Annotated in this window: 800 protein-coding genes, 18 tRNA genes, 6 rRNA genes, 1 other RNA gene, 16 pseudogenes and 3 riboswitches (2 of these 844 running past the window's edge); of the genes and pseudogenes, 347 read left to right on the forward strand and 494 right to left on the reverse strand. The window is 63.1% G+C overall.

The window, feature by feature from the left end; translation table 11 throughout:
• The 10 genes from mgrA to pyrE all read left to right on the forward strand — a co-directional run.
• Nucleotides 1–159: the end of an L-glyceraldehyde 3-phosphate reductase gene (gene mgrA, locus O6R08_RS04455; protein ID WP_271418909.1), read on the forward strand. Its footprint begins 855 nt before the window's first position; 159 of the gene's 1,014 nt are visible here — the last part of the coding sequence; the start codon falls outside the window, past its left edge; it ends in the stop codon at nucleotides 157–159.
• A gap of 156 nt (nucleotides 160–315) precedes the next feature.
• Nucleotides 316–891: a bifunctional pyr operon transcriptional regulator/uracil phosphoribosyltransferase PyrR gene (gene pyrR, locus O6R08_RS04460; RefSeq protein ID WP_271418910.1), complete on the forward strand. Its 576-nt coding sequence runs from the start codon at nucleotides 316–318 to the stop codon at nucleotides 889–891.
• Nucleotides 888–1,832: an aspartate carbamoyltransferase catalytic subunit gene (locus tag O6R08_RS04465; RefSeq protein ID WP_271418911.1), complete on the forward strand. Its 945-nt coding sequence runs from the start codon at nucleotides 888–890 to the stop codon at nucleotides 1,830–1,832. Before pyrR ends, O6R08_RS04465 begins: the two co-directional genes overlap by 4 nt.
• The gene (locus O6R08_RS04470; RefSeq protein WP_271418912.1) at nucleotides 1,829–3,166 is read left to right on the forward strand and encodes a dihydroorotase; all 1,338 of its coding nucleotides are present in this window, start codon (nucleotides 1,829–1,831) and stop codon (nucleotides 3,164–3,166) included. The genes O6R08_RS04465 and O6R08_RS04470 overlap by 4 nt, the downstream gene beginning before the upstream one ends.
• A complete protein-coding gene (locus tag O6R08_RS04475) occupies nucleotides 3,163–4,251 on the forward strand; it encodes a carbamoyl phosphate synthase small subunit (RefSeq protein WP_271418913.1) in 1,089 nt (362 codons plus the stop codon). Before O6R08_RS04470 ends, O6R08_RS04475 begins: the two co-directional genes overlap by 4 nt.
• The gene (carB, locus tag O6R08_RS04480) at nucleotides 4,251–7,457 is read left to right on the forward strand and encodes a carbamoyl-phosphate synthase large subunit (protein WP_271418914.1); all 3,207 of its coding nucleotides are present in this window, start codon (nucleotides 4,251–4,253) and stop codon (nucleotides 7,455–7,457) included. The genes O6R08_RS04475 and carB overlap by 1 nt, the downstream gene beginning before the upstream one ends.
• A complete protein-coding gene (locus O6R08_RS04485; protein ID WP_271418915.1) occupies nucleotides 7,457–8,251 on the forward strand; it encodes a dihydroorotate dehydrogenase electron transfer subunit in 795 nt (264 codons plus the stop codon). The genes carB and O6R08_RS04485 overlap by 1 nt, the downstream gene beginning before the upstream one ends.
• A complete protein-coding gene (locus tag O6R08_RS04490; RefSeq protein ID WP_271418916.1) occupies nucleotides 8,248–9,171 on the forward strand; it encodes a dihydroorotate dehydrogenase in 924 nt (307 codons plus the stop codon). Before O6R08_RS04485 ends, O6R08_RS04490 begins: the two co-directional genes overlap by 4 nt.
• A 23-nt stretch (nucleotides 9,172–9,194) precedes the next feature.
• Nucleotides 9,195–9,905, forward strand: a complete 711-nt coding sequence (pyrF, locus tag O6R08_RS04495) for an orotidine-5'-phosphate decarboxylase (RefSeq protein WP_271418917.1) — start codon at nucleotides 9,195–9,197, stop codon at nucleotides 9,903–9,905.
• Nucleotides 9,906–9,933: 28 nt separating this feature from the next.
• Entirely contained in the window at nucleotides 9,934–10,584 is a 651-nt protein-coding gene (gene pyrE / locus O6R08_RS04500) for an orotate phosphoribosyltransferase (RefSeq protein ID WP_271418918.1), read from the forward strand.
• 67 nt (nucleotides 10,585–10,651) lie between these two features.
• Here the strand turns inward: pyrE and O6R08_RS04505 are convergent, their stop codons facing one another.
• Nucleotides 10,652–11,410 carry a fructosamine kinase family protein gene (locus O6R08_RS04505; protein WP_271418919.1) on the reverse strand — a complete coding sequence of 253 codons (759 nt, stop codon included), beginning with the start codon at nucleotides 11,408–11,410 and terminating at the stop codon, nucleotides 10,652–10,654.
• Nucleotides 11,411–11,521: 111 nt separating this feature from the next.
• Here O6R08_RS04505 and pgsA (O6R08_RS04510) point away from each other — a divergent pair, with 111 nt between their 5' ends.
• The 3 genes from pgsA (O6R08_RS04510) to O6R08_RS04520 all read left to right on the forward strand — a co-directional run bounded on the left by pgsA (O6R08_RS04510) (nucleotide 11,522) and on the right by O6R08_RS04520 (nucleotide 13,000).
• Nucleotides 11,522–12,142 carry a CDP-diacylglycerol--glycerol-3-phosphate 3-phosphatidyltransferase gene (gene pgsA / locus O6R08_RS04510; RefSeq protein WP_271418920.1) on the forward strand — a complete coding sequence of 207 codons (621 nt, stop codon included), beginning with the start codon at nucleotides 11,522–11,524 and terminating at the stop codon, nucleotides 12,140–12,142.
• Nucleotides 12,139–12,624 (forward strand): CinA family protein, encoded by a 486-nt coding sequence (locus tag O6R08_RS04515; RefSeq protein WP_271418921.1) that lies wholly within the window; start codon nucleotides 12,139–12,141, stop codon nucleotides 12,622–12,624. The genes pgsA (O6R08_RS04510) and O6R08_RS04515 overlap by 4 nt, the downstream gene beginning before the upstream one ends.
• Before the next feature lie 100 nt (nucleotides 12,625–12,724).
• A complete protein-coding gene (locus tag O6R08_RS04520; RefSeq protein ID WP_271418922.1) occupies nucleotides 12,725–13,000 on the forward strand; it encodes a helix-turn-helix domain-containing protein in 276 nt (91 codons plus the stop codon).
• Nucleotides 13,001–13,122: 122 nt separating this feature from the next.
• Here O6R08_RS04520 and O6R08_RS04525 read toward each other — a convergent pair whose 3' ends face one another.
• Nucleotides 13,123–13,881, reverse strand: coding sequence for a DeoR/GlpR family DNA-binding transcription regulator (locus tag O6R08_RS04525; protein ID WP_271419243.1), 759 nt, complete (start codon nucleotides 13,879–13,881; stop codon nucleotides 13,123–13,125).
• A 149-nt stretch (nucleotides 13,882–14,030) separates the two neighbouring features.
• On the opposite strand from O6R08_RS04525, the gene O6R08_RS04530 reads away from it, so the two are divergent.
• From O6R08_RS04530 to rny, 4 genes are all read left to right on the forward strand, one after another.
• A complete protein-coding gene (locus O6R08_RS04530; RefSeq protein ID WP_271418923.1) occupies nucleotides 14,031–14,225 on the forward strand; it encodes a DUF3046 domain-containing protein in 195 nt (64 codons plus the stop codon).
• Between the two features lie 323 nt (nucleotides 14,226–14,548).
• Nucleotides 14,549–15,595, forward strand: a complete 1,047-nt coding sequence (gene recA, locus O6R08_RS04535; protein ID WP_271418924.1) for a recombinase RecA — start codon at nucleotides 14,549–14,551, stop codon at nucleotides 15,593–15,595.
• A 29-nt stretch (nucleotides 15,596–15,624) separates the two neighbouring features.
• Complete coding sequence (gene recX / locus O6R08_RS04540; RefSeq protein ID WP_271418925.1) at nucleotides 15,625–16,140, forward strand: recombination regulator RecX; 516 nt, start codon at nucleotides 15,625–15,627, stop codon at nucleotides 16,138–16,140.
• 100 nt (nucleotides 16,141–16,240) lie between these two features.
• Nucleotides 16,241–17,866, forward strand: a complete 1,626-nt coding sequence (rny, locus tag O6R08_RS04545; protein ID WP_271418926.1) for a ribonuclease Y — start codon at nucleotides 16,241–16,243, stop codon at nucleotides 17,864–17,866.
• A gap of 113 nt (nucleotides 17,867–17,979) precedes the next feature.
• Here rny and O6R08_RS04550 read toward each other — a convergent pair whose 3' ends face one another.
• Entirely contained in the window at nucleotides 17,980–18,879 is a 900-nt protein-coding gene (locus tag O6R08_RS04550) for an aldose 1-epimerase family protein (RefSeq protein ID WP_271418927.1), read from the reverse strand.
• A gap of 181 nt (nucleotides 18,880–19,060) precedes the next feature.
• Here O6R08_RS04550 and O6R08_RS04555 point away from each other — a divergent pair, with 181 nt between their 5' ends.
• Nucleotides 19,061–20,602 (forward strand): YfcC family protein, encoded by a 1,542-nt coding sequence (locus O6R08_RS04555; RefSeq protein WP_271418928.1) that lies wholly within the window; start codon nucleotides 19,061–19,063, stop codon nucleotides 20,600–20,602.
• A 39-nt stretch (nucleotides 20,603–20,641) separates the two neighbouring features.
• On the forward strand, nucleotides 20,642–22,138 hold the full coding sequence (gene miaB, locus O6R08_RS04560; protein ID WP_408640134.1) for a tRNA (N6-isopentenyl adenosine(37)-C2)-methylthiotransferase MiaB: 1,497 nt from the start codon (nucleotides 20,642–20,644) through the stop codon (nucleotides 22,136–22,138).
• A 190-nt stretch (nucleotides 22,139–22,328) separates the two neighbouring features.
• On the opposite strand, the gene O6R08_RS04565 is transcribed toward miaB, so the two are convergent.
• Complete coding sequence (locus O6R08_RS04565) at nucleotides 22,329–22,529, reverse strand: antitoxin (RefSeq protein WP_271418930.1); 201 nt, start codon at nucleotides 22,527–22,529, stop codon at nucleotides 22,329–22,331.
• A gap of 201 nt (nucleotides 22,530–22,730) precedes the next feature.
• On the opposite strand from O6R08_RS04565, the gene miaA reads away from it, so the two are divergent.
• From miaA to O6R08_RS04585, 4 genes are all read left to right on the forward strand, one after another.
• A complete protein-coding gene (miaA, locus tag O6R08_RS04570; RefSeq protein ID WP_408640147.1) occupies nucleotides 22,731–23,606 on the forward strand; it encodes a tRNA (adenosine(37)-N6)-dimethylallyltransferase MiaA in 876 nt (291 codons plus the stop codon).
• Between the two features lie 4 nt (nucleotides 23,607–23,610).
• Nucleotides 23,611–24,435: a diaminopimelate epimerase gene (dapF, locus tag O6R08_RS04575; RefSeq protein WP_271418932.1), complete on the forward strand. Its 825-nt coding sequence runs from the start codon at nucleotides 23,611–23,613 to the stop codon at nucleotides 24,433–24,435.
• Nucleotides 24,436–24,554: 119 nt separating this feature from the next.
• Nucleotides 24,555–26,006, forward strand: coding sequence for a GTPase HflX (hflX, locus tag O6R08_RS04580; protein WP_271418933.1), 1,452 nt, complete (start codon nucleotides 24,555–24,557; stop codon nucleotides 26,004–26,006).
• The gene (locus O6R08_RS04585) at nucleotides 25,996–28,044 is read left to right on the forward strand and encodes an ATP-dependent DNA helicase (RefSeq protein ID WP_271418934.1); all 2,049 of its coding nucleotides are present in this window, start codon (nucleotides 25,996–25,998) and stop codon (nucleotides 28,042–28,044) included. The genes hflX and O6R08_RS04585 overlap by 11 nt, the downstream gene beginning before the upstream one ends.
• Nucleotides 28,045–28,054: 10 nt before the next feature.
• Here O6R08_RS04585 and O6R08_RS04590 read toward each other — a convergent pair whose 3' ends face one another.
• The gene (locus O6R08_RS04590; RefSeq protein ID WP_271418935.1) at nucleotides 28,055–28,738 is read right to left on the reverse strand and encodes a LexA family protein; all 684 of its coding nucleotides are present in this window, start codon (nucleotides 28,736–28,738) and stop codon (nucleotides 28,055–28,057) included.
• 280 nt (nucleotides 28,739–29,018) lie between these two features.
• Here O6R08_RS04590 and O6R08_RS04595 point away from each other — a divergent pair, with 280 nt between their 5' ends.
• From O6R08_RS04595 to O6R08_RS04630, 8 genes are all read left to right on the forward strand, one after another.
• The gene (locus O6R08_RS04595; protein ID WP_271418936.1) at nucleotides 29,019–29,369 is read left to right on the forward strand and encodes a hypothetical protein; all 351 of its coding nucleotides are present in this window, start codon (nucleotides 29,019–29,021) and stop codon (nucleotides 29,367–29,369) included.
• A gap of 225 nt (nucleotides 29,370–29,594) precedes the next feature.
• Complete coding sequence (gene nrdR / locus O6R08_RS04600; RefSeq protein ID WP_271418937.1) at nucleotides 29,595–30,101, forward strand: transcriptional regulator NrdR; 507 nt, start codon at nucleotides 29,595–29,597, stop codon at nucleotides 30,099–30,101.
• Between the two features lie 81 nt (nucleotides 30,102–30,182).
• Nucleotides 30,183–33,032 (forward strand): vitamin B12-dependent ribonucleotide reductase, encoded by a 2,850-nt coding sequence (locus O6R08_RS04605; RefSeq protein ID WP_271418938.1) that lies wholly within the window; start codon nucleotides 30,183–30,185, stop codon nucleotides 33,030–33,032.
• Between the two features lie 193 nt (nucleotides 33,033–33,225).
• Nucleotides 33,226–34,158 (forward strand): T3SS (YopN, CesT) and YbjN peptide-binding chaperone 1, encoded by a 933-nt coding sequence (locus O6R08_RS04610; RefSeq protein WP_271418939.1) that lies wholly within the window; start codon nucleotides 33,226–33,228, stop codon nucleotides 34,156–34,158.
• Between the two features lie 87 nt (nucleotides 34,159–34,245).
• Complete coding sequence (locus O6R08_RS04615) at nucleotides 34,246–35,100, forward strand: universal stress protein (RefSeq protein WP_271418940.1); 855 nt, start codon at nucleotides 34,246–34,248, stop codon at nucleotides 35,098–35,100.
• A gap of 129 nt (nucleotides 35,101–35,229) precedes the next feature.
• On the forward strand, nucleotides 35,230–39,333 hold the full coding sequence (hrpA, locus tag O6R08_RS04620) for an ATP-dependent RNA helicase HrpA (protein ID WP_271418941.1): 4,104 nt from the start codon (nucleotides 35,230–35,232) through the stop codon (nucleotides 39,331–39,333).
• Nucleotides 39,334–39,434: 101 nt separating this feature from the next.
• Nucleotides 39,435–41,609 carry a 1,3-beta-galactosyl-N-acetylhexosamine phosphorylase gene (gene gnpA / locus O6R08_RS04625; protein WP_271418942.1) on the forward strand — a complete coding sequence of 725 codons (2,175 nt, stop codon included), beginning with the start codon at nucleotides 39,435–39,437 and terminating at the stop codon, nucleotides 41,607–41,609.
• A 54-nt stretch (nucleotides 41,610–41,663) separates the two neighbouring features.
• A complete protein-coding gene (locus O6R08_RS04630) occupies nucleotides 41,664–42,572 on the forward strand; it encodes an acyl-CoA thioesterase (RefSeq protein ID WP_271418943.1) in 909 nt (302 codons plus the stop codon).
• 63 nt (nucleotides 42,573–42,635) lie between these two features.
• On the opposite strand, the gene O6R08_RS04635 is transcribed toward O6R08_RS04630, so the two are convergent.
• Nucleotides 42,636–43,574, reverse strand: coding sequence for a sigma-70 family RNA polymerase sigma factor (locus tag O6R08_RS04635; RefSeq protein ID WP_271418944.1), 939 nt, complete (start codon nucleotides 43,572–43,574; stop codon nucleotides 42,636–42,638).
• A 342-nt stretch (nucleotides 43,575–43,916) separates the two neighbouring features.
• Here O6R08_RS04635 and O6R08_RS04640 point away from each other — a divergent pair, with 342 nt between their 5' ends.
• Nucleotides 43,917–45,569 carry an RNA polymerase sigma factor gene (locus tag O6R08_RS04640; RefSeq protein ID WP_271418945.1) on the forward strand — a complete coding sequence of 551 codons (1,653 nt, stop codon included), beginning with the start codon at nucleotides 43,917–43,919 and terminating at the stop codon, nucleotides 45,567–45,569.
• A gap of 69 nt (nucleotides 45,570–45,638) precedes the next feature.
• On the opposite strand, the gene O6R08_RS04645 is transcribed toward O6R08_RS04640, so the two are convergent.
• A complete protein-coding gene (locus tag O6R08_RS04645; protein WP_271418946.1) occupies nucleotides 45,639–48,209 on the reverse strand; it encodes a glycosyl hydrolase 2 galactose-binding domain-containing protein in 2,571 nt (856 codons plus the stop codon).
• Between the two features lie 107 nt (nucleotides 48,210–48,316).
• Between O6R08_RS04645 and O6R08_RS04650 the strand changes: the two genes are divergently transcribed.
• On the forward strand, nucleotides 48,317–48,874 hold the full coding sequence (locus tag O6R08_RS04650; protein ID WP_271418947.1) for a TetR/AcrR family transcriptional regulator: 558 nt from the start codon (nucleotides 48,317–48,319) through the stop codon (nucleotides 48,872–48,874).
• Here O6R08_RS04650 and O6R08_RS04655 read toward each other — a convergent pair.
• Nucleotides 48,861–50,000 carry an alpha/beta hydrolase gene (locus tag O6R08_RS04655; RefSeq protein ID WP_271418948.1) on the reverse strand — a complete coding sequence of 380 codons (1,140 nt, stop codon included), beginning with the start codon at nucleotides 49,998–50,000 and terminating at the stop codon, nucleotides 48,861–48,863. The genes O6R08_RS04650 and O6R08_RS04655 overlap by 14 nt on opposite strands.
• A gap of 122 nt (nucleotides 50,001–50,122) precedes the next feature.
• On the opposite strand from O6R08_RS04655, the gene O6R08_RS04660 reads away from it, so the two are divergent.
• Entirely contained in the window at nucleotides 50,123–50,740 is a 618-nt protein-coding gene (locus tag O6R08_RS04660) for a GNAT family N-acetyltransferase (RefSeq protein WP_271418949.1), read from the forward strand.
• A 13-nt stretch (nucleotides 50,741–50,753) separates the two neighbouring features.
• Here O6R08_RS04660 and O6R08_RS04665 read toward each other — a convergent pair whose 3' ends face one another.
• The gene (locus O6R08_RS04665) at nucleotides 50,754–50,960 is read right to left on the reverse strand and encodes a DUF7455 domain-containing protein (RefSeq protein ID WP_271418950.1); all 207 of its coding nucleotides are present in this window, start codon (nucleotides 50,958–50,960) and stop codon (nucleotides 50,754–50,756) included.
• 150 nt (nucleotides 50,961–51,110) lie between these two features.
• On the opposite strand from O6R08_RS04665, the gene O6R08_RS04670 reads away from it, so the two are divergent.
• Nucleotides 51,111–53,276 (forward strand): DNA gyrase/topoisomerase IV subunit B, encoded by a 2,166-nt coding sequence (locus tag O6R08_RS04670; RefSeq protein ID WP_408640135.1) that lies wholly within the window; start codon nucleotides 51,111–51,113, stop codon nucleotides 53,274–53,276.
• A 55-nt stretch (nucleotides 53,277–53,331) separates the two neighbouring features.
• Here O6R08_RS04670 and O6R08_RS04675 read toward each other — a convergent pair whose 3' ends face one another.
• From O6R08_RS04675 to O6R08_RS04685, 3 genes are all read right to left on the reverse strand, one after another.
• Complete coding sequence (locus tag O6R08_RS04675) at nucleotides 53,332–53,814, reverse strand: carbonic anhydrase (protein WP_271418951.1); 483 nt, start codon at nucleotides 53,812–53,814, stop codon at nucleotides 53,332–53,334.
• Between the two features lie 16 nt (nucleotides 53,815–53,830).
• Nucleotides 53,831–56,479, reverse strand: coding sequence for a DNA gyrase/topoisomerase IV subunit A (locus O6R08_RS04680; protein ID WP_271418952.1), 2,649 nt, complete (start codon nucleotides 56,477–56,479; stop codon nucleotides 53,831–53,833).
• 62 nt (nucleotides 56,480–56,541) lie between these two features.
• Nucleotides 56,542–57,639, reverse strand: a complete 1,098-nt coding sequence (locus O6R08_RS04685) for an App1 family protein (protein WP_333907909.1) — start codon at nucleotides 57,637–57,639, stop codon at nucleotides 56,542–56,544.
• Between O6R08_RS04685 and O6R08_RS04690 the strand changes: the two genes are divergently transcribed.
• Genes O6R08_RS04690 through O6R08_RS04700 form a run of 3 tightly spaced genes read left to right on the forward strand, consistent with a single transcriptional unit; the run spans nucleotide 57,620 to nucleotide 60,050 of the window.
• Nucleotides 57,620–58,282, forward strand: coding sequence for a DUF5998 family protein (locus tag O6R08_RS04690; RefSeq protein WP_271418953.1), 663 nt, complete (start codon nucleotides 57,620–57,622; stop codon nucleotides 58,280–58,282). The genes O6R08_RS04685 and O6R08_RS04690 overlap by 20 nt on opposite strands.
• Nucleotides 58,279–59,406 carry an alkaline phosphatase family protein gene (locus O6R08_RS04695; RefSeq protein ID WP_271418954.1) on the forward strand — a complete coding sequence of 376 codons (1,128 nt, stop codon included), beginning with the start codon at nucleotides 58,279–58,281 and terminating at the stop codon, nucleotides 59,404–59,406. The genes O6R08_RS04690 and O6R08_RS04695 overlap by 4 nt, the downstream gene beginning before the upstream one ends.
• Nucleotides 59,403–60,050, forward strand: a complete 648-nt coding sequence (locus tag O6R08_RS04700) for a thymidine kinase (protein WP_271419246.1) — start codon at nucleotides 59,403–59,405, stop codon at nucleotides 60,048–60,050. The genes O6R08_RS04695 and O6R08_RS04700 overlap by 4 nt, the downstream gene beginning before the upstream one ends.
• Before the next feature lie 73 nt (nucleotides 60,051–60,123).
• Here the strand turns inward: O6R08_RS04700 and sepH are convergent, their stop codons facing one another.
• Nucleotides 60,124–61,191 (reverse strand): septation protein SepH, encoded by a 1,068-nt coding sequence (sepH, locus tag O6R08_RS04705; protein WP_271418955.1) that lies wholly within the window; start codon nucleotides 61,189–61,191, stop codon nucleotides 60,124–60,126.
• A gap of 209 nt (nucleotides 61,192–61,400) precedes the next feature.
• Here sepH and O6R08_RS04710 point away from each other — a divergent pair, with 209 nt between their 5' ends.
• The gene (locus O6R08_RS04710) at nucleotides 61,401–61,697 is read left to right on the forward strand and encodes a DUF4193 domain-containing protein (RefSeq protein ID WP_271418956.1); all 297 of its coding nucleotides are present in this window, start codon (nucleotides 61,401–61,403) and stop codon (nucleotides 61,695–61,697) included.
• Nucleotides 61,698–61,769: 72 nt separating this feature from the next.
• On the opposite strand, the gene O6R08_RS04715 is transcribed toward O6R08_RS04710, so the two are convergent.
• Nucleotides 61,770–62,069, reverse strand: coding sequence for a DUF4235 domain-containing protein (locus O6R08_RS04715; protein WP_271418957.1), 300 nt, complete (start codon nucleotides 62,067–62,069; stop codon nucleotides 61,770–61,772).
• A gap of 41 nt (nucleotides 62,070–62,110) precedes the next feature.
• Between O6R08_RS04715 and O6R08_RS04720 the strand changes: the two genes are divergently transcribed.
• From O6R08_RS04720 to O6R08_RS04735, 4 genes are read left to right on the forward strand one after another with little or no spacing between them, the layout of a single operon-like run.
• Nucleotides 62,111–62,668, forward strand: coding sequence for a DUF3093 domain-containing protein (locus tag O6R08_RS04720; RefSeq protein ID WP_271418958.1), 558 nt, complete (start codon nucleotides 62,111–62,113; stop codon nucleotides 62,666–62,668).
• Nucleotides 62,661–63,119 (forward strand): dUTP diphosphatase, encoded by a 459-nt coding sequence (dut, locus tag O6R08_RS04725; protein ID WP_271418959.1) that lies wholly within the window; start codon nucleotides 62,661–62,663, stop codon nucleotides 63,117–63,119. Before O6R08_RS04720 ends, dut begins: the two co-directional genes overlap by 8 nt.
• Before the next feature lie 42 nt (nucleotides 63,120–63,161).
• Nucleotides 63,162–63,878 carry a DUF3710 domain-containing protein gene (locus O6R08_RS04730; RefSeq protein ID WP_271418960.1) on the forward strand — a complete coding sequence of 239 codons (717 nt, stop codon included), beginning with the start codon at nucleotides 63,162–63,164 and terminating at the stop codon, nucleotides 63,876–63,878.
• 2 nt (nucleotides 63,879–63,880) lie between these two features.
• The gene (locus O6R08_RS04735) at nucleotides 63,881–64,273 is read left to right on the forward strand and encodes an OB-fold nucleic acid binding domain-containing protein (RefSeq protein WP_271418961.1); all 393 of its coding nucleotides are present in this window, start codon (nucleotides 63,881–63,883) and stop codon (nucleotides 64,271–64,273) included.
• Between the two features lie 330 nt (nucleotides 64,274–64,603).
• Here O6R08_RS04735 and O6R08_RS04740 read toward each other — a convergent pair whose 3' ends face one another.
• The 3 genes from O6R08_RS04740 to O6R08_RS04750 all read right to left on the reverse strand — a co-directional run bounded on the left by O6R08_RS04740 (nucleotide 64,604) and on the right by O6R08_RS04750 (nucleotide 67,409).
• The gene (locus O6R08_RS04740) at nucleotides 64,604–65,557 is read right to left on the reverse strand and encodes an endonuclease domain-containing protein (protein WP_271418962.1); all 954 of its coding nucleotides are present in this window, start codon (nucleotides 65,555–65,557) and stop codon (nucleotides 64,604–64,606) included.
• A 447-nt stretch (nucleotides 65,558–66,004) separates the two neighbouring features.
• Nucleotides 66,005–66,673, reverse strand: coding sequence for a potassium channel family protein (locus tag O6R08_RS04745; RefSeq protein ID WP_271418963.1), 669 nt, complete (start codon nucleotides 66,671–66,673; stop codon nucleotides 66,005–66,007).
• A 40-nt stretch (nucleotides 66,674–66,713) separates the two neighbouring features.
• Nucleotides 66,714–67,409 (reverse strand): potassium channel family protein, encoded by a 696-nt coding sequence (locus tag O6R08_RS04750; RefSeq protein ID WP_271419247.1) that lies wholly within the window; start codon nucleotides 67,407–67,409, stop codon nucleotides 66,714–66,716.
• Nucleotides 67,410–67,561: 152 nt separating this feature from the next.
• On the opposite strand from O6R08_RS04750, the gene O6R08_RS04755 reads away from it, so the two are divergent.
• From O6R08_RS04755 to dxs, 5 genes are all read left to right on the forward strand, one after another.
• The gene (locus O6R08_RS04755; protein ID WP_271418964.1) at nucleotides 67,562–69,586 is read left to right on the forward strand and encodes an APC family permease; all 2,025 of its coding nucleotides are present in this window, start codon (nucleotides 67,562–67,564) and stop codon (nucleotides 69,584–69,586) included.
• A 183-nt stretch (nucleotides 69,587–69,769) separates the two neighbouring features.
• Nucleotides 69,770–70,951 (forward strand): class I SAM-dependent RNA methyltransferase, encoded by a 1,182-nt coding sequence (locus O6R08_RS04760; protein WP_271418965.1) that lies wholly within the window; start codon nucleotides 69,770–69,772, stop codon nucleotides 70,949–70,951.
• A 1-nt stretch (nucleotide 70,952) separates the two neighbouring features.
• A complete protein-coding gene (locus O6R08_RS04765) occupies nucleotides 70,953–71,201 on the forward strand; it encodes a DUF6767 domain-containing protein (RefSeq protein WP_271419411.1) in 249 nt (82 codons plus the stop codon).
• Between the two features lie 204 nt (nucleotides 71,202–71,405).
• Complete coding sequence (acnA, locus tag O6R08_RS04770) at nucleotides 71,406–74,075, forward strand: aconitate hydratase AcnA (RefSeq protein ID WP_271418966.1); 2,670 nt, start codon at nucleotides 71,406–71,408, stop codon at nucleotides 74,073–74,075.
• 255 nt (nucleotides 74,076–74,330) lie between these two features.
• Nucleotides 74,331–76,199 (forward strand): 1-deoxy-D-xylulose-5-phosphate synthase, encoded by a 1,869-nt coding sequence (gene dxs, locus O6R08_RS04775; RefSeq protein WP_271418967.1) that lies wholly within the window; start codon nucleotides 74,331–74,333, stop codon nucleotides 76,197–76,199.
• 31 nt (nucleotides 76,200–76,230) lie between these two features.
• Here the strand turns inward: dxs and O6R08_RS04780 are convergent, their stop codons facing one another.
• The 3 genes from O6R08_RS04780 to msrB all read right to left on the reverse strand — a co-directional run bounded on the left by O6R08_RS04780 (nucleotide 76,231) and on the right by msrB (nucleotide 78,605).
• Nucleotides 76,231–77,469, reverse strand: coding sequence for a ribonuclease D (locus O6R08_RS04780; protein WP_271418968.1), 1,239 nt, complete (start codon nucleotides 77,467–77,469; stop codon nucleotides 76,231–76,233).
• Complete coding sequence (locus O6R08_RS04785; protein WP_271419248.1) at nucleotides 77,466–78,035, reverse strand: DUF3000 domain-containing protein; 570 nt, start codon at nucleotides 78,033–78,035, stop codon at nucleotides 77,466–77,468. Before O6R08_RS04785 ends, O6R08_RS04780 begins: the two co-directional genes overlap by 4 nt.
• A gap of 123 nt (nucleotides 78,036–78,158) precedes the next feature.
• On the reverse strand, nucleotides 78,159–78,605 hold the full coding sequence (gene msrB, locus O6R08_RS04790; RefSeq protein ID WP_271419249.1) for a peptide-methionine (R)-S-oxide reductase MsrB: 447 nt from the start codon (nucleotides 78,603–78,605) through the stop codon (nucleotides 78,159–78,161).
• 134 nt (nucleotides 78,606–78,739) lie between these two features.
• Between msrB and O6R08_RS04795 the strand changes: the two genes are divergently transcribed.
• The gene (locus tag O6R08_RS04795; protein WP_271419250.1) at nucleotides 78,740–79,597 is read left to right on the forward strand and encodes a PPK2 family polyphosphate kinase; all 858 of its coding nucleotides are present in this window, start codon (nucleotides 78,740–78,742) and stop codon (nucleotides 79,595–79,597) included.
• Between the two features lie 46 nt (nucleotides 79,598–79,643).
• Here O6R08_RS04795 and O6R08_RS04800 read toward each other — a convergent pair whose 3' ends face one another.
• From O6R08_RS04800 to O6R08_RS04815, 4 genes are all read right to left on the reverse strand, one after another.
• On the reverse strand, nucleotides 79,644–80,402 hold the full coding sequence (locus tag O6R08_RS04800) for a sirohydrochlorin chelatase (protein ID WP_271418969.1): 759 nt from the start codon (nucleotides 80,400–80,402) through the stop codon (nucleotides 79,644–79,646).
• A gap of 240 nt (nucleotides 80,403–80,642) precedes the next feature.
• Nucleotides 80,643–80,717, reverse strand: a tRNA-Val gene (locus O6R08_RS04805).
• A gap of 1 nt (nucleotide 80,718) precedes the next feature.
• Nucleotides 80,719–80,789 (reverse strand) — tRNA-Cys (locus O6R08_RS04810).
• A gap of 28 nt (nucleotides 80,790–80,817) precedes the next feature.
• A tRNA-Gly gene (locus tag O6R08_RS04815) sits at nucleotides 80,818–80,890 on the reverse strand.
• A gap of 486 nt (nucleotides 80,891–81,376) precedes the next feature.
• On the opposite strand from O6R08_RS04815, the gene O6R08_RS04820 reads away from it, so the two are divergent.
• Together O6R08_RS04820 and O6R08_RS04825 are read left to right on the forward strand one after the other, a co-directional pair.
• Nucleotides 81,377–81,451, forward strand: a tRNA-Val gene (locus O6R08_RS04820).
• A 171-nt stretch (nucleotides 81,452–81,622) separates the two neighbouring features.
• On the forward strand, nucleotides 81,623–82,687 hold the full coding sequence (locus tag O6R08_RS04825; RefSeq protein ID WP_271418970.1) for an NAD(P)-dependent alcohol dehydrogenase: 1,065 nt from the start codon (nucleotides 81,623–81,625) through the stop codon (nucleotides 82,685–82,687).
• A 1-nt stretch (nucleotide 82,688) separates the two neighbouring features.
• Here the strand turns inward: O6R08_RS04825 and O6R08_RS04830 are convergent, their stop codons facing one another.
• Both O6R08_RS04830 and O6R08_RS04835 read right to left on the reverse strand, forming a co-directional pair.
• Complete coding sequence (locus O6R08_RS04830; RefSeq protein ID WP_271418971.1) at nucleotides 82,689–83,432, reverse strand: ABC transporter ATP-binding protein; 744 nt, start codon at nucleotides 83,430–83,432, stop codon at nucleotides 82,689–82,691.
• 31 nt (nucleotides 83,433–83,463) lie between these two features.
• Nucleotides 83,464–84,525 (reverse strand): FtsX-like permease family protein, encoded by a 1,062-nt coding sequence (locus tag O6R08_RS04835; protein ID WP_271418972.1) that lies wholly within the window; start codon nucleotides 84,523–84,525, stop codon nucleotides 83,464–83,466.
• Between the two features lie 226 nt (nucleotides 84,526–84,751).
• Between O6R08_RS04835 and O6R08_RS04840 the strand changes: the two genes are divergently transcribed.
• From O6R08_RS04840 to O6R08_RS04910, 15 genes are all read left to right on the forward strand, one after another.
• Entirely contained in the window at nucleotides 84,752–85,972 is a 1,221-nt protein-coding gene (locus O6R08_RS04840; protein WP_271419251.1) for a sensor histidine kinase, read from the forward strand.
• On the forward strand, nucleotides 85,969–86,601 hold the full coding sequence (locus O6R08_RS04845) for a response regulator (RefSeq protein ID WP_271418973.1): 633 nt from the start codon (nucleotides 85,969–85,971) through the stop codon (nucleotides 86,599–86,601). The genes O6R08_RS04840 and O6R08_RS04845 overlap by 4 nt, the downstream gene beginning before the upstream one ends.
• Before the next feature lie 72 nt (nucleotides 86,602–86,673).
• Nucleotides 86,674–88,743, forward strand: coding sequence for a threonine--tRNA ligase (gene thrS, locus O6R08_RS04850; RefSeq protein ID WP_271418974.1), 2,070 nt, complete (start codon nucleotides 86,674–86,676; stop codon nucleotides 88,741–88,743).
• Nucleotides 88,736–89,296 carry an HIT family protein gene (locus O6R08_RS04855; protein ID WP_271418975.1) on the forward strand — a complete coding sequence of 187 codons (561 nt, stop codon included), beginning with the start codon at nucleotides 88,736–88,738 and terminating at the stop codon, nucleotides 89,294–89,296. The genes thrS and O6R08_RS04855 overlap by 8 nt, the downstream gene beginning before the upstream one ends.
• Nucleotides 89,289–89,912: a phosphatidylinositol phosphate synthase gene (gene pgsA, locus O6R08_RS04860; protein WP_271418976.1), complete on the forward strand. Its 624-nt coding sequence runs from the start codon at nucleotides 89,289–89,291 to the stop codon at nucleotides 89,910–89,912. Before O6R08_RS04855 ends, pgsA (O6R08_RS04860) begins: the two co-directional genes overlap by 8 nt.
• A 45-nt stretch (nucleotides 89,913–89,957) precedes the next feature.
• The gene (locus O6R08_RS04865) at nucleotides 89,958–90,611 is read left to right on the forward strand and encodes a CDP-alcohol phosphatidyltransferase family protein (protein ID WP_271418977.1); all 654 of its coding nucleotides are present in this window, start codon (nucleotides 89,958–89,960) and stop codon (nucleotides 90,609–90,611) included.
• A 20-nt stretch (nucleotides 90,612–90,631) separates the two neighbouring features.
• The gene (locus tag O6R08_RS04870) at nucleotides 90,632–91,372 is read left to right on the forward strand and encodes a DUF881 domain-containing protein (RefSeq protein WP_271419252.1); all 741 of its coding nucleotides are present in this window, start codon (nucleotides 90,632–90,634) and stop codon (nucleotides 91,370–91,372) included.
• A gap of 42 nt (nucleotides 91,373–91,414) precedes the next feature.
• Nucleotides 91,415–91,747, forward strand: coding sequence for a small basic family protein (locus tag O6R08_RS04875; protein WP_271418978.1), 333 nt, complete (start codon nucleotides 91,415–91,417; stop codon nucleotides 91,745–91,747).
• Entirely contained in the window at nucleotides 91,740–92,492 is a 753-nt protein-coding gene (locus tag O6R08_RS04880) for a DUF881 domain-containing protein (protein ID WP_271418979.1), read from the forward strand. The genes O6R08_RS04875 and O6R08_RS04880 overlap by 8 nt, the downstream gene beginning before the upstream one ends.
• A 64-nt stretch (nucleotides 92,493–92,556) precedes the next feature.
• Entirely contained in the window at nucleotides 92,557–92,949 is a 393-nt protein-coding gene (locus O6R08_RS04885; protein WP_271418980.1) for a glycine cleavage system protein H, read from the forward strand.
• An 8-nt stretch (nucleotides 92,950–92,957) separates the two neighbouring features.
• Entirely contained in the window at nucleotides 92,958–93,539 is a 582-nt protein-coding gene (locus O6R08_RS04890) for an FHA domain-containing protein (RefSeq protein WP_271418981.1), read from the forward strand.
• Nucleotides 93,539–94,249 (forward strand): transcriptional regulator FtsR, encoded by a 711-nt coding sequence (ftsR, locus tag O6R08_RS04895; RefSeq protein WP_271418982.1) that lies wholly within the window; start codon nucleotides 93,539–93,541, stop codon nucleotides 94,247–94,249. The genes O6R08_RS04890 and ftsR overlap by 1 nt, the downstream gene beginning before the upstream one ends.
• A gap of 64 nt (nucleotides 94,250–94,313) precedes the next feature.
• A complete protein-coding gene (locus O6R08_RS04900) occupies nucleotides 94,314–94,793 on the forward strand; it encodes a bifunctional nuclease family protein (protein ID WP_271418983.1) in 480 nt (159 codons plus the stop codon).
• A 183-nt stretch (nucleotides 94,794–94,976) separates the two neighbouring features.
• Nucleotides 94,977–95,564 (forward strand): MerR family transcriptional regulator, encoded by a 588-nt coding sequence (locus tag O6R08_RS04905; protein WP_271418984.1) that lies wholly within the window; start codon nucleotides 94,977–94,979, stop codon nucleotides 95,562–95,564.
• Nucleotides 95,565–95,673: 109 nt separating this feature from the next.
• Nucleotides 95,674–96,936, forward strand: a complete 1,263-nt coding sequence (locus O6R08_RS04910) for a YihY/virulence factor BrkB family protein (RefSeq protein WP_333907918.1) — start codon at nucleotides 95,674–95,676, stop codon at nucleotides 96,934–96,936.
• A gap of 95 nt (nucleotides 96,937–97,031) precedes the next feature.
• On the opposite strand, the gene O6R08_RS04915 is transcribed toward O6R08_RS04910, so the two are convergent.
• Nucleotides 97,032–98,234 (reverse strand): pyrophosphate--fructose-6-phosphate 1-phosphotransferase, encoded by a 1,203-nt coding sequence (locus tag O6R08_RS04915; protein ID WP_271418986.1) that lies wholly within the window; start codon nucleotides 98,232–98,234, stop codon nucleotides 97,032–97,034.
• Nucleotides 98,235–98,496: 262 nt separating this feature from the next.
• Here O6R08_RS04915 and O6R08_RS04920 point away from each other — a divergent pair, with 262 nt between their 5' ends.
• From O6R08_RS04920 to O6R08_RS04930, 3 genes are read left to right on the forward strand one after another with little or no spacing between them, the layout of a single operon-like run.
• Entirely contained in the window at nucleotides 98,497–98,817 is a 321-nt protein-coding gene (locus O6R08_RS04920; RefSeq protein ID WP_271419253.1) for a hypothetical protein, read from the forward strand.
• A gap of 37 nt (nucleotides 98,818–98,854) precedes the next feature.
• Nucleotides 98,855–99,475 (forward strand): L-threonylcarbamoyladenylate synthase, encoded by a 621-nt coding sequence (locus tag O6R08_RS04925; RefSeq protein ID WP_271418987.1) that lies wholly within the window; start codon nucleotides 98,855–98,857, stop codon nucleotides 99,473–99,475.
• 51 nt (nucleotides 99,476–99,526) lie between these two features.
• Entirely contained in the window at nucleotides 99,527–100,213 is a 687-nt protein-coding gene (locus O6R08_RS04930) for a 5'-methylthioadenosine/adenosylhomocysteine nucleosidase (RefSeq protein WP_456298782.1), read from the forward strand.
• Nucleotides 100,214–100,268: 55 nt separating this feature from the next.
• Here O6R08_RS04930 and O6R08_RS04935 read toward each other — a convergent pair whose 3' ends face one another.
• Genes O6R08_RS04935 through O6R08_RS04955 form a run of 5 tightly spaced genes read right to left on the reverse strand, consistent with a single transcriptional unit; the run spans nucleotide 100,269 to nucleotide 106,154 of the window.
• Entirely contained in the window at nucleotides 100,269–101,180 is a 912-nt protein-coding gene (locus tag O6R08_RS04935) for a diacylglycerol/lipid kinase family protein (RefSeq protein ID WP_271418988.1), read from the reverse strand.
• 33 nt (nucleotides 101,181–101,213) lie between these two features.
• Entirely contained in the window at nucleotides 101,214–101,864 is a 651-nt protein-coding gene (locus tag O6R08_RS04940; protein WP_271418989.1) for an IMPACT family protein, read from the reverse strand.
• Nucleotides 101,861–103,615 carry an FUSC family protein gene (locus tag O6R08_RS04945; RefSeq protein WP_271418990.1) on the reverse strand — a complete coding sequence of 585 codons (1,755 nt, stop codon included), beginning with the start codon at nucleotides 103,613–103,615 and terminating at the stop codon, nucleotides 101,861–101,863. Before O6R08_RS04945 ends, O6R08_RS04940 begins: the two co-directional genes overlap by 4 nt.
• Nucleotides 103,612–105,099, reverse strand: a complete 1,488-nt coding sequence (locus tag O6R08_RS04950; RefSeq protein ID WP_271418991.1) for an Hsp70 family protein — start codon at nucleotides 105,097–105,099, stop codon at nucleotides 103,612–103,614. The genes O6R08_RS04945 and O6R08_RS04950 overlap by 4 nt, the downstream gene beginning before the upstream one ends.
• 35 nt (nucleotides 105,100–105,134) lie before the next feature.
• A complete protein-coding gene (locus O6R08_RS04955) occupies nucleotides 105,135–106,154 on the reverse strand; it encodes a PAC2 family protein (RefSeq protein ID WP_271418992.1) in 1,020 nt (339 codons plus the stop codon).
• A gap of 393 nt (nucleotides 106,155–106,547) precedes the next feature.
• Between O6R08_RS04955 and O6R08_RS04960 the strand changes: the two genes are divergently transcribed.
• Nucleotides 106,548–107,048 carry a peptidylprolyl isomerase gene (locus O6R08_RS04960; protein ID WP_271419255.1) on the forward strand — a complete coding sequence of 167 codons (501 nt, stop codon included), beginning with the start codon at nucleotides 106,548–106,550 and terminating at the stop codon, nucleotides 107,046–107,048.
• Between the two features lie 3 nt (nucleotides 107,049–107,051).
• Here O6R08_RS04960 and O6R08_RS04965 read toward each other — a convergent pair whose 3' ends face one another.
• A complete protein-coding gene (locus O6R08_RS04965; protein ID WP_271418993.1) occupies nucleotides 107,052–107,870 on the reverse strand; it encodes an alpha/beta fold hydrolase in 819 nt (272 codons plus the stop codon).
• 365 nt (nucleotides 107,871–108,235) lie between these two features.
• On the opposite strand from O6R08_RS04965, the gene nucS reads away from it, so the two are divergent.
• Nucleotides 108,236–108,982: an endonuclease NucS gene (gene nucS / locus O6R08_RS04970; protein WP_271419256.1), complete on the forward strand. Its 747-nt coding sequence runs from the start codon at nucleotides 108,236–108,238 to the stop codon at nucleotides 108,980–108,982.
• Between the two features lie 99 nt (nucleotides 108,983–109,081).
• Here the strand turns inward: nucS and O6R08_RS04975 are convergent, their stop codons facing one another.
• Together O6R08_RS04975 and mce are read right to left on the reverse strand one after the other, a co-directional pair.
• Nucleotides 109,082–110,425, reverse strand: coding sequence for a DivIVA domain-containing protein (locus O6R08_RS04975; RefSeq protein WP_271418994.1), 1,344 nt, complete (start codon nucleotides 110,423–110,425; stop codon nucleotides 109,082–109,084).
• A 137-nt stretch (nucleotides 110,426–110,562) separates the two neighbouring features.
• Nucleotides 110,563–111,021: a methylmalonyl-CoA epimerase gene (gene mce, locus O6R08_RS04980; RefSeq protein ID WP_271418995.1), complete on the reverse strand. Its 459-nt coding sequence runs from the start codon at nucleotides 111,019–111,021 to the stop codon at nucleotides 110,563–110,565.
• Nucleotides 111,022–111,362: 341 nt separating this feature from the next.
• On the opposite strand from mce, the gene O6R08_RS04985 reads away from it, so the two are divergent.
• Nucleotides 111,363–111,890: a PH domain-containing protein gene (locus O6R08_RS04985; protein WP_271418996.1), complete on the forward strand. Its 528-nt coding sequence runs from the start codon at nucleotides 111,363–111,365 to the stop codon at nucleotides 111,888–111,890.
• Nucleotides 111,891–111,983: 93 nt separating this feature from the next.
• On the opposite strand, the gene pgm is transcribed toward O6R08_RS04985, so the two are convergent.
• On the reverse strand, nucleotides 111,984–113,615 hold the full coding sequence (pgm, locus tag O6R08_RS04990; RefSeq protein WP_271418997.1) for a phosphoglucomutase (alpha-D-glucose-1,6-bisphosphate-dependent): 1,632 nt from the start codon (nucleotides 113,613–113,615) through the stop codon (nucleotides 111,984–111,986).
• Between the two features lie 100 nt (nucleotides 113,616–113,715).
• Here pgm and O6R08_RS04995 point away from each other — a divergent pair, with 100 nt between their 5' ends.
• The 3 genes from O6R08_RS04995 (at nucleotide 113,716) to O6R08_RS05005 (ending at nucleotide 118,014) form a co-directional block, all read left to right on the forward strand.
• A complete protein-coding gene (locus tag O6R08_RS04995; protein WP_271418998.1) occupies nucleotides 113,716–114,654 on the forward strand; it encodes a tetratricopeptide repeat protein in 939 nt (312 codons plus the stop codon).
• Nucleotides 114,655–114,769: 115 nt separating this feature from the next.
• The gene (locus O6R08_RS05000; RefSeq protein WP_271418999.1) at nucleotides 114,770–115,504 is read left to right on the forward strand and encodes an HAD family hydrolase; all 735 of its coding nucleotides are present in this window, start codon (nucleotides 114,770–114,772) and stop codon (nucleotides 115,502–115,504) included.
• Nucleotides 115,501–118,014: a glycoside hydrolase family 65 protein gene (locus O6R08_RS05005; RefSeq protein WP_271419000.1), complete on the forward strand. Its 2,514-nt coding sequence runs from the start codon at nucleotides 115,501–115,503 to the stop codon at nucleotides 118,012–118,014. Before O6R08_RS05000 ends, O6R08_RS05005 begins: the two co-directional genes overlap by 4 nt.
• Before the next feature lie 115 nt (nucleotides 118,015–118,129).
• On the opposite strand, the gene O6R08_RS05010 is transcribed toward O6R08_RS05005, so the two are convergent.
• The 7 genes from O6R08_RS05010 to glgX all read right to left on the reverse strand — a co-directional run bounded on the left by O6R08_RS05010 (nucleotide 118,130) and on the right by glgX (nucleotide 130,990).
• Nucleotides 118,130–120,301, reverse strand: coding sequence for a glucose PTS transporter subunit IIA (locus O6R08_RS05010; protein ID WP_271419001.1), 2,172 nt, complete (start codon nucleotides 120,299–120,301; stop codon nucleotides 118,130–118,132).
• Nucleotides 120,302–120,397: 96 nt separating this feature from the next.
• On the reverse strand, nucleotides 120,398–121,192 hold the full coding sequence (locus O6R08_RS05015) for an NUDIX hydrolase (protein WP_271419002.1): 795 nt from the start codon (nucleotides 121,190–121,192) through the stop codon (nucleotides 120,398–120,400).
• Between the two features lie 21 nt (nucleotides 121,193–121,213).
• Nucleotides 121,214–123,148: a 1,4-alpha-glucan branching protein GlgB gene (gene glgB, locus O6R08_RS05020; protein WP_271419003.1), complete on the reverse strand. Its 1,935-nt coding sequence runs from the start codon at nucleotides 123,146–123,148 to the stop codon at nucleotides 121,214–121,216.
• Nucleotides 123,149–123,229: 81 nt separating this feature from the next.
• Nucleotides 123,230–124,531 (reverse strand): phosphotransferase, encoded by a 1,302-nt coding sequence (locus O6R08_RS05025; protein ID WP_271419004.1) that lies wholly within the window; start codon nucleotides 124,529–124,531, stop codon nucleotides 123,230–123,232.
• Nucleotides 124,528–126,300: a maltose alpha-D-glucosyltransferase gene (gene treS / locus O6R08_RS05030; RefSeq protein WP_271419005.1), complete on the reverse strand. Its 1,773-nt coding sequence runs from the start codon at nucleotides 126,298–126,300 to the stop codon at nucleotides 124,528–124,530. The genes O6R08_RS05025 and treS overlap by 4 nt, the downstream gene beginning before the upstream one ends.
• Entirely contained in the window at nucleotides 126,297–128,396 is a 2,100-nt protein-coding gene (locus O6R08_RS05035; protein ID WP_408640149.1) for an alpha-1,4-glucan--maltose-1-phosphate maltosyltransferase, read from the reverse strand. Before O6R08_RS05035 ends, treS begins: the two co-directional genes overlap by 4 nt.
• A 506-nt stretch (nucleotides 128,397–128,902) precedes the next feature.
• Nucleotides 128,903–130,990 (reverse strand): glycogen debranching protein GlgX, encoded by a 2,088-nt coding sequence (gene glgX, locus O6R08_RS05040; RefSeq protein WP_271419006.1) that lies wholly within the window; start codon nucleotides 130,988–130,990, stop codon nucleotides 128,903–128,905.
• A 170-nt stretch (nucleotides 130,991–131,160) separates the two neighbouring features.
• Here glgX and O6R08_RS05045 point away from each other — a divergent pair, with 170 nt between their 5' ends.
• The 4 genes from O6R08_RS05045 (at nucleotide 131,161) to O6R08_RS05060 (ending at nucleotide 134,705) form a co-directional block, all read left to right on the forward strand.
• Nucleotides 131,161–132,306, forward strand: a complete 1,146-nt coding sequence (locus O6R08_RS05045; protein WP_271419007.1) for a cysteine desulfurase family protein — start codon at nucleotides 131,161–131,163, stop codon at nucleotides 132,304–132,306.
• A gap of 105 nt (nucleotides 132,307–132,411) precedes the next feature.
• Nucleotides 132,412–133,494, forward strand: coding sequence for a tRNA 2-thiouridine(34) synthase MnmA (gene mnmA, locus O6R08_RS05050; RefSeq protein ID WP_271419258.1), 1,083 nt, complete (start codon nucleotides 132,412–132,414; stop codon nucleotides 133,492–133,494).
• Nucleotides 133,495–133,529: 35 nt separating this feature from the next.
• Nucleotides 133,530–134,474, forward strand: a complete 945-nt coding sequence (locus O6R08_RS05055; protein WP_271419259.1) for a methionine synthase — start codon at nucleotides 133,530–133,532, stop codon at nucleotides 134,472–134,474.
• Between the two features lie 18 nt (nucleotides 134,475–134,492).
• Nucleotides 134,493–134,705: a hypothetical protein gene (locus tag O6R08_RS05060; protein WP_271419008.1), complete on the forward strand. Its 213-nt coding sequence runs from the start codon at nucleotides 134,493–134,495 to the stop codon at nucleotides 134,703–134,705.
• Between the two features lie 48 nt (nucleotides 134,706–134,753).
• On the opposite strand, the gene O6R08_RS05065 is transcribed toward O6R08_RS05060, so the two are convergent.
• Both O6R08_RS05065 and O6R08_RS05070 read right to left on the reverse strand, forming a co-directional pair.
• Nucleotides 134,754–135,266 (reverse strand): VTT domain-containing protein, encoded by a 513-nt coding sequence (locus O6R08_RS05065; protein WP_271419009.1) that lies wholly within the window; start codon nucleotides 135,264–135,266, stop codon nucleotides 134,754–134,756.
• Between the two features lie 6 nt (nucleotides 135,267–135,272).
• On the reverse strand, nucleotides 135,273–135,884 hold the full coding sequence (locus tag O6R08_RS05070; RefSeq protein ID WP_271419010.1) for an ACT domain-containing protein: 612 nt from the start codon (nucleotides 135,882–135,884) through the stop codon (nucleotides 135,273–135,275).
• A gap of 143 nt (nucleotides 135,885–136,027) precedes the next feature.
• Here O6R08_RS05070 and gatC point away from each other — a divergent pair, with 143 nt between their 5' ends.
• The 3 genes from gatC to gatB are packed head-to-tail and all read left to right on the forward strand — an operon-like array spanning nucleotide 136,028 to nucleotide 139,342.
• Complete coding sequence (gatC, locus tag O6R08_RS05075) at nucleotides 136,028–136,351, forward strand: Asp-tRNA(Asn)/Glu-tRNA(Gln) amidotransferase subunit GatC (RefSeq protein ID WP_271419011.1); 324 nt, start codon at nucleotides 136,028–136,030, stop codon at nucleotides 136,349–136,351.
• Nucleotides 136,348–137,856, forward strand: coding sequence for an Asp-tRNA(Asn)/Glu-tRNA(Gln) amidotransferase subunit GatA (gatA, locus tag O6R08_RS05080; protein WP_271419012.1), 1,509 nt, complete (start codon nucleotides 136,348–136,350; stop codon nucleotides 137,854–137,856). Before gatC ends, gatA begins: the two co-directional genes overlap by 4 nt.
• Nucleotides 137,849–139,342, forward strand: coding sequence for an Asp-tRNA(Asn)/Glu-tRNA(Gln) amidotransferase subunit GatB (gatB, locus tag O6R08_RS05085; protein ID WP_271419013.1), 1,494 nt, complete (start codon nucleotides 137,849–137,851; stop codon nucleotides 139,340–139,342). Before gatA ends, gatB begins: the two co-directional genes overlap by 8 nt.
• Before the next feature lie 31 nt (nucleotides 139,343–139,373).
• Here the strand turns inward: gatB and O6R08_RS05090 are convergent, their stop codons facing one another.
• Entirely contained in the window at nucleotides 139,374–140,009 is a 636-nt protein-coding gene (locus O6R08_RS05090) for a TIGR03085 family metal-binding protein (RefSeq protein ID WP_271419014.1), read from the reverse strand.
• An 89-nt stretch (nucleotides 140,010–140,098) separates the two neighbouring features.
• Here O6R08_RS05090 and hisI point away from each other — a divergent pair, with 89 nt between their 5' ends.
• The 5 genes from hisI (at nucleotide 140,099) to O6R08_RS05115 (ending at nucleotide 142,889) form a co-directional block, all read left to right on the forward strand.
• The gene (hisI, locus tag O6R08_RS05095; protein WP_271419015.1) at nucleotides 140,099–140,476 is read left to right on the forward strand and encodes a phosphoribosyl-AMP cyclohydrolase; all 378 of its coding nucleotides are present in this window, start codon (nucleotides 140,099–140,101) and stop codon (nucleotides 140,474–140,476) included.
• Nucleotides 140,477–140,579: 103 nt separating this feature from the next.
• Nucleotides 140,580–141,203, forward strand: coding sequence for a Trp biosynthesis-associated membrane protein (locus O6R08_RS05100; RefSeq protein ID WP_271419260.1), 624 nt, complete (start codon nucleotides 140,580–140,582; stop codon nucleotides 141,201–141,203).
• Nucleotides 141,204–141,326: 123 nt separating this feature from the next.
• Nucleotides 141,327–141,548, forward strand: a complete 222-nt coding sequence (locus tag O6R08_RS05105) for an HGxxPAAW family protein (RefSeq protein WP_271419016.1) — start codon at nucleotides 141,327–141,329, stop codon at nucleotides 141,546–141,548.
• Nucleotides 141,549–141,625: 77 nt separating this feature from the next.
• Nucleotides 141,626–142,465 carry a prolipoprotein diacylglyceryl transferase gene (gene lgt, locus O6R08_RS05110; RefSeq protein ID WP_271419017.1) on the forward strand — a complete coding sequence of 280 codons (840 nt, stop codon included), beginning with the start codon at nucleotides 141,626–141,628 and terminating at the stop codon, nucleotides 142,463–142,465.
• A 109-nt stretch (nucleotides 142,466–142,574) separates the two neighbouring features.
• The gene (locus O6R08_RS05115; protein ID WP_271419018.1) at nucleotides 142,575–142,889 is read left to right on the forward strand and encodes a hypothetical protein; all 315 of its coding nucleotides are present in this window, start codon (nucleotides 142,575–142,577) and stop codon (nucleotides 142,887–142,889) included.
• Here O6R08_RS05115 and O6R08_RS05120 read toward each other — a convergent pair.
• Nucleotides 142,882–143,541 (reverse strand): HdeD family acid-resistance protein, encoded by a 660-nt coding sequence (locus O6R08_RS05120; RefSeq protein ID WP_271419019.1) that lies wholly within the window; start codon nucleotides 143,539–143,541, stop codon nucleotides 142,882–142,884. The genes O6R08_RS05115 and O6R08_RS05120 overlap by 8 nt on opposite strands.
• 193 nt (nucleotides 143,542–143,734) lie before the next feature.
• On the opposite strand from O6R08_RS05120, the gene dnaE reads away from it, so the two are divergent.
• The 17 genes from dnaE to O6R08_RS05205 all read left to right on the forward strand — a co-directional run bounded on the left by dnaE (nucleotide 143,735) and on the right by O6R08_RS05205 (nucleotide 163,078).
• The gene (gene dnaE / locus O6R08_RS05125) at nucleotides 143,735–147,307 is read left to right on the forward strand and encodes a DNA polymerase III subunit alpha (RefSeq protein ID WP_271419020.1); all 3,573 of its coding nucleotides are present in this window, start codon (nucleotides 143,735–143,737) and stop codon (nucleotides 147,305–147,307) included.
• Complete coding sequence (locus tag O6R08_RS05130; protein ID WP_271419021.1) at nucleotides 147,304–147,858, forward strand: hypothetical protein; 555 nt, start codon at nucleotides 147,304–147,306, stop codon at nucleotides 147,856–147,858. The genes dnaE and O6R08_RS05130 overlap by 4 nt, the downstream gene beginning before the upstream one ends.
• A gap of 4 nt (nucleotides 147,859–147,862) precedes the next feature.
• Entirely contained in the window at nucleotides 147,863–149,182 is a 1,320-nt protein-coding gene (gene hisD, locus O6R08_RS05135; RefSeq protein ID WP_271419022.1) for a histidinol dehydrogenase, read from the forward strand.
• Nucleotides 149,179–150,342 (forward strand): histidinol-phosphate transaminase, encoded by a 1,164-nt coding sequence (locus tag O6R08_RS05140; RefSeq protein ID WP_271419023.1) that lies wholly within the window; start codon nucleotides 149,179–149,181, stop codon nucleotides 150,340–150,342. Before hisD ends, O6R08_RS05140 begins: the two co-directional genes overlap by 4 nt.
• Complete coding sequence (hisB, locus tag O6R08_RS05145; protein WP_271419024.1) at nucleotides 150,342–150,962, forward strand: imidazoleglycerol-phosphate dehydratase HisB; 621 nt, start codon at nucleotides 150,342–150,344, stop codon at nucleotides 150,960–150,962. The genes O6R08_RS05140 and hisB overlap by 1 nt, the downstream gene beginning before the upstream one ends.
• A complete protein-coding gene (gene hisH, locus O6R08_RS05150) occupies nucleotides 150,955–151,575 on the forward strand; it encodes an imidazole glycerol phosphate synthase subunit HisH (protein ID WP_271419025.1) in 621 nt (206 codons plus the stop codon). Before hisB ends, hisH begins: the two co-directional genes overlap by 8 nt.
• A 13-nt stretch (nucleotides 151,576–151,588) precedes the next feature.
• The gene (gene priA, locus O6R08_RS05155; protein ID WP_271419026.1) at nucleotides 151,589–152,356 is read left to right on the forward strand and encodes a bifunctional 1-(5-phosphoribosyl)-5-((5-phosphoribosylamino)methylideneamino)imidazole-4-carboxamide isomerase/phosphoribosylanthranilate isomerase PriA; all 768 of its coding nucleotides are present in this window, start codon (nucleotides 151,589–151,591) and stop codon (nucleotides 152,354–152,356) included.
• Between the two features lie 150 nt (nucleotides 152,357–152,506).
• Complete coding sequence (locus O6R08_RS05160; RefSeq protein ID WP_271419027.1) at nucleotides 152,507–153,301, forward strand: YebC/PmpR family DNA-binding transcriptional regulator; 795 nt, start codon at nucleotides 152,507–152,509, stop codon at nucleotides 153,299–153,301.
• Between the two features lie 41 nt (nucleotides 153,302–153,342).
• A complete protein-coding gene (gene ruvC / locus O6R08_RS05165) occupies nucleotides 153,343–153,888 on the forward strand; it encodes a crossover junction endodeoxyribonuclease RuvC (RefSeq protein ID WP_271419261.1) in 546 nt (181 codons plus the stop codon).
• Entirely contained in the window at nucleotides 153,885–154,490 is a 606-nt protein-coding gene (ruvA, locus tag O6R08_RS05170) for a Holliday junction branch migration protein RuvA (protein WP_271419028.1), read from the forward strand. Before ruvC ends, ruvA begins: the two co-directional genes overlap by 4 nt.
• Before the next feature lie 53 nt (nucleotides 154,491–154,543).
• Nucleotides 154,544–155,566, forward strand: coding sequence for a Holliday junction branch migration DNA helicase RuvB (gene ruvB, locus O6R08_RS05175; RefSeq protein ID WP_271419029.1), 1,023 nt, complete (start codon nucleotides 154,544–154,546; stop codon nucleotides 155,564–155,566).
• A 24-nt stretch (nucleotides 155,567–155,590) separates the two neighbouring features.
• Nucleotides 155,591–156,097, forward strand: coding sequence for a preprotein translocase subunit YajC (gene yajC / locus O6R08_RS05180; RefSeq protein WP_271419030.1), 507 nt, complete (start codon nucleotides 155,591–155,593; stop codon nucleotides 156,095–156,097).
• Between the two features lie 103 nt (nucleotides 156,098–156,200).
• Nucleotides 156,201–157,817, forward strand: coding sequence for a protein translocase subunit SecD (gene secD, locus O6R08_RS05185; RefSeq protein ID WP_271419262.1), 1,617 nt, complete (start codon nucleotides 156,201–156,203; stop codon nucleotides 157,815–157,817).
• Nucleotide 157,818: 1 nt separating this feature from the next.
• Entirely contained in the window at nucleotides 157,819–158,988 is a 1,170-nt protein-coding gene (gene secF, locus O6R08_RS05190) for a protein translocase subunit SecF (RefSeq protein ID WP_271419031.1), read from the forward strand.
• Entirely contained in the window at nucleotides 158,985–159,518 is a 534-nt protein-coding gene (locus O6R08_RS05195) for an adenine phosphoribosyltransferase (RefSeq protein ID WP_271419032.1), read from the forward strand. The genes secF and O6R08_RS05195 overlap by 4 nt, the downstream gene beginning before the upstream one ends.
• Nucleotides 159,519–159,520: 2 nt before the next feature.
• The gene (locus O6R08_RS05200) at nucleotides 159,521–160,615 is read left to right on the forward strand and encodes a potassium channel family protein (RefSeq protein WP_271419033.1); all 1,095 of its coding nucleotides are present in this window, start codon (nucleotides 159,521–159,523) and stop codon (nucleotides 160,613–160,615) included.
• 141 nt (nucleotides 160,616–160,756) lie between these two features.
• On the forward strand, nucleotides 160,757–163,078 hold the full coding sequence (locus tag O6R08_RS05205) for a RelA/SpoT family protein (RefSeq protein WP_271419034.1): 2,322 nt from the start codon (nucleotides 160,757–160,759) through the stop codon (nucleotides 163,076–163,078).
• An 86-nt stretch (nucleotides 163,079–163,164) separates the two neighbouring features.
• Here O6R08_RS05205 and O6R08_RS05210 read toward each other — a convergent pair whose 3' ends face one another.
• Nucleotides 163,165–164,463: a DUF349 domain-containing protein gene (locus O6R08_RS05210; RefSeq protein WP_271419035.1), complete on the reverse strand. Its 1,299-nt coding sequence runs from the start codon at nucleotides 164,461–164,463 to the stop codon at nucleotides 163,165–163,167.
• Here O6R08_RS05210 and O6R08_RS05215 point away from each other — a divergent pair.
• Both O6R08_RS05215 and hisS read left to right on the forward strand, forming a co-directional pair.
• Nucleotides 164,441–165,112 (forward strand): MBL fold metallo-hydrolase, encoded by a 672-nt coding sequence (locus tag O6R08_RS05215; RefSeq protein WP_271419036.1) that lies wholly within the window; start codon nucleotides 164,441–164,443, stop codon nucleotides 165,110–165,112. The genes O6R08_RS05210 and O6R08_RS05215 overlap by 23 nt on opposite strands.
• A gap of 143 nt (nucleotides 165,113–165,255) precedes the next feature.
• Nucleotides 165,256–166,620, forward strand: a complete 1,365-nt coding sequence (gene hisS, locus O6R08_RS05220) for a histidine--tRNA ligase (protein WP_271419037.1) — start codon at nucleotides 165,256–165,258, stop codon at nucleotides 166,618–166,620.
• Between the two features lie 76 nt (nucleotides 166,621–166,696).
• Here hisS and O6R08_RS05225 read toward each other — a convergent pair whose 3' ends face one another.
• From O6R08_RS05225 to O6R08_RS05235, 3 genes are read right to left on the reverse strand one after another with little or no spacing between them, the layout of a single operon-like run.
• Complete coding sequence (locus tag O6R08_RS05225; RefSeq protein WP_271419038.1) at nucleotides 166,697–167,407, reverse strand: DUF998 domain-containing protein; 711 nt, start codon at nucleotides 167,405–167,407, stop codon at nucleotides 166,697–166,699.
• The gene (locus O6R08_RS05230; protein WP_271419039.1) at nucleotides 167,386–167,949 is read right to left on the reverse strand and encodes a GNAT family N-acetyltransferase; all 564 of its coding nucleotides are present in this window, start codon (nucleotides 167,947–167,949) and stop codon (nucleotides 167,386–167,388) included. The genes O6R08_RS05225 and O6R08_RS05230 overlap by 22 nt, the downstream gene beginning before the upstream one ends.
• Before the next feature lie 34 nt (nucleotides 167,950–167,983).
• Nucleotides 167,984–172,411, reverse strand: coding sequence for an acyl-CoA dehydratase activase-related protein (locus O6R08_RS05235; protein ID WP_271419040.1), 4,428 nt, complete (start codon nucleotides 172,409–172,411; stop codon nucleotides 167,984–167,986).
• 86 nt (nucleotides 172,412–172,497) lie between these two features.
• On the opposite strand from O6R08_RS05235, the gene O6R08_RS05240 reads away from it, so the two are divergent.
• From O6R08_RS05240 to O6R08_RS05295, 12 genes are all read left to right on the forward strand, one after another.
• On the forward strand, nucleotides 172,498–173,151 hold the full coding sequence (locus tag O6R08_RS05240; protein WP_456298783.1) for a TetR/AcrR family transcriptional regulator: 654 nt from the start codon (nucleotides 172,498–172,500) through the stop codon (nucleotides 173,149–173,151).
• A 123-nt stretch (nucleotides 173,152–173,274) separates the two neighbouring features.
• Nucleotides 173,275–174,345 carry a glycosyltransferase family 1 protein gene (locus tag O6R08_RS05245; RefSeq protein ID WP_271419041.1) on the forward strand — a complete coding sequence of 357 codons (1,071 nt, stop codon included), beginning with the start codon at nucleotides 173,275–173,277 and terminating at the stop codon, nucleotides 174,343–174,345.
• A gap of 176 nt (nucleotides 174,346–174,521) precedes the next feature.
• Nucleotides 174,522–176,342: an aspartate--tRNA ligase gene (gene aspS, locus O6R08_RS05250; protein WP_271419042.1), complete on the forward strand. Its 1,821-nt coding sequence runs from the start codon at nucleotides 174,522–174,524 to the stop codon at nucleotides 176,340–176,342.
• Between the two features lie 56 nt (nucleotides 176,343–176,398).
• Nucleotides 176,399–177,841, forward strand: coding sequence for a replication-associated recombination protein A (locus tag O6R08_RS05255; RefSeq protein ID WP_271419264.1), 1,443 nt, complete (start codon nucleotides 176,399–176,401; stop codon nucleotides 177,839–177,841).
• Complete coding sequence (locus O6R08_RS05260; protein WP_271419043.1) at nucleotides 177,838–178,299, forward strand: DUF948 domain-containing protein; 462 nt, start codon at nucleotides 177,838–177,840, stop codon at nucleotides 178,297–178,299. The genes O6R08_RS05255 and O6R08_RS05260 overlap by 4 nt, the downstream gene beginning before the upstream one ends.
• 172 nt (nucleotides 178,300–178,471) lie before the next feature.
• Nucleotides 178,472–181,150, forward strand: a complete 2,679-nt coding sequence (alaS, locus tag O6R08_RS05265) for an alanine--tRNA ligase (protein WP_271419044.1) — start codon at nucleotides 178,472–178,474, stop codon at nucleotides 181,148–181,150.
• A gap of 35 nt (nucleotides 181,151–181,185) precedes the next feature.
• Complete coding sequence (gene ruvX, locus O6R08_RS05270) at nucleotides 181,186–181,629, forward strand: Holliday junction resolvase RuvX (RefSeq protein WP_271419045.1); 444 nt, start codon at nucleotides 181,186–181,188, stop codon at nucleotides 181,627–181,629.
• Entirely contained in the window at nucleotides 181,626–182,735 is a 1,110-nt protein-coding gene (gene mltG, locus O6R08_RS05275; RefSeq protein WP_271419046.1) for an endolytic transglycosylase MltG, read from the forward strand. The genes ruvX and mltG overlap by 4 nt, the downstream gene beginning before the upstream one ends.
• Nucleotides 182,736–182,751: 16 nt before the next feature.
• Entirely contained in the window at nucleotides 182,752–183,558 is an 807-nt protein-coding gene (locus O6R08_RS05280) for a shikimate dehydrogenase (RefSeq protein WP_271419047.1), read from the forward strand.
• A gap of 13 nt (nucleotides 183,559–183,571) precedes the next feature.
• Nucleotides 183,572–184,768 carry a chorismate synthase gene (aroC, locus tag O6R08_RS05285; RefSeq protein ID WP_271419048.1) on the forward strand — a complete coding sequence of 399 codons (1,197 nt, stop codon included), beginning with the start codon at nucleotides 183,572–183,574 and terminating at the stop codon, nucleotides 184,766–184,768.
• Nucleotides 184,765–185,280 carry a shikimate kinase gene (locus O6R08_RS05290; protein ID WP_271419049.1) on the forward strand — a complete coding sequence of 172 codons (516 nt, stop codon included), beginning with the start codon at nucleotides 184,765–184,767 and terminating at the stop codon, nucleotides 185,278–185,280. Before aroC ends, O6R08_RS05290 begins: the two co-directional genes overlap by 4 nt.
• Entirely contained in the window at nucleotides 185,277–186,356 is a 1,080-nt protein-coding gene (locus tag O6R08_RS05295; RefSeq protein WP_271419050.1) for a 3-dehydroquinate synthase family protein, read from the forward strand. The genes O6R08_RS05290 and O6R08_RS05295 overlap by 4 nt, the downstream gene beginning before the upstream one ends.
• Nucleotides 186,357–186,606: 250 nt before the next feature.
• On the opposite strand, the gene O6R08_RS05300 is transcribed toward O6R08_RS05295, so the two are convergent.
• Nucleotides 186,607–187,491, reverse strand: a complete 885-nt coding sequence (locus tag O6R08_RS05300; RefSeq protein WP_408640150.1) for a hypothetical protein — start codon at nucleotides 187,489–187,491, stop codon at nucleotides 186,607–186,609.
• 347 nt (nucleotides 187,492–187,838) lie between these two features.
• On the opposite strand from O6R08_RS05300, the gene O6R08_RS05305 reads away from it, so the two are divergent.
• Nucleotides 187,839–188,234 carry an ArsR/SmtB family transcription factor gene (locus tag O6R08_RS05305; protein ID WP_271419052.1) on the forward strand — a complete coding sequence of 132 codons (396 nt, stop codon included), beginning with the start codon at nucleotides 187,839–187,841 and terminating at the stop codon, nucleotides 188,232–188,234.
• 110 nt (nucleotides 188,235–188,344) lie between these two features.
• Here the strand turns inward: O6R08_RS05305 and O6R08_RS05310 are convergent, their stop codons facing one another.
• Together O6R08_RS05310 and ppk2 are read right to left on the reverse strand one after the other, a co-directional pair.
• Nucleotides 188,345–189,319 (reverse strand): CapA family protein, encoded by a 975-nt coding sequence (locus O6R08_RS05310; RefSeq protein WP_271419265.1) that lies wholly within the window; start codon nucleotides 189,317–189,319, stop codon nucleotides 188,345–188,347.
• 318 nt (nucleotides 189,320–189,637) lie between these two features.
• Nucleotides 189,638–190,588: a polyphosphate kinase 2 gene (ppk2, locus tag O6R08_RS05315; protein WP_271419053.1), complete on the reverse strand. Its 951-nt coding sequence runs from the start codon at nucleotides 190,586–190,588 to the stop codon at nucleotides 189,638–189,640.
• A 232-nt stretch (nucleotides 190,589–190,820) separates the two neighbouring features.
• On the opposite strand from ppk2, the gene efp reads away from it, so the two are divergent.
• From efp to rpe, 12 genes are all read left to right on the forward strand, one after another.
• On the forward strand, nucleotides 190,821–191,390 hold the full coding sequence (gene efp / locus O6R08_RS05320; RefSeq protein WP_271419054.1) for an elongation factor P: 570 nt from the start codon (nucleotides 190,821–190,823) through the stop codon (nucleotides 191,388–191,390).
• Nucleotides 191,387–192,184, forward strand: coding sequence for a transcription antitermination factor NusB (gene nusB / locus O6R08_RS05325; RefSeq protein ID WP_271419055.1), 798 nt, complete (start codon nucleotides 191,387–191,389; stop codon nucleotides 192,182–192,184). Before efp ends, nusB begins: the two co-directional genes overlap by 4 nt.
• Before the next feature lie 81 nt (nucleotides 192,185–192,265).
• On the forward strand, nucleotides 192,266–192,586 hold the full coding sequence (gene mihF / locus O6R08_RS05330; RefSeq protein ID WP_271419056.1) for an integration host factor, actinobacterial type: 321 nt from the start codon (nucleotides 192,266–192,268) through the stop codon (nucleotides 192,584–192,586).
• A 67-nt stretch (nucleotides 192,587–192,653) separates the two neighbouring features.
• Nucleotides 192,654–193,253, forward strand: coding sequence for a guanylate kinase (gmk, locus tag O6R08_RS05335; RefSeq protein ID WP_271419057.1), 600 nt, complete (start codon nucleotides 192,654–192,656; stop codon nucleotides 193,251–193,253).
• 20 nt (nucleotides 193,254–193,273) lie between these two features.
• Entirely contained in the window at nucleotides 193,274–193,621 is a 348-nt protein-coding gene (gene rpoZ / locus O6R08_RS05340) for a DNA-directed RNA polymerase subunit omega (protein ID WP_271419058.1), read from the forward strand.
• A gap of 12 nt (nucleotides 193,622–193,633) precedes the next feature.
• Complete coding sequence (gene coaBC, locus O6R08_RS05345) at nucleotides 193,634–194,866, forward strand: bifunctional phosphopantothenoylcysteine decarboxylase/phosphopantothenate--cysteine ligase CoaBC (protein ID WP_271419059.1); 1,233 nt, start codon at nucleotides 193,634–193,636, stop codon at nucleotides 194,864–194,866.
• Nucleotides 194,867–194,906: 40 nt separating this feature from the next.
• The gene (metK, locus tag O6R08_RS05350; RefSeq protein ID WP_271419060.1) at nucleotides 194,907–196,100 is read left to right on the forward strand and encodes a methionine adenosyltransferase; all 1,194 of its coding nucleotides are present in this window, start codon (nucleotides 194,907–194,909) and stop codon (nucleotides 196,098–196,100) included.
• Between the two features lie 52 nt (nucleotides 196,101–196,152).
• Nucleotides 196,153–198,162: a primosomal protein N' gene (locus O6R08_RS05355; RefSeq protein WP_271419061.1), complete on the forward strand. Its 2,010-nt coding sequence runs from the start codon at nucleotides 196,153–196,155 to the stop codon at nucleotides 198,160–198,162.
• Nucleotides 198,163–198,197: 35 nt separating this feature from the next.
• On the forward strand, nucleotides 198,198–199,145 hold the full coding sequence (fmt, locus tag O6R08_RS05360) for a methionyl-tRNA formyltransferase (protein WP_333907911.1): 948 nt from the start codon (nucleotides 198,198–198,200) through the stop codon (nucleotides 199,143–199,145).
• Nucleotides 199,142–200,512, forward strand: a complete 1,371-nt coding sequence (locus O6R08_RS05365; RefSeq protein ID WP_271419062.1) for an RsmB/NOP family class I SAM-dependent RNA methyltransferase — start codon at nucleotides 199,142–199,144, stop codon at nucleotides 200,510–200,512. The genes fmt and O6R08_RS05365 overlap by 4 nt, the downstream gene beginning before the upstream one ends.
• A gap of 288 nt (nucleotides 200,513–200,800) precedes the next feature.
• Nucleotides 200,801–201,646: a CAMP factor family pore-forming toxin gene (locus O6R08_RS05370; protein ID WP_271419063.1), complete on the forward strand. Its 846-nt coding sequence runs from the start codon at nucleotides 200,801–200,803 to the stop codon at nucleotides 201,644–201,646.
• A gap of 311 nt (nucleotides 201,647–201,957) precedes the next feature.
• On the forward strand, nucleotides 201,958–202,629 hold the full coding sequence (gene rpe, locus O6R08_RS05375; RefSeq protein WP_271419064.1) for a ribulose-phosphate 3-epimerase: 672 nt from the start codon (nucleotides 201,958–201,960) through the stop codon (nucleotides 202,627–202,629).
• Nucleotide 202,630: 1 nt separating this feature from the next.
• Here rpe and O6R08_RS05380 read toward each other — a convergent pair whose 3' ends face one another.
• A complete protein-coding gene (locus O6R08_RS05380) occupies nucleotides 202,631–203,437 on the reverse strand; it encodes a PAC2 family protein (protein ID WP_271419267.1) in 807 nt (268 codons plus the stop codon).
• A 65-nt stretch (nucleotides 203,438–203,502) separates the two neighbouring features.
• Between O6R08_RS05380 and O6R08_RS05385 the strand changes: the two are divergent.
• Both O6R08_RS05385 and O6R08_RS05390 read left to right on the forward strand, forming a co-directional pair.
• Nucleotides 203,503–203,725, forward strand: a pseudogene (locus O6R08_RS05385) (vitamin B12 dependent-methionine synthase activation domain-containing protein); the annotation flags it as partial.
• Between the two features lie 7 nt (nucleotides 203,726–203,732).
• Nucleotides 203,733–205,355 (forward strand): HAD-IA family hydrolase, encoded by a 1,623-nt coding sequence (locus O6R08_RS05390; protein WP_408640136.1) that lies wholly within the window; start codon nucleotides 203,733–203,735, stop codon nucleotides 205,353–205,355.
• A 105-nt stretch (nucleotides 205,356–205,460) separates the two neighbouring features.
• On the opposite strand, the gene O6R08_RS05395 is transcribed toward O6R08_RS05390, so the two are convergent.
• From O6R08_RS05395 to O6R08_RS05410, 4 genes are read right to left on the reverse strand one after another with little or no spacing between them, the layout of a single operon-like run.
• A complete protein-coding gene (locus O6R08_RS05395) occupies nucleotides 205,461–205,853 on the reverse strand; it encodes a DUF3054 domain-containing protein (RefSeq protein ID WP_271419065.1) in 393 nt (130 codons plus the stop codon).
• The gene (locus tag O6R08_RS05400) at nucleotides 205,850–208,036 is read right to left on the reverse strand and encodes a YhgE/Pip domain-containing protein (RefSeq protein WP_271419066.1); all 2,187 of its coding nucleotides are present in this window, start codon (nucleotides 208,034–208,036) and stop codon (nucleotides 205,850–205,852) included. Before O6R08_RS05400 ends, O6R08_RS05395 begins: the two co-directional genes overlap by 4 nt.
• 3 nt (nucleotides 208,037–208,039) lie before the next feature.
• Nucleotides 208,040–208,948, reverse strand: a complete 909-nt coding sequence (locus O6R08_RS05405; RefSeq protein WP_271419269.1) for an ATP-binding cassette domain-containing protein — start codon at nucleotides 208,946–208,948, stop codon at nucleotides 208,040–208,042.
• The gene (locus O6R08_RS05410) at nucleotides 208,948–209,568 is read right to left on the reverse strand and encodes a TetR/AcrR family transcriptional regulator (RefSeq protein ID WP_271419067.1); all 621 of its coding nucleotides are present in this window, start codon (nucleotides 209,566–209,568) and stop codon (nucleotides 208,948–208,950) included. The genes O6R08_RS05405 and O6R08_RS05410 overlap by 1 nt, the downstream gene beginning before the upstream one ends.
• A 143-nt stretch (nucleotides 209,569–209,711) precedes the next feature.
• Between O6R08_RS05410 and prcB the strand changes: the two genes are divergently transcribed.
• The 6 genes and pseudogenes from prcB to O6R08_RS05440 all read left to right on the forward strand — a co-directional run bounded on the left by prcB (nucleotide 209,712) and on the right by O6R08_RS05440 (nucleotide 214,615).
• Nucleotides 209,712–210,551 (forward strand): proteasome subunit beta, encoded by an 840-nt coding sequence (gene prcB, locus O6R08_RS05415; protein WP_271419068.1) that lies wholly within the window; start codon nucleotides 209,712–209,714, stop codon nucleotides 210,549–210,551.
• Nucleotides 210,548–211,138: pseudogene (prcA, locus tag O6R08_RS05420) on the forward strand (proteasome subunit alpha); the annotation flags it as partial. The gene prcB and the pseudogene prcA, both read left to right, overlap by 4 nt.
• Nucleotides 211,038–212,309: a prephenate dehydrogenase gene (locus tag O6R08_RS05425; RefSeq protein WP_408640151.1), complete on the forward strand. Its 1,272-nt coding sequence runs from the start codon at nucleotides 211,038–211,040 to the stop codon at nucleotides 212,307–212,309. The pseudogene prcA and the gene O6R08_RS05425, both read left to right, overlap by 101 nt.
• Nucleotides 212,310–212,371: 62 nt before the next feature.
• Nucleotides 212,372–213,043 (forward strand): (d)CMP kinase, encoded by a 672-nt coding sequence (cmk, locus tag O6R08_RS05430; protein WP_271419071.1) that lies wholly within the window; start codon nucleotides 212,372–212,374, stop codon nucleotides 213,041–213,043.
• Nucleotides 213,044–213,107: 64 nt separating this feature from the next.
• Nucleotides 213,108–214,478, forward strand: a complete 1,371-nt coding sequence (der, locus tag O6R08_RS05435; RefSeq protein WP_271419072.1) for a ribosome biogenesis GTPase Der — start codon at nucleotides 213,108–213,110, stop codon at nucleotides 214,476–214,478.
• 63 nt (nucleotides 214,479–214,541) lie between these two features.
• A tRNA-Pro gene (locus tag O6R08_RS05440) sits at nucleotides 214,542–214,615 on the forward strand.
• A 276-nt stretch (nucleotides 214,616–214,891) separates the two neighbouring features.
• Here O6R08_RS05440 and O6R08_RS05445 read toward each other — a convergent pair.
• Nucleotides 214,892–215,221 (reverse strand): VOC family protein, encoded by a 330-nt coding sequence (locus tag O6R08_RS05445; protein ID WP_271419073.1) that lies wholly within the window; start codon nucleotides 215,219–215,221, stop codon nucleotides 214,892–214,894.
• A 190-nt stretch (nucleotides 215,222–215,411) separates the two neighbouring features.
• Here O6R08_RS05445 and O6R08_RS05450 point away from each other — a divergent pair, with 190 nt between their 5' ends.
• On the forward strand, nucleotides 215,412–216,200 hold the full coding sequence (locus tag O6R08_RS05450) for an HAD family hydrolase (protein WP_271419270.1): 789 nt from the start codon (nucleotides 215,412–215,414) through the stop codon (nucleotides 216,198–216,200).
• Here the strand turns inward: O6R08_RS05450 and O6R08_RS05455 are convergent, their stop codons facing one another.
• Nucleotides 216,201–217,418 (reverse strand): acetyl-CoA hydrolase/transferase family protein, encoded by a 1,218-nt coding sequence (locus O6R08_RS05455; RefSeq protein ID WP_271419271.1) that lies wholly within the window; start codon nucleotides 217,416–217,418, stop codon nucleotides 216,201–216,203.
• Between the two features lie 188 nt (nucleotides 217,419–217,606).
• Here O6R08_RS05455 and O6R08_RS05460 point away from each other — a divergent pair.
• From O6R08_RS05460 to O6R08_RS05475, 4 genes and pseudogenes are all read left to right on the forward strand, one after another.
• Nucleotides 217,607–217,717 (forward strand): annotated as a pseudogene (locus O6R08_RS05460) (methionine biosynthesis protein MetW); the annotation flags it as partial.
• Nucleotides 217,714–218,205 carry an Lrp/AsnC family transcriptional regulator gene (locus O6R08_RS05465; protein ID WP_271419074.1) on the forward strand — a complete coding sequence of 164 codons (492 nt, stop codon included), beginning with the start codon at nucleotides 217,714–217,716 and terminating at the stop codon, nucleotides 218,203–218,205. The pseudogene O6R08_RS05460 and the gene O6R08_RS05465, both read left to right, overlap by 4 nt.
• A complete protein-coding gene (gene lnt, locus O6R08_RS05470; RefSeq protein ID WP_271419075.1) occupies nucleotides 218,202–219,794 on the forward strand; it encodes an apolipoprotein N-acyltransferase in 1,593 nt (530 codons plus the stop codon). The genes O6R08_RS05465 and lnt overlap by 4 nt, the downstream gene beginning before the upstream one ends.
• Nucleotides 219,775–220,593 (forward strand): polyprenol monophosphomannose synthase, encoded by an 819-nt coding sequence (locus tag O6R08_RS05475; protein WP_271419076.1) that lies wholly within the window; start codon nucleotides 219,775–219,777, stop codon nucleotides 220,591–220,593. Before lnt ends, O6R08_RS05475 begins: the two co-directional genes overlap by 20 nt.
• A 109-nt stretch (nucleotides 220,594–220,702) precedes the next feature.
• On the opposite strand, the gene O6R08_RS05480 is transcribed toward O6R08_RS05475, so the two are convergent.
• Together O6R08_RS05480 and O6R08_RS05485 are read right to left on the reverse strand one after the other, a co-directional pair.
• Nucleotides 220,703–221,035 carry an RNA polymerase-binding protein RbpA gene (locus tag O6R08_RS05480; protein WP_271419077.1) on the reverse strand — a complete coding sequence of 111 codons (333 nt, stop codon included), beginning with the start codon at nucleotides 221,033–221,035 and terminating at the stop codon, nucleotides 220,703–220,705.
• A 160-nt stretch (nucleotides 221,036–221,195) separates the two neighbouring features.
• On the reverse strand, nucleotides 221,196–221,990 hold the full coding sequence (locus O6R08_RS05485; RefSeq protein WP_333907912.1) for a glycerophosphodiester phosphodiesterase: 795 nt from the start codon (nucleotides 221,988–221,990) through the stop codon (nucleotides 221,196–221,198).
• 83 nt (nucleotides 221,991–222,073) lie between these two features.
• Here O6R08_RS05485 and pdxY point away from each other — a divergent pair, with 83 nt between their 5' ends.
• Nucleotides 222,074–222,943, forward strand: a complete 870-nt coding sequence (gene pdxY / locus O6R08_RS05490; RefSeq protein ID WP_271419079.1) for a pyridoxal kinase — start codon at nucleotides 222,074–222,076, stop codon at nucleotides 222,941–222,943.
• Here the strand turns inward: pdxY and O6R08_RS05495 are convergent.
• Nucleotides 222,880–224,406 (reverse strand): helix-turn-helix domain-containing protein, encoded by a 1,527-nt coding sequence (locus O6R08_RS05495; RefSeq protein WP_271419080.1) that lies wholly within the window; start codon nucleotides 224,404–224,406, stop codon nucleotides 222,880–222,882. The two genes, pdxY and O6R08_RS05495, sit on opposite strands and share 64 nt — an antisense overlap.
• A 151-nt stretch (nucleotides 224,407–224,557) precedes the next feature.
• Here O6R08_RS05495 and lpdA point away from each other — a divergent pair, with 151 nt between their 5' ends.
• Nucleotides 224,558–225,961, forward strand: coding sequence for a dihydrolipoyl dehydrogenase (gene lpdA, locus O6R08_RS05500; RefSeq protein ID WP_271419081.1), 1,404 nt, complete (start codon nucleotides 224,558–224,560; stop codon nucleotides 225,959–225,961).
• Nucleotides 225,962–226,025: 64 nt separating this feature from the next.
• On the opposite strand, the gene O6R08_RS05505 is transcribed toward lpdA, so the two are convergent.
• The 4 genes from O6R08_RS05505 to O6R08_RS05520 all read right to left on the reverse strand — a co-directional run bounded on the left by O6R08_RS05505 (nucleotide 226,026) and on the right by O6R08_RS05520 (nucleotide 229,710).
• On the reverse strand, nucleotides 226,026–226,655 hold the full coding sequence (locus O6R08_RS05505; RefSeq protein WP_271419082.1) for a hypothetical protein: 630 nt from the start codon (nucleotides 226,653–226,655) through the stop codon (nucleotides 226,026–226,028).
• A 6-nt stretch (nucleotides 226,656–226,661) separates the two neighbouring features.
• On the reverse strand, nucleotides 226,662–227,228 hold the full coding sequence (locus O6R08_RS05510) for a hypothetical protein (RefSeq protein ID WP_271419083.1): 567 nt from the start codon (nucleotides 227,226–227,228) through the stop codon (nucleotides 226,662–226,664).
• 56 nt (nucleotides 227,229–227,284) lie between these two features.
• Complete coding sequence (locus O6R08_RS05515; RefSeq protein WP_271419084.1) at nucleotides 227,285–228,583, reverse strand: hypothetical protein; 1,299 nt, start codon at nucleotides 228,581–228,583, stop codon at nucleotides 227,285–227,287.
• A gap of 194 nt (nucleotides 228,584–228,777) precedes the next feature.
• Complete coding sequence (locus O6R08_RS05520) at nucleotides 228,778–229,710, reverse strand: GlxA family transcriptional regulator (RefSeq protein WP_271419085.1); 933 nt, start codon at nucleotides 229,708–229,710, stop codon at nucleotides 228,778–228,780.
• An 82-nt stretch (nucleotides 229,711–229,792) separates the two neighbouring features.
• On the opposite strand from O6R08_RS05520, the gene O6R08_RS05525 reads away from it, so the two are divergent.
• The 3 genes from O6R08_RS05525 to O6R08_RS05535 all read left to right on the forward strand — a co-directional run bounded on the left by O6R08_RS05525 (nucleotide 229,793) and on the right by O6R08_RS05535 (nucleotide 232,014).
• Entirely contained in the window at nucleotides 229,793–230,404 is a 612-nt protein-coding gene (locus O6R08_RS05525; RefSeq protein ID WP_271419086.1) for a DJ-1/PfpI family protein, read from the forward strand.
• A gap of 32 nt (nucleotides 230,405–230,436) precedes the next feature.
• On the forward strand, nucleotides 230,437–230,880 hold the full coding sequence (locus O6R08_RS05530; RefSeq protein WP_271419087.1) for a nuclear transport factor 2 family protein: 444 nt from the start codon (nucleotides 230,437–230,439) through the stop codon (nucleotides 230,878–230,880).
• A 147-nt stretch (nucleotides 230,881–231,027) separates the two neighbouring features.
• The gene (locus O6R08_RS05535; RefSeq protein WP_271419088.1) at nucleotides 231,028–232,014 is read left to right on the forward strand and encodes an IS481 family transposase; all 987 of its coding nucleotides are present in this window, start codon (nucleotides 231,028–231,030) and stop codon (nucleotides 232,012–232,014) included.
• A 292-nt stretch (nucleotides 232,015–232,306) separates the two neighbouring features.
• On the opposite strand, the gene O6R08_RS05540 is transcribed toward O6R08_RS05535, so the two are convergent.
• The 10 genes from O6R08_RS05540 to O6R08_RS05585 all read right to left on the reverse strand — a co-directional run bounded on the left by O6R08_RS05540 (nucleotide 232,307) and on the right by O6R08_RS05585 (nucleotide 242,253).
• Entirely contained in the window at nucleotides 232,307–232,861 is a 555-nt protein-coding gene (locus O6R08_RS05540; protein ID WP_271419089.1) for a YagU family protein, read from the reverse strand.
• A gap of 619 nt (nucleotides 232,862–233,480) precedes the next feature.
• A complete protein-coding gene (locus O6R08_RS05545) occupies nucleotides 233,481–234,326 on the reverse strand; it encodes a glycerophosphodiester phosphodiesterase family protein (protein WP_271419090.1) in 846 nt (281 codons plus the stop codon).
• The gene (locus O6R08_RS05550) at nucleotides 234,323–236,086 is read right to left on the reverse strand and encodes an ABC transporter permease (RefSeq protein WP_271419091.1); all 1,764 of its coding nucleotides are present in this window, start codon (nucleotides 236,084–236,086) and stop codon (nucleotides 234,323–234,325) included. Before O6R08_RS05550 ends, O6R08_RS05545 begins: the two co-directional genes overlap by 4 nt.
• Nucleotides 236,083–237,123, reverse strand: coding sequence for an ABC transporter ATP-binding protein (locus O6R08_RS05555; RefSeq protein WP_271419092.1), 1,041 nt, complete (start codon nucleotides 237,121–237,123; stop codon nucleotides 236,083–236,085). The genes O6R08_RS05550 and O6R08_RS05555 overlap by 4 nt, the downstream gene beginning before the upstream one ends.
• An 80-nt stretch (nucleotides 237,124–237,203) precedes the next feature.
• Nucleotides 237,204–238,205 (reverse strand): extracellular solute-binding protein, encoded by a 1,002-nt coding sequence (locus tag O6R08_RS05560; protein WP_271419093.1) that lies wholly within the window; start codon nucleotides 238,203–238,205, stop codon nucleotides 237,204–237,206.
• A gap of 369 nt (nucleotides 238,206–238,574) precedes the next feature.
• On the reverse strand, nucleotides 238,575–238,985 hold the full coding sequence (arfB, locus tag O6R08_RS05565) for an alternative ribosome rescue aminoacyl-tRNA hydrolase ArfB (protein WP_408640137.1): 411 nt from the start codon (nucleotides 238,983–238,985) through the stop codon (nucleotides 238,575–238,577).
• A 150-nt stretch (nucleotides 238,986–239,135) separates the two neighbouring features.
• The gene (locus O6R08_RS05570; protein ID WP_271419095.1) at nucleotides 239,136–239,684 is read right to left on the reverse strand and encodes a hypothetical protein; all 549 of its coding nucleotides are present in this window, start codon (nucleotides 239,682–239,684) and stop codon (nucleotides 239,136–239,138) included.
• A gap of 191 nt (nucleotides 239,685–239,875) precedes the next feature.
• A complete protein-coding gene (locus O6R08_RS05575) occupies nucleotides 239,876–241,009 on the reverse strand; it encodes an MFS transporter (protein WP_271419272.1) in 1,134 nt (377 codons plus the stop codon).
• Between the two features lie 65 nt (nucleotides 241,010–241,074).
• The gene (locus tag O6R08_RS05580; protein WP_271419273.1) at nucleotides 241,075–241,395 is read right to left on the reverse strand and encodes a MarR family winged helix-turn-helix transcriptional regulator; all 321 of its coding nucleotides are present in this window, start codon (nucleotides 241,393–241,395) and stop codon (nucleotides 241,075–241,077) included.
• Between the two features lie 318 nt (nucleotides 241,396–241,713).
• Nucleotides 241,714–242,253 carry a MarR family winged helix-turn-helix transcriptional regulator gene (locus O6R08_RS05585; protein WP_271419096.1) on the reverse strand — a complete coding sequence of 180 codons (540 nt, stop codon included), beginning with the start codon at nucleotides 242,251–242,253 and terminating at the stop codon, nucleotides 241,714–241,716.
• 82 nt (nucleotides 242,254–242,335) lie between these two features.
• On the opposite strand from O6R08_RS05585, the gene O6R08_RS05590 reads away from it, so the two are divergent.
• Entirely contained in the window at nucleotides 242,336–242,986 is a 651-nt protein-coding gene (locus O6R08_RS05590) for a cob(I)yrinic acid a,c-diamide adenosyltransferase (protein WP_271419097.1), read from the forward strand.
• Here the strand turns inward: O6R08_RS05590 and O6R08_RS05595 are convergent, their stop codons facing one another.
• From O6R08_RS05595 to lysA, 21 genes and pseudogenes are all read right to left on the reverse strand, one after another.
• Nucleotides 242,987–243,499, reverse strand: coding sequence for a DUF2550 domain-containing protein (locus tag O6R08_RS05595; protein WP_271419098.1), 513 nt, complete (start codon nucleotides 243,497–243,499; stop codon nucleotides 242,987–242,989).
• Nucleotides 243,500–243,620: 121 nt separating this feature from the next.
• Nucleotides 243,621–244,061 carry a F0F1 ATP synthase subunit epsilon gene (locus O6R08_RS05600; RefSeq protein ID WP_271419099.1) on the reverse strand — a complete coding sequence of 147 codons (441 nt, stop codon included), beginning with the start codon at nucleotides 244,059–244,061 and terminating at the stop codon, nucleotides 243,621–243,623.
• Nucleotides 244,062–244,066: 5 nt separating this feature from the next.
• Nucleotides 244,067–245,521 (reverse strand): F0F1 ATP synthase subunit beta, encoded by a 1,455-nt coding sequence (gene atpD, locus O6R08_RS05605; protein ID WP_271419100.1) that lies wholly within the window; start codon nucleotides 245,519–245,521, stop codon nucleotides 244,067–244,069.
• 11 nt (nucleotides 245,522–245,532) lie between these two features.
• A complete protein-coding gene (locus tag O6R08_RS05610) occupies nucleotides 245,533–246,477 on the reverse strand; it encodes a F0F1 ATP synthase subunit gamma (protein ID WP_271419101.1) in 945 nt (314 codons plus the stop codon).
• Nucleotides 246,478–246,480: 3 nt separating this feature from the next.
• Entirely contained in the window at nucleotides 246,481–248,118 is a 1,638-nt protein-coding gene (gene atpA, locus O6R08_RS05615) for a F0F1 ATP synthase subunit alpha (protein ID WP_271419102.1), read from the reverse strand.
• 53 nt (nucleotides 248,119–248,171) lie between these two features.
• Nucleotides 248,172–248,963, reverse strand: a complete 792-nt coding sequence (gene atpH, locus O6R08_RS05620) for an ATP synthase F1 subunit delta (protein WP_271419103.1) — start codon at nucleotides 248,961–248,963, stop codon at nucleotides 248,172–248,174.
• Nucleotides 248,960–249,514, reverse strand: a complete 555-nt coding sequence (locus tag O6R08_RS05625) for a F0F1 ATP synthase subunit B (RefSeq protein WP_271419104.1) — start codon at nucleotides 249,512–249,514, stop codon at nucleotides 248,960–248,962. The genes atpH and O6R08_RS05625 overlap by 4 nt, the downstream gene beginning before the upstream one ends.
• A gap of 10 nt (nucleotides 249,515–249,524) precedes the next feature.
• Complete coding sequence (gene atpE / locus O6R08_RS05630) at nucleotides 249,525–249,746, reverse strand: ATP synthase F0 subunit C (protein WP_271419105.1); 222 nt, start codon at nucleotides 249,744–249,746, stop codon at nucleotides 249,525–249,527.
• 89 nt (nucleotides 249,747–249,835) lie between these two features.
• Nucleotides 249,836–250,612, reverse strand: a complete 777-nt coding sequence (gene atpB, locus O6R08_RS05635) for a F0F1 ATP synthase subunit A (protein ID WP_271419106.1) — start codon at nucleotides 250,610–250,612, stop codon at nucleotides 249,836–249,838.
• Nucleotides 250,609–250,904 (reverse strand): annotated as a pseudogene (locus O6R08_RS05640) (AtpZ/AtpI family protein). The gene atpB and the pseudogene O6R08_RS05640 overlap by 4 nt, the downstream one beginning before the upstream one ends.
• Nucleotides 250,901–251,266 (reverse strand): cyanate permease, encoded by a 366-nt coding sequence (locus O6R08_RS05645; protein ID WP_333907919.1) that lies wholly within the window; start codon nucleotides 251,264–251,266, stop codon nucleotides 250,901–250,903. The pseudogene O6R08_RS05640 and the gene O6R08_RS05645 overlap by 4 nt, the downstream one beginning before the upstream one ends.
• 291 nt (nucleotides 251,267–251,557) lie before the next feature.
• Nucleotides 251,558–252,661 carry an MraY family glycosyltransferase gene (locus tag O6R08_RS05650; RefSeq protein ID WP_271419108.1) on the reverse strand — a complete coding sequence of 368 codons (1,104 nt, stop codon included), beginning with the start codon at nucleotides 252,659–252,661 and terminating at the stop codon, nucleotides 251,558–251,560.
• Nucleotides 252,662–252,670: 9 nt separating this feature from the next.
• Nucleotides 252,671–253,654 (reverse strand): L-threonylcarbamoyladenylate synthase, encoded by a 984-nt coding sequence (locus O6R08_RS05655; RefSeq protein WP_408640138.1) that lies wholly within the window; start codon nucleotides 253,652–253,654, stop codon nucleotides 252,671–252,673.
• Nucleotides 253,647–254,522 (reverse strand): peptide chain release factor N(5)-glutamine methyltransferase, encoded by an 876-nt coding sequence (prmC, locus tag O6R08_RS05660; protein WP_271419110.1) that lies wholly within the window; start codon nucleotides 254,520–254,522, stop codon nucleotides 253,647–253,649. The genes O6R08_RS05655 and prmC overlap by 8 nt, the downstream gene beginning before the upstream one ends.
• Nucleotides 254,519–255,607, reverse strand: coding sequence for a peptide chain release factor 1 (gene prfA / locus O6R08_RS05665; protein ID WP_271419111.1), 1,089 nt, complete (start codon nucleotides 255,605–255,607; stop codon nucleotides 254,519–254,521). Before prfA ends, prmC begins: the two co-directional genes overlap by 4 nt.
• Nucleotides 255,608–255,711: 104 nt before the next feature.
• Nucleotides 255,712–255,921 (reverse strand): 50S ribosomal protein L31, encoded by a 210-nt coding sequence (gene rpmE, locus O6R08_RS05670; RefSeq protein ID WP_271419112.1) that lies wholly within the window; start codon nucleotides 255,919–255,921, stop codon nucleotides 255,712–255,714.
• Nucleotides 255,922–256,035: 114 nt separating this feature from the next.
• The gene (gene rho / locus O6R08_RS05675) at nucleotides 256,036–257,943 is read right to left on the reverse strand and encodes a transcription termination factor Rho (protein WP_271419113.1); all 1,908 of its coding nucleotides are present in this window, start codon (nucleotides 257,941–257,943) and stop codon (nucleotides 256,036–256,038) included.
• A 300-nt stretch (nucleotides 257,944–258,243) separates the two neighbouring features.
• Nucleotides 258,244–259,134 carry a homoserine kinase gene (thrB, locus tag O6R08_RS05680; protein WP_271419114.1) on the reverse strand — a complete coding sequence of 297 codons (891 nt, stop codon included), beginning with the start codon at nucleotides 259,132–259,134 and terminating at the stop codon, nucleotides 258,244–258,246.
• Nucleotides 259,135–259,144: 10 nt separating this feature from the next.
• Nucleotides 259,145–260,221, reverse strand: a complete 1,077-nt coding sequence (gene thrC / locus O6R08_RS05685) for a threonine synthase (protein ID WP_271419115.1) — start codon at nucleotides 260,219–260,221, stop codon at nucleotides 259,145–259,147.
• On the reverse strand, nucleotides 260,218–261,543 hold the full coding sequence (locus tag O6R08_RS05690; protein ID WP_271419116.1) for a homoserine dehydrogenase: 1,326 nt from the start codon (nucleotides 261,541–261,543) through the stop codon (nucleotides 260,218–260,220). The genes thrC and O6R08_RS05690 overlap by 4 nt, the downstream gene beginning before the upstream one ends.
• Nucleotides 261,544–261,613: 70 nt before the next feature.
• Nucleotides 261,614–263,050: a diaminopimelate decarboxylase gene (lysA, locus tag O6R08_RS05695; protein ID WP_271419117.1), complete on the reverse strand. Its 1,437-nt coding sequence runs from the start codon at nucleotides 263,048–263,050 to the stop codon at nucleotides 261,614–261,616.
• Between the two features lie 122 nt (nucleotides 263,051–263,172).
• Here lysA and O6R08_RS05700 point away from each other — a divergent pair.
• The 3 genes from O6R08_RS05700 to O6R08_RS05710 all read left to right on the forward strand — a co-directional run bounded on the left by O6R08_RS05700 (nucleotide 263,173) and on the right by O6R08_RS05710 (nucleotide 268,553).
• Nucleotides 263,173–263,244, forward strand: a tRNA-Arg gene (locus tag O6R08_RS05700).
• A 150-nt stretch (nucleotides 263,245–263,394) separates the two neighbouring features.
• Nucleotides 263,395–264,612 carry a glycosyltransferase family 87 protein gene (locus tag O6R08_RS05705; protein ID WP_271419274.1) on the forward strand — a complete coding sequence of 406 codons (1,218 nt, stop codon included), beginning with the start codon at nucleotides 263,395–263,397 and terminating at the stop codon, nucleotides 264,610–264,612.
• 197 nt (nucleotides 264,613–264,809) lie between these two features.
• Nucleotides 264,810–268,553 (forward strand): multifunctional oxoglutarate decarboxylase/oxoglutarate dehydrogenase thiamine pyrophosphate-binding subunit/dihydrolipoyllysine-residue succinyltransferase subunit, encoded by a 3,744-nt coding sequence (locus O6R08_RS05710; protein ID WP_271419118.1) that lies wholly within the window; start codon nucleotides 264,810–264,812, stop codon nucleotides 268,551–268,553.
• Nucleotides 268,554–268,622: 69 nt separating this feature from the next.
• On the opposite strand, the gene O6R08_RS05715 is transcribed toward O6R08_RS05710, so the two are convergent.
• Complete coding sequence (locus tag O6R08_RS05715) at nucleotides 268,623–269,021, reverse strand: hypothetical protein (protein ID WP_271419119.1); 399 nt, start codon at nucleotides 269,019–269,021, stop codon at nucleotides 268,623–268,625.
• Nucleotides 269,022–269,299: 278 nt separating this feature from the next.
• Here O6R08_RS05715 and O6R08_RS05720 point away from each other — a divergent pair, with 278 nt between their 5' ends.
• Nucleotides 269,300–269,551 carry a WhiB family transcriptional regulator gene (locus O6R08_RS05720; protein ID WP_002513444.1) on the forward strand — a complete coding sequence of 84 codons (252 nt, stop codon included), beginning with the start codon at nucleotides 269,300–269,302 and terminating at the stop codon, nucleotides 269,549–269,551.
• 69 nt (nucleotides 269,552–269,620) lie between these two features.
• Here the strand turns inward: O6R08_RS05720 and O6R08_RS05725 are convergent, their stop codons facing one another.
• On the reverse strand, nucleotides 269,621–271,096 hold the full coding sequence (locus O6R08_RS05725; RefSeq protein WP_271419120.1) for a sensor histidine kinase: 1,476 nt from the start codon (nucleotides 271,094–271,096) through the stop codon (nucleotides 269,621–269,623).
• A 181-nt stretch (nucleotides 271,097–271,277) separates the two neighbouring features.
• On the opposite strand from O6R08_RS05725, the gene O6R08_RS11410 reads away from it, so the two are divergent.
• Complete coding sequence (locus O6R08_RS11410; protein ID WP_369797015.1) at nucleotides 271,278–271,352, forward strand: 50S ribosomal protein bL37; 75 nt, start codon at nucleotides 271,278–271,280, stop codon at nucleotides 271,350–271,352.
• 66 nt (nucleotides 271,353–271,418) lie between these two features.
• Here O6R08_RS11410 and O6R08_RS05730 read toward each other — a convergent pair whose 3' ends face one another.
• A complete protein-coding gene (locus O6R08_RS05730; protein ID WP_271419121.1) occupies nucleotides 271,419–271,784 on the reverse strand; it encodes a VOC family protein in 366 nt (121 codons plus the stop codon).
• Nucleotides 271,785–271,795: 11 nt separating this feature from the next.
• On the opposite strand from O6R08_RS05730, the gene O6R08_RS11415 reads away from it, so the two are divergent.
• Entirely contained in the window at nucleotides 271,796–272,860 is a 1,065-nt protein-coding gene (locus O6R08_RS11415; protein ID WP_408640139.1) for a helix-turn-helix transcriptional regulator, read from the forward strand.
• Nucleotides 272,861–272,881: 21 nt separating this feature from the next.
• Here O6R08_RS11415 and O6R08_RS05745 read toward each other — a convergent pair whose 3' ends face one another.
• The gene (locus O6R08_RS05745) at nucleotides 272,882–273,148 is read right to left on the reverse strand and encodes a zf-HC2 domain-containing protein (protein WP_271419276.1); all 267 of its coding nucleotides are present in this window, start codon (nucleotides 273,146–273,148) and stop codon (nucleotides 272,882–272,884) included.
• Nucleotides 273,139–273,849, reverse strand: a complete 711-nt coding sequence (locus O6R08_RS05750) for a sigma-70 family RNA polymerase sigma factor (RefSeq protein WP_271419122.1) — start codon at nucleotides 273,847–273,849, stop codon at nucleotides 273,139–273,141. Before O6R08_RS05750 ends, O6R08_RS05745 begins: the two co-directional genes overlap by 10 nt.
• Nucleotides 273,850–274,040: 191 nt before the next feature.
• On the opposite strand from O6R08_RS05750, the gene O6R08_RS05755 reads away from it, so the two are divergent.
• From O6R08_RS05755 to rsgA, 3 genes are read left to right on the forward strand one after another with little or no spacing between them, the layout of a single operon-like run.
• The gene (locus tag O6R08_RS05755; RefSeq protein ID WP_271419123.1) at nucleotides 274,041–274,673 is read left to right on the forward strand and encodes a DoxX family protein; all 633 of its coding nucleotides are present in this window, start codon (nucleotides 274,041–274,043) and stop codon (nucleotides 274,671–274,673) included.
• Complete coding sequence (gene aroA / locus O6R08_RS05760) at nucleotides 274,663–275,955, forward strand: 3-phosphoshikimate 1-carboxyvinyltransferase (protein WP_271419124.1); 1,293 nt, start codon at nucleotides 274,663–274,665, stop codon at nucleotides 275,953–275,955. The genes O6R08_RS05755 and aroA overlap by 11 nt, the downstream gene beginning before the upstream one ends.
• On the forward strand, nucleotides 275,956–276,957 hold the full coding sequence (rsgA, locus tag O6R08_RS05765) for a ribosome small subunit-dependent GTPase A (protein WP_271419125.1): 1,002 nt from the start codon (nucleotides 275,956–275,958) through the stop codon (nucleotides 276,955–276,957).
• 21 nt (nucleotides 276,958–276,978) lie between these two features.
• On the opposite strand, the gene O6R08_RS05770 is transcribed toward rsgA, so the two are convergent.
• Nucleotides 276,979–278,496: a S10 family peptidase gene (locus O6R08_RS05770; RefSeq protein ID WP_333907913.1), complete on the reverse strand. Its 1,518-nt coding sequence runs from the start codon at nucleotides 278,494–278,496 to the stop codon at nucleotides 276,979–276,981.
• An 80-nt stretch (nucleotides 278,497–278,576) separates the two neighbouring features.
• Between O6R08_RS05770 and O6R08_RS05775 the strand changes: the two genes are divergently transcribed.
• Nucleotides 278,577–279,365, forward strand: a complete 789-nt coding sequence (locus O6R08_RS05775; RefSeq protein ID WP_271419126.1) for an inositol monophosphatase family protein — start codon at nucleotides 278,577–278,579, stop codon at nucleotides 279,363–279,365.
• Between the two features lie 99 nt (nucleotides 279,366–279,464).
• Here the strand turns inward: O6R08_RS05775 and serA are convergent, their stop codons facing one another.
• Genes serA through O6R08_RS05805 form a run of 6 tightly spaced genes read right to left on the reverse strand, consistent with a single transcriptional unit; the run spans nucleotide 279,465 to nucleotide 285,566 of the window.
• A complete protein-coding gene (gene serA / locus O6R08_RS05780) occupies nucleotides 279,465–280,655 on the reverse strand; it encodes a phosphoglycerate dehydrogenase (RefSeq protein ID WP_271419127.1) in 1,191 nt (396 codons plus the stop codon).
• Nucleotides 280,656–280,701: 46 nt separating this feature from the next.
• Nucleotides 280,702–281,487: an ABC transporter ATP-binding protein gene (locus O6R08_RS05785; protein ID WP_271419128.1), complete on the reverse strand. Its 786-nt coding sequence runs from the start codon at nucleotides 281,485–281,487 to the stop codon at nucleotides 280,702–280,704.
• Nucleotides 281,487–282,296, reverse strand: coding sequence for an ATP-binding cassette domain-containing protein (locus O6R08_RS05790; protein ID WP_271417292.1), 810 nt, complete (start codon nucleotides 282,294–282,296; stop codon nucleotides 281,487–281,489). Before O6R08_RS05790 ends, O6R08_RS05785 begins: the two co-directional genes overlap by 1 nt.
• The gene (locus O6R08_RS05795) at nucleotides 282,296–283,108 is read right to left on the reverse strand and encodes an ABC transporter permease (protein WP_271417293.1); all 813 of its coding nucleotides are present in this window, start codon (nucleotides 283,106–283,108) and stop codon (nucleotides 282,296–282,298) included. Before O6R08_RS05795 ends, O6R08_RS05790 begins: the two co-directional genes overlap by 1 nt.
• Nucleotides 283,105–284,082: an ABC transporter permease gene (locus tag O6R08_RS05800; protein ID WP_271417294.1), complete on the reverse strand. Its 978-nt coding sequence runs from the start codon at nucleotides 284,080–284,082 to the stop codon at nucleotides 283,105–283,107. Before O6R08_RS05800 ends, O6R08_RS05795 begins: the two co-directional genes overlap by 4 nt.
• Nucleotides 284,079–285,566 (reverse strand): ABC transporter substrate-binding protein, encoded by a 1,488-nt coding sequence (locus O6R08_RS05805; RefSeq protein ID WP_271417295.1) that lies wholly within the window; start codon nucleotides 285,564–285,566, stop codon nucleotides 284,079–284,081. Before O6R08_RS05805 ends, O6R08_RS05800 begins: the two co-directional genes overlap by 4 nt.
• Before the next feature lie 219 nt (nucleotides 285,567–285,785).
• Between O6R08_RS05805 and O6R08_RS05810 the strand changes: the two genes are divergently transcribed.
• From O6R08_RS05810 to O6R08_RS05830, 8 genes and pseudogenes are all read left to right on the forward strand, one after another.
• Nucleotides 285,786–285,862, forward strand: a tRNA-Met gene (locus O6R08_RS05810).
• A gap of 725 nt (nucleotides 285,863–286,587) precedes the next feature.
• Nucleotides 286,588–286,656, forward strand: a pseudogene (locus tag O6R08_RS11420) (hypothetical protein); the annotation flags it as partial.
• Between the two features lie 597 nt (nucleotides 286,657–287,253).
• Nucleotides 287,254–287,706, forward strand: a complete 453-nt coding sequence (locus O6R08_RS05815) for a hypothetical protein (protein WP_271417296.1) — start codon at nucleotides 287,254–287,256, stop codon at nucleotides 287,704–287,706.
• 231 nt (nucleotides 287,707–287,937) lie between these two features.
• Nucleotides 287,938–290,940, forward strand: coding sequence for a VaFE repeat-containing surface-anchored protein (locus O6R08_RS05820; RefSeq protein ID WP_271417297.1), 3,003 nt, complete (start codon nucleotides 287,938–287,940; stop codon nucleotides 290,938–290,940).
• 132 nt (nucleotides 290,941–291,072) lie between these two features.
• On the forward strand, nucleotides 291,073–291,726 hold the full coding sequence (locus tag O6R08_RS11425) for a class F sortase (RefSeq protein WP_408640099.1): 654 nt from the start codon (nucleotides 291,073–291,075) through the stop codon (nucleotides 291,724–291,726).
• A gap of 590 nt (nucleotides 291,727–292,316) precedes the next feature.
• Nucleotides 292,317–292,799, forward strand: a complete 483-nt coding sequence (locus tag O6R08_RS05825) for a L,D-transpeptidase family protein (protein WP_271417298.1) — start codon at nucleotides 292,317–292,319, stop codon at nucleotides 292,797–292,799.
• Nucleotides 292,800–292,910: 111 nt separating this feature from the next.
• Nucleotides 292,911–293,267, forward strand: a pseudogene (locus tag O6R08_RS11430) (SH3 domain-containing protein); the annotation flags it as partial.
• Nucleotides 293,268–293,465: 198 nt separating this feature from the next.
• Nucleotides 293,466–294,026: a L,D-transpeptidase family protein gene (locus O6R08_RS05830; RefSeq protein WP_271417299.1), complete on the forward strand. Its 561-nt coding sequence runs from the start codon at nucleotides 293,466–293,468 to the stop codon at nucleotides 294,024–294,026.
• Between the two features lie 1,140 nt (nucleotides 294,027–295,166).
• Here the strand turns inward: O6R08_RS05830 and O6R08_RS05835 are convergent.
• The 7 genes and pseudogenes from O6R08_RS05835 to O6R08_RS05865 form a co-directional block, all read right to left on the reverse strand.
• The gene (locus tag O6R08_RS05835) at nucleotides 295,167–296,129 is read right to left on the reverse strand and encodes a sensor histidine kinase (RefSeq protein ID WP_271417300.1); all 963 of its coding nucleotides are present in this window, start codon (nucleotides 296,127–296,129) and stop codon (nucleotides 295,167–295,169) included.
• On the reverse strand, nucleotides 296,126–296,809 hold the full coding sequence (locus O6R08_RS05840) for a response regulator transcription factor (RefSeq protein ID WP_271417301.1): 684 nt from the start codon (nucleotides 296,807–296,809) through the stop codon (nucleotides 296,126–296,128). The genes O6R08_RS05835 and O6R08_RS05840 overlap by 4 nt, the downstream gene beginning before the upstream one ends.
• Nucleotides 296,810–296,837: 28 nt before the next feature.
• Nucleotides 296,838–298,496 (reverse strand): cytochrome c biogenesis protein DipZ, encoded by a 1,659-nt coding sequence (locus O6R08_RS05845; RefSeq protein WP_271417302.1) that lies wholly within the window; start codon nucleotides 298,494–298,496, stop codon nucleotides 296,838–296,840.
• Between the two features lie 6 nt (nucleotides 298,497–298,502).
• A complete protein-coding gene (locus O6R08_RS05850) occupies nucleotides 298,503–299,063 on the reverse strand; it encodes a thioredoxin family protein (protein ID WP_271417303.1) in 561 nt (186 codons plus the stop codon).
• A 448-nt stretch (nucleotides 299,064–299,511) separates the two neighbouring features.
• Nucleotides 299,512–299,670: pseudogene (locus O6R08_RS05855) on the reverse strand (universal stress protein); the annotation flags it as partial.
• Nucleotides 299,671–299,814: 144 nt separating this feature from the next.
• The gene (locus O6R08_RS05860) at nucleotides 299,815–300,378 is read right to left on the reverse strand and encodes a PPA1309 family protein (protein ID WP_408640152.1); all 564 of its coding nucleotides are present in this window, start codon (nucleotides 300,376–300,378) and stop codon (nucleotides 299,815–299,817) included.
• Complete coding sequence (locus O6R08_RS05865) at nucleotides 300,375–301,523, reverse strand: YlbL family protein (protein WP_271417304.1); 1,149 nt, start codon at nucleotides 301,521–301,523, stop codon at nucleotides 300,375–300,377. Before O6R08_RS05865 ends, O6R08_RS05860 begins: the two co-directional genes overlap by 4 nt.
• 86 nt (nucleotides 301,524–301,609) lie before the next feature.
• Between O6R08_RS05865 and O6R08_RS05870 the strand changes: the two genes are divergently transcribed.
• Entirely contained in the window at nucleotides 301,610–302,971 is a 1,362-nt protein-coding gene (locus tag O6R08_RS05870; protein ID WP_271417305.1) for a zinc-dependent metalloprotease, read from the forward strand.
• Here the strand turns inward: O6R08_RS05870 and O6R08_RS05875 are convergent.
• Nucleotides 302,959–303,570 carry a M48 metallopeptidase family protein gene (locus O6R08_RS05875; RefSeq protein ID WP_271417306.1) on the reverse strand — a complete coding sequence of 204 codons (612 nt, stop codon included), beginning with the start codon at nucleotides 303,568–303,570 and terminating at the stop codon, nucleotides 302,959–302,961. The genes O6R08_RS05870 and O6R08_RS05875 overlap by 13 nt on opposite strands.
• Nucleotides 303,571–304,089: 519 nt before the next feature.
• On the opposite strand from O6R08_RS05875, the gene O6R08_RS05880 reads away from it, so the two are divergent.
• Nucleotides 304,090–304,698, forward strand: coding sequence for a hypothetical protein (locus O6R08_RS05880; RefSeq protein ID WP_271417307.1), 609 nt, complete (start codon nucleotides 304,090–304,092; stop codon nucleotides 304,696–304,698).
• Here O6R08_RS05880 and O6R08_RS05885 read toward each other — a convergent pair.
• The gene (locus O6R08_RS05885; protein ID WP_271417308.1) at nucleotides 304,656–306,737 is read right to left on the reverse strand and encodes an ATP-dependent helicase; all 2,082 of its coding nucleotides are present in this window, start codon (nucleotides 306,735–306,737) and stop codon (nucleotides 304,656–304,658) included. The genes O6R08_RS05880 and O6R08_RS05885 overlap by 43 nt on opposite strands.
• A gap of 151 nt (nucleotides 306,738–306,888) precedes the next feature.
• On the opposite strand from O6R08_RS05885, the gene O6R08_RS05895 reads away from it, so the two are divergent.
• The 3 genes from O6R08_RS05895 to recD are packed head-to-tail and all read left to right on the forward strand — an operon-like array spanning nucleotide 306,889 to nucleotide 315,141.
• Nucleotides 306,889–310,047, forward strand: coding sequence for an exodeoxyribonuclease V subunit gamma (locus O6R08_RS05895; protein ID WP_333907876.1), 3,159 nt, complete (start codon nucleotides 306,889–306,891; stop codon nucleotides 310,045–310,047).
• Nucleotides 310,044–313,280, forward strand: coding sequence for a UvrD-helicase domain-containing protein (locus O6R08_RS05900; protein ID WP_271417309.1), 3,237 nt, complete (start codon nucleotides 310,044–310,046; stop codon nucleotides 313,278–313,280). Before O6R08_RS05895 ends, O6R08_RS05900 begins: the two co-directional genes overlap by 4 nt.
• Nucleotides 313,273–315,141, forward strand: coding sequence for an exodeoxyribonuclease V subunit alpha (gene recD, locus O6R08_RS05905; RefSeq protein WP_271417310.1), 1,869 nt, complete (start codon nucleotides 313,273–313,275; stop codon nucleotides 315,139–315,141). The genes O6R08_RS05900 and recD overlap by 8 nt, the downstream gene beginning before the upstream one ends.
• Nucleotides 315,142–315,166: 25 nt before the next feature.
• Here the strand turns inward: recD and nudC are convergent, their stop codons facing one another.
• Genes nudC through O6R08_RS05920 form a run of 3 tightly spaced genes read right to left on the reverse strand, consistent with a single transcriptional unit; the run spans nucleotide 315,167 to nucleotide 322,500 of the window.
• Nucleotides 315,167–316,069 carry an NAD(+) diphosphatase gene (gene nudC / locus O6R08_RS05910; RefSeq protein WP_271417311.1) on the reverse strand — a complete coding sequence of 301 codons (903 nt, stop codon included), beginning with the start codon at nucleotides 316,067–316,069 and terminating at the stop codon, nucleotides 315,167–315,169.
• Between the two features lie 45 nt (nucleotides 316,070–316,114).
• Complete coding sequence (locus O6R08_RS05915; RefSeq protein ID WP_271417312.1) at nucleotides 316,115–319,333, reverse strand: ATP-dependent DNA helicase; 3,219 nt, start codon at nucleotides 319,331–319,333, stop codon at nucleotides 316,115–316,117.
• Nucleotides 319,330–322,500, reverse strand: a complete 3,171-nt coding sequence (locus O6R08_RS05920) for an ATP-dependent helicase (RefSeq protein ID WP_271417313.1) — start codon at nucleotides 322,498–322,500, stop codon at nucleotides 319,330–319,332. The genes O6R08_RS05915 and O6R08_RS05920 overlap by 4 nt, the downstream gene beginning before the upstream one ends.
• Before the next feature lie 267 nt (nucleotides 322,501–322,767).
• Here O6R08_RS05920 and O6R08_RS05925 point away from each other — a divergent pair, with 267 nt between their 5' ends.
• Entirely contained in the window at nucleotides 322,768–323,631 is an 864-nt protein-coding gene (locus O6R08_RS05925; RefSeq protein WP_271417314.1) for a PP2C family protein-serine/threonine phosphatase, read from the forward strand.
• Nucleotides 323,632–323,652: 21 nt separating this feature from the next.
• Nucleotides 323,653–323,880 (forward strand): DUF3107 domain-containing protein, encoded by a 228-nt coding sequence (locus tag O6R08_RS05930; RefSeq protein WP_271417315.1) that lies wholly within the window; start codon nucleotides 323,653–323,655, stop codon nucleotides 323,878–323,880.
• A 91-nt stretch (nucleotides 323,881–323,971) separates the two neighbouring features.
• Here the strand turns inward: O6R08_RS05930 and O6R08_RS05935 are convergent, their stop codons facing one another.
• Complete coding sequence (locus tag O6R08_RS05935) at nucleotides 323,972–324,538, reverse strand: hypothetical protein (protein ID WP_271419280.1); 567 nt, start codon at nucleotides 324,536–324,538, stop codon at nucleotides 323,972–323,974.
• Between the two features lie 264 nt (nucleotides 324,539–324,802).
• Here O6R08_RS05935 and O6R08_RS05940 point away from each other — a divergent pair, with 264 nt between their 5' ends.
• Entirely contained in the window at nucleotides 324,803–326,422 is a 1,620-nt protein-coding gene (locus O6R08_RS05940; protein ID WP_408640153.1) for a DEAD/DEAH box helicase, read from the forward strand.
• A 62-nt stretch (nucleotides 326,423–326,484) separates the two neighbouring features.
• On the opposite strand, the gene trpS is transcribed toward O6R08_RS05940, so the two are convergent.
• From trpS to O6R08_RS05955, 3 genes are all read right to left on the reverse strand, one after another.
• Entirely contained in the window at nucleotides 326,485–327,576 is a 1,092-nt protein-coding gene (gene trpS, locus O6R08_RS05945) for a tryptophan--tRNA ligase (protein WP_271417317.1), read from the reverse strand.
• 145 nt (nucleotides 327,577–327,721) lie between these two features.
• The gene (locus O6R08_RS05950; RefSeq protein WP_271419281.1) at nucleotides 327,722–328,519 is read right to left on the reverse strand and encodes a PHP domain-containing protein; all 798 of its coding nucleotides are present in this window, start codon (nucleotides 328,517–328,519) and stop codon (nucleotides 327,722–327,724) included.
• A gap of 62 nt (nucleotides 328,520–328,581) precedes the next feature.
• Entirely contained in the window at nucleotides 328,582–333,189 is a 4,608-nt protein-coding gene (locus tag O6R08_RS05955) for an NAD-glutamate dehydrogenase (protein WP_271419282.1), read from the reverse strand.
• A gap of 150 nt (nucleotides 333,190–333,339) precedes the next feature.
• On the opposite strand from O6R08_RS05955, the gene O6R08_RS05960 reads away from it, so the two are divergent.
• On the forward strand, nucleotides 333,340–333,813 hold the full coding sequence (locus tag O6R08_RS05960; RefSeq protein ID WP_271417318.1) for a DUF2505 domain-containing protein: 474 nt from the start codon (nucleotides 333,340–333,342) through the stop codon (nucleotides 333,811–333,813).
• A gap of 31 nt (nucleotides 333,814–333,844) precedes the next feature.
• On the opposite strand, the gene O6R08_RS05965 is transcribed toward O6R08_RS05960, so the two are convergent.
• On the reverse strand, nucleotides 333,845–334,342 hold the full coding sequence (locus O6R08_RS05965) for a DUF6912 family protein (protein ID WP_271417319.1): 498 nt from the start codon (nucleotides 334,340–334,342) through the stop codon (nucleotides 333,845–333,847).
• Nucleotides 334,343–334,521: 179 nt separating this feature from the next.
• Here O6R08_RS05965 and O6R08_RS05970 point away from each other — a divergent pair, with 179 nt between their 5' ends.
• Nucleotides 334,522–335,046 carry an Rv3235 family protein gene (locus O6R08_RS05970; RefSeq protein ID WP_271417320.1) on the forward strand — a complete coding sequence of 175 codons (525 nt, stop codon included), beginning with the start codon at nucleotides 334,522–334,524 and terminating at the stop codon, nucleotides 335,044–335,046.
• 42 nt (nucleotides 335,047–335,088) lie between these two features.
• Here O6R08_RS05970 and secA read toward each other — a convergent pair whose 3' ends face one another.
• The 8 genes from secA to O6R08_RS06010 all read right to left on the reverse strand — a co-directional run bounded on the left by secA (nucleotide 335,089) and on the right by O6R08_RS06010 (nucleotide 345,071).
• Entirely contained in the window at nucleotides 335,089–337,791 is a 2,703-nt protein-coding gene (gene secA, locus O6R08_RS05975; protein WP_456298772.1) for a preprotein translocase subunit SecA, read from the reverse strand.
• Nucleotides 337,792–338,069: 278 nt separating this feature from the next.
• The gene (gene hpf, locus O6R08_RS05980) at nucleotides 338,070–338,681 is read right to left on the reverse strand and encodes a ribosome hibernation-promoting factor, HPF/YfiA family (protein WP_271417321.1); all 612 of its coding nucleotides are present in this window, start codon (nucleotides 338,679–338,681) and stop codon (nucleotides 338,070–338,072) included.
• Between the two features lie 215 nt (nucleotides 338,682–338,896).
• Nucleotides 338,897–339,391, reverse strand: a complete 495-nt coding sequence (locus tag O6R08_RS05985; protein WP_271419284.1) for a ComF family protein — start codon at nucleotides 339,389–339,391, stop codon at nucleotides 338,897–338,899.
• 194 nt (nucleotides 339,392–339,585) lie between these two features.
• A complete protein-coding gene (locus O6R08_RS05990; RefSeq protein ID WP_271417322.1) occupies nucleotides 339,586–341,367 on the reverse strand; it encodes an LpqB family beta-propeller domain-containing protein in 1,782 nt (593 codons plus the stop codon).
• Nucleotides 341,364–342,842, reverse strand: a complete 1,479-nt coding sequence (gene mtrB, locus O6R08_RS05995) for an MtrAB system histidine kinase MtrB (RefSeq protein ID WP_271419285.1) — start codon at nucleotides 342,840–342,842, stop codon at nucleotides 341,364–341,366. Before mtrB ends, O6R08_RS05990 begins: the two co-directional genes overlap by 4 nt.
• Before the next feature lie 116 nt (nucleotides 342,843–342,958).
• Nucleotides 342,959–343,606 (reverse strand): MtrAB system response regulator MtrA, encoded by a 648-nt coding sequence (gene mtrA / locus O6R08_RS06000; protein WP_271419286.1) that lies wholly within the window; start codon nucleotides 343,604–343,606, stop codon nucleotides 342,959–342,961.
• A 127-nt stretch (nucleotides 343,607–343,733) separates the two neighbouring features.
• Nucleotides 343,734–344,312: a YqgE/AlgH family protein gene (locus O6R08_RS06005; RefSeq protein ID WP_271417323.1), complete on the reverse strand. Its 579-nt coding sequence runs from the start codon at nucleotides 344,310–344,312 to the stop codon at nucleotides 343,734–343,736.
• A gap of 93 nt (nucleotides 344,313–344,405) precedes the next feature.
• On the reverse strand, nucleotides 344,406–345,071 hold the full coding sequence (locus O6R08_RS06010; protein ID WP_271417324.1) for a hypothetical protein: 666 nt from the start codon (nucleotides 345,069–345,071) through the stop codon (nucleotides 344,406–344,408).
• 151 nt (nucleotides 345,072–345,222) lie between these two features.
• Here O6R08_RS06010 and O6R08_RS06015 point away from each other — a divergent pair, with 151 nt between their 5' ends.
• The gene (locus tag O6R08_RS06015) at nucleotides 345,223–345,681 is read left to right on the forward strand and encodes an arsenate reductase ArsC (RefSeq protein ID WP_271417325.1); all 459 of its coding nucleotides are present in this window, start codon (nucleotides 345,223–345,225) and stop codon (nucleotides 345,679–345,681) included.
• Nucleotides 345,682–345,913: 232 nt separating this feature from the next.
• A complete protein-coding gene (locus tag O6R08_RS06020) occupies nucleotides 345,914–346,639 on the forward strand; it encodes a hypothetical protein (RefSeq protein ID WP_271417326.1) in 726 nt (241 codons plus the stop codon).
• Between the two features lie 119 nt (nucleotides 346,640–346,758).
• Here the strand turns inward: O6R08_RS06020 and O6R08_RS06025 are convergent, their stop codons facing one another.
• From O6R08_RS06025 to prfB, 11 genes are all read right to left on the reverse strand, one after another.
• Complete coding sequence (locus tag O6R08_RS06025; protein WP_271417327.1) at nucleotides 346,759–347,697, reverse strand: hypothetical protein; 939 nt, start codon at nucleotides 347,695–347,697, stop codon at nucleotides 346,759–346,761.
• Between the two features lie 13 nt (nucleotides 347,698–347,710).
• The gene (locus O6R08_RS06030) at nucleotides 347,711–347,872 is read right to left on the reverse strand and encodes a hypothetical protein (protein ID WP_271417328.1); all 162 of its coding nucleotides are present in this window, start codon (nucleotides 347,870–347,872) and stop codon (nucleotides 347,711–347,713) included.
• A 20-nt stretch (nucleotides 347,873–347,892) separates the two neighbouring features.
• Nucleotides 347,893–348,210, reverse strand: coding sequence for a transposase (locus tag O6R08_RS06035; RefSeq protein WP_271417329.1), 318 nt, complete (start codon nucleotides 348,208–348,210; stop codon nucleotides 347,893–347,895).
• A gap of 341 nt (nucleotides 348,211–348,551) precedes the next feature.
• Entirely contained in the window at nucleotides 348,552–349,763 is a 1,212-nt protein-coding gene (locus O6R08_RS06040; RefSeq protein WP_271417330.1) for a hypothetical protein, read from the reverse strand.
• Between the two features lie 211 nt (nucleotides 349,764–349,974).
• Nucleotides 349,975–350,345, reverse strand: a transfer-messenger RNA (tmRNA) gene (gene ssrA / locus O6R08_RS06045).
• Nucleotides 350,346–350,471: 126 nt separating this feature from the next.
• Nucleotides 350,472–351,008, reverse strand: a complete 537-nt coding sequence (locus tag O6R08_RS06050; protein ID WP_271417331.1) for a DUF1707 SHOCT-like domain-containing protein — start codon at nucleotides 351,006–351,008, stop codon at nucleotides 350,472–350,474.
• Nucleotides 351,005–352,411, reverse strand: coding sequence for an argininosuccinate lyase (gene argH, locus O6R08_RS06055; protein WP_408640154.1), 1,407 nt, complete (start codon nucleotides 352,409–352,411; stop codon nucleotides 351,005–351,007). The genes O6R08_RS06050 and argH overlap by 4 nt, the downstream gene beginning before the upstream one ends.
• 231 nt (nucleotides 352,412–352,642) lie before the next feature.
• On the reverse strand, nucleotides 352,643–353,125 hold the full coding sequence (gene smpB / locus O6R08_RS06060; RefSeq protein ID WP_271417333.1) for an SsrA-binding protein SmpB: 483 nt from the start codon (nucleotides 353,123–353,125) through the stop codon (nucleotides 352,643–352,645).
• A 46-nt stretch (nucleotides 353,126–353,171) separates the two neighbouring features.
• Nucleotides 353,172–354,074, reverse strand: a complete 903-nt coding sequence (gene ftsX / locus O6R08_RS06065) for a permease-like cell division protein FtsX (protein WP_271417334.1) — start codon at nucleotides 354,072–354,074, stop codon at nucleotides 353,172–353,174.
• Nucleotides 354,075–354,106: 32 nt separating this feature from the next.
• A complete protein-coding gene (gene ftsE / locus O6R08_RS06070) occupies nucleotides 354,107–354,793 on the reverse strand; it encodes a cell division ATP-binding protein FtsE (protein WP_271417335.1) in 687 nt (228 codons plus the stop codon).
• 10 nt (nucleotides 354,794–354,803) lie between these two features.
• Nucleotides 354,804–355,910 carry a peptide chain release factor 2 gene (gene prfB, locus O6R08_RS06075; protein ID WP_271417336.1) on the reverse strand — a complete coding sequence of 369 codons (1,107 nt, stop codon included), beginning with the start codon at nucleotides 355,908–355,910 and terminating at the stop codon, nucleotides 354,804–354,806.
• A 99-nt stretch (nucleotides 355,911–356,009) separates the two neighbouring features.
• Here prfB and O6R08_RS06080 point away from each other — a divergent pair.
• Both O6R08_RS06080 and O6R08_RS06085 read left to right on the forward strand, forming a co-directional pair.
• Nucleotides 356,010–356,083, forward strand: a tRNA-Val gene (locus O6R08_RS06080).
• Nucleotides 356,084–356,260: 177 nt separating this feature from the next.
• A complete protein-coding gene (locus O6R08_RS06085; protein WP_271417337.1) occupies nucleotides 356,261–356,821 on the forward strand; it encodes a DUF805 domain-containing protein in 561 nt (186 codons plus the stop codon).
• A 68-nt stretch (nucleotides 356,822–356,889) separates the two neighbouring features.
• Here the strand turns inward: O6R08_RS06085 and O6R08_RS06090 are convergent, their stop codons facing one another.
• Entirely contained in the window at nucleotides 356,890–359,262 is a 2,373-nt protein-coding gene (locus tag O6R08_RS06090) for an FtsK/SpoIIIE family DNA translocase (RefSeq protein WP_271417338.1), read from the reverse strand.
• Between the two features lie 19 nt (nucleotides 359,263–359,281).
• On the opposite strand from O6R08_RS06090, the gene O6R08_RS06095 reads away from it, so the two are divergent.
• On the forward strand, nucleotides 359,282–359,536 hold the full coding sequence (locus O6R08_RS06095) for an amidase (RefSeq protein WP_271419287.1): 255 nt from the start codon (nucleotides 359,282–359,284) through the stop codon (nucleotides 359,534–359,536).
• A gap of 49 nt (nucleotides 359,537–359,585) precedes the next feature.
• Here O6R08_RS06095 and O6R08_RS06100 read toward each other — a convergent pair whose 3' ends face one another.
• Complete coding sequence (locus O6R08_RS06100) at nucleotides 359,586–360,548, reverse strand: thiamine-phosphate kinase (protein WP_271417339.1); 963 nt, start codon at nucleotides 360,546–360,548, stop codon at nucleotides 359,586–359,588.
• Nucleotides 360,549–360,599: 51 nt separating this feature from the next.
• Between O6R08_RS06100 and O6R08_RS06105 the strand changes: the two genes are divergently transcribed.
• Complete coding sequence (locus O6R08_RS06105) at nucleotides 360,600–361,052, forward strand: DUF3515 domain-containing protein (RefSeq protein ID WP_271417340.1); 453 nt, start codon at nucleotides 360,600–360,602, stop codon at nucleotides 361,050–361,052.
• Between the two features lie 9 nt (nucleotides 361,053–361,061).
• Here O6R08_RS06105 and O6R08_RS06110 read toward each other — a convergent pair whose 3' ends face one another.
• Nucleotides 361,062–362,159 (reverse strand): D-alanine--D-alanine ligase family protein, encoded by a 1,098-nt coding sequence (locus O6R08_RS06110; RefSeq protein ID WP_271417341.1) that lies wholly within the window; start codon nucleotides 362,157–362,159, stop codon nucleotides 361,062–361,064.
• A gap of 48 nt (nucleotides 362,160–362,207) precedes the next feature.
• Nucleotides 362,208–362,930, reverse strand: a complete 723-nt coding sequence (locus O6R08_RS06115; RefSeq protein WP_271419288.1) for a lysophospholipid acyltransferase family protein — start codon at nucleotides 362,928–362,930, stop codon at nucleotides 362,208–362,210.
• Nucleotides 362,931–363,104: 174 nt separating this feature from the next.
• On the opposite strand from O6R08_RS06115, the gene O6R08_RS06120 reads away from it, so the two are divergent.
• Nucleotides 363,105–363,824, forward strand: a complete 720-nt coding sequence (locus O6R08_RS06120) for an IclR family transcriptional regulator (RefSeq protein WP_271417342.1) — start codon at nucleotides 363,105–363,107, stop codon at nucleotides 363,822–363,824.
• 148 nt (nucleotides 363,825–363,972) lie between these two features.
• Here O6R08_RS06120 and O6R08_RS06125 read toward each other — a convergent pair.
• Nucleotides 363,973–364,048 (reverse strand) — tRNA-Glu (locus O6R08_RS06125).
• Nucleotides 364,049–364,183: 135 nt separating this feature from the next.
• Nucleotides 364,184–364,255 (reverse strand) — tRNA-Gln (locus O6R08_RS06130).
• A 211-nt stretch (nucleotides 364,256–364,466) separates the two neighbouring features.
• Between O6R08_RS06130 and O6R08_RS06135 the strand changes: the two genes are divergently transcribed.
• Nucleotides 364,467–364,667, forward strand: a complete 201-nt coding sequence (locus tag O6R08_RS06135) for a hypothetical protein (RefSeq protein WP_271417343.1) — start codon at nucleotides 364,467–364,469, stop codon at nucleotides 364,665–364,667.
• A gap of 27 nt (nucleotides 364,668–364,694) precedes the next feature.
• Nucleotides 364,695–365,102: a hypothetical protein gene (locus O6R08_RS06140; RefSeq protein ID WP_271417344.1), complete on the forward strand. Its 408-nt coding sequence runs from the start codon at nucleotides 364,695–364,697 to the stop codon at nucleotides 365,100–365,102.
• A gap of 113 nt (nucleotides 365,103–365,215) precedes the next feature.
• On the opposite strand, the gene O6R08_RS06145 is transcribed toward O6R08_RS06140, so the two are convergent.
• Nucleotides 365,216–365,551, reverse strand: coding sequence for a hypothetical protein (locus O6R08_RS06145; protein ID WP_271417345.1), 336 nt, complete (start codon nucleotides 365,549–365,551; stop codon nucleotides 365,216–365,218).
• Nucleotides 365,552–365,605: 54 nt separating this feature from the next.
• Between O6R08_RS06145 and O6R08_RS06150 the strand changes: the two are divergent.
• The 3 genes and pseudogenes from O6R08_RS06150 (at nucleotide 365,606) to O6R08_RS11435 (ending at nucleotide 369,870) form a co-directional block, all read left to right on the forward strand.
• Nucleotides 365,606–366,890: pseudogene (locus O6R08_RS06150) on the forward strand (ISL3 family transposase).
• A 171-nt stretch (nucleotides 366,891–367,061) separates the two neighbouring features.
• Nucleotides 367,062–368,105, forward strand: coding sequence for a polysaccharide pyruvyl transferase family protein (locus tag O6R08_RS06155; protein ID WP_271417346.1), 1,044 nt, complete (start codon nucleotides 367,062–367,064; stop codon nucleotides 368,103–368,105).
• Nucleotides 368,106–369,678: 1,573 nt separating this feature from the next.
• Entirely contained in the window at nucleotides 369,679–369,870 is a 192-nt protein-coding gene (locus O6R08_RS11435) for a hypothetical protein (RefSeq protein ID WP_408640100.1), read from the forward strand.
• Nucleotides 369,871–370,771: 901 nt separating this feature from the next.
• On the opposite strand, the gene O6R08_RS06160 is transcribed toward O6R08_RS11435, so the two are convergent.
• The 3 genes from O6R08_RS06160 to O6R08_RS06170 all read right to left on the reverse strand — a co-directional run bounded on the left by O6R08_RS06160 (nucleotide 370,772) and on the right by O6R08_RS06170 (nucleotide 375,619).
• Complete coding sequence (locus O6R08_RS06160) at nucleotides 370,772–371,785, reverse strand: hypothetical protein (RefSeq protein WP_271417347.1); 1,014 nt, start codon at nucleotides 371,783–371,785, stop codon at nucleotides 370,772–370,774.
• A gap of 2,086 nt (nucleotides 371,786–373,871) precedes the next feature.
• On the reverse strand, nucleotides 373,872–374,819 hold the full coding sequence (locus tag O6R08_RS06165) for a CPBP family intramembrane glutamic endopeptidase (protein WP_271417348.1): 948 nt from the start codon (nucleotides 374,817–374,819) through the stop codon (nucleotides 373,872–373,874).
• The gene (locus O6R08_RS06170; RefSeq protein WP_271417349.1) at nucleotides 374,819–375,619 is read right to left on the reverse strand and encodes a fumarylacetoacetate hydrolase family protein; all 801 of its coding nucleotides are present in this window, start codon (nucleotides 375,617–375,619) and stop codon (nucleotides 374,819–374,821) included. Before O6R08_RS06170 ends, O6R08_RS06165 begins: the two co-directional genes overlap by 1 nt.
• Nucleotides 375,620–375,700: 81 nt before the next feature.
• Here O6R08_RS06170 and O6R08_RS06175 point away from each other — a divergent pair, with 81 nt between their 5' ends.
• Nucleotides 375,701–376,984 (forward strand): thymidine phosphorylase, encoded by a 1,284-nt coding sequence (locus O6R08_RS06175; protein ID WP_271417350.1) that lies wholly within the window; start codon nucleotides 375,701–375,703, stop codon nucleotides 376,982–376,984.
• A gap of 4 nt (nucleotides 376,985–376,988) precedes the next feature.
• On the opposite strand, the gene O6R08_RS06180 is transcribed toward O6R08_RS06175, so the two are convergent.
• Entirely contained in the window at nucleotides 376,989–378,080 is a 1,092-nt protein-coding gene (locus O6R08_RS06180; protein WP_271417351.1) for a branched-chain amino acid aminotransferase, read from the reverse strand.
• A 130-nt stretch (nucleotides 378,081–378,210) separates the two neighbouring features.
• Here O6R08_RS06180 and O6R08_RS06185 point away from each other — a divergent pair, with 130 nt between their 5' ends.
• Nucleotides 378,211–378,789, forward strand: coding sequence for an O-methyltransferase (locus tag O6R08_RS06185; RefSeq protein ID WP_271417352.1), 579 nt, complete (start codon nucleotides 378,211–378,213; stop codon nucleotides 378,787–378,789).
• Nucleotides 378,790–378,901: 112 nt separating this feature from the next.
• On the opposite strand, the gene ilvC is transcribed toward O6R08_RS06185, so the two are convergent.
• From ilvC to O6R08_RS06235, 10 genes are all read right to left on the reverse strand, one after another.
• The gene (gene ilvC / locus O6R08_RS06190; protein WP_271417353.1) at nucleotides 378,902–379,924 is read right to left on the reverse strand and encodes a ketol-acid reductoisomerase; all 1,023 of its coding nucleotides are present in this window, start codon (nucleotides 379,922–379,924) and stop codon (nucleotides 378,902–378,904) included.
• Nucleotides 379,925–379,962: 38 nt separating this feature from the next.
• A complete protein-coding gene (locus O6R08_RS06195) occupies nucleotides 379,963–380,370 on the reverse strand; it encodes an HIT family protein (protein WP_271417354.1) in 408 nt (135 codons plus the stop codon).
• Nucleotides 380,371–380,414: 44 nt separating this feature from the next.
• Complete coding sequence (hisF, locus tag O6R08_RS06200; protein WP_271417355.1) at nucleotides 380,415–381,176, reverse strand: imidazole glycerol phosphate synthase subunit HisF; 762 nt, start codon at nucleotides 381,174–381,176, stop codon at nucleotides 380,415–380,417.
• A gap of 57 nt (nucleotides 381,177–381,233) precedes the next feature.
• Nucleotides 381,234–383,993 carry a DEAD/DEAH box helicase gene (locus O6R08_RS06205; protein ID WP_271417356.1) on the reverse strand — a complete coding sequence of 920 codons (2,760 nt, stop codon included), beginning with the start codon at nucleotides 383,991–383,993 and terminating at the stop codon, nucleotides 381,234–381,236.
• A gap of 29 nt (nucleotides 383,994–384,022) precedes the next feature.
• Nucleotides 384,023–384,916 (reverse strand): diacylglycerol/lipid kinase family protein, encoded by an 894-nt coding sequence (locus tag O6R08_RS06210; RefSeq protein WP_271417357.1) that lies wholly within the window; start codon nucleotides 384,914–384,916, stop codon nucleotides 384,023–384,025.
• A gap of 38 nt (nucleotides 384,917–384,954) precedes the next feature.
• Complete coding sequence (gene tatC / locus O6R08_RS06215; protein ID WP_271417358.1) at nucleotides 384,955–385,848, reverse strand: twin-arginine translocase subunit TatC; 894 nt, start codon at nucleotides 385,846–385,848, stop codon at nucleotides 384,955–384,957.
• Nucleotides 385,849–385,856: 8 nt separating this feature from the next.
• Nucleotides 385,857–386,090, reverse strand: coding sequence for a twin-arginine translocase TatA/TatE family subunit (locus O6R08_RS06220; RefSeq protein WP_271417359.1), 234 nt, complete (start codon nucleotides 386,088–386,090; stop codon nucleotides 385,857–385,859).
• A gap of 109 nt (nucleotides 386,091–386,199) precedes the next feature.
• Nucleotides 386,200–386,382, reverse strand: coding sequence for a hypothetical protein (locus O6R08_RS06225; RefSeq protein WP_271417360.1), 183 nt, complete (start codon nucleotides 386,380–386,382; stop codon nucleotides 386,200–386,202).
• The gene (locus O6R08_RS06230) at nucleotides 386,382–387,350 is read right to left on the reverse strand and encodes a WYL domain-containing protein (protein ID WP_271417361.1); all 969 of its coding nucleotides are present in this window, start codon (nucleotides 387,348–387,350) and stop codon (nucleotides 386,382–386,384) included. The genes O6R08_RS06225 and O6R08_RS06230 overlap by 1 nt, the downstream gene beginning before the upstream one ends.
• Complete coding sequence (locus O6R08_RS06235; protein WP_271417362.1) at nucleotides 387,347–388,309, reverse strand: helix-turn-helix transcriptional regulator; 963 nt, start codon at nucleotides 388,307–388,309, stop codon at nucleotides 387,347–387,349. The genes O6R08_RS06230 and O6R08_RS06235 overlap by 4 nt, the downstream gene beginning before the upstream one ends.
• 44 nt (nucleotides 388,310–388,353) lie before the next feature.
• Between O6R08_RS06235 and gluQRS the strand changes: the two genes are divergently transcribed.
• Entirely contained in the window at nucleotides 388,354–389,376 is a 1,023-nt protein-coding gene (gluQRS, locus tag O6R08_RS06240) for a tRNA glutamyl-Q(34) synthetase GluQRS (protein WP_271417363.1), read from the forward strand.
• A gap of 52 nt (nucleotides 389,377–389,428) precedes the next feature.
• Here gluQRS and O6R08_RS06245 read toward each other — a convergent pair whose 3' ends face one another.
• The 19 genes from O6R08_RS06245 to O6R08_RS06335 form a co-directional block, all read right to left on the reverse strand.
• Nucleotides 389,429–390,526 carry an FKBP-type peptidyl-prolyl cis-trans isomerase gene (locus O6R08_RS06245; protein WP_333907877.1) on the reverse strand — a complete coding sequence of 366 codons (1,098 nt, stop codon included), beginning with the start codon at nucleotides 390,524–390,526 and terminating at the stop codon, nucleotides 389,429–389,431.
• On the reverse strand, nucleotides 390,516–391,253 hold the full coding sequence (locus O6R08_RS06250) for a pseudouridine synthase (protein WP_271417364.1): 738 nt from the start codon (nucleotides 391,251–391,253) through the stop codon (nucleotides 390,516–390,518). The genes O6R08_RS06245 and O6R08_RS06250 overlap by 11 nt, the downstream gene beginning before the upstream one ends.
• 16 nt (nucleotides 391,254–391,269) lie before the next feature.
• A complete protein-coding gene (locus O6R08_RS06255; RefSeq protein ID WP_271417365.1) occupies nucleotides 391,270–391,632 on the reverse strand; it encodes a hypothetical protein in 363 nt (120 codons plus the stop codon).
• On the reverse strand, nucleotides 391,617–392,534 hold the full coding sequence (locus O6R08_RS06260) for a ParA family protein (protein WP_271417366.1): 918 nt from the start codon (nucleotides 392,532–392,534) through the stop codon (nucleotides 391,617–391,619). The genes O6R08_RS06255 and O6R08_RS06260 overlap by 16 nt, the downstream gene beginning before the upstream one ends.
• Before the next feature lie 96 nt (nucleotides 392,535–392,630).
• Nucleotides 392,631–393,551 (reverse strand): site-specific tyrosine recombinase XerD, encoded by a 921-nt coding sequence (locus tag O6R08_RS06265; RefSeq protein WP_271417367.1) that lies wholly within the window; start codon nucleotides 393,549–393,551, stop codon nucleotides 392,631–392,633.
• The gene (locus O6R08_RS06270) at nucleotides 393,548–394,207 is read right to left on the reverse strand and encodes an NUDIX domain-containing protein (protein WP_271417368.1); all 660 of its coding nucleotides are present in this window, start codon (nucleotides 394,205–394,207) and stop codon (nucleotides 393,548–393,550) included. The genes O6R08_RS06265 and O6R08_RS06270 overlap by 4 nt, the downstream gene beginning before the upstream one ends.
• Nucleotides 394,204–395,892: a CTP synthase gene (locus O6R08_RS06275; RefSeq protein ID WP_271417369.1), complete on the reverse strand. Its 1,689-nt coding sequence runs from the start codon at nucleotides 395,890–395,892 to the stop codon at nucleotides 394,204–394,206. The genes O6R08_RS06270 and O6R08_RS06275 overlap by 4 nt, the downstream gene beginning before the upstream one ends.
• A 73-nt stretch (nucleotides 395,893–395,965) precedes the next feature.
• Nucleotides 395,966–397,645 carry a DNA repair protein RecN gene (gene recN / locus O6R08_RS06280; RefSeq protein WP_271417370.1) on the reverse strand — a complete coding sequence of 560 codons (1,680 nt, stop codon included), beginning with the start codon at nucleotides 397,643–397,645 and terminating at the stop codon, nucleotides 395,966–395,968.
• Complete coding sequence (locus O6R08_RS06285; RefSeq protein WP_271419290.1) at nucleotides 397,642–398,598, reverse strand: NAD kinase; 957 nt, start codon at nucleotides 398,596–398,598, stop codon at nucleotides 397,642–397,644. The genes recN and O6R08_RS06285 overlap by 4 nt, the downstream gene beginning before the upstream one ends.
• Before the next feature lie 21 nt (nucleotides 398,599–398,619).
• Entirely contained in the window at nucleotides 398,620–399,396 is a 777-nt protein-coding gene (locus tag O6R08_RS06290) for a TlyA family RNA methyltransferase (RefSeq protein WP_271417371.1), read from the reverse strand.
• Between the two features lie 21 nt (nucleotides 399,397–399,417).
• Nucleotides 399,418–401,133 carry an ABC transporter family substrate-binding protein gene (locus O6R08_RS06295; RefSeq protein WP_271417372.1) on the reverse strand — a complete coding sequence of 572 codons (1,716 nt, stop codon included), beginning with the start codon at nucleotides 401,131–401,133 and terminating at the stop codon, nucleotides 399,418–399,420.
• Entirely contained in the window at nucleotides 401,126–403,279 is a 2,154-nt protein-coding gene (locus O6R08_RS06300; protein WP_271417373.1) for a dipeptide ABC transporter ATP-binding protein, read from the reverse strand. Before O6R08_RS06300 ends, O6R08_RS06295 begins: the two co-directional genes overlap by 8 nt.
• Entirely contained in the window at nucleotides 403,279–404,250 is a 972-nt protein-coding gene (locus O6R08_RS06305; protein WP_271417374.1) for an ABC transporter permease, read from the reverse strand. The genes O6R08_RS06300 and O6R08_RS06305 overlap by 1 nt, the downstream gene beginning before the upstream one ends.
• Nucleotides 404,247–405,233, reverse strand: a complete 987-nt coding sequence (locus tag O6R08_RS06310; protein ID WP_271417375.1) for an ABC transporter permease — start codon at nucleotides 405,231–405,233, stop codon at nucleotides 404,247–404,249. Before O6R08_RS06310 ends, O6R08_RS06305 begins: the two co-directional genes overlap by 4 nt.
• 251 nt (nucleotides 405,234–405,484) lie before the next feature.
• Entirely contained in the window at nucleotides 405,485–406,111 is a 627-nt protein-coding gene (locus tag O6R08_RS06315; protein WP_271417376.1) for an energy-coupling factor transporter transmembrane component T family protein, read from the reverse strand.
• Nucleotides 406,101–406,826, reverse strand: coding sequence for an energy-coupling factor ABC transporter ATP-binding protein (locus tag O6R08_RS06320; protein ID WP_271417377.1), 726 nt, complete (start codon nucleotides 406,824–406,826; stop codon nucleotides 406,101–406,103). Before O6R08_RS06320 ends, O6R08_RS06315 begins: the two co-directional genes overlap by 11 nt.
• Complete coding sequence (locus O6R08_RS06325) at nucleotides 406,823–407,392, reverse strand: biotin transporter BioY (RefSeq protein ID WP_271417378.1); 570 nt, start codon at nucleotides 407,390–407,392, stop codon at nucleotides 406,823–406,825. The genes O6R08_RS06320 and O6R08_RS06325 overlap by 4 nt, the downstream gene beginning before the upstream one ends.
• A 70-nt stretch (nucleotides 407,393–407,462) precedes the next feature.
• Nucleotides 407,463–408,461, reverse strand: coding sequence for an HAD-IIA family hydrolase (locus tag O6R08_RS06330; protein WP_271417379.1), 999 nt, complete (start codon nucleotides 408,459–408,461; stop codon nucleotides 407,463–407,465).
• On the reverse strand, nucleotides 408,458–409,744 hold the full coding sequence (locus O6R08_RS06335; RefSeq protein ID WP_271417380.1) for a tetratricopeptide repeat protein: 1,287 nt from the start codon (nucleotides 409,742–409,744) through the stop codon (nucleotides 408,458–408,460). Before O6R08_RS06335 ends, O6R08_RS06330 begins: the two co-directional genes overlap by 4 nt.
• A 373-nt stretch (nucleotides 409,745–410,117) precedes the next feature.
• On the opposite strand from O6R08_RS06335, the gene O6R08_RS06340 reads away from it, so the two are divergent.
• Nucleotides 410,118–410,690, forward strand: a complete 573-nt coding sequence (locus tag O6R08_RS06340; RefSeq protein WP_271417381.1) for a class I SAM-dependent methyltransferase — start codon at nucleotides 410,118–410,120, stop codon at nucleotides 410,688–410,690.
• Between the two features lie 240 nt (nucleotides 410,691–410,930).
• Here the strand turns inward: O6R08_RS06340 and rrf (O6R08_RS06345) are convergent.
• From rrf (O6R08_RS06345) to O6R08_RS06370, 6 genes are all read right to left on the reverse strand, one after another.
• Nucleotides 410,931–411,047: ribosomal RNA gene (rrf, locus tag O6R08_RS06345) — 5S ribosomal RNA — on the reverse strand.
• Between the two features lie 116 nt (nucleotides 411,048–411,163).
• Nucleotides 411,164–414,250, reverse strand: a 23S ribosomal RNA gene (locus O6R08_RS06350).
• A gap of 285 nt (nucleotides 414,251–414,535) precedes the next feature.
• Nucleotides 414,536–416,060, reverse strand: a 16S ribosomal RNA gene (locus tag O6R08_RS06355).
• Together the 16S, 23S and 5S rRNA genes form the textbook arrangement of a ribosomal RNA operon.
• A gap of 772 nt (nucleotides 416,061–416,832) precedes the next feature.
• The gene (gene tyrS / locus O6R08_RS06360; protein WP_271417382.1) at nucleotides 416,833–418,089 is read right to left on the reverse strand and encodes a tyrosine--tRNA ligase; all 1,257 of its coding nucleotides are present in this window, start codon (nucleotides 418,087–418,089) and stop codon (nucleotides 416,833–416,835) included.
• Between the two features lie 86 nt (nucleotides 418,090–418,175).
• A complete protein-coding gene (locus tag O6R08_RS06365; RefSeq protein ID WP_271417383.1) occupies nucleotides 418,176–418,715 on the reverse strand; it encodes an arginine repressor in 540 nt (179 codons plus the stop codon).
• Between the two features lie 96 nt (nucleotides 418,716–418,811).
• Complete coding sequence (locus O6R08_RS06370) at nucleotides 418,812–419,378, reverse strand: TetR/AcrR family transcriptional regulator C-terminal domain-containing protein (protein WP_271417384.1); 567 nt, start codon at nucleotides 419,376–419,378, stop codon at nucleotides 418,812–418,814.
• A 70-nt stretch (nucleotides 419,379–419,448) separates the two neighbouring features.
• On the opposite strand from O6R08_RS06370, the gene bioB reads away from it, so the two are divergent.
• A complete protein-coding gene (bioB, locus tag O6R08_RS06375) occupies nucleotides 419,449–420,615 on the forward strand; it encodes a biotin synthase BioB (protein ID WP_271417385.1) in 1,167 nt (388 codons plus the stop codon).
• Between the two features lie 85 nt (nucleotides 420,616–420,700).
• Here the strand turns inward: bioB and pheT are convergent, their stop codons facing one another.
• The 7 genes from pheT to O6R08_RS06410 all read right to left on the reverse strand — a co-directional run bounded on the left by pheT (nucleotide 420,701) and on the right by O6R08_RS06410 (nucleotide 427,513).
• On the reverse strand, nucleotides 420,701–423,220 hold the full coding sequence (gene pheT / locus O6R08_RS06380) for a phenylalanine--tRNA ligase subunit beta (protein WP_271417386.1): 2,520 nt from the start codon (nucleotides 423,218–423,220) through the stop codon (nucleotides 420,701–420,703).
• The gene (pheS, locus tag O6R08_RS06385; RefSeq protein ID WP_271417387.1) at nucleotides 423,217–424,326 is read right to left on the reverse strand and encodes a phenylalanine--tRNA ligase subunit alpha; all 1,110 of its coding nucleotides are present in this window, start codon (nucleotides 424,324–424,326) and stop codon (nucleotides 423,217–423,219) included. The genes pheT and pheS overlap by 4 nt, the downstream gene beginning before the upstream one ends.
• A gap of 137 nt (nucleotides 424,327–424,463) precedes the next feature.
• Nucleotides 424,464–425,285 (reverse strand): TrmH family RNA methyltransferase, encoded by an 822-nt coding sequence (locus tag O6R08_RS06390; RefSeq protein ID WP_271417388.1) that lies wholly within the window; start codon nucleotides 425,283–425,285, stop codon nucleotides 424,464–424,466.
• A gap of 1 nt (nucleotide 425,286) precedes the next feature.
• Nucleotides 425,287–425,658, reverse strand: a complete 372-nt coding sequence (rplT, locus tag O6R08_RS06395; RefSeq protein WP_069101235.1) for a 50S ribosomal protein L20 — start codon at nucleotides 425,656–425,658, stop codon at nucleotides 425,287–425,289.
• A 99-nt stretch (nucleotides 425,659–425,757) separates the two neighbouring features.
• The gene (rpmI, locus tag O6R08_RS06400; RefSeq protein ID WP_015582520.1) at nucleotides 425,758–425,964 is read right to left on the reverse strand and encodes a 50S ribosomal protein L35; all 207 of its coding nucleotides are present in this window, start codon (nucleotides 425,962–425,964) and stop codon (nucleotides 425,758–425,760) included.
• Nucleotides 425,965–426,064: 100 nt separating this feature from the next.
• On the reverse strand, nucleotides 426,065–426,706 hold the full coding sequence (gene infC, locus O6R08_RS06405) for a translation initiation factor IF-3 (protein WP_271417389.1): 642 nt from the start codon (nucleotides 426,704–426,706) through the stop codon (nucleotides 426,065–426,067).
• Nucleotides 426,707–427,072: 366 nt separating this feature from the next.
• Entirely contained in the window at nucleotides 427,073–427,513 is a 441-nt protein-coding gene (locus tag O6R08_RS06410) for an SseB family protein (RefSeq protein ID WP_271419291.1), read from the reverse strand.
• Nucleotides 427,514–427,652: 139 nt separating this feature from the next.
• On the opposite strand from O6R08_RS06410, the gene O6R08_RS06415 reads away from it, so the two are divergent.
• Nucleotides 427,653–428,267, forward strand: a complete 615-nt coding sequence (locus O6R08_RS06415; protein WP_271417390.1) for a hypothetical protein — start codon at nucleotides 427,653–427,655, stop codon at nucleotides 428,265–428,267.
• Nucleotides 428,268–428,373: 106 nt separating this feature from the next.
• Here O6R08_RS06415 and hisG read toward each other — a convergent pair whose 3' ends face one another.
• The 6 genes from hisG to O6R08_RS06445 all read right to left on the reverse strand — a co-directional run bounded on the left by hisG (nucleotide 428,374) and on the right by O6R08_RS06445 (nucleotide 432,458).
• Nucleotides 428,374–429,228 carry an ATP phosphoribosyltransferase gene (gene hisG, locus O6R08_RS06420; RefSeq protein ID WP_271417391.1) on the reverse strand — a complete coding sequence of 285 codons (855 nt, stop codon included), beginning with the start codon at nucleotides 429,226–429,228 and terminating at the stop codon, nucleotides 428,374–428,376.
• A gap of 69 nt (nucleotides 429,229–429,297) precedes the next feature.
• On the reverse strand, nucleotides 429,298–429,564 hold the full coding sequence (locus O6R08_RS06425; RefSeq protein WP_271417392.1) for a phosphoribosyl-ATP diphosphatase: 267 nt from the start codon (nucleotides 429,562–429,564) through the stop codon (nucleotides 429,298–429,300).
• Nucleotides 429,565–429,636: 72 nt separating this feature from the next.
• The gene (gene pnuC / locus O6R08_RS06430) at nucleotides 429,637–430,302 is read right to left on the reverse strand and encodes a nicotinamide riboside transporter PnuC (protein ID WP_271417393.1); all 666 of its coding nucleotides are present in this window, start codon (nucleotides 430,300–430,302) and stop codon (nucleotides 429,637–429,639) included.
• 71 nt (nucleotides 430,303–430,373) lie between these two features.
• Complete coding sequence (locus O6R08_RS06435) at nucleotides 430,374–431,174, reverse strand: SCO1664 family protein (RefSeq protein ID WP_333907878.1); 801 nt, start codon at nucleotides 431,172–431,174, stop codon at nucleotides 430,374–430,376.
• Nucleotides 431,171–431,752 (reverse strand): DUF3090 domain-containing protein, encoded by a 582-nt coding sequence (locus O6R08_RS06440; protein ID WP_271417394.1) that lies wholly within the window; start codon nucleotides 431,750–431,752, stop codon nucleotides 431,171–431,173. The genes O6R08_RS06435 and O6R08_RS06440 overlap by 4 nt, the downstream gene beginning before the upstream one ends.
• Nucleotides 431,753–431,804: 52 nt before the next feature.
• Complete coding sequence (locus tag O6R08_RS06445) at nucleotides 431,805–432,458, reverse strand: histidine phosphatase family protein (RefSeq protein WP_271417395.1); 654 nt, start codon at nucleotides 432,456–432,458, stop codon at nucleotides 431,805–431,807.
• Nucleotides 432,459–432,550: 92 nt separating this feature from the next.
• Here O6R08_RS06445 and O6R08_RS06450 point away from each other — a divergent pair, with 92 nt between their 5' ends.
• The gene (locus tag O6R08_RS06450) at nucleotides 432,551–433,519 is read left to right on the forward strand and encodes an aldo/keto reductase (RefSeq protein WP_271417396.1); all 969 of its coding nucleotides are present in this window, start codon (nucleotides 432,551–432,553) and stop codon (nucleotides 433,517–433,519) included.
• Between the two features lie 24 nt (nucleotides 433,520–433,543).
• Here the strand turns inward: O6R08_RS06450 and O6R08_RS06455 are convergent, their stop codons facing one another.
• Both O6R08_RS06455 and O6R08_RS06460 read right to left on the reverse strand, forming a co-directional pair.
• Nucleotides 433,544–434,842: a citrate synthase gene (locus O6R08_RS06455; RefSeq protein ID WP_271417397.1), complete on the reverse strand. Its 1,299-nt coding sequence runs from the start codon at nucleotides 434,840–434,842 to the stop codon at nucleotides 433,544–433,546.
• Nucleotides 434,843–434,844: 2 nt separating this feature from the next.
• The gene (locus O6R08_RS06460; RefSeq protein WP_271417398.1) at nucleotides 434,845–436,209 is read right to left on the reverse strand and encodes a M20/M25/M40 family metallo-hydrolase; all 1,365 of its coding nucleotides are present in this window, start codon (nucleotides 436,207–436,209) and stop codon (nucleotides 434,845–434,847) included.
• Between the two features lie 140 nt (nucleotides 436,210–436,349).
• Between O6R08_RS06460 and O6R08_RS06465 the strand changes: the two genes are divergently transcribed.
• Nucleotides 436,350–436,435 (forward strand) — tRNA-Leu (locus O6R08_RS06465).
• A gap of 306 nt (nucleotides 436,436–436,741) precedes the next feature.
• The gene (locus tag O6R08_RS06470; RefSeq protein ID WP_271417399.1) at nucleotides 436,742–437,986 is read left to right on the forward strand and encodes a hypothetical protein; all 1,245 of its coding nucleotides are present in this window, start codon (nucleotides 436,742–436,744) and stop codon (nucleotides 437,984–437,986) included.
• A 107-nt stretch (nucleotides 437,987–438,093) separates the two neighbouring features.
• Here O6R08_RS06470 and O6R08_RS06475 read toward each other — a convergent pair whose 3' ends face one another.
• The gene (locus tag O6R08_RS06475; protein ID WP_271417400.1) at nucleotides 438,094–439,596 is read right to left on the reverse strand and encodes an amino acid permease; all 1,503 of its coding nucleotides are present in this window, start codon (nucleotides 439,594–439,596) and stop codon (nucleotides 438,094–438,096) included.
• A 274-nt stretch (nucleotides 439,597–439,870) separates the two neighbouring features.
• On the opposite strand from O6R08_RS06475, the gene ald reads away from it, so the two are divergent.
• The 4 genes from ald to O6R08_RS06495 all read left to right on the forward strand — a co-directional run bounded on the left by ald (nucleotide 439,871) and on the right by O6R08_RS06495 (nucleotide 443,478).
• Nucleotides 439,871–440,983: an alanine dehydrogenase gene (gene ald / locus O6R08_RS06480; RefSeq protein WP_271417401.1), complete on the forward strand. Its 1,113-nt coding sequence runs from the start codon at nucleotides 439,871–439,873 to the stop codon at nucleotides 440,981–440,983.
• Nucleotides 440,984–441,284: 301 nt separating this feature from the next.
• Nucleotides 441,285–442,418: an alpha/beta fold hydrolase gene (locus O6R08_RS06485; RefSeq protein WP_271417402.1), complete on the forward strand. Its 1,134-nt coding sequence runs from the start codon at nucleotides 441,285–441,287 to the stop codon at nucleotides 442,416–442,418.
• Nucleotides 442,419–442,692: 274 nt separating this feature from the next.
• Nucleotides 442,693–442,908: a CsbD family protein gene (locus O6R08_RS06490; protein WP_271417403.1), complete on the forward strand. Its 216-nt coding sequence runs from the start codon at nucleotides 442,693–442,695 to the stop codon at nucleotides 442,906–442,908.
• Between the two features lie 51 nt (nucleotides 442,909–442,959).
• Nucleotides 442,960–443,478, forward strand: a complete 519-nt coding sequence (locus O6R08_RS06495; RefSeq protein ID WP_271417404.1) for a methylated-DNA--[protein]-cysteine S-methyltransferase — start codon at nucleotides 442,960–442,962, stop codon at nucleotides 443,476–443,478.
• Here O6R08_RS06495 and dprA read toward each other — a convergent pair.
• The 23 genes and pseudogenes from dprA to O6R08_RS06610 all read right to left on the reverse strand — a co-directional run bounded on the left by dprA (nucleotide 443,453) and on the right by O6R08_RS06610 (nucleotide 464,162).
• Nucleotides 443,453–444,592, reverse strand: coding sequence for a DNA-processing protein DprA (gene dprA / locus O6R08_RS06500; protein ID WP_271417405.1), 1,140 nt, complete (start codon nucleotides 444,590–444,592; stop codon nucleotides 443,453–443,455). The two genes, O6R08_RS06495 and dprA, sit on opposite strands and share 26 nt — an antisense overlap.
• Nucleotides 444,589–446,112, reverse strand: coding sequence for a YifB family Mg chelatase-like AAA ATPase (locus O6R08_RS06505; protein ID WP_456298773.1), 1,524 nt, complete (start codon nucleotides 446,110–446,112; stop codon nucleotides 444,589–444,591). Before O6R08_RS06505 ends, dprA begins: the two co-directional genes overlap by 4 nt.
• Nucleotides 446,109–446,531 (reverse strand): YraN family protein, encoded by a 423-nt coding sequence (locus O6R08_RS06510; protein WP_271417406.1) that lies wholly within the window; start codon nucleotides 446,529–446,531, stop codon nucleotides 446,109–446,111. Before O6R08_RS06510 ends, O6R08_RS06505 begins: the two co-directional genes overlap by 4 nt.
• A gap of 111 nt (nucleotides 446,532–446,642) precedes the next feature.
• Nucleotides 446,643–446,954, reverse strand: a complete 312-nt coding sequence (locus O6R08_RS06515) for a DUF2469 domain-containing protein (RefSeq protein WP_271417407.1) — start codon at nucleotides 446,952–446,954, stop codon at nucleotides 446,643–446,645.
• Nucleotides 446,951–447,565: a ribonuclease HII gene (locus O6R08_RS06520; protein WP_271419294.1), complete on the reverse strand. Its 615-nt coding sequence runs from the start codon at nucleotides 447,563–447,565 to the stop codon at nucleotides 446,951–446,953. Before O6R08_RS06520 ends, O6R08_RS06515 begins: the two co-directional genes overlap by 4 nt.
• A 40-nt stretch (nucleotides 447,566–447,605) precedes the next feature.
• The gene (lepB, locus tag O6R08_RS06525) at nucleotides 447,606–448,427 is read right to left on the reverse strand and encodes a signal peptidase I (protein ID WP_271417408.1); all 822 of its coding nucleotides are present in this window, start codon (nucleotides 448,425–448,427) and stop codon (nucleotides 447,606–447,608) included.
• A gap of 174 nt (nucleotides 448,428–448,601) precedes the next feature.
• Complete coding sequence (rplS, locus tag O6R08_RS06530; RefSeq protein WP_271417409.1) at nucleotides 448,602–448,955, reverse strand: 50S ribosomal protein L19; 354 nt, start codon at nucleotides 448,953–448,955, stop codon at nucleotides 448,602–448,604.
• A 245-nt stretch (nucleotides 448,956–449,200) separates the two neighbouring features.
• A complete protein-coding gene (locus O6R08_RS06535; protein ID WP_271417410.1) occupies nucleotides 449,201–449,974 on the reverse strand; it encodes a succinate dehydrogenase/fumarate reductase iron-sulfur subunit in 774 nt (257 codons plus the stop codon).
• Complete coding sequence (locus O6R08_RS06540; RefSeq protein ID WP_271417411.1) at nucleotides 449,971–451,998, reverse strand: fumarate reductase/succinate dehydrogenase flavoprotein subunit; 2,028 nt, start codon at nucleotides 451,996–451,998, stop codon at nucleotides 449,971–449,973. The genes O6R08_RS06535 and O6R08_RS06540 overlap by 4 nt, the downstream gene beginning before the upstream one ends.
• Nucleotides 451,998–452,648 carry a succinate dehydrogenase cytochrome b subunit gene (locus tag O6R08_RS06545; RefSeq protein WP_271419295.1) on the reverse strand — a complete coding sequence of 217 codons (651 nt, stop codon included), beginning with the start codon at nucleotides 452,646–452,648 and terminating at the stop codon, nucleotides 451,998–452,000. The genes O6R08_RS06540 and O6R08_RS06545 overlap by 1 nt, the downstream gene beginning before the upstream one ends.
• Nucleotides 452,649–452,865: 217 nt before the next feature.
• Entirely contained in the window at nucleotides 452,866–453,579 is a 714-nt protein-coding gene (gene trmD / locus O6R08_RS06550) for a tRNA (guanosine(37)-N1)-methyltransferase TrmD (RefSeq protein ID WP_271419296.1), read from the reverse strand.
• Between the two features lie 2 nt (nucleotides 453,580–453,581).
• Nucleotides 453,582–454,121, reverse strand: coding sequence for a ribosome maturation factor RimM (rimM, locus tag O6R08_RS06555; protein WP_271417412.1), 540 nt, complete (start codon nucleotides 454,119–454,121; stop codon nucleotides 453,582–453,584).
• Between the two features lie 137 nt (nucleotides 454,122–454,258).
• Nucleotides 454,259–454,537: an RNA-binding protein gene (locus O6R08_RS06560; protein WP_069102761.1), complete on the reverse strand. Its 279-nt coding sequence runs from the start codon at nucleotides 454,535–454,537 to the stop codon at nucleotides 454,259–454,261.
• Nucleotides 454,538–454,539: 2 nt separating this feature from the next.
• The gene (gene rpsP / locus O6R08_RS06565; protein ID WP_271417413.1) at nucleotides 454,540–454,995 is read right to left on the reverse strand and encodes a 30S ribosomal protein S16; all 456 of its coding nucleotides are present in this window, start codon (nucleotides 454,993–454,995) and stop codon (nucleotides 454,540–454,542) included.
• A 206-nt stretch (nucleotides 454,996–455,201) separates the two neighbouring features.
• Nucleotides 455,202–456,365 carry an amidohydrolase family protein gene (locus tag O6R08_RS06570; RefSeq protein WP_271417414.1) on the reverse strand — a complete coding sequence of 388 codons (1,164 nt, stop codon included), beginning with the start codon at nucleotides 456,363–456,365 and terminating at the stop codon, nucleotides 455,202–455,204.
• A gap of 75 nt (nucleotides 456,366–456,440) precedes the next feature.
• Nucleotides 456,441–458,024, reverse strand: coding sequence for a signal recognition particle protein (gene ffh, locus O6R08_RS06575; RefSeq protein WP_271417415.1), 1,584 nt, complete (start codon nucleotides 458,022–458,024; stop codon nucleotides 456,441–456,443).
• A 75-nt stretch (nucleotides 458,025–458,099) separates the two neighbouring features.
• Nucleotides 458,100–459,242: an alpha/beta hydrolase gene (locus tag O6R08_RS06580; RefSeq protein ID WP_271417416.1), complete on the reverse strand. Its 1,143-nt coding sequence runs from the start codon at nucleotides 459,240–459,242 to the stop codon at nucleotides 458,100–458,102.
• 47 nt (nucleotides 459,243–459,289) lie between these two features.
• On the reverse strand, nucleotides 459,290–460,459 hold the full coding sequence (gene ftsY / locus O6R08_RS06585; protein WP_271417417.1) for a signal recognition particle-docking protein FtsY: 1,170 nt from the start codon (nucleotides 460,457–460,459) through the stop codon (nucleotides 459,290–459,292).
• Nucleotides 460,460–460,508: 49 nt separating this feature from the next.
• A complete protein-coding gene (locus O6R08_RS06590; protein WP_271417418.1) occupies nucleotides 460,509–460,676 on the reverse strand; it encodes a hypothetical protein in 168 nt (55 codons plus the stop codon).
• Between the two features lie 61 nt (nucleotides 460,677–460,737).
• Nucleotides 460,738–461,370 carry a GtrA family protein gene (locus tag O6R08_RS06595; RefSeq protein ID WP_271417419.1) on the reverse strand — a complete coding sequence of 211 codons (633 nt, stop codon included), beginning with the start codon at nucleotides 461,368–461,370 and terminating at the stop codon, nucleotides 460,738–460,740.
• Nucleotides 461,371–461,495: 125 nt separating this feature from the next.
• Nucleotides 461,496–462,221: pseudogene (locus tag O6R08_RS06600) on the reverse strand (integrase core domain-containing protein).
• A gap of 1,208 nt (nucleotides 462,222–463,429) precedes the next feature.
• The gene (locus tag O6R08_RS06605; protein ID WP_271417420.1) at nucleotides 463,430–463,702 is read right to left on the reverse strand and encodes a hypothetical protein; all 273 of its coding nucleotides are present in this window, start codon (nucleotides 463,700–463,702) and stop codon (nucleotides 463,430–463,432) included.
• A 58-nt stretch (nucleotides 463,703–463,760) separates the two neighbouring features.
• Complete coding sequence (locus O6R08_RS06610) at nucleotides 463,761–464,162, reverse strand: hypothetical protein (RefSeq protein ID WP_271417421.1); 402 nt, start codon at nucleotides 464,160–464,162, stop codon at nucleotides 463,761–463,763.
• A gap of 522 nt (nucleotides 464,163–464,684) precedes the next feature.
• On the opposite strand from O6R08_RS06610, the gene O6R08_RS06615 reads away from it, so the two are divergent.
• Nucleotides 464,685–465,011, forward strand: a complete 327-nt coding sequence (locus O6R08_RS06615) for a GNAT family N-acetyltransferase (RefSeq protein WP_271417422.1) — start codon at nucleotides 464,685–464,687, stop codon at nucleotides 465,009–465,011.
• 120 nt (nucleotides 465,012–465,131) lie between these two features.
• Here O6R08_RS06615 and O6R08_RS06620 read toward each other — a convergent pair whose 3' ends face one another.
• The 6 genes from O6R08_RS06620 to O6R08_RS06645 form a co-directional block, all read right to left on the reverse strand.
• Nucleotides 465,132–465,404 (reverse strand): Txe/YoeB family addiction module toxin, encoded by a 273-nt coding sequence (locus tag O6R08_RS06620; RefSeq protein WP_271417423.1) that lies wholly within the window; start codon nucleotides 465,402–465,404, stop codon nucleotides 465,132–465,134.
• A complete protein-coding gene (locus tag O6R08_RS06625; protein WP_271417424.1) occupies nucleotides 465,398–465,640 on the reverse strand; it encodes a type II toxin-antitoxin system Phd/YefM family antitoxin in 243 nt (80 codons plus the stop codon). Before O6R08_RS06625 ends, O6R08_RS06620 begins: the two co-directional genes overlap by 7 nt.
• A 179-nt stretch (nucleotides 465,641–465,819) precedes the next feature.
• The gene (mutM, locus tag O6R08_RS06630) at nucleotides 465,820–466,662 is read right to left on the reverse strand and encodes a bifunctional DNA-formamidopyrimidine glycosylase/DNA-(apurinic or apyrimidinic site) lyase (protein WP_271417425.1); all 843 of its coding nucleotides are present in this window, start codon (nucleotides 466,660–466,662) and stop codon (nucleotides 465,820–465,822) included.
• Nucleotides 466,655–467,392: a ribonuclease III gene (rnc, locus tag O6R08_RS06635; protein WP_271417426.1), complete on the reverse strand. Its 738-nt coding sequence runs from the start codon at nucleotides 467,390–467,392 to the stop codon at nucleotides 466,655–466,657. The genes mutM and rnc overlap by 8 nt, the downstream gene beginning before the upstream one ends.
• Before the next feature lie 10 nt (nucleotides 467,393–467,402).
• Nucleotides 467,403–467,594, reverse strand: a complete 192-nt coding sequence (rpmF, locus tag O6R08_RS06640; protein ID WP_271419297.1) for a 50S ribosomal protein L32 — start codon at nucleotides 467,592–467,594, stop codon at nucleotides 467,403–467,405.
• A gap of 64 nt (nucleotides 467,595–467,658) precedes the next feature.
• Nucleotides 467,659–468,219, reverse strand: a complete 561-nt coding sequence (locus O6R08_RS06645) for a YceD family protein (RefSeq protein WP_271417427.1) — start codon at nucleotides 468,217–468,219, stop codon at nucleotides 467,659–467,661.
• A gap of 214 nt (nucleotides 468,220–468,433) precedes the next feature.
• Here O6R08_RS06645 and O6R08_RS06650 point away from each other — a divergent pair, with 214 nt between their 5' ends.
• From O6R08_RS06650 to O6R08_RS06660, 3 genes are all read left to right on the forward strand, one after another.
• Nucleotides 468,434–469,744 (forward strand): ABC transporter substrate-binding protein, encoded by a 1,311-nt coding sequence (locus tag O6R08_RS06650; protein ID WP_271417428.1) that lies wholly within the window; start codon nucleotides 468,434–468,436, stop codon nucleotides 469,742–469,744.
• Nucleotides 469,745–469,827: 83 nt separating this feature from the next.
• Nucleotides 469,828–470,784, forward strand: coding sequence for a carbohydrate ABC transporter permease (locus O6R08_RS06655; protein WP_271417429.1), 957 nt, complete (start codon nucleotides 469,828–469,830; stop codon nucleotides 470,782–470,784).
• Complete coding sequence (locus O6R08_RS06660; protein ID WP_271417430.1) at nucleotides 470,781–471,677, forward strand: carbohydrate ABC transporter permease; 897 nt, start codon at nucleotides 470,781–470,783, stop codon at nucleotides 471,675–471,677. The genes O6R08_RS06655 and O6R08_RS06660 overlap by 4 nt, the downstream gene beginning before the upstream one ends.
• A gap of 123 nt (nucleotides 471,678–471,800) precedes the next feature.
• Here O6R08_RS06660 and O6R08_RS06665 read toward each other — a convergent pair whose 3' ends face one another.
• Nucleotides 471,801–472,808, reverse strand: a complete 1,008-nt coding sequence (locus tag O6R08_RS06665) for a LacI family DNA-binding transcriptional regulator (protein ID WP_271419298.1) — start codon at nucleotides 472,806–472,808, stop codon at nucleotides 471,801–471,803.
• Nucleotides 472,809–473,251: 443 nt separating this feature from the next.
• On the opposite strand from O6R08_RS06665, the gene O6R08_RS06670 reads away from it, so the two are divergent.
• The 3 genes from O6R08_RS06670 to O6R08_RS06680 are packed head-to-tail and all read left to right on the forward strand — an operon-like array spanning nucleotide 473,252 to nucleotide 479,137.
• Nucleotides 473,252–476,335, forward strand: a complete 3,084-nt coding sequence (locus O6R08_RS06670; RefSeq protein ID WP_271417431.1) for an alpha-mannosidase — start codon at nucleotides 473,252–473,254, stop codon at nucleotides 476,333–476,335.
• Nucleotides 476,332–477,555 (forward strand): glycoside hydrolase 5 family protein, encoded by a 1,224-nt coding sequence (locus O6R08_RS06675; RefSeq protein WP_271417432.1) that lies wholly within the window; start codon nucleotides 476,332–476,334, stop codon nucleotides 477,553–477,555. Before O6R08_RS06670 ends, O6R08_RS06675 begins: the two co-directional genes overlap by 4 nt.
• A gap of 25 nt (nucleotides 477,556–477,580) precedes the next feature.
• Nucleotides 477,581–479,137 carry a beta-N-acetylhexosaminidase gene (locus O6R08_RS06680; RefSeq protein WP_271417433.1) on the forward strand — a complete coding sequence of 519 codons (1,557 nt, stop codon included), beginning with the start codon at nucleotides 477,581–477,583 and terminating at the stop codon, nucleotides 479,135–479,137.
• 103 nt (nucleotides 479,138–479,240) lie between these two features.
• On the opposite strand, the gene coaD is transcribed toward O6R08_RS06680, so the two are convergent.
• Both coaD and O6R08_RS06690 read right to left on the reverse strand, forming a co-directional pair.
• Nucleotides 479,241–479,717: a pantetheine-phosphate adenylyltransferase gene (coaD, locus tag O6R08_RS06685; RefSeq protein WP_271417434.1), complete on the reverse strand. Its 477-nt coding sequence runs from the start codon at nucleotides 479,715–479,717 to the stop codon at nucleotides 479,241–479,243.
• The gene (locus O6R08_RS06690) at nucleotides 479,714–480,268 is read right to left on the reverse strand and encodes an RsmD family RNA methyltransferase (protein WP_271419299.1); all 555 of its coding nucleotides are present in this window, start codon (nucleotides 480,266–480,268) and stop codon (nucleotides 479,714–479,716) included. The genes coaD and O6R08_RS06690 overlap by 4 nt, the downstream gene beginning before the upstream one ends.
• A 214-nt stretch (nucleotides 480,269–480,482) precedes the next feature.
• Between O6R08_RS06690 and O6R08_RS06695 the strand changes: the two genes are divergently transcribed.
• Nucleotides 480,483–480,905, forward strand: a complete 423-nt coding sequence (locus O6R08_RS06695; protein WP_271417435.1) for a pyridoxamine 5'-phosphate oxidase family protein — start codon at nucleotides 480,483–480,485, stop codon at nucleotides 480,903–480,905.
• Nucleotides 480,906–480,967: 62 nt separating this feature from the next.
• Here the strand turns inward: O6R08_RS06695 and O6R08_RS06700 are convergent, their stop codons facing one another.
• The 20 genes from O6R08_RS06700 to rimP form a co-directional block, all read right to left on the reverse strand.
• Complete coding sequence (locus O6R08_RS06700; RefSeq protein ID WP_271417436.1) at nucleotides 480,968–483,262, reverse strand: ATP-dependent DNA helicase RecG; 2,295 nt, start codon at nucleotides 483,260–483,262, stop codon at nucleotides 480,968–480,970.
• A gap of 15 nt (nucleotides 483,263–483,277) precedes the next feature.
• On the reverse strand, nucleotides 483,278–483,463 hold the full coding sequence (gene rpmB / locus O6R08_RS06705) for a 50S ribosomal protein L28 (protein ID WP_002514277.1): 186 nt from the start codon (nucleotides 483,461–483,463) through the stop codon (nucleotides 483,278–483,280).
• A gap of 130 nt (nucleotides 483,464–483,593) precedes the next feature.
• Entirely contained in the window at nucleotides 483,594–485,285 is a 1,692-nt protein-coding gene (locus tag O6R08_RS06710; protein ID WP_271417437.1) for a ribonuclease J, read from the reverse strand.
• A 10-nt stretch (nucleotides 485,286–485,295) separates the two neighbouring features.
• On the reverse strand, nucleotides 485,296–485,946 hold the full coding sequence (locus O6R08_RS06715) for a lysophospholipid acyltransferase family protein (protein WP_271417438.1): 651 nt from the start codon (nucleotides 485,944–485,946) through the stop codon (nucleotides 485,296–485,298).
• The gene (locus O6R08_RS06720) at nucleotides 485,943–487,097 is read right to left on the reverse strand and encodes a glycosyltransferase (protein WP_271417439.1); all 1,155 of its coding nucleotides are present in this window, start codon (nucleotides 487,095–487,097) and stop codon (nucleotides 485,943–485,945) included. Before O6R08_RS06720 ends, O6R08_RS06715 begins: the two co-directional genes overlap by 4 nt.
• Nucleotides 487,098–487,230: 133 nt before the next feature.
• Nucleotides 487,231–488,970 (reverse strand): pyruvate dehydrogenase, encoded by a 1,740-nt coding sequence (locus O6R08_RS06725; RefSeq protein ID WP_271417440.1) that lies wholly within the window; start codon nucleotides 488,968–488,970, stop codon nucleotides 487,231–487,233.
• A 107-nt stretch (nucleotides 488,971–489,077) separates the two neighbouring features.
• Nucleotides 489,078–489,893, reverse strand: coding sequence for a DUF2993 domain-containing protein (locus O6R08_RS06730; protein WP_271417441.1), 816 nt, complete (start codon nucleotides 489,891–489,893; stop codon nucleotides 489,078–489,080).
• 16 nt (nucleotides 489,894–489,909) lie between these two features.
• Complete coding sequence (dapB, locus tag O6R08_RS06735; RefSeq protein WP_271417442.1) at nucleotides 489,910–490,650, reverse strand: 4-hydroxy-tetrahydrodipicolinate reductase; 741 nt, start codon at nucleotides 490,648–490,650, stop codon at nucleotides 489,910–489,912.
• 178 nt (nucleotides 490,651–490,828) lie between these two features.
• The gene (locus tag O6R08_RS06740) at nucleotides 490,829–493,033 is read right to left on the reverse strand and encodes a polyribonucleotide nucleotidyltransferase (protein ID WP_271417443.1); all 2,205 of its coding nucleotides are present in this window, start codon (nucleotides 493,031–493,033) and stop codon (nucleotides 490,829–490,831) included.
• 368 nt (nucleotides 493,034–493,401) lie between these two features.
• The gene (gene rpsO / locus O6R08_RS06745; protein ID WP_271417444.1) at nucleotides 493,402–493,665 is read right to left on the reverse strand and encodes a 30S ribosomal protein S15; all 264 of its coding nucleotides are present in this window, start codon (nucleotides 493,663–493,665) and stop codon (nucleotides 493,402–493,404) included.
• Between the two features lie 160 nt (nucleotides 493,666–493,825).
• The gene (locus tag O6R08_RS06750) at nucleotides 493,826–494,758 is read right to left on the reverse strand and encodes a bifunctional riboflavin kinase/FAD synthetase (protein WP_271419300.1); all 933 of its coding nucleotides are present in this window, start codon (nucleotides 494,756–494,758) and stop codon (nucleotides 493,826–493,828) included.
• Nucleotides 494,759–494,796: 38 nt separating this feature from the next.
• The gene (gene truB, locus O6R08_RS06755) at nucleotides 494,797–495,693 is read right to left on the reverse strand and encodes a tRNA pseudouridine(55) synthase TruB (RefSeq protein ID WP_271417445.1); all 897 of its coding nucleotides are present in this window, start codon (nucleotides 495,691–495,693) and stop codon (nucleotides 494,797–494,799) included.
• Between the two features lie 34 nt (nucleotides 495,694–495,727).
• Nucleotides 495,728–496,165, reverse strand: coding sequence for a 30S ribosome-binding factor RbfA (gene rbfA / locus O6R08_RS06760; RefSeq protein WP_271417446.1), 438 nt, complete (start codon nucleotides 496,163–496,165; stop codon nucleotides 495,728–495,730).
• 80 nt (nucleotides 496,166–496,245) lie between these two features.
• The gene (locus O6R08_RS06765) at nucleotides 496,246–496,857 is read right to left on the reverse strand and encodes a hypothetical protein (RefSeq protein ID WP_271419301.1); all 612 of its coding nucleotides are present in this window, start codon (nucleotides 496,855–496,857) and stop codon (nucleotides 496,246–496,248) included.
• A complete protein-coding gene (locus O6R08_RS06770; RefSeq protein ID WP_271417447.1) occupies nucleotides 496,854–498,026 on the reverse strand; it encodes a conjugal transfer protein TraL in 1,173 nt (390 codons plus the stop codon). The genes O6R08_RS06765 and O6R08_RS06770 overlap by 4 nt, the downstream gene beginning before the upstream one ends.
• Nucleotides 498,023–498,808: an ABC transporter ATP-binding protein gene (locus O6R08_RS06775; protein ID WP_271417448.1), complete on the reverse strand. Its 786-nt coding sequence runs from the start codon at nucleotides 498,806–498,808 to the stop codon at nucleotides 498,023–498,025. The genes O6R08_RS06770 and O6R08_RS06775 overlap by 4 nt, the downstream gene beginning before the upstream one ends.
• A gap of 123 nt (nucleotides 498,809–498,931) precedes the next feature.
• Complete coding sequence (gene infB, locus O6R08_RS06780) at nucleotides 498,932–501,853, reverse strand: translation initiation factor IF-2 (RefSeq protein WP_271417449.1); 2,922 nt, start codon at nucleotides 501,851–501,853, stop codon at nucleotides 498,932–498,934.
• A 219-nt stretch (nucleotides 501,854–502,072) separates the two neighbouring features.
• Nucleotides 502,073–502,321, reverse strand: a complete 249-nt coding sequence (locus tag O6R08_RS06785) for a YlxR family protein (protein ID WP_271417450.1) — start codon at nucleotides 502,319–502,321, stop codon at nucleotides 502,073–502,075.
• An 88-nt stretch (nucleotides 502,322–502,409) separates the two neighbouring features.
• Nucleotides 502,410–503,381 (reverse strand): transcription termination factor NusA, encoded by a 972-nt coding sequence (gene nusA / locus O6R08_RS06790; RefSeq protein ID WP_271417451.1) that lies wholly within the window; start codon nucleotides 503,379–503,381, stop codon nucleotides 502,410–502,412.
• 1 nt (nucleotide 503,382) lies between these two features.
• A complete protein-coding gene (gene rimP / locus O6R08_RS06795; protein ID WP_271417452.1) occupies nucleotides 503,383–503,919 on the reverse strand; it encodes a ribosome maturation factor RimP in 537 nt (178 codons plus the stop codon).
• Nucleotides 503,920–504,063: 144 nt separating this feature from the next.
• Between rimP and O6R08_RS06800 the strand changes: the two genes are divergently transcribed.
• On the forward strand, nucleotides 504,064–505,023 hold the full coding sequence (locus O6R08_RS06800) for a DUF4439 domain-containing protein (RefSeq protein ID WP_271417453.1): 960 nt from the start codon (nucleotides 504,064–504,066) through the stop codon (nucleotides 505,021–505,023).
• Between the two features lie 31 nt (nucleotides 505,024–505,054).
• On the opposite strand, the gene O6R08_RS06805 is transcribed toward O6R08_RS06800, so the two are convergent.
• The 3 genes from O6R08_RS06805 to O6R08_RS06815 all read right to left on the reverse strand — a co-directional run bounded on the left by O6R08_RS06805 (nucleotide 505,055) and on the right by O6R08_RS06815 (nucleotide 509,574).
• Complete coding sequence (locus O6R08_RS06805) at nucleotides 505,055–505,822, reverse strand: sulfite exporter TauE/SafE family protein (RefSeq protein WP_271417454.1); 768 nt, start codon at nucleotides 505,820–505,822, stop codon at nucleotides 505,055–505,057.
• Nucleotides 505,823–505,913: 91 nt separating this feature from the next.
• Nucleotides 505,914–507,668, reverse strand: coding sequence for a TIGR03767 family metallophosphoesterase (locus O6R08_RS06810; protein ID WP_271417455.1), 1,755 nt, complete (start codon nucleotides 507,666–507,668; stop codon nucleotides 505,914–505,916).
• Nucleotides 507,669–507,828: 160 nt separating this feature from the next.
• Nucleotides 507,829–509,574 carry a proline--tRNA ligase gene (locus tag O6R08_RS06815; protein WP_271417456.1) on the reverse strand — a complete coding sequence of 582 codons (1,746 nt, stop codon included), beginning with the start codon at nucleotides 509,572–509,574 and terminating at the stop codon, nucleotides 507,829–507,831.
• A gap of 201 nt (nucleotides 509,575–509,775) precedes the next feature.
• Here O6R08_RS06815 and O6R08_RS06820 point away from each other — a divergent pair, with 201 nt between their 5' ends.
• The 5 genes from O6R08_RS06820 to O6R08_RS06840 are packed head-to-tail and all read left to right on the forward strand — an operon-like array spanning nucleotide 509,776 to nucleotide 516,770.
• Nucleotides 509,776–512,502, forward strand: coding sequence for a TIGR03773 family transporter-associated surface protein (locus O6R08_RS06820; protein ID WP_271417457.1), 2,727 nt, complete (start codon nucleotides 509,776–509,778; stop codon nucleotides 512,500–512,502).
• Nucleotides 512,499–514,025, forward strand: coding sequence for an anchored repeat ABC transporter, substrate-binding protein (locus O6R08_RS06825; RefSeq protein WP_271417458.1), 1,527 nt, complete (start codon nucleotides 512,499–512,501; stop codon nucleotides 514,023–514,025). The genes O6R08_RS06820 and O6R08_RS06825 overlap by 4 nt, the downstream gene beginning before the upstream one ends.
• A gap of 19 nt (nucleotides 514,026–514,044) precedes the next feature.
• Nucleotides 514,045–515,127: a choice-of-anchor M domain-containing protein gene (locus O6R08_RS06830; protein ID WP_271417459.1), complete on the forward strand. Its 1,083-nt coding sequence runs from the start codon at nucleotides 514,045–514,047 to the stop codon at nucleotides 515,125–515,127.
• Entirely contained in the window at nucleotides 515,120–515,893 is a 774-nt protein-coding gene (locus O6R08_RS06835) for an anchored repeat-type ABC transporter ATP-binding subunit (protein ID WP_271417460.1), read from the forward strand. Before O6R08_RS06830 ends, O6R08_RS06835 begins: the two co-directional genes overlap by 8 nt.
• A 13-nt stretch (nucleotides 515,894–515,906) precedes the next feature.
• Complete coding sequence (locus tag O6R08_RS06840) at nucleotides 515,907–516,770, forward strand: anchored repeat-type ABC transporter permease subunit (protein ID WP_271417461.1); 864 nt, start codon at nucleotides 515,907–515,909, stop codon at nucleotides 516,768–516,770.
• A gap of 126 nt (nucleotides 516,771–516,896) precedes the next feature.
• On the opposite strand, the gene O6R08_RS06845 is transcribed toward O6R08_RS06840, so the two are convergent.
• The 6 genes and pseudogenes from O6R08_RS06845 to dxr form a co-directional block, all read right to left on the reverse strand.
• A complete protein-coding gene (locus O6R08_RS06845; RefSeq protein WP_271417462.1) occupies nucleotides 516,897–517,736 on the reverse strand; it encodes a GNAT family N-acetyltransferase in 840 nt (279 codons plus the stop codon).
• Nucleotide 517,737: 1 nt separating this feature from the next.
• Nucleotides 517,738–518,919, reverse strand: a complete 1,182-nt coding sequence (gene ispG / locus O6R08_RS06850; protein WP_271417463.1) for a flavodoxin-dependent (E)-4-hydroxy-3-methylbut-2-enyl-diphosphate synthase — start codon at nucleotides 518,917–518,919, stop codon at nucleotides 517,738–517,740.
• Between the two features lie 346 nt (nucleotides 518,920–519,265).
• Nucleotides 519,266–521,334, reverse strand: a pseudogene (locus tag O6R08_RS06855) (ExeM/NucH family extracellular endonuclease); the annotation flags it as partial.
• A pseudogene (locus tag O6R08_RS06860) lies at nucleotides 521,323–521,721 on the reverse strand (lamin tail domain-containing protein); the annotation flags it as partial. The pseudogenes O6R08_RS06855 and O6R08_RS06860, both read right to left, overlap by 12 nt.
• A gap of 143 nt (nucleotides 521,722–521,864) precedes the next feature.
• A complete protein-coding gene (locus O6R08_RS06865) occupies nucleotides 521,865–523,145 on the reverse strand; it encodes a M50 family metallopeptidase (protein ID WP_271417464.1) in 1,281 nt (426 codons plus the stop codon).
• Nucleotides 523,142–524,365, reverse strand: a complete 1,224-nt coding sequence (gene dxr / locus O6R08_RS06870; protein WP_271417465.1) for a 1-deoxy-D-xylulose-5-phosphate reductoisomerase — start codon at nucleotides 524,363–524,365, stop codon at nucleotides 523,142–523,144. The genes O6R08_RS06865 and dxr overlap by 4 nt, the downstream gene beginning before the upstream one ends.
• Before the next feature lie 99 nt (nucleotides 524,366–524,464).
• Here dxr and O6R08_RS06875 point away from each other — a divergent pair, with 99 nt between their 5' ends.
• Nucleotides 524,465–525,832, forward strand: coding sequence for a serine hydrolase domain-containing protein (locus tag O6R08_RS06875; RefSeq protein WP_271417466.1), 1,368 nt, complete (start codon nucleotides 524,465–524,467; stop codon nucleotides 525,830–525,832).
• Between the two features lie 146 nt (nucleotides 525,833–525,978).
• On the opposite strand, the gene gdhA is transcribed toward O6R08_RS06875, so the two are convergent.
• From gdhA to O6R08_RS11440, 8 genes are all read right to left on the reverse strand, one after another.
• Complete coding sequence (gdhA, locus tag O6R08_RS06880; RefSeq protein ID WP_271417467.1) at nucleotides 525,979–527,316, reverse strand: NADP-specific glutamate dehydrogenase; 1,338 nt, start codon at nucleotides 527,314–527,316, stop codon at nucleotides 525,979–525,981.
• Between the two features lie 87 nt (nucleotides 527,317–527,403).
• Nucleotides 527,404–528,657, reverse strand: coding sequence for a 23S rRNA (adenine(2503)-C(2))-methyltransferase RlmN (gene rlmN, locus O6R08_RS06885; RefSeq protein WP_271417468.1), 1,254 nt, complete (start codon nucleotides 528,655–528,657; stop codon nucleotides 527,404–527,406).
• A gap of 61 nt (nucleotides 528,658–528,718) precedes the next feature.
• On the reverse strand, nucleotides 528,719–529,582 hold the full coding sequence (locus tag O6R08_RS06890; protein WP_271417469.1) for a phosphatidate cytidylyltransferase: 864 nt from the start codon (nucleotides 529,580–529,582) through the stop codon (nucleotides 528,719–528,721).
• An 11-nt stretch (nucleotides 529,583–529,593) separates the two neighbouring features.
• On the reverse strand, nucleotides 529,594–530,148 hold the full coding sequence (frr, locus tag O6R08_RS06895) for a ribosome recycling factor (protein WP_271417470.1): 555 nt from the start codon (nucleotides 530,146–530,148) through the stop codon (nucleotides 529,594–529,596).
• Nucleotides 530,149–530,181: 33 nt separating this feature from the next.
• A complete protein-coding gene (pyrH, locus tag O6R08_RS06900; RefSeq protein WP_271417471.1) occupies nucleotides 530,182–530,898 on the reverse strand; it encodes a UMP kinase in 717 nt (238 codons plus the stop codon).
• A 232-nt stretch (nucleotides 530,899–531,130) separates the two neighbouring features.
• Nucleotides 531,131–531,943 (reverse strand): translation elongation factor Ts, encoded by an 813-nt coding sequence (gene tsf / locus O6R08_RS06905; protein ID WP_271417472.1) that lies wholly within the window; start codon nucleotides 531,941–531,943, stop codon nucleotides 531,131–531,133.
• Between the two features lie 35 nt (nucleotides 531,944–531,978).
• A complete protein-coding gene (rpsB, locus tag O6R08_RS06910) occupies nucleotides 531,979–532,833 on the reverse strand; it encodes a 30S ribosomal protein S2 (RefSeq protein WP_271417473.1) in 855 nt (284 codons plus the stop codon).
• A 296-nt stretch (nucleotides 532,834–533,129) separates the two neighbouring features.
• Nucleotides 533,130–536,546, reverse strand: coding sequence for an endo-beta-N-acetylglucosaminidase (locus O6R08_RS11440; RefSeq protein ID WP_271417474.1), 3,417 nt, complete (start codon nucleotides 536,544–536,546; stop codon nucleotides 533,130–533,132).
• A 317-nt stretch (nucleotides 536,547–536,863) separates the two neighbouring features.
• On the opposite strand from O6R08_RS11440, the gene O6R08_RS06920 reads away from it, so the two are divergent.
• Complete coding sequence (locus O6R08_RS06920; RefSeq protein ID WP_271417475.1) at nucleotides 536,864–537,811, forward strand: tyrosine recombinase XerC; 948 nt, start codon at nucleotides 536,864–536,866, stop codon at nucleotides 537,809–537,811.
• Here the strand turns inward: O6R08_RS06920 and O6R08_RS06925 are convergent.
• The gene (locus tag O6R08_RS06925) at nucleotides 537,796–538,356 is read right to left on the reverse strand and encodes a murein hydrolase activator EnvC family protein (protein ID WP_271417476.1); all 561 of its coding nucleotides are present in this window, start codon (nucleotides 538,354–538,356) and stop codon (nucleotides 537,796–537,798) included. The two genes, O6R08_RS06920 and O6R08_RS06925, sit on opposite strands and share 16 nt — an antisense overlap.
• A gap of 316 nt (nucleotides 538,357–538,672) precedes the next feature.
• On the opposite strand from O6R08_RS06925, the gene O6R08_RS06930 reads away from it, so the two are divergent.
• Complete coding sequence (locus O6R08_RS06930) at nucleotides 538,673–539,755, forward strand: lactonase family protein (RefSeq protein WP_271417477.1); 1,083 nt, start codon at nucleotides 538,673–538,675, stop codon at nucleotides 539,753–539,755.
• Between the two features lie 66 nt (nucleotides 539,756–539,821).
• Complete coding sequence (def, locus tag O6R08_RS06935; RefSeq protein ID WP_271417478.1) at nucleotides 539,822–540,424, forward strand: peptide deformylase; 603 nt, start codon at nucleotides 539,822–539,824, stop codon at nucleotides 540,422–540,424.
• Here the strand turns inward: def and O6R08_RS06940 are convergent.
• Nucleotides 540,408–541,247 (reverse strand): TrmH family RNA methyltransferase, encoded by an 840-nt coding sequence (locus tag O6R08_RS06940; RefSeq protein ID WP_271417479.1) that lies wholly within the window; start codon nucleotides 541,245–541,247, stop codon nucleotides 540,408–540,410. The genes def and O6R08_RS06940 overlap by 17 nt on opposite strands.
• A gap of 32 nt (nucleotides 541,248–541,279) precedes the next feature.
• Between O6R08_RS06940 and O6R08_RS06945 the strand changes: the two genes are divergently transcribed.
• Together O6R08_RS06945 and O6R08_RS06950 are read left to right on the forward strand one after the other, a co-directional pair.
• The gene (locus O6R08_RS06945) at nucleotides 541,280–542,257 is read left to right on the forward strand and encodes a bile acid:sodium symporter family protein (RefSeq protein WP_271417480.1); all 978 of its coding nucleotides are present in this window, start codon (nucleotides 541,280–541,282) and stop codon (nucleotides 542,255–542,257) included.
• Nucleotides 542,258–542,568: 311 nt separating this feature from the next.
• Nucleotides 542,569–542,841 carry a hypothetical protein gene (locus O6R08_RS06950; RefSeq protein WP_271417481.1) on the forward strand — a complete coding sequence of 91 codons (273 nt, stop codon included), beginning with the start codon at nucleotides 542,569–542,571 and terminating at the stop codon, nucleotides 542,839–542,841.
• A 347-nt stretch (nucleotides 542,842–543,188) separates the two neighbouring features.
• Here the strand turns inward: O6R08_RS06950 and O6R08_RS06955 are convergent, their stop codons facing one another.
• Genes O6R08_RS06955 through O6R08_RS06965 form a run of 3 tightly spaced genes read right to left on the reverse strand, consistent with a single transcriptional unit; the run spans nucleotide 543,189 to nucleotide 545,834 of the window.
• Nucleotides 543,189–544,481 (reverse strand): SPFH domain-containing protein, encoded by a 1,293-nt coding sequence (locus O6R08_RS06955; protein ID WP_271417482.1) that lies wholly within the window; start codon nucleotides 544,479–544,481, stop codon nucleotides 543,189–543,191.
• A gap of 56 nt (nucleotides 544,482–544,537) precedes the next feature.
• Nucleotides 544,538–545,023, reverse strand: a complete 486-nt coding sequence (locus O6R08_RS06960) for an NfeD family protein (protein WP_271417483.1) — start codon at nucleotides 545,021–545,023, stop codon at nucleotides 544,538–544,540.
• Between the two features lie 25 nt (nucleotides 545,024–545,048).
• On the reverse strand, nucleotides 545,049–545,834 hold the full coding sequence (locus O6R08_RS06965; protein ID WP_271417484.1) for an ABC transporter ATP-binding protein: 786 nt from the start codon (nucleotides 545,832–545,834) through the stop codon (nucleotides 545,049–545,051).
• A 114-nt stretch (nucleotides 545,835–545,948) separates the two neighbouring features.
• Between O6R08_RS06965 and O6R08_RS06970 the strand changes: the two genes are divergently transcribed.
• Complete coding sequence (locus O6R08_RS06970; protein ID WP_271417485.1) at nucleotides 545,949–546,689, forward strand: hypothetical protein; 741 nt, start codon at nucleotides 545,949–545,951, stop codon at nucleotides 546,687–546,689.
• Here O6R08_RS06970 and fabI read toward each other — a convergent pair whose 3' ends face one another.
• Together fabI and O6R08_RS06980 are read right to left on the reverse strand one after the other, a co-directional pair.
• The gene (gene fabI, locus O6R08_RS06975; RefSeq protein ID WP_271417486.1) at nucleotides 546,690–547,463 is read right to left on the reverse strand and encodes an enoyl-ACP reductase FabI; all 774 of its coding nucleotides are present in this window, start codon (nucleotides 547,461–547,463) and stop codon (nucleotides 546,690–546,692) included.
• Nucleotides 547,464–547,500: 37 nt separating this feature from the next.
• Nucleotides 547,501–548,220 (reverse strand): beta-ketoacyl-ACP reductase, encoded by a 720-nt coding sequence (locus O6R08_RS06980; protein ID WP_271417487.1) that lies wholly within the window; start codon nucleotides 548,218–548,220, stop codon nucleotides 547,501–547,503.
• Nucleotides 548,221–548,394: 174 nt separating this feature from the next.
• On the opposite strand from O6R08_RS06980, the gene O6R08_RS06985 reads away from it, so the two are divergent.
• The 3 genes from O6R08_RS06985 (at nucleotide 548,395) to O6R08_RS06995 (ending at nucleotide 550,382) form a co-directional block, all read left to right on the forward strand.
• The gene (locus tag O6R08_RS06985) at nucleotides 548,395–548,643 is read left to right on the forward strand and encodes a DUF3099 domain-containing protein (protein ID WP_333907921.1); all 249 of its coding nucleotides are present in this window, start codon (nucleotides 548,395–548,397) and stop codon (nucleotides 548,641–548,643) included.
• A gap of 75 nt (nucleotides 548,644–548,718) precedes the next feature.
• Complete coding sequence (locus O6R08_RS06990; RefSeq protein WP_271417489.1) at nucleotides 548,719–549,549, forward strand: SURF1 family cytochrome oxidase biogenesis protein; 831 nt, start codon at nucleotides 548,719–548,721, stop codon at nucleotides 549,547–549,549.
• On the forward strand, nucleotides 549,546–550,382 hold the full coding sequence (locus tag O6R08_RS06995; protein WP_333907879.1) for a methyltransferase domain-containing protein: 837 nt from the start codon (nucleotides 549,546–549,548) through the stop codon (nucleotides 550,380–550,382). Before O6R08_RS06990 ends, O6R08_RS06995 begins: the two co-directional genes overlap by 4 nt.
• Nucleotides 550,383–550,389: 7 nt before the next feature.
• Here the strand turns inward: O6R08_RS06995 and O6R08_RS07000 are convergent, their stop codons facing one another.
• From O6R08_RS07000 to O6R08_RS07010, 3 genes are all read right to left on the reverse strand, one after another.
• Nucleotides 550,390–550,968, reverse strand: a complete 579-nt coding sequence (locus O6R08_RS07000) for a helix-turn-helix domain-containing protein (RefSeq protein WP_271417490.1) — start codon at nucleotides 550,966–550,968, stop codon at nucleotides 550,390–550,392.
• 68 nt (nucleotides 550,969–551,036) lie between these two features.
• Entirely contained in the window at nucleotides 551,037–552,635 is a 1,599-nt protein-coding gene (locus O6R08_RS07005; RefSeq protein ID WP_271417491.1) for an ABC-F family ATP-binding cassette domain-containing protein, read from the reverse strand.
• A gap of 54 nt (nucleotides 552,636–552,689) precedes the next feature.
• Entirely contained in the window at nucleotides 552,690–553,190 is a 501-nt protein-coding gene (locus tag O6R08_RS07010) for a GNAT family N-acetyltransferase (RefSeq protein WP_271417492.1), read from the reverse strand.
• An 18-nt stretch (nucleotides 553,191–553,208) separates the two neighbouring features.
• On the opposite strand from O6R08_RS07010, the gene O6R08_RS07015 reads away from it, so the two are divergent.
• The 3 genes from O6R08_RS07015 to O6R08_RS07025 all read left to right on the forward strand — a co-directional run bounded on the left by O6R08_RS07015 (nucleotide 553,209) and on the right by O6R08_RS07025 (nucleotide 556,619).
• Nucleotides 553,209–553,568 (forward strand): hypothetical protein, encoded by a 360-nt coding sequence (locus tag O6R08_RS07015; RefSeq protein WP_271417493.1) that lies wholly within the window; start codon nucleotides 553,209–553,211, stop codon nucleotides 553,566–553,568.
• 11 nt (nucleotides 553,569–553,579) lie between these two features.
• Nucleotides 553,580–554,452 (forward strand): KPN_02809 family neutral zinc metallopeptidase, encoded by an 873-nt coding sequence (gene ypfJ, locus O6R08_RS07020; protein WP_271417494.1) that lies wholly within the window; start codon nucleotides 553,580–553,582, stop codon nucleotides 554,450–554,452.
• 154 nt (nucleotides 554,453–554,606) lie between these two features.
• A complete protein-coding gene (locus O6R08_RS07025; protein ID WP_271417495.1) occupies nucleotides 554,607–556,619 on the forward strand; it encodes an oxidoreductase in 2,013 nt (670 codons plus the stop codon).
• A 247-nt stretch (nucleotides 556,620–556,866) separates the two neighbouring features.
• On the opposite strand, the gene O6R08_RS07030 is transcribed toward O6R08_RS07025, so the two are convergent.
• From O6R08_RS07030 to O6R08_RS07075, 10 genes are all read right to left on the reverse strand, one after another.
• Entirely contained in the window at nucleotides 556,867–557,223 is a 357-nt protein-coding gene (locus O6R08_RS07030; RefSeq protein WP_271417496.1) for a metal-sulfur cluster assembly factor, read from the reverse strand.
• The gene (gene sufU / locus O6R08_RS07035; RefSeq protein WP_271417497.1) at nucleotides 557,223–557,726 is read right to left on the reverse strand and encodes a Fe-S cluster assembly sulfur transfer protein SufU; all 504 of its coding nucleotides are present in this window, start codon (nucleotides 557,724–557,726) and stop codon (nucleotides 557,223–557,225) included. Before sufU ends, O6R08_RS07030 begins: the two co-directional genes overlap by 1 nt.
• On the reverse strand, nucleotides 557,723–558,964 hold the full coding sequence (locus O6R08_RS07040; RefSeq protein WP_271417498.1) for a cysteine desulfurase: 1,242 nt from the start codon (nucleotides 558,962–558,964) through the stop codon (nucleotides 557,723–557,725). Before O6R08_RS07040 ends, sufU begins: the two co-directional genes overlap by 4 nt.
• Before the next feature lie 2 nt (nucleotides 558,965–558,966).
• Nucleotides 558,967–559,734 (reverse strand): Fe-S cluster assembly ATPase SufC, encoded by a 768-nt coding sequence (gene sufC / locus O6R08_RS07045; protein ID WP_271417499.1) that lies wholly within the window; start codon nucleotides 559,732–559,734, stop codon nucleotides 558,967–558,969.
• A 6-nt stretch (nucleotides 559,735–559,740) separates the two neighbouring features.
• Nucleotides 559,741–560,064, reverse strand: coding sequence for a non-heme iron oxygenase ferredoxin subunit (locus tag O6R08_RS07050; RefSeq protein ID WP_271417500.1), 324 nt, complete (start codon nucleotides 560,062–560,064; stop codon nucleotides 559,741–559,743).
• A complete protein-coding gene (gene sufD, locus O6R08_RS07055; protein ID WP_271419303.1) occupies nucleotides 560,064–561,164 on the reverse strand; it encodes a Fe-S cluster assembly protein SufD in 1,101 nt (366 codons plus the stop codon). The genes O6R08_RS07050 and sufD overlap by 1 nt, the downstream gene beginning before the upstream one ends.
• Nucleotides 561,165–561,322: 158 nt before the next feature.
• Nucleotides 561,323–562,771, reverse strand: coding sequence for a Fe-S cluster assembly protein SufB (gene sufB, locus O6R08_RS07060; RefSeq protein WP_271417501.1), 1,449 nt, complete (start codon nucleotides 562,769–562,771; stop codon nucleotides 561,323–561,325).
• The gene (locus O6R08_RS07065; protein WP_271417502.1) at nucleotides 562,768–563,532 is read right to left on the reverse strand and encodes a helix-turn-helix transcriptional regulator; all 765 of its coding nucleotides are present in this window, start codon (nucleotides 563,530–563,532) and stop codon (nucleotides 562,768–562,770) included. The genes sufB and O6R08_RS07065 overlap by 4 nt, the downstream gene beginning before the upstream one ends.
• Nucleotides 563,533–563,707: 175 nt before the next feature.
• A complete protein-coding gene (locus O6R08_RS07070) occupies nucleotides 563,708–563,893 on the reverse strand; it encodes a hypothetical protein (RefSeq protein WP_271417503.1) in 186 nt (61 codons plus the stop codon).
• A gap of 130 nt (nucleotides 563,894–564,023) precedes the next feature.
• Nucleotides 564,024–564,617 (reverse strand): hypothetical protein, encoded by a 594-nt coding sequence (locus tag O6R08_RS07075; protein WP_271417504.1) that lies wholly within the window; start codon nucleotides 564,615–564,617, stop codon nucleotides 564,024–564,026.
• Between the two features lie 210 nt (nucleotides 564,618–564,827).
• Here O6R08_RS07075 and O6R08_RS07080 point away from each other — a divergent pair, with 210 nt between their 5' ends.
• A complete protein-coding gene (locus O6R08_RS07080; protein ID WP_271417505.1) occupies nucleotides 564,828–565,193 on the forward strand; it encodes a hypothetical protein in 366 nt (121 codons plus the stop codon).
• A 265-nt stretch (nucleotides 565,194–565,458) separates the two neighbouring features.
• Here O6R08_RS07080 and O6R08_RS07085 read toward each other — a convergent pair whose 3' ends face one another.
• Nucleotides 565,459–566,040, reverse strand: a complete 582-nt coding sequence (locus O6R08_RS07085) for a DUF2938 family protein (RefSeq protein WP_271417506.1) — start codon at nucleotides 566,038–566,040, stop codon at nucleotides 565,459–565,461.
• A gap of 488 nt (nucleotides 566,041–566,528) precedes the next feature.
• Between O6R08_RS07085 and O6R08_RS07095 the strand changes: the two genes are divergently transcribed.
• From O6R08_RS07095 to O6R08_RS07130, 8 genes are all read left to right on the forward strand, one after another.
• Nucleotides 566,529–567,635, forward strand: coding sequence for a sugar ABC transporter substrate-binding protein (locus O6R08_RS07095; protein WP_271417507.1), 1,107 nt, complete (start codon nucleotides 566,529–566,531; stop codon nucleotides 567,633–567,635).
• A gap of 104 nt (nucleotides 567,636–567,739) precedes the next feature.
• A complete protein-coding gene (locus O6R08_RS07100) occupies nucleotides 567,740–569,344 on the forward strand; it encodes an ABC transporter permease subunit (protein ID WP_271417508.1) in 1,605 nt (534 codons plus the stop codon).
• Complete coding sequence (locus tag O6R08_RS07105) at nucleotides 569,344–570,249, forward strand: sugar ABC transporter permease (RefSeq protein WP_271417509.1); 906 nt, start codon at nucleotides 569,344–569,346, stop codon at nucleotides 570,247–570,249. Before O6R08_RS07100 ends, O6R08_RS07105 begins: the two co-directional genes overlap by 1 nt.
• 27 nt (nucleotides 570,250–570,276) lie before the next feature.
• Nucleotides 570,277–571,299: a LacI family DNA-binding transcriptional regulator gene (locus O6R08_RS07110; RefSeq protein ID WP_271417510.1), complete on the forward strand. Its 1,023-nt coding sequence runs from the start codon at nucleotides 570,277–570,279 to the stop codon at nucleotides 571,297–571,299.
• 279 nt (nucleotides 571,300–571,578) lie between these two features.
• Nucleotides 571,579–574,065 carry a sodium-translocating pyrophosphatase gene (locus tag O6R08_RS07115; protein WP_271417511.1) on the forward strand — a complete coding sequence of 829 codons (2,487 nt, stop codon included), beginning with the start codon at nucleotides 571,579–571,581 and terminating at the stop codon, nucleotides 574,063–574,065.
• Nucleotides 574,066–574,093: 28 nt separating this feature from the next.
• A complete protein-coding gene (locus tag O6R08_RS07120; RefSeq protein WP_271417512.1) occupies nucleotides 574,094–574,849 on the forward strand; it encodes an ABC transporter ATP-binding protein in 756 nt (251 codons plus the stop codon).
• Nucleotide 574,850: 1 nt separating this feature from the next.
• Nucleotides 574,851–575,615 (forward strand): ABC transporter permease, encoded by a 765-nt coding sequence (locus O6R08_RS07125; RefSeq protein ID WP_271417513.1) that lies wholly within the window; start codon nucleotides 574,851–574,853, stop codon nucleotides 575,613–575,615.
• Nucleotides 575,612–576,493: a COX15/CtaA family protein gene (locus tag O6R08_RS07130; RefSeq protein WP_271417514.1), complete on the forward strand. Its 882-nt coding sequence runs from the start codon at nucleotides 575,612–575,614 to the stop codon at nucleotides 576,491–576,493. Before O6R08_RS07125 ends, O6R08_RS07130 begins: the two co-directional genes overlap by 4 nt.
• Before the next feature lie 148 nt (nucleotides 576,494–576,641).
• Here O6R08_RS07130 and O6R08_RS07135 read toward each other — a convergent pair whose 3' ends face one another.
• Both O6R08_RS07135 and O6R08_RS07140 read right to left on the reverse strand, forming a co-directional pair.
• Nucleotides 576,642–577,937 carry a cytochrome P450 gene (locus O6R08_RS07135; protein ID WP_271417515.1) on the reverse strand — a complete coding sequence of 432 codons (1,296 nt, stop codon included), beginning with the start codon at nucleotides 577,935–577,937 and terminating at the stop codon, nucleotides 576,642–576,644.
• A 209-nt stretch (nucleotides 577,938–578,146) separates the two neighbouring features.
• Nucleotides 578,147–579,181 carry a heme o synthase gene (locus O6R08_RS07140; RefSeq protein ID WP_333907922.1) on the reverse strand — a complete coding sequence of 345 codons (1,035 nt, stop codon included), beginning with the start codon at nucleotides 579,179–579,181 and terminating at the stop codon, nucleotides 578,147–578,149.
• 214 nt (nucleotides 579,182–579,395) lie between these two features.
• Here O6R08_RS07140 and zwf point away from each other — a divergent pair, with 214 nt between their 5' ends.
• The 7 genes from zwf to O6R08_RS07175 all read left to right on the forward strand — a co-directional run bounded on the left by zwf (nucleotide 579,396) and on the right by O6R08_RS07175 (nucleotide 592,136).
• Nucleotides 579,396–580,970: a glucose-6-phosphate dehydrogenase gene (gene zwf / locus O6R08_RS07145; RefSeq protein ID WP_333907880.1), complete on the forward strand. Its 1,575-nt coding sequence runs from the start codon at nucleotides 579,396–579,398 to the stop codon at nucleotides 580,968–580,970.
• Nucleotides 580,971–580,979: 9 nt separating this feature from the next.
• Nucleotides 580,980–581,912, forward strand: coding sequence for a glucose-6-phosphate dehydrogenase assembly protein OpcA (locus tag O6R08_RS07150; RefSeq protein ID WP_271417517.1), 933 nt, complete (start codon nucleotides 580,980–580,982; stop codon nucleotides 581,910–581,912).
• Nucleotides 581,909–582,643 carry a 6-phosphogluconolactonase gene (pgl, locus tag O6R08_RS07155; protein WP_271417518.1) on the forward strand — a complete coding sequence of 245 codons (735 nt, stop codon included), beginning with the start codon at nucleotides 581,909–581,911 and terminating at the stop codon, nucleotides 582,641–582,643. The genes O6R08_RS07150 and pgl overlap by 4 nt, the downstream gene beginning before the upstream one ends.
• Before the next feature lie 102 nt (nucleotides 582,644–582,745).
• Nucleotides 582,746–583,249, forward strand: coding sequence for a DoxX family protein (locus O6R08_RS07160; protein WP_271417519.1), 504 nt, complete (start codon nucleotides 582,746–582,748; stop codon nucleotides 583,247–583,249).
• A gap of 85 nt (nucleotides 583,250–583,334) precedes the next feature.
• On the forward strand, nucleotides 583,335–584,129 hold the full coding sequence (locus tag O6R08_RS07165; RefSeq protein WP_271417520.1) for a DsbA family protein: 795 nt from the start codon (nucleotides 583,335–583,337) through the stop codon (nucleotides 584,127–584,129).
• Between the two features lie 129 nt (nucleotides 584,130–584,258).
• Complete coding sequence (gene valS, locus O6R08_RS07170; RefSeq protein WP_271417521.1) at nucleotides 584,259–586,868, forward strand: valine--tRNA ligase; 2,610 nt, start codon at nucleotides 584,259–584,261, stop codon at nucleotides 586,866–586,868.
• A gap of 339 nt (nucleotides 586,869–587,207) precedes the next feature.
• Nucleotides 587,208–592,136 (forward strand): endo-alpha-N-acetylgalactosaminidase family protein, encoded by a 4,929-nt coding sequence (locus O6R08_RS07175; RefSeq protein ID WP_271417522.1) that lies wholly within the window; start codon nucleotides 587,208–587,210, stop codon nucleotides 592,134–592,136.
• Between the two features lie 168 nt (nucleotides 592,137–592,304).
• Here O6R08_RS07175 and O6R08_RS07180 read toward each other — a convergent pair whose 3' ends face one another.
• The gene (locus O6R08_RS07180; RefSeq protein ID WP_271417523.1) at nucleotides 592,305–595,583 is read right to left on the reverse strand and encodes a S41 family peptidase; all 3,279 of its coding nucleotides are present in this window, start codon (nucleotides 595,581–595,583) and stop codon (nucleotides 592,305–592,307) included.
• Between the two features lie 49 nt (nucleotides 595,584–595,632).
• Here O6R08_RS07180 and O6R08_RS07185 point away from each other — a divergent pair, with 49 nt between their 5' ends.
• Entirely contained in the window at nucleotides 595,633–596,016 is a 384-nt protein-coding gene (locus O6R08_RS07185) for a hypothetical protein (protein WP_271419407.1), read from the forward strand.
• A 2-nt stretch (nucleotides 596,017–596,018) separates the two neighbouring features.
• On the opposite strand, the gene clpX is transcribed toward O6R08_RS07185, so the two are convergent.
• From clpX to tig, 5 genes are all read right to left on the reverse strand, one after another.
• Entirely contained in the window at nucleotides 596,019–597,311 is a 1,293-nt protein-coding gene (gene clpX, locus O6R08_RS07190) for an ATP-dependent Clp protease ATP-binding subunit ClpX (RefSeq protein WP_271417524.1), read from the reverse strand.
• A 217-nt stretch (nucleotides 597,312–597,528) separates the two neighbouring features.
• Complete coding sequence (locus tag O6R08_RS07195) at nucleotides 597,529–598,218, reverse strand: ATP-dependent Clp protease proteolytic subunit (RefSeq protein WP_271417525.1); 690 nt, start codon at nucleotides 598,216–598,218, stop codon at nucleotides 597,529–597,531.
• 7 nt (nucleotides 598,219–598,225) lie between these two features.
• Complete coding sequence (locus O6R08_RS07200) at nucleotides 598,226–598,831, reverse strand: ClpP family protease (protein ID WP_271419305.1); 606 nt, start codon at nucleotides 598,829–598,831, stop codon at nucleotides 598,226–598,228.
• Between the two features lie 81 nt (nucleotides 598,832–598,912).
• On the reverse strand, nucleotides 598,913–600,169 hold the full coding sequence (locus O6R08_RS07205) for an AI-2E family transporter (RefSeq protein ID WP_271419306.1): 1,257 nt from the start codon (nucleotides 600,167–600,169) through the stop codon (nucleotides 598,913–598,915).
• A 192-nt stretch (nucleotides 600,170–600,361) separates the two neighbouring features.
• Nucleotides 600,362–601,984 carry a trigger factor gene (tig, locus tag O6R08_RS07210; protein ID WP_271417526.1) on the reverse strand — a complete coding sequence of 541 codons (1,623 nt, stop codon included), beginning with the start codon at nucleotides 601,982–601,984 and terminating at the stop codon, nucleotides 600,362–600,364.
• Nucleotides 601,985–602,231: 247 nt separating this feature from the next.
• Between tig and pepT the strand changes: the two genes are divergently transcribed.
• On the forward strand, nucleotides 602,232–603,479 hold the full coding sequence (pepT, locus tag O6R08_RS07215; protein ID WP_271417527.1) for a peptidase T: 1,248 nt from the start codon (nucleotides 602,232–602,234) through the stop codon (nucleotides 603,477–603,479).
• Nucleotides 603,480–603,687: 208 nt separating this feature from the next.
• On the opposite strand, the gene O6R08_RS07220 is transcribed toward pepT, so the two are convergent.
• Together O6R08_RS07220 and O6R08_RS07225 are read right to left on the reverse strand one after the other, a co-directional pair.
• Entirely contained in the window at nucleotides 603,688–603,930 is a 243-nt protein-coding gene (locus tag O6R08_RS07220; RefSeq protein ID WP_271417528.1) for a hypothetical protein, read from the reverse strand.
• Between the two features lie 356 nt (nucleotides 603,931–604,286).
• Nucleotides 604,287–604,673, reverse strand: coding sequence for a hypothetical protein (locus O6R08_RS07225; RefSeq protein ID WP_271417529.1), 387 nt, complete (start codon nucleotides 604,671–604,673; stop codon nucleotides 604,287–604,289).
• A gap of 916 nt (nucleotides 604,674–605,589) precedes the next feature.
• Between O6R08_RS07225 and O6R08_RS11445 the strand changes: the two genes are divergently transcribed.
• The 3 genes from O6R08_RS11445 to O6R08_RS07235 all read left to right on the forward strand — a co-directional run bounded on the left by O6R08_RS11445 (nucleotide 605,590) and on the right by O6R08_RS07235 (nucleotide 607,975).
• Entirely contained in the window at nucleotides 605,590–606,108 is a 519-nt protein-coding gene (locus O6R08_RS11445; RefSeq protein ID WP_408640155.1) for a hypothetical protein, read from the forward strand.
• 480 nt (nucleotides 606,109–606,588) lie between these two features.
• Nucleotides 606,589–607,293: a sensor histidine kinase gene (locus O6R08_RS07230; RefSeq protein ID WP_271417530.1), complete on the forward strand. Its 705-nt coding sequence runs from the start codon at nucleotides 606,589–606,591 to the stop codon at nucleotides 607,291–607,293.
• Nucleotides 607,294–607,303: 10 nt separating this feature from the next.
• Nucleotides 607,304–607,975: a response regulator transcription factor gene (locus O6R08_RS07235; protein WP_271417531.1), complete on the forward strand. Its 672-nt coding sequence runs from the start codon at nucleotides 607,304–607,306 to the stop codon at nucleotides 607,973–607,975.
• A 313-nt stretch (nucleotides 607,976–608,288) separates the two neighbouring features.
• On the opposite strand, the gene O6R08_RS07240 is transcribed toward O6R08_RS07235, so the two are convergent.
• A tRNA-Gly gene (locus tag O6R08_RS07240) sits at nucleotides 608,289–608,359 on the reverse strand.
• 591 nt (nucleotides 608,360–608,950) lie between these two features.
• Here O6R08_RS07240 and O6R08_RS07245 point away from each other — a divergent pair.
• Nucleotides 608,951–611,386: a histidinol phosphatase gene (locus tag O6R08_RS07245; RefSeq protein ID WP_271417532.1), complete on the forward strand. Its 2,436-nt coding sequence runs from the start codon at nucleotides 608,951–608,953 to the stop codon at nucleotides 611,384–611,386.
• A 533-nt stretch (nucleotides 611,387–611,919) separates the two neighbouring features.
• Here the strand turns inward: O6R08_RS07245 and O6R08_RS07250 are convergent.
• The 8 genes and pseudogenes from O6R08_RS07250 to O6R08_RS07285 form a co-directional block, all read right to left on the reverse strand.
• A complete protein-coding gene (locus tag O6R08_RS07250) occupies nucleotides 611,920–612,276 on the reverse strand; it encodes a hypothetical protein (RefSeq protein WP_271417533.1) in 357 nt (118 codons plus the stop codon).
• Between the two features lie 867 nt (nucleotides 612,277–613,143).
• Entirely contained in the window at nucleotides 613,144–614,316 is a 1,173-nt protein-coding gene (locus O6R08_RS07255) for a DUF2207 domain-containing protein (protein ID WP_271417534.1), read from the reverse strand.
• Nucleotides 614,317–614,843: 527 nt separating this feature from the next.
• Nucleotides 614,844–615,617 (reverse strand): annotated as a pseudogene (locus tag O6R08_RS07260) (HNH endonuclease family protein); the annotation flags it as partial.
• A 1,111-nt stretch (nucleotides 615,618–616,728) separates the two neighbouring features.
• Nucleotides 616,729–616,804, reverse strand: a tRNA-Pro gene (locus O6R08_RS07265).
• A 92-nt stretch (nucleotides 616,805–616,896) separates the two neighbouring features.
• The gene (locus tag O6R08_RS07270; protein WP_271417535.1) at nucleotides 616,897–617,838 is read right to left on the reverse strand and encodes an alpha/beta fold hydrolase; all 942 of its coding nucleotides are present in this window, start codon (nucleotides 617,836–617,838) and stop codon (nucleotides 616,897–616,899) included.
• A gap of 37 nt (nucleotides 617,839–617,875) precedes the next feature.
• Nucleotides 617,876–621,121: a bifunctional lysylphosphatidylglycerol synthetase/lysine--tRNA ligase LysX gene (lysX, locus tag O6R08_RS07275; RefSeq protein ID WP_271417536.1), complete on the reverse strand. Its 3,246-nt coding sequence runs from the start codon at nucleotides 621,119–621,121 to the stop codon at nucleotides 617,876–617,878.
• 279 nt (nucleotides 621,122–621,400) lie between these two features.
• Nucleotides 621,401–622,678, reverse strand: coding sequence for a hypothetical protein (locus tag O6R08_RS07280; protein ID WP_271419307.1), 1,278 nt, complete (start codon nucleotides 622,676–622,678; stop codon nucleotides 621,401–621,403).
• 98 nt (nucleotides 622,679–622,776) lie between these two features.
• Nucleotides 622,777–623,685: an Fpg/Nei family DNA glycosylase gene (locus O6R08_RS07285; protein WP_408640101.1), complete on the reverse strand. Its 909-nt coding sequence runs from the start codon at nucleotides 623,683–623,685 to the stop codon at nucleotides 622,777–622,779.
• On the opposite strand from O6R08_RS07285, the gene O6R08_RS07290 reads away from it, so the two are divergent.
• On the forward strand, nucleotides 623,684–623,923 hold the full coding sequence (locus O6R08_RS07290; protein WP_271417538.1) for a hypothetical protein: 240 nt from the start codon (nucleotides 623,684–623,686) through the stop codon (nucleotides 623,921–623,923). The genes O6R08_RS07285 and O6R08_RS07290 overlap by 2 nt on opposite strands.
• On the opposite strand, the gene O6R08_RS07295 is transcribed toward O6R08_RS07290, so the two are convergent.
• Nucleotides 623,912–624,385, reverse strand: a complete 474-nt coding sequence (locus O6R08_RS07295; protein WP_271417539.1) for a ribose-5-phosphate isomerase — start codon at nucleotides 624,383–624,385, stop codon at nucleotides 623,912–623,914. The two genes, O6R08_RS07290 and O6R08_RS07295, sit on opposite strands and share 12 nt — an antisense overlap.
• A gap of 71 nt (nucleotides 624,386–624,456) precedes the next feature.
• On the opposite strand from O6R08_RS07295, the gene O6R08_RS07300 reads away from it, so the two are divergent.
• A complete protein-coding gene (locus tag O6R08_RS07300) occupies nucleotides 624,457–625,746 on the forward strand; it encodes a GNAT family N-acetyltransferase (protein WP_271417540.1) in 1,290 nt (429 codons plus the stop codon).
• 99 nt (nucleotides 625,747–625,845) lie between these two features.
• Here O6R08_RS07300 and ligA read toward each other — a convergent pair whose 3' ends face one another.
• The 3 genes from ligA to O6R08_RS07315 all read right to left on the reverse strand — a co-directional run bounded on the left by ligA (nucleotide 625,846) and on the right by O6R08_RS07315 (nucleotide 630,464).
• Entirely contained in the window at nucleotides 625,846–628,062 is a 2,217-nt protein-coding gene (ligA, locus tag O6R08_RS07305) for an NAD-dependent DNA ligase LigA (RefSeq protein ID WP_271417541.1), read from the reverse strand.
• A gap of 110 nt (nucleotides 628,063–628,172) precedes the next feature.
• Nucleotides 628,173–629,735 carry a histidine-type phosphatase gene (locus O6R08_RS07310; RefSeq protein WP_271417542.1) on the reverse strand — a complete coding sequence of 521 codons (1,563 nt, stop codon included), beginning with the start codon at nucleotides 629,733–629,735 and terminating at the stop codon, nucleotides 628,173–628,175.
• 126 nt (nucleotides 629,736–629,861) lie between these two features.
• On the reverse strand, nucleotides 629,862–630,464 hold the full coding sequence (locus O6R08_RS07315) for a mycothiol-dependent nitroreductase Rv2466c family protein (RefSeq protein ID WP_271417543.1): 603 nt from the start codon (nucleotides 630,462–630,464) through the stop codon (nucleotides 629,862–629,864).
• A 172-nt stretch (nucleotides 630,465–630,636) separates the two neighbouring features.
• Between O6R08_RS07315 and pepN the strand changes: the two genes are divergently transcribed.
• On the forward strand, nucleotides 630,637–633,249 hold the full coding sequence (gene pepN, locus O6R08_RS07320; protein WP_271417544.1) for an aminopeptidase N: 2,613 nt from the start codon (nucleotides 630,637–630,639) through the stop codon (nucleotides 633,247–633,249).
• An 86-nt stretch (nucleotides 633,250–633,335) separates the two neighbouring features.
• Here the strand turns inward: pepN and O6R08_RS07325 are convergent, their stop codons facing one another.
• Complete coding sequence (locus O6R08_RS07325; protein WP_271417545.1) at nucleotides 633,336–633,518, reverse strand: hypothetical protein; 183 nt, start codon at nucleotides 633,516–633,518, stop codon at nucleotides 633,336–633,338.
• Between the two features lie 371 nt (nucleotides 633,519–633,889).
• Here O6R08_RS07325 and O6R08_RS07330 point away from each other — a divergent pair, with 371 nt between their 5' ends.
• The 3 genes from O6R08_RS07330 (at nucleotide 633,890) to O6R08_RS07340 (ending at nucleotide 638,309) form a co-directional block, all read left to right on the forward strand.
• Nucleotides 633,890–634,816, forward strand: coding sequence for an endonuclease domain-containing protein (locus O6R08_RS07330; protein WP_271419308.1), 927 nt, complete (start codon nucleotides 633,890–633,892; stop codon nucleotides 634,814–634,816).
• A 265-nt stretch (nucleotides 634,817–635,081) separates the two neighbouring features.
• Nucleotides 635,082–636,530 (forward strand): NADP-dependent phosphogluconate dehydrogenase, encoded by a 1,449-nt coding sequence (gene gndA / locus O6R08_RS07335; RefSeq protein ID WP_271417546.1) that lies wholly within the window; start codon nucleotides 635,082–635,084, stop codon nucleotides 636,528–636,530.
• A gap of 105 nt (nucleotides 636,531–636,635) precedes the next feature.
• Complete coding sequence (locus O6R08_RS07340) at nucleotides 636,636–638,309, forward strand: glycoside hydrolase family 13 protein (RefSeq protein ID WP_271417547.1); 1,674 nt, start codon at nucleotides 636,636–636,638, stop codon at nucleotides 638,307–638,309.
• A 7-nt stretch (nucleotides 638,310–638,316) separates the two neighbouring features.
• Here the strand turns inward: O6R08_RS07340 and O6R08_RS07345 are convergent, their stop codons facing one another.
• Nucleotides 638,317–639,162 (reverse strand): acyl-CoA thioesterase, encoded by an 846-nt coding sequence (locus O6R08_RS07345; protein ID WP_271417548.1) that lies wholly within the window; start codon nucleotides 639,160–639,162, stop codon nucleotides 638,317–638,319.
• Nucleotides 639,159–641,066, reverse strand: a complete 1,908-nt coding sequence (locus tag O6R08_RS07350) for an AMP-dependent synthetase/ligase (protein ID WP_271417549.1) — start codon at nucleotides 641,064–641,066, stop codon at nucleotides 639,159–639,161. Before O6R08_RS07350 ends, O6R08_RS07345 begins: the two co-directional genes overlap by 4 nt.
• Nucleotides 641,067–641,207: 141 nt before the next feature.
• On the opposite strand from O6R08_RS07350, the gene O6R08_RS07355 reads away from it, so the two are divergent.
• Together O6R08_RS07355 and O6R08_RS07360 are read left to right on the forward strand one after the other, a co-directional pair.
• The gene (locus O6R08_RS07355; protein ID WP_271417550.1) at nucleotides 641,208–641,762 is read left to right on the forward strand and encodes a MarR family winged helix-turn-helix transcriptional regulator; all 555 of its coding nucleotides are present in this window, start codon (nucleotides 641,208–641,210) and stop codon (nucleotides 641,760–641,762) included.
• Between the two features lie 4 nt (nucleotides 641,763–641,766).
• Entirely contained in the window at nucleotides 641,767–644,670 is a 2,904-nt protein-coding gene (locus O6R08_RS07360; protein WP_271417551.1) for an FAD-binding and (Fe-S)-binding domain-containing protein, read from the forward strand.
• Between the two features lie 127 nt (nucleotides 644,671–644,797).
• Here O6R08_RS07360 and O6R08_RS07365 read toward each other — a convergent pair whose 3' ends face one another.
• From O6R08_RS07365 to O6R08_RS07410, 10 genes are all read right to left on the reverse strand, one after another.
• Entirely contained in the window at nucleotides 644,798–646,123 is a 1,326-nt protein-coding gene (locus O6R08_RS07365) for a toxic anion resistance protein (protein ID WP_271417552.1), read from the reverse strand.
• Nucleotides 646,124–646,169: 46 nt separating this feature from the next.
• Complete coding sequence (locus O6R08_RS07370; RefSeq protein ID WP_271417553.1) at nucleotides 646,170–647,318, reverse strand: hypothetical protein; 1,149 nt, start codon at nucleotides 647,316–647,318, stop codon at nucleotides 646,170–646,172.
• Entirely contained in the window at nucleotides 647,318–647,953 is a 636-nt protein-coding gene (locus O6R08_RS07375; protein WP_271417554.1) for a hypothetical protein, read from the reverse strand. Before O6R08_RS07375 ends, O6R08_RS07370 begins: the two co-directional genes overlap by 1 nt.
• Nucleotides 647,950–649,509, reverse strand: coding sequence for a vWA domain-containing protein (locus O6R08_RS07380; protein WP_271417555.1), 1,560 nt, complete (start codon nucleotides 649,507–649,509; stop codon nucleotides 647,950–647,952). Before O6R08_RS07380 ends, O6R08_RS07375 begins: the two co-directional genes overlap by 4 nt.
• A gap of 167 nt (nucleotides 649,510–649,676) precedes the next feature.
• The gene (gene ettA, locus O6R08_RS07385; RefSeq protein ID WP_271417556.1) at nucleotides 649,677–651,362 is read right to left on the reverse strand and encodes an energy-dependent translational throttle protein EttA; all 1,686 of its coding nucleotides are present in this window, start codon (nucleotides 651,360–651,362) and stop codon (nucleotides 649,677–649,679) included.
• A 120-nt stretch (nucleotides 651,363–651,482) separates the two neighbouring features.
• The gene (locus tag O6R08_RS07390; RefSeq protein WP_271417557.1) at nucleotides 651,483–651,956 is read right to left on the reverse strand and encodes a single-stranded DNA-binding protein; all 474 of its coding nucleotides are present in this window, start codon (nucleotides 651,954–651,956) and stop codon (nucleotides 651,483–651,485) included.
• 145 nt (nucleotides 651,957–652,101) lie between these two features.
• On the reverse strand, nucleotides 652,102–653,721 hold the full coding sequence (locus O6R08_RS07395; RefSeq protein ID WP_271417558.1) for a YfjP family GTPase: 1,620 nt from the start codon (nucleotides 653,719–653,721) through the stop codon (nucleotides 652,102–652,104).
• The gene (locus tag O6R08_RS07400) at nucleotides 653,718–655,583 is read right to left on the reverse strand and encodes a GTPase family protein (protein ID WP_271417559.1); all 1,866 of its coding nucleotides are present in this window, start codon (nucleotides 655,581–655,583) and stop codon (nucleotides 653,718–653,720) included. The genes O6R08_RS07395 and O6R08_RS07400 overlap by 4 nt, the downstream gene beginning before the upstream one ends.
• Before the next feature lie 22 nt (nucleotides 655,584–655,605).
• Nucleotides 655,606–656,916, reverse strand: a complete 1,311-nt coding sequence (locus O6R08_RS07405) for a PrsW family intramembrane metalloprotease (RefSeq protein ID WP_271417560.1) — start codon at nucleotides 656,914–656,916, stop codon at nucleotides 655,606–655,608.
• A 75-nt stretch (nucleotides 656,917–656,991) separates the two neighbouring features.
• Nucleotides 656,992–657,067: transfer RNA gene (locus tag O6R08_RS07410), tRNA-Arg, on the reverse strand.
• Nucleotides 657,068–657,208: 141 nt separating this feature from the next.
• On the opposite strand from O6R08_RS07410, the gene O6R08_RS07415 reads away from it, so the two are divergent.
• From O6R08_RS07415 to O6R08_RS07425, 3 genes are all read left to right on the forward strand, one after another.
• Nucleotides 657,209–658,381: an MFS transporter gene (locus O6R08_RS07415; RefSeq protein WP_271419309.1), complete on the forward strand. Its 1,173-nt coding sequence runs from the start codon at nucleotides 657,209–657,211 to the stop codon at nucleotides 658,379–658,381.
• Nucleotides 658,382–658,454: 73 nt separating this feature from the next.
• Nucleotides 658,455–659,063: an oligoribonuclease gene (gene orn, locus O6R08_RS07420; RefSeq protein ID WP_271419310.1), complete on the forward strand. Its 609-nt coding sequence runs from the start codon at nucleotides 658,455–658,457 to the stop codon at nucleotides 659,061–659,063.
• 84 nt (nucleotides 659,064–659,147) lie between these two features.
• Nucleotides 659,148–659,223: transfer RNA gene (locus O6R08_RS07425), tRNA-His, on the forward strand.
• A gap of 195 nt (nucleotides 659,224–659,418) precedes the next feature.
• Here O6R08_RS07425 and O6R08_RS07430 read toward each other — a convergent pair.
• Nucleotides 659,419–660,753 (reverse strand): amidohydrolase family protein, encoded by a 1,335-nt coding sequence (locus O6R08_RS07430; RefSeq protein ID WP_271417561.1) that lies wholly within the window; start codon nucleotides 660,751–660,753, stop codon nucleotides 659,419–659,421.
• Nucleotides 660,754–660,840: 87 nt separating this feature from the next.
• Here O6R08_RS07430 and O6R08_RS07435 point away from each other — a divergent pair.
• The 4 genes and pseudogenes from O6R08_RS07435 to O6R08_RS11455 all read left to right on the forward strand — a co-directional run.
• Nucleotides 660,841–661,236 (forward strand): annotated as a pseudogene (locus O6R08_RS07435) (hypothetical protein); the annotation flags it as partial.
• 461 nt (nucleotides 661,237–661,697) lie between these two features.
• A complete protein-coding gene (locus O6R08_RS07440; RefSeq protein WP_271417562.1) occupies nucleotides 661,698–662,732 on the forward strand; it encodes a glycoside hydrolase family 3 N-terminal domain-containing protein in 1,035 nt (344 codons plus the stop codon).
• A gap of 14 nt (nucleotides 662,733–662,746) precedes the next feature.
• A pseudogene (locus O6R08_RS11450) lies at nucleotides 662,747–663,242 on the forward strand (hypothetical protein); the annotation flags it as partial.
• 519 nt (nucleotides 663,243–663,761) lie between these two features.
• Nucleotides 663,762–664,559 (forward strand): annotated as a pseudogene (locus O6R08_RS11455) (hypothetical protein); the annotation flags it as partial.
• 356 nt (nucleotides 664,560–664,915) lie between these two features.
• On the opposite strand, the gene rrf (O6R08_RS07450) reads toward O6R08_RS11455, so the two are convergent.
• The 6 genes from rrf (O6R08_RS07450) to O6R08_RS07475 form a co-directional block, all read right to left on the reverse strand.
• Nucleotides 664,916–665,032 (reverse strand): 5S ribosomal RNA (gene rrf, locus O6R08_RS07450).
• A gap of 116 nt (nucleotides 665,033–665,148) precedes the next feature.
• A 23S ribosomal RNA gene (locus tag O6R08_RS07455) occupies nucleotides 665,149–668,235 on the reverse strand.
• A gap of 285 nt (nucleotides 668,236–668,520) precedes the next feature.
• Nucleotides 668,521–670,045: ribosomal RNA gene (locus O6R08_RS07460) — 16S ribosomal RNA — on the reverse strand.
• A 541-nt stretch (nucleotides 670,046–670,586) separates the two neighbouring features.
• Nucleotides 670,587–673,976 (reverse strand): error-prone DNA polymerase, encoded by a 3,390-nt coding sequence (locus tag O6R08_RS07465; RefSeq protein WP_271417563.1) that lies wholly within the window; start codon nucleotides 673,974–673,976, stop codon nucleotides 670,587–670,589.
• Nucleotides 673,977–673,981: 5 nt separating this feature from the next.
• Complete coding sequence (locus tag O6R08_RS07470; protein WP_271417564.1) at nucleotides 673,982–675,574, reverse strand: Y-family DNA polymerase; 1,593 nt, start codon at nucleotides 675,572–675,574, stop codon at nucleotides 673,982–673,984.
• Nucleotides 675,564–676,160, reverse strand: coding sequence for a hypothetical protein (locus O6R08_RS07475; RefSeq protein WP_271417565.1), 597 nt, complete (start codon nucleotides 676,158–676,160; stop codon nucleotides 675,564–675,566). The genes O6R08_RS07470 and O6R08_RS07475 overlap by 11 nt, the downstream gene beginning before the upstream one ends.
• A gap of 331 nt (nucleotides 676,161–676,491) precedes the next feature.
• On the opposite strand from O6R08_RS07475, the gene O6R08_RS07480 reads away from it, so the two are divergent.
• From O6R08_RS07480 to O6R08_RS07505, 6 genes are all read left to right on the forward strand, one after another.
• Nucleotides 676,492–677,646, forward strand: coding sequence for a Mur ligase family protein (locus O6R08_RS07480; protein ID WP_271419311.1), 1,155 nt, complete (start codon nucleotides 676,492–676,494; stop codon nucleotides 677,644–677,646).
• Nucleotides 677,643–678,371, forward strand: a complete 729-nt coding sequence (locus O6R08_RS07485; protein ID WP_271417566.1) for a type 1 glutamine amidotransferase — start codon at nucleotides 677,643–677,645, stop codon at nucleotides 678,369–678,371. Before O6R08_RS07480 ends, O6R08_RS07485 begins: the two co-directional genes overlap by 4 nt.
• Nucleotides 678,372–678,427: 56 nt before the next feature.
• Nucleotides 678,428–678,500: transfer RNA gene (locus O6R08_RS07490), tRNA-Lys, on the forward strand.
• A gap of 430 nt (nucleotides 678,501–678,930) precedes the next feature.
• Entirely contained in the window at nucleotides 678,931–680,241 is a 1,311-nt protein-coding gene (locus O6R08_RS07495; protein ID WP_271417567.1) for an ABC transporter substrate-binding protein, read from the forward strand.
• 113 nt (nucleotides 680,242–680,354) lie between these two features.
• The gene (locus O6R08_RS07500; RefSeq protein WP_271417568.1) at nucleotides 680,355–681,401 is read left to right on the forward strand and encodes a carbohydrate ABC transporter permease; all 1,047 of its coding nucleotides are present in this window, start codon (nucleotides 680,355–680,357) and stop codon (nucleotides 681,399–681,401) included.
• On the forward strand, nucleotides 681,398–682,279 hold the full coding sequence (locus O6R08_RS07505; protein WP_271417569.1) for a carbohydrate ABC transporter permease: 882 nt from the start codon (nucleotides 681,398–681,400) through the stop codon (nucleotides 682,277–682,279). Before O6R08_RS07500 ends, O6R08_RS07505 begins: the two co-directional genes overlap by 4 nt.
• A gap of 100 nt (nucleotides 682,280–682,379) precedes the next feature.
• Here the strand turns inward: O6R08_RS07505 and O6R08_RS07510 are convergent, their stop codons facing one another.
• Nucleotides 682,380–682,946 (reverse strand): DUF3618 domain-containing protein, encoded by a 567-nt coding sequence (locus tag O6R08_RS07510; protein WP_271417570.1) that lies wholly within the window; start codon nucleotides 682,944–682,946, stop codon nucleotides 682,380–682,382.
• An 83-nt stretch (nucleotides 682,947–683,029) separates the two neighbouring features.
• Between O6R08_RS07510 and bcp the strand changes: the two genes are divergently transcribed.
• Entirely contained in the window at nucleotides 683,030–683,515 is a 486-nt protein-coding gene (bcp, locus tag O6R08_RS07515; RefSeq protein WP_271417571.1) for a thioredoxin-dependent thiol peroxidase, read from the forward strand.
• A gap of 49 nt (nucleotides 683,516–683,564) precedes the next feature.
• A tRNA-Leu gene (locus O6R08_RS07520) sits at nucleotides 683,565–683,646 on the forward strand.
• Between the two features lie 130 nt (nucleotides 683,647–683,776).
• Here O6R08_RS07520 and O6R08_RS07525 read toward each other — a convergent pair.
• The 8 genes from O6R08_RS07525 to clpS all read right to left on the reverse strand — a co-directional run bounded on the left by O6R08_RS07525 (nucleotide 683,777) and on the right by clpS (nucleotide 689,673).
• A complete protein-coding gene (locus O6R08_RS07525) occupies nucleotides 683,777–685,165 on the reverse strand; it encodes a DNA polymerase IV (RefSeq protein WP_271417572.1) in 1,389 nt (462 codons plus the stop codon).
• Nucleotides 685,162–685,632 (reverse strand): dihydrofolate reductase, encoded by a 471-nt coding sequence (locus tag O6R08_RS07530; RefSeq protein WP_271417573.1) that lies wholly within the window; start codon nucleotides 685,630–685,632, stop codon nucleotides 685,162–685,164. The genes O6R08_RS07525 and O6R08_RS07530 overlap by 4 nt, the downstream gene beginning before the upstream one ends.
• Before the next feature lie 40 nt (nucleotides 685,633–685,672).
• Nucleotides 685,673–686,485: a thymidylate synthase gene (locus tag O6R08_RS07535; RefSeq protein ID WP_271417574.1), complete on the reverse strand. Its 813-nt coding sequence runs from the start codon at nucleotides 686,483–686,485 to the stop codon at nucleotides 685,673–685,675.
• A 1-nt stretch (nucleotide 686,486) separates the two neighbouring features.
• Nucleotides 686,487–687,101, reverse strand: a complete 615-nt coding sequence (rdgB, locus tag O6R08_RS07540; RefSeq protein ID WP_271417575.1) for an RdgB/HAM1 family non-canonical purine NTP pyrophosphatase — start codon at nucleotides 687,099–687,101, stop codon at nucleotides 686,487–686,489.
• The gene (gene rph / locus O6R08_RS07545; protein WP_408640102.1) at nucleotides 687,098–687,862 is read right to left on the reverse strand and encodes a ribonuclease PH; all 765 of its coding nucleotides are present in this window, start codon (nucleotides 687,860–687,862) and stop codon (nucleotides 687,098–687,100) included. The genes rdgB and rph overlap by 4 nt, the downstream gene beginning before the upstream one ends.
• A gap of 23 nt (nucleotides 687,863–687,885) precedes the next feature.
• On the reverse strand, nucleotides 687,886–688,740 hold the full coding sequence (gene murI / locus O6R08_RS07550; protein WP_271417577.1) for a glutamate racemase: 855 nt from the start codon (nucleotides 688,738–688,740) through the stop codon (nucleotides 687,886–687,888).
• An 85-nt stretch (nucleotides 688,741–688,825) separates the two neighbouring features.
• Nucleotides 688,826–689,383: a DUF2017 family protein gene (locus O6R08_RS07555; protein ID WP_271417578.1), complete on the reverse strand. Its 558-nt coding sequence runs from the start codon at nucleotides 689,381–689,383 to the stop codon at nucleotides 688,826–688,828.
• Nucleotides 689,380–689,673 carry an ATP-dependent Clp protease adapter ClpS gene (gene clpS / locus O6R08_RS07560; RefSeq protein WP_271417579.1) on the reverse strand — a complete coding sequence of 98 codons (294 nt, stop codon included), beginning with the start codon at nucleotides 689,671–689,673 and terminating at the stop codon, nucleotides 689,380–689,382. The genes O6R08_RS07555 and clpS overlap by 4 nt, the downstream gene beginning before the upstream one ends.
• A gap of 76 nt (nucleotides 689,674–689,749) precedes the next feature.
• On the opposite strand from clpS, the gene O6R08_RS07565 reads away from it, so the two are divergent.
• Together O6R08_RS07565 and O6R08_RS07570 are read left to right on the forward strand one after the other, a co-directional pair.
• Nucleotides 689,750–691,090, forward strand: coding sequence for a nicotinate phosphoribosyltransferase (locus O6R08_RS07565; protein WP_271417580.1), 1,341 nt, complete (start codon nucleotides 689,750–689,752; stop codon nucleotides 691,088–691,090).
• A 196-nt stretch (nucleotides 691,091–691,286) separates the two neighbouring features.
• Nucleotides 691,287–691,562: an HU family DNA-binding protein gene (locus O6R08_RS07570; protein ID WP_016665929.1), complete on the forward strand. Its 276-nt coding sequence runs from the start codon at nucleotides 691,287–691,289 to the stop codon at nucleotides 691,560–691,562.
• A gap of 127 nt (nucleotides 691,563–691,689) precedes the next feature.
• Here O6R08_RS07570 and malQ read toward each other — a convergent pair whose 3' ends face one another.
• Together malQ and O6R08_RS07580 are read right to left on the reverse strand one after the other, a co-directional pair.
• Nucleotides 691,690–693,798, reverse strand: a complete 2,109-nt coding sequence (malQ, locus tag O6R08_RS07575; protein WP_271417581.1) for a 4-alpha-glucanotransferase — start codon at nucleotides 693,796–693,798, stop codon at nucleotides 691,690–691,692.
• A 104-nt stretch (nucleotides 693,799–693,902) separates the two neighbouring features.
• Nucleotides 693,903–694,709, reverse strand: coding sequence for an RDD family protein (locus O6R08_RS07580; protein WP_271417582.1), 807 nt, complete (start codon nucleotides 694,707–694,709; stop codon nucleotides 693,903–693,905).
• A 108-nt stretch (nucleotides 694,710–694,817) separates the two neighbouring features.
• On the opposite strand from O6R08_RS07580, the gene O6R08_RS07585 reads away from it, so the two are divergent.
• A complete protein-coding gene (locus O6R08_RS07585; RefSeq protein WP_271417583.1) occupies nucleotides 694,818–695,060 on the forward strand; it encodes a DUF3039 domain-containing protein in 243 nt (80 codons plus the stop codon).
• A gap of 40 nt (nucleotides 695,061–695,100) precedes the next feature.
• On the opposite strand, the gene aroQ is transcribed toward O6R08_RS07585, so the two are convergent.
• The 5 genes from aroQ to O6R08_RS07610 are packed head-to-tail and all read right to left on the reverse strand — an operon-like array spanning nucleotide 695,101 to nucleotide 698,293.
• Complete coding sequence (gene aroQ, locus O6R08_RS07590; protein ID WP_271417584.1) at nucleotides 695,101–695,532, reverse strand: type II 3-dehydroquinate dehydratase; 432 nt, start codon at nucleotides 695,530–695,532, stop codon at nucleotides 695,101–695,103.
• Nucleotides 695,529–696,557 carry a cation diffusion facilitator family transporter gene (locus O6R08_RS07595; RefSeq protein WP_271417585.1) on the reverse strand — a complete coding sequence of 343 codons (1,029 nt, stop codon included), beginning with the start codon at nucleotides 696,555–696,557 and terminating at the stop codon, nucleotides 695,529–695,531. Before O6R08_RS07595 ends, aroQ begins: the two co-directional genes overlap by 4 nt.
• Nucleotides 696,554–697,573 carry an SIS domain-containing protein gene (locus tag O6R08_RS07600; protein ID WP_271417586.1) on the reverse strand — a complete coding sequence of 340 codons (1,020 nt, stop codon included), beginning with the start codon at nucleotides 697,571–697,573 and terminating at the stop codon, nucleotides 696,554–696,556. The genes O6R08_RS07595 and O6R08_RS07600 overlap by 4 nt, the downstream gene beginning before the upstream one ends.
• On the reverse strand, nucleotides 697,570–697,848 hold the full coding sequence (locus O6R08_RS07605) for a Trm112 family protein (protein WP_271417587.1): 279 nt from the start codon (nucleotides 697,846–697,848) through the stop codon (nucleotides 697,570–697,572). The genes O6R08_RS07600 and O6R08_RS07605 overlap by 4 nt, the downstream gene beginning before the upstream one ends.
• A gap of 19 nt (nucleotides 697,849–697,867) precedes the next feature.
• Complete coding sequence (locus O6R08_RS07610; RefSeq protein WP_271417588.1) at nucleotides 697,868–698,293, reverse strand: DUF3499 domain-containing protein; 426 nt, start codon at nucleotides 698,291–698,293, stop codon at nucleotides 697,868–697,870.
• A 106-nt stretch (nucleotides 698,294–698,399) separates the two neighbouring features.
• On the opposite strand from O6R08_RS07610, the gene O6R08_RS07615 reads away from it, so the two are divergent.
• Nucleotides 698,400–698,819, forward strand: coding sequence for a metallopeptidase family protein (locus O6R08_RS07615; protein ID WP_271417589.1), 420 nt, complete (start codon nucleotides 698,400–698,402; stop codon nucleotides 698,817–698,819).
• A gap of 12 nt (nucleotides 698,820–698,831) precedes the next feature.
• Here the strand turns inward: O6R08_RS07615 and O6R08_RS07620 are convergent, their stop codons facing one another.
• The 5 genes from O6R08_RS07620 to O6R08_RS07640 all read right to left on the reverse strand — a co-directional run bounded on the left by O6R08_RS07620 (nucleotide 698,832) and on the right by O6R08_RS07640 (nucleotide 705,997).
• Nucleotides 698,832–700,271, reverse strand: coding sequence for a DUF5719 family protein (locus O6R08_RS07620; protein WP_271417590.1), 1,440 nt, complete (start codon nucleotides 700,269–700,271; stop codon nucleotides 698,832–698,834).
• The gene (locus O6R08_RS07625; RefSeq protein WP_271417591.1) at nucleotides 700,268–703,597 is read right to left on the reverse strand and encodes a glycosyltransferase family 2 protein; all 3,330 of its coding nucleotides are present in this window, start codon (nucleotides 703,595–703,597) and stop codon (nucleotides 700,268–700,270) included. Before O6R08_RS07625 ends, O6R08_RS07620 begins: the two co-directional genes overlap by 4 nt.
• Nucleotides 703,598–703,753: 156 nt before the next feature.
• Nucleotides 703,754–704,011, reverse strand: a complete 258-nt coding sequence (locus tag O6R08_RS07630) for a WhiB family transcriptional regulator (protein WP_271417592.1) — start codon at nucleotides 704,009–704,011, stop codon at nucleotides 703,754–703,756.
• Nucleotides 704,012–704,162: 151 nt separating this feature from the next.
• On the reverse strand, nucleotides 704,163–704,924 hold the full coding sequence (locus O6R08_RS07635) for a hypothetical protein (RefSeq protein WP_271417593.1): 762 nt from the start codon (nucleotides 704,922–704,924) through the stop codon (nucleotides 704,163–704,165).
• Entirely contained in the window at nucleotides 704,921–705,997 is a 1,077-nt protein-coding gene (locus tag O6R08_RS07640; RefSeq protein WP_271417594.1) for a mannose-1-phosphate guanylyltransferase, read from the reverse strand. Before O6R08_RS07640 ends, O6R08_RS07635 begins: the two co-directional genes overlap by 4 nt.
• 67 nt (nucleotides 705,998–706,064) lie before the next feature.
• Between O6R08_RS07640 and O6R08_RS07645 the strand changes: the two genes are divergently transcribed.
• Nucleotides 706,065–706,796, forward strand: coding sequence for a TIGR03089 family protein (locus O6R08_RS07645; protein WP_333907881.1), 732 nt, complete (start codon nucleotides 706,065–706,067; stop codon nucleotides 706,794–706,796).
• 2 nt (nucleotides 706,797–706,798) lie between these two features.
• On the opposite strand, the gene O6R08_RS07650 is transcribed toward O6R08_RS07645, so the two are convergent.
• The gene (locus tag O6R08_RS07650) at nucleotides 706,799–707,824 is read right to left on the reverse strand and encodes a glycosyltransferase family 2 protein (RefSeq protein ID WP_271417596.1); all 1,026 of its coding nucleotides are present in this window, start codon (nucleotides 707,822–707,824) and stop codon (nucleotides 706,799–706,801) included.
• 469 nt (nucleotides 707,825–708,293) lie between these two features.
• Here O6R08_RS07650 and O6R08_RS07655 point away from each other — a divergent pair, with 469 nt between their 5' ends.
• A complete protein-coding gene (locus tag O6R08_RS07655; protein ID WP_271417597.1) occupies nucleotides 708,294–709,217 on the forward strand; it encodes an LCP family protein in 924 nt (307 codons plus the stop codon).
• Nucleotides 709,218–709,279: 62 nt separating this feature from the next.
• Nucleotides 709,280–712,258 (forward strand): glycoside hydrolase family 2 TIM barrel-domain containing protein, encoded by a 2,979-nt coding sequence (locus O6R08_RS07660; RefSeq protein WP_271417598.1) that lies wholly within the window; start codon nucleotides 709,280–709,282, stop codon nucleotides 712,256–712,258.
• A gap of 94 nt (nucleotides 712,259–712,352) precedes the next feature.
• On the opposite strand, the gene purE is transcribed toward O6R08_RS07660, so the two are convergent.
• From purE to O6R08_RS07675, 3 genes are all read right to left on the reverse strand, one after another.
• Nucleotides 712,353–712,943: a 5-(carboxyamino)imidazole ribonucleotide mutase gene (gene purE, locus O6R08_RS07665; protein ID WP_271417599.1), complete on the reverse strand. Its 591-nt coding sequence runs from the start codon at nucleotides 712,941–712,943 to the stop codon at nucleotides 712,353–712,355.
• Nucleotides 712,936–714,108 (reverse strand): 5-(carboxyamino)imidazole ribonucleotide synthase, encoded by a 1,173-nt coding sequence (locus O6R08_RS07670; RefSeq protein ID WP_271417600.1) that lies wholly within the window; start codon nucleotides 714,106–714,108, stop codon nucleotides 712,936–712,938. Before O6R08_RS07670 ends, purE begins: the two co-directional genes overlap by 8 nt.
• Nucleotides 714,109–714,381: 273 nt before the next feature.
• Complete coding sequence (locus tag O6R08_RS07675; protein WP_271417601.1) at nucleotides 714,382–715,479, reverse strand: multidrug effflux MFS transporter; 1,098 nt, start codon at nucleotides 715,477–715,479, stop codon at nucleotides 714,382–714,384.
• Between the two features lie 200 nt (nucleotides 715,480–715,679).
• Here O6R08_RS07675 and O6R08_RS07680 point away from each other — a divergent pair, with 200 nt between their 5' ends.
• Complete coding sequence (locus O6R08_RS07680; RefSeq protein WP_271417602.1) at nucleotides 715,680–716,222, forward strand: PH domain-containing protein; 543 nt, start codon at nucleotides 715,680–715,682, stop codon at nucleotides 716,220–716,222.
• On the opposite strand, the gene O6R08_RS07685 is transcribed toward O6R08_RS07680, so the two are convergent.
• Nucleotides 716,209–716,925, reverse strand: a complete 717-nt coding sequence (locus O6R08_RS07685; RefSeq protein ID WP_271417603.1) for a Type 1 glutamine amidotransferase-like domain-containing protein — start codon at nucleotides 716,923–716,925, stop codon at nucleotides 716,209–716,211. The genes O6R08_RS07680 and O6R08_RS07685 overlap by 14 nt on opposite strands.
• 47 nt (nucleotides 716,926–716,972) lie before the next feature.
• The gene (locus tag O6R08_RS07690) at nucleotides 716,973–717,689 is read right to left on the reverse strand and encodes a biotin--[acetyl-CoA-carboxylase] ligase (RefSeq protein ID WP_271419312.1); all 717 of its coding nucleotides are present in this window, start codon (nucleotides 717,687–717,689) and stop codon (nucleotides 716,973–716,975) included.
• Between the two features lie 263 nt (nucleotides 717,690–717,952).
• On the opposite strand from O6R08_RS07690, the gene O6R08_RS07695 reads away from it, so the two are divergent.
• From O6R08_RS07695 to O6R08_RS07705, 3 genes are read left to right on the forward strand one after another with little or no spacing between them, the layout of a single operon-like run.
• Nucleotides 717,953–719,527, forward strand: coding sequence for an acyl-CoA carboxylase subunit beta (locus O6R08_RS07695; RefSeq protein WP_271417604.1), 1,575 nt, complete (start codon nucleotides 717,953–717,955; stop codon nucleotides 719,525–719,527).
• The gene (locus tag O6R08_RS07700) at nucleotides 719,524–719,757 is read left to right on the forward strand and encodes an acyl-CoA carboxylase subunit epsilon (RefSeq protein WP_271417605.1); all 234 of its coding nucleotides are present in this window, start codon (nucleotides 719,524–719,526) and stop codon (nucleotides 719,755–719,757) included. Before O6R08_RS07695 ends, O6R08_RS07700 begins: the two co-directional genes overlap by 4 nt.
• Before the next feature lies 1 nt (nucleotide 719,758).
• A complete protein-coding gene (locus O6R08_RS07705) occupies nucleotides 719,759–720,400 on the forward strand; it encodes a Maf family protein (protein ID WP_271417606.1) in 642 nt (213 codons plus the stop codon).
• 59 nt (nucleotides 720,401–720,459) lie between these two features.
• On the opposite strand, the gene O6R08_RS07710 is transcribed toward O6R08_RS07705, so the two are convergent.
• Nucleotides 720,460–720,879: a hypothetical protein gene (locus tag O6R08_RS07710; RefSeq protein ID WP_271417607.1), complete on the reverse strand. Its 420-nt coding sequence runs from the start codon at nucleotides 720,877–720,879 to the stop codon at nucleotides 720,460–720,462.
• Between the two features lie 25 nt (nucleotides 720,880–720,904).
• Complete coding sequence (locus O6R08_RS07715) at nucleotides 720,905–722,116, reverse strand: arginine deiminase (protein ID WP_271417608.1); 1,212 nt, start codon at nucleotides 722,114–722,116, stop codon at nucleotides 720,905–720,907.
• Nucleotides 722,117–722,173: 57 nt separating this feature from the next.
• Between O6R08_RS07715 and O6R08_RS07720 the strand changes: the two genes are divergently transcribed.
• Nucleotides 722,174–722,908 carry an SDR family oxidoreductase gene (locus O6R08_RS07720; RefSeq protein WP_271417609.1) on the forward strand — a complete coding sequence of 245 codons (735 nt, stop codon included), beginning with the start codon at nucleotides 722,174–722,176 and terminating at the stop codon, nucleotides 722,906–722,908.
• 79 nt (nucleotides 722,909–722,987) lie between these two features.
• Here the strand turns inward: O6R08_RS07720 and O6R08_RS07725 are convergent, their stop codons facing one another.
• The gene (locus O6R08_RS07725; protein ID WP_271417610.1) at nucleotides 722,988–723,791 is read right to left on the reverse strand and encodes a hydroxymethylpyrimidine/phosphomethylpyrimidine kinase; all 804 of its coding nucleotides are present in this window, start codon (nucleotides 723,789–723,791) and stop codon (nucleotides 722,988–722,990) included.
• A gap of 314 nt (nucleotides 723,792–724,105) precedes the next feature.
• Nucleotides 724,106–724,315: an ATP-binding cassette domain-containing protein gene (locus O6R08_RS07730; RefSeq protein WP_271417611.1), complete on the reverse strand. Its 210-nt coding sequence runs from the start codon at nucleotides 724,313–724,315 to the stop codon at nucleotides 724,106–724,108.
• A 461-nt stretch (nucleotides 724,316–724,776) separates the two neighbouring features.
• Here O6R08_RS07730 and O6R08_RS07735 point away from each other — a divergent pair.
• The 5 genes and pseudogenes from O6R08_RS07735 to O6R08_RS07760 form a co-directional block, all read left to right on the forward strand.
• A pseudogene (locus O6R08_RS07735) lies at nucleotides 724,777–725,742 on the forward strand (IS481 family transposase); the annotation flags it as partial.
• Between the two features lie 410 nt (nucleotides 725,743–726,152).
• Nucleotides 726,153–726,476, forward strand: a complete 324-nt coding sequence (locus O6R08_RS07745) for a hypothetical protein (RefSeq protein ID WP_271417612.1) — start codon at nucleotides 726,153–726,155, stop codon at nucleotides 726,474–726,476.
• On the forward strand, nucleotides 726,473–726,796 hold the full coding sequence (locus O6R08_RS07750; RefSeq protein WP_271417613.1) for a hypothetical protein: 324 nt from the start codon (nucleotides 726,473–726,475) through the stop codon (nucleotides 726,794–726,796). Before O6R08_RS07745 ends, O6R08_RS07750 begins: the two co-directional genes overlap by 4 nt.
• A gap of 696 nt (nucleotides 726,797–727,492) precedes the next feature.
• Nucleotides 727,493–728,131, forward strand: coding sequence for a hypothetical protein (locus tag O6R08_RS07755; RefSeq protein ID WP_271417614.1), 639 nt, complete (start codon nucleotides 727,493–727,495; stop codon nucleotides 728,129–728,131).
• Between the two features lie 27 nt (nucleotides 728,132–728,158).
• Complete coding sequence (locus O6R08_RS07760) at nucleotides 728,159–728,377, forward strand: hypothetical protein (RefSeq protein ID WP_271417615.1); 219 nt, start codon at nucleotides 728,159–728,161, stop codon at nucleotides 728,375–728,377.
• A gap of 419 nt (nucleotides 728,378–728,796) precedes the next feature.
• On the opposite strand, the gene O6R08_RS07765 is transcribed toward O6R08_RS07760, so the two are convergent.
• From O6R08_RS07765 to O6R08_RS07790, 7 genes are all read right to left on the reverse strand, one after another.
• Nucleotides 728,797–729,306 (reverse strand): hypothetical protein, encoded by a 510-nt coding sequence (locus O6R08_RS07765; RefSeq protein ID WP_271417616.1) that lies wholly within the window; start codon nucleotides 729,304–729,306, stop codon nucleotides 728,797–728,799.
• A gap of 131 nt (nucleotides 729,307–729,437) precedes the next feature.
• Nucleotides 729,438–729,677 (reverse strand): hypothetical protein, encoded by a 240-nt coding sequence (locus tag O6R08_RS07770; RefSeq protein WP_271419314.1) that lies wholly within the window; start codon nucleotides 729,675–729,677, stop codon nucleotides 729,438–729,440.
• Between the two features lie 41 nt (nucleotides 729,678–729,718).
• Nucleotides 729,719–729,892: a toxin-antitoxin system toxin subunit gene (locus tag O6R08_RS07775; RefSeq protein WP_271419315.1), complete on the reverse strand. Its 174-nt coding sequence runs from the start codon at nucleotides 729,890–729,892 to the stop codon at nucleotides 729,719–729,721.
• A 746-nt stretch (nucleotides 729,893–730,638) separates the two neighbouring features.
• On the reverse strand, nucleotides 730,639–730,827 hold the full coding sequence (locus O6R08_RS07780) for a DDE-type integrase/transposase/recombinase (protein ID WP_271417617.1): 189 nt from the start codon (nucleotides 730,825–730,827) through the stop codon (nucleotides 730,639–730,641).
• A gap of 302 nt (nucleotides 730,828–731,129) precedes the next feature.
• Nucleotides 731,130–731,330 (reverse strand): hypothetical protein, encoded by a 201-nt coding sequence (locus tag O6R08_RS07785; protein ID WP_271417618.1) that lies wholly within the window; start codon nucleotides 731,328–731,330, stop codon nucleotides 731,130–731,132.
• Between the two features lie 290 nt (nucleotides 731,331–731,620).
• A complete protein-coding gene (locus O6R08_RS11325; RefSeq protein WP_333907882.1) occupies nucleotides 731,621–731,962 on the reverse strand; it encodes a hypothetical protein in 342 nt (113 codons plus the stop codon).
• 352 nt (nucleotides 731,963–732,314) lie between these two features.
• A complete protein-coding gene (locus tag O6R08_RS07790; RefSeq protein ID WP_271419316.1) occupies nucleotides 732,315–732,905 on the reverse strand; it encodes an HAD family hydrolase in 591 nt (196 codons plus the stop codon).
• Between the two features lie 204 nt (nucleotides 732,906–733,109).
• On the opposite strand from O6R08_RS07790, the gene O6R08_RS07795 reads away from it, so the two are divergent.
• Nucleotides 733,110–733,844 carry a DeoR/GlpR family DNA-binding transcription regulator gene (locus tag O6R08_RS07795; RefSeq protein WP_408640103.1) on the forward strand — a complete coding sequence of 245 codons (735 nt, stop codon included), beginning with the start codon at nucleotides 733,110–733,112 and terminating at the stop codon, nucleotides 733,842–733,844.
• Nucleotides 733,845–734,420: 576 nt separating this feature from the next.
• On the opposite strand, the gene O6R08_RS07800 is transcribed toward O6R08_RS07795, so the two are convergent.
• Nucleotides 734,421–735,419: a magnesium transporter CorA family protein gene (locus O6R08_RS07800; protein WP_271417620.1), complete on the reverse strand. Its 999-nt coding sequence runs from the start codon at nucleotides 735,417–735,419 to the stop codon at nucleotides 734,421–734,423.
• On the reverse strand, nucleotides 735,416–735,934 hold the full coding sequence (locus O6R08_RS07805) for an NUDIX hydrolase (protein WP_271419317.1): 519 nt from the start codon (nucleotides 735,932–735,934) through the stop codon (nucleotides 735,416–735,418). The genes O6R08_RS07800 and O6R08_RS07805 overlap by 4 nt, the downstream gene beginning before the upstream one ends.
• A gap of 259 nt (nucleotides 735,935–736,193) precedes the next feature.
• Between O6R08_RS07805 and O6R08_RS07810 the strand changes: the two genes are divergently transcribed.
• Together O6R08_RS07810 and O6R08_RS07815 are read left to right on the forward strand one after the other, a co-directional pair.
• Nucleotides 736,194–737,963 carry an acetyl/propionyl/methylcrotonyl-CoA carboxylase subunit alpha gene (locus O6R08_RS07810; protein ID WP_271417621.1) on the forward strand — a complete coding sequence of 590 codons (1,770 nt, stop codon included), beginning with the start codon at nucleotides 736,194–736,196 and terminating at the stop codon, nucleotides 737,961–737,963.
• Nucleotides 737,964–738,019: 56 nt separating this feature from the next.
• On the forward strand, nucleotides 738,020–738,742 hold the full coding sequence (locus tag O6R08_RS07815; RefSeq protein ID WP_271417622.1) for a hypothetical protein: 723 nt from the start codon (nucleotides 738,020–738,022) through the stop codon (nucleotides 738,740–738,742).
• A gap of 123 nt (nucleotides 738,743–738,865) precedes the next feature.
• Here O6R08_RS07815 and O6R08_RS07820 read toward each other — a convergent pair whose 3' ends face one another.
• On the reverse strand, nucleotides 738,866–740,245 hold the full coding sequence (locus O6R08_RS07820; RefSeq protein ID WP_271417623.1) for an NAD(P)H-quinone dehydrogenase: 1,380 nt from the start codon (nucleotides 740,243–740,245) through the stop codon (nucleotides 738,866–738,868).
• Nucleotides 740,246–740,420: 175 nt separating this feature from the next.
• Here O6R08_RS07820 and O6R08_RS07825 point away from each other — a divergent pair, with 175 nt between their 5' ends.
• From O6R08_RS07825 to O6R08_RS07850, 6 genes are all read left to right on the forward strand, one after another.
• Entirely contained in the window at nucleotides 740,421–741,233 is an 813-nt protein-coding gene (locus tag O6R08_RS07825) for a purine-nucleoside phosphorylase (RefSeq protein WP_271417624.1), read from the forward strand.
• Nucleotides 741,234–741,257: 24 nt separating this feature from the next.
• Nucleotides 741,258–742,934, forward strand: a complete 1,677-nt coding sequence (locus O6R08_RS07830) for a phospho-sugar mutase (RefSeq protein WP_271417625.1) — start codon at nucleotides 741,258–741,260, stop codon at nucleotides 742,932–742,934.
• A 33-nt stretch (nucleotides 742,935–742,967) separates the two neighbouring features.
• On the forward strand, nucleotides 742,968–743,183 hold the full coding sequence (locus O6R08_RS07835) for a hypothetical protein (protein ID WP_271417626.1): 216 nt from the start codon (nucleotides 742,968–742,970) through the stop codon (nucleotides 743,181–743,183).
• A gap of 284 nt (nucleotides 743,184–743,467) precedes the next feature.
• The gene (locus O6R08_RS07840; RefSeq protein ID WP_271417627.1) at nucleotides 743,468–744,061 is read left to right on the forward strand and encodes a DUF2207 family protein; all 594 of its coding nucleotides are present in this window, start codon (nucleotides 743,468–743,470) and stop codon (nucleotides 744,059–744,061) included.
• A 151-nt stretch (nucleotides 744,062–744,212) separates the two neighbouring features.
• Nucleotides 744,213–744,731, forward strand: a complete 519-nt coding sequence (locus O6R08_RS07845) for a uridine kinase (protein ID WP_271419318.1) — start codon at nucleotides 744,213–744,215, stop codon at nucleotides 744,729–744,731.
• A 782-nt stretch (nucleotides 744,732–745,513) separates the two neighbouring features.
• Complete coding sequence (locus tag O6R08_RS07850; protein ID WP_408640157.1) at nucleotides 745,514–746,056, forward strand: 3'-5' exonuclease; 543 nt, start codon at nucleotides 745,514–745,516, stop codon at nucleotides 746,054–746,056.
• Nucleotides 746,057–746,097: 41 nt separating this feature from the next.
• On the opposite strand, the gene metG is transcribed toward O6R08_RS07850, so the two are convergent.
• From metG to O6R08_RS07900, 10 genes are all read right to left on the reverse strand, one after another.
• Complete coding sequence (gene metG, locus O6R08_RS07855) at nucleotides 746,098–747,879, reverse strand: methionine--tRNA ligase (protein ID WP_271417628.1); 1,782 nt, start codon at nucleotides 747,877–747,879, stop codon at nucleotides 746,098–746,100.
• 65 nt (nucleotides 747,880–747,944) lie between these two features.
• Nucleotides 747,945–748,847 carry an RNase H family protein gene (locus tag O6R08_RS07860; RefSeq protein WP_271417629.1) on the reverse strand — a complete coding sequence of 301 codons (903 nt, stop codon included), beginning with the start codon at nucleotides 748,845–748,847 and terminating at the stop codon, nucleotides 747,945–747,947.
• Nucleotides 748,844–749,257: a cytidine deaminase gene (locus O6R08_RS07865; RefSeq protein ID WP_271417630.1), complete on the reverse strand. Its 414-nt coding sequence runs from the start codon at nucleotides 749,255–749,257 to the stop codon at nucleotides 748,844–748,846. The genes O6R08_RS07860 and O6R08_RS07865 overlap by 4 nt, the downstream gene beginning before the upstream one ends.
• 1 nt (nucleotide 749,258) lies before the next feature.
• The gene (locus O6R08_RS07870) at nucleotides 749,259–750,617 is read right to left on the reverse strand and encodes an ABC transporter permease (RefSeq protein WP_271417631.1); all 1,359 of its coding nucleotides are present in this window, start codon (nucleotides 750,615–750,617) and stop codon (nucleotides 749,259–749,261) included.
• Nucleotides 750,614–751,882 (reverse strand): ABC transporter permease, encoded by a 1,269-nt coding sequence (locus tag O6R08_RS07875; RefSeq protein ID WP_271417632.1) that lies wholly within the window; start codon nucleotides 751,880–751,882, stop codon nucleotides 750,614–750,616. Before O6R08_RS07875 ends, O6R08_RS07870 begins: the two co-directional genes overlap by 4 nt.
• Nucleotides 751,879–753,468 (reverse strand): ABC transporter ATP-binding protein, encoded by a 1,590-nt coding sequence (locus O6R08_RS07880; protein WP_271417633.1) that lies wholly within the window; start codon nucleotides 753,466–753,468, stop codon nucleotides 751,879–751,881. The genes O6R08_RS07875 and O6R08_RS07880 overlap by 4 nt, the downstream gene beginning before the upstream one ends.
• 139 nt (nucleotides 753,469–753,607) lie before the next feature.
• Nucleotides 753,608–754,726 (reverse strand): BMP family lipoprotein, encoded by a 1,119-nt coding sequence (locus O6R08_RS07885; protein WP_271417634.1) that lies wholly within the window; start codon nucleotides 754,724–754,726, stop codon nucleotides 753,608–753,610.
• A 219-nt stretch (nucleotides 754,727–754,945) separates the two neighbouring features.
• Complete coding sequence (locus O6R08_RS07890) at nucleotides 754,946–756,184, reverse strand: aminoglycoside phosphotransferase family protein (protein WP_271417635.1); 1,239 nt, start codon at nucleotides 756,182–756,184, stop codon at nucleotides 754,946–754,948.
• Nucleotides 756,181–757,587 carry a hemolysin family protein gene (locus O6R08_RS07895; RefSeq protein ID WP_271417636.1) on the reverse strand — a complete coding sequence of 469 codons (1,407 nt, stop codon included), beginning with the start codon at nucleotides 757,585–757,587 and terminating at the stop codon, nucleotides 756,181–756,183. The genes O6R08_RS07890 and O6R08_RS07895 overlap by 4 nt, the downstream gene beginning before the upstream one ends.
• 237 nt (nucleotides 757,588–757,824) lie before the next feature.
• The gene (locus O6R08_RS07900; RefSeq protein ID WP_271417637.1) at nucleotides 757,825–760,035 is read right to left on the reverse strand and encodes an NADP-dependent isocitrate dehydrogenase; all 2,211 of its coding nucleotides are present in this window, start codon (nucleotides 760,033–760,035) and stop codon (nucleotides 757,825–757,827) included.
• A 209-nt stretch (nucleotides 760,036–760,244) separates the two neighbouring features.
• On the opposite strand from O6R08_RS07900, the gene O6R08_RS07905 reads away from it, so the two are divergent.
• The 3 genes from O6R08_RS07905 (at nucleotide 760,245) to O6R08_RS07915 (ending at nucleotide 764,044) form a co-directional block, all read left to right on the forward strand.
• On the forward strand, nucleotides 760,245–761,096 hold the full coding sequence (locus O6R08_RS07905) for a formyltetrahydrofolate deformylase (protein ID WP_271417638.1): 852 nt from the start codon (nucleotides 760,245–760,247) through the stop codon (nucleotides 761,094–761,096).
• Nucleotides 761,097–761,268: 172 nt separating this feature from the next.
• Nucleotides 761,269–762,252: a malate dehydrogenase gene (locus O6R08_RS07910; RefSeq protein WP_271417639.1), complete on the forward strand. Its 984-nt coding sequence runs from the start codon at nucleotides 761,269–761,271 to the stop codon at nucleotides 762,250–762,252.
• A gap of 436 nt (nucleotides 762,253–762,688) precedes the next feature.
• Nucleotides 762,689–764,044, forward strand: coding sequence for an aldehyde dehydrogenase family protein (locus O6R08_RS07915; RefSeq protein ID WP_271417640.1), 1,356 nt, complete (start codon nucleotides 762,689–762,691; stop codon nucleotides 764,042–764,044).
• Between the two features lie 103 nt (nucleotides 764,045–764,147).
• On the opposite strand, the gene O6R08_RS11330 is transcribed toward O6R08_RS07915, so the two are convergent.
• Together O6R08_RS11330 and O6R08_RS07925 are read right to left on the reverse strand one after the other, a co-directional pair.
• Nucleotides 764,148–764,480 (reverse strand): DUF3017 domain-containing protein, encoded by a 333-nt coding sequence (locus tag O6R08_RS11330; protein WP_333907883.1) that lies wholly within the window; start codon nucleotides 764,478–764,480, stop codon nucleotides 764,148–764,150.
• Nucleotides 764,477–765,340, reverse strand: a complete 864-nt coding sequence (locus O6R08_RS07925) for a bifunctional methylenetetrahydrofolate dehydrogenase/methenyltetrahydrofolate cyclohydrolase (protein WP_271417641.1) — start codon at nucleotides 765,338–765,340, stop codon at nucleotides 764,477–764,479. Before O6R08_RS07925 ends, O6R08_RS11330 begins: the two co-directional genes overlap by 4 nt.
• A 198-nt stretch (nucleotides 765,341–765,538) precedes the next feature.
• Here O6R08_RS07925 and O6R08_RS07930 point away from each other — a divergent pair, with 198 nt between their 5' ends.
• Nucleotides 765,539–768,067: an alkaline phosphatase family protein gene (locus tag O6R08_RS07930; protein WP_271417642.1), complete on the forward strand. Its 2,529-nt coding sequence runs from the start codon at nucleotides 765,539–765,541 to the stop codon at nucleotides 768,065–768,067.
• A gap of 308 nt (nucleotides 768,068–768,375) precedes the next feature.
• Nucleotides 768,376–768,696 (forward strand): hypothetical protein, encoded by a 321-nt coding sequence (locus tag O6R08_RS07935; RefSeq protein ID WP_271419321.1) that lies wholly within the window; start codon nucleotides 768,376–768,378, stop codon nucleotides 768,694–768,696.
• Nucleotides 768,697–768,821: 125 nt separating this feature from the next.
• Here the strand turns inward: O6R08_RS07935 and purH are convergent, their stop codons facing one another.
• The 10 genes from purH to pcrA form a co-directional block, all read right to left on the reverse strand.
• Nucleotides 768,822–770,372 carry a bifunctional phosphoribosylaminoimidazolecarboxamide formyltransferase/IMP cyclohydrolase gene (purH, locus tag O6R08_RS07940; RefSeq protein ID WP_271417643.1) on the reverse strand — a complete coding sequence of 517 codons (1,551 nt, stop codon included), beginning with the start codon at nucleotides 770,370–770,372 and terminating at the stop codon, nucleotides 768,822–768,824.
• Complete coding sequence (gene purN, locus O6R08_RS07945; RefSeq protein WP_271417644.1) at nucleotides 770,369–770,998, reverse strand: phosphoribosylglycinamide formyltransferase; 630 nt, start codon at nucleotides 770,996–770,998, stop codon at nucleotides 770,369–770,371. Before purN ends, purH begins: the two co-directional genes overlap by 4 nt.
• Before the next feature lie 9 nt (nucleotides 770,999–771,007).
• On the reverse strand, nucleotides 771,008–771,523 hold the full coding sequence (ribH, locus tag O6R08_RS07950; protein ID WP_271417645.1) for a 6,7-dimethyl-8-ribityllumazine synthase: 516 nt from the start codon (nucleotides 771,521–771,523) through the stop codon (nucleotides 771,008–771,010).
• Nucleotides 771,524–771,525: 2 nt separating this feature from the next.
• Nucleotides 771,526–772,836, reverse strand: a complete 1,311-nt coding sequence (gene ribB, locus O6R08_RS07955; RefSeq protein ID WP_271417646.1) for a 3,4-dihydroxy-2-butanone-4-phosphate synthase — start codon at nucleotides 772,834–772,836, stop codon at nucleotides 771,526–771,528.
• Nucleotides 772,830–773,429: a riboflavin synthase gene (locus tag O6R08_RS07960; RefSeq protein WP_271417647.1), complete on the reverse strand. Its 600-nt coding sequence runs from the start codon at nucleotides 773,427–773,429 to the stop codon at nucleotides 772,830–772,832. Before O6R08_RS07960 ends, ribB begins: the two co-directional genes overlap by 7 nt.
• A complete protein-coding gene (gene ribD / locus O6R08_RS07965) occupies nucleotides 773,410–774,432 on the reverse strand; it encodes a bifunctional diaminohydroxyphosphoribosylaminopyrimidine deaminase/5-amino-6-(5-phosphoribosylamino)uracil reductase RibD (protein ID WP_271417648.1) in 1,023 nt (340 codons plus the stop codon). The genes O6R08_RS07960 and ribD overlap by 20 nt, the downstream gene beginning before the upstream one ends.
• A 75-nt stretch (nucleotides 774,433–774,507) precedes the next feature.
• Nucleotides 774,508–774,640, reverse strand: a riboswitch (FMN riboswitch).
• A gap of 106 nt (nucleotides 774,641–774,746) precedes the next feature.
• A complete protein-coding gene (locus O6R08_RS07970; RefSeq protein WP_271417649.1) occupies nucleotides 774,747–776,375 on the reverse strand; it encodes a cell division protein PerM in 1,629 nt (542 codons plus the stop codon).
• Nucleotides 776,376–776,597: 222 nt separating this feature from the next.
• Nucleotides 776,598–777,491, reverse strand: coding sequence for a succinate--CoA ligase subunit alpha (sucD, locus tag O6R08_RS07975; RefSeq protein ID WP_271417650.1), 894 nt, complete (start codon nucleotides 777,489–777,491; stop codon nucleotides 776,598–776,600).
• Nucleotides 777,492–777,494: 3 nt separating this feature from the next.
• On the reverse strand, nucleotides 777,495–778,670 hold the full coding sequence (gene sucC, locus O6R08_RS07980) for an ADP-forming succinate--CoA ligase subunit beta (protein ID WP_271417651.1): 1,176 nt from the start codon (nucleotides 778,668–778,670) through the stop codon (nucleotides 777,495–777,497).
• Nucleotides 778,671–778,871: 201 nt separating this feature from the next.
• Nucleotides 778,872–781,304: a DNA helicase PcrA gene (gene pcrA / locus O6R08_RS07985; protein ID WP_271417652.1), complete on the reverse strand. Its 2,433-nt coding sequence runs from the start codon at nucleotides 781,302–781,304 to the stop codon at nucleotides 778,872–778,874.
• 421 nt (nucleotides 781,305–781,725) lie between these two features.
• Here pcrA and O6R08_RS07990 point away from each other — a divergent pair, with 421 nt between their 5' ends.
• From O6R08_RS07990 to O6R08_RS08015, 6 genes are all read left to right on the forward strand, one after another.
• Entirely contained in the window at nucleotides 781,726–782,688 is a 963-nt protein-coding gene (locus tag O6R08_RS07990) for a MetQ/NlpA family ABC transporter substrate-binding protein (RefSeq protein ID WP_271417653.1), read from the forward strand.
• A 29-nt stretch (nucleotides 782,689–782,717) separates the two neighbouring features.
• Nucleotides 782,718–783,800: a methionine ABC transporter ATP-binding protein gene (locus O6R08_RS07995; protein WP_271417654.1), complete on the forward strand. Its 1,083-nt coding sequence runs from the start codon at nucleotides 782,718–782,720 to the stop codon at nucleotides 783,798–783,800.
• On the forward strand, nucleotides 783,797–784,450 hold the full coding sequence (locus O6R08_RS08000) for a methionine ABC transporter permease (RefSeq protein WP_271417655.1): 654 nt from the start codon (nucleotides 783,797–783,799) through the stop codon (nucleotides 784,448–784,450). The genes O6R08_RS07995 and O6R08_RS08000 overlap by 4 nt, the downstream gene beginning before the upstream one ends.
• Before the next feature lie 91 nt (nucleotides 784,451–784,541).
• A complete protein-coding gene (locus O6R08_RS08005) occupies nucleotides 784,542–785,804 on the forward strand; it encodes a phospholipase D-like domain-containing protein (protein ID WP_271417656.1) in 1,263 nt (420 codons plus the stop codon).
• Between the two features lie 145 nt (nucleotides 785,805–785,949).
• Nucleotides 785,950–786,210, forward strand: a complete 261-nt coding sequence (locus O6R08_RS08010) for a GlsB/YeaQ/YmgE family stress response membrane protein (protein WP_271417657.1) — start codon at nucleotides 785,950–785,952, stop codon at nucleotides 786,208–786,210.
• A 140-nt stretch (nucleotides 786,211–786,350) separates the two neighbouring features.
• Nucleotides 786,351–786,677 (forward strand): PspC domain-containing protein, encoded by a 327-nt coding sequence (locus O6R08_RS08015; RefSeq protein WP_271417658.1) that lies wholly within the window; start codon nucleotides 786,351–786,353, stop codon nucleotides 786,675–786,677.
• A 62-nt stretch (nucleotides 786,678–786,739) separates the two neighbouring features.
• Here O6R08_RS08015 and guaA read toward each other — a convergent pair whose 3' ends face one another.
• Entirely contained in the window at nucleotides 786,740–788,293 is a 1,554-nt protein-coding gene (gene guaA, locus O6R08_RS08020) for a glutamine-hydrolyzing GMP synthase (RefSeq protein ID WP_271417659.1), read from the reverse strand.
• A gap of 202 nt (nucleotides 788,294–788,495) precedes the next feature.
• Between guaA and cysE the strand changes: the two genes are divergently transcribed.
• On the forward strand, nucleotides 788,496–789,068 hold the full coding sequence (cysE, locus tag O6R08_RS08025) for a serine O-acetyltransferase (protein WP_271417660.1): 573 nt from the start codon (nucleotides 788,496–788,498) through the stop codon (nucleotides 789,066–789,068).
• A gap of 4 nt (nucleotides 789,069–789,072) precedes the next feature.
• Here the strand turns inward: cysE and O6R08_RS08030 are convergent, their stop codons facing one another.
• From O6R08_RS08030 to mptB, 4 genes are all read right to left on the reverse strand, one after another.
• Nucleotides 789,073–789,423 (reverse strand): chorismate mutase, encoded by a 351-nt coding sequence (locus O6R08_RS08030; protein ID WP_271417661.1) that lies wholly within the window; start codon nucleotides 789,421–789,423, stop codon nucleotides 789,073–789,075.
• Between the two features lie 58 nt (nucleotides 789,424–789,481).
• Nucleotides 789,482–790,585: a GuaB3 family IMP dehydrogenase-related protein gene (locus O6R08_RS08035; RefSeq protein ID WP_271417662.1), complete on the reverse strand. Its 1,104-nt coding sequence runs from the start codon at nucleotides 790,583–790,585 to the stop codon at nucleotides 789,482–789,484.
• A 50-nt stretch (nucleotides 790,586–790,635) separates the two neighbouring features.
• On the reverse strand, nucleotides 790,636–792,150 hold the full coding sequence (gene guaB / locus O6R08_RS08040) for an IMP dehydrogenase (RefSeq protein WP_271417663.1): 1,515 nt from the start codon (nucleotides 792,148–792,150) through the stop codon (nucleotides 790,636–790,638).
• Between the two features lie 89 nt (nucleotides 792,151–792,239).
• Nucleotides 792,240–793,727: a polyprenol phosphomannose-dependent alpha 1,6 mannosyltransferase MptB gene (mptB, locus tag O6R08_RS08045; RefSeq protein WP_271417664.1), complete on the reverse strand. Its 1,488-nt coding sequence runs from the start codon at nucleotides 793,725–793,727 to the stop codon at nucleotides 792,240–792,242.
• A gap of 292 nt (nucleotides 793,728–794,019) precedes the next feature.
• Here mptB and O6R08_RS08050 point away from each other — a divergent pair, with 292 nt between their 5' ends.
• Entirely contained in the window at nucleotides 794,020–795,744 is a 1,725-nt protein-coding gene (locus O6R08_RS08050; RefSeq protein WP_271417665.1) for an alanine/glycine:cation symporter family protein, read from the forward strand.
• A gap of 512 nt (nucleotides 795,745–796,256) precedes the next feature.
• Here the strand turns inward: O6R08_RS08050 and groL are convergent.
• From groL to O6R08_RS08075, 5 genes are all read right to left on the reverse strand, one after another.
• Nucleotides 796,257–797,852 carry a chaperonin GroEL gene (gene groL, locus O6R08_RS08055; protein WP_271417666.1) on the reverse strand — a complete coding sequence of 532 codons (1,596 nt, stop codon included), beginning with the start codon at nucleotides 797,850–797,852 and terminating at the stop codon, nucleotides 796,257–796,259.
• A gap of 11 nt (nucleotides 797,853–797,863) precedes the next feature.
• Nucleotides 797,864–798,160, reverse strand: coding sequence for a co-chaperone GroES (groES, locus tag O6R08_RS08060; protein ID WP_002514778.1), 297 nt, complete (start codon nucleotides 798,158–798,160; stop codon nucleotides 797,864–797,866).
• Between the two features lie 216 nt (nucleotides 798,161–798,376).
• Nucleotides 798,377–799,474: an LppM family (lipo)protein gene (locus O6R08_RS08065; protein ID WP_271417667.1), complete on the reverse strand. Its 1,098-nt coding sequence runs from the start codon at nucleotides 799,472–799,474 to the stop codon at nucleotides 798,377–798,379.
• 108 nt (nucleotides 799,475–799,582) lie between these two features.
• On the reverse strand, nucleotides 799,583–800,521 hold the full coding sequence (locus O6R08_RS08070; protein WP_271417668.1) for an LppM family (lipo)protein: 939 nt from the start codon (nucleotides 800,519–800,521) through the stop codon (nucleotides 799,583–799,585).
• 7 nt (nucleotides 800,522–800,528) lie between these two features.
• Nucleotides 800,529–801,731 carry a class I SAM-dependent methyltransferase gene (locus O6R08_RS08075; RefSeq protein ID WP_271417669.1) on the reverse strand — a complete coding sequence of 401 codons (1,203 nt, stop codon included), beginning with the start codon at nucleotides 801,729–801,731 and terminating at the stop codon, nucleotides 800,529–800,531.
• Between the two features lie 251 nt (nucleotides 801,732–801,982).
• Here O6R08_RS08075 and O6R08_RS08080 point away from each other — a divergent pair, with 251 nt between their 5' ends.
• The gene (locus O6R08_RS08080; RefSeq protein ID WP_271419322.1) at nucleotides 801,983–802,408 is read left to right on the forward strand and encodes a hypothetical protein; all 426 of its coding nucleotides are present in this window, start codon (nucleotides 801,983–801,985) and stop codon (nucleotides 802,406–802,408) included.
• A 21-nt stretch (nucleotides 802,409–802,429) separates the two neighbouring features.
• Here O6R08_RS08080 and O6R08_RS08085 read toward each other — a convergent pair whose 3' ends face one another.
• The 6 genes from O6R08_RS08085 to tsaE form a co-directional block, all read right to left on the reverse strand.
• Nucleotides 802,430–802,924, reverse strand: coding sequence for an NUDIX hydrolase (locus tag O6R08_RS08085; protein ID WP_271417670.1), 495 nt, complete (start codon nucleotides 802,922–802,924; stop codon nucleotides 802,430–802,432).
• A 290-nt stretch (nucleotides 802,925–803,214) separates the two neighbouring features.
• Nucleotides 803,215–804,549 (reverse strand): C1 family peptidase, encoded by a 1,335-nt coding sequence (locus O6R08_RS08090; protein ID WP_271417671.1) that lies wholly within the window; start codon nucleotides 804,547–804,549, stop codon nucleotides 803,215–803,217.
• 118 nt (nucleotides 804,550–804,667) lie between these two features.
• The gene (tsaD, locus tag O6R08_RS08095; RefSeq protein WP_271417672.1) at nucleotides 804,668–805,711 is read right to left on the reverse strand and encodes a tRNA (adenosine(37)-N6)-threonylcarbamoyltransferase complex transferase subunit TsaD; all 1,044 of its coding nucleotides are present in this window, start codon (nucleotides 805,709–805,711) and stop codon (nucleotides 804,668–804,670) included.
• Complete coding sequence (gene rimI / locus O6R08_RS08100; protein WP_271417673.1) at nucleotides 805,704–806,165, reverse strand: ribosomal protein S18-alanine N-acetyltransferase; 462 nt, start codon at nucleotides 806,163–806,165, stop codon at nucleotides 805,704–805,706. Before rimI ends, tsaD begins: the two co-directional genes overlap by 8 nt.
• Nucleotides 806,162–806,830, reverse strand: a complete 669-nt coding sequence (gene tsaB / locus O6R08_RS08105) for a tRNA (adenosine(37)-N6)-threonylcarbamoyltransferase complex dimerization subunit type 1 TsaB (protein ID WP_271417674.1) — start codon at nucleotides 806,828–806,830, stop codon at nucleotides 806,162–806,164. The genes rimI and tsaB overlap by 4 nt, the downstream gene beginning before the upstream one ends.
• Entirely contained in the window at nucleotides 806,830–807,720 is an 891-nt protein-coding gene (gene tsaE / locus O6R08_RS08110; protein ID WP_271417675.1) for a tRNA (adenosine(37)-N6)-threonylcarbamoyltransferase complex ATPase subunit type 1 TsaE, read from the reverse strand. Before tsaE ends, tsaB begins: the two co-directional genes overlap by 1 nt.
• 205 nt (nucleotides 807,721–807,925) lie before the next feature.
• Between tsaE and O6R08_RS08115 the strand changes: the two genes are divergently transcribed.
• On the forward strand, nucleotides 807,926–808,606 hold the full coding sequence (locus O6R08_RS08115; protein ID WP_271419323.1) for an HNH endonuclease family protein: 681 nt from the start codon (nucleotides 807,926–807,928) through the stop codon (nucleotides 808,604–808,606).
• Between the two features lie 3 nt (nucleotides 808,607–808,609).
• Here the strand turns inward: O6R08_RS08115 and O6R08_RS08120 are convergent, their stop codons facing one another.
• Nucleotides 808,610–810,076: a DEAD/DEAH box helicase gene (locus tag O6R08_RS08120; RefSeq protein WP_271419324.1), complete on the reverse strand. Its 1,467-nt coding sequence runs from the start codon at nucleotides 810,074–810,076 to the stop codon at nucleotides 808,610–808,612.
• A 1,166-nt stretch (nucleotides 810,077–811,242) separates the two neighbouring features.
• Between O6R08_RS08120 and O6R08_RS08125 the strand changes: the two genes are divergently transcribed.
• Nucleotides 811,243–812,382: a glycosyltransferase family 4 protein gene (locus tag O6R08_RS08125; protein WP_271417676.1), complete on the forward strand. Its 1,140-nt coding sequence runs from the start codon at nucleotides 811,243–811,245 to the stop codon at nucleotides 812,380–812,382.
• A 70-nt stretch (nucleotides 812,383–812,452) separates the two neighbouring features.
• Here O6R08_RS08125 and O6R08_RS08130 read toward each other — a convergent pair whose 3' ends face one another.
• The 3 genes from O6R08_RS08130 to glmS all read right to left on the reverse strand — a co-directional run bounded on the left by O6R08_RS08130 (nucleotide 812,453) and on the right by glmS (nucleotide 816,351).
• Nucleotides 812,453–813,898: an NAD(P)H-hydrate epimerase gene (locus O6R08_RS08130; protein WP_271417677.1), complete on the reverse strand. Its 1,446-nt coding sequence runs from the start codon at nucleotides 813,896–813,898 to the stop codon at nucleotides 812,453–812,455.
• An 87-nt stretch (nucleotides 813,899–813,985) separates the two neighbouring features.
• A complete protein-coding gene (locus tag O6R08_RS08135) occupies nucleotides 813,986–814,333 on the reverse strand; it encodes a holo-ACP synthase (protein ID WP_271417678.1) in 348 nt (115 codons plus the stop codon).
• Nucleotides 814,334–814,503: 170 nt separating this feature from the next.
• On the reverse strand, nucleotides 814,504–816,351 hold the full coding sequence (glmS, locus tag O6R08_RS08140; RefSeq protein WP_271417679.1) for a glutamine--fructose-6-phosphate transaminase (isomerizing): 1,848 nt from the start codon (nucleotides 816,349–816,351) through the stop codon (nucleotides 814,504–814,506).
• Between the two features lie 177 nt (nucleotides 816,352–816,528).
• Between glmS and O6R08_RS08145 the strand changes: the two genes are divergently transcribed.
• Nucleotides 816,529–817,545 (forward strand): esterase/lipase family protein, encoded by a 1,017-nt coding sequence (locus O6R08_RS08145; protein WP_271417680.1) that lies wholly within the window; start codon nucleotides 816,529–816,531, stop codon nucleotides 817,543–817,545.
• Between the two features lie 129 nt (nucleotides 817,546–817,674).
• Nucleotides 817,675–818,658 (forward strand): type I pantothenate kinase, encoded by a 984-nt coding sequence (gene coaA / locus O6R08_RS08150; RefSeq protein WP_271417681.1) that lies wholly within the window; start codon nucleotides 817,675–817,677, stop codon nucleotides 818,656–818,658.
• A 33-nt stretch (nucleotides 818,659–818,691) separates the two neighbouring features.
• Here coaA and O6R08_RS08155 read toward each other — a convergent pair whose 3' ends face one another.
• From O6R08_RS08155 to rplM, 4 genes are all read right to left on the reverse strand, one after another.
• Nucleotides 818,692–819,384: a hypothetical protein gene (locus tag O6R08_RS08155; protein WP_271419325.1), complete on the reverse strand. Its 693-nt coding sequence runs from the start codon at nucleotides 819,382–819,384 to the stop codon at nucleotides 818,692–818,694.
• An 85-nt stretch (nucleotides 819,385–819,469) separates the two neighbouring features.
• Nucleotides 819,470–820,822: a phosphoglucosamine mutase gene (gene glmM / locus O6R08_RS08160; protein WP_271417682.1), complete on the reverse strand. Its 1,353-nt coding sequence runs from the start codon at nucleotides 820,820–820,822 to the stop codon at nucleotides 819,470–819,472.
• A gap of 292 nt (nucleotides 820,823–821,114) precedes the next feature.
• Complete coding sequence (rpsI, locus tag O6R08_RS08165) at nucleotides 821,115–821,645, reverse strand: 30S ribosomal protein S9 (protein WP_271417683.1); 531 nt, start codon at nucleotides 821,643–821,645, stop codon at nucleotides 821,115–821,117.
• Nucleotides 821,646–821,667: 22 nt separating this feature from the next.
• Nucleotides 821,668–822,111, reverse strand: a complete 444-nt coding sequence (rplM, locus tag O6R08_RS08170; protein WP_271417684.1) for a 50S ribosomal protein L13 — start codon at nucleotides 822,109–822,111, stop codon at nucleotides 821,668–821,670.
• Nucleotides 822,112–822,620: 509 nt separating this feature from the next.
• On the opposite strand from rplM, the gene O6R08_RS08175 reads away from it, so the two are divergent.
• Both O6R08_RS08175 and O6R08_RS08180 read left to right on the forward strand, forming a co-directional pair.
• The gene (locus O6R08_RS08175; protein ID WP_271417685.1) at nucleotides 822,621–823,568 is read left to right on the forward strand and encodes an endonuclease domain-containing protein; all 948 of its coding nucleotides are present in this window, start codon (nucleotides 822,621–822,623) and stop codon (nucleotides 823,566–823,568) included.
• A gap of 239 nt (nucleotides 823,569–823,807) precedes the next feature.
• Nucleotides 823,808–824,710: a hypothetical protein gene (locus tag O6R08_RS08180; protein ID WP_271417686.1), complete on the forward strand. Its 903-nt coding sequence runs from the start codon at nucleotides 823,808–823,810 to the stop codon at nucleotides 824,708–824,710.
• 118 nt (nucleotides 824,711–824,828) lie between these two features.
• On the opposite strand, the gene O6R08_RS08185 is transcribed toward O6R08_RS08180, so the two are convergent.
• A complete protein-coding gene (locus O6R08_RS08185) occupies nucleotides 824,829–825,122 on the reverse strand; it encodes a DUF1540 domain-containing protein (RefSeq protein ID WP_271417687.1) in 294 nt (97 codons plus the stop codon).
• Between the two features lie 250 nt (nucleotides 825,123–825,372).
• On the opposite strand from O6R08_RS08185, the gene trmB reads away from it, so the two are divergent.
• The 6 genes from trmB (at nucleotide 825,373) to O6R08_RS08215 (ending at nucleotide 831,466) form a co-directional block, all read left to right on the forward strand.
• Nucleotides 825,373–826,197 (forward strand): tRNA (guanosine(46)-N7)-methyltransferase TrmB, encoded by an 825-nt coding sequence (gene trmB / locus O6R08_RS08190; RefSeq protein WP_271417688.1) that lies wholly within the window; start codon nucleotides 825,373–825,375, stop codon nucleotides 826,195–826,197.
• Nucleotides 826,194–827,030, forward strand: a complete 837-nt coding sequence (gene truA, locus O6R08_RS08195; RefSeq protein ID WP_271417689.1) for a tRNA pseudouridine(38-40) synthase TruA — start codon at nucleotides 826,194–826,196, stop codon at nucleotides 827,028–827,030. The genes trmB and truA overlap by 4 nt, the downstream gene beginning before the upstream one ends.
• On the forward strand, nucleotides 827,030–827,650 hold the full coding sequence (locus O6R08_RS08200) for a class I SAM-dependent methyltransferase (RefSeq protein WP_271417690.1): 621 nt from the start codon (nucleotides 827,030–827,032) through the stop codon (nucleotides 827,648–827,650). Before truA ends, O6R08_RS08200 begins: the two co-directional genes overlap by 1 nt.
• Nucleotides 827,651–827,739: 89 nt before the next feature.
• On the forward strand, nucleotides 827,740–829,002 hold the full coding sequence (locus O6R08_RS08205) for an energy-coupling factor transporter transmembrane component T (RefSeq protein WP_271417691.1): 1,263 nt from the start codon (nucleotides 827,740–827,742) through the stop codon (nucleotides 829,000–829,002).
• Nucleotides 828,999–830,654 (forward strand): ABC transporter ATP-binding protein, encoded by a 1,656-nt coding sequence (locus O6R08_RS08210; RefSeq protein WP_271417692.1) that lies wholly within the window; start codon nucleotides 828,999–829,001, stop codon nucleotides 830,652–830,654. The genes O6R08_RS08205 and O6R08_RS08210 overlap by 4 nt, the downstream gene beginning before the upstream one ends.
• Entirely contained in the window at nucleotides 830,651–831,466 is an 816-nt protein-coding gene (locus tag O6R08_RS08215; protein WP_271417693.1) for an ECF transporter S component, read from the forward strand. The genes O6R08_RS08210 and O6R08_RS08215 overlap by 4 nt, the downstream gene beginning before the upstream one ends.
• Here O6R08_RS08215 and O6R08_RS08220 read toward each other — a convergent pair.
• Nucleotides 831,450–833,063: an ABC transporter permease gene (locus O6R08_RS08220; protein WP_271417694.1), complete on the reverse strand. Its 1,614-nt coding sequence runs from the start codon at nucleotides 833,061–833,063 to the stop codon at nucleotides 831,450–831,452. The genes O6R08_RS08215 and O6R08_RS08220 overlap by 17 nt on opposite strands.
• Nucleotides 833,045–833,833 carry an ABC transporter ATP-binding protein gene (locus tag O6R08_RS08225; protein ID WP_271419326.1) on the reverse strand — a complete coding sequence of 263 codons (789 nt, stop codon included), beginning with the start codon at nucleotides 833,831–833,833 and terminating at the stop codon, nucleotides 833,045–833,047. The genes O6R08_RS08220 and O6R08_RS08225 overlap by 19 nt, the downstream gene beginning before the upstream one ends.
• Before the next feature lie 287 nt (nucleotides 833,834–834,120).
• On the opposite strand from O6R08_RS08225, the gene O6R08_RS08230 reads away from it, so the two are divergent.
• Both O6R08_RS08230 and O6R08_RS08235 read left to right on the forward strand, forming a co-directional pair.
• Nucleotides 834,121–834,741: a superoxide dismutase gene (locus tag O6R08_RS08230; RefSeq protein ID WP_271417695.1), complete on the forward strand. Its 621-nt coding sequence runs from the start codon at nucleotides 834,121–834,123 to the stop codon at nucleotides 834,739–834,741.
• Nucleotides 834,742–835,115: 374 nt separating this feature from the next.
• A complete protein-coding gene (locus tag O6R08_RS08235) occupies nucleotides 835,116–836,480 on the forward strand; it encodes an MFS transporter (RefSeq protein ID WP_271417696.1) in 1,365 nt (454 codons plus the stop codon).
• Nucleotides 836,481–836,518: 38 nt separating this feature from the next.
• On the opposite strand, the gene O6R08_RS08240 is transcribed toward O6R08_RS08235, so the two are convergent.
• The 13 genes from O6R08_RS08240 to secY all read right to left on the reverse strand — a co-directional run bounded on the left by O6R08_RS08240 (nucleotide 836,519) and on the right by secY (nucleotide 848,134).
• Nucleotides 836,519–837,151, reverse strand: a complete 633-nt coding sequence (locus O6R08_RS08240; protein ID WP_271417697.1) for a hypothetical protein — start codon at nucleotides 837,149–837,151, stop codon at nucleotides 836,519–836,521.
• Nucleotides 837,148–838,401, reverse strand: a complete 1,254-nt coding sequence (locus O6R08_RS08245) for a glycosyltransferase (RefSeq protein ID WP_271417698.1) — start codon at nucleotides 838,399–838,401, stop codon at nucleotides 837,148–837,150. The genes O6R08_RS08240 and O6R08_RS08245 overlap by 4 nt, the downstream gene beginning before the upstream one ends.
• 114 nt (nucleotides 838,402–838,515) lie before the next feature.
• Entirely contained in the window at nucleotides 838,516–839,088 is a 573-nt protein-coding gene (gene rplQ / locus O6R08_RS08250; protein WP_271417699.1) for a 50S ribosomal protein L17, read from the reverse strand.
• A 453-nt stretch (nucleotides 839,089–839,541) separates the two neighbouring features.
• On the reverse strand, nucleotides 839,542–840,561 hold the full coding sequence (locus O6R08_RS08255; protein WP_271417700.1) for a DNA-directed RNA polymerase subunit alpha: 1,020 nt from the start codon (nucleotides 840,559–840,561) through the stop codon (nucleotides 839,542–839,544).
• Between the two features lie 265 nt (nucleotides 840,562–840,826).
• The gene (gene rpsD / locus O6R08_RS08260; protein ID WP_271417701.1) at nucleotides 840,827–841,432 is read right to left on the reverse strand and encodes a 30S ribosomal protein S4; all 606 of its coding nucleotides are present in this window, start codon (nucleotides 841,430–841,432) and stop codon (nucleotides 840,827–840,829) included.
• 30 nt (nucleotides 841,433–841,462) lie between these two features.
• A complete protein-coding gene (gene rpsK, locus O6R08_RS08265; RefSeq protein WP_004809011.1) occupies nucleotides 841,463–841,870 on the reverse strand; it encodes a 30S ribosomal protein S11 in 408 nt (135 codons plus the stop codon).
• 71 nt (nucleotides 841,871–841,941) lie between these two features.
• Nucleotides 841,942–842,316 (reverse strand): 30S ribosomal protein S13, encoded by a 375-nt coding sequence (gene rpsM / locus O6R08_RS08270; protein ID WP_271417702.1) that lies wholly within the window; start codon nucleotides 842,314–842,316, stop codon nucleotides 841,942–841,944.
• Between the two features lie 379 nt (nucleotides 842,317–842,695).
• The gene (gene rpmJ / locus O6R08_RS08275) at nucleotides 842,696–842,809 is read right to left on the reverse strand and encodes a 50S ribosomal protein L36 (RefSeq protein WP_002514836.1); all 114 of its coding nucleotides are present in this window, start codon (nucleotides 842,807–842,809) and stop codon (nucleotides 842,696–842,698) included.
• 78 nt (nucleotides 842,810–842,887) lie between these two features.
• Nucleotides 842,888–843,109 (reverse strand): translation initiation factor IF-1, encoded by a 222-nt coding sequence (gene infA, locus O6R08_RS08280; protein WP_002514837.1) that lies wholly within the window; start codon nucleotides 843,107–843,109, stop codon nucleotides 842,888–842,890.
• A 118-nt stretch (nucleotides 843,110–843,227) separates the two neighbouring features.
• Nucleotides 843,228–845,324 (reverse strand): prolyl oligopeptidase family serine peptidase, encoded by a 2,097-nt coding sequence (locus O6R08_RS08285; RefSeq protein WP_271417703.1) that lies wholly within the window; start codon nucleotides 845,322–845,324, stop codon nucleotides 843,228–843,230.
• Between the two features lie 80 nt (nucleotides 845,325–845,404).
• A complete protein-coding gene (map, locus tag O6R08_RS08290) occupies nucleotides 845,405–846,244 on the reverse strand; it encodes a type I methionyl aminopeptidase (RefSeq protein WP_271419327.1) in 840 nt (279 codons plus the stop codon).
• 1 nt (nucleotide 846,245) lies between these two features.
• On the reverse strand, nucleotides 846,246–846,815 hold the full coding sequence (locus O6R08_RS08295) for an adenylate kinase (protein WP_271417704.1): 570 nt from the start codon (nucleotides 846,813–846,815) through the stop codon (nucleotides 846,246–846,248).
• Nucleotides 846,812–848,134: a preprotein translocase subunit SecY gene (secY, locus tag O6R08_RS08300; protein WP_271417705.1), complete on the reverse strand. Its 1,323-nt coding sequence runs from the start codon at nucleotides 848,132–848,134 to the stop codon at nucleotides 846,812–846,814. Before secY ends, O6R08_RS08295 begins: the two co-directional genes overlap by 4 nt.
• 169 nt (nucleotides 848,135–848,303) lie before the next feature.
• Between secY and O6R08_RS08305 the strand changes: the two genes are divergently transcribed.
• From O6R08_RS08305 to O6R08_RS08360, 12 genes are all read left to right on the forward strand, one after another.
• Entirely contained in the window at nucleotides 848,304–848,960 is a 657-nt protein-coding gene (locus O6R08_RS08305; protein WP_271417706.1) for a PH domain-containing protein, read from the forward strand.
• 78 nt (nucleotides 848,961–849,038) lie between these two features.
• A riboswitch (cobalamin riboswitch) is annotated at nucleotides 849,039–849,172 on the forward strand.
• A 69-nt stretch (nucleotides 849,173–849,241) separates the two neighbouring features.
• Nucleotides 849,242–850,450, forward strand: a complete 1,209-nt coding sequence (locus tag O6R08_RS08310) for a hypothetical protein (RefSeq protein ID WP_271417707.1) — start codon at nucleotides 849,242–849,244, stop codon at nucleotides 850,448–850,450.
• Nucleotides 850,447–851,436: a hypothetical protein gene (locus tag O6R08_RS08315; RefSeq protein ID WP_271417708.1), complete on the forward strand. Its 990-nt coding sequence runs from the start codon at nucleotides 850,447–850,449 to the stop codon at nucleotides 851,434–851,436. The genes O6R08_RS08310 and O6R08_RS08315 overlap by 4 nt, the downstream gene beginning before the upstream one ends.
• On the forward strand, nucleotides 851,433–852,410 hold the full coding sequence (locus O6R08_RS08320) for a hypothetical protein (RefSeq protein WP_271417709.1): 978 nt from the start codon (nucleotides 851,433–851,435) through the stop codon (nucleotides 852,408–852,410). Before O6R08_RS08315 ends, O6R08_RS08320 begins: the two co-directional genes overlap by 4 nt.
• A complete protein-coding gene (locus O6R08_RS08325) occupies nucleotides 852,407–853,807 on the forward strand; it encodes a P-loop NTPase family protein (protein ID WP_271417710.1) in 1,401 nt (466 codons plus the stop codon). The genes O6R08_RS08320 and O6R08_RS08325 overlap by 4 nt, the downstream gene beginning before the upstream one ends.
• Nucleotides 853,804–854,757 carry a hypothetical protein gene (locus tag O6R08_RS08330; RefSeq protein WP_271417711.1) on the forward strand — a complete coding sequence of 318 codons (954 nt, stop codon included), beginning with the start codon at nucleotides 853,804–853,806 and terminating at the stop codon, nucleotides 854,755–854,757. The genes O6R08_RS08325 and O6R08_RS08330 overlap by 4 nt, the downstream gene beginning before the upstream one ends.
• Nucleotides 854,741–855,757 carry an AAA family ATPase gene (locus O6R08_RS08335; protein ID WP_271417712.1) on the forward strand — a complete coding sequence of 339 codons (1,017 nt, stop codon included), beginning with the start codon at nucleotides 854,741–854,743 and terminating at the stop codon, nucleotides 855,755–855,757. Before O6R08_RS08330 ends, O6R08_RS08335 begins: the two co-directional genes overlap by 17 nt.
• A 2-nt stretch (nucleotides 855,758–855,759) precedes the next feature.
• Entirely contained in the window at nucleotides 855,760–856,689 is a 930-nt protein-coding gene (locus tag O6R08_RS08340; protein ID WP_271417713.1) for a DUF58 domain-containing protein, read from the forward strand.
• The gene (locus tag O6R08_RS08345; RefSeq protein WP_271417714.1) at nucleotides 856,686–857,153 is read left to right on the forward strand and encodes a hypothetical protein; all 468 of its coding nucleotides are present in this window, start codon (nucleotides 856,686–856,688) and stop codon (nucleotides 857,151–857,153) included. Before O6R08_RS08340 ends, O6R08_RS08345 begins: the two co-directional genes overlap by 4 nt.
• Nucleotides 857,144–858,133: a vWA domain-containing protein gene (locus tag O6R08_RS08350; RefSeq protein ID WP_271417715.1), complete on the forward strand. Its 990-nt coding sequence runs from the start codon at nucleotides 857,144–857,146 to the stop codon at nucleotides 858,131–858,133. The genes O6R08_RS08345 and O6R08_RS08350 overlap by 10 nt, the downstream gene beginning before the upstream one ends.
• A complete protein-coding gene (locus O6R08_RS08355) occupies nucleotides 858,130–859,083 on the forward strand; it encodes a VWA domain-containing protein (RefSeq protein WP_271417716.1) in 954 nt (317 codons plus the stop codon). The genes O6R08_RS08350 and O6R08_RS08355 overlap by 4 nt, the downstream gene beginning before the upstream one ends.
• A complete protein-coding gene (locus tag O6R08_RS08360; protein WP_271417717.1) occupies nucleotides 859,080–859,781 on the forward strand; it encodes a hypothetical protein in 702 nt (233 codons plus the stop codon). Before O6R08_RS08355 ends, O6R08_RS08360 begins: the two co-directional genes overlap by 4 nt.
• Before the next feature lie 132 nt (nucleotides 859,782–859,913).
• Here O6R08_RS08360 and O6R08_RS08365 read toward each other — a convergent pair whose 3' ends face one another.
• Nucleotides 859,914–862,400: a leucine-rich repeat domain-containing protein gene (locus O6R08_RS08365; protein ID WP_271417718.1), complete on the reverse strand. Its 2,487-nt coding sequence runs from the start codon at nucleotides 862,398–862,400 to the stop codon at nucleotides 859,914–859,916.
• Nucleotides 862,401–862,679: 279 nt separating this feature from the next.
• Nucleotides 862,680–862,809: riboswitch (cobalamin riboswitch) on the forward strand.
• A gap of 84 nt (nucleotides 862,810–862,893) precedes the next feature.
• Here O6R08_RS08365 and O6R08_RS08370 point away from each other — a divergent pair.
• Entirely contained in the window at nucleotides 862,894–864,798 is a 1,905-nt protein-coding gene (locus O6R08_RS08370) for a hypothetical protein (protein ID WP_271417719.1), read from the forward strand.
• A 47-nt stretch (nucleotides 864,799–864,845) separates the two neighbouring features.
• Nucleotides 864,846–865,523: a hypothetical protein gene (locus tag O6R08_RS08375; protein ID WP_271417720.1), complete on the forward strand. Its 678-nt coding sequence runs from the start codon at nucleotides 864,846–864,848 to the stop codon at nucleotides 865,521–865,523.
• Between the two features lie 86 nt (nucleotides 865,524–865,609).
• On the opposite strand, the gene O6R08_RS08380 is transcribed toward O6R08_RS08375, so the two are convergent.
• The 27 genes from O6R08_RS08380 to rpsJ form a co-directional block, all read right to left on the reverse strand.
• Complete coding sequence (locus O6R08_RS08380; protein WP_271419328.1) at nucleotides 865,610–867,316, reverse strand: ABC transporter family substrate-binding protein; 1,707 nt, start codon at nucleotides 867,314–867,316, stop codon at nucleotides 865,610–865,612.
• A gap of 207 nt (nucleotides 867,317–867,523) precedes the next feature.
• Nucleotides 867,524–869,236 carry an ABC transporter family substrate-binding protein gene (locus O6R08_RS08385; RefSeq protein ID WP_271417721.1) on the reverse strand — a complete coding sequence of 571 codons (1,713 nt, stop codon included), beginning with the start codon at nucleotides 869,234–869,236 and terminating at the stop codon, nucleotides 867,524–867,526.
• Nucleotides 869,237–869,561: 325 nt separating this feature from the next.
• Nucleotides 869,562–871,694, reverse strand: coding sequence for an ABC transporter ATP-binding protein (locus O6R08_RS08390; protein WP_271417722.1), 2,133 nt, complete (start codon nucleotides 871,692–871,694; stop codon nucleotides 869,562–869,564).
• Nucleotides 871,691–872,698, reverse strand: a complete 1,008-nt coding sequence (locus O6R08_RS08395) for an ABC transporter permease (RefSeq protein ID WP_271417723.1) — start codon at nucleotides 872,696–872,698, stop codon at nucleotides 871,691–871,693. The genes O6R08_RS08390 and O6R08_RS08395 overlap by 4 nt, the downstream gene beginning before the upstream one ends.
• A 12-nt stretch (nucleotides 872,699–872,710) precedes the next feature.
• The gene (locus O6R08_RS08400; protein WP_333907884.1) at nucleotides 872,711–873,694 is read right to left on the reverse strand and encodes an ABC transporter permease; all 984 of its coding nucleotides are present in this window, start codon (nucleotides 873,692–873,694) and stop codon (nucleotides 872,711–872,713) included.
• A gap of 319 nt (nucleotides 873,695–874,013) precedes the next feature.
• A complete protein-coding gene (rplO, locus tag O6R08_RS08410; protein WP_271417724.1) occupies nucleotides 874,014–874,454 on the reverse strand; it encodes a 50S ribosomal protein L15 in 441 nt (146 codons plus the stop codon).
• A 1-nt stretch (nucleotide 874,455) separates the two neighbouring features.
• The gene (gene rpmD / locus O6R08_RS08415; RefSeq protein WP_002549939.1) at nucleotides 874,456–874,638 is read right to left on the reverse strand and encodes a 50S ribosomal protein L30; all 183 of its coding nucleotides are present in this window, start codon (nucleotides 874,636–874,638) and stop codon (nucleotides 874,456–874,458) included.
• Nucleotides 874,638–875,285 carry a 30S ribosomal protein S5 gene (rpsE, locus tag O6R08_RS08420; protein ID WP_271417725.1) on the reverse strand — a complete coding sequence of 216 codons (648 nt, stop codon included), beginning with the start codon at nucleotides 875,283–875,285 and terminating at the stop codon, nucleotides 874,638–874,640. The genes rpmD and rpsE overlap by 1 nt, the downstream gene beginning before the upstream one ends.
• 24 nt (nucleotides 875,286–875,309) lie before the next feature.
• A complete protein-coding gene (gene rplR / locus O6R08_RS08425; protein WP_271417726.1) occupies nucleotides 875,310–875,693 on the reverse strand; it encodes a 50S ribosomal protein L18 in 384 nt (127 codons plus the stop codon).
• Between the two features lies 1 nt (nucleotide 875,694).
• Entirely contained in the window at nucleotides 875,695–876,237 is a 543-nt protein-coding gene (gene rplF / locus O6R08_RS08430; RefSeq protein WP_271417727.1) for a 50S ribosomal protein L6, read from the reverse strand.
• Between the two features lie 28 nt (nucleotides 876,238–876,265).
• A complete protein-coding gene (rpsH, locus tag O6R08_RS08435; protein WP_271417728.1) occupies nucleotides 876,266–876,673 on the reverse strand; it encodes a 30S ribosomal protein S8 in 408 nt (135 codons plus the stop codon).
• Between the two features lie 173 nt (nucleotides 876,674–876,846).
• The gene (locus O6R08_RS08440) at nucleotides 876,847–877,032 is read right to left on the reverse strand and encodes a type Z 30S ribosomal protein S14 (protein WP_271417729.1); all 186 of its coding nucleotides are present in this window, start codon (nucleotides 877,030–877,032) and stop codon (nucleotides 876,847–876,849) included.
• A gap of 7 nt (nucleotides 877,033–877,039) precedes the next feature.
• A complete protein-coding gene (rplE, locus tag O6R08_RS08445) occupies nucleotides 877,040–877,672 on the reverse strand; it encodes a 50S ribosomal protein L5 (protein WP_271417730.1) in 633 nt (210 codons plus the stop codon).
• On the reverse strand, nucleotides 877,669–878,037 hold the full coding sequence (gene rplX, locus O6R08_RS08450; RefSeq protein WP_271417731.1) for a 50S ribosomal protein L24: 369 nt from the start codon (nucleotides 878,035–878,037) through the stop codon (nucleotides 877,669–877,671). Before rplX ends, rplE begins: the two co-directional genes overlap by 4 nt.
• Nucleotides 878,038–878,406 carry a 50S ribosomal protein L14 gene (rplN, locus tag O6R08_RS08455; RefSeq protein ID WP_271417732.1) on the reverse strand — a complete coding sequence of 123 codons (369 nt, stop codon included), beginning with the start codon at nucleotides 878,404–878,406 and terminating at the stop codon, nucleotides 878,038–878,040.
• Nucleotides 878,407–879,072: 666 nt separating this feature from the next.
• On the reverse strand, nucleotides 879,073–879,996 hold the full coding sequence (locus O6R08_RS08460; RefSeq protein WP_271417733.1) for a hypothetical protein: 924 nt from the start codon (nucleotides 879,994–879,996) through the stop codon (nucleotides 879,073–879,075).
• Nucleotides 879,997–880,406: 410 nt separating this feature from the next.
• On the reverse strand, nucleotides 880,407–880,679 hold the full coding sequence (gene rpsQ, locus O6R08_RS08465; RefSeq protein ID WP_271417734.1) for a 30S ribosomal protein S17: 273 nt from the start codon (nucleotides 880,677–880,679) through the stop codon (nucleotides 880,407–880,409).
• A gap of 2 nt (nucleotides 880,680–880,681) precedes the next feature.
• Nucleotides 880,682–880,930 (reverse strand): 50S ribosomal protein L29, encoded by a 249-nt coding sequence (gene rpmC / locus O6R08_RS08470; protein WP_271417735.1) that lies wholly within the window; start codon nucleotides 880,928–880,930, stop codon nucleotides 880,682–880,684.
• On the reverse strand, nucleotides 880,930–881,349 hold the full coding sequence (rplP, locus tag O6R08_RS08475; protein ID WP_002516060.1) for a 50S ribosomal protein L16: 420 nt from the start codon (nucleotides 881,347–881,349) through the stop codon (nucleotides 880,930–880,932). Before rplP ends, rpmC begins: the two co-directional genes overlap by 1 nt.
• A gap of 1 nt (nucleotide 881,350) precedes the next feature.
• Nucleotides 881,351–882,163 carry a 30S ribosomal protein S3 gene (gene rpsC, locus O6R08_RS08480; RefSeq protein WP_271417736.1) on the reverse strand — a complete coding sequence of 271 codons (813 nt, stop codon included), beginning with the start codon at nucleotides 882,161–882,163 and terminating at the stop codon, nucleotides 881,351–881,353.
• 1 nt (nucleotide 882,164) lies between these two features.
• Complete coding sequence (rplV, locus tag O6R08_RS08485; protein WP_271417737.1) at nucleotides 882,165–882,626, reverse strand: 50S ribosomal protein L22; 462 nt, start codon at nucleotides 882,624–882,626, stop codon at nucleotides 882,165–882,167.
• 17 nt (nucleotides 882,627–882,643) lie between these two features.
• Nucleotides 882,644–882,925 (reverse strand): 30S ribosomal protein S19, encoded by a 282-nt coding sequence (rpsS, locus tag O6R08_RS08490; RefSeq protein ID WP_002516048.1) that lies wholly within the window; start codon nucleotides 882,923–882,925, stop codon nucleotides 882,644–882,646.
• A 15-nt stretch (nucleotides 882,926–882,940) separates the two neighbouring features.
• On the reverse strand, nucleotides 882,941–883,777 hold the full coding sequence (gene rplB / locus O6R08_RS08495) for a 50S ribosomal protein L2 (RefSeq protein WP_271417738.1): 837 nt from the start codon (nucleotides 883,775–883,777) through the stop codon (nucleotides 882,941–882,943).
• A gap of 26 nt (nucleotides 883,778–883,803) precedes the next feature.
• Nucleotides 883,804–884,112: a 50S ribosomal protein L23 gene (gene rplW, locus O6R08_RS08500; protein ID WP_004809053.1), complete on the reverse strand. Its 309-nt coding sequence runs from the start codon at nucleotides 884,110–884,112 to the stop codon at nucleotides 883,804–883,806.
• Nucleotides 884,109–885,014, reverse strand: a complete 906-nt coding sequence (gene rplD / locus O6R08_RS08505; protein ID WP_271417739.1) for a 50S ribosomal protein L4, sunset domain variant — start codon at nucleotides 885,012–885,014, stop codon at nucleotides 884,109–884,111. Before rplD ends, rplW begins: the two co-directional genes overlap by 4 nt.
• Nucleotides 885,011–885,682, reverse strand: a complete 672-nt coding sequence (gene rplC / locus O6R08_RS08510; RefSeq protein WP_271417740.1) for a 50S ribosomal protein L3 — start codon at nucleotides 885,680–885,682, stop codon at nucleotides 885,011–885,013. The genes rplD and rplC overlap by 4 nt, the downstream gene beginning before the upstream one ends.
• Nucleotides 885,683–885,693: 11 nt before the next feature.
• Nucleotides 885,694–886,005 (reverse strand): 30S ribosomal protein S10, encoded by a 312-nt coding sequence (gene rpsJ, locus O6R08_RS08515; protein WP_002514870.1) that lies wholly within the window; start codon nucleotides 886,003–886,005, stop codon nucleotides 885,694–885,696.
• Nucleotides 886,006–886,566: 561 nt separating this feature from the next.
• On the opposite strand from rpsJ, the gene O6R08_RS08520 reads away from it, so the two are divergent.
• Complete coding sequence (locus O6R08_RS08520; RefSeq protein WP_271419330.1) at nucleotides 886,567–888,471, forward strand: 6-carboxyhexanoate--CoA ligase; 1,905 nt, start codon at nucleotides 886,567–886,569, stop codon at nucleotides 888,469–888,471.
• Between the two features lie 49 nt (nucleotides 888,472–888,520).
• Here the strand turns inward: O6R08_RS08520 and gltX are convergent, their stop codons facing one another.
• Complete coding sequence (gltX, locus tag O6R08_RS08525) at nucleotides 888,521–889,939, reverse strand: glutamate--tRNA ligase (RefSeq protein WP_271419331.1); 1,419 nt, start codon at nucleotides 889,937–889,939, stop codon at nucleotides 888,521–888,523.
• A gap of 128 nt (nucleotides 889,940–890,067) precedes the next feature.
• On the opposite strand from gltX, the gene O6R08_RS08530 reads away from it, so the two are divergent.
• The 3 genes from O6R08_RS08530 to O6R08_RS08540 all read left to right on the forward strand — a co-directional run bounded on the left by O6R08_RS08530 (nucleotide 890,068) and on the right by O6R08_RS08540 (nucleotide 895,803).
• Complete coding sequence (locus O6R08_RS08530) at nucleotides 890,068–891,774, forward strand: glutamine--tRNA ligase/YqeY domain fusion protein (protein ID WP_271417741.1); 1,707 nt, start codon at nucleotides 890,068–890,070, stop codon at nucleotides 891,772–891,774.
• 102 nt (nucleotides 891,775–891,876) lie between these two features.
• Nucleotides 891,877–893,928 (forward strand): bifunctional metallophosphatase/5'-nucleotidase, encoded by a 2,052-nt coding sequence (locus tag O6R08_RS08535; protein WP_271417742.1) that lies wholly within the window; start codon nucleotides 891,877–891,879, stop codon nucleotides 893,926–893,928.
• Nucleotides 893,929–894,144: 216 nt separating this feature from the next.
• Entirely contained in the window at nucleotides 894,145–895,803 is a 1,659-nt protein-coding gene (locus O6R08_RS08540) for an alpha/beta hydrolase (protein ID WP_456298784.1), read from the forward strand.
• Between the two features lie 253 nt (nucleotides 895,804–896,056).
• Here the strand turns inward: O6R08_RS08540 and tuf are convergent, their stop codons facing one another.
• The 20 genes from tuf to O6R08_RS08645 form a co-directional block, all read right to left on the reverse strand.
• Entirely contained in the window at nucleotides 896,057–897,250 is a 1,194-nt protein-coding gene (gene tuf, locus O6R08_RS08545) for an elongation factor Tu (protein WP_271417744.1), read from the reverse strand.
• A gap of 283 nt (nucleotides 897,251–897,533) precedes the next feature.
• Nucleotides 897,534–899,825 (reverse strand): hypothetical protein, encoded by a 2,292-nt coding sequence (locus tag O6R08_RS08555; RefSeq protein ID WP_271417745.1) that lies wholly within the window; start codon nucleotides 899,823–899,825, stop codon nucleotides 897,534–897,536.
• Between the two features lie 176 nt (nucleotides 899,826–900,001).
• The gene (locus tag O6R08_RS08560) at nucleotides 900,002–900,649 is read right to left on the reverse strand and encodes a hypothetical protein (RefSeq protein WP_271417746.1); all 648 of its coding nucleotides are present in this window, start codon (nucleotides 900,647–900,649) and stop codon (nucleotides 900,002–900,004) included.
• Nucleotides 900,650–901,498: 849 nt separating this feature from the next.
• Nucleotides 901,499–903,592 carry an elongation factor G gene (gene fusA, locus O6R08_RS08565; RefSeq protein ID WP_271417747.1) on the reverse strand — a complete coding sequence of 698 codons (2,094 nt, stop codon included), beginning with the start codon at nucleotides 903,590–903,592 and terminating at the stop codon, nucleotides 901,499–901,501.
• A 132-nt stretch (nucleotides 903,593–903,724) separates the two neighbouring features.
• Nucleotides 903,725–904,195, reverse strand: a complete 471-nt coding sequence (gene rpsG, locus O6R08_RS08570) for a 30S ribosomal protein S7 (protein WP_004809065.1) — start codon at nucleotides 904,193–904,195, stop codon at nucleotides 903,725–903,727.
• Between the two features lie 3 nt (nucleotides 904,196–904,198).
• Complete coding sequence (rpsL, locus tag O6R08_RS08575; RefSeq protein WP_271417748.1) at nucleotides 904,199–904,570, reverse strand: 30S ribosomal protein S12; 372 nt, start codon at nucleotides 904,568–904,570, stop codon at nucleotides 904,199–904,201.
• Between the two features lie 345 nt (nucleotides 904,571–904,915).
• Nucleotides 904,916–905,266 carry a hypothetical protein gene (locus O6R08_RS08580; RefSeq protein WP_271419332.1) on the reverse strand — a complete coding sequence of 117 codons (351 nt, stop codon included), beginning with the start codon at nucleotides 905,264–905,266 and terminating at the stop codon, nucleotides 904,916–904,918.
• Nucleotides 905,267–905,612: 346 nt separating this feature from the next.
• Complete coding sequence (locus tag O6R08_RS08585) at nucleotides 905,613–906,563, reverse strand: adhesin (protein ID WP_333907885.1); 951 nt, start codon at nucleotides 906,561–906,563, stop codon at nucleotides 905,613–905,615.
• Nucleotides 906,564–906,832: 269 nt separating this feature from the next.
• Entirely contained in the window at nucleotides 906,833–908,536 is a 1,704-nt protein-coding gene (locus O6R08_RS08590) for a choice-of-anchor M domain-containing protein (protein WP_333907886.1), read from the reverse strand.
• A gap of 245 nt (nucleotides 908,537–908,781) precedes the next feature.
• Nucleotides 908,782–912,663 carry a DNA-directed RNA polymerase subunit beta' gene (locus tag O6R08_RS08595; protein WP_271417750.1) on the reverse strand — a complete coding sequence of 1,294 codons (3,882 nt, stop codon included), beginning with the start codon at nucleotides 912,661–912,663 and terminating at the stop codon, nucleotides 908,782–908,784.
• A 169-nt stretch (nucleotides 912,664–912,832) separates the two neighbouring features.
• A complete protein-coding gene (gene rpoB / locus O6R08_RS08600; RefSeq protein ID WP_271417751.1) occupies nucleotides 912,833–916,312 on the reverse strand; it encodes a DNA-directed RNA polymerase subunit beta in 3,480 nt (1,159 codons plus the stop codon).
• 178 nt (nucleotides 916,313–916,490) lie between these two features.
• On the reverse strand, nucleotides 916,491–917,675 hold the full coding sequence (locus O6R08_RS08605) for a hypothetical protein (protein WP_271417752.1): 1,185 nt from the start codon (nucleotides 917,673–917,675) through the stop codon (nucleotides 916,491–916,493).
• 239 nt (nucleotides 917,676–917,914) lie between these two features.
• Nucleotides 917,915–918,310: a 50S ribosomal protein L7/L12 gene (gene rplL, locus O6R08_RS08610; RefSeq protein WP_271417753.1), complete on the reverse strand. Its 396-nt coding sequence runs from the start codon at nucleotides 918,308–918,310 to the stop codon at nucleotides 917,915–917,917.
• A 13-nt stretch (nucleotides 918,311–918,323) separates the two neighbouring features.
• Complete coding sequence (gene rplJ / locus O6R08_RS08615; RefSeq protein WP_271417754.1) at nucleotides 918,324–918,938, reverse strand: 50S ribosomal protein L10; 615 nt, start codon at nucleotides 918,936–918,938, stop codon at nucleotides 918,324–918,326.
• Between the two features lie 280 nt (nucleotides 918,939–919,218).
• Nucleotides 919,219–919,917 (reverse strand): 50S ribosomal protein L1, encoded by a 699-nt coding sequence (gene rplA, locus O6R08_RS08620; RefSeq protein ID WP_271417755.1) that lies wholly within the window; start codon nucleotides 919,915–919,917, stop codon nucleotides 919,219–919,221.
• A 75-nt stretch (nucleotides 919,918–919,992) separates the two neighbouring features.
• The gene (rplK, locus tag O6R08_RS08625; RefSeq protein WP_271417756.1) at nucleotides 919,993–920,424 is read right to left on the reverse strand and encodes a 50S ribosomal protein L11; all 432 of its coding nucleotides are present in this window, start codon (nucleotides 920,422–920,424) and stop codon (nucleotides 919,993–919,995) included.
• 130 nt (nucleotides 920,425–920,554) lie between these two features.
• On the reverse strand, nucleotides 920,555–921,457 hold the full coding sequence (nusG, locus tag O6R08_RS08630) for a transcription termination/antitermination protein NusG (RefSeq protein ID WP_271417757.1): 903 nt from the start codon (nucleotides 921,455–921,457) through the stop codon (nucleotides 920,555–920,557).
• Between the two features lie 23 nt (nucleotides 921,458–921,480).
• Nucleotides 921,481–922,140 (reverse strand): preprotein translocase subunit SecE, encoded by a 660-nt coding sequence (gene secE / locus O6R08_RS08635; RefSeq protein ID WP_271417758.1) that lies wholly within the window; start codon nucleotides 922,138–922,140, stop codon nucleotides 921,481–921,483.
• A 93-nt stretch (nucleotides 922,141–922,233) separates the two neighbouring features.
• Nucleotides 922,234–922,306, reverse strand: a tRNA-Trp gene (locus tag O6R08_RS08640).
• Between the two features lie 108 nt (nucleotides 922,307–922,414).
• Nucleotides 922,415–922,746, reverse strand: the 3' portion of a protein-coding gene (locus O6R08_RS08645) for an LCP family protein (protein ID WP_271417759.1). Its footprint extends 865 nt past the window's final position; only the last 332 of its 1,197 coding nucleotides appear in the window; its start codon lies beyond the right edge, outside the window — the gene reads right to left on this strand; it ends in the stop codon at nucleotides 922,415–922,417.

The raw sequence follows: 922,746 nt of genomic DNA on the forward strand, positions 1-922,746 counted from the left end.
CTGTCGTGGATCCTGCGAGATTCCCGCATCACCAGTGTTCTTGTCGGCGCATCCTCGGTGCCGCAGTTGGACTGCGACATTGACGCTGTGACAGCCACGCCGTTCACCGACGAGGAGCAGGTGAACATCGAATCGGTGCTGGCTGATCACGCTTGCTGAGATAACTCAGCCCGGGTCGTGCTACCCTTGTGGGGACGCCCTTTAATGGCGATCCCGTGAGGTCGCGAAGGTCGTGCCAACAGGCGGCTGCACAGACGTGCGTCGTCGGCTGTGCTCCACCCTCGCGCCAACGGTGTCCAGTGGTAGGAGCCCGTTATGCAACTCACCCAGTCATCCGGCCCCGTCACCGTTCTCGACTCCAAGGCCTTGGAGCGGGCGCTGACGAGAATCTGTTACGAAATTGTCGAGCGCAATGAGGGGCTCGACCAGTTGGTCATCGTCGGTATTCGCACTCGTGGCGCATACCTGGCACAGCGTATGGCCGCCAAGTTGTCCTCCTTGAGTGACGCGAATGTCCCTGTCAGCGAGCTGGACATCACCTTGTACCGGGACGATCTTGATCCCAATGAGCACCACGAGCGTCCGAAGAACCCGGTGCTGTCGGGCCATGACGTCCCGACAAACCTGGCCGGCAAGACCGTCGTCCTCGTCGACGACGTTCTGTTCACCGGCCGCACCGTGCGGGCAGCCCTCGACGCCCTGCTCGCCACTGGCCGGCCTGACCGCATCTTGCTGGCTGTCATGGTCGACCGCGGTCACCGCGAGCTGCCGATCCGCGCCGATTTCGTGGGGAAGAACATTCCCACGGCTCTCAGCGAGGCTGTTGACGTCCACGTCACCGAAGTTGACGGTGAGGACGCAGTCACCATTCGAAAGGTGGCTTCCCGATGAGCGCTGAGGCCGTTGAGGAGTTCGACGTCGACTATTCCGGACGTCACTTCCTGTCCGTGGAGGACATGTCCGATGATGACGTCATGGCGATCATCGAGCGCGGATGCCAGTTCAAGGCTGGTGACACCCCCCGCGTCGAGCCCGGGCACGTCGCCATCAACATGTTCTTCGAGAACTCCACCCGAACCATGATCAGTTTCCAGATGGCTGAGCACCGTCTGGGGATGAAGGTCCTGGACTTCGATCCGGGACACTCCAGCGTCACCAAGGGCGAGAGCCTGTACGACTCGGTACGTACCGTTGACGCCATCGGTGCCGAGGTCGCCGTCATCCGTCACTCCACCAACCGCTATTACGACTATCTGCTGTCGACCGGGATGCTTGGCCTGTCGGTCGTCAATGGTGGCGACGGCTCCGGCCAGCACCCCAGCCAGTGCATGCTCGACCTCATGACCATCGCTGAGGAGTTCGGTCACATCGACGGTCTGACGGTTGCCATCAGTGGCGACATCGCTCACTCGCGAGTGGCGCGTTCCGATGCCCAGATCCTCGCTCGCCTGGGCGCCAACGTCGTCTTCACCGGACCGCGCGAGTGGATGGACCACGACGTCACCAGACTCGGCACGATGGCCACCCTCGACGAGGTCATCTCCGACGTCGACGTCGCCATGATGCTGCGCGTCCAGCACGAAAGGTTCGATGCCGGCCCAGATTTCTCCGCCACCGACTACCTGCAGGCCTTCGGGCTCACCGACGAGCGGGCGGAGCGGATGAAGCCAACCGCGATCATCATGCACCCGGCCCCTGTCAACCGCGGATGTGAGATCTCGGGCCACCTCGTCGAGGCCCCCTCGTCTCGTATCTTCGAGCAGATGGGCAACGGAGTCATGGTGCGCATGGCGATTCTGGAGCAGGTGCTGCGAGCCAGGGAGACACAGTGAGCCGACGGGTCCTCCTCACCGGGTTGACCATGCTGGAGGGAGCCACCCCGGTTCCCTCCCAGCTCCTCGTCCGCGACGACCGGATCGAGGCCATCTCACGAGGGCGTCGCCACGCCCTCGACGGAGCCGACGCGCAGGTCATCGACCTGGGTGGGGCTCTGGTCACTCCCGGCCTGGTGGACCTGCACGTCCATCTGCGTGAGCCGGGGCAGGAGCACAAGGAGACCATTGCCTCGGGCACTGCTGCGGCAGCCCGCGGCGGGTGGACGACGATCTGTGCGATGCCGAACACCGTGCCCGACCCGCACACTCCTGCGCTCGTGGACGACCTCAAGCGCAGGATCGACGAGTCCGCGCTGGTACGGGTGCGTCCCATCGCCCCCATCACCGTCGGATTGACGAGCACCGATCTTGTCGACCTCGATGCCTTGGCCCAAGCGGGGGCCGTTGCCTTCTCCAACGACGGCAAGGGTGTCCAACTGGCCGCGACGATGTACGACGCGATGCGCGCCGCCGCCAAGGTGGACCGTCCCATCGCTGCCCACGCCGAGGACGAGTCCCTGGTACGTGGCGGAGTCATCAATGACGGACGCCGGGCCCGCGAACTCGACCTGCCGCCCATGACTCGTCTCACCGAGACTGTCCAGGTGGCCCGAGACGTCATGATCGCAGAGGCTACCGGGGCTCACTATCACCTGTGCCACGCCTCGACTCGCCAGTCGATTCGTACCCTGCGTCGCGGACGTGAGGACGGTGCGCATGTCACCGGCGAGGCCGCCCCGCATCATCTACTGCTGGCTGACGACGACATTCCCAGCGACGACGGGTTCTACAAGATGAATCCTCCGTTGCGCACCCGCGACGACGTTGACGCCATGATCGACGGGCTGTGCGACGGCACCTTGACCTGCATCGCCACGGACAACGCCCCGCACGCTGCCGCCGAGAAGGACTGTTCCTTCCGTGACGCAGCCTTCGGGGTCATCACGAACGAGCATACTTTCGCCCTGCTGTACACCAACTTCGTGCTGGATGGTCGATTCCGCCTCGACCAGCTCGTCGACTGGCTCACCGCCGGGCCCGCCGACACCTTCGGGCTGGCCGATGCCGGACGACTGCGAGTGGGCGGACCGGCCGACCTCGCCGCCTTCGACCTGGCGACCCAGACGACGATCATCCCCGAGGAGGGGGCCGGGATGGGGCGCAACACTCCCTTCTCCGGGCGGCGCGTCTTCGGAGATTGCGTATTGACCATGGTCGGTGGACAGACGGTGCACCGGCGAGGACAGCAGATCGGCAAGACGGGTGACCACGTGACGGGAGACTGGCAATGAGCAGACGGACCCTATTGTTGGCCGACGGGACGAGCTACCAGGGAGAGGCCTTCGGGGCCGACCGCGAGGTGAGCGCCGAGGTCGTCTTCACCACCGGGATGACCGGCTACCAGGAGACCCTCACCGACCAGTCCTACAACGGACAAATCGTCACCTTCACCTACCCCCTCATCGGAAACTGCGGCATCAACCGCGACGACATGGAGTCCCTCTTCCCGACGACCGCCGGGGTCATCTGCCGAGAGGTGCCGCGACTAGCCAGCAACTGGCGCAACCGTCTCAGTCTCGATGAGTTCCTCACCACCCATGACATTCCTGGCCTGGCCGGTATCGACACTCGTGCCTTGGTGCGACGGCTACGGCATGAGGGGGTCATGAAGGGGGCCTTGCTGGGCCCTGACGCCGATCTCGACGCCGAGTTGGAGAAGCTGCGTAGCGCTCAGTTGCCCACCGACCAGATCGCCCAGGTCTCCACCCGCACCGCCTACCCGTCACCCTTGGGTGGACGCAGTGTGGTGCTTTTCGACTTTGGCCTCAAACACTCCATCCTGCGTGAGCTGAGCAAGCGCGGATGCGCCGTCACCGTCGTGCCCTGGAACATCTCGGCCGCTCGGGTGCGCGCCCTGGCCCCTGACGGCATCATGCTGTCGAATGGTCCCGGCGACCCGAAGTCGATCCCGCAGGTCCAGGAGGTGGTGCGCGAGCTTCAGGAGGAGTACCCGATCTTCGGTATCTGCATGGGACATCAGATCTTCGCCCTCGCCAATGGCGCCGACACCTACAAGCTGCCCTTCGGCCATCGTGGCTTCAACCACCCGGTGCGGGAACTGTCCACCGGACGGATCGACTTCACCAGCCAGAATCACGGATATGCCGTCGATCCCGCATCGGTGGCCGGCACCGAGCTGGAGATCACCCACCTCGAGATCAATGACGAGACGGTCATGGGTGTGCGTCACACTCGCCTCGGATCGTTCTCGGTGCAGTACCACCCCGACGCGGCCGCAGGGCCACACGATGCAGCTCACGTCTTCGACGACTTCGTGGCACTCATGGATGCCAATGACTTTGGAGGACAGAACTGATGCCCCGCCGTACCGACTTGCATCGCATCCTCGTCATCGGGTCCGGTCCGATCATCATCGGCCAGGCTGCCGAGTTCGACTACGCCGGCACTCAGGCCTGTCTGGCCCTCAAGGAGGAGGGGTACGAGGTTATTCTCGTCAACTCCAACCCGGCCACGATCATGACCGACCGTGACATCGCCGACAAGGTCTACATCGAGCCGATCACCCTGGAATTCGTGTCCTCGATCCTGCGCCGGGAACGCCCCGACGCCATCGTCCCCACCTTGGGCGGCCAGACCGGTCTCAACATGGCCACCGAGCTGGCCAGGTCCGGGATCCTTGACGAGCTGGGTATCGAGTTGTTGGGCACCACGCTGTCGGCCATCGAGAAGGCCGAGGACCGTGACCTGTTCAAGCAGCTCATGGACGAGTTGGGCCAGCCGGTACCGGCCTCTGAGATCGTCCACACCGTCGACGAGGCCGTCGAGGTGGGCAGGTCCATCGGTTACCCGCTCATCGTCCGTCCCGCCTACACCCTTGGCGGAACCGGTGGCGGCATCTGCCACGACGAGGCCGAACTGCTCCGCATTGTGGGGAAGGGCCTGGAGCTGTCTCCGGTCACCGAGTGCCTGGTCGAGCAGTCGATCGCCGGGTACAAGGAGATCGAGTACGAGATGATGCGCGACGGTGCCGACAACACCATGGTCGTGTGCACGATGGAGAACTTTGACCCGGTTGGGGTTCACACCGGCGACTCCATCGTGTTCGCTCCTACCCAGACCCTCACCGATGTCGAGCACGAGATGCTGCGAGACGCCTCGATCGAGATCGTCCGCGCGTTGGGGATCGAGGGTGGGTGCAACGTCCAGCTCGCCCTGGACCCCGAGTCCTTCCAGTACTACGTCATTGAGGTCAACCCGCGCGTCTCACGGTCCTCAGCCCTGGCCTCCAAGGCCACGGGCTACCCGATTGCCAAGATTGCGGCGAAGATCGCTGTCGGCATGACTCTCGACGAGATTCGCAACCCCGTCACCGGGACGACCTGGTCGATGTTCGAGCCCACACTCGACTACGTCGTCGCCAAGATTCCACGCTGGCCCTTCGACAAGTTCGCCCGGGCCGATCGACGCCTGGGCACCCAGATGAAGGCCACCGGTGAGGTCATGGCCCTGGGACGCACCATCGAGGAGTCCCTGCTCAAGGCAGTGCGCTCCTTGGAGATCGGGGTTGACCACATCGCCTTGCGCGAGGTCGCGGATCTGCCTGACGACATCCTCGGGGAGCGCCTGCTGCACGCCCGTGATGACCGTCTCTTCTGTCTGGCCGAGGCGATACGGCGCGGGCGCACTGTGCACGAACTCCACGACCAGACCAAGATCGACGTCTTCTTCCTCGACAAGATCGCCCACATCGTCGAGATCGAGGAGACGTTGCGCTCCTGCCCCGACGACCCCGAGGCACTCTGGATTGCCAAACGCAACGGCTTCTGTGACCCTGCCATCGCCCGCTTCTGGGGCACCACCGCCGACCAGGTGCGCGCCCGCCGAGTCGAGACCGGGATCACACCGGTTTACAAGATGGTCGACACCTGCGCCGGTGAGTTCGAGTCCTCGACCCCGTACTTCTACTCCACCTATGAGATGGAGAACGAGTCGGTGACCTCGGATCGCCCCAGCGTCTTGGTGCTGGGCTCCGGGCCGATCCGCATCGGCCAGGGCATCGAGTTCGACTACGCCACCGTGCACTCGGTCAAGGCCATCCAGGCTGCCGGGTACGAGGCCATCATCATGAACTCCAACCCGGAGACGGTCTCCACCGATTTCTCCATCTCCGACAAGCTGTACTTCGAGCCGCTCACCATCGAGGACGTCATGAATGTCATCGACCTTGAGCAGCCCGAGGGAGTCATCGTCCAGTTCGGCGGCCAGACGGCCATCAACCTGGCCGGTCCTCTCGAGGCTGCCGGGGTGCCGATCCTGGGCACCCAGCTGGCCGACCTCGACCGCGCCGAGGACCGAGAAGGATTCGAGTCCCTGCTTGCCGAGCTGGGGATTCCGCAGGCTCCCGGTGGCACGGCCCGATCCGGTGAGGAGGCCCTGGCGGTTGCCGAAGAGCTCGGATACCCGGTGCTGGTGCGTCCCTCCTACGTCATCGGTGGTCGTGCCATGGCGATCGTGACGAGCCCCGAGGAACTCAAGCGCTACATGCGTGACGCCGTCCACGCCAGCCCCGACAAGCCAGTGCTCGTGGACCGGTACCTCAACGGTCTGGAATGCGAGGTCGATGCCATCTGTGACGGCACCGACGTCCTCATCCCCGGCATCATGGAGCACATTGAGCGGGCCGGCGTGCACTCTGGTGACTCGATGGCCGTCTACCCCCCGCAGCGGATGAGCCAGAAGATCGCCGACCAGATCGTCGACGTGACGACGAAACTGGCCCTGGGGCTGGACACCAAGGGCATCCTCAACATCCAGTTCGTCATCGCCGAGGACCCCGCCACCGGCCAGGACACTGTTTACGTCATCGAGGCCAACCCGCGCGCCTCGCGTACGGTGCCTTTCCTGTCCAAGGTCACCGGGGTGCCGATGGCCGAGGTGGCGACCCGAGTCATCCTCGGGGAGAAACTGTCCGATCTCGGCCTGCGGCCCGGACTGCTGCCAGTCTCGACGCGCATCCACGTCAAGTCCCCGGTGTTCAGCTTCTCCAAGCTCGACCTGGTCGACTCGCACTTGGGTCCGGAGATGAAGTCGACCGGTGAGGTCATGGGTTCTGACGACACCCTCGAGAAGGCGCTGTACAAGGTCTTCGAGGCCGCCAGCCTGCACGTGCCCGAGTACGGCAAGATCCTCATCACGGTGGCCGACGATGCCAAGCCCGAAGCTCTTGCCCTGGCTCGTCGCTTCGACCGGATCGGATTCCAGCTCGTCGGCACCACGGGCACCGCAGAATTCTTCGACGAGGGTGGGCTGCGAATCGACGTGGCCGAGAAGATCGGGTCAGGGGAGGCCGGATCCACCGAGTCCGTCCTCGACCTCATCAGCCGCAATGGCTGCGACGCCGTCATCAACGTCATGAGCAATGGCCAGGACACCATCATCGACGGTAAGCAGATTCGTCGTGAGGCCATAGCCCGCGGAATACCGCTGTTCACCTCCCTTGACACCGCCGCGGCGATCTGCCGTGTGATGGAGTCACGAGCCTTCTCGACGGAGTCGATCTGATGAGTGAGACGAATGTGCTACGACCGGCCTCTCAGATGATGGAACTGACGGATCGTCAGAAGATTGCTGCCGGGGTGTACTCGGTGCGACTTGTCCCTGATGAGCCGATGCCGCAGGTCGTTCCAGGAACCTTCCTCGACCTGCTGCCCGGTGGGTTGCACGTCCTGCGCCGGCCCTTGTCCATCGCTGACGCTGATGAGCAGGGGTACACCCTCATCTTCCGGGTGGTCGGTCGAGGAACCGATCAGCTGTCTCGCTCACCCCTGGGAGCAAGGATTGACGTTCTCGGCCCGTTGGGGCACGGATTCGACCTCGACGCGGTGCAGCCTGGACAACGAGCCTTGCTCGTCGGTGGTGGAGTGGGCATTCCGCCGCTGTACCTGCTGGGTCGTCGCCTGGTGGAACGTGGCGTCCAGGTGCAGTTCCGGCTGGGATTCCGGGATCGCAACGACATCTTCTGGGTCGATGAGTTCTCTGCGCTGGGGGAGGTGCTCATCTCCACCGACGACGGATCAGTGGGGACGAAGGGGACCGTCGCCCAGATAGCCCAGACCGACGAGGCGCGACGATTCATCCCTGACATCGTGCAGGCATGCGGGCCCACCCCGATGCTGAGGTGGGTGAAGTCGACCCTGGCCCCGACGGTGCGTACCCAGTTGTCCTTGGAGGAGAGGATGGCCTGCGGGGTGGGTGCTTGCTACGCCTGTGTCATTGGAGACGCCAAGAACCCCGATCATCAGTTCCGGGTGTGCTACGACGGTCCGGTGCTCGAGGCCGAGGAGGTCGTGCTGTGAACAGGTTGGCCGTGTCACTGCCGGGCCTGGAACTCAAGAATCCGATCATGCCCGCCAGTGGGTGTTTTGGCTTTGGAGCCGAGTACGCCGGGTACTACGACCTGTCGGTGCTGGGATCGATCATGGTCAAGGCAACCACTGTCGAGCCGCGTCCGGGCAATCCGGTGCCCAGAGTGGCCGAGACACCTGGTGGGATGCTCAACGCCATCGGATTGCAGAATCCGGGTCTCGACGTCGTCATGGCTGAGAAACTGCCGTGGCTGGCCGAGCATTTTCCCGACCTGCCGATCATCGCCAACGTCGCCGGGTACACCACCGAGGACTACGTCACGGTGTCTGAGGTCATCTCCACCGCCCCCAACGTGGCAGCCCTGGAGATCAACATCTCCTGTCCCAATGTCAAGCGCGGCGGAATCACCTTCGGCACCAATGCCAGCTCCGCCCATGACCTGACGAAGGCCGTCGTGGCGGCGGCCAGCGTGCCGGTCTACGTCAAACTGTCTCCCAATGTCACCGACATCACCGAGATCGCCCGAGCGGTCGCCGATGGTGGAGCTGACGGCCTGACCCTCATCAACACCCTCACCGGGATGAGGATCAATCTGGCACGGCGACAGCCTGTCATTGCCAACGGTACGGGTGGGCTGTCGGGGCCGGCCGTCCTTCCCCTTGCCGTGCGCATGATCGACGCCGTCACCCGGGCCGTCGACATCCCCGTCATCGGAATGGGTGGGGTGACGACCAGCGCCGATGCCCTGGAACTCATGATGGCTGGAGCCTCGGCCGTCGGCGTCGGTACCGCCAACTTCACCGATCCGCTGGCATGCCCCAAGATCATTGACGGGCTCGAGCCGATCATGGACGACCTGCACATCTCCAGCCTCGAGGATCTCCGGGCCGAGGTCCGGCAGTCTCGCTGACCATCGACCACCAAGGAGTACACATGGACACCAGCCGCCCGATCATCGCCCTCGACCTGCCCAGCGCCGAGGCCGCCCTCGACTTCGTCGGCAAGTTCGACGAGCCCCTCTTCGTCAAGGTGGGAATGGAGCTGTTCTACGCGGCAGGTCCGAGCGTCATCACCAGCCTCAAGGACGCCGGGCATGATGTCTTCTGCGACCTCAAACTCCACGACATCCCCAACACCGTCAAGGGTGCAGCCGCGAGCCTGTCCCGGCTGGGAGCGGACTTGCTGACCGTCCACGCTGCAGGCGGAAAGGCCATGATGGAGGCTGCTCTGGAGGGTCTGGGGGGCGCGGCACAGACCACCCGTGTCGTCGCCATCACCCAGCTCACCTCAACCTCCCCGGAGGCTCTCAAGGCCGAGCAGCTCATCGAGGTGCCGCTGGCTGAATCGGTGCGCAACTATGCCCAACTCGCCCAGTCAGCCGGGCTGGCCGGTGTGGTGTGTTCGGCCCACGAAGCCGCTGACATCGCCTCGGTGACCGGCCCGGATTTCCTGCGTGTCACCCCCGGAATCCGCCCGGCTGGCGCCGCAGTGGGGGACCAGTCCAGGGTCGCCACCCCTGGCAACGCAGCGTCGATGGGCTCCTCGGCCATTGTTGTGGGCCGTCCCATCACCAAGGCCGACGACCCGGTCGCCGCCTACCACGCCATCCGCGACGAATGGAATGCCGGACGCCGCTCAGCCTGACGACAACACCACCTGGAGGAAGACCGTCATGACCGTCACCAATAAGCAGATCGCCCAGCAGTTCGCGCAGCGCCTACTCGCCATCGAAGCCGTCTCGCTGTCCCCGGACGCCCCGTTCACGTGGGCCTCGGGACTGCATTCCCCGATCTACTGCGACAACCGCGTCACCTTGTCAGACCCCCAGACCCGAGACCTCATCGCCTCGGGCCTGGCTGACCTTGTGCGCGCACACTTCGACCAGGTCGACGTCGTGGCCGGTACTGCCACCGCTGGTATCGCCCACGCCGCCCTCGCCGCTGACCGCCTTGGCGCCCCTATGGCTTACGTCCGTTCTGCCCCCAAGGACCACGGACGCGGCAACCAGATCGAAGGACGCATTCCGGTCGGGTCGAAGGTCGTCATGGTCGAGGATCTCATCTCCACCGGCGGTTCGGTGCTCAAGGCCGCCGAGGCCGTCGAGCGCGAGGGGTCGACGGTGGTCGGCGTCCTCGCCCTGTTCTCCTACGAGTTGGAGAAGGGACACCGCGCGTTCGAGGAGGCTGGTCTTCCGCTCTACACCCTGTCGAACTACCCGACCCTCATCGAGGTGGCAGCCCAGTCCGGACTCATCACCTCCCAGCAACTGGCCACCCTGCAGACCTGGTCCTCGGATCCTCAGGCCTGGTCCGACGCCCACTGATGTCGTCTGACTACATCAAGGAGTGGCTGCGTGGTGTGAGGGGGCACACGTGGGTTCTGGCTGGCGATCAGAGGTAACGGCGTGCCACCTCGATGGTTTGGCTGACATATCCGCCACCGAAGAGGAAGCAGTGGACCATGAGCATGTGGAGCTGATGTAGTCCAATTCGCTCCTGCCATCCGTCGGCCAACGGGGATTCCTCGTTGTAGGCAGCACGAATCTCGTTGGTGAACGGGGCGCCGAAGACTGACAAGGAGGCCAGGTCTTCCTCGGCGTGTCCACCTTGGGCGGCAGGATCGATGAGGACGACCCCGTTGGGGGTCCACATGAGGTTTCCCGACCACATGTCACCGTGGGTCCGTGCGGCGGGATCGGTCACGAGGGCTGGTTGGTCGTGGTCGAATTTCCCGCTGACGAGCCGGTCGACGAGCGTGGACACGACAGCGCGGGCCTGGGCGTCAAGGCTGTCCATGTACGGCTCGATGCGATAGCGGGCGTAGAACTCTCCCCACGAGTCGATGTGCGCGGTCAGCAAGGGCAGGGGAGCCCGACCAATGTACCCACCGTCAGGGGTGAAGCCGTCGGGAGCTGCTCCCAAGTGGCTGGCCCCTGCTGCGTGAGTGTGGGCGAGGCGTCGACCGAATTCCTCGGCTGCCTCGCGAGTGGGACGCACCGACGAGAGTTCAGGCTCGGTGAGCCAACCATGGCCGTGGTCCAAGACCTCGACGATCGCGGCTCCGGCGGGCTGAGCAGCCGCGAGCCACGTCAGCCCGGCGACCTCATAGTCGATGGCGTTCCTGCGATGGTCGGTCTTGCGAAAGGTCATGTCGCTCACGGTAGATGACGAGTTCGTCGGTTCTGGCGCCCATTGACCAATCCGGGGCGATTTTCGTGGCGATGAGTCGCGTGATACCTCGTCGCGCGACATACTGACCCCATGGCCACGAAGAAGGACCGCCCCGGCAACATCAACGTTCCGAATGCGCTGACTCTGTTGAGAGTCATTGCGGTTCCCGTCTTCGGATGGATGCTGTTGGCCCATGCCCATGAGGGCAGTTGGCGGACGGCGACGACGATCGTGTTCATCGTGGCGATCCTCACCGATTTCGTCGACGGCAGGATTGCGCGCAAGTACAACCTCGTCACCAACTTCGGCAAGATCGGTGACTCCATCGCTGACAAGGCGCTCACCGGTATGGCCTTCATCGGTCTGTCCATCCTCGGCGAGCTGCCATGGTGGATGACGATCATCATCCTGCTGCGCGAGTGGGGCATCACGGTCATGCGGATGAGGATGCTCAAGTACGAGGTGATGGCGGCCAACAAGGGAGGCAAGCTCAAGACGGCGATGCAGTCCCTGGCGATCACCCTGTTCTGCCTCGGCTTGTGGCGGACCCCGGCCTTCGTCGACGCCATCGCCTGGGCCGTCATGATCATTGCCTTCCTTCTGACCGTCGTCACCGGCCTGGTGTACATCAAGGACGCCATTGAGATTCGCAACCGCGCGAAGAACGCCGGAGCCACGCCGGCCAAGGCTGGGAAGCGGAACCTCAGGTGACCGGCGACGAGGGAGCACGTCGACTCATCGCACAGTTGGGGGAACGCGGACTGACGGCGGCAACCTGCGAATCCTTGACGGCAGGGCTGGTCGCGGCGACGATCACGACCGTTCCGGGGGCCTCGGCGGTCTTTCGTGGCGGTCTGGTCACCTACGCCAGTGACCTCAAGTCCACCCTCGCCGGGGTCGATGCCGGCTGGATCGCCGAGAACGGGGTCATCAATTCCACCACTGCGGCTCAGATGGCCCTGGGATGTCGACAGGCCTGCCGGGCCGACGTCGGTCTGTCGTGCACCGGGGTCGCCGGTCCTGATCCCCAGGACGGTGAAGAGGCTGGGACAGTGTTCATCGGTGCGGCATACCAAGGAGTTCCGGTCGTCAGGCGTCTCCATCTGGAGGGAGCGCGGGAGGACATTCGTCGGGCGACGGTCGAGGCACTTCTGGGCCTGGGATGCGAGATCGTCAGCGGTACAGACAGGTGAGGACGAGCCGGGCACCAAAATGTGAAAGATTTCGCCGTGTGGGGAATGTTTCCTCGATTGAGGGCGTTGCCATGGATGAATCACCTAGGAGGAGACGCCCATGAAATCAGCTCTGCTGCGTGAAATGCTCGGCGAGTCGCTGCGTGAACAGAGATTCGCGCAGGGCCGTACCCTGCGTGAGGTGTCTTCTGCCGCACGCGTGTCCCTCGGATACTTGTCGGAGGTCGAGCGGGGGCAGAAGGAAGCTTCCAGTGAACTCATCCTGGCCATCTGCACCGCGTTGGATCTCCCACAGTCCGAGTTGATGCGTATCGTCAGCGACAAGATGCTCAAGAGCGAAGGCACCCCCGAGCACCGCATCACTGTTGCGGCATGAACAACACCCTGAACTTGTGAGTTTTCCCGGTCCCGATGGGGCCGGGAAAACTCTGTATTGGGGGTGTTTGGCTGCGGATGGCTCAAAGTGGCCCTGCTCCCCAGACGGTGAACAAGAGGTCGTCAGTCGACTGGCGCGTGGACGATACGAATCGCCATGCCGAGGGCGCGCAGACGGGCCAGTTCGTCGGGATCGGCTGAATTGTCGGTGACGAGGAGGTCGACGTCCTTGGCGTCGGCCAGCTTCGCCAGCGTGACCCGGCCGATCTTGGAACCGTCGACAGCGGCGATGATGCGAGCTGCCCTCTTGATCATGGTGTGGTTCGCGGCCGCCTCGATGCCGTCGTGGGTCGTCAGGCCACCCTCGGCGCTCAAGCCGTCACATCCGACGATGGCGGTGCCGACGTTGACCTGTTTGAAGGTGGACTCGGCCAGGGAACCGACCAGCTCCAGGGAGGATGGACGCAGCACTCCGCCGGTGATGAGGACACGCTGCTGACCCTGGCTGGCGGCTTCGAGGGCGATGCTCACAGAGTTCGTGATGAGGGTGAGGTCATGGCGATGACGCAGGGCACGAACGATCTCGGTGGTCGTCGTGCCGCCGGTGAGCCCAATCGCGTGACGCCCCACCGGCAGTTCGGAGGCAACGGCGTGGGCGATGGCCTCCTTGGCGCGACGACGTCGGCCGTCTCGCAAACTGACCGGCAATTCGGCGCCAGTTCCAGCGCGCCGAGCGGTTCCATGTGAGCGAATGAGCAGGCCCTGCTCGGCGAGTGCGGCGACGTCGCGTCGGATCGTCGCAGCGCTGGCCCCCAGGGCGGCCGCCATGTCTCGTAGGGAAACCTCGTCGTGGTCGCGCAACATTGCGAGAATGGCGACCATGCGGTCGTTTCGTCGTGAGGATGATGAGTGGACATCCGACGGCATCGTCATCGCTACTCCTTTCGCGCAACTCACGGCCCGCGGGGAGAGCCGTGCCCTGAGCATTCGCACATCTGCGCCGATCTTATCGTGCCCTTAGGCTTGGCTTCATGACACAGACCCAATTGTGGACGCGACTGGCTGAGGCCTTGGGTGAGGATTACTGCCGAATCTGGGCCGCACAGCAGGCGGTTCCAGGTCTCGATTCACGAACGGTGCAAGAAGCGTTGGCTGATGGAGTCGATGCCAAGACGATCTGGCTGGCGTGCTGGAAGGCCCTTGAACTGCCCGATTCGCTGCGTTGACATGGAGGGGTTGAGACGTGTTCAGACGTCGAGGATCGGCGCCAACCCCCGATGGAACACAACCGGAACACGATGCGCTGCGAAGTCGTCAGTGGCTTCTGGAAGGGTTGTCCACAGGTGAGGGGATGGTCGAGACGGCAGTTATCCACAGAAACGAAACTGCCTGACAGATTGTCCTACTTCGCTCCTACAGTTTGGGTGATGACACCGGAAACGGGTGCGTTTCCCTCATCAGAACTTAGGACCAACAGAACATATGACCAACGCTGCGGCGATGCCGCACGTCACATGAGGCGGGGGACCGCCATCAAGGAAGGAACGACATGGCAGCGACCGCAGATCGCGAAAAGGCCCTTGCCACGGCTTTGCAGCAGATCGAGAAGCAGCACGGCAAAGGCTCCATCATGCGCCTTGGCGAACAGGAGACCGTCAAGATTGCTGCGATCCCGACCGGATCGGTGGCTCTTGACGTCGCCCTGGGCGTGGGGGGTCTCCCGCGTGGCAGGATCGTCGAGATTTACGGCCCAGAGTCCTCGGGCAAGACGACGGTGGCCCTGCACGCCATCGCGAATGCTCAAGCTGAAGGTGGTATCTGCGCCTTCATCGACGCCGAGCACGCCCTCGACCCGGAGTACGCCCGCAAACTTGGTGTCGACACTGATTCCCTGCTGGTGAGCCAGCCAGACAATGGCGAGCAGGCCCTCGAGATCGCCGACACCCTGGTGCGGTCGGGAGCCCTTGAGCTCATCGTCATCGACTCCGTCGCGGCCCTCACCCCGAAGGCTGAGATCGAGGGAGAGATGGGTGATTCTCACGTCGGTCTGCAGGCTCGACTCATGAGTCAGGCCCTGCGCAAGATGACCGGTGCCCTCAACGCGGCCGGGACCACGGCCATCTTCATCAACCAGCTGCGCGAGAAGATCGGCGTCATGTTCGGCTCCCCGGAGACGACGACCGGTGGCCGCGCCCTGAAGTTCTACTCCTCGGTGCGCCTGGACGTGCGTCGTATCGAGACCCTCAAGGACGGTTCCGAGATGGTCGGTAACCGTACCCGCGTCAAGGTCGTCAAGAACAAGGTCGCCCCGCCATTCAAGCAGGCCGAGTTCGACATTCTCTACGGTCAGGGCATTTCCCGGGAGGGAAGCCTCATCGACATGGGGGTGGATTGCGGAATCATCACCAAGTCCGGATCCTGGTTCAGCTACAACAATGAGCAGTTGGGCCAGGGCAAGGAGAATGTCCGTACCTTCCTCAAGGGCAATCCCGACGTCGCCAACGAGATCGAGGACAAGATCCTGACCCATCTGGGTTTGCGTGAGTCTGAAGTTCCCGAGGGAGTCGATCCCGTGACCGGTGAGGTGGAATTCTGAGCCGACGACGCCAGGACCATCCCGAGGAGTTGACCGACGAGCAGTGGTACGAGGAAGCCCGCGAGATCTGCCTCAAGCGGCTGGATCGTCGGGCCAACACCCGAAGTGAACTTGCCACGGCGCTGGACTCCCACGGTGTGCCCGAGCAGGTGCGTGAGGCGGTTCTCGACCGTCTCACGCAGGTGGGGCTCATCGACGACGCCGATTTCGCTCATCGGTGGACAGCCTCCCGGCACGGCGTGCGGGGTCTGTCTCGCAGGGCAGTAGCAGCCGAACTGTCGCGCAAGGGGGTTGATTCCCAGATCGTTGAGGATGCGACCTCCCAGATCACAGACGCTGACGAATTGGATGCCGCCACCGAAATTGCCAGGAACAAGTTGGAGGCAGGTCGAGGCATCGAGGAGGCCCGTCTCACCAGGCGAGTGCTGGGGGCTCTGGCCCGCAAGGGTTACGGACCCCAGATCGCTTGGGCCGCCATCCGTGCTGCCCGCGAGGAACTCGGTGAGGAACCCCCAGAAGCTCCGACCACCGGCCTTTTCGACTAGAGTTGCATCGTTTGCCCCTCACCTCGGGTGTGATGTCCTGGCCCCACGGTCAGGGGCGACGGTGCAGGTCAACGTCAAGATGTGAGGAAGTGCAGAGGTCATGCTCATCGCACTCGTCGTGGTGGCGGTGCTCGCAGGCGCAGTCATCATTGGCTGGCTGACAGACCGCCGAGCCCTTGGGAAAAGGGTGCAACGAGCAGAGTCCGAACGCGATGCGAAGGCCTCGGAGCTCTCCCGCAACGAAGAGCGTCTGGAGCGAGTGACTCAAGACCTTGCGGACTGTCGAGACGAGGTCACCTCAACTCGCTTGCAACTCGAGTCCAGTCGAGTGCGGGTTGCTGACGAAGAGCGTCGAGCTGATCATGCCGAGCAAGCACGTCAGAGTGCTGAGGCCCTGCTTGAGATCAACCAGCGCTCCGTCGAGGAGCTGACCGAGCGTGATCGCCAGTTGCGTGAAGCCCGCCGCCACCTGGATGAGAGCCTCGACAAGCTCGAGACAGATCGATTGGATTTGGCCAAGCGTAGCTCCCTCCTCGACGAGCGGGATGCCGAACTCAATCGACGTGACGAGCAGGTTGACGCAGAGCTCCAGCGAGTCGCCGGGATGTCCCTCGACCAGGCCCGTGATGAACTCGCAGACCACCTCAGCAGAGAAGCCCGTGTGCTGGCCGAGAACGATGCTCGGGCGATTATCGCTGAGGTGACGAGCGACGCCGAGAGCAAGGCTCGCCACATCGTGGCCGACGCCATCCAGAGGTGTTCTTCCGAAATGGTCGCCGACACCGTCATCAGTGTCGTGCCCTTGCCCAGCGACGAGATGAAGGGTCGCGTCATTGGGCGAGAAGGTCGTAACGTCCGTACCTTCGAACAGGTGACGGGAGTGACGGTCATCATCGACGACACCCCAGGGATCGTCTTGTTGAGTTGTTTCGACCCCATGCGCCGCGAGGTGGCCCGACGAACACTCGTTGATCTGGTCGAAGGTGGTCGAATCCACCCCATCAGCATCGAGAAGGCCCATCAACGCGCCGTCGACCACATCGAGCAGATGTGTCTGGAGGCCGCATCCGAGGCATTATCCGAAGCTGGGATCGACGAGATTGACGATCGGTTGCTACCCATCCTCGGATCCCTGCGTTTCCGGACCTCTTACGGACAGCAAGTGCTCGACCACTGCGTCGAGTGTGCCCGACTCGCGGCCATCCTGGCGGCCGAAATTGGAGCCGACGTCGACACCTGTCGTCGTGCGGCCTTCCTGCACGATCTCGGAAAGTCCCTCACTCCGGGCGTCGAGGGCAGCCACGCGGCCATCGGTGCCGAACTGGCCCGACGCTACGGGGAATCCGATGAGGTCGTGCATGCCATCGCGGCCCACCACGAGGAGGTTGAACCGGTGAGTGTCACCGATCTGGTCGTCAGGGCCGCCGACTCGATCTCTGCAGCCCGACCGGGCGCCCGTCGAGATTCCTTGGAAGCCCATGTGCGTCGGATGAACACCATCGAGGAGATTGCCACCAGCTTCCCTGGCGTGGAACGGGCCTTCGCCCTGCAAGCTGGACGTGAGATCCAGATCCTCGTCGATCCGGGAGAGGTCGACGATCTCCGCGCATCGCGACTTGCTCGTCAGATCGCGCTGGCCGTGGGGGAGCAGGTGACTGTGCCAGGACGCTCCAAGGTCACCGTCGTCCGCTCCTTCCAGGCCGTGGAAACGGTGGGGGAATCCTGAGCCGCCACGCGCCGGGGGTAAACGGGGGTCACCCCTCACCCCGGCGGAGTCTTCCCTGAGCCACCACGTGCCGGGGGCCAATGGGGGCTCAGGGCACCATCCCGAGCAGTGGCTCAGGCAATTCCCCAGGTGAGGACGACCTCGTCCCCGGGTTCCAGCCGGATGACGTCGTCATGGGTGGGTCCCTCGTTGAAGGCGTCGGGCCCGCATGTCATCGGCTCGACGGCGAGGCTGAGCCGGTCATCCGGGGTGTACATCTGCGCCCAGCCCATGGTCGCATCGGCCCACAGCTCATGGCTCCTCTCACCGTTGGTGACCTTGATGCGCCACGCTGGTGACCCAACCATGTCCCCACGATTTAGGGTGTAGGCGGTGTCAAGGGTGCGCTGTCCCAGCGGCTGCCCGCTCATCGTGTGGATCTCGTCCATCTCAGACATGCCGACCGGTAGCAGTCGATCATCGACCTGCAGCCAGGATGCGAACGGGGCTTCGACCGTCCACTCATCGATGGACCCACCCAGGCAGAAATAGGGATGGGCGGCGTAGCCGAAGGGTACTGCCGTGGCCCCGACGTTACGAGCCCTCACGGTGACGGTCAGGCCATGATCGTCCAGGCGGTGGGTCAGCCTGACATCAATCGTCCCAGGCCAGCCAGGGCGAGCCATGACCCGAATCTCCTGAGTCACCGAGGAGTCCGTGTGCTCCACGAGGGACCACCGTGACCACGCCACCAGACCATGAATGGCGTTGTTGCGATCCACCTCGCTGATCGCCAATTGCTGGTCCACGTCATCGAAGCGGTAGTGGCCGTCACGGATGCGATTGGGCCAGGGGAGGAGCTGCTGGCCCTGCGACGAAGCGGGGGACTGGTCGGCCGCAAACGTCGTGATGACATCGTTGCCATTGTGGCGAAGGCTGCGAAGGGTGGCTCCTTGCTCCGTCACGACGGCCTGCCACGGGCCGTGGGACATCTCGTACTGGGTGCCGGTGGGGAGGATGACGTCATTGATCATGACGAAAAGCTTACCGTCCTGATCTTCCGAAGAGGTAATTGTTAAGCCCCGGCGTCTGCATGTCCAGGGCTATGGCGCTATCATTAATTGAGTTAACGGTGCCCAACGGAAGGTGGGTGAACCGGCAGCGTCGTCGGTCCTTCCGTTGCAATGACTCACCGCTACTGAAAGTAGGTGAACCTTGTCCAGCAACAATGCCAGTGCAACCCGTCATCGCCTACGGGTTCCGTCAGCTTTCACAATCCTTTTCATCCTCACTGTCCTAGCTGTTGTGTGTACCTGGCTCGTCCCAGCCGGAAGCTACTCAAAGATGAGTTACTCGGCGGACTCACAACAATTGGTCGTCGTGGAACCTGATGGCACCACGACGAACCATGCGGCGACCCAGGAAACCCTTGACACCTATGGCGTCGCGATGAAGATCTCCGAATTCACCACAGGGTCGATCACGGGTTCGGTGTCAGTGCCAGGTACTTATCAACGTTTGTCATCCCATCCTGCCGGTGTCGGCGATATCACGAACGGGATGGTGACGGGAACCATCGAGGCTGTCGACATCATCGTTTTCATTCTCGTTCTGGGCGGCCTCATTGGCGTCGTGAGAGCGAGCGGCGCATTTGAGGCCGGTCTGGGGAGGCTCGCTTCCAGATCCAAGGGCAAGGAATTTCTCCTCGTTCTTTTCGTGTCGTTGTTCATGATCGTGGGCGGGACGACGTGTGGACTCGAGGAGGAGGCGGTCGCCTTCTATCCCATCCTTGCGCCGGTCTTCATAGCGATGGGATACGATTCTCTGGTGGTCGTCGGGTCAATATTCCTTGCTGGTTCGATTGGCACCTGCTTCTCGACCATCAACCCGTTCTCCTCTGCCATCGGAGCGAATGCGGCCGGTATCCGACTGACTGAAGGTATGCCATGGCGTGTGGTAGGACTGGTCGGAGGCGCCATAGCTGTCATCATCTATCTCGCCTGGTATTCCCGAAAGGTCAAGGCGAATCCCGAATTCTCCTATGCCTGGGAGGATCATGACGCGTTTGCGGCGCAGTGGTCCCTGGGTGATGATGGTGTCGAGATGACGTTTGATTGGCGTCGTAAGGTCATCCTCGTTCTCTTTGCAGCGGCCTTCCCCATCATGGTGTGGGGAGTTATAGCTCGAGGATGGTGGTTCCCGGCGATGGCATCATCGTTCCTCGCCATTGCCATTATCATCATGTTCATTGCCGCAACGGGGCCCAACAAGCTCAGTGAGAAAAAACTTGTTGATGCGTTCTCTGCCGGGTCGTCGAGTCTGGTGGCTGTCTCCCTGATCATCGGGTTGGCGCGTGGAATTAATCACATTCTCAATGAAGGATTGATTTCTGACACTCTGTTGTACGAGTCAGCCAAGGTCGTTTCTCACGTCAACGGTCCGGTGTTCGTGCTGTCCCTCCTCATCGTGTTCTTCCTGCTCGGCTTCATCGTCCCCTCATCGTCCGGGCTGGCGGTCTTGGCCCTGCCGATCATGGCTCCCCTTGGCGACGCTGCGGGGGTCTCGCGCGCCACAGTACTGTGTGCCTACCAGTGGGGTCAGTACGCAATGTTGTTCTTGGCACCCACCGGGTTGGTGATGGCAACTTTGCAGATGTTGGACATCGAGTACTCACACTGGCTGAAGTTCGTGTGGCCAATGGTGTTGTTCGTACTGGTGTACGGCGGGATCCTGCTCGTGCTGCAAACGGTGGTGTGAGGAAGGACTGGCCTCATGGCTGGGCAGATGACGTAGAGTATGTGCGCCATGCCCGAGAACACCATGTCCAACAGCACCGAGGCCCCGACCTATCGGGTCGTCACCTACGGGTGTCAGATGAATGTCCATGACTCCGAGCGTATTGCCGGCCTCCTCGAGGAGGCCGGCTACGTTCCCGACCCCAGAACCGACAGCTTGGCGCCTGCTGACGTCGTCGTGTTCAACACCTGCGCGGTTCGGGAGAACGCCGACAATCGTCTCTACGGCACCCTTGGCCACATGGCCTCGGTGAAGTCGGCCCATCCCGGGATGCAGTTGGCCGTCGGTGGCTGTATGGCCCAGAAGGACAAGGACACCGTCGTCGCCAGGGCACCGTGGGTTGATGTCGTCTTCGGCACCCACAATGTCGGTTCCTTGCCGGCTCTGCTCAAGCGGGCTCGTCACAATGCCACGGCTCAGGTGGAGATCGAGGAATCCTTGGTCACCTTCCCGTCGAACCTGCCAACGCGACGCGACTCGGCATATTCGGCCTGGGTGTCCATCTCAGTGGGATGTAACAACACCTGCACCTTCTGTATCGTTCCCCAATTGCGTGGCAAGGAAACGGACCGACGCCCCGGCGAGATCCTCTCGGAGATTCGAGCCCTCGTCGACGAAGGTGTTCAGGAGATCACCCTGCTCGGTCAGAACGTCAACTCTTACGGGGTTCAGTTCGGTGATCGTGGCGCTTTTGCCAAGCTCCTGCGTGCGTGCGGCCAGATCGACGGCCTGGAAAGGGTGCGGTTCACCTCTCCCCACCCGGCCGCCTTCACCGATGACGTCATCGAGGCGATGGCCGAGACCCCCAACGTCATGCCCAGTCTGCACATGCCCTTGCAGTCCGGGTCTGACGATGTGCTGCGTCGCATGCGTCGGTCGTACCGGTCCAAGAAGTTCCTCGGCATCCTCGACCGGGTGCGTGAGGCCATTCCGGATGCCGCCATCACCACCGACATCATCGTTGGTTTCCCAGGGGAGACCGACGAGGATTTCGATGAGACCATGCGCGTCGTCGAGGAGTCGAGGTTCGCCGCGGCCTTCACCTTCCAGTACTCCATCCGTCCCAACACCCCGGCCGGAGTCATGGCGAACCAGGTTCCCAAGCCGATCGTCCAGGAACGTTACGAGCGCCTTGTTGACCTCGTGGACGACATCGCATGGCAGGAGAACAAGGCCCAGGTCGGTCGCACCGTCGAAGTGATGTTTGCCGAGGGGGAGGGGCGCAAGGATGAGGCCACTCACCGCGTCACCGGAAGGGCTCGGGACAATCGATTGGTTCACGTCAGTCTGGCCGAGGGCGACGAGGTTCCGCGTCCCGGTGACGTGGGCGAGGTCGTCATCACTTCTGGCCATCCCCATCATCTAGTCGCCGATGGTGGTTTGGTGAGTTTGCGTCGTACTCGAGGTGGAGATGCGTGGCAGATTCGCGAGGAATCCTGCACTCAGCCTGATGTCACCATGCTCGGTATTCCGTCGATCGGTGCGCCACGCAACTGACCGGTCAACTGGGCCGTGTGAGGTATCCGGTCATGCCCACCCGGCGCCCTGGCGACCTCAGCCGGCACCGTGTGTGCACATGCAACGAGGGGTGGTGCCCCGCAGAGCACCACCCCTCGTCTCGCAGCTCATCGGTTCCCATCCGGAACCGGTCCTCTCAGAGGACCGGCTGCGTCATGTCTAGGACGACTCACAGGTCGCCAAGCTTGTCCTTGAGGGCCTCCTGGCCCTTGTCGACCTGATCGGAGAACTTGCCGCCGGTCTTGTCACTGACAGCGTCCCCAGCCTTGTCGATGGCCTCCTCGGCCTTGTCGCTGTGCTGGCTGACCTGATCCTTGATGTCGTCCTGGTGGTCGTTGATGGCGTCCTTCGCCTTGTCGAAGAGTCCCATGTGATCTCCTTTCGGGAGGTTTCCCCCTCTCGGGGATGACCTCTCCAGGCTACACACGGGGTGGGCCATCGGTGTGAGGTTTTTCGCTCTACGCGTTGATCCCGGAATGTCGTACCAGTGCGCAAGGATGGGGACGTGGATCTGCCGGTCATCTGTCTTCTCGGGCCCACCGCCAGCGGCAAATCAGGGCTGGCGGTGCGCATGTGTGTACGTTTGGGCCGCGAGGGACACCCCGCCGAGATCATCAATACCGACTCGATGGTGGTGTACCGGGGGATGGACATCGGTACCGCCACCCCCACGTTGTCCGAGCAACGCGCCGTGAAACATCACCTGGTGTCGATCCGCGACGTCACCGAGCCGTTCTCGATCGTCGGTATGCAAACCTTGGCCCGCCAAGCCACGGACGATTGTTTGTCGCGTGGTGTCATTCCGGTGTTGGTCGGCGGTTCGGCCCTCTACACCAAGGCCGTCATCGACGAGATGGCCGTTCCTCCCACTGACCCGAAGGTGCGAGCGAGGTGGCAGAAGCGATTGGATGCCGAGGGCCCCGAGGCATTGCATGAAGAACTCGCGCGACGAGATCCCAGGGCGGCCGAGTCGATCCTGCCGGGAAATGGTCGCAGAATCGTGCGGGCTCTCGAGGTCATCGAGCTCACCGGGTCCTTCGCTGCGACCATTCCAGACGGCACCTACCATTGGCCCGCCACGGTGCAAATTGGCCTGGAACTTCCTCGCGAGGACATGGATCGACGGATTGAACAACGGGTTGACCAGATGTGGGATGACGGGCTGGTCGACGAGGTCCGTGCCTTGGATGATGTCGGATTGCGCGACGGACTCACGGCACGTCGGGCGTTGGGATACCGACAGGTCCTCGAGTTCCTCGACGGTGACTATGACGAGGACGAGGCTCGTCGTCGCACTGTGACCGCGACCCGACGCTTCGCCCGCAAACAGCTCATGTGGTATCGCCGGGACGAGCGGATTGAGTGGTTCAATGCCCTTGACCCCGATCTCGATGACAAGGTCGTGACGCGGGTGTTGACCGCCCTGTCCGGTGACGAGGAGGATTGACGACATGACGACGACGTTCTGGAAGGGCCACGGCACCGGCAATGACTTCGTCATCGTCGATCGCCCCGAACCCCTCACCTCGGGACAGGTGCGCTGGCTGTGCCACCGTCGATTCGGTATCGGCGCTGACGGTACCCTGCAGGCTCTGCGGGCCGGCGACGTCGCGGATTGGGACGGCGACCCGGACCTGTGGTTCATGGACTACCGCAACGCTGACGGCACCATTGCCGAGATGTGCGGCAACGGGCTGCGGGTGTTCGCCCGCCACCTGGCCCAGACAGGTCGCATCACAGGCGGGGAAGCCGATGTTGCGACTCGCGCCGGTGTGCGCCATGTCAGCCTCCATGACAACGGCGATGTGTCGGTGACGATGGGGACCGTTCATGTCACCGACAACGATGTCACCATCGAGCATCAGGGCATGTGGTGGCCGGCACACAAGGTCGACGTCGGTAATCCGCACGCTGTCGTCGTGACCGACCACACCACCGTCGCGGCGCTCAACCTCGACGAATCTCCTACCTGGCGTCCACGCTCGGCCTTCCCCGAAGGGGTCAACGTCGAATTCGTCGAGCAGCTCGACGGCCATACGGTCTCGATGAGGGTCCATGAGCGTGGATCGGGAGAGACGATGTCGTGCGGCACCGGAACCGTCGCCGTGGCAGCGACAATGGCCACCCGTACCGGTCGCCGTGGCCCCTGGACGGTTCATGTGCCCGGCGGCCATGTCATCGTCACCCTCAGCCCTGGTGACGACGGCTATGACGCCGTGCTGACAGGCCCCGCAGTGATCCTCGCAACTGGAGAGGTCACCCTTCCCGAGGACTGAGGAACAACACAGGTGATGAACCCGTTGGCCTGTCGGTTCCTCCTCCTACACTTGGCGCGGTGACCTCGCAGCACGAGGTATCGCGACAGCAGACAGTGGGTCAACAGGACGGGGACCGGGTGAGCGACACCGCACGATTCGACGACGAGCGCGGGGATGCGCCCGGATTCGTTGAGGATTTCAGCGACGACCAGAACGACTACGACGGTGACCAGTTCGACCTGGATGCCCGGTTGTCCCTGACCCGTGTGCCAGGCATGTCGACCGACCTGTCCGACATCTCGGAGGTGGAGTATCGACAGCTCAGACTCGAACGGGTTGTGCTCTGTTCGGTGTGGACCCAGGGGTCGGCTGCTGATGCCGAGAACGCCATGGCTGAGCTCAAGGCGCTGGCCGAGACAGCGGGTTCACAGGTCCTCGAGGCCGTCATGCAGCGGAGGACGACACCCGATCCAGCCACCTACATCGGCTCTGGCAAGGTGGCGGAGCTGGCCGAGGTGGTTCGGGCCACCGGGGCCGACACGGTCATTTGTGATGGTGAACTCGACGCCGCCCAACTTCGTAACCTCGAGGATCGCGTCAAGGTCAAGGTGGTCGACCGGACAGCGTTGATCCTCGACATCTTTGCCCAGCACGCTCGTAGTGTGGAGGGTCGTACCCAGGTCGAATTGGCCCAACTCAACTATCTCAAGCAGAGGCTGCGTGGCTGGGGTGGAAACCTCTCTCGGCAGACGGGTGGCCGAGCGGCTGGTGGCGCCGGTATCGGTGGCCGTGGCCCCGGTGAGACCCGGATCGAGACCGACAGACGTCGCATCGGTCATCGCATCGCCGTGCTGCGCCGTCGTCTCAAGCACATTGAGTCCACCCGTGCCGCCAAGCGGGCTGACCGTCTTCGCAACGAGGTGCCCTCCGTCGCCATCGTTGGGTACACCAACGCGGGGAAGTCCTCCCTGCTCAACCGGCTGACCCGTGCCGGGGTACTCGTCGAGAATGCCCTCTTCGCCACCCTTGACCCGACCACCCGGCGTACCACGACGTCGGATGGTCGCGTCTACACCCTCACCGACACGGTTGGATTTGTGCGCCACCTTCCCCACGACCTTGTCGAGGCGTTCGCATCCACCCTCGAGGAGACCGCAATGGCAGACGTTCTGGTGCACGTCGTCGATGCCGCTGACCCCGACCCCGCTGGGCAGGTTGATGCGGTGCGTGGTGTCTTGGCGGGAATCGGTGCCAGCGACATTCCTGAGATTCTGGTGCTCAACAAGATCGACCGTCTTGACGACGACACCATCGTGACGTTGCGGTCGATCTTCCCCGGAGCCCATCTCGTCTCCGCTCATACGGGGGAGGGGATCGATGACCTCGTCGAGGCCATCGAGGGGGCGTTGCCGGTGCCGTCCCGCAAGGTTGACGTCGTCGTGCCGTATGCGCGCGGGGATCTCATGGACAAGATTCACCACCATGGGACGATCGAACTCCTCGATCACACCGCCGATGGCACCCATGTCATTGCCCATCTTCATCCTGCCCTGAGCGCCGAGATCGAGGAGGCATGTCATGGCGCGTGAGTCTGGCGGGACCAGTTCCATGTGCCACGACCTCCTCGCCACCGCGGTGTCGCAGATGGGAGGCCAGGAAAGAGCCGGTCAGGTGAGGATGGTCGAGGCCGTCGATCAGGCGATGCGTGAGAAACTGCACCTCTTGGTCCAGGCGGGCACCGGGACGGGAAAATCCCTGGGCTACCTGGTGCCAGCCTTGATCCAGTGCGTCGAGGAGGGGGCGCAGGTCATCGTCGCCACCGCTACTCTCGCACTGCAGACCCAGTTGGCCCACAAGGACATTCCGGCAGTTCTCGATGCCTCGGAGAAGGTCTTGTCCCGCCGGCCGACGGTGGCTGTGCTCAAGGGGCGCAACAACCACATCTGTCTGCACAAGGTTCGCGGCGGTGTGACGGGGGTCAGGGGTCAGGACGCCTTGGTCCCTGGCGCCGATCTCGCGGCGCAGGCCGAGGGGATCGAGGAGGCTGGGACGGCGCCAGCTTCTGCCTTGGGCGCCGAGGTCGTCATGCTGCGTGAATGGGCCGAGAAACAGGTTGAGGAGTCAGGGCTGGGTGATCGTGACGACGCCCCGCCACACACTCCCTTGGCGTGGGCCCAGGTGAGTGTGCCAGCCAACGAATGTCTCGGGGCCCAGCGGTGTCCCTTCAGCAGCGAGTGTCTGTCCGAAGCGGCTCGCGAGAAGGCCCGAAACGCCGACCTTGTCGTCACCAATCACGCCTTGCTCGCCATCGATGCGCTCAACGGCAACACCGTGTTGCCCGAGCACGACGCCGTCATCATCGACGAGGCCCACGAGTTGGTGGACCGATTCACGAGGGCCGCTTCCAAGGATCTGTCCGTTTCCGTCGTGACGACGACCTCGAAGCGGGCTGCAGCATGGCTTGACGACGACGTGGCCGCTGATTTGCTCGATCAAGCAGACGTGCTGGCCAGGGCCTTGGATGCGACAGCACCGGGGCAGGTCACCCAGCCCGACGCCCAGGTGATACAGGCGTGCACGGTGTTGCGGGATCTGGTCAGGCAAGCCGTGAGTCAGCTGGGTCGACGCGACGAGGACTCCTCAGAATCCGTCGACGCCGAAAGGGTGCAGGCCCAGGCAGCCATGCGCGAGGTCTTCGAGACCGTTGATCGCATGGTGTCGATGGCAGCCGCTGACGTGGTGTGGGTCTCGGAATCGGAGAAGGGGTACCGCAGTATCCACGTTGCCCCCTTGAGTGTGGCAGGCCTGCTGCGTGAGAACGTCTTCACACAGGCCACGACGATCCTGACCTCGGCCACCTTGTGCATCGGCGGTAATTTCCTGGCCACGGCGCGCAACGTCGGGCTGTCGCCACGTGAGCAGATCGAGGGGGATGCGCCGGAGATTCTCGACACCCAGATGGGGTGGCGAGGAGTCGATGTCGGTTCACCGTTCGACTACGCGAAGCAGGGGATTCTCTATGTCGGTAAGTCGTTGCCACGCCCGGGCCGAGATGGCATCGCGGCAGAAGTTCTCGACGATCTTGCTGAGCTGATCTGGGCCGCTGGCGGACGTACCCTCGGGCTGTTCTCCTCACAGCGCAATGCGGTGGCTGCCGCTGAGCACATGCGCAAGGTCATGCCGGACATTCCGGTGTTGTGTCAGGGCGAGGGGCATCTGGCCGATCTCACCCGTCGGTTCACGGCTGATCCGCGGACCTGTCTGTTCGGAACCTTGTCCCTGTGGCAGGGGGTGGACGTTCCCGGAGACACGTGTCGGTTGGTCGTCATCGACCGGATTCCCTTCCCACGTCCGGATGATCCGCTCATGGCGGCACGGAGCAAGGCCGTCCAGGATGCTGGCGGTAATGGATTCATGACGGTCTCGGCCGGGCACGCGGCCCTGCTCCTGGCTCAGGGGGCGGGCCGGCTCATCCGACGTTCCGACGATCGGGGAGTCGTCGCTGTCTTGGACCCCCGGCTGGCGACGGCGCGATACAGCAATTTCCTGAGGGCGTCCATGCCCCCGTTCTGGACGACGACGGATCGCGAGATGGCAGTAGGAGCTCTGCGCAGGCTGGGAGAGTGACCCGCCTGAGTCACAGTCGTCTCATGATGGAGACGACCCGCCCGACGAGAGAGGCATCATCGAGGTTCACCGGCGAGTGTGCGGGGTTCGAGGCCATCAGCCACGGTTTCCCGCCGAGCTTGGCCAAGGAACGGATGATGGTCGTGGCGCCCACCGTGGCCGCCACGACATAGGTCTCGGGCGGATCGTCGGGAAGGTCTGCCACGGACAACTGCTGGACGACGACGAGGTCGCCGACATGGAAATCAGGCATCATCCCATCGTCATGGACGATGACCACCACGTGGTCTCCGTGGCTCAGTAACTGGGAGGGAACCGCGATGGCAGCGCCGTGATGCTCGTCATCGACACTCTCACCGGCGTTGAAAACCTCGATCTGAAAGGCGTGAGGTCCGTGGGGGTCGCTGACGTCGACGATGTCCTCGACGACCTCGAGGGTGCCGTCGGTGCGCCGCAGCAGGCCGAGCTCGATGAGAGCGGAGATGCGCCGTTGGATCGTGGACGTACTGGATGCTCCTATCCTGTCAGCCAACGCGCGAACAGTCGGTGCGCGACCGTCGCGACGCAGCCCTTCCTTGACAGCGTCCAGCACCGCGCGCTCCTTGGCAGAGGGCTCACGGGTGGCGGTGAACGGGACGGCCGACGAGACGGCGGCCGGGTCCGAGGAATCGGTTCCGGGCGTATCGGTGGTCATGACAGTCACGGTATAGGTCGGCTACGACAGTTCTCCGTCGGCTGTGTTCGACCAGTGTTCTGCACCATCGGCACAGCGTCGATACGAGCCTCAGGGAACCCGAAAAGTGCTTTTGACTAGGTTGTTCTCCTGCTGTTCCAGGTTGATGGCGGCGAACCTGTCGGTCGAGGCGGATGTCATTGATGACGCCGGCGGAGGTTGTGCTGCCGGGCCCTTCCCGGGATGAGTTCCGGGGCCGCTGACGGGAGCGGATGGCTCTCGTCGACAGAGAGGTGATCCGATGAGTGCTCAGACTTACGAGTGGGATGGTGAGACGACGACCAGTCAGTACGGTGACTTGGTCGTCGGGCCGTGGCAGGATGAGCTGGCCGAACCGGTGGTTGTCATTGATCGTCGGGAATTGATGGCCGGGCGTCCTGGTGCCGTCTCTCGCCATGAATCCGTCCACGACCGGTTCTGGGATGTCGCCGTCATGGCTACTGTTGCCGTGATGATCATTGGCGTGATCCTGTCCCTGGGGCGCCTTGGCCAGGTGTGGCAGGGCAACTCTGAGAGCGGTCATGTCGACTCGGCTGCTGTCGTCCGCATGGGTGGGTATCAGTCTGGTGATCTTCCTGACGTCAGGTCTTGACAGGGGAGGTCGTCGTGGGGGCTGAGCATCTTGGGCGTGTCGCGCGTGGCGGCTTGACGGACCATCACCGGGCATCCTCATCAATTCCCCCTTCAACACCAGATGTTGTGGTTGGCAAACTCGACACCCCTACAAGTTGTGTTTTTGGTCGAAGTTCGAGGTAGTCTTCCGGGAGACGGCGAACCTGCCGTGAGGAACCCAGCGAGGTTGAGGAAGGAGGCGACGATGCGCTGTCCGTTCTGCCAGCATGACGACTCGCGAGTCCTTGACTCCCGAGTGTGTGAGGACGGCACTGCGATCCGGCGGAGACGGCAATGTCCCGTGTGCGAACGACGGTTCACCACCATCGAGCGTATGCAGATGACGGTTCACAAACGCAACGGCATCGAAGAACCCTTCTCCCGAGACAAGGTGATCCGTGGTGTGCGTAATGCATGCAAGGGTCGCCCGGTCTCGGATGCCGACCTGGCCTTGTTGGGGCAACGTGTCGAGGACGGCCTTCGGGCCCGAGGAGTCGCGGAGATTCCCAGCGACGAGATTGGATTGGCGATCCTCGGCCCACTTCGTGAGCTCGATCCCATCGCCTATCTGCGGTTCGCAAGTGTGTATCTCAATTACGACACCATCGAGGACTTCGCCACTGAGATTGATCGGTTGCGCGACGAGTCCCCCGACAAAACGCGGTCCTCGGGCCGCAAGCGGCCCTCGAAGCAGGACGAGCCGCTGTTCTGACCAGCCGTGGCCACGTGCGCCTCAGCTGACACCAAGCACCAACACCAAACCACCCGTATCACCGAATATCTAGAGGGAGCCATGACCGAGACCAAGTCCGCACCACGCAGGACGAGCCGCCCCAAGGGGCTGCACGTCGAGCGCACCTTCAGCACCGAGGGTGTCCATCCCTACGACGAGGTGACGTGGGAGCGTCGCGACGTCGTGCAGACAAACTGGCGCACCGGCGACGTGGTCTTCGAGCAGCGCGGAGTTGAGTTCCCCGATTTCTGGAGCGTCAACGCCTCGACGATCGTCACCAACAAGTACTTCCGTGGTGCCCTGGGAACCCCTGCCCGTGAGGACAGCCTCAAGACCCTCATCGACCGTGTCGTCAACACCTATGTGACCGCCGGACGTGACAACGGCTACTTCGCGTCCGAGGCCGACGCCAAGGTCTTCGGCGAGGAGCTGACCTGGCTGCTGGTTCACCAGTACTTCAGCTTCAACTCTCCCGTGTGGTTCAACGTCGGTACGACGAGCCCTCAGCAGGTCAGCGCCTGCTTCATCCTCTCGGTGGACGACTCCATGGAGTCGATCCTCAACTGGTACCGGGAAGAGGGATTCATCTTCAAGGGTGGTTCTGGTGCCGGTCTCAACATCTCCCGTATTCGTTCCTCCAAGGAGCTGCTGAGCTCCGGCGGCACCGCATCCGGTCCGGTCTCCTTCATGCGCGGCGCCGACGCCTCCGCCGGAACCATCAAGTCCGGTGGCGCCACCCGTCGCGCTGCCAAGATGGTCGTCCTCGACATCGATCACCCTGACGTCGAGGAGTTCATCGAGACCAAGGCACGTGAGGAGAACAAGATCCGTGCCCTGCGCGATGCCGGATTCGACATGGACCTGGGTGGCCGCGACATCACCAGCGTCCAGTACCAGAACGCCAATAACTCGGTGCGCGTCTCGGATGCCTTCATGACGGCCGTCGAGCAGGGCAAGCCGTTCGGGCTGACCTCCCGCACCGAGCCGGGTAAGGTGCTCGATACCGTCGACGCCAAGGAGCTTTTCGGCAAGATCGCCCAGGCTGCCTGGGAGTGCGCTGACCCCGGTCTGCAGTACGACGACACCATCAATGCCTGGCACACCAACCCCAACACTGGTCGGATCAACGCCTCCAATCCGTGCTCGGAGTACATGAGCCTGGACAACTCCTCGTGCAACCTGGCCAGCCTCAACCTGCTGAAGTTCCTCGACCAGGACGATCACTTCGACGTCCAGAAGTTCACCAAAGCTGTCGAGCTGGTCATCACCGCGATGGACATCTCCATCTGTTTCGCCGATTTCCCGACCGAAGCCATTGGGGAGACCACCCGCAACTTCCGTCAGCTCGGCATTGGATACGCCAACCTTGGTGCCCTTCTCATGGCCCTGGGCCTGGGATATGACTCCGATGGTGGTCGTGCCCTGGCCGCTGCCATCACCTCCCTCATGACCGGTGTCTCTTACCGACGCTCCGCCGAGTTGGCGGCCATTGTCGGTCCTTACGCCGGCTACGCCGAGAATGCCGAGCCGCACCAGGCCGTCATGGCCAAGCACCGCGATGCCAACCGTCAGGTTCATCCGTTGCACGACAATGACACCGCAGTGCTGACTGCTGCCAAGTCCGAGTGGGACAAGGTCGTCAAGCTGGGGCGCACCCATGGTTTCCGCAACGCCCAGGCCTCGGTGCTGGCCCCGACCGGCACCATCGGCTTCATGATGGACTGCGACACCACTGGTATCGAGCCGGACTTCTCCTTGGTGAAGTTCAAGAAGATGGTCGGCGGTGGCTCCATGCAGATCGTCAACCAGACGGTGCCACGCGCCCTCAAGAACCTGGGCTACACCCCCGAACAGTCCGAGAAGATCGTGGCCTACATTGCCGACAACGGTTCGGTCGTCGGAGCCCCCGAACTCGACGAGGCCCATTACGAGGTCTTCGACTGCGCCATGGGCGCCCGGTTCATCGCCCCGATGGGTCACGTTCGGATGATGGCCGCCGTCCAGCCCTTCCTGTCCGGCGCCATCTCCAAGACCGTCAACCTGCCGGAATCCTCCACTGTCGAGGACATCGCGAATGTCTACATGGAGGGCTGGAAGCTCGGCCTCAAGGCCCTGGCCGTCTACCGCGACAACTGCAAGGTTGGCCAGCCCCTCTCTGAGGTCAAGAAGACGGAGGAGGAGAAGACCGAGCCGGAGGTCCGCATCGAGTACCGTCCGCGTCGTCAGCGTTTGCCGAAGTCGCGCATGGGTCGCACGACGAGCTTCCAGGTTGCTGGAGCTGGTGGCTACCTCACGACCGGCGCCTACGATTCCGGCCGCTTGGGCGAGATCTTCCTCAAGCTCGGTAAGCAGGGGTCGACCCTGGCGGGCGTCATGGATGCCTTCTCCATCGCGGTGTCCATCGGCCTGCAGTACGGCGTGCCGCTGGAGTCCTTCGTCCAGAAGTTCTCCAATCTCAAGTTCGAGCCAGCGGGCATGACTGACGACCCGGACATCCGGATCGCCTCGTCGATCATCGACTACGTGTTCCGTCGCCTCGCCCTCGACTACCTCGACTACGACGAGCGCGCCGAACTGGGCATCTACACCGCCGCCGAGCGCGCCCACTACGTCGAGACCGGCTCCTACCTGCCCGATGAGGAGGGCGAGCTCATCGACTCCGAGACCCTCAAGGACACCCCGGCTGATCGCGTCCGGGTGCATGAGGACGGTGCCAACCAGCCTGGACTCTTCGCTGCTCAGGAGACCGTTGAGCGAGTCGGTGGCGTCCACACCAGCGCCGAACTGCTCGAGGAGCAGATGGGGCGTGAGGTCGATGCCCCGCTGTGCATGACCTGCGGAACGAAGATGCGTCCGTCGGGATCCTGCTACGTCTGCGAGGGCTGTGGATCCACCAGCGGTTGCAGCTGATGACGTCATGATCTGATGAGGTGGCCGGGGCATGCCAGAGGGTGTGCCCCGGCCACCGGCGTGTGCGCGTCTCAGCACCCGCCGGCCCTCGAATGTCCCAGCGACGCCGCGCCCCGCCAGGCATCTTCACCAGATGACACCGGAAGACAGACTCAGGCTCCACATCTGCTTCCAGACCTACTAGGTTGGAGACATGGAGGAGCCACCAGACTTCGGGTTCGACCTGGACCGCAGCACGGCACAGGCCTGGGACCAGTTCGCCGAGCGCCTGGCTGAGGTCGTCTCCGTCATTGACGACGATGGTGAGTTGACGATCTCAACCATGTCAGCGCGCAATGACACCACGCCTTTCATTCGCTTCGTGCAGGAGGACCCCGGTCGCAGTGACGACATCGCGATGATTCTGGCCGAGGCGTCCAGCAACACATGTCTACCCGACAGTTCTCAGCTCACCGATGCCCAGCTCGACGGGTTGAGTTCCCTGGGATGGCAGGACCCCGGGACATGCACCTCTCACAAGACTGACAACTACTGGGTTTACCGCAGTCAGGATGACAGTGAGCAGCTCGCTGAACTGGCAGTGACGACCCTTCGCGACATCTTCGGTGTCCCTCACCCGGTCTTCCTGGCCCCCGACCAGCTTGCAGAGATCCTGCGGCCCGAACCTCCGCTGTCTGCCACCGAGGCGACCAGCGTCCCGGCCATCATGCCGGTCGACAAGGACCACCTCGATCGTCTCGTGGCCGACGAGTTGTCCCAGATGTTCGGCCACCCCGCCATTCGCGACAGCGAGGGGGATTTCGCCATCCGGGTGGGCACCTGCATGGTGTTCGTGCGGACCACCCCTGACGCCTCTGAACTGTTGCTCTTCGCAGCCCTCGTCCATGACGTCGAGGGACGATCTCGAGCTGTTGAGGTCCTCAACGACCTCAACGTCCAGTCTCGATACGGGCGCTTCGCCCTGCATCAGGATCGTGTCTTCGTCACCATGTCAGTGATGGCCCATCCCTTTGTTGCGGCGCACTTGCACCAGGCAGTCTCCATCATGTCCCGGTTGGCTGATGGATTGGACAACGAACTGGCTCGCAAGCTGCGCGGCAGAACCACGTTTGAAGAGGGATCCTGACCCGATCCCCTTTGCTACCAGCCAAGTGGTGGGACAATAGGACAAAGGGGACCGATGCTCCCCAACGTCTCACTGAGGAGGACCACCATGACCGATGATCGAACCTCGTCGAAGGGCCGCCGCGCCACGGTCATCGTGGGAGTCGACGGCTCGGAGGACGGTCTGCGAGCTGCCCGGTACGCCGCAGGATCCGCCATCAGGAGAGACGCCGATCTCGTCGTCCTTCACGCTGTTGACGATGCTGCTGTCGCCGGCACCTGGGGTATCGCCTATGACCCGACCGCCCTGCAGGACGCCGGCCAAGTCGTCGTCGATGACGCCATCGACGTCGCCAAGGACCGCGGGATGGATCCCGATCGCATCTCGGGTGAGGTGGTTCTGGGTAATCCAGCCGCCATCCTCGCCGACCGCAGCGCCGACGCCCAGCTCGTCGTCGTGGGCCGTCGGGCCAGCTCCGGACTGGAGCGGATGTTCGTCGGATCAACGTCTGTGGCCGTGGCTGGCATGTCCGTCGCACCCGTCGTCGTCATCTCGCGTGCCTCCAACCCGAACCCGACTGGTGGCAAGAAGTGTGTGGCCGTGGCCGTCGGCCCCCAGAACACAGGGCCTGCCGCCATTGAATTCGGATTCGCTGAGGCCGACCGCCGGGGCTGCAAACTCCTGGCCGTGACCGTTGTGGGGCAAGACTCTCAGACGATCCACGAAGAGGCACTCCAGCGGCTCGACAAGGCCATCGCACCCGTTGCCGACAAGTACCCCGGCGTTGAGGTCGAGACCCGGCTACTGTCCGGCGAGCCTGTGGATGCCCTGGTCGACCTGTCCGGCGACGTCGACCTCCTCGTCATCGACATGAAGAAGCACCCGATTCTGGGATGGATCGCTGGCGGAGTCAGCCGCGGCATCATGGCCCATGCTCGGTCCCCGTTGGCCATTTGCCACTGACCCGCCGGTGAGGTCGATGTTCGTGGTCATGGTGCGCTGTTGGTCGTGCCGCGTGCAGCCTGACCACGCAAGCAGGTGCGGTCTCGTGCGTCGCTGAGTGTCAGACCTGCCACATAGACTGGGTGGGTCATGTCTGATTCACGACTGGAAGGTGAGCTGCCCGGTGGGGGAGTCATCGCTTTCGACACCGAGCTTCCCATCGCGGCACACGCCGACGACATCGCCGACCTCATCCGGGACCATCAAGTCGTGGTCGTCGCCGGTGAGACCGGTTCAGGAAAGACCACCCAGCTTCCCAAGATTTGTCTGGCCATCGGGCGTCGTCACATCGCCCACACCCAGCCTCGCCGGATTGCCGCGCGCAGCGTTGCCGAACGCGTTGCCGACGAGATGGGTGTCGAACTGGGGGACCAGGTTGGCTATCAGGTGCGGTTCACCCGGCGTGCCACCTCTGAGACCGCACTGACGGTCATGACCGACGGCGTGTTGCTGGCCGAGATCTCCCATGATCGCGACCTGCGCGCCCACGACACCATCATCATCGACGAGGCCCACGAGCGCAGCCTCAACATTGACTTCCTGCTGGGCTATCTCAAGCAGCTGCTGCCGCGGCGCCCCGACCTCAAGGTCATCATCACCTCGGCCACCATCGACACCGCGCGGTTCTCGGCTCATTTCGACCACGCCCCCGTCATCGAGGTCTCTGGACGGACCTATCCCGTCGAGGTGCGTTATCGCCCGCTGGACCCCTCCGAGCAGGTCCGCGCCGACGACGAGGATGACGGTGATGACGGCGATGACGAAGGTGAGGAGTTCTCGGAGACCACCTCGGCTCCTGCCCTGACCACTGGCAATGACGACGTCGTCGACCAGGTCACCGGGATCTGCCGAGCCGTCGAGGAACTGACACGGGAAGGACGTGGTGACATCCTCGTCTTCCTGGCCGGTGAGCAGGAGATTCGCGAAACTGCTGAGGCCCTTGCCGACCTCAAACTCTCCAACACCGAGATCCTGCCGCTGTTCGCTCGGCTGTCGGCCGCCGAACAGCACCGGGTCTTCACCCCGCACAGTGGCCGTCGCATCGTGCTGGCCACCAACGTCGCTGAGACCTCCCTCACCGTGCCGGGCATCCGCTACGTCATTGATCCGGGAACTGCTCGCATCTCGCGGTACTCGGTGCGCACCAAGGTGCAGCGTCTCCCCATCGAGCCGGTCTCCCAGGCCAGCGCGAACCAGCGAGCCGGACGATGTGGCCGCGTCGCCCCTGGTATCTGCATCCGTCTGTACTCCAAGGCCGACTTCCAGTCTCGTCCTGAGTTCACCGAGCCGGAGATCCTGCGCACCAACCTGGCTGCCGTCATCCTCCAGATGGCCCAGGCCAGACTGGGTGCCATCACCGACTTTCCCTTCGTCGAGGCCCCCGACCGCTCCCGGATCAATGACGGCATCCGGCTGCTTGACGAGCTGGGAGCCCTCAAACCCGGTCACCGTCACGCTCCCCGGTTGACCACGATTGGCCATCAGCTCGCCCGGATGCCGTTGGACCCGCGCCTGGGACGGATGCTGCTGGAAGGGTCGAGGCAGGGCAGCCTTGCCGAGGTCCTCGTCATCGTTGCAGCCCTGTCCACCCGCGACGTCCGGGAGCGTCCTGCCGACAAGCGGGACGAGGCCGACAGTTTCCACCGTCGTTTCGCGACCGAGGCGAACCTGCTGCAGACCCTTCAGGTCGTCGACAGCGCTGCCAACAACCGGGTGGGGGACTGGTCCCAGGTCCGTCAGCAGGCACACCAGCGCGCCGTCGACACCCCGAAACCGGGGGCACCGGCCCGCCACACTCCGCACACCAATTCCCGTCCTGGAAAGCCCACACCTCAGACCAAGCCAGGCGGGATCGACGAGGGCGGCGACATCATGGCCATTCATCGGCTGTGGCGTTACCTGCGCCACCAGCGTCACCAGATGGGGTCCTCCGCGTTCCGTCGCATGTGCCGAGCCGAGTACATCAACTACCTGCGCGTCCGTGAGTGGGACGACTTGCACGGCCAGCTGCGCCAGATCGCCAAGGAATTACACCTGGAGATCAACCAGACCCCGGCGCCGACCGACCGTGTTCTCGTCGCTGTGTTGTCCGGCCTGCTGTCCCACATCGGTCTGGCCCAGGTCCGTGAGTCCTCGAAGCGTCGCGGACCCCGTTCCGGGCCGCAGGAGTACACCGGGGCTCGCGGCACCAGGTTCGCCATCAATCCCGGTTCCCTGTTGGCGCGCACGTCCCCCGAACTCGTCGTCGCCGTCGAGCTGGTGGAAACCTCTCGGCTGTGGGCGCGAGGGGTGGCAGCCATCCAGCCCGAGTGGGTCGAGGAGGTCGCCGGGGCGCTCATCAAGCGTTCCTGGGCCGGCGCCCACTGGTCAGCCTCGACGGCCTCCGTGGTCGCCACGGAAAGGGCGACCCTCTTCGGGGTGCCGCTGTGGGCCGATCGTCGTGTCAACTACGGACGCATTGACCCGGTCGTCTCCCGGCAGATCTTCATTCGTTCGGCCCTGGTGGAGCGCGACTGGCGATCCCATCATGGCTTCCTCAAGCACAATGACCGCGTTCGTGACGAGGCTGCCGATCTTGAGGAACGCAGCCGTCAGCGCGGATTGGTCGCCGATGACGACGCCATTTTCGCCTTCTACGACCAGCGTGTTCCCGAAGGTATCGTCTCCGGGTCCCATTTCGATGCCTGGTGGCGACGAGTCGAGGACCGCCACCAGCTCGACCTGTCCCTCGATGATCTCGTCGACTCGGACTCGGTCAACGCCGATGCCTTCCCCGACCACTGGACGGTCGGCAATCTCGATCTTCCGGTGCGCTACGTCTTTGATCCCGGATCCGGCCATGACGGGGTCACCGTCACCATCCCGCTGGCCCTGCTCAACCAGGTCCACACCGAGCCATTCAGTTGGCAGGTCCCAGGGTTGCGCACCGAGTTGGCCACCGAGCTCATCCGCGCCCTTCCCAAGCCGATTCGTACTCAATTGGTACCGGCTCCCGACCGTGCCCGAGCTGCACTGACCTGGCTTGAGGACAACGACGCTGACCGTCAGGCTCCCTTCACCGAGGAACTTGGGCGGGCATTGCGCGCCCTCACCGGAGTCGTCGTCGAGGCCGGCGACTGGAACACAGCCGCCATTCCGGCCCACTTGCGGGTGGGTTTCGACATCGTTGATGCCGAAGGACATGCCGTCGGCAAGAAGTCCGGGAAGAAGGGCGCGAAGAAGCCGAACTCAACCCGGCCCACGCACGTCGCCAGGTCCGAGGACTTGGAATCCCTCCAGACCGAGCTGGCCGCCAAGGTTTCGCAATCCTTGACGAAGGCTGCCAGACGGCCTCAGATCCACGGGGCGAGGCAGTGGACCTTCGATCCGATCCCGCAACGGGTTGACCTGTCGCGCAAGGGTGCTGACGCCGTCGGCTATCCCTGCCTGGTTGACGAGGGGGATGCGGTGGGCACCACCGTCCTCGACACCGCGCAGGCTCAGCAGGCCAGCCATGCTGCGGGAGTCGTGAGGCTGCTCGTCCTCACTCTGCCCGACCCGACGAAGTGGGTCGTGGCGCACATGGACAATGGCACCAAGCTGGCGCTGGCGACCTCCCCGTATCCCACTGTGCCGGCATTGTTGGCCGATGCGCGTCACAAGGCGGTGGCCTCGGTCGCCCACGAGAAGGCCGGGGACCTCTCGGAGATCCGGACCAAGAAGGCCTTCGACGACCTTGCCCTGGCCGTCCGTCAGGACCAAGCAGATCGGATGGCCCGTGTGGTGCGCACCGCCGGGCGGATTCTCACCAGACTCGTCGAGGCTCGTCAGGGACTGGCAACGGTCTCGGATCCGGTCGTTCGCGACGACATCACAGCCCAGATTGACGACCTCGTCTTCGAGAACTTCATCTCGGCCACTCCGGATCCCTGGTACGACGACATGCCGCGCTGGATCGAGGGGGTGAGCGTGCGCATCGAGTCCCTCACGACGAATCCGCTGCGCGATCCTCGTCAGATGGCCGAACTTGAGCCGCTGCTGGCCGAGTACGACGCCTTGTGCGAGCAACAACCCCCGGGGAAGCTTCCCGCCCAGGTCGAGGAGATCGGGTTCATGCTGGAAGAACTTCGCGTCCAGTACTTCGCCCAGCGTCTTGGCACCAGGGTCACCGTCTCTGCGAAACGGATTCGTTCGGCCATGAACAAGGTGTCCTGACCACATCGATGAACACGTTCACATAGAGTGAGCGAGAGTCCAAAACCATCGTCGCGCCGTCGGTAAGATCAAACCCCGGCCGCACTCAAGGAGGAATGCCCATGACCTCGTCTGATCCCTGCACCGTGGGGAGAGTCACCCTGCCAGTCGAAGAGGGTATGGATGACGATCTGGCTGCGATCATCGAGAGTCTCGGTGCCGACGCAGTGCGTAACAGTGACGGCACGTGGTTGCCCACGATCGTGTCCGACCTGGGGACGAAGGTCTACTCAACCCGGTTCTGTGCCCGTGGGGATGAGGCCTGGGCCCTGGACCATCTCGACGAGCACGTCAGTCTGTACCTGTGCTCCGACCGAGTCCCGGCCCTGGAGGACGGTCCACTGGAGATCCACATCATGCGCGGCTTCTTCGCCGAGCAGGTACGCCCCGACACCGACGTCGACATCAAGCGGTGGTGGCAGGTGCGAGACCGCACCACCGGCGAGGTCATCGACGACTGGACGGTCACCGGGGAGGGTGCCGACTGCGTCGTGACGGTGCCGGCGATGGCCGGGCACGTCTACACCGTGGCATTCCTGGCAGCTCAGCTGTGGGACACCACCCAGATGTACAACTACACGACGAATCACTGGGAGAACGACCCCACTCGCAGCAAGGAGCATCCCTTCGACGTCGTGTACCCCGCCACCTGGAATCACGTCCAGGAATCCTTGTCCGAATGGCTCGACGCCCACCCAGAGGTCGACGTCGTCCGTTTCACGACCTTCTTCTACCACTTCACCCTCTACTTCAATGAGCAGGCCAAGGAGAAATTCGTCGACTGGTTCGGGTATTCGGCGAGCGTGTCGGTGCCCCTCATGGAAGCCTTCGAGGCCGAGACCGGCTGGAAGATCGACCCGGAGGACTTCGTCGACGCCGGATATCACAATTCCTCCTTCCGTCCGCCCTCGAAGTTCTTCCTGGCATGGATCGACTTCGTCAACCGTTTCGTCACGGACCGGGTGCGACGACTTGTCGAGATCTGCCATGACAAGGGCCGCGAGGCGATGATGTTCCTCGGGGACAACTGGATTGGCACCGAGCCCTACGGTGAGCTCTTCGCCACAACCGGTCTGGACGCCGTGGTCGGTTCCGTGGGGTCGGCCGCCACCTGCCGAATGATCTCCGACATTCCCGGTGTCCGCTACACCGAGGGGCGATTCCTGCCCTACTTCTTCCCCGACGTCTTCAACGACGAGGGCGACCCGGTGGGGGAGGCCAACACCTCCTGGGTGCAGGCTCGTCGCGCCATCGTCCGCAAGCCGCTGGACCGCATCGGCTACGGTGGATACCTCTCCCTGGCCAACCAGTACCCCGAGTTCATGGCGCGGATCGCGCAGATCTGTCAGGAGTTCCGCGACATCTGGGAGCGCAGCGGCGGAAAGACCCCACGCACCGCACCGTTCAGGGTCGGCATCCTCAACTGTTGGGGAGCACGTCGCACCTGGATGACCCACATGGTCGCCCACGCCCTGTACTACAAACAGGCTGCGCCGTACCTGGGTGTCGTCGAGGCCTTGGCCGGCCTGCCCTTCGACATCGACTGGCTCGATTTCGACGACATCCGTGACGGAGTTCCCGAGGGGATCGGGGTACTCATCAACACCGGGGCTGCTGGAACCTCCTTCTCGGGCGCCCAGGAGTGGGCTGACGTCGCAGTGCAGGCAGCAGTGCGCACCTTCGTAGCTCGCGGAGGCGGTTTCATCGGGGTGGGTGATCCGACCTTCTGGCCTGGCGGTGGGGCGTCCTTCCGGCTCTCTGACGTCCTCGGCGTCGATCGTGAGATCGGTTGGAGTCTGTCGACCGACCGCTACCCGAATGTCATTGACTCTCATTTCATCACCGACGGTCTGAGCCTGGAGGTCGGCCCGGTCGCTCCCGAGATCGTCCCGGTGTGCGACGACACGCAGGTGCTGGAGATCGAGGACGGATCAATACGCGCCGCCGTCCACACCCTCGGCAAGGGACGGGCCGTCTACCTGGCCGGCCTGCCGTACACCGTCGACAATTCGCGACTCCTCCACCGGGCGATCTGGTGGGCCGCTGGGCGTGACGACATGTTCGCCGACCAGTACGTCGCCGATGATCCTCGCGTCGAGACGGCCTGTTACGACGAGGCTGGTCTGGTGCTGGTGACCAACGTCAGCTTCGATGAGGTGACGACGACCATCAGCGGTCTGGCCGACGAGGTGACTCTCGCCCCAGCCGGATCTGTCTGGATCGACATCTCTGCGTGACGACGAGAACCCAAAACCACTGTGCCCGACCCGTGCGTCTGGCACAGTGGTTGGGTGCCATCGACGACTGCTGAACTGCTTGACCTGCTCGATCTCGAGGACTTGGACCTCGACCTGTTTCGAGGCAAACAACCTCGTACCACTTGGCAGCGAACATTTGGCGGTCAGGTGATCGCCCAGGCCTTGGTGGCTGGTGCTCGGACGGTTCCCGAGCGCACCGTCCACTCCATGCACGCCCTGTTCCTCCATGCCGGTCGCACTGATCTGCCCATGATTTTCGACGTCGAGCGGATTCGTGACGGACGGAACTTCAGCACGCGTCGGGTCAATGCCCGCCAACATGGTCGCACCATCTTCACCGCAGAGCTGTCCTTCAAGAACCGTGAGAATGGACCGGAACACTCCGACCCCATGCCGGACTATCTGCCCGGCCCGCAGGACTGCCCGACCCTGGCCGAGGCCTTGGTGCAGATGTTCGGCCGACCGATGCCGACCGTCAAGGAATGGGACGCCCTCGATGTGCGGCTGGCCAGTGACGGGTCCAACCTCGTCGATCCCAACCACGCCACCCATCTGAGCTTGTGGGTTCGCACCACTGCCAGTCTTCCGGACTCTCGGGTGGTGCAACGGGCCATCTTGGCCTACATCTCCGACATCAGCTTGATGGCCGGTGCCGTCATGCCGCACGTGGGGTCGATCCCACCGGGCATGGTCGTCAATCCGGCATCCCTGGATCACGCGATGTGGTTCCATCGCACCGCCAAGGCAGACCAGTGGCTGCTCTACGACCAGGTGTCCCCAAGCGCTTCGGGTCTACTCGGATTCTCCATGGGTCGGTTGATGCAGGACGGACAGCTCATCGCGTCCTGTTGCCAGGAGGGAGTCATGAAGCTGGTGGACGCCAACGACGTGGATGCCTCGGTGACCTTCCCCGTTGGGCCCCGACCAACGGCCACGTCATGACAACAACGATGGCCCCGGATTTCTCCGAGGCCATCGTTGTCGTTGGTGGTGTCGTTGTAGGGATCAGGCAGCCATGGTGGCCAGGTTGCGCTGACGCATGGTGGCCAGGGCGGCACGCTCGATCTGACGGACGCGCTCGGCGGTGATTCCCCAGACCTTGCCGATGTCGGCGAGCTTGGCCTGGCGACCGTCAACGAGTCCATAGCGGCGACGCACGACGTCAGCGGAACGCTCGTCGAGGTCGTCGAGCAAGCCCTCGAGACGACCACGGTCCTCGGCGTCCAGAACGATGTCGTCGGGGCCGGGAGAGGTCTCACGGGCAATGAGGTCACCCAGGCTGGTGTCGCCGTCGTCTTCGACCGGGGCATCGAGGGAGACGTGGTCGCGTCCGAACCGGATGAGCTCGACGACACGCTCCTCGGTGATCTCCAGCTCGGCGGCGATCTCGGAGATCTCGGGCTCGCGGCCCAGCTGGCGCTCCAAGTTGCGGCGGGCGGCAGAGACCTGGTTCACCTGCTCGGCGACGTGCACCGGGAGACGGACGATGCGGCCCTGTTGTGCGATACCGCGGCTGATGGCCTGACGAACCCACCATGTGGCGTAGGTCGAGAACTTGAAGCCTTTGGCGTAGTCGAACTTCTCGACGGCGCGAATGAGGCCGGTATTGCCTTCCTGTACGAGGTCGAGAAGAGGCATCTGGGAGCGGCCGTACTTTCGGGCCACCGAGACGACCAGACGCAGGTTGGCGCGCACGAAGTGGGCCATGGCCTCGTCACCGTCAGCGGCGATGAATCGCAGCTCCTCCTCAGTGGCATCAGAGGTGGTTTCGGCCTGCCCCTCGAGAACGGCGCGTGCAAACACACCGGCCTCGATCCTGCGGGCCAATGCGACCTCCTGTTCGGCATTGAGTAGTGGGGTGCGGGCGATTCCGTCCAGGTAGAGGCCGACCGCATCCTTTCCGTCGATGCCATCGGTGGTACGAACCCGGGACTTGGTGTCCATGTGCTCCGCCTTTCTCCGTCGGACTGGCTGACACCCATACCAACGCCCAAAGGGGTCGAATGTCATCCCTCATGGGCCCAAGAGTGCCTGCAGTCGTGGACGAGCGCGGAGGATCAGACTGTGGTCGTACCCGATCGACCGGGGCAGCCATTCCGTGGCAGGAGGGTGAGAGGTGGGGTCGAGTTTGTGTCATCGGGCACGGGGTGCCACAATGGTCGAAAGGTCTTGACGCCTCCCGGGCGTCGTATGCCCTAGGGTCCTTTAGGTGAGTAGTCGTCGAGTACTCGTCGATTGTCGCGGACCCATTTTTGGAGGGGACAGCACTGAAGGACTGGTCAGTCCTTGGAGAGGATACCCGTGTCGACCACCACGTCCAGCACTGCAAACACCGCTGCAGACGAGGAGGCGAAGACAGCCACCACGAGGAAGAGCACACGCTCCACCTCTGCCAAAACCAATGCCACCGGTCGGGCCAAGAAGGCCACGACGAAGACGAGCTCCGCATCACCCAAGAAGTCCACGGCCACGAAGTCGTCACCCAAGAAGTCGTCGGCCACGACGTCGGTTGATGAAGCGAAGGCTCCTGCAACCAAGAGGACTTCCGGTACCAAGACTGCTGGCAAGTCCGCCACGACAACCGCAGCCAAGACGACGAAGACCTCTGCGACGAAGGCGTCGGGGGCCAAGAAGTCGACCACGAAGTCGTCGGGGACCAAGGCAACTGGAACCACCTCAACTGGCACCAAGAAGTCGACCACCAGCAAGAAGTCCACCACCTCGAAGTCGACCACCACCAAGAAATCCACGGCCAAGAAGTCGACCACCACCGCGAAGGCCAAGAAGGAAACCACCATCGCCGAGGCCGCTTCCGGCGCGGTTGATGTGACGGTCGAGCGCGACGGTGACGACGTGGTGCTGACCGTGGGAGGCAAGAAGCGTTCTCTCGACGACGTCGATGACAGCGAGTACGACCCGGCTGAGGCTGCCAAGGACGAGCAGCAGATCAACAAGGAGGCCGAGGGGTTCTCCCTGTCCGACAACGACGACGCCGACGAACCCGAGCAGACCGTCATGGTTGCCGGTGCCACCGCCGACCCCGTCAAGGACTACCTCAAGCAGATCGGCAAGGTGGCCCTGCTCAACGCTGTCGAGGAGGTGGACCTCGCCAAGCGCATCGAGGCCGGCCTGTTCGCCGGCGAGCAACTCGCCGACCCGGATCTCAAGATCTCTGAGGAGGACCGCGAGGACTACGAGTGGATCGCTGAGGACGGCAAGGCCGCCAAGAACCACCTGCTGGAGGCCAACCTCCGTCTGGTGGTGTCGCTGGCCAAGCGCTACACCGGTCGCGGCATGCTCTTCCTCGACCTCATCCAGGAAGGAAACCTCGGCCTCATCCGCGCCGTCGAGAAGTTCGACTACACCAAGGGTTACAAGTTCTCGACCTACGCGACATGGTGGATCAAACAGGCCATTACCCGAGCCATGGCTGACCAGGCCCGCACGATTCGTATCCCGGTGCACATGGTCGAGGTCATCAACAAGCTGGCCCGAGTGCAGCGTCAGATGCTCCAGGACCTGGGACGCGAACCCACCCCGGAGGAGCTGGCCAAGGAACTCGACATGACGGCCGAAAAGGTCATCGAGGTGCAGAAGTACGGCCGCGAGCCGATCTCCTTGCACACCCCGCTGGGTGAGGACGGCGACTCCGAGTTCGGCGACCTCATCGAGGATTCCGAGGCCATCGTCCCGGCCGAAGCCGTCAACTTCACCCTCCTGCAGGAGCAGCTGCACGACGTCCTCGACACCTTGTCCGAGCGCGAGGCCGGCGTCGTCTCGATGCGATTCGGCCTGACCGACGGTCAGCCGAAGACCCTCGACGAGATCGGCAAGGTGTATGGGGTCACCCGTGAGCGCATTCGCCAGATCGAGTCCAAGACGATGTCGAAGCTGAGGCACCCCAGCCGTTCTCAGGTGCTGCGCGATTACCTCGACTGAGGACCGGTCACGATGAACGAAGGGGCGCCCCGTGGGACGCCCCTTCGTCATGGTCGAGTCATCAACACATCATCGCTCCACATCGTCAAGGAAGTGACGCACGGCGATCTGTTCAGGATTGAACCCTGTGGGTAGTCCATCGAGGTTCATGATGACGGTCCTTCCGCTTCGCACATCGAGGGCCGACACGTCGGCTCGAACTGCCGGCCATGGGGTCAGGACTCGGACGAAATAGGCGAACATCGAGGCCGTCACCCGGACTTTCGCCGTCGTAGTTCCTGTCGCCGTCACCTCAATGTCAAGGTCGGGGTCGGGCAGGTCAAGATCAGCGATACGTGTCAGGAAGAGCCGGTTGGAGGGCAGAGTCGCACCTTCAACCCACACGTAGTGGTCGCCGTTCACCGGCACTTGGGTGCGTGGCATTGACCACACCATCTCGGAGGTCGATGGCGGCACCGACACCTTCACCTTGTGCGTCTGCTCAACAGTGCCATCAAATCTCTCGATGGTGACGGCCACCGTGTCAACGACCCGGTTGGGCTGGACGTTACTAACCCACAGTTCCAAGGACTCGTCGGTCAGTCGCAGGATAGGAAGGGCTGGAGCAAAAGCGCGAGCCGCAGCGTAATAGCCCGGTTTGGCTCCCAGATCGTGATCGATCAGGGACCACGTCATTCCTGGCCAGGGTTCATTGAGCTGCCACACCAAGGTGCCGGCACAGTGAGGCCAACGACGTCGATAGTGCTCGATGCCGAACTTGAGCCCCTCAGCCTGCACCACCTGGGTGGAGGTGACGTAGGACTGGACCGACGTCGGCCTTCCCACCTCGTACTCGACGAGAGCCATTCCCTTGGCCTTCGGAGTGTCCTTGTTGCGCGCGATGAGCACTGGATCATCGAGTGTCAGATGGTCTTTTCCAAGCCACCTCTCCAAGGTGGGTAGGTCAGCGCTGGCGTGAATGCCGAACTCACTAATGAAGCGCCCGGTGTCATGGCGATAGCGGTGGAAGTGCATGGCCTCGGCCGGGCTGACGTAGTTCTCGTGGGTGCCGGCGCCAACGTCGGCTCCGTGCCAGACCTCCCATGCGTGACGGTCGCCGGCACCAGTGCCGTTGACGCGCGGGTCGGTGTCGGCGTCGGTGGCTGGGCTGTTGGCCCAGTAACCCACGGTGGGGCTATTGCGGCCCACAGCCTCGGGCAGAATCTCGTCAAAGATCGCCGATCCCCATTGTCCGGGGTTCAGATTGCTCCAGACTGCCTGGTGCATGGCCTGCACCTCGTTGCCGCCAGCCCACAGTGCAAGGCTCGGGTGATGGGCCAGACGGCGGGTCTGGTAGTCAGCCTCTGTCCGCACCTCAGACATGAACTCTTGGTCGTCACCGGGATAGTCGATGCAGGCGAACATGAAGTCGTGCCAGACAAGGATGCCGTTCTCGTCGCAGGCATCCATGAAGGCGTCAGAGGCGTAGACGCCGCCGCCCCAGACGCGCACCATCGTCATGCCACCGTTGCGGCAGGCATCCACCAGATCACGATCCTGTTCCGGTGACACCGAGCCCACGAGCATTGACTGTGGAACGAGGTTGGCTCCCCGGGCGAAGATCGGCACACCGTTGAGCATGAAGCGGAAGTGACGGGCTGGCCCGTCGTATTCGGGATCGTCGGGGTCGATGGAGTGGTCGACCGTGATGGTCCTGATGCCGGCCATCCCAGAATCCGTGGCGATGGTGTTGGCATCCTCGTCATGGACGCCGACCTCGACGCGATACAGGAAAGGCTCACCCATATCGTGGGTCCACCACAACTGGGGATGGTCCACCTGCAGCACGACCGAGGCAACCCCATCGTGGATGAGGGCATGGCCGTCGGTGCGATCTCCGGTGGGTGAGGTCAGGGAGACATCGACGTCGAAAGGCAGGAGGTCGTCGTGGGTGGTGACGGCCACGACGACGTTGACCGTGGCACAGTCTTCAGCGATGGAGAGGGTCTCGACGCGATGAGTGACCTCGACAGGAGGTCGGCGGGTGAATTCAACCTTCCCCGTCAGCCCGATGGAAGGAATGCGTGGGGCGAAATCCCACCCCCAGGAGAACATCCCCTTGCGCCGCCGTGTTGCAGCGAGGTTGAGGGTGAGAATCCCGGCTCCCGGTTCGGCGTCGAGTTCCTGAGGAGCAGCGGCATTGAGGAACTCGCTCACGGCATTAACCATGGCCCGGGTGGCAGGGGGCTCGGTGAGGCCGTCCAGCGGGGGAGCGAATCGAATGAAGACCTCTGCCTGGTCGCCCTCGACGTGTGGCACGACGGTCGAGAAAGGACGGAACTGGCTGGCATGACGTCCGACGTGCTTGCCATCAACCCAGATGTCGGCGACCGTGTCGACTTTGGTCAGGGTCAAGACGAGAGGTTCATCGCCGTCCGGGATCGGTACCCTCCCGCGATACCACCAGGCACGGTCCTCGACCCAGCGGCAATCCTTCTCATGATTTCCGAGGTAGGGGTGATCAATGATCCCAGCCGCAATGAGGCTTTCGTGGACTCCACCTGGCACGACCGCGTCGATCCACTCGCGATGGTCGGCCGCCAATTGACCTGGATCGAGGACATGGGGGTCACTGGAGGTGAGCTGGAACAGGGCACTCATGAGAACTCCTTCGTCGGCCCGAAGCACATCTAAACCCTAGTACAACTCGGTATTCATTGATGGGGGTAGCAGACCATCACCTGAGATTGCCCTCTATCGTTGGGCCCATGGCAGTGACGACGAAAACCTCAGCTCGACGTGGCCCGTACGCCAAGGGGGTCGCCCGACGGGCTGAGATCCTTGACGTTGCGCTGCAACTGTACGGCGCGAGCTCGGGCGATCGACCGACCTTGGCTGCCATTGCCGCGCAGGTCGGTCTCACCGAGGCTGGCGTGTTGCACTATTTCGGTTCAATGGATGAGCTCTTCGTTGCCATCTTGGAGGCTCGCGACATTCACGCCGTCGATGCCGGAGCACTCACCGACCCCGAGCACGTGTGGGCATATCTGGCCCAGACGACCCGTACCCCGGGCTTGACGAAGCTATTCGTCGATATGAGCGTGGCTGCTGCCGACCCCAACCATCCCGCCCATGCCTTCATGGAACGGCATCGGCGGCGGGTTTACGAGGTCGTCAGGACGGGATTGGGGATTGACGACGAGCAGGCTGTAAGGCTGGCAGTAGCGGCCGCAGAGGGTTTGCAGCTGAGGTGGGTTCAGGATCACAGCACCGACATTGCCGGGGATCTGGAGGCCTTGGCCCGGATCCTCACTAGTGTTCGTTGAGGAAGGCCAGCCCAACAGTGGTGACGACCTGGAATCCCAGTGAGTTTCGCGCCTGGATGTCAAAGGCATGGTTGAACATCGGCAATTGCACGTGTGTCACGTCCACCCCGGCCTGGCGGGAGTGAGCAACGAAGTCTCGTACGCTCGAGGGCGGGACAAAAGTGTCGCGATTGCCCTGGATCACCATCGTCGGGGGAGCCTTAGGAGTGATCCAGGTGGAACTGTTGACGGCGCGGTAGCGGTCGGGAAACTGTTCGGGCGCGCCACCGATGTACATCGTGGCGGCATTTCCCGCTCCCAGGGTGGTAACTGACTGGACTGCTGCGACGTCCACCGTCGGGTACAAGGCCAAGACCGATTTCGGGGCGCGCATTGGTCCGCACGAACTTGTCATCTTCCCACTTGCGGCGCCGTAGGCCAGGTTGATGGCCATCCCACCGCCGGCAGAATCTCCCATGATCGACACTCGGGACGGATCACCACCGAACTCCTTGACGTGAGCCAGGCTCCAGGCCCAGGCGCAGGCTACCTGCTTCGGTGCGATGTCCCAGGTGGGATGCCCCTTGTATGCCAAGACATACGAGGGGCGAACAACCAACCAGCCATGGTCGGAAAACCACCTCAAGGTGGCGGGCATGGTGGCGTCGGTATTCCACCCTCCGCCGTGAATGTCGACCAGAACAGGTGCGTTGTGTCGTTGGGGACGGTAAATCTGGGCGGTCTCATCGGGTCTGGAACCATACCGGACCGTCTCGTCAGGGTGACTTGCCATTGACGACACTGCAGCTGCCGACAAGACGTTGATCCGTCCACCGGCTCGATCAGTCACCCATGTCGTCGAGGCCGTGGCAGTAGCCGGAAGGATCAGCGCCATCACCGAGGCGATGACGGCCACCACTCGCAGAGCACCTCTGGCCAGAAAGGCGAAGACGAGAGCAATCGCGACAATGCCCAGGGCCGGCACGGCCAAGGAGCCCACCAAAACCGAGGAGACGAAGGTCAGGGCATCACGAGAAGGCAGGATCGCAGCTACTGACCACGCCAGCACCGGAAGGGCCAGTATCAGGCCAAGGAGGCCAGAGGCGATGCGTAGCCAGGAATGACGAGAAGTTGTCGTGTCTGCCACGTGCCTACCGTACTCACGAGCTGTGGTCGGTGGGACCGTGGCGCAGGAGGGCCACGTGCCTACCGACCAGCGTCCATGGCGAACCTCGCCTCGGCGAGGCTGCGGACCGGTAGAATCAGGTCATGGATACGTCAGTCAATGTCGACACGTCGTCACGGGCGGGGCACGATCAGGGCAGCGCCGCCGGTCGTTTCGTCGTCAAGGATGCTCATCGCGAGGACCTGCCTGAGGCCGCAGCCGTTCAAGCAGTGTGCTTCCGGGAGATCGGTCAGGGGGTGATCCCCGACGACATCCTCACCGAGGTCACCGGCCCTGGCATCGTCCACACCACCATTGAGCAGTGGGAGCAGTTCATGGACGACGGCGCAGTCTTCAAGATTCTTGTCGATCGTCTCGACATGAAGATTGTCGGCGTGGCGATGGCGCGCATGTCCACCAGTCCGGACGCTCCCACGCCGTGGGAGGTTGCAACCCTCCACGTCCTACCCGAAGCCCGCCATTGCGGGGCCTCGGACGACCTCCTCAACGCCTGCATCGAACATCGCTGCGCCTACGTGTGGGTCTTTGCCGACAACGCCCGCGCGATCAAGTTCTACCAGCGCCACGGGTTCCACGTCGACGACACCGACGGTGCCGTCGACGATTCCCTCGGCGGGGTGGAACTCCAGCGGCTCATTCGCGTCGCCGAACTCGATGCCGTGACGTCGGCGGGGGTGGTGGAATCCGGCCCACGCCCGTGAATCGTAGGTTTTCTCAGCTACGGGAGGACAGCTTCGTGGTGTCGTCCTGAATGTGCAGGGCTACCTGCTTCAGCTTGTCCTCGTGGGCCCGAGCATGGTGGGCACAGAAGAGGAGCTCGCCACCGTTGCGCAGCGTGATGCGCACATAGGCCTGTGCGCCGCAACGATCACAACGGTCCGCAGTGGTGAGGGCGTGGTGCTCGATCATCGTGGTGCTCATGACAACCTCCTCCGGTTCAGGTGTTCGTTCACCGCACTGGTCAACATACGTCATCGCTGGAATGTTCCCAGGAATATCGCTGAATGGTACGCGGCTGGGGGCGAACACTGTCGTCGAAAGCTTGTCCGAGCCTGCCGATAAGGTGTCCGAGTGACCAGGGACAAGACCTCGACCTCATCATCCGCGCCTGCTGACACCTCAGCTGGCGAGGCAAACACCGTGCGCACGGCGTCGACGAGCCGCGAGTACGGTGCCAAGAACCTCTTGGTGCTGGAAGGTCTTGAGGCCGTCCGAAAACGTCCCGCCATGTACATCGGGTCGACGGACACCCGCGGTCTCATGCACTGTCTGTGGGAGATCTTCGACAACGGTGTTGACGAGGCTCTGGCCGGGTTCGGGCGTCGCATCACCGTGACCCTCGAGAAGGGCGGGTCCGTTCTCGTCACCGACGAGGGGCGTGGCATTCCGGTCGACATCGAGCCGAGGACTGGGCTCAGCGGAGTCGAGGTGGTCTACACCAAGCTCCATGCCGGCGGAAAGTTCGGCGGCGGGGCCTACAACGTCTCCGGTGGTCTGCACGGCGTGGGCGCATCTGTTGTCAATGCCGTCTCATCCCGTTTGGACGTTGAGGTGGACCGCAAGTCCACCGTGTGGGGGATGAGCTTCCGGCGCGGTGTCCCCGGCGTCTTCGACGGAGACGGACCTGATGCCCCCTTCACCCCCGAGTCCGGGGTGCGCAAGATCGGCAAGGCCAAGCGCGGAGCCACCGGTACCAGGGTGCGGTACTGGCCAGACCGTCAGATCTTCCTGCCCGACGCCACGTTGTCGTGGTCCAAACTTGCTGATCGTGCTCGTCAAACGGCCTTCCTCGTCCCGGGCCTGGAAATCGTCATCACTGACGAGCGTGGCATCCAGACCGACCCGCAGACCGGAGATGTTCTCGAGACGATCAGCGAGACGATGCGCTTTGACGGCGGTATCTCCGAATTCTCCGAGTTTCTCGCCCATGACGAGCCGATCAATGACGTCATGAGGTTGCAGGGGGAGGCTTCCTTCACCGAGACCGTCCCGATGCTCGACGAGAATGGTGGCATGACGCCGACCGACGTCGACCGGGACCTCGCGGTCGACATCGCCCTGCGTTGGGGGACTGGCTACGACACCACGGTGCGCTCCTTCGTCAACATCATCGCCACTCCGAAGGGTGGCACCCACGTCCAGGGGTTCGAGCAGGGTCTGCTGCGGGCCTTCAATGCCGGCCTGGAGGGCACCCGCATCCTCAAATCCTCCGAGGAGATCGTCAAGGACGATGTTCTGGAGGGTCTGACGGCTGTGGTGACGGTGAGTCTGGCCGAACCTCAGTTCGAGGGCCAGACCAAGGAGGTGCTGGGCACCCCGCCGGTGCGGCGTCTCGTGGCCCGCATCGTCGAGGAGAAGATGACGGCCTTCCTGACCTCGTCCAAGGCCGCCGACAAGCCGGTGGCGCGGACCCTCATGGAGAAGGTCGTCAATGCCTCCCGGACCCGCGTCGCAGCCCGCGCCCACAAGGAGAACCAGCGTCGCAAGAACGCCCTGGAGTCCTCCCATCTACCTCCCAAGCTCAAGGACTGCCGCTCCTCGGATCCCGACGTCACCGAGTTGTTCATCGTCGAGGGCGATTCGGCCTTGGGAACGGCCAATGTGGCACGCAACTCCGAGCACCAGGCCCTGCTGCCGATCCGAGGCAAGATCCTCAACGTCCAGAAGGCTGACCTCGGCGCCATGCTCAAGAACCTCGAGTGCGCGTCGATCATCCAGGTCGTCGGGGCTGGATCGGGAAAGACCTTCGACCTCGATCAGGCCCGTTACGGCAAGGTCATCTTCATGGCCGATGCCGATTCCGACGGTGCCCACATTCGTTGCCTGCTGGCCACGCTCTTCTTCCGCTACATGCGTCCGATGGTGGAAGCGGGTCGGGTGTTCTCGGCGGTGCCCCCGCTGCACCGGTTCGAGATCATCAACCCCAAGAGGGGGATGGAGAAATACCTGTACACCTACAGCGACGCCGAGTACCAGCGCACCGCAGCCCAATTGGCCAAGAAGGGGGTGCGGTTCAAGGAACCACAGCGCTACAAGGGTCTGGGCGAGATGGACGCCTCCCAGCTCAAGGAGACGACGATGGACCCGCGTCACCGCACCTTGCGCCGTATCACCGTTGACGATGCGGCTGAGGCCGAGAGCACCTTCGAAATCCTCATGGGTAACGACGTCGCCCCGCGCAAACAGTTCATCGTCGAGGGGGCTTATCGTCTCGACGCCGAACAGATCGACGCATGAGAAGGTCTCACATCGGTCGACACCACCGTCGTCGGACTGGTTGGGGAGCTACCGGTCAGTAGATCTTCTCGACGCGCCCGGTCATGACGTCGTAGACCATCCCGGACACCTCGGCAGCCACCAGCGGATCGCAGCGCAGGGTCTCGACGTCGTGACGCAGCCCGGCCATCTGATCGGGACTGGACCCGATACGCATACCGGACAGGTCCGTGCCGTCGGTCTGGCGCACCTTCTCGATGAGCGTGGCGTCATCCCCGCTGGCCATCGCGCATTTGGTGTGGGCCAGCATGATGATCCGATCAATTCCGAGGATGTGAGAGCCCACGATCAGCCCGATGCGAGCGTCGGGGGTCAACCGACCACCAGGAGTGCGCAGCACCTTGGCGTCTCCGACCTTGAGATCGAAGATCGCCAGGGGATCCAGCCGGGAATCCATGCAACAGACCATGGCGACCCCACGCGCCGCCCGCCCCGGTGTGTCGGCCAGGTCGAAGGACTCGACGTACCGGGCATTGCCGTCCATGAGGTCGTCGAACATGGTCACAGTCTCCTGATCAGCTGAACAGATCCGGTTCTGATTCGTCGTCGTGGTCAATTGTGGCACGGCGACGACGTCGCTGCGCCGTGGACTCCTCCCCGTCCTGCGGGGGTGTCGACGCCGGGGCGGGGATGAGAGCACCGTCGGTATCTGGGGTCTCCTGATCCGAGCCGTCGACGGCGTCCACATCATCGTCCCAGGTGTCTGGGGCGAGCGGTGCGGCGGACTGGGCCATCTCGCCGCCATGACTACGGGTTCCGACGGCGAGGATGGGCTGGCGGCCCTGATCCCCGGAACCATCTCGACGCATGTTCGGCTCCGGCAATTCGACCGGAACACCCGATGCCGCACAAGCCACGGCAGGATCGGACCCGATCCAGGCCAGCACCAAGGCCGTCTCACCCTTGAGGAAGCGCTGACACCTCATGCCGCCGGTCGCCCGGCCCTTGGGCGGGTACTGGTCGAAGGGAGTCACCTTGACCGAGCCGGGCTCCTTGCCGGCGGCAGCGGGGGAGGAGGCCGCCACCGTCACGACTGACGAACCATGGCCGGCAGCTGCCCCGAAGAAGATCACCGGGTCCTTGGCCTTGATGCCGGCCACACCACCTCCGGAACGTCCTTGCGGGCGCACCGATGAGGCGGGGAAGTGAAGCAGGGACGCCCCCTCCGTGACGAAGCACAGTTCGAGGTCCTCATCGTCCAGCTCGGCGGCTCCGACGACCTCATCGCCGTCCTTGAGGCCGATGACCTCCCAAGAATCCTTGTTGAGCAGTTCCGGATTGACCCGTTTGACGACGCCATTGCGGGTGCCCAGGGCCAGGGATGGACCCTGTCCGGACAGGCTCGTCACCGCGAGAGCCTTCTCACCCTTGTCCAACTCGACAAGGTCCACCAGCGGGGTGCCGCCAGCCAGTGACGGGGCGGTGGCGGTCATGGGCAGACTGGCCAACTCGATGGCGTGTGCCCGGATGAGACGCCCGGCACTCGTGATGACGCCGAAATCACCACGTGTTGTGGTGCGGGCACGAGAAACGATGACGTCGTGGCTGGCCCGGTCCCCGCCACTGGGAAGATCGTCGTCGGTGTCGATACGAGCCAACAGACCGGTGGCCGACAGCATCACCCAGCACGGGGAGTCGGGGACTTCCAGGGGGGCGGAGGCGGCGGCGACGGCGGGAGCCGCTCCCAGCAGCACGGTGCGACGAGGGGTGCCGTACTTGGTGGACATCTCGGCGAGGTCCTGGGAGACGACTCGACGCAACTCGGACTCGTCCTGGACGATGAGGGTCAGTTTCTCGATACGCTCGCCCAGGTCGTCACGCTCGGACTCCAACTCAATCGTGGAGAATTTCGTGAGCCGACGAAGCTGCATGTCGAGGATGTAGTTGGCCTGCACCTCGTCGAGGTTGAACGCCTCCATGAGTCGGGTGCGGGCCGTCGTCGCGTCCTCACTGGACCGGATGATGGCAATGACGTCATCGATGTCGACGATGGCCAGCAGCAGGCCTTCCACCAGGTGCAGCCGGTCCTTAGCCTTGTCGAGCTGGAACTTGGTGCGCCGCAAGGTGACCTCGAGGCGATGGTCGAGGTAGACCTGCAGCATCTCGCGCAGACCGAGGGTTCGCGGCTGCCCCTCGACCAGGCTGACGGCGTTGATGGCGAAGGAGTCCTCGAGCTTGGTCAGCTTGTACAACCGCTCCAGCAGGGCCTCCGGGTTGATGCCGTTCTTGACCTCGATCACCAGACGGGTGCCGTTGGTCAGGTCCGTGAGGTCCTTGACGTCGGCGATGCCGGTGATCTTCTTGGATTGCACCAAGGTCTTGATCTGGTCGATGATCCGCTCCGGGCCGACCATGTACGGCAATTGCGTGACGACGATTCCGTGACGTCGCGGGGAGACCTTCTCGATGCGTGCGGTGGCGCGGATCTTGAAGGAGCCCTTCCCCGTCCGGTACGCCTCAGCGATGCCGTCAAGGCCGATGATCCGCCCTCCGGTGGGCAGATCCGGCCCCGGCACGAAGCGCATGATCTCCTCGAGGTCGGCGTCGGGATGGTCGAGCATGTGACGCAGGGCTGCGACGATCTCGACGAGGTTGTGTGGCGGAATGTTGGTGGCCATCCCCACCGCGATGCCCGAGGCCCCGTTGACCAGCAGGTTCGGGAAGGCGGCCGGCAGAACCGAAGGCTCGGTCTCCTTGCCGTCGTAGTTGGGTTCGAAGTCGACGGTGTCCTCGTCGAGCCCGTCGATCATGGCCAAGGCGGGGGGAGCCATCCGGCACTCGGTGTAACGCATGGCGGCCGGGCCGGCGTCCAAGGATCCGAAGTTGCCATGCCCGTCGACCAGGGGGAGGCGCATGGCCCAGGGCTGGGCGGTGCGCACCAGGGCGTCATAGATGGCAGCATCGCCGTGGGGGTGGAGCTGTCCCATCACCTGACCGACGACACGGGCCGATTTCACATGGGCGCGATCGGGGCGAACCCCCATGTCGCCCATGGTGTAGAGGATGCGACGCTGCACGGGCTTGAGACCGTCACGGGCATCCGGCAGGGCACGAGCGTAGATGACGGAGTAGGCGTATTCGAGGAAGCTGTTCTCCATCTCTCGGGAGACATCGACGTCGATGATGTTCTCGGTGAAGTCGTCATCCACCGTCTTTCTGGCCATCGTGTTACCTCCCTGGAAGCCGCTGACGACCTATTTTGGTCGATGGACGCGACATCCGCATGTCAGGGCCGCTGCGAGGAGTCCGCGTCGTTGAGCACCTCGTCGAGCAACGGGGCCAAGTGGTCTCCGTCAGGAGCGCGTACCAGCGGGGCTGATTCGGGGGTCCACTGCACCCGGTGGAGGTCCTCCAACACCGTCGTCGTTCCGTGAGCCAACACCTGCTGGGTCGTCGAGAGCTCCCGAATCGCGATCGCGCGGGTGTGGCCGGGCTGTAGCTCGTCGAACTCGGAGTAGATCCGGATGTCGTGCTGGCCATCATCGCCGACCAGCACCCACTCGATGTCAGGGAAATCGCGGGCCAGTTCACGCAGGGCCGTCCGCTTGTGATCGACGCCGGAGCGAAACCAGCCGGTGTTCGTCGGTCCCCAGTCGGTCAGCAGCAGCGGTCCTTGCGGGTAGCCGTGGCGGGCCAGGAACCTGACCAGGAACGGATAGGTGTTCCAGGCTCCGGTGGACACGTAGACCACGGGCGCGTCGGGATGACGTTCCAACAGCTGCTGGTACATCCGGGCCATGCCGGGAATGGATTTTCGGGCCTGCTCGGTGAGAACGAAGGAGTTCCATGCGGCGATGAGGGACCGTGGCAGGGAGGTTGCGATGACGGTGTCGTCGATGTCGGACACGATGCCAAAACGGGTGTTGCGTGACACGACGAGGACCTTCGCCTTCGTCGTGTCCCCGGAGGTCGAGAGAGTCACCTCGTGCCATCCCGGTTGCAATCCGTGGTTCTTGACGCGCACGTCGACGTATCCGGCTCGGTCTGCCCGAACGGTGATCTTCTCCCCGTTGACATCGACCTCGACCTCGGTGTCGGGGGCCGGTAACCCGAGGAAATTGCGCCATCCCCGCTGGGAGAGCAGGTCGATGGACAGCATGTTGCGCTGAGTGAGCGGAGAACGGTCGGGATGACGCTCCCGTTCCGGGCTGTTGCCGGGAGGACTGGTGAGGACGACTCGGCCCAGAACGCGCACATGCGTGGCCGATCCGTAACTGCGATACCCGATGACTCGCGGCATCCAACCGTGCCGGCGCAAGGTGGTGTTGAGACGCCGGTGAAGGGCATACTCGACTCGGGCTCCGATGAACGGCCGGTTCGACATGCCTTGGAGATTACTGGATCGGGCCGCATCGTGGGACGATGGGCCGGTGAGCCAGTCTGTCGATCAAGCCCGAACTCCCCTTCCGGCTGCCCTAGCCGCTGAGATCCAGTCCTGTGGATTCTTCCCCGAACTGGTCATCGACGCCGCCGAAACCTCGTTGGCAGGGGAGGAGGTCTGCGATCATCTGCTTCATCTTGAGGCAGCCTTCGACAATGACGAGGTTCACCGACATCTCACCGTCATCTTGCGTACCCCGACCCGAATGCTCATCGGTCACACGGACGAGCGCACCGAGGGAGGACGGTTGCAGGCCGTCACCGCGAGTGAGTCGATCCCCTTGTCGGACGTGAACTCGGTGGTGCTGACTCGCGTTGTCCAGAACCCCGACAAATTCGGCAAGGACCCTTCGGCGACGACGGTGGAGACGTGGCTTCAGATGACATGGCGGGCGGTCTCGCGTATCGAACTCGAGCCAGCCACCTGTGGTGACCCGATGTGTACTGCCGATCACGGATACACCGGCACCGTCAGCGGGGACGACATCGTCATCAGGATGAGCCCCGCCGCAGATGGCCCCGACCAAGTCGAGCGGATGATGGGGTTCGCCACTCGGATGCAGGTCGCCACTGGGGCAGCACGATGAGTTCCTTGCTGGGACCTGACCTCATGGCGCCGGGTCCGCAGACCCTGTCTGACCTGGTGCCCGCAATGGGCCGGGCCTTGACGGGTCTGGGATCGGCTGGGCTTGGCCTACCTGATGCCCGCCGTTACGTCTTCCTCCTCGTTGACGGCATGGGGCGGGAAAACCTTGAGCAGTCCCGACACCTGGCGCCCACCCTGTCTGACATGCAGATGTGCCACGACCTGACCTGTCAGATTCCCTCGACCACGGCGACCTCCTTGAGCTGTGTCGGTACCGGTGCCGCTCCCGGACGCCACGGCGTGGCCGGGTACACCTTCCGTGCTGCCTCCGGACTGGTCATGAACGCGTTGAGCTGGGCCAACGGCGACGACCCCGAGGTCATTCAGCCCCACCCGACGGCCTTCGACGATCTGGTATCGGCCGGGGTGACGGTCAGCAGCGTCGGTCCGGCTCGGTTCGAAAGGTCTGGGCTGACGCGAGCGAGCTTGCGCGGTGCGCGATTCGTGGCCATCCACGACGAGGAGGACGTCGACGAGCGGGTCGCCAAGACCCTCACGGCCTCTCGAGCTGGCGACGCCTCCCTGACCTACGTCTACGAGCGTTCCCTCGACCATGTGGGCCACGGAGAGGGATGGCAGTCCGCCGCGTGGAGATCGCGTCTCATGTGGGTTGACGACCTCGTCGGCGCCCTTCTTGACGCATTGGACCCCGGGACCGCCCTGGTCGTCACGGCAGATCACGGCATGATCGACGTGCCCCGGGACCACCGCGTCATGGTGGAAGATGAGGCAGGACTGCTCGCAGACGTCGATCTGTTGGCAGGAGAGCCACGTTTCCGCCACATCTACACCCGGCGTCCCGACGAGGTCGCACAACGGTGGCAACGGGTGCTTGCAGATCGTGCTCGCGTTGTCGTGGGCGATGAGGCCGTTGACGCCGGACTCTTCGGGCCTGTCGACGAATCCACCCGCCCCCGGTTCGGTGACGTCCTGGCCATCACCCGTGACGACTGGGCGATCATGAGTCGTGCCACCCCCAAGGAACTCTCCCTGGTCGGAATGCATGGTTCCCTGACCCCTCGAGAGATGAGGATTCCGTTGCTGGCACAGGTTTGCGAGGGCTGAGGATGGCTGAGCTCGTCTTCCACACCGGGCCGATGGACTCCGGAAAGTCCACCCTTGCGTTGCAGATGGACCACGCCCAGTCAGCCCACGACCGCCAGGGTGTCAGGTATGCCATGCATGATCGTTCCGGGGCGGCTCGAATCACGTCCCGTATCGGGTTGAGCGTCGAGGCCGTCGAGGTGACCGATTCCCTGGACCTGTACCAGGACGTCGTGGATCGGCTGAGTCGCGGTGGACGGATCGACTACCTCATCTGCGACGAGGCGCAGTTCTACCGTCCCGAGCAGATCGACCAACTCGCCCGGGTCGTCGACGATCTCGGGATCGACGTCTACTGTTTCGGGATCCTGGCCGATTTCAGGACCGAGCTTTTCCCAGGTTCCAAACGGCTCGTTGAGCTCGCCGATCGCGTTGTCCAGCCGCCCGTCTCGCCGCTGTGTTGGTGCGGACGTCCTGCGACCCACAACGCCCGTATCGTCGGCGGTGTCATGGTGCGCCAAGGAGATCAGGTAGGCGTCGGCGACATCGGCGGTGGGTCCGAGATTCACTACGAGGTGTTGTGTCGGCGTCACCACCGTCAGGGAATTACCGGAGAAATGTCCAAGGCGACCCTTTCGGAGCAGACCCTGCCCTTCGACGACTGACGGTCTCACGCACCACGAACCCAGCTCGACGACTGGGCTCGCGGGCATTCGCGTCCCAGACGGTCGGGACCTCTCAGGCGTGCGGGGCGGGGCCTCCGAACATGATCTCGTCCCACGAGGGGATTGACGCCCTCTTGGACTTGCGTGGCTTGCGCTTCGTGCGCGGCTGCTCCCCACCCTCGACGAGGGCATCTTGCGCTGGCTCGTCGTCGCTGTGCTGGCTGTCCTTGGCGGGCGTTGGCGTGCGAGTCGTCGATCTGGCTGCCTGCCTCTTGCCAGCGGGGTCCTTCCGCTTGCCAGCCGGGTTCTTCCTGGGCTCAGGCTCGTCTGTCGCAGGGCTCGAAGAGGGCTCGTCGGTGGTGGCCGCGTCGGCGCTGGTCGCCTCGCCGTTGGTCTGGGCCTCTTCTTCCTTGAGCTGGGGCTCGGGGGAGGAATCAGCGTCGACGACCGGCGTCTCCAGGCCCTCGTAGATGTTGACCGAGTCCTCCTGGAAACCCGCCAGCATCTCGTAGAGCATGTCCATGTCAGCCGGGGATGAGGGCACGAAGTCATAGACCCCGTCGTGCTTGGTCATTCCGGCGACGGCGTCGGGATCGGCCGACCGCTGAGGACGATTGCTCACGGCCCGAACGATGGCCAACTCGTCGTTGAGATCCAGCGTCGGTTCCTGGTCAGGATCGCGGGCACCAGCAGGCAATGGCTCGGCGGGGGCAGGGGAGCGGTCGTTGACGAGCCAGCGTGCACCGGCGTCCTCAGGAGAGGTGTGGCGGCCCTTGAGATCGAAGCGGAACATCGCTGTGCCCGGAGCCTCTTCGTCGGTCTTGGGCCAGGTGGCCTCGAGGGCCCAGGTGCGATCCTCGTGGCGCCACGATCGCCACGAGATCTTCTCATCGGGGATCGAATTGGCCTTGGCAACTCGGGAAATGACGGTTCCCAGGGTGCGGTGGGACCCAGGCGCGCCAGTGCGTCGAACCGGACACGTCATGGCGACCTCGATGATGTGGTCCAACTCGGCGAGGACCGGTACCGCGAAGGGTTCCACCTGATCGACGCCGACGCCCGCCTCAGCGGCCACCTCCTCGACAGTGGCCCCGGAACGGATCCGCGACTGAATCTCGCGGGGGCTCAGAGCGCTGTCCATCGTCCACCTTCCCTCCCGACTCCTTGTGGTCGGGGTTTGGCTGTGTGAGTCACCAACTTACTGCCTTCGGGCGTGATGGTACCGCCCGGATGCCCTGGCGCGCTGTCAGTCGGCTTGACACGTGTGATACACAAGGGTGCGAATGTTGTGCAGTCGCAACTCGCAGCATGTGAGTCGGCGACCTCTCGAGCCCTTACTGGAAGGTGACCATGGCTACCGATTACGACGCTCCGCGCAAGACCGATGAGGACGTCAGTGAGGATTCCATCGAGGAGCTCAAGAACCAGCGCAACGACAAGAACTCCGGAAAGGTTGACGAGGACGAGGTCGAGGCTGCTGAGGCCTTTGAGCTTCCCGGCGCTGACCTGTCCCACGAGGAGTTGACCGTTCGGGTGCTGCCTCGCCAGTCCGGCGAGTTCACCTGCGCATCCTGCTTCCTCGTGAAAGGACGTTCCCAGCTGGCTGAGGAGCGGGACGGCAAGTTCTACTGTGTCGATTGCGTCTGATTCTCCTCCCTGACACGCACGGGCCCTCGTCTCCGCGGAGACGAGGGCCCGTTGTCGTTGCTGGGGTGAGGCTCAGTCGTCGTCCTCGTCCCCGAGGCTCTTGCCGGTGATGGGGTTGACCGAGCTGAACTTCATCCAACGCTTGTTGACGAAGCGGTGCATGAGCAGCTGGGATCCGGCGATCCCGATGCCGCTGGCCAGCGCCCACGAGATCGCCTTCACGGTCGAGACCTCGGGGTCATTGGGCTCGGGAGTCTCCTCGTCGCCGGTGACGTACTTCCACACGCCCTCGACGACCTTTTGGCTAACGATGGTGGTGACGGCGCCAAGAGCACCGGCGTAAACCTTCCACAGGATCTTTTCTGGGATCATGACGCCATCATATGGGCTCGGGGACCGTCGACTAGGCTGAGATGGTGAATTCCCCCCACCCTTCCGGAACAGTGGTCTACTCCGAGAGACTCTGGGCGCCGTTCTCGTGGTGGCTCATCGGCGCCGCGGTGGCGATCTCGCTCATCGTGGCGATTGGTGCCTGGACGAGCCCGTCCACGGGCATCATCGTCGCCGTCATCACCACGGCTCTCGTCGTTGCCGTCTTCGTCGAGGCCGGACGGGTACGCATCGTCGTGACGGAGGAAGGATTCGGGGCAGGATCGTCCTGGATAGAGTGGAAGTGGGTCGACCGGGTACGCGGCGTGGATGCCCAGACCATGGCCTCGGTGATGCATTCCAGCCATCAGGTGGGCTCCTTCCTCCTCACGCGGCCCTGGATCAGGTCGGGGCTGGTGTTGAGGCTTGCTGATCCTGCTGACCCACATCAGGCTTGGATCGTCAGTACACGTCACCCCGACGCAGTGGCGGCGATCGTGTCTGAGTACGTCATGGCTCCCGATTCCGCCCCCGTGTCCGTCTCGTCCGTTTCCCCTGACCCTTCCAATGACTCTCGTGATGAGGAGGACAACCGTGGCTGACGTCATTGTCCCGACCGTGGCAGATCCCCAAGCCATGCCCCGCTATGCCATGCCTGGTGACGCCGGGGCCGATCTCACCTGTCGCCATGATGTCGACCTGGCTCCGGGGGAGAGGGCCATGGTCGAGACCGGTGTGCGTATCGCCTTGCCAGACGGCTATGTCGGGCTCATCAATCCGCGGTCAGGTCTGGCAGCTCGGTGTGGGTTGTCGATCGTCAACGCCCCCGGCACCATCGACGCGGGATACCGAGGTCAGATCAAGGTGTTGCTCATCAACACCGATCCCAGACAGTCAGTGCACCTTGAGGCCGGGTCTCGGATAGCACAGCTCGTCGTCGTCCCAGTCGTCCAGGCAGTGTTCCAGCCTGTCGATGACTTGGACCAGACCGAACGCGGCCAAGGCGGGTACGGGTCCACCGGCGTTTCCGGTGCGCGTCCCGCTGATGGTTAGACTGAAGTTGTTGACACACAGTGTCGGTCGAGGAAGGACACAATGTTCGGTCGCAAGAAGCGCAACGACGACGTCGAGACGGATGAAGTCATCGACGAGGAGCTCGAGACCAGTGAGGAGGTTCCCGACGACCCCGAGGAGGACGAGCCCAGCGAGGAGAAGGACACCTCCGCCTACCGGATCAACCTCGACCGTGAGGACGGTCCCTTCGACATCGATGAGGTCGACCTCGACGCAGACGATGTTGAGCGCATCGATTTCGGTTCCCTCATCGTCACTCCCTTCGAGAACATGCAGATGCAGATCCAGCTGGATCAAACCTCTGGTGCTGTGCAGAGCCTGCTCGTCGTTCAGGGGAACTCCGCCATTGAGGTGGCCCTCTTCGCTGCTCCTGCCTCGACCCTCATGATCGACGAGGTACACGAGGAGATGATTCAGGGCACCGCTGCTCAGGGTGGTGAGGCCAATGTCGGCCCCGGCCCGATGGGTGCCGAGTTGCGTCGCATCGTCCCGATGAAGGGCCCCGACGGAGAGGACGGCTACCACGTCTCTCGCACCTGGCTGGCCCAGGGGCCACGCTGGCTGCTGCGCGGTGTGCTTATGGGCGAGTCCGCTCTCGGCGAGAAGCTCGACGCCACCGGTCAGTTGCTGCTGGAGTTCTTCTGCAACCTCGTGGTGCGCCGTGACGACAGTCCGCGTGTGCCCGGCGATGTCATCCCACTCAAGGTTCCTGAGGGTTTGCGCCCGGAGGAGTCCTGATCATGGTCAGAGGCACCGATCCTCGCGCTCCCCGCGAATCGATGCTTCGGCGGGTCCTGCACCGGGTCACGGCATCCAACGAGGATCTCGTCGATGACGACCTGCAGCGCTCCAGTATCAAGGCCGGGGTCTCGACGATTGCCGAGGCCGCGATGCGCTCCCGCGCATCTCTCCAGGGGCGCATCGAGGTGCTGACCCTCAACCCGCGCGGGACGAATTGTTGGCTTGAGGCGGAGCTGCGCGACGGCACTGGGGCGGTGACGCTGATCTGGATGGGCCGACGTCGCATTGCGGGTCTGCGTGCCGGACGACGGATCAGTGTCGAGGGGATGATCACCGAGGCTGATGGTCGCCGGGTCATTTACAACCCCCGGTACACCGTTCTTCCTGACTGAGACCCAGCTTCTGGCCCTTTGAGAGCCGCGGCGAAGGATCCCGCGGTTTTTGCCTTCGCCGGGCTGGACATCCTTGCCGGACGAGGGTTTTCTACGAGCCCGCCCGCTGGGTCCGGCCGGTCCTCGGCGACATTCCTGGCGACCTTTGTGGCACTAGCCGTCTTCTGTCCTGTCCTTGTGGTGATGTGGGTGGTGATGGACTGTGGTGTGGGTTGGGGTAGCAGCTGGTGTGGTCGTGACCGGTTTTACCACGAGTGGGGTAGGCAGGGCTGCGGTGCAGGTCGTGGTCAAGCAGGCGTCGAGGCGCGCTCCCGGGTGATGAGTGGCGGTTCAGGCTGGTGCGGCACCGCCCATGATCTGTCGTAGGACGGGTTCGGTGAACATGGTTCTGGGTCGGTGGCGTCGGTGGAGGTGGGAGGCCAGCCAGTCCAGCACGAACCTTGGATTCCTGCGCATCATGGTCGGGGTGACGTGGAGCACCCTCCAGCCATGACAGTCCAGGTGAGCCGACCTCATCATCGTCTCCTCGAATCCCTCAACGGTGCCGTGCACAGACCGCCCATCAATCTCCACCGCGACTTTCTCAGCATCGAAGGCCTGATCCAGGTAATACGAGCGGTCCCCTGCCCACACTTTCCGGTTGGGTTTATGACCCCTCACTCCCACCGCACGCAACATTCGGGCCATCTCCAACTCCGGAACCGACCACGCGTTGAGATCAATATCAGCCAACGCGGCCTCGACCTGGGCTTTGGGATAGCGGCCCGTCAGGCTTTTACGGGCCCGCCGACATGACTCGGGGGTGACGATCCGTTGGCGAAGGGCTTCACAGACCCACTCCCACTGCCCCTGGATCGCCAGGACGAGGACGGATACTTCAGCGGTGGCGATGCGGACCCGTTGCCGCTCAGTGATGAACCGGCCTGGCACATGCCAACGATGCACGCGAATACCGGGGCGGGCCACCCGGCGCGTGGAGGAAAACGCCTCAACCTCATCGATGGTTCGAAAATCCATGGGTCTGGTGGTGCCAGGAGCCGTCATCCCCAGCAGCACAAGGGCGGCCTTGCCAACGATCACGACGTCGCGGTGCCATAACAGCAACGCCTGCATGATCGTGGTGGGTTGTCTGGCCAGGGCTGTGGCGGCGACCACGCCAGGCAGGATACGCACAGCGTCTCCTCGAGCTACTGCCCGGTCGGCCTGGCCTCGGATGTAGCTGTGACGATGGATACGGGCCACGCCGCGTTGATCGAGTCGTTCTTGGAGAGTTCTCACAACCATAGTTATCGGCAGACCAACCGATTTCCGCCAGGCAATCTCACATCTGTGGACAACCACGGTTGGGGCCATCAAACCCCCTGTGGACAACCGCCTCGTGACGCGGGACCCTGCTCCCTGAACTGGCAACACCCCCACCCACAACCCCGATCACCACCACACAGGTAGGGGATGGTCGGTCAGGTGGGTAGGCGGTGGTGGTCACAGGAACAGTCGGCCAGCCGGGTAGGTCATGGTCACCGCGGTGGTGATCCGGGTGATGACACACCAGCCTGTCACGAGAACTGGCAACACCCCCACCCACAACCCCGATCACCACCACACAGGTAGGGGCGGTTAGCCAGGTGGGTAGGCGGTGGTGGTCACTACGACAGGGGTCGGCCATCCGGGCCGGCGGTGGTGGTCACAGGAACAGTCGGCCAGCCGGGCCGAGGTCGCGAGACCCCCGTTTCAGCTGGTTCGGTGAGGCGCCAGTAGATCGGCCAGATCTGGCTCATAGTTTGGCGAGACCATGAAGAGCAGCTCGTCCCCGGCCTCGAGAGCGGCCTCGCGTTCGGGTGCACGACCTTGGCCGTCGCGGATGATGGCAACGAGAACGGCATCTCCGGGCATCGCGATGTCGCGGATGCGGTCACCAACACGCGGGGAGTTGTCAGGCAGGGTGAGCTCGACGAGGTTCGCGCGCCCCTTCTGGAAGGTGAACAGGTGCACCAACTCGCCGACGGTCACGGCTTCCTCGACCAAGGCCGCCATGAGTCGCGGGGTCGACACCGCAACGTCGACTCCCCACACCTGGTCGAACATCCACTCGTTGCCGGGATGGTTGACGCGGGCGACAGTCCTTGGCACGCCGAACTCCGTCTTGGCGAGCAGTGAATGGACCAGGTTCACCTTGTCATCACCGGTAGCTGAAATGGCGACGTCGCAGTGATCGAGGCGGGCCTCCTCAAGGGCGGCCATCTCGCAGGCGTCCGCGCACAACCACTCAGCCTCCGGGACAGTGTCTGGCTTCATGGCCTTGGGGTTCTTGTCAATGAGCAGGATCTGATGTCCGTGGGCAGTGAGCTCACGAGCAATGGACCTGCCGACGTTACCGGCTCCAACGATGACGATTCTCACGATTCTCCTTGCCTCAGGTGGTCAGCGTCGTGGGGTGCACTCAACGCTTGACCGGCGGCTTGGCCAGCAGGCTCTCGATTTCGGTGATGCGATCAACCTCGACCGCCACGTAGACGACGTCGCCGTCCTGCAGCAGGGTGGCCGCGTCAGGAACCATGCCCTGACCGAACCGCAACAGGAAGGGAATCGGGGTGTGGATGCGGTCCTGGATGGCGGAGATCTTCATCCCGACCCAGTCAGAGTGGGTGTTGACACGAATGAGACGCACCTGACCGGACGGGTCGCGCCATGCCGGTTCAGAACCCTCCGGCATGAGGCTTCGCAACACCTGGTCGGCAGCCCAACGCACGGTGGCCACCGTCGGGATCCCCAACCGCTCGTAAACCTCAGCACGTCCTTGGTCGTAGATGCGCGCCACGACGTTGTCCAGGCCAAACTCTTCGCGCACGACCCGCGCCGACAAGACGTTGGAGTTGTCGCCGCTGGAGACGGCAGCGAATCCGTCAGCCTCGCGGATCCCGGCCTTCTCGAGCACCGAGCGATCGAACCCAATTCCCTTGACCGTCTGTCCCTTGAAGTCGGGTCCCAGGCGGCGGAATGCGTTGTCGTCAATGTCGATGACCGAAACGTCGTGGCCACGCTTTTCCAGGAGAATGGCCAAGCTCGATCCGACTCGGCCACATCCCATGATGACGATGTGCACGTGACCCCTCTCCTGGGTGGCGGTAGCACCCATCCGTGTCCTGGTTGTCGGGGCCATTCTGCCGCGTCCCGGTCTGGTTGTCTCGTCCGAGGGTGATCGCTGGGCCGGGTGCGATGGTTGGCCTGACGATTATGAGGGTAGCGGCAAGGTGCCAATGATGTCTTTCGCAAGTAGAGTGACCCGCCGTGAAGGTTTTCCAAGCCGTCAAGAGGGTGCTCATCGGGCGCAAGCTTGAGAGCAGTGCTCTCGGTGAGACCCTCCTGCCGAAGCGGATCGCGCTACCGGTGTTCGCCTCTGACGCCCTGTCGAGCGTGGCGTACGCCCCTGACGAGATCCTCATCACCCTGTCATTGGCGGGTGCTGCCGGATTCGCGTTCTCGTGGAAGATTGGCATTGCTGTCGCCCTCGTCATGCTCATCGTCGTGATGAGCTACCGCCAGACGGTGCATGCGTACCCGTCCGGCGGTGGTGACTACGAGGTCGCGACGGCCAACCTCAGCCCACGATTCGGGCTTGTCGTGGCCTCTGCCCTCCTCGTCGACTACGTGTTGACGGTGGCCGTGTCGGTCTCGTCGGGCATCCAGAATGCCGAGGCCATGATCCCCGGTCTTGCCGGTCATGAGGGTGTCGCGGCGGCCGTTGTCATCGCGATTCTCACAGCCATGAACTTGCGTGGCGTCAGGGAGTCCGGAACTTTCTTCGCCATCCCCACCTACGCCTTCATGATCTCCGTGATCTGCATGGTTATTTGGGGTCTGACGAGGATTTTCGTCTTGGGGGACCACCTGCGTGCTCCTACCGCCGACTACACGGTCGTCGGAGCGCCGAAGTACACCGGCCTGGTCGGGATAGCTTTCGTCATCCTCATGGCGCGCACCTTCTCCTCAGGCTGTGCCGCCTTGACCGGTGTCGAGGCCATCTCCAACGGTGTGCCGTCCTTCCGCGAACCGAAGTCGAGGAACGCGGCCACCACCTTGGCAATGTTGGGCGGAATCGCCGTCTCGATGCTCATGGGCATCCTCATCCTGGCCAATGTCACCGGCGTCAAGATGTTCGACACGACGGGGGAGTCCCACCTCGTCGACACCCACGGACATGTCGTCACGGACCAGGTGACGGTCGTCGGACAGTTGGCCCGAACCGTCTTCTATGACTCCTTCAAGCCGGGGTTCTACATCATGATCGTCTGCACGATGATCATCTTGTTCCTGGCCGCCAACACGGCTTTCAACGGCTTCCCGGTGCTGGGTTCCATCCTCGCTCGTGACGGTTACCTGCCCCGCCGCCTGCACACCCGTGGTGACCGTCTCGCCTACTCCAACGGCATCCTGACGCTGGCCACCGGTGCCATCATCCTCGTGCTGGTCTTCAACGCCTCGGTGACTGCCCTCATCCAGTTGTACGTCGTTGGCGTCTTCATCTCGTTCACGGTGAGCCAAACCGGCATGATGCGCCACTGGACGCGGTTGCTGCGCACCGACACCTCCGCCTCGGTCAAGGAACGCCGCAAGTGGAAGCACTCGCGGGTCATCAACGGCATCGGTCTGGCGGGCACTGGTGTCGTCCTTCTCATCATCTTGGCGTCGAAGTTCATCCACGGTGCCTACCTCGCGCTCATCGCAATGGCCTTGGTGTACGTCCTCATGACGGGGATCAAGAAGCATTACGACTCGGTGGCCCAGGAGTTGGAGCTCAACAGCCCGTCCGACCGTGCCCTGCCGTCGCGAGTGCACGCGGTCATCATGATCTCGGACCTCAACAAGCCCACGATGAGGGCCATCCAGTTCGCCAAGGCCACCGTGCCGACCTTCTTGGAAGCGGTCATCGTCGACGTCGATCCTGACGTCACGGACCGTCTGTTGGAGCGGTGGGACGACGAGGACATCGACATTCCCCTCAAGGTCATTGCCTCCCCCTACCGCGAGATCACCAACCCCTTCATTGACCATATTCGCCGTATCCGTAGCGAGAACCCCCGAGACATGGTCGAGGTGTTCATCCCTGAGTACGTCGTCGGTCACTGGTGGGAGCACGTCCTGCACAACCAGACTGCTCTCGTGGTGCGGGCTCGCCTGCACTTCATGCCCGGAGTGCTCATCTCCTCGGTGCCCTACCAGTTGCGCAGCTCGGCGGTTCTGGAAAAGCGCTGGAAGCGGGAGGACCCGCGGTCATGGCGAGATCCCAGCGCCACCATCAGTGCGCGTCACTGACTGTGTGATGGTGTCCTTGCGAGGGTCTCGTGGTGACGATCAGCTCGAGACCCTCGCAGCTGTGCCATGACGGCCCGCCTCCTGCGAACCTGGCCTTGCTCACCCCCAAACTGCGGGGTTTGCAGCTCATCAACGCCCCAGCCGCCAGGACGTGACACCGTTGGGGGTCCTAGACTTGGGCGGGTGCAGGTGTCTGTTGATGCGACCCCGGTCGAGGAATTCGACCTCGTCATGGGCAACATTGCCCACGGTGGTTACTGTGTGGCGCGTCTGGACGGCAGGGTGGTCTTCGTCCGTGGCACCTTGCCGGGGGAGACGGTTCGGGTCCGACTCACTGATACCTCGAAGGCTTCACACTGGTTCGGGCAGGCCGTCGAGGTCATCTCGGCCGACCCGCACCGCGTCGACCCGCCGTGCCCGGTTGCGGGGGAGTGCGGAGGTTGCGACTTCCAGCACGTCGACATCGAGTTCCAACGCGAGCTCAAACAACGGGTGGTCGCCGAACAGCTCAGTCGTATCGCCGGTATCACCTGGACGGGATCGGTGGAGGCTGTCGAGGGTTCCTCCGACGGCCTGGGCTGGCGGACCCGTATGCAGTATCGCAGCATCAAGGGACGTCCGGGCCTGCGACGCCACCGCAGTCATGACGTGGTGGAGGTGCCCGACGGTGGCTGTCCCATTGCCCATCCGGCGGGGCGAGATGCCGCAGAGGCCGCGTGCCGGGGGTGTGAGCAGGCGATCGTCATGGTGACCAACTGCCTCACCGACAACCCGGAGGTCAGTGTCATCGCGGATGGTCAGCTCATCGCTGGCGGCGAGACGATGACGGCTCAGGTGGGCCAGCGTCGTTGGAAGGTCGGCGCCGGTGGTTTTTGGCAGGTCCATCCCGGGGCGGCTGAGGCCTTGGCTGACGCTGTGGTGGCTGGCTTGGATCCCCATCAGGGCGACGAGGCGTTGGACCTGTACTGCGGTGTGGGTCTGTTCGCGGGTCTGCTTGCTGATCGTGGCGTTCGTGTCCGTGGCATCGAGGTGTCACGTCAGGCGGTGGCATTGGCACGACGCAATGTCCCGGGTGGACGTTTCGTTGCTGGGCGCGTGGAGCGGGTTCTGCCCCGTATGAAGGCGAAGGCGAATCTCGTCGTGCTGGATCCTCCGCGCAAAGGCGCGGGAAAGGCCGTGGTTCAAGCGGTGACCCGTACCTCGCCGCGAGCGATCGCCCATGTCGCATGCGATCCGGCCGCTCTGGCCCGCGATCTGCACCTGTTCGAGATCAACGGATATGTGCCTCGTTCGATTCGGTGCTTCGACGTCTTCCCGATGACCCATCACGTTGAGGCCGTGGCGATTCTGAAGCCGAAGGTCTGAAATGGCAGACCCAGTTCCGAAGTGTCCGCTACGCCCAGGAGACCCCTGCAGCCTGTGCCAGCTCTATGTCACCGGGCCTCAGGATTGTGGGTTGGTCTACCTCGTCATGGGTGACGACGCTCTGCGCGACGAGCTCGTGAAATCGCGGAAAACAGCGCGCGAGAAGGCCAGGAAGACGGCTCCTGCGCAACCGGTTGACACGACCAACGCTGAGTTGGGACCTGATCCTCGGCTTGAAGGGCTCGACTGACCGCGACGTGACCCCTGGGCACAGGTATGACGTCGGTGCGTCCGCGGAGAGCCTGGAAGAGCCCTGGCAGTCACTGAAATTAGCCAACCCTTAGTTTGTAGCCGCCTCGCAACGCGATATCTTGACGTCAAGATATCTTGTTCCGCCACGATGTTGGGGTGGACGCGAGATGATGAAATCTGCATCGACTAGTCAGGAGTCCCCATGAGTGTCAACAGCTTCGACGCGAGGCGAACCCTCGACGTCGACGGCCAGTCCTACGAGATCTACGACATCACCAAGGTTGATGGTTCCGACAACCTGCCATACAGCCTCAAGGTTCTGCTTGAGAACCTGTTGCGCACCGAGGATGGTGCCAACATCACCGCTGAGCAGATCAGCGATCTGGGGCATTGGGATGCCGACGCGCAGCCGTCCAAGGAGATCCAGTTCACCCCGGCCCGCGTCATCATGCAGGACTTCACCGGCGTGCCCTGCATCGTCGACCTGGCCACCATGCGAGAGGCTGTCGCCGACCTCGGAGGTGACCCCAGCAAGGTCAACCCGCTGTCTCCCGCCGAGATGGTCATCGACCACTCCGTCATCGTCGAGCGCTTCGGCACCCCGCAGGCCTTCGAGCAGAACAAGGACATCGAGTACCAGCGCAACCGCGAGCGCTACCAGTTCCTGCGTTGGGGGCAGACGGCCTTCGAGAACTTCCGCGTCGTCCCGCCAGGCACTGGCATCGTCCACCAGGTCAACATCGAGCACCTCGCCCGCGTGACCTTCGTCCGTGACGAGGAGGGCAAGAAGATCGCCTACCCCGACACCTGCGTCGGCACCGACTCCCACACCACCATGGTCAACGGCCTGGGCGTCGTCGGCTGGGGCGTGGGCGGCATCGAGGCCGAGGCCGCCATGCTCGGCCAGCCTGTCTCCATGCTGGTTCCGCGCGTTGTCGGCTTCAAGCTCTCCGGCCAGCTTCCCGACGGCGTCACTGCCACCGACCTCGTCCTGACGATCACCCAGATGCTTCGTGAGCACAAGGTCGTCGGCAAGTTCGTCGAGTTCTACGGTCCCGGTGTGGCCGCCGTGCCGCTGGCCAACCGCGCCACCCTGGGCAACATGAGCCCCGAGTACGGGTCGACCATCGCCGTCTTCCCCATTGACGACGTCACCCTGGACTACCTGCGCCTCACCGGCCGTGACGAGTCCCAGGTCAAGCTCGTCGAGGCTTACGCCAAGGCCCAGGGAATGTGGCACGACCCGGATCGCGAACCGCGGTACTCCGAATACATGGAGCTCGACCTGTCCACGGTCAAGCCGTCCATCGCCGGCCCGAAGCGTCCTCAGGATCGCATCCTCGTCTCCGAGGCCAAGGACACCTTCGAGAAGACCGTTGGTGACTACACCACCAACCCGGGTGCCGTCGTCCCCGTCACCCTGGCCGACGGACGCTCCTTCGAGCTGCGCAACGGTGCCGTGACGGTTGCCGCCATCACCTCGTGCACCAACACGTCGAACCCGAGCGTCATGATCGCCGCCGGTCTGGTGGCCAAGAAGGCCCACGAGCTGGGTCTGTCTCCCAAGCCCTGGGTCAAGACCTCGTTGGCTCCGGGCTCCCAGGTCGTCACCGACTACTTTGAGCGCGCCGGACTCTCCGAGCACCTCGCAGCCATGGGCTTCGACCTGGTTGGCTACGGCTGCACCACGTGTATCGGCAACACCGGTCCGCTCATCCCCGAGGTCTCGGCCGCCATCAACGACAATGATCTGGCCGTCACGGCCGTCCTGTCTGGTAACCGAAACTTCGAGGGTCGTATCAGCCCCGACGTCAAGATGAACTACCTGGCCAGCCCGCCGCTGGTTGTGGTCTACTCGATCGCCGGCACCATGGACATCGACCTCGACAACGACGTCCTGGCCACCACCCCGGACGGCCGCGAGGTGCGTCTGGCCGATCTGTGGCCATCCACCCAGGAGATCGAGGAGATCGTCGGATCGTCCATCTCCGCCCAGATGTACTCGCAGCGCTACGCCGACGTCTTCGACGGTGGCCCGCGGTGGAAGGAGCTGGAGACCCCCGAGGGCGAGACCTTCGCATGGGACCCCACATCCACCTACGTCCGCAAGTTGCCGATCTTCGACGGTATGAAGGCTGAGCCCGACCCAGTCGGTGACATCACCGGCGCTCGCGTCTTGCTCAAGCTCGGCGATTCGGTCACCACGGACCACATCTCACCGGCCGGCAACATCAAGACCGACTCCCCGGCGGGCCAGTGGCTGGCTGGCAACGGCGTCGAGCGTCGAGACTTCAACTCCTACGGCTCCCGCCGTGGCAACCACGAGGTCATGATGCGTGGCACCTTCGCCAACATCCGCCTGCGCAATCAGCTTGCCCCGGGCACCGAGGGGGGCTTCACCCGGGACTTCACCAAGGCTGATGGACCGGTCACCACGGTCTATGACGCCTCGGTGAGCTACCGCGAGCAGGGCATCCCGTTGGTCGTCCTGGGTGGCAAGGAGTACGGCTCCGGGTCTTCTCGTGACTGGGCCGCCAAGGGCACCCAGCTGCTGGGCGTCAAGGCCGTCATCACCGAGAGCTACGAGCGCATCCACCGCTCCAACCTCATCGGCATGGGTGTCCTGCCGCTGCAGTTCCCGGAGGGGCAGTCTGCTGATTCCCTCGGTCTGACCGGTGAGGAGACCTTCGAGATCACCGGCGTCGACAAGATCAACGAGACGATCCCGGAGACGGTCCACGTCAAGGCCGTCAACGGTGACAAGGTCGTCGAGTTTGACGCCGTCGTGCGCATCGACACCCCAGGGGAGCGTTCCTACTACCTCAATGGGGGCATCCTGCAGTATGTGCTGAGGAACATGGCTCGTCACTGACGTATGCCTTCCGTCGGGGGCGGTGACCACGCGGGGTTGCCGCCCCCGACGGTCGTCTCGTGGGACAGGACACCAGGGGGCGTGACGACGACAACGGGTCGGCCCGGCGCCCCCTCGCCATGCCGATGGTTCGTGCACCCCTGGCCCTGCTCGGGGCCATGAACTTGCGCAGTCGAAGGCCAGAAGGTGTGCGTGAGGCGAAACGAAGTGGAAAGTGGGTTCGGCGTCATGCTGACAGGTTCTAAGATGTCACCTATGGCTCTTCTCGACGACATCGGCTGCCCCGACGACGTGAGGAAACTCACCATCGAACAGGCCGAAGACCTCGCCGACGAGATTCGTACCTTTCTCATCAAGAATGTTTCGCGGACTGGCGGCCATCTGGGGCCCAATCTTGGTGTGGTCGAACTGACGATTGCCCTCCACCGGGTCTTCGACTCACCCTACGACCCCATCATCTTTGACACCGGTCATCAGAGCTACGTTCACAAGATCCTCACCGGACGCGCTGCGGGCTTCGACAAGCTGCGTCAGCGCGGTGGATTGTCCGGGTACCCGAGCCGGGCCGAGTCGGCCCACGACTGGGTCGAGAACTCCCACGCCTCCGCATCGTTGTCCTGGGCCGAGGGCATGGCCAAGGGATTCCTCTCCCGTGGTGAGGACCGCACCGTCGTCGCCGTCATTGGTGACGGGGCTCTCACCGGCGGTATGGCCTGGGAAGCCCTCGACTCGATTGCCGATCAACAGGACCTGCGACTGGTCATCGTCGTCAACGACAATGGCCGCTCCTACACCCCGACGGTGGGAGGGCTGGCCAACCAGCTCGCCATCATTCGCACCGATCCTCACTACGAGGAAGCCCTCGATCGTATGAGGCGACACGTCACCGACAAGCCGCTGGGCAAGCAGGTCTTCGGTCTCATGCACGCCGCGAAGGCCGGCGTCAAGGACGCTCTCATCGGCAATGGAATCTTCTCGGATCTGGGAATCAAGTATCTCGGTCCGGTTGACGGCCATGACGTCTCGTCGGTCGAGCGAGCCCTCGAACTGGCCAAACGCTATGAGCATCCCGTCATCGTCCACGTCATGACGACCAAGGGCAAGGGATTTGCTGCGGCCGAGGCCAACGAGGAGGACCACTTCCACGCCGTCGGTCAGATCGACCCCAAGACTGGCGAATCCCTCAAGGTCTCCGGTGGCGCCTCCTGGACCCAGGCTTTTGCCGGGGCGATGGTCGAGCTGGGGGAGAGGCGTCCCGACGTCGTGGGGGTGACTGCTGCCATGCTTCACCCGGTCGGATTGGCCCCGTTTGCCGCCCGCCACCCGGAACGGGTCGTCGACGTCGGCATTGCCGAGCAGCATGCGGTCGCCGCAGCAGCGGGTTTGGCTGCTGCCGGTATTCATCCCATCGTCGCCTTGTATTCGACCTTCCTCAACCGGGCCTTCGACCAGCTCCTCATGGACGCTGGTCTGCATCATGCTGGCGTGACGATCGTGCTGGACCGTGCTGGAGTCACCGGAACCGACGGTGCCTCTCACAACGGCATGTGGGACATGGCGATCTGTGGAATCGTGCCTGGTCTCATGCTCTCGGCACCTCGTGACCGTCAGCATCTGATCTCGGCGCTCAATGAGGCCGTCGACATTGACGATCGCCCCACCGTCATCCGGTACTCGAAGGACCTCATGCCTGACGACATCCCGGTGGTGTCGTGTCACGATGGTCTGGACGTCCTGCGCGACGGACCCGAGGACGGCATCCTCCTGGTCGCCCATGGCCAGTTGTGCACTGATGCCGTGCAGGCGGCAGACAGCCTCGACATCCCGGTGCGCGTCGTGAGCCCCCGCTGGTCCTTGCCGGTGTGTGCGGGCCTGCTCGAGGAGGCCTCGAAGGCTCGCGCCATCGTCAGCGTGGAGGACGGTCTCGTGGTTTCCGGGCTCGGATCCCATCTCGCTGACGCCTTGTCACAGCGTGGGGTCTGGCCCGCGATGCGCAACCTCGGTATCCCACAGCGCTACCTTGACCACGATTCGCGATCGAGCATCATGGCTGAGCTGGGCCTCACCGCCGAAGGGATCGCCGAGGCCGTCACTCAGATGGCCTCGCACCTCGACGCCCACTGAGCTGGCCTGCTCGCCGCGCCCGCGATCTCGATCACAGTTCGGCCATGACCTGGCTGAGCAGACCTGCGAGGATCCCTCGCTGCCACGGGCGGGCGCCCACATCTGTGAGGAAAGCATCAACCCCCGCGACGGAGAGGTCGTGGGGTGGCTGCCATGCGAAGTGCCGCAGCCATGTCGGGGTGCACAGGTTTTCGGGTGGGAGGTCATGATCGGCAGCCGCCTCGTTGACGGCAGGTCTGAGAGCCTCCCAGCGGGCAGCCTCGTCCGGATGGTGGTGTTTCCAGGACCGGGGGTGGGGAATGGCTGAGGAATGCTCGCGAGGTGGCGGGTACTTCTTCGGCGGCACGCCACGGGCGTGATTGATGGCGTCAATCCAGGTCTGGCGATATTTCTTGGCCTGGCCGCGATGGAATCCCCTGATGGACAAGATTGTCTCGGCGTCGACGTCAACGGTGCGGTGGCAATGTTTGGCCGCCGCGACGAGGACCTCGTCACGCAACAACCTGCCTGGAGCAACGTCGAGGTCGTGGGCGAGGTTTTCGCGCGCCAGCCACAGGTCTTGTACCAGCTGCAGGCCAGCTCGACTGTCAATGTCACCGATGTGGCTCGTCTTGCGCCAGCGGGATGGGTCGATTCCCGGTGCTTCGCTGGGCAAGCCGGCGCCCACCTCGACGAGGTGGACGAACTCCTGACGGGCCCACTCGGCCTTTCCGGCCTCGTGGAGGTCAGCGATGACCTTGACGCGCACCTCATTGAGCAGCTCGACGTCCAGGGCGGCGTAGACCAGCCAGTCATGAGGGAGAGGACGTTGAGACCAGTCCGAGGCGGAATGCTCCTTGAGCAGGGTCACCCCGCAATAGTGCTCAATCATCGCTCCCAGACCGACACGCGGGAGGTTGAGAAGACGCCCAGCCAATTCGGTGTCGAACAGGTCGCCGGGGCGCAGACCGTCCATCGCCAGGCACGGCATGTCCTGGGTTGCGGCGTGGAGGATCCACTGTGTGCCGGCGAGGGCTTCGGCCAGGGGTTTCAAACCGTCCGTCTCGCCCAGAGCGATGGGATCGACGAGGTGAGTGCCAGATCCTTCACGGCGCAACTGGATGAGGTAGGCGCGCGGGCTGTAACGGAAACCGTGGGCCCGCTCGGTGTCGATCGCGACGGGGCCGTGGCCGTTGCGAAGTGCCTCACATGTGTGGCGAAGAGCCTCAGGAGACGTGACGAGTGGCGGCACTCCTTCCCGAGGCTCTGCGAGGACGGGGAAATCGCTCACGCGAGCTTGGCCCGGCGTGGTGCGATTGCGGTGATCTCGTCAGGCATCGGGGAGATCCCACACGAGAGCAGACAGAGGTCACTCCACGATTCCAGGTGTGAACTGACGTCCTCGGAGGTTGAGAAGGTCGGTGTCCACGAGGCACGTACCTCGATGTGATTCGATTCCGGGTCGGTACTGAGCTGCCCGAATGGCCGACTGACCACAGAGGTGACGGTGCCAGCCTCGGCGTGATAAATCGCGTGGTGGGTGTTGAGGGAATCGGTCAACCAGGACCATGCGACGTTGCCGACCAGCGGGTCAGAAGCCATCGACGGATCGACCTCGGCTCGGATCATGGCGACGAATCGGCTCGTTCCCTGCCATGCCTCGGAACCCGAGGGATTGTGGAGCAGGATGAGACGTCCGTTTCCGAGTTCATCGCCCTCGATGACGACGGATCCTTCAATCGCCACCGAGAACGGCGAGATGCGGGTCGGGGCGGGTATCTCGCGAACCTCGAGCTTGCTTGACCAGGAATACTCGAGGATTCGGGAACGCACGTCCTCGAAATTCACCGGATAGATCTGCCGAATCACCCCTTCAGGCTATGGGGGTTGGCGTGCGCGCTGCTTCCCCGACGCGCCGCAGAGGACGGATATGTGCGCTCCGTCGGGTTGAGGTCGAGGGTTCTCGTCGCGAGGAGGAGGTCACGTGTCGGTTCTTGCCGGCTCCAGATCAAGGCAGATCGAATTGATGCAGTACCTCAAATCGGTCGGGGTGTCGAAACCCTCACCGGCGAAAACGTGTCCGAGGTGGGAGTCGCATCGGGCGCACCTGACCTCGGTGCGAGGGCGTCCGGGAATGGACTCATCGGTGAGGTAGACAACCCGGTCCTCGGCCAGGGGAGCAAAGAAGGAGGGCCACCCACAACCGGAATGGAATTTCTGGGTGGAGCGAAACAGCTCGGCCCCGCAGGCGCGACAGCGGTACACGCCCTCAGCGGTGGTGTCGGTGTATTCCCCCACGAAGGGAGCCTCGGTTCCGGCCTCTCGCAGGACGTGGTATTCCTCATCGCTGAGACGCTGACGCCACTGATCGGGGGTCAGCACGAGGCGCGGTTGCAGGTCTGGTGACGTGGTGTGCTCGTCGGTCATGATCTCCTCCAGCCCGGCGTATCTCGCCGGTTCCGTGTTGAGTGAAACAGTCATGCGGTTGTTGTCATTCCCGCATCGAGTCCGCTGGGTCACGGCAAGATGGAGGAGCGAAAATCGAGGAAGGACGAATGTTCATGGCCAAGGACTCCCCTCAGCTGTCGGATGTGCTGCGCTGTCCACAGCCCCCGGTCGACATCACCACGATCGACACCGGCGCAACCCCGCAGGCGCCAGGGGACAAGGAGAAGACCCTCAAGGAGTTCGAGCCGATGGCCGAGGAACTCTCACAGTTGCAGGAGACGCTTTTTGCTCGCGGTCGCAGCAACCCGGAAGCGGCCCGCCGCATACTCGTCATCCTCCAAGGTCTCGACACTGCTGGTAAGGGTGGGGTGGTCCGCCACGTCTTCGGGCTCGTTGATCCCCAGGGCATTCACCACCACAGCTTCAAGGCTCCCACCGACGAGGAGCTCAAGCACGATTTCCTGTGGCGAGTGCGGAAGGCGTTGCCCGAACCGGGGATGATAGGTGTCTTTGACCGTTCCCACTACGAGGACGTCCTCGTCGCCAGGGTCGACAACCTCGTCGAGGAAGATGTGTGGAAGGAGCGTTACGACCTCATTAATGAGTTTGAGCTCGGCCTGGCTGCCGACGGCTACAAGATCATCAAATGCTTCCTGCACATTTCTTCCGACACCCAGAAGGAGAGGCTGCAGGCTCGTCTGGACAACCCCGCCAAATATTGGAAGTACGACCCGTCGGACCTCGACGCTCGCTCGAAGTGGCCTGACTACACGGATGCCTACAACGACGTGCTCAACAAGTGCAATCCTGACGTGGCTCCCTGGTACATCATCCCGTCGGATCACAAGTGGTATCGCAACTGGGCGGTGGGACGCATCCTGCTGGAGACGATGCGTTCGATGAAGCTGACATGGCCTGCCCCTGATGTCGACGTCGAGAAAGAGAAGGAACGCCTCAACAACGCGTCATGAACGTGAGTGGCCCCGTGCGCGGGCCACTCATCGGTCGAGGCGGTATTTACTGGGAGCCGACCTCGTCGTCGGTCGGCCCGGAGACCAAACCCATGGCGGCCGAACAGTATCGCTCAAAGGCGAGGGCTGCCAGGACCGGATCGTCTCCCAAGGGCGCGGAGACAACCTCTGCACCAGCGTGAAGGGCCTTGTGAGTGTGGGCGCGGAAGGTTTCGTCGTCGCAGATCCACAGGCTTCCCACCGCAATGTGACGGCGACCCTCCCGACGCAGGTGAGCGACGACCTCCTCGATGTCGGTGGCGCCTCCACTGTTGGTGGCGATGTGAACCGGAAGATGGTGGTGCTGGGACCACAGGCGCGTCAGTTTGGACAGCATGGCCGCACCTCGCGGATCACCGCTGTCGGGGGCCGAGAGGATGAGGGCATCCAACTCCTGGGCGTGCACGCGGTGGGCCGCCAGCCGCAGACGCGCATCGACGAGGTTGAGCAGGGCCGGAGTCGGGCCGGTGGGACGGGCCACGTGGACGGTCAGGTCGGGATGATTCTGGCGGATGTCCTCGGTATGGCGGGCCAGTCGTGGCGGGCTGGAATGAAGGTGGGTGGCATTGATGGGGACCAGGACCAACTCACTCCACGACGGCTTGATGCGGGGAGCCTTGAGAGGGCCTTTCTGAGGGACGAAACTGACCGTCGACTCGATGTGCGGGTGGAGGTGAGACATTCGCTGTCGCAACCTCTGGCCAATGAGAGTCGCGGAGGCTTCGGGCATCGCTGGCAGGACGAGGTCGAGTACGGGCGCAGCCATGTGAGCACTCCCTTCCCCCACTCGTCAGGACGATCCAACACGTTGCGTTCACCTTATCGAAGGAGATCCGTCGAACTGGCGAAAATGTCTGTGTGAACCCCTCACCCATTCATTCGTTCACGATAAGGGTCGTCTGAGCGGTAACTGTGAGCGTTACGGTTTCACCGGGACTCATTTCCGCGGAAAAGGAGAACGGTCGGTGTGGCAAAAGGCCGACCGACTTTCGTCGGCCGACCTTTGTGGTGGGCGATGCCAGGTTTGAACTGGCGACCTCTTCCGTGTCAGGGAAGCGCGCTACCACTGCGCCAACCGCCCGAGGTGGAGACGGGATTTGAACCCGTGTACACGGATTTGCAGTCCGTTGCCTCGCCTCTCGGCCACTCCACCACGTGGATAGGTCCGAAAGACCTCTCCGAGCGGACGACGGGACTCGAACCCGCGACCCTCACCTTGGCAAGGTGATGCTCTACCAACTGAGCCACGTCCGCACGACTTCCGGCGGTCCTCCGAGGGGCCTTGCCCCTTGTCGTTCCTGCCGGGCGACGAGAAAGAACTGTAGAGGATGATTCGCGGGCAATGCAAATCGAGGTGCGAAACCCGCAGCAGATTCGGGCATTTCACCTAGTCAGAGCAAATTGCATGGTTATGGTCCGAGGGTGTGTCGCGATTCGCAGGTGCCTGTTACCCACCGACTTCCGGCTCAGACACACGTCGAGTCGACTCACGTCACGGGCGATGCGGGGTCGCAGGGGGTGACTGGGTGGCAGGTGCCCCGAGGGTCCGGTGGTAATGAGGTTGCTGATCGAGTTCGTTGCCACCGTGCGTTGCACGATCGGGTACCAGAACCGCGATCACCACACGGGGTGTGCGGCGCGCCCCCGTGATGCCTGGGTGATCGGTGTCGGGGTTGTCGGCTGATGTCGGCCAGCCGACTTGGACAAGCACTCTGCCTTCTGGCATAGTTTCTCCAGCGCGGGCGGTTGGCGCAGCGGTAGCGCACTTCGTTCACACCGAAGGGGTCGCGGGTTCGAACCCCGCATCGCCCACCATCACACATGGCTGTACGGGAGACCGTGCAGCCATTGACGTCTGGTGCACATGCCCATGTGATCACGCATCTGGGCCGCCTCACAGGTTGATTCGCAATATTCTGACGATGTTCGTGTCAGCGATATCGGTGTCACGGATTGGCACTGGGGGATCAATCAGGAGGCGCACTCATGCCCATGACCGTCAAGGCTCTTCAGAAGGAAGGCCCGGACAAGCCGTTCAAGGTCGTCGAGATCGAGAGGCGAGATCCGCGTCCCGATGACGTCGTCATCGACATCAAGGCCGCAGGAATTTGTCACTCCGACATCCACACCATCCGCAACGAGTGGGGACAGGCTCATTTTCCGCTCGCCGTCGGTCACGAGATCGCCGGTGTCGTCGAAGCCGTGGGTTCTGACGTGACGAAGTTCGCGGTCGGGGACCGCGTTGGCGTCGGGTGTTTGGTCAACTCCTGCGGTGAGTGTGAACAGTGCCGTGCCGGTCAGGAGCAGAACTGCCTCAACGGGCCTGTGGGAACCTACAACTCCGCCGACGTTGACGGCACCATCACGCAGGGTGGGTACAGCCAGAAGGTCGTCGTCAACGAGAACTTCGTCTGTCGCATCCCGGACTCTCTCCCGCTTGACGTCGCCGCCCCGTTGCTGTGCGCGGGCATCACCACCTACTCGCCGCTACAGACGTGGAACGTCGGAGCCGGTAAGAAGGCTGCGATCCTCGGTCTGGGTGGCCTGGGCCACATGGGGGTCCAGATCGCTGCTGCCAAGGGGGCAGAGGTCACCGTCTTGTCGCGGTCGACCGCCAAGGAGGCCCTGGCCAAGGAGCTTGGCGCCACCCGGCTGCTGGCCACCAGTGAGCCTGGGTTCTTCAGGGACCATCGCGGCGAGTTCGACTTCATCCTCAACACCATCAGCGCACCTATCGACCTGCGTGACTACCTCGGCCTCCTCAAACCCGGCGGCGCCATGGTGCTCGTCGGGCTGCCCCCGGAGGGCCTGGAGCTGCACGCCGGCAACCTCATCGGTGGTCGGAAGGCCCTGGCGGGGTCGAACATCGGCGGCATCGCGCAGACCCAGGAGATGCTCAACTTCTGTGCCGATCACGGGTTCGGGGCGAGGATCGAAAAAATCGGGGTGCACGACGTCGACGCCGCCTACAACCGGGTGGTCGCCGGTGACGTGCGCTTCCGTTTCGTCATCGACACCTCGACCTTCGAGGATGCAGTTCCAGCTGAGTGAGTTACGCGCCGATACGGCCACGAGCCGAGGCCGAGCCGTGCTGCGACGGCTTCTCCTCGCAGGTTCCACGCACCTGGGTGAGATGGCCGTCGAGCATCTCCAGATGCTGGGAGCCGTGATCGATGAGCTTCTCGTCGTGGGTCACGAGCATCGTGGCCGTGTCGTGCTCACGGGTCAATGTGGCCACGAGTTCGATGATGCGGGCGCCAGCCTGGGAATCCAGGGCACTGGTCGGCTCATCGACGACCAATACGCTGGGGTCGTTCATGAGAGCCCGGGCGATGTTGACTCTCTGGCGCTGTCCACCTGACATCTGGGCCGGCCTCTTGTGCATGTGGTTGGCCAGGTCGACGGCGTCGAGGAGTTCCTTGGCCCGCTCTCGGCGTTCGTCACGGGTGGAGCGATGCGCACCGTCGAGTTCTCCCATCATGACGAGCTGGTCGACGGCGTCGAGACTGGGGATGAGGTTGGACTGCTGAAAGACGATGCCGATCTTCTCCCTGCGCAGTTTGGTGGCGCATGCGTCGTCGAGTCCGGTGACGTCGATGCCGTCAATGAGGATGGTGCCGGTGTCGGGTCGGGCCAAGGTGGCAGCCACGGCCAAGAGGCTCGACTTTCCTGACCCGGACGGTCCGGTGATGACGGCGACGTGCCCGTTGTCGACGCGCATGCTGACGTTGCGCAAGGCGGTGATGCGACGGTTGCCGTCTGGACGGGTGAAGGCGACGTTGTCGAGGGTGATCATGTAAAGCTCCTGAAGATTGGGGGCTGACGGGTCAGCGGGTCGAGCCGAGGGCCTGCTCGGGTTGCGCACTCGACAGGGAACGGATCGCCACCGCAGCCCCGGCAAGGCCCAGTAGACCGAGCAGGGCTCCTGGACCGAGCACCGTCCACCACGTCATGGCGAAGGGCATGGTCGAGCGGATGGCAAATCCAGCGATCGTCACGAGGACCAGGCTGGCACCGATACCGATGGCCAGCACCACACCGGCCTGTCCCAGGGCGTCACGACGCAAGGCCCGGGTCGTCGCTCCCAGCGCACGCAACACACCGATGTCGTGCTGGCGCTGAATCGTCCAGACGGTGAAGAACGCTCCGACGACGAGGGCGGAGATACCCAGAAGGAGGCCGATGATGAGAGCCAGGGAGCCAATCTCAGGTCCGAAGGTCGGCAGCATCCGCAACGACTTCCAAGGAGACGCCGATTCGGTTCCGGCGGCCTTGTCGACTGCCTTCCAGTCGGGCTGGCCATGCACCAGCAGAGCGGTCGGCTCGGCCTTGGGTTGTCCCATGCGCGTCACGGTCGCCTGCCAGTCGTTGTAGCCCATGGCGACGACGGCCGAATGGCAGTACCAGGTGTCGTCACCGACGGACTCGACGGCGAACTTCTGGGACCCGATGTCCATCGTGTCCCCGGCTGCCAGGCTGAGGTCATCGGCGATGGTCTGGGAGATGATGACCTTCCCTTTCGCGGGGGTCCCCAGGGAGGTTGCTGCGACGTCGGACCCGAAGATCGCCACCGCGGATCCGGTGCCGTTCTTGCTGGCGCGAGTCTGGGTGACGCCCACGGGGGTGACCTCGGACACCCCATCAGCTGACTGCCAGGTCTTGAGCTGGTCCTCAGTGACCCTGGAGTCGGTCCACATCGTCGGCGATCCCGTCGTGGCCAGCACGACCCGATCAGCCGGTACACCCACCACCGCGGCGATGCTGCGCTGGGCGAGGCCGCCTGCCAGACCGGTGAGGAAACCGACCAGTACGCAGATGAGGGCCACTACGACGGTCATGAGGGCAAACCGGCCTTTGGCGAAGGCCAGATCACGCCGGGCGAGGAACATGAGAACTCCTTGTCGTTGTCGTCGTCACCACCTTCCCGGTAACAGCCTTTGTTGGAATCAGTGCGTGGTGTGGTTGTGGGGCGACTCAAGGTGGAGGCGGATATCATCCTTTGGGATGATGCGGGGCAGGGATCCTGGCGGCACGGACATGTGAGTTGCGCACCTACACTGGGGGCCGATGAGGACGACCACACTCGCTCGTGATGGGCTGCACCGTTGGCGCGACATGGACGCCGGTCACCGCGGACGTGCGGTGGTCATTGAGGTGGGCATGCAGATCGGCATCCAGGTGCTCTTTGCCGGTCTGGTCATCTTCACCGTCGTGATGGCTCTGGTGCTGTCACCACCCCACGTGTGGCGAATCCTCACCTGGGAGGTCCTGCTCATCCTCGTCCACTCCGCCCTCATGACGACCCATGTCATGGACCGCCCTCGGCGTGACAGGTGGCGGCCCATCCTGGTGGCGGCGATGGTCGCCGTCTCGATCCTGTTGGCCATCGACTTCCCCTATGCCGCCTACCTGATGATCCCGCTCTCCTTTGTCTACCTGGACCACTTGGCCCCGCGTGATGCCTGCATCGCCGTCATCGTCGAGGCCGTGGCCATCATCCTCGGTGTTGGACTGACGAGTGGCTGGAGCGTCGGGGGAGTCGTCGGGCCGGTAGCCGGTGCCGCAGTGGCCGTGGTTGTCGGTTTGTCCCTCAAGGCGATGCAGGCTCAGGCGGTTGAGTTGGAACGTCTCAATGTTGACCTGCTCGCCGTACAACGGAGGCTAGCGGCCTCCCAACGGGAGGCAGGAGTGCTGGAGGAACGGGCCAGGTTGGCCCGAGAAATCCACGACACTGTCGCCCAATCCTTGTCGAGCATCGGGCTGCTGTTGTCGGCGGTCGAACGCACCGCCCCTGATCACCCGGGAATCGAGCAGATCCAGCTGGCCCATCGCACCTCGTCTGAGGCGCTGTCGGAGACCCGCGGACTCATCGCGGAACTGGCTCCTCCTACCGTTGCCGATCAGGGGTTGCCGGCAGTGCTTGCGCGACTGGGAGCGACGACGTGGTCACTTGGCGGGCTCCACGTCGACGTCGACTGCCCTGACACCTCAGACCTGCCCATCGAGATTCAGACGGTCCTGCTCAGGCTATGCCAGGGAGCCATGTCCAACGTTGTGCGTCATGCCCATGCCCGTCACGCAACGAACCGGATCTGGCGTACCGATGCATCCCACGTCCATCTGAGGGTGACCGATGACGGAGCCGGGATGGACCTCGACGCGCCAGTGCGAGAGGGAGCTTTCGGACTGCACGCCATGAGACAGCGGGTCGACGAGCTGTCCGGTGAGTTCTTACTGACCTCACAGCCGGGGGAGGGGACGATCGTCGACGTCGATCTTCCGGTGCATTCTGCCGCAGAGCAACCACGCTACGTTCACCAAGGAGAACCGTCATGACCGTACGTGTCCTCATTGCCGACGATCATCCGGTGGTGCGCGCAGGAGTGACGGCCCTGCTCGCTACCGACCCCGACATCGAGATCGTCGCCACCGCATCGACCCCTGCCCAGGCCCTTGCCGCCGTAGCGACGACGGACCTCGATCTGGTACTACTCGACCTGCAGTTCAGCAGCGATGCCAATGCGCCGTCCGGGGTGGACGTCACCCGCAAGATCCGGTCACAACCGAATCCCCCGGAAGTCCTCATCCTCACCAACTACGACACCGACGCCGACATCCTCGCAGCCGTCGAGGCCGGCGCGACCGGTTACCTCCTCAAGGACGCCCCTGCCGAGGATTTGCTGTCGGCGATTCACCGTGCTGCTCGCGGTGAGGGAGCACTAGCTCCGACCGTCGCCACTCGTCTCATGACTCGGTTGCGCTCCCCGAGGACTTCTTTGACCGCCCGGGAGCTCGACGTCCTGGAAGCTTCGGCGGAGGGGCTCTCCAATGCTCAAATCGCCGATTCTCTGTACGTCTCGGAGGCCACCGTCAAGACCCATCTGTCCCACATCTACAGCAAGCTTGCCGTGGGTTCCCGCAGCGCAGCAGTGGCTCGAGCCCGAGACATTGGTCTCATTCGCTGACCCGCAACTCGAAGCAACCCGACTCGGTACGGCATTATTGACCGTGTCCGGCATCCGTCGGGCTGCCATCGAGTGAGGAAGTCAATCGTGTCCATCAGCATCACCCTGCACCGTTCCGGTACCTCCAGGACCGAGCAGGTGGACACTACTACGACCGGCCTGGATCTCTTCGGCTCACAGCGTGACATCGTCGCCATGCGGGTTGACGGCAACCTCGTCGATCTGCAGCGCGAACTCCACGACGGAGCCGAGGTGGAGCCGGTCGAGGCGACCAGTTCCGACGGGCTCAACATCATTCGGCACTCGTGCACCCACGTCATGGCACAGGCCGTCCAGCAGCTGTACCCCGAGGTGAACCTGGGAATTGGCCCGTTCATCACCGACGGCTTCTACTACGACTTCGGCAACATCGAGCCCGTCACCCCCGAGATCCTTACCGAGCTCGAGAAGCGGATGAAGCGGATCGTCAAGGAGAACCAGCGCTTCGTGCGTCGGGTCACCAGCGAGGAATCGGCCCGCGAGGAGCTTGCCGACCAGCCGTACAAGCTGGAGCTCATCGGTACCAAGGGCAAGGATGCCGAGGGAGCCTCGGTCGAGGTGGGCGGCACCGAGCTGACCATTTACGACAATGTGCGCCGCAATGGCGAGGTTGCATGGAAGGACCTCTGCCGTGGCCCGCATGTGCCCTCGACCAAGTACCTGGCCAATGCCTTCGCCCTGACGAAGTTCTCAGCAGCGTACTGGAAGGGTGACCAGGCCAACGACCAGTTGCAGCGCATCTACGGCACCGCATGGGCCAGCCGTGAGGATCTCGTTGCCTACCAGGAGCGGATCAAGGAGGCGGAGCGTCGCGACCATCGCAAGCTGGGAGCCGAACTCGATCTGTTCTCCTTCCCTGAGGAGATCGGACCGGGCCTGGTGGTCTTCCACCCCAAGGGTGCGATGCTGCGTCACCTCATCGAGGAACACGTCATCGCTCGTCACATGGAGGCAGGATTCTCCTTCGTTCACACCCCGGAGATCACCAAGGGTGGGCTGTTCCACACCTCGGGCCACCTGCCCTACTACGCCGACACGATGTTCCCGCCGATGCTCGTCGACGAGGAGCGTGACGAGGAGGGCCACGTCACCCGGGCAGGCCAAGAGTACTACCTCAAGGCCATGAACTGCCCTATGCACAACCTCATCTTCCGGTCACGTGGTCGGTCCTACCGAGAACTGCCGCTGCGATTCTTCGAGATGGGTCATGATTACCGCTACGAGAAGTCGGGGGTGGTGCACGGTTTGACCCGCATGCGCGGCTTCGCCCAGGACGACTCGCACACGTACTGCACCCGCGAGCAGGCCCCCAGCGAGATCAAGAAGCAGATCGAGTTCTTCTTGTCGATCCTGGCCGACTTCGGTCTGACCGACTTCTACCTCGAGCTGTCCACCCGCGATGAGGACGGTGCGAAGAAGGAGAAGTTCATCGGCTCCGACGAGGACTGGCAGGCCGCCACCGACACCCTCGACGAGGTGTGCCGCAGCACCGGCCTGCAGCTCGTCCCCGATCCGGGCGGTGCGGCCTTCTACGGCCCGAAGGTCTCGGTCCAGGTCAAGGACGCCATTGGTCGTACCTGGCAGATGTCGACGATTCAGTACGACTTCAACCAGCCCGAGCGATTCGACCTCGAGTACGCAGCCGCTGACGGTACCCACCAGCGCCCGATCATGCTGCACTCGGCCAAACTGGGCAGTGTCGAGCGGTTCATCGGAGTGCTCACCGAGCATTACGCCGGTGCCTTCCCGGTCTGGCTGGCTCCGGTCCAGGTGCGCCTGGTCCCGGTGGCCGAGGCCTTTGACGAGTACGTCACGACCTTCGCCGAGGTGCTGCGCAGCCAGGGCATCCGGGTTGAGACCGACCTGTCGTCCGACCGGTTCGGCAAGAAGATCCGCAATGCCTCCAAGGACAAGGTGCCCTTCACCCTCATTGCCGGTGGCGAGGACGCCGAAGCTGGTGCGGTGTCGTTCCGTCTGCGTGACGGTTCCCAGGTCAATGGCATCGCCCAGGACGAGGCCGCGCGCATCATCGCTGCCTGGAACAAGGCCCGTCGCAATAACGATCCGACGGCCCAGACCCTGCGCGGAGTCATCGATGACTGAGGATTACCGACTCGAGTTCGCCGAGGACATGGCCGGAGTCCCGGACCCCTTCCGGAGGTTCTGGACCCCGCACCGCATGGCGTACATCGGTGGTGAGAACAAGCCCCGGGGTGACCGTCCCGAGGACGGGTGCCCGTTTTGTGTCGCTCCGCAGCGCAGCGACGAGGACGCCCTCATCGTTCACCGTGGCCAGACCTGCTACGTCATCATGAACCTTTACCCGTACGGGCCGGGGCACATGCTGGTGTGCCCCTACCGTCATGTCGCTGGCTATGTCGACGCCACCGAGGAGGAGGTCATCGAGATGGCCCACCTCACCCAGGCCGCCATCCGGACCCTTCAGGTGGTGTCTGGTCCGCAGGGGTTCAATGTCGGCATGAATCAGGGAGCTTCTGGTGGGGCTGGAGTGGCCGCCCATCTGCACCAGCACGTCATTCCGCGCTGGATCGGGGACACGAATTTCTTGCCCATCGTCGCCGGTGTCCGTGCCGTCCCGCAGCTCCTGGGGGAGGGACGTCAGCTCTTGGCCGATGCGTGGGTGGCTCATGCTTGAGCGTTTTCGTGCCGCCTGGGCCAAGGTCATGAACCCCATCGCTGACGCCCTGTTGCGGGCTCACGTCACCCCCGACATGGTGACCTGGGTCGGTACCATCGGCGCTTGTGCCATGGCGCTCATCTGCTTCCCGCAGGGGTGGCTCTGGCAGGGGCCGTGGCTTGTCACACTGTTCATCTTCTCCGATTCCCTCGACGGCAACATGGCCCGCAAGATCGGGAGCCACTCCCAGTGGGGCGCCTTCCTCGACTCCACCTTGGATCGGTTCGGTGACGCCGCGATTTTTGTGGGTGTGGCGTTGTACTACGCCGGTCCGGGACACAACTTGCTGTGGACCGCAATGTCCCTTGCCGCGTTGGTCTTCGCAATGGCCACCTCCTACGTGCGTGCCAGGGCCGAGTCCCTGGGCATGGAGGCCAAGGTCGGCATTGCCACCCGTGCGGATCGTCTGCTGGTCAGCTTGCTGTCCATCGAGATCACGGGTCTGGCCAGGGTTGGTGTCTTCCCGCACTGGTGCCTCGCTGTCCTACCCATTGCATTGTGCTACCTGACGTTGGCCGGGGCCATCACCGTGGCACAGCGGATGGTGGCAGTGCGTCGAGGCTGTCAGTCGTGACGGGTCGGGTCGCGGCGAGTTCAGGCCCTCGACTGAACAGGTTCAATGACTAAGGTGGACGTCGTGACGCGCACCCTGCCGCCTGAGGAAGTGTCCCAGGCCGATCTGTGGGACACCGATCGATTCTGGACGGTTCCCAACGTCTTGTCGGTGATCCGCCTCATCGGAGTACCTGTCTTCCTGTGGCTCGTACTGGGTCCACATGAGGACGGCTGGGCTATCGGGGTGCTTGCCGTCGCCGGCATCACTGACTGGCTCGACGGCAAGATCGCCCGTCGCTGGCACCAGATCTCGCGCATCGGCCAGATGCTCGACCCCATCGCTGATCGTCTCTACATCTTCGCCACGGTCATTGCGTTGGCCTTGCGTGACGTCATCCCACTGTGGCTGGTCATTGTGCTCATCGCCCGGGATGTGTGCCTGGCATGCCTGGTACCGGCCCTGAGAACTCGCGGTTTCACTTCGCTGCCGGTGCACTTCGTCGGCAAGGCCGCCACCTTCTGTCTGGTGTACTCCTTCCCGTTGATCTTGCTGGGCCACTTCGGAACTGGCGTCTGGACGGTCTGCCGGGTTCTCGGCTGGGCCTTCGCGATCTGGGGGACCGCACTGTACTGGTGGGCCTTCTTCCTCTACCTCCTCCAGACCATTCAGATCGTCCACACCCTGCCTCGGGTCGATCGCCGGGGTGAGCTGTCGTGACTCAGCGTCCTGATGCATCGATGGACCTGTTGCGGGAAGTCCGCTCGCAGGCCTTGGACCCGGGGTATCAACGGTTTCACGATCGCAACCCAGACAGCACGAAACGACGGCCTGTCGGGGTGGGCGCCGTCGTCATCCTGCTCGTCACCGGGGTGCTCATCGGGATGGCGTGGCGCTCAACGGCCGCACGCGAACCACTGGACGCCCGGGAGCGCAAGAACCTCGTCGCCCACGTGCAATCGGCCCAGGCTCACGAATCGGCTCAGCAGGCGGAGCTGGTCAGGTTGCGCGCATCCGTGAATGCCATGAAAGGTACCGCCACACCCGTCGACGACCAGGACGGGCAGGACTCCGCAGTGCTCGCGTTGACCGGCCCTGGGGTGCGGATCGTGCTCGACGACACCAATGCGGCCCCGAACGGTGAACTGGGCGATGCCGACGTGCGCAAACTCGTCAATGCTTTGTGGCAGTCCGGGGCGGAGGCTGTGGCCATCAATGGCCACCGGATCGGGCCCCGCACGGCGATTCGCACGGCTGGATCGGCGATCACCGTTGACTACGTCTCATTGTCTCGACCCTATGTCATTGAGGCGATCGGCTCTCCCCAGACGATCCCGGCAAAACTGGCTGACACACCGGGAGGGCGCTGGTTGACCTACCTCAGGGACAACGCATCGGTCACGTATACGGTGGCGACCAGGGACCAGATCTCGGTGCCGGGATCGAAGGCGTCGGTGAGTCACGCGAGTCCTCGACGATGATGGTCAGATGATGAACGGTATCGGCACACAGGAAGGACACTCATGATTGCGCTCATCGGTCTGGTGGCCGGGATCATCATTGGCATCGTGGTCAATCCCACCCTGCCTCCTGGCCTCCAGCCGTACCTGCCGATCATGATCGTCGCCGCCCTTGACGCCATTTTCGGTGCGGTGCGTGCCTATTTGGCCCACACCTTCTCTGATCGCGTCTTCGTCGTCTCCTTCCTCTCCAATGTCGCCATTGCCGCCCTCATCGTCTGGGTGGGGGACCAGATCGGTGTCGGTTCGCAGTTGTCGACTGCCGTCGTCGTCGTGCTCGGCATCCGAATCTTCACCAATGCTGCCGCGATTCGTCGTGAGATCCTCCATGCCTGAGCACCACGCCCCGCGGGAATGGGCCGAGAATCACTGGCGCCGGATCGGCAAGGACTTGGCCTCGGTGTCGACCGGGCAGATCCTCGTGGCCATCATCTTGTGTCTGTGCTCGGTGATGATCGTCACCCAGGTGCGTTCCCAGCGCAATCAGGACGCATTCTCGACGATGAGTAGAGCGGACTTGGTGACGATGCTGGACACCCTCTCGGACTCCTCGCGCCAACTGGATTCCGAGATTGCTGACCTGCGTGCCACGACGAGGGAATTGCAGTCGGGGGCCAATTCGCGCAAGGTCGCTCAGCAGGAGGCAGAGGACCGGCTCACCCGGATGAAGGTGTTGGCCGGAACGGTTCCGGTACATGGACCGGGAATCACGATCACCATTGACGACCCGGAGGAGAAGGTCACCTCCGACATGATGCTCGACGCCGTCCAGGAGATGCGCGATGCCGGAGCTGAGGCCATGGTTGTCAACAACAAGGTTCGCATCGTTGCCGACACCTGGTTTGCTGCCAGTCCTGACGGCCTTGACGTCAGTGGAACGACGATTCGCCGTCCCTACACCTTGACCGTCCTGGGGGATCCCCATGCCCTGCGCGAGGGGGCACGGTTCCGTGGTGGTCTGGTCTCCCAGATGGAGTCCGACAAGGTGGGGGCCTCGGTCACGATCACGACGTCTGAGGACCTCACCATTTCCGCAGTCGCCCATCCGCGTCCGATGACTCACGCCACACCGGTGAGATGACGCGGGCATCGAGGGGCTGAGCGCGGTAGTCTGCCAGTACGAGGATTGTTCCGTCGGCCGTGTCATGGAGGTGGCGATGACCGAGATTCCTGATGATGTGTTGTGCACGTCGGATTGCCTGTGGATCAGACCGGGTAATGGTGACAGGGTACGCGTCGGGGTCACGTCGGCCCTCCTTGACCAGTTCGGGCCAGTGGAGTCATTGTCCCTTCCTGACGACGGGCAGGAAATCGTCGCGGGGGACATCTGCGGCGATCTGGAGTTCTCGTCTCGCAGCTGGGAGCTCGTCTCCCCGGTCGCTGGGGAGGTCATCTCGGTCAACCAGTCGGTTGACGCCGACCTGCTCGAGGCAGACCCGTGGGGTGACGGATGGCTGTTCGACATGAGACTGTCCGACCCCGAGGAGCTCGACGAGTTGCTTGACCCGGACGAATACCTCGCGACCATGGGGGAGTGAGCCCTAGAATGAGTATTTCGGAGACTGCCGAGAGCGAGGACGCGAACATGAACAAGTGCCCCATGTGCGGCCACGTCAATGACGACGGCGCAAACTTCTGCTCCCGATGCGGGACCCGTCTCGGGGTGCCCATCGACACCCCTGGGGACAACACTGGCGTCATTCCGACCATCACCGAACCGCCGGTGGCCGAAGAAACCTCGCCCAATCTTGACCTGCCCGCCGATGTGTTGCGAGACATCGCCGACTTGCCGGTCGAGAACGCCATGCTGGTGGTGCGACGCGGGCCCAACCTCGGCGCTCAATTCCTGCTCGACCAGGATGAGACGACGGCTGGACGCTCCACCCGATCTGACATTTTCCTCGACGACATCACGGTCTCTCGCCACCATGTGAAGTTCATCCGTCAGCCCGACGGTCGCATGATCATCGAGGACCAGGGCAGCCTCAACGGAACCTACGTCAACCGCACTCTGGTCGATGGCTCGGCCGTGCTGAGAGACGGCGACGAGGTGCAGATCGGCAAATTCCGGATGACCTACCACACCGGTGGGACGGCCTCTGGTGCCAGCGGGGCTGGTCGCGTCTGATGCCAGGATCTGTCCGAACCATCGGGCAGGTGATGAAGACTCTCAAACCGGATTTCCCCGATCTGAGTATTTCCAAGATCCGATTTCTAGAGTCCGAGGGCCTGCTGTCGCCTGAGAGGGCACCATCGGGATACCGCAAGTATTCCGACTCTGACGTGGAAAGATTGCGCTACATCTTGACGTGTCAGCGGGATCACTTCCAGCCGCTGCGTGTCATCCGAGACCATCTGGAGATGATGGACCGGGGCGAAGAGCCTCCAGTGGCCGAGGCGCCGCCGTTGCCGACCGAGAGCGAGGGGACTGCCGTCCCGAAGGCTCCGGAAGGCCAGGGAATCGTGCAGACCCGTGGCCCGATCAAGATGAACCGTCGTGAGCTCATCCGAGCGTCGGGCATCACCGAGGCCATGCTCATGGAACTTGAACGGCATCAGTTGGTGCGTCCCAAGCGGGGGGCCTCCTACTTCGGGCAGGAGGCTCTCGTCGTCTGCGTCGCGGCCCGCCGACTCTCTGCCTATGGCATGGACACCCGTCACATGCGCGCCATCCGTCAGGCTGCCGAGCACGAGGCTGGTCTGATCGAACAGGCCCTCATCCCGCACGCTCGTCATCCAGAGCAGGCCTCCAAGATTGCTGCCGAGACGACCAAGGTGATGATGCATGCCCATACGGCGATGGTCTACGACATGTTGGAGCACTGGTCGGCCAACTGAGCCCTGTGGCGCTCAGTGAGACTTGCGTGACGGATTGACGACGAGGCCGCGCTAGGCTGGCCGCATGGTCTTGCTCGAGGTCGCCGAGATTCGGACCGAGCCTGTTTCCGGGGCGGCGGTGCTGCTGTTGCGCGAGGTCGATGGTCGTCGCCATCTTGCGTTGTGGATCGCCGAGCCAGAGAAGGTGGCCATCACTGACGCCATCAACGAGGAAGAGCCGATCCGGCCCTACACCCATGACCTCCTTGCCCGCGTCGTCGCGGTGCTGTGTGAGGAAGAACCCCAATGCGTCATCACCAAGGTCGAGGATGGCATCTGGTTCGGCGAGTTGGTGTTGGGAGATATGAGGATCGACGCCCGACCTTCCGATCTGGTCGCCCTGGCGCTGCGTCTTTCGGTGCCGATCTGGTGCACCCAGGAGGTCATCTCCTCAGCCGGAATCCGCCTGGACGCTGGGCCGGAGGATGCCGTTGAGGAGTTCCGGCAGTTCTTGGATCAGGTCAGCCCGGATGACTTCGGGCCCGGACCCTCGACCTCTGGTTGACCGTGAGTCCACGATAAAATGCCTTGTCAAGATTGTATTTGTTGCTGGAATGTGAGGACGACGTGAAGCCATCGGCGTGGCTTCGATGGTGATCGAGGCTCGCGCCGTAGCGTCAAGGGCGTTCGACGGGGCAACCGTGCTCCGCTGTTGAAACCACGAAGAGAATTGGTGAAGGGTGACGAGATGACAACGACCGGTGACCAGCCGAGTGTTGAAACTCCCCTCGACGGCCCCGCGCGTCGCGGTCAGGATGCCCTTTTCGAGGGTGACTTCGCCCCGATGCCTGAGGACATCGGTTTCAGAGGGCCCGTCGCATCCGGTGCGGCTGGTATTACCTACCGCCAGCTCGACTACTGGGCGCGAACCGGCTTGGTTCGTCCGGAGATTCGGGCTGCTCGCGGCTCCGGTAGCCAGCGTCTCTACTCCTTCCGCGACATCCTCATGCTCAAGGTCGTCAAGCGCCTCCTCGATGCCGGGGTCTCCTTGCAGCAGATTCGGGTGGCCATCGACCATCTGCGCAGCAATGGCGTCGAGGACCTTTCCCGAGTCACCCTCATGAGTGACGGGGTCTCCGTCTACGAGTGCACCAATGACAACGAGGTCATCGACCTGTTGCGCGGTGGCCAGGGAATGTTCGCCATCGCCCTGGGAGGGGTCTGGCGAGACGTCCAGGGCAGCCTCGCTGAGTTGCCGAGTGAGCGTCTTGAACCGACTGAGGAAGAAGAGCTCGACGAGTTCACTGCCAGAAGAATTGCCAAGCACGCTTCCTGAACTGGCGCTGAATTGACGGGAAACGTCCCCCGTCATCCGTGAGGGGTGTGCTCGTCGAGCGTGCGCCGCATGTGGCCTCCATGTCATGATTCGCACTGAGGAGGCCCCTGTGAAGGACATGATTGCCGCCATCATGAAGCGGCCCGGTATCGCCCATCTGCTACGATCCCACACCCGATTCACCCGACGACTCGGCAACCATTTCGCCGCGTCCATCACTTATTTCACGGTGCTGGCGATCGTGCCGGTCATCGCATTCGCCTTTGCCGTGCTGGGATTGATTCTGAGCGGGTTGAGCCCTTATCTGCTCGATCAGGTGGTGGACTCGGTCGTGGGTCTGGCCACTCCTCAGGGTGACGAGGAACAAATTCGCGGCATCATCGACAACGCCATGAAGGTCGGCGGATCGATCTGGGCGTTCATCATCTCCATCCTCACCGCCTTCTGGGCTGGAATTGGCTGGATCGGAAACATCCGTAAGGGAATTCAGGCGCAATGGGCGCCAGACTTTGACATGGTGACCGACGACCGCGGATTCGTGCGCGCCAAGCTCTCCGACATGATGGCCTTCCTGGGATTGCTGCTGGTGAGCCTGCTGACGATCGTCACCTCCCAGGTCGGCTCCTCGATGGCTGGGGTATTGGCCGCATGGACTGGCCTGGACACCGTCCCCGGACATGCCCTGCTGTTGACCCTGGCTGGCCTGGTGGCCACGACGATTGCCGGCTGGCTGCTCTTCATCTTCTTGTACACCGTCATGCCGCGAGGCAAGCCGGTGTGGCGTCCGATCCTCAAGGGCTCCCTGGCCGCAGGTTTCGCCCTGGCCCTGCTGCAGGTCGGTGCTGGGTATCTCGTTCAGGCCTTCAGCTCCAACAAGGCTGCGCAGGCCTTTGGATCGGTCATCGTCATCATGCTGGTCTTTGACCTCGTCGCTCGGTTGATCCTCTTCATCGCCGCGTGGATCGCGACTGCCAATCAGCCGGCCATCGACAAGGAATGGAATGATTGCGACGAGCCGCTGCTGGGCCGAGACGACTGCCGTACCGTCGAGGGGCACTGGGAGGCGGCTCTGGCGGATCGTGCTCGCAAGCAGGCCAAGAAGGATGAGAAGGAGGGAAAGGATGGCGTGGCACCAACTGGTAGGTACCGCGTCGTCGAAGGGGTCGTTCATCACGATGACGACGAGACCGTGCCAGGTGGCGCGGGCGATCTCACCTCAGCGACCTTGACCGGTCTGCAGAGCACTCAACATCCTGGGGTGGTCCACCCAGCACCGGCCTCGCACAAGGATCGCCGCGGACCCGTCATCCACGTCCTCGTGACCGCAGGCCTTGCTGTGGGAGCTTTCTTCCTGGGCAGGCATCAGGACTGAATCGTCTTACCCACGTCGGACGCGAGAGGTGGGGGGAACCGATGTTCCCCCCACCTCTCGTCGTGTGATCGGACACTGACGTCACTGACGTGTCGTCAGTGAGCCTGGCCGATCTCGTCGAGCATCTTGACGAACCAGTCAGCCGTGGTGTCGAAAGGCTTGCCGCCCTTGATGCGGTCGAAGGCGATGTTGGTCAGCTCGTCGCCGTTCTCCTCGTCCTGGCCGATGACGCCAGCCTTGCCGGCCAGAGCGCAGTCGACAGCCAGATCGGTGCAACGGCCGATGAGCTCGAGGTCGGCCTCGTTGGAGGCAGCCGAACGGGAGAAGTAACCCGACTTCTGGACCATGACCTTCTCGGCGCCCAGCTTCTCGGCGAACTGCTTGCCGAACCAAGCACCAGGATTGACCTTGTCGAGCTTGACGTGGCCGAAGGGATCGCGGGGGACCTCCTGACCGGCCTTCTCCATCTCCTCGATGATGGCGTCGAGGCCAGCACCCTCGGACAGGAAGATGGTGACGTTACCGACCACGTCCATGACCTTGTTGAGGCGCTCGGCCTCGGCCTCGAGATCGATGTGGGCCTCCGGGACGTACACGGCGTGGACGTCCCACGCCTCCTTGGACAGGCCGATCTCGGGCAGCCACTCCTGGGTGTCGAGCCACTCGCGGTACTTGGCGGCGGTGGCTGCGGTCAGCCAGCCGCAGTTACGTCCCATGACCTCGTGGACGATGAGCATGCGGGACCCGGAGTTGTGCTCACCGACGATGTTCTGGGCGAAGCGGGCACCCTGCTCGGCGGCGGTCCAGGCGCCCAGCGACTGACGGATCGGGATGACGTCGTTGTCGATGGTCTTGGGCAGACCGACGACGGTCAGGCCGTAGTCGTGCTCGGCCAGGTAGGCGGCCAGGTCAGCGGCGGTGGTGTTGGTATCGTCGCCACCGATGGTGTGCAGGACGTCGACCCCGTCGGCGACCAGACGGTCAGCAGCCACCTTGAGGGGATCCTCGCCCTCGGCGACGAGCCCACGCTTGACGAGGTCAGCGGCGTTGGTGAGCTTCACGCGGGAGTTGCCGATTGGGGAACCACCGAAACGCTTGAGGATGTCGGCATTCTTGCGAACAGTGTCGGTGACCTCGAGAAAGTCTCCCTTGAGCAGGCCTTGGTAGCCATGCTTGTAGGCGATGATCTCGACCTCGGGAGCGACCTCGGTGTAGCGCTGGATCAGACCACTGATCGCTGTGGACAGACAGGGCGCGAAGCCACCGGCGGTGAGGAGGGCGACCTTCTTGACGGCCATGGGGAAACCTTTCGTTCGTCGGACGATGACGTCATCAAGCCTATGGCACGAGGTGAAACCGGCACATCCGGGGAGGAAAAGTCAACCCTTTTCACGACGTGCGGGCTCGTGATGGTGTCATGGCATGACATGTCATGAGTTGTGTCACCGAGGGTTGAGCGGTGAGCAGAGGATGGACACTTCCCGGCCAGGAGACGGCCGCGGCGTCAGTTTGTCCGTCGTCGTCGCGGTATTGCTTCCTCTCCTTCTGATTGCCGCTGGGGTGGCTGTGGACGGGGCGGAACGAGCCAGGGCGGTGCGGGTGGCCCACACCGTCGCTGCGGAGGCAGCCCGGGCTGGATGCGAGGAGGGATCGGCTGCCCAACTGGTGGGACAGGACGGTTCCGGCCCGGCGCGTAAGGCCGCCGAGGAATCGGCCCGTGGGACTGGAATCAGCGGCATGAGTCAACCGGTCGTTGCCGTCGAGGGCGACACCGTCAGCGTGGCCATCCAGGTCGCCAGACCCACTCATCTGCTCTCGCTGGTCGGCATGACCCAGGTCCACGGTCAGGCACGGGAAATGTGTACGTTGATGGCTCGATGAGGGCCGTGTGGCGTCGCCACGGCGATACGATGACACGGTGTCCACGTACTTTCCGGTGCACCCGGAGAACCCACAGCGCCGTTCCATCAACCACGTCGTTGACATCCTGCGTGACGGTGGCCTCATCGCCTACCCGACCGACTCGGGTTATGCCTTTGGGGCACGGCTGGGAAACAAGGACGCCTTGGAGCGGATACGCAAGATTCGCGACTTGTCCGACAAGCACCACTTCACCCTGGTCATGAGCCAGTTCGCCCAGGTTGGGCAATACGTCCAGATGGACAACTGGGTCTTCCGGGCCGTCAAAGCGGCCGTGCCCGGGCGATACACCTTCATCCTCAAGGCGACTCGCGACGTCCCGAAGGTCATGTTGCACCCGCGCAAGAAGACCGTGGGTGTCAGGGTTCCCCAGCACGTGACGGCCCTGTCCCTGCTGGAGGTCCTCGACGAACCCATCGTCTCCTCGACCCTCATCATGCCTGGGCACCACACCCCAATGGTCGATGGGTGGCAGGTGCAGGACGAACTCGGTGACCATCTGGATGCCGTCATCGATTCGGGAGACTGTGGCGCCGAACCCACGACAGTGGTTGACTTCACCTCCGGGGAAGCACTGATCACGCGCCGCGGCGCCGGTGATCCGACTCCCTTCGAGTGAGACCATCGGTCCCTCGAATCGTGGTGGCGACAGGCGAAGGATTGTGACGGCGTGTTCGGTCTGATGGGGGCGATGGAGGATGAGGTCCGCCTCATCCGTGCAGACCTTGACGAGGTCGTGGAGTTGGACGGTCCGTGCGAAGTGCTGCGCGGTCGGCTGGACGGAGCACCGGTGGTGCTGGCCAAGTGCGGTATCGGCAAGGTCAATGCGGCCCTCGCAGCTTCGGCCATGGTTCAGGCCGGGGCCAGCAGCATCGTCTTCACCGGTGTCGCCGGAGCCGTGGCTCCCGGCCTGGGAATTGGCGACGTCGTTGTCGGGGACAAGTTCTGCCAGCATGACGCCGACGACACCGCCTTTGGCAGCCCCATCGGCGTCGTCCCGGGGGAGCCGGCCTTCTGGGAGCCGGACCCTGCCCTCTTCGACAAGGTGTTCGGGGCGCTGCGAGCTCTCGAGGAGCCGCGCGGTCATCAGGTCGTGGCCGGAACCATTGTCAGCGGCGATCAGTTCATCGCCCAGGCCGAGAAGGTTGCCTGGCTGCGCACCACCTTTGACGCCAGCGCAGTGGAGATGGAGGGTGCGGCCCTGGCCCAAGCTGCCAGCCACCTGGGGGTGCCCTTCGCCGTCGTGCGTATCTTGTCGGATTCGGCGGACGGTGACGCCGTCTCGGATTTCCCGGCCTTCCTCAAGGACGCCGCTCATCGGGGACGCGACCTAGCTCACGCCTTGGTCCAGGCTTGACGGGTCGGGGCTAGCCCTCTGGTCGGTAAAGCCCTCAGGCTCGCGCTGGGAGGGTTCAGGCTCGCACCAGGAGAGCTCCGGGGGCCACCCGTGTCCTCATCGCCGTCGCCATGCCCACCGGATCGCCATCGACCTCTGCGAGAATCGGACCGGAACCAGACTTGACGAACGCTGTTCGTGAGGATGCGTGACGCACCAGGCGGTGCCCGTGGCGATGCCGGGTGATGAAGTGGTTGACGACGGCGACCCATCCGACGATGCCGTGGGGGGAGACGGTCAGCACGTCGAGGGTGCCGTCATCAATGCGTCCTTCGGGGACGAGAACGACACCACCCGGCATGATCGAGCAGTTGCACACCAGTACCGTGCGCGCCCTCGTGACGATGGGTTTGCGACCATCGACGCTGGCACGAACCTGGAACCCGGGTTGAATGAGGGTGTGGAGCCCTGCGGCCACATAGGCCAGCCAGCCGACCTTGTCCTTGAGGCGGTCCTGGGTGCCGGCCATCGTGTCAGCATCCATGCCCATGCCAATGATGACGGTGAAGCACATCTCCTCGGACTCATCGAAACGGACGTAACCAAGGTCTATGGCCCGCACTGGGCGGGTCAGTGCGGCGTCGAGGGATGCGCCCAGATCAGTGTGGGGCAGATTGAGGTTGCGGGCCAGCAGGTTGCCCGTCCCCATGCCCAGAATCCCCATCGGGACTCCGGTACCTGCCAGGCCAGCCGCGACCTGACGGATCGTCCCATCGCCGCCCAGGGCCAGGACGAGCTCGGCACCGTCAGCAACGGCCTCGCTGGCCAGACCGTGACCGAAATCATCATGGGTGGTGGGCAGGAAGTACGGGTTGACCCCCAGGTGCTCCTGACACTTGTCCTCGATGAGAGTGCGCCACCGGGGATTGTTGGCCGTCTTCACCGAGTTGTGGATGACTGCGACGGTGCGCGGCTGAGATGTGTGCACCTTGCCAGCCTAGGCCATCGCACTCGTCGAGTCTCAGTGCGCGAGGTCGACCCAGCGTTGTGCCATCGGGACCAGACCGACGTCACGGCCCAGGAGTCCGGCCAGTTCCACGGCCAGATGGTCGCCCTGACCCGCCTGGCAAGCCAGGGTGAGGACAGCCCCATCCGCGGTGTACTCAACCGTCAGCACCTCGTGCCCGGCAGCTCGGATGAGTCCTTCTTCATGGCCAGCCTGGCTCAGGTCGAGCAGGGTTGTGAAGGTGTCCATGAGGATCCGACGGTGCAGCGACGCCGAGTCCAAGGCATTGGTCACCGCGTTTCCATAGGCACGGGTCAGGCCGCCTGCGCCCAGTTTGATGCCACCGAACCACCGGCTCGTGACGGCAACGACGTCCGACAGTGGTGGCTGGTTGGCAGTACTCGAGGCCGTCAGGGCGTTCAAGGTCGGCATTCCAGCGGTGCCAGCAGGCTCGCCGTCATCGCTGCAGCGCTGGGCGTGGCGATCGGGGCCAAGGACGAAGGCGGACACGTGGTGACGGGCGTCGTGGCCATCTCGTCTGGCCTGAGCAATGACCTCACGAGCCGCATCCTCGGTCTCGACGCGGACCAGTCTGGTGTGGAAGATCGAGCGTTTGATGTCGAGTTCAGCCTCGACGGGGTCGGTCAGGACGAGGTACTCGTTCACTCGACCCCCGGCAGGGATGTGACCATGTCACGGCGGATTCTCTCCACCTGGTCGGCAACAGTGTGGGCATCGAGGTTCTGGCTGGAGATCGGGGGCAGCCCGGTGATGAAGATCGCGATGTCGGCCAGGATTCGGCGTGCCCATGGGACGGGTTCGTCGATGGTGTGCCAGCACACCGAGAGCAGGTCATAGCCGGTTTCGGTGACGGTGCGGTCGACCCGGGACCAGTCCTGCAGGGCTTGTGGGGCATCAGGGCGGGTGGCAGAGAGCAGGGCAGACCCGCGAATCAATTCATGAACCATTTGGTTGCGTTCCACCTGGGCCTGCGGGCTACTGGTGTGGCCTTCCTCCAGCGACCGCAGCACAGGCATCGTCGAGCGCAAGGTGCGACGGTACTGGCTGCGCACCAGGAGCACCGGAGCCCGCCGACCGACGACGTGGATCGTGATGATGCCCACGGCCAGACCGACGACGGTCTCGATGATCCTGTCCTGGGCCAACTGATACATCTCACCGGGGTGGGTCAAGGGTGTCATGAGTAGCGCGAAACACGTGATGAAGATGCAGGAGAGGCCGTAATTGCGCGTAATCAAGGCCTGCATCGTCCACAGGAAGACGATGATGAGGCCGAGCTGAACCCAACCTGAGGGCCTGAAGGCCGCCACCGCCAGGTAGAGCCCCAGACCGACGATCGTCCCGAGCACGCGATGAATGGCCCGGATGGTCATGTCGGAGCGGGTGGCGTCCATGTGCATGAGGATGAGCACGCTGAGGATGGCCCAGTAGGGATGGCCGAAGGGCAACAGGATCATGAGCAAGGCGGAGAAGAAGACACCGGTGGCTGCGCGCAGCCCCAGCATCGTCGGCCGGGAGCCACGCTCCAGCGCTGTTCTGAGCAGGTAACTGGTCTTGGGTCGGCCCAGCGGAGTCCACTCCAGATGGTCTGGAAGGGACAGGTCAGCAGACGGGAAGGCTTCCAGCCTCAGCTGGTGTTCCAGGCGCATGTGGGCCGTGACGAGGCGGGCTCTCAGGTCGGAAAGCTCTGACTTCTCCGATGGGCTGTCGACCCTGGTCGCGTGGCCGTCATGGTAGGCCCACCACGCCTGATGGATGGCTGCGTGCGCCGCCGAGCGCAGCCGGGCCACCTCGTGGGCCTCGACCTCCTCGTCGGGCTCGCAGTACCTGTTGACCGCGGTCTCGGCCTTCTCGACGGCCAGTCGTACCGGCCGGTGGGGCGAGATGAAGCTGATGATCATCGACACCCCGGCGGCGATGAGGAAGGAAGGACCGGTCGAGGTGAGGATCGTTCCGATCGTCCAGCCCTGGCTGGCCATGTAGGCGCCGAAAGCCCCGGCGAACAGGATGTTGAGCGGGCCTGGCGGGCCCAACTGCAGGGCGTGCCACGTCCAGATGACGACGAGGGTCCACGCGGCGAGGAGGAACGGCATGAGCCATTCCACCCGCATGGACAACAGGCCGAGACACTGGGCGAAGATCGTCGCCATGCCGACACCGAGGAGGATTCGAGCTCGCGACAGCGGGGCATTGCTGTTGCCTGCCAGCGCGCTCATGGCGCCCATCATTCCCATGGCCGCATGGGTCGGGTCGGTGAGGAGACCCATCGTCACCAAGGACACGGCCATCGGGATGGTGAGAATGACCGCCTGCTTGTTGCGTCCCGGATCGGGGCGAATGGTGATCAGTTTGCGCAGTAGTTGGCGCAGCGAGGATGGCTTGTCGGTCGGGCTCATCGATGCACCGAACCGGTGCTCGTCGTCGTGGGGCGTCCCATGGCAACGGTGGTGGACCATCCAGTGTCGACGTCGGTGATCGTCGCGGTGACCATACCGGTCTCGAGGATGGTGTAGGTCTCCTCAATGAGGTGACCGTCGTCAACCTCGTGCACCTCGACCCGGTCAGCGTCAAGATCGGTGCCCGCGTTCTGCAAGGCCGCGTCGAAGGGGAAGACGACAGTCGCGAAGGGGACGAGGTCTCCCACCGGTTCGCCCGCGGCGTCAGTTCGCGAGAACTCCACGAAACGAAAGACACCGATGTTGTGACGGGACCGGTAGCTGCGAGTGATCGTCGTCGTCCCGGAAAGCCGAGTGCTCTGATCGGTGAGGACGTCAAAGCCGACGCCGCGTCCGGACTCAGTCTCGCGAAACACCCCGAAACCGCGGGAAAGACGGTCACGGATTCCCAGGGTGTCCGCGTCAGCGGCGACGGCCAGACCGATCGCGGTGGCCGAGGTCGGGTTGGGAGAACGGTGCACCCGCCTGCCGTAGAGTTCGCGCAGGCGGCGGGGGACGATCGGCAGGGCTGTGGCGCCACCGACGAGGTGGATGCCGGCGATGTCGGAGTCAGTGTTCTTGAGCAGCGAGGACAACGGGTCCATGGCCTCGATGGTGCGATCGACCAGTGGCTGACAGGCTTCGGCCACCTCGGCCACCGGAATGCGCAGCGTCGTCGAGTCGAGGTCGACGAGGAGGTTGCGTGACTGGGGACGCAGGGCTTCCTTGGCGATCCGACATGCCTCGACGAGCTCGTCGCGATCGACGCAGGCCTCACCGAGATGACGGGTGGCCAGGTCAGCCAGTGCCTCGTCGATGTCGTCGCCACCAAGGTCATTGAGACCAACGGAGTCGAGGACCTCGGGGCCTTGGCCGGCCATGTTGACCAGGGATGCGTCGAAGGTGCCACCACCGAGGTCATAGATGATGACCCTGGTGCGCTTGGAATTGAGGGTGCGAGCCTGACGGAGGGCGAATTCCAACCCGGCCGCAGATGGTTCGTTGACCAGCCCGAGCACCTCGATGCCGGCTTGGCGTGCTGCATCCATCGTCACGAGGCGTTGCCCGGTGTGAGCATGGGCGGGTACGCCGAGGACCCCACGGTGAGGACCGGGAACGTCAATACACGAGATGACATGATGCAGGAAGTCAGCCCACAGATCGACCAACGGGATCTCCATCTCCCCGATGCGGACCAAGGTCGATGGGCCAGCTCCGGGGGCCGCCAGGAGGCGCTTGACCGAGCGGACGCCAGGAGCTCCATCGGCCATCGCCTGACGGGCCTGGAAACCGTGGACGAAGGACCCGTCGACGACCGCGCTCACGCTGGGTAGCTGGTCGTGCGAGTCTCCTTCAGTGTCGAGGAATGGCAGCAGGGGATAATTTCCGTTGTCAACAGCAGCCACCGCGGTGTAGGTGGTTCCCAAGTCGATTCCCAGATCCATGGCGGGAAGTCTATGACCGGGTAGCGACAGTGCCCTTACTCGTTCGAATCGCCTCCGCGACGGGGACGGTAACCGGAGGTGTCGTCGTCGGAGTTCCCGCCGCCACCATGTCGTGGGCCCGAGGACGTGTCCTCATCGCTCGAGTCGTCCCGGCCCTGGTCGCTGTCGCCGATGGAACGTAGGAAGTCCTCGACCTCGGCGCCAATGTCCTCGGCGTCAGGGACGGAGACCTCAGTGGTACCGAGTTCGCGCTGGGCAACTCGCGAGTCGTACTGCTCCTCGAGGGCATGGAGCATGGCCTTGAGTTCCTCAGATCCCTCGACCTGAGCGTCGATCTCGGCATGGACGGTCCTGGCAGCCATCGCCAGAGGGTTGATGGGCAGGGCCAGCCCGGTTGCGCCGCGCAGGGCCTCGACGAGGGCGCGGGCCGACTCCGGGTAGTCGAGGTCAGCCAGGTAGTGGGGCACATGGGATGCCAGGCCGATGACGGCGTGGTTGGTTTCCCCCAACCGCTGCCCGAGGACGACCGGGAAGGAGGCAGGCACCTGCACGCGGCCAAAGGATGAGGCCGATCCCAGGATGAGCTCGGGACGCGACGCCCATCGGGTGATCGTGGCGGGGCGAGTATGAGGTGTGGGCACCGGAATCGAATCAGTGATGACCGTCAGACGGATACCAATGGAGTCCACGAGGTCGGTCAACGAGGAGACCATCGACTCCCAGCCCAGAGCCGGTTCGGGGCCATCGAGGACCAGGAAGGCCTGTCCGAGTTGATCGGTGACCTCGTGAAGGACCATGCGAGGACGTTCATATCCCTCGAAATGGTCGGTGTCGAAGATGATGGGCTGACGGGTGTCGCGGTGATCCAGCAGGAAATCAATGTCGAATTCACCGAGTTCGTGGTGAGGCAGCTCGGAGAAGATCGCGTCACGTACCCGTGCCTGAACCCGTCCGGTGTCATTGAAGGACTGCACCAGAGTGATGAGGGTGGACACCTCCTGATCAGGCCCCACGATTCCGGGATGCCAGCTGTACGGATCGCTGTGCTGATCCATGGGTGTCCTCCCTATCCATTGAGCTCAGGTTGATGCAACCCCGTGAGTCCTCACTCTATTCCGTTGTGGCGGTGGGTAGCCTGACCGCGTTGCCAAAACGACAGAAGGACCGACTCCATGACGATGACGCACCGAGCAGCCACCGCGGTCGCCGTTGCAGGATTCTGCCTGCTTGCCGGATGCTCACAGACCAGAGGAGAGGTGCCCGGGGTCAGCGATACTCCTGATCGCTGGTGGACGGCGTCTCCCACGGCTGCGAGCCAGCCTGCCAGCACCCACGAAGTCCAGGCCAGTCCCGCCCCTGTTCCAGCAACGACGACGACACCGACGCCAGTGGCGGCCAGCGGTCCCTGTGGTTATGCCGTGACGGGCAAGGCGGCTCGTCCTGTCGACATGCCTCATTCCGACGAGATTGAGAAGACCGGGTCGACGCCGGTCACCTTGACGATCAATGACACGCCGGTGGTGCTGACGGTGGATCGTGCTACCGCTCCCTGCGCCGTCAACTCCTTCCTGTCCCTGGCTGAGCAGGGGTTCTACAACGACACGTCGTGTCACAAACTGTCAACCGGGGACACGAAATACCTGCAGTGCGGCGACCCGTCGGGCACTGGTAACGGCGGCCCCGGGTACTCCTACCCGGTTGAGAAGGCCAAGACTGGCGGGTCAGTCGCAGCGGGCACCCTGGCCCTGGTCGCAGATTCCCAGCATCGGCTCGGATCGCAGTTCGCGTTGGTCTACGGCGACTCCACGTTGCCAGATTCATTCCTGGTCATCGGAAGCATCGATGCGGAGGGTGTCGACGCCATCTCTGACATTGCTGGCGAGGGGGTCTCCGATGACGGGAGGTCTCCCAAGGTTGACACCCGTATCGGCGCGGTGGTGATGGGCTGAGCCTCAGCGGGAGGCCGAGTCCGCCTGGCAGTGCGACAGGAAGGTTGCCAGAACCTGCACGAACACTGCCGGCTGGTCCGAGTGCACCCAATGCCCGGAGTTCTTCACCCGAATCCGGCGCACCTGGGGGAACAACTCGTGTATGGCCTGGGAATGGTCCGGGCCGACGTAATCAGACTGTTCGGCGGTGATCCACAACACCGGTCCGTCCCATGTCGTGGTGACTGGGGGCCAGGCCCCAACGTCGGACAAATCATTGCCCAGCAGGTCGAGGTTCATCTGCCAGTACCAGCGCTCGTTCTCACCGGTGTCGTGTCGCAGGTTCTGCAGCAGGAACTGGCGGATCGTCGCCGAGGGGACCTCCTGGCGCATCTGGTCCTCAGCCTCGCGTCGGGTGGTCAGGGCGTCCAGATCAATGGACTTCATGGCATCAACGAGGGGGGCCAGGCGAGTGAGACGTGAGTCCACCGGTGCCATGTCGACGACGGTCAGGCTGCGCGCCAGGTCGGGATTGTCCAGGACTGTCCGCATGACGACCTTGCCACCCATGGAGTGGCCCAGGAGGTGAACCGGGCGATCCGCGCTGGTCGTCCTCACCGTCTCGGCGAGGGCCTCAGCCATGTCCGGGTACGAGAAATCCCGTGTCCAGGGGGAACGGCCATGGTTGGGCAGGTCCACGAGGATGCAGCGGTATGCGTCCGGGCCGCTGGCGAGGAGGTCCTTGGCGACCCGGGTGAAGTTCTTCCCCTGCCCGAAGATTCCGTGGCACCAGTAGACGTCCTGACGACCGTCGCCAAGGGTGGTTACATGAAGCTCAGTCATGGCCGCGACCTCCAACATCCGGTGTGCCAGTGACGACGTTCCTCGACGGGGGACTCGGAGAACATTGACGGTTCATGCGGCCAGGCGACGATGTGCGGGGTTCCCGGTTGGATGGGGTGGAGACACCCCGGACAGGTGTAGACCTTGAGCGCCCGGTCAGCGGGCACCATCCGTACGACGTGTTGACCATCCCTCTTGGACTCAGCATGGGGATGACTGGCCGCATTGAGGGGTCGGGGCCGACGCTGCCACTTGCTCGAACCATGATGACGACCCATGGGGCCCATTGTGCCGCACGCGGTGCTGCCGCGGACAATGCCGACGGGGTGGGCGCCGCAGAGTGCAGCGTCACGATGGCGTTCGAGATGGAGGCTGAGGTGCAGGTAGAGTCCGACCCTGTGCGTCTCGTCATCGCTTTCTGCCAGGTTGACTACACCGGTCGTCTCAGCGCCCATCTGCCGTGGGCGAAACGGCTCATCGTCGTCAAGTCAGACAACTCGGTGAGCGTCCATGCTGACGACCGGGCGTACAAGCCACTGAACTGGATGAGTTCTCCCTGCACCTTGACGACTCGTCCATGCCTGCCTGACGAGCCTGCTGCCGTAGCTGGCATTGACGCCGAGGTCGAAGAGGTCTGGGAGGTAGATGCCCCAACCGGAGATCATCTGCAAATCCTGCTGGGGCCAAAGATCCTTGACGTCACCGAGGACCTGGGAGTCGATCCTGGTCTGCAGAAGGACGGGGTGGAGGCCCATCTCCAGGAGCTGCTCGCCGAGAACCCTGACACCTTCGGGGAAGGGTGGTCGCTGGTTCGGCGCGAGTACATGACGCCGATCGGCCCGGTGGATCTGTTGTGTCGTGACGCCGAGGGTGTCTATGTTGCTGTCGAGGTCAAGAGGCGAGGCGAGATCGACGGGGTCGAACAGCTCACCCGTTATCTGGAACTCATGAACCGCGACCACCTGTTGGGTGATCGGGTCAGGGGAGTCTTCGCGGCCCAGAAGATCAAGCCACAGGCGCGCACCTTGGCCACGGATCGGGGCATCGAATGCGTCACCGTCGACTACGACGCCCTGCGTGGCATGGACCATCCAGAAGACCGCTTGTTCTGACCTGTCATCACACCAGGCTGCCAACCCAACAACGTGGCCCCCGACCTCATGGTCAGGGGCCAGTCACGGGCATAGGCCACTCACGGTGTGGGGCACACCTCACTTCTTGGGAGTACGACCTGCTGAGAGAACCTGGGTCTTTTCGTCGTCGGACTCGTCGCCCTGATCGCCTTGGGGTTCTGATTGCTGAGCTGGAGTGGCACCGTTCTGGGTGTCGCCCTTGACGGTTGGAAGCACCTGGGTGGCCTGATCCTCGCGGGGAGCCGCTGTCTCAGACGGCTCGGCGTCGGTCTTGGGAGGGGTCTTCGGGTCGATGACGATGGTGGCGTCCTCGGTGCCGTCGGCCTCCGGCTGCTCAGCGAATGGATCAGCGTTTGGATAGGCGCTCTCGGCTTCTCCCGCCAGGGCCTTGAGATTGCTGAGCTGGGCGATGACGGACTTCTTGCGCTGCACCAGGGCAGCGGTCTCGCGCTCCAACTGCTCCTTGCGCCAGGCGTACTGCTCCTCGAGACGTTCCTTCATCATGGCCGCCTGACGGTGAGCCGTGGCAATACGGTTCTCTGCGTCGCGAGCGGCCTGGTTGCGAATGGCCTCGGCCTCCTCGAGGGCGCTGTTACGGATGGCGTCGGCCTCTTGAGTGCGCTGGGTGACGGTGTCGCTGCTGGCCTGCTGATGAGCCTTCGCCTGTTCCAGCAGCTCATTGATCTTGGCCATGGCCTGGTCATGGTTGGCACGAGCCTCCGCAGTGAGGGCAGCGGTCTCCTCGCGCGCCTTCTGAGTGATCTCGGCAGCCTCACGACGAGCGGACTGCACAATCTCCGCAGCCTCGGATCGAGCCGTCTCGGTGATCTGTGATGCCTGAGCACGGGCATTCTGGTCAATGGCCGCAGCCTTGGTGCGCGCCTCGGTGACGACGGCCTCGGCATGGGTTCCGGCCTGGTCGACGATGGTGCGGGCCTGAAGACGTGCCTGCTCGACGGCAGCTCGGGAATCCTTGGCGGCCTGGTCACGCAGCTCCCGCTGGTTGGCCAGTCCGGCGACGCGGATGTCATCGGATTCGGTCTGGGCCGCAGCGCGCATGTCGGCAGCGACGCGACGTCCCTCCTCCTTGATGCGCTCAGCCTCGTTGCCGGCCGCAGTGACGATGTCGGTGGCCTGAGCCTCGGCCGCGGTGAGGATTTCGGTGGCGTGAACTCCCAGACGCTTGAAATCGGTCTGGGTGACCTCAGCCTGGGCCTGAGAGACCTGCCCGCGTAGGTGCCGGGTGAGTTGCTTGAGGGTCGAGACCTGCTGCTCGATCTCCCGGACGTAATTGTCGACGCTGGTGCGGTCATAACCCCACATCGAATGGGTGAAACTACCGGCCGCGCTGGCGGTGTCGTCGAAGAGGTTGAGTCCGGTCTCCTCGTCGAACTGGCCGTCAGAAACGTCTTGTGTGCTCACCGATGGTCCCCTTCCAATAGGTGACTCCAACGGTACCAATGCCGACCGAATGACAAGGGCGGAACTCACCGGGACGAGAAGGGCTCCGGGGAGTCTGTCCCCGGAGCCCGAAAATCTCTCACCTCAACGGCGTGGCATCAGTCGTTGTAAGGCATCCCGTCGGCCGGGGGCTCGGTGATCTCGATGAGAAGACCGCCGGTGTACTTCGGGTGCAGGAAGATGACGCGGGAGCCAGCGGTGCCGATGGAGGGCTCGCCAATGAAGACGGCGCCGCGCTCCTTCAGGGTGGCGATGGTCTTGTCCAGGTCGTAGGTGCGGTAGCACACCTGCTGGATCATGTTCTTGTTCTTGGCAATGTACTTTCCGATGGTGCTGTCCTCGCCGAGAGGAGCGAGCAGCTGGATGACGGTGCTCTCCTTGCCGCGATCACCGGTGGCGATCATGGCCTCCTCGACACCGTGGCCCTCATTCTTCTCGCGAAGCAGGACGTGGAAACCGAGAACATCGCAGTGGTACTTGATGGCCTCGTCCATGTCCTTGACGGCAAAACCGACGTGATCGACGCACGCAAAGGGATCATTGTTGAAGTTCTCCATGTCTTCATCCTTGCACTGCCAACCAAGCCGGGTTCAGCCGGGGTGGGTTTGCGACGCGACCGTGAGTGACCTTGCCCGGGCGGGCTCATGAGGCGCACCGTGATCTGCTGGCCGCAGCGCTGAAACCCTGACGAGAACTGGCGTCCTGCCGATGTCGGTGCTGCCCGGCGTTGCGCGTGGTGCCCGTGACGTTTTCGGTCAACAATGACGGTGTCATGCCCCTGTGCCCTTCCCCGGGCCACGTGCCGAGCAAGGAGCCTTAGTGAACCTGCTCGAGTGATTCGCGGCTTCTTCAGCGGGCTCTTCGGGTTCATCAGGGCTCTGGGTGGGCAGTCCTGACCTTGCCCGGCATCATCGGTCGTTTCATCGACCCCGATGTTGACCGCCACCTGTTGGTCAACGAGGGAGAATACGTCATCGACGAGGTTGCCAAGCACTGGATCGTCCTGGTAGCCCCGACAATCGCCATGGTGTTGGCCAGTCTGTTGTTCATCTCGACGCTTTTTGCGCAGCGGTGGTGGGGTATCCCCTTCGTGATGGGAATCATGCTGGCGATCTGGGGAGTGTTACGTTTTCATCTGGACCACATGGACCGCTTCGTCATCACCAATATGCGGGTGTTCCGTGTCCATGGCATCTTCGATCAGCACCTGGCGACGATGCCCATGACTCGCATTCTCGACATTTCGGTTGAGCAACCCTTCCTTGGTCGCGTGCTCGGTTATGGCCATTTCGTCTTCGAGTCGGCAGCCCAGGATCAAGGTCTGCGGGAGATCACCTACGTCGGACATCCCGAGGATCGCGACCTGACGATCCAGCGCGTCATCCAGATGGCCGGTTTGCGGACGAACCTGGCCCATCCCAAGTGACTGTGGTGCGCGGCAGTGATTGTCTGATGGACGCGGCATCGCCCCGACCGCAGGGAAGTGGTCGGGGCGATGTCCTCCTCACGGTGTCATGCGTCAGGCCGTCAGGGCCTTGTCGACGATCTCGCGGGCCTCGGCCTGCACGGCGGCCAGATGGTCGGCGTCACGCAGGGACTCGGCGTAGATCTTGTACTTGTCCTCGGTACCGGAGGGACGGGCAGCGAACCAAGCGTTCTCGGTGATGACCTTGATGCCACCGATGGGAGCGCCATTGCCGGGGGCCTTGGTGAGGATCCGCTCGATCTTCTCCCCAGCGATGGTCTCGGCAGACACGTCGTCGGGGGAGAGGGCCTTGAGGCGAGCCTTCTGCTCACGGTTCGCGTCGGCGTCGATACGGGCGTAGTAGGACTTGCCGAAGCGGCTCTCCAGATCGGCATAGTGCTCGGAGGGAGAACGCCCGGTGACGGCCTTGATCTCGCTGGCGAGCAGGGCCAACAGGATGCCGTCCTTGTCGGTGGTCCAGGTCCGGCCGTCGAGGTCGAGGAAGGAGGCTCCCGCAGACTCCTCGCCACCGAATCCCAGATCGCCGCGCATGAGGCTGGGCACGAACCACTTGAAGCCAACTGGCACCTCGACGAGGCGGCGGCCCAGATCGGCGGCCACCTTGTCGATGAGGGAAGAGCTCACCAGGGTCTTGCCGATGCCGGCGTCGGGTCCCCAACCAGGACGGTGGTCGAAGAGGTAATTGATCGCCACCGCCAGGTACGCATTGGGGTTCATGAGCCCGGCATCAGGGGTGACGATGCCGTGACGGTCGGAGTCGGCGTCATTACCGGTGGCAATGTCGTAGGCATCCTTGTTGGCGATGAGGGATGCCATGGCCGACGGGGAGGAGCAGTCCATGCGTATCTTGCCGTCGGTGTCGAGGGTCATGAACCGCCACGTCGGGTCGACCTTGGGATTGACGACCGTCAGGTCGATGCCGAGGTGATCGGCGATGTACTCCCAGTACTGCACCGACGCCCCGCCCAGCGGGTCAGCACCGATGTGCACCCCTGCCTCGTCGATGGCGCCGAGGTCGATGGCATTGCTCAGGTCGTCGCAGTAGGCGCTGCGGTAGTCGTAACGCGACACCTCGTCGCGCACCTGCTCGTAGGGCTTACGACGAATACCTGACGGATCGGCGAGCAGTTCGTTGGCTCGGTCGGCGATCCAGCCGGTGGCATCGGTGTCGGCCGGGCCACCGTGGGGCGGGTTGTACTTGAAACCGCCGTCGCGAGGCGGGTTGTGGGAGGGGGTGACGACGATGCCGTCAGCCTGGCGTCCCTCGCTCAGACGGTTGTGGACGATGATGGCTCGCGAGACCGCCGGGGTCGGGGTCCACTCGTCGTCATGCTCGGCCACGACCTCGACGTCGTTGGCACGCAACACCTCGATGGCAGTGGTCCACGCGGGCATGGACAGGGCGTGGGTGTCCTTGCCGATGAACAACGGGCCATCGACGCCCTGAGAGGCACGGTATTCGACGATCGCCTGTGTCGTGGCGGCGATGTGGGCGTCATTGAAGGCGCCGTCCAAGGAGGAGCCGCGGTGACCGGAGGTGCCGAAAACAACCATCTGGTCGGGGTTGGAGGGGTCGGGAGTGATGTCGTGGTAGGCCGACAGGACGGCATCGACATCGATGAGATCGGATTCCTGGGCAGGTTTCCCAGCACGTTCATGAGCCATGGGGCCAGTCTCTCACCCACCGGCGCACTGTGGTAGGCCACCATGAGGAATGAGGGTGTTCGCGTCATCGGTCGGCACCGATGACGGGGTGTCTGGTTGAATGGGTGACATGTCTTCTGACTCGATTCATCGTCATGATGCCGTCGATCTGTCGGGGCTGGCAGCTGCAGCCGGTTCCTCCGACTCTCCCTCCGGTCCCGTCCCGGCTGGTTCGGGAACCACCAGGACCTGGGTGGTCGAGGGCACCGAGGAGAATTTCAACTCCCTGCTCCAGAAGTCGGTACAGCACCCGGTGCTGGTGGAGTTCACGACGCCGAAGGCCCACGGTGCCCAAGAGATGTCGCAGGTACTGCGTCGAGTCACCGACGAGGCCGCTGGCGCGTGGCTGCTGGTGCACGTCGACATCGACGCCCAGCCTCGGCTGGCTCAAAGTCTGGGAGTTCAGGCCGTCCCCATGCTCGTCGCCGTCATCGGTGGACAGCTGGCACCGCTGGCCCAGGGCACGATCGACGAGGAGCAATTCCGTCAGATGACCGCTCAGGTGACCCAGGCGGCGACTGCTGGTGGCATGGTCGGTCGCGCTGAGCCGGTGACGGTCCAGGCGAGCCCAGATGAACCCGTCGGACCTGATCCGCGCACCATCGAGGCCGAGAAGCTCATGGATGCCGGCAAGTTTGACGAGGCCGTCGCGGCCTATGACGCGCTGTTGGCCAAGGAGCCCAATGATTCGGTCCTCATCGCGGGACGCAACGGGGCAGCCCTGCTGGGGCGGTTGGACGGCAAGGACCCCGCTGCGCTGTTGGCTGCTGCCCAGCGCGATCCTCGCGACGTCGAGGCCCAGCTGGCCGCTGCGGATGTCGAGCTCATGGGAGGACGGACCGGTGATGCCTTCAACCGCATCATCGAGGTGGTGCGCACCACCCATGACGAGGAGCGCGAAGCCGCTCGTACTCGCCTGCTGGAACTGTTCGCCATGGTGGGACAGTCCGATCCTGACGTGGCGGCCGCGCGACGTTCGCTGGCAGCGGCATTGTTCTGATTCGCGCGTCCATGCGTGATGACGGCCCGGCCCGACGTTCCCGGACCGTGGATGTGTGGGGCGAGTCTGCCCCAACGCGGCTGGACGTGTCGTCATTGACCAATAGCATGGGGTCATGGACTCGACCCGATTCGACGAGAAGTTCCATGGCGTGCTGTTCGACCTCGACGGCGTCCTCACCCCTACCGCACTCATTCACATGCGTGCCTGGAAAGAGATGTTCAACGAGGAGTTGGCTCGTCACGAGGGCCAAGCCCCCTACACCGACGAGGACTATTTCGCCCATGTTGACGGTAAACCTCGCTACGACGGGGTACGGGACTTCCTCGCCAGTCGCGGTATCACGCTTCCGGAGGGGGACCCCTCCGATGGCCCCGATGCCCAGACCATCTGTGGGTTGGGGAATCGAAAGAATGACCTGTTCAACACGGTGTTGACCCGAGACGGTATTGCGCCTTACACGGGGTCTGCTCGTTGGGTGGGGTTGCTTCACGAACGGGCCCTGCCGATGGCTGTGGTGTCCTCGTCGCGCAATGCTGCTGCCGTGCTCAAGGCGGCCGGTATGAGCGATGATTTCCCGGTGCTGGTTGATGGCAACCGTGCGAAGGCGGAGAACTTGGCCGGCAAGCCCGCCCCCGACACTTACCTGCGTGGAGCCGAGTTGCTCGGTGTGCCCGCACATCAATGCGTTGTCGTTGAGGATGCGGTCTCGGGGGTGCGCGCCGGAGCCGCAGGCGGATTCGCAATGGTGCTCGGCGTCAATCGCGGCGTGGGTGCTGACCGGCTTCTCCAGGCCGGTGCTGACCGAGTGGTTGATGACCTGGACGAGATGGCTGAGGAGATGGCATGACGCGAGTGGGAGCCGACCCGATGGATCGATGGCGTTTCCCGGACGATCCGTGGGCGATCGTCGAGACGGCACCGAGCACCGCTGATCTGGGCAAGACCGAGACGCTGTTTGCGGTCGGTAACGGTTACCTCGGTATGCGCGGTAATCCGTCCGAGGGGCGTGACTCCTTCAGCCATGGCACCTTCATCAATGGATTCCATGAGATCTGGGACATCCATCACGCTGAGAACGCTTATGGTTTTGCGCGCACGGGACAGACGATCGTCAATGTCCCTGACGCCAAACTCATGAAGCTCTACGTTGACGATGAGCCGCTGCTGCTCAGCGTCAACGAGATTCAGTCGTACAAGCGATGGATTGATTTCCGCGAAGGGGTGCTGCGTCGCGAGCTGGTGTGGCGGACCCCGGCGGGCAAGTTGTTGCGAGTGTCGACCTCCCGGATGGTGTCCTTCACCCACCGCCACATGGCCTTGATGAGCATTGAGGTGACGATGCTGGAGGGGGACGCTCCCATCGTCATCAGCTCCCAGATCCTCAATCGTCAAGACGGTATGGACGAGTATCACGCCCGTGCCGAGGACTCGGGTCAGACTGCCGATCCTCGGCAGGCCCGCAAATTCGCTGATCAGGTTCTCGTCGCTGAGCAGGATTGGCATTCGGACCGGCGGATGATCCTGGGTTTCCACACCGCCAGGTCCGGGATGACCCTGGCCGTGGGCGCCGATCATGAGATCACCACTGACAATGAGTACGTCTCCCTCATCGACACCGAGCCCGGACGTGGCAAGCGGGTTTATCGCATCGAGGCCACCCAGGGCCGTCCCATCCGAGTGGAGAAGGCCGTGGCCTATCACTCCTCGCGTGGTGTGCCGGTGCACGAACTGTTCGACCGAGTTCGTCGCAGCCTCGATCGAGTCCGGGAACAAGGACACGAGATCTATTACGACGAGCAGAGACAGTGGCTCGACAACTACTGGGCGACGGCCGATGTCGAGGTTGACGGTGCACCGGCAGGCATCCAACAGGCGGTGCGCTGGAACATCTTCCAGATCGCCCAGGCGTCCGCGCGTGCCGATCAACTGGGTATTCCTGCCAAGGGGGTGACCGGGTCCGGGTACGAAGGCCATTACTTCTGGGACACCGAGGTCTACGCCATCCCGATGTTGACCTACACTCATCCGCGCATTGCTGAGAATGCCCTGCGGTTCCGCGTCAACACCCTTCCGCAAGCCAGACGGCGAGCCGAGGAATTGTCCGAGCGGGGAGCCCTCTTCCCGTGGCGGACGATCACCGGCGAGGAAGCGTCGGCCTATTACGCGGCAGGTACCGCCCAATACCACATCAACGCCGACATCGCTCACGCCCTCATGAACCACGCTCGGGCCACGGGGGACACGAACTTCCTCTTCCGCGACGCTGCACCGGTTCTCGTCGAGACGGCGCGTATGTGGGCAGATCTGGGCTTCTGGCGGATCAACGGAGGCCGGGAGTTTCACATCCACGGGGTGACGGGGCCCGACGAGTACACCACGGTGGTCAACAACAACCTCTACACCAACGTCATGGCGCGAGCGAACCTCATTGACGCCGCCAGTGTCATGAGGCGGATGAGGGACGAGGACCCGCTGTGGTTCGAGCATCTGTGCTGTGAACTGGACCTCACCGAGGACGAGATCGGTGGTTGGGACGAATGTGCCGCAGGAATGGTCATTCCCTTCGACGACACCTTTGGCATCCATCCTCAGGATGACCAATTCCTCTCCCGGGAACTGTGGGACCTCGCCAACACCCCCGACGACAAGCGCCCGCTTCTGCTGCACTATCACCCGCTGGTGATCTATCGGTTCCAGGTGCTCAAGCAGGCCGACGTCGTGCTGGCCCTCTTCCTGCAGGGGGACCAATTCACCCAGGCCGTCAAGTTGGCTGACTTCGAGTATTACGACCCCATCACCACCGGTGACTCCAGCCTGTCGGCAGTGGTGCAGTCGGTGATGGCAGCCGAGGTGGGCCACCAGGAGATGGCCATGGAGTACTTCCTCGACGCCCTCTACTGCGACCTGGCCGACACCCACCACAACGCATCGGATGGTGTGCACGTCGCCTCGACCAGTGGCGTGTGGGGTTGCCTTGTCCATGGCTTCGTGGGCATGCGCAATGACCGGGAGAACCTGCGTTTCGATCCGCGTCTGCCGGCCCAGTGGACGTCCATCAAGCACCACATGCTCATTGGCGACTCGCACATGCTCGTGACGTTGGAACGCGACGCCATCACCTTCCAGATCCTGTCGGGACATGACCGCGAGGTGACGGTGCGAGGGCAGCTTCACCACGTCGGCGTTGAACCGGTTCGGGTCGCGTTGAGCGACCAGGGGCCGCTGCGTCCCAGTCTGCGCGGAACCCACCCGATTTCGGGACTGCGGCGTGCCGACGGTTCCCTCATCACGGCCGAGGTTCCCGGAAGCATCGCTGAGACGATCATCTCCTCCCCGATTCCGCCTGCGCGCGACTGAGGAGAGCCCACCGGGACCACGACGACAAGGGGCCGACACCGTACGGTGTCGGCCCCTTCATCTGTGAGAATTGTGGGGATTGGAGCGGCGGGTCATGGACCCGGCCGCGCTCGGCTCACTTCTCCACGGTGAGGACCGGGGTGCTGGTGGTGACCTCGTCGGCTGGAATGCCGGTGACGTTGGAGTAGTCGAACCCATTGGTCACCAGGACCGGGGTGATCCTCGAGTAGCCCGCGGCGTCGATGACGGCGGGGTCAAAGACGACCAAGGGCTGGCCAGCAGCGACGTGGTCGCCAGCCTTGACCTTGACGTCGAATCCCTTACCGTCCAGCTCGACGGTGTCGATACCGACATGGATGAGCAGCTCGACGCCCGAATCCAGCTTGAGCCCGACGGCGTGGCCGGAATCGGGGGCCGTGATGACGGTGGCGTCGGCGGGACAGAGGACCACGTTGTCAGTGGGATCAATGGCGATACCGTCACCGACGACTCCGGTGGAGAATACCGGGTCGGGGATCTGGGAGATCGGAACTGCACGCCCCTTGAGGGGGGAGGTGATGGTGAGGGCCTTCGATGCGACCTCAGCGGCAGTGGAGGTCTCGGCTGAGTCAACCGTGGCGGTCTGGGTCGTGGGCCTGGTGGCAACTGCGGTCGCACTCCCAGCGGTGGCAGTCCCAACAGTGGCAGTTTCAGCGCTAGCACTCCCGGTGCTGACAGTCCCAACAGTCGCAGTCCCAGCGGTGGCAGCACCGGCAGATGCAGTGGCGAGGGCGCCCGGTGTGGCCTTGGTGCCGCGAGCCTGGGCGGCCTTGGCCTCAGCGCGGCGAGCCTTGGCAGCAGCCTTCTCGTCGTCGTCACGGTAGTCGCGCACGATGACCAGGGCCATGGCGGTGAAGAAGGAGGCTGCGATGGCGACCGCGTACAGGCCGATGTTGTCGAAGGCCGGGATCGTCAGCAGGGAGGTGAAGACGAAGGCCGGGGTGTGCAGACCGCCACCAGCACCGATGATGACACCACCGACAAGACAGCCCACCAGCATGGACGGGTAGATCTTCTTGTAGCGCAGGTGGATGCCGTAGAGGCTGGGCTCGGAGATACCGCCGAGCAGACCGGCTGCCAGGGCGCCGGTTGCGCTCTGACGCATCGTCACGTCCTTGTCACGGATGGACAAGAACAAAACGCCGGCGGTGGCGCCGAAGCAGGCAAAGTTCCAGGCACCCATCGGGCCCTGAATGTAGTCGTAGCCTAGGGTCTGGATGTTGAGCAGCATGACGGCGTTGAGCGGCCAGTGCAGACCCAGCGGAACCATGAACGGGTAGAGCAACGGGATGAGGACGGCGAAGATGAATGGGGAGACGTCGTTGACCGCCTTGAGTCCGTTGGCCAGGCCAGCGCCGGCGTAGACCCCGATGGGGCCGATGAGGAAGGCCGTCAGCGGGATCATGATGAGCATGGTCAGGAAGGGCACGAAGATCATCTGGACATTGGGGGAGATGACCTTCTTGAGCCACTTGTACAACGGAGCCAGGATGGCCGCCATGATGAGAGGCGGGAAAACCTGCGAGCCGTAGTTGAAGATCGTCAACGGCAGGCCGAAGACCTCGACGACGTTGACCTCGAATCCGCCCAGGGACAGCGGGTGGGCCGCCTTACCGAGCTCGGCGAACCCGGGGAGCATGACGACGGCCATGACGGAGAATCCCACCCAGGGGTCAGCGTTGAGGCGCTTGGTGGCGTTGTAGGCGACCAGCAGTGGCAAGAAGTAGAAGACACACTGCCAGGCAAGGTTCACGAACTGCCAACTTGGGGGCAGGGAGACGCGGGAGTCGGCCCAGTTGCCGATGACACCCATGGTGCCCATGAGGGCCATGAAGGTGATGAACAGCGAGGCACCCAGAAGGGTTCCCATGATCGGACGGAAGGAGTCCGACAGGTACTCGAACAGGTTGTCGAGCCAGGAGAACTTTCCGCGCGGACCCTGGGAACGATGCGCGGCCTTGACGTCGGCATCGGAGGGCTCTGTGTTCCTGGAGCCGAGGTTCTGCATGTTCGGCAGTGCCATGATGTCGTTGTAGACACTGTTGACCGCCCCGCCGATGACGACCTGGTAACGGTTGCCCGACTGGGGTACTGCTCCCATGACGCCGGGGATCTTCTCCACGTCGGCCTTGTCGATGGCCGAGGAGTCACGAAGCTGGAATCGCAGACGGGTGGCGCAATGGGTCAGGCCGACGATGTTGTCGGGGCCGCCCACCACGTCCACGATCTGGGACGCAGTTGATGACATGTAGGTGGTCCTCCTGTGTAATCAGTCTCCCCTTGTCGGGACAACGACGCAGAAGCATAACCGTTTTGGCTGAACGTTCGTTCACCACCCCCAGGGTTACAACGAAAACCCATTTTCCGTGGCCCGTGGCGTGGAATCTGCGAGCATGGTCGAGATACGTCGGGCCGACAGCTCGGTGACGTGGTCTGGGACGTCAGCAGGATCAACCCAGTGCAACTGGCCGATCTCGCTGTCGCCAGGACGCATCGTGGCAGCCAAGGAAGGGTCGACGACACCGGCGTCGTAGATGAACTCGATGGCGTCAGACCACCCCAGCGCAGGGGGCATCCAATCGATGAGCACGGGGGTGGCCGGGATGTCGAGGCTGACCCCCAACTCCTCCCGGCACTCGCGCACCGCACCGGCGTGGGGCGATTCCACCGGCTCGACGACACCGCCGGGAAGCTCCCAGTCGGGCTTGTAGGTCGTCTCACACATGAGTATGCGTCCGAGTTCGTCTCGGACCAGGACATGGGAGATGACCCGTTTGGTGGGCAGCACGGAGTCGAGCATGCCGGTGTGACCGGTCCGCGTGTAAATCTCGTCGGTGGCCAGCCGGGAATAGACGAATTCGTCGGCCCACCCGTCCGGGCAGTTGCGAGCCTGTCGCAGTCGTCCCTCCCGCCGGTATCCGGCCCGGTGCAGGGCATGGATGACCTCTTCGTCGTCGACGGCCACGCGGGCCTCCAAGCGACGCACCTCGTGGCCAAGGATGGCGTCGTCGGAGGCCAGAGAAATGGCCCGCGTCAGACCTTCTGGATATGGCGGATCATCGAGGAGAAGGCGACCGCAGTCGCCCACCACCTCGACCTGGATCCGAAAGTCCTCGGGATCGGACTCGTCATCGACCACGAATGATCCTCCTTGTCGCAGTCACTGCATTCCCGGATCGCCGGGCAGTGTGGCGGTTGCCGAGGGGTCGTGACGCAGCCATACCGATCCCATCGGCGGGACACACACGGTGGCGACGGCCGGGAAGCGGTCAGGAACCGGTATCGGGGTGGCCACAACCTGGCCGAGGTTGCCGAACTCTCCCGTCCCGTCGTACTCCAAGGAATCGGTGTTGAGGATCTCGGTCCACACACCCTCCTTGGGCAGGCCGACGCGGTAATCGGTCTGCGGGTTGGGAGAGAAGTTCGTGAGGCAGGCGATCGTCGAGCCGTCCTCGCTGCGGCGCAGCCAGGAGAACAGGTTGTTGCCGGCGTCGTCGGCGTTGATCCACTCGAACCCGCGAGGATCAGAGTCGAGTTGCCACAACGCGGGGTTGTCCTTGTAAACCTTGTTGAGATCGCGGAAGAGGCGCTTGAGACCACCATGACCCCACAGATCGGCGACGAACCATTCCAGGCTGACCGATTCGTCGAACTCGTGACGCTGGCCGAACTCCTGACCCATGAAGACCAACTGCTTGCCGGGGAAGGACCACATGTAGGAGTAGAAGGCTCGCAAGGACGCGAACTGCTGCCAGTCGTCACCGGGCATCTTGGTGATCATCGATCCCTTGCCGTGCACAACCTCGTCATGGCTGATCGGCAAGATGAAGTTCTCCGAGTACTGGTAGACCATGGCGAAGGTCATCTCGCCGTGGTGGTACTGACGATGGAACGGGTTGAGTTCCATGTAGCGCAGGGAGTCGTTCATCCAGCCCATGTTCCACTTGAACCCGAATCCCAGGCCACCGTGGTCGACAGGTTTGGTGACGCCCGGGAAGCTGGTCGACTCCTCGGCGATCATGAGGATGCCGGGGTGGCGCGAGTACAGGTGCGAGTTGACGTAGCGCAGGAAGTCGATGGCCTCCAGGTTCTCGCGGCCGCCGTACTTGTTGGGCACCCACTGCCCCTCCTCGCGGGAGTAGTCCAGGTACAGCATTGAGGCGACGGCGTCGACACGCAGACCGTCGACGTGGAACTCGCTGATCCAGTACAGCGCATTGGAGACGAGGAAGGACTTCACCTCGTTGCGGCCGTAGTTGAAGATGTAGGTTCCCCAGTCCATGTGCTCGCCCTGACGCGGATCGGCGTGCTCGTAGAGGGCGGTGCCGTCGAAGCGTCCCAGGGCCCAGTCGTCCTTGGGGAAGTGTCCGGGAACCCAGTCCATGATGACGCCGATGCCGGCCTGGTGAAGCTTGTCGATGAGGTAACGCAGATCGTCGGGGGAGCCGTAACGGCTGGTCGGAGAGAAGTATCCGGTGACCTGGTAGCCCCACGATGGAGCGAAGGGATGCTCGGCCAGCGGCATGAACTCCACGTGGGTGTACCCCTGCCAGGTCACGTAACTGACCAGCTCGTCAGCGAGCTGACGGTAGGTCAGCCCTTGACGCCATCCGCCCAGGTGGACCTCGTAGACGCTCATCGGCTCGGCGTGGGCGTGAGCGGCCTCACGGCGGGCGATCCACTCGTCGTCATTCCACTCGTAGTGGGTCTCGGTGACGATGGAGGCGTTCTGCGGGGCCTGCTCGCTGAAGCGGGCCATGGGGTCGACCTTCTCGTGCCAGGTGCCCCCCTGGTCCTGGATGCGGAACTTGTAGAGGGTGCCCTCTCCCACCCCCTCGATGAAGGTGCCCCAGACACCAGAGCCCGGGATGAGACGCATCGGGTCGCCGGTCCACCAGTTGAAGTCTGCGATCACCTCGACAGCCTGGGCATTGGGGGCCCAGACGGCGAACCGGGTTCCGGTGATGGGGCCGCGCTCGTCGTCGACAATGGTGACGACGTGGGAGCCCAGTCTCTTCCACACCTCCGTGTCCCCACCGGAATGGAACCCCTCGAGGTCCCAACCGGTGAGTCCTCCGAACTCATCGTGAGCCATGTCGTCCTCCTGGCATGTCGTTGGTGTGGGTATGGCCGTCGGGTCGCTGACTCGACGCAGATGTGTGGGTGGGCATGGGCATCATCCATCCTGCTCCATGGCCCGGATCGCCGACAGGGGGATGTCAATCCATGTCGGCCGGTTGAGGGTTTCGTAGACGGTTTCGTATCCGGCCTTGTCGGCCTCGTAGGCGGCCAAGACGTCGCTCTCGGCGTCATCTGGTCGACCGTAGCCGTCCAGGAAGGCGTCGCGGGCCCGTTGCGCCCACGCCAAGGTCTGCGGGGCGGTGGGTTCAGCATGGGCCGAGGTGGCATAGGACAGCGAGCGCATCATTCCTGCCACGTCACGCCAGCGAGAATCGGGTAGGCGCCGTTCGGTCAGGGGCTTGAGGGGTTCTCCCTCGAAGTCGATGATTCGCCAGCCGTCAGGGGTCAGCAAGGTCTGCCCGAGGTGGAAGTCCCCGTGCACCTGCTGAGCGGCCAGACGGCGACCGCGCAACTTCTCGAAACGAGTGGCGAGGACATCGCGATGCGGTTCCAGCGCCGGGGCTGCCGCGACGGCAGCGTCGAGGCGACGCACCATGTCGTCGGCGATCTGGTTCCCGTCCACCTCGGCGGTGTCGAAGGTGTGCTCCAACGCAGCATGGGTGGTCCGCAGGCATCGGCCCAGGTCAGCGACGAGGTCGGTGACGTCTTCCAGAACGGCGGCCTTCTCACAGATGAGTTCCCACCCGTCCTGAGGCTGGGGGAGCCTCTCGACGATCATGGCCAGATCGGTGTTGATGTCCTCGTCGGCAGGGATCTGGCCGCTGATGTGGCCGTAGAGCTTGGCCACCGAGGAGACGCCGGCATCGTTGAGGGCCCCGTGAATGGCGATGTCGAGGTTGTCACCGGGTTCGAGGCGACGGAAGACCTTGATCATGATGGCATCGCCGACCATGATCGAGGTGTTTGACTGCTCGCCGCCAAAAACGTCGACTGATCGCACCGGTTCAGGGGGGTCGAGGCGACGATGAACCTGCCATGTGCCGTCCGCGGCGTGAGGGTCAGCCTCGAGAATGGTCCGGGCCCACACCGTCAGACACTCTTGGTCGGCAATGGCGTCGGTGACCGTGACGGTCTCACCATTGACGTGCAACTGCGCCAGGCCATCACGGGTTCCCGGGCGCAGGGCCAGCAGGAGTTGGTAATACTCCTCAGGGGCCTGCGGGTAGCAGACCATGGCAATGACGGGCAGCACGGTCAGGTCATCGAGGTCAACGACCGGGGCCAGCGGCAGCAGCCGGGCCAACGTGCCACCTCGACCCTTGCCGGAGAACCACCGAGCAGTGCTGATGTGGTCCCACATCCGGTCCCGGACCTGTGCGTCGTCCCATGCGGTCATGACGACTCCTCCCCGGTCATCTGCAGCCATCGGTAACCATAGGGCGGCATGGCAACCGTCAGGGTTCCGTCGGCCTCGACCGGATGGGCATCCTGGCCGTGAATGAGCGACACTCCCGTCATCCCTGCGAACTGCGGCAGGTCGAGGGTGACGGTCCGATCGGTGTCGGAGAGATTGGCCAGGCACAGGATGGTGGTGTCCTCGTCGTGGCGTAGGAAGGACATCACGGCCATGTCCTCGCCGCCCAGATCGGTGAACTTGCCAGTTCCGAACACCGGGTGATGACGACGGATGCCCAGCATGGCGCGGGTCCACACCAGCAGGGAGGACGAGTCGTCCATCTGGCGTGCGACGTTGACGTCCTCGGGGCCGTGGCCAAAGGTGTGGATGAGAGGCAGGTGGAAATCCTCCGGCAGAGCGGTTGAGAAACCCGCTGTCTCGGAATCGTCCCACTGCATCGGGGTGCGCACGCCATCGCGGTCAGGAAGCCACGGGTCATCGCCCATGCCGATCTCGTCACCGTAGTAGAGCACCGGGGAGCCGGGCAGGGACAGCAACATGGCATTGAGCAGACGAACCTTGGCCTCGTCGTTGTCGAGCAGGGGGCTCAACCGGCGACGAATGCCCAGGTTGCATCGCCAGCGCGGTTCGGGAGCGTATTCCTCCCACATGTACTGGCGGTCCTCCTCGGTCACCATCTCGAGGGTGAGCTCGTCATGGTTGCGCAGGAAGGTTGCCCACTGGCACCCCGCCGGGATGTCCGGGGTGGCGGCCAGGATCTCGCTGATGCACTCCCTGGACCCGCGGCGCAGGCCCATGTACAGACGTGGCATGACGGGGAAGTGGAAGGCCATCTGGCACTCGTCACCGTCACCGAAGTAGGCGACGACGTCGTCGGGCCACTGGTTGGCCTCGCACAGCAGGATGCGGCCGGGGTACTCCTCGTCGACCATGGCACGCAGTTGTTTGAGGATCGTGTGGGTTCCCGGCAAGTTCTCGCAGTTGGTTCCCTCTTCCTCGATGAGGTAGGGGACGGCGTCGAGACGGAAACCGTCGATGCCCAGGTCCATCCAGAACCGAACAGCGTCAAGCATCTCCTCCATGACCCGAGGTTCGTCGAAGTTGAGGTCGGGTTGGTGGTGGAAGAAGCGGTGCCAGTAGAACTGCTTGCGTTCGGAATCCCAGGACCAGTTGGAATCCTCGGTGTCGCAGAAGATGACACGAGCCTGCGAGTAAGCCTCGTCGGTGTCGGCCCACACGTAGTAGTTGCCGTAGGGGCCGTCAGGATCGGCTCGGGAAGACTGGAACCAGGGGTGGGAGTCCGAGGTGTGGTTCATGACGAAATCAATGATGACGCGCAAGCCACGGTCGTGGGCGCCGTCGAGGAAGACCTTGAAATCCTCGATCGTGCCCAGCTCCTCGCGGATCCAGCGGTAGTCGCGGATGTCGTAGCCGCCGTCGTGGAGCGGGGAGTCGTAGAAGGGGGGAAGCCACAGGCAGTCCACTCCCAGCCACTGCAGGTAGTCGAGTTTCTCGGTCAACCCCTTGAAGTCGCCGGTGCCGTCACCGTTGGAGTCCTTGAAGGAGCGCACCAGGACCTCGTAGAAGACGGCGGTGCGGAACCACTCGGTGTCTGTGCGATCGATCGATCCGATCGGGTGAATCTCGTCGAGCTTGGCCTGCAACTGGGCCGAGGTGAGTCCGAGAGCCCCGGTCGGTGCCAGGGTCTCTGGAATGTCCTCGGCCGGGGTGTAGGAGGAATGGGTCATGAGGTGGTCTTCCGCACGTGCAGGATGTGGGCCGGCTGGGCGGGGTAGAGCCTGACGAAGGCTTCCTGTCCCCAGGTGAAGTCGGCACCCGTGAGCTCGTCGTGGACCTCGAAGGTGTCCTCGTCTCCCAGGCCAAGAGCAGCCATGTCCAGCATGATCTGCGACTCCACACCCCACACCGGATCCAGCGAGACGATGACGATGACGACGTCGTCGCCAGCCTTCTTGGAGAACACGAAGACGTTGTCGTGGGGAGCATGGTGAATGGTGGTGTCACGCAGCTGTTGCAGGGCCGGGTGGGCGCGGCGAATCTCGTTGAGCCGGGTGACCAGCAGTGTGATGTTCGACTCGGAGTCGAAGTCGCGCGGACGGTACTCGTACTTCTCGGAGTGGGCGTACTCCTCGCGTCCGGGCAGGGGTTCATGCTCACAGATCTCGAACCCGGAGTACATGCCCCAGGACGGGCTCATGGTTGCCGCGAGGATCGCCCGGATGGCGAATCCGGCGGGGTTGCCGTCGTTGAGGTAGATCGGGTTGATGTCGGGGGTGTTGGTGAAGAAGTTCGGGCGGTAGAAGTGGGCGCTCTGGTGGGAGACCTCATCGAGGTACTCCTCCAACTCCCACTTGGCGGTGCGCCACGTGAAGTAGGAGTAGCCCTGCTGGAAGCCGACCTTGCCCAGGGCACCCATCATCTCGGGACGGGTGAAGGCCTCGGCCAGGAAGATGACCTCCGGATGACGGCGATGCACTTGTTCCAACAACCAGGCCCAGAAGTTGAGCGGTTTGGTGTGCGGGTTGTCGACTCGGAAGATCGTCACCCCGTGGGAGATCCACAACTCGAGCAGCCGCAGGCACTCGTGGTAGATGCCCTCCGGGTCGTTGTCGAAGTTGATCGGATAGATGTCCTGATACTTCTTCGGCGGGTTCTCCGCGTAGGCGATGGTGCCGTCGACGCGGGTGGTGAACCACTCCGGGTGCTCTGTGACCCACGGGTGGTCCGGGGATGCCTGCAGGGCGAAGTCCAAGGCCACTTCCATACCCAGCTCATGGGCATGGGCGACGAAGCGGTCGAAGTCCTCGAAGGTGCCCAGATCGGGGTGGATGGCGTCGTGGCCGCCGGCTGCAGAACCAATGGCCCACGGCGAACCGGGATCATCGGGTCCAGGGGTCAGAGTGTTGTCCTTGCCCTTGCGGAAGGTGGTTCCGATGGGATGGATCGGCGGCAGATACACGACGTCGAATCCCATCGCAGCGGCGGCGTCGAGTCGCTGCCAGGAGGAGTCGAAGGTGCCTGAGACCCAGTGGCCGTCCTCGCCGATGTGGGCGCCCTGCGACCGTGGGAAGAACTCGTACCACGAGCCATAGAGGGCCCGACGCCTCTCCACCCGAAGTGGGGCCGGGGTGGTGGGGGAGGTCAACGGGCGCGGGGCATGGATACGCATCGCCTGGGAAAAGGCGAAGGTGTTGATGACCTGGCGCAGCGAGTCCGGGGCACGGTCAGGGGTGAGGCTGGCATCGGCCTCGCGCAGGGCTACCACGGCGTCGGCGTCGCCGGCGTGCTCGGCATGGGTGATGGCCTCACTGATGAGCGCGTGACCCTCGGCGCAGACGAGCTCGATGTCGATGCCAGCGGCCAGTTTGGCGTCAGCATTGTGGTGCCAGGTACCCCAGGTGTCCGACCAGCCCTCGACGTGCATCGTCCAGTCGCCCTCGGTACCGGCCGAGACACGGGCGGTCCAGATGTCCAAGCCCCAGGGATCGACCTGATGCATGTCGGTGACATGACGGTTGCCATCCGGGTCAGTGAGGACGACGCTGGCGCCCACGGCGTCGTGGCCCTCACGAAAGACATTGGCCGTGACCTCGAACTCCTCGTCGACGACTGAGTAGATCGGCAATTGACCACCCTCGACCTCAGGGTGGACGTTGTGGACGGGGATACGCCCGAAACCACGCAGCGGGGGACAACCGGGAACGTCGATGGCTGAGGTTGCAGAGACCAGGGCCTCGTCGTCGGCGTGCTCAGCGGCGCGCCGAGGCGAAGGCGTGTCGGCCTCCTGCTGGCTAGTCTCACCTGCCAGCGCATTCGCCGACACAGTGCTCGATGCGCTCTCGGTGTCAGCAGGCACATCCTGCGCCGGCTCATCTGGGACGGTGACGGTGCCGTCAGCATCCGGCGTGGTGGCAGGGTTCGGGCCGGGGGTGGACGGGGCGGAATCCGAGGACTCATGCTGGGCAGCTGGCTCCACAGTAGGATCCGGCGTCTGCGAGTCAGCGGGGGTGGCTACCGGTTCGGGTGAGGGTTGCGGTGCAGGGGGCCTCATCTGCACGTCCTGGTCATCGGCGCCGTTCTCGTCTTGCCTGCGGTCTCGTCTGGTGATCCTCCACACGGATCACAGGCTACCGTGGCCGGTTCACGGCCGTCATGATTCTCACCAGCGTCGCGGGGCAATCTCATCGCGAATCCGTGGCGCCCACGCTGGCACAGTGTGCCCGGCCGCGAAATGGGTGTGTCTGGGGCGCACCAGTGCCCACGGAATCACCGATGAGCCGCTCGGCTCACCCGCCGCACGTGCGCTTGGCGCGTAACTGAGTTCTGGGATCAGCCCTTGTCGTTGGCCAATGAGGCTCCCATGACGACGACGCACCTGCTGGGCAGGGTGATCGACAGCCCGGCGGGGACCGGCTCGTCGGGGAGTTCACCGGGCAGAGTCGTCGAGGCCACGACCTGCCAGGACTGGCCCCAGCGTGGGCTGGGCAAGATGATCTCGGTCGGGTGATCGTCGGCATGGAACCAGATGAGGAAGGCCTCGTCGGCGTCACTGGTGTACATGCCCAGGGTGCGACGGCTCTCGTCATGCCAGTCGTCGGTGACCATCTCACCACCGTGACCGGAGAACCAGGCCAGGTCGACTCGGGTACGCGCATTGGTTGCGGGACCAACCGGGTCATGGTGGCGATAGATCGACGGGCGAAGGGCAGGGTGCTCACGGCGCAGGGTGGTCAGGGTGGCGACCAGATCGGTGACGTCGGACCAGGCCTCGGCGTCCTCCCAGTCCATCCACGAGATGGGGGAGTCCTGGCAGTAGGCGTTGTTGTTGCCCTGCTGGGTACGACCCATCTCGTCCCCGGCGGTGATCATCGGTACACCGGTGGCCAGCAGCAAGGTGGCGACGAAGTTTCGGACCTGACGATGACGCAACATGATGATGGCCTGGTCAGTCGTCTCACCCTCCCAGCCACAGTTCCAGGAGCGGTTGTCGTTGGCCCCGTCGTGATTGTCCTCGCCGTTGTCCTGGTTGTGCTTCATGTCGTAGGTCACGAGGTCACGCATGGTGAAGCCGTCGTGAGCGGTGATGAAGTTGACACTCGAGGTCGGCTGACCATAGAGGTCCGGGGATCCGCACAGTCGGGTGGCCAGTTCCTCGACACCGCAGACCGCACCGCGCCAGAAATCGCGGACGTAGTCGCGGAAGCGGTCGTTCCACTCGCTCCAATGGGGTCCCCATGCGCCGACCTGGTAGCCGTAAGGGCCCAGATCCCACGGTTCGGCGATGTGCTTGACCTTGTTGAGGACCGGATCGTCGAGGAGGGCCTGCTTGAAGGGATGGTTTTGGTCGACCCCGTGGGACTCATCGCGGATGAGGGTGGTCGCCAGGTCGTAGCGGAAACCGTCAACACCCATCTCGGTGACCCAGTACCGCAGCGAGTCGAGGACCAGGGCGAGGACTTCCGGATGGGAGGTGTCGACCGAGTTGCCACAGCCGGTGACGTCATAATCGTTGCGATGGTCATTGTTGAGCCGATAGTACGACTCGTGATCGATGCCACGGAACGACAGCGTCGGCCCTTCGTGGCCACCTTCGCCAGTGTGGTTGTAGACGACGTCGAGGATGACCTCGATGCCGGCCTCGTGGAAAGCCGTCACCATCTCCTTGAACTCGCGCACCTGGGCGCCCATGGAACCCACCGAGCAGTAAGCGGCATGAGGGGCGAAGAACCCCAGGGTGTTGTAACCCCAATAATTCGACAGGCCACGTCCCACGACGAAGGGCTCGGAGACGAACTGCTGGATGGGCAGCAACTCGATGGCAGTGACGCCGATGGATGTGAGGTGCTCGATGACGGCCGGGTAGGCCAAACCGGCGTAAGTGCCGCGCAGATGCTCGGGGACCAGAGGATGCTGGCGGGTGTAGCCCTTGACGTGAGTCTCGTAGATGACCGACTCGCTCATGTCACGACGACGAGCGATGGGCTTGGGCGGCTCGGAATCCTCGATGACCACGGCCAACGGGACCGACGTCGCGTCGTCAGCAGGGTCGGGCTCGTAGTTGGACTCCGGGGTGTGATCCATGATTGGCCCGTGGTAGTCGACACCTGCCGTGACGGCCTTGGCGTAGGGGTCAAGCAGCAGCTTGGCGGGGTTGAACCTCATACCGCGATCGGGATCCCAGGGTCCGTGGACTCGGAAGCCGTAGCGCTGGCCTGCCGAGATGTCGGGGACCACGATGGTCCACACCCCGTGCTCGTCGACGGTCATGTCGTGATTGACCTGTGACCTGTCATCTGCCACGAGTGCCAGCTCGACACGCTCTGCCCGTGGCGCCCACAACCCGAAACGACAGCCACCGTCAACGAGGGTGGAGCCAAGCGCACTGGTGTCGAATGGCGCCGTGTTGATGTCGGTCACAATAGGGCCTTTCGTCGGGGATCATGGCCGGAACGTCAGTGAACCGACGCATAATACTAGCTTGAATCGGCCGCAGTGTCCCCACCAGCGGCGATGCCCACGTCGCCAACGCTCAATTCCATGCCCGCCCCATCAGCAGTAGCGTCGAGGAGTCGCCAGGAAGGATCGGTATGTCGCAATCACAACTCGGGTCACGACGTCACGGTCGTGCCTACTTCGACCACGCGGCGACCTCCCCGCTGCGCCCTGAAGCCTTGGCCGCGATGAGCGAACCAGTGCCCGGGAACCCTGGCGCCATCCACGGTTCAGGGCGTGCCGCGCGAGCTTTGTTGGAGGATGCGCGAGAAGAGATCGCCAGTCTGCTCGGTGTCGCTCCGCTGGAGGTTGTGCTCACCAGCGGGGGAACAGAGGCCGACATGGTGGGTGTCATGGGAGCGGTGCGCCACGGCCACGCACTCATCTCGGCGGTCGAGCATCCCGCTGTCGGCACGGTCACCTCGCCGTGGCTCCTGGGCACACGAGCGGGGGTGCTTCCCGTTGACCAGACCGGAATTGTGGACCCTGACTCGATTGCCGTGAGCCCGCTGAGCAAGGACCTCGACGTCGTGTCGGTCATGACCGTCAACAACGAGACCGGCGCATGCCAACCCGTCCCCCAGATCGCTGAGAAGGCCCATGAGGCCGGGGCTCTCATGCACACCGACGCCGTCCAGGCCCTCGGCCACATCCCGGTCGACCTTGATGGGTGGGGAGTGGACCTGGCATCATTCTCCGCCCACAAGATTGGTGGACCGGTGGGGATCGGTGCCCTGTGGATTCGCAGGGGAGTCGAGGTGCACCCAGTCTCGCCGGGAGGCGGGCAGCAGTTCGCGATTCGCTCCGGTACCCAGCCGGTCGCGCTGGCTCGCGGTTTCGCGGCGGCTCTGCGTGCCTGCATCGCACAGTTCGATGAGCAGACGGCGCAATGGCAGGTTTGGCGGGAACGCATCGTCGAGTCGTGCCGACTCATTCCTGGGGTCAGCGTGGACGATGCTGCCACGACAAGCCCCACGATCATCCACCTCAGCGTGGACCGGGCACGAGGAACCGACATCGTCACCCTCGCCGACCGTGACGGGGTGGATCTGTCGGCAGGATCGGCATGTCATGCCGGGGTTTCTCGACCCTCGCCGACGATGCTGGCCATGGGACGCTCCGACGTGGAAGCCTCCTCGGGAGTGAGGATCTCGATGGGGTACACCACCACCCAGGCCGATGTCGACCGGCTGCTCGCTGTCCTGCCGGCGGTCATCGCTCAGGCCAGTGGGGCGCGATGAGTCGGCGTCAACCCTTATCATCGACATCGCGCCGGGTCTCGTCCCGACCATTGATCCGCCCCTGCACGTCCACGGAGAGGAAGCATTGTGAAGGTTCTCGCTGCCATGTCGGGAGGAGTCGACTCCGCCGTCGCTGCCGCCCGTCTCGTCGCGGCAGGCCATGACGTCACGGGTGTGCATCTGGCACTGTCGCGTAACCCGCGCTCCCATCGGGAAGGGTCGCGAGGATGCTGCTCCCTGGAGGACTCCTTTGACGCCCGACGGGCTGCGGACAGGCTGGGAATCCCGTTCTACGTGTGGGACTTCTCCGACCGGTTCGCCGAGGAGGTCATTGACCCCTTCATCGCCGAGTACCAGGCAGGTCGAACTCCCAATCCCTGCCTGCGATGCAACGAGAGGATCAAGTTCGCAGCCCTGCTGGAACGCGGACTCGACCTGGGATATGACGCTGTTGCCACCGGTCACTACGCCCGAACCGAGGCCGTCGATGGCGTGACGAAGCTGTACCGGTCGGTCGATCCGGGCAAGGATCAGTCCTATGTGTTGGCGGTCCTCAACCAGGATCAGTTGTCCCATTCGCTGTTCCCGCTCGGGGGCTCCCTCAAGACCGATGTGCGACGCGAAGCGGCGGAGCTTGGTCTGTCGGTGGCTGACAAGCCTGACTCCAACGACATTTGTTTCATCCCGGACGGGGACACTCCTGGCTGGCTGTCGGAGAAGATCGGCTCCGCCGACGGGCAGATCCGCGATGAGACCGGTGCCCTCGTCGGTCATCACAACGGGTATCACCACTTCACCATCGGCCAGCGACGAGGCCTTCGGCTGGGGGTCCCCGCCCCTGACGGCAAGCCGCGCTATGTCCTCGACATCGAACCGGTGACCAACACCGTGATCGTCGGAGGAGCCGACGGGCTGACCGTGCGCCACATCGAGGCCATCCGTCCGGTGTGGTGTTCTGGTGAGCCTGCCCCCACCTGGCATGGTCAGGTTCAGGTGAGGGCCCATGGTGACCCGGTGGACGCCACGATCACCACGGTTCCTGGTGGCGTGGTGATGGACGTCCAGGAGCCGTTGCGCGGAGTCGCTCCCGGTCAGGCGGTGGTCTGCTACGACGGTGATCTCGTCGTCGGATCGGCAACCATCTGCGGTACCGATCGGGCGGGAATGACGGCGGAGCAGGCAGCGTGATCGCCAGCGGCATTGGTTCCCTGCCCGGCACCGACATGCGTGGCAGTCTGGCTGCGATGGCCGAGATTTTTGACCAGCTCATTCCGCTGCCAGAGCTACCAGCCCGTGGGGTCGGCGCCCAGATGGTGGGCAGGACAACGGCCTTCCTCGTCGATCTGCCGGTCGATCACGGCCCGGGTGGATGGCGGCTGGCCGACGCCAGCGACCATGCCGCTCGTTCCGCGCGATCCTTTTTGCGTAGCGACCTCGACGACCTCGAGGAAGTGCTGGCCGATCAGGAGGCCACCGTCAAGATCTCGCTGACTGGTCCGCTAACACTAGCGACGGGCCTGCACCTGCGCGCGGGAGAGTCGATTCTTGCGGATTCCTCGGCGCTCAACGACGTCACGGCCAGTCTGGCGGAGGGTATCAGCCAACTGTTGGCCGAACTGCGTCGCCGGATGCCACGGGTGACGTGGCGGATGCAGTTCGACGAGCCCGCGGCTCCCGCTGTGCTGTCGGGCTCCGTCCCTACCCAGTCGGGCCTTTATCGCCACCCCGCGATGGAGGCCGCCACAGCGACACGGCACTGGCAGACGGTGATCGGTGGATGCGGGGAAATCCCGGTGGGACTGCACTGCTGCGGCTCTTCCATCCCATGGGAGGCGGCTCATAAAGCCGGATTCACCACGATGTGGTGTGAGATCACCGACGCGATGTCATTGGATGGCGCCGCGCAATGGGTGGAATCAGGCGGACAGCTTGGGTTGGGAGTCGTCGACACTATGCAGGTCGATCAGGTGCCCCCGGTGGATCGCCTCATCGACAAGGTGTTGTGGCTGGCACGATGCATACAGGTGGACCCCTCTCTTCTCACGGCAGGTGTCCTGACTCCTGCCTGCGGGCTGGCCGGCTGGTCTCGTCAGGCGGCTGCCGAGGTATGCCGGACGGTGAGACGGGCGGGGGACCTCGTCGATGAGCAACTGAACCGGGCAGGCTGAGCAGGTAGGGTTCCGATCGTGGGTTTCTTCACCAATCTCAACCTGGATGCCCAGACACCCCCGCGCACTCGACCGCGTGTCGGTGAGAAACAGTGGGCTCCGGCTGGCGTCCCGACCACGAGGCGCAAGAACGTGCAACGAGTCCTCGCGCCCATCGTCTTCCTGCTCGCTCTCGCGGCGCTGGTGGCAGTGGGGTATTACTTCTTCCGCATCCTCGTCCTGGGTGGGTGAGGCTGGACCTGGCAGGGCCGACGCCCGCGAAAGGCCTCCTCGGACGTGTCAGATGATGAGATGGAAGCCATACTGGGTAGCCAGGGCCAAGGCGTAACACCGGATGAAGAACCCAATGGTGACCCACAGCGAGAACCGCCAGAAGTCCATCTTGGTCGTCGCCGCGTAGATGACGACGAGGTAGACCGGCGGGATGCCTGTGGCCGCCGAGAAGAACAGCAGCGGCATTCCCCATCGCGGTGTCTCGACCAGGTGGGCAGCCTTCTCATTCCATCGCCGTAGTCGCCACCGCCAGGATCCTTGCGGGACCGGTTTGGGCTCCTTACGCGCGACCCATCGTGATTGTGACCCGCGCCGAATACCGACGAACATGATCTGCTTGCCGACGCCGTGGCCCAGAGCAAGCCCCAGGGAGACAGACAGCGGGCCCAGGAGTTTGGATCCCAGGGCACCGACGATGAACAACTCCGAATTGAGCACCGGTACCAAGCTGGAAGCCACGCCGAATGCGAAGGCTGACACGACCTGGTACCAGAACTGCCAGGTCACAACGACCCCCATGTGGCATCAATTGGCCAAAGCGGCCATGTGTTGCAGCCGGTTGAGCTCTGAGGGTAGGAATTCCGGGCCGCCCTGACGTCCGGCCACCAGGCAACGTCCCCCCGACAGTGGGACAGCGGCGATGATGGTGTCACCCCAGCCAGGCATCCAGCCGGCCTCGAGTTCGGCGACGTGGCAGCAATCCATCGGTGTCAGACGTGCGATGCCCTCAGGGGTGAATTCAGGAGCCAGAGCAGTCGAAATGATGACCTGCTCATCGGCATCAAAGAGTGCCGACCACTGAGTGTGGAAGACGACCGGGACGGCGCCGCACAGAATTTCAGCGGAATGCTGCGGATCCGCGGACATCCGGTTCAAGGCTGAGATGTCGGACTCGATACTCCAATTCTCCTGATGCCTGCTCAGCCACAGCACATGAACGCCGTCGAGCATGTCGCAGGCCGATACCAGGGTGTCAGGCATCGTGGTGGGAGGAAGGGTCAGCATGAAGTCGTCAATGACGTAGTCATCGCCTTGTTCGACAATCTCGATCGCGGATATGTCGGCATCGGCAGTGCCCATGGCTGTCGCCACCGAGCCCAAGGAGCCTGGTGTGTCTGGCAGCTGAATACGGATCACGAGCACTCACTCATTGTTGCGGGTCCATCCGAAGATCCCAAACTCGACCCGTCGTCGGTCGGGTCATCAGCAGCGCCGAGGTGGTCATCTGGCGGTCATGTCTGCCAGTGGTCCTAGGATGGTTCGCGGGCGTTCCCGCCCCCATGCCGTCAACCAGGAGATTCATCGTGGCCCTCACGCCGGATGACGTCGTCCGGCTGGCCGGCCTGGCACGCATCGACCTCACTGACGACGAGACCACGTATCTGGCTGCTCAGCTTGACGCGATTCTCGACGCCGTGGCCGCAGTGTCAGCCGTCGCCACCGACGACGTGCCACCCACCTCGCACGCTCTTCCGCTGTCCAACGTCTTCCGCGAGGACGTCATCAAGGAGTCGATGTCGGCTGATGACGCCCTGGCCATGGCCCCTCGCAGCGAGGACCAACGCTTCCGCGTGCCACGCATCTTGGACGAGGAGGCACAGTGAACGAGCTGTTGACCCTGACCGCCGCCGAACTTGGTGCCCGCATCGCGTCCCGGCAGATATCCAGTGAGGAGGTCACCCAGGCTCACCTGGAGCGCATCAACGAGGTCGACGGTGACGTCCATGCCTTCCTGCTGGTTGACCACGACGGGGCTGTGGAAGCCGCCCGACGCATCGACTCCCGCATCGCCAGCGGTGAGAAGCTCGGTCCGCTGGCCGGTGTGCCGCTGGCCGTCAAGGACCTCTTCTGCACCAAGGGGCTGGCCACCACGGCCTCCTCCCGAATGCTGGAGGGATGGGTCCCGCCCTACAACTCGACCATCGTCAGCCGGTGCAAGGACGCCGGCATGGTGATCCTGGGCAAGACGAATCTGGATGAGTTCGCCATGGGTTCCTCGACCGAGACCTCTGCGTTCGGTCCCACCCACAACCCGTGGGATCTTGATCGCATACCCGGCGGTTCGGGTGGTGGGTCGTCGGCCAGTCTGGCTTCTTTCGAGTCGCCGTTGGCTCTGGGTACCGACACCGGCGGATCCATCCGTCAGCCCGGTGCCGTGACCGGCACCGTCGGTATCAAGCCGACGTATGGGTCGACGTCGCGCTACGGCGTCATCGCCATGGCCTCCTCCCTGGACACTCCTGGGCCTTGTGCTCGCACCGTCCTCGACGCTGCCCTGCTGCATCAGGTCATGGCCGGTCATGACCCGATGGACCAGACGACCATCGACCAGCCCACCCCGGCCATCGTCGAGGCTGCCAACCAGCCGGATGTTGCCGGCATGAAGATTGGCGTGGTCACCGAATTCGCCGGTGAGGGGTACGACCCGCAGGTTGAGGCACGGTTCAACGAGGCCGTCGAGATGCTGACGGCGGCCGGTGCGCAGATCGTCGAGGTTTCCTGCCCCCACTTCGATCTGGCCCTGCCTGCCTACTACCTCATCCAGCCCGCTGAGTTGTCCAGCAACCTGGCCCGCTACGACGCCATGCGTTACGGACTGCGCGTCGACGATGACGGTGAACACTCCGCCGAGCAGGTCATGCGTGCCACCCGAGGTGCCGGATTCGGTGCCGAGGCCAAGCGTCGCATCATCTTGGGCACCTATGCGTTGTCGGCCGGCTACTACGACGCCTACTACGGCTCGGCCCAGAAGGTTCGCACCCTCATCCAGCGTGACTTCGAGAAGGCTTGGCAGTCCTGTGACGTCCTGGTCTCCCCGGCCACCCCGACGACGGCCTTCCGGCTGGGGGAGCGCACGGCCGACCCGATGGCGATGTACCGCTGTGACCTGTGCACCATCCCGGCCAACATGGCTGGCAGCCCTGCGGGGTCCTTCCCCATCGGCCTGTCAGAGACCGACGGTATGCCCGTCGGTATGCAGGTGATGGCCCCGATCATGGCCGACGACCGCGTCTACCGGGTCGGTGCGGCCCTGGAGCGGCTGCTGAACGAGAAGTGGGGTGGCCCGCTGCTGGCGCAGGCTCCCGAGCTGAGGGGACATGATGACTGACGAACTGTTGTCCTATGACGAGGTCATGGCCGACTACGAGCCGGTCATTGGACTCGAGGTCCATGTTGAGCTGTCGACGGCGACCAAGATGTTCTGCGGGTGTTCCACCGACACCGAGAAGGATCCCAACACCAACGTCTGCCCGGTGTGCTTGGGTCTTCCCGGATCGATGCCGGCCATCAACGGCCATGCCGTCGAGTCAGCGATTCGCATTGGCCTGGCCCTCAACTGCAAGATCGCTGAGTGGTGCCGCATGGCCCGGAAGAATTACTTCTACCCGGACATGACGAAGAATTACCAGACCTCCCAATACGACGAGCCAATCTGCTACGACGGTTGGCTGGACGTCGAGGTCGACGGCGAGGTCTTCCGTGTCGACATCGAGCGTGCTCACATGGAGGAGGACGCCGGAAAGTCCCTGCACGTCGGCGGCTCCGACGGACGAATTTCTGGTGCCAGTCACTCCCTCATGGACTACAACCGTGCCGGAGTCCCGCTCATCGAGATCGTCACCAAGCCCATTCGTGGTCTGGGGGCCAAGGCTCCCCAGGTGGCACGGGCCTACATGGCACAGCTGCGCGACATCATGGTCGCCTTGGGCGTCTCCGAGGCGAAGATGGAGCGAGGCAACCTACGATGTGACGCCAACGTGTCCCTCATGCCTCGTGGCAGTGACACCCTGGGTACTCGTACCGAGACCAAGAACGTCAACTCGCTGCGATCGGTCGAAGGAGCCCTGACCTACGAGATTCAGCGTCAGGGGTTCGTGCTGGCCGAGGGTGGCAAGGTCCGTCAGCAGACCCGAATGTGGCAGGAGAGCGGTGAGTACACCATCGCCGGACGCGACAAGTCCGACGCCGAGGATTACCGCTACTTCCCCGAGCCTGACCTGGTGCCGATCGCGCCGTCGGGAGAATGGGTGGAGCAACTGCGCGCCGGGCTTCCGGAGCTGCCAGCGGCCAAGAAGGCTCGTCTGGCCTCCCAGTGGCAGTTCAGCGAGCTGGAGATGACCGCAGTTGTCAACGCTGGTGCCCTCGACCTGTTGGCCGAAACCGTCGACGCGGGCTGCCAGCCCGCTGCCGCACGCAAGTGGTGGCTCACCGAACTGTCTCGTCGGGCCAACGAGAACGCGGTGGACTTGTCCGAGGTCGGCATGACCCCAACCCAGGTCGCCCAACTGCAGAAACTCGTCGATGACGGCACTCTCACCGACAAGCTGGCTCGCCAGGTCATTGACGGTGTCATCGCCGGTGAGGGAGATCCCCAGCAGGTGGTCGATGGACGCGGGCTGGCTGTCGTCACCGATGATGGTGCCCTCGGTGCGGCCGTTGACGAGGTCATCGCTGCCAACCCGCAGATTGCCGAGAAGATTCGCGGTGGCAAGGTCCAGGCGGCCGGTGCCCTCATCGGTCAGGTCATGAAGGCCATGAAGGGACAGGCAGACGCCAAGCGTGTCAGGGAACTCATCCTCGACAAGCTCTCCTGACTCGCCCAGTCAGCTTTCTGCGCTCCGGCCCTCACAACGAGTGGTCGGAGCGCAGGAACTCGGCAACGGTCTCGGGCTCGCCCAGCACGTCGACCTGGGCGACCGAGGTGCGCCCGGTCAGCAGGAGGAGGATTTCCGAGGGCTTGCCGACGATGGTGACGATGCGGTCACCGGGATGCAGGGTGAGGGGGCCTGCCACTGCCGTCATCTCGACGCGCACGCCCACGGGGGAGCGACGAGCCAGGGCACGACCGTACTTCCGGATGATCCCCGCCAGCTGAAGTTCAACGCGGTGGCCCAATGGTCGGGGGCGCCAGTCGGGCTGGGCTCGTAGCAGATCCTCGTGGTGGATGAAATACTCCATCGAGTTGGCGGCAGCGTCCATCCCCGGAACACGAAAGACCGAGAAACGATCCGGTCCGTGGGCGAACCGTACCACCAGATCCTCGAAGGATCCCGAAGCCTCCACTTTGTCGGCGCGGGCCTGGGTGAGGGCATCGAAGACACTGACGGCCATGCCGGGGATGGCCAACGGGTCATTCTCGCGCAGCAGCATGTGGGTGAGCAGATCTCGGGCGCTCCACCCCTCGCACAGAGTCGGTGCGTCGGGGCCAAGTCGTAACAGATCTGCAGCCAGGCCTGCTCGTTCGTCTCGGGCCAAAGACATTGAGGTCCTCCTTCGAGCTGTGGAATCCATCTTGCCAGCACCGATCCGGAACACGGTGAGAACTCCAAGTGTCGGTGGAGCGGTGTTCAATGGGGCCCGTGCTGACCGAAGAACCTACTCTCGACCCCGGCATCGCGGCGCGCCTACGACGCAATGAGGCCGGCCTCGTGCCGGCTGTGGTCCAGGAGGCCACCACCGGAGAGGTCCTCATGATGGCCTGGATGGACGATGTGGCTCTGGCTCGTACCTTGGCCACCCGGCGTGCGACCTATTGGTCGCGGTCGCGGCAACAGTACTGGGTCAAGGGGGAGACCTCGGGACATACCCAGCATGTGCGCTCGGTCCACCTCGACTGTGACGGTGACACCCTGCTTCTTCGCGTCGACCAGGTCGGTCCAGCCTGCCATACCGGGAACCGTACTTGTTTCGACGCCGATGTGCTGCTTGACGAGGAGGTTCAGCGATGATCGAGGTCACAGTTTTGGAGCCCAGCTGCGAACTCGTCTGGACGGACGCACGGTGAGGACGGCGCTGCCACCTGTGTGGCGGGTGGTCCTCGTGGCCTCCCCGATCCTGGCTGCCCTCCTCGTGAGTGTCGCTTCCACGCGGACTTGGATCCAGCGTGCCGGAATCGGATTGACGGGAGCTGACATCACGGGCGGGCTGATCACGGCCACTGCCCTCATGCTTGTCATCACGGCAGCCCTGCTGCTTGTCGTCAAGACGGTTGGACGCCGTGTGACCGGCATCGTGCAGGCCCTGGTCGGGGCCGGGATCGTGGCTGTCGTGCTCACCCACCGCACCGCATCGGCCCGCCAGTGGGCTGCCAAGGGCGTTGACCCAGGAGCAGCGCAGATGACCGTCACCCCGTGGCCATGGGTGTGCCTGGCGGCCGGTGCCCTGACGATGGTCACCGGGTGCGGGCTGGCTGTCCTCGCCGATCGTTGGCCCAGCCGTTCGGCCCGTCGTGATGGAGATCTGGTCGGTGACTCGAGATCAGCGTGGGATGCCTTGGACAGGGGGGAGGACCCCACCCTGGCCGATTCCCAGACGCGGCGGGAGGCTCCGTCGCCGGCACAACCCGAGCCGGCAGAGCTCGAACCGTCGACATCGCGGTGTGACGAGTCGGCCCACATGGATGGCAACGGCTCGCCCCATCGTCGCCAAGCCCGCACCGACGGCCAATCAGGGTAGAATTGTCCCCGGATGCGCCGCGTTGCGGGTATCAGACGGCATTCCGGCCCACCTCGGGACGCCCACCTGCATCATCGACCAGTTGCGTGGAACACCCCGCGCCTGACCACCGGAGGGAACACCATGAGCGCTGATCGCGCCACTCGTCAGTACAAGCACGGCGGGACCCCCGCGAACTGGGCAGGTTCGATCGTCGCCCTCATTGGCTTCATCATTGCCGCGGTGGGCGCCATGGCTGGCCCCAGTTGGATCACCTGCATCGTTGGCGCTGCGGTCGTGGTTCTCGGCGGTGTCGTCACCCTGGTGATGCGCGCCATGGCTCACGACCACGGCGAGGCCCGCTGAATGGGGTCCATCGATTCCCTCGCTGACGGCATCACCGTCTCGGACCGCACGTCCGGAGTGCGCCGGGTGAGGCTGCCGTGAACCAGCTGTCGATCCCCAGTCCGTCGATCGAGGCCTTTCACCTCGGACCCGTGACGATTCACATTTACGCCCTGTGCATTCTGACTGGAATCGTCATCGCCTTCATCAGCGGTGAGCGTCGCTACCTGTCTCGAGGTGGCAAGCAGGAGCACTTCGAGGAGTTGTGTGCCCTCGCCGTCATCGCCGGCATCATCGGTGGACGTGCGTACCACGTCATCACTGACCATCAGCTCTATTTTGGTCCCGGCCGAGTCTGGTACCACAGCTTCTACATCTGGGAGGGTGGCCTCGGTATCTGGGGTGCCATCGCGCTGGGAGGCTTGGCCGTCTGGCTGTACTGCCGCCACAGGGGAATCTCCTTCGCCCCGGTGGCCGACTCCTTGGCGCCGGGCATCCTGGCCGCTCAGGCCATCGGACGTCTTGGGAACTGGTTCAACCAGGAGCTCTTTGGCCGCCCGACCACTCTGCCCTGGGGGCTTGAAATCGACCCCGCCCATCGACCGGCGGGCTACGTGCAGTACGCAACCTTTCACCCCACCTTCTTGTACGAATTGCTGTGGAGCTTGGCCGGGGCGGCGTTCCTGGTCTGGGTGGATCGGCGTTGGAAGTTCGACCACGGCCGTTTGTTCACCCTCTACGTCGCGGTCTACACCTTTGGTCGCTTTTGGGTGGAGCGATTGCGCATTGATCCGGCCCACCACGTGGGAGCATGGCGGCTCAACGACGTCACTGCCCTGGTGGCCTTCACTGGCGCGGTCGTCATCCTGGTCATCCTGCAGCGTCGCCACGGCAAGGGTGATGGGCACGGCGCCCGCCCGGCTACTCAGGAGGAGTGAGTCTGCCGAATCCTGCCAAGCCGTCTGATTTTCAGACGATGCTCTGAGCTGGCCGACCCGCCCTCCTGTGAGTTCGACAGGAGGGGCCGGAGGGGAGGAGACTGCTGCAATGAACGATGACCAGCAGGATCTCGATTCAGCTATTCACCGCGCCAAGGTGCTGACGTGGGTGTGCGTCGCGCTTTTCGTCGTGCTTGACGTCGTCGGTCTCACGGCAACCAGCCAGAGCGATCCGCGTTTTGTCCTGGGAGCCTTCGGAGGAGCTGCTTTCTTCCTCGGGCTCATCGCGGCCTCCGTGTGGTGGGCCTACCTGGCCTCCCAGCGCAGGGCTCGTGGCCTGGATGATCGTCTGGATGACGAGCTCGGCACGGCGGACAAGGACGACGAGAGTCACCGAACCGCTGTACGCTCAGGCCTCATTTGAGTTCACGGTGGGGTGAGGTCTCCTGCGAGCCCTCAGGGGAATCGACGACCTGCCCCTCGATGACGGTGTTGCGCGGGTCACGACGCACGGCCGAGGAGATGGTGTTCGTGATCTTGTGCACACCCACGGCGATGGCGATGTTGGCGAGGCCGTAGACCAGGACACCGATGGCCAACAGCCAGCTCATGGCCACGACACCGAATCCAGGGTGGACCAGGACGACGATGCCCAGTACGAACAGTGCGATGCCGCCGACGAGCATCCAACTCCAGGCTTTCTGCGTGACGAACCTCATCGGTAGGGCAAAAGTGACTGCCGCGACGCCGAGGAACACCATCCATGCCCCGATGAGGATGGCGATGATGTGGAGCGAGAACCCGGGATGGATGGCGAGGACGAGGCCAACGATGATGCCGATGATGCCCCAGGCCCACATGAACCTGGTCCCTGCCATGCCGTGAAGGGCCAGAGCATTGATGAGGGTCATGACGGAGTCGACGATGGCGTAGATACCAACGATCACCACGAGAACTTCCATGGTCTGGTGGGACCACACCACGGCCACCAGTGCGGCGATGATCGCGAGGATTCCCTTCGTGAGGGGAATCCATGCAAGCGACTTCCAGGTCTTTGTCAAGGTCTGTGACGACATACGTCAAGTCTATGTGAGGCCGCCAGGTTCGGTGGGTGCTCACTGCTGGTGGAGGGATGGTCAGACCACGAGGAGCCCGCCGTCCGACTGTGTCCAGGTCGCCCCGGTCGGTGGGGCGGACTAGTCTGTGCGAGTCAGCACCACCCAGGCCCGGAGTGAGCGTCATTCCGGTCGGTTCGTGAAAGGACTGTCCGTGGCCCGATCCGACTTCGTCCACCTTCACACTCACACCGAGTACTCGATGCTGGATGGTGCTGCCAGCAACGAGAAACTCTTCGCCGAGGTGGCTCGTCAGGGCATGCCGGCGGTCGCCATGACCGATCACGGCAACATGTTCGGCGCCTACGAGTTCTTCCAGATTTCCAAGAAGTACGACGGGGATCAGAATCCGCTGGTCAAGCCGATCATCGGAATCGAGGCCTACGTCGCCCCGAGTACGCGCAAGTCCCGGGTCCAGGAGTTCTGGGGAACCTCCCGCGACGCGGGCGATCCGGACGCCGAGGGTGGCAAGGACGTCTCCGGTGGTGGCCGCTACACCCACATGACGATGTGGGCCAAGGACCCTGAAGGGCTGCACAACCTGTTCCGGTTGTCCTCCCTGGCCTCCTACGAGGGCTACTACATGAAGCCCCGCATGGACCGCGAACTGCTGTCCCAGTACCCCGGTGGCATCATTGCCTCCACCGGGTGCCCGTCGGGTGAGGTGCAGACCCGACTGCGGCTGGGCCAGTTCGACGAGGCATGCCAGGCAGCGGCGGCCTACCAGGACATCTTCGGCAAGGAGAACTACTTCTGCGAGCTGATGGACCACGGTGTCCCGATTGAGAAGCAGGTGCGCTCCGACCTGCTGAAACTGGCCAAGAAGCTGGACATTCCGCTGCTGGTCACCAATGACTCGCACTACGTGACCGAGGACCAGGCTGACGCCCACGATTCTCTGCTGTGCGTCGGTGTGGGCCGCAACAAGGACGATCCACACCGCTTCCGTTTCAATGGTTCGGGCTACTACATCAAGTCCTCTGAACAGATGAGGGCCCTGTTCCCGGATCACCCCGAGGCCTGCGACAACACCTTGCTCCTGACCGAGATGATCGGGTCCTACGACGAGGTCTTCAAGCACGTCGATCGGATGCCCCAGTTCGACGTCCCGGAGGGGGAGACCCAGGAGTCGTGGCTGCGCAAGAAACTTCAGGAAGGCCTGGATGAGAAGTTCGGCCCGAACCCGCCCAAGGAGGTCCTCGACCGTCTCGAGACGGAGCTGTCGGTCATTGAACCGCTGGGATTTTCCTCCTACTTCCTCGTCGTCTCCGACATCTGCAATGCGGCGCGTTCCATGGGCGTGCCGGTGGGGCCGGGGCGTGGATCGGCTGCCGGCTCCCTCGTCGCCTATCTGACGGGCATCATCGCCGTCAACCCGTTGGAACACGGACTGCTGTTCGAGAGATTCCTCAACCCGGAACGTGTCAACCCGCCCGACATCGACCTCGACTTCGACGATCGTCAGCGCGACAAGGTCATCGACTACGTCACTCACAAGTACGGGGCGGAGTACACCAGCCAGGTCAACACCTTCGGCAAGATCAAGGCCAAGGCTGCCGTCAAGGATGCCAACCGTATTCTCGGCTACCCCTTCGCCCTGGGCGATAAGATCACCAAGGCGATGCCCCCCGACGTCATGGGCAAGGGGGTGCCGCTGAGCAAGATCTTCGATGCCTCCCACGAGAGGTACGCCGAGGGCCAGGAGTTCCGCCAACTGGTTGCCGACAACCCCGACGTCGCCAAGGTCGTGGAGACGGCGAAGGGGCTTGAGGGATTGATTCGCGGCACCGGTGTGCATGCCTGTGCCTTCATCTTGTCCAGCGCCCCGCTGCTCGACCTCGTGCCGATGCACAAGCGCGACAAGGACGGCATGATCATCGCCGGTTTCGCCTACCCCCAGCTCGAGGAGATGGGGCTCATGAAGATGGACTTCCTGGGCCTGCGAAACCTCGGCATCATGGACCACTGCATCAAGATCATCAAGAAGAACCGAGGAATCGACGTCGATCTCAATGATCTTGCCCTCGATGACAAGAACACATACGAGATGCTGGCCCGCGGTGACACCTTGGGCGTCTTCCAGCTTGATGGCACGGCCATGCGCTCCCTACTGCGCCTCATGGGGCCGACCTGCTTCGACGACATCGTCGCCGTGTTGGCCCTGTACCGACCGGGCCCGATGGGCGCCAACGCACACATCTCATACGCCCAGCGCAAGAACAACCGGGAACCGATCGTCCCGATCCATCCCGAGCTCAAGGAGGACCTCGACGAGATCCTTGCTCCCACGTATCACCTCATCGTGTACCAGGAGCAGATCATGTCGATCGCCCGAAAGCTTGCTGGTTACACCCTGGGTGGCGCTGACCTGCTGCGTCGAGCCATGGGCAAGAAGAAGAAGCACATCCTGGAGGAGAACTTCATCCCCTTCCAGGCCGGCATGCGCGAACACGGCTATTCCGATGACGCCATCCAAACCTTGTGGGACGTCATGGTCCCCTTCGCCGGATACGCCTTCAACAAGTCTCACGCCGCCGGTTACGGCCTGGTCTCCTACTGGACGGCCTACCTCAAGGCCAATTATCCGGCCGAGTACGGCGCCGCCCTGCTGACCAGTGTCGGTGACGACAAGGACAAGATGGCGATGTACCTGGCCGACATGCGCGCCCAGCACATCAACGTCCTGCCCCCTGACGTCAACGCCTCCTCACTGGAGTTCACCGCTGTCGGCGAGGACATCAGGTTTGGCCTGGGAGCTGTCCGCAATGTCGGCGCCAACGCTGTCGCGGAGATCATCCGAGCTCGCGAGGAGAATGGTCCAGCCACCGATTTCTTCAGCTTCCTTGACCAGGTCAGCCTGACGGTGTGCAACAAGAGACTCATCGAGTCCCTCATCAAGGCTGGCGCCTTCGACTCCATGGGCCACTCCCGACGCGGCCTCATGGCCATCTACGAGCAGGCTGTCGACGCCGTGATCGACATCAAGCGCAACCAGGCCAATGGCCAGGACGATCTGTTCGGCACGACCGACGACTCCGAACCCACCCAGTTGGGCGTCGAGAGAGTGGTTCCCGAGGACGATTGGGACCGCAGCACCAAGCTTGCCTTCGAGCGCGAGATGCTGGGTCTGTACGTCTCCGATCACCCGCTTCGTGGTCTGGAAGCCGCTCTGGAGGCCGAATCAGACATCTCGGTGGCTGAACTGGTCAATCCTGAAGGTCATCACGAGGGGCGCTACACCATTGCGGGTATGGTCACCCAGATCGTCCGACGCACCACCAAGAATGGTGACATCTGGGCTTCCGTCACCCTGGAAGATCTCGACGCATCCATCACCGTCGCCTGTTTCCCGAAGGTGTATCAGCGCGTGGAGCCGCTGCTGGCCGTCGACAGCATCCTCAAGGTGCGCGGATTCGTCCGCGAGCGTGAGGAGACCGTCGAGATGTCGGCCAATGACGTCTGGCTGCTGGACTTCACCGATGCCGGCGATGCCCCCATGACGATTGATCTTCGTCGCGGACGATGCACTCGTGGCACCATCGAGGGCTTACGAGGAGTGCTGCGCAACCACCCGGGAAGCTCTCAGGTGAGGCTGCGACTCATCGATGGCAAGGTGACGACGACCTTCCAGCTCGCCGATGAACTCAAGGTCTCCACGGGTCAGCCGCTGATGGCCGATCTCAAGGCCCTGCTCGGCCCCTCGTGCATCCCCAGGAGGAAGTCATGAACGAGACGACCCGCGCTCAAGTCCTCGCACTGTTGCGCTCGAGCCTGCTCGTCATGGGGATCGGGGTCGTCCTGGGCGGATTGGCGGCTCCGCTGTGGCATTCCATGGTCACCCTGCCGACCTACACGGTGGGATCTGATGGGGCGGCATCGACAACGGAGAAGGGCCTCACCCAGGTCTTCTCGACCGACGCCATGTACTGCCTCGTGGGCCTGATCGTCGGACTGGTCATCGGTTGCCTCGGCTGGGTGCTTATGCGCCGCCGTGGGGCGTGGGCAGTACTGGCCACCGCGGCGTCGTCGGTTCTGTCGGCCCTGGCCTGCTGGTGGGTAGGAGTACTCATCGGCCCCGATTCCTTCGCCGAGCGCATTTCCTCGGCCAAGGAAGGCGATGAGGTCCCGGTTGATTTTGCCCTGCACACCTGGGTGTCGGTGCTGGTCTGGGTGCTCTCGGCCATGATTGCGATACTGATCGCATCCCTCGTGACGGTTCGACGTTGTTCTACGCGGAATGGACATTCTGAGCCGGCCAGCGAGGCTTCATTAGACTGACGCTGTGTTGAGAATCGTCGATCTGACTGGTGAGACCACTGGCGACCTGCGTCGCGTCGTGCCCCGTGCTGACGTTGATGTCGACGCCGCGATGGCGGCCGTCATCCCTGTCTGCGCTGCGGTCAGGGACCGTGGCGTCGCGGCCCTGCGCGAGTACAGCGCCGAGTTCGACCATGTGGTTCCCGACCACCTGCGGGTTCCCGCCGACGCCCTGGCGCAGGCCGATGCCACCCTTGACGACTCCTTGCGTCACGCCTTCACCGAGTCCATTCGTCGCCGCCGCCAGGTGTGCCGTGAGGCCGAAGTGGAGGTCTCCTCGGCGCCGGTCGAGGTGGCTGCCGGCGCTCGTGTGAGCCAGCGAATCCTTCCCGTCGGCCGCGTGGGTCTCTACGTCCCCGGCGGGTTTGCCCCGTTGGCATCCTCGGTCATCATGAACGTCGTCCCGGCCCAGGAAGCTGGTGTTTCCTCGATCGCGGTGGCATCCCCGCCCCAGGCCGAGTTCGGCGGCCTGCCGCACCCCAACATCCTCGCCCTGTGCCACCTGCTTGGGATTGACGAGGTCTATGCCGTCGGCGGTGCCCAGGCCATCGCCATGTTTGCTTACGGTGTCGAGGGCTGTGACAAGGCCGATTCCTGCCCGCGGGTCGACATGGTCACTGGACCGGGCAACATCTATGTCGTCGCTGCCAAACGCTACCTGCGCGGGACGGTCGGTATCGACGCGGAGGCTGGCCCCACCGAGATCGCCATCCTGGCCGACAACACCGCTGATCCGCGTCACGTCGCCGCCGACCTCATGAGTCAGGCCGAACACGACCCGCTTGCCGCCGCTGTGCTCGTCACCGATTCCACCGAGCTGGCACACGCCGTGGAGAAGGAGTTGGCCCCGATGGTCGAGTCCACCGTGCACTCCGAACGGATCCGCGCCTCACTGACCTCCACGCAGTCGGCCATCGTCATGGTGCGCGACATCGACCAAGGCCTGGAGGTCGTCGACGCCTATGCCGCAGAGCACCTGGAAATCCAGACCGCCGATGCCGCCGCAGTGGCCGCGCGAGTCCACAACGCCGGTGCCATCTTCGTGGGCCCCTGGTCGCCGGTATCCCTGGGGGACTACTCGGCAGGATCCACCCATGTGCTCCCCACGGCTGGTGCTGCCTGCCACTCGTCGGGGCTGTCGGTACGGTCCTTCATGCGTGCAGTCCACGTCATCGACTACACCCGGGACGCCCTGCTCGAGTGCGCCGATGGTGTCGAGAACTTCGCCCTGGCCGAGAACCTGCCAGGTCACGCCAATGCCATCACCGTGAGGAGGCCGCGATGACCCATCGTCGACCAACTTCCCAGCCCCGTCCGGTCGCCAAGCCTCAACCGAACCCCATCGAGTTGGCCGACCTGCCGCTTCGTCCCGAGTTGGTGGGCCAGGAACCCTATGGCGCCCCCCAACTTGACGTCCCGGTGCGTCTCAACGTCAATGAGAACCCGTACCCGCCGTCGGAAGCGGTGCGCAAGGAGATGGCCAAGGCTGTCGCCAATGCCGCTAAGGAGCTCAACCGCTACCCGGACCGGGAGGCCACAGCTCTGCGTGAGGACCTGGCCAAGTACATCGGATTTTCGGTCAGCAGCGATCAGATCTGGCCGGCCAATGGCTCCAACGAGGTCATGACTCACATCCTGCAAGCCTTCGGAGGCCCGGGTCGCACCCTGTTGACCTTCACCCCGACCTACTCGATGTACCCCGAGTACGCCCGTAACACCCACACCGACTACGTCACTCGCGCCCGCAATGCCTCGTTCAGCCTGACCACTGACGAGATCCTGGATGCCATCGATGAGGTTAAGCCGGACATCATCCTGCTGGACTCCCCGAACAACCCGACCGGCACCACCATCCCGGTGGCGGTCATCGACGAGGTCTGTGCGGCCAGCGACGCGATCATCGTCGTCGACGAGGCATACCAGGAGTTCACCGACGCCCCTGAGGACTCGGCCATTGCGCTGCTTGCCAAGCATGGACGACTCGTCGTCGTGCGCACCCTGTCAAAAGCATTTGCCCTGGCCGGAGGCCGTCTGGGATATGCCGTCGCGGCTCCCGCCGTGGTGGACGCCCTGCGGATCGTCCGGTTGCCCTACCACCTGTCGGAGGTGTCCCAGGTGGTCTCTCGGGTCGCTGTGGCCCATGCTCCCGAGATGCTCGCCCGGGTCGACGAACTCCGTGAGACCCGCGCCAACCTTGAGGACTGGCTGCGCGGGCACGGTCTGGACGTCGTCTCCTCCCAGGCGAACTTCATCCTCTTCGGGAGGTTCGCCGACCGTCACGCGGTCTTCGAGGCCCTACTTGACCACGGCGTTCTCGTCCGTGAGGTGGGTCCGACGGGCTACCTGCGGGTGTGCGCTGGCACTCCTCGACAGACGGACGCATTCCGGGCTGCACTGCTCGACGTCCTTCCGACTGCCCGTCGACTCGAGACCGAGGAGGATTGATGAGTCACCGCTGCGCTCATGTTCACCGGGAGACCTCTGAGTCCACCGTCGACGTCTCCATCGATCTGGATGGCACGGGGGAGTCGACCATCTTCACCGGGGTCGGCTTCTACGACCACATGCTCACCGCCCTGGCCAAGCACTCGGGCATCGACATGACGATCACCACCACCGGTGACGTCGAGATCGACGGCCACCACAGCGTCGAGGACACCGCCATCGCCCTGGGTCAGGCCCTGGGCCAGGCCCTTGGGGACAAGAGGGGCATCACCCGCTTCGGTGACGCCATGGTTCCTCTCGACGAAGCTCTCGCCCAGTGCGTCGTCGACGTCGCCGGTCGCCCGTGGGCCGAGTGCACTGGTGAGCCCGACGGCCAGGTCTATGCCCGCATCGGCGGATCCGGTGTCGCCTACCAGGGATCCATGACCTATCACGTCGTGTCGTCCCTGGCCCTCAATGCCGGCCTGTGCGTGCACCTGCGTCTGCTGGCCGGACGCGATCCCCACCACATCTGCGAGGCCCAGTACAAGGCCTTGGCGCGGGCACTGCGGGCGGCCATCGCCGTCGACCCGCGTCAGGCCGGGATCGTCCCCAGTACGAAGGGTGTTCTCAATGTCTGATCCGGTGCGGGTTGGCATCATCGACCACGGGTCGGGAAACCTGCACTCGGTCGAGCGCGCCCTGCGCAAGGTTGGTGCCACCGTCACCGTCTCCCACGACCTGGCTGTCCTGGACGACAATGACGCCCTCGTTCTGCCTGGAGTGGGGGCCTTGGCAGCCTGCATGGCAGGGCTGCGCGCCATGGGTGGGGACCACCTGGTGCATCGTTGGGTTGATGAGGGACGGCCTGTGCTCGGGATCTGTGTCGGCCACCAGATGCTCTTCGAGCGCGGTAGGGAACGGGGAGTCGACGTCGAGTGTTTGGGGGTGCTGCCCGGTGTTGTCGAGGAGCTGCCGGCCCGTCGCCTGCCCCACATGGGGTGGAACACCGTCGACCCGGCAGCCCGGACGCGCCTGTTCCAGCATGTGGGAGACGAGAGGTTCTACTTCGTCCACTCCTACGGGGTGCTCGTGGACGGCCACGATGACCACGTCACGGCGGCCACTCATCAAGGGGTGACCTTCGTCGCGGCTGAGGAGGTTGGTTCGGTGACCTCCACCCAGTTCCATCCCGAGAAGTCCGGGGCCGCGGGCCTGTCCTTGCTTCAACGGTGGTTGGCCGTGGTGAGTTGATACCCTGACCCTCGTGACCGGAGCACTCACACTACTTCCAGCCATTGACATCCAGGGCGGACGTGCCGTCCAGTTGCAACAAGGGGTGTCCAGTTCCGAGCGGGTGTTCGGTGACCCTCTGGAGGTTGCTCACACGTGGCGAAGTCTGGGAGCCCAGTGGATTCACCTGGTCGACCTCGACGCCGCTTTCGGACGTCGATCCAACACCGATATCGTGCGCCACATCGTCGAGCAGATGGACATCAACGTCGAGGTGTCTGGCGGTATCCGAGATCAGAAGAGCCTGGAATCGGCTCTGTCAGCCGGGGCCACCCGTGTGAACATTGGTACCGCAGCCCTCGAGAATCCCACGTGGTGTGACGAGGTCGTGCGCCGCTATGGCGAGCAGGTCGCCATCGGTCTGGACGTCAGGGGAGACCAGCTCGCCGCCCGTGGCTGGACTCGCGAGGGCGGGGATGTCCTCGACGTCCTGGCTCGTCTGGAGGATGCCGGATGTCGGCGCTATGTCGTCACCGATGTCGCCAGCGACGGCATGTTGACCGGGCCGAACTATGAGCTTTTGGGCCGGATCTGTGCGCGCACCCAGGGCACCGTCGTCGCCTCTGGTGGCATCGCCACGCTCGAGGACCTACGGCGTCTGCGCGGACTGGTCCCGATTGGGGTGGAGGGAGCCATTGTGGGAACTGCTCTCTACGTGGGTAACTTCACCCTGCCGGAGGCTCTCAAGGTGTGTCGGGCGCCGATCCCGGCGGACTCTGCCCCCATTCCCGACGCCCACTGACGGTCAGCTCATCGTCTGGCGTTTTCCACTCGATTCGGCGTCGCACCGAAAGTGTAGACTGCCTCATTGTGTGCGTGGGCTCGTCCTGCGCCGAAGACTTGGCCCCTCTGGGCCGAAAACTGCGATACTCGAGGAAGGGAGACACCGTCCATGAGCGGTCACTCCAAGTGGGCCACAACCAAGCACAAGAAGGCGGCCATCGACGCCAAGCGGGGCAAGTTGTTCGCCCGCCTGATCAAGAACATCGAGGTGGCTGCCCGACTCGGTGGCGGAGACCCGTCGGGGAACCCGACCCTTTACGACGCCATCCAGAAGGCGAAGAAGAACTCGGTCCCCAACGACAACATCACCCGGGCCGTCAAGCGTGGTTCCGGTGAGGGAGCCGACGCGGTCAACTACGAGACCATCATGTACGAGGCCTACGGACCTGCCGGCGTCGCCATTCTCATCGAGTGCCTGACCGACAACCGCAACCGCGCTGTCTCCGACGTGCGTGTGGCCGTCACCCGCAACGGTGGCACCATCGCCGACGGTGGTTCGGTGCAGCGTCTGTTCCAGCGCAAGGGCGTCGTGGCGGTCTCGAAGACCTATGAGGTCGAGGAAGGTCGCAAGACCGAGACCCGCGAGGTGAGCGAGGACCAGCTCATGGAGGCCACCATCGACGCCGAGCCCGAGGACATCGTCGACGAGGGTGACGTCTTCGAGATCATTTCCGACCCCAATGCTGTCGTCGACGTCCGTAAGGCCGTCCAGGACGCCGGGATCGACTACGACTCGGCCGAGGTCTCCTTCAAACCGGACTTCACCCAGGCTGTCGAGCTCGACGACGCTCGCAAGCTCTACAAGATTCTCGACGCCCTCGAGGACCTCGACGACGTCCAGAACGTCTTCTCCAACGCTGACATCCCCGCCGAGGTCGCTGCGGAGCTCGACGAGGAGGAGTGACCATTCCAGAGGTGACCCCCAACCCGCGTGTCACGCGGGTCATGGGGGTCGACCCCGGATTGACCCGATGCGGGGTCGGGGTCGTTGAGGGCGGCCCTGGGGTCGGGCTGAAACTCGTTGCCGTCGGCGTCATTCGTACCCCTGCGGACCTGGATCACAGCCATCGTCTGCTGCGCATCCACGACGGGTTGGAGGAATGGTGGGATCACACCCGTCCTGACGCCATTGCCGTCGAGCGGGTTTTCGCCCAACACAACCGCAACACCGTCACCGGAACCGCTCAGGCCGCAGGTATGGCGATGATGATCGCTGCTCGCCACGGCCTGCCGGTTGCCCTGCACACCCCGAGTGAGGTCAAGGCGGCCATCTCCGGTTCGGGGCGGGCTGACAAGGCTCAGGTAGGTCTCATGGTTGCGCGGGTGTTGAGACTGTCAGCCCCACCGAAACCCGCCGATGCCGCCGACGCGGTGGCCCTGGCGATCTGTCATCTGTGGCGGGGCGGGGCGACCAATCGTATTGAAGCCGCTGTGGCAGCCCAACGACACGGCCGTCGGGCTCCTCGTTCCTGGAAGGACCTTGCCCGGTGATCTCCCATCTTTCCGGCACCGTGACTGCGGCCGGCCCGACCTGGGTCGTCCTTGACAATCATGGGATTGGCGTCAAGGTGTTGTGCCCTCCTGCCACGGCTGCCAGTGCTCGCATTGACCAGACGATGAGCTTGCAGACCTCCCTCGTCGTGCGCGAGGACTCCCTGACCCTCTACGGCTTCGTTCAAGCTGAGGATCGGGACGCCTTCGAGCTCGTCCAGACCGCTTCTGGGGTCGGCCCCAAGCTCGCCGCGGCGATCATGAGCGTGTTGGACTCCAACCAGCTCGCCTCAGCGATCAGCGCAGAGGACGAGGCGACGCTGTGCCGGGTGCCCGGAATTGGCCGCAAGGGCGCTGCGAAGATGATCCTCGAACTCAAGGACAAGATGGCGGCCCTCGCTCCCGCCGGGTCCGCCTCTGCTGGTACGAGCGGGTCGGTGGCGCCGTGGCGAGAGCAGGTTGCCGACGGCCTCATCGGTCTGGGGTGGTCGGCGAAAGATGCTGACAAGGCTGTTGAGGAGGTCGCCGGCCTCAAGGAGGCCGATCCCTCGATGACGATCGGCACCCTCATGCGGGCGGCCCTGCGCAGTTTGGCTCGATGAGATGTCGGACCCCTCTGGCACACTGACCAACGTCGTCAGGAAGGAGAACCTCGGTGGAGCATTCGCCCGTCGATCCGTGGGCCGAGCCTCCTGAGAAGGCCGAGGAGGCCGCTCTGCGCCCCGGTGCCCTGGAAGAATTCCGGGGACAGCAGCGCGTTGCCGAGCAGCTGGGGCTCGTCCTGGCCGCATCGAAGTCACGCGGAGTGGTTCCTGACCATGTCTTGTTGTCGGGGCCTCCGGGGCTCGGAAAGACCACCTTGGCCATGATCATCGCGGCCGAGATGTCGGCCCCGATTCGCATCTCCTCAGGCCCTGCCATTCAACACGCGGGGGACTTGGCGGCGATCCTGTCCTCCCTGGTCCCCGGCGAGGTCTTCTTCCTCGACGAGATCCACCGGATGTCCAAACCTGCTGAGGAGATGCTCTACCTGGCGATGGAGGACTTCCGGGTCGACGTCGTCGTGGGCAAGGGTCCTGGGGCCACCGCGATCCCGATCACCATTCCGCCCTTCACCCTCGTCGGGGCGACGACACGCGCAGGCCTGCTTCCCGGCCCGCTGCGAGACCGATTCGGCTTCACCGCTCAGCTCGACTACTACGACGTGGCCGACTTGGAGCGAATCGTGACTCGCTCCGCCGGAGTCATCGGGGTGGAGCTGGCTGAGGGCACTGCCCACACCATCGCCTCCCGTTCTCGCGGCACACCTCGTATCGCCAACCGGCTGCTACGTCGTGTCCGTGACTGGGCCGACGTCAACAACGAGTCCCCGGTCACACCGAGGGGAGCTCAGACGGCCCTGGATCTCTACGAGGTGGATCCGCTTGGCCTTGATCGCCTCGACCGTGCCGTTCTCGATGCCGTCTGCCTCAAATTTGGTGGCGGTCCGGTTGGTCTGTCCACCCTCGCCATCAGCGTGGGGGAGGAGCCCCAGACGGTCGAGGAAGTCGCTGAGCCCTTCCTCGTTCGGCTGGGCTTCCTCATGCGTACCCCTCGGGGTCGAGTCGCCACTGACAGGGCGTGGCGTCACCTCGGCCTCGAACCTCCCACCAACAGTGCCGGGGACGGCCTGTTCTGACCACGTTCACCACTGCGGGGTAGCATGACCCCGGTCACATCCACAGACAAGGAACTCTCGATGCCTCTTCTCGCCAGCCCGCTGGGCGGTTTCATTCCCATCCTGATCCTCTTCGTCGTCCTCATCGGATTCACCGTGTGGCAGGGCAAGAGGCAGGTCAAGAAGCAGCAGGAGGAGCGAACTCAGCTCGAGTCGAGCCTTCAGGAAGGCAGCCGCGTTCTGCTCAACAGTGGCATCTTCGTGACGGTCACCCACCTGGGTGACAAGCAGGCCGTCGTCGAGCTCGCCCCCGGCGTCGAGGCCAACGTCCTCAAGCAGGCCATCGTTCGACCTGCCGGTGACGAGGAGGAATTCGCCTTCGCCGACGACATCCCCGCACAGACGTCTGCGGTCAGCGACGAGGAACCCGCTGCGGATTCGGCACGTGACACCCAGTCCGAGACCTCGGCCACCGAGACCACCGAGTCCAGCGAGACCTCGGCCACCGAGCCCACCGTCGCTGCTGAAGCTGACGAGCAGACCCGAGCCTGACACCTATCTACCAAGACCAAGGAATCTTTTCGACGTGGCAACGAAAAAGCGGACACACCACCCAGGCAGAACCCTGGGGATCTTCCTGGCGGTGATCATCGTCATGTACGTGCTCATGGGAGTGACGCGTACGTGGTCACCCAAGCTCGGACTGGACCTGAAGGGTGGCACATCTGTCACCCTGACGGCCAAGACCGAGGACGGCAAGGCTCCCACCGCGACCAGCCTTGAGCAGGCGCGTCTCATCATCCAGCAGCGCGTCAATTCGCTGGGCGTCGGTGAGTCATCGGTGAAGACGATGGGCGATCGCAACATCGTCGTCTCGGCCCCGAACGTCAAGAGTTCCAAGCTCGTCGAGATGGTCGGCCAGACCGCCCAGCTCGGGTTCCGTATGGTTTTCGCCGAGGAACCTGCGGGGCAGAACAGCCAGACGCCTGGCCCCGTGACTCCCTCAGCCCTTCCCACGGCCGATCCGAAGGCCGAGGCCTCAGCAAGCGCCTCTGCCAGCTCGAAGCCCGGTGCCAACAGCACGGCTGTGAAGTACAACGAGAAGGACCCGGCCTCCGCAGCCAAGATGGTCAAGGATGCCGAGACATGGCAGCCCTCCCCGGACGACATGAAGGCCTTCCAGGACTTCAAGTGCACCAAGTCCGTCGACTCCCCGCCGGACAAGGCTCTGGTGACCTGTGACCGGGAGGGCCAGATGAAGTATCTGCTCTCCCCGGTTGCCATCACGGGAACCCAGGTCGCCAAAGCCGATTCCGGAATCCCGCAGGGACAGTTGTCCTATGTCGTCAACCTGCAGTTCAATGCCATCGGTACGAAGTCGTTCAGTGACGCGACCACCTTCCTGTGCTCGCGCCAGAGCCCGCAGAACCAGTTCGCGGTCGTTCTGGACGGCCATGTCATCTCCTCCCCCCAGCTGGACGGCAGCAAGGGTGCCTCCTGCCCGATCAACGGCGGTCAGGCAGAGATCTCGGGCAACTTCACCCAGGACAGCGCCGCTGACCTGGCCAACGTCCTCAAGTACGGCGCTCTACCGCTGTCCTTCGACATCTCCAGCGTCGACAATGTCTCGCCGACCCTGGGCGGCGAGCAGCTCCGCGCCGGAATCATCGCCGGCGTCGTCGGCTTGATCCTCGTCGCCGCGTACTGCCTGCTGTACTACCGTGGTCTGGGCCTGGTGGCCATTGGCTCCCTGCTCATCGCCGGTGTCACGACCTACGCGGCCATGGTGCTGCTGGGCGAGGCTGTCGGGTTCACGCTGTCCCTGGCCGGTATCGCTGGCGCGATCGTCGCCATTGGTGTGACGGCGGACTCCTTCATCGTCTATTTCGAACGAATCCGAGACGAGATCCGAGAAGGGCGGACCCTGCGTACGGCCCTTCAGACCGGTTGGACGAAGGCCCGCGGCACCATCCTCATGGCCGACGGCGTCTCCTTGCTGTCTGCCATCGTGCTGTTCGTGTTGTCGGTCGACCAGGTGAAGGGATTCGCCTTCACCCTGGGCCTGACCACCGCGATCGACCTGGTCATCTGCTTCTTCTTCACCCACCCCGTGGTGTCCCTGCTGGGACGCACCAAGTTCTGGGGACAAGGACGACGTGGCTCCGGTCTCGAGGCTGAGCACATGGGCGTCACGGAAGCCCAGCTGCTCGGGCGGCGAGGTAGACGATCCACTTCGCGGGCCAAGCGCCCCGTCGAGACGCAGGAGGCCTGACATGACCGACGACAAGAACGTCAAGACCTCGTCCGTCGCCCCGAAGCGCTCCGAGGAGAAGGGCAAGAAGCGCAAGCACGGTTTTGCCCACGCCCTGTACACCGGTGAAATCTCCTATGGATTCATCGAGCGCCGCAAGCTGTGGTACTCGATCTCCCTCATCGTCATCGCGATCTCCCTCGTGGGCCTGTTGGTGCGCGGCCTGAACCTCGGAATCGAGTTCAAGGGCGGTGTGCAATTCCGCTCTCCGGCCCACGTCGCGGCCTCCACCGTCGATGACGTCAGGAAGTCGGTGCTGTCCTCCGGTGTGTCCGACATGGACTCCACCGAGGTCGTCAGCCTCGGCTCGGACTCCGTCCAGGTACAGACACGGGCACTGGACAACGACGAGACCACCAAGGTCCAGGGGGCCATCGCCAAGGCGACCGACACCACGACGGAATCCGTCACCTACTCCAAGGTCGGTAGCCAGTGGGGTGAACAGATCACCGGCAAGGCCATCAAGGCGTTGGTCGTCTTCCTGATCTTGGTGATGTTGCAGATCTGGGCCTACTTCCGACATTGGAAGATGTCCATTGCTGCGCTGATAGCCCTCCTTCATGACCTCATCGTCACGATCGGCGTCTACGCCCTGGTCGGCTTCACTGTCTCCCCGTCAACCGTCATCGGAGTGCTGACGATTCTGGGCTACTCCCTCTACGACACCGTCGTGGTGTTCGACAAGGTACGCGAGAACGTCCAGGACATCGAGAAGCGCGACGAGACCTTCGCCGAAGGGGCGAACCGAGCCGTCAACCAGGTGCTGGTGCGATCCATCAACACCACCATCGTCGGCGTCCTGCCGGTGGCGGCACTGTTGTTCGCAGGCGCTTTCGTGCTCGGCTCCGGACCCTTGGAGGACCTCGGCCTGGCCCTGTTCGTCGGCATGATCGTCGGCGCTTACTCCTCGATCTTCATCGCCACCCCGGTGTTCACCCAGCTGAGTGAGAATGAGCCCGCCATGAAGGAACACACCGATCGCGTCCTGCGACGCCGTGAGCGTGCCTCCCAGAAGGGTGTTCATGTCTCAGCTCAGACCGTTGCCGCCGAAGGGCCTGGTGACGTCGCGTCCATCACAGGGGGCGAGCGTCACCAGCCGCGTCGTTCCACTCGCTCGGAGAGGAAGAAATGACCTACCGTACTGACCTCGTTGCCGGCCTGATCCGCGACGTCCCTGACTTCCCCGAGCCGGGGGTGACCTTCAAGGACATCACCCCGTTGCTGGCCAATGCCAATGGGTACGCTGCCGCAATTTCCGAACTCGTCGACACCGCTCCGCGCGGGATCGACGTCGTCGTGGGCATGGAGGCGCGTGGATTCATGTTCGCCGGACCGGTGGCCCTGTCCTTGGGCGCTGGGTTCGTCCCGGTGCGCAAGCCCGGAAAGCTCCCCGGCGACGTCTACTCCCAGTCTTTCGTGCTGGAGTACGGCTCGGCCACCCTCACCGTCCATCAGGACGCTATCCGTCCGGGCTCGAAGGTGCTCATCGTCGATGACATCCTCGCGACGGCAGGAACGGTCGGCGCCACAGCTGCCCTGGTGGACAAGCTCGGTGGCGAGATCGTCGGCGTGTCGGTGCTCATGGAGCTGTCGGCCCTGGGAGGGCGCGAGAAGCTCGACAGCGCCGGTATTGGTCCAGTCAACGCCGTGGTCACGGTCTGATCATGGCCGCGGAATCGACGGAGTCCTCGAGCCGTCTCAACATCTTTGACCAGACGGCTCTGGTCAAGCTCCCGTTCAAGACCACCAAGCCCTTCCATGAGTTGGTCAAGCGGTTGGTCTGGTCGGCGATCCTGTTGCTGGCCAGTACGGTGATCGTCTGGATCGACCGTGACTCCTACGTTGATTCCACTGCCGGTGACGGCGTATCCCTCATCGACGCCTTCTACTACTCGACGGTCACCGTGACCACAACTGGTTACGGTGACATCACCCCGGTCGCGCCGCATGCGCGTCTCATCAACGCCTTCATCATCACCCCGTTGCGCATCACCTTCCTCGTGCTGTTGGTGGGTACCACCCTCGAGATGTTGGCCAACGAGGGACGACGCGGAATGCTTGACAGTGCTTGGAGGAAGCGCATGAGGAACCACACCGTCGTCATCGGGTACGGCACGAAGGGACGCAGCGCCGTCAACACCCTGCGTAATCATGACGTCCCCGTCGACAAGATCGTCGTCATCGACAATCGCCCCTCTGCGGTGGCCGAGGCCAACCGGTCAGGCCTGGCTGCCTTCGAAGGCGATGCGACCAGACGTGACCTGCTGAGACGAGCTGAGATCAGCAAGGCACGCGAGGTCGTCATCACTCTCAACCGCGACGATTCGGCCATCCTCACCACACTGACGGTGCGGCAGCTCAATCCGCGCTGCCACATCGTCGTGTCCGGCCGGGAGGACGAGAACCTTCCGCTGTTGCGTGAGTCCGGGGCCGACGCCGTTGTCACCTCCGCCGACGCGGTGGGCCGTCTGCTTGGCCTGTCCTCGGTCAACCCGCACGTCGGGACCGTCGTCGACGACCTGTTGTCCAGCTCGAAGGGCATGGAGGTCGTCCAGCGGATGGTGTCCAAGACCGAAGTCGGTGCACATCCCGCCGATATTCAGAGTGAGCGAGTGCTGGCCGTCATTCGCAATGACGTGCAGCGTAACTTCTACGATCCGTCGATCGGAAGGTTGCAGGCCGGTGACGTCATCGTCGTCGTGCGCAAGGCTGTTCCCCGCGCTACTGAGACCCAAACCGAGTCCGACCTCGTCCGCTGAGGACGTGGGGGACGTCCACGTGGGCAGGCCCATTACCTCATCACCACCCGATGTCGGCCGGCCGGTGTCGCGGCATTCAACCGACATGGACGTGGGAAAACGCCACTAGAATGGGGGTCCAACATTCCAGGAGGTGCCCCGATGACCGACGACAGCGTGTACGGTCCGTACTCATCGGGCAAGGGAACCCTGGGCAAGCCGAAGCCTGACCAGCCGCGTCCCCAGCCCCGGATGAGTATGCGCGAGCGTATCGTGCGCTGGGGAACCCCGAAGCCTTCAGAGCCGACGGACAGTGTCACCGACCCGCTCATCTCGGTCGTCCTGGCCAATCATCCCAAGGCCGACACCGCTGTTATCGAACGGGCGTATCGCACCGCCGAGCATTACCACCGTGGGCAGACCCGCAAGTCCGGAGACCCCTACATCACCCATCCGCTCGCGGTGACGATGATCCTGGCCGAGCTGGGCATGGACGAGCAGACCCTGTGTGCTGGTCTGCTGCACGACACCGTCGAGGACACCTCGTACACCCATGAGCAGCTCACGGCAGACTTCGGTGAGGAAGTGGCCCTGCTGGTCGACGGGGTGACGAAACTCGACAAGGTTCAGTACGGAGACTCGGCCAAGGCCGAAACCATCCGCAAGATGGTCATCGCCATGAGCCGAGACATCCGCGTCCTCGTCATCAAGCTCGCCGACCGGCTGCACAACATGAGGACCTTGGGGTACTTGCGTCCGGACAAGCAGAATCGCATCGCCAAGGAAACCCTTGAGATCTTCGCGCCACTGGCCCATCGCCTGGGCATGAATGCCATCAAGTGGGAGCTGGAGGACCTGTGCTTCTCCACCCTCAACCCCAAGCTCTACGACGAGATCGTCCACATGGTCGCCGAAAGGGCCCCGCAGCGCGAGGCCCAGCTCAAGGAGGTCATCGAGATCGTCCGGCAGGACCTCGACGAGGCCGACATCAAGGCAACCGTCTACGGTCGACCGAAGCACTACTACTCGATCTACCAGAAGATGGTCGTGCGGGGCCGGGACTTCTCCGACATCTACGACCTCATCGGTCTGCGCATTCTCGTCGACACCCCACGCGACTGTTATGCCGCGCTGGGCGTCATGCATGTGCGATGGAACCCCCTCCCAGGACGGTTCAAGGACTACATCGCGATGCCGAAGTACAACATGTACCAGTCCTTGCACACCACGGTGCTGGGACCTGGCGGGCAGCCGGTGGAGTTGCAGATCCGTACCCATGAGATGCATCGGCGCGCTGAGTACGGTGTTGCAGCCCATTGGAAGTACAAGGAGAATCCCAATGCCGTCGGCAAGGGCATTCAGCCTGACGGTGCCGACCTGTCCTGGGTGCAGTCGCTCAACCAGTGGTCCAAGGAGGAGTCCGATCCCAGTGAGTTCCTGGACTCCCTGCGCTTCGAGATCAACTCCTCACAGGTCTACGTGTTCACCCCGAAGGGTGACGTCATGGCCCTTCCGCAGGACGCCACCCCCGTTGACTTCGCTTACGCCGTCCACACAGAGGTCGGTCACCGCTGCATCGGGGCCCGAGTCAACGGCAAACTCGTCACCTTGGACACCACGCTGAGCAACGGTGACGTCGTCGACATCCTCACCTCGAACGCCCCTGATGCCGGCCCTAGTCGCGACTGGCTGGGCTTCGTCGCATCCCCGCGCGCTCGTTCCAAGATCAAGTCCTACTTCACCAAGGAGCGCCGAGAGGAGTCCATCGAGGCCGGCAAGGACGCCATCGCTAAGCAGTTGCGTCAGGCCGGTGTGCCACTGCAGTCCCTGTTGACGGTCGAGTACCTCACCGCGGTGGCCGACGACTTGCGAATCCGCGGCATCAACGCCTTGTATGCCGCGGTGGGGGAGCACACCGTCAGCGCCCAGTCGGTCGTCGAGAAGCTCATTGCTCTTGGGGGCGGCCCGGAAGAGACCACGGCAGACGTCGAGGAAGAACTGGCCGTTGGCGTCAAGGCTCCTCGTCACCGCACCAGTGAGACCGGGGTCATCGTTGACGGCGACCCTGACATGCTGGTCAAACTGGCCCGATGCTGCACCCCCCTTCCCGGGGACCCGATCATGGGCTTCGTCACCCGCACCGACGGCGTCTCAGTGCACCGGACGGACTGCTCGAATGCCAAGAACCTCCTGGAACACCCCGAGCGGATCGTGCCGGTCTCGTGGTCGCAGAACCAGCAGGAGGGCTACCAGGTCACCATCCAGATCGAGGGCCTTGACCGTGCCGGGCTGCTGCTGGACACCTCGCGGGTCCTCGCCGAGCAGGGAGTCAGCGTCATATCGGCGAATATGAGCGCATCGAAGAGCCATCTGGCTCGGTTGCGACTCACCTTCGAGGCCCCCGACCCGACCCATCTCAAGCACCTCATCGAGTCCATCCGGCGGATTTCCGGGGTCTATGACGTCTTCCGTGTGAAGTCGTGACCTGTTGATCCTCTGTGTGAAACGCCACCGGTAGGACGAACGGCCCCGGTCATCGTGACTGGAGCCGTTCTTGTGTGGGCAGATACTCAGGCGCTGAACTCGTCGAGGGCTTTCTGAGCCTCGTCCAGCCAGGTCTGGTAGGTCTGGATCGACGCGCGGGCCTTTTCGGCATCCTTGGTGCGACCAGCAGCCTCTGCCTTCTCGGCCTCGCGGTTGAGCTTGTCAATCTGGGCACTGAACATGTCGACGGTGGCGCGGGCGCGCTCACGAGCCTGCGGGTCAGTGCGCTTCCACTCGGCCTCCTCGGCCGAATGGACCTGATGCTCCAGGTCACGGACGCGGGCGTCAATGCGCTTCATGGCGTCACGAGGGACGCGACCGACCTCGTTGAACTTCTCCAGGAAGGCGCGGAACTTGGCCTTGGCCTCCTCGATGTCCTCGACCGGCAGGATGTCCTTCTCGGCCTCGTCGAGGAGCTTCTCCTTGACTTCCTGATTGCCGCGGTACTCCTCGTCCTGCTGGCTCTGCGCAGCGCTACGGGCGTCGAAGAACTTGTCCTGGATGGCGCGGAACTCCTTCCACAGCTTCTCGTCGACGTCACGAGGAGCCGGGCCAGCAGCCTTCCACCGGCTCATGAGGTCGCGGAACTGACGTGAGGTCTCACCCCAGGCAGTCGAATCGGCCAGCGAACGGGCCTCCTCGATGATCTGCTCCTTGGCCACACGAGCCTTCTCACGCAGGTGATTCTGCTCTGCCATGTGCTGCTTGCGACGCCGGGTGAAGGCGGTGCGAGCGGCGGAGAAGCGGCTCCACAGTTCGTCGTCGGTGGCCTTGTCGATACGGGGCAGACGACGCCACTCCTCGAGCAGGTCGCGGAACTTTCCGATGCCACCGCGCCAATCGGTGCCAGCCGCGATGGCCTCCGCCTTGGCGACCATCTCTTCCTTGGCCTGCTTGGCGTGGGCCTTCGCCTCGGCCCTCTCCTCCCGGCGGGTTTCGGCCTTGGCCTCGATGGTGGGGCTGAGAGCCTCCAGTCGAGTTACCAGCGCTTCCAGATCGCCGACGGCGTTGGCCTGTCGGATGGACGTGTCGAGTTTGCTTGCGGCCGACCGGGCCTCCTCCGGCGAAGCGGTCCCGGAGCTCACTCGTGATTCCAGCAGCGACACCTCGGTCTCGAGGGCGTGATAGCGGCGCACGAAGAATTCCAGGGCTTCCTCGCTGGTGGAGTCCGGCACCTGGCCGACAGGCCTTTCCCCGTCACTGGTTTGGACGTAAACGGTGCCGTCATCATCGACGCGGCCGAAGGACTGCGGAGCTTGTGCGTGACTCATACGCTCCATCTTGCCCGATAAAGTGGCAAACGTGTTCATTGCGTCCTTCATCACTGGTCCTTTTCAGGCCAATTGCTACCTCGTAGCCCGCGAGCCAGGGTCAGACTGTGTCGTCGTTGACCCTGGGATGGGTGCCGAGGAGTTCCTGCCAGAGGCACTCAAGACCCATCATCTGAGGCCGGTGGCGGTCGCGCTCACCCACGGACACATCGACCATGTCGGCTCTGCTCGCCAAGTGGCAGACGAGTACGGCATTCCAGTGCTGTGTCCCCGAGATGACCGGCATCTGCTCACCGAGCCGATGGCGGCGCTGTCTGACTTCGCCCGCCCCCTCATCGAACAGTGGTACGGATCGACGACCTTGCGTGAGCCTGCCGACGTCCTCGACGTCGAGCCATTCTCCCACCATGAGTATGCCGAACTGGATCTGGAGTTCCTCCATGCCCCAGGTCACACCCCGGGGTGCTCCATGATCCGCCTGATCGACCCCGAGTACGGCCCGATCGTCATGTCCGGCGACGTCGTGTTCGCCGGGTCCGTCGGACGCACCGACATGCCCGGGGGCGACCCGGCGCAGATGTCGCGCAGCCTGTCCGAGGTCGTCTGGCCCCTCGATGACTCCACACACCTGCTGCCCGGGCACGGGGGAGCCACGACGATGGCCCAGGAGCGCGTCTCCAACCCGTACCTGAACCGTCCTTGACGGCCACCATCCCGCCACGAGGACGTCTCACTGGGTAGTGCCCAATGAGCCTCGTCGTCGTCGGGCTGGCACAATGACCCCAGCGGGTTGTCCCGCTCACACAACCAACTGTTCGTACACCAACTGTTCGAAGGATTCCTTCCATGGCCCGTCTCAAGCCCCTGTCCGGTTTTCCCGAGTTCCTGCCCTCAGGACAGATGGTGGAGAACCATGTGACCCGGATCCTTGAGGAGACCTTCGAGCTTCATGGATTCGCGCCGATCCACACCCGCGCCGTCGAACCCATGGAACAACTCACCCGCAAGGGAGAAATCGACAAAGAGGTCTACGTCGTCGATCGGCTGCACGCCGACCCGCACGATTCACGCTCGGAGAAGGACCGGCTGGGCCTGCACTTCGACCTCACCGTCCCCTTCGCCCGGTACGTGTTGGAAAACGCCGGACACCTGCACTTCCCGTTCCGTCGCTACCAGATCCAGAAGGTGTGGCGTGGTGAGCGTCCTCAGGAGGGACGCTACCGCGAGTTCACCCAGGCTGACATCGACATCGTCGGTGACCAGACCCTGGCCGAGCACCACGACGTCGAAACCCCGCTGGTGATGTTGTCGGCTCTTGAGCGTCTGCACACCGAGTTGGGCTTCCCGACCGTCACCATGCACGTCAACAACCGCAAGCTCTCCGAGGGGTTCTACCGCGGGCTGGGCATCGAGGACCACATGGCCGTCCTGCAACGGGTCGACAAGTACGACAAGATCGGCCCGGACGCGGTGCGTGACCTCCTCACCGACGAACTCGGCCTGTCCGACGAGGTCGCCGACAAGTGTGTCGCCCTGGCCTCCATCCAGTCTGCCGACGATTCCTTCATCGCCAAGGTGCGTGAACTCGGGGTGTCCAACGACATGCTCGAGGAGGGACTCGACTCCCTCAACCGGGTCGTCACCGCCGTCAACAAGGTCGTCCCCGGACGCATGGTCGCCGATCTCAAGATCGCCCGTGGCCTGGACTACTACACCGGCACCGTCTACGAGACTGAACTGACCGGTCACGAGTCGATGGGCTCGGTGTGCTCGGGCGGGCGCTACGAGTCCCTGGCCTCCGACGGCAAGCACGTCTACCCCGGGGTGGGAATCTCGCTGGGCCTGACCCGCCTGCTGGCCCCGATCATCTCGCGAGGAGAGCTGACGTCGTCTCGTTGTGTTCCCTCGGCGGTGCTGGTGGCCGTCAACACCGAGCAGGATCGCGTCAGCTCCGAGGCCGTCGCCCACGCGCTACGTTCCCGTGGCATCCCCTGTGAGGTGGCCCCTAAGGCCGACAAGTACGGCAAGCAGATCAAGCACGCTGATCGTCGCGGAATCCCCTTCGTGTGGTTCCCCGGCGCTCAGCACAGCGATCACCGTGACCCCGACACCGTCAAGGACATTCGTTCCGGCGATCAGATCGAGGCTGATGCCGCGAGCTGGACCCCTCCTGCCGAGGATCTGCATCCCGGCGTCGTCGGCTCCTGGTGAGACAAGCCGACACCCCGCGACGCCGCACAGAATCAGGGCTCCCGGTGTTGACCGGGAGCCCTTCGTGTCTCATCTGTCAACAGATCGTCATGCGTCGTTGAGCACGCGAGGTGAGGATGTCATCGGCAGCCAGCGTCAGCCACCACAGGGTGCCCAGGGACAAGCTGAAGCGCTGCCAGAGTCCGGTGTAGTCCATCGGGGTGCCGTCGAACCAATCCAAGGCTCCGATGCCATTGAGCAAGGTGAAGACGACCCACGCCCATGCCACCACCAGGCCGACAGGGCGCAACCTCGTCATGGTGGAGTTGAGCAGCAGGATCGGGAGGGCGAAGCCGACGACGACGATGGTCGAGGTTCCCACGTGGAGGATGTGACTCAGGCTGACGTGACCGGCGTCCTCAGCAGCCTTACAGGCCGTGGACCGGTCAGGGGAACAGTCCATCGTCACCAAGGCGTCAACGACGCTGAACAGCCCGCCGGCCACGAATCCAATGCCCGCCCACCCCTGAGGGGTGAGGGGGCGGTGGCCTGCCCATACGAGAGTGGCCACACCCGCCAGACACAGGAAAGCACCCATGATGACGTCGGTGGTCTGGAAGAGGTACCGCCACGGTTGGTCACGGGCGGAGTACTCCGAGATGAAGGCGTGCAGCTGGCTCATCTGCGGGTTGAGGATGCCTGCGAAGGCCCAGGTCAGCGAGGCCAGCGATGCGACGGCGAGGAAGACTGCGCGCCACCGTCGAGGCGTCGCTTCGTGAGCATGGTTCAGCACTGACGCCCTTCCCATTCACTACGGAGCATGCCGTGGTAGAGCTGGTCGCGGATCGTCGACCCACTGAGGTAGCAAGCCCGACGCAGACCCTCGGTCACCATTCCGGCCTTCTCCATGACTCGTCCCGAGGCAACGTTGGCAGGATCATGGCTGGCCTCCACCTTGTTGACCTCGACCACGTCGAAGAGATAATCCATCAGTGCGACCAAGACCTCTGTGCCGTAGCCCTTGCCCCACCATCGCCGTCCGATGGCGTAGCCAACATTGACCAGGCCGGTGCGCAGATCCTTTTCGCCGACCGAGGTCTGCCCAATGAGGGTCCCGTCCGCGATCAACTCGATGCCCCAGTTGAAAGTTCCTGGGTCATCGTAGGAATCGACCCATGAAGCCAAGATGGTTCTGCTCACGTCCACGCTGGAATGGGCGGGCCACGAGAGGAACTGTGTGACCACCGGATCGCTGGCCCAGTTGTCGTACATCTGTTGGGCATCGTCGAGGGTCAATCGGCGCAGCACCAGGCGATCTGTCCGTAGACGACGGGTGCCGGTCAGTTTCATATCGGTGACGATATCACCGGCTCCCGAAGAGATACTACATACGTAAAGACAGCTCCATCACCGGGTTTGGGTCCGGAAGCGACGCGGTTTGTGGCGAGGAAGGGATGTCCTCGCCCGGCTCCGGACGCACGGCCTCGTTGGCGCCAAGTTTTTCCGGGTCGTTGCGATCGCGTGCCGTAGCAGCCATGAGCTTGATGCGGTTGAGCTGGTTGACCTGGGATGCACCGGGGTCGTAGTCGACCGACACCACATTGGCGTGCGGGAACTGACGGCGGATCTCGCGGAAGATGCCCCGCCCCGTGACATGGTTCGGCAAGCAGGCAAACGGCTGGACGACGGCGATGTTCGGTACACCTTCACGGATCATGTCGACCATCTCACCGACGAGGTACCAACCCTCACCAGCCTGGTTACCAAGCTGGACGATGCGCTGGGCGTCCTCCATGAGTTCGGTGATCGGGGTTGGAACCTCGAAGCGGGTCGACTTCTTCAGCGCAGCGGTCACTGGCTTCTGGTATTGCATGAGCAAGGCACGGAAGGCCTTCTTGAGGTGACGAGCCCACTTGTCAGTGCCGAAGGTCTTGTAGTTGTAGTCGCCAGCAGACAAGCAGTTGTAGACGAACCACATGAGGCCCGGCAGGACGGCCTCGCAGTCCTCGGACTCGATGGTCTCGACGATGTGGTTGTTGGCGTCCGGATGGAACTGCACCAGGATCTCCCCGAGGACTCCGACGCGAGGTTTGCGCGGGCCATCGACAAGCTCAAGGTGGTCAAAGTCGTCGACGATGCCGTTGACGATGGCCTTGTAGGAGGTGCGTCGTCCCCAGGTCTGGGAATGCCCGTCGTCGAGGAAGTGCTGTCTGGCAATGGTCGTCCAGCGGCTCATGAGCTCATCGGCCGAGCCTGGCACCGCCTCGTAGGGGCGGGTACGCAGGTGAACCTTTTGCAGCAGGTCGCCGATCGTGATGGCCTGAACCATGCGGTGAATCAGGGGGGCGGTGAGGGAGAAGCCCGGGTTGTCCTCGACACCTTGCAAGGAGGCCGCGATGACCGGAATGTGTCCGAACCCGGCGTCCTTGAGGGCCTTGCGCAGCAGACCGATGTAGTTGGTGGCACGGCACATACCGCCGGTCTGGGTGAGGAAGAGGGTGGTGTGATCCAGGTCGTACTTGCCCGACTTCAGCGCCGAGACGAGTTGACCAATGACCACGATGGCGGGGAAGCACGCATCGTTGTTGACCACCGACAAGCCGAAGTCGATGTTTTCCCTGGATGCCTGCTCCAACACCTCGACGTTGTAACCGGAGGCGCGCAGAGCCGCCTCGGCAATGGAGGTCTGGTAGGGGGCGAGCTGGGGCACCAGGATGGTGTGGGTCGCCCTCATGTCCTTGGTGAAGGGGACTCGGTCGTCAGAGAGTCGATGGGTCACCGCCGTGCGTTTGTGGCTGGCACGTTCCTTCGCGGCGGCCTGCAGGGAGCGCATCCGGATTCGGGCCGCGCCCAGGTTCGACACCTCGTCAATCTTGAGGGTGGTGTAAATGCGGTCGCGGGCAGCCAGGATCTCGCGCACCTGATCGGTGGTGATGGCGTCCAGGCCGCAGCCGAAGGAGTTGAGCTGAACGAGCTCGAGATCGGGGCGGGAACCCACGAAAGCGGCTGCTTGGTAGAGGCGAGAGTGGAACATCCACTGGTCGCGCACGCGCAGTGGACGCTCCAGCAGGTCAGCCCCCAGATGGGCCACGCAGTCCTCGGTGAGGACCGCCATCCCCAGGGAATTGACCATTTCGGGAATGCCGTGATGGATTTCGGGATCGACGTGGTAGGGGCGTCCTGCTAGCACGATGCCGGGAACGTTGTGCTCGGCCATGTAGGCCAGGGCCTCTTCGCCCATCGCGCGGACGTCGTCATGGAAGGCCTTGTCCTCCTCAAGCCCCTTGGCGACAGCTTGGCGGGCCTCCTCAACGGTCACCCCGTCCTCGGCGAAGACCTCGGCCAGCCGTTCCGCGAGTTTGTCCGGGTTGGCCAGGGAGAGGAAGGGAGAGATGAGTTCGACGCCCTTGTCGCGCAGGCTCTCCACATTCGCGCGGATGACCTCGGGGTAGGAGGCGACGATCGGGCAGTTGAAGTGGGCGTCAGCATCGGCCACGCTGACCTGCTCGAAACGGATGCAGGGATCGAAGATCCGCTTGACGCCCCGCTCCACAAGATCTTCGACGTGACCGTTGTTGAGTTTGGCTGGATAGCAGATGTTCTCGCTGGCGATGGACTCCATACCCTTCTCGAACAGGGCATGGGAGGAGCGACCTGAGAGCATGACGCGATAACCCAGAGCTGACAGGGTCGTGAACCAGAATGGGTAGTTCTCGTACATGTTGAGGGCACGAGGCAGACCCAGGTCACCACGGAAGGCCTTCTTGGCGGTGAGTCGTCGGTAACTGAACAGCCTCTTGTACTTGGCCTCGAACACGTTGGGTAGTTCAGACTTCGGCGCCTTGGCCATCTTGCGGTTGTCGACCTCGGCGCCACGGTCGCACCGGTTGCCCGAGACGAAGACACGTCCGTCCGAGAAGGTGGCGATGGTGCGCTGACAGTGGTTCTGGCACAAGGTGCAGTCGTCACGATGGGTCTCGACGGCGAATCCGTCCAGTTCGGCACGGTCTCGCAGCCCCTCAGAGGTGGTGGGCTCCCCAGCGTGGAAGCGGGCACGAGCCGTCAGGGCTGCCCCGTAAGCACCCATGAGCCCGGCCTCGGCAGGACGGACGACTTCGCGGCCGGTGAGCTTCTCGAAGGCTCGCAGCACCGCGTTGTTGAGGAAGGTGCCGCCTTGGACGACGATCTTGTCACCCAGTTGGGACGGATCGGTGAGCTTGATGACCTTGTACAAGGCGTTGCGGACCACGGAGTAGGACAATCCGGCAGCGATGTCGGCGGGGGAGGCGCCCTCCTTCTGGGCCTGCTTGACCGAGGAGTTCATGAAGACGGTACAGCGGCTCCCGAGGTCGACGGGATGTTGGGCCATCAGGCTCATGTCGGCAAAGGACTGGATGTCAGTGTTCATCCCAGCGGCGAAGGTCTGGAGGAAGGATCCACATCCCGACGAGCAGGCCTCGTTGACGGAAATGGAGTCGATCACCTGGTCAACGACGCGCAGGTACTTCATGTCCTGGCCGCCGATGTCGATGATGGCGGTGACTCCGGGAAGGAGGTGATCGGCGGCCCTGTAGTGGGCCATCGTCTCGACCTCGCCGTCCTGGGCACCCAGGGCGGCCTTGACGAGTCCTTCCCCGTATCCGGTGGTGCAGGTGCGGGCGATGGTCGCCTCGGCGGGCATGGCGTCGTAGAGGTCAGCGAGGATCTGAACCGCGGCACTGACCGGGTCGCCCTCGTTGGACGCATAGTGGGAGGCGACGATGTTGAGGGACTCGTCGAGCAGGACTGACTTGATCGTCGTCGAGCCGGCGTCAATGCCCAGGAAGAGGTTGCCGCGGGCATCATGCAGCGGCAGATGGGGGAGTTTGGCCTGCCCATGACGCTTGGTGAACTCCGCCAGCTCCTCCTCATCCTTGAACAGCGGTGGCATCGACTGGGACAAGCCGTTGCGAGTGCGGGCGTGACGGGAACGCTCGGCGGTCTCGGCGAGATCGACGGGCTCCGAGGTTGAGGTCAGGGCAGCCCCCATCGCCACGTAGAGCTGGGCGCGCTCCGGGGTGATGTACTGGTCTACCTTGCCCTCGAGAACACGGGCGAAGGCGTCGCGCAGGGTTGGCATGAAGTGCAGCGGGCCGCCGAGGAAGATGACCTTGCCACGGATCGGGCGTCCGCATGCCAGTCCGGCGATGCACTGGGTGGCGACGGCCTGCATGACGGATGCCGCGAGGTCTTCGTGACGCGCACCCTCGTTGATGAGGGGCTGGAGGTCAGACTTGGCGAAGACACCACAGCGTGAGGCGATGGGGTGGATGGTGCGGGCTCGTGAGGCCAGGTCATTGAGGCCCGGGGCGTCGGTGTGGAGCAGGGTGGCCATCTGGTCGATGAAGGCACCAGTACCGCCGGCACACGAACCGTTCATGCGCTGCTCGGGGACCGGTTTGAGGTAGGTGATCTTGGCGTCCTCGCCGCCCAGTTCCAGGAGGACGTCGGCCTCGGGGTTCCAGTGTTGGACGGCGGCAGTCTCGGCCATCACCTCTTGGATGAAGGTGAGGTCCAGGGCCTCGGCGGTTCCCAGGCCTGCCGATCCGGTGACGGTTGCGCGCACCTTGGCACCGGGGAGGGCGTCGGCAGCATCGCCAAGCAGTGATGCCATGGCGCCGGTGATGTCGGCATGGTGGCGTCTGTAGTCCTCGAAGAGAATCCTCTCGTCGGGGTCGAGGACGACGGCCTTGATCGTCGTCGATCCGATGTCAAGACCCATCCGAAGGTCTTGGTCGGCCAGTGGAATCGCAGTACCAGGATGTGCGCCCATGTCCCTATTTCATCACTGTCGAAATCACCGCGCAGCATCTGGTGCCCCCTTTTTCGCAAGATTTTTGAGGGGAGTACGGTCGTGCCATGTCTGTCCCAGGTCAATCACAGAGCACTCGAGCGCCTCGCCGTGGTCCGAGGGGTGAGGTCGGAGCAGCGCGAGCGTCGATTCTGGCCGCTGCCAGGGCACTTTTCCTCGCCGATGATTTTCAGTCGGTGAGCCTGCGGGCCATTGCTCGTGAAGCCGGGGTGGACACGTCGTTGGTGAGCTACTACTTCGGCTCCAAGCAGGCCCTCTACAACGAGGCGATGTCCCTGCCCAGCGGGCCACACCGGATCATTGCTGACGTCTGCTCCCGGACGGATCCGGATCACCTCGGGGAGGAGCTGGTCAGGGCCTTCATCGATGCCTGGGACGGCCACCTCGGCCTGGGCGGTCCGGATCCGCAAATGCAGGGCGTGGTTCAGGCTCTTCTCACCCAGCCCGACGCCTTCGACATGATCCGCGAGTTCTACACCGATCAGATCTTGGCGCCGGTCGTCAAGCTCCTGGCGCCTCGGTTCGGGGAGGAGGATGCGGGGGTGAGGGCCTCGCTGGGACTGTCACAGTTGTTGGGAATCTTCACCGCCCGTTACGTCGTTGGGCTGCGATCCTTGGCAGCCCTTTCCGCCGCAGAACTCATTGCTCGGGAGGCCCCCACTCTTCAGAAGACCCTCACCGGGCCGACGCCCACCGCATAACACATCCTTGTTGGCCTGAGCCCATTCAATTCTCCTACCGAAGTGCCACCCTCGGCGATAGAGTGGCGCTCATAAACTTTGTGCACGGCCGCACCTGCGTCCACGGATCACGGGAGATGACCAATGACCATCGCAATCAAGATGGGTTTCCTCGATGGTGGCCCCATTGTTGACGACCAGGGTCGACTTGTCGGACGAGGAGGCGGAACCGCACTGGTCGAGCGACTCCTCGCGATGTACCCGGGAGCCGTCGTCGTCAACCACGAGGATCGCCAGTGCGACGGTTTCGAGGCCAAGGCGCTGACCAGCCTCGACCCCTTGGAAACCCTCGTCATCAACCTCGACGTCATTGACTCGGTCGGCGTCTTCCAGACGATGCACCGTGAGGGTGCCGAGCCGAAGATCCTCAACCTGCAGTGGCTGCCCCCGTCGCACTACCACCACAAGGTGAACTTCGCGGCCATGGGCTTGGCATACGCCCTCTTCCCAACGCTGTGCTCCGGTGAGCGCACCGCCGGTGAGGTCACCGAGCTGGTCCGTCGCTGGACGATCTCCCCGCTGGCCCACCAGGCTCGGGTCGCCTGGATTCAGCCTGGTATTCGTGACGATCTGGTCCGCGAGCACGTCGATCCTGAGATCCCGACCGTGCTTTACCCGGCCATCCACCTCACCGACAACAAGCGTCCGAAGATCTTCCTCGACGTCATGAACCGTGTGGCTTCCGAGATGGATGTGCGTATGGAGGCTCGTCTGAGTCAGCGCGACCTGGCCAGCGTCATGGCCATGAAGATGTCCTCGCCCAAGTGGGCCTCGGTCGGCCCGCTGTTCGGTCAGCGTGAGGAGTACTGGGAGTCCTTGGCCCGCATGACGGCTTTCCTCGCTACCGCGAAGAACGAGGCCTACGGCTTTGAGTATCTCGAGGCGTTGGTCGCTGGCGCGGTCGGTGTCTTCCCGGATACCGCCTGGGCCCGCAAGACCGTTCCGGAGGACTACCCGTACTTCTACCGCACCACTGACGAGGCGGTGTCGATGATGAAGGATGTGTTGGGAGATCCCGAGACGGCCCGAAACGCCATCAACGACGCGGCGGGTGGCTCCCTGCGTGAGTGGATCCTCGCCAACCACAAGCGTTCCGGTGGTAACGAGGCGATGCGTAAGCAGATCGAGGAGTGGTTCCCCGAGATTCAGGCCTGATACTCAGATTTCGTGAATGAGAGAGCGCCGTGGCGGTAACAGCTACGGCGCTCTTGTCATGTCTTGTAGTGCGGTCCGTCTCGCTCATGCCCGGATGACGGCTGAGGTGGCTGTCGGTATGCTGGTTCGTGGCCCGTACCGTCTATACGTGGCCCACGACAACGGAAGGATGACACGTGCTGCGAACCCACGACGCCGGAAGCCTGCGAGCCAGCGACATTGGCAAGGAGGTGACTCTCGCCGGATGGGTCGGGCACCGACGCGATCATGGCGGCGTCGCCTTCATCGATCTTCGTGACGCCTCCGGTCTGGCCCAGGTCGTCATCCGTGACGAGATTCTCGAGTCCTCGGGCGCCCATGATCTGCGCAACGAGTACTGCATCAAGGTGACCGGTGTCGTCGAGGCCCGCCCGGAGGGCAACGCCAACCCGAACCTTCCCACTGGTGAGATCGAGGTCGCGATTTCCGAACTCGAGGTGCTCAACTCCTCGGCCCCGCTGCCCTTCCAGATTGACGAGCACGTCACCGTCGGTGAGGATGCCCGCCTCAAGTACCGCTACCTGGACCTGCGCCGTCCCCGTCAACACGAGGCCCTGGTGTTGCGTTCCAAGGTGACCCACGCCATCCGCGAGGTCCTCGACCGTCACAACTTCTACGACATCGAGACCCCGACCCTGACTCGGTCCACCCCCGAGGGCGCCCGAGACTTCCTGGTCCCGGCCCGTCTGGCCCCAGGCTGCTGGTACGCCCTGCCGCAGAGCCCCCAGCTGTTCAAGCAGTTGCTCATGGTGTCGGGCATGGAGCGTTACTACCAGATCGCCCGGTGCTACCGGGATGAGGATTTCCGCGCTGACCGTCAGCCCGAGTTCACCCAGCTCGACGTCGAGATGAGCTTCGTCGACCAGGATGATGTCATCGCCCTGGCCGAGGAGATCATGGCGGCCTGCTGGAAGATCATCGGCGTTGACATGCCGACACCGCTGCCGCGCATCACCTGGCACGAGGCCATGGACCGTTATGGCTCTGACAAGCCAGATCTGCGTTTCGGCAACGAGATCACCGAGGTCACCGACTTCTTCGCCAACACGCCTTTCCGCGTCTTCCAGGCTCCCTACGTCGGTGCCGTCGTCATGCCTGGGGGAGCCTCCCTGCCGCGCCGTCAGTTCGACGCCTGGCAGGAGTGGGCTCGTACCCGAGGCGCCAAGGGGCTGGCCTACATCACCATTTCTGATGAGGGTGTGCCAGGCGGCCCGGTCGCCAAGAACATCTCCGACCAGGAGAAGGCCGGTATCGCCGAGAAGGTCGGTGCCAAGCCCGGTGACGCCATCTTCTTCGCCGCCGGTCCGAAGACTTCCTCCCAGGAGTTGCTCGGTGCGGCCCGCCTGGAGATCGGCCGTCGTTGCGAGCTCTTCGACCCGGCCGACTGGGCCTTCTGCTGGGTGGTCGACGCCCCGCTGTTCAAGCCCACCAAGGAGGCCGAGGCATCCGGTGACGTCGCGGTTGGCGGCGGCGCCTGGACTGCTGTTCACCATGCGTTCACCAGCCCGACCCCCGAGTGCATGGACACCTTTGACACCGATCCCGGTTCGGCTCTCGCCTACGCCTACGACTTCGTCGTCAATGGCAACGAGGTCGGCGGCGGATCCATCCGTATTCACCGCCGTGACGTCCAGGAGCGTGTCTTCAACGTCATGGGCATCGGTGAGCAGGAGGCTCAGGAGAAGTTCGGCTTCCTCCTCGACGCCTTCAAGTTCGGCGCCCCGCCGCACGGTGGCATCGCCTTCGGTCTGGACCGTCTGGTCATGCTGTTGGGCGGCTTCGAGACGATTCGCGACGTCATCGCCTTCCCCAAGACCGGCAACGGCTACGACCCGCTGACGGCTGCTCCGGCCCCGATCACCCCGGCTCAGCGTCGTGAGGCTGGCGTGGACGCCAAGCCGAAGAAGAAGGCTGAGTCTCCCGAGGGTAAGGACGAGGCAAACGCGTCCACGAAGTGACGATCATGCGATGATGACGGGCGGTGACTGTCGTGGACAGTCACCGCCCGCGTCTCATGGCGAACACCAGGGGGACCGAGAGTGTCACAGTGCGGCGATATGGTGCCACGGTGAGTGAGGATCTCTTTGGCAACGTCGGGCCGACACAGCCCGACGCGACCAGTGGCGGGTCCCTGGACACTCCCAACCCTGATGCGCCACTGGCGGTTCGACTGCGCCCCCGCACGATTGACGAGATCGTCGGTCAGCAGCATCTTCTGACCCCCGGATCGCCGTTGCGCCGGCTGGCTGACGGCACCGGGGCCATGAGCGTGTTCCTATGGGGTCCACCGGGGGTCGGCAAGACGACGATCGCCTCGGTGGTGTCCCATGCGACAAACCGACGATTCGTCGAGATTTCGGCTGTCACCGCCGGGGTCAAGGACATCCGCAGGGAACTCGACACTGCTCGTCGTCAGTTGGCGCTGGGCAAGCCGACCGTCCTGTTCGTCGACGAGGTGCACCGCTTCTCCAAGGCCCAGCAAGACGTCCTGCTCCCCGCCGTCGAGAACCGAACCGTGACCCTCATCGCCGCCACCACCGAGAACCCGTCCTTCTCGGTCATCTCGCCGCTGTTGTCACGATCCCTGCTGTTGACCCTCAAGCCTCTCACCGAGGCTGACGTGTCGTCCCTCATCGACCGTGCATTGAGTGATCCGCGCGGGCTGCGCACCGAGTCCGACGGGCTGTACACCCTTCACGATGATGCCCGGGCTGACCTTTTGCAGCTGGCCGGGGGAGACGCGCGGCGTGCCCTGACCTACCTTGAGGAGGCCGCCGCAGGAGCAAGCGCGGCCGGCACCGACACCATCACCAGTCAGATCGTCTCGACGGCCGTGGACCGTGCCGCAGTGCGCTACGACCGTGACGGAGACCAGCACTATGACGTCATCAGCGCCTTCATCAAGTCGGTACGAGGCTCGGACGTCGATGCTGCCCTGCATTATCTGGCCCGGATGATTGAGGCGGGGGAGGATCCCCGGTTCATCGCCCGTCGTCTGGTGATCCTGGCCAGCGAGGACATCGGCATGGCGGCACCGAGCGTTTTGCAAACCTGTGTTGCCGCAGCCCAGGCAGTTCAGCTCATCGGCATGCCCGAGGCTCGACTCAACCTGGCCCAGGCAACCATTGCGGCAGCCACCGCCCCGAAGTCCAATGCCGTCATCACCGCCATTGATGAAGCCCTGGCCGATGTGCGTGCCGGTAAGGGAGGAGAGGTTCCTGCCCATTTGCGTGACGCGCACTACTCATCTGCCCACGACCTTGGTCATGGAGTCGGATACCGTTACGCTCACGACTTTCCGCACGGGGTGGCCCAACAGCAGTATCTTCCTGACGACATCGCCTCAACGCGGTACTACGAACCGACCGACCATGGCAATGAGGCTGCCATTGCACAACGTCTGAGCCAGATACGGATGCTGCTCGGGCGAGAAACCACCGAGGAGAAGAAGTCATGACCCTGGGTCAGATCGCTGGACTCATCGCTGCCCTCGCGGCGGTGGTGCTCGTCGCACTGTGCGCCGTGCCCCTACTGAAACTTGGTGGTGTTTTCGACGAACTGCGCAAGACCGTCCGCGACGTGGATGAGTCGACGGTGCCGATCCTGGAAGAACTCAAGTCAACGGTCGTCATCACCAATGGCGAGATTTCCAAGCTTGACCAGGTTATTGAGGATGTTCACACCATCTCCGGCCACGGCGCCGCCGTTACCGGTCAGGCTGCTGAACTCGCTCAGACCTTCACCCAGACGGTCGGGACGCCGATGGTCAAGGCGGCTGCTTTCGGGGAGGGAGTGCGACGCACGATTCGTCGCCCCAAACGTCGTAACCGTCCCTCCCAGGTCGAGAATGGGACAGGCCCGGCCGAGGTGGATCACGGCACCACGGCAGCCGCCGACGGCGACGACCAGAACTGATCCGCGCTCGGATCACCCCCCGTATTCGCCATTCCCAACCCATCATTGTGCGCAACGTGCTGAGGTGTGGCCTGCCCCTCGGACGGGTAGGGTTGGTTGAAGGTATGTCCTGAAATAAGTCGGGGCGACCATCACAGGCCACGATCAGCGACCACGTCAAGAAGGACCAGGTATGAGAACAGCGGAGATCGGACAACGCTTCGTCGACTTCTTCGAAAGTAAGGGTCACGCAGTGGTGCCGAGCGCATCGCTGCTGTACAACGACCCCACCCTGCTGTTCGTCAATGCCGGTATGGTGCCGTTCAAGCCCTACCTCATGGGTACCGAGCCCTCCCCGTGGAAGCGCGCCACCAGTATCCAGAAGTGCGTCCGCACCCTCGACATCGACGAGGTCGGCAAGACCACCCGTCACGGCACCTTCTTCCAGATGCTGGGCAACTTCTCCTTCGGTGACTACTTCAAGACTGAGGCCATCCAGTACGCCTGGGAACTGGTCACCAAACCCGCTGACCAGGGCGGATTCGGCTTCGACCCGGCCACCATCTGGGTGACCGTCCTCGGCCCGGGATTCCACCCGGATTACCCCCAGGGCGACGTCGAGGCCCGCGAGGCCTGGCGTTCCGTTGGCGTCCCCGACGATCACATCCAGGGCCGTTCCCTCAAGGACAACTACTGGCACATGGGCGTCCCCGGCCCAGGTGGCCCCTGCTCCGAGATCTACATCGACCGCGGCCCGGCCTACGGCCCCGATGGTGGACCGGAAGCCGACGAGGATCGTTACCTCGAGATCTGGAACCTCGTGTTCGAGACCGAGGATCTGTCCGCGGTTCGGGCCAAGGAGGACTTCGACATCGCTGGTCCGCTGCGCAGCCTCAACATCGACACCGGTGCTGGTCTGGAGCGCATCGCTTATCTGCTCCAGGGCGTCGACAACATGTACGAGATCGACCAGGTCTTCCCCGTCATCGACAAGGCTTCGCAAATGTCGGGCAAGCGTTACGGCGCCAACCATGACGACGACGTGCGGCTTCGTGTGGTTGCCGACCACGTCCGTTCCGGTCTCATGCTCATGACCGACGGCGTCACCCCTGGTAACGAGGCACGTGGCTATGTGCTGCGCCGCCTGCTGCGTCGCGTCGTGCGAGCCATGCGTCTGCTCGGCGTGGAGGATCCGGTGTTGCCTGAACTGCTGCCGATCTCCCGCGACCTCATGTCTGACTCCTTCCCTGATGTTTTGACCCAGTGGGACCGCGTCATCGGGGCCGCGACCGCCGAGGAGGAGACCTTCCGTCGCACCCTCAGCGCCGGTACCGCGATGCTCGACGCAGCAGTGGTCGACACCAAGGCTGCCGGCTCCACCACCCTGTCTGGGGACAAGGCCTTCCAGCTCCACGACACCTACGGCTTCCCGATCGACCTCACCCTCGAGATGGCCGCTGAGCAAGGACTTCAGGTCGATCGTGAGAAGTTCACCGCCCTGATGGCCGAGCAGCGTGCTCGCGCCAAGGCCGACTCCAAGGCCAAGAAGGGCCTGCTCACCGACCCGGAGGCCTACTCCCAGGTGCGCGCCCTCGGCGAGACCCCGTTCCTCGGCTACACCGACCTGACCGTTGACACCACCGTCACCGGCATCATTGCCAACGGCGCGTCCGTGGCGGCCGCCGAATCCGGCACGGTCGTCGAGGTCGTGCTTGCCGAGACCCCGTTCTACGCCGAGATGGGAGGCCAGGACTCCGACTCCGGCATCATCCGCGCCAACGGCTTCGATCTGGAGGTCCTCGACGTCCAGCGCCCGGTTCCCGGCCTCATCGTCCACAAGTTGCGCCTTGACGCAGACCTCGCCGTTGGTGACTCTGTGACGGCGCAAGTCAACCCCGCCACCCGTTTCGGAGCCTGTCAGGCCCACACCGCCACCCACGTCATTCATGCCGCCCTGCGCGAGATCGTCGGCCCGTCGGCCACCCAGGCAGGCTCGTACAACAAGCCGGGCTATCTGCGTTTCGACTTCTCGGCCACCGAGGGGCTCTCGGATTCCCTCAAGGGTGAGATCGAGGAGCGCTGCAACATCGCCATCCACGACGACTTCGAGGTCACTGACACCCAGATGCCTCTCGAGGAAGCCAAAGCCATGGGAGCGATGGCCATGTTCGGTGAGAAATACCCGCCGATCGTGCGCGTCGTCGAGCTGGCCGGTCCGTGGTCCCGAGAACTGTGTGGTGGCACCCACGTTGCTTCCACCGGTCGTATCGGAATGCTGAGTCTGCTGGGCGAGCAGTCGGTCGGTTCGGGCACCCGCCGTGTCGAGGCGCTGGTCTCCACCGACGCCTTCCACCACATGGCCGCTGAGCGTGCCTTGGTCAACGAGCTCACCGGCATCCTCAAGGTGCAGCCCGACCAGTTGGCTGACCGTGTCGCCAAGCTCGCCGCCGACCTCAAGGATGCCGAGCGCAAACTTGCCGCCGCCCGTACCCGCGAACTCATGGGACAGGTTGACGACATCGTTGCGGGCGCCACCCCGGCAGGGTCGTTCGACCTCATTGCGGCCAAGGTTCCTGGTGTCGTGGGTAACGACCTGCGCACCCTGGCTTCCGAGGTCCGGGCGCGCGTCAAGGATCGCCCGGCCGTCGTCACCCTGATCGGAGGTACTGACGACAAGCCCGCCATGATCGTCGCCACGACCGAGTCCGCTCGTTCTGCCGGAGCCAAGGCTGGCGCCCTCATCAAGGCCGGCACCGGCCCGATCGGTGGCCGCGGCGGCGGTAAGGACGACATGGCCCAGGGAGCCGGCAGCGATGCCTCTGGCATCGACGCTGCGCTTCGCGCCGTCAACGCCGAGCTGTCTGCGCTGTGAACGGCGAGGAACGTCCCGATACCTCGCTGCCCGGTGTGAGGATCGCCATCGACTGGGGAAAAGCACGGATTGGTGTGGCCGCGAGCGATCGCGACGCCATCCTGGCCTTCCCCGTCGAGACGGTGCAGACCGCGAATCGTCCGGTGCAACGGCTGGCCGAGATCATTGCCGAGTACGAGCCGGTCGAGGTCATCATGGGCCTGCCCGTGGCCCTCGACGGCGCCGAACAGATTGCTGCGCGCGACGTTCGGGAGGCCGGACGTCAGCTCGCCCAGGCCATCAGTCCGATTCCGGTGCGCTGGGTCGATGAGAGAATGACCACACGGATGGCTGCTCGTGCTCTTCATGATGCCGGACGCAATGCGCGCAAACAGCGTGGCGTCATCGATCAGGCTGCGGCGGTGGCCATACTGGAGCACGTGTTGGAGCAAATCCGGTCGGCTCGATCGGGGATGACGACAGGAGAGGCGGATTCGTGAGCGGACCCTTCGACGACCACGATGACCCCAAAGCGGAGTTCTGGTACAAGTTTCGCAGCGCTGTGGCGGTGTTGTTGGCCTTGGCAATCCTCGCTGGCGGAGGGGCTTTCGTAGGCGTCAAGATCCATGACGCCTACATCTCGTACAAGTCTGCCGACGACTACCTCGGAGACGGCGAGAAGGATGTCCTGGTGCGCGTGCCCTCAGGCGCATCGGTGAGTGAGGTCGGTTCTATTCTGCTCGACAGCGACGTCATCAAGTCCACGAAGGCCTACAACAAGGCCATTGCCGACTCGGAGTCCGACGTCACCATTCAGGCCGGCCAGTACAAGCTCAAGACGCACATGAGCGCCGCGAAGGCCGTGGCCGTTCTGAGTGATCCGGACAACATTCAGCGCACTCGTGTCACCCTGCCCGAAGGACTGACCACCGAACAACAGTTCGCCATCATGGCCGAGGGCACCACCATGCCCATCGACAGTTTCAAGGCCGCCTACAAACAGACCGCCAAGCTTGGCCTGCCGGTGTGGGCCAAGGGCCGTCCCGAAGGATTCCTCTTCCCCGACACCTACGAGGTGGGATCCAACCCGACGCCGCTGGAAATTCTGCAGATGCAGACCAACCAGTTCGTCAAACAGGTCAACACCATGAATTTCATCGGTCAGGCCCAAGCGATCAAACGCACGCCCTACGACGCCCTCATCGTCGCCTCCATCCTGGAGAAGGAGGCCAAGAACCCCAAGGACATGAGGACGGTCGCCGGCATTATCTACAACCGGCTCAATCAAGGTATGAAGTTGGAGTCGGACGCCACGGTGCTGTACGCCAACCACGCTGAGGGCAAACTGACCACGACTGACGAACAGCGTGCCAAGGACTCGCCGTACAACACGTATCTTCGTAACGGCCTTCCGCCCACCCCTATCAACAATCCGGGCGCAGCGTCGATGGAAGCGGCCGTGACCCCGATCAAGAGCGATTATCTGTACTGGGTGGTCACCGATCCCGACAAGGGGACGACCGCCTATGCCAAGACTCTGGCCGATCACGAGAAGAACGTGAAGAAGTTCCAGGCGTGGTGTCAGGCCCACAAGGGCAAGTGCTGACCTGGAGGGGTTGACCATGCGGTGCGCGGTTGTTGGTCATCCGGTGGCTCATTCCCTGTCGCCGGTCATTCATCAGGCCGCGTATCGGGCTCTCGGACTGGACTGGTCCTATGACGCCATTGACGTCGAGCCTGGTGGGCTGCGCGCCTTCGTCGACGGGCTTGACGAGTCGTGGCGTGGCTTGTCGGTGACGATGCCCCACAAGCTTGATCTCATGGAGTTGGGCGAGATCGATGAGACCGTCGAGCTGCTGGGAGCGGCGAACACCTGGGTGCGTCGTGACGGACGGGTTATTGTTCGCAACACCGACGTCACTGGGGCCGGTGTCGCACTTCGATCACGCGGGGTCGGCGAGGTCAGCAAGGTCGTCATGCTCGGAGCGGGGGCGACGGCGAGGTCGGTCCTTGCCGCCGCCGTCGATCTGGGAGTTGACGAGGTCATCATCATGTCTCGGGCTCGGGAGCGCTCGACTGAGATTCTTGAACTCGCCGATCGTCTCGGGGCCCGCGCCGCCTGGTTGCCCTTCGAGTCCGAGCCGCCGCACTGCGACCTCATGGTGTCGACGGTGCCGGCCGGGTCGCTCATGCACCGAGTTGAGGACCTCGCTGCCCGTACCGACGCCGTTTTCGACGTCATTTACGATCCGTGGCCGACACCCCTGACGGTAGCTGGGGAGCATGAGGGTGTCACGGTCGTCGACGGGCTCGACCTCCTCGTCGGACAGGCCGTCGATCAGATCCGACTCATGACGGGTCATGAGGTTGCCATGGACGTCTTGAGGTCCGCAGCACAGAACGGTCTGGCCGGGCGCGCCCGCCTTTGAGAGACTGGACCTCATGCTACGCTACCTCACTGCTGGGCAGTCCCACGGACCTGCCCTTGTCGCGATCATGGAGGGCATCCCAGCCCATGTGCGCGTCGGGGCCGAGGAGATTTCACAGGAGTTGCGACGTCGTCGCCTCGGGGTGGGTCGAGGGGCCCGGATGTCTTTCGAGGCCGATGAGTTGGAACTGACGTCCGGGTTCCGTCATGGCGAGACCTTGGGCGATCCCATCGCCGTTCGTATCGGCAACTCCGAGTGGGACAAGTGGCGCACCGTCATGGCTCCCGGGCCGGTGGACCCTGAGGAGCTGGCTGGCCAAGCACGTGGTGCCGCCCTGACACGGCCTCGTCCCGGACACGCTGACCTGGCTGGAATGCAGAAGTACGACTTCGACGAGGCCCGTCCGATCCTGGAACGGGCTTCAGCTCGTGAAACCGCAGCGCGAGTGGCTCTGGGAGCCATCGCCAAGGCCTTCCTCACACAGGCCCTCGGTATTGAGGTGCTCTCTCACGTGGTGTCCCTCGGGTCGGTCGAGTGCCCTGAGGGTTTGCGGCCGAAGCCGGACGATTTGGCCCGGATCGACGCCGACCCAGTGCGCTGTGCTGACCCCGCCACGAGCCAGCGCATGGTCGCCGAGGTGGAGACATGCCGCAAGGAGGGCGACACCTTGGGCGGTGTCGTCGAGGTGCTGGCATACGGGGTGCCGCCGGGATTGGGATCCCACAGCCAGGGGGACCGACGACTCGACGCGCGGCTGGCCGGCGCTCTCATGGGTATTCAGGCCATCAAGGGAGTCGAGGTGGGTGACGGCTTCGACCTGGCTCGTCGTCGGGGGTCCAGGGCCCATGACGCGATGGAACCAACCCCGGCCGGCATCCACCGCACGAGTGATCGCTCAGGCGGCACCGAGGGCGGCATCTCGACCGGTCAGGTGTTGCGGGTGCGGGCGGCCATGAAGCCCATCGCGACGGTTCCTCGAGCCCTGCCGACGATCGACGTCACCACTGGCGAGGCCGCCACGGCCCATCACCAACGTTCCGACGTCTGCGCTGTCCCGGCGGCAGGCGTCGTGGCCGAGGCGATGGTTGCCCTGGTGTTGGCCGAGTGCGCCCTGGAGAAGTTCGGCGGAGACTCGCTGTCAGAGACTCGCCGTAACGCCCAGGCTTACCTGGATCGTCTTGCCGAACGCGGTGTGGTGGTGGCTCCGTGAGTGTCATTGTTCTCATCGGTGCCCCCGGATCGGGCAAGTCCACCGTGGGGCCATTGTTGGCCGAGCGCCTGGGGGAGGAGTTCGTTGACGTCGATGCCCGCATCGAGCAGGTGGAGGGGCGCGACATCCCCGAGATCTTTCTCGTCGACGGAGAGCCATATTTTCGCCAGGTCGAGAGACGAGAGACCCTCGCTGCGATTGAGCACGGCGGAGTGGTGTCCCTGGGTGGCGGAGCGCCCCTTGACGTCGAGGTCGGCAAAGTCCTGGATCAGGTGTGTGTCGTGTGGCTTGATGTCTCGGCCCGCACTGCTGCCGACCGGGTGGGGTTGAAGGACACCGGTCGTCCGCTGCTGGGAGGCCAGGTGCACTCGCAGCTGGTGCGTCTCATGAAGGAAAGGCGCGCGGTGTACGCGCGCCCAGCGACCATCCGAGTGAGCACCGACAGGCTGACACCCGATGAGGTTGTCGAGACGATCATCGCTGAGCTGGCCGACCTTGAGGGAGAGTCGTGAACGTCGTCGAGGTGGCAACGGCTCGGCCGTACCAGGTGCGGATCGGCTCAGGTGCGGTGGGGGACTTGGCAGCTCTGGTGGCAGGACGCCGGGTTGTCGTCGTGTGTCCGCAACCACGTGTCGACCTCGTGGAGCGACTTGGGCTCGATGCCCCGATCATCATCGAGGTGCCGGACGCCGAGGACGCCAAGACACCCGATGTGCTGGTCAGCGGGTGGGAGAAACTTGCCGAGGCCGGCATGACCCGCGGCGACGTCATTGTTGGTCTCGGTGGGGGAGCCACCACTGATCTGGCCGGGTTTTTGGCGGCGACATGGATGCGCGGCGTTGACGTCATCCATATTCCAACGACAGTGCTCGCCATGGCCGATGCTGCCATTGGCGGCAAGACGGGTATCAACATACCCGCGGGCAAGAACCTTGTCGGGGCCTTCCATGAACCGCAAGCGGTACTGTGCGACACCGATCTGTTGACGACCCTGCCCGCCCGTGAGGTGCGATCGGGCCTGGCAGAGATCGTCAAATGCGGGTTCACCAATGATCCTGTGATTCTGGACCTCGTTGAGCAACCGGGCATTCTCGACGTCACATCAGATACCTTCGTCGACGTGCTCACCAGGGCCGTCACGGTCAAGGCGGGCGTTGTCAGTGAAGATCTCTATGAAGGGACCTCGTCGCGTGGCCACGTTGGCCGCGAGAGATTGAACTACGGACACACCTTGGCCCACGCCGTCGAGGCCCACGAGCACTTCACCTGGCGCCACGGTGAAGCCGACGCCGTCGGGATGGTTTTTGCTGCTGAACTGTCTCGGCGATACCTGGGTCTGTCTGACGAGGTCGTGGATCGAACCCGGACCATCTTGGCCGGGATCGGGCTTCCCATCACCTTCGACGAGGTCGGGTGGGCGGATCTACGGGAGACGATGAACCTCGACAAGAAGACCAGGCTCGATCCACGGACCCAACGGCGGGTCTTGAGGTTCGTCGGCATCAGCGAACCCGGCGAGGTCGCGATGATCGTTGATCCCGACGAGGATGTGCTGGTCGAGTGTTATCGGAGCTTGCGGGCTGCTTGATGCCGCCGGCTGCCAAGGCGTTGACAGCCAACCAAACCCCCGGTCACGGCCCTTCCGTGATGCCAACCAAGCCCCCGGTCACGGGTGCCCTCCCTGTCATGTGGCGATCCCGGTTGTGAAAGCTGAGGCTGCTACGTGGGGCCGCACGGTGGCCAGTCATCACCGACATTTCCACAGCAACACGATGAGGAAGCCGAAAGCCAATGTTGTCTTGAAGGAGATTCCACCAGGAGCGGGGTCCGTCGACCTCCTAGGCCGCGGCCAGACCCCGCATGATGTCACGCAGCACCGGTTCGCTGAACATGGCCTTGGGTCGGTGACGGCGATGGAGGTGCGAGGCCAACCAGTCGAGGACAAACCTGGGGTTTCGCCGGATCATGGTAGGGGTGGTGTGCAACACCTTCCACCCATGCCGGTCAAGATGAGCCGACCGCATCATGGTCGCCTCGTAGCCATCTGCGGTGCCATGGACGTTCCTGCCGTCAATCTCGAGGGCCACGGTCTCGGCCTCAAAGGCTTGGTCGAGGTAGTAGTGGCGGTCACCAACACGGACCTTGTGATTTGGTTTGTTTCCGGTGACACCCACAGCTCTGAGGATCCGGCCCATCTCCAACTCGGGAATCGACCACGGGGCCAGGGCGATGTCAGCCAGAGCAGCATCGACCTGGGTTCTCGAGTATCGACCCGTGAGGCTCTTACGCGCTTCCCGACAGCCTTCGGGAGTGACGAAGCGTTGCCGTAAGGCCTCACAAACCCACTCCCATTCCCCCTGGATGGCCAATATCAGAACCGACACCTCGGGTTCAGCAAGACGGACCCTTTCCCGTTCGGTGATGAATCGGTGCGGCATGTGCCAGCGATGAACGCGGATGCCTGGCCGAACGAGGCTGCGGGTTCGAGAGAATGCTTCGACCTCGTTGATGGCACGCAAGTCCATCGGGTGGGCCGATCCCGGCGGCGTCATCCCGAGCAGGATGAGGGCCGCCTTGCCGACGAGGACGACATCACGGTGCCAGAGAAGGAGGGCACGGATGATCGTGCGAGGGTCGCGGGCAAGAGACGTTGCGGCGACGACCCCGGGCAGGATCCGCACGGCGTCTCCGCGTGCCACTGCGCGGTCGGCCTGGCCCCGAATGTAGCTGTGACGGTGAATACGGGCGACTCCACGGCGCTCGATCTGGTCTTGAAAGGTTCTCACACCTACAGTTCTCGTCGCAGACCCTGGAATCCGTCAGGCAATGTCAGATCTGTGGACAACCGCGTTGGGCGCACTCAAACCGGCTGTGGATAACTGCCGACTGATCAAGCTTGGAGCTGCGGGAAGTGGCACCGGACAACTTCGTCACCGTGATTGCCATAGGACGCGCGGTGACACGAAACCCGAGGCAAGACCTGGTGGCTGCGTCGTGGTGTGCGGCGAATGTTCCTCACCTGGGATCGTGGGGGTTGCCAGGAGTCATCCTCAACCCTTACTATCATCGTATGAGTGAAGATACGCATACATGTACATTTGGTGTTGACAGCGCCTATGTCGACCTCGCAGCAGAGGTGTTCGCCCTGCTGGCTGACCCAACTCGCATCCGCATCATCCTTGCGCTTCGTGACGGCGAGATGTCCGTGAAAGACCTCGCCGACGTCGTAGCCAAGCGTCCCACGGCCGTGTCCCAGCATCTGGCGAAATTGCGCATGGGCCGTATGGTTTCGGCCCGCCGCGACGGCACCACGATGTACTACAGCCTCACCGATGAGCACGCCCGCAATCTGGTTTCACAGGCTGTCTTCCAGGCGGAGCACGACGTTGACGCAATCCCGACCCATCACATGGTTGAGATGACCCACCCCAAGTCGTGTCCTGCTCGTCATTCGAGCGAGGCCTGATCATCCCGGTTTTGGCCAGTCGAGGCGCCGGGGTGTCCGCCCCGGCGCCTCCAGCGGTCGGCTTCATCTTTACCGTTGGCTGCTGGCCCTTCCTCGCCGATTCGGGCAGATCAGGCCTCGGTAACCCCTTGAACACCCAGTGAGAGGACGGTCTTGGAGACTTCGCGCTCCGCTTCCTCGAGGCGCGTCTCCTTGCCGTGACCGGACGTGAGCTCGTTGTGAACGGCGTGGATGCGGATCGGACCGTCTTTCTTGGACCCAATGAGAATCGGGATGTACTCGGCTTTCGTGGTGGAGACCTTCCCGGAGTTCATCGAGAAGGTCACCCTGCCGATCACCCCTTCATAGGTGCGCGGCATGTCCGGGGGCTGTTGAGCGACGAGGTTACCCATCCCGTACATGACGATCTTGCCGTTGATGCGCGCCCAGGGCTCGACGACGTGGCTGTGATGGCAGTACACCATGTCGACCGCTGGGGACGCGGTGAGTTTCTCGGCCAACTGCACCTGTTGCTCGGTGGGCTCGTGGTGATACTCGAGTCCGGAGTGCATGGCGACGATGACGATATCGGCGCCGGCCTTCTTGGCGGCTTCTGCCCTTTTGATGAGGTGGTCGGCCTCGATGTCGCTCCACGCCCATGACTGGTTTTCCGGGGGCGTCGATCCGTTGAGTCCGTAAGCCCCTGAAACCAGCCCCAGTTTGACGCCATTGCTCGCTGTGAGAATGACAGGTGTCTGAGCCTCTTTCTCGGTTCGGGCCGTCCCGGAGTGCCTGACATGTTTGGCGTCCATGGCGTCGAGGGTGGCCTTGAGGCCCGCGAACCCTCGGTCGAAGGAGTGGTTCGACGCCGTGCTGCAGGCATCGAAGCCGACGTCGGCAATGGCCTGGGCGCTTTCGGTGGGAACGCCGAACTCGGGGTAGCTCGTGTACCGAGTTCCCTTGGGGGCGACGGGGACCTCTTCATGGCAGATGGACAAGTCGGCGTCGCGAATGATGGGGGCGACGGTGCCGAAGATGGGAGCGAAGTCATAGCCGCCCTTGCCATCTCGCTTGGCGGTCTGCCACGTGGGTCCGTGCCACAGCAGGTCTCCGGAGACGGTGACGGTGAGATTCTTGCCGTCAGTCTTGTGGCTGACCGTCTTGGCGACCCCGTGCTTGGTTGACGCCGACTGCGCCGCGCTCGGCGAAGCCTTTGGTGATACTGGCGCAGCCGTCTTCGGTGTCCTGGCAGATGCGCTGGCACGTGAGACTGGGGATGTCCTGGCACGTGAGACTGCGGGTGCGCTGGTGCTAGAGACTGGGGCGGGCGCCGTGACGTCGTCAGGGGGTGTCGACGCGCAACCGCACACCATCAGCCCCGTTGCCAGGGCCACAATCAGCCGCTTTCTGCGGACCAGCACAGCTCAATCTCCCACCATGTCTCGGGCTCGACGCACCAACAAGGGATCGGGTTCGCCGACGACCTTTTCGTCTTTGCCTTCGTAATCATATTGCGACAAGAAATACCTCATGGCGTTGAGACGCGCGCGTTTCTTGTCATTGGACTTGATGCATATCCACGGAGCGACATCGGTGTCAGTCGCGGCGAACATCTCTTCCTTGGCGCGGGTGTAATCGTCCCAACGTCCCAAGGATTCCAGGTCCATGGGGGAAAGCTTCCAGCGGCGAACTGGATCCAGCTGACGAATTGCGAACCGAGTGCGCTGTTCCTGCCGGGTTACCGAGAACCAGAACTTGGTGACGTGGATTCCCGACTCGATGATCATCTCCTCGAGGATGGGGGCCTGACGCAGGAAGATTCGATGTTCTTCGTCGCTGCAAAACCCCATGACTCGCTCGACGCCACCACGGTTGTACCAGGAACGGTCGAAGAGCACGATCTCGCCAGCCGTGGGCAAGTGCTGGATGTAACGCTGGAAATTCCACTGACCGAGTTCGCGGTCCGAGGGTTTGTCGAGGGCGACGGTACGGCAGCGACGGGGATTGAGGTGTTCGCTGAACCGCTTGATTGCGCCACCCTTACCGGCGGCGTCGCGTCCTTCGAAGACGATGACGTGACGTTCGCCAGTGTCGTCGATGGAGTACTGGAGCTTGAGAAGCTCAATTTGCAGCAACCTTTTCTGGGTTTCGTACTCGCGCCTGTCCATGAGAGTCGGGTAGGGGTAATCCTCATGCCAGGTCTCCACGGCCGAACCGTCGGGAGCGATGAGTTCGGGGTCGTCCCCATGCTCATCGGAATCGACGACATATCCGGCATCGGCGACCAGATCAATGAATTCACGCAGCGAGTGCTGGTCGGAATCCGTGGCGGGATCGAAGTGGGCGCGCAGCTCATGGGAGTCGAGGTCGTGCATGGCGACAACGTTACTGACCAGGTATGCGGGCAAGGTCTCAATGACGTGAACGGGACATGACGAGGTCGTATCATGGAGATGTCGAGCGGAGAGTGCGTGCTCGGCGTGGGCCTGTCCACTACCGACAATAGGGGCTCAAGCCCCGCGTCCGCTAGACTTGCCCAGGATGGTGGCCGGTGTGCCCCCATCTTGATTCATGATCAATGCACCTCATCTCGAAAGGGACCGACCTGTGGTTATCTCCACCAATGACATCAAGAACGGCACCGTTCTCAACCTCGACGGCCAGCTGTGGACGGTCATCTGGTTTCAGCACCACAAGCCGGGTAAGGGCAACACCGTCGTTCGTACCAAGCTCAAGCACGTCCTGAGCGGCAAGGTCGTGGACAAGACCTTCAACTCCGACGTCAAGATCGAGTCGGCCGAGGTTGATCGTCGCGACATGCAGTACCTGTACCAGGACGGCGATGCCTACGTCTTCATGGACGAGACCACCTACGAGCAGCTGCCGATTTCCTCCGAGGTCGTCGGAGACGCCAAGGACTTCATGCTCGAGAACCAAACCGCCACTGTCGCCCTTCATGAGGGCAACCCGCTGTACATCGACCTGCCCGCCTCGGTCGAGCTCGAGATCACCTACACCGAGCCGGGTCTGCAGGGTGACCGTTCCACCGGTGGCACCAAGCCCGCCACCCTCGAGACCGGTCGCGAGATCCAGGTTCCGCTCTTCATCACCACTGGTGAGAAGGTCAAGGTTGATACCCGCTCGGGCGACTACCTCGGTCGTATTTCCGACAAGTGAGTACCAACACCACTCCCACGCCTGACGACGAGGGGCCCATCGAGAGGATCGGGGAGCTTGAGGTCAAGCGCGTCAGCGGAGACATCCAGAAACACGCTGACCTCTCGACTCGGTCCAAGGCTCGCAAACAAGCCCTCGACATTCTCTTCGAGGCTGACCTCATGGGCACCGACCCCTTGGACGTGTTGGCTGCTCGCCCCGACGTCTTCACCAATCCGGTGCGCCCGTTCGCGGCTGATCTGGTTCGCGGGGTAACCGCATCTCAGGCTGGCCTGGACTCAGTTCTTGCTGACTGCCTGGCGGCGGGCTGGACGCTGGCTCGGATGCCGCGCGTCGATCGCGTTCTTGCTCGTCTGGGCGCCTTCGAGATTCTGCACACGGACACCCCGAACCCGGCCGTCATCTCCGAGGCCATCGAGTTGAGTGAGGAATTCTCCACTGACGACTCGGCGCCCTTCCTCAGTGGCGTGCTGAACGCTGTCATCGCCCACGGTCCAGCTCGGGTGGCGGAGGTGTCGTCTGCTGACGGCGTCTCAGCGGAGGTTGCCGAGGATGGCGAGAACACCTCCGAAAAGTCAGACGACACTGATTCTGTGGCCTCAAAGGGCATCCCGGACCCCGATCCGCTCTCTCATGAGTCCGACAATGTGGGGATGACTACCGGAAACGGTGTAGAGTCCCCGAAACCCGTTGATGGGGCGGGTCTGAAAGCCGAAGAACCTCCGACGTCCAAAGATCACAAATTGGGCAAGGATCTCGACAAATCAGACCCAAGCCGCGACCAAGAAGACTAGTGTGCCGAGAGTCCCCACCAGGGTTTGGTGGGGACTCTCCGCATTGTTCGGAATGGCTGCACATTTGATCGGAGGGGCTTCGTGTCCATACCCACTCTTTCACCAGAACAGCTTTCGGCTGCTCGTGACGCAGCGACGCGCGCGAGGCGAGTCCGAGCTGACTTCAAGGCAAAGGTTCGCGCCGGTGACCTGTCGTTGTCCGAGGCCTTGGACGAGGCCGCCAAGGATGATGTGCTCGCTCACGTCAAGGTTGTTGACCTGCTGAAGGCCCTTCCGCGCGTCGGTGAGAAGCGCGCTGCCGAGATCATGGAGCGTCTCGAGATTGCCCCGAATCGTCGTATTCGTGGCCTGGGACGACACCAGATCGCCGGTCTACGTGCTGAGTTTGACTGTCATTCCTGAGTGTCTTCACTCCGGAGCCTGTTCACCCCTGCGCGACGTCGTCACAGCCGACCATTAGGGTGAAGTCATGAGCACCGACCCCGTCATCCCACAGGCCCGTGGCCTTCAACACAACGACCCCGTCAAGGTGGCCGTCGTTTCTGGGCCAACGGCCGTTGGCAAGGGCACGGTGGTCGGCGCACTGTTGCGCCGCCACCCTGAGATCGTGGTCTCGAGGTCGGTGACGACTCGCCCGCCTCGTCCCACCGAACGCGACGGTATCGATTACGACTTCGTGACCCCGGAGCAGTTCGATGCCCTTGTCGACGGTGACGGGTTGCTGGAGTGGGCCATCGTCCACAACAGCTATCGCTACGGCACGCCACGCAAACCCGTCGAACAAGCGGTTGCAGATGATCGCACCGTCATTCTTGAGATCGATCTCCAAGGTGCCCGCCAGGTCCGCGAGACCTATCCGCAGGCCACTCAGATCTTCCTCGCTCCGCCATCGTGGTCCGAGCTCGTGCACCGTCTCGTCGGCCGAGGCACCGAGACTCCCCAACAGCAGGAGCGTCGATTGCAGACGGCTCGCGTGGAGCTGGCGAACGCCCATGAGTTCGACGCCGTTGTCGTCAACGACACTGTGGACCATGCCGTCGCATCTCTGGTAGAGTTGTTGGGTCTATGACCACACTGGGAGGACATTCCTTGACCGAGACCACGCCTGAAGGCATCGTCAACCCGCCCATCGACCAGCTCCTCGAGCACGTCGACTCGAAGTACCGCCTCGTTCTTTTTGCCGCGAAGCGCGCCCGTCAGATCAATGCGTACTACTCGCAGTTGGCGGAGGGTCTGCTGGAGAACGTCGGCCCGCTGGTGGAAACCACCAACCAGGAGAAGCCGATTTCCATCGCCATGCGCGAGATTCAGGCTGGGGTCGTGGAGGCTCATGAGATGGACTCCGAGGAGATCGCTGCTCAGGCCGCTGCGGCCCATGAGGCCCCGGCCATCGAACTCGATGACCCCTTCGCTGACCTCGCCGATCCGACCGACTGATCCGAGTCTGCCGTGAGTGTCGTCGTCCTTGGCGTCGGAGGAGGGATCGCGGCCTACAAGGCGTGTCTGCTCTTGCGGCTCCTCTCCGAGGCTGGCCATGAGGTCCACGTCGTCCCCACCAGGGCTGCTCTCGAATTCGTGGGTCGTCCCACGTGGGAGGCGTTGAGTGGACATCCGGTCCACACCGAGGTTTTCGACGACGTGCCCGGCGTCGAGCACATTCGCTTGGCTGAGCGTGCTGACGTGGTCGTCGTGGCCCCAGCGACCGCCGATCTCATGGCACGCATTGCTGGTGGTCACGCCGACGACCTCTTGACGACGACGATTCTCGCCACGTCCGCGCCGGTTCTGTTGGCTCCCGCCATGCATACCGGCATGTGGCACAATCCGGCCACCATCGACAATGTCGCGACCCTTCGCCGTCACGGCGTCGTCGTCAAGGATCCGGCTTCCGGGCGACTCACCGGCAAGGATTCTGGGCCGGGGCGTTTGCCTGATCCTGCCGAGATTGCCGAATTCGTCGAGTTGTTGCTGGTTTGCCCGGATGCTGCCGAGGCGCTGTGTCGTCAAGATTTTTCCGGCAAACGCTTCGTCATCTCGTTGGGGGGCACCCGCGAGGCCATCGACCCCGTGCGATACCTCGGGAACTCCTCGTCGGGACGCATGGGGCGAGCCATCGCTGTGCTGGCGGCTGCTCGAGGCGCGGACGTTCACGTCGTCGCAGCCCACACCGATGTCGCCATGCCGTCATGCGTTGACGTCACTCGAATCGACAGCACCGAGGATTTGGCTCAGGTCATGGATGACCTGGCACCAGGGGCCGACGTCGTCATCCAAGCCGTTGCTGCCGCCGATTTCGCGCCGGTGGCGGCCGGCGTCAAGATCAAGAAACACGAGGGGGACTCCGCCGTCGGCGCTACGACCTCCCTCGAACTCCACCAGACTCCCGACGTCCTGGCCCGAATCAGTGCCCAACCAGTACCGCATCGGGTCGTCGTCGGGTTTGCCGCCGAGACGGCACCTGATCGTGCCCAGCTCCTGGAGCTGGCGCAGGCCAAACTCGCCCGCAAGGGATGCGACCTTCTGGTCGTTAATGATGTGAGCGAGGGAAAGGTGTTCGGCAAGGTCGGCACCGACGTCACCGTGGTCCACCAGCAGGGGCCCGGTCGACGTGTCACCGGATCGAAGTCGCAGGCCGCACTGGCCATCCTCGACGAGGTCCACACGCTGCTGGCATCCAAGTAATGCAATGCGCGGCTTGTGGCCGCGCGGACAGGAACCAACCATGCCCACTCGTCTGTTCACATCCGAATCGGTGACGGAAGGCCATCCCGACAAGATTGCTGACGCGATCTCCGACGCCGTCCTCGATGCTCTCCTTGCCGAGGATCCCCACTCCCATGCAGCCGTGGAAACTGTCGTGACGACCGGTCAGGTGATGGTCTGCGGTGAGGTCACCACTGAGGCCTATGTCGACATCGCCGGAATTGCTCGTTCCCGCATTCTCGACATCGGTTATGACTCTTCGGCCAAGGGCTTCGACGGTGCCTCCTGTGGCGTCTCGGTCGCGATTGACGCCCAGAGCCCCGACATTGCCCAGGGAGTGACCTCAGCCTACGAAACTCGGCATGGTTCCACTGACCTTGTCGACGCTCAGGGAGCTGGCGACCAGGGCCTGATGTTCGGATACGCCTGCACCGAGACCCCCTCCCTCATGCCCCTTCCGATCGACATGGCTCACGCCCTGTCCCTGCAGCTGACCAAGGTTCGCAAGGAGGGCGCGCTGGACTACCTGTGCCCCGATGGCAAGACCCAGGTGACGATCCGTTATGACGAGAACGACAAGCCAGTGGCGGTGGACACTGTGGTCGTTTCCAGCCAGCATCGTGACGGCGTCGACATCGACGCGACGATGACTCCAGATCTGCGTCGCCTGGTCATTGCCCCGGTGCTCGAACGTTACGACCTGGATCACACCGACATGAGGGTTCTGGTCAACCCGACAGGCAAATTCGTCATTGGCGGACCCATGGGTGATGCCGGTCTGACTGGTCGCAAGATCATCGTCGATACCTACGGTGGCATGGCCCGCCACGGTGGCGGTGCCTTCTCTGGCAAGGACCCCTCCAAGGTCGACCGTTCCGCTGCCTACGCCATGCGCTGGGTGGCCAAGAATGTCGTCGCCGCAGGGTTGGCCGACCGGTGCGAGTGCCAGGTGGCGTACGCCATCGGCGCCGCACGTCCGGTGGGTCTGCGCATCGACACCTTCGGGACCAACCACGTTCCCGAGGTCGCGATCGAGCGCGCTGTGACAGAGGTGTTCGACCTTCGTCCCGGCGCGATCATCAGGGACCTCGACCTGCTTCGCCCGATCTATTCCCAGCTGGTGGCCGGAGGCCATTTCGGACGCGAGCTGCCCGGCGTCACCTGGGAGAAGACGGACCGTGCCGACGCCTTGGCCGCGACTGCTGGTCATTGACGGAACACACTTCGCCGCAACCTCGTCGGTGGTGAGCCGTAGCATCTGACCCATGACCGAACCACTGCTGGAGACGACCTCGTGGATTGCCCATGTCGTCGTCTCCTCTGGTTTGGCCCACCTTGACCGCCCCTTCGACTACCTCATCCCTGATGACCTCGTCGATCGGGTCACGGTGGGTGTGCGGGTGCGGGTGAAACTCGCGGGACGGCTGTGTGACGGCATTGTGGCGGCTGTCGATCACGACCAGGAACCAGGGGTCAAGCTCTCCCCGGTCGTCACCCTGGTCTCCGAGCAGGTGGTGTCGACCCCAGACCAGCTGAGGCTGTCACGCGCGGTGGCCGATCACTGGGCCGGCACCCTCGACGAGGTGTTGAGGTGGGCCATTCCGACCCGTCACGCGACGACAGAGGCGGCCGACCCGCCACCGTGGCCCACACCATCGGCGACGATGCCCTCGGGCGCCTTGCGTGCGCTGGCTGACGGACGTCATTTCCTCGACGTGGTGGCAGCCGGCGAACGGCCCAGGGCCCATTGGCGGGTCACGCCGGTGAGTGGACCGGGAGATGACGAAGGTCTGGGGGATTGGGCCACTGGCCTGTTACAGGCCGTCTGTGCTGCCCTGGCCTCCGGGCGCACTGCCATCGTGTGCTGCCCGACGGTGGAGGCCGTCAGCACCCTCCATTCCAGGTTCGAAGCGGTTCTGGGAGCTGGAACGGTGGCCGTCCTTCATGCTGATCAGCCGGCGTCGACGAGGTGGCGCCACTATCTGGCCGTCATTCGGGGCATGGCCAAGGTTGTCATCGGCACCAGGTCAGCCGTCATGGCCCCCATCGCGAATCTTGGACTGGTCGCAGTGTGGGACGAGGGCTCCGACCTGCATGACGAACCGCGAGCTCCTTATCTGAACACCCGTGATGTCGCTGCTCTGAGGGCCCAGACCGACCACTGCGCCCTGCTCCTGGCCAGCTATTCCTGCTCAGTGCGCAGCGCGTCGTGGTTGGGGTCGGGCTGGCTGGTCGGCATCCGGGCAGACCGTCAGACGACACGATCGGTGTGCGCGCCGGTACGCGTCCCAGGTGATTCCGACATCGCCTTGGAACGCGATCCCCTGGCCCGATCGGTCCGGCTGCCTGATCTGGCCATGACGACGATCCGTGACGGGTTGATGCGTGGACCGGTGCTGGTGTCGGTGCCTCGAGTCGGCGATTTGGTGTCGCCGTCCTGTTCGCGGTGTCGGACTCCGGTGAGGTGTCCATCCTGTGGCGGTCCGGTGACAGGGCGACGTACTGACATCGGGGTCGACCTGCAGTGCACGTGGTGCGGCACCGGGCTACCTGGGTGGCATTGTCGCGGGTGCGGCTCGACTGACGTGAGGTCGGGAATTGTCGGTGCGACGACGACAGCCGCGGAATTGGGCCGCTCTTTCCCGAAGGTGCCCGTCGTCGATTCCTCAGGACACCACGTACGAGACAGCGTCGACTCAGCCCCACGGCTCGTCGTGGCCACACCGGGAGCCGAGCCCGTGGCCGAATCGGGATACTCCTGCGCCGTCATCCTCGACGCGGTGTCCTCCCTGTCCCGACCAGGGCTGTCGGCGGTGGAACAGACCGTTGACCGTTGGATGGCGATCCTGGCCCTCGTCAGGTCAGTTCGCGATGGCGGGCGAGCGGTCATCGTTGGCCCCTCCGAGGTTGCCGCAGTGCAGGCCATGGTCCGCAACGATCCCGTCGGCTGGGCCAGCCGCGAACTCGATGACCGGCACGAGGCCCGGTTTCCACCGGCGATTCCCTGTGGACTTGTCGACGGTGATCCGCACGCGGTGGCCCTGGCCCTCGAGCGACTGACCGAGGACATGGGCAACGAGCTGGAGGTGCTGGGACCCGCCCCCCAGCCTCACCGAACTGGCGACAGCGAACGTCACCGGATCATCGTGCGTCCGGCGGGTCGACTCTCCGTCGGTCAGTTGTCCTCGGCGTTGTTCCGTCTACGTTGCAAGCACACCATGAACCACGAACTCGGTAGTCTGCGCGTCGTCATCGATCCGGTCCATCTGCTGTGAGGCCAGGGGCGTTGTCCGGCCGATAGGCTGAAGGGGTGAAATTACTGTTCGCTGGCACCCCGGACGTGGCCGTCCCCACTCTGACGGCCCTTGTTGACGACCCGCGCCATGAGGTCGTTGCCGTCCTGACCCGGCCTGACGCTGCGGTCGGACGGCACCGAACACCGCGTCCGTCCCCAGTCGGGAAAGCTGCCGATGATCTCGGCATTCCGGTCATCAAGGCATCCAGCGTGAAGCGTGCCCCGGGCCACGACGCCGTCGCATCCCTCGACATTGATGCCGCCGTCGTGGTCGCTTATGGCGGTCTGGTTCCTGCCGATCTGCTGGCCGGGCCGCGCCATGGCTGGATCAACCTGCATTTTTCCCTGCTGCCACGCTGGAGGGGCGCTGCCCCGGTGCAGCGGGCCATCATGGCTGGCGATGTTGAGACAGGTGCCTGCGTCTTCCAGCTGGTCGAAGACCTCGACGCCGGACCGGTGTATCGCTGTCTGACAGTGCCGATCGGGGAGACGACGACGGCCGGCGAACTCCTGGACGAGTTGGCTGACAGCGCCACCCTGTTGGTGCTCCAAACCCTCGATGACATTGAGGCCGGCGTCCCCCCGATTCCTCAGCCAACTGAAGGAGTGACGACCGCCCCGCAGATTCATCCCGATGACGTTCGCATTGATCTGACGGCTTCGGGCGAGCAGATCGATCATCTGGTCCGTGGCGCATCCCCGGCTCCAGGAGCGTGGGCGGAACTCGAAGGCAAACGTTTCAAGGTGCTACGCACCCGCTGCCTTGGCCCCGACGCGACAGTCCCCGACACCGTGGCGCAGGCCCAACCGGGCCAGCTCGTCGCCACCCGAAAGCAGCTCTTCCTCGGCACGGCCTCACGTCCTCTCGAGCTGTTGCAGGTCCAGCCTTTCGGCAAGAAGGTCATGGATGGTGCGGCTTGGGCGCGAGGCGCCGGTATCGATGCCGGAACCAGGCTGCGATGACTCAGCGTCCGCATCAGAAACGTCGCAAGGCTGATCCGGCGCGACGACTGGCGTACACCGCGTTGCTGGCGGTCGAGACTCGGGGTGCCTATGCCAATCTCGCCCTGGCTGACCAGTTGCGGGCCACCAACATGACTGGTCGTGACGCGGCGTTCGCGACCGAGCTCGTCGACGGTACCTCTCGGGGATCGGGTACCTGGGACCGCATCATTGCGTCCGCGTCCGGGCGCGACCCAGCCAAACTCCAGCCGGGAGTACGCGTGATCCTGCGCATGGCGGCACACCAGATCCTTGCCATGAGGGTACCCACCCGGGCTGCTGTGGCATCGTCGGTTGACCTGGCCGGTCAGGTCGTCGGGGAACGGGTGACCGGTCTTGTCAACGCGGTGTCCCGACGTATCAGCACCCACAGCCTTGAGGAATGGGCCAAGGAGATTGGTGGGAATGACAGCCTTGACGTCATGGCCCTGCGGGCCCTGCATCCGACGTGGATCGTCAAGGCCTTCCAGGATCGTCTTGGAAGTGACGAGGTGGAGGCAGGCCTGCTGGCCGACAACGAGGCGCCGGTCCCGACCCTCGTCATTCGTCCTGGCCTGGCCGATCGTCAGGAGCTTCTCGGCGATGGCGGGACTGCGACTGCGTACTCGCCATGGGGAGTACGGCGACCAGGCAATCCCGCCGACCTCGACGCCATCCGGCAGGGACGTGCCGGGGTCCAGGATGAGGGATCCCAGCTCGTCGTCCTGGCGCTGCTGAGGGCGGCCCAAGCTCACGGTGCATTCGGCCAATGGCTCGACCTGTGCGCCGGACCCGGTGGTAAATCGGCACTGCTTGCTGGTCTGGCGGCTCAGCACGATTCCTCTCTGACCGCCATTGAACTTCATCAGCACCGGGCTGAGCTCGTGCAACAGGCACTGGCACCGATTCCAGGTATTCATCGGGTGGTCACCGCTGACGCAACAAATCCTCCCGTGCCGTCACAGTCGTTCGACCTCGTGCTGGCTGACGTGCCCTGCTCTGGGCTGGGTTCACTGCGGCGGCGCGCTGAGTCGCGGTGGCGTCGCACCCCTTCCGACGTCAAGGAACTGACAGTCCTTCAGCGCCGTCTGCTGACCTCGGCGGTGAACCTCACCAAGCCCGGCGGAGTCATCGGGTACGTCACTTGTTCGCCTCACCGCGCCGAGACCGTCGACATCATGGATTTCGCGCAACGCAATCTGCCTGTTGACCTCCTCGACGCCCCGGCTATGATTCCCGAGGTTCCCAACACTGCTGCTCGTGGTAATGCGCGCATGATCCAGCTGTGGCCCCACCGTCACGGCACCGATGCCATGTTCTGCGCATTGTTGCGTATACGCGACAAGTGAGGAATGCGATTATCAGGTATATGTGTGGCCGAAGGATGTCACCCGACATCTCCCAGGATCAGAAACAGCCCGGTCCACGCTGACGTCGGCAGCAGCCTTGATGCGCATGGTCCTCGACACCCTATGGTGGACAAAAGTTAGCTCTCGTCGTCCTGCGGAGTCCTTTGGTACACACGTAGGTGGCTTTTTGGGGGATATCCCGGCTTTGGCATTCTCAGCACGTGGTCTCGCCTGCGATGGTGATGTTGTCCGAGGTCGCGGACAAGTCGCTCTAACCAGGAGAATCTCATGAGGATCAAGTTGATCGCCGCCCCACTGGTTGCCGGTGCCATGCTGGCTCCAGCCGCTCTTTCCACCCCCGCGGCTCACGCTGCCGTGCCGGCTGTTTCCACCGTGTCGAGTAATACCTCTGATGCACACGCATTGCTCGGCGATGTCATTGATCGTATTGACTCGCTGACCAATGATCTCAAGGACGCCAAGGCCTCTATGTCTCCCAAGGAGGTCATTGATACCATTTCGGACCTCCTGAAGCAGGCCAAGGCTCTCAAGGCTCAGCTTGAGAAGGTCATCAAGGGAGTCACCCTCCTCGTCAAGTCGATTCCGGCTCGTGTCGAGTTGTTCCTGGCTATGTGCGACACCACGCACACCGCAACTCTCACCATTCAGGACAAGGTGCAGAACGCGCATACTGTCGTGTTCGATGAGATTGCCCACGCCATCAACGTGCTGATCTCCCTTGACTCCACCCCCGCGCAGTTGACCGACGAGGTGGCTGCACTCAACAAGGCTCTCGCTACAGCTCAGGCCATGCCCGACCTCAAGCCGAACGATGTTGCCACCAAGTTCGTGCGTGCCAAACTGGGACGCTTGATGTCGCAAGTTCGGTTTGACCGTAACACGTGCGTCACCAAGTACAAGGACCACGACACCGTCCGTCTGCTCAATCGTGCCATCGACAGGGCTGGGCTTGTCCGGGGTAACGCATGGGTGCGGGTCTCCGAAGTCGACCAGGCCATGAAGGACCTCGAGGCCGCCTACCAGGATGCCCTCAAGGCCCCGAACAAGGAGAACGCCCCGGCCTCGCCATCCGTCTGCATGCCGGCTGCCAATGCTCCGGTAACTTTCGCCTGATACCAATGATCGATCATCAGGACCACGCTGGTGGTCCTGATGATCGTTCTATGTGTGGCTGGTCATGTCAGTCGTGATCAACGTCCTTCCCACATCCGGGACAAAGACGTGAGTCGTAGTCGTCACCGATGGACGATGGGGACGCCAAGATATTGGTGATGCATCGACAGGATATTGCGGACGTCCACCCTCATGACGGTTACTGAAGTGGCCACCGTTCAGGGGCCGTGCAGCGCGACATGTCGCGGTCCTGACGTCGTGGCGAGGAGAGTCTTTCTCCGCGTCCCGTTACGACCCTCTAGGCTGACAGCATGACAGTTCGCATCACACCGTCAATTCTCAACGCTGACCTGGCCAATCTTGCTGACGAGGTGGCGCGAATCCCGTCTGCCGACGGCCTTCACATCGACGTCATGGACGGCCATTTCGTGCCGAACCTTGTCATGGGAGCGCCCTTTGTGGCATCCCTGCGCCCGACCACCGATCTCATGTTCGACGTCCACCTCATGATCGAGGATCCCGACAGGTGGGCACCGCACTATGTTGAGGCCGGCGCCCAGTCGGTGACTTTCCACTTGGAGGCTGCCACCGCACCGATCAAGCTCGCCCGCGAACTCCGGGCGATGGGAGCACGGGCATCCGTGGCGCTGCGTCCGGCGACACCTATTGAGCCGCTCGCCGATTTCCTGACCGAGTTCGATCAGATTCTCCTCATGACCGTTGAACCTGGATTCGGTGGCCAGACATTCCTCGACCCGGTGCTTGCCAAGATCCGTCGGGCACGCAAGCTCATTGACGCATCCGGGGCTGACATCTGGTTGCAGATTGATGGTGGGGTTTCGGCAGACACCATCGAGCGCGCTGCCGAGGCCGGTGCTGACACCTTCGTGGCGGGTTCTGCCGTGTACCGATCCGATGACCCGGACCAGGTGGTCACCTCCCTGCGCAGTCAGGCTCAGGCCGCCCAGGGGTGCGGCCACTGATTCAGCTACCGCGATGACGTAGATAGGACTGGAACTCCACAGCCAGGACGTCTCCGGTGAGCCCTTCGGGCAGGGCGGCGTCCTGTTCGGTCTCCAAGGCCGCGACGTATTCGGCCAGATCGGGATGTTCCGACAGGGCCTCGTTGATAGCCTCGCCCCAATCCCGCTTGTCCTCCTCCAGACCAACTTGCGGCACAGCGATTCCGGTGAGTTCCTCAATTCGGACCAGGAGGGACTGCACAGCCGGAGGGCAGGGAGATTCGCAGGCGTATTGCGGCACTCCGACCCACAGACCGACGGCATTGAATCCGAGATGTCGAGCCTGGATCACCAGGACGAAGGGGATGCCTGTCGGGCCGTCGTACTCGAGCTTTTCTGCTCCCAGAGTGCTGACGAGGTCGGGGTCGGTCGTGGAGACCATGACCGGCAACTGCCGGGTGTGGGCGACGTCGGTGGCCATCGCGCCGAGCACGACAAGACCGGCTGGCTTGAGCTTGCGCAGTCGTCGAAGCAGACGGAAACAGTAGGTCCGCCAGTGCAGACTCGGTTCCGGGCCGGTGACGACGACGATCGGCTGACCTTGCCAGTTACCGATGCGGATCGTCGTGCGGGGCCAATTGACGATTTCGACGTCATTCATGACGGTGATGGCAGGACGGGTCTGACGGAAGTCGTTGAACTCCTCGCAGTCGATCGTCCGCCAGGTTTTCGCCTCGGAATACTCAGCCAGGAGGAGCGCCGCTTGGGTGGCAGCCGAGCCCGCGTCGTTCCAGCCGCTGAAGGCCACCACGACCCATGGTCGGTCCATGTGTCGAAATCGCATGTTCCCAAGGCTAGCCCGACCCCTGGTCCGGAACCCAGATACCGGGGGTGGACGTCACCGAGGCCACCGATAACCGGACCCAGTGCGGCTGACGGTACAGTTTTGGGTACGCTGCCTGCCCGAACCTCCCAGGACAGGGCCAAGGTGGTGAAACTGCTCGACCCGGCGAGGATCGGTGCGCGGCTGTCGATGGAGTTCCAGCTTCATCTCGAACAGTCCACCGACTCCTTCGTCATCCATCACCCGGAGGCCAACCATTTCCACGCCACGTGAGACGTCCTTGCACACCTCGACCGCTGACCGTTTTTCGGCGGTGCTGTGGGACTTCGACGGGACCCTCGTCGACACAGAGCCGCGATGGGCCGAGGCAGAACTGGCGATTCTGGCCTCGCATGGAATCGCGTGGGATTCGGAGAAGGCCAGTAGCTTCACGGGCAGACCGATGATTCACGTCTGTGAGGCCATGGCTTCACAGATCGGAGAGTCGGTGACCGTCGATGACGTGCGTCATCAACTCCTCACGATGGTCTCGACCTTCAATCGGGAGCGCGATGTGCCATGGTGTCCGGGAGTGCTGGACCTGCTGACCCAGATCCGCCAGGCCGGTATCCCCATGGCCATCGTCACAGGATCGCCGCGCGCTGTCGTCGAGCCGGTGCTTGAGGCCATGCGCGAGGGTATTGGCAACCCCTTCGACACTGTCGTGACCGCCGATGATGTCACTGAGGACACGGCCAAACCGGCTCCAGGCCCGTATCTGCTGGCCGCCGAGAGACTTGGCGTCGACATCGCCAACTGTCTGGTGATCGAGGATTCCCCTGCGGGGACAACCTCAGCGACGACCGCCGGGGCTGCGGTGCTCACCGTGGACGGACTGGCTGAGGTCGGACCCGGCCCACGGCGTGTTCACCGTCCCAATCTGGCTGGCCTGTCGCTGGCTGACATGATCACCTTGTGGCACCTGGCCGACGAGCCTGCAGCCCCGGTGGCCAATGGTGGCGGTGGAGTCCTGCGGGCTGGGGAACGGATCACCCTCACCGATCCCAAGGGGCGCAAACACTCGATCGTCCTGCAGTCGGGTGGCATCTTCCACACCACCAAGGGTGCGGTGCGCCACGACGACCTCATTGGTGGGCCTCAGGGAGTCGTCGTCACCTCCGTCGGCGGCCTGGAGTTCCTGGCCATGCGGCCGATTCTCAGCGAGTTCACCGTCTCGATGCCGCGCGAGGCCGCCATCATTTATCCCAAGGAGGCCGCCCAGATCACGATGTGGGCCGACATCTTCCCCGGGGCCCGAGTACTCGAGGCGGGAGTCGGGTCGGGCGGACTGTCGATCCCACTGCTGCGCGCCATCGGGCCGAATGGACGCCTGTATTCCTACGAGAGGCGTCAGGAGTTCGCTGACGTCGCACGCAAGAACGTTGAATCCTTCTATGGTGAGGTGCCGTCCACCTGGGACCTCAACGTGTGTGACCTCGTGGCCGGCATCACGTCCGAGCCGATTGACCGCGCCATCCTCGACATGCTCGCCCCGTGGGAGTGCGTCGAGACGGTTGGCAAGGTGTTGGTTCCGGGCGGAGTGCTGTGCTGCTATGTCGCCACCACAACTCAGATGGGTCTGGTCATGGACACCCTCCGTGCCGACGGTGGGTGGACCGAGCCTCAAGCCACCGAGACCACGACCCGGGACTGGCACGCTGAGGGGCTGGCCATTCGTCCGGCTCACGGTACGACGGGCCACACCGGCTTCCTCGTCATCTCGCGGCGTCTTGCTCCTGGCGTGACGGCACCGATACGCAAGCGTCGCCCTGCTCCGGGTGCTTACGGGCCTGACTACCACGGCCCTCGGCCACGCAACATCACCGAGCACGACCAGTGGCGCTTGCCGAAGGAGGAGAAGTGACACATGGGGGCCGCTGACCACGGCGGGGTCGTGTAGCCGAGGATCTCAACGTCACGAGTCAGTCACGCCTGGGGCCGGTGGATCATGTCCACCGGCCCCAGGCCGTCACGCTCGCCGTCCCTTACGTCGTGCTGCTGTGATCCACATCGTCACAGCTCGCCAACCGATGAGGGTGAGAGCCAGGAAGCCTGCCGTCACGAGGATGAAGGAGACGGCCACTCCCTGGTGCGTGAAGTGGCGAACCGCCATTCCCACGATGAGGGTCGATGCCCACACAACCAGTCCAGCCACCCAGCGCTGTGCTGGGACACGAGCCATCACGACGATCACCCAACCGACGGTCAGCCCCAGTACGAAGGGAGTGCATGTTCGCAACAGACCGCCGGGGGAGAGAGGTTCTCCATGGCTGGCCCGTCCAATCGTCGCGAAGAGGACCACGCAGAAGATGTCGGCGAGGAGAGCACGGCGCACTGCGGGAGACGCCATGTCGTTGCTCATCGCGGCCTCACCGAGAAGGCGAAGTCAGCCGTGGACGTCGAGGTGATCATCGGCGGGTGCAGGTCACGCATGCGGAACAGCTTGTGACGATGGACGAGGGCCAACGTGATGATTGTCGAGATGATGAGGATGGCACCCTGGACGGCGAACCCAAGCGCCATCGTCGACATCGGTCCACCTGAGATAAGGACGCGGAAGGCGTCAACGGAGTACTTCATGGGCATGACGACGGCCAGCTTTTGATAGACCGACGGCAGCATCGTCACGGGGAAGGTTCCGCCACATGTCGGCAGCTGGAGCACCAGGAGGATGAGGAAGATGGCTGTCTGTGGCGAGCCGAAGATGAGTCGCATCCAGAAGGCCAGCATCATCCATGACAGTGATGTCAGCGTGACGAAACCGATGAAGTACCAGGGATGAACCGGGTCGAGACCCAGGGAGAACCAGACGCCGAATGCCATGATGTAAGCACCGAGAAGGGCAATCACGGCCAGTGGTCCGAACCCAACCAATGCGATCGACAAGGCGTTGGCCCTACCAGTCATGGCGCGACCGGAGAAGGTGCGCACGACGAGGAAGGTCGAGATGCAGGCAATCCACATGGCGATGGAGAAGAACATCGGAGCCAGACCACGACCGTAGTACTTCGCGGAGTGTTGGATGGTCTGTTCGACGTCGACCGGGGAGCTCATGACGTTGGCCAGGTTGGTGCGTTCGTTGTCGGTCATACCAGGAATCTTCTTGGCGCCGCTGTCAAGGCCATCATGGAGCTGTGTTGCTCCCTTTGACAGGGCGTCGGATCCGGCCTTGAGCTGACCCAGACCATTGCTCAACTGCATGACGCCAGAGGCAATCTCGGGGGCCTTCGCGGTGAAGTCGCGTCCGGCATCGGTGGCGTTGTTGACTGCCTTGTTGAGATCCTTGGTAGCCGAATCAGCGGTGTCCATGGCGCCGTTGATCTCGTCGAGGCCATTGTTGACCTGCTGCGCGTCGGCGTTGAGACGATTCAGTGCAGTCTTGGCATTGTCGGCCAGGGTGTCAGCATTCTGCTGATTGAGGCTCAGATTGAGGCCAGCCGAGACATTTGCCACGGTCGCGATATTGGACGACACGGTGGTCGTCGATTTTGTGGCGCCGCTGATGTTATGGACCAATGCGATGTAGTCAGGATCGTTGGCAAGTTCAGGGTGCTTGGCAACAAGAGCCGATGCCTTGCTGGCTGCCCCGTTCACGTCGCGTTGAATCGTGACGACAGAATCTCCATTGGGGTTCTGGAGGGTCGCCGTCGCGGAGACGAGATTACCGGCCTGTTTCTGCAAGGCGGGAAGGTTCTTCGTCACGTTGTTGATGAGCGGAATCATGGCCGAATTGATGGCCTGGGTGTCGGCCATGACGTTTTGCGCAGCGCCGGTCATGGCCTGGGCTCCCACTCGAGTCTGGCTGACGGCCATCGACGTCTTGGCCGCTGCCGAATCGGCGTTTGCCAGAGCCGAATTCACCTTGTTGACGGTTTCGGTGGAGTCACCGACGGCCTTGGTGGCCCCCAGGACCTTGGTATTCATCTCATTGACACCAGCATCGAGGGTCTTCATGCCATTGTCGAGTGTTGCTGACCCGTCAGATGCTTTGGTCAATGCCTCCTTGATGGTACCCAGATTGACGAAGAGTGCGTTGAAATAGGTCTCGGAGACACTTTGGTCCAGGGCCTGTTCCAGGGCTGTCTGAACCTGCGAGGTCAACAGGCCGATGATGAATCCGTTGGCGTCATCACGGTGAAGTTTGAGTGTGGCCCGAGCTGGTTTGAAGTCGCCGGCCGACACAATGCTCGCCGAGAAGTTCTCGGGTACCTCGATGACCATGAAGTAATCGGCGTCGCGAAGGCCCTGATAGGCCTTGTCATCGTCAGTGCCGAGGAACTGCCAGTCGAATCGAGGATTCTTCTTCAGCGTGTTCTGGAACTCTTTGCCGCCCTCGACGCTCCGGCCCCCGAACGTAGCTGGCTTGTCATGATTGACGATCGCGATCTTGATCTTGTCGGTATTGGAATAAAGATCCCAGTTGGCATGTAGGTAAATGCCACCGTACAACAGTGGAATGATGAGAATGAAGATGAGTCCGAGCTTGGAGCGTCCTTTGAAACGCCGGAACTCGAATTGTACGAGTCTGATAAAACGAGTCAGCATGCGTTATCTCCGAGGGGAGTCATCGGGGCGGTCATTTTCCGTTGGTGGGTCGGTCTCGGGTTCTTCATCGGGCACGGGGTCAAGTGGGGTGTCATCCACAGGTTCTGCGTCCTCCTCGTCATTCGCGAGAGGAATTTGCGTCACCTCCGGGGCCTCCGGGTCATGGGACGTGCCGTCGGTATCCTTGTCCCCATGAATGTCGGTCACCGCTCGGCCTCGGTTGTGGGCCGGCAATCTGACGTCGAGGGACCCGGGCGGGGCCATGTCGTCATCCACTGTCGCAGCGATGATGGTCGAGGCGTCGAGCTCGGTGAGCTTCGAGAACAATTCGAACAACAATCGCTGTTGGTTGTGTGGCACCATGACGTCGGCATCGTCGATGACGACAACCTTGGTCTCCCTCAGCATGGCCAGAGCCACTGACGCCACAGCACGCTCAATGGCTTCGAGCTGCTCGAACTCTCGGGATCGGTCAATGCGAAAACCAACGATTTCCTCGATCTGACGCACCCTGCTCTCGGCTGTCTTGAGGTTGACGGCGTCAAGGTGGCAGCGTTCGGCAACGGATTCGTTGAGGGTCAGGCGATCTTCGGGAACAACGTAATCGGCGATACGAGCCACGGATGTGCGTTGAATGGCGCGATAGGGCTCGGCCATTGCGTCAATGCCGTCAATGACCAGGGTTCCGCGCGTCCTGCGGAATCGTCCACACAAGGCCAGCAGCAAGGCTGACTTTCCGGCGCCAGCCGGGCCGTGAATGACGGCGAGCTGACGCGGCGCGAGGTCCATGTCGAGAGGCCCGAAGATCATCCCTTGCCGCCCCTGGGCGGTCAGGTCGCGGGCGTGGAGCACCACTCCCGAGGCGTCCTCGAGGGCCTGGGTGTCGACCGGAGGACGTTTCGAGGAACGTATCACTGAAGGAACCCCCTGATTGAACGTTCGATGACATCGGTTATGACCTGCTGGTCGATGACTGCACTCGCAGCGGAGTATTCCAGAGCGAGCACGTTGACCAAGCTGAGGACGACCACTGCGAGACTGCGAGGATTGGCTGCCTCGGTGGATTCGATACGGTCGAGAGCACCGTACTGTGTTGTCGACTCCACCAGTTGAGCGATCCGCTGTTGCTGCAGTTTCGCGTAGGCCGCCCCGATCTCCTCGTCCCGCAGAGCCAGAGCGCGGAACTCAGCCAGAGCCACCTGCCACGGGGCATCCTCCAAGAGAATTTCCGTGAGCTTCTTGCTGATCTGCCTCATGGTCTCGTCAGGATCCTCACCGCTTGACAATATGGGGGAGAGGGCATCGACGACGTCCCTCTCGCCACTGGCAAGTCTTTCGGCGCACACCTGCCCGAACAGATCGGGCTTGGATCCGAAGTTGGAGTACACGGCTCCCTTGGTGAATCCGGCATCCGATGCGATCCGACGCAGGCTGGCGCCGGCATAGCCGTCCCGTTCAAAGTTTTCGGTGGCGGCGGCGAGTATGCGATTTCTCACCTCATCGTGATGAGGCCTTTCCACTGCGGTGGGCATCACAAGTTGTCGTCCTTCAGATGAGCATGGGGATTGGAGGCAGTACCACTGGCATCGGATACCGATGGTATCCGCATCGAGGGCTGGGCCCAAATCGGTCGGCTAGGCTGGAAATCCCCACGACATCCGCCACGAGGAGGGTCATGTCACAGCCGCTGTCCAATCTCGACGAGGGTTACCTCACCGCGAGCACGACCACTGATTCGTTTGCCCTGTTGTTGCGGCGGGTGGCCCCTGAACTGCTGCCTCCGACGACGGTGGACACTGGTGTTCCCGAGTTGTTGAGGCACGGCAGGACGGCGCTGGCCATCCGTTACGGGGGCGGCGTGGTTGTCGCTGCCGACCTCGGATCGACGATGGCAAGGCATCCAGAACAGCCCGATATTGACCGAATTCTCAGCACCGATGATCGCTGCGTAATCGCCGTTGCAGGAGCTGCCGGTCTCGCAGGGGAGATGATTCGTCTCTTTGAGGCCGAGGTCGATCACCTTGAGAAGATTCAGGGGGAACGCATGAGCATGGATGGTCGAGCTGCGAGGCTGTCGAGTCTGGTGCGTTCGAACGGCACGATGATGGCCCAGGGGATGGCTGTGACTCCGTTGCTGGCCGGGTGGGATGACCTTGCTCACCGGGGACGTATCTTTTCCTATGACGGAACCGGTGGACGCACCGAGAAGCGCGCCCACGCCTGCGTTGGGTCGGGGGCTCTCTTCGCCACCGAAATCCTCAATGACAGCTACCGATCCGGGATGGATCGCGACGAAGCCGTCATGCTCGCGATCCGGGCCCTTCACACCGCCATCAACGACGACACCACCTCGGCGGTGCCCGGGCCAGATCTGTCCCGCGGACTCTACCCAGCCGTCGCCTGTGCCGATGCCACCGGCGTCACGCGGATGTCAACCGAGGAAGTTGCGGTGGTGGCGAAGCGGGTCGTCGACGAGATCACGACGCAGACCGATCGTGAGGAGGTCCAGTCATGACACTTCCCGCTTACGTCCCGGTGAGCCAGTGGGTGGCCGACCGGGCCAGTTTCGTGTCTGATTCCCTGCGCGACAGTGGTGACGGCGTCGTCGTTGCTCGCTGTGCTGAAGGCATCGCCCTGGTTGCCCACCACAGCGAGGCAGATCCTCCCAGAGCCATGCGGTCGATTTCCGAGATCCATGATCGGTTGGCCTTTGCCGGGGTGGGGGTTTTCCACGAGACCGAGGACCTACGGGTGGCAGGGATCCGATTCGCCGATCTGCGCGCCTACGCCTACGACCGGCTCGACGTCACAGGACGCAGCCTGGCGAGTATGTACTCCCGCGTCATCGGCACGCTCTTCGCCCGCCCTGATGTCAAGCCCTACCAGGTCCAGGTGACCGTGGCCGAACTCGGTCTTGTCCCTTCCGAGGATCGCTTCCACACCATTTCCTTTGACGGGAGCGTGCGTGTCAGCGTCGATCCCGTCGTCATGGGGGTGGCTCCTGGGCGCTGTGTCAACCTGCCGGACCATCCGACGCTGTCCCAGGTTGTTCGGGCTTCGGCCAGCACCCTTGACACTGACCCGGCAAACCTTGAGGTGGGGTTGCTCGATCGTCACGTGTCGACCCGACGCCATTTTCGTCGTCTCGACGCTGCCGACGTGCTGGAGACCGACGGTGACGAGTCCTGAGGGTGCCGCAGCGACCTTGAGGGGCCCGGTTCTCGTCGTCGGCGCTGGACTCATCGGTGCGTCGATGGGAAAAGCCCTCGTCACCGCTGGAGTTGAGGTCCATCTGTGGGACATTGACAGGGGCAATGCGCTGGTGGCTGCCGGACGCGGCGCAGGTCGGCTGGACGGCTTGGACGACGACGCGTATCGGGTTGTCGTGGTGGCAACCCCGCCCGCCGCCGTCGCCTCGACCATCGTCGAGCGTCTTACCCGTCATAGCCACGCCGTCATCACGGACACCGCGTCAGTCAAGGGAGCAGTGCTGGCACAACTGGAGGAACTGACAGCTGGTCGCGATGTCGATCTCAGTCGTTATGTCGGCTCTCACCCGATGGCCGGCACGCAGTACGCCGGTCCGCTGACGGCTTCCGGCGAGCTCTTCGTCGACCGCACGTGGGTGGTGACTCCCCGTACTGACAACCGGCACGATGATGTTCAGCAGGTCATTGCGTTGGCTCAGGAATGCGGTGCTCACGTGGTGTGCATGGATGCTGACGAGCATGACCGGGCGGTGGCCGAAGTGTCGCACCTTCCCCATCTCATGAGCATCCTCACCGGAGCCAATCTGCGACATGCTCGCCCCGAACATCTCAGACTGGCTGGATCAGGCATCCGTGACGTCACGCGGGTGGCACGTTCCCAGACCGCCATGTGGCGTCAGATCCTCAGCTCCAATCGCAATGAGGTGCGTCGCCAACTGGAAGCCATCCGCACCGACCTTGACGACCTCTTGTCTCGTCTGGATGACCCGGATCGCCTCGAGGAGTTCCTTGGGCTCGGGCAGTCGGGGGCGCGCAAGCTCGCCGGTAAACATGGACACCAGATGATGGCGACCAGTGCCGTCGTCATCGAGATTCCCGATGAGCCTGGCGCCTTGGCGAGGTTGTTTGCTGATGTCGAGGATGCGGGGGTCAACGTCGAGGACCTGTCGGTGGAACACGATCCAGCTCGTGAGATGGGATTCCTGTCCATCGACGTTGCCCCAGATCGTGCTGAGCAGTTGACGGTGTCCATGCGCGATCATGGCTGGTCGGTGCGTTCCTGATCGGTGTCGCTGGCTGCCGATAGTCTCACATCGTCGGATCGCCATGGAAAGGCAGGCAGAACGTGTCAACCTCACCTCTTGTCATCGCGATTGACGGACCCAGTGGGTCCGGCAAGTCGTCAACCTCTCGGGGGGTTGCCGCCCGACTCGACCTGGCCCATCTGGACACCGGATCGATGTATCGCGCGGTGGCTTGTCGCCTCGCTCATCTGGGAATCGATCCGAAGACCAATCCGCTTGACACCATTGAGGTGGCTCGCACCTGCCGCTTGGAGATTGACACCTCCGCCGATCATGACCTCGTCCTGGTCGATGGGGAGGATGTCACTGAGGAGATCCGGCTCCCGGAGACCAGCGCCAAGGTGTCTGCGGTGGCGACGATACAGCCCGTCCGTGACGCCTTGACCGCTCGCATGCGCCAGATCGCCGCTGAGCGCGGACGTATCGTCATGGAAGGCCGCGACATCACCACGGTGGTGTGCCCCGATGCCCAGGTGAGGGTGCTCCTGGTGGCTGATCCAGCCGTCCGCATCGCCCGACGCCAGGCCGAGCTGGGGGAGAACGTCGACATGGCGCAGGTCATCGACTCCATCGTGCGTCGTGACCGTGACGACTCGACCGTGTCGACCTTTGAGGAGCCGGCCGACGGGGTTGCTGTGGTCGACTCCACCCATCTCAATCTGGCCCAGGTCATCGACGCCGTCATCGACCTTGTTCCGCAATCGCTGCGCTGAGCAGCATTTCCACGGGCGCGGGACCGTGTACCGTGGTTTGGTCCCCTAGCAGGAGTGTGTCCTCATGTCCGACTCGCCCGAGTTCCTCGACGGCCCCAGCGACGGCATTGAGGAGGCTCTTCCCAAGCCTGTCGTCGCCGTCGTCGGACGACCCAATGTGGGTAAGTCCACCCTTGTGAACCGCATCCTTGGCCGGCGAGCAGCTGTCGTGCAGGATGTCCCCGGCGTGACTCGAGACCGCGTGTCCTACGACGCCGAGTGGTCCGGTCGCCAGTTCGTGCTCGTCGACACTGGCGGCTGGGCCTCTGATGCCTCGGGCATGGCCGCCATGATCGCCGAGCAGGCTGAGTTTGCGATCTCGACCGCAGACGCCGTGTTGTTCGTCGTCGACGCCACAGTAGGCACGACTGACGAGGACGAAGCCGTCGTCCAGGTGCTGAGGCAGTCGCGCAAACCCATCGTCGTGGCCGCCAACAAGGTTGACGACGCCCGTGGCGAGGCCGAGGCCGCGACGATGTGGAACCTCGGTCTGGGGGAGCCCCACCCGGTGTCGGCCATGCACGGTCGTGGATCGGGCGATCTGCTCGACGCACTCATCGACGTGTTGCCGGAGCGCCCCGCCAGCTACGAGACGACGGGCGGGCCGCGCCGCGTTGCCATTGTCGGTAAGCCGAATGTCGGCAAGTCCTCGCTGCTCAACCGACTGGCTCGCCAGAATCGTGCGGTGGTTTCGGATGTGTCCGGAACGACTGTCGACCCGGTCGACGAGCTCGTCACCGTCGGCAGTACGTTGTATCAGTTCATCGACACCGCCGGTCTGCGCAAGCGAGTCAAGGAAGCCTCGGGGCACGAGTACTACGCCTCGCTGCGCACCCAGACCGCCATCGAGCGAGCCGAGGTGTGCGTGGTCGTCATTGATGCCTCGGAGTCGATCAGTGACCAGGATCTGCGCATCCTCACCATGGTCGAGGAGGCAGGACGCGCGATGGTCATCGCCTACAACAAGTGGGATCTGACTGACGAGGAGCGTCGTCGTTACCTGGAACGCGAGATCGAACGGGACGTGCAGGCCTATGCGTGGGCTCCCCGAGTCAACATCTCTGCCCTCAAGGGTCGCAACGTCGACAAGTTGGAGAAGGCCATTGAGACGGCTGCCGACGGGTGGGAGACGAGGATCTCGACCGGCAAGCTCAACGCTTTTCTTGGACGTTTGGCTGCGGCGCATCCGCACCCGGTTCGTGGCGGCAAGCAGCCGAGGATCCTCTTCGGCACCCAGGCTCACAACTGTCCGCCGACCTTTGCCCTGTTCACCACGGGGATGTTCGACCAGGGGTACGTGCGTTTCATCATCAGGCGGCTGCGCGAGGACTTCGGGTTCGCCGGATCACCGGTGCACGTCGAGATCCGTCCGCGTGAGAAGCGCAACAAGAAGTGACGGATTTGGTCGCGGGACAGGAAGTACGCTAATGTACTTCCCCGGATCGCTCAATGATCCGATCGGGCTGTAGCGCAGTTTGGTAGCGCACTTGACTGGGGGTCAAGGGGTCGCAGGTTCAAATCCTGTCAGCCCGACTTAGCGAGATTGAAGCGCGGTCGACCGCGTCATGAGGCGATAGAGGCAAGGCTGAATGGCGCCTAACTTGACGCCTAATGTAGTCCGCGTACGATTCGGATGAGCTCACCTCCAGCAAGAGTGAGACGGACCGTCTACAAATAATATTAACTGACTACGAATCGTCCGATCAGGCATCAGTCTTTTCTGGGGGCTATCACCCTCCAACTCGCGTCCGCGGTAAGTATCGACCATGGCATTGGTTCCGGCCACGATTTCGGTCCCATCACATGGGCCTACTCCTGGTTGATTTGCAACTCATTACCGTCGGGATCAATGACTCGCAGAGACCGGCCGAAGTCCTCCTCGACGATGCGGCCGGGGTCAAAACCTGCGGCAACGAGGTTGGCCTGTACGTCCTCGAGTGGGCAATCGGTAACCATGCAGGGATCGAAACCGCGCTTGTCATGGTCGGTCGGTCCACCGTGAATAGCGAATGTGCCACCCTCGGCAGACAGCTCGGTCCACATCGGGTCGACCTCAGCAGGACCGTGGAGGCCAAGGGCGGTGTAAAACTTGGCACTGGCCTGCGGATTGGCGGAGTACTGGACGATCAAGAGTTTCATGCTGTTCTCCTTTGAAGCTGATCCCAGAGCAATGGGTGATTGTGGGCAACGGTGTTGACGGCGCGTCGTCGATCCTCCCGGGCCTGGGAAGCTCCCCACCCTCTCAGATCGGTATCCTGTCGGCGTGGACACACCGAAGCCTACCGCTTTCCCTGCCCCTGCCAGAGATTTACGACTGGTCATCTGCGACATGGATGGCACCCTCCTCGACGGCCAGGGAAACATTCCGGCCCAGTTGTGGCCCCTGCTGGAACTCATGAAAGATCGTGGTGTTGCCTTCGTACCTGCCTCCGGACGCCAGTTCACAACGCTCTCGGCGATGTTCAGTTCCCATCTCGACGGCATGCCGGTCATCTCCGAGAACGGCACCTACGTCGTCTGCGACGGTGTTGAGATTTCCTCGTCGATCATCGACCCTCATCTTGCTCACGCGGTCATCACGGGAGTTCGTGACCTTGTCGATGAGGGGCGCGACGTCGGCTTGGTCGTAGCCACAAAATCCATCGCCTATCTCGAGCGCGGGGACGACCGGTTCGTCTCCCACGTCGCGACCTATTACCACAGCCACACCGTCGTCGATGATCTCACCGAGCACACCGACGACGTCATCAAGTTGTCCATCTACGATTTTGGTGAGGCCCGTGACCTCACTCACCCCACGATGCAGCGCATCGCTCCTGGTCACCAGGTGATCCTTGCCACCCCGAACTGGGTCGACATCATGAACCCTGGGGTGAACAAGGGCAGCGCGGTCGAGGCGGTGCAGGCTGATCTGGGTGTGACCCCTGACCAGACGGCTATTTTCGGAGACTTCCTCAACGACCTCGAGATGATGCCCCTGGCCAAGTGGTCCTTCGCAATGGCCAACGCCCACCCCGCCATCATCGAGGCCGCGAACTATGTTGCTCCGTCCAACACGGACAACGGCGTTGTCACCGTGCTTGCCCAACTGCTGGGCGTCGAGATGCCCCAACCCTGATCAGGCCAGACCAAACTCCCGGGCCCGCTGCCACAGGTGGTCGCGGGCATCCGGGTGAGCAGTGTTGTCGATGAGTTGGCGAGCCTGCTCGTTCTGGGAATTGCCGAACAGCTCGGCTGTGCCCTGTTCGGTGATGACGGCCGAGGGTTGGATCGCTGAGACCGGAGACTTCAGGACGTCCACGATCGTCGAACAGTCGGCCTTCGGATGCCAACTGAGCATCGTGAGGAGGGCTTGACCCCCGGGGGAATGCATGGCGCCCACCAAGAAGTCGGTGGACCCACCGACCCCGGAATAGATCTTCGTGCCGACTCGCGTTGCGTTGACCTGACCGAACAGGTCCACCTGCAATGCCGTGTTGACACTGGTCATTTTGGGCTGGTCGGCAATGTTTCTGGGGTCATTGGTGGTCTCGCAGCGCAGTAACTGCACGCGCGGATTGTCGTCGAGCCACTCGTAGAGAGCTGGTGTTCCCATTGCGAAGGTGCCGGTGATGACTCGATCATCGAGGGTGTGAGCCTGTTCCAAGAGACGGATGGAGTCGGTGAGGAGCTCGGTCCACACCCCGACGTGGATGCTTTCGGGCAACTTGGAGACGGCGGCGTCAGGAACCGCGCCGATTCCCACCTGAAGAGTCGCACCGTCGGGGATTCGCGACGCCACACGGTCGCCGATGCGGTGGGCCAGCGGACCCGGCGACGGCATGGCTGCCGTTGGCAGGGGAACGTCGACGACCACGCCGATGTCAATGTCGTCAACGTCAACGATCCCATCGCCCAGGACGTAGGGCATGTTCGGATTGATCTGGGCAATGATGAGAGCACCGCGTCGCTTGGCCGCCTCCAAGGCGGCTGGCAGGACCTGGACCTCAATACCCATGCTCACGGTGCCATGACGTGGCGTACTGGTGTGCAACACGAGGATGTCGGGCGCAAACCGCTCCTCGTAGAGACGGGTTGCCAGGCTCAACCGGCAGGGGACGTAGTCGAGGGACTCGGCACGGCGACTACCCGGACCGATGAAAACCGTCTCGTGAATGACGTCTTTGCGTGTCGGAACGCCGGCTGGTGCATTGATGCACACCAATCGCCATGTCTCCACGCATCGGTCGATGAGGTCGAGGAGGGGGAGGGGAGTGGCTCCTGAGCCGCCACAGACCACCCGCGGCTGGCCCTCCACATCGTGGAAGATTCCTTCAAGGCCAGCTTGATCCATCATGCGCACAGCAACGAGCCTAGTGGTGAACGCCTGTCACAGGATGGCTATGCGGTCCAGAACTGGCAGAATGTCTGCAATGTCACCGGGCCTGCCAGCGCCCCGGACCAGCCTCGAGTGACGCGCAACTGGGACTCTCGACAACCACTGCACCACGATCGCCACACCGGACGAGCCGCTTCGTGCGATGAGGTTGTCAAAGCGAGGTAGCATCTGCGACACCAAACTTGCTCGCTGGATCCCCCATTCATGTGCCGAGATCCCGCTGGGCCAAACGGGGGACGGGGAGGAACTACCCATGACCAAGCACCACGACGAGGAGGACGAGGATCGTTCGCCGATCCTGGAAGCTACCGATCGTCAGATCCTGAGTCTGCTCGAGGAAGACGGGCGGATGTCGTGGACCGAGCTGGGACACCAGACGGGTTTGTCCACCTCAGCGGCCCAGCAGCGTGTCAAGCGGCTCGAGGCGAGGGGACTGATCCGGGGCTACCACGCCACCCTCAACCTGGAAGCCATCGGCGCAGGTGTCACGGCCTTCATCTTCCTCAATCCCATTGATCCACAGGAAGACGAGAAGATTCCCGACATTCTGAGGACCTTCTCAGAGGTGCGAGGGTGTCACTCCATCGCTGGTGCGGCCTCCTACCTGGCGAGAGTCCAGGCACCCAACACCAGTCACCTCGATCAGCTGCTGACCCGCATCCGTAAGGAATGCCATTGCGGGACGGAGACGGTCGTCGTCCTCGACACCATGTTTGATGATCTCGGCATGTTGGGAACCCGGTGACGGGCCCGTCTCACCTACCGCCCACGTCGTGGCTGCGCGGCCTGGCTGCGCTGGCCGCTGGAGCTGCCACGGGTGCCGGATTCCAGCCGATCGGCTGGTGGATCCTCGTCATCCCTGGCCTCGCAGCACTCATCCTGCTCGTGCGTTCGACGACAGGCCGTTCCGCAGCCGGGCTGGGATACCTGTTCGGTTTGGGCCTGTTCGCCACCACCATCTCCTGGGTGGGTGTCATGGGCCCTCCCGTGGCGGTGCTTCTCGTCGCCGTCATGGCGTTGTGGTGCCTCCTTGCTGGGTGGGCCATCCGCTGCGTCAGCGTCCTGCCCGGTTCACATTTTTGGCAGGCCGTGGTCTGGACAGCCACCGAAGTTGCAGCCGCTGCGGTCCCGCTCGGGGGCTTCGGTTGGGTACGACTGGCCTGGACAGTCGTCGACACCCCTTGGGTTGGTGCCTTGAGATGGGCTGGGGCAGTGGGGACGAGTCTCCTGGTCGCATGGGCGGCAGCCCTCGTGGCCCAGGTTGTCGTCACGCGCGGACGATCGCGAGTCCACCATGCTGTTGGCCTCGTCGCGGAATTGCTCGTCGTGGCAGTCTTGTCGACGGTCTCGGGCGTGGTTTCCACACGCGACAATCATGACGACGACATCCGGGTACTCGTCGTCCAAGGGGGAGTGGACGGCACTGCTGGTCCGTACGCGATGGGCTACGCGCGGTCCGTCACCGACAATCACCTGTCCGAGACGATCATGGCCCTCGCCCAGCAACGCGTTTCGGGCAATGACACTCCCGACATGATTTTGTGGCCCGAGAACTCCACCGACATCGATCCACTACTCGACCCCGAGAGTCACGACATCGTCATGGGGGCGCTGGCCGTTGCCAAACGGCCAATCCTGGTGGGAGCGGTGACCGACGGACCCGGAGACGATGAGCGTCAGACGACGTCGATGTGGTGGCCGGCATCATCACCCCAGCCGACGTCGATCTATCACAAGCGCAACTTGGTTCCTTTCGGGGAGTGGATTCCCGCCAGGTCATTCTTCCTGCCCCTCATTCCCATATTGGAAAACATCGGACGCCAATCCATTCCAGGCACCAGTCCTGGTGTCCTTGACTCGACCATTTCTGGCACGAAGATTCCGGTCGGCGTGGTGGTCTGTTTCGAGGTGGCCTACGACGACACCGTCTCGGACACGGTGCGCCACGGAGCACGGATTCTGACGGTGCAGTCGAACAACTCGTCATTCATCAACACGGCACAGACACCCCAGCAATGGCAGATCACCAGGGCGCGCGCGGTCGAAACCGGCAGACACGTCATCGTCTCGACGACGAACTCCTTCTCCGGGCTGGTCAATCCGGATGGCTCAGTGGCCCTGCGCACCCACGAGGGGGGCCACACCCATGACACGGTGACAGTGCCGTTGGAATCAGGGCTCACCCTGGCGACGAGGATTGGGCCGTGGCTACGAGTCGGCGTGGTCCTCGTTGCGGCTGGGGCGATGGTGGCGTCAATGATGCGACGGCGTCGCGATATGCTCGCACAAGCACATCACAACAGATCGGAGAGCGATGCCTGCCACCGACACTGAGGTCCGGCTCGACAAGGTCTTGGTCATTATTCCGACCTACAACGAGGCAGAGAATGTCGAGACGATTGTCGCGCGTACGCGCCGTGCCAATCCGAAGGTCGACGTTCTCGTCGCTGACGACAATTCTCCCGACGGTACCGGCGAGATCGCTGACCGCCTCGCGTCGGCCGATGACCACGTTCACGTCATGCATCGCAAGGGAAAGGAAGGCCTCGGTGCCGCGTACCTGGCCGGATTCCACTGGGGTCTGGGCCGCGGCTATGACGTCCTCGTCGAGATGGATGCTGACGGCTCCCACCAGCCCGAGCAGCTCCCGTTGCTCCTCGAAGCCCTCAAACATGCCGACATGGTCAAAGGATCTCGCTACGTCAAGGGCGGGTCCGTCGTGAACTGGCCGATGCATCGCAAGCTCATCTCCCGTGGTGGCGGCATGTGGACCCGAATGTGCTTGGGAATTGGTGTCAAGGATCCCACTGGTGGATTCAATGCCTTCCGCGCGAACACTCTGCGCACCATCGGTTTGGACGAGGTCGCCTCGGCTGGTTACTGCTTCCAGCTCGACATGACATGGCGCACCCTCAAGAAGGGTCTGACCGTCGCCGAAGTGCCGATTGAGTTCATCGAGCGCGAGTACGGTCACTCCAAGATGAGCAAGGATATCGTCGTCGAGGCTCTGCTTCGCACCACGTTGTGGGGAGTTGATTACCGCTCGGGACAACTCAAGGAGCTCGGACACCTCGCCCTCGAGCGGGTTGAGCAGGTCGCTGGGAACCTCAAGGAACGTCGCCGGAAGCATTGAGAGCAATCACGGAACATGGGATGTGCCCGCGGGGAGACTCCGCGGGCACAATCCATCTCTCGCCAGGCCAGGACACGGCGACTCGGTGTTCTGGCGGCATGGCCAAGAATTAATCCTCCTTGCGGATTTCGGCCAGTCTCTCAGCGAGCAGTTCTTCCAGCTCGGGGATCGAGCGTCGTTCGGTGAGCATGTCCCAGTGGGTGCGCTGCGGCTTGTTCTTCTTGCGCTGAGGATCGGTACCGTCGCTTCTGACCGCCTCGCCTCCACAGCGCGGGCACTCCCACAGGCTCGGAAGATCTGCCTCGGTGGAGAAGGTGAGATCGAAGTGGTGGCCGTTCTCACAGTCGAAGCCAATGACTTGGCGTTCGGCCATCTCAACGCCCTCTTCGTCCTCGAAGCTCTTGGATCCCAACCCCATGCCTCGCAGTGCACGGTCGGCCATGGTGCTCCCTCCTGGTCGTAGGCGTCAGACCCTGGTTGGGCCCTTGTCCATAGGCCCAGCATCCCACAAGGTACAAATTCCGGGAGCAGAAACGGGTTACGGGACGGGTGTTCACGATGTGGAGCGATTCATGACCGGTGAGCGTGCAGCTCGGCTGGGCTCATCTGGCAACCAGTGTCGGGGCGTCCTTGGGTTGGTGAATCCGTGCGAAGTCGCACATGAGGTCAGGGCGGTCGGTGACGATCCCGTCGACCCCCATGTCCATGAGTTCGCGCGCCTCGGACACTTCGTTGATCGTCCAGACGTGAACCGCGCGGCCCAGGCGATGGGCAGCGGCAACGAAGGTTGGCGTCACCAAGGGGATACCGTATCGGCTCACACGGTGGGGGACCTGGTACACGTCACCTCGCGATTCAGCCATCTGGAGGCTGTTGGGTCCAACAACGGCCCAGCCCACTCCGACCGGTCCCACTGCAGTCGCTGTGCGTTCATGGACCAATCGACGGAACCGTCGTATGCGTTTGCTGCTGAACGATCCGATGCAGACCCGATCCCACGCACGGTGACGGGAAAGAACGTCGATGAGAGGCATGGTCGCAGCGTCGTGCTTGATGTCGATGTTAAGGAACGATTCTGGGAACGCATCGAGGACCTCATCAAGGGTCGCAATGGGTTCTCCGCCGACCCTGGCTTGTTTCACCTCGTGCCACGGCATTGTCGCGATGACACCGCTGGAGTCGGTGACTCGGTCAAGTATGGGGTCGTGAAAGACCACGAGAACGCCGTCCTTGGTGGCGTGAACGTCTGTCTCGAGGTGGGTGCATCCCAGATCCACGGCATGTCCGAAGGCCGCCAGGGTGTTCTCGGTGCCCTTGTTGACGGCCATACCGGCCCCTCCTCGATGGGCGAGGACCGTGAACGGACGTTGGCAATACGGGTAGTCAGTAGCTCTCACAGCCATCAATTGTGCCTCGCCGACGTTTCATACCCGTGATCTCCACGGTCACTACAGTAAAGCGGTCACTACAGTACAGATGCGTGAGTCCCACCGTCTTGTCATTGCAGTCCCATGTCGTGCAGGGAACCGTTGGAAACAGCATCGCGGTTCCGGTGATGCGCGCGATGGGGGTTCGGGCATGGGGGATGCCGACGGCGCTGCTGTCCAACCACAACGGCCGTTCCAGCGTCGCCGGTATCCCGATCGATGCCCAGCAGATCAACGACATGGTTGACGCCCTTGACTGCAACGGCGAACTGACCCATGTTGACGCGGTGCTGTCGGGTTACCTCACGGCTGGCACCGGGCCGGCCGTGATACGAACCGTCGAGAAGTGCCGTCAGCATCACCCCGACACCATGTGGGTGTGCGACCCCGTCATGGCAGACATGGCCGGGGACCAGGTGAAAAGGTACGTCCCTGACGACACGGTGGCGTTCATGAAGGAAGCAGCCCAACGAGCCGACGTCCTCGTGCCCAATGTGGCCGAGCTCGCCATCTTGACCGAGTCCATGCCGCACACCATCGACGAGATCGTCGGAGCCGCTCGCAGTCTTTCCGGACCGCGCCTCGTCGTCGTCACCTCAGTGCCGTATGAGGGCGACGATGGGTTGGCCATGGTTGCGGTGACCCAGGAGAGCACCGCCCTCACCCATGGCCGACTCATCGCCCGTCATTTCAATGGGGCTGGCGACCTGACGACGGCTGTCCTGACGGCACAGCTCGTCGCAGGACAGTCCCCGCAGTCTGCTCTGGGCAAGGCTGCCGGCGTCGTCCAGGCCGTCCTCGAGCGCACCTGGAACCATCCCGGTGACGAGCTGGACTGGTGGCCCGAGGATGCTTCCGCTCAGCCGTGGAAGACGGAGATCTTGGCCCCCAACGCTCCGAGTCGTGTGGGCAGGTCCTCATAGCCACGATTGATCATGTAGACATCGCGCAGGGTCGTCTCGCCCGATGCCGCCAGGGCGGCCAGCAGCAGGCACACGGCAGGGCGCAGGGCCGGCGGGCAGATGAGCTCACGGCCGCGCCAGCGCGTCGGTCCTCGCACGATGAGTCGGTGCGGATCGAGAAGCTGGACATCGGCGCCGAGCTTGCCTAACTCGAGCAGATGGATGGCACGGTTCTCGTAACACCAGTCGTGAATGAGGGTCTGGCCGTCAGCCTCGGCTGCGATGACGGCGAAGAACGGCAGGTTGTCGATGTTGAGGCCCGGGAAGGGCATCGGGTGGATCTTGTCAGCTACCGCGCGCAGCTGGCTGGGGCGAACGGTGACGTCGACCAGCCGGGTGAATCCGTTGTGGGAGACGTACTCGGGGGTCAGATCGAAGTCCAGGCCCATCTCCGAGAGGATCGCCAACTCGATTTCGAGGAACTCGATGGGGCAGCGGGTGATCGTCAGTGTGGACTTGGTGACGACGGCTGCCGTGATGAGGCTCATGGCCTCGATCGGGTCCTCCGAGGGCGCGTACTCGACGTCAACGTCGATGTTCTCGACGCCGTGAATGCGCAGAGTCGTCGTGCCGATGCCCTCGATCGTGACTCCAAGCTGACACAGGAAGACGCACAGGTCCTGAACCATGTAATTCGGGCTGGCGTTGCGCAGCACCGTCACGCCAGGGGTCTGGGCGGCAGCGAGCAGAGCATTTTCGGTGACGGTGTCGCCGCGTTCGGTCAGGACGATGTGACGCTCCTTGACGGTGCGATCCGTCACCTGGCACTGGTAGAAACCCTCGGTTGCGACGACGTCAAGGCCGAAAGCGCGTAGCACCTGCAGGTGAGGCTCGACGGTACGGGCGCCCAAGTTGCAGCCACCGGCGTAGGGGAGCTTGAAGGAGTCGTAGAACCGCATCAGCGGGCCGAGGAACATGATGACGCTTCGGGTGCGACGGGCAGCCTCGATGTCCATGTCCTCGAGGTTGAGGTCAGCGGGACGAGTGAGGGTGAGGTCGCGCTCGTCCTCGGACCACTCGTAGGTGACGCCGATGGAGGTCAGTACCTCAAGGATGCGATTGACCTCCTCAATGTGGGCGATCCCGCGCAACACGGTCCGGCCGCGGTTGATGAGGCAAGCACACAGCAGGGCGACGGCAGCGTTCTTGGAGGAACGGACCTCGATGGACCCTTCGAGCTGGTGGCCACCTTCGATGTGGTAGTTCATCGTGCCGCTGCCAGGCTGGGGGATGATGGGGGACTCCAGGGCTTCGGCGATGCGGTTGATGTAGTCCAGGGAGAGGTTCTGTGTGCCTGACTCAACCCGGTGGATGGCGCTCTGGGAAGTCTTGAGGAGCTCCGCCAGTTGGTTTTGCGTCATGCCACGCTGCTTGCGTGCGTCGCGAATGAGACGACCGACGGCAGCTGGGGTCATGTTGTCCACAGCAGATCCTTTCGACGAGAACGATTCTTCCGACGAGGATATATCAGATCTGAGTTCAAAACGGTGAGGGGGAAGGGCTCGTCGCGAAACAGCCGGCATCTCTCCTGTGAGATCTTCGTCACAGAGCATCCTTCCCACTAGAGTGTTACCCATGAGCTCACATTTTGACGTTGTTGTCCTCGGAGCTGGCCCTGGCGGCTATGTTGCCGCCATTCGTGCGGCTCAGCTCGGCAAGAAGACCGCCATCATCGAGAAGGAATACTGGGGCGGTGTCTGCCTCAATGTTGGCTGCATCCCCACCAAGTCGCTTCTGCGCAACGCAGAACTTGCGCACATCGTCACCAAGGAGGCCAAGACATTTGGCATCGGCGGTGACATCACCGTTGATTACGGCAAGGCCTTCAGCCGTTCTCGTGAGGTGTCGGCCCGGATGGTCAAGGGCATCCACTTCCTCATGAAGAAGAACAAGGTCACCGAGTTCAACGGGTGGGGAGAGTTCACCGGCCCCAAGGCCATCTGCGTCAAGGACGCCGAGGGCAATGTGACCGACGAGATCACCTTCGACAACGCGATCATCGCTGCTGGCTCGGTCGTCAAGACCCTGCCGGGAACTCAGCTGTCGGATCGCGTCGTCACCTACAAGGAGCAGATCCTTTCCGAGGACGTCCCGGGATCCATCGTCATTGCCGGATCCGGGGCCATTGGCACTGAGTTTGCCTACGTACTGGCCAACTATGGTTGCGACGTCACCATCGTCGAGTTCCTCGACCGCATGGTTCCCAACGAGGACAAGGAAGTCTCGGCCGAGTTGACCAAGGCTTACAAGAAGCTCGGCATCAAGGTCCTCACGTCCACCAAGGTCGACTCCATCGACGACTCCGGTGACAAGGTCAAGGTCACCGTGTCCCCCTCGAAGGGTGGGGACTCCAAGGTCATCGAGGCCGACCGCGTCCTGCAGGCCGTCGGATTCGCCCCGCGTGTTGAGGGTTACGGTCTGGAGAAGACTGGGGTCAAACTCACTGAGCGCGGGGCCATCGAGATTGACGACTTCATGCGCACCAATGTCGACGGCATTTACGCCATCGGTGACTGCACCGCCAAGCTCATGCTGGCTCACACCGCTGAGGCCCAGGGCGTCGTCGCCGCTGAGACCATCGCTGGAGCCGAGACCATGCCGATCAACTACGACATGATCCCGCGCGCCACCTACTGCCAGCCGCAGATTGGTTCCTTCGGTTACTCCGAGGATCAGGCTCGCGACAAGGGCTACGAGGTCAAGGTGTCGAAGTTCCCGTTTGCGGCCAATGGCAAGGCCTGGGGTCTGGGGGATGGCACCGGTTTCGTCAAGGTTGTCGCCGATGCCCGCCACGGTGAACTTCTGGGGGCCTCCTTGGTTGGACCCGACGTCTCCGAGCTGTTGCCTGAGTTGACTCTGGCTCAGCTGTGGGACATCACCGCCGAGGAGATTGGACGCAATATCCACGCCCACCCGTCGCTGTCGGAGGCCCTCAAGGAGGCTTCTGAGGGCATTAACGGACCGATGATCAACTTCTGACGTTCTCAGGTACGGATCGAGGGGCCACGGTCATCCGCGGCCCCTCGATCTCTGGTGTCGGGTGTCAGTACGAGAGGTCCTCGTACTCCGGGTTGTCGATCTGGAGTTCGGAGTAACGAGTCTCGGGGGCCGAGACGTGATACGGGCGACCCGTGGCCTGCCAGGTGAGGTTCGGCGCACAGTGGACATTCTGGGCATCGGCATCGAGGATGATGAACCCCCAGGCCAGACGTCCTTCCTTGCCGGCGGGCAGGGAGTAGGGGCCGACGACCTGCTTGAGCGACCAGTGCACCTCGTTGACGTAGGTGAACCCGAAGGTTTGCGTCATGATCTTGGCCAGGTCACCCTGACCGGCGACCTTTGCGCTGACCTGGAGGGTCTGGGTGCGCGACTGTGTCACCTTCGTCGAGACGGGCACGGCATCGGCGGTGTCGTTCGCGACGCTGGAGACGTCGGTCTGCTTGAACCAGCGCTTTTTGGCGGTCAGGTAGGTGCCGTTCTCACCGGGGGTCGAGCACTCGGTTCCCGGCTCGTAGTCAAAGTTCCACCGTTGTGGCAGCTCGAACTGGGTCGGGTCAGTGGCGGAGGCCGATTCGGCTGCATGGGCGTCGGAGACGGCGAACGCGGCCACTGACAGGGCAACCGCCGCCGCGAGCGTGACCCCGCGACGCACCTGATATGTCAGGAATCCCATCGGCAATCAGGCCTCGAGGGAGAGGTCGTTGTCGCGGGTGCTGATCGCAATGTGACGCTCCTTCGGAAGAGTCGCGGTGAACTCACCACCGTTGGCCTTCCAGGTGTGATCCGAGCCGCAGATGGTGTGCTGGCCACGGAAGTCCGAGACGACCCATCCGGCACGCAGGACTGCGGTCTTGCCCGGAGCCAGGTTGTACGGGCCAACGGTGTCGCCAACCTGGTAGGACTGGGTGTCGGTGTAGCTCGTCGAGAAGGTGGCGTGGATGACGTCGAGGATCGGGAAGTCGACCCCGGCCGAGACGTTCCAGGTCTTCGTCTTGGTCTCGGTGATGGTCCGAGTGATGGGCAGCGGCTCGTCGTTGTAGTTCGAGATGGTCCACGTGCCGGCCGAGTCGTCGAAGTAGCTACGAGTCCGGGTGATGGTCTGGCCGGTCTCGCCGACGTTGGCGCAGGTGGCGCCGATCGTCGTGGGGTTGGCGGCCTGGACTGGGGTGGCAGCATGGGCCGGGACGACCGCGAAAGCGGCTGAGGCGGCGAGAGCTGCGGGAACGGCAAGCAGTCGGGTGATCATGAGTGTTCTCCTTTGTGGTCGGGTTGACGGTGGTCGTGGTGTCGAGAATGCCGAGGTCAGAAGTCTGACTGAGTCGGCAGGGGAAGCTGGCGGTACTCGTCGGGAGTGACGTCGATCTTGCGAACGCTGCCGTCCGGGGAGGTGACGGTGGCCTCGGCCCAGAAGCCGCTCGGCGCCGAAGCGGTGCCGTAGTTCGACACCAGGCTGTACGTCCTGTCCTTGCCGCAGTGGATCTCGCGATAGTTGACGCGGGTCATCGTCGTTCCATAGGTGACGCGCACGCGCTCACCGGGCTGCAGGTGCACCGCACCGAGGGCGGTTCCGACGGGCATGTAGGCACGATAGGTGGTGCCGACCGAGCCGAGCCATCCCGCCGGCGGGCGGCCGTAGCGACCCATCCAGTTGGTGGGCCCGTTGTACTGTGCGCCCACGACGAAGTCGGTCACCGGGTGGAAGTCGTAGGGGGCCTTCGACCAGTTGAGGAAGTCCGTCGAGTAGCCGGGCTTGCGGTAGGTGGGCTGGATCGAGGAGATGTCGTAGGGGTACCACGAGATGTCGCGGGCACGGCAGGCCTGGCCCTTCGTCGGCCAGGACGGATCCTTCTGTGGAGCGGTGGCGGGTTCGACGACGTGGTCGATCGGTGTGGCCACGGACTCCAGGCTGGGGCCCGAGATGGCGGTGTAGCCGTCTGATCCCATGGGCTTGCTGTTGGCACCCGCGTGGCGAGACGGGATCTGCATCGCCACGTCCGAGATGGAGCCGTCGGCGTGGATGAGGTAGACAAAGGCGTAGCGCTCAGCCGGACCGGTGCCGCGGATGACGTTGGCGTCGTTGGAGTTCTGCAGGACACCGTCCTGGCAGGTGACGAACATTGAGATGAAGTCCTTCTCAAGGACTCCGTATTCGACGCGAATCGACTCACCGGGCTTGAGCTTGACGGGACCGACGGTCTCACCCTCGACCCAGCCATTCGACAGCTTGAGGCCGATGTCAGACTTGGCGGTGGTGTCCCATCCGGAGGGGAGCTTCGCCGCCGAGGTCGCCGAGATGGCGTGGTTGGTCTCGGTTTCGATCGTGCCGGTGTATGGAACGACCTGATCGGTGCGATTGGTGAACTGGATCGTGCCGTCGCTAAGGTAGCGCCGTCCCGTCTCGCCGTAATGCCACTGGGGGTATCCCTGGGCGTGGGCGGAGGCATCCGTGCACGGCTCGTAGAGGTGCGCTACCGGATAGCCCTGCGGCCAGGGCGGAATGACGGCGTGTGCCGTCGGACTTGCATACATGGCAGACACCGCGAGGACTGCCGAGGCAGCCGCCGCGAGAACTCTGCGCCCTGGACGTCTCTTCAAAGGCATGGGTTTTCATACTCCTCACGGGTTCGTATCCATAGGAATTGGTGTGCTGGACAGAATCCCCACGGAAGTCGATGCACGCCCTGTCACGGAGATGGGCAACTGGCCCAGGAGAATCTGCAGCCCAATGCTAATGACGCGGAGGGTCAGTTCAGGATGTCTAGGTGTACTGACCGGAGAGGTTGATTGACCCGTACTTAGTCAGCGCGGAAGGTGCGCCGGTAGTTCGTGGGAGTCACGTCGATCTCTCGACGCAGGTGACGCCGTAGCGTGCTTGCTGTTCCCAAGCCGGTGCGCTGCGCAATGACGTCCATTGGCAGGCTGCTGTTTTCCAGTAGGCGTCGGGCAGAAAGAACCCGCTGGTGCAGGATCCATTGCAGAGGGGTCTGTCCCGTCTCAGCAACGAAGCGCCGCGCGAGCTGCCGTTCGGACAAGTGCGCATGGCGCGCCAGATCGGCGACGCTGAGCCTCTGCTCGAGGTGGTCCACGATCCAGTCGGTGAGCTCGGCGAAACCGTGTGTCGTGGGAGCTGCCGCTGGCTCGATGTATTGGGCCTGGCCGCCTGCTCGGTGGGGCGGTACCACCATGCGGCGGGCAATACGGGCGGCGACCCGCTCCCCAAGGTCCCTGCGCACCAGGTGCAGGCATAGGTCGATTCCGGCGGCCACGCCGGCACTAGTGGCGACCTGTCCGTGGTCCACGTAGAGCACATCGGGCTGCACCGTGATTTCGGGGTACAACCGCCGCAACTCCCCGGCGTCCTGCCAGTGCGTGGTGGCGGTCAGCCCGTCAAGGAGCCCGGTTGCAGCGAGGGCAAAGGCGCCAGTGCACACCGACGCGACTCTCGTGCCGCGCTCGTAAGCGTTGCGGAGCACCCTCAGCGTGTCGTCATGAGGACGGTGATGGGGCCGGTAGCCAGGGATGATGACCGTGCGGGCGTGGGCCAACGCATCCAGGTCATGGACGGCGCCGATGCTGAATCCGCTGGAGGTCATGACGTCATCACCGTCGAGCGCCGCCACCGCGAAGGTGTACTCCTCTTCGGCGGGATGCCCGAAGACCTGGGCAACCGTCGACAGGTCGAAGGCGACCACTCCGGGCAGGGCGAGGGCGACGACGTGGTGTGGCACGCACCGATTATGGCAGGAATTGCGCGCACTACGTCATTCCTGCCCCTCGCACTGGGCAAGGCGCCCCGACAGGATTGATGCCATGAGCAAGCGCATCGTGATCGACCTGTTCGACGGTACGGAGGAACTCGACGCCGTCGGCCCGTGGGAAGTGCTGTCGTACTGGACTCAGACGTATCCGGCCGATGGTTGGCGGGTGGACCTGGCCACGGATGACGGCCAGCCCCGCCGCTGCGCCAAGGGACTCCAGGTGGTTCCCACCGCAGCCAAGGCAGCGGTGCCGCGCCCGGACCTCATCGTGGAGCCGGGAGGACGCGGCACCAGGGCACGCCTTGCGGACACTGACCACCTGCGGTGGCTGTGCGACGCCGCCGAGAGCGGTGCCCTGGTGAGCAGTGTCTGCACCGGGGCCCTGATACTTGCCGCCGCAGGGCTCCTGCGCGCACGCCCGGCTACCACGTACCACGCAAGGTTCGACGAGCTACTCGCCCTCGACCCGACCATCACGCCATGCCCCGACCAGCGCTGGGTCGACGATGGGCAGATCGTCACCGCGGCCGGCGTCTCGGCGGGCATCGACATGGCCCTCCACCTCGTCGGTCGACTCGCCGGCCCCGGCCGCGCCCGACAGGTACAGGACGGCATCGAGTACCACCCGGCGCCGCCCACATGGTCAACGCCCACACACCACTGACACATCCCCTTCCCAGAGCAAGGAGCCATCACATGACCGAAACCCGTAAACCCACCCCGCCGTTCACCGCCGAAACCGCCGCCCTCAAGGTGCAGGCCGCCGAGGACGCGTGGAACACACGCGACCCCGAGAAGGTCGCGCAGGCCTACAGCGTCGACACCGTCTGGCGAAACCGTGACCAGACGATCACCGGCCGCGACCAGGTGATCGCCTTCCTCACCGACAAGTGGGATCGGGAACTCGGCTACCAACTCCGCAAGAACCTGTGGGCGTTCACCGACGACCAGATCGCCGTGCGATTCCAGTACGAATGGCACGACCATGACGGCCAGTGGTGGCGCTCCTACGGCAACGAACTGTGGCGCTTCGACGCGCACGGCTACATGACCCATCGCGAAGCCAGCATCAACGACCGTCCCGTCAGCCAGGAGGAGCGACGCGTCACCCCAGGCCAGGGCGAGCTTCCCACCTGGTAACACCCCACCATCCCGCGACCGGATGCCCCTGTCTGTCGAGATGACGCGCGGTGCTTGCCCCGGGGCTGGACCATCCGCGTAACAGCACCAACCAGCTGGCCGGCGACCGTAAGGTCGCCGGCCGCTTTCGCATCCGAAAGGCTCTACGTGTCCCACCCCAACGCCGCTCTCACGCCCCGGCACCGCCTGATCGTCGGCCGTCTCGTGGTCGACGATGGCTTCCCGATCAGCGAGGTCGCCGCCCGCTTCCAGGTCTCCTGGCCCACCGTGAAGCGCTGGGCCGACCGCTACCGCACCGGCCAGTCCATGCAGGACCGCTCCTCACGGCCCCGCCGGTCGCCGAACAAGACCAGCCACGCAACTGCGAAGCGCTGCATCCGGCTTCGCCTCCGACTGCGCGAAGGCCCGGTCCAGCTCGCCTGCCGGCTCGGGATCGCACCGTCCACGGTCCACCGGATCCTGGTCGACGCCCGGCTGAACCGGCTCTCCCACGTCGACCGCGCCACCGGGGAGCCCGTCCGCCGCTACGAGCACGACCACCCCGGCGCGATGCTCCACGTCGACGTGAAGAAGCTCGGCAACATCCCCGACGGTGGAGGCTGGCGCTACGTCGGCCGACAACAAGGCCACCGCAACCGAGCCGCCACACCCGACAAGCCCCGCAACAAGTGGCGGGATCCGCTCATGGGCAAGGCCTACGTCCACACCGTCATCGACGACCACTCCCGCGTCGCCTACGCCGAGGTCCACGACGACGAAACCGCCCTCACCGCCACCGCCGTCCTCGTCAGGGCCGTCGAGTGGTTCAACGCCCGCGGGGTCACCGTCGAGCGGGTCCTGTCCGACAACGGCGGCGCCTACCGGTCACACCTGTGGCGAGACACCTGCGCAGAACTCGGCATCAGGCACAATCGCACGAGGCCGTATCGGCCACAGACCAACGGGAAGATCGAGCGCTTCCACCGAACCCTGGCTGACGGCTGGGCCTATGCCCGCTGCTACACGTCCGAGACGGAACGACGCAGTGAGCTCGACAGCTGGCTGCACTACTACAACCACCACCGCCCGCACACGGCCTGCGGCAACCAGCCGCCGTTCTCACGATTGACCAACGTCCCCGATCAGTACATCTAGGCATGACGAGGCCATAAACACGCCTCGGGACGGGTTTTTCAAGGATGAGGAGGACGATTCACCACCTGCGTGGTACGGCGCGCTTCGCGCGGGCAACGGCAACCGTCGGACGGGCCGACGTCCCTGCAGGTCCACGATGACCACTGGTTACCCGCCGGGCCCTTACTGCTGGTCCCGGCAGGCACCCTCACGCTGAGCGTCGTGCTCTCCCCGGCATTCGGCACGATCCAGCTACCCGTCGAGCAGGCGTGGCCGGTCCTGGCTGTACATGTGCACGGAGGCAGTGTTGATGTCAGTTGGTTCCAAGTGCAGGCAGCGGAACCTCGGCATCAGGCTCGCCGGTGATGCGGTTGCGCAGGTCTCGACGGGTGAGCTCGATGACCCACATCCAGAACACGTGCCCGAGGGACTCGCTGAAGTGCTCACCGAAGGGCTGGTGCCAGGGGGCGGGGACGGTGCCCATGGCTGGCATGAGGATGAGATGGAAGAGCACCCAGATGGCCAAACCGAAGACTGCGCCCTGCCACAGCTTGACGCGAGGGTATTTTTCGGCCAGCAGCGCGTATACGACGGCGAAGAAGATCGAGAACCCAAAGTGGACGATGAAGCTCACGTAGGGGAGCGGCCACCCGTTGAAGGTGTACGTCATGTGAGTGAAGTGCTCGCTGAACCCAAGTTGCTGAAGGAGCTGCTGGGGAGGGTTCGTGGCATTGCGTGCCGCAGTGCGCGGAGGCAGCGGAACCTCCCAGCCGAACTTCACAATGGCGCCGATAATTCCGGCGAGCACGCCCGCCCATAGCGCGGCTCCAAACCTTCGGCGAGACGGTTCCGTGGTGCTCGAGGTCATGTGACCAACTCCTTTCATGACCCGGTGCTCCGGGACGATGACGTGCTGACAAAATGATCGTGGCGTGGAAGACCCTGCACGATCAACAGCGGCACATTACTACGTTGACAACGCATGATGAGGTGGCCATCGTCGGGATGACGCCGTGTTCAATGCGACAAGACTCTCTATCCCAGTCGCTGCACGGCGTCACTGCTCACGACATGACCGCTCACGGCTGGCAGTGGTTCAGCATTACGTTGCGTCCTTGCTACGGCTAGCTGTACTGACCGGGGAAGTTGGTCAACCGGGTGATGGGTGGGGGATTCCCGCAGGCTGGGTGGCGTCTGTGGTGATTGTAAGAGTGGAGCCAGTTGGTCAGGGAATCAGCGGTCCGATGATGAACTTCTGACCACCTCTCGACGACAGTTCGGCCTCGACCTGCGTCAGGTCGAGGCCGAATTGTCCTTGTCAGACACAGCGTCTGTCATGGCAACCATGTGATGACCACATATGGTGTCTTTCCAGTCATAGTGAGACTTGTCGCTGGCCCGAGCGCCCTCGGCAGCTTCAGCATGCGACCGTCAGGCAGGGACAAAAAGTTCTGCACGACGGGCTGCGTCGGCTGGACATCGCGGGGTCACGAGTCGAGGTAGTTCTTGAGCAGGCTGGGCCAATCGGTCTGGATGATGTCTGCGCCACGGCGGCGCAGTTCACCCCAGCCCTTGTCTGGGTCGTCGAGCACTGAGGTCTCGTCGTCGAATCCGGCATACAGGGGGACCGCGTCGGCAAGGTTGATGGCGTTGAGCATCAAGCCGAAGCCACGCTCACGGAGCGAGTCGAGGTATGACGGGTCAGCAAAGGGATGGTTGAGGTCTGGGGCAAGCAGTTCGAAGGCCACCGTGTTCAAGGTCACATCGGCTGCAATCCGGTCAACCTGCTCTGGCGAGGTGACGATCGGAATGAAGGGGAACTTGGCGTCGTGGCCACCGAGTGCTTGCAGAGCCGTCTCGTCGCTGGCGTGGCACTTCACGGTGAGGTGTCCCACTGAACTTCGCTCCGCCATGTAGCTGAGCAGGTCGGGCCACCAGCGCCAGGAGCGGTCAATGTTGAAGATGGTGCTGGGGAACTTCTCAAGGACTGTGTCGAGGCGTTCGAGCGGATAGGAACCTGGTTCCATCAGGGCCCATGAGTAGTTGAGCTTCTCCAGTTCAGCGGTACTGAGGGTGGTGAGGTTGTCCTTGATGCCGAAGGCCATGGGCTCGTACCCGTCGTGGAACAGGTAATAGTCACCGTCGGTAGATGCGACGATGTCGATCTCGACGATGTCAGCACCCTCGGTGATTGCGGCCTTGATCCCCTTGCAGGTGTTTTCCACGATGCTTGCCCGACCGCTGCCGCGGTGGACGAGGATGGCTGGGTGATCGGCTTCAAGCAGATCGATGAGCTGCGAGTTGGTCTCGGCGTAGCGGGCGTGTCCGATCATGAGTTGGTAGCCTCCTGCACGGCGGTCTCAACGACGGCCTTCTTACGTTTGACGGCCTTCTTCTTGCCAAGACGCGAACCGCGACCATACACCAGAAACATGGTCAGGCTGGAGATGATCATCAGCACGACGGTGAAGACGAAGGTGAGCGGCGTAGTGTCGCCTGCGGTCTCATTCTCACTGGCGTTCTTGATGAAGATGCCCAACGGCTGGTAGAAGGGGTGCGCCAGGAAGACTGCGGTGTCGTAGTCATCCAGCATGGAATTGAAGTTCAGCGCGGTGATGGCCGCTGCTGCGGGTAGCACGAGGGGGAGCAGGACTCGCCGGAACGTGTAGAACTGGCCGGCTCCCAGCATGGAGGCTGCCTCTTCCAGATTCTGGTTGATACCCGTGAACGCTGCCTTCAGCATGCGAAGGGTGAACGGAATCTTTCCAATCACGTATGCGATGAGCAGGATGATCAGAGTACCGGAAAGGACCTGCCCGCCGACCAGCCAGTTTGGATGGTCGAAGGCGAGGATGAGTCCGAGGGCAGTCATGACGCCGGGCATCACCCAAGGGATGTGGAACAGGTACTCGAGCCCCACGGTGATGACATTGGTGTAGCGGGCGACGATACGGGCCACGAACAAGATGAGCGCCATCACAATGATCGATGCTGCCGCCGAGTAGCCCACGGACACGACGAACGGCCACGAGGCGGCCCGGTCAGTGAGGACACGTTGATAGTTCTCGAGCGTGAACGAGTGCCAGGACAGGCGGGCAAAGGAGATGGACTCCGCGTCGGCGAAGGAGAAGATGATGATGAGGATCGGGGGCAGCGCGTAGACCAGGAAGAGGAGGTAGGCCAACACATGGACCACAACGTTGGCGATCGGGTTGTCGATCTTCTGTTTGACGAGTCCCACCGGCACCTTGGACACCGAGAAGTAGGTGCCGCCGCGTTCAAGGCGGTTCAAGATCACCAGAAGCAGCATGGTGACGACCGCCAGAATCAGTGCCAGCGTGGCTGCGAGGTCCCGAGACCCCGGAGCATTGGCGAAGGTCAAAATCATCGGCGAGATGGTCTGAAAATCTCGTCCTCCCACGATCTGGGGAGCTGCCAGGGCGCCGAGACCGGATAGGAAAACCAGAATCGTGACGGCAAAAATCGTCGGCTTGAGCACTGGCAGAACCACCTTGCGCAGGATGGTCCAGTTGGAGGCTCCCATCTGCTTTGCAGCCTCGACGGTCTGGTAATCGACCTTGGCCATCGCGGCGGTTAGGAACAAAAGATGGTTTCCGGTGCACGCGAACGTCATGACGAATGCCACTGCGGTGAAGCCAGTGAACCAGTCAGCGTCGAGCGCAGGCACGATGGCGGTGAGGGCGCGGGTCAAAATGCCGTTGGGGCCGTAGAGGAACTTGTAGCCCGAGACCAGGACGATGCCGCCATAAATAAGCGTCGTGGCGTAACCGAACCACAGGAAGCGAGCTCCCTTGATGTCGTAGTACCGGGTGACCAGCACGATGAAGATACCCACGACGTTAACGGTGATCGACAGGGTGATAGCGAGAATCAGCGAGTTGACCAATGATTTCTTGGCCGGCTCCGACATCGAGAGCTTCTGCCAGGCCGACATACCCTCCTGGTGGGAGAACACGGTCTCGAGCAGGGCTACGTTCGGCACAATCAGGAAGGTGACAATGAACCACAGGGAGATTACCCCGACGACGATGAACATCGGGTTTCTCAGCATGGCGCGCATATCGGATTTCATGCTGCCGCCTTCTCATTCTGCGTCTCCGGGTACTGCAGAACGTTCTCGGGGTTGGTGAGTACTACCACCGGGTCGCCAGGCTCGAAGTGACGTGCCATCCCGTCCTCGGGGACTACGGACTTCATCGTCGTCTGGCCAAGCTTGAGCTCGTAGGTGTAGTTGATGCCGTGGTACGACTTGCCTGCCACGACGCCCTCAACTGCGATGAGTCCGGGAGGGGTGGGCTCTCCCTTGGCTGCGAGACGTACCTTTTCGATACGCAGGTAGCTGGGGAGGGTTGGGTCGATGTTGGTAGCACCAGCATCGACCATGCGCTGGGAGACACGGGGCTCCAAACGGTTGACGTCACCGAGGAAGTTGCAGACGAACTCGGTGGAGACCTCGCGCGGCGTGCCACACTGCTCCATGTGGCCTGCGTTCAAGACGGCTATGCGGTCTGACATGGCCAGGGCCTCGTCCTGGTCGTGGGTCACGTACACACTGGTGATGCCGAAGTGGGTCTGCATCTCCTTGAGCTGGATGCGCATCTGGTGACGCAGTTTGGCGTCGAGGTTGGAGAGGGGCTCGTCCAGAAGCAGGATCTTCGGTCGCATCACCATGGCGCGGGCGATGGCCACACGCTGCTGCTGGCCGCCTGACAGCTCCGAGATGCCGCGGGCGAGCTGTTTCTGGTTCAACTCGACCTCCTTGGCGATATTGGCCACGCGCTCCTCGATCTCTGCCTTGTCCTTTTTGGCAACCTTGAGGCCGAAGGCGATGTTCTCCTTGACTGTCAGGGATGGGAACAGCGCGTAATTCTGGAAGACCATGCCGATGTTGCGCTTGTCGCTGGCCACCTTCGTGACGTCTTTGCCGTCAATGAGAATGCGCCCTTTGGAGGGGGTGACGAACCCAGCGAGCGCCCGGAGGATGGTGGTCTTGCCGCAACCAGAAGGGCCTAGAAGAGTAAAGAACTCGCCCTTCTCAATGGTGAGGTTGAGGTTGGGTACGGCAACGAAGTCGCCGAATCGGATTTCTACGTTGTCATAGGTGATCATCGATTGTGCCTTTGGCTCTAGAGGGGGAGAGGCTGCCAGTAGCCAGACCTCTCCCCAGTGGTTGAGAGAGGGTACGGGCTTCAGCCCATGTACTGGAGCTCGATGTGCTCGATCCAGGCGTCAATGTTCTTGGCAACGAACTCCCAGTCGATCTCTTGACGGGTGAACGCATCGGTGGCCTTGACGGCCTCGGCGTCAGCCAAGCTGCTGGCCTTCGTGTTGGTGGGGGCCGTGAAGAATTGCTTGCTCCACTTGCCCTGGAGTTCGTGGCCACCGAACCAATCGATGAACTTCTTGGCCTGTTCGGCCTTCTTGGAGCCCTTGACGAGGGCAACGTGCTGTACAGCGAAGGGAACGCCAATCTTGGGCTTGACCGCCTCAGTCTTGATACCGTACTGCTTCTCGCGCTGCACCTTGCCAGCAAGCCACATCTGACCGGCATTAACTGTGCCAGACTTCATGCGGGCGTACAGGTCCTCACCCTTGACGGCAGGCTGGCCGGTCTTGAAGAAGGCTTCGATGTTCTTCCAACCCTCCTGCGAGACGCCGTCCTTGCCAGCATTGTCGCGATAGCGGGCGAGGATGCCGGAGACCACCATTTGGGTGGTTGCACCACCAAGGCTCGTAGGAACCTCGTACTTGCCCTTGAACTCCGGCTTCGTCCACAGGTCAGTCCAGTCAGAAGGAGCCTTGTCAGGGGTGGGGTAGGCCTTCGTGTTGTAGACGAGCATGATCGGTTCGCGCACGATGGGCCAGAACTGGCTTCCGTCACCGAGCTTCGCATCCACATTGGCTGCCCAACTGGGCTTGTACGCATCAAGAACGCCTTCGTTCTTGATCTTTTGAAAGAACACGTTGTTGAGCCCAAAAACCGCGTCAGCGATGGGGTTGTTTTTCTCCGCTATGAGGCGGTTCTGGATGTCACCGCCGCCCAGGTCGACGAACTGGAGTTTGAATCCGGCTCCTTCAGCCTCTTTCTTGAGCCAGTCACCACGTCCGTCAGAAACGGAGTTCGAGTAGATCACCAGGGTGTCGCTGCACCCCCGCGCCAGCTTGCTCAGCCACCGGAGATGAACAGGCACTAAGAAGTGTTACGCCTCCAGCGAGCGCAGTGCCGGCAATCAGGGAACGACGAGTCAACATGAAATACCCCTAAAGAAAGACAATATATCCCTAGTAGACCCATGCTTAGTAGGGCCTAAAGCACCTTGATTGTGACATCCAACCTTGACAGATCGCCCGCTGAAAGCTGAACAGACCATGAACAGCTATCGACCACATGCCACGCTGCTGGCTTAACGCTCATTGCGCTCCGAAATAGTCAGCTTTTTCCCATGCCCGCAAGACTGCGGGAGAGCAAGACTGCAGGAGAGTCAGCCGGCTCTCGTACGATTGTCCGATAAGAGACATTATGTCAATATTTGGGACGTGACCACATCGACTCCCATGCCCTACCACGTCGGGCGCTGGCGATTCTTCTTGAGCTCACCGCGGCGCTTCTTTGCGTCCAGACGGCGACGCTGGGATGCGCGAGTGCGTTGAGTGGCACGGCGCCTGTGTGGCTGAATGCACGCTGCCTGCAACGTTTCGACGAGACGAACGCGAGCCAACCTACGATTCGCAAGCTGAGACCGCTGATCATGAACCGCGACCGTCAGCACCCCGTCGACGAGTCGATTCTTGAGTGCCGACAGGATGATCGGGCGCAGATGGTCTGGGATGGCACCTGAACGCTTGACATCAAACATCAATTCCACCCGGGAATCAGCCGTATTGACGCCCTGCCCGCCAGGGCCGGGGCTGTGTGAGAATCTTTCCCGAAAATCCGCCTCAGTGATGACGAAGCCAGGCACAATCTCCATGCTGCCCGTCCTCGTCATCTCTCCCCCGCTCTCATGAATGATGTTCAATATGAAAGATGCCACGAGTCTGCGACCCCACACGAGCAAGTACTGTCGAATGGGGTCAAAAACTTCGTGGCACCTTTGCGGTAGGACCTCATCGGCCCCGCGTCATGCCTGAACGACGTCCTTCTTGGTGCGCAGTACTCCCCAACCCAGGATCGCCAACACGACACCCAAAACGATGCAGGCCACGCCCGCCCAGATTGCGATGGTACCGATGAGCCACCAGCCGTAGGCGTTGAGAAGCATGCCGCGTAGGCTGTCGCCCTGGAAGAGCGTCGCGCGGATGCTTTCCAGCTTCTTGCACTCATCAGTGTTCTTGGTTGCCTCATCGGCGGAGCACTTCATGTAGTCCCCCGAGACCTCCTGATATGTCCTGCCATTCGAGGCGGCCTTCATGTGCTCGTAGATGAAGTGATTCGCGAAAGCCTCTGCCTGCGGCCCAGTCGTCATCTGCTGACCCGCGTACTTGTCCAGCGCGTCCTTCATCTCGGGCGATGTCAGCGCCTTTCCCGACGGCATGGTGATTTTCTCTTGAGACAACTGATCAGTGACATAACCATGATCGAAGTTCCCGCCAATGGTTGCACCGATGCCAATGATGACGAGGACGACAGCGAAAACCTTGCACAAGGTGCTATGGACAATGCGAGTCATGACTCTCCCTCTTAAAATGACTCCGCCTGCCGGGCGAAATACAACGTAGAGTGGCCGCACGCACGGGGGATGCCGCGAGCGCCAACCTCAACCGGGTCATTCGTACTCTACACTGCGTCGGCCAGGTCAACACCCCAAAAATGCGACGTCGATCACAACGGGACAGGCCCACGACTAGGGCTCTCACAGCGTCACTGCAAGGCAACACTGTGTGCACAACGTCTCATACGATGGCGCCGGTCAACCCACATCAGAGCGATCGTCACGACGAGGGTCACGGCACCCACGTAGTACGGGCCTCCGATCCCCCACACAGAACGCAGGATCCCGGCCAGTGTTGGCGCACACGCGCCGCCAAGGAATCGGATACCTGAATATGCCGAGGACGCGACCTCACGTTGAATGTCACTGGCCGACATCACGATCTCAGTCATGGCCGTGTTGATGATCCCGATGAACAAGCCGCCAATAATGACCCCGATCACCTGCGGAATGGGGGAAATCCAGGTGGCGAGGATGATTTCGTCAATAGTGAACAGGACGAGGGTGGCCGTCACTGTTCGACGAATACCGACATGCTCACAGCAGCGAGGCCCGAGCCACACTGATCCGAGGGCCACCATGAGGCCCCAACCGAAGAACACCAGACCGAGGTCCAACGGGGTGAATTGACGACCTGCTCGAACTGACGCCTCAGCGACTGGGAATGGTGCGTAGGCCAGCAGGGTGAAGTATCCGTAGTTGTAGAACAGCGCCGCCGCCATGAGGATTGACAGCCGAGAATCGACAACAGCCTTGAATGGTTCGGCAGCCGACCTACGGCGCGAGGTGTCGATTGGGGTGGCAGGGACGAAGAATGCGATGGCGATGAGACCGATCGCCATGAGAACGGCCGTGGCCAGGAAGGGGCCCCGCCACGACAACGATCCCACAGCGCCACCGACGAGCGGGCCCAGGGCCATTCCGGCTCCAAGGGCCCCTTCGTACAGCATGATGGCGCGACGGGGATCAGCAGAGGCTCCCAGCACCGTCGCCAAGGCGGTCGAGACGAACAGAGCGTTGCCCACTCCCCAGCCGCCTCGAAACCCGATGATGAGGTTGACATGGCCAGACAGGGCGCAGGCCGTTGCGAAGGTGACGATGATGGCCAAACCAATGAGAAGGGTTTTCTTGCGGCCGATTCGGGTGGCGACCCATGACGCGAAAAACATCAGCGCTGCGGACACGAAGAGATAGGTGCTGAACAACAGCTCGGTCTGCCCAGGGCTGGCGTTCAGGGCCGACGAAATCTCGGGAAGAATGGGGTCAACAACCCCAACTCCCATGTAGGAGAAGGCCACCGCGATGGTGACGGCCCATACCGCGGGTCTGATGGGTTCTTTGCTCGTCGTCACTTGGTGGTCCTCGTCTCGTCGTCAGACAACGCTTCGACTGCCCTGCGCAAGGCAGGAAGGGCCTGGATCAGGACGGCACGATCCTCGTCGGTCAGTTTCCTCAGGGCGGGTACGACCGACTCCCCCGCCATCACCTCGCACCGGCGGCAGTAGGCGCACCCTTCATCGGTGATCTCGATCAATCTGCTGCGGGCGTCGTTGGAGTCACGCCGTCGCCTCACCAGACCGTCACGCTCAAGTCTCTCGACGATGTCCGTCGTGGTGGTCGGTCGGGTCCCCTCCACCCGGCTGAGGGTCCCGGTGCTGATGGTTCCCATGACTTCGAGGGTGTGCAGGACCCGCCACGTCACCGAGGACGGTGGGATGCCGGCACGTCGTTTGGCAAGGCGTTGCACTCGTCCGCAGGTGAGCACCAGGTCGGTTGCGAATTCTGCCTCGAGGTGGTCGCAGGGTTTGGGCAATGGGTCTCCAGAGGTCACGTGACCCAGAGTAGTCCGGTTTCCGGAATAAATCACTGTGGGAGTCAGCGACGCCCATGTGCCCGTACCCTGTGACGCGGCACCCCACGGATGAGGACGTCAACTCGCAACCACCCTTCACGATGACGTGATGTGGCGTGGTGGTCTCATCACCGGTCAGGGATCGCCCTGCGCCTCATTCGCCAGCGCCTTGACGAAATTGTCCACACACGTCGAGGTCTGGCCATCGACTGAGGCGGCCTCCGCGTTAATGGGTGTGTACCTGAGCACGGTGACCAGATGGGACAGGGTCGGGAGTGCGGCCAACAGGATGCGCCGCTCCTCGATGGACATCTCGTTGAGGGTGTCAGCCAACCCCTCCCCCACCTTCCTCTCGGATTCGCGGCAGTAGCGACGTCCCTCGTCCGTGATGGCGATGAGCTTCGTTCGAGCGTCTCCGGGCTTGGGAGTTCGCGTGACATACCCCTTGTCGACGAGACGATTGATGAGGTCTGTCGTGGTGGCAGGCTTGGTCCCCTCGATTCGGGTGAGAACCCCCATCGGCAAGGGCCCCTCGGTTTCGATGGTGTGCAGCACCCGCCACGTCACCGATGCCCCTGGCACACCAGCCATCCTCTTGGCATGACGTTGCACCCGACCACACACCATCGCCAGTTCAGCGGCTTGGTCGACACTGAAGAAATGACCCCGATCCATTGTGTAAGCATAACCTAACCTTGTGGACAACCGTCCACCGGGATCGTCGTCCGCGCAACAGGCATGCCCGTAGGCTGGGATCATGGTCATTCTCTCCAAGATTTACACCCGTACTGGCGACCACGGGGCGACCCGTCTGGTTGACAACTCGGTAGCACCCAAGTCAGATCTGCGAGTCGAGGCGTACGGTCTGGTTGATCAGGCCAATGCCAGCATCGGTCTGGCCCTGGCCCTGGACTCCACGACCCCTGTCCTCACCGACGAGGTGCGAGAAGCCCTGGGCATCATTCAGAACGAGCTGTTCGACGTCGGCGCTGACCTGGCCAATCCCCTGGTCGCACACCCGAAATGGGAACCGCTGCGCATCGTTCAGGACAGTGTCGATCGCCTTGAGCGTTGGTGCGACGAGTTCGGCGACGATCTTCCGACTCTGAAGTCATTCATCCTTCCGGGCGGAAACCCTGTCGGTGCGCAGTTGCACGTGTGCCGCACCGTCATTCGTACTGCGGAGCGAGCGGCATGGCGAGCTGCTGAGGCCTATGGAACCGAGGTGTCGGATGATCCCGAGACGAGTCCGGGCGGTGTGAACGAATTGGCGATCACCTACCTCAACCGCTTGTCCGATCTGCTGTTCATCGTGTCGCGAGCGGCGAACAAGGCTGGCGAGGACTCCTCCGACGAGGTGCTGTGGCTTCCCGGTGGAGAGCGCAACCCGGCAGCCCAGGACCGGTGATCACACGAGGTGACCCACGGTGGCGTATTCGACTCCACCGGGGGGAGCCGCCTCGAGCCACGACATGAGGCCTGTCACCACGCCAGGATCAACGATGATCTGGCATACCGAGGCCCTGCCCCGCCTCCCCGTTTCAAGGGTGACGATCTCGTAGGCGTCGGAGGCAAGTGCCAACGAGTCATCCACGCTGGGTGGGCGATGCTCGACCATGACGAGTCCGCCGCGCCTCAAGACGATGGTGGGGACATGGCGGGGATCGATCGATCGGTACCATTCGAAGGCCCCGTCGACGTAGCGGGCAGTGCCGATCATCCATCCACCGGCTTTGGACCCACCCATGACCCGCAAACCGCACAAAAAAGCACCGCGTCTACGCATGAGAACGCGGTGCCTGACAAGGAGCCACATCATGTACACGACGGCGCAACACACGATGAAGCCGACGATGGCAGCATCCATCGCCAAGGTCGACAACATCGGCGTCAGACCGATGAAGGCGATGGAAGCGTTCATATTCCGACGCTAGTCGTCACACCATTGATCGTCCACGAAGGCTACCCTAAGCTCTGACCTCGACGAGGAGACGACAAGGGGCCGCCGCGAGGAGTTCGCGACAGCCCCTATCCCCCTTGTCTCAGGCCTCTTTCTTCCCGACGACGCGGGCAGCAGCAAGCTGGGCCTGGGCCAGGTGAAGGCGGTGAGTCAGGTCCTGGATGACAAAGAAGTCGTCATCGGTACGCTCACTCGAGTTGATCTCCTTCCTCAGTTCCTCGAGGTCACGGTGCGCCTGATCGACCGAGATCTCCTCCGATCTTGTGGCGTACTGGGTGATGATCGACACGTGGCCGTCCTCATCCAAGGACACAAAACCGCCGTCACAGGCGATGACCTCACGGACACCATCGGAAGTGATGATCTGGGCCGCGCAAGGTGCAAGGGCTGCAAGGAAGGCCTCGTGCCCGGGGAGCAGACCAATATCACCCTCGGTGGTCCGAACGATGATGTTGATCGCCTCCCCCTTCCAGACCTCGCCGTCGGCGCAGACGACCTTGACGCGAAGTGGCGGGTGGTCCATGGGACTCAGCCCTCCTTCTTCATCTTGTCCCAGTTCTCCATCACCATGTCCATGTTGCCGACGTTGAAGAAGGCCTGCTCCGGAACGTGGTCGACGTCACCGCGGCAGATCATCTGGAATCCCTCGATGGTGTCGGCGATGGAAACAGTCGAGCCTGGAACACCGGTGAACTTCTCACCCGTGTAGGTGTTCTGGGACAGGAACTGCTGGATACGACGGGCACGAGCGACGGTGACCTTGTCTTCCTCGCTCAGCTCGTCGACACCGAGAATGGCGATGATGTCCTGCAGCTCCTTGTTGCGCTGCAGGATCTGCTTCACCTGGGTGGCGGTGTCGTAGTGCTCCTGACCCACGTACAGCGGATCGAGGATGCGAGAGGTCGACGTCAGCGGATCCACAGCCGGGTACAGACCGCGGGAGGCAATCTCACGGGAGAGCTCGGTGGTGGCGTCCAAGTGGGCGAAGGTCGTCGCCGGAGCCGGGTCGGTGTAGTCGTCAGCAGGGACGTAGACGGCCTGCATCGAGGTGATGGAGTGGCCACGAGTCGACGTAATTCGCTCCTGTAGCTGGCCCATCTCGTCAGCCAGGTTGGGCTGGTAACCCACGGCCGATGGCATGCGACCGAGCAGGGTCGACACCTCAGAACCAGCCTGCGAGAACCGGAAGATGTTGTCGATGAACAACAACACGTCCTGGTTCTGGACATCGCGGAAGTATTCAGCCATCGTCAGGCCGGTCAGAGCAATACGAAGACGGGTGCCCGGGGGCTCGTCCATCTGACCGAACACCAGGGCGGTGTCCTTGAGAACTCCGGCCTCGTCCATCTCGTTGATGAGGTCGTTGCCCTCGCGGGTACGCTCACCAACACCGGCAAACACCGACGTACCGCCGAAGTTGTGAGCAATACGGTAGATCATCTCCTGGATGAGAACCGTCTTGCCGACGCCGGCACCACCGAACAGACCGATCTTGCCGCCCTTGACGTAGGGGGTGAGCAGGTCGAGAACCTTGATGCCGGTCTGCAGCATCTCGGTCTCGGGCTCCAGGTCGTCGAATCCAGGCGGATCGCGGTGGATCGGCCAGCGCTCGGTGACCTCGATGGTCGAGGGATCGGCGTTGAGGACATCACCAGTGACGTTCCACACGTGGCCCTTGGTGACATCGCCCACCGGCACGGTGATGGGGGCGCCAGTGTCACGAACCTCGGTGCCACGACGAAGACCGTCAGTCGGCTTGAGGGAGATGGCACGCACGATGTTCTCGCCGATGTGCAGGGCCACCTCGAGGGTGATGGTATTGGTCTGCCCCATCACCTCGGTGTCGACGTGAAGGGCGTTGAGGATCTCCGGCATCTGTCCAGCCGGAAACTCGACGTCGACGACGGGGCCGATGACTCGCACGACGCGGCCAACGCCGACAGCCTCGTCCTTCGTCTCGGGGGTAGTAGATGTCGCAGTCATGGTGTTCTCTCTCACTCCTGTGGGGCGGACTCTGCAAGGGCAGCAGCGCCACCCACGATCTCGGTGATTTCCTGGGTAATGGCGGCCTGACGGGCCTGGTTGGCCTGTCGGCTCAGCGACTGGATCAACTGCTCGGCGTTGTCAGTAGCCGCCTTCATGGCGCGCTGCCGACTTGCCAACTCCGAGGCAGCCGATTCCAGCAGGGCGTAATGGATGCGGCCGGCGACGTACAAGGGCAGCAACTGGTCCAGGACGGTGACCGGATCCGGTTCGAAGTTGTACTCGTGGAAGATCTCCTCGCGGGAGGCGCCGAGGCCAGGATCACCCTCCTCGAGCTCCCCCTCCGGCGTCGCATCGGGGTCGACGACAACCAGCGGCAGCAGCCTCACGACCTTCGTCTTCTGCGTCAGCATCGATTCGAAGTGGGTGTACACGATGTGAATCTCGTCAACTCCACCCTCGTCGGCTGGGCGCAGGAACTTCTCGATCAACGTGTCCGCGATTTCCCGCGCCTGCCGATAGGTCGGTGAATCAGAGAAACCACTCCACACGTGCTCGACCTCGCGACCACGGAACTCGAAGTACTGTGCCCCCTTGCGACCACACAGGTAAGTCACGACCTCCTGCTCGGGTCGCAGCGCAGCGTACAACTGCTCGGCCGACTTGATCGCGTTCGAGGAGTACGCTCCGGCCAGCCCCCGATCAGAGGTGACCAGCAGCACGGCCGAACGCTTGGGGTCCGGATTGATGGAGGTGAGCGGGTGCTCCTCGTGAGTGTGAGCGGCAACCGCCGACAGGGCTCGCGTCAACTCCAAGGAGTATGGACTCGCCGCCTTGACGATGTTCTGTGCCTTGACGATCCGAGAGGAGGCGATGAGCTCCATCGCGCGAGTGATCTTCTTGGTCGTCGCGACGGAGTTGCGCCTTTGCCGCAGTTCCCGCAGGTTTGAGGCCACGGCTCAGCCCTTCTTCGCGCGAACGATCTTGACCTGGTCTATGTCCTCGGTGGACATCGGATCGAACTCCTCGTGACCAGCCAACATCTTCCCGTCAGAGGTCTTGAATCCCTTCTTGACCTCCTCGAAGGCAGCAGCCGCCTCCTTCTGGGCATCCTCGTCGAACTTACCGGTCTCACGGATCGTGGTGAGCACGTTTCCATGACTGCGCAGGTATTCGAGGACATCGCCCTCGAATCGCAGCACGTCGTCGACGGGGACGTCGTCAAACTTGCCAGTGGTGCCGCCCCACACGCTGATGGTCTGCTCCTCAACCGGGTACGGGGAGAACTGACCCTGCTTCAACAGCTCCATCAGACGGGCGCCACGATCCAACTGACGACGGGAGGTGTCGTCCAGGTCAGAGGCGAACATGGCGAAGGCTTCCATGTCTCGGTACTGGGCCAGGGAGATCTTGAGGGTGCCCGACACCGACTTCATGGCCTTGATCTGGGCAGCGCCGCCAACTCGCGACACCGAGATACCGACGTCGACAGCCGGACGCTGGTTGGCGTTGAACAGATCCGATTGCAGGAAGATCTGACCGTCGGTGATGGAAATGACGTTTGTCGGAATGAAGGCCGACACGTCGTTGGCCTTGGTCTCGATGATCGGAAGACCGGTCATCGAACCGCCACCCAGCTCGTCAGACAGCTTCGCGCAACGCTCCAGCAGACGGGAGTGGAGGTAGAACACGTCACCGGGGTAAGCCTCGCGGCCCGGGGGACGACGCAGCAGCAGCGACATCGCTCGGTAGGCCTCTGCCTGCTTGGTCAGATCATCGAAGACGATGAGGACGTGCTTACCCTGGTACATCCAGTGCTGGCCGATGGCCGAACCAGCGTAGGGAGCGATGTACTTGAAGCCAGCGGGGTCAGACGCCGGGGCGTGAACGATGGTGGTGTACTCCATCGCACCGGCCTTCTCGAGGGCGCCCTTGACCTCGGCGACCGTCGAGCCCTTCTGACCAATGGCGACGTAGATGCAGCGAACCTGCTTCTTGGGATCGCCGGACTCCCAGTTGGCCTTCTGGTTGATGATGGTGTCGATGGCAATGGCAGTCTTACCGGTCTTGCGGTCGCCAATGATGAGCTGACGCTGACCCCGACCGATCGGGATCATCGAGTCGATGGCCTTGAGACCGGTCTGCAGCGGCTCACGGACCTCCTGACGATCCATGACGCCGGCAGCCTGGAGCTCGAGGGCACGGCGTCCCTCGATGTCCTTGATCTCGCCGAGGCCGTCGACAGGGTTGCCCATCGCATCGACGACGCGTCCGAGGTACCCCTCTCCGACCGGCACTGACAGCACCTCGCCGGTGCCGCGAACGGTCGAACCCTCATCGATTCCGTCGGAGTCGCCGAGCACGACAACACCGATCTGCCGCTCCTCCAGGTTGAGGGCGATGCCCATCGTCCCGTTCTCGAAGCGCAGCAACTCGTTGGCCATCGCCGAGGGAAGGCCCTCAACGTGGGCGATACCGTCGCCGGAGGTGACGACGGTACCGACCTCCTCGCGGGCTGCCGTCTCCGGCTCGTAGTTCTGGACGAAGTTGTCCAGGGCGTCGCGGATCTCCTCCGGACGTATCGTCAGTTCCGCCATTGCGTCTCCTTGTAAGCTCCTCCACCCCGCACCCGGGATGGAGGTCACGTGTATCAGCCCAGTTCTTGTCGGGCTTGGTCCAGACGATGGGCCACCGTCGAATCGATGACCTCGTCACCGAGGTTGATGAGCGCACCACCGAGCACCGCCGGGTCGACGATCTCGGACAACTCGATCGGGCTGCCGGTGATCCGTTCCAGTTGCTTGACCATCTCAGCACGCTGGGCATCAGTCAGCGCCCTGGCGGTCGTCACGATGGCACGCTTACGCTCAGCCAATTCGGAAGCGATCCCCAGATAGCCGTCGACGACATGCTCGAAGCTGGCCTCCGACGACACCACCGCGCGCCGAGCGAGGAGGAGGGTGTCCTCACCGACCCGGTCACCAACCAGCGTCGTCAGCAACTCCTGGCGATCCTGCCCCGAACGGTTCGGATCAGCGATGGCCATCTGAAGTGAAGCCTGTCCGCGTACCAGCCGGTTGATGCCGAACAACTCATCAGCAACCGTCTCCAGACGGTCTGCCTGTTGAGCTCGGCGCAACACGGCACGAACACCCTGACGCTCCAGTGCGCGCGTCAACGCCACCGGCGAGCGCCACGTGCACGTGGTGGTCGCGTCCAGAAGTTCCTTGCAGTCGGCGGATACCTTCGACCCGAAGACCGCGTCCACGAGCCTCTGACGAGCCTTGGCCTCAGAGCTTGTGTCCGAGAGGGAACGTCGCAGGCCCCGTTCGCGAGCCAGGATGTCGACAACCGCGAAGATCTCGCTGGCGAACTCAACGGTCGCATCGAGTCGATCTCCAGCGTCATCCAGTTGTCGTGACGCGCTCACCACTGTTGTCATGCCCGATTCACCGTCCGTGAGTCAGAAGCCGAGGGCTCCTCGGCCAGCGAGGAGAGGAAGCGGTCGACGGTCGCCTGGACGCGCTGATCGTCCTGCAGGGACTCCCCCACGATCTGACTGGCAAGAGTCGTGGCCAGACCACCAATCTCAGCACGCAGTTCTCGCACTGCCTGATCGCGCTGTGCCTCAATTTGGGCATTGGCGTGTTCGGTGATGCGAGTGGCCTCAGCCTGTGCCTTGGCACGCATCTCTTCGACGATCTGCGCACCCTGACTCTTGGCCTCCTCACGAATCTGAGCAGCCTCGTCGCGGGCATTGGCCAACTGGGCCTGGTACTTCTCCAGAGCAGCCTTGGCCTCGGCCTGAGCTTTCTCGGCTCTCTCGATCCCACCTTGAATCGTCTCTGCGCGCTCCTCGTAGAGCTTCTCAAACCGAGGAACAACCGCCTTGGAGATGAGCCAGGTGAGAAGCAGCAGGAGGACGATGCCGACGATGATCTCGATGGGATGGTGTGGGACGAGGGGCCCCAAATCCATTTCGAGAATACTCATGCCCTCGAACTCACTTAGCGATGAATGCGAGCACGAAGCCGAACAGGGCCAGAGCCTCGACCACGGCGAAACCGATGAATGCCAGCGACCTCAAGGTCGAGTGAGCCTCGGGCTGGCGAGCGGTGCCATTGATGGCGGACGCAAAGATCCACGCCACGCCGAGAGCCGGGCCGAGGGTGGCCAGGCCGTAGCCGAGGGTGTTGAGCGAACCACCGATAAGCATGGGAACCATGATGTGTCCTTCCGGATTGAGCCCCTTGTGGGGCGTTGTCTTCGTCGCCGGTCGGTTTGACGACGAGGTCTAGGGGGTGGGTTGTGTTGTCAGTGTCCTTCAGAGATGGAGGATGCCACGTACTGTGCCGACAGCACGGTGAACACGTATGCCTGCAGGAAGCTCACGAACAACTCCAGCGCGAAGATGGCGAAACTGAGGATCAGGGAGACGCCACCAGCGACGTTGAACATGATGCTCGAGGGGTAAGTGAGAAGGAATCCGCCGCCAACGACGAAGATCATGATGACCAGGTGGCCAGCAAACATGTTGGCGAACAGTCGCAACGACAGCGTCAGCGGACGGGTGATGAAGTTCGACAGGAACTCCAGCGGAATAAGAATCCACCACAGGTACCACGGGACGCCGGGGGGAAGCGTCGCATCCTTGAGGTAGCGGATGCCCTTGGTCTTGAAGCCGGCAATGACATAGACGAACCATGTCACGATCGCCAGACCGTAGACGTAACCGATGTGGGAGAAGGTCGGGAACATGAAGATGAACAGTTCACCGAACAAGTTGTTGACGAGGACGAAGCTGAACAGCGCGACGAGATATGGCAGCCAAGGCTCGAAGCCATGACCAATGGTGTCGCGCACCAGCGCGTTACGGATGAAGTTGTAGCAGTACTCGCCGAAGACCTGGCGTTTACCGGGAACGATCTTGAGGCCACTGCTCATCCACAGCCAGAAGGCCATGACGATGATGAAGGCGATAATCGCCTGCCAGAACGGCTTGTCCATCCAAGCCACCCCGAAGACCCCGTCGAACTTGAAGTCCTCAAGCCCGGGAGTGTGGAACTCCAGGGGAGACACGATCACGTTCACTGACCCTCCCGGTCGTTGTTGGGTTCAGGCACGGTTCCGTACCGCTTGACGATGAGGTAGACACTCGCCGCGAGGCCGACCATCATGCCGACGACGAAGATCCACATCTGGTGGAAGTGGCTGGACAACAGCCACCCGATGCCGCCGTAGAAAAGCATGCCCGCCAAGACGTAGCTCAAGACGCCCCACCCGTCGTCGCTGGAGGACGGCGTGGAGCTGGTACTCGTTCGCGTCATTGAGTCCTGCCCATGTCCAGATTGACTTTAGCAGTCGTAGACCTGTTGGTGCTCATTGGTCCTCCATCGTCGCAGGAATGTCGGGGATGGAGGAGTCATGCTCGTGCGGGTCGTCGTAAATTCGCTGGGGATGTCGTCCGGCCACGACGATACCGACGATCCACGCGACGGACACGGCACTGATTGCTGCAGCACACGGGCCAGCGAGAAGGCCAGTGTGGTACTGGGCCAGAAGCGCGCCGAGACCACCGAGAACAGTGACCTGGATGATGAACAGCCCCAGTCCAGCAAGCCAGGATCCAGTGCGGTCCAGCAGGTGGACCCCGCGTCCGCAGGCCAAGAAACCAACCGAAATGGCCGTGCCGGCAAGAGCGCTGAGGGCCGACGCCAGATGAGGGGTGAGGAAGGCCGTCGTCACTGCCGTGACCAGAAGCCCGGATGCTGTGGCCCACACCAGGCCGGTCCGGTATATCGGTGCCAATGTGTGCGAGGTCGCACGGGCGGGACGATCCACGGGCGCGTGTCTGGGACCAGTGATGGCGAAACTCGTCATCTCGTCGTCCCTCCCCGCCGTCATAACTGATGGATCCAATGGTGATGAGTCAGGCCGTCTGAACTCGGCAACGCGACGCTGTGAGTCGAGTGATTGGCCTGATGAGGTTGTCCTCGGTGAGAAACGTAACACATATCGCGCGATGACGTCGAGATCTCAGGCTTCGGCGGCCGGGTGCCGCGAGTTGGCCGTGGTCAGGACCACGCACATGAGAAGCCCGGCAATGACGATGACCACGGCCCACCAGTTCCTTTCCAAACCGATGAACACCGTCCCGAAGGTCAACACCGTCGTCCACAGGTACATCAACAAGACGGCCCGGATGTGGGAGTGACCGCGCTGCAGGAGGCGATGGTGAAGGTGCTGCTTGTCGGCGACGAAGAACCAGGTTCCCCGCCAAGTTCGCCTGATGTATCCCATGACGAGGTCGAGGACGGGAATCGCGAGCACCATGAGGGGCACGATGATCGGAAGATAGGCGGGAACCAAACCGCCCCCCTGAGCGGTCAGCGCCGTGGAGTCGATCTGCCCGGTAAGAGAAATCGTGGACGAGGCAAGCAACAAGCCCAGTAGCAAGGACCCCGAATCCCCCATGAACATCTTGGCCGGGTGCCAGTTGTGAGGCAGAAAACCCAGACATGCTCCCGCGGTGGCAGCGGTGATGAGGCTCGTCGTCGTCGCCACGACGAAGTCCTGTTCGTGGGCCAGCAAGTAGGTGTAGGAGAAGAACGCGAGGGAGCCAATGGCGACGACGCCAGAGGCCAGGCCATCCAGGCCGTCAATGAAGTTCACCGCGTTGGCACACAGCACGATGAAGAACACCGTGACGAGGATCGACGTCGGCGTGCCCAGGGCGATGATGGAGTTGGGCAGCGGAATCCAGAACATTCGCACACCCCCCGTGACGACGATTCCGGCCGCCAGGACCTGCCCTGCCGCTTTGGCCAATGCAGGTAGGTCAAGCAGGTCGTCAAGGACCCCCACGGCACAGATGACCGCTCCGGCAGCGCAGATCGTCAAGGCGTCGTCACCCACCAGGAGGTGACGTCCAAGGAAGGGCATGTTGCGGGCCAACAGACATCCCAGCGCCACTCCCCCCAGCATCGCCACCCCACCGAAGTACGGAACTGGCTTGGTGTGAACGTCTCTCGAGCGCACCTTGGCAACAGCCCCCCATCTCAGGGCAGCCTGCCGACACAGGCCGGACAACAAATAGGTCGTCAGGCCTGATGTCAGCATCACCAGGATGTACTCGCGCATGGTTGTGGGTCACTCGTCGTCAGCAGATGTGACGGGGGTCTCGGTGAGCTCAACAGTCGGGGTCTCGGCAATGGTGTCAGTCTGGTCGGCGCCGGCGACGTCATCGGTTGCCAAGGGCTCAGACTGGGCCTGGGCCACGGGACTCGGCTCGTTCGCCGCAATGTCCTCGGCCGTGGACTCGGCCTCGGAAGTGTCCTCCTCGGCGGGTTGATCGGTGGGTTCTTCCATTGCGACGACGTCGGGAGCGACCTCGTGGATGGCTTCCAGGGACAAGGCCCCCTGGCGAACAATCTTGCCGTCCGTGGTCGACACGAAGTCGATGATCGTCGAGGACGTCGCTACCTGGCTCGGGCCGGCGTCGAGATACACGGCCACGGAGACTCCGAGTTGATCCGCGGCTTCCTGGGCCGTCAGGGCTGCGGGCTGGCCCGACTTGTTCGCGCTCGAGACGGCCAGCGGCCCCGTCATGCGCAACAGCTCACGGGTTTGCTCCTGGTCTGGTACACGCACGGCCAAGGTGCCGTTGGTCTGTCCCAGGTCCATGCCAAGGGACTCCTGAGCACGGAGGATGAGGGTGAGGCCCCCTGGCCAGTACTTTTGCGCGAGGGCTTCTGCGGCCTCTGGAATGTGCTGGCACAAGGCGGGCAGGGCGACCGCATCGCTGACGAGAACTGGCGGTGGCATGTCCCGGCCGCGTTCCTTGGCATTGAGGAGACGCTGAACGGCCAAGGCATCAAAGGCGTCGGCGCCGATGCCATAGACGGTGTCGGTCGGGATGACGATGCATTCGCCGTCCGCGATGACGTCCGCTGCCTGTTCCAGAGCATCCTCGCAGGTCTGCGGATTCGTGACATCGAGAATGAGCGGGGTGATCCCGGAGTCCTCAGTCGCGTCCTCCACCACGACGGTCTCAGCCTGACTGTCAGTGGACTCCACATCGGGAGTCTCGGTCAGCTCATTGTCCTCGACCGTCGTCTGGTCAGTCTCATCCATGGCACCCATCCTTGCACCGTCGGCGGGCCGTGACGAACCTCGGCCTACCTGCGAGATCATCATGGTCCTCGATCTCGTCCCACTGCGCGGTCCTCGCCAATCTACGGGTCAGGGCTTCGCGGTGAGACTCGTCGTGCTCCATCACGAACAGGCCGCCCGGTGTGAGCAGTTGGGCGGCACGCTCGACAAGACGCAGTGGAAGGTCCAATCCGTCATCTCCGGAGAACAGCGCGACATCGGGTTCGTGCCCCGTGACGTCACTGGGTATGCCGTGGGCGTCGACGCGGCGCAAATAGGGCGGATTGGTGACGACGACATCGAAGTGACGTCCATCATCGGGAACCTTGAGGGCATCACCGGCGAGAAGTTCCACCCCGGAACCAGCAAGGTTGCGACGTGTCCACACCAGGGCTTCCTCGTCGAGTTCCACCGCGCTGACCCTAGCTCCGGGCACCTCGTTGGCAACGGAAAGGGCTATGGCACCACTGCCCGCACACAGGTCGATGACGCTTGGAGAACCCCCCGCCATGACGAGTTGACGCGCCTGATCCACGGCACGTCCGGCCACCAATTCAGTCTCCAGTCGCGGAATGAACACCCCTGGACCGACCTCAAGGCGAATACCACGGAACCAGGCATGACCGACGATGTATTGAATCGGTTCCCCGGATCGACGTCGGTCCACCATCTCGTTGAACCGATCCTCGTCACGGGGGCTCACACTCGAGACGAGGATGAGCTTTGCGGGTTGGACGTCAAGGGCCTCGCACAACAGCATCCGTGCTTCTGCAGCCGGGTTCTCGATACCTCCAGTGGTCAGCTGCCGGGTGGCGCGCGCCAGGACAAGTGAGGGGCTGGGGTCCCTCATGAGGATTCCTGCCCTTCAGGACGGTCGGCCATCCGCCGTCTCACCTCGTCGGCGTGGAGGGCATCGAGGACCTCTCCGAGGTCGCCGGCGAGGATCTGGTCAAGTTTGCGGGACTTGTAGCCGATGCGGTGATCAGTGAGCCGGTTCTCCGGGAAATTGTAGGTCCGTACTCGCGCGGAGCGGTCGACCGTACGAACCTGGTCGCGACGCATGCGATCATTCTCGTCGGCAGCCTGCTGGGCAGCCAGGGCAGCCACTTTCGCACGCAGCATCCGCATCGCCTCGGCCTTGTTCTGCAACTGGCTGCGTTCGTTCTGGCAACTGGCGACGATGCCGGTGGGGAGATGGGTGAGCCGTACTGCGGAATCAGTGGTGTTGACTCCCTGCCCGCCGGGGCCTGAGGAGCGGTACACGTCGACGCGGACGTCGGCGGGATCAATGTCGACCTCGGTCTCGTCGACATCAGGCATGACGAGGACACCGACCGCCGAGGTGTGAATGCGTCCGGCAGATTCGGTCACCGGCACCCGTTGCACACGATGAACGCCGCCCTCGTGTTTGAGATAGCCGTAGGCCGGGCGTGACGGCACACCCTCAACGGCAACGACGACGCTGCGATAACCCCCCAGATCGGTCACCTCGCTGGTGAGCTCACGGACTGTCCACCCCACCCTCTCTGCGTACCGGGTGTACATCCGAAGTATGTCGGCGGCGAAGAGGGCGGATTCCTCGCCACCCTCACCGGAATGAATCTCGACCAGGGCGTCCTCCTGATCGAGTGGGTCTGAGGGAGCGAGCAACTCAGTCAACTCAGCGTCGGCAGCCTCACGATGGTTACGCAGGGTTTCAGCTTCCTGCGCGAAGGCGGGGTCCTCGTCGGCGAGGTCCTCTGCGGCCTGGATGTCTGCGCTCAAGTGGTCAACGCGGTCAGCGACGGACACGACGTGACGCAGTCTCGAGTGGCGTTTGCCCAGGCGTCGCATCTCGGCGGGGTCAGACAGCACCTGCGGGTCGGCGAGTTGAGTTTCAATCTCTCGGAGCCGACGACGCACCTCGTCAAGTGCTCGTTGCGTGGATTCGCTCATGACCCTCCTGGCCAACCATGCCGGGGCCGTCGACAGGCCCCGGAAATGACCATGACGCCGAGCATCAGCCCGGCGTCATGGTGATACGTCATTGAGAGACGACGTCAGTTCTTCTTGCCGTAGCGGCGCTCGAACCGGGCGACGCGGCCGCCGGTGTCGAGGATCTTCTGCTTACCGGTGTAGAACGGGTGGCACTTCGAGCAGACGTCGGCGTTGAGGGTGCCCGACGTCGAGGTGCTGCGGGTGGTGAAGGTGTTCCCACAGGTGCACACCACGGTCGTCTCGTGGTATTCGGGATGGATTCCCTGCTTCATATGTGATCTCCTTGTCAAACGTGCCCCGGGTCGCCCGACTGATTCATTCGGACGTGAACCGGAACCGGCGTTCGACAATACACCGAACCACCGGCGCCGGTCCACTTGACGGCATCATTCCTGGCTGGGGGTTGTCTTGGAGATTGTGTACAGGAACTCGACGTTCGTCTGGGTCTTGCGCAGCCGCGAGAGCATCATCTCAAGGGCCTGAGATCCTTCCAGACCGGAGAGAACCCGGCGCAACTTCCACATGATCGCGGTCTCCTCTCGCGAGAGCAACAGTTCCTCGCGGCGAGTACCGGAAGCGTCGACGTCGATGGCCGGGAAGAGTCGCTTGTTGGCGAATTCGCGGCGCAGGCGCAACTCCATGTTGCCTGTGCCTTTGAACTCCTCGAAGATGACCTCATCCATCTTGGAGCCGGTCTCCACCAGCGCCGTGGCCAGAATCGTCAAGGAGCCGCCGTGCTCAATGTTTCGAGCGGCGCCGAAGAACTTCTTGGGCGGGTACAGGGCGGCCGAGTCGACACCACCGGAGAGGATACGTCCCGACGCGGGCGCGGCCAGGTTGTAGGCCCGCCCCAGACGGGTGATGCCGTCGAGCAAGATGACGACGTCATGGCCGAGCTCCACCAGACGCTTGGCACGTTCGATGGCCAACTCGGACAACTGGGTGTGGTCGTCGGCAGGACGATCGAAGGTCGACGCAATGACCTCACCACTGACGGTCCGCTGGAAGTCGGTGACTTCCTCGGGACGCTCGTCGACCAGCACCACCATGAGGTGCACCTCAGGGTTGTTCTTGGTGATCGAGTTCGCGATCGACTGCATGATCATCGTCTTGCCAGCCTTTGGGGGCGAGACGATGAGGCCGCGCTGTCCCTTGCCGATCGGGCTGACCAGATCGATGATGCGGCCGGTCATGTTCTTGGGGTCATCCTCGAGGCGCAGACGTTCCTGCGGATACAGCGGGGTGAGTTTGGAGAACTCGGGACGCTGCTTCATCTGCTCGAGGTCAGCACCATTGACCTGTTCGATCGTGACCAGGGGTGCGAATTTCTCGCGCCTCTCCCCCTCTCGGTGAGCGCGCATCTGACCGACGATGACGTCTCCCTTGCGCAGCCCGTGACGGCGGGCCATGGCCATCGAGACATAGGCGTCATTCGGGCCGGGCAGGTACCCCGAGGTGCGCACGAAGGCGTACTGGTCGCGAATGTCGAGAATGCCGGAGCACGGTACGAGGACGTCATCCTCGCGGACATTGGGTTCGGAATCCGAGTAACGCTCGTTGGGACGCTTTCGACGGTTCTGTCGATCGCGTTGACGACGTCGGCGTGACCGGCGACCACCGTTTCCGTATTCCGAGGAGCGGCCGAGATCGTCGTCAGACTCCTGGTTCGAGTCGCTGTCATTGTTGCGGTCGCGGTGAGTTCCGCGCTCCAGTTGGGAACGCTCGCTATTCTTCCCGCGCGACAGCGCCTCCAGTCGAGCACCAACCTCGTCGTTGACATCACTGTCCCCGGAATCGCCGTTGGAATTGTCTCGGGATGTGTTGCGAGCACGACGACGCGGCGAATCTCCTCGGCCACCACGCGTACCATTGTCACGACGTGGTCCGTCGTTGGAACCGTCGCCGCCACGCTGGTCCTCGCCGTCTTGTCCCTTCGACTCGTCGGCACGCTTCTTCGCCTCCGCAGCCTCGAGAAGGTCACCAACCGATGGGGTCTTCTCATCTTGGGAGGAGCGAGAATCGGAGGCAAGCGAGCCCTTGTCTCGGCCGCGTGGGGCACGCTGGGGACCGGCCTGGTCCCCCTCAGCGGACGTGTGGGACTCAAGTCCCCCACGACGACGAGGGGCTGATGTCTGGCTTCCGGGGTATCCCCCTTCCAAGATGGCGGCCACGAGATCAGCCTTGCGCATACTGCGAGCTCCCTTGATACCCATCTGGGTGGCGATGGATCGAAGCTCAGGCAGCAACTTCGTGGACAGATCCGAGGATCCACCCGGCTGTGAGATGTGAGTCACGTATGTCCCTTCGAATTGCCCCCGGTCGATGCACTTTCCGGCGGGCGAGGTTTCAACGGGCCTGCCGTCGGGATCGACAATGGGTCGGGCGGCTGACACCACGGAGATCCGGGATGGTCTGCTGAGCGAGACTCTCGGCCGTGGTGTGGCGTTCGAGGCCCTCGAACGCCGAGGACATGGTCCCCACGGACAGGACGGTGACACAGGGCCACGACTCGATCGTCAATGGGGAATTGCGCACATCCGGTGCGCGTGCGCCACCACTATAACGCACAAACCGGATTGCATTGACACCATTCCTCAAAGAATATGAACGCCTTCACCGACACGAAGATCCCGGGAGACAAAGCCAGTGGCATCGACGTCGCAGCCTTCCTCGAGCTGAGTCCGGGTCCCCAGGGCCAGGACAGCCGGACCGGCGCCGGAGATGACGGCCGGGACACCACGATCACGCAAGGAGTCCATGAGCGCGCCCGACTCGGGCATGAGGGTACGACGGTAGGGCTGGTGCAGCCAGTCCTCGGTGGCGGCCAACAGGTGTTCCGGCGCGGTCGTCAGGGCTGTGACCAGGAGTGAGGCGGCCAAGACTTGGTGCACGGCGTCGCCACGATCAACCTGCTCAGGAAGGACCTGCCGGGCCAGCGCGGTGGGCACATGGCGATCGGGGATGAAAACCCTCCCGATGATGGACGGGTCGACCCTCAGACCGATGTGATGGACGACATCTCCCCTCGACCACGCGAGCTGAGCTCCACCAAAGATGGCCGGGGCGACATTGTCGGGATGTCCCTCGATCGCAGCAGCCAGTCTCAACAGCTCAGTGCGATCCAGCGGAACTGCGGGACGCGCCACCCCCCATGCCAGGGCCAAGCCGGACACGATGGCCGCGGCCGAGGACCCAAGGCCACGGCTGTGCGGGATGGCATTGACAGCCCTCAGGTGCAGGCCGGCGTCAGGACGGGGGTACCCGAATTCGGCGAGTCCCTGCCGCAACGTCGCGACGACAAGGTGGGACTCGTCGTGAGGAACAGTGTCCGCCCCTTCACCAGTCACATCAATGTGCACACCGGGTCGATCAAGGACGTCGACCTCAACCTCGTCCCACAGGTCCAGTGCCAGACCCATGCAGTCGTAGCCGGGGCCCAGATTCGCCGCGGTGGCGGGAACACGCACCCGCACGCTGTCAGCCATCATCAACCTCTCAGGAGTGCAGATCCAGCACAGCCGCGACCTTGTCAGTCGATGCCTCGACGGCCTGCCTCGACATGGTGGTGCGGCTCAGTGCAGTGTCGATGTCCTTGAGTCCATTACCCGTCACTGTAATGACGATGCGCTGCCCGGGCTCCAGACGGCCCTCGGATTTCAGCTTGAGGAGACCAGCCACGCCAGCGGCCGAGGCAGGTTCGACGAAAATACCCTCACGGGCTGCCAGGAAGGCCTGGGCGTCGAGGATCTGCTCGTCGGTGACGGCCTCGATGAGGCCGTGTGACTCGTCGCGGGCAGCCAGTGCGCGGGCACCCGATGCGGGCCGACCGATACGAATGGCCGTGGCCACCGTCTCGGGATCATCGACGTCGTGGCCCAGCACCAGCGGAGCAGCACCGGCAGCCTGGAAACCGAACATCCTCGGGGTGTGGCTGGCAGGGCCGTCCGTGGCGTACTCACGGTAACCCTGCCAATAGGCGGTGATATTTCCTGCGTTGCCCACCGGCAGGGCATGAATGTCAGGGGCATCGCCGAGGGCGTCGACGACCTCGAAAGCGGCCGTCTTCTGGCCCTCGATGCGGTACGGGTTGACCGAATTCACCAAGGACACCGGGAAGCTCTCGGCCAGTTCGCGAGCAATGCGAAGGCAGTCGTCGAAATTGCCGAGAACCTCAATAATGCGACCGCCATGGACGACGGCCTGGGCAAGTTTGCCAGCCGCGATCTTTCCCTGGGGAAGAAGGACGACTGGGGTCAGGCCAGCCCGGGTTGCGTAGGCTGAGGCCGAGGCCGAGGTGTTGCCGGTGGAAGCACACACGACAGCCTTGGAGCCATCAGCGAGGGCCTTCGTCATGGCCATCGTCATACCCCGGTCCTTGAAGGACCCAGTCGGATTGGCTCCCTCCACCTTGATCCACACCGATGCGTCAAGCTCAGCACCCAGACGCGGTGCCGGCACCAGCGGGGTGGAGCCCTCCCCCAAGGTGACGATCCAGTCGATACCGTCCATGGGGAGACGGTCACGGTAGTGCTCGATGACGCCGAAGGGGCGTTTACGCTGGGGCATGATCACATTCCCTCCACCCGGATGACGCGGGGATCGGAGTTGACGTAATGGTGTCCGGTGAGTTTGTCGACGCATTCCTGAACGTCACATTCCCGGGCCTCGTGGGTGAGAATCTTGAGAGTCGCCGACCAGCCGCCGGCACGATCGTTGCTCTCCACCGCCGACTGCTGGACAGTCTGCAGGGAGACGCCGTGGCTCGCGAAGATCTTCGCGACCTCGGAGAGGACGCCCGGCTCGTCGCGCACCTGCAGGCGCAGGTGGAACCTGGTACGAACCTCGGCGATGGGCAGAATCGGAAGCTCACCGTAGACGTCCTGAGGCGGTCCGGCGACTCCTCGAACCAGGTTGCGAGCCACCGTCACGAGGTCACCCATGACGGCGGAGGCCGTCGGAGAGCCACCTGCGCCCGGGCCGAGGAACATCAGGTGCCCGGCCTCGCGAGCCTCCACGAAGACAGCATTGAAGGCCCCAGAAACTGCGCCAAGCGGGTGAGTGGTAGGCACCAGAGCCGGATGAACTCGAGCAGAGATACCGTCTGGGCCGGCCTGGCAGACGGCCAGCAACTTGATGACGCAATCCATGTCGCGAGCTGCGGTGATGTCCTCGCGGGTGATGTCAGTGATGCCCTCCCGGTACACCTGGTCGCCGCGCATGCGGGTGTGGAAGGCCAAGGTCGACAGCAAGGCCGCTTTGGCGGCGGCGTCATATCCTTCGACGTCGGCCGTCGGGTCGGCCTCGGCGTACCCCTTGGCCTGTGCCTGGGCCAAGGCCTCGTCGAAACCTGCTCCGGTGGTCGTCATCTGGTCGAGGATGTAGTTCGTCGTGCCGTTCACGATCCCCATGACCCGGGTGATCTGATCGCCGACCAGCGACTCGCGCAGCGGCCGGACGATCGGAATGGCCCCGGCCACTGCGGCCTCGTAGTAGAGGTCGACGCCGTGGTCCTCGGCGACCGCATGCAGATGCGTTCCATGCGCAGCCAGCAGAGCCTTGTTGGCCGTGACGACGGAATGGCCCTTCTCCAGGGCAGCCGTCACAAGCTGACGTGCCGGGTCAATGCCACCGATAAGTTCGATGACGATGTCGATGTCGTCACGGTTGACCAGCGCGGTCGGATCATCGGTGAACAGCCGTGAGTCGAGGCCCTGACGCGGCCGCTCCGGATGAGCAACAGCAATGCCAGCAAGCTCGACGCGCCGACCCACCCGGGCCGCGACGTCGTCACTGCGGGACTCAATCATGCGGGCCACCTGGGAGCCCACGACCCCGCACCCCAACAGGGCCACGCGGATCGGCTGGGGCGACGCGGAATCAGTGATGGTCGTCATCTCGTCCTCATCTCGTTGTTGTCGGCTAATGAATGGTCACCAGGTTTGGGCGACGTGGTCGTCTCATTTGTCACGGCCACTGCACCTCGGATGTGACCGGGCTAGCGTCCAGGGACAGCAAGTCGTCAATGGTCTCGCGGCGCAGCAGTAGCGACGTGCCCGGGTGGTCTGCAGTACCGACGCAGACGACGGCGGGTCGCGGCGTGTGGTTGTAGTTCGATGCCATCGACCTGGAATATGCGCCGGCAGCAGGAACGGCGATGACGTCGCCGGGGGCCACGTCTCCGGGCAGATACACATCGCGGACCAGGATGTCGCCAGCCTCGCAGTGTTTCCCGACGATGCGGCACAGCACCGGGGTGACCGTCGAGGCACGGTTGGCAATGACGGCAGAATATTCGGCGGCATACAGGGCGGGACGAATGTTGTCGCTCATACCCCCGTCGACCGAAACGTAGATCCGCTGTGCGCCACTGTCGAGATCCACCGGCTTGACGGTGCCGACGGTGTACAGAGCCATCGTCGTCGGCCCCACGATCGCACGACCCGGCTCCAGGCTGACGTGGGGAACCTCCATTCCCCTTCCTCGTGCCTCAAGGGTGATGATCTCCCGCAAGGAGTCGGCCAGACTCTGGGCAGTGGACGGGGAGTCCTGGCTGGTGTAGGCGATACCGAATCCGCCACCGAGGTCGAGTTCGGGCAGGTCGGTTCCGGTCGCCTGCTTGAACTGTTCCAGCAATTTCATGGTACGACGAGCCGCCACCTCGAAACCCGCGGTGTCGAAGATTTGAGAGCCAATGTGGGAATGAATGCCCAGTAGATCCATGACCTCACTGGTGTGACACCTGACCAGGGCCACCATGGCCGCACCATTGGTAATCGAGAACCCAAATTTCTGGTCCTCGTGTGCGGTGGCGATGTACTCGTGGGTGTGGGCCTCGACTCCCGCCGTGACGCGCACCATGACTCGGGCGTGCCAACCGTTGTCGCGGCACAGCTCCTCAATACGGGTGATTTCATCCAGGGAGTCGACGATGATGCGCCCGATGCCGGCGCTGAGAGCCAACCTGAGTTCGTCGATGGACTTGTTGTTGCCGTGCAGACCAATACGGGCAGGATCCATTCCTCCCTGAAGAGCCGTGATGAGTTCCCCGCCGGTGCAGGTGTCCAGGTACAGGCCCTCCTCATCGACCCAGGAGGCAATGGTGCGCGTTAAGAAGGCCTTGCCGGCGTAATAGACGTCCCACCCCGCGAAGGCATCGCGGAAGGTCCTCGCTCGCTGTCGAAAGTCAGCCTCGTCAAGGACATAGAGGGGCGAGCCATATTCGGCCAGGAGGTCTGTCACGCTCACGCCTGCGACGTTGACAATTCCCCCATCCCCGCGACCTGTGGACCCCGACCAGAGAGCAGGATCCAAGGCGTTGACGTCGTCGGGCAGAGTCAGCCACTGAGGACCGGCGGCCGCGACGTCGGCATGGACCGAGCCGGCAACGTGCATGTGCGTCATGACTCCACCCTGCCAGAGGGCCCCGACACGATCAGCGAGTGTCCATGTTCTCGACCATGAATGGCGAATCAACCCATCAGTGCGCTAAAGTCGACGGACGGTCGGGGTCCAAGGACCCACTGGCTCCCGTAGCTCAGGGGATAGAGCACCGCCCTCCGGAGGCGGGAGCGAGGGTTCGAATCCCTCCGGGAGCGCCCCAGAATCACGCACGGCGATGCGAGTTCGACCCGGTAGGGTGTCACATCATGAACACCCATGACGCTGAATTGCCTCGTCACAGATCACGAGCCGCTCTGTTGTCCGGGGCCGGTGCCATCATGCTGTGGGTCTTCGGTCGCATGATCATGCTCCATGTGTTCATCCAGCCCTCGTCGAACTTCATCACCGGAGATGTGCAGTACTACCTGTGGTGGATGCAGAGTGGGCAACCCGATTCAGCAGTTCTTCGGGAATACCCGCTCCCAGTCGTGTGGTTTTTGAGGGCTTTGCACTGGTCTGCCGGCGATTCCCACTTCATACCGGCATTCGCTACGACGATGCTGCTCCTGGATGCCCTCCTGGCTGTGGCGATGTGGCATGACGGTCACCGGGCTGGCGCGCTGTGGTGGATCGTCCTGGTGCCATTCCTCGGGCCGATCATGTGGCACCGCTTCGACATGGTTCCCGCCGTCTGCATGGGATTGGCAGCTCTGTGGTACCGACGTCACCCCGCCGCTTGTGGAGCCATGATCGCGTTGGGAGCCGCAGTGAAACTGTGGCCGGCCCTTCTCATTCTTCCCATGATCTCTCGCCGCAAGGCAGCCATGCGACGGCTCACAGCATTCGTGGCGACTGGGTTCACACTTGCCTTGGCCTCCCTGTTGGCCGGCGGATGGGATCGCCTCGTGTCCCCGTTGACCTGGCAGTCAGACAGAGGACTCCAGGTGGAATCAGTGCTGGCGACCGTCCCCGTCTACCAGCGCTTCAAGAATCCAGACAGTGGTTACAGGATCGAGTTCTCGAAGTACAACGCCTACGAAGTCTTCGGCCCGGGGGCTTCTGCCTGGCAATTACTGTCGACCGTACTCATGGCCCTGGCCGTGACACTGGCTGTCGGGATGGCCGTCATCTCGTGGCGACGCAATGGTCTTGACCACCGCAGCGCAGTACTGGCCGATCTGGTCATCATTGGTGCTCTCATCATCGCCAACAAGACCTTGTCGCCCCAGTACTTCGTGTGGTGGGCTGCCCCAGCCGCCATGATCCTCGATCAGGTCTCGGGCGAGACGACTTGCGAGAACCCTCCCAACCCGAAGACGCTTTCCCGGGCCCGAACCTGGTGCGGGATTGTCGCAGGTCTTCTTCTCGTGACGGCGTTGTTGACGCAGCTGGTGTACCCGCTGAAGTACCCCGGCATCATTGGCGCGCCTCCCCACCGCTCCAGCACGCTCCTGTTGGTCGTGCGCAATGGGATGACCATCGTGACCTTCGCAGCCTGTGTCGTCGCTTTCGTCGCGAGCCTGCGCATGCGCCGTCCGGCTCAGCCGTCATCAGCACCGGGAAGACCCGTACCAACCCCCTGAGCCGCCAGTGACCATTATCACATTTTGCTGATCGGCAACAGGTGTTCCTCAATGTGCCCAAATAGTTGGGAGGGGGTGGTCAATCCGGCTACGATCATCACGTCTGGGTCCATGGACACAGACGGAGCAACGCAGCTCGGAGGACCTTCCCACAGGTTCCGCGAGTGCTCGAGACGACCGTTTGACGGAAGAAGGCAGTGGTGAGTCCCGCCCCACACGACAAGTCCAACAACTCTCCTGACTTTGGTGCCAATGACTGGCTCATCGAGGAGATGCGTGACCAGTACCGCAGCGATCCGAATTCGGTCGATCCTGCGTGGGCCACGTTTTTCCGCCAGGAGATGGCCCAGTCGTCCCAGGAGGTGACGGGACCGGCTGGCGATCGACAGCCCGTTCGTCAAGATCCCCCACCCGAGCCAGCTCCCACACCCGCCGCATCCCCCGCCCCCAACCCGACACCGAAGGCCAAGGACATGGCATCGAAGCCCGAACCGTCACAGACCCCCCGCGAGCCGGCCCGTCCTCTTGTGACGGCTGACGCCCCGCGTCACAGCAGCGCCAAGCTGGAAACTGTCGAGCCGACGGTGACGAAGATGAAAGGTGCGCCGATGCGCACCGCCAAGAACATGGATCAGTCGCTGACCATGCCAACGGCCACCACGGTGCGTGACGTACCGATGCAGCTCGTCATCGAGCAGCGCACCATGATCAACAACTTCCTTCGCAAGGCCAAGGGCGGCAAGGTGTCCTTCACCCACCTCCTCGCCTATGCGATGGTCCAGGCTCTCAAGACCGTCCCGGCCATGAACAACGCCTATGCCGAGATTGACGGCAAGCCGCACCTCATCGAGAACCACCAGATCAACCTGGGCATGGCCATCGACGTCGTCAACAAGGACGGATCGCGCAAACTCGTGGTTCCCGCCATCAAGGGAGCCGAGCAGATGGACTTCCTCGCTTTCTGGCGGGCCTATGAGGAGATTGTCCGCAAGGGTCGCACCAATGAGTTGACCATTGAGGACTTCAAGGGGGTCACGGCGTCCTTGACGAACCCCGGCGGTTTCGGCACCAACCACTCCATTGCCCGCCTCATGCCGGGGCAGGGCATGATCCTCGGCGTCGGATCGATCGACTACCCGGCGGCCTACCAGGGCAACTCTGCCACGCGTATGGCGGAACTGGGCATCTCCAAGGTGACGACCCTCACCTCGACCTACGATCACCGCATCATCCAGGGAGCCCAGTCCGGGGAGTTCCTGCGACGCATGCACCAGCTCCTCCTGGGCGCCGATCGCTTCTACGAGGACATCTTCGAGTCGCTGCGTATCCCCTACGCCCCGGTTCAGTGGGCCAGCGACCGTCAGGCCAATCGTGCCGACCAGGTCGGCAAACAGGCTCGCGTCATCGAGCTCATCGACTCCTGGCGTCGTTTCGGCCACCTGTCCGCCGACATCGACCCCATCGAGTACCGGCCTCGGTTCCACCACGATCTCATGCTCAACAGCCACGGTCTGACCCTGTGGGACATGGATCGCACCTTCCCGATTGCCAATTTCGCCGGGCAACGACGCGCCATCATGACTCTGCGCGAGATCCTCACGATCCTGCGCGACTCCTATGCCTCGACCATGGGCATCGAGTACATGCACATCGCTGACCACGAGCAGCGCAAGTGGTTCCAGGACCGTTTCGAGAAGGAGCATCAGCCTCTGTCCCGCGAGATGCACCTGCAGATCCTCGACCAGCTCAACGAGGCTGAGATCTTCGAGACCTTCCTGCAGACCAAGTTCGTGGGCCAGAAGCGGTTCAGCCTCGAAGGTGGCGAGTCGGCCATCGTCTTGTTGGCTGCGCTGTGCAACCTGGCTGCTGACGACGGTCTCGATGAGGTCTGCATCGGCATGCCTCACCGTGGTCGCCTCAATGTGCTGGCCAACATCATTGGGAAGTCCTATGGACAGATCTTCCGCGAGTTCGAGGGCAATGCCGAGCCGGTGAACTCGCAGGGATCCGGTGACGTCAAGTACCACCTCGGTGACGAGGGTGAGTTCACCGCAGCCTCCGGCAACACCATCAAGGCCTCGGTGGCTGCCAACCCGAGTCACCTGGAGGCCGTCGATCCGGTCCTCGAGGGTATCTGCCGAGCCAAACTCGACGCTCTGGGCAACCCTGACGATTTCCCGGTGCTGCCGATCCTCATGCACGGTGATGCCGCCTTCGCGGGTCAGGGCGTCGTCTATGAGACCCTGCAGATGAGCCAGCTCGAGGGCTACCGCACCGGTGGCACGATCCACGTCATCGTCAACAATCAGGTCGGCTTCACCACCTCGCCTTATGACGGACGGTCCTCCACCTACTGCACCGACGTCGCCAAGGCTGTCGGAGCCCCGGTCCTCCACGTCAATGGTGATGACCCGGCCACCGTCGCCCACGCTGCTCGCATTGCCTACGAGTACCGCCAGACCTTCCACCGTGACGTCGTCGTGGACGTGGTCTGCTACCGGCGTCGCGGACACAACGAGGGCGACGATCCCAGCTTCACCCAGCCGCACATGTACGACCTCATCGCTGAGAAGCGCTCGACTCGAAAGCTGTACACGGAGAGCCTCATCGGGCGTGGCGACATCACCGTCGAGGACGCCGATGCCGTGATGTCGAAGTTCCGATCCCGCCTGGAGACGGTCTTCAAGGAGGTCCGTGACGCCACCTCGAAGCCAGAGCCCTACAGCGGTGTTCCTGACTACCCGGTCAAGCACAGTAGCCCGCATCCCAACAAGGTCGACGCCGACACCTTGGAAGCCGTCGCTCAAGCTCACGAGCACCTTCCAGAGACCTTCAACGCCCATCCCAAGGTTGCCCCGCAGATGACGCGTCGGGCCAAGCACATTCGCGAGGGAGGCATCGACTGGGCGACGGGTGAGATGATTGCCTTGGGTTCCCTGCTACGTGACGGGGTTCACGTCCGCCTGGCCGGACAGGACAGCCGCCGTGGCACCTTCTCGCAGCGCTTTGCGGCCCTGGTGGATCGTGTGACCGGAGAGTTCTACGTGCCCGTCAACCATCTCGGTGGCGAGCAGGCCCACCTCGACGTCTTCGATTCCCCACTCAACGAGTACGCGGCGATGGGCTTCGAGTACGGCTACTCCGTTGCCCGTCCGGACTCCCTGGTGCTGTGGGAGGCCCAGTTCGGTGATTTCGTCAACGGGGCCCAGACGATCATCGACGAGTTCATCGCGTCGGCAGGATCGAAGTGGGGGCAGAAGTCGGGTGTCGTCCTGCTGCTCCCCCACGGCCATGAGGGCCAAGGGCCCGACCACTCCTCGGCTCGCCTGGAGCGTTTCCTCAACCTGTGCAGTGAGGATGCCCTGGCCGTGTGTCAGCCCTCCACCCCGGCCAGCTACTGCCACCTGCTGCGTCAACATGCCTACGTCAACATGCACCGACCGGTCGTCATCGCGACCCCGAAGTCCATGCTGCGTAACAAGATGGCGACCTCTGATCCGCAGGAGTTCACCACTGGCAAGTGGCGCCCGGTTCTCCCCGATCCGTCGATCACGGATCCGTCGGCGGTGACGCGGATCATCCTCTGCTCGGGCAAGGTGCGTTGGGACCTCGTCAAGCAGCGCAAGGCTGCCGGGCTTGACGGACAACTGGCCATCATCCCGCTGGAGCGTCTCTACCCGCTGCCGGCCAAGGAGCTGGCGGAGGTGTTGGAGCCCTACACCAATGTCACTGACGTCCGTTGGGTGCAGGAGGATCCGGAGAACCAAGGAGCCTGGTACTACATCCTCACTCACCTGCCTGCGGCGATGTCTGACAAGCTGCCCGGTTTCTTTGACGGGCTGACAGCGGTCACCCGGCCGCCGTCCTCGGCTCCTTCGGTGGGTCAGCACAGCGTGCACGTTCGTGAGGAGCAGGAGCTGCTTGAGAAAGCGATGGCCTGACCGACCTGACCACCACACCGCGGCGTCATCCCATGTAGGGGTGGCGCCGCGGCTCTTTCATCACGATATTCAGCCTCGCAGCCAGGCCCGAGACCGTGGCAGCAAGGAAGCCACGACGACCGTTGCCGGAATGACGACCATGGCCCAGAACCACGCTGGGCCACCGGAACGCTGTAGGGATACCAACACGATGACGTGGAGAAGACCACTGGCAACCATGAGCCCCTGTGCCGACGATCGTCCCTTGATGGCCAACCACCCAACTAACGCGACGAGAACCGCGTAGATGACCAGCATCGCCCCGACTCCGGCGCCGAAGACGTTACGTCCGCTCACCATGACCGCGACGGCCACGACGGCGAGGGTCACCGCACTGATCCATGTCGCCACCACCGCCACCACAACCGACGTCGGAATACCGCCGTGCCGTGCAGACGATCGTGGGTGCTGCTCACTTGAGGAAATCATCGTTATGCTCCTGCACGGGTTGACCGACGACGTATCATAATCGAACTGGCCGCGAGCTCCTCGAAGCGTCCTCGCCTGGACCAACGTTCATCGTGTCCAAGCGATGCGTGGGAGGATGTTCGTCCTTCGGTGGATGCTCTTGCCAAAACATTCAGTGGTTGCCAAGCTTTCATGGTTGCCCGCTGGACGTCCACTCATCGGTAGTCGAACATGACGGGTCATCCACCCGCACATCACACGTGCCCCGGGTTGTACTGGGGAGAAGGAGTCGAAGAGGCATGGACTGGCGCCACAGGGCTGCCTGCCTGAGTGAGGATCCCGAGCTGTTCTTCCCGATTGGGAACACTGGCCCGGCCCTTGCCCAGATCGAGGAGGCGAAGAAGGTCTGCGCGCGGTGCGAGGTTCGCGCCGAGTGCTTGGCCTGGGCTCTGGAAGCCGGCCAGGATCACGGTGTGTGGGGCGGCATGAGCGAGGATGAGAGGCGCGCCATCAAGCGTCGTCAGTCCCGCTCCCGCGTTCGTCGTTCCTGACATGGCTTGACCAACAACCCGGGACCATGGCGAATCCGTCGCGGGCCGATGGGGCTGTCGGGCCTCACCTCACAACCGGTCCAGCGGAATCACGAGCCTGGCGCAGGTTCCCACACCGTCCGGGTTGTTCTCGAGGGTGAAGGTTCCGCCGAGATCTTGGACCAGGGTCGTGACGATCGACAGGCCCAAGGAACTGCGGTGCTGGTCGAGTGAGAATCCTTCTGGCAGGGGCTCACCGTCGTTGACGATGTCGACGACCAGTGACTCCTCGGTGCGATGGGGGCGCACGATGACGTTTCCCGACGAGGAATTCAAGCTGTGCTCAATGGCGTTCTGGCACAGTTCTGTCGTCGCCAAGGACAACGCTGTGGCGGTCTCGGCCGGGACACTGCCGAAGCTGCCTTCGCGCCGTGCCACGACGGACCCCGACGATGCCGCGACGTCACCGACCATGCGGAGGATGCGGTCGGCAACCTCATCGAAGGCCACCTGCTCCTCGAAGTTCTGTGACAGGATCTCGTGCACCACGGCAATGGCCGAGACTCGTCCCATGGCCTGTCGCAGCGCTTCCTTGGCATCAGGATTCTTCATCCTCCGCGACTGCAGACGCAGCAGAGCCGCCACGGTCTGCAGGTTGTTCTTGACCCGGTGATGAATCTCGCGGATCGTGGCGTCCTTGGTGACGAGCTGACGATCCCGATCCCGCAACTCGGTGAGATCCCGGATGAGAATCATCGTTCCCGCCGAGACCTCGACGTCGTCCAACCAGGTCTGCAACGGAATGACACGGGCACGCAGCGTCGCCTCGGAGTTCTCGATGTCGGTCTCAGAGAGCCAACGACCCTCCAGATCAACGGTGAAGGACTGTCCGACGTCACGCACCTTGGGGCACAGGTCTCGAACCGTGGGAATGAAGTATTCCCCGTCGATGTCCCCCGCCAGGCCCAGACGTCGGAAGGCCGACAAGGCATTCGGGCTGGCGAAGGTCACCATTCCCGTCGATGCGACTCTGATGACCCCGTCGGTGACCTTCGGGGCCAGTGCCCGATCCGAGTCCGGGAACAGCGGGAACCTGCCGTGGTGGAGCATCTCGGAAAGAATGTCGGCGATTTCGAGGTAATTGTCCTCGGTGCTGCCCGGAGCCCGCACCCCCATTTGGTTGGTGTGCCTCTCGACGACGGCAATGACCTCGTCATGGCGAATGATGGGAATGGCCCAGACATCAACCGGGATACCCGCCGACAGCTTGTTGTCGCTGGTCTCGCACATTTCGGCACTCATGAACGCCTCGGTGACCAGGCTCTCGTCATCATAGGCGACGGACTCGCCGACGACATCGTCCTCCAGAGCAGTCGGTCCGGTGTCGGGACGTACTTGGGCGACGGCCCAGAAGACGTTGGGATCCGTGTCGGGAACCCACAGGATGAGGTCGGAGAACGACGTGTCGGCGAGCATCTGCCAGTCGTCAACGAGTTCCTCCAGCCACGTGATGTCAGCGTCAGCGAGGCTGGTGCGGTCCGCGACCAAGCGATTGATGGCAGGCATGCCGTCACTCTAGTGACCCGGGTAGGGGCAGCTCCACCTGACGCCCATGTGTCAAATGGTGGGAGTTTCGATTTGGGTCAAGGCCATCCCATACGGCACAATTGACCGTCGTTGCCGCGCATCCGCGCGGACCCTCCTTCATCAGCAGGGAGGTTTATGACCCCTCGGGAAGGAGAGCGCCATGGGCAAGACTGGTCGTAAGCGTCGTGCGCGTCGCAAGAAGGGCGCCAACCACGGCAAGCGTCCCAACGCCTGAGTCTTTGGGATGACGAGACCCCCATCCATATGGATGGGGGTCTTTTGTATGGTCAGCTAGGGAACATCAGTCAACCGGGCTGACCCTGATGAGGTTGCCGTCGGGATCGGAGATCATGAAGGTGCGGCCGAACACGTCATCATGGGGCTCCTCGACCACACGGACGCCCTTGGCGATCCACTGCTGGTAGATCTCGTCGATGGCGTCACGCCCGCCAGGAACCATCAATCCGATCTCACTGGTGCGTGGCGTCTGGGGCGTGGTCTGCTCGTTGTGTCCTGTCCAGATCGCGAACAGGACCCCGGGCGCTACGTCGAACGCGACGTAGCGGGGGCTGGTGAACGTCGGCTCGATATCGAACAGGTCGCTGTAGAACGCAGTTGAGCGTGGCGCGTCGGTCACGTAGGTCAGGAACAGGTTTGGTGCCGTCATGTGGTCCTCCAATGTCAGGCTGTCATGTGAACAAATCCCACCAAACCGCGCATACAAGACAGTTTCTGTCATATTTTTGCGAGAATGCCGATGTGAAGGCTTCCCGTCTGCTGTCGATCACCCTGCTCCTACAAGTACATGGGCGAATGACCACCCACCAGCTCGCGGACCGTCTCGAGGTGTCGACCAGAACGATCCTGCGCGATGTTGAAGCCCTCTCTGCTGCCGGTGTCCCCGTTTATGCCGAGCGCGGTCGCCATGGCGCAGTCATACTTGACACACGATCGCGTCTTGACCTATCCCGGCTTGAGCCCTTCGAGCTTCAACTCCTGACAGCTGTCGGTCTCAACCCAGACCAGCTGACTCAGATAGGGCTCGGACAGGTCAGCGAGCAAACCCGCCAGAAGCTTCACGCTGCCAGTCATCGGCACGCATCCGCAGAACGACCACTGTCCGATGTCGTGCTGATCGATCCTACTGGCTGGTTCACGCCTGCCCCGACCCGGGACCTGTCGAGCTTGTTGGCCGCTGCCAGGCAAAACCGCTGCCTCGTGGTCACCTACAGACACAGCGGACACGCCAGCGCCACCACATATCGCGTCGCCCCCTACGGACTCGTCAGCAAACAGGCTGCCTGGTACCTCGTCGGTGAGGTTGACGGCATACCTCGCATGTTCAACACGAATCGCCTGGAGGAGTACGAGGTCCTTGACGCGCCAGCCGTACTGCAGACCGGCGAGTCATTGTCCCATGTCTGGGGCCAGCTGGTCGCCGAGTTCACCACCCGTGCGGACGTGGAGATCCACGCCGTCCTACGGGCCAACCGGCTGGACCTCGCCGCCAGGATCCTGGGGTGTCGCCTGGTCGACGTATCCGAACCCGTGGACGGGTGGCTCACAATCACCGTTGCGTATCCCGACATCGAGTCCGTTCGCCAGCTACTCCAGTTCGGCGACCACATCCGGGTCCTCGATCCACCACAAGCGGTGCAGCGCGTCCACGATCTCGCTCACAAGCTGATGGAAGCTCACAGCCCGGCAGAATCAATGAAAGTCTCCAGCCAAGGCAGTCCTTAATGACGGTGACGGTAGGTGGTCTCAGGACTGCTGCCGATAGGACACGTGCATCTGCACGACGCTACTCCTCAGTTGGACCGGTGCGGCCACGTTGCGCTGACATCGTTTGAGGGCTCTGGACACGGCTGCCTCCATGTCCGCCTCGTCCATGCAACTCTCGCAGGCTGTGATGTGACGACGAAACGCGTCAGCGTCGGACTCACTCATTTCTCCGTGGAGGAAGTCCTGGAGGTGGTCGATGACCCACCAGCAGGATTCCTCGTCCCCGGTGGACTGCGTCATCGTGATACCCCCTTCCCAGCACTATGGGCCAATTCCGGACGCCCGAGATCCTCCTCGTCGACCTGGCCGGCATGTGGGCCAATCCCCCGCGCCCCGGCGACGTCAACCAACTGTGTTCGCAACTGCTTACGGGCACGATTGAGCCGGCTCATCACCGTCCCGATCGGCGTTCCCATGATCTCGGCGATTTCCTTGTAGGAAAATCCCTCGACATCGGCCAACAGGACAACCTGCCGAAACTCGGCGGACAGCCCGTCGAGAGCGTCAAGGATCTGCTGGTCGGGCAGGGCATCCAAGGCTTCCAACTCGGCGGACCGAAGTCCGCTGCTGTCATGGGAGGCAGCCCGTGCGATCTGCCAGTCCTCGACATCCTGGTCATCGGAGGTCTGCGGTCGGCGCTGCGCCTTGCGATACGAGTTGATGTAGGTATTCGTCAGGATGCGATACAGCCAGGCCTTGAGATTGGTGCCGGGGCGGAACTGGTGGAAGGATGCGAACGCCTTGGCGTAGGTCTCCTGAACGACATCCTCAGCATCGGCCGAGTTCCGGGTCATTCGCAACGCGGCACCGTAAAGCTGATCGAGATACCCGAGGGCATCACGTTCGAACCGTTCAGCTCTTTCAGCCTCGGTTTCCTTGGCTACATCCACGATGCCCGGCGCGTCCCCGCGACGATCCATCCTGGGTTCGGACTCACGTGTGGTCATCGTTGCCCAGCTTAGTGCACAGAGCCGATGATCGAGGGGACGATGCCTCCGCCGGGTGCATGGCCTGGTGAGGACAGCGTTCATGGCGAGTCAACACATCACCAACGCGGATCTATTCCCACCTCGCGTGTTCATTTGAGGAAAAATATTACGCATCTGGCTACCGCGGAAGCCCTCGGCGAGGTAGACATATGTCTATGAGTATCATCCGAGGCTTGGGCCGGACCATGTTCGCCAGTTACTTCATCGTCAAGGGGACGAACTCCGCGATGAAGCCCGATTCTTTCGTGGAGGATGCCGAGCCGGTTGCTGACCGTCTCCTTCCTCTGGTTCAGCGCGCGCTGCCGGCATCTGTCGGCGCTTACATCCCCGAGGACACCAAGACACTGGTTCGCATCACCGGCGCTGCCCAGGCTTTTGGTGGTCTCGGAATGGCGACGGGGCTGGCCCGTCGTGTCGGTGCCGGTGTCGTCGCCACGACCATGGTTCCGCACGTGCTCGCGTCGGTTCCTGACAAGTCCCTGCCGAAGGACGAGCGTGCAGCGGCCCGATCCGTTCTGCTGCGTAACGTGGCGTTGCTGGGTGCGGCCATGATGGCCTCCCGCGACACTGCTGGTCGTCCCAGCCTGGCCTGGCGCGCTGCTGACACCCAGCGTCGCGTCTCCTCGGCTGCCAACGACCAGCGCAAGGCCATCGGCTCCTCCGTCGACGACCTGTCGAAGTCTGCCCGTAAGAAGGTCAAGAAGGCCCAGAAGAAGGCGCAGAAGAAGGCCGCCAAGGCCCAGAAGAAGGCTGAGAAGGCACAGAAGAAGAGTGCTCACTGACCACCAACGCACCTGGACCGCCCCGCGAGTCGACCATCGTCTCGCGGGGCGTGTCGTCGTCCCGGGGTCCAAGTCCCAGACGAACCGCGCCCTTGTTCTCGCTGCACTCGCCGACGGGCCCAGCGTCCTCGACGGTGTCCTCACCTCGCGTGACTGTGACCTCATAACTGCGGGGCTGCGCCAGCTGGGAACCGATGTCCAACCTGTTGGCCCATCCTCAGTTCGGGTCGTGCCTGGCATGGCGAGACCTGCCGGACCGATTGACTGCGGCCTTGCAGGTACCGTCATGAGGTTCCTGCCGGTGGTCGCAGCACTTGTCCCGGGCACCACCCGATTTGTTGGTGACGAGGAGGCGTCCCGACGTCCTGTCAAACCCCTTCTCGACGCCTTGGGACAACTCGGTGTCACGGTCGACGCTGACCATCTGCCCTTCGCCATGACGGCCCCGGAACGTCTCGGTGGCCCTGAGGTGACGATTGACTCCTCGGCGTCGAGCCAATTCATCTCGGCATTGCTGCTGGCCGCTGCTCGTTTTCCGCGCGGCATTGATCTTCGCCACGACGGAGGTTCTGTGCCCTCAGCTCCCCACATCGCCATGACCTGCCGAATGCTGGCCGAGCGTGGCGTCACGGTGATCAGCGACGAGCCCTGTCACTGGGTCGTGCGCCCCGGCCCCATCCACGCTGCCGACGACGTCATCGAGCCAGATCTCACGAATGCGGCCGTCTTCCTTGCTGCGGCCTTAGTGGCCGGTGGATCCGTGACGGTGCCGACGTGGCCCGACTCCACCGACCAGCCTGGGGCACAGTTCATCGAGATCGCCACGACGATGGGAGCCCACGTCACTCGTCGCGAGGGGTCCATGACCCTGGAGTCCCCCGGATGGGGAGCCCTCCAACCCGTTGACGTCGACTTGCACGAGGCCAGTGAGCTCACCCCCGTGGTGGCCGCCGTCGCGTCTGTGACCCAAGGACCCTCGCGTATCCGTGGGGTCGCACACATTCGTGGCCACGAAACTGACCGCCTCACCGCTCTGGAGCATGAATTGTCGCATCTGGGGGTCGCCATCCGGCAGACCGACGACGGGCTGGAGATCGACGGTCACGGCGCCGACCGCCTTCATGGCGGATTGTTCGAGTGTCATGCCGACCACCGAATGGCTCACGCCGGGGCACTCCTGGGGTTGGCCGTCGACGGAATCGAACTCGACGACATCGCGTGCACCTCAAAGACCATGCCCCAGTTCCCACAGATGTGGGCTGACCTGGTCAAGGAGGCCTGAGTGTCACCGCGACGTCTGGCTTCCTCAGGAATCGACACCGGCGACTGGTCCTCCTATGACCGCCCGCGTCGCCGTACCAAGCCGCGAACCAAACAGCGGCCAGATCACTCATCGCTGCCCATCGGAACCGTCATCACCATCGACAGGGGCCGCTATCGATGCCGTCTTGACGACGACGTCGAAGTCATCGCCGCCAAGGCGCGACAACTCGGACGCAAGTCGGTCATCGTCGGGGACAAGGTGCGTCTTGACGGAGATGTCTCGGGCGCCGAGGGGACGTTGGCCAGAATCGTCCACACCGAGGATCGGGCCACCGTCCTGCGCCGCACAGCCGATGACACCGATCCGCATGAGCGTCCCATCGTCGCCAATGCCGATCAGGTCGTCATCGTCACCGCCCTCGCCGATCCCCCGCCGCGTCCGGGGATGATTGACCGCATTCTGGTGGCGGCCCATGCCGCTGGGGTCTCCCCCATCCTCTGCCTCACCAAGGCCGATCTGGCATCCGGGGATGACTTCGTGGAGTTGTACTCGGATTTGGGGATTCCGGTTGTCACCAGTCGCCCTGGCGGTGACCTAAGGGATCTTCACGAGTTGCTGGACGGCAAGATCAGCGTGCTCGTCGGCCATTCCGGGGTCGGGAAATCGACCCTCATCAATGCCTTGGTTCCCGGTGTCCACAGAGTCACCGGACACGTCAACGACGTCACCGGACGTGGCCGTCACACCTCCACGAGTGCCGAAGCCATCCCGCTGCCCCAGGGCGGCTGGATCATCGACACCCCCGGGGTGCGGTCATTCGGTCTGTCCCATGTTGAGCCCGACGACATCCTCGCCGGCTTCGAGGAACTGAACGAGGTTGCCCTCGATTGCCCACGCGGATGCCGCCACGGTGACGACAGCCCCGAATGTGCCATCGACAAGGCTCTCGCTGCGGGAAAGGTGCGGCCGTCCCGGGTGGAGTCGTTGCGCCGTCTGTTGAGCGCTACCGCCCCGCGCTGAGCAGGGCGGTAGCGGCGTCATTCACTGGCTGTCGTCCCCGTCGTCAGCGGCACTCTCCTCGAGTACCTCAGCAACAGGGCGTCCACTGGTACGACGGATGAAGGCCGCGATGCCATCAGCCTCCTCGTCCCGGCAACCGAGGTACGGCATGTGACCGGTGTCGAAGAAGGCCTCCTCGATGCGATCAAAGGCATTGTCATCAAGCTTGAGGTGATTGATGGTGTCGCGGGCCGCGAAATATGGGGTGGCCAGGTCGTAGTGGGCGTACTCGACGCGCACGTGGATGCCCTTCTGCGCTCGCATCACCCGTTCCAGCTTGTCAGTGACGTTGACTGGACGGCCCTGGAACTCCTTGTAATTCCAGTTCTTATACAACGGCAGGCCCAGGTTGTACTGGGATTCCGTGGTCACCTCGAGTTCGCTGCGCAGATAGTGCTGGAAGCCGTGGATGAAGGCGGCGCCGGTGTCGTCCCCACTGGGGTCCGTGTCGGCGATCTCGTCGCTGCGCTTCGGCAACGCGCCCTTGTACCGGCCGTCGATACGACCCACGACCTGACCTTGGCTACGCAGCAACTCGGTGCAGAAGCGCATGTGCTCGATGCGCAGGTCAGTACGCTCGATGTAGCTGATGTCCAGGCCGGTGAGTTGAGACAGGGTCGCCTCGACCTGAGCCCTCTCGGCTGGCTCGAGGCGATGCCCGGCTGCCAGGGCCTGACGGTAGGGACCATCAGCGAACTCCTCGGCCTGCGCAAGGACGTCTTCCAGACTGCGATCAGAGTTGTGGCCGTGGTAATGGGCGACGGCGGCGTAGGTCGGCAAGAAGTCGATGCAGGCACGATCCCAGGTGAGATCCTCGAAGTCCTGGTTGCCGAAATCAAGCACGGACGAGACCAGGATGATGCCGTTGAGGTACATCGAGAAGGTGTCTTGCAGGCGCTGGGCAACGCTGACAGCTCGCACAGTTCCGTAGGACTCGCCCAGCAGATACAGCGGGCTGGCCCACCTGCCATGACGGGTGACCCACAGTCGAATGAGTTCGCTGACGAGTTCGACGTCCTTGCTCCAGCCGTGCCACTGGTTGGGGTCCTCGCCGTCGACGACTCGAGAGTATCCGGTGGACATCGCATCGATGACGACGAGGTCGGTCTCCCGAAGCAGCGTGTGCTCGTTGTCCATGAGGTGGAACGGCGGGGTGGCTGGTTCCTCAGGGGTTCCCGGGTCAACCACGCGCGGGCCAACCAGGCCCATGTGCAGCCACACCGACGATGAGCCCGGACCGCCGTTGAACACGAAGGTCAACGGGCGCGTGGTCGGGTCGGTGTCGTCGAGGGTGTAGGCGGTGACACCCATGAGAGCCTGCGGGGTATGGGCGGTGAACGCATTGTTGGTGAGCTTCTCGGCGCCCAGGACGATACGTCCGGTGGTTGCGGTGTAACTCAGGTCGCCGTCAACGGTGGACACGGTGTGGTGGGTGGTCACCAGGTCGTCGGTCGGACGTGGCGTCTCGGCGGGCTTGGTGGGGGTTTCGTCTGTCGTCATGATCTCAGCCTAGGGGCGTTGGTACCAGACCACCTGGGTTTTGGTGTCCTCGATGCCACAGCCACCAGTAGGGTGAGGGCATGGCCGACCACACCGATGACCTCCGCCTGGCGCACATCCTTGCTGACAATGCCGACTCCTTGACGATGTCTCGGTTCGGCGCCCGTGACCTGACCGTCTCGACCAAGCCCGATCGCTCTGAGGTGACCGACGCCGATCTGGCCGTTGAGGATTCGATTCGCCGCACCTTGTCACGGATGCGCTCCCGAGATGCTATTCATGGCGAGGAACGGGGCGACACCGGCGAGGGGCCGCGTCGCTGGATCATTGATCCGATTGACGGTACCGCGAATTTCCTGCGCGGAGTGCCTGTGTGGGCGTCTCTCATCGCGCTCAGCGTCGAGGATGAGATCGTCGCGTCCGTCGTGTCAGCTCCCGCCCTGAATCGTCGCTGGTGGGCAGCAAAGGGGTCAGGAGCATGGACCGGCAAGTCGCTTGCCTCGGCAACCCCTATTCACGTGTCCAATGTGCGCAACCTCCACGACGCCTTTTTGTCCTATTCCTCCCTCCACGGATGGGTGGAGAGCGGACGTGGTCGCGGGTTCGGTGAACTCATGAGATCGGTCTGGCGTACCCGTGCGTTTGGTGATTTCTGGTCGTACATGATGGTGGCTGAAGGAGTCGTCGACCTGGCATGCGAACCGCAATTGGGACTCCACGACATGGCTGCCCTTGACGTCATCGTCACCGAAGCCGGCGGCAGATTCACTGGTCTTGACGGTAAGCACGGCCCGTGGTCAGGAAATGCCCTGGCATCCAATGGATTCCTGCACGACGACGCCTTGGCCCTGATCCAGCCTGTGGAGTGAAGTCCTGTCGACGTCAAGAGATTCTGGCCGCTCCCACGGTCGAGATCAGGAAAAGCGATCCGGTGACGATCATTGGCCCGCTTCCCGTGGTCGTCGACATCACAGGATTCGAGCTCGAATTGTCCCTTCCAGATCAGTGACATTGGCCAGCAGTCCACGATCAGTCTCGGCGATGTCGAGGACGCAATAGCCAAGCTCCCCCTTGGTGGCCAACGCCTGATACGTGACGTTTCCGCCCTGGTCGGCGACGAGTCGGTTCAGCGTGGCCATCACGCCGGGGATATTGCGATGGAGGTGGCCAATACGGGCACCCGTACGCTGTGAAGGCGTGATGCCGGGCATGTTGACGCTCATCAAGGTTGCACCATTTTCGACGTAATCGATGAGCTTCCCGGCGACGTATCGGCCGATGTCGATCTGGGCCTCTTGGGTGGAGCCTCCAATATGGGGAGTCAGAATGACATTGTCCAACTCACGTAGCGGGGACACGAACGGTTTCTCACCGGATGTAGGTTCCTCGGGGTAGACGTCAACACCGGCCCCCGCAATGTGGCCGGTGCGCAAATTGTCGACCAGGGCGTCAATATCGACGACCTGGCCGCGAGAAAGATTGAGGAACAACGAACGTGGCTTCATCATGGCGAACTCAGGCGCCCCGATGAGGTTGTTGTTGCTCGGGCGTCCATCCACGTGCACGGACACTGTGTCCACACTACCCAGCAGCTCTTCCATGGACTCGCATTTGTGGGCGTTGCCCATCGGCAACACGTCAGCGATGTCGTAAAAAAAGACCTGCATACCCATGGCTTCAGCCACGACGGACAGCTGCTGGCCAATGTTGCCATATCCAATGATTCCGAGACGACGACCGCGGATTTCGTGGGAGCCAATGGCGGATTTGCGCCACACCCCGTTGTGCATCTGAGTGTTGCGGTCACCAAGACGTCGTGCCAGGGCAATGATCTCAGCCATCACGAGTTCGACAACTGAACGGGTGTTGGAGTATGGGGCGTTGAATGCCGGAACGCCCACCTGTGCCATGGCGGCCAGGTCCATCTGGTTCGTGCCGATGCAGAAGGCACCCACAGCGGTGAGGTTGTCCCCACATGCCTCAACGACTCGGCGAGTGAGGCGAGTGCGCGATCTGATACCCAGCAGATCAACCCCGTCGAGGGCACTGATGAGGTCATCCTCGTCAAGGGCTTCACTGACTCGCTCGACCTCATAGCCGGCGTGTTTCAGGGTGCGAATGGCTTCGTCGTGGATGTTTTCGAGCAGGAGCGCCTTCATGGTGGTCAGTGTATGGAAATCTCAAGGCTGAATGACTGGCCTCGTCTCAGTGGGTGGAATCGCCCACACGGATGCGAGGAATCGCTGTCAACAATTCCTGGGTGACCTCGTGCTGCGGATCGCGGTACACGTCGGAAAGACGGCCTCTCTCGACGACGCGACCCCTACTCATGACGGCCACGGTGTCGCACAGGTGGCGGACCACGGCCAAGTCGTGGGAGACGAAGACCATCGTCAATCCCCGTTGGCGCACCAAGTCGTTGAGCAGGTTGAGCACCTGTGCACGCACGGACACGTCGAGGGCGGACACCGGTTCATCAGCCAACAGGATGTCAGGTTGCGTGACCAAAGCCCTGGCAATGGCAATGCGTTGGCGCTGGCCACCAGAGAACTCGTGGGGAAACCGGGTGGCGGACTCGGGATCCAGGCCGACGTCCATCATGACCTTGGCCAGCCGGTCCTGACGCTCCTGACGTGTCATCGTGCGCGCAACCGGGGACCGCAGTGGCTCAGTGATTGCCCTGCCGATGTTCATACGCGGGTCGAGGGAGGAGCGTGGGTCTTGGAAGACCATCGCCACCGACCGGCGCACATCGCGCACTGCCTCGTTGTCGCTGAGGGATCGCCCTCGGAAGCGAACTACTCCAGAATCTGGCCGGAGCAAGGCCATCATGACTTTCAGCAGGGTGGACTTGCCCGACCCAGACTCCCCCACCAGGCCGAGCCGTTCCCCCTCATCGACGTGCAGGGACACCCCGTCCAGGGCGTCAATTCCGCCGCTGTGCGGCCCAAGGTGCAGATGCAGGTCCTCGACCTCGATTTGAGTGCTCATCAATCCTCCAACACGATCGTCGTGCCCGGCTCGACGAGGTCAAGTCGGGCGGCCCGCAGCAGCCGCCGAGTGTAGGGGCGTTGAGGGTCGGACAGGATCTTGGCCGCCGGACCAGTTTCGACGACCTTTCCCGAAGCCATGACGATGAGGTTGCGGCTGATGTGGGACACCACCGCCAGGTCATGGGTGATGAACACACAGGCTGCGCCCACGGAGGCGAGGACCTCGTCAATGGTCTTGAGGACCTGGGCCTGAACCGTCACGTCAAGGGCTGTCGTCGGTTCGTCGCAGATGAGCAGGTCGGGGGAATTGATCAAGGCCATGGCAAGCAGAACCCTCTGGCGCTGGCCACCAGAGAGCTGGTGTGGGTAGGAGTTGGCCACTCGGGCGGGATCCTCAATGCCAACCTGATCAAGCATCTCCAGGACGCGATCATGGGCCCGGCCTCGCGCAACAGCACGGTGCAGCAAGGGAACCTCGCCGACTTGCCGTCCGACCTTCATCGTCGGGTCCAGTGCTGTCATGGGTTCCTGGAACACCATGCCGATACTGCTACCTCGCAACGCGGACATGGCTCGATCGCTGGCTCCGACAAGCTCCTCACCGCGCCAACGGATGGATCCCGACACATGGGCGTTGCCCGGCAGCAGACCCATGATCGCCAGGGCAGTGACAGACTTGCCGGACCCAGACTCACCGATGAGGCCGAGGCGCTCACCAGGGTCCACGGACCAGCTGACATGATCGACGGCGACTCGACGGTGCCGTCCGAAATCGACAACGAGATCGTTGACTTCCAGAAGCGCCATCAGCGGACCTCCCGCAATCTCGGATCCAGGAAATCACGCAACCCGTCTCCCAGGAGAGTGAATCCCATGACGGCCCCGGCGATCGCCAGGGCAGGTGCCACGATCAGCCACGGGCTGTCGAAGACGTACACCTGGGCATCACGCAGCATTCGACCCCAGGTGGCGACGGTTGCGGGGGTGGCCAGACCGAGATAACTCAGCGCAGCCTCCGCCAGGATCGCCGTGCCGTAGGACACCGAGGCCTGCACGCCAATCAGCGGGGCGATATTGGGCAACACGTGGTTGTAGGCGATCGAATGCCATGACATTCCCGAACTGCGCGCCGCGACGACGTAGTCCTGGGCCAGGATCTGTCGGCTGGCCGTTCTCGTGATGCGCGCAAACACCGGAATCGTCGAGACACCGATGGCGACCATGCCGGTCAGGGTTGATCCGCCCACTGCCGCAGCCAGAATGATGGCCAACAACAAGGCTGGGAAGGCGTACAGCAGATCGGCAGCTCGTCCCACGATGGTGGACCAGGGCCGAGGCAGCATGGCAGATGTCACACCCCACGGCACCCCGATTCCGGCAGCGATGAGGACCGACACCACTCCTACGAGCAGACAGGTACGAGCGCCCACGAGCATCCGAGATGCAATGTCGGAACCGAAGCCGTCAGTTCCGAGCCAATGCTGACTACTGGGCCCCAGAAGACGATCTGCCGGCACGACGAGGTTGGGATCGTATGGCGTCCACAGCGCTGACGTGATCCCAGCCACGACGACCAAGCCGACCAGAACACACCCAATGACCAGACCTGCCCTCCTCATGAGCGGTCCTCCTGTCTGGACATGGCGCTGGTACGCAGCCGAGGATCGATGGCCACGATGAGGACATCCGTGAGGTACGAGATTGCCAACACGATGGCCACGATGACCATGACAACGTCGCTGACGACCAGCAGATCCCGAGTACCGACGGCGTCAAGGAGATAAGAGCCCAGACCAGGAATGACGAAAACCTCTTCGACGACAATCGCCCCTACCAGCATTGCGCTGGCCTGCAGACCAAGAACCGTCGCCAAGCTGATGGAGGCATTGCGCAGTCCATGGCGTTGCAGGGCGGGACGCAGCCGCCAGCCGACAGCACGAGCGGTACGCAGGTGATCGTCAGTGAGAACATCAATGAAGGCGCTGCGTACATACCGTGTCATCACTGCGGCTTGGACGATGGCCAGGGACAATACCGGGAGGACCAGGTGCCCAGCCCATCCCCCGACGTCCTCGTGCAGGGGTACGTATCCGCCAGCAGGCAGCCATCCGAGGGTGACCGAGAACAGCAGGATGAGGAGAATCCCGGCAAGGAAGGCTGGAATGCTCATGAGGACCTGCGAGACGGCAGAAGCTGCGAATCCACGACCGTCGCGACGATGAACAGCCGCGTAGGCTCCCACCGGCAAGCACACCACCAGGGCCAGCAGCAACGACAGTCCGACCAGCCAACCTGTCACCGCCAGTCGTGAGGCAATCTGCGGACCGATCGGTTCAGCAGAAACAATGGAGGTGCCCAGGTCACCCCTGACCAGGGAGCTGATCCAATCCCAGTAACGCTGAGGCCAGGGCAGATCCAGGCCCAACCGGGTACGCACGGCTGCCGCAGCCTTCGGATCGGCGTTGGTGCCCAGGATGACCTGAGCGACGTCGCCGGGCAGCAAGCTGAGAAGGGCAAAGACGATCAAGGATGCAACCAAAAGCCACACCACCAGCTCCCCTAGCGGAAGGAGCACACGTTTGACAAAGGTCACTTCGACCTCCTGACCTTGGTGAGGTCGAAACTCATGGAGGTGGTGTTGCGCTGCAGTCCGCTGATGTCTGCCTTGCTGATGGTGATCTTTGGCATCAGGAACAGGAATCCCCCCGCGGCGTCAGTGGCCAGGATCCGGCTGGCCTGCATCATAGTCGCGTTCGTGCGGTCGGCCGGGCCAGTCCGGGCGGACTCGATGAGACGGTTGAATTCCTCGTTGCGGTAATGCCAGTAGTAGTCGGGGCTGGCCCAGTTGACGATGTCGCGTGCCTCCACGTGGGCGACGATCGTCAAGTCGTAATCAGCACGGGTGTAGACGACATCGAGCCAACGGGCCGGGAACTCCAACTCGTCGGTCTCGACGGTGATTCCGATCTGGGCCAGTTCGGAGGCAACCACCCGCGAGGCAGCCGTCGCATAAGGCAGGGCCGCAGTACGTAGCCTCAGTGTCAGACCGTTGGGGTACCCGGCCTCAGCCAGGAGCTTGCGCGCCCGTGCCGGGTCATAGGGCCAGGTATGGGACAGGTCGGTGTACCAAGGGTCGGTCGGTGGGACCATCGAGCCGATCAGTGTTCCCTGACCATTCCAGACGACATCGAGCAGACCCTTACGGTCGATCGCCATGAGGATGGCCTGCCGGACTCGACGGTCCGTCAGCGGTTTGGAACTGTTGTTCATGCCCAGGACAACCTCACCGTTGGTGGTCCCCCGCAGTACCCGGTAATCCGGGTTGTTCGTGAAGCGGGAGAGCGCCTGGGGTGTCGTCAAGTCGGAGACGACGTCGAGGTCTCCCGACAGCAGGGCAGCCGTCTGCGAGGTCGGGTCCGAGTAGTACGAGAAGCGGACGGTGGGACGTCCCCCCTCGTGCCACGGGCGAGGCGACGGCGACAAGGTCACCGAGTGCCCCGGGGTGAATTCGGTGACGACATAGGGGCCAGATCCTTGCGGCCGGGTGGCCAGATCCTTGGTGGCAGGATCAATGACGACACCCGACGTGCTGGCCAGGTTGAACAGCAAGAAGTTGTCACGCTGGGACAGGTCGAGAATGACGGTGGCGTCGTCAGGGGTACGGATGGCCTTGATCGCCGAAAGGTTCGCCTGGTTGACCGGGCTGGCAGACTCGGCCCTCATCCGTTCCAAGGATGCCTTCACCGCCGCCGAGTCAACCGGGGCCCCGGATGCGAAGCGCGCTGAGGTATCCAGGTGAAAGGTGATGTGAAGTCCGTCATCGGAGGGCTGCCACGACGTCGCGAGCAGGCCGACGAGTTTACCCGAGTCGTCGACGCGGATAAGAGTTTCATACACGTTGTAGAGGAGGACCTGCGGGATCGCGGCGGCAGCATTCGACACCAGATCCAGTGTCGGAGGAGCAGCCGTGGCCCCAATGGTGAGAACTCCCTCTTGGGTGGATTGGCAGCCGGTGATTCCGGCGGTCGACAGAGCCACTGCCACGGCAAGTCCCGCAGCCTTCAACTGGCCTCGCATCGTCTAAGTCATGCTCCCTTCGAGCTCGGCGCCCTACGGGCAAGCATAGCCAACCTCACCCTCAGGCATTGTGTGAGGCAAGTAACACCGTCTTGTGTCGATGGGTCTTGAACGCGGCCAGACCCGCTTCACAGCATGGAGATACTGCGCCGATCATTCGGACCGGTCCTGCCCTGATTTGTATTGCATCGGTGTGATCTGTATAGTGGAACGAGTCGACGCGGGGTGGAGCAGTTCGGTAGCTCGCCGGGCTCATAACCCGGAGGTCACAGGTTCAAATCCTGTCCCCGCTACCACTTCCCCGTCAGCCTCAGGGCTGGCGGGGATTTCTTCTACCCTTGCGGGCAGCAGTGAAGCGACGTCGACATCAAGAAATTCAGCCGCATGAAACAAGTCGCCTAAAGACCACCCAATCTCGCCACGAAGTTTTCGGCCGGCAGCCGCAGGGGTGATCCCCAATGCCCGCCCGAGTTCCACGCGCGTCAGTCGTCTGCGGAACATTATCAAGTTCACCGTGATGCCCACCGCTTCATCCGCCGTGTAGGTAGAGAGTGCTCCTTGCTCACGAAGTGCCTCATACGTCTTAGCCATGCTGCGAGCGTAGCAACAGTTCCACACAATCGCAACGATACGATCAGTATCGTTCAAGCTTGACGTACCTCTAGCATTGAACGATACTTTTACGCATGATCCTTGACGATCGCGAATGGATGACACCTCCTCAAGTGGCAACAGTCATCCCCAACACGACACCGCAGGCGGTACGTCGATGGGCTGCCGATGGCTATTTAGAGGGGGCCTTTCGCACCCCGTCAGGCCGATGGCAAATCCCATGGTCGGCAGTCGTCGCAATCTTGGGGTTTGACCCACGCCGCGCCGAATCTGAACCGTCGACGTCAGATGGCCAGACGACTCTTTTTGATACGACTTCGCGAGTTGGTGAGCTGGCATGAGTTTGGTTGCGATCACGTGGGCGATCTCCTGTGATGTTCCGGATTCCACGACGAAACTGACGCTGTTGATGTTGGCTGACAAGGCTGGTGACGATGATCGTGCGTGGCCGAAGGTTTCGACGTTGATGGGCGAGGTTCAGGCGTCGAGGTCGACGATTATGCGGTCGTTGAAGTGGTTGGAGGCTGAGGGGCTGATCACACGTGAGCAGGGCTTTGAGCGTTCCGTGTTCGGCGGGATGCGGAAGACGAACAGCGTGTATCAGTTGATGATCCCCGAGAAGATTTCGCGGGCTCGGGTGCGGGATCGGCACCCTCAAGAGGTGCGTCCTTTGAGGGGTGTTGTGGGGTCGGATGAGCGTGGTGTCACCGGTGACACGGTTGAGGTGGCCGAGGATAAAGGGCCTAGTCAGTCCCAATGTGTCATGGGTGACACAACGGAGGCACCCGAGGACGAAGTGCCTAGTCAGTCCCAATGTGTCATGGGTGACACAACGGAGATACCCGAGGACAAAATGCCTAGTCAGTCCCAATGTGTCACCGGTGACACATTGGGTGACCGTTGTGTCATGGGTGACACATCCGTTGTGTCACCGGTGACACAACGTATTAAGGAAGAACCCTCACCTAGGAACCCATCCCCTCCCAACCCTCCCCTGCCGGCGTCGTCTGTGTCGGCGTCGACGGCGACGCCTGGACTGGACGGGTCGGGGCAGGACGATTCCAGTAAGTCGACCGTGGCGGATCGGGTTGACACGTCGGCCCAGGAGCTCGACTGTGACGCGGGTGTGGCTGACTGGGACCTGGTGCGTGAGTGTCTGCCTGAGCCGATGCAGGTCCTTGATGATGTGGGCGCTGCCCGTCTGACTCCGATTCTGGCGGCTTTGACGGCTGGTGGATGGTCGCCTCGACAGGTGCGCAACCATCTGCAGGCCCAGCCTTTGCCGGAGTATGTGCATTCGATGGCGGGTCTGGTGTGTGCCCGGTTGCGGCGGCTGCCGGTGACTCATCCGCCGACTAGCCATGACGCAACCCCGACTCCGGCGGTGATGACTGACGCGGACCGTGAGGTCGAGGCGCGCCGGAGGGCGTGGCTTGATGATCCGCAGGCGCAGGCCAGACATCGTCGGCAGATTGCCGAGGCGCGTGCTGTGATCCGTGCGGCTCGAGTCAGTCAGGACGTCTCGTGAACACGCTTGGCGTGGTGGCGGGGCGTGCCCCGCCGACCCAGCAACATCCGCCGATCGACAACACGTGATGAATGCCGTGATCTTTTAACGTAAGGACTTTTGATAATGCTTGGTAGGAAGAAACGAGTGGGGGTGGCAACCCTCGTGGCTGCTGGCCTCATAGCCGCTTCGGCGGCGACAGCGTATGGTGATTCGTATTCTTGGAATGGGAAAACGACTCATTATGTGGGCGTGAAGATTAATTACAGCGATGGTTGGATTGGGTCCTATCGCCTCGACAACAAAACCCATCGTGGGTCGACCGGCCAGTTCTATTGCGCCGACCCCTCGCGGATCGGCCCGTCTGTTGGTGGCACGTATCAGTCTCGGGGGTCGACGAGGACGTGGGCGCGTGACGGTGGTGGATCGCTGTCGCCGGCGGCGGTGGCACAGGTTGCCTGGGTGCTTGGCAAGTGGGGTGCTACGTCGAATGGTAAGCAGGCGGCCGCCGTTGATGCGGCGGTGTACGCGTTGGAGGGGTTCCCCACCCATCAGTTGAGCTCCAATACCCACGGTCGGAAGCGGACTGATGCGGCTGGTGTGACGGCGCAGGCTCAAGCGATGGTTGCTGAGGCGAAGGCCCGTGCCGCTGCCGGTAGTTACAAGTTGCGGGTTGATATTCCGTCGCAGGTGCCGGCTCATAGTCGTTATAAGGCTACGGTGACGTTGCGTAATGGGGCAGGGCGTCCTGTACCTGGCGAGAAAGTGACGTTGGTGGATGGTCGTCACGAGAAGGTGACGGTGACGACGAATAAGGCCGGTGTCGGCTCGGCGTCGTTCGGCACGCTGGATCGGGCCGCGACGGTGTCAGCATCCGCGACGCTGCCAGCGACAGCAGTCACGTATGCGATCCCGTCGAACAAGAAGGCTCAGAGGGTGTTCGTCTCGGGTGCCAAAACCACGGTGAAGGCGCACGATGGCGCGTCCTTCCCTCCGCCTCCGCCTCCGCCTGTGAAGCCGCGTATTGGGACGACGGCGACGGATAAGGCTGATGGGGATCACATGATTGCTGCCCAGGGCGGCACTGTTGTTGACACGGTCAGCTATTCGGGTCTGGTCCCTGGTAAGAAGTACACCGTTTCTGGTGAGTTGATGGATAAGGCCACGGGTAAGAGCACGGGTGTGAAGGCGTCGAGGACGTTCACCCCGGCTAAGGCCACCGGCACCGTGAGTGTGGAGTTCACTGTGCCCGCTAACGTGGTGGCTGGTAAGCAGCTTGTGGCGTTCGAGCATGTCAGCTTGAACGGTAAGGCTGTGGTTGCCCACACGGACATCAACGATGTCAACCAGACCGTGAAGGTAGGGACTCCGCCTCCGCCTCCGCCTGTGAAGCCGCGTCTTGGGACGACGGCGACGGATAAGGCTGATGGGGATCACATGATCCCTGCGTCTGGCGGCACTGTTGTTGACACGGTCAGCTACTCGGGTCTGATCCCTGGCAAGACGTATCAGGTGTCTGGTGAGCTGATGGACAAGGCCACGGGTAAGAGCACGGGCGTGAAGGCGTCGAGGACGTTCACCCCGGCTAAGGCCACCGGCACCGTGAGTGTGGAGTTCACGGTGCCCGCCAACGTCGTTGCCGGTCGCGAGCTCGTGGCCTTCGAGCACGTCCGCCAGAACGGCAAGGATGTCGCAGTCCACACGGACATCAACGACGTCAACCAGACCGTGTGGGTGCCGAAGGTCGGCACGACTGCTGTTGACAAGGCTGACGGGGACCACACGGTGTCCGTCAAGGGCGGCACCGTGGTCGATACCGTCCGCTACGAGGGCCTAGAGCCTGGCAAGACGTATCAGGTGTCTGGTGAACTCATGGACAGGCACACCGGCAAGCCGACCGGCATCAAGGGGGCTGCGACGTTCACCGCGACCAAGGCCGACGGCACAGTCGACGTGACCTATACGGTTCCGGCTGGCACGGAAGGCCGGGAGTTCGTCGTGTTCGAGACGGTGACTCGCGGTGGGAAGCAGATTGCTTCTCATACCGACCTCAAGGACTCGTTGCAGACCATTTGGCAGTCGGTGATCGGCACCACGGCTGTTGATAAGGCTGATGGGGATCACATGCTTGTCGCCCAGGGCGGCACGATTGTGGACACGGTTCGTTTTGAGGGTCTGGAGCCTGGCAAGACGTATCAGGTGTCTGGTGAACTCATGGACAGGCACACCGGCAAGCCGACCGGCATCAAGGGGGCTGCGACGTTCACCGCGACCAAGGCCGACGGCACAGTCGACGTGACCTATACGGTTCCGGCTGGCACGGAAGGCCGGGAGTTCGTCGTGTTCGAGACGGTGACTCGCGGTGGGAAGCAGATTGCTTCTCATACCGACCTCAAGGACTCGTTGCAGACCATTTGGCAGTCGGTGATCGGCACCACGGCTGTTGATAAGGCTGATGGGGATCACATGATTGTCGCCCAGGGCGGCACGATTGTGGACACGGTTCGTTTTGAGGGTCTGGAGCCTGGCAAGACGTATCAGGTGTCGGGTGAGCTGATGGACAAGGCGACCGGTAAGTCGACCGGGATCAAGGGGACAGCCAAGTTCACCGCAACACAGTCTTCGGGTGCGATCGAGGTGGAGTTCGCGGTCCCGTCGGGCTATGCCGGCAGGGGGCTTGTGGCCTTCGAGACGGTGTCTGATGGTGTGCGAGTGATCGCCGAGCATCGTGATCTCAATGATCACTCTCAGACGGTGTGGGTGCCGAAGGTCGGCACGACTGCTGTTGACAAGGCCGACAAGGACCATGTTCTGGCCGCCCAGGGCGGCACGATTGTGGACACGGTTCGGTATGAGGGTCTGGAGCCTGGCAAGACGTATCAGGTGTCGGGTGAGCTGATGGACCGTCGTACGGGGAAGCCGACCGGGATCAAGGCAGCCGCCGCGTTCACCGCAACACAGTCCTCGGGTGCGATCGAGGTGGAGTTCGCGGTCCCGTCGGGCTATGCCGGCAGGGGGCTTGTGGCCTTCGAGACGATTCGGATGGGTGGTCACATTGTTGGTGCTCATGAGGATCTGGCCGATGGGGCGCAGATGGTGTCGGTGTCTCGGCCGACGAGCGGTCATGGTGCTGCCTCGGGTGGCGGGATTCATACTGGTGATGTGCCGGGTGGCCCAGATAAGGGCTTGATTGCTGGCGGGATCGTGCTGTTGGTGCTGGCTGGTGGTTGCTGGGTTGCTGCGCGTCTCCAGTGACGTATGACGATGGGGCCGGGTGAGTGCCCGGCCTCATCGTGCAGCACTGGTGGTGCCGCGAGTGATCTGCGATGACGTGATGTGGGGGCCAGACTGTGTGTGGTCTGGCCCCCACGGGGAAGGCTGAGAGTAATGCGTAATGTCACCGTGTTGGTGTTGTGTGTGGTCACGGTTCTGGCGGGGGCTGGCCTGATTTGGTGTGGGGTGACTGCGACTCCGACTCCGGACGGATGGAGTCGAGACCGTGAGGGGGCGCTGGTGATTCCGGCTCCTCATGTCGGCCATGATCCTCATCCCTCGCCTGTTGGGCCGGTGGCGCAGTCTGCGCCTGGTCAGAGCGGATCGAGGGTGATCATTCCAGCGGTGGGGATTGATGCCCGGATCGCTGGCAGGTTGAGCCAGCGTGATGACGGGGGGTGGTATCCGCCTGCTCACGGTGTGGCATGGGCTGCTGGGTCGGCACCGTTATCGGCTGCATCGGGTACGACTACGTTGGCGGGTCATGTCTGGTCGACTGGTGAGCCAGGCGTGTTTTTCCGTCTTCGGGAGGTCCGTGTTGGTCATGAGATCGCCGTGACCGATGAGGGGCGGCACCTGAGCCGGTACCGGGTCACCGACATCACGGTGACCCCTAAAGCGATGCTTCCGCCGTCGGCGTGGGGTACTCGTTCTGGTCCCCGCCGCCTGATTCTGGTGACGTGTGGTGGTCGCGAGACCGGTCGCGCCGGTCATCGGTCGTGGGACAGTAATGTGATCGTGGTAGCAGAACATGTGAAGGATGTCTGATGCGAATCAATAAAGGATTAGTTGTGATGGCTGTGGTAGCAGTGGGTGCTACCGGATGTACTCATGGGGGTGGTGTCAAGGCTGAGCCTGCCGCTCAGATGGTCTCGACACCGACGCCGTCGGCAGTGCACTTTACCCCGGGCCAGACTCCCGATGTGTCGCCGACGCCGAGTCGCGTGGTGACGCCAACGTCGCGTCCTCGGGCCGCTACGTCTACCCCGAAGGCGGCTAGTTCGTCGGCCCACAGCGTTCCGGTAACTCGGAAAACGGTCCACGCCGCATCTCACACAGTTGAATCGGCCGCGACCCACGAGACGCGTCGGTCGGAGCACGCACATCATCCCCGTGGCAGGTCTGTGTCTGGGGCAACCAGCGCGACGACACAGAAGCCAGTCCGCGCCGCATCTCATCGAGCGCGAAAGCCTCAGTCGGCGCGCCGTACGGGTGGCTCGGCTGCATCGGTGGCTGGGTTTGCGCCGGGGACGTCGGTCAGTGCTGCCCAGTCTCAGCAGGTGATGGTCGCCGATCGTACGTCTGGGACACATGGAACGTGGGCCCGTTATCAGTGGGAAGGACCTTCGAAGGGGTGGGTGAAGGTTTCTGCCTCTGGTGTGGGCTCAGTGTTTGGGTCTCGCGGTGTTGTTGCGGCCTCTCAGCGTCGTCAGGGTACGAACACGACTCCGGCTGGCACGTTTGGGATTGTCTCGGCTTTCGGGGTGGGTAATCCTGGCACGAAACTGCCCTACCGCAAGATCGGTCGGTGTTCGTGGTGGATTGGGGACCCGACCCAGCGTGATTACAACCGGTGGCGTGAGGACTGCTCGGCGCTGTCGAAGTCCGACAATGAGCATTTGGCTGATTATGCGGGGTCGTTGTATCGGCAGGCAGGCGTGATTTCATACAACTATTACTCGCCTACCCGTTACGGTGCCGGATCGGGCTCCGCGATTTTCCTGCACTACGCGACTCAGTACACGGGCGGCTGTGTGGGAGTCAATTCGCATTCTGAGCTCAACGCGACCTTGCGGTGGCTTGATCCTGCGAAGAATCCCCGCATCGTCATCAAAGCATGACACAGCTTGAGAGGACCTTTATTCATGCTTAAGCGTACTATTGCAGCCCTCGTGGCTGGCAGTGTTGCCACGATCGTTCCGGCTGTTTCTCCTATAACTGAGTCTCATGCGATGCCGTCGTCGGGTCTGGTGGCGGCGACGACGACGTTGAATGTTCGGTCGTGTGCGTCGGCGCGGTGTAGCCAGGTGGGTCTGCTCCACCGTGGCTGGCACGTGGGTGTCCGTGGGGCCTCGCGTAACGGGTGGACGCCGGTAAGTTACCGGGGTCGCGCTGCGTGGGTGGCCTCCCGCTACGTGGTCGCGAAGCCGCGTCCAAGTGATGCTGCGGGGCAGTCTCATGCGGTGCCGTCGTCGGGTCTGGTGGCGGCGACGACGACGTTGAATGTTCGGTCGTGTGCGTCGGCGCGGTGTAGCCAGGTGGGTCTGCTCTACCGTGGCTGGCACGTGGGTGTTCGTGGGGCCTCGCGTAACGGGTGGACGCCGGTAAGTTACCGGGGTCGCGCTGCGTGGGTGGCCTCCCGCTACGTGGTCGCGAAGCCGACTTCTGCTTCCTCGCCGTCTGACACTAGCCGCCCCCAGCCTCGCCCGCGGCCGACGAAGGCCCCCGCGAAAACGGTGTCTCAGTATGCGCCTGGCACGCATGTGTCGTGGCGCACTTCGCGGCAGGTGATGGTCGCAGATCACACGTCGGGTACTGACGGCACCTGGGCGCGCTACCAGTGGGAAGGTTCGTCGCGTGGTTGGGTCAAGATGTCGCCTAGCGGGGCCGTTGCTCACTTCGGCAAGCATGGTGTCAAGCCGGGAAATCGCCGTGTGCAGGGAGACATGACGACTCCTGCTGGCACCTACGGGTTTGTGACGGCGTTCGGGTCGGGTAACCCGGGCACGAAAATGCCGTACCGTACGATCGATTCGTGCTCGTGGTGGATCGGGGATCCTGCCGCCAGTGACTACAACCGATGGCGTCAGGATTGCCGCTCGCTGTCGCGCTCCGATAACGAGCACCTGGCCGATTACGTGCACAGGCAGTACATTCAAGGGGCTGCCCTGGACTTCAACTATTACTCGCCGGTACGTCGCGGTCACGGGTCAGGGTCCGCGATCTTCTTGCATTACGCCACCAACTACACCGCTGGCTGTGTGGGCCTGGAGTCTCTGTCGGAGCTCAAGGCCACGCTGCGTTGGATGGACCCGGCCCAGAACCCCCGCATCGTCATCAAAGCATGAGCGTTTTTGCGGTGGATCGGTAGGTGAATCCTTAGGACGTTGAGAGGGGGCAGACAGCGATGTCTGCCCCCTCTCGTTCGTGTTTAGGGGGTGTGTTCTGGTGGTGTTCTGGTGTGGGGCGTGTGAGTGTGTCGGTGAGGGTGTTTAGGGTTTCAGCATGATGAGAATCCAGCAGGTGCAGCCGTGTCAGCAGGTCCAGCAGGTCCAGCCGTGGCAGCGGGTCCAGTCGGGTGGAATGGTTCGGCGTCGTCGCAGGTCGGGCGTGTTTCCGATGGTGTGTGGTGTGGTGCTGCTGATTGGTGGTTTGGCGGGCCTGCGGTGGTGGGTGTGGTTTGTGTCTGTGCAGCCTGCGGGTTCTTGGGTGTGGGCTGAGGGGCCGTTTCGGGTATTGCTGGGGCTGTGGTGGTTGAGTTATGCGGCGTGGGTTGGGTTGACGCTGATGGTGTTTCATCGGCGTGTGGAGTCGCGTGGCTTTTTGGTGATGTTGTTGGTTCCGACGGTGGCGTTGGGGTTGGGTGTGATACTGCTTCCGTTCGTGTGCAGGCCTGGACGTCGCCGGTGATCACGTTACGGCGTGGACTCCGACGGCGGTCTCGGTGGTGGTGTCTAGCTACCGACACCCGAGGTCACAGGTTCAAATCCTGTCCCCGCTACCGAGATTCGGGCCTTGACTAGCAGATACGCTAGTCAAGGCCCGAAGTGTTTTCAGCATCGGACCGCCGCTGGGACTCAAACTGGGACTTAAGATTCACGTTTCTGTCATCATCGACGCCTACGAGACGTGTCGCGTCCTTCGCCACCGATCACATGAGTGACGATGAACTCCCTAACGGTTTCAATGACAGCGCAATAACACCCATCAACCCCACCGCTAGCACCCCACACACACGCTCACCACGCCGGAATGCAGGCAGGAACCCCAAAGAAACTCAACACCGACCACAGCCCACCAGCGAACACACCAGCATCACCGCAACCACACAGGTCAACTCACCAGCAGCACGCAGCGTGTTGTTTATCAACGCTTCCCGTCGATCTGTGACAGCCGCGGCTTCCCGTGTAGCCTCAGCCAACGCACGAGGCTCACGTTTCTAACGCTCCGCTGATAATCGATGTCGAGGGCTGACTAGCCTGAACGGCCTACATTCGGTGCACGGGTAACTCGAGGGTGGCGCGACAGCCGTCGTCTTGGTTCTTGAGCGAGAACGCTCCCCCATGCGCCTTGGCAACCGAAACCACGACGGGTAGCCCCAACCCTGCGCCTTCTCCGGGACGGGGTGTGCGGGCCTCGTCGCCTCGCCAACCTGAACGAGTGGCGTTCGCAAGCGCCTCGGGCGACAGTCCGCCGCACTGGTCCTGGACCTCGATCCTAGCCTTACCGCCAACCCTCGCCACCGTCGCGGTGACAACGCTGCCGGCACTCGTGTAGGTGACGGCATTGCTGAGCAGGTTTTGAATCGCCCGCGACACTTGCGACGCATGGACTTCCGCTTCCACGGATTCGTCGGGCTGGAACTCCAACCGAACGTCACGCTTCGTGGCCAACGGCGCGATCTGGGCGACCTGGTCGCTCAACAGGTCCGTCAAGTCAACCAGGTCGAACGAAACGTCAGGTTTCGTCGCGCTGATGTCGGATAGGGCCAGCATGTCCTCAACCATCTCGCTGACCCGCTTAGTTTGTGCGATGATGCCCGCGTAATAACGCTTCGGATCCGGCGCCACCTCGTCCTCAAGCGCTTCGGCCATTGCCCGAATCCCGGCCAGCGGCGTGCGCAGATCGTGACTCATCCCGGCAATCAACTCCCGGCGACCCAGTTCTGCGTCAATCTCCGCTTGACGGCGTCTCGTGTCAGCCACGGACAGCACACCTATCAGTAGTGCGACAGGTGCCGTCGCCGCCAACAAAATCAGCGGCACGCTGGGGTCCAGCAGCATCCGCTGAACGCCCACCCAAACGCCCGCGGCAAGGGCAAGCACCACCGTTACCGGACCAGCGAACGCGCTAGCCCGGGCATGGGTGCGCGCCAAGCGATGGGTGATCAAGGCGCCCAACACTCCTATGACGAGCGTTGCCGCTACGGCCTGAAGCACCTCCGCGATCATGGCTGTGGATCCCACCGGTAGCCGTGACCCCACGCCGTCACCAGGCGGGTGGGAGAGGACGGCTCGACCTCTAGTTTCCCTCTAAGGCGTCTGACATGCACCGTCACAGTGGACGGATCGCCGCAGTCCCAGCCCCAGACGGCGGCCATCAATTCGTCCCGGCTCCACACTTTGCCCGGTTGCTGCACCAGAAAGGCGAGCAGATCAAACTCGCGCAGCGTCAAGCTGATTTCCCGGCCTGACAAGGTGACTCGCCTGGCCGACAGATCAACGACGAGGTCACCGTCAACGATTGTTTGTTCGGTCTGGTGACGGGCATTAGCGCGCCGCAGGATGGAGCGAACACGCAAGACGAGTTCGCGTGGGCTGAATGGTTTGGTGAGGTAATCGTCGGCCCCCAATTCCAGCCCTAGGATACGGTCGCTCTCGCCCGACTTCGCGCTGAGCACGATGATCGGGGTCTCCACCCCCGCCGCCCGGGCGCGCCTGAATACTTCCAGGCCGTCAATCCCAGGCAACATGAGGTCGAGTACTGCCGCGTCGACCTCGCCGGAGAGCAAAAGGTTGAGGCCAGTAGCGCCATCAGGAGCGTCTATGACGTCGTGACCGTCCGCGCTCAGGTAGTCATGCACAACCTGCCGGACGTAAGCATCGTCGTCAACGACCAGGACTTTACTCACCGCGACAGCATATGCCTCAGCCGTTGAGCTACCCGAATGTGAAGGCATTCGCCCGGACTCCTTTGGGGAGGCGCAGGACCAAGGTGTCGTCGGTCGCGTTGGGAGACCGCACCAGCTTGTACAGCCGTGACGATTGGACAGTGACCGCCCCGTCACGCACATCCGCCCCTCCGGGACTATGACTGGAGTTAAGGCTGACGCCCACGCGCCTCGGGGAACCGTCAACGCTGCTCAAGACGAGGAACACCTCGCGGCCCGTGAAGTGGTACTTCAAGACCCCGTCCGTCTCGCTGACGATAGATTCGTCGTCGACGCTGAAGTCACCGTCGAGAGTCCAGTTATTTAGCGGCAAGTCGGCGGCCCGGTAGCGCGACCTCCCCTTCCTCAGTCCCGGCTGTCCAACAAACCCTTCCGCGCGGTCAACGCCGAGATAGGTTTCCGGGCTCTGCACGTGGTGCGCGAAGCCCTGTTCTGGGCGGGCGTCTCCTCGTTTCTTGACCTCGAGGAGCTCCGTGATTTTAGCCTCCGCCTCGCTGTACCCTCCTTCTCCGAAGTGGGACCACACGATGTTTCCTTGCTTGTCGACGAGGTACTTTGCCGGCCAGTACTGGTTTTGATAGGCCTGCCAGGTAGCGAAGTTATTGTCGAGCGCGACGGGGTACCGGATGTGGGCGTCTTGCACGGCGCGTTTGACGTTTGCGGGCACCTTCTCGAACGCGAACTCGGGCGCGTGCACGCCAATGATCTCGAACCCATCGTCGTGGTACTTGGAGTACCAGTCGTTCAGATAGGGCTGCGTACGGATGCAGTTGATGCAGCTGTAGGTCCAAAAGTCGACGAGCACGACTTGGCCGCGGAGTTCGCTTAGTTTGAGTGGCTTCGAGTTGATCCATTCCTGGATGCCGGTGATTTCCGGGGCCGCGCCGCTGGACGTGGCGCTGTCGTGCTGTTCGCGTGGGACAGGCTGGCTGGTTGGGACGAGTTTGCGCTCGACGTTGCTGACGACGGGGAGGTGGTCGACGCTCCAGGTCTGCACACGTTTATCCAGACCCGTCGCGACGAGAATGCCGACGATGATGAACAGCACGGCGATGCTGCGCTGGAACCAGCCTTTCGGGTTCGCGGCCCAACCGAGGCGAGAAATGAGCTTCCGCCCGGCCAGAGAGACCCCGAGCAAGGTGCCGGCCATACCGACGCAGTAACACGCCAAGTAGATCGTGCCGACGGTTGGGTTGGCTGGCAACACCGTCGCGATGACCCAGGCGTAGGTGGGGCTACAACTAGAAAACACAGGCCCAAGCGCTATGCCCGTTAAGACGGCGCCCAGCGTCGCGGACTTACCGGACTTGGCGCTCTCCAGCAGCGCATGACTTTTGCTGTTTAGCCTGGTCCACTCGGAGATTCTGGCCCACAGCCCGGGGAGGAGCATCGCCACGCCGAGGGCAGACACCAGGGCGCCGGACGCGATCGCCCACACGCGCGGGTCAATGCCGATGAGCGCCGTCGATACCTTGAGCAATAGCGTGAACACGATGAGGGAGACGGTGAGGCTGGCGGCAATCAGGTACGGCCGCCGTCGGCCCCCTGGAGTTACGGACCCACCCACGATAACGGGCAGGAAAGGCAACACACAGGGGGCTAGGACGGAGAGCGCCCCGGCCAGCAGAGATAGCAAGGCGACTAGCATGTTTGGTTACCTGAGGTGGTTCGCGAGGTCCTGCGTGCTGGTCGCGGAGAACTTCTTGATCAACTTGTCCATGTCATCGACGACAGCGAACGTGTGCTGCATTGTGACTCCGTATTTCTTCTTGAGCTCAGACGCCTTGTCGTAATCCACCTTGACGATGGTGTAACCCTTTAGCCCCTCTACTTTGCCGGCCTTGAGGTCTTTATCAATCGCCCGACAATCGGGGCACCACGACGCGGCGAAGAAGTAAACAGCCTTGTTGCCGGCTAGTTTGGACTTGTCGTTGACGTAATCGGCGTAGTCGATGTATAGCGGGCCGGACATCATCTTGGAATTCTTGCCCCCCATCTTGTCGTCTTTAATTGTGGATGAGGGCTCCGTCATGGCCGATGGGCTCATTTTGTGGTTCATTCCGTCGCTCATAGTGTCGGACGGCTTGGCCATTGCAGACGCGCTCATCTTCTCGCTGGGCTTGGCCATCATCTTCGAATCGTCCGATCCGCAGCCGGACAGAGCAGCCAGCGCAACGATGGCGGGGACCAAAATCAGTGCAGTGTTTTTGTTCATGTCTCAACCCTGTCGCTACGGTCATTACGGCCATCAGGGGCGAAACCTTACAGAATTATTGCGATTTGCCGAATGACGGCAGCTCGGTTCGTAGAGACGACAGTTATGCGCCACAATCGCGAAGAAGCAAGACAGCCCTGCACAAAGCGCGGTAATGAAGAAACAAGCGAAAGCCATAACGCCTCTGCGATGTCGGTGACGGGGAGATCACAGGTTCAACTCCTGTCCCCGCTACCACCGGAAGGCCGGTTCACAAGGAGCAATCCTCGTGAAGCGGCCTTTTCTCGCGCTCCCCGTGGGCTGAGGAACCGCTGCGGGCAAGCTTGATAGCTGGTCGACTGCTCTCAAGACGACGTTGTGGTCCACGGTCAGGCTCGACACGTCCCCGGCGTCATCGTCGGAGTCATGATGGCACTGCTCGAACGTCTTGTCATCAGTCGCCGTCCGGCACGCGATCGGTGGCAACATAGGCGAAGATGATCGTGCTACCCATGGCTTTCGCATGTTCAACGCCGGTCGCCAATACTGCCTACGGAATATCCGGCATTATGCCGACAATGATCGGGCGGCTCTTCATCGTTCCTCGAGGTAAACGTTCGTATGTCATCGATGCACGGTGGTCGGTTACGTTCTGGTACGTAGCCATCTCGGGTTGCTGCTCCGCCATAATCGTCTCCTAGATGTGGCGGCACGTCACCGACATAGTGCATAGTGCAGATTACCCATCACCAAGCGATCTCGTAACTGACGATCACCTCAGGGTGCCAAGCACCGCGGACTCCAGAGCAGGTACGAGGTTGACCGACCCCAGCAGATCGTCGGGATGTTCGACGAGACGAGCGACGCCGTAGTGACTTCCGTCGCGTAGCGCACCGGCCACCACACGGACCTCCTGCCGCTTGGGATGGCCTGCAACGAAGGCTGCGGCCTTGTCTGGATCGTCTGGGATCTCGTCGGCGCACTCGTCCGGCAGGAACACCCGTTCGACGCAGATGGCCGCTCCGTCAACGGCATCCCCCCATGTCGTCGTAGCAAGGGTCTGACCCAGTTCCTCCCCAGGGTTGAAGTCATCCTGTTCGATGCTGGACAGGCTGTCCGGGCTGCCCACGGCGAGTTGACCGGCAAGGGAAGGCTCGGCCTTGACGAGGTCGACGGTCCGTACCAATGCGAACAGGCGAGGCGGACCGCCCCAGCTCGACTTCCCCACGAACCTTTCGATTTCAGTCAAACATGCCACGAGCGCGTCATTGACCGACGGGTTCTCGTGTCCGCAGTTGTCGGCATCCTGGCACATGTTCTCGTCCTCATCATTCAGCAATGCGGTACTCCCGTTCCCCCTCTGCGGATCTTCTGGATGGCCGCGATGGCGTCTTTGAGGCTTGAGACCTTGACCAGACGCACTGAGGTGTCGAACCCACTGACGTCGCGGCAATTGCCTGCCGGCACGAGGAAGATCTTGGAACCGTCTCGCTCGGCCCCGGCGATCTTCTCCTGGATCCCGCCGATGGCAATGACGTTGCCGTCAGGGGAAATACTCCCGGTCGCGGCAATCCGCAGCGAACCAATGAGGTCGTTCGGGGCAACCATCTGATAGATCGACAGGGCCATGGCAAGCCCGGCTGACGGACCACCGATGTCTTCCGGGATCGCATAGGTGATCGTCGGGGCGTATCGGTATCCCGTGTCGACGGTGATGCCGACGGCAGGAGCTCTGCGATCCCTGACCGATGAGACAGTCGTCACGGCAATCGTCTTCTCAGCGGAGCCGCGCAGCACCATGAACACCACCGTGTCGCCCACGGCATGTTCGCGCACCGCCTTACCGACGTCGACGAGGGAGGCCGCCGGCTTCCCATCAACTTTCTCGATGAGGTCACCAGGCTTGAGTTTTCCATGAGCCGGGCCAGCCGCACTGACGGCACTGACCATCGGCATCTCAGTAACGGGCTGGCCTGCAGCGCGTAGAGCGGCCACAGCAGCGTCACGCTGAGAGGTGTCCATCATGTAGGACTCCTCGTCATTGACCTGCTGAACAGAGCGACCTGGAGGATAGATGGTCTCCCGCTCCAAGACGTCATGATCCGGGCGACTGTGGTCAACCAAGGCTTCTGCAAGGCTGAGACGCGCATCCGCCCGGGTGATGGAGACCGTCGTCATCCTCACCTCCCCCTCGCTATGCCGAGTGGTCAAGCCGTCGATCTGAATCATCGGCCTGCTCTGCTCGTTGGTCGAGATGAGGTTCACGGTCTGTCCCGGCGATCTGGCCACGAAGGGGATGGGCACGATGATCAGGGCCAGCACGCACAGCAGCACGACAAGAGCGGACGAGATTGCCGTCCACCGAGTGGGGAATCGCACCCCTCGGCGGGTCTCGACATCGACCGCAGTGGACGTGGTTGCGGGCGTGCCGGAGCCATGTGCCGGTGAGTTGGGCGTGGTCGACTCGGACATGGTGGCCATGCTAGCCGGAACGGGCAATCATTTTTCCGCGACGACGACGGCTCTAGACTTGGCGAGGACACCACGACGAGCGAACGGAGACGGGAATGAACGACGGACCCCAGAATCCTGGGCAGCCCGACCCCGAGGAGATGGCCGAGCAGTTGCGCCGCATGATGGAGCAACTGGGCCTGCCCGCCAATGGTGACCTCTCCTCTTTCATGACCCAGTTGTCCCAGATGCTCGCCTCAGGTGGCCCGGTCGTTTTTGGAGCCCCCGGATCCGATCCGAGCGAGGGGCCGGTCGACTGGTCTCACATCAAGGACATGGCTCGCCACTTCACGGCCTCCCACGGCCCCGATCCGACGCCAGGCCAGCAAGAACGCATGGCTTTGCTGGACGCATCACGTCTTGCCGACAGTTGGTTGGACCGCGAGTGTGAGTTTGCCCAGGTCAACACGCCACCAGCCTGTTGGAGCCGCGCGGAATGGATCGAGCACACCTTTTCGTCATGGCAGTCGGTCGTCGAGCCAGTGCTGGTCTCCCTGACCGAGGCGATGACCGGGCTGATGTCACCGGATGGCCCCGACGACCCAATGGCTGCTTTCACCCAGATGATGGGGCCGGTGCTGCGTCGGATGTCGGCCATGCTCTACGGAGCCCAGCTGGCTCAGGGCCTCGGTGAACTGTCGACCTCCACGGTGACGGGAACCGAGATTGGTCTCCAGGTGCTGTCGGTACCGCAGGTCGTCCTTCTCCCGACCAATATCGCCGCGTCATGGAATGATCTCGACCTCGATCCCCGAGATGTCGAGCTGTACCTCGTGCTGCGTGAGTCGGCTCGTCAGCGTCTGTTCAATGCGGTCAGTTGGCTCGGACCACAACTGCTGGCCCTCGTTGAGCACTATGCACGCGAGATTCGCATCGATTCCTCGGCCATTGAGGACGCCATCGACATCGATGACCTGTCCCACCTGACCCCGGAGAAGGCCCAGGACATGGCCGAGCGGTTGCAAGGACGCCTCTTCGAGCCGACTCGCACGCCAGAACAAGAGGGTGTTCTTGCACGTCTGGAAACCCTGCTCGCCCTGATCGAAGGATGGGTCGACGAGGTGACATTCCAGGTCGCTCGCACCTGGCTTCCCAGCCACGATCAGCTGGCCGAGGCGGTACGTCGTCGCCGCGCCACGTCCGGTCCTGCCGAGGTGTTCTTCCAGTCCCTGCTTGGTCTGGAGCTTCGCCCTCGCCGCGTTCGCGACGCAGCCAACCTGTGGGCGGCGCTGCGCGATGCCCGTGGCACTCTCGGACGCGATCAGGTGTGGAACCACCCCGACCTCGTGCCGACTGCCGCCGACCTCGACGACCCGTTGGGCTACGTCTCAGGTGATCGTCAGGGCCCCGCTGAAGGTGGCGATGATCTGGACGCCGAGTTGGAAAAACTGCTGCGCGATCACGGTCAGGACGACTGAACCGACGGATCGTCGGGGTGGTGTTCGGGGGAATCGGATCCCTCGGACACGGCCCACTGGTACCCATTGAGGAACCCCTCTGCACGCTGAGCGTCGGGAAAGCCTGCGAGCAGCTCGTGAAAGTGCCGGTTGTGGGTGGCTTCCACCAGATGGCACAGCTCATGGGCCAGAACATGATCTATCACCCAGGCGGGAAACCCGACCATGCGATCTGAGAGTCTGATCTGTCCGGTTGCCGGGGTACAGGATCCCCACCGGGTGTTCTGGTTCGAGACCCACCTGACTGAGGTGATCTCGACCGGGTGTCCTACCTGCGGCTCAAGGTGAGTCCGACACAGCCGACGGGCCCGACGTGTCAGTTCTTCCTGGGTCGCACCGAGACGTTGTCGAGCCCGGGATCGCGTCACTTTGTCGACCAATTCCATGACTTGACGGTTCTGCTCGGCTTTCGGCATCCCCATGGGGACCATGACGAGGACGGACTCCCCCTCCATCCGTGCGCTCACGGTGCGGTGGCGTCGAGAACTGCGTCGAATGATGATTTCCGGCCTGCCTCCGCGCGCCGCGATGATCTCATCGGTGATCGTCCTGCCAGCCATGTGACCATCATGCCCGGTGCGTATGACACTGCCAACGCCACGATGTTCCATGCCGTCGGCTCCATTGAGAAGACGTCATGAAATCCGGTTGACGTGAACTCCAACCTGCCCTAGATTGAAGACAACCCCCGGGTCTCGGGTGTGCAGGGGAAGGCACATCGTGATGGTTCGGGGGTTCTCATTTGCCCGATCCCCCTGACCTGTCGTGTCGGCCGCTTGGCCCGACGAGCCGGGTATTGTCCGCGCACCCACATGTGTTGCCCGTCCTGGACCGTGTGTTGCCCGTTACCGCTGACGTGTTGTCCGTCGTGTCGTTGGTCCTTCCCTGCACTTCACATCGTCGGCAATCGTCAAGGCATGCGTGTTGAACTTGATTGTCCTTGGACGCCGGTACCGGGCGGATTGCGTCTGCTCGCCCCCGACGGTCGATCATTTCGATTGCGAGGGGTGCGACCATGCTGTGACGGGCACGTCGATGTCCCTGAAGACGTCGCGAATCACCTTCACGAGTCTGGACTGGTGGCCAAGCCGACTGGCCTTCGGGTGGCAGTGGTCAGTGATGACAGCGTGTCCCACGACATCGCTCGCGGTCTGGAGGCACGACGTATTGAGGTGTCGATGTGGGTGCGCGACCGGCGCACCGGGACCGTCCGTGACCTTCGTTGTGTGTCCGGACCGTCATGCCCCAAGGTCCACCTCGTCGTGATCTGCCCGGAAGCCCTACTTGGAGGCCGCGACATCGCCGAACAGTGCCATCGCGCCGGTATTCCGTCAGTCATCGCTTGGGGACGCCATCGCTGGGGCCTTCTCGGGCCGGTCAACGATCAGAATCCTGGATGCCAGCATTGCGCCGACATGGCGCTGGCGGCGCGCGACCCTGATTGGGTGACGATGGCCCGTACGATGACCGGTGACAGCCACGACCCTGCGGTCACCGCATGGCTGGTGAACCGGATCGAGGCCACCGCAGCGGCTCTTCGCGATGGCTCAAACGGCTGTCGTGCGAAATCGGTTCATGTGCGCACCAATGCCGGAGAACGCAGCCTCAATGTGCCGGCTCAGCCCGGGTGTGGCTGCTGGGTGCCTCAGGAGGCATCGTGCAACACCTTGATGAGATCGGCGGCATAGAGGTCAGCCTTGCGTCGGCCAATCCCAGCGACCTGCAGCAGTTCCTCTTCTGATTCCGGCCGTTTCTCGGCCACGCTGAGCAAGGTGGCATCGGTGAGAATGACGAAGGCAGGTACTCGGTCAGCTTCTGCGCGTTGGCTGCGCCATTCGCGCAGTCGATCTACCAGGGCCGGGTCAACCCCGACCTCGCAAGCGAGGTGGTGGCCAAGCTTGCGGTCTCGAGCAGCAGTCAACGCCTCCCGACAGACCGAACACACGGCAACGCTTGCACGGCGTGTGCGGTGTCGAGGAGGCTTGGTGGCCACATCGGCAGTCCCTGGCAGTCCGCGCAGGAAACGCGAGATCCCTTGGCGGTCTTGGTTCGATCCGGACCATGAGTAGGACACCCACAGGTCTCGACGAGCCCGAGTGACCCCGACGTGGAGCAGGCGTCGCTCCGAGGCAATCTCTGCCGGGCTTTCTGCCATGATGAAAGGCACCATGGCGTCACTCATCCCATAGAGGGCAACGACATCCCATTCCAGGCCCTTCGATGCGTGCAATGTCGCAAGGGTGACACCATCGCCAACGGGGGCCTCCTGAGTGGCGGCTCTCCGGGAGAACACAGCAGCCACATCCGCCAGAGTTGTCGCCCCGTTCTCGACGGCCGATGCCGCCGAGTCGTGGAGTGCCTGCAGCGATTCCCACCGCTGCCTCACCTGCCCCTCTGACTGAGGGGCGAGTGTCGTCCACCCTTGCAGAGCAAGAAGACGGTCGACAGCTGGCAGGGCATCGGCCCCAGGTTCGTCAGCGGCGAGTCGAACGAGAGCATCCAGACTGCGACGTACCTCAGGTCGGTCGTAGAACCGCTCGGATCCCTTGACCAGATATGGGATGGATCGCTCGGCGAGGGCTGCTTCAAGATGGGCTGCCTGCGAATTGATCCGGTACAACACAGCCATCTCAGACCACGCAATCCCCGCTGCATGACGAGATTCCAACCACATCGCGATCGCTGAAGCCTCAGACGAGTCGTCACCAAGTACTTGGTAGATCGGCTCGGGTCCAGAGCCACTGCGAGAAACCAGGGTCACTCCCCTGCCATGCTCAGGAGCTTCCTCGGGGGTCATCCGGTTGACGAGAACCTTATTGGCCAGCCGAATGATCTGCGGGGTGGAACGATAATTGCGAACCAGGTCGATACGTTTGGCACCCGGATGATCTGCGACGAAATTCATCAAATAGTCAGCACGCGCGCCGGCGTAGGAATGGATCGCCTGATGGGGATCTCCGACGACGCACACATCATTGCGATCACCAAACCACAGCTCGAGCAATCGGTGCTGGAGGGGAGAAACATCCTGATATTCGTCGACAACGAAATGCCGATAGCGGGAGCGGATTTCCTCTGTGATGTCGCGGTGCTGGACCATCATGGCGACGGCACACAGCAAGATGTCATCGAGGTCGATGACGCAACGTTCCCGTTTGACCGCTTCGTATCCGGTCAAAACCCTGCCGACGTCGGTGGCCGACACCCCGGCGACCACCCGTCCTTGTGCTCGCGCCAAGGATGCATAGTGTTCGCTGGGAACATTCGAGACCTTCGCCCAGGAAATCTCGGCAGACAGGTCACGCAACAGCGCCTTGTCATTCCCCAAGCCGATACGTCGGGTTGCCTCGGCAACCATGGAGAATCGGGAATCACTCACGGGTGGCAGTTCGCAGTTGTAGGCACGCGGCCAGAAGAACTTGATCTGGCGCAGGGCGGCCGAGTGAATGGTGCGAGCCTGGACGCCCATCACGCCGAGATCGGCAAGCCGGCCCTTCATCGTACCGGCGGCCTTGGTGGTGAAGGTCACCGCTAGCGTCCGGCGCGGGTCAAGCTTGCCTGTCGCAGCTCCGTAAGCGATACGGTGGGTGACGGCGCGCGTCTTTCCCGTTCCGGCACCAGCAATGACACACACGGGGACGTCGAAGGTCTTGGCAACCGTGACCTGCTCGGGGTCCAGTGCTGCAAGGATCGTGTCTGCCGCTGGGGTTCTCACGGCGATCACCATAGGGCCACACTCCGACAACCTTGCGACACCATGTTCTGCTCCTGTGCCACACAGTGCACGCAAGACTTGTCAGACGGCGTCCCTAAGCTATTTACCAGTTCGGCCTCCAACGGTTCAGGACACGGCCGAACGTTCACAAGGAGGTGTCCCGATGGCGGGTGTTGTGAAGGTGGTTCATAGCTGGCACGACGTCACCGAAGCCGTGACGACGGCCCTGTCGCAACCGACTGACGATCCTTTCGTTCGTCCGCTGCTCGTAGCCCCCAACACCGCTCATTCGCGTGCTCTGCTGCAGTCTGTTGCCCGCAGCCATGGCATCGCTGCTGGCATCCAGACGACGACCCCCCAAGGTCTTCGAACTCACCTCAACGAACAGCTTCTCGGAGTTAAGGCCGACGATGATCCGTGGCGTCTTGGCCCGTTGGCGTTGCGAATCGCGCGGATCATCGAAACTGATTGCCCCGGCTTCGAGACCGTCTCCGTCCATATCGATGCCAGCCGGGACCTAGGCATTCCGCGCGCATCATGGACGACAGCCCGGCAAGCCGCAGAAGCCTTGACGGCCCTGGCCCGAGATTCCCATGACGTGTTGCGAACCTGGGGGCAAGGCCAGGGTGTGGGACGCGACGATGACCATGACGTCGATCTTGCTGGTGAACCCCTGGATCCAGCTCGATCGTGGTGGGCCCCGCTCTGGCGTGCCCTGCTCGCTGAGTCCTACCCAGCTCCCGATCCGGTCACCAGACACACGATGTTGGTCGACGCGTTGCGAGGCCAGGACGCCTCATCCGGTGCACCCATCGTGTGGTTCTCATCGACAGTTGTGCCCCATCATGACGTCGAGTTGGCTGAAGCGCTCGCAACATCGCGCGACGTCACGATCATCCACCTCGACCATGCGATTGGAGAGGATGATCCGTGGCACACCTTCGACCGCCTGCGCTCCACAACGACCACAGGGTGGACTGCGTCATCGCTTCCTGTGACGAGGGATACTCCAAGCGTGACAGGCAGCGAGTTCGCCTCCGTCGAGATTCACAACTGCCATGGCTCAGACCGTCAGGCAGAGGTCATCAAAGACGTCGTCTGCGCAGTTCTTGCCGACGACAACGCAGTAGAGCCACGAGATATCGTCATTGTCTGTTCCGGACACCAGGACACGGCGAACCTGTTGTCTGCCAGCGCCAACGCAGACGTCGACCATCCTGCCAACCAGATCCGGTTTACCGGGCCTGAACCTCAGAGCCGTGCCAACCCAGTGACCGAAGCCGTCACAACCATCCTGGGTTTGGCATCTTCCCGGGCGACCGGGCAGGACCTGCTCAATCTCTGCGCGATGCCTGCGGTGAGAGCACGTTTCGGATTCTCCGACGATGACCTGCAAACCATCGAACGGCTGGTCAGCCAGGCCGATATCCGATGGGGAGTCGATGCGGCCGCTCGTGAAGATGCCGGGCTGGGTCGGATCCGGCAGTCGACATGGCTGGCTGGAATCGAGCGCATGGTCCTTGCCATCGCGATGTCGTCGACTCCTCCGACCCACCTCGATACCGTCACACCTATTACTGATGTGGGTTCCACCACGATCCCCGTGGTGGGGAAGCTGGCTGAGCTAGTTTCCCGATTGCGCAAGGCATTCTTGGACACCGAGGCCCCCGGGCCAATCACGGTGTGGTCAACTCGCATCAGCGACATCGTCGGCAGCCTCACCGCTGCGCCCAGTGACGCTCCGCGTTCCGTGCTAGATACTCTCTCTCTGCTAACCGGCCTTGACGTATCCGCCGAGGATCGAAAATTTGATCGCCAGGAGATCATCGACCTGTTGATCTGGTTGTCGCGCACACACCATGGTCGTCACACCTGGTTTGACGGGTCACTTCACGTCTGTCAGCCCGGGGACCTTTCCCCCATTGACCATCAGGTTGTCATCATCGTCGACCCTGATCAAGATGTCATGGGTTCCGACCAGCTTCAGGGGTTACGCGATAGCTGCCTTGACCCGACTGCCAGAGCACGCCAGGCCCTCCTCGATACTGCACTGTCGGCAACGAGCCGTCTCATCGTCGTCCGACAGGCTCGAAACGCTATGACCAACCTGCCAGTGCTACCTGGCCCATTTACCACGACCCTCACCCAGTCATTGGAGATGAGGTCCATCCCCGCTCACTGTGTCGATCACGGTTTGCAACCCTTTTCACCTGATGAATTCAGCGACGGAAGCGGTGCATCGTGGCGTGGTTTCGACCAAACTGCAGGCGAGGCGGCACGCTGCCAACCTGGTTCGTGGCGACGTCCTGAACGGGTTGTCCTACCGCCGGTGACAGAGCTTCCCGAATCACGAATGTCGCCAACCGATCTGACCCTGGCGTTGTCCCACCCGGCTAGAACCTTGCTCCGGGCCCGGGCAGGTGCTCCAGCCAATGAGAGAAGCACGGAGTTACCAGTCGACCTTCCTCTTGCTCCAACATCATTGGACAAGTATTGGATCCGTTCTCGGATACTGGCGGATCTCGAGCATGGTTCGAACCCGGATGATGCCATCGCTGCCGAGCGGTTGCGAGGGTCGACTCCCCCAGGTCGTCTGGGTCAGCATCTCGTCACTTCCCTGGCAGATGATGCGGTGCTTATCTCGCAGGTGGCCAATGAGCTTCGTGGCGGCAATGACGAGCGATTCGTCGAAATCAACCTTGATCTCGATGAAGGCGACAATCCACCATTGACATGGCCTGATGGCCTCATCGTCGACCCGATGCATGTGGTATCCCTGAGAGGCCGTGTCGGCGTCAGGGACAAGACGATTGTCCACGCCGTCGCGAGTCGCGCGAATGCCGGGCCGCTTCTTGACCTGTGGGTCGACCTGCTAGCGGTCGCCATTGCGACTGACGAGGTCGGGTGGTTGGGAGTGTTGGTCTCAAACGACGGAGTTCGAAAAGTGGTCGCCCCGGATCCCGATCGTGCACGCGGGATTCTCGCCGGGCTGGCACGTCTGGCGTGGTGGAGCAATCAGCAGCTCATTCCCCTGCCCGTCAAGCTGGCCCAGGCTCTCGTGGGACTGTCTCCCATGGCCCGCAACGACTACCGCACCGGTGCTAGTGCGCTGCAAGTGCAGTGGTCACGCGAGCGTGATCCGAACTGGGCGGCGTTCCTGGGCTCTGACGTTACCGAGCTCATCACCCGGTGCCATGAACTCGGCACCACTCTCGAGGAGCTTTCCGGGTGGTTGTTCGACCCCATCATTCACGCATCGCAAGGAACGGGACTATCACAACCATCGATGGCTCGCTTCGCCCATCCTGGGAGCATGGCATGACGACGAAAACCTCATTCAATATCGCCGATCCGCTACCACAAGGAACGGTTCTACTGGCTGCGAGCGCCGGAACGGGCAAGACCTGGACAATTTCGGCGGTCTGTGCCAAGGCGATCGCTACCGGGATGCTCACCATCGAGAATCTCCTCCTGGTCACCTTCAACCGGTCAGCAGCTAGGGAATTGCGTAGCAAAGTGTATGAACGCCTTGTCCGCACCAAATCCTTGCTCGCAGGAGACCGGGAGCCCAAAGACCCCTGTGATGAGTCCCTCAAGGACCTCGGGCCAGAAGGACTGAAGCGGATAGCAGCAGCCCTGGACTCCTTCGACCGAGCTGTAGTCACGACCACCCACGAGTTCGCATCCCGGATGCTGGCTGAGTTGGGAGTCTTGTCAGATCACGACCCATCGTCAGTTCTCCTGGCCGACCTCACTCCTGTGGCCGACGAGGTGTCCGACGACAGGTACCTGGCTGAGTATCTCGATGCTGATCGGCGGCCTTCTGTTGGCGACAGGCGCAATCTGTCCCGGGATGTTGCCGTGAAGTACGGCGAAGTGCCGATCGAACCGGATATGTATCCCGTGTCGCCTGATGTTGCCTGGGCGATGTCGGTTCGTGAAGAGGTACGCAAACGCTCGCGAAATAGAGCAGTACACACCTTTGACGATCTCATCAACGATCTTGTCCAAGCACTGCGAGACCCTGTCCGCGGCCCCATGGCGTGTGAAACCTTGGCACGGCGCTTCTCTCTGGTCATGGTTGACGAGTTCCAGGACACCGATCCTCTGCAGTGGGAGATTTTGCACCGGTCCTTTCATGGGCACAGTAACCTGTGGCTCATCGGTGACCCCAAACAGTCCATCTATGCGTTTCGCGGCGCCGATATCTACGCCTATCAGGACGCCGCTGATTGCGCAGAACATGTCTTTCATCTGGACGTCAATTACCGGGCTGACGAACCCATCGTCGAGGCGGTCAATACCCTTTTTGGCAAAGCACAATTAGGGAGCGGGATCACCCTGGAGTCGGTCACCGCCGATCACCGGGAGTCGCGAATTAGCACTCAAACTGCGCAGCCTCGCCGATACAACTGGTCACAGCCCTTCCAGATCCGTTGTCTGGAATCTCCCCTCGACGGTCGATTGGATGCCAAAACCTCGGATCGCCTTGTCACTGAGGATCTGGTCAATCAAGTCATCATGATGTTGGAAGGCGGCTCGATCATCCACGATGACGATGGAAAACGGGACAGACCACTTCGCCCCAACGACATCGCCATCCTCGTCCGGACGCGCAAGACTGGTGCGCAGATCGCTGCCGCTTTGTCTCAAGCCAAGCAGCCTGCCGTCTTCTCTGGGGCAACACCGGTCTGGTCCTCCCAGGCTGCTGAGGATCTTGTCACTCTCCTCGAAGCCCTCGACAACACTGACGAGAGGCTGCGCACCCGGTTGTGTCTGTCTGACCTCATAGGTGCGACCCCTGCCGATCTCGCGGCCTCGGATTCCCGAGTGCGTTCCGATCTCGCCATCGATCTGGCCCGTTGGGCAAGTGTGTGGCCCAGCACCGGAGTGTGGGGCACCGTCGAAGCGGCCCTTCACCGACCAGGGGTGTTGGCGCGTCTTGTCGCCACGAGCGGGGGCGAGCGATACGTCACCGACCTTCGTCACGTCGCTCAACAAGCGCACGCCACCGCCTACGAGGCCGGCCTCACACCAACCGCAACGGCGGGGTGGATTCGCGACCAGCAACAACGATCCGGTGATGATGAACCCCGTCGCCTCGACAGTGACCAGCAGGCCGTCACCATCATGACCATCCATGAGGCGAAGGGGTTGGGTTTTCCAGTCGTGCTGCTGCCTGACATTGCCAATGGACGGGCGCCACGGAAGAACATCAGCGGGCCGGTTGTCTGGCACAACAGGCAGAGGCGCGTCCTCGACATCTCTTACCATGCGGCCAATCGCGCCATGGCGATTGAGGGCCACGAAGAGGACGAGCGTGGAGAGAATCTGCGGCTTCTCTATGTCGCTCTTACGCGCGCCCGATCAGCCGTTCGTCTGTGGTGGTCTCCCTGCTCGCGACGTCATCGATGGTCGGCCTTCCAGCGTTTGATCGAAATGGACCGTTCTACTGGCGAACTCAGTCTTGGCGAGGCCGGAATTGATCCGGGTAGCGTCCTCTGGCTCAACTCAGGGCCGATCATGACAACCATCGTGCCAGGCAACCAACAACAGCTTGTTCGAACACAAGATGCCCAGCAGCGGGTCATTGCAGATCCTCGTTGTCTGAAACGACCCCTCGACCTTGACTTCGTCCGGACGTCGTATTCGGGATTGACCGCCGACCTTCACGGCTCTGTACACCCGGAGTCGACGTCCGCCATGACTGACGAACCTGACGACGATGAGTCCCTCGACACCACTGCTTCAGGGTTGTGTGGGCTTCCGGGTGGCACCGCCTTTGGCACTCTGGTCCATGCGGTCCTGGAATATGTCGATACGACTTCGCCTGATCTGTTCGAGGAGCTTCTGGCGATCACCCGCAGAACTCTGCGTACGACGCCGTTGCCGGATGTGCCCGCAACCGATCTTGCCAAAGGTTTGGAACAGGTGTTGAGGACTAATCTTGGCGCCTTGGCACCGGGCATGTCCTTGGCGGACTTTCCCCCCGACAACCGACTCGCGGAGATGAACTTCGAGTTGGCGATGTCGCAAAGTCGACCCGCAGCGACAATGGCTGATCTGGCGAAACGTCTCAAGGATCCGGGATTGGTGCCACCTGATGACCCGATCCATGGCTATGGGGACACTTTGGCCACCATGCCCAACGGTGACACGCATCTGCGAGGTTTTCTGACCGGCTCGATTGATGCTGTCTTGAGACGACCGGATGGCCGCCACCTCGTCGTCGACTACAAGACAAATCGAGTTCCTGGTGCCCGAAAACTACGAGCCGACATGTACGACACCGACACCATGCGCGCCATGATGTTCAGTTCCCACTATCCGCTTCAGGGATTGTTGTATTCGGCTGCCTTGCATCGGTTCCTCTCCTCAAGCCTGACCGGGTACGACCCCGCCCGCCACCTCGGTCCGATTGGGTATCTCTTCGTTCGAGGGATGAGCGGTGATCCAGCCCCGGATACGGGAATGCCCCAGGGAGTGTTCACCTGGCAACCAAAACCAGAACTCATCGAAGCGATCAGCGAGTGTTTGGGAGGCCACCATGTCTGACCTTGTCCCAGTCGGAGCCGGACCTCGATTGGAACCTTTCGCACGCGCCGGGGTTCTCGAACCAAGCGACATCCACCTTGCCAACTTGGTATGCCGTATTGGCGAGGAACCCAATCCTGACGTCAGTTTGGCCATTGCGTTGTCGTGCCGTGAGCTGCGGCGAGGGTCAGTGTTCTGGGATCCCCGCGAGATTGCCGAGTCCATCCGACGTCAGATTCTCGACCCCGCGATTCCCGACATCAACGAGAGCGAGCAGGCTGCGCTCTTTGATGATTTGGAATGGCCCGAACCGGAAGCCTGGTTGTCGGCACTGGCACACAGCCGCGTCATTGCCACCCGTAGTGATCTCCTCAACCGGTTGCCGGCCCGCCTGGACGATGGTCTGCTGTACCTTGAGAAGTACTGGCAGGCTGAACACGACGTCGCACGGGATTTGGCGGCACTGGCGGCTGACCCTCCCGACCAAGAACCCGACTTTGCCGAGAGCATCGTGTCAGAAGTCGGCGACGCCCTCCGCTCCTCCGACATCACGTTGGATCCGGCCCAGAAAGATGCCGCTGTCGCAGCCATTACTCATCGGATCAGCGTTCTCGCCGGTGGCCCCGGAACCGGCAAGACGACGACGGTGTGCACTGTTCTGGCCTCGCTTCAGAAAGCGGATCCGGACCTCGGCGCCATTGCCCTCGCGGCCCCCAGCGGCAAGGCGGCAGCACGTCTTCGCGACTCGGTGTCCGAGGAGTCAAAGCACATGCCAGAAAATCTGAGACCCGTCGTCGCTGATGCCACGACCGTCCATTCTCTCTTGAAATGGCAGGGGCCAGGGACGGCCTTTGGCTATGACGAAACGCACCAGCTTCCTTTCGGAGTGGTCGTCGTGGACGAGGCGTCCATGCTGTCTCTTCCCCTGGCTGCAAGCCTTCTTGCCGCGATTGGTCCCGGGACGCGCCTCATCCTGGTGGGAGACCCCGGACAGCTTGTCTCGGTGGACGCTGGAAGTGTCCTGGCCGACATCGTGTCGTCGGCAGACACCCTCGGCAGTCGTCTGCCTGTCACGGTCCTCACGCGAAACCACCGCTCGGAAGGAGATATTGCTGATTTGTCCGAAGCCGTTCGCGAGGGGGACAAGGAGGCTGCTGTGGGGGTGCTCACAAAGTTTCTGCCTGACCAGGATGCGCCAAGGCCAAGCTCTGCCCTGCCGAGCATTTCCTGGATCGACGCAGACCCAGCCAACATCACCATGGCTGACCTTCCAGCTGTCGCGAAGGTCATCGCACAGACGGGATCGCGCATGCTCGAGCTGGCCCAGTCCGGGTCCGACGTCGATGCCCTCGAACTCGTGGACGCTCATCGTTTGCTGTGCGCCCACCGAGAAGGGCCCTATGGCGTCGATGAGTGGTCACAACACATGGTTTCGGTTCTCACCAACGTCCTGCCCGGCATTGATCAGAGTCGATGGGCGCTCGGCGAGACCGCCATCGTCACGCACAACCTCGCGCAGCTGGGCGTCAACAATGGCGACTGCGGGGTCGTCGTGGAAACTCAACCGGTTCCAACCGTGGCTCTTCCCGGGCCGGGTGGTGCTCCTCGGAGGCTGCCCTGTTCCCTCATCCCATCTTTGCAACCTTTGCAGGCGATGACGATTCACAAGGCTCAGGGAAGCCAGTTCACCCATGTCACGGTGATTCTGCCGCCGCCAGACTCCCCGCTCCTCACCCGTGAGTTGTTCTACACGGCCATCACTCGCGCCCGCAAGCATCTCACGGTCGTCGGGACGAGGGAGTCCGTCGAACGCGCCATCGATCGGGCCAACGACCGCCGGTCTGGCATTCAGCGCCGGTGGGAAGAAAACCGTGCAACGTGACCAGAGGAGCTGTCGGACGGGTCGTTCACCTCAGCGGAGACGACAAGTCGAATCCGCTTTCGGGTTCTGGAAGCCGACGTGCCAACCATGCGTCGATGAGAGCTCTGGCAATCGACAAGGTTGGGGGCAGTTGTAACTGACCGGACTCGACCTGATCGGACACCTCGTCGCGACTGAAGAAATCAGCCTCAGCCAGCTCATCGTGACCCACGTTGATCGTTCCAGCTGCCCGTGCAACGTAACCGAACATGAGAGACCGTGGGAAGGGCCATGACTGTGACCCGACGTAGCGAGCGGATGTGATTGTCAAGGTCGTCTCCTCGGCAACCTCGCGAACCAAAGCATGCTCGGCTGGTTCCCCAGCTTCGACAAATCCGGCCACGACAGACCGACGATCCGCAGGCCAGGAATGTTGCCGAGCAAGCACAATACGGTCCTGCGCGTCGAGGACGGCAGCGATGATTGCCGGGTCCGTTCGTGGGAAGACACGGTGCCCATGTGGACAGATCCGAGCCGGGCCACCACTGGTGATGCGTGTCGGTTTCCCGCATCGAGGGCATGCCGGATTGCTCTCGTGCCAGGCCAGAGCGGCGAGTGCTGACATCACCAATTCACGATCAGTTGGACCGAGGTCTACTGTGCGCAGACTGCAGGCTTCTGGACGGGATTGCTCAGTGCGCCGGGCGAACCACGGCACTCCCTCGACAACACCGACAAACAGGTCTCGCTGGTCATCACGTTCCCCCGCAGTAGGAACAGCAGCAAGGCGTCCATCGACCATGACGACCTCGTCGTGCGGATCAACCAGCAATAGCCGGGCCTCCGGATTCTTCCACCGGGCTCGATTCGCCTCGGCGTCGTCGCGGTCTGCATGGCACCGATCCAAGATGGGTCGAGCCACGATGCGCGTCTGCCTGATCCCAGTCACACTGTCACTGTAACGGGATCGTCGTGAACCAGCCGAGAGCCGTGCTCAGCCGGACGACGTATCCGATTCGCCCTCCACACCGTCCAATATCCCTGCCAGCTGATCGGCATCCAGTAGTGGCTCTGCTGTGATGGTTTCGTTGGCCCCAACATGGTGGAAGACCGCTCGTACCCGTGAGGGATCGATCCCTCGGGCCTGGGTCCATGCCAACCGGTAGATGGATAGCTGAAGCGGGTCAGCAGACCGTGGCTTCGACGTTTTCCAGTCAATGACGAGTTCATCACCGGGATGATCGGGGTCGGCCACCACCGCATCAAGGCGTCCGCGCACGACGGTGTTGCCAATCGTCATGACGAAGGGCTCCTCAACTGCGAGGACTGTGGCGTGTGCCCATCGGCTGTTCTCGAAGGCCTGACGAAGAGTCTGCAATGCATCCGCCTCAACGGATCGGACGACCGCATCACCGTCGTCCTTCTGGCTATCCTCCTCGAGTTCGCTGATCTCCTCGGCGTCGAATAGTGGGATCGGCTGATGGGGGGCGAGGCGTTGACTCACCCATTCGTGGAATGCCGTTCCAATGCCTGCTCCCCTGTCTGCAGGTCGAGGCATCGGACGAAGCAGGTCTTCCTGGAATGCCTGTGGATTGGCGTGGAGCCTGACCATCTGGGAGGTGGTCAATCGTGCCGGAATGACCACATCGTCGGTGTCATCGCGCCGACGTCGAGCCTCAGCCAGCAAGGCCTGCGCGTCAGCCTGCCACGATGCCACTCGGTCAGCGTCCTTGGGGTCGTCAACAACTGGCAGATCAGCACCGCCTGACAATTCCGCTCCCGTGATTGGGATGGCGCCCTCATCGGCGAGCACCGGCCATGGAATCCCATCGTCGACACGATCCTCAGGTCGCTCGCCAAGGTCTGGCCACGCTACGCCGAGCATGCCGGCAACCAAATCTGCGTACTTCCCCGGGCTGTAGCAGCCTTTGCGTCGTGAGTCCCACTTGTGCCATGACACGATCAACCGCTCTTTGGCTCTCGTCAAAGCTACATAGGCCAACCTCGCCTCGGACCATTGTGAATCCTCCTTGAGAGCCGCGACGTAGCCCTTGGTATCGGTTTCGCTTCCAGAAACAGGATGGCTGATCTCACTGGCATCTCCCCTGGCGAACGACGGCAGCACTCCAGCCACGGTGACGAAGTTCTTCGGGCTCAGTTCCGATGGGAAGACACCTTGGGCCATGTCAGGAATGATCACGAACGGCCACTCCAATCCCTTGGCTGCGTGGACAGTCGATATCGTCACGGCGTCGCTGAGGTCTGCGGAAGCCCGGGAAAGGCCATGCCCATGATCTTCTTCGGCTGCCAGCCATGAGACGATCCCGGGGAGTGTCATATCGGGGTCGCTCCGACGTACCTCTCGCACCTCCTCCCAGAGTGTGTCCAGCTGGTCACGGCGAGCCAAGCTACGACTTGGGTCATCGGCAGCCATGTCGTCCACGAGGCCGGTAACTGATTCGATCCGCAGGATCAGGTCATCAGGGCTATCCCCCTGATGGGCAGCAATCTCAACGATTTCTGCAGCGAGATGCTCGAGGGCAGATCGCACTCGCTCATCACCTACTGGTCGATCTTCCATGACAGCGTCGACGAGATGGACATCAACATCCTCGGGATCAAGTCCGTCAGCCTTGGCCTGTGCCTTGGCCAAGGCTCGTGCTCGTCGGTGGACCTCAGCAAGACCGTCGGTTCCCAACCCAAAGCGAGGGGCTGCGAGCAGAGCCGCCATCGCTGCATCATCGTGACGATCAACCAGCACTCGGAGATGAGCCACCACCATGGCGACATCTGGAAGGGTCAACAGGCCAGAGAGGTTTGCCACTCTCACCGGAATGTCACGAGAGGTCAGTGCGTCGTAGAGGTCGGCAACGTCGCTATTGCGTCTGACAAGGATTGCCGCCTCGGACCACCGTTCAATTGCCCCACGTTCCTTGGCTTCGACCATCTCGTCGGCGCACGCCCGACACTCATCAGCCCAGGTCAGATACGCGGCAACATCGACGTCACCGCGGCGGTTTTCCTGTGGGGGATCGAGTGGCCTGCCTACTGCGGGTTTCGCGTCGTCGTCCTCGCCGTCATCAACCGATGTCAATGACGATGCAAGGAACTCTCGTAGCTCCTGAGAGGCTATGTTCGCGGCGTCAATGATCTGGTTGGCACATCGTCGATTGGTGGCCAGGGACAGCATGGTCGCCGGGCTACCCGCCTCTTGCGGAAACCGCCGATGAAAATCCAGTATGTTGCTCGCTGCGGCTCCTCGCCATTCATAAATGGCCTGCAGCGGATCACCGACAGCCATCACCGGATGGCCCCTTCCGTGAGCGGGATCCGGTCCAGAAAATAGAGCTGCCAGCAGGTCGGCTTGAGCCGACGATGTGTCCTGATACTCGTCGAGGAGAACGACACGGTATCGGGCTCTCAATTCCTGTCCCACCCTCGGATGCCGCGAAACTAAGTGCAGGGCCTGCAGCATGCGGTCCCCGAACTCGACGAATCCGCGGCGCCGCTTGAGATCCTGGTAAGCACGCACAAGATCCAGCAAGTCCTCACGTTCGTCCACCGTGATGAGGTTCTTCCTCACGCTGGCGTACTGTCCCCCATTGCGTCGTGTCGGCGCATCGACAAGCATCTGGCGCCAACGAGCGTCCGCAGCTCGCACTGCATCCTCGCTTGCATCATGTGAGGCCATGGCTCCGGCCAGTGACACCACCGCTTGAGCAATCGACGCCGGTGTCAGGTGTGTGCTCGCCAGTGGCGACTTATCCAGTTGGGACACGACCTCCATCGCCAACTGGTAAGCCCTCGCACCTGTGATGAGATGGGCACCCGTGTCGATCCCATCCCATGGCCCGTAATCGGCTACCAGAGTTCCCGCGAAACTGTCATAGGTCGCCACGGTGGGTCTGGGCTGCTCAGGGGTCAACAGACCCGCACTCGTAAGATTCTCCTCGATCCTGCCAGACAGCTCCGATGCGGCCTTGTTGGTGAATGTCAGTCCCAAGATTTCCTCAGGCCTGACTCGCCCAGTAGCCACGAGCCACAGCACCCGCGCACCCATCACTGTCGTCTTACCCGTACCTGCTCCAGCGATGACAACGCATGGTTCGAGGGGCGCTTCGACGGCCGTCTCCTGCTCGTCGGAGAGTTCGAACCCAAGCAGAGCTGCGAGGTCAACGTCGTCGTGTCGGATACTGCTGCTCGAGTCCATCATGAAGCCATCCTGTGCTGTCGCGGTGCTGCCGTCGAGGGATCCTTCGGGGTCAAGGCCGGGCATCCAGCCCTCGCCGGACAATGGCCGCAACCGGTATTGGCAATAGCGGTGTATTCACCGGACTTGACGATCTTGATGGCCTTGTCCACGCTTGCCTCGATCCAATTCCTGCAACCCTCGACGGGTTCCATCTCATCGGGCCAGGGAACGTCCCAGAGCCCACTCTGGTGGTCGACCTTTGCGTCGGCTTGTCCCTTGCCCGCACCCATCCGAAGATGGACCAATTCCGCACCACTGACCGACGTCTTCCCAAGGCTCGAAACGCCACCGGATGCGACGACGGCTTGGTAGACGCCGATCTGTAGACGGTGAGAGTTCTTCGTTTCAGGAGACGTACTGGTCCCGGTCTTGAGGTCCACCACGTAGCAGGCACCCTGTGGGTCTCGCTCAAGCCGATCGATACTCCCCCGCACCCGCGCTACACCGGACGGCACCTCGATGGTGCCGTCGACTCGCACCTCAGCACCCAGAAACTCTCGGTGACGTGACATCACCCAGCCGTCAAAACGCTTCAGCGCAGTCTTTGCGTCCTCGAGCTCGGCGGCTCGTTGCCACTCCGCAGTCAACTCGATGTCAGGCCAGGAGTCCTCCAACTCCGCCAGCGCCTCGGGAAGGGACCATCGACCCATGTTTTCCGCGCAGATGCGATGAACAAGGGTGCCGATACTTGCTCGGAGGGCGGCCCCGCTACTGGCGCCGGCACGACGAGTCATGAACCAGCGTCGCGGACAGGTGAGCAACTCCCCAATGTGCGAAGCCCCCAGCTCGATCTCACCGTTGACGCCGGCCTGACGAGGGGCTGCCTCGCACCACCAGTTCCTCGGGTCAGCTTGGGGAACAAGTGGCCGCCCGCGATACTCCTCGCCGCGCATGTCGTTCAAAAGCTGCTGGGCTTGACCCCGTACCGCAGGCGATTCGTTTTCGTCAGCAACTGCTCGACGCAGTTCACCGACAAGCTCGGTAAGGCTGGCGACGTGCAAGACATCGGCGCCCTCCTCAAGGTGTGGGATTCCCGTCAATACCCCGGAAGGACGTTTGCCTTCGTCGGGAGAGTCGACAGAGCACAGCAGCAATTGATCTGTCGCGCGGGAACACGCCACAAGCAACAGCCTGGTCTCAGCCCGAAGGTTCTCGGACCATCCAGGACTCGGCACGGGACCGTCTGGGGACCACCTGTCTGCACCGACCAGGGAACCGGTGTGATTGTCGGCGGGCCAGTTGCCCTCTTCCAGTCCGCAAACGGCCACCACACTGAATTCTTTGCCCTTGACGCGATGAGCAGTCACGGCAGTAACCCCATCACGATCCTCATCAGACTCGCGCGCACGGTCTGCTGGGATCTGCTCGCGCCTGATCATGTCAATGAAACGCCGTCCTCCCGAGACACCAGCCATGGAATGGCCTGCCTCGGCGATGTCGAACAGAGAACACAGCCCGTCGAGATCACGGTCAGCCGAAGCATCGCCAGCCAAGGCACGACGCCGCAGCGCAGATGCCCACGGGCTGCCCTGCCACAAGGCCCACAAGGCTTCATGGCACGTACCGCCAGAGGCCACAATGCTGGCCGAACGTTGGATACGCCGGACGAAAGCGGCAAGTGGCTCGGCCAGAAGCTGTAGTCCAGGAGGCACAGTGGCCACGTCGTTGTCGTCCTGGAGCTCATCCTCGCCGGTGTCTTCGGCCGGCTCTGTCTTCTCCACGCAGGAACTGTCGTCGGCCGCCAGTTCTTGCAATACCTGCCAATTCAGCTCGTGCCCCACAACGAGTCGACACCAGGTCTCGAGGCGATCAACGACATTGCGATCAATTCCTGCCAGCGGGTTTGTCATCAGGGCCGCCACGTCTCGCTGGCTCGGTTGGGACTGGGTAGCCAGACAGACCGCAGCCTCAAGAGCATTGAGAATCTGGGTCACGGCGTGGACGTCAGACAACACATGTTCATCTCGCGAGCGGACAACCGGTATGCCCTCAGACGCGAGAATCGTCGCAATCACTCCCAACTCAGCCCCGTGACGGGTCACCACCGCCATCTCGTTCCAAGGGACCCCTTTGGCCACATGGGCATGACGAAGACTTCCAGCAACCTTCCTCACCAGCCGAGTGGTACTACCCGCTCGAATGGCAGCTACCGTCCCTGAGTCTGTGGACGCGGCGTGATTCGCCTGCCGTCTCAGCCGGCGGGAAGACGGTACTGCTGGCATTGCCGTACGCAACGACTCAACGACGCCAGCAACATGCTCACTGTTGCGGTGATTGGTCGTCAGATGGTGAACCGACACGTCTGGGAACTCGTCGATCAGATCGTCGAGACGTTCGGCAGATGCTCCACGGAAACCGTAAACCGTCTGGTCCGGATCAGCCGTCAGCACACACGGAACATGGCACCGCGCCAGCTGGGCGATGAGGCGAATCTGGGAGGGATCGCACTCGGTCACATCGTCACACACCAACAGTTTGACCCGTGACCTCACTTCGTTGACTGCTCCTGGGCGTGCCAAGGCGATCCGAGCACGATGCACCGCCTCGGCGTAATCCACTGCCCCTTCCAGATCAAGCACGTCGAGGTAGTCGGCCAGGAACAGCCCAAGGACCTGCCATTGCGTCACTCCCCACCTCATCCCGGCAGCTGTGAGGTCCTGCGGGTCGCACCCTTCTTGGCGAAGTCTCGCCGCCATGACACGAACATCAGAAGCAAACTGAGAGGTCTGTGCACATGCCCGCAACTCCTCGGGCCAGTCCGACATGTCACGAGCCGCGAGAAGCTCCCTGATACGAAACTCCTGCTCAGGGGCTGTCAACAGCCGTCCCGAACCTTGCTGAGCCGCAAGGATCCGCCTGGCCAAGGCGTGAACCGTCATGACATGAGGGTCCAGATGCGCACCCCCGAGTCGCCGCACGAGACCATTGCGCAAGGCCTGAGCAGCCGGTCGTGTCTGGCCCAGCAGCAAGACATCAGACAGGGATCCGCCAGCCTCGACGTAGCGTGCGGCCACCTCAAGACACACAGTTGTACGCCCGGTCCCTGGCCCTCCCATGACGACGACCGTTCCGGCCGCATCATCGAGCACCCCCACCTGAGCGTCATCCCATTCATGCATGGCAGACATCCCACCACTGACTGCCGACACCATCTGGGGCCAGTTGTTCCGTTTTGCCCGAACAACGTCGTCAACAGCCGTTTTCTGGCCTCGCCGCGCGCCATGTGAGAGGGTGGAAGAGTTGTCTCACCACCATGAGACGTGTCCGCACGCTCGTAGTGGCTCACGACATCGCCGGTAGACCCGGATCTGCCGCGACCGCCGTGCCACATCGAGCGGCGCCACCGATTTCGACCGGAGCCGTGCGGAGAACCATCGCCCAACCTGAGGACCGTCATGAATGAATCGGACCAGTCATCGGACGCCATCGCGACGCCCGATACCTCCGCCATCGCAAGAGTGGACCTCACAGAACGGGCGGCAGCTCGTACAGATGTTGCCTGCGCCTCGCACATCGGACTCCGTCATGACACCAACCAGGACGCCGCAGCTCTCGGCGTCGACACCTCCGGGCGCCACATCGTCCTTGTTGTCGCGGATGGTGTCTCGTCGACCGACGGCGCTGAGGAGTGTGCCAGAATCGCCTCCATCACTGCGCGCGACTACCTGACAGCGACGATGTGCCAGGGGATGCCAGCCAGTGACGACGACATCGTCACCTTGTTCGAGCGGGCATTCCGGAAGGCTCACGAAGCAGTAATGAGCGCACCCAGCCCGATTGGTGCATGTACTTTGGCCGCCGCCGTTGCGACACAAGAACGCATCATCGTCGGCAACATCGGCGATACCCGAACCTACTGGTTCCCTGACGACGGCGGCGGTATCCGACTGTCCATCGATGATTCCATGGCCCAGGCACAAATGGATCTGGGCATGTCTCGCCAGGAGGCTGAGGCGGGGATCGGCGCTCATGCGATCACGAAGTGGATTGGCGCTTCTGCCACCGACCTCGCCCCCCGCGTCATGGCCTATCAGCCGCAGCAATCCGGGTGGCTCTTGGTGTGCAGTGACGGGTTGTGGAATCACGTTCCCGACCCTGACAACCTGGCCACGCTCATCGCAGATCTCGCGCACGCTGCGCGACCAACCGACCAGGGGCGTCCGGATCCAGCGGATGTGGCGGCCGGACTCATCGCCCACGCCAACAACTGCGGCGGCCATGACAACATCACTGTGGCGCTATGGCGCCGTGATGCTTGATCCACCTGTAGGTTTGTCGTCATGGAGATCAAGATCGGCATCGTCAACACCGCACGTGAAGTCAGCATCGACGCCCAGGACAGCGCTGAGTCCATCGAGCGCCAGCTCCGGGACAGCCTCAGCAAGCCCGACGCCGTCCTCACCCTGACCGATGCCAAGGGCCGCAAGGTCCTGGTTCCCGCACGCGGGATCGCCTACCTCGACATGGGACAGCCCCACAGTCGTCAGGTGGGATTTGGAGCTGCCTGAGCGCGGTCACAGGTGAACGTCGCGGGAGCTTCCGGTCATTGCGGAAGCTCCCGTCGTCACGTGAGGCTCAACGCCTTTCGCCAGGCGTCGTTCACGGTTCGAGGCCAAGATCGATCATGCGTTCGTCATGGGCGCTCAACACACCGGCCATGACTTCATTGATGAGGTCGAGGTCATCGAACTCTCCCCCACCAGATCTCGTCAAGGCCGAGGTCAGCCCCTGATGACGGGCAAAGAGTCGTTGGGCCACCGACAGCACCTCCCCCACGAGGCGTCGAGCGAACACAGACTCTGGCGATGCGTCACGCTGGCTTGCGATGGTGCGACGCATCGCAGCGTCCCATCGCACGCGGCTACCGGTACCCCGACCCAGCCACGGGCCGAAAGACCCACGGACCGGGCGAAGTTCGGGTGCGAGGTTCGGCTCGACCCGGTCCAGGAAATCGGCGATGAGATCTACGACGATATGGTCGCGCAGCAACACCTGAGACCAGGATTGAGAGGGCACGTATTCTTCGATGGACCCGATGAGAGGATCCACCTCGCCCAGCACAGCTCGGCCTGTCAGATGGGTTCTGGCTTCGGCCAGGATCTGCTGAACCTCAGCGCTGCGATCGACGATGAGGAAGCGGTCCGTCAGGTCGGTGGCCAGACTCATGCCGGCCACCGTCGCCGAGAACCCGTGCAACGCGCAGGATGCTGCGACCGACCAGAAGATCGGCACAACCGAGGAGTCATGGGGATGCGTGTCGTCGATGCTCACCCCAACAGGTTAGAGGCTTGACGGCATTGGAGGTAGGATGGCCCATGGTGTGTCGACCGCGTGACCTCGCAGGTCCACACCGCACGTGACATCGTCGCGGACCACTTTCGCACGACGACATCACGAAGACCGACGATACGAAGAATGACGATACAAAAAATGACATCGGGCCTTGACGGGCCCACGCACGAAGAGGCCAAGACACTGACCGAGACCACTGTTTCCGTTTCCACCTCCTTCGCCGATCTCGGCGTGAGAGAAGACATCTGCCAGGCGCTGGAGGGGGTGGGAATCGTCTCCCCCTTCCCCATTCAGGCCATGTCCATCCCCATCTCCATCCAGGGCACCGATCTCATCGGCCAGGCTCGCACCGGCACAGGCAAGACCCTCGCCTTCGGTATTACCGTTCTGCAGCGCATCACCCTGCCCGGCGACGAGGCATGGGAAGGGTTCGAGAACAAGGGCAAGCCCCAGGCACTGGTGATGTGCCCGACCCGTGAGCTCGCCCTGCAGGTGTCCAAGGACATCTCGACGGCTGCCTCGGTGCGCGGCGCGCGAGTCCTCACTGTCTATGGCGGTGTCGGCTATGAACCACAGATCGACGCCCTCAAGGAAGGGGTCGATGTCGTCGTCGGCACCCCTGGGCGTCTCCTCGACCTATCCCAGCGCAAGGACCTCGACCTGTCCCACGTGCGCATCGTCGTCCTCGACGAGGCTGACGAGATGCTCGACCTGGGCTTCCTGCCTGACGTGGAGAATCTCATCGGCCGCACCCCGATCTCCCGCCAGACCATGCTCTTCTCGGCAACCATGCCGGCACCGATCATGGCTCTGGCTCGTTCACAGCTGAACCGTCCTGTGCATGTGCGTGCCGAGGGTGCCGACGCCCAGGCCACTGTCCCCGACACCCGACAGTTCGTCTACCAGGCTCATCCGATGGACAAGATCGAGGTCATCGGGCGCATCCTGCAGTCCCGCGACGTCGAGAAGGCCATCATCTTCTGCCGCACCAAGCGCGCATGCCAGCGTCTGGCCGATGACCTCGATGACCGTGGCTTCAAGGCTCGCGCGATCCATGGCGACCTCAATCAGGTCGCTCGTGAGAAGGCTCTCAAGAAATTCCGCAACGGCGAGGCCACCATCCTTGTCGCCACCGACGTTGCTGCCCGTGGTATTGACGTCACCGGGGTCTCTCATGTCATCAACCACGAATGTCCCGAGGACGAGAAGACCTACGTCCACCGCATTGGCCGTACCGGACGTGCAGGAGCCAAGGGGGTGGCCGTGACCCTCGTGGACTGGGCTGACATCACCCGGTGGAAGCTCATCAACAAGGTGCTCGACCTTGATATCCCCGAGCCCGTCGAGACCTACTCCACCTCGCCGCATCTTTACACCGACCTCGACATCCCGGAGGGGACCAAGGGTGCTGTGCCTGAGGCTGAGAAGCGCGAGCGTCATCATCGCCATGACCATGACGACCACCACAAGCGCGGTGAGCACGGTGAGCCCCGTCGTCGTCGCAAGGACACCCAGGACTCTGACAAGCCCCGCCGCAAGCGCACACGTCGCCGCAATGGCAAGGTGATTCGTGATGGCAACGAGGTGCGCAGCGAGCATGGCACGAACGAGGCCACCAGTGACGCCACGTCTCCACACAACGACTCCGTGTCCCGCAAGGAGGGAGTGGCCAAGAAGGGCAAGGCCAGCACAAAGCTTGCCGGGGACAAGAGCGCTGGCAGCCTCCCGCGTCACCGCAGGGCACGCCGCTCCCTGTGAACCACGATGGCAAGGGCACGGAGGGCCCTGCGACGAGCCCTACACCAGTGACGAATTAACCTTCAGTAGACCGTCTTCATCGCTGTGCGCACCTCGGACAGCGTCTGCTCCGCCACGGCATTGGCGCGCTCATTGCCGTCGCGAAGCACCTCGCGCAGGTGGCCCTCGTCAGCGGCGAGCTCGGCACGTCGCTGGCGAATCGGGGCGAAGTAGTCGTTGAGGGATGCGGTGAGACGCTTCTTGAGGGCACCCGAGCCACCGTCACCAATCTCCTCGGCAATCGCGGCCGGATCGCCGTTCTCGCACAAGGCCGTGAGCAGCACGAGGTTCGAGACCTCCGGACGGTTCTGGGGGTCCCAGGTGATGTGCCGCTCGGCATCCGTCTTGGCCTTCTTGATGAGCTTGGCGGTCTGATCTGCGGTCATACCGAGCTCAATGGTGTTGCCCTTCGACTTGCTCATCTTGGTGCCGTCGAGTCCCAGAACGTGCGGGGTCGCCGACAGCAGAGCCTCGGGCTCGGGGAAGACCGGGGTGGAAGCGTCGGCACGTCCATACCTCTCGTCAAAGCGACGAGCAATGACCCGAGTCTGTTCAACGTGCGGCAACTGGTCGCGGCCCACCGGGATGAGGTTGGCCTTGCAGAAGAGGATGTCAGCGGCCTGATGAACCGGGAAGGTGAGCATGAGACCAGACATCGGGCGATCCGAGGTGGCCAGCTCATCCTTGACGGTCGGGTTGCGACGCAACTCGGCGTCTGTCACCAAGGACAGGAAGGGCAGCATCAACTGGTTGAGGGCCGGCAAGGCCGAGTGGGTGAAGATCGTGGTGCGGGTCGGGTCAATACCGATGGCAAGGTAATCGGCGACATTCGACATGACGTTGGCCTGCAATTCGCCCACACCGTCACGGTCGTAGATGACCTGGTAATCAGCGATGATGAGGAAAGACTCGATCCCCGCATCCTGCAGCCGCACCCGATTGGCCAACGACCCGAAATAGTGACCGATGTGGAGGCTTCCGGTGGGACGATCTCCAGTGAGAACCCGCCACTTCTCGGGATGGACGGCCAGATCAGCCTCAACCTTGTCACTGCGGGCTTGGGAACGCGCCAACGTGGCAGCGTTCGATCCGATCTCAGAAACGTCGCTGGTCATCGATCATCCTTCCTCGCCACCCTCTTGGACGACGAGGAGACGCCGCCGGACAGGGCGGCCGTCACATCGTCAGTGCCGCACGCAGAAACGCCACCACGAGGTGACATTCGCCGGTGCACTCATCATGTCGGACACTGTAGCAGTCTCACCGCACGTGCAGCACTCCACCTCGCAGTTGGATCCTCGTCACGATTTCTCGGTAGGCCGTCTCACGAGTGAGATTGCACCCCAGGTCGTGGTCCTTCTTTCCGGTTCCGTGGTAATCGCTGGAGCCAGTGCGAACCAGCCCGAGCCGTCCACCCAGGTCGAAGAGCATACGGCGGGCTGCCTGGTCGTGCTCCTGATGTTCCACCTCGATACCGTCGAGTTGGTGATAGGCAGACAATGACGCGATCACCTGCGGGGTGAGTACCTGTTGAGCCCCCCGGCCCCAGGGATGAGCCAGGATGGCGACGCCACCGGCTTTGTGAATGAGGTCGATACCGTCCTCCAGAGCCACGGTGTGGCGCGGCACGTACGCTGGCTTGCCGTCAGCGAGCCAGTCGCGGAAGGCTTCGTTGCGATCTTCGACGTATCCCTTGGCCACCATCGCGTCTGCGACATGGGGGCGGCCCAGACTCGAGGTCGAGCCGGCCGCTCGACGGACATCCTCAATCGTCACCGGCATGCCGGCCTCGGTGAGTTTTTCACACATGGCGCCCAGACGCCCTGTCCGGGAAGCCTGGGTGGCCCGCAACTGCCTCCCCAGAGCGGCATCGTCGCGACGCGGCCCGTAGCCCAGCAGGTGAACGTCACGGCCACCGATGTGACACGTCATCTCGAGACCGGGAAGGAGCCGAACACCGAACCGTTGCCCGGCTGCCTGAGCCTCCTCCAGCCCGTCAAAGGTGTCGTGATCAGTCAGGGCGATGACGTCCAGACCGCTTGCGGCAGCCTTCATCATGAGGCGGGTCGGGGAATCCGTCCCGTCCGAGATCGAGGAGTGGGTGTGGAGATCGATTTTCACTACTTGGCCTCCTGGCCGACGGCAGAGCGCAGGTCGCTGACCATCACGACGCATTGCGCCAGATCCGGGTTTGTCGACATCGTTTCAATAATACGTCCGCCATCGACCAGAACCTGATCCGTTCCCAGTGCAAGGGCACGTCGCGTCGCCTCAGACATCACCTGGAGCAGGTCCTCACGCAGGCTGGCTCGCACTCGCGAGTCCGTCCGACGGTCCTGTGGAAGCTGCTCGACGAGACGAGTCAGTCGGGGCATGTCCACCCTGCGCGCCAGCGTCAGGTATGCCTCGGCGACCTCGTTGAGAGGATGGCCCTCTTCCGAGATCTCGACCACGCTCAACAGCACCGGCCCCCATTCGTGAGATGCGACGACGGCGGCATCCGCACGATCAAGTCCCAACGCAGTGACCTCGTCAACCTTCTCCTGCCATTCGTCGGCGCTGTCGCCCAGCAGGTCAGAGAGCTTGTCGACGAGTCCGGCGACCCCTGGACGGTAGGTTTCGATCGTGGCTGAGATGTTGTCGGCGCCGCCGTGGTTGAGGAACCACCTCGTGGCGTCCATGGCGAGGTCCCTCAGGGCGAGCCTGATCTCTGCGGTCCGGACGGCATCCAGTCCGAGGTGAGCGAGGTTCGTTTCCACCCTGCCCAGTCCGAAGACCGACCGGGCTGCCAGCTGGCAACGGATGACCTGAGCGATGTCGGCCCCGGTCTGCTGATGCAGGCGGTGGTAGGCCGTGATGCCCTGGGAGTCAACGAATCGGTTGACGGCCTCGGTCGTGATGATCTCCCGGTGCAGTCGATGATCTGGCATCCGATCGGCGAATCTTTCGCGCAGCAGGGGCGGGAAGTAGCCCACCAGACGGTCAGCGACGAAGGGGTCTTCGGGAAGATCGGTGGCCAGCACGGCATCACACAGGGCGATCTTCGTCCACGCGAGCAGGGTGCACAGTTCAGGGCTGGCCAGCCCCTCCCCTGCGGCGATTCGACGGTTCATCTCCGTGGTCGACGGCATGGTGTCGACGACACGATCGAGATGGCCGGACTTCTCGAGTTCGCACATCCAGGCTTCCAGAACTCCAGGCTTCGGGCCAGATGGGCTCAACGCATTGGCCAGGGCGAGGTTCTGCGAGCGGTTGTGGCGCAACACGAGGGATGCGACGTCGTCGGCCATGGCGGGAAGCAGTTCGTCGCGTTCCTCAGCGCTGAGGCGTCCTGCAGCCACCTCGGCATCGAGCAGGATCTTGATGTTGACCTCATGATCCGAGGTGTCGACGCCGGCGGAGTTGTCGATGAAATCGGTGTTGATTCGGCCACCATTGCGGGCGTATTCGATACGGCCTGCCTGGGTCCATCCCAAGTTTCCGCCTTCGCCAGCGGCCTTGGCGCGTACCTCCTTGGCGGTGACGCGCACCGGGTCATTGGCGCGATCGCCAACCTGGGCGTCAGTCTCAGTCGTGGCTCGCACGTAGGTGCCGATTCCGCCATTCCACAGCAGGTCCACCGGGGCCCGCAGGATCGCTGAGATGAGGTCGTCGGGGGTCATCGTCTCGACGGAGTCGTCGATGCCGAGGACCTCGTACATCTGCGGGCTCACCGGAATCGACTTCAAGGTGCGATCCCAGATGCCACCGCCCTCAGAGATGAGGGAGGGGTCGTAATCCCTCCAGCTGGAGCGCGGAAGATCGTAAAGACGACGACGCTCCTGCCAGGACACGGCAGGGTCCGGGTTCGGATCCACGAAGATGTGGCGGTGGTTGAAGGCTGCCACGAGCTTGATGTGCTTGCTCAGCAACATGCCATTGCCGAACACGTCACCGGACATGTCACCGATACCGATGCAGGTGAAGTCGTCACTAGCCTGATCGATGCCCAGGTCAGCGAGGTGGCGAGTCACCGACTCCCATGCGCCGCGCGCCGTGATGCCCATCGCCTTGTGGTCGTAACCGTGGGACCCACCCGAGGCGAAGGCATCACCGAGCCAGAACCCGTGTTCTGCGGCGATGGCATTGGCGGTGTCGGAGAACGTGGCGGTGCCTTTGTCAGCAGCCACGACGAGGTAAGGATCGTCCCCGTCGTGACGCACCACCCGGTCGGGAGCGACAACCTTGCCCTCGACGACGTTGTCGGTCACCGACAGCAGCGAGGAGACGAAGATGCGGTAGCAGTCCTTGCCTTCTTCGGCCCAGCCGGCTCGGTCGATCGTGGGATCGGGCAGGTGGGCGGGAACGAAGCCGCCCTTGGCACCGGCAGGTACGATGACTGAGTTCTTGACCATCTGGGCCTTGACCAGGCCGAGGACCTCGGTGCGGAAGTCCTCAGGACGATCCGACCAGCGCAGGCCGCCTCGAGCCACCGCACCGAACCGCAGGTGAGTTCCCGAGACCCTGGGCGAGTTGACGAAGATCTCGAAGGTGGGGCGTGGCGCGGGGGCAAAGTCGAGTTCGCTGGGGCGCACCTTGAAGGCCAGTGCACGGCGATTCTTCTGCCACCAGTTGGTGCGGATCATGGCTTTGGCCACGGCATGCATCATGCGCAGGATGCGATCATGATCGAGGGATGCGACGTCGTCCAGGTCGGCCAGGAAGGCTTGCGAGAGTTCCTCGACCTTGGCCAGCCGCTCGGCTCCGGCAGTGGCCCCGTCATCGTAGGCCGATGGATCGAACTTGGCCTCGATGATCCTCACCAGACCGCCGGCCAGATTCGGGTTCGCCCGTAGTGCCTTGGCCATGTAGGTCTGGGAGAATGGGCTGCCGACCTGCCGGAGGTAGCGGGCGATGGCGCGAAGCATGGCCACCTGGGACCACGACAAACCTGCCTCGGTCACGAGGCCTGAGAAGGTGTCAGATTCACACTCGCCACGCCAGGATGCAGCGAATGCTTCGGTGAATCGATGTCGTTCGGAATCCTTCCACAGCTCGCCGGGGGTCTCCAGACCGAGGTCGAACAGCCAGATCTCCCGACCGCGCAGGATGATGCGGTGGGGATGCTCGTCGACGATCTGGACGCCCAGGCTCGACAGGTGGGGCATGACCTGGGACAGGGTCATGGGCGCATGCTGGTTGAAGATCTTGAGTCGCAGGTCGGAGGGATCGGCCGGGTCGTCGGGGCGGTACATGACCATGCCGAGGTCGTCCTCGCCCAGCCCGTTGAGCAGTTCAAGGTCCAGGATGCCCTGTCTGGCCGTGAACTCCTGCTTGTACTCAGGTCCGAAGTCAATGCCGCGTCGGTTGCTCTCGATGCCGCGGGCCAGGGCGATGAACTCGTCATCCCAGTTCGAGATGGCCTCGGCAAGTTCGGCCTGTAGTTCCTCGTTGTCGATCGGGGGGAGCACCTGCCCGTCGGGGACCTTGGCCGTCAGCGTGATCCGGACCAGGGAGGACTCGCCCATCATCGTGGTCGCGTCGATGTCCGCAGCGCCGGTCCGTTTGGTGACGATTCTCTTGACGACACCAACTGTGCTGGCGTCAAAACGATCAGCGGGGACGAAGACCAGCAGGTGGAAGAAACGGCCCCACGGACCACGGCGGACCAAGGCTCGCAGGCGCTGCTTCTCGCGCAGGTCGATGATCGTCATGATGAGCGGCACGAGCTCCTCGGCCGGGGCCTCGAAAAGGGCGTCACGCGGAAACTCGGCTATGGTTCGGGCGACCGCCTTGCCGCCGTGGGAGTTGGCGCGGTATCCCGACAGCGCCAGCACGCGAGAGGCCTTGGCGCGCAGCACGGGAATGTGCGTCACCGACTCGGTGTAGGCAGCCGACCCGAGCAGCCCGATGAAGCGGTGTTCACCGACCACGGCGCCGTGCTCATCACGGATCCGCACACCGACGTAGTCGCGGTATTCGTTGTGCTGCACTGTGGAACGAACCGAGTCCTTGGTGACGACGATGGTGGAGTCGTCCTGGCCGTGAGGAATTGCGTCGAATCGCGGTCCGTTGTCGATGATGCCCAACCGGGTGCCGGGCACTGGTGTCATGGTGTTCCCATCGACGCGGAACTCCTCGTAGGACAGGTACACGAAGTGGTCGTCGGCCAACCACTCCAGGAGTTCCCGCGCGGAGTCGCGGTCATCGGCATGGCCTTGTGACGCGCTGACCAGTTCAGCAGTCTGGAGCATCGCCTCGTGCATTGCCGCCCAGTCGTCGGTGGCCCGAACGACCTGCTCCAGGCAACTGCGAAGACTGTCAGCGAGCTGTGTGGCAGCCTCACCAGTGTCAACACCGATCGGTGCCGTGGTGTCGATGTCCATCCAGGACTCGGGCTCGTAGCCGTCACGGCCGGGGGTTCCGACACTGTCGATACCGCCCTCGGCGTTGCGCTTGACACCGAAAATCGGATGGCGGACGTCCTCAACTCGCCACCCATGGCGAAGCAGGCACGACACGACGGTGTCGACGAGGAAGGGACGGTCATCCATGACGATCTGCACGGAGTTGACCTGACCGTCAGACCACGGCGGATCGATGATGACATCGACGCGAACGGGTCCGGGTTTCACGGCAAGGGTGACCTGCCGTTCCATGGCCTGACGAATCACCTCCTCCCGGCAGCAATCTCCCGTGGCGTGCTGCTCCAGCACCGACGCCACGAGATCCGGGATGACTTTGTCCATCTCTGACACGATCAGGTCACCTTCGTCATGGTCACGGGGCCACCTCAACGTGGTCCTCGATGAGAACTCTACAAGGGTCTATGCCTCTGCGTGAACCACCGCGCGGGGTTGTTTTGCCTGTGTGGCGCCAACGTCGGGCATCATGGTGTCATGGACATCAATTCACGGGCCCATTTCGACGCAACCCCTGATCAAGTCGTCTCCATGATGAGCGATCCGGCATGGTGGCAGGACGTGCACCGTCGTGCCGGGGGCACCACGAGTAATGCTGTGGTCACGGGCGATTCGCTGAGCCTGGATGTGGCCATGCCCGCTCCCAGCCAGGTGACGAAGTTCGTCGGCTCGACCCTCACCGCCAAACAGACCCTGTCGTGGCAGCCTGCCAATTCCGATGGATCGCGGGAGGGCGCCTTGCAGATCGTTCCTCAGGGTATGCCGGCCAAGGCCGAGGGACATGCTGCCGTGCGTCCCGATGGCACCGGGACCGAGGTCGTCTACACCGGGACCTTCACCGTGTCGGTCCCGCTGATGGGCAAGAAGTTGGAAAAGGCCGCCGCCCCGCACATCACTGAGGCCTTCAACGTGCAGCAGCAGGCCGGTGACGACTGGTTGGCCTCTCACTGAGGCCGGCCTCGCCCATCAGCGGCAGTCGACGTCACCCCAGTCCGGGAAACCCCTCGGGGTCGGTGTCGGCACCTGGAAGCTCCTCGGTGATGTCGTGCCAGGACAGTTCGTGCTCACCAATGAGGGTCTGAACGGCGACGTCATTCCATGCGTCGTCAATGATCATGCCCTTGACAGCGGCAGCGGCATCCTGGGAGTTGGCGTCGTCGTCATCAGCGAACCACGCCGTGATCTGAGAGGGCTCCAGACGCCTCAGCGTCACTGCGCCGTTGTCGACCTCCTCATGATCGGCCATCTGCTCGGTGGGAACGTGGGCGACGAGGACGAGTCGACGACCGGTGTGGGTCAGACCCCACACCGAACCGATGACCATGGCGGCATGTTCGGTTTCCTCAGGGTCGGTGACGTCGAGGATGGAACGGAGTTCTTCGGTGACCGTGAAGGCCGTCACCTGTTCTCCCGGGGCGGCGCACAGCTCGCGAGCCCGTTGCGCGTTGGTGGGGATGAAAACGATGGTGGACGTCGACAATTGAACCCTCCTCGGTCAGCGACCCCTGGTGCATCGTCAACGGTACTCAGATGTGACCAGAAATCGCATCTTGGTACGCACCCGTTTCAGATGCCGACACGGTGTGCTGACTCGAGTTTTCCACAGATGTGCAATTCAACCCTTCCCCTCCAAGGGCCACATGCGCTGTCCTAGAGCCCATGACGAGCACATCAGCACCCATACCCCTTGAGTCGGCGGCCCGACACCCGTCCGACATCTTCCTGGAACTCGACCGGGACTGGTGGCCGGAGGAATTGCGCGTGGTCTCGTCGCCGCCAATGCCGAACGCGGCGCACGGCAACTGCAAGGCCTACCAGCAGGCGGCGCGACTGACTCGTGCCATCCACATCATCATCATCGAGACGATGGCTGGGCGCCGGCCCATGACTCAACTCCTGAGGGCGTCGAGTACGCGGGCGGCAGCGACGATGCGCAGCTGGCCTCGCGGACCTGGCTGGAGCCGTATGCTCCTCGTCGGTGAGCCTCGAGTCGGTTTCGACGATGATCATGTGGACGGGGTTGGCATGATCGATCTGCGTGGCAGGCGACTCCCCTTGGCCACGAACCTGGTTCAGCGCGAGGGCATCTGGCATCTCGACGCCGTCGAACTCGTCCTCAACCCCACGATGGCCGCGCTACTGACCGAGAAACACATCAGTCCAGAAGCCGTCGGCATGGCGTGACGGCGCCGACACTGTCGTGTCGACGCCGTCACGGGTATCACATCAGCGCTTCTTGCGGCTCCGCTTCGACTTCTTGGCGGCAGATCTCCTGGCGGCCCGGTTTCCCTCGGCCTTGGGATTCTTGGGGGCGCCACTTTCAGACGTCGTCGTGGCATCTCCCTGTTCGTCGGGGGCCGAGTAGCTCAGCGCGCGACGCGGACGATTCTCCTGGGGCAACACGGATTCTGCGGTCACCGGCTGTCCTTCGTCGTCGGTCACCAGACCGACCTGTGGGCCGGCCTCGATCTCGAGGTTGAACAGGAACCCGATGACCTCTTCCTTGAAGGCGTCCATCATCGCGTTGAACATGTCCCCGCCCTCGCGCTGGTATTCGACCAGCGGATCTCGCTGAGCCATCGCGCGCAGCCCGATGCCCTCACGCAGGTAGTCCATCTCGTAGAGGTGCTCGCGCCACTTGCGGTCGAGAACCGTCAGGAGGACCTCGCGCTCGAGCTGGCGCATCGTCGCCTCCCCCAGCTCGGTCTCGCGACGGTCATACGCCTCCTGGGCGTCCGCCTTGAAGTCCTCGATGAGTTCCTCGGCGTCCTGACAGTCGGCATACTCGTTGATGTCCAGGCCGACGGGGTAGACGGTGCCGATCTCGGTCCACAAGGCGTCGAGGTCCCATTCCTCGGAGTAGCCGTCGGTGTACTTGCGTACACCGGCCTCCACGACGCGATCAGTGGTGGCGCGCAACTCGGCCTCGACGTCGGCTCCCTCGAGAACCTTGCGACGGTCACCGTAGATGACGTGACGCTGCCGGTTCATGACGTCGTCATACTTCAAGACATTCTTACGCATTTCGAAGTTCTGCGCCTCGACCTGCTTCTGGGCGCTCTCGATCTGACGCGACACCCATTTGGATTCGATCGGCATGTCGTCGGGCATCTTGAGGGTGACCATGGCGCGCTCGATGACCTCAGGCTTGAACAGGCGCATGAGCTCGTCCTGCAAGGACAGGTAGAACCGGGACTCACCAGGGTCTCCCTGACGACCGGAACGTCCGCGCAACTGGTTGTCAATACGGCGAGACTCGTGACGCTCGGAACCGATGACGTAGAGACCGCCCAGTTCCTCGACCTCCTCGTGCTCGGCCTTGGACTGCTCCTCGTACTTGGCCAGGGTGTTGTTCCACGCGGTCTGGTAGGCCTCTTCGTCCTCCACCGGATCAAGACCCTTCTCGCGAAGGTCCAGTTCGGTGAGGAACTCTGGGTTACCGCCCAGGATGATGTCGGTACCACGACCGGCCATGTTGGTCGAGACCGTCACAGCTCCCTTGCGGCCAGCCAGGGCGACGATCGCGGCCTCGGATTCGTGATGCTTGGCGTTGAGCACCTTGTGGGGAACCCCGGCCCGCTTGAGTTTCTCCGAGAGCAGCTCAGACTTGGCGACGGATGCGGTACCGATGAGGATGGGCTGACCGGTCTCGTGACGCTCGACGACGTCGGAGATGATGGCGTCGAACTTCGCTTCCTCGGTGCGGTAGATGAGGTCCTTCTGGTCTTTGCGGATCATCGGGCGGTTCGTCGGGATCGGGATGACACCCAGACCATAAATCTTCTGGAACTCGCTCTCCTCGGTCTTGGCGGTACCAGTCATGCCGGCGAGCTTGTCGTACATGCGGAAGTAGTTCTGCAAGGTGATCGTGGCGAGGGTCTGGTACTCGTCCTTGATCTCGACGTGTTCCTTGGCCTCGAGGGCCTGGTGCAGTCCTTCGTTGTAGCGACGCCCTGCCAGGGTTCGTCCGGTGTGCTCGTCAACGATGAGGACCTCGCCGTCAATGATGACGTAGTCCTTGTCGCGGTGGAACAGCTCCTTGGCCTTGATGGCGTTGTTGAGGTAACCGATGAGAGGGGTGTTTGCCGACTCGTACAGGTTCCCGATACCCAGACGCTCCTCGACGACGCTGATGCCGTGACCGAGGACGGAGACGGTGCGCTTTTTCTCGTCGACCTCGTAGTCGACGTCGCGCTGGAGCCTCGAGACGATCTTGGCGAACTCCGGGTACCACTGCTTGTTCTCCTCGGCCGGGCCGGAGATGATCAGCGGGGTACGAGCCTCGTCAACGAGGATCGAGTCAACCTCGTCGACGATGGCGAAGTGGTGACCACGCTGCACGCACTCGCCCAGGGAGCCGGCCATGTTGTCACGCAGGTAATCGAAGCCGAACTCATTGTTCGTGCCGTAGGTGATGTCGGTCTTGTAGGCCTCCTTGCGCTCCATCGGAGGCATGTCCGACAAAATCGCCGAGATCGTCAGACCCAGGAAGTGGTGCACGCGACCCATCTGCTCGGACTGCACTCGAGCCAGGTAGTCGTTGACGGTGACGACGTGGACTCCCTTTCCGAGCAGACCCTCGAGGTAGGCGGGGAGGAGACCGACGAGGGTCTTGCCCTCACCAGTCTTCATCTCGGCGATGTTGCACTGGTACAGGGCCGCACCGCCCATGATCTGAACGTCGAAGTGACGCTTGCCGAGCACTCGCTTGGACGCCTCACGCACCGTCGCGAAAGCTTCCGGGAGCAGCCGGTCCATGTTCTCGCCATTGTCGAGACGCTGACGGAAGTCGGCGGTCTGGCCCACCAACTCGTCGTCGCTCATGGCGACGTAATCTTCCTCGATGCTGTTGACCTGGCCGACGATGCGGTTGAGTCGGCGGATGATCTTGCCTTCACCGGCGTGCAGCACGCGGTCCATGAGGTTCACGGGGTGGGTCCTTCAAGGAGTAGACGTCGTGTCGTCCAGGCATGAGCCGGACGAGCAGCTCGAGAGAGCCGCCTCCCCCATCCTAGGGGGTCGGCGGCCGAACCAAGAACGCTGCGGTCTGTCATCGTGGGTACCAGAGGGTTGCCGGGCCCCCAAGGGCCTACTCCTCAGGGTCTTTGCCCACCGTCTTTGCGTGGCCTCGACCCGCGACACGGATCGGCGGCGGTGCAGATGAACCCGCACCGCCGCCGATGTCGTCGTGTCGTGACGATTCGCGATCACTCGTGATCAAGCTCGAGATGGATCACGCCGTAGTTGTAACCCTTCTTGCGCCGGTAGACGACGCTGGGCTGCTTGGAATCCTGATCGAGGTAGAGGAAGAAGTCGTGGCCGACCAGTTCCATCTCGTCGAGAGCCTGGGCGAGGGTCAGGGGAACGGCTTGGAAGACTTTCTCCTTGACATACATGGGGCTGTCCCCGGTGACTTCCACGTCGCCCGCGATCTTCCTGGTGGTCAGGATCTCGGGTGCATCATCGGCGCTTTCCTCGGGTACGACGTCCAGAACCTGGGACACACGCAGTCCATGATGGCTGCGGCGACGATCAGCGGCCTTGAGCAGCTGGGTACGGAGGCGATCGGCAGCCATCTCAAAGGCAACCATCTTGTCCTCCGCCTGACCGACGGCTCGCACCACCGGCCCCTTCGCCCGCAGTGTGATCTCACACGTCATGGCCTGATCCTTGGGGCCCTTGGTGCCCTGGGCGGTGAAGACCACCTCAGCGCGCTGGACCCGGTCCCTCAACTTCTCGACCCCGGAGAGCCTGTCCTCGACCTGGGCGCGCACGTCGTCACTGACGTGGCAGTGCCGTCCCGAAACGATGACATCCATGACAACCTCCTTGGGTGTGCGTCGGTGTTTCCGACGCTGAAACACACATGGCACGACCCCGCCCGATTCCCCCTGGTGGAGGTCCGGGTGTCAATTGGTCGTGCCATGCACCTACGCTACCCCATGACAGCGCCCCACAACAGGTGTTCGTCAAGCTTCGACACCCATGACGACCAGGCAGATGGCCATGTGATCATGTTCGCGTCCAGGCGTGATCACGGCCATCTCAGTGGGGTCGCAGCATCAGCCAGGACAACCGCCGCCAGCACTCGTCGACCGGACTGGCTCAAGGCTCTGCACGCCTCGTCAATCGTCGCCCCTGAGGTGCGAACGTCGTCAACGACAATGACATCCCCTCGCCCCGGCGCAGCTGTCATCGATCCGCGCTGATTGGCATCGCGATCCTCGTGACGAACCTCGAGTTGGTCAGCCACCTGTCGCGTTCGATGCAAGATTTGGGCGAGCGAGGCCTTGCTCGCATCCAAGGTGCGCAGGGCGGATCGCGTCATGTCTGCAGCGTGATCGGCGCCGCGTCGTCGCACAGCCTTCGCCGATGAGGGCACCGGGACGACGTCAACATGGCCAGGTGCGGCTGCGATCGCCGGAGCGAGTCCGTGAGCCAGCCAGGGACCGAGGTCATCGGTCAACCATGCTGCGCCACGGTCCTTGTGAGCTGTGACGATCCCCGGTACAGGACCGTGGTAGCCCATGCAGGCGATGACGGGCGGTGGACCGTCAGCGATGACGCGAGGGGTCGGGTTGATCGCAGCCCGACATGATTCGCACACCCCCACACCCGGCTCCCCACAACCAGGACAGCACGCCCCCAGCAGCAGGTCGGCCAGGCAGTCCAGTGGGTTCACGATGAGCCAGTATCACCGGTCATCGTCGTGTTAGGGAAGGGTCAAGCTGTCATCGCCACAGCACTGACCCCTTGCAGGATCTGGCGCCAGCGGAACCTTTCCTCGTGGTGAAGCAATAGTCCGTCTTCGCCGAGCACGACAGCCTCGGTACCGGTTTTCATCGGCACCGCCACCACGGATGTCACGCTGGTTCCGCTGAGTGGGCCCATGGAGGTCGCCCCCGAGCCATCAACGATGATTTCGTAGGGTGCAGTCACCCCGTTCTCGATCGCACTGCCCAGGACGCACAACCGGGTTTGGGAGAGCCAGGCAACGTCGGTGATCTTCGACAGGTTCGCGTCGGAGGAGGACAGCGGTATGTCGACGATGTGGCCCAGGTGAACTGCGTTGTCCTGCGGTGACAACAGGCCGATACCCAATCCGTAGCTCTTCCCCGCTGTGAGGACCAGGGCCACGCGGATCCCATCGGGAGAGACGCTGAACGCGGTCACTGCGCGTCCACCCAGGTCAACGACGGTCGATTTTCGGACGCCATCTGGGCCGACGACGATGAGTGTCGGATCCGTGGTCGAGAAGGTCATGACACTGCGATCAACGAGAACTTGTGGGCGGAGCAGGTTCGTCCCAGTGGCGACGACGTCGACCTGATCGCTGCCTTCGCGCCACGCCACCAGCGATCGTTGGTCCCCGGACACGGCGTGCCACACCGCGCCGGGAGTGTTCAACGATGCGACGGGCATGGCGAATTGGGTGGACGCGACGGCTGAGACACCTGTGTGCGGACGAGCCTGCTGCCCCAGGGTTCCGGGCATGATCTGGAAGGTTCGACCTGAGGGGTTGGTTCGTCCCATCTGTCCCTTGACGACGGCGACGACCGTGGGGGAATCCGTCGATGGCAGCGGTATGAGGTCGGCGTACAGGTCCGCCGAGACGGTGTTGTCCTCGGCGGCCTCGGGCAGGGGCAGCAGGGATCCGCCGGCGGTGAATCGGATACGCGAGATGGATGGGAAATAACTCAAGGTCCACGTGACTTGGCTGGCAAGCAGTCGCCGCTGGGACTCTGACAGCTGGGCAGCAGAGGCACTCAGGGGCACGGTGACCACGCCTACAGCGTCAACCGAGATTGACTCGGTGGCCTTCACTCCGGAGGGCAGTGCCGTGCGCACTGCCGGTTTCAGGTATTCAGGCACCCCGGCCATCATCGCCCGCAGCACGGCATCAGGGGTGGCACCCCAGCTCGGCAGGTGGATGACGTCGGGAACCAACCGGTCAGCGTCGACGGCCAAGAAATACACCGGAATCGTCGACCAAGCGCGCTGGAAGGTGTACTGCGAGATCAACAACCCCTCAGGAGGTCGGGAAATTCGCCATTGTCCGGACTCTTGAGCCATGCCGAAGTCATGTGTGAGAGTCTGCGACTGGGCCGGGCGGTAGTGACCGTCGGCATCAATGGTGCCCACGACGGGAGCCTGGAGAGAAGCCGTCGCCACCGTACTGGTCGGCTTGTGGTTGGTGGCCTCGTAGATCGTCGCCTTGGAATGGGGATCCCAGCGGTCGGCCATGTCTTTGGTGAGGTAGGTGCGAGCGACGCGGTAGTCGTCACGGGCACTCGTCATGGCCTGCAGGAAACCGCCCACGACAAGATCAATCGATGCGCCGTCGGTAGGAGGCTGCGGAGCGACGTCGATGCCCTCACGCCGCGTTGCCGCTTCGTGGGGGTCGTCGACCCGTCTGGCTGGCCCGCTGGAGGGTACCTCGGCGCAGCCTGCCAGCAGGAGAGCAGCCCCCGACAGCACAGCACGTCGCGTGGGACGCAGTGTCATGTCTCCTCCTGTGTGTCTGACGGGTCGGCGTCGCTGGGGGCAGCCGGCAGTGGGGACTCCACGATCTGTCCGCCAGCATCCCTGGGAATGACGAGCCGGAAGTAGGCGCCCTGGCCGGGACGTCCCCACGCTGTCAGCCAGCCATGGTGCAGGTCGGCGTCCTGGCGAGAAATGGCCAGGCCAAGGCCGCTGCCGCCCACGGTGCGTACCCGAGACGGATCTCCACGCCAGAACCGACCAAAGACCTTGTCTGCCTGCCACGGCTCGAACCCGACCCCGTGGTCACGCACGCCGACCCCTACCGCGCAGTCATTACCGACGACGGTCACCTCGACGGTCTTTCCCTCAGCATGTTCGACGGCGTTGGACAACAGATTCCTGACGATGCGGCTGATCCGTCGCGGATCGACCTCGGCCGTCTGCGACGTCTCGGCGTCCAGTGAGATCGGAACTGCCAGACGCTGTGCGATTGGAGTCACATCGACGATCTCGGCGCGCACGAGTTCGACGATGTCGCAGTCTTCCACAGCGAGCTGGGCGGCTCCGGCGTCGAAACGAGAGATCTCGAGCAGGTCAGCCAGGAGGATCTCGAAGCGCTCCATCTGGGCCCTCATGAGTTCGACCGACCGCACCTGGACCGGATCGTCAGGGTTGGCCTCGATCATGTCGGAGGCCATCCGCATCGTCGTCATCGGGGTGCGCAACTCGTGGGAGACGTCCGAGACGAACTGCTGCTGCAGTGTCGACAACCTCTCCAATTCCCCAATGCGGCGATCGAGCTGGGCTGCCATGTCATTCATCGATCTGGCAAGGGTCGCGAGGTCGTCAGTCCCCCGCACTGTCATACGCTCGTCCAGCGCTCCACCGGCCAATCTCGATGCCGTGATGGAGGCTTGTCGAATGGGTTGGGACAGGTGACGGGTCGCCAGGTAGGTTGCCATGGCGATGGCCAGGGCCATGAGAGCTCCCACGCTGATGACATTGCGGCGTAGCAACTCGACGGTGGCAACCTCCTGGGTCTGCGGGAAGATGAAGTACACCGGGATGGACTGGCTGGCTCCAGGTGCCCACAGGGTCGAACCGACGACGATACCGGGGACGTCAGGACGCACATGGTCGGTGTAATGAACCATCGTCGGTGCGGTCCACATGCCGTTGGACTCCCCCACTTTCACGGTGAGCTCAGCCGGAACGGAGTCCGGTGAGACCCCCTGGGAAATGAGTCCGGAAACAGGGCCCTGGATGAGGACGTGATACTGCCCTGATTGGCCTGCTGCGTCGTCTGCGAGTCGATTGAGTTGCTCGTAGAGAGAGGCTGTGCGCAGATCGGTGTCTCGCAACTGGCCTTGGATGCGATTGATCGTCGCGGTCGTCTCCGCGATGGCCGAGGTGCGTTTTGCCTCGACGATTCCCGCAGTGGCCTGACGAACCAGGAAGAAGCCACCGACGGTGAGGATGACAAGACTGCTCACCACGGTGATGGTGACCATGCGCAGTGGCAATGACGACCACCACAGTCTCCGCAACCCGGCAAGCCACGATGCGGGCCAGCTGTGTCGTCGGTGGCGGCCAGCACGCCGCGGCCCGGTGATCAGCTCTCCTCCCCAGGTGTGCTGATGCGGTATCCGATACCGCGCACCGTCACGATCATCTGCGGGTTCCCAGCGTTTTCCTCCACCTTGGAGCGCAACCGCTGCACGTGGACGTTGACCAGGCGAGTGTCGGCATTGCTGGTGTAACCCCAGACCTCTCGCAGTAGGGTTTCTCGGCTGAAGACCTTGTTGGGATGCTGGGCCATCGTCACGAGCAGGGAGTACTCCAGCGGGGTCAAGGAGATGTCCTCTCCACCGCGTTGCACCACGTGGGCCGCCGGGTCGATGGTCAGATCGCCGACGCTGATGATCCCGCCCTCCTCACGTGGGGCAGCTGGAGTGCGCAGGCGGGCACGAATACGGGCAACCAGTTCAGCAGACCGGAAGGGTTTCGAGACGTAGTCGTCGGCACCTGCCCCCAAGCCGCGCACGACGTCAGGGGTGTCAGAGCGTGCTGTGAGCATGATGATGGGCACGCCGGATTCGTCTCGGATGTCCTGGCAGATCTGGATGCCATCGGGTCCTGGGAGCATGAGGTCAAGGAGTACGAGGGCAGGTTTGCACTGCCGGAAGACGTCCATGACGTCATTGCCGTGACCAACCCATGCGGTCGAGAATCCTTCCTTGGCCAGAACCAGCTGAAGCATCTCGGCCAGGGCTGGGTCGTCATCGACGACGAGGATCGGCCCATGCTCACTGGTGACGCCCACCACAGACCTCCTCACTCATTGCGGGATGGTGCACATCGTAGTCCCCACGACGTGTGGCCATCGATCAATTGAACGCGGGGGTGTCCGTGGCGGTGGCAAGCATCGCTGCCGAACCGTTCTGACGGCGCAGAACGGCTCGCCACAAACCATGCGGTTCCGACGAGAAGACGTCCTCGGGGTGTGCGATAGCGCGAATCCAATCACCGCGAATGAGTTCAGCTTCGAGTTGTTCTGGCCCCCATTCCGCGTATCCGGCAAAGATTCGTACGTCTGTGAACGCCCCCTCAACCAATTCGGTTGGGGTGTCGAGATGAAGCAGGCCGATCAATCCATGAACCCGCCGCCACCCCGGCGGCTCCTCGCTGGACCGCTGCACACGGGCCAGGCAAATGGCTCCGCTGGGCGAGACCGGGCCTCCGAGGAAGAGGTCCTGGGGAGGGGTCGCCAAATGGACCCAGCCGGGTAGTTGGCGACGCAGAGTTCCCGGCGAGCATGGCTGATTGACGATGACCCCGAGCGCTCCGTCAAGGGCGACGTCGATGAGGTAGATGACCGACTCGTAGAAAACGCCTTCGTCGATCTGGCGACTTGCCACCAGCAGGTCACCGGCCTTGAGGGGGTTCGCGAGTCTCACAACGCCCATTGTGTCACCGCAGGCCACGGCCCAACAGGACAATCATCGGCTGGCCCCTCCCGCCACTCGTCAGCGCTGTTCAACCCTGACCGTGATGAGACGTCATGCTGCTGCGGCCGTTCGCTGTGGGCGTGTTGTGGTCCACCCAGAATGGGGGCGATCTCGCAGTCTCCGAGCCAATTCGAGTTCCGACGCCGACCCTGCGTTGCCGCAGATATTGTCCAACGCTGCGTCTATATCGTGTTGCCGAGAGCGCCACGACATACTGCCTCGGGCCATTCGGCATGACCACGGCGTCACCAATCCTTGTTCCAACGCCGCACACACCCATTCCCATTCGCCGCGAATGGCCAACAAAAGCACCGACATCTCGGGAACAGCCAGGGCAACGGGGTCGTCAAGGATGTAGTGGTCGGGAACGTGCCAGCGGTGGACGACGAGGCCATCACGTTTGAGACGACGAGTTGGGCTGAAAGCCTCAACCTCGTCGATGGCGTCGAGGCCCGACGAGTCAGTATCGAGGGGCGTTATTCCTTGCAGCCCAAGAGCGACCCGACCGACGAGCACGACCTGCGGATCCCAGATGTGCAAGGCACGGATCTTGACGCTCATGTCGTCGGCCCGATCGGTCGGCACGACAATGCCGGGTAACACGCGAGTAGCACGCCCGGCGGCGACGGCACGGTCGGCTTGTCCTCGCAGCGGGCTGGTCCTGGTGATGCGTGCAATACCGTCGTTGCCGAGCCATTCAGTTTCAAGTTCTCTCATACTTACAGTTGTCGTCCGAACCTCGGATTTCCGTCACCCTTTTTCACTTCTGTGGATAACTCATGACGTCACCACTGACGCCCTTGTGGACAACCACCCCCGACCGACAGACGGTAACGGTGAGGCAACCCCATGCCTCATAATGAGACCCATGAATGAGACGCAGGAGTTGAGGCAGGCCAAGGGCGAACCGGACACTTCTGACCGCCCCACCGTGTTGTTCGCCTGCGTGCACAACGCCGGCCGGTCCCAAATGGCAGCGGCCTATGCGCACCAGCTTTCCGGTGGCCGTGTCGAGGTGCTCTCGGCGGGCTCGGAACCAGCGAAGTCGATCAACTCCCTCGTCCGAGACGCACTGCTGGAGGACGGGATCGACATCTCGGCTGAAACCCCGAAACTCCTCACCCCGGAGGCCGTCAAGGCATCTGACGTCGTTATCACGATGGGTTGTGGGGAAACCTGTCCGATCTTCCCCGGCAAGCGCTACGAGGACTGGGAGGTCGCCGACCCTGCCGGTCAGGACTTGGCGAGCGTTCGCGAGATTCGCGACGACGTCAAGAAGCGTGTTGAGGACCTGCTCACATCACTCGATGTTTCCGTGCAGCCCTGAAGCCATGACCGTCAGTGAAATGTCCTGGACTTGGGGTGCAGGCTGCGGTCATGTGCACGCTCCTCTTGGCACCGTGCACGAGGAGGAGCAATGACGGTCTCACGTCGAACCCTCATGGGCCTGCTGGTCGGATGCGTGGCCGCGAGCGCAGTCCCAGCGCCTGACGACCCTGCCTGTCGTCGCATCATCACTGGCCTATCTCAAACCTGACGAAGCCATCGCTGCGGCGTCCGTGCGTCACCGGCTCGTCGGAGCGACCGCCCAGTCCACCGCGGAAGCTGCCGTTTTCGCCAAGCACTGGGGCATTCGACAGCGCGACATCACCATCGTGGGAAATCCCCAGCTTGACGACCTTCCTGCCTACCGCCCCGTCAAGGGCACTGTCGTCGTCGCAACCTCCGTCACGCCCCCCTCTGAAACCGGAGGTGCAGCACCCGGCAGCGAATTGCTCATGGACACCGCTCGAGCGTTGAGAGACCACGGCTACCGCGTTCGCGTCGGACTGCACCCCCGTGAGGACCCGGCGTTGTGGTCCGACTTCGAGATAGCCACCGAAGGCACCATGAAGGCAGCGGAAACAGCTGAGGTCGTCGTCGGTATTCCCGGCTCGATCTTCCCCCAGATCGCTGCCCTCGGCGCTCCCGTCGTCGGCATCACGGAACCCCGACTTCAGGTGCCGGAGTACATCCTGTCAGTGGCGACGCCGGTGGACTCAATTGCTGAGGCTCTCGCTGCCGTCAGGGCCGGCCAGAAGACTGCACCCGATACCCTCCGTGCGGCCGTCGGTCCACTCGGAGGCTCACGGGCACGGCTGTGGAACTACTGGCGCCATGCGCTGAGTGCTGCGGCACCGCAGCCAACCCAGGCTGTCCACACGACGCCCCGGCCAGTTCCGACGCACGGTCCGTCTCCTGCCAGGCAAGGGCGAGGTCTGAGTCTGCCGCGAACCGGTGCGTGAGGGTCGTTGCACCCCGACACTGCTGGACGCCGGTCTCACCATCATCGGCAGACTGTATGTCGGGTACGAATCCGACAACAGGTTCCACCACTACGCCGTCGACGTCGGAGGGTCGGCGGCTACCGGGCTGCCTTGATGAAGTTAGCGGTGAAGATCGGCCCTGGCCGCAACGTGATGGTGTCGTCTTCGGACCAGTCAACGTCGGCTCCAGCACGGGCGGCTGCTTCCATTGTGTCGCCGAAGTTACCCATCTGAGGCTCGAGGGTCCCATCGGGTGTCCAGTAGTAAATGTTGTTGCTCAGCACACCTCCGGGGTTCTCGTATCCGGCGTCCGGGGACAGTGAACTCAACATCTGTGACAGACAGATCAGGTCAGACAAGCCGGCTCCCGCTGTGGGAACTCGATACATGAAAGTCGATCGGTTGGGGACGGCGAACAGCACACCACTGGGCACATCGACACCAAGCCGGTTTAGCAGAGCGGGCATGTCGGCTACCTTGGAGGCAATGAACATCGAGTCGCCGGTGATGAAGTGAACATCGTCTTCGTCGAACATCTCATCGATGGGCTCAGCGTTGGTGTTTTGCTGCCCTTGGGCAAAGAGTTCTTCCACTGAAATGCCCAATTCAGCGATGGTGTCATCGGCGAGTTTCGCCACATGGGTGGGGAAATCAAGGCACAGGATCAGCGACAAGTCGTCACTGAAATGCCGCGCGTAGCCATACTCTTGGGTCTCAGCCGCAGGAACCAGCCGCGTGCGGATCATCGTCATGATCTCCTCCCGGCTGGGAGCGGGGGCGGTTTCGGACTCGACTGCGGACACCACCATCTGTAGCCAACGCTGAAGGCGAGGCTCCCACTCGGCCACCGGACACGCCATGAGCTCGTCGGCTACGTTCTCCATCGAAAGCATGCCCTGATCGGCGATCTCCAAGGCTTTCCCACTCTCAGTTAATACTGCCTGAACCGCGATGCCACGGCGTTCGAGTTCCTCCATCAAGTAGCCCGCCGCACCATTGAGGATCGAGTCACGATCCATACTTGGCATGTTCGACATCTGCGTTCCTTCCCTATTGCAGTTCGGTGTCGAAGTAATCCTCGTCGACCTCAAACAGCGCAAACTTACGGGTCTTGTTCACAGCGACGCCGCAGCGAAGCATCCGCGCAGTCAACACGAGGACATCGATCAGCACAATCTTGCCATGCTGATCGTTCTTGGCAGTCTCTTTCAAGGACAGAGCAAAGGGGCTCTTCACAATCGAGGGTGTAGATCCGGTTTGAATCCATCGGCTTTCAGGAGGGATCGGACGATGTAGTGGATCAGGTTGCACAATCCGAAGGCCGTTCCCCGCAGGTGTTCCAGGCGTTTGTTGATAGCCTCAGTGGGGCCGTTGCTGGGACCGTGATGGTCGAAGAACGCCGGAACGTCATCACAGCGTATGGTCAGGGCCCAGACGAGTCCGGCGACCTCAACCAGGCTGGTGACAACCGCGTACCGGATCGAGACGATGAGCCGGGTCATGATCTTCGTGCCTTCGGCTCGACTACTAGCGCGGCAGACGGTGATCATGGGCTGATAGACCGCCCGTCGACATCCCTCTCATCGGTAAGGTAACCAGGGCGTCCAAGCGGCATTGTTGTGTGTCGGTGACCAGGTCGGCGCCGGTGCGAAGCGTCTTACAGGCGTGGTAGAACGGGGCGCCGGTGGGGCGAGGGTGCCGTGCAGCGACATCTGGCCCCGATCTCAACACACATCCATGGCCTCATCGGCCAGCCGGATCACACCGACCCACACCCTCATCTGTGAAGAGCCGAATTGTCCTCTTCTCAGTTGAAAAGCGTTTCAATGGATCCTTGATTTTCTCGGTATCCCTAGCTTCTTTTCCGAAAATGTTGCTGATTCTGTAGGGTCTACTCCCACTGGCGTTCGATCTCATCTATCAGCTTGGCGTTATGTTCGAGCCCGAGATGCTCCTCTAGTATTCGCAGAAGCTCGAGCTCTCGTTTACTGACTTTACCGTCGACAGCAGACGCAATGACTGCGGCTCGGTAGACCTTCGGAGCATCATCTTCGGAGATATGACTAATTCGTGACCAAAGATCACCTTCGTCCACCTCAATCTGACCCCTGAAGAACTCAATGTATTTATGATATTTCCCAACGCGGCCTGTGTTCTGTTCGGCAAACACCGTGAGATAGTGGAGGAGCAACCGTTCTTCATCTTGAACGGCTTTGTCGATGCCGATGATCCACCATAGAACGGCAAGTAAGGCCTCGATGCTTTCAATTTCGCCGATGATGCGCTGGGAGGCCTCAATGATCTGAGCTTCTCTGCGAAGCAGCTTCTTGGCTCGGTGACCTGCCTCATTGGTCATCCATCGGTTGACAGCAGTGGTTACGGGGATTGTGACACCTGGGATGGTGAACTTGATGATGTTTCGTTGCAGCAGGTGCTTGCCGACGACCGGCAAGCTTTTGAGCGCCGCTAGGGTCGGGCCACTGAAGGTTTTCTTGATGAAGGGACGGATGAATGCAGGTAGCCCCTTCATGACAGCTCCACTCGCTGCCTCACCTGCCTTGATACCAAAGGCCAGTTTGACCAGCTTCCAAGTATCATCTGGATCGTTGAGATCCAGCGGAACGCCGTAGAGCACTGAGATGTCGTGGGTCATGCGTAGCTGCAAGTAGGAGGTGTAGCTCAGGTCAATGGCGAAACCCAGGCCTCCCGCTGGCAAGGTCAATGGGGACGCTCCGCCACCAGACCCAATCGTGGCTGCGACAGCGCCTGTGTAGGCAGATGAGCTAAGGGCCCCCTCGATAGCTGCATAATTCGCAGCCATCTTGATGCGGGCATCGACCACAGCATCGGGCGGCAGGTTTGGGTACTTCTCCCTGAAGTACCCAGCATCCGCTTGCGTCACGTATTGGTTGAGGGAAAACGCTAGGAGCTTTGGGAACCAGTTTCCGCTCTTCAGATCGCACATCGAAAGGTTAGAAACGAACTCTCTAATGCGTGCCACTTCCTGCTTGACGTAGTTCTTCTCGTCTTCGGATGCGGTTAACTCCTCATCGCCGAATTGTTCCGATGTGATTTCTTCGTCACCGATCCCGGTGGGCTCCATGTTCGCACCTGTCTCCCATCGCATCACCTGCGATGGCAGGCGACTGTGTGTCTAACTTCCACTGACATTATCGCAAGAAGGAGACAAAACGCGGAGCTCCTTGGCTGGCTGCTCGTTGGAACGCCGACACGACTCTATTGTTAGTCACTTTTTAGTCCATTTTGCGGCGCAAAAGAACCCCTTGCCTCTCTGGCAAGGGACTCTAATGATTTGGTGGAGATGGCGGGAATTGAACCCGCGTCCTTGAAAGACAGTCCAGACATTCTCCGGGCGCAGTCGATGCTGTCGTTGTTACTCGGCTCCTGCACTCACACCGACATGGTGCAGACAAGCCCAGTCACGGAAAAGTCCCGTACAGCCTCCGTGACCACGGCTGTACAGCAAGCCTTCTAAACGAGGCCAGTATCCGGACGGAAGGCTACATCCGGGCTGACCCTTCGATCACTGATCAGGCAGCGAGAGCGAAGTCAGTGCGAGTGTTCTCGGCACTTATAGGTTTCCAAGGATCGTTAACGAGTAGACCCTGGGTCCTCGGCCCGCTTCTCCTGGAACAACCATTCCAAGTCGAAACCAGTCATCCCCTCTGTGGTGTTGTACCGCTCAAGCTTACCTTACTGCGCCCGACTTGCCGAACCCGTCACCCGGAACCTACCGTCGTCACAGGGCTTCAGCGGTGTGACGGCACGTCGCGGATCCGTCCGCTTACCCTCAGTGGTCTCGGCCTTGGAACCCGCGAATCGCCTGGATGATGGTCACCGTCACCCACATCATTCCGACCAAACCCAACGCCTTGGTGTTACCAGAGAATCCGGGGGTAGCGAACACACCGAAAAAGCCCAACAAGACGAAGAACACGACCTGACTGATGAACTGGCGCCTCACCATCTTGCGCGCCCACGTTCCCTGCCGCGTCACTGCGACACCGATAGCCGGACCAAACGGCCCACTGACCAGCCCCGACAAGGCACACAACCCGACGCCCGTCGTCGGCCTCTCGGCAGGAACCTGGGGCAAAGGTGCCCTGATGGCCTCCGGTACCGACGGCTTGAACGACGGCATCCCACGGTAACTCTGGTCGAGCTCAGACCGGGTGCGTGCCAACAGGGCGGTCTCGATACGACGTTCACGCTCCGCGTCGTCAATGACTGCGTGAGCGTAGGCGTCGTTGATGTGGTCCACGACTCTTTCACGTTGTTCGTTCGTCACACGCAGCGAAGAATCGTCCGGGTGCCACGCAGTACTCATCGGGACACATCCCTCCCAAAATCGCGCAACTGCGCCACAACATTGCGCAACTCGGTGATCTGCTCGGCAACACGGACCGGGGCGGTACCACCGTGTCCGGACCGGGAACGCACTGAACCCTCAACCGTCATGACTTGGCGCACCTGCGGGGTGAGACGGGGATCGATGGCTGCCAGCTCGGCGTCGGTCAGATCGGCCAACTCCTTGCCCTGGGACTCGGCCTCTCGCACGCACGCCCCGGACAGCTCGTGGGCGACGCGGAATGGCACTCCCTGACGGACCAGCCACTCAGCAACATCGGTGGCCAAGGAAAATCCCTGACCAGCCATCTCAGCCATGCGCTCGGTGTTGAACACTGCAGTGTCCATCATTCCGGTCACGGCAGGAAGAAGCAGATGGAGCTGATCGATCTGGTCGAAGACCGGCTCCTTGTCTTCCTGCAGGTCTCGCGCGTATGCCAGCGGCATGCCTTTGAGGGACGCCATGAGGCCGGCGAGGTCGCCGATGAGCCGTCCGGCCTTACCTCGTGCCAATTCGGCGATGTCGGGATTCTTCTTCTGCGGCATGATCGACGAGCCCGTCGAGAAGGAATCGTCGAGGGTGACGTAGTTGAACTCGCGGGCGTTCCAGATGATGATTTCCTCGCTGAGCCGCGAGAGGTCCACCCCGATTTGGGCCGCAACGAAGGCAAATTCGGCGACGACGTCACGGGCAGCGGTACCGTCAATCGAGTTGGGAGCCGACGAGGAAAAACCGAGATCTCGGGCCACGGCCTCAGGATCGAGTCCAAGCGACGACCCGGCAAGAGCTCCCGAGCCATACGGGGAACAGTCCATCCGGGCATCAAGGTCGCGGAATCGCTGGACGTCACGCACCAACGGCCAGGCATGAGCCAGCAGATGGTGGGCCAGCAGCACCGGCTGGGCGTGCTGCATGTGAGTCCGTCCGGCAATGACGGCATCGCCAGCCTCCTCAGCCCGTCGTGCCAGCACGGTGACCAGTTCAAGCACCTCACCGGCCAGGCTGCGAGCTTCCTCACGCAGATATCGCCGCAGTAAGGCGATGATCTGGTCGTTGCGGGAGCGGCCAGCGCGCAGACGCCCACCGAGATCATCGCCGGCACGCTCCATGAGCCCGCGCTCCAAAGCAGTATGGACGTCCTCGTCGTCAGGACCAGCAACGAATCGACCAGAGACGACGTCCTCCTCAAGCTCGTCCAGCGCCTCGATCATGCCCTGGTACTGATCGTCGTCCAGTAGACCGGCAGTGTGAAGGACTCCGGCGTGAGCCCTGGACCCAGCGATGTCGTGGCGGGCCAGCCGCCAGTCGAACTGGGTCGACACGGACAGGGCCGCCAATGCCTCCGACGGCCCGCCCGAGAAGCGTCCACCCCACAACGCCATAGGGCGATCAGAGCTGTCGTGGGTGTGGTCGTGCGGTTCGGTGGTCAAGAAGAACTCCTCGCTCGGGGACGTGATGTCAGCTTACCCACCACCATGTAAGCCCCCGTCCGTCTGTGTCCTTTCCGGCCGGTCCCACCAGATTGTCAGAGCCAACAGATTGTCGGACCGTCACCGCGTCGATGAAGCCGGGCAGAACTGCAGGGAAGGCCGTCAGATGTGGTCAGCACTCATTCAACGTTTGCGATTGCGCACGCGATTGGCCAGTGCTCGTTGGGCCTCACGCTTGGCATCGCGCTCACGAATGGCCTGGCGCTTGTCCCAGTCCTTCTTGCCGGTACCGACGGCGATCTCGACCTTGGCGTAGCCGTCCTTGAAGTACAGCTGCAGTGGAATGATCGTCTTGCCAGGGCCGTCAGCTTCCCGCGACAGCTTGGCGATCTCGCGTTTGTTGAGAAGTAGCTTGCGCTTGCGCATGACGTCGTGGTTGCGCCAGGTCCCGAAGGCGTATTCGGGGATGTGGAGGTTGTACATCCACACCTCGCCCCGGTCATCAACTTGAGCGAAGGCGTCGGTCAAGGTGGCCTTGCCGGCACGCAGCGACTTCACCTCTGTGCCCTGCAGGACAAGTCCGGCCTCCCAGGTGTCACCGATCGTGTAATCGTGGGTGGCGCGACGATTCCGGGCGACGACCTTGACACCCTGTTCCCTGGGCATGACGAACCTCCTTCGACGCAAGGTGTTCCATCGTACACGCAGGACCTCAGACTCTGAGGTACTTCTTGATCGTGATGTAGGCCGGGACCACAGACAGCACGATGGAGACGACGACCATCCAGGCGATCGAGAACCACACCTGGGGCCAGCCAATCCACGCCACGGTCGTCACCGAGTGAGCCATCTTGCCCATGACGACCACGTCGGCACCCACAGCGAGGGTGATGCAAGCCAGCAGCGCCCCGACAAGACCCGCTATGAGAGATTCCAGGAGGAAAGGCATGAGGATGTAGGCGTTCGAGGCACCCACCAACTTCATGATGCCCAGCTCACGGCGCCGGGCGAAAGCAGCCATGCGAATGGTGTTGCCTGTCTGCAATGCTGCAGCCACCAGCAATAACACCGACATTCCGAACGTCACCCATTTGAGAGCATTCATCCACAGGAATATCGGGTCCAACACGTTGTGCAGGTCAACGACCGACTGCACACCGGGCAGGCCCTGGGCCTCCGTCACAACCCCCTGATATTGCTGGGGGTCAACCAGTTTGACTCGATAAGAATCTTGAATGGTGTCCTCGGTGAGGACGTCCTTGACCGGAGAATCGGCATAGATGCGTTGATACTCCTGGAAGGCCTCGTGTTTGGACTCGTAGTAGACACGAGAAACCTGCGGATTGGCCTCCAAGGCCTGACGAATCGCATCCTTCTGGGCCTGGGTGGCGGCCTTGTCCCCCGCGCATTGCGCCCCCGAGACGCCGTCAACACACAGGAACACTGAGACTTCGACCTTGTCGTACCACTTGCCCTTGAGCAAGTCGACCTGCTGGGTGGCCAGCAGCGCCGCCCCGAACAGGGACAGGGAAACCCACATCGTGACGATGACGGCCAGGGTCATCGTCGCATTGCGGCGCAACCCAGACCACGTCTCTCGCAAGGTGTGACGCATGTATGTCCTCGTTGTGTCTCGTGTCGGGAATATCAGGAATTACGGTAAACGCCCTCGTTCTCGTCGCGGACGACATGTCCAGACGAGAGTTCGATGACGCGTCGTCTCATTTGGTCAACAATCGTCGAATCGTGAGTGGCCATGACAACTGTGGCACCGGTGTGGTTGATGCGATCAAGGACCTTCATGATGCCCACAGCGGTAGCGGGGTCGAGGTTTCCGGTCGGCTCATCAGCGATGAGGATTTTGGGACGGTTGACGAAGGCTCTGGCCAGCGCGACACGCTGTTGCTCGCCACCAGACAGTTCGTCGGGCATCCGTTTTTCCTTGCCGTCCAGGCCGACCAGCTCCAAGGTTTCGGGGACGACCCCACGGATCTCCTTGGTCGACTTGCCGGTGACCTGCATCGCGAAGGCGACGTTGTCGTAGACCGTCTTGCCTGGCAGGAGGCGGAAGTCCTGAAAGACCGTGCCGATCTGGCGACGCAGGACCGGTACCTTCCACGATCTCAGTTGATTGAGGTTCTTTCCCGCGACGTAGAGAGTTCCCCTCGTCGGCCGATATTCACGCAAGATGAGTCGAATGAACGTCGACTTCCCCGAACCGGACTGGCCGATGAGGAAGACGAACTCCCCCTTGTCGATGTCGACATTGACATCGGACAAGGCCGCCCGGCTCTGTTGGGCGTATATCTTCGTGACGTTGTCGAAGGTGATCACGTCTACCCCGTCAGTCGGTCTCGTTCTTGCGCCGCCAACGGATGCCGGCGTCAATGAAATCGTCGATGTCGCCGTCAAAGACCGCGTCGGTGTTGCCGACCTCGTAGTTGGTGCGCAGATCTTTGACCATCTGGTAGGGATGCAGCACATAGGAGCGCATCTGGGCACCCCACGAGTTACCCTCTGACTTCAGCGAATTCATCTCGGCTTCCTGCTCCTCGCGAGCCTTCTCCAACAGCTTGGCCTGGAGGACGCGCAGGGCGGCAGCCTTGTTCTGGATCTGGGACCGTTCGTTCTGACAGCTCACCACGATGCCGGTGGGCAGGTGGGTCAGGCGGACAGCCGAATCGGTGGTGTTGACGCCCTGACCACCGGGGCCTGAGGCATGAAAGACGTCAACGCGCAGGTCCGACTCGGGAATGTCAACATGGTCGGTCTCCTCGACGACCGGAAGCACCTCGACGCCGGCGAAGGAGGTCTGACGACGTCCCTGATTGTCGAAGGGGCTGATGCGCACCAGGCGGTGAGTGCCCTGCTCCACCGATAAGGTGCCGTAGGCGAAGGGGGCATGGACGACGAAGGTAGCGGACTTGATACCCGCCTCCTCGGCGTAGGAGGTGTCAAGGACCTCGATGTTGTAGCTGTGACGCTCGGCCCAGCGCAAGTACATCCGCAGCAGCATCTCGGCGAAGTCAGCCGCATCAACGCCGCCGGCCTCAGAACGAATGGTGACAAGGGCCTCACGCTCGTCGTAGCGACCCGACAACAATGTGCGAACCTCGAGGGCGTCGATCTCGTCACGCAGTTTGGCCGTCTCGCTCGTCGCCTCCGCCAAAGACTCCGAGTCGTCACCGTCAGCCGCGAACTCCAGCAGAACCTGAACATCCTCGATACGAGAACGCAGCCGCTCCAAGCGCTCGATCTCGGCCTGCAGGGCCGACAGTCGCGACGTCACCCGTTGGGCGTTGTCCTGGTCGTCCCACAGATTGGGGGCGGCCACCTGCTCCTCGAGGTCCGCGATCTCGGCCTTCTTGGCCTCGGGATCGAGAACATGTTCAATTGAGGACAGGGATGTGTCGAGCTCCTCGACGGTCTGCTGAAGGTCTACCAATGCCACGTCGACCAACTCTACAGCGGTGCTCCGACAACCCCGCTGCAAGGAGGCCGGCCCGGACGGTGCGCCAACGCTCATGACTTGGGTACAGTGGTGCCTCCGGGGCGTATAGCTCAGTTGGTCAGAGCGCCTGCCTTACACGCTGGAGGTCGCCGGTTCGAGCCCGGCTGCGCCCACCTGTTCACCACCAACACCCTTGAGCCTCATCTTCAAATGGGACATGTCAACTTATATAAGACCTCTCACAATGAAACCCATGTTTGCTTATATTTATGTGTCTGTGCTGTGACAAATTACGTCAACCCACTACCATCAAAGCGTACGTGCGGTCAATCGATGAATGAGGAGTCTGTATGACCGAGCCAAACCGATCCGACAATTCTGGCGCCTCAGCCTGGCCCAGCCAGAGTCCTGCGCATGGAGGACGCGATCAATTCGGACAGCCGTCGGCTGCTAATTCCTACCAGGTGCCAGATCCTTATTCCCAGTACAGCAATCCTGCTGGCGAGAGCCACCGCAGACCGCATGCCAGCTTCGGCGATGCAATCAAGCTGTACTTCAAGAATTACGCCGTCTTCGAGGGACGAGCCTCGCGCTCCGAGTACTGGTGGTCCGCCCTCTTTGTGACGCTGGTTTACATAGCCCTGTCGGCGCTTTCGGCAGCCTCGGGAGGAAGCCAGGGCTCGTCAATGATCGTCGTGCTGCTGTACGCCGTCTGGACGCTAGGTAATTTGGTCCCCTCGCTCGCGATCCAAGTACGCCGACTGCACGACACCAATCGCTCCGGCTGGTGGGTGCTGATTTCACTCATCCCGCTCATCGGCTGGATCTGGTTGCTGGTCTACCTCATCCAAGATTCCGACGAGAACGCGTGGCAGACCTACGACAAGGAGCCTCTGCCCGCCACCGAGTGACCTACGAGTTCCTGGACATCAAGAGGGGTCGATCCACACGGATCGGCCCCGCTTGCGTGTCTCATCTGTCATGCCTCAGCTTGCAGATTTGCGAGCACGTCGTCGAGATCGTCCGGACGCACCAGCACATCTCGAGGCTTTGACCCTTCCGAGGGCCCGACGACGTGTCGGGTCTCCAGAATGTCCATGAGGCGGCCTGCCTTGGCAAATCCGACGCGCAACTTACGTTGCAACATCGACGTCGATCCGAGCTGTAGTTCAACGACGAGCTTGGCTGCCTCAAGGACAAGCTCCATGTCGTCGCCAATGTCCTCGGCAACCTTCTTCTCGGCCGTCGGTGCGGCAACATCGTCACGGTAGTGAGCCTCCATCTGAGACTTCACGTGAGCGACGACCTCGTGAATCTCAGAGTCTGAGACCCACGATCCCTGGACGCGCACCGGCTTGGACGCCCCCATCGGCAAGAAGAGCCCGTCACCCTGGCCGACGAGTTTCTCAGCACCCGGCTGGTCGAGGATGACCCGAGAATCGGTCATCGAGGAGGTTGCGAAGGCCAGCCGCGACGGAATGTTGGCCTTGATGAGGCCGGTGCACACATCGGTCGACGGGCGCTGGGTGGCCAGCACCAGATGAATGCCGGCGGCTCGAGCCAGCTGAGTGATGCGCACGATGGAGTCCTCGACATCGCGCGGGGCCACCAGCATGAGGTCAGCCAACTCGTCGACGACAACCAGCAGGTACGGGTAGGGGGCCAGCACCCGCTCAGAACCGGGCGGAAGGGTGACCTCCCCTGCCAGCACGGCCTTGTTGAAGTCCTTGACGTGACGGAAACCAAACGCGGCGAGGTCGTCGTAACGCTGATCCATCTCCCGAACCACCCATTGCAAGGCTTCGGCGGCCTTCTTGGCGCTGGTGATGATGGGGGTCACCAGGTGGGGAATCCCCTCGTACTGGGTCAGCTCCACTCGCTTGGGGTCGACGAGCATCATGCGCACTTCGTCGGGGGTGGCACGCATCATGACCGATGTGATGAGGGAGTTGACGAAACTTGACTTACCCGAACCCGTCGCACCGGCCACCAGCAGGTGCGGCATCTTGGCGACGTTGGCGATGACGAATCCGCCCTCGACGTCCTTGCCCAGACCGACGACCAACGGGTTGTGGTCATTGCGGGCCTTGGTCGAGCGCAACACGTCGCCCAGGGAGACGATCTCCTTGTCGCGGTTGGGGATCTCGATACCGATGGCGGACTTGCCGGGAATGGGAGACAGAATCCGAACGTCGGGCGAGGCCACCGCGTAGGCGATGTTCTTGCTCAGTGCGGTGACCTTCTCGACCTTGACGGCAGCCCCGAGTTCGACCTCGTAGCGGGTAACCGTCGGGCCACGGGAGTAGCCCGTCACCTGGGCGTCAATCCCGAACTCGTCGAAGACCGACGACAACTTGGAGACCACCGCGTCAGAGGCCTCGGTGCGAGCCTGCGGCACCGATCCGGGATGAAGCAGCTCCGAGGCTGGCAGGGTGTAGGCAATGTCGCCCGACAGCTGCAATTGTTCGACGCGGGCCGGCATCGGCTCATGGGCCGGGGGCTCGAGGTCGGCGTGCTCGTGAACGGTGAATCCCTGGGGCAGACCGGCGGTGGTGCGCTCCTTGGCCGGCTCGTCGTCGGTCATCGGAAGGCCCAACGGCAAGGAGTCTTCGGCCGAATCAGAAGGGGAATCAGCCACGACGTCATTCTCGAAGATCGCGTCAAGACTCTCATTGGTGCGCTCGGAGCTGCGCTGACGCTTCTTGGAACGACGATCTTTGACGGGGGCCATCTCCTGCGTGGCGGCCTCGTCAGGACCGTGGTCAACGAGGGTGTCTGTCACCAAAGGGGTGTCGTAGGCCCGGCGGGATTCGGTCTGGCGCGGCTTGGCCACGGCACGACGAGAAGCCTTTCTCACTCGTGCCGCCCCGTCGACGAGGGGCCGTCCCACGATGAGGAGCACACCCAGGGCCGTCACGACGATGAGCAGAGGCAGGGCAACCCACGTCGTCAGCAGGTCTGCCAGCAGACTCGAGGAGATGTAGCCAAGCATGCCGCCGGCCGCGCGGACCGCCTCAGGGTGATCTGGGCGCGGAAGGCCGTGGGCAATATTGACCACACCAAGAAGACCGAGGAAGAAGCACACCCAACCCAACACCTGACGTCCACCTGTGCCGTTGGTCGCCGGGTGACGCAGGGTGTGCCACATCATGGCCAGCCCGAGCAGGGGTAGGGCGTAGGACAGCGACCCGAAGATCGTCGACACACCCATGCGCAAGCCATTGCCGAAACCGCCGGGCACATCAAACCAGAATCCAGCAGCGACCAGGCCAGACAGCAACAGCAGCATGAGCCCGGTGCCGTCGTGGGTCACCTCAGGCTCAGCGGGGCGCCCACCGATACCGCGGACCATGGTCCCCAGCCCGCGGGCAATACCCGACCAGGTTGCCGACAGTGCTCGGGCCACCGGGTTCGGGGATGTGGATGCGCTTGGTGGCGTCGACCTGCTCCTCGAGCGGGTCGACGTCTTCTTGTTGCTTCCGTTCGAGCGTGTGCCCGAGCCACGCGACGATGTCTTCGCCGTGGTATGCCGGGGCCGCGCTGGGGAAGACGCACGGGTCGCCATGTCATGGACGTTATCAACCACGACCACCAGTAGCCCGGAGGCGAAGCGGAGAGTCAGATGATTGATCTGGCGGCGAAGGTGCTCGAACTCGGCGGGATGACCGTCATCATTCAGGAATGGAAATGGGTCCAGCCACGCTCACGCTCCCACGGCTGACCGTCGACGAGAACCGTGGGATCGGCGACCTCATCGGGAGGAAGGACACGCCCGATGACCCGCCATCCGTCTGGAACGCCACCTGGGGAAAAGGTGGCCGCCAAGGCATGGTCCTCTCCCCCAGCCAGCACCCAGGTGAGCGGGTCCATGCCGGTGGCCATACCGACGGTACGCACTGGTTCGGCGATGTCGAGGGCCGAGGTGGTGACGTCGATGGCGAATCCGGATTGCTCTGCGATGTGGCCCAGATCAGCCAACAAGCCGTCCGAGATGTCAATCATCGCGTGGGCGCCGGCCTGAGCCGCCACCCGTCCCTGCCCGTAGGGAACCTCGGGGCACCGTTGGGCCGAGACCGCTGCACGCGGGGACCGGAAACCCCGACCAAGCAGCACAAGCCCAGCGGCTGCCAGGCCAAGTTGGCCGATGACGGCCACCTCGTCGCCAGGAACTGCGCCGTCGCGACGCACCGGAGCCAGCCCAGCTGTCTGGCCGATGACCGACACTGCGATGGTGATGACAGGCCCAGCGGTCGTGTCACCTCCCACGAGGCTCACACCGGCCTTCTCGGCCTCGCCAGCCATGCCTGCCATGAACTCGCGCGCCCAGGAGGCCGGCAGGTCTCCCGGCGCGGAGAAACCCACCACGAGGGCAACCGGGACAGCACCCATCGCCTCGATGTCGGAGACATTGACGGCGACGGCCTTTCGTCCGACATCGGTCGGCGTCGACCACCTGCGACGGAAGTGCACCTCTTCGACGAGAACATCGGTCGAGACGACGACAGATCCGTCCACCTGGAACACGGCACCGTCGTCCCCCGGCCCCAGGGTGACCGCCCGCCCCATGGGCAGATCCTTGACGATGGAGGAAATGAGCGGGAATTCCCCCACCTCGGACATGGTCGTCGTGGTGGCCATTCGATCTCCTTGGAACCGGGCTGATGGTCGAGAACACGCTACCGTGAGTGCGTGCCCATCCATCATGCAACCCGGTATGCAACCCTGCTCACTGTCTGTCTGGTGGCGACGGCGTGTTCGAGTGAGGAACCCGTGGCCCATCCCTCTGGCGGCGGTTCGGCTTCTGCCGGATGTCAGGCGGTCATGGCCGACCTGCCGCGCACCGTTGCCGGGGCCGACCTCAAGGATCACGATGCGACGGTGGCAACCTGGGGTGACCCGAGCATCGTGTTGCGCTGTGGGGTGGACAAGCCTGCCGGGCTGGAGCCGACGTCGCGGTGTGACGTCATCAACGACGTGGGCTGGTTCGCCGAGCAGATTGACGACGGCTGGCGCTTCACGACCATCGGGAGGGCCGACAACGTCGAGGTGACCGTGCCCACCACGTACTCCCCGCAGGCCGATGCCCTGGTCGATCTGTCAGCGGCTGTCAAACACACGCCGACGGTGCATGCCTGCCAGTGACAGCGCAGATCAGCGCAGTCCCAACGGACGTTCCAGGGCCAGGTCGATGAGTTCGCTGACGATCTGGGCGTACGTCATGCCACTGGCCTGCCACATCAGTGGGAACCCCGAGCTGCGGGTGAATCCCGGCATGGTGTTGGGTTCGTTGACGTAGACGGTGCCCTCGGGGGTGACGAAGGTGTCGATACGGGCGAGCCCTTCACAGCCCAGCACCCGGAACGCTGTGACAGCGATTTCCTGGACGCGATTGCGGGTCTGGTCGTCGAGGTCGGCTCGGGGCTGGACCGACGCTTTCTGCTCCCCGGTGAGGTACTTGGCCTCGAAGTCGTAGAAACCATCGGGGTCATGGACGACGATCTCGCCGGGAACCGAGGCCCGAGGAGCACCGCCGTGATGGCCGTCGAGGACGGAGCACTCGATCTCGCGGCCTGAGATCCCCTGTTCGACGAGGACCTTGGTGTCGTGCTCGCGAGCCGCTTCAATGGCGGCTTCCAGAGCGTCGGGGCTGGCCACCTTGGAAATACCGATCGAGGATCCGCCACGGGCCGGCTTGACGAACAGCGGGTAGGTCAACCGTGAGGCAGCCTCGAGGACGGCATGCCGGTCCTCACGCCACTCGTGGTCACGCACGACGACGTAGGGACCGACGAGAACCCCGGCCTCAGCCAGGACCATCTTGGTGAGGTGCTTGTCCATGCAATTGGCACTTGCCGCGACGCCGCAACCCACATAACGCACCCCGGCCATTTCCAGCAGACCTTGGATGGTCCCGTCCTCCCCGAAGGGTCCGTGGAGTACCGGGAAGACGACATCGACGAGGTCGGCATTGCCGTCGGTGTCGACGATGCAGGTGCCGCCGGGCATCTGGGTAATCGATACCAACGACCGGTCCCCCACCTCCACGACTGGGAGCTGGCCGGTGCTGGGCAGGGCCAGGATCTCATCGACTCCGTAGCGCACCCAGACGCCATCAGGGGTGATACCCACACCGGAGACGTCGAACCGTTCGCGGTCAATCGCAGCCACCACATTGGCCGCAGACAGGCAGGAGATCGAATGCTCCGAGCTCATCCCACCGAAGATGACGGCAACGTGGGTGCGGTTCATGTGAGGTCCTTTCGTCGTGATGGCACCTCACACTACCGAGGCATCACCTCAGCGGGGCCCGACGACTGGCCGCGCCGGGGCAACTGTTTTGGGAACTCGTCTGCCCGTGCGCATGTCGTAACGGTCCGGCGGCGGAAACTCCCCGCGAGCACGGGCAACCTGGGCGTCAATGGCGTCCATGATCCGGTTGGAGGCTTCCCGGACTGAGTCGGTGTCGTGATGGTCGTGGAGATCCGACAGGTCGACCTCGGTGCCGCAGTACAGCTTCATGGTCTTGCGCGGCCACAGCTTGGGGAAGGTCATCTCCTTGTAACCCATGACCTGCTGAGGCCCCCACTGGCCCACCGGGATGACAGGAACCCCGGTCTCCAGGGCCAGGCGTGCCGCACCCGTTCGTCCAGTCATGGGCCAATGCAAGGGGTCGGCGGTGATCGTGCCTTCCGGATACATCACCACCGTCATGCCCTTGTCCAGGGCAGCCTTGGCATCGTCAAGGACTTTGGCCCGATTCGGGCCCTTGCGGTCCACGGGGATCTGGCCACTGGCAGAGGCCACCCATCCGACGATCGGCACCGAGAACAGCTCTTTCTTGGCCAACCAGTGCGGCCAACGACCGTTGGCCACCAAGAAGGCTCCCAACACGATGGGGTCGTAGTTGGAGACGTGGTTGCTCACGATGAGGGCAGGCCCTGGACCGGGCAGATTCTCACCACCGTGGTGGTCGAACCGCGTCAAGGTACGAGCCAGCGGATACAACGTCCCCACACCCATCCGGAAGATGAGGCCAGGGGTGTCGGCTGGATTGGTCACGGCGGGCAGCGCCACGGTGTCCCTCCTGAGTGATCTGGACCAACACACTCTATCGGCTCACTGATGTCGTCATCGGTGATCACCACCTTCTCACTCAACCTCGACGGCCAGGATTTGGACCGTTAATATCGGCATATGGACGACTCAAGTGGTGTGGGTGTGCTGGACAAGGCCGCGCTCGTGTTGGCTGCCCTGGAGACGGGACCGGCATCCCTGGCAGGGCTGGTCGAGACAACCGGATTGGCCCGACCGACGGCTCATCGTCTGGCCCGCGCGCTGGAACACCACCGGTTCGTCAGTCGTGATCTCCAAGGTCGCTTCATCCTGGGTCCACGGCTCTCAGAGCTTGCAGCAGCAGCCGGCGAGGATCGTCTTCTGGCTGCATCTGGGCCCATTCTGGCCAGACTTCGAGACATCACCGGCGAATCTGCTCAGCTGTACCGTCGTCAGGCTGGCAGCCGGGTGTGCGCGGCCAGTGCGGAGCGTCCGACGGGATTGCGAGACACCATCCCGGTAGGATCCATCTTGTCCATGGACGCCGGATCGGCGGCTCAGATTCTGCTGGCATGGGAGGACAGCGACAAGATGCGGCGGGGATTGCACCACTCTGCCTTCTCCGAGGTCACCCTCGCTGCGGTGCGCAAACGCGGCTGGGCCCAGTCAGTCGGCGAGCGTGAGGCCGGGGTCGCGTCGGTCTCGGCCCCGGTACGGTCCCCCTCCGGCAAGGTCATCGCGGCCGTGTCGGTCTCAGGGCCGATTGAGCGTCTGACTCGTCAGCCTGGACGCATCCATGCCCCTGCCGTCGTCGCAGCCGGAGGACGCCTGTCGGAGGTGCTACGCCGGTCTGCCGAGTGAGGCTGGCCATCATCGTGGGATGCACCTGGGTGCGAGGCGGCTGGCAACTCCTTGGCGCCCCATCGTTGATTCTTGGGAACGGCGCCGTCAGGATTGTCCCATCGACAAAGCGATGACCCGGATCCTGGTGGATCCGGGTCACTTCAGCTGGTAGCCCCGAGCGGATTCGAACCGCCGTTTCAGCCTTGAGAGGGCCGCGTGCTAGGCCGCTGCACTACGGGGCCATGCGGACGCCACTTCCCGTCGAGTTCGGGACGCGCCACCCTTTTCTGTTGTTCCCAAGTCCTCTGCGAACCGGGCTGGGAAACATTAACAATCATTCGGCTGCTTCCGCAACTTCATGGTGTCAGTCTCCCGAGCTGGGGTACCAGGACTCGAACCTGGACTAACTGAACCAGAATCAGTCGGGCTGCCAATTACCCTATACCCCATCATCGTCCCACCTCGGTGAACCTCAGTGGAGCAACGTCGAGAAACTTTAACGAACTCTCCCTGAATGCGCAAATCGACGACGAGACTCACGTAAAGTCCCTGGGTAGACAGGGTCCGTGCCTCACACACTTTTCCCCCGCGAAATCAGTGCCGTGACGGCGACCATGGGGTATGGATGGTGAGGGGTTGTCGTTACAGGCTCGCTTCGAGGTGACCAAGAAGTATGCTGCGGCCTACGCGGCAGCGTCGAAGAAGGACAAGGGCCGGATCCTCGATCAGGTGGTCGAGGTGACTGGCTGGAACCGTGACCATGCCCGTCAGCAACTGCGGGGCCGGCTACGTCAGCCTCCAGGGCGGGCGTGTGCCACGATCGCGGTGACCGATCGTCGCCGCACCAATCCATGCACGTAGTTCTACGATGCTCGCACAATCCTGCAGATGGTGTGGGCGACCAGTAGTGGGGTGTGTGGGAAGTACTTGGCCGCGTCCATGACTGACTGGCTTGTTGCCATGGAAGCTGAAGGATCCCTTATTCCAGGCATCGACCGGTACAGCGCGCAGGTCCGTGCCGAACTGATCGCGATGAGCCCGGCCACGATCGACCGTTACCTTGCTCCTGTGCGGGCCCACGATCCGATCCGTGGTAAGAGCACCACCCGGCCTGGCAGTCTGCTGCCTAACTCGATCACCATCCGTAAGGCTGGTGACGAGGTTGACGCCGAGCCCGGGTTCTTCGAGGTCGACACCGTCGCTCATGGCGGGCCCAGCCTGAAAGGCCAGTTCGCTGCCAGTGGTGAACGTCACCGACATGCACACCGGCTGGGTCTACACCCGCTCGATCCGTAACAACGCCGCCGTCCACGTCCTGGGTGTCTTCACCAGCTTCGTTGACCACGTGCCGTTCATGGTGACCGGGATCGATTGCGACAACGGATCGGAGTTCATCAACCACGACCTGCTCAGCTGCGCAAGGTGTTTTTCACCCGGTCCAGGCCTGACACAAGCAACGACCAGGCCACCATCGAGTCGAAGAACAACCACCTCGCACAACACCCGCCACCCCGTCCGACAAGCTGCAACCCGCCGACGTTCTCAGCCTCAGCCCCGCCCAACACGCCGAACCCGCCGCCTACAAGACCAGCCTCAAACCCGTCGCCATAGCCGCCCAGATCACCGGCATCCAAGCAGAACTCACCCGACTCGCCGCAGCCAAAACCCGCCAACTCGAAGACCAAACCCGCCCAAAACTCCCCCCAGCCACCGGCATCCGAACCCGAGCCAGCTAACCCTCCCACCACGCGAGGAAAAAACTATGTGAAGCACGACCCTCATTTCGCGGGGACTTGACAATGAGGCACCACGCGTTCTGCCAGCTTGACGACCTCGGCCTGAGGGTCGTCGGTCAACACCTGACCAGCCAGCGTGCCTTGCTGGCCTGCCATCCGATCAAACCCGATGACTGGTGCCATCGCTGCGGCGGCCACCGATCAGCGCGTGACAACGTGATCCGCGACCTGGCGCACGTCCCGTTCGGTTGACGCCCTACCACCCTGCACGTCCGGCTACCCCGCTACCAGTGCCGCGACTGCGGGCATGTGTGGCGCCACCACCTCACCGGTGCCGCTTCGCCGCGTTCGTGCTTGTCACGTGGCGCGTTACGGTGGGCGCTGGAAACACTGGTGGTCAACCACCTACTATCAGTGACACGGATCGCCACAGCGCTCGGCGTGACATGGAACACCGCCAACGATGCGGTCAGCCGAAGGACAACGACTGCTCATTGACCAGCCCGGCCGCTTGGACCACGTCACCGTGGTAGGCGTGGATGAGCATGTGTGGCGTCACACCCACAAGGGTGACACGTATGTGACCGTGGTCATCGACCTGACCCCGGTGCGGGATGGCACCAGCCCGAGCCGGCCGGTGGCGATGATCAAAGGACGCTCGAAGCAGGCCTTGGCAACCTGGCTGACCGACCAACCACAAGCCTGGCGCGACGGAGTGAAGATCGTGGCCATGGACGGGTTGTCCGGCTTCACAACCGCCACCGCCGAAGAACTCCCTGACGCCACCACGGTGATAGACCCGTTCCACGTCGTGAGGTTGGCCGGCGATGCTCTGGATGCCTGCCGCAGGCGGGTCCAAATCATGCTGCATGGCACCCGCGGCCGCAAGCACCACCTGCTCTACCAGAACCGCCGAATCCTGCACACCGGCGCTGATCTGCTGACCGACACACAACAACACCGCGTGGATGAACTGTTCAGTGATGATCGGCATGTCGAGGTCGAGGCCACCTGGGACGTCTACCAAACCATGATCACCGTTTACCGCGCCAATAGCCGAACCGAAGGCACAAACATCATGACCCGGCTCATCGCGTCGATCGGATCGAGCGTTCCCGCCAACCTGGTCGAGGTCGCACGACTCGGCCGGACCCTGACCACACGCCGCGATGACATCCTGGCCTTCTTCGACCAGCCCGCCACCAGCAACGGCCCCACCCAGACCATCAACGAACGCCTCGAACACCTACGCGGCACCGCCCTAGGCTTCCCCAACCTGACCAACGACATCACCCGATCCCTCCTCGAAGCCGGCGGATTCAGACCCCACCTACATTATCGATTGTGAAGAGCCATCATTGTCCGTTACTATCGCGTCAGTGATGTCCATTTTGCCCCGTTGGCCCGTACCCGCGCCACGCACCAACGTCACACCACCCCCTTGTTGAAACAAGCCAGCCGACATGATTCGAGGATCGCCATGCCACTACCTGAGGCCGATCTATCCGTCTTGCGTTCAATGCACGAGCAGCTCGACGCCAGCTACCGCCAAGCAATTGGAGACGCGCGCGACGTCATCCTGTTGGATCAGCCCCGACACAGAAATCTAGGTGACACGCTTATCTTTGCCGGCGAGCTTGCCACCCTCACTCGTCTCGAGGTGCGCGTACGTTATTGCGCGACGGCCTTCTCCGCACGCTGGGACGAGATTCGCAAGCTCCCCCGTGACTGGCCAATCTTGTGCCACGGCGGAGGCAATTTTGGGGATGCCTATTCACTACACCAGGGATTCCGGGAAGCGCTGGTAGAAGAGTTCCCGCGCCGCAAGATCGTGTTCCTGCCCAACACGTTTTGGTTCCGCGACAATTCCAACATTGAGCACACCCGGAAGGCCTTGCGCGTTGCCCACGATCTCACCCTCATGGTGCGAGCCCGGAGGAGTGAAGCATTCGCGCATCAGCATTTCGGACAGCACAAAGTGCTCTACTGCCCCGACTCGGCCCTGGGGATCGAAGCAAATACCGCTCCGTATTATCTCCGTCACCGAGCCAAGTACCCGAGCCAAGTGCATATCTTAAGCAGGGACGATGAGGAGAGCCGGAGGGAACAAGTGCGCATGCGGCCGACGGACACCGTCGGCGATTATCGGTTCACGATTCCGGGGCGTGCACGATGGATACTTAGCCGGCTTACCACCGACAGGCCGCTAGACCTGCTCCCCTTGGGCCCCGTTCGCGATCTCATGCGGGAGTCACAATCCAAACTCTTGGCCAGTGCCAACCTGCGCGCCTTCCTCACCACCTTCCAAGGTGCAGGGATCGTCGCAACCAACCGGCTTCACGCCCACGTCTACTGCGCACTCGCCGGGATCCCACACGTCGTCACGGACAACTCCTACGGGAAAATCTCCGAAATCTACCAAGAGTGGACCGGCCATTTCAGTACCGCACACTGGGCCGACAACCTACAAGACGCCTACGAGCAAGCGGTAGCACTGGCTGAACAGCAAAAATCGGAGCGAGACAGTGGCCAGCCTTGCCCTGCCGGACTTATCCGCTACTGAGCCGAGACAGCTGGAAGGCCCCTAATCAGGAGTGAGCACCAAAATCGCGATATCACTGCGACCCCTTCCCTCGAGAAAAATGGGGTAACGATGCAAGGATCCCCCGCTTACCTCGATACAACACCTACGGAAGCCTGTGCGAAAGACCAAGAATTCCTATTCGCCGCTGCGACCGGTTAAGATTTTCAAAATTTCCCCTGTCGGCAGCGATCTCTGAGCCACCGATCCAGCCTGCCATATTTGTGCCCAGCGACCTAATGTCCATCAGCTCAGCCCGAACGTGCCAATTACGGTAATCGTCAGCTACCCATGACACCGCCCCGTCTGAACGATACAGGCCAACTAGAAGTCGGACAGATCGCCGCGTCACAAGATATAACCCAGTATCATAAAGTCATCCGCGAAAGCGACCAGAGCGATACCTGAAGGGCCGTGCCCATTCCCCACTAGGCGGGCAGTCAGTGCCAACACCGCAGCATGACGAAACACGCTATCGAAGTAGGAGCGCCCGCAAGGCTCGTAGGGATTCGCCAACAACACTCAATCCCAACCCGATGTCACCGCAACACGTTGAAGCACCGACCCGAAGTCCTCGTCTAGAACCGCGTCATCCTCGGCTACAAATAGGACATCATGCGGACTTCCTTGACCTTCAGCAGAAGCTGTCAATACATCCAGATACCTAATCGCACACCCTATCTTGCCTGAAAGTGGCGGCCTACCGTAGCGACGTTCGAGACCGGCAACGTCAAAGCGGCCCAAACCCTCCTCACGCCGACCCAATGCACTCGAAAAGAACACCCACTAGGTTGACTGAGAAACTGCGACGTGCGCGGAAAATCTTTCAGACTGATAACCACCCGATCAACCACTACCACCCGGAAAGTATAAGTTCGCGTCCAGGGAGCTCTCAAGCCTCCAATAAGACTCACATAAAGTCCCCGGGTAGACAAGGGCCGTGCCTCACACACTTTTCCGCGCGAAACCAGTGCAGTGACAGCGACCATGGGGTATCGGTAGTGCGGGACTGTCATTGCAGGCTCAGTGCGAGGTGACCGAGAAGTATACTGCGGCCTACGCGACAGCGTCGAAGAAGGACAAGGGCCAGATCGTGGGTTAGGGTATCGAGGTAACTGGCTAGAACCGCGACCTCGCCCGCCAGCAATTTCAGGGCCAGTCACGCCGACGACCAAGGGGGTTCTGTGCCATTACCCCCGTTATCGATGGCCCATGCATGCACTGTTGCGATGCTCGCGAACACCTCCCGATGGTGCGGGCGACCAGTGGAGGGTCATCCGGCACCTACTTCGTCTCTTCCATCACCGCCTAAGTCGACGCCATGGATACCGAAGACTCACTTGTCGCAAGTATCGACCGCAATCTCGCCCCCTTTCGAAACCTTTGACCAACCTGTCCGGTAGTACAATCAAATGAGTCCCAGAAGAGCGAATCACGTGAGAAGAATCATGAAGAGCACTCCAATACGACTGCAACGAGACATTAGAATCGCTGTTACCCCCGGATCGGATGGCTTGATACGGCGCGCGGGTTCGCCAGGCTTGCCCTTTTGCTGATGCACGCGTCGTATATCCGGATGATCTATCACTCGGTCGCGCTATGGTCGTGGCTCATTTGGGTGAATAACTTAATGGGTCCGTATCGCATGCCGCTATTGATGTGCCTATCGGGACGCGCCCTGCGCAAACCCATCAAAGCCTTCTACTTGGGCAAGATGAGGGGACTCTTATGGCCCTATTTGCTGTAGGCCCCGTGGTGTTGTTCACGACGGGGAAGCTAAACCAGTTGGCGCGCCCCGCCGAGTGGATCCCCGTCACCTACACGTAGTTCTTCCTCTTCGTCTTCCTATACTATTGTCTGGCTCCCGCGCTCACACGCATTCCAGTTCTCGCAATCGTTTTTGCCACCCAAGTGCTGAGTTACTTCATTGTCGACCGTGGCTTCATCAGCGAGTTTCCTGCTCTCTGGATTCTTCTACTTAGGCCATTTCTTGGCGCAAAACAAGGGAAGGTTCTAAGACCGTGGCCACCTCGGCGGGATCATCTGCCTGCTCGTGTCCGTGGTCCTCAACGTCGCGACTTTGTCCGCACTTCTCGAGGTCCCCGCCTACGTATCTCCAGTCGTGGGCCGGATCGTAACCTTAACCGGCGTCGTCAGATTCATTTTGATTGCGTGGCAGCCCATAGTAGAGTTTTCTCTGCAACTACAATGGTGGTTGGCCCCGTGCGGCACATTGGTCGGCACTTCCTCGTGTTCTACGTGTCCCACTATCCCGCGATGGTCGCAACCTCCTACGTCGTAACGGTGCTCCTGGGAAGCCGACGTCCGGGCGTATCCTTGGTCTGTTGCCTGGTCACGGTTCTGCTGGCCGGTTGGTTACTCACATCGCTCCGCCGGTTCGCGTTGGTGGACGCGCTCTTCTCGGCACCCCGAACCCTTGAGCAGACGCGTCGAGCACAGCCGTAGTACCCCACCCCAAAAGCTTCTCGTTATTGAGGCCTCACGCACGCTTGCCACGTGGCCATACGTAGATCTGCACCACATCCGTGGAGCAACGGCAACCCGACTCTTAGCAAGCCGTTCGGAAGAACAGCACATTGATGGGACCCGAAAAGGTCTCGATGAGGCGGTCAATTATCCGAAGCCCTCTATCCTCGCAGCGTGTCAACCTTGTTGAGGATGCGTCGGCCCAGTCTCCTCATTGGCACCACAATCAGTCCCCGTCGCCTGCCGCGAGCACGACAACCGCGCAAATTGTGGGCCAGCTCGGACGATCCCCGCGATTCGGCAAAATCGACGACCTCATTCCAGAACCGAAGATCGTGATCGGTCAACGCCGGAAGTGAAACCTTGGAGAAATCAGGTATGGACGGGAAGGTGCGAGTCGAGGTGATGCCACATGCACGCAAGGCCGCCTGTGTTCTCAAGCACTTCTCGCACCTTCCGCAGTTCTCGCCGCCGGCCTGCGCCTGCCAACACACTCGCAAATCTTCGAGCCACTCGGGGTTTTCTGCGAGGAGCGCAATCTTTTCAGAACGTGTGAAGTCTGCTCCGTCGTGGCGCACTTCCAGCAGTGCGCTGGAAAGGAGGTGGTCGAGTTCAGGCGCCGATCCCCAACCAACTTGGGGGTCAGCATAGGTGTAGGAGCTTCCTACCAGGCCGACGGTGGGACTGTCGCACAATGCCGTCATCACTGCGACGAGCCCCGTCATGTGGGCGACCTCCCAATCCTGACCTGGCAAGGACCGGAAGTTGGTCCTGACGCCGACGAGGTCGACCCCTCGCCGATCCGCCGTCGCCTTAACCGGAGCGTAGGCCTTGTCAAAGGCTTTCTGGTCGGACAACGGCACGTCGAAACCGTGGACCAGAACCAAGCGTTGCAGCGGCGCCGACGCCTCACCCAAGCGCCGCTCATGGTGGCGCTTCAGCGTGAACGCGGCATCCACACCTCCGGAGAAAGCGGCCATCCCAGGAGAATCGCCGGGGACTTCTCCTTCGACGACGACCTCCGGTACGAAGCGCACGCGCCGGTACGCATTGGGCCGGTATTGTGCCATCGCGCCACTCCATTCCTCCATACCAATCAGCAGTCGGCGGGAAACGGGGCCGTGCACGGCGACATCCCCGCCGACGCTCATGAAGAAGAGAGCGGACATCAGCACCCATGGGTCAGCACCCGATGCGGTCGAGAGGGGGCCGTCAGTCTCCACGAACAACTCAGCCTTCTGGCCGTCGGAGCGGGTAAGCAGGCAGCTCCTCCTGCCGCTCCCGGCTTCCCCATCACGAAGCTCGATCTGATTGGCGGCCATATGGGTTTCCTCCCCATGCGATGTGACGTCAGGCACGGCGCTCAATCTACCGCACACAACGAATCTGGGCGCACATCACCATACCGCCGACCCCATACCCCGGGCATTACCCCATACAACGATCCTCACCGCGTCTCGCCATGCCGGGGCTGTGACGCGAGCAGATATCGAAGTCCTGTTTCGAGAGGCTTTCGACCATCGCCAACGCCGACTCAGACTGATGCCTGCAAATACCGGGGGAGGTTGATCAAGATGGTGACGTAGGTGTCGCCGCGATGAGTGTGACGAACATGCAGGCCATGTGCAGGTAGTTGGCCCCCGGTGCTTCCAACACCCATTGCCATGCGTCTCGTCTCAATCGTCGCGAGTAGGAACGCGGTGAAGCAGCGCGGTTGAGGGCTTAGGGTCAGACATATCCGCTGCCGGGGTCTCAACCGAGGGAACGTCCGTCAGGTCATGGACGCCACTGTCACACGGCAATCCGTGGCAACCGTAACGATGACACCCGCCGTCAGACTCGAACGGGCAACAGACACTGTAGAGGGGCAACTACCACCATTCCAGGAACCTCGCCGCCTGCCCAAGTTCGGGCAAGCGCCGTCCCACATCATCACCCGCGAAAACCCTTCAATCCTCCACGATTACCACCGCGCAGACTGAACGCAGAAGCAGGAGAATTAGCCAGAACCAGGTCTCTCAAACCTCAACCATTCAAGAACTAACGACACGGCAAACCAGTCTCTTGGCGGTTCGGAGCCAGACACCACCTCTAGAATATTTCCACCACAAACCTCTAAAAAATTCTTAATACGTACAATTCACGTTTTAGCACCGCACTTTACGCTTCACTCTTCCAAGCCCGTCCAAAAGGGTAACTCGAAGGAGTATGACCAGATAGTTGAAAGCATTACGGCGATGTCGCGAAAACAGCGCAATGATATTGCGGATTGCACCACCGCCTTTAGAGTCATGCTCCGCAATTTTTTTCTCCGCGAATTTTTGGTACCCCACGGGATCCTGTATGGTCGTCTCCCCCTCCCAGTCAGCCAGCCCGGGGCGAACTACCATGACATCCATGCCTTGAAATGGCCCCTGACGCCTGCTGCTAGTATCTCCGAACCCGTAATCATCAGCAACCCAGCTGACGCCCCCCAGAGCTTGAACAGCTCTTGCGTAGCGGCGACAGGCTCCGCGAGTTATCAGATAGAGTCCCGTCCCCGCCACCTTGTCTGCAGGATGTCCGCACCGACGGCCGTGACCCACTGGATCGGAGATTAGAGACAGCGCATAGCACTTCATCGAACGGCGAGTCCCAATAATCGGCTCGGAGAGTACCACCAAGTCTGCCCCCCTGCGCTCCATGACTCGAATAACCTTCCGCAGAACCTGGGCTATTTCCGGGATTGGCCGAGCGTCGTCCTCCGCGACAAGAAGTAGATCCTGAGAATCACCCGCTTCTTCCGCGAACTGGCTTATGACGGTAGCGTGGCTCATAGCACAGCCCATCTCCCCGGGCCGAGGTAAAGTCCCATATCTGGCACGGAAGCCCGCCATGGAGAAGCCCTCAGGAACTGTGCCGTCCCGAGTATCCACTGCATCAAAGCGGTGAAATTGAAAGCCATCCCAATCCGCGGCGTTAAACCCATCAAAACGCTCTGATCCAATGAGCGATATCACTACAGCTCGCGTAACCTTCACGTGTTCACCACCATTTTCCTAAAAGTGATAGGCGATTTGAAGCGTGAGAATCTTCAGAACAGATCGTAGCAGCAAAACCGGTGACGACGCTCCCACATCTTCCCAGCACGCATCAGTATCTCGAACGAGCAGGGGCCGTGCCTCATAGATTGTCGTCGGGAAACCCGCGGCCATGGCGCGCGAAAGATCAGGCCACGCACAGTCGAGCTTCCCCGCAACCCCATACTCAGCGTGCGATGCCCTAGCGTGCGGGTGTCCGCCGAGCAACCCTCATGAGGTTGCCGATCCACCACCCAGCCAGGGCGATCGCCAGGAACCCGCCGATGTCCCAGGCTGCATCGACCCACCCCATCGACGACAAGCCGCGAGCCTGCGCCACCCCTCCCAGGAAGACCGCATACCCAAAGGCAAAGAGGTTGTTGACGACGTGGGCGGCGACCCCGGCTTCCAGTCCACCTGTGACGATGACGAGCCATCCAGCAAGCAGTCCGAAGGCGAACCGGTCGGCAAACAGCCACGCATTCTGAGTGCCGTGCATCAGCGCGAAGATGAGGGCAGAGACGACGACCGAGAGCCACCGTCCCACCTTTTCCGGCAATGTCAAGGCCAGTGCCGAGATGACATTCATGAGATACCCCCGGAAAAACATCTCCTCAGCCAGGGCCTGGAAGGGCGATGTGATGATGATCGCCAGCAGCCACACCCACCAATTTCTGGGAACGGTGTAGTGAGCGTTGGCTCCCCCACGAACGAGCAATTGGGTCAGATTGAGCACAACAACGGCGACCAGAGCCACCAGCACACCAAAACGCCAGCGAATGCCCGGTTGGACTGATGCCACCCACCGCGGGGCGCGATGGTTGAGGTAGCGCGCCAACACCAGCACCACGGCGATGAGGCTTGCCAGGGCCAGGTGGGTGGCGATGAGACCTCCGACGGTGTGATAGCCGGCCGCGCGCTGGTAGTAGGCGTGGAAACCCTCACCGTCGGTGTGCTCCACGAGGAAACCGATGCCCAGGAAGGCGTACAACAGTCCTGGGACGACAATCGCGTACCCCAGTAACAGTCCGATGAGACCTAGCAGGCCGGGCCCCGGGCCAGCCGACGAATCGACAAGGACCCGGGTGTAGTCCACTCGCGGCTCAGGCTCGGTCACCGTCGAGCGGGCGGAGACGGCACGAGTCGCCATCAGGCCTCCACGACGGTGTTGGCCAGTGTTCCAATACCCTCGATCTCGACCTCGACGCGTTGGCCGGGTGCCATGGGTCCGACCCCAGCAGGAGTCCCAGTGAGGATGACATCGCCAGGCAGCAGGGTCATGAAGGACGACACATGGGAAATGAGCTCCGGAATGGTGTGCATCATCTGGTCAGTGTTGCCGTGCTGGACCTCCTCACCATCCAGACGCGTGACGATCTGGCGATGTGAAGCCTCAGCAACAGAGAAGTGGGTGACCATCCAAGGACCCAGTGGGCAGAAGGTGTCCGAGCCCTTCGCCCGCACCCAGTGTCCGTCAGAGTGTTGCAGGTCACGAGCGGTGACGTCGTTGGCCACAGTGAACCCAAAGATGACTTCCTGGGCCCTGTCCTGCGGGACGTCCTTGCAGATGCGGCCGATGACGATGGCCAGCTCGGCCTCGTAGTGCAGGTTCGAGGACGCGGCAGGTCTGACGATAGCCTCGTCAGGCCCGATGACCGAAGTGTTGGGCTTGAGGAACAGCAGTGGCCGGGACGGTACCTCGTTACCCAGTTCGCTGGCATGGTCGGCGTAGTTGCGGCCGACCCCGATGATCTTGGACCGCGGGATCACCGGGGACAGCAGGCGGACGTCGGCGAGGTCATGACGGGCACCGGTGTACTGGACCGGAGCCGCCACGGGGTCTCCCGTGATGACGGCAATGGTGTCGGGATGATCTCCCTGATCGGCGGCAAGTTCGACGATCCCGAAAGCGGGGTCGCCGCCAGCTGTGACAAACCGGGCAATACGCATGGGTCAAGAGTAGTGGCGATACCCGACACAGCTGGCGCATCCACTCACCACGAACGCGCCGGTACTGCCATACTTTCGGCCATGACCACCACGTACTCCGCCGTTGACCTCATCCGTGCCAAGCGCGAGGGTCAAACCCTCACCTCCGATCAGATCCGTTGGCTCATTCGCGCCTACACCGATGGCGTCGTCACTGACGAGCAAATGTCCGCCATGGCCATGGCCGTGTTCTTCCAGGGCCTGAACGACGAGGAGCTGTCGACCTGGACGACAGCCATGATCGAATCCGGCGAGCGGATGAGTTTCACAGGGCTGTCGCGTCCCACCGTCGACAAACATTCCACCGGCGGGGTCGGCGACAAGATCACCTTGCCGTTGGCTCCCCTCGTCGCTGCCTGCGGCGCAGCGGTGCCCCAGTTGTCTGGGCGCGGCCTGGGCCACACCGGCGGCACCCTCGACAAGATGGAGGCCATTCCAGGATGGCGGGCCGACCTCACCCATGACGAGATGGTTGCCCAGCTCGACACCGTCGGAGCCGTCATCTGCGCCGCCGGGCCCGGACTTGCCCCCGCGGACAAGAAGCTCTACGCCCTGCGCGACGTCACCGGCACCGTCGAGTCGATCCCCCTCATTGCCTCCTCCATCATGAGCAAGAAGATCGCCGAGGGCACAGACAGCCTCGTCCTGGACGTCAAGACCGGTTCGGGTGCATTCATGAAGACCGAGGAGGACGCCCGCGAGCTGGCCCGCCGCCTCGTCAGCCTGGGTGAGGCCGCCGGGGTGCGCACCACTGCCCTGCTGACCAGGATGGACGTCCCACTGGGGTATGCCTGCGGTAACGGCATCGAGGTCGCCGAGTCCCTCGAGGTGCTGGCGGGCGGTGGACCTACTGATGTTGTCGACCTCACCGTCGCCCTGGCCCGTCAGATGGTCACGGCCGCAGGTCTGGACGGCACCGACCCGGCTGACGTTCTGGCCAATGGCAAGGCCATGGATGTGTGGCGCGACATGGTTCGCGCCCAGGGCGGCGATCCCGACGCACCGTTGCCAGTGGCCCACCATTGCCAAGACGTCATCGCGACCAAGGCTGGCGTCGTCACCGAAGTTGACGCCATGGCCGTCGGCCTGGCCGCCTGGCGTCTGGGGGCAGGCCGAGCCCGCAAGGAAGATCCCGTGCAGGCCGCCGCCGGGGTCATGCTGCGCGTTCGTCCCGGGGATCGTGTCGTCGCTGGTCAACCACTGGCCACCCTGCTCACTGACACCCCAGACGCCATCTCGCGTGCCGAGGAGGCCCTGGCCGACGCCTTCACCCTCGCAGAGTCCTTTCAGCCCCGCGACATCATCGTCGACACCATCACCGCCTGAGGAGTCAGCAGACTCGCTTGAGCCAGCCGCGCGTGTCCTCGGCGCGTCCGAACTGAATGTCGAGCAGGCGGCGACGGATCTCCATCGTCGCCTTGCCGGTCGGCTCGGCAACCTGCACCTCGTTGTCACCGTCGAGGAAGGCCCCGATCGGGGTGACGACCGCTGCGGTACCGCAGGCAAAGACCTCCGGGAACTGTCCCGAGCGCACCCCGTCAAGCATCTCGTCGATGCCAAGCCTGCGCTCCACTGGCTCCAGCCCGAGATCTGGGGCCACCTCGAGGATCGACTTGCGGGTGATGCCACGCAGGATGGTCCCAGTCAGTTCTGGGGTGATGAGCTGGCCGTCCTTGCTGATGGCCATGAAGTTCATGCCGCCCAGTTCCTCGATCCAGCGGTGCTCGACCGCATCGACGAACAGCACCTGGTCGCAGCCACGGGCGCGAGCCTCGATCTGGGAACGCAGCGACGCGGCGTAGTTGCCACCGCACTTCGCCTCGCCAGTGCCACCGGGAGCGGTACGAGCCTGCTCGCGCTCGACGAGGATTCGCAGCGGCTTGATTCCCCCGACGAAGTAGGCGCCGACCGGGGATCCGATGACACAGAACAGCACCGTCGACGCGGGGGCGAGACCGAGGAAGTCCTGATTGGCAATCATGAACGGACGCAGGTACAGGGACTTCTCACCGTCGGCCCCGGGCTCGGGAACCCAACGGGAGTCAACCTCGGACAGCCGCACACAAGCGTTGACGAAATCGTCAACCGGCAGGGTGGGCAGGGCGAGACGCTGCGCCGACAGGGCAAAACGCTCAGCATTCTGGTCGGGACGGAAGAGCCACACGGACCCGTCGGCGTGACGGTAGGCCTTGAGGCCCTCGAAAATCTCCTGCGCGTAGTGAAGAACAGCGCTCCCCGGATTGAGGCCCAGACTGCGGTAATTGACGACGGCGTCGTCTCCCCAGCCCTTGTCGGCCTGCCAGGTGGCAACAGCCATGTGATCGATGAAGACCTCACCAAAACGGGGGTTGGCATGTTCCAGCGCGATCTCCTCGTCGCGGGACCACGTCAGATCGTCAGCAGAAGCAAAGCGCAAACTCATGGCCACACATTACACCGCAGGCCAGTCCACGCTCCGACTCACGACGTCACGTGATCGCCTCGCGGACCATTTCGGGGAGGGTTTCGACAATGACGAACGACATGATCTCCCTACTGGCACAATGTGGGCCGTGCTACCCATTCCCGATATTCCTGAACCGGTGACGAAAGCCCTCCACAATGCGCTGGAGATGGGCTACTTCACCACCACCCGTAATGAGACCGGCCGTTTCATGGCCACCTTGGCGGCGGGGGTGCATGGTTCCATCGGGGAATGCGAAACGGGGTCTGGTGCCGGAGCCGCCTGGCTGCGCCTGGGTGCCCGCAAGCGCACCAAGGTCATCAGCTACGAGCCCGATCCGACCCTGTGTGCCCGCGCCCGCGACGTCCTGGCTGATCTCGACATTGACATCATTGAGGGCACCTGGGACGACCTGCTGGAACGAGGACCTTTCGGCCTGCTCTCAGTACCGATTCGAGTGGCTCAGGTGCGCCCGGTCGACGAGATCCTCAAAGCGGTCGCTGTGGGCGGTCTGGTCGTCATCGACGACATGCGCCCCAGTCACGGATTTCCCCCGCGCGACATCAACGGCACCGTCGACACGACCAGGCTCGCGTGGCTGACTCATCCGAAGGTCCATGCCACCGAGATTCAACTGGCCGCTGACATGGCGGCCATCGTCGCATGCCGCCTGTCGCCGCGCGGCTGAGACACCACTGGCCGATCCTGCCGCAGTCGCCACGGGGACCCGTGGACGCCCACAGCTGCCCAACCGTGGCGCAGCCACAGATGCTCAACCGTGGCGCAGCTGCCCAGCGCCCTCAGAAAGCGCGGCTACCCCCGGCCCAGTCCTCGTCAGTGGACAATCGGGAGTACATCGCGCCAATCTGCTTGCCAGTGCTTTCGATCGGGTGGTTGGCCCGGTCCTCACGCAGCTTCGTGAGTTCCGGGGCACCGGCGTTCTGATCGTCAATGAAGCGCTTGGCAAAGGCACCCGTCTGGATGTCGTCCAGGACGGCCCTCATGTTTTCCTTGACGTGGTCGTCGACGATGCGAGGGCCGGACACGTAGTCGCCGTATTCAGCGATCTCGCCCATCGACCGGCGCAGCTTGGAGAGTCCGCCCTCGATGAAGAGATCGACGATGGTGTTCATCTCGTGGCAAACCTGGACGTAGGCCATCTCCGGCTGGTAACCGGCGTCGACGAGGGTCTGGAAGCCGGCCTCGACGAGGTGGGTCAAGCCACCCAGTACGGTCTGTTCACCGAAGAGGTTGGTCTCGGTCTCCTCACGGAAAGTGGTCTCGATGCCGCCAGCTCGCAGACCACCAAGGGCCTTGGCGTAGGACGTGGTGAGGTCCCAGGCTGCGCCAGAAGCATCCTGCCCGACGCAGACCAGCACGGGGACGCCGCGGCCGTCGGCGTACTCGCGACGCGCGATGTGGCCGGGGGTCGTCAGGGCGACCATGCTGACGTCGACCCCCTCGGGGGCCGTGATGTAGCCGAAGTGGACGTTGAGACCATGGGCGAAGAAGAGGGCGTCGCCGTGCTCGAGGTGCGGGGCAATCTGCTCGGAGTACAGCTGAGGCTGATCCTGGACGGGGGCCAGGACCATGATGACGTCGGCCTCCTGGCACGCCTGATCGATGGGGAGCACACGCAGACCCTCAGCCTCGGCCTCGGCAATCGCCGAGGAGCCCTCCGGCAGACCAACACGCACGTCAACGCCGGAGTCGCGCAGGTTGAGGGCGTGGGCATGTCCCTGGGAGCCGTAACCGATGATGGCAACCTGGCGGTCCTGGATGATGGACAGGTCGGCGTCGTCGTTGTGGTAAATCGTGGCCATCGCGTGGTCTCCTTGTGGTGGTTGTGTCTTGTGAGCCCTCACTTGTCTGACTCCCCGGCCACCAGCGCGGCGACCTCCTCGAGTCGACGCCGTGGCAGGGTCGAACGAATGGCATTGATGCCCGGCTCGCGGTCGTAGCGCGGAATGACATGCACGTGAAGATGATGGACGCTCTGACCAGCCACCTCGCCGGCGTTGGAAACGATGTTGACCCCAGATGCCCCCAGGGAATCAACGAGGTGGCGGGCCACCTTCGTCACCATCGGACTGATACGAGCCAACTCCCCGTCGTCGTCGAGAGCGCTCGTGACATGCTTTCGCGGAATGACGAGGGTGTGGCCGTCCTGGAAGGGCTCGATGTCGAGGAATGCGACCGAGGTGTCGTCAGAATCAACGATCATCGCAGGGATGTCCCCCGCAGCAATTGAGCAGAAAAGGCAGTCCATGAATCATGACTACCACAACGGCCCTGTCTCATGGCGCCGTTCGCTCAGCGGACCTCGAAGCCGGCCTCACGCAGCCCGTCCTTGACCTGGGCAATGGTCAGGGTGCGGTAGTGGAACACGGACGCGGCCAGGACTGCATCAGCACCGGCTCTCACCGCCGCGACGAAGTCGGACACCGTGCCAGCACCACCCGAGGCAATGAGTGGAACCTCGACAGCCTGACGCACCGCCTCGATCATCTCGATGTCGAAACCTTCGGTGGTGCCGTCAGCGTCCATGGAGTTGAGCAGGATCTCGCCGGCTCCTCTGTCAACAGCCTGGCGGGCCCACTCGACGGCATCGAGCCCGGCCGAACGGCGTCCACCGTGAGTCGTCACCACGAAGCCGGAGGGCTGGGCCGGATCCCGGCGAGCGTCGACCGACACCACGATGACCTGATTGCCGAATCGGTCCGCGATCTCGTCGATGATCGCCGGGGTGGCGATGGCTGCCGTGTTGATCCCCACCTTGTCGGCACCGGAACGCAGGAGGACGTCGACGTCGTCAACCCCACGTACCCCGCCGCCCACCGTCAGGGGCACGAACACCGTCTCTGCGCATCTGGTCACCATCTCGCGGGTGGTGGCTCGCCCCTCGGTTGAGGCCGAGATGTCGAGAAACGTCACCTCGTCGGCACCCTTGCGTCCGTACTCAGCCGCCAATTCCACCGGATCGCCGGCATCACGCAGACCAGAGAAGTTGATCCCTTTGACGACTCGTCCGTCCTTGACGTCGAGACACGGGATGACACGCACAGCCACAGACATGGCCACAGGCTACCGGCCAAGCTCCTGGGTCCGGTGGGGCAACCGGCAGGTTGCGTCTCATTCCTCCTGGCGATCCATGGTGACGACCCCGCGCTGCATGGCACCCACCACCTGTCGGCAGGTGTGAGCGAGATCCTCAGACACTCCCGCCTGTGCGATCTGGCCGGCCAGATCACAGACCTGACGCACCCGACGCACGAAGTCACCGGCACTCATGTCGTCAAGGACCGTCTCCAGGCCGGCCCCGGCAGCCCAGGCATAGGCCGTTTCGGCAAATCCGATGTCCAGATCGCGGGGACGCTCGATACGGTGATCGCGCTCCAGCAGACCGATCTCGGCTCGCACCGCTCGAAGCTGAGATTCCGCCGACTCGCTGGCGTGGTCAGGCATACGGTGCACGCGGCCGCGATCACCAGGACGAGATTCGTGGACGATGGTCGACAACACCGCAGCCAACTGGGGGTAGTCCAGGTCGTCAAAGACGCCACGTCGAATGGCCTCGACGGTCACCAGGTCGAGCTCGGAGTAAATCCCAGACAGCATCCGACCGGCATCCGTGACGTCGTCTCCCCCCTCCCCGAGATATCCCAGCGCCTCCAGGACGAGCACGATCCGCTCGAACTGGGTCGCGATGGACGTGGCTTTGGCGCGGGCTTTGGCCAGCTCTCGTTCACTGCGCCGCGTCAGCCTCATGGCACGCTCGGCAAAACGAGCGTGGGATTCCCGATCCGGGCAGGAATGACAGGGGTGTTGCCTCATCTGAGCTCTCAGCTCGCGGATGCGATCAGCCAGGTCCGCGTTGACCTCGGGGCGTTTCGGTGGAATGACTGGCTGCCCCAGACCGTCAAGGACGCGATCAAAGGCCTTGCCCAAGGATCGTCGATCGCTGCGATTTCCGGGGGAGAAATGACGCGGGACCTTGACCCCGGCAACCCGCTTAACGGGAGCATCGATGTCGCCAGAACCAAGGCGAATCACGGTGCGATCCGGGGTCATGACCAGGGGGTGCGGATACTGACCCCGTTTTCCGTGCGTACCGGGATCGATGACGACAACCCACCCGGCGTGTGGGCCAGACGGCACGGCGATGACGTCACCAGGATCGAGGCGGGACAGGGAATCGGCGACCTGGCTGGGCCGCTCCCCCTTGCGCAGGCGAGCCTGCTCATGTTCCAGCTCGCTGATCTCCTCGCGCATACGGGCGTATTCCGCGAAGTCGCCATGCTCGCAGTGGGCCGCCTTGAGATAGGCGTCGATCTCGGACTGGGTGTGACGGCTACGTACCGCCGACCCGCCCAGCCTGCGATCGGTCTGGAATTGGGCAAAGGAGTGTTCCAGAAGGTCACGGGCCTTCTCGCGTCCCATCGACCCGACGAGATTGACAGCCATGTTGTAGGTCGGCACGAAGGCCGAATTGAGCGGATAGGTCCGTCGGGAGGCCAGGCCTGCCACCGCACGAGGATCCATGCCAGCCTGCCAGCACACGACCGCATGTCCTTGGGTGTCGATGCCTCGGCGTCCGGCACGACCTGTGAGCTGGGTGTACTCGCCGGGTGTGATGTCGGCGTGGGTCTGTCCGTTGTACTTGACGAGCTTTTCCAACACGACCGTGCGAGCAGGCATGTTGATGCCCAGGGCCAGGGTCTCGGTGGCCACAACGACCTTGAGCAACCCGGCGACAAACCCTTCCTCGACGATCGCCTTGAGCACCGGCAGCAACCCCGCATGGTGGGCAGCGATACCGCGCTCGAAAGCAGCCAGGAAGTGGTTCCAGCCCACCGCACGACGCTCCTCGTCGGTCAACCCCTCACCGTGGCGTTGCGCGATGCGGCGCAGTTGGCGGGCTTCCTCTTGACTCGTGAGCACCACATCGGTGTTGAGCAATTGGCTGACGGCGCCGTCGCATCCGGCCCGGGAGAACACGAAGATGATGGCGGGCAGCAGGTTGGCCTTCTGGAGGGAGCGCACGACCTGAATGCGGCTGGGCTGGTTACGCGGACCGCGCGGCCTGTCACGGCCCCCTCGTCCTCGGCGCTGGGCGGAAGCCCCACCAAACTGGCCACTGCCGTAGGAAACACTGCGTTTCCCCTTGCCAGAGCGCCCTCGGGGGCGACGGGCATCGTCACGCTGGAACCTGGACTCCTGCTTGGCGATGGAGACCAGCTCCGGATTGACCTCGGTGGGACGGTCGGGATCGAAGAGATCATGGAGACCTCGCCCAACGGCCACGTGCTGGGTCAACGGGACGGGACGACGCTCGGAGACGACGACTCGAACATCACCGCGCACCTCGTCCAGCCACTCCCCGAACTCCTCGGCGTTGGAGACGGTCGCCGAGAGCCCGACGATCTTGACCTGCGGATCCAGGCCGAGGATGACCTCCTCCCAGACCGGGCCACGGAAACGGTCGGCCAGATAGTGCACCTCGTCGAGGACGACCCAGCCCAGGGTGTCCAGAGTGCTGGAATTGCGGTAGATCATGTTCCGCAACACCTCCGTCGTCATGACGACGACAGGGGCTTGGGAGTTGATGGTGATGTCGCCGGTGAGCAGACCCACCTGATCCGCGCCGTGACGGGCCACCAGGTCATGGAATTTCTGGTTGGACAGAGCCTTGATGGGGGTGGTGTAGAAGCACTTGAGCCCCGATGCCAGGGCCAAATGCGTCGCGTACTCCCCGCCCACCGTCTTACCAGCGCCTGTCGGGGCCGCCACGAGGACCCCGGCACCGTCGTCGAGATCCTGACAGGCCGTCACCTGGTAGTCGTCAGGTTTGAAGGACAGCCCCGCGATGAACCGGTCAAGAGTCTCGCTCATGACTCCAACCTAGCCGCCGGGGACGACTGTCACGCCAGACCGACGAGGTTGACAGCGCCGGGACGGGCGACGACGGTCAATGGAACGTCACCAATCTCCTCTCCGTCGGCCATCGCAAACATGTCGTCCCCATCGACGTCAACGCGCTGGGCACGCAGGGTTTCCACGAAGTCCATGCGGGAGAGCTTGCCGGCATACAGCAGGGGCAGGTAGCCCAGCAGGGTGCGGCGCGAAACGGCATGGATGATGGTGATGTCGAGCAACCCGTCGACGACGCTTGCCGTCGGGCAGACCCTCATGCCGCCACCGAAATGACCACCGTTGCCAATGGCGATGAGCATGGCGTCAAGCTCGCGATACTGCCCGTCGACACTGATCCGGTAGTGCTTGGGCGAGAAGTCGGCCAGGGCGGAGAGCGCAACCCAGCCGTAACTGAGCGGGCCGAACTTCGTCGTCATGTGATTGGTGCGTCGATTGACGATCGCGTCATATCCAGTGGAGACGACACATCCCACCCAGCAATGCCCGCCGTACACGTTGCCCGTGACCTCGGCGAGGTCGATGGGAGTGACCTGATCCGCCACGATGCGTTTGATGGCCTCGTCGACCCTGGATGGAAGGCCGACAGATGAGGCGAAGTCATTTCCGGTTCCTGACGGCACGATGCCCAACCGGATCCTCGTCCCGGCGAGATGGTTGAGCCCCAGGTGGACCATGCCGTCACCTCCCATGACGACGACGCGATCCCCCTCACCGTCGCAGGCGGCGAGCTCGGCCAATGCCTGCTCAGCATGTTGAAAACTGGTGGTGCGCACGACATCGACGTCACCGAAGGCACTGCGCAACCGTGCCGTCACCCAGGGTTCAAGGCGATGGGCACGACCGCCTCCAGCTGCGGGATTGACCAGGAGTCGGGTCGTCATGCGGCGCACTCCTGCCGCGTCACACGGTTTGGCACGAGTCAGTCGATCTGGATGTCGAATTCAGACTTGTCGATGCCCAGGCCGTCAGTTTTGCGTTTGCGCTCATTGCTGCGGCAAATCCACTCGGCAATGACGTACATGATGCTCAGCGGGACGGCCAACGCACACATGGAGATGGGGTCACCAGAGGGATTGACGAAGGCACCCAGGCAGAAGAACCCGAAGATGGACCACTTGCGAGCCGCCTTCAACTGTGCTGACGACAGCACCTGGACCAAGTTGAGCAACACCAGGACCACTGGAAGCAGGAAGCTCACACCGAACAGCAGGATGACACGGATTTCCAGGGCCAGGAAGGCATTCATGTCGAGCAGGTTGGTGATGCCCATGCCGTGAGGAGTGAAGTTCAGCATCAGGGTGATGCCCTTGGGAAGCACCCAATATCCCAGCGCCGAACCAATGAGGAACAGGGGAATGGCCGATCCCAGGAATCTCAGCGCCCACTTCTTCTCGTTGACGAGCAGGCCAGGCACGATGAAGGCCCAGATCTCGTACAGCCAGATCGGACATGCCGCGATGAGTCCGGCCACGACGGCCACCCTCATGTTCAACACGAACGGGGCGACGACACCGGTATTGACAACCTGGAGGGACGCGGTCGGGTTCTTGTCCTTGATCGCGTTGCTGGCCTGCTGGTAGGGATACATGATGATCTCGACGAGCGGCCGGTAGAACACGAAGGCCACGGAGCTTGTGATGACCACCGCGATGAACGACACGATGATCCGGTAACGGATCTCCCGGACGTGATCCAGGAGCGACATCGTGCCGCCCTCCCCGGCCTGGGGAGGACGGAACCGAGCGAACCGACGGTGATCCTCACCGTCGGTCTGTGGCGCCTCGGCCTGCTCGACCGGAGTATCCGTGGCCATGAGTTGACTCACTCAGTCGTGGTGTTCTGGTCCTTGACGACGTCAGCCTCGACGGCCTTGATGTCCTTCTCAGCCTGCTTGTCCTTGACCTTGTCAAGACCGGCGGTCTCTTCCTTGAACTCACGGATGGCTCGACCAGCACCCTTGCCAACGCCGGCGATGCGGGAACCACCGAAGAGAATGAGAGCGAGGAAGACGATGATGATGATGGTCATCTCGTTCGCGATGAGCAGAGGAGCCATTGCGGCTGTCCTTCCATACTTGGCCAGCGCCCGTTCCCGTACGACACAGGCGGCACGCCAACTCGACGATCGGCGTTCAGGCTACCACGCAACGTCGGTGTGACCTCATTTACTCCTGCCCTGGAGTGGTGTCGAGATCGTCCAGGATCCCGGCCAACTCGTCGAGCCGGCCGGTGACGTGTTCCACCTCGCTCAGCAGTGCGGCGGCTTTGCGCCACAACCAGATCGTGCCGACCACGACCTCCACGACAAGCAGGACGAATGCGAGGACAAGAGCCCATATCCACCACATCAGGACTCGCCCCCGACCTGTTCCGGTGGCAGTTCAATGCCATTGGCTGCGGCTGCGGCGCGCGCCAACTGAATCGCCGGACCAGCCGCGCGCGGCGGATCAACGGCGAGGAGATCAGGGCCCAGACCCACCATGAGTTCGGCAAGCCAGGTCGGTGAGGCGACGGCAAACGTCACCTTCCACACCTCCCCGTCCTTCTCGACGTGACGCACCGGGTGGTATTCGGCGACCCACCCGGCCCGGGGGGCCAAGGTCAGGGTCACTTCGTCGACGACATCGGAAAACCACTCAAGGGTCTCAGGCGGACGGCCATGATTGGTGGCGTGGCCCACCCTCTTCCCGGTCACGATGCGGTCCAGACGCCAGGTTCGCCACTGCTTGCGAGCCATCGACCACCCGACGAGGTAGCGATGACCGTCACGAACCTCCACCCGGACAGGGTCGACGACCTGAGTGTGGGGGGTCGGGTCGTCGCCTCGCTTGTGGACGATCTCGATGCGCCACTTGTTGGCGCAAGCCCCGGTGAACCACTCCGAACGCGGGTCGTAATCGGCCTCCACGCTGGCCTCCACCGGGTCTGCACCAAACGGCGGACACACCTGGCGCAGCTTCTCAACTGCCGACGTCACGGCAGGACGAACGGTGTCGTCAGCCAGATCGGAGATGACCTGCAGGGCAGCCAGCAGGGACCACGCCTCGTCGGGGGTCAGACGCATGGGACGCGGCAAGGCGTCGGCATTGGTGATCGTGATGGTGCCGTCGGAGTCGACGGCGTCCATGTCGATGTCGATGAGGTCGTCCGGCATGCCGCCGGGCAAGCCGACCATCCACAAGATCTTGAGATCAGCGATCACCCGGTCAGTGGTCACTCCGAAGACCCGAGCAACCTCGGTGACGGCGACTCCAGGATGGGAACGCAAGTACGGGATGAGCGCGAGCAGTCGGGCTGTATCAGTGCGCGCAGTCATGAGGCGTCCTCCTCCAACCGCACAACGGCCTGAATGCGCTCTGCGAGCACCTCGCGAGCCTTCTCGGGGCCCAGCAGGACGATGCGTCCCCCGGCGCGCAACACCGTGGTGGCGGCCTCGTCATATCCGCCGAACCCTCCGGTGACGACCTCGTACCCCTCGGGGACAGGCCCGTCCCACCCGGTGCGAGTCGTCATGACCCCCAGACGCACACCCGGTGCGACGGCCATGGTGACGTCGACCTCTTCGGGCTCGGGGGGTTCCAGGCGATTGAGGTGGGATGCAATGACCTCAGGTTCGGGGCTGGTGACGGTGCCGGGCTCCCCTACGGTTGTCACAGCAGAACTGATCCTCGAGAGTCGGAACAGGCGCGGCTCGTCAAGGTCGACGTCGCGTCCGACGAGGTACCAACGCCCCCGACGCAGAGCCATCCGCCACGGGTCGACGGTGCGCTGCTTACCCCCTCGGTAGCCGAACCGTACCTGGGAGCGGTCGATGGTGGCCCGCCACAGATCGGAGAAGGATGGCGCGTCAGCACCTGTGACGACCTGCGTGGCAATACCGGCCTCGGTATCGGGCTCGACACCAGCAGCCCGCAACTTCACCAGGGCGGAGGTGGAGGATTCATCGAGAACGGACTCCCGCCACACTCTGGCGGCGGTGGCCAGCGCGTCAGCCTCAGCCTGGGTGAACTGCACGGGAGGAAGCTCGACGTCTGCGCGAGGGATGCGGTAACCGACCTCGTCGCCGAAGAAGGTGTCGAGGGTCACCGACTCCACAGTGATGCCGATGCGACGCAGTTCCTCCTTGTCCCGCTCGAAGGAGCGTTGGAATGCGACCTCGGAGACCTTGCGATAATCCTCGATCATGTCGCGCAGCTGGGCACGAGTGAGCGGACGGTCAGTGACCAGCAGAGCGATGACAAGGTTGACCAACCTCTCCGAACGCTGCGCAGCCATCGGCACCCTCCTTCCAGCCTCACAGCCTACCCATGTGGGCGTGCATGCCCATCGCGTCACGACAATTTTTGCCTACACTGCCGCTCGTGACCGATTTTGCCGCGACTCATCCCTTGGCCCAGCCACCCGCGGCAGCAGGACGATTCGCCCCGTCCCCCACGTCGGCCCTCCATCTGGGAAATCTCCGCACCGCCTTGGCGGCCTGGCTGTTGGCCCGATCCTCGCGACGACGATTCGTGGTGCGCATTGAGGACCTGGATCAGGCGCGGGTAGCGGCCGCCGGAAACATCGCCTCGACCCAGCTACGTGACTTGGAGACTCTTGGCATCGACTGGGACGGGCCAGTCGTGCGCCAGTCGCAGCGTCTGGACCTTTACGCCGACGCCATCGCCGGGTTGGACACCTATCCCTGTTTTTGTACTCGCAAGGAGATCGCGTCAGCCGTGAGCGCCCCCAACGAGGCCGACTGGCGTCCATATCCGGGCACCTGTCGAACCCTGACCACCTCACAGCGCGCGCAACGGGCGACGACGCGCTCGCCGGCCATCCGGTTGGCCAGTCACGTCGATTGCTACCACGTCACCGACATGGCTCGGGGACAGTGCCGGGGACGAGTCGACGATCTCGTCCTGATCCGTAACGACGGCACCCCGGCATACAACCTCGCGGTCGTCGTCGATGACGGGCTGCAGGGAGTCGATCAGGTAGTTCGGGCCAGGGATCTGTGGTCCTCGGCGCCGCGTCAGTCTTATGTGGCCGCATTGTTGGGGTTCGACGCCCCGACCTATGCGCACACCGGTCTGGTCAGCGCCCCCGGCGGTCAGCGTCTGTCCAAATCAGCGGGGGCTGCCGGGTTGACCGATCTCATGGCTGCCGGGATCGAACGCAATCGCATCATGGCGTGGCTGTGTCGGTCATTGGGGCTTCCGGAGGTCAGCGACCCGCATGACCTCATCGGGGCTGCCGGGTTGACCCCGCCGTGTCCCCCGACCCTGACCAGACCGCTGGACCCCGCACGCCTGGATGGTCCGCTGGGATGGTGGAGTGACGCCGTGCTGTCGTTGTAACAACAGTTTCTGCCGGTCCTGTCGTCATGGCAGGACCGGCCGAATCGGTGTCTCAGGACTCCTTCTGGGCCGAGAGAATGTCGATGACATACACGAGGGTCTCGCCCTTCTTCACCGGCGGGTTGGTGGTGCCATTCGGGTAGGCATCGGCCGGCGGGACGATCAGCATGACGCGTGACCCGACCGTCTGACCCTCCAGGCCCTTCTTCCATCCGGGAATGACCGAGTTCATGGAGCCGCTGAGGGCTGGCCCGGAGAACCCGTCCTCGATGAGCTCCTTGGTGGACCAGGCATAGGTGCGGTACTTGACATCAATCGCATCCTTGGCCGTGATCTTGTGTCCGTCGCCCTTGATGAGGGGCTGGACGACAAGCCCGGACGGCTTCTTGGCGTTGCCGATCGTCACGACGGGGGCTCCCTGAACCTCCTTGACGGTGGGCAGGCCGGACGCCGGAGTCACGGCAGCACCCTTGGCCTTGGTGAGCGGCACACCGACGACGTCGACGACGAAGACGAGGGAATCACCCTTCATGATGCCAGCCTCCGGGCGGCCGCCCTGGGGGTCGTAGGCGTCAGACCCCGGCATCATGATGAGGACGCGATCTCCCGCATGCTTGCCGACAAGACCCTTCGCGAATCCAGGAACGACCTGGGACAGCGGGAAGTCCGCGGTGGATCCTCGCTGGAAGGAGGAGTCGAACACCTTGCCGGTACGGCCGTTGACGCCGTGGTAGTTCACCTTGACGGTGGCGTCCTTGCCCACCGTCTCGCCACTACCCTGCTTGAGCACCTTGGACTGGGTCTTGGCGATGGCCAACGGCCAGGCTCCCTCAATCGTGGGCGCCTTGCCATCCGCGCCGGAAACCTTGATCTGGTCAAGGTTCGTGACCATGGTCGGCTTCTTGGTCTGGGTGGCCGAGGGCGTCGCGCTCGCCGAGGCGGAGGCCGGAACGCTTGCCGAGGCGCTCGCCGACGGTGTGGCGTCGGAAGGTGACTTGTTGCAGGAGGCAAGAGCCAGGGACGACACGCACAGTACAGCGGCGAGTGTCGCGGCTCTGACCGACCGATTCTTGTTCGAACTCACCTGCCCGAGGTTACCTGAGATACTCCCCAGGACAATTTCTGCCCTCGCCGCGTTCTCACAATTCAACGAGGTCGAGAAGCTGCCCCAATTCCTCGCGGGTGAGTTCGCGCATGTCGCCGCGCCCCAAACGCCGTAACCGGACCGGGCCAATCGCCGTGCGTGACAGCCGGCGCACGGGGTGGGCCACAGAGTCCATCATGCGACGCACAATGCGGTTTCGGCCCTCGTGAAGACTCACCTCAACCAGGGAGTGCTCGTCGCTAGCCTGCACCAGCCGCACCGCGTCGGGCTTGACTGGGCCGTCCTCGAGGGTGACGCCCTTGGCAAGACGACGAATGACCTTGTCGTCGACCCGACCTTCGACGTCAGCCAGGTAGGTCTTGAGGACCTTGTACGACGGATGGGTCATACGGTTGGCGAATTCACCATCGTTGGTCAGCAGGATGAGACCGGAGGTTTCGGTGTCGAGACGCCCGACGTGGAACAGACGCACACCGTGCGGCACCCCCTCGAGGTCGGACAGGCAGGGGCGTCCTTCCGGGTCGTCCATCGTGGACACGACACCCTGCGGTTTGTTGAGCACGTAGTAGACGTGGCGTCGGGCGGTGGGGATGCGGGACCCGTCGACGCGAATCTCGTCACGCTCGGGATCGACGCGTCGTCCCTGCTCAACGATGAGTTCACCGTTGACCTCGACTCGTCCGGCCGCAATCATTTCCTCTGCAGCACGGCGGGATGCCAACCCAGCCTGAGCCAGCACCTTCTGGAGCCGCACACCTTGCTCGTCACTCATATTCTTCCTCGCGTAGTCAGTCGGTGGTGAGGAGACGGGCCAGTCGACAATCCTGGCCGTTCTCCTCCAGATCAGCCAGGGCCATGGCGACCGATGCACGCACGATGCGGCCACGATCGGCGTTGATTCCCTGGGATCGCAGGGTCAGCCTGGCGGTCTCCAGAGCCATGAGCTCCTCGGTGGAGACATAGACGGTGATCTTCTCATCATGACGCACCCGCCCGCTACCGGCCCGCTGGCCTGCTGACGTGCTCGCCTGGGACCCCTTGGCGGTTTTCGCCTTCGTCGTCGTGGCGGCTTTCTCCTGAGCCGGGTCAGGGGTGCCAGCGGTGGGACGGAAGAGCTCGTTGGCTCCCGGCAGGCTCACGCGGCGCGGCATCGAGCCAACACCTCCTTGGCCAGGTCCCGGTAGGCCTGAGCACCCGCAGACGACGAGGCATAGCTGGTGATGGGCTCCCCGGCCACGGTTGTCTCGGGGAACTTGATGGTGCGCTTGATGACGGTGTGGAAGACGACGTCCCCGAAGGCTTGAACCACGCGCTCCATGACCTCGCGGGCATGCAGGGTACGCGGGTCGAACATCGTGCCGAGGATGCCGAGAATCTCCAGATCCGGGTTGAGGCGATCCTGCACCTTCTCAATGGTGTCGGTGAGCAGGGCGATACCGCGCAGGGCGAAGAACTCGCATTCCAGCGGCATGATGACATAGTCAGAGGCGGTCAGGGCATTGATGGTCAGCAGCCCGAGGGACGGCGCGCAGTCGATGAGAATCATGTCGTACTCGCCACGGACACGATCAATGACTCGCTTGAGGGTCTGCTCGCGGGCCACCTCGCTGACGAGCTGCACCTCTGCAGCCGACAGGTCAATATTGGCCGGCAACAGGTCCATGCCCTCGGTCTCGGTGGGCTGAATGACGTCATGGATGTCATCACGACGAGACATCAGGAGGGTGTAGATCGACTTGTCCAGGGTGTGCGGGTTGACGCCCAGCCCCACTGACAGGGATCCCTGCGGATCAAAGTCGACGAGGAGAACCTTGCGGCCGTATTCGGCCAGACCAGCGCCCAGGTTGATGGTCGTCGTCGTCTTGCCAACTCCACCCTTCTGGTTACACATCGCGATGACGGTGGCATTCTTAGGCCCGTCGGGAACCGGCGTCGGCTCAGGAAGATCGGGAAGCGGGCGTCCGGTCGGACCGACGGAGTTCTCGGCAGCATCCTTGGCCTGCCGGCCCGGCCCAGGGACGCGGAACAGCGGTTCGGTGTCTGTCTCGGACACGTGGTGACCTTCCTCTCGACATCACGGCGTCAAGTCGTGCTCGCATCAACGATAGTGGTCGACTCCGACAACCTCATCCCTTCCTTGAGGCTGAGGTCAGACAGCCCGGGGGTGGGAGGACCGGTACACATCGCGCAGGTGGTCGGCTGTCACCAAGGTGTAGATCTGGGTCGTCGTCACCGAGGAGTGACCCAACAGTTCCTGCACCACTCGCACATCGGCCCCACCGTCGAGCAAGTGAGTGGCGTAGGAGTGACGCAAACTGTGCGGCGAGAGGTGTTCCACGTCCAGACCCGCAACCTGGCCCGCGCGACGAATCGCAGCCCATGCCAACTGCCTCGACAGCCTGCGTCCGCGAGAGTTGAGCAGTAGGGCGTGGTCCCCATCCCCGGCCCCCGCCCAGGACGGACGCCCTCTCACCAGCCAGGCGTTCACCGCCTTCGCCGCGTAGCTGCCCAACGGAACGATGCGTTCCTTGTTCCCCTTGCCGATGAGCCTCAGCCCCAGCTCAGGATCGTCGAGGACAGGGCGGATGTCGTCGACGTCGAGGGCACAGATCTCCGAGACACGCGCACCCGTGCCGTAGAGCAATTCCAATAGCGCAGCGTCACGCAGACCCTCCACCGTCTGGGTATCCGGTGCCGCCAGCAGAGCTTCGACCTGGTCGACCGACAGGGCCTTGGGTAGTCTGCGCGCGCCAGTTCCAGGGGACATACCAGCCGTCACATCCGTCGGTGTCTGCCCCGCACCGACCGCGAAGCGATGCAAATTACGCACCGCAACCATCGACCGGGTCACCGACGCCGAGGCCAGCCCCAGGTCGTCGAGGTGGCGTCGGAACTCCTCGACGTCGACACGGGTGACCTCCGACAGGGATCGGATCGTGCGCGAATCGAGGAAGTCTTCATAGCGCGCAAGGTCGCGTCGGTAAGCCTGCACCGTGTTGTCAGACAGTCCCCGCTCCACGACGAGGTGACGCAGGTAATCCTCGGCCTGCTCACCGACGCTCGACATCACTCGCCAAGAACTCCGTCAATACCACCGGGGCGCTCACGAATCGGCCACGGCGAGGTGGCAGGACGCAGCCGGTCGATGCGGCCACTGCGACGAGCCAGCTCGAGGGCCATGACCCCGGTTACCAAGGTCGGCGACTGGCACTGTCCGGCATAAATCGCCTCGACAAGGTCGTCCAGCGGCTCCCAGCCCGCCTTCATCGACACTTCCTCACCCTCCAGCACGAAGCCTTCGGGACGCGGCGCCTCGTGAAGCCCCCGAGCCAGGTAGATCCGCAAGGATTCCTGGCATCCGCCCGGGGTGGTGACGATGTCGACGAGAACCCGCCAGTCGTCGGCAGCCAGCATGGCCTCCTCGGCCAGCTCACGTTGAGCCGCTGCCAGATAGTCCTCCCCATCGACGTCGAGCAGGCCGGCAGGCGGCTCGACGAGGACCATGCGCACCGGATGGCGGTACTGCCTCACCACCGCGACGCGATCCTGGTCATCGAGGGCGATGATGCCCACCGCGCCTGGATGGCTCACGTACTGACGATGGATGTGCTCGCCTGACGGGGTGACGAGCGCGTCTTCGACGAAGTCGCACACCCGACCGGTGGCCTTCACCTGGTGGTCAACGACCTGCCAGCACTCGTCGTGGTCCCAGCGTTCCTGGCTCACTTGCCTGCCTCCTTGGTGGCAGCCTCCCCGGGAGTGTCGGTGGCGCTGCCCTTGGCGTGGTCGAGGGCGGCGGCAATGAGTCCGCGGAACAGCGGGTGGGCGTGAGTCGGGCGGGACTTGAGTTCCGGATGGGCCTGGGTGGCCACGAAGTACGGGTGCACCTGGCGATCGAGCTCGACGAACTCGGCCAGACCTCCGTCAGGAGAGGTTCCGCTGATCCGCAGACCTGCGGCCTCAAGGCGATCTCGGTAGGCGTTGTTGACCTCGTAGCGGTGTCGGTGACGCTCAGAGACCGTCGTCGTGCCGTAGAGCTCGGCCACCAGGGAATCCTTGGCAAGCTTGGCAGGGTAGGCCCCCAGGCGCATGGTGCCACCCAGATCTCCCTTGCCGGACACGGCGTCGACCTGCTCGGCCATCGTCGCGATGACCGGGTCGGCGGTCTGCGGGTCGAACTCGCTGGAGGCAGCGCCCTCGATGCCAGCCAGGTCACGAGCGACCTCGATGACCGCGCACTGCATGCCCAAGCACAGGCCCAGGAAGGGCACTTGGTGCTCGCGGGCATAACGAATGGCACCGATCTTGCCCTCGACACCACGGATACCGAACCCGCCGGGGACACAAATGGCGTCAGTATCCTTGAGCTGCTGGGCAGCACCCTCGGGGGTCACACAGGAGTCCGAGGCCACCCACACGACATTGACCTTGGCCTTGTTGGCGAATCCGCCAGCACGCAAGGCCTCTGTCACCGACAGGTAGGCGTCCGGCAGATCGATGTACTTGCCGACCAGAGCCACCGTCACCTCGCCACGCGGCTTGCGGACTCGCTCCAGGAGATCGTCCCAGGTCGTCCAGTCGACATCGCGGAAGAACAGGCTGAGCTTCTGCACGACATAGGCGTCCAGGCCCTCGTGGTGCAAGACCTTGGGAATGAGGTAGATCGACGACGCATCCGGACACGAGACGACGGCCGGGCCCTCGACGTCACACATGAGCGCGATCTTGGACTTGATCCCCTTGCCCAGCGGGCGCTCGGAACGGCACACGATGGCGTCAGGCTGGATACCGACCTCGCGCAGGGCCGCCACGGAGTGCTGGGTGGGCTTGGTCTTCATCTCACCGGACGGTTTGATGTAGGGAACCAGGGAAACGTGCAGGAAGAAGACGTTCTCCCTGCCGATCTCGTGACGAACCTGACGGGCCGCCTCGAGGAAGGGCAACGACTCGATGTCACCGACAGTGCCGCCGATCTCATGGATGACGACATCAGGATGGCCCTCCTCCATCGCCAACATGCGTTCCTTGATCTCGTTGGTGATGTGAGGAATGACCTGAACGGTGTCGCCCAGGTAATCGCCTCGACGTTCCTTGGCGATGACAGCCGAGTAGACCTTGCCGGTGGTGACATTGGCCTGTCCGGACAGGTTCTCGTTGAGGAATCGCTCGTAGTGGCCGATGTCCAGATCGGTTTCGGCACCATCCTCGGTGACGAAGACCTCACCATGCTGGAACGGGTTCATCGTCCCCGGATCGACATTGAGGTAGGGGTCAAGCTTCTGCATCGTGACCTTGAGGCCACGAGCCTTGAGCAAAGACCCGAGGGAAGAGGCCGTGAGCCCCTTTCCCAAGGAGGAGACGACTCCTCCGGTGACGAATACGTGCTTGCTGGAGTGATTGCCGGTGCCCACGGACCTCCAGCCTAACGGATGATCCCGCTTCTGGGCCACAGTGGCCCACGGTGCGAACCCTCAGCGACGCCCCTCAGCCCTGCCCAGCGACCTCGTGCAGCAGGTCACGAGCGTGCTCCAGCCCAGATTCCGAGTCGACCATGCCACTCATCATCCGAGACAACTCACTCTCACGCTCGGACCCGCTGACCTCGCGCAGACCAGAGCTGGTGACGGCCCCGTCGGAGGCCTTCGTGATGACGACATGGGTGTCGGCAAAAGCGGCAACCTGAGCCAGGTGGGTGACGACGATGACTTGGTGACGTCGGGCCAGTTGGCGCAGGCGACGCCCGATCTCGATACCGACAGCACCCCCGACACCCGCGTCGATCTCGTCGAAGACGAAGGTCTGTGGGGTCTGAGTCTGCGCCGCAACGACCTCGAGAGCCAGCCTGACTCGCGACAACTCACCTCCTGAGGCAGCCTTCGACAGCGGTGCCGGATCCGCGCCGGGGTTGGCCGCCAGCATGATGGTCACGGCATCGGCCCCTCGCGGACCCATCGGTGCCGGTTCCACCCGAAACTCCAGCCGGGCGTGCGGCATGGCCAGGGCCGCCAACTCGGGCTTGACCTCGGCAGCCAACCGGACAGCAGTGCGGCGGCGTACAGCGCTGATACGGTCGGCAGATTCCCGCAGTTCGGAGCGTAATTGCTCCACCTCACGCCCCAGGGCGTCAAGGTCATTGGTAGCGGGATCCAGCTCGGCAAGACGCTGTCGATCTTCGGCGGTGGCCTCCAGCAGATCGTCAAGGGTTGTCGTCCGGGCCCTCAACAGGCGCTGAATCGCCGCCAACCGTCCACCCAGCTGTTCGAGGCGCTGCGGATCAGACTCTGCTCGCGCGGCGTGGCCGGCGAGGCTGGCAGCCAGGTCGGTCAGGTCGTAGGACATCTGGCGTGCCCGCTCGGCCAGTTCGGCAGCTGTGGGGTCGACGTCCCCGGTGCCATCGAGCTCATGAACGGCCTGTTCCAGCAAGGCCAGCGCTCCCGGTTGGGGCCCGGTGGACGTCTCCACCCCGTTGAGGAGGACGTCGGCCCGGCGCAGCGATTCTCGAATCGACTGAGCTGCTTGTAGGCCCGCCATCTCGGCGATGAGATCGTCGTCCTCGTGGGGTTGCGGATCGACGGCATCGACCTCCCCCACTCGTCGCGACAGTACCTCGCGTTCCATCTCGGCCCCGGCGCGGTCCTCATTGAGTCGGTGGAGTCGCTGAGAAGCGGTGCGAAATTGCGCCCACAACTGGGCGTGCCGCTCGAGTTGTGTCGCGAATTCCTTTCCAGCGGCACGGTCGATGACGTCGAGCTGACGCGTTGCGTTCACGAGGCGAACCTGCTCAGACTGACCGTGGATCGTCACCTGGTCCCCGACGAGCTGGGCCAACTGGCTTGCGGTGACCTGGGCTCCTCCCACCAAGGCTCGGGAGCGACGCGTCGTGATGTGTCGGGCGCAAATGACCTCACCGTCCTCGACGGTTCCGCCCAGGTCATTGATGAGTTCACCGTCGCACGCGTCGAGAACCGCCTCGATGACGGCGCGATCACATCCATGACGGACCAGCCCGGTGTCGGCCTTGTCCCCCAGCAGCAGTCCGATACCGGTGACCACCATCGTCTTGCCGGCACCCGTCTCGCCGGTGACCGCTGTCAACGCGGGAGAGGGCTCAAGGACCGTCTCGTCAATGACACCCAGCCCGCAAATCCGGACGCTGCGAATCACGAGTTCTCCCCTGGATGGTCGAGTCCGCGACCTTGACGCCACCCGCTGACCGGAAGCTCGAACTTCTTGACCAGACGGGAGGTGAAGGGTTGGGCGGCCAGGCGGGCGATGCGCAGACGGTCGGGGTGACGCACGACGGTGATCCTCTCCCCCGGTCGCACCGTGCAGGAGCGGCGTCCGTCGCACCACAGCACCGCCGATTCCGACCCGTCGGGCTGGATGTCGAGGTCAACACGAGCGGCTGGGCTCATCACGAGAGGGCGAGCAAAGAGGGCATGGGCGCTGAGCGGCACCATGAGCATGGCATCGAGATCGGGCCACATGACCGGGCCGCCGGCAGAGAAGGCGTAGGCGGTCGACCCGGTCGGCGTGGAGACGAGGATCCCATCACAATTCCAGCGCTGCACGGGAAGTTCGTCCACGGATGCCAGCACGTCGAGCATGCGGCGGCGGGCAGCCTTCTCCAGGGACACCTCATTGACGGCGAAGGAGGTCCAGCGACGCTGACCGGAATGCTCGGTGACGGTGATGTTGAGACCCAGACGATCCTCCACCGTGTAGTCGCGCGAACAGACCTTCGTGACCAGATCGGCCATGTCGGAGCGTTCCAATTCGGCCAAGAATCCGATATGGCCCAGGTTGACCCCGATCATGGGGACCTGACGAGGCAGGGACCACTCTGCGGCGCGCAGGATCGTGCCGTCACCACCGAAGACGACGGCGACTTCAGCCTCATGGGTGAACTCTGCGAAACCCTGAACCGCGATTCCAGGGAGTTTTTCCGTCATCGGCTCGACCTGATCGTCGGGAACGGCGCAGCCAATGTTTCTGCCAGCCATCTCCGTGATGAACTCGGCAGCCGCGTCAAAGGCATCGTCACGGGTGGCATGGGTGACGACGACAACGTATCTGGAAGGGCTCGTGTCGTTCACATCACCACAGTAGCGGGCCAGTGTGACCTGTCTGGTCCGCTGTCAGAGACTGGAGCGTTCCAACAGGACGAAGTGCTCAACATTTCCGTCCTGTCCAGGTAAGGGGCTGTCACATTCGCCGCGCAGCACCCACCCCAGCGTCTCGGCCTTGGCGATGACGGTCGCGACAGCTTGAGCGCGCAGCTTCGGGTCGGTGACGACTCCGTGAGCGCCGAGGGCCTTGCGCCCGACCTCGAATTGCGGCTTGACCAGTAACAGCATGAGACCGTTGGGGCTCGTGACTGTCGACAGAGGTTCCAGGATCATCGTCAAGGAGATGAAGGAGACGTCCCCGACCACCAGGTCCACCGGTTCGACGTGACCGTCGATGGACAGGTCGTCGGGAGTGAGGTCGCGCAGGTTGAGGCCCTCGTGGACGACGACTCGTGGGTCCTCGCGCAGGACCGGGGAGAGTTGGTCATGGCCGACGTCAACGGCGTGGACCAGTTGGGCTCCCCTCGAGAGCACGACCTGAGTGAATCCTCCGGTCGATGCTCCGGCGTCGAGCACCTGGGCGGGAACCTCGATGTCGAGGATGTCCAGGGCACCGATGAGTTTGTGGGCGGCCCGCGAGACCCACACCTCTTCTTCTGCCGCCAGGTCGTCCGCGGGACCAACCTTCGTCGCGGGCTTGGTGACGACGACCCCGTTGACGCTGACCTTTCCCTGCCGAACCAATCGGGTGGCCAGGGTGCGCGAACGCGCCAGTCCAGCGTCAACGAGGGCGTGGTCGAGTCTCACGGGCCAAGCCTGCCACCTCTGTGCGACATGGCAGGTCATGTGGTCACAGCAAGCTGTCGATCACTTGCCGTCCTTGTGACCCTTCATCCAACCGACCATCGTCCAGTCGATCGACTTGAACATCGACGGACCGTAGTTGGCCAGGTACTTGTTGACAGCGCTGATGGACGGTCCGTTCCACACCGGGATCATGGCATAGCAGGCCTTCTGCCACTCAGCCTCCACGGCGTTGGCGGCGGCGTTGCGCTTCTTGTCATCAACGATGTGGGTGACGGCGTCGGCTTTCTTGTCGAATCCCTTCGGGCTGCAGCCGGTCATGTTGCCCGCACTCGAGCTGAAGTACTGAGTAGGCTGGTCGGACAGCACATTGCCGACGGAGTAGCCCATGGCGATGATGCCGAAGTCCTTCTTCTCCATGGCGACGTTGAAGTCCTGTTCACCACGCTGGTCGATCTTGGCATCGAAGCCAGCGTCGGTGAGCTGCTTCTGGTAGCGCTGCACGATGGCATTGATCTGCGGATCATCACCGAAGTTCGTCAGTGAGAAGGTCACCTTCTTGCCGTTCTTGGCCCATTTGCCATCGCCATCCTTCTTGTAGCCAGCGTCGGTCATGGTTTTCTCGGCGGCCTTGACGTCGTACTTGACCGGGACATTGTCCTTGTACTGGGACTGGATGGGCAGGCTCATCCAGGAACCGGGAACCGATTCGCTCCAGTTGAGACCCTGGAACCGTGTAGCGGCCAGCTTGGCCCGGTCGGTGGACTCATAGACGGCCTTACGAACCGCCACATCGCTCAGGCCATCAGCCTTGGTGTTGATGAGGTAGCCGTAGACGCCGGTCACCTGACCACGACGGAACTCGTTGTTCGGGGCTGAGGCGGCCTGCTTGTAACGGCTCGGGGTACTAGCGCCGACGATGCTGATCTCGCCATTCTTGTAGGCTGACAGGGATGCCTGAGAGTCAATCTGCCGAATGACGATCTGGTCGAGGTGCGGCTTCTTGCCCCACCACTTGGGGTTGGGAACCTCGACGATGGTCTTGTTGGCCGCGTCGAACTTGCTGACGGTGAATGGTCCGGCGTACCACTCGGGATGAATCTTGTTGACGAATCCCTTGTTGAAGATATCCGGGGTGTTGACCTTCGGGTGGAAGAAGCTGCCAATAACGTCCTGCCAGGCAGCGTATTTCTCCTTCATCGTGATGATGACGTGGCGGGAGTCGGATCCGGCCTCGACCTTCTCAACGACGTCCCACGGCTTGGTCTGGACGAGGTCGTATTCCTTGTTCTTGCCCGACAGGACGTTGAACATGTTCTTGACGGTGTTGACGTCCATCGGGGTGCCGTCGTTGAAGTTGGCCTTCGGGTTGAAGGTGAACTTGATGACCTGCTTTCCGTTCTCGGTGGTCGTCTCGGCCTCGGTGCAGAAGTCCTTGTCGAGGACGTACTTACCATCAGCAGTGGTGCTGAAGCAGCCTGCCTGGTTGATGGCGCGCAGGACGACGGTGGTGTCGGACGAGTTGCCGGCATTGGCCCAAGTGTTGAAGTTGGGGCCGAAACTGCCGACAAAGGTGCGGAAGACACCGCCTTGCTCCAAGTTGGAAGCCTCCTGCGGGTTGATGGAGACCAGCTTGGTCATGTCCTTCTCGGCCTTACCAGCTTTGGGGCCCGAGGCTCCATCGCCAGAGCCTCCCGCGCACCCGCTCAGTGCCATCGAGGCGCACAAGCCGGCAATGAGGGCGGCACCGATCTTCTTGGTGGTGGACACGTCAGTCACCTTCCTTCTCGAGAGCGTGCCCCGGACGGTCATCACGACCGCGGGGAAGACGAGCTCCGATCTCCCCCGACGGCGGGAAGTGGCAGGCATGCAACCGGTCACGTCCTTCCTCGACGAGTTCGGGACGTCGTGACGAGCAGACCTTCTGCTCATCGGGGCCCAATAGGGCGTACTGGGGGCACCGGGTGGCAAAGGGGCACCCAGGCAAATCGTCGGTCGGAGAGGGCAGATCCCCTTCCAGGACGACGTGGCGACGATTCCTCTCAACCTGGGGGTCGGGGACTGGAATCGCGGACAACAGGGCTCGCGTGTAGGGATGGCGCGGATCGTCGAAGACCTCGTTGGTGTCACCGATCTCGACCATGCGGCCCAAATACATGACTCCCACGCGATCGCTGATGTGACGGATGACCGAAAGATCGTGGGCGACGATGAGATACGACAGCCCCAACTCGGCGCGCAGCTGGTCAAGCAGGTTGATCATCCCGGCCTGAATGGACACGTCGAGGGCCGAGACCGGCTCGTCGAGAACCAGCAGCTTCGGCTTGAGGGCCAGAGCCCGAGCCACACCGATACGCTGGCGCTGACCGCCGGAGAACTGGGCCGGGAAGCGGTTGGCCATGTCCGGCACGAGCCCGACGGTCTCCATGAGCTCGAAAACCCGGTCGCGCACCTTGTCCGGGGGCCAGCCGTGGGCCTGCAGTGGCTCTGCCAGCACCTCGAAGACGGTGAACCGGGGATCCAGTGCTGCCATGGGGTCCTGGAAGACGATCTGAAAGTCGGCGCGGGAATCGCGCACCGAGGCCTTGGAATGGTTATCCCGGCCACAGACCGTGATGGTTCCGGTCTGGTCGCTGGAACGGTCCATGATCTCCAGCAGGGTTGTCGTCTTGCCGCACCCGGACTCGCCAACCAGGGCAAAGCACTCCCCTTCTCGGATGTCGAAGCTCACTCCGTCGACGGCTCGCACCGTGCCAATGCGTCGCTTGACGATGGACCCCTTGGTGAACGGGAAATGCCGCACGACGTTGTCGACCGCCAGCACCGTCTCCCGCTGGGAGCGAGGGATGTCCTGGAAACGTCCCTTGGGGATGGTCGGAGGCTGAAACACCTCGCGAGCGTCGAGTCCCTTATCGCGCAGTTCCTCACCACGAACGCATGCTGCGAGGTGATTGGCAGCGAGTTCCTGCAGCGCAGGCACACCCTGACGGCAAGCCTCGACAGCCAGCGGGCATCGTGGCGCGAAGGAGCAGGCCGTGAGTTCCTCGATGAGATTGGGAGGGGTGCCCTCGATTGGCACCAGAGCCTCGTCCCGATGCTGATCAACGCGCGGCACTGCAGCCAGCAAACCCATGGTGTAAGGCATCCACTGGTGCTCGTAAAGCTCGCCAACCGGGGCTTTCTCGACGGCACGACCGGCATACATGATGATCATCTCGTCAGCCAGGCCGGCGAGGATACCCAGGTCATGGGTGATGAAGATGACCGCACAGCCGGTCTCCTCCTGGGCCACCCGAATGAGATCGAGGATCTGGGCCTGAATGGTGACGTCAAGAGCGGTCGTCGGCTCGTCGCAGATGAGGATACGCGGGTTGTTGGCGATCGCGATAGCGATCATGACGCGCTGCCTCATGCCGCCAGAAAACTGGTGCGGGAAGGAGTTCATCCGCGTCTCGGGCGACGGAATGCCCACCAGTTTGAGCAGTTCGATGATGCGATCGTTGATCTGCTTCTTCGACCAATCGGGGTTGTGAATGCGCAGGGCGTCACCGATCTGACGACCGATGGAAAACACCGGGGTCAGCGAACTCAGCGGATCCTGGAAGATCATCGCGATGTTCTTGCCACGGTGGGCGCACATCTGCTTGTCGTTCAGGTCGAGCAGGTTGATGCCGTCGAGCATCACCTTGCCCTCGGTGCGAGCGGAGGGGTCGAGCAATCCCATGATCGACAGGGCCGTCACCGACTTGCCGGAGCCGGACTCCCCGACGATTCCCAGGGCCTTGCCAGGATAGAGGTCGAAGGACAGGTCTCGGACCGCGTGGACGATGCCATCCTCGGTCTTGAATCGGACATTGAGGTTGTCGACCTGCAGGACGGGTTCTGTGGTCGCGCCGCGCGTGGGCACGTGTGCGGTGGCTGTCATCAGGCGTGTCCTCCTGCGTGTGAACTCGGGTCGAAGGCGTCTCGTAGACCGTCGTTGATGAGTGCGAGGGGGCCAGTGATGAGGGCCAGCATCGTCACCGGGGTCCAGAACAGCCACGGGTACGACGAGACGGCGTCAGAGGACTGGGAGATCATGAGTCCCAGCGAGGTGTCGGGAATCTTGATGCCGATACCGATGTAGGAGTAGCTGACCTCGGCGAGGATGGCTCCCCAGATACCGGTCGTGACGTTGAGGATCGTCAACGAGGCAATATTGGGCACCAGGTGACGCCAGATGATCCGTAGCGAACTCACACCCATGTATCGGGCAGAGCGCACGTAGTCGAGATTGACCAAGGTCATGGCCATGCCACGGATGACACGGGCGGTACCCATCCATCCGAAGATCACCAGCATGAGCACCAGGACCGTCCAACCTGCGCTGCGACCGGCCATGACGATGGCGACCAGCAGGAAGGCCGGGGCCATGATGAGGGTTTCGAGGATGAACAGCATGATCCGGTCGACGATGCCCCCGAAATAGGCCATCGCGGTGCCGTAGATGACGGAGATGATCGGAGTGATGACGCCGACCAACAGGCCGATGAGCAGGGAGAGCCCGGTACCGTGTCCCAGCAGGGTCAGCACATCGGCTCCGGCCTGATTGGTTCCCAGCCAGTGATGTGCGCTGGGCGGTTCAGCACCGATGACGTCAGGGTCGAGGTCATTGACGGCGTAGGGGCTGAAGAACATCACTGCGAGGGTGAACAGTACGACCAGGACAAGGACGCACAGACCAACAACCGCCAACTTGTTGCGGAAGAAACGTCGGGCGATGATCCGGTGCTTGTTGAGAGGACGGAAATCCTCAGCACCACGGATCTTCTCCGTCTCGACGTCCTCACCCAGATGCGGACCTGTGTCGAAACGCGCCAGTTGTCCGAGTTCACCAACAGGTTCTGTTCCGCTCATGACGTGAACCTCACTCTCGGATCGACGAGGGTGATTGAGAAGTCGGCAAGCAGGGCACCAACCGCAAAGACGATCGCGCCGTAGGCCACCATCGCCACCGCAACGTTGACGTCCTGCTTCGCAATGGCAGCGATGGACCACATGCCCAGGCCCTGCCAGTTGAAGATCGACTCAGCGAAGAAGGACCCGGTGAACACCGCCGGGATGGTGAATGCGATCGACTGAGCCACGGGGATGAAGGACACTCGCAGGGCGTGACGACGAATCGCCTGGGAGCGGGTCAGACCGGTGGCACGGGCGGTTCGCACGAAGTCGGTGGCGATGTTGTCCAGCAGGTACTGACGCTGACCCACCTGATATCCAGCCCAGCCGAAGATCGTCATGGCGACCGTCGGCACGATGTAATGCTTGATGAGGTCAAGGGCTCGTGGCCAGAACCCGACCACGGTCGGGTCGTATGTTCCTGTCACGAAGAACACCTGTGACCCGCTTGCCTGATTGATGGCGATGGCGCCAAGCTGCACCAGCAGGTAGGCCACAGGTGCGGGCAGGATGTAGGTCAGGTAGGACCATCCGGTGATGACCCGGTCAGCAACGGAGTACTGATGAGTCGCTGAGATGACTCCCAGAGCGATGCCGATGACCAGGGTGAGGATGATCGAGACGATCTGGAGGGCGAAGCTGATCCAGACTCGGTGGGAGAACTCGACATTGACGAATGTCGCGTCCGGGCTGCGGCCCCAGTCCCAGTGCAACACGACTCCCTTGAGCCATTCCCAGTAGCGTTCTGGGACCGACTTGGTCGGGTCAAGTCCTAGGGTGGCCAGGCTGTGCTGAACCTGTTCGGGGGTCGGGCGCGGGGTGCGATCCAGCATGAGGTTGCCGGGACGGAAGTAGGAGCACGCCAGAAAGTAGGCTGCGGTGGTGGCCAGATAGGCCATGACGAGGTACGTCACGGCCCTTTTGGCGAGGTACTTGAACATGTGTCACCCCAGCTCGACGTTGAGCAGCGGTACAGCCATGTCCTTCCTGTGTCTGGCGTCCACGGGTAATCCAGCAAGCGTTGTCATGGCGTACCTCCGGTCGAGCCCACAGGGGGCGAGTGGCTATCGATGGCCGGAACGTTAATGCACTCATGGGCTAGAGATGTGCGATCTGCCACGTTCTGGGCAGACTGTTGCCAAGTTGTGACCTTTTTCGTTTCACAACGTGGATGTGCGACGTGCTGGGAGGATCACTCGTCGTCGCCGAGCCCGCGAGCCTTGAGGGCCTCCCCCATCTCCAGGGCATGACCCACTGCGCCGACGAACATCGGGATGAGGAAGCGCCAGCTGGAGCGCTCCAGTCCTCTCGCCCTGGCGGCTTGTCTCACCTGTCCGACGGATCCGATGAGATAAGGAATGGTGGTCCACATGAGAGCCAAGGTGAGGGCGAACTTCTCAGGTTTGGCCCCCAGAGGACGCAACGGGCGCACCGCCGCGACGATGGCATCCATGAGGGCGCCAGGGTCCGTGGTACACGTGACGAGCCGGGCCATGTAGAGACACGCGAGCAGACCTGCCACGTAGATCACCCCTCGCTGCCACGTGGTGAACACGCAGTGATAGGCGAGGATGAGGGCGTTGGCAATCCACAACGGCGCACCGATGGACAGCGCAGTACGGGCGGGCACCTTGGCAATGACCACGGCGATGATGACGGCCACAGCCAGGCAGCCCACCGAGAACCACCATTGTTTGACGAAGAATGGGGTGACGCCGACCACCAGGACGAGCAGATACTTCGGCCAGACCGGCATCCGGTGGGCCAGGGTGTTGCCGGGACGGTAACCTCCCAGGAAGGCCGAGGCGTCAGCCTTCATTCGACAGTCCTAGGTGCATCATCCGTCTGCGATACCCCGCGATGACGGTTTCTGGATCGCCATCATCGACCACTCTGCCGTCCTCGACAGCCAGCACTCGGTCGAAGGAGGCCGCCAGTTCCAGATCGTGGGTGCAGCACAGGATCTGCTGATCAAGGCGTTCAAAGGCGTGACGGACCATCTCTCGGTTGCGCAGGTCGAGCAGGGTCGTCGGCTCGTCTGCGAGGATGACCGACGGTTCCACGGCGAGAACACTCGCCAAGGACACCAACTGGCGTTCTCCCCCTGACAAGGCGTGGACACTTCGACCGGCAATGGCTTCCAGCCCCTGATCTGCGAGGATCTTCATGGCAACATGGTGACGTTCATCGCGGTTGCGAATGCGTTGACGCAAGGACAGCTCGACGTCAGCGACAGGGGTCGACATGACGAGCTGGCTCATGGGGTTGGTGAAGATGTAACCGACCCGTCTCCGCGCTGCCCTGCCATCGACCTTGGGATCGATCCCATCGACGGTGACGGTGCCGCTGGTGGCTTCCATGAGCCCGTTGACGAGTTTGAGGAGGGTCGACTTGCCGGCTCCGTTCGGGCCGATCACTGCCACCCGACTCTCGGAGACCGTGAGGTCGACCCCGGAAAGGATCGTCACTCGTCGGTGATGGCCCTCGACGTCATACTCGTCGACGTCGACACCGACATCGTTGAACTCAATCACGGCATGAGCCGCGGGAAGGCCGCCAACACCGCAGTGGCAATGAGGCTGGCCAGGATCCCCTTGACCAGATCCAACCCGAAGAGCACGCCATTGGCGATCAAGGCTGCCGTCAGGCTCAGCTTGGCGAAGACCATCAAACCGACAATGCCGCAGAGGTAAACGAGTACCAGGTCCACGAGTGCGACGAGGAAGAGCCACACCGGGAGCATTGACCTGGACGGGCGCCGACGCAGCACCGCCGTCGCCACGGCACCGGCGACGAAGGCTCCCACCAGCCAACCCCACAGGTAGCCACCAGTCGGGCCGACGAGGACACCGACACCGCTTTTTCCACCGCTGAAAACTGGCAGCCCCAGAACGCCGACGAGGAGGTACAGGCCAATGGCACAGCCCCCGCGCACACTCCCCAGGACCATCGGCGTCAACATGACAGCAATCATCTGGAGGGCGAAGGGCACCGCCCCGACCATGAAGATCGGCGGGATGACGGCGAGCACCGCGATGAGAGCTGCAAAGACGGCGATCAGTGCCAGGTCAGTGGCCTGGAAACCTCTACGTGACGACATCACGTTCCTTCCATGAAACGATGAGGCGGCTACCCACGACGAGCGAGCGGCGTCATCGATTGAACAACGTTCAATGGAGCTTATCGAAAGGCGTTGCAGGGTTTTCTGGCACCGTGGCGTCTGCCTGGTGAACGAGGGCCATCATGGCTGCCACACCATCGAGCTGTCCGGAGACGTCGTCGGGGATGGTGTCAGCGTGAATCTCGCCGTCAGCTGTCAGTGAGACCTGGGCGTCACCGCAGCGGGCCTTGCCCTCTGACATGTCGACCGTCCGTGCAGGCTCCAGCAGACCCGACAGGTCCGCTGCGATGTGCTGCGGCCGGTCCTGCGGCGTGGCGGCCAGTAGATCAGCGACGCCGTGAGCACCGGTGAAGACGAACAACGAGTCCATCGGCATGGCATTGGCGCCGCGGATGTCAGTGTCCAGCCGGTCCCCCACGAAGATCGGCGCCTTGCACCCAAGACGCGACACCGTGGCTTCCAGGAGGGGACGATACGGCTTACCCGCAATGACCGGCTTGATGTCACACGTCGTGGCGACGACCTGAAGTTGGGCACCGATGCCGGGGACGATCCCCCGATCAGTGGGACGGGTGATGTCCGGGTTGGCCGCATACCATCTGGCTCCGGCCTGCAAGGCGAACCCGGCCTCCTCCAGCAACGACCAGTCAATGTGGGGGTCGTAGCCCTGGATGACCGCAACCGGATCATCGTCAGCCGATTCCACCGTCTCCAGTCCGCGAGCTCGCGCCTCTTCACGCAGAGACTCGGTACCGACGATGAGCACCTTGGCCCCGACGGGCAACTGTTGGGCAGCTAGATCAGTAATCGCCTGGGCCGAGGTGACGACATCGCTGGCCTGAGTGGGGATGCCGATGTCGGTCAGGTGCTGGGCGACGACAGCCGCGGAACGGGCCGCATTGTTGGTGACGAAACCCACCTTGACCCCGCTACGACGCAGTTCCGCAATCGTCTCCGGAGCAGCAGGAACCGGGTGGGGCCCCAGGTAGACGACTCCGTCCAGGTCGAACAGGGCTGCGTCGTGTCCGTCGATGAGGGCCTGGCTCACTGATCGTTCTCCTCGTCCGTCTCGATGAAGATCATGTCGTCTGCGTCGTCGTGAGAATCCTCGCTGGGCTGACGGCCATCGATCATGTCGATGCGGTCCTGGCTGTCGAGGAAGTTGGCCGGATCGTGACTGTCGGCAGACACGAACCAGGTGCGAGCCCCTGCACTGTCGCCATGCTCGAGCAGGGTCTCGGCGTAGGCGTAGTGCAGGCGTGCAGTCGCCTCGGTCGGAGCCTTGAGGTTCTTGACAGCGTCGCGCAGCAGGCGCACCGCCTCGGCCTCCTGGCCAAGATCGCGACGCACACCAGCTTGGACGAGCACCAGCTCAACCTGCTGAGCCGGAGTCAGGTCAGCTTCCTGGCCTTCGCGGATGAGGCGAAGAGCAGCCTGAGGACGGCCCAGAGCACGCTCGCAGTCAGCCATCACAGGCAAGAAATTGTCATTACCGGTCATACGGCGAAGGGTTCGATAGTCATTGAGTGCCGAGGCGTATTCACCGGCTTGGTAGGCAGCCTCGGCCGCGACTTCTCGCAGTACGGGCAGACGAGGAGCACGTCGACGCGCAGCCTGGGCGTGGGCGTTGGCCTGGGCCGGATCCTCGTCGAGAAGTTCAGCTGCCGCGACCAGATGCCCCTCGATGATGTGGGCGGTATCGGCGGGGACACCACGCAGCTCAGCTCGCACCGAGGCGGGCAGGGCCTTCTCGTCGAAGTCCAGTGGCGCCATCGGCTCATCGGGTACCTGGGTCGCCTTCTCCTCGCGCGGGGAATCACCGCCCGGACGGTCATGTCGGCGATCGTCCCAGCGGCGGTCGTTGCGGCGGCGATCATCGCGGTCTGCCCTGCGCTCGTCTCGACCTTGGCCGCCCCGACGCGATCCACGGTCGTCTCGCCAGGGACGGTCCGAATCGCCCTCGCGGCGTGGCTTGCGGTCGTCATCCCAACGGCGTCCACCTTCGCGGCGTGGCTTGCGATCGTCATCCCAACGACGTCCACCCTCACGGCGTGGCTTGCGGTCATCGTCCCAACGACGTCCACCCTCACGGCGAGATGTGCGATCGTCATCCCAACGACGATCTGATTCTCCCCCGCGTCCTTGCCTGCGATCATTGCGTCGATCACCGCCGTCGGCCCACGATCGACGATCCCGACGGTCCCCGCCTCGGCCATTCGACTTCGGCTTCCAACCGCCGCGTCCATTCGACTTGCCGGACCTCCCATGACGGCCGGGGCCGCGTCGGTCTGAACCGGATCGACCATTGTTGGGGGAGGAAGAATCTGCCATGTCCCCCATTGTCTCGCACACCCAGCCCTCATGGCGAACCGAGCTGCGCGGCCGGGCGTCACCTGCGTGTTTGCGACTGGCCCAGATGACGACACCAGTACCTGGCTGCCATGGTCCACTTCTCACAACAACCTTGCTGTCCAGGCCAAAACGACCATGACGTGGACACGAGAAAGCGGGCAGACCCGCCAATCAGGTTCTCGCATCGCATTCTGGACTCTCCAGGGATTTTCACGAGCCGAGACTGGATTCACACGTCCACCATCTAGGATCGGTTGATGTGAACCGCTTCGACACCCGTGCCAGGGACTGGGAGATCGACCCCCACAGGCGCAAACACACCCAACGCGTTGCGCGAGCAATCGTCGAGACGATGAGTCCGAAAGGCGACGGCCCGATCCCAGACCAAGACGTCCTGGAGATCGGAGCAGGGACGGGCCAGCTCGCCGTTGAGATGGCCGAGGCGGCCCAGCCGGCGACGTGGACGTTCACCTTGGCTGACACCAGCGAGGGTATGCGCGAGGTAGCGGCCGAGCGAGTGTCACAGCGAGGATGGACAGTCCTCGACCGTGACTATTCAGATCCGACCACTACCCTCGATGACGCCAGCTACGACCTTGTCGTTGCTCAGATGGTTCTCCACCACGTCAAAGACCTGGTCACATTGTTGTCGTCTGTACACGCGATGGTGAAACCTGGTGGATCATTCATCGCCATTGATCTCACCGAGGAAGAGGGGCGCGAATTCCACGTTCATCATGGTCATGACGGTGACGTCGACGATCCGGATTATTATCATGACGGTTTCACCGAGACCGCCATGAGGCAGTTGTGTGCGCGGGCTGGATTCAGCGAGATGACGTGGTCGGTGCCATTGACCATCAAGAGAGAACGACACGGAAGGATCATGGAGTTCCCGCTGTTTCTCCTCAAGGCACAGCGTTGACCCTGACGCACCGACACGAGCCCATCGAATATCAGCACATCGAATATGGGCCAATGACTGTCGTCATGGTATCTGTGGCACAGCCTTGTGTGACGTCTTGGGGAAACGACGCGTCATCGCTGTTGTCGGGTTGGTGGTGTGCTGGTTGGAGTGGCCGACTGACTAGAAGCAATAAAGAATGGGGGTGTGTGGACACAAGACAGATTCTTGTGTCCACACACCCCCATTGTTGGGTTGGGTTTCCGGCGGCGTCCTACTCTCCCACACGATCCCTCGTGCAGTACCATGGGCGCTGGAAGGCTTAACTACCGGGTTCGGTATGGGACCGGGTGTTTCCCTTCCGCTATGGCCACCGGAAAAACAGTGGGCACCCCCTTGCGGGGGTGTGGCTCGTGGCCCCCGTGCTGATGGTGGGGGTTGGGAGCCGTATAGTGGATGCGACGCGATCAGAAAGAATTGTGTGTGCCGGGATTGTGTGTAAGTCCTCGGTCTATTAGTACCAGTCAGCTCCACACCTTACGATGCGTCCACGTCTGGCCTATCAACCCGGTAGTCTACCGGGGACCTTACCAGATTCTTCTGTGGGAACCCTGATCTTGAAGCGTGCTTCCCGCTTAGATGCTTTCAGCGGTTATCACGACCCGACGTAGCCAACCAGCCATGCTCTTGGCAGAACAACTGGCACACCAGAGGTCAGTCCGTCCCGGTCCTCTCGTACTAAGGACAGCCCTTCTCAAGATTCCTACGCGCGCAGCGGATAGGGACCGAACTGTCTCACGACGTTCTGAACCCAGCTCGCGTGCCGCTTTAATGGGCGAACAGCCCAACCCTTGGGACCGACTCCAGCCCCAGGATGCGACGAGCCGACATCGAGGTGCCAAACCATGCCGTCGCTGTGAGCGCTCGGGCAAGATCAGCCTGTTATCCCCGGGGTACCTTTTATCCGTTGAGTGACGGCGCGTCCACAAGCCACCGTCAGATCACTAGTCCCGACTTTCGTCCCTGCTCGACTTGTCAGTCTCACAGTCAAGCCCCCTTGTGCACTTACACTCGACACCTGATTACCAACCAGGATGAGGGAACCTTTGGGCGCCTCCGTTACCTTTTAGGAGGCGACCGCCCCAGTCAAACTACCCATCAGGCACTGTCCCTGAACCGGATCACGGTCCAAGGTGAGATAACCAGAACGACCAGAGTGGTATTTCAACAATGACTCCACAACCACTAGCGTGGCCACTTCACAGTCTCCCACCTATCCTACACAAGTCGTCCCAATCACCAATACCAAACTATAGTAAAGGTCCCGGGGTCTTTCCGTCCTGCTGCGCGTAACGAGCATCTTTACTCGTAATGCAATTTCACCGAGTTCATGGTGGAGACAGTAGGGAAATCGTTACTCCATTCGTGCAGGTCGGAACTTACCCGACAAGGAATTTCGCTACCTTAGGATGGTTATAGTTACCACCGCCGTTTACTGGGGCTTAAGTTCACCGCTTCGCTCACGCTAACAGTTCCCCTTAACCTTCCAGCACCGGGCAGGAGTCAGTCCGTATACATCGTCTTACGACTTCGCACGGACCTGTGTTTTTGGTAAACAGTCGTTTCCCCCTGGTCTCTGCGCCCCTCACTGCCACCAGACCGTACAGGCCCAAGACAGATCAGGTCCCCCTTATCCCGAAGTTACGAGGGCATTTTGCCGAGTTCCTTCACCATGATTCTCTCGATCGCCTCGGTATACTCTACCTATCCACCAGTGTCGGTTTAGGGTACGGGCGGACCAGCCACCTCGCTCACGAAGCTTTTCTCGGCAGTACAGGATCACTCACTCACCCACCCAAAGTGGGCTCGCCATCATGCCTCAACCACAATGCCTGACGGATTTACCTACCAGACGGTCCACACATTTAGCCCCGGACAACCATCGCCGGGGATGAGCTACCTCACTGCGTCCCTCCGCAGCTTGTCTACTACATGATCGGTTCACACACTCACCACACCACCACCCAATCAAAGACCAGGCGACAGCAGGCTCGCACGCTTAGCATCACACACCTCGACACGGACGGTGACAAGCCGGTACCAGAATATCAACTGGTTGTCCATCGACTACGCCTGTCGGCCTCGCCTTAGGTCCCGACTCACCCAGGGCAGATTAACTTGACCCTGGAACCCTTGGATAATCGGCGGACGGGTTTCACACCCGTCATTCGCTACTCATGCCTGCATTCTCACTCCCGCACAATCCACCACACGGTCACCCGGCAGCTTCACCTCGCACAGGACGCTCCCCTACCCACACCCATCAGGGTGTGCCACAGCTTCGGCGGATAACTTGAGCCCCGCTACATTGTCGGCGCGGAATCACTTGACCAGTGAGCTATTACGCACTCTTTCAAGGATGGCTGCTTCCAAGCCAACCTCCTGGTTGTCTACGCAACTCCACATCCTTTTCCACTGAGTTACCACTTAGGGGCCTTAGCTGATGATCTGGGCTGTTTCCCTCTCGACGACGAAGCTTATCCCCCGCCGTCTCACTGCTACGCTCCACTTGCCGGCATTCGGAGTTTGGCTGATTTCGGTAAGCTGATAGGCCCCCTAGACCATCCAGTGCTCTACCTCCGACAAGAACCACGCAACGCTGCACCTAAATGCATTTCGGGGAGAACCAGCTATCACGGTGTTTGATTGGCCTTTCACCCCTATCCACAGCTCATCCCCTCCATTTTCAACTGAAGTGGGTTCGGACCTCCACGACGTCTTACCGACGCTTCATCCTGGCCATGGATAGATCACACCGCTTCGGGTCTAGAACACGCGACTAACGCCCTTATCGGACTCGCTTTCGCTACGACTCCCCCACACAGGTTAACCTCGCCACGCATCACTAACTCGCAGGCTCATTCTTCAAAAGGCACGCCATCACCCCACAAGGCTCTGACGGCTTGTATGCGACCGGTTTCAGGTACTATTTCACTCCCCTCCCGGGGTACTTTTCACCCTTCCCTCACGGTACTGATCCACTATCGGTCACCAAGGAGTATTTAGGCTTGACGGGTGGTCCCGCCAGATTCACGCGAAATTCCACGAGTTCCACGCTACTTGGGGAAACCCTCACCAGTGCCACGCTTACAGCTACGGGACTCTCACCCACTCCGGTACGCCTTCCCAGACGCTTCACCTTCACGCAACATTTATCACTGGCCAATCCTGCGGCAGCAGAACCACGACGGCCCCCACAACCCCGCACATGCAACACCTGCCGGCTTGAACACACACACGGTTTAGCCTCATCCGCTTTCGCTCGCCACTACTCACGGAATCACGGTTGTTTTCTCTTCCTACGGGTACTAAGATGTTTCACTTCCCCGCGTTACCTCCCACACCCCTATACATTCAGGGCAGGGTCACCGGACACTACTCCGGACATTCCAGGTTACCCCATTCGGACATCCCCGGATCACAGCTCGTTAACCAACTCCCCAGGGCTTATCGCAGGTTACAACGTCCTTCATCGGCTCTTGGTGCCAAGGCATCCACCGATCGCACTTAACAACTTGCACACACAGCACAAGACACAAAAACTATAAGATGCTCGCATCCACTATACAGTTCTCAACCACCACACGACACCACCACACAACCAACACACAATGCCAGCTGAACGATGATCCGCACCAGGCCACCACACACGCGTGATACCCCAGAACCCCAACAGCATGCCCCCAACCCCACCACCACACACAGCAGCAGCAGGACGCCAATGTTCCACAAGAAGCACAACACCACCAAGCCACCCCCACAACAGGGGCACACCCAGCGATGCCACGAAAAATACTGCTCCTTAGAAAGGAGGTGATCCAGCCGCACCTTCCGGTACGGCTACCTTGTTACGACTTAGTCCTAATTACCAGTCCCACCTTCGACGGCTCCCCCACAAAGGTTAGGCCACCGGCTTCGGGTGTTACCGACTTTCATGACTTGACGGGCGGTGTGTACAAGCCCCGGGAACGTATTCACCGCAGCGTTGCTGATCTGCGATTACTAGCGACTCCGACTTCATGGGGTCGAGTTGCAGACCCCAATCCGAACTGAGACCGGCTTTCCGAGATTCGCTCACCCTCACAGGCTCGCAACTCTTTGTACCGGCCATTGTAGCATGCGTGAAGCCCTGGACATAAGGGGCATGATGACTTGACGTCATCCCCACCTTCCTCCGAGTTGACCCCGGCGGTCTCCACTGAGTCCCCACCATAACGTGCTGGCAACAGTGAACGAGGGTTGCGCTCGTTGCGGGACTTAACCCAACATCTCACGACACGAGCTGACGACAGCCATGCACCACCTGTGAACCAACCCCACAAGGAGGCGCACCCATCTCTGAGCACTCCTGATCCATGTCAAACCCAGGTAAGGTTCTTCGCGTTGCATCGAATTAATCCGCATGCTCCGCCGCTTGTGCGGGGCCCCGTCAATTCCTTTGAGTTTTAGCCTTGCGGCCGTACTCCCCAGGCGGGGTACTTAATGCGTTAGCTACGGCACGGAATCCGTGGAATGGACCCCACACCTAGTACCCACCGTTTACAGCGTGGACTACCAGGGTATCTAAGCCTGTTCGCTCCCCACGCTTTCGCTCCTCAGCGTCAGGAAAGGTCCAGAGAACCGCCTTCGCCACTGGTGTTCCTCCTGATATCTGCGCATTCCACCGCTCCACCAGGAATTCCATTCTCCCCTACCTTCCTCAAGTCAACCCGTATCGAAAGCACGCTCAGGGTTAAGCCCCAAGTTTTCACTTCCGACGCGATCAACCACCTACGAGCTCTTTACGCCCAATAAATCCGGACAACGCTCGCACCCTACGTATCACCGCGGCTGCTGGCACGTAGTTAGCCGGTGCTTCTTCTCCCACTACCGTCACCACAAGGCTTCGTCATGAGTGAAAGCGGTTTACAACCCGAAGGCCGTCATCCCGCACGCGGCGTTGCTGCATCAGGCTTCCGCCCATTGTGCAATATTCCCCACTGCTGCCTCCCGTAGGAGTCTGGGCCGTATCTCAGTCCCAATGTGGCCGGTCACCCTCTCAGGCCGGCTACCCGTCGAAGCCTTGGTAAGCCACTACCCCACCAACAAGCTGATAAGCCGCGAGCCCATCCCCAACCGCACAAAGCTTTCCAACCCCCACCATGCAGCAAGGATTCCTATCCGGTATTAGCCCCAGTTTCCTGAAGTTATCCCGAAGTCAAGGGCAGGTTACTCACGTGTTACTCACCCGTTCGCCACTCGAGTACCCCCAAAGGGGCCTTTCCGTTCGACTTGCATGTGTTAAGCACGCCGCCAGCGTTCGTCCTGAGCCAGGATCAAACTCTCCAATGAAAAAATATCACCCACCCACACACAAAAAAAGTGCAGGCCACGGTGTCACAAGAGAATCCAAAACACTGACCCCAAACACTAACCAAAAAACAATTTAGTCATGTCCAGAATCACAAAGGAATTCATAAACAAATCCGACACATCCAAAACGATGCATCAAAAAAATCATTGACTATCAAAGACACACTGTTGAGTTCTCAAACATCACACCCACACGAAACAACCCCACCCACAACAGGCAGAACCACCCCGAAGGCGACCCGACCAACCCTACCACACCAACCCCAACCCCACAAAACCGCAGGACCAGAAGCCAACCAGCAGAACCAGCCAAACCACGCCACCACCCACAAAGGCAGCAACCCGATCAATTGTACCAGACCAATCCAGACTGTCAAATCCAGAAATCTGGCAGTGAAACAACCATCAAGAAATCTATCCGGCTATTTCAGCTCCCTAAGAGAAGGGAACTCGCAGAAGTTTAAACACTCATCAAACAATCGTCAAATCGTGTCCCCAACAATCCCAAAACCAGGACCATCAGAACTTCCACCAGCTCTCACCCTTACGGGCGGCGAGCCGAGAAGTAACCTTGCCACAATCACACCACCAACGCAAATCGGGGAGGACGGAGGTTGTGATCGGGTGGCTCTGACCCTAGTCGGGCGCGATCAACCCAGCGGCTTCGGAGTCATGCCCCGTGCTTAACGACGACCGTCCGGGAACCACCGTCAGTACGGTAATCCCCGGACGGATGAGGCCATCGCCACAGTCAGCGAGTCAGGGCACCCACCGTCTTCTTGCCACGGCGTACCAGGGCAACTCGGCCACACAGGAAATCGTCGTCAGTCAGACGCTGATCGGGATCGGTGACCTTGACGTTGTTGAGGTAAGCGCCACCCTCCGCAACCGCTCGTTTACCAGCAGACTTCGTATCGACGATGCCAGCGGCAACCATGGCGTCGACGATGGTCGGGTACTCGCCGCCGTCATGATGGCCAGCACCGAGCTCATCGGCCAGGGACATCACCGTCGTTTCGCCGAGGTCACGCAATTCACCGCGTCCAAAGATCGCCTGAGCAGCCGCCTCAGCAGCCTTGCGCTGCTCCACACCATGAACCAGATCGGTGAGATCGTCAGCCAGGCAATGCTGGGCGGCACGACGCCACGGCTCCTCCTCGGTCTTGCGAGCCAAGTCCTCGATCTCCTCACGTGAACGCGGGCTGAAAATCTTGAGGTACTCGATGACCTTCGCGTCTTCGGCATTGAGGAAGAACTGGTGGAAGGCGTAGGCACTGGTCAACTCCGGATCGACCCAGACCGTCCCGGACTCCGTCTTGCCGTACTTGGTGCCATCAGCCTTGGTCAGCAGCGGAGTGACCAGGCCGTGGACGACGTCACCGGTCGTCTTGCGGATGAACTCCGCACCGGCTGTGATGTTGCCCCACTGATCCTGGGCACCGGTCTGCAAGGTGCAGCCGTAACGCTTGTGCAACTCGTAGAAGTCCAGGGATTGCAGCAGGACGTAGCTGAACTCGGTGTACGAGATGCCGCTGTCGAGACGTCGGGCCACGACATCTCGGGCCAGCATTCGGTTGACCGAGAAGTGTTTGCCGACGTCACGCAGCAAATCCAGAGCGGTGTATTCGACAATCCAGTCGTAGTTGTTGACGATCCGAGCGGCATTCGGGCCCTCGGTGTCGACGTACTTGCTCACCTGCTCCTTGATGGACTCGACCCACTCGGCGACCACCGCACGGTCGTTCATCTGCCGCTCACCGGTCATCTTGGGGTCTCCGATGAGGCCGGTCGCCCCTCCGACGAGGAGCAGTGGCTTGTGTCCACGTTCCTGTAGGGCTCGCACCAGCATCAACTGGACGAGGTGACCGATGTGGAGGCTCTTCGCGGTCGGGTCGAAGCCCACATAGAAGGTGACGGGTCCTTGGGCGAGGTGGGCCTCCAATGCCTCACGGTCGGTGGAATCAGCAACAAAGCCTTTCCACTCCAGGTCGTCCAACAGATCCGACACGTCATCGTCCTCTCATCCACACCCCCAAACGGGGCGACTGGGCGTCAGTCTACCGGCAGAGCCGTCTGAGCCCTCGACATGTTCATTCAGGCGTGGACCGGACGCGAGAGAATCTCAGCCGGCGTGCCAGTGGCGGCCATCTGGGAGAAGGCGTCCGCGAGTTCACCGGCATCGACTCCGGTGGCACACATCAGGGCGATGGTGTCGTCGCCGGCAATCGTGCCCAAGATGATGTCCAGCCCCGCCTTGTCGATGGCAGATCCGTAGTACTGAGCAGCTCCCGGAGGTGTCTTGAGCACCACGAGGTACTCGTTGTTGCGCACCTCGGTACACAGCTCCTTGGTCATCCGTGCCAGCTTGATCCACGCCGGTGACCCCGTCGTCACATCTGAAGGGTGTTCTCCCTCAGGAATTGAGTAACACGGGTTTCCAGCAAGATCACGGCCCCTCACGGCACCGATCTCGACGAGGTCGCGCGACAGGGTGCCTTGGGATGCGACAAAACCTTCGGAAGCCAGGATCTCGCCTAACTCGGCTTGCGAGGAGATCCTTCCTTCTTGAATCAGCGCGCGGATGCGGGCGTGACGCGCGGTGCGTGAGGTCGGTGCGGCGTGCCCCTCACTCATGGAACCCCCTTGATTGCGCCCCATCGGCGCAGACGCCAACCATTCGGCATACCACATAAGTATGCGTCAATGGCGTGGCCGGAGTCCAGCCACGAGTCACAGGACGCTCTCCATGCCGGCGATGAAGATTCCCAACGCGAGGTCGAAATCGGCATCGTGTCGGGCCAGATCGACCTCTCCCATGACGCCCAGGTCATGGAGCTGGGTGCGCGTCTGCTCCTCCATGGTGTGACCAAGGACGAGGTGGACGATGGCACGACAGACTCCCCCGGCGCGATCAGCATCACAACCATGAGCTACCAGGAACTCACACAAGGTCTTGGCGGGATCAACTTCTGCCAGCCCCACCGAAATGGTCGAGGCCACCAGTTCCGCGCCGTCACGGTGGGCCAGCAGGGTGCGTCGGAAACACCGAGCCCATTCGTCAACCCCCTCAGCGAGGCCAGAGTCCCTATTTGGAACCGACGTCGGGCCCCCGTCCACCGACAAGATCTCATCGCTGACTGCGGCCAACAGGGTTTGCTTGTTGGCAACATGCCAGTACAGGGCGCCAGCCTTGACACCGAGCCGTTCGGCCAGCCGCCGCATGGACAGGTCGCCTAGCCCATAGGTGTCGAGGATCTCAACCCCGGCCCGGACGACGTCGGACTTGGTCAGACTCACGGCGACTCCTCGAACTCGCTGACTTCTCGATGAGATTTTTGCCGGGGGTGGCCCACGTCGGTCCAACCCCATGGACTACATTGAACTCCGTTCAATCCTGAACGGTGTTCAGGACGTCTCCAGTCTCGGAAGGACCAGAGCATTGCTGAATCTAGCCGACATGACCGAGCGCGGCCTGAGGGGGGAGTCGATCACTCGCGAGGAGGCTCTCGAAATTCTTCGCAGTAGTGACGACGAGCTGATGTCGATCATCGCGGCTGCCGGAAAGGTTCGTCGCCACTTCTTCGACAACCGGGTGCGCCTCAACTACCTGGTCAACCTCAAGTCGGGTCTGTGCCCAGAGGACTGCTCTTACTGCTCGCAGCGCCTGGGGTCACGCGCAGACATCATGAAGTACTCCTGGGCCTCCCCAGAGAAGGTGCACGAGGCCGTCGAAGCTGGCATCGCCGGTGGCGCCCGTCGCGTCTGCATGGTGGCCTCGGGCCATGGCCCTTCCAAGCGCGACGTCGAGCGTGTCAACGGCATGGTGCGCTCCCTCAAGGCCGACCATCCCGACGTCGAGGTCTGCGTCTGCCTGGGCTTCGTGGACGACGAGAAGGCCGCATCCATCAAGGAGGCCGGAGCCGACGCCTACAACCACAACGCCAACACCGCCCGCTCCCACTACGGTGAGATTTGCACCACCCACTCCTACGAGGACCGCATGGACACCGTCGAGGTCCTCAAGCGCAACGGCCTGTCCCCCTGCTCGGGAGTCATCGCCGGTATGGGAGAGACCGACGAGGAGTTCGTCGACGTCATCTTCGACCTGCGCGAGCACGGGGTCGACTCGGTGCCCGTGAACTTCCTGCTTCCCTTCGAGGGAACTCCCCTGGCCGGCGGCGCCCAGCACATCACCCCGCAGTGGTGCCTCAAGCGTCTGGCCATGGTCCGCTTCGTACACCCGGACTCCGAGGTGCGCGCTGCGGCGGGACGTGAGCAGCACATCCGTACCATGCAGCCGCTGGCCCTCGAGGTCGTCAACTCCATCTTCCTGGGCGACTACCTCACCAGTGAGGGAGCTGCCGGCGCTGCCGACCTGCAGATGATCCGCGATGGCGGGTTCGTTCCCGAGGGGGCAGACGGCCAGCCCATGATCCACACCGCCGTCGATTCGCACCAGTCGGCCGATCTTCCTCTCAACGCGGTTCCGATCCGTCATCGCGGTATCGGCACCGAGGTTCCGGCCAACGCCTGACACACGTCACCGCGAACCCAAGCCTGAACTGAAACCACGAGGGGCCGACATCACGTCGGCCCCTCGTGGCATCCATCGGTAGGTCTCAGGATCGCAACTGAGCTCCGCAGACTTCCTTGGCGCGCGCCACCGCAGCGTCACGAGCCTCAGCTGCCTCAGCGTCAGTGAGAGTCCGATCAGCAGCACGCAGCCTCAGGTTGAACGCCAGCGACTTGTGCCCCTGCCCGACCTGTTCTCCCTCGTAGACGTCGAACAGTTCGACGGACTCCAGCAACGGCCCAGCTCCCTCGATGAGAGCCTGACGGACATCCTCGCTGGCAACGGACTGGTCCACGACGAGGGCGACATCTTCCTTGGCCACCGGGAAGCTCGAGATGGCGTCGACCTGGCCACCTTGGGGGGCGGCTGCGACCAAGGCGTCAAGGTTGAACTCGACGGCGCAGGTGCGCTGGGGAAGGCCAGCATTCGACACCACAGTCGGGTGAAGCTCACCGGCGTGACCGATGACCGTGCCATCCACGATGAGGGCGGCGCAGCGTCCTGGATGCCAGGGGGCCTGGCGGTCGGCTTTGCGCTCCAGGGTGACACCGAGGGCGTCGGCGGCCTTCTGAGCCACCAGAACCGCATGACGCCAATCGGCCTTGACCGGATCGCCGTCCCAACGATCAGGCAGCCAGTTGCCGCAGACCACCGCAGCGAGCATGCGCGGCTGGGCAGGCAGGGCAGCGTCAATCTCGGTCAGGATCTCCTGAGAGGGAGGCCCGTCGACACCGGGGCGGGGGGCCTTGGCCGGGGTCACGGCACGGAACACCGCACCACTCTCGAAGATCGCGAGATTGTCCTGGGAGCGCGACATGTTCGTCGCGACGGCGTGGAAAAGTCCCGGCAAGAGGCTGGTGCGCAGATAGGGGTGAGTGTCGTCGAGAGGATTGGCGATCTTGACCGTCGCATGACGCGGATCATCGGCGCTGATGCCGAGGGTCTCGAGATCCTTGTCGCCGATGAAGGGCAAGGTGATGAGCTCGACGAAGCCGGCCTCGACAACCGAACGCAACACACGACGACGAGCCTGCTGGGCCCTCGTGAGGCCAGCGGCTCCCAGGTTGGGGGGAAGAGCAGGCTCGATACGGTCGAAGCCGATCTTGCGCCCGATCTCCTCGACGTAGTCATATGCGTCAACGAGGTCTGGACGCCAGGTCGGCGGGACGAGGCTGAGAGAATCGCCCAGCGCGGTCACCTTGACACCTGAGCGGGTCAGGATCTCGATGACTTCCTCGGTGGACACCGTGGTGCCAAGAATGCGGCCCGGCAGCTCAGCGCTGATGGTCTGGTGGGCCATCTCAGGAACCTCACCGACGACAGTCGGCTCGCCGATGGTTGCACCGCCGTACTGAGCCAGCAGCTCGCCCGCACGGACCGCAGCACTGTGAGCGCACACCGGATCGACGCCACGCTCGAAGCGCCGGGAGGCCTCTGAACCGAGCTTGTGGCGTCGGTACGTCCGGGCCACCGTCATGGGATCAAAGTACGCACCCTCAAGGATGAGAGAGGTGGACTCACTGGTCATCTCGGTGGCGGCACCACCCATGACCCCGGCCAGGCCAATGGCACCCGAGTCGTCAGCGATGACCAGATCGTCAGGATCGAGGGTGCGCTCGGTGCCGTCAAGGGTAACCAGATGCTCTGACTCGTGGGCCTTGCGGACCACGATCGTCCCGCTCACCTTGTCGGCATCGTAGGCGTGCAGGGGCTGACCGGACTCCAGCATGACGTAGTTGGTGACGTCGACGGCTAGGTTGATCGGACGCATCCCCGCGCGAGTAATCCTGTCGGCGATGAAGCGCGGGGTCGTGGCGTGCGGGTCCAGGCCACTCACCGGCACCGCGACGAACCGGCTGCAGGCATCGGACTGAATGTCCACCCCAATCGGACCCGCAACCGGGGCGACCGGCTCCTCGTCGTAGGGATCCGGAAAGTGCACGGACATGGCATGGGCCACCTCGCGGGCAATACCGCGCATCGACATGCAGTAACCGATGTCGGGGGTGACGTCGACGTCAAGAACCTCTTCAGGCACCCCGAGAATCGGCAGGGCATCCTCGCCGGGAACCAGCTGATGGCCCTCGACAGAAGGCGGCAGGGTGATGATTCCCTCGTGGTCGACACCGATACCCAGCTCGTCGGCGGCGCAGAGCATGCCGTCGGACATGTGTCCGTAGGTCTTGCGAGCACTGATGGCGAACCCGCCGGGCAGCACGGCCCCGGGCAGGGAGACGACGACCCACGCGCCTTCGACGGCATTGGGAGCGCCACAGATGATGCCGCGTCCCTCGACGCCCTCCTCGACGTTCTTGGGGTGTCCCTCAGCGTTGTACCTGGGCCCGACATCGACTCGGCACCAATTGATGGTTTTGCCGTTCTTCTGCGGCTCAGGCACCGCAGAAAGGATATGACCGATGACGATCGGGCCGGTCAATTCGCCCCCCACGACCTCGACCTTCTCGACGGTCGCGGTGTGATCGGTGAGGGCCTGGGCCACCTGGTCAGTGGTGGTGCCGTCAGGCAGGTTGACCATGGCTTCCAGCCATGACATGGGTACCTTCATCGTGCTCCTCCCTTGAGTGAGCGGCTGAATCGGACGTCACCCTCGACGAAGTCACGCAGGTCAGGGGCGTTGTTGCGGAACATCACTGTGCGGTCAATACCCATACCGAAGGCGAATCCGGAGTAGACGTCGGTGTCGATGCCGCAGGCGACGAGCACCCGCGGGTTGACGATGCCGCAGCCGCCCCACTCGATCCATCCCTCGGAGCGACAGGTACGACACGGACGGTCGGGATTGCCGACCGAGGCACCGTGGCACACGAAACATTCCAGATCGACCTCGGCGCTGGGCTCGGTGAACGGGAAGTAGTGCGGACGGAAGCGGGTACTCACATCACCGAACATGGCGCGAGCGAAGGCGTCGACGGTGCCCTTGAGGTGACCCATCGTGATGCCCTTGTCGACGCACAGGCCCTCGACCTGGTGGAACACCGGCAGGTGGGTGGCGTCGTACTCGTCAGCGCGAAAGACCTTGCCGGGGCTGATGATGCGTACCGGCGGGGTTTGCGTGAGCAGGGTGTGAATCTGTACCGGGCTGGTGGCCGTGCGCATGCACTTGCCGTCGCTGACCGGATCGAGCCACAACGTGTCTTGCAAGGCGCGGGCAGGATGGTCGCTGCCAAGGTTCAACGCGTCGAAGTTGAACCACTCGGCCTCGGCCTCCGGGCCCTCCGCGACGTCCCAACCCATGGCTGTGAAGACGTCGCAGACATCGTCGATAAGGGCCGTGATCGGGTGGGTGGCTCCCTGCGGTGACATGGCGACGGGCAGGGTGACGTCGGTGGTCTCGGCGGCGAGCCGCGCCTCCAGCTCTGCCTGAGTCAACTCCTCCTGGCGAGCCTGGAGAGCCTGGTTGACGCGGCCACGCGCCTGACCGATTCGCTTTCCGGCGTCCTTGCGGTCGGCCGGAGGCAGAGCACCGATCCCGCGGTTGGCCAAGGCCAACGGGGACTTGTCGCCAGTGTGGGCGATGCGCACCTGCTTGAGCTCGGCAGCGGAGGACGCCCCGGCGATCGCCGCCAGGGCCTCGGCCACTCGAGCCTCGATCTGGTCAGCGTCCAGGGTGCTCACCTGCACCGGGTCATGATTCGTGTTGGGGCCACTCATGGGCCTTCCCCCTGATGGGTTGAGGTTGGAAAGGCGCCCGTCTCCGGGCGCGCGTGTGCGACTGGCGTCGATCACCACGAGTCTAGTGGTATCGCCGGTGTCGACGCCGTCAATGACGGGTGGAGGCCGTTCGGTCCTCAGGCGCGCTGTTCACTGGCCGTGGCATACAACACCACGGCAGCAGCGGTGGACAGGTTGAGGGACTCAGCAGATCCCCACATCGGAACCCCGACGACCTCGTCAGCCAGGGCCCGGTCTTCCTGCGGCAGTCCCCACGCCTCGTTGCCCATCAGCCACGCAATGGGTTTCTTGAGACGTCCTGACCTGGCGACGGCGTCGAGGCTGTGTCCTCCCCCATCAGCGGCAAGCACCGTCATCTGGTGGTTGTGAGCCCATTCGACGGCATCGGCAAGGTCGACTCCGACGATGACGGGCAGGTGGAAGATCGACCCCACCGAGGACCGGACCGTCTTGGGGTTGTGCGGGTCCACCGACCCGCGCGTCAGGATCACGCAATCGGCGCCGAACGCATCGGCGCAGCGGATCACCGTTCCGGCGTTACCGGGGTCACGGACCTGAGCGCAGATGACGGCCAGACGGAGGTCCCTGTCGGGCAGTTCGTGGCGGGTGACCTGACGGCAGACGGCGAAGACCCCCTGGCTGGTGACGGTGTCGGACAAGGCATTGACGTCCCCGTCAGTCAGGAGAGCCACCCGAATGCCACGACGTTGGGCGGCCTCGACATGGTCGGCGTCACGCACCGGATCGGATGTGGCCAGCAAGTTCACCTTGCCTGGCCATTTCAGCGCCTCGCGTACCGCCTGTGCACCTTCGACGAGGAAAAGTCCGGATTCCTCACGTCCGCGTCGAGATGACAGACGACGGGCCGAACGCAGCGACCCCTTCGAGATGCGATCCCACCTCGAGCGGTCGTCGTTCGGCCCGTCAGTCATGCCCACGTCAGGCAGCAGCGTTTTGAGGCTGGTTGGCCTTGGCGACCTCGACGAGGCTGTTGAAGGCGTCAATGTCGGAGACGGCCAGCTCGGCGAGCATCTTGCGGTCAACCTCAATGCCGGCATTCTTCAGACCGTTGATGAAACGGTTGTAGGTCATGCCCTGAGCGCGGGAGGCAGCGTTGATGCGCTGGATCCACAGCGAGCGGAAGTCGCCCTTCTTGGCGCGACGGTCGCGGAACGAGTAGGTGGCCGAATGGAGGGTCTGCTCCTTGGCCTTGCGGTACAGGCGGGAACGCTGTCCGCGGTAGCCGGAGGCCTGGTCGAGGACCTCACGACGCTTCTTCTTGGCATTCACAGAACGCTTCACGCGTGCCATGGTGATTCTCCTTGGATCTGCCGGGTCAGTCCCGGATTGGTTCGGGGCGTGTGCCGCCCAGTGGGCTTGAGGACGTCGTCAGTGGCGACGTCGGGGTCGTCAGCGGCCGGGGTGGCCGGCAAGCAGCTTCTTGACCTTGGCGGCTTCCCCCTTGGGCAGCACGGTCTCGCCGGTCAGACGGCGAGTGACGCGCGAGGACTTGTGCTCGTTGAGGTGGCGCTTGCCTGCCTTGCGAGCGGTGACCTTGCCGGAGCCGGTGACCTTGAAACGCTTCTTCGTCCCGGAGTGGCTCTTCATCTTGGGCATGGATGACTCCATTCGTTCATGTGTGTCGTCCCGCGGACCGGAGGGAAGGTCCCGGGCTGGTTCACCGGTGAAGACCGGATCGCCGGGTTCCAAGCAGTGCTCAGAGGTCGATGTCGGGGTCCATGTTGTCGACAGGACCCTTCTTCTTCTTTTTCTTGGCGGTGCCGGCAGCAGCCCGCTGAGCAGCCTCGTAGGCCTTGTCAGCCTCAGCAGCCTCGGCACGCTCAGCAGCGCGACGGTCGCGCTCAGCCTTCTGATCCGCCTTGGCCTCGTTCTTCTTGCGAGTCGGGGCAAGGATCATGAGCATGTTGCGACCCTCCTGCTTGGGAGGGGACTCAACGGTCGCGTACTCAGCCAGATCGTCAGCAAGACGACTCAGCAGATTGACGCCGAGTTCCGGACGGGACTGTTCACGGCCACGGAACATGATCGTGATCTTGACCTTGTCGCCGGCCTTGAGGAACCGCAGGACGTGGCTCTTCTTGGTCTCGTAGTCGTGGTCGTCGATCTTGGGACGCAGCTTCATCTCCTTGATGACGGAGTTCGCCTGGTTGCGTCGCGACTCCCGGGCCTTCTGTGCCGCCTCGTACTTGAACTTGCCGTAGTCCATGAGCTTGACGACAGGGGGCCGGGCCTGCGGAGCCACCTCGACCAGATCGAGGTCCTGCTCGCGGGCGAGCTGCAGGGCCTGCTCAACCCTGACGATGCCGACCTGTTCGCCCTTGGGGCCGACCAGGCGCACCTCAGGAACACGGATCCGCTCGTTGATGCGAGGTTCAGTACTGATGGGGTCCTCCCGGATATCTGTTCACCATGGGGACGTGTCTACGTCTCCGCGACCCGGGTACAGGAAAAGGCCCCCGCGGACATGCGAAGGCCTGACTCATACGGGTGCACACGCACCTTGACGAACATCTGAGAGTCAACTCTCGAGCTCGTCACTGAAGACCCGGCGAACGGTATCCGCCCAGGTGGGAGGTCAGGCCCCCTCTTCCACGTGACCAGTTCTGCACTGATCGCTCGTGCCATGATACGGCATCAGGGGCTGTGACCCCAAATCGGGGAAAGGACCTTCACCTGGACACAGCGCGCGCCAAGAGCATCTGCGTCAGGACAGGTCCTCGCCACGCACCCAACCCCAACCGTCGTCAAACTTCACGAGTTTTCCGCCGTGCTCGACCGGGCCGAGGACCTCTGGCCCCATGACCAGTGGCGCCGGACCCGCGACGTCGATGAGGAGGGCGTCGGCCTGAACCTCGGTGACGGTGGCGGCCAGATCGGGGAGCGAACCGGGAACTGGTCTGGCACGAGAATCCCATGCTGTCAGGGAGTCGATGCCGGTGAAGGCCAGCAAGGCTGTACTCCCCTGCTCGTTGGACATCTTGACCGCACCAATCTCACCGGCCTCGTCAGCCATGACTGGCATGAAGAGACGGGCCCCCGCACACAAGGTGGACACCGCTTCGAGGTAGGCGTTGCGATATGCGTCGGGGTCGTCAGTCAGACAGGCTGCCAGGGCAGCGCGCACCCGGGGATCGGCGTCCCCCATGTCGCCGCCGGTGGGAGAGAGTGGAGCAGGCACCTGTTGAACACTAGTTGACGGCCACGACAGCCCTGCCCGGTCACCGTGCCCGCTGCTGAACCAGGGACTGGACACAAAACTCCCCACCGTGTGGAACAGTTGAGGCATGAGCGAAACGACCGTCGTTGCCGTCGTCACTATTGTCCTGGTCTTCCTGCCGCTGCTGTGGGCCCTGTCGGGGTGGCTGTCACGCCGCTCCTCCCGTGCCCTGCTGCGCGGATTGGGCCTGACCCTCATCCCGGTCGGCCTGGTCCTGACCGGATTGATGCGCCTGTTGGTCCGGGCGCTCCGCCTGGTCGTGAACTGGTTTGCTGCCACCACCATGACCACGACCATCTGGATTGGCGTCGTCGTCCTCGCCGTTGGTCTGGTGACCTGGCTGGTGGCCGGGTTCATGACCCCGGTGGACCGAGAGACTGGACGTCAACGCCGAAAGGAACACGCGGCGCGCAAGCAGGCCCGACCCAAGAATGCATCGAGGGAATCGGCATCCACAGGCTCTGGGTCCCCCCAGAATGGGTCCCAACAGCCGTGGACGAATCAGACGACGGGTTCCGGTGCCAACACCGCGAAGTCGTCAGCCAATGCGCCGGCTCAGGGGTGGCCCTCCACGTCGTCGACACCGGGTTCCAGCTCCACCGCTTCCCCGAATGTCTCGGCCACCGAGAAGGATGCGGACGCCGAAGTCGAGGACATCCTGCGCAGGCGTGGCCTCAACTGATCCTGGCCTGAAACGCATTGCACGGTTGTGGGCTGCGATCAAGAGGGCGCCCACCACCGTGTCACGCGTGACCTGCGAGCGCGTGGGGCTGGAAGGCGCGTGGCGGTCACAGTCGGCAGGCAGACAGCTCGGTCGACAAGATGGCGCGGGCACCGGCGTCCCACAGCTCATCCATGAGTCCTTGCACGTCCTGGCGGGGAACCATGGCGCGTACGGCATACCAGCCGTCCTTGGACAACGGTGAGACGGTCGGGGCTTCCAGGCCTGGGGTCAGCTCGGTGACGGCGCTGAGGGCCTCGGCTGGCACGTCGTAGTCGACCATGACGTAGCTGCGGGCCACCTGGACCCCGTCGATGCGACGCATGAAATGGTCGAAAGTCGTGCCACCAGTGAAGTCTCGGCGCCCAATGAGCACGGCCTCGGATTCCAGGATGACGTCTCCGAACACCTCGAGGCCCGCCTTGCGCAGGGTGGTCCCGGTCTCGACGACGTCGGCGATGGCGTCAGCCACCCCGAGCCGGATCGAGGACTCGACGGCACCGTCGAGGTGAATGAGGTGCGCGTCGATACCGCTCTTGGCCAGGAAAGCCCCGAGCAGGCCCGGGTACGACGTCGCGATGCGCTTACCTGACAGACCCTCCACGGTGTTCTCGGGGCCCTTCGGTGCGGCGAAACGGAACCGTGAGTGACCAAAACCCAGGCCCTTGATCTCAACGGCGTCGGCACCTGAATCCAGCAGCAGGTCACGGCCGGTGATACCGATGTCGAGGGTTCCCTCGCCGACGTAGACCGCGATGTCACGGGGTCGCAGGTAGAAGAACTCCACCCCATTGGCCTCGTCGACCAGGGTGAGGTCCTTGCGATCGGAGCGTTGACGGTAACCAGCCTCGGTCAGCAGGGAGGACGCCGCTTCTGACAGGGCACCCTTGTTCGGTATTGCGACGCGCAGCAATTCGGACATGAGTTCTCCTCAAGATATGAAGGAATCACGGACATGACAGGACCGGCCAGTCAACCTGGCCAGGGGCATTCACAGATATTTGTAGACGTCGTCGAGGGTCAGCCCCTGCTTGATCATCATGACCTGCAGGTGGTAGATCTCCTGGCTGATTTCCTCGGCCAGCCTCTCATTGCCCTCATACTCGGCGGCCATCCAGACCTCGGAGGCTTCTTCCACGATCTTCTTGCCGATGGCGTGCACTCCGCGGTCGAGCTCCTCGACGGTCGACGACCCGGCTGGGCGGGTCTGCGCCTTGCTGGACAGCTCGGAAAAGAGTTCCTCGAATGTCTTGCTCACAGTGGCCACGCTACCGACGGAGGCGGCATGGCGATGGCACGGTCCACGTGACGGACCACTCCTCATGACGGATCAGTTGTCGGCCTCTGCTGGGCGCTGAGTGCGCCACCACGTGAGGAAGCCGTAAACGCAAAAGGCCCCGTAAAAGACGTACAGCAAGGCACTCGGGTAGTACTGCGCGCTCGCCAACAGGGGGACGCCGACGATGTCCACGGCGATCCACACGAACCAGAACTCATTCCAGCCTCGCGCCATCCCCCAGGTGGCCAGAATCGATCCGGTGAGGATCCAGGAATCCGACAGCGGACCCCACGAGCCGAGGGCCCTGAGGACGCCATAAAAGACGATGAACATGACGAGGACGGCCAGCAGGCTGAAGATGCGTTCCCGACGGGTGGCCCACCGGGGATGAACGGCCACCTGGGATGCGCCGTTGTTGCGTCGGGTCGCCGCCCACACCACCCAGCCATAGGCACTGGTCGCCATGAAGAAGATCTGACGTCCGGCCTGACCCCACAGGTCGAGGTCCTGAGGAGTGTGGAACACCCCGCCCAGGAAAACGGTGAACAAGATGATGTTCCCGACGATGCCGACCGGCCAGGCCCAGACCCGTCGGCGGGCACCGCCCAGCGCCGATGCCAGTCCAAACAGGTTCCCGATGACCTCGCGCCACAGAATCGGCTTGCCCAGACCCACATCGAGCTGGGCGTTGAGCAGGGATGTGAGGACGTCGGACACGGTGAGACCTTTCCGACCACCACCCGGTGGTCACCTCATTGTCGCAGATGGTGCCGTGGTGCCTTCACCCGTCACACGGGCGGCCACGGCAGGGATGGTCGCAGTCCGCTCGGGCCTGGGAAAGCACCGAAGGCAAGGAGGTCAGCGGCTCGCTGCCGTAACGCCTCGATCTCGCCCACAGTGATCAACCCGTCGAAAACGCCATCAGGCACAGTGGCAACCTGGTCGAGCATCATCTCCTCGACCGGTTCCAGAGATTGGCCGGCCCATCCCCACAACACCGTGCGCAACTTGGGCGCGGTGTGAAAAGCCAGGCCATTGTCCACCGCCCACACGTGCGGGATTCCCCCCAGATCAGGGTCGGGACCGACCAGGACGTGACCACCCTTGCGGTCAGCGTTGTTGGCGACAGCGTCGAAGAGGGCCAGGGCACGCAAGGCGGGATGCGGAGAATGGGCGAGACCGATCTCGCGATCGTCCTCGTCGATGCCCAGGAGGAATCCGTGCCAGTGGGGCGGCAGACCTTCCGTGACGTCCGCGACGACCAGCGGATTCTCCGCGTCGTCGTCGATCCATCGCTGCATCGAACCAGCCCCTCGCGGGCCGTCCTCGACGAACACGGTCACTGGCACCAAAGCAATACCCATGACGTAGGACAGCAGGTAGGACGCCACCTCGCGTCTGGCCAAGGTCCCGGCAGGAAAATCGTGGAGACGCCGTTCGTGGGCAATCGGTTTGTACACCCACGACCGGTCGTCCGCATCGCGCACCAGGAGTGCGCCGTTACTGGAATCGGGCAGGGCAGCGTCGATCCGCCACGGGGCGCGGGGACCAGGCGCTCGTGGCAGGTCCCAGGGGTTCGTCGCGCTCACCACACCAGCGGCTTGCGGTAGCCATTTGACCGGGGGCACAGGTGACCCTCGGCTGACAGGATCTGCTGGGAGCAGTACGGACAGTACTGACGTCCCGACGCCACGACGACACTGCACCGCGCGACGAATTGGCGAGCCTGAGAGGTCGTCATGAAGATTTCGAGGCAATCGGGTGCCGCGTCCGGGAGGGTGGTCAACAGCATTGCGGGGTCGGTGATCATCAATTCGTCATCACTGACGGCGTACATCTCAATCTCGACGCGCTTGGTCGGCTCATCGAAGGCCATCGCCATGGTGCCCACCGTGAATTCCACGTCCAGGGGCGCATCCAGCGGGGCAAGGTCGTCAGGGGTCTGGATCGTCGGCGGGACCAAGACGTCGGCGGCATGGGCGGCCAATCCGTCCAGGATCCGGTCCATCTGGAGGGCAAGCTGGCTGATCTGGGCCTTCTCGCAGCGCACCGTCACCAAGCGCGAACCCTCACGAACCTGGAGATGAAAGACTCGTGCCCCCGGACGACCGACAGTACCGACCACGACTCGATCGGGCCGTTCAAATCGGAAGGTGCGGCGGGTCATGTCTCCACCCTAGCCACTCAGCCGTGGCGATGGGCACAGGCTGGACCCGGTCTCACTGGGTGTCACCGCCTAGATGACGGCCCGCGCTCGATCCGAGGCCCCACGGCTTGTCCGGGCGCCAGTTGAGGGTCTGGACACGCCACGTCGCGGCGTCCTGGACGAGTACCGTCATGCTGGCTGGGCTGATGACCAAGGAGTGGAAGAGCCGGTGCGGCAGACCCATCAGGTCGGCGACGATGGCACGCAACGGGTCTCCATGACTGACGACAACTGCCGCGCCATCACCCACCTCGGCAGCGATTCTGCGGGCTGCCTGGGCCGTGCGGCGAAACATTTCGGCCATCGTTTCACCGCCCGGGAAGACAGCCTCGGGCGGGTTGTCGACCACGGTGCGCCAACCCGGCTCGCTGCTCAGGCTCACCAACGATCGTCCCGCCCACGTTCCGTAATCGCACTCGGCGACGTCGTCGTCCACGCGCACCGGACAGGTCCACCCGGCTCCTTCGGTGAGGATTGCGGCCGTCTGCCGTGCTCGTGCCACCGGGGAGGTGGCGACGAACTCGGGGGCCAGGCCGCTCAGATGGGATGCCAGGACTCGTACGTCGCGCACACCGACCTCGTCGAGGGGATGGTCCGAACGGCCTGCCAGTACGCCCTTCGCGTTGGCCTCGGTACGCCCGTGTCGAATGAGCAGAAGTCGCGCCATGGCGTCACTGTAGTGCGCCTTGAGTGCGGAGCCTTGCCTCAAGGCCGACTTGAGGGTGCTCCGTTAGGGTGATCTGAGCGAGGAGGACGCACATGCGTATGAGAACCGTCGGGGCAAGCGGCCTCAAGGTGTCTGCCATTGGTCTGGGCTCCCTGACGTGGGGCGGTCAGACCGACGCCCGCGAGGCTCGCTCCATGGTGCGCCGGTTCGTCGACGCCGGGGGAAACCTCGTCGACACTTCTCCCGCATATGGCGGTGGCTTCGCCGAACAGCTCATCGGAAAGCTCATTCACACCGACATCAGCCGAGATGATCTCGTCATCGCGACGAAAGCAGGGTTCGTCGTCGAGGGGAACAAGCGTGTCGTCGACACCTCTCGGGCCGCTCTGTTGCGCGATCTGGAGGGATCCTTGCGTCGCCTCCACACCGACCACGTCGACCTGTGGCAGGTGCATGCCTGGGGTGATGCCCCCATCGAGGAAACCACTGCTGCCCTCGACCATGCGGTGCATTCGGGTATGGCCCGCTACGTCGGCGTCTCAAATTTCGTTGGCTGGCAGGCTGCGACGGCAGCCACCTGGCAGAAAGCCACTGGGGAGCGCACCGCACTGGTGAGCAACCAGGTCGAGTACTCCCTGCTGGCCCGTCGCGCCGAGATCGAGGTCGTCCCGTCTGCCCAGCATCACGGGATGGGCGTGTTGGCGTGGTCGTCCCTGGGGCGTGGCGTGCTGGCTGGCCGTTACCGCAACGGGACCCCCAAGGATTCTCGTGGCGGTTCTGACCGTCTCTCGTGGTTCGTGCAGCCCTATCTGACTCCCAAGTCCCGAGCTGTCGTCAATGCCGTCTCGAAGGCGGCCGACGGATTGGGAGCGACAACTGCACAGATTGCTCTGGCGTGGGTGCGTGACGCCCCCGTGGTGTCGTCGGCCCTCGTGGGACCGCGAACGACGGCCCAGCTCGAGGAATTGCTCGGTGCCGAGGACGTCGTGCTGCCCCCCGAGATCACCTCGGCTCTCGACGACATCACGGGCGGGCCGAACCTGGCCCGCGAGGAGTTCTGACGGGGCTCGTGTTCCCAGGTGATCTCAGCGCTGGTCGCGGGGCACCCACGGCGTTGACACCGGACCGTCATAGAGCTCACGAGGCCGGGAGATCCTCGTCGTCGGATCGTCGGCGACCTCCTTCCAATGCGCAATCCAGCCAGCCATCCGACCAATGGCAAACATGACGGTGAACATGTTGAGCGGAATGCCCAAGGCCCGCAGGACGATTCCGGAGTAGAAGTCCACGTTCGGGTAGAGCCTGCGCTCGACGAAAAAGTCATCAGCCAGGACGGCTTCCTCCAGTTCCATGGCGACGTCGAGCAGTGGGTCCGGTTTGTGCATGGTCTCAAGCAACGGACCGACGGCACCGCGAAGAATCCTCGCCCGGGGATCCCAGTTGCGGTAGACGCGATGTCCGAAGCCAGAAATCCTCTCCCCCGAATCCTTGGCCTTGGCCAAGTACTGGCGTGGGGTCAGTCCCGAGTCATGGATGCGTTGCAGCGCCCGCACCGCGTTGACATTGGCACCACCGTGGCGGTCTCCCCACAGCGCGCACACCCCTGCCGAACAGGAGGTGAAGAGATTGGCACCCGACGACCCCACCATCCGAACCGTCGAGGTTGAACAGTTCTGGCCATGATCGGCGTGCAGGGCGAAGAAGAGATTGAGGGCCCTGGCGGCAATCGGGTCAGGTTCGTACTCGCGATATGGCAGGGAGAACATCATGTGCATGAAGTTCTCGACGTATTTGAGGTCGTAGCGCGGGTAGATCGCTGGTTCCCCGATGGACGCCTTGTACGAGGCCGCCGCGATGGTCCTCACCTTGGACAGGAGCTTGGCCGCAGCGTCGGTGAAGGACTCCTCGTCAGTGATGCGCGGGCGGTCATGGGTGCTCATCGCATTGATCATCGACGACATGATCGCCATGGGATGACCGTTGGGAGGGAAGGCGTTGAAATGCAGGTCCATTGATCGGTGAAGCGCTGAATACTCGGTCAGTCGGTTCCGGAAATCGTCACGCTGACTCTCGGTCGGCAGCTGGCCGAAGATGAGCAGCCATGCCGTTTCGACGAAGGAGACCTTTTCTTCAGCGAACGTTTCGATGGGGATTCCGCGATAGGTGAGCACCCCGTTCTCGCCGTCGATCCAAGAGATTGCCGACCGGCACGAGGCGGTGTTGGCGAAGGCCGGGTCGAAGGTCGTCACGCCTCCGGTCATCTGGCGAAGGTCCGTGATGTCGATGACGCGATCGCCGGTGGTACCCGTGATGACGGGAAGGCAATACTCCTGGCCGTCGAGGATGAGGGTTGCGGTGTCGGATTGGCTTGGCGTGTGGCTCATGGTCAGGCCTCCTGCAGAATGTGATCGACGACTTTGGCGCCGAAGATGAGAGACCCCACCGGGACCCTTTCGTCGACGCCGTGGAACAGGCTGATGAAGTCAAAATCAGCAGGAAGCCGCAGCGGCGTGCAGCCGTAACAGTTGATGCGACGGCCGTCTGGCAGGACGGCGAACCCCTTGGCGTCGGTGCCGGCCGAGTTGAGGTAGGGAAGCACGACCGCTCCGGGGTCCTCGGCGTCGATGGCATGGCGGATGGCGTCGACGGCCGCCCCTTCGAAGGGCGCTGCGGCGGCCGGTTTGAGGGAGATCGTCTCGACGTCGATTCCGGGACCAGCCAGGGACGTGATCGTCGAGATCATCTCCTCCTGGGCCCCGGGAATGAACCTGGCATCGATCTGTGCACTGGCCCGGCTTGGTACGACGTTGACCTTGTACCCGGCAGACAGCACGGTCGGGGTGACACTGTGGGAGCAGCACGCGGCGACCATGCGTGACAGGGGCCCGATGGGGGCGAGGCTGGACTCGAGGTCGTCACGGTCGATCGTCAGACCCCACAACTGGGCAACCCTGGCGAGGAACTCCTCCTGGACGGGGTGGCCCATGTCGGGCCAGTCGTGGGAGTCAATGCGCGTCAGGGCCTCAAGCAAGCGAGCGACGGCATTGTCCGGATTGCGCATGGAGCCGTGCCCTGCCTTGCCGGTGGCGCTCAGCCGGAACCACCACAGGCCCTTCTCGGCTGACTGGACGACGTAGACCCGTTTTCCCTCAGGCGTCGTCAGGGAGAATCCGCCGACTTCGCTGATAGCCTCGGTGACGCCATCGAAGACTTCCGGATGGTTGGCACCCAGCCAGGTGGATCCGAGGGTTCCTGATGCCTCCTCGTCGGCGAACATGATGAAGCGGATCGGACGCGATGGCACCTCGCCGCGTCGATGACGGGCGCGGATAGCCGACAGCACCATGGCCAAAAAGCCCTTCATGTCGATGGCTCCCCTGCCCCACACACAGTTGTCGTGGATCTCGCCGGACAGCGGGTGATGGGTCCAGTCGGCGGATTCAAAGGGGACGGTGTCACTGTGGCCGTGCAGCAGCAGGGCCGGACGGCTCATGTCGGTGCCTTGTGGCGCCCACTCGGCAACGAGTGTGACTCGGCCGGGCGCGGATTCGTAGATAGAGGTGTCCACCCCGATATCGGCGAGGAGCGTTGAGACGTAATGACACATCTCGGCCTCGCCACGAGCGTCGTGGGGGCCAAAGTTCTGCGAGTCGATCTGGATCATGCGAGAGCAGATGTCAACCACCTCGGCCTGCGGGCTGTTCGGCCCATCGACAAGGTTGTCGAGAGGCATGCTGAAAAGATCTGACATGTCGCGATTGTGTCACCCATGAGGAGTTCGCACTGTCACCGGGGACATCCCACGGACGCCGATTTGCGTTCTGGCGCGGACCTCTACTAGAGTCTCGTGACTGTCCGGTACGGAGCACCAGCGACGAATCGGAGACCCGAGTCCGGGTGGCGGAATTGGTAGACGCGCTAGCTTGAGGTGCTAGTGGCCGATTAAGGCTGTGGAGGTTCAAGTCCTCTCTCGGACACACTGGGATACCCCGCCTGACTAGGCAAAATAGTCAGGCGGGGTTCTTCTTTTGGGCATCCCACCACGTCAGTGTCGGCATCACACTTCGACTATGAGAACCCGACACAGTGCTGTGGCGGGTGATGGGTCAGTGGGAGGCGCACCGACTCTGGGGCTGGTAACGAAATCGGGTAGCCCCGCTTGCGCCACCCACCAGAACAGCCGACTCATGCCGCTGATCGATCGAGCAACAAACTTGCAGGGGGGGGATCGTGATTGAGTGCAATCGCAAGGACCTACCCGGAAACACAACGTGAGGGGAAGAATGAAAATCACAAAGTTACTGGGCGCAGCGCTGGTCAGCTGCGCCCTGGCTTTGACCCAATTCGCGCCTGCGGCCGTCGCCGACGACCACGCCGCCGCACAGGGGCAGAGCCAAGAGTCGAAGGTCATGCCGACCTCCTGGGGCAGCTACAACGACGGAGGTTGGAGAGAAGCCGGCCGTTGGACGGACTCCGTGCCATCGATTTGGTGGATGTCGGGGACCAACGGGTCTGGGGACAACATCGTCGCCCGCGAGCAGGTGTCCGCTCAGGTCGTTCACCTGAAAAATGGCAAAGCGGACACCACGTTCCCTGGCTACAAGACCAAAAAAGGCAGTCGGGCGGTTCACCTCCACGCAGTTCTTAACGCAGCAGAGGGAGCAAGATTCGACCAAGATGAAGGCTGGGTCACGGACAGGAAACTAACCTCTGGACGATACCGGTTGATCCTCAAGGCCGAGCAGTCCGGGCTGACGAATCACATCGATTTCAGTATAGAGGACCCACTTGGCGACGACTTTGAGACCACAATCTCTTTCCTTGACAAGGATTTCGCTCCGAGCCCGAAGCCAATCCCACAGCCCACGATTTCCGGAGAAAACTCCAACGGAATCCGCTTTTTGTCGAACGCATGGGACAACCGCTCCGGCAGTATTGAGTATTCATTGTCAGTCAAGAACTTGCCAGAGGAAGTTCGCGTCGACGTCACGAACATGGCCACAGGAAAGCCCATGATACCCACCGTAGCACCAGATCTTTCCTACCTGCGCTACGACGAAGATTTCTACAAGGATTGGATAAAGGCCGACCCTGGATGGACACGTGTCCCCGCTCCTGATTTCCTGCAGATCCGTGATGGCTCAATGTGGGATGCCCACGATGAAGATCCGCGAATTCCCGATGGAAGCCAGATGTTGCCCGATGGAAACTACTTGATGACCGTGTCCAACATCAAGGGGCAGAAGCTCGAGACCGTAACCGTGCACGTGGAAGGCGGGTATAGCTGGTCGCCATGGAACGCCCATCCGAACGGCTACAAGCCAACCAAGGCTGATCTCACGGTATCTGAGTCTGGTAAGCCATCTGAGTCTGGTAAGCCGAACCCCGGCAAGCCCGGAAACCCGGCACCCGGTCATAAATCCGGCAAGCCCGGAAACCCGAACCCCGGTCACAAGCCCACCAAGCCCGGAAACCCGATCTCTGGTTACAAACCCGGCAAGCTGACTCTTCCGCATACTGGCTTCTGACAAGTCACACATTTCGAGGGGGATGAGGGTGAACCTCATCCCCCTCGACTATGTTGTGCCTACAACGAGTGCACCACGTCCTACCTCTAAAAAAGAACAGCGCACGGTCAAGCTTGATGCTCGTCCTCCTGCATCTGGTGGAGTTCCTCGAGAGCACGGATTCGCTCAGCGTCGAAATCGATACGTGTGTGATTAGCCCGAGTAGAAGCCAAGAGGCGGTACAACACGACCATCAATATCACCCAGATCGGAGCGGCGATGAGGGCCTGACGAGAATCTGACGAGAAACCCAACATGATGAGTATGGCAATGAAGAAAACGATACCAACCCACGACATGACGCGGCCCGCAGGCATCTTGAAGGCTGATTCGGCATGGCGTTCGGGATGCTTCTTCAAATACTTGAGGTAGCAGACCAGAATGAGGCCCCACACCGACAGGTAGAGCACTGACGAGATGCCCGCCACGAGGGAGAACGCATCCATAACCGAGTCCTCAAGGGTCACGAGGATGATGGACGGTGAAATGCACACCGCTGTGAGGAAGAGGGCGTTGCGGGGGATATGGCGGCTGGACAGCTTGGCGAAGACCGGCGGGGCATCTTTCTCGCGCGCCAGTCCATAGAGGATACGAGAGGTTGAGAAGACCCCCGAGTTTGCTGATGATGCTGCCGAAGTCAGCACCACGAAGTTAACGATATGGAAGGCAATGAGGATCCCGATGAAGCTGAACATTTCGACAAACGGGCTCGCCTCTGGATTGATGAGGTCCCACGGTTGTACCGACATGATGACGCCGAGGGCCAACACGTAGAAGATGAGGACACGAGCCGGAATCGAATTGATGGCCTTGGGAAGATTGTGTTCGGGGTCGGCCGTCTCGGCTGCCGCAGTTCCCGCCATCTCAATACCCTGGAATGAGAAGATGGCGATCTGGAACCCAGCTATGAACCCCATGAACCCGGTGGGGAAGAACCCGCCGCGGTCCCACAGGTGAGAAAACGACGCGGCCGGTACTCCCTCACGGGGAGGCTGGAATCCGGTGATGGCAAGGTAGCCGCCGACGAGGATCAACGCGACGATGGTGACGATCTTGATCATCGCGAACCAAAACTCCATCTCGCCAAAGAGCTTTACTGCGACCATGTTGAGACCGGTCAACAGCAATACGGTACACAGGGCGGGTATCCACTTGTCGAGATTGGGGAACCATTCGGCCAGATATCCACATATCGCGATGGTGTCGGCGTTTCCTATGACGACCCAACACATCCAGTACGTCCACCCCATGTAGAATCCGGCTCCGGGGCTGATGAGGTCTGTTGCAAAGTCGGCAAAGGACTTGTAAGCCAGATTTGACAGCAGTAGTTCTCCCATGGCCCGCATGACGAAGAAGAGCACTGTTCCGATGATGAAGTAGACCAGCAAGATGGACGGTCCTGCAAGGGAGATAGTCCTTCCGGAACCCAAAAACAGACCTGTTCCAATGGCACCACCAATGGCGATGAGCTGGAGATGCCGGTTCTTGAGGCCGCGCTGAAGTTGGGGCTCTTCGCCAGTTGGCTCCGCGGTTTGAGTTGTTCCCTGGGCTGCGCTATTCATGTGAGTCATCTACATACTCCCGGTATCGACGGTATTCTCTGCCGGCGTCGTTGCCGAGCAAAGAACCATCTTCATCCTAGAAGCCGTCGAGGTCTGCAGGGGGCGTTAATCGATCACGAAGTTTCAGATGTGATGAATATCACATGGGCCGAAGAACGGCATGTCAGACTGATGGAGATATTGAAGCAATGCCACACGTTGACGCGTAAGATCGATCGTGGATCGGCACCGATGCTGATCCCCCGAGGACAATCTCGGTGATGTCTGCAAAGGAGCAGGTGCAATGCGTGTTGGTATCCCCACAGAGATCAAGAACAACGAGTTCCGCGTAGCTATCACGCCCGCGGGCGTCCATTCGTTGGCCAGCCACGGCCATGAGGTGTTGGTACAAGCAGGGGCCGGCCTGGGTTCAGGCATCCCCGACGAGCAGTACAAGAACGCCGGCGCCACGATCATCGACAACGCCGACACCGTCTGGGACGACGCCGACCTCATCTTGAAAGTCAAGGAACCCATCGCAGACGAGTACCACCGCATGCACGAGGGCCTGACCCTGTTCACCTACCTCCACCTGGCCGCCGACCGGGCCCTCACCGACGAACTCCTGGCGCGCAAGGTCACCTCGATCGCCTACGAGACCGTCGAAATGGACGACCACTCCCTCCCCCTGCTGTCACCCATGTCCGAAATCGCCGGGCGCCTCGCAGCCCAGGTCGGCGCGAACTGCCTCCTGCAACCAGCCGGCGGAAACGGCGTCCTCATCGGCGGCGGCTCGGGGGTCCGTAACGGACGCGTCACCGTACTCGGCGGCGGTGTGGCCGGATTCTGCGCCGCCCGTGTGGCCGACGGCATGGGCGCTGACGTCACTATCTACGACGTCAACGTCGCCCGCATGCGCTACATCGACGAAGTCACCAACGGACGTATCCGCACCCAGTTCTCCAGCCCACTAGCTGTCAAGGAAGCCTGCACGGCCTCGGATCTGGTCATCGGATCAGTCCTGGTCCCCGGTGCCCGGACTCCGCATCTGGTTGACAATGACACCGTGGCACAGATGATGCCAGGCTCGGTCCTCGTCGACATCGCCATTGACCAAGGCGGCTGCTTCGAAGACTCCCATCCCACCACCCACGCTGAGCCCACGTTCACAGTCCACGACTCGGTGTTTTACTGCGTGGCCAACATGCCCGGCGCTGTCCCACACACCTCGACCTACGCCCTGACCAACGCCACCATGCGCTACGCCGTCCTCATCGCCGAGGAAGGCTGGAAGAACGCCTGCACCAAACGCCCAGAACTCGCACGCGGCCTGACAACCCACAACGGCAAGCTCTACACCACCGGCGTCGGAGAAGCCCTCGGCATGGACGTCTCCAACGTCTCCGAACTGCTCTAAAACACCCACAATCACGGGGCGACATCACACCGATGCCGCCCCATGACGCGTTGATCTGCCCGACTCACACCTTGAACTCGAACCCTCCTTCAGCAAATTCGGATACACCGCTCACGTCGGCCCACCTATCCACACGAGTGGACAAATGTCTTGATTTCGATGGGCTCGTGTGCACGAAAGACCAACTCTGTCGTTCAGCACACATCTGCGCACCTGTCTACTCATATCCTCATGGGCATCCGAGGTGGCCGTCACTCAGGGATGAGACGGGCACACATCAATCACGCAAAGGAGCATCTTGATGTCATTCCCACGCAAACTCAGCGCACTTGCGGTTGCCGGCACCATGGCGGTGACTGGCGTGACCATGGCGACCCCGGCCATGGCTGCCCCAGACGGCGCCTCCCAGCCGGTCGCGGCCGCTCCTGCGACCGACCAGGTGAAGAAGGAGACCGGTTACTTCAAGACCACTGACAAGCTTGGGACCAAGCTGTTCTACCGCAAGGACATCGTCCCCAACGCCAAGGGCGCAGTCGTTCTGGTCCACGGCCTTCTGGAGAACTCCTCCAACTACGAGTACCTGACCAAGAGCCTCACCGACGCCGGCTACAGCGTCTACCGTTTCGACAACCGGGGTCATGGCCGTAGCGCCGCCCCGTACGTCAACAACGCCATTCCGCGTGGCCAGTTCGACGACTGGTGGAACATCGAGTCCGACATTCACCAGGTTGTTCAGACCGCTCACAAGGAGAACGCCGACAAGAAGGTCTTCCTCCTCGGCCACTCGATGGGCGGTATCGCCGTCCAGTCCTACGGAATCATGTACCCGGGCACTGTTGACGGCATCGTCTCCTCGGGCGGCGGGACCTTCGCCAGTGTTGACGGCCCGAACACCGAAGGCGTCACCACCGTGACCCCTGACAACCTCAACTTCTTCGCCCGTCACGCCCTCCCGCAGATCAGCCAGGTTCTCCCGATGTCTCAGCTGACGGCGTTCAACGGCCGCCTCGCCAAGGCCGCCGTCAAGGACCCCAAGAGCATTCGGATGCCATCTGGTCCGCTGTCTGCCAGCGTCATCATCCCTTCTTACCCCGGATACGGTCTGTGCTCTGATCCCGATGTCCGCATCGACCACTGGCAGCGCGACCCGCTGTACAACCACTACGTGCGTCTCGGCCTCATCGAACAGCTCGGTATCGGCGAGATGTACAACATCATGAATGCCCATGAGTTCGATGCCCCGACCCTCATCATGCACGGGGAGAACGATGGCCTCGTCCCCAGCTACTTCGACGTGAACTGGTACAACGCCATCACCTCGAAGGACAAGAAGATCATCCAGTGGCACGGCCTCATGCACGAGCTGTTCAATGAGCCCACCAAGGATCAGGTCATCAAGACCGCGATCGACTGGATCGACGCCCACAACAAGTGAGCTTGATTCAAGCTACGACCTGACACACAGGCTGCGTCTCCTGCACCTCGCGGGAACGCAGCCTGTGTCGCGTCTGGATGCGCCGTGGACCTCCCTCTCACATGCTCCAGCTTGTCAGACCACCGTCAGGCCGGCCCCAGGTCACGAAGAACCATGCCCACGACCCATCCCATCCCTACAACACGAAACCACTGATCGGACTTGGGTCACCCGGTAAAATACAACTGTGCCCGGGGCTGATCAGCGGTCCTGGGACTGACGAAAGGAGCCACTCGTGGGCCTCAGCGACAAGATCAAGAGTAAGAGCGACGAGCTCGTCGGTGCCGCCAAGGAGAAGATCGGGGATGCGACCGACAACGCCGATCTCCAGAGCGAGGGCGCCGATCAGAAAGCCAGCGGCAAGGTGGACCAGAAGGTCGAGGACGTCAAGGACAAGGCGACTGACCTCAAGCACAACGTTCAGGCTGCTGCTGACAAGCTGACGGACTGACAACAACAGGGCCGGGCACACGAAAGGTGCCCGGCCCTTCATCATGTCCTCATGACGATCGCAGCAAGCCGTCGCCTCAACAGCCCCATCGGGATGCTGACGCTCACCGCGACCCCGCAAGGGCTGGCCCAGGTTGTGTTCGATGAAGAACCGACACCATGGACCGACCACGAATCGTCCGACCACCACATCTGCGGCCAGATCCTCGACGACGCGGCCCGCCAGATCAGCGAGTACCTGTCTGGCTCGCGCACAGCTTTCAGCCTCCCCCTCGACATGTCGACAGCGACTCCCTTCCGCCGCGACGTCCTCAATGGGCTACTCACGATTCCCTACGCACACACCATCACCTACTGCGACCTGGCTACCCTCATCGGGCGTCTGCAGGCATGGCGAGCCGTCGGTAACACGTGTGCCAACAATCCGTTGCCGATCGTCATCCCGTGCCACCGCGTCGTGCGGAGTGACGGCGAGCTTGGTGGATACCGTGGGGGCCGCGCCACGAAGCGTTTCCTGGTGGACATGGAAAAGGGTCATGGCGACGTCACCTCCGGTCTGCCGCCAGTGTGACTGACCACGTGCCATCGAGGCAGCAGGCCGCCATGCCGAGTTGCTCAAGAACGGTCAAGGCAGCGGAGCACTGCGCCACCGGCACTCCCGCCGACGCGGACAACTCGTCCAGCCCACACGATCCATGAGCCGGGAGCGCCTCGTGTACGGCCAACTCCGTGGCATCCAAGACATCCGTGGGAAGACTGCGACCCTCCGGTCTTTCAGGTTCGGGGGCAAGTTCAGCGACAATCCCGCCGACATCGTCGGCGTCGCGCACCAAGATCGCCTCGCCGTCACGGATGAGCTTGTTCGTACCAGTCGACCTGCTCGAGGTCACGGGCCCGGGAACAGCCATGACCGCCCGGCCCAGTTCATTCGCCCACGACACGGTGTTGATCGCTCCTGATCGCCACCCGGCCTCGACGATGACGGTCCCTGCCGCCAGGGCCGCAATGAGACGATTCCTGGCCAAGAACCCCGGACGTGTGGGATGTCGTCCCGGTGACATTTCCGAGACCAAGGCACCCGTTTCGGCAATTCTCTCCAGCACCGCGGCATTGCCCTTGGGGTACAAGACGTCAAGCCCGCACGCCAGGACACTGATCGTCGTCCCATTGGCAGCCAAGGCGCCTCGATGCGCAGCCACGTCAATCCCGAATGCGCCACCAGAGACGATGGCGTGACGTCCGGTTCCGTCACAGTGTTCCCGAGCAAGATGATGGGCCATCTCCACCGCAACATCCTGACCATAGCTCGTCGCAGCTCGGCAGCCGACGATGGCGACCGACGGCTCGAAAGCCTGGCTGACTCGTGCCGGGCCACGAACCCACAAACCGATGGGGGCCCCGCCCATGGCCGACTTCTCCACCCACGAGAGGTCATCGAGTCCAGCGGGCCATTCCTCGTCCCCGGGAATGAGGAACCTCATCATGGCCTTCTGGGAGGAAGCTATGACCTGGTCGACATCGGTACTTCTGGCACGTTCATGCCATCTCTCATCGGCATCCCTCAGCAGGTGATGCCACACGTCCTCGGCTGTCATGTCCGCCAGCCGCCGTGCCGTGACGCTGTTGCCAGGCTCGACAACAGCTGTCAGGGCAGCCCGTGCCACCCGTTCCTCGTCCCATGTCATCGCAGTCGTCCTCGTCTCATCCCCATCGCCTCGGCCACACATGCCTTGTCCACCTCGTCCTTGCCCTCCAGATCAGCCACGGTCCATGCGATTCGCAGCACCTTGTCCACGCCCCGCGCTGTCAGCCGACCGGTCGTCAAGGCGTCTTCGATGATGCGGGTGGCGTCATTGCCCGGCAGCATCTGGCGAAGCGTCTTACCCGGCACCTCGGCATTGCATCCCCACGGTGTCCCCTTCCAGCGATGCGCAGCCCTCAGCCGGGCCTCTGCCACCCGGTCGCCCACGACGGCGCTGGACTCCCCCGCCGGCAAGGTCGAGGCGTCGAGCAGATGGGCCGAGGTCAACGGGCGCATACGCACGGTGACATCGACCCGGTCGAGGATCGGCCCCGACAGCCGCCCTGAATACCGTCGGACCTGCTGAGGGGTGCAGGTGCACCGACCCGACGGATCGTCAGCCATTCCGCACGGGCACGGATTGAGTGCCATGACAAGCTGAAATCGCGCCGGAAACGTCGTCGTGGCCTGAGAACGACCGATCACGATCTGTCCGGTTTCCAAAGGGCCACGCAGGGAATCGAGGACCTTGGGAGCGAATTCCGGGGCTTCATCGAGGAAGAGGACGCCCCGATGAGCCAGGGAGATGGCACCTGGCTGGGCAATCCGTGCTCCCCCACCCACCATGGCTGCCATCGACACGGAATGGTGTGGTTGGGCCAACGGCGGCCTGGTCATGAGACCTCCACCCTCTCGACCCGCCAACGAATGCAGAGCAGTCACTTCGAGGGCATCACGGTGGTCCAGGCGAGGAAGGATTCCGGGCAACCGTCTGGCCAGCATCGACTTGCCGCACCCTGGCGCCCCTCGTAACACGATGTGGTGACGCCCGGCGGCAGCCACTTCGAGGGCGCGACGTGCTTCCTGTTGGCCGATGACCTCGGCCAGATCTCCTGATCCGGGGTCATCCTCGGCCGTCTCGGCCACCGATTCGTCATTTGGCAACACGGGCCGACCGTGCAAGACGTCGACGACATCGCGGAGGTGGTTGACCGGCCAAATCGTCAGGCCCTCAACCAGACTCGCCTCACTTCGTTGGCGTGCTGGCACCACGGCACGCTCGAACCCTGCCTCGCGGGCAGCCAACAACGCCGGAAGGACCCCGCGCACTGGACGCACTCGCCCGTCAAGACCCAGTTCGCCCATGAAAACCGTCGACCCGAGCAGGGTCTGCGGGATCTTCCCGTCCGCGGCCAGGGTCGCAGCAGCAATGGCAAGATCGAAATGGGTTCCAGCTTTCGGCAGGCCCGCAGGGGTGAGGTTGATCGTCAGGACATTGCTCGGCCAGGACATGCCGGTGGCACCGACAGCAGCTCGACATCGATCCCGCGCCTCGTGGAGCGCCGCATCTGGCAGGCCGACGAGAACCATACGAGGTAGTCCCGACGAGATGGCCGCCTCGACCTCGACCATGGAGCCTTCCATCCCCACGAGGGCAACCGACCATGCGCTTGCCCCGGTCACCGGATGCCCCGCACATGTGTGATCGTCGGTTGTTCGCCCGGGCGCATCATGACCCCGATGGCGTCAATGCGTACCGAGCCGACCACCTCATGCTGGTCGACCAACCAGGCCAATGCGAGCTCGTGGAGCTTGCGAATCTTGGTCGTCGTGATGGATTCCAGCGGATTGCCGAACCCGGTGCCTGATCGCGTCTTGACCTCGACGAAGATGATCGTCCGACCGTCCTGTGCGATGAGATCGATTTCCCCCACTTCGCACGCCCAATTTCGGGCAAGGACCGTCCACCCGAGGGATTCCACGTACTGGGCTGCAACATCCTCACCCCACGCACCGAACGCAGGTCTTGCCCCACGACGCCCACGCAAGGCTGCTCCACGAGGGGTCGTCAGTTCTGCCGACAACGGCTTGGGTGTCATCATGCACCACCTCCGACAACAGTTGTCGTCGCAGGGACGCCGATTATTCAGTTATCCACAGACAAACTGGGGCGGCCACGAACTCCACGAGTTGTCCACAACCTGCGCGGTCGTTTACGTGGCCGGAACCTCATCGAAGTCCGGATGCACGATCTCCTCGATCGACACATCGCGGAAGGTGAGGATCTTCGCGCTCTTGATGAACCGGGACGGCCGGTACATGTCCCACACCCAGGCATCCGCCATGGACACCTCGTAGTAGACGTCACCGCCCTCAGTACGCACCTTGAGGTCAACGACGTTGCACAGGTAGAACCGTCTCTCGGTCTCCACGGCATATGTGAAGATGCCGACGACGTCCTTGTACTCGCGATAGAGCTCAAGCTCCATGCGGTTCTCGTACTCTTCCAGATCTTCGGCACTCATGATGAATGCAGCCTAGCCGCTCGTTGCACGTTGTTGTAGCTCATCCGATGCTGAGATGATGGCCCCAACTCCTCCAGATGCCGCTGGTGCAAGGCCGTCGCGTACCCCTTGTGCACTGCGAAGTCGTAGCCGGGGATCTCTTCGTCCATGGCAATCATGATGCGGTCCCTGACGACCTTCGCCACGATCGATGCCGCTGCCACGCAGGCGCACACCGCGTCGCCCTTCCACATTCCCAGGTCCGGAACGGTCAGTCCGTCCACGGGAAACCCGTCCGACAACACGTACCCCGGTTCGACATCCAGCCGTGCGACAGCGCGTCGCAGCCCGGCGATGTCGGCTTCGTGCATGCCCAACCGGTCGCACTCAGCGGCCTCCACGCGGACCCATGACACGGCCAGGGCTTTGGCCATGATGACGTCGAACAGGCGCTCTCGTGCGGCGGCTGACAGGGTCTTGGAGTCAGCGAGCCCGTCGATGCGTGCTGACCTGCGATCATCGAGGATCACAGCAGCGGCCACCAATGGTCCGGCGCAGGCTCCCCGGCCAGCCTCGTCACATCCGGCGACTGGGCCCAGACCTGCTCTCGTCAGGGCCCTTTCATGGCCCATGGGTCCAGGTCCGACGCGCACGGTCACCGTCATGGCGTCGTCACCGGGGCGAGCACTCGTCGCCGACGCAGATGCGCGCCTTATCAGGGGCTGAGGCCGATCGATCAGGAATGTCCTTGAACGTGTCGGGCATCCCCAGCCCGTGAATGCGGTTGAAAGGCATGAGGATGGCTTTTGCCGGCCCGACGACGTTGTCGAGGGGAATGAACCCGGGCGCACCCGTGTACTCGTCAGGATCAAGGTCCTGGATGTGATAGCGCGAATCACCCGATGCGTTGCGGTGATCCCCCATGACGAACATCCGATCCTTGGGAACGGTGACCCGGAACTTCATCGCCGACGGCTCAACCATCTGACCATTCTCCGAGTACAGGTAGGAGCGCTCGTCCAGGGCCTTCCCGTTCACCGTCATCTGACCCTTGGTATTGCAGCAGGCAACGGTGTCTCCCGGCATTCCTATGACACGTTTGATGAGGTAGTTGGAACTCGTGTTGGGCAACAGACCCACGAATTCCAGCGCCTTACCCGGAGCAGAGCGACGATCCTGGGCAGCAGGAAGCCAGTGCTCGGTGTCCTTGAACACGACGACATCACCGCGATGGAAGTCGGCCGCCTTGACGGCCACCACGCGATCACCGACCTGCAAGGTGTTCTGCATGGACTTGGAGGGAATGATGAACATCTGGCCGACGAAAGCCCGCAGAACAGCCGAGATGACCAGGGCCCCGACGATGACGAGAACGATCTCAGTCATCGCAGATCGGAACCGCTGCCACCCGCTGGGCTGTTGTGACGCAGTCGTGGCATCTGCGGCGTCCTTGTCGCCGTCGGCACTCCTTCGCGCCTCATAGTCATCCGCCACCGCGAAACCCCTCCCTCTTCCGCCGAGACTTTCCCGTCGGGTGCCACCCCGCAGTGTAACCAACATCGCCAACACATCCCGGATGCCCCCTCGCGCGCCGAGCGACCCGCAGACCGTCGGACACACAAAAACGGGGCCTCGCACCTGCGAAACCCCGTTGCTGTGAGGACGACGTCAGCGAGCCGCGCCCTTCTCCTTGATCTTGGCAGCCTTGCCGCGCAGACCACGCAGGTAGTACAGCTTGGCACGACGAACGGCACCGTGGCGATCAACCTCGATCTTCTCGATGATCGGGGAATGCAGCGGGAAGGTACGCTCCACACCGGTTCCGAAGCTCAGCTTGCGGACGGTGAAGGACTCCTGGACGCCACCACCGGTACGCGAGATGACGGTTCCAGCGAAGACCTGCACACGGGTGCGGTTGCCCTCGACGACCTTGACGTGAACCTTCACCGAGTCACCGGGACGGAACTCGGGAATGTCGTCGCGCATCGAAGCCTTGTCGATCTCGTCGATGATGTTGCTCATGGTATTTCCTCGCCGGTGCCACAGGTCACCTGGTGCTCGTGTTCAAAAGATGTGATCCCCATGCCCCGGACGATCCCCCTGTGGCAGGAGCCGGACACGGACAACAGCAGGACATTTTTCCATACCCAAGGGCTTGCCACCAAATCGTTGGCCTCGAGACCGACGACGCCACTTCCCACACAACCGACGAGGCCCCGACACCAGATGGTGCCGGGGCCCGTGTGGTCGACCACGTGGGTCAGAACTCAGTCCTCCTTGCCGTCATGCTTGAACAGCGAGGCGATGAGGTCACGGTTGAGCTGGCTGATGGACTCCAGCGGGATACCCTTCGGGCACACCGAGGCGCACTCACCAATGTTGGTGCAGCCACCGAATCCCTCAGCGTCGTTCTGGGCAGCCATGGCCTTGACACGACGCATCCGCTCCGGCTGACCCTGCGGAAGCATGGCCAGGTGGGTGATCTTCGCCGAGGTGAACAGCATCGAGGAGCCGTTCGGGCAGGCAGCCACACACGCGCCACAGCCGATGCAGGTAGCGGCGTCGAAGGAGCGGTCCGAACGCTTCTTGTTGACCTGGACAGCGTGAGCGTCAGGGGCGGCACCGGTGTTCACCGAGATGTAGCCACCAGCCTGGATGACACGGTCGAGGGCCGTGCGGTCCACGATGAGGTCGCGCAGGATCGGGAAGGCGCCCGACTTCCAGGGCTCAATCGTGATGGTCGAGCCATCAGCGAAGGAGCGCATGTGCAACTGGCAGGTGGTGGTACGCACCGGCTGGGCGACGCCCATGCCACCGTGCGGCACACCGTTGATGACGACGCCACACTGACCGCAGATACCCTCGCGGCAGTCTGAGTCGAACGCCACCGGGTCCTCCCCCTGAGCGGTGAGGTTCTCGTTGAGAAGGTCCAGCATCTCCAGGAAGGACATGTCGCCGGAGACACCGTCCAGGGTGTACTCGACGAGACGGCCCTGATCCTGGGTGTTGCGCTGGCGCCAGATTCGCAGGTTGATCTTCACTTGTAGCTCCTCTGCTTGACCTGGATGGACTTGTAGACCAGCGGCTCCTTGTGCAGGGTCGGCTTGTGACCCTCACCCGTCCACTCCCAGGCAGCGACGTACTGGAACTGGTCGTCGTGGCGCAGAGCCTCACCCTCCTCGGTCTGGGACTCAGCGCGGAAGTGACCGCCACAGGACTCGCGACGATGCAGGGCATCGATGCACATCAGCTCACCGAGCTCCAGGAAGTCGGCGAGACGTCCGGCACGCTCGAGAGTCTGGTTGAGTTCCTCGTTGACGCCGGTCACCTTGACGTTGGTCCAGAACTCGTTGCGCAGGTTACGGATGAGACCAATGGCCTTGATGAGGCCGGCCTCGTTGCGCTCCATGCCGCAGTACTCCCACATGATGTGGCCGAGCTCCTTGTGGATCGAGTCGACGGTACGAGTTCCGTTGATCGTCAGGAGCTTGTTGATGCGGCTCTCGACACCCTGACGGGCCTCGACGGCGGCCGGGTGCTTCTCGTCCACCGGGCCGAACTTCGGGGCGTCAGCCAGGTAGTCGGTGATGGTGTTGGGCAGCACCCAGTAACCATCCGCAAGGCCCTGCATCAGGGCCGAGGCACCGAGTCGGTTGGCCCCGTGGTCGGAGAAGTTGGCCTCGCCGCAGACGAACAGACCCGGGATGGTCGACTGCAGGTCGTAATCGACCCACAGGCCACCCATGGTGTAGTGCACAGCGGGGTAAATACGCATCGGAACCTCGTACGGGTTCTCGTCGGTGATCCGCTGGTACATGTCGAACAGGTTGCCGTACTTCTTCTCGACGGCGTCCTTGCCCATGCGCTGGATGGCCTCGGAGAAGTCGAGGTACACACCACGGGCGCGCATGTGCTCGGTGCCGTCCGAGTCGATCTCGCGGACCTTCGGGCCCACGCCGCGACCCTCGTCACAGCGGTACTTGGCCTGACGGGAGGCGATGTCACGAGGAACCAGGTTGCCGAAGGACGGGTAGATACGCTCCAAGTAGTAGTCGCGATCTTCCTCGGGGATGTCACGGGGGTCCTTCTCGCAATCCTCGGCACGCTTGGGCACCCAGATGCGACCGTCGTTACGCAGCGACTCCGACATCAAGGTCAGCTTCGACTGGTTCTCGCCGTGAACCGGGATGCAGGTCGGGTGGATCTGCGTGTAGCACGGGTTACCGAAGTAGGCGCCCTTGCGGTGGGCGCGCCACGAAGCAGTGACGTTGCAGCCCATGGCGTTGGTCGACAGGAAGAAGACGTTGCCGTAACCGCCGGTGGCCAGGACGACGGCGTCGCCGAACCACTCCTCGATCTTGCCGGTCACCATGTCACGGGTCACGATGCCGCGAGCACGACCATCGGCCACGATGAGCTCGACCATCTCGTGACGGGTATGCATGTGGACGGTTCCGGCGTGGACCTGACGCTCAAGGGCCTGGTAGGCACCGATGAGCAGCTGCTGACCCGTCTGTCCACGAGCATAGAAGGTGCGCTGCACCTGGACGCCGCCGAAGGAGCGGTTGTCGAGCAGGCCGCCGTACTCACGGGCGAACGGAACACCCTGGGCGACGCACTGGTCGATGATGTTGGCGCTCACCGCGGCCAGACGGTAGACGTTCGTCTCGCGAGAGCGGTAGTCGCCGCCCTTCACGGTGTCGTAGAACAGGCGGTAGACCGAGTCACCGTCGTTCTTGTAGTTCTTCGCGGCGTTGATACCACCCTGGGCGGCGATGGAGTGGGCACGGCGCGGAGAGTCCTGGTAGCAGAAGTTCTCGACGCGGTAACCAGCCTCACCAAGGGTGGCAGCAGCGGCGCCACCAGCCAGACCGGTGCCCACGATGATGACGGTCATCTTGCGGCGGTTGGCCGGGTTGACCAGGCGAGAGGTGAACTGACGATCAGTCCAGATCTTGTCGATCGGAAGGTCGTGGTTGGCCTTGGTGTCATGAATCTCGTCGCCGGTCGTCCAGTACTGGTCGGCCAGAGCGGCGTTGTTGTTCGACGAAACAGTTGCAGTCATCAGGAGATCACCCCGAACAGGATCAGGAAGGGAGGAACCATGAAGCCCACGAGGATCACGATGGCGACGATCCAGGAGCACACGCGCAGCACAGCGCGAGCAGTACCGGAGACGTTGACACCGAGGGTCGCGAAGGCGCTCCAGAAACCGTGGGAAACGTGCATGCACACCGCGATGATGGCGATGAGGTAGATGAGCACGAACCACCAGTGGCCGAAGGCCGTGAGCACCATGCCTGCACGCCCGGCCGCGTCAGTCGGCGGGTTGTTCAACAGATCAGGGCTGATGGTGAACTGCAGCAGGTGAAGGATGAGGAACAGGAAGATGATCCACCCGCCCCAGTACATCGTGCGGGCCGCGTAGGTGTTCTCCGGGGAGAGGTTCTTCTTCACGGAGTAACGTCCGGCGCCACCGGTGCCGATACGGCGCTGCTTGGTCACGCGAGCCGCCGACCAAATGTGCAGCACAATCGCCAGCAACATGAAGATCCGGAAGATCCACAGGAACGACTCCCCCGGAAGGATCGGGTTGAGAATCGTACGCAGGAAGCTGGCGTAGTCGTTGAACTCCTGGTTGCTAGCGAGCAACTTCAAGTTGCCGAACATGTGCATGAGCAGGAAGAGGATCAAGATGATGCCGGTGACAGCCATGAGGGCCTTCGCCGCGACAGTTGATCGCACTGCTCTCTGATGAGTAGTAAGTGTTGTAGTCGCCACGCAGCAAAGACTATCCAAGTAACGGCCCCTTTGCGCCACCACCCCCAGCGTTTTCAAAATCCGTTGACAACTGCGCTCTGACTAGGTGTTTTGCTCTCGATTAACGCAACATTATTGGTTCGAATTTATGGTGTTATCGACTTCCAATAGATCATCTCCCTGAATCCTCGTCAGTCAGGTCCGGACGACGCTGCCGAGTCAGCCGCAACGACTCCTCCCGTCTCCACTCAGCGATACGGCCGTGATGCCCGCTCATGAGAACCTCGGGTACGTCCATCCCCCGCCATGACACCGGTCGGGTGAACACCGGGTACTCCAGGAGTCCTTCCTGGCCCGGGGAGAACGACTCCTCCGCCAGGGACTCGGGATTGCCCATGAATCCGGGGATCAGACGGACGACGGCCTCCGTGATGGCCAGAGCAGCAACCTCTCCCCCATTGACGACGTAGTCACCCAGGCTCAATTCATGGACGGTCCACAGCTTTCGTGCGTAGTCGATGACCCGGTGGTCGATCCCCTCGTAACGCCCACAGCAAAAGACGATCCGGGTGACCGTCGACAGTTCCTGGGCTGCCGGCTGGGTGAAAGGGACGCCGGAAGGGGTCGGGAAGATGACGTGGACCGATGGATCGGGCTGGGTACCGATGATCTCGTCGAAGGCCTCACCCCACGGATCAGGCTTCATCACCATGCCGGCGCCACCGCCGCACGGGGTGTCATCGGCGCTGCGATGACGATCATGGGTCCAGTCACGCAGGTCATGGGCGTGGACCTCGACCATGCCATTGTCGGCCGCCTTACCCACCAAGGAGATGCCGAGGACGTCGAAGTATCCGGGGAAGATCGACAGATAGTCCAGCCTCATCGTCACCTCGCCTCCTCGGCGTCGTCGTCGAGAAGCCCTGGGACACTAGTGACGACGACATGACCGGCAGCAAGGTCGACGGTGGGAACGAGCTGACTGACGAACGGCACCAGATGTTGCTCACCGTCGACATCAATGACGAGCACATCCTGAGCCGGCATGTGAAGAACATCCTTGACGGACCCCCGCCTCTGACCGGCCTGGTCAACCACGACCAGCCCGCGCAACTGGCGATCCCAGAACTCATCTGGATCATCAGGTTCCTCATCGGCCACGACGTCGACCACCAGCACTGAACCGCGCAACTCCTCGGCGCCATTGCGATCGGCCACCTGCGTGAACGCGACGATGAGGCTGTTCTTGGCCCAGCGTGACCTGGCAACCGTCAACTCCCGCCGCGTCCCTTCGATGCGCACCGTCGCGCCGACGCCGAACCTCTCGTCGGGCTCGTCGGTACGCACCTCGACGACGACGTCTCCTCGCAGGCCGTGGGCGCGCCCCACCCGGCCAACGACAGCCTCCACCGTTGCCTGCTGCTGCACTGTGACTCCTCAAACTCATGGGTGGTGCCGCTTGTGCGGCTGGACAAAGTGTCGAACACGACAATGGACCGCAGCCCCGCCCAAGCGGGACCACGGCCCATGGTGCCAATGGATTGGCGTGTCAGAGAATTGGCGACTCAGTGACGCCGGCCACGGTGATCGGAACGGCGTCCCGAACCACGGCGATCGACGTCGACGAAGTCGATCCTGATCTGCTCGTCCCCGGCCAGGGCATCGATGACCGTGCGCAGCGAGGAAGCCGTACGGCCCTGACGACCGATGACCTTGCCGATGTCGGAAGGGTTGACGCGCACCTCGAGCATCCGGCCGCGTCGCAGATCCTTCTCACGAACCCGGACGTCGTCAGGATTGGCGACGATACCGGAGACGAGATGTTCCAGAGCATCGGCGAGCACGATCAGGCCTCAGCCTTCTCGTCGGAGTTCTCCTCGGCGGCCGGCTCAGCAGCCTCGTCGGCGGTGTCCTCGGCAGTGGTCTCGTCGGCCTTCTTGGTGATGGCCTCGCGAGCGGGCTCGTCAGCCTCGGCCAGGGCGGCGTTGAACAGGTCGTCCTTGTTGGGACGCTCCGCCTGCGGGGTCACGCCGGAGTCGGTGGTGTCCCCGGTGAACTTCTGCCAGTCACCGGTGCGCTTGAGCAGGGCGACGACGGCCTCGGTCGGCTGGGCGCCGACACCGAGCCAGTACTGGACGCGCTCAGAGTCGATCTCGATGACCGAGGGGTCATTCTTCGGGTGGTACTGGCCGATCTCCTCGATGGCACGACCGTCGCGCTTGGTGCGCGAGTCCATGACGACGACACGGTAGTGCGGGGTACGGATCTTGCCGAGACGCTTCAGACGAATCTTGGTAGCCACGTGTGTGGTATCTCCTGTGGTGAGACACCCGGGATGAAACCCGGGAAGTTAACGGGTGAGGACGGATCGCGACATGGGGACACCGCGACCGAACTCGGGTGGAACCGTCCGCCGGTTAGAGAGGGCACCGAACGGACAGAAGCTCTCGACATTGTGCCACATCCCGGCCAGCAACGCGAGTCCGGGGCCTGGTGTCCCTCGCCTCGTCACCGAATGACGACCCGACCCCTCAGCACGATGTGCGTGGGTGATTCCAGCACTCGGACGTCGACCCTCGGGTCGCGATCGAGGACGAGCAGGTCAGCGGAGGCACCAATGTCCAGTTGTTCGCCCCCCAGCCAGGCACGGGCCCGCCAGGATGCTGCCCCAAGTGCCATCTCCGCTCCCCCGACTGCAGCCAGCAGCCTCACCTCCGAGGCGATCAGGCCGTGTGCGATGGTGCCGCCGGCGTCGGTACCCGCGTAGATCGGCACCCCGGCATCGACGGCCTTGCCGACGGTTTCCATCCGATGAGCATGGAGATGACGCATGTGGGCCGCGTACGTGGGGAACTTCGCGTCGGCCTGGGCTGCGATCGACGGGAAGGTCTCGATGTTGATGAGGGTCGGGACGAGTCCGACTCCGCGCTGCGCCATGGTGGCGATGGTCTGGTCAGTCAGGCCAGTGCCGTGCTCAATGCAATCAATTCCGGCGTCGACAAGCTGGGCCGGAGCTTCCTCACTGAAGCAATGCGCCGTGACCCGAGCACCCAGTTCGTGAGCACGATCGATGGCCTGCTTCGCAATGTCGGCAGGCCACAGCGGTGCCAGATCTCCCTGGCTCCGGTCGATCCAGTCGCCGACGAGCTTGACCCATCCATCGCCTGCTCGGGCTTGGCGATCCACCTCGGCCACGAGGTCGTCCGGATCAACCTCGGCCGCGTAGTTGCGGATGTAGCGCTTGGGGCGAGCGATGTGACGTCCGGCACGGATGACTCGAGGGAGGTCGTCACGATCATCAACCCAATGGGTGTCACTCGGGGATCCAGCGTCGCGAATGAGAAGGGTGCCAGCCTTCGTCTCGGTACGCGCCTGCTCCTCAGCCGTCTGTTTGTCGACCGCCCCGTGGCCGTCCAGCCCGATGTGGTTGTGGGCGTCAACCAGACCCGGAATGATCCAACAGCCGTCAGCGAGGGTACGAGCACCCGGCAACGGTCCCTCAACGAGAACACCCTCGTGAACCCACAGTTCACGCTCCTGCCCCTCGGGCAGGACAACTCCGCGGATTCGCAGATCCTCGGCAGGAGCCGTCTGAGCCTCAGGAGAGACGTGGGTGTGCGTCCACCCGTCGTGGGTATGGGTGTGGAACAGCGGCTGGGCGTCGGCGGTCATGACCCCATCGTGGCACGAGGCCACAAGAGACGAGACGTCACACCCGCGAACACGCGAGATGTCACGAATGCCAGATCAGCGTGGACCCTTGTTGGCCTGGTTGAACATCTGCTGCATCGACGGGGGCATCGTGAATTCGCTCATCGCCTTCTGCAGGTCTTCCTGGCTCGGCTGCTGCCCCTGAAGGCCGAATGCCTCGCCGCTATTGCGCTGCGGCTTCTCGGTAGCCTGCCGGGCCTGGGCCGCGCGCTTGGCCGGGTTGCCAGAACCCTTACGGTTCTTCTGCTTCTTCTTGGACGGCTTGGAGCCGCGCTTGGCCATCGATCCCATCATGCGACCGGCGCCCGGCCCCATCATCTGGCCCATCCGACCCATCATCTTACGAGCCTCGACGAAGCGGTTGACGAGATTGTTGACGTCGCGGACCTCGACGCCCGAACCCTTGGCGATACGGGCACGACGTGAACCGTTGAGGATCGAGACATCGGCACGCTCTGCCGGAGTCATGGCGCAGATGATGGCCTCGATACGGTCGATCTCACGCTCGTCGATGTTGTCGATCTGGTCCTTGATCTGCCCCACACCGGGCAGCATCCCCATGATCTTGGACATCGGCCCCATGCGGCGCATCTGGCGCATGAGACCGAGGAAGTCGTCGAGTCCGAACTCCCCCTTGCCAGCCATGAGTTTGGCGGCAGCGGCCTGGGACTGCTCCTGGTCGAAGGCCTTCTCCGCCTGCTCGATGAGGGTGAGCATGTCGCCCATGTCGAGGATGCGCGAGGCCATCCGGTCGGGATGGAAGACGTCGAAGTCCTTGAGCCCCTCACCCGAGGATGCGAACATGATCGGCTTGCCGACAACGCGAGCGATGGACAGGGCGGCGCCACCACGGGCGTCACCGTCGAGCTTGGTGAGGACGACTCCGTCGAAGCCCACACCCTCCTGGAAGGCCACTGCGGTGTTGACGGCGTCCTGACCGATCATGGCGTCGACGACGAACAGGGTCTCGTCGGGGTTGGTGGCGGCCTTGATGTCGGCAGCCTGGGCCATCATCTCGGCATCGACGCCCAGACGCCCAGCGGTGTCGATGATGACGACGTCGTACAGCTTGCGTTGGGCCTCGACGACGGCATCACGAGCCACCTGAACCGGATCACCGACACCGTTACCGGGCTCAGGGGCGAAGACATGCACACCGGCACGCTCACCGACGACCTGCAACTGCGTGACCGCGTTGGGACGCTGCAGGTCACAGGCAGCCAGCAGCGGAGAGTGCCCCTCCTCCTTGAACCACCGAGCAAGTTTGCCAGCCAGGGTTGTCTTACCGGCACCCTGCAGACCGGCAAGCATGACGACGGTCGGCGGGGTCTTGGCGAACCGGACCGTGCGGGTCTGACCGCCAAGGATCTCGACAAGTTCCTCGTTGACGATCTTGACGATCTGCTGAGTGGGGTTGAGCGCCTTCGACAGTTCCTCACCGTGGCAGCGTTCCTTGATCGCAGCGACGAATTCCTTGACGACGGTCAGATTGACGTCGGCCTCGAGGAGGGCGATGCGGATCTGACGAGTCGTGGCGTCGATGTCGGCATCAGTGAGACGCCCCTTGCCGCGCAGCCCCTTGAAGGTTGCTGCGAGACGGTCTTGGAGAGTGTCGAACACGGTTGTCCTTCAGCGCGGTAGTTCCTTACCGGGACAGCCTACCGTCCCCGGCTGACATGATGATTCGACGCGAGGTCACAGACCAAACTGGCCGAGCCATTCCAGACACTGCTGGACGTAGGGCATGTACACGGCGCCGCGGTGTCCGCCTCCGTTCAACACGATGAAAGGGAACTGCTTACGACCGTTGGCGAGTCGATAGAACTGCCCAGCGTCGGGTCCAATCTGACCATTACTGATCACGGTTCCCTTTTCCGGACCCCAACTTTGCACATCACTGCGGTTGAGAACAGACAGGAACCGAACACTGCGGTCGATTCTGTTGTCGTGCACCCGGCGCATGACTGAGTTGGCGTCGATAAGTGGCTGAGACACGCTGGCGAGAATCTGCCCTTCGAAGGTGGGGTGGTAGTACCCGCCGATTCCAATTCCAGCGTTGAAAGACTTCGGGTACTTGGTGGCGAGGTTGACCGAGCAATATCCGCCAGAACTCCAGCCACCGATGAATCGCGATCCTCGCTCGTGTCCCACGCGGTAACGCGACTCGATACGAGGCAAGACCGTCTTCATGATCCATGACTCGTGACGGACCGGCCCGACGTCGAGGCACTCGCTGTCAATGCCGCGGCGGATTCGGCCGGGTAGGAAGACGATGGCGAAAGGATTGATCTTCCGACTCGTCACCAGGTCCTGAGCCGGTGTGATGAGATCCATCGAGACGTTGGCGTGGTCACCGGTGTCGTTGAGTCCCCCGATGTAATACAGCACCGGGAATCGGGTGCCTTGCGCAGATTTCTCAAAGTACTGCGGCGGTAACCAGACCGGGACGTGACCGTACTGAGGGTCCGTGCCCGGCATCGTCAACCCCGTCAGGTACCCATTGGGATGAGGATTGTCCTTGCTGATGGGTATGTCCTTGACCTTGGTGCGACGAATCGGGACGAGGTCGTGAATCGGAGCTGCCGGATCAGCCTCGACAAACAGGTCTGACCAACTCGCGAAGAACCCGTATTCCCGGTTCATGCCGAGGAACACCCCGACGATCAATAGCGCCTGGGCCACGACGATGACCAGGTAATGGCCCACACCGCTCAGGACCTTGCGCCACCAACTCCCCGCGCTGTGGACGGCCCGCCATATGGCGAATGCCAGTGGCAGCGCAAAAGCCGCGATGAGGACAGCAGTGCACAGCTCAGGACTGAGAATACTGACCATCATCGCGGCATCATGCGATGACAACGCACCGGTCAACTGCAGGCTCTTCGTCAGTGTCCAGCAGGCTCGTCACCCATGAGGCCTGTGACGAAGTCCTCGGCATCGAACGGAGCCAGGTCGTCGGGGCCCTCTCCCAGTCCGATGAGCTTGACCGGGACACCCAACTCGCGCTGCACCTGCACAACGATGCCTCCCTTGGCGGAGCCATCGAGCTTGGACAACACGATTCCGGAGACGTCAACGACCTCGGAGAAGATACGAGCCTGAGTCAGACCGTTCTGGCCGGTGGTGGCGTCGAGAACGAGCAGGACCTCGCTGAGGGGAGTCAGCTTCTCGATGACGCGCTTGACCTTGCCCAGCTCATCCATGAGACCGGCCTTGGTGTGAAGACGGCCAGCGGTATCGACGAGTACGACGTCGACGCCGTCGTCGATACCGGCCTGAACAGCCTCATAGGCCACCGAGGCAGGGTCAGCCCCCTCGTCCTTACGAACAGTCCGCACGCCGACGCGCTCGCCCCAGGTTTCCAGTTGCTCCCCAGCGGCAGCTCGGAAGGTGTCCGCGGCACCAAGAAGAACCGTCTTGCCCTCGGCGACGAGTACGCGGGCCAGCTTGCCACAGGTCGTCGTCTTACCAGTGCCGTTGACGCCAACCATGAGGATGACGGCTGGCTTACCCTCGGGATGGTCGAGGTTGAGGGTGCGATCCATGGTCGGACCAACGAGGTCGACGAGCTCACGATGCAGCACATCGCGGGCATGGGCCGGGTCGGAGACACCGTCGATCGCCAGTTCGGAGCGCAGCTTCTCGACCAGTTCGGTGGTCGGACCAACACCAAGATCGGAGGTGATGAGGGTCGTTTCGAAGTCATCCCAGGTGTCGTCGTCGAGCTTGTCGGCACTCAGCAGCTCCGCGAGTCCACGGGCCAGGGCATTGTTGCTGTTGGCGAGACGGCGGCGCAGGCGCGCCATCCGCGAACCGGCAGCTTCCGGGGTCTCAGCCTTCGGTTCGGCCGGAGCCTCAGCCTTAGGTTCTTCCGGGGCCTCAGCCTGCTCCTCGCCAACGGCTTCGGGTTCGGTGGTCGGGGTCTGCTCAATCTCCGCAGGTTTGGAACCCTCGCGAAGGGCCTTGCGTCGTGAGACACCAGCGGTGATGGCGGCAGCCACCGTCGCGAGGATGAGGATGCCGAGGATGATCCAAATCAGGTAAGTCAGGTCCACGTCCGCCGATACTAGTCCTCACGTCACAGCGTCACGGATGCACATCGCCTCAACGGCGTCGCTCACCATTGAGATCCTCCCCGACCCGAGTGGCTGTATGACGCCAGAAACTCGCATCGGGATCGTCTCCAGGATGGCGCAAACCAAACATCACCACGGCGCAGACGGCCAGCGCGACCGCCAGGATGAGAATCATCGCGATGATGAAAACGACCATCCGAGCACGACCTTTCCGTCAACTGGGTACCACGTGCAGGGTACCTGATGGGAGGGGACTGTCAGGCGTGCTGATGAGCCTTGGACGAGTCGTCGGCGTCAAGAATCTCCGGAGAGACAGCAGGGGCGACCATCGGAACCTCGCCACAGTGCTTGACCGCCCGGAACGTCCATAGTTTGTTGACGACAAAGTTGATGGGCATGGTCACGATGATGGCGAAGATCTGCGACCAGTACTCGCGCGAGTGAAGCCCCTTGTTCTCGTGGAACCACGGTTCGGGAAGATAGATCGGCGAGGTGGGATTGGTGAACGCAATCTTGATGAACATGCCGATGATGGCTGCCACAGACCCCACCGCGAAGAAGGGCAAGAACTCGCGCCACCAAGAGCGGCGGTGTTCCCGCTTGAAGGTCCAGGAACGGTTGAGCTGGAAGTTCGTGACGTTGGCCACCACGAAGCCCGTCAGCCAGACGAGGCTGGTGAAACGGAAGTTCCACCGAGTTCCTGCCAGGTTGAACAGGATGTCCTGGGCATGCTCGGTGCCACCATTCAGCTTGTTCATGATGATGGCGACGACAATATTGACCAGGAATCCGGAGCCACCCACGATGCCGAATTTCACGAATTCGATGATGTGGCGCTTCTTGATGCGTCGTCTCGCGGGCATGGATGGCTCAGTGGTCACTCCCACCATGATATGCCGAACACGCGTCAAACCAAGAAGTCGGCTGGCAACGTCGGCATGGTCGAGGCCGATTCTGTTGCTGTGCGTCCTGTCGGTTCTGTTCTTGCCTCAGCCTGTGATCGCGTTGATTGTGGCTAGTTGTAGTTGCGCATGACGTTGCTGACGCTTGTGGGGAGTCGTGATGCGGGTGGCTGGTCTCGGCAGGCGGTGTGGGGTCGATGATAGTTGTCGTGGATGTTCCAGACAGCGACGGCCTGGGCTCGTTCGGCTTGTGACCGGTAAGGACGGGCGTAGAGGAGTTCTTCGGCCAGGATCCGGTTGTAGCGCTCGACCTTCCCGTTGTGGCGGGGTGTGTAGGGGGCGGATCCGCTGATGCTTAATGGCCTCGGCGAGGAGCTGGCGGGTGAGCAACACGCTGGTGTCACACGGCCCATTGTCAGTGATTACCCGGCTGATGGTGGTGATGCCGTGAGCGGTGAACCAGAGGCGGGCTCTGAGCCAGAACGCGATCAGGGTGGTGGCCCTCTCGTCAGGCAACGGCTCGGTATAGGCCAGCCGAGAGAACCCGTCAACAGCGGAGCCAGCGTCCGACAGTGGCCACACAGATCTCGACTCCTGCGTCGGTGAGTTCGATCCAGATCAACCGTGCCGACCACGTCCGTTCCCGCCGCAGCTTCACGATCTCGGCGACGACCTCGCACAGACCTGCCGTGGCCAGTGGCCAGGACGGCTTGTGCGGTCGTGCAGGCCCGCCTCGCCCTCACGGCGGTAACGGTTGACCCATGTGGATGCCGTCGCCCGGCTGATCCCCATCCCGGCGGCGAGGTGGGCGATCAGACGGGCTGACAGCGCTGGACCACACGTCAACGCCCCTCAACCGACAGGGGTCCGTGAGCATGAGTACTCAAGGGCACACTCCTTCGAAGGCTGGATGATTTCGCAACTCCCATCCTGACGAGGACCTGCCCCCTACGTCATCTCCCCGCCGTCAACAACCTCATGCGCCGCAACACTTAGGTCCAAAGATAGATCCCCAGAGAAGCTAGGAGGATCACTCCCATTGCTGCGGCCATAACAATCAGAGCCTTATTCGTTGGCTGTCGCTTATCGATCGCCAAAGACCAGGCGCAGGCCAGTACCAGGAAGACCACTCCCGTCACCAGGTATGCGTACCAAGGAAAAGTACTGGCAAACATGAAAAAGGAAAGAGTTATCCATCCTGTCAGGGCAAGGATCGTGGGCTGCGTATCTCTACTGTCCTTTTGGTTAGGAGACTTGTCGTTCACTTTAGTATCAGCAAGAGTGCGCAGTTGTTAGAGCACCACCAGCAGCCGAGCACGCAGCCTCAGTCACGGCTCCAGCGATGGGCGTAGCTACTCCACTAACGCCTGCACTCAGAGGCAGACATACTAGCCCACCCCATGCAATGTTCCATGCCCACCCAATCCACTTCGGAATACACCCAGTCGCCGCACGGTTGCTACTGAGCATAAGTGATTCCACAGGAGCGATACGATGAGTTGCAGGATCATAAGCGAACGTGACGTCCTTTTCGTCCTGCGAAGTCAGCGTAATCTGCGCGACTACGGAACCGGAGGAGTCTTTCCACATTGCCAGCCCCTGATCGATGGAGATGGAGTCTCCTTCTCGCGTTCCGAGCTCGAGACCCCGCCCTTCGACTTGTTTGATTGAGCGTTGCGCATCAGGAGATGTCACCATATGCGTGTCGGTAGCAGTGGCACCCTGGACTGAGGAAGAAGAAAACACGTGAGCTGGTTGAGCGCCAAACGCGGCAGTGGGAACCAGCAGGGAAGCTGCCGTCACAGTGGCAGGACGATTCGTGTTGCGAACATGGTGGTACCTTTCTGATCAACTTGACACCGGTGTTCAAGTATCACTCAGACCTTCGCGTACAGCGCTCTGGGTGGTACGTCGCCAATGGTACATCAACCATCTGAGGTGTGCACAGTTTTTAGGCATGGTGTCTAGACAGTATGGGTGACCCTCGGCTTACCGGTGGGGCGTCCATCCTCACCCAGCGCGCGCACCATCACCTTGCTCTCAGGGGTCAGATACGCGAGGAACTTGCGAGCCCCGAAACTGAGCGCGCGCGTACCACGCTCATCAAGACCACCATCGACGTCAAATAATGAACGAAACGGTCACCAGCAATATAACCAGCGCCCACCATTAACCAGTTTTCCTTTGACACCGCCCCACGTGGCTTCGCCGGCGCATCAATCGCGGTCAACTCGGCGGCCGAAAGAAGCGCCTGCGACTCAGCCGAGGCATCGTCGACATACCCCTTGGTGTCGTCAGTGAACGGAAGACGTCGCTGCATGACTCGACCATACGGACGTCAACGAATCACTTAAATGCTAAAGAAAAGACAGCCGCAGTCACGCCTCGCGAGTCATCGCGTCAAGGGTGGCGCGGACATCGTCGTAGATTTCGCGCGGCACTTGGCTCCACGGAACGTACTCGATGTGCTGGAGCGAGTCTGGCACCGGGCGGTTGGGGGCGACGCCGTAGTCGAGGTCATCGGGGTTGTGCTGGCCGCGCAGCACGTAGACCGCGCTCACGTCCTGCGGAAGGAGCGACGCGGGCGGCTCCTCGAGGCCGGGCTCAAAGTCGATCATCGCCATGAGGTCGAAGCGGGGATGGTACTTCCAGACGAACGCGTACTCATCGGCATCCTGCAGCGGGCCCCGCTGCCAGTGGTACTGGGCGAAGGCTCGGGCGAGCGCCTCACCGGGCAGTTGGGCCGGAGGTAGGTCACCGAGCATGAGAGCGTCGTGCATGAAACCACTCTACGAATGTCTCGGCTCCTCGGTAAAGCACTCACGCGAGGGCGTGCCCGAATGCCGAAATCAGCAGAAGGCGCCGCATGGCCTCAACGTCGCCAGCCACCATCGGATCAGCGAGGTCCGCAACCAACGAGGAGCCTGCCTCACGTGCCCTCGATGCGAAGCCAACGACCACCTGGGAATCACGTTGTATTCGCTCGTCACGGTGTCCCTCCGGGGAAGTCAGCCTAGCCGAGCATGCCCCGCGTCACCGCTACGCTGATGCCTGCCAGCCGATCCATGGCTGGCGTCTAGGCTGGGATTCCATGGGACACCTGCACTGGCGCTTGATGGAAAACTCAGAGGAATTGGTCACATCGCGCCTCCGGCTGACGCGCCCTCAATTGGGCGACGTCGACGCGGTGTACCGCATCCATTCAGACCCGCGCACCTACTCCCACCGGCCCAACCTGGTGATGACGTCTCGACGGGAGGCTGAGGAGCTTCTGGACTCCTGGTGTCAGGACTGGAACCGCGATGGCATCGGCTACTTCGTGGTTTTCGACCCACGAGGGTGCCACCATCGGATTCACCGGCGTGCGCATCAAGACCCTCAATGGCAAACACGTTCTCAACCTCTACTACCGCTTCGCTCCCGAGGCCCAGGGCCATGGCTCCGCCAAAGAGGCTGCCAGCGCCGTCATCACCAGAGCACGTCAGCTGCGCCCCGATCTTCAGATCGTTGCCATCATCGACCCAATCAACTCCGCCTCCATTCGGCTGGCGGAAGCGCTCGGTCTGAGCCTGGAGTCCACCGACGATGAAGCCGGCGAGGCCATCTACCAGCTGCCAAACACCCCCTAGATGTACTGCAAAATGCCCCTGGAGGACCTGCAAAATGCCCCCTAAGGTTGTCATGAGCGCCGTGAGTGGGCGGATGCTATTCCTATTGAGACCCCAACGGACACGAGATCGACGCCGCGATCACTCGTAGCGCGTGTACATTCTCAGCACATGGACAACGTGGTCGTCACCGAGGACCTCGTAGACCAGCCGGTGCTGGATGTTGATGCGTCGTGAGTAGCAGCCCGACAGATCGCCAACGAGTTTCTCGAACCGCGGCGGGGACGCGAACGGATCCTGGACGATGAGCTCCAGCAGCGCCGACGCCTTGGGCTTCAGACCTGCGGCCGCCAACTTCTTGGCGTCTTTCTGAGCCTGCCGGGAATAGACCAGCCGCCAGGGGTCAGCTACCACGGCAACTCATCCGATCCAGCCTCGACACCCTCGGCGCGGGCTTCGCGGATGGATGCAGTCACGCCCGGGATCGACTCCAAGAACAGGGTCTCCTGGATCGCCCGCCAGTCGTCCTCCCCCACCAGCACGGCGTTACCCCGCTGGCCTGTGATGGTCAGCGGCGCAGACTCCTCGTTGACCTGATCAATCAGGCGGTAGAGGTTCGCACGCGCAGTGGTGGCAGAAATGGCGGTCATACATCAACCGTACGCGATCACGTACGCTTGCACAACGCTGCAGTGCTCTGGCGTGGCAAGATCACTGCCGTCGCCCCCATGTGCAATGCCCTGAACCCAGCGCTCGCCCCGTCGTGAACGACATCCTCCCCCGGCCCATGTCCGACAAGACACCGGGACCTGACGGCAGACAACTCTGATCAGCGCAGCCGCTGGCACCTCGGGCAGAACGTGGAGCTGCGGTTGGTGAACTGGATCCGTCGCATTGGGGTCCCACATCGCTTGCACGGCTCGCCTTCGCGACCATAGGCATCGAGTGATCTGTCGAAGTACCCCGATTCCCCATTGACGTTGACGTATAGGGCATCGAAAGACGTCCCGCCCTGGGCAATCGCCTCCCTCATGACTTCACGCGCCGTCTCCAACAACTCCACGGCCTTGCGCTGAGTCAGGCGCGAGCAGGGAGTCTCGGGGTGACGTCGAGCCCACCACAGGGTTTCGTCGGCATAAATGTTGCCGATACCAGAGACGAGCGTCTGATCGAGCAGACTCCTCTTGACAGTCGACCGGCGTGCCCGCAACCGGCGGGCAACCTCGTCAATGTCGCAGGAATCCTCGAAAAGATCAGGGGCAATGTGGGCGATTGGCCCGGGTACACCGTCAATCAGTGGGGCCAAGGTCAGCCCGCCGAAGGTGCGCTGGTCCAGGAACCGTAGATCGCGACCATCGTCGAGGCCAATGACAACACGGGTATGGCGATGCCGTGGGGCGTGCCTGTCGACGACACGAAACTGTCCGCTCATCCCCAGGTGGGCCAGCATCGCCATGGCGTCGTCGAGGACGAACCACAGGTACTTGCCCCGGCGATTGGCGGCGATGAGGTGACGTCCAGTCAGAGTCATCTCGAATGAGGCTGCCTCTCCCGGGCCACCTGTAGGGCGCAAACCACGGACATCCACCACGTCGACGCGCTCGACGCCCGACGGGATGATGAGGTTCGCAAGTCCGGCTCGTACCGTCTCGACCTCAGGAAGCTCAGGCACCGCTGCGGGGAGGGATCAGTGCGGCAACCGCACGCTGGGCTGCCCCCTGCTCGGCCTCCTTCTTGTTGTGGCCGGTGTAGGCAGCGTGCAGCTTGCCATCCACATTTGCCCTGGCGCAGTAGCGACGATTGTGGTCCGGGCCTGACCCGACGATCTCGTATCGCGGAGCGTCAAAACCGTGCTCGGCACAATACTCCTGAAGGACTGTTTTCCAGTCGGTGCCAGCTCCCGAACGGTCCGCCTCATCCACGAGGGGATCAAAGAGATGGTGCACGAGACGCAGGGCATCGGACAGTCCCGCCGACAGCTCGACGGCACCCAGCAGGGCCTCGGTGGTGTCGGCGAGGATGGAGGTCTTGTCATGGCCGCCAGTGCGTTCCTCGCCCTTGCCCAGCTTGATATGAGGCCCGATGTCGAGACGACGAGCCAGCCGCCCCAAGGACACCGTGCTGACGACCGCCGACCTCAGCTTGGCGAGCTGCCCTTCCGGCTTGTCCGGGAAGGCGCGGTAAAGGTAATCCGTGACGCCAACCTCAAGGACGGCGTCACCGAGGAACTCCAGCCTCTCGTTGGTGGGAATGCCACCGTTCTCAAAGGCGTAGGAGCGGTGTGTGAGCGCGAGATCGAGGAGTTGGGGGTCACATCTGATCCCCAACTCCTCGAGAAGACTCAGGAAAGGCCACTGCCCGTACTCGGGTGCACTGACGTTGTGGTCCTTTCGTGCGCTCACGGTGCCGATCTCAGACCTCGGCAACCTGACGGCTCTCGCCACGCGGGCCGTACTGGCCGCACGAGGGGCATGCGGTGTGAGGCAGGTGCTTCTCACCGCACGCCGGGTTGGCGCAGGTGACGAGCTGAGTAGCGACCGTCTTCCACTGCGAACGACGGTGGCGGGTGTTGCTGCGGGACATCTTCCGCTTCGGGACGGCCACGATCTTCTCCTTGGTGTGCTTCAGGTGTGGCATCCGCACGACACGGACACCGTTGGGGGGCGTTTCAGGACTTGTCCGAATCATCCTCGCTGACCAGCCCTTGCAGAGCCGCCCAGCGCGGATCGATCCGATCCGGATGGTCATGGTCCGGGTCGTCGTTGAGGTTGGCGCCGCAGTCTGGACACAGCCCCTGGCAGTCGTCGCGACACAGCGGGTTGAACGGCAGGTTCAGCACCACGGCGGCACGCACGACAGGGTCAAGGTCGATCGTTTCCTCGGCACTGACCCGACTGGCGTCCTCCTCAACCTCCTTGTCCGGGTAGAAGTACAGCTCCTGGATGTCGAGGACGAGATCCTCCTCGATGGGATCCAAGCAGCGGGAGCACTCCCCCTCCAAGGTGGCTTCGACGGTCCCGGTGACGAGAACTCCTTCACCCACCGATTCCAACCGAAGGTCGAGATCGAAAGGAGAGTCCTCAGGAACGCCGATCATGTCGACACCGAGATCCGCCGGAGCGGGAACCGTCCGTTGAACCCGGATCATCTGACCCACTTGCCGACGCAGTGAATGGGTCTCGATGACGAGATCCGGGGATGCGTCGGGGTGGCGATGGGTGGTATTCATCGCAAAGATCCCTTCGACCGGTGGAACACGACGAGGTCATGACCGGCTGTCCAGTCTACAACGCTGGCTAGTGCCGGACCAAAACTGTGTGTCAGCTTGACTGTTGACTCCGTTTCGGGCACTCTGAACTAAAGCGTATTAGTTCGCTGGGATCCGGCACCGGCGTTGGGGTCGGATTCATGTGGGGACCCCCTTCAAGGAAGAAGTAGAGAACATGGCAAATCTCACCATCGGCCGACGTCAACTCCTCGGTGGTACGGCCGCGCTGGCGACCGTCCTGGCTGCCAGCGCCTGCGGCATGAGCGGATCCGAGGACAAGCCGTCAGACCAGACATCCGTCGACACCTCCGCCAAGCTCGAGGGCAGCATCCAGTTCCAGACCTGGTCGCTCAAGAATGAGAAGTTCACCCCGTACTTCGAGAAGCTCATCAAGGACTTCGAGAAGGAGCATCCTGGTACCACCATCAAGTGGCTCGACCAGCCGGGCGAGGGCTACGAGGAGAAGATCCAGCAGCAGGCCACCGCAGGTCAGTTGCCCGACGTCATCAACATTCCCCAGACCTACGCCTGGCAGCTCCTCAAGGCCAACAAGGTCATGGACCTCAAGAAGGCTGACCCCAAGGCCATCGACATCTACACCAAGGGCGGCATCGACGCCTACACCTTCGATGGTCACGACGGGGTCTATGGCTACCCGTGGTACCTCGGCTCTGACCTCAACTGGTGGAACACCGAGGCCTTCGAGAAGTACGGCCTCGACCCGAAGAAACTGCCGACCACCCGCGACGAACTCTACGAGCAGGCCATCACCATGGCCGAGAAGTCCGGCGGCAAGATGCCCCTCATCTCCGTCGCTCCGGACCTCGGTGTTTTCGTCGACGAGGGCATCGAGGTCTTCAAGGACGGCAAGTTCACCTTCAACACCGACGAGGCCGTCAAGATCATCGACAAGTACGCCGAGCTCTACGCCAAGAAGGCCATCCCACCCGAGGTGCTGCAGAACAACTACTTCGGAAACTCCAAGCTCTTCATCCAGGGCAAGGTCGCCTGGACCACCGGCTCGGCCTCCTTCCCGGTCGATGTCAAGAAGGACGCCCCGAAGCTCGCTCCGAAGATCGCGATGACCAAGCGCATCGGCGTTCCGCCGCTGTTCGTCCAGGGTCTCTGCGTCTCGGCTGATTCCAAGAACCCGAACCTGGCGGTGGCTTTCGCCCAGTACGTCACCAACAACACCAATCAGGTCGAGTTCGTGAAACTGGCCCAGGGCTTCCTGCCCGGCACCAAGGAGGCCAACGACAAGCCGGAATCCTTCACCTCGGTTATCGAGGATCCTCAGATGAAGAAGGCTGCCGAACTCCTCGCGGACGAAATCAAGGATGCGAAGAGCGGTGGACCGCTGGAGTACACCGATGCGATGGGCACCTACTTCGGCCAGCAGGTTGCCTCGGCCATTCGTGGTGACATCACATCAAAGGATGCCCTCGACAAGGCCGTCAAGTACTGCAACGACCACGTGGCCAAGTGATTCCCTGCCGGCCCCGCTCCTGTGCGGGGCCGGCCCCACCTTCTCTACCTGACAGCCCCCTACCTCGCTAAGGACGTGAGCCCATGAACTCCCACCGCTGGTACACCCCATGGTTGTTGGTGGCTCCAGCAGTCGTGTGGACCGTCGTGTTCGCCCTCTACCCCTTCATCAACACGATCATCCTGTCCTTCACGAACGCTCGGCCCCTCGTCGGCGGGCAGTTCATCGGCTTCGACAACTACGTCGAGCTGTGGCATGACGACATGTTCTGGAATGCCATGGAGACAACGTTCATCTACGTCATCGTGTGCATCCCGCTGTTGACGATCCTGCCGTTGCTGCTGGCCCTGCTCGTGGAGAAGAAGATCCCCGGGATCTCCTTCTTCCGCACCGTGGCGTATTTTCCCGTGATCGCCTCGGTCGTCGTCGTGGCCCTCATCTGGAGCTGGATGTTCGACTCCCGCGGTCTCATCAACCAGTCCCTGCAATGGATGGGGCTCACGAACAGCGCCATCCCCTTCCTCGTCGATCGGTGGAAGCTGTTGGGGTGCGCGATCCTGCTGACGGTCTGGAAGGGCCTCGGGTACTACATGATCGTCTACCTCGCGGCCCTCGGAAACGTCGACCATGACCTCCATGAGGCTGCCGCCCTGGACGGTGCCAGTACCTTCCAGCGGTTCCGCAATGTCACAATTCCTGGCATTCGTCCTGCCATGATCCTCATCATCGCCCTCATCGCGGTGTCCGGCATGAGGATCTTCTCCGAGCTCTACGTCCTCACGAATGGAACCGGTGGCCCGGGCGGCGAGGACTCCAGCCTCGTCATGGTCATCAAACAGGTCAGCACTGGCCTGTCCGGACAGCTCGGCTACGCCTCGGCCCTATCAGTCGTGCTGTTCTTCCTCACCCTCATTCCGCTGGCAGTCATCGGTTGGGCCAACAACAAGGACCTGAGGTCCGACCGCAAACCCAAGCAGGCTGGCCGTCGTGCCCGCCGGGCTGCAGCCCTCCAAGCCGCCACGAAGGAGACGATGGCATGAGTACCTCCAGCCCAACTCGTCGAGCCAAGCAGAAGCCGTGGCGTGGCCGGCGGTCCTTCGACCCGACCCGTCCCACCCTTGCCGGGCTCATCGGACGTTACATCCTCCTGATCCTCGTCGTCATCATCTCGGTCGGACCCTTCCTGTGGCAGTTGTCCACCTCCCTCAAGGGCGTCAACGAGGACATCTACTCCTTCCCGCCCCACCTCATCCCGCAGGAGTTCAGCGTCGACGCCTACCGTCGCGTCGCCCATGTCGTCCCGATCTTCAGGTACGCCTGGCATTCACTCATCATCGCTGCGGTGTGCGTCGTCGGCAACGTCGTGCTGTCCTCCTTCGCTGGTTACGCGCTGACCTGCATGAAGTTCCGCGGCAAGAAGGTCGTCATGGGCATCCTGCTGTCGGTCCTCCTGCTCCCCGGTGAGGTCACGCTGACCAGCCAGTACCTCGTCATCAAGGGCATGGGCCTGGCGAACACCCTGGCCGGCGTCGCTATCCCAGGTGTCGTCGGTGCCATCAACGTGCTCCTCATGGCCACCGCATGCCGGGCGGTCCCACCGTCGGTCCTCGACGCGGCGACCGTCGACGGGGCCAACACGTGGGACAAGATCCGACACGTGGTCTGGCCCAACATCCGAGGTATGGCCTCGGTGGTCGCGGTGTTCTCCTTCATCGGCGCCTGGGATGACTTCCTGTGGCCGCTGGTCGTCCTCAACGATCCTGACAAGTACACCCTGACCGTCGGCATGCAGTACCTCAGCTCGACGATGTCGACTGATCCCCGAGAGGTCGCAGCCGGAACGATCATCGCCCTGGTACCGATCATCATCGTCTTCGCGTCGATGCAGAAGGTCTTCTTCCGGGGCGTGGAGAGCGGCGGTGTGAAGGGCTGAACGCTCGGCGTCCGCGAGCTCCACACCCACGATGGGGAAGGGCCGGAACCCTACGGGGTTCCGGCCCTTCCCATTTGTGGACTGTTTGTGGAACCGTTTCGATGTCACACAGGAGATGGGGCGTCAGGGCTGACCTATGGAACCCCGGACGACGAGTTCAGGCGGCTCCTCGGTGATGTCCTCGACGTCATGGCCATCAATGATGCTCATGAGCATCGCGACCGCGTCCCTTCCCAGAATGGACGGATCACGACGCAACGCGGTGATCCCGGGGGGTATCACCCGGCATGTCGGGGAATCCTCGAAGGACACCACCGAGACGTCGTCGGGGACCCGCAGCCGGTGCTGTGTCAAGGAGGTCATGCCCCCCAAGGTCAATACTTCGTTGTCATAGACAATGGCGGTGGGACGGTCCGGCCGGGACACAAGTGCACTGGTTTCCTGCAGCCCGGATTGCTCGGAGTAATCACTGGCTGCTGCCTCGATGACGACGACTCCGCGAGTCTGCGCTTGTTGGGCAAAGACTCGGCGTCGCACCATGCTGTGCTCGAGGCTCGGGTCACCGCCAATATGCGCAATGCGACGGTGACCTCGGTCAGCCAAATGGTTGACGATGCTTCGCGCAGCAGCGGCGTCGTCAGTGTGAACACCCGGCAGTGGGGTGTCCTTGGTTGCTCCGACAACCGTGCACGGCATGGCGATCTGGGACATGAGGGGCCATCGCGGGTCATTGCGTGCCGGATCGACCAGGACGACGCCGTCCACGCGATGCTGGGCCCACCACTGTCGATGGATCTCACACTCCTCCTCGAGGGAGCCGACCAGCTGCAACACCAAGGCAGTTCGCGCGGGAGCGAGAACCTCCTCCATCCCCGCGATGAGGTGCAGGAAGAAGCCTTCCCCGGCAAAACTGCGATCGTCACGGGCAATGACCAGACCGACGGCACCCGCGCGGTTGGCCGACAACGCCTTCGCTGCGACGTTGGGACGCCATCCCATGTCTTTGGCCAACGCCTTGATACGAGCTCGGGTGGCCTCAGAAACACCGGGCTTGTCGTTGAGGGCGAAGGACACCGCACCTGGCGACACACCGGCGATTCTGGCGATGTCCTTGATCGTCGTCCTGCCCATAAGCCACGGTCCTTCCGGAAGCATCAATGCTCTGATGGTCGCAGGGTGATGAGCGACGTCGCCCGGGGCACACGGCCTTCACCCGCGCTACACCATTTTAGGACCATGACAGACGACAGGTAAAACGTTTCAGCGGCGCCGCAAAAATACCCTCCGCAACGACTTCTTGACCATGGGATCGGAGGTCTCCACCTGAGGCAGCGCGCCCGTCACCCTCCCCACGACCGGAACCGCCATCCGGCCACCATCGGCCCGTTCGCCGCCAGGATGCACCGCCCGACCTCACCAAGGTCATCATCCAGGGGCGGTCGGCCCTCTGACTCGCTTGCGAGCCCGACAGACCGCTCACAACTGGTTCCCAACGATTTCCCTAAACCGTATTAGTCGCTAGACTTCAATGTAGAAACTATCCGTTGTCAATGTCGCAACCGCCAGGGACTCCCATGCATGATCACGCCCCCATACTTGACGGCCGGGTGCACCGCCATCTCGCTGAGAAGATCCGCCCCGCCGAAACCACCACGGTGTGCCAACTCGACGTCGAGTGGGCTCCCGTCACTGACACCGCCGAGGGACCGAACTGTCGCCCCGGAATCCGCGGACAGGGAGAGCCCATTTCGATCAGCGCCGGACTGGCCCTCAACTACGAGCCCTTCCGTGTGGGCGACCCGTGGGGACCACCGTGGGGGACGACCTGGCTCCACCTCACCGCGACCGTGCCACCAAAACACCGCGACGATCACCTCGAGATGATCGTCGACCTCGGCGGCGTCTGGGACTCCCCCGGCTTCCAGTCCGAGGGCCTCGTGGTACGTCCGGATGGGTCGGTCATCAAGGCTCTCAACCCGCGCAACACGTGGATTCCCGTCGAGGCTGACGCCGACGGTCACATTGACGTCTACGTCGAGGCAGTTTCCAACCCGATCCTGCTGGCCCAGCCCCCCTTCCAACCCACCGAGGACGGCGACAAACTCACGGCCTCCACCGAGGCCTACTACACCCTCAAGCGAGCCGACCTCGTCGTCGTCCATGACGAGGTCCGTGAACTCATCGCCGACATCGTCACTCTGTCCGGGCTGGCTGCCCAATTGCCGGAGGACTCCGAGCGTCGCTGGGAGATCCGTCGCGCCTTGGACCGTTCCATGGACAGAATCAATCTGGGTGACGTCTCCTCGTCGGCCTCAGCAGCTCGTGCCGAGTTAGCCCCCGCCCTGGCTCGTCGGGCCCACGACTCTGCCCAGACGATGACGGCCATTGGCCACGCTCACATCGACTCAGCCTGGTTGTGGCCGCTACGGGAGACCCGACGCAAGGTCGCCCGAACGATCTCCAATCAGCTCAATCTCATCGAGAACGACCCCACCCATCTCTTCGCCTTCCCGGCTGCTCAGCACTCGGCATGGCTGGAGGAGGACCACCCTGACCTTTTCGCCAGGTTGCGCAAGGCCGTCGCGGACGGCCGGATCATCCCGGTCGGAGGCATGTGGGTGGAGTCTGACGCCAATCTGCCTGGTGGCGAGGCGATGTGCCGTCAGCTGCTGTATGGGCAGCGCTACTTCATGGAGAAGTTCGGCCACCACTGCCCCGAGGTGTGGCTGCCGGACTCCTTCGGGTACTCGGGAGCCCTGCCTCAGCTGGCCAAACTGGCCGGTGCGCGCTGGTTCCTGACCCAGAAGATCTCGTGGAACCAGGTCGACAAGTTCCCCCACCACTCCTTCTGGTGGGAGGGAATCGACGGGACCCGTATCTTCACCCATTTCCCACCCGCCGACACCTACGGTTCCGACCTGTCAGCCCACGACCTTGAGCATGCCCGGTCCAACTTCCAGGACAAGGGGCGTGCCAATTCCTCCTTGGTCCCCTTCGGCTACGGGGATGGTGGCGGCGGCCCCACCCGCGAGATGCTCGCCCAGGCCCGTCGCGTCGCGGATCTCGACGGATCCCCCAAGGTGGCCATCGAGCCCCCCGCCACCTTCTTCACCCGTGCCGAGTCCGAACACGAGGACCCCGGCACCTGGGTCGGAGAGCTCTACCTTGAGTTGCATCGTGGCACCTTCACCAGCCAGTACGAGGTCAAGAAGGGCAACCGTCGCAACGAGCACCTGCTGCGCGACGCCGAGCTGTGGTGCGCCACCGCAGCCGTGCGCGGCCTCATGGACTACCCCGGCCAGAGACTCGCCGAGATCTGGCGGACGATCTGCCTCTACCAGTTCCACGACATTCTGCCCGGATCGGCCATCGCCTGGGTGTATCGCGAGGTCGTCGCCGACCATCGTCGCATCTCCGATGAGCTGACCGAACTCATCCACCATGCCCAGGAACTACTGGCCGGAGACGGTGACGAGGAGGTCGTCTTCGATTCCGCTCCGATGACCCGTCCGTGGGCCTCCACCGTGGCCATGGGGGCCGGGGTCGCTCCGGCCGTCACTGAGGGGGTTCAGGCCGAGCAGACGGCTGATGGATTCGTCGTCGACAACGGCTTGTTGCGCATGACCGTCGACCGTCACGGCCTCATCACCCATCTCGTCGACACTACGTCGGGTCGCGACGCCATCCCGGCGGGTCAACGTGGCAACCTCCTTCAAATTCACCCTGACTTCCCGAACATGTGGGACGCCTGGGACATCGATCCCTTCTATGCCAACAACGTCACCGACCTGGATACCGGCGAGGCCACCATGACCCGCAGCGGTGAGTCGGTGACCATCAGCGTCACGAGAACCTTCGGGGATTCCAGCGCCACCCAGTCCCTGACCGTCAATCCGGGCGACCCGCGCGTCAAGGTGCGCACCCATGTCGACTGGCACGAACGCGACAGCCTGCTCAAGCTGGCCTGGCCCGTCGACGTCCACACCGACCACGCCGACTACGAGATCGAGATGGGGCACATCACCCGCCCCACCCACACCAACACGTCGTGGGATGCCTTCCGCTTCGAGGTCCATGCCCATCGCTGGGTGTACCTCTCCGAGCCCGGTTTCGGTGTGGCCATCGCCAACTCCGGCACCTACGGGTGGAATGTGTCTCGCCATCCCAAGGACAACGGCGGCACATGGTCGGTGGCGCGTGCCTCCCTCCTCAAGGGTGCCCGCTTCCCTGATCCGCGCGCTGACGAGGGAGAACATGACTTCTTCCACACGCTTCACGTGGGAGCCGACCTCACCGACGCCGTGCGTGACGGGTACGCCGCCAACCTGTGCGTGCGTCGTCGTCAAGGGTCGCCGGTCGAACCCTTGGTCAGCGTCGAGGGCATCGCTGTGGAAGCCGTCAAGCTCGCTGAGGACGGCTCGGGCGACGTCATCGTGCGGCTGTATGAACCCTACGGGCGTCACGTTCACACCACGATGAAGCTGGGCTTTGATGCCACATCGGCCATTGAGACGGATCTGCTCGAGGAACCTCTCGATGGCAACCCGCGCGCCCAGGTCGCCGCGTCGGTCATCTCTGCCGACCTTGCTGACGGCGTCGTCGGTCTGTCCATGCGCCCCTTCCAGGTGGCGACCCTGAGGTTGGGACGTGACCGATGAAGATTGGCGTCAATTACACCCCATCCCAGGGATGGTTCCACAGCTGGCTTGACCTCGATCTCGACGCGACCCGGCGAGACTTCGAGGCCATCTCGGGACTCGGTCTCGATCACGTCCGCATCTTTCCTCTCTGGCCGTTGTTGCAGCCCAATCGCGGCCTGGTGCGCCCTCGCGCCCTCGATGACGTCGTTGCCGTCGTGCGGGCGGCCGACGAATTCGGCCTTGAGGTCACCGTCGATGCCCTCAACGGGCACCTGTCCAGCTACGACTTCCTGCCCTCCTGGGTGGTCACCTGGCACGAGTCGAATCTCTTTACTGATCCGCTCGTCAAGGCTGGTCAGACCGACCTCATCAGCCAGCTGGCACGACGCCTGCGCGAGGAGCCGAACGTCACTGGCATGACGGTGGGTAACGAGTTTCCGCAATATGCCGCGCTGGCCCCCGGCCATTGTCATCCGACCCGCAGCGAGTGCACCGTTGACCAGGCACAGACGTGGTTGGAGACGATGCTTGGAACCATGCGGAACCAGTGGCCTGACGGCCGATTCTGGTTCGGATTCGACGACGACCTGTGGTTCGTTGACGACCATCCGTTCACCCCGCGCCACGCAGTGACCCAGGGTTCCTCGACGACCGTCCATTCCTGGGTGTTCGCACAGGTCGGGCCGCGATTCGGACAAGGACATCCCGCTCTGACCTGGTTCCCGCGCTATCTGCTCGAGCTGGCCCGGGCGTGGAGCCCTGATCCCGATCGTCGGCTGTGGCTGCAGGAAGTTGGTGCGCCCCGCACCCACGTCCCCGACGACCAGGCGGCCGACTTCGTGACGTCATCCCTGACCTCGGTGTCCACCACCCCGGGCCTGGAAGCGGTGACGTGGTGGTGTTCTCACGACGTGTCCGACCAGTTGTTGGATTTCCCGGAGCTGGAGTACTCGCTCGGCCTGTTCACCAACGATGGCAGGCCGAAGCCGGAGGCCTGTGCCCTGTCAGACATGCTGCCTGACCTGCGCACCGCTCAACCCCAGGACCAGCCAGATGAGCCGTTGGAGTTCAGCGCGGACTGGGTCACCGGAATGGGGCGCTCAGCGTGCTCGCCGATGGGTAGTCTCTTTGCCAGCTGGGTCGACGAAGCAGTGCGGACCGGGCGGGCTCCCAAGCTCGCGCTGAGCCAGCCTGACCAGTATGCCCACCACGGGCATCAAGTGATGTCCGCCCACTGACCCACGATTCTCAAAGGACGTGCCCATGACCACTCATCCGGTAGACCTTCTTGTTCCCCGACCACAGCACAGCGAGGTTCGTGAGGGATTCCTGTCCCTGGCTGAACCGACAATCGCGACGGTCGCTGACGACGACGAGATCGCCCTTCTCAACCACTGTCTCGGTGCCGCCTGCGGAGTCGTGTTTCATCGGGCCGACAGCGGCCCGGTCCGGGTTGACGTCGATCCCTCCCTGCCTGCCGAGGGGTACCGCCTCGACGTGACCCAGGATTCGTTGACGATCTCGGCCTCTGACATGGAGGGGCTGCGACATGCCGCCCAGACTGTTGTGGGGCTGCTCCCGGTTGAGGCGTGGATGCCGGGGACCATGGCTGGCCCCGTCGAGATTCCGTGCTGCCGAGTCGAGGATGAACCAGCCCTGGCATGGCGAGGAATGCACGTTGACGTGGCCCGGCATTTCCAGCCGCTGCGTTGGCTGTTCGATTTCATCGACGAATTGGCCTGGCACAAGTTCAACATTCTTCACCTGCATCTGACCGACGACCAGGGGTGGAGATTTGAGGTCAAGGCCCTGCCTGAGCTGACAAGAACCGGTTCCTGGCGCGAATCCACCAGCGTGCTGGCCGACCTCGACACCCAGGACGGCACCCCGCATGGCGGCTTCTACACCCAGGACCAGCTTCGAGCCCTGGTCCGCTACGCCCATGGTCGCGGGATCACCATCGTCCCGGAGATCGACGTGCCAGGCCACGTCCGCTCCCTGTTGGCCGCCTACCCGCAGTTCGGGGATGGGCAGAAGCGTCCAGTGGCGACCACCTTCGGTATCTTCGATGAGGTTCTCGAGCTGACAGACGCGACCTTGCACGCCGTCGAGCAGATTTTCACCGAGCTGCTCGACGTGTTCGATTCGCCGTGGATCCACATTGGCGGCGATGAGTGCCCGACCGTCCAGTGGCGCGACAATCCTGCCGCCGATGCCCTGGCCCATGCCCACGGGTTGGAACACGGCGAGCAGATCCAGCGCTGGTTCACCGAGCACCTGCGGGACTGGCTGGAATCCCACGGTCGCATCGCGGTGGCCTGGGATGAGGTCATCGAGCACGGCGAGGTGCCTGGAGCTGTCGTCATGAGCTGGCGTGGCGTCGAACCTGGTCAGCGAGCCATGGCCCAAGGTCACCCCGTCGTCATGAGCCGCAGCGACATGCTCTACTTCGATCACTACCAGTCCGACGATCCCAACGAACCCCACGCCATCGGAGGTCACACCCCGTGGCAGAAGGTGGCCGAGCTCGACCCGTGGGAGGGGGTTGGGGAGGCCAACCGCGCCAACCTTCTCGGCATCCAGGGCCAGTTGTGGAGCGAGTACATCCCTGATCCTCGCCAGATGGAGTACATGGCCTTCCCGCGCGCCAGCGTGCTCGCCGAGGTCGCCTGGCGTGGCAGCGTCGATGACCCCACCTTCGCGGATCGTCTGGCCTGTCATGTGGAACGGCTTCGTGCCGCAGGCGTCAATGCTCGTCCCCTTGACGGCCCGCTGCCCTGGCAACAGGGCGGTAGCGGCGCGCGACGTCGCAACAACTGACGGGCAGCAACAGCGATAATCAACGACGACGACCGGGGCAGGCCATCATGGGTGATGCGCCCGCCCCGGTCGTCTCGTACCCTCACTCGATCAGTGCGTGCCCTCAGGAGCGCGGGAACTTCTCTTTCAAGGCGGCATCGACGATGGCTGGCACGAACTGGGAGACGTTGCCCCCATTGCATGCTGCCGAGCGAATCATGGATGAGCTGATCGTGCCGAATTCGCGTCCGGCCGGCAGCAGGATCGTCTCGATCCCGCTCATGGCCTTGTTGAGGTGTGCCATCTGGAGCTCGTAGTCAAAATCCCCACCAAAGCGCAGCCCACGAATGATCGCGTCAGCCCCCTGCTCGGTGCAGAAGTCGACGAGCAACCCGTCAACGAGGGCGACCTCGACACCGGGGATGTCGGCGACGGCATCCCGCACGAAGGCCACCCGCTCCTCCATGGAGAAAATGCCGTTCTTGGCTGAGTTGACCGCCACCCCGACGACGACCTGGTCAACAAGCTCGGCGGCTCGGGTCACGATGTCGACGTGGCCGAGAGTGATGGGGTCAAAGGATCCTGAGAAAACTGCTTTCACTGCTGCTCCACGGGTTCACGGTTGCGTTGGGCGTAGTAGACGACGGTTTCACCATAACGAGAATCCCACGATTCGAATCCTTCCGGAAACCGGGGGGCTCGACTTCGCCGTGACCTCTCCACCACCACCACGCCGTCATCGGCGAGGGCGCTGTGCGTCGCGGAGGAGATGAGGGAGTCCACGACCTCGTCATCCACGTCGTAGGGAGGGTCGAACCAGACGATGTCAAAGGTCTGCCGAGTCTCGCCCAGAAATGCCGACACCGGTTGGGGGGCTACCTCAATCGCCAGTCGTGTGGCTCGTGAGTTCTCCTTCATGACGGTGCACGCGGCACGATCCCGATCAACGGCGACGACCGGGGAGGCCCCGCGACTGGCGGCTTCGAGAGCCACTGCTCCCGACCCTGCGAACAGGTCGCAAAAAGCCTGCCCGGCAAGCTGATCCTCGGGGGCCTCGTCAGCCGTTGCGTTCCAGGCTGCCAGGGCTGAGAAGACGGCCTCGCGCACCCGATCGGTCGTCGGACGGGTGAGACGTCCTGACGGGGTGGCCAGACGATGCCCGCCCGCACGTCCCGCGATAATCCTGCTCACCCCTCAAGGCTAGCGGTCTGCCTTCCTCGCGCCCATCTCGCGCCGTGCCCTTGTCATCGGCGCCCCGGATTGGCAGGCCACTTGAGGTGGTCATGTGACGACGTATCGTCAACAACCTCGGCAACTTTGTGCCGGTCGACTCCCGAAATGGGCTGTGTTCAGGGAGAATAGGCCCATGATCAATGAGGAGAACCCGATCACCAACGTCCCAGAGGACAGCTGCTGGGGCTACCTGGACACCGCTGAGGTCGGTCGTCTGGCCACCAGTGTCGATAACCAACCTGAGGTATTCCCCGTCAACTACGTCGTCGACGGACAGAGCATCGTCTTCCGCACCGCCGCTGGAAGCAAGCTTGAGGACATCGTCACCAACAATCGTGTTGCCTTCGAGGCTGACGGCTGGACCGAAGAGACCGGCTGGTCGGTCGTGGTGCGTGGCAAGGCCGAGGTCATCACCGACGAGGCCGAGCTTGCCCTGTGCGACAAGATGCCGCTCCTACCGTGGGTGCCGACCGTGAAGCGCAACTACGTGCGTATCCAGGGCGATCAGATCACCGGCCGTACCTTCGCCTTCGGCCCAGAGCCCAAGGACAACTGACACACCATTCTCAAAGGTCCGGGTCGTCATGCAACGATCCGGACCTTTCCCATGCCTGCGGTTCACCCCTGCTCCATGAGATCGCCCTCAGCCAGCATCTCCGTCGCGGTGACGACGTCGAGCAGCCTGGGATCCTCTGGACTCTCCCTGACCCACCGCTCCGCGAGATCCTTGGATGCAGTGACGATCTCGGCGTGGTCCAGCACCCGCAACAACCGCAGCGGCGAGGAATATCCCGACTGAGAGGATCCGAGCACATTGCCCTCATGACGCTGGGCCAGGTCCAATTCGGCCAGCTCGAATCCGTCACGAGATGAGGCCACTGCGGCGAGCCGCTCACGGGCAGTCGACCCGGCCGGGGCCGTCGTCACCAGCAGGCATAGGCCCGGAAGCTTGCCTCGCCCGATTCGTCCGCGCAACTGGTGCAGCTGAGACACGCCGAAGCGATCGGCGTCCATGATGACCATCATGGTCGCGTTGGGGACGTCGACGCCCACCTCAATCACCGTGGTGGAAACAAGGACCTGGGATTCACCGCTGGAGAACCGATCCATGACGGCGGTCTTCTCATCGGAGTCCAGCCGAGAATGAAGGGCGTCAATGCGTAGCCCTGATAGCGGACCGGATGCCAATTGCGGGGCAAGCTCCTCGACCGCAGCCGTCGGGGGACGGTCGCCCTCGGTGTCGTCGGCGTCGTCGCTGCTGATACGCGGACACACCACGAACACCTGGTGGCCAGACTCGCACTCCTCCCGGATGCGCTGCCACGCGCGAGCGAGCCATGAACTGTGGGCTGGCAGATCGACGACGGTGGTCTGGATCTCGGCACGTCCCGACGGCAGCTCTTTCAGGGTCGACACCTCAAGATCACCGAAAACCGTCATGGCAACAGTGCGGGGAATGGGTGTTGCGGTGAGGACGAGCTCGTGAGGTCGAGCGCTGTCCCCACTGGTCAGAATGCTGCGCTGCTCGACGCCGAAGCGGTGCTGCTCATCGACGACGACCAGACCGATGTTGTTGTAGATGACCTTTCCCGACAACAGGGCATGGGTTCCGATGATGATTCCGGCTGCCCCCGAGGCAATATCGGCCAGAGCGGCTCGGGTGCCAGCTGTCTTCATCGAGCCGGTGAGCAAGGCAACCCCCGTGGAGTTCTCCGGGGCGTCCAGACCACCACCGGAGGCCAGCTCTCCCAGCATCCCGGTGATCGTGGCGTGATGCTGCTGGGCAAGAACCTCAGTGGGCGCCAGCAAGACCGCCTGGTACCCAGCGTCGACAACTTGGAGCATGGCTCGCAAGGCCACGAAGGTCTTACCAGAACCCACCTCGCCTTGTAGCAGCCGGTGCATGGGGTGATCGGAGGACAGGTCGGTGTCAATGGTGTGGCTGACTTCGTCCTGACCTGCAGTCGGGGTGAACGGGAGCCTCGCTTCGAAAGCCGCCAGCAGGCCGTCGTCACGACGTCGGCACACCGGCGCATCATGAGTGTCGGCGTGACGTCGACGCACGGCCATCGTCACCTGGGTGGCGATGGCCTCCTCCCAGACCAGTCGCTCGGCACCGCGATGGGCTTCCTCCACCGAGTGAGGGTGGTGGATGGCGTGGTAGGCCTGCCACAGGCTCGGCAGATCAGCCTCCCGGCGCAGCCATTCGGGCAGGGTGTCCTCGAGTTCGGGGGTGGACTCCAGAAGCATCGACTCCACCGAGGCGATCTCCCAGGTGCGCAACTTGGAGGTCTGCGGATACAGACCCAGCAGGCCGTGGCGTTGCACCTGGGCAGCCATGACCTTGCCCTCCTCACGGCCCGCCACGACCTTGCCATTGCGGTCGATCATGACGAAGTCGGGGTGAACAAGTTGGGGATTGCCCCGGAACTGGCCCACCTTGCCCACGAAGATGCCGTGAGTATGGGCAGAGAAAATGCGCTGCCAGTACGAGACGATGTGCGGCTTGCCGAAAAAGGTGACGGGAAGCCGCGCGTTGCCGTCGGAGAGCATGACCTCGAGTCGTTGACGAGGCCGCCTCTCCCGACCTGTGATGGTCTTGTTGGTGTGAACCTCGACGCCGACGACATCAGCCACGACAGCGACCTCGGTGTCAATGACGAGGCTGGACAGATCTGTGGTCTGTGTGCCCGTCAGATAGCGACGTGGCAGGTGACCCAGGGCGTCGCCCACGGTCTCGACGTGCATGGCTGAGAAGGCCTTGGCTGTCTTGGCGCCCACCGCTTCAGCCAACGGACGATGAAGCTCCTGCTGGGTGCGGGTGCGCCACCGGGTCACTGTATTCACGTCGTCACCGTATCGGCAGACAACGACATCCAAACGACAAAGAACCCGCCTTGCGGCGGGTTCCATCGTCGAACGTGCGGCTCAGCGGCTGACTCGGCCAGCCTTGAGGCACGAGGTGCACACGTTCATGCGCTTGTGCGTGCCGTTCTCGACGACACGGACGCGCTGGATGTTCGGGCTCCACCGGCGATTGGTCTTCTTCTTCGACCAGGGGACGTTGTGTCCGAAACCGGGGCGCTTGGCGCAGATGTCACACACAGCAGCCACTGGGAGATCTCCTGTTCAGGGCCGGGCGCATGACGCACCCGACGCAATCGTTGGGTTCGGGGGTTCCTTCAGGAACTGGACAAGACTATACGGTTCACAGCCCAGAACCCAAATCGACAACTCCGTGCGCTCAGATCTTGACGACCACCGGCACGATCATGGGACGACGGCGGAAGGTCTGGGAGACCCACCGTCCAATGGTTCGGCGCACCACCTGCTGCAGCCGGTGAGTGTCGTCCATACCGTCCGACATGGCCTTCTCCAGCTCAGAGACGATCTGATCGGTGACCGCAGCGAAGGCCGAATCGTCCTCGGCGAAGCCGCGTGCCTGGATCGCCGGACGCGACACCACCGAGGCCGAACGGGTGTCGACCACAGTGACCACCGACAAGAATCCCTCCTCGCCAAGGATGCGACGGTCAGTGAGGGTGTCTTCGGTGAGTTCACCGACACCGGAGCCGTCAACGAGGATGTACGACGCATCAACCTTGCCGACGACCCGCGGCACCCCCTCGACCAGGTCGACGACCCCACCATCCTCGACGAGGACAATGTTCTTCTCATCGACTCCGGTGGCCTTGGCCAGGTCGGCGTTGGCGACGAGATGACGCACCTCACCGTGAATCGGCATGACCGCACGCGGACGCACGATGTTGTAGACATACAGCAGCTCGCCGGCCGCCGCGTGCCCGGAGACGTGGACCAGGGCATTGCCCTTGTGGACGACGGTCGCACCGAGCTTCGTCAGACCGTTGATGACACGGTAGACGGCGTTCTCGTTTCCAGGAATGAGGGAGGATGCCAGGAGAACGGTGTCGCCCTCCCCCACCTCGATGTCGCGGTGCTCGCGGTTGGCGATGCGAGCCAGGGCTGACAGCGGCTCCCCCTGGGACCCGGTCGAGATGATGACCACCTCGTCGTCGCGGTAATGATCAAGCTCACGCAGCTCGATGACGGTGTTGTCCGGCACATGGAGGTAACCAAGCTCCTGGGCCACGGCCATGTTTCGGACCATGGAACGACCGACGTAACAGACCTTGCGGTTGTGACGGACGGCCATGTTGAGGACCTGCTGGACGCGATGCACGTGAGAGGCGAAACAGGCGACGATGAGCTTCTTGTTCGCCTTCTCGAACACCCTCTCGATGGCCGGCTCGATCTCGGTCTCGGACTTGACGAAGCCCGGCACCTCGGCATTGGTGGAATCGACCATGAACAGGTCGACGCCTTCTTCCCCGAGACGCACGAAGGCACGCAGGTCGGTGATGCGCCCATCCAGCGGCAACTGGTCCATCTTGAAGTCGCCGGTATTGATGAGGGTTCCCGCGTCGGTGCGCACGCACACCGCCAGGGCATCGGGGATCGAGTGATTGACGGCAATGAACTCCAGGTCGAACTGCTCGCCCACCTCGGCGACGTCGCCCTCGTGGACGACATTGAGCTGGTATCCCTTGATGCGATGCTCACGCAGTTTCGCCTCAACCAGCGCCAAGGTCAGCTTGGACCCGTAGATCGGGATGTCGGGGCGACGCTTCAGCAGATAAGGCACAGCCCCGATGTGGTCCTCGTGGCCGTGAGTGAGTACCAGAGCCTTGACACGGGAGAGCTTGTCCTCATCGAGGTAGTCCAGGCCGGGAAGCAGCAGGTCAACTCCCGGATGGTCGTCCTCGGGGAAGAGCACCCCACAGTCAATGAGGAGCATCTCCCCATTGATCTCGTAGCACGACATATTGCGTCCAACGTCCCCCAGGCCTCCTAGGGGGATGATGCGCAATACGTCAGGTTGCAGGTCCGGGGGTGGCGTCAATCCAGTCTCAGGCACAGCATGAAGCCTATCGGGAGACTCCGACAGATTCGCCCCGATGTGTTCGGGCCGCCTCATCAAGGGCACGGGAGACGAAGTCCTCAGCTCGCTGACGCAGTTCTTCGCGGGCCTGACGGCGCGGCAGGGTCTCCTTGGCGTACATCGCTGGTCCCACCTTGGCTTCCAACTGTGGACGGCGCCACCTGACTCCAAGGTTGCGCCCAGACGGCACCAGGGCCACTGGGACAATCGGGGCGCCGGTACGCACCGCGAGGGCAAAGGCTCCGGGGTGGAAGGTCTCGGTAGAGGTCCCGTAACTGGTGATACGTCCTTCCGGGTAAATGACGACGCACTCACCGTCATCAAGTGCCCGTGCATTGACCGAGAAGAACCTGCCCACCTCAGCAGGGTCAACCGGAATCGTGCCGAAGGCTCGCAGGATGAGCCCGGCCACAGGAATCTCGAAGTTCGACGTTTGAGAATTGAACCTCAGAATGGTCGGCCAGAACACCCGAACCAAGGCCAGGGAGTCGAAATCATGAACGTGATTGCTGACGATGATCGTACCCGGCTCAACATGGTGGTGTCCTCGCCGACGAAAGGCGAAGGTCACCTCGGTGAGAACCACCGAGACCGGCACGATCACCGTCAGATAGGCCAGACGTTGGACCTTGTTCATCCCATCGGCTCCGAGACGGCGTCGTCAAACATCTCGGCCAACAACCGAGCCGATCTGGCCAGGCCGTACTCCTGGCCACAGGTTGCCTGGGCCTGCCCCGCAATCTCACGCTGCTGCGGGTGTTCCAGCCACCAGTCGATCTCGGCAGCCATTTGCACCGGGTCGCGCGGCGGGCACAGACCGTGGTCAGGAACCCGACAGAATTGACTGGTTGCCGACAGCGGACTGTCGACGATGAGACAGGGCAGGCCAACCAGGGACGCCTCCAGAGCTGCCAGGGACTCAATCTCGACGTCTGCTGGGTGGACGTAGAGGTCAGCGGCTCTCAGTTCTGCGATGAGGTCGTCGGGACGGTCATGATGAACGAAGCAGGCGTCAACCCCGGCACGCTCAGCTCGTTTCTGCAACCACTCGCGTTGCGGCCCGCGACCGGCAACGACCAGACGGATTCGATCGCGATGTCGAGACCTGGCAATGGCGTCGACAAGGACCTCGATCCGCTTCTCCGGTGAGAGTCTGCCGACAGTCATGACGGTGGCAGGGCCAGGGCTGTCCAACGTCCACGTCTGGCGTGGTGGGCCGGGGCAGAACTCTGGCGGTGCTCCATTGGAAATGACGTGAAGATGTTGTTGGTACCCGTGACTGCGCAGCTGATCGGCGATGAATTGGCTGGGGGCATGGATGTGGGCAACATCGTGATAAAAGCCCCGCCACAGCATGCGATACATGTGGTCGGCAAGGTGACGAGCGTTGGCCAGGTGCAGGTTGTACGTGATGTTCTCAGGCTGGACGTGGAAACCCGCAGTGACGGGGACACCAGCATGCTGAGCCGCGTGTTTGGCACACACCCCCAACGGCGATGCCATGACGATGTGCACGATGTCAGCCCCGGCGACTGCTGAGGCCACAATTGCCACCTCTGGGCGCGCAAGATCGACATTTTGAAGATCAGCCAGATGAGTGATGATCGGCAGGTTCAGCGCAGGCACACTGACCACGGGAATCTCGCGGGTGTCTGGCATCGACGTCGAACCGACGCTGAGCAGTCGCACCTCGTGACCCAAGGCACGCAACGCGTGGGAAAAGCGGAGGGTGGAGGCCGTCGTCCCATTTCCTGGCCGAAGGGTGTCAACCACAAGAAGGATTCTCATGCGGCAGCACCGCCGCCCGTCATCGCCACTATTGCCTGCCCTCAATGCCATTCGGTCTTGCGTCCCACGATCCTAGTCACAATACGCCCGTGGGGCCCATCCACCCCGGATGGGCCCCACGACACGTGATATCTCAGAACCTTGGGATGTTCCTCATGTTGGACGTAGCCATCGAGACGGCCTCACCGGCACCACGGTTGAGCACGATCTTGCTCATGGCGGTGGCGAACCCAATCATCTGCTCACCCTTGATCTCGGGCGGCAAGGACAGGGCGTTGGGATCAGTGAGCACCTCGACGAGGGCCGGTCCGTCGAAGTCAAGGGCAGTCTTGAGCGCACGGCGCACATCCTTCGGATCATCAACCCGCTCGGCGTGATACCCAATCGCCTTGGCCACGCCAGCGTAGTTCACGTCGTGGACGTCAGTCCCGAAATCAGGCAACCCATTGACAAGCATCTCCAGCTTGACCATCCCAAGTGTGGAGTTGTTGAAAACAACCACCTTGATCGGCAAGTTGAGCATGCGAGCCGTGACGAGCTCGCCGAGCAGCATCGACAGGCCACCATCACCAGACACCGAGATCACCTGGCGACCCGGGTGGGAAGCCTGAGCACCGATGGCATGCGGCAGAGCGTTGGCCATCGATCCATGCAGGAAAGAACCGATGAGACGACGAGTGCCCAACGGATCGATGTAACGGGCGGTCCACACATTGCACATGCCGGTATCAGCGGTGAAAATCGCGTCGCGGTCGGCCAGGTCATTGAGGACGTGGGCGACATACTCGGGATGGATCGGCTTCATGTGCTCGACATTGCGGGTGTACGAACCCACCGGAGCCTTCATGATCTTGGCGTGACGCTTGACCGTGGTCTTGAGGAACTTGTCGTCATGCTGTTTGAGCAGCGGAGTGACAGCGTTGCACAGTGCCTTGACGTCAGCATGGATCGGGAAGGAAACGTCGGTACGACGACCCAACTTCTCCGGACGGTTCTCAACCTGAACGGTCAAGGTGTCCGGCAAGAACTGGTCATAGGGGAAGTCGGTTCCCAACAAGATCAGCACATCGGCGTCATTCATGCCCTCGGCGGCGGCACCATAACCCAACAGGCCAGTCATACCGACATCAAACGGGTTGTCGTACTGAATGAAATCCTTGCCCCGCAAGGAGTGACCAATCGGGGCCTTGAGCTTGTCAGCCAAGGCCAGGACCTCGTCATGGGCACCCTCGACACCGGCACCGGCGAAGATGGCGACCTTGTTGACGTCATTGAGAAGGTTGGCGAGCTGGCGGACGTCCTCGGGATTCGGCTCGATGGAGGGACGACGGCTCGGCACGAAGACCGGGGACGGGGCGGTGGCCTTCTTGTCGCTGATGTCGCCAGGAAGGGTGATGACCGAGACGGTGCTACCCGCGACCGCGTGACGAATGGCCGAGTTGACGACGCGAGGAGCCTGGTCAGGAGTCGAGATCAGCTCGCAGTAGTCGGAGCATTCCACGAAGAGGCGGTCCGGATGGGTCTCCTGGAAGTAGTTCATGCCGATCTGCACGCTGGGGATGTGCGAGGCGATGGCCAGAACCGGAACCTGGGAACGGTAGGCGTCGAACAGGCCGTTGATGAGGTGCAGGTTGCCCGGGCCGCACGATCCTGCACACACAGCCAGCTCACCGGTCAAGGTTGCCTCGGCGGCAGCAGCGAAGGCCGCAGCCTCCTCGTGACGGACGTGGACCCAGTCGATCCCGCCCTTGACAGAACCGCCGGTCTTGCGAACTGCGTCAACGACGGGATTCAGGGAATCACCGACGATGCCGTAGATCCGGCGCACCCCCGCATCGAGGAGCTGTTGGACGAGCTGTTCGGCAACATTCATGAAAAGGACCTCCACGCAACTGACGACATGTGACGATCGGCCGAGCGGCCATCGACCACACTACGACTTCTTGACGTGTCATCAGGCCATCATTCGCGACCAGCAGATCACTTGCCCGTGAGGTCTGACAATTTCACCTCGGTTCCGACAAGGGAAAACGCCAGTCCTTTCGGCGTCGCCTTGAGAGATTCGTAACGCAAATTACCCAAATCCGGGAGGGTGAATCGCTCAGTGATACCTTCCAGAATGGGCTTGAGCAGGATGTCAGGAATCGGGATACCATCCAAACTCGCCGATGGGCTCGTCAACGTCACCCGCCGGGAGGTGGCCTCGATACCGGGGACGGCCGAGATACTGACCTCCACGTTGGCTCCCAGAACCGACATGTCGCGCACAACCGTCACCTTGCCGTTCTCACCGGCGTCGTCCTTGTACGTGATCTTTCCGCCGGCCAACCGAGACAGCTCAGCCCAGTCAAGCCTGCCAGTTGCCGACATGGTCTCGGCCACCGTTTCGGATGCCTTGCGGGCATGACGGATCCCGTTGGCGTGAATGTCGACGTCGCGGAAGGTCACGGTCGTCTCGTCTCGCACGACGGTCGCCGTCGGTATGGTCGCGTCAAGGCCTTGGAGCTCGTCGGTCAGCAAGGCTGCGAGGAAGGGACGATTACGAATCGTGACACCGACGCTCGACTCATCTGCTCCCAATGACTTGGCGATATTGGCCGCGACGTCCTTCTCAGTTCTGGCCCGGAAGGTCTGGTCAGTGATCACGGCCGCAGCCGCGACCACGGCGATGACGACGATGGCGACCAGCCACTTGATGAGGTGGCGGGGACGACGATCACGGTCAACCGTCACCACAGTACTGGGATCAATCTGGGGCCTGGGCACCAGCACCTGAGTCGGTTCAGTTGGCGTCATCAAGAAATCGGGACGCTCATTCAAGTCCAAGCAACCCTTCTATACCGATGGTCAATCCCGGATGATCAAGGACGCCGCGCACACCGGTGAGGACTCCCGACATGAAGGAGACCCGGTCCATCGAGTCGTGGCGGATAGTGAGGGTCTCCCCCTCGGCTCCGAAGAGCACCTCCTGATGGGCAATGAGGCCGCGTAGACGCACACCATGAACGTGAACCCCGTCGACGACAGCACCACGAGCCCCGTCCACTTGGCTCTGGGTGGCGTCCGGGACATCACCCAGTCCGGCCTCCTGACGGGCAGCAGCGATCTTGCTCGCCGTCGTACGGGCGGTACCGGAGGGGGCATCCACCTTGTTGGGGTGGTGAAGTTCGATGATCTCGACCGACTCGTAGAACTTCGCGGCCTGTTGGGCGAAGTGCATCATGAGCACCGCCCCGATGGAGAAATTCGGGGCCACCAGGCAACCGACGTTCGGATGATCGGCGAGGCGATCGCGCAGGGTCTGGTAGCGGTTGTCGTCGAAACCAGTGGTACCGACGACGGTGTGGATGTCATGGTCGATGGCCCAGGCCACGTTGTCCATGACAGCATCGGGGGTAGTGAAATCAACGATGACGTCGGCTCCTTGAGCAGCCGAACGGTCATCACCGCTGTCGATGGCGGCCACCAGCTCGGTGTCCTCGGCCTCCTCGACCGCGTGGCACACCGCAGCCCCCATACGTCCCTTGGCTCCGAAGACGGCAACCTTGATCATCGAGCCCTTCCTTCCTGATGGCGGCACCGGTCCGGGCACCGCGTCCAGATTACCCAGCGGCTGTGACATTGCTGAGAAATGACCCATCCGCGTACAACGAACGGGCTGTCCCGGCCAAAGCGCCAGGACAGCCCGTCGATGTCAGTCACTCACAGGGCGACGACTCCAGGATGATGACTCACTCCTCGGTGTCGTCGTCCTCATGGGAAGCCAGCACCAGGGAGAGCTTGCCTCGGTCGTCGACCTCAGCGATCTCAACCTCAATCTTCTGGCCCACCGACAGCACGTCCTCGACGGCCTCGACACGGTTGCCGTCATTGAGGTCGCGCATCTTGGAAATGTGCAGCAGGCCGTCCTTGCCGGGCAGCAAGGAGACGAAGGCACCGAAGCTCGTCGTCTTGACCACGGTCCCCAGGTAACGCTCGCCGACCTCGGGCATCTGCGGATTGGCGATGGCGTTGATCATCGTGCGCGCGGCCTCGGCGGACTCGCCGTTGTCGGCGCCGATGAAGATGGTGCCGTCATCCTCGATGGAAATGTTGGCGCCGGTGTCCTCCTGGATCTGGTTGATCATCTTGCCCTTGGGCCCGATGACCTCACCGATCTTGTCGACCGGAATATTCACGGTGATGATGCGCGGAGCGGTCGGAGCCATCTCGTCAGGAGAGTCGATCGCATCGTTCATGACCTCGAGAATGGCGGTGCGAGCCTCCTTGGCCTGCTTGAGAGCGCCCGCCAGCACGTCAGCGGGGATACCGTCGAGCTTGGTGTCGAGCTGCAGGGCGGTGACGAACTCGCTGGTACCAGCGACCTTGAAGTCCATGTCGCCGAGGGCGTCCTCAGCACCGAGGATGTCGGTGAGGGCGAGGTACTTGGTCTTGCCGTCCTCGTCGGTCTCGCTCATGAGGCCCATGGCGATGCCAGCGACCGAGGCGCGCAGCGGCACACCGGCATTGAGCAGGGCTAGGGAGGACGCGCAGACCGAACCCATCGAGGTGGAACCGTTCGAGCCGATGGCCTCGGACACCTCGCGGATGGCGTAGGGGAACTCCTCACGGGTCGGCAGCACCGGGATGAGGGCGCGCTCGGCAAGGTTGCCGTGGCCGATCTCGCGACGCTTCGGGGAGCCAACACGGCCGGTCTCACCGGTGGAGTACGGCGGCATGTTGTAGTTGTGCATGTAGCGACGCGTCGTGTCCGGGGAGAGGGTGTCGAGCTTCTGCTCCATGTCGAGCATGTTGAGGGTCGACACACCGAGGATCTGGGTCTCGCCGCGCTGGAACAGAGCGGAACCGTGAACGCGCGGGATGACGCCGACCTCGGCCGACAGGGCGCGGATGTCGCGGGGGCCACGGCCGTCGATACGCACACCCTCGTCGAGGACGCGCTTGCGGACGATCTTCTTCATGACGGCCTTGAAGGCTCCCGAAATCTCGGCCTCGCGCTCCGGGAAGGTCTCGGCGAGCTCGGCCTTGATACGGGTCTTGAGCTCGGACTCGGCCTCCTGACGCTCCAGCTTGGCAGCGATCTGCTCAATGCGGGAGAGCTCGTCGGCAGCCTTCTCCTCAACGGCGGCGTAGACGTCGTCCTCGTAGTCCTTGAAGACCGGGAAGTCGTAGGTCTCCTTGGGCAGCTTGGCGGCCAGGGCAACCTGGGCGTCGCACAGCACCTTGATGAAGGGCTTGGCGGCCTCCAGACCGGTGGCGACGACCTCCTCGGTCGGAGCGGTACGTCCGCCACGCACGAGATCCCAGGTGGCCGGGGTCGACTCGGCCTCGACCATCATGATGGCCACGTCACCGTCGGCCAGCACGCGCCCGGCGACGACCATGTCAAAGGTCGACTCCTTACGCTGATCGACCGACGGGAAGCACACCCACTGGTCGTCGATGAGAGCCATGCGGACGCCACCGATCGGGCCGGAGAACGGCAGACCGGCGAGCTGGGTGGACATCGAGGCAGCGTTGATGGCGATGACGTCGTAGTACACGGCCGGGTTGAGGGCCATGACGGTCACGACGACCTGGACCTCGTTGCGCAGACCCTTGACGAAGGAGGGGCGCAGCGGGCGGTCGATGAGGCGGCAGGCGAGAATCGCACCCTCGGAGGGGCGTCCCTCACGGCGGAAGAACGAGCCGGGAATACGTCCGGCGGCGTACATGCGCTCCTCGACGTCAACCGTCAGCGGGAAGAAGTCGATGGAATCGCGGGGAGTCTTGGCGGCCGTGGTGGCCGACAGCAGCATGGTGTCGCCATCGAGGTAGACTGCGGCGGATCCATCCGCCTGCTGGGCCAGCAGTCCCGCCTCGAAGCGGACGACGTGCTTGCCGAATTTTCCATTGTCAATGATGGCCTCGGTAAATTCGAGTCCGGGTCCCTCCACAGGGATGTCCTTTCGCAGGGCCGACCGCCGCCCGCTGGCGCTACAGAAAGCGCCTCTTGTCAAACCACACCGGTCTTCGATCGAAGCCGCCGGGATCGTGCCCCGGTGGCCACTACCGAGGACCCATGTGTCAAGGGGAGGCAGTCGACGGTTACAGTGATTCTGATTGTGACCTTCAGTCTAAGGCATCTGTGGGCAATCCCACGAATCACGATTTTTCGAGTGTTGTGAATGGGGGTGGCACCGTCATGGCCCGCTCACACGAATCCAGATACACGGATACGGCCACGAGCACAAACACACGAGCACAGGCATGACAACGGGGCGCCCCCGAAGGGACGCCCCGTCCTACGTTCGATCCGTGACGCTCAGCGACGCAGACCCAGACGCGCGATGAGCTCGCGGTAGTGCTCAATGTCGTTCTGAGCGATGTAGTTGAGAAGACGACGACGCTGGCCAACCATGAGCATCAGGCCACGGCGAGAGTGGTGGTCACCCTTGTGAACCTTGAGGTGCTCGGTGAGCTCGGCGATGCGCTTGGTGAGGATGGCAACCTGGACATCCGGGGAACCGGTGTCTCCGGGGTGGGTCGCGTACTCTTCGATGATCTTCTTCTTCTCGGCAGCATCCATCTCGGTGGGTTCCTTCCTGTCCGTTGCGCGGCGTCCCCGATGCTCTTGCTGCAGGGGACTCTTCGGCGGCCGCGGCCGTTCTGACGGCAACTTGGGTACAGTATCAGCTCCTCGCAGCGGACGCGAATCGCCCCGGCGACCCCCACCGTGTCGTCCAGACTCAGGCCAGGATCTTGCGCGCCGCGTTGACGTCGTCGCTCATCTGGGCGATCAGCGGCTCGACACCGTCGAACTTGATCTGCCCGCGCAGTCGCTGGGCGAAACTGACCTTGACGTCAACTCCGTACAGTTCAAGATCATCGCGATCAATGACGTAGGTCTCGACGCGCCGCTCGAGGCCGTCGAAGGTGGGATTGGTTCCCACTGAAATCGCGGAGGGCAGGCGGCGACCGGCGTGGGGACCACTGCCGGGCTCGAGCCATCCGGCATACACCCCGTCAGCAGGCACGGCACGCTGCTGCGGCAGGACGAGGTTGGCCGTCGGGAATCCCAGTTCACGTCCGCGCTGGTCCCCCATGACGACAACTCCGCCGGCCTCGAAGGGACGACCGAGCAGCTCAGCAGCCTCAGCGACCTCACCGGCCCCCACCACCTCGCGCACGCGCGTCGACGACACCGTGACCCCGGAAATGGCGACGAGATCCATCGCATGAACCTCGAAACGGCCACCGCCGATCTCCGAGAGAGCCTGCGGGGTACCCACGGCGTGACGTCCGAAGCGGAAGTTCTGACCGACCAGGACATGCTTGGGCTGCAGAGGGCCAATCATCCGCTCGACAAACGCCGCCGGGGACCAATTCGCGACCTCGGTGGTGAAGTTGACCACCCGCACTTCGCTGGCGCCAGCCTCCTTCAGCCATTCAAGACGTCGCTCCAGCGGGCACAACAGGACCGGCGCCCGGTCGGGGGCCAGGACGGTCAGTGGGTGGGGCCAGAAGGTGACGACAATGACATAGCCGGCTGGATCAAGCCTCTTGGCCTCCTGAACAAGGGCCTGGTGACCGCGGTGCACTCCATCGAAGTTTCCGATGACGACGGTCGACGATTCCTCGGGAACAGACACGCCCGGCAGTCTATGGTGCCAACCGCCCATGCCTCGAATCCGGACGCTTCGCTGTTCATTGGGAGCAGTCACACCAGCACGCAGATTGCCCGACTCCGGCCCTGCTCCCGGTCGTCGGGTCGGTAGAGGGCCAGCAACTCTCCTGTTGGGGCCAGCATGGCGGTGACGTCTGCGGGGACGGTGAGGTCAAGGCTCCTGCCCACCCGGATGGCGGACTCCTGGTCCTGCGTGACCTCGACGACGGGGAAACTCAACTGCGCAGCCTCGGCCATCGTCATCGGTGTGGGCGAGACGGCATCGTCGGCGAAGATGTCCGGGCAAGCCGCGGTGAGATCGAAAGGTCCGATTCGGGTCCGCCGCAGAGCCGTGAGATGACCCCCGACCCCCAGATCCGCCCCGACGTCGCGGGCCAGTGCCCTCACGTAGGTTCCCGAAGAACAGGTGACCGCGACGTCGACGTCGATCACTTCGTCGTGGCGCCGTATCGTCATCGCCTCGAATCGGGAGACGGTCACCGCACGCGGTTTCAGGACGACGTCCTCCCCGGCACGCACCTTGGCGTAAGCGCGCTGACCGTTGACCTTGATCGCACTGACGGCGGTGGGAACCTGCTGAATGTCGCCGGTCTGGCGTGACATTGCGGCGATGATGTCCTCGTCAGCGATCCCAGACGCGTCGGTGGTGGCCGTGACGTCTCCCTCGGCGTCGTCGGTGACGGTGCTCACCCCCAGCCTCATGGTGGCGGTGTAGTCCTTGTCGTGCAGGGACAGATGGCCCAGCAGTCTCGTGGCGCGGTTGACCCCGACGACGAGCACCCCGGTGGCCATGGGGTCCAGGGTCCCGGCATGTCCGACCTTGCGGGTGCCCATGAGGCGACGCACCCGCCCGACGACCTGATGGGAAGTCACTCCGGCTGGTTTGTCGACGACGAGAACACCAGAGGCGACGTCGGGATTGGCCTTCATCGGCCAACCCGGAAATGTGTCGGCGCCACGATCGTCACTCGTCCTCGTCCTCGTCGCGGTGACGGTACGGGTCAGCCTCACCGGCAGGCATGGCACCTTGGGAGCGGCGAGCGATCTCGGCGTCAGATGCGGCAGCTCGTGCCAGGGCGTCCTCGATGGACTTGGCGGTCTCAGGGGTGGCGTCGCGCACGAAGGTCAGGGTCGGGGCGTAGCGCAGCTTGAGTCTCTTGCCGACGGTGGAACGCAACATACCTTTGGCTGACTCGAGGGCCGCTGCCGTCCCGGCGATCTCCTTGTCACTGCCCATCGCGGTCCAGAACAAGGTGGCGTCACGGGAGTCCCCGGTCAGACGCACATCGGTGATCGTCACGAAGCCCAGGCGGGGATCCTTGACGCGGCGCTCAAGGGTCTCGGCCACCACGACTCGGATCTGATCGGCCAGTTTGGCGACACGTGGATTCGGTGTGTTCATGATCTCTCCTCGCCATCGGTGTCCTGAGCGGGTCAACCATCATTGCACACCATCCCCACCGGCGCACACGCCAGCTAGCATCAACGCGGAAGTCCGGGGGTGTGCCACTGCAGCACCAGTCCGACGACGACCAGCACCGCTGAGACTGCCAGGCTCAGAGGGTCCAGAGGGCTCTGGTTCAGCAGCGCCCACCAGTAGGGAGTCGCCGCGGAATTCTTGGTACCCAGGATCCAGCACGACAGGACGAAGATCGTTCCCGGCAGCCATGCCCAGGCCACTGACACTACGACGCTGGCGACCATCGCCATCCCCACCAGCAGGACATGGTTGCGCGCAAACCACAGCACCCACCACAAAGAAGTGGGCTGATCACCGTTGAACAGGACGGCCCATGCCACTGGCCAGATGAGCACGATGGCGGCCCACACCACCCTCATCGCGCGAATGGGACGGTCGGGGAAGGCCTGCTCCCGTTGTGGGTCCGGGGAGGAGAACAATACGGAGGCGAGGATGCCGCTCAGGCTCGAAGGCCCCAGCCCCACGTCAACAGACCTGTTCTCGGCAAACGGGACGGCGACGAGGTCGCCGCCAAGGTAATGGGCGCAGACTGCTCCCACCGTCAGATAGGCCACCACGGCCACCAGACCGCGACTGCGCAGGAACCATCCGAAGCCCGACATCCGACCCGTCATAGACAAGCCCTCACCTGTGACACCATGGATCGCAGCGAGTCCGGGGCGAGGGGCTGGCCATCCATCACCGACACCAGTGCGTCGTCAAAGATCTCGATCGCCCCGTCACACTGTGAGGACGTGGAATCCTCGACACCCAACAGATTGTCACCCAGCAGGGGTGCGGTGAGATCCCCGGCCCATTCTCTCGCCGTGGACGAGGTCGACACGTGCGTCCACACCGGCAGGTAACCGGCCTTCCCCGGCCCTCCCTCGGGGGCGTAGACAATGCGCTCCTGGACCCCGGCGCTCATCAACAGGTCATCGACGCGGCCCATCGCCGTCGCGTACTCCTCCAGCCGCCAGGACAGGTCACCGGAGACGCATGCCATGGATCCGTGCTTGCCGACCTCACGACACCGCCAATCATCCGTGGTTGTCCACACCTCTTCCAACCGAATAGTCGCTGCGGCGTCAACGATGACCACTGCCACCAGAATCGTCGCCGTGAGCCACCGCCACCAAGGCCCACCACCGGGTGTCGTGATCACGGCCACGAGCAGCAAGGAGACGACGATGACGGCACAATCGAGTCCAGCCCACAACGCGATGGCGTGCCAGGTGAGATGCGAAGGGGCGCCGTCGATGGCCGCAGGACCAGACCATCCGATGAGCAGGTCATAGGCCTCAGGAACGGCCCCCGCCACCAAGTAGACCGCGATGGCAGCGACAGCGGCGAGCAGATAGGAACCAGCCGCCACTCCAAGGACGGCCCCTAGGGCCAGGAATGCCGTGGCGGCCATGGCGGTGAGGACCGAACCCATCACGAGTCGCGGATCGGCGTCACCGGAAGCCACCACTGCGAGGATTGCGGTCGTTACCCCCACAGCCAGGAGCAGAACGGCTCCGACACCCACCACCCAGGTGGTGACGATGGCGGCGGTGGCGCTGCGCGGCCAGGCTCGGGATGTACGCGTGACCCCGGCGCGGCGAAGACGGGCACCGTATGCCACCCCGACTCCGCAGCACACTGGAGACAGGATGACCGTGTCCACCGAGACACTCCCCGTCGTCAAGGCGAAGGACTTCCACGCGCGGGGATACATGTGCATCAGGCCAATGCTCGTGGCGACCCACAACACGGCAAGCCCCAGCCCAGACCAAACGGCCTGCCGAAGACAGGCTTTCATCGGTCCCCCTCAGGGAGCTCGGATTCTGCGCGACCTTGCATCAGGTGCAGGTAGCCTCGCTCAGCCACTGACACGTGGTCCTGTGAATCAGATTCTCCTGCTGCAGCCATCAATTCGGGCAGCGTGCCGCTCCAGGTGATGTGTCCCCCATCGACCAGATGCACCTGGTCTGCGGACAGGGCGACGTCATCCATGAGATGGGTGGACAGAACGACGACCCGTGAGGCCGCCTGCTCGACGACGTGGCGGCGAAACGAGATCCGCTCCCCCGGATCCAGGCCCACGGTCGGCTCATCAAGAATGAGCACCTCGGGGTCGTGAACCAGTGCCGCCGCGAGGAAGACCCGACGCTTTTGACCACCCGACAGAGTACCGATGGGCTGGTGGGCGAATTGACCGACGTTCAGATCGGACATGACGCCTTGGCACCTGTGCCTGACCTGCGTGGACGGTACTCGATACATGCGCGCACAGAAGGTGAGAAAGTCTTCGACCGGCCACGACGGTGACCAGGTGCATTCCTGCGGAACGTACCCGATGTGGGCCCGGTATCCAGAGCCCTCCCGTCGTCTCCTCACGGGTTGCCCGTCACGACGTAGCGTCCCGGCCTTCGGTCGTTTGATTCCGGTGAGCACAGCAAGCATCGTCGTCTTGCCCGCACCATTGGGGCCGACAAGGGCACTCACTCCCACCGGAAAGGTGGCCGAAACCGGCCCCAGTTGCCACCCAGACCGGTATCGAACGACCACCTCGTCAAGTTCAATCGTGTCAGAACTCACCAAGTCAATTTACCGCTACGCGGTTCACGTTGAAACACTCGGTACCCGCCCCTCTGTCGGACGGCAAAACGCGAGCGGGGCGTCCACGCTTCCACGTGGACGCCCCGCTCAGGACAGTGATCAGGCTCAGTCTCGAGGCTTCTCGACCATCTCGTAGCACTGGATCTCGTCGCCGACGCGAATGTCGGAGTAATTGGTCAGGGTCAGACCACACTCGTACCCCTCGCGCACCTCGGTGACGGCATCCTTCTCGCGCTGCAGCGTGTTGATCTCGGTCTCCTGGATCACCACGCCGTCGCGGACGAGGCGAGCCTTGGCATGACGACGGATGATGCCGTCGGTGATCATGCAGCCCGCGATCGTTCCAACCTTCGAGGAGCGGAAGATCTGACGGATCTCCGCGGTGCCCATTGCCTTCTCCTCGTAGATCGGCTTGAGCATGCCTCGCAAGGCGGCCTCGATCTCGTCGATGGCGTCGTAGATGACCGAGTAGTAGCGGATGTCGACGTTCTCCTCGTCGGCCATGCGCTGGGCATGGGCGGTCGGACGAACGTTGAAGCCCACGATGACGGCGTTGGAGGCAGCAGCCAGCGAGACGTTGGTCTCGGTGATGGCACCGACGCCACGGTCGATGACACGCAGGTCGACCTCCTCGCCCACGTCGATCTTGGCCAGGGCATCCTCCAGGGCCTCGACCGAGCCGGCACCGTCACCCTTGAGGATGAGCAGCAGCTCCTCGGTCTCGCCCTTCTCGAGCTGCTCGAACAGCTGGTCGAGGGTCTTGCGCCGCGACGACTTGGCCTGCTGGGCGGCGCGCATGCGGGCCTCGCGCTTCTCGGCGATCTGGCGAGCCATCCGGTCGTCGTCGACAACCAGGAAGTTGTCGCCGGCACCCGGCACCGAGGTGAGGCCGAGAACCTGCACAGGCATGGCCGGAGCAGCCTCGTCGACATTCTCGCCCTGATCATTGATCATGGCGCGCACACGTCCGTAGGACGACCCAGCAACGATCGAGTCGCCGATGTGCAAAGTTCCGCGCTGGATGAGAGCGGTGGCCACCGGACCACGCCCCTTGTCGAGGTGGGCCTCAATGGCAACACCCTGAGCCGGCATGTCCGGGTTGGCACGCAGGTCCAGAGCAGCATCAGCGGTGAGGATGATCGCTTCAAGGAGATCGTCAAGACCTTCGTGGGTGCGAGCAGAGACGTTGACGAACATGGTGTCGCCGCCGTACTCCTCAGGAACCAGGCCGTACTCGGTGAGCTGTCCGCGCACCTTGTCCGGGTCGGATTCGGGCTTGTCAATCTTGTTGACGGCCACGACGACCGGCACATCAGCGGCCTTGGCGTGGTTCAACGCCTCGATGGTCTGCGGCATGACACCGTCATCGGCAGCAACAACCAGCACCGCGATGTCGGTGGACTTGGCGCCACGGGCACGCATGGCCGTGAAGGCCTCGTGACCCGGGGTGTCGATGAAAGTGATGGCACGCTCGGCGCCGTCAACCTCAGTCTCGACCTGGTAAGCACCGATGGCCTGGGTGATGCCACCCGCCTCGCCCTGGACGACATCGCTGTGACGCAGGGCGTCCAACAGCTTCGTCTTGCCGTGGTCGACGTGGCCCATGACGGTGACGACCGGCGGACGCGCGACAAGATCCTCCTCATCGCCCTCGTCCTCGCCGAACTCAAGGTCGAAGGACTCCAGCAGCTCGCGATCCTCGTCCTCGGGGGAGACGACCTGAATGGCATAGTTGAGCTCGCCGCCCAGGATCTCGAGGGTGTCGTCGGACACCGACTGGGTGGCCGTGACCATCTCGCCCAGGTTGAACAGCACCTGCACCAGCTGTGCCGGCTCGGCATTGATCTTCTCAGCAAGATCAGTCAGCGAGGCACCACGACGCAGTCGGATGGTCTCGCCATCACCCTTGCGAACGCGCACACCGCCGACCAGCGGCGCCTGCATCTCATCGAACTCTTGCCTGCGCTGCTTGCGTGACTTGCGACCACGACGGGAACCACCGCGACCGAAGGCACCCTGGGTACCACGCCCGCCGCGACCTCCGCGGCCACCGCCGACGGGACCTTGGGGTCCTCCTGCACCGAAACCTGCGCCGAAACCGCCGCCACCACGGGATCCACCACGGCCACGGCCACCGCCGCGTCCACCACGACCATTGTTCGTCTGGCCGATCTGGGAGGACTGATGCTTGGGCATCATGGCCGGGTTCGGACGAGGGATGCCGGACCCGCCACGCAACCCCTGGCTGCCGCCCGGACGCGGCATACGCTCACCCTGGCCTGGACGTGGAGCTCCACCGGAACGCTGTCCACCCTCGGGACGATGACGCGACTGCCCCATTCCCTGGCTGGAGGCGAACGGATTGTTTCCAGGACGCGGGGTGCCAGTGCGACGACCAGCACCCGGACGCGGACCGGGGCGAGCACCCGACGGCAGGCCACCAGACCCACCCGGACGCGGGCCCGGACGGGCACCCGGCTTCTGCGGGCCGGACTTGGCCGGCGCACCCGGCTTGGGACCGGGGGCAGGAGCATGGGGCTTGGCGGCGTTGTGACCAGGCTTGGGAGCCGGCTTGGCGTCACTCCTCGGCGCCGGGGTCTCCTGCTTGGAGCCACCGGAAGGCTTCATGAGACCCGGACGCGGGGTTGCGCTGGTGCGAGCTGCAGAGCTACGACCAGGCTCCGGCCCACCGTTGGGGCCGCGACGAGGGCCAGGTGTCGGCCTTTGCGAAGGGCCCGGCTTGGGGCCAGGAGTCGGCTTCGGCCCGGGGGCCGGCTTGGCTGATGGGGTCTCCTTGCGGGGTTCCTTCGGTGCTGCCTGCGGGGTACGAGCCGCAGGCTTCGCGGGCTTGGTGTCACCAGACGGCTCAGCCGAACCGATCTGGTCACGCAGTCGCCGCACAACTGGTGCCTCAATGGTTGAGGAAGCCGATCGGACGAACTCGCCCATGTCGTTGAGCTTCCCCAGAAGCTGCTTGCTTGACAGTCCGAGCTCCTTCGCGAGCTCATAGACGCGGACCTTGGCCACTACTCTCCTTCGGGCCCGGCCGCGATGGACCTGGGCCTAGTTGTTGTGAATCCTCATTGGTGCGAACTCATCGAGTGTTCATGAGCTTGTGCCCACTTCCTGTTCAGTCCCCTTGAGCCAGAATGACCGACCTGCCAGGGACACGATTCGGTGAGGCCGCCGGACCTCCCGGCGGACATGCGGGGTCAACTTTACCGAAAATGGCCTACTGCGCCCAATTCAGCGCGTTGGTGAGCTGTCTGATTCGCTGCACTCGACCCTGACGCGTTGTCGGAAGGATCGGGCAAATCCTCCAGCCACGGCACGTCTCCAACACTCGTCGTCAGGGTGGACGTGCGCTCCCCTGCCAGCAGCACTGCCAGTCGGGTCGGCCACGACAACCCCATCAACCAGGACGTAACGCCTCATGTGGGCTGGATCGTCGACGCGTCGGCAGCCGACGCAGGTGCGTTGGGGTCGTCTGGTCACTGGCTCACCCTAGGCCAGATGGGGATGAACGCGCGAGGCCCGACCTTTCACGGGGAAGGTCGGGCCTCGTCACGTGTCCCGGGCAGTCTCAGACCTGGTTGTCAGGACGAATGTCGATACGCCATCCCGTGAGGCGAGCCGCCAGCCGAGCGTTCTGGCCCTCGCGTCCGATCGCCAAGGAGAGCTGGTAATCCGGGACGACCGCCCTGGCTGCCTTGGCCTTGAGATCGACGACCGTCACCGACGCCACCTTGGCAGGCGAAAGAGCCGCACCCACGAACTCGGCGGGATCCTCCGACCAGTCGATGATGTCGATCTTCTCTTCCCCCAACTCGTGCATGACAGCACGCACTCGCTGACCCATCGGGCCGATGCAGGCACCCTTGGCCGAGACGTCAGGATTGTGCGAGACGACGGCGATCTTGGAGCGATGACCGGCCTCACGAGCCAACGCCTTGATCTCGACGACACCCTGCTCGATCTCGGGCACCTCCATGGCGAAAAGCTTGCGCACCAGGTTCGGGTGGGTGCGCGAGACGATCACCTGGGGGCCACGAGCCTCCTTGCGCACTGCCACGACGTAGACGCGGATGCGACGGCCATGCGAATAGTCCTCACCGGGAACCTGCTCGGCCGGGGGCATGATGCCCTCGAGGGCACCCAGGTCGACGCGAACCGTACGAGTGTCGCGGTAGGACTGCTGGATGACGCCGGTGATGACGTCGCCCTCGACAGCCACGAAATGGCCGTACTTCTGCTCGTCCTCGGCCTCGCGCAGACGCTGGAATATCACCTGCCGAGCCGTCGCGGCAGCCACCCGACCGAAGTCGTCAGGGGTGCCGTCATACCAACCGATGACCTCCCCTTCCTCGTTCTTCTCCGGGATCATGACGGCGACGTTTCCGGTCTTGCGATCAAGCTCGACCTTGGCCCCCTTCACAGGAGCCTCCGTCTTGTCGTATGCGTTGAGGAGGGCGTCCTCCAAGGTGGTCAGCAAGTACTCGAGCGGGATGTCCTTGTCCCGCTCGATCATGCGCAGGGCCGACAGGTCGATGTCCATCTCAGTTCTCCTCCTCCGACGCCTGCGCGTCGCGACGATTGAGTTCCACCTGGACAACAGCCTTCGCCACGTCGGACAGGTGGATCTCACGGGTGGTGTACACGGGCTTGTGGGGCTTCGAGTTCTCTGCCTCGACCTCGAGGGTGACCTTGTCCTCGGTGGCCTCAGCAATGCGCCCCTCGAAGGTCTCCCCGGATGTGTGACCCTCATCAGGATTGAGGGTGAACCGCACCAAACGTCCGACATTGCGTCGGTAGTGCCGCGGCTGGGTCAACGGGGTCGAGACTCCTCGCGATGACACCTCCAAGGTGTAGGGCGACTCCCCCATGGCCCCGGAATCATCGAGGCGACGGGATATCTCGGCAGTGGCCTCGGAAATCTCGTCCAAGCTGGGTCCGTGGCCGTCGGGGCCATCCCCGTCAACGGTCACTCGCACCACGCGGCGTCGTCCGGCAGACACGGCCTCGACGCGATCCAGTTCGAGCCCGAGCTGGGACACGACCGGTTCCAGCAGGCCGGTGAGCCTCTCTGCATTCATCTGTGTCTCATCCTGTTGTCGTTGCAAATTGTCCGCATCGAGTCTAGCCACTCCGTCTTGCCGCACCGATGTCGGCTCCTCGTCGCTCGGGTCCTCGACGGTGTCACATCGCAGGTACAACTTCAGTATCGATAAGGTGAACCCATGATCGCTCGGAGAACCGTTCTCGCCAGTGGAGCCACTCTCGGTGCCATCGGGCTATCGGGGTGCAGTCACCGGTCCGAGAAGACGACTCCGGTGCACCCAACCGTTGCCGGCACAACACCACGTGTCGACACAGCCGCACAACGTCGCGATGCCGTGTCCCACGAGGCTTTCCTGGCGCAGTTGGCGACGAAAGCCGCGAACAGCGTCAGCGGTGGCCGAAAAGCGACGTACGAGCAGCTCGCCGCTGCTCATCGTCGTCATGAGCAGGTGTTGAGCCAGACTGACCCTTTTTCAGGCAAGACGGACTCCTTGACCCCCTCGGTCTCCCCGACACCGTTGGCAGCCGGGCAAGGATCACCAGATGCCTTGCTGCAGCATCACGAAAAGGCTGCCGCGGCCCGATATCTGTCGAATTGCCGAGCCGCCGGTGACCCCTCGCAATCCCTGTTGTGGGCCAGCCTCTCGGTGTTCTGCTCGGCTTTCGCCCCCGACGCACCTGCACCACGTCCACGTCCGAAGGTGGTCCCGGTCACTGTCGGACAAGAACCTCTCGTCCACGCCCAGCAAGCACTCCTGACCCATCTCAATGCGCTCATGGCAGGCCTGGAATGGGGCATCGGCCGTCTTGAGGAAGACGATCCGCTGCGCACCTGGGGACAGCAGCGACGCGACCAGGTCATCGCCCAGCGCGCCGAGGTACGTCAAGGACTCCGCGAGGCTTCTGCCACCCCGACTCCTGACTTGCCCGGCTACCCCATGCCGACAGCCCCTGCCAATCCAGCGGCGACCCGGTCGTTGTGGTCTGGTCTGGAGGACAATGTGCTGTCTGGCTGGGGACGGGTGGTGGCCGCCAGCCCCTCGTCAGCACGTTCGCACGCCGTTGCCGCGATGATCACCCAGGCTGAGGTCCTTGCCCATCTGGGCACCGGGGTGACGACGTGGCCCGGCTGGGTGTGACCAGGAAGCGCCACCCCGGAGCCACCACGACTCAGATTCCCCAGATCAACTGAACCAGCATCCGTATCGCCAGCACGCTGGTGATGATGAGGAACATCGTCCGGATGAAGGCATTGCCATGTTTCAGGGCAGTTCGAGTGCCGATGAATCCACCGACGACGTTGGCGATGACGAGCGGCCAGGCGACATGCCACCAGACGTGGCCGTGCACGGCCAGCGTGGTGATGGTGACGAGGTTCGTCACGGCGTTGCAGATCTTCGCCATTCCCGAGGCCTTGAGGAAGGAATAGCCACCCACTGCGACGTAGGTGAGAACCCAGAAGGTCCCGACCCCCGGTCCGATGGCTCCGTCGTAGCAACCCAGAACCAGCCCCATCATCGCAACCAGCACCGGATGTCGTCGGCCTTCCCCGTCCGAGTTCACCCCCAGGGCAGGTCGTCTCCACGTGTAAACCCCTATGACCACGAGGATGACGAGCAGGACCGGCGTGTAGACCGCCCGTGACATGTAGGTGACAATCCGAGCACCGATCACCGCTCCGATGGCGGCCAGGCCAACCGCCGAGAGGAACATCGGCCAGTCCGGACGCTGCTTGCGCAGGTACCCGACACCGGCGGTGAGGTTGCCGACGACCTGGGCCACCTTGTTCGTGCCCACCACCGTGGCGATCGGGGTCTCGGTCGGCAGGCCGACCAGCAGTGAGGGCAACATGATGAGACCACCGCCCCCGACGACGGCATTGATCCAGCCCGCAGTAAAGGCGGCGAGAACAAGACCGGCAAAGACCCACGACGTCACGTGTCAACCTTCCCGTGTGACACCAACAATGATGGGTCCCGCCCCTGACAACAGGGCGGGACCCATCACATTATCGAGCTGAAAGTACCTCTCAGGCCCACGGATGGGCCAGCAGCAACTCCGTATTGCGATCGCGAGATTCGCCGAGCCTGCGCTTCATGGTGTGCAGGTCATTCGCGCCGAACTCTCGGTACAGACTGGCCAGACCATCCGGGTCGGTGGTGTCGTAGTCAGCCTGGTAAGGAGCATTTGACTCGACGAGGGTCGTGAAGACGCTCACGGTGCCGTCATGATTGTCGGCAATCTCGATGATGCGGGCCATCTGGGGAAAGTCGACGTGCGAGGCCGTGTTGATCTCCCACCAGCTACGGCGGGGATCAAGGAGGTGCTTGTGAGCGGTGATGTTGTTGGCATGCACATGCCCGTTGACCCAGGCGATCACATTCGGATAGTGCGAAAGCAGGGACACCAATTCCGGGCCGAGGTGACGAATACCGGTGCCGTCACCGGGCAGGACGGCGTTATTCATCGTCTTCGAGTCGTGGTGGCTGAAAAGGACGAACATGGTGTCGCTGACATCGTGCTGCTGGCGCACCCCCAGGTCGTCGTAGTACACGCTGCTGCCAGCGCGCAGCACGGACTTCAGCCACTGCCACTGACGGTCGTCGATGGAGCCATTGGTGTAGCCGGCGCGGTTGGTGGAGTCCATGCTGATGCCGGTGACGCCTTCTGCGATCTGGAAGGTGTAGTAACCGCGGTCCGAGTTGAGGTTGTCCTCGCTGAAGCCGTGACCATGCGGACCGGAACCGTTGATGCCGTCATCCAGGTGGGCCTTGATGAACTCGAACGGGGTGAAGGGCTCGCGGCGCTCATCGGCAGTGACCTGGCGAGTCAGGGAGACAGAGCTGTTGGACAGTTCGATCGGTCCGTCACCCTGGGCTGCCCGCAGGAAGGCCTTGGCGTCCTTGTCACTGGCGAAACCGGTGATCTTGCGATCACTGGTGTACATCGCCTCCAGGAGTTCCCAGTCAGAAGGCAGCGTGCCCTGGACCGAGTCGTCGTGGTTTCCGAACACCGCATACCACGGCACCTTCACGCCAGGAGACGACACCGGAGCCATGACGCGACGGAAGTAGCCGTCGACCTGGGGGAATCCGACACGTTTGTACTTGTCGCTGTGATGGGATTCGGGGTTGTAGAACAGCGGATCCCCGAAGGTCTGCACACTCTCCCAGTGATCATGAGCACCGGTATTCGGGATGATCGTGCCACCCGAGAGCAAGGTGAGGTACCAGTCGAGTTCGACGTGCTCATGATTGTCGGTGTTGTCACCGGTGCTGACGAGAGCGTCGAAAGCCCGTCCGGTGGCCGGGCCACCCTGAAGGGAATTGACCCGACGCACCAAGGATGCCGTGGCAAGCGGACCCAAGGCCTCCTGCGGGCGGAAGGCCGAGCCAGCCAGCGGGTGCAGGAACTCGACCCTCATCGGAGACTGCACATCGGTCACGTGCAGGTCAGTGAGCTGAATGAGGGACGCCAAGCCGTGACGTCGGTCATCACGCCCACTCTTGCCCTTGGCGAGATCCTCGCGTACGACGAGCGGGTAGCCGCTGTGTGCCTTGAGCCTGCGATATCCCTTGCCCGGATCGGGCAGGCCCACCTGCTCAAGTGTGGTTCCGGCCGTGTAGTGGAGACGCTTGGAGGCATGGGCCAAGGCCGGGGTGGTGCCGGTCACAGCCGCAGCAGTAACCAGGGTCATACCGCCGAGAAAGCTTCGTCGTCCCAGCGTATTCCTGGCAGTGTTGGGGTCGGTTCTGGTCAATCCGTCATGGTTCTCTGGCATCAATCTGCCTTTCGCAGGTCGAGGGGGCCGTGCGGCCTGACATACCCACCCATTATCCGGGGGACATGAGGCCACCTCTGTGCCAGATCACCAGAACAGTTGACGCCGATATCGTGAACTGCAGATGTCAGTCAGTTGACCGACCACCGGCCGAAGGTAGCCCTCAGCCGCGCACCTCGGCGAGGACTTCGGCCACAGCGTCAGCCACCGCGACATCGCGCGCATTACCAGAAGCGCGGTCACGAATCTCGATCAATCCGTCCTTGAGTCCACGACCGACGACCACTGAGGTCGGCATACCGAGAATCTCACTGTCAGCAAATTTCACTCCCGGGGACGCCTTGCGGTCATCCAGCAGCACCTCCAGTCCGGCCGCGGCCAGTTCGCTGGCGATCCTGGTCGCCTCCTCGAGGATCTCAGCTCCCTTACCGGTAGCCAGCACCTGCACGTCGAAAGGAGCGACCTCACGGGGCCACGACAGCCCCTTGTCGTCGCATGTCCCCTCGGCGATGGCGGCCACCGCACGCGACACGCCCAGACCGTAGGAACCCATGGTGACGGTCACCAGCTTGCCGTTCTGGTCAAGCACCTTGAGCCCCAGGGCGTCGGCATACTTCGTGCCGAGCTGGAAGATGTGGCCAATTTCGATACCGCGGGACAAGTGCAGTTCGCCACTGCCATCAGGGGCCGGGTCGCCCTCGCGGATCTCGGCGACGTCGATGACTCCGTCGGGGGTGAAGTCACGGCCCACCACGAGGTTGAAGACGTGACGATCCTTCTCATCGGCGCCAGTGATCCACGACGTCCCGGTGACGACGCGAGGATCAACGAGGTAGCGCACCTTGGAGGAGTTCTCCTCACCCAGCGATCCCGGGCCGATGTACCCCTTGACCAACTGCGGGTTGGCGGCGAAGTCCTCTTCGGTGAAGGGTTCGGCAACCGCCGGCTCGAGGGCAGCCTCGAGACGCTTCTCGTCGACCTCGCGATCTCCCGGCAGACCAATGGCCAACGGCTCGCGCTTGCCGTCAGGATGGGTCACCACGAACACGACGTTCTTGAGGGTGTCAGCCCCGGTCCAGGGCCGATCCTCGCGCGGGCGCACCTCGTTGGCCAGCCGAACCAGGGACTCAATGGTGGGCACGTCAGGGGTGTCGACGACCTGCGCCTCGGGCAGCCCTTCGATCGGCAGTGGGTCCGGGGCAGCAATCCGGACGGCCTCGACATTGGCGGCATAGCCACCAGGGGAACGCACAAAGGTGTCCTCACCATTGGCTGCAATGGCCAGGAACTCCTCCGAGCGAGAACCACCCATCGGACCAGACATCGCCTTGACGATGGCGTAGTCGAAACCGAGACGGTTGAAGATACGGATGTAAGCGTCGCGCTGGGTCTGATAGGCCTCGTCGAGTCCCTCCTGGGCGACATCGAAGGAGTAGGCGTCCATCATGACGAACTCGCGGCCACGCAGGATGCCAGCGCGCGGACGGGCCTCGTCACGATACTTGTTCTGGATCTGGTAGAGGCACAGCGGCAGATCCTTGTACGAGGAGTACAGGTCCTTGACCATGAGGGTGAACATCTCCTCATGGGTCGGACCCAGCAGCATGTCGACGCCCTTGCGATCCTTGAGACGGAAGAGGTTGTCGCCGTATTCAACCCAGCGGCCAGTCTCCTTGTAAGGATCAGACGCCAGGAGTGCGGGGAAGCACACCTCCTGAGCTCCGATTCCGGCCATCTCCTCACGGCAGATGGCCTCGATCCTGCGCATCACCCGCAGACCCAGTGGCAGCCATGAGTAGACGCCGGGGGCAGCCCGACGGATGTACCCGGCCCGCACCAACCAACGATGGCTGGGGACCTCGGCGTCAGCCGGATCCTCTCGCAGGGTTCGGACGAACAACTGTGACATGCGCGTCAACACGACGTGTACCTTCCCGGCCGCGCTCGACCCTCCGCCGCCCTTCGGCGCGACCGGCCACGACCATGTTGAATCCTAGCGGCTGGAACCACGGTGGTTGGTGTCGCCAGCCCACCCGTCAGGAAGTATCGCAACCCCGGTGGCCATGAGAACCATTCCCATTATATGGTTGAGCAAAACCATAGGAAGACATTGGAGGCCACCGTGAAACGGTTTGCATCGCTCCTTGCCGTCCTGCTGACATTCCTGACGATCACCCCGTCGTCGGCGAGCGCAGCAGGGCCGGACCGCGAGCTCCTGCACAATGGCCATGTCGCCAGCGACAGGCCCATCGTCAACCCCGACGTCCCCCCGGCACCGAACTCCGCGGAGCGCTCGGCCGCCGGATCGGACACTCCTTCGAACCCGAGTAGCGAACAGCCCATCGTCCTCGACCATGGCCACACCGACATCTTCCGGGTCGGATCAGCCAAGGATGGCGGGATCGATCTCAAGCTCAAGGAGGACGTGACCGGCGAGGGCGTCCTGCGCTCACCGGAGAACGTGCTCCTCAAGGTCAAGGACCCCGCGATCATGGACATCCCGGCAGGAATGCCTGGTGCCCCCAAGGGGTACGTCCTCCCCCTCACCCAGAACCGTGAGGTCCTGTGGCCGGGTTGGGAGACCTTCGACGTCAAGCGCAATGGCTTCAACGAGGTCAAGATCAACATCAGCGATGTCAAGGGACCGGACAAGGTTTACCTGTTCTCGCAGGGATCCTTCGGCGGAATCCAGCCCCTGCTCGACGCCGACTCCACCACCCTGCCGGGTACGATCACGGTCAAGCAGCCGTCCCACGTGCACGCCAACTGGGTGTTCGCCAAGCCGGGCGTCTACACCATGACCGTCCAGGCCTCCTCGGTCAAGGGTGGAAAGAGCTTCCAGACCAAGCCGCACACCTACACCTGGGTGGTTGGTGACGAGACAGCCCTTCCGGCCCCGTGGGGCAAGCCGGCTCCCGCACCGACGCCGTCGGTGACTCCGACCCCGAAGCCCACGCCGACTCCGACGGTCACCCCGACTCCGAAGCCCACGCCATCGGCCACTGTGAAGCCGACACCTGTCCCCAAGCCGACCCCCAAGGTCACCCCGACCCCGAAGCCCACGCCATCGGCCACTGTGAAGCCGACACCTGCTCCCAAGCCGACCCCCAAGGTCACCCCGACCCCCAAGGTCACTGCGAACCCTAAGCCGGCTCCCAAGCCGGCCGTGGACAAGAAGCCCTGCTATCAGAAGCTCGTTCTTGACCACGGCCACTCCGACGTCTTCCGCGTCGGGTCAGCCGCCAATAACGGTCTCAACTTGCAGATCAAGGAGGACGTGACCGGCGAGGGCGTGCTCCACACCCCGGAAAGTGTTGTGCTGGCCGTCAAGGACTCCGCCCTGATTCCCATTCCGAACGGGTACCCCGGTACTCCCAAGGGTTACCTGCTGCCCATCACGCAGAACCAGGATCTGCTGTGGCCAGGTTGGGAGACCTTCGACGTCAAGCGCAATGGCTTCAACGAGGTCAAGATCAACATCCGCAACGTCAAGGGCCCCGGCCAGGTGCACCTGTTCTCGCAGAGTTCCTTCGGTGGGGTCCAGGCCCTGCTCGACGGTGGCTCCAAGACCTTCCCGGGTACCATCACCGTCAAGCAGCCGTCCCACGTGCACGCCAACTGGGTGTTCACCAAGCCTGGCCGCTACGACATGACCGTTGACGCCACCGCTGTTCGCAGCGGTAAGACCGTCAGCACCGGAACCCACACCTACACCTGGGTGGTTGGCTCCAAGGCCATCGCCGCAGCCAACACCTGCCCTGCCGGTCACGGCAGCAAGGGTGGCAACCCGGCTCCCGGCAAGCACAGCACCAAGGGTGGTTCTGACCAGCCCCTCGGCGCTCTCGGCGTCATCGGCGACAAGCCGGCGACCACCGTTGACAACAACTCCGGCTCGGCCGGATCGGCCCAGGGCGCTCCCACCAGCAGCTCGCCCGCCAAGAAGCAGATCTGCCGTCCGGTGAAGATCCGCACCAAGGCTGCCACCACCGCGACGAAGACCACTCAGACGGTGCGCCAGCCTGCGTCCATCGCCACCGAGGGTCACTTCGACTGGGGCGTCCAGTTGCAGTCGGGCAAGCTCATCTCCGCTCTCAAGGACGACCGCTCCGCCCCGGCGAAGTGGGTCACCCCCTCGAGCATCGTGATGGCTGTCGGCGACAAGGCCAACACCACTGCCCCGGCAGGTATGGAGTTCATCGCCAAGGGCGGCACCAAGGTGTGGCTCATCGGCGCGACCCAGGTCCCCGGAGTGCCGTGGCTGGGCGTCAACACCATGCACGACTCCATCGTCAACGGCACCACTGGCCCGGTCGACATGCACCTCGACAGCATCAGTGGCCCCGGCAAGTTGGCCGTGTTCATGTCCGGCACCTTCGGTGGCGGAGTGGGCCAGCGGGTCTTCGACAACGTTGGTGGACCCACCAGCTACACCATCCCGCCCAACACCCACGCTCACCCCAACTGGGTGTTCACCGCTCCTGGTCATTACGCCGTGACTGTCACCCAGTCGGCCACCACCAAGGACGGCAAGAAGGTCAGCGCCACTGGCACCCTCCACTTCGCGGTGGGCATCAATCCCCAGTCGGTCGCTGCCTCCATTGGCACGGTGTCGACCTCCGCTGCTGCCGACCAGAGCACCGAGCCGGGCTACACCATCGTGGGCCGCACCACCGATGGCCAGCCCTGCGACCTCAACGCGATGCCTTCCACCGGTGAGAACGGCACCTTCGGCGACACCGGTATCGTCTCCCCGACCAACCAGGGTCTGATGGAAGGAGCCCTGGTGGTCGTCGGTCTGACTGGCGCTCTCCTCGTGGCGAGGAGACGACGCGGGTGAGAAAACGCCTGTTGTGCGTCGTGGCCGCACTCAGCCTCCTGGCTGGGTGCGGCCACTCGCCCGCTTCCCAGAACGACAAGCTCTCCGTGGTGACGACCACGCCCATCCTCGCTGACCTGACGCGCAACGTCGCCGGCGATCGTGCCACCGTCACCTCGATGGTGCCTTCCGGCGCCGACCCCCACACTTACGAGCCGTCGCTGCGTGACGTGAGGACCGTCGTGTACTCAAAGGTCGCGCTGTCGAACTACCTCATGCTCGAGCCCCATTCGGTCATCAAGACCATCGACGCATCCCTGCCTCCCGAGTCGATCAACGTCTCGCTGGCCGAGGAAGCCCAGAAATACGGCGCCGAGGTCATCCCGCTTGTTGAGAATGCCAACCTGGACACCGTCTGGCTGGGCCTGCGAGTCATCGGCAAGGGCACTGCTCGAGGAGCCAACCGCTCGTCCTCGGTTCACCTCCAGTTGACGTCCGTGGACGGTCCTGGTGACCTCACCGCCTACATCACCGGCACCTTCGGTCGTCCGCAGATCTATTACTCGACCGCTGACGGCGTCGACGAGCGTGACGACGTCGAGCTTCCCGCCGACGCCCATACCCACATGTCGTGGGCTTTCAGCAAGCCTGGCGTCTACAAGGCAACCTTCACGGCCACCCTGTCCACGGACAAGGGCTCTGCCCCCATCGGTACCCAGACCCTGACCATTGCCGTCGGCGCTGATCCGCGCACGATTCCCGAACTCGCTGATCGCACGGTCGTCGACAAGGGTCATGCGGACTTCTCCGCTGACATCGACGAGGGCAAGATGATCCTGCTGTCCGATCCGACCGGTGGCGGTGTGCGCACCCAGAAGCGTCTGGACCCCGACACCTCCGTGGTGTGGGTGCCTCCGAAGGCCCTCACCGAGATCCCGCCGACTCCGGCCTTCCGATTCCTCGGCCACCCTGGTGACTCGATCCACCAGCTACCCCAGGCCGTTCTCGGTGCGCACGTCCACGGTGAGATCGACCCGCACCTGTGGATGAGCATCAAGAACACCAAGGCCTACGTGCAGGTCATTCGTGACGCCTTGGTGAAGGCCGACCCTGACGGAGCCCAGACCTACCGGGCGAATGCCAAGGCCTACATGGCGAAACTCGACGAGACCGCGCACTACGTCGATCGCAAGATCGCCAGCATTCCCAAGGGGCGGCGTCAGCTCATCACCAGTCATGACGCTTACGGGTACCTGGCCCAGGCTCACGGCATGCATGTGGCTGGATTCGTCACCGCCAATCCCGGTGTCGAACCGTCCATGATTCAACGACGCAAACTCAACCAGACCATCGCCGACCTCAAGGTGCCGGCCGTGTTCCTGGAACCCAATGTGCTGCGTGGTTCCTCAGTGCTCGCAGCCATCGCCGCCGAGAATGGTGTCCAGGTCTGCCCGATCTATGGCGACACCTTCGACGACCAAGTCACGAACTACATCGACCTCATGAAATTCGACGCTGATTCCCTGGCCAAGTGCCTGGGATGACGCTCCTGCGGAGGAATCCATGATTACCAAACACCGTCGGGTGGCGGCTCTGTCTGCCATGTTCATCGCGCTCAGCGCTGGCTTCTCGCTCTCCCAGCCAGCCCAGGCCGCCCCGACCCCACCGCCAGATCCTGCCCTCAAGCAGACGGTGACCGACAGCGAGAAAGTGGCCAAGGGACCCGCCGAGATCAAGCGCGGCCACGTCGATGTCGGCCCTCGCCTCATTGACGGCCAGTTCACCCTCATGGCCCGCGACGACAGCGCCAACCCGCCAGTGTGGCGCAGCACCGACGACGCCGTCCTGCGCGTGGTCGATGCGTCCCTGATCGACGTGCCGAACGACGACACCTACTCCTTCCTCGGCGACATGCGTGGCAAGAAGGCCTACGTCATTCCCCAGACCCAGGACCAGAAGGTCGTGTGGCTGGGCTGGAACACCCAGGCCCCCGAGATCGTCAAGAACTTCCCGCGCGGCGCCGATCTCGTCTTCACCGGCCACGAAGGCCCCGGTCAGGCCCACATGTTCATCGAGAACGGTTTCGACGCCCCCATGGCGCTGTATGACTCCACCAAGTCCGGCGAACAGCTGGTGCACATGGAGGCCAACACTCACGTTCACGCCAACTGGGTGTTCTCCGATCCGGGAGCCCAGACCATCTCCGTCGATGTGCGCGGGACTGACGCCAAGGGCACCAAGCACTCCTTCTCGACCAAGATGAGGTTCGTCATCGGTGACAAGGGTTCGGCCGACGAAGCTCGCGCCTTGGGGGCCTCTGCCTCGGCATCGGCCCAGGCATCAGCGGCATCGGATTCCTCAGCGTCTGACAACGCATCGACAAGCGGTTCTGCCGCGACCTCAGCTCCGGCCAAGGCGTCGTCGTCGGCGGCAGCCTCCCCCACGTCCAGCAACGATTCTGACAGCGGCACCTCGCGGGGCATGATCATCGCGATCATCGCCGGAGTCGTCATCGTCGGCATTGTCATCGGCGCCCTGGTCAGCCGCTCCAAGTCGAAGAAGTTGCACGACGAGGTGTGGAAGGACGAGGACAAGGACGCGACGTCAGCCAAGAACTCCAACGACGAAACGAGTTCGCATGAGTGACCTGGGATCCATCGCGATCACTGACGTGGCCGTCAACCTGGGCGGGCGCCAGGTGCTTCACGACGTCAACGTGTCAGCCAGCAGGGGTGACCTGTTGGCTCTCCTGGGGCCCAACGGGGCCGGCAAGACAACCTTGTTGCGCACCATGCTTGGCCTGGTGAAGCCGGCCAAGGGCAGCGTGGAGGTTGCTGGGGCCGCTGCGGGCAAGGGATGGCGTCACATCGGTTACGTCCCCCAGCGTCACGAATTTGCCTGGGACTTCCCCATCAGCGTCGCTGACGTCGTCATGAGCGGACGGACCCGCCACATCGGGTGGCTGCGTCGTCCCGGCAAGGATGACCACGTCGCCGTGCGCGACGCCCTGCGGACCGCCGACATGGCGGACCTGGCAGATCGCACGGTGGGGGAACTGTCTGGTGGTCAGCGTCAGCGTGTTCTCATTGCCCGAGCCCTGGCCACGCGTCCGTCAGTGCTGCTCCTTGACGAGCCGTTCACCGGGGTCGACATGCCGACCCAGGAGATGCTCACCGAGCTGTTCTGCCGCTTGGCTGCCGACGGCACCACCTTGGTCATGACGACCCATGACCTCGCGCAGGCCATGGCCACCGCTGACCGGGTGTGTCTCATCAACCGCACCGTCATTGCCGACTCCACCCCGCAGGAGTTGCGCGATCCGACGATGTGGATGAAGGCCTTTGGGGTCTCCGAGAATTCTCCGCTGCTGACCATGGTCGGGGCTGCCGAACCCGTCCCCACCCCCCTCTGACAAGGAACCATCAATGCTCACTCCCTGGGAGTTCTTCACTGATCTCACCAATCCCCTGCTGGTCTTCTTGCCGAAGGCCTTGCTGGTTGCCGTGGTCTGTTCGATGGTTGCCGGAGTCATCGGTTCCCATGTCGTGCTGCGAGGCATGGCCTTCATCGGAGACGCAGTGGCGCACTCGGTCTTCCCCGGTTTGGCTGTGGCCTTCCTGTTACAGGGGTCGCTGCTGTTGGGTGGCACTGTGGCCGGTCTCGTCACGGCCGTCCTGGTGGCCATCGTCTCCCAGAACCGACGCCTCAAGGAGGACTCGGTCATCGGAATCCTCTTCGCGGGAGCCTTCGCGTTGGGAATCGTCATCATCTCTCGAGCGCCCGGGTATGCGGGTTCCCTGCAGCAGTTCCTCTTCGGATCCATCACCGGCATCACCACTGACGACATTGTCATCGTCTGCGTCGGCGGCGCCTTGATACTGCTGGCGGAACGAGCCCTGCACAAGGAGCTGGTGACCGTCGGCCTGGACCGCGAGACTGCTCGCGCCACCCACATGCCGGTCTTCGCCCTGGACCTGGTTCTCTACGTCCTGGTCACGCTCACCGTCGTCATGTCGGTGCAGGTCATCGGCAACGTTCTGGTGCTGGCTCTGCTGGTCACCCCGGCCTCGACGGCTCGTATGCTCACCAACCGGTTGTCGACGATGATGCTGCTGGCTCCGATCATCGGGGCTGTGTGCGCCCTGGTCGGTCTGTACCTGTCGTGGTCGGTCGACCTGCCGGCCGGCGGAACGATCGTCCTCGTCTCCACCGTGGTCTTCCTGCTGAGTTGGTTGCTTGCTCCCAAGCATGGTCTGCTGGGCGCGTGGCTACGCCGCAGGGCAGCCTGAGGAGTCCCTGCTTCCTGCCCATCTCATGGTCCGGCGCACACCACCCACCATGTTCATGACGAGACCACACGCATCCATGCAACCGGGACGTACTCATGGACGTCCTTGGTGGGTGGCCATGTGCCCTCAGTACAGCACCGTGGCCATCTCTCCGACCTGACGGAAACCCACGGTGCGGTACATGGCCAGGGCGCGGGTGTTGAAGTCATTGACGTAGAGGGAGACCGACTCGTAGCGACGCCGACACAACTGTGCCACGGCCGTCATGGCAGCGTCGGCGAGCCCCTTGCCACGCCACGCCGGGTCAAGCCAGACCCCCTGAATCTGACAGTGCGTGCGCCAGTCGACGCCGATGTCGGACTTCCATCGCACGGTTCCATCATCATCGACGATGTCGAAGCAGTGGCCCTTCTGGACAAGGGTGCGCATGTGACTCATGTACCCGCCGGAGCTTTCGATCGGGCTGACGCCGACCTCCTCGGTGTACATCGCCACCGCAGCCTGGAAATACGCCTGGAAGTGATCCATCGTGGCAGCCTTGACACGAGGATCGGCGCCCACACGGGACGGCTCGTGCAACTCCAACAACGGTTGACAGGCACGAACCTCGCGAGGCCGACCCCAGGCGCGCGGGTAGCGCTGCGACAGGATGCGGTGCAGAGCCATCACTGGCCCGGATCGACCCATCATCGACGAGGAGGTCCGCCACGGACCAACCTTGGAGGACAAGACCTCGATCGTCGACTCGTCAGAGGCCACCGGAACGACGTTGGCCCCCAAGTGAAGCATCCCCTGCAATTCCCCGGAATGCACCACACCGACGACAGGGCACCCCAGCCTGCCGCGATCCAAGCCATTGGCCTGGATGCGCGACAGGAGGAAGAGATTTCCTACCGGGTCCTGCTGCAGGAATTCAGTGACCTGACCAACGTCGGTGTCGTCAAGGACCCTGACCCTGGTGAACACCTCAGGAGACCGCGACTTCCGGTTCCCCGGTCTCGTCCATGGTCTCGGCCATCCGGTTCGCCTCGTCGACGAGGGTCTGGACGATCTCATTCTCGGGAACGGTGCGAATGACCTCGCCGTGCTTGAAGATCTTGCCCTTGCCGTTACCGGCAGCAACACCAAGGTCAGCTTCACGGCCCTCGCCCAGGCCGTTGACGACGCAACCCATGACGGCAACGCGCAGCGGGGCATCAATTCCTTCCAGAGCGTCGGTGACGTCGTTGGCCAAGGACAACACGTCGACCTGACAGCGTCCACAGGACGGGCAGGACACGATCTCCAGACCACGGGGGCGCAGGTTGAGCGACTCCAGGATCTTGATGCCGACCTTGACCTCCTCAACCGGATCGGCCGACAGGGAGACGCGGATGGTGTCGCCGATACCCTCGGAGAGCAGGTGTCCGAAGGCCACCGCGGACTTGATGGTGCCCTGGAAGGCAGGTCCAGCCTCTGTGACGCCCAGGTGGAGGGGGTAATCGCACTGAGCGGCAAGCTGCTCATAGGCGCGGATCATGACAACGGGATCGTGGTGCTTCACCGAGATCTTGAAGTCGCGGAACCCGTACTGCTCGAACAGACTGGCCTCCCACAGCGCCGATTCCACCATGGCCTCGGCGGTCGGGGCACCATACTTGTCGAGCAGACGCTTGTCGAGGGACCCGGCATTGACGCCGATGCGGATACTGGTGCCGTGCTCAGTGGCGGACTTGCAGATCGCCTCGATCTGGTCGTCGAACCTGCGGATGTTGCCAGGGTTGACGCGCACCGCGCCACAGCCGGCCTCGATCGCCTGGAAGACGTACTTCGGCTGGAAGTGGATGTCAGCGATGACCGGGATCTGGGACTGCTTGGCGATGATCGGAAGAGCCTCGGCGTCCTTGTCGGTCGGGCAGGCGACGCGCACGATGTCACAACCGGCTGCGGTCAGGGCGGCGATCTGCTGAAGGGTGGCACCGATGTCGTGGGTCTTGGTTGTCGTCATGGACTGCACCGAGATGGGTGCGTCACCACCGACCAGCACATCTCCCACCTTGATCTGGCGCGTCTTGCGACGCGGCGCCAAGGTCGGAACGGGAGGGGTGGGCATGCCCAGGTTCACGGTCATTGACGTGTCACTCCTGAAATCGCGGATTGTCACTCCCATTGTGTCACCTACGTCCACCGGTGTGGTGACGCTGACAGCGAGCACCCGCCCAACCGAGGTGGCAGGGCGGGTGCTGGGAGGGGTTCGTCAGACTCCGGTGTACGGCAGACCAGGACGAGTTCCCGGCACATAACCGGGGGCCGGGGCGAGCGTCGAGGTGGGGCTCGTGGTCGGGGCCGGGGTGGTGGTCGGCGTCACCGACGGGGTGGTCGTCGGGGTGCTCGACGGGGAAACCGGGGGCGTGGTCGACGGTGAAACGGTGGTCGTCGGCGTCACCGTCGCAGTGGTCGACGGGGAGACGGTGGGCGACGGGGTGGCACTGCCCGTCGGGGAAGGAGTCGGAGTCGGGACCGGAGCCTGCATCGAGAAGCCGACCAGTGCCGGGGAATGATCCGAGGCAGCGAACTGGCTGGTGGTGTGGAAATCGGTCACGTTGTAGTTGCGACGCGAATACTGCATCGCCACCGACTCAGACCCGTTGATGTCCCAGATGCCGGCGCCAGAGATCAGCTCATGGGCCTTGGCATTGGCGAAGATGTGGTCCAAGGAACCGACACGGCCGGAGAACTGGTAGCTGGCGGCACCCGGATCGTGCTCCTCGACGACCTCACTGAACCCGGCGTCCTTGATGGCAAGGATCGGATCCTCCATGGCATAGGCGTTGAAGTCTCCGAGCATGAAGACCGAGTCGTCCTTGAAGGTCGTGTTCACCCAACCCGTCAGGGCCTTGGCCTGGGCGACGCGGCTGGGGTTCGCCTTGCCCTGACCGGTGCCGTCGTCCTCACCTGAGCCCTTGGACTTGAAGTGATTGACGACCGCCACGAAGGTGCGCTTGGACCCCTCCGGCTGGAAGCGCTGAGCCAGCGGTTGACGGGCATTGGCGAAGGCCGGGTCGGCCAGAATCTGTGAGGCCCCCACCGGGGAAACCTTGCCGACCTTGTAAATGAAGGCCGAGCGGATGACGTCCTCGTTGGGAGGAACGACGGTCGGGCTGGCCACGTAGGCCCACACCTTCTTGCCAGCAGCCTTGTTGAGGGCGTCGACGAGGTTTGCCAGGGACGCATCGCGAGATTGTCCCGGACGCCAGGTGATCTGGGCGGAGTTCTCAATCTCCTCGAGGGAGACGACATCGGCATCCAGCCCGTTGATCGCAGTGACGATCTTGGCCTGCTGGTCGGCGAAGGCCTGCGGGGTGTAGGCGCCACGGACCAGGCAGAAGTTGGTCGCGACCGCGTTTCCGTCACGATCGGCATAAGCCTTGCAGTCCGGCTCGTCCTGACCCAGATCGGTGAAGTAGCTCAGCACATTGAAGCTGGCCAGTGTGACATCACCGCCGACAGCCGGCGGAGTGTCCGGGCGGTTGTTCCCAGCCTGGATCGGCGACAGCCGCGAGTCCGAGCCGACGACCTGACCGGTGGGCTGGAAATTCCAACCGAACCGCTGGTCCATGATGACCGGCGAGGTGAACTCGACGTGGGTGCCGGTGCGCATCGGGGTGTTCTGGGACAGATACGGCAGAGGCGAGTTCTTGGCGTCGGCATTGGTCATGAAGTTCCACGAGGAACCGTCGTCAAGATTGATGTACTTGGCCTGGTTGGCAGCCTCGACGGCCTCGGCGTCCTTGCCCGGACGCGCGACCTCGGTGCCCTGGTAGAGGGGCTTGTCACCGTCGGCCAGACCGATCTGGCCGTACTGGTTGAGGCCATAGTTGTTGGTGATGGTGTAGCCGCTGGTGGGCTTGACGAGCATGCCCTCGTAGACCTCCCGCTCGTCGTCAGTGGCCGGCAGGGAGGTCAGCTCGGTGGCCTTGACGGGGGTGCAACCGGAGGTGCGCTCAACTCGGGTCTTACCAGCGATCTCGGTGAGGTCGTGGAACTCAGTGACGGTGCCCTTGACGGTCACACAGTCGCCGACCTTGATGTTGGCGGCAGCCCACTTCGAGTACACGAAGACACCATCCGAGGCGTCGGTGGCCTTCTTCGGGACGCCACCGCTTCCCGGGGTCTGGATGTAGATGCCGTCAAATCCGCCGGTCGGGTAGGCAGCGGTGACGACTCCCACCGTGGTGACGGTCTTGTCGACCAGCGGGCTGGCCGGACCATTGCCCTGGATTGCGGCGATCGGGGTCACACCAGGTTCCGGGGTGGGAGTCGATGTGGGTGACGGGGTGGGTGTGGGCGACGGGGTGGGTGTGGGCGACGGTGCGGAACCTGAATTCGTCGGGGTGGGGTCGCCCACTGTGAAGTCAGCCGAGTTGTCGTCGGTGTCGACGCCATTGCGACGCTCGATCGAGGTGGTGTTCGACGGGGCGGGAGCAGCTTTCTTCTCGGCCACCGATGCGGCGCCATAACCCACCAGGTCAACGGCAGTCCCCGATGCGTCAAGGACACGAACCGAGCCCTTGGTGGCGCTCATGGCTGCCGTGCACTGCGCGTCGGGGGCCGGGAGAAGCTTGCTGCCACCGTCTCCCTTGGCCTCCTGCACCAAGAAGTAGCCACCAGCCTTGACGGTGCCGCTGAGGGTGCAGGTATTGGCCACCTTGCCCTTGGCGGTGAGGTATTCCAGCTTCCAACCCTCGACGGAGACCTCCGCGTCGGTGGGATTGAGCAGTTCGACGAAGTCGTGGGTCCAGGTGGCACCGGAGTTACCGCCACCTCCATAGACCTCATTGATGACGACGTGGCTGGCTGCCACCGAATCAGCATGGGCCGGTTGGACCGCGACGATGGTGGCGGCGCCGCACGACAGGGCCGACAGGCTTGCCAGGATGCGTCTGGACAGTGTGTTCATGGTCAATCCCATCTCGTGACAGGGAGCGTTCGCGCGCCACCTTGCCACGGTGATACGACCCCAAGCACGGTTGTCACCGACAATTCACCAAGTTTTCCTCTGTCGTGGCGTGGCGTGACGACAGCTCAGGCCTCGTTCACACGACGGCGGTCGTCTCAGAAGATCTTGACTGGGGAAATCACGTCAGCGACGACCAAGATCACTCCCATGACAAGCATGAGGACGCCGATCGTCCACGCCACGGGCAGCATCATTGCGGTATCGGCCGGGCCCGGATCAGGCTTGCCCGCGAGCCGGAAAATCCCTCGCTTGCACGCCTCGTAGATGGCTCCGGCGATGTGTCCGCCATCCATCGGTGGCAGGGGTACCACGTTGAACCAGAAGAGGAACAGGTTGAGACCGCCGAGCAGACTCGCCCCGGAGGCAACCTTGTCCCCGACGGTCAGTTGCCCATTGCCAGCGATGTCGCCGGCCACCCGGGAGGCTCCCACAATACTCATGGGGCTGTTGGCGTCACGAGCACGCCCGGTGACCATGTCGGAGGCGACATTCCATGTCAACACGGGGAGTCGGGCCAAAGCGCTCAAGGATTGCTTCGACATCGTCCACATCTGCGAAGCGGTGTCGCCCGGCCCGGAATGAACGATCACCATTGTCGGGCTGAATCCCAGGTATCCCACCGTGACGGTGCGGCCAGGATTGTTGATGTCAGGCACCTGGTTGAGAATGGTCCGCGTCGGGGTGAGATTCACCAGGCGGCCGTCCCGCTCCACGACGAGACGTACCTGCCCTTCCCCGTTGTCACGGATGAGTGGTTGCAACTGGGACCACGACTCGACCCGGACACCGTTGAATGAAACGATCCGGTCCCCCGGTTCCAACCCGGCCTGAGCTGCTGGGGCCGGCGGGTCGTCCGGCGAGCAGTCCCCCTGGCTCTTGGTGAGTTGAACGCACGGGGTCACGGCAGCCACCAGGGTCGTCTCGGCGGGCCGACCGTAGATACCGAACACTCCCCAGAACAGCAGGAAGGCCAGCAGCAGGTTGGTGAGAATGCCACCACTCATGATGACGAGACGCTGCCAGACGGGTTTGTCGCTGAAAAGACGTCCGCGGTCGGCGTCGGTGATCTCCTCGGCCTCGGCTGCCCGGGCCTCGTCGGCCAGCTTCGTCAGCTTGTTAGTATGACGGTGATGCACCTCGGCGGGATACATCCCGACCAGGCGCACATAGCCGCCCAGCGGAATCCACTTGAACCCATACTCGGTCTCCCCGCGTCTGAAGGACCATATCTTGGGCCCGAATCCGGCGAAGAACTCGGTGACCTTGACCCCGAAGATTTTCGCCGGGATGAAGTGGCCACACTCGTGCAACAACACCGACAGGATGATGAGGGCGAAGAAGAGGATTCCCGCCAGAACCTCGATGAGAACGGTCACTGGCCGCGTCCCTGTGCGCACAGCTCGGCGGCGCGGCGCCGACCCCACGAGTCGGCGGCCAGCACGGCGTCGAGGCTGAGGTTTTCGTCACCGATGTGACGAGCGCCAGGCTCGCCATTGCCGTCTTGCGTCAGGTGCTCGTCGAGGACGGTTGCGATGGTGTCGGTGATGTCGAGGAATCCGATGCGGCCCTCGCAGAAGGCGTCGACACACGACTCGTTGGCGGCATTGAACACAGCCGGCGCGGTACCGGCAGCCTTGCCCGCACGTCGAGCCAGCTCCACTGCCCCGAAGGTCTCGTTGTCCAGTGGCTCGAAGGTCCACTGGGTGGCCGTCGACCAGTCGCAACACGCTGCGGCCTCGGGGAGACGATCGGGCCACGACAGCCCCAAGGCGATGGGCAACTTCATGTCGGGAGGGGAGGCCTGGGCAATGGTGGCGCCATCCCAGAACTCCACCATGGAGTGAACGATGGACTGGGGATGGACGACGACGGTGATGTCGTCGAGGTCGACGTCATAGAGCAGGGCGGCCTCGAGCAGCTCCAGCCCCTTGTTGACCAGGGTCGAGGAGTTGATGGTGATGACGCGTCCCATGTTCCAGGTGGGGTGCTTCATGGCGTCGGCAGCGGTGACATCGGCGAGGGACTGCCTGTCACGGCCGCGGAACGGACCACCGGAGGCCGTCAGGACGAGGCGGCGCACCTCATTGCGCCTTCCCCCACGCAGGCACTGGGCGAAGGCGGAGTGCTCGGAGTCGACCGCGACGATTTGTCCGGGAGCGGCTGCCTGGGTGACGAGCTTGCCACCAATGACCAGGGATTCCTTGTTTGCCAGGGCCAAGGTCGTCCCGGCGGCCAGGGTTGCCAGCGTCGGGCGCAGACCAGCAGCTCCGGTGATGGCGTTGCAGACGACGTCAGCGGGCATCCCAGCCAGCTGGGTCGAGGCCTGCGGGCCGGTCAGAATCTGGGGGTTGGGCACCGGAATGTCACGCGACCCAGCCTGGACCGCCAGTGCTCGCAGGAGTTCCTCGGCGGCGTCCTGGCGTGCCAGTGCCACCACGGGGATGGAGAAGTCGAGCACCTGCTGGGCCAGCAGACCCACATCGGAACCACCTGCCGATACGCCGACGACCTCGAAGTGGTCGCGACGTGAGGCAATGACCTCCAGGGTCTGCGTTCCGATCGAGCCGGTGGAGCCGAGAATGATGACCTTCTTCACCCTGCCAGTCTGTCACGACCGTTCCAGGAGGACCGATTCGAGGGAGAATCCGTTCATTCAGCGCCCCGAGGCCCTGGTCACCGGCCCTACAGTGGGCTCATGATCGACAGTGTCCTCGACATCACCGCCGATGCCCTCGAACAGGCCGGAGTCCACCCGCACCGACTCATCGTCCGTCAGCACGGACAGGTCGTCGGTCGACGCCGCTGGGCACCCTGGAGCCCCGAGGTCCCCAGCCTGGTCTATTCCTGCTCGAAGACCTTCACCTCTGCAGCCGTCGGCATCGCGGTGGATCGTGGCGCTTTCGGCTACGACGACACCCTGGCCGATCTGTTGCCTGCCGCCTGCACCGACCAGACCGGCCCGCTGGCAAGGTCCATCACGGTCGGTGATGTCCTGGCGATGGCAACCGGCCACTCCCCCGAACAACTCGCAGAACCTCCTCTGGGTCTGCTGAGGATTCCCGACACCGAAACCGCCAAGCTGTGGCTGGCGACCGAGCCTGCCCGACGTCGTGGGGTCGACTTCGCCTACAACAACCTCGGCACCTGGATGCTGTCTCGGGTCGTGCGCCGACACACCGGGGTCGACGTCGACACCATCATCACCCGAGAAGTGCTGGAGCCGCTGGGCTGCGGGCCGCACGCATGGGTCTGCGACAAGGACGGGATATCGCTGGGATTCAGCGGTCTGCACATCGACGCCGAGGACATGGGCCGATTCGCCCAGCTCCTCCTCGACGACGGCATCCATGACGGCACGCGTCTGCTCCCCCAGGAATGGATCGAACAACACCGGGTCAAACAGGTCGAATCCGATGGGCTCACTGGCCCCGAGTGGGGGCTGGGTTATGGCTGGCAGACCTGGATATCGAGCCACGGTTACCGTCTCGACGGCGCCTTCGGTCAGTTTGCCCTCGTCATCCCCGAGGTTGACGCCGTCGTCGTCATGACCAATGAGGTCGGAGAAGGACCTGGGGACAAGCAGGCCATACTGCAGATCGTCTGGGACCACCTTGTGCCGGCACTGGCAGAGGGGATCGATCCCGAACCCGAGGAGATCGTGCGCATCCTGCCCACGGTGCGCGGCCAGTTTGACCCGACGCGCTCGGTGCAAGGCATCAGCGACGGTTCTCACATCGTCGTCTCCCCTCGCGGTGATGGTGAGGCCTGGGCGATGTCCTGGCGCTTCACCCAACCCCAGTTCGGCATCGTCGATGCCGCCGTGGACATTGTGGTCGGACACGAGGAATGGTTGAGGTCCCACTGTCAGGTCGGTGAGGGCTTCGTCGACATCGCAGCCAGCGGTGGGTGGCAGGGAGACACCTTCGTCGCCAAGCTCGACGTCATCTCCAGCCCTCATGGCCTCACTGTGCGGATGGGACCGGATACCACGACGATCCAATGGGATTGCGACCCCCTTGACCCGCGTGGTCTCTTCGGGTTGGTCCACCCGGAGCCGCGCTGAGGAGGTGACCCCGCCCATCATGGTCGGCAGCCTGTACCACGGCCGAGCCTTGCCGGTGTGGCCACTGCCGGCCACGATGCCGCGAGATCACCTCATCGCCGGTCATCCTCGCCTCCTCGGCCCCGCGCGGAGGCGGTGGACGCAACTCAGACGACACCCATCGCGATGACGGCGTCGGCCACCTTGGTGAATCCGGCAATATTGGCGCCCATGACGTAGTCACCCGGGTGACCGTAGGCCTCGGCGGTCTCGATGCAACGGTCGTGGATGTCGGCCATGATCTGCTGGAGTCGGGCTTCGGTGGCGTCGAAATCCCAGGAGTCGCGGGCAGCATTCTGCTGCATCTCCAGGGCAGAGGTGGCCACACCACCGGCGTTGGAGGCCTTGCCGGGAGCAAAGAGCACACCGGCCTCCTGGAAGGCGCGCACAGCCTCGGGGGTACACGGCATGTTGGCCCCCTCGGCCACGGCAACCACGCCGTTGCGGATCAGCGTGGCGGCCGCCTGACCGTCGAGCTCGTTCTGAGTGGCACAGGGCAGGGCGACGTCAACCGCGGTGTCCCAGATGGAGCCGTCGGTGTGGAAGGTGGCCGAGTCACGACGAGCGGCGTACTCGCAGATACGGGCCCGTTCGACCTCCTTGACCTGCTTGAGCAAGGCGACGTCGATGCCCTTCTCATCAACGACATATCCGCTGGAGTCCGAGCATGCGACAACGGTCGCACCAAGATCTTGGGCCTTCTCGATGGCATAGATGGCGACATTGCCCGATCCGGAGACGGTCACTCGCAACCCGTCCAGCGACTTTCCGCGGGTTGCCAGCATGGACTGGACGAAGAAGACAGTGCCGTAACCGGTGGCCTCGGTGCGCACGAGGGACCCGCCCCAGGTGAGCCCCTTTCCAGTGAGGACCCCCGACTCGTGACGGTTGGTGATCCGCTTGTACTGGCCGAAGAGGAAACCGATCTCACGTCCGCCGACCCCGATGTCGCCGGCAGGCACGTCGGTGTTCTCACCGAGATGACGGTAGAGCTCGGTCATGAATGACTGGCAGAACCTCATGACCTCACCGTCGGAGGCCTCGTGCGGGTCAAAGTCCGAGCCACCCTTGGCCCCACCGATCGGCATTCCGGTCAGCGCGTTCTTGAAGATCTGCTCAAAGCCGAGGAACTTGATGGTTCCCAGGTACACCGAAGGGTGGAATCGCAGTCCGCCCTTGAAGGGGCCCAGCACAGAGGAGTATTCGACACGGAAGCCACGGTTGATGCGCACCTTGCCCTTGTCGTCGAACCACGGGACTCGGAAGATGATCTGACGCTCCGGTTCGCAAATACGCGACAGCACTGCCGCTTCGACGTACTGCGGGTTCTTCTGGAGCACCGGGCCGAGGGACTCGAAGACCTCCCGCACGGCTTGATGGAACTCTGACTCTCCCGGGTTGCGCTTCAGCACCTCTTGGTAGGCGTCCTCCAGCTGGCTGTCCATCCAGCACCCTCCTTCATGTGTAGGCGTTACTCGGATGATTTTCGCACCACTTGCGCCAGCGTCACCCCACTGGGTCACCCAGTGGACTCAGTTTCCCAACCCTTCCGAGCGTCCCACAGCAGCCAACTGCCCGCATGCCCCATCAATGTCGGAACCTCGGGTGTCGCGCACCGTCACCGGAATCTTCCAGCGCTCCAGGGTCTGGACGAAGGCGTCCTGATCCTCCGGACGCGAGGCCGTCCAGCGCGACCCCGGAGTCGGGTTGAGCGGGATGAGGTTGACATGAGCCCACGTCCAGTCGCCGCGACGACGGATCTGGCGAGCCAGCACAGCGGCACGATCAGCTTGGTCGTTGATGTCCTTCATGAGGGCGTACTCGATCGAGACCCGACGCTTGGTTTTCTCGGCGTACTGCCATGCGGCGTCAAGGAGTTCGTCGACCTTCCACCGGCGATTGACCGGGATGAGCTCGTCACGCAGCTCATCGTCGGGGGCATGCAAGGAGACAGCCAGGGTGACCGGTATTGCCTCTTCGGTCAACGCCTTGATACGCGGCACGAGACCGACCGTCGACACCGTCAGGGCACGAGCGCTCATACCCACCCCGTCGGGACCATCAGCGGTCAGGGTGCGAATGGCGGACAACACCGAACGGTAATTGGCCATCGGCTCACCCATTCCCATGAAGACGATGTTGTGCACCCGACCGTTGGCTCCAGGAACCTCGCCGGCCGCGATGAGGCGGTTGGCTGCCAACACCTGACTCACGATCTCAGCGCTGGACATGTTGCGCTGGATACCTCCCTGACCGGTCGCACAGAACGGGCAGGCCATGCCGCAGCCAGCCTGGGAGGAGATGCACAAGGTGGTGCGAGCCGCAGAATGACGGGTCGGGGGATAATGCATGAGAACCGACTCCACCAGCGCACCGCCGTGCAGCCGCCACAGGGTCTTCACGGTCATGCCACGATCACACGACTGCCGGGAGACCTCGGTCAGCAGACTCGGGAACCACGCGTCGGCCACCTGTTGACGAACCGACTTGGGCAGATCAGTCCACTCGGTGGGGTCAACCTCCCAGCGGTCAAAGACGTGGGCGGAAATCTGGCGAGCGCGGAAGGCCGGCAGGCCAAGGTCCTTGACAGCCTGCACCCTCTCCTCGACGCTCAGGTCAATCCAATGCCGAGGCGGCTTGGTGCGCTTCGGGCTCCGAACCACAACAGGGATTTCCTTGTCAGCCAGCGGTGTGGCGGGCAGCACCAGTCCCGACGGCGACACGCTCGAACGGTCGGATTGTGCGTCAGTCACGACATTCCTCTCAGGATCAAGGTCAGCCACCATGGAGTCGTCCACAGTGGCTGCAAGGTTCTCAGGTGCGATCAGATGGCAGGGACAGCCTCGCTCACAGCACCAAGGACATGACGAGCCAGGCGAAGGGTGCCGAGAACAGCACCGAGTCCAGCCGGTCCATGATCCCGCCGTGGCCGGGCAGGAAGTTCGACATGTCCTTGATACCGGCATCGCGTTTGATCATCGACTCGACGAAATCTCCCGCAGTCCCAGTGAACGCGAGAACCACCCCGAGGAGCAAACCGGCCCAGACCGGAGCCGAGAGCAAGCCGCCCAGACAGGCCCAGCCGACCAAGGCCGCCGTGATGACAGATCCGGCGAACCCCTCCCAACTCTTCTTGGGGCTGATCCTGGGGGCCATCTTGTGCTTGCCGAAGAGCACGCCCACGGCGTAGCCGCCAGTGTCGGAGGCAACAATGCACAGAATCCAGGTGGCGATGCGACGGCTACCTCCGTCGTCTCCCATCATGAGTGGGACGAAGCAGCCCAGCAGCGGCAGGTAGGCGATGGTGAACAGGCTTGCCGCGACGTCCTTGACGAATCCTTGGGAACCGCGCGGCAAACGCCACGCCATGGCCGCGACCGTCGTCGCCCCCAATGTGGCGACAAGGAACGTGTTGGGCAGGATGTGAAGGTTCATCGTCGAGGCCGCGTAGGCTCCGATGACCATCACCACGGTGCCGACGCAGATAGGCACCACCGCAGAATTCATCCCCAACCGAGCCATCGCTCGGTGCAACTCAATGGCTCCAGCCACCAGGGCCAGGGCCATGAGCAGGACGAACCCCCAGTGCCACCACCCGACGGTGCCGATAACGGCCCCGCACAACACCAGACCCGTGATGATGGCGGCAGGAAGATCACGGCCAGCACGTGGGGTACGTGTGGCCGTGGCCTTGTTCTGGGAGGTTCCCATCCCGAATCCGATCAGATCTCGAGCAGCTCGCTCTCCTTGGACTTCAAGAGCTCGTCGATCTGCTCGACATATTTGCGGGTCACCTGGTCAAGCTCCTTCTCCAGACGAGTCAACTCGTCCTCGGAGATCTCCTTGTCCTTCTCCTGCTTCTTGACGACATCGTTGCTGGCGCGACGGACGTTGCGCACGGCGATGCGGCCTTCCTCAGCCTTGGTCTTGGCCATCTTGATGTATTCCTTGCGGCGCTCCTCGGTGAGGGCCGGCAGGACACAACGCACGACGTTGCCGTCATTGGAGGGATTGACGCCCAAATCAGAGTCGCGGACGGCCTTCTCGACCTCGTTGACACAGCTCTTGTCAAACGGGGCGATGAGGATGGTACGAGCCTCCGGAACCTGGAAGGTCGCAAGCTGCTGCAGTGGGGTGGGTGTGCCGTAGTACTCGACCATGATCTTGTTGAACATGGCGGGGTTGGCGCGCCCGGTGCGGATGGTCGCGAACTCCTCGCGGGCGTGGTCGACCGCTGACCCCATCTTCTTCTCGGCGTCCTTGATGATGTCGCTCACAGTGATGTCCTTCCTTGGTGTGTCTTCGATGGTTCAGCGATGGACGGTGGTACCGATGTCCTCACCGTTGATGACGCGGGCGATGTTGTCCGGGGTCTCAAGGTTGAAGAAGACCATCGTCAGGTCATTGTCCCTGGCCATGGCGACGGCGGTGGCGTCGGCAACCTTGAGGTCACGCGACAGGAACTCATCGTAGGTCAGTTCGTCAAACTTGTGGGCGTTCGGGTTGGTCTTCGGATCGCAGTCATACACACCGTCCACACCCTGCTTGCCCATGAGCAGCACTTCGGCACCAATCTCAAGGGCGCGCTGTGCGGCGACGGTGTCGGTCGAGAAGTACGGCATACCGGACCCAGCGCCGAAGATGACGACTCGTCCCTTCTCCATGTGACGCTCGGCCTTACGCGGGATGTACGGCTCAGCGACCTGGCCCATCGTGATCGCGGTCTGGACGCGGGTGTCGACCCCGGCCTTCTCGCAAAAATCCTGCAGGGCGAGGCAGTTCATGACAGTTCCGAGCATTCCCATGTAATCGGCGCGATCACGCTGCATGCCGTGTTGCTGAAGCTCAGCGCCACGGAAGAAGTTTCCTCCTCCGACGACGACGGCCACCTGGACGCCGCTGTTGGCGATCTCGGCGATCTCGCGGGCCTTGGCGGCCACGACATCAGCGTCGACACCGACTCCTCCCCCTCCGAAAACCTCTCCGGACAACTTGAGAAGAACTCGGTTGTAGCGCTCTGGCATCATCTCTCCTGGTCAGCGAACCTTGACGCGGGATGCGTCACCCCAGCTTAGCCCGAGGACGGCTAACGCCGCAGTCCGTCATCGTCTCGACCAACAGTCACAACCGAAAACTCTGACGCGACTGGCCCAAGTTCTCTGGTTCTCGGCGAAACCGCGAGTCGGAGAACGACGAACGGTCCCACCATGCGGTGGGACCGTTCGCGGTCAATCATCCCCGGTTCGTACCGGGATGGGGTCACTCTCCAGCGGAGAAGCGCACGAAGCGCTTGATGGTGACTCCGGCGGCCTCGAGGGTCTGGGCGACGGACTTCTTGTCGTCGGAGATGGCCGGCTGGTCGAGCAGGCAATTCTCCTTGTAGAAGCCGTTGAGACGGCCATCGACGATGCGGTCGATGATCTTCTCGGGCTTGCCCTCCTCGCGGGCGATGTCAGCGGCGACGGTGCGCTCGTGCTCGATGACGTCAGCAGGGACCTCGTCGCGAGACAGCCAGCGCGGGCTCATGGCGGCGATCTGCAGGCACACTCCGTGGACGGTCTCCATGTCGTCACCGGCGTACTCGACCATCACGCCGACCTGCGGGGGCAGGTCCTGGGAACGACGGTGCAGGTACACGTGAGCGTTGCCGTCAAAGTGGGCGGCGTTGGCGAGCTCGATCTTCTCACCAATCGTGGCGGCCAGGCCGCCGAGCTTGTCAGCGACGGTGGTGCCGTCAGCCAGAACGGCAGCGTTGGCGGCATCCGTGGAGTCGGCTCCGGCCTTCTCGACGGCCTCGGCGATCTCCTTGGCAGCGGCGATGAACTCCTCGTTCTTGGCGACGAAGTCGGTCTCGGAGCCGATGTGCACCAGGGAGGTGCCGGCAGCGGCGACCAGGCCGTTGCTGGCCTCGCGGTCGGAGCGCTTGGCAGCCTTGGCGGCGCCGGAGACACGCAGGATGTCAACGGCCTTGTCGAAGTCGCCGTCGGCCTCGGTGAGGGCCTTCTTGGCGTCCATCATGCCGGCGCCGGTGGCGTCGCGCAGCTTCTTGACCTCAGCAGCAGTGATAGCCATGGGTAATCTCAGTCCTGTCTAGACGTGGGCGAACTTCAGTTGGACTTCTCGGCCTCATCGGCCTTGTCAGCATCGGCCTTCGGCTCCTCAGCCTCGGCCTCGGTCTTGTTCTCAGCCTTGGCGTCGCCACCCTCGAGGAGCTCGCGCTCCCAATCAGGCATGGGCTCGGCCTCGGCAGCCTGGTCACCGGACTTGCCGGAGGAGCGAGCCATGAGGCCCTCGGCGACGGCGTCGGCGATGATACGGGTCAGCAGGGACACCGAACGGATGGCGTCGTCATTGCCCGGGATCGGGTAGTCAACCTCGTCGGGGTCACAGTTGGTGTCGAGGATGGCGACGACCGGAATCTTGAGCTTGCGAGCCTCGTCAATGGCGAGGTGCTCCTTCTTGGTGTCGACGATCCAGACGGCCTGGGGAACCTTCGGCATGTCGCGGATACCGCCAAGATCCTTGGCCAGCTTGTCCTTCTCACGGGAGAGCATGAGCAGCTCCTTCTTCGTGAGACCGGAGCCGGAAACCTTGTCGAAGTCCATGGCCTCGAGCTCCTTGAGCCGGGCGATGCGCTTCGAGATGGTCTGGAAGTTGGTGAGCATTCCGCCGAGCCAGCGCTGGTTGACGTAGGGCATGCCAACGCGGCTGGCCTGCTCAACGATGGACTCCTGAGCCTGCTTCTTGGTGCCGACGAAGAGAACCTGGCCGCCCTTGGCGACAGTCTCCTTGACGAAGGTGTATGCCTTGTCGATGTAGGTCAGCGACTGGTGCAGGTCGATGATGTAGATGCCGTTGCGCTCGGTGAAGATGAAACGCTTCATCTTCGGGTTCCAACGACGGGTCTGGTGTCCGAAGTGGACGCCGCTCTCGAGGAGCTGGCGAGTGGTGACGACGGCCATGCCGTGCCCTTCCCTCTCTGGGCACATCACGCAGATGTGCCGAACGGTTAAGCGATGACGCGGGATTGCGTCACCTCCTGATGCATCACCGTTCGCCCGCCTGCCGTGGCAGGACCGTGGACGTCCGGTCGTCGGTGACGTCGATGCATGCGAAGTCAGCCCGAAGTGATCCGGACTGCACCGCTAGTCTAGGACCTCGAGCAAGGATTGGGCCAACTCTTGTCGGTATGCCCGTGGAGGATTGCGGTGCTGGGCGACGATCGTCGGTGTTATCGCCCAGCACCACGGCTTCACCGTCACCAACCAGTGTTCGGCAACCTGCTGAGGCGCACCCGTATGGTGTCACCCCCTGGCACACGAGGTCTGGCTGAGCTGTGCGCCCCCGTTGGCACCACAGTGGCGGAAGCAGTTGGCGCCGCTTCACCAGGAGCAACCGGTACTGACGGCACCGCAGCGGTTGGCGTCTGGGCTCCAGAGACCGTCGAGGTCGGCGTGGCCGTTGGCGTCGAGGTCGGCGTGGCCGTTGGCGTCGAGGTCGGCGTGGCCGTTGGCGTCGAGGTCGGTGTGGCCGTTGGCGTCGGTACTGACGGCGAAGGAGCCGGGGCCGCAACAGCCTCCACGACGAGTTCCTGGCTGGCGGTGTTGCCATACAGGTCTGTTGCCTCAATGACGATCTTGTGCGTGCCGGATGTGGCCATGCTTCCCGACACGGTTGCCTGCAAAGGCGTCAGCCCATCCCCCGAGATGTCATTGCGCCATGACAGCCCCTCGGGCAGAGAGTCACGAATTCGCCACGTCAATGGCGCAGCCCCGGTGACCGTCACGGTCACAGGATCAATAGGTTGCCCCACCGTGACTTTCTGAGTGGTCTTCCCCTTCATCATGAACGACGGTTTTTCGGACGGAACCACCACATCATGATCCTTGATGGTGAACCTCTGAACCGTCGTATTCCCGGCATAATCAGTGACCGTCATTACGAGCGTGCCGTCGGCCGCCGGAAAACGGTGGAAAGCTGTCGGATCATCGGTAGTGGGGCTGGCTCCCCAACCACCGCGCACCGAACCGCCACGACGAATCTTGCTGATCGGCGACAATGCGCCATCCTGCCCCTGCCAGGTCAGATCAAGCAGATACCAATCAGGTGAGCTGAGGTTGCGCATGTGGAACCCGGAACGATCCTTGTCAACGACCATGTCGTCTCGGGTCACCGGGGCAGCCCACGAGTCGTGACTGCGGCCTCGATATGACAACCCTTGACCGTCACCGGCTGTGATCGTCAGGTCATAGGGATATCCCTCCCGGACGGGTAACGGCACGGTAGCCGATCCCTTCGAGCAGGGAACGTCCAACTTGTACGGCTGATTGTCGATGTTGTCGTCGGTCACGTCGACGAGACCGACATCGACATGACAGGTGCCCTCAAGGCCATGCGCGTCCCACGTCACATCAAGTGCGCCCGGCTTGGCAGCCTCCGTGAGCAACTTGGAGGCGGTAGCACTCTCAGCCACCTTGATGTGCCGCGGTTGGGCCGAGTAGTCGTAGGCCACAGTCGCAGGCTCGGACATCTGACCATCATGGCCGACAGCACGAACCGTGAACGTCACCTTGCCGCTGGCGTGAGGGACTGTCTTGACGTAGGCCAGATCGGTGTATGCCGAGGTCAGATGGGTTGTCTTACCGTCTGCACCAGACGCCTCCACGACGTAGTGCGACACCTCGTCAAAGGGCTTGGTTTGCCACGACAAGACGGCCTGACCATCGTCATAGACCTTGTCCAACTTGACCTGCTGAGGGGCCTGCGGGGCCTTGGCACCGTCACGCACCGACATCGAACCGAGATTCATCTGGTAACCAGACGCAGGGTCGAATTGAAGACCGATCGTCGTGATGGTTCGCCCGGAGAACTTCCCCAAATCGACCGTGGAGGTGCGCCACTGGCCACGCGCGGCGCTGTCGGGAACGTCGACGGTGACGACGTTCCCAGGGTCGTCAGCAAAGACGAGTGCGACCTTCATGGCGTCTCCACTCGCCGAGCTCTTGCGGAAGGTCAATGGCATGGTGGTTGTCGGACTCACCGACAGCCGGGTCTTGAACAATCTCAGTGTTGCGACGTCAGTCAGATCCCCATGGATCACCAGAGACGAGCCTCCTCGCCAGGCTCCGATCTGCTGATATGGGGTCTTGGTGGGGGCACCGTTGACGTCTTTGCGCTGTTCGGTAGGACCATAATCGAAATCCACCGATGGCCGGGAGCCCTCAGTATCAATCCACCATTGCCAACTGGGCAGGATGGACTGGGAATCCATGTTGGTCCATGATTGCGGGTTGGAGACCTCCCCATCCTGGTACCACTGCATACCGTGGCCGGTGTTGAAATCGGTGTGGAAACGCGACCCCGCGATGACAGATCTAGCTGGGGTGAAGTCGGCCACCCCGACCCAGGAGGAGGAGTCCTTGACACCAACCTCAGGGCGAGAATGTCCGAGGTGGGATCCGGTTTCCTGCGGATTGGAAGTCACCCCGGAGAAATACATCCGTTCCCGTTCAGCAATCATCCATTGGTAGGGATCCTGCTGGAAAACCGGCACATCCTTACCAGCGCCTTGGGGTTTGATGTCGTCTGCAAGTCCGCGTTGGTACATGTCACTGGGGGTGAACAAAGCGATAGAGGCTTTGGGACTGTGATCTGCAGCAGACGTGTAAAGGTTCGGGAGCTGGGATGCCGAACGATGATGGCCACCAAACCCCGCCTGATTGGCCTCAACTCCGAAGAACAGCGCTTTGTAGGGATCATATCCGCTGGCCTTTGCGCTAGCGATCGACCGATCTTGAGACCCCGGCCACGTGTAGTTGAGGAACACTGAATCCATGATCTTGCCGTGATCGAGCCACTTCGATTTGGACTCCGAGAACTCACCTGAGGAATTGGTGTACCACTGGGTGTACAGACCCTTGGAGGTGAGGTAGCTCATGAAAGGCTTGAATCGAGGGTCCGAGAGGTTGCCTTCTTCCTCATTGAGAAAGTAGCCGTCGAAGCCAAAATAGCGTGCCATCTCGACTAGTTTTTCCGCAATGATGTAGCCCTCAGAGTTGGGGTCCTTGTCGAAGGCCTCGTCAAAAGTAAGGCCCGGACGGAAGGCTGGATCAAAGTAGATCGTGGCGATGGATTTGACGCCGTTGCGGTGCGCGGCATTGGTGTAAGCAGGGTTCGGTATGTCGACGATGCCGAACTCGAAGTTACGGGTGCGCCAATCGCTCGTGGCCGGGTCGTAAAGAGCCTCGGGGGTTCGAGGTGTCGCGGCACCGTGCCATGGGCTCCAATAATCTGCGTACTGCCAGAAATTCAAGGTGTTGTTGGCAAATCCGTCGTTGGCACGGAAGTTCCCGAAGAAGGAGTTACCGTAGTCGCCTTGCATGAGCATGACCTCCGCCTTACCGTCGAGGTCGTGACGGGTCTGGGTGTCGGGGTCATGAGCGATACGAGGTTGTAGCGGTATCTGTGCGCGCAGAAATGCGGCATACGGATCGGTTTGCGGGGTCCACGTGCGGATGTCCTGCAGCCGGCGACCGGCGTTACGCGGCTGGGCCGAGGCCAAGGCGTGATCGCCGATGGGTGCGACGCTGTCGTCAGCCTCGGCAGCCGACCCTGCACCGAAAAACCCCGTGAGCCCAACGATGACGGCCAAACCGACAATGAGTGGTCGTTTCATAATGGTCCTTTCAACGGTGAAAGCAGCACTGAACTAAATCGTATTAGTCTTTGTGTCAAGGACAGTATGGCACGGTCTGCGCCTCCGGGGTCCATGTGCACAAAATCTGGTCGAACTCATCGCACATGGACACGCACGAGCTCCATCGCCCCCCGACCTCGTCGGCCACTTGGTCACCATCCGACGACCACACTGCATGTGGTCCACCTCAAACGGCGGTTTCAGCGCTGCTCGGTCGCAGCGACCCCGCTGTGCAATCCCCAACCCCTCCGCGTGTCCGCCCTTCCTGTCGGCGCTCACAGGCCACAGTGGGGGTGATGAAAGACCTCTCCCCGACGCCAGATCGTCCCAACCATCTGCCTGCGGCACTGACGGTGCCCGTCGAGGATTTCTGCGACCACCTGTCGACGCTTCGCCGTTCGCCTCACACGATCCGCGGCTATCGGGCTGATCTCATCGACCTCATGGCACACGCGCACACCCATGGTGACGACACCTTGCCCACGATCGGCACGTCGCAGGTGCGCACCTGGTTGGCCGACACCCGACTGGCAGGCGCCTCACCCGCAACGATGCAACGCCGGTGGTCAGCCGCACGGGTCTTCTTCCGGTGGGCAGTCGACGAGGGACTCATTGACGCCGACCCGTCGGCGAGCCTGTCCTCGGCCACGGTTCCGAAACGTCTGCCAGCGACCCTCGGAGTCGAACAAGCCCGTCACATCCTTGACGACGCCGTCACTCACGCTCGTGGCGACGAGTCTCCCCGAGGCGCTCGCGACGCCGCCATCCTCGAGGTCCTCTACGGAACCGGGCTGCGCGTCGCTGAATTGTGCGGGCTCGACGTGGACGACGTCGACCATTCCCGTCAGACGGTGCGAGTAACCGGCAAGGGAAACAAGGAGCGCACCGTGCCGATAGGACTGCCCGCGCTGCACGCTGTCGACGAATGGCTGAGCCGTCGTCCCGAATGGGTCGGCCCCACCTCACAACGGGCGCTGTTCCTGGGCACCCGCGGTGGTCGAATCGACCAACGAGTGGTGCGACGCATCGTCCACACCCATCTGCGAGCCGAACCGGACTCCCCCGACCTGGGACCCCACGGCCTGCGTCACGCCATGGCGACCCATCTCTTGGAAGGCGGCGCAGACCTGCGCACCGTCCAGGACATATTGGGCCACGAGTCCCTGGCCACCACGCAGATCTACACCCACGTGTCCACGCAGCGATTGCGCACCGCTTTTCGTCAGGCTCACCCCAGGGCATGATGTCGGGTCACGGCGCGAGTCACCTGCTCATCGATGAGGGCCTGACCGTCACGACCAGCCCCCAGCCATGGCGGCATCAACGTGCCCGGCGACCTCGTCCAAGGTCTCGCTCCAGGCAGTGCCAGGGGATGCCAGACACCGCGTCTTCCCGAGGGCACCCGGAGTCGCTCCTGAGTAGGCAACAGGCGCACGTCGACCTCCAACAGTGTCATCGGATTGTCATACTCGGTTCCGTTCTTCAGCCCCCAGTGCAGACAGGTCCGGGCACACGGCGGCCCCATGCCGACCAGCCCAATGACCTGACCAGCACTGACGGCCTCCCCGACCTGGACGGCGGGAACCACCGGCATATGGGTGGTCCGCCGTCCGTCGGGCAACAAGATGCTGACCACTCCGGCGCCCGCGACCTGCCCGGCAAAAACGACGACCCCTGCGGTGACGGTTTCCACGGGCTCACCGGGGGATGCCGCGAACTCAACTCCACGGCTGCCGGGTAACCACGGTTTGGCAGGCGGATCGAACCTTTTGATGACCGGGCCGGGCACGGGCGGATGTCTCCTGGCCGGCAAGCCGCGCTCCCCCATTGGCTGTGGCTGCCGTGGCAGGGTTTGCGCGAGCGGCATAGCAACGCTGCGGGTAGGGGCAGGCAAGACCAACAGGCATGTCCCAACGACGATGATCAACACACTGATACAAGCAGATCTCCTCACGTATTCAGTTATCGTCAGCGCCTGCGACATCCGCCAACATTTTTCCCACCTGTGGACAACTCCATGACATTGGATGTCACTGGTTGTGGACAACTCCACGTCCTGCGCCATCTGGCCTTGTGGAGCGCTCATCCTGAGTAGGCTTCCAACCATGGCCGTCACCCCAGTTCTTGCCTGTCATCGCACCACCGATGCCTCAACGGGAGGCGTCACGGCATGGCGGTTGACCGATGATTCCGACGGGCTCCACACCGAGATCGTCGGCAGTTGTCAACTCGGGGACGCCTCCTGGGCGACGCCGTTGTACAACGTGGTCGCAGTGGTCTGCGAGGGTGACAACACTGTGCGGATCGTCCATCCCGGACGCCAATTCCAGGTCGTCGGAACCGTCGAACTGAAAGGCCAAGGGCCCTGTCATGGCGCCATCGATCCCACCGGTCGACTCATGGCCATCGCCGATTACGCCTCCGGTCAGGTTGAGTTCGTTGATCTGGCAGACCTGACCCGGCCAAGGATTCGGCATGTGCTGGATCTGGGCAAGGACTGCACCTTCCCCGGCCCGGTGGCCAACCGTCAGGAAGGTCCCCATGCCCACCAGGTGACCTGGCTGGACCGCGCACACCTGGCCGTGACCGATCTGGGCGCCGACCAAGTGTGCTTCCTGCGCTGGAGCGAGGCTGGCCCCGAGGTCATTGGTTCGCTCGTAACCCCCGCCGGGATGGGCCCTCGTCATCTCACGCTCACCGAGGATGGCCGCAAGCAAATCCTCACCGTCGCCGGTGAGTTGTCAGGAACGATTGGCACATGGTCTCGTCCCACCGGCCATGACATGTGGGCTCGGGAATGGCGATTCGTGGCCGAGACGGCGTCGTCGCGCTGGTCAAAGGCGGCTTTCCGGGAAGACCCTCACTCTCAAGCACCTGCCCAGCCGTCTTCAATCGTGTTTTCCCGTGATGGCCAACACTTCGTCGCGAACCGCATGGTGGGAAGCATCGGCGTGCTGGAAGGCCGGTTCGGACGCCTCGAACTGGTCGACGAGTTCGACACCACTGGGGCGAATCCTCGCGACATCACCGTCACCACCCAAAACGGCACCCGGGTCTGGGCCGCGCTACCCGACGAGGGCCACATCGCGGTCCATCGGCTCTGCGACCAGACCGGAGAGTGGCAGGTGGAGACCACCATTGAGCAGCCCGGGGTCATGCGGGTGCTCGTCGGCCCGACCATAGGGTGACCACGGACACCTGTCCACTCGTGAGACAATCAGCCCCAGACATTCATCGACGCCAGGAGATCAGCCATGCGCAAGCACACCCCCACCGACGACCCCCGCTGGGAGGATCTGTTCACAGGTGGGTCCCTGCGCCGGGTCACCCGGTGGGGGGAGCCTGTTCTCCACGCCCAGACCCGCCCCGTCACCGAGTTCGACGAGGAGCTGACGACCCTCATTCGTGACATGTTCGCCACGATGGACGCCGCCGACGGTGTGGGCCTTGCCGCCACCCAGGTCGGGGTGGACCTGTCTTTGTTCGTCTACATCTGTCCCGACGCTGACAACGTCGTCCACCACGGTGCCTTCTGCAACCCAGTCGTCACCTTGCCCGAGGGCCGGGAACGCCGCCTCGAGGCCGCAGACGAAGGCTGCTTGTCCTGGCCAGGCGGTTTCCAGTCGTTGGCTCGTCCCGACCTGGCCACCTGCACCGGCCAAGACCCCTGGGGCAATGACATCACGGTCACCGGAACCGGGTTCTTCGCCCGATGCCTGCAGCACGAAACCGACCACTGCAACGGCGTCGTCTTCGGAGACCGGCTCTCCAAGCGTTCCCGTCGCAAGCTCGACGAGCAGCACGAGAAGGTAGCCCACCTCTACCCTGACGACTGGCCGCTCACTCCGAAGGGCTGATAGGTGAGGGGGTGGTCTCCCGTAACTGGTAGCAGGCCACCGCTGCGGCGGCTGCGACGTTGAGGGAGTCAACTCCCCCTGCCATCGGAATACGCACCACGACGTCGGCTTGACTGATCCAGTGAGCCGACAGACCCGCCCCCTCAGTGCCCATGAGGAGGGCCACCTTGCGTGGGTTGACCCGCAGGTTTGCGGAGAACTCGTCCAGGGTGACCGAGTCGTCGCTCAGGGCCATCGCTGCCACCGTGAACCCGTGACTGCGTAACTCGTCGAGCCCACCCGACCAGTCCTCCATCCGGGCCCAGGGCAGCTGGAAGACGGTGCCCATGGACGTCTTGATGGCCCGGCGGTACAGCGGATCGGCCGCGCGAGGGGCCAGCAAGACACCGTCCCATCCAATTCCTGCGGCGCACCGGATGATGGCACCGACATTGGTGTGGTCAACAATGTCCTCGCACACCACCAGACGGCGAGAATCCATGAGATCAGCAGCGCTCCAACGAGTTTGGCGACACATCGACGCCAGCGCACCACGATGAACGTGGAACCCGGTCACGTGCTCGGCCAAGGCCTCGGAGACGACGAAGACCTCCACGTCGAGAGAGTCGAAAAGGTCCCGCAAACCGTCAATCCAGCGAGGAGCCAGCAGGAAGGACCGTGGCGGATAGCCCGCCTCGCAAGCGCGCCGGATGACCTTGGCGCCTTCTGCGATGAACAAGCCATGCTCAGCTTCCAAGGATTTACGCAGGTTGACGTCGCGCAGGCCCACATAATCTGCCAGTCGAGGGTCAGCGGGATCGTCGATATCGATGAACGTTGCCACCCGTCCAACCTACCGGTGGCTATCGTGGACAAGTGGGTTCCGCGAAGCCAGGCCGAAGACTGCCTATCGATGGGTTCGTTCTTGCCATTGTGGCCACGGCAATCGTCGGATCGGTGCTGCCAGCCACAGGCCCGGTCCTCCCCATCGTCACACACGGTGTCACCGTCCTCATCTTCATCCTGTTCTTCCTCTACGGGGCCCGACTGGAACCCCGCGAAACTCTTGACGGTCTCAAGAACTGGAAGTTGCAGGGAACAATCCTGGCCTTTACCTTTGTCGTCTTTCCGCTCATCGGATTGACACTGCGTGGCCTGACACCCTGGGTGATACCGAGAACTCTCTACACCGGGATATTGTGGATTTGCTTGGTGCCATCGACGGTGCAGTCATCGATTAATTTCACCTCGATCGCCCACGGCAACGTCGCAGGCGCCATCGTCGCAGCAACCACGTCGAATCTCGTGGGAACCATCCTCACCCCGGTCTTGGCCCTCCTCTTGATGTCAGCAAGTGGCGGACTCACGATTCAGGCATCGAGTTTCCTTGGCGTCGGCGTTCAATTGCTGCTTCCATTCATACTGGGCCAGCTCTCACGTCGATGGACCGCAGAGTTCGTCACACGGCATCGCAAGCCACTCACACTTGTCGACCAGGGGTCGATCATCCTCGTCGTCTATTCGGCGTTTTCAGAAAGCATGCGCGAACACATGTGGTCTTTGGTGTCACCGGCCTCAATGATGATTCTGACCGTCGTGTGCCTGGCCCTGTTGTTGTTCATGTTGTGGCTGACCTGGGCATGTGCCGGGTGGCTTGGTTTCGATCGCGAGGATCGCATCGCCATCCAATTCTGCGGCACCAAGAAGTCACTGGCCACTGGCCTACCGATGGCTACGGTCCTCTTCGCCGGCCAGCCGGTCGGTCTCATCGTGCTACCCCTCATGATCTTTCATCTGGCCCAGCTCATCGCATGCGGCATACTGGCCACCCGATATGCCAGCCAGTCATCTTGACCCCATGGTCCCAATTCCGCTCGTTGCCGGCCTTCAACGTTGCCGCGTAGGCCTATACGCCATGGTCTCATCGATGCCTACGGGAGAGTAACCCCACTGGGTGTACTGTGTGCGTCATAAGCCCTTGTCATGGATTGGAGATGCCAGCAACGCCACCTGCTGCGTTTCGAGCGAGGTGGCAAAGTGGAGATACCACGTCCCATGTGGAAGGAATGATGCCATGAATACCGTCGCAGCCGGGGTCTGTAGTATGGCTACAAGTGATACCGAAGATCAAATCCCTTCAACAATGCATTCCAGGGATATCTGAGATGACGTACAATATTTTCAAGGACAAGCGGGATCCTCTGGAGAAAATGAAGGATCCCAACTGGCTTTACGCATGGTGGGTTCTCTACGGGCTGGCAACGGCTGCCGGGATTTTTATCTCTGGGTTCACGTCAGTACACGAAAGTATGTCAGGCCGACTAAAGGAAGGACTAGCCCATGTTGGCTTGAACTGGCCGATCCAGTTTTTGGTATTCACTGCGATTATGGCGACCTTGATAATCATAGCCGAGAGAAGAAAGAAGAACAGTTCGTAGCCTCTGAGGGAGCATCACTACACCGTGAGCTTCCGTGTGCACCGAAGACACCCTGTGACCGTCCCCGCTCTTCGGGCCAGCTTCCTGGGACGCCGAATGTCGAATAGGCCGGACCCCGTTGCAGCTTCTTCAGCATGGCCTGCCCTCAAGACGCCCTGTCAGGGCGACAAATTTGTGGGGGCAGCGTCGGCCCACGACCAGTGTCGACCGAGGTCTCATCACCTGTTTTGCGACGTCATTGTGATGACCCATCGTGCTGGGTACATCGCAGTCTTGGGTTTTTGTCAGGTCAGGACCGTGAACGGTTGGTTGCGGCCGGGGCCATCATGGTCCCGGCCGCACTCACATCACTGGTCCTGAGAAGGCCACCGTCGACTGAACGGTTCGTCACCGTGCCGCTGATCTCCGGTGGGTTGGTCCGCCGCAGAGTCGGACTGCGGAGTGCTCCACGGTTCCTGCCTCTTCGCTGTATCTGCCGACTCCCCCTCGGGTTGCCCCTCGATCTGATCGCGGGACAGGGACCGGGCCCCACTCATCTGGTCCGGCTGCTGATGGCGCATGCCGGACAGGCCCGGATTCTCCAACTTGGCAGCTTCTTGGATCGCCTGCTGGACAGTCTCCTCGGAGGCTTTCTTCTCCTCAACCTTCTGAGCCTCAATCTCTGCGAACACGTCGACCTTCTCGGGCGCGGAGAATTGCGACGGATCAGCCGCCGCGAAACCGCCGTGACTTGGCTCGTGCCCGTCCGTACCGGCCAGGGAGCCTAGACCTTTCAGCGCGTCATTGAGCTCAGACGGCACCACCCACACCTTGTTGGAGTCGCCACGGGCCAGAGTCGGCAGCATCTGCATGTACTGGTAGGCCAGCAAGCCCTGATCGGGTTGGCCGGCGTGAATGGCATTGAACACCGTCGTGATGGCCTGAGCCTCGCCTTCAGCGCGCAGCATCTGGGCCTGACGATCAGCCTGGGCTCGCAGCACCGCGGCCTCACGATCGCCCTGGGCGCGCAGGATGGCCGACTCACGGTCGCCACCAGCCGACAGAATCTGGGACTGACGCTCACCTTCGGCCAACAGAATCGCGGCACGCTTGTCGCGCTCGGCGCGGGCGCCCTTCTCCATCGCGTCGCGAATCGTGGGCGGCGGCTCAATGGCCCGCAACTCCACGCGGTTGACCTTGATACCCCATTTCCCGGTGGCCTCATCGAGAACCGCCCGCAGCTTCTGGTTGATCTCCTCGCGGCTGGTCAGAGCCGCCTCCATGTCCATACCACCGATGATGTTACGCAGGGTCGTCATCGTCAGCTGCTCGATCGCGATCTTGTACGACTGCGCCTCATAGGCGGCACGTTCGGGGTCAACGATCTGAAAGTAGATCACCGAATCGATGTTGACCATGAGGTTGTCCTCAGTAATGACTCCCTGCGGCGGGAAAGGAACAACCTGCTCACGCATGTCAAGGTCGTACTGCACCCGATCAATAATCGGCATAAGCAGATGTGGGCCAGGGTTGAGACGTCGATGGAATTTTCCGAGTCGCTCGACGAGACCGATCTTCTGCTGATGAATGATCTTGACGCTCGAGGCCAACACGACGACGACCAGGGCGACAATCACCAGCGTAACGATTAACTGGGGCATGAATACTCCTGAAGTGCTCAGGGTGACGGTCGGAGCCCGGCACCCTGACCATCATCCTAGATCAGGGGAGCACCTGGAGACCTTGGAGCGATGCTTCTGGACACCGGATATACCACGAGGGTCGTACCGTCGACCTCATAGACTTCAACCTTCTGCCCGGCAACGATCGTCAACCCTGGTTCCAACGAGCGTGCCGACCATTCCTCACCGTTGACCTTGACCTGCCCCTCATCGTCGGTGATGGCACGCGTGGCGACGCCGCCAGCACCGACCAAGCTGTCCAAGGATGACCGGTAGCCTGGCGTCTCACGTACCCGGCGCAGCAATGTCGGGCGCAGCAAGGCAAGTGACAGCCCTGCCACCGCTGCCGCGACAAAAACCTGGACCAACCACATACCTGGCACGATGGCCGCAGTCAGCGCTCCTGCCCCCGCACCGGCAGCAAGCATGAGGAGAGTGAAATCCCCGCTGAGCATCTCTGTGCATGCCAGCACGGCAGACACCACAATCCACACCAACCAGCGGTGTTCTGGTTCCCACATAGCGCTATCCCGTCATGAATGAGTGTTAGTGAGCGGCGCGAGCATTCCACCGACCATCAGCATGGCTGACAGTCAACGGCATTCCAAAGGCATCCGAGAAAACGTCGGATGTCAGGGTGGTCTCCACTGGCCCGGCAGCCACGATGTGGCCGTCGGCCATGACCAAGGCGTGCGTGATGCCAGCCGGGATCTCCTCCAGGTGATGGGTGACGAGGACCGAGGCGGGAGCATCAGGATCGGTGAAGATGGACGAGAGCACGTCAACCAACTGCTCACGACCGGCCAGGTCAAGGCCTGCGGCGGGCTCGTCCAGCAGCAGAAGCTCAGGATCGGTCATGAGTGCTCGGGCAATCTCGACCCGCTTGCGCTCTCCCTCGCTGAGGGTGCCCCAAGTGCGATCAACCATACCGGCCAGACCCATGCGCTCGAGCAGTTCGCGGGCGCGGGCAACATCCTGATCGTCGTAGGCCTCATTCCACCGTCCGACAACAGCCCAAGCAGCCGAAACGACGATGTTACCGACCTTCTCCTGATCTGGGATGCGATGCACCAGGGCCGAGGAAGCCATGCCGATACGCGGGCGTAGCTCAAAGACATCGGCGGCACCGAGGATCTCGTCGAGGATTTCGACCAATCCGACGGTGGGGTGCAGCTGGGCTGCCAAGATCTGCAGAAGGGTCGTCTTTCCCGCTCCATTGGGGCCGACCAGCACCCAACGCTGGCCTTCCTCGACGTCGAGGTCGACATTGTCGAGAATCCATCGATCCCCGCGTCGCACTCCCACGCCTGCCAGCTGCGCCACTGCACTCATGGGTATGAACTTACCTTGTGCCAGCGACATACACGGGCTGATGCGGCGAGGTCGGCGTGGTATGGCTGGGAACTGTGGCCTTCGGTGTCATCTCGGGGCGTCTAGTCTGGGCAGGTGCTCGAGATCTGCTGTCGTCTCACCTGCCTGCTCAACGATCTGTGTGCCGGTCGCACCACCGATCCTCATGCCGAGGCCGAGTTGTTGACAATGGCCACGGCCCACCATGTTCAGGACCCTGACGAGGTCCTCTCCCTGTCCGAGCACGATCCGTTGTCGTCGGTGCCGATCCGCATGGCCCTGGCCAGGATTGCCCATGTCCGCCACGATTCCCCGGTGCTGTGGGGGCTCCTGTTGCCTGCACCCGGCCAGCTCGCTGGGCTGCGAGGTCCGGCATCGGTCAACCAGTCCGCCATCGACGCCGGGGCCGTCATCATCTGTCACCAGGGATGCGCTGCCATACCCGCCGGTACGGCGTGGATCCCCCAGCCTGTCGGTTCCGCCATGCAGTGGACGATCAGGCGAGCAGCGGCTCCGCTGCCACCGCCAACTCCGTCCGACGCGACTGTCCTGCTGCGTTCTGCCGTGACGGCCACAGCAGCCCAGCTCAGCGATCTGGGCATGGTCGCTGGGGAACGTCCCGAGATCACTGCCCCTCATCTGACCGGTCACCGTCCCGCCGACCAGCGACTCCTCGACTCTGCCTGGACTGTGCTGACAGCATGTGACGCCGGGCTGGCGTCAACCCACCACATGATCACGGCCCACAGCGCTCACACCAGAGAAGCGGCGCTGCGCACATTACGCAACGCCGCTTCCCAGGCCATCACGGCAGCCACATCGTGGCCGCTGACCTGATCAGGCTCCAGTCGAACCCATGCCGCCGTCGACGTGGATCATCTCGCCGGTGGTGGCGGGGAACCAGTCAGACAGCAGGGCAACGATCCCCTTGGCAGCCGCGGTGGTGTCCTTGGTGTCCCAACCGAGCGGGGCACGCTCCCCCCACAGGTCGTTGAAGGCGTCAGCACCAGGAATGGCCGTCTTGGCCATGGTGTCCAGCGGGCCGGCCGCCACGAGGTTGCAGCGGACGCCCTTGGGACCCATGTAACGGGCCAGGTAGCGGTTGGCCGACTCCAGCCCAGCCTTGGCGACGCCCATCCAGTCGTAGAAAGGCCACGAGACGGTGGCGTCGAAGGTCAGACCGACAACCGAGGCGTTGTCTGCGAGCATGCCGTCGAGGGCGGTGACGAGGGAGACATAGGAATAGGTGGAAGTGTGAACGGCCACCGAGACGTCCTCCCACTCGGTCTCGAGGAACTTACCGCCCAGGGCCGTCTTCGGGTTGGCGAAGGCGATGGCGTGGACGAGTCCGTCGAGCTTGTCCACCCCGAGATCACGCAGTTGCTGCGGCAGGGCTGCGAGTTGGTCGGCGTCGGTGACATCGAGCTCCAGCACCTCGGGCACTGGGTCGAGCTTGCGCACCGCGCGACGAGTCACTCCGACGGCCCGTGGCAGGTTGGAGACGATGACCCGCGCGCCCTGCTCCTGGGCGATCTGAGCCGCCTTGAACGCGATCGAGGTGTGCATCGTCACGCCGGTGACGAGGATGGTGCGTCCTTCAAGAAGTCCCATGGTGATGTCCTTCCGGTCGTTGGGGATGTAGGTGATGTCAGTGGCCCATGCCGAGTCCGCCGTCAACGGGGACCACGGCACCGGAAATGTAGCCGGCCGAGTCGGAGACCAGGAAGCGAACGGCGGCGACGACGTCGTCAACCGTCCCCAGCCGCTTGGCCGGAATGCGCTCCAGGTAGCCCTCGACGACCTTCTCCGGCAGGTCGTCAGTCATGTCGGTGGAAATGAAACCGGGAGCGACGAGGTTGCAGGTGATGCCACGGGAACCGAGCTCGCGGGTCACGGACCGGGCCATACCGACCATGCCGGCCTTCGAGGCGGCGTAGTTGACCTGGCCAGCGGAGCCGAGCAGGCCGACCACCGAGGAGGTCAGGACGATACGTCCGAACCGGGCCCGGGTCATGGACCTGGCAGCACGACGAATGACGCGGTAGGCACCAGTGAGGTTGGTGTCGAGGACGTCGGTGAAGTCCTCCTCCTTCATGCGGGCAAGCAGCCCGTCGCGCGTAATACCGGCGTTGGCAACAAGCACCTCGACGGGACCGAGCTCCTGTTCCACCTGAGCGAATGCCGCGTCGACCGAATCGGCGTCGGTGACGTCGCAGGCGACCGGCAACACCCCCTCAGGTGCGGTGGCCGAACGGCTCGTGGCGGCCACTCGATAACCCTGTGCGTGCAGATCTGCGGCGATCGCGGCACCGATACCGCGCGATCCACCGGTGACAAGGGCGACGCGCCCCGAGGTGTCTGGACTCATGGGATGAACCTATCGCACGCCACCACCAAGAACTGGAAGGATTCAACCTCATCGGCGTCGCGGACCTAGGCTGGACGGGTGAGTGACGCAGCGCATGGTCGGAGGCATCGGCGGCACCGTGGCTCCCGGCACTCCATCACGTCTGCCAAGAGGTCTGCCAGTGAAGACCTCGAGATGCGGCAGCGGCGCTACCTGTGGTCAATGCTGGTGCGGACCTTGTGCTTCATCGGGCTCGTCATCACCCCGAGCCCTTGGCGGTGGAGCTTCCTGCTGGGAGCGGCCGTCATCCCTGCCATCGCCGTCGTGCTGGGCAATGCAGCGGACCGGCGTACCACCGACACCCTGCCGTCCCAGCACGCTGACCAGACCCGCTGCGAGTTGGGGCCGGCCGTGACAATCCAGGGCGAGGTCGACGAGGAGTGATTCCTGGGCATGGGTCACACGCCCAGGACTTGCCGCGGGGCCACGGATGTGGACCGACCAATTAGGCTCGAGGGCGTGAAGAAGCTGTGGGTTCGGTGGGTGGCTATGACTCTCCTGGTCATGGTGCTGGGCCTGGTCATGGTCCGGCTCGGTGAATGGCAGCTGCACCGACTGTCGGGCCGCCGTGAGACCAATGAGATCATCCGCACCAACGAGAACAAACCACCCGTGGAGTGGTCGACTCTCATGGGTGAACATCCGGTGACCTCGCAGGAACAATGGCGGCCGGTCACCATCACGGGTTCTTTCGACACCGCTCACGAGCTTCAGGTGCGTTATCGCAGCAATAGCGACGACGACGGGTCCGAGGTCCTCACCCCCATCGTCACCGAGGATGGCCAGCACGTTCTCATTGATCGCGGTTTTCTCAAACGATCTTCGCGCAACGGCGACGACCAGGCCTTGCCGCCGCCACCTTCTGGAACCGTGACCGTCACCGGACGGGTCAAGGGCAATGAACATGGCAAGGCCACCGCCACCGACCCAGTGCAGGGCAAGGTCCGGCTCATCAACTCCGAGGCCATCGGCAAGGCACAGGGGATCACGTATGTCAACGGCTACATCTCGGCCACCTCGATGGTCCCGGCCCAGACCGGCCTGGTCCCCGAGGAACTACCGCACCTCGATGAAGGCCCGCATCTGTCCTATGCCATCCAATGGTTCTGTTTCACCGCCATTGCTCTGATCGGGCTGTTCGTACTCATTCGCGGTGACGTCAAGGATCGTCAGAAACGCCGAGCCAAGGCCAACCGGTCCAGCACACCGACCGAGACCATCGACGAGCCGGACAGCAGCGCGTCTCCCAAGGAGTCTCAGACCACCGATGCGAGGACGAGCGCCACGTGACTCCAACCTTGTCCCTGGCCTTGCCGTGGCTGGTCTGCCCAACCTGCCAACGCCGTGGCCACGAAGAACCCATGGACCTCGACGGGCGCTCCCTGCGCTGCCCACAGGGTCATTGTCTCGACATCGCCAAGCAGGGCTATGTGACGATGACGACCTCCCCGGCCGGGGCGAATGCTGACACCCCCGCGATGGTCGCGTCACGTCAGCGGGTCCTCGACGCCGGCCTCTTCAGTGACCTCGACCTTCGCCTGGCCGAGAGCCTCGCCGACTGCGGGAATATCGTCGAGGTCGGGGCCGGGACAGGACACCATCTGGCACAGGTTCTCGAAGCTCACGCGAATGCCCACGGTCTGGCCACCGATGTGTCGTCAGCCGCCATCCGCAAGGCGGCGCGGGTCCACCCTCGGATGGCGGCTGTTGTCGCCGACACCTGGGCCGGTTTGCCGATCCGCACCGAGTGCATGGATGCTGTGTTGTGCGTGTTCGCCCCACGCAACCGCGACGAGTTCGCCCGTATTCTGCGCCCTGATGGCCGCCTCGTCGTCGTCACTCCCCTGCCCGACCATCTGCACCAGTTACGCGAGATGACCGGGATGATCGGGATTCAGCCCCACAAGCATGACGAACTCGTGGCAGGTCTGGAATCACGGTTCGAGATTGCCGGACATGAGGAAGTCCGCACCGTCGTGGACCTCGATGGGCCGACAGCCTCGGACGCCGTTGCCATGGGGCCCAGCGCCCACCATGTCCGAGACGTTCATGTGGATGGGGTGGAGGTCACCTCGGCGGTGGAGATCACCACCCTGATCCCGCGGTCATCGCGGTCGGTGTGAACAGCTCTCAGAACTGACGAGGCTCAGCGGCGTGCTCGGCCTCGTCGAGGCGACGACGAGCCTTACGCACCTTGCGATCGGCCTTCTCAGCTTTGGCCCGGTGCTTGTCGAGGGTCGCCTTGGCTTCCTTGCGACGCGACTTCTTGGCTCCCTTGCGACGCAGTTTGCGCAGTGCCTTCTCTGCCTTGCGTGCCTTGCGGTCCGCCTTCTCGGCACGGGCGACGGCGGTTTCAATGGCCAGGCGAAGGGCCTCGACGTCGGGCTGATCTCCTGCGTGGTCCTGGGCCGATTCGGCGGCCTTGTCCTGCTGATCACTCGTCGCCGACGTCTTCAGTGTGGCCTCAACGGGTGATTCCTGCTCGACGGTCTCACGCTCGGCCTTGGTCTGAGGGGATGCCGGGTCGGCGCCACCACGAGGACGGAACTGCACCCCGGCTTCCTGTAAAAGTCTCTGCACCAGCCCGTAGGATCGTCCGGACTCGCGTGCCAAGGACCGAATGGACGCACCTTCGTTGTAGCGACCCGCCAGTTCCTCGGCCATCGCCTGCCTGGCCTGACCAACCAGTCTGGGCGCACGTGTGACCATCAGCCCTCCTTGACAACGTCTTGTGCGCCCTCATGCTACGGCATGTCACGACCATCACGACGGCAATATCAAGCCAAACTGATGAGCTCAGCGTAGTCAGCGCTCCACATGTCCTCGGTGCCGTCGGGCAGCACGAGCACCCGGTCCGGGTCGAGAGCGTGGACGGCTCCCTCGTCGTGAGTGACGAGAACGATCGCTCCACCGAAGTTGCCGATGGCGTCGAGGACCTGTTCCCGGCTGGCCGGGTCGAGGTTGTTGGTCGGCTCGTCAAGCAGCAGCACATTGGCCGAGGAGACGACGAGGGTGGCCAGGGCCAGACGGGTCTTCTCACCGCCGGAGAGCACCCCGGCCGGCTTGTGGACGTCGTCACCGGTGAACAGGAATGATCCCAGCACCTTGCGCATCTCGGTCTCGTTGAGGTCAGCTGCTGCGCTGGCCATGTTCTCCAGCACGGTGCGATCCATGTCCAGCAGGTCATGCTCCTGGGCGAAATACCCCAGCTTGAGACCATGACCGGCGATGACCTCGCCGGTGTCGGGGGTCTCCTTGCCTGCCAGAATCCGTAGCAGGGTGGTCTTACCAGCACCGTTGAGTCCCAGGACGACGACCTGGGATCCTCGGTCGATGGCCAGGTCCACTCCGGTGAAGACTTCCAGGGAACCGTAGGTCTTGGTGAGGTTGCGGGCCATCAGTGGCGTCTTGCCACACGGGGCCGGGTCGGGGAAACGGATGACGGCCACCTTGTCGGCAGCCCTCTCCCCCTCGACCCCGGAGAGCAGCTTCTCGGCGCGTCGGGCCATCTGCTGGGCGGCAACAGCCTTCGTCGCCTTGGCATGGAGCTTGTCAGCCTGGGCCTGCAGGGCAGCAGCCTTACGCTCGGCGTTGATCCGCTCCTTGTGACGACGCTTCTCGTCAGCAGCTCGCTGTTCGAGGTAGAGCTTCCACCCCATGGAGTAGATGTCGAGGGTGGCGCGGTTGGCATCCAGGTGAAAGACCTTGTTGACGGTGGCCTCCACCAGCCCGGTGTCGTGGGAGATCATGAGAACCCCGCCCGAGTAGGACTGCAGGAAACTGCGCAACCAGACGATGGAGTCGGCGTCCAGGTGGTTAGTCGGCTCGTCGAGCAGGAGGGTGTCGGCCCCGGAGAACAGGATGCGCGCCAGCTCGACTCGACGACGTTGACCACCGGAAAGATTCTTGAGGGGCTGGGACAGCACACGATCGTCGAGACCCAGGTTCGACGCGATCCGGGCGGCCTCGGCAGAGGCCCCATAACCGCCTGCAGCGATGAGACGGTCCTCGGCCTTGGAGTACTTGTCCATCGCGACGGCCCGTTCCTCGTCGGAGCCGTGGGCCATTTGATCTTCCAGGATACGCATGCGCTCGAGCATGTGGTCTAGGCCACGAGCCGACAGGATTCGTGCTCGAGCGATGGTCTCCATGTCAGGATCGCGGGGGTCCTGAGGTAGATAGCCGAGTTCCCCGGTTCGCTTCACCGAACCTGCGGCCGGTAGTCCCTCGCCGGCCAGGATGCGCGTCAGGGTGGTCTTGCCGGCACCGTTTCGACCCACCAGGCCGATCTTGTCCCCGGCCGTCACCTGAAAACTCACCGGATTGAGCAGGAGCCTGGCTCCGACCCGCACCTCCACATCCTTGACCTGCAGCACCGGCCCATCTTCCCCCGCTGTGACGACAAGGACCAAATGAAGAGCCCGGAAGGATCAGCGTCTCAAGGTCATGGGGACGTGATCGATACCCGCCTCGTCGAAGTGCGGGCCGGTCACGACGAAACCACAATCGCCGTACCAGCTCTCCAGGTGGGATTGAGCGTGCAGGGTGATCTGTCTGCCGTCAGCGCGCACCAGATCAAGGGCCAGGCCCATCATGCGTCGGCCGATGTGGAGGCCGCGGTGGTCGGCGTCGACGACGACTCGGCCGATCGTGATGTGGTCGTCGTCGTCAAGGATGCGCAGGGTTCCGACTGGATGGCCATCGATTGCGGCCCACACCAGGACAGTGGTGGGTTCGAGTTCGCGTCCGTCCAGGTCGGGTTCCGTGCACTGTTGGTCGCCGTTGAACACTGCGCTGCGCAGCCACAGACACCGGTAGAGGGTGGCGACGTCCATCCGCGTGGCGTGATCGTGATGAAGGGTGACAACCCCTTGTCCAGGTTTTTCCCGGATGCGGTTGGACCCGCCTAGCCACGTGAAAGGAGACATCATGGGTCACATATTGACAGAATGTCAGGCATGAGTACGCCACGCCGAGCAGCACCAGACGATGATGACGACCTGGAAGCCATCTCCCGCTCGTGGCGCCGATACGTGATCCTCGTCATCTCCGGCGTTGTCGTCGCCGTGCTCGGATTGGGGATTTTCGGATACCTCGCGTGGTGGTCGTTGTGCGACCAGGCTGCAGGTGTGTGCCAGCGTGGTGAACCCGTCACCTACTGGTCCTCGGTGGCCGCCCTGAGCGTTCTTGGGCTCATCATTGGCGTCCTGACGCAGATCTGGTTGGAGAAACGGTGGTGGCACCTGTTGGCCATCATCATTCCGGCCGTGCTGGTCATCGCTGGGGTCATCGTCTGGTTCGCCGTCTGAAAAGGATTGTCATGGACTTCAAGGACGACGCAGGTATTGATCCGGGTTCCATTGGCTCGCCCCGTGGCGGTGGTGGTGGCGGACGTATCGCCATCGGAGGAGGGGCCGGGGTCGTCGTCCTGCTCATCGCGGTGTTGCTGGGCGTCAACCCTGGCGATCTGCTCGGCGGCAGCGATGAGCCACAAACCGCCCCAGCCAACTCCACGGCCGCAGTCTCGCACTGCCGCACCGGAGCTGACGTCAAGAGGGATCCCAACTGCCGATGGGCAGCCTATGCCACCAGCATCAACCAGTACTGGGACACCCAGATCGACGGCTACACCAAGGCCAAGACGACCCCGTTCAGCGGGTCGGCGCGCACCGGGTGTGGGTACGCCGATGCTCAGACCGGGCCGTTCTACTGCCCGCCGGACAAGATGGTCTACCTGGACACGGACTTCCTCGGCACACTGTTGCAGCAGCTGGGCACTCAGTCCTCCACTGCCGCCGAGGCCTACATCATGGCCCACGAGTACGGTCACCACGCCCAGGATTTGCTGGGCACCTTGGCCAAGGCGCACGCGTCGGGAAACCAGACTGGCCCCAAGTCGGCGTCAGTGCGCCTGGAGTTGCAGGCTGACTGCTACGCCGGCACCTATCTCAAGTGGACCGCGAAGAACAAGGATGACGTCATCGACAATGTCACTCGTGACGACCTCGCCAAGGTCGTCGAGGCGGCCCGAGCCGTGGGTGACGACCACATCCAGCGTCAGTCCAGTGGCGGAGTGCAGCCCGACAAGTGGACCCACGGCTCCTCTGAAATGCGAGTTCACTGGGCCCAGCGCGGCTTCGACACCGGCGACCCAGCCAAGTGCGACACCTTCTCCACCGATGACCTGGGGTGAGGGCTGATCCGTCGGGTCGTCCAACCTGACCAACAGCCCCCCGACGCAGCATTTTCACCGGATTCGCCCACCCCGTTCGCGTTCAGCGAATACAATGGGGACGCACACGGCATCCATATCGCGTCACCGATGACGCTGGCCGGGGGAGGTTGTTGTGAGCGAGATCCATCGAATTCTGTTCGAGCCGACGACGATCGGCTCCATCCACGTCAAGAACCGCTACGCCATGGGTCCCATGGGCCCACTGGGCATGTCCACTGCTGAAGGCGGGTGGAACCAACGTGGAATCGACTACTACGTGCGGCGTGCTGCCGGCGGTATCGGCCTCATCATCACCGGCGTCTGCCAGGTGACGAACCCGGTCGAGCATCTGCCGGGCGGTACCCTGCCCAACCCGACGCTGTCTCCTGCCTGCTTCCTACGAACGTCGCGAGAACTGACCGAGCGGGTTCATGCCCATGACTCCCGCATCGTTCTTCAGGTCGGTGCTGGTTTCGGACGCGTCATCATGCCCGTGGTCCTGCGTCCTGGTGAGAGGCCAGCAGCTCCCTCGGAAATCCCCTACATGTGGAATCCGGCGATCACCTGCCGCGAGATCACCAAGGACGAGATCCATCAGATCGTCACCCAGTTCCGGATCGCCGCGAAGGTGGCCTATGAGGCCGGTTTCGACGGCATCCAGGTGCACGCATGTCATGAGGGCTACCTCCTTGACCAGTTCGCCATCGAGAAGTTCAACCATCGCAGCGACGAGTATGGCGGTTCGCTGGAGAACAGGCTGCGGTTCCCCCGCGAGATCGTCGAGGCCATCCACGAGACCGTCGGAGATGACTTCCCGGTCCAGATCCGGTTCTCGCCGAAATCGATGATGAAGGACTGGAACGTTGGTGGCCTTCCCGATGAGGAGTTCGAGGAGGTCGGCCGTGACATGCCCGAAGGCATCGAGGCCGCTCGCCTGCTGCACTCCTATGGCTACGAGGCACTCGACATCGATGTGGGCTGCTACGACTCCTGGTTCTGGAACCACCCGCCGATGTACCAGGCAAAGGGGCTGTACCTGCCGTACGCCTCCGATCTCAAGGAGGCGCTGCCGGACATACCGCTCATCGTCGCAGGACGGATGGATGACCCTGACCTTGCTGCCAACGCGGTCGCCGACGGGATCGTCGACATGGTGTCCTTGGCTCGCCCGACCCTGGCGGACCCGGACATCGTCATCAAGTTGCAGACCGACCATCCGGAACGGGTGCGTCCCTGCATCTCGTGTCAAGAGGGATGCCTGGGTCGTCTCGGCAAGTACACCGTGCTCAACTGCTCGGTCAACCCGGAGACCGGACGCGAGGCCGACACCCATCTGCGCCCGGTGCTGCCCCACCACGCCAAGCGGGTTCTCGTCATCGGTGCTGGTCTGGCCGGCATGGAAGCGGCGCGAGTCCTCAGCGAGCGTGGCCACGAGGCCGTCATCGTCGAGGCCAGCGATCACATCGGAGGTGTCGTCCTGGCTGGTGGCCAGCCCTCCTTCAAGGAGGACGACCTGGCCCTGCTCGACTGGTACCGCACGACCTTGGACGAGCTGGGGGTGGAGATCCGTCTCAACACCCCGGCAACTTCCGACCTCATCTCCGCCTTCGGGGCCGATCACATCATCCTGGCCACCGGGTCGACGCCACGTCGTCTCGATCTGGGTGATGACGCCAAGATCATCGACGCCACCGACGCCCTGCTCAACCGAGACTCGCTGGGCACGAAGATCGTCATCATCGGCGGCGGCCTGACGGGCTGCGAACTGGCTCTGGCGATGCGGGAAGCCGAGGCCGAAGTGACCATCGTCGAGGCCGAACCCGACATCCTCACCCGAAATGCCCCGTTGTGCGCTGCCAACGAGGACATGCTGCGTCGCCTGGTTCCTTTCCGTGGCGTCGAGGTGATGGCTGATGCCAAGGCCCTGCACACCACGCCGAGGGGACTGATGGTCGAGGTCGACGGCCGCGAGCAGGAACTGCCAGCCGATTCGATCGTCACCGCCATCGGCTACCTGCCCGAGCAGGACCTACGTGGTGCTGTCGAGGCGACCGGGTTGCCGTTCAACATCATCGGTGACGCCCGCAAGCCCGCCAACATCATGTACGCGATCTGGGACGCCTACGAGGTGGCGGCCAGTATCTGACGACATGACCGGGAGGGGCTGAGGATTATCCCGGCCCCTCCTCCCCTTTCTCCTAGCTGCGCCAGTTGTGTCTCACCTGCGCCAGATTTTCTGGCGCAGGTGAGACACAACTGGCGCAGGTGTGGTGGGGACGGTGTGGCGGCGCAGGTGTGGTGGGGACGGGACAGGTATAGCGGACGGACAAACAGAAGGCCCGGGCTCAGGAAATCCTGACCCCGGGCCCGGCGTCCATCCCACGCAACACGACTCAGACGTTGAAGCCGATCGCCTGGAGCTGTGCTCGGCCGTCGTCGGTGATGCGCTCCAGACCCCACGGCGGCAGCCACACCCAGTTGATCGTCACAGACGTGACGATTCCCTCGAGCACCGTCTGGGTGTCGTACTCCAGACGATCGGTCAGCGGGCAGGTGGGGCTGGTCAGCGTCATGTCGATGGTGACATTGCCCTCGTCGTCGATATTGACCCCGTAAACCAAGCCAAGGTCAACGACATTGACCATGAGTTCGGGGTCGATGACATCCTTCATCGCCTCAATGACGTCATCGACGGTCGGCATGGCCGTCAGCGTCACGTCCTGGGCGGGCACGGCGTTCTCCTCGCTCATCAGCCCTCCTCCTTCGTGTCGTGGTTGTCAGTGTCGGTGTCGGCATCGGCCGAAATCTTCGCCGGGGAGTCCTCAGTCACCTTGAGCAAACCGTCCTCCAGAGCCGACCAGCCGAGCATCGCGCACTTGACTCGCGCCATGAGCTTGGCAACTCCCTCGAAGGCGATGGCGTCCTCGTAGGTGTCCTCGTCGAGCTCGATGGTGCCGCGAGAGCGCATCATCTCGCGGAAACCGTGGTAGAGCTCCTGGGCCTCGTCGATGGTCTTGCCAATGACGAGATCGGTCATGACCGAGGTCGACGCCTGGGAGATGGAGCACCCCACGGCGTCATAGGACACGTCGGTGATGACGTCGCCGTCCAGGTGGACTCGCAGCAGCAGCTCGTCACCACAGGACGGATTGACCTGGGTCACCTCGGCGTCGTAGTCCTCGCGCAGACCGCTGTGATGTTTCTCCCGGTAGTGATCCAGGATGATCTGTTGGTACATCTCCTCGACGTTCATGCCACACCTCCGGCGAAGAAGTTCCGGGCGTACTCGACGGACTCGATGAGGCGATCGACCTCGTCGGTAGTGGAGTACAGGTATGACGACGCACGAAGGGACGACTGTATTCCCAGCCTCTCGTGCAACGGCCTGGCGCAATGGTGTCCACCACGCACCGCGACCCCGCGACCGTCCATGAGGCTCATGGCATCGTGCGGATGCACTCCCGCAACGGTGAAGGACACCGTGCCGGTACGGGCGGTGGCGTCGATCGGTCCGAGGATGCGCACCCCCTTGAGCGACTGCAGGCCATCCAGCATCCGGGCGGCGAGCTCGTGCTCGTGCTCGGCGATGTCCTCCATACCGATGCCATCCAGGTAATCGGCGGCCACTCCAAGAGCGGCGAGCTGAGCGATCGGCGGAGTGCCGGCCTCGAAGCGGTGCGGGGGCTCGGCATAGGTCGATCCCTCCATGTGCACGATCTCGATCATCTCGCCGCCGCCCAGGAAGGGGGGCAGCTCGGCAAGGAGGTCATAGCGTCCCCACAGGATGCCGATCCCGGTCGGGCCGCACATCTTGTGACCGGTGAAGGCCACCAGATCAGCTCCCAGGGCAGACACGTCGACAGGCATCTGCGGGACGGCCTGGGATGCGTCAACCACCATGACAGCCCCCACAGCATGGGCCTGGTCAGCGATCTTCTCGATCGGGTTGATCGTGCCCAGCACATTGGAGGCCAGTGTCAGGGACACGACCTTGGTGTGCTCGTTGATGAGTCCCTCCGCCTCGGCCTTGTCCAGGTCGAGACGACCGTCGTCGGTGATGTCGTACCACCGCAACGTGGCCCCGGTGCGCTGGCAGACCAGCTGCCAAGGCACGAGGTTGGAGTGGTGCTCCATGACCGAGATGACGACCTCGTCGCCGGGTCCAAGACGCTCACCCAAGGTGTAGGCACACAGGTTGAGGGCCTCGGAGGCATTCGACAGGGCCACCACTTCCTCGCGACGAGACGCCCCGATGAACCGCGCGATGCGATCGCGCCCGCCCTCATATGCCTGGGTGGACTCCAACCCGAGCTGGTGCATGGCCCTGGCAACGTTGGCGTTGTGACGGGCGTAGTGCTCAGTCAGGGCGTCGATGACGACCTGCGGTTTCTGGGACGTGTTGGCCGAGTCGAGGTACGTCAGCGGGTACTCCCCCACCCTGGTGGACAGGATGGGGAAATCCTTCCTGATCTTCTCGACGTCGTAGCTCATGATCAGGCGTTGGCCTTCGCGGCAGACACGTACTTCTCGTAGCCCTCGGCCTCGAGCTCCTCGCCCAGCTCGGGACCACCGGTGGCGGCCACCCGGCCATCGACGTAGACGTGCACCTGGGTGGGCTTCACGTAACGCAGGATGCGGGTGTAGTGGGTGATGAGCATGAGTCCGTGCTCCGGGTCGGTCATGTACCGGTTGACGGTGTTGGCGACGACCTTGAGGGCGTCAATGTCCAGGCCGGAGTCGGTCTCGTCGAGGATGGCGAACTTCGGGTGGAGCAGCTCGAGCTGGGCCATTTCGGAGCGCTTCTTCTCGCCGCCGGAGAATCCCTCGTTGACGGAACGCTCGGCGAAGTCGAGGTCGAGTTCCTGACGGGTCAAGGCCTCGTTGACCTCCTTGACCCAGGTGCGCAGCTTCGGGGCCTGGCCGTCGATGGCGGTGCGGGCGGTGCGCAGGAAGTTGGCGACGGAGACGCCGGGCACCTCGACGGGGTACTGCATCGACAGGAACAGACCGGCGCGGGCACGTTCGTCGACGGTCATGGCCAACAGGTCCTCGCCATCGAGAGTGACGGAACCACCGGTGACGGTGTACTTGGGGTGACCGGCGAGGGTGTAAGCCAGGGTCGACTTACCGGAACCGTTGGGGCCCATGATGGCGTGGACCTCTCCGGAGTTGATGGTCAGGTCGACTCCCTTGAGGATCTGCTTGGGACCGGCCTCGGTCTCGACGTCGACGTGAAGGTCATTGATCTGCAGGGTTGCCATGGTGATTCAGGACTCCTTGGTGATGGGATTGGCGACGTCGACAAGGACGTCGTCGCCGTCGATGGTTACGGGATAGACGGGAAGCGGCTCGGTGGCCGGAAGGCTGCGGGGTTCGCCGGTGCGCAGGTCGAAGACGGACCCGTGCATGTAGCACTCGAGGCCGCAGTCCTCGACGTCACCGTCCACCATCGGCACCTGAGCGTGGGTGCAGATGGCTCCGATGGCGTGGACCTCACCCTCGGTGCGGACCAGGACGATCTCGGTGCCGTCGACATCGAACTCCTGCGGGGAGTCCTCCTCGAGGGCCGAGAGACTGGTGACGACGGACATCAGTCCTCCTCCAGCGGGGTGGAGGCGCCCAGGCTTTCGACGAGCTCAGCCTCGATCCGGGCGACGAGCTCCTCGGAGATCTCGGGCACGCCGATCTTGCGGACGATGTCAGTGAAGAATCCGTGCACTACGAGGCGACGGGCCTCGGCCTCCTCGACACCACGCGACTGCAGGTAGAACAGCTGCTCGGCGTCGAAACGTCCGGTGGAGGCGGAGTGTCCGGCGCCACGGATGTCGCCGGTCTGGATCTCCAGGTTCGGCACGGCGTCGGCACGGCAGCCCTCGGTGAGGACGAGGTTCTTGTTGGACTCGTAGGTCTCGATGTCCTTGGCCACCGGGCGGATGAGGACGTCACCGATCCACACCGAGTGCGCGTCCTTGCCCTGCAGGCAGCCGCGGAAGTCCACGTGGGACTCGGTGCTGGGGGCATTGTGGTCGACGAACAGGCGGTGCTCGATGTGCTGTCCGGCGTCGGCGAAGTATGCGCCGAGCTGGGTCAGGTTGCCGCCCGGGCCGTTATAGGAGGCCGTCTGGGAAATGCGCACGGCCTTGCCACCGAAGCTGGCCTGAGCGGTGCGGACGGTGGCGTCACGACCGATCTCGAAGGAGATCTGGGCGCCGTGGATGGCGGTGTCGTCCCACTCCTGGACGAAGACGACGGTCACCTGGGCGCCGTCGCCGATACGGAAGGTCCAATTCTCACCGAGGTGAGCCACGCCACGGTGACGCACGATGACGGTGGCCTGAGCATGATTGCCGATCTCGACGACCACGTTCTGGTGGCAGGAGATCGTGTCGGTGTGACCAGTGATGGTGATCTCGGCCGGGGCCGCGAGTTCGGCCTCGGCCGGGATGACCAGACGGCGGTTGACGGCCTGCGGGTCGGCTGCGGCGAGGGCCGACAGACGATCCTGCGGGGTCTCGGCCAGGCCCTTCAGGTCGCTGGTGGCCAGGTCGGTGACGGTGATGCCGTCAGTCCCCTTGACATCGACGTCGATGGCGCTGGCCTCCTGGCTCGACTCGCCGGCAAGCTCGGAGAGGATCGGGGTGAAGGTCTTGATCGGGGTGAATCGCCAGATCTCCTCACGTCCGGTGGGCATGGGGTGATCGTCGACGACCCACGACGGGGTGGGATGCAGATGGGATTCGACGTCATTCTCGATGGTGACGTTGTGGCCCTTGTGGGGCGCAGCGGCTGGTGCGCTCAACGCGGTGTCTCTCTTTCTGGAAAAGTGTGGTTCGTCGGGGCAGGGTCGGATCAGCCGACCGCACCCTCCATCTGCAGCTCGATGAGCCGGTTGAGCTCCAGGGCGTACTCCATCGGCAGCTCCTTGGCGATCGGCTCGATGAATCCGCGCACGATCATGGCCATGGCCTCTTCCTCGGTGAGACCACGCTGCATGAGGTAGAACAGCTGGTCCTCGCTGACCTTGGAGACGGTGGCCTCGTGGGCCATGGACACCTCGTCGGTACGGATGTCGTTGTAGGGGTAGGTATCCGAGCGGGAGATGTCGTCGACCAGCAGGGCGTCGCAGCGCACTGCCGAGGAGGAGTGGTGAGCATCCTTGCCGACGGCGACGAGGCCGCGGTAGGCAGAGCGTCCGCCACCCTGGGAGATCGACTTGGAGACGATCGTCGAGGAGGTGTACGGGGCGTTGTGGACCATCTTGGCGCCAGTGTCCTGATGCTGACCCTCGGCCGCGAAAGCCACCGAGAGAGCCTCGCCCTTGGCATGTGGACCCATGAGGTAGCAGGCCGGGTACTTCATGTTGGCCTTGGAACCGATGTTGCCGTCGATCCACTCCATCGTGCCGCCCTCCTCGACGTAGGCACGCTGGGTGACGAGGTTGTACACGTTGTTCGACCAGTTCTGGATGGTCGTGTAACGGCAACGAGCGTTCTTCTTGACGATGATCTCGACGACGGCGGCATGTAGGGAGTCCGACTTGTAGATCGGGGCGGTGCAGCCCTCGACGTAGTGCACGTAGGCACCCTCGTCGACGATGATCAGGGTCCGCTCGAACTGGCCGAGGTTTTCGGTGTTCATGCGGAAGTAGGCCTGCAGCGGGATGGTGCAGTGGACGCCCTTGGGGACGTAGATGAAGGAACCACCGGACCACACCGCCGAGTTCAGCGCGGAGAACTTGTTGTCACCGAGCGGGACTGCGCTGGCGAAGTGCTCGCGGAAGAGCTCCGGCTCCTCCTTGAGGGCGGTGTCGGTGTCGAGGAAGATGACTCCCTGCTTGCCGAGCTCCTCGTTGATCTTGTGGTAGACGACCTCGGACTCGTACTGGGCGGCCACGCCGGCGACCAGACGATCCTTCTCGGCCTCTGGGATGCCAAGGCGGTCGTAGGTGTTCTTGATGTCGGCCGGCAGGTCCTCCCAGGACTGGGCCTGACGTTCCTGGGCACGCACGAAGTACTTGATCTGGTCGAAGTCGATCGTGCTGATGTCGACACCCCAGGTCGGCATCGGCTTACGTTCGAAGAGTTTGAGGGCTTTGAGACGCATGTCGAGCATCCACTGCGGCTCATGCTTCATGGCCGAGATACCGCGCACGACATCCTCGGACAACCCGCGCTGGGAGGCTGCTGCGTAGGCGTCCGAATCGTGCCAGCCGTATTTGTAGCCGCTAAGGGCAGCCAGGTGTTCGTCCTGGCTGGCCCCGGTGCCCGGGAGGGTTGTGGGGGTGTCAACCTGGGTCATGAATGATCCTTTCGGATGGATGGACGCTTGGATGGCTCGGAAAGTGCTCGGCGGGTGATCTCGACGTCAACGGGAACGTGGGTGGTGCACACCCCGTCACCGTGGGCGATCGTCGCCAACCGCTGGACGTGCGACCCGAGGAGTTCGGAGAACAGCTGGGTCTCGACCTCGCACAACTGTGGGAAGACCTTGGCCACCTCGGCGACCGGGCAATTGTGTTGGCAGATCTGCTGCCCGGCACCCGCTGGCTGGATGGTGGCCACATATCCGTCTGCTGACAGGGCCTCGGCCAGCAACTGGGCCGGGACTTCGTCGGGACGCTCCTCCCGCAGGGTGCGGTAGCGCGACTCAATGTCGTCGACTCGAGCCTTGGCCACCGCGTCGAGGGCCGACGGTCCTGCGGCGTCGGCGAGTTGCCGAAGGGCCGAGATCGCCAGGTCGTCGTATGCGGTGTAGTAATCGGCCCGCCCGTGGTCGGTGAGGAAGAAGACACGGGAGGGACGACCCCTGCCGCGGGCCCCGAAAACCCTCTTCTCACGGGAGTCAACAAGTCCCTCGTCGACGAGGGAACTGAGATGACGGCGGACTGCCGCCGCTGTCAGTCCAAGACGATCGCCCAGCTCGCTGGCCGTCGACGGGCCATTGTGCAGGATGGACGACATCACACGATCTCTCGTGGAGTTATCCACGCTCCCCTGCTTGTGCTCGCCGACGACGTCGCGACCTGTGGCGGCCACATCGATGTCGGTCGAATTTTTCACAACTCCATTGTTGCTTAAAGCAACCCTGATGCAAGTTAGGCGACCCTACGTAGGCACCAGCTCCGCGACGAACGTCCGGCGCGACCGACCGGGGACGGCACGATTGAGTCCGACACCACACGCGGCCCAGCTCCGTTGACGCGGGACTGGGACACGAGCACGACTGACGAGCAGATCACTGCTCGTCGTGATAGGAACACACGACCAACCGATGCTGAAGGATACTGCCATCCTCGAGGAATAGGTACACGGCACCGTGAGGGACGTCACAGCTGGACACCGTCGGGACGGGGACGTCAGCCATGATGGGGTCTTTCTTCATCGAGTCGACGTCAGCCTGAGTGATGGTGTCAAACTGCATGACCTCGCCGTCATCGTCTCGCCCCGCTGACCGCCACACCCTGACAAGCCGACGACCCCAAACCGCCAAGGCTCACATCAAGGCCACCCTTCTGACCAGTTCACCGACCCCTTCCACGCACGAACACCGCTCAGCGGGTCACATTTTCATTCACGATATTGTTTCCCACATAGACCACAGGGACGACGACATGTGAGCCAGCCGCCGAATCAGATGGAATACTCACCTGTTTCAGACCACCTGTCGCCGCGCTTGTCTCGACCAGAACCCTTCCCCTTTCAGGATCAGACGCAGTGGACATGTTTGGCGACGAATCCTTCCGCATAACCTCATCTTGAGCTGCTTCCAGATCCAATGACGAGAACGGAACCTCAACAAAATAAATAGGAACAGTGGGGTACTTTCGTTTAACCGGATCAGCCAATGAAATAGTCGAAGAATCCTTGATGTAGACCCTCAAACCGGAATAGTCACGACAAAACTCGACCCCGCCCCACACATCGCGATGCTCACTAAAAATACTCGCCAATTCATCACCAGCGTTATTGACTTCCCTGGAAGACGAACCATCCCAGGAAGCATCCCCATTCTCAGACCGAGGACTCTCACAGATGACAGGAGCCAGCTCCTCCTTTTCTGGCAAAGCTTGGGATACCCCCGCCTGAAGAGCACCACAGCAGAGAACTCCACCTAGCGCCAAGGCCAACGATGAATTCTTTTTCATGGCCGCCACCTGTCCTATCGTTCGCAAGGCAACCGAAATAGTTGTTATATTCGCGTGTATCAATGAGAAGCCTCGCTGCGTCCCGTTTATATTGTAGCACTTGAACACACCAACCAAGACCGCGACGAGACTCGCATAAAGTCCCCGGGTAGCCAGGGGCCATGCCTCAAACACTTTTCCCCGTGAAGTGAGTGTCGGCCACGATGGGGTGTGAGCACCAAGAAGTATGCCCGGGCCTACCAGGCCGCTTCGAAGAAGGACAAGGGCCGGATCTGGGATCAGGTCGTGGAGGTGACCAGCTGGAACCGTGGCCCAGCCAGACAGCAGTTGAAGGCCCGTCTGTGCCAGGTCCCAGGCCGTGCCAGCGCCACGGTCGCGGTCATCGACCGACACCACACCAAGGCCTGTCAGCTCAGGTTCTCCCCGCACTCCACGATCCGATGCCACCACACCTGTCCATCGTCAGTCAGTATGTACACCTTGCCTGGCGCGACGTGGCAGTCCGCGTCAGTGGGAACGGGTGTGTCGCCCAGGATTCCGGACTTGCGGATCTCACGCATATCGGCGTCACTGTAAGGGCCTTGTGGCACGACTTCCTCCGCTTGACCTGACGGTGTTACCCAGCACACCCAGGCTTTGTGTCCCTTGATGTGGGCAACATTGGATGTGGTCAGTTCTTGAGCGCGGTCAAGCTGACCCCGGTCTCGGCACATAGCCAGTGCCGCTGATGATGTGGTCGCGACCGGTGATGAGGCCGGGTCGTCGGGCTTCGGGGTCGAGGTGCACGCCGTAGCCATCCCTACGATCACGACGATAGCACCCCACCATGCCGAGCTTCTCTTTACCATCCGACTGAGCTTTTCCATGCGCGAACTCCACTCAATTGCGTGGCGTAGTGGGTGCATCGTTTTTGTGTCCCCGGCTTCCACCACGAGTAACCTCTAACCAGGCCTGCATAGACCATCTTTCCGGACCCATTGTTATAATACATTTCGTGAACTGCGATCCTGCATGGATTGGCCAGTGAAGCGGCCACGCCCATCCCGAAACAGGGCTGCATGAGCAGACAGGGCGCCGCCGCGGCGCCGAGCCCCCATGCCACCGCGGGAACGAAACGCGGTCGTTTCAGCCAGTCAGGATCGGCGACAGCCAGCGCTAGGGCGAAGCCAGTCCCGATGGCGTAATGAGCCGCCCAACCCAGAGCCTTCTCGTACGGGACGGGCTCGGCCGCCATGATCGGGTCGTGCTGGAAGACACCTTCAGGCATGTGCCCGAGCCACCGACCAACCAGGGCGTAGTCCAATGACCTGGTGCCACGCGTACGGCGAAGCACCTCTGCTACTGCGTCCATTACCAGGGTTGCCCCCACCCCGACCACAGCAGCTTGGACAAGTTCTCCGACACCAATACGCATGACCTGCATCTCTCGTAGACAGGTACCCATCACCGCGCACCCATCAAGGTCCTGGCAACTGTTCTTGCTGATTCAGCAAAGCCCAATCAACGTCTCCGGCCAGTACAGCTAGGTCGTGATCGTGACTTCAGGTGACCTCCACCTCCGCGTGCGACAGTCGAGGACCTTGTAGCGCCCATTGACCGTCTCAGCCAAGACATCCTCAAGCCCCTCTTGACTCCGATGAAAGTCTTTGCAAGACTCACCATTGCTTGCAAGAGGACAGCAAAGCCCCGCCTCCCATCGCAAGTTTCCCGCTCGACGACGAGCGTCGAGCAGCCTCGAAAGGTGTGACCCCCATGTCAGACATCACCCGTCGCTCAGTACTCGCAGGAAGCATCGGTGCGGCTGCCGTCGGCATCCTGTCCGCATGTGGCGGCGAGGATTCCCCCTCGTCATCGACCTCTTCAGCCTCCGGTGCCGCATCCTCGCCAGCCGAAGCCGCTGGCTCGATTCTCGTGTGGACCGATTCCAACCGTGAGCCCGTCCTACGCAAGGTCGCCGAACAGTTCAAGAAGGACACCGGCGTTACCGTCAAGCTCGCCGTCAAGGACTTCGCCAAGATCCCTGACGACTTCATCACCCAGGTCCCCACCGGCAAGGGACCCGACGCCGCCATCACCGCCCACGACGCCACCGGACGCATGGTCCACAACGGCGTCGTCGCCCCGCTGGAACTGGGTGACACCTCTGCCTACCAAGATGTCGCCATTCAAGCCTTCACCGTCGAGGGCAAGATCTACGGCGTCCCATACGCCACCGAGAACATTGCTCTGGTTCGTAACACCAAGCTCGTCAAGGAGGCCCCGAAGACCTTCGACGAGATGATCGAGATGGGCAAGAAGTCCGGCGCGAAGCACCCCTTCCTTGTTGGCCTTGATCCCAAGCAGTCCGATCCGTACCACCTGTACCCATTCCAGGCATCCTTCGACGCCCCAGTCTTTGAACTCAAGGACAACGGCTTCAACTCCAGCAAGGTTGCCATGGGCGGGGCCAACGGCGAGAAGTTCGCCGCCTGGATGGCCGCCCAGGGCAAGGCCAAGAACCTCAACCTCAATATCTCCCAGGACATCTCCAAGGACCTGTTCAGCAAGGGCGAAGCCGCTTTCATCCTCACCGGCCCATGGAGCCTCGACGCCTTCAAGAAGGCTGGCATCAGCTACGAGATCAGTGAGATTCCATCGGCCGGCGGCCAGCCCGCAACGCCGTTCGTCGGCGTCCAGGGATTCTGGATGAGCGCCAAGACCAAGAACCCGATCGCCACCCAGAAGTTCCTCGTCGAATACCTCGGCAACGAGAACGTCCAGACCGAGCTATTCAAGGTCGGCAACCGTGCTCCCGCGAACAAGAAGGCCTTTGAGACTGCCAAGTCTGACAAGGACGTCGCCGCATTCGGCGCCGTCGGCGAAAAGTCCGTCCCGATGCCGAACATCCCCGCCATGGGCTCGGTGTGGGCCGACTGGGGCGTGGCCGAGGCCCAGATCATCAGCGGCAAGGCCTCTAATCCCAAGGCCACCTGGGACAAGGCCGTACAGTCCATCAACGACAAGATCAAGAAGGGCTGATTGTCGCTTCCGTGGACGGGGCGCACTATGTCGTGCGCCCCACCTCCCCAACGCATATAACTGCGTTTTCTCACATGACCTGCTGAACCGGAGAACCCCACATCATGTCGCCATCGTCAAGCATCGACCACGAGGCACGGGAAAAGCGTGTCGCCGCAGCCAGCGGCAAGTACTCCGGGTCGCTGTGGGCCTGGATCATCAAGATTGCACTTCTGGGCGTCCTCGACGCGATCGCCGTCTACGGCGTCCTGACCGCCATCGCCCACCAATCCACGGTCATGGCCATCGGCATCGGTGCCATCGCCGTCATCATCACCCTCATCTACCTGCCGCCCAACCGATTGTTGCCGGCCAAGTACCTGGCTCCGGGCCTCATCTTCATGCTCATCTTCTCGGTGGGCGTGATGGCCTACACGATCTACGTGGGCTTCACGAACTACGGCGACGGCCACAACGGCAGTCGCGACGATGCTGTCGCAGCCATCCAACGCAACAACCAAGAGCGCGTCCCAAATGCCCCGGCGTACAGCTCCGCCGTTGCAGACAAGAACGGCACACTTGCCCTCATCGTCATCGACCCCAAGACCAACAAGGTGCAGGCTGGCACCTCCGCCCAAGCCCTAGAACCTGTCGAGGGGGCTGAGCTCAACTCCTTGGGCAACATCAAGACAGCCCCTGGTTACCGCATCCTCTCCTTCTCTGAGGTCTCCCAGCGCAGTGACGACATTTCCAAACTGCAGGTACCCGTTTCGAAGGGCTCGTCCGCACGGTTCATTCGCACCACCACCGGTTCTCAAGCTTTCGAGTTCACCTCGACGATGACCTACGACAAAACCACCGGGACGATGACCGACAAGAAGGGCACCGTCTACAAGGACAACGGCCATGGCAACTTCGTCTCGAAGTCTGGCAAGGCGTTGGAACCCGGTTGGAAGGTCACCGTCGGGTTCGAGAACTTCAAGAGGGCCCTGACCGACCACGACGTGCGCGGGCCGTTCCTACGAGTGACAGCGTGGACCTTCGCCTTTGCCGTGCTGTCGGTGTTCACCACCTTTGCCCTCGGCCTGGCCCTGGCCCTGTTGTTCAACGACACGTCCATGAAGGGCCAGAAGATTTACCGGATCCTCATGCTCTTGCCCTACGCCTTCCCAGGGTTCTTGTCGGCCTTGGTGTGGTCGGGGATGTTCAACCAGGAGTTCGGGTTCATCAACCAGGTGTTGTTGGGTGGAGCATCCATTCCCTGGTTGACAGATCCCTGGATCGCCAAGGCAGCCGTCCTCATCGTCAACCTGTGGCTCGGCTTCCCCTACATGTTCATCGTGTCGACGGGCGCTCTCCAGTCCATCCCGGACGACATCCTGGAAGCTTCTCGCATCGACGGCGCGAGCACCTGGCGGACCTTCACGAAGATCAAGCTGCCACTGCTCATGGTGCCGCTGGCACCACTACTCATCAGCTCCTTCGCCTTCAACTTCAACAACTTCGTCCTCATCTACATGCTGACCCTCGGTGGCCCACGCTTCACCGACACGAGTCTCGATGTCGGCGCTACTGACATCCTCATCTCGATGGTCTACAAGGTCGCCTTCTCCGGTGCCGGACGTGATTACGGTCTGGCCAGCGCCTTCTCCGTCATCATCTTCATCATTGTCGGCGTGATCTCCTGGCTCGGGTTCCGCCAGACCAAGGCCCTTGAGGAGGTCAACTGATGAACACCGCAACACCGTCTGCTGCCGTCAAGGAAGCCAACCGCCCTACCCCGTTCTCCAAGCGCCTCAAATCACAGTGGTGGCGTCATCTACTCGGCATCATCGCTGTCGTCTTCGCGGCCTTCCCGCTGGTCTACGTCCTGTCGGCATCCCTGTCGCCCAGCGGCACCCTGACCGGGTCCAACCAACTGTTCTCGAAGATTGACTTCTCGAACTACACCAAACTCGTGAGCGATCCCGTGCGCCCGTACGGCCAGTGGTATCTCAACACCATCATCATCGCGGCGATCACGGCGATCGCCACGGTCTTCCTGGGAGCCCTGGCCGCCTACAGCTTTTCCCGAATGCGCTTCAAGGGACGTCGTGGCGGTCTGTTGGCACTCATGCTGGTGCAGATGTTCCCCCAGCTGCTGACGGTCGTGGCCATTTTCCTCCTGCTCACCTGGCTCGGTGACGTCTACCCTGTCCTGGGTATCGGATCGCGGTTGGCCCTCATCATGGTGTACCTGGGCGGAGCTCTGGGAGCGAACACGTACCTCATGTACGGATTCTTCAATACCGTGCCACAGTCCCTCGATGAGGCTGCCAGAGTCGACGGCGCCGGACACGCCCGTATCTTCTTCACTCTCATCTTGCCGCTGGTGGCCCCGATTCTGGCGGTCGTTGGTCTGCTGAGCTTCATCGCCTCATTCACCGAGTATGTGGTGGCCTCGGTCGTCCTTGGTGCTGACCCGCACACCTCGACCCTGGCCATTGGTCTTTACCAGTACGTCTCCACCGAGACCAGCTCGAACTGGGGAGTCTTCGCGGCCGGCGCCGTCCTTGCCGCCCTTCCCCCGATGGTGCTGTTCCTCTGGCTGCAGAAGTACATCGTCTCCGGCCTGACCGGTGGCGCAGTGAAGTGACGTGACACACTGCCCGGAGGAGGAAAGATGAACCGACCAACCCTTGCCGAGATCGCCGACCAGGCAGGTGTCAGCCAGGCCACCGTCTCCCGGGTGCTCAATGACAAGGCCGGGGTCTCGGACTCCACCCGGCAGTGTGTGCTCACCGCCCTCGACGTCCTGGGGTATCAGCGCCCCACCCACCTCAAGCCCGTTACCACCGGTCTCGTCGGGCTCATCGTCCCCGAACTCACCAACCCGGTCTTCGCCAGTCATGCCCAGGCCATCGAGACCTTGCTGTCCAAGGAGGGCTATGCCACCGCAGTGTGCACTCAGGCTCCCGGAGGCATGCGCGAGGACGACTACATCCGGGTGCTGAGGTCGCGTCAGGTGTCCGGGATCATCGTCATTTGCGGATCTCACGCCGACACCACGGCGGACATGTCGACCTACCAGGAACTGGTCGACATCGGGCTGCCCCTCGTGCTCGTCAACGGGTACGCCCCTAGTGTGGCAACCCCGCAGATCAGCGACGACGACACGTCAGCCATGGACCAGGCAGTCGCCCACCTCGTCGATTTGGGGCACACACACATCGGCCTTGCGGTGGGCCCGCGTCGATACGTCACCGTGCAGCGCAAGGAACAAAGCCTGCGAGCAGCCATGGATCGTCGTCTGGCCGGGCATGGCAGAGTCGCCGTCAGCAACACCGTGTTCTCCGTTGACGGAGGGGCTCGAGCCGCGGTTGACCTGCTCGACCACGGGGTCAGCGCCATCATCTGTGGCTCCGACCTCATGGCCTTGGGAGCAATCCGGGCCGTCCGTGCACAGGGCCTGTCGGTCCCCCGCGACATCTCCGTCATCGGTAGCGATGACTCAGCCCTGATGCGGTACACCGATCCCCCGCTCACGAGTCTGCATCAGGACGTTGGACTCATCTCGACGATGGCGGTGCAGTCCCTCATCGGTCTGGTGCGCGGTGATGCCGCCTGCATCGGAGAGCGGCTGGTCCGTCCGGAATTGGTCATACGCGCTACCACTGGCCCGGTCCGGACCACGTCAGCAGCCTGAGAACCCGGTTCCCACCTTCACCCGGGCATGCCAGACCGCGCGTCCTCCTTGTGGCAATACTCCTGGCACGCTGCCCCATCCCGGGGCACGCTGGGCCGCGCCGTCCCCATGAGCGATACCAGTCTGACAAGGTGACATTCTGCACATCCTGAGCCCGGCTCCTGACAATGCCACCAACAAGTCATACGCTTGAAGGTAACGCCTGCACTGACGCAGGTGCACGAGAGTTCTCAGGGAAGAGACAGGATCGTGAACACGATGGACAAGGGGATCTGCCCCATGAAACGCGTACTTGGCGGGACACTGACCGTGCTTCTCACCGCCCTCGCCCTAGCCGGATGTGATTCAGGCGGCGGGGAACCGAGGGGAGGAGGTGGCGGTGAGGCCAATCTCAAACTGCCCCCTCTCAATGAGCACGTCGGAAACGTCTCCGGAACCACACTGCTGTGGATCGGACTGGTGATCTGCCTCTTCGGCTTGGTGTTCGGTCTGGTGACGTACTCCAAGTTGCAAAAATTGCCCGTCCACGAGGCGATGCACGAGGTTTCCGAGCTCATCTACGAAACCTGTAAGACCTACCTCAAGCAGCAGGCCAAATTCCTCATGCTGCTGTGGGCCTTCATCGCGGCGGTCATCGTCGTGTACTTCCTGTTCCTGGAGCACATGGGCGCCAAAGTGCTCATCATCCTGCTGTTCAGCCTCATCGGTATGGCGGGATCCTTCGGCGTCGCCTGGTACGGCATTCGTGTCAACACCTTCGCCAACTCCCGTACCGCCCACGCCTCGCTGCGTGGCTCCCCCTGGGAGACCTTCGACATCCCGATGCGTTCGGGCATGAGTATCGGCATGGTCCTTATCAGCGTCGAGCTGACCCTCATGCTGTTCATCATGCTGGTGCTGCCCGGCGATCTCGCCGGCCCCTGCTTCATCGGATTCGCCATTGGTGAATCCCTCGGTGCGGCCTGCCTACGCATCGCCGGCGGTATCTTCACCAAGATCGCTGACGTCGGCGCCGACCTCATGAAGATCGCCTTCCACATCAAGGAGGACGATGCCCGCAACCCCGGCGTCATCGCTGACTGCACCGGCGACAACGCTGGGGACTCGGTGGGCCCCTCCGCCGACGGATTCGAGACCTATGGCGTCACCGGCGTCGCCCTCATCACCTTCGTGCTGGGAGCTGTGCCTGACCAGACCGAGCAGGTTCAACTGCTGGTGTGGATCTTCGTGGTCCGCGTCGTCATGTTGATCGCATCCTTCGTCTCGTACCTCATCAACAACGCGGTCGCCAAGGCCCGTTACGGCAAGGTCACCGAGATGGACTTCGAGAAGCCACTGAGCTCCCTGGTCTGGATCACCTCGGTCATGTCGATCCTGCTGACCGTCCTCACCACCTGGTGGATGCTCGGGTCGATGGGTGACGGGACGATGTGGTGGAAACTGTCCATCATCATCTCCTGCGGCACCCTGGCCGGCGCCCTCATCCCGGAACTGGTCAAGGCATTCACCTCGACGAACTCCCGTCACGTCCGCGAGGTCGTCACCAGTGCTCGCGAAGGTGGTGCTTCTCTGGACATCCTGTCCGGTCTGGTTGCCGGTAACTTCTCCGGATTCTGGCTGGGCATCATCATCGTTGCCCTCATGGGTGTCTCCTTCCTCGTCTCCGGCACCGGTTCCGGCCTGGGCGACATGGGCGCCATGAGCGAGGTCAAGTGGGCTGTCTTCGCCTTCGGCCTGGTGGCCTTCGGGTTCCTCGGCATGGGCGCGGTAACGATCGCCGTCGACTCCTACGGTCCTGTCACTGACAACGCCCAGAGTGTCTACGAGCTGTCGACTATCGAGGAGATCCCGAACGTCTCCGACGAGATCGAGAAACAGTACGGGTTTGCACCCAGGTGGGACGTCGCCAAGCACATCCTGGAGGCCCAGGACGGCGCTGGCAACACATTCAAGGCAACGGCCAAGCCGGTTCTCATCGGTACTGCCGTCGTGGGTGCCACCACGATGATTTTCTCGATCATCATGATGCTCACCGATGGCCTGTCGAATGCCGCTGAGGTCAACAAACTCGGCTTGACCCACGCCCCGTTCCTGCTCGGCCTGATCGCCGGTGGCGCCATCATCTACTGGTTCTCCGGGGCCTCGATGCAGGCTGTGACGACCGGCGCCTATCGAGCTGTCGAGTTCATCAAGAACAACATGCAGCTCGACGAGAACGCCACGAAGGCTTCCACCGAGGATTCCAAGAAGGTCGTCCAGATCTGCACCGAGTACGCCCAGAAGGGCATGCTCAACATCTTCCTGGGTGTGTTCTTCGCGGCCCTGGGATTCGCCTTCGTCGATCCGTACTTCTTCATCGGGTACCTCATCTCGATCGCCATCTTCGGCCTGTACCAAGCCATCTTCATGGCCAACGCCGGTGGCGCCTGGGACAACGCGAAGAAGATCGTCGAGGTCGACCTGGACGCCAAGGGCACCGAGTTGCACGACGCATCAGTGGTTGGTGACACCGTCGGTGACCCGTTCAAGGACACCTCTTCGGTGGCCCTCAACCCGGTCATCAAGTTCACCACCCTCTTCGGTCTGCTGGCCGTCGAGCTGGCGGTGTCGATCGGCGCCGGACCACTCACCTACATCCTGGCTGCGGTGTTCTTCCTCATCGCCTGTTTCTTCGTCTACCGCTCCTTCTACGGCATGAGGATTGACTCGACCGACGCCAACGGCGAGTTCGGCATCGCCTCCACGAAGGCCGGCAGCCAGCCGTGATCGGTAGAAGGGTCTTACACTGGCCGTCGTGCCAGGAACCCCTTTGACTGCTAATGGTGACCCCCGCGACTCGACGCAAGCCCTGCTTCTCGAGGACGTGAGGGTCACCTTTGGTCGTGTCACGGCCCTCGACGGGCTGAGTCTGTCCGCAACCACCGGCGCCATCACCGCTGTACTGGGCCCCAATGGTGCGGGCAAGACGACGATGATGCGCTGCTGTACCTCACTCATCTCTCCCGACTCTGGGACTATTGACGTCCTCGGTCATGCCCCGGGAAGTCCAGAGGCAGCCGCAGCCACTGGTCTCATGCCCCAAAGCGCGGGAGCCTGGAGCGGTATCCGGGCCGGTGAGCTGCTGCACTACATGGCAGGTCTGCACGCCAATCCGATTGACCCGGATATCCTCATCGACGCCTTGGCGATCACACCCTTCGCGCGCACCACCTATCGGCGTCTGTCCGGTGGTCAACAGCAGGCCGTCAACCTCGCTGCCGCCCTGATAGGCCGTCCCCAGCTGGTCTTCCTCGACGAACCGACGTCGGGAATGGATCCCCACGCGCGCCACCACACCTGGGATATCATCGAGCAGATGCGCCACGACGGGGTCTCCGTCGTTCTGACCACCCATGCCATGGACGAAGCCCAGCGGCTGGCCGACCACATCTGGATCGTCGATCAGGGAAAGGTCGCCATCCACGGAACCGTTCCGGAACTCACCGCCGAGGCAAGTCTGGAAGACGTCTTCCTGGCACACACCAGCGACCGTGCAGCAGGGAGGAACTGACGTGACGACCCTCGATCTTCACCCCAACCCACAGGCGGCACCACCTGCGGCGCGGATCCGCAATCATGCCCGCACCGAGATTCGTCTCGTGATGCGCAACGGCGAGCAGTTGCTGTTGGCTCTCGTCATCCCCATCGGGATCCTCGTCGCCGGACGATTCCTCGGCGAGCGGGTCGGACTGACGATGGATCTGCTGGCCCCATCGGTCCTTGCCCTCGCCATCTACTCAACCTGCTTCACGTCCCAGGCCATCATGACCGGGTTTGAGCGCAGGTATGCCGTGTTGGAACGTCTGTCGGCCACTCCCCTGGGACGATCGGGTCTGCTGGCCGGCAAGGCCACGGCCTACTGCGCCATCAGCCTGGCCCAGGTGATACTGCTCGTCATCGTCTCCTTGGCACTGGGATGGCATCCCCACGGGTCAGCTGTGGCCTGGGTGCCAGCCCTCGTGAGCGTCATCCTCGCCATGCTGGCCTTCGGTTTCCTGGCCTTGGCGATGGCTGGTCGTCTCAAGGCCGAGGTCACTCTCGGGGTGGCCAATCTGGTCTACATCGTCGGCGTGGTCGCCGGCGCCATCCTGTGGCCACTGGCCGATTACCCGAAGGCCATTCGCCCCGTCATCGCCATCCTGCCAACGGCTGCGCTCGGGGAGTCCTTGCGAGCTTGGGGGGCCGGACAGACCCTCTGGTGGCCATTGGCAAGTTTGTTCATCTGGGCGATTCTGCTCGGATTGCTGGCACGAAAGGTGTTCAGGTGGATCTCATGACCTCCCACGATCGCCGTTTGTACGGATGGTGCATCGCCGCCCTCATCACCAACATGGGGATCATCGTCACCGGTGCAGTGGTGCGCCTGACCGGTTCAGGGCTGGGGTGTGACACCTGGCCGCGTTGTACCGCCGGGACCTTCACCCCGCATGGGGAGATGGGGATTCACTCCTACGTCGAGTTCGGCAACCGCCTGCTGACCTTCGTCCTCGTCGCGGTGGCGATCGGCCTACTCGTCCGCTGCTACCGAATCCACGTCACGGCCCAACTCATGGCCTTGGCATGGATCAACGCGGTGTCCATTGCTGTGCAGGCCGTCGTCGGTGGGGTCTCGGTACGGCTCGGGCTCAACCCGTTCGTCGTAGCCGTGCACCTCTTGTTATCAGTGGCGATCATCCTCGTCGATGTCAAGGCGATCTGGTTGGCCGGACCCCATACAAGCGATGCTGCCGACGGACTGACGATGGGATTGGTGCGTGCCACCGTCGCGATGATGTGCGTGGTGATGTGGCTGGGAACAGTGGTCACTGGATCGGGTCCCAATGCCGGAGACTCCGGCTCGGCACGCACCGGGTTCGACATCGAGACCGTGGCACGGCTGCATGGCATCTCCGTGTGGATCACCGTCGCCCTAACTCTCGCGTGCCTGGTAATCGCCACTACTCGACACCTGGCCATGATGCGCCGCTGGAGCATGGTTCTCGTGGCCGTCGAGATCTACCAAGCCGTCATCGGATACTCGCAATATTTCGCTCATCTCAATCCGTGGCTGGTCATCTGGCACATGGTTGGCGTCGCGGCGTGCGCAGCAGCGGTGGGAGCCCTGTGGTGCAGCGTGCGCCCGACCCCTTCTCCCATACACAACCAGAAGCCCTGACGATTCCGACGGTGGGCGGGCCAAAGCCAACCGATTTGGCGACGGCGTACGCGAACAAGACGATTCCGACGGTGGGCGGGCCGGGGACTCACTCCCCGGCCCGCCCACCGAGATCTGTGCTGTCGATCAACCCACACGTGCGCCGAGGTCAGTCCTTGCGCACACGGCCACCACTGCGCGGCCTCGTCGGCATCATCGTGGGATCGTAATCCAGGTCACCCGGGTCGATGTTGATTCCGGGCTGGCACAGGGCCGAGACGGTGGCAGCCAGCTCCGTGACGGCGATCTTCTCGCCTGGGCAGCGGTGGCCGGTGGCAACGTCTCCACCGCCTTGCGGGATGAAAGCCTTGATCGCCTCGGCATCCTCAACACCCAGGAAACGCTCCGGCTTAAAGCGCAGCGGCTCCTCCCACTCCCTCGGGTCGGTGTTCGTGCCGAGAATGTCGATGATGACTCGCTGCCCTTTCTTGATCTGCTGGCCTTCCCACTCAAGGTCTTCGCGGGAGAAGGCCGGCAACATCGGCACGAAGGGGCTCAAACGGCGTACCTCCTGAGCGAAGGCAATGGCGTGTTCGTTGTCGACGAGGGTTCCCGATGCCTCCACCTCGCCAGCGATGTCTGCCCGGTACTGGGGGTACAGGACGAGGAAACGGGCCGCGAAGGCGGCGAAACGGCTCACGGCGATGGCGGGACGGGTGGAGTTCTGCAACTCAATACCGGCCAGCTTGGCGTCAAGGAGGTTACCGTCCGGGTCACGGTAGCGAGCCCACTCACACAGGGCCGAGCCCTCAGGAGCAGTGATCTGGCCACTGCGTTGCCTCTCGATGAGACCGGCAGCCCATTTGTCACAACGGGCACGGTTCACCCAGGCCAGCGTGTGCCCGGCCGGCATGTGACCGAATCCCTCGACGATCTGGCCGAGACGCTTGGCCCACGGGTCAAGGTCGGTGTCGCTACCGGGAACCCCAGCCCACTTGAGGACGGCGCGACCGTAGGCCACCACGGTGTCGTCGTAGACGTTGCCCTCGCGACGGCCCCAAGTCTGGACGATCTTGCGCAGCTCGTCGTCAATGATGGGCTTGAACCGCTCGATCTGAGCATCGTCGTAGACCACCTTGACGAAATTGGCCTTACGGGCCAGATGGACCTCATCGTCAGTGCCGTGAACAGCTCCAGCTCCAAAGAGAGGGCCACGCACGGGAAGAGGCATGGCATCCTCACGCATCATGCGCGTGGTGTCGTAAAAGAGGTCGACTCCCTTGCTGCCCCGGACCAAGGTGGCCGGCTTGCCCATGAACGTGAAATCGAGGGGGCATCCGTCTCCGGCCTGACGACCCTTCGACGCCCGCAGCCTCTCCTGGAACAGGTAGCCGTCAGTAAGCAACTTGCCTGCCTGATCGACCTTCGTACCCAGGGCCGATCGAATAGTTGACATGGTGGTCATGAATGCTCCTCGGGTCGCATGTTCACGCGCCGTCACAGCGACGTGACTCAACCCAACGGTATCCAACCCAGGGCCGTGACGATGCCGAAACGTGCTCCTCTCGATGGGGCCAGAACGACCATCAATTTCTGGATGGATGTTGGCCGCCGGTCACACTCCGGCGTGGGACCCAAGCCCGATGTGCATGTTCGGTGAGGACGCCGCCTGCGTCACAGATGAATGAGCGGATCGATCGCGATGGACAGGAAGAGCACGGACAGGTAGGTGTTCGACCAGTGGAACAGCCGCATCGGTTTCAACAAGGCGTCACGCAGACCAGCCTTGGCGCGACGCAACAACTGGATGGCCTCGACGATGAAGACCGCCCCAGCAAGTACTGCGACGACGCCGTAGATCCACCCCATGTGGGCTACCGGCCACAGCACCAAGGAGGTCGCGACGGTGGCGACGGTGTAGACGAGGATCTGTATGGCGACCTCGGGTGCCTCCTTGACGACCGGGAGCATCGGCACGCCGACGGCCTTGTAATCCTCGCGGTAGCGGAAGGACAACGCCCAGGTGTGCGGCGGGGTCCAGAAGAAGATGATGAGGAACAGGACCAGGGGCTCCCAGCCCACATGTCCGGTGACGGCTGTCCATCCAATGAGGGGAGGGAAGCACCCTGCGATACCGCCCCAGATCGTGTTCTGCCAGGTACGACGCTTGAGAAGCATCGAGTACACGAAGACGTAGAAGAGGTTCGCCACGAGGGCCAGAACGGCCGACAACCAGTTCGTGCCGAATCCCAACACAACGGTGGCCACAATGCCGAGCACCACTCCGTAGATCAAGGCGCTGCGACGCGGCACCTGGTGACGCGGTAACGGGCGACGCCGGGTACGGCGCATCTTCTCGTCAATGTCGGCGTCAATGACGCAGTTGAAGACGTTCGCGCTCGCCGCAGCGAGCAAACCACCAAGCATCGTCGCGATGGCCAGGCCCAGCTTGGGCAATCCGTGAGACGCCAGGAACATCACGGGCAGGGTCGTCACCAGAAGCAACTCGATGATGCGAGGCTTGGTCAAGGCGACGTAGGCAGCCACGACGCCACGAGCCGACAGCCGGGGACGTTCCCGGCTCTGCTCCACCGTTGTCGTGACAGGGTCGGGACGCTGCGAGGTTGGCGCCGTCGCCACGTGCGTCGTCTGGTTGCTCACGGTGTCCTTCGAAGTCGGAAGATCTGCGGGGACAGCCTCTGGGCGCAGTACACCCGTATGACAGGAGTGCGCCGCCAAAGGTTGTCCTCACGATTTTAGGCTTTCCTGGCCCGGATGTCCTCATCGTCAAGTTCGGCAGCCGAAGATATCCGTCCGCCTGTCGCTGAACACGGTGCCCAACCCGACCGGTTGACCGACTACCGTTGAGCTGACAGAACCTCAGTTCTGCATCATGACAACCGGTTTGGGAAGGACGGGTGAGGTGACAGGTCGAGACGCTTCAGGAAGCACCGCCAGGGCGACCAATGGGATGCGCGGCGATCGCGTCAATCCGTTACGAGATCCAGCCGACCGCAGATTGCCCCGCGTGGCAGGCCCGTGTGTCCTGGTGATGTTCGGTGTCACCGGAGATCTCTCGCGCAAGAAGCTCATGCCGGCCGTCTACGACCTGGCCAACCGCGGCCTGCTGCCGCCAGGGTTCGGGCTGGTGGGATTTGCTCGGCGGGACTGGGAGGACGAGGACTTCGCCAAGGTCGTCCATGACGCCGTGGCCGAGCACGCTCGCACCCCCTTCCGCGAAGAAGTGTGGGAGCAGCTACTTGAGGGAATCCGGTTCGTCCGCGGCGAATTCGACGACGACGAGGCTTTCGAACGGCTGGCTAACACGATCCGCGAGCTCGATGAGGAACGCGGAACTGGTGGCAACCATGCCTTCTACCTGTCGATCCCGCCGAAATCCTTCGAGTCAGTGGTGCGCCAGCTCAAACGCCACGGCATGACTGATCATGATTCCTCGCACTGGAGCAGGGTCGTCATCGAGAAGCCCTTCGGCCATGATCTGGAAAGTGCGCGAGACCTCGACGAGATCGTCGGGAGCGCCTTCAGCCCGGAGTCGGTCTTTCGTATCGACCACTACCTGGGCAAGGAAACGGTCCAGAACATCATGGCGTTCCGGTTCGCCAACCAGATTTTCGAGCCGATCTGGAACAACCACTACGTCTCCCATGTCCAGATCACCATGGCCGAGGACATCGGCATCGCCGGACGAGCAGGGTACTACGACGGCATCGGGGCAGCCCGTGACGTCATCCAGAATCACCTGCTCCAGCTCATGGCCCTCACCGCCATGGAGGAGCCGACAAGCTTCGACGCCGATCAACTGCGCGCCGAGAAGACCAAGGTCCTGGCCGCCGTCCAGCCCCCTGACGACATGGCGACCCAGACCTGCCGCGGGCAGTACATCGCTGGCCGTCAGGGAGGACAACGGGTACGCGGCTACCTCGAGGAGGACGGCGTCGATCCGCACTCGCGCACCGAGACGTACGCTGCCGTCCGATTGACCATTGACAACCGTCGGTGGGCCGGGGTGCCGTTCTACCTGCGTGCTGCCAAGCGGATGCCCAGACGAGTCACCGAGGTGGCCCTCAACCTGCAGCGAGCCCCGCACCTGCCGTTCTCTGACACTGCAGCCCTGGGCACCAACGCCGTGGTGCTGCGTATTCAACCCGATGAGGGGGTCACCCTTCGCTTCGGCGCGAAGGTACCTGGCACCCAGATGGAGATCCGCGACGTCACGATGGACTTCGCCTACGGATCGTCGTTCACCGAGGCCAGCCCGGAAGCCTACGAGCGGCTCATCCTCGACGTCCTGCTCGGCGATCCGCCGCTGTTCCCCCAACATGAGGAGGTCCAGTTGGCGTGGAAGATCCTCGACCCGGTGCTCGACTTCTGGGCAGCATCCGACGCTGCTCCCTACGACTATCTGTCCGGCAGCTGGGGTCCGTCTGAGGCTGACGAGATGATCGCCCGAGACGGCTTCGTGTGGCGCAGGCCCTGAGGAGGAGACATGATCGTCACGCTCAACGACACCACCGCGTCGAAGATCGGCGCCGCCATCGTGCAGGCCCGTCGCACCGTCGGGTCTGGGTCCGGATTGGTTCACACCCTCATTTGTGTGTGCGATTCCTCCCACTTCGACGCCGCGTTCGACGTCGCACGAGACGCTGCTCGTCAGCACCCGTCGCGCCTGCTCATGGTCGTCATGACCCGTTCCCGTAAGGACAAGCTCGACGCCGAGGTGCACGCCGGTGAGGGAACTCCCGGCGAGGTCATCGTGCTGCGCTTCTCCGGGGCCATGGCCAAGCGGCCGGCTTCGGTCATCCTCCCGCTGTTGCTCCCGGACTCCCCGGTCATCGCATGGTGGCCCTTCACCGGTCCCGATGATCTGGCCGCTGACCCCATCGGCGCGTTGGCTGACCGTCGCATCACTGACTCGGCCGCCGACAAGGACCCCTGCAAGGCGCTGGCGCGACGCGCCGCTCACCTGTCAGAAGGCGACTCCGATCTGTGCTGGGCTCGCACGACGGGGTGGCGGGCGCTGGCTGCTGCCGCATTGGATCAGCATCCCGCCACGGTCAAGGCCGTCCGGGTGGAATCGGCTGCCGGTAACGCCCCGGCCATACTGTTGGCAGCCTGGCTGGGACTGCGGCTCAATGTTGCGGTGGAGAGGGTGACCACCGATTCTCCCGGAATCTCCGCCATCGTCATGTCGACCTCCGGCGGGGACATCGAGATTCGACGCCGCAGCGGTCGATATGCCGTCTACCGGATTCCTGGAGAACCTGCCCGTGGTGTGGCCCTGGACCGCCGTGAGGTCCAGATGCTCATTGGCGAGGAACTTCGCCGACTGGACCGCGATGAGGTCTTCACCGCCGTCATGGCTGAGATTGCCAATGGAGCTGGCCGTGTCTCGACAACCGGTGATGGAGGTCAGTCATGACGAGCCGCCGACTCATGAGGTACCAGTCCGCTCAGGGACTGGCTGAAGGTGTGGCCCACCGCCTCGTCCAGACCATCGTCAAGGCCCAAGCCGAGCAGGAACGCATCGACCTGTGCCTGACCGGGGGCAGGATCGCCAATGCTGTCTATGCCGCGATGGGTGAGGTGGTCGAGTGTGCCGAGATCCATCCGGACCAGTTGCACGTGTGGTGGGGCGACGACCGCTTCGTCCCCACCGGCCATCCCGACCGCAATTCCCTGCAGGCCCTGCCTTTGTTGTCGGCAGCCCTCCGACTGGATCCCTCCCAGACCCACGTCATGCCGGGCGCCGATGGCAAGGCCGATCCCGATGAGGCTGCCTATTCCTACGCTCAGGAACTCGGCGACGTCGTCTTCGACATCTGTCTGCTCGGCATGGGACCAGACGGTCATGTCGCATCCTTGTTCCCGGGCCATCCCTCCTTCAATCCCACGACGACCGCGCTGGCTGTCGGCGTCACGGATGCTCCCAAGCCCCCGCCGGATCGTCTCTCGGTGACGATGCCAGTCATCAACCGATCAAAACGGGTGTGGTTCCTCGTCAGCGGGTCGGAGAAGGCCGACGCCGTCGAGAGGGTGTTCGCTGGGGACGAGTCCCTGCCAGCCACCTGGGCCAACGGCACGATTGAGACGAGCTGGATGGTCGACCACGACGCCTCGATCGGGTTACCGCGGTACAACTGCTCCCTGTGAATCCAGGGCAGTCCTGCGCACAACAGCATCGCCGTGGTCCCCAGAGAGCCACACATCGCTGTCAGGAAACACGATTGAGATGACCACCTGGGCGCTCATAGGATGAAAACCATGAACTCTCAGCCGTCGTCGCGTTCCTCCACGGTGCGTGACTGGGTGGGCTTCGTGGCCCGGATCATCCTCGGTGGCACCCTCTTGGTGGCAGGAATCATCAAGGCCACCGACATTGACTCGACCATCTGGTCGGTACGCACGTACCAGATCGTTCCATGGGATTTCGCTGCTGTCATCGGCTGGGCGATGCCGATTCTGGAAATCATCGTCGGTCTGATGCTCGTCCTGGGCATTGCGACGCGCTGGTCCGGCGTACTCGGAGCCTTGGCCATGGTCGTGTTCATCATCGGTATCTCGTCGGTGTGGGCTCGCCACATTTCCTTGGATTGTGGCTGCTTCGGGAACGGGGGTCCTGTCGGGCGCGACTGGGCCCACACCCAGCGCGCCTATGCCCTGGACATCCTGCGTGATCTCGGCCTTGCGTTGTGCGGTGTCTGGCTGATCGTGCGACCCCGCACCGCCCTGTCCGTGGACCGCTGGATCACCGCCTGAAGTGTCATCCGAATGCCCGGTTTGTTGACCGACCGGCTAGCATCATGAGTGACACATCATCTATTGCATGAGGGGACCTCAACCGATGGCTGACAAAAAGTCCACCGCCAGCACCTCGAAGCGCGCTGCCCTGCGCGCCCAGCAGGAGGCCCAGGAATCAGCGAAGAAGCGTCGCCGGATCATCGGCGTCATTGCTGGAGTCCTCGTCGCGGCGGCCATCGTCGTCTCCGTCGTCTTCGGGCTCAACCGCAAGTCTGACGACGCGCCGACCGGCAGCCAGATCACCCCGCCCTCTGCCACCAAGGATGGCATCTACACCTTGAACAAGGACAAGGTGAAGGACGGTGCCCCCACACTGACGGTGTTCCAGGATTACCAGTGCCCGGCTTGCAAGGCGACCGAGGATCTGTTCGGCAAGTCCCTCAACGATCTGTCAGCCAAGGGTGAGATCAAGCTGCAGTACCACACCCTGACCTTCCTGGACAACAACCTGAAAAACGATTCCTCGACCCGCGCTGCGATGGCGGCGGCTGCCGCCGATGTCGTCGGTCACTACGAGGCCTACCACGACGTGGTCTACTCCCATCAGCCCGAGGAAGAGGGCGCTGGCTACACCGATGAGCAGCTGCGCAAGGAATTCGCCACCGAGGCAGGTATCACCGGCAAGGATCTGACCACCTTCCAGAAGGTCTACGACAGCAAGCGGACCCAAGATTTCGTCGAGAACGGCAATGACAAGGGCCTTCAGGAGCTGCAAAAGTTCGGCAGTGCCGGCACCCCGACCTTCCTCGTCAACGGCAAGCCGTGGGAGGGCTGGCAAAGTTTCAGTGCCGCTCCGTCCGCCGACGACCTCCTCGCAGCCATCAAGAAGGCAGACTGATTTGTGACACCGGCTGGGGTTTTGGCACCGGTTGCTGGCCCTGGCCACCCGCTGATCAACCTTCACCAGGCGAGTGGCGAATGCCGCTCGCCTGGCAACCTGTCCGAGCCGAACACTAGAGTTTGAACCATGACCTCACAGACCTCTGCGCCCTCATCCGCCACGTCCCCCCAGCGCGGCGTCGTACCTGACAAGCCGGCCCTCGAGGGCCTGGAGGCCAAGTGGGGTCAAGTCTGGGAGGATTCTCAGCTCTACGCCTTCGACGCCACCGCAGTGGACTCCCGCGACCAGGTGTTCTCGATCGACACCCCGCCTCCCACCGTCTCCGGACACCTGCACCCGGGCCACGTCTTCTCCTACACCCACACTGACACCGTCGCCCGCTATCAGCGGATGCGCGGCAAGAAGGTCTTCTACCCGATGGGTTGGGACGACAACGGCCTTCCGACCGAGCGTCGCGTGCAGAACTACTACGGCGTGCGCTGCGATCCGTCGCTGCCCTATGACCCAGACTTCACCCCACCGGCCAAGCCCGACCCCAAGCATCAGGTGGCGATCAGCCGTCGCAACTTCGTCGAGCTGTGCGTCGAGCTGACCGCTGTGGACGAGAAGACCTTCCAGGACTTGTGGCGATCGGTCGGTCTGTCGGTGGACTGGAATCAGCTCTACACGACGATCTCGCCGGAGTCCCAGCGGATCGCCCAGCTGGCCTTCCTGCACAACCACGCTCGTGGTGAGGCATACCTGTCAGACGCCCCGACCCTGTGGGACGTCACCTTCTCCACCGCAGTGGCCCAGGCCGAGCTGGAGGCTCGCGACTATCCCGGCGCCTACCACCGTCTCGGTTTCCACCGTCCCGATGGCGAGGATGTCTTCATCGAGACGACCCGCCCTGAACTGCTGGCCGCCTGCTGTGCCCTCATTGCTCATCCCGACGACGAGCGCTACCAGCACCTGTTCGGCACCACTGTCACCACCCCGCTGTACGGGGTCGAGGTTCCAGTACTGGCCCACCCCGCCGCCGAGATGGACAAGGGCGCCGGTACCGCCATGTGCTGTACCTTCGGTGACCTCACAGACGTCGCATGGTGGCGCGAATTGCAGCTGCCGACTCGTACCATCATCGGCCGCGATGGACGCATTCTCGGCGAGACCCCGCAGTGGATCATCGACGCCGGTTCGGCGGAGGCCTACGAGGTCATCGCGGGCAAGACGACCTTCACCGCCCGCAAGCTCGTCGTCGAGGCCCTGACAGCCTCCGGCGAGATGGACGGTGAGCCCAAGCCCACCCAGCGCAAGGCCAACTTCTACGAGAAGGGCGACAAGCCGCTGGAGATCATCGGCACCCGACAGTGGTACATCCGCAACGGTGGACGTGACGCTGACCTGCGCGAGGCTCTGCTGGAGCGTGGCCGGGAACTCGAGTGGGTGCCCGAGCACATGCGTCACCGCTACGAGAACTGGGTCGAGGGCCTCAACGGCGACTGGCTCATCAGCCGTCAGCGCTTCTTCGGCGTTCCCTTCCCGGTCTGGTACCCGCTGGACGCCGAGGGTGAACCGGACTATGACCACCCGCTGCTGCCCGAGGAGTCGGCCCTGCCGGTCGACCCGGCATCCCAGGCCCCGGCTGGCTACGAGGAGTCGCAGCGCGGTGTTGCTGGCGGATTCATCGGCGACCCGGATGTCATGGACACCTGGGCAACCTCGTCCCTGACCCCCCAGATCGTCACCGGCTGGCAGCGCGATGCCGACCTGTTCGCCAAGACCTTCCCGATGGACTTCGCCCCCGAAGCCCACGACATCATCCGTACCTGGGTGTTCTCCCGGATGGTACGTGCACATCTGGAGAACGGCGTGCTGCCGTGGAAACGTGCCGCCATCTCCGGCTTCGTCACCGACCCCGACCGCAAGAAGATGTCGAAGTCGAAGGGCAACACCGTCGTCCCGACCGAGATCATCGACGAGTTCGGTGCCGACGCCGTGCGCTGGCGTGCCGCCATGGCTCGCCCGGGAATGGACTCCCCCTTCGACAAGGCCCAGATGAAGGTCGGTCGCCGTCTGGCCATGAAGATCCTCAACGCCTCGAAGTTCGTCCTCGGATTCGGGGAGGGCGGTCAGGTCGCCGACATCACCAACCCGGCCGACCTGTCGATGCTCGCCGGACTGAGCCAGATCGTCGTCGAGGCCACCGAGGCCTTCGACAAATTCAATTACACCGCCGCTCTGGAGGTGTCCGAGCAGTTCTTCTGGACCTTCTGTGACGACTACCTCGAACTGGTCAAGGAGCGCGCCTACGATTCGGAGGGAACCGACGAGGCCGGTGCTCTGAGCGCCCGGACGGCTCTGCGTCTGGCCCTCGACGTCATGTTGCGTCTATTCGCCCCCTTCCTGCCCTTCGTCACCGAGGAAGTGTGGAGCTGGTGGAAGGACGGATCGGTGCACACATCCTCCTGGCCCAGCGCTGACGAGGTGCCCGCTGACGGTGACTGCGACCTCATGTCCGACGTCTCGGCCGCCTTGGTCGAGTTGCGCGGTGTGAAGTCAACCCACAAGGTGCCGATGCGTACCCCGATCCTCTCGGCCCGGATCAGCGCCCCGGCATCCGTCATCGCCCATCTGCAGTCGGTGGAGTCGGACCTGGCCAAGGTCTCCAAGACCGAGTCGTTCACATGGATCGAGGGCGGCGAGGCCATCACGCTGGAGGCTGAGCTGGGGGAGGCTCCGGCCAAGAAGCGCTGAGGCGCGACCGCCTCGACAGACCGGGGTTGGCGTACCGGGAGACGCCTTACCGGGAGGTCTATGCGGCCCTGGGGGATGCTGTGCACCCCCGGGGTCGTGTCTTTGTGCGGGCGCAGATTTCTGTGATGCCACGCTCGGTGCACGGTCGCGACGAGCTGGTCGCCGGACCACCTCGGGGGCCATCTAGCAGGTCGGGGGTGATATTCGGCACGCGATGTCCACGGATTGACCTGAACACTCACCCTGAGCGAGTTCCACTGCTAATGTACACGTGTTCATAGCATGGTCTTGGACGGTGGAGCAGTGGTGCCCATCGCCGCAAACCAAGGAAGGACAGCGATGTCACAACGAAGGGCAAAGGCGCTCGGGGTAGGGATCGTCACGACCGGCATGCTTGCCGCAACGGTCGTCACGGCCTCGCCTGCCACCGGAGCACCCGCGTACACCCGCATCGACCAAGCCGCGATGACCGCGGTTGCTGCCGACTCGGTCGAGACCAGCGGAGAGGGCCCCAACGGCCCAATCTCGCTCATTCTCGACGGGGACGAATCCACCTACTGGCACACCCAGTGGTCTGGTTCGGTGGCACCGCTACCACACTGGTTCGTCGTCAAGCTCGGCGACCAGCCCGTCGACCTCGGGCGGGTCGATCTGACGCCGCGGCAGTCCTCCAACGGATCGGGACGCGTCCACGAGTACAAGCTGTACGCCGTCAATACCCCGCAGTGCACCAAGGACTCCTTCGGCAGTGCCGCCCCGGTGGCCTCCGGCCAGTTCGACGGCCTCGTCGCCAACAAGGCCCGAGTACGGTCGATCACCCTCGACACCCCCATCAAGGCGACCTGCGTCAAGGTGCAGTACGACTCCAGCTGGGGAGGAGCGAGCGGGTCGGATGACACGTCCCCCGCCGAGCAGGTCGCATCCCTCGCCGAGTTCAACGCCTTCACCGTCTCGACACCCTCGGTGACGCCAACCACCCCCGCAGGCCCACTCGCCCCAGAGGTGCCCGAAGGGGCGCTGTCGATCGGTGACGGCACCCTGTCGGTGCGTCTGCGACCCGACTTCCCGCAGATCATCGACTACAACCTCGCCGGTCGGACCCTCGTCGGCCAGTACGGCAGCGCGCTGTCCTCGATGACCATCGACGGGAAGGTCCAGAAGGTCACTGTCGGCAAGGCCACCGTCGCGGCAGACAAGCGGTCGGTCAGCTACCCGGTCGCGTTCCCGGGGCTGAAGGGCGTCCACCTCACCGCCGTGGTCTCGGTCAACGACGGAACCCTCACGTACAAGCTCACCAACATCGTCGACCCCGACAAGCTGGTGCACCGCATCGCCATCCCGGGCCTCGACCTGGTGAGCCTCACCGGAACCGACGCGAAGTCCCGAATCCTCGCCGCCGGAATCTCGGTGAGCCGCGAGACCTCCGGCGACAAGGTCATTGACGTGGCGAAAGCGAGCCCCGGAAAAGGTAACGCATGGATGGTCACGGCAAACAACTCCACCTTGGCGGCCGGATTCGAGACCAACGCCATCGGAGACAACACCGTCTCCCAGGGCGGCGGCACGACCGCACGCTTCGTCCACACCGTCAAGGACGTCTCCGGCACGACGGTAGGCTCCGTCTCCCCCGCTCAGTGGACCTACCGTTCGGGTGCCGTGACGACATATGACGACGGCTCCGGCATCGGCCCCGACGACGACCCCATGATCCAGGTCCGTATCACCGCCGACGCCAATGCCGACGGGGTCATCGACTGGCAGGACGGAGCCATCGCCACCCGGCACATCCTCACACCGATCGTCGGTGCCGACGAGGTGCGCAACCACGTCATCGCGCACATCCCCTTCAACATCGTGTCCCAGGCGACCCACCCGTTCCTACGGACCCTTGACGACGTCAAGCGGGTCTCCGTGGCCACCGATGGGCTCGGTCAGGAGGTTCTGCTCAAGGGTTACCAGGCCGAGGGACATGACTCGGCCCAGGGTGACTACGCCGGCCACTACAACGACAAGGCCGGTGGCCTGTCCGACCTGCGCACTCTCGTCTCGCAGGGCAAGGAGTGGAACGCCACCTTCGGTATTCACGTCAACGCCACCGAGTCGTACTCCGAGGCCAAGGCCTTCGGACCCGACCTGCTGCAGATGCCTCCGCAGAAGGCCTGGGGCTGGATGAACCAGGCGTACTACATGAACGGCCCCAAGGATCTGGCCACCGGTGCCGTCCTCGAGCGGCTCGCGGCCTTGCGTAAGGACTTCCCGGCCGACAGCAACCTCAACTGGCTGTACTGGGACGTCTACTACCCGCGCGGATGGGAGGGAGACCGGTTCGCAGCCGAGGTGGCCAAGCAAGGGTGGCGTCAGGGCTCCGAGTGGGCCGACGCGATGCCTCGCTCGAGCACCTGGTCACACTGGGCCAATGACGAGAACTACGGCGGATCGAACAACAAGGGCCTCAACTCCCAGCTCATCCGCTTCGTCGAGAACTCCTACCGCGACACGTGGAACCCCGACCCCGTGCTCGGCAACACCAACGTCGTCGAGTTCGAAGGCTGGACGGGCCACAACGACTACAACGCCTTCATCGCCAACGTGTGGCAGCGCAACCTGCCGACAAAGTTCATGCAGCGCTCGCCCATCATGAGCTGGTCCGAGCACGAGGTGAAACTGGCCGACGGCACCGTCGCCACCTCGCCGCTGGCTTCCATCGACGGGCGGACCATACCCACCAACCGCACCATCACGACCGACGGAGCGGTCGTCTACCACGACGGCACCTACCTGCTGCCATGGAAGGATGGCGGCAAGGACCGGCTATACTACTGGAACCCTTCGGGCAAGGCTGCCACCTGGCAGCTCACCAAGGCGTGGGCCTCCCAGTCCAGCCTGACGCTGTTCAAGCTCACCGACACCGGCCGGGTCAAGGTCGCCGACCTGCCCGTCTCGGGCGGCAAGATCGCTCTCCCGGCCACCGAGGCGAACACGGCATACGTCCTCTACCCGACCTCGGCGGTTCCCGCAGCCGCGACCCCGAACTGGGGAGAAGGTAGTCACATCGTCGATCCGGGGTTCTTCTCGGGAACGACGAATGCCTACCGCACGAGCGGCTCGGTCACGGTGACGAAGTCCGCCCGGGGCAATTTCCAGGCCGAGCTCGGGTCGGGGGCCTCCTCCCTGTCCCAACAGCTCGCTCTGCCCGCAGGGACGTGGAGTGCCTGGGCCTGGGTTCAGGTCCAGCCGGGAGCGACCCGCCACGTCGAGGTTGCGGTGTCCGGGTCCGGGGTCTCCCCCGCCGGCCACCAGGCCGGGCGCAAGGGTGAGGCTGTGACCTCGATCGACGCTTCCACGGCTCCCAACGCGACCGCCTCCGATGAGAAGGTCGGCACGTACTTCCAGCGGGTTCCGGTGCGCTTCACCTCGGACGGGTCGGCGGTGACCCTCGCTGTACGAGCCGGGGACGGCTCGGCCATCGTCTCGGTCGACGACCTGCGCATCGTCCCCACGACGACCCCGAACGATTCGGCCTCGACCGAATCCACCATCGTCTACGAGGACTTCGAGCACATTGACGACGGTTACGGGCCATTCGTCACCGGGCAGGCCAATGCCGGCGGCGACGCCCGTACCCAGTTGGCCGAGAAGCACGCCCCCTACTCGCAGTCAGGATGGTACGGCCTGGTCAACGACTCCGACCGTGCTGCCACCAAGGGTCAGAAGTACCTCGACAACGTCCTTGACGGTCAGTGGTCGCTCATGGCCCACCAGGAGAATGGCGGACTCATCCTGCGCACCACCCAGGGGCTCGTCCCCTTGGCCAAGGGGCACACCTACCGGGTGAGCTTCGATTACCAGACCGCCTATGACGACGACTACTCCCTGGTTGTCGGACACGACTCGGCCAGCGGAAAAGCGTGGAAGTCGACCATTGACCGCACTGTGCCGATCGCCCAGGCTCGCGGCGCCGGATGGCACTCCGGCACGACGACCGGCTCGGGCACGAAGGTGTTCAGTACCGAGTTCGCTGCCGGCGAGCACGCCTTTTTCGGAATCGTCAAGCAAGGTGGCAAGGTCCAAGGCGACCTGGTCATCGACCGGTTCAGGGTCGAGGACCTCGGGGCAAAACCGATCCTGTCGGTTGCCTCGAAGGCAGTGACGTCGTCCGATCCGGCCATGCGCGAACTCGCCATCACTGCATCGCTGGCCCTGTCGCAAGGTTCGGCCACCGACGTGAAGCTCTCCCTCACCGGCCCTCAGGGCTGGACGGTGACACCGGTGAGCACAGCGGCCACGAGTGTCTCGGCCGAACGCGACGCCACGGCATCGTGGACGGTCAAGGTGCCTCGCAATGCTGCTGCCGGCAAGCTCGAGGTCAAGGCCACGTGGACCCAGGACGGCAAGGCCGGACAGGGCACCGAGTCGATCCCAGTCGACCCTGGTCACTTCCCGCTCATTGACCCGATCAGCGGGACCGATCTGACGCTCGTCGAGGCGAGCTCGGAGCAGACCGGAGGCGCTGAGCCGGCACCGAACGGTCCGGCCGCAGCCGCCATCGACGGCGACCCGTCGACCTACTGGCACACCCAGTGGCACCCGACCGTCGACAAGTACCCGCATTACATCGTCATCCGGCCGACCGCCTCGCTCACCGAGGGCACGACCTGCCAGATCAAGGGCTTGGAGTACACCGCCCGCCAGAGCGCGGCCAACGGTCGGGCCAAGGGCTACCAGGTGTATGTGTCGACCGACGGCAAGACCTGGGGCGATCCCGTGGCATCGGGTGACTTCGCCGACGTGACGACGCCGCAGGTCATCGAGTTCGCCAAGCCGGTGCCCGGCCCGTTCGTCAAGCTCGTGGAGACCTCCTCGCAGAACGGGGCACAATTTGGCGGGGCCGGGGAGATCCGGTTGTCCGCGAGTTGCTCGGGTTCGGCAGCCCCGACGCCCGCACCGAATCCCACACCGACCACGGTGCCGACCCCGGGAGACACACCCAGTGCCTCCCCGACGCCGAGTCAGCCCGCTGTGCCAGGGCAACCCAGCACCACGCCGAGCCAGCCCGCTGCACCGACGGCTCCGAACCCCTCGGACACGGCCGGACGCCCCAGCACCCCGGCGCAACCCGGCAAGCCCGGCACATCCGGGATCGCATGGAAGCCCGGGAAGCCCAGCGAGCTGCCGCACACTGGCGCTTCCGGTGACGACACGGCGGTCACGTTGACCGTAACGGCCCTGCTGGCCATGGCCGGGATGTCACACCTGCGTCGGCGGTGAGAACACCGACGTCGTGGTGAATGACCGAAGACGGGCGGGGCCGTGTAGTCCCGCCCGTCACGGTGCTTCCCTCTCACCCCAGCTACAATCGCTGCCGGCACGACCCGTGCAGCGACGCGCAGCGCCCGGAGCCACATGGTGGCCCCGGGCGTTGTTGACCAGAAAGGGTCAGTCCTGTCTCGACCCACCGAAGGCCGGGGCGGGAAACTCCGGCGGGGTTGCCGCCGGCTTCTCGTCGAGCTGACGCAGACACTCAGTGATGGCCGCGTCGAGTTGGACGTCCTGCCCGGACTCCCAGTCCTCGGGTGAGACGATGACCTCGATGTCGGGATCGACACCGTGATTCTCAACCCCCCACCCGTAGTTGCCGTACCAGCCGGCATACCTGGGCTGGGTGACACCGGTTCCGTCAACAAGGTCAAAACGGCCGTCAATACCGACGACGCCACCCCACGACCGCTCACCCATGACCTTGGCGTATCCCATGGCCTGGGTGACGGCAGAAACGATGTCTCCGTCGGAACCCGCCCACTGGTTGGTGACCATGACGATCGGTCCACGCACCGCGTTCTGCGGGTAGGTGCCCGGGCTCTGGTACCAGCGGCTGAAGTCCCATCCGACGACCTTGCGAGCCAGCCTCTCGACAACCAGCTGCGAGGTATGGCCACCGTGGTTGAACCTCACGTCAGCAATGACACCCTCATGACTGGTCGCCTCATTGATCTGACGGTGCAGCTCGGCCCAGCCGTCGGACACCATGTCCGGGACGTGCAAGTAGCCGAGTCGACCGCCCGAGTGCTCCTCGACATAGCGGCGACGCGACGCCACCCAGTCGTGGTAGCGCAGCGGGGCCTCGTCAGCCATCGGCACGACGGCCACCTGACGGCGATCCTCACCCCGGCGCACCGTCAGTTCGACGACCCGTCCGGCCGATCCCTCAAGCAGCTCACCGAGGGTGCCGTCGACGCCCACCGTGCGCCCGTCAACCGCGACGACGATGTCGCCGTCAGCCACGGCAACTCCAGCTGCCCGCAACGGAGACCATGCGCGAGGATCCGACGACTCACCAGGAACGACACGGATGAGCGTGGCTCCATCGTCCGCGCTGGCGACGTCAGCCCCGAGCAGACCAGCGCGCATGTCAGGGTCACCCGCAGTCCCCGCGGCAGAGACGTAGGAATGCGAGGTGTTGAGCTCGGCGACGGTCTCCCACAGGATGTCGTGGAGGTCATCGACGACGTGGCACAGGTCAACGAGGGGACGATACCGCGTGAGCACGCCGTCCCAGTCGACCCCGTTCATGTCCTCGCGCCAGTAGTGGCTGGCCATGAGGCGACCATTCTCGTCGAACATCTGATGCCACTCGGCACGCGGGTCGATGGATCGACGCAGCCTCGACAGGTCGACGCTGATGTAGGCCGGGTCGTCGTCATCGACCTTGTGGGAGGAGGGTACGACGATGACATCGTCCTTGTGCCGCACCACAAGACGCTCCCCGTCACCGGAGACCGAGTAGGAGTCGACGGACTTGCAGAGCTTGTCAAGGTGACGGTTGGCGAGGTTGTAGTGCCACAACACGTCACTGGGGGCTTCCTCGCTGACACCAGCACGAGTAGCACCAAGTTCGCCACCACGATCGGCGATCTCGACCCACACCAGGCCATCCTTGACGGCTGCCAGTCCGCGGTAGGAGCCCGAGGGCACCGGGAAGGGCACCATCCTCTCCTCGAAGCCATCGGCGGTGAGGTTGCAGACGACCTCGGGAGTCTTGTCCTCGTCGTCGCTGCCAGCCTCAGCGGTGGCCTTGGCCTTGGCGTCCTGGACCTCGCTGATCTGCCATCCCTGGGAGGACGGACCGAAGGGGGACACGTCGGTGGCACTGAGCGGAACCAACCACGGACGCTGAGTATGTCCGAAGGACAGGTCGAAGGTCTGGCCGTCGTAATTCGGGTCGAAGGTACGCGCCGAGAGCATGACAAGGTACTTGCCGTCGGCAGTGAAAACCGGGCAGGAATCGTCGAAGGTACCACGGGTGAGAGCGAAGGACTCCCCCATGCCCTGTTCGTCCCAGCAACGGATCTGACCGATCATGGCCTCTCCGGAGGCCACTGGGGAGCGCCACACCAGGTAGCGGGAGTCCGGGGACCAGGCCAGACCGCTGGCCTCGCCCTCAGGGGAGGTCGCGACCTGACGGACAGCCCCGTCGGCAACGGTGACGATGAGAATGCGGCCGTCATGGCTGACGAGGGCGACCTTCGTGCCATCAGGGGCTGGTGCCAGGTGCAGCACTCGGCCAATCTGCCCCTGGCCCAGACGACGGGTCTGGCCGGTGCCGTCGAGGTTGGCGATTTCGAGACAGTCCTCCCCCTCGACGTCGCTGGCCCACACTCCCCGACCAGTCTGGCCGAGAACACGCGGCTCACGGATACGGACCCCATCGGCTGCCGACAAGGCTCGCGCCGGACCGGAGCGATGGGTGAGGAAGTAAGCGGCTCCTCGCCACTCGAGCAGGGACCCGTCACCACCGTGGTCGGAGACGACTGCTTCCAGGCGGTCAGTGGGCTCCAGCGGCACACGGCGGGGCGCTCCGATGCCAAGGTCGATCTCGAGACGCTGAGGTTCGGCATCGAGGCCGGCCATCGACCAGAGCGCGCCGTGGGCGTGGTAGACGATCGTCGTGCCATCGGTGCGAGGGTCACGGACGTAGCCCTGGTCCTCGCCGTGATGGGTGTGCTGACGTAGGTCGTGGCCCTGGCCGTCAACTGACCAGATCTGGGCCTGGGCGTGCGGGGAGTCGTCGTCGCTCATGTCCGAGCTGAAGAAGAGTCGACCGTCGACCCAGCCCACCCCGTACCGTCCGGCAGCGGCGTAGCGGCCGTCGTGGTCGTCGTTGCCGTCACGCAGCAGGCGCAGGAATCTGTCGGCTCCGGCAGGGCGCAGCCAGATCTGGCCGGCGGTGCCACCACGGTAGCGCTTCCAACGCGAGCAGTCTCCAGAGTTCGGGGTGACGACGGCGACGGCGCCATCCGAGTTCACGGCCAGGTCCATTCCTGGCCCGTAGCCAAGACGCTCGACGTGGCCATCCAGGGAAACCGTGTACAGCCAGGCCAAACCGATGTCATTGGTCTGATGAGGGGACGAGAACACCACGTGCTCGTCGTCTTGCCATCCCACGACGAGGTTGCGTGCAGCTCCCAGCCAGGTCAGCCGACGCTGGTCGCCAGTGGCCAGGTCGATGACGAAGACTTCGGGCCGTTGCCCCAGGTAGGAGGTCCACGCAATCTTCGTCCCGTTCGGGCTGAAACGGGGATTACGGACCATGACGTGATCGCTGGTGAGCCGACTTGCCCTTCCCCCAGTGACGGGAACCAACCACACGTCGTTGTCAGCAGTGAAAACCACGAGGTCGCCGTGGACATCGGGGTATCGCAGATATCCGGTTGCCATGGGTGTCAGGGTACCGTCTTGTACGGAAACCAACAGGAGGAGTGATCCCATGACCGGTACACGAAAGTCCGCGAAGTCGAAACTCGTCAAGACGGCCATAGCCGCCGCAACGCCGCTGGCCAAGGATCTGTGGGATTCCATCAATACGAACGGCCGTGCTGAGGCATGGGCGAAATCGGGCTATGACAAGGCCCGCAAGTCAGCAGTCTCGAAGACGGCACTGGGACGAGTTCAACTCACCGTGGATCGCGTCCTGGAATATGCCGACCACTCATCCAGCCCCCAGGCCCAGAAATGGCGCGACGAGGCCAACAACATCGCCTCCCGCATTCCACTGGTCAAGGTGCAACGCGGCAAGGAACGCCGCAAGTCCGTCTCACTCCTGCAGAAACAGGCTGACGCACTCCTTGCCGAAGTTCTCGACGAGCACTGAGGTCAGGCCGACAACCGTCCGCGCCCATGAGCCAAGCTCGGTGAGGACAGGTACTGGCACTTTCCTTCCCCGGTGATGGCTTCCCGTGTCACGACGACACGAGCGACGTCATCACGGGAGGGGACGTCGAACATGACGTCCATGAGGGTCTCCTCGATGATGGCCCGCAGACCGCGCGCGCCGGTGCCCCGGGCCACAGCCTTGTCGGCTATGGCTTCCAGAGCGCTGTCGGTGAACGTCAATTCAACACCGTCGAGTTCGAAGAGCTTCTCGAACTGACAGGTCAGGGCGTTGCGTGGTTCGGTGAGGATACGCACCAAGGCGTGGCGATCCAGCGGATGAACAGCCGTGACCATCGGCAGACGACCAATGAACTCTGGAATGAGCCCGAATTCGTGGAGATCCTCGGGGCGGACCAGGCTCAACACCTCGGCCCCTTCGATGGCGTCGCGAACACCCGGGTCGTTGTTGAACCCGAGTGGACGGGTGCCGATCCGCTTCATGATGATGTCTTCCAGACCAGCGAAGGCACCGCCCACGATGAAGAGGATGTTGGTGGTGTCGATCTGGATGAAGTCCTGCTGGGGATGCTTGCGCCCCCCTTGCGGAGGTACCGAGGCGACCGTCCCCTCGAGGATCTTCAGCAAAGCCTGCTGGACTCCCTCACCGGAGACGTCACGGGTGATCGACGGATTCTCCGACTTGCGGGCCACCTTGTCGATCTCGTCGATGTAGATGATTCCCCGCTCGGCGCGCTTGACGTCGAAGTCAGCGGCCTGGAGCAGCTTGAGCAGAATATTCTCGACGTCCTCACCGACGTAGCCGGCCTCGGTCAGAGCCGTGGCATCAGCCATCGCGAAGGGGACGTTGAGTTGACGAGCCATCGTCTGGGCCAGGTAGGTCTTGCCGCAACCCGTCGGCCCGAGCATGAGGATGTTCGACTTGCCGAGCTCCACCCCGTCGTCCTCGGCACGGCGAGCGTGCGGCACATCCACCTCGGACTGAATACGCTTGTAGTGGTTGTAGACAGCCACCGAGAGGGTCCGCTTGGCCTCCTCCTGGCCGATCACCCACGCATCGAGGAACTCATACAGCTCGCGGGGCCGGGGCAGATCGTCGAGGCCACCGATTCCCTCCGAGGAGGAGAACTCCTCCTCGATGATCTCGTTGCACAGATCGATGCACTCGTCACAGATGTAGACCCCGGGGCCAGCGATGAGCTTCTTGACCTGCTTCTGGCTCTTTCCGCAGAAGGAACACTTGAAGAGGTCTCCGCTCTCACCAATCCGCGCCATCCGGCTCTCCTCCTTGTCGGCAGGCCACCATCGTTACCTCTTTCCAGAGGTTCGTCCCCCGAGGTGGGCACCGTCCACCATAGCCGTGGACGACATCTACCCCGTCGTTGTCGTCACCCGTGTTGGGTAGCGGCGCCCAACCCTGTAGTGACCCTCGAGACTCAAGGGCCACCACAGGCTGACGAGAACTCGTCAGGGCCAACCTCACAAACCAACCTCACAAAGAGGTGAGGATGTCGTCGATGAGGCCGTACTCCTTGGCGCCCTGGGCAGTCAGGTACTTGTCGCGGTCAATGTCCTTGGACACCTGCTCGACGGTCTGACCAGTCGCATCAGCCAACATGGTCTCCATGAGCTTGCGGATGCGCTGAATCTCGTCGTCCAAGATCTCAATGTCGGTGGCCTGACCATAGGTGGCCTGACCCATCGCCGGCTGGTGGATGAGGATGGTCGAGTTCGGCAAGGACAGACGCTGCCCCTTCGCTCCAGCCGCCAGCAGCACGGCCGCAGCTGAGGCCGCCATGCCCAGGCAAATCGTCTGGACATCGGGACGCACATAGTTCATGGTGTCGTAAATCGCCGTCATCGCGGTGAAGGAGCCACCCGGTGAGTTGATGTACATGCTGATCTGACGATCGGCATCCATCGACTGCAGGCACAGCAACTGAGCCATCACGGCATTGGCGATGTCGTCGGTCACCGGGGTGCCGAGGAAGATGATGCGATCCTCGAACAACTTGGTGTACGGGTCGACGCGACGTACACCGTAGGAGGTGCGCTCCTCCCACTGCGGGATGTAGTAGTCGTTGCGCGGACCTGCCGGGGCCAGACCACCGGGAGCTGCCTGCTCGGCCTGCTCGGCGTTGAAGGCGGCCAACCGATTCTTGTCAAAGGCGTTGAATCCCATGGTCACCTCACTGATTGGGGGCGTCACCGCGAAGCTGCGACGCGTTGCTGTAGACGTGGTCGATGAGTCCGTACTCCAGGGCTTCCTGAGCGGTGAACCAGTGGTCACGGTCGGAGTCCTCGAGGATCTGCTCCAAGGTGTGGCCGGAGTGATCGGCATTGAGCTGGGAGAGCTCCCGCTTGGTGTCCTTGAGCATCTTGGCGTTGATGGCGATCTCCGTGGCAGTACCGCCGACCCCACCCAACGGCTGATGCATGAGGATCTTGGCGTGCGGCAGGGCATACCTCTTGCCGGGAGTACCGGCGGTCAGCAGGAACTGGCCCATCGAGGCAGCCATACCCATCGTCACCGTGGCAACGTCGTTGGAGATCCACTGCATGGTGTCGTAGATCGCCATTCCGCCGGTGACCGACCCGCCCGGGGAATTGATGTACAGGTAGATGTCCGCGTCGGGATCCTCGGCGTTGAGCAGCAACATCTGGGCGCACAGCGCGTTGGCATTCTCGTCCTTGACCTCGGAACCGAGGAAGACGATGCGGTTGCGCAGCAGCGACTGGTAGACGTTGTCGGTCATCCCGGCACCGCCGGTCTCGGGGCCGGCCATGGCGGGCATGCCCTGGGAAGTAGTCGAAGTGTAGTGGTTCACGACTCTGAACCTACCTCGTGGCACCGACAGTTCCACGAGCGTTCGCGTTCAGCGGTCCGCGACGAGGCCGTCGGGATCTTCATCCGGGTCATCCTCAAGGCCCTCGGTGGGACGGGAAGAGATGAGAGTGTTGAGCCAACGCGCGCCCGGATCGTGGTCGATGAGGGTGGCCTTGACCAGCAGAGAACATGGCAGCGCAATGAGGGTCCCCAGCGCACCGAAGACCCAGCCCCACAACAGCAGGGACACGAACGACATTGTCGGCGTCAGGCCAACGGCGTCACCAGCAAACTTCGGCTGAATGATCGTCTGGATGACGAAGTTGAGCACGGAGTAGGCGATGACCACGGCAATTGCTGCAACCCAGCCGTCATCGAAGAGGGCCAGCAGGGCAGGTGGGATGACACCGATGATGAAGCCGATATTGGGGATGTAGTTCGTCAGGAAGCTGAACAACGCCCACACCCCAGCCAACGGAACACCGATGATGAGCAGGGCTGCCCAGTCGAACAGCGCAACGATGAGACCAAACACCGTCGTGACGAGCCAATACTTACGAATACCGTGGGCGAAGGACTCGAGGGCGATGACAGCGCCCGGTTTTCGCTGACCAGCCATGTGCAGACGATCGTGCATCTGCGGGGTGTCCATGACCATGAAGATCATGCCCGTCAGGATGACGACGATCATCGTCACCACACTCGTGGTGTCTGAGACCAGTGAGGTCACAACCGACATCACCTGCTGAGGATCAATCTTCTTGAGTTTTTGCGTGATGACCTCTTGGGAGTAGCCCAGCCGCGTCGACCACTCCAGCAGTTGGGAGTAAATCTTCTCCATCTGCGGGATGTAGCTCTGCAGCTGACTGATCATGGCTGCAACCGACCACACCATTCCTGCCAAGCCCGCCGCCAACACGATGATGACGACGGTGCCAGCCGACGTGGCGGATATCCATCGGGGACACTTGTGTTTCACGAGCCAGGTGTGAATCGGGTAAGCCGTGATGAGCAGGTTCAGGGCGAAGAACAGCGGCGCAATGACGCTGGACAATTCGTGGAGAAGGCTCAGGCCCAGCCACGCGGCGGCCATGGTGAGCAAAACGATCGTGATCTTGGGCATGCCGTGCCTGCCGGACGTACCACTGGCCTGCTCGTCGTCCGTGGGTTGCGGCTCAAGACCAGATTCGTCGGTCATCACGGTGCTCGTCGCGTCTTGGGTCGGCTGCTCATCGGCCACTATGACGTCGCCACCAACCTCGCCGCGCTCGACTGCACGGGCTACCTCGATGTCGTCGACCACCATCTGGCGCACGTGGCGCAACTGACGGGTAGCAGGGGCAACGGAGATCCGGCGTCGAGGCCGTGGCGTGTGTGAGGGGCGTTTGCTCATCGGACTTCCTCAGGTTGACGTGGAACCGGCGCCGCGCGGACAATCCGCACGACGCCGGTAATCAACGGATCGTGTCGATCCTACGGGACTAGCAGCCCTCGATCCTCACTCGGACTTGTCGTCTTTGGCAGCCGCCTTGGCAGACTTGCTGGCCGACTTCTTGGCCGGGGCCTTCTTGGCAGCAGGCTTGTCGTCATCCTTGGCCTCGTCGGCGGCCTTCTTCGCAGCGGGCTTCTTGGCCGGAGCCTTCTTCGCAGCGGGCTTCTTCTTGGCGGCAGGCTTCTTCTCAGCCTTAGCCTGCTCGGCGGGAGCCTCCTCCTTGGGCTCCTCGGCCTTGTCGGGGCCGTCCTCGACCTTGTCGTCAGCATCCTCGGCATCCTCCGGCTTGTCGCCAATGGTGCCGTCGGGCTGGATGCGATCGAGCTCGAGGACCTCACCCTTCGCGTCCTTGACGGTGGCAGCGCCGACCATGGCAGCCAGAGCCTTGCCACGGCGAATCTCCTGCATCCAGTCGGGCAGGTGGTTGTGCTCCATCATGTGCTGGGCCTCCTGCTCGGGGGAGGTCCCATTCTGCTGAGCCTTGCGGAAGAGCAGTTCGGTCAGTTCATTCTGCTCGACGCCGATCTCGTCATCGTCAGCCATCTTGTCGAGGACGATCTGAGCCTTGAGGGCATCCAGGGAGCGCTTCTCGATCTCAGCCCAGAAATCGTCGGCATTGTCGACCTCTTCCTCGGACTCCTCGAGGTACTCCTCGACGGTCATGCCGGCCCCGGCGAGCTGCTGGCTGACCTGCTGACGGCGGGCCTCGAGTTCGGAGTCGACGAGGTTGGTCGGCAGCTCGATGTCGATCTTGGAGATGACCTCCTCGAGAACCTTGTCGCGAGCGTCGGAGGCCTGGTCCAGACGAGCCATGTTCTCGAGGGCGGTGCGCAGGTCGGCGCGCATCTCGTCGACGGTGTCGAACTGACTGACGAGCTGGGCGAAGTCGTCGTCAACGGCAGGCAACTCCTGCTCGCAGACCTTGGTGACGGTGACCGTGATGTCAGCCTCCTGTCCGCGCAGCGGGCCGCCAACCAGGGTGGAGTGGAAGTCGGCGGACTCGCCGGCCTTCAGACCGGTGACGGCCTCGTCGAGACCCTCGAGCATGCCCTCGGAGCCGACCTTGTAGGTGACGCCGGAAGCGGTGGCGTCCTCCAGGGCCTCACCGTCGCGGGTGCCATTGAGGTCGATGGTGACGAGGTCATTCTTGGCGGCAGCTCGCTCGACCTCAGTGTTGGTGGCGAAACGCTGACGCAGGGTCTCAATGCGCTCGTCAACGTCCTCGTCGGGCACCTCGACAGCGGGCACCTCGACGGAGATGGCGGACAGATCAGGCAGGTCGAACTCAGGACGCACGTCCACCTCGGCGGTGAACTCGACGACCTCGCCATCCTCCAGCTTGGTCACCTCGATGTCGGGCTGACCAAGAGGAACGACCTTGTTCTCCTCGACGGCCTTGCCGTAAGCGCCAGGCAGCGCATCGTTGATGGCCTCCTGAAGGACGACTCCGCGGCCGAAACGCTGGTCGATGACCGGAGCTGGCACCTTTCCCTTGCGGAAGCCGGGAACATTGACCTGGGCGGAAATGTCCTTGTATGCCTTGTCAAGGCTGGGCTTCAGTTCATCGAAGGGCATCTCGATCGTGAGCTTCACACGGTTGGTGCTGAGCTTCTCAAGGGTGCTGGGCACGAAGTCTCTCCTGTGGTTCCGATTCTGTCGTCCCCGTTTCAGGGAACACACATTCCACCCGATTCTAGCGATGTGGTGGCATGGGGGCCAATGAGATACCTGGGAGGTTGATGTCATGGCGCGCGATCCTGGTTTTCCCGGCGTAACCACGACCACGCCGACGATTACTCCCTCGGCCCCGCGCAGATTCTGGGATGATCCCCATGACGATTCGTCCGTGACGCCACCCACATCGAGGAAAGCCGCCGTGACTACTGCATCCATCGAACTCCAGGACGCTCTCGCTGCCCGTTTCCTGCGCTACAGCGCAATCTCCAGCCAGAGTGACGCCTCCGCCACCGTCGTTCCTTCCTCGCAGGGACAGTGGGAGTTTGCGCGGTTGCTGGCCGCAGAACTCGAGGAAGCCAAGGTCGAGGACGTCCATCTCAGTGACACCTGCGTGCTGACCGCGCGGATTCCGTCAACCCTGCCTGATGGCAAGACCGCACCGACCATCGGCTTTTGCACCCACCTCGACACCGCAGACTCAGGTCTGAGCCCAGACGTCCACGCCCGAATCGTCGAGCACACTGGTGGGGACATCCATTTGGGTGGCGACCAGTGGATCCGCCGTGAAGAACACCCAGAGATTGACGCCTACGTGGGACAGCGCATCCTCGTAACCGATGGAACCAGCGTCCTCGGAGCCGACGACAAGGCTGGAGTGGCGTCGGTGATGGAGGCCGTCGTCCGGTTGATGTCCGATCCGCGACCCCATCCTGAGGTGTACCTGTCATTCGTGCCTGACGAGGAAATCGGGCTGCGCGGAGTGCAGACGATGGACCTCGAACGTTTCCCGGTGGACTGGGCATACACCTTGGACTGCTGCGAGCTCGGTGAGGTGGTTGAGGCAACCTTCAACGCGGCCTACGCGACGGTGGTGATCGAGGGAGTTGCGGCCCATCCGATGAGCGCTTATGGCGTCATGGTCAATCCCATCCTCGTTGCCCACGACCTCATCGGGAGGTTCGACCCGACCCAGACTCCGGAGTGCACCAAGGACCGTGAGGGTTACATCTGGGTGGATGCCATCCATGGCGATCAGTCCGTGACAACGATCGACGTGAACATCCGCGATCACGACCGAGGTCGATTCGAACAGCGCAAGGACGAGATTCGCCAGGTCGTCGAGCAGGTTCGCACATCTCATCCGCGTGCCCGCATCGATGTCACCTTCAAGGACGTCTACGCCAATCTGGAGGACTCCAAGACCTCGGACAATGCAGTCGCGACCCAGCGACTCCTGGACGCCATGAGGGCTGTGGGAGTCGAGCCCATCCATCGGTCGATGCGTGGTGGCACCGACGGCTCCTGGCTCTCAACCCAGGGTATCTTCACCCCGAATTTCTTCACCGGTGCCCACAACTTCCATTCTCGGTGTGAGTTCCTGCCGTTGCCGAGCCTGGAGCGCAGCCACAACATCGTCATGGAGTTGATGCGAGGAGTCTCGTCCTAACAAACAAATTCGTCACAAAGCAGCTCATCACAGATGAGGGTGTGGATCGGTAGCCGATCCCTGGGCCTCGATGTGGGTCGAGGTCCTTGGATGATGGAAGTCCCTACACCGCCTCACCAAAGACCTCGACACGGACAACCCAGTAACATAGAGCACTGGAAGCCAGAATAAATGCTGCAGCTCCTAGCATCCATCCGAATACAAAATACTATTTAATAATCCCTTTATCCCGATATTTGCGCTGCGTCCACCGGTTCCAGACGAGCAGTACGCCAGCACCGATAAACGTAATAACAATAATTCCAGAGCATAGAGCTACACGAATCGCGATAGACTCTGCATTAGCGATCGTATCCCATGCCCCCCAAATAATAAGCGGAGAAAAGACAACTGTTAATGCGATTGCAAAAGACCATACATGGTTTTCAATCCAGTTATTCATCTCATCCATCCTTTCCAATCTAGATCTACTCAAGATGCTCGGCACCCAGATAAACCGAGATTGGCTGGGTATGCGTAGAGCCACGGACGCGCCTTGGGACAGCGTCCAACTTTTTTGATAACTTGCTTAGCGACAACCGTTGCTGCCTATACTACTGCACACCCCACAGCATTGACACCAGGAATCGCACAGATTGCAGCCTTAAGTGCAGTTCCCGCAGAGCTCACCATCAAGCTTTGTGCTGCCCGATTAAATCGAACCCACCGTCCTTTTGAATCGGTTCCAGACCAAATCTTCGGATACTACTCGTTACCTCCCGCTCGATCCATATATGGAGAATAGACCGCATCGGAGAGCTCGGCAGCTTAGCTTGATGTCGGATCTGCTTCATAGTAGAATTGCACGACTCCATTATCACCAAAAATTATTTCCGTTACGTACACGTTGCCCCCTTCGTCACTGACAGTGTAAGTAACATCACCCGCAGCAACTTTCGCTTGCATGATTATTCGCAATGCTTCATCGAGGGTCGCAAGATCATTTTCCGCAAGATTCACATCTGAATTCGTGTCATATTCCGCTAGTGGACGAAGAGACAAATCCATATCCGTAGGAACCGAGCGCGTTACTGTTGCAACCGTCTTGATATCATCTAGCGGTTGAGCCAAAGCCAAACCACTAGAACTGAACGCTAGTGAGATGGCCAGTAATCCGAAAGCTGTTGCTTTTCCTATGAGAGCCCTGTTAACCATTTTGATCTCCTTTGACGTCTAACAAGTAACTTCATAGACTCGTCTAGAATATTCAGTCTGCCTCAGGCACGATACCGACGAATGTCGGTCCGCCATACCGACATTCGTCGGCGTTGGCAAGGAGGCGTTCGCCAAGACGTACCAACAGGGCGTCCCAACAGGGCATCTAGTTGTTGCTGTCCATGACGTTATAGACGCGACCGGAGATGCGAGGGGGCAGGTCTTCCCGTCAGGATGAGTGGTCTCTGAGCCATCATCCGAAGAAAGAAAGGCCTAGCCTTGATCACCTACGCTAACTCACCGCTCGGAACACGCCGTCGTCTGGTCGTACGCTGCCAACATCGCCTGATCACTGAGGTCGCCAAGGAAAATGGGCATCTCCCGCGCGTGTGCATGGAAGTGAGTCAACCGTCACCGCAGCTTGGGTGAGTCCGGACTGCTCGACGGCTCGTCGGCCCCGGGAACCACCCCGTTGCGGATACCGACGAGGTGAGAGCATTGGCCTGCCTCCTGCGGCAAGACACGAAATGGTCCGCGTCCCGAACACGATCACAGCCTGCTATCGCGGACACATGATCTACCTGGGTGGGAAGAAAGCCAGCACGACCCCGAGGGCGGCGGCTGACACATCCACGGTCGCGACTCCGGCCAAGCCAGTCGAACCGGGCGAAGAGGGGCCAGAAAGTCGGCTACACCTACGTGCACTCCGCCATCGACGGGTTCAGTTGCCCGGCCCACACCGAAGCCCTGCCCGATAAAAATGCCTCGTGATCGGCTTCTGGCACCGGGCACAGGCTTGGTTCGCGCTCCATGCCATTCGCAATATCACAAGTCTGGTCACTGACAAGAGCCCCCGCGACAAAAAGCCCACACCTTCGAGCGCACGATCCGCAGACAGCTCGCCACACACCACTTCATCCGGGCCTACACGCCCTGCCACAATGACACAGTCGAGCACTACAACCGGATCCTCAACGAAGAGGTCCTCTACGCCGGCAATTACACCTCCGACGCCCAACGCAGCGCCGCTCTGCAAGCCTGGAACGTCCACTACAACCACCACCACCCCACACCGCCTACGGAAACCAGCCACACGCACCCCAACACGCGCCATGAACGTAATGACCCCAAACAACTAGCGACTGGATTGACGAGCCAAAAGCAGTATCCGCACCGCAAACGTAGCTGCATCGAGTGGGTTTGCGACGATACTGCCATCGACGACTACTCTCGGCTGGCCGCTATCAACATCAGCGACACGTTATACCTGGGTTACTTTCCTTGCCCGGGCCGCAACCTGGGTCTAGCCAGCAATTGGGCCTACCCGCGACCGTCGTCTAACAACCAAGCTCGCGCCAACGCCCTCGCCGACCGACCCGACTGCCAACGCGACAAGCAGAGGCCACAGCGCCCCCAAGGGAAAAAGTCCCATTAATCGAGCGCCATGAACCTACGTACTACGAACAGCTAAGCCGGGGTATCATTGTTGATGATGCCTCGCTTCTTGTTCCCTAGCTACACGCGCTCCACATTGGTGCAGCCTCTGGTTGTCGGATTATCGACCCTCTTCCTTATAGTGTCCGATATAACCACGAGTATTTCTAACCAGCACCACGCTTCATTATTTGGCGATTTTTCTTCTCTCATCCTTATAGTATTATTTGTAGCTGGAGGATGGCTAGAAGCGTTCGAGTTCATTTTCGTTGCCTGCTATATAGCTTTTAATGCATTAAACATGAGCCACAGTTTTGATATGATGAGCTTTGGACTCAGTGCGCTCATGGTGCTGTGGTTAGCGCGATCATGGATTGTCCCAACCGTGCTAGTGCTGTTATTAACTGGAATAACAGCCACGGCAGTGAGCACCACACCCAGCGTGTAAGCGTTCAGTTCATTATTCACTGCTGCGCTCGTCATGATTGTCGGCTTAGTGCTCCGCTGGCATAGCGGGCGGCGACTATTGGCTGAACAGGAAAAAGAACTTCTACGCGCCAGCGTCGTGGAAAGCCGCCGCGAGTTGGCTCGCCAACTGCATGATACGACAGCTAAAGATTTGGCTCACGTCGCTGTGCTAGCCCAGGATATCGCGATACGCCACCCTGAGCTGAATGAGGAAATGGATCCACTGGTGAGTGCAGCAACCAGTGCTTCTAGACGTATCCGACCAATGATCCTGGCCATCGACACTTCAGCTACTGAACCTACTTTGCCTGACGTTATTGAGCAGGTAACACGGATGCTGAAAACTAGGAACATCACATTGGATTTGATGGCCTGCGAAGATTTAGATCGTCTGCTTAGCCACCAACAGCGGCGAACGGCAGCGTTAGCGATCCGGGAGTGTTGCTCAAATATCCTGGAGTATGCGCCCAGCGATTCTTTGGCCACGCTCGTGGCGGAGCGGAACGACACGAACGGATTGCTCACTATTTCGCTAAGTAATGAGATTGCCGCCCAGCCCGCAGCGCCAGCTTTGAGCAGCGGATACGGGCTTGAAAACCTGGGGGGAAGAATCCAAAATGAAGGTGGCACCATGGATATCACTAACGCCGGCGGACAATGGCTCACCGTTATCAACCTTCCCGTCGACACACCTCAACCGCAGCACGAAGGCACTTAAGGGGCAGATCATGAGTAGCGCAGACGATATCCGAATCTTGATTGCTGATGACGATCGGATCATTCGCGACGGCCTGGCGAGCCTTCTTAACTCTCAGCAAGGTCTGCAGGTGGTAGCCAAAGCTGCTAATGGCGTGCAAGTCTTTGATCAGCTCGACCTACATCGAGTAGATGTGGCCTTACTAGATGTAGATATGCCCATAGTGATCGGAATTGAAGCAGCCCGCAGGATCAACCGTGAGCATCCGGAAATCACGATAATTATTCTCACTGCTTTTGAGCATGAAGAATCCCTCGGAATGGCTATCGGGGCTGGCGTTCGCGGCTTCCTCACTAAAGACATCCCTGCCCCTGAACTTGCGGAACTGATCCGTAAGGCGAAAGCCGGACAACAAGTTATGTCACCACGCCCCACCGAGATCATTACAGCCGCTTACGCCCAAGCACAGAAAGACCGCGAACAATACGCTGATTTCATCACGACAGTACAAGCATTACCCGATCATTTACGTCCTACGTTCCGCCTGCTATTAAAAGCGTTCGCCAACAAAACCATTGCTCGCCAAACCAAGCTCTCCGAAGCAACCGTGCGGTCCTATGTTTCAGATATCTTAGCCCGCACCGGATGCGCTACCAGAGGTGAATTAGCCATCACCGCAATCAAAGCCGGGATCAGAGAATGATCGAGGATCTCCATACTGCACCTCCTATAACAATCTGCCTTAGAATGCAGTAGTATAAATTGCTATTGTCTTTTCACACACAGGACAAGTTACTGGACGATCAGGGGCAAACGGCCATATAGAAAATATATTCTATATAGAACTACTGCGAGAGCAATGGATTTTCCCAATTGAGGCGTAGGGGGTCGGGGCAGTCTGCACGAGGGTTTCATATACCCAGCAACGCCCATGTCAAACTTGGTCAACACTCATGGGACACTTGCACCACAGCCGCGAGAGACAGCCGCCGATTTACTGTTCGCGACGTTCAGAGAGCGGATGACGGGAATCGAACCCGCGTAGCCAGTTTGGAAGACTGGGGCTCTACCATTGAGCTACATCCGCATGCCCCCGTGGGGACCTCGACAGCATACATGGATTCGCCGTCGGCGTCACATCGACCATGGAGCAGTTCTCAGCGATGGCGCGAACTCGTCGGCTGGGCAAACCGAAGACTCACGTCGGGGCCAGCAGTCACGGGGGATCAGGTACCGGCAGCACACACTGCGTACCGAGAGATCGAACATGTGCGCATGCGTCACTCCAAAGGCCAGGAAGAGACATGGAGCCGTTCCCCATCCCTTCTGAGCCGAGCCATTGTCGAGCCACTGAGGAACCGTGTTCTCCGATAACGACATTCTTACACCGTTTCGACAAGGCATATTTGTTGGTACGAAACATTCGCAGCGAGCAGGAGGTTCACGGCTGGACAGCCCCATGTGGTACAGGAAAAGGACGACGATGATGGCAGCCGAGTGCGCAGTGCTGACGTCCCAGGCCGGACGGTTGTGATGTCCGGGTTGTGTCGCACCCGAGCCGACCATCGCCACGTAAATGCCGGGTGAACGAGACATGAGCGCGGCGGTCGTGGGAGTTGGTTCGGGGTTCATCGAACGCAGTTAGGTTCTCCAGTGACCCCACGTCTCAGGAGGATGAATGCGCTCCCACGACCATGACCACGATCACACTTCGGATGAGGAATACCTCGCCGCCCAAGTTGTCGGCGACATCGAGCTGGCCCGAATGGGCGTCAGCCGCCGTTCAATCATGAAGGCCGGCATTGCTGCGGCCGCTGCCTCCGTCGTCGGTGGCTTCATCGTCAACGGCACCTACGCCTCAGCAAAAACCCCGGACGTCGACGGTGCCGGTGCGGGCAACATCGACCCGGCCAAGCTGCAGTGGCTGGTGGGCGACCACCACGTACACACCCAGTGGAGCCAGGACGCCAAGTACAAGACTGAGCACATGGTCGATGCCGCCGAATACTTCGGCGTCGATTGGATGGTCTTCGCCGAGCACTCCAACTGGCAGCACACCAACCCTGAGCGCATCAGCGACAAGCTGCGCGAGCTGATTGCCGACCCCAACACCGAACAGGCAGACAAGGACGCCTACACCCGGGTGCTCACCATGATCATGCAGAACTCGGCCACAGACGGTGCGGGTGGCTCTCGCGCTGACATCTTGGCCGAGCGCAAGCAGCATCCCAACATGCTGATCTTCCAAGGCCTGGAATGGTATGTCCCCGGTGCGGAGCATGCCACGGTGATTCTGGACGCAGACGATGTGACTGACGTGCTGCGCCAGTTCGAATTCACCTACGACGGCAAGATGAACAAGTGGGAAGACCAGCCCTCCCCCGGCTCTGCCAAGCACAAGGAAGAGATGGAGATCGCCAAGGCGGGTATCGCCTGGCTCGGTGAGCAGAAGAAGGCCGGCAAGGTTCGTGACGCTCTGGTGATGATCGCTCACCCGATGCGTAAAGCCATGTTCCACCCGAACTTCGTGCGAGATTGGCACGACGCCACCCCCGACATCTTGGTGGGTATGGAGGGTGCCCCCGGCGCGCAGGGCTACGCCTATGGCCGCAACGTCGACCCCGGTGACGACCGTGGCGAGTACGGACGGGACCCGTCGGGCTACAAGAACGCCTTCCCCGATTTCGTCACCGAGGACCGCAAGTTCATGTACCTCTACGGCGGCTGGGACTCCATGACCTCCATCGTCGGTGGTTTCTGGGATTCGATGCTGGCTGAGGGTCGACGCTTCTACATCACCGCCAACTCCGATGCCCATCTGTACACCTGGCACACATGGAGCCTGGGCAAGTATCCCTACCAGATCGATCCGAGCAGCGGCGACAAGACCGACTTTTACCAGCGCATCGAGGATGTGGACAACGGGCTGAAGGGCTCCGACGAGCAGGCCGACGGTTGGGAGGAGTCTGCTCGGATGGCCAGCATTGGTGGCCGCCGTCCCAACCCCTACGATGAGCTGCGTAACCGTGAGGCAGGCGACATCCTCGTCAAGGATGCCAGCGGCAAGTGGGTGATTTCCGGCGACCTGATGAGCGACAGCAACGTGGCAAACTTGGTGGATGAGGCCAAGCCCTACGACAAGGCCCAGTCGGGTTCCGATTTCTGGCCTGGCCAGTTCACCCGCGTGCACACTGGTGCCGTCGAACGCAGCTACGCGGCCGTGATGGACGCCCTGCGCAACGGCCGCTCCTGGAGCGACCACGGCCACCTGCTGAAGGGCTTCGTGGTGAAGGCAACGTCGGGCACCAAGAGCGCCACTTTGGGCGAGACCCTCCAGGTGGTCAAGGGTCAGGACATCACCGTCGAGATGACGGTCACCAAGACCGACTACACCGTACGCTACATCGATGCCGAGATCGGCCGCGAGGAGCGCCCCGATCCGCGCAAGCAGTTCGTGGACGTTATCCCGAACCTGGCCTTCGTCGACATCATCGCAGGCCCGATCACCGGGCCAACCGCCGAGAAGGATCGCGCCAGCCATCGCGCTGAGGGCACCAAGGTGGCCCAGATGATCGATGTTGCGGACAAGAAGGGCACCTTCACGATCACCCACACCTTCACCAATGTGCAGTCCGACTTCTACTTCCGGTTCCGAGGTGGGGACGGCAAGAACACCGGGGTTGGGTTCTACGGCAAGGATGTTGACCCGCGCGGCCCGCAGAAGCATGGCGAGGAGATCCGTTCCGGCAATCCTTGGCTGGACACGTGGTTCTACGCCAACCCGATCTTCGTCGAGGTCGTCGATGAGCCCAAGCCGAACCCGACCGGGTCCGCCACGCCAACCGGGTCCGCCACGCCAACCGGGTCCGCCACGCCGAGTGAGTCTGCCACCGCAAGCCCAACCGGGTCCGCCACTGCCAGCGGATCTGCCACCGCAAGCCCAACCGGGTCCGTCAGTGCGAGCCCGACCGGCGGACGCACGCCGCATGGGTCTGTGCATCCGTCCGGGCATGGCACGCCCAGCCAAACGAAAGCGACCAACACCCCGATCACCATCGAGACCAGCAAGCCCAAGAAGACCCAGGCCAAGAAGCTGCCAAACACTGGAGCCTGATGCCTGAGGTGATCTGTTTGTAATCGCGAACCACAGCGGCGGGTGGGTGAGCCAAGCGCATCACCCACCCGCCGCCGTTGTGTCAGTGGCTAATCAACTCGGGGCCGCGGCAAACGCGGCGGAGAAAGGTTCCGATGACGAAACACGCGCGCCGATGATCGGCGTCAATCGCAGCAAATCTGAGCCGCACCCTTCAAGACACTGTTTATCGAAGTGGACGCTATCGCAGTTCTGCGCCTCGGGATGAAAGATTTTCTCCCGTCATCTCCGGTCTCGTCTCGCAACAGCCAGCCATCCCGGCCCCTGGCCTTGTTGCGGAAAACTGATGAATGGAACCTAGAACTGTTTTCCTGTCAGGTCACCCAGCAGCGGGTTAAGGCGTTCTTACATAGGACACGACGCATGCTGAGGTGTCATAAAGTAGCGGGTTTCCCCCGGTTGGTGTGCCAGGGCGCCTCGCCAACCTATTTCTGGGGATTCAGCCTCAGCCCCACTATCGACCATCGCGATCGTCGTGATGAACCACTCGGGGTTCAGCCCAGGACCGTGAAGGTCCTGCAGGAGGGCTGACCCAGCGGAAGACTTGTGTCACTCGGCCAATCGCAGTTGCGCGACTTGAACCTGATGGTCAGCCTCTGGCCATCCAGATCAAAACCCGAGCCTTCTCGCGAGTCAGCCGTCTTGCTCCCGAGTCGAACCCCTTGGGCCACGTCGATCCTCGCGGGACTCTCGGGGTCAAACGTTTGAGCCTTGAACGAGGTCGGTTTGTCGAACACAAACACCACGTACTTGTACGAGATCGGCTCACCGTTCGGCGTATGGCTCTCTCCGGTGAACTGCGCCGCTTCAAGGGCATTCATCACCCGCACCGTGCCCTCGACGGTGTTCATCGGCAGCTTCTTCGACGTCGCCTTCTTTACCTTCTTTGGCTTCTGCGATGTCGGCTTGTGCTTGGGAGTCTTGACTGGCGCTACGGCGACACGGGTCGGGGTTGAGGTTGGAGTGACAGTCGACTCGACCACGCTCGGAGTCGGGCTTGGAGTAGCAGAGCTTTCTTCCGGAGTAGGAATAGGAGTTGGCGAGGTCGTCTCGGATGGGGCCGGTGCAGACGATGTCACCTGGCTTGTCACCGGATTCTCGGCAGCAGTATTCGAGGAATCACTTGAGGAACATCCTGTGACCAGGAGTCCAGCAGCGGCAAGGAGGCTCGTGAGTCGTATCAGGGTTGGCATACGATTCGGCACTGTGCTATCCTTTCAGCTTCGTTATAACCGCGGATAGCCTAGCATCTACGGGATACACATGTATTCTCATTACACAAACCTCGGAACCGATGTTGCGACAGCCCGCACCCGCCGAAACAGCACCGATGAAGACGGCTTGTGAACCGACCATCATTGCTTTGTCAGACCCGACGCCGAGAAACCAATAGCGCTCTTCACCGCACTACGGATAGCCCACGGACACAACCCATACGCGGACACTGATACCACGGCCTAGGGTGTTTTCCCGACAAGGCGTGGGAGATCGTATTCGATGCGTGCGGTGCCGACGATCGGCGCGGCCTGGCCCAGTCGTGGTCATCACTGGGTACATGCGCCAGATGCGACTGCACCCCAGCCGGCACACAACCGCAGGAAGCCAGACGGAGCGGTACGTCGTCGGGGCGCCACGCAGTTGCTGCATGTGACGCACGCACGGTGGCATTGGCGGGCGTCCTCGAAGGCGTGCCCGCCAATGCCAGCCGGCGCTTGTAACTAATGATCCTGCGGTGGCTGCTGCGGACCACCCTGCCACGGCTGTTGCGGGTACTGTTGCGGCTGCTGTGGTTGCTGTGGCGGGTACTGCGGTGGCTGCTGCGGACCACCCTGCCACGGCTGTTGCGGGTACTGCGGATGTGTCCTCTGCTGCGCCTGTTGCGGGTACTGCTGTGGATACTGCTGTGCCCGTTTCTGGGCAGCGGCGTCGTTTCGTCGCCTGCGGAGGATGAGCCACACGATCACCACAACAACGCCGATGAGTGCCAGGACGCCGACGACGAAGCCTACGAACTTTGCGACATCGAAACTGGACTGGTCGTCGTCGGAATCCTTGGTTGAACTGCCGGCGGCAGGCGTCTTCGACACACTCGGACTCGCTTCTATACTGTTTGACTCCCTCTCCGACGGCGAGGGCTCGGCAGTGGACTCCGATGGTTCGGCGCTGGCCAATGGCGTATCTGACGCCTCCGGCGAGTAGCTCGGCGTTACCGTCGACGACGAATCGTTGGGCCGCTCGGGTTCACCGATGTGACCAGTGAGTGCGGTCAGGACACCGGCCTGGATGACCACGTCAGTTCCTCTCGGCGCTTGGCGACCCGAGAACGTGACGGACTTACCGTTCTGTTCCGTGCGACAGATCTTCTTGCCATTGACGGTGCAGTTCACCTGGTCAATCTCCCAGGGCGTCGATACAGTGGCTTCCCAGTGCTTGATCAGCGGGTTGTCTGGCGACAGGTGGCGTCGTGAGAACACCGTCCATGGCTGGTGCTCGGTGAGGGCGTGAGCGAGTGTGTATTCAAGCCGCCACGGCCCGGACTTGATGGGATAGTCCTTGGCCTCGACCGTGTACCTACGGAGGCGCTGACCTTGGTGACCGGCCTCATAGGTGAGGTGAGTCTTGGGCTGTTTCCCATCCGGTCCCACGATGCGTACGCAGCTCAGGTCGTTGCGGCCTGCGACGCCCACCGGCACTGAAAAGTACACGCGATCAACGTTGGTCGTGAATCGCCATGTCACCGTCGACTTCGTGGTCATGCTGCCGTCGGCGTGGATCTCGTAGGTGGTGACGTGGTTGGATAAGTCGCCGATTTCATCGGCTGATGCCGGGACCGTCATCAGACCCAGCATCATCACGATGAGGCCGAGAAATGCCATGGTACGAGCACGCATGTGAAAAACGTTAAAGGAGCGTAGGTCACAGGGGCGTCTTCTCGGATGAAGTGCAGCTGGTCAACCTCGGCCTGGGTGCGACATGCCGTCGTCGGTCAGCACGGCACAACGACACGATAGCGTTTCCCGCGATCGTCACTACGGGTCGAGCTGCCGCGACGGCCACGTCACTTTTTCCAGCGCAGACGGCCATCTTTGGCGACCTTGCACGTCAGCACTGTGCCTTTCTTTGTCACCCCCTGTGAGCCTTCACCTGAGCAGAACGATCCCCCATGCACCGTCTCCCGGCTTGGCTGCTCCCTCTTCGTCGAGCTGGATTCTGTGTGGTGTTTGGCTTTCTTTGTCGACTTTGATTCCGCGTGACGTCTTGTGGACCCACCGGTCGCAGAATGGCGAGTCGTGGGGGCTGTGTGGCGGGGCTTTGCAGCAGGTTTGGCGGCACGGGTCGCGGCAGGCTTGGCCGCACGGGTCACAGCAGGCTTGACAGCATGGGTGCCACCACCATGTCCGAGCACCACCGGGGCCCCGGAACTGGTCGGCAGCTTCTGGGCAGGGCAGCCGTGCAGGATACTCGCGACGGCGTCACGCTCGGGACTGGTCACCCACAGGTGGTACTTCGTCTTCACTGCCACCTGGCGCGCCACGTAGGCGCAACGGAACGGCTTGTTGGGTGGCAGCCACGTAGCAGCGTCACCATCACCCTTGGCCTCATTTGTGGGACCGTCAACGGCCAACAGGTTCAGCGGGTCGTTGGCGAATGCCTCACGGCTGTCTTCTGAGAGCTGTTGGGCTCCGGTCTGCCACGCGTTCGACAGGGCGACCACGTGGTCGATCTGGACTGCGTTGGAGCGTGGGCCGCGCTTGAACGCGATGGTTCGCCCGGTGTAAGGGTCGGGCAGGTCGCCGGATGTCACGGTGCAGTCGCCCGTTCCCGGCTTGTAGGTTTTGTTGACCAGGTCGCGGCGCAGGATGTCGTTTCGGGTGTCACAGCCGTTGCGGTCTACGTCAGCCCACGCCTGGCCGAACTGGTCTCGCGAGTACCCGGTCTTCGGGGCTCGCCCCTTGATAGGCAGCGCGGCAAGGGCGGCCGCAGCAGTGCCCTGCCCGGCCTTCCCCGACGCCTTGGGGCTGTGCGCAACGGTCGCAGTGGGCGTGACGCTGGTCGTCGGCGTGGGCGTCGGCGTGGCCTCGGCCTCCTGCGTCTTTGCCTGTACCGCCTGGGTTGAGGTCTCACTCGGGCTGGCCGTCTTGTCGGCGTCAGTACCTCCCGCGATGGCGGCGATAGCGATGATGACGGCCATCACGATGGCGGCGCAGCCGCAGCCTTTCGCTGTTTTCTTGCCCTTCCCGTTGGCGCTGGGGCTCGGGTCGGGGTGCTCGTTGGACATTCTTACTCCGTTGTCATGCTGCCGCGATGCGGCTCATGTGGTCACGCTCACCGGCAGTGAGGCGTGCTAGTCAGGTGGCGAGGATGGCGTCTGTAACCCACCGGCTCAGGGCGGCATCCTCGGATGTCGAATCTGATATGGCGTCGGACACGGCAGTCAGGTCGGGTAGCAGCCATCGGGCTGTGGCAACCTTGACCCGCTCCTCGCATGCTGGCGGCTGGGGTGTCAAGAGGCCCAGCCGGATGTGGGACCGGGTGCTTCGTCGGCTGCCATGCGACGCAAGGTCTCGTATGTGACGGCCCCCTTGGGTAGATTCGCCGCACGGTACATCGCGATGAGGATTGGGATACTGAGGTCCCGCTGGCGGTTTACGATGAGCCGATCGAGAGCTGCCACGTCATCCATGATCAGGTTCTTGCGTCGTGGCGAACATGTTAGAAGGGTATCGTCTGCACAACTGAGTGCCGCCAGGTGAGGTCGCGAAAACCCAGTCCCACCAGGGACTGCACGCTACTGACTTGCCGGTACGAGCCACGACCACCACGGCCTGTCGCCAGAGCGCGCCGACGACGCTCACTGCCGCAGACAGATCCAGCCGCGGTCACCGGATGCACACAGCAATTCGTATCGCTCAGCGAAATACCGAATGAGCGTTGAGCTTTCGACGAAGGGCATTGCCCGGGTTCCCGGGGATGTCCCGAGGCAGCCCGCAGGGTCGGAGTATCCACCAGAGCATTGCCCGGGTTCCCGGGGATGTCCCGAGGCAGCCCGCAGGGTCGGAGTATCCACCAGAGCATTGCCCGGGTTCCCGGGGATGTCCCACACCCCAGGAGAGCATGACCGCAGGTACGGTTTGGGTACAGATCGTCTGAGACCGTGCAGGCAAAACCCCTAGCCACAGTCGTACCCGGTACAGTCACATAGCGACGCTCAGAGCCACCCCGCACCGCTACCTGCCACATGGCGAGGGCGTAGAAAAAACCACCTGACAAGCGGTAATGCCGTCAAAGTGGCCCTGACTAGGTGGTCGGGGCGACAGGACTCGAACCTGCGATCTCCTGCTCCCAAAGCAGGCGCGCTAGCCACTACGCTACGCCCCGTCTCGTCGCGACGTCCGCGACGAGAACGTCGACAGCTTAGTGGATCACCCCGTCACCGGGCCAATGGGCCACCTCGCCGCCGGGAAATCCCGTCACCGCGTCACCGAACGAATGGCGTCGGCAATAGCCTCAGGACGGTCCAACATCATGAGGTGATGGGAGTTCTCCACGACGAGCAACGTCGCACCGAGCATCGCGGCCAGACGCTCATGGAGGCCCAGATCCTGTTCCTGTCCCGAATAGACCGCCGACAACAACACCGTCGACGTGCCCGGCCACGGATGGTCCGAACGGACGACCATGAGATCCCATGCCTGCCGGTCGTATGCGATCCACTCAGCTACCGCCATCGCCATGGCGTCAGGACTCCCATAGACCCGGTGCAGCCGATGTTCATGAAATTGATGCCACACCGCTTTCCCGGACCTTCGCGTCTGTGCCATCACCCCAATGGCAAAAGCGTTGCGGCCCAACGAGCCCGCCACGGAATCCATCAGCTTGTAGACGGCATTCGGTAGCGCGATGCTGCGTTCGCGTGGCGGATGAATCGGCCATTCCACTGACGGGTCCACGAATACGATTCCGGCGACGGCGTCGGGATGGAGTCGAGCGAAGGCTTCTGCGTGGAAAGCTGCCATGGAGTGGGCAACGAGAACGACTTTCCGCGGCTCCTTGGTGTCCCCATGCCCTTGGATGATCTCGACCAATTCGGTCAGACTGTCGATCTCCTCGCCGAGATCCGGGTAGCGTCCTGGCCACGCTGTTCCGCCCAGGCCAGGCCGGTCATAGGTGACGACGTTGAAGTCCTGCAAGCGATCCACGACCGGTTTCCAGAAATCACTCGATGCTGCGGCGCCAGCCATGAGCACGATGACCGGTTTATCGTCGTTGGCATCGGGTCCTTCCCCGTCGTCGTAGACGACGCGAATTGGCCTTCCACCGAGCTGGCGAACCGACGTCACGGCGCCATGGGATGAGTCAAGAACCTTGTGACCGTTCCCCTCCGATTCGCCGACCTCAGCATCCTCGTTCATGGTCATTCCCTCTCTCACACCACACTTGTCCTGGGCCTCACGACGTGCGCGGACGCACGAGCGGGAAGGCAATCGTCTCGCGAATTGACGTGTTCGTCAGCATCATCACCAACCTGTCCATTCCCATTCCCATTCCCCCCGACGGAGGCATGGCGTATTCCAAAGCCTTCAGGAAGTCCTCGTCCAGCTCCATGGCCTCCGGATCTCCCCCGGCTGCCAGCAACGACTGGGCGGTGAACCGCTCACGCTGGATCACCGGATCGACGAGCTCGGTGTAGGCAGTAGCCACCTCGGAACCAAAGATGATGAGGTCCCACTTCTCGGCTAGGCGCGGATCGTCACGATGCTGGCGGGTCAACGGAGAGACGTCGGTCGGAAAGTCGCAGAAGAAGGTCGGTTCGACGGTGACGTGCTCGCTGAGGTGTTCGTGCAACTCGAGGATGACGTCGCCACGGCTCCACTTCGGCATCGTCGCGATACCAACCTTGTTGGCGTATTCGATGAGTTTGTCCTTGGGGGTGTCGGCGCTGACCTCTTCCCCCAGTCCTCGCGAGATTCCCTCGTTGACGGTCACGACATGCCACTCGCTGGCCAGGTCGATCTCGTGGTCAACTCCCTTGTGGTCACGTCCCCGCACCACGGTGTCACCGATCGCGTTGCGCGCCGCTGCAAGGATCATCTCGCGCGTGAGATGGCGCATCTGCACGTAATCGCCATAGGCCTGGTAAGCCTCCAACATCGTGAACTCAGGATTGTGAGTGGCGTCAGCTCCCTCATTGCGGAAGTTCCTGCCGATCTCGAAAACTCGTCCAACTCCGCCAACCATGAGCCTCTTGAGGTACAACTCCGGGGCAATGCGCAGGTAAAGGTCCAAGTCGTAGGCGTTGATATGTGTGCGGAACGGCCGAGCATTGGCGCCACCGTGGATCGTCTGCAAAATTGGGGTCTCGACCTCGAGGTAATCGTGACTCAGCAAGGTTTCACGCACCGCACGGATGGCGTTCGAGCGAGCCCTCAACTGATGCTGAGCAGCCGGGTTGACGATGAGATCGAGGTAACGCTGTCGCACCTTCGCCTCAGGATCATTGAACCCCGACCGTCTCGATGGCAACGGCCGCAGCGATTTCGCCGCCAACCGCCACGAACTCGTCTCCAAACTCAGTGTTCCATTGCGAGATGCGCCCACTGTCCCGCATGCCACAAGGTGGTCTCCCAGAGACACCACGTGACGGAATTCCCGGAGTCCATCGGCTCCCAGAGACTCCCGCTCCAACACCAACTGGCATGACCCGGTCCAATCGAACAGGTCGACAAAGATGACGCCGCCATGGTCACGGCAGGCGTCGATCCGCCCGGACACCGTCATCTGCTCACCAGTCGCCTCGACCACGACGTCGCCAGGACGGTGATCGGGCTTGCAATCGGGCGGATAGGCCTGGACCCCGGACTCGATGAGTCGTTCACGTGTGGCCATCCGGGTACGAACCTGCTCCGGGAGACGCCGCTGTGGGAGGGCAGGAGTGCGCCTCTCATCCAAGAACTCCGCGATCTCAGGATGACCGCTGATCGAGTAGATCGGTTGCGGCGGGGGCTCCACCGGGTAGAGCCAGCGCGGAATGTCGAGCTGACCCTCGGCAATACCCATCGCCAGACCAACCTGAGCCAGGTCAGAGGTATCGGCGAAGTTGAGGTAGCGGGTCTGCCAGCTCGGCTTGTACTTGACGTTGGATCGATAGAGCTGCTCAATCTGGAACCACTTCGAGGCAACGAGCACGAGCCAGCGGTTGAGACGGCGTACCGGGGATGCGCCGACACGAGCACCTTCCTCGATCGCCTCACGGAACACTGCGAAGTTCATCGACACACGCCTGATGCCGATCTCGGGCCCGGCAGCCATGAGACCGGCAACCATGAGCTCGGTGACCCCGTTGTCGGCCCCGTCCAGGTCACGGCGCATGACGTCAAGGGATAATCCGTCAGCACCCCACGGCGCGAAGGAGAGAATGCCTGCCGTCTGGCCAGCACACGGACCATCGTCGGGGTACAGCGCCTCCACCATGACGCATCGTCCGTCGAGCGGGTCTCCCAGCCGAGAAAGCGCCATCGAGAACCCCCGCTCGTCACCATTCTGGCGCCATTTGTCGGTGAGATCGATGAGACCTTGGAGCTCGTGAGGATTGATGTCCTCATGGCGACGTACTCGGGTGGTGTATCCCATTGCGCGCAGCTTGGTGACAGTGCGGCGCACCGGCTTGAGATCGGGATCATCGAGGCTGAACGTCGCGGGAGAGATGATGGCCTCGTCGCCGATACGCATGGCCTTCAGCCCGGCCTGATTCCATGCCGTCGCGCCTTCCTCGGAGGTGCCGACGACGGCGGGAACCCAACCATAGGTGTGGGCCAGGTCAAGGAATGCCTCGATAGCACCTCGCCACTGATCCGCAGGGCCAACGGGATCTCCCGAGGCCAGTGCGACCCCTGCTTCGGTTCGATAACACACTGCCGCATGGCCGTTTCGCGAGAACACGACCGCCTTGTCACGACGCAGGGCGAAATAGCCGAGAGAATCCGCCGGATTGTCGTCCAGGAGCCGGCGCAACCGCAGTTCGTCGGACAAGCTCATCATGGCGAGGTTGCGCTGAGATCGCAGAGTGACGATCAGGGCAGCGACCAGCACGAGGGCAAGGAGGAAGGAAATCACCTTCTGCACCCAGTACGCAGTGGTGGGGGGCGGTGCAATCTCGGTTCCATTACCGCGAATGATCCGATTGACGATGTACACCAAACGGTTGCGAGGCCGCTCGACACCGCCAGTCAACCAGACCAGCAACCAGCCGATGAGGCCAGTCGCCAACAACCCACCGCCGAGAACGCCGATGGCCTTGCCGAGATTGGCCCGAACCGTGTGCGCCGCAAAGTCCTTACGATGAGTCAGCAGGGCCGTGAGGATCCAGCCGACGGAGAAGACATTGAACAGATAGCCGGCGATATTGAGGTCATTCAGGGTGTCCGTCGGGCTGCCCATGATGACCTCGGCAACAACAACGACGAAAAACGCGGCCGCGACAAGCCACATCAGTCCGAAGACAATAATGCTGACCCACCAGGCGAACCTCTTGCGCCGCGACAGCGCATCCGCTAGCACCAGCAAGACGACAGCGCCCGCCCAGCCAAAGCCATCGATCGGGAAGATGAGCACCGAGAACAGGTTGTTCACGGCTGCGACCCATGCCGTGCGGCTGAAGACCAAACGCAAGACGATGAGCGCAACGGCGATGTTCATCAATCGAGGTACGACGACCACCGGCGTCGACCTCGGATTCGGGGTCGACCTCGGATTCGGGGTCGACGGAGAACCAGACCGCGTTCGGGCTGTCGTTGCCGCTCGCGTATCAGGTGCAGGGTGGGACGAAGTCACGCCCCAACTGTGCCATGTGCCGCGGACACAACCAGAACCCCACCGGAAGAACACCGACTTTGAGGCCCTGTACACGACACAACCGATATACAAACGAGCTTTCTCGGCGGATTCAGCATTGTGGTAGATGGTGGTTCGGCGACATCACCATGTCAGGAGAGCCAGCTCCTCGTCGTCCAAATGCTCACTGACAAGAAGCCGACGCAGCGTGCGCTGACGCAATTCCCCCACCCGCATCGAGCCGAACGAACTGGTCAATTCTTCTGGCCACACTGTCGTCATGGCATGGGCCAGCGCGGCCCGAAGTCTGGATACTCGGTGACCTTGGGCGTAGAGAGGTCCGCCGGGGATGGCGGGCAGGAAAGCTCCCAGTTCCCACACGGCCTCATCGGCCTCTCGACTGGCGCACCTACCGGTCCAAATGGCCCTCTCGGCACGGACCAGCAGATCCTCCCCCTCCCCCGATGCGGCATTGACCCATACATGTCGCGGTGCCAACTCCGCCAGTTCGGCCGAGGCGATACAGCGAGACATGAAGGTTCCGGGTTCGTCCAATGGCAAATCCCATAACCGTCGCACTCCTTCGCCACGCAGTTCAGGATCACCCATGCGATGACCCAATCGGAAGGCCGCACAGCACGTGAGGAGCCGCCCCACGTGACCCTCGGCAGGGCCGAAAGGTCGCGACAAGACGTTCTCGAGGCCCTCGGCAGCCATCTCCAGGCAGGAAAACGGTGCGACCCTCATGTCAACTGCGCTCATGAGGAGCCACATCTGCGGCCCTGTGACGGTACGTGGGTCATAACCGGACATAATCTCGTCAACTCGAGTGCCCACAGCCGTGGCCAGATCGGGTGACCAACCGATCAACACTCGGGTAGCTCCCCTGGACTCATGAATTACCAGGTCGTGCGCGCCGACCGGCAGCGGGCCGATCATCTCGCTGGTGTGTTCATCCCCATCGACGAGAATGCCCGCATCGGGGGTGTGACACATCAACTCTTCGGGCTGATCGACGATGGTCTGGGCTGGCAACCACGCAGGAAGGCTGCTCAGCGCCTCCTCGATGTCGTCGGCGAGCCGACCGCGCCACACAGCCATCCGGACACTGCCGGGACTTAGGACGATCTCGCTTCCGAGTAGGCTGACTCCCGCGTCCGCCGGGTAAGAATCGCCCATGTCCTGGCGCCAAACCATGAGGGCTGGGTGCCTGTCATGGCCTGTTCTGGTGACGACGAGTCCGTGAGCACCAGCCGCCCACACAGCCGCCGGAAACCCATCCTCGAGGACCCAGATCGGACCGGGGACCGTCACGTCTGCGTTGTCGTCACCGGGAGGCATGGTGATTCCGGCAACGAGTTCGACCTCGTCAGATTGGCGCAGCTCGGCAGACAGCACCGCCCCGCACGGGTGGGTCCACATCCACGAGGAATCGTCAGCGGACTCCTGGCACGACACCAGGGTCCATGGCTGGCCGACGCTGATGCGGCTCATCCTGACCTCCAGACCCGACTCAACCGTCAGTGATGCCGACGTTGGCAACGCGGGCACCAGAACAAGTGACGCCCTCCCCGGGTGACCATCTTCACCGGACTGGTGCACACCAGACACGGTTGGTTTTCCCGTCGGTAGACGTAGACCTCTCCGCCGTGGCGATCAACGCGGGGCGCTCTCCCCATCGCCTCCGGGGTGTGCTCTGGCTCGACGGTGTCAATGCGTCCTGCCTCGACCCCGGCGCGCATGAGCATGACCAGATCATTCCACAACGCCAACCATGTCGAGTGGGAAATCTGTTTACCAGGGGTCGCTGGATCGATCCGATGGCGGAAGAGCACTTCGGCCCGGTAAATGTTGCCGACTCCTGCAACGATCTTCTGATCGAGCAGCAGATCGCTGATCTGGCGGGAGGAGCGTCGCACCTTGTGCCACGCAATGTCGGGGTCTGCACCGTCACGAATGGGGTCAGGCCCTATAGTGGCCGCGATTGCCGCCCATTCATCGTCATTGATGAGTTCGCAGGTCTGGGGGCCGCGCAGGTCCGCGGACGTGACGCCGTCGGTAATGCGCAACCTGACCTGCCCTGCGACCGGAACCAACGGTCCCACCCCGAGCTTCCCAATTAACCCCAGGTGGATGTGGAGCAGGTGATCGGCACGATTGTTGTCGAAATCGACGACGAGGTGCTTTCCCCACGCTTGGGCCGACGTCAGCACCGTCCCGTCGAGCATGGCTGCGGACTCGCCGAAGCGGCCTTGTGGCGAGGTGACCTCGACCGGTTCTCCCGCGAAAGCCGTACTGATGGCGTTGGCAAGACGGTGGATGACGTGGCCTTCGGGCACAGATGGTTGTCCTCTCGAGGTTGATGAGATGACGCGGTCATCGCGCATCGATGAGCACGACGGCCAGGACGTGAGGCAGGATAGTCCCATGAATGCCTCTGGCCACGGCAAAAACCGACGCATCCACGCCCACGGACGTGACCGTGGACCCATTCTCGATGGCGACCGCGCCATGAGGGCGCGCGAACTCACTGAACAATCACAGCCCGTTGCTGAGTCCCAGATGCCCGGGCCAGGCCAGGAATGGCCAACCGTACTGGCGGATCTTCGTCGTCGGGCCACCGCCGGCCCGGCCCACGAAACTGATGGGGACCGCTCAGCCCAGTGAGCCCTTATCCTCCCAGGACGCGAGCTTGTCAATGCGCCGCTGGTGACGCTCCTCGTGGGAGAACTCCGTAGTCAGGAAGGTCTCGACGATCTTCCATGCTTCCTCGTGGGTCTGCATCCTGCCACCCAGGGAGACGATGTTGGCATCATTGTGAGCACGAGCCAGCTCGGCAATCTCGACACTGTAAGCCAGCGCGGCACGAATTCCCTTGACCTTGTTGGCCGCGATCTGCTCGCCGTTTCCCGAACCGCCCAGCACAATGCCCAGGGAACCAGGTTCGGCCACCACGGCCTGGGCGCATGGAATGCAGTAGTCCGGGTAGTCGTCGAGGGAATCATAGGTCGACGCACCATGGTCGACGACCTGGTATCCGGCCTCGGTCAGCTTGCCGACGAGGAACTCCTTGAGCTCAAAGGCCGCATGATCGGTACCAATATGAACGTGTGAAGGCTTGAAGGTCATGGCTCAATCATGGCACCAACCTCCAGCAGGTTGGCCCGTCCGGATGGACCAACTCCGCTAGCGTGGAAGGTATGGCTGAAAGCACCTCCCCCGTTCAGGTCCCTGACCCCTACCGCTTGGAGCTCGTCACCAGCGACGGTTCCCGCACTGAAGCGGTCGACAATGTGCAGCGCGCCGTGGCACTGGGTTTCCACCTGGCACAACCATCTGACGCCGTACTCGAGCACTACGCCACCTATGTCGAAGGTGAACGGTTGTGGACGATCCGACAGCCTGACCCCGATCCGGAATTCCCCGGCCTTCCAGTCGCGACGATGGCGGCATACCCCAGCACCATCAACACCGGACATGGGCATCTTGAACCGACCACCTTCATCACTGACGTCACGGTGCGTTCCAGCCACCGCCGCCGCGGACTGCTTCGCACGCTGATGACGAACGCTCTCAACCGCTCCAAGGAGGAGGGCCTGCCCTTCGCTGCACTGACGGCTACCGAGGGAAGCATCTACGGACGGTTTGGCTACGGCATCTCCACTCGGGCTCAGAATGTCGAGATCGTGGCGGACGGCCGGTTCAAGCTCAACCACGAGCCGAGCGGGACCGTCTCGATGGCCGATCCGCTGGCCATCGATGATCTGCGGCTGGAAGTGTTCTCCGCGTTCCACCAGGCCCATCGAGGTTCCCACAACCGCGAGCCCTGGCATGTCGACTTTGCTTCCGGCCGCTGGGACCCCCAGAAGGACGGTCCGAACCGTCGTATCCGTTCGATCGTCCACCACGATGACGACGGAAAACCTGACGGCGTCGTGTCTTACGAGATCGACAAGGATTTCGGGTCCAAGATCACCGTCGTTGACATGGTGGCGACGACCCCGGACGCCGAGGTGGCTCTGTGGGAGTTCTTGGCCTCCATCGACCTCATCGAGACGATCAAGGCGTGGGGGGTCGATCCTGCCACGCCGCTGCCGTGGGCAGTCGAGGATCCTCGAGTGGTCAAGTTCACCCGTCACAGTGATCTGGGATGGCTGCGCATCCTTGACGTTGACCGGGCAATGGCGGTGCGAGGTTGGGATCACCAGGGTTCGGTGACCTTCCACGTCACCGACTCGATGGGCTACGCCGAGGGCACGTGGCGCATCGACGTAGACGCCCCGGGAGCGCCAGCCACTGTGACTCGCGTCTCCGATTCCACCGATGCCGCCACCCTCGATGTGGCCGCCCTCGGGTCGCTGTACTTTGGCGTGGGACGTGGGTTCTCCCTGGCTGCTGCCCACCGCATCACCGGCACTGACGAGCAGATTGCGGCAGTCGACCGAATGTTCTCCACCGTCGACGTGGCTCACAACATTTCTGAGTTCTGAGTCCTCATCACGCCACTGTGGGCCGGGTGGTCGTACCCGGCCCACAGGTGTTCCACCAGCGGTGTCTTGTCCCGCGTGGTGACCCCGTCAGATCAGGTATCAGGCGACAGTTGGAACTCCCTGCGGGCCGTTGTCGAGCAGGTGCCGGAAACCGGCCTCGTCGAGGATCGGGCGGCCCAACTCACGTGCCTTGGTCTCCTTGGACCCGGCGTTGTCCCCCACGACGACATAGTCCGTCTTCTTCGACACCGATCCAGCAGCCTTGCCCCCTCGGGACACAATGGCCTCCTTGGCCTCGTCGCGGGTAAAGCCTTCCAGACTTCCCGTGACGACCACGGTCAGCCCTTCCAATGTCTGCTCAGGTGTCTCATCGCGATCGTCGGCCATTCGCACCCCAGCCGCAGCCCACCGGTTGACGATGTCCTGGTGCCAGTCGACCTCGAACCATTGGTGCACCGACTCTGCGATGATCTGGCCGACCCCATCGACCCCGGCGAGTTCCTCCAGGGACGCTTCTCGGATGGCCGGGATCGAACCGAAGTGGGTGGCCAAAGCCCTGGCCGCCGTCGGGCCGACGTGGCGAATCGACAGCGCCACCAGCACCCGCCACAGGGGCTGTGACTTGGCCTTGGCCAATTCGTCGAACATCTTCGTGGTCGTGGCGGTCGGGACGGATGGCTTCTTGGATGTTGGCTTCGTGAAGAAGTAGGGCTCGAGCTGCCAGGGACCCAACGTGCCGCGCACCTTGCGACGACGCCACACCTTGACCTCGGCCAAGTCGTCGGGCTGCAGGTCGAACAGACCAGCCTCGCTGCGAAGCACCGGAACCTGAGGGTGGGCAAGCCCCTCGCCAATCTCACCTTCGGCGGGGCGCTGGTTCTCCGGGTCAGTCAGAGCGATGGCGGCCCCCCAGCCGAGTGCCTCGATGTCGAGGGCTCCCCGTGAGGCCAACCCAAAAACACGCTCCCGCAGTTGAGAAGGGCATTCCTTCGCGTTGGGGCAACGAAGATCCTTGTCACCGTCCTTCTCGTAGGCCAGCTCAGCCCCACAACTGGGGCAATGGTCGGGCATGACGAATTCCCGCTCGGAACCGTCACGCAGTTCGACCACCGGCCCCAAGATCTCGGGAATGACGTCGCCGGCCTTGCGCAACACCACGGTGTCTCCGATGAGGACTCCCTTGCGCTTGACCTCGAAGGCATTGTGGAGGGTGGCCATCTCGACGGTCGATCCTGCAACACTCACCGGCTCCATGACCCCGTACGGCGTGACACGGCCGGTCCTTCCGACATTGACACGGATGTCGAGGAGCTTGGTATTGACCTCCTCCGGCGGGTACTTGTAGGCGATGGCCCACCGGGGAGCTCGCGAGGTTGCACCCAGCGCGCGCTGCACGGAGACGTCGTCGAGCTTGACCACCACGCCGTCGATCTGGTGTGAAGCCTCGCTCCGCGAGTGGCCCCAGTGGGTGACGTAGTCATGCACCTGGTCGGCAGTCTCGACAATCTCGAAGTAGGGAGAAACCGGCAAGCCCCATTCGGCAAGCTTGTCGTAGGCATGCCCTTGGCTGGGGAACTCGTGTCCTTCAATGGCGCCAATGCCGTGAACAATCATCGCCAGCGGACGTGAGGCCGTAACTCGGGAATCCTTCTGCCGCAGAGACCCCGCAGCCGCGTTACGAGGATTGGCGAAGGGGTTCTTGCCGGCCTCGACAAGGGCGGCGTTGAGATCGGCGAAATCGGCGACCGGGAAGAAGACTTCGCCTCGTACTTCGAGCACACGTGGGACGTCGTCACCACTCAGCTTGTGCGGAATCGCCTTGATGGTGCGAACGTTCGCAGTGACATCCTCCCCCATGCGACCATCGCCACGAGTGGCCCCCGAGACCAGTTCACCATCGCGGTACACCAGATCGACGGCAAGGCCATCAATCTTGAGCTCGCACAGGAAATTCGGGACTTCTCCGACCGACGCCGCAACCCTGGCCATCCAGTCCGAGAGCTCGTCGCGAGTGAAGACGTTGTCCAGGCTCAGCAGACGTTCCAGATGCTCCACGGGGGCGAAGTCGGTCACCCGTTGCGGGGCCCCGACCCGTTGGGTGGGCGAATCGGGAGTCCTCAACTCCGGGTGATCGTCCTCAAGCGTCGTCAGCTCGATCATGAGCTGGTCGTACTCGGCGTCGGAGATCGTCGGGGCGTCATTGGCGTAATAGGCGTCCTGGGCCTTCAGGATGCGCTGGGTCAGCTCAGTCCAGCGATCGCGCGCCTGGAACCCGCCTGCCTCCAAGTCAGCATCTCGGGTGGGATCGTCAACCATGGTCCCATCCTTGCGCAGTTACCCCTCGGGTGCACTCAGGTATCAGCAGAGCGTCCAACAGGTGTGGCAGCCGCGCACGTTGCACGGCTGCCGGTCACCACCATGGAATTTCAGACTCCGGTAGCAGGAAGCGCCCCGGCAAAATCCCTCGGCTTACTCGGCGTCGCGGTCGGCGCGGAGACGGAAGGAGACGTAGGCGACTCGTCACCGGCGGGCTTGACCAACCAACCACCATCAGCGATTGAGGCGCCGGTGAGGCAGTGCTTGAGCTCGTCGACGGTGTAGAAGAAAGAGTTCGCCGTAATCGGACGGCAGCCACGCCCGAAGGTGGCCTGCTGCTCGTTGAGGAGCATCCGGACGACTTTCTGACCTGACGAGGACTCGAAGACGTCCCACTGCACGTTGGAGGCCAGCGGAGCCACCTTGGAACCCCGCCAGTCGGTGGCCTGCCAGAAGTTGGTCTCCTCGGGGCTGATCTGGGTACGGGAACCGGGAGCTCCGATGAGCGCCTCGAAGGGAATGAGGGTCTCCGCGTGGGCGAACCGCAAGGTTGCCGACCCTTCGGGATGGTCCTTGATCTGCTGGTCGATCTGAGCCAAGAAGTCATCGAGAAGGGGACGGGCATTGCGATAGGCGATGTCCGATCCCTTGAATCCAGGCCCTTTCTCCGCGTAGTCCTCAGCATCCAGGGACATTGCAAAGACATTGGCCTGGTCAATCGTGAAGTACTTGGCGAAGTCAACCTTGGTCTCGGCCGCCATCGAGGGGGCGATGATGTACAGGTTGTACAAGTTGAGGGCTGCATCAACCTCGTTCTTGGCCTTCTTGCCCTCGGGTGTGGTGAAGGTCCACTCTCCGGCCGCCAGGCGGTCGACGAAGTCCTTCGTGTAGATCTTTTCCAGAACCTCGCGGGCAGCCTTGCGAACTTCCGGACGCGAATTCACCGCATCGACGTAATCGGACAGTTCCTTGCTGTCCTTGTACTCCTGGTAGGCCTTGTAGTCCGAGTTCGACTTGTCCTTGTGAAAGTACAACGTCTCGGGATGGGCCTTGATGGCACGTGACATGTGCCCCTTCATGTGCGGGGCAGCATGGAGCAATCCGGTGACGAACTCATACCCGGACTCGGCAGCACGCGGTTCTCCCGAGGACTCCACCACGATCGAGTCGTCGTCGCCGTGGAGAGCCTCGGGCATGCGGTGGGCCAGACGCTCACCCAGATGCCGATGCTGTTGGGCACCCAGCTCGGTGAGGTTGCCATACCCCTTCTCGAGCGTGTTGCCCTCGCTGAGTTCAACTCCGTCAGCCTTCATGCGAGACCACGTGTCCTCGTTCCCGAGATTCTCATTGGCCTCGTGAAGCTTCATGGTTTGGGCGTAAACATCGCGTCCAAGAGGAGTCACAGCTCCCAACTCATCGGCCTTTTCCCAGATCGCCATCGTCAGGGCGTCGTACTTGAAGCTCGACAGGCCACGGGAGCCGTGACGGGCAACGACCTGGGTGTTGACGGGGTGGAACCCGGCGGGCGGAGCCTGCACAGCGCCACCGGAATAGCGGTAAGGGGTCTTCGTCGACATCGAATCGTCGGTGTCAGCGTGAGCGGTTGGCGCACAGGTGACGGCCAGGCATGCGACGGTCACGGCGCCAAGAACGCGCAACGGTGTGGAGGTCATGGTGTACTCCCGAGATCATTGATCATTACTGCCCCACTCTCGCGAATTCGGGTGTCACCCCCACGTACGGCAGGTGACGCCCGATCGACGTTTCAATGACCTCCAAGCGATGGCTCCCGAGATGGATCAATCCAGGATAGGTCCGACGGTGCGGGTCCGCTTCAGCTCGAAGAACCCTGGGTAGGCCGTCACCTTCTCAAACCCGTCGAACAGCTCCCCGGCCTGCTCACCCTTGGGAGCCGGGGAAATCACCGGGCCGAAGAGAGCCATGCCATTGATGTGGAGGACCGGGGTACCGACGTCCTGGCCGACCGGATCCATGCCTTCGTGGTGGGAAGCACGCATGGCCTGATCGAAGTCGCCCTTGTCGGCACGCTCCGCTATGGACTCGTCGTATCCACATTCAGCCAGTGCAGCCTTGACAGTCTCGACACTGCGCTCCTCCTTACCAAGGTGGTAGCGGGTTCCCAAGGCGGTGTAGAAGTCGCGGACGGCCTCCTGCCCATGCACCTCGACGACGCCGGTGGCGGCTCGGGCGCCGATCCACGCCTTCTCCATCTCGGCGCGGTAGTCGTCGGGCAGATCACGTCCCTCGTTGAGGACGGCCAGACTCATGACGTGGAAGACGGTGTGGACGTCACGGACCTTCTCCACCTCGAGCATCCAGCGGGACGTCATCCATGCCCACGGACAAGCCGGATCGAACCAAAAATCAACTGTTGTGGTCATGTCACCAGCCAACCGCACGCGCGCACGCAGGCAAAGACCGATGCCGTCATTGTTCGCCTAGGGCGCAGTAATGGCACCACCTACCCTTCTCACTTGACGAGACAGCGAAAGGCAAGAACCAATAGAATTTCGTGCAAATCGTTGGGTAGATTTGTATGCCCTCAACTAACGCATGTTCCACGGAGGCATGATGAGTTCGGTCAACATCACTCGTGAGGAGGCGCAGCAGCGCTCCCAGGTCATCGCGGCGCACAGCTCCAAGGTGCTCGTCGATCTTTCTGGACGTGACCCGAACGGCGATCCGCTCGCCGAGCCGACCGAAACCTTCGTCTCCTCGTCGACCATCGAGTTTTCGTCGGCCGGCGGGCCGAGCCATCTCGACCTCATCGCTGACGGTGTCTATGCCGCAGATCTCGACGGCACCCCGCTAGACCCGGCCGCATTCTCGAACAATCGTTTCCCGTTCACCACGGAATCGGGGATTCACAAGATCACGGTCACGGCACTGTGCCGCTACTCCCATTCAGGTGAAGGACTGCACCGTTTCGTTGACCCAGCCGACGGCAAAGTTTATCTCTACACTCAGTTTGAGATTGCCGATGCCAGGCGCATGTACGCCAATTTCGAGCAGCCTGATCAAAAGATGACATTCGAGCTGCAGGTCATCGCCCCGACTGGCTGGACGGTCGTGTCGAACTCGCCCACCCCAGACCCCACAGAAGGCCCGTGGGAGGGGATGTCGCGGTGGTCCTTTGAACCCACTCTTCCCATTTCGACATATCTGACGGCCCTTGTTGCCGGAGAATACCACGTTGACCACGGAACCATTCACGCATTGTCTGGCGACATGGACGCCGATATCCTGTGCCGTCAGTCGATGAAGGAATACCTCGACGCCGACCGGATCCGCACCACCACCCAGCGTGGATTTGACGTTTACGAATCCGAATTCGGCTACCCGTACCCATTCGGCAAGTACACCCAGTCCTTCGTGCCGGAATTCAACGCCGGAGCCATGGAGAACGCTGCCTGCGTCACTCACCGTGACGACCTACTGTTCCGCTCCCGGGTCACCGCGGCGGCCTATGAGGGCCGCGACAACACCATTCTTCACGAGCTGGCTCACATGTGGTTTGGCGATCTCGTGACCATGAAGTGGTGGGACGACCTGTGGCTCAACGAGTCCTTCGCCGAGTGGGCATCGCATCACTGCCAGGAGAAGATCGTCGAGACTCACGGCGGCATTGACCCGTGGGTATCCTTCGCCAACCAGCGCAAGACGTGGGGTTACACCCAGGATCAGCTGCCGACCACTCACCCGATCGCCGCTGACATGGTCGACCTCGACACCGTCGAGCAGAACTTCGACGGCATCACCTACGCCAAGGGCGCCTCGACCCTCAAGCAGCTGGTGGCGTTCGTCGGGGAGGCCGAGTTCTTGGCCGGCGTGCGCGCGTACTTCGCCCAGAACGCCTTCTCAAACACCGAGCTCAAGGATCTCCTCCATCAGCTCCAGGTGGCGTCGGGACGCGATCTATCGTCCTTCACCGAGCAGTGGCTGAGCACCCCTGGGGTCAACACCGTCCGTCCGGATTACGACGTCGACGAGAACGGAAACTTCACCCGTTTCGACATCGTCCAGACGGCCATCGACACGTACCCGACCCTGAGGACTCATCGTCTGGGCATCGGGATCTACACGCTGACCGACGGCAAGCTCGAGCGAACCGAACGCCTCGACGTTGACATTCATGGCGAGCGCACCCCGATTGCCGCCCTTGTCGGTCATTCCCGCGGTGATCTGGTCCTGCTCAATGACGGTGACCTGACCTACGCGAAGGTTCGCCTCGACGATCACTCGATGGCCACTCTCATCGAGCACATCGGCGGCCTGTCCGATCCGTTGGCCCGCGCGCTGTGCTGGAGCTCGGCTTGGGACATGTGCCGCGACGCCGAGATGAAGGCCCAGGACTACGTCACCCTGGTGGGCAAGGGGCTTCCCACCGAGGCCGACCTGACGGCCGTCACCTCCCTCATTCGCCAGGCCACCACCGCCGCGATCTCCTACACCGCACCCGAGGCCCGTCAGGGTGTCCGTGATCGTCTCACCGCGATCTTGGCGAGTGGCCTTCGTGACGCCGAGCCCGGTTCGGACCACCAAGTTGCCTATGCCAACGGTCTGGCTGCTGCGGCCACAAAGGATGCCGCCGATCTCCTCACGGGGTGGCTCAACGGGGAGGAGGTGCCTGATGGCCTCGACATCGATCAGGGAATGCGTTGGCGTCTCCTCATTGCACTGGCCGGTCTGGGGCGAGTCGGCGAGCCGGAGATCACTGCCGAACTGCAGCGTGACAACACCATCTCCGGATCCGAGCAGGCAACCGGTGCTCGCGCAGCGATGCCGACAGCTGAGGCGAAGCAGGCTGCTTGGCAGCGCGCCACCACCGATGATTCGGTGCCCAACGAGACCTACCGTCAGCTCGTCAGCCAGTTCATTCAGCCTGATCAGGCCGACGTGCTGTCCCAATACGTCGAGCCCTACCTTGAGCTGTGCTCGTCCATCGACTCCCGCGAGGGTCAGTGGGCCAAGGCCGGTCACGCCCAGGTTCAGAACGCCCTCGTGTGGCTCTTCCCGAGCACCGAGGTCATCGACGCAGCTTGGCTCGACGCGCTGGATGCCTGGATGTCGCAGAACAATCCGGGCAGCACTGTGCGACGCGTTCTCTGGGAGCGCGCCGACAATGCTCGCCGCGCCCTGCGTTGTCAAGAGGCCAGTCGTCGCTGACCCCTGAGACATGATTGTGGCCCCGAACCGTGTGGTTCGGGGCCACTGTCGTCTTGGCGATCAGGGTTTACGCTGTGCGACGAGGATCAGTCGGAATCCTTGCTGGCGTGACTCTTCGCAAAATGGATTCCCCAGCCGACAAGGATGAACAGGACAGCCGTGGCGATCGGCCACACGACACACAGCATGAGCAGGTGCACAGAGCTGTAGTCGGCTTCGGGCCAGCCGGGCAGGGTTTTCATGGGCACGAGGGCCAGCGCATCGATCATGGCCTCAGCGTAGCCTCTTGACGCCCTTTGTGGATCGAGCTTGACAGGCTTCACGGGAACTTGGGGTGGCAGACACGGACATACGGACGCTCTTCGACCGCTCTGGAGCCGTGGAGGAATCTTGTTTCCTTGGTTACCACACGAAGTGAGAACGACCCGGCCCCGTGATCCCTCTGACCGTCGTGGGGGATGGACATCCTCAGTGGCGATGCCGTGACTTACCGTCCGCTCGGATTACAGGTCTGTCTTCCGTGAGGTTATCCACAGCCTGCTCGGCGATGCTCTCGACGTTGTCCACAGATCCGAAATTGGCTGACGGATTCCATGGTGTCACGACGATAACTGTTGACGTGAATGAACTTGAACTTGATATGAGAGACAACGGCGGTGTCGTGCGGATCCATCGCTTCAGCCGGACTCGCGGGCAAGCTGACCGCGCTGTGAAAGCCGGACGCGCCACACGTCTGCTACCCGGGATCGTCGCGGATGCTGGTCGGTCTGACGATCCCCGGGTCAAGATGCAGGCGATACACATGTGGCACCGCGACGCGGTCATCATCGGCAAGGCGGCCCTCGTCGCGCAGGGAATGATACCGCCGGGGAGCAGGACGAGAGATTTCAGCGTAGTCCACGAGGTGGAGGCGTTTTCTCGGACTCGAGGCCTCGTGCGAGAGGGAATTCGTGTACACCGATGGCGAGTTCCGCGCCGGTACGTCACCCAGTATCGCGATGTCCCCATGGCGATTCCCGAGGCATCCGTCCTCCTCCTGGCTGTCAGAGGAGAGTGGGAGTGGGTCTGTGAAGCGCTACGGCAAAAGCTCGTCACCCCGCGTTCCTGTCGGGTAGCTCGTTCCTGCCTGTCTTGGAAGTTTGACCGCCATCGCATCTCAGCGGCGTTGGCCGACATTTCCTTCAACCCGTGGTCAGTACCGGAGCTGTGGTTGTCCCGGGCGCTCCGCGCGGTCGGGTTCACCGGGTGGCACGCCAACAGGAAGGTCAGCACAGCCGAAGGGGTGTTCACCCTTGACCAAGCATTCGATGCCGAAAGGGTCGGGGTCGAGGTCGACGGCCGCTGCGTGCACGGCACACCCCAAGGTTACGAAGCGACCATGCTTCGCTCGGCGAGTTTGGACCGCCATGGCTGGCGGATGCTGCACATCACTCCAACGATGCTGCGGCAACGGCCGCGATTCGTGCTGGAGTGGCTGTCTCAGCGGATCCACAAGCGGCATCGACCCAAGTTCATGATGTCAGACCAGGAGCTTTTGCGGATCATGTTTGGTCTGGCTCCAGCCTGATCCTTGCCCCGCCACCTTCATCGAATCTCCCCGACGAGCATCAGCGGGCCTTCGTCACAGTGCCCACCGCCGCTGTGTCTCTGGACGCATGGTGTCATCAGCCCTGGGTTCGGCTCGGCCTGATGTGGCGATCCCGGAAACACCGCAGGGTTGCGCTGCGAAAACCTCCTCAATCACCGTGACCTCACAGCATCTCCACTTCCCCTTACCTGCATCGCATGGAAATGCCTGGAAAGATGGAGGTGAGACATCTAGGAGGAATCGCATGAGTGACACTGCACCGCAGACGGCCGAGGTTGGCGTCATCGGGATGGCCGTGATGGGGTCCAACTTGGCTCGCGGCATGGCCCACAAGGGCTTCCGGGTCGCCATTTACAACCGCACGGCATCACGCACCGACGAGGTCATGGCCGAGCACGGCACCGAGGGTATTTTCCTGCCATTCCACGATCTGGGTGACTTCGTGGCAAGTCTCGAGCGCCCGCGCCGCATCGTCATGATGGTCAAGGCCGGTCGCGGCACGGATGCCGTCATCAAGGAGATCATTCCCCTGCTGCAGCCCGGTGACGTTCTCGTCGACGGCGGCAACGCCTACTTCGGCGATACCCGACGTCGTGAGGAAGAGACCCGCCCGACCGGCATCCACTACGTCGGTACCGGCATTTCTGGTGGCGAGGTCGGCGCATTGGAAGGGCCGTCGATCATGCCAGGTGGCTCCAAGGAATCGTATGCGGCCATCGGCCCGATCCTGGAGAAGATCTCGGCACACGTCGATGGGGAGCCGTGCTGTGCGTGGATGGGCACCGACGGTGCTGGACACTTCGTCAAGATGGTTCACAACGGTATCGAGTACGCCGACATGCAGTTCATCGGAGAAGCCCACGCCCTGTTGCGCGCCGCCGGTCTGACGAACGCTGAGGCCGCCGACGTCTTCGAGTCGTGGAACCATGGTGATCTCGACTCCTACCTGGTCGATATCACCTCCCGGGTGCTGCGAGCGAAGGATCCTCGCAATCCCGCCACTGACCTCCTCGACGTCATTCGCGACGAGGCAGGGATGAAGGGAACGGGCACCTGGACCGTCCAGACGGCTCTTGAGCTCGGAGTTGACGTTTCCACCATCGGTGAGGCTGTCTTCGCCCGCTCGGTCTCCAGCTCCCTGCCACTGCGCGAGGCCGGCCAGCAAGCCCTCGAGGGGCCGGACCGCGCCATCTCGGTCGATGACCGTCAGGCCTTCATTGACGACGTTCGTGACGCGTTGTGGTCGGCCAAGGTCATCGCTTACGCCCAGGGGCTCGACGAGATCCGCACCGCGGCAGCCGAGTACAACTGGCAGGTCGACATGGGCCAGGTGGCCTCCATCTGGCGCGATGGCTGCATCATCCGAGCCCGCCTCCTCCAGCGCATCAAGGACGAATACGCCGCCGGAGACCTCACCAGTCTTCTGGAGGCACCTTCGGTCAAGGCTGAGCTCGCTCGCTGCCAGCAGGGCTGGCGTCGCGTCGTCGCCCGGGCAGTCGAGGCCGGAGTCCCCGTCCCGGGATTCTCCTCAGCCTTGGGCTACTACGACCAGGTGCGCGCCCCACGGCTCAACGCTGCTCTCACCCAGGGCCTGCGGGACCTCTTCGGCGCGCACACCTACCGCCGTGTCGACGACGAGGGTTCCTGGCATGTCAACTGGTCCGGCGACGGTCGCGAGGTTCGCGCCGACTGATCTTCGAGGCCTGACCTTCCAGCAGCTCCACGGCGGCAACCATCCCGTGTCGTCGCCGTGGCTCGAACTTCCCATGACAACCCCCGCAACGTTTCAAGGACTCCCATGACCGCTGTCCCCACGCCCCACGAATGGTGGACCTCTGCCGTTGTCTACCAGGTGTATCCGCGCAGTTTCGCCGACTCGAACGGGGATGGCACCGGCGACATCTGCGGCATCATCGCACACCTTGACCATCTCGTCGCGCTGGGCGTCGATGCCCTCTGGATCTCACCGTGGTATCCCTCCCCGTTGGCCGACGGGGGCTACGACGTCAGCAACTACTGCGACATCAACCCCGACTTCGGCACTCTTGACGACGCCGACGCGCTCGTGGCACGGGCCCACGAACTGGGTCTGCGCGTCATCGTCGATCTCGTCCCGAACCACTCGTCCCAGGAGCACCCGTGGTTCAAGGACGCTCTCGCCGCGCCCCCCGGTTCACCTGAACGCGACCGCTACATCTTTCGGGATGGCCGCGGCAGCCACGGTGAGTTTCCTCCCAACAACTGGCCATCGGTGTTCGGAGGTAGCGCATGGCAACGCGTCATCGAGCCCGACGGCACCCCTGGTCAGTGGTACCTGCACTTGTTCGACATCTCCCAACCCGACTGGAACTGGGAGAACCCCGAAGTCGTCGCGGAGTTTGACCGCGTACTGAGGTTCTGGTTCGACCGTGGTGTCGATGGTTTCCGCATCGATGTCGCCAATTCGATGGTCAAGGAATCCGGCCTGCCTGACCTTCCCGAAAATGCGCAGGTCGGCGAACTCGTCGCGGACAGCCCGATGTGGGACCAGCCTGGGCTGGCGTCCATTCAGCGCCGCTGGCGGGCCATCGCCGACGAATACGCCAACTCCCCTGAGGGTCCGCGAATGTTCGTCGCCGAGGCCTATCTGCCCCATGATCGTCTCGTGCGGTACCTCGAATCGGACCGGCTGCACACCTCGTTCAACTTCGAGTTCCTCCTCTCGGCGTGGTCGGCCCGTTCACTGCGCACCACGATCACCGATTCTTTGGCAGCCCACGAGTCGGTGGGCGCAAGTGCCACGTGGGTGCTGGGCAACCACGACAACTTCCGCCCTGTCTCCCGCTATGGAAAAGAGATCTCAGGTCTGGACTTCTCGGATCCCGCTGCTGGCCATGTCACATTCCACGGCACACCGACCGACGTCGCCCTGGGACGGCGTCGCGCCCGTGCGGCCGTCATGCTCGAACTTGCCCTTCCCGGCTGCGCCTACATCTACCAGGGTGAGGAGCTCGGCCTGCCCGAGGTGGAAGATCTTCCCGACGACGTCCTGCAGGATCCCACATGGGAGCGTTCTGGTCACACTGACCGCGGACGTGACGGCTGCCGCGTCCCGATCCCGTGGCGCGGTTCCGAGCCCCCCTACGGATGGTCGTCGACCAGCGACACCTGGCTTCCGATGCCCCACACCTGGGCTGACTGGACCGTCGAGGCAGAACAGGATGATCCGTCGTCCTTCCTGACCCTCTACCGTGCTCTGCTGGCCGAGCGTCGAAGTAACCCTGCTCTGGGCACCGGGACGATGACGTGGGACGCGTCCAGCGAGGATGTCCTCGATTTCTCCCGCGAGCCTGGCTTCCGTTGCGTCGTGAATTTCGGGGATGACCCTGTGGTGGTGGAGCCAGACAAGATCATCGTCGCCTCAACCTACCTGGAGACCCACGACGGGCGTGCCTGCGTCGGCCGTGACCAGGCCGTGTGGCTACGAGTTTGATCGCCGATCACACCGTGATGAGGTGGGCTGTCAACGCATCTCTGGTCCGGTCGTCGATGGGAACAGAGGCTCCGGTCTCCGGATCGACGCAGACGAGCACCGTTGCGGCGTCGAGGGCCGAACCCTCGTCTGTGGCAATAGACCCAGCGAGGGTCATCGACGAAGTCCCCAGCCGGGTGAGCGCGGTGTGCACCGTGCAGGACCGCTGGGACGGCAAGATCTGGCGTCGATAGCGGATGTCTTGGCGCACGACGACCCACAGGTGGTCACCGGCTCGCCTCATCCCCGGTGACCACGACGTCGTCGCGAGAATCCTGGCCTCCTGCAGGTAACCAGCCATGCTGACGTTGTTGACGTGGCCCTGCCGGTCAACATCAGACCACCGGATAGGCACCTCGACGATGTCACCGACCCCGCACACATCGACGATCGTGATCGGCTTCCACGGGGTCTGTTCGACCTTCATGGCCTGGAAGGCACTGCGTTCTCCGTCGGTGAGCCGACGGGGTCGTCCCGTGTCGAAGTCAAAAGGGCAGATGGTTCCGCGTGCCCGGGCGACCTCCAGGTCGTGATGCCAGGCGCGGTAATCCAGGACGGTTCGCGAGGCGCCGAGCTGGGAGCAACCAACCTCGACTCGCAGCGGGCTCTTGTCCACGGCGAACGGCGCCAAGAACTCGACGTCCTGAGTGACGACGACGATCCCGGTGTCGAGCATTTCCTGGGCACCGCTGGTGTAGAACGCTTGGTGTCGGGATTCCTGAACGAGCTCGCTGATGCGAACGTTGTTGACGTGTCCCTGCGCATCCATGTCGGACCATCGCAGCGGAATGTCGACGACAACGGCTCCGGTCACGACGCGTCGCCGCCCTTGGCCACACTCGGTTGATCATTCTCGTCGGCGAACATCTCATCAATGACGGCGGAGTACCTCTTAGCCACGACGTCGCGCCGAACCTTGAGGCTGGTCGTCACCGAGTGAGAGTCCTCAGTCAACTCGTGGTCGAGAATCGCGAACTTCTTGACGGTCTCCCAGCGCTCAAGTCGGGAGTTTGCGCGATCGACATACCTTTGGATGCTGCGACGCACGTCAGGGTCTGCCGCGAGCTCGGCGTAACTGGCGTCAGGGCGTCCGCGGCGACGTCCCCACTTCATGAGAGCACCCTCGTCAAGGGTGAGGAGGGCCACGACGTACTTGTGTCCCTCGCCCAGAACCACCGCGCTGGACAGGTACGGGCAGTTGGCCATCAGGGTGGCCTCGACCTTCTGGGGGGCGACGTATTTGCCGCCTGAGGTCTTGAACAGGTCCCGCTTGCGGTCGGTGATGCGCAGATAGTTCATCTCGTCGAGTTCGCCAATGTCGCCGGTGTGGAACCAGCCGTCGGTGAAGGCCTCGGCCGTCTTGCCGGGCAGGTTGTGGTAGCCGCGGGCAACGATCGGTCCGGAGACGAGGATCTCGCCATCCTCAGCGATCCGCGCGAGGCATCCAGGGGCGACCGGCCCCACAGTGCCAGGTCGAATGGCGTCAGGTCCACTGAAGAACGCGACTGCCCCGACCTCGGTCGCCCCGTATCCTTCGACGATGGGGATCCCGGCGGAGGAGAACCACTGCTGAACCTGCTCGGACAGTTTGGCACCGCCGCAGATCATGAACTCGATGCCACCAAGCTTGCGACGCAAGGTGGAGAAGACCAGCGCATCAGCGATCTTCCGCTGGGCCGCAAGCATGACCGGTACCCGATCGCCAGCGTTTCGGTAGCGCTGGACGTCACGTCCGGTTGCGAAGGCCCACCGCGAGACACGACTCGCCATTCGTCCTCTCGGATATGCCGTCATGACGCCGGCTCGGATCTTCTCGAAGATGCGCGGCACGCCACACATGACGCGGGGCTTGACCTCGCCGAGGCTGCGGGCCAGCCGTGAAATTCGGGGTTCGACGGCCTGGGTGATCCCGATTTCGACGCAGATGGCGATGAGACACTTCCCGAAGGCGTGGGACAACGGCAACCACAACATGTGGACGTCCCCGCCACGGAACATGTTGAGGCTCTTCCACGCCTGGCCCATGTACGTCCACGCCCGGTGAGTCAGTTCGACTCCCTTGGGCGTGCCGGTGGTGCCCGAGGTGTAGATGAGGGTGCACAGGTCGTCGGGTTCGATGGAGTCGATCATGCGACGCACGAGGTCTGGCTCAGCGGCCAGACGTCGACGTCCCTTCGCAATGATCTCGGCCATGGTGGTCAACCGGTCATCTCGGACGCCGGTGTCCGCGGAATCGTCGACGAAGCTGATGATGTGTCGGACGACCGCATCGACCTCGGGCCTGCCCTGAATCTTGGCAACCTGAGCCGTGGAATCGACGAAAAGAATGGACGACTCGGAGTCCACCAGGATGAAACTGGCCTCTTCTGGCCCCGAATTCGGATAGATCGTCGTTGTGGCTCCACCGGCACAGGAGATGGCCATGTCGGCAACAATCCACTCGGTGCGCGTCCCCGAGAGCACGGCGACGCGTCCCTCCCGAGGAAGCCCCATTTCCATCAGCCCAGCAGCCACCTCGTGGGCCTGACGGCGAAATTCGGCAAAGGTCATGGGGAGCCAGGTGTTGGTCTCGTCGTCGGCGCCGGAAGGAGTGAGGAAGGCGATGCGGTTCGGATGGGCATCTGCCTGTCGATCGAGCATCGCCGCGAAGTTCTTGGCCGAGGCCGCCATGAGCTTGCGCTGCAGGGCAAGGGACTCTTCGTCGCTGGTACACCTCATCAGCTCACCTTCTCATCGACCAAAATGACTTCTGCCACGCTATTGCATGGCGCATTGGCCGGTCCCCACAATTCTTGATGGCACTCATGGGTGGGTGTCCACAGGAGTGCACAGAAGAGCATCCCATCCATCGCAGGTAGGATGTTGATCATGTCACAGGGTGGTTCCGGGCGCAGCGATGATGACGATGCCTCGAACACGCCATCAGCGACGTCTTTTGACGATGTCGGGCCGCAGGTCGAGCGGTCAGCAGCTGCCCCCTGGCTGAGCATCGAGCAGCAACGGGTCTGGCGAGCCTGGCTCCTCGGGGCAGCTCGTATCACTGCGCATCTGTCGCAGGATTTGCGGCAGCATGGTCTCGAGTTGTGCGAGTACGAGATCCTTGTCAGTCTTTCGGAGGCCCCCGATCACGCGGTCCGGATGTCTGTGCTTGCCACCGAGGTGCATCAGTCTCGGTCGCGGCTGACTCACGCCATCGAAAGACTCGAGGCTCGCGGACTCGTCGTGCGTGAGCCTGCTGTGCGGGATCGCCGCGGAGTGGTGGCGAGTCTGAGCTCTGAGGGGATGGACCTGCTGCGACAGGCCGCCCCCGACCATGTCCGTGCCGTCCGTCATATTTTCGTCGATCCCATCGACCCGACGGATTTCGCGGCCTTGGGACGGGCCATGAACGCTGTGCTTTCCGTGTCAGACTGAGCCCATGACGGCCACCACGGACATTCTCCAGGACTTTCGCTCAACCCTGAGGGGCTTGGACGCATCTGCTGTGGACACCCTGGACGATTCCCGGCTGGGTCGCGCCTTGTATTCCTCTGATGCTTCGATTTACCGCGTCGTCCCTACCGCGGTCGCCCATCCGCGAAGTACTGATGAGCTGTGTGCCTTGGTGACGGCCGCCTGTCACGTCGGCCTACCCCTCACGACCCGTGGCGCCGGCACGACATGTGCTGGCAATGCCGTGGGAACCGGCCTCATCATCGACACCTCGAAGCACCTCGACCGCATCCTTTCCCTCGATCCAGAATCAGCTACCGCCGTCGTCGAGCCGGGTGTGGTCCAGAACTGCCTCCAGCAGGCCGGGGCTCCCCATCACCTGCGGTTTGGTCCAGACCCCTCCACGTCGACTCGCTGCACCATCGGCGGGATGATCGGGAACAACGCTTGCGGACCGCGGGCTTTGGGGTACGGACGTACCGGAGACAACATCGTCGACCTCGACCTGCTCACTGCTGACGGACGCATAACGTCCCTGCGCCCAGGTGATCTCACCCCCGCCTTCGCGCAACGCCTCGCCGATCTGGCAGACGCGAACCTTGGAACCATCCGAACCGAATTCGCGACCTTCTCCCGCCAAGTTTCCGGCTATTCCATGGAATGGCTTCTGCCCGAACGTGGTCGCAACCTTCCCTCCTTCATCGCCGGCAGTGAGGCCACCCTCGGCATCGTCACGAGGGCGACGGTCCGGCTCGTCCGCGAGGCTCCCTACGGAGTCACGGTGGCGCTGGGCTACCCATCGATGCCCGAGGCCGCCGACGCCGTCACGGCTTTGCTGCCCTTCTCCCCCGTCGCGTGCGAAGGATTTGGGAGACGGATCGTCGACGTGGTCGCCCGGGCAGGACGACCAGTCCCTGACCTTCCACGTGGCGACGGCTGGATGTTCGTGGAGCTTCGCGGCGATGACGAAGCTGAGGTGGCGTCTCGGGCCAAGGACATGGTCTCTGCCAGCGGATGCCTCGATGGCTGGGTGGTCTGCGATCCAGGTCAGGCCTCAGCCCTGTGGAAGATCCGTGCTGACGGTGCAGGATTGGCCGGTGTCAGCCTCGACAAGCCGGCCTGGGCAGGATGGGAGGATTCGGCCGTTCCCGCCGCCGACCTTGGCGCCTACCTCCGAGACTTCGAGTCCTTACTGGAGGACCACGGCCTTCACGGTCTGCCTTACGGCCACTTCGGCGAAGGGTGCCTGCACTGTCGCATCGACTTCCCCCTCGATCAGCCCGACGGCCCCCAGCGTTACCGCTCCTTCATCACCGAGGCGGCACACCTGGTCGCCCAGCATGGCGGCTCGGTCTCCGGAGAGCACGGTGACGGCCGGGCACGCTCGGCCTTGCTGGAGACGATGTACTCCCGCGAGGCTGTGGATCTCTTCGGCAAGGTCAAGGCCATCCTCGACCCGGACAACATGTTCAACCCGGGGATTCTCGTCAACCCTGCCCCGCTCGAGGCCAGTATCCGAACCCACGAGTCGGCTCTTTCCGCGATCACCATCTCCCATCCCGACTTCGCCAGAGAAGTCCATCGCTGCACCGGGGTCGGCAAATGCATCGCCCACACCGCCTCGGGCGGGCTGATGTGCCCCTCGTATCAGGCTTCCGGGCTCGAGGTGGACTCCACCCGGGGCCGGGCCAGCGTGCTCAAGGAGATGGTCAATGGCACTCTCATTGGCGGTTGGGACTCCCCCGAGGTGGAACGGGCCCTCGACCTGTGCATGGCATGCAAGGGGTGCGCTCGTGACTGCCCTACCGGAATCGACATGGCCAGCTACCGCAGCACGGTGCTCAACGAAAAGTACCGGCACCGGCTTCGTCCCCGCTCTCACGTGACCATGGGCCTGCTTCCCCTCTGGGAGCGCCTGATCAACCACATCCCGGGAGCGCCTGCCCTGGCCAACACAGTGCTGTCGGTCCCGGTTTTCGCTCGTCTCGCCCGGTGGACGGCCGGCATCGACCAACGCCGTCCAATTCCCCGGTTCCAGGCCTCGGCACGATTGGCCAGCGGGAACGCAACATCAGCACAGCGCATCGTGGCGGATCAGGAAACTCCGGCCTCGTCTGCTACCGAAACTCCCTCGTCGGCATCACCCTCGCTGACGCGCCACAAGCCAGACAAGGGGGACGTCGTCATCTGGGTGGATTCCTTCTCCGACATGTTGGAAGGCTCAGACCTCTCTGCGGTCGTCGCGGTGCTGGCCGACGCGGGCTACCACCCCAGGGTCCTGTCCGACAACGTTTGCTGTGGCTTGAGCTGGATCACCACTGGTCAGCTCAACGGTGCCCGTCGTCGGCTCCGAGCCGGAGTGGCGGTGCTGGCTCCTTTGGCCGATGCCAACGTCCCGGTTGTTGGGTTGGAACCGTCCTGCACAACCGTCTGGCGTGACGACGCCCTGCGCCTTCTTCCGGACGATCCACGCGTTGGTCGCGTCGCCCGGAACATGTGCACGGTAGCTGAGCTGCTGGAGGCAGCGAACTGGACCCCGCCTTCCCTGGCTGGCCACACCGTCGTCGCCCAGCCCCACTGCCATCACGCGTCGATCCTTGGCTTCGGCCCGGACAAGCGCTTGCTCGAGGCTGCAGGGGCGAGGGTCACGGTGGTCGGCGGTTGCTGTGGTTACGCAGGAAACTTCGGAGTCGAGAACGGTCATTACGACTTCTCGGTGAAGGTTGCCCAGCATGACCTCCTCCCGGCCATTGACGAAGCCGGGGAACAGGCCATCATCCTTGCCGATGGGTTCTCCTGCCGCCGGCAAATCTCGGACCTGGCAGGACGTCGAGCTCTCACCCTCTCAGAGTTGTTTGCCTCACATCTGCCAGCGCGGACACCACGCTGACGGCAGGCACCACGCTGACAGCACGACGCCGAGAGGACACCACGCGACAGGGCCCACACGGCAGATCAGGTCGGACCACCATTGGCCCGACCTGACCCCGAGGCCTCACGTTAACCTCACGCAAACTTCACGCCGTGATCGCGGCAACCTCAGACTGCTTGTCGCTGGGCACTTGGGCCATGACCGTCTCGGGCAGGTGTGGTGCGGGAGGAAGCTCGACGGTGTTCGCGGACTTGGCGACGAGCTCGGCGACTGTCTGGTCCAGATCGGCGGAGGTCTTGGCGATGCTCGACTGGGCGACCAGGATCGCAGCGACGACCTCCTGGCGAGCCGACTCGCCGTAGCGAACCGCGTCTTGTAGACCGGTGGCCTGCTGATCAAGGGACTCAGCGACGTCGAGGATCGTCTGCGGGTCCAGGGTCGGAGTCTGCATCGTGCGAGAGATCTCACCCACGGTCTGTCCCGAAGCCGCGGCGTAGGCCGACAACACCTCGTTGGCCCCCTCGGCGACGGCCTTCTGCATACCTGTGGCCTGCTGGGCCTCGAGCAGCAACCCCCACTGGGCGATGGTGAGCTTCATCGTCGGGATCGTGAGGTTGACCATGAGGGCCAGACGCTGGCCGAGTCCGTAGTGCAGGGCGCGAATGTTGCGAATCTGCGGGCTGGTGGACCATGCCACGAACAGACGCTGCTGGAACTCGTTGATGCGCGTCTGCATCGCCGTCATGAATTCGGTGATGCGAGCCCTCTCCTCCTGTTTGGCACGGCCATCAGGGGCGGACAGGTCGACGACGATCGCGGCCTGCGCCTTGGCAGCCTCGTCGAGAATGGCCTCCATCACGGCGATGGCGCCGACGAGTTGGGCGATAGAGGCCTCGTTGGCCTGGTAGAGCTCGTCGCACAACACGACGTTGCGACGCAGTTCACGCTGCTTGGTGGCGAGTTGCCCGGCAATGCGGTCGAGCTGCTGGTCGACCGAGCGCGCCTCCTCGAAGAGCATCTCGACGATGTCGCGGCCACGTCGGAAGATTCCCTTGATAGCGTCGGTGAACTTGTCGAATGTCTCTCGAACCTCACGGTTGAGGCTCGGGTCATAGTTGCGGCGGAAGGCGCGCATCCTGTCGTTGATCTCGTTCATGATCGAGGTCAACTCGGGAATTTGCACCGGGCCGACCTCACGGAAGATCCGATTCACCTGGCTGTTGACTGCCGACAGCGCCTGATCGCCGAAGGACCCCAGCGCATCGGTGTCGGCCAGCAGGCGCTGGAACTGCTGCGCAGCCATCTTTCTGGCTGCCTCCTGCTGTTCGGTAGAGAGCATGGCCAGGCACGAGAGGGTGTGACCCGGCTCAGCCCCCTGCGCGGCTTGGACGGCGAGTTCTCCAACAGTGGAGTCGGCCGCCCCCTTGGCAGGGGTCTCGGGTCCGGTCAAGGCATTGAAATCGATCGACATCTCGGACATGGTCAACCTTTCGGTGGTGCTGTTGTGGTGGTTGTGCTCAGGAACACTTCTTGGCGTCAGTGAGGCAGGCCAACAGGGCCGACGTCACGTCGGCGTTGGTGGCGGGAATGGTCCGCACGCGTGAGGCGAGGGGCAAGTCCTTGATAGTTGACGTGGTGTTGATTCCAGCATTCGTCGTGGATCGGAACCCGTACTTCTTCCACGCGATCGTCTGAATCTCATTGTCACGCATGGCGTTGATGAGCTTGCGGCCGTCGGTGTCCAGGGTGATCTGAGTAGATCGTCGGGCTGGGGTACAGCACCGTGACGTCCTTGAGGATCTCCTTCGAGTTCGAGTTGGTGGCTGCCAGCTGGATGATCTGGTTCTCGTACCCGGCGAACAGCGGGCCGCGTACTCACCGCCCTGGGTGAGCCACTGACCGAAGCCATTCTCGGAGCTGGCTGCCTGTAAGCCCGAGGTCTCGTACAGCTGCCTCATCTGGGGCAACACCGCTTTGCTCTGGGCCAAGGTTGGCGAGGAGGTGTTGTCTTTGGTGGCCAGGATCGTCAGTTCGAGCTGCATCATGGTGAACCCAGAGTTGGAGCTTCGAGCATCGGTGCTGCGGATGCGTACCGGGCCGGCCAGATTTCCGGCCTTGAGCTTCTGCCACGTGGTGTCCTTCGTGGCGTGGTCGAGTAGAAAGGTCTTGATGTCGAACTCGTGATGATCGTCGACCTTGGTGACGAGCTTGGCGCGCTGCAACGCGGCCGTTGCCTGCGGACCGGAATAGACCACCTCGGGGGACTGCAGGACCGTCTGGGCACGATATCCGGAGAATTGGCCGCGATGGTCAGCCTCGAAGATCCGCTGTGCTGAAGCGCTGGAGGGCCACAGGCAGTTGAATCCGGCCTTCTTGATGTCATCGGTCGACATCTGGACCTGGGAGTAGGAGCCCATCGGCACGAAGTCAAGTTTGAGGTGGTACTTGTCGGCAAGCACCTTGGTGACTTCCGGGTCAGCCATGAGTTCGGTCTTCTCCGAGCCACCTGCGCACTTGATCTGGGTGACCTCAGACGACGACGTCTTCGCCTTGCCGCCACCGGTAGACGAGGATGAATCCGGTTGCAGATAGAGGTACGACGCTCCCCCGACGACGCACACGAGGAGCAGAATAACGACCCCAATGATGAAACGTGGTTTGGACATCATTTCTCCTCGATGGCGAGAACGGGCATTTCCGGCGGGGCGACAGTCTCAAGATTGGCTCGGTATTCCGCCAGATCTCCCTGGTTGATGAGTCGGATCGAATCGACGGCGAAGTCAAGGAACCGCCGCGTCGCCTGCTCTCCGGCCAACAACACCTCGTCGGGCTGCTTGTAGTAGGTGGGATGTTCCTCGACGTCGCGGTAGGTGTTCACCACCCCTGACAGCGAGCGCAGATGACCTTCCAGTTGGCTGGCCGTGGAATACAAGGCAGATGGCGATGCCTCCTTCACCCGATCCAACAGATCCGGAACAACCTTGGAGATCTGCCTCACCAGTGACTTCATGGACGCCGAGTCCAAGGACCGACCTTGACTGGTGATCTCGTCGACGATCCGATGACACGACCTCACCTTGTCCTCGGCGTCGTCGTTGTAGGAGTCGTCGGTGATTTGAGCGGGGGAACGCCACATGACCAAGCTGACGCCAACTGCGGTGGCGATGGCCAAGCCGGTCGAGATGGCCAGGCGTGGAACCGGCGCGACTGCGTCAAGAATGATCATCATGACGATGAAGACCACGGCGACCGCAGCCAGGACGGCCGCAGATGCGACTGTACGGGCGCGACGTCGACTCACTTGTACCCCGCAGCTTCCCGCAACGCCGACACCATGTCCTCGTTCTTCACGTGGCTACCACCGCTGGCCTTCGCGACCTCTTGGAGCTGCCCGGGTGAAGCTCTCTTGCCGAAGGCGATCGTCACGACGGGGATGTGGGCCTTCTTGAGCTCGTCGATGGACGAGGCTCGGGACTTGTCCTCAGATTGGCCGTCGGACATGACGACGATCAGCTTCTTGCTCACCGAGGACCTCGACAGTTGCTGAACGGCATGGTCGAGGCAGGTGTACATGTCCGTTCCGCCGTAAGGGTCGTACCCGTCAATCTTGTCGCGCAGGTCAGTGAACTTACTGGGGTCGTTTCCGGTGACCGTCCATGGCCCGGCAGCAAGGTTGCTGTTGAAGATCGAGACTGTGGTGACGTCCTTGTTCGCTGTTTGCAACCTGTTGCGCTTGGCTTCGGCGGGATCGAACAATGCCTTCGCTGCGTCCTTGACGCCATCCCAGCCACCGTTGCTGGCCATCGATCCGGACCCGTCCAGGCAGTAGTAGGTATTCACCGGCTTGCGGTAGAGGGAGTGATAATCGTCCAGAGCTTGGTCGATCACCTCGGAACTGGGGAAGGTGACTCCCTGCTCCCTGAGGGTGGTCTTGATCCCCCAATCAGGATTGAAAACCTTGGCGTCGGCATTGCTCATGGACAGGCCGACCCCATTGCCCGGACGTCGTCCGATGGCGGCCAACTTCTTCAGTGCGTCATCGTCCTTGAGTAGATAGTTCTGCAGCTCGTTGAAGACCTTGTGATGCCCCTCGACATCGGCTTGACCATGGTCGACGAATCCGAGCGGAGCATCCGAGATCGCCAGCGCGCCGCGCGGATAGGCGACGTAGAGGGGGTCCTTCCCCTGCCTGACCAACTTCTGATTCTCCTCAATGACGAGGTCCTCATAGGTGAACATCGTCTGACAGAGATTGGGCTCATTGACGCACTGACTGGTCATGGTGCCGGTGGAAGGAGGGGTGCGATCCATGGCATTGAAAAACTTCTTCATGTCGTCGACGACCTTGGGGTCCTTGAGCTGAGCCGCCGTCAAGGCTTGCCCAGGAGGGTTGCCTGCGAAGTGGTTGAGGAAGCTGAACAGGACCGTGGCACCGGAATTCGACTGGGTCGGGTTGGTGGCCCACACCTTCACCTTGCCGGATTCGACGCTGTCGATGATCTGGGCTGCGGTGACGTCCTTCCCGACGAGGCCAAGCTTGTCCATGACCGGCTTGTACCCGGCATAGACGACCGGGGTGAGGAACATCGGTTTGACGTCGCTGAGGACGTGCTTGGTGTTGGCGAGCTGGGAAAACACTGAGGAGGCAAACCAGTAGGCGTCAGCCTCGATCTGCCCGGCTTGGAGGTCACGGGCCTGATCAACCGACCCCTTGAGCTTCCATGTACAGGTGTATCCCTTGTTCTTGCACCAAGGACCGACGATGGTTTCGAGGACCGTCTTCTGCTCCGACCCAGCGACGATACTGAGGGCCGTCGGCCCCGTTGCCTCAGGCGTACTTGGGTCTCGGGACGTCAAGGAGCCCGCTGAGCACCCTGTGACGACCAGGCACACCGCGGAAACAAAAGCGGTGACGACGGTGGGAACAAAATGGCGCCGACCCATACTATGGTTACAGCAGTAGGCCGGCGCCGTTAATAGCGCATTAGGGCGAGTTCATCGACCATTCATCGATACGTCACCACTCAGTCACGCGTGAGCCGGCGATGCTTCGAGGCATGCGGACGAGCCGCCTCCGGCCCGAGGCGCTCGATCTTGTTCTCCTCGTAGTCAGCGAAGTTGCCCTCGAACCAGAACCAGCGCGGCACGCCGTCCTCATCCTCACCTTCCCAAGCCAGGATGTGGGTGGCGACACGGTCAAGGAACCAGCGGTCGTGAGAGACGACCACTGCACATCCTGGGAATTCCAGCAGAGCGTCCTCGAGGCTCGAGAGGGTCTCGACGTCGAGGTCGTTGGTCGGCTCGTCGAGCAGCAGCACGTTGCCGCCCTGCTTGAGGGTCAGGGCCAGGTTCAGCCGGTTCCGCTCACCACCAGAGAGCACACCGGACTTCTTCTGCTGGTCCGGGCCCTTGAAGCCGAAACTGGCCACATAGGCGCGCGAGGGCTCCTCGAAGTTCGCGACCTTGATGTAGTCCAATCCGTCGGAGACGACTTCCCAGACGTTCTTCTCCGGGTCGATGCCGGTACGGTTCTGGTCGACGTAGGAGAAGCTGACCGTCTCGCCGACCTTGAGGGAACCGGAATCGGCCTTCTCCAACCCGACGATGGTCTTGAACAAGGTCGTCTTACCAACACCGTTGGGGCCGATGACGCCGACAATACCGGCCCGAGGCAGAGTGAAGGACAGGTCCTTGATGAGGACCCGGTCGCCAAATCCCTTGGTGAGGTTGTTGGCCTCCAGCACAACATTGCCCAGACGCGGACCCGGCGGGATATTGATCTCGGCGGTGTCGATCTTGCGGTTACGCTCAGCCTCGGCAGCCATCTCCTCGTAACGAGCCAGACGGGCCTTGTTCTTGGCCTGGCGCGCCTTCGGCGAGGAGCGCACCCATTCCAGCTCCTTCTCGAGGATCTTGGCGCGCTTGGCATCTTTCTTGCCCTCGATCTGGAGACGCTTGCGCTTGGTGTCCAGGTAGGTCGAGTAGTTGCCCTCGTAGGGGTGAAGCTGACCGCGATCGACCTCACAGATCCACTCAGCAACGTGGTCAAGGAAGTAGCGGTCGTGGGTGACGGCCAGGACGGCACCCGGGTAGGACTTGAGGTGACCCTCGAGCCAGTTGACCGACTCGGCGTCCAGGTGGTTGGTGGGCTCGTCGAGAAGCAACAGATCAGGCTGCTCGATGAGGAGCTTGCACAAGGCCACGCGACGACGCTCACCACCGGAGAGGACGTTGACCGGAGTGTCACCGGGCGGGCACTGCAAGGCGTCCATCGCCTGTTCCAGACGAGTGTCGATGTCCCACGCGTTGGCGTTGTCGAGCTCGGTCTGCAGCTCGCCCATCTCAGCCATGAGGGCGTCGAAATCGGCATCGGGGTTGGCCATCTCGGCCGAAACCTCCTCGAACCGAGCCAGCTTGGCCTTGATCTCGCCGACGGCCTCCTCGACGTTCTCGCGAACCGTCTTGTCCTCGGTGAGCGGGGGCTCCTGGAGCAGGATTCCGACCGTGGCTCCCTTGGCAAGGTTGGCGTCACCGTTGTTGGGCTTGTCGAGCCCAGCCATCAGCTTGAGCATCGTCGACTTACCAGCACCGTTGGGTCCGACAACACCAATCTTGGCACCCGGGAAGAACGACAGCGTGACATTGTCAAGAATGACCTTGTCACCCACCGCCTTTCGGACGTTGTGCATGGTGTAGATGAACTCGGCCATCGGCACTCCTCCAGAATCCACGGGAACGGGGCGGTCGGCACCTCACCGACCGCTGCCCAGTATGCCAGTCGTCGTAACGACTCCCGTCACCCGCTCATTCCCGACGAGTCCCCTCGAGGCTCAGGAAGCGACCGCATGCACGCCGTCGTCAATCACCTCAGCGTCATCCTCCATCTCATCGCCACTCATGTCGTTTGGTTCCTGACAACTCAGGACGCGATCGTCACCCAGGGGCGCCTCCGCCCGCTTCTCGGGGCGACAACACACCGCCGACACTCGAGACAGATCTGGTCCGACATTGCTTGCGACGACGATGAGTTGCTCGTGGGAGCCCTCGTCGTCAATCCAATTGCGGGTGCGCAATCGCCCACTCACCACGACCGGGTCTCCCTTGCGCAAGGATGCGGCGCAGTTGTCCGCAAGCCGACCGTAGACATGGACCGACAGCCACGTCGTCGTTGCGTCGACCCACTCCCCCTGCCTCATGACCCGCGGAGTATGAGCAACCCGGAATCGGGCTCCCCGCCACCCCTCACCAATCTTCATCTCGACGTCAGTCCCGAGATTTCCGGTAAACGACACGTTTGCGTCCATCTGTGAGCTCCTTTCCACTCACAGACAGTTATCGTCGGGACCGGCGAAATCCGTCAGGCAATCTCAGATCTGTGGACAACTCCAAATCCACCACCGGATCCCCCTGTGGACAACTGTGCGCACGCAGGAGGGATATTTTCCCTCGTCAGGACGCTTTCGACAAGATCTTGACGACCTCGTCGTGGTGATCGAGCTCGGCGTTGACCGGATCAACGACCGATTGCCATGCCACCTCGGTGAGACTGGCCCGCAACTCGGACCTGGCATGATGGGCAGCCGCTCGAGAACCCGCCTGCACACCGATCTGGCACAGCAGTGACACCAAGATCCCCGCGAGGGCGCCCCCCGCCACGATGAGGGGCGGCAGCGGGACGTGATGCCATCTCACCGGCGAGACTCGGAACTGGAAGTAGGCGGCCATGCCATCCACCAGCCACCAAATTGCCCCGGCCACGATGATGACCACGAGAATCCACTGCACCACCGTCACCGCTTTCCACCAGCCGGTAGCGCGATGCACCCCCAGATCCGTGGACGAGACAGCTCGATCAATGTCGTCGGGTAGATCCTTGCGGTTCGACAGTGACGCATCCCGCACCGAGTCGGCCCAAAGTCGCGGCAGCCCCTCGGAAGCTTGCGACGCCAGAGCGCGCACTGCCGTGTCCACCTTGGCCCCCGCAACGCCAACACGTGCCGTCATGGCGCTTCGCTGCACCTCGGTGGGTTCACTCCCGCGCGACAATTCCTTCTTCCGCCTGGTACGCCTCGAACCCAGGTCCAGATGCAGCCGGTGCAACGGATCCGGGCGAAGCTTCGACACCCAGGCCGTCACTGGCCACCCTGTGGCGTAGTGGCCTCTCTTGCGGTACGCATCCCGGGTCGCATCGACGACAGGGTCCACCCCACCTGCAGTGCACAAGGCGTCGATCAATCGGTCGACGGAGTCCTGGCTGACCTGACCTGCCTGGTCACCGGTCACTTCCGACAAGCGCTGGGAAACGCCGTCGAGGTCAGCATGGAGACGTGCTGCCTGCGCCTTCTTGGCACGCACGGCGCGAGCCAATGCGACACGCATGTCGTCCACGCCTTCACCTGTGGTGGCCGACATCGCCATGATCTTGGCCTTGTCCAGGCCTTCGGAGTCCAACAACCGGCGCAGGTCTCGCAGACAGTTCTTGCGTTGCTCCTTGTCGAGGCGATCAACCTGATTGAGAACCACCGTCATGACCTCGGAATGGGTCGCCAGCGGCGCCAGATAACGCGTATGAAGAGCGGCGTCAGCATATTTCTGCGGATCGACGATCCACACGATCATGTCGACCATCTCGACGAGCCGGTCCACCTCGAGTCGATGTTCGGTACGCACCGAGTCGTGGTCGGGTAGATCCAGCAGCACCAGACCGTCGAGAGCATCGTCGCTACCCATGTGGTGGCGACGAGGAACATCGAGCCAGTCCAACAAGGACTCGGCCGACTGGCTTCCCCACACCGCTGCTGTGGCTTTCGAGGTCGTCGGACGCCGCACGCCCGGATCGGACAGTTCCGCGCCGGCCAGTGCATTGAAGGTCGATGATTTTCCCGAGCCAGTGGCACCAGCAAGGGCAATGACGGTGTGGTCACCGCCGATTCGGCAACGTTGGTCAGCACGATCAAGCACAGCGTGGACACGGTCGGCCAGCTCATCGGGGATACGTCCCGTCGACAAATCCACCGCCGTGCTCAGCATCTCAATGCGCTCGGCAAGGTCGACGCGTCGTCTCCTCATCGTTCCTCCCCACGCGGCTCAGGATCCAGGACAACCGATGGTTCGATGATCTCGGCGTCGAGGACGGGCATGTCAACTCTCATGTGTCCAAGCTCAGAAGGTCCGGGCTCCTCCACCTGGCGGGTCTGTGGACGGGTTCGGATCGCCGCCTGGCCATCGCGGGATTCCGGCGCCTCCTGGGCCTGCCGCACCGCCTCGACCGAGGCGCGGATCCGAGCTGGCAGCTCGTGGTCGACCCCCAGTGCGGCGAGCGCGTCGTGGTAGCGCGCAACCTCATTGGCAAGTAGCCCCTCAACCCTGGCGTCAAGCTGTTCCTTGGCAACCTTCGCCAGACGTCGCACCGCGTCGTCGCCGAAGAGAGCCTCGAGAAGACGCTGAGCGACGATGGCCGATCCGCCAGCAATTCCAGCCTCGGCACCGGACAGTCCGCCAGTGTGGGTGAAGACGACGAGCATCAGAGCGACGGAAACCCCGTTGACACCGAAAGCCATGAATCGGGCCTTGGAGCGTTTGTCCATGCCCTCCCCGGCAACCAACTCCATGACGTCACCCTGCCAGTCCCTCACCGTACGAGAGACGGACTGCTCAAAACTGTCCGATGGGCGGGCCAGATCCTCGTCCGCCCGTTCCAGGACACTGCGGCCAGCCGGGTCGGCCTGCCACACGGCCTCAATGCGCTCACACCCGGCCTGGGTTTCCGCGATGATGAGGCTTTCCAAGCCAGATTCGACCGCGACACTGACCTTCTCGACCTCCGGCGGCGCTCCCTTGAACGCCTGGACGACGCGGTCTCGCAACCATGAGACCTTCGCCTCCATGGCCCGCATGAACTCGCCGGTTCCCACGAATTCATGCCACCGTGCCAGTACCTCGCCACGCAGCAAGGTGCCGTCGGCAGACTGCGCGGCGATCGACTGCGCGGCCTCGGCCATGATCGACTGAGCATCCTCGGCCAGCCGGGAGGTGGCGCTTGCTTGAGCCTCCAGGCCGGCGGCAATGTAAGACGACCTCTCACACACCGATCCGATGGCCCCCGACAAGGTGGACGCAATGACCTCACGTCGCTTCTGCTGGTCCTGAGCCAGGCTCGACAGGAAGAAGCGCAGCGGCGCAACCGCCTGGTCAGGAAGCAAGCCATCGGCATCGGTCTTGGTCTCCGGCACGGCAAAGAGCGGGGAATCGGCCAGTCCCCGCGCTGTCATGAGCCGGCCAAGGTCCGCAGGAACATCCCGCATGGCCTCCGGGGGGACGCGGTCGCACACCACCGCCACGGACGCATGTCTCTCCTGGGCCTCGTTGAGGAAGTCCCACGGCACCGCGTCGGCGTAGCGGGCGGCCGAGGTGACGAAGACCCACAGATCGGCTGCTTGCAGCAACTGGGCGGCGAGGTCACGATTTCGCGCCACCACGGAATCGATGTCGGGGGCATCCAAAATGGCCAAGCCCCTCGGGATTCCCGGCTCAGCGACCAGTTGGAGGCTCGATGCGTCATTGCTGGCAACCCGGGAGCGCACCAGTGTGGGCAGAACCCGGTCACCGTCAAACCACACTGAGTCGTCAGGATGGTGGACGAGAACCGGGGAGGTGGTGGTGGGACGGATGACGCCGGGCCGGGTCACCACTCGCCCGACCAGCGAATTGACCAGGGTGGACTTTCCGGCTCCCGTCGACCCACCGACCACGGCCAGCAGCGGTGCGTCAATGGTCTCCAAGCGAGGAAGGACGTAGTCGTTGAGCTGGTTGGTGATGCGACGAGCCAGCCCCGCCTGGGTGATGGCCTCGGGCAGGTCAAGAGGGAACTCAGCCTGACGCAGGTCATGCCGCAGATCAGTCAGAGACAGCAGCATCTGCTCAGTATTCATGGTGATCCTTCCTGGTCACTCGTCAGGCCTGTGGCGGCGCCCACTGCAACTCGTTGGCGATCGGAGCGGCGTGGCGTCTTCGCAGGAATGCGGGCAGTCTCGGTTTGGACAGTTTGGCGCCTCGGGCCACGGTGACAGCGATGGGACGCAGCGCGTTCATGTCGTTGATGAGTTGGATCTGACGGGTACCCGGATCGTCGTCCAATCCACGAACGATTTCGTCGCGCAAGTAAGCCAGATTGGTACCAGTGCGCAAGAACTTCAGGGTGTTCCACCACCGGCGCGGACCCTGGCTCAAAGCGACCATCGCTGCCCACTTCCGCCGCGGCAGGGAGCACAGCGTGTCGGCGTCGGATTCCGGCAGCCATCCAGCCTTGACGTAATCCTCAAGACGATTCCGGATCATCGTGCCTTCCCGCACCATACGAATGATCACGAAGACCACGACGGATGCGACGATCCCGAGAGCGATGTACCAAAGCTTCTTCAACGCTGCAACCGGGAGCACCGAGGAGAATCCGTTGAACAGCATGTGCCCGAGCACTGCCATGACGAACCCTGTCGTCGGGGCCAGAATCCGCACTAGACGACTGCGAGATCGAAGCCCCAGGGCCAGACCGATACCCGTCATGCTGGTGAACAACGGATGCCCGAAAGATGTGTAGACGCCACGCAGCATGACCAGTTCCAGGACGGCCTGCTTGGGATCACCCGCTGCCGCGGTGACGCGAGCGTAGTTGTCGGCCCGTGCGTAATACATGATGTTCTCGACGAAAGCGAAGCCGATGGCGGAAAGCCCGGCCATACTCACCGTCTGAAGCATCGAGGTCATACGTCTGCCCGTGAAAACAGCCAGCCCGAAAAGCACCATGGCCTTGCACGACTCCTCGACAAAGGGAGCCGAATACACCGCTGGGCCCGCACCTGAGGCCGGATCAACCCCGCCTGCCACCGAGAGCATCCCAGCCATCCAGGTATTGACGTGCAGGCTGATCCACGTCGCTATGCATGCTCCCCAGCAGAAGCAGAGGAACCAGATGTGAAGATGCCGGGTTCTGAACCGGTCGACGAGGATGAAGATCACCGACCAGACGGCTGCCGTCGGCCATGCGTAGTGCAGACCAAGCTTGAACGACCGGTTCGTGATGCCCGGGATGACACCCTTTTGACCACCGTCGTCCACCACTGTGTCCGCATGCATGATGTCGTAGGTGTGCACCAGTGAGGCCGCCGACGCCACGACCAGGACAAGCAGCACCCAGAACCACGGGTTACGCAACAGACGTTGCCACCAAGGACGACGCGCAACGGGTGCGGGGGCAACGTAGGACATGGTTGAAGACTACCGGGCACCCGTGACAGTTTCCGACGCGTTTATTCCTCGCCGCGCAGAACACGGAAGAACATGTGGCGGCCCGGGTGGGAATCGAACCCACGCGCGACAGATTAGAAGGCTGCTGCTCTATCCGCTGAGCTACCGGGCCATGCGCGCTATCCTACCGACGTTCGACCACTATGGCCCATTCGGCACCAACCAAGTTGCGAACAAGGCTGCATGCTTCTGATCGACGTCCTAACCTTTTCCCGTGATTGACTCGCCGCGCACCGAGCCCCCCAGACCGTCGGTGAAGTGGTCGTCGATCATCGTCTCCGCCTACCTGCCGACTCTCATGTCGTCGCTGGGTTACGGTGCGGTGATTCCGCTCATTCCACTCAGCGCAGTCCACAACGGTGCATCCGCTGCCCTTGCTGCCGCAATCGCCGCGCTCGTCAGCATCGGCCAGATCATTGGCGATGTCCCTGCCGGATGGCTCGTCACGAAGATCGGCGAGAAGTGGTCGTTGGTCATCGCCATGCTCATCGACGCCGTGGCCCTGGTATCCATGGGGCTCATCCATCATCTTGGCCTGCTCGCCATCGCGGTGCTCGTCAATGGCATGGCCGGAGCTGTCTACGGCATTGCTCGACAGAACTATCTGACGGTCGCCATCCCCTACCGGTACCGGGCCCGCGCCCTGTCCACCCTGGGCGGGGTGTTTCGGGTGGGCTGGTTCGTCGGTCCGATGGCTGGGTCATGGATCCTGCGTGAGTCCTCGATGGCATGGGCATATGGATTCGCATCCATCGCCAGTCTTCTCGCAGCCGCCGTGACCACCGTCATGCCTGACCTGCCACCGGCCGACACCCCAGAGACCGCCAAGGACGACGCTGCCACCAAAATCTCGACCTGGACCATCGCCAAGCAGAACTCGACGGTCCTCTGGACGACGGGTCTGGGAGTGGCGGCACTCATGCTTGTTCGGTCAGCCCGACGCTCGTTGCTGCCGCTGTGGTGCCATGCGAACGGACTTACCCCGGCTACCACGGATCTCATCTACGCCTGGTCGATGGCAGCTGATGTTCTCCTCTTCCTGCCCGGCGGTGCCCTCATGGACAAGTTCGGGCGCTGGTGGGTGGCCGTGCCATCGATCTTCATCCAAGCCATCGCTCTGCTCACTTTGCCGCTGACCCACACCGCGACGACCATTGGCATCGTCGCGCTCATCATCGGGATCGGAAACGGAGTCAGCTCGGGCATCGTCATGACCCTGGGATCCGACGCTTCCCCTGACATTGGACGGCCTCAATTCCTGGCCGCCTGGCGATTGCTCACCGACACCGGCTCGGCAATGGGACCGCTCGTCGTCACCCTCATCACTTTGGCATGGCCGCTGTCGGCAGCCAGCATCGTCATGGCCGTCATTGGACTGGTCGGCAGCTACTGGATGGCGCGCTGGGTACCGCGAGGCACACGGTAGGCGCTCCCCGTGGGCCACCGGCGAGCACACGCCATGTCGTCGCCACCAACTAATCTGTCATGACGTGAAAGACATGTTGGTGTGGATCGATTGCGAAATGACCGGGCTCGACCTGGCCCACGATGGACTCATCGAGGTGGCAGCCCTGGTCACCGATGGACAGCTCAAGGTCCAGGGCGAGGGCGTGGACGTCATCATCAAACCCGAACCCGAGTGGCTCGACCACATGAATGACTTCGTGCGCGACATGCACACCAAGTCCGGGCTCCTCGAGGAGCTCGACAAGGGCCTGACGATGACCGAGGCTCAGGAACGGGTGCTCGATTACATTCGTACCCACGTCCCGCAGGCAGGCAAGGCCCCGTTGGCCGGAAACACCATTGGCACTGACCGGTCCTTCCTGGCCAAGGACATGCCGGAGTTGGAGTCCTACGTGCACTACCGCAACGTTGACGTCTCCTCCATCAAGGAGCTGGCGCGACGCTGGTATCCGCGCGCCTTCGGCCACGCCCCACAAAAGCAGGGCAACCACCGCGCTCTGGCCGACATCCAGGAGTCGATCGAGGAACTCATGTACTGGCGCGAAGCCCTCATGGTTCCTTCCCCCGGCCCAGATGCCCATCGCTGCGACGAGATTGCAACCAAGTACCAGGGCATTCTCACCGGAGCCGGAAAGCACTGACACCGGCGACGCGACGAGAAGCCCAAGTTGCGCCCCTGCTCTCGAACCCGGTACTCTTTCCGGGTTGTCTGATAAAGGCACATGGTGGCTATAGCTCAGTCGGTAGAGCACCTGGTTGTGGTCCAGGGGGTCGCGGGTTCAAGTCCCGTTAGCCACCCCATGTTTCGGAAGGGGAGACGACTCCCCTTGAACCCCTCGAGCGGGTCATGCCAGCGCGAAGGCTTTAGCTCTTCTCCCCATCAAGCCACGGGTCAAGTTATCCTCACACGCTCCGGACGACTCCCCTTGAACCCTTCGAGCGGGTCACGGCGGAGGCCCCAACCTTTCCCAGCTGTAGGCCTCCGCGCGTTCGCCATCACCTACGCAAGGTGTCGAGCAGCTCGTCGATCTCGTCAAAGGTGTCGACCGACGGGGCATCAATGACATTTCCTCTGACGACAACCGTGTCGATTGCCTCGAGTGCCTTGAGATCGTCAAGCGGATTGGATCCCAGAATCAGTAGATCGGCAGACAGCCCCGCCTCCACCGCACCCGTCACGGACTCCAGGCCGAGCATCTTGGCATTGACCCGAGTTACGGACTCGAGGGCACGTGCATGGGACAATCCGGTTCTCGACACCACGAGGTCAAGCTCACGCCACATGGCGTAGTGGGGAGTAAACGTCATCGAGGAATCCAAACCGGATCCGAGCACCACATCGTTCGCAATGGCATCGCGAATCCCCTGGACCATCGAGTCCAGCACGATCTTGGCATTCTCCCTGACGACGTTGTTGATCCCCGTGATCTTGGTATCGATCTCGACCAGCGGGGCAGCGGCCAGCAAAGTCGCATCGAAAGCGGACCATCCGCGCAGAGACCGCGGATTGTCGTGGAACAGTTCGATGATCTCGTCGGTCATGGCCGAGCCATGCTCAATGGTGTCGACGCCAGCCTTGAGTGACCTCAGCACCCCCTCAGGACTCTGAGCATGGGCAGCAACAAGCACCCCAGCCGAGTGAGCTTCCTCGCAGATTGCCGTCATTTCCTCGGTGGTCATCTGCGGACGCCCAGCCTCACCGACGACCTTCGCATCGGTGACCCCGCCCGTCGCGGCGATCTTGATAGATGTGGCGCCCAGCCGCAGGTTTTGACGCACCGCCTTGCGTCCCTCCCACGGAGCATCGACGACCCGGGCGAGACCCAGCTCGGCGCCGTGGCCTCCGGTGATAGCCAGCATCGGACCAGACGCCATAATGCGAGGACCCAGCCACTGCCCCGACTCGCTCTCACGCCCCAGGGACACCGCCTCGTTGTCGTACTCACCGAGGCTGCGGAAAGTCGTCACGCCTGAGTTGAGTTCGGCCTGCGCAAATCCCCGCGCGCGTTCCCGCAGCATGGGCCGTCCCAATGGAGTTTTCCAGAACCCCACGATTCCCCGCGCGAGCGCTGCATTCATCAATGCTTTGGGCAGCGGACGTCCATCAGCCAGAAGGTGAGCGTGAGCATTGATGAGGCCCGGCATGACCCATTTACCCGTACAGTCAATCTGACGCTGAGCCGCCACGGCTCGCTCAGCGAGCTCCTCACGCGACCCGACGGCCTCAATGAAACCGTCTTCGGCAACAAGCACAGTCTGGTCAGACAACACGGAGCCATCACGGTCACACGTCAGGACATTGGCACCGGTGAGAGCAACTCTCGTGGTCATCGTCGTCATCATCTCCTCTCAGAACGACGCTGCCCCCAGCATTATCCGGAATCCTAAGGAACGGACGACAGTTGCAGAATGTGAGATGGCCTCATTGGAGTCGGACTGTTCATGGGATTCGGAGAATCTATCAACACCTCAGGCCCGAGCATCGTGGTTGCCTATCTCGAGATCGGCGCGATGCTCTTCTTGGTCATGGGGCCCTGGATGAACTACTCCTGCACAACCTGCGATGGAAGTCCTTCCAGAATTTCGCCGCCGGGCGTGGGGACCCATGGCGGATTCGCCCCGACGAGCTGGAGCGGGTTCTTCGGCGGCTTCCAGATCGCTGTTTTCGCCAACGGTGGCATCGAGCTGGTCGACACCACCTCCGCCGAGGCCCGTGATCCCCGCAAGACAACACCCAAGGACATCAAGGCCATCTCGGCGCGAGTCTCGGTCTTCCATGTGGTGTCTCTGCTCGCCATGATGTGCGTGACGCCGTCATTGGGGCTGACTCAGCGTGTATCGCCAAATCCTGGCTTAAACTCAGTTGTCACGGCGGGCAACCCGCGAACCGGGAAGCCGACAGCTTCGTCGGTCATGTCATCAGTGAATACGCCGACAGCGGTAACCAGGGTTTCGGGGGTCTCTCGTCATTCGGTAATCGTCGTCCCGGCCACTACAGGCATTGGGGAAGACTATGAAATAATCCGGCCATGAGACGCCGAACAATCATCGCAGCTGGTTTGAGCGCACCATTGGCTGGATGCGTCTCAGAAGCCACTCCCCCAGCCGAATCGCCCTCTCCTGCGCCCGTGGTGTCGTCATCCCCATCTGAGACGCCGACTGCCACAGCCTCCTCAGCCAGTCCTACCACCAGTGCAACCCCCAGTCCGACCACCAGTGCAACCCCCAGCCCTACCCCGTCGTCAGCATCGACGGGCAAAGTGACTCCGGTCCCAATGGATCCGCGGGCCGCCCGCATCACCGCGGACATGTCGGTCGAGGAGCGCGCTGGGCAGTGCATTCTCGTCGGGGTGGTTCCTTCGGACTCCCCCGAGTACATCGCCAATCTCATAGACACCAAGTGCCTTGCCGGGATCTTCATCCTGGGCCACTGGACCAAGAAGTCCAAGCTGGTAGCCATGCTCGACGCCGTCAACAGCGTCAGCCCGCACGGCATCAAGCCCATCGTCGCGACTGATCATGAGGGCGGCGAGATTCAGAACGTCCGGATCCCGGGAGTCGATAGGTTGCCGAGCCAGGAAGCTCTGGCTCGGATGTCCCCGGCGAAGGCTCAGTCAGTGGTGACGGAGGGTGCACGTCAGCTTGCTGACCTCGGCGTCCACATGATCTTTTCCCCCGTCGCTGACGTCATTGACCCTGATCTTGGTGTCAGGAACAAGCCGATCGCCAAGCACCATCGTGGCTTCGGTACCGATCCCCAGACCTGTGGCCGGTATGCGGCTTCCGTCATCGCAGCGCATCGCAAGGCCGGGATCATCTCGACCGCAAAGCATTTCCCTGGAATTGGGCGAATCGTCGAGGACACGGATTTCAAGTCCGCAGGAATTACCGACGACAAGACGACGCGCCATGACCCGTATCTCGAATCGTTCCGAACAGCATTCAACGCTGGGGCCGAAGCCGTCATGATTGCCTCAGCGTACTACTCGAAGATCGATCCAGGAACCCTCGGGTTGTTCTCGTCCAAGATCATGACTGACATGCTTCGCGATGACTTCGGATACCAAGGACTCATTGTGTCCGATGACTTGGGAAGCTCAGTTTCGGTGTTCTCGGTCGATGGTGGACACCGGGCAAGCAAATTCGTGTCCGCTGGCGGTGACTTGGCAATCACAGCCAACCCAGGTCTGGTTCGCCCCATGATCCGGGCGTTGACGTCAATGGCGGCGTCATCGTCGGGCGAGAAACGTCTCAGCGACGCCGCCCGCCATGTCATCAACGTCAAATTGGCGCATTCACTGACGAAGTGAGGAGAGAATGAATCATGGTTGACGATAAGTTTGAGGGGGGCCAGCAACCCGATGACTCATACTCCGACGACAATGACGCCGAACTGATTCCTGATCAGTTCGACCCTGGCCAGCGACAGGATTACGAACCTACTCAGGAACTGCCAGAGGACGTTGACCCGACGCAGCAGTTCTCGATGACCCCTGACAGTTCGCAATTCCTCTACAGAGACCAGCAGTATCCGCAGCAGGGTGACTTCCAGGATGGCCAGTATCCTCAGGATCCGAACCAATACCCGCAAGAGTGGAACCAATACCCGCAAGATCCAAACCAGTACCCGCAAAGCGGCAATGCCTGGACAGATCAGAACGCCGCAGCGCAGTGGACCCCCCAGACAGGTCAATATGACGGCTGGAATGACCAGTACGCGCAACAGGGCTGGGACCAGCAACAGGATTGGAACACCACCCAAAACCCACAGGGCTGGAACCAACAACCCGACCAACAAGCCTGGGACGGAGGCGAACCGACAACAAACTGGAACACCACCCAAAACCCCCAAAGACTGGAACCAACAACCCGACCAACAAGCCTGGGACGGAAGTGAACCCACAACAAACTGGAATAACGCCGGTTTCCAGGACGAGCAACAGCTGGGAGACGCCCAACAGTTTGGCCCTGGGTACGACGATTCTGCTGCACCGGTCGGTGCAGCGACCGATGATCACCCGAACATCAGTGAGCCCGTGGGCGGGATCACCTTCAGCGATGAGCCCCAGCCAAAACGCAAGAAACAGCACTGGATCATTGCCGTCGCCGCAGTTCTCGTCGTCGCGCTAGGGCTTGGTCTCGGCTACTTCTTCATGCCCAAGAATGATGCGACGAAGGCAGCCCCAGCGCCCGCGTCGAAGCCTGCCGCATCAGCGTCCAAGACCCCACATCCCACGGTCACGGCCTCCACGGCAGCGTCCGCTTCATCGGCGCCCACCCCTTCATCGGCGGTCAGCATGTCGCCAGGGGTCACCGTGTCGCCGGTGCCGTCACTGATTCCGACTGTTCCGAACAACGCATCTGTCACCCCGACGCCAGATCTCGTCAGACAGCTGTTCAACAGCCCTGACGCCCAAGTCCAGTGGGTCGCGTTGGCCGCTGACGGTCAAAATGCCGCAGTGGCCTATGCACCTACTTTCAACATCAATGGCAAGTCCGCTGGCCCCAATGGAGGCCACCTCATCATGAGGAAGAACAAAGGGCATTGGGAGCCCCTCCCCCAGGGCGGAGTCATTGTGGACGACAACGACTGCGATGCGATGCTGAAGGTGTTGGGAGACAAGACTGCTGTCGCTACCAGCGAAGTCATGTACAACAAGCAGTGCGATGCGGCAATCGTTTATGACTTGGCGAAGAAGAACCCGATCCGACTCGGAAAGATGGCCGGTGTTGGGCCTCTCAATCTCGACAAGGCGACGTCGGAACTCGCCGCCACGATCCATGTCATCCCTGACGGCGTCAGTGACGGCTGTGTCCGCAATACGCCGCAGTATGCCCGTTACAACGGCTTCCTTGGTGGAGTATGGACCAGCGGAGGCAGCGTTCAGGCGTACCTGTTCGTTGGCGGCAACAACGCGAGCTCGAATGGTGCGCGGATTGGTATCACTGAGGCGCAGCTACGGTCCGACTACTCCAAGCTCACATTGACCGACGTCACCTCGGACTTCGTTGGAATGGGATACCAAAAGGCCCTTGCATTCTCCAACGACGGCAAGGAAGTTGATTATCTGCTCAATGGTGGCCGTGTCGTTGCCTACATGATCAGGAACTCCGGCTTCAGCCCGACCCAGTGCTGACGGTGCTCTCACGCTGACGTGGCCCCTCGGAACACGAGGGGCCACTTGTCTATCCTCGCCTCCCCATTCTGACGCTCTCAACCGACATATCCGGATCCCGGGCTTCTTCCGAATGCCTGAGTTGTGGAGCCTTGTACCGAGAATGGGAAGCCACGTACGGGGTCGATGACAGCAGCAGTGAAAAGGATGGCGGACAGCTGCGTCCAAGGCGAATCCGACGCTATGCGAGACGAAAAAGGCCTGACGAAAGATGCTCGTTGGCGGGTATCAGGACGCGACGACTGTTGTTGGTGGCGGAAATTGAAGAGACCCGGGAAACAACAGCGTCTGTTGTTTCCCGGGTCTTCGGGTTGGGTTTCCGGCGGCGTCCTACTCTCCCACACGATCCCTCGTGCAGTACCATGGGCGCTGGAAGGCTTAACTACCGGGTTCGGTATGGGACCGGGTGTTTCCCTTCCGCTATGGCCACCGGAAAAACAGTGGGCACCCCCTTGCGGGGGTGTGGCTCGTGGCCCCCGTGCTGATGGTGGGGGTTGGGAGCCGTATAGTGGATGCGACGCGATCAGAAAGAATTGTGTGTGCCGGGATTGTGTGTAAGTCCTCGGTCTATTAGTACCAGTCAGCTCCACACCTTACGATGCGTCCACGTCTGGCCTATCAACCCGGTAGTCTACCGGGGACCTTACCAGATTCTTCTGTGGGAACCCTGATCTTGAAGCGTGCTTCCCGCTTAGATGCTTTCAGCGGTTATCACGACCCGACGTAGCCAACCAGCCATGCTCTTGGCAGAACAACTGGCACACCAGAGGTCAGTCCGTCCCGGTCCTCTCGTACTAAGGACAGCCCTTCTCAAGATTCCTACGCGCGCAGCGGATAGGGACCGAACTGTCTCACGACGTTCTGAACCCAGCTCGCGTGCCGCTTTAATGGGCGAACAGCCCAACCCTTGGGACCGACTCCAGCCCCAGGATGCGACGAGCCGACATCGAGGTGCCAAACCATGCCGTCGCTGTGAGCGCTCGGGCAAGATCAGCCTGTTATCCCCGGGGTACCTTTTATCCGTTGAGTGACGGCGCGTCCACAAGCCACCGTCAGATCACTAGTCCCGACTTTCGTCCCTGCTCGACTTGTCAGTCTCACAGTCAAGCCCCCTTGTGCACTTACACTCGACACCTGATTACCAACCAGGATGAGGGAACCTTTGGGCGCCTCCGTTACCTTTTAGGAGGCGACCGCCCCAGTCAAACTACCCATCAGGCACTGTCCCTGAACCGGATCACGGTCCAAGGTGAGATAACCAGAACGACCAGAGTGGTATTTCAACAATGACTCCACAACCACTAGCGTGGCCACTTCACAGTCTCCCACCTATCCTACACAAGTCGTCCCAATCACCAATACCAAACTATAGTAAAGGTCCCGGGGTCTTTCCGTCCTGCTGCGCGTAACGAGCATCTTTACTCGTAATGCAATTTCACCGAGTTCATGGTGGAGACAGTAGGGAAATCGTTACTCCATTCGTGCAGGTCGGAACTTACCCGACAAGGAATTTCGCTACCTTAGGATGGTTATAGTTACCACCGCCGTTTACTGGGGCTTAAGTTCACCGCTTCGCTCACGCTAACAGTTCCCCTTAACCTTCCAGCACCGGGCAGGAGTCAGTCCGTATACATCGTCTTACGACTTCGCACGGACCTGTGTTTTTGGTAAACAGTCGTTTCCCCCTGGTCTCTGCGCCCCTCACTGCCACCAGACCGTACAGGCCCAAGACAGATCAGGTCCCCCTTATCCCGAAGTTACGAGGGCATTTTGCCGAGTTCCTTCACCATGATTCTCTCGATCGCCTCGGTATACTCTACCTATCCACCAGTGTCGGTTTAGGGTACGGGCGGACCAGCCACCTCGCTCACGAAGCTTTTCTCGGCAGTACAGGATCACTCACTCACCCACCCAAAGTGGGCTCGCCATCATGCCTCAACCACAATGCCTGACGGATTTACCTACCAGACGGTCCACACATTTAGCCCCGGACAACCATCGCCGGGGATGAGCTACCTCACTGCGTCCCTCCGCAGCTTGTCTACTACATGATCGGTTCACACACTCACCACACCACCACCCAATCAAAGACCAGGCGACAGCAGGCTCGCACGCTTAGCATCACACACCTCGACACGGACGGTGACAAGCCGGTACCAGAATATCAACTGGTTGTCCATCGACTACGCCTGTCGGCCTCGCCTTAGGTCCCGACTCACCCAGGGCAGATTAACTTGACCCTGGAACCCTTGGATAATCGGCGGACGGGTTTCACACCCGTCATTCGCTACTCATGCCTGCATTCTCACTCCCGCACAATCCACCACACGGTCACCCGGCAGCTTCACCTCGCACAGGACGCTCCCCTACCCACACCCATCAGGGTGTGCCACAGCTTCGGCGGATAACTTGAGCCCCGCTACATTGTCGGCGCGGAATCACTTGACCAGTGAGCTATTACGCACTCTTTCAAGGATGGCTGCTTCCAAGCCAACCTCCTGGTTGTCTACGCAACTCCACATCCTTTTCCACTGAGTTACCACTTAGGGGCCTTAGCTGATGATCTGGGCTGTTTCCCTCTCGACGACGAAGCTTATCCCCCGCCGTCTCACTGCTACGCTCCACTTGCCGGCATTCGGAGTTTGGCTGATTTCGGTAAGCTGATAGGCCCCCTAGACCATCCAGTGCTCTACCTCCGACAAGAACCACGCAACGCTGCACCTAAATGCATTTCGGGGAGAACCAGCTATCACGGTGTTTGATTGGCCTTTCACCCCTATCCACAGCTCATCCCCTCCATTTTCAACTGAAGTGGGTTCGGACCTCCACGACGTCTTACCGACGCTTCATCCTGGCCATGGATAGATCACACCGCTTCGGGTCTAGAACACGCGACTAACGCCCTTATCGGACTCGCTTTCGCTACGACTCCCCCACACAGGTTAACCTCGCCACGCATCACTAACTCGCAGGCTCATTCTTCAAAAGGCACGCCATCACCCCACAAGGCTCTGACGGCTTGTATGCGACCGGTTTCAGGTACTATTTCACTCCCCTCCCGGGGTACTTTTCACCCTTCCCTCACGGTACTGATCCACTATCGGTCACCAAGGAGTATTTAGGCTTGACGGGTGGTCCCGCCAGATTCACGCGAAATTCCACGAGTTCCACGCTACTTGGGGAAACCCTCACCAGTGCCACGCTTACAGCTACGGGACTCTCACCCACTCCGGTACGCCTTCCCAGACGCTTCACCTTCACGCAACATTTATCACTGGCCAATCCTGCGGCAGCAGAACCACGACGGCCCCCACAACCCCGCACATGCAACACCTGCCGGCTTGAACACACACACGGTTTAGCCTCATCCGCTTTCGCTCGCCACTACTCACGGAATCACGGTTGTTTTCTCTTCCTACGGGTACTAAGATGTTTCACTTCCCCGCGTTACCTCCCACACCCCTATACATTCAGGGCAGGGTCACCGGACACTACTCCGGACATTCCAGGTTACCCCATTCGGACATCCCCGGATCACAGCTCGTTAACCAACTCCCCAGGGCTTATCGCAGGTTACAACGTCCTTCATCGGCTCTTGGTGCCAAGGCATCCACCGATCGCACTTAACAACTTGCACACACAGCACAAGACACAAAAACTATAAGATGCTCGCATCCACTATACAGTTCTCAACCACCACACGACACCACCACACAACCAACACACAATGCCAGCTGAACGATGATCCGCACCAGGCCACCACACACGCGTGATACCCCAGAACCCCAACAGCATGCCCCCAACCCCACCACCACACACAGCAGCAGCAGGACGCCAATGTTCCACAAGAAGCACAACACCACCAAGCCACCCCCACAACAGGGGCACACCCAGCGATGCCACGAAAAATACTGCTCCTTAGAAAGGAGGTGATCCAGCCGCACCTTCCGGTACGGCTACCTTGTTACGACTTAGTCCTAATTACCAGTCCCACCTTCGACGGCTCCCCCACAAAGGTTAGGCCACCGGCTTCGGGTGTTACCGACTTTCATGACTTGACGGGCGGTGTGTACAAGCCCCGGGAACGTATTCACCGCAGCGTTGCTGATCTGCGATTACTAGCGACTCCGACTTCATGGGGTCGAGTTGCAGACCCCAATCCGAACTGAGACCGGCTTTCCGAGATTCGCTCACCCTCACAGGCTCGCAACTCTTTGTACCGGCCATTGTAGCATGCGTGAAGCCCTGGACATAAGGGGCATGATGACTTGACGTCATCCCCACCTTCCTCCGAGTTGACCCCGGCGGTCTCCACTGAGTCCCCACCATAACGTGCTGGCAACAGTGAACGAGGGTTGCGCTCGTTGCGGGACTTAACCCAACATCTCACGACACGAGCTGACGACAGCCATGCACCACCTGTGAACCAACCCCACAAGGAGGCGCACCCATCTCTGAGCACTCCTGATCCATGTCAAACCCAGGTAAGGTTCTTCGCGTTGCATCGAATTAATCCGCATGCTCCGCCGCTTGTGCGGGGCCCCGTCAATTCCTTTGAGTTTTAGCCTTGCGGCCGTACTCCCCAGGCGGGGTACTTAATGCGTTAGCTACGGCACGGAATCCGTGGAATGGACCCCACACCTAGTACCCACCGTTTACAGCGTGGACTACCAGGGTATCTAAGCCTGTTCGCTCCCCACGCTTTCGCTCCTCAGCGTCAGGAAAGGTCCAGAGAACCGCCTTCGCCACTGGTGTTCCTCCTGATATCTGCGCATTCCACCGCTCCACCAGGAATTCCATTCTCCCCTACCTTCCTCAAGTCAACCCGTATCGAAAGCACGCTCAGGGTTAAGCCCCAAGTTTTCACTTCCGACGCGATCAACCACCTACGAGCTCTTTACGCCCAATAAATCCGGACAACGCTCGCACCCTACGTATCACCGCGGCTGCTGGCACGTAGTTAGCCGGTGCTTCTTCTCCCACTACCGTCACCACAAGGCTTCGTCATGAGTGAAAGCGGTTTACAACCCGAAGGCCGTCATCCCGCACGCGGCGTTGCTGCATCAGGCTTCCGCCCATTGTGCAATATTCCCCACTGCTGCCTCCCGTAGGAGTCTGGGCCGTATCTCAGTCCCAATGTGGCCGGTCACCCTCTCAGGCCGGCTACCCGTCGAAGCCTTGGTAAGCCACTACCCCACCAACAAGCTGATAAGCCGCGAGCCCATCCCCAACCGCACAAAGCTTTCCAACCCCCACCATGCAGCAAGGATTCCTATCCGGTATTAGCCCCAGTTTCCTGAAGTTATCCCGAAGTCAAGGGCAGGTTACTCACGTGTTACTCACCCGTTCGCCACTCGAGTACCCCCAAAGGGGCCTTTCCGTTCGACTTGCATGTGTTAAGCACGCCGCCAGCGTTCGTCCTGAGCCAGGATCAAACTCTCCAATGAAAAAATATCACCCACCCACACACAAAAAAAGTGCAGGCCACGGTGTCACAAGAGAATCCAAAACACTGACCCCAAACACTAACCAAAAAACAATTTAGTCATGTCCAGAATCACAAAGGAATTCATAAACAAATCCGACACATCCAAAACGATGCATCAAAAAAATCATTGACTATCAAAGACACACTGTTGAGTTCTCAAACATCACACCCACACGAAACAACCCCACCCACAACAGGCAGAACCACCCCGAAGGCGACCCGACCAACCCTACCACACCAACCCCAACCCCACAAAACCGCAGGACCAGAAGCCAACCAGCAGAACCAGCCAAACCACGCCACCACCCACAAAGGCAGCAACCCGATCAACCTTACCGAAACCCACACCCACCGTCAAACCCGACAAGTAGGGATCCAGCATGGATACCATCCAGAAACCACATCACGCAGCCCCCGGCAGCTCGGAAAACATTACACAGAGCCGGACACCCATGCAAATCCAACTGCCTCTGCCACCAAATCCCCTAGTCACAAGCACCTCAACAGAAGTCGCGAGACCTCGTCGGCACCGACAGATCGAGGGCTTCCAACCGATCTGCCTGCAAACTCGTCACTCCCTCGTCGCCTCTTTCCAAGATCCCCCGCACCACCAAAGCCCGCGACGTCCGAGCTACACGTCGGTGATGCTTCCATGCCCCCGGGGTGACGATGACATTGAGCAGGCCAGTTTCGTCTTCCACATTGAGGAAGGTCACTCCCCCAGCTGTTCCAGGTCTTTGTCTGTGGGTAACGACTCCAGCAACTTCTATACGTCGTCCGGCCTCGACGTCACCCAATTGGTCAACTGGCACCACACCTCGTCGATCAAGGATGCTGCGGAGGTGGCGAACGGGATGGTCTGCAGTGCTGATTCCGGTGGCACGGATGTCGTCACCCAGTAACTCCAGCTGAGTGGGTTCGGGGAGCAAAGGGGGCTGGGTAGCCACCTGAACATCAAGCTGTCCCGGTGCCACACCGTCAATCTGACCGATTTGCCACAAAGCACCACGTCTTGAACCTACGAGATCGTCGAAAGCGCCTGCCAGGGCAAGGGCTTCCACCTCTTCCTTGGTCAGTTCAACCCGACGCGCGAGATCGTCAAGACTGGTGAAAGGCTCGCGTTCCCGCTCCGCAACGATCCGGGCGGCTGCCTCGGTGCTGATGCCGGAAACGTCAGAAAGCCCCAGACGCACGGCAAAGTGAGTATCCCGGCGATGGTCACCGTCATCACGATGGGGATCAAAAGGACCGATCTCAGACTCGTCGTGGTCATGAAGGCACTCGTCCATCCCGGTCTCCACGCCGCCGCCCTCACGATCCAGCGGTTCCAGATTTGCCCCCACTGACGACGTCGTCAGATCTGGGCGTCGCGTCACCACGCCATGTCGTCGAGCATCAGCCACCAGAGTCGCCGGAGAATAGAACCCCATCGGCTGACTACGCAGCAAGGCCGCAAGACATGCTGCCGGGTAGTGCAGCTTGACCCAGGCTGAGGCGTAGACCAGTCCGGCGAAGCTCAGCGCATGGGACTCGGCGAATCCAAAATTGGCAAAGGACTCGATGCGGGCATAGATGTCCTGGGCTGTGTCGTCGTCAATCCCATTGGCTGCCATCCCCTCGAAGAGCTTGGCGCGTAGGGAGTCAATGCGCTCGACCCCACGCTTGGACCCCATTGCTCGGCGTAACAGGTCAGCATCAGCGGCCGTGCAGTTGCCGACTGTCGTGGCCATCTGCATGAGCTGCTCCTGAAAGAGCGGGATCCCCAGGGTGCGTTCCAGCACCGGTTCGAGTAACGGGTGCGGATAGGTGATCGGTTCAGCACCAGTGCGCCGTCGGATATAGGGATGCACCGCGCCTCCCTGCACCGGGCCAGGACGGATGAGCCCGATCTCCACGGCCAGGTCATAGAAACAGCGCGGTTTGAGCCGAGGCAGGGTGCCGATCTGGGCCCGACTCTCCACTTGGAAGACACCGATACTGTCACCGCGGCACAACATGTCGTAAACCCCCGGCTCATTGCGCGGGATCGAAGCCAGGCTCAAGGATCGTCCGCAGTGGTGGGAGATGAGGTCGAAGGAGATGCTCAGCGCCGAGAGCATTCCCAACCCGAGTAGGTCGAACTTCACCAATCCCATCCAGGCGCAGTCCTCCTTGTCCCATTGCAGCACCGTGCGACCGGGCATCCGGGCCGGCTCGATCGGACAGATATGCCCCACCGGTTCTCGGGTCAGCACCATTCCGGCCGAATGGATACCCAGGTGACGTGGCAGGCCCATCACCTGTTGGGCAAGAGCGACGACGTCGTCAGGAATCTCGGGGCCGTCAGGATTTTGAGAGTCCGGCACTGCTGATCGTCTCTCCATCTGACCAGACCACGCGTCCTGCTGTCCCTGGGAATAGCCGAGGGCTTTGGCCATGTCGCGAATAGCACTGCGCGGCCGATAGGTGATGACGTCGGCCACTTGGGCGGCGTTGCGGCGTCCGTATTTGGCGTAGACGTATTGGATGACCTCCTCACGACGTCGGGCGTCGAAATCGACGTCAATATCGGGCTCCTCCTCGCGCAGCACCGACAGGAACCGCTCGAAGGGCAAGCCATAGAACACCGGGTCGACGACGGTGATACCCAACACGTAACAGACCGCCGAAGCCGCTGCTGACCCACGTCCTTGACACACGATCCCCTGAGACCGGGCGAACTCCACGATGTCGGAAACGATGAGGAAGTAGCCGGCAAAATCTCGGGCTTCGATGAGGTCAAGTTCAGTTTCCAGTCGGTCCTTGGCCACCGGATCGTCTCCGTAACAGCCCCGACGGCCTTCCTCCACCAGATGACGCAGCCAACTGATGGGCGTCTGGCCCTCGGGCACCTTCTGGTCGGGCAGACGGGGACGCACCGACCTCAGTTGGAAAGCCGTCCTGTCCGCCACAGCCACGGTGTTGTCCACCGCATCCCGGTGACGACTGAACAGGTCTGCCATCTCTACCCCGCTGCGCAACCTCGCCACCGGGCCGGCAGGAAGCCAGCCGTCCATCTCGTCAAGACTGCGTCGGGCCCGCACCGCTGACAGGGCACAGGCCAGCTCGAACTGCTCAGCACCGGCGTAGTGGGCGGCTGTCGTCGCCACCGTTGCCAGACCATGACGACCCGCCAGCTCAGCGAGGATGTCGTTGTCACGGGAATCGGTGGGAGCGCGATGATCGGTCAACTCGACCAGGACGTTGTCAATGCCGAACAAATCAACCAGATGATGAAGTTTGGCCTCAGCCTGCTCCACTCCCCTGGCCAACCCCTGCCTCACCGCTCCTTTACGACACCCAGTGAGGACGGTCCAGTGCCCGTCGGCCACCTCGGCCAGATGGTTGAGATCATGGACCGGATGACCCTTCTGCCCTCCCTCAGCCAGATAGGCATCGGTGAGGGCGCCCGCCAAGCGGCGATACCCCTCCGGACCATTGGCCAACACGAGCAGATGACTGCCCACCGGATCAGCCACCCCGTTCTGCGCATCCGGCGCTCCGATGGACAACTCCGACCCGATGATGGTGGGAAGACCACAGGCTTCAGCCGCTTCAGCCATCCTGACGACCCCGTAGAGGCCGTCATGATCGGTCAGGGCCAGCCCCGACAGCCCCAACTCCACCGCCCGGGTGACGAGATCCTCCGGGCTGGAGGCACCGTCAAGAAAACTGTAGGAGGAGTGGCAGTGCAGCTCGGCATAGGGCACTACAGGCCCTTCGGGCCGGACGGGATGGCGGTCAAAGGGCTTACGGACGCGGCGATACCCAGCCTGGTCGACATGACTGTCCTGATGACCATTGGGAGGACGCCGCCCCGAGATGCGTCTCTCCAGCTCTCGCCACGGAATCGGAGGATTGTGGTAACTCATCCCGATCACGCCTCGTCGTAACGAGCCTCGACCCACCAGCGGTCAGCCGACCCCGCCAGGACCCACGCCTGTTGGTCCTCGGTGACCAACTGCACTCGCTCCACCGAGACCGCCGGGGTACTCCACCACCTCTGGTGCACCGGCCATGGCCCAGCCCATGCGATGACGCGCCGTCGCGAAGTGCCGTCGTGAAACCATCCCGGGCTGATCGTCGGCAGGTCAGACGACGTCGTCAGCGGCATACCGTCCGTTGTCTCCAACCGGGCTGGCAGCGGACGGGAATACACGATCCCGGGGGCAGGACCGTCAAGATGACCTGGCCAAGGGCGATCCACCGGACGCGCATCCTCGGCAACCGTCCCGAAAGGAACCAGTCGCCGTCGGTCCTTGAGCATCCGGCCACCGGCGACTTCCCCCACCAGAACTCCCTCTGGCCCCAGCTTCTCCTGCAACTGAGAGATGACGTGGACAAGATGCTCGGTGGGTCTGGCCCCGAACAATCCCTCGGCCGCCTCCCCCGCACGATGGATGGTGGGAACGATCCGCACCGCCTCAACACCGGACTGGCAGAACTCATCAGCACCGAATTCGTCCACGGTCCTGGGAAGATCATCGAGCTGACGGGACAACCGAGCCACCAGATCGTCACTGCTGAACTGCCAGGGTTGACGCCAAGTGCGCTCAGACAACCCGGTGGTGGCCCGGATGAGAATGCGAGCCTGGGAGCACACCCGACCATTGGCTGCCAGACCTGCCATGAACTCCTCGGCCACAGGACGCACCACGGCCACCACCTGGGCTCCGGAAGGTTCCGGATCGTCAAGGACCACTTCCATGGCATCGTCGTCCTCGAGACGGTGTGCCGACAACACCGTGACGTCCATGCCACGTGCCCAATCGTGGGCGCGCTGCCCAGCCTCCGCGAATCGCTGCACGACATGCTGACGATCCAGGCCGGCGAAGGCACCCAGGGTCGTCAGACCGAGCTGACGCAAGGTCCGCACCAATGACTCGTCAACCCGGCCAGTACGTGCCAGAACCGAAACGTCGTGGGAGGCCAGAAAGGCCGTGGACATCCCGGGGTTGAGGATCTTCGGGGCATGGTCCTGCGAGCTGGCCGCCTCGGACCCGGCCACCTCAGCCGCGAACAACCCGTCGGCCACCGAAATCCCCGCGTCGGTGTATCCGATTCGTGCCAGCACCTCAGACATGCGCTGCGCAGCAGCATGTTCACCACCATAGAAACGAGCAACCCCGCGAGCAGTCACCGCAACCACTCCTGGGCGCACCACGTGGACTGAAGGGGCTACTGATGTCTCGATCTCGCGAACCACCTCGTCAAAGAGGACTTCCTCGGAAGCAGGATCGTGAGGCACGACAACGGCGTCCGGGCACCGTAACTGGGCAGCCCTCACCGACAAGCCTGGGATGACACCTTCCTCAGCGGCTCGGGAACAGCAGTCGACGACGGCCCCACGATCGACAACCAGAAGAGGATCATCCCCCGGCTGACGTCGGGATGCTGCCACAATTCGCCACCTGGGAATGACTGCCATGAGGACCCGAACCGGGGTGGCACTGAGCCGCTCAGCAGGCATCAGCCACCTCCTCGGCAGGGTGCACCCCGGTACCAGTGCGAATGAGCCGCACAGAACGGTTGCGGTGATGCCTCGTCACCGTCACCTCAAGTTCCTGAGCCGACAAACAGCCATGTCCCTGGCCAAGCCCGCGCCACCCCATGGTGCGGACATCGATTCGAGCCGCAGGATTGGACCACGGCCCCAGCACCACCAAGGTCGAGCCGCGAGAACGTAGCCTGGCCGTCAATCGTCTGCTGGCCGCCATCGGCAATGGTGGTGGGGATGCAGCGAGAATGACGTCCAGCCCCTCGATGAGAGTTGCCACCGTCTCGAGCCAGTTCCCTGGATCAGGCACGAGCACCAGCCGTGACAACTCCACTCCCCACTGCCGAGCCGCCTCGACACTGAGCTCAGGCAGACCGACGACCCCACACCAGCCATGGGTGAGCAGCCCCAGACCAACGGATGACGCACCGTCCAGCCGGTACACCGCAGGCATGAGTCCACCAGGGAAAAGAGGCTGGAGCGACGGGTGGATGGCATGCCCGCTGGGAACCTCCAAACCGTCGACACCACGACTCACCAACTCCTCGACGTCGACCATGACACCCCCTTGTCCGGCACTCGTCAACCCCTCGCATCTGACAGGAATTACCGTGACACGCGTGCCCGACAGGTTTCCCGACAATCATCTGGAACAGAGGCGAACAACCTTGTCACCCAGCAGTTTGAGATCACAGACACTCCCCTCGTCACCAGTGAGTGCACCGGGGCCGTCATCCCTTCCTGCCATGATTGGGACCATGACCTCGTCATCTGGAAGACACCGCACCTCCCTGCGGCTGCACCTGGCCCTGCTGGCCGGGCGGACAGCGGCAACAGCCTCCCGCTTGGCAGGGAAGGGCTCGGGAGCGTCAATTCGCGGTCGGGTGACGATGAAATTGGCCCCCAACGCCTTGCCCGAGCTGCTGGCAGACCGTCGTATCGCCAGTGTCACCGGCACCAACGGCAAGACCACCACTACTCATTTCCTCACCGCCGCAGTGCGAGCTGGGACTCCTGACGACCAACGAAACGTCGTCACCAATGCCGATGGGGCCAACCTTCATCACGGTATCGTCTCGGCCCTGGGAGAGGCCCCTGACGCCACCATCGCCGTGTTAGAGACCGATGAGAGGGTTGTCGCCGATGTCGTCGCGATGGGCAACCCAGAAGTACTGGTCCTGCTCAACTTCAGCCGTGACCAGTTGGACCGCAACCACGAGTTGACCTTCCTGGGACGCGACTGGCGTGCTGCCCTGGACAAGGCCGCCGAGCATGGCCCGACAGTGATCGCCAACGCCTGTGACCCACTCATCGTGTGGGTGTGTCAGAAAGCTCGTCATGTCATCTGGGTGAACACCAACCCTCGGTGGACCGCTGACTCGACGCTGTGCCCCAACTGTGGCGCCGTCCTCACCCATGGCGAGGACGGCTGGGATTGCCCTGGATGTGAGCTGCGTCAGCCTGCCGCCGATTGGTGGGTGGAAGGACACGAGGCCGTCGAGGCTTCCGGGAGACGTTTCCCCCTCGACGTCCAGGTGCCCGGTTCCTTCAACCTCGCCAACGCCACCTGCGCCCTTGCCGCGGCCATCCACATGGGCATCCAGCCCGAAGATGCGCTGCGCGGGATCGCCACGGTGGAGTCGCCGGCTGGCCGCTATGCCACCTGCACCATCAGCGGCACCCATTGCCGTCTACTGTTGTCGAAGAATCCTGCCGGCTGGACCGAATCCCTGCCGCTGACGACCTCCGATCCGCTGGTGCTGGCCATCGACGCGGTGGCTGCTGACGGCAAGGACGTCTCCTGGTTGTGGGACGTCGATTACGAGCAGTTGGCCGGGCGGACCGTCATCTGCACCGGCCCGCGCGCACTCGACCTGGCCGTCAGACTGCAATACGCCGGGGTGGAGCACGTCGTCATTGAGGACCTCTCCCAGGCTCTCAGCTCGCCTCTGCTGGCTGGCAAGTGGGACTCTGACCATCCCATCGACGTGCTGTCGACCTACACCCCTTTCCAGAAACTGCGCCGACTCGGAGGACTGGCATGAACACCGACCGTCCCAAGATCGTCCTGCTGTACCAGTCCTTGTTGGGCATCTACGGCGATCATGGCAATGCTGTCGTGCTCACCAAGAGACTGCAATGGCGCGGCATCGACGCCGAGCTCGTCACCGTCGAGCCCGGCCAGAAGGTGCCCACTGACGGGGCCGTCTATCTGCTGGGAGGTGGCGAGGACACCGCCCAGATCACCGCTGTCCAGGAGCTCAAGGCCGATGGCGGATTGTTCACCGCCCTCGACGACGGCGCCATGCTGTTCGCGGTGTGCGCCGGCTATCAGATCTGCGGCAAGTCCTTCACCATCGGAGCTCATGACGAGGTCATCGAGGGACTCGGGCTTCTCGACGCCGAGACCCGACGCGGCCCACAGCGTGCTGTCGGGGAAGTTCTGCACATCTGGACCCAGCCCGACGGGAACACGTGCCCGATCACCGGTTTCGAGAACCACGGTGGCTGGACAGAACTTGGTTCTGACGCCAAACCGCTGGCTGCCGTCGAGGTGGGTTGGGGCAACGGTAACCGTCGCGACGAGGGAGCCGTGCAGGGCCGTGTCATCGGCACCTATCCGCACGGACCAGTTCTTGCACGCAACCCACAGCTGGCCGACCATGTGCTTGACATGGCTCTAGGACGCCATTTGGAGCCCCTCGACATACCCGAGATCACGGCGTTGAGGCAGCGTCGAATCGATGCCGCACGCACCAGTCGGCCATGAATCCGTCACCTCGATTTTGCATCCTGGCCGAAGTCCGCTAATGTTTCTCCTCGCCGGCGCTGCTAGCTCAATTGGCAGAGCAGCTGACTCTTAATCAGCGGGTTCAGGGTTCGAGTCCCTGGCGGCGCACCGGAACGGAAGCCGTTCCATCCTGGAGACAGGGTGGAACGGCTTCCTTCATGTTGCCTCCTACACAGCCCGAGACTCCTACACAGCCCAAGACTTTGCGACCTGTCCTCCCATCGAGGCCCGAGGTCGCCCCGCCTCCCGAACATGGCCATCCTGGTGACACCACTCAGAGGAATCCCTTCTTCCACACTCATTCAGACGGATTCAGCGACATACCAACACCACTGCGACCAGATTGGTGAGAGGAACAACCCCCAATCTCACTTGCTGTGCACGATCATTCACGTTCCTCGCAAAATGACATGCACACATGTCAGGGGGTCGGTGTAAGGTCCTAAGTGAGGTTGTGACCTATCGCACCTGCAGGAAATCGCTGATGCGTCCGTGATGTCGGTGTCGACATCGCCCAGTTCAAGGAGGAAGAAGTCACATGACGCACTACACACATTCCCGTCGGGCCTTCATCCAGGGCTCCGTCGGAGCACTGGCGCTCGGTGCCTTGGCAGCTTGTTCCAACGGGGACTCGAAGGGCTCCGAATCCAACAAGCCCGCCACGGGCGCAGACTTCACCGGAGAAGGCCCCATCAGCTGGGTGCAGGGCAAGGACTTCTCCGGCGGAATGGTCCAGAAGCGCATTGACGAGTGGAACAAGAAGTACCCCAAGGAGAAGGTCACTCTCATTGAGTTGTCCTCGGAGGCCGACCAGCAGCGTCAGTCCCTCATCAACGCCGCTCAGACGAACTCTGCCGCCTACGACGTCATTGGCCTTGACCTGGTGTGGGTTGCCGAGTTCGCGGCCAACCGCTGGATCGTGGAGATCCCGCAGGACATGAAGCCCGACGGCATCATTGACTCGGTGTGGGAGACCGGTTCGTACCGCGACAGGCAGTACGCCGTCCCGTACGCCACGGACGCCCCCATCATGTACTACCGCAAGGACTTCCTCGAGAAGGCCAAGGTCGAGGTTCCCAAGACCTGGGACGACGTCAAGAAGGCCACCGAGGCCGTCCGCAAACTCCCCGGTATGCAGAACATCGGCGGATTCGGTGGCCAGTGGGCCAAGTACGAGGGGCTCACCTGCAACATCTGCGAGTTCATCACCACCTGTGGCGGTGCGATCGTCGATGACTCCGGAAAGGTGGTCGTCGACTCCCCGGAGTCCATCAAGGGCATCCAGACCGCGGTGGACGCCTTCAAGTCCAACCTCATCCCGACTGCCGCCCTGGAGTGGAAGGAGGAGGACAGCCGTAACGGCTTCGAGTCCGGCAAGGTCCTCTTCCTGCGTAACTGGCCTTACCAGTACGGCAACGACGTAAAGGAACTGGGCCCCGACAAGTTCGGCATCGCCCCCCTGCCTTCCATCGACGGCAAGGCGTTCATGGCAACCCTGGGCGGCCACAACTGCGCCATCACCACCAACTGCAAGAACAAGGCGACGGCCCTCAAGTTCGTCAAGTGGTGGACCAACGAGGAGTCCGAACAGTACAACCTCGAGAAGCAGTCCAACGCGCCGATCTACGGTGAGCTGTACACCAAGGACGACAACGTCAAGAACTACCCGTACCTGCCAACCTTGAAGGCCTCCCTGGACAGCGCCAAGGGCCGTCCGCATGCCGTCGCCTACGGTGACGTCACTGCGGCCATCCAGGACGCCATCTACCCGGCTCTGCAGGGCAAGACGGACGCCCAGACCGCAGCCAAGCAGCTGGCCGACAAGCTGAAGACGATCATCAAGAACTGACCGTCACGCAGTATCAGCCACATGGATACGGCGGGGCGGGGCACCCACCCCGCCGTATCCATGACATCGCTCGCACCACCTGGCAGACAGCACCGGGGACAAGGAGCTTCATCATGACCGCCGCAACAGTCGAACCGGCCCGCAAACGGTCTTCGCGGGCCAGAGCCCAGGAACGCCTGGCCCTGGCGCTCATCACACCAACCCTCATCGTCTTGACGATCGTCATCGTCATTCCCGTCATTCAATCGATGAAGCAGGCCCTCTACGGCCAGCCTGGTTTGGATCCTGAAACGGGATTCGTCAACGACACCGAGCCGTTCGTCGGAATGAAGAACTTCACCGACATCTTCACCGGCTCGGGAGATCGATTCTGGAACGCGTTGTGGAACACCACCCTCTTCGGTGTCGTCACGGTCGTGCTCGAAACCGTGCTGGGCGTCATCATGGCGCTGATCATGCACCGGGCGATGGCCGGACGGGGCGTCGTTAGAGCCTCCATCCTCGTCCCTTGGGCCATCCCTACCGCAGTCTCGGCCATCTTGTGGGGCTGGATCTTCAACCAGAACGGTGTGGCCAACGCCATCATCGGCCGGCAGATCATGTGGGCATCAGGCGACTGGACGGCCAAGTGGTCGATCATCATCGCTGACGTCTGGAAGACCGCCCCCTACATCGGTCTGTTGACGCTGGCGGGCCTCCAGGTGATACCCACCGAGGTCTATGAGGCGGCCAAGGTCGATGGTGCCAATGCGTGGAAGAGGTTCGTCTCGATCACCTTGCCACTGGTCAAACCGGCCCTGGTGGTCGCTGTGCTGTTCCGAACCCTTGACGCGCTACGCATGTTCGACCTGCCGTTCATCCTCGTCGGCCCGCGCAGGGAGTCGGTCGAGACCTTGTCGATGTTGGTCCAGGATGAGGCGTCGAACCTGAGGTACGGAGCGGCCGCCGCATACGCCATCATCTTGTTCCTCTACGTGTTCATCATCGCATTCGCCTTCATCAAGATCCTGGGCGCCGACCTCATCGGTGACGAGGGTAAGCGCAACAAGATGAAGGCCACCACCTTCGTCAACGGTGGACGTCCTGGTGGGCGTCGTGGCCGACAGAAGGCGAACGCCGCACAAGCCGCAACAACGAGTGGCAAGGAGGTGTCGGCATGAGCACCGCTACGGCAACCGCACCGGGAGCCATCGACCAGGAAACCCACCACAAGAACAACACCTGGGCCAAGGCGCTGCCGATCATCGGCATCATCCTCATCGTCATCTACTGCTTGGCGCCCTTCTACTGGATGGTCGTGTCCTCGCTGCGCCCTGACGACGAGATCTTCGACAACACGTGGTGGCCAGCTCACCCGTCATTGGAGAACTACCGGGCCGTCTTCCATCCGAGCAACAACTTCCTGCGCGGGCTGGGTAACTCTCTCATCGTCTCGCTGTCGGTGACCATCATTGCCCTGCTCATCGCCACCTTCGCCTCCTACGCCCTTGCGCGTCTGGACTTCCGTGGCAAGGGCGGATTGCTCATCCTCATCATTGCGACGTCGATGTTCCCGCTGGTGGCCATCATCGTCCCGCTGCTGAAGAACTTCTCGGCGTGGCACTGGATCAACACCTACCAGGCCATGATCATCCCCGATCTGTCCTTCTCGCTGCCCTTGGCGGTGTGGAACCTGACGACGTTCTTCAAACAGATGCCCGACGAGCTGGAGCAGGCGGCCATGATCGACGGCTGCTCCCCCGCTCAGGCCTTCCGCAAGGTCATTCTGCCTCTGGCTGCACCCGGCATCTTCACCACGGCGATCATCGTGTTCATCGGGGCGTGGAATGAGTTCCTCGTCGCCGTCACCATGATCAACGATCCGAAAATGGAGCCTGCCACGGTGCTGCTGTCGAAGTTCACCGGCGCTTCCCAGTTCAACACCCCGTTCGGCTCCCAGATGGCTGCCGGGGTCGTCATGACGGTGCCGCTGGTCATCATGGTGTTGATCTTCCAGCGTCGGATCGTCGCCGGCCTGTCTGCCGGCAGCCTCAAGTGATCCCCGCCTGACGACATAGTTCGGCCCCGGTCCGCGCTGGACCGGGGCCGAACTCGTGCTGGATCGGTGTGAGTTGATCAGGTCATGTCGACCCGATCACTCAGGCGACGCCTTCCTCGCGTTCGGCAGCAGCCTGGGAACGCAGCACGGCGGCCTGCTTGAGCATCTTCTCGGCAAGGTTGCTCATCGACGAGTCATCCGTGCTGAGCTTGCCGTACTTCTTGGCGTTCTTCTTACTGAGCTTGGCGTTCTTCTTGGCGGCCTTGGCGTCATCCTTGCGACGCTGCTTGGCCTCCTTGCGAACCCGCTTGGCCTCGGAGAGCTGCAGCTTCTCGAGCTTGCGGCGAGCGGTGGCTCCGGTGGCGCGACCAACGATCGCACGCAGCACGATGATGCTGACGATACCGGCAGCCAGCGCACCCCCAGCGATGGCAATCCGCTGGATGCGCCAACCGTTCTCGTCCTTGACCTGGCCCTTGACCTGGTCGAACTCACCCTGCACGAAATCGCGGGCACGATCAGATGCCTCACGCTTGAGGGTGGCCGGATGCACCTGCTCCACGAGGCTCTCCATCCCGGCCGCCAGACGAGCACGAGTCGCTGCAATGTCCCGCCTGATCTCGTCAGCGGAGCGCTCGTCCTTCGCCTTCGACTTGCTATCAGCCATGTGACCCCTCCTGGTGCCGTGTCTGCGCTTTGCGCCGACGTAGGCTCGGCGCTGGTCTGGCAACAGCCTATATCGTTGAGGGCATGAGTACCCGTCTTCAGCCCGGTAATGAGGCCCCTGATTTCACACTGCCCGCCGCTGACGGCAGTCAGATCACCCTGTCCGACTTCGCTGGCAAGCGAGTCATCGTGTACTTCTACCCTGCGGCCATGACCCCTGGGTGTACCACCCAGGCTGTCGATTTCACGGCTCATCTGGCCGATTTTGAGGGCGCTGGCTACTCGGTGCTGGGCATCTCGCCCGACCCGGTTGCCAAGCTCCAGGCATTCGTCGCCAAGGAGTCGTTGACTCTGACTCTGCTCTCCGACGAGGACAAGGCCGTCATGACGGCTTACGGAACGTACGGCCCCAAGAACGTCTATGGCAAAGAGATCGTCGGCGTGATTCGTTCCACCTTCGTCATTGACGTCGATGAGGACGGTTCGTGCACGATCGTTGAAGCTCAGTACAATGTTCGAGCCAAGGGCCACGTCGACAAGCTCTGCAGGGAACTCAAGATCGGCTGCTGATTCGGGAACACCGAGGGCCTGAGGTTGCCCGGGGCTGCAAGGCCCCGACGCCGGAGTGGTGGAATTGGTAGACACGCAGGATTTAGGTTCCTGTGCCTTGTGGTGTGAGGGTTCGAGTCCCTTCTCCGGCACCGTAGTGACGTGATTCACCCATGTGTGATCGTGGGGATGATTGGCATTGACGGCCGCTTCTCCGCACAGGCTGATCAAGAGGGTCCAAACGGGCCGAGGCGCGGACCAGTCATCACCCTCGTATCGACCTCAGCCGTTTTCCCCGGCGGGTTGCCATGCCAGCGGCAGAGGATGGGCCGGATGCAAGGCCTCGTCGTCCTGGCTAACCGACTTCACCCGACCGATCTGGCTGCCCCGATGCTCAAAACGGCAGGTGACAATGCCGTGGCCCGACCCCCACACCCAGCCGCGGCCATAGTCGTCGTGGATGAGGTCTGCGCCAGGCGGCCAGGTGCGTCCATCGAAGGATCGGCGCCGTCCGAACGGGCCGGGTTGGATAGGAGTGACGTCCTCGGTCACGTCGGGCTCGTCACGCAGATGTCCGTCGTCGTCGGTGGTGAACAGTTCTTCCTGGGCTGAGGTCGTGAAGTTGGACACACCAACCCCCAGCAACCGAACCCCCTCACGCAGGTCAAGAGAGTCGAGCATCTGCACCGCCACATGAGAGATTCGCTCGGGCGAATCGGTGGCTCCAGTCAGGGTCACCGATCGTGACCACACCTGAAAGTCCGCCATCTTGGCCTTGAGGGTCACGGTGCGGGCGAAATGCCCGGCCTTCTTGAGACGCCCACACACCAGCCCCGCATGACGCTCCACGATCTGACGGCACTCTTGCCGGTCGGTGAGATCGTGCTCGAAAGTGTCCTCAACCGAAATCGACTTGGCGATTCGGCTGGCCGCCACAGGGCGGTCGTCCCATGCCCGTGACAAGGCGACAAGGCTCGTGCCTGCTGCCTGGCCCAATTCGTGGACGAGCTCGGACTCCCGAGCGGAACGGACATCAGCAATGGTACGAAGACCCAACTTTTCCAACCGTTGCGCTGTCACGGGACCGACCCCCGGAATAGCCCGCGCCGGCAGGGGCGCAATGGTGTCAGCCTCGGTTCCGGGCGCAACGAGGGCGGTCTGGTCGCTGTAGCCACGCTTGGGCTTGGCCATCTCGGAGGCGACCTTCGCCATGAACTTGCTCGACCCGATCCCCACCGAGCAGCTCAATCCCTCAGTGCGCTCGAAGACTCGGGCGCGAAGATCAGCGGCCACCTGGCGCAAACCCTCCAGGTCATCGACGTCGATCCCGCCAGCCTCCAGATCGACGAAGGCCTCGTCAAGGCTCAACGGCTCCACCAGCGGCGAGACTTCTCGCAGGGTTGCCATGACGACCTTCGACGACTCTCGATACGCCTCAAATCGCCCCGAGAGGAACGCAGCATGGGGAGCCAGGCGGCGAGCCTGCGACCCTGCCATGGCGGAATGGACCCCGAATGCACGAGCTTCGTAGGAGGCGGTGGCCACGACTCCCCTACCACCGACCCCACCGACGATGACGGCCTTGCCGACCAGGGACGGCTTGTCCCGTTGCTCCACCGAGGCGAAGAAGGCATCCATGTCCAGGTGGAGGATCGAGGCCGTCGATCTCATGCCCGACGCCGGTACCCGACGAAGTCGAACCCATCTCGGGGCTCACGTCGGGTCTCAGCCCACACCTGCCGATCAATCTGGGGGAATGTTGCCGAGCCTGCCGGACTCTGGTGGACCTCGGTGATGTCGAGCTCGTCGCACAGGTCGAGGCCATCAGCGTAAATCTGGCCTCCCCCGGCGATGAAACAGATGTCCTCGCCGGCCTGGCGAGCCATCTCCACGGCTTCGCGCGGACTAGCGGCGACGTCAACGCCATCGGCAGACCACTGCCGGTCACGGGTGCAAATGATGTGACGACGCCCCGGAAGTTTGCCGACCTGCTCAAAGGTACGCCGCCCGAACACCAGGGTGTGACCCATCGTCACCTTCTTGAACCGGCGGAAATCCTCGCTGATGTGCCACAGCATGTCCTGCCCGGACCCTATGACACCGTTATCAGCGACGGCGGCGATGGCGACGACCTTCATCGTGTCTCCTGGTACTTCAAATAGTGCGATCCGGCTAGGTTCAGACGGCAATCGGAGCGGGAAGTGCCGGGTACGGGTCATACCCAGTCACGGTGATGTCCGACAGCTCGAATCCGTCAATGTCACGAATGTCTGGATTGACGGTCACCTGAGGCAGCTGACGGGGCTCACGGGTGAGCTGCTCGTGCACCTGATCCAGATGATTGAGGTAGAGATGAGCATCGCCCACGGTATGAACGAACTTCAGCGGCTTCAACCCCGTCACCGATGCCACCAGATGCGTAAGCAAGGCGTACGACGCAATATTGAACGGCACACCGAGGAAGGTGTCACCGGAACGCTGGTAGAGCTGACAGCTCAACCATTCAGGCTTCCCGTCCTCGTCAGGGGTGACATAGAACTGGAACAACGTATGGCAGGGAGGCAGGGCCATCTGGTCGACCTCAGCCACATTCCACGCCGAGACGATGTGACGACGCGACCACGGGTTGGTGCGAATCTGCTCGATAACCCTGGCAATCTGGTCGATCGTGCCGCCGTCGGCGTCAGGCCAGGACCGCCACTGATGGCCGTACACCGGTCCCAGATCGCCATTCTCGTCAGCCCATTCGTCCCAGATATGGATGTTGTTGTCGTGCAGCCAGCCGATATTGGTGTCCCCACGCAAGAACCACAACAGCTCCCCGAACACACTGCGGGTGTAAATCTTCTTCGTCGTCACCAACGGGAAGCCCTCACGCAGATCAAAGGACATCTGGTGACCAAAGACACTCAACGTCCCGGTGCCCGTGCGATCCTCTCGACGCACCCCCTCATCGAGAATCCGCTGCAACAAATCCAGGTAAACCTGCACGTCAACGACCTTCCAGATGAGCGACGACCGCCGGGACGATGGCACGAACGGCCTGCCCCCGGTGGCTGATGGCGTCCTTGACCTCCGCAGACATCTCGGCGCTGGTCAGATCACCGGGCTGGGCGTCAGGCACGAACATCGGATCATAACCAAACCCGTTCTCCCCGCGAGCCTCCGCGATGATCCTGCCCTCCATCGTGGCCACCTTGGTGATCTCGGTGCCATCCGGGTCAACGAAAGCCATCGCACACACGAACCGACCATGACGCCGCTCGTGGGGAAGATCGAAGGTTTGGTCAAGCAACAACTGAAGGTTGCGCTCATCAGTGGCATCCGGCCCCGACCAGCGCGACGAACGAATCCCAGGCATCCGGTTGAGGGCGTCAACCTCGATGCCAGAATCGTCGGCCAGAGCCGGCAAACCCGTGTCGTGGGCGGCGGCTCGGGCCTTGATGAGGGCGTTCTCGACAAAGGTGGTGCCCGTCTCCTCAGGGGCAGGGGCGCCACTGACCTCAGACAGGGCGACGATCTCGACGTCGGTACCGGCCGCCTCGAAGGTACGACGCAGCTCGACCACCTTCTTGGCGTTGTTGGACGCCAACACGATCCTGCTCACACCGACACCCCCAACGCCTCCGACTGGGCAGCCTTGAGACTGGCACACCCGCCGGCAGCCAGGTCGAGCAACTCGTTGAGCAGATCGCGGTTGAAGGGAGCCCCCTCCGCGGTTCCCTGGATCTCCACGAAGTCACCATTGCCGCTCATGACAACATTCATGTCGGTGTCAGCCCGCGAATCCTCCTCATAGGCGAGGTCAAGCATCGGCGTACCGCCGACCACGCCGACCGAGATGGCCTGCACCGAACCAGTGATGGGCTCGCCCACCAATCCGCCACGCTCACGCAACCAGGTGACGGCGTCAACCAGGGCAACATAGGCGCCGGTGATGGAAGCCGTGCGAGTACCGCCGTCGGCCTGCAACACATCACAGTCAAGGATGATGGTGTTCTCCCCCAGCGCCTTGTCATCGACGACAGCGCGCAGCGAGCGCCCCACCAGGCGGGAAATCTCATGGGTCCGTCCACCGATCTTGCCCTTACGGGACTCTCGACCGGAACGCTCATTGGTGGCGCGGGGCAGCATCTCGTACTCGGCAGTCACCCAGCCAAGCCCCGACCCCTTGCGCCAGCGCGGCACCCCCTCAGTGACCGAGGCATTGCACAACACCGTCGTGCGCCCGAAGCTCACCAGCACCGAACCTTCAGCCTGGCTCAACCAGCCGCGTTCGATCCTCACGTCTCGCAACTGGTCCAGGCGGCGTCCATCAATTCGAGAAGTCTCACTCACGCCGTCAAGAGTAGTGGGAGGGGCTGACACGAATCCCGACGCGGCACACCCGCTCAGTTGCGCACCACCGCACGGTCCCCGAAAGAAGGTTGATCGGCGTGCACCGACTGCACGTCATGAACAAAACCCTCCATGAGTCGTCGTCCCAATGTCTCGAAACGCTCAGCATTACCCGTCGTCAGGAAGTAGCGGCTGGATTCCCGAGGCTCGGAGTGCAGCAACCCCGACTCAGCCAGCAAGGAATACGAGGCCCGGGCGCACTGATGGGAGGACGAGATGAGGGTGACGTCGTCGCCCAGCACATAGGAAATGAGCCCAGCCAACAGCGGATAGTGAGTACACCCCAGAATGAGGGTGTCGCAGCCAGCCTCCTGAATCGGCGTGAGGTAATCGCGAGCAATGGCTTCCAGCTCTGCGCCGCTGGTGACCCCCTGCTCGACGTAAGGGACGAACTTCGGACACGCCTGAGTCGTCAAAGTAATGCCAGGCACCGCCGCCAGGGCATCCTCATAAGCCAAGGAGCGGGCCGTGGCCTCGGTGCAAATAACACCGATACGACCATTCCGGGTCGCTGAACTGGCCCGCCGAGCAGCCGGCATGATGACGTCAATCACCGGCACGTCATAGCGTTCCCGAGCATCCCGAAGCACCGCCGACGATGCCGTATTACAGGCGATGAGCAAGGCTTTCACCCCGTGGGCGACGAGCCGGTCGAGGCATTGCAGGGCGTAACGACGCACCTGGGCAATCGTCTTGTCACCATAAGGAGCACGGTCCGTGTCACCCAGATAGACGATGTCCTCATTGGGCATGAGGTCGACGACGGATCGGGCCACCGTCAACCCTCCGAATCCAGAATCGAAGATGCCGATCGGTGAGTCGACAACGTCGAAATCAGATTCGGTCACGGCTGGCAAGACTACCCCGCCCTGGATGGTCTCCGAGGTGACCCTGGGGATGCGCGGGCCGGTGGGCGTCCGAGACGCCGACGCCCTACTCCGACAGCTCCACCTCGACAAGCACCTCGACGACGAAGCCAAGCCACTCGTAAACGCGCTCCTCCTGCGCATCCACGTCCTCCTGGGCGAGACGGGCGACCTCGTCAGCGCTGATCTGGTCGGTAATGCCCAACCTGGTAGCCATCATCACCCGCAAGGCATTGACCGTGCGAAGCCATCTCTGCGTGGTCTGAGGATTCATGGGGATGACGCCAGTTCGCTGCAAGGTGTCCAGATCAGTCCGCAGCGCCTGGGCATCCTGCCAGCGCGCGGCGACCTCCTCGACGTCATGGCGGGCGTGGAACCCGGCGTCGGCAGCGTCATCGCCGCGATAGGCGCTGGGCAGAATGCTCCGACTCACCTCGTCGTCCTGCGGGCCAGAGAACTGGCTCTCCCAGAAGGCGAACGGATCTGCGTCGCGGGTGCGCTGAGCAAGACCGTCGCGCAAACCCGACAACGCCTCGAGGTAATGCCCCAGGGCGATCTCGACGCCGATGATCTCCTCGCTGTCCCAGTACCAGACCCACCGACTCCGGGTGCCCTCAATCCTCATTCCTGCCCGCCCTGTTCGACCGAGGCCTGAAGACCATAACTGTGCATGGCGTGCACCGCGATCTCCATCTCCTCCTTGGAGCCCTCGGCCACCGTCGCCCGACCATTGTTGTGGACCTGGATCATGAGTTGCACGGCTTTCTCACGGGGATAGCCGAAATACCTCATGAACACCATCGTCACGTAGTCCATGAGGTTCACCGGATCGTCCCAGACGACCGTCGTCCACGTCGATTCCTCATCGGTGAGTCGAGCTGTCCGCACAACGGGGTCCACGGTGGGTGCAGTCATGTGCCCATTGTGTCATCACGCGAGGGCACACAGACCTCACCGGCGGACACACCCCGTCGCCCCTAAACTGTGGCCCATGTCGACCGCATTGTTCACCGACCACTACGAGCTGACCATGGTCGAGGCTGCCATGTCATCGGGAACCGCTGACCGCCGCTGCGTCTTCGAATTGTTCCCACGTCGGCTCCCCGAAGGCCGCCGCTACGGCGTCGTCGCCGGCACCGGGCGTGTCCTCGACGCGGTGGAGAACTTCCACTTCACCGATGAAGAAATCTCCTTCTTGGAGAAGAGCGGGGTCGTCGGCCCGCGCATGGCGCAGTGGCTGTCGAACTACCGTTTCACCGGATCCATCCACGGTTACGCCGAGGGCGATCTCTACTTCCCAGGATCGCCGCTACTGACCGTCGAAGGCACCTTTGCCGAGGCCTGCGTCCTCGAGACCCTGCTGCTGAGCATCTACAACCATGATTCCGCGATCGCCTCGGCGGCCTCCCGCATGGTCATGATGGCCGAAGGCCGCTCGATCATCGAGATGGGTTCTCGTCGCACCCACGAGGAGTCCGCAGTCGCCGCCGCCCGTGCTGCCTGGATCGCCGGATTCGGCCCCACCTCCAACCTCGCCGCCGGGATTCGCTACGGCGTCCCCACCTCCGGCACGGCTGCCCACGCCTTCACCCTCCTCCACGACAGCGAGGAGGACGCCTTCCGCGCCCAGCTGGCCGCCTACGGCGAGAAGACCACCCTGCTGGTCGACACCTACAACATCGAGAACGCCGTGCGCACAGCCGTTCGCCTCACCGAGGGACGCCTCGGCGCGGTGCGCATCGACTCCGGAGACCTCTCCATCGTCGCCCGACAGGTCCGCGACCTGCTCGACGACCTCGGCGCCACGACCACCCGCATCATCGTCACCAGCGACCTTGACGAATGGCAGATTGCCGCCCTGCGCGGCGCCCCCGTCGACGGCTTCGGCGTCGGAACCTCCGTCGTGACCGGTTCGGGAGCGCCAACCTGCTCCTTCGTCTACAAGCTCGTCGCCCGCGCACTCTCAGACGACCCGGACGCCGAGCTGCTGCCGGTGGCCAAGAAGTCATCCCACAAGAACACCGTCGGTGGACGCAAGTACGCGGTGCGACGCATCGGTTCGGATGGCGTCGCCACCGCCGAGGTCGTCGGGGTAGGTCAGCAGCCAACCGCCGACGCCGACGACCGCAACCTCATCGTCCCCCTCATCATCGACGGCGACGTCGTGGGCCGTGAACCTGTGGAGGCGGCGCGTCAGCGTCACCGGGACGCCATCACCGAGCTGCCCATCGCTGGACGACGTATTTCGCGAGGCGACCAGGCCATCCCAACCATCATGGTGAAACAGGGAGATGGCGGCGCTGACACCGTCCTCGGCGCATCCTTGTCGTGAGTACGCAGCACTGCCTCACACTGCCGTTCCAGCTCCTCGAAATGTGACAACTGGGTTAACACTGGCCCGAAATGGGTGGAAAACCCGCTATTGAAGCGCATTTGGGCTTGACTGGACACCATCACCCGCTAGTGTCCTTGGTTAGGGAAACGGCAAGACGCCGAAAACCGAACATCGTCCATTTGAGGAGACCCCCATGACCAAGTCCGAGCTCATCAAGGCCGTCGCCAAGCAGGCCTCGCTCACCGAGGCCCAGACCAACGAGGCCGTCAAGGCTCTCACCGACGTCATCACCAGCGCCCTGGCCAAGGGCGAGAAGGTGCAGCTTCCTGGTCTGTTCACCGCCGAGGCCGTCGAGCGCCCCGCTCGCAATGGCCGCAACCCCCGCACCGGCGAGTCCATGACCATCCCCGCTCACAAGGCCGTCAAGATTTCGGCCTCCAGCACCCTCAAGAAGGCGGTTGCTGACTGAGCGACTGAGGCGGGTCATTGCCCCGCAGCTCAACGTTCGGGGTCCGATGCCATCAAGCATCGGACCCCGGTTTCATATCTCCCACAGACCCCGGTTTTCGTCTCTGCCACAAGCGATGGTCAGCCGGTCACTTCTCGTTCATGACCGCAGACAGACGCGCGGCCCTCTCATCGGTGAAGACCTCCTCCAGCCACATCGGTGAGCCGTCCGGATGGCTGAGAGGCACCCGCCAGTTCGGGTACTCATTGGTCGTGCCGGGCAGATTCTGGGTACGGCGATCCCCCACCGCGTCAGTAAGGGTGGCGTTGAGAACCTTCGACGGTGTGCGGGTGAGCATGCGGTGCATGGCCACCACGATCTCCTCCTGCGAGGGATTGTCGGCCTCCAGGACTCCACGCGCCCGCAGGATGGCGATCCACGTTTGCGTCTGGCGAGCTGCCTCGGCTCGCTCGTGCTCCAATGATTCGGTGAGCAGTCCGAGGTTGTGGCGCACCTCGACGTGATCACCAGCCAGATATCCGGTGGTGGGCGGCAGGTCGTGGGTGGTCACCGAACTCATGGCGTATTCGCGCCACTGCTCGGGAGCCAGCGGCTGGCCGTCCTCCCCGTTCTCGAACCACAGCACCGAGGTGCCCATGATCCCCCGCTCACGCAGGTAGGTGCGCACCCACGGCTCCACGGTGCCCAAGTCCTCACCGACGACGAGGGCGCCGGCCCGGTAGGCCTCCAGAGCCACGATGCCGACCATGGCCTCGTGGTCGTAACGGATGTATGTGCCCATGCGCGGACCAAGACCAGCCGGGACCCACCACAGCCGGAACAGGCCCAGGATGTGGTCAATACGAATACCCCCGGCGTGTCGCAGGGCCGCCCGCACCATGTCACGGAAGGGCTGGTAGGCCATGTCAGCCAGAATGTCCGGGCGCATCGGAGGCTGGCCCCACTCCTGGCCAGCCTGGTTGAAAGCATCGGGCGGGGACCCGACGCAGACCCCGTCAGCAAACAGTTCCCCGAGCATCCACGCATCGGCTCCAGCACCCGAGACACCCACGGCCATGTCACAGATGAGACCCAAGGACATCCCCGCGTCGCGTCCCGCCGACTGAGCCGCCGAGAGCTGCTGGTCGGCGATCCACTGCAACCACATGAAGAAGTCCACGCGATCGGCGTGGGCGCGCACAAACTGCGCGACGGCCCGGTTGCTGGGGCGCTGGAGTTCCTCGGGCCATTCATGCCAGTTGTTGCCGTAGACCTCGCTCAGCGCACACCAGGTGGCCAGATCAACCAGACGGGTACCACGCAGCCTGCGGAAAGCCTGGTACGACAGCTCTCGTGACCCTTTCAGGCCGAGCGCGTGAACGGCCTCGAGAACCGGCAGTTTGGCTCCCCAGGAACGGTCGCGGTCAATGGTCTCGGTGGCCGCGGCGGCGTGAGTCTGGGCGCGGCGGGCCTGGGAACGCTCGTCGGGGTCCAGGTCTGCGAACTCGGGAATGATCTCGGGGCGCACGTACAGCGGGTTGAGGAAGAGACGGCTGCACGGCAGATACGGCGAGGGCTCGATCGGAGAGACGACCTGGCTGGCATGCAGAGGATTGACCAGCATGTAGTCCGCGCCCTGAGTCGCCGACCAGGTGCACATATCCGCCAAATCCGCGAAATCGCCCATCCCCCAGGATCTGTGGGACCGCGTCGAGTACAACTGCACCGCATGACCCCACACCCGCGACGAGCCCATCGACCTGGGCAGGCCGAGCCAGTTCGGGGACACCACCACGGTTGACGTGGCACGGTGATCTGCCGTCGTCGCGACGATGGTGTGGTAACCCAGTGGAAGGTCAGCGGGAATACCAAACGTAGCCTCGCCGATCCAACGGCCCTCCACCTGGCGATCCGGATTCCAGTTGTCGACCTGCCAACACTCGCGGCGCTGACCATCCTCACAGACGATGTGGACCTCGACCTGTTCCCCGGCAGTGACATGGACGTCGACACGCCCCTCCTGGCCTTCGCGCAGCACGACGATGCCCGGCAGGACACGACGCCAGGTGCGGTTTTCGACCTCGCGGCACGCCTGCTCGGCCGCATCCGGGGTCGACGCGTCGATTCCGAGCCCGGCCAGGACGGCGATGACGGTCGCCTCCTCAACCTCGGTGTACTGGCCCTTCCAGTCGTGGTACTCACGGGAGATGCCGAAGTGATCGGCCAGGGTCGTCAGGTGGGGATCTGTCACGGGCATGACGGCCTTTCGGTACCCCGCGTCGGGGCAAGATCGATGCGGACGGGATGTGAGGACGAGGTCAGCACCCCTGCTGGACGACAGGTGTGTTCCTGCGTCGAAATCTACTCGGCGTCGGGCTGACGAACCGGACGCACCACCTGGGTGCCGGCAATAGCATCGTGGATGGTCTGACGAGACCGCTGCCACAACGGCATGAGATAGCTGAACGGGGTCAACACCACCAGAACCTGGTTACCGACCTCCACGCAGGCCCAGGCCGTGGCCCGGACCAAGGCACGCCACCACACCAGCCGGCGATGATCCTTGCCCTGGTTGGTGATCACCACGCGCAGACCACACACCAACTGACCCACCGAACCGGCGCAGGACGCCAACATGATGAACTGGTAGATCGCCTGGGCGATGATGACAGCGCCAACGAGAAGCGTCATGTCGTCGACGAACCCTGCCTCGCTCAGCGCTTGCGCGCTCACGACGTCAGACATGCTTGCTCCGGCACTGATCTTGCGCATCGACTCGTCGAGGAACGCCTGGTAGCCCGTCCTGACGCTGGAGACCTTGTCGTGCAAGGTGATTCCGACAACCGCCCACACCACGACAAAATCAATGACGGTGGCCAAGGCCCGCCACCACCACCCGGCCAGGGGAACCCCATCGGCGGTGGTGCCCCACCTACTGCCCTGCGCCACGACATCCCCATCGGGGGATGCGGCCATCCGGCCCGGGGAGGACGACGCCGCTGAGGCCGCAGCCGGCTCCTGGGGCACATGACCGGTGACATGACGCGGTGCAGGTTCAGGGGGATTACGCAGGTTACGGGTCCAGCCTTCGCCGTCCCAATACCGCTCCTGATCACTTCCGGCAGGATCGGGGTACCAGCCCATCGGGGGCGGAGTCGCATTCGTCACCGGCCCATTCTCCCACGATGGGCCCCCAATGCGAATTACGTCCGCTGCCAGCGCGACCAGTCAGCAACGGTGGTCGGACACGACACCGGCCACGTAGACTGGGTCACCATGAGCACACAGGTGGCACCAGGGTCCAGCACAGCAGTCGAGGAGAAGACTCGTCCATCCTTCGACGACGGTGACGCCGAACGCTTCTCGCACTACGTCCCCAAGGCCAAGCTCACCGACGCCATGGTCAACGGCACCCCCGTCGTCGCCCTGTGCGGCAAGGTGTGGGTGCCCTCCCGCAACCCGGACAAGTTCCCCGTCTGCCCGGAGTGCAAGGAAATCTTCGAGTCCATGAAACACTGATCCCGCGCGGGCCGTCGTCAACACCCCAGCGGCGTCGGCGTCACGACGTCGCCAACCAGGCGAGAGCCGCCTCGTAACCTTTCAGCCCCAGACCGGTGATCGTCCCGGTGACGTGTGCCGAGACGACACTGTGGTGACGCAACTCCTCCCGAGCGGCAATGTTGGAGATGTGCACCTCGATGCAGGGAGCCTCCAGCTGGGCAAGGGCGTCAGCGATCGCGATGCTGTAGTGACTCCATGCGGCCGGGTTGATGACGACCGGGGTCCGCTCGTCGGCGGCCTCATGAATCCACCCGATCATCCGCTCCTCGGAGTCAGTCTGACGCACCTCCACGTCGAGCCCGAGCCCTCGGCCATACTCGACCAGCCGAGCTGCCAGATCCGCGTGAGTCGTCGTCCCATAAATCTGTGGCTCGCGACGACCCAATCGCCCCAAGTTCGGCCCGTTGAGCACCACGACGGGTTTGCTCATATCTCATCCTCCGGACGCTTCTCATCGTCCTTGATGCGCCGATCGCCATAGCGGATGTCAGGTTCGAGGAAGAGAGGGCCGACAAGCGGCTCAGCAGCACGGACGGCCACCTCCGCATTGTCGATGATGCGCGCCACCTCGAGGGCGGAGTCGCCTGGGTCGACGGCGATCTTGGCAGCCAGCAGAATGGTGTCGGGGCCCAGGTGGACCGTCTTCATGTAGATGACCGAATCGACACCGTCAGAGTTGCTGAGCGCATCGTGGATGGCCTGGCGAGATTCCGGGGTTGCTGACTCCCCCTCCAGCAGGGATTTCATCTCACGGGAGAGAATGGCTGCGACGACAACCAGGAGCACACCAATACAGGCCGAGCCGATACCGTCGAAGACCGGGTTGTGCGTCAGGACGGTCAGGCCGACGCCAAGGAATGCGAAGATCAGGCCGAGAACAGCGGCTGAATCCTCCATCATGACCACGGGTAGCTCCGGGGCCTTCGCCTTGCGGATGTACTGCAGGACCGTCAGACCATCACGATCTGTCTTGCTCTCCTTGAGAGCAGTGCGCAAGCTGGCGCCCTCGGCGCACGCCGAGATGAGGGTCACGACCAGAGGCACCCACCACCACCGCGAGTCGAGCAACTCGTCAGGCTTGCCAGCAAGGGTGTCGCGAATCTTCTCATACGACGAGTACAGGGCAAACAATCCACCGACACTGAAGATGACCACGGCGACGATGAAACCGGAAAGGTAGCGGACCCTCTCGTAGCCGAACGGGTGGTCCTCGTCAGCCTTCTTGTGGGACACCTTGCCGCCGATCATGAGAACGATCTGGTTGGTGGTGTCGGCCACCGAGTGAATGGCCTCGGCAAGCATTGACGAGGCGCCCGTCAAGAGCCAGGCCAGCGCCTTCGTCACCGCGATCACAAGGTTGGCGGAGGCTGCAGCAATGATCGCCTTGCGGCTTGCGCCCTCCATCTTCGGCTCCTCGGCCCCGTTGGACCCTTCAGCCACGCCAGACTGACTCATGACATCTCCTCCAGACGGTCCAACCCGAGGGCCAAATAGACAGCGGCAAAACCACCCTGCAACAACAGGGCCACGTAGCGGTCCACCGACGAAGACCTCTCATCCACACCCAGCGGCAACGTGACACTGCGCACCGTCACGTCATGGACGGCACACAGGTGCTCCAGCTCTCGACGCGCGGCCTCATGTTCGCTCTCGGCGTCGTCCATGACGACAAGGACCGGCCGACGCGATTCGCCGTCAAGGTCAGGGTCGGCAAAAGGATCCCGTCTGGGAGCAGACTCGATGATGGGCCGCAGCGCAGCGGCATCAGCAGACAACGCGACACGACCCGTGGCCCGGCGCAACCACTCGGCCAGCCGTCGAGAGGCGCGAGCGGCCAACACCGATCCGCCCCAGGTCAGGGGGTCGGCGTCGGCCAAGGCACAGGCCAGGTCCTTGGCCTGGTTGACGGCCAGATCACGGTAGGGCGAGGCCGATTCGGCCACCATGTCCGCCACGAGAGCGACCTGACCGGGATCAACGGCCGGCCCCAGACCGAGATCACCCAGCACCGCCAGCGCCGCGACCGCGGCTGACATGAGATCCTGGGAGGCCATCGAAATGCGGGCGGTCCCGTGGTCGCCGGCAGCACGCCACGACTCGGTGTCCTCGGGGCAGGCCAGGATGATGAGGCTCCCCCGACGACGCGCCTGCGCCACCTGGGCCGCGCATCGTCCGTCTGTGTCGAGGACCACGACGAGATCCAACGGGCCCACCCATGCCGGTAGGTGCTGCAACGGCCACGCCACAAGGGGCACCGGGCACACCGGTTCCAGAACCGAACGCACCAGGCGAGCTTCCGGACCCACGACGAGGACTCCCCTGGGCCGGCCCCACTCACCGACAGTTCGACGCACCTCGTCAAGGCCGGCAGAGTCGCGGCGAATCCGTGCACCGGTGCTCGCCAGATGCCGCAGGACCCCTTCCGTCAGCGGATCCAACGGCGCGTCCAAACGTGAATCGTCGAAGGTCACCGTGGTCCCATCTCATGACGAGCAGTGACATCAAAGGCCTCAGTGTCCTGCGCGTCAGTATCCTGCGCCACACCGCCTCGGCGCGCAGCGTCAAGACGAAGATCAGGCACACCGTCGCGCACCACGAAGACCAGCCCACACGAGGGTGAGGAGCAGACCAGCTCCCCGTGATCGAAGTTGAGTGCGAACCGGGAGTGGCACGCCGGGCAGGCCGCCACCTCCAGGAAGGCCGGGGACAGGTCAAGCGCCTCAGAAGCCAGAGGTAGATCAGGCATAACCGTCATCCTAGTAGTTTCACAGGTCGGGGCTGGCGTCCGTGATCACCGACAGGTGGCCGCGACGACCCAGGACGTGCACCGAGGCCGGATCAGGTTCGGCAACGACCTCATTGTCGAGCATCCCCACTTCACGCACCGCCGCAGCAAGGGCCATGAGGTCGTCGGTCGGAACAGCCGGGGCAGGATCGTCGATGCCCGGCAACCGGATGACCTCCCACCCGACTGGGGCTGAAAGGGCTTCAGCATGCTCAGCGCACATGTCGTAGGCACCGGGTTCACGGCTGGGACCCAAAGGGCCAAGGACCGCAGTGCGCTCGGAGTACACATAGGTCAGCGTCGCGACTGCCGCTCGGCAACATCCGGGTCGAATGCACTCTCTCACTCGGGGCACGCTACGCCACGGTCCTGTTCTCCCGGTGACGCCACGCGGGTACCAGTACATCCGACCGGGCTGGAGGCGAACGTGGAACCAGCGCCGTACCCCTGGACGGGGTTGGCCTCGGATTGGTCCGATCGCACCCTCGGCCCATCCGCAATACAGTGGCGTCATGTCCAAGCGTCGAAACCGTCACGGCCGTGGCCAACGCGGGCCAGTCGTCCTGCCCCGCGCCCACGGCGGGCGAATCGAGCGCATCGACCCCACCAAGGCCGAGTTCTTCATGACCTGTCTGGCCGAAGCCGTCGACCAGGTGCAAGGGTCGTGTCCGGGGATTCTCGACGATGCCGTCATCGGCGCAGAGGACGTCCCCACCATGCCGGACTGGACCCAGGGAAGGGTCCCACTGTCGTCAGCCGTCGATCGCCAAGACGACTCCCCTGCCCGCGTGGTCATGTACCGACGCCCCCTCGAGTTGAGAGCCACCAGCCGTCGGGGCCTTGCCATCCTCGTCCATCGCACCTTGGTCGAGCAGTTGTCGGCGTTGACCGGGCTGCCGGTCGAGAAGATCGACCCCAGCATCGACGAGTGAGGCCAACACGGTTCAGCGCAACTGCGTGTCGACCGTGGCGCGACGTCCATTGGTCGACATGGCGACACCGTCCAAAGGCAGGACGGCCAACCCGGTGTCGGAGACCACCCCGCCGACGAGTGGAGCCGACCCAGCGATGTGCAGGTGACCGGCCCCTGGAACCCGCCCCGACCAGGTGGACCCTGCCGGAACCGTCCCGCTGAGCTCAGTCTTCTCACCGCCGCTGCTCACCAGAGTGCCCGTGAAGGTCACGGCTTCCCCGCCAGGATTCGACAACTCGAGAGTGCCGCCGGCACCAAGGGTCTGCTCAAGGAGCTTGCTGGCTGAACCGGGCCCGGCGAAGGCGTAGTCCGTGGTGCCGCGCTTTCCCTGCACGAACAACCTGGCCACGAGCGGATCGCGGGCCGACAACGTGAGACTGACGGGTTCACCTGCCAACGCCTTCGACAGATCGACCTGAATCGTCGATCGCGGGTCGATGTCGATCTCGTCGGCACCCTCGGGGGTGAACGAGCCGTGTGGGGCCAGCGCCGTCACAGACACCGTCAACCGGGTCGTGCCGGGGTTGGAGACGACCAGGGTCGCGGTGGACACATTGGCCGGCACTGCAGGCAGGTACACGGTCCTGGATGGCTGAGACATCGCGATCGTCTCTCGCCCCTTGGGCGCCCACGTGCGAGCGCCGACGACGACTCGTCCCCCTCTGGCGTCGACGAGGGCGGTGACGGGCGTGGTGTCGTTGTCCCACACCGACAGTGGCAACACTGCGGTCTGCCCGGCAGAAACCCGTATCCCGCGCATACCCGCCGTGTCGATCTCTCCCTTAGCACCCAACAAGGTGACGTCAACCGTGGCCGCCCGCGACACAGCACTGACGACCAGATCAGACACGGAGGGGTTGGTGAGGCTCACCGCACCGCCTGTGGCCGCACGCACGCAGGGAACCCACGTCGTCAACCCCTTCTCGATGGACAGGGCCGATCCGGTCGGGGGACGCTGCCCTGGCAGGGTGCGGACATACCCAGCCCCATTGTCGATCGTCGTCACAGCAGGGGTCGAGGTCTGCGACAACGTCTCGACGGACGTACCGACCTGCACCTTGCCACTCAGGGAGCCAGCCGAGAGTGTGGCCTTCCCCTGCGACGGAGGACAGAGGAGAGTCCGCCCGGACGACACGAGCTGGGCCGCCGGAGCCGTCCGCTGGGACTGCGGGATGGCCGTGGTGGCCAACGACAGTGCCACCGAGGCCACGGCCAGGCTCACCGCCCAGACCGGCCCCTTCCAGCGGGGCCCCTTCGTATCGCCGGCATCCTCGACATCCACCCCTCGTCGAGCAGCCCCAGCCTCGGCATCCACCCCTCGTCGAGCAGCCCCGGCTTCGGCCGGCTCGGCCTCAAGGATCTCCTCGGAATCCTCGTCAACGGAAAGGGCGCGGCGTGGACGGTCGCTCATGATTCCTCCTGACGACGGCTACGGCGCCCCCTACGGCCCCGAGCCGGGACGGACCGACGGGCAGAGACGCGGTGACGCTGAGGGGCCTGGGGGCCGGCGATCACCATCAACACAACCACAGCCCCCACCTCAATCGCGCAGGCCCAGCCCTGGGTGGGCATCGACCAGGTCAACTCACCCCGAGCCGAGCCGACCTGATAGGACTCCCCCACCCCTTGGTGGGAAGCCCGGGCGAGCTGTGTGCCACCCACCTCAACCTTCCAGCGATCGTCACGGGGTTCCAGGATCGTCACGGTGCCCGACGTGGTGACCTTCCCGACGACCGGCTTGTGGTCGCTCCCGGATGCACTGACCACAGCCCTGGACGGCTGCCCCTCCACCGTCCAGACAGTCGTCGTCGGGTCAGTGTTGGCCGCTGTCAGACCAGCCGCATTGCCCACCTGGGCCACGACGTCGGCTCCTGCCCCTCGCAGCCACAGATGGCCGATGCCCAACGCGGACAGTTGGCTCGCGAGGTCGTCAGGGACCGCACCAGTCGCCACGGCCATGGCAAGGTCAGCAGCCTCGTTGGCGATACGACTGTCCGAGGAGATGGCGGGGCGCTCCCCACTACCCCAGCTCGGGTTCTCGGCGTCAACGAGGTTCCTGCGGGCGTCACTGCCATGCACAGTCACCATAAGGGTGCGAGTCTGGCGCGGCGAACCCTCCACCGCAGTGACATAGGCCGGACGCATCTGGTCAGTGGTGGACATCGGGCCACGAGCGCCACCGATCAACCACCACACGCCACCTGCGGCCACAGACACCGCCATCACCCAGGGCAACCACTGGCTGCCCAGACCGACGAGAAGCTCCGCCAGGGTCGGAGATTCGCCAGCGCGATGGTGATCGACCTCAGCCCCCTTGAGCAGGACCGATCGGCGTGCCGCCGCGATGAGCATGAGCAGGGCTCCGACACCGACGAGCTGCCACGGCTCGATGGCCGGATGCACCTGCACTCCCCACACCTCAACGAGGATGCGCGAGCCGATACCGGCTGCGACCAGGCACACCAGATGGACGGCGATGAGGGCCAGCACCCGGCCTCTCGGATGCCCGGTGGAGGCCGACCGGTCGATGACGAGACGCCACACCGCCCACAAAGCGGCGATCCACAACGGGACCATCGCGGTCAAGGCGAACGCCGTCGGGGCGGTGCCCGGGACGATGGATCGTCCGACCAACAACCACAGCCCGGCCCGAGTCTCGACGGCGGGGCTCAGCAGCGGTTCGGCTCCCGTCACCATCCGCGCGGGCTCGCTGACCAGCCGTGGAATCCACGGCGAGATGACCATCAGCGGGCCGACGGCGACGATGGCCGCCAGCAGGCGACGGTGCGGCCGAGTCATGAGGACGACGAGAGCCACCGTCAGCGGGTACAGCCACAACACCGGAACCATGCTGATCGCCAAGGCTGACCACAAGGCCAGGCCACCAGCCGAAGAGACGGCCCCGACCTGGCGATGACCGATTCCGGCAGCACGCAACTCGGCGACGTCAGCAGGTTCACGGTCCACCAGACGCCAGGTGTGCAATGCCATGTGTGGAAGGATGACGCCCAACACCAGGGCCGTCACCGAGCCGCGGGCCAGGCCCCCGGTGAGAATCGGCAGCAGCGCCCAGAAGCTGGACAGCAACACGGTCGTCACGCCGACTCCCATGACGTGACGGAAAAGACGATGTGCCGAGAGCGCGGCCAACAACGGTGCAACGACCACAAGGATGCGGACGAGGATCTCCGGCTCTCCCATCGTCAGGACCGAGCCGAAGGCCGGCCAGGCAAGCCACGGAGCATTAGCCCCCTCCAGCCCCGGCACGGCGACGAGCCAGCGGTGCCACGCGCCGGACAGCCCGTGGGGAGCCGGAGCCAGCCACGTCGAGGTCACACTGCCCGACCCATACAAGCCACGACAGGCGATGAGCCCGCACAGCACCATGAGGCTGACCATGACCGGGTGCGGGTTGACGACGACGCGATGATCACGGGCGGTGAAATCGTCCCCGGTGAGATCGTCGATCGTCGTCGTGTCCTCGTTGCGCCACGGATGCATCCGGTCGGAGAGGTCCCCGACGTGCCGATCGACGGCTCGGGCCCACACACTGCGTCGGGTGGGCAGCAGAAGAGCGGTGTTCTCCAGGTCGTCGGGGTCGCACTGGGCGTGGAAATCCTGAAGCCGCTGTGCCATCTCGCGGGTGAGCCCACGGGTCTTCCACAGTTGCCAACCGGCTCGCCACTCGTCGGCGGCACGGGAAGGAGCCTTGCCGACCAGCAGCACGATGAACCTCCACACACTGGCCAGCAACAAGGAGAAACTGGCGCGGGTGGGATGACCGGAGCGGGCCGCCACCATGCGCATACCGGCGAGACGGTCGGTGACGTCGGGACGAGGGGCCAGGTTCGACTCGCGTTGCCATCCTCGACCAGCCTGACGATGGTGGATGGTGCACGTCGGCGCAGTGCGCACCACCATGCCTGCCTCATTGGCACGCCAACCGAAGTCGACGCCGTCGCGGAAGAGAGGAAGAGCGGGATCACATCCACCCAGACGGCGCCACGCCTCCACCCGAACGAACATTCCAGCCGTCGATCCGCCCAGGACACGGCTGGGATCGGCCTGCTTCTGGTCAATGTCACCACGGTCGATGACGGGGAGAATACGAGTACCGCCCGTACTGACACTCTGGCCCTGCTCGTCAATGAACTCGGGGTAATTGTGGCGTGCCGGCTTGAGGAGAGTCGGGTAGAGCACGTCGGGGTGAGGCTTGCGCGACGCCTCGTGGAGCAGCGAAGTCAAGGAGTCTCGACGGACCTCGACGTCGTCATGGAGGATCCACATGTGGGTGATGTCGTCAGGAAGACGATCAAGGGCGAGGCTGATGCCCTGGCCAGGTGTGGTCTGGGCACTGGCCGTCACACACTCTTCCAACAACCCCTCTCCGACAGCCTCGTCCAGCAACCTGGCTGACTCGTCGGTGGAACCCAGGTCAACCGCGATCTGGACCGCAGCCCTCTCGTCACTGCGACGCAGGGCATTGAGGGTCCGGGGCAACCAGTCGGCGGCCTGGTGAACGAGCAAAATGACGGCGACCTCGTCAGCGGTGATGTCCGGGACGGCGGGTTTGGAGTGCTCATGGGCCCACGCCCACTCCTGCGGATCGGCGCGCATCGACGGGATGACGGGAATCGTCCAGTCCGTGAGCCCATCGGCTGTGCGTGGAGCGTCACCACGGTCAAACCGAGAACCCTCGTGGGGGTCGGTCTGCGCAGAGTACTTCTCGTCACTCACCTGGTAGGTCACCTATTCGTCGACGTCATGGGGCTCAGCGGCACGTCACATGTCCGCGACTGATCATCGCACGGACCAGTCACGCCGACGGCAGCTGCGGTTGGACAGGCCATCCTATCGGGCCGCCATCCCTGCCGCAGCCTGACGGTGATGTGATCAGGCCCGCTTGCGAAGTCGACGCCTCTCCATCTCAGACAACCCGCCCCAGATTCCGAATCTCTCGTCGTTCTCGAGAGCGTACTCCAAGCACTCCTGGCGCACCTCGCAGGACTCGCAGATGCGCTTGGCCTCACGGGTGGATCCACCCTTTTCCGGGAAGAATGCCTCCGGATCGGTCTGGGCACACAAGGCCTTGTCGTGCCACTGCGGCTCGTCGTCACCGCCTCCGGCAAGCACAGTCAGAATCTCGTCCATGGGGGGGAAGCTCCTCGAGATCAGACGCGGCGAGTTCCGCGCCGATGTAAAAACTACACGGGTGGGATTCATTGCGAAACCCCGTCTCGAAAAACCCCACAACTATCGGCGTGTCGCACCGGGAAGTCACGGCGGACGTTCGACGCGCCCCTCAGCGCCAGTCGCCCTCGGGTGACCATTGGTGGCCGCCTCCAGGCTGCTGAGACGTCGAATCGCTCGACCACTTCTGAGCGTTCCCGGTCTGTGCAGGATCCCATGCCGAGGCGCTGGCTCCACTCGCCGCATCACCGGCCCTCGTCCAGACAGCACCGACCCCCTCGGGCCAGGCGACCTCCTCCTGCGCTGGGGTATCAGGCTCCCGAGTGGCCACAACCTCTCCTGCGCCGTCCCGGGTCGAGCCCTCCAGCTCGCGGCCCTCCTCGGCCTCCTCGGCATCGTCAGAACTGGCCGCATCGTCGCATCTGGCTGCATCCTCAGAGGTCACGGCCTCGGGCCGCGTCAACACCAGCAACACCCAGGCAGCAAGGACCTTGACGGCAATGGCCAAGAGGTCACCGATCAGCCCCAGGGAGGCACCCAGAACTCCCCCAGGACCATGAATGGTGGCCAGCAGGGCAAGGACGAAGTCACACCCGGCAGCGACGGCCACGATGAGGGCAGACACCTTCCCGAGCACTTCGGCATGAGGAGTTGCCGGACGAATCAACCGGCACACCAGGACTGCGGCCAGCAGCAACAGGATCATGCCGATGCCCAGCGAGCTCCCCGACAGACTGCGAGCCATGCCGAAAACACCGCTGTGGTCGTGGGTCATCATCGTGACGACCCGCACCAGGAAGGCTACGAGAAAACCGAGGCTGACGGCGATGACGGTCCATGCGATGGGCTCACGGAGTTCTCGGGCGTTCTTCACGCGAACCGTCCTCCCGCCCGGGCGGCCACCTCCGCCACCAGGGCCTTGACCTGCTGGGACTGGGACAGTGGCACCACCAAGGTGGCACGGTCAGTGGTCACCACGGCCATGTTGCGCAGACCTGTCACAGCCAGCACGGCGTCGGAACGGTCGTTGATGAGCAGGTTCCCGCTCGAGTCAAGGGCGACAGCCAGACCCTTCACATGGTTGCCCTCATCGTCATCAAGCAGATGGGGGGCCAAGGCCTCGTAGGAGCCGACGTCGTACCACTGGATCTCCAGCGGAATCGCAGCCACGTGCACTCCGTATCCGCCGTGGGAGGCCGGTTCCATCACCGCGATGTCGACCGAGACCTTCTCCATGAGCGGGTACACCTCGTCAATCCGGGACGGATCGGCGACGAGCTGGTCAACCTGGTGGCGGGTCTCAGGCTTGAGTTGGGCCAGACAGTCAAGCAGGGTCGACGCCCTCCAGACGAACATGCCGGAGTTCCACCAGTACTCGCCCGAATCAAAGTATTGCCGGGCAACCTCCGGGCTGGGCTTCTCGACGAACTCGAGCACCTCGTGGGCATGAGGATCCGACTCCAGCGGGCCACCACGGTGAAGGTACCCAAAACCGGTGTTCGGCTCGGTGGGAACGACGCCAAAGGTCACCAGGGCCCCCGGATCGGCCGTAGCGAGATCGAACCCGTGTTGCAAGGCGGCACGGAAGTCGTCAACAGGACGAATGATGTGGTCGGCGGTGACGACAGCCATGACACCATCAGGATCGCGGTCAGCGATGATGCCAGCCGGCCATGCCACGGCATTGAGGGAGTCACGCCCGACCGGTTCACCGAGGATGTTCTCCCCCGGAATCTCCGGCAACAGCCTGGCCACGGTGTCGGCGTACGCGGCTCCGGTACACACCACGATGTTGGAGTCCGGGACAAGACCGGCCACTCGCTCATAGGCCATCCGCAGCAGGCTCATCCCGTCGATGAGTTCCAACAGCTGCTTGGGCTCTCCCTGATGAGACAACGGCCACAGGCGCGTACCGGATCCACCGGCGAGGATGAGGACGTGTTGCATGCTGACAGCGTATCCGGTCACACCGACGCAAACACCGTCGGCGCACCAGCGCGTTTCATCCTTCACAATGGTTGGCATGGTTTCCCTGAGTCGACCGACCGCCGTCCACAACTCCGACCCGTTGACTGCCCTGTGGAGCCGCAGTCAGGAGGCCGGTGCGCTACCAATTCTGACCTGGTACGACGGCGCAGATCGCAGCGAATTGTCCGCCCGCACTCTCGTGACGTGGGTGACCAAGTCAGTTCACCTGCTCGACTCCGAGGGGATCACTGCAGGAGACGTCGCACGGCTGTCGGTCCTTGCACAGCGTCCCGGCCACTGGACCAGCAGCGTGTGGCTGCTGGCCTCCTGGTGGGCCGGTCTGCAAGTCGATCTCACCGGGCAGGTCGAGGCAGCCGTGGAAGTCATCGGCCCTGACGCCAACCCCATCGACTCCCCCGAGGTCCTCGTCCAGTGCAGCCTCACCCCGCTGGCAACCCCGTGCAAGAACCTCATTGCGGGAGGTATTGACAACGCTGACGTGCTGGCTGGCCCCGATGACCTCGTTCCGCCGCGACCTGCCGCTGCCGGGGCGGTGTGGCTCCGGGGACGCCAGGAATGGACCGGCCAGCAGCTCTGCGACGTCGTGCCATTGAACCGGCCGGTGCTGCTGTCCCCAGAGCGAATCCGTGTGGGCGGTGGGGAGCTTGTCGCCACGACGCTCGTCAGCTGCCTGCTCGGCGGTGGGTCACTCGTGGCGGTCGAATCGGCCGAGGATGTCGCCGCCCTCGCCACCCAGGAGGGGGCCGTCGAGGTGTGAGGTCAGTCCTCGGAACGCTCACCGAGACCGACGAGGAATCCGGCCCCCCAGCTCATGTGCATCACGGCCAGCACCAGCGGCAGACGGGCCCGCACGCCGGGATCCATCTCGCGTTTCATCGCCGCCGACCCCAGTCCGATGATGCCGGCATAGCCCAGCGGGGCCGCCCATCCGATGAGAGGCCAACGCTTCAGCCACGGCTTGCCCTGGGCCGCCCTGACAATTCCGACGATCCCGAATGCTGTTCCCGTCACGATCCCGGTGACGGCAATGGGGGCAGCCAGGTAGCGCAGGCTCACCGAGTCGTGATGACGACGCATGACCTCACGACGCCACTTGCCGGTACGGAAGAACTGCTTGGCCAACGCCGTCACGGTGGAACGGGGTCGGTAGGTCACCCGAAGATTGGGGCTGAACCACACTTGTCGCCCGGACTGGCGCAGCCGGTAATTGAGCTCCCAGTCCTGAGCACGATCGAATTCGGGGCAGAAGCCGCCGACGGCCTCAAGGTCCGCCTTGCGGAACACCCCGAGGAACACCGTCTCGGCTGGCCCTTCAGGGGCATCGCCCTGATGGAAAGCGCTACTGCCCAGACCAAGCTTCGAGGTGTAGGCGACGGCGACAGCCTGCTCGAAGGGGGTACGGCCCTTGGCGTCCATGATCCCACCGACATTGGCCGCCCCCGTTCTCTCCAACAGTTCGACAGCCGTTGTGATGTATTCCGGGCCAAGCTCACCGTGAGCGTCGACGCGCACGATGATGTCGTAGCGAGATGCGGCCACACCGAGGTTGAGGGCCTTGGGGGTGGTGCCGTCGGGATTGTCGATGACACGAATGTGCTCGTGGCGATCCGCCAGCTCCTGGGCGATCTGAGCGGTGCGGTCGGTGCTGGGAGCAATCACGAGGATGATCTCCATCGGCCCTGGGTAGCCCTGGTTGAGCACGCCGTCGACCGATGCCTCGAGATACCGTTCCTCGTTCTTCACCGGTATGACGACACTGACCGGGGGAGCGAGGTATGACGACATGGAGGCCATTGTGCCAGTTCGACAAGGACTGTGAATCCGGCGGCACACGGGACTCGCCCAAGAAAGCTCACGAATCTGGGGTTGACCTGCGGCTACCGTAGAACCCATGCCTCATCGAGACACTGGGCGCGATCCCCGCGACAAGCGATCTCCTCAGTCCGACCTGGACTGGCTGTACGGAGTTGACGACACCGACGCCACCCGTATTGATCCGATACATGCACCTCGGGAGGAATCGGGCCGATCCCACGGTGGTCGCCGTCAACAGCCCCGACCCGATGCTGGCCGATCCGCGCGCCCGTACCCACAATCGGGGTCGTCCCGACGTCCCGCTGATGATGTGTACCGCTCTGGCGGCCGACCAGCCCGCCGACCCCCACGTCAGACCCCTCCGCCTCCTCGCCCGCGACAGCCTGCGAGTCGCCCCACACCACGCCCCCGCAAACGTCGGCACCCCGTCAAAGTCATCATGGCGCTGTTGGTGGCCTGGCTGGTGTGGCTTGTCGCCGTGCCGTCCTACGCGTTGAGTCGCATCGCAACTGTCGACGCCACCCCAGATGGTCCGCGAGGTGCCAGCCATCCCGGAACCCTGGTACTCCTCGTCGGCACCGATGAGAGGCAAAACCTCACGACACAGCAGCAGAAGGAGCTGGGTACCGGCACCGAGAGCGGTCTACGCACCGACACCATGCTGCTGCTCTACATGCCGCCGCACGGAAAGAACGTCCTCATCGCCCTGCCGCGCGACTCGTACCTGCCCATCCCCGGACACCACAAGAACAAGCTCAACGCCGCCTACTCGATCGGGGGCGCCAAACTACTCGTCCAGAGCATCGAAAAGGCCACTGACCTGCGTATCGACGGCTACGTCGAGACGGGTTTCGGTGGCTTCGTCGAGGCGGTTGACGCGGTCGGAGGAGTCGAGGTGACCCTCGACAAGCCGATGGTCGACAAGGATTCCCACACCAACCTTCCTGCCGGCACCCAGACCCTCGACGGGGTTCAAGCCCTGGGATATGTCCGCATGCGCAAGGCTGATCCGGAAGGCGACCTGGGGCGCGTCAAGAGACAACAGCAGGTGGCTTCCCAAGTCGCGAAGAAGGCACTCAGCCCGTGGACCTTCATCAACCCGGTGCGCTACTGGAACCTCAACATGGCGGCATCGAATGCGGTGAAACTCGGCTCCGACACATCGACCTGGACCGCCATCAAGACCGCTCGGGGGCTCATGAAGGTTTCCGGCGACGACGGCATCAAGATGACGGTCCCGGTGTCGACGGCCTCAGCCTCCACCTCGGCAGGCTCCTCGGTGCTGTGGAATGACAAGAAGGCCACCCAACTGTGGGACGAGCTGCGCAGCGGTGACACCTCGCGGGTGAGCGAACTGGCCTGACCCGACGCCCTTTTTGGCCCAGGATGTACACGCTTACATCATGAGGCTCTAAGGTGATGTCCATGGTTGCCAATGCCGACGCCGCCCCAGGGGCCGAGGAAGCCCTGACGAACCTCATCCCATGGCAGGGCCCGATCGCCCCACGAGCGCACCTGCACACCGACGCCCCGACCCTCGACCTGTCTGGAACATGGCGTTTCCGGCTGGTCGACTCCCCTCTTGACGCACCGGAGGGTTTCTTCGACCCCCAGTTCGACGACACCGACTTCGTCGACCTGGCCGTCCCGTCGATGTGGCAGATGACCGACCCGGCGGGCGAGGCCCCGTTCGGACGCCCCGCCTATCTCAACGTCAACTACCCGATCCCGGTCCCGGCATCCGACGAGGACATCGTCGTTCCCGACGAGAACCCGACCGGGTGCTACCGCCACACGTTTGACGTCGATGGGAGGTTTACCGACGCCGAGCGGGTATTACTGCGCTTCGAGGGAGTCGACTCCTTCGCCCGCGTCTGGCTCAACGGAGTCGAGGTGGGCTGGACCAAGGGTTCGCGTCTCACCAGTGAGTTCGACGTCACAGCGCAACTACGCCCCGGCCGCAATGTGCTGGCAGTAGCCGTCAGCCAATGGTGCGACGGCACCTTCCTGGAAGACCAGGACATGTGGCGGATGTCGGGGATTTTCCGTGAGGTCACCCTGTTGGCGCGCCCCCGCGGTGGCATCGACGACCTCTTCGTGCACGCATCCTGGGCAGACGGGGTAGCCACACTCACCATTGACGGACCCGACGGCGCCGCCGTCACCATCCCGGAACTCGACGTCACAACCACCTGCAACACCGAGGTGACCATCCCCGACGCCAAGCCGTGGACCGCCGAAACCCCGAGGCTCTATGACGCCACCGTCGCGACGGACTGCGAGACCGTCTCCTTGAGGATCGGATTCCGCACCGTCGCCATCGAGGGGGACGTCATCACCGTCAACGGACACAAGGTCGTCTTCCGCGGGGTCAACCGTCACGAGTGGGACCCGCGCACCGGACGCACCCTCGACGAAGCAACCATGCGCGCCGACCTCGAGCTCATGAAGCGCCACGGCGTCACTGCGATCCGGACCTCGCACTACCCGCCGAATGCCCGCTTCCTCGACCTGTGTGACGAGTACGGCGTCTGGGTGCTGCTGGAGTGCGACCTGGAGACCCACGGCTTCGAGTGGGGCGACTGGCAGGGCAACCCGACCGGAGACGAGCGCTGGTATGACTGCCTGCTCAACCGCATCCAGCGCACCGTGGAACGTGACAAGAACCATCCCTGCATCATCGGGTGGTCGATGGGCAACGAGTCCCACTGCGGCGAGGGGATTCGCCTCATGAACGACTGGGTCAAGCATCGCGACCCGTCCCGGTTCACCCATTACGAGGGCGACTATGCCCACGCCATCTGCGATGTGTGGTCCACGATGTACCCGGCGATGGAGTGGGTCGAGGCCGTCCGCGACCGCACGGCGTTACCCGGAGCCGAACCCGCCGCCCAGACTAGCCTCGGGCTCGGATTACCCTTCTTCATGTGCGAGTTCGCCCACGCCATGGGCAATGGCCCCGGAGAACTCGCTGACTACGAGGAACGCTGTTTCGACCCGCACTTTGACCGCGACCGCATGCACGGCGGATTCATCTGGGAGTGGATCGACCACGGCATCGACACCGGACGCGGATACGCCTACGGCGGCGACTTCGCAGAGGTGCTGCACGATTCCAACTTCGTGTGCGACGGACTCGTCATGCCCGATCGCACCCCCTCCCCCGGTTTGCTGGAGTTCGCCGCGACGATGGGGGCAGTCCGCATCGAGGTTGACGGGGCCGGTCTGGGTGAGGGTGAGGGCATCACCGTCATCAACCGCCGCGACTTCGCCGACCTGTCCGACCTCCAGTTCGTCTGGCAGCTGGTCGACGACGGGACGGTCATCAAGGAGGGCGTCCTGGACGTTGGCGCCCTGCCCGCCCACCAGACCTGGACCGGCGGTGTGCGGCTTGCCGAGGCGATTTCGGTAACCGAGGAGATTTCCGACCGGATGGTGGTCGTCGTCGAGGCCAGGTTGGCCGAGGACACCATCTGGGCTCAGACGGGTCACGTGGTGGCACGGGCATCGGGTCTGCTGAAACCTGAGCCCCTCCCCCGTCCGTGTCCCCCGGCGTCGTCTGGTCCGCGTCGCGACGGTCATGGTTGGGTTGTCGGACCGGCCCGCTTCGATCGTCGTGGTCGTCTCGTGAAGCTGGGTGAAACGGGGATCGTCGCCCCGGTTCTTGACCTCTTCCGTGCCCTGATCGACAACGACCGGGCCAGCAGCCGGGCTCGTAACAGCATTGGCGGCCCGGCGTTGGCTGCGGGCCTCGACCGGCTCGTCCACACCACGATCTCCGTGCGTGAGGTGGGCGATGACCTGGTCGTCGTCACCCGAAGTTCGGCTGCGGCTGCTCGCGATTTCATGACGTCGACGTGGAGTTGGCGGGCCGTCCACACCGACGATGGCTGCGAAGGCATCCACCTCGGCCTGCACGTCGAGCCGCACGGCCACTGGCCGACCATGCTCGGACGGATCGGCCTGACGATGGGTCTGCCGGGCGAATGGGACACCGTGTCCTGGTTTGGACTCGGCCCGAACGAGAACTACCCGGATTCCCAACGCGCCGCCACCTGGGGTCGTTGGAACTGCGACGTGGCTGGTCTCCAGACGCCCTACGTCATGCCTCAGGAGAATGGGCTGCGACAGGGGGTCCACGAGTTGACGATCGCTGGCCCCAACGGTGGTCTGCGCGTCATCGCTGATGGCGGCTGGCCGGGGTTCGCGGCTCGTCCCTGGACGTCGAAGGCCCTGTTCAAGGCCGCCCACACCTGGGATCTCGAACCTGACGGGCACACCTGGCTGACCCTGGATGCCCTCTCAGCTCCGCTGGGATCGACCTCCTGCGGCCCGATGCCGATCATGTCTCACCGGTTGTATGCGCGACCGGCTGAGTTGTCGGCGACCTTCTCCCTGGTCTGAGGGAAACCTTCCGCCTCGTCTGGGGAAAGTCTGTAACCCGCACCATGGCCCCGGATCAGCGCGGTCCGGGGCATCTGGGCTGTCGGTGACTCGCTCAGGGGCGGGAGTGGGTGCGCACCTTCTCACCCTTGGCGGCCGCCATGTCGTGCAGCTCGGTCTGATACTTGACCATGGCGTCGCACAGCTGCGGGTTCGATGCTGCGAGGATCCTCACGGCCAGCAGGCCGGCGTTCTTGGCATTCCCTACGCCGACCGTCGCCACCGGCACACCGCCGGGCATCTGGACGATGGACAGCAGGGAGTCCATGCCGTCGAGATGAGCCAACGGAACCGGCACCCCGATCACGGGGAGCGGGGTCAGCGCGGCCACCATGCCGGGAAGGTGGGCAGCACCACCGGCACCGGCGATGATGACCTTGACGCCGCGCTCGTGGGCACCGCGGCCGAACTCGACCATGTCCTCAGGCATACGGTGAGCCGAGACGACATCCGCCTCGAATCCCACGTTGAAGTCAGTGAGCACCTGGGCGGCGGGCTCCATCGTCGGCCAGTCGGAGTCCGAACCCATGATGATCGACACCTGCGGGCTCATGGCGTCACCGGCCAGTCGGCGTGCCGCCCCGGCCGCTGTCTCGGTCTTCGTGCCGCGACGTGGCTTGCGGCTGTTGGCGGTGGTTTCAGGCATCGTGTTCTCCCATGAGGTAGGCGGCGGCATGGCGTGCCCGGCGACGCGTCGTCTCGACGTCATCACCAAGGCAGGTGACGTGACCGACCTTGCGGCCCGGTCGCACGGACTTCCCGTACAACTCGACACGCAGTTCCGGGTCACGAGCAAAACAGTGTTGTAGAGCCCCGGTCAGGTCTTCCTCAGAGCCGCCGAGAACATTGGCCATGACGACGACGGGGGCAGTCAGAGCCGGAGAGCCGAGCGGCAGGTCGAGCACGGCCCGCAGATGGTTCTCGAACTGACTGGTCTGGGCACCGTCGATGGTCCAATGGGCGGTGTTGTGAGGACGGGTGGCCAGCTCATTGATGACGACGGAGCCGTCCTCGCGCTCCATGAGCTCCACAGCGAGCACCCCGACGACGTCGAGGCGCCCGGCAATGTCCAGGGCCAAGGTCTGCAACTCCACCTGGCGTTGCGAGGACATGTCGGGTGCCGGACTGATGGTCTCGGCGCACACCCCGTGACGCTGGATGGTCTCGGAGACGGGGTAGGCAGCCCCTTGACCTGATGGGGAGCGGACGACGACGGCGGAGAGCTCACGCCGGAAATCGACGAACTCCTCGGCGAGGATACGAATCGGCTGTTTACCGTCAGCCAGTCCGCCGGCAGCCTCGAAGGGCTCACCAACACCGTCGGGGCCGGCGATCTTGAAGACTCCCTTGCCGTCATATCCACCGCGAGAGGTCTTGGCGATGACGGGCCAGCCATGCTCCTCACCGAAGGCGACAAGATCGGCGGGGGTCTCACAGACCTTCCACGCCGGGTTCGGGAAACCCTCCTTGGCCATGAACTCGCGCATGACGACCTTGTCCTGAGCGTGGACCATAGCGGCGGATCCTGGGCGGATGGCATACCCGGCCTGTTCCATCTCCTCGACCAGAACGGTGGGCACGTGCTCGTGATCGAAGGTGACGACATCGCACCCGGCCGCGAAGTCCATGACGGCATCGTGGTCGAGATGGGAGCCCACGACGACGTCGGACATCACCTGGGCCGCGGATTCGTCAGGGTCGGAGGCCAGCAGGCGGGTACGCACCCCCAGTCCGATCGCAGCCTGATGCATCATGCGAGCCAACTGCCCGCCGCCAATGATTCCGATGGTGTAGGAGGTCACGAGCTTCATCGTAACGGCCGCCGGAGACACCACCGCAGCAGAGCCGTTCTCCCGGATCTGCCACCCGCGAGTTCCCCGGCCACCCACGGGTCCCCTGCCACATCAACTTCACATCGGCGGACCATCCGTGGCCACGCAGGGACCACGGATCACCCGTGGTAAGACCGAAAAGATGAAGGGCAACTGCCACCTCACCTGGCAGACATCACCCGTCTTTCCGGGTTCTCCACAGGCGTTACAGGACACGGATGGCCGACGGCCAGAGCCGACAAGAGCGAGCCCTCAGGAGCGCCGGGTCAGAGCCAGGCAGGCCAGGGCCAGGACGGCGCACGCACACATGACGACGCCCATCGACAAGGCAGCGCTGGACCCAAGTCCGACAAGGGGAGATACCAGGCCGCCGACCAGGAATTGAATGGCTCCCATGACTCCCGAACCGGCGCCGGCAACATCGCCGACCTCTCCCGTCCCGAGGGCCGTCGCGTTACCAAAGATGAGGCCGACACCGAACACCGTGACCGCGAGCATCGGCAAGGTCAGCCACAACCACGGGCCGAACAGGCCATTGAGCACCAGGGCCGTCGTCGTCACGCACATCATGCCAAGAGTCGTGCGCAGGATATTGCGGGGATGGAAACGTCGTATCAACCGCACGTTCACCAAGGACGCGAGGGCAATCATCATCGAATTGATCGCAAACGCCAGGGCGTAGAGCTTGGACGACAACCCGAGTTGCTGCTGCAAGACGTACGGGGAGGCCGAGATGTAGGCGAAGAGAACACCAAAGCCAATCGCCAGGACCAAGGTGTATCCGACGAAGACCCGACGGCGGCAGGCGGTGGCAACGCCGCGCCACAAGGCGGCTAGACCGGCGTTGGATCGCTTCTCCTGCGGCAGGGACTCCGGGACGACGAAGAGCGCAGCCAGCAACATGAGGAGGTTGAAACCAGCGATCACGGCGAAGATGCCCCGCCACCCGATACGCGGTCCGAGCAGGCCACCGAGGATCGGGGCGATGATCGGGGCGAGCCCCTGGATGGCCATCATGATCGAAAAGGCCCGTGCCGCTGCCGCGCCAGTCTCCAAGTCGGAGATGACGGCCCGGGAGCACACTGCCCCGGTTCCGCCCGCGGCACCCATGAGGAGCCGAATGACGATGAGCACCCAGATACTGGTCGCCAACATGGCAGCGACCGACGTCACCAGGAAGACAGCGGCACCGGCCACGAGGACCGGACGGCGTCCCCGCGCATCCGAGAGCGGACCGACGAAGAGCTGACCAACGGCGATGCCGGCCATGAACGACGTCAAGGTGAGCTGAACCGTCGCCGAGTTGGTGGCCAGATCGTGAGTCATCTGGACGAAGGTCGGCAGATACATGTCGGTTCCCAACGGCCCCGCAGCTGACAACAAAGCCAGCGCGACAAGGAGGGAAGTGGAGGCTCTTGACGATGATGTGGACACTCAACAAGACTTTCCGCAGACAGACCGCCCGCCACGAAGAACATGGGACTCGTCGGTATCTTATGCCCGCCAGGCACGTCGCTGGTTCACCGTGCCGGGTCGGCCATACTGGAACCATGGTGCGAGTCGGGCAGCCACTGCGGCGCAATCGTGACGAGACGGTGCTGGTGCACTGCCGCCGTCACGCGAAGGCACTGTTCTGGCCTGTCGTCGTGGGGTTCGTGGCAGTCGTCGGTTCTGCCGCCCTGCTCGGCCTCATGACGGTCGAGATGCGCGCCCAGTACTGGCCGGTCGTCGCAGCGATCGCGGCCGCACTCATCATCGTCGGCACCATCGTCCCGTGGCTGAGGTGGTTCACCACGACGATGACGGTCACCGACCGACGTGTCATCCTGCGTCGAGGCGTCATCATCCGGCGAGGTCACGACATCATGATCGACAGCCTCGTCGACGTGTCCTGGCAAGCCGGCGTCCACGATCGGATGATGGGCTGCGGCAAACTCATCCTCACCAGCCCCTCAGACCAACTGGTCCTCACCGACGTGCCAGGAGTCCGTCGTCTGGCAGATCTCTTCGCAGACCTGGCCGACCAACGTCATGGCGGCGACGAGTACGGCTACGACGACCAGCAGCAACCCTGGCAGGTCACAGCACGGTGACGTCGAGCTCCTCGCGCAGGATTCCCGACGACGTCGGCTCCTCGGATGCGCAGAATCGTGAGACCGAGGCGTCCTCACGCTCGGCCACGGCGTCGCGGAACTCACCGTCGACGAAGTGGATCGCGGCTCCGTCATCGACTGCGTAACCGGCGGGAAGCACACCGTTGGCAACCGCCTGGGCGTAGACCGGGGCACGCTCGGACTCGCCGTCGAAGTGGGGGCAGAACGACCCGTCGAGTAGACCCATGCCGCCTCGCCACGCGCGCAAGTCACCGAAGGCATCGGTGAGGCAGCCCGAGAACCAGCACGCCGCACCGGCGGCGACCCCGGCGAGCACGACATCCTCCGGGGACGACGTCATCTGCCGGATGACGTGATCCACCCCGTGCATGCGCCACAGCGCCATGAGGTTGGCCGCCGAACCAGCGCCCGAGACGATGACGTCGGCTTGGGACAGACGCTCCACCGACTCCGCAGCACCCTGCCACAGGGTCAACACCATGGTCCTCACACCCAGCGCCGAGTAGGCGGCCAGGAAACGGTTGACGTAGACCGGGTCGTCAGCTGCTGCTGTGGGGGCAAAACACACCAGGGGCGAGGGCTTACCGGACAGGTCAAGGATGTGACGGTCGAGGGCAGTGGGTTCACCGCGGTTCGACATCGAGAATCCGCCGCCACCAAGAGCCAGGATGTGGGTCGTCATGGTCAGCAGTCTAGGTGGTGGCGACGATCAGGGTGCCGTGGTGAAAGTCACCCGGTTCGCAGATGGTTGACATCCCCGGCGTTGAAGGTGCGACGTCCTTGCGAGGTTTCCACCACGATGGCTCCGTCGGCATCAACGTCGACACCCACACCTTCAACGGCTTCGTCACCTCCACCGATAGTTTCGGGGTCGAAGGTGAGACGAACCGGAGCTCCGATGGTGTCGCACCGGGCAACGTACTCGTCCCGCACGGTCCCGGTCTCCAGCCACACTCGCAGCAGTGCGTCGAGGTGGACCATCAGGCTGGCCAGCAGCTCATTCTTGTCGTGGTTCAACCTGCACAGTGCCAGGGAGGTTGCCGTCGGGACGGGCAGTTCCTCGGTTGACATCGACACATTGATTCCGATCCCGATGACAGCATGAGGCCCGGCTGGTCCGTCGACGCGCTCGGACAAGATCCCGCACACCTTGCCACCGTGGTCGGTGCCAAGATCGACGAGCACGTCATTGGGCCACTTCAACGTCACTCGGGAGCGGTCCGCCCCGCCGACTTCCTCGATGGCCTTGGTGACCGCGAGCCCGGCCACCATCGAGAGCCAGCCCCAGTCCTGGGCGCGACGGTCATTGGGCACCAGGGCAGAGATCGCCAGACCCGTTCCGGGAACATCGTGCCAACTGCGTGAAAAACGTCCCCGTCCGCCCTCCTGGTGGTCGGCGACCAGCAGACGGAACGAGGTTCCCCCGGCGCGGACGAAGGCGGCCATGTCAGCGTTGGTCGAGCCGGTGGAGTCGACGCAGGCAACCCCTCCGCCATGAGGTCCGGTGAACATGGTGTTCCCGGAAAGTTCGATGACGCGATGAGCAATGGCAGCAGGCGTGGCAGGCACGCGCTCAGACTATCCATAGCGGCCACGGTGAGGTCGTGGCGGTTCCGGGATTCAGAGCCGACCACACCCCCAAGGCCACAATCGGTGTCTGGAACAGGCCTGACGCGACGCGTGTGGGCTGCGACGGATAGTCTCGGCACATGGAGATCGACATTCACACCACGGCAGGAAAGATCGCCGACCTCGGTCGGAGGATCGACGAGGCCGTCAATGCCGCATCCCCCTCGGCCATCGAGAAGCAACATGCCGCCGGAAAGATGACCGCTCGGGAACGCATCCTGCGGCTGCTCGACGAGGACTCCTTCACCGAGCTCGACGAGTTCGCTCGTCACCGCTCGACGAACTTCGGCATGGACCGCAAACGCCCCTACACCGACGGTGTCATCACCGGTGTCGGCGCGATTCATGGCCGTCCGGTCTGTGTGTTCAGCCAGGATGTCACGATCTTCGGTGGCTCCTTGGGCGAGGTCTATGGCGAGAAGATCTGCAAGATCATCGACTTTGCCGTCAAGACCGGTTGCCCCCTCATCGGTATCAACGAGGGCGGCGGCGCCCGTATTCAGGAGGGTGTGGCCTCCCTGGCCCGCTTCGGCGACATTTTCCGTCGCAACACCAGAGCATCGGGTGTCATCCCCCAGATCTCCATCATCATGGGTGCTGCGGCTGGCGGTCACGTCTACTCCCCCGCCCTCACCGACTTCATCGTCATGGTCGACCAGACCTCCCAGATGTTCATCACCGGCCCGGCCGTCGTCAAGCAGGTCACCGGCGAGGATGTCTCCCTCGAGGAATTGGGCGGCGCACGCACCCATTCCACGAAGTCGGGCAACTCCCACTACCTCGCCAATGACGAGGACGACGCCTTGGAGTTCGTCCGTGACCTCGTCAGCTACCTGCCCCAGAACAACCTGGAAGACCCGCCGTTCTACGACGACGGCGAGGTCGACCTGACGATCACCGACCACGACCGCAAGCTCGACGTCCTCATCCCGGACTCGTCGAACCAGCCCTACGACATGCACGAGGTCATCACGACCGTGCTCGACGAGGACACCTTCCTGGAGATCCACGAGCTCTTCGCCCCGAACGTCATCTGCGGATTCGGGCGCATCGAGGGCCGGGTCATCGGCATCGTCGCCAATCAGCCGATGGTCAACGCCGGCACCCTCGACATCAACGCCTCCGAGAAGGCCGCCCGGTTCGTGCGCACCTGCGACTCCTTCAACATCCCGGTGCTCACCTTCGTCGACACCCCCGGGTTCCTGCCCGGTGTTGAGCAGGAGCACGAGGGCATCATCCGACGCGGAGCCAAGCTCATCTACGCCTACGCCGAGGCCACCGTGCCGCTGCTGACCGTCGTCACCCGCAAGGCCTATGGCGGTGCCTACATCGTCATGGGATCCAAGACTCTGGGAGCCGACGTCAACCTCGCCTGGCCCACCGCCCAGATCGCCGTCATGGGTGCCGAGGGGGCCGTCAGCATCCTGCACCGTCGCACCCTGGCCACCGATCCGGATCCCGAGGCCAAGCGCAAGGAGCTCATTGACGAGTACGAGACGACCCTGTCGAACCCGTACCAGGCCGCAGAGCGGGGCTGGATCGACCAGGTCATCCACCCGCACGAGACCCGCGCCTCGGTCATCCGCACTCTGCGTCTGTTGCGCACCAAACGAGAGGCTCTGCCTCCCAAGAAACACGGGAACATACCGCTGTGAGTGAGCACACCATGAACGACGAGACCATCAAGGTCACCAAGGGAAACCTCACCGACGAGGAGCTGGGTGCCCTCATCGCGGTGTTGACCGAGCTCACCCGTCCCGGCCCGCATGCCTACGTGCCCGACGACCGGCCGATCGCCTTCGGGTGGAAGTCTTACTGGCGCACCATCCGTGAACCGTTCATGCCCGGCCAGGCGGCTTGGCGGGGATCTCTGCGACGCTACTGACATGACGACCTGTTTCATCCTCGCGTCACAGTCCCCGGCCCGGCTGCGCATGCTGCGCTCGGCCGGTATCGAACCCATCGTCATCGCCTCGGGAGCCGACGAAAGCCGTATCCCCGGGGAGAACGCGGTCACGATGACGTCCCGGCTGTGTCGCCTCAAGGCCCACTCGGTCATCGACTCGGGGGCCCTCGACGAGCACCCAGCTGACCGGACGATCGTGGTGGCCTGCGACTCCGTCCTCGATCTTGACGGACGTATCCTTGGAAAACCCCACACCGCTGAGCGTGCCCGGCAGTGGTGGCGCCGGATGAGAGGTCACCAAGGGGTCCTCGTGAGTGGACACCACGTCGCCGTCATCGAGGAGGGCCAGATCCGGGAGCAGACCCGCGTCGGCCAGACGGTCGTCACCTTCGCCGACCTCACCGACGCCGAGATCGACGCCTACGTCAGCAGCGGAGAGCCGGCCAAGGTGGCTGGTGCCTTCACCATCGACGGCCTGGGCGGCGCCTTCATCACCCGTATCAACGGCGACCCCCACAATGTCACTGGGATTTCCCTGCCCCTGGTGCGCCAAATGCTCATGGACCTCGACGTCGAGTGGTCCTCGCTGTGGAACGGCCCCAAGGGCGGACACCTGTCCTGAGTCCGTACCTGCGGCGCGGCATCGTCCAGCGCGAAACCAGACTCAGCCGTGCCGCAAACTCAGCCGTGCCGCAGGGTCAGCCCGGCGGCCTCGTCGGAGGATGTGAACGCACCCGTCCACCCCTGGGTGTCGGGTCGGTTCGAGGTGAATGTCAATGACCCGTTGCCATCCCCGGTCACCACGAACCCCGATGCCGCCAAGTTGGCTGCCAGGAAGTCGTGCACCCTTCCCGAGGTGTCGGGCTCGGTGAGCAGGGTGATGTTGTTGGCGTGATCGACACGCATGGTGACGTCCAGTCCCTGGGGCACACGGAAGTTCCGCGGACCATTCTCGAACCCGAGTCCCGCCAAGGTCTGCGCCCCAGCCGGTGCCGGGGTGGGTGAACCGGCATCCGGGGTGGGCACGGCTGCCTGATGCGAGGGAGCGCACCCTGCCACAACGAGCAGGGCCGTCGCTACCAGCACTGCTCTGGACTTCATGCCGGTGATGTTAGCTGATGTCGCCTCACACCTCGTCACGCAGCACCGGGCACGACATGCACCGTGGGCCGCCACGTCCCGACCCCAGCTCCGAGCTCGGAATCGTCAGCACCTCGATGCCGGCGGCCTCCAAACGAGCATTGGTGTTCGTGTTGCGCTCGTAGGCCACCACCACACGCGGGGCCAGGGCCAGGGTGTTGTTGCCGTCATCCCACTGCTCGCGCTCGGCAGTCACGGGGTCAAGACCCGTGTCGATGACGCGCATCCGGTCGATACCCAACGCATCGGCAGCGGCGGTGAGGAATGGTGCCGGCTCACCGATGTGAATGTCGTCGCCGTCAGGAGTGAGCGGAACGGCCATCAAGCTGTCCGCGACCTGCGGGTACATGACGACGGCATCGACGTCGACCATGGTGCACACAGTGTCCAGGTGCATGGTGGCGCGCTGTTGATGGATCGGCACGGCTAGCACAGTGCGGGCCACCCCCAGCTCGAAGGCGCTACGAGCAAGACGCTCGGCCCCCGCGGGGGTGGTGCGCTCCCCCACTCCAATCGCCATCACCTGTGGGCCCAGATGCATGACGTCTCCACCCTCCAGATGCTCCAACCGCCAGCCGTAGCAGTCGCTGTGTCCCCGGAAGCTCGGATGGTGACGGTAAATGAGGTCAGTGAGCTGGGTTTCGCGACGACGGGCCGGCATCGTCAAGGAGGTCACGGCGGGACGGTCTCCCACCCAGACGCTGGAGTCGCGGGTGAAGAGCAGGTTGGGCAGCGGGTCTATGATGAAATCCTCGGCAGCCAGCAGACTCGTCACGAGGCTGCGAGGCGCGGCGGGCTCGACGGCGGCCAATTCACCGTTGGACAGGCCGGCCATGAGCACTTTCGCCAGCATCTGGCTGGACAATTCCGACAGACGCTGGCGCAGGTAGCTGCGCAGCCCGTCGCCGTATCTCAAATCGGTGAGCAGATCGTCAAGGGCCTGGCGCCTGGCAACCTCGTCGTCGAGGGTCTCGCACAGGAGATCTGCGAGCAGGAGGACCTCGACACCCCGTTCTTCCAGGATCGACGCGAAAATGTCGTGGTCACGCTGGGCCTGGTCGACCCACGGCATCGCGTCGAACAGGAGCTTGTCGTTGTTGCGAGGGGTCAGTCTGCGCAATTCGTCGCCGGGCCGATGCAGGATGACTCTGCGCAACCGCCCAACTTCGGATCTGACATCGCACGTGCTTTCTGCCATGACGGTAGCCAACCACACCCCGACGTGGCGTGCTGGCAAGACGGGTACCGTGGCGTCATGAAAACCCCCACAACCTCGAAAACTTCACGTACCGACCACCACACCAAGACAGTCCTTGTGACCGGGGCGACGCGCGGCATCGGACGGGCGATCGCACAGGAGCTGGGACGCGACCACCACATCATCGTGGCGGGACGCCACCGCGAGGCCGTCGAGAAGGTCGTCTCAGAACTGCCTGACGCCTCCCCCTTCGTCGCCGATCTGGCCGACGAGGAGGCCACCGCGGCGGCCGTCTCCCAGCTGGACAGCCTCGACGTCCTCGTCAACAGCGCCGGGGTGAGCGCCGCGTTCCCCGGTGACATCGCATCCCAGACTCGCCAGGAGTGGCGCCGGGTGCTGGAGATCAACGTCGTCGCTGTCGCCGACCTCACTCGTCTCGTGCTACCCCTGCTGAGGGACAGCCACGGCGACATCGTCATGATCAATTCCGGGTCTGGTTTCTTGCGGACGCCGGCTGGTGGTGGGGTCTATGCGGCCTCGAAGTACGCGCTGCGTGCCCTCACCCACGCCCTGCGCGAGGAGGAGCGTGGCGTGGTTCGGGTGACGTCGATCCACCCGGGTCGTGTCGACACCGACATGCAGGTGGAATTGCAAACCCAGGCCGGTCGTCCCTACGACGCCTCGCAGCATCTGCGCCCCGAATCGGTCGCCGTCACCGTTCGTGCCGCTCTGGAGGCCAGCCCGGAGGCCATGATCGAGGAGCTGTCGGTACGCCCGGTATTCCGACACTGACCCGACGCGACCGCCGTGATCATGGCGGACCGGGCAGGACGCGGCCCCGGTTGACATCCGCCGGGGCCACCGTCACTGATCACGCCTGGTAATGACCTTGGTAGACGCAGTCGAACGGGGCGTTGCCGTGCATCCGGTTCTCGATGGCCGAGACGACGACCTGCTTGGCGGTGCGCGCCGCCTCCAGCGGGCTGACCCCCTTGGCCATCTCAGCGGTGATTGCGGCAGCGAGGGTGCAGCCAGCACCAGAGACGCGCTCCTGACCGACGGCGGGAACCTCAAGGACCTCGCAGTCGTGGCCGTCGTAGTAGACGTCCAGGGCGGTGCCGGTGTCCAGCAAGGTGCCGGCCTTGGCGATGACGACCGGAACCCCCTGGTCACCGATCCTCTTGGCAGCATCCTTGAGGGCCTCGACCGAGGTGATCTCGTCAACCCCGGCGAGGGTCTGGGTCTCGAAAAGATTCGGGGTGATGACGTCGGCGTGCGGCAGGATCTGCTCGCGCAGGGCGTTGTCGGTGTCGAGGGCGGCGCCGGCTTCCTGACCCTTGCAGATGAGGACCGGGTCAACGATGACCTTGGGGAAGTTGTATGTCTCCAGGGCCTCGGCGACGATTCCGATGGTCGTCGGGGTGCCGAGCATGCCAATCTTGACGGCGTCGATGTGGCCGTGAACAGCGACGGCGGCCTCGATCTGATCGTGGATGACCTGCGGATCAACCGGCACAAATCGGTGCCCCCAGTCGTTGTTGGGGTCGAAGGAGACGATGCAGGTCAGGGACGTGCATCCGAACACCCCGAGCTGGTGGAAGGTTTTGAGGTCGGTCTGGGCTCCGGCGCCACCGGATGCCTCAGATCCGGCAATGGCTAGTGCAATCTTCGTCACATCAGCCAGTCTAGGAGCCTTGCCCGGTGATGTCGGGAGTTGCCGGGGAGTGACCATGACACCGTCTGAAATTGACGGAACCGCCCATGGCGGCGTCGCCAGGACTCGTCCTTGACCGTCCTCTCAGGTGGGATGAAGTAGTACGCGGCAATCAGCGTGTCGTCTATCCGGCTGGCCGGGACGCGCATGTGGCGGGGAGCGGCCAGATGCTCTATCGACAGTGACCTGGCCGTCGACATGACCTCAACCATGTGCCTCACGTCGGGTTGCCAAGGGGGTCGTCGAGGAAGACGACCTCGGACTGACGGTCCAACTCACCGATTCGGACTGACGAAGCGAAGCACGGCGAGCTTGCAGGCGATCGTGGACGAATCGGCCCGGTGAACGTCGATCCCGTCAACGGCTACCGTCCCGGCCGACGGCTTCTGCAACCGGGCCATGACGGCCAGCAAGGTCGGCTTCCTCGCGTCATTGGGCTCGATGAGGGCGATGACCTTCCCACCTGTCAGGCCGAGTCGCCTCATCGAGGACTTGATTGAGGATTCCCGTGGGAAAGCTCATTACTGAAGCCGACAAGATCCCTTCCGGTTCGTCCACGGTCCTTTGAGTTACATGGGGGCTGCACGTCGGACATTTTGGAACCCGCTCGGTGGGGATTGTTTCCTCTTTCGCGTACGCCGCTTTCTTTTTAGCGCCACCAGTGTTTGGATTTCTGGCCAGCAGGCTCGGAATCTTATGCGCATTGGGGTTAGTGGCCATTTTCCTATTGGTCTCGCTGCCGTTCGCTCGCGCTTTGGACGTGGAATCAGGATGAGTCTCAATTGGCGCTTGGCGCGCCCCTCAACCGGTACGCAGCACCTAGTTGTAACCACCACACAGGTTAGGTACATCGGGCTGGTCAGAGACAGCTCTGGCTGGACACGGGCGAGGGCCTCTGGGTGGAGTGTGTTGCTACCACACAAAGCACGACTTTCAAGAGGCCCTCATGACCCACCGTAATGCCCCGTTGTCCGAAACCGGACGTTTGCGCCTGGCCTGCTGCATCGTCGAGGATGGCTGGCCCCTGCGTCGGGCCGCCGAACGCTTCAACGTCAGCGTCACCACGGCCCAACGCTGGGCACAGCGCTACCGCGCCCACGGGCCGGCCGGAATGCGTGATCACTCCAGCCGACCCCACTACCAGCCCCGACGGGTCTGCCGTCGCACGCAACGACGGGTGGTGGGATTGCGCATCACCCACCAGTGGGGCCCAGCACGCATCGCCTACCACCTACGCCACCAGCACCTCAGCGTCTCGACCGTCGGCAAGATCCTGCAACGCTACGGATGCCCACCCCTGACCTGGATCGACAAGGCCACCGGCGCCCGGCTACGCGCCCAGCCCACACCCGTCCGCTACGAACACGACACCCCCGGTTCGCTGGTCCACGTCGACATCAAGAAACAAGGCCGGATCCCCGACGGCGGCGGCCACCGCATGGTCGGACGCGCCCAAGGAGTACGCAACCGTGGCCGATCCGCCAGCGGGGGTGGGTATCACTACATCCACAACGCCGTCGACGACCACTCCCGCCTGGCCTACGTCGAGGTCCTCAGCGATGAGCGCAAGGACACCGCCGCCGGGTTCTGGACCAGGGCCAAGGCCTGGTTCGCCAGCCAGGGCATCACCGTCAAGCGGGTCCTGACCGACAACGGCTCCTGCTACCGGTCCAAAGCCTTCAACAAGGCACTCAAAGACACCCACATCACGCACAAGTACACCCGGCCCTACACCTACGCCGCTGCTGTCACCGAAGGACTCCGGCGATCCGTCGACGGGGACGCCGGCTACTCCGGGCTCATCACCAAAAATCCCGAGCACCCCGCCTGGGACACTCACTGGATCACCAACCACCTCTACGACCTTGACGAGCTGCACGCCGGCCTCGACGCCCACGGGTTCATGCCGGCCCCTTCATGGCGACGCACCCGCCGGAAAAATCCGGCAGGTCTGGGCCGTAACTGCGCGATCTTCGAGACCGCTCGTGTGTGGGCGTACCAGGAAGCACGACGCATCCGCCTACGCCACGAACACCCCACCCCCGCCGACACCGCCGACCTGGGCCGCGCGATCACCGCCCACGTGGCCGCCCTCAACGCCGACTACACCGAACCGTTGCCCGACTCCGAAGCCGCGTGCATCGCCCGATCCATCACCAGCTGGATCACTACGGAGTCCCGTTTGTGGATCCAATCCAGCACAGCCACACAAGCCACCTTCACCACCATCCAATCCGCCCGCGGCCGCAAAGGAGGCCGCAAAGGAGGCCCCGCAAGCGGGGCTACCCGGCGCCGTATTCGTAACGAGAAGCTGGAGAAGCTATGAGTGACTTCCGTGTACCGCGCAACGGTCGCACGACCAAAGAGGCTGCAGAAATCACCGGCCTCTCAACGCGCAGTATCCAACGATGGACATCCGTGCCGCGTGACCAGTGGCTCCAGGAAAAGGCCGACGAACGTGAAGCCATGCGCGCCTACCACGACGACGAACATCATTCGTGGTCAGAGACCGGCAGGCATTTCGGCATCGACCCATCGACCGCGCGACGACGCGCGTTCCGTGCTCGCAAGGAGCGTGCTCGTGAAGCTGAGGAGGCCGCCAAGGGTCCAACGTTGTTCGACATCGACCTTGATGAAGTGTCATGAGCACGTACGGCGAGCAGAAAAAAGCGTGGACTCGGGAATGGTCTCGTCTCCGTCGCGAGTACCTGAACGGCAAAGTTCTCGACGCGGTGGTTTTACCTTCCGGCGCTGGCGTGCGGTGGGAGTGCCCCATATGTGGCGCCGTCGGCACCGACGTAGCTAACACCAAACTCGCCACGACAGCCGGACGCAACCACGCACAGACCCACATCAGCGCCGACGACCGCGCCGCCCTGGAAGCCCTCAAAGTCACCCACATGCCCGAGGAACTACTAACGCCCTCCCAACGCACCCTCCGCGACCAGATTCAGACACACAACTGACACCCCTTAGGCAATGTGCGCCACGAACCAAGTCAGATAATTCCGGGGTCTGGGGGTCCCCCAGGGGGATCCTTCCGTAGGAGCGAAGCGACTTCCCTTCTTCCACCGCCCCCCTGAGCCCCCGAAACCCCGCACCTGGGCAACAAGTACGCAGAAGTCCCTGCGAGGCGCTGAGAGGGGCACACAGAGACGCAAGCAGCAGGCCAAGGGTCCCTTCCGGGCGTAGAAGCCGCTTTGAGATCCTTTCAGGGGGCGGGGGTACAAATCTTAGCCCCGAACCTGAGATGCGCTGAGAGGGGCCACAGAGAGCCGGTGAGGGGCATTCAGGGGCAAGCGGCCCGGCCGCCGCCATCGATGCCTCATCGGTCCCGTCCGGCCCGTCCGGCCCGGGCGTCGCACTCGAGGCGACCGGGCGTAGGGGGGTACGGGGGGTTAATGATGGTTCTTCCTTGATAAGGGGGTTTGGGGGAAAGTGACACCCGTGTCACAGTGGTCGGACCCCCAGTGTCACCCGTGTCACAGTGGACCCCACTAGGGCAAGCACCATCACCCATCACGATCGACGGGCGGGCATCACCACGCCCATAACGACGCGACACACTATCGGGAACCCGCAGCCGCCAGGACCCTGCTACTGGACCCTGCAGGCCCTAGACTCCTGTCCACCCTGGCAACACTTAAACGAGGAGGTTTACGTTGCTGATTCCAAAGAAGTCTCTGATTGCAACTCTCGCAGTCAGTGTTTGCCTGTCAACGACAGGCGTTCTCAGTGCCCAAGCGCTCGAGCCCGCAAGTAACCCTGTTATCAGTGCTACCTCAGCCGACGGTGAACTTACTCAGAGCGACGTTGACCTCCTGAGTCACATCGCTGCGATTGATGTAGAACACGCTTCGGATGCCGAGCTACGGTTTCTTGGGTTTACTGCAGATCGTGATTCTTCAGGAAATGTTGTGGCTTACCGGATGGATGCTGAAACGCGTGCTCAAATGGAACGCGAGCAGCTACTTATCCAGTCAGAGGATGAGTTGACAAGCATGCATTCAAAAATGCATGGACATGTTGCTCACCCGATGGGTGGTGCTATGAACTGGGTCCAATGTACTGCCCAATTAGGAGCATTCGTAGTAAGCTACGTTATCCCAGCAGGTAGAGCGCGAGCTATCGCCGTTAAAGCCATCGGAATCGTGAAGCGACGTGGTGTTGCCAAGACGATCCAAATCCTCAAGAAGTTCCGCAAATTGAAGGGCGTTGAGGCAAAAGATGCGGCAGACCTGATCGCTGCGGTTGTCGGACTTGATTTCCTGGCACCCTGCAAGGCGGCCATGGGTTTCTAATTAAAAAAGAGATGCAGGAGGTTTGACGTGAAGAGCAAGCTTTATAAGCCGGTTGTGCAGCTGCTGATAGCAATCTCTATTGGAGTTCCCGTTATCGAGTGGCTGACAACGGGAAGAATGATCCAGCTGTCTCGTTGGGAGCATGTGCTGTTGGGGCTTCTAGCGCTTGGTTTCTTGTACGAAGGATGCAAGAACATGAATCATGTTATTTCCGGTTCGCGCGAGCGAGGCGAAAAGAGACTATGAGCTCTGACTAGTAGGATTGAAGAGGCTGATTCACATTAGAATAACCCTATTGAATAGGTGCGTTGTAAGCCGAGGCTTACAACGCACCTATTTCGCCCGGGGCGCATGTTGCGTGTGTGTTGTGATGATGCAGGGCGCTGGTTCGAGTTGGTTGGGCTGGTGTTCGATGACGAGCAAGTGCTAGTCATCCCATGCGATGCGGCGCGCTCGTCCCGGACGCCCTCCAATGGGGAAGGGGCCTTCTCGTACAGTCGCAGTACGACTGGATCCAGAACTAGACGCTGCGCTGATGTCTCGACTGCCGAGAGTAGGCCTCGCGCTACCGAGTCAGATGATCGGGGGTCCCGGGGTGTCCCCGGGAGGGTTCCCGCATGAGCGAAGCCGAAGAATCCGCGTCATGAATGAGACTCCAGAAGAGTTCACTTAAGAGTGACGCTTTTCCCGGTTACAGGAGCCCCTTTATTTCCGGTTATATAAACGGTGCTATTGGGGGGAACATAGCTCTTGGAACACACAGTTTTAGATCCGTTAAGCCAACAGATTTTAGCGTAATATTTGCCGCTATAGAAGGACTGGCGCTGAGGGAAGTATCCTGTAGTAGTGCCCTTGTTGAAGAATGCGAAGTCACCAATCGGGTAACCAGACATCCAGCAAGCGTCACTGGAACCGCAGTTGCCCCTCCTGTAGGCCCTATCCGTTCCTACAATTTGTGTCGAAGAAACCTCATCGCCGGTGTTTACGTCAATAAAGTAGGCGGTATTGGCGTCGGATTTCCCATCGGCAGCCTTAACTTCTCCAGTTTTTACGTCGGCCCTCATCTCAGTCTGTGAACCATTTTCAACCGGGGCAGCATAAGACACCAGGGGGGACATGGAGAGGGCTGCGGAGCCTACAAGAACAAGGACAGGAATAGAAAATACTCTTTTCATGCAGGCAGAATACTACATATTAGGTTCACGGAGCTTTTGCCAGCAGCTTCCAGGGCGGCTGTCTCAGGCTGCATCGCATGGGACACGATCACCTTGTCTCCATCATCCAGCGTATGCGCACCGATTAGGGCTCAGCTGGCTTTGAGGGTCTGGGTGACCTCACGGGTAAGTGCCTGGCGAGTCCACGCGGACACGGTTATGCCCTGCCGGGATGCATCCTGTTCGATCAACCGCCACACGGTGGCACTGACTCGAATCGTGTGAGGCTCCAGGGGTTCGGTCTCGATGTCATCCCAGGGCCGCCCCTCGAATGGCTCGACCTGCAACCCTTCAAACCCCGACTCGGCTTCACTCGCCCACCGGTGCACCATCTCGTTGGTAACTCGAACACCATTGTCGGCCACAAACTCGCTCATCTCGCCCTCCTCATCTGAGCCAGAAAACCCTTCGTCAACCAGTTCGCGTGGATCACGAGCACGGACCCGTCAACACCGCGCACGAACACCAATTCGATTGACCGACCCGCGCCATCGAACCCAATCGTCGCCCACCAAACCGGCTCGGCATCCTCATCACCCCGACGCACTCGAGCACCACCAGAACCCGTCTCGTACGCCTGCCGAATCTGCTCCGCACCCACACCGTGCTTGGTGGCATTCGGATGAATCAGCAACCGCATACACACCAGCATACGTTCATAGAACACACACTGTCATCACCGCTATTGAGGCCGTCAAGAGCGTCTCGGCCCAAAGAATGCACTAGGTGTGTCAGATTTTCTCGGTTGGTGACATGTCCTCATTGTGTGCGGGGGTGAGCACTCGCTTCCGTCGACCTCCACGGTCCGAAGGACAGTGCCCAACAAGCCCAGCTCTGTACCCAGATGCGCGCCAGCATCAGGGCCCCAGTACTCGCCCCTGTGCGGCCCTCTAGAGGGGCTTAGAAGCCCGCACAGCCCCACACGCGAGAAAGGATGACTACCAGACCTCGAAGGGCCTCACAGGGGCGGCAGTGGGCAGGGCAGGGGCGGAGTGAGCTGGCGGTGTAGCGGAAGTCGCTTCGCTCCTACGGAAGGATCCCCCTGGGGGACCCCCAGACCCCGGAACTATCTGACTTGGCTTTCGTGGCGTACATTGCCCATGGTCAGAGATGAAGTTAGAGTGGGATCATGATCGAGGCCGAGGCCACACAATGGGAACAGATGTGGTTGCCGCTGTGGCCGCTCGCTACTGATGACCTAGCGGAGCACTTGGCGGCGACGCAACTCCGGCCCCGCGAACGTGGGGTTTCCAGTGAAGAGTTCGCGTTTTAGGCTGGCGTTGAATGACTCGGTTAGACTGTGTGGTCCGAGTTCGTCCCGACAGCATCCATGAACTGGGCCACACCCAGTGTCCGGCAGAATGTGACGTAGGCCATCGACGTGTCGACTGACCCGTGATCGCTGTGGAGGATCGCGCCACTGATGCTGCCGCGCTCCGCGCAGGCGGCTTTCAGCGCGTCTTCGACCAGTTCGGTGCGCATGTGGTCCGCGACGGTCTAGCCTGCCAGTTTGCGGGGGTAGCAGTCGATGGCAGGGCAGATACGGGTTCCCACCACCGGCCAGCAGCAGGTAAGTGATGTCACCGACGTAGCGCTGGTTCGACGCGGTGGCGGTGAAGTCCCGCATCAACAGATCGCCGAACTGCTCGTCGGCTCCAGCGCTGCTGGCAGGCGGGGGCTGCTTTCTGCCAGGTGTAGAACGCAGAGCGGGACAGCTCCAGCACGTGGCACAACCGCTTCACCGAATTGGGTGGCCTGGTGGTCGGTGACGAACTGGAAGCGGTTCACCAGTTCGTCTCCCCGACGAAATATTTGGCCGCCTTACGCGGGATGTCGCACTCGGTCTCCACCTTGGCCTTGTCAGCGCGCAACCGCGCGTTCTCGGCCTCCAACCGGGCGCGCCGCGCCGCCATCGACTCCCCAGCGACCGCCGCGGCCGTCGCGTTGTTCGTCCGCACCCCGTTGCCCACGTCCTTGACCCACAACGCGAACGTTCCCCGGACGACGCAGGTCAGCGGCGACCTGCTTCAACGTCGCGTCCGGGGTGGTCTCGTACAAGTCAACGGTCGGCTGACGAAAACTTCATCGAGTAGTTCTTCCTGGCCATGGTCCTGATCATCTCGTTTCCTTCAGCCCATGCTGGATTCCACATTCCCACAGCCCGGGGGCATGGCCCGGAGCCAGTTACACCGTTTGTAGGACACTCTGAAACCTGCGGGTTGGGGCGCTTGATGACCGCACCAAGGCGGCCGTGCCACCAACTCGACCAGCGCGGTCATAACACTTGTCGGAAGGCTGCCGTGTGGATGGTGTTGGGGAGCATGGCGGTTGTGGTAGTTCGGTAAGTGCACAGGGTCGCCTTTGGGAAGGTCCATGCGGTGGAAGTTGGATGCGATCGGACCCAGGTGACCAGCTCGTGGGGTTGGAGAATTGGTCCGCGGAAATGGAGCAGTGATGCGTACCAGAGGTCTCGCTGACTGATGGGTCCTTCTCTGTGGGCGTCGGGACCGAGTTCGCGGCCGAGGGTATACGTTCGGAACTGGTCTGCATCCCCGCCGGTCGGATCAAGGACGGCGAGGACGCCACCGGGTGTCAGCACGAGTTGTTCGAGTCTCATGGTGAGGGGAGGGTGCTGGGCACAGGCTCGGTCCAACGCGCGCGCACACCTCATAGCGAGGGGATCTCCAGGTGGTACGGGTCGCCGGTTTTCCAAGGCTCTGATTGTGATGTGTGCGCAACCTTGGGCGCCGCTGCGGAGGTGTGTGGGGCCGGCCAGATCCACCGCTGTCTGGGTCAGGGAGTCCAGTGCCTGACTGGCTTCAGGTGGTGGCATCAGCACGATGCTCAGCGGCCATCGTTCTGCCCCTTGCCGCGGCGAAGGCTCGCTGGTGTGATGCCTGTTCAGCACTGCCTCCTCGCCGAGAGCTTGCAAGACGCGGACATTCACGGCCGGTGGAGTCTCAGTGCTGTCACTGGATGGCTCCAGTGAGTCGGTTGCGCAGGTCGTGGAGGTCGTGGCACACCAGGTCGGCGTCGGTGCGTCCTCCCACGGCCGCGACGACCGTCCCGGCAGCGCGTGCTGCTGCAAGGCCCGGCTCGGAGTCCTCGACGGCCAGAGTCTGGGCAGGAACGGCCCCACAACGCTGGCTGCCCTGGATGTACCCGTCGGGGGCTGGTTTACCGTGCTCGACGTCTTCGAACGCGACCAACAGGGACGGAGCAAAGCCCGCTGCGCCGAGCCGGGCGAGGGCGAGCCGACGGGGAGCGTTGGTGACGACGCCCCATGCCATCGAGCGGCCTTCGAGCCAACCGACAAGCTCGTGGCCTCCAGTGACTGGTCTCACGGTGCCCAGCTGTGTGCATTCGGCATCGAGCTGGTCGGCGACCATCGCCCGGACCTCTTCCTGGCACAGTTGGGGCAGGAAGTGCGTGACCGTTGAGGCCACGTCCCTGCCATGGCAGTAGGCCAACACATCGGCAGGAACGATGCCGTTGCGACGTGACCATGCGGTCCAGATGGACTCCACGGCTTCGGTGGAATCCACCAACGTTCCGTCCATGTCGAGCAGAACCGCCCGGATCCCGGTGAGCAGCGCGTCACGCGCCATGGCCATCCCCTGCCTGACCGTTCAACTGGCGGCACACGCTCGCCGTGACAGTCGTCCCACGTGTGGTGAGTACGGCCCAGATTCGGTTCCACAGATGTGTCATGCCTCCAGCATCTATGATGAAATAATCATGTGCAACGAGTATTTCGTCAGAGAATGATCATCAGGGCGCTGGGCCCGTTCCCGACCTCCGTCGAGTCACTCGTCGAACTCACAGGGGCGTCCCCGGCGACGATCCGGCGCGACCTCACTGACCTGGAAGGCCACGGGCAACTCCGCAAGGTCCACGGTGGGGCCGTGGCGGTGGCATTGCGGGGAGCACCGATGCCGTACTCACTGCGAGCTGCCGAGAACGCGGGGGGCAAGGCTTCCATCGCCCATGCCGTCGCAGATCTGGTTGATGACGACATGGCGGTGGTGATCGACAACGGTTCGACCATGGCGGCCGTGGCCGAGGCCCTGCGAGGCCAACCCGTGACGGCACTGTGTCTCTCGTTGCGTGCAGCCCTGCCCCTCGCCGCTACCGGGACAGCCACGGTCGCCACACCAGGTGGCACAGTCATGGCGGAGAGCCTCCGTTACGAAGCCGCCTCATGCCTTCAGGCCCTGGACGGATTCCGCGCCGATATCGCCGTCGTGGGCGCGTGCTCTGCGGCACCCGGCACTGGCCTCACCGTAACCACCCACCAGGACGCCCAAGTGAAACGAGCCATCCTTCACTCCACGAACCGCACTATCCTGGCCGTCACAGGCGACAAACTGTCCAGAACTTCCAGTTTCCGATTCGGGCAGATCGACGACATCGACGATCTCGTCACCACCCCAGACGCACCTGACGCGGCCCTAGAAGCCTTCCGCGTGGCAGGAGCCACGATCCATATCGCCGCCTGAGACCAGCCCCAGCGAAAGCGCGCTTCTCGGCTAGTTAGAGAATCTCTTACAGGACCCGATCCGGCCAGGTTCTTCGCACCGGCTCGCGATGGTCGGCCAGTTCCAGGGCACGACGCCGGAACTCCGGCGACTTCGCAACAGGCATCACGAGCTCCTTCCCTGAGGCCACCATCACCTCAGAATCAGTGTTCGGAGAACCGGGTCAGGCTCCCTTTGAGTGCACACCGGGTTAGGAATTACCCACTAGTAGCCCTTCATTCTCCGAGACCGTGACAACCACGGGTGCGCGAGGGCCCCGGTCGACCGGGCGACGTCGAGAACCCTGCAGGAGGAGAATATGCAGCCCCGCTGGCCGCTGGCCAGGCATGGGCGGCAGAACCGAGCCGACTGGGAATCAAGCCGTCTTGGATGTCGTTCACCGCACGCTGCGCATAGGCCGCGAGCTTGTCGTCGGCGGCCAGCACGATCTGTCCAGCCGCGGGGTGTCTCACATGTGCCGGTACGGCATGCAGTCTCACCCTAGTTGATGCAATCTAAGGACGAGAGTTCTGCACTGTCAGACGCCTATTGGCCTACTCAGATCCAGTCTTCCTTCCGAAAAACCAGATAGAGCACGACGCTCGACACCACGATGAGCCCGACCGAGATCCACAACCCCAGCGGTCGGCCATCACCCAGGAAGGGGATGTTCTGCCCGAACCACCCCGTGATGAGGGTCGGGACGGCGATGATGGCCGCCCACCCGGCCAGCTTCTTCATGACGGCGTTGAGCTTGGCGTCCTGGATGGACAGATTCGTCTCGAAGATCGTTGCGACGAGGTCTCGCAGGGAATCGGACCATTCCGAGACGCGCATGGAGTGGTCGTACAGATCGTTGAAGTATGGCTCGAGAACTCGGGGAACAGCGACGGCTTCCCTACTCGGACGGCTGATCGTCGAGACGATCTCGCGCATCGGAAGCACGATTCGCCGGAACTGCACCAGCTCCTTGCGCAGCCGGTACACCCGCTTCTGCACTTTCTGGGTGTCGATCGAGTCGTCGAAGAGTTGGTCCTCGACCTGCTCGACGACGTCATCGAAGTGCTGGGCCGTGTCGAAGTGACCATCGACAAGCACGTCGAGAATGGCATGGACGACACCCATCGGGCCGTTCGAGACCAGATCGGGGTTGGCGTCGAGCCGGTTGAGCACTTCCGTGATCTCGGGTAGATCGTCGCGATGGACGCTGATGACACCATGGGCAAATACCCACACCGACACCTGGGAAACGATGAGACGGCTGTTGGGATCATCCGTCTCGCCGATGGTCGCGGCGTAGGTCGTCAGGAACAGATGGTCGGGGTAACGGGTGACCTTGGGACGCTCTCCGGGGGCCTGAGCATCCTCGACGGTGTGGAAGTCCAGATTGAGTTCTTCGGCGAGGGTGTCGATGTCCTCGTGATCGGGATCGGTGAGGTCGTACCAGCTCAGCGTGTGGTTGTCGGCAAGTTCGTTGCTCAGAGTGTCCAAGGGGATCGACTCGGCAACAACCTCCCCGTCCCGCCACACTCGGGAGGACAGTTGAGACAGGCTCATGGGGTTTCCTTGCGGTCGGTGCCGTCGGCATCCGCGTCCGAGCTGAAGATGACGTCATCAGATGGGTGCAATGCGACCTCGATGCAACGGCGATGGCGGGCAGCCATCTCGGGCAGCTCGTCGACATCGAAAAAACCTGTCCGGGTCGATTCATCGTCGCCCACTCGAGGCTCCCCACTGACCCACCGGCACAGGAACTCGTGGTCGAGGAACTGGCAGCGGTCGCCGTTGGGGTAGGTGATGGGGGCGGCGACATTGACACGGACCAGGCGGAGGATCTCTGCCGCAACCCCGGTCTCTTCCTGAATCTCCCGGAGGATGGCCTGGTCAGGCCGCTCTCCCGGTTCGATGATTCCGCAGACCGGTGTCCACGCCCCCGTGTCGGCGCGTTGGACGAGGAGGACCTGGGGTCCGCGTGAGCCCTCACGAAGCACGACGGCGCAACTACCGGACAGCCACAACCGTTCGTGCCCGATGTGACGTCTGAGGTCCACGATGAACTGCGGTGTCGCCATAATCGTCAGGCTAGCGGTTGCCGAGCCACCCTCGCGGAACCACGGCGACCTGGCGGCGTATTCGTGGTGGCGATCCCGGTCATTCAGATGCCAGGAGCCACCACATCGTGCCGTCATCATCGGATCTTCCGCAGGTACCACGCGACCTCGCTGGTGCATCATCGGGTCCGGAAGAGGTGGACCGTGGCCATGCAACGACCGTTGACCCCTTAGACTCGCCATGAGGGGCGCTTGGCCCCGAGATCCGATGGGAGGAACCGTGGACAAGACCATCAAGCGGGTACTGGTCGCCAACCGTGGCGAGATCGCAGTACGCGTCATCCGTGCCGCCAAGGATGCCGGTATCGCGAGCGTGGCTGTCTACGCGGACTCCGACTCCGAGGGATTGTTCGTCAAACTTGCCGACGAGGCCTTCGCCCTCAACGGCGTCATCCCCGCTCAGACCTACCTTGACGGCGAGAAGATCCTCGACATCGCCCGTCGAGCCGAGGTTGACGCGATCCACCCCGGCTACGGGTTCCTCTCCGAGAACGCCGACTTCGCCCAGGCTGTCGTCGACGCCGGGTTCATCTGGATCGGTCCGCCGCCAGAAGCCATCCGGGTCCTCGGGGACAAGGTGCAGGCCCGTCACATCGCCCAGAAGGTCGGCGCCCCGCTCGTTCCCGGTACCGCCGATCCGGTCGACGGCCCCGAGGAGGTCGTCGAGTTCGCCAAGGAACATGGCCTGCCGATCGCCATCAAGGCGGCCTTCGGTGGCGGCGGCCGAGGTCTCAAGGTTGCCCGCTCGATGGACGAGGTCACCCATCTCTACGAGTCGGCCGTCCGCGAGGCCGTCACCGCTTTCGGACGCGGCGAGTGTTTCGTGGAGCGCTACCTCGACAAGCCGCGTCACGTCGAGACCCAGTGCATCGCCGACCAGTACGGCACGGTGCAGATCATCTCGACCCGTGACTGCTCCTTGCAGCGTCGTCACCAAAAACTCGTCGAGGAGGCCCCGGCCCCGTTCCTCAGCGACGAGCAGATGACCCGTCTCTACGAGTCCTCCCGGGCCATCCTCAAGGAGGCCGGATACGTCGGTGCCGGAACCTGCGAGTTCCTCGTCGGCCTGGACGGCACCATCAGCTTCCTGGAGGTCAACACCCGACTGCAGGTGGAGCATCCGGTCTCCGAGGAGGTCGCCGGTGTCGATCTGGTGCAGATGATGTTCCACGTCGCCCAGGGCGGCCACCTCGAGCCTGAGGACCCGAAACTGCGCGGCCACTCCTTCGAGTTCCGCATCAACGCCGAGGATCCCGGCATGGGATTCATGCCCGCCCCCGGCACCCTGACCTCGTGGCAGCCTCCGTGCGGCCCCGGAGTCCGCGTGGACGAGGGCTACCATTCCGGCATGACGGTTCCGGGAGCCTTCGACTCCCTCATCGGCAAGCTCATCGTCACCGGGGATTCCCGCGAGCAGGCTTTGGCCCGCGCCGCCCGGGCCCTCGACGAGATCGTCATCGACGGCATGCCGACGGTCATCCCCTTCCACCGGGCGGTGGTCAACGATCCTGCCTTCACCGCGACTGACGGCCACTTCGGCGTCTTCACCGACTGGATCGAGACCGAGTTCGACAACACGATCGAGCCCTACACCGGGTCCCTGGGAGAATCCGCCGACGTCGAGCCCCCCTACGAGGTCGTCGTGGAGGTCAACGGTAAGCGGGTCGAGGTCAGCATTCCGGGATCCCTGCACGGCGCCCGTCAGGCCCCCAGCACGAAGTCTCGTCGTCCCACCCGCCGCAACCGTGCGGGCCGTCACAGCGCGGCAACCGGAAACTCGGTGGCGTCCCCGATGCAGGGAACCATCGTCAAGGTCAATGTCGTCGAGGGGGAGCAGGTCAACGAGGGAGACCAGATCGTCGTCATGGAGGCCATGAAGATGGAGCAGCCCCTCGCCGCCCACCGCTCTGGCATCATCCGCAACCTCAGTGCCACGGTCGGCTCGACGGTCGCCTCCGGCGAGGTCATCTGCGAAATCGTCGACGAGTGAGGTGGACAGCGTCATGTTTCTTGTGAGTGTCGGTTCCGGAAGGCATTCTGGAGACCATGTCCGGTAACGTCCTGCTCTTCCTGCTGTTCTTCGTGGGACTTGTGGCAACAACCGCATCGCTGATACGTGCCCAGCGTCAGTCCCGCGAGATGGAGGCCCGGCGCGCCCAAGCCATCGAGGCCAAGGTCTCGCAGATGCGCAAGGAGACCGAGGAGGACGTCACCACCTTTGGTGAGGCCCTGCGCGATCTTGACATGGAGATGATCGGCAAGGAGGTCTCGGCCGAGGGACGCAAGGACTGGAACATGGCCTTGGACTGCTACGACCGCGCAAAGACGCTGATGGCCCAGGACAAGGGCACCCGCTCGATCCCGCTCGTCACCGAAACCCTCGAGGAGGGTCGTCACGCCATCGCCTGTGTGCAGGCCCGCGCCAATGGTGAGCCGATTCCCGAGGTGCGCCCGCCGTGTTTCTTCGACCCGGCTCACGGCCCGTCGACCACCGACGTCATGTACTCCCCGGACGGTGGGGTTGCCCGCAAGGTTCCGGCATGCGCTGCCGATGCCCAGCGCATTCAGCAGGGACGCTCCCCGTGGATCCGCACCGTCGACGTCAATGGCGCCCAGCTTCCCTACTGGCAGGCCGGCCCGGACTATGCCCCGTGGGTGCAGGGCTACTACCGGCGTTACGAGTCCGACCCGGTGATCAGTGGGTTGGCCGTCGGCGGGCTGGGCCTGGTTGGTCTGGGCCTGTTCTCGGCTCTCTTCGACGACTTCTGACCCTGCTCGATCCGCGAGAACACACCGGACCCCTGACGATGCGTCGCGGGGTCCTGTGTGTCAGGAGCGCGACCTCACGAGATCATTGCACGAGGTCACATCACGAAAGTCACGTCACGAAAGTCACGCCACGAAGGTCTGCAATCGTCGGGCGGCCTCCGAGACCGATCCCGACAGCGACGGGTAGACGGTGAAGTCGTGTTGGAAGGCGTCGACGGGAATCCGCTCGGCCACCGCGACCGAGATGGGATGGATGAGTTCGCTGGCCCGCGGGGAGACGACCACGCCGCCGATGATGTTGCCAGTGGCAGGACGGCAGAAGAGCTTGACGAAACCGTCGTGGATTCCCTGCATCTTGGCCCTCGGGTTGGTCGACAGGTCGAGCAGGGTGGATCGGGCCTGGACCTTGCCGGAGTCGACGTCGGTCTGGGTCACACCGACCGTGGCGATCTCGGGAGAAGTGAAGACATTCGAGCACACCAAGGACAGGTCCAGGGGCTGGAGGGCCTGCCCCAGGGCGTGCCAGACCGCGATGCGTCCCTGCATGGCTGCCACCGATGCCAGGGCGAAGACCCCGGTGCAGTCCCCGGCGGCATAGATACCCGGCACGGTGGTGCGCGAAACCTTGTCAACGCTGATGTGGCCGCGCGGGCCCACCGCAACACCGACCTCTTCCAGACCGAGATCCGAACTGTTCGGCGTTGCCCCGACGGCCATGAGGACGTGGGACCCACGCACGGTCCGGCCATCCTCGAGACCGACAACGACCCCGTCGCCGTCTCGTACCGCAGACACCGCACGCGAGCGAGACAGGACCTCCATGCCGCGAGACTCGAAGACCTGCTGCAGCACCCGAGCCGCGTCCGGGTCCTCACCCGGAAGCACCTGGTCACGCGAGGACACCAGGGTCACCCGGCATCCCAGGGAGTCATAGGCCGACGCGAACTCCGCGCCGGTGACACCCGAGCCCACCACGATGAGATGCTCGGGGATCTCTTTCAAGGAGTACACTTGTTTCCAGGTGAGGATGCGGTCCCCGTCGCAGCGCGCATCCGGAAGCTCACGCGGGGTCGTACCGGTGGCCAGCAGCACGATGTCGGCGTCGATGGTCTCGCCGTCATTGATGACAACGCGATGCCGGTGACCGGGAGCGCCGGCGGCCAGACGGGCACGACCGCGGATGACGCGCACTCCACTGCGCTCCAAGGCCCGGCCAATGTCGTCGGACTGGGCCTGAGCCAGACGACGTACCCGGGAATTGACGGCGTCCAGATCGACGTCGAAGGCGTCGGTGTGACGAAGACCGAGTTCGGGCGCGCGCCGCAGGGTGGACGTGACCTCGGCAGTGGCGATGAGGGTCTTGGAGGGAACGCAGTCAGTGAGAACGGCAGCCCCGCCCACACCGGTTTCTTCCACGACGGTGACGTCAACGCCACCAGTTGCCGCAACGTTGGCGGCCTCATAGCCTCCCGGACCAGCACCAATGATCACCATGGACGTCATGGCCGCATTCTTTCAGCCGGGAGACGATTTCTGTTGACATCGAGAAAATTTTTCGACCTGGCCTGGCCTCGAGTCGGCACGCCACGTCACGTGCCCCGGCTCGACACGGAAAACATGGCCACCTGAGCCGGGGGTTCACGCGCCCGAACCACGACGAACCTCTAGGGTTGACCCCATGACGACACCGGATTTCACCGACCCCCAGGCCATCGCCCGCGATGCTGCCGATGCCATCCGTTCCCGCCTCGGGCTCACCCGCGTCGACATGGGACTCGTGCTCGGCTCGGGCTGGTCAGCCGGAGTTGATCGCCTCGGCGAGGAGATGGGACGACTTCCGCTCGGCGACCTGCCCGGATTCTCAGCACCCGTCGTGGCCGGACACGGCGGCGACCTCGTTGCTGTCGAGCTTCCCACAAGCAAGACCGCCGTCGTCCTGACCGGACGCACCCACCTTTACGAAGGACGTGGGGTCGAGCCGGTCGTCCACGGTGTGCGCACCGTCGCGGCCCTGGGTGCCCACACGATGATCCTCACCAATGGCTGCGGTGGCCTCGACCCGTCGTGGGGTCCGGGAACCGTCGTCGCCATTCGCGACCACATCAACCTCACCGGCGTCACCCCGCTGCGTGGCGCCACCTTCATCGACATGTCGACGACATGGACCCCGGCCCTGCTCGAGGTCGTCGAGAAGGTCGCCCCGGCCACCCCGACCGGCGTCTACGCCCAGTTCCGCGGCCCGCAGTACGAGACCCCCGCCGAGGTCCGCATGGCTCGCACCATTGGCGCTGACCTCGTCGGTATGTCGACGGCGCTGGAGGCCATCGCCGCCAGGGAAGCCGGACTCGACCTGCTCGGCCTGTCCTTGGTCACCAACCCTGCTGCTGGTGTCACCGATGCCCCGCTCGACCACGCCGAGGTCATCGCCGCTGGCAGGCAGGCCGCTCCCCGCCTGGCAGGTCTGCTCGCTGACATCACGGCTGCCATCTGATCCGCCCCACACCAACGAGGAACCATGACCACCACCCATTCCGAGGGGCTCAGCCCCGAACTCGTCGCCGATGTTCACTCCTGGCTCGACCAGGACCCTGACGAGGCCACTCGTAGCGAATTGTCCAACCTGCTCGGCCGTGCCCAGTCCGGTGACGGCGAGGCCATCCAGGCCGTCGAATCGGCCTTCTCCGGCCCGTTGACCTTCGGTACCGCTGGCCTGCGTGCTGCTCTGGGCCCCGGGCCGTCCCGGATGAACCGGGTTGTCGTCCAGCGTGCGGCTGCCGGATTCGCCGCCTGGCTGCACGCCCATGGCAAGACAGAAGGATCGGTGGTCATCGGTTTCGACGCCCGGCACAACTCCGACGTCTTTGCCCGTGACACTGCCGAGATCATGGCTGGAGCCGGTTTCCACGCGCTGCTGGCCGACTCCCCCATCCCGACCCCCGTGACGGCCTTCGCCATCAAGCATTACGGAGCAGTCGCCGGAGTCATGGTGACGGCGTCGCACAATCCGCCGGCCGACAACGGGTACAAGGTGTACCTGGGTGACGGCTCCCAGATCGTGCCTCCCACCGACGCCGAGATCGCCCACGAGATCGAGGTCGTCGCGGCCAATCCCCTCAGCACGATCCGGCGCGGTGACGACATTGAGCTGTTCGGCGACGACCTCATCGACGCCTACGTCGCTCGCGCTGCCGAGCTGACCACCCCCCACCCTGACGTCACCTGGGTCTACACCGCCATGCACGGTGTGGGAACCCGCGTCGTGCGTCGTCTCGTCGAGAGGGCCGGCCTGCCGGAGTTCGTCGGGGTCAGCGAGCAGCTCGACCCGGACCCGGACTTCCCGACCGTGGCCTTCCCGAACCCCGAGGAGCCGGGCGCCATTGACCTGGCCATCGCCCAGGCACGCAAGCATGACGCCGATGTCGTCATCGCCTCCGACCCGGACGCCGACCGTTGCGCCGTTGCCGCCGTCATGGACGGGGACTGGCGGATGCTCACCGGTGACGAGCTGGGAACCCTGCTCGGTGACGACGCCTTGCGTCGTGGTCTGGACGGGGTCTACGCGAACTCGGTGGTCTCGTCGACCTGCCTGGCCCGGATGGCCACAGCGGCAGGACGCGAACACCGTACGACCCTGACCGGTTTCAAGTGGATTGGCCGTGTTCCGGGCCTCGTCTTCGGCTACGAGGAGGCCATCGGCTACTGCTGTGACCCATCGCACGTCCCGGACAAGGACGGCATCACCGCCCTGGCGACGATCATGCGCCTGGTGGGTGAACTCAAGGACTCCGGAACCACGATCTGCCAGCGGCTCGACGAGATCTGGGCCACCCATGGTCTGCACCGCACCAGCCAGCTCGCAGTGCGCGTCACCGACATGTCGATCATCACCGACGCCATGGACCGTCTGCGCAAACAGCCCCCGACCACCTTGCTCGGCGATCCGGTCGAGGTGCGCGACCTCAACGACCCCAACAACGGGTCCGGGCTGCCCCAACAGAACGCCATCGAGCTGACTGGACCTCGCGTCCACGTCGTCGCTCGCCCCTCCGGCACCGAGCCCAAGCTCAAGTGCTACCTGGAGGTACGGGCCACTCCCGCCGAGTCGGCAGCCAACCTGCCCGCCACCAAGTCCAGGCTGGACGCCGAGATGGTCACCTTGCGTGAGGAGATGGCCACCGCCCTGGGAATCTGACGGCACCGTCACATGGGACGCGTCGCGGGCCAGGTGAAGACCACTTACACTGATGCCATGCGACGCGCCCTATCCGCCGTAATAGCCGCTTTTCTGCTGACTTTTCTTGGCGCTTTGGTTCCCGCTGTTCCAGCCCATGCCAACAACGACGAACACATCACGGACTACACCGTCAGGGCCACCTTCGATCGCGACGGAGATGCCCGGGTCAGCCTTGACTTCACCTACGACTTTGCCGACGAGGACTAACACGGGCCCTATCTGACCTTCGTCACGCAGCAGTCACTGACGGACAATCCTGGCCACGTCCGCCACATCACCTACAGCAACATCCAGGCCTCCAGCCCCTCAGGAGCCCCGCCGACGTCCACCAGGAAAACAGTGGCGCACTCCAACTGAGGATCGGGTCGAAAGACCGCACCGTCACTGGTAAGCAGAAGTACCGAATCACCTACACGGTTCACGGCCTCATCAGTCGCGACAACAAGAAATCACACCTCGACGAGATCAATGGCCGGGCCGGCTTTTTCACAATGTCCCATCGCCAACGGAAACGAAAAACAAACGCCATCGGCGTGGCCCTATCACTCCTGTACGGAGGGCTTATCGTCGGCGCAATGATCGCCGAACTCGGCATGGACATGGACGGAATCTGGTGGCCCTTCACGGTGCCGAGCTTCATGGTGATGCTCTTCCATCTCTCCTGCGCCTTCCTACCCTTCCAAGACCGACCCTCTCGTAGCGCTCTGGGCACGGCGATGGCCGATCGGGTACAAGGATTCCGCGACTACCTGGCCACCATCGAGGCGGACTCGATCCGGGCCGAAGAGGACCTTGGTATCTTCTCGGCCTACCTTCCATGGGCCGCAGCTTTCGATATCACCGATCGCTGGAACTCCGTGTTCCAACAGCTCGAAGCCGAAGGGCGCTGGTCCCCCGACCTGATATCGGACGGGTTGACTGTTCTCACCATCGGCGATGACATCAACCAGTCCTTCGCGTCAACCTTCAACGACATGACTTCATCCATGATGACGTCGATGATGGAGGCCGCCTCCTCGACCTCCTCCGCCTCAGATGTCGGATCCTCCGGCGGCTCCGGCGGCGGAGGCGGCGGAAGCTGGTGAGGCAGCGTCGTCAGTGTCCCCGTCGCGGCATCGACGACGCATGGGTGCCCCGATGACCACGATGGCCCTGCCGATAGACTGATCAGCTGTGGCGCGCACGATCATCCTGTTGGCAGGACCCTCTGGTTCCGGGAAATCCCGTCTGACCCATCTGGCCGGGCTGCCCGAACTGCGCCTCGACGACTTCTACCGCGATCATGACGAACCGGGACTTCCCAGGGTGTGCGGCATGGTCGACTGGGACGACGTCGCCTCCTGGAACCTTCCAGCAGCTGTAGAAGCTCTGGAGGAACTCGCGACCACGGGACACACCGTCGCCCCCTGCTACGACATCTCGAGGTCTCGGGCCGTTGGCACCCACGTCGTCACCGCCGCAGATGCGCCAGCCATCGTCGCCGAGGGGATTTTCGCCCTGGACCTGTTCGACCCGTGTCTTGAGGCCGGCATGGAGGTCTTGCCGATCTGGTTGGATCGTCCGCGCTGTTTCAACTTCGCCCGGCGTCTCGTCCGCGATCTGCGGCAGCATCGCAAGTCCCCGCCCGTGCTCATTCGCCGCGGGCTGGCCCTGTGTCAGGCAGAACCTGCGATGAGGTCCAGAGCCATCGTCATGGGATTCCAGCCCATGAGCATGAGACGTGCCAGTGCCACCGTTGCAGCCCTCATGAACTGATCGTTGTGGGCTGAGCGCCGGAGGGGCAGGATTGGACCCGCGAGACTGGACCAGCGGTATTGGACCAGCAAGAAGAACCACCATCGTTCGTCGGTGTCCGAGCCGAGGAATAGCCTTGTACGAATCGCAGAGACGTGGAAGCAAGGAGAACACGGATGGGTTCCCGGAGGTGGCTCAACACCGTTCGGGCGCAGGTCGACAATGGCCGCGCTGAACACGATCGCCCGGAACACGATCATCCTGCGCGCCACGCTCCTGCCTCCAGCGCTGCCACCCACCAGACCACGACCGGGGCGACACCGACGTATCGCGGTCGCGCCATCTGGGACTGGACGCCCACCGTCGCTGCTCTCAAACGCGACGGCGACTACGACCAAGCCCTCGTCATCGCCACCGGTTGCATGGATGCCATGGTCGAGACGGCCAAAGTACGTCCCACCGATGTCATGGAGTACTACGTCATCGAGGTGGCGAAGATCCAGCACAAGATGAAGGCCTACGCCGACGAGGTGCACACAATCGAGTCATGGTTGGGCCTCGGCCTGGAACCGACTCGTCAGGACCATCGCATCGACCTGCAGAAGCGTCTGGCCAAGGCCAACGAGATGTGGGCCAGGGCGGACGGACGCGACCCCTCTGTCCACCACGAACAGTGGAAACGACTCGTCGAGATCGCCAAACAGGACAAGGCGATCGCGTCGGGTACCCAGCACTCAGCGACAGGGGCTCGCCCGGTGTCATCGGCAGCACTCAATGCTCGGCCCTCCAGACGTGGGGCAAGGCTGATACCCACTGCGGCGCAACTGGCCGATCAGGAGTTCGTGGCCATCGACTTCGAGACGGCCAACCGGATGGGTGGCGTCTCGGCCTGCCAGTTGGCCATGGTGAAGGTGGTCGACGGTCAGGTCATCGACAGATTCAACACCCTTATCCGTCCGCCGCGCGGATGGGACTCCTTCGAGTTCACCTACCTGCACGGGATCTCTGCCGCCGATGTCCGGACCTCGCCGATGTGGCCTTCCGTCGCCGACGATGTCTCCCACTTCGTGGCCGGAGCCACGGTGTACGCACACAACGCCATGTTCGACTCCCGGGTGTGGCGCCAACTCGACGAGTACTTTGGCACCCTCACCCTGCCGTCGCCGTTCTTCTGCTCCTACCGCACGGCCCAGCGCCTCATTCCGGGCCTGCCCAATTACAAGCTTCCGACGGTCCTTCACGCCTGCGATCCGAGTTACCGACTCAATCACCACCGTGCAGACTCCGACGCCGAGGCGTGCGCCCTCATCGTCTGCCAGTTGCAGCGACTGGCCAGCCAACTCTGATCCCCACCCCGACCGAGACCGGCCGGGGCGGCCTCACAGCGTCACTGCGGGTTGACCGGGGCCCACGCCGGACCAGTCTCGGCCAACGTGGCGTCCAGCTTGCGGAAGATCGGACTGGGCTTGGCCAGCGGAGTCCCCACCGCAATCTCACGACGTTGCCAGGACGCCTTCTCGCAGGCGTAGTCACCCATGAGAATGGGGGCATCGCCGTCAGTCTCCACGAGCTCGGGCTGGGCCGCCCACACGCCCTCGCCGCCCATCGCCTCGTAAATCTTCTGGGCCGAGTGCGGCATGAAAGGGGTGAGCATGGTGTTGACGTCGCTGACAACCTGCAGGGCCACGTGCAGCACGGTGTCGCGGCGCTCCGGGTTGTCCTTGAGCTTCCAGGGCTCCTGGGCGGAGATGTAGGCGTTGGCCAGCCCGACGATCCTCATCGCCTCGGTGATGGCGGCCTTGAACTTGGCGTGGGCCAACAGATCCCCCACAGCGTCGAATCCGGCAGCCGATGCCTCCAACAGCTCGCGGTCGGCGTCGGTCAGCTCACCGGCAGCCGGAATCTCGCCACAATTCTTGAAGGCCATCGAGATGGACCGGTTGACGAGGTTGCCCCACTCGTTGGCCAGCTCGAAGTTCACCCGACGGACGAATTCCTCCCAGGTGAAGTCAGTGTCCTGGTTCTCCGGCCCGGCCACCGCGATGAAGTAGCGCAGGGCGTCGGGTCCGAACTCACGCAGGAAATCCCCGACGAAGATCGTGGCGCCACGCGAGTTCGACACCTTCGAGCCGCTCATGGTGAGGAACTCGCTGGAGACGATCTCGGTGGGCAGGTCGAGGATGCCCAGCTCCTCGGAAGGCTCGCCTCCCTTGTCACCGCCTCCATTGGTACCCAGCAGAATCCCGGGCCAGATGACCGAGTGGAAGACGATGTTGTCCTTGCCCATGAAGTAGTAGGACCGGGCCTCCTCGTCATTCCAGAATTGCCGCCAGGCATCGGGCTGGCCGATACGCCGTGCCCACTCGATCGAGGCCGACAGATAGCCGATGACGGCGTCGAACCACACGTAGATGCGCTTCATGGACTCGTTCTCCCAGCCCTCGACCGGCACCTTGATGCCCCAGTCGAGGTCGCGGGTGATGGCGCGCGGGCGCAGCTCCTCCAGGAGGTTGTGGGAGAACTTGAGGACGTTGGGACGCCAGTCGGTGCGAGTGTCGATCCAGGCCGTCAGGGACTCGGCGAGGGCAGGCAGATCCAGGAAGAAATGCTCAGTCTCGCGGAACTCGGGCGTGGCCCCGGTGGTCTTGGAACGAGGATTCAGCAGATCAGCCGGATCGAGCTGACGGCCGCAGTTGTCACACTGGTCACCACGGGCGTCGTCGTAGCCGCAGATCGGGCAGGTCCCCTCGATGTAGCGGTCCGGGAGGGTGCGTCCCGTGGACGGCTCGAAGGCACCCATCTCGGCCTTCTTGAACACGTAGCCGTTCTCGTAGAGCCGGGTGAAGATCTCCTGGGTGACGTGAGCGTGATTGTCGGTCATCGTCGAGGTGTACAGGTCGTAGGACAGACCAAGACCCTGCAGGTCAGAGGCGATGATGCGGTGATACTTCTCGGCGCACTGTTGGGCCGTCAACCCCTCCTGGTCAGCCTTGACCGAGATGGCGGTGCCGTGGCAGTCGGAGCCGGAGACCATGAGAACCCGGTGGCCCGACATTCGCATGTACCGGGCAAAGACGTCAGAAGGGACACCGAATCCGGAAACATGGCCGATATGGCGTGGCCCATTGGCGTAGGGCCACGCGACGGCGGCAAGAATGTTGGCACACATGGGGCCAACTCTATCGGTATGACCCGGCCTCGGTCGCCTCGCCGGCTGCTGTGAACATCCAAGGGTCAGCGCACCGGGGTGATCTGGTGAAATCTGAGCTGCCAACCGTGCTCGGGGTCGCGGTGCCACACGGATACTCGCAGACTCACCCGGGACCCGGCTCGAGTTCGCCACCGCAGCAGGACATCCTGCGGGCCGGTATGCACCATTCCCAGAATCTCGATGCTCGAGCGGACTTGAGGGGCAGGCATGTCAGCCAGGGCCCTGCCCTTGGTCCAGAGCCGACCATTGGCATCATGCTCGACGAAATCGTCGGCTGCGAGTTCCTCGAGGGCGCGACGGTGAGCGATGGCGTCGGTATCCAGCAGGCGACGCTCATTGTCGGTGAGGACGGCGAGAAGCTGCTGGTCGCCGGAGACCGGACGCTCGGGAAGGTCGAACAATCCCTCCTGCTCGGCGCTGTGTCCATCAGCCGGAACGTCCTCATGTGGCTCAGGGTCGCGGGTGACCCCGTCGAACCCCGGGCCATGATCCACCGGGGTACCGTCCCGGAATGCCGTGGCAGCGGCCCGGGCACGCGCGTCCGCCGCCTCGTTCATGGCGTGACCGGCGTGCCCCTTGACCCATTCAAAGGTGATGTCGCGGCCCTCGAGCTCCTCGTCGAGACGCTCCAGCAGGTCCCGGTTGAGAACCGGCTTGCCGTCACGTTTGCGCCACCCCTTGCGCTTCCAACCAGGGATCCACTTGGTGCAGCAGTTGATGGCGTACTGGGAGTCGCACAGGATCGTCAACGGCTCCTCGGCGTCGCGGGTGGCTTGCAGCAGGTCGAGGACGGCCTTGAGTTCGCCCATGTTGTTCGTGCCGCGCGGCCACCCACCCGCAGCCCAGGTGTCGTCGTCGATGTACCAGGCCCAGCCGGCTGGTCCGGGATTGTCGAGGGAGGACCCGTCGGCTGCGGCCACGATCATGACTTCTCCTGCTGGTTGGCTACGCGATCAAGGTCGTCAATGCCGAAGGCCTGCGGCAACACCTCGGCCATCGTCTGCACCCCGGCGGGGGTGTCAATGAGCATCGTCGGACCACCATGTTCCCACAACAACTGACGGCACCGACCACACGGCATGATCGTGGTCCCCGTCGCGTCGACGCAGCAGAAGGCGAGCAGGTGTCCCCCTCCCCCGGCCACCAGGTCACTGATCAACCCGCACTCGGCACACAGGGTGACGCCGTATCCGGCGTTCTCAACATTGCATCCCACGACGATGCGGCCGTCCTCGGCCAGCCCGGCCGCTCCCACTGGGAAGTGGGAGTACGGCGCATAGGCACGCGTGGTCAGTTCACGGGCACGACGGCGCAGTGCTTCCCAGTCGACGTCCACGTCATTCCTTGATGTATGGGGTACCGTCGGCTGCTGGTGCCCGCACCTTGCCCACCAGACCCGCCACGGCGACGATGGTCGCGATGTAGGGCAGGATGAGCAGGAACTGCGAGGGCATCGGGGCGCTGATCGTCGACAGCTCGGTGGACAACTGGGTCACGAAGCTGAAGAACAGCGCCATGACGGCAGCCAGCCCCGGACGCCAACGCCCCATGATGAGGGCGGCCAGGGCGATGAAACCGTTACCGACCGTGATGTCCTTGGAGAAGGAGCCGACGGTGCCGATGGTGAAGTAGGCCCCACCCAGACCGGCGAAGACCCCGCCGACCAGAACGGCCGACCATCGAATCCCGGCAACGGAGATGCCAACAGTGTCGGCAGCCTCGGGGTGCTCACCCACCGAGCGCACCCTCAGACCCCACTTGGTACGCCACAGCAGGAACCACACCAGCGGGATGCACAGGAAGGCGATGTACACCAGGATCGTCTGGTCGAAGAAGATCGGCCCGAAGAATGGGATCTTGGACAGTCCCGGAATCGGCACCGCCTCCATGATCGGAGCGGTGTTGTACTTCTCGGCCTCGGGCGAGAGCAGCTGGGTGTAGAGGAAGCCGGTCAGGCCGGACGCGAAGAGGTTCACCACCACGCCCATGACGACCTGGTCGACGACATATTTGATGGTGAAGACGGCCAACAGGGCGGCAGTCAGCACAGAGGCGACGATCGCGGCGATAATGGCCGCAGACACCGAGTGGCTCATCGACCCGACCAGTGCCGCCGCAAAGGCCGCCGTGAGCATCTGTCCCTCAATGGCCACGTTGACGACGCCGGCGCGCTCACACATGACACCGCACAGGGCGCCGAGGACCAGCGGGGTTGCCACCGACAGGGTGCCCTGCAACTGACCCGCCACCTGGAAGGGCAGATCGCGTCCTGCGGCCGCCCAACTCAGGAAGCCAATGATGATCGCGAGACCGGCGACGACCCCGGCGGTGACGGTCAGGGTGTGACGGCTACGGCCCATGAAGAAGGCACCGGCTGCCAGCACGCATGCGATGGCGCTGACGAGGACGATCGGGAACCCGGAGACGGTCAGGGTCCCCAAGTCCTTGCCGGCCAGGGCGTCGGTGAAGGCGAAGTGGGCCTCACCAGAGGTCTTGGTCAGCAGGAAGAACAGGATCACCGCCATGACGGCGATGAGCACGCCGGTCGACAGGCGGTGAGTGCGCGCCTCGCGGGACTCGACCCGCTCGAACTCCAGCTCCTTGTCGAGGGCTTCGGCAGCCGCAGTGGGCACCTCGACACCGGTCTTGGTGACGTCAGAGTTGGTGGGACGAGGAAAGCGCAATGCCGGGCTCATGCCAGGGCTCCCTTCGTGGTGGTGTCAGCCGAAACCGGACCGCGGTCACCTTTGTCGTGTCGCTGTTCCTTGCGGGTCTTGAGGAAGGGCAGGATCGTCTTGACCAGCATCGGGGCCGCCACGAACATGACGATGACGGCCTGGATCACTCGGACCAGGTCCAGAGAGGTCTGGGTCATGGCCTGCATGCGCAGACCTCCCTGGTTCATGGCTCCCCAGAACAGACCGGCCAGCACGATGCCGAGCGGCTTGGAACGACCCAGCAGGGCCACCGTGATGGCATCGAAGCCGATGGTTCCCACCAGGCCGATGGACAACTGGGTCGGGGTGGCGCCCGAGATCGGGCCCAGGGCCACCTCAACACCGGCCATCCCCGCAAGGCCACCCGAGATGACCATGGTCCAGGCGATGATCGAGTTGGTGTTCATACCGGCCGTCGCCGAGGCACTCGGGTTGGCGCCCACGGCACGGATCTGGAAGCCCAGATGGGTGCGATCCAACAGCCACCAGGTGCCCACGGCCAGCAGCAGGGCCAGGAAGAAGCCCAGGTGCAACTGGGACCCGGCCATGCGCGGGAAGGTCGCGTTCCAGTCGACGATGGGGGCGATCGGGTCGGTACGGCCAGGCATCTGGAAGGCCTTGGTCGTCAGCAACCACGCCAACAAACCGCTGGCGACGTAGTTGAGCATGATCGTCACGATGACCTCATTGGCGCCGGCGCGGGCCTTGAGGACACCAGCGATGGCACCCCAGATGGCTCCGCCGACGAATCCGGCGATGACGGCGAAGAGCAGGTGAATGGGCAGCGGCAGGGAGTGGAAGTTGAATCCGACCCAGGCGGCCAGCGTCGCCCCGGCAATGGCCTGACCTTGACCACCAATGTTGAACAGACCAGCCTTGAAGCCCAGGCCGATGGCCAGACCGGCACAGATGAGCGGAGCGGACTGCGCCGTCGTCGCCGTGATGGCCTGCCAGGATCCGAAGGCTCCCTGGAACAGGGCGGCATACGCCGAGGAGATCTGGGCCCAGGAGTCAGTCAGGGCGTCAGGACGGGAGAAGAGATAGCTCCACTCCTTGTTGATCTTGGGGTCGGCGGCCACCATGACGATGGCCGAGACGATGAAGGCCAACACGAACGCGGCGACCGTCACCCACAGGTCATTCCACGGAAAACGGCGACGCTGCGTGGCCCCCGCCTTGGTGGCAGCGGATGCCGTCGACCCAGTGGTCGGCGTCGGGGTGGGCTGCGGGGATTCGGTACTCATTCCGAGACCTCCTTGTGTCCCTTGGCGACGCTGTCACACGCCTCGTCATAACTGAATCCGGCCATCATGAGGCCCAGGACGTCGCGGGGAGTTCCCCCCGGGGCGATGCCGACGACACGCCCGCGATACATCACCGCGATACGGTCCGACAGGGCCTCGATCTCGTCAAGCTCGGTGGAGACGATGAGCACAGCGGTGCCGTTGTCTCGTTCCTCGACGATGCGCTGGTGCAAGAACTCGATGGCACCAACATCGACACCGCGAGTGGGCTGGGAGGCCACGAGCACACTCAACGGACGCGACAACTCCCGGGCCAGGACGACCTTCTGTTGGTTACCACCCGACAGGGAGGACACCGGAAGCGCAGCCGAGGGGGTACGAATGTCGAACTCGTCGACGCGTTCGCGGGCGTTGTCAGCGATGCGCTTGAGTTGCAGGTTGCCGTGCTTGGAGTAGGCGCCCACCTGGTTGAGGATGAGGTTCTGGGCAATGGAGAACTCGGCGACGAAACCGTCGCGCTGACGATCCTCGGGCACGAATCCCAGACCTGCCTCGATCGTCTTGGCAGGGGCCGCGCCGGTGGTGTCCTTGCCGTCGATACGGATGGATCCCGAGGTGGGTTTGATCAGACCAAGCAGGGACGACGCCAGCTCGGTCTGTCCGTTGCCCTGCACACCGGCGATGCCAAGAATCTCGCCACCGGAAACGGTGAGACTGACGTCGTCGACGACAACCGATCCGAGGTCATCGGCCACGGTGAGGTTCTCGATCTCCAGACGAGGCTTGGTCGGCTTGGCCTCGTCCTTGTCGACGACCAACTTGACAGCTCGTCCCACCATCATCTCGGCCAGCTCGGCCTCGGACTGATCGGCAGAGGCCTGGCCGACGATCTTGCCGCGACGAATCACGGTGATGTCGTCGGCAATGGCGCGGACCTCGCGCAGCTTGTGGGTGATGAAGACGATGGCTCGACCCTCGTCACGCAGGACTTTCATGACGGCCATGAGCTCGTCGATCTCCTGCGGGGTGAGCACGGCAGTGGGCTCGTCGAAGATGAGGTACTTGGCGTCATTGGCCAAGGACTTGAGGATCTCAACACGCTGCTGGACGCCGACCGGCAGGTTCTCGATGACCGAGTCCGGGCTGACGTCGAAGTGGTAGCGATCTGACAACTCGCGCACCTTCGCGCGGGCTCTCCTCATCGACAGCACGCCGGCGGTTGATTCCTCCCTTCCCAGGACGATGTTCTCGGCCACCGTGAAGACGTTGACGAGCATGAAGTGCTGGTGGACCATCCCGATTCCGGCCGCCATCGCCTGCTTGGGGTTGTCGAAATGCTGCTCGGCCCCGTCGATGTAGACCGACCCCTCGTCGGAGGGAAGCAGCCCGTACAGGATGTTCATGAGGGTCGACTTACCGGCACCATTCTCACCGAGGAGGCAATGGATGCGCCCGGGGACGATGTCGAGGTCGATGTGGTCGTTGGCCGTAAGCGTCCCGAACCTCTTGGTGACTCCGCGCAGGCTCAGTCCGTCCTTGACGGGAGCGCGGTCACCCGATGGGGCAACGGTGGTGTTAGTGGTCACGGGGCAGATCCTTCCACGTCTGGTCCCTCATGTCGTGCGAGCCCACGACGACGCGCCGACCTCCCTGGGAGATCGGCGCGTCGTCGGCTCACGTGGTTGGCAGCTCAGCGGCTGCGCGATCCGAGTTCGCGCTGTGGGCTCACTTGGGCTGGGCCTTCGAGGTGATCTTGATCTTGCCGGAGGTGATGTCGGCCTTGATCGTCTTCAGCTCGTCCTTGACGTCGGCAGGGACCTTGGAGTCGAACTCGTGGAACGGGGACAGGCCGGTGCCCTCATCCTCCAGGGAGCCGATGTAGGGCTTGTTGTCGAAGGAACCGTCCTTGGCGGACTTGATGGCGTCGAACACAGCGACATCCATGCCCTTGTACACCGAGGTGATGATGTGGGAGCAGTAGGAAGGCTGGGTCTTGCAGCCGTCGCCGTCAACCCAGATGGCGTTGGCCTTGCCACCGGAGGACTTCACAGCCTGCAGGGCGCCGTTACCAGCGTTACCGGCAACCGGGAGGATGATGTCGGCACCCTGACCGAGCAGGGCCTGAGCGGTCGTCTTGCCACCGGAGACGTTCTGGAACGGGTTGGGCTGCGGGACGAACTGGCCATCCTGCTTCTCGGCGTTCCAGCCGATGACCTGCACCGACTTGTTCTTCTGCTTGTTGTAGTAGTCGACGCCCTGGGCGAAGCCATCCATGAAGATGGTGACGGTCGGGATCTTCATGCCGCCAAAGGTGGCGACCTTGCCGGTCTTGGTCAGCGAGGCGGCCAGGTAACCGGCCTCGAAGGAGGACTGGGCGGTGTTGAAGATCAGCGGCTTGAGGTTCGACGGGGCACCCTTCGGGTTGTCGTCGACGATGGCGAACTTGACGTTCGGGTTGGCAGCCGCAGCGGCCAGGGTGGGCTTTTCGAGCAGGAAGCCGACCGAGACGATGATCGAACACTTGGCGTCGACCATGGACTGCAGGTTGGTGGCGTAGTCCTTGTCATCCTTCGACTCCACCTTGGCGGTCTTGGCGCCGAGGTCGCTGGCGGCCTTGTTGAGGCCCTGCAGCGAGGTCTCGTTGAAGGATTTGTCGTTGAAGCCAGCGGAGTCGGAGACCATGCAGGCCTTGAACTCACCGGAATTGGAGTTGTCGTTGGCCGCCGAGCTGGCGGCGGAGCTCGACGAGGAGCCCGAGGACGCATCCGGAGCCTGCGCGCACGCCGACAGCGACACGGCTGCGGCGGCAAGAACGGCGGGAATGGCGAGGTGTGACTTCTTCACGGACTGCCTCCTGGAGCAGACGATGATACAGCGAATGGGGAGCCCACATGGCGGCTTTCGTCAATCGGGCCATAAAACTGTAACCCCTTCGTGGCGGAATCGACACCTTAACGGTCAAACTGGGCACAAAATGCGCGAAGAGTCCCCTTGGCATCAGCCAACACACCTCATTCGTGGGGTGCTCTCGGGCGACTGATTCCCTCAGGCGACCTGATTCCCTCAGGCGACCTGATTGACGAGGGCCTCGGCCGCGTCAATGATCGACATCGTCTCAGCACCCCAGTTGGCTTCCTGGCTGCGATAGGGCCCGGTCGCAAGAGATATCGCCACTGCGGCGGAGCGCAACCGCAACTCCACTGGATCGACTCGCGAGTCGAAGACCGGCACCCACTGCGCCAAGATCTGTCTCATCCGATCAGCCTGGCACGAAGTCATACGCTGCACTGTCGACAAATGGGCAACCAGGCAGGCCAAGTCGTCAGCGCGACGCCCTGGCCCGATGGTGTCGACGTCGAGGATTCCACAGACCTGACCATTCCAGACATGGATCTGCCCCTCATGGAAGTCACCGTGGGTGGGCTCATTTCCTGGTGGCAAACTCGTCAATCCCTGGGAGATGATGTCCGCCATCCGGTCCAGACGGTCCTGCTGGTCAGGCATGGCGGCAGCAACGATGCGGCAGTAGTGATCCACCGAGTCACTCCACGAGGATCGTCGCGGCAGATCGCACACCTGCGCAGGAAGCTGGTCGAGCAGCCCGATGAGACCCTCAGCGGTGCATGGATTCCCAGGCTCGAAGAGGGCCTTGCTGAGGGGACGCCCTGGCAATTCGGCCAGAAAGAGCAGATTGTCGTCCGTGATCCCGACGACGCGGGGGCTCGGCACCCCCGCGCTGGTGAGCAGGTCATGACGGGCAAGGGTCGCCTGGAAGTTGCCCTCACGCAGCACCTTGACGTAGAAGCGGCGCTGGGCGACCTCCACCGACAACACCGCGCGACGCCTGGGCCGATACCCAATCATGCGGATGGTGATCTCATCGGCGCTGACACGGCCACCGACGAGCCCCAACTGCGACACGATGGCCGCCATCTGCTCGGGATAGGCCGCCCGGGACAACCCTGGCAGGTCAGGATCATCGGGGTATCGCCACACCGCAACCTCCCGAGACCCGTCGACGTAAATGTCGGCGCGCGCATCGGTCTGCGCAGGACCATTGACCCGAGCGCTCATGCCAAAAAGTTCCTGGCGCTCCCCGGTCGGCCATTGCACCCGAGCCTGGTACGTCGCTGTGGTGGACTGGCCAGGATTGGCGTCAACATGGTCGAGATGCCACTCCAGCAAGATCCCGTCGGCGTGCTCGACCGCTGCCTTCAGCAGTTTTCCAGCTTCTGGACCGGTGAGCAGGACTGCCCCATCAGCGTCCTTGCCAGGACCGCCGAGCCACGCGGGTCGTTTCACACACTCACCCCTTCTGGCTCCGGGCGCGAGGCCCCAGAGACTCCTCCTGCCATGATCGGAGCAGCCGGTGCGTCGAGCCTACGAACCCTCAGCCATGCGGCCCGCAGGCCATCGACCTCGGTCACCGTCAGCTCGACATTGGGAGCGGGTTCCTCCTCCTCGTTCTCCTCATCGGCCACGAAACCGACAGGGTGGAGGTGCACGTCAACCTGGGCCCCCTTGACAGGAACCTGCCCGGTCTGGGCCATGAAATAGCCGGCAACAGTGTCGTAGGGGCCATCGGGTAGCACCAGGCCGACCTTCTCGGAGAACTCCTCGATGGTCGTCAGGCCGTCAATGTCACGCTGACGCACGTGGGCCAGATCGGAGGGTTCGACGGTGTCGTACTCGTCGGTGATGTCGCCGACGATCTCCTCGACGAGGTCCTCCAGGGTGACGATGCCGGCCGTGCCCCCGTACTCGTCCAGGACGATGGCCAGATGTGCATGGGTGCGACGCATTTCCGTGAGGGCCTTGAGCACCTTGACGGTGTCGGGCAGGGACACGACGGGGCGCACGAGCTGGGACACCCGGCTGGCACGAATCTGGGGATCGAGTTCGAGCAGGTCACGCACGTGAACGAATCCGAGCACTCGGTCCGCCGAGCCGTCGATGACCGGGTAACGGGAGTGGGATCCGTCGCGGACCACCTGAGCTGCCTGAACGGCCTTCATCGACCCCTGCAGGAAGTCCACCTCGGTTCGGGGAACCATGACCTCGCGCAGGGATTTCTCGCCCACGGCGAAGACCTCGTCGAGGATGGTGCGCTCCTCGTCACCCAAGGTGGCTGAGGAGACGACCATCGAGCGGATCTCCTCGTCGGTGACCTCTTCACGGGCGGCCGCGGGGTCACCACCAAGAATCTTGACGACGAAGTCGGTCGAGATCCCCAGGAACCAGATGATCGGGCGGAACAGGGTCGCAATGCCGTTGACCATCGGGCCCAACACCAAGGAGAAACCCTCGGCTCGCTGCATGGCCAGCCGTTTGGCGACCAGCTCTCCCAGCACGATCGAGAAGTAGGAAATGATGATCGTGATGATGACGAGGGCGACGGTGCCGGCGACAGAGGCCGACATTCCCCAGGACTCAAAAACCGGCGCAAGCCGATTGGCCAAGGTGGCACCGCCGAAGGCCGAGGCCAGGAAGCCTGACAGGGTGACGCCGATCTGAACCGCAGACAGGAAGCGGTTGGGATGGGAGTGCAGTTTCTGGATCGAACGGCCGCGAGATCCGCGGGTGGCCGCCAAGTGCTTGACCTGGGATTCGCGCAGGCTCACCAGCGCCATCTCGGCAGCCGAGAAGACTCCTCCCAGGAGAATGAACAGAAGAATGAGGGCGGCGTTCTCAACGACGTCAGCCACGGACCTTCACCATTCCTCTCGTCACAGAGGCGCAGATGAAGGTCTCGGGACTATCGCCCTCCCGGTCATCGTTGTGCATGGAATCAAGAATAAGGGTTCGATCCGACAAAACTCCACGCATGAGGTGGCGAGCGGGAGGCATCGAGCCACCCACCCGGGAGGACCGACGTCGATGGTGACGACGCACCACCGGCGTCGGCCCGCATGGTCAGGCACAGGCCGGAATCCGGCCAGTGCTCACAGGGAGTCGATGATGGCGTTGAAGGTCACGCTGGGACGCATGGCGTCCTCGACGAGCTCCTCGTCGGGGTGGTAATAACCGCCCATGTCAACCGGATTGCCCTGGACGCCATTGAGCTCGTCGAGAATCTGAGTCTCGCGGGCGGCCAGCTCGGTGGCCACGTCGGAGAACCGGTCGGCGAGTTCGGGGTCGTCCTTCTGGGCGGCCAGTTCACCAGCCCAGTAACGAGCCAGCCAGTAGTGGGAACCACGGTTGTCGATCTGACCCAGCTTGCGAGCCGGGGAACGATCGTTCTCCAGGAAGGCGACAATGGCCTTGTCCAAGGTGGCAGCCAGAACTCCGGCCTTGGTGCCCTCGGTGGTCTGGTCAATGTGCTCCAGGCATGCACCCAAGGCGCAGAACTCCCCCAGGGAATCCCACCGCAGATAATTCTCGGCAACGAACTGGGCGACGTGTTTGGGGGCCGAACCGCCGGCACCGGTCTCGAAGAGGCCACCGCCAGCCAGCAGCGGGACGACCGAGAGCATCTTGGCGCTGGTGCCGATCTCGAGGATGGGGAACAAATCCGTGAGGTAGTCACGCAGCACGTTTCCAGTCACCGAGATGGTGTCCTCGCCGCGCCGGATGCGTGCCAGGGTGAACTTCATGGCCTCGGCCGGGGCGAGGATGCGAATGTCGAGACCCTCGGTGTCGTACTCGGGCAGGTAAGCCTTGACCTTCTCGATGACGCGGGCGTCATGGGCGCGGTTCTCGTCGAGCCAGAAGACTGCCGGGGTGTTGGTGATGCGGGCTCGCTCGACAGCCAGACGCACCCAGTCGCGCACCGGGATGTCACGCACCCGGCTCATGCGCCAGATGTCGCCGCCTTCAACCTGGTGGCTCGCCAGCACCTCATTGCCGGAGCGCACCTCGACACGGCCGTCGCGAGCCACGGTGAAGGTGGTCGGGTGGGAGCCGTACTCTTCACACTTCTGAGCCATCAGGCCGACGTTGGGGGCATCGCCCATGGTGGCAGGGTCAAGGGCACCGTTTTCACGGCAGTCGTCCATGATCGCGGCGTACATCGTCGCGTAGCTGCGATCCGGGATGCAGGCCAGGGTCTCCTGACGCTTACCCTCGGCATTCCACATGCAGCCAGAGTCGCGGATGACCGTCGGCATCGAGGCGTCGATGATGACGAGGTTGCCAGCGTGCAGGTTGGTGATGCCGTTATCCGAATCAACCATGGCCAGGGCTGGCCGGGCCCGGAAGGCCGAATCAATGGCGGCGGTGATCTTGGCGGCGCGGTCGGCCGGGAGATTCTCCAGGCGGGCGTACAGATCACCCAGCCCCAGATCCGCGTTGACCCCCACGGAGGCGAGATCGTCACCATACTTGTCGAAGACGTCAACGAGGAAGGTGCGCACCGCGTGTCCGAACAGGACCGGGTCGGACACCTTCATCATGGTCGCCTTGAGGTGGACCGACCACAGCAGGTCCTCCTCCTTGGCCTGGGCCAGGGTGGCGGCATAGAACTCGTCGAGAGCGTCGACGGACATGAAGGTGGCGTCGACGATCTCGCCATCGAGGGTCTTGATGCCACTGGCAAGGGTGGTCTCGGAACCATCAGCCTCGACGAGCACGATGTCGAGGTCCTGGCCCTGGGAGACGAAGGACTCCTCATGGTCGAAGAAGTCGCCATGATCCATGTAGGCGACACGGGCCTTGACCTGATCGGTCCACGGACCCACGCGGTGCGGGTGGGCCTTGGCGTAGGCCTTGACAGCGGCAGGTGCGCGACGGTCGGAGTTACCCTGCCGCAGCACCGGGTTGACGGCCGAGCCGAGCACCGTGGCGTAGCGGGCGGCGGTCTGCTTCTCCTCGTCGGTGGAGGGCTTGTCCGGGAAGTCCGGCAGGTCGTAACCCTGGGACTGCAACTCAGCGATGGCGGCCTTGAGCTGCGGGATGGATGCGGAGATGTTAGGGAGCTTGATGATGTTGGCGTCCGGGGACCCGGTGAGCTCGCCGAGCTCGGCCAGGTGATCGGCCACCTTCTGATCCTCGCTCAGACGATCCGGGAACTGAGCCAGAATGCGCCCGGCCAAGGAGATGTCCGACGTCGTGATGTCGATACCCGACTCGTCGAGAAATCCCTCCACGATGGGCAGCAAGGAATATGACGCGAGGGCGGGGGCCTCGTCGATCTTGGTCCAGACGATGGTGGGCATGCGCGAACTCCTGTGGTCGAGGGGATCACCGCAAGGCGGCCGACGAAGGCCCGGTGCGGAACTGGTGCTCACAATAGTGGAGGGAGGGTACAAAACAGCCCGAGCAGCAGTGGAACATCGCCCAACATCCCCGAAATGCGCAGCCATCGCTCAATCCCGCTGCCTGGAATGGCCCCCGCCGTGACCCTGGGCCGACTACGGTACCGCTCATGGCGAAACCCCACGAGCTCGTCGTCACCTGGACCAGTCCCGACCAGCCAGGACTCGTCCATGCCGTCACCGGAGCATGCGCTCAGGTTGGCGGCAACCTCACCGAATGCCAACAGTTCACCAGCGCCGACACCGGAAACTTCTTCATCCGGTTGCAGGTCGAGTCGGTCAGCAGCCGAGCTGCTCTGGAATCCGCCGTGACGAAACTGGCACAGCGTCACCATGCGACTTTCCACATCGACGAGCTGGGACGTCCGGTCCGCACCCTCATCCTCGCGTCCAAGGCACCTCACTGTCTGTCGCACCTGTTGTTCAACCGCGACACCGGACGGCTACCCATTGACGTCGTCCAAGTGATGGCCAACCATCCTGATCTCGCCGATCTGGCGCAGTTCCACAAGGTGCCGTTCCGGTGGCAGAAGGTCGACAAGGAGTCCAAGGAGGCCTTTGAACAGGACGTATTGAGCACCGTTGACGCTCTCGACGTCGAACTCGTGGTGCTGGCCCGCTACATGCAAATCCTCTCCCCTGAGCTGTGCGAACAACTGTCGGGACGATGCATCAACATCCACCACTCATTCCTGCCCGGTTTCAAGGGGGCCAACCCTTACCGTCAGGCCCACTCCCGCGGAGTCAAGCTCATTGGTGCGACGGCCCACTTCGTCACCGTTGACCTCGACGAGGGACCCATCATCGAACAGCGAGTCCAGCGAGTCGATCATTCCCAGACTGTCGCTGGCCTCACCGCCGTCGGACAGGACACCGAGTCGGCGACCCTCAACGAGGCTGTGCGTCTCTTCGCCGAACATCGCACCTTTCTGGACGGCATGCGTACCGTCATCCTCAGGTGAGGACCCGCACAACCAACAGCTATTGGTGCGCAATTTCCGGGTGTGCCATGAAAGAATTCTCACCGCAGCCACATGTTCCTGACGAGAATGACTCCCCCGCCCACCTCGCCGACCGGCCACGAGTACGCTCGAGGGTATCCACGTGTCATCGAGGACTTTCAAGGAGAGATTCATGACCCAGACCCCAGTCAAGATTGCCGTCACCGGTGCAGCTGGCCAGATTTGCTACAGCCTGCTGTTCCGCATCGCCTCCGGTTCGCTGCTCGGAGACACTCCCATCGAGCTTCGTCTTCTCGAGATCACCCCGGCCCTCAAGGCCCTCGAGGGAGTCGTCATGGAGCTTGACGACTGCGCCTTCGGCAACCTCGTGAACATCGAGATCGGAGACGACCCGAAGAAGGTCTTCGACGGAGTCAACGCCGCCTTCCTCGTCGGCGCCATGCCCCGCAAGGCCGGTATGGAGCGTTCCGACCTGCTCACCAAGAACGGCGCCATCTTCACCGCCCAGGGCAAGGCCCTCAACGATGTTGCCGCCGACGACGTCCGTATTCTCGTCACCGGCAACCCCGCCAACACCAACGCCCTCATCGCCGCCACCAACGCGGTCGACATCCCGAACGATCACTTCGCCGCCCTGACCCGTCTGGATCACAACCGCGCCAAGACGCAGCTGGCCCGCAAGACCGGCAAGACCGTCAACGACGTGCGTCACATGACCATCTGGGGCAACCACTCCTCCACCCAGTACCCCGACGCCTTCCACGCCGAGGTCGCCGGCCAGAAGGCCACCGATCTGGTGGACGAGGCCTGGATCGAGAATGATTTCATTCCGACCGTCGCCAAGCGCGGCGCCGCCATCATCGACGCTCGTGGCGCCTCCTCGGCTGCTTCGGCCGCCAACGCCACCGTCGAGTGCATGCGCGACTGGATGGGCTCCACCCCCGAGGGTGACTGGGTCTCCATGGCCATCCCGTCCGACGGCTCCTACGGAGTCCCCGAGGGCATCATCTCCTCCTTCCCCGTGACCATCAAGGACGGCAAGGTCGAGATCGTCCAGGGGCTGGAGATCGACGACTTCTCGCGCGCCAAGATCAATGCCTCCGCCAAGGAGCTCTCCGAGGAGCGCGACGCCGTCAAGGAGCTCGGCCTCATCTGATCCCTGATCTCATCTGATCACTGACACCGACCGAACGGGTCCGGAAACGTCGATTTCCGGGCCCGTTCTGTGCGTTCTGACGCCATTGGTCGGCAGTGAGAGCAGGTTGTCGTCCGCGTGGAGAGATGCACCACACTCGTGCACGAACGTGCAGTGATCCAGACCCCTGGAAGGGCTCACAATGACCCTTGTTGTCCCGTCATAACGGGGTTTATTCGCTTCTCCCAGGCAGTGGCAAAGGCCACAAATAGACCATTCATCGAAATGCACATCAGTGCACACACAGGTTTGCCTCATCTGCACCTCGGGCCCGTTCCTGGTTTAGCTCTGGACGAACGAGAATGGCCATTCCTATGGTCGATGCATCAGATGTCCTGATGTCCACCGCAAGGAGGCGGATCTTCCCAGGACTCCACATCCGAAGGAGCCAACAGTCATGACCATCACAGCCGAACGTCGAGTCACCGAAGCCAGCGTCGAGGACCTCGCCGGAGTCTTCAACGACGTCAATGGTGCGGTGGGCGCCGCCCGGAGGGCCTTCGTCGCCTTCTCGGAGTGCTCCATGGCCCAGCGCCGCGCCTTCGTCGATGCTGTCCGCGAGGCCGCGAGCCAGCAGGACCGCCTGGAGTACATGGCCAGCGCAGCCGTCGAGGAAACCGCGATGGGCAATGCCGATCACAAGGTGCTCAAGAATCTCTATGCGGCGACTCGCACCCCCGGGGTGGAGGACCTCGTCATGGAGGCCCGCCAGGGCGACGACGGACTGACCACCCTCGAGTACGCCCCCTATGGAGTCATCGGCGCCATCACCCCGACGACCAACCCGACCGAGACCATCATCTGCAACACCATCGGCATGCTCTCGGCAGGAAACACCGTCGTCTTCAGCCCTCACCCGCGGGCCCGTCACCTCAGTGCCTGGCTGGTCGACGTCCTCAACCGCGCGATGATGGCAGCAGGCGCCCCCGCCAACCTCATCACCCTCGTCGCGAACCCGACTCCCGAGACCACCACTCAGCTCCTCAACCACCCGGACATCGCCATGCTGGTCGCCACTGGAGGCCCACAGATCGTCAACATGGTCCTCTCGAGCGGCAAGAAGGCCATCGGTGCTGGGTCGGGCAACCCACCCGTCGTCGTCGACGAGACCGCCAACATTGCCAAGGCCGCCGCTGACATCGTCCAGGGGGCCAGCTTCGACAACAATCTGCCGTGCACTGCGGAGAAGGAGATGATCGTCGTCGCCGAGGTGCTGCCAGAGTTCATGGCCGAGCTGCAGGCCAACGGCGCTCAGGTCATCAGTGATCGAGACGACCTCGCCAAGTTGCGGTCCTTGCTACTCGACCCCTCAGGCACCAAGCCCGCCACTGCGTGGGTGGGCCAAGATGCTCAGAAGATCCTGCGTGCAGCCGGTATCACGCCCGAGCAGGACACCCGACTCATCACCATGGTCACCGACCCGCTGGACCCCTTCGTCCAGGTCGAAATGCTCATGCCGGTCGTCCCGGTGGTGCCCGCCACCGATTACCTCGCCGCCATCGACCTGGCCGTGGAGGTGGAGCACGGCAATCGCCACACCGCGATCATGCACTCCCAAGACGTCTCTCGCCTCGACCTCATGGCCCGACGCATCCAGACGACGATCTTCGTCAAGAATGGGCCCTCCTTCGCCGGCATCGGGATCAACGGCGAGGGGTTCGTGACCTTCACCATCGCCGGACCGACCGGTGAGGGGTTGACCTCGGCACGCAGCTTCGCCCGTCGGCGTCGTTGCGTGTTGGACCCACACTGAGCGGCACTAGCTACCTGCGCCAGTTGTGTCCCTGTTGCGCCACCATTTTCTGGCGCAACAGGGACACAACTGGCGCAGGTGTATGAAAGCAGGGACGCAGCCGTCACCTCGTCAAGATGACGACGACCATGAGTGTCCCCAGCCCCAGCAGGAGCAGCGAATCAACCCACCGGGCCCGTACCGCCAACAGTCCGGCGAGGTTGTCGGGCAACACCGCCCGCAACACGCCCGCCAGCAGCACCGAGGCCGCGAAGACCATCGCCCCGCGCCGCCATTGGCCGTTGCCCATGACGATTGCGGACACGGCGACTCCGAGCAGGCACACGGTCAGCGCCCACCAGGATTCCAGGTGCTCCTTCGACGCGGCGCAGCGGTCACTGCGTCGCGCTCGTCGGTCAGCACCTTCGGTGGCTGCTTGGGGCCTGTGGTGGCTCATGAAGGATCCGCAGCGAGCCGCTCGGCCCTGTCGACCACGTTGGACAGCAACATGGCGCGGGTCATCGGACCGACTCCACCTGGATTGGGCGAAACCCATGCCGCCTTGTCCCACACATCGGCAGCGAAGTCGCCCTGGATCTTGCCTTGTGCCGACCGCGACACACCGACGTCGACCAGTACGGCCCCTTCGCGAATCATACTCGCGTCAATGAGACCTGGGGAACCAGCCGCACCAACGATGATGTCGGCCTGACGGGTGTGGTCAGCGAGGTTGCGGGTGCCGGTATGACACAGCGTGACGGTGCAGTTCTCGCTGCGACGGGTGAGCAGCAGCCCCAGCGGACGACCAACCGTCGTGCCACGGCCCACCACGCAGACATTGGCTCCCGGCAGCTCGATCCCGTGCCGGGTCAACAACTCGACGATGCCCCGCGGGGTGCACGGCAGCGGGGCCGGTTCGTTGAGCACCAGGCGCCCCAGAGATGCGGGAGTCAGACCGTCGGCGTCCTTGTCGGGATCGATGAGGTTGAGCGCCCAGTTGGTGTCGATGTGTCCGGGCAACGGCAACTGGACGATGTACCCGGTGCAGCGCGGATTGGCGTTGAGCCCACGAATCTCCTGGGCAAGGTCGTCGGCGGAGACGTCGCCAGGCAGATCAACCCGAATCGACTCGATGCCCACCTGAGCGCAGTCGCGATGCTTGCCGGCGACGTACTGGTGCGACGCCGGATCGTCCCCGACCAGCACCGTTCCCAGCCCCGGAACAACTCCCTTGTCGCGTAGGACTGCCACACGTTCGGCAAGCTCGGACTTGATGGCGGCGGCGGTGGCCTTGCCGTCGAGTTTGTGAGCGGTCATGGATCCTCCTTGTGTCACGACCTTGACAGGCCACCATCTTTTCACGACACACGGTTCCTCAGCGCCGGGCACCGGCCTGACATCCCCGGTGCCACCCATCTCGTCACTGCCACGGCATCATGACACATTCACGAGCAATTTCCTTGCTGTTCACCGACGGCCCCCCTGCCCTCCGTCTGAGAGGTATAGACCGAAGGTATGAATACCTTACATTCACGCCTCACCCGGGTGGTGAGTGCCTCAGTTTCCATCGGCATGGCCGCCTTCGGGTTCGTCGCGCCGATGGTCGGCCATGCCCAGCCCGACAGCAAGCCCACCCCTGGCGCATCCGACGGCGCCAAGAAGCACACCACCATCACCTCAACGAACGTTGCCAGCGGCAAGATCAAGCACGTCTGGCTCATCATTCTGGAGAACAAGTCCTACGACGCCACCTTCTCCGGACTCAACCAGAACTCCTACCTGTGGAAGGAACTGCCGAAGCAGGGCGCTCTGCTCCCCTACTACTTCGGCACCGGCCACTACTCCCAGGACAACTACACCTCGATGGTCTCCGGACAGTCCGCCGAGATGGACCTCCAGTCCGACTGCGACGTCGCCAACACCAGCTTCGGCTCGAACTCGTCGATCATCGACACGCACAACGGCAAGGAGTTCGGACGCGACGACAACTACGGTCAGGTCCTCTCCTTGGCCGGCCCGAACGCTGCGGACGGCAAGAACGGCTGCACCTACCCCAAGGACGTCCCCACCCTGTTCAACCAGTTCGACGCCGCCGGTGTCACCTGGAAGGGATACGCCCAGGATCTGCGCAACCATCCCGGTCGCGAGGACGGCCTGGCTGGCTCCCCGGGCACCCTTGACAACACCCCGGACAAGAACCCCAAGTCCATGAAGCCGACCGAGGAGGACAAGGCCAAGGGCATCACCTCCTTCACCGGCGCCCAGGAGGACGACCAGTACGTCGCCAAGCACTTCCCCTTCCCGTGGTTCCACTCCATCATCGGCAACGACGGCACTGGCAAGGACTCCTTGACCACCCCGACCGACGGTGGCACCCCGTCCGATGCGAAGCACATCGCCAACACCGATGACCCCTCCAACGGTCTTCTCGCCGATCTGGCCAAGCCTGCCGATCAGGTGCCCGCTTTCAGCTGGATCACCCCGAACAACTGCTCTGACGCCCACGACGCCACGTGCAAGGGCAACAACCTCTCCGGTCTCTTCGACGCCGACGGCAAGCCGGACTACTCCAAGCCGCTGACCACCCCGCCGAAGAACCACACTGGTGGCCTGTACGCCGCTGATCTGTGGCTGCGCTACTACATCCCGCTCATCGAGAAGTCGGATGCCTTCAAGGACGGTGGTCTCATCGACATCACCTTCGACGAGGCCAACCCGCCCTTCACCAACATGTCGTTCAACAACGCCACCGATGACACTGACGTCGCGAACGCCGCCCGCAAGGAAGAGTTGTACACCTACGAAGCTGAGACCGTGAAGGATCTCGCGGAGGGGTACAAGAAGTACGAGGCCAACACCTTCCCGAAGCCGTCCAAGTTGGCGCAGGGTTACGTCAAGGCCGACCTCGCCGGACAGAACATCGATGGCAAGAACGTCGACTGGGAGCCGACCGGCCCGAACTCGACCCTCGAGACCGACGAGCACGGCAACCAGCTGTTCCCGGGACCGGGCGACAACGGCTACATCACTCGTCCGCCGTCCTGTGAGGAGGACACCGAGCTGGTGAATGCCGACAAGTCCAACTGTGTTCACGGTGCCAAGAACACCGGCGCTGACTTCGGCTACTCCAAGGCCAAGACGATTGACGTCACCAACACTGCTGGCACCTCCAAGCTGAGCGGCAAGGTCACCGTCACCGATCTGGGTCGCAAGGTCACCGGCGAGGGCATCCCCGAGGGTGCTTACGTCGGCAAGGTCGCCAACCAGGGTCCGAACATGGTCGCTGACCCGAAGGACTCCGTGACGAACTCCTCCTTCGTCATCGTCGATTCCAATGACAAGCCGCTCAACACCACCGCTGACGTCACCTCGGTGACCCTGTCGGCAACCGGTGTCCCCGGCCACCTGGCTGAAGGCGAGTCCCCGCTGGCCACCTTCAACGCCCAGGACGCCACTCCTGGCGGCGGCGCCACCGGTTCGGTGCTCATCTCCCCGTACATCAAGCCGGGGACCGTCTCGGACACCTACTACAACCACTTCTCGTGGCTGCGCACCATGGAGGACCTGTTCGAGGTCTCCAAGGGCAAGGACACCCGCGAGCTGGAGGCTGGCACCGTCTCCACCGGTCTCGATGGAGCTGGTCACCTCGGCTTCGCCGCTCAGGCTGGTCTGGGAACCTTCGGCGAGGACATTTTCAACAACCTTCCGGCTGAGTCGAATCCGTCGGAGACCCCGAGCGCCACGGCCGCCCCGAGCGCTTCCGAAACCGCGAGCGCCACGGCCGCCCCGAGCGCTTCGGACTCTGCCAGCCCGTCGGCCTCTGCCAGTGGTTCCACGAGCCCGTCCAGCGCTCCGAGTGCCACCGACACCAAGAGCGCTGCCCCCGGCACTGTTCCTGGCAAGACTGGCACGGGTTCACAGCCCAAGCTGCCGAAAACCGGTAGCGGCGACGTGTCCGACCCGGCTGCCGCAGAGTCGGCCATTGCCGGTCTGGTCGTTGTCGGTGCTGCCGCCGCCTGGGCCATTCGCCGCAAGCGTCACTGAAAGGCAGGGGAATGAGTAATCGTCACGCAATCGCCACGAACCTTCGTAAGGCTGCCATCGTCGGTCTGTGCGCCGGTGTCGCCCTGGTCTCGGGATGCTCAGCATCCGACAACGACACCGTCTCGCCCTCACCGTCGGCTTCCGCCAAGGCTGGCAGCCCTGCCGAACAGCTGGCTGCCCAGTCCATGCCGTCCTGGTTGCCCTCTCCGAGCGCTCCGGCCACCGTCGTCGGAACCATCGAGAAGCCGGCCCTGTCCTACCAGGGAGTTGAGGTCAAGGTGAATCTTGACCGTGGCAACTCGGTGGTCATGAACGTCAACGGCCCCACCGCCCCGCCCGGGACGAAGGTCGGTGCGGAGGAAGCAGACCTCACCTGGACGGTGACGGTGTCCGATGCGACCGGGACGGTTCCTCTGTCGGTCAAGCAGTTCAATGTCCAGGATGAGGCCGGTGAGTACCACTGGACCCATCCGGTGACGGGATCGACGATTCCCGCCAAGATCAGCAAGGGACAGAAGGTGACCTTCAAGATCCACACCGTCGCCACCTCAGGCGAGGGCATGGTTCGCTGGGCACCCGACGGCAAGCATGTCGTCGCCCTGTGGGATTACATCGCTGAGCTCGACTGACCTTCCCGGACGACCACGAAGGGGCCCAGACCGTCACGGTCTGGGCCCCTTCACGTGTCCCTTCACGAGGTCGTCGAACCTCGTCCTCGCCTCGGGAGTGTGCGTCCCGGTGCGAGGAGCCGGGATCAGTGGAAGAAGTGCCTCGTTCCAGTCAGATACAGGGCGACGCCTGCCTTGCGGCATGCCTCGATGGTCTCGTCATCACGAATCGACCCACCCGGCTCGACGATGGCCTTGACCTTGGCGTCGATGAGGACCTGAGGCCCGTCAGCGAAGGGGAAGAAGGCGTCAGAGGCGGCCACTGATCCGGCAGCCCGATCACCCGCCCGCTCCACGGCCAGACGGCACGAGTCGACGCGGTTGACCTGGCCCATGCCGACTCCGACCGAGGCGTTGTCATGGGCCAGCAGAATGGCGTTGGACTTCACCGAGCGGCAGGCCTTCCACGCGAAGAACAGATCGGCGAGGGTGGCGTCGTCGACCGGCTCGCCCGCTGCCAGGGTCCACTGGCTCGGGTCGTCGCCCTCGGCCTGGAAGACGTCGGCCTCCATGGCCAGCAGGCCACCGTCGATCTGGCGCAGCTCCCAACCTGCCACCGTGGGGGCGGAGGCCTCCAGCAGACGGATGTTCTTCTTGCCAGACAAGATCTCCACGGCACCGTCCTCGTAACCGGGAGCGACGACGACCTCGGTGAAGATCTCGGCGACCTGCTTGGCCATGGCGACACTCACCGGACGGTTGGTGGCGATGACGCCCCCGAAGGCGCTCAGCGGATCACAGGCGTGGGCCTTGCGATGGGCCTCGGCAATGTCAGCACCGGTGGCGATGCCGCACGGGTTGGAGTGCTTGATGACGGCGACGCACGGCTCCTCGAAGTCGTAGGCGGCACGACGGGCCGAGTTGGTGTCGACGTAGTTGTTGTAGCTCATGGCCTTGCCGTGAAGCTGACGGGCCCCGGCCAGACCGGGCTCGCCGGGACTCTGGTAGACCGCAGCCCCCTGGTGGGAGTTCTCGCCGTAGCGCAGCGGGTGGATGAGCTCACCCGTCATGCCGACGAAGGCTGGCACCCCCTCGACGCTGACCCCATTGCGGGTGGAGAACCAGGTGGCCACCGCGACGTCGTAGGCAGCGGTGTGGGCGAAGGCCCGGGCCGCCAGAACACGACGCTCCTCGACCGTGTAACCGCCCTCGGACAAGGCCCGGGCGAGGTCGTCGTACTGGTCAGGGCTGGTGACGACAGCGACACTGGCGTGATTCTTGGCAGCCGCGCGAACCATCGACGGGCCGCCGATGTCGATCTTCTCAATGCACTCGTCGAAATCTCCCCCGCCGGCCACGGTCTCAGAGAAGGGATAGAGGTTGCACACCACGAGGTCGAAGGGCTTGACGTCGAGCTCGGAGAGCTGGTCGCGGTGAGACTCCAGACGACGATCGGCAAGGATGCCGGCGTGGATCTTCGGGTGGAGGGTCTTGACGCGACCGTCGAGGCACTCCGGGAACCCGGTGACCTCGCTGACCTCGGTCACCGTCACCCCGTACGATGCCAGCTTCGTGGCGGTCGAGCCGGTGGAGACGACCTCGACCTGAGCTGCGATGAGGGCCTTGGCCAACTGGTCAAGGCCGGACTTGTCGTAGACGGAGACGAGGGCACGACGAATGGGTTGACGTTGACTCACTGTGAATCCTTCCGGGACGGTTCGGTGCCGAGTTCTTGCGTACCGGGGCGAGCCCCGGCAAGTTCTGTGACGACCTCGACGAGCATCTCGCGTTCCTCCACCTTGATGCGTTCGTGGAGAGACTCGACGGTGTCGTCGGTCAGGACGGGCACGGCCCGCTGGGCGAGGATCCGGCCGGTGTCGACCCCGGCGTCGACCATGAAGACGGTGGCGCCGGTGATCTTGACGCCGTAGTCCAAGGCGTCGCGCGGACCGTGGATGCCGGGGAAGGACGGCAGCAATGCCGGGTGGGAGTTGATGGTGCGTCCCCCAAAACGGTCCAGGAAGGTCGTCCCGAGCAGCTTCATGAAGCCAGCGCAGACGACGAGGTCCGGGGCGAATCGGGCGACCTCGTCGGTCAATCGGACATCCCATGCGGCCCTCATGGCAGCCCGCTGGTCGGCGTCGGCCCTGGGCAGGGGTGCGGCGAAGGTGGGGATGCCGGCTTTCTCGGCTCGTTGCAGGGCGAGGGCATCAGGCTGGTCAGAACCAACAGCGACGATGTTCACCGATTCTGGCAGGTTGTCGATGAGGGACTGCAGCAGGGTTCCGGTGCCTGAGACGAGCACGACGACACGAAAAGTCACGACCCCACCCTAGGCCCTCGAGGTCTGTGCCGGGTGCGAGGCAGTCACGGCGGACAGGGTCGAGTAGGTGGCGACGGCGGCTTGGGCTGCCTCATATCCCTTGTCCTCGTGGGATCCTTCCAGCCCAGCACGGTCGAGGGCCTGGGCATCGTCATCGCAGGTGAGAACCCCAAAACCGATGGGGGTTCTGGTGCGCACGGCGACGTCCGTGATGCCCCGGGTGGCGGCGTCGCACACGTAGTCGAAGTGCGGGGTTCCTCCCCTGATGACCACTCCGAGGGCGACAAGGACGTCGAAGTGGTCGGCGAGGGCAGAGCAGGCCACCGGGAGCTCAAAGGACCCCGGCACCCTGACGACGACGGGATCAGCCACCCCGGCATCGGCCAGGCCACGCAGGGCACCGTCGAGCAGGCCATTCATGACTGTGTCATGCCATTGGGAAGCGATGACGGCAACCTCAAGGCCGCGACCGTCAAGGTTGCCGAGGTCGGGGCGAGCGGGGCCGAGGGTGGTACGAGAACTCATGATCATTCTCCTTGCGTGGTCAGGGCTGTGCCGGGGTGATTCGGGCTGGGGTGATTCGAGGTGAACGTGGTGATCTCGGAAATGCTGTGGTCTGCTGCCAGCAGATGTCCCATCCGGTCTCGTTTCGTGCGCAGATACCGCTCGTCCTCGGGACGGGGCGGAATCTCGAGCGGCGACATCGTCACGTCGAGGCCTCCGGCGCGCAGGGCCTCGACCTTGGCGGGATTGTTGGTGAGCAGACGGACCGCAGAAAGACCAGCATGAGCCAGGATGGCCACGGCCGCACCGTATTCGCGAGCGTCGATCGGTAGGCCGAGGTGGGTCTGGGCGTCAACGGTGTCAAGTCCACCATCTTGGGCCTGATAGGCCGCGATCTTGTTGAGCAGACCAGTCGCCCGTCCCTCGTGGCCGCGCAGGAGGATGATGGCCCCGCCATGCTCACTGACGTGGGCCTGGGCGGCTGCCAACTGGTCGCCGCAATCGCAACGCAGAGATCCCAGAGCATCGCCGGTGAGGCATTCCGAGTGCACCCTCACCCAGGCCGGGCCGCCATCATCGGCGTCAATCCCCTTGCCAGACACGAGCAACACGTGCTCGGCCCCAGTGTGGTTGTCCCGGTAACCGGTCATCGCGAATTGGCCGTACCGGGTCGGCAAGTGCGCGCTGGCAAGGGCCGTCACTCTAGGCGCGGAAGGAACCTCAGCAGGGTCATGGGCACGACGCCACTGCGCCAGCTCGTCGATGGTGATGAAGGCCAGACCCTCGGTGCGGGCCAGCGTGGCTATGGCCTCGGTACGTAGACACATGCCGTCATCCCCGACGAGTTCGCCGATGAGGCCCACCGGTTCCAGACCGGCCAGTCGAGCCAGGTCGACGGCAGCCTCGGTGTGACCGCGCCGTTCGAGCACTCCCCCCGTACGGGCCCGCAGCGGCAGCACGTGGCCGGGGCGAATGAGGTCCGCAGGGGTCGAGGTGGCGTTCGCGAGAACTCGCGCGGTGCGGGCCCTCTGGGCGGCGTCAATACCGGTTGTGATCCCGGATGCCGCGTCGACGGAGACGGTGTAGCGGGTGCGCAGCGGGTCCTGGGTGGCCGGCCACATGAGCGGCAGACCGAGTTGGTCGGCGCGCTCATCGGTCATGGGCGCGCACAGGTACCCGGAGGTGTGCCGGACCATCCAACCAACCCAGTGCGGGCCAGCCAGCTGGGCTGCAAGGATGGCGTCTCCCTCGTTCTCCCGGTCAGCGTCGTCGGTGACGAGCACCGGGCGCCCGGCCCGTAGCTCGGCCAGGGCTTCCTCGATGGTGTTCAGCATGGCCTTTCCTTGTTCATGAGTGACTCCAGGTACTTCGCGATGACGTCGACCTCGATGTTCACTGGATCGCCAGGCCCAAGACTGCCGAGGACCGTGGCGGTGAGAGTGGTCGGGATGAGGCTGACCTCGAACCACGCAGAACTGACCTGGCAGACTGTCAGCGATGTGCCGTTGATGGCGATTGACCCCTTCTCGACGACGTACCTGGCCAAGGCGGCGGGGAGGCTGAACCGGAAGATTTCCCAGTGCTCCCCGGCCGTACGGGAGACGAGCTCGGCGACCCCATCGATGTGGCCTTGGACGATGTGTCCCCCAAGGCGTCCCGCCACAGCCACCGGACGCTCCAAATCGACCCTGTCTCCGGGAGCCAGACGGCCCAGAGCGGTGCGAGCGAGCGTCTCGGCCATGACGTCGCAGCTGAAGGTGGTGTCGTCGAGGTCGGTGACCGTCAGGCAGGTGCCGTTGACGGCGATCGAGGACCCGAATCCGGCATCGGAGCAGACGAGTGGTCCGCGGATGGACAGGCGAGCCGAGTCCTGTCGCGTATCGATGGCGACGACCTCGCCCATCTCCTCAATGATTCCGGTGAACATGGTTCTCCTCCCGGTGGTGTGCGCGGATTTGAAGGTCAGGCCCCAGCCGGCACACCTCGTCGATGACGAAGTGATGGGCCAAGGCCAAGGTGGTGACGGTGGGGTCGATGACGGCTGCTCGCCCGTTTCCCAGGACCGTCGGTGCGATGTGGGCGATGACCTCATCAACGAGGTCGGCGGCCAGGAAGGCGCCGGCCAGGCGTGGACCACCCTCGAGCCACACCCGGTGGACGTCGCGATGCCACAACACGTCAAGCACCTCGGCAGGGTCGTGGCTGCGAATATGCAAGGTTTCGGCCGAATCGTCATGGAGATGGCAGTCGGCGGGCAGATCTCTCATCCCCACCACGACGCGCAAGGGCTGACGGGTGACTTCGGGCAGTCGCACGGTCAGTCGCGGATTGTCAGCCAGAGCTGTCCCGGTGCCAACGATGATCGCTCCGCACCGGGAGCGACCGATCTGCACCTGGTGACGCGCCTGTTCCCCGGTGATCCACTGGCTGGTGCCATCGGGGGCGGCGCTGCGTCCATCGAGGGTGGCGGCGTACTTCCAGCACACTCGGGGACGTCGGTGGGTCTGGCTGAAGGTCCAGTCCGCATTGAGATCCGTGGCAGCGTCGGAAAGAACACCCGTGAGAACCTCGACGCCGTTGGTACGCAGGAACTGTTCTCCCCCGGCTGCCACCGGGTTGGGGTCGGACTGGGCTATGACGACGCGGGAAATCCCGGCCTCCCACAGGGCGCGGCTGCACGGACCGGTGCGTCCGCTGTGGTTGCACGGTTCCAGGGTGACGACGGCGGTGGCTCCCCTGGCAGCTTCGCCGGCCTGACGCAGGGCCTCCACCTCAGCGTGTGGGGTTCCCGCCCCGTGGTGCCATCCCCGTCCGACGACCTGGCCCTGGGCGACGATGACACACCCGACACGCGGATTCGGGTCAGGGGATGGTGAGTTCGCTGCCAAGGTCAGGGCAAGCGTCATGGCGTCGTGCCACTGCTGGTCCATATGTCCTCCCGGGCCGTTGCGGCTCCGGGGGTGCGCAAGGACGACACACGGGGCTGACGGGGACGTCAGCCACCTACCGTGCTTCCTCCCATCCGGACTTTCACCGTCGGTACCGGAATTTCACCGGTTCAACCTCACCGTCACGAGGACGGCTCGGGTCGCGGACTGTCACCGCCGGTTCGGACTTTCACCGACCCCGGAGCACGTGTGCTTGCAGACCAGTATGCATCCTCGTGCCACGACGTGCGGCATCACCCCTCAAATTCATGTCGTCAACCGACGCGCCGTCATCTCTGTCGAGGGTCGCACTCGGCTCACGAAGGGCGGGTGGTGGTGTCGTCGGGGTTCTCGCGACCGTTCTGAATCGCGTCGTAGATGTCGTGGCCGATGGCTTCTTGCTCCGACGCGGTGGAGTCGGTGGGTGCGGCTGTGGGACGGGTGATCCTCCTCGACCTGGTGACCTCGTCCAACGCATCGTCCGACACCTCGTGCCCGGCCGAAGTGGCGCCCTCATGCCCCCCAGGCTGGCTGGGGCGGGGCTCCTGCGCATCGTCCGCCTGTGCCGCAGCCTTCTGCTCGGCCTCTTTTGCAGCCTTCTCCTGCTCCCTGGCAGCCTTCTGCTCGGCCTTCTCCTGCTTCCTGGCAGCCCTATTGCGGGCCCTCGCCTCGGACTTGGCCGCCAGAGCTTCCTTGCGCGCCTCGTGACGCTCAGCGCGTCCCTGCCGCGACTCCTCCGATTGCAGGCGTCGCGTCAGTCCGATGACGAATCCACACAGCATCGTCACCAGGGTGAGGATGCCGACCGCGCATCCTGCCATCGCTGGCATGATCGTGCCGACCTCGCTGAGGCGCCCATCGCCCAGACTTCCGTGGCTCAGTAGACCCAGGATGGCCAACACAAGCCCCGAGATCAGTCCAGACAAGGCTCCCAGACTCGCTCCGGTCTCGAACTCGGCCTGCGGCAGAGACTTCATCACGAGGATGCCCCCGATGATTCCGGCAGCCACTGGAACCCCGAACCATGCGCAGGCGGCCGGGCTGAGCGGGCCATTGGATGGCAAGGCTCCCAGCACTGGCAACCCCGGAACGATGCCAAGGTGTGTTCCCAGCGGGGAGACGAAGGTCTGGGTTCCGAAGGCAAACCCCGGACCGAGGGTCCATGCCGTTGCCCACAGAGCCATGGTGGGCAGCCAGCCCAGCTGCGCCAGGATGAGGCAGATTCCTCCCCACCCGGTGGCGCCAATCTGCTGGTGCAGACCGATGACGGTTTTCGCGTGCACGAGCAGGGAGACGGCGAGTGCGGCCGACCCACCGGCCAGACAGACGCCAACCGTTGACCCGACAGCCCTCGGCAACCCGCGGGCCCAGTGGGGCAAGCCGTCGAAGGGATTGACGCGTGCTCCGCGACAAGCCCCGATCAGGCCCGAGCACAGCCCTATGAGGAGGGCACCAATCATGGCCGTCACCCAGCGGGATGTGCCGGCGGCTGCCGTCATGATGATGGCAGCCAGCAACTCGACCGTGGCGTGGAGGGCAATCGCCTCACCGATATGCCGACGTGGCGGGTGGCCGTCGTGGCGATGCCACAAAACGCGGGTGCCATAGCGGCAGGCCTCCTCACCGAGCAGGAGACTGACGCTGGTCAGCCCAAGTGGGATGAGGCCGATATGGATCCCGATGATGTCGATGGGCACACCGTGGCCACTGAGCCACAGACTCGATGCCGCAGCAAGGATGGTCGGGAAGGACCGACCGCTGCTCGACAACCACTCCGGGACGATGATCCCGGCCAGGGCGAGCCATTGGGCCAGAATGGCCACTGTTGCGGCTGCCAGGACGACAACCGGCCAGGGCCACCCGACGCGGGGCTCACGGGGTTGGTCGGTCTGGGAGGACTCAACGACGAACCTCGCCGAGGTCGATGTCGAGCCAGATGTACCCATGTGGGAGTCCTGTTCGGGTCGGGGAAGAAGGTCATCTGGAACCCTACCGTCCACCAGCGACGATTCTGAGTCACCACACCTGTGGCCACGGCACAGCACACACCGTGAGCGCAGCTCAACACACACCGTGAGCGCAGCACAGCACACACCGTGAGCGCACCTCAACGCAGCGAACCCGGCCCCATGTGGGGCCGGGTTCGGTCAGATCACAGGATCAGGGCGTCACTTCTTGAGCGAGTCCATCGCCTCGTGGGCCAGCTTGGCGGTCTCGGTCGGGGTCTTGCCGACGCGAACGCCAACCGCCTCGAGAGCCTCCTTCTTGGCGGCCGCAGTGCCCGAGGAACCGGACACGATGGCTCCGGCGTGGCCCATAGTCTTGCCCTCGGGGGCAGTAAAGCCAGCCACGTAAGCCACAACCGGCTTGGTGATGTGCTCCGAGATGTACTTGGCAGCGCGCTCCTCGGCGTCACCACCGATCTCACCGATCATGACGATGATGTCGGTCTCCGGGTCGTCCTCGAAGGCCTGCAGAGCATCGATGTGGGTGGTGCCGATGATCGGGTCACCGCCGATGCCGATGGCCGTCGAGATGCCCAGGTCGCGCACCTCGTACATCAGCTGGTAGGTCAGGGTGCCGGACTTGGAGACCAGGCCGACGCGTCCCGGGCCGGAGATGTCGGCGGGGATGATGCCCGCGTTGGACTTTCCGGGGCTGATGATGCCGGGGCAGTTCGGGCCGATGATGCGGGTCTTGCCGGAGCGCTGGGCAGCGGTGAAGAACTCCGCGGTGTCCTTGACGGCAACACCCTCGGTGATGCAGACAACCAGCGGAACCTCAGCCTCGATGGCCTCCATGACGGCCGACTTGGTGAACTTGGCGGGAACGAAGATCACCGACACGTTGGCGCCGGTGGCCTCAACGGCCTCCTTGACGCTGCCGTAGACCGGGACGGTGGTGCCACCGTTGAAGGACACGGTGGTGCCGGCCTTGCGGGGGTTGACACCGCCGACGACGGCACTGCCGGAGTCGAGCATGCGCTGGGTGTGCTTCATGCCCTCCGAGCCGGTCATGCCCTGGACGATGATCTTGGAGTTCTGGTCGAGAATGATCGCCATGTCTCAGGCCTCCTTGGATGCGAGCTCGGCGGCCTTGCTGGCGGCCTCGTCCATGGTCGGGACCATGGTCACGAGCGGGTGGTTGAATTCCTCGAGAATCTTGCGGCCCTCGGCCACGGCGTTACCGTCGAGACGGACGACGAGCGGCTTGGTGGCCTTGTCGCCCAGCTTCTCGAGGGCGCCCTTGATTCCCAGCGCCACCTGATCGCAGGCGGTGATGCCGCCAAAGACGTTGACGAACACGGAGCGAACCTGCTCGTCGCTCATGATGAGGTCAAGACCGTTGGCCATGATCTCGGCCGAGGCGCCGCCGCCGATGTCGAGGAAGTTGGCGGGTTTCGGGGATCCAGGGAACTCCTCGCCGGCGTAGGCGACGCAGTCCAGGGTGCTCATGACCAGGCCGGCACCGTTTCCGATGACGCCGACGTTGCCATCCAGCTTGACGTAGTTGAGGCCGAGCTCACCGGCGCGCAGCTCCAGCGGGTCGGTGGCGGCGCGGTCCACCAGGGCCGCATGATCGGGCTGACGGAAGGAGGCGTTGTTGTCGACGGTCATCTTGCCGTCAATGGCGAGGATGCGTCCGTCACCGGTCTTGATCATCGGGTTGACCTCGACGAGGGTGGCGTCCTCATCACGGTAGGTCTCCCACAGCTTGATGACGGCCGGGACGATGGCCTCCTGCTCGTCGGCGGGGAAGCCAGCCTCGGTGAGGATCTCACGTGCCTTGGCCTCGTCAATGCCGTCGATCGGGTCGACCGGCACCTTGGCCAGGGCCTCGGGGCGCTCCTTGGCGAGGGTCTCGATGTCCATGCCACCCTCACGAGAGCACATCGCCAGGTAGCGACGCTCACCGCGGTCGAGCAGGATCGAGAAGTAGTACTCCTCGGCGATGTCAGCACCCTCGGCGATCATCACCTTGTGAACGGTGTGACCCTTGATGTCCATGCCCAGGATGGCGTTGGCGTGCTCGGCGGCCTCCTGAGGGGACTTGGCGATCTTCACACCGCCAGCCTTGCCACGGCCACCCACCTTGACCTGCGCCTTGACGGCAACGACGGGGGTGCCGAGCTTGGCTGCGGCCTCGGACGCCTGATCGGCAGTCTCCGCGACGACGCCGCGAAGCACAGGAACACCATGCTTCTCAAACAAGTCGCGGGCTTGGTATTCGTACAGGTCCACAATCTCTCCACTCTGCGAGTCGACCGGCCGTTGTCGGGCCGGGAACGGGGCTGACGGCACCCTACGACCTCGAACATACAACAATGCTCACGGCGAGGTCGAGACGGTTGGTCATTTGCCCACCGGGAACAGATTAACAACCTCGACGGTCCAGTGCCCACCCAGTAGTGATCTGACGTGGCAGAACTGTCGCCGGCGTCCTCACAGCTTCTCGAGTGGAGCGAATTTCAGCGCCAACCGTTTCAGACCAGCCGACCCGAAATCGACGTCAGCCTTGGCGTTGTCGCCTTGGCCCGAAGTGGCTTTGACGGTACCGAGACCGAACGTGGAATGCAGCACCTTGTCCCCCACCGACAGCGAGGGGGTCGTGGCCCTGGGAGCACTGGCGGGTCCACGCCCGGAACCGAAGGCGGGGGTGTCGTCGTGCAAGGCCCCGCGTGCCGAGCGCGAGCGGCCACTCGCCGCGGTCGACCATCCCACTGACGCCTGGCCGAGTCTCTCCCATTCGATGAGGCGTTCGGGAATCTCCTCGACGAATCGGCTGGGTGGGTTGTACTGGGCCTGTCCCCACATGGTCCGCACTGCGGCCCGGGACACGAACAATTGTTTGCGGGCACGGGTGATGCCCACGTAGGCCAGCCGTCTTTCCTCGGCCAATTCGGTGGCGTCCGCCAAGGACCTCATGTGGGGGAAGACGCCGTCCTCGAATCCGGTGATGAAGACGGTGTCGAACTCCAGCCCCTTGGCGGTGTGCAGGGTCATGAGGGTGACGACCCCCTCGGAACCGGCCGGCAACTGGTCCGAATCGGCAACCAGGGCGATCTGCTCCAAGAAGGCCGGCAGGGAGTCGTCGGCTGCCAATTCGAGATCCTCGACGTCGGCTTCCTGCTGTGCATCGATGTCGACGGCATGGACCCTGGCCACGAATTCCTGGGCCACCGAGACCAGCTCGACAAGGTTTTCCAGCCTCGTCTCGTCCTGGGGGTCCTTGGAGTTCTCCAGCTCGGCGATGTAGCCGGACTCCTTGAGGATGGAGCTGGCGATCTCGTCAGCCCGCTTGCCCGCCTCGACCATCGCGATGTGGTCTTCCATCATGGCGACGAAGGCGCGGATTTGGTTGACCGATCTCGTCGCGAGTCCATCGATCTGGTCGATTCGCTTCAAGGCGTCCCAGAAGCTGATCCGACGGGCGGTGGCGAACATCTCGACGGCGGCCTCGGCCCGGGCTCCGATACCGCGACGCGGAGTGTTGAGAATGCGTCGCAGCGAGACGTCGTCAGAGGGGTTGGCGATGGCGCGCAGGTAACTGACGGCGTCGCGAACCTCCTTGCGCTCGTAAAATTTCACTCCCCCGACAACCCGGTATGGCAGACCGGTACGAATGAAGACATCCTCGAAAGCTCTCGACTGGGCGTTGGTGCGGTAGAACACCGCCACCTGTCCATAGCTGGTGCGCCCCTCATCCACGAGTTCGTCAATGCGCCGCGCCACCCAGGCCGCTTCCTCGTGTTCGGTGTCGGCGACATATCCGACGATCTTGTCCCCGTCACCTTGATCGGTCCACAGGTTCTTGGCGCGACGATTCGGGTTGGCCTTGATGAGATTGTTCGCGGCGGTGAGAATCGTCTGCGTGGAGCGGTAATTCTGCTCCAGCAGAATCGTCCGGGCACCGGGAAAATCTGTTTCAAAATCAAGGATGTTTCGAATCGTTGCGCCGCGGAAGGCATAAATGGACTGGTCAGAATCGCCGACGACCATGAGCTCGGGCGGATCGACGGTGCGCGCCCCGTCAGCCAAGCGGACCGGATCACCCCCACACAGCTCACGAATGAACTGATATTGCGCGGTATTGGTGTCCTGGTACTCGTCGACGAGGACGTGACGAAAACGGCGTCGATACTGCTCCCGCACATCCGGGAACTGTCTCAGTAGAGTGACGGTGCACATGATGAGGTCGTCAAAGTCCAGCGCGTTCGCAGCCCGGAGACGACGCTGATATTCAGCGTACACCTCAGCATTGGTTCGGTCGTTTCCGTTACCGGCACTCTCGAGAGCCTGCTGCGGGGTGATGAGCTCGTTCTTCTGATTCGAGATCCAGTTCATGATCGCCCGCGGCTGGAACTGTTTCGGGTCCAGATTCTGATCGCGGGCCACCAGGGTGACGAGTCGTTTGGCGTCAGTGTCGTCGTAAATGGAGAAATTGCGCGAAATATCGAGACGATCAATATCAGTTCGCAACATTCTCACAGCAGCCGAATGGAAGGTCGAGACCCACATCGGCTTGGCCCGATTACCCACCAGATCGACGACACGCGCCTTCATCTCGGCCGCCGCCTTGTTGGTGAAGGTGATCGCCAGAATGGACCCGGGATGGACTCCTCGCTCACCCACCAGGTGCGCAATACGCCGGGTCAGCACCCGAGTCTTGCCCGAACCCGCTCCGGCCACCACGAGAACCGGGCTCCCCGCATGCAGGACGGCTTCGCGCTGGGGCTCGTTGAGGTCGGTCAACAGGTCGGCGGGTGAGGCTCCCGTCGTCGTCATCGCGGTATGGGCCGGCAGAACCCCCGGTTCGACGGGGTGACGCCTCTCATGGGCCGATTCGAAGAACGAAAACAGATCCGGTGTCGTCATGGCGACTCACAGCTTACGACCCACCGGATCCACCACACGGTGGTGATCCCATGTCCCAGGCAGGCCAATCATGCCCCCTGTTGACAGCGTCGGCTGAATGGCCGTACATTCAAGGAAACCTCGGCCCGATCAGGGCCGCCACGAGATTCAGGAGCACGATCATGACTGCGGCCTTCAGCCACATCGTCGACGCCGACCTTCGCGCGGCCTCGATGATGATGCGCCGCTCGTGCTCCCTGCGAATGCTCGGCACCTGCTGACGACGGCCTCATTCCGTCGGCAGGACTCCCGAACCCTCCTTTTTTCTGGTTCATACCAGTAGTCGATCCATGCCCGCATCTGCGTACCCAGGCAGAGCTACGGGCCATACCCGATCACACCTTTTTGCTCGACACCCCATGACACATCCAGGAGACCCATCATGAGCGCATCCACCCCCTCGACGTCGACCCCCGAAGCCCTCCCCGAAAAGCCCGGAGGCCGCCACACCGGCCTCATCGTCGCCGTCATCGTCGTTGCGCTGGCGATCATCGCCGGCATCATCGTCGCGGTGACCAGGAACAAGGACGACGACTCAACAGCAGGCGGTACGACGACCGTCAAGATCGGTACCACCGAGGCCGCCAACGACTACTGGCAGGTCCTCAAGAAGAAGGCCTCCGCACAGGGCATCACCATCGAGGTCGTCAGTTTCAACGACTACACCCAGCCCAACGTCGCCCTCTCCCAGGGCCAGGTCGACCTCAACGTCTTCCAGCACCTTCTCTTCCTCGCCGACTACAACGTCAAGCACCACGACGACCTCACCCCGATTGCCGCGACCTACATCGTGCCCTTGAACATCTACTCCAAGAAGTACCAGCAAGTCTCCCAGCTACCGGCTGGAGCCACCGTCGCCATCCCCAATGACGCCACCAACCAGGGACGTGCTCTTCTCGTGCTGCAGAAGGCCGGACTGCTCAAGCTGCGTGACGGTGGCTCTGCCCTGTCGACCCCTGCCGACGTCATCGCTGACCAGTCCACGGTGAAGGTCAAGGCCATTGACGCCGCCCAGACGGCTGCATCCCTCGACGGTGTCGACGCCGCAGTCGTCAACAACAACTTCGCCGCCGACGCCGGCCTGGACCGCAACAAGGTCCTCTACAAGGACGACGCCACCGGCAAGTCGGCTGACCCGTACATCAACATCGTCGCCGCCAAGGCCGCTGACAAGGACAACGAGACCTACAAGAAGGTCGCCAAGCTGTGGTCTGACCCGGAGGTCCAGAAGTCGATCATCGAGCAGTCCGGCGGCACCGCCAAAGTCGTTGGTGATCGTCCGCAGGCTGATCTCGACAAGATCCTGGCCGATCTGACCGCCGACATCAAGAAGTCGGATTCCTGATCCGCATCCGTTTTCCAGCGAGGCTCACCATGTCAACAGATGTCGCGCCCATGTCGGCGCCACCGTGTCACGATCACATCGTCTTCGAACACGTCACCAAGGACTTCCAGACCCGCACCGGGTCGGTGAGGGCCCTTGACGACATCACCCTGGCGATCAAGAAAAGTTCCATCTCGGCGGTCATCGGACACTCCGGTGCCGGGAAATCCACCCTGGTACGCCTCGTCAACGGGCTGGAAACCCCCACCAGTGGACGGGTGCTGGTTGACGGCACGGACGTCTCCCAGCTCTCTGACAAGGCGATGCGCCCGCTGCGAGCCGACATCGGGATGATCTTCCAGCAGTTCAACCTGTTCGGGTCCCGGACCATCTACGACAACGTCGCCTACCCGCTCAAGCTGGCTGGTTGGAAGAAGGCCCAGATCAAGGAGCGCGTCACCGAGCTGCTGAGCTTCGTCGGGCTGACGAGCAAGGCCTGGGATCATCCCGACCAGCTCTCCGGCGGGCAGAAACAGCGCGTCGGGATCGCCCGGGCGCTGGCCACCAAACCGTCGATCCTGCTGGCCGACGAATCCACCTCGGCCCTCGACCCGGAGACGACCGCTGACGTCCTCTCCCTGCTCAAGCGAGTCAACGAGGTTCTCGGCGTGACGGTCGTCGTCATCACCCACGAGATGGAGGTCGTCCGTTCCATCGCCCAGCAGGTCTCGGTGCTGGAGGCCGGACACCTCGTCGAGACCGGGAGCGCTCGCCAAGTCTTCGCCCATCCGCAGTCGGAGACCACTCAGCGTTTTCTGTCGACGATCATCGGCCAGCATCCCAGCGCCGAGGAGGAGAACCGGCTGCGCTCGGAGAACCCTGGCGCTCGCCTGGTCAGCGTCAGCTCGGTGTCCAGTGACGCCTTTGGTGACGCGCTGGCTCGTATCGGCGGGACCGGGGCATCCTTCCGGATCGTCCACGGTGGAGTCATCGAGGTCCACGATGGCTCGCTGGGCAATTACACCGTGGCCTTGTCGGGCCCTGACGAGGCCGTCGAGAAAGCTGCCACGGTCCTGACGGCCACCTGCCACACGGCTGCCACCGCTACCACCAGTCAGGAGAACCACCGATGAGTGACTACCTGCGTCCGATATATCTCCAGTCGATCTGGGAAACCCTCTTCATGGCCCTGATCACCTTGGTGATCGGTGGCATCTTCGGACTGGTGTTGGGCATCCTGCTCTACGCCACCCGTCGTGGTGGGCTACTCGCCAACAAGGTCGTCCACACCATCCTCAACGTCATCGTCAACATCATCCGGCCGATCCCCTTCATCATCTTCATGACGGCGATCGCGCCACTGACCCTCAAGGTCATCGGAACGACGATCGGTGTGCGTGCCGCCACCTTCCCGCTGTGCATCGCGGCCACCTTCGCGATCTCGCGCATCGTTGAGCAGAACCTCGTCACCGTCGAGCCCGGTGTCATCGAGGCTGCCCGCGCCATGGGGGCTGGTCCGTGGCGGATCCTCGTCGGGGTCGTGGCCCGCGAGGCCCTGGGTCCGCTCATTCTCGGATACACCTACATCCTCATCGCGATCGTCGACATGACGGCCATCGCCGGTGCCCTGGGCGGTGGCGGGCTGGGCCAGTTCGCCATCACCTACGGTTACCAGCGTTACAACTGGACGGTGACGGCCGTTGCCGTGGTGACGATCATCGTCGTCGTGCAGCTGGCACAGTTCTTGGGCAACTGGCTGGCACGGCGGGCGCTGCGCCGGTGATCACACCCTCATCCGCGGGCAGACACCATCCCGGGCCTCCTCACGCCGGCTGGCTGGCAGTCGGCGTGAGGGGGCCCGGTACTCTGAGCACATGACCCGGCCTCCCCGCCAGAAATTCACCCTCCGTCGCGCCCTGCACTGGGTGGCAGGCGCAACGGTTGCCGCCCAGATGGCCACGATGGCAGGACTCGTCGCCTTCAACAACATCAAGAGACGCGGCCGTCGCCCCTATCGCTTCCCCACTGCTGCGGTGGAATCCCTCGAGGTGGGCGATCACCAGGTCGAGATCTTCACCTTCGGGCGTGACCTGTACGCGGCGATGATCCGCGACATCGAGGCAGCCCAGCACACCGTGTATCTGGAAACCTTCATCTGGAAGAGCGACGAGGTCGGTCGCCAGTTCCGTCAAGCCCTCGTCGACGCCGCTGCCCGTGGCGTCGAGGTGTATGCGATGTGGGACACCTTCGCCAACCTCGTCGTCGATCCGCGTTTCTTCCGCGAACTACACGGCGTCCATGTGCGCGCTCAACCGCTGGTCACCCCGTCGTGGATGCCAACCATTCGCAACATGGGACGAGACCACCGCAAACTTCTCATCGTCGACTCCCATGTCGCCTACATCGGCGGGTACAACATCGGTTCGCTGTATGCCGATCGCTGGCGTGACACCCACGCCCGCATCACCGGTCCGGCGGTTGGCGAGTTGGAGAGCACCTTCGTCGACATGTGGAATCAGCGACCCAAGGGGGCGCTGGTCTCCCGACGCCATCAGCCGGTGTTGCCCTCCCCCGGGGCGCGCTACTGGGACACTCCCTTCGCCGTGCACCGCAATTCCCCACGGATGGGCGTCTACCCCATTCGCAACATGTACCTGGAGGCCATTGACCGCGCCAGTGAGCGGATCTGGATGACTCAGGGCTACCTCATCCCTGACGCCGATGTCGTTGCTGCCCTCCGCCAGGCGACCTTCCGAGGGGTCGACGTGCGCATCGTCATTCCCGCCGAGTCGAACCACGTCGTCGCCGACTGGCTGAGCCGAGGTTACTACGACCAACTCCTTCATCAGGGCGTCCGGCTGTTCCTCTACCAGGGGGCCATGGTGCACGCCAAGACCTGCACCATTGACGGCATCTGGTCGACGATCGGCACGGCCAACCTCGACAGGTTGTCCCTCCAGGGCAACTATGAGGTCAACGTCGCCATCACCGATCCCACCGTCGCGCAGCGGATGGCTGAAATATTCGAGATCGACATGGCGAACTGCGTGGAGCTCACCCTGGGCGAATGGCAGTCCCGATCACACGTCGCGAAATTCACCGAGACGCTGTTGTCACCGTGGCGGCCATTTTTCTGAGATTCCTTCACCAGCGTAAACGATGACGTCTTGCCTAGCCAGAAGCCTATTTCTGGTGGTACCAATGTGGCGTTCCGATGAACTCTTCACCACGGTCCGCGGTCGTTGCTGGACGTTTTGACCCATCGTCGCGGATACTGGATCCATGGGATTTATCGCATGGATTGTTCTCGGACTCGTCGCCGGCGCCATCGCCAAGGCCATCATGCCGGGCAAGCAGGGAGGCGGCTTCCTCGTCACCCTCCTTCTCGGTGTCGTGGGCGCGGTGCTTGGTGGCTGGCTTGGCTCCCTCATCTTCCACAAGCCGCTTCAAGACTTCTGGAGCCCCTGGACCTGGCTCATCTCGATCGTCGGTGCGCTCATCGTCCTGTGGATCTGGGGCGCCATCACCAAGAAGAACCACTGACCTACCCCCACCCCAGCGAGGCCCCGTCACATGACGGGGCCTCGCTGCATGTATTGACACCTCGCGCGCACCAATTCGTGCCACGCCTTTGACAACCGCGTGGCACCATGGATGTAAGCCACTAGTCAGGAGGATGACCCATGGCCACCAAGCTCACCCGCCCCCAGGAAGGCCGCATCATCGGCGGCGTCTGCCAAGGTATTGCCAACGCCCTCGATGTGGACCCGACCATCGTGCGCGTCATCGCTGCACTCTTGGTTCTTGCTGCCGGTTCGGGACCGCTCCTCTACCTTGTGTTGTGGATGATCATCCCGGAGGAGGGCAGCGGCGAGAGCGTGGCTGGTGATCTGGCCCGAAAGGCGCGACAAAAGCAGGCATCGCCTCGCTCGGGAGATGCCTGGAACTTCGACGAGACGACATCTGCGCGACGTCACGACGAGAACTTCAACCCGTACACCGAAGACTGACCACCACATGACAGGGTCCGCACCGATCGATTCGGTGCGGACCCTGTCATGTCAAGAGTTCATCACTCCCACTCGATGGTGGCCGGCGGCTTCGACGTGATGTCGAGCACAACTCGGTTGATCTGCGGACAGGCATTGGTGATCCGCGTCGAGATCTTCTCCAGCACGTCGTAGGGAATACGCGCCCAGTCAGCGGTCATGGCGTCCTCACTGGTCACCGGGCGCAGCACGATCGGGGAACCGTAGGTCCGTCCATCACCCTGCACACCCACCGAGTGGACGTCACCAAGCAGGACCACCGGGCACTGCCAGACCTTGCGATCCAGACCAGCCGCGCTCATCTCCTCGCGGGTGATCGCGTCAGCGGTACGCAACACCTCGAGACGATCCTTGGTCACCTCGCCAATGACGCGAATCCCCAGACCCGGACCGGGGAAGGGCTGACGCCACACGATGTCCTCGGGCAGCCCCAGCTCCAGGCCGACGGCTCGCACCTCGTCCTTGAACAGCGTCCGCAACGGCTCGACCAGGCTGAACTGCAAGTCGTCGGGCAGACCGCCGACATTGTGGTGGCTCTTGATGTTGGCTGCCCCCTCGCCACCGCCGGACTCGACGACGTCGGGGTAGAGGGTGCCCTGCACCAGGAAGTCGATCGTCTGATCGGCGTTGAGCCGCTTGGCGACGTCTTCAAAGGTGCGAATGAACTCGCGGCCAATGATCTTGCGCTTGGCTTCGGGGTCAGTGACTCCAGCCAGGGCGTCGAGGAAGCGCTGGGACTCATCTGCCACCACCAGGTCGGCACCCGTGGCCTCGACGAAATCGTGCTTGACCTGCTCAGCCTCTCCCTGACGCAGCAGACCGTGGTCGACGAAGACGCAGGTGAGCTGGTCCCCGACGGCACGCTGCACCAGAGCAGCAGCAACCGCAGAGTCGACACCTCCAGACAGGCCACAGATGACGCGACGATCGCCAACCTGACCACGGATCTGGGCAATCTGGTCGCCGACGATCGAACTGGCAGTCCAGTCCGGACGGCATCCGGCGAGGTCGAAGAGGAAGTGCTCCAGCACCGTCTGACCCGACTCGGAGTGCTGCACCTCCGGGTGCCACTGCACGCCGACGAGCTTGCGTTCCACATCCTCGAAGGCAGCCACCGGAGCGCCGGCGGTACGGGCCAGGGTCGAGAAACCCTCCGGGGCACGGGACACGGAGTCCCCGTGACTCATCCACACGCTGATGGTGTGAGGAATACGGGACAGGAGCTGTCCGGGGGAGGTGATGCACAGGCTGGTACGTCCATACTCAGAGGCTCCGGTGTGGGCGACCTGGCCGCCGAGAGCCTGGGCCATGGCCTGGAAGCCGTAACAGATACCCATCACCGGCACACCGGCGTTGAACAGGGCCGGGTCAACGCTCGGTGCCCCATCCGCGTAGACCGAGGCCGGACCACCGGAAAGGATGATCGCAGCAGGTTCCTTGGCGAGCATCTCGCGCACTGGCATGGTGTGCGGGACGATCTCGGAGTACACATTCGCCTCACGCACCCGGCGGGCGATGAGCTGGGCGTACTGCGCCCCGAAGTCGACCACCAGAACGACGTCGTGGAGTTGTTCCATGAGGCCGAGTCTATGGCCCAAGGCCCCATGTCGCGCCACTCGCATGGCCCCAGACTGTGCGAACGTCCACAGATGAGTGGCTGGATCCTGCCAGATGAGCAATGAAGTGGAACTTACGTCACCTTTTCCATTGGTCTGCGGGGCTGGGGCCGATATGGTTCATCCACGGGTACCACTCACTGCAGCAGAACTGAGGTCGGCCATGACGACAGAGACGACGGCAATCCTCCGAACCCTCAGGCGATGGAAAGAACGCGCCTTGGAGGACCTCGACGCCGCCATGCGTGAAGACCCAGCCGCCACGTCGAAACTCATGGTCGCCATCGCCTACCAGGGCGTCCACGCCATCTGGGCCCACCGTCTGGCCCATGCCATCTGGGTCAAGCACCCGGCCCTACGCCCGCTGGCCCGTCTACTGTCCCAGTTCTCCCGCCACGTCACCGGAATTGAGATCCATCCGGGAGCGACGATCGGGCGTCGGTTCTTCATCGACCACGGCATGGGGGTGGTCATCGGGGAGACGGCTGTCATTGGTGACGACGTGCTGATGTATCACCAGGTCACCCTCGGTGGACGCGCACGCGGAAACTTCAAACGTCACCCCACGATCGGTAATCGCGTCCTCATCGGAGCTGGCGCCAAGATCATCGGAAACATCACCGTCGGTGACGACTGCAAGATTGGCGCCAATGCGCTTGTCATCAAGGACGTCGCTCCCGGAACGGTCGTCGTCGGTATCCCGTCGCAGGTTCACCAGGGGGACGTCGTCGCCTGAGCGCTCAGTTGTCGGACGCCTGCCAGCTGCACCCATCCGGGGTCGGCCTACCCGCAGTATCGTCCGAGGGTTCGTCAGCAATGGCCTCGTGGTGACGCACGACTTCGGCCATGATGACGGTGATGACCTTCTGGGCGAACTCGGGATCGAGGTTCGACTCGACGGCGAGTTGACGCAACCGTGCAATCTGCTCGGCCTCACGAGCCGGATCTGCCGACGGCAGGCCACGCTCAGCCTTGAAACGGCCCACCTCACGGGTGATCCGGAACCTCTCGGCGAGCAGGTGGATGAGAGCGGCGTCCATGTTGTCAATCGCGCCGCGCAACACGACCAATTCCTCGGGGACTTCGCTCATGTGGGAAGGTTATCCATCCATCCCGCTCGCCGCGACGGTGTCCTGGCTGATGGGACGGTCAGCGAATCGTCAACTCGATGCGCTGGAACTCCTTGACCTCCGAGTACCCGGTGGTGGCCATGGCCTGACGCAACCCACCGACAAGGTTCATGGTGCCGTCCGGCACACGAGAGGGGCCGTTGAGCACCTCAGCGAGGGTGCCCACCGGCTCGAAGCGCACCCGAGCACCACGCGGCAGGTCAGCGTGCCATGCCTCGGGACCCCAGTGCCACCCCTTGCCAGGAGCCTCGGTGGCCCGGGCCAGCGGGGACCCGACCATGACGGCATCCGCACCGCAGGCGATGGCCTTGGCGATGTCGCCGGAACGTCCCACCGAGCCATCAGCAATGACGTGGACGTAGCGTCCTCCCGACTCGTCCATGTAGTCGCGGCGGGCCTCAGCGACATCTGCGATCGCCGACGCCATCGACACCTCGATGCCCAGAACCTGACGGGTGGTGTGCGCCGCTCCCCCGCCGAATCCGACGAGCACACCGGCAGCCCCGGTACGCATGAGGTGCAGGGCCGTCTGGTAGGTCGCGCATCCACCGACGATGACCGGGACGTCAAGGTCGTAGATGAACTTGCGCAGGTCGAGGATGCCGTCGCCAACCCCAACATGTTCGGCCGACACCGTCGTCCCACGGATGACGAAGAAGTCAGCCCCGGTGTTGACGACGGTTTCGGAGAACCGGGACGCGTTGCGTGGCGACAAGGACCCGGCCACCGGCACCTCGGCGGCGCGGATCTCGGCCATCCGGGCGGTGATGAGCTCGGCCTTGATGGGCTCGGAGTAGATCTCCTGCATGCGGCGGGTCGTGGCGACGTCGTCACCCATCTCGGCCAGCTCCTCCAGGTACGGGGTGGGGTCCTCGTATCGGGTCCACAATCCCTCCAGGTTGAGCACGCCGAGCCCACCCAGACGCCCGAACTCGATGGCCGTCGCCGGGCTCATCACGGAGTCCATCGGGGCGGCCATGATCGGGAAGTCGAAGGTGAGTGCGTCGATCCGCCACTCCAGGTTCACCATCTCGGTGCCGCGAGTGCGCCGGGAAGGGATGAGAGCGACGTCATCCAGGCTGTAGGCCCGGGTGGCGCGTTTGCTGCGTCCGATGTCGTACATGATTCCTTTCCTGCCGACGTGGTGACTCGCCGGTCAGTGTGCACAGATCGTCAGTGTGCCGAGTAGTTGGGGGCCTCGACCGTCATCTGGATGTCATGGGGGTGAGACTCTCGCAGCCCGGCCGAGGTGATGCGCACGAAACGACCACGCTCGTGCAGCTCATCAACGGTACGGGCGCCGGTGTAGAACATCGACTGACGCAGACCACCCACCAGCTGGTAGGCCACCGCGCCGAGCGGTCCACGGTAGGCGACCTGTCCCTCGATACCCTCCGGGATGATCTTGTCATTGGTGGTGACGTCGCCCTGGAAGTAGCGGTCCTTGGAGTAGGACAGCTTCTCCCCGCGCGCCGACATGGCACCCATCGACCCCATGCCTCGGTAGGTCTTGAACTGCTTGCCGTTGATGAAGACCAGCTCGCCCGGGGACTCCTCGCAGCCGGCCAGCAGGGACCCGAGCATGACGGAATCGGCGCCGGCGACGATGGCCTTGGCGATGTCGCCGGAGTACTGCAGCCCACCGTCTCCGATGACCGGCACCCCGTACTGGCGAGCGGCCCGGGATGCCTCGAAGATGGCCGTCACCTGGGGGACGCCCACACCGGCAACGACACGGGTGGTGCAGATCGAACCCGGACCAATGCCAACTTTGATGCCGTCGGCCCCGGCCTCACAGAGCGCCTTGGCAGCCTCATAGGTGGCGATATTGCCGCCGACGACGTCGACTCCCTTGGCGGCCGGTTCAGCCTTGAGCTTGGCGATCATGTCGAGGACACCCTGGGTGTGGCCGTGAGCGGTGTCGACGACGATGAGGTCGACCCCCTCCTCCACCAAGGCCATGGCGCGTTCCCAGGAATTACCGAAGAAGCCGATGGCAGCGCCCACCCGCAGACGACCCTGAGGATCCTTGGTGGCGTTGGGGTACTTGTCGGCCTTGACGAAATCCTTGAGGGTGAACAGGCCGCGCAGCTTGCCGTCGGCGTCGACCAGCGGCAACTTCTCGATCTTGTGTGCCGCCAGCAGGGACAGCGCGTCCGAGGGGCTGGTGCCCACGGGTGCAGTGACTAGTGGCGCTGGGGTCATGACCTCGCGGATGGGGCGCTGCGGGTTCTCCTCGAAGCGCATGTCGCGGTTGGTGATAATGCCGACGAGGTTCTCCTTGTCGTCGACAACCGGAACACCGGAGATGTGGTAGGTGTGGCAGAGCTCCTCGGCATCGGCCAAGGTGGCGTCCGGGGAGATGGTGATGGGCTCGTCGACCATGCCGGCCTCGGAACGCTTCACCTGATCGACCATCGCGGCCTGATCCTCGATGGACAGATTGCGGTGCAGGATGCCAAGGCCGCCCTCACGAGCCATGGCCACCGCCATCCGGGTCTCCGTGACAGTGTCCATCGCCGCGCTGACAAGGGGGATGGCGATGTCGATATTGCGAGAAACTTTGGTCGTCGTGTTCACATGGGAGGGAATGACATTGCTCTCAACGGGCTGAAGCAAGACATCGTCGAAGGTGAGGGCCAGCGGTGCCAGCTCCTCAATCGTGGTCGGGCGGGAATCCGAGGTCATGAGCCACCTTTCGCCGGGATGAAGGTCATCTTAACGCTGGGGCGTCAAAGGTACCCAAATGATCGGCTGGCCAAAGGGACGGGTCATCGTCAGGTCGTGGCCGTCACGAAAGCCCACGCCTTCGGAATCCTCCAGACGATGAGATACCCGACGATCACCAGTGGCAGACACACGTAGGGCGACCAGTACCACTGCAGATAGGTCAAGATGACGACGGCGACCACTGCGGCAATGACCACGTCGCGGTGAGTGCGGCGCAGGTGGATCGATGAGACCAGGGCCAGCGGACCGATGAGATACCAGGACTGTAGGGAGGCCCCGAGAACAGCGAAGGCGATCATGACGCCAGCCTGCAAGCGCAACGGATTACCCAGCTGGCCGACGGAGTCGTCGCGGCTGCGCATCGGCGGGACGGGGCCCCACCGGGCCCAGCACCACACCATCGCGACGAGGGTGAGGACGAGACTGACGATGGTGGCCGGGCCGACCAGCTTGTCCAACGGGATGCCGCCGCTTCCTCGCAAGATCTGCACCACCAGGGCGATGGGTGAGTCGCTGGTCACGGCGACCGGACTTCCTGCCGTGGGGTTGAGCCACCCCAGCCCCAACCCGCCGATGGCTGAGATGGCGCCGAAGACCGCCAAGGCCGAGACGGCTCCAACCGCGGTACGAGCGAGAAGACCCGACCAGCAGTGTCGCGTCACCCAGCGGTGACCGCCATGGCGCACCGCATCGACGTGGACCAGCGCGACGACTCCCACCCCAGCCAGGACTCCGGGCTGCTTGATGGTGCCGGCCAGACCGACGATCGCCCCACCAACGACCAATCCCAGCCACCCACGTCCGGACACGGCCAGGCGGTGTGCCACGACCAGGGCCGCAAGGGACAAGCCGACCTGAAGCCCGTCATTGTGCATGCCTCCAATGATGTTCAACGTCGTGAGGGGGCAGCAGACCGCCAGCCAGAGGGCACCATCGGGGTCAGTGCCGGCATGGCGGGCCAGCCGTGGCACCGCCCAGACCATCAGGGCGACACCCACGATGGCAGGCACGCGCATGAGCAGTACCGACCACAGCGGATCGGCGTGGGCAATCGTCACCATCGCCGCCTGGATCCACAACGATCCGGGCGGATACACCGCCGTCGTCCCCCGCCAGGGAGCGTCAACAGCCTGACCGAGCACGCCTGCCGCACCCTGCGGAACCGAGTACGGGTCGAGGCCCTGGGCCAGGACCCATCCCTGAGCAGCATAGGCCCAACCATCCTGACTGAGCAGCGGCGGACCGAACAGCAGCGGCAGTGACCACGTCACAAGGGTTAGGATGCGGGCTCCCACCAGCTTCCGGGAGCGCAACCATGCGATGACCATGGCGCTCAGGCCGACGACGCCGCTGGCAGCCACCGCCACCCCGACCGGACGCACCTGCTTCGGCATTCCAGGATGGGGGGAGCCCCATCCCCACACCACCATCATGATGGCGCCGACGAATCCCATCACGAGCACCTCGACGAGGCGGCGTCGATCAGGATGGGCCGGTGCAGGCCGGGGATCATGAGGAGGGGTGGGCGCGGTCATCAGCATTCAGCGTAGGGGAACCACACATTCATACGCCCAGAGAAACCACCAGTGTCGAGCGGTTCGAGCCAATTGTCACAGCCACCCGCTATCGTGCCCAAGGCGGTTGTCTTCCGCCACGAGCGCGACCCTACCCGCTGACGTGCGGTGTGTGGTGTGGTCGCGCCTGCCGAGTCGCTGGTCCCTGAGCGTGTTGATATCGGTCGGGACGTGACCGATACCGCACTGCGGTGTTGGCGGGCTCGGCGTCCAACGTCGTCAACGAATAGGACCACTCGTGCCGTCTGGCATCATGTCATCGCCCGTTTCCGCAATTCTCGAAACCCACGTTCCAGCTCCTCTGAGCTTGGATCAGGCCATCGACACCTTCGTCTCCCCCATCGCCACCGCCATTTCCGACACCGTGTTCTGGGCCATCCCACTGCCCGGAGGCAATGAATTTCCGCTCATCCTGGCGTGGCTGTTGGCCGCTGGAATCTTCTTCACGATCTACCTGGGTTTCCAGCAATTGCGCCCGGCCTCGATCCGCCATTCCAGCCATGTGGTGCGGGGACATTTCTCCCGTCACACCGATCCCGGTGACGTCACCAGCTTCCAAGCCCTTGCCACCGAGTTGTCAGGCACTGTCGGCCTGGGAAACATCGCCGGCGTCGCCATCGCCATCGCAGCCGGCGGGCCGGGCGCATCGTTCTGGATCGCCATCACCGGCCTGGTCGGCATGAGTGTCAAGATGGCCGAGGCCACCCTCGGCGTGAAGTTTCGGGTCGTCAATGAGGACGGAACCATCTCTGGCGGTCCGATGTACTACTTGCGTGACGGCCTGGCATCGATCGGCAGACCCAAGCTGGGTCGTGTGCTGGCCACCCTGTTCGCCGTCTTCACGGCCTTCGGTGTCATCGGCGGGGGCAACATGTTCCAGTCCAACCAGGCCGCCTACCAGCTGGCGATGCTCGCCGGTGGCAAGGATTCCTGGATCGGCACCCACATGTGGGTCGTGGGGCTGGTGTTCGCGATTCTCGTCGGCATCGTCATCGTCGGCGGTGTCTCCAAGATTGGCGCAGCCACCTCCAAGATCGTCCCCTTCATGGGGATCCTCTACGTCGTCATGTGTCTGGCCGTCATTGGTGCGAACATCACCGGCGTTGGTGACGCCTTCACGGCCATCTGGTCGGGTGCGTTCACGGGCCGCGGCGTGGCAGGGGGCATCGTTGGCGTGCTCATCGTCGGCGTTCAGCGTGCTGCCTTCTCGAACGCGGCCGGCATCGGTACTGCGGGCATCGCCCACTCTGCCGTGAAAACCCGTCGTCCGGCCCAGGAGGGTTTTGTCGCGATGTGGGAGCCGTTCATCGACTCCGTCGTCATCTGCACCATGACCGCCATCACCATCATCATCACCGGGGTTTACAAGGATGCGGACCTCGACGGTGTTCAGATGACCACCCACGCCCTCAAGACGGTTGCCCCGTGGTTCAGCGTCCTTCTCACCCTGGCCATCGTCCTCTTCGCCTTCTCGACGATGCTGTCGTACTCCTTCTACGGAAAGAAAGCCGTCGGCTTCCTGTTCGGCAACTCGGCCACCGCCGAGCGCATCTACAACGGCATCTTCCTGCTCCTGCTGGTCGTCGGTGCGGCCACCAACATGTCCTCGATCCTCGGTATGGCCGACGCGATGCTCTTTCTCATGGCGGTTCCGAACGTGCTGGGGATGTACTTCCTCGCCCGGGTCGTGGCTCGCGAGATCAAGGGTCACCGGGAGCGCCTGGACGCCGGCGTCATTCCTCAGGTACCTCAGGAGGTCCAAGCCGGCATGATGGTCGCCAACGAGGCCACTCCGGAACAGCTTGAGACTGCCGACGCGGAATACGCCCTCCGTGCGGCAGCCATGGACGCTCGCAGTGACGAGCTCGACTTGGGACACACCGCCCCAGACACCGAGCGCGACTACCTGGAGCACCTGCCCGAGGACCATGAGTTGTTCGACACCATGGACCGTGATGGCAAGCCGCTCAAGGACTGACCCCGGTAACACACTGTGAGTGCATGTGGGCCCGGGGAGTGTTCCCCGGGCCTTGCTGCATCGTGAGGGGCCACTCCAGGTCATGTGCCGGGGTGATCGCTGCGACCGCCCCGGCGCCGACACCCGTTTCGTCAGCGACACCGAGGTCGTCGGGGCAGCCCGCCCTGGTTCCTGCAACACCCGTGGTATCCCCTGGACCCATCAGCCCTACGAGCCGGGCCGGTCGCTGGTTCCCGCAACACCCGTGGTATCCCCGGAAAGCCCGTGGGCTGGTGCCACCCCACGTGGCAGCCCTCCCCTGTCTTTTCGGGATCTCCACGCGTACATCGGACCATCGGGCAGATCGCATGCCGCCACCTCTGTGCAACAGCGGCAACCCCCACGACGAGACGCCCAACCCCACGACGAGACGCCCAACCCCACGACGAGACGCCCAACCCCAATGGGCGCAAAGAACGGGCCCCGGAACCGTGAGGTTTCGGGGCCCGCAGTGATCAGCGAGGATCAGTGACTCACTCGTCGTCGTCCTCGTCCTCAGGCTTGTCCACCACGAGGGTCTCGGTGGTGAGCAGCAGAGCGGCGATGGAGGCGGCATTGGCCAGGGCGGAACGGGTCACCTTGACGGGGTCGATGACACCGTCGGCGATGAGGTCCACGTACTGGCCAGTCTTGCCGTTGTAGCCGTGTCCGGGCTCCATCTCGGCGACCTTGGAGACGATGACGTAGCCGGGCTCGCCACCGTTCTCAGCGATCCAGCGCAGCGGCTCGCGAACGGCCTTGGCGACGATCTGGACACCAGCCTTCTCGTCACCCTCAAGGTGAAGGTTCTCGTCGAGCACGTGCGCGGCGTGAATGAGAGCGGAGCCGCCACCGGCGACGATGCCCTCCTCAATGGCTGCACGGGTCGCGGAGACAGCGTCCTCGATGCGGTGCTTCTTCTCGTTGAGCTCGACCTCAGTGGCCGCGCCCACGCGAATGACACACACGCCGCCGGCGAGCTTAGCGATACGCTCCTGGAGCTTCTCGCGGTCCCACTCGGAGTCGGAGTTGTCGTACTCAGCACGCAGCTGGGCAACGCGTCCATCGACGTCAGCCTTGGAACCGGCACCGTCGACGATGGTGGTGTTGTCCTTGGTGACAACAACCTTCTTGGCGCGGCCCAGGACCTCGAGGCCCACCTGGTCGAGCTTGAGCCCAACCTCGGGAGCGACGACCTGACCACCGGTGAGGGTGGCGATGTCCTGCAGCATGGCCTTGCGGCGGTCACCGAAGGCCGGAGCCTTGACGGCCACCGAGTTGAAGGTGCCGCGGATTTTGTTGACCACGAGGGTGCTCAGGGCCTCCCCGTCGACGTCCTCAGCCACGATGAACAGGCTGCCGTGGGCGGCGATGACCTTCTCCAACAGCGGGAGCAGGTCGTTCATCGAGGAGATCTTGCCGGAGTGGATGAGGATGTAAGGATCCTCGATCACGGCCTCCATGCGGTCCTGGTCGGTGACCATGTAGGGCGACAGGTAGCCCTTGTCGAACTGCATGCCCTCGGTGAAGTCGAGCTCAGTGCCGAAGGTCTGGGACTCGTCGACGGTGATGACGCCGTCCTTGCCAACCTTGTCGAAAGCCTCGGCAATGAGGGAGCCGATGTTCTCGTCACGGCTGGAGATGGTGGCGACGCTGGCCATGTCCGAGGTGGTGTCGATGGCGCGCGAGATGGAGCGAAGCTCCTCCACGACGGCGTCGACGGCCTTCTCGATACCGCGCTTGAGGCCAACCGGGTTAGCCCCGGAAGCCACGGCGCGCAGACCCTCGTGGACGAGAGCCTGGGCGAGCACGGTCGCGGTGGTGGTGCCATCACCGGCCACGTCGTTGGTCTTGGTGGCGACCTCCTTGGCGAGCTGGGCGCCGAGGTTCTCGTAAGGATCGGTGAGGTCGACCTCCTTGGCGACGGTCACGCCGTCGTTGGTGATGGTCGGGGCTCCCCACTTCTTGTCGAGAACGACGTAGCGGCCCTTGGGGCCGAGGGTCACCTTGACGGTGTTGGCGAGGGTGTCGACACCGCGCTCGAGGGAGCGACGGGCCTCCTCGTCAAACTGAAGCTGCTTGGCTGCCATGTATCAGCGCCTCACTTCTCGACGACGGCGAGAATGTCGCGGGCGTTGAGGAGCAGGTACTCCTGGCCGTCGTACTTGACCTCGGTGCCGCCGTACTTGGAGAAGATGACGACGTCACCCTCCTTGACGTCCATGGGGACGCGGGTGCCCTTGTCGTCAACGCGACCGGGGCCAGCGGAGATGACCTTGCCCTCCTGCGGCTTTTCCTTGGCGGTGTCCGGAATGACGAGTCCGGAAGCGGTGGTCTGCTCGGCCTCGAGAGGCTGGACGAGGACGCGGTCCTCGAGCGGCTTGATCGTGGTTGCCACGTCAAGACCCCTTTCTACTGAAGACGGATTGTGTCGTTGTCTCTCGCCAGGGGTTGCGAGCCCCGAGCGCGACGAACCCTCGGCGTCGCGGGTGCTTCAGGTCCGTTGGCACACTCACCACGAGAGTGCCAACCACGAAAATACACCCGTGATTGGCACTCAGGCAACGGGAGTGCCAGAAATTGACCCTCAAATCTGGGTAGATGTCAGTTGGGGTCAGGGCTTCTTCCAGAAGTCATCGGGGTGCGAGGGTGGGCGCTGAGCCGGATTGGGGCCGGGTTGAGGAGCTCCGGTGCCATTCCCTGGGGCATGTCCCCACGGCTGACCCGGCTGAGACTGAGGCTGGCCCGGCTGAGCCTGAGACTGACCAGGCTGGGGCTGGCCCGGCTGGCCCGGCTGAGCCTGAGACTGACCAGGCTGGGGCTGGCCCGGCTGACCCGGCTGGGGCTGGTTCGTGTAGGGCTGGGGCTGACCCGGGTTCGGATAGGGCGGCTGCTGCCCCTGGGGGTTGCCCTGATAGGGCTGACCCGGGTGGTTGTTCCACTGCTCCTGCTGACCCTGAGGCTGTCCGGGGTATTGCATCGCCCACGAGGGGTCACCGTTACCGGGCTGGCTCCCCTTGGCGCCCTTTTTCTTCTTGACCACGACAGCCACGACCACTCCGATGATCGCCAATGCTGCTACCGCAACGACGATCCAGACCCACATCGGCACACCGCCGTCGCGCTCGGCGGTGGCGCTGAGACCCTCATCGGAGAACATGTCCTTGGGATCGACCCAGGTGACGGTGCGCCCGTCAACCTTGCTCGACCCCGAGTGGCTCAACACCTTGCCGGGGAAGGTGACGGAAATCTTGAAGTCGGTGAGCATGCTCGCGCTGAGGGACTCGCCCGAGCCAAAGGGATTGTTGGAACCACCTGAGTCACTGAGAGTGCCCGAGTCCATCTTGAATGTCACCTTGTCCTTGTCGAAGGTGATCTCGGTGTCCTCGCTATTCTCGGTGAAATCTGCTGCCGTCCCATCGGCAGAGAAGGTGCAACCGATGTACTTGTCGTCCTCGAACTTCTCAACCTTTGCGTTCGAGGCTCCGCCGCTGCTCTTCGCGAGTTGCCCGCAGTCCGAGAACTCGGACGTGAGGTCCTGCCCGGACATCTCGGCCATCGACTTGGAGACACCGACCGTGACCTTTACGTGGATGTGGTCCTCGTCCTTGATTTCCGTCGCCATGTCTAATTTGACGCAGCCGGCGAGCAACAACAGAGGAGCAAGGAGTAGGACGAGATAGCGTCTCAAATGGCGCGAAGCACTCAGCATGCTCTTATGTAAACACAGCCAGGGGGCATGGCGGTAGGCCCCAGACGAATGCGTAACAACATGAGCCGCACGTGGAGCTCAGGGTATCTTCCTCATCCCGACGAGTGGTCAGTGCGACACCGGGCCGGGTCCACCACCGGGACCTCCGGGCGGTCGATGACCTGCCTGGGTGGGGCCCGGACGTCTATCCGAGAACCCTTGGTGCTGTCCCCCCATGTGGCCGCTCGCGCCTGGCGACTGGGTGGGCCTGCCTGCCTGGTATGGAGCACCGGGCTGCCGACCATCCTTCTTCTTGCTCGTGACCACCGCCGCAATGGCGCCACCAACGGCGACAACCACCACGACGAGGACCATCCATGCCCAGCCGGGGAAGCCACTTCGACGCTCGCCCGATGCCTCCAAGCCCGAGGACGATGAGAGATCCCTGACGTCGGTCCAAGTCACGGTCTTGCCGTCAACCTTGCTCGATCCGGAATGGCTCAAAACCTTGCCGGGGAAGGTCACAGAAATCTTGAAATCAGAAATCCCGGCCGAGCCTGCCAATCCTGAGCTGTCAAAATCGGAAATGATATCCAGGACAGCGGAGCCATCAAGAAGAAAGCGGACTTTATTGCCCTTGAAGGTGATGAAAACTGGACCGTCACCCTCATCGTCTTCTGAACGGGCGGCCGCCGATTCTCCGCTACTCGGGGACGAGGATGGTTGGCCCGTCAGCTCAGAGACCGTCCCCGTGCCCATCATCGTGCAGCCGACATATTTACCATCGTCAAAGCTCTTGACCGTCAGGATTCCGGCAGCGCTCTCCTTGAACTCATCGGTTTTCTCGAGTTCCGAACAATCGATACGGCCGTTGGTAAATATCTCAGCCTCATCTGCCGGGATCTTATCGAGGCTCGACTTCAGCACTCCGATGGTCATGGTCATAGTGACGTGGTCTTCGTCCGTGATGATGAAACCGGCGTTGAATTTTCCGCAACCCGACAGCAGGAGGAGCGGAGCCATCAGTAACGCCACGAGATATCTTGCTGAGCGCCGAACAGCCACCATGGGCGTATTACATCACAGACGGACCAAGGCTGGACCCGCCCTGGAAATCAGCACATCGCTCGCACACCAATACCTTTGCGTTGTTCCTGGTAGGAGTGCATATGACAGTGGCGGAGTGCGGCCCTGAGGGCTTGAGTTGTCGTCTCCACGCAACGGGATCGACGTCAACACCGCGCTTCTTGATCTCGAGGGTTCCGATGTGATGATCCCGCACCCAGGCCCGCAGGGTCTTCACGTCAAAAGGGAGCACTTCCTTGACGGCGAACCACGTCAACCACGCAGATGCCACCGGGACATCCGCGGTGAGGTAGGCAATACCGTCGGATACCGCACGCAGCGAACCGTCAATGGCCGAGAGGCTGCCAGCCCGGATGGCCGCCGGGTGAGGCTCAGCCACGAACGGGCCCAACTCACCAACCACTGGATTGGCCAGTCCGCCGGGCAGTTCGAGCGTGCTCTGCGAGCTGACGAGAACGGCGCGATCGCCTCGCCGATGGCCTGCGAACCCCGACCACAACGTCGCCTCAACCAGATCCCCGCGATGACCCACGTAGGTGACGGGAAGATCGGGCAGTTGGGAGCGATCAATGCCTGGTCCGAGCTTGACGACGGCCGGCATCGACATGATCACTTTCTCAACGAAGGACCATGGCGGCTGCACGTCTTCCAACCGCCAGGTCCTCCCCCGACCGGTGCGGCGAGCAGGATCGAGCATGACGACCGTGGTGTCGGATGCGTCCTTGAGCAAGTCAGCAAAGACCTGCGTCGCGTCAGCCGTCAGTACGCGAGCTCCCGGCAGATTGTGACGAGCCAGTTCGGCTGTCGCCTCATCGATCTCGACGGCCGTCACCCTCAACCCGGCGTCGAGGTAAGCCCGTGAGTCAGCACCGCAAGCGCAACCCAGATCGATGACATCGGTGAAACCTGCCGCGACAAGGCATTGTGCACGCCATCGGGAGACCTCGCCCCGGGTGGCCTGCTCCAGTCCGTCGCGGGTCCACAGCATCTGCGCGCCAACCGGACCAATCTTGCTCACGGCCCGGCGTCTCAGGCTGATCTGGTCGAGGGCTGCAGCGGCCAGATCGGCATCCGTGTGACGCCGCAATCTGGTCGCGGCGGCCAGCGAATCTGGATCGGTCTGCGCAGCGGCGAGATCGAGAACTTCGATTCCTTCATCACTGGCCAGACGACATGCCACGCTGTGCTCCACGCTGCCACCATAGAGGTACTTCCGAACGATTCGAGTACAATCTTCGGTCGAGACATCGCTTTGCACTGTTTCCCGCACGAGGAGTAACTAGTACCGTCGTGGCCATCACCACTTACGAGAACCGATCAAGATTCACCCAGCGCCTACAATCCCGGATGTCGCGGAACGTGACCTCCGAGGAGGATTCTTCGCGCCGTGGTGCAGGGTGGTACATCCATCACTTCATTGGTTCAGCCTTCCAGCTCGCAGCCATGACGACGACGTACTACGCATCTCGCACGGAACCCCTCACCTTGGAGGCCCACACCAATGTCAGCTGGGTGCTCCTTTTCGTCGCAGTCATCGTGATTCCTGGCCTACTGACCTTCGCGGAGTCCTTCGTGAAACCGGACGGTAGCGGGCAGGACGTCGTCACTGCGGTGACCCTGATGCTGGGCCTGTGCGGCATCATCGCCTTCGGAATTCTGGCGGCGACGCCGATCGTGACGACGCCCGTGTCATTCTCGATCCTGATGCCCGTGAGCTTGGCACTGACGGTCATTGCTCCGTACAGCCTGCCGGGGGCCAATCCACGGGCAGACAGCATGTTTGCCGAAACCCATTACGGAGCGTGGAGTTCCCGTTGGTTCGCCCCGATCATCTGCCTGAGCCTGTGGATCGTCGGGCTGGCTGGCTGAATTGTCCCGACGCAGGAGTCGTCACAGGGTCGAGTAGGACCAGCCGGTGGGGCGGCCGTCGGCATACGGCAGGCAGCCGTGGAATTGGGTGATCCCAGCATCAAAGACCAGCGGCAGGAAGTACCGGTCCCCCTCCCACATTGGTAGGTCGTCAAGGGAGTCGATGCGTTCCCAGGTGAGCGGACCTTCCTCGTTGGCCTCGGGGATGGCTACGTCGGTGGGATGCCAGGCATCGATGACGAAGATGAAGCCGAAGTGGTCCTCCCCGTGGCGGCCGAAGCCCGGCCAGGAGACGGTGCCACGCAGGCGCATGGCATCGACCTCGATCGCAGCCTCCTCGCGCAGTTCGCGCTTCATGCCAGCAACGACATCCTCCCCCGGCTCAACCTTGCCTCCCAGCCCGTTGTACTTGCCGAGCTGCTCGTCGCCGGGGCGGGCGATGCGATGCACCATGAGAACGCGGTCGCCGTCGGGATGCATGACGAAGCCAAGGGTGGTGAGGATCGGGGTCATCATGGGGCCATCCTCTCAGAGCTGACAGGCCGGTGACGACAGCGAGGCACGCCTCGGGTTTTGTCGGCGTTCCTGCCGATGCGGGTTTGAGGCGTCTACCCGCGTGCCCCCGACACGCATCAGGATGTCTGGACCTCGCACCCGTGGTACTCCCGGGAAAACAACGTCGGCCTGTCACGCCAGATGGCAGCAGCTACCTGACTTAACGGATTCTGCACGCGCGATGAGGGATCCGACACACAAAGCTGCCCGCCCGCAGATACGCGGACGGGCAGCTTGATGCCTCAGAAGACTCACATCATGTCGTGCTCGGGCAAGACGATCGGCTCCTGGTCACAGGCCTTGGCGATCTCCTCGGAGACCCGGGAGCGCGGCACGATGACGTTGTAGACGTACTCGTCGAACCACGAGTCGTTCATCGTGAAGAATCCCTTCTTGCCGACCTCGTCGCCCCACGAGTTCTCGACCCGCCAGCGCACCGGGACACTGTCAACGAGGTCCACACCGACGAAGGTCATGGCGTGGGTGCCACCAGACTCACGCAGACGCAACCGCTCGGCCTTGGATATCTGCATGTCGACGCCGTACAGAGCCTCGTAGTCATGCAGGTTGGCGTCCCATACACCCAGGTCCTTGTCGAACTGCTTCTTGACGTCGCAGGCGAACCAGACCGGCTCCCCGGCTGCGATGGAGTCGATGACCGCCTTCTTCATGACGTCCAAATCCACCGACAGGTGCCAGTACGGGGTGCCACCTTCCATGTACGGGGTGTGTTCGTGGACGTAGGTACGCCCGACCGGGTGCTCCTCGCGCGGGTCATGGCCGAGGCTGACCCACGGCTCGAAAGCCTGCGGCACGATCTCGTGGGCGAACTCCAGCGGGGTGTAGGTGCCCTTGCGGTGGAAGTTCTTGTCCTTGTCGCGGTACTGCCAGGTGAAGCTGGTGGGTGGGGTGCCAAGATGGATCGCGAGGATCTTCCACACAGCGTCCAAGGCCTCGCTACGGGCGGCCTCCATCTGAGAGGCTCCCTCGTTGAGGTCGGAATTGGTGGCGGCGTCGCGGATTTTTCCGATGGCTCGACGCAACACCGTCGACAGGGCGCGGTTCATCTGCAGGGTGTTGCCAGCCGACTCGGTGTCGGGCATGGCCCAGGAGGGTACTACGCCGTACTTGGCCACCAGATCGGTGAACTGCATCCACCATCCGCCGTCCTCGGCAGGGTAGTTCATGATGGAGCGCACCTCTTCCGCGTCTGCGTCGTGGGACGCCGTGGCGATGGCGCGAGCAAGGGTGTGGTTGGCCTTCTCGAGCTTGTCGAAAAAGGCAATGTAGTTCTGCGAGAACTCGAGGTTGTCGACCTTGAGCTCGTCGATAACCTTGGCGCGCAGAACGTTGAGCCCCGCGAATTCCCAGCACCGCCCGGAGTGCTTCTGGTCGGTGACCTTCCAGGAATCCAATCGCTCGGAGGTCGTCTCGTCGATGCCGTTGACCACGGTGCGATCCAGACTGACGGTGTCGGCTCCGGTTCCGGTCACCGCATTCTGTACCAGCCGCCCGGTGGCGTCATGGGCGAAGGATTCGGCGCGAGATGCGCTGAAACTGGCGTCGAGAACGAAGGGTTCACTCATTCCTCATCCATTCCTGTCGAATACTGATGCCTCACAGGATGACACAGCGAGGCCCATTGCGAGCCGATTGTGACCAGCAGTTCTCCAGCGGCGTCGCGTCCGCACCCCATATGTCGCCTCAGACGAGCACCTTCGCGATGGGCAGCCCAGAGTCAGCGGAGATGTCCATCGACGACGGTGGCAGCCCCGCCTTGACGACCTGCACACCGAGGGCAGCGATCATCGCCCCATTGTCGGTGCACAGCCCCGGACGCGGGCGTCGCAGCTCGACCCCAGCGGCCGCCATCCGCTCAGCGAGCAGGGTGCGCAACCGCGAGTTGGCCGCCACTCCCCCACCGATGAGGAAGTGCTTAAGGTCGTATTCCTGGCACATGTCGACGGCCTTGGCGGTCAGCACATCGGCAACGGCCTCCTGGAAGCTGGCGGCGACGTCGGCCACCCGGAACTCGACCCCGTCGCGCTGCTGGGTCTCGACCCACCGACTCACCGCCGTCTTGAGACCGGAGAAGGAGTAGTCGAAGCGGTGCTTGATCATGTCGTGACGGGCCGTCAGCCCGCGCGGGAAGCGGATGGCCTTGGGATCACCCTCGGCAGCAGCCTTGTCGATGACCGGGCCTCCTGGGTAGGGCAGGCCGAGGACGCGGGCAACCTTGTCGTAGGCCTCACCGGCGGCGTCGTCAATCGTTGAACCGACCTCGACGATGTCGGTCGCGATGTCGTTGACCCGCAGCAGGCTGGTGTGACCGCCCGAGACGAGCAGGGCGCCACAGGGCATCGGCAGGTCGCCGTGCTCAAGCAGATCGACGGCGACATGTCCGGCCAGGTGATTGACGCCGTAGAGCGGCTTGTTGAGCCAGCTGGCCAACGCCTTGGCAGCCGACAAGCCGACGACCAGCGCTCCGGCCAGACCCGGACCGGCGGTCACGGCGATGCCGTCGAGCTCAGACAGGTCCACCCCGGCAGTGGCTGTGGCCTTGTCCAGCACCGGGACGATGGCCTCCAGGTGGGCGCGGGAGGCCACCTCGGGGACGACCCCACCGAAGCGCACGTGCTGCTCCATCGAGGATGCGACCTCGTTGGCGAGCAGGTCGTTGCCACGGACGATGCCGACCCCGGTCTCGTCGCAGGACGACTCGATGCCCAGGATGAGCGGTTCAGACATGGTTCTCCTCGATGGTGGTCGCGGGCAGGTTGACGGACATGATGAGGGCGTCGACCCCGCCGCCGTAGTAGTTGGGGCGCTGGGAAATGGTCTCGAAGCCGAAGCGTTGGTACAGGGAGATGGCCGGGGCATTGTCGCGGCGCACCTCCAGCATCATGGTGCGGCATCCCCGGGAGCGTGCCCAGTCGATGCCACGGGAAAGCAGGTCGGCGGCCAGTCCTTGCCCTCGTGCCACCGGCGTGACCATGATCCGGTCGAGGTCAGCGACGTCGAAACCGTGAAAGGTGGCCACGGCAGCGATCTCGTCATCTCCGGCGACGAGGGTGAGTCGGTGGTCGGCCGGGGAGATCTCCTCGGCCCAGGAGGTCCGCGACCATTGCTGGGACGGGTCGAAGCTGGCCTGCTCGACGGCCATGATGGCGTCGAGATCGGCTGGGCTGGCGGATCTGATCATCGCTTGATGCCGGGCAGGGTGAGCCGAGTTGGGGTCAGGGTGGCTTTGCGGGTCGTCGGGACGGTGGCGTCGGGATCGCGCAGGTAGAGAGGCTCCAAACCGACGTCGGGCATGGTCTGCCACGACGCAGCGAGCACCCCGGCGTCCAGATGCTGCGGGGATCCGAGGGTCGGTGTCAGGCCACGGACCGGGCAGCCCGGGCCGCCCACTGGAAGCCCCTCGGGTAGTTCGTCGGGAGCGGTGACGTTGGGGCCGTCGAGACGGTTACCGGAGGCGTCGTAACGGGCCCAGTACAGCTCGTGACGACGGGCGTCAGTACAGACCACGAACTGCCCGTCGACGCCGTCGTCAGCCCATTGGCGGGCCAGGATGTCGAGGGAGCAGACCGGGTGGGGGGTGAGGTCGGCCAGGTGGGCGATCACTCGTCCGGTAGCCACCCCGACGCGCAGGCCGGTGTAGGGTCCGGGGCCGACTCCGATGGCCACCTCACCGATGTTGGTCAGGGCGATCCCGGCCTGCTCGCAGGCCTGATGAATGAGGGGCATGAGCTGCTCAGCATGGGCGCGCGGATCGTCGTGGTGCAGGCTGACCAGCACCTCGGACCCGCGTGCCAGACCGACGCTGACAGCCGTGGAGGTGTCGATTCCCAGAACGATGGTGTTCATCAGTTGTTGTCTCCGGTCTCCTCTGAGGTGGCATCAAGGGGAAGTACGGACAGCGGCGACAGGTCGACGTCGCGCCAGCGAGGTCCGAAACCTTCCAGGTAGACCACGCGGGTCTCGTCGGCGGGGTCCCCGCTGCGGCGAATGTCAATGTCCAGGTGGGAGCCGGCGAGGTCCTCGGCGATACCGGCTCCCCACTCAATCAAGGTGACGGCCTGGTCCATGGTCTCGTCGAGGTCCAGGTCGACCAGTTCGGCTGCCGAACCGAGGCGGTAGGCGTCGACGTGGACGAGTCCTGGCCGACCGTCGGCCCCAGCATGGCGTCTCGCCAGCACGAAGGTCGGGGAAATGACCGGATCTTCGACGCCCAGACCCAAACCGATCCCCTGGGCCAAGGTCGTCTTGCCAGCTCCCAGGTCTCCGGTGGCCAGCACGATGTCACCGGCGCGGAGCTCGGCGGCCAGGGCGGCACCGAAGGAGTGCATGGCTTGCGTCGTGGGGACGACGACGCGGGTGGGCAGCACGCGCACCCACTCGTCGCCGTCGCTGCGATAGGCGGGGCTGGGAGCTGACGCCACTCCCGAGACGACGAGAATGGGCGATTCCAGGTCGGTGGCGATCTGCTCGGCACCTTGGATGAGGGCTGCGGTGATGTCGGCGTCGGGGGAGGCCAGTATGAGATCAGCGACCTCGGCGTGGCCACGGTCGTTGATGAGATGGGCCAGGCCGACAGTTGCATCGCCGCGACGTGCCGTGATGACGATGCCTTGGGCCAACCAGGTGGACACGGTCGTCTCGTCGAGGTTGAGGGCTCGGGCCAGGTCGGCGGCTTCCTCACCAGTTGCGACCGACAGTTCCGGGGTCACGTCCTGCGGGCGGGTCTGTTCATCCACAAGGGATGAGGATAGTCCCCCGAACCGCGCCCGGTCTTCGTCGTCCCAGCGCCACCACTGATGAGGTGTGGCAGACGTGGTCGCCTCAACCCTTCTGCTGGGTCGGTCGTCGGGAGTAGCGTCAAGCCACCGGTGAAAGAGCGCCGGGTCTCAAGGATGAGAGGGTGATGGCATGGCGACGAGGACACGTCGATGGTGGGCCTGGTTGGTGCTACTTGTCGTCGCGTCGGTGGCCCTCGTCGGCGTGTACCGGCGGGCGGTACCCCATGAGGGGTCGACGGCCTACGGGCAGTCAGCCGAGGTTCTCGGACAGTTGCCCGTCAAGGGACGTGCCCCCATGACGGGGTATTCCCGCGAACAGTTCGGTCAGGCCTGGAGCGACGACTCCGATCCTGTTCTGACTCGCCCGTGGGGACACAACGGATGCGGCACCCGCGACGACGCCCTAACTCGCGACCTGGTGGGGGCGAGATTGAAAGCCGGAAGCCGGTGCCAGGTGATCTCCGGGGAGTTGAACGACCCCTACACGGGCCGGACGATCACCTGGAAACGCGGTCGCGAAACCTCGGCCGTCGTGCAGATCGACCATGTTGTCGCGCTGGGCAACGCATGGGTCACCGGGGCCCAACAGTTACCGATGGACCGACGTCAAGCGCTGGCCAACGACCCCCTCAACCTGCTGGCCGTCGAAGGGCAGGCCAACCAGCAAAAGGGGGCTGGGGATGCGGCAACGTGGCTTCCACCAAACAAGTCATACCGCTGTGACTACGTGTCTCGTCAGATCGCCGTGAAGAAGAAGTACCAGCTCTGGGTCACCCCGGCGGAACGCAACGCGATGGTTCGGGTGCTCTCGACATGCCCGAACCACCCGTTGCCCGCCGGCTGAACCTCACCAGGTGTCGTTGCCCGAGCGACCGTACTTGGACTCGATGTCGCGACGACGTCCATCCTGGCCATGTCCATGACCACGGGACTCATGGTCACGGTCATGGCCGCGGCCACCGCGACGATCCCGGTCGTAGCCTCGCCCGCCACGATTGCGTCCGCCCTTGCCACGGCCCGGCTTGCCGTCCCGGGACTTCTTGCCGCGCTGCTGCTTGGGAGCAACGAGGGCCTCGTAGTCCTTCTCGTCGATCGGGGCGCCCAGGGTCGGGCTGCAACCGGCGACCTCGGCGACGTGATCGTCACCGATCATGACCTGGGCCTCGACCGGCTTCACCCCAGCCTGACGGTACAGACGCGACATGGTGCGACGCTGGTGGGGCAGGATGAGGGAGACGACGGCCCCGTCATGTCCGGCGCGAGCGGTACGACCGGAACGGTGCAGGTAGTCCTTGGAGTTCATCGGCGGGTCAACCTGCAGCACCAAGGTGACGTCGTCGACGTCAATACCGCGAGCAGCAACGTCAGTGGCGACCAGAACCGGCAGGGAGCCGTCCTTGAAGGCCGCCAGCACGCGGGCACGAGCACCCTGGGTCAGTCCACCGTGCAGGGCGCCAGCCATGACACCGGCCTCACGCATCTGATCGGCCATCCGAGAGGCGCCGCGCTGAGTACGGGCAAAGATGATGGTGTGACCGCTGCGGTTGGCGATCTCGCACATGAGCCCGACCTTCTCGTGCGGCTTGATCTGGAAGGCGTGGTGGGTCATTGTCGAGACCGATCCCTTGTCGGAGTCGATCTCGTGAGTGACCGGGTCGTGCATGTAGCCCTTAACCAGCTTGTTGACGGCACCGTCGAGGGTGGCCGAGAAAAGGAGGCGCTGCCCCTCGGCGGGAACGGCGTCGAGGATCGCCCCGACGGCCTCCATGAATCCCAGTTCGGCCATGTGATCGGCCTCGTCGAGGACGGTCACCGCGATGCCGGACAGGTCCGCGTCGCCAGTCTCGAGCAGGTCGACGAGGCGTCCGGGGGTGGCGACGACGAGATCAACACCCTTCTTGAAGGCCTTGGTCTGCGGGCCGTAACTCATGCCACCAGCAATGAGGATGGTCGACAAGCCCATTGACGAGGCCAGCGGGGAGAGCACGTCGGCGATCTGCATGGCCAGCTCGCGGGTGGGAGACAGGATGAGGGCGCGGGGACGTTTGTCCTCGCGCGGCTCAGTCGACAGACGCGACAGCAGCGGAACACCGAAGGCCAGGGTCTTACCCGAACCCGTGGACGCACGACCCAACACGTCACGCCCGGCGATGGCGTCCGGAATCGCGGCGATCTGGATACGGAAGGGATCGGTGATGCCCGTGGCGGCCAGGGCGGCGACGATTTCGTCGGGAACGCCGAGGGCCGAGAACCCGCCCTCGTGGTCGATGCCGGAGACGTCGAGATCGGTCAGCTCCGTGGCCTTCCAATCCATGGTGTCGGCGTCGTCGTGATCGGCGTGCCAGTCGTCATGACGGCGATCCTCGTGGCGGCGATCATCCCGACGCTGTGCCCAGTGATCGTCCCGGCGACGGTCACCATCACGACGGTCACGGCGACGATCATCCCCGCGGTCATCGCGCCAGTCGCGGTTCTTCTGGAAGGTCCGACGATCTCGGTCGCCACGGTAGCCGCGATCATCGCGCTTTCCGTAATCCCCACGGCCCGCACGGCGGCGGTCGTCCCCGCGATCATCGCGCCAGTCATCACGGTCCCACGTCGAGTTGCGACGATCGTCGCGCTTCCAGTCGCGGTTGGCGTGGTTGTTGGGGCGACGCGACGTGTGGGGGCGGAACTCGCCGTCATCGGACCAGCGACGGTCATGACGACGATCATCGCGACGATCCCAACGATCATCACGACGTCGGTCACCATCACGACGGTCATAGCGACGGTCATCCCGACGATCGGACCACTCACCTCGGCCGCGTCGATCCTGGGAGGACCGACGGTCCATGCCAACTCGCCCCTCATCACGGGGGGAGTCCTCACGGGGTGTCCACGCCTCGAAGTTGCGGCCACGAGAATCGGTGTGACCGTTGCGGACCCCTCCCCTGGTGCGGGGCTTGTGGCCGCGGGCTGCGCGCTCAGCGGCGGTCCAGCGACGCTTCGGGGTGCCGTCGGCCTTGAAGGACTTGGGGTTGCGTTTCTTGTTGCTCAATGGGGTCATCCCTCACGATGGGCGGATTCCTCGGGCGCTGACGACCCACGTCACCGCACATGAAGGCGCGGCGTCACTACACGGGGTCGCGGAATCTGACCACGACACACCAGACCCAACGGGTCTCGGTGATGGAATCCTGGATTGCTTGTCTGTCTCGATGGCTGGGCGAATAGCTGCTGTGCAGGTGAATGCAGAAGAACCGAAGCCGGTGGCTCCGTCATGCCCCAGGGGCACATCGAGCAACTGAAACGCATCATGGGCCCGCGCACGTCGGGCCGTTGCCAACATCGACACTCTACCGAACAAGGTCGTATCGACGAAATCGACCGACGTGACCCACGCGAGTCCCCCGGTGACGGCGATCTCGTCACCCCACGTTCACCACCTCGATACCGCGACCCCGCCAAGGTGTCGCGCGCCACAGCTACCATGAAGTTGTGCGTGTTGCGATCATCACGGAGTCATTCCTTCCCCAGGTCAATGGAGTGACGAACTCGGTCCTGCGTGTGCTGGAGCACCTGCGCGACAACGGCCACGAGGCCCTCGTGCTCGCTCCCGGCGATGCCCAGACCCCCCGCGAATACGCCGGATTCCCCGTCATCCCGTTGGCATCCCTGCACTGGCCGGGATACCAAGATGTCCGCGTCTCCACCAGCCCCCAGTGGACCATGGAGCGCTACCTCGCCGAGTTCAAACCGGACGTCGTCCACCTGGCTGCCCCCTTCATGATCGGATACAAGGGCGCACTTGCCGCAGCCTCCCTCTCGATTCCGGCAGTCGCCATCTACCAGACTGACGTCCCCTCCTACGCCGGCCGGTACGGCCTCGGCAAGCTGGAGTTCTACGGCTGGTACCGAGTCCGACAAATCCACTCCCTGGCAGTCGCGACCTACGCGCCGTCCACTTTCTCCCGCGATCAACTCGTCAGCCACGGAGTGCCACGTGTGGGCATCTGGGGTCGCGGCGTCGACAAGGTGCGTTTCAATCCGTCCAAGCGCTCCCAGGAACTCCACGACGAGTGGGCACCCAATGGTGAGGTCGTCGTCGGATACATGGGACGACTTGCCGCCGAGAAGCGTGTCGCTGACATGGCGAACCTGGCGGATATTCCCAACACCAAACTCGTCATCGTCGGAAATGGTCCGGCCCGCGCCGAACTGGAGAAGCAGCTACCCAGTGCGATCTTCACCGGTGGTCTGGGTGGAGAGGACCTTCCCCGCGCGGTCGCCAGCATGGACGTCTTCTGTTCCACCGGAGAGCTCGAGACCTTCTGCCAGGCCGTCCAGGAGGCCAAGGCCTGTGGCATCCCAGTCATCAGCCCCCGCAAGGGCGGTCCGATCGACCTCATCGACCCGTCGCGCACCGGATGGCTCTACGAGCCCGGCGACATGACCGACTTCCGCTCTCGAGTCGTCGACCTTGTTGGCGACGATTACAAACGTCGTGCCATGGGTGCGGCTGCGCGAGCCTCGATCGAGAACCGCACCTGGCAGAACCTGTGCAGCGAACTCGTCGAGCATTATGAGGCAGCGATCCGGCTGGCCGGACGCTCGACGACGATGCGCGCCGCCCTCTGACAACGATCCTGCCCCGGGGAATTGTGCCCTTTCGACGCTTCCGAGAGACCCGTTCGCGCAGCGGGCCTGGTCAGCGGCCCACGACCGTCGTCACGACCCCGGGCAGCAACTCGGCAATCTGGTCAGGAGCGTACGGGCCAGGCATGGACATCGCCGTGGCCGCCTGCATCCCCGCAGCGCACAGAGCCGCGTCAGCAGCATCCAGACCCGCAGCCATGAGAGTGCCGCACATACCAGCCAGCACATCCCCAGACCCCGCCTGAGCCGTCCATGCCGGGCCCGGCAGAGCAGCCCGGACGGTGCCGTCGGGACGTGCCACCCACTGGATCGAACCCTTCACCAGGACCGTGGCGCCAAAGCGCTGAGCTGCACGGACGGCCGCCGACCGTGGGTCGGCTTCCACCTGGCTACGCTCAATCCGCAGCATCTGGGCCAGCTCGCCGGCGTGCGGGGTGAGCAGACATCCGGCTGGCAATTGCGCGGGCAGGAGGCTGAGGGCATCGGCGTCGATGACAAGGGGGACGCCGTCAGAAGCCCGCTGGATGAACCGGTCGGCGTTGTCGTCATGGGAGCCCCAGCCAGAACCCAGCACCCAGGCCTGCACTCGTCCTTCCCCAATGACGACGGAGGGAGCGCGGCTGAGAATGAAGGCCATGATGGCGGATGGTCCGGCGAATCGCACCATTCCAGGGCCGCTGCGCAGTGCTCCGAGGACGCCCAGAATCGCTGCACCGGGGAACTGCTCGGATCCGGTGTCGATACCGACGACTCCGCGGGAGTACTTGTCGTCGAGGGCACCAGGTACCGGCCAGAGCGCGGCCATCTCGGCCAGATCGCAGTAATCGTCGACTCCTTCAGGTGCATCCCCGTCATCGTCGACGAGGTCCAGGCCAATGTCATGAACCTCCAACTGACCGCAGAATCTCGCGGCCGGATGCGCGATATGGCACCACTTGAGACTGGAGAAGGTCAAGGTGTGGGTGGCGTGGATGCAAGACTCGACGTCGCCGGAGTCGGCGTCCAGTCCTGATGGAAGGTCAACTGACAGCACCGGGATCTGACGCTCACGCAGCCAGGCATCGATGCGCTCAAGGGATTGCGGGATGCCGGGGCGTCCGCCAATTCCGAGGACGGCGTCAATGGCGAGGTCGTAGGAGTGCGTGGTGACCTCTCCGAGGGGGATACGAAGACAACCGGCCTCCAACGCCGCAGCCATCCCGGCCTCGTGGGGCTGGCCCATGACCTGGGCCACTTCGACTCGCCAGCCACGCCGGGCCAGGACAGCGGCCGCGAAGAGTCCGTCGCCACCATTGTTTCCCCCGCCCACCAGGACGAGGACACACTGCGTCGCCACCCAGTCCGGCACCACATCACCGACGGCTCCATCCAAAAGCAGTTCCTGGGCCTTGCGAGCCACGGCGTGGGCGGCTACGTCCATGAGGTCGCGTCCGGGGTGGGCGTCGAACCACCTCTGCTCAGCGGCTCGGGTGGCCTCAGCGGTGCAGACAAGTGCCATGACGATACCTCCACCCCGATCGGGGTTCTCACTGCGGATTGACTGTCATTCAACCACGGTGAGAGGAGTGGGTATTCGAGGCGCGACTCATCCCTCGCAAACCACCATGGCCACGGCCACGCCAGCGTCATGACTCAGCGACAGGTGAACCCGAGCCACCCCCAGGTCCAAGACCCGTCGCGCCAACGAGCCGCGCAGTTCAAACCGCGGAAGCCCGCCGTCGGACACCACCTCACAGTCATGCCAGGACAGCCCGTCTCCCCCGCCCAATGCCTTGTACAAGGCTTCCTTGGCGGCAAACCGGGCAGCCTGGGAGCGCGATGGCGTCGCAGCCTCGGCCTCGGTGAGAACCTTGCGGACCATCCCCGGATGACGCGCGGCAGCAGCCTGCCACCTGGAGACATCGCAGACGTCGACCCCGATTCCCATGATCACGACTCAAGGGTATGTGGTGCATCGTGCCCACCGTTGCAGTGCATCTACAAACAACGTGTACAAAAACGTGCGGTAACGCGATGAGTTCGCGTTACCGCACGCCGTAGAAAAGAATATGTCGTGATTACTATAGCGCTACTGACCGAGCATCACAAAGGCTCGTGTCAAGATCACTCCACCGTGACGGACTTCGCGAGATTGCGCGGCTGGTCGACGTCGTGCCCCTTGGCGGTGGCCAATTCACAGGCGAAGGCCTGCAGGGGGACGGCGGCCACCAGCGGCTGCAGCAGGGTCGAGCAGGGCGGCAGGGCGATGAAGGTGTCGGCGTATAGCCTGACGTCCTCGTCCCCCTTCTCGGCCAGCACGATCGTCCTGGCGCCACGGGCACGGATCTCCTGAATGTTGGACACCACCTTGTCGTGAAGCTGGTCGCGGCCCTTGGGTGGGACGACGACGAAGACCGGGGTGCCCTCCTCGATGACGGCGATCGGGCCGTGCTTGAGCTCACCGGCAGCGAAGCCCTCAGCGTGCATGTAGGCGATCTCCTTGAGTTTGAGAGCACCCTCCAGGGCCACCGGGTAACCGACGTGGCGTCCCAGGAAGAAGACCGCTTCCTCCTCCTTGGCCATGACTCGGGCCAGCTCGTAGACCGGCTCGATGTCGTCGAGGACCTCTTGGATCTTGCCCGGCATCTCATCGAGCTCGGACATCACGGCGTGAATCTCGTCGCCGTACTTCATGCCGCGCACCTGGGCCAGGTAGAGGCCCAGGAGGTAGCAGGCGACGACCTGGGTGAGGAATCCCTTGGTCGAGGCGACGCCGATCTCCGGGCCGGCGTGGGTGTAGATGACGGCGTCGGACTCGCGCGGAATCGTCGCACCATTGGTGTTGCAGATGGCGATGACCTTGGCATGCTGCTCACGAGCGTGCCGGATGGCCATGAGGGTGTCAGCGGTCTCACCGGACTGGGAGATCGTCACGACCAGCGTCGTCGGGTCAATGATCGGGTCGCGGTAGCGGAACTCGCTGGCCAGGTCGACCTCGCAGGCCACGCGGGTCCAGTGCTCGATGGCGTACTTGGCGACCATGCCGGCGTAGTAGGACGATCCGCAGGCCACCACGACGATCTTGGTGATGCGTCGCAGGTCCTCCGGGCTGATTCGGATTTCGTCGAGGACCAACTCGCCACGGTCGGACCAGCGACCCAGCAGGGTGTCAGCCACGGCGCGCGGCTGCTCGAAGATTTCCTTGCGCATGAACCAGTCGTGACCCTGTTTCTCGGCCGCCGACAGATCCCAGTCGACGTGGTAGGGGCGAGCCTGGCTGGGGTTGCCGTCAAAATCAGTGACGGTGACGTCGTCAGAGGTCACGACGACGACCTGATCCTGGCCCAGTTCAAGGGCCTCGCGCGTGTGCTCGATGAAGGCCGCGACGTCGGAGGCAAGGAAGTTCTCCCCCTGCCCCAGCCCGACGACCAGCGGCGAATTGCGACGAGCAGCCACGACGGTGTCGGGTGCGTCGGCACTGACGGCCACGAGGGTGAAGGCGCCCTCGAGGCGAGACGCGACAGCACCCATGGCCTCGGCCAGCGAGGAACCCTGCTGCATGTGCAGGGCGAGCATGTGAGCGGCGGTCTCGGTGTCGGTCTCCGAGGTGAAGGTGACGCCTTGGGCCTTGAGCTCGGCGCGCAGGGAGGCGAAGTTTTCAATAATGCCATTGTGGACGACGGCGACCCGGCCGTCGAAGGACAGGTGGGGGTGGGCGTTCTCGTCAGTCGGGGCGCCGTGGGTCGCCCAGCGAGTGTGGCCGATGCCCTGGTTGGACTCCGGCAGGCGATGCGCGGTGAGCTCGTCCTCGAGATTGGTCAACTTGCCTGATTTCTTCGCCCGATGCAGGGTTCCATTCGCCACGACAGCGACTCCCGCTGAGTCATATCCTCGGTACTCGAGACGTCGGAGTCCGTCGATGATGACGCGTTCAGCCTGTCGATGGCCGCAATAACCAACAATTCCACACATGGCAAGAAACGTACACGAATCGTGAGCGTTTGGCGAACCACAACGTCTGCCGATATGACCACACCACTAGGTGGCTCCATGCACGAATAGCCGGTTTTACAGCTGCACAACCGCTCATGCCCCCGCCGATTCATAGGCTCTTGGACATCCTGCACCGACGCACGATTGAGGAAACGCATGAGATCAAAGAAGTTCGCAGCAATCCTGGCCTCCCTGACCACCGTCGCGGCCACCGCCTTCGCAGGCGTGTCAGCCGCCCCGGCCCATGCCGTCGAAGGCGACGCCCCGGTTCCACCCGAGATCACCATGCCCGGCAGCCCGGATGGCATTCCGTCTGCTGGCAACGGACCCCAGAAGCTGTTCACCTACCCCGCATCCCTCTACTCCTTGGCCCACCCCGGTACGAACCCCCAGGGAGCCAACGACTTCGGCTGCAAGCCGCGCGAGGGCGACAATCCCGTCGTCCTGCTTCCCGGCACCAACTCCGACGCCTACGCATCCTGGTCGATGTACTCCCCGAAGCTCACCAAACTCGGGTACTGCGTCTTCTCCCCGAACTTCAACGGGCTGAAAGCACTGCCGAACTTCGCCTACACCGGTGACATCCGAGTCTCCGCCAAGGCCGTCGCCGGGTTCGTCGATCGCATCCTCGAGGCCACCGGGTCTACGAAGGTCGACATCATCGGATGGTCCCAAGGTGGTGGCCCGCTGCCGAACTACTACATCACCAAACTCGGCGGCGACAAGAAGGTCGACAAGCTCATCGCCCTTGCCCCGTCGAACCACGGCGTTGGCCCGAAGGCCGTCTCCGCGTTTGTCAACAAGGCCGTTGACCAGACCAAGCACGAGCAGATCGAGACCGCCTTCGCCAAGGCCAACATCGCCAGCTACGAGCAGCAACTCGGCTCGTCGCGCTTCAACAAGGAGCTGTACGGCAACGGCCCGGTGACCCGTCCCGGCATCAAGTACACAATCATCGAGGGACGCTACGACGACACCGTGGTGCCGTTCACCAACGCCTTCCTGTACGAGCCCGGCGTCACGAACATCCTGGTCCAGAACATCTGCCCCTCTGACCACGCCAGCCACATCAACTTCACCTACGACGTCAACGTGTACCAGATGGCTGTCAACGCCCTGGACCCTGACCAGGCCAAGCCGGTGGTCTGTGCCCCACAGCCCTTCCTCGGCTGATCCTGTCCACTCGCAACACTGACGGCGCAGTCCTGCGGGGCTGCGCCATCAGCACATTCAGCTGCGCATGGCGCCCCGAGATGAGTACAGTCATTCGACGTCATGTACAGCCACGATGAGGTGTCCACCGTGAATCTCACCCCACCTGCTCCCGCAGACGACGACAACACCGAACCCGGTCCGTTCATCGAATTGTCGCGGGAGTCCTGGGCCGCCCTCGCCGATTCCACCGAGATCAACATCGACGAGGCCACCCTGGATCGCATCCGCGGCCTCGGCGACCCCACGAGTCACCGCGACGTCGTCGAGGTGTACCGGCCGCTGACCCAGCTCATCCACCTGTACTGCATGCACACCGGCGCCCTGTTCGACGCCTCCAACAACTTCCTCCAACTCACCCGCCACGGCATGCGACGCACCCCGTTCATCATCGGGATCGCCGGATCGGTGGCGGTCGGTAAGTCCACCGTGGCCCGCCTGCTACAGGAATTGATGGGGCGCTCCCCCCGACGCCCGGTCGTCGATCTGGTGACCACCGATGGGTTCCTCTACCCCAACAAAGTTCTCGAGGAACGCGGCCTGCTGTCGCGAAAAGGCTTCCCGGAGTCCTACAACCGCAAGGCCCTGCTGAAATTCGTCGTCGACGTGAAATCCGGCATGCCCGAGGTCACGGCCCCGGTGTACTCCCACGTCACCTACGACATCGTCCCTGGCCAGCAACTCGTCGTCCGCCAACCCGACGTCCTCATCATCGAGGGACTCAATGTCCTGCAACCACCGCGTCGCCGCAGCAACGGGGCGATGGGGCTGGCACTGAGCGACTTCTTCGACTTCTCGGTGTACGTCGACGCCGAGGAGACCGACATCATTCGGTGGTACATCAACAGATTCCTCACCCTGCGCCAAACCGCGTTCACCGATCCGGACTCCTTCTTCGGCGATTACGCACGCATGCCCGATGACGAGGCCATTTCCGTGGCCACAGAGATCTGGAACACCATCAACGGCCCGAACCTCGTGCAAAACGTGCTGCCCACCCGAGGGCGAGCCACCGCGATCCTCCACAAGGGGCCCGACCACGAGGTCCGCAACGTGTGGATCCGCAAGGTCTGAGCGACGTCGGACGGACCGGGCCGTGGAGGCTGTTCAGCCGATGTGCCAGGCAAAGGGGTCGGCGATCCGCGACGGCGACAAGGCAGAGTCCAGCTCGGGGGCGTGACCGATTGCCGTGACGAGCACCGTGTCTGGGGACTCAATCCCGACGAGGACGTCATGTCCCAATTCATCGACGATGGGCTGACCTGCCCCTGCGGCGAGCGGCCACGAGGACACCAGCCAGGACGACCCGGTGACGGTGACGATGTTGCCCTCGCGGGTGACGCCGAGATCCTCGGCCAATACGGTCGCCAACCGCTGCGAGCCACGACGGTAGGCGGAGTCCAGATCGTCGATCTCGGCCAGGGCAGCGTCGTTGAGAAGCTCGACCTCGTCGTCGAACCACGCCAGGGCAACCACCAGCCCGGGGACCTGGGCGCCCGTCACAGTGGAGATCAAGGGACGCGCGTAATCGAAACTGCGCCCGGCGCGCTCCCGATCCCCCAGTATCTTCACAACGACATGTTCAGCGAGGGTGGCGTCGGTCAGACGGGTCGCCCCCTCGAGGAGGGAACGCACCATGCGCGTGACGAGCTCGTCGACAATGCACTGCCAATCCCGGCGATCATGGCCGTCAAGCTCGGCGGCCACCGGTGCCAACGGGATCTCACCCACAGAGGTGACGGCATGATCGCCTTCGACCTTCGCGTCGATCCCCAAGGCCGCCAGGGACTCCTCGACCATGGCACGCAGCCGGTTCGCCGCCCCAACATCCAGACCCGCGAGATCGGCATCAAGGCGGCGACGAAACAATGCCATGGTCACAGCCTCACAGGGCCAGACAATTCTTGACCGTCTCGGCCAACTCGGAACAGATTCGGTCGGCCTCCTCCTGAGTGGCGGCCTCGACCATGACACGCACGACCGGCTCGGTGCCCGAGGGGCGCAGCACGACACGGCCGGTGTCCCCGAGCTTCTGGTTGGCATCAGCGACGGCCTTGGTGACGTCCGGGTCGATGCCGGCACGCAGCTTGTCGACCCCGCGCACGTTGATGAGGGCCTGAGGCAGGCGAGTCATCACCGCAGCGAGCTCCTTGAGGGTCTTGCCGGTGCGGGCAACGCGGGCCGCCAGATGCAGGCCAGTGAGGACACCATCGCCGGTGGTGGCGAACTCGCTCATGATGACGTGACCGGACTGCTCACCACCGAGGGAGAAACCGTTGGCGTTCATCGACTCGAGCACGTAGCGGTCACCAACCTTGGTCTGGTCGACGTGAATGTCATGCTCGCGCATCGCGATGATGAGACCGAGGTTGCTCATGATCGTCGCCACGACGGTGTTGGAGGCCAGACGATGGTCCTCCTGGAGGGCAAGGGCGAGGATGGCAAGGATGTGGTCCCCGTCGATGATGTTGCCCTCATGGTCCACGGCCAAACAGCGATCGGCATCACCGTCGAAGGCCAGGCCCATGTCGGCTCCGACCTCCACGACCTTGGCCTGCAATTTCTCCGGGTGGGTGGAACCGCAGCCCTCGTTGATGTTGAGGCCGTCCGGCTGGTCGTGGATCGCGATGACATCCGCGCCCTGGGCCTGGAAGGCGGCCGAGGCGGTGTAGTAGGAGGCGCCGTTTGCGGTGTCGAGGACGATCTTGAGCCCCTTGAGGGTGTCCTGCTGACGCAGGGAACGCACCAAGTGGTCGACGTAGGTGTCGACGGCCGTTGGGGTGTAACGGATGCGTCCAACCTTGTCACCGATGGGTCGGGCCCACGGCTCCCCCATGCGCTCCTCGATGGCGTCCTCGAGGTCGTCGGGGAGCTTCACGCCCCCGCGGGAGAAGAACTTGATGCCATTGTCCGGCATGGGATTGTGAGATGCCGACAGCATGACACCGAGGTCGGTGCGGTACTCGTTGACGAGGTAGGCAGCCGCCGGCGTCGGGATGACACCCACGCGCAGGACATCGACACCTGCGCTTGCCAGACCAGCGCATACGGCCGCCTCGAGAAACTCGCCCGAAGCGCGAGGGTCGCGTGCCACCAACGCGGTGGGTTGGCGGTGCCCGAAAGCGCCGGCCTCACCCAGGACGTGGGCGGCCGCGACCGAGAGGTCGAGGGCCAGTTCGGCGGTGAGGTCCTGGTTGGCCACACCGCGCACTCCGTCGGTTCCAAAAAGTCGTGCCACGAGGCGCCACTTTACCCACCGCTCACGCGAGGTGAACGAAACACCCGCTGAGTGCGCCGAAATGGAGGTGGATTTGACACCGGGCGGCAGGAGTGTTTCGGGCACCCGTGGAAATACCGATAAACACCTCGGGTCCTACTACGCCAGGTGGCAGCACACTGTCGATTTCCCGATCAATCCACGGGCGTCCCACAAGCCCCCTCCCGTTCGACTTGTGGAGAGGGATCAAGAAACGCCTCGGGGCGGCCCTCCACCATGGGAGAGCCGCCCCGAGTTCTGGGAAAAAGCCAGATCAACGCTTCGAGTACTGCGGAGCCTTGCGGGCCTTCTTGAGTCCAGCCTTCTTGCGCTCCTTGACGCGGGCGTCACGGGTCAACATGCCGGCCTTCTTGAGAGCCGGGCGGGAGGCCTCGGCATCAACGTTGTTGAGCGCGCGGGCGATGCCCAGACGCAGTGCGCCAGCCTGGCCGGTGACGCCGCCACCACCAATACGGGCAATGACGTCGTAAGCACCCTCGACACCAGCGGTGGCGAAGGGCTCGCTCACGATCTGCTGGTGGACCTTGTTCGGGAAGTAGTCCTCCAAGGTGCGGCCATTGATCTTCCACTGGCCAGAGCCGGGAACGATGCGGACGCGGGCGATGGCCTCCTTACGGCGACCGGTGGCAGCACCAGCGGCGATCATGGCAGGGCGCTTGGAGTCTCCAGCAGCCACGGTCGAGTCGGAGTCGGTGCGGTAGGCAATCTCACGGTCGCCCTCGGTGAACGGGGTGACCTCGGTGTTCTCGAGGTTCTCGAGGTTCTCGGTTGCGGTGTCAGTCACTGTCACAATCCTTCGTGGGCGATCACTGGGCGATCTGGGTGATCTCGTAAGGCTGCGGGTTCTGCGCAGCGTGCGGGTGCTCAGGGCCGCCGTAGACCTTCAGCTTCTTGAGCTGCTGACGCGACAGCTTGTTCTTGGGCATCATGCCCCACACCGCGCGCTCGACGGCGCGACGCGGGTCCTTCTCGAGCATCTCGCCGATGCTGGTGACGCGCAGGCCACCCGGACGACCGGAGTGGTCGTAGCGCAGCGAGTCAGTGGACTTCTTGCCGGTCAGCGCGATCTTGGAAGCGTTGATGACGACGACGAAGTCACCGGTGTCAATGTGGGGGGCGTACTGCGGCTTGTGCTTACCGCGCAGGAGGGTGGCAGCGGTGGTGGCCAGACGACCCAGGACGATGTCCTCGGCATCAATGACGTACCAATTGCGCTGCACCTCGCCGGCCTTGGGGCTGTAGGTGGTCACAGGTACCTTCTCGAACTCGGTCCCATGCGTGAGATCACGCACAGGGATCTTGCAACGTGGTGGTGCTCTGCGGGCGATTCCTCCACTCGACGGCGTGACACGCCGGAGACCGGAACCGCATCACGACATCGCTGTGTCGGACAGACGAAGTGGCCGCGGCGGCCAACTCCCGTTTGCTCGAGGGCAACGGCAGAAGATTACACGCACGGACCACCGAGACTCAAATCGGGGGCGGTGTGGCGTGAGTCCCGCTAGCGGTGTACATGGGGAGCCATACCCACATCTCGCGACTCCCGATACATCCGGATCCAGGCCCCTCGCCTCTTAACCCTACCCGCGAGACCCTACCCACGAGGCATTACCGTGAGGTCGTTGTCGGACTACGACCCCACGTGGCAGGGAGGCATCTGCGCCGAGAGTTGTCCACAGGGTCGTGAAGTGCCCCCACCGTTGTCCACAGATTTCAAAGAAGGTGACGGATTTCAGAGCCTCGGACGAGAACTGGAGGTGTGAACGATCTTGATTTCGAGTGGCGCGCGAACGGCGGGGTGGCCCGCATTCATCGATTCAGCCACCTCCGTGGGCAAGCAGACCGGGCGGTGGCTGCCGGAAAGGCGGTTCGGCTCCTTCCCGGCGTCGTGGCTCCGACATCGCTTGCCAGTGACCCAAGGGTGCGGATCAAAGCGGTGCACATGTGGCACCAGGATGCGGTACTCATCGGCAAGGCAGCACTTGTCATACAGGGGTTGAAACCACCGGGCACGTACATCGACGACCTCGATGCCGTGAAGGAGGTGGAGGCCTATTCACGCACCCGCTCAATTGAGAGGGAGGGAATCCGCGTTCACCGGTGGCGGGTCCCCCGGCGGTACGTGACAGAAAGATATGGCATGTGGGTCGTGGCTCCGGAAGTATCAGTGCTCCTCCTGGCAATTCGCGGGGACTGGGCATGGGTCTGCGAAGCGCTCCGACAGGGCCTGGTGAGCCCGGAATCGTGCCGGGCCTCGCGATCGAGCTTGTCCTGGCGATTCAGCCGAGGCCAAATCAGTTCCGCCCTGGCCGACATCGACCTCAGATCCTGGTCGATTCCGGAACTGGAATTCGGACGGCTGATGCGAGCTGTCGGCATCACCGGCGTGAAGCCAAATCATCGGGTGCGCGCCGGAGACCGCCGATACATCCTTGACAAGGCATTTGAGGCCGAGAAGGTCGCGGTGGAGATTGACGGCCGGATGATCCATGGCACAGTCGACGGCTACGAAAACACAATGATGCGGTCGGCGAATCTCGATCGTTGCGGGTGGAAGATCCTCCACACCACCCCGACCATGATTCGCCAACACCCCCAGTTCGTTCTGGACTGGTTGGCCTCTCACCTCCATCGGCGACACCGCCCACGAACAACCTTCCCGGAACACACCCTGCGCCAGATCATGGCTGGCACCGTTCCTGCCTGAGGGTTTCAACGAGCGCGCTGCTCGGTCCTCTGCCGCTGTCGCGACCCGTGCCGCAGCGACGTGTGCCGCCCGACTCGTGGAATTACCGAAAAGACCGAAGCTCGCTGCCACGCCAGGTGGCACGACCCCTTCAACTTTTCGGTATCTCCACACGACCTCCCACACATGGTGACCCCCGCTTACCCTTCACGACACAGTTCATGTTAGATTAGGCTCGCCTAAGAGGAAGGGATGTGACAATGACTGCCACCGGCAACACCACCGACGACGCGACCTCGGACCCACAGCCATCGGACCGCATCGCAGCGGCCCTGTCACAACGCAGTTCTTCTCTCGCGCGGCGCATCCTTGGCGGCGCCGGAATGGCCACGGTGGTGGCCCACGAGATGATCTCGGCCGACACACACCCCGACATATGGACCTGCGACCTTCAGGCCCACGGAGTCACAGCATCAGGACGGTTCGTCGTCGCAATGCGCCCCCACCCAGCCCAGGCGATCTGTCAGATCCCCGCCGGGATCGCGACCGACGTTCGCATGGAGATCTCCAAGGACTCCCCTGAACCAGGAATCCGACTACTGACGGCAACCCTTCACGTTCTGGGAACCCTCACCTGGCTCAGCGCTGGCCAGATCGACCACCTGCTTGCCACCGACGTATTGCCGAGGGAAGTCTCGATGATCACGGCGTTCGACGATGGACTCGTCGGCGTCATTGAGCCGCGACAAGGCATCCTGCACGACTCCATGGGGAGCACGGAGGTCGACATCCCCACTCTCATCGCCGACACACCACATGACGAGGTATTTCCCACCATCGAGGACGAGTTCTCCGCCCTCGACGTGGTCGCATCCCTGGGCGATTTCCATCTGTCGCAGCTGTGCGACGCAGTGAGACGGGAAACCCTCGCGGGCCACCATTGCTGGTCGCGCACCACCCACCACGCGTGCCCCCACACCGTGGGACGGGTGTTCTGCGCCGACATTGACCGCACGGGGCTGACCCTCATGTACGTCAACCCGGACCAAACGGGTGCGGTGTTCATTCCCTTGGACCAGGACGCAACGTCCCTTTCCGAGCTTGAGGCCGCCGTGGCCCAGCTCCCCTTGAACTCGGGTCCGGTACGCCCTACGCGTGTCTGACAGCCGGATCCGGGACAGCGTGGGCCTCCTCCCCCCCGAGGAGGCCCACGCCTGAACCGCAGCGGCCAGTTGCGTCAGGGGCGCGACAGTTTCACCGAAGAAGACGCCTGTGAGCGCCTCAGCGGGCCTGGTAAGCGGTGCAAGCCGCAGCGTCACTAATGGTGACCTCCTTGGCGGTGCACAGAAGTTTGTCGTTGTGGATGCACTCGATGCGATGGCATGCGCCAACGCGTCCGTCGGCCGACGCGAGGCCGGCGCGGGCATCAAGATGGGCGATCGTTGCACAGGTGGGCTTTCCGGCCGTTCCGCCGACGGTCACCGCGAAGGCAGTGCAGCCCGAATCATTGAAGGCGCAATCAGTGCAGGTGCAGGAGATAACAGGAGTTGCGGTAGACATGTCGAGACCTTTCATAAATGACCACCGCGTGTCTGACATGGTCAATGCTAGACAACGGAAACAGCGTCCACAAGCAAGGCAAGCCTCATCTCATAACACCTTTGACAAGGTCAGACACCCCTCGAATTAGTCAAGTAATCGCTTTTCTATTAACAGAGCGATCGTTCATGCCCCGCATTTTCCGCAATGCAGGCAATTTCAAAACATTACCTTTCGCGAACTCACCCACACCCGGTGTCGGTGCCATCGCCTAGCATGTGTGCCCATGACCGACGACCTCGACGCCACATCCGGCAGCGCCACCCCCACCCCGCTGCCCAACACTGCGGAGTACTCCGACGACCACTCCGCGGGCGCCCACCGCTCGGGGAACCGCGTTCGGCGCGGCGTCGTCTCCTTCGTCCGTCGCTCCCCCCGGATGAACGTCTCCCAGCAGCGAGCCATGGACACCCTGGCCAGCACGTACATGATTGACGTTCCCCGCGACGCCACCAGCACGTCCGTGGCCCCTGACGCCCACCTGGACCTGCCGAAGATCTTCGGACGCACCGCGCCGCTCACCGTCGAGATCGGCACCGGATCTGGTGACGTCCTGGCCGCCCTCGCCGCCGCCCACCCCGAACGCGACTTCATCGGATTCGAGGTCTACCTGCCCTCAGTCGCAAGCGCCATCAACAAACTCCACGCCGCTGGTGCGACGAACGCCCGCATCATCCTCGCCGACGCCGCCGCCGGCCTGGACCATCTCGTCGACCCCGGCCAGGTCGACGAAATCTGGACCTTCTTCGCTGACCCATGGCACAAGAAACGTCACCACAAACGCCGCATCGTCAACTCTGACATGGCCCATCTCGTCGCATCACGACTGCGCCCGGGCGGGCTGTGGCGTCTGGCCACCGACTGGGACGACTATGCCACCTGGATGCTCGAGGTGCTCGGCGCAGAACCGCTCCTCGAGCCTGTCGATGCTGGCCTTGACGGTTTCAGCCCACGCTGGCAGGAGCGTCCGGTGACCCGCTACGAGAAGAAAGGGCTCGCGGCCGGACGGACCGTCCACGACCTCACCTGGCGTCGCGTGGACCAGTCATGACCCGCTGGCGTCTGGACATCGCCTACGACGGGGCGAATTTCTCCGGTTGGGCGGCACAACCGGATCGTCGCACCGTCCAGGGGGAGCTGGAGACGTGGATTCCCCGGGTGCTTCGACTCGACGCGCCAACCCCACTGACGGTGGCCGGGCGAACTGACGCCGGGGTCCATGCGCGCGGCCAAGTCGCCCACATCGATCTTCCCGACGATGTCGACACCTCCTCGATGCTGCGCAGGTTGGCCCGTGTCCTCGATCCCGATGTCGTTGTCAAGTCCATCCGCCCTGTCCCCGACGAGTTCGACGCCCGTTTCTCGGCCCTGTGGCGTCGCTATGTCTACCGGCTGTGGGACGAGTCCTCCCGACCCGATCCACTGACGCGATTCCACGTGGCGCCTGTGCGAGGACACCTCGCCCTTGACCGACTCAACGCGGCCGGAAAATCCCTGCTCGGGCTGCGCGATTTCGCCGCCTTCTGCAAGTACCGCGAGGGGGCGACGACCATCCGCACCCTGCTGGACTGCCACGCCGAGCGACTCGACGACCCGTGCGGAACCGTCGAGGTGACCGTCCGGGCCGACGCTTTCTGTCACTCCATGGTGAGGTCGCTGGTCGGGGCTTTGACGGCCGTGGCCTCGGGACGACGCGACCAGGGCTGGCTTGACGAGGTTGCCGCCAGCACCTCGCGGGCGTCGTCGGTACTCGTCATGCCCGCCTGCGGACTCACCCTGGAGGAGGTCGGCTACCCGGCCGACGAGGATCTTGCCGACCGCGCCGCTCAAGCCCGGTCCCGACGAAGCCACGACGAACTCTGCGACACCTGTTGGGAGGACTGATGAGCCAATCTCGCCGCGACGACCACGCACCCAGTCATTACTTCACAACCCCCGAAGGACCAGTGCAGACCCGCACCATCACCGTCAACGTCTGGGACGATTCCATGACGATGACGACCGCCGGAGGCGTGTTCTCCGGGGCACGGCTCGACCCGGGAACCGCCGTCCTCATGCGCGAGGTCACTCCCCCGCCCTCCGACGGCACCTTCCTCGACCTGGGCTGCGGGTACGGACCCATCGCCTGCGCCCTAGCGCGAGCCTGCGGCGGATCGAAGGTCGTCGCCGTCGACGTCAACGACCTGGCCATCGACCTCACCCGTCGCAACGCCACGGCCCTCGGGGTGGGTGATCGCGTCCACGCCTGCCGGCCCGAGGAAGTCGATGAGGGCCTGCGTTTCGATGAGATCTGGTCCAACCCACCGATCCGCGTCGGCAAGCCGATCCTGCACGAAATGCTGACGACCTGGCTGTCAAGGCTGACCGACGAGGGGGTCGCCCACCTGGTCGTCGGGAAGAACCTCGGCGCAGACTCCCTCACCCGCTGGCTGTGCGAGCAGGGATTCGACGCAGCCCGGGTCGCGTCTGCCAAGGGGTTCAGGGTGATCGATGTCCACGCCTGACCGCGTCGTAAGCTGACGTGGTGCCAACCATAAGACAAGCCATGCCTCACAACGACTGGGACCGGCGCTGAACCGTGTCGAACTGAGCCATGTCGAGATTAGTGACGAGGACGGCCGACCCGGTCGTCGAGAACCCTTCCACGTCCACCCACGGCACCACCCGGACAGTCCACCCATGGTCGTGGTGGGGCTGGGCAGCCGGCTGCGGCATCGCCATCAGCCTCACCAACAATCCCCTTCTCGTCGCCCTCCTCACAGCAGCCGTGGCTCTCGTCGTCGTCCTGCGTCGCACCGACGAACCCTGGGCTCGCTCCGCCGGCGTCTACGCAGGCATGGCCCTGACGATTGTCGTCATCCGTGTGTTCTTCCAGGTCTTGATAGGAGGAGACGGGACGGGAACCGTCCTCTTCCGCCTGCCCGAGGTGTCCCTGCCAGACTGGGCAGCCGGAATCCGACTCGGTGGGCCAGTCACCGCCGAGGGCCTGGCCGCCACTGGCTACGACGCCCTTCGCCTGGCCGGGATGCTGATCTGCTTCGGCGCCGCGAACTCCCTGGCCAACCCACGACGAGTCCTCAAATCCGTTCCGGCCGCCCTCCATGACATCTCGGTGGCCGTCGTCATCGCATTGTCGGTCTTTCCTCAACTCATCGTGTCGGTGCAACGAGTCAGGCGGGCCCGACGGCTGCGCGGTGACACTCGCCAGGGAATAAGAGCCCTCGTCGCGGTGCTCGTCCCCGTCCTGGAGGACTCGGTGGAGATGTCGATGTCCCTGGCCCGCGGAATGGAGTCGCGCGGGTACGGACGCACCCGCGATGACCGTCGGGTCCGCCCCGCCACGCGGATTCTGCTCGTCGTCTCGGTGATGGTGCTGACTCTGGGCTGCTACGGCATTCTCGCCAACCCGACCGGGCCCTTCAGCGCCGACCCGTCGACCTGCGCCCCCGGCAGCCTGTGCTCGTGGCTCCTGGCCGACCGGATGGGCCAACACATCGGCATCGTGCTCATCGTCGTCGGGATCCTCGGGTCGATCATTGGTCTGCGAGTCTCGGGGCGGCGTCTCGGGGTGAGTCGGTACCGCCCCGATCCCTGGACCTGGCATGCAACCGCGTCATGTCTGTGCGGTGCCGCTGCAATGACGGCCATGATGTGGCTGTCCCAGGCCAATCCCAACGCCATCACCGTCTCCACCTCACCGGTGATGTGGCCGCCGCTGGAGCCGGCCATGCTCATCGTCGTCGTGGCGGCCGCCCTTCCCGGAGTGTTCACCCCGGCACCCCAACGATCAACGTCAACCGACCCGCAGGAGGCGGCCCCGTGGAAACCCCGGAAAGATCAGGTGCGCACGTCATGACCAATGTCATCACCCTGTCAAACGTGTCGATTACCCACCCGGGCGCCACAGCTCCAACGCTCAGGGAGATCAACCTCACCGTCGAGGAGGGTGACCTGGCGCTGGTCATCGGGCGAACCGGCACCGGCAAGTCGACCCTGCTCGGCTCGCTGAACGGGATCGTGCCCCATTTCACCGGTGGGCGTCTCGACGGCACCGTGACGGTGGCCGGGCGTGACACCCGCACCCATCGTCCTCGCGACCTGGCCGATGTCGTTGGAGTCGTGGGGCAGAACCCGCTCAACGGATTCGTCACCGACACCGTCGAGGACGAGATCGCTTACGGTATGGAACAGCTCGGCATCTCCCCGTCGGTGATGCGCAAGAGGGTTGAGGAGACCCTGGACCTCATGGGGATCGCCGAGCTACGCCGCCAGGCCCTGTTGAGCTTGTCCGGCGGTCAACAACAGCGAGTGGCCATTGCGGCGGTGCTAGCTGCTCAACCCCGCATTCTCGTCCTCGACGAGCCCACCAGTGCGCTGGACCCCACCGCAGCCCAAGATGTTCTTGCCTCCATCACCACGCTCGTCCATGACGTCGGTCTGACGGTAGTGCTCGCCGAACATCGGCTGGAACGCGTCATGCATGCCGCCGACACCGTCTGGTGGTTGCCGGGCGACGGGTCGGTCGTGCAGGGTCGTCCGGAGGAGGTCTTGGCTCGCGCTGACGTCGTTCCCCCGCTGGCCTCCCTGGGCCGAACGCTGGGATGGCCGACCGTCCCGCTGTCGGTACGCGAGGCCCGTCGTCGCGTCGGCCCGCACCCCGAACTCCCGGATGCGCCACAGCCCTCGGAGGCCATGACCTGGCGGGGCCACGGTGACGAGGTGCTGAGGCTGGAAAAGCTCAGCGTCGATTACGGGAAGGTGCATGCCGTCGACGCCGTGACGACGACCCTGGAGCGCGGAACCGTCACCTGCCTCATGGGACGAAATGGGTCCGGCAAGTCATCGCTGATGTGGGCGATTCAGGGGGCGACGAAATCGTCGGGAAAGGTCCTTGTCAACCACGATGGCTCCTGGACAGACCCACGCAAGGCGAAGGCCGAAACCGCGCGGAGCATGGTGAGCCTGGTGCCCCAATCCGCCGCCGACCTGCTCTATCTGCCCACAGTGGCCGAGGAATGCGCCCAGGCTGACAAGGAGTCCGAAGTTCCCGGGGGAACCACGCGGGCGATCCTCACTCAGTTGGGCGTGGAACTACCGGAAGATCGCAACCCTCGTGACATGTCAGAGGGTCAGCGGCTGGCCCTCGTGCTCGCGATCCAGCTGTCCAGCCGCCCTGACGTCGTTCTCCTCGATGAGCCGACCCGCGGCCTCGACTACGCCATGAAGAACGAGCTGGGGCGGATCGTCAGGGACATCGCCGCCGGGGCCACTGGATCCCCTGCTGCCGTCCTCCTGGCCACCCATGACGTGGAATTCGCCGCCGCAACGACCGACCGCACCATTGTCATGGCGGCCGGCCAAATTGTTGCCGACGGATCCACGCGCTCGGTGTGTACGTCTTCCCCGGCCTTCAGCCCGCAGATCGCCAAGGTCTTCCACCCGGCCGACGTCATGACCGTCGAGGATGTCGAGAAACTCGTGGGGAATCCGGGAAGTGCAGGCCGATGAGCACCCCACGAAAGCAGAACGTCGCCGTCCGAACGTCAACGACCTCACGGGTGTTGCTCGTCGTCACCGCGATCATGGGGTTGCTGGCCTTCTGCTGGCCGCTGTTCCTGAACCCCGGCAGCTCAGCCGACTACGAGACGCGCACCCCCTTCCTGTTCGCGGCGATCCTGCCGGTGGTGCTGGCCGTCGTGGTGTCCCAGCTGAGTTCCGACGGAATCGACGTCAAAGCCCTCGCCATGATCGGCGTCCTCACCGCATGTGGGGCTGCACTACGCGGCCTCAGCCCGTCGATGGCGGGCATCTCCTTCGTCTTCATCCTCATGATTCTCGGCGCGAGGGTGTTCGGCGCCGGGTTTGGGTTCATCCTCGGCACAACGACGATGTTCGCGTCAGCCCTGCTCACGGCTGGTTTCGGCCCGTGGCTGCCGTATCAGATGATCGCCTCGGGGTTCGTCGGGCTGGGAGCGGGTCTCCTCCCCCGCGCCAGGGGAAAAGCTGAACTGGCGTGGCTGTGCGCCTGGGGATTCGTGTCCGCCTTCATGTACGGCTGGCTGATGGATTTCGCCTTCTGGCCGTTCAACCTGGGCACCGACACCCAACTCTCCTTCAACCCGCACGCGTCGGCGTTGTCGAACCTGTGGCACTTCGTGTTGTTCAACCTCGCGACGTCCATGGGCTGGAACCTGGGCCGGGCACTCACCAATGTCGTCTGCCTGGCATTGTTGGGAGGACCGATTCTGCGAGTGCTGCGCCGGGCCGCCCGACGCGCTCAGTTTGGGGACTTGACCCCGCCGCTCACGCGATCGGAGTGATGCGCTTGAGCACCTCGTCCCAGCTACGATCGAGTCGCCGACCGCCCACAATGATGCCGACATGCAGCATCAGGAAGGACCACCCCAACCCGGCGACGAAGGTCAGCCAAATGCTCCACTGAGCGGCGTGTGTCACACCCACGACCACCACGAGCGCAATGATCGGGATAGCGGTGATGAGTCCGGCGACCATACCGATGAACCCGCCCAGGCAACCAGCGCCAGCCGACGACCCGGAGCCCGAGTTGAATCCTCCCCCTTTTCGGCTCTCAGGAACCCGCATCGGACTGACGACGCCTATCCATGAACCGATCCCTATCGACAGCATCAAGGCACCGCACGCTTCAGCGACCACCACCGGCAGGAGCTCCCAGCGGCCAACCCGCCACACCATGGCAACGGCCAGCAGCACACCAATCGGCATGGTGACGACAAGGTAGGCGACCGCACGACCGCGCCGGTCCTGCGCCCCGGTCACCGACGCCTCGATGTGATGCCACAGGGCCGTCCCGTCGTAGCTGATGAGGGAGCCGGCATACAGCGGTATGGCGCACAGCATGGCCATGAAGGGAGCCGCGGTGAAAACGAGAACTGCGTGCGGGTTGCGAATCTCGTCGCCGCCATTGATGAAGGTCGGGATCATTCCGAGGATGGGGATCAGGAAGGTGTTGAGTAGCAAGGACATCATCCGGGGATCACGCTTCATGTAGCGCAGGGTGCGTCCGGCAATCGCCCCCGTCGGAGTGGCCGGGAACATGCGGTCGATCCGGCTTTCGGCCTTGACCTTCTCGGCGCCGCCACCATCTCCGGTTGGCGAGACGAGACGATGATCGACGATCGCCTGCCAGGCCCACACCATGAGCACAAGACCAGCGAGGGCCAGGACGAGCTTGACGATGACGAGCAGCCACAGGCCGCGGGCAGCCTCCCACGGCATCGACCAGGCCCAGCCCAGCGGGGTCCAGCCGATGATCTTCCCGGCGCTGACCGGAACCGCGTTGGTGGTCGCATCGGCCGTTACCCCGAACTGCATTCGGATGCCCACGCCAAAGAACACGAGGACAACGAGCACGGTCATGGCCTCGCGGAATCGACGCTTGGCCATCACCGCCGATATCGCTGCCAGCACCAGATTCGACGCAATCACGGCGCCGGCCCATCCGAGCAGGACACCGACAACGGCTACCGCGATCGTGCCGACGCTGTTCCACACCAGAACGTGCGAAGCCGCTACCAGCAGGGCAATGACTCCTCCCAAGCCCAACAGACTGGTGGTCACGAACGCGGGCATGAGCTCCCGGGCACGCCTCGGGAATATGGCGTATCGGGAAGGGTCGGTGTAGATCGGTTGGGCGCTGAATAGCACCGGCAGCGCGATCCAGAAGACGATGAGAGACGCCCCTGCTGTCGTTACGGTCGCCCCGCGCAGATCGACGCTCAGTTGGCCAGACGACAACACGTAGGCGAAGTAGGTTCCTCCCAGGAACAGGGCCATCAGGAGGATGCCGATCAGCCCGACCCTTTCTGACGCCTTGGCACCTTTCCGGAAGGGGGCCAGGGTGGTTGCCCACTGGTATTTCAGGACGTGCGCAACCACGTGAGCCCCTCCCCGGTATTGGCATTTCCGCCGACAAGCTCGACGAACCTGTCTTGCAGGGACTTACCTTGGCGCACGTCGTCGACCGTTCCTATGGCGTGAAGTTGTCCTTTGGCGATGACGGCCACCGAGTCGCACAGGGATTCGACGAGTTCCATGACGTGACTGGACATGACGACCGTCCCGCCGCCATCGACGAAGTGGCGCAGGATTGCCCGGATTGTCTGCCCGGACACTGGGTCGACAGACTCGAAGGGTTCGTCGAGGACGAGCAGGGCTGGGTCGGCGATGAGGGCGCAGGCCAGACCGATCTTCTTGGTCATACCGGCGGAGTAGTCGCACACCAGGGTGTTGGCGGATTCCCCCAGGCCGAGGGTGTCGAGGAGTCCGTCGGTGCGTTCATTGGTGGTGGCCTCGTCAAGGCGGTGCAGCATCCCGCAGAAGCGAAGCAGCTCTCGGCCTGACAACCGGTCGAAGGTCTTCATCCCGTCGGGCAGGACACCCATGTGAGCTTTGGCCGCAACCGGGTCTGCCCAAACGTCATGGCCCAGCACCTCGATGCGGCCGCTGTCAGGACGCAGCAGTCCGGTGACCATTGACAGGGTCGTCGTCTTGCCGGCTCCGTTGGGTCCGACGAAGCCGAACATGGACCCGCGCGGAACCCACATCGTCAGGTTGTCGACGGCCACCTTGGTGTCGAACCTCTTGGTGAGACCCTCGATCTTGATGGCTGGGACGCTCGCTGGCGGGGCCATCTCCGGAGTGGACATGCCGGTGGGCTCGCTGGGCCAAGATCTGGTGGGGTCAGTCACGCCGTTCATTAAACCACGTTGTCAGGTCACTGATCAGAGGTCGCACCGATCCCGGCAACCGGCGGGGCGTAGGCACCATCCCCGGCAGTTGACGGGCCACCTCGGATCGATTTCCCCGCATTGCCTGCAAACTCTCGCGGTAGTGGGAATGATGGAGACAGTTTCGGTGTTAGACCGAACAACCGGCCTCGCCAGGGCCACGTCATGACGGAGGCCATGACGCATCTCGTTCCGCAGGAGGAAGAATGGCTGTTTACACCCTTCCCGATCTCGACTACGACTACGGCGCACTGGAGCCCCACATCTCGGGCACGATCATGCAGCTCCACCATGACAAGCACCACAACACCTACGTGCAGGGTGCCAACACCGCCCTGGAGAAGCTGGCCGAAGCCCGCGAGAAGGGCGACTTCGGAGCGATCAACAAGCTCGAGAAGGATTTGGCCTTCAACCTCGGTGGTCACATCAACCACTCCGTCTTCTGGAAGAACATGTCCCCCGACGGCGGCGGCCGCCCCGAGGGCAACGAGCTCGCCGCTGCCATTGACGAGTTCTTCGGTTCCTTCGACGGGTTCAAGAAGCAGTTCGAGGAAGCCGCCAAGGGCGTTCAGGGTTCCGGCTGGGGCATGCTCGTCTGGGATGTTCTGGGTCAGCGCCTCAACACCATGCAGTTGTTTGACCAGCAGGGCAACCTGCCGTCGGGCCAGATCCCGATCGTGCAGCTCGACATGTGGGAGCACGCCTACTACCTGCAGTACCAGAACGTGAAGGCTGACTACGTCACCGCCTGGTGGAACGTCGTGAACTGGGCCGACGCCCAGGCTCGCTTCGATCGCGCCCGTTCCCAGACCCCGGGTCTCATCTGAGACACCGTCTGAACTCGCGAGGGGCTCGTCGTCGTGACGAGCCCCTTGTTGCGTCTACGGTGCCCCTCCGCGAGAACGCTCGACCCACCACCTCAACCCACCACCTCAACCCACCACCTCAACCCGCCAACCGGTGGTAATCCCGAAGACTCATGACCCGGCTGCTACGTGAGATGGCAACCCCACTCCATCTTTTCGGAATGTGCACGGGACCTAGGAGTCCCTGCACGGCGGTCGCTCCACAGGTAAGGTTGAAAAAGGGCCGGATACTCAACGATCCGCCCGACAGCCACGAGATGGCGTGTTGAACGGCCGACGCGGCCACTCAGCATCGCCTCGTGGTGTACTGTCCGCCACCGGAAGGGGCTGCCACAATGGCCGCCAACACCCCGCTCACCAGTTCGACGCCCGACACCGAAATAGCGTCAACACACATCTCTCCGGAGTCCAGACGTTTCCTGCGCCGTACCACCGCCGCCACAGCATTCGGAGGAGGACTCGACGGATTCGACCTCGGCATCATCAGCGTCGTGATCCTGCACATCAATCACGACCTGGGACTCACTCCCGCCATGGAAGGCCTCGTCGGGGCTGCAAGCCTGCTCGGTATCTTCATCGGCGCCCCGCTCTTCGGCTACCTCACCGACAAATTCGGTCGCAAGAAAATGTTCTTGGTCGACATCATCTCTTTCATCGTCATCGGCATCGCCCAGGCTTTCGCGATGGGTGGGGTCTCCCTGGCCATCCTCAGACTCCTGCTGGGCATGGCCGTTGGCGCCGAGTACTCGATCGGCGCACCGATGCTCTCGGAATTCGCCCCGGCCCGAGAACGCGGATCGAAATTGGCTTTCCTCGAACTGTGTTGGCGTATCGGCTTCCTCATCGCTGTCCTGCTGGGTTACGCGCTGCTGTGGCTCGGAGTTTCGTGGAAGTGGATCCTGGCCACCTCGGCCATTCCTGCCCTCATCGTCCTGGGTTTGCGGATCGGTCTTCCGGAATCCCCACGCTGGCTGTTACGTCACGGTCACGAGGCTGAAGCCCGCGCAATCGTCGAGAAGTACATGGGACCGGACTACTTCGAAGCCGAAGAGCTGGCCGAGGAGTCAGTCGACAAGGACGGATACCGCAAGCTCTTCCGCAAGGGGCAGCGACGGCGCACCGTCTTCGTGTGCATCTTCTGGACATGCATCGTCACCCCGTACTTCGCCATCTTCACCTACGCTCCGAAGGTCTTGGAGTCTCTCAACGTGAAGTCCCAGGCGGTTGGAACGATCCTGTCGAACACGATCGGCGCAGTCGGTGCCCTCATCGGTCTGCTGGCCATCGACCGGATCGGTCGCCGCCGCATGCTCATTGGCCCATTCTGGCTGCAGACGGCGGTACTGCTGGTCGTCGGTCTATGGACGAACGCGCCGTCGTGGGTGCTGGTCGTCGGTCTGGCGACCTTTGCCCTGGTCAACTCCTACAGCGACATCCTCACGGCGGTGTATCCGTCAGAGATCTTCGACACCGACATCCGCTCCAGCGGAGTCGGGTTTGGGTCGGCGATGAGCCGTATCGGCGCCTTCCTCGGCACCTACCTGTTGCCCATTGGCATCGGGACAATCGGCATCAAGTGGTGCATGGTCATCGCGGCAGGGCTGTGCGTCATTGGCGCGGTGACCGGCCAGTTCATGGCCCCGGAGACCATGAACCGGTCCCTCACCACGACGTCTACTGGCGAACTCATGGACACCTGAGGCCACACTGGCCTGGGCCGGTCCTCAGGCCACCCCTCTTAGGCGGAGACGCCGAATGGCCGGTACACCCACCTCTGGACTCCCGACCTCGTCAGCCACGACTTCCACACATTGGCGACGACGATGGGGGCCAGGGCGACGGTGGTGTCGATGCTGTTGAGCCTGGTGCGGTCCAGGACGTCGGTCAGGGGAACGAAAGCGACGTTCCCGGCGGTATTGCCCGGCCGCGATGCGCAGACGTCGAGTTCCTTGCCGCCGTAGGTGACGCGCAGCCAGTTGTGGCCGGTGTGGTACCAGGGGTGGTGCTCCAACCGGACGCGCGCTGCGTGGACTGGCCGCACTTGGAATCCGAGTTCCTTGAGCACCCGACCCAGGACGATGTTGTACTGCCCGGAGTGCCCGTGCCCGGCTGCGAGAGATTGCTCCGGGCTGAGCCACAGATGCCAGCAGGAGTAATGGGTGTACATCCGGTGGACCAGGTGGGTGGCCTCGTCAACGAGGTCCCAGCCGCTCTTGCCCGTCGCCCGGCACGCCGCGACGACGTCGTCAAAGGTGCGCAGCGGTTTACCGTCGGGTCCATCTGGCAGTCCCGGTTCTGGTTTCGGGGCGGCGACGACGACCGGGACGACGACTGCTGCCACCCCGGCCAGCACGAATGGGATCTTCTTCATCTGCGCTCCTGTGGTTCGTCGTTCTGCCGGGTGTCGGTGTGCTGGGTGTCGGTGTGCGGGGCAAGCGGATCGTCGACGCCGCTACGCGCGTCGTGACGGTCCTTGAGTTTTTGCTTCCAGTAAGGCTTCGTCCCGGGTCGGGCTGCGATCTCGGAGTGGATGGCGAGCATCTTGTCGACGCTGGCATCCCAGGTGAACTGTTCAGCTCGTCGTCGGGCAGCCACGCGCAAATCAGGTCCGAGGCGGGCCATCAGACGCTGGGTGGCGTCGGCCAGACCATCGGCGTCGGGGGTACCGGCCTCACCACTGCTCGTGTCGACGATTTCGTGAGCGCCACCGCTGTTGGCGGTGACCACGGGTGTGCCGCAAGCCAGTGCTTCCAGGGACGCCAACCCGAACGTCTCTGCAGGGCACACCGACATGGCGATGTCTGCTGCCGCGAATCGGCGGGCAACCTCGTCACGTCCGGCGACGAAACCGTTGAAGAAGACGGGGGCGTCACCAGCCTGCTCCTTCATGGCGTCCTCGTCCGGACCGACTCCGTACATGTCCAGGCGTAGCGGGATGCCGCGGCGATGCAACTCGGCTGCGGCTGCGACGGCCATCTGAGGGCTCTTCTCGTGGCTCATCCGGCCGACGTAGCACAGTCTCAGCACGCCGTCGGGATGCGGTGTCGACATGCCGGGTTCTCGTTTGTCCGGGTTGAAGGTCTCCAGGTCGACGCCGAGAGGCACCTTGACCAGATGTGCTCCGGTGTCTGCAAATTCGCCCGCCGAGTAGTCCGAGGTGACGACGACCACGTCGAAGGACTTGGAGAGACGACGATCGAGGGCGCCAACGACGGCAGCGACGCCAAACTGGCGACGAATCCACATTGCCAGCATGTCGTCGAGGCGTTCGTGGCTGAACAGGACTGAACCGATGCCGCGTCGGGCCGCCCAGCCGGCAGCGGGTGTGAGGGTCCACTTGTCGGAGGACTCGATGGATGTGGGGCGGAACCGGTCGAGGATGTCGAGGGCACGCCAGGGCGTGGCGATCATGCGGTAGCTGGCGGAAATTCGTGGGGCGGCGATCTCGACGGTGATACCTGACTCTGACTCGCTGATGCGGTCCTTCGGCCCCGGGATGACGAGGATCCGCTCGTGACCTGCGGCAACGTATCCCTTGCCGAGGGCGTCGATCGCCACCTTCATGCCACCGGACACGGGGCCGACGAAGTTGGCGAGCTGGGCAATGCGAAGGGTCGTCACTTCTCCAGCCTATGTGGTGATGATGGAAGGCAACCTCCGGGGTGCGCAATGAGGTCGCAGAAAAGACAAGCGCCGGCCCCCTGAGGGGTCGGCGCTTGGATGTTGGCAGGAGTGTCAGGCCTCGGTCTTCTCCTCGGCCTTCTCGCCAGCCTCAACGGCGTCCTGCTCTGCGGCCACGGGAGCCTCGGCAGCGGCGTTCTCGGCCAGGGTGTTGTCCTCGATGGCAGCGTCACCGTCCTTGGCCTCGGAGTCCTTGGCGTCAGCCGACTCGGTGGCGGAGTTGATCTGCTCCTTGGCGTCGGCAGCGCTGGCGGGAGCCTTCGGGGTCACCTTCTCGGTGATGATCTCGATGACGGCCATGGGGGCGTTGTCGCCCTTACGGTTGCCGATGCGGGTGATGCGGGTGTAGCCGCCGTCGCGACCCTCCATGAGGGGGCCGATCTCGGTGAAGAGGATGTGCACGACGCCGCGGTCGGTAATCGTGCGGTTGACGATGCGACGGTTGGCGACGGTGTCGGTCTTGGCTCGGTTGATGAGCTTCTCGGCGAGCGGGCGGACGCGCTTGGCCTTGGTGAGAGTGGTCACGACGTGGCCGTGCTCGAAGAGCTGGCTGGCCAGGTTGCGCAGGATGATCCGCTCGTGGGCCGGTGATCCGCCAAGACGGGGACCCTTGGTGGGCTTCGGCATTCTTTTCTCCTTGTGTGTCGGTGTGGCGGGCAGGTGGACCCGCCTCGGTCCGGCTGAGGGAGGACGGTTGTCCTCCCCTCCCCTTCCCCGTCAGGCGACGGGTGGGGGTGTGGCCAGGGTCCACCCCCCTGGCCTCCCCTCCGATGAGAGGAAATCTTTGGTTGTCACGAGCGGCTCGGCTGGAACGGGCCTGCGGTCACGCAGCCCGACCCGCTCGGGGATGCAAGGGGGTCGCCCCCGCAACATGCCCAGCAAACTCAACCCACTACTCAACCACAAACACGTCTGTGATCACGCAGCAAGGCCGACCCGCTCGGGGGTCGCAAGGGGGTCGCCCCCACAACATGCCCAGCAAACTCAACCCACTACTCAACCACAAACACGTCTGTGATCACGCAGCAAGGCCGACCCGCTCGGGGGATGCAAGGGGGTCGCCCCCCTTGCATCAAAAGATCAGTACTGCTCGGTCTCCGCGTAATCGTCGTCGTCACTGGCCTCGTCGTAGGCCTGGGCGGCGGCGAGCGGGTCAAAGCCCGGTGCGGAGTCCTTGAGAGCCAGACCGAGCTCGGTCAGCTTCTCCTTGACCTCGTCGATGGACTTGGATCCGAAGTTGCGGATGGCGAGCAGGTCCTGCTCGGAGCGCGAGACGAGTTCCCCAACGGTGTGGATGCCCTCACGCTTGAGGCAGTTGTACGAACGCACGGTGAGGTTGAGTTCCTCGACCGGGGTTCCGAGGCTCTCGGCGTACTCCTCGTCAACCGGCCCGGACCCGATCTCGATGCCCTCGGCGTCGGCATTGAGCTCGCGGGTCAGACCGAACAGCTCGACGAGGGTCTTGCCGGCAGATGCGACGGCGTCGCGCGGCTGGATGCTCGGCTTAGTCTCGACGTCGACGACGAGCTTGTCGAAGTCGGTGCGCTGCTCGACTCGGGTGGCCTCCACCTTGTAGGTGACCTTGAGCACCGGGGAGTAGATGGAGTCGACGGCGATGCGACCGATCTCGGCGTTCGGGTCGTCGTTGAGGGCGCTGGACACGTAGCCGCGGCCACGCTCGACGATGAGTTCCATCTCGAAGCGACCGTCGTCGTTGAGGGTGGCGATGTGCAGGTCCGGGTTGTGAATGGTCACGCCGGCCGGCGGATTGATGTCGGCTGCGGTGACCTCGCCGGCACCGGACTTGCGCAGGTACATGGCGACGGGCTCGTCCTCCTCGGAGGAGAGCACCAGGCCCTTGAGGTTCAGGATGATCTCGGTGACGTCCTCGACGCAGCCCTCGATGGTGGAGAACTCGTGCTGGACTCCCTCGATCTTGATGCTCGTCACGGAGGCGCCCGGGATGGACGACAGCAGGGTGCGACGCAGCGAGTTGCCGATGGTGTAGCCGAATCCGGGCTCCAGCGGCTCGATGATGAACTTCGAGCGGAACTCGGAGATGGGTTCCTCGGTGAGGGTGGGGCGCTGTGCGATGAGCATGTTTTCTACCTTTCGCGCCGACCGCTATATGAAGGCGCAGAGGGGAACAGGATGACGGGAACTCCCCGCCTGGAGGTTATTCAGTTTTTGTGTGGCGGCTCCCACGGGATCGGGAGCCGCCACAAGTTCGGTACGGGGTCATTCCCCGCAACATCCCCAGCAGACTCAACCCGCTCGGGGGTCGCAAGGGGGTGATCCCCCGCACCCTCCCAAGCAAACGTGAACCGCTCGGGGGTTGCAAGGGGGTGATCCCCCTTGCCATTGATTACTTCGAGTAGAGCTCGACGATGGCCTGCTCGTTGACGTCGATGATGATCTGCTCACGGGTGGGCAGCTGGTGGACCAGGATGCGTCCCTTGTTGGGGCGCACCTCCAGCCAACCCGGGACGTCGCGGGTCTCGAAGGTCTCGCGGGCAACGACGATCGGGTGGAGGTCCTTGGACTTCTCACGAACGTCGATGATGTCGTGGGTGGTCACACGGTAGGAAGGAATGTTGACCTTCTTTCCGTTGACCAGGAAGTGGCCGTGGCTGACCATCTGGCGAGCCTGACGACGGGTGGCAGCAAGTCCGGCGCGGTACACGACATTGTCGAGACGCGACTCGAGGATCTGCAGCAGGACGTCACCAGTCTTACCCTGGGCGCGGTCTGCCTCCTCGTAGTAACGACGGAACTGCTTCTCCAGAACTCCATAGGCGTAACGAGCCTTCTGCTTCTCGCGCAGCTGCTGGGAGTACTCGGAGTCCTTGGTACGACCGCGACCGTGGACACCCGGGGGGTACGGACGACGCTCGAAGGACTTGTCGTTGCCGACAAGGTCAGTCCCGAGGCGGCGGGACTTCTTGGTGAGGGGGCCGGTGTAACGGGCCATTGTGTATCAGTCCTTTGCTCTCGGAGTGGGTCAGACGCGGCGGCGCTTCGGCGGGCGGCATCCGTTGTGCGGAACGGGGGTGACGTCGGAGATCGGGCCGATCTCCAGGCCGACGGCCCCGAGGGAACGGATGGCGGTCTCACGGCCGGAGCCGGGACCCTTGACGAAGACGTCAACCCGCTTCATGCCATGCTCCATGGCGCGACGCCCGGCGGCCTCGGCGGCCATCTGAGCGGCGAACGGGGTGGACTTGCGGGAGCCCTTGAAGCCGACGGTGCCGGCAGAGGCCCACGAGATCACCGCACCGGAAGGATCGGTGATGGCGATGATGGTGTTGTTGAACGTGCTCTTGATGTGCGCCTGTCCGGCGACGACGTTCTTCTTCTCCTTGCGGCGCACCTTGGTCTTGGGTGCAGCCTTGCGGCCTGCAGTAGCCATGTGATGTCTCTCCTGAAATCAGTGTGATCTGCGCATCGATGAAGGTTCGTGAGTGCCCGTTGGGCAGTGACTCACTTGGCCTTCTTCTTGCCGGCGACGGCCTTCTTCTTGCCCTTGCGGGTACGGGCGTTGGTGCGGGTGCGCTGACCACGGACCGGCAGTCCACTGCGGTGACGACGGCCCTGGTAGGTGCCGATCTCGATCTTGCGGCGGATGTCGGCGGCCACCTCACGGCGAAGGTCACCTTCGACGTGGTAGTTGGCCTCGATGTGGTCACGCAGGGCCACCAGCTGATCATCGGTCAGCTCGTGGACGCGCAGGTCACCGCTGATCTCGGTGGCCTTGAGGGTTTCGATGGCGCGGGTGCGGCCGATTCCGTAGATGTAGGTCAGGGCGACCTCGAGGCGCTTGTCGCGCGGCAGGTCGACTCCGATGAGGCGTGCCATGTGGCATCCCTTTCTTGTTCTTTCGACTCGAACGATGTCGGGCCGCGAAGGTGTCCGGCGTGGAGCGTCCTCGTCATTTGTGACAAACGGTGGACGGTGTCTGACCGTCCGACGAGGCCCCGGCCTTCGTCCGGGGGTGGTGGCCCGAATCCGTGCTCGATGGTTTCGAGCGGGGCTCCGGGACGTGCTTCCACGATGTCCCGGGCAGTGCCCGGGAGGTCTGCACCGGCGTGTGCAACCGGTGCGTTTTCTGTTGTGCAGTTAAGTTGTTCACCGCTCCCACCTGGCGGGTGGGCCTGACGGTGGACCTCAGGGGCCGAACCCCTGCATTCCTGCTGACCGTCGCGTGGACGATCTGCGATCCCGTCGCGGCGTGGGCTCAGCCCTGACGCTGCTTGTGGCGCGGGTTGTCGCAGATGACCATCACGCGGCCGTGGCGACGGATGACCTTGCACTTGTCGCAGATCTTCTTGACGCTCGGCTGAACCTTCATGAGATTCTCTTTCGCGTAACGGTCCCCTGACGGGAACCTGGGTGGTGCGCCGTTAAGCGCTTGGCAATGAGCCGCAGCTCACTTGTGGCGGTAGACGATCCGGCCGCGGGTGAGGTCGTAGGGCGACAGCTCGACGACGACACGGTCCGACGGCAGGATTCGGATGTAGTGCTGACGCATCTTGCCGCTGATCGTGGCAAGAACGCGGTGCCCATTCTTGAGTTCGACACGGAACATGGCGTTGGGCAAAGCCTCAACGACAGTTCCCTCCAGTTCGAGTGCTCCCTCTTTCTTGGCCATTACGTCCCATCTGTCCGCTGGCCGCACCCCCTGCGGGCGCGGCTATTGGCTCCGCGCACACGGAGCCAACAGGTAACGATACCCCCTGGGAGCCGTCAGCCCAAAATTGACGACGGAGTCAGAACTGCGGCGTCAGGCCCGTGAACTCGGCGATGAAGGCGAGCTTGTCGGCAGCGGCGTTCACCCTGGATGCTCGCGGACGCCCGGCGCCGTGGCCCACCGACCGGTCGATACGGGTCAGGATCGGGGCGTCCCCGCCCTGGGCTCGCTGCAAGGTGGCGGTGAACTTGTGGCTGTGGGCTGGCACGACGCGGTCGTCGTGGTCTCCGGTCATGACGAGGGTCGCCGGGTAGTGGCGTCCTTCCACCACGTTGTGCAGCGGCGAATAGGCCAACTCGACCTCGAAATCGTGGGCGTCGTCCGGGTTGCCGTAGTCCGACATCCACGCAGCCCCCGAGGAGAACTTGTGGAATCTCAGCAAGTCGAGCACCCCGACCTCAGGAACGGCAGCAGCCAGCAGGTCCGGGCGCTGGGTCAACACGGCGCCGGCCATCAGACCGCCATTGGATCCGCCCGTGATCGCCAGGGTGTCCGGGGTGGCCAGACCTGCGTCAATGAGGGCGAGGAGGACACCGATGTGGTCGTCGAAGACGTGCTGCTTGTTGTCGAGGATGCCGCCGCGGTACCACTGGGCCCCGAACTCGCCACCGCCGCGAGCGTTGACGATGGCCACCGCACCTCCGGCTTCCATCCATGCCTGCCACAGCGGCGAGTGGGTGTTGGTGGTAGTGACGTCGAAACCGCCATATCCGTAGACGATGGTCGGCAGCGGCCCAGTCGCGTCGTTGGTCTCGTCGCGCATGTACCAGTAGGGCACCTGGGTGCCGTCGGCGCTGGTGGCATGGCGCCGCTCCACACGGGCGCAGAACTGGCCGGACTCAGTGGATTGGACCTTCTCCAACCGCCCGGTTGTGGCGTCAAGGTGGTAAATGATGTTCGGGCTACTCGGGCCAGTGGCGTGAATGAACACATCGGGTTGGTGCTCGTCGGCAGCGGTGAGGAGAACAGCACCGGCCTCGACGTCAACGTCACCAAGGAACTTCCCGGAGTTTGACCACCGGCTGATGCGCGGGGAGACGTCAACCATGTGCACAGCGACAACGACATCCTCGGCCAGGACCGCCGTCGACAGCGGGTGCTCGGTGGAGGCAATGACCTCGGTGGGAGTTGGCTTTTCGGCAGACAGGTCAAAACTGACGAGTCGGTACGTCGGGGTGGTGTCGTCGGTGAGGATGAAAAGGGTTGACCCGACAATGCCAATGATCTCGTGGGCCGCGTCAGCCTCGGCTATGCGACGCCCTTCGTCGACGACGGAGTGGCCGTCTTCGAGGTGATGACGGAAAACCGTCAGCCCGTTGTCGTGCGAGGTGCCAATGGCATCACTGACGACGATCCAACCATCTCCGGTGCGCTCGCCGTCCTCGCCGATATCGTGGCTGACCTCACCCCAGTACAAGGTCCCTTCCGGACCTGCCGGAAGCACCTCGGTCTGCTCGCCAGTGTCGGTGCGCACCATGACCAGACGCGGGTCGCCTGCCGCCTTGGTGACCGCGGTCTCGCCAGTCTCCTTGTCCGGGAAGTCCAGGACAAGCAGGCTGACCGAATCGGGGAACCAGATGACGCCGCTGAACTTGGTGCGGATTCCGGGGTCGCGCTCCTGGCCGGAGTCCAGGTCGCGCAGGGTGAAGGAGGTCCAGTCAGAGCCGGCCGCAGAGCTGGCCCATGCGAGGGTCGAGCCGTCAGGGCTGATGGCCGCGGTCTGCAGGGAGGTCGTACCGTCCTTGGACCAGCCGTTGGGGTCGAGGAGAGTGGTGGGGTTGTCGAACAGGTCGCGCCAGTTCTCAGCTGCCTGCACCACCGGCTGGGCTGCGTGGCCGTCGTCGTGCCACATGAGGTAACGACCGCCACAGTGCTTGGCGATGATGTCAACAGGCAGCGAGTACAGCTCAGTGAGGCGGGCGCGGAAGGATTCCCGTGCCGACAGCGTGCCGAGGGCTTCCTCGGTGAAAGATCGCTGACGATCCACCCAGTCGACGGTCTCGGGTGAATCGGCGTCCTCGAGCCAGCGGTACGGGTCCTCGATGGTGTGCCCGTGGAGAGTTTCGACGACGTCGTCGCGGCGAGTCTGTGGGGCGGGGCCTGTGGTGAAGCTCATGACAGACATACAACCACCCTCGTCAACCCCTGTTGTCAGGTTGACAAGGTGACCCCGGCGACCACCACGAGAACTCGCTCTCAGTCGAGAGGCCCGAATGCCACCCCGCGCTTCTCGAGTTCGGCCTTGCCGCCATCGGGTTCCGACAACACCCACAGACCCTCACTGGTCACGGCAACGGTGTTTTCCCAGTGGCTGGCCCACGAGCCGTCCACCGTGACGACCGTCCACTCGTCATCCAGGGTGGCGGTGTCCTCCGTGCCGAGGGTCGCCATCGGCTCGATGCACAACACCATGCCTTCGACGATCTTCGGGCCACGTCCAGCCCGGCCCCAATTGGGGACGTCGGGATCCATGTGCATCTCGGTGCCGATCCCGTGGCCGGTGTACTCACGGATGATCCCGTAGTCACGGTCATGGGACTCCAGGGAGGCCTGCACGGCGGCGGAGATGTCACCGATGCGGGCGCCTGCCGCAACCTTGGCGATGCCAGCCCACATGGACTCGCGAGTCACCTCGGACAGGGTTCGGGCCTCCTGGCTGACATCTCCCACCAGCACCGTCCGGGCAGCATCTCCATGCCACCCGTCGACGATGGCTCCGTAGTCAATGGAGACGATGTCGCCGTCCTTGAGTTCACGATCGCCGGGAATCCCGTGGACGATGGTCTCGTTCGGGCTCACGCATGCCACGCCCGGGTACGGTGGCAGGCCCCAATCCTTCCCGTAGTTGAGGAAGTTTGAGGCTGCGTTGTGACGCTCGAGCATCTCGCGACCGGCCCGGTCGATGTCGGCTGTGGTGGCCCCAGGCACGGCTACCGCGCTCATGGCTTCCAAACCCTCGGCGACGACCAACCCCGCCCGACGCATCGTGCGGATCTGGTCAGGTGTCTTGATCTGGAATCGATTGCGTCCCAACACGTCAGTTCTTCGCATCGAGTGCGGCGAAGATGCGCTGGCGCACCTCGTCGATCTCACCGACGCCGTCAACCGGGACGAGAATGCCAGCCGAACGGTAATGGTCGAGCAGCGGCTCGGTCTGGGAGGAGTAGACCGTCATGCGGTTACGGATGGTCTCCTCGTTGTCGTCGGTACGACCCTCGATCTGGGCGCGCTTGAGCAGACGCTGGGTCAGCAGTTCAGGGTCGACGTCGAGACTGATGACGGCGTCAAGCTGCTGCCCGTGTTCCGTGAGGTAGGCGTCGAGGGCTTCGACCTGATGCATGTTACGGGGGTAGCCGTCGAGCAGGAACCCGTCAGCGGCGTCGTCCTGGTTGAGGCGATCGACGACGATGGCGTCGGTCAGCTCGTCGGGGACGAGGTCGCCGGCGTCCATGATGGCCTTGACCTTGTTGCCCAGCTCGGTGCCGTTCTTGATGTTGGCGCGGAACATGTCGCCGGTGGAAATCGCGGGCACGCGGTAGTGCTCGGCGATGGCGGTGGCCTGAGTTCCTTTGCCTGCGCCCGGGGCGCCCATGATTAGCAGTCTCATGATGACAGGAATCCTTCGTAGTGTCGTTGCTGCAACTTGCTTTCGACCTGTTTGACGGTGTCCAGGGCCACACCCACGATGATGAGGATGCTCGTACCTCCGAACGGGAAGTTCTGGTTCGCGTGCAGGTACACGAACGCCAGCGTCGGGATCATCGAGATGAGACCCAAGTACAAGGACCCAGGTGCCGTCAACCTCGACAGCACATAGGCCAAGTAGTCCTCGGTCGGCTTCCCGGCCCGGATGCCGGGAATGAATCCACCATACTTCTTCATGTTGTCGCTCATCTCGACTGGATCAAAAGTGATGGCGACGTAGAAGTAGCAGAAGAAGATGATCAGCAGGAAGTACACGATGTTGTAAACCGGGTGGCTGCCGGTCTGGAAGTACTGAGTGATCCACCGGGCCGCGCGGGTCTGCGGCCGGAAGGTGGCATACAGCACCGGCAGGTACAGGATCGACGAGGCGAAGATGACCGGGATGACGCCGGACTGGTTCACTTTCAGCGGAATGTAGGTCGTCGAGCCGCCGAACATCCGACGCCCGACCATCCTCTTCGCGTACTGCACCGGAATCCGTCGCTGACCCTGCTCGATGAAGACGACGGCCGCCATGACGAGCAGGCCGATGGCGATCACCATGCTGAACACGAACCAGGCGTGAGCCTGACCGGCGCCGTTGCGTTCGACCTTGATGGCCCACAGCGAGTCGGGGAAGCGCGCGGCGATCTGGGTGAAGATCATGATCGACATACCGTTGCCAATGCCACGATCGGTGATGAGCTCGCCCATCCACATGACGATCGTCGTGCCTGCGGTCATCGTGAGGATCATGACGATGACCTCGAAGATCTCGGTGGAGTACACGACCGGCAGGGCGCAGGTGGTGAACAGACGGCCCGAGGTCGCCAGGGTGACGAAGGCCGTCGCCTGCAGCAGGCCCAGCACCAAGGTGAGGTACCGGGTGTACTGGGTGATCTTGTTCTGGCCCGACGCGCCCTCCTTCTTGAGGGTCTCCAGCTTCGGGATGACGACGGTCAACAGCTGCAGGATGATCGACGCGGTGATGTAGGGCATGATGCCGAGCGCGAAGATCGCCAACTTCAACAGAGCGCCACCGGAGAACAGGCTGATCATCGAGTACAGACCTGCCGAGGAGCCAGAATTGGCCTCAGCGACACATCTGTTGATGTTCGACACGTTGACGTTCGGTACGGGGATGACGGACCCGAGCCTGAACACCGCCAGGATGAAGAGCGTAAACAGGATCTTGTGGCGAAGATCCGGCGTTCTGAAGGCATTGGCGAAGGCGGAAAGCATCCGGGCCCTCTCCCATCTCGTGGACTACTGACTACGCAGATCCAACCCCCATGACGCGCTGCAAGCAAATGTCTGGGAGCATGGACACAGCGGGGGTAGCCTATCAACTCACGAGGGCAATACCCACGTCGCCACCTACTGCTACTCGTCTGACCCCGTCTGGAGCGCCATGAGACCGCCCATCATCATCTCGTCGCATCGAGGACGGATCGGTGTCGGGATTGTCCTGGCTGCGATCGTCGTGCTGACGATTCTTGACCTCATTCGATCTGGTTTGGCTGGGTTGACGAATCTTCCGGTTCTGCTGCTTTTCGTGTGGCTGGTGTGGATCATTTGGGGAGTGGCCGAAATTCGGATCAATGACGACGGGGTGACGGTCGTCAATCAATTCCGGATTTGGGAGGTTCCCTGGGATCGAATCACTGAAGTCACGGGACGATGGGGCCTGTCACTGACGGCTGAGCGCCGTCCTGACGCTGAAGGGGCCCGGAAGCCGCGCACTATCTCGGCATGGGCTGCTCCGGCGCGCGGGACGGCCACTGCGATGAAGGGCACTGCCGATCACCTCCCGCAGGTCATCATCGGCTCCGAGGTACCGATGAGATGGTCCTTGGACTCTCACGCGACTGCTCGCCTCATCGAGACGGAGCGAATCGAGCGTCGTCCCGTGGGCAAGGCGGCTGCTACCCAGGCCAAGCCGGAGTCGACGTCAGATCACCAGAAGTCCACCCGAGCGACGCCTCACGACGCCGAGATCCGGGTGCATCCGAACTGGTTGACGATCTGCGTCACCGTCGTTCTCGTCGCCGCCGCCATCATCATCTGAGAGCCTCTTTCCCCCTGTCGATCAGGGACACCTTGAAGTTCACCTGAGGTGGCAGGTACCGCACCCCCAAGCTCATGGCGTAAAGTACGGGTGGTCCGGGGGGTGTACCCCGGACCGACAACTGTGACGGAGAAGCCGGTGAGAGTCCGGCGCTGTCCCGCAACCGTGATGCCACGTGGCTGAGCCGGATCGCCGAATCAGTTGAGCGTTGATGCCATGTCGTGGGTTGCGTGGCGTGACGACCCTCTCGTTCGTCGCGGTGACCCGCCGAGAGGAGCCTGATGGGTCGCCGCCCACTCACCGTTGCGAGCCTGCTGGCACTCATGTGCGCCACGGGGTCGATGATGGTTGTCCCCTCCCATGCCGAAGGGGCAGGGTTTCACGACGGATGGTGTCAGAAGGACGAAGGGTTCGCCGTCGTTGTGTATTGGCCGGCCAAGCCCGCTGACGTGGAGCCCGAGATCCCGGGGAACCTCGACTCGAAGACTTTGGTGCGCTGCATCATTGGTGCCCACAAGACATCCGGGGATGGCCGAGAGGATGTCCTGAAGCTCGCGGGACTCGGGTATGCCACACAGGGGGACATCGTCACGACGATCAATGGCATCGAGAGCGACGCTTTCGCCGAGATCCCGGCCTACTGGTGGTACCACACCGGCACTCGGGAGGGGGACTCCGGCGGACGGTGGGATCCCAAGAGTAGCTGGACGCAAAGCCTCAACGTCAACGACTTCGGGCTCATCGTCTTCTCCTCTGATTCCGAACAGCTCCCTCCTGTCACCCCGAATTTTGCCAAGGGTGGGGACCACGGCGACGAGCCTGGTCCCGGCCCCGGTCCTGGTCCCGGCCCAGCCCCCGGCCCCGGCCCAGGACCATCGACCGGAGAACCCAGCCACGGACCAACGGGCAAACCCAGCCACGGACCCACCGGCGAGCCCACCCACAAGCCGACCAGTGGCCACGACAAACCAACGGGCAAACCCACTCGCACATCGGGTCACGGCGGCGACAAGCCCTCCCACGAACCCGGTCGCAGCCACGGTGGGGACCATCATGACCGTCCCAATCCGACGGCACCGAACCACGCCGACGGCCCCCGACCGCACAAGAAGCGCGACCGTGCCGACAGCCGCCCCAACACGATTTCCACAGTCACGGCGACGCCTCCTACGCCGAGCCTCCCGACCGTCAGTTCTGCGTCACCCTCCCGACCGCGTCCGTCCTCACCGTCAGCCACCCCGAGTTCACCGACCCCCAGTCCCCGCGCGTCCTCTCCTGCCGCAAGCGCCGGATCCTCACTGGCCCCCCAGTCGTCGTCGCCGGTGTGGGGACGCGAGGACCACACTCGTCGTTCTCCTGACGAGGGCGAACACAAAGGTGCCCCCTGGTGGGTGCCGGTCGGTATAGGAGTCGTCGCTCTCGCGGGCCTGGCCTTGGCGCCCGTCATCCACCGCCGCCATCGTCGCGGGGACCAGGAGGACGAGGAATGAACTGCATCTCCATGATCCGCGCGGCGACACTCGCCCTCCTGACGATCTGTGTCAGCGCCGTGGCAGGGGCAGCTCCCGCCCGCGCCGAGCAGAGTTCCCAGACAACCAGCCTGTGCTCAGGTGCGAAGGTGTGCAGCCTGACCACCGATCGATGGCTGCGAGAAGGGACGACCCCCAGAGTGATCATCCGGGGAAACCCGAATGTGCGAGGCACGGTGCGGATTTTCCGCGCCTCTGTTTCCGACAACGAACTGAGCGGGCTCACGCCGATCGGCAAGGGCGCATCCTTCTACACCGATGCTCACGGCATGGCCCAAGTGTATGTGCCCATTCCCTCCTCGTCGGACATCGGCGAGGGCGGCTGGGCTTTGGTGAGTGTCTCAGACATCGAGGGGCTGGACACCACCCGAATGCCCGGCCAGTTCGTCGCCTTCGGGTCACTCGTGCCGCATCTACTGGGCGATGGCTACTCCGAACGCAAGCCCGCCGGTCAGACCCTCGACATGCAGGCCGTCGGCGCAATTCCCGGTGACACCTACCGGGTCCAGGTCAAGCAGGGCGACACCTGGCACGATGCCACTGCCATCGGCCAGCTTCCTGCAGCAGCTGTGAATCCTTCACAGATCACCCACATCCACTGGACGGTGCCGCGCGGACTGACGGGCACGAAACACGACGTCAGGGTGCAGTCACTCACTGATCCGCGCCGCACGGCGTCATGGGTCCTCATCCCGACCGTCGACGGGGTCAAGGCTGCTCGTAGCCCTTTGTTCACTCCCCCACCGGTCGGCACCAATCTCGGCGTCCCGACGACTGATCGCGGCGCCCATCCCGAGACAGCGGTCAAGGCTGTCAGCGGAACCCTCTTCGGGGTCGGCGTTGTCTCTGCCCTCGTCGTGACCGGCGCGTCCCGGCCCAAGCGCTCCTCCAGCGAGCCCTCAAGAGACAACCGGACGCCGTCATCGCCAGAGGCGAGTGCTTCATGACGACCTCGCGCATTCACACCCCCGCGACCCCAGTCCCCGCCTGGAGTTGGGGGGCTGAGCTCGTCGTCCTGGCCACTATCGCCATCTCGACGACCAATCTGCTACTTCTCGCGGTGATGTGGGTGTGTCTGGTGGTGACCCTCGCGATGCTGGGAAACCATCCGGGAGTGCTGGCCACAACTCGCTGGCTGTCCGGGATCGTCGTCGTGTGGTGGATCATCATGGCTGTCGTCAGCCCTTCAGCGGACTCGGCGATGGGCTCGGTGATGTGGAGGCTACCAACGTGGTCACCTGGTCCAGGAGTTCATCTGGGAGGAGTTATGACGGCCTCGGGCCTCCTGCTCACCATGACGCCCATGATGCGAGCACTCGTTCTGGTGACACTGTTGGGGGTTGGCATGGCAGCGGTGCCACCCACCAGCGCATCTGCCGCGGGACGTCGCCTGCTCGGCTCGTGGTCCCCGGCGTTGGAGTTCTTCGCTGCCCTGCCGCCTGCACTGGACCGCCACGCTGTCTACGCAACGGCGCGTCCTACCGAGATCGCCGCAACCACTCGTGAGGGGGCGTCCGGACTGGCACGTCGACACCGACCGCTGGCTTCTTGGACCGCCTCGGTTCGTGCGCTGATTCTCATCATCTGCATGACTGTTCCATTCGTCGCGCTGACGTCGGGGCATGCATTCCCCGGAGTCGACCAGGCCACGACCACCTTGATGGCCTTCGTCGTGGCGGTTCTCCTCACCGCCTTGTTACCGAACGGGGAGCCGATAGGGACGATCTCGGCACTCAGCCTCGTCGTGGCGATTCTGGCCGTTATCACCCTCGCGCTGTGGGTCATCGGCGTGGACGGATCCGCCGTCACCCCCCACCCAGGGTGGCCGCCGGTTCCGGTCGCCAACCTCATCTGCGTCGTGGCGCTCCCACTGGTCGTCGCTGTCGTCGGCCCGCGTCGCCGTCAGGGGGTGCCGGCGTGATTGTCCTCGATGAGGTGTCGGTGTGGCTGCCCGGCCGTGGCACCGTCGTGAATAATGTCAGCCTCTCACTGCCCACCGGCACCGTGACCTGCCTGGTGGGTCGGCGCGGCGCGGGGACGACGATGGTGCTTCGGCTGCTCGCCGGCCAGTTGCCCGCCGGTGCCCGCGTGCGAGGGAGGGCCTTCATCGACGAGGTCGACGTCATGGATCTGGGGCCGGATCACCTCGCAGAGATGACCCACATCGTCGACACGGACCTGCTGACCTGGGCTGATCTGCGAGATTCTGATCCCGTCGAAGCCGGCCCATGGATCCGTCGGCCTCTCGACACCTGGCCACTTGACGTCCGCGCCCGGCTCGCGACATCGCTCGTCAGCCCCGACGTGGCACGTGGACACAATTACATCCTCGTTGACCATCCGACCTGCGGACTCAACGGTTCCCAGCGCAACAGCCTCACCGCCCGACTACGTGCCCTGGCCGATCATGGCGCAACAGTGTTGTGGGCCGATCATGACCTCGACGCCGTCTGGTCCGGGGCTGACCGCATCGTGGAAATGTCGGCGGGATCCGTCGTGTCGGATTCCCCTGCTGGCACGTGGATCCCCCGAGGCCTTCCTCTGCCTGTCGGTCGCGCACTGGTATCTCTGGCAGGAGTTGAAGGATCTGCCATCTCCGCTGACACCATCCCCAGCGTCTTTCCGGACCTACCACGGCCGCACCACAATCACGCGCACCGCGCCGGGCCTGTCATGACAGTGATCGGCTGCCACGATCTCGGTCTCGAAGGCCCTGACCTGGTCATCCACGATCGTGAGACGCTGGCCATCGTCCGCGCCGAGGACCTTGCGGGAGCGACCGGTCTTGAGCCTCCTCGCGAGGCACAGGATTCTGTCCGGCCGGAATCCGTGGCCTCCCGGTTACTGGGTGCGCTCCCCCGGCCAGGGCGTTGTCTCTCCTCGGCCTCACTACGTCCCAGCCAAGACCTGCACCAGGTTGCAGGAACAACCGAGTTGGCGTCGAGACGACGCCGCGACCTGTCCCGCGGGGAGCGCGCATGGCTGCGCATCCACGGTCACTTGACGACCCCGGAGCCGCTACTCCTGGCCCACGCCGACCACGACCTCGACCCGATCGAGAGGTCACGGGTGTCGCAGAGCCTCTTCGACGAACCAGCGGGCCTACGCATCGTCACGACTCGAGACGTGGAGTTCTTGGTACGCGCCGCCCATCGCGTCATCGTCATCGACGGGCACCGCGTCATCACCGACCGATCCCCACTGGCGCTCGGACTCGCTCCGCTCACGCGGGTCGGAACCTTCACAGGTTCCCGACATCACATGACCCTGGGAGATGTCATCACCTCCCTCGACCTCATGGCGGGGAGGACGTCATGACAACCACCAGGACAACTGCCGCGGCACCCGCTCGCCACCCCATCGGTTGGCAGACGGTCGGGGCGACCTCGGGTGGCCTCAGCCGCACCATTGCCATCGTCCAGGTCTTGCTCGGCATCATCTGGCTGACCTGGCCGGTGTGGGGTTCGCGCACTGCCGCCCTCCAGACCCAGGCTGAGTCAACTGCACCGTGGCTTGTCGCAGCCCAGATCGGTGTCAGTACAGCCCTGGCGGTCATCCTCGTGCGCGAAACCAAGTCCGCCCGTCCCCTCAGCCTCGTTCTGGGCTCATCCGTGATTGCGGCGGGGGTCCGTGCAGCTCTGGCCCCTGGAGTCAGCGGTATCGAGCCAGTCTTCTGGATCCCGCTGCTCGTCGGCGCGGTCCTGGGAGCCCCCGGTGGCGTCCTCGCCGGGACCCTCACCTGTCTGGTCTCGTCGGCGGCCATCGGCACCCTCGCCACCCCGCTCGCCGGGCAGCTCGTCGTCTGGCAGCTGTGGGGATTGGCCGGGTCTGCCATGGTGCGACTGCGCGCCCTCACGACCTGGATCACCGGCGCCCTGTGGTGCCTGATCCTCGGCCCGATCACCGGACTCTTGCTCAACCTCATGGGATGGGCATGGACCCAGGCCGACCCTGGACAATCCTTCCTCGCCGGACTCGGCCCAATCGAGGAGGCTCAACGCCTGTGGGCTTGGACCCGTGCCACCTCACTGGCCTTCGACATGTCCCGGGCGATCACGAACTCCATTGTCTGGCTCATCGTGACTCCGTTCGTCACCCGCGCCCTGCGTCAAGCCCTTGCCCCGGATCGTCGTGCATCGGCACGAGTCAGACCCATCGTCTCGACTGTCGACGACAAAGCCCTGGGCAAACGAAACCTCACCGGCCTCACGAATTCCTTCCCGATCACCACTCACCATTCAGGAGACGACGATGACACACCACGCTGACGCCGACATCCACGAACGTCCCCCACTCGGTGAGCAGGAGCTGAACTGGGCTGCAGATCGGCTCGGTGCTCTGTCGAGCGCGTTCAGCGAGCGGGTCGTGGGGCAGTCCGCCCTGCGTACGAGCCTGCTGGTGGCGATATTGGCCCGAGGACATGTGTTACTCGAATCGGTCCCCGGACTCGCGAAAACACTTGCGGCCTCCACACTGGCCTCGGCCGTCGACGGTTCCTTCACCCGCGTGCAATGCACCCCTGACCTGTTGCCTTCCGACATCATCGGCACTCAGGTCTTCGACCAGTCGACGGCAACCTTCCGCACCGAACTGGGGCCAGTGCACGCCAACATCGTGCTACTCGACGAAATCAACCGGTCCAGCGCGAAGACCCAGTCGGCCATGCTCGAGGCCATGCAGGAGCGTCAGACCTCGATCGGAGGAGTCATCCACCCACTGCCTGACCCTTTCATGGTGTTGGCAACCCAGAACCCCATCGATGAGGAGGGCACCTACGTCCTGCCCCACGCCCAGATGGACCGCTTCCTCCTCAAGGAGGTGCTCGACTACCCCGACGTCTCCGAGGAGCTCGAGGTCCTCAACCGCATCGAGGATGGGTCGATCGACGCCCCGGCAGACCCCGTGGTGAAAACCCATGACATCCTCACCCTTCAGGACCTCGCCCGTCGCGTCGTCGTCGATGAGGCCATCAAGCGTTACATCATCGACCTCGTCGCGTTGACCCGCCACCCTGAGTCCGCCCTGTCGGACTCCGCCGCCCGTGCCATCGAGTACGGCGCGTCCCCGCGTGCCTCGATCGCCTTCATGGCCGTTGCGCGGTCTCTGGCCCTGCTGAATGGCCGCGCCCACGCCATCCCGGAGGACGTCGTCGCCCTCCGCCACGCCGTACTGCGTCACCGTGTGGTCCTCAGCTTTGAGGCCCAGGCCCAGCGAGTACGCCCCACCGACGTCATCGACGCCGTCTTCGAGGCGGTGCCCACCCCGTGACCATGACCCCGACCTCTTCCGCCGACGTCCTCGGCAGCCGGGAGCAGGCTCTCATCCAAGCCGTGCGTTCCCGGTTGCCGCTGGAGTTGCGGCACCGGGTGACGTCCCTCCTCGACGGAGACCACGACTCGGTCCACGTCGGTCGCAGCCTCGATTTCAACGACCTGCGCACCTATGCCACCGGCGATGACGTCAAGGACATCGACTGGAAGGCCACGGCCCGTCGCGGGGAGTTGCTCATCCGTCGTCACGTCGCCCAGCGTCAGGCCACCCTCATGGTTGGGGTGTGCGGCACCCCGGCGATGCGTGGTTGGTGTGACATGAACGTGACGAAGGCCCACATGGCGGCGGTGGTGACGGCAATCATGGCCCAGATCGCCGTGGACCACGGTGATCGAGTCGCAATGGTGTGCGCAGGCCACGGTCAGACCTCCTCGTGGCGTCCGACCGTGCGACTGCCACAGGTGGAACGGATGCTCCACGAGATCATCAGCCTCGAACAGGCCAGTGGTTCCCCGGACCCCCACGTCGAGGAAACCGTGCTCGCGACAGCCACGAACGCCATGCGACGCCCCGGGTTGCTTCTCCTCATCCGCGACGACACGGAGTTCACCTCGGCCCAGGTCAATGCGTTGAGCCGGGCCGCGGTACGCCACGACATCATCGTCGTCACCCTCACCGACATGCTGGCCACCGATCCCAGGCTCGTCGGCCGCGCCATCACGGCCGCCGATGGTGGCCCCTCGGTGATGCAGGAGATCCTTGGCGACCGTCAGCTCCGGGAGGCATCCGAGTCTGCGCAGATCGACCTTGCCCGCCGCAGTGACGCCATGCTCGATGATCTCGGTATCGCCCATGCCCGAGTACAGACCGTCGCTGATGCTCCAGAAGCTCTTGCCCTCGCCCTGTCACGACGCAGGAGGCGATCATGAGCCTCCTCAAGATCAATCCCACAGTTCCCATTCCCTCCCACTGGTGGATTCTCGTCGCTGTCCTTGCTGTAGTTGGCATCGCTGCCCTGGTGGCCGCCGTCGTCATGTCTCGACGTCGTGACCTCAACGAAGAGCCTCGTGACGACGTCGCACAGTTGTCAGCCGAATGTCTCACAGCTCTTGACGAGCTCTCAGCCCGCCTGGGCAAGGATCTGTCCCCGCGCGAGGCGTGCCAGCAGGCCAGCCGCCTCGTGCGTCGCTTCATCGGCCTGGTGAGCACTGAGGACGCCGACTACCTCACAGCCTCCGATCTGTCGCGCGCGGCCCGACGCGAGCCCCGCCTGCAACCGGCCGCCGAGTTCTCCGAACATGCCCGCGACGCCTGCTTCGGCCCACAGCCCAGCGAGTCCAGCGCCCGTCACCTCATCGAATCCGGACAGGAAGTGGTGGCCTCATGGCACTGATGCAATGGCCGTTCGCCGTCGTCGCCGCCATCGCCGTCCTGGCGGTGGTCATCGCCGCATTCCTGCAGCCCCTCAACCGCCGCCGTCGGGTGCAGCACTCCGCGGTTCCGCTGGATCATTTGGACCGACTGCGGGCTCTCCCCCGTTACCAGAACCTCGTTCGTTCCCGGCTTCGGCGCCGCCTCGTCCAGGTGGTGTGCGTTCTCGTCGCTGCCACGTGCCTCGTCGTGCTGGTGGGTCGTCCTGCCAAACCTGACAAGTCCTGGCAACTGCGTCGCAACCATGACGTCGTGCTATGTCTCGACGTCTCCGGGTCGATGTCTGAGGTCGATCATGACGTGACCGAGGCCTACCGCACACTGGCGCAGCGCCTGGGAGGCAACCGGATCGGCCTGGTGGCCTTCGACTCGGCTGCCGTGACGATTTTCCCCCTCACCGACGACGCGGACTACATCGACTCCCAACTCTCCCAGTTCGCCCATGATCTTGATCACGGCCCCGTCCCAGGGTCCAGGGCAGGAACAAGCGGTTCCAGCCTCATTGGTGACGGGTTGGCCTCCTGCCTCCAGCGTTTCGACGGTTCGGACGACCAGCGCGCACGCACCGTGGTACTGGCCACCGACAATCAGCTCTCTGGCACACCGGTCTTCAGCCTCAACGAGGCGATCCGCCAAGCTGCGAAACGCAACGTTCTGGTCCAGGCAGTTGCGCCTTCGGAGGCGGATGCCACCGCAGTGTCGGTCCTCCATGACGCCGTGGCACACACGGGAGGTGAGGTCACCCTGGTCACCGGAACGAGTCTGGAGGACCCGAATCGCATCATCACCGCGGTGACTTCCCAGCAGGCTCGTGTGACCGCCGCCACCGCCCGGTGGACCCAGACCGACGTCGTCTGGCCCTTCGGGGTGCTGGCTCTGGTGTGCCTCGTCACCGCGACTGTCATGGAGATCGCCCCCAAGCGCGGGAAGGAGAACTCATGACCGTCCATCCTGACTGGGTCCTCCTCGTTGTGGCAGTCCTGGCAACACTTGCCCTGGCTGCCATTGCGGTGACGACACGACGGCGTTCTTCCCCCCGATCCACCGCAGCCATGTGGTGCCGGGTCCTGGCTGCCCTGTTGCTGGTGGGGGTGGCCCTGCGCCCTGGGAGCGCCGACATCCCACACAGCGATGAGGCGGCCGGGGCTGAAGTCATCGTCATCGTTGACCGCACCACCTCGATGGGAGCAACCGACCATGACGGCAAGTCACGAATGTCGGGGGTGACCGCCGACCTCGTCTCCCTGGCTGATGCGATGCCGTCGGCACGAGTGACCGTCATCGCCTCGGACAATCAGGCGCGGATCGCGCTGCCACCCAGCACCGACCCGGCGGCTCTGCGCACCCTCGCCGAGACCCTGGGCTGGCGGGAAACGATGAACGCGGCTGGTAGTGACATCGGCATGGCCGAACCGCTCGCTCGCCAGATGCTCGTCAAGGCGCGAGACAGTCGCCCCACCGCCAAGAGATACCTGGTGTACATGGGCGACGGAGAACAGACGGCGTCCTCGGCTCCGCACAGTTTTTCCGACATTTCTGGGCTCATCGACGGCGGGCTGGTCCTCGGCTACGGAACGACCTCGGGAGGAACCATGCCCATCCGTCCCGGTGCGACGGAAAAAGTGACCAGGAATGGCTCTCCTGCGGTGTCTCATGCTGATCCGCAGGCATTGCGGACCATGGCTGAGCAGATGGGCGGACGGTTCCTCCAACGCAACGCCGCCAGCAAGGTGACATGGTGGGAAAACCCGCTTCAACAGCCGGCGGATCCACAGCCGGGTCGCACTCGCCACTGGGCATGGTGGTTTGCCGCAGCCGCGCTGGTCTGTGAGATGGCAGATGCCTGGCTCAGCGTGCGGGCGTGGCGACGGATGCGCAAGGATGTGGCGTGATGGCGAATCTGGAAAGACCGGGACGTCGTGGCATGCACGGTGTGAGAGCACCGTGGACTGTGCGGGTTGGGGCCGGAGTCGTCGCTCTGGTGGCCCTCGCGGCAGCGGCTCTTCCCGCTCGGACGATGATCCTCGTTGATCGCGGACGGGCTGACCTTGACCGAGGAGACGCAGCCAGCGCCGAGCGGAAGTTCACGGCTGCCGAGAGGGCGGCAACCGTCGACAAGTGGATCGCTCCCTATGACGCTGGGGTCGCCCGGTACATCCGAGGCAACTATGACGGGGCCACGGACAAGTTTGAGAAGGCCGCGGGTCTGGCCCCTGACGAGGAACAGTGCCGGATTCGTCTGAACTGGGCATGGTCGTTGGAAGCTTCCGCTGACCGGTACGCCGAGGCCGACAACCGTGACGAAGCCCTCGTGAGATGGCGTCAGGGCAAGGCTGTGCTTGCTGACGCCCATTGCACGTCAGCGGCGCACACGGCTGAGGCGAACAGCACCAGATCTCGCCTTGATCGCAAGCGCCAGAACGGTGGCGGAGGGGACGCCGGCGAGGAAGCGGACTCCTCCGGTCGGCAGAACAAGAAGGACGAGTTGGACGAGAAAGTCAGGAAGGCCCAGGAACAGCGCCAGAAGGCGCTGGACCAGGCCAACACCTCCCAGAAGGACTCGGGTTCGGGCACTGGACGGACGTGGTAGCCCGAAGGTACGCATCGGCCTCCAGATATCGAAGTCGTGGCCGCGAATAGGAGGATTATCTGACGCGACCTGCGCTCGAGACGACACAGGGCTCCACCGCCATGGCGGTGGAGCCCTGCTGTCACTCGGGAATCAGACTCCCGTGGATGGAAGTCCGAGGTGGCGCGTGGGGCTGTCCGGGAGGGACGGATTCACCGGGATATCACCCTGGCGAGGTCCGGGCTTGGCCACAGAGGTGGGAGGAACCGGCGTCGGCGTCACGGTCACAGTCCCGGTCGGCGAAACCGTCGGTGCCACGGACGTCGGTACCGCGGACGAGGTCGGAACGACCGTCGGGGTTACCGTCGGCGTAGGCGTGACAGCAGACGTCTCCGTAGGTGAAGGCGTTACCGTCGGTGCCACGGTCGAGGTCGGAACGACCGTCGGGGTCACCGTCGGGGTCGGCGTCACCGTAGGCGTCACCGTAGGCGTAGGAGTCACACTCGGCGTAGGCGTCGGGGTCACCGTCGGGGTCGGCGTCGGAGTAGGGCTGGGAGTCGACACCGCAGCCGTCACCGGCTGGATCCACGTCCCGGAGAAGTCCTCGGAGTGGCTGGTGGCGTCGTTGTGCGACCACGTCCACTCATACCCTTCATCGCTGGCGGCCGGGTAGGTCACCATGTCACCTGAAGCCACAATTCCCTCAGGCGCCGTGAACTCAACCTTGGACCCATCGGCAGCCTTCGCCACCGGGACCGCAACCTGCTGCTGGGCTGGAACGGCAGAGGCCGTCACCTTCTGCCAGCGGGCGCGAAGACCCATGAATGCGGTGTTCTTGACCCCAGACAACGGTGAGAGGTCAGAGATGTGGTTCGAATTGAGATTTATCTTGGTGAGATTCTTCATCCCGGCCAAGGCGGAGACATCGGAGATCTCATTGTTGTCGAAACCAATTTCGACAAGGTTCGTCAACCCCTGGATCGGAGTCAGGTCGGAGATCTTGTCACCGTTGAGAAACAGCTTCTTCAACGAGGTGGCGCCGGAAATCCCGGAGAGATCAGCCAGGTTGACGTTGTTGTTGGCGACAAGTCGCTCAAGTGCAGGCAGCGAGCCCAGCCCGTCGAGACTGGTCACACCGGGATACTTGTACTTGCCGCGGTTCATCTGGTTGATCGTCAGATCGGTCAAGTTGGTCAGCGACGACAACGGCTGCACCGTGGTGATCGGGTTCTGATCCAAGACCATCGCCTTCATATTCTTCAGACCCGCAAGCGGCGCCACATCCGTGACGTGGTTGTTGGGCAGGTACAGGGTCTCGAGCTTCGTCAGACCTGCAAGCGGCTCGACGCTATCAATCTCGTTGGTCGTCAGGACCAGGCTGTTGACGTTCGTCAGCGCCTCAGCTCCGGTAATGTCCTTGATTCCCTTGTTGATACACGTGACCTCGGTCAACCCAGCAAGATTCTCAGCAGTCAGAGGCGCGCCGTCCTCCAAGGAGTCCTGCAGGCAGGACTTGAAGTTCGGGTCAGGGATCTCGACGAGCTTCGCCGGTTCGGGAGCTGCAACGACGTGGACCGTGATGGACCCGTTGAAGTACATCGAGGCGTCGCGGAACTGCCACACGTAGTCGCCCGCAGAGGGGTACGTGACGTTCTTGCCCTTGATCTTGACGCCTTCAGGAACCTCACGATCAGCCACGAAGGTCGTGCCTTGATGGTCGACGGCGGTCGGGACGGGGGCCTCGACCCCGGCAGTGGCCGACCCACCGTCAACGGTCTGGTAGTTCGAGACGATGTCGGTGTCTCCCAGCCCCTTGATGTCCTTGAGTGGGGACAGATCGCGGATGTGGTTCTTGCCGACGTCCAGATGCGACAGTTTCGTCAACGACCTCAGCGGCGTGACATCGGAGACTCCAATGCTGTTGACATCCAGGCTGAAAATGCCAGTCATGGAGGCCAACGGCTTGAGATCACTGATCTTGTTCTCCGGCAGGAATGCCTTTTCCAATCCGGTCAGCTGATCGATACCGGTAAGGTCCTTGATTCCCCTGTTCCGGCAGCTCAGGCTCGTGACACCGTCGAGTTGTTCCTTGGTGGGAGTGGTGGTACCCACCTTGTCGGTGATGCATTTTTGCAGGGCCTTGTCAGGAATCTCGAAGGAGGCCGCCGGAGTGGTGGGAGCCGGATCGACCTTCGGCTTCCAGGTCGGAGGGACCTCCCATGGGCCGTCGATGAGCATGTAGTGCCATGCCTCGATCGAACCGGGCTCCGGATGGTAATTACTCGCACCGAGCTGCGAGTACTCCCACGTTGTCTCGGTGTTCTTGCCTGCCGGCTTCCCGTGGAAATAGCCCCAGTAAGCGTAGAATTTGTCGGGGTTTTCCGGATAGCCGTTAATCGAATCGATAAACAACCCCAGGTCACCACCGAAATCGGTGTTACCGATGTCGAAACCAGCCGACGTCAAGGCTTCCACACCGTTGGAGAACTTGGTAGCACAACCAGTATCGACATGGCCGTCATCGCGCTCGGCATAGACGAAGACGTGGTTCTCGTTGATGCACTTCTGCGCATCAGAGTCGTAGGACGGCGGTGCCGCAGATGCCGGGCCAAGATGGGTGATGGCAATTGGCAGTGCCACTGCTGCTGCGAGTAGACCAGCCAAACCCCGTAGACGTCTCACTATTCCTGCCTTTCACTGGGTGGACGCTTCTAGGCCATCCAGCGCTGGGCCAGGATCGTCTTTTCCGCTGTCCACGACGGAAACAAGTACGGGACATCTCAACGATGGCGATCCGACTTAGCCGACATTTTTGTCGGTCTACACGGTTGCGGGACAGTCCTGGATTCGCACCAGGTTCTCCATCGGTGAAACCATGTGAAGCCTAACACACAGGTTCGCAGCGCCTAACTAGATGTGGACATGTGATGGGCGCGAGCTTAGACTGACACTGCAACCACGGGGGAATCCGGTGAGAATCCGGAGCTGACCCGCAACCGTGAGGGGCTCGTCCCCAAGTCGGAGTACCTGGGTTGCGCCAAGGAACATCACACCGTCGAGGACTGCGGTGGGTTCAACTCGGGGGGCTTTCCCGTCCTGAGCGCAACGCATCCTCAGGAAGAAGGCCCGCCACATGACCAGGCTCAATCGATGGGTCGCCGGTCTCGCCGCCGGTGCACTCGTCGCATCACCGTTCGTGGTACCGGCGTTCGCTGACCCGCAGCCCGCGCCATCACACGCACCTGTCACCGCCACCATTGATGACGGTTCCGCCCCGTACTGCTTCGATCCGCCGGCCAGCCCGGTCAAGGGTGCCATGTGGGCCGGATCGGTCAACGACACCGCTGCCACCAGTAAGTACGTCGCCGCGGCCGCCGACTGGCTCGCCCAAAAGTGGCAGGAAGACCCGACGACCTACGGACAGGCTGGCGGTGTCGCCGACGGCATCATTGCTCTGGTCGGCTCCGATGCCCATCCTGACGTCGTCAAGGAGATGACTGCGGCCCTCAAGGAAGCAGGCCCGAAATACGTCGAGAACAACCCGGCTGGTCTGGCGAAGGTCATCATGACCGCCGAGATCCTCGGCGAGGATCCGACCTACTTCCTCGGCAAGGAAACTGGAAACCTCTGGGTCAAGCTTGCCGGCTATATCAACGATGAGACCCCGGGTATGCAGAACCGCGTCAACATGTACTGGGGCCCGCACCTCATCACCATTGCGCTGACCCGCGCCAACCGCCCGGTGCCACAGAAGATCATCGACAAGTTGCTGTCGACTCAGGGCACTGACGGCACGGACGCCGGCGCTTTCGGTTACACCAAGCGGAACCAGGACGGCAGCAGTGTCTTCGTCGGCGACCCCGACTACACCGGTATCGCCCTGTCTGACCTGACTCTGCTGCAGCGCAACTCTCATCTCATCCCGGACGGCTACCAGGCCAAGATCGATGCTGCTGCCGCCAACGCCACCACGTGGGCCATGAACACCAAGGAGCACGACGACGGCGACTACTGGGAGACCTACTCCGCCGCCAACTCGACCGGCATGCTCGCCAGTGCTCTGGCCGAGCGTGGCGAGGACATGAAGTCCGTCAAGCAGTGGATGATTCGCCAGCAGCTCCTCACCAACGTCGGTGCGTGGCAGGCCAAGCGCAACTCGAGTGAACCCAACCTCATGGCCACCGATCAGGCGGTCATGGCTGTTTCGGGCCACGGTTACGCCTCGGCATGGTCCGGCAAGGCCCCGGAGGGTGTTCCGTCCTGCAAGACCACCCCGTCCGCGACTCCCACCGCTACCCCGACAGACACTCCCACCCCTACCCCGACAGACACTCCCACCGCCACCCCGACCGGCAAGCCCGGTGACATGAGCGGCGCCCAGCAGTGCATCGCCGTGGGCCACGTCTGGGTGTACGTCGAGCAGGACAACGGCACCTCTAAAGGCGGATGCGCATCGAAGTTCAACGATGGTTTCGAGGCTCTTGAGTCGGCAGGGTTCGCCATCGAGTCCAGCGGTGGGTTCCTCCACAAGATCGACGGTTACCCGAAGGTGTCTAACATCAACGAGGCGTACTGGTCCTACTGGCATGCCACCCCGGCCGGCGCTGACAAGCCGGTGAAGTGGCAGTACTCGATGACCGGTGCTGGTAGCGCCAAGCTCAAGCCTGGTTCCATCGAGGGCTGGTACTTCAAGTCCCTCTCCGCTGACTGGAATACTGGACCGAGCTGGGATGCCCGCCTGACACCATATGCTCCCTCGGCTACCCCGACTCCGAATCCGAGCGTGACCCCGACCCAGACACCGACGATGACCCCGACCGTGACCCCAACCGGAACGGCCACACCGACGCCATCCGCCACCCCAACAGTGACTCCCACGGTCACGCCCACTGTCACTCCGACGATGGCCCCGACCGGATCGGCCACTCCCGCACCATCCGCCACGGCGACCGCCGATGACCCAGTGCAGGTGGCTCCCGTCGGCCCGTCGAACCGTCCTGCGGATCGTCTGCCGGCCCTGCCCCATACTGGCGTCTGAGGACAATCGATACGACGAAATACTCCCTGCTGCGGCATGATCGTCATGTGAGTATTCCCAACATCGAACAGCGGCGAGCACTCCGACCATGGTCGGGTGTGCTCGCCGCTGTCTTGTGTGCAGCCCTGTCCATCGTCTTCCCGCTCTGGGCGCAGGCTGCCCCCTCCCCGAGCGCCGAAACCAGCCAGGCGAAGGCCATTGACGACTGCCTCAACGCCAACAAGGTGTGGGTCTTCGTCATCACCGAGGAGGAAGAGGTGCTGTCGAACCAGTGCGTCGACTCGCCGTCCACCGGCGCCGATGCCCTCAAGAAGGCCGGAATCACCGCCGGTAAGAACAAAACCGGTCTCATCTGCACGATGAATGACCATCCCGCAGTCTGCCCCAAGAAATTCCAGGGCCAGTACTGGGCGTATTACCACGCATCTGGCGCCGGTGCTGCGTGGGATTACTCCAAGAAGGGTGCCGACCAATATCAGCCGGCCGCCGGATCCATCGAAGGCTGGTGCTACAACAAGCCGAAGACCAAGTCCTGCACTCCCCCCACGTTGGCTGCCGGGAGCGCCGAGGGCGCCTCTTTCGAACTGACCCACAACAGCGAGGGGGACGCCCCCTCCTCGTCAGGCCACGGCCCCATGTCCGGGCCTGTTGCCACGGTCGTCGTCATTGCCGTCGTCGCCGTCCTCCTCCTCGCTGCAGTTGTTGTGCGTCGTCGTCAGTCCTGACGCAGACCCCACCAGTCCTGACGCACACCACAACGACGACGGGGCCGGGGAATCATTCCCCGGCCCCGCTTCTCATGGTTGAGAACTCACTTCTGGTAGCCGATGTCCTCGGCGTGCACGCTCTGGAAGGTCGCGGCACCGTAGTTCGCCAGGTTCTTGGGAACCGCGGTGAAGGTGATGCGACGGTACAGCGGAAGGGTCATGACGTTGTCCCAGATCATCTTGTCGGCCTGGTTGGTCAACTCACGACGCTTCGAGACATCCGCCTCGGAGTCAATCTTGGGAATGAGCTTGTTGAGCTCGGGATCAATGAGCTGGGAGAAATTCGACTGTGACGGCTTGTCCGAGCCCTCAGCAGCAGCACCGTAGATCTGGCGGACATTGGCCATCGGGTACGGGGTACCGTTCCAGGCGAAGGCAATGACGTCGAAGGAGTGGCTGCTCAGCGTCTGGGTGAAGGAGTCACTCGGGGTGTTGACGAGGTTGACCTTGACGCCAATCTTCGACATGTCCTGCTTGAACAGCGCGCCCTCGTTCTCAGAGGTCGGCACGCCGGTGAGCTGGGCATAGTTGATCGTCAGGGTCTTGCCGTCCTTGACGCGGTGGTCGCCATCCATCTTCCAGCCGGCATCGTCGAGGCCCTTCTTGGCGGCCTCAGGATCGTACTTGTAGTCGGCGGAATTGTCCTTGTAGCCAGCCTGACCGGGCATGAAGAAGTGGTTGCCAAGCATGAGGGTGTCCGGCTTGACGGGCATGCCGGCGAGGTCGGACTTGGCAATCGCCGGGCGGTTGATGCCCTTGACGATGGCCTGACGCACCTTCTGATCAGACAGGTTGGCCGACTTGGCGTTGAAGGTGAAGTGACGCCACTGCAACGAACCGGCCTGGCGCATCTCAGCGTCATCACGCTTCTTCGCCGTCTGGTAACCGTCCTTGGTGACGATGTTCGATACGGCGTCGATCTCCTTGTTGGCGAACGCCTTGGTCTGGGTGGCGTTGTCCATCGCCTTGAAGGTGACGGTGTCGAGCTTCGACTTCTCGCCCCACCAGTTGTCATTGCGCTTGACGGTGAGGGTCTTCGACGCCTGGTCAGCCTTCGTCGGAATGAACGGTCCAGCGAACCAGTCCGGGTTCAACTGCTTCCATCCCTCATTGAAGGTATCGGCGTCCTTCACCCCCTCCTTCGGCAGAACGGCGCTCAGGGTCGCCGTCCAGTCGGGGTAGGTGCTCTTGTAGGTGATGACGACGTCGGTGTCCTTGTCGCCCTTCTCCACCGAGGTGATCTGGTTGAAACCATCGGTGCTGGACGGCAGGAAGCCGGGCTCGGAACCGTTGTTGGCCTTCCAGGTGGCCTGGTAGTCGGTGTAGTCGATGGTACGGCCGGAGTTCCACTTGGCCTTCGGGTTGAGGTGCAAGGTGACAACCTGCTTGCCGCCCTTGGTCTCCACATCGGTCGAGGAGATGTAGTTCGGATTCGGCTTCGGCGTGCCGTCCTCGGCGATGTCGAAGTTGTTGACGCCGATGAAGGTCCAGATGGTCGTGGAGAGGTCCACGGTGTTCCCATTGACGTTCATAGGGTTCCACCCCGTCGGGAGCTGCTCAATGGCCAGTCGCAGCGTGCCACCGTCCTTGAGCTGGCCCCGGTCAACCACATTGAGCTGAGCCATCGGGGCCGACTCCGACGTCATCCCTGATTGCTTGCTTCCGCCGGACTGATTCTTCTGTCCGCACCCGGTGAGTGCCATGGCCGACACGGCCAGCAGCGCCACAGGGGTCACGATCGCCTTGCGCAAGATGTCCTCCACTGAAGTCAATGGCAGGACGCTCCTGCCACCATCCGGCTTCTTCATCGGAAACCGGACCTCACACCTTACGAAACCACCATGTGAGTCGCCAAACCACCCCCGACCATACGATTCTTCGAAATCGCGTGTGAAAAGCAGAGTGAGGGCCCGGCAACTGCCTGCGCCGGGCCCTTTCCGGGTCAATCACCCATCAGATCACTTGACGTAACCGATGTCCTCGGCGTGAGTGCTCTGGAAGGTCGCAGCACCGAAATTCGCGAGATTCTTCGGAGTAGCGGTGAACATGATGCGACGGTACAGCGGAAGGGTCATGACGTCGTCCCAGATGGCCTTGTCGGCTTGGTTGGTCAGCTCACGACGCTTGTTGACGTCCATCTCGGTACCAATCTGTGGAATGAGCTTCTCGACCTCGGGATCGACGATCTGAGAGAAGTTGGACTCGGAGGGCTTCTTGGATCCCTCAACAGCAGCACCGTAGATCTGGCGCACGTTGTTCATCGGGTACGCAGTGCCCTGCCAGGTGAAGGCGATGATGTCGAAGGAGTGGTTCGACAACACCTTGTTCATGTCGCTGGACGGAGTGTTGACCAGGTTCACCTTGACGCCGATCTTGGCCATGTCCTGCTTGAGCAGTGCGCCCTCATTCTCGGAGGTGGGGACGCCGGTGAGCTGGGCGTAGTTGACGGTCAGGGTCTTGCCGTCCTTGACACGGAAGTCGCCCTGTTTCTTCCAACCAGCATCGTCGAGCTGCTTCTCGGCGGCCTTCGGGTCGTACTTGAAGTCCTCGGAGTTGTCCTTGTAGCCAGGCTGGCCGGGCATGAAGAAGTGGTTGCCCAGCATCACCGAATCAGCCTGGACCGGCAGGCCGGCAAGGTCAGACTTGGCGATGGCGGGGCGGTTGATGCCCTTGACGATGGCCTGGCGCACGTCCTTGTCAGACAGGTTGGCCGACTTGGCGTTGAAGGTGAAGTGGCGCCACTGCAGCGAACCGGCGGCACGCATGTCGACGTCATCGCGCTTCTTGGCGGTCTGGTAGCCGTCCTTGGTGATGATGGTGTCGGCGACGTCAATCTCCTTGTTGGCGAACGCCTTGGTCTTGGCGGCATCCTCCATCTGCTTGAAGGTGACGGTGTCAAGCTTCGACTTCTCGCCCCACCACTTGTCATTGCGCTTGACGGTGAGGGTCTTGGAGGCCTGATCCACCTTGGTGGGGATGAACGGGCCGGTGAACCAGTCGGGGTTGAGATCCTTCCACCCGGTGTTGAACGTGTCGGGGTCGGAGGCACCCTCCTTGGGAAGGACCGTGCCCAAGGGAGCGGTCCAGTCGGGGTAGGTGGTCTTGAAGGTGATGACGACGTCGGTGTCCTTGTCGCCCTTCTCCACCGAGGTGATCTGGTTGAAACCGTCAGTGGTGGCTGGCAGGAACTTGTCGTTCTGACCGTTGGTGGCCTTCCAGGTGGCCTGGTAATCGGTGTAGTCGATGGTGCGGCCGGAGTTCCACTTGGCCTTCGGGTTGAGGTGCAAGGTGACAACCTGCTTGCCGCCCTTGCTGTCAACGTCGGTCGACTCAATGAAATTCGGGTTCGGCTTCGGGGTGCCGTCCTCGGAGATGTCGAAGTTGATGACGCCGATGAAGGGCCAGATGGTCGTGTTGAGGTCAACAGTGTTGTTGTCGACCTGCAACCCGTTCCAGCCGGTTGGAAGGGTACCGATCGCCAGACGGAGAGTGCCACCGTCCTTGATCTGGTCACGGGGCTTGATATTCAGGGCAGCCAGAGGCGCGCTGGCCGACGTGGTCTTGTCACCTTTGTTCTGCTCGCCGCCGGACTTGTTCTTCTGCCCGCAGCCAGTGAGGGCAAGCGAACCCACGGCCAGAGCAGCCACTGCGGTCGTTAGCGTCTTGCGCACGGTAAACCTCCGAAGAGTTGAGGATCCTGAGGTGGATCGGGGTTGGCTTGAGCTTGGCACCCCCGCCCCGGATCAACCACCGCAAACGGCTTCAGAACGCGGTTTCGTTATGAAATCTTGACCTTTCCTTGATCCAACCGTGATGTTGGCCAGTTCACCTCAGCTCGTCGACGCGGTGCCAATGAGACCTCCCGGATCACCCCAAGACACGACGCACGGGGAAACATGACGCATGGGGCAAACACGACGCACGGGCCGACATAACGCATGGGGGTGGCGTCGTCGCAACGACACCACCCCCATGCCAGGGATTTACCGCACCGGCTCAGAACACCCGCGTTTCCTCGGGGAAGTGACACGCCGTGCGTCGGTCAATGTCGGGGTGCGGGTAGAACAGCTCGGGACGCTCCCCCATGCACTTGGCCTGGGAGGTCTCATCGAGCGTCTTGAACTTCGGGCAACGCGTGTGGAACGGGCATCCCGACGGCGGAGCTGCCGGGGAGGGCAGGTCACCCTCCAGCAGGATGCGGTGACGGTTGTGCTCCTTGGCCGGGTCAGGCACCGGGATGGCCGACAGCAAACCCTGGGTGTACGGGTGCATCGGGTGGTCGAAGACCTGCGAGACCTCGCCCAGCTCGACGATACGGCCCAGGTACATGACAGCCACACGGTTGGCGATGTGACGAACCACCGACAGGTCGTGCGCGACAAAGAGATACGACAGCTCCAACTTCTCGCGCAGATCCTCCAGCAGGTTCAGCACGCCGGCCTGAATCGACACGTCCAGGGCCGACACCGGCTCGTCAAGAACCAACAGCTTCGGGTTGAGGGCCAGTGCGCGAGCGATACCGACACGCTGCTTCTGACCACCCGAGAAGTTGCGCGGGTAGCGGTTGGCGTGGGCGGGTTCCAGACCCACCAACGCCATGAGCTCATCGACCCGCTCCGGAATCTTGTTCTTCGGGTAACCGTTGTACTTCAACGGCTCGGCGATGATGTCGGCGATCGGCAGGCGAGGATCCAGGGAGGCCATCGGGTCCTGGAACACCACCTGGAGGTCCTGTCGGGTCTCCTTGCGGGCCTTGGCGTTCATCGTGGCCGCGTCGCGTCCCAGGACGACGACGGTGCCCTCCTCCGGCTTGGCAAGCTCAAGGATCGACATGATCGTCGTCGTCTTGCCGCAGCCCGACTCGCCCACCAGGCCCAGCGTCTCGCCCTTCTTGATGCGGAAGGAGACGCCGTCGACGGCATGAACGGTGCCAACCCGCCTCTTGAAGACCGACCCCTTCATGAGCGGGTAGGTCTTGACGAGGTCCTTGACCTCCAGAACGTCCTCAAGGGCTTCACGATCGGAGGTGCCCAAGGCTATCTTGTAGCGGCTCTTGCGCTCACCGATCTGCGGGTAGATCTGCGAATAGGTGCGGTCGATGAGCTCGGCGTGTCGAATGCAGGCGGCCTCGTGACGGTCAAGGTCGGTGGGCGTCAGATCAGGCTCGGCCTCGCGGCAGGCATCCACGGCCATCGGGCAACGCGGGGCGAAGGGGCATCCCTGCGGGAGGTTGAGCAGGGAGGGCGGATTACCCTCGACCGGGGTCAGCGGCTCGTCCTTGTCAAGGTCAGGGCGAGGCAGGGACCCCAACAGACCAATGGTGTAGGGATGACGGGAGCGGTAGAACAGCTCGTCGACGTCAGCCCGCTCGACGATACGCCCGGCGTACATGACGGCCACCCGGTCGGCCAGACCAGCAACGACGCCAAGGTCGTGAGTGATCATGACCACACCGGCGTGGGTCTCACGCTGGGCGACGCGCAACAGGTCAAGAATCTGCGCCTGAATCGTCACGTCCAGGGCCGTTGTTGGCTCGTCGGCGATGATGAGGTCCGGGTCGTTGGCAATGGCCATGGCGATGACGACGCGCTGACGCATACCGCCGGAGAACTCGTGGGGGAAGGCCTTGGCGCGCACCTCGGGGTTCGGGATGCCAACCATGTCGAGCAGCTCAAGGGCTCGGGCCCAGGCCTCCTTGTCGGACATGTCCGAGTGAATCTGGAGAGCCTCGACGATCTGGTCACCGATCGTGTACACCGGGGTCAGGGCACTCAACGGGTCCTGGAAGATCATGGCGACCTTCTTGCCGCGCACGTTCGACATCCAGTCGTCGTCGCGTCCCAGCAGCTCGGTGCCGTGGACCTTGATCGACCCCTCGACGCGAGCTCCCTCGTCCAGCAGGCCCATCACCGACATCGAGGTGACGGACTTACCCGAGCCGGACTCACCCACCAGACCGACGACCTCTCCCGCATTGACGGTCAGGTTGACCCCACGCACGGCGTGAACGACGCCGTCCTCGGAGGGGAAACGGACGTTGAGGTCCTTGATCTGCAGGACCGGCACACCCTCCTGACGCTCGGGGAGGGCATCAGACAGGTTGGCCGCAGTGGCAGTTTTCTTGCTCATGCCTTACCACCAGACTTGGAAGAGGGATCGACGGCGTCGCGCAGGCCGTCACCGATGAAGTTGACGCTCAGCAACAGAATGACCAGCACGCCGGCCGGGAACATGAACAGCCACGGTGAGGTCGTCACCGCCGTCATGCCGTCGCCCAGCAGGGTACCCAGGGAGGTCTCAGGCTTCTGCACGCCGAAGCCGAAGAAGGACAGCACGGTCTCGCTCATGATGGCCGCGACCACACCAAGGGTCAGGTCGATGATGAGGTAGCTGGCGATGTTGGGAATGACGTGCTTGACGATGATCGTGAACGGCGGCACCGACATGAACCGGGCAGCCGTGACGTAGTCGAGGTTGACCACCGACAGGGTCATGGCGCGCACGACTCGGGCCGACAGCATCCAGCTGAAGGCCGACAGCAGCACGATCAGCAGTGCGGTCGAGGTGCTCTTGCCGGAGGTGTGCTGGCTCAGAATGGCAATGATGAGGAAGGACGGGATCACCAGCAGCAGGTCGATGAACCACAGGATGATCTTCTCCGCCACCTTGCCGAAGTAGGCCGCAGCCGAACCGATGAGAGCGGCCAGGGTCTCGACGATGAGGGCGACGCAGAAACCGATGATGAGGGACTTGCGCAGCCCCTCCACCGTCATGGCGAACAGGTCGAAGCCACCCTGGCTGGTACCGAACCAGTGGTACTGGTCTGGCGGAGTGAGGAATGCGTTGTCATCAACGACCCAGTAGTCCCAGTTGGCGATGTACGGGCCGATGAGAGCCAGCAGGACGATCAGGGCCAGTCCGATGACACCGATCTTGGAGCCAACCGGACGCCAGAACCGGCGCAGGATCAGACGGCCACGCGACAGGTGTTTGCCTTCACGCTCATTGCGTCCTGGCTTGTGCTTTTCGTTGCGCTCAGCGGCACTCACGGCGTCGGGGCCGTTGACGGGAGCACCGGGGCCAGCCTTCGGGGTGTTGAGCTCGACGCTGGAGTTGTTCGTGGGTTCAGACATGACGGCTCCTCCTCATCGAGCCCGGACACGCGGATCGATGACCGCGATGAGGATGTCGGACAGCAGGGCACCAGTCAGCGTGCAGACGCCGGAAAAGGCGACGACGGCGACCGAACCGTTGATGTCGTTCTGCTGAATCGACATCACCGAGTACGAACCAACGCCGTTCCAGGCGTACACCTGCTCGGAGATGGTGGCACCAACGAAGATGTTGGCCACACCGAAGGCGAAGTACGTGGCCATCGGAATGATGGCGTTGCGCAGCGCGTGGTGGCGGATGGCGCGTCCCTTGCGCAGGCCCTTCGCCCGAGCGGTACGCACATAGTCCGCGCCGAGGGTGTCGAGCATGAGGTTGCGCTGGTACCGCGAGTAGCTGGCCAAGCTCAGCGCTGACAGGGAGATCGTCGGCAACAGCAGATGCTGCATACGGCTGAGCAGTTCGGCGCCAAAGTAGTCCCCGTGCGCCCCAACCTCACCGATGAACTGGAAGAACTGCGTGCCCGTTGCCTGGTTGAACTTAATGGCACCAAGCTGCAACAGGACCGCCAACACCATCGTCGGCGTCGAGATGAGCAGCAGGCACAGGAAGGACACAATTCGGTCGGCAACCGAGTACTGGCGCACGGCCGACCATGCACCGACGGCGACACCACCGACCATGCCAATGATCGTTCCGCAAATCACCAAACGGACCGACACACCGATCCGGGTGCCAATCAAGGAATTGATCGCGTCACCATGTGGGGTCCAGCCCCAGTTCCAATGCAGGAAGACCATCTTCAACCATCGCTCGTAGCGCACCCAGATGCTGGTGTCGGGGTTGATGTTGTAGTTGGTCAATGACTGGTTGATCGCCGTCCAGTTGAGCTTCGGATTCGTCTGATCAAAAGCGTTGCGCGGGTCCAGAGCATACGAGGCGAGCAGGTATGCGAAGGACACCGCGATGAACAACAGCACGACGTAGTTGATGAGGCGACGCACCACGTATTTGAGCACGGTCGTCCTTTCTCACGGTGTGCAGTTCCTGCCGTTAGGGCAGGTGGGCCGTCGGCGAGTGTGGCCGCCAGACCCTGACGGCAGGTGTTGCCGCTGCACACGATTCGGCATGGGGTCATCTCGGCACGAGGGCCGCTTGGTGCGTGTGATCTTACACACACTCAACCCCTGAGACAGTCTGATGAGGTCAAACGAGCAAGGCATGTCGTCATCGCTAGTGCGTTGCCCTGACAGATGACACAAGGGACGGGAAACGGTCATGTTTCCCGTCCCTCGTACGTCATGTGGTCGTGTTCACAACCGTATTTGAAGGTTGGCTTCAGCGCTTGGTGACGCTTCCGCCGGCCTTCTCGATCTTCTCCTGGGCCGATTTGGACCAGGCGTCGACAACGAGATCGACCTTGACGGTCAGCTCGCCGGTTCCGAGAACCTTGACGAGCTCGTTGTCACGGACCGCACCGACGGCGACGAGGTCGTCGACGGTGATCTTGCCGCCCTTGGGGAACAGGGCCTCGACCTTGTCCAGGTTCACGACCTGGTACTCGGTGCGGAACGGGTTGTGGAACCCGCCCAGCTTCGGGGCCTGCATGTGAATCGGCATCTGGCCGCCAGCGAAGAACTCGGGCACGTTCTTGCGTGCGCCGGTGCCCTTCGTGCCGCGACCAGCGGTCTTACCCTTGGAGCCCTCACCACGACCGACACGGGTCTTGGCCTTGCGGGCACCAGGAGCGGGTTTGAGATCATGGATTTCAATAGCCACGTCAGTCCACCTCTTCCATGGTGACGAGGTGACGAACGGTCTGGACCATGCCGCGGAACTCCGGGCGGTCCTCCTTGATGACCGTGTCACCGATGCGCTTGAGTCCGAGGCTGCGCAGGGTCTCGCGATGATTCGGCTTCGTGGCGATGCCGGACTTGATCTGGGTGATCTTCAGCTTGCTCATCAGTTGACCCCTGCCTTCTCCTCCATGCGGGCGGCAGCGGCGGCCTCGTCGGCCTCCTTGCGGGCGCGCAGCATGGCTGCCGGGGCGACGTCCTCAACGGACTTGCCGCGGCGACGGGCGACCTCTTCGGGCTCCTCGAGCTGCTGCAGCGCGGCGACAGTGGCGTGAACCACGTTGATCGCGTTGGAGGAGCCGAGGGACTTGGCGAGCACGTCCTGCACGCCGGCGCACTCGAGAACGGCGCGAGCCGAGCCACCGGCGATGACACCGGTACCGGGGGAAGCCGGACGCAGCATGACGACACCGGCAGCCTTCTCACCGATCACCGGGTGGGTGATGGTACGGCCAACCAGCGGCACCTTGAAGAAGTGCTTCTTGGCCTCCTCGACACCCTTGGCGATGGCCGCGGGCACCTCCTTGGCCTTGCCGTAGCCGACGCCCACGGTGCCCTCGCCGTCACCCACGACGACCAGCGCCGTGAAGCTGAAGCGACGGCCACCCTGGACCACCTTGGCGACGCGGTTGATCGCCACGACGCGCTCGAGATATTCGTTCTGGTTGCGGTTGCGATCGTTCTGGCCACGACGGTTGTCACGGCCACGACGCTCACCACCTGCACCGCCACCGCGGCGCTGGGTTCCACTCATCGTTGCTCACTTGCCTTTCGTGGGTCAGAAGTCGAGACCGGCCTCGCGGGCCGCATCGGCCAGCGCGGCGATCCGCCCGTGGTACTTGTTCCCGGCCTTGTCGAAGACGACCTTGTCGATGCCGGCGGCCTTGGCGCGCTCACCGATGATGGTGCCCACGCGGGTGGCCTTGGCGGTCTTGTCTCCAGACATCTCGCGCAGCTCGGCCTCCATGGTGGAAGCCGACACGAGGGTGTTGCCGGCAACATCGTCGATCACCTGGACGAAGAGGTGCTTCGAGGAACGGGTGACGACCATGCGGGGACGCTCGACGGTCCCGAAGATCTTCTTGCGACCACGGGCCTGGCGACGAGCACGTGCCTTGGCGCGGTCGGACAGGCTCTTGCGAACAGTCAGGGTGCTTGCCATGTCACTTACCTGCCTTTCCAACCTTGCGACGGACGTTCTCGCCCTCGTAACGCACGCCCTTGCCCTTGTAAGGCTCCGGCTTGCGGATCTTGCGGATGTTGGCCGCGGTCTCGCCCACGACCTGCTTGTCGATGCCCTGGACCGAGAACTTGGTGGGGTTCTCGACGGCGAAGGTGATTCCCTCCGGGGCGTCGACGATCACCGGGTGGGAGAAACCGAGGTTGAACTCGAGCTGCTTGGGACCCTTCGACAGCACGCGGTAACCCACGCCCTGGATCTCCAGCTTCTTCTCGTAGCCCTCGGTCACACCGATGACCATGTTGTTGATGAGGGTACGGGTGAGGCCGTGCAGCGAGCGGTTCTCACGCTCGTCGTCCGGACGCTCAACGACGATCTGTCCCTCATCGTTCTTGCTCACGGTGATGGGCTCGCGAACGGTGAAGTTCAGGGTTCCCTTCGGACCCTTCACCTCCACGTCCTGCCCATCAAGCTTCACCTCGACACCGGACGGGACGGCGATGGGAAGCCTGCCAATGCGCGACATTGATTACTCCTATCTGTCTCGTCGACGGTCACCACACGTAGGCGAGGACTTCCCCGCCCACGGACTTCTCGTGGGCCTGCTTGTCAGTGAGCAGCCCCTGAGAGGTGGAGATGATGGCGATGCCCAGGCCGCCGAGCACCTTCGGCAGGGCGGTGGACTTGGCGTAAACGCGAAGTCCGGGCTTGCTGATACGGCGGACGCCAGCGATGGAACGCTCACGGTTGTCGCCGTACTTGAGGGTGAGGGTCAGGGTCTTGCCGACCTCACCCTCCTTGGGTTCGTTGACCTTGAAGTCGGCGATGTAGCCCTCGGACTTGAGGATCTCGGCGATTCCGGCCTTGATCTTCGAGTGAGGCATCGACGTCTGGTCGTGGTACGCCTGGTTGGCGTTACGCAGACGGGTCAGCATGTCTGCGATCGGGTCAGTCATGGTCATGGCTGGTTTGGCCTCTTTCTCACAATGGTTTCCCTCCTGCCGCGTCCCGGAGCATCTCGTCCGGGGTTGAGCTGGGGACCTTCTGTGTTGTTCAGGTGTGTGTAGGGCGGGTCACCAACCCGCCGGGGCCCGGCAGGGCCCGTGGATCTGCATCCTTGAGAGACGCAGCCTGGTCACCAGGAAGACTTGGTGACACCCGGGAGCTGACCGGCGTGGGCCATCTCGCGCAGGCAGATTCGGCACAGGCCGAACTTGCGGTACACCGAGTGCGGACGACCGCAGCGCTGGCAACGGGTGTAGCCGCGGACACCGAACTTGGGCTTACGGGCCGCCTTGACCTTCAGAGCTGTCTTGGCCATCAGATCCTCACTTCTTCTTCTTCTTGGCGTAGTAGGCAGGACCGCGCTTGGCCTTGGCCTTCTTCGGATCATCCTTCGCCTTGAACGGGAATCCCAGGTGCTTGAGCAGGGCCTTGCCCTCCTCGTTCGTCTGCGCGGTGGTCACAAACGTGATGTCCATGCCACGGACGCGGTCGATCTTGTCCTGGTCAATCTCGAGGAACATGACCTGCTCGGACAGGCCAAAGGTGTAGTTGCCCTTGCCGTCGAACTGGTTCGAGTTGAGTCCGCGGAAGTCGCGGATACGGGGCAGGGCCAGGGTCAGCAGACGGTCAGCGAACTCCCACATGCGGTCACCACGCAGGGTGACGTGGCAGCCGATGGGCTGTCCCTCACGCAGCTTGAACTGAGCGATGGACTTGCGGGCCTTGGTGACCTGCGGCTTCTGGCCGGTGATGGCGGTGATGTCGCGAACGGCACCGTCCATGACCTTGGAGTCGTGAGCGGCGTCACCAACACCCATGTTCACCACGATCTTCTCGAGACCGGGGATGAGCATCGGGTTCTTGTAACCGAACTCCTCCTGCATGGCAGGACGAATCTGCTCGCGGTACTGCTTCTTCAGACGAGGCATCTCGTGCGCGAAGGTCTCGGTGCTCACTTGGCCTCCTCCTTCTTGAGGTAGCGGACGCTGCGCTGGGCGGCGTACTCGGAACCGTCGGGACGACGCTTGGTGACGTCCTCGCGGCGGTAGCCAACGCGGGTCACGACATCCTTGCCGTCGATCTTGGTCACGAGCTGAACGTTCGAGACGTGGATCGGGGCCTCGGACTGAATGATTCCGCCCTTGGTGGTGCCGCCCTGCGGGGTGGGCATGTCACGACGATGGTGCTTGCGAATGTTCACACCCTCGACGATGACGCGCTCACGGGCCGGATCCACCGACAGAACCTCACCGATGGTGCCCTTGTCGTTGCCGGCGATGACCTTGACGCGGTCACCCTTCTTGATCTTGAGGGACTTCATTCAGATCACCTCCGGGGCGAGCGAGACGATGCGCATGAACTTCTTCTCGCGCAGCTCACGGGCGATGGGGCCGAAGATACGGGTGCCACGGGGCTCCCCGTCGTTCTTGAGAAGCACGGCGGCGTTCTCGTCGAACCTGATGTAGGACCCGTCGGGGCGGCGGTGCGACTTGACGGTACGCACGACGACGGCCTTGACGACCTCGCCCTTCTTCACGTTTCCGCCAGGGATGGCGTCCTTGACGGTGCACACGATGGTGTCACCGAGGTAGGCGTAGCGACGCTTCGATCCACCGAGAACACGGATGCAAAGAAGCTCCTTCGCACCAGTGTTGTCGGCGACCTTGAGTCGCGTCTCCTGCTGGATCATGTCTTCTCCTTCGTCCCACTGGTTCCCTGCCGGGCCTGGTAGGACTGTTGAACACGAACCCCCTGGATTTTGCCAGAGGGCAGCCCGCACCTCAGGGGGTACGCGGCTGTCGTCCGCGAGAGGTCCCAACACCCTCGGGCGGCGCACGGTGACCTCCGTCTGTGTGAAGTCGGGGGTTCCGTACTGTGCTTGAAGGTGGGCACAGTCGCAAGACAACTTGGGTAGTTTAACTCCGTTTGCCCGGGATTGCGAATTGGGGGTGACCTGGTGTAGGTGGGTATGGCGCCGCTCCGCCCTCCCCCAGCTGCGCCAGTTGTGTCCCACCTGCGCCGCCCCCGGAAGTCGCATGGTGGTCGCTTGGCCCAGCTGCGCCAGTTATGCCCCACCTGCGCCGCCCCCGGAAGTCGCATGGTGGTCGCTTGGCCCAGCTGCGCCAGTTGTGTCCCACCTGCGCCATAAGCCTGCGACATCCCCACGCATCAATGAACCGTGGATGCCACTTGCGCCAGTTGTGTCTCACTTGCGCCAGAATTTTTGGCGCAAGTGAGACACAACTGGCGCAGGTAGTTTGGAGGCAGAGGTTCATAGGCCGTCGAGGTGCCCAGACGGCGCGGTCTACTTGACCGTCTGTCGACGCTACCGAAGCGTCACCAGAATCCCGACTGGTCAGGCAATTCTTCGACGCGAAGGACGAGCGAGAGCTGCGAGAATTCGCTGCGCGGACCCGGTCGGCGTCCGTAAATCTTTGACTGTGAACCGCAGGACCGTCCAGCCCTTGTCAATAATTGCCGCCTCGCGCCTTTTCTCAGCGATAATAACTTGACCGATGTCGTCACCAGGTTCGAGCAGCGCTCCGTATTTCGTGCGTCCGTCATATTCGGCAATAACTCCGGCTTCCGGCCACGCAAAGTCGACCCGACCCAAAAATCGTCCCTTCGAATCTCGGACGACCAGCTGCAATATCGGAGCCGGGACTCCCGCGATGTGCCACTTCGCACGTATAAGGGATTCAGCCGGGCTCTCGGCGCAACCGTCTGCCATGGCCACGACCTGACGCGCATGTCCGAGTCCCCGGGGCCTCCCACACGTCTTGACGACGTCAGCCAAGACACTCGCATCTGCGCCTGCGCGCAATGCAGCGTCGGCGACCATCAGGCCAGTTTCAAATCCAAATTCCGACGCCATGTCGACGACGGTTCGCTCTACGCTGGTAAATCGACGAACGCCATCGTCCAGGATGTGTTCGGGCGGAAGAATCCTTCCAATAGTGATGAGCCGGTCCCTCCGATGACCACCACCGTAACGGGGCTGTGTGACCCACAGTTGCTCTGTTCCCACTGGCGGAAGTGGCAGATCATGGAGGGCCGCTGCCGTGACATGGCTAAACACCGTATCCGGCGACAAAAACTGCGACCCAGCGAGCAGATCCAATTGGTGTTGACGAACAGAAGCAGACTCGCCGGTAATGGTCCACGCGCCTCGACGTAACGCCGTGACGTCGGGCGTGCCGACGTGGTTCTCGATAGATCGACGCGACGCGCCCGCTGCTCGCATTGACCGGTACGTCGCTACTCGTCGTAGTTCAGGCATGCGCCCAGTGAAGCGCGAAGGTGGCCCTCCTGGGAAGGGTCCGTGTCAGCATCTGTGGATAACTTTTTGCGCCCTCGGGACGAGAACTGAGTGACGCATCGGTCCATGACCGCAGCCCCAGACGTTGCTGCGCCAGTTGTGTCTCACCTGCGCCAGAATTTTTGGCGCAGGTGGGGCATAACTGGCGCAAGTAGGTCCCTATGCCAACCGAAGTATGGACGCCCTGGAGGCATTCGGCGCAGGTGAGACACAACTGGCGCAGCTGCCCCGCAAGCCCTGGCGCACGTGAGACACAACTGGCGCAGCTGCCCGGAGGCCCAAGGGTTCCCCTACCCCACACACAACAAGGCGACCCACCCTTTCGGATGGGTCGCCTTGCAGCAAACTGTGATGGTCAGCTCACCAATGCGTCACTTGGCCTTCTCGACGATCTCGAGCAGACGCCAGCGCTTGGTGGCAGACAGCGGGCGGGTCTCCATGATCCGCACGCGGTCGCCCATGCCGGCCTCGTTGTTCTCGTCGTGAGCCTTGAGGCGCGAGGACTTGGTCATGACCTTGCCGTACAGCGGGTGCTTGACGCGGTCCTCGACCAGGACGGTGATCGTCTTGTCCATCTTGTCGGACACGACCAGTCCCTCACGGACCTTGCGGCGGGTCGTCCGCTCAGCGGTGTTCTCGCTCATGCTCAGGCCTCCTTGTCGTTGTTGGGATCGGCGGCGTCGGGATCGTCGACGATGTTGAGGTTGCGCTCCTGGAGCACGGTGTAGACGCGAGCGATGTCCTTGCGGACCTCACGCAGGCGAGCCGTGTTCTCGAGCTGGCCGGTGGCTGACTGGAAACGCAGCCCGAACAGCTCCTCCTTGAGTTCGCGAACCTTGTTGCGCAACTCTTCCCCGGAGAGCTGGCGCAGCTCAGCAGCAGAAAGCTTGGGCATCAGTTGTCACCGCCTTCACGGGAGATGAAACGAGCCTTCATCGGCAGCTTGTGGATGGCCAGACGCATGGCCTCGCGAGCCACGTCCTCCGGCACACCCGACAGCTCGAAGAGAACTCGTCCGGGCTTGATGTTGGCGATCCACCACTCAGGGGTACCCTTACCGGAACCCATACGGGACTCGGCGGGGTGCTTGGTCATCGGGCGGTCCGGGTAGACGTTAATCCACACCTTTCCACCACGCTTGATGTAGCGGGTCATGGCGATACGGGCGGCCTCGATCTGACGGTTGGTCAGGTATCCACCCTCGGTGGCCTGGATGCCGTAGTCACCAAAGGCCAGCTGGGTGCCACCCTTGGCAGCGCCGGTCCGCTTGGGATGGTGCTGCTTGCGGTACTTCACTCGACGAGGAATCAACATGTCAGGCTCCTGCGTTCTCGGTCTGCGGGGCCGCGGTCTCGGCGGGCTGCTGCTTGGCGGCCTCAGCGCGACGACGTCCACCACGACGGTCGGGACGATCGCCCCGGCCACGACGGTTGCCGCCGCGTCCACCGCGAGCGTTCTGGGGCGCCTGGCGAGCAGCCTTCTGGGCAGCCCGCTCGGCACGGGTGCCGGTGACGTCGCCCTTGTAGATCCACACCTTGACGCCGATGCGTCCGAAGGTGGTGCGGGCCTCGAAGAAGCCGTAGTCGATGTCAGCGCGCAGGGTGTGCAGCGGCACACGGCCCTCACGGTAACCCTCGGAACGGCTCATCTCGGCGCCGCCCAGACGGCCGGAGCACTTGATGCGGATGCCAAGGGCGCCGGCGTTCATGGCGGACTGCTGGGCCTTGCGCATGGCGCGACGGAAAGCGACACGGGCAGCGAGCTGCTCGGCGATTCCCTGCGCAACCAGCTGGGCATCGGTCTCGGGGTTCTTAACCTCGAGGATGTTGAGCTGAATCTGCTTGCCGGTGAGCTTCTCCAGCTCACCGCGCACGCGCTCGGCCTCGGCACCGTTACGCCCGATGACGATGCCCGGGCGGGCGGCGTAGAGGAAGATGGTCACGCGCTCGGAGCGACGCTCGATCTCGATGGACGAAATACCGGCGCGCTCCAGGTTCTTGTGGAGCCACTCCCGGATCTTGACGTCCTCACCCACGAGCTCGGCGTACTGCTTCTCGGCGTACCAGCGGGTCTTGTGATCGGTCGTCACACCGAGACGGAAACCATGGGGGTTGATTTTCTGGCCCATGTCAGGCTCCCTTCTCGGTCTCGGACTTGGCTGCAGCCGCCGGGCGACCCTTCTTGGCCTTCTTGGGGGCCGGACGGGCGTCCTTGGGCTCGACAACCACGGTGATGTGGGCGGAGCGCTTCAGGATTCGGCTGGCCGATCCCTTGGCGCGGGGGCGAATGCGGCGCATGGTGACGCCCTCGTCGACGAAAGCCTGCGAGATGTACAGGTCTTCGGCGCGCAGACCCTCGGTCTGCTCAGCGTTGGCCATGGCCGAGGCGACGACCTTGCGCACCGGCTCCGCCGCGGCCTGCGGCTGGAACTTCAGCATGGTCACCGCGTCAGCGGCGTCCATCCCGCGAACCAGGTCGACGACGCGACGGCACTTGCTGGCGCTCATCCGGACGTGACGCGCGATGGCGTACGAGCCGGGGCGATCGCCGAGCAGGGCGGCGCGACGGCTGGGCCTCTCAGTGTTGCTCATGAATCAGATCCCTCTCGTCAGCGCCTGCGCGCCTTCTTGTCGTCCTTCACGTGACCCTTGAAGGTCCTGGTCGGGGCGAACTCTCCGAGTTTGTGCCCGACCATCGACTCGGTCACGAAAACCGGGACGTGCTTGCGGCCGTCGTGCACGCCGATGGTGTGCCCGATCATGTCGGGGGTGACCATGGAGCGACGCGACCAGGTCTTGATGACGTTGTGCGTGCCCGCCTCGTTCTGGGCAGTGACCTTCTTGGCCAGATGCTCGTCGACGAAGGGGCCCTTCTTCAGACTGCGTGGCATGTCTCAGACTCCCAATCAGCGCTTCTTGCCGGACTTGCGGCGACGCACGATGAGACGGCTGCTCGCCTTGTTCTTGTTACGGGTGCGACCCTCGGGCTTGCCCCACGGGCTCACCGGGTGACGGCCACCAGAGGTACGACCCTCGCCACCACCGTGGGGGTGGTCGATCGGGTTCATGACCACACCACGGACGGTCGGGCGGATGCCCTTCCAGCGGCTACGACCGGCCTTGCCCCAGTTGATGTTGGCCTGCTCGGCATTGCCGACCTCACCAACGGTGGCGCGGCAGCGAATGTCGACCATGCGCATCTCACCGGAAGGCAGGCGCAGGGTCGCATACTTGCCCTCGCGGGCCACCAGCTGCACGGACGCGCCGGCAGAGCGACCCATCTTGGCGCCACCGCCCGGACGCAGCTCCACGGCGTGAACCGTGGTACCGACCGGGATGTTGCGCAGCGGCAGGTTGTTGCCCGGCTTGATGTCGGCCTCGGGGCCGGACACCAGGACGGTTCCCTGGCTGACTCCCTCGGGGGCGATGATGTAGCGCTTCTCACCGTCGGCGTAGTGGAGCAGGGCGATGCGAGCGGTGCGGTTCGGGTCGTACTCGATGTGAGCGACCTTGGCCGGTACGCCGTCCTTGTCGTAACGCTTGAAGTCGATGATGCGGTAAGCCTGCTTGTGTCCACCGCCGATGTGGCGGGTGGTGATGCGGCCAGTGTTGTTACGTCCACCGGTCTTGGGCTTGGCGACGAGCAGGGACTTCTCAGGGGTCGAGCGGGTGAGCTCGACGAAGTCCGACACGCTCGAGCCGCGACGGCCCGGAGTGGTGGGCTTGTGCTTGCGGATACCCATTGGTACTTCGTTCCTTCTCTCGCGGCTCAGGCGACCGGGCCGGTGAAGATGTCGATGCGATCACCCTCGGCGACGGTCACGATGGCGCGCTTGGTGTCAGGACGCTTGCCCATGCCGAAGCGGGTGCGGCGTGCCTTGCCCTTGCGGTTCATCGTGTTCACCGAGGTGACCTTCACACCGAAGATCTGCTCGATCGCGATCTTGATCTCGGTCTTGTTGGCAGTCGGCTTGACCAGGAACGTGTACGTGTTCTGGTCGAGCAGGCTGTAGCTCTTCTCGGAGACGACCGGGGCGAGGATAATGTCCCGGGGATCTCGGATCTTCAGCTCGCTCACTTGGCGTCCTCCTTGTCGGAGCCGGACTTGACGGCGTTGACGAAGCCAGCAGCCTCAGCAGCCTCGGCGGTGCGGAACCACACCTCGGCGATGGTGCGTCCGTACCACGGAGACGACGGCTCGTGGAACTTCATGGAGTCCTCGTTGCCCTTGATGTCGAATCCGGCCGGCGGATTGTCCCCGCGGAAGGAATCCTCACCGTAGGGGTGCTGGTCGGCAACGTTGGTCTCGGGGACCTCTGGCTCGACGGCCAGGGCCTGAGTGCTGGCGCTGCGAGCACCGACGAAGGCGTCGAGACCGGCCTGGCTGAACACGATGGTCCGGGCGTTGACGACGTCGTAGGTGTTGAGCTGATCGGCGGCCAGGACGTGGACCTCGCTGAGGTTACGCACGCTCAGCCAGGCGATCTCCTCCATGCGGTCCAGGACGACGAGCACCTTGCGCAGCTCAGCGAGACCGGACAGAACGGCCTTGGCCTGCTTGGTCGAGGGCTTGTCACCGTCGATCAGTGAGGTCACGACGAAGATGCGGTTGTCGCGAGCCATGTCGGACAGGGCGCCACGCAGAGCAGCAGCCACCATCTTCTTGGGGGTGCGCTGAGCGTAGGAGCGCGGCTGCGGACCGTGAACGGTGCCGCCACCGACCCACTGCGGCGCACGGGTCGAACCCTGGCGGGCGCGTCCGGTGCCCTTCTGACGCCACGGCTTCTTGCCGCCACCGGAGACCAGGCCGCGAGTCTTCGTGGCGTGGGTTCCCTGACGGGCGGCCGCGAGCTGGGCGACGACGACCTGATGGATCAGCGGAATGTTGGTGTTCGCGTCGAAGACGTCACCGGGAAGCTCAGCCGATCCGGCCTTCTTGCCCTTGACGTCAAGGACGTCGATGGTCTTGGTCTCGTTCATGCGGCATCCCCATTCTTGGCGGCCTTCTTGGCGGCGCTGCGGACGACGAGCAGGGACCCCTTCGGGCCGGGAACGGCGCCGCGGACCAGCATGATCCCGCGCTCGGCGTCGACGGAGTGAACCTGCAGGTTCTGGACAGTCACGCGCTCGGCACCCATGCGGCCAGCCATGCGGAGGCCCTTGATGACCTTGCCTGGCGTCGAGCAGCCACCGATGGAGCCCGGAGAGCGGTGCTTGCGGTGCACACCGTGGGTGGCACGCAGGCCGCCGAAGCCGTGACGCTTCATGACGCCAGCGGTGCCCTTGCCCTTGCTGGTGCCGGTGACGTCGACGACATCGGACGCGGAGAACACGTCGGCGGTGATCTCCTGGCCCAGGGCGTACTCAGAGGCATCGGCGGTGCGTAGCTCGACGAGGTGACGTCGAGGGGTCACGCCGGCCTTCTCGAAGTGGCCAGCCTCCGGCTTGGTGACGTTCTTGGCCTTGACGGCCCCGAAGCCAAGCTGGACGGCGGAGTAGCCATCGGTCTCGGGGGTGCGCACCTGGGTGACGACACATGGCCCGGCCTGGATGACGGTCACGGGAACGAGCTTGTTGTGCTCGTCCCACAGCTGGGTCATGCCGAGCTTGGTGCCCAGCACGCCCTTGACAGTGCGTTCATTGGTCATGGTGCTCAACCTCACGGAAGCTTGATCTCGATGTCGACACCGGCCGGCAGATCGAGACGCATGAGCGAATCGACCGTCTTCGGAGTCGGCTCGAGAATGTCGATGAGCCGCTTGTGGGTGCGCATCTCAAAGTGCTCGCGGCTGTCCTTGTACTTGTGGGGCGAACGGATCACACAGAAAACGTTCTTCTCGGTCGGCAGCGGCACCGGGCCGGCGACCTTGGCGCCCGTACGGGTCACCGTGTCGACGATCTTGCGCGCCGACGAGTCGATGACTTCGTGGTCGTAGGCCCGCAGCCTGATGCGGATCTTTTGTCCCGCCACAGTTGTTCCTTCTACTCGTCTCTGCCGCGTCCAAGATTCCCTGACGTGGGAGTCCGGTACGCCCAGAGGGTTCCGGCGTGAGGAGCGAACTCCTCATTGGTCCCAACCTGACGGTTCTCACTGGCGTAAGAACCGGGAGGTCACATCACTCCTCCCCGACCCACGCGCTCGGGCGTGTCGCGCATCGCAAACCGCACAACACCCACCGCTCACCAGCCGTCGAGGACCCCGTGAACACTGTGGATTTGTCTGCCGGCTTCCGACGCTGACCCGCATGTGTGGGCCCGGCAGCGGACTCACCTTGGTGGTGACACCTCTGCCGTACAAGCTTCAGTGGCCGGGCTCGATCTCAAGGATCATGAGCGTGACGCACTGCAGCCCTGTTCGGAGCAACTTGTACAGTTTGTCATTGATGAGCCACCAAGGCAAATCGGGATGACGACCCTCCCCGTACCCCCAGAAATTGAATGGTGTTCAATAATGGCGGGTTGCCGAGGTTGAGGAGTCATCATGCCCGTTCCAGCGCACAGCTTGCAGGCTGCACCGTGGTGGAGTGTGCGCATGCACGCCACCGGAACACGTGACGACCAGCCCTACCACGTCAGCGGAGCCGAGACGCTGGTGCCCGCCGACATGATCGGGCAGACGGTGGAGGGGCTCACCCATCGCGCACTGTCCCCCGACCACACCGTCAAGGCGCGACAAGTACGACTCAGCGTCGATCAGCTCGACGTCGAGCCCACTGTCGTCCCCGCTCTGCCCACTGACCTCATCGAGTGCCCCGACGTCGACTCGGCACGTCGCCACTTCCGTGAGGTCTTGGCCCGGTTCGTCCCCAACCCCGACGAAATCCTGGGCATCCTCACCGCCGCACCGACGATGCGGGGAGCCGCCATGGTCGAGGTCGGCAGTGGTCGACGGTTGGAGACCGACCCGTTGCGCGGGGTTCGTGTGACCCGATTCGGGGATCTCACCGACTCTGCCCCCGGCACAACCCTGGCCCACAAGAAACACCGCCACGAGGCCGTCCTCCTTGCGAGCAAGGTTGCTGGGGCACCGGGAGTCTGCGCGGAGCTGTGCATCTCTGATGATCCCCACTACACCCGCGGCTATGTCTGCCTTGACGGGGTGTACACGACGGTGACCAACGTCAAGGCCGATGGGGACCCCAACGGGGGCCGCGTCATTCTCGTGGATACCTCGTGTGCAGATCCCGTTTTGATCACGGACTGGTTGGAGAACCACCCCGTTCTCATCGGACCTGCCACGCATCCTTCCCGTACTCGTGTGAACGCATCCTGGCATGATCACATCCACGCCCGTCTCGACTCGTGGCAGGCCTCGGGCCTGGAACGCCATCCGCGCACCTTTGCGTCACCTCAACTGCCTGACGCCGTGACCACCGATGGCCCTACCCTGCTGTTCTCGTCCTCGGATTACCTCGGCATGTCCACCGAGCCGTTGGTCCAGCAGGCCATGATCAACACTGTCGGCCAGCTGGGGTGCAGTTCGGGTGGCTCTCGCCTCACCACGGGCACATCGGTGGCACACCGCCAGGCTGAACACGAGATCGCCACTTGGTTGGGGTATCAGCAGGCGGTCCTCATGGCCAGCGGTTACCAGGCGAATATTGCGATCTTGCAACTGTTGGCAGGCCCCGACGTCACCGTCATCTCCGACGCGGACAACCATGCCAGCCTCATCGACGGGTGCCGGTTGGCTCGCGCTCGCACGGTGATCGTGCCTCATCAGGACATCGAGGCCGTCGATGCTGCTCTTGAAGACGTCACCACCGAAAGAACCATCGTGCTCACCGAGGGGGTCTACTCGATGGGAGGTGACCTCGCTCCTGTCGCCGACCTCGTGAGGATCGCACACCGGCACGGCGCCCTGGCCATCGTTGACGACGCCCACGGGATCGGCACCATCGGGCCCACCGGGCGGGGCGTCACCGAAGGTCTGCCCCAAGACCTGCGACCGGACGTCTTGCTGGGAACTGCCAGCAAGGCCCTGGGGGTCGAGGGCGGATTCGTCTGTGCCGACGACACCTTGGCCACGCTCATCCGGCAGTGTGCGCGAGGCTACGTGTTCTCCAGCGCCCCCTCCCCCGCGATCGCTGCGGGCGTGGCCGCGTCCGTGCATCACCTGCGAACTGATGTGTCTCGGGTGCGTCGGCTCCAGGCCACTGTGGCCCGTGCGCGCCGTGATCTCTACGAGGCGGGACTCATTTCCGCCCCTGCCAGCCATGATCTCGGGCCGATCCTCCGGGTTCCTGTGGGCGCCGAGGAGCGTGCGGTCGAGGCACAGGAGGAACTGGCACGGCGGGGTCTCATCGTCGGCGCGATTCGCTACCCGGCAGTACCCAGGGGAGAGGCAATACTGCGGGTGTGTTTGAACGCCGGACACACCGACGCGCAGATTGACGCCCTGGTTGGCTCACTGCACGAGGTCGTCAACGCCGCCTGAACAACGAATGCCTCCGGGATCACCTCGGACTCCGCCTGGGGTATGGCGTTCACTGGGAATCCAAGTGGGCGCAGAACCTTTCCATGCGACGCAGCGTCGATTCCTTGCCCAGGATCTCCATCGCCTCGAACAGTGGCGGGGACACCCGCGACCCGGTGACGGCGACGCGAATCGGCGCGAAGGCCAGGCGCGGTTTGATGCCCATCTCGTCACACAGTGTGGCGCGCAGTGCGGCCTGGATGGCCTCAGCAGAGAAGTCGTCAAGCTCCTTGAGCACGCCCAGGGCAGCGTGCTGAATGTCGTCGGCACCGGCCTTGAGCTTGGACACGGAGTCCTCGTCGAACACGAGGGCGTCGTCGTCAGTCAGCAGGAAGGCCAGCTTGGGCAGGGCCTCCGACAGCAGCACCAGACGCTCGCGGATGAGAGGCATCGCCGCGTGAATGACACCGCGATCCTCGGCGGTCAGGTCGCGGCCCAGCACGTCGCGGGCCTGGCCGGTGCGGTCGGCGTAGTCAAGCACGCGATCGGTGAGATCGTCGGCGTCGAGACTGCGGATGTACTGGCCGTTGAGCCAGTCGAGCTTGGTGACGTCGAAGACTGGCCCGCCGGTGGAGATGTTCGCCCAGTCAAACCGCGACACGAAGGAGTCGAAGTCCTCCATCTCCTGGCCTTCAGCGATCGTCGGGTAGGCCAGGAGCTGTAGGAAGTTACGCAGCGCCTCAGGTAGATAACCCTGTTCACGGAACCACATCAGACGGGCAGCCGGGTTCTTGCGCTTGGAGATCTTGGACTTGTCGGTGTTGCGCAGCAGTGGCATGTGCGCGAACGCCGGGGCCTCCCAGCCCAGCCACTTGTAGAGCAGCAGGTGTTTGGGGGTCGAGGAGATCCACTCCTCACCACGCACGACGGTGTCGATACCCATGAGGTGATCGTCGACGACGACGGCCATGTGGTAGGTCGGGAACCCGTCGGCCTTGAGGATGACCTGGTCATCGGGGCGTGGGGCACGGACCTTGCCGCGAATGAGGTCGTCGAACTCCAGGTCGACGTCCTCGGGGATGAGCATCCGCACCACGGGGGTGTCGGTGAACCCCGGCAGCTTGGCTCGCTCCTCCTTGGACATCCCCAGACACATGCGGTCATAGCCAGTGTCGGAGGACTTGGCGGCCGCGCGCTCCTCACGCAACTGCTTGAGCCTGTCCTGGGAGCACCAGCAGCGGTAGGCATGGCCCGACTCGATGAGCTTGTCGACGAGGGGTTTGTAGGTGTCGAGACGCTCGGACTGCTTGTAGGGTTCGTACGGTCCACCGATCCGCGGCGACTCGTCGGGAGACAGGCCCAACCAGTCGAGCGTCTGGTAGATCTGTTCCTCAGATCCCTCCACCAGACGGTTACGGTCGGTGTCCTCGATGCGCAGCACGAATTGGCCGCCAGTACGTTGTGCCCACGCCTTGTCGAACAGGGCCATGTAGGCCGTGCCCACGTGAGGGTCTCCGGTGGGCGAGGGGGCGACGCGGGTGCGAGCGGGGTGCAAGTCAGTCATGATGTCCTGGAGTCTATCGGGAAGAACCGACAGACTCCGGTAAGGTTCCCGCCATGGCAGAACCCACAGGTACCCCGGCTTCCGGCTCCGAGTCCAGCTCGGATTTCATTCGTCAAGTCGTTCGCGCGGACAACGAACAGGGCACCTACGGAGGGCGAGTGCAGACCCGGTTCCCTCCCGAGCCCAACGGGTACCTCCACATTGGCCACGCCAAGGCCATCGTCACTGATTTCGGCATCGCCGAGGACTTCGGCGGCATCTGCAACCTGCGTCTCGACGACACCAACCCTGGCACCGAGGACGTCGAGTACGTCGAGTCGATCATCGAGGACATCGAGTGGCTGGGCTACTCCCCCGCCCGCGTCGTCCACGCATCCGACTACTTCGACAAACTCTACGAGTGGGCCCAGTATCTCATTCGCGAGGGCCTGGCCTACGTCGACGACCAGTCCCCCGAGACGATCCGCGAGCAGAAGGGTGGTTACGGCAAACCCGGCATCGAGAGCCCCTACCGTGATCGCCCAGCCGAGGAATCCCTCGACCTGTTGGAGCGGATGCGCAAGGGCGAATTCCCCGACGGCTCTCGCTGTCTGCGCGCCAAGATCGACATGCAGGCCGAGAACATGTGGCTGCGCGACCCCGTCATGTACCGGATCCGTCACCAGGCCCACCACTCCACCGGCACGAAGTGGTGCATCTACCCCACCTATGACTGGGCCCACGGCCAGTCCGACGCCATCGAGGGAGTGACACATTCGCTGTGCTCCCTGGAGTTCAACAGCCACCGCCCGCTCTACGACTGGTTCCTCGCCCATCTGCCACTGGAGGCCCCGGCCCCCAAGCAGCGCGAGTTCGCCCGTCTGGAGCTGACTCACACCATCACCTCGAAGCGTCGTCTCAAGTCCTTGGTGACCGACGGTGTCGTCGAGGGATGGGACGACCCCCGTATGCCCACCCTGCGCGGTATGCGTCGTCGCGGATACCCGGCTGCTGCCATTCGTGCCTTCTGCCAGGCTGTCGGCACCACCAAGAACAACTCGGTCAAGGCCATCGAGGAGTTCGAGTCCTTCGTGCGCCGCGAACTCAACGCGACGGCCCAGCGCCGCATGGCTGTCCTGCACCCCCTCAAGCTGGTGCTCGACGGCTGGCCGACTGACGATAACGGCGAGCCGGTCGTCGAGTGGTTCGAGCTCGTCAACAACCCCGAAAATCCTGATGACGGCACCCGTCGCGTCCCCTTCACCGGACAGTTGTGGATCGAGGCCGACGACTTCCGCGAGGACCCGCCCCGCAAGTTCTTCCGTCTCTCCCCCGGTCGCGAGGTGCGCCTGCGCGGCGCCTACCTGGTGACGGCCACTGACGTCGTCAAGAACCCTGACGGCACCATCGCCGAGGTCCACGCCAGCTACGACCCGCAGTCGCGTGGCGGGACCGCCCCCGACGGACGCAAGGTGAAGTCGACGATGCACTGGGTCTCGGCTGCCCACGCTGTTCCGGTGACCGTCAACCTCTATGAGCGTCTTTTCACCGCCGGCATTCCGGGTTCGCAGACCGGTGAAGCCCTCGACGACCTCAACCCGAATTCGCGGGAAAACCTCACCAATGTCATGGCTGAGCCGGCTCTGGCCGACATCACGGCGGGCGAAGTCGTTCAGTTCGAGAGGCTGGGGTATTTCGCAGGCGACAAGGACACCACCGTCTTTCACCGCACTGTTGGTTTGCGCGACGAATGGGCCCAGCTGCAAAAGCGTCAGGGCTGACCCAGTGAGATTGACGGTGGCAATCCACCGAACTGTCACCCGGGTGTCACTTCCCTCAGCAAGGATGGTGGTGCTTGCCATCCCATTGGAAGGACACCATCCATGCATGACAACCCGTTTGGTACGAACCTGTCACGTCGCGCCGTGCTGGCCGGCACCCTGGGGGCAGGACTGGCGATGAGCGCTGTCGGGAATTCCTTGGCGGCACCGTCAACGTCTGACACTCCCGCCGCCCCGGGGGCGACTGCTGCCACCTCCGCGCTGACCGTGCTGGCCACCACCGACATCCACGGTCACGTCTTCGACTGGGACTACTTCGCTGACGCCCCCTTCCCAGCGTCGGACCAGGGGCGCTCCTCGGCTCCATTGGGTATGAGCCGGGTGGCCACCATCGTCAAGCAGGTCCGCGCCGAGAAGGGTGCCGACTCCGTCGTGATGCTCGACAACGGTGACACCATTCAGGGCACCCCGCTGACCTACCTCGCGGCGAAGCAACCCGAGAAGCTCGGTCGCGACGAGGTCATGGCTCGCGCCTTCAACCTGGTCGGCTACGACGCCGCCAACATCGGCAACCACGAGTTCAACTACGGGCTCAAGGAACTCGACCGGTTCAAGAGTGATCTCGAGGCTCCGCTGCTGTGCGCCAACGTCATCGACCTGACGACCGGCAAGCCGCTCACCCAGGGCACCCTCATGCTCACCAAGACCGTCGATGGCCACCCGGTCAAGGTTGGCGTGGTCGCCGTCACCACCCCCGGCTCGATGGTCTGGGACAAGGCAAATCTGGCCGGCAAGGTTGACATCGCCGATCCGGTCAAGACCGCTGCCAAGTACTCCGTGAAGCTGCGCAAGGACGGGGCTGACGTGGTCGTCGTGCTCATCCACGCCGGCCTCTCGGAGGATCAGGCCTCCCCGATCTACCAGGGCCTGCCCGAGAATGACGCCACCGTCTTGGCCAAGTCTGTTCCCGAGGTCGACCTCGTCGTCATTGGTCACACACACCTCGACGACCCGGTTGAAATCGTGGACGGCATCTCGGGCCACAAGGTCGTCATCACCCAGCCCGATTACTGGGCCCGCTCGGTGTCCCAGGTGACGATTCCGCTGGACTTCTCCGGCGGCAAGGCTGCTGTGGTTCACGATCAGGTCACCGTGACGCCCCGCTACACCCGCGACGTCGAGGAGGACAAGGAGTTCGCCTCCGACGCCGAGTTGCAGGCCGACCACAAGGCCACCGTCACCTACGTCAACTCGGTCGTCGCCACCTCGACGACGACGCTGACGACCGAGCGCTCGATGGTCGAGGACACCCCCATCCTTGACTTCATCGGCAAGGTGCAGGCTGACACCGTCGCCCAGGCCATCAAGGGTGGCAAGTATGACGGCATCCCGGTCATCGCTCAGGTGTCGCCGTTCTCGCGTACCGCCGCCTTCCCGAAGGGCGAAATCAAGATCAAGGACATCGCCGGCCTGTACGTGTTCGACAACACGCTGGCGGGCATCCTGCTCACCGGCACCCAGCTCAAGGATTACCTGGAGTACTCCGCGAAGTACTTCAAGCAGGTCAAGAAGGGCGCCACCGTCAATCCGGCCCCGGCCAGCGAGGGCGGCGACACCCAGGCTGACTACCAGGGCAAGCCGGTCTGGGATTACAACTACGACGCCATCACCGGTGTCAAGTACTCGATCGACATCTCCAAGCCGGTCGGCGAGCGGATTCTGGGTCTGTCGTGGCAGGGTGCGCCGGTCGCCGACGACCAGAAATTCGTTCTGGCCATCAACAACTACCGGATGAGTGGTGGCGGCGGTTACCCGCACGTCACGCAGGCACCGGTCGTGTGGGACGAGATCCTCGAGATCCGTCAGCTTCTCATCGACACCGCCTCGAAGATGAAGACCATCGATCCGAAGGACTTCTTCGATCGCAACTGGTTCGTCACCACGACTGGGGAGACGTGGCCGACCGACGGCAAGCCCGGTGCCAAGCCCGGCGACGGTTCCCAGCCTGCTGACGGCTCTCAGCCTGGTACCAAGCCCGCCGACGGCTCTCAGCCTGGCGCAGGTACCAATCCTGCCAACGGAACCCAGCCCGGACGCGGCTCCCAGCCCGGCAACGGTGATCGCCCGACCGTTCTGCCCAGCACCGGCTTCTGACCGATTTCCACCCACAGCAGTGCCTCGGCTCACCAAGGTGGTGGGCCGAGGCCCTTGTTGTCCTCGCAACGTGGAAGAGTGTGCCATGGTACCTGGCGACGACCGCGGCGCCACCGGCTCTGAAAGGACGCACCGCTGACAACCCAAATCGTCCCACGAGATCCGAAGCGGGGACTCCCGGCTCGGCTGGCCAACCGAGGTTGGCCAGCGAGGGTACTGCGCCGTGCCAGCGTTGCTGGCCTCGTCTTCGGTCTGTTCGGTCTCTGGACGGCTCTGACTCCGTCCTTGGTTCCCCGGACCTGGTCGATGGTGGCGGTCAATGTGTGGCTGTCGACTCTCGTCGCCTACGGGGTCGGCGGATTCATCGGGCGGATTTCCCGCTGGCTGGCCGAAATCACACGGTTGCAGGTGACGGTCTCGACGACTGCCGTGCGCAGCATCAGACGTAGCTGGTACATCCTGCTGGCCCTCATCTCGGGGTGGATGTTCGTGTGGTGCACGAAACAGCAGAAATCGGTGTCGGAGGCAGTCGGGTTGCCTCGGAAGGTCTGGACTGCGCAGACCCTCGGCGTCTTCATAGGGCTCATCCTGTTCACCGCGACCGTACTGCTCATCCGTCTCATCGCTCACGGCATCCGAAACTTGTACACCGGCGTGCACCGTTTCATCGCCCAGCCAGTACTGGCGATCATTGTTGTCGTGCTGAGCGTCTCCCTGTTGCTGTGGGCGACGAACAACGTCATCGTCAGGACGACGGCCAATGGCGTGGCTCACGTCATGGCACGCACCAACGCGCAGACTGCGGCTGGGCGGACTCCCCCGACCTCTCCCCTCCGGTCCGGGTCTCCTGCCTCGTTGCAGAGTTGGGAGAGCTTGGGCAGGCAGGGTAAGGACGTCGTCACCGACGGCCCTGACGCGGCCAAGATCGAGAAGGTCACCGGCCGACCGGCCAAGGAGCCCATCCGGGTGTATGCGGGCCTCAACTCACGTCGCGATTACATTGCCGAGGCCAATGGCGTCCTCGCCGAGCTCATCCGTACGGGGGCCTTCAACCGCAAGGTGCTCGTCGTTCAGAACGGAACGGGCTCTGGCTGGATCGAGGAATGGTCGGTTTCGGCGGTGGAGTACCTCACCGGTGGGGACTGTGCGACGGCGACGATGCAGTACTCCTACCTGGGCAGCGTCGGGGCCTTCCTGCTTGACCGGGAATCTCCCAAGGAGGGCGCCCGAGCCCTCTTCAATGTCATTCACGACTACTGGGCCACCCTCGACCCGCAAACTCGCCCGAAGTTGTACACGAGCGGGGTGTCGTTGGGGTCTTACGGCGGCCAGTCCGCATTTTCATCCATTGACGACATGATCTCCAAGGTTGACGGCGCCGTGTGGGTCGGAACACCGGGGTTCACGCCGATTTGGAAGGGTTTGGAGGCGAACCGGCGAGACGGCTCCCCGGCCATCGTGCCCGTCATCGACAATGGCCGAATCGTGAGGTTCATGGGCAATCCGGACGAGATCCACCACGATCATTGGGGAGCTGCCTATTCGCCTTGGTCAACGCAGACCCGTATCGCCTATGTGCAGCATCCGTCCGATCCGGTGACGTGGTGGTCCCCGGAGATGTTGTGGTCAGAACCCGACTGGATGCGCGAACGCGCTGGGGATGACGTCAATCCCCACATCCGGTGGACGCCGTGGTCAAGTTTCTGGCAGGTCGCCGCCGACATGGCCTTGTCGACGACACCTCCTGGCGGACATGGGCACAACTACCACAGCGAGCTCGTCCCCATCTGGTCGGCGGTGCTGAACATGCCCAGCGATCGTCAGACCATGGACGCCATTGCGAAGGCGATACCGAGTACCTCTGCACCGCGGTGATAGCTGCGGTAGGGGTCCGTTGGTGGCCCCTGCCCTAGTAACCGTCCCTCTCTAACCAGTTGCGCCAGTTGTGTCTCACCTGCGCCAGATTTTCTGGCGCAGGTGAGACACAACTGGCGCAGGTAGGTCTGGGATGGGGAGGAGAAGGAAGCCGACGCCACACATCCGGGCCGGCCGGCTCAGAGGCTGCCCAGACATGCAACAAGGCCCGCCCCCACACAGGGGACGGGCCTTGTCGAAAAGTCAGATCACATCACTTGAGGATCTTGGTGACGCGACCGGCACCGACGGTGCGGCCACCCTCACGGATAGCGAACTTCAGCTGCTCCTCCATGGCGATCGGGTGGATCAGGTGGACGGTCATGTCGGTGTTGTCACCAGGCATAACCATCTCGGTGCCATCGGGCAGCTCAACCGTGCCAGTCACGTCCGTGGTACGGAAGTAGAACTGGGGGCTGTAGTGCGAGAAGAACGGCTTGTGACGGCCACCCTCGTCCTTCTTCAGGACGTAGACCTGGCCCTCGAAGTCGGTGTGCGGGGTGGTGGAACCCGGCTTGCAGAGGACCATGCCGCGCACGACGTCCTCCTTCTTGGTGCCACGGAGCAGAACGCCGACGTTCTCACCAGCGCGACCCTCGTCGAGGATCTTGCGGAACATCTCGACACCGGTGACGGTGGTCTTCTGGGTCTTGTCGTGGATACCGACGATCTCGACCTCTTCGCTGGTCTTGACGACGCCGCGCTCAACACGACCGGTGACAACGGTGCCACGGCCGGTGATGGTGAAGACGTCCTCAATCGGCATGAGGAAGGGCTTGTCGAGGTCACGCTCAGGCTGCGGGATGTACTCGTCAACGGCGTCCATGAGATCGAGGATGGACTGGGTCCACTTCTCGTCACCCTGGAGAGCCTGGAAGGCGGAGATACGGACGACCGGGCAGTCGTCACCGTCGAACTCCTGGGAGCTCAGCAGCTCGCGGACCTCCATCTCGACGAGCTCGATGAGCTCCTCATCGTCGACCATGTCGCACTTGTTGAGGGCGACGACGATGGCCGGCACGCCCACCTGACGGGCGAGCAGGACGTGCTCGCGAGTCTGAGGCATCGGGCCATCGGTGGCGGCGACCACGAGGATGGCGCCGTCCATCTGGGCAGCACCGGTGATCATGTTCTTCACGTAGTCAGCGTGACCAGGGCAGTCAACGTGAGCGTAGTGACGCTTCTCGGTCTGGTACTCGATGTGAGCGATCGAGATCGTGATGCCGCGCTGACGCTCCTCGGGAGCCTTGTCGATCTGGTCGAACGGCGACTCCTCGTTCAGCTCCGGGTACTTGTCGTGCAGCACCTTGGAGATCGCCGCGGTGAGGGTCGTCTTGCCGTGGTCGATGTGTCCGATGGTGCCGATGTTGCAGTGCGGCTTGGTCCGCTCGAACTTGGCCTTTGCCACTGGGGCTCCTTCTGGAATGTCGCCCGCTTGTGCACGGGACGCGTCATGTGGGTATTCCTGGGAGGTTCCCAGGAACGTTTCTGGACGGGCCCCCGACCAGAGGTCAGGGAACTTGTCCCATTGTTCTGCACGAGGTCGTGATAGTCAAACCAAACACGATCCGGCGATCGAATTGCCTCGCCGTATCCAAAACGCCAGCGGTGCGTCGAGCCATCTGACTCGACGCACCGTCGACCGGGACTGCCCCGAAACACCTCACTCGTCGGCTCGGGGCCGGCACCGATCAGTTCAGGTCTGACTCGTTCCACGGACCGCCTTGCGGCCCTTGAGGGCCCCGCGGACCTTGCTGCGGGCCTCGTCCCCCAGGGAACTGACCGTTCTGCCATTGACCGTTGTAACCCTGTTGACCCGGGCCACTATGGCGTTGGCCGGGTTGCTGAGGCTGCCCCTGCCCCGGCTGGGGCTGCCCAGGACCCTGACCCGGATACCCCTGAGGTCCGCGCGGCTGACCAGGCTGCCTACCAGGCTGCTGACCGGGGTATCCCTGTCGACCCGGGCCACCAGGCCGTTGGCCCGGCTGCTGAGGCTGCCCCTGCCCCGGCTGAGGCTGCTGGGGCTGACCAGGACCCTGACCCGGATACCCCTGAGGTCCGCGCGGCTGACCAGGCTGCTGACCGGGGTATCCCTGCCGGCCCGGGCCACCAGGCCGTTGGCCCGGCTGCTGAGGCTGCCCCTGCCCCGGCTGAGGCTGCTGGGGCTGACCAGGACGCGGACCCGGATAACCCTGCTGCCCCGGATAACCCTGTGGACCCGGGTAGCCCTGCTGCCCCGGGTAACCCTGCGGCCCCGGACGTGGACCCGGGTAGCCCTGCTGCCCGCGCTGCTGATTCTGGTACGGGTACTGCTGCTGATATTGCTGCTGAGGATTCGCGGCACCCGCAGCCTCGGCTTGACGATTGATCCATTGCGCGATGGTGGCGCGCTTGATGATCGCCAGGACGATGAGTCCCGCAACCAGGACGAGGACCACCATCAAGACGATGATCGGGGTCCACTTGAGGGTTGTCGCTTCTACGCTGACCCCGTTCCTGGACAAATCCTTCTGTTTCCAGCTTTGCTCCTTGCCACCGTCGACGAACTTGCCGTGGGTGAGGACCACCTTGAAGGTCGCGTTCTGCGGAAGCGAATCGAGCTGGGTCGCGCTGATCGTCCAATGCTTCTTGAACGTCGACTCATCGCCCTCCTCGACATCGATTCCGACGCTTCCGTTGGATACCTTCGAGTAAGCGGCCGTGAACTTCTCTGCAGAATCAGCGCTTGCCGTGTACTTGAGGTGCACGACATTGCCGTCGGTGCTCTCCTCGTCCTTCCATACGGAGAAGCGCTGCTCAAGCAACTTCTTGAGCGCTTTCTTGTGCGGGGCGACAGATGCCTTGTCGAAGTCCCATTGTGCGACATACGACACCTCCCCCTCTGGGTCGACGGTCACCGTCGCCGCACTGCTCTTCGCCGCGAGAGGAAGCATGAATTCACCGATGACGCCATCTGCCCCGGAACTGACGACGACATTCTCCTCGTCGCCTTCATCCTCGCTGTCGCCTGTGCCATCACCCTCGGACCACGAGTCAGGGTAATGAACAATGGTGCGAACCTTCGTCTCGTCGTCGGACTGTGATCCGTCGGCTGTCTGTTTGCGAGCACAAATCGCCGCGCACGTGAGGTTCCCCGTCACCGTCGCATGTGCCAGGAAGTTGTTGTCGCTGTTCTTGGAGGTAGGCCACTCGACGTCACCGATCGCCAGTTTCACGTCAGAGGAGGGATTTCCCAGGGCCTGTGCCAGCCGCTTGTTGAGGGTGTTCAGGTCAGCGGGAGCAATCGTCACCTTCTTGGCATAGGCAAAGTTTCCGGAGACATTCCTGGCCTTTTCAGGAAGGTCGGTATATGAGGCGTCCTCAGCCTTGCCATTGCCATCCTTCGTCGCCTGCTCAAGGAAGGCGTTGATCTTGTCTTCCTTGTCCTTACCGACGACCTTCTCGGAGAGGTACCAGACGACAGCCCCCACGGAGTTGGTGCTCTTGAAGTCCAGGTCGACGATGACGGCGTCAAATCCATTGTCGACAACCTGTTCAACCTCCAACGGAGACGGGGAATTGAGCTTCTGTCCCCCGATCGAGAACTCCACGTTCCCGTCGTCATCGAACACATAGCCGGCATCGCTCTCTGTGATGACGCCATCCTGAACGAACCCGTCTGCCATCCACGCGAGTAGGTCTGACGACTCGAAATTCTCTTTCCCGACGATGCCTTGAACAAGCGGGGTGTTGATTTTCTGGACGTCGGAGGTGGGATTGTCGTTATTGCCCGCAGTCAGGGCCTGAACCTTCGACACGTAGTCGTCGTGGCTGGAGAAATCCAGCTGGAACGTCGCAGTCATGGTATTCCCAGCGACCTGCAAGCCCTTGTACTGAAGCTGTGACGGAATGTGTTTCTTGATGCTGTTGTCGATCGTAGCTGGCGGCGTCGAGAACACTTTCTTCGCCGAGTCGGAGTCGTCGTTGGTGAAAGTCGCAGTCATGACCCGCGATCCCGCACCATCATCGTTGACCGTCATCGTCGTCGTGACAACGGCCCCGCACCCGGTCAATACCAGGGACGCCACCGCGCACAACAACGCGATACATCGTCGGAGCGACCAGCCGACAGTTCTTCCATGCGTCATCTCCATACGCCTTTCACTCATCAGATTCGGTGTCATGCCGACATCCAGATCGCGGCCAGGCACACCTTTGCCAAAACGATCACGAGGACGTACACCCCGCTGAACAACACGTGGGCAACCAGCGGTGACTTGGAAAAGTGCCCGCTGCGGTTGAGGCCGACGTAGAGCATGAGTTCCGCCAGGAAAACCGTCAGGCCGCCAAAGATGAGGAGCAGGTACATTCCGGCGCTGACAAGGAAATTCGAGGGGAAGAGCCAGAGCAGGCCGACAAAAGCGACGACGACGGACACCGAGATCGTCGAGACCGCGACGAGATTGCCCATCGTCAGGAAGGGAACCTGAGAGCCTCGCATGTGATGGATGAAGTAGAGCTCACCGGATCGCACGGCGAAGGCCAGCAGGGCGAAGACGAACGTCAGGAGGAATGCCAGGATCCATACTCCGAAATTGAAGTCCGCCACCGAGGGATTCCTGAGTGCTCCCGCCACTCCGAGCCTGGTGAACAGGTTCCACAAATTGGGATGTTCAATGATGTCGACCGTCTTTCCCATGCGCCAGAGCAGGTTCGCATAGGCGAAGCCGACGGCTCCGGCCTGGGCCAAGGCCGCCCACATCCAGAACATTGGTGTCACAAGACCAAAGGCACTTGAAGGGTTACCGCGCCACGTCGTCTTGAGCACGCGTCCCACCAGGACAAACCAGTTGGGGCCTCGTCCCGCCGTGGCCATGCCACCGGGTCCGCCCTGATTCCAGCCGGGCTGGGGAAACGTCGGCCCTTGGGGTCCAGGCCCCTGAGGCTGCCAGTTTTGAGGACCGGGGCCTGGGCCGTAAGGACCGGCACCACCCTGCCACACGGGTCCGGGCTGGGGAGCTGGCATCGGACCGCCCTGCGGCCTTGGCATCGGGCCGCCCTGGGGGCCAGCTACCGGACCACGCATCGGACCGCCCTGCGGCCCTGGCATCGGGCCACCCTGGGGGCCAGCTACCGGACCACGCATCGGACCACCCTGCGGCCTTGGCATCGGACCACCCTGAGGACCACCCTGCGGCCCGACGGTAGCGGCCGGCTGAGGCGGATAGGGGGTGCCCGGTTGAGGCAACGGGCGAATCACCGTCTGTGACATGTCGATGTCGTCGGGGGACGTATTCTCGTCAGCGGCGTTGCCTTGGAGTTCCCCGTCTGCGGGATCAGAATTGGGTGGCGTATCGGGTTGGGCTGTACCGGAAGATAAGTTGGTCACAGGCTGAGAGGTATCCCCGACATCGTTTGGATTATCGCCCTCAGGTGCCTTGCCATCATCGTCATGCTCACCGGATTGATCGACCATGAGGGCCCCTTCTCGTGGGGACCGAGAGCTGAATTGTTCCGACCATCTCGATCCACAATGTCAATGCCAAGGACAGTGTAGACCCCGCGTAACCGGTAGGGCCACATTGCGACGATGGTTATTCTCCGCCATCCAAGACAATCGGCCCGGCTCCGCACGAGCGGAACCGGGCCGATTCGTCAGTCAGATATGACTGCAGGCTCACTTGCCCCCGTTGGCCTTGGCGATGATCTCGTCAGCAACGGTGGACGGGCACTCACCGTAGGAGTCGAACTCCATGGAGTAGGTCGCCTGTCCGGAGGTCTTCGAGCGCAGGTCGCCGACGTATCCGAACATCTCGGACAGCGGCACCAGGGCGCGCACGACCTTGTTTCCGTGCTCCTCAACCATTTCCTGGATCTGGCCACGACGGGAGTTGAGGTCACCAATGACGGTACCGAGGTAATCCTCGGGGGTGGTCACCTCGACGGCCATCAGCGGCTCGAGCAGGCCCGGGTTGGCCTTACGAGCGGCCTCCTTGAAGGCCATCGACCCGGCGATCTTGAAGGCCATCTCGGAGGAGTCGACCTCGTGGTAGGCGCCGTCGAGCAGGGTGACCTTGAGATCCTCGACCGGGTAGCCGGCGAGAACACCGAACTGCATGGACTCCTGGACACCGGCGTCGACCGAGGGGATGTACTCCTTGGGGACGCGGCCGCCGGTGACGGCGTTGACGAACTCGTAGCCGAAGCCGGGCTCCTGGGGTTCGATCGCGATGATGACGCGAGCGAACTGGCCGGAACCACCGGTCTGCTTCTTGTGGGTGTACTCGTACTTCTCGACCGGCTTGCGCAGGGTCTCGCGGTAGGCGACCTGCGGCTTGCCGATGTTGGCCTCGACGTGGAACTCACGCTTCATGCGGTCGATGAAGACGTCGAGGTGGAGCTCACCCATACCGGCGACGATGGTCTGGCCGGTCTCCTCGTCGGTGTGGACTCGGAAGGTCGGGTCCTCCTCGACGAGACGCTGAATGGCGTTCGAAAGCTTCTCCTGGTCGGCCTTCGACTTCGGCTCGATGGCCTGCTCGATGACGGGGGCCGGGAAGGTCATCGACTCGAGGATGATCGGGTTGCTCGGGTCGCAGAGGGTCTCACCGGTGGTGGTGTCCTTGAGGCCCATGACGGCGCAGATCATGCCGGCGCCAATGCTCTCGATCTCCTCACGCTTGTTGGCGTGCATCTGGTAGATCTTGCCGATGCGCTCCTTCTTGCCCTTGGTGGCGTTGAGCACCTGGTCACCGGCGTGCAGCACACCGGAGTAGACGCGCACGAAGGTCAGCTTGCCCAGGTGGGGATCGGAGGCGATCTTGAAGGCCAGGATGGACAGCGGCTCGTCGTCGGAGGGGTGACGCTCCAGCTCGACGGACTCATCACCAGGCTTGAAGCCGGAGATGGCCGGGACGTCGATCGGGGAGGGCAGGTAGTCGACGATGGCGTCGAGTAGCGGCTGCACACCCTTGTTCTTGAACGAGGTGCCACAGGTGACGGCGGTGAAGGCAGACGCCAGCACGCCGCGACGGATGGCGGCCTTGATCTGGTCGACGGTCACCGAGTCCGGATCCTCGAGGTAGGCCTCCATGAACTCTTCGTCGTTCTCGGCGACGGTCTCGAGCATCTCGGCACGAGCGGCCTCGACGGCATCCTTCATGTCGGCCGGGATGTCCTCGACCTCGTAGTGAGCGCCGAGCTCGGTCTCGCCACGCCAGGTCTTGGCGTTCATCTCGACGAGGTCGACGATGCCGATGAACTGGTCCTCGGCACCGATCGGCAGCTGCAACAGGACCGGGATGGCGTGCAGACGCTCCTTGATGGTCTCGACGCAGTGGTCGAAGGAGGCACCGGTGCGGTCAAGCTTGTTGACGTAGCAGATGCGCGGCACGCCGTACTTGGCGGCCTGACGCCACACGGTCATGGACTGCGGCTCGACACCGGCGACGCCGTCGAACACGGCGACAGCACCGTCGAGAACACGCAGGGAGCGCTCCACCTCAACGGTGAAGTCCACGTGTCCGGGGGTGTCGATGATGTTGATCTGGGTGTCGTGCCAGAAGGTGGTGGTCGCGGCGGAGGTGATGGTGATGCCGCGCTCCTGCTCCTGCTCCATCCAGTCCATGGTGGCGGCGCCGTCGTGGACCTCACCGATCTTGTACGACTTACCGGTGTAGTAGAGGATGCGCTCGGTCGTCGTCGTCTTGCCGGCATCGATGTGGGCCATGATGCCGATGTTGCGAACCTTGCTCAGGTCAATTTTGGCCACTGTTCTTGACCTCGAATCTTGGAGTTAGTGGTCTTCGTATGATGCTCGACGCAGATGAACCTGCGGTAAACCGCAAGGTTTTCTGGGCTGAACGCGATTGTGCCCTCTCCCCGACGGGAAGAGGGCCAACAATCACCAGCGGTAGTGGGCGAAGGCTCGGTTGGCCTCAGCCATCTTGTGGGTGTCCTCACGGCGCTTCACGGAAGCACCGAGGCCATTGGAGGCGTCGAGGATCTCGTTCATGAGACGCTCGGCCATGGTCTTCTCGCGACGCTCACGGGAGAAGGCAACCAGCCAACGCATGGCCAGGGTGGTCTGGCGAGCGGGCTTGACCTCGACCGGCACCTGGTAGGTGGCACCGCCGACGCGGCGGGACTTGACCTCCAGGGAGGGCTTGATGTTGTCGAGCGCGCGCTTGAGGGTCTGCACCGGATCGGTGTTGGTCTTGGCGCGGCAGCCCTCAAGGGCGGTGTAGACGATGTTCTGGGCGACAGTCTTCTTGCCGTCGAGAAGGATCTTGCTCACGAGCTGGGAGACGAGAGGAGATCCGTAGACGGGATCGACCATCACTGGGCGCTTCGGCGCGGGTCCCTTACGAGGCATGGATCACTTCTCCTTCTTGGCACCGTAACGGCTACGGGCCTGCTTGCGACCCTTGACACCCTGGGTGTCGAGGGAGCCGCGGACGATCTTGTAACGCACACCCGGCAGGTCCTTCACACGACCGCCACGCACGAGCACCATGGAGTGCTCCTGGAGGTTGTGTCCGACACCGGGGATGTAGGCCGTGACCTCGATGCCCGTCGAGAGGCGCACACGGGCGACCTTTCGCAGGGCGGAGTTCGGCTTCTTGGGCGTCGTGGTGTACACACGGGTGCACACGCCACGACGCTGCGGCGAGCCCTTGAGGGCAGGCGTCTTGTTCTTGCTGATCTTGTCAGTGCGGCCCTTGCGGACCAGCTGCTGGATTGTAGGCACCGGCTGGTATCTCTTTCCGTCTGGTGGGTTCGGAATTCCCTGGTTTCGCACTTCTCCATCGCTGCGTCGGGATCACCGCTGCCCCTCGCTGCAGACTGGAAGTGCCGTGCGAACTCCGCACGGGCAGACCTTCTCGCAGCAACTCGAGTGGTCGTTTGTCGCCATGCCAGGGCACACACAAGCGTCCGGTCGAACCGGACACGCCGTAACAGCGTATATCCCAGGTTGCGGAGGGTCAAACTCGACGACGATGTGAGGACGGGCACCGCAAAGGCATCATGACGGCCCCGTGGACGATGACTCCACGGCAGACACGACCCTGAGCCACAAATCTCTCAGGCTCTCTCAGACGCCCGTTCGAGGAAGGACCACCGGCCGGGCCGCAGGAGCACCCATTCCACCGGCGACCAAGAAATTGCTGTGGCCACTGCCGTTGGCCTGCCCCTTGACGGTTCCGTTTACACGAATGGTGCCTGAAGCCTGCATGGAGGGGAAGACGATTGGCGGGATGCTGACGACCCCACCCTCAATCTTCGGCAGGACGATGGGGCGCCCACTGACATCGGGAAGGGTGATGGTGCCGCCCTGGATGTCGGGAAGGGTGATCGTCCCGCCCTGGATGGTCGGTAGAACGATGGGGGCCGCGCTGACATCCGGCAGGTGAATCGTGCCGCCGTGAACCTCGGGAGGAACAATGACGTGACGACGGGCTGGCTTGCTGACGTGAACGCTGGCATGAACCGATACGCGGTGGGTCGGGCGGGCGTTTGCCGTGGCCTGCGATGTTGGAGCGGGGAGGGGAGCACTCTGCGCGTGGGCACTGGACGCCGAGGCCAGGACGGTGACCATCGACAAGCACGCCGCGACGGCGCCAGTGAGAACTGCTCGCTTCATTCCCTCATCCCTCACAATACCGGTGGTATTCGTATGCCGACAAGCTTACGTCATCAGGCGGATGGGCAACAATTCGACGCCGCCCCGAACGCGGAAAGCCCCGCGTCCTTAGACGCGGGGCTTCAGTCACACAAGACCGTACAGGCTCTCAGACACCAGTATGGGGCAGAGTGTGCATCCCGGAAGAAACATGCGAGACACCCTCGTCATAGCCACTGGCAGCACCAGTGGTCGTCTTCTCAGTAGCAGCACCAGAACCCGACGTGACGACATGCTTGCCAGAGGTCGCCTTCGAAGCAGACTTGGACTTGGAGGACGTCTTCGAAGCAGACTTCGAACCAGGCTTGGACGACGACTTCGAACCAGGCTTAGCCGGCGACTTCGAACCCGAAGCAGACCCGCTCAGCAGGCGACCCGCCCCATGATCCAGATACACACGAACCGAGCGGACGAAGCCGTCCGAATCAGTCAACTTCAAGGTGTAATTACCCACGGGAACATTGCTCGGGAAAGTGAAGGAGTCAGTCCTCTCATGATTAATGGGCGGCTGACCAATCGTTTGTGAGTTCAGCAAGTCACCGTAATCCTTGGTGTCACCGTCACGCACCAACGACGCCGACAACCTATAGAGCAACCCATCATCGATCATTACCACTTCTTCGCCGGACTTCCACGTCGTGGGATCGAGGGTCGCCTTGGTGCTGTAGGCCTCGAAAGTCTTGCTGCTATTATCCGAAACACGGTTGCCAGCGCTATCAGCGCAGTAGGCCCAAACGGTGTAGTCGCCCGGGGACTTCGGGGTGTACGTGACCCTTTGATCCTCATTCTTCACCGTAGTCCACCTCTCCGGCGGCACATCATTATTCCGAGTGACCCCCCATTTGATCTGGGTCGCGTCGTCCATATCGCAATCCCTAAGACGGATGGCGACCGGCGTGTTTACATCTGCGCCCCTTGCACTATCCGGACTGTCATACGAAGGAAGGGCGTAGGCCGGCACAGAGCCACTCACAAGAGGGGTAAGAGCAAGAGCCAGCCCCGTCAAACTGGCCCCAATGACATGCTTCTTCACGACAGAAATCCTTTCAGTACGCGGCACACCGCACCGCAGACACTCTTATGACAGCCACTTATTCAGTAACTTCACCTGGAATACTGCCCCCCCGGCGATTCTGTCAACACCATGCACGACAGCCAGCCACCAGCAGGTAAAGAACCTCCGCGAACCCCCTAGTCAGCTCAAACAATCCTGGGGCCTCCAGCCACAGATGTGACAAAATGAACAGGTCCGGGCCCCGCGAATGCGGAGACCGGACCTGTCCCTACAGTGATAGCCCTCAGTGGGAGTGACTACGAATACTGCACCTCTCAGACACCCGTATGTGGCAAGGCGCTCGCCTTCACCGCCGGGGCCTGCGATGACGTCACCGAAGGCACATCTGCACCTTGGGTCGGAGTCGGCTGGACGGCACCCTCACCGGCCCCTTCGGAAGCCTGGCTCGTCGGCACCACCGAGGGAGCCTGACTCGGCACCACAGAGGGCTGATCGGTCGGACCTGCAGCCGGGCTGGAGGGAACCGGGCTCGACGGAACCACAGACGCAGCCGGGCTGGACGGAACCGCAGACGGCTGATCGGTCGGACCTGCAGCCGGGCTCGACGGGGCCTCGGACGGAACCGGGTTCGTCGGGGCCACCACAGGCTGATCGTCCTGCTTGTCACCCACGACCCACGTGTACGTCGCCGGCTCGGAGACAACGGCCTTGCCGTCAGTGGCCTTGACCGGGACTCCCTTGAGACGGACCTTCATGGTGTAGGTACCCGGCTTCTCGAACAACCAGTTGGTGTGGACGTGCCCCAGCTTCTTCTGCGAGATGGTCTCCCCCGATGCCAGCACCCAGGACCCGGAGACCAACGGGGAGTGCAGCTTACCGATTCCCTGCTGGTACAGGTAGACCTTTCCCGGCCCCGTCACGTCGACAAACTCGAGATCGACAGCCTCGAAATCAGGAGCAACCCCAAAGGTGTCCCATCCAGGAAACAGCATCTCCTGCTGATGCTCACCATTTTGAGCCAGAACATATCCCTCGGGAGCAAAGCGATCATGCATGGTTTCAGGCAGCTTACGGAAGGCGTTCTCGCCGATCTTCAGCGTCACCGCCTCGGGTGCCCGATAGACAGCGTCGCCATCGCGGTCGTCCTTGATGGCCATCGACAGCATCCCGTCATGGGCCAGACCGGCGAACACGTCCAGGTGACCGTGATCGATCTCGATCTTGGTGGTGTCAATGGTGGGGCCTGCGGTCTCAGTGGGCTCGGGGGTCGGAACCGCCGAAGGAGTATCCGTCGGCGTCGGAGTGGCTGAAGGGGTGACGGTTGGCGTCGGGTCCGCCGTGTCCGCAGGACGAGTGTCATCGTCAGACTTGAGGATGTCCCACGACAGCGTGAAGGGCTGCGACGAAACCTCCGTGCCGTCGGTCTTGGTGCCCACGGCAACCCCACTCATCGTGTACTTGCCGGCGCGAGTGAACAACCAGTGTGCATGCTGGTGGCCCTTGATCGGCAATGACGCACCCTTGACCAACTCATAGGTGCCGTCGGCAAGCCAGGCGCCAAGGGGGCCGTCGTCGTCACCCTCAGGAGAATTACCGGTGAGCAACATCTTGCCCGGACCAGTAACCGTAGTGAAATCGACGCGCAGGGCATCAAAACCATTCTTGGCGAAACGCGGAGCGTTCCAGCCAGGTTCAAACCATATGTCGGCGTCCTCACTGCCGGTGTAATACCCCTCAAGAGGTGACTCACTCACGCCCTTGAGCTCGTACTTTCCGTACGTATCCGGCTGAATCTGAAACTCGACATCATTCGGGTCGTACTTCTGCGAACGGAGCCCATTCTCAACCTGGACGACGGGAACGCCAGTGTCGGTGTCGATGAAGAAAGCGTCTGTGTGGTCCTCGCGTAAGACCACCTTCGCGTCTGCTGCCCATGACATCGGTGCAAACACCGAGGCAAGTAGGGTCATGAGCACGGCCAGCGCCACCGGCCTCACGTGGTTCTTCTTCGTCTGCATATCACTTCTTTCCTACGAGACGGACGGCTCGATTCGAAGGTGGCTCATGGTGTCCCTGTGCACATCCTCGACGGGTGAACCGAAACCATGCTACATGATATTGCGCATCATTCGCAGTAAGGCCACTGGGGTACTCCTCCGAGGTTCGCGGCACCAGGACAAGCCGAAAACGGATCCCCCAACCCACGCAAAAAGCCTCTCCTCCCCACGCGGGGAGGAGAGGCTTTCGCAGCCACGGACCGGACTCAGCCCAGATCACCCAGATCCAGATCGTCGAGCGGAACAGCCGCACCCGATCCTGAACCGAAGTCATAGTCGAACGGGTCGTAGTTCATGGTGAACGCGGCAGCCTTGGCCTCCGCGGTCGGCTCCACCCGAAGATTGCGGTAAATCTCCAGACCCGTACCGGCCGGGATGAGCTTACCGAGGATGACGTTCTCCTTGAGGCCGACCAGAGTGTCCGTCTTGCCGTTGATGGCGGCATCGGTGAGCACCTTCGTCGTCTCCTGGAAGGAAGCAGCCGACAGCCAGGACTCCGTGGCCAACGAGGCCTTCGTGATACCCATGAGCACCGGACGACCCTCAGCCGGACGACCACCCTCGGCGACAGCCTTGCGGTTGGCGTTCTCGTACGAGGTACGGTCCACCAGCTCGCCAGGCATCATCTGGGTGTCACCGGACTCAATGACGGTGATACGGCGCAGCATCTGACGAATGACGATCTCGATGTGCTTCTCGTGAATACCAGCACCCTGGGTGTTGTAGACCTTCTGGACCTCCTTGACGAGGTACTCCTGCACCCGGCGAACACCGGAGATGCGCAGGACGTCCTGCGGGTCGGCGGTACCACCCATGAGCTGCTCACCAGCGGCCACACGCACACCGTCACGGATGACGCGGTGGGTACCGTCAAGGTCGAACTCCAGACGGGCACGACGCGGCACCACGTACTCCACGTCGTCCTCGCCGTCGTCACGGACCAGGATGAGCTTGCGGCGGTTGTCGGACTCCTCGATGCGGATGACACCAGCGGCCTCGGCCAGCGGCGACTTACCCTTCGGGCTACGGGCCTCGAAAAGCTCGACGACACGGGGAAGACCCTGAGTGATGTCGTCACCAGCGACACCACCGGTGTGGAAGGTACGCATCGTCAACTGGGTACCGGGCTCACCGATCGACTGGGCAGCGATGATACCGACGGCCTCGCCGACGTCAACCAGATGGCCGGTCGACAGCGAACGTCCATAGCAACGGGCACAGCAGCCCTGCGCGGCGGTGCAGGTGAGCACCGAACGCACCTTGACCTGCGAGATGCCAGCGGCGATGAGCTTGGAAATCTCCTCGTCACCCAGATCGGAGTTGGCCTCGACCACGACATTGCCATTGGCGTCAACGGCATCGGCAGCCAGGCAGCGGGCATACACCGCAGTGTCCAGGCCCTCGACGCGCACCAAGGCGCCCGTGCCGTCATCAACGGCAATGGTCTTGGGCATGCCACGGGTGGTGCCGCAGTCCTCCTCGCGGACGATGACATCCTGGGACACGTCCACCAGACGACGAGTCAGGTAACCCGAGTCTGCGGTACGCAGAGCGGTGTCAGCCTGTCCCTTACGACCACCGTGGGTGGAGATGAAGTACTCCAGAACCGTCAGGCCCTCACGGAAGTTCGACTTGATCGGGCGCGGAATGATGTCACCCTTCGGGTCAGCCACCAAACCACGCATGGCCGCGATCTGACGCATCTGGGTCATACTGCCTCGAGCACCCGAGTCAACCATCATGTGAATCGGGTTGGTCTGGGTGAAGTTGGCCTCCATGGCGGCGGTCAGCTCGGCAGTGGCCTCGGTCCAGATCTGGATGAGGTCCTGACGACGCTCCTCCTCGGTCACGGCACCACGGTCGTACTCACGGTCAACCTTGGCGGCGCGGGCCTCATACCCGGCCAAAATCTCCGGCTTGGTCGGCGGGGTCTGAACGTCACCGATGGAGACGGTCACGCCAGACAGCGAGCCCCACTTGTAACCGATGTCCTTGAGGCTGTCGAGAACGTGGGCCACCTCAAGCTGGGTCATCCGCTCGGACAGGTCATTGACGATCTTGCCGAGCTGCTTCTTACCGACGAGGTAGTCGACGTACGGGTAGTCAGCGGGCAGCACCTCGTTGAACAGAGCCTGCCCCAACGTGGTGTCGAGGATGACCGAACCGTCAGCGCGCACCGTCTCACCGTGCGGCGGGACGACGCCGTGCAGACGCAGCTTGATCTTGGCGCCGATCTCAAGCTCACCCAGGTCATGAGCCATGATCGCCTCGGCCAGAGAGGCGAAGGCACGTCCCTCACCCTTGAGGCCGTCAAGGGCCATCGTCAGGTAGTAGGCGCCGATGATCATCTCGTGCGAGGGCAGGGCGACCGGGCGGCCGTCAGCCGGCTTGAGGATGTTGTTGGTCGACAGCATGAGAACGCGGGCCTCAGCCTGGGCCTCCGGGCTCAGCGGCAGGTGCACAGCCATCTGGTCACCGTCGAAGTCAGCGTTGAAGGCCGAGCAGACGAGCGGATGCAACTGGATGGCCTTACCCTCGATGAGCTGGGGCTCGAAGGCCTGAATACCCAGACGGTGCAGGGTAGGTGCACGGTTCAACAGAACCGGGTGCTCCTTGATGACCTCCTCGAGGACATCCCACACCACCGGACGCTGGCGCTCGACCATGCGCTTGGCCGACTTGACGTTCTGGGCGTGCTCCAGGTCAGCCAGACGCTTCATGACGAAGGGCTTGAACAGCTCCAGAGCCATCGTCTTGGGCAGACCGCACTGGTGCATCTTGAGCTGCGGGCCGACGACGATGACCGAACGACCCGAGTAGTCGACGCGCTTACCGAGCAGGTTCTGACGGAAACGCCCCTGCTTGCCCTTGAGCATGTCAGACAACGACTTGAGCGGACGGTTACCCGGCCCACTCACCGGACGTCCACGACGACCGTTGTCGAACAAGGAGTCGACGGCCTCCTGGAGCATTCGCTTCTCGTTGTTGACGATGATCTCCGGGGCGCCGAGGTCAACCAGCCTCTTGAGGCGATTGTTTCGGTTGATGACGCGACGGTAGAGGTCGTTGAGGTCCGAGGTGGCGAAGCGGCCACCGTCGAGCTGCACCATCGGGCGCAGGTCCGGCGGGATGACCGGGACGCAGTCCAGGACCATGCCCTCCGGCGAGTTGCCGGACTCGAGGAAGGCCTGCACCACCTTGAGACGCTTGAGGGCGCGGGTCTTCTTCTGGCCACGGCCAGTCTTGATGACCTCGCGCAGATTCTCGGCCTCGGCAGCCAGGTCGAAGTCGTGGAGACGACGCTTGATGGCCTCGGCACCCATCGACCCCTCGAAGTACTTGCCGAAACGCGACTTCATCTCCCGGTACAGGATCTCGTCACCCTCAAGATCCTGGACCTTGAGGTTCTTGAAACGATCCCACACGGCGTCGAGACGATCGATCTGGCGCTGGGCGCGGGTCTCGATGTGCTTGAGCTCCTTCTCGGCGCCGTCCTTGACCTTGCGGCGGATGTCAGCCTTGGCACCGTCGGCCTCGAGCTGAGCCATGTCCTCCTCAAGCTTGACCCGGCGGGCCTCAAGCTCGGAATCACGACGCTGCTCCATGCGGGAGCGCTCGGTCTGTACCTTGGCCTCCAGCGACGGCAGGTCGCGGTGACGAGCCTCCTCGTCGACGGCGGTAATCATGTACGCCGCGAAGTAGATGACCTTCTCCAGATCCTTCGGGGCGATGTCGAGCAGGTAACCCAGACGGGAGGGAACTCCCTTGAAGTACCAGATGTGGGTCACCGGGGCGACCAGCTCAATGTGTCCCATGCGCTCACGACGCACGTTGGAACGGGTCACCTCGACGCCGCAGCGCTCACAGACGATGCCCTTGAAGCGGACGCGCTTGTACTTGCCGCAGTAGCACTCCCAGTCACGGGTCGGGCCGAAGATCTTCTCGCAGAAGAGGCCGTCACGCTCGGGCTTGAGGGTGCGGTAGTTGATGGTCTCAGGCTTCTTGACCTCGCCGTGGCTCCACGCACGGATCTGGTCGGCCGTGGCCAGGCCGATCTGCAACCGATCGTAGTAGTTGGTGTCCAGCACGATTGTTCTCTTTCCCCCACATGGGTGGGCGGTACCCCCTCCTCGTCAGGGAGGGGTTCCAGTCGGGGTGTCTGTGTGGGTCGGGTTGTCCGGGCCCGTCCCCACCCCCGTCAAACGGACTGTGTTCAGGGGGCCGGGGCAACAGCGTCGCCCCGGCATGATGGGCAGGTCAGTCGGCCATGGCGTTGTCGACGCCGGGACGACGCCCGATGTCGATACCCAGACCGGACTGGGAGTCCTCCTCGGAGGTGCGCAGGTCGATCTCCTGGCCTTCCGAGTTGAGCACCTCCACATTCAGGCAGAGAGACTTCATCTCCTTGACGAGCACCTTGAAGGACTCAGGGATGCCCGGCTCCGGGATGTTCTCGCCCTTGACGATCGCCTCGTAGACCTTGACACGGCCCGGAACGTCATCGGACTTGATGGTGAGCAGCTCCTGCAGCGCCCAGGCGGCGCCGTAGGCCTCCATGGCCCACACCTCCATCTCACCGAACCGCTGACCACCGAACTGAGCCTTACCTCCGAGGGGCTGCTGGGTGATCATCGAGTACGGACCAGTGGAACGGGCGTGGATCTTGTCGTCAACCAAGTGGTGCAGCTTGAGCATGTACATGTAGCCCACACCCACCTTGGACGGGAAGGGCTCACCGGTACGGCCGTCGAAGAGGGTGGCCTTGCCGTCAGAGTCAACGAGCATGTCCCCGTCGCGGGTCGGGTGACCGTACTGCAGCAGTCCGGTGATCTCCTCCTCGGTGGCACCGTCGAAGACCGGGGTGGCCAGACGGGACTCCTCGGGAACGTCGATGAGACCGACCTCGCGCAGACGCTCAGCCCAATCGCCCTCGGCCTGGGTGATGTCCCAACCGGAGTGGGCGATCCAGCCCAAGTGCATCTCGAGGACCTGACCGACATTCATTCGAGAAGGCACACCCAGCGGGTTGAGGATGATGTCAACCGGGGTGCCGTCCGGCAGGAACGGCATGTCCTCCACAGGCAGGATCTTCGAGATGACGCCCTTGTTACCGTGGCGTCCGGCGAGCTTGTCACCGATCGAGATCTTGCGCTTCTGAGCGACGTAGACGCGAACCATCTGGTTGACGCCGGGGGCCAGCTCGTCACCGTTCTCGGCGTCGAAGACGCGCACGCCGATGACGGTGCCCTCCTCGCCGTGGGGAACCTTGAGGGAGGTGTCACGGACCTCGCGGGCCTTCTCACCGAAGATGGCGCGCAGCAGACGCTCCTCAGGGGTCAGCTCGGTCTCACCCTTCGGGGTGACCTTGCCGACGAGAATGTCGCCAGTGCCGACCTGGGCGCCAATGCGCACGATGCCGTTCTCGTCCAGGTTGGACAGCATGTCCTCGGAGACGTTCGGGATGTCCCGGGTGATCTCCTCAGCGCCCAGTTTGGTGTCACGGGCGTCGACCTCGTGCTCCTCGATGTGGATCGAGGTGAGGACGTCGTCGGAGACGATGCGCTGGGACAAGATGATGGCGTCCTCATAGTTGAGGCCCTGCCACGGCATGAAGGCAGCCAGCATGTTGCGACCAAGGGCGAGCTCTCCCTTGTCGGTCGATGGGCCGTCAGCCAGCGGGGTACCCACCTCGACGCGCTGGCCCACCGTGACCAACGGGCGCTGGTTGATGCAGGTACCAGCGTTGGAACGGCGGAACTTCTCCAGCTTGTAGGTCTGGTAGGTGCCGTCATCACAGGCGATGTCGATGAGGTCAGCGCTCACCGACAACACCGAACCGGCCTTCTCGGCGAGGGTGACGTCACCGACGTCAACCGCACAGCGGTACTCCATACCAGTTCCGACGAACGGGGCCTCGGTACGCACCAGCGGCACGGCCTGACGCTGCATGTTGGCACCCATGAGGGCTCGCGAAGCATCGTCGTGCTCGAGGAAGGGGATGAGGGCCGACGCCACCGACACCATCTGGCGCGGGGAGACGTCCATGTAGTCAACCTCGGAGTTCGGGACCTCGTCGGCCTCGCCGTGACGCTGACGCACCAGAACACGGTCGTTGACGAAGCGGCCCTCGTCATCGAGCTTGGCATTGGCCTGGGCGATGACGTGACGATCCTCCTCGTCAGCGGTCAGGTAGACAACCTGGTCGGTGACCTGGCCGTCGACGACCTTGCGGTACGGGGTCTCGATGAAACCGAAGGCGTTGACGCGGGCGAAGGAGGCCAGCGAACCGATCAGACCGATGTTCGGACCCTCAGGGGTCTCGATCGGGCACATACGGCCATAGTGAGACGGGTGGACGTCTCGGACCTCCATGCCGGCCCGGTCACGGGACAGACCGCCGGGGCCCAGGGCCGACAGACGACGCTTGTGGGTCATCTCGGCCAGCGGGTTGTTCTGGTCCATGAACTGCGACAACTGGGAGGTTCCGAAGAACTCCTTGATCGCAGCCGTCACCGGACGGATGTTGATGAGGGTCTGCGGGGTGATGGCCTCGATGTCCTGGGTGGTCATGCGGTCACGCACGACGCGCTCCATACGGCCAAGACCGGTACGCAACTGGTTCTGGATGAGCTCACCGACGGTACGCAGGCGACGGTTGCCGAAGTGGTCGATGTCGTCAGCCTCGACGACGACATCCTCACGACCCTCGCGAGGAAGCGTCTCGGTGCCCTCGTGCAGAGCACACACGTAGTGGATCGCAGCGACAATGTCGTCGATCGTCAGCACCTGCTGGTCGAACGGCAGCGACAGGCCCAGCTTCTTGTTGATCTTGTAACGACCAACCTTGGCCAGGTCGTAACGCTTCGGGTTGAAGTAGTAATTCTCCAGCAGCTGCTGGGCGGCGTCACGCGACGGCGGCTCGCCTGGACGCAGCTTCTTGTAGATGTCGAGGAGGGCCTGATCCTGGGTCTCGACGCCGTGATCCTTCTCAAGGGTCTGACGGATCGACTCGTGGTCGCCGAACTCCTCGAGGATACGGTCGGCGGTCCAGCCGAGCGCCTTGAGGAAGACGGTGACGTTCTGCTTGCGCTTGCGGTCCAGACGCACGCCCACGGTGTCGCGCTTGTCGATCTCGAACTCAAGCCAGGCGCCACGAGACGGGATCACCTTGCAGGTGAAGATGTCCTTGTCGGAGGTCTTGTCGGCAGTCTTCTCGAAGTAGACACCGGGAGAACGCACCAACTGGGAGACGACGACACGCTCGGTGCCGTTGATGATGAAGGTGCCCTTGGAGGTCATGAGCGGGAAGTCACCGATGAAGACCGTCTGGGACTTGATCTCCTCGGTCTCATTGTTCATGAACTCCGCGGTCACGAACAGCGGAGCCGCGTAGGTGGTGTCACGATCCTTGCACTCGTCAACGGTGTGCTTCGGATCCTCGAAACGGTGGTCCCGGAAAGACAGGGACATCGTCTCGGAGTAGTCCTCGATCGGGGAGATCTCCTCGAAGATCTCCTCGAGGCCGGACTTGGTGTTGATGTCGGTGCGCCCCTCTGCGAGGGCGGCGTCCACATGGGACTGCCATATCTCATTGCCGACGAGCCAGTTGAACGACTCAACCTGCAGGTCGAGAAGGTTGGGAACCTCCAACGGTTCGTGAATCTTGGCAAATGAGATTCGTCCCGACTGGGGCGAAATGGCGTTGGTGTTCTTCGACGCAGTGCGCGTGGCGGCCAATGTGCGGTCCTTCCGAGAACTCCTACAACCGACCCGTCGGCCGGTCTGGGGGCATGACGAACCGCCCACGTCAAGCATGGGCGATCGCTGGCTATGGTGCAAGGAATGAGTCTACGACATTATCACAGACAATGCAAGCGCACTCAGGGCGACCCAGCCGTCGGGGAAAGACGAGGGCTCACCCGACGAGTTCTCGCCACAGCCCGAGGAGCAACGGATCGACCGGTTTTCCGGCGAAGGGGTGGTACCACCCTTCGACCACATGACCAGCCAAACAGTTCTTCCCGACCTGGCGGGGTGTGTCGTCGCCGGGAGCCCACCACAGGGTCGTTGTCATCGGTGCGCCCCCTCGTTCACGGCGTACCACGACGGCACTGTGATACTCCTGTGCCCCGTCAGCCGGGCGATGTGCCGGCAGCAATGGTCCGTGGTCGATGATGACGAGGTGGTCACCCTCCGCACTGAGATGATGCAAGGAGCGATGAGGACGAGCCGTACTCCCCCACCCAGCAAGGATCTCGGCGTCAGTGACGATGAGAGTCGCACCGGGGTCCAGTTGTGCCCGGCCCTCAGCGGTGGACCTGGCGGTGAGCAGTGCGCAGGTTGGTAGCGCCGGGGCACGAAGGCGACGCAACTGGCCGTTGACGATCTCAGCCACCGGATCACCGGCCACTTCCCCACACAAGATCGTGGCCCCAGACACGTCCTCGGTGACGAAGGTGGGATGGCCGGGGTGGGTCCGACCCAACGTCACGCCATTCCAACCCTCCGGTAGGCCAACGCCCTCGGGAACGCAGTCGACGGCCTCCAGATCAGCGGGGTCCTGCCACCAGTCATCACAGATGCCAGCACATTCGCGCATGACGACACTGCCGCCTCGACGACCGACGACCAGCAGGTATTCTGCCTGGGCCCCTTGCGGAACCGGGATCGGTAGATGGGCACCGGCCCACTCAGGATCCTCGGGAAGGGTGACCGCATCCTGGTTCTCGGGCAGATCCTCGAAGGACTCCTGGCACCACTGGGTCGGCACGGCACGGATGAGGGCTGCCAGTATCTCCGCGAGCTCCCCCTCGGGTTCGACGACCAGCCACGGCAGGGCGGGGCATCCGGACGGTAAGACCCGCACACCAGACTTGTCCCACACCACGAGGATCGGCCCTTCCCCGCCCAGCAGGACTCCTCCACACCCTAGATTTCCGTCGCTGGACCGCCAGTCGTCAAGCAGACCGAGGACGACAAGATCTCGGCCAGCAGCAGTGACCACCCCAATGGGATCAGCCCCACAGACGCCAGACCCGCGCAGCCAGTCAACCTCAGGGCCACCAGCCCAAGGCCATTGCTCAATCCTTGTCCCGGTCATGACGTCACCCCGCAATCGCGATCATTTTCCCGCATCGTGGAATACCGCTTGTGGTGGCAGACACCGCGACATCCAACTAACCATGCGCATCACCGAAGCGCCCTGAGCCGGAGCATCGGTCAGCTTGTCGGGAATACATCCCATCTCGGTTAGGGAGGAGACTAAAATACAATTGCGCCGCCCCACAAGGGGGCGGCGCAAAGTTTTTTCAGTCGCCACTTCGGGCGACCCTCACCAGGTCACTTGAGGGTGACGGTGGCACCGGCAGCCTCGAGAGCCTCCTTGGCCTTCTCGGCGTCCTCCTTCTTGGCCTTCTCGAGGACGGGCTTCGGAGCGCCCTCGACGAGGTCCTTGGCATCCTTCAGGCCCAGGCTGGTGAGGCCACGGACCTCCTTGATGACCTGGATCTTCTTGTCGCCGGCCGACTCGAGGATGACGTCGAACTCGTCCTTCTCGTCCGCAGCGGCAGCGGCCTCGCCACCGGCAGCCGGGGCACCGGCAGCAGCGGCGACAGCCACCGGGGCGGCGGCGGAGACGTCGAAGGTCTCCTCGAACTGCTTCACGAACTCGGAGAGCTCGATGAGGGTCATCTCCTTGAAAGCGTCAAGGAGCTCTTCGTTGCTGAGCTTCGCCATGATGGGCGTCCTTTCACTCGTTGGTGTTGTCCTGGGCGGCGGACGCCTCAGGGGTCTCGGTTGTCTTGGGCTCCTGGTCGGAAGCCTCTCCGGCTCCACCGATCACCGACGGATCGGCGGCAGCCTTCTCCTGCAGGGCGCCAAGGCCGCGAGCAGCCTTGGACGGCAGGGCATTGAAGACCACAGCGGCCTTCGTGAGATTGGCCTTGAGGCCACCGGCGAGCTTGGCGAGGAGGACCTCACGGGACTCGAGATCGGCAAGCTTCTTGACCTGGTCGGCGTCGAGGACGTTGCCGTCCATCACGCCGCCCTTGATGACCAGGAGCGGGTTGTCCTTTGCGAAGTCCTTCAAACCCTTGGCCACGGAGGCCACGTCACCGTTGATGAAGGCGAGGGCGGTGGGGCCGACGAGCTGCTCGTCAAGTCCCTCGATACCCGCCTCCTTGGCGGCGATGCGGGTCAGGGTGTTCTTCGCAACGGCATAGGTGGCGTCACTCCCCAGCGAACGGCGCAGATCCTTGAGCGCCGACACGGAGAGACCGCGGTACTCGGTCAGCACGGTGGCGTCGGCCGAGGAGAACTTCTCCTTCAGCTCGGCGACCGCAGCGACCTTGTCAGGCCTAGCCATTGGGTCTCCTTCCCACTTCTCGTACGTCATGCCAACAGCAGGGCTGCCAGCATCGGAGCCGTAGGGAGGACAAAAGAAAAACCCCGGTGCACAGGCGCACGACGGGGTAGCGAAAGCATCTCGGCGTTCACCTGCGCGGGCCATCCGTCACTCCGGATGCTTGGCGGGACATCCCGACCAGCGGTCTACGGCAACTTGCACAGCATAACTGACCGAGGGTGCAGAACCAAATTGGCCCCCGCAGCGCTCAACGCTGCGGGGGCCGTCGTCATTCAGGTGGTCACTCAGCGACGCGCTCTGCGGCAGGATCGATCTGCACACCAGGACCCATCGTCGAGGAGACGGTCACCTTGCGCAGGTAACGCCCCTTGGCGGAGTTCGGCTTGAGACGCAGGATCTCGTCGAGAGCCGCGTAGTAGTTCTCAGCCAGCTTCTCCGGCCCGAAGGACGCCTTGCCGATGAGGAAGTGAAGGTTGGCGTAACGATCGGTACGGAACTCGATCTTGCCGCCCTTGATGTCGGAGACAGCCTTGGCGACGTCCATGGTGACGGTACCGGTCTTGGGGTTCGGCATCAGGCCACGGGGACCGAGGACACGGCCCAGACGGCCAACCTTGCCCATCATGTCCGGGGTGGCGACCACGGAGTCGAAGTCCAGGTATCCACCCTGAACCTTGGCGATGAGGTCGTCGTCACCGACCTCGTCGGCGCCCGCAGCGCGGGCGGCCTCGGCCTTCTCACCGGTGGCGAAGACGAGGACCCGTGACGTCTTGCCAGTGCCGTTGGGAAGGTTGACGGTACCGCGAACCATCTGGTCGGCCTTCTTGGGGTCGACGCCAAGACGGATGGCCACGTCGACGGTCTCGTCGAACTTGGCCGACGCACCGGACGCGACCAGGGCCAAGGCCTCCTCCGGGGAGTAGAGCTGGTCAGCGTTCACCTTCTCGGCGGCTGCGCGATATGCCTTACTGCGCTTCATGTCTGGTTCCTTTCACCAGGTGTGGTGAGGGCAGCGCGTGCCCCTCCACAAGAATTGTCTGTGGGGTTGTGAGCCTCAGGCCTCGACCTCGACGCCCATGGAGCGGGCGGTGCCGGCCACGATCTTCATGGCGGCCTCGACGTCGTTGGCATTGAGGTCAGGCATCTTGGTCTGGGCGATCTCGCGGACCTGGTCCTTGGTGATCTTGCCGACCTTGTGCGTGAGCGGGTTCTCGGTGCCCTTCTTGATTCCGGCAGCCTTCTTGATGAGCTCGGCGGCCGGCGGGGTCTTGAGGACGAAGCTGAAGGAGCGGTCCTCGTAGATGGTGATCTCGACCGGGACGACGTTTCCGCGCTGTCCCTCAGTCTGAGCGTTGTAGGCCTTGCAGAACTCCATGATGTTGACACCATGGGGACCAAGAGCGGTACCGACTGGCGGGGCCGGGGTGGCCTGTCCAGCCTGGAGAGCGACCTTGACGAGAGCCGCTACTTTCTTCTTAGCAGGCATTGATGGGTCCTTCTTTCAGTGGTGACGGCACCGGTTGATGCCGTCAATGCGAGTCCGGGCGTGACGAGCGTCCGGACACAGACGCACCGGCCAAGTCTAAGCGACTTGGCCGGTGGGTCCAAAATCAGGATCAGATCTTCTCGATCTGGTTGAACTCGAGGTCCACGGGGGTGGAACGTCCGAGGATCTCGACCAGGGCCTTGACGCGCTGGTTGTTGACGTTGATCTCGGTGATCTGGGCCGGGACACCAGCGAATGGACCATCGGTGATCTGCACCGACTCGCCAACCTCGTAATCAACGACCTCAACCTTCGGCTTGGCCTTGGGCGAGGGGGCTTTGTCGGCATTCTCGTGACTGACCTTGGCGACGACCGACGGCGTCAGCATCGTGACGACCTCGTCGAAGGTCAACGGGATCGGGGTGGCCGACTGACCGACGAACCCGGTCACCGACGGGGTGTGGCGCACGATGCCCCACGAGTCATCGGTCAGGTCCATGCGCACCAGCACGTAACCGGGCAGGTACACCCTGGTGATCGTGCGGCGGGTGCCGTTACGAATCTCGACGACCTCCTCGGTGGGCACGACCGTCTCGAAGATGTAGTCCTCCATGTTGAAGTTCTGCACACGAGCGTCGAGGTTCTGCTTCACCTTGTTCTCCATGCCGGAGTAGGTGTGCAGCACGTACCACTCGCCGAACTTCGCCGACAGCTCGTCGCGCAACTGCTCAATGGCGGCGTCAACGGCATCCTGGTTGTCAGCCTCGGACGGCTCGTCCTCCTCGGGTTCCTCCTGCTCCTCGGCGGCCTGGCCGATGCCGAGGTTACGGGCGATGTCGTCATCCGAACTGTTGTCGGACTCGTCGTCACCGAAGTCGAGGTTGATCTCAGGCTCCTTGGCAGAGTCCTCCTCGCCGAGGTCGCCAAGGTCGATCTCGACCTCGTCGTCCTTCTCCTCGGTCTGGTCGGGGGTCAACGCGTCGAGGTTGATCTCGACGTCGTCGTTCTCGCTGAAGTGAGGGCTGTCAGTCACAGGTCAATTCTCCAATGTGATCGTCAGTTGCCAAAGAGCTTGATGATGATCCATCCGAACAGGACGTCCAAGCCACTGACATAAGCGATGATGAGCAGAACGAAAACGAGGACGACGAGGAAGTACTGCCCCAGCTCCTCGCCGGTTGGCCACTTGACCTTGCGCAGCTCACCAACCGACTGCTTGGTGAAGGTCACCGGACCAGTGCGATGGCTGCCCTTGTCGACAGTCTTCTGCGTGCTGCTCTGCTTGCGGACGGGAGCCTTGGTCAGTTCACGCTTCGGCTTGGGGCCGGCGGCCTTGGCATCAGAAGCGGTGTCGGGCTCCTCGTCGCCGTCACGAGTCTCCTCGGTGCCCTTGCGCACCGGCTTGCCACGACGGGCTGGCTTACCAGCAGCGTCCTTCTTGCGCACCGGGCGGCTGGAGCGAGCAGAGGCGGCAACCTTCTCGGCTTCCTCGAGCTGCTCCGGATCGTCGACCACCATGTCCTCGGGATCGGCCTTGCCAAGGGTCTTGTCGACGACATCGTCAGGAGTCGTCAACTCCTCAGCCTCGGGGTCGACGACATCGTACTCCTGCGCCTCCGGAAGGTCGCTGGAGGCCAGGTCCTCCCCCCTCAAAGACAGCTCCCCCTCGACGGAAGGATCTTCTCCGTCACTGAGGTTTCGCTTCTCGTCGGTCACGCTGTTCCTTCGGGTCCTGCCTGATGGATAGTGCCGTGGATCAGGACTTCGCCACGGCTGCGCACCAGGGATACGCCCCGCATATGCGTCTCGCAGGGCACGAGGGACTTGAACCCCCAACCTGCGGTTTTGGAGACCGCTGCTCTGCCAATTGAGCTAGTGCCCTTCGGTGCTACCACAGCGGCAACACCAGCACAGGGAGTATAGGAGAGAATACGGCCTCACGTCGAATCAGAATCGCGAACCGTCTCCACAACCCCCTGCCGACCATCCATCACGCCGGATGTTTGGCCGCGTATTGGTCCATGGTGTCAGTTCGCATCGCTTGTGCCAACTCCTCCATGCCAGCTTCGTCGACGATGTCGTACTGCTGACCGTCCTTCGACGTGCCAAAACCCTTGATCGGAGCCTGCACGGAGACGATGTCAGCCCCCGAGTCGAACTTGAGGCTGGTCGCCAGCTTGCGCACCTCCTTGTTCGTGAGCCCGTCGTCAACCGTCATCGTCGAGCCGGCGTCCGACACCACCTGGGAGAACTTCTTGGGGTTGGTCAGCGTGTCCATCGAGAAAATCTTGTCGATCATCGCAGTGAGAACGGCCCTCTCGT

Source organism: Cutibacterium equinum (assembly GCF_028021195.1).
GTDB lineage: Bacteria > Actinomycetota > Actinomycetes > Propionibacteriales > Propionibacteriaceae > Cutibacterium > Cutibacterium equinum.

Coding starts and splice junctions, on each gene's coding strand:
- ettA (WP_271417556.1), bottom strand. CDS start 651,362: ATGGCCGAGTTCATCTACACCATGCACAACGTCCGAAAGGCGGTGGGT.
- O6R08_RS05625 (WP_271419104.1), bottom strand. CDS start 249,514: ATGAGTATTCTCGAAATGGATTTGGGGCCCCTCGTCCCACACCATCCC.
- O6R08_RS07765 (WP_271417616.1), bottom strand. CDS start 729,306: ATGAAAAGAGTATTTTCTATTCCTGTCCTTGTTCTTGTAGGCTCCGCA.
- bcp (WP_271417571.1), top strand. CDS start 683,030: ATGAGTACCCGTCTTCAGCCCGGTAATGAGGCCCCTGATTTCACACTG.
- O6R08_RS11330 (WP_333907883.1), bottom strand. CDS start 764,480: ATGAGCCACCACAGGCCCCAAGCAGCCACCGAAGGTGCTGACCGACGA.
- O6R08_RS07225 (WP_271417529.1), bottom strand. CDS start 604,673: ATGGTTAACAGGGCTCTCATAGGAAAAGCAACAGCTTTCGGATTACTG.
- O6R08_RS04505 (WP_271418919.1), bottom strand. CDS start 11,410: ATGACCTTTCGCAAGACCGACCATCGCAGGAACGCCATCGACTATGAG.
- O6R08_RS08225 (WP_271419326.1), bottom strand. CDS start 833,833: ATGTCCACTCCGGAGATGGCCCCGCCAGCGAGCGTCCCAGCCATCAAG.
- O6R08_RS05120 (WP_271419019.1), bottom strand. CDS start 143,541: ATGTCGTCACAGACCTTGACAAAGACCTGGAAGTCGCTTGCATGGATT.
- O6R08_RS07160 (WP_271417519.1), top strand. CDS start 582,746: ATGAAAACCATGAACTCTCAGCCGTCGTCGCGTTCCTCCACGGTGCGT.
- O6R08_RS05515 (WP_271419084.1), bottom strand. CDS start 228,583: ATGCCTTTGAAGAGACGTCCAGGGCGCAGAGTTCTCGCGGCGGCTGCC.
- O6R08_RS05245 (WP_271419041.1), top strand. CDS start 173,275: ATGACCATCGCAATCAAGATGGGTTTCCTCGATGGTGGCCCCATTGTT.
- O6R08_RS06520 (WP_271419294.1), bottom strand. CDS start 447,565: ATGGGCCATGAAAGGGCCCTGACGAGAGCAGGTCTGGGCCCAGTCGCC.
- O6R08_RS06195 (WP_271417354.1), bottom strand. CDS start 380,370: ATGGACTGCCTTTTCTGCTCAATTGCTGCGGGGGACATCCCTGCGATG.
- O6R08_RS06305 (WP_271417374.1), bottom strand. CDS start 404,250: ATGAGCGGAACAGAACCTGTTGGTGAACTCGGACAACTGGCGCGTTTC.
- O6R08_RS05240 (WP_456298783.1), top strand. CDS start 172,498: ATGTCTGTCCCAGGTCAATCACAGAGCACTCGAGCGCCTCGCCGTGGT.
- O6R08_RS06005 (WP_271417323.1), bottom strand. CDS start 344,312: ATGGGCGTTGTGAGACTCGCGAACCCCCTCAAGGCCGGTGACCTGCTG.
- O6R08_RS08310 (WP_271417707.1), top strand. CDS start 849,242: ATGGGTCGCCGCCCACTCACCGTTGCGAGCCTGCTGGCACTCATGTGC.
- O6R08_RS08345 (WP_271417714.1), top strand. CDS start 856,686: ATGAGCCTCCTCAAGATCAATCCCACAGTTCCCATTCCCTCCCACTGG.
- sufD (WP_271419303.1), bottom strand. CDS start 561,164: ATGCCCACCGGACGTGAGGAGATCTGGCGATTCACCCCGATCAAGACC.
- O6R08_RS08005 (WP_271417656.1), top strand. CDS start 784,542: ATGACCCGGCCTCCCCGCCAGAAATTCACCCTCCGTCGCGCCCTGCAC.
- O6R08_RS07630 (WP_271417592.1), bottom strand. CDS start 704,011: ATGGACGAGATTCTGACTGTGCTTGCCGGAGGCGGTGACGACGAGCCG.
- O6R08_RS07875 (WP_271417632.1), bottom strand. CDS start 751,882: ATGAGTACCGAATCCCCGCAGCCCACCCCGACGCCGACCACTGGGTCG.
- secY (WP_271417705.1), bottom strand. CDS start 848,134: ATGCTTTCCGCCTTCGCCAATGCCTTCAGAACGCCGGATCTTCGCCAC.
- O6R08_RS04675 (WP_271418951.1), bottom strand. CDS start 53,814: ATGTTCGACGACCTCATGGACGGCAATGCCCGGTACGTCGAGTCCTTC.
- O6R08_RS07325 (WP_271417545.1), bottom strand. CDS start 633,518: ATGATCGATGCGCTGGCCCTCGTGCCCATGAAAACCCTGCCCGGCTGG.
- O6R08_RS08180 (WP_271417686.1), top strand. CDS start 823,808: ATGACTGCCACCGGCAACACCACCGACGACGCGACCTCGGACCCACAG.
- der (WP_271419072.1), top strand. CDS start 213,108: ATGTCCGACTCGCCCGAGTTCCTCGACGGCCCCAGCGACGGCATTGAG.
- O6R08_RS05770 (WP_333907913.1), bottom strand. CDS start 278,496: ATGACGACAGACGAAACCCCCACCAAGCCCGCCGAGACGCCACGTCCG.
- O6R08_RS06595 (WP_271417419.1), bottom strand. CDS start 461,370: ATGGTGGGAGTGACCACTGAGCCATCCATGCCCGCGAGACGACGCATC.
- glgB (WP_271419003.1), bottom strand. CDS start 123,148: ATGGCTCACGATGAGTTCGGAGGACTCACCGGTTGGGACCTCGAGGGG.
- O6R08_RS06025 (WP_271417327.1), bottom strand. CDS start 347,697: ATGTCGAACATGCCAAGTATGGATCGTGACTCGATCCTCAATGGTGCG.
- O6R08_RS06680 (WP_271417433.1), top strand. CDS start 477,581: ATGACCACTCATCCGGTAGACCTTCTTGTTCCCCGACCACAGCACAGC.
- O6R08_RS08035 (WP_271417662.1), bottom strand. CDS start 790,585: ATGTACGACATCGGACGCAGCAAACGCGCCACCCGGGCCTACAGCCTG.
- O6R08_RS06675 (WP_271417432.1), top strand. CDS start 476,332: ATGAAGATTGGCGTCAATTACACCCCATCCCAGGGATGGTTCCACAGC.
- O6R08_RS05795 (WP_271417293.1), bottom strand. CDS start 283,108: ATGAGGAGGGCAGGTCTGGTCATTGGGTGTGTTCTGGTCGGCTTGGTC.
- O6R08_RS07795 (WP_408640103.1), top strand. CDS start 733,110: ATGATCATCAGGGCGCTGGGCCCGTTCCCGACCTCCGTCGAGTCACTC.
- O6R08_RS07115 (WP_271417511.1), top strand. CDS start 571,579: ATGAAACGCGTACTTGGCGGGACACTGACCGTGCTTCTCACCGCCCTC.
- gluQRS (WP_271417363.1), top strand. CDS start 388,354: ATGCCCATCGCGTCACGACAATTTTTGCCTACACTGCCGCTCGTGACC.
- O6R08_RS07175 (WP_271417522.1), top strand. CDS start 587,208: ATGTCACAACGAAGGGCAAAGGCGCTCGGGGTAGGGATCGTCACGACC.
- hisI (WP_271419015.1), top strand. CDS start 140,099: ATGGGGCCCGTGCTGACCGAAGAACCTACTCTCGACCCCGGCATCGCG.
- O6R08_RS07825 (WP_271417624.1), top strand. CDS start 740,421: ATGACGACACCGGATTTCACCGACCCCCAGGCCATCGCCCGCGATGCT.
- O6R08_RS05445 (WP_271419073.1), bottom strand. CDS start 215,221: ATGAAACTCTTGATCGTCCAGTACTCCGCCAATCCGCAGGCCAGTGCC.
- O6R08_RS08000 (WP_271417655.1), top strand. CDS start 783,797: ATGAGTGACTACCTGCGTCCGATATATCTCCAGTCGATCTGGGAAACC.
- atpA (WP_271419102.1), bottom strand. CDS start 248,118: ATGGCGGAACTGACGATACGTCCGGAGGAGATCCGCGACGCCCTGGAC.
- O6R08_RS05450 (WP_271419270.1), top strand. CDS start 215,412: ATGGATGGCACCCTCCTCGACGGCCAGGGAAACATTCCGGCCCAGTTG.
- O6R08_RS04765 (WP_271419411.1), top strand. CDS start 70,953: ATGGCAGACCCAGTTCCGAAGTGTCCGCTACGCCCAGGAGACCCCTGC.
- O6R08_RS07530 (WP_271417573.1), bottom strand. CDS start 685,632: ATGAAGGTCGTCGCCATCGCCGCCGTCGCTGATAACGGTGTCATAGGG.
- rpmI (WP_015582520.1), bottom strand. CDS start 425,964: ATGCCCAAGATGAAGAGCCACTCCGGGACGAAGAAGCGTTTCAAGGTC.
- O6R08_RS07110 (WP_271417510.1), top strand. CDS start 570,277: ATGAACCGACCAACCCTTGCCGAGATCGCCGACCAGGCAGGTGTCAGC.
- O6R08_RS06590 (WP_271417418.1), bottom strand. CDS start 460,676: ATGGTCGTTTTCATCATCGCGATGATTCTCATCCTGGCGGTCGCGCTG.
- rplV (WP_271417737.1), bottom strand. CDS start 882,626: ATGAGCAACACTGAGAGGCCCAGCCGTCGCGCCGCCCTGCTCGGCGAT.
- O6R08_RS07605 (WP_271417587.1), bottom strand. CDS start 697,848: ATGCCTGATCTACCTCTGGCTTCTGAGGCGCTTGACCTGTCCCCGGCC.
- O6R08_RS08285 (WP_271417703.1), bottom strand. CDS start 845,324: ATGAGCTTCACCACAGGCCCCGCCCCACAGACTCGCCGCGACGACGTC.
- rplK (WP_271417756.1), bottom strand. CDS start 920,424: ATGCCTGCTAAGAAGAAAGTAGCGGCTCTCGTCAAGGTCGCTCTCCAG.
- pcrA (WP_271417652.1), bottom strand. CDS start 781,304: ATGACGACACCGGATCTGTTTTCGTTCTTCGAATCGGCCCATGAGAGG.
- O6R08_RS05650 (WP_271419108.1), bottom strand. CDS start 252,661: ATGCGCGAGTACATCCTGGTGATGCTGACATCAGGCCTGACGACCTAT.
- arfB (WP_408640137.1), bottom strand. CDS start 238,985: ATGGAGATTGTGCCTGGCTTCGTCATCACTGAGGCGGATTTTCGGGAA.
- O6R08_RS04710 (WP_271418956.1), top strand. CDS start 61,401: ATGGCTACCGATTACGACGCTCCGCGCAAGACCGATGAGGACGTCAGT.
- pyrE (WP_271418918.1), top strand. CDS start 9,934: ATGACCGTCACCAATAAGCAGATCGCCCAGCAGTTCGCGCAGCGCCTA.
- malQ (WP_271417581.1), bottom strand. CDS start 693,798: ATGCCCGTGACAGATCCCCACCTGACGACCCTGGCCGATCACTTCGGC.
- clpX (WP_271417524.1), bottom strand. CDS start 597,311: ATGGCGCGGATTGGTGAGAGCGGAGACCTCTTCAAGTGTTCCTTCTGC.
- rpsH (WP_271417728.1), bottom strand. CDS start 876,673: ATGACCATGACTGACCCGATCGCAGACATGCTGACCCGTCTGCGTAAC.
- recD (WP_271417310.1), top strand. CDS start 313,273: ATGTCTGACCTTGTCCCAGTCGGAGCCGGACCTCGATTGGAACCTTTC.
- O6R08_RS05570 (WP_271419095.1), bottom strand. CDS start 239,684: ATGACTCGCATTGTCCATAGCACCTTGTGCAAGGTTTTCGCTGTCGTC.
- sufC (WP_271417499.1), bottom strand. CDS start 559,734: ATGGCAACCCTGCAGATCAATGACCTTCACGTCGACGTCGAGACCGAG.
- nucS (WP_271419256.1), top strand. CDS start 108,236: ATGGAGGCTGAGGTGCAGGTAGAGTCCGACCCTGTGCGTCTCGTCATC.
- msrB (WP_271419249.1), bottom strand. CDS start 78,605: ATGACCGACGAGCACACCACGTCACCAGACCTGCAACCGCGCCTCGTG.
- O6R08_RS08355 (WP_271417716.1), top strand. CDS start 858,130: ATGACCGTCCATCCTGACTGGGTCCTCCTCGTTGTGGCAGTCCTGGCA.
- O6R08_RS07280 (WP_271419307.1), bottom strand. CDS start 622,678: ATGTGGACCCACCCGTGCGGGGCGGTGCTGTCTGCCGAGCTGCGCCAA.
- rplP (WP_002516060.1), bottom strand. CDS start 881,349: ATGTTGATTCCTCGTCGAGTGAAGTACCGCAAGCAGCACCATCCCAAG.
- O6R08_RS05785 (WP_271419128.1), bottom strand. CDS start 281,487: ATGAGCACTCAAATCGAGGTCGAGGACCTGCATCTGCACCTTGGGCCG.
- O6R08_RS06475 (WP_271417400.1), bottom strand. CDS start 439,596: ATGACTCACATGAATAGCGCAGCCCAGGGAACAACTCAAACCGCGGAG.
- O6R08_RS07770 (WP_271419314.1), bottom strand. CDS start 729,677: ATGGTGCACCGGTGGGCGAGTGAAGCCGAGTCGGGGTTTGAAGGGTTG.
- nusA (WP_271417451.1), bottom strand. CDS start 503,381: ATGGACATCGACCTGTCGGCCCTGCGCATGATCGAGCGGGACAAGGAC.
- rpmC (WP_271417735.1), bottom strand. CDS start 880,930: ATGCCCAAGCTTTCTGCTGCTGAGCTGCGCCAGCTCTCCGGGGAAGAG.
- O6R08_RS07745 (WP_271417612.1), top strand. CDS start 726,153: ATGAGTGACTTCCGTGTACCGCGCAACGGTCGCACGACCAAAGAGGCT.
- O6R08_RS05260 (WP_271419043.1), top strand. CDS start 177,838: ATGACCCTGGGTCAGATCGCTGGACTCATCGCTGCCCTCGCGGCGGTG.
- O6R08_RS06725 (WP_271417440.1), bottom strand. CDS start 488,970: ATGAATGTTGCCGAACAGCTCGTCCAACAGCTCCTCGATGCGGGGGTG.
- rplS (WP_271417409.1), bottom strand. CDS start 448,955: ATGAGCAACATCATCGACGAGATCGACAAGGCTTCGATGCGCGACGAC.
- O6R08_RS06485 (WP_271417402.1), top strand. CDS start 441,285: ATGTCATTCCCACGCAAACTCAGCGCACTTGCGGTTGCCGGCACCATG.
- O6R08_RS05130 (WP_271419021.1), top strand. CDS start 147,304: ATGAACGAGACGACCCGCGCTCAAGTCCTCGCACTGTTGCGCTCGAGC.
- O6R08_RS06015 (WP_271417325.1), top strand. CDS start 345,223: ATGAATGAGACGCAGGAGTTGAGGCAGGCCAAGGGCGAACCGGACACT.
- O6R08_RS06210 (WP_271417357.1), bottom strand. CDS start 384,916: ATGACGACCCGACTCCTGGTCAATCCCGCAGCTGGAGGCGGTCGTGCC.
- O6R08_RS07015 (WP_271417493.1), top strand. CDS start 553,209: ATGTCAGGCATGAGTACGCCACGCCGAGCAGCACCAGACGATGATGAC.
- O6R08_RS06300 (WP_271417373.1), bottom strand. CDS start 403,279: ATGACAGCCACCGCACACGTGCCCACGCGCGGCGCGACCACAGAACCC.
- O6R08_RS07440 (WP_271417562.1), top strand. CDS start 661,698: ATGGATCCGCGGGCCGCCCGCATCACCGCGGACATGTCGGTCGAGGAG.
- tatC (WP_271417358.1), bottom strand. CDS start 385,848: ATGGCCACGGATACTCCGGTCGAGCAGGCCGAGGCGCCACAGACCGAC.
- O6R08_RS06205 (WP_271417356.1), bottom strand. CDS start 383,993: ATGAGCGAGACTCTTGACCGGTTCATCGCGGGGCTGTCCTTCAAACCT.
- rpsD (WP_271417701.1), bottom strand. CDS start 841,432: ATGGCCCGTTACACCGGCCCCCTCACCAAGAAGTCCCGCCGCCTCGGG.
- O6R08_RS05525 (WP_271419086.1), top strand. CDS start 229,793: ATGAGCAAGCGCATCGTGATCGACCTGTTCGACGGTACGGAGGAACTC.
- atpH (WP_271419103.1), bottom strand. CDS start 248,963: ATGACAACAGTGGTGAGCGCGTCACGACAACTGGATGACGCTGGAGAT.
- O6R08_RS07135 (WP_271417515.1), bottom strand. CDS start 577,937: ATGACCACCATGTCAACTATTCGATCGGCCCTGGGTACGAAGGTCGAT.
- gatC (WP_271419011.1), top strand. CDS start 136,028: ATGCCGTCAACCAGGAGATTCATCGTGGCCCTCACGCCGGATGACGTC.
- O6R08_RS05875 (WP_271417306.1), bottom strand. CDS start 303,570: ATGGCTGGCAGGACGATCACCGATGAGATCATCGCGGCGCGCGGAGGC.
- O6R08_RS06815 (WP_271417456.1), bottom strand. CDS start 509,574: ATGTCACAGTTGTTCGTCCGAACCCTGCGAGAGGATCCGGCTGACGCC.
- O6R08_RS07805 (WP_271419317.1), bottom strand. CDS start 735,934: ATGGCGACACCGCAGTTCATCGTGGACCTCAGACGTCACATCGGGCAC.
- rpsG (WP_004809065.1), bottom strand. CDS start 904,195: ATGCCTCGTAAGGGACCCGCGCCGAAGCGCCCAGTGATGGTCGATCCC.
- O6R08_RS06225 (WP_271417360.1), bottom strand. CDS start 386,382: ATGTGGTGGATATGGGCTCTTGTCCTCGCATTCGTCCTGCTTGTCGTG.
- O6R08_RS07655 (WP_271417597.1), top strand. CDS start 708,294: ATGGCGCTGTTGGTGGCCTGGCTGGTGTGGCTTGTCGCCGTGCCGTCC.
- O6R08_RS07150 (WP_271417517.1), top strand. CDS start 580,980: ATGATCGTCACGCTCAACGACACCACCGCGTCGAAGATCGGCGCCGCC.
- O6R08_RS05055 (WP_271419259.1), top strand. CDS start 133,530: ATGCGTGGCAGTCTGGCTGCGATGGCCGAGATTTTTGACCAGCTCATT.
- O6R08_RS07355 (WP_271417550.1), top strand. CDS start 641,208: ATGTTGATCATGTCACAGGGTGGTTCCGGGCGCAGCGATGATGACGAT.
- O6R08_RS08200 (WP_271417690.1), top strand. CDS start 827,030: ATGAGCCAATCTCGCCGCGACGACCACGCACCCAGTCATTACTTCACA.
- O6R08_RS07830 (WP_271417625.1), top strand. CDS start 741,258: ATGACCACCACCCATTCCGAGGGGCTCAGCCCCGAACTCGTCGCCGAT.
- O6R08_RS08015 (WP_271417658.1), top strand. CDS start 786,351: ATGGCCACCAAGCTCACCCGCCCCCAGGAAGGCCGCATCATCGGCGGC.
- purE (WP_271417599.1), bottom strand. CDS start 712,943: ATGCCTGAAACCACCGCCAACAGCCGCAAGCCACGTCGCGGCACGAAG.
- secF (WP_271419031.1), top strand. CDS start 157,819: ATGACCGACGACAAGAACGTCAAGACCTCGTCCGTCGCCCCGAAGCGC.
- O6R08_RS06580 (WP_271417416.1), bottom strand. CDS start 459,242: ATGATGGTCAGTATTCTCAGTCCTGAGCTGTGCACTGCTGTCCTCATC.
- O6R08_RS07365 (WP_271417552.1), bottom strand. CDS start 646,123: ATGTCGATCGATTTCAATGCCTTGACCGGACCCGAGACCCCTGCCAAG.
- miaB (WP_408640134.1), top strand. CDS start 20,642: ATGTGCGCCATGCCCGAGAACACCATGTCCAACAGCACCGAGGCCCCG.
- O6R08_RS04950 (WP_271418991.1), bottom strand. CDS start 105,099: ATGGATCTGGGAATCGACTTGGGAACCACCTACACCGCGGTGGCTGCT.
- dxs (WP_271418967.1), top strand. CDS start 74,331: ATGGCTCTTCTCGACGACATCGGCTGCCCCGACGACGTGAGGAAACTC.
- O6R08_RS04735 (WP_271418961.1), top strand. CDS start 63,881: ATGGTCAGAGGCACCGATCCTCGCGCTCCCCGCGAATCGATGCTTCGG.
- clpS (WP_271417579.1), bottom strand. CDS start 689,673: ATGACTGCACCCACCGTGGACCCCGTTGTGCGGACAGCTCGACTCACC.
- O6R08_RS05725 (WP_271419120.1), bottom strand. CDS start 271,096: ATGCCTGCCATCAATCGCTTGGTCGCGGACCGCACCAGCCTCGCTGAC.
- O6R08_RS07245 (WP_271417532.1), top strand. CDS start 608,951: ATGCGCTCCCACGACCATGACCACGATCACACTTCGGATGAGGAATAC.
- O6R08_RS04845 (WP_271418973.1), top strand. CDS start 85,969: ATGACCGTACGTGTCCTCATTGCCGACGATCATCCGGTGGTGCGCGCA.
- O6R08_RS07720 (WP_271417609.1), top strand. CDS start 722,174: ATGAAAACCCCCACAACCTCGAAAACTTCACGTACCGACCACCACACC.
- O6R08_RS08305 (WP_271417706.1), top strand. CDS start 848,304: ATGAGACCGCCCATCATCATCTCGTCGCATCGAGGACGGATCGGTGTC.
- O6R08_RS07400 (WP_271417559.1), bottom strand. CDS start 655,583: ATGAATACTGAGCAGATGCTGCTGTCTCTGACTGATCTGCGGCATGAC.
- prcB (WP_271419068.1), top strand. CDS start 209,712: ATGTCACAGCCGCTGTCCAATCTCGACGAGGGTTACCTCACCGCGAGC.
- O6R08_RS11425 (WP_408640099.1), top strand. CDS start 291,073: ATGCGTAATGTCACCGTGTTGGTGTTGTGTGTGGTCACGGTTCTGGCG.
- rplN (WP_271417732.1), bottom strand. CDS start 878,406: ATGATCCAGCAGGAGACGCGACTCAAGGTCGCCGACAACACTGGTGCG.
- O6R08_RS07570 (WP_016665929.1), top strand. CDS start 691,287: ATGACCAAGTCCGAGCTCATCAAGGCCGTCGCCAAGCAGGCCTCGCTC.
- O6R08_RS05985 (WP_271419284.1), bottom strand. CDS start 339,391: ATGGGCTACCACGGTCCTGTACCGGGGATCGTCACAGCTCACAAGGAC.
- O6R08_RS05480 (WP_271419077.1), bottom strand. CDS start 221,035: ATGGCCGACCGTGCACTGCGAGGCATGGGGTTGGGATCCAAGAGCTTC.
- ftsR (WP_271418982.1), top strand. CDS start 93,539: ATGCCAGGATCTGTCCGAACCATCGGGCAGGTGATGAAGACTCTCAAA.
- O6R08_RS07730 (WP_271417611.1), bottom strand. CDS start 724,315: ATGAGGCGACTCGGCCTGACAGGTGGGAAGGTCATCGCCCTCATCGAG.
- O6R08_RS07685 (WP_271417603.1), bottom strand. CDS start 716,925: ATGACGACCCACATCCTGGCTCTTGGTGGCGGCGGATTCTCGATGTCG.
- O6R08_RS05575 (WP_271419272.1), bottom strand. CDS start 241,009: ATGGGAGTTGGGGTTGTTGACCCCATTCTTCCCGAGATTTCGTCGGCC.
- O6R08_RS04680 (WP_271418952.1), bottom strand. CDS start 56,479: ATGGCCAGAAAGACGGTGGATGACGACTTCACCGAGAACATCATCGAC.
- sufU (WP_271417497.1), bottom strand. CDS start 557,726: ATGAACGTCGAGGAGATGTACCAACAGATCATCCTGGATCACTACCGG.
- orn (WP_271419310.1), top strand. CDS start 658,455: ATGTTGGTGTGGATCGATTGCGAAATGACCGGGCTCGACCTGGCCCAC.
- ribB (WP_271417646.1), bottom strand. CDS start 772,836: ATGCTGAACACCATCGAGGAAGCCCTGGCCGAGCTACGGGCCGGGCGC.
- O6R08_RS08590 (WP_333907886.1), bottom strand. CDS start 908,536: ATGCAGACGAAGAAGAACCACGTGAGGCCGGTGGCGCTGGCCGTGCTC.
- O6R08_RS04825 (WP_271418970.1), top strand. CDS start 81,623: ATGCCCATGACCGTCAAGGCTCTTCAGAAGGAAGGCCCGGACAAGCCG.
- O6R08_RS06470 (WP_271417399.1), top strand. CDS start 436,742: ATGAAAATCACAAAGTTACTGGGCGCAGCGCTGGTCAGCTGCGCCCTG.
- O6R08_RS04590 (WP_271418935.1), bottom strand. CDS start 28,738: ATGACCACCGATACGCCCGGAACCGATTCCTCGGACCCGGCCGCCGTC.
- O6R08_RS04795 (WP_271419250.1), top strand. CDS start 78,740: ATGGCCAAGGACTCCCCTCAGCTGTCGGATGTGCTGCGCTGTCCACAG.
- O6R08_RS08130 (WP_271417677.1), bottom strand. CDS start 813,898: ATGGCACTTGTCTGCACCGCTGAGGCCACCCGAGCCGCTGAGCAGAGG.
- O6R08_RS08145 (WP_271417680.1), top strand. CDS start 816,529: ATGAGATCAAAGAAGTTCGCAGCAATCCTGGCCTCCCTGACCACCGTC.
- lysX (WP_271417536.1), bottom strand. CDS start 621,121: ATGAACATCGCCGTTGCGCTCATCGTCTTGCGTTTGGTCTTCAGCCGC.
- ribH (WP_271417645.1), bottom strand. CDS start 771,523: ATGAGTTCTCGTACCACCCTCGGCCCCGCTCGCCCCGACCTCGGCAAC.
- O6R08_RS08330 (WP_271417711.1), top strand. CDS start 853,804: ATGACAACCACCAGGACAACTGCCGCGGCACCCGCTCGCCACCCCATC.
- sufB (WP_271417501.1), bottom strand. CDS start 562,771: ATGACCCAGGTTGACACCCCCACAACCCTCCCGGGCACCGGGGCCAGC.
- O6R08_RS05355 (WP_271419061.1), top strand. CDS start 196,153: ATGACCGAACCACTGCTGGAGACGACCTCGTGGATTGCCCATGTCGTC.
- aroC (WP_271419048.1), top strand. CDS start 183,572: ATGCTACGCTACCTCACTGCTGGGCAGTCCCACGGACCTGCCCTTGTC.
- O6R08_RS06290 (WP_271417371.1), bottom strand. CDS start 399,396: ATGACCTGCCATGTCGCACAGAGGTGGCAGGCTTGGCCCGTGAGACTC.
- O6R08_RS06615 (WP_271417422.1), top strand. CDS start 464,685: ATGGCATCGGCTACTTCGTGGTTTTCGACCCACGAGGGTGCCACCATC.
- O6R08_RS07100 (WP_271417508.1), top strand. CDS start 567,740: ATGTCGCCATCGTCAAGCATCGACCACGAGGCACGGGAAAAGCGTGTC.
- alaS (WP_271419044.1), top strand. CDS start 178,472: ATGAGAACAGCGGAGATCGGACAACGCTTCGTCGACTTCTTCGAAAGT.
- O6R08_RS07040 (WP_271417498.1), bottom strand. CDS start 558,964: ATGAGCTACGACGTCGAGAAGATCAGGAAGGATTTCCCCATCCTGTCC.
- O6R08_RS08440 (WP_271417729.1), bottom strand. CDS start 877,032: ATGGCCAAGACAGCTCTGAAGGTCAAGGCGGCCCGTAAGCCCAAGTTC.
- O6R08_RS07710 (WP_271417607.1), bottom strand. CDS start 720,879: ATGAAGTCCAGAGCAGTGCTGGTAGCGACGGCCCTGCTCGTTGTGGCA.
- O6R08_RS05195 (WP_271419032.1), top strand. CDS start 158,985: ATGACCTACCGTACTGACCTCGTTGCCGGCCTGATCCGCGACGTCCCT.
- O6R08_RS04520 (WP_271418922.1), top strand. CDS start 12,725: ATGAAATCAGCTCTGCTGCGTGAAATGCTCGGCGAGTCGCTGCGTGAA.
- O6R08_RS05465 (WP_271419074.1), top strand. CDS start 217,714: ATGACCAAGCACCACGACGAGGAGGACGAGGATCGTTCGCCGATCCTG.
- O6R08_RS07315 (WP_271417543.1), bottom strand. CDS start 630,464: ATGACCACAACAGTTGATTTTTGGTTCGATCCGGCTTGTCCGTGGGCA.
- O6R08_RS08230 (WP_271417695.1), top strand. CDS start 834,121: ATGGCTGTTTACACCCTTCCCGATCTCGACTACGACTACGGCGCACTG.
- prmC (WP_271419110.1), bottom strand. CDS start 254,522: ATGAGGGACCCCAGCCCCTCACTTGTCCTGGCGCGCGCCACCCGGCAG.
- O6R08_RS06920 (WP_271417475.1), top strand. CDS start 536,864: ATGAAAGACCTCTCCCCGACGCCAGATCGTCCCAACCATCTGCCTGCG.
- tsf (WP_271417472.1), bottom strand. CDS start 531,943: ATGGCTATCACTGCTGCTGAGGTCAAGAAGCTGCGCGACGCCACCGGC.
- O6R08_RS08065 (WP_271417667.1), bottom strand. CDS start 799,474: ATGCTGAGTGCTTCGCGCCATTTGAGACGCTATCTCGTCCTACTCCTT.
- O6R08_RS04585 (WP_271418934.1), top strand. CDS start 25,996: ATGGCGCGTGAGTCTGGCGGGACCAGTTCCATGTGCCACGACCTCCTC.
- O6R08_RS07070 (WP_271417503.1), bottom strand. CDS start 563,893: ATGCAGTTTGACACCATCACTCAGGCTGACGTCGACTCGATGAAGAAA.
- O6R08_RS06445 (WP_271417395.1), bottom strand. CDS start 432,458: ATGGCGCGACTTCTGCTCATTCGACACGGGCGTACCGAGGCCAACGCG.
- O6R08_RS04960 (WP_271419255.1), top strand. CDS start 106,548: ATGCCTCATTCCGACGAGATTGAGAAGACCGGGTCGACGCCGGTCACC.
- O6R08_RS06410 (WP_271419291.1), bottom strand. CDS start 427,513: ATGGGGGACGCCGATCCCCGGGTGCGCGCTGCCCTGGCAGCCTGTCTG.
- lysA (WP_271419117.1), bottom strand. CDS start 263,050: ATGACGCACATGCACGTTGCCGGCTCGGTCCATGCCGACGTCGCGGCC.
- O6R08_RS06800 (WP_271417453.1), top strand. CDS start 504,064: ATGATCGCTCGGAGAACCGTTCTCGCCAGTGGAGCCACTCTCGGTGCC.
- O6R08_RS04875 (WP_271418978.1), top strand. CDS start 91,415: ATGATTGCGCTCATCGGTCTGGTGGCCGGGATCATCATTGGCATCGTG.
- O6R08_RS06460 (WP_271417398.1), bottom strand. CDS start 436,209: ATGTCAGATCTTTTCAGCATGCCTCTCGACAACCTTGTCGATGGGCCG.
- O6R08_RS07840 (WP_271417627.1), top strand. CDS start 743,468: ATGTCCCATCGCCAACGGAAACGAAAAACAAACGCCATCGGCGTGGCC.
- O6R08_RS04880 (WP_271418979.1), top strand. CDS start 91,740: ATGCCTGAGCACCACGCCCCGCGGGAATGGGCCGAGAATCACTGGCGC.
- rpsQ (WP_271417734.1), bottom strand. CDS start 880,679: ATGAGCGAGAACACCGCTGAGCGGACGACCCGCCGCAAGGTCCGTGAG.
- O6R08_RS07205 (WP_271419306.1), bottom strand. CDS start 600,169: ATGGTGGTCGACGACATCGAGGTAGCCCGTGCAGTCGAGCGCGGCGAG.
- O6R08_RS05865 (WP_271417304.1), bottom strand. CDS start 301,523: ATGGCCACCATGTCCGAGTCGACCACGCCCAACTCACCGGCACATGGC.
- hrpA (WP_271418941.1), top strand. CDS start 35,230: ATGTCTGATTCACGACTGGAAGGTGAGCTGCCCGGTGGGGGAGTCATC.
- O6R08_RS04465 (WP_271418911.1), top strand. CDS start 888: ATGAGCGCTGAGGCCGTTGAGGAGTTCGACGTCGACTATTCCGGACGT.
- O6R08_RS05230 (WP_271419039.1), bottom strand. CDS start 167,949: ATGAAACTGACCGGCACCCGTCGTCTACGGACAGATCGCCTGGTGCTG.
- mce (WP_271418995.1), bottom strand. CDS start 111,021: ATGGAGAACTTCAACAATGATCCCTTTGCGTGCGTCGATCACGTCGGT.
- O6R08_RS05045 (WP_271419007.1), top strand. CDS start 131,161: ATGTCGCAATCACAACTCGGGTCACGACGTCACGGTCGTGCCTACTTC.
- ftsX (WP_271417334.1), bottom strand. CDS start 354,074: ATGCGTCACACCTTGCGAGAGACGTGGTCTGGGTTGCGCCGCAATGCG.
- O6R08_RS04525 (WP_271419243.1), bottom strand. CDS start 13,881: ATGGTCGCCATTCTCGCAATGTTGCGCGACCACGACGAGGTTTCCCTA.
- dapB (WP_271417442.1), bottom strand. CDS start 490,650: ATGATCAAGGTTGCCGTCTTCGGAGCCAAGGGACGTATGGGGGCTGCG.
- O6R08_RS05115 (WP_271419018.1), top strand. CDS start 142,575: ATGAACGATGACCAGCAGGATCTCGATTCAGCTATTCACCGCGCCAAG.
- O6R08_RS07780 (WP_271417617.1), bottom strand. CDS start 730,827: ATGCGCACCGAACTGGTCGAAGACGCGCTGAAAGCCGCCTGCGCGGAG.
- O6R08_RS05690 (WP_271419116.1), bottom strand. CDS start 261,543: ATGACGACCATCACTGATTCCGCGTCGCCCCAGCCGATCCGCGTGGCC.
- trmB (WP_271417688.1), top strand. CDS start 825,373: ATGACCGACGACCTCGACGCCACATCCGGCAGCGCCACCCCCACCCCG.
- O6R08_RS05970 (WP_271417320.1), top strand. CDS start 334,522: ATGACGAGCACATCAGCACCCATACCCCTTGAGTCGGCGGCCCGACAC.
- O6R08_RS05940 (WP_408640153.1), top strand. CDS start 324,803: ATGACATCGGGCCTTGACGGGCCCACGCACGAAGAGGCCAAGACACTG.
- O6R08_RS07250 (WP_271417533.1), bottom strand. CDS start 612,276: ATGAACACCGTCGAGGGCACGGTGCGGGTGATGAATGCCCTTGAAGCG.
- O6R08_RS05845 (WP_271417302.1), bottom strand. CDS start 298,496: ATGCTAGTCGCCTTGCTATCTCTGCTGGCCGGGGCGCTCTCCGTCCTA.
- O6R08_RS07370 (WP_271417553.1), bottom strand. CDS start 647,318: ATGTCCAAACCACGTTTCATCATTGGGGTCGTTATTCTGCTCCTCGTG.
- rpsM (WP_271417702.1), bottom strand. CDS start 842,316: ATGGCACGCCTCATCGGAGTCGACCTGCCGCGCGACAAGCGCCTCGAG.
- dapF (WP_271418932.1), top strand. CDS start 23,611: ATGACGACGACGTTCTGGAAGGGCCACGGCACCGGCAATGACTTCGTC.
- O6R08_RS07695 (WP_271417604.1), top strand. CDS start 717,953: ATGGAGATCGACATTCACACCACGGCAGGAAAGATCGCCGACCTCGGT.
- pheS (WP_271417387.1), bottom strand. CDS start 424,326: ATGAGTGGCCCCAACACGAATCATGACCCGGTGCAGGTGAGCACCCTG.
- O6R08_RS04665 (WP_271418950.1), bottom strand. CDS start 50,960: ATGAGCACCACGATGATCGAGCACCACGCCCTCACCACTGCGGACCGT.
- O6R08_RS06220 (WP_271417359.1), bottom strand. CDS start 386,090: ATGGCTCCTCTGCTCATCGCGAACGAGATGACCATCATCATCATCGTC.
- O6R08_RS06965 (WP_271417484.1), bottom strand. CDS start 545,834: ATGAGTGCAGTGGCGCAGCTGGCAGGCGTGGGAGTGCGACGCGGGGAT.
- O6R08_RS06660 (WP_271417430.1), top strand. CDS start 470,781: ATGAGTACCTCCAGCCCAACTCGTCGAGCCAAGCAGAAGCCGTGGCGT.
- O6R08_RS07330 (WP_271419308.1), top strand. CDS start 633,890: ATGAGAGACAACGGCGGTGTCGTGCGGATCCATCGCTTCAGCCGGACT.
- O6R08_RS07105 (WP_271417509.1), top strand. CDS start 569,344: ATGAACACCGCAACACCGTCTGCTGCCGTCAAGGAAGCCAACCGCCCT.
- O6R08_RS07705 (WP_271417606.1), top strand. CDS start 719,759: ATGACGACCTGTTTCATCCTCGCGTCACAGTCCCCGGCCCGGCTGCGC.
- O6R08_RS07870 (WP_271417631.1), bottom strand. CDS start 750,617: ATGAGCCCGGCATTGCGCTTTCCTCGTCCCACCAACTCTGACGTCACC.
- O6R08_RS07430 (WP_271417561.1), bottom strand. CDS start 660,753: ATGACCACGAGAGTTGCTCTCACCGGTGCCAATGTCCTGACGTGTGAC.
- O6R08_RS07130 (WP_271417514.1), top strand. CDS start 575,612: ATGACCTCCCACGATCGCCGTTTGTACGGATGGTGCATCGCCGCCCTC.
- O6R08_RS07085 (WP_271417506.1), bottom strand. CDS start 566,040: ATGCAGGTCATGCGTATTGGTGTCGGAGAACTTGTCCAAGCTGCTGTG.
- O6R08_RS07640 (WP_271417594.1), bottom strand. CDS start 705,997: ATGCAACACGTCCTCATCCTCGCCGGTGGATCCGGTACGCGCCTGTGG.
- O6R08_RS05705 (WP_271419274.1), top strand. CDS start 263,395: ATGCTCCATGTGTTCATCCAGCCCTCGTCGAACTTCATCACCGGAGAT.
- O6R08_RS05305 (WP_271419052.1), top strand. CDS start 187,839: ATGAGTGAAGATACGCATACATGTACATTTGGTGTTGACAGCGCCTAT.
- O6R08_RS04595 (WP_271418936.1), top strand. CDS start 29,019: ATGAGTGCTCAGACTTACGAGTGGGATGGTGAGACGACGACCAGTCAG.
- O6R08_RS07670 (WP_271417600.1), bottom strand. CDS start 714,108: ATGAAGCTCGTGACCTCCTACACCATCGGAATCATTGGCGGCGGGCAG.
- O6R08_RS06830 (WP_271417459.1), top strand. CDS start 514,045: ATGATTACCAAACACCGTCGGGTGGCGGCTCTGTCTGCCATGTTCATC.
- O6R08_RS06890 (WP_271417469.1), bottom strand. CDS start 529,582: ATGGGAACCTCCCAGAACAAGGCCACGGCCACACGTACCCCACGTGCT.
- O6R08_RS06100 (WP_271417339.1), bottom strand. CDS start 360,548: ATGGCCACCACGACGACCATGTCCGAGGTGGGGGAATTCCCGCTCATT.
- rplJ (WP_271417754.1), bottom strand. CDS start 918,938: ATGGCTAGGCCTGACAAGGTCGCTGCGGTCGCCGAGCTGAAGGAGAAG.
- O6R08_RS04965 (WP_271418993.1), bottom strand. CDS start 107,870: ATGACTGAGCTTCATGTAACCACCCTTGGCGACGGTCGTCAGGACGTC.
- O6R08_RS06365 (WP_271417383.1), bottom strand. CDS start 418,715: ATGAGTGAGGGGCACGCCGCACCGACCTCACGCACCGCGCGTCACGCC.
- O6R08_RS04645 (WP_271418946.1), bottom strand. CDS start 48,209: ATGAGTGCCCTGTTCCAGCTCACCTCCAGTGACCCCCATGTCCTCGAT.
- O6R08_RS04565 (WP_271418930.1), bottom strand. CDS start 22,529: ATGGGACTCTTCGACAAGGCGAAGGACGCCATCAACGACCACCAGGAC.
- O6R08_RS06495 (WP_271417404.1), top strand. CDS start 442,960: ATGACGATCGCAGCAAGCCGTCGCCTCAACAGCCCCATCGGGATGCTG.
- O6R08_RS07235 (WP_271417531.1), top strand. CDS start 607,304: ATGAGTAGCGCAGACGATATCCGAATCTTGATTGCTGATGACGATCGG.
- gmk (WP_271419057.1), top strand. CDS start 192,654: ATGAGCACCGACCCCGTCATCCCACAGGCCCGTGGCCTTCAACACAAC.
- O6R08_RS06700 (WP_271417436.1), bottom strand. CDS start 483,262: ATGGAACCCGCCGCAAGGCGGGTTCTTTGTCGTTTGGATGTCGTTGTC.
- O6R08_RS05790 (WP_271417292.1), bottom strand. CDS start 282,296: ATGGCGCTTCTGGAAGTCAACGATCTCGTTGTCGATTTCGGACGGCAC.
- serA (WP_271419127.1), bottom strand. CDS start 280,655: ATGAAGGCGCTCCTGCTCGAAAACATCCACGACGAAGCCATTCGCACC.
- hisH (WP_271419025.1), top strand. CDS start 150,955: ATGTCTGATCCGGTGCGGGTTGGCATCATCGACCACGGGTCGGGAAAC.
- rpsC (WP_271417736.1), bottom strand. CDS start 882,163: ATGGGCCAGAAAATCAACCCCCATGGTTTCCGTCTCGGTGTGACGACC.
- O6R08_RS04720 (WP_271418958.1), top strand. CDS start 62,111: ATGGTGAATTCCCCCCACCCTTCCGGAACAGTGGTCTACTCCGAGAGA.
- O6R08_RS07180 (WP_271417523.1), bottom strand. CDS start 595,583: ATGGCAACCGGATATCTGCGATACCCCGATGTCCACGGCGACCTCGTG.
- O6R08_RS05225 (WP_271419038.1), bottom strand. CDS start 167,407: ATGGGAAGGGCGTCAGTGCTGAACCATGCTCACGAAGCGACGCCTCGA.
- rplX (WP_271417731.1), bottom strand. CDS start 878,037: ATGAAGTCCCTCAAGATCAAGAAGGGTGACCGCGTCAAGGTCATCGCC.
- O6R08_RS07650 (WP_271417596.1), bottom strand. CDS start 707,824: ATGTCGTCATACCTCGCTCCCCCGGTCAGTGTCGTCATACCGGTGAAG.
- O6R08_RS07960 (WP_271417647.1), bottom strand. CDS start 773,429: ATGTTCACCGGAATCATTGAGGAGATGGGCGAGGTCGTCGCCATCGAT.
- O6R08_RS04855 (WP_271418975.1), top strand. CDS start 88,736: ATGACTGAGGATTACCGACTCGAGTTCGCCGAGGACATGGCCGGAGTC.
- O6R08_RS06985 (WP_333907921.1), top strand. CDS start 548,395: ATGCGGCAGCGGCGCTACCTGTGGTCAATGCTGGTGCGGACCTTGTGC.
- O6R08_RS07230 (WP_271417530.1), top strand. CDS start 606,589: ATGATTGTCGGCTTAGTGCTCCGCTGGCATAGCGGGCGGCGACTATTG.
- O6R08_RS05365 (WP_271419062.1), top strand. CDS start 199,142: ATGACTCAGCGTCCGCATCAGAAACGTCGCAAGGCTGATCCGGCGCGA.
- O6R08_RS06315 (WP_271417376.1), bottom strand. CDS start 406,111: ATGAAGGCTGACGCCTCGGCCTTCCTGGGAGGTTACCGTCCCGGCAAC.
- O6R08_RS08320 (WP_271417709.1), top strand. CDS start 851,433: ATGACGACCTCGCGCATTCACACCCCCGCGACCCCAGTCCCCGCCTGG.
- O6R08_RS07905 (WP_271417638.1), top strand. CDS start 760,245: ATGGCGAAACCCCACGAGCTCGTCGTCACCTGGACCAGTCCCGACCAG.
- O6R08_RS06115 (WP_271419288.1), bottom strand. CDS start 362,930: ATGGGTGTGGGGACGTTGTATCCGCTGGCTCGTACCTTGACGCGGTTC.
- O6R08_RS07295 (WP_271417539.1), bottom strand. CDS start 624,385: ATGACCTTCAAGCCTTCACACGTTCATATTGGTACCGATCATGCGGCC.
- O6R08_RS05280 (WP_271419047.1), top strand. CDS start 182,752: ATGCGGTGCGCGGTTGTTGGTCATCCGGTGGCTCATTCCCTGTCGCCG.
- O6R08_RS05545 (WP_271419090.1), bottom strand. CDS start 234,326: ATGATCGGACACGCCCGCTACGCCGAGACCAACTCGCAGCTCATCGAT.
- O6R08_RS07475 (WP_271417565.1), bottom strand. CDS start 676,160: ATGGTCGACGTCGAGGAGTTGGTGAGTCGTGGTGTCGACGGTTTGGAG.
- infA (WP_002514837.1), bottom strand. CDS start 843,109: ATGGCCAAGAAAGAGGGAGCACTCGAACTGGAGGGAACTGTCGTTGAG.
- O6R08_RS07500 (WP_271417568.1), top strand. CDS start 680,355: ATGACCGCCGCAACAGTCGAACCGGCCCGCAAACGGTCTTCGCGGGCC.
- cysE (WP_271417660.1), top strand. CDS start 788,496: ATGACGACAGAGACGACGGCAATCCTCCGAACCCTCAGGCGATGGAAA.
- O6R08_RS08295 (WP_271417704.1), bottom strand. CDS start 846,815: ATGAGACTGCTAATCATGGGCGCCCCGGGCGCAGGCAAAGGAACTCAG.
- tsaD (WP_271417672.1), bottom strand. CDS start 805,711: ATGTCTGAACCGCTCATCCTGGGCATCGAGTCGTCCTGCGACGAGACC.
- O6R08_RS07990 (WP_271417653.1), top strand. CDS start 781,726: ATGAGCGCATCCACCCCCTCGACGTCGACCCCCGAAGCCCTCCCCGAA.
- O6R08_RS05805 (WP_271417295.1), bottom strand. CDS start 285,566: ATGCGAGGCCAGTTGAAGGCTGCGGGACTTGCCGTGGCAGTGGCTCTG.
- O6R08_RS06140 (WP_271417344.1), top strand. CDS start 364,695: ATGGTGTGGGCGACCAGTAGTGGGGTGTGTGGGAAGTACTTGGCCGCG.
- mnmA (WP_271419258.1), top strand. CDS start 132,412: ATGTCGGGAGGAGTCGACTCCGCCGTCGCTGCCGCCCGTCTCGTCGCG.
- pyrH (WP_271417471.1), bottom strand. CDS start 530,898: ATGATGCCAGAGCGCTACAACCGAGTTCTTCTCAAGTTGTCCGGAGAG.
- lpdA (WP_271419081.1), top strand. CDS start 224,558: ATGAGCTCACATTTTGACGTTGTTGTCCTCGGAGCTGGCCCTGGCGGC.
- gndA (WP_271417546.1), top strand. CDS start 635,082: ATGAGTGACACTGCACCGCAGACGGCCGAGGTTGGCGTCATCGGGATG.
- O6R08_RS08185 (WP_271417687.1), bottom strand. CDS start 825,122: ATGAAAGGTCTCGACATGTCTACCGCAACTCCTGTTATCTCCTGCACC.
- O6R08_RS06040 (WP_271417330.1), bottom strand. CDS start 349,763: ATGGAGCCCACCGGGATCGGTGACGAAGAAATCACATCGGAACAATTC.
- O6R08_RS05140 (WP_271419023.1), top strand. CDS start 149,179: ATGACCCATCGTCGACCAACTTCCCAGCCCCGTCCGGTCGCCAAGCCT.
- O6R08_RS08340 (WP_271417713.1), top strand. CDS start 855,760: ATGACCCCGACCTCTTCCGCCGACGTCCTCGGCAGCCGGGAGCAGGCT.
- guaA (WP_271417659.1), bottom strand. CDS start 788,293: ATGGAACAACTCCACGACGTCGTTCTGGTGGTCGACTTCGGGGCGCAG.
- O6R08_RS08350 (WP_271417715.1), top strand. CDS start 857,144: ATGGCACTGATGCAATGGCCGTTCGCCGTCGTCGCCGCCATCGCCGTC.
- O6R08_RS06950 (WP_271417481.1), top strand. CDS start 542,569: ATGACGTACAATATTTTCAAGGACAAGCGGGATCCTCTGGAGAAAATG.
- O6R08_RS06955 (WP_271417482.1), bottom strand. CDS start 544,481: ATGCCCCAGTTAATCGTTACGCTGGTGATTGTCGCCCTGGTCGTCGTC.
- O6R08_RS08120 (WP_271419324.1), bottom strand. CDS start 810,076: ATGGATTGGAAGGCCACGGAGCTGACCGATCTCGACGTCTCCGGCATC.
- O6R08_RS04635 (WP_271418944.1), bottom strand. CDS start 43,574: ATGGACACCAAGTCCCGGGTTCGTACCACCGATGGCATCGACGGAAAG.
- O6R08_RS08315 (WP_271417708.1), top strand. CDS start 850,447: ATGAACTGCATCTCCATGATCCGCGCGGCGACACTCGCCCTCCTGACG.
- rplL (WP_271417753.1), bottom strand. CDS start 918,310: ATGGCGAAGCTCAGCAACGAAGAGCTCCTTGACGCTTTCAAGGAGATG.
- O6R08_RS07820 (WP_271417623.1), bottom strand. CDS start 740,245: ATGACGTCCATGGTGATCATTGGTGCTGGTCCGGGAGGCTATGAGGCC.
- trmD (WP_271419296.1), bottom strand. CDS start 453,579: ATGAGGCTGGACTATCTGTCGATCTTCCCCGGATACTTCGACGTCCTC.
- O6R08_RS07405 (WP_271417560.1), bottom strand. CDS start 656,916: ATGTCCTACGTTGCCCCCGCACCCGTTGCGCGTCGTCCTTGGTGGCAA.
- sucD (WP_271417650.1), bottom strand. CDS start 777,491: ATGGCGATCATTCTCGACCAGAACTCCAAGATCATCGTCCAGGGCATG.
- O6R08_RS07715 (WP_271417608.1), bottom strand. CDS start 722,116: ATGGCAGAAAGCACGTGCGATGTCAGATCCGAAGTTGGGCGGTTGCGC.
- O6R08_RS06665 (WP_271419298.1), bottom strand. CDS start 472,808: ATGGGCAGGACGACGATCAAGGACATCGCCAGAATCGCCGGTGTGTCG.
- metG (WP_271417628.1), bottom strand. CDS start 747,879: ATGTGTGCCAACATTCTTGCCGCCGTCGCGTGGCCCTACGCCAATGGG.
- O6R08_RS07220 (WP_271417528.1), bottom strand. CDS start 603,930: ATGGATGAGATGAATAACTGGATTGAAAACCATGTATGGTCTTTTGCA.
- O6R08_RS07610 (WP_271417588.1), bottom strand. CDS start 698,293: ATGTACTGGTACCCGCGTGGCGTCACCGGGAGAACAGGACCGTGGCGT.
- O6R08_RS07010 (WP_271417492.1), bottom strand. CDS start 553,190: ATGATGTCTCCTTTCACGTGGCTAGGCGGGTCCAACCGCATCCGGGAA.
- O6R08_RS05990 (WP_271417322.1), bottom strand. CDS start 341,367: ATGACACTGCGTCCCACGCGACGTGCTGTGCTGTCGGGGGCTGCTCTC.
- rplA (WP_271417755.1), bottom strand. CDS start 919,917: ATGAAGCGCAGTAAGGCATATCGCGCAGCCGCCGAGAAGGTGAACGCT.
- O6R08_RS06415 (WP_271417390.1), top strand. CDS start 427,653: ATGAGCGAAACGACCGTCGTTGCCGTCGTCACTATTGTCCTGGTCTTC.
- O6R08_RS08240 (WP_271417697.1), bottom strand. CDS start 837,151: ATGAAGAAGATCCCATTCGTGCTGGCCGGGGTGGCAGCAGTCGTCGTC.
- O6R08_RS06655 (WP_271417429.1), top strand. CDS start 469,828: ATGAACTCCCACCGCTGGTACACCCCATGGTTGTTGGTGGCTCCAGCA.
- O6R08_RS05960 (WP_271417318.1), top strand. CDS start 333,340: ATGGACATCAATTCACGGGCCCATTTCGACGCAACCCCTGATCAAGTC.
- O6R08_RS05925 (WP_271417314.1), top strand. CDS start 322,768: ATGAATGAATCGGACCAGTCATCGGACGCCATCGCGACGCCCGATACC.
- O6R08_RS05475 (WP_271419076.1), top strand. CDS start 219,775: ATGCCTGCCACCGACACTGAGGTCCGGCTCGACAAGGTCTTGGTCATT.
- O6R08_RS05585 (WP_271419096.1), bottom strand. CDS start 242,253: ATGGATCGGGGTCATTTCTTCAGTGTCGACCAAGCCGCTGAACTGGCG.
- O6R08_RS07620 (WP_271417590.1), bottom strand. CDS start 700,271: ATGAGCGACCGTCCACGCCGCGCCCTTTCCGTTGACGAGGATTCCGAG.
- O6R08_RS11415 (WP_408640139.1), top strand. CDS start 271,796: ATGTCAGGCTGTCATGTGAACAAATCCCACCAAACCGCGCATACAAGA.
- O6R08_RS06835 (WP_271417460.1), top strand. CDS start 515,120: ATGAGTGACCTGGGATCCATCGCGATCACTGACGTGGCCGTCAACCTG.
- O6R08_RS06170 (WP_271417349.1), bottom strand. CDS start 375,619: ATGCGTATTGCCCGGTTTGTCACAGCTGGCGGCGACCCCGCTTTCGGG.
- O6R08_RS06450 (WP_271417396.1), top strand. CDS start 432,551: ATGCGTATGAGAACCGTCGGGGCAAGCGGCCTCAAGGTGTCTGCCATT.
- mtrA (WP_271419286.1), bottom strand. CDS start 343,606: ATGCTTCAGCTGGTTCTGGCCAAGGAAGGATTCTCGACCGCATGGGTT.
- O6R08_RS04690 (WP_271418953.1), top strand. CDS start 57,620: ATGAACGGCCGGTTCGACATGCCTTGGAGATTACTGGATCGGGCCGCA.
- O6R08_RS06645 (WP_271417427.1), bottom strand. CDS start 468,219: ATGAATACCACCCATCGCCACCCCGACGCATCCCCGGATCTCGTCATC.
- tsaB (WP_271417674.1), bottom strand. CDS start 806,830: ATGAACACCATCGTTCTGGGAATCGACACCTCCACGGCTGTCAGCGTC.
- ypfJ (WP_271417494.1), top strand. CDS start 553,580: ATGGACTTCAAGGACGACGCAGGTATTGATCCGGGTTCCATTGGCTCG.
- O6R08_RS07510 (WP_271417570.1), bottom strand. CDS start 682,946: ATGGCTGATAGCAAGTCGAAGGCGAAGGACGAGCGCTCCGCTGACGAG.
- thrB (WP_271419114.1), bottom strand. CDS start 259,134: ATGGCTGACAGCGTGCGGGTGCGTGTTCCCGCCACCGCGGCGAATCTG.
- hisF (WP_271417355.1), bottom strand. CDS start 381,176: ATGTCTGTGGCTGTGCGTGTCATCCCGTGTCTCGACGTCAAGGACGGA.
- rplF (WP_271417727.1), bottom strand. CDS start 876,237: ATGTCGCGCATTGGCAGGCTTCCCATCGCCGTCCCGTCCGGTGTCGAG.
- rplQ (WP_271417699.1), bottom strand. CDS start 839,088: ATGCCGAAGCCCACCAAGGGTCCCCGTCTTGGCGGATCACCGGCCCAC.
- treS (WP_271419005.1), bottom strand. CDS start 126,300: ATGACCCATTCCTCCTACACCCCGGCCGAGGACATTCCAGAGACCCTG.
- O6R08_RS08335 (WP_271417712.1), top strand. CDS start 854,741: ATGACACACCACGCTGACGCCGACATCCACGAACGTCCCCCACTCGGT.
- O6R08_RS05935 (WP_271419280.1), bottom strand. CDS start 324,538: ATGAGTCTGGCCACCGACCTGACGGACCGCTTCCTCATCGTCGATCGC.
- rbfA (WP_271417446.1), bottom strand. CDS start 496,165: ATGAACACACCGAATCCACGTGTCGCCAAACTGGCCGATCAGATCCGA.
- O6R08_RS05915 (WP_271417312.1), bottom strand. CDS start 319,333: ATGATGGACTCGAGCAGCAGTATCCGACACGACGACGTTGACCTCGCA.
- O6R08_RS06650 (WP_271417428.1), top strand. CDS start 468,434: ATGGCAAATCTCACCATCGGCCGACGTCAACTCCTCGGTGGTACGGCC.
- O6R08_RS07690 (WP_271419312.1), bottom strand. CDS start 717,689: ATGGCCGCCTTCGTCCGCGCCGGGGGAACCTCGTTCCGTCTGCTGGTC.
- carB (WP_271418914.1), top strand. CDS start 4,251: ATGCCCCGCCGTACCGACTTGCATCGCATCCTCGTCATCGGGTCCGGT.
- ald (WP_271417401.1), top strand. CDS start 439,871: ATGCGTGTTGGTATCCCCACAGAGATCAAGAACAACGAGTTCCGCGTA.
- O6R08_RS05655 (WP_408640138.1), bottom strand. CDS start 253,654: ATGGATGAGACTGACCAGACGACGGTCGAGGACAATGAGCTGACCGAG.
- O6R08_RS05510 (WP_271419083.1), bottom strand. CDS start 227,228: ATGATCACCCGACTGCTTGCCGTTCCCGCAGCTCTCGCCGCCTCAGCC.
- O6R08_RS07395 (WP_271417558.1), bottom strand. CDS start 653,721: ATGAGGAGACGACGCGTCGACCTTGCCGAGCGCATTGAGATGCTGAGC.
- O6R08_RS05920 (WP_271417313.1), bottom strand. CDS start 322,500: ATGTCTGCCATGCATGAATGGGATGACGCTCAGGTGGGGGTGCTCGAT.
- O6R08_RS05895 (WP_333907876.1), top strand. CDS start 306,889: ATGGCGGGTGTTGTGAAGGTGGTTCATAGCTGGCACGACGTCACCGAA.
- rplR (WP_271417726.1), bottom strand. CDS start 875,693: ATGGCAAGCACCCTGACTGTTCGCAAGAGCCTGTCCGACCGCGCCAAG.
- O6R08_RS08090 (WP_271417671.1), bottom strand. CDS start 804,549: ATGAGTGAACCCTTCGTTCTCGACGCCAGTTTCAGCGCATCTCGCGCC.
- O6R08_RS07815 (WP_271417622.1), top strand. CDS start 738,020: ATGTCCGGTAACGTCCTGCTCTTCCTGCTGTTCTTCGTGGGACTTGTG.
- mptB (WP_271417664.1), bottom strand. CDS start 793,727: ATGACCGCGCCCACCCCTCCTCATGATCCCCGGCCTGCACCGGCCCAT.
- valS (WP_271417521.1), top strand. CDS start 584,259: ATGACCTCACAGACCTCTGCGCCCTCATCCGCCACGTCCCCCCAGCGC.
- O6R08_RS06545 (WP_271419295.1), bottom strand. CDS start 452,648: ATGGCTGTCACCGGCATCATCTTGATCCTCTTCCTGCTCATGCACATG.
- O6R08_RS05065 (WP_271419009.1), bottom strand. CDS start 135,266: ATGGGGGTCGTTGTGACCTGGCAGTTCTGGTACCAGGTCGTGTCAGCC.
- O6R08_RS07970 (WP_271417649.1), bottom strand. CDS start 776,375: ATGGGTACATCTGGCTCGACATCGACCTCGGCGAGGTTCGTCGTTGAG.
- O6R08_RS05395 (WP_271419065.1), bottom strand. CDS start 205,853: ATGAGCAACGACATGGCGTCTCCCGCAGTGCGCCGTGCTCTCCTCGCC.
- O6R08_RS07615 (WP_271417589.1), top strand. CDS start 698,400: ATGTCCAAGCGTCGAAACCGTCACGGCCGTGGCCAACGCGGGCCAGTC.
- O6R08_RS07800 (WP_271417620.1), bottom strand. CDS start 735,419: ATGAGCCTGTCTCAACTGTCCTCCCGAGTGTGGCGGGACGGGGAGGTT.
- O6R08_RS08080 (WP_271419322.1), top strand. CDS start 801,983: ATGACGACGACGTACTACGCATCTCGCACGGAACCCCTCACCTTGGAG.
- O6R08_RS08205 (WP_271417691.1), top strand. CDS start 827,740: ATGTCGAGATTAGTGACGAGGACGGCCGACCCGGTCGTCGAGAACCCT.
- O6R08_RS04830 (WP_271418971.1), bottom strand. CDS start 83,432: ATGATCACCCTCGACAACGTCGCCTTCACCCGTCCAGACGGCAACCGT.
- O6R08_RS06980 (WP_271417487.1), bottom strand. CDS start 548,220: ATGAGTCCAGACACCTCGGGGCGCGTCGCCCTTGTCACCGGTGGATCG.
- O6R08_RS07390 (WP_271417557.1), bottom strand. CDS start 651,956: ATGGACGCAAACGTGTCGTTTACCGGAAATCTCGGGACTGACGTCGAG.
- O6R08_RS05000 (WP_271418999.1), top strand. CDS start 114,770: ATGGACTCGACCCGATTCGACGAGAAGTTCCATGGCGTGCTGTTCGAC.
- glmS (WP_271417679.1), bottom strand. CDS start 816,351: ATGTGTGGAATTGTTGGTTATTGCGGCCATCGACAGGCTGAACGCGTC.
- gatB (WP_271419013.1), top strand. CDS start 137,849: ATGACTGACGAACTGTTGTCCTATGACGAGGTCATGGCCGACTACGAG.
- O6R08_RS05090 (WP_271419014.1), bottom strand. CDS start 140,009: ATGTCTTTGGCCCGAGACGAACGAGCAGGCCTGGCTGCAGATCTGTTA.
- O6R08_RS04835 (WP_271418972.1), bottom strand. CDS start 84,525: ATGTTCCTCGCCCGGCGTGATCTGGCCTTCGCCAAAGGCCGGTTTGCC.
- O6R08_RS08210 (WP_271417692.1), top strand. CDS start 828,999: ATGACCAATGTCATCACCCTGTCAAACGTGTCGATTACCCACCCGGGC.
- O6R08_RS07675 (WP_271417601.1), bottom strand. CDS start 715,479: ATGTATCTGCCGACCTTCGTCCAGATGACTCACGATCTGGCCACCAAC.
- O6R08_RS07860 (WP_271417629.1), bottom strand. CDS start 748,847: ATGATCGTGGCCGCAGCCGACGGGTCCTCCCTCGACAATCCCGGACCA.
- O6R08_RS04905 (WP_271418984.1), top strand. CDS start 94,977: ATGACAACGACCGGTGACCAGCCGAGTGTTGAAACTCCCCTCGACGGC.
- O6R08_RS05715 (WP_271419119.1), bottom strand. CDS start 269,021: ATGATTTCCTCAAGTGAGCAGCACCCACGATCGTCTGCACGGCACGGC.
- O6R08_RS08155 (WP_271419325.1), bottom strand. CDS start 819,384: ATGGTCGAGGAGTCCCTGGCGGCCTTGGGGATCGACGCGAAGGTCGAA.
- O6R08_RS04900 (WP_271418983.1), top strand. CDS start 94,314: ATGGTCTTGCTCGAGGTCGCCGAGATTCGGACCGAGCCTGTTTCCGGG.
- O6R08_RS06255 (WP_271417365.1), bottom strand. CDS start 391,632: ATGCCGCGCCGCGTGAGCCTGCCGGGAGCCAACGAGCTCTTCCGTCCC.
- O6R08_RS04475 (WP_271418913.1), top strand. CDS start 3,163: ATGAGCAGACGGACCCTATTGTTGGCCGACGGGACGAGCTACCAGGGA.
- O6R08_RS04715 (WP_271418957.1), bottom strand. CDS start 62,069: ATGATCCCAGAAAAGATCCTGTGGAAGGTTTACGCCGGTGCTCTTGGC.
- rplD (WP_271417739.1), bottom strand. CDS start 885,014: ATGAACGAGACCAAGACCATCGACGTCCTTGACGTCAAGGGCAAGAAG.
- O6R08_RS05200 (WP_271419033.1), top strand. CDS start 159,521: ATGGCCGCGGAATCGACGGAGTCCTCGAGCCGTCTCAACATCTTTGAC.
- O6R08_RS05255 (WP_271419264.1), top strand. CDS start 176,399: ATGGCGAACACCAGGGGGACCGAGAGTGTCACAGTGCGGCGATATGGT.
- prfA (WP_271419111.1), bottom strand. CDS start 255,607: ATGAGCGAATCCACGCAACGAGCACTTGACGAGGTGCGTCGTCGGCTC.
- O6R08_RS04605 (WP_271418938.1), top strand. CDS start 30,183: ATGACCGAGACCAAGTCCGCACCACGCAGGACGAGCCGCCCCAAGGGG.
- gdhA (WP_271417467.1), bottom strand. CDS start 527,316: ATGGACAGCCAGCTGGAGGACGCCTACCAAGAGGTGCTGAAGCGCAAC.
- nrdR (WP_271418937.1), top strand. CDS start 29,595: ATGCGCTGTCCGTTCTGCCAGCATGACGACTCGCGAGTCCTTGACTCC.
- rpsE (WP_271417725.1), bottom strand. CDS start 875,285: ATGAGTGGAACCCAGCGCCGCGGTGGCGGTGCAGGTGGTGAGCGTCGT.
- ppk2 (WP_271419053.1), bottom strand. CDS start 190,588: ATGCACGACCTCGACTCCCATGAGCTGCGCGCCCACTTCGATCCCGCC.
- rpsO (WP_271417444.1), bottom strand. CDS start 493,665: ATGGATGCTGCCGAGAAGAAGAAGATCATCGAAGAGTACGCGACCCAC.
- O6R08_RS04955 (WP_271418992.1), bottom strand. CDS start 106,154: ATGGATCAGCACAGCGATCCGTACAGCTGGCATCCCGGAATCGTGGGG.
- pepN (WP_271417544.1), top strand. CDS start 630,637: ATGTTCCACGGAGGCATGATGAGTTCGGTCAACATCACTCGTGAGGAG.
- O6R08_RS07340 (WP_271417547.1), top strand. CDS start 636,636: ATGACCGCTGTCCCCACGCCCCACGAATGGTGGACCTCTGCCGTTGTC.
- O6R08_RS07050 (WP_271417500.1), bottom strand. CDS start 560,064: ATGTCCGTCGTCACCAGTCTCTCGGCCCTCGAGGAGGACTCCCCGCAG.
- O6R08_RS07290 (WP_271417538.1), top strand. CDS start 623,684: ATGAATGCCTCTGGCCACGGCAAAAACCGACGCATCCACGCCCACGGA.
- pgsA (WP_271418976.1), top strand. CDS start 89,289: ATGCTTGAGCGTTTTCGTGCCGCCTGGGCCAAGGTCATGAACCCCATC.
- pgm (WP_271418997.1), bottom strand. CDS start 113,615: ATGGCTCATGAACGTGCTGGGAAACCTGCCCAGGAATCCGATCTCATC.
- O6R08_RS05530 (WP_271419087.1), top strand. CDS start 230,437: ATGACCGAAACCCGTAAACCCACCCCGCCGTTCACCGCCGAAACCGCC.
- atpE (WP_271419105.1), bottom strand. CDS start 249,746: ATGGTTCCCATGCTTATCGGTGGTTCGCTCAACACCCTCGGCTACGGC.
- O6R08_RS07660 (WP_271417598.1), top strand. CDS start 709,280: ATGGTTGCCAATGCCGACGCCGCCCCAGGGGCCGAGGAAGCCCTGACG.
- O6R08_RS05870 (WP_271417305.1), top strand. CDS start 301,610: ATGAACGACGGACCCCAGAATCCTGGGCAGCCCGACCCCGAGGAGATG.
- rimP (WP_271417452.1), bottom strand. CDS start 503,919: ATGAATGCAGAGAGGCTCACCGGCCTGCTGGAACCGGTCGTGTCCCAG.
- O6R08_RS04740 (WP_271418962.1), bottom strand. CDS start 65,557: ATGGTTGTGAGAACTCTCCAAGAACGACTCGATCAACGCGGCGTGGCC.
- O6R08_RS05370 (WP_271419063.1), top strand. CDS start 200,801: ATGAGGATCAAGTTGATCGCCGCCCCACTGGTTGCCGGTGCCATGCTG.
- O6R08_RS05160 (WP_271419027.1), top strand. CDS start 152,507: ATGAGCGGTCACTCCAAGTGGGCCACAACCAAGCACAAGAAGGCGGCC.
- O6R08_RS05835 (WP_271417300.1), bottom strand. CDS start 296,129: ATGATCGCGGAGGTGCTTCAGGCCGTAGCGGCAACGCTCGTCATAGGA.
- O6R08_RS05505 (WP_271419082.1), bottom strand. CDS start 226,655: ATGGGATTCCTGACATATCAGGTGCGTCGCGGGGTCACGCTCGCGGCG.
- O6R08_RS04800 (WP_271418969.1), bottom strand. CDS start 80,402: ATGGCTGCGCCCGTACTCGACCTCGTCCTGCCAGCGATGCCCGAAGCC.
- aroQ (WP_271417584.1), bottom strand. CDS start 695,532: ATGAGCAAACCCGTCGTGGTGCTCAACGGGCCGAACTTGGGGCGATTG.
- O6R08_RS08460 (WP_271417733.1), bottom strand. CDS start 879,996: ATGCCTGAACTACGACGAGTAGCGACGTACCGGTCAATGCGAGCAGCG.
- O6R08_RS07465 (WP_271417563.1), bottom strand. CDS start 673,976: ATGAGTTACCACAATCCTCCGATTCCGTGGCGAGAGCTGGAGAGACGC.
- O6R08_RS06730 (WP_271417441.1), bottom strand. CDS start 489,893: ATGACGCCAACTGAACCGACTCAGGTGCTGGTGCCCAGGCCCCAGATT.
- O6R08_RS07000 (WP_271417490.1), bottom strand. CDS start 550,968: ATGGTCACACGTGCGCCCAGACTGGTTGGTCAGGCCAGGCAGGCGATG.
- acnA (WP_271418966.1), top strand. CDS start 71,406: ATGAGTGTCAACAGCTTCGACGCGAGGCGAACCCTCGACGTCGACGGC.
- O6R08_RS06335 (WP_271417380.1), bottom strand. CDS start 409,744: ATGGCAGATTCTTCCTCCCCCAACAATGGTCGATCCGGTTCAGACCGA.
- O6R08_RS05455 (WP_271419271.1), bottom strand. CDS start 217,418: ATGATGGATCAAGCTGGCCTTGAAGGAATCTTCCACGATGTGGAGGGC.
- rpsB (WP_271417473.1), bottom strand. CDS start 532,833: ATGGCCGTCGTCACCACTCGCCAGCTCCTCGAGAGCGGCGTCCACTTC.
- O6R08_RS05555 (WP_271419092.1), bottom strand. CDS start 237,123: ATGATCACCTATGACAACGTAGAAATCCGATTCGGCGACTTCGTTGCC.
- O6R08_RS07165 (WP_271417520.1), top strand. CDS start 583,335: ATGGCTGACAAAAAGTCCACCGCCAGCACCTCGAAGCGCGCTGCCCTG.
- O6R08_RS05235 (WP_271419040.1), bottom strand. CDS start 172,411: ATGGGCGCACATCCTGGTACTGCGATTCCACTGGCCGACCAAGACCTT.
- O6R08_RS05595 (WP_271419098.1), bottom strand. CDS start 243,499: ATGAACGCTTCCATCGCCTTCATCGGTCTGACGCCGATGTTGTCGACC.
- O6R08_RS07360 (WP_271417551.1), top strand. CDS start 641,767: ATGACGGCCACCACGGACATTCTCCAGGACTTTCGCTCAACCCTGAGG.
- ruvC (WP_271419261.1), top strand. CDS start 153,343: ATGGGGGTCGACCCCGGATTGACCCGATGCGGGGTCGGGGTCGTTGAG.
- O6R08_RS06625 (WP_271417424.1), bottom strand. CDS start 465,640: ATGACCGCCATTTCTGCCACCACTGCGCGTGCGAACCTCTACCGCCTG.
- ligA (WP_271417541.1), bottom strand. CDS start 628,062: ATGGTTGACGATCCCACCCGAGATGCTGACTTGGAGGCAGGCGGGTTC.
- fabI (WP_271417486.1), bottom strand. CDS start 547,463: ATGGGACTTCTTGAAGGACGCACCATCCTCGTCACCGGCGTGACGATG.
- recA (WP_271418924.1), top strand. CDS start 14,549: ATGGCAGCGACCGCAGATCGCGAAAAGGCCCTTGCCACGGCTTTGCAG.
- O6R08_RS07470 (WP_271417564.1), bottom strand. CDS start 675,574: ATGCCTGCTGAGCGGCTCAGTGCCACCCCGGTTCGGGTCCTCATGGCA.
- O6R08_RS06175 (WP_271417350.1), top strand. CDS start 375,701: ATGACCACCACGTACTCCGCCGTTGACCTCATCCGTGCCAAGCGCGAG.
- O6R08_RS07595 (WP_271417585.1), bottom strand. CDS start 696,557: ATGAGTCAGTCTGGCGTGGCTGAAGGGTCCAACGGGGCCGAGGAGCCG.
- pheT (WP_271417386.1), bottom strand. CDS start 423,220: ATGAAGGTACCCATGTCATGGCTGGAAGCCATGGTCAACCTGCCTGAC.
- O6R08_RS08215 (WP_271417693.1), top strand. CDS start 830,651: ATGAGCACCCCACGAAAGCAGAACGTCGCCGTCCGAACGTCAACGACC.
- O6R08_RS04660 (WP_271418949.1), top strand. CDS start 50,123: ATGGATACGTCAGTCAATGTCGACACGTCGTCACGGGCGGGGCACGAT.
- O6R08_RS04890 (WP_271418981.1), top strand. CDS start 92,958: ATGAGTATTTCGGAGACTGCCGAGAGCGAGGACGCGAACATGAACAAG.
- O6R08_RS05005 (WP_271419000.1), top strand. CDS start 115,501: ATGACGCGAGTGGGAGCCGACCCGATGGATCGATGGCGTTTCCCGGAC.
- ispG (WP_271417463.1), bottom strand. CDS start 518,919: ATGGGAGTGACAATCCGCGATTTCAGGAGTGACACGTCAATGACCGTG.
- O6R08_RS07495 (WP_271417567.1), top strand. CDS start 678,931: ATGACGCACTACACACATTCCCGTCGGGCCTTCATCCAGGGCTCCGTC.
- secD (WP_271419262.1), top strand. CDS start 156,201: ATGTACGTGCTCATGGGAGTGACGCGTACGTGGTCACCCAAGCTCGGA.
- O6R08_RS05380 (WP_271419267.1), bottom strand. CDS start 203,437: ATGGACCGACCATGGGTCGTGGTGGCCTTCAGCGGCTGGAACGACGCG.
- rplT (WP_069101235.1), bottom strand. CDS start 425,658: ATGGCACGCGTGAAGCGTTCTGTGAATGCCAAGAAGAAGCGTCGTGAG.
- O6R08_RS08395 (WP_271417723.1), bottom strand. CDS start 872,698: ATGTCTGAACCCACGAACAACTCCAGCGTCGAGCTCAACACCCCGAAG.
- O6R08_RS07505 (WP_271417569.1), top strand. CDS start 681,398: ATGAGCACCGCTACGGCAACCGCACCGGGAGCCATCGACCAGGAAACC.
- O6R08_RS08520 (WP_271419330.1), top strand. CDS start 886,567: ATGCACGCCACCGGAACACGTGACGACCAGCCCTACCACGTCAGCGGA.
- sepH (WP_271418955.1), bottom strand. CDS start 61,191: ATGGACAGCGCTCTGAGCCCCCGCGAGATTCAGTCGCGGATCCGTTCC.
- O6R08_RS07565 (WP_271417580.1), top strand. CDS start 689,750: ATGTCGACCGCATTGTTCACCGACCACTACGAGCTGACCATGGTCGAG.
- bioB (WP_271417385.1), top strand. CDS start 419,449: ATGGACTACATTGAACTCCGTTCAATCCTGAACGGTGTTCAGGACGTC.
- O6R08_RS04615 (WP_271418940.1), top strand. CDS start 34,246: ATGACCGATGATCGAACCTCGTCGAAGGGCCGCCGCGCCACGGTCATC.
- O6R08_RS06235 (WP_271417362.1), bottom strand. CDS start 388,309: ATGGCTGCGCAGCGTTCGGAGAGGTTGGTCAACCTTGTCATCGCTCTG.
- O6R08_RS06510 (WP_271417406.1), bottom strand. CDS start 446,531: ATGATGACACCCAAGCCGTTGTCGGCAGAACTGACGACCCCTCGTGGA.
- O6R08_RS06720 (WP_271417439.1), bottom strand. CDS start 487,097: ATGAGAATCCTTCTTGTGGTTGACACCCTTCGGCCAGGAAATGGGACG.
- O6R08_RS06770 (WP_271417447.1), bottom strand. CDS start 498,026: ATGAAAGCCTGTCTTCGGCAGGCCGTTTGGTCTGGGCTGGGGCTTGCC.
- O6R08_RS07185 (WP_271419407.1), top strand. CDS start 595,633: ATGACCGGTACACGAAAGTCCGCGAAGTCGAAACTCGTCAAGACGGCC.
- atpD (WP_271419100.1), bottom strand. CDS start 245,521: ATGACTGCGACATCTACTACCCCCGAGACGAAGGACGAGGCTGTCGGC.
- O6R08_RS06090 (WP_271417338.1), bottom strand. CDS start 359,262: ATGGTCCGCGGTATCGGTGGGCGCCCCGCTGAGCCTGAGGTGACCCAC.
- O6R08_RS07910 (WP_271417639.1), top strand. CDS start 761,269: ATGACCCAGACCCCAGTCAAGATTGCCGTCACCGGTGCAGCTGGCCAG.
- O6R08_RS04550 (WP_271418927.1), bottom strand. CDS start 18,879: ATGATCAATGACGTCATCCTCCCCACCGGCACCCAGTACGAGATGTCC.
- O6R08_RS08070 (WP_271417668.1), bottom strand. CDS start 800,521: ATGGTGGCTGTTCGGCGCTCAGCAAGATATCTCGTGGCGTTACTGATG.
- O6R08_RS08530 (WP_271417741.1), top strand. CDS start 890,068: ATGGCAGAACCCACAGGTACCCCGGCTTCCGGCTCCGAGTCCAGCTCG.
- O6R08_RS06155 (WP_271417346.1), top strand. CDS start 367,062: ATGCACGAGCAGCTCGACGCCAGCTACCGCCAAGCAATTGGAGACGCG.
- O6R08_RS07790 (WP_271419316.1), bottom strand. CDS start 732,905: ATGGACGGAACGTTGGTGGATTCCACCGAAGCCGTGGAGTCCATCTGG.
- O6R08_RS05580 (WP_271419273.1), bottom strand. CDS start 241,395: ATGGGAACCATCAGCACCGGGACCCTCAGCCGGGTGGAGGGGACCCGA.
- O6R08_RS06765 (WP_271419301.1), bottom strand. CDS start 496,857: ATGACGGGTCGGATGTCGGGCTTCGGATGGTTCCTGCGCAGTCGCGGT.
- O6R08_RS06250 (WP_271417364.1), bottom strand. CDS start 391,253: ATGAGTGACGAGCAAGGTGTGCGGCTCCAGAAGGTGCTGGCTCAGGCT.
- O6R08_RS07925 (WP_271417641.1), bottom strand. CDS start 765,340: ATGACCGCTCACAAACTCGACGGCAAGGCCACCGCCGCCGCCATCAAG.
- gnpA (WP_271418942.1), top strand. CDS start 39,435: ATGACCTCGTCTGATCCCTGCACCGTGGGGAGAGTCACCCTGCCAGTC.
- O6R08_RS11440 (WP_271417474.1), bottom strand. CDS start 536,546: ATGAAACGACCACTCATTGTCGGTTTGGCCGTCATCGTTGGGCTCACG.
- O6R08_RS07915 (WP_271417640.1), top strand. CDS start 762,689: ATGACCATCACAGCCGAACGTCGAGTCACCGAAGCCAGCGTCGAGGAC.
- O6R08_RS05885 (WP_271417308.1), bottom strand. CDS start 306,737: ATGGTGATCGCCGTGAGAACCCCAGCGGCAGACACGATCCTTGCAGCA.
- O6R08_RS05105 (WP_271419016.1), top strand. CDS start 141,327: ATGAGCGCTGATCGCGCCACTCGTCAGTACAAGCACGGCGGGACCCCC.
- O6R08_RS06230 (WP_271417361.1), bottom strand. CDS start 387,350: ATGACTGCGCGCACTGATACAGCCCGACTGCTCGCGCTCATCCCGTAC.
- hpf (WP_271417321.1), bottom strand. CDS start 338,681: ATGGATGTCATCGTTTCGGGACGGCACTGCCACGTCAGTGACGACGTG.
- O6R08_RS05025 (WP_271419004.1), bottom strand. CDS start 124,531: ATGACCGCATGGGACGACGCACAGGTCCGGGACCGGATGTGGGACCAC.
- miaA (WP_408640147.1), top strand. CDS start 22,731: ATGTGTGTACGTTTGGGCCGCGAGGGACACCCCGCCGAGATCATCAAT.
- O6R08_RS04885 (WP_271418980.1), top strand. CDS start 92,557: ATGGAGGTGGCGATGACCGAGATTCCTGATGATGTGTTGTGCACGTCG.
- O6R08_RS06875 (WP_271417466.1), top strand. CDS start 524,465: ATGATCGACAGTGTCCTCGACATCACCGCCGATGCCCTCGAACAGGCC.
- hisG (WP_271417391.1), bottom strand. CDS start 429,228: ATGTCCGAATTGCTGCGCGTCGCAATACCGAACAAGGGTGCCCTGTCA.
- O6R08_RS04750 (WP_271419247.1), bottom strand. CDS start 67,409: ATGGGTGCTACCGCCACCCAGGAGAGGGGTCACGTGCACATCGTCATC.
- O6R08_RS05750 (WP_271419122.1), bottom strand. CDS start 273,849: ATGACCACACGTGAGTCCGAACCCAGGATGGATCGTCGCGGGGACGCG.
- rny (WP_271418926.1), top strand. CDS start 16,241: ATGCTCATCGCACTCGTCGTGGTGGCGGTGCTCGCAGGCGCAGTCATC.
- O6R08_RS05400 (WP_271419066.1), bottom strand. CDS start 208,036: ATGCTGACTCGTTTTATCAGACTCGTACAATTCGAGTTCCGGCGTTTC.
- pgsA (WP_271418920.1), top strand. CDS start 11,522: ATGGCCACGAAGAAGGACCGCCCCGGCAACATCAACGTTCCGAATGCG.
- rpsK (WP_004809011.1), bottom strand. CDS start 841,870: ATGGCTACTGCAGGCCGCAAGGCTGCACCCAAGACCAAGGTGCGCCGC.
- O6R08_RS04530 (WP_271418923.1), top strand. CDS start 14,031: ATGACACAGACCCAATTGTGGACGCGACTGGCTGAGGCCTTGGGTGAG.
- O6R08_RS05775 (WP_271419126.1), top strand. CDS start 278,577: ATGGCCGACCACACCGATGACCTCCGCCTGGCGCACATCCTTGCTGAC.
- O6R08_RS08030 (WP_271417661.1), bottom strand. CDS start 789,423: ATGAGCGAAGTCCCCGAGGAATTGGTCGTGTTGCGCGGCGCGATTGAC.
- O6R08_RS04650 (WP_271418947.1), top strand. CDS start 48,317: ATGGCAGTGACGACGAAAACCTCAGCTCGACGTGGCCCGTACGCCAAG.
- O6R08_RS06840 (WP_271417461.1), top strand. CDS start 515,907: ATGCTCACTCCCTGGGAGTTCTTCACTGATCTCACCAATCCCCTGCTG.
- O6R08_RS06750 (WP_271419300.1), bottom strand. CDS start 494,758: ATGGGCGGTTGGCACCATAGACTGCCGGGCGTGTCTGTTCCCGAGGAA.
- O6R08_RS05600 (WP_271419099.1), bottom strand. CDS start 244,061: ATGGACCACCCGCCACTTCGCGTCAAGGTCGTCTGCGCCGACGGCGAG.
- O6R08_RS07270 (WP_271417535.1), bottom strand. CDS start 617,838: ATGAACGAGGATGCTGAGGTCGGCGAATCGGAGGGGAACGGTCACAAG.
- rimI (WP_271417673.1), bottom strand. CDS start 806,165: ATGATCAGATCCGCCAGCCCAGCCGATCTCGACGCCATCATGGCCGTC.
- pyrF (WP_271418917.1), top strand. CDS start 9,195: ATGGACACCAGCCGCCCGATCATCGCCCTCGACCTGCCCAGCGCCGAG.
- O6R08_RS07030 (WP_271417496.1), bottom strand. CDS start 557,223: ATGAGCGAGGAGAACGCCGTGCCCGCCCAGGACGTGACGCTGACGGCC.
- truA (WP_271417689.1), top strand. CDS start 826,194: ATGACCCGCTGGCGTCTGGACATCGCCTACGACGGGGCGAATTTCTCC.
- O6R08_RS05590 (WP_271419097.1), top strand. CDS start 242,336: ATGGTCATTCTCTCCAAGATTTACACCCGTACTGGCGACCACGGGGCG.
- O6R08_RS06960 (WP_271417483.1), bottom strand. CDS start 545,023: ATGTGGGAACCAGAACACCGCTGGTTGGTGTGGATTGTGGTGTCTGCC.
- rplC (WP_271417740.1), bottom strand. CDS start 885,682: ATGACCAATGAACGCACTGTCAAGGGCGTGCTGGGCACCAAGCTCGGC.
- O6R08_RS07555 (WP_271417578.1), bottom strand. CDS start 689,383: ATGAGGATTGAGGGCACCCGGAGTCGGTGGGTCTGGTACTGGGACAGC.
- O6R08_RS04485 (WP_271418915.1), top strand. CDS start 7,457: ATGAGTGAGACGAATGTGCTACGACCGGCCTCTCAGATGATGGAACTG.
- smpB (WP_271417333.1), bottom strand. CDS start 353,125: ATGCCCAGGGAACAGGGTGTCAAGGTCGTCGCCCGGAATCGTCGCGCC.
- O6R08_RS04995 (WP_271418998.1), top strand. CDS start 113,716: ATGGGTGACATGTCTTCTGACTCGATTCATCGTCATGATGCCGTCGAT.
- O6R08_RS06695 (WP_271417435.1), top strand. CDS start 480,483: ATGATCAATGAGGAGAACCCGATCACCAACGTCCCAGAGGACAGCTGC.
- O6R08_RS06180 (WP_271417351.1), bottom strand. CDS start 378,080: ATGAGTTTGCGCTTTGCTTCTGCTGACGATCTGACGTGGTCCCGCGAC.
- O6R08_RS06930 (WP_271417477.1), top strand. CDS start 538,673: ATGGCCGTCACCCCAGTTCTTGCCTGTCATCGCACCACCGATGCCTCA.
- O6R08_RS07935 (WP_271419321.1), top strand. CDS start 768,376: ATGAACGTCAACGGCCCCACCGCCCCGCCCGGGACGAAGGTCGGTGCG.
- trpS (WP_271417317.1), bottom strand. CDS start 327,576: ATGACCAGCGACGTTTCTGAGATCGGATCGAACGCTGCCACGTTGGCG.
- O6R08_RS06455 (WP_271417397.1), bottom strand. CDS start 434,842: ATGAGCCACACGCCAAGCCAATCCGACACCGCAACCCTCATCCTCGAC.
- def (WP_271417478.1), top strand. CDS start 539,822: ATGCGCAAGCACACCCCCACCGACGACCCCCGCTGGGAGGATCTGTTC.
- O6R08_RS06715 (WP_271417438.1), bottom strand. CDS start 485,946: ATGAACAAGGTCCAACGTCTGGCCTATCTGACGGTGATCGTGCCGGTC.
- O6R08_RS04610 (WP_271418939.1), top strand. CDS start 33,226: ATGGAGGAGCCACCAGACTTCGGGTTCGACCTGGACCGCAGCACGGCA.
- O6R08_RS06310 (WP_271417375.1), bottom strand. CDS start 405,233: ATGTTCAAGTACCTCGCCAAAAGGGCCGTGACGTACCTCGTCATGGCC.
- O6R08_RS07300 (WP_271417540.1), top strand. CDS start 624,457: ATGGCTGAAAGCACCTCCCCCGTTCAGGTCCCTGACCCCTACCGCTTG.
- O6R08_RS08555 (WP_271417745.1), bottom strand. CDS start 899,825: ATGACTGCGACTTTCACCAACGACGACTCCGACTCGGCGAAGAAAGTG.
- O6R08_RS08535 (WP_271417742.1), top strand. CDS start 891,877: ATGCATGACAACCCGTTTGGTACGAACCTGTCACGTCGCGCCGTGCTG.
- O6R08_RS08370 (WP_271417719.1), top strand. CDS start 862,894: ATGACCAGGCTCAATCGATGGGTCGCCGGTCTCGCCGCCGGTGCACTC.
- O6R08_RS08235 (WP_271417696.1), top strand. CDS start 835,116: ATGGCCGCCAACACCCCGCTCACCAGTTCGACGCCCGACACCGAAATA.
- O6R08_RS07585 (WP_271417583.1), top strand. CDS start 694,818: ATGAGCACACAGGTGGCACCAGGGTCCAGCACAGCAGTCGAGGAGAAG.
- hisB (WP_271419024.1), top strand. CDS start 150,342: ATGAGTCACCGCTGCGCTCATGTTCACCGGGAGACCTCTGAGTCCACC.
- metK (WP_271419060.1), top strand. CDS start 194,907: ATGCCCACTCGTCTGTTCACATCCGAATCGGTGACGGAAGGCCATCCC.
- O6R08_RS07485 (WP_271417566.1), top strand. CDS start 677,643: ATGAACACCGACCGTCCCAAGATCGTCCTGCTGTACCAGTCCTTGTTG.
- rpe (WP_271419064.1), top strand. CDS start 201,958: ATGACAGTTCGCATCACACCGTCAATTCTCAACGCTGACCTGGCCAAT.
- O6R08_RS07195 (WP_271417525.1), bottom strand. CDS start 598,218: ATGGGATTCAACGCCTTTGACAAGAATCGGTTGGCCGCCTTCAACGCC.
- O6R08_RS07310 (WP_271417542.1), bottom strand. CDS start 629,735: ATGACCTCCACACCGTTGCGCGTTCTTGGCGCCGTGACCGTCGCATGC.
- O6R08_RS04685 (WP_333907909.1), bottom strand. CDS start 57,639: ATGTCGAACCGGCCGTTCATCGGAGCCCGAGTCGAGTATGCCCTTCAC.
- O6R08_RS06610 (WP_271417421.1), bottom strand. CDS start 464,162: ATGCACGACGCTCTCATGCTCGGTGACCTACCTCCGGCCCAACTGCCC.
- O6R08_RS06085 (WP_271417337.1), top strand. CDS start 356,261: ATGACCGAGCCAAACCGATCCGACAATTCTGGCGCCTCAGCCTGGCCC.
- O6R08_RS07750 (WP_271417613.1), top strand. CDS start 726,473: ATGAGCACGTACGGCGAGCAGAAAAAAGCGTGGACTCGGGAATGGTCT.
- ilvC (WP_271417353.1), bottom strand. CDS start 379,924: ATGGCCACGATTTACCACAACGACGACGCCGACCTGTCCATCATCCAG.
- O6R08_RS05550 (WP_271419091.1), bottom strand. CDS start 236,086: ATGAAATCCGATATGCGCGCCATGCTGAGAAACCCGATGTTCATCGTC.
- yajC (WP_271419030.1), top strand. CDS start 155,591: ATGACCCCGGTCACATCCACAGACAAGGAACTCTCGATGCCTCTTCTC.
- O6R08_RS06010 (WP_271417324.1), bottom strand. CDS start 345,071: ATGAGAGAACTTGAAACTGAATGGCTCGGCAACGACGGTATTGCACGC.
- O6R08_RS11325 (WP_333907882.1), bottom strand. CDS start 731,962: ATGAGACTCGAACAACTCGTGCTGACACCCGGTGGCGTCCTCGCCGTC.
- O6R08_RS05900 (WP_271417309.1), top strand. CDS start 310,044: ATGACGACGAAAACCTCATTCAATATCGCCGATCCGCTACCACAAGGA.
- O6R08_RS07255 (WP_271417534.1), bottom strand. CDS start 614,316: ATGCGTGCTCGTACCATGGCATTTCTCGGCCTCATCGTGATGATGCTG.
- O6R08_RS07930 (WP_271417642.1), top strand. CDS start 765,539: ATGAATACCTTACATTCACGCCTCACCCGGGTGGTGAGTGCCTCAGTT.
- O6R08_RS04870 (WP_271419252.1), top strand. CDS start 90,632: ATGGACCTGTTGCGGGAAGTCCGCTCGCAGGCCTTGGACCCGGGGTAT.
- O6R08_RS08010 (WP_271417657.1), top strand. CDS start 785,950: ATGGGATTTATCGCATGGATTGTTCTCGGACTCGTCGCCGGCGCCATC.
- O6R08_RS07525 (WP_271417572.1), bottom strand. CDS start 685,165: ATGAGATCGACGGCCTCGATCCTCCACCTGGACATGGATGCCTTCTTC.
- rpsS (WP_002516048.1), bottom strand. CDS start 882,925: ATGCCACGCAGTCTGAAGAAGGGCCCCTTCGTCGACGAGCATCTGGCC.
- O6R08_RS06540 (WP_271417411.1), bottom strand. CDS start 451,998: ATGACTGCAACTGTTTCGTCGAACAACAACGCCGCTCTGGCCGACCAG.
- O6R08_RS08605 (WP_271417752.1), bottom strand. CDS start 917,675: ATGACCGGGACAAGGATTGAGCAATGGCCTTGGGCTGGTGGCCCTGAG.
- O6R08_RS05755 (WP_271419123.1), top strand. CDS start 274,041: ATGTCTATGAGTATCATCCGAGGCTTGGGCCGGACCATGTTCGCCAGT.
- O6R08_RS04730 (WP_271418960.1), top strand. CDS start 63,162: ATGTTCGGTCGCAAGAAGCGCAACGACGACGTCGAGACGGATGAAGTC.
- rpmJ (WP_002514836.1), bottom strand. CDS start 842,809: ATGAAGGTTCAGCCGAGCGTCAAGAAGATCTGCGACAAGTGCAAGGTC.
- O6R08_RS04695 (WP_271418954.1), top strand. CDS start 58,279: ATGAGTTCCTTGCTGGGACCTGACCTCATGGCGCCGGGTCCGCAGACC.
- O6R08_RS06515 (WP_271417407.1), bottom strand. CDS start 446,954: ATGAGTGCCGAAGATCTGGAAGAGTACGAGAACCGCATGGAGCTTGAG.
- rpmD (WP_002549939.1), bottom strand. CDS start 874,638: ATGAGCAAGCTGAAGATCACCCAGATCAAGTCCGGCATCGCCACGAAG.
- O6R08_RS04945 (WP_271418990.1), bottom strand. CDS start 103,615: ATGAGCCCGACCGACAAGCCATCCTCGCTGCGCCAACTACTGCGCAAA.
- dprA (WP_271417405.1), bottom strand. CDS start 444,592: ATGACATGGGACGAGGAACGGGTGGCACGGGCTGCCCTGACAGCTGTT.
- rplB (WP_271417738.1), bottom strand. CDS start 883,777: ATGGGTATCCGCAAGCACAAGCCCACCACTCCGGGCCGTCGCGGCTCG.
- O6R08_RS05410 (WP_271419067.1), bottom strand. CDS start 209,568: ATGCCCACCGCAGTGGAAAGGCCTCATCACGATGAGGTGAGAAATCGC.
- O6R08_RS11435 (WP_408640100.1), top strand. CDS start 369,679: ATGCACGCGTCGTATATCCGGATGATCTATCACTCGGTCGCGCTATGG.
- O6R08_RS06110 (WP_271417341.1), bottom strand. CDS start 362,159: ATGAACCGCACCCACGTTGCCGTCATCTTCGGTGGGATGAGCTCGGAG.
- O6R08_RS07900 (WP_271417637.1), bottom strand. CDS start 760,035: ATGCCCACCATCGTCTGGACCAAGATCGACGAGGCCCCCGCCCTCGCG.
- argH (WP_408640154.1), bottom strand. CDS start 352,411: ATGGCGTTGTGGGGTGGACGCTTCTCGGGCGGGCCGTCGGAGGCATTG.
- pgl (WP_271417518.1), top strand. CDS start 581,909: ATGACGAGCCGCCGACTCATGAGGTACCAGTCCGCTCAGGGACTGGCT.
- O6R08_RS06570 (WP_271417414.1), bottom strand. CDS start 456,365: ATGACCGCCGACGCCCAGCCGCTGTTCCACACCCATACCCACGACGGG.
- O6R08_RS08050 (WP_271417665.1), top strand. CDS start 794,020: ATGTCATCGCCCGTTTCCGCAATTCTCGAAACCCACGTTCCAGCTCCT.
- O6R08_RS05955 (WP_271419282.1), bottom strand. CDS start 333,189: ATGGACAAAGTCATCCCGGATCTCGTGGCGTCGGTGCTGGAGCAGCAC.
- truB (WP_271417445.1), bottom strand. CDS start 495,693: ATGAAGGCCAATCCCGACGTCGCCTCTGGTGTTCTCGTCGTCGACAAA.
- O6R08_RS05720 (WP_002513444.1), top strand. CDS start 269,300: ATGGACTGGCGCCACAGGGCTGCCTGCCTGAGTGAGGATCCCGAGCTG.
- O6R08_RS07995 (WP_271417654.1), top strand. CDS start 782,718: ATGTCAACAGATGTCGCGCCCATGTCGGCGCCACCGTGTCACGATCAC.
- pyrR (WP_271418910.1), top strand. CDS start 316: ATGCAACTCACCCAGTCATCCGGCCCCGTCACCGTTCTCGACTCCAAG.
- O6R08_RS06440 (WP_271417394.1), bottom strand. CDS start 431,752: ATGACCCGCCGCACCTTCCGATTTGAACGGCCCGATCGAGTCGTGGTC.
- O6R08_RS06050 (WP_271417331.1), bottom strand. CDS start 351,008: ATGAGTACTGCGTGGCACCCGGACGATTCTTCGCTGCGTGTGACGAAC.
- O6R08_RS07480 (WP_271419311.1), top strand. CDS start 676,492: ATGAAATTGGCCCCCAACGCCTTGCCCGAGCTGCTGGCAGACCGTCGT.
- O6R08_RS05540 (WP_271419089.1), bottom strand. CDS start 232,861: ATGACCTCGAGCACCACGGAACCGTCTCGCCGAAGGTTTGGAGCCGCG.
- O6R08_RS07680 (WP_271417602.1), top strand. CDS start 715,680: ATGGTGCGAGTCGGGCAGCCACTGCGGCGCAATCGTGACGAGACGGTG.
- O6R08_RS06165 (WP_271417348.1), bottom strand. CDS start 374,819: ATGGCGACTCGTGCCGTCTCCGCCCGCTCGACGGTGACCGAGCCTGAG.
- O6R08_RS06670 (WP_271417431.1), top strand. CDS start 473,252: ATGCATGATCACGCCCCCATACTTGACGGCCGGGTGCACCGCCATCTC.
- O6R08_RS05930 (WP_271417315.1), top strand. CDS start 323,653: ATGGAGATCAAGATCGGCATCGTCAACACCGCACGTGAAGTCAGCATC.
- O6R08_RS07200 (WP_271419305.1), bottom strand. CDS start 598,831: ATGCCCGCCATGGCCGGCCCCGAGACCGGCGGTGCCGGGATGACCGAC.
- O6R08_RS06605 (WP_271417420.1), bottom strand. CDS start 463,702: ATGCAGCGACGTCTTCCGTTCACTGACGACACCAAGGGGTATGTCGAC.
- hisS (WP_271419037.1), top strand. CDS start 165,256: ATGGCCCGTCTCAAGCCCCTGTCCGGTTTTCCCGAGTTCCTGCCCTCA.
- gltX (WP_271419331.1), bottom strand. CDS start 889,939: ATGGCCCTGTTCGACAAGGCGTGGGCACAACGTACTGGCGGCCAATTC.
- groL (WP_271417666.1), bottom strand. CDS start 797,852: ATGGCAGCCAAGCAGCTTCAGTTTGACGAGGAGGCCCGTCGCTCCCTC.
- O6R08_RS05730 (WP_271419121.1), bottom strand. CDS start 271,784: ATGACGGCACCAAACCTGTTCCTGACCTACGTGACCGACGCGCCACGC.
- O6R08_RS08085 (WP_271417670.1), bottom strand. CDS start 802,924: ATGATGACCCCGATCCTCACCACCCTTGGCTTCGTCATGCATCCCGAC.
- O6R08_RS08255 (WP_271417700.1), bottom strand. CDS start 840,561: ATGCTCATCGCACAGCGCCCCACCCTCACCGAGGAACCCATCTCCGAG.
- rpmE (WP_271419112.1), bottom strand. CDS start 255,921: ATGAAGCAGGGAATCCATCCCGAATACCACGAGACGACCGTGGTGTGC.
- O6R08_RS08390 (WP_271417722.1), bottom strand. CDS start 871,694: ATGAGCAAGAAAACTGCCACTGCGGCCAACCTGTCTGATGCCCTCCCC.
- O6R08_RS05950 (WP_271419281.1), bottom strand. CDS start 328,519: ATGATGAAGGCTGCCGCAAGCGGTCTGGACGTCATCGCCCTGACTGAT.
- O6R08_RS04840 (WP_271419251.1), top strand. CDS start 84,752: ATGGACGCCGGTCACCGCGGACGTGCGGTGGTCATTGAGGTGGGCATG.
- rlmN (WP_271417468.1), bottom strand. CDS start 528,657: ATGGTGGCTGACCTTGATCCTGAGAGGAATGTCGTGACTGACGCACAA.
- O6R08_RS05205 (WP_271419034.1), top strand. CDS start 160,757: ATGACCGACGACAGCGTGTACGGTCCGTACTCATCGGGCAAGGGAACC.
- guaB (WP_271417663.1), bottom strand. CDS start 792,150: ATGACCTCGGATTCCCGCCCGACCACGATTGAGGAGCTGGCACCGCTG.
- O6R08_RS06325 (WP_271417378.1), bottom strand. CDS start 407,392: ATGTCGTCACGTAGAGGTTTCCAGGCCACTGACCTGGCACTGATCGCC.
- O6R08_RS07645 (WP_333907881.1), top strand. CDS start 706,065: ATGGTTGGCATGGTTTCCCTGAGTCGACCGACCGCCGTCCACAACTCC.
- O6R08_RS06035 (WP_271417329.1), bottom strand. CDS start 348,210: ATGATCACCGTCTGCCGCGCTAGTAGTCGAGCCGAAGGCACGAAGATC.
- ribD (WP_271417648.1), bottom strand. CDS start 774,432: ATGGACCAGCAGTGGCACGACGCCATGACGCTTGCCCTGACCTTGGCA.
- O6R08_RS07285 (WP_408640101.1), bottom strand. CDS start 623,685: ATGGGACTATCCTGCCTCACGTCCTGGCCGTCGTGCTCATCGATGCGC.
- O6R08_RS05850 (WP_271417303.1), bottom strand. CDS start 299,063: ATGAACAAAAACACTGCACTGATTTTGGTCCCCGCCATCGTTGCGCTG.
- O6R08_RS07350 (WP_271417549.1), bottom strand. CDS start 641,066: ATGAGGTGTACCAGCGACGAAGAGTCCCTTGCCCTGCAGCGCAAGCTC.
- O6R08_RS06120 (WP_271417342.1), top strand. CDS start 363,105: ATGGACGACTCAAGTGGTGTGGGTGTGCTGGACAAGGCCGCGCTCGTG.
- O6R08_RS04915 (WP_271418986.1), bottom strand. CDS start 98,234: ATGGCCGTCAAGAAGGTCGCCCTCCTCACCGCCGGTGGCTTCGCGCCC.
- O6R08_RS05010 (WP_271419001.1), bottom strand. CDS start 120,301: ATGTCATCAACTGCGTCCCAGATCGTGGACGTGGTGGGCGGCCCCGAC.
- O6R08_RS04865 (WP_271418977.1), top strand. CDS start 89,958: ATGACTAAGGTGGACGTCGTGACGCGCACCCTGCCGCCTGAGGAAGTG.
- O6R08_RS07075 (WP_271417504.1), bottom strand. CDS start 564,617: ATGAAAAAGAATTCATCGTTGGCCTTGGCGCTAGGTGGAGTTCTCTGC.
- O6R08_RS06340 (WP_271417381.1), top strand. CDS start 410,118: ATGAGTCCGAAAGGCGACGGCCCGATCCCAGACCAAGACGTCCTGGAG.